The organism is Pseudomonas alloputida (assembly GCF_021283545.2).
In the GTDB taxonomy this organism is placed as follows: domain Bacteria; phylum Pseudomonadota; class Gammaproteobacteria; order Pseudomonadales; family Pseudomonadaceae; genus Aquipseudomonas; species Aquipseudomonas alloputida.
In genome coordinates this window covers 2,382,702-3,305,447 of record NZ_CP128540.1, presented here as the reverse complement: position 1 = coordinate 3,305,447, position 922,746 = coordinate 2,382,702, and the positions used below count along the sequence as shown (strand labels likewise).

At 61.4% G+C, this 922,746-nt stretch carries 813 protein-coding genes, 1 tRNA gene, 33 pseudogenes and 3 riboswitches (1 of these 850 cut by a window edge); of the genes and pseudogenes, 444 read left to right on the top strand and 403 right to left on the bottom strand.

What is annotated here, in order from left to right; all coding sequences use genetic code 11:
* The 4 genes and pseudogenes from LU682_RS15090 to LU682_RS15075 all read right to left on the bottom strand — a co-directional run.
* Positions 1-278, bottom strand: a pseudogene (locus LU682_RS15090) (reverse transcriptase domain-containing protein); its annotated part reaches 73 nt to the left of the window's first position; the annotation flags it as partial.
* Positions 279-308: 30 nt separating this feature from the next.
* Positions 309-625 (bottom strand): annotated as a pseudogene (locus tag LU682_RS30020) (hypothetical protein).
* A gap of 89 nt (positions 626-714) precedes the next feature.
* Positions 715-1,011 (bottom strand): immunity protein Tsi6 family protein, encoded by a 297-nt coding sequence (locus LU682_RS15080; protein ID WP_010953996.1) that lies wholly within the window; start codon positions 1,009-1,011, stop codon positions 715-717.
* Positions 1,008-2,183 carry a polymorphic toxin type 46 domain-containing protein gene (locus tag LU682_RS15075; protein WP_010953997.1) on the bottom strand — a complete coding sequence of 392 codons (1,176 nt, stop codon included), beginning with the start codon at positions 2,181-2,183 and terminating at the stop codon, positions 1,008-1,010. The genes LU682_RS15080 and LU682_RS15075 overlap by 4 nt, the downstream gene beginning before the upstream one ends.
* Before the next feature lie 222 nt (positions 2,184-2,405).
* Between LU682_RS15075 and LU682_RS15070 the strand changes: the two genes are divergently transcribed.
* The 9 genes and pseudogenes from LU682_RS15070 to LU682_RS15030 form a co-directional block, all read left to right on the top strand.
* Positions 2,406-2,699, top strand: coding sequence for a hypothetical protein (locus LU682_RS15070; protein WP_154070659.1), 294 nt, complete (start codon positions 2,406-2,408; stop codon positions 2,697-2,699).
* 375 nt (positions 2,700-3,074) lie between these two features.
* On the top strand, positions 3,075-4,091 hold the full coding sequence (locus tag LU682_RS15065; RefSeq protein WP_003248396.1) for a hypothetical protein: 1,017 nt from the start codon (positions 3,075-3,077) through the stop codon (positions 4,089-4,091).
* Positions 4,092-4,787 (top strand): MFS transporter, encoded by a 696-nt coding sequence (locus LU682_RS15060; RefSeq protein ID WP_010953998.1) that lies wholly within the window; start codon positions 4,092-4,094, stop codon positions 4,785-4,787.
* Between the two features lie 25 nt (positions 4,788-4,812).
* Positions 4,813-6,669 carry a type VI secretion system tip protein TssI/VgrG gene (locus LU682_RS15055; protein WP_010953999.1) on the top strand — a complete coding sequence of 619 codons (1,857 nt, stop codon included), beginning with the start codon at positions 4,813-4,815 and terminating at the stop codon, positions 6,667-6,669.
* Between the two features lie 10 nt (positions 6,670-6,679).
* On the top strand, positions 6,680-7,264 hold the full coding sequence (locus LU682_RS15050; RefSeq protein ID WP_049586067.1) for a hypothetical protein: 585 nt from the start codon (positions 6,680-6,682) through the stop codon (positions 7,262-7,264).
* Between the two features lie 34 nt (positions 7,265-7,298).
* Entirely contained in the window at positions 7,299-7,766 is a 468-nt protein-coding gene (locus LU682_RS15045) for a DcrB-related protein (RefSeq protein ID WP_003248404.1), read from the top strand.
* A gap of 6 nt (positions 7,767-7,772) precedes the next feature.
* The gene (locus LU682_RS15040; protein ID WP_010954001.1) at positions 7,773-11,930 is read left to right on the top strand and encodes an RHS repeat-associated core domain-containing protein; all 4,158 of its coding nucleotides are present in this window, start codon (positions 7,773-7,775) and stop codon (positions 11,928-11,930) included.
* Entirely contained in the window at positions 11,924-12,400 is a 477-nt protein-coding gene (locus tag LU682_RS15035) for a hypothetical protein (protein ID WP_049586064.1), read from the top strand. The genes LU682_RS15040 and LU682_RS15035 overlap by 7 nt, the downstream gene beginning before the upstream one ends.
* Positions 12,401-12,605: 205 nt before the next feature.
* Positions 12,606-13,050 (top strand): annotated as a pseudogene (locus LU682_RS15030) (hypothetical protein); the annotation flags it as partial.
* A gap of 45 nt (positions 13,051-13,095) precedes the next feature.
* Here the strand turns inward: LU682_RS15030 and LU682_RS15025 are convergent.
* Entirely contained in the window at positions 13,096-14,628 is a 1,533-nt protein-coding gene (locus LU682_RS15025; protein ID WP_010951895.1) for an IS66-like element ISPpu15 family transposase, read from the bottom strand.
* 18 nt (positions 14,629-14,646) lie between these two features.
* On the bottom strand, positions 14,647-15,006 hold the full coding sequence (gene tnpB, locus LU682_RS15020; RefSeq protein ID WP_009687920.1) for an IS66 family insertion sequence element accessory protein TnpB: 360 nt from the start codon (positions 15,004-15,006) through the stop codon (positions 14,647-14,649).
* Between the two features lie 84 nt (positions 15,007-15,090).
* On the opposite strand from tnpB (LU682_RS15020), the pseudogene LU682_RS15015 reads away from it, so the two are divergent.
* The 13 genes and pseudogenes from LU682_RS15015 to LU682_RS14970 all read left to right on the top strand — a co-directional run.
* Positions 15,091-15,449 (top strand): annotated as a pseudogene (locus LU682_RS15015) (hypothetical protein); the annotation flags it as partial.
* A gap of 12 nt (positions 15,450-15,461) precedes the next feature.
* On the top strand, positions 15,462-15,587 hold the full coding sequence (locus tag LU682_RS29840) for an RHS domain-containing protein (protein WP_347878377.1): 126 nt from the start codon (positions 15,462-15,464) through the stop codon (positions 15,585-15,587).
* Positions 15,584-16,114 carry a DUF4303 domain-containing protein gene (locus LU682_RS15010; protein WP_049586062.1) on the top strand — a complete coding sequence of 177 codons (531 nt, stop codon included), beginning with the start codon at positions 15,584-15,586 and terminating at the stop codon, positions 16,112-16,114. Before LU682_RS29840 ends, LU682_RS15010 begins: the two co-directional genes overlap by 4 nt.
* A 273-nt stretch (positions 16,115-16,387) precedes the next feature.
* Positions 16,388-16,884: pseudogene (locus LU682_RS15005) on the top strand (RHS repeat-associated core domain-containing protein); the annotation flags it as partial.
* Positions 16,863-17,342: a hypothetical protein gene (locus tag LU682_RS15000; RefSeq protein ID WP_060488965.1), complete on the top strand. Its 480-nt coding sequence runs from the start codon at positions 16,863-16,865 to the stop codon at positions 17,340-17,342. The pseudogene LU682_RS15005 and the gene LU682_RS15000, both read left to right, overlap by 22 nt.
* Before the next feature lie 142 nt (positions 17,343-17,484).
* Entirely contained in the window at positions 17,485-17,562 is a 78-nt protein-coding gene (locus LU682_RS30015; RefSeq protein WP_371321095.1) for a hypothetical protein, read from the top strand.
* A complete protein-coding gene (locus LU682_RS30010; protein WP_371321084.1) occupies positions 17,549-17,650 on the top strand; it encodes a hypothetical protein in 102 nt (33 codons plus the stop codon). The genes LU682_RS30015 and LU682_RS30010 overlap by 14 nt, the downstream gene beginning before the upstream one ends.
* Complete coding sequence (locus LU682_RS14995; RefSeq protein WP_061405652.1) at positions 17,643-17,870, top strand: protein of unknown function; 228 nt, start codon at positions 17,643-17,645, stop codon at positions 17,868-17,870. The genes LU682_RS30010 and LU682_RS14995 overlap by 8 nt, the downstream gene beginning before the upstream one ends.
* A 220-nt stretch (positions 17,871-18,090) precedes the next feature.
* A complete protein-coding gene (locus LU682_RS14990) occupies positions 18,091-18,438 on the top strand; it encodes a hypothetical protein (RefSeq protein ID WP_232857476.1) in 348 nt (115 codons plus the stop codon).
* A 311-nt stretch (positions 18,439-18,749) separates the two neighbouring features.
* A complete protein-coding gene (locus LU682_RS14985; RefSeq protein WP_049586299.1) occupies positions 18,750-19,217 on the top strand; it encodes an Imm26 family immunity protein in 468 nt (155 codons plus the stop codon).
* Between the two features lie 513 nt (positions 19,218-19,730).
* Positions 19,731-20,336: a hypothetical protein gene (locus LU682_RS14980; protein ID WP_049586059.1), complete on the top strand. Its 606-nt coding sequence runs from the start codon at positions 19,731-19,733 to the stop codon at positions 20,334-20,336.
* Between the two features lie 46 nt (positions 20,337-20,382).
* Positions 20,383-20,579: pseudogene (locus LU682_RS30005) on the top strand (hypothetical protein); the annotation flags it as partial.
* A 65-nt stretch (positions 20,580-20,644) separates the two neighbouring features.
* Positions 20,645-20,752, top strand: a pseudogene (locus tag LU682_RS14970) (IclR family transcriptional regulator); the annotation flags it as partial.
* Between the two features lie 156 nt (positions 20,753-20,908).
* On the opposite strand, the gene LU682_RS14965 reads toward LU682_RS14970, so the two are convergent.
* The gene (locus LU682_RS14965; RefSeq protein WP_060494844.1) at positions 20,909-21,565 is read right to left on the bottom strand and encodes an HAD family hydrolase; all 657 of its coding nucleotides are present in this window, start codon (positions 21,563-21,565) and stop codon (positions 20,909-20,911) included.
* Between the two features lie 91 nt (positions 21,566-21,656).
* Here LU682_RS14965 and lexA point away from each other — a divergent pair, with 91 nt between their 5' ends.
* Genes lexA through LU682_RS14945 form a run of 4 tightly spaced genes read left to right on the top strand, consistent with a single transcriptional unit; the run spans position 21,657 to position 27,396 of the window.
* Positions 21,657-22,274: a transcriptional repressor LexA gene (gene lexA / locus LU682_RS14960; protein ID WP_049587819.1), complete on the top strand. Its 618-nt coding sequence runs from the start codon at positions 21,657-21,659 to the stop codon at positions 22,272-22,274.
* A complete protein-coding gene (gene imuA, locus LU682_RS14955; protein ID WP_004374214.1) occupies positions 22,274-22,894 on the top strand; it encodes a translesion DNA synthesis-associated protein ImuA in 621 nt (206 codons plus the stop codon). Before lexA ends, imuA begins: the two co-directional genes overlap by 1 nt.
* A gap of 6 nt (positions 22,895-22,900) precedes the next feature.
* Entirely contained in the window at positions 22,901-24,319 is a 1,419-nt protein-coding gene (locus LU682_RS14950) for a Y-family DNA polymerase (RefSeq protein WP_010954010.1), read from the top strand.
* Positions 24,316-27,396 (top strand): error-prone DNA polymerase, encoded by a 3,081-nt coding sequence (locus LU682_RS14945; RefSeq protein WP_010954011.1) that lies wholly within the window; start codon positions 24,316-24,318, stop codon positions 27,394-27,396. Before LU682_RS14950 ends, LU682_RS14945 begins: the two co-directional genes overlap by 4 nt.
* 182 nt (positions 27,397-27,578) lie before the next feature.
* Here LU682_RS14945 and LU682_RS14940 read toward each other — a convergent pair whose 3' ends face one another.
* Positions 27,579-28,400 carry an aldo/keto reductase gene (locus tag LU682_RS14940; RefSeq protein WP_049587817.1) on the bottom strand — a complete coding sequence of 274 codons (822 nt, stop codon included), beginning with the start codon at positions 28,398-28,400 and terminating at the stop codon, positions 27,579-27,581.
* A complete protein-coding gene (locus LU682_RS14935; protein WP_010954013.1) occupies positions 28,388-29,293 on the bottom strand; it encodes a LysR family transcriptional regulator in 906 nt (301 codons plus the stop codon). Before LU682_RS14935 ends, LU682_RS14940 begins: the two co-directional genes overlap by 13 nt.
* A 140-nt stretch (positions 29,294-29,433) precedes the next feature.
* On the opposite strand from LU682_RS14935, the gene LU682_RS14930 reads away from it, so the two are divergent.
* The 9 genes from LU682_RS14930 to LU682_RS14890 all read left to right on the top strand — a co-directional run bounded on the left by LU682_RS14930 (position 29,434) and on the right by LU682_RS14890 (position 37,805).
* A complete protein-coding gene (locus tag LU682_RS14930) occupies positions 29,434-30,132 on the top strand; it encodes a CoA transferase subunit A (RefSeq protein WP_004374230.1) in 699 nt (232 codons plus the stop codon).
* Positions 30,133-30,167: 35 nt separating this feature from the next.
* Complete coding sequence (locus tag LU682_RS14925; protein ID WP_010954014.1) at positions 30,168-30,824, top strand: CoA transferase subunit B; 657 nt, start codon at positions 30,168-30,170, stop codon at positions 30,822-30,824.
* A 154-nt stretch (positions 30,825-30,978) separates the two neighbouring features.
* Complete coding sequence (locus tag LU682_RS14920) at positions 30,979-32,397, top strand: short-chain fatty acid transporter (RefSeq protein WP_004576289.1); 1,419 nt, start codon at positions 30,979-30,981, stop codon at positions 32,395-32,397.
* Between the two features lie 76 nt (positions 32,398-32,473).
* Entirely contained in the window at positions 32,474-33,016 is a 543-nt protein-coding gene (locus LU682_RS14915) for a helix-turn-helix domain-containing protein (RefSeq protein WP_010954015.1), read from the top strand.
* Positions 33,017-33,266: 250 nt separating this feature from the next.
* Entirely contained in the window at positions 33,267-33,443 is a 177-nt protein-coding gene (gene eppA / locus LU682_RS14910; protein WP_004374238.1) for an EPS-associated small membrane protein EppA, read from the top strand.
* A 264-nt stretch (positions 33,444-33,707) separates the two neighbouring features.
* Complete coding sequence (locus LU682_RS14905; RefSeq protein WP_010954016.1) at positions 33,708-34,265, top strand: polysaccharide biosynthesis/export family protein; 558 nt, start codon at positions 33,708-33,710, stop codon at positions 34,263-34,265.
* A gap of 24 nt (positions 34,266-34,289) precedes the next feature.
* Positions 34,290-35,405 carry a hypothetical protein gene (locus LU682_RS14900; RefSeq protein ID WP_049587815.1) on the top strand — a complete coding sequence of 372 codons (1,116 nt, stop codon included), beginning with the start codon at positions 34,290-34,292 and terminating at the stop codon, positions 35,403-35,405.
* A gap of 19 nt (positions 35,406-35,424) precedes the next feature.
* Positions 35,425-36,987, top strand: a complete 1,563-nt coding sequence (locus LU682_RS14895; protein WP_060489564.1) for a GumC family protein — start codon at positions 35,425-35,427, stop codon at positions 36,985-36,987.
* Between the two features lie 11 nt (positions 36,988-36,998).
* Positions 36,999-37,805, top strand: a complete 807-nt coding sequence (locus LU682_RS14890) for a CpsD/CapB family tyrosine-protein kinase (RefSeq protein ID WP_004576287.1) — start codon at positions 36,999-37,001, stop codon at positions 37,803-37,805.
* A gap of 62 nt (positions 37,806-37,867) precedes the next feature.
* On the opposite strand, the gene galE is transcribed toward LU682_RS14890, so the two are convergent.
* From galE to LU682_RS14875, 3 genes are all read right to left on the bottom strand, one after another.
* A complete protein-coding gene (galE, locus tag LU682_RS14885; RefSeq protein ID WP_010954018.1) occupies positions 37,868-38,833 on the bottom strand; it encodes a UDP-glucose 4-epimerase GalE in 966 nt (321 codons plus the stop codon).
* Between the two features lie 105 nt (positions 38,834-38,938).
* On the bottom strand, positions 38,939-41,539 hold the full coding sequence (locus LU682_RS14880) for a glycoside hydrolase 5 family protein (protein WP_049587822.1): 2,601 nt from the start codon (positions 41,537-41,539) through the stop codon (positions 38,939-38,941).
* A gap of 5 nt (positions 41,540-41,544) precedes the next feature.
* Positions 41,545-43,071 (bottom strand): O-antigen ligase family protein, encoded by a 1,527-nt coding sequence (locus tag LU682_RS14875; RefSeq protein WP_010954020.1) that lies wholly within the window; start codon positions 43,069-43,071, stop codon positions 41,545-41,547.
* Between the two features lie 95 nt (positions 43,072-43,166).
* Here LU682_RS14875 and LU682_RS14870 point away from each other — a divergent pair, with 95 nt between their 5' ends.
* From LU682_RS14870 to LU682_RS14820, 11 genes are all read left to right on the top strand, one after another.
* Positions 43,167-44,543, top strand: a complete 1,377-nt coding sequence (locus LU682_RS14870; protein ID WP_010954021.1) for an oligosaccharide flippase family protein — start codon at positions 43,167-43,169, stop codon at positions 44,541-44,543.
* Between the two features lie 236 nt (positions 44,544-44,779).
* Positions 44,780-46,246 carry a GMC oxidoreductase gene (locus LU682_RS14865; RefSeq protein WP_010954022.1) on the top strand — a complete coding sequence of 489 codons (1,467 nt, stop codon included), beginning with the start codon at positions 44,780-44,782 and terminating at the stop codon, positions 46,244-46,246.
* 103 nt (positions 46,247-46,349) lie between these two features.
* Positions 46,350-46,958 carry an acyltransferase gene (locus LU682_RS14860; RefSeq protein ID WP_029615442.1) on the top strand — a complete coding sequence of 203 codons (609 nt, stop codon included), beginning with the start codon at positions 46,350-46,352 and terminating at the stop codon, positions 46,956-46,958.
* A gap of 1 nt (position 46,959) precedes the next feature.
* On the top strand, positions 46,960-47,916 hold the full coding sequence (locus tag LU682_RS14855) for a glycosyltransferase family 2 protein (RefSeq protein ID WP_010954024.1): 957 nt from the start codon (positions 46,960-46,962) through the stop codon (positions 47,914-47,916).
* 8 nt (positions 47,917-47,924) lie between these two features.
* The gene (locus tag LU682_RS14850) at positions 47,925-48,449 is read left to right on the top strand and encodes a serine O-acetyltransferase (RefSeq protein WP_010954025.1); all 525 of its coding nucleotides are present in this window, start codon (positions 47,925-47,927) and stop codon (positions 48,447-48,449) included.
* Positions 48,450-48,454: 5 nt separating this feature from the next.
* Complete coding sequence (locus LU682_RS14845) at positions 48,455-49,432, top strand: glycosyltransferase family 2 protein (RefSeq protein WP_010954026.1); 978 nt, start codon at positions 48,455-48,457, stop codon at positions 49,430-49,432.
* A 9-nt stretch (positions 49,433-49,441) separates the two neighbouring features.
* Positions 49,442-50,446, top strand: a complete 1,005-nt coding sequence (locus LU682_RS14840) for a VirK/YbjX family protein (RefSeq protein WP_049587811.1) — start codon at positions 49,442-49,444, stop codon at positions 50,444-50,446.
* A 49-nt stretch (positions 50,447-50,495) separates the two neighbouring features.
* Entirely contained in the window at positions 50,496-51,698 is a 1,203-nt protein-coding gene (locus tag LU682_RS14835) for a glycosyltransferase (RefSeq protein WP_010954028.1), read from the top strand.
* The gene (locus LU682_RS14830) at positions 51,695-52,882 is read left to right on the top strand and encodes a glycosyltransferase family 2 protein (RefSeq protein ID WP_010954029.1); all 1,188 of its coding nucleotides are present in this window, start codon (positions 51,695-51,697) and stop codon (positions 52,880-52,882) included. The genes LU682_RS14835 and LU682_RS14830 overlap by 4 nt, the downstream gene beginning before the upstream one ends.
* Positions 52,882-53,634, top strand: a complete 753-nt coding sequence (locus LU682_RS14825; protein ID WP_010954030.1) for a WecB/TagA/CpsF family glycosyltransferase — start codon at positions 52,882-52,884, stop codon at positions 53,632-53,634. Before LU682_RS14830 ends, LU682_RS14825 begins: the two co-directional genes overlap by 1 nt.
* 178 nt (positions 53,635-53,812) lie before the next feature.
* The gene (locus tag LU682_RS14820; RefSeq protein ID WP_010954031.1) at positions 53,813-55,234 is read left to right on the top strand and encodes an undecaprenyl-phosphate glucose phosphotransferase; all 1,422 of its coding nucleotides are present in this window, start codon (positions 53,813-53,815) and stop codon (positions 55,232-55,234) included.
* A 34-nt stretch (positions 55,235-55,268) separates the two neighbouring features.
* Here LU682_RS14820 and LU682_RS14815 read toward each other — a convergent pair whose 3' ends face one another.
* A complete protein-coding gene (locus tag LU682_RS14815; protein WP_010954032.1) occupies positions 55,269-56,210 on the bottom strand; it encodes a LysR substrate-binding domain-containing protein in 942 nt (313 codons plus the stop codon).
* A gap of 146 nt (positions 56,211-56,356) precedes the next feature.
* On the opposite strand from LU682_RS14815, the gene LU682_RS14810 reads away from it, so the two are divergent.
* Entirely contained in the window at positions 56,357-57,733 is a 1,377-nt protein-coding gene (locus tag LU682_RS14810) for an L-serine ammonia-lyase (RefSeq protein ID WP_010954033.1), read from the top strand.
* An 87-nt stretch (positions 57,734-57,820) separates the two neighbouring features.
* On the opposite strand, the gene LU682_RS14805 is transcribed toward LU682_RS14810, so the two are convergent.
* From LU682_RS14805 to LU682_RS14790, 4 genes are all read right to left on the bottom strand, one after another.
* Positions 57,821-58,498, bottom strand: a complete 678-nt coding sequence (locus LU682_RS14805; RefSeq protein WP_049587809.1) for a DUF3313 domain-containing protein — start codon at positions 58,496-58,498, stop codon at positions 57,821-57,823.
* A gap of 140 nt (positions 58,499-58,638) precedes the next feature.
* On the bottom strand, positions 58,639-59,934 hold the full coding sequence (locus LU682_RS14800; protein ID WP_010954035.1) for an NAD(P)/FAD-dependent oxidoreductase: 1,296 nt from the start codon (positions 59,932-59,934) through the stop codon (positions 58,639-58,641).
* Between the two features lie 13 nt (positions 59,935-59,947).
* Positions 59,948-61,036 (bottom strand): polyamine ABC transporter substrate-binding protein, encoded by a 1,089-nt coding sequence (locus tag LU682_RS14795; RefSeq protein ID WP_010954036.1) that lies wholly within the window; start codon positions 61,034-61,036, stop codon positions 59,948-59,950.
* Between the two features lie 80 nt (positions 61,037-61,116).
* Positions 61,117-62,475, bottom strand: a complete 1,359-nt coding sequence (locus tag LU682_RS14790; RefSeq protein WP_010954037.1) for a glutamine synthetase family protein — start codon at positions 62,473-62,475, stop codon at positions 61,117-61,119.
* Positions 62,476-62,658: 183 nt separating this feature from the next.
* Between LU682_RS14790 and LU682_RS14785 the strand changes: the two genes are divergently transcribed.
* Entirely contained in the window at positions 62,659-63,558 is a 900-nt protein-coding gene (locus tag LU682_RS14785; RefSeq protein ID WP_049587807.1) for a helix-turn-helix domain-containing protein, read from the top strand.
* An 83-nt stretch (positions 63,559-63,641) separates the two neighbouring features.
* Positions 63,642-65,552: a DEAD/DEAH box helicase gene (locus tag LU682_RS14780; RefSeq protein ID WP_049587821.1), complete on the top strand. Its 1,911-nt coding sequence runs from the start codon at positions 63,642-63,644 to the stop codon at positions 65,550-65,552.
* A 37-nt stretch (positions 65,553-65,589) separates the two neighbouring features.
* Here the strand turns inward: LU682_RS14780 and LU682_RS14775 are convergent, their stop codons facing one another.
* On the bottom strand, positions 65,590-66,975 hold the full coding sequence (locus tag LU682_RS14775) for an aldehyde dehydrogenase family protein (protein WP_232857474.1): 1,386 nt from the start codon (positions 66,973-66,975) through the stop codon (positions 65,590-65,592).
* Between the two features lie 107 nt (positions 66,976-67,082).
* On the opposite strand from LU682_RS14775, the gene ptrR reads away from it, so the two are divergent.
* From ptrR to LU682_RS14760, 3 genes are all read left to right on the top strand, one after another.
* Positions 67,083-67,949 (top strand): putrescine utilization regulator PtrR, encoded by an 867-nt coding sequence (gene ptrR / locus LU682_RS14770; protein WP_060489576.1) that lies wholly within the window; start codon positions 67,083-67,085, stop codon positions 67,947-67,949.
* Between the two features lie 126 nt (positions 67,950-68,075).
* Positions 68,076-68,519 (top strand): hypothetical protein, encoded by a 444-nt coding sequence (locus LU682_RS14765; protein ID WP_010954041.1) that lies wholly within the window; start codon positions 68,076-68,078, stop codon positions 68,517-68,519.
* 253 nt (positions 68,520-68,772) lie between these two features.
* Entirely contained in the window at positions 68,773-69,294 is a 522-nt protein-coding gene (locus LU682_RS14760) for an acyloxyacyl hydrolase (protein ID WP_020193020.1), read from the top strand.
* A gap of 31 nt (positions 69,295-69,325) precedes the next feature.
* Here LU682_RS14760 and LU682_RS14755 read toward each other — a convergent pair whose 3' ends face one another.
* Both LU682_RS14755 and LU682_RS14750 read right to left on the bottom strand, forming a co-directional pair.
* Positions 69,326-71,455 carry a TonB-dependent siderophore receptor gene (locus LU682_RS14755; RefSeq protein WP_232857473.1) on the bottom strand — a complete coding sequence of 710 codons (2,130 nt, stop codon included), beginning with the start codon at positions 71,453-71,455 and terminating at the stop codon, positions 69,326-69,328.
* A gap of 254 nt (positions 71,456-71,709) precedes the next feature.
* Positions 71,710-72,600, bottom strand: a complete 891-nt coding sequence (locus tag LU682_RS14750; protein ID WP_010954044.1) for a universal stress protein — start codon at positions 72,598-72,600, stop codon at positions 71,710-71,712.
* A gap of 125 nt (positions 72,601-72,725) precedes the next feature.
* Between LU682_RS14750 and hisN the strand changes: the two genes are divergently transcribed.
* The 16 genes from hisN to LU682_RS14670 all read left to right on the top strand — a co-directional run bounded on the left by hisN (position 72,726) and on the right by LU682_RS14670 (position 90,056).
* The gene (hisN, locus tag LU682_RS14745; protein ID WP_010954045.1) at positions 72,726-73,517 is read left to right on the top strand and encodes a histidinol-phosphatase; all 792 of its coding nucleotides are present in this window, start codon (positions 72,726-72,728) and stop codon (positions 73,515-73,517) included.
* A 185-nt stretch (positions 73,518-73,702) separates the two neighbouring features.
* Positions 73,703-74,434 (top strand): hypothetical protein, encoded by a 732-nt coding sequence (locus tag LU682_RS14740; protein WP_019751653.1) that lies wholly within the window; start codon positions 73,703-73,705, stop codon positions 74,432-74,434.
* Between the two features lie 176 nt (positions 74,435-74,610).
* Positions 74,611-75,342: an RHS repeat-associated core domain-containing protein gene (locus tag LU682_RS14735; RefSeq protein WP_232857471.1), complete on the top strand. Its 732-nt coding sequence runs from the start codon at positions 74,611-74,613 to the stop codon at positions 75,340-75,342.
* Positions 75,343-75,976: 634 nt separating this feature from the next.
* Complete coding sequence (gene benR / locus LU682_RS14730) at positions 75,977-76,933, top strand: benABC operon transcriptional activator BenR (RefSeq protein ID WP_010954047.1); 957 nt, start codon at positions 75,977-75,979, stop codon at positions 76,931-76,933.
* A 94-nt stretch (positions 76,934-77,027) separates the two neighbouring features.
* Positions 77,028-77,957 (top strand): RHS repeat-associated core domain-containing protein, encoded by a 930-nt coding sequence (locus tag LU682_RS14725; protein WP_110771845.1) that lies wholly within the window; start codon positions 77,028-77,030, stop codon positions 77,955-77,957.
* An 83-nt stretch (positions 77,958-78,040) separates the two neighbouring features.
* A complete protein-coding gene (gene benA, locus LU682_RS14720; RefSeq protein ID WP_004374325.1) occupies positions 78,041-79,399 on the top strand; it encodes a benzoate 1,2-dioxygenase large subunit in 1,359 nt (452 codons plus the stop codon).
* Positions 79,396-79,881: a benzoate 1,2-dioxygenase small subunit gene (benB, locus tag LU682_RS14715; RefSeq protein WP_232914922.1), complete on the top strand. Its 486-nt coding sequence runs from the start codon at positions 79,396-79,398 to the stop codon at positions 79,879-79,881. Before benA ends, benB begins: the two co-directional genes overlap by 4 nt.
* Before the next feature lie 72 nt (positions 79,882-79,953).
* The gene (gene benC / locus LU682_RS14710; RefSeq protein WP_010954050.1) at positions 79,954-80,964 is read left to right on the top strand and encodes a benzoate 1,2-dioxygenase electron transfer component BenC; all 1,011 of its coding nucleotides are present in this window, start codon (positions 79,954-79,956) and stop codon (positions 80,962-80,964) included.
* A gap of 134 nt (positions 80,965-81,098) precedes the next feature.
* Entirely contained in the window at positions 81,099-81,860 is a 762-nt protein-coding gene (locus LU682_RS14705; protein ID WP_010954051.1) for a 1,6-dihydroxycyclohexa-2,4-diene-1-carboxylate dehydrogenase, read from the top strand.
* Positions 81,861-81,917: 57 nt separating this feature from the next.
* Entirely contained in the window at positions 81,918-83,246 is a 1,329-nt protein-coding gene (locus LU682_RS14700; RefSeq protein ID WP_010954052.1) for an MFS transporter, read from the top strand.
* 29 nt (positions 83,247-83,275) lie between these two features.
* Positions 83,276-84,190: a catechol 1,2-dioxygenase gene (catA, locus tag LU682_RS14695; protein WP_010954053.1), complete on the top strand. Its 915-nt coding sequence runs from the start codon at positions 83,276-83,278 to the stop codon at positions 84,188-84,190.
* 146 nt (positions 84,191-84,336) lie between these two features.
* Complete coding sequence (locus LU682_RS14690; RefSeq protein WP_049587802.1) at positions 84,337-85,536, top strand: benzoate/H(+) symporter BenE family transporter; 1,200 nt, start codon at positions 84,337-84,339, stop codon at positions 85,534-85,536.
* Positions 85,537-85,590: 54 nt separating this feature from the next.
* Positions 85,591-86,841 carry an OprD family porin gene (locus LU682_RS14685; protein WP_010954055.1) on the top strand — a complete coding sequence of 417 codons (1,251 nt, stop codon included), beginning with the start codon at positions 85,591-85,593 and terminating at the stop codon, positions 86,839-86,841.
* A gap of 74 nt (positions 86,842-86,915) precedes the next feature.
* Complete coding sequence (locus LU682_RS14680) at positions 86,916-87,995, top strand: metal-dependent hydrolase (protein WP_010954056.1); 1,080 nt, start codon at positions 86,916-86,918, stop codon at positions 87,993-87,995.
* Positions 87,996-88,063: 68 nt separating this feature from the next.
* Positions 88,064-88,975, top strand: a complete 912-nt coding sequence (locus LU682_RS14675) for a LysR family transcriptional regulator (protein WP_010954057.1) — start codon at positions 88,064-88,066, stop codon at positions 88,973-88,975.
* Positions 88,976-89,075: 100 nt separating this feature from the next.
* Positions 89,076-90,056, top strand: a complete 981-nt coding sequence (locus tag LU682_RS14670) for an LLM class flavin-dependent oxidoreductase (RefSeq protein ID WP_060489574.1) — start codon at positions 89,076-89,078, stop codon at positions 90,054-90,056.
* Positions 90,057-90,131: 75 nt separating this feature from the next.
* Here LU682_RS14670 and ltrA (LU682_RS14665) read toward each other — a convergent pair whose 3' ends face one another.
* The 5 genes from ltrA (LU682_RS14665) to LU682_RS14645 all read right to left on the bottom strand — a co-directional run bounded on the left by ltrA (LU682_RS14665) (position 90,132) and on the right by LU682_RS14645 (position 97,303).
* Positions 90,132-91,553 (bottom strand): group II intron reverse transcriptase/maturase, encoded by a 1,422-nt coding sequence (gene ltrA / locus LU682_RS14665; RefSeq protein WP_010952877.1) that lies wholly within the window; start codon positions 91,551-91,553, stop codon positions 90,132-90,134.
* A gap of 465 nt (positions 91,554-92,018) precedes the next feature.
* Complete coding sequence (locus tag LU682_RS14660) at positions 92,019-93,116, bottom strand: alkene reductase (protein ID WP_010954059.1); 1,098 nt, start codon at positions 93,114-93,116, stop codon at positions 92,019-92,021.
* 95 nt (positions 93,117-93,211) lie between these two features.
* Positions 93,212-94,222 carry an aldo/keto reductase gene (locus LU682_RS14655; protein ID WP_010954060.1) on the bottom strand — a complete coding sequence of 337 codons (1,011 nt, stop codon included), beginning with the start codon at positions 94,220-94,222 and terminating at the stop codon, positions 93,212-93,214.
* A gap of 72 nt (positions 94,223-94,294) precedes the next feature.
* The gene (locus LU682_RS14650) at positions 94,295-95,815 is read right to left on the bottom strand and encodes an FAD-dependent oxidoreductase (RefSeq protein ID WP_010954061.1); all 1,521 of its coding nucleotides are present in this window, start codon (positions 95,813-95,815) and stop codon (positions 94,295-94,297) included.
* 165 nt (positions 95,816-95,980) lie between these two features.
* Positions 95,981-97,303, bottom strand: coding sequence for an MFS transporter (locus LU682_RS14645; RefSeq protein WP_010954062.1), 1,323 nt, complete (start codon positions 97,301-97,303; stop codon positions 95,981-95,983).
* A gap of 163 nt (positions 97,304-97,466) precedes the next feature.
* Between LU682_RS14645 and LU682_RS14640 the strand changes: the two genes are divergently transcribed.
* Positions 97,467-98,564: a sugar diacid recognition domain-containing protein gene (locus tag LU682_RS14640; RefSeq protein ID WP_049587925.1), complete on the top strand. Its 1,098-nt coding sequence runs from the start codon at positions 97,467-97,469 to the stop codon at positions 98,562-98,564.
* Positions 98,565-98,705: 141 nt separating this feature from the next.
* Positions 98,706-99,845 (top strand): glycerate kinase, encoded by a 1,140-nt coding sequence (locus LU682_RS14635; protein WP_010954064.1) that lies wholly within the window; start codon positions 98,706-98,708, stop codon positions 99,843-99,845.
* A 19-nt stretch (positions 99,846-99,864) separates the two neighbouring features.
* On the opposite strand, the gene LU682_RS14630 is transcribed toward LU682_RS14635, so the two are convergent.
* A complete protein-coding gene (locus LU682_RS14630) occupies positions 99,865-100,764 on the bottom strand; it encodes a LysR substrate-binding domain-containing protein (protein WP_010954065.1) in 900 nt (299 codons plus the stop codon).
* A 127-nt stretch (positions 100,765-100,891) separates the two neighbouring features.
* On the opposite strand from LU682_RS14630, the gene LU682_RS14625 reads away from it, so the two are divergent.
* A complete protein-coding gene (locus LU682_RS14625; RefSeq protein ID WP_010954066.1) occupies positions 100,892-101,932 on the top strand; it encodes an SMP-30/gluconolactonase/LRE family protein in 1,041 nt (346 codons plus the stop codon).
* Here LU682_RS14625 and LU682_RS14620 read toward each other — a convergent pair.
* The 4 genes from LU682_RS14620 to LU682_RS14605 all read right to left on the bottom strand — a co-directional run bounded on the left by LU682_RS14620 (position 101,922) and on the right by LU682_RS14605 (position 109,794).
* Complete coding sequence (locus tag LU682_RS14620; protein ID WP_079732525.1) at positions 101,922-102,902, bottom strand: site-specific integrase; 981 nt, start codon at positions 102,900-102,902, stop codon at positions 101,922-101,924. The genes LU682_RS14625 and LU682_RS14620 overlap by 11 nt on opposite strands.
* Positions 102,903-102,962: 60 nt before the next feature.
* Entirely contained in the window at positions 102,963-105,278 is a 2,316-nt protein-coding gene (locus LU682_RS14615; protein ID WP_049587922.1) for a putative bifunctional diguanylate cyclase/phosphodiesterase, read from the bottom strand.
* 81 nt (positions 105,279-105,359) lie between these two features.
* Positions 105,360-106,343, bottom strand: a complete 984-nt coding sequence (locus LU682_RS14610; protein ID WP_010954068.1) for an SCO family protein — start codon at positions 106,341-106,343, stop codon at positions 105,360-105,362.
* 55 nt (positions 106,344-106,398) lie between these two features.
* A complete protein-coding gene (locus tag LU682_RS14605) occupies positions 106,399-109,794 on the bottom strand; it encodes an Ig-like domain-containing protein (protein WP_010954069.1) in 3,396 nt (1,131 codons plus the stop codon).
* Positions 109,795-110,045: 251 nt separating this feature from the next.
* Positions 110,046-110,160, top strand: a riboswitch (TPP riboswitch).
* 78 nt (positions 110,161-110,238) lie between these two features.
* Between LU682_RS14605 and LU682_RS14600 the strand changes: the two genes are divergently transcribed.
* The 5 genes from LU682_RS14600 to codA all read left to right on the top strand — a co-directional run bounded on the left by LU682_RS14600 (position 110,239) and on the right by codA (position 115,502).
* Positions 110,239-110,886 carry a TenA family protein gene (locus LU682_RS14600; protein ID WP_010954070.1) on the top strand — a complete coding sequence of 216 codons (648 nt, stop codon included), beginning with the start codon at positions 110,239-110,241 and terminating at the stop codon, positions 110,884-110,886.
* Positions 110,883-111,548 carry a thiaminase II gene (gene tenA / locus LU682_RS14595; RefSeq protein ID WP_049587920.1) on the top strand — a complete coding sequence of 222 codons (666 nt, stop codon included), beginning with the start codon at positions 110,883-110,885 and terminating at the stop codon, positions 111,546-111,548. The genes LU682_RS14600 and tenA overlap by 4 nt, the downstream gene beginning before the upstream one ends.
* A 228-nt stretch (positions 111,549-111,776) precedes the next feature.
* Positions 111,777-113,042, top strand: a complete 1,266-nt coding sequence (gene codB / locus LU682_RS14590; protein ID WP_010954072.1) for a cytosine permease — start codon at positions 111,777-111,779, stop codon at positions 113,040-113,042.
* Entirely contained in the window at positions 113,039-114,256 is a 1,218-nt protein-coding gene (locus tag LU682_RS14585; RefSeq protein ID WP_049587918.1) for a PucR family transcriptional regulator, read from the top strand. Before codB ends, LU682_RS14585 begins: the two co-directional genes overlap by 4 nt.
* A gap of 4 nt (positions 114,257-114,260) precedes the next feature.
* Complete coding sequence (gene codA, locus LU682_RS14580; protein WP_010954074.1) at positions 114,261-115,502, top strand: cytosine deaminase; 1,242 nt, start codon at positions 114,261-114,263, stop codon at positions 115,500-115,502.
* A gap of 13 nt (positions 115,503-115,515) precedes the next feature.
* Here codA and LU682_RS14575 read toward each other — a convergent pair whose 3' ends face one another.
* The 7 genes from LU682_RS14575 to LU682_RS14545 all read right to left on the bottom strand — a co-directional run bounded on the left by LU682_RS14575 (position 115,516) and on the right by LU682_RS14545 (position 122,613).
* Positions 115,516-116,463, bottom strand: coding sequence for an ornithine cyclodeaminase family protein (locus tag LU682_RS14575; protein ID WP_010954075.1), 948 nt, complete (start codon positions 116,461-116,463; stop codon positions 115,516-115,518).
* Positions 116,460-117,449, bottom strand: a complete 990-nt coding sequence (locus LU682_RS14570; protein WP_049587916.1) for a threonine/serine dehydratase — start codon at positions 117,447-117,449, stop codon at positions 116,460-116,462. The genes LU682_RS14575 and LU682_RS14570 overlap by 4 nt, the downstream gene beginning before the upstream one ends.
* Before the next feature lie 93 nt (positions 117,450-117,542).
* Positions 117,543-118,148 carry a helix-turn-helix transcriptional regulator gene (locus tag LU682_RS14565; protein ID WP_010954077.1) on the bottom strand — a complete coding sequence of 202 codons (606 nt, stop codon included), beginning with the start codon at positions 118,146-118,148 and terminating at the stop codon, positions 117,543-117,545.
* A gap of 225 nt (positions 118,149-118,373) precedes the next feature.
* A complete protein-coding gene (locus tag LU682_RS14560; RefSeq protein ID WP_049587911.1) occupies positions 118,374-118,817 on the bottom strand; it encodes a GlcG/HbpS family heme-binding protein in 444 nt (147 codons plus the stop codon).
* Positions 118,818-118,819: 2 nt separating this feature from the next.
* Complete coding sequence (locus tag LU682_RS14555) at positions 118,820-120,163, bottom strand: metal-dependent hydrolase family protein (protein ID WP_010954079.1); 1,344 nt, start codon at positions 120,161-120,163, stop codon at positions 118,820-118,822.
* A gap of 172 nt (positions 120,164-120,335) precedes the next feature.
* Complete coding sequence (locus tag LU682_RS14550; protein WP_020191688.1) at positions 120,336-121,493, bottom strand: alpha/beta hydrolase family protein; 1,158 nt, start codon at positions 121,491-121,493, stop codon at positions 120,336-120,338.
* A gap of 181 nt (positions 121,494-121,674) precedes the next feature.
* Positions 121,675-122,613 carry a LysR family transcriptional regulator gene (locus tag LU682_RS14545; protein ID WP_010954081.1) on the bottom strand — a complete coding sequence of 313 codons (939 nt, stop codon included), beginning with the start codon at positions 122,611-122,613 and terminating at the stop codon, positions 121,675-121,677.
* 276 nt (positions 122,614-122,889) lie between these two features.
* Here LU682_RS14545 and LU682_RS14540 point away from each other — a divergent pair, with 276 nt between their 5' ends.
* The 13 genes and pseudogenes from LU682_RS14540 (at position 122,890) to LU682_RS14480 (ending at position 136,864) form a co-directional block, all read left to right on the top strand.
* Positions 122,890-123,831, top strand: coding sequence for a VOC family protein (locus LU682_RS14540; protein WP_010954082.1), 942 nt, complete (start codon positions 122,890-122,892; stop codon positions 123,829-123,831).
* A gap of 3 nt (positions 123,832-123,834) precedes the next feature.
* The gene (locus tag LU682_RS14535) at positions 123,835-124,182 is read left to right on the top strand and encodes a Rieske (2Fe-2S) protein (RefSeq protein WP_049587910.1); all 348 of its coding nucleotides are present in this window, start codon (positions 123,835-123,837) and stop codon (positions 124,180-124,182) included.
* A gap of 139 nt (positions 124,183-124,321) precedes the next feature.
* Positions 124,322-125,446, top strand: coding sequence for an FAD-dependent oxidoreductase (locus LU682_RS14530; RefSeq protein ID WP_232856774.1), 1,125 nt, complete (start codon positions 124,322-124,324; stop codon positions 125,444-125,446).
* A gap of 86 nt (positions 125,447-125,532) precedes the next feature.
* Positions 125,533-127,203: pseudogene (locus LU682_RS14525) on the top strand (DUF1302 domain-containing protein).
* Between the two features lie 14 nt (positions 127,204-127,217).
* Positions 127,218-128,585, top strand: coding sequence for a DUF1329 domain-containing protein (locus LU682_RS14520; RefSeq protein ID WP_051122564.1), 1,368 nt, complete (start codon positions 127,218-127,220; stop codon positions 128,583-128,585).
* 54 nt (positions 128,586-128,639) lie between these two features.
* Positions 128,640-129,701 (top strand): WD40/YVTN/BNR-like repeat-containing protein, encoded by a 1,062-nt coding sequence (locus LU682_RS14515; RefSeq protein WP_010954086.1) that lies wholly within the window; start codon positions 128,640-128,642, stop codon positions 129,699-129,701.
* A 3-nt stretch (positions 129,702-129,704) separates the two neighbouring features.
* Complete coding sequence (locus LU682_RS14510) at positions 129,705-132,194, top strand: efflux RND transporter permease subunit (protein ID WP_049587906.1); 2,490 nt, start codon at positions 129,705-129,707, stop codon at positions 132,192-132,194.
* On the top strand, positions 132,184-133,374 hold the full coding sequence (locus LU682_RS14505) for an MFS transporter (RefSeq protein WP_010954088.1): 1,191 nt from the start codon (positions 132,184-132,186) through the stop codon (positions 133,372-133,374). The genes LU682_RS14510 and LU682_RS14505 overlap by 11 nt, the downstream gene beginning before the upstream one ends.
* Positions 133,371-133,535 carry a hypothetical protein gene (locus tag LU682_RS14500; RefSeq protein WP_164721825.1) on the top strand — a complete coding sequence of 55 codons (165 nt, stop codon included), beginning with the start codon at positions 133,371-133,373 and terminating at the stop codon, positions 133,533-133,535. The genes LU682_RS14505 and LU682_RS14500 overlap by 4 nt, the downstream gene beginning before the upstream one ends.
* Positions 133,536-133,546: 11 nt before the next feature.
* The gene (locus LU682_RS14495; protein ID WP_049587903.1) at positions 133,547-134,119 is read left to right on the top strand and encodes a cupin domain-containing protein; all 573 of its coding nucleotides are present in this window, start codon (positions 133,547-133,549) and stop codon (positions 134,117-134,119) included.
* A complete protein-coding gene (locus LU682_RS14490; protein ID WP_010954090.1) occupies positions 134,116-135,108 on the top strand; it encodes a fumarylacetoacetate hydrolase family protein in 993 nt (330 codons plus the stop codon). The genes LU682_RS14495 and LU682_RS14490 overlap by 4 nt, the downstream gene beginning before the upstream one ends.
* Positions 135,099-136,085, top strand: coding sequence for an NAD-dependent epimerase/dehydratase family protein (locus LU682_RS14485; protein WP_010954091.1), 987 nt, complete (start codon positions 135,099-135,101; stop codon positions 136,083-136,085). Before LU682_RS14490 ends, LU682_RS14485 begins: the two co-directional genes overlap by 10 nt.
* Positions 136,082-136,864 (top strand): cyclase family protein, encoded by a 783-nt coding sequence (locus LU682_RS14480; protein WP_010954092.1) that lies wholly within the window; start codon positions 136,082-136,084, stop codon positions 136,862-136,864. Before LU682_RS14485 ends, LU682_RS14480 begins: the two co-directional genes overlap by 4 nt.
* 79 nt (positions 136,865-136,943) lie before the next feature.
* Here the strand turns inward: LU682_RS14480 and LU682_RS14475 are convergent, their stop codons facing one another.
* The 6 genes from LU682_RS14475 to LU682_RS14450 all read right to left on the bottom strand — a co-directional run bounded on the left by LU682_RS14475 (position 136,944) and on the right by LU682_RS14450 (position 143,174).
* On the bottom strand, positions 136,944-137,888 hold the full coding sequence (locus LU682_RS14475; RefSeq protein WP_232885683.1) for a PDR/VanB family oxidoreductase: 945 nt from the start codon (positions 137,886-137,888) through the stop codon (positions 136,944-136,946).
* Positions 137,885-139,315, bottom strand: a complete 1,431-nt coding sequence (locus LU682_RS14470) for an amidohydrolase family protein (RefSeq protein ID WP_010954094.1) — start codon at positions 139,313-139,315, stop codon at positions 137,885-137,887. The genes LU682_RS14475 and LU682_RS14470 overlap by 4 nt, the downstream gene beginning before the upstream one ends.
* Before the next feature lie 38 nt (positions 139,316-139,353).
* On the bottom strand, positions 139,354-140,082 hold the full coding sequence (locus tag LU682_RS14465) for an ABC transporter permease (protein WP_014862030.1): 729 nt from the start codon (positions 140,080-140,082) through the stop codon (positions 139,354-139,356).
* An 85-nt stretch (positions 140,083-140,167) separates the two neighbouring features.
* Complete coding sequence (locus tag LU682_RS14460; RefSeq protein ID WP_232856772.1) at positions 140,168-141,016, bottom strand: ABC transporter ATP-binding protein; 849 nt, start codon at positions 141,014-141,016, stop codon at positions 140,168-140,170.
* A 65-nt stretch (positions 141,017-141,081) separates the two neighbouring features.
* Positions 141,082-142,107 carry an aromatic ring-hydroxylating dioxygenase subunit alpha gene (locus LU682_RS14455; RefSeq protein ID WP_010954097.1) on the bottom strand — a complete coding sequence of 342 codons (1,026 nt, stop codon included), beginning with the start codon at positions 142,105-142,107 and terminating at the stop codon, positions 141,082-141,084.
* Positions 142,108-142,145: 38 nt separating this feature from the next.
* Positions 142,146-143,174 carry an ABC transporter substrate-binding protein gene (locus tag LU682_RS14450; RefSeq protein ID WP_010954098.1) on the bottom strand — a complete coding sequence of 343 codons (1,029 nt, stop codon included), beginning with the start codon at positions 143,172-143,174 and terminating at the stop codon, positions 142,146-142,148.
* A 653-nt stretch (positions 143,175-143,827) separates the two neighbouring features.
* Here LU682_RS14450 and LU682_RS14445 point away from each other — a divergent pair.
* Positions 143,828-144,634, top strand: coding sequence for an outer membrane protein OmpK (locus LU682_RS14445; protein WP_010954099.1), 807 nt, complete (start codon positions 143,828-143,830; stop codon positions 144,632-144,634).
* A 192-nt stretch (positions 144,635-144,826) separates the two neighbouring features.
* Here LU682_RS14445 and LU682_RS14440 read toward each other — a convergent pair whose 3' ends face one another.
* Together LU682_RS14440 and LU682_RS14435 are read right to left on the bottom strand one after the other, a co-directional pair.
* The gene (locus LU682_RS14440) at positions 144,827-146,410 is read right to left on the bottom strand and encodes a rhodanese-related sulfurtransferase (protein ID WP_232914895.1); all 1,584 of its coding nucleotides are present in this window, start codon (positions 146,408-146,410) and stop codon (positions 144,827-144,829) included.
* The gene (locus LU682_RS14435) at positions 146,407-147,015 is read right to left on the bottom strand and encodes a cysteine dioxygenase family protein (protein WP_010954100.1); all 609 of its coding nucleotides are present in this window, start codon (positions 147,013-147,015) and stop codon (positions 146,407-146,409) included. Before LU682_RS14435 ends, LU682_RS14440 begins: the two co-directional genes overlap by 4 nt.
* 296 nt (positions 147,016-147,311) lie before the next feature.
* Here LU682_RS14435 and LU682_RS14430 point away from each other — a divergent pair, with 296 nt between their 5' ends.
* Both LU682_RS14430 and LU682_RS14425 read left to right on the top strand, forming a co-directional pair.
* Positions 147,312-148,250, top strand: coding sequence for an ABC transporter substrate-binding protein (locus LU682_RS14430; protein WP_010954101.1), 939 nt, complete (start codon positions 147,312-147,314; stop codon positions 148,248-148,250).
* 57 nt (positions 148,251-148,307) lie between these two features.
* Complete coding sequence (locus LU682_RS14425; RefSeq protein ID WP_010954102.1) at positions 148,308-149,627, top strand: LLM class flavin-dependent oxidoreductase; 1,320 nt, start codon at positions 148,308-148,310, stop codon at positions 149,625-149,627.
* A 97-nt stretch (positions 149,628-149,724) separates the two neighbouring features.
* On the opposite strand, the gene LU682_RS14420 is transcribed toward LU682_RS14425, so the two are convergent.
* The 9 genes from LU682_RS14420 to LU682_RS14380 all read right to left on the bottom strand — a co-directional run bounded on the left by LU682_RS14420 (position 149,725) and on the right by LU682_RS14380 (position 160,102).
* On the bottom strand, positions 149,725-150,825 hold the full coding sequence (locus LU682_RS14420; RefSeq protein WP_010954103.1) for an LLM class flavin-dependent oxidoreductase: 1,101 nt from the start codon (positions 150,823-150,825) through the stop codon (positions 149,725-149,727).
* Positions 150,826-150,965: 140 nt separating this feature from the next.
* Positions 150,966-152,585, bottom strand: coding sequence for a dipeptide ABC transporter ATP-binding protein (locus LU682_RS14415; RefSeq protein WP_010954104.1), 1,620 nt, complete (start codon positions 152,583-152,585; stop codon positions 150,966-150,968).
* The gene (locus LU682_RS14410) at positions 152,582-153,490 is read right to left on the bottom strand and encodes an ABC transporter permease (protein ID WP_010954105.1); all 909 of its coding nucleotides are present in this window, start codon (positions 153,488-153,490) and stop codon (positions 152,582-152,584) included. The genes LU682_RS14415 and LU682_RS14410 overlap by 4 nt, the downstream gene beginning before the upstream one ends.
* A gap of 1 nt (position 153,491) precedes the next feature.
* The gene (locus LU682_RS14405) at positions 153,492-154,442 is read right to left on the bottom strand and encodes an ABC transporter permease (protein WP_010954106.1); all 951 of its coding nucleotides are present in this window, start codon (positions 154,440-154,442) and stop codon (positions 153,492-153,494) included.
* On the bottom strand, positions 154,439-156,058 hold the full coding sequence (locus LU682_RS14400; RefSeq protein ID WP_010954107.1) for an ABC transporter substrate-binding protein: 1,620 nt from the start codon (positions 156,056-156,058) through the stop codon (positions 154,439-154,441). Before LU682_RS14400 ends, LU682_RS14405 begins: the two co-directional genes overlap by 4 nt.
* Positions 156,059-156,132: 74 nt before the next feature.
* Complete coding sequence (locus tag LU682_RS14395; protein WP_010954108.1) at positions 156,133-156,927, bottom strand: class II aldolase/adducin family protein; 795 nt, start codon at positions 156,925-156,927, stop codon at positions 156,133-156,135.
* 15 nt (positions 156,928-156,942) lie between these two features.
* The gene (locus LU682_RS14390) at positions 156,943-157,887 is read right to left on the bottom strand and encodes a D-isomer specific 2-hydroxyacid dehydrogenase family protein (RefSeq protein ID WP_010954109.1); all 945 of its coding nucleotides are present in this window, start codon (positions 157,885-157,887) and stop codon (positions 156,943-156,945) included.
* Complete coding sequence (locus tag LU682_RS14385) at positions 157,884-159,017, bottom strand: acyl-CoA dehydrogenase family protein (protein WP_049587900.1); 1,134 nt, start codon at positions 159,015-159,017, stop codon at positions 157,884-157,886. Before LU682_RS14385 ends, LU682_RS14390 begins: the two co-directional genes overlap by 4 nt.
* Positions 159,018-159,211: 194 nt before the next feature.
* The gene (locus tag LU682_RS14380; RefSeq protein WP_010954111.1) at positions 159,212-160,102 is read right to left on the bottom strand and encodes a LysR family transcriptional regulator; all 891 of its coding nucleotides are present in this window, start codon (positions 160,100-160,102) and stop codon (positions 159,212-159,214) included.
* 201 nt (positions 160,103-160,303) lie between these two features.
* Between LU682_RS14380 and LU682_RS14375 the strand changes: the two genes are divergently transcribed.
* The 3 genes from LU682_RS14375 (at position 160,304) to LU682_RS14365 (ending at position 163,250) form a co-directional block, all read left to right on the top strand.
* Positions 160,304-161,269 carry an ABC transporter substrate-binding protein gene (locus tag LU682_RS14375; RefSeq protein WP_010954112.1) on the top strand — a complete coding sequence of 322 codons (966 nt, stop codon included), beginning with the start codon at positions 160,304-160,306 and terminating at the stop codon, positions 161,267-161,269.
* A 16-nt stretch (positions 161,270-161,285) separates the two neighbouring features.
* A complete protein-coding gene (locus LU682_RS14370; RefSeq protein WP_010954113.1) occupies positions 161,286-162,242 on the top strand; it encodes an aliphatic sulfonate ABC transporter substrate-binding protein in 957 nt (318 codons plus the stop codon).
* Positions 162,243-162,557: 315 nt separating this feature from the next.
* Complete coding sequence (locus LU682_RS14365) at positions 162,558-163,250, top strand: phosphoribosyltransferase (RefSeq protein ID WP_010954114.1); 693 nt, start codon at positions 162,558-162,560, stop codon at positions 163,248-163,250.
* Between the two features lie 261 nt (positions 163,251-163,511).
* Here the strand turns inward: LU682_RS14365 and LU682_RS14360 are convergent, their stop codons facing one another.
* Positions 163,512-164,879 carry an erythromycin esterase family protein gene (locus LU682_RS14360; protein WP_010954115.1) on the bottom strand — a complete coding sequence of 456 codons (1,368 nt, stop codon included), beginning with the start codon at positions 164,877-164,879 and terminating at the stop codon, positions 163,512-163,514.
* A gap of 59 nt (positions 164,880-164,938) precedes the next feature.
* Positions 164,939-165,508, bottom strand: a complete 570-nt coding sequence (locus LU682_RS14355) for a GNAT family N-acetyltransferase (protein WP_010954116.1) — start codon at positions 165,506-165,508, stop codon at positions 164,939-164,941.
* Between the two features lie 391 nt (positions 165,509-165,899).
* Here LU682_RS14355 and fnrB point away from each other — a divergent pair, with 391 nt between their 5' ends.
* Positions 165,900-166,631: a Crp/Fnr family transcriptional regulator FnrB gene (fnrB, locus tag LU682_RS14350; RefSeq protein ID WP_010954117.1), complete on the top strand. Its 732-nt coding sequence runs from the start codon at positions 165,900-165,902 to the stop codon at positions 166,629-166,631.
* Here fnrB and LU682_RS14345 read toward each other — a convergent pair.
* Complete coding sequence (locus LU682_RS14345) at positions 166,600-167,325, bottom strand: hypothetical protein (RefSeq protein WP_060494848.1); 726 nt, start codon at positions 167,323-167,325, stop codon at positions 166,600-166,602. The genes fnrB and LU682_RS14345 overlap by 32 nt on opposite strands.
* A gap of 198 nt (positions 167,326-167,523) precedes the next feature.
* On the opposite strand from LU682_RS14345, the gene LU682_RS14340 reads away from it, so the two are divergent.
* Positions 167,524-168,084: an Hsp20/alpha crystallin family protein gene (locus LU682_RS14340; protein ID WP_049587895.1), complete on the top strand. Its 561-nt coding sequence runs from the start codon at positions 167,524-167,526 to the stop codon at positions 168,082-168,084.
* Between the two features lie 55 nt (positions 168,085-168,139).
* Positions 168,140-168,262 (top strand): annotated as a pseudogene (locus LU682_RS30000) (CBS domain-containing protein); the annotation flags it as partial.
* 189 nt (positions 168,263-168,451) lie between these two features.
* Here LU682_RS30000 and LU682_RS29995 read toward each other — a convergent pair.
* Positions 168,452-168,550 (bottom strand): annotated as a pseudogene (locus tag LU682_RS29995) (phosphoketolase family protein); the annotation flags it as partial.
* On the opposite strand from LU682_RS29995, the gene LU682_RS29825 reads away from it, so the two are divergent.
* The 3 genes from LU682_RS29825 to LU682_RS14325 all read left to right on the top strand — a co-directional run bounded on the left by LU682_RS29825 (position 168,542) and on the right by LU682_RS14325 (position 170,036).
* The gene (locus LU682_RS29825) at positions 168,542-168,664 is read left to right on the top strand and encodes a phosphoketolase family protein (protein WP_079732527.1); all 123 of its coding nucleotides are present in this window, start codon (positions 168,542-168,544) and stop codon (positions 168,662-168,664) included. The pseudogene LU682_RS29995 and the gene LU682_RS29825 sit on opposite strands and share 9 nt — an antisense overlap.
* 69 nt (positions 168,665-168,733) lie before the next feature.
* Entirely contained in the window at positions 168,734-168,985 is a 252-nt protein-coding gene (locus LU682_RS14330) for a hypothetical protein (protein ID WP_010954120.1), read from the top strand.
* Between the two features lie 160 nt (positions 168,986-169,145).
* Entirely contained in the window at positions 169,146-170,036 is an 891-nt protein-coding gene (locus tag LU682_RS14325) for a universal stress protein (protein WP_010954121.1), read from the top strand.
* 139 nt (positions 170,037-170,175) lie between these two features.
* Here LU682_RS14325 and LU682_RS14320 read toward each other — a convergent pair whose 3' ends face one another.
* On the bottom strand, positions 170,176-170,748 hold the full coding sequence (locus LU682_RS14320; RefSeq protein ID WP_010954122.1) for a bifunctional pyr operon transcriptional regulator/uracil phosphoribosyltransferase PyrR: 573 nt from the start codon (positions 170,746-170,748) through the stop codon (positions 170,176-170,178).
* Between the two features lie 231 nt (positions 170,749-170,979).
* Here LU682_RS14320 and LU682_RS14315 point away from each other — a divergent pair, with 231 nt between their 5' ends.
* Positions 170,980-171,966: a DNA-binding protein gene (locus LU682_RS14315; RefSeq protein ID WP_010954123.1), complete on the top strand. Its 987-nt coding sequence runs from the start codon at positions 170,980-170,982 to the stop codon at positions 171,964-171,966.
* Between the two features lie 55 nt (positions 171,967-172,021).
* Positions 172,022-172,186 (top strand): DUF6021 family protein, encoded by a 165-nt coding sequence (locus LU682_RS14310; RefSeq protein WP_010954124.1) that lies wholly within the window; start codon positions 172,022-172,024, stop codon positions 172,184-172,186.
* 91 nt (positions 172,187-172,277) lie between these two features.
* Here LU682_RS14310 and LU682_RS14305 read toward each other — a convergent pair whose 3' ends face one another.
* Both LU682_RS14305 and LU682_RS14300 read right to left on the bottom strand, forming a co-directional pair.
* A complete protein-coding gene (locus LU682_RS14305; RefSeq protein WP_049587893.1) occupies positions 172,278-172,529 on the bottom strand; it encodes a hypothetical protein in 252 nt (83 codons plus the stop codon).
* 8 nt (positions 172,530-172,537) lie between these two features.
* Positions 172,538-173,038: a DUF4142 domain-containing protein gene (locus tag LU682_RS14300; RefSeq protein ID WP_010954125.1), complete on the bottom strand. Its 501-nt coding sequence runs from the start codon at positions 173,036-173,038 to the stop codon at positions 172,538-172,540.
* Between the two features lie 152 nt (positions 173,039-173,190).
* Between LU682_RS14300 and LU682_RS14295 the strand changes: the two genes are divergently transcribed.
* A complete protein-coding gene (locus LU682_RS14295) occupies positions 173,191-174,759 on the top strand; it encodes a sensor domain-containing diguanylate cyclase (RefSeq protein ID WP_010954126.1) in 1,569 nt (522 codons plus the stop codon).
* Positions 174,760-174,801: 42 nt separating this feature from the next.
* Here the strand turns inward: LU682_RS14295 and LU682_RS14290 are convergent, their stop codons facing one another.
* A complete protein-coding gene (locus tag LU682_RS14290; protein WP_010954127.1) occupies positions 174,802-175,311 on the bottom strand; it encodes a GNAT family N-acetyltransferase in 510 nt (169 codons plus the stop codon).
* A 17-nt stretch (positions 175,312-175,328) separates the two neighbouring features.
* Positions 175,329-176,042, bottom strand: coding sequence for an MgtC/SapB family protein (locus tag LU682_RS14285; protein WP_004374444.1), 714 nt, complete (start codon positions 176,040-176,042; stop codon positions 175,329-175,331).
* 397 nt (positions 176,043-176,439) lie between these two features.
* On the opposite strand from LU682_RS14285, the gene LU682_RS14280 reads away from it, so the two are divergent.
* Positions 176,440-176,907, top strand: a complete 468-nt coding sequence (locus LU682_RS14280; protein WP_004374446.1) for a sterol desaturase family protein — start codon at positions 176,440-176,442, stop codon at positions 176,905-176,907.
* Positions 176,908-176,950: 43 nt separating this feature from the next.
* On the opposite strand, the gene LU682_RS14275 is transcribed toward LU682_RS14280, so the two are convergent.
* Positions 176,951-177,844, bottom strand: coding sequence for a bile acid:sodium symporter family protein (locus LU682_RS14275; protein WP_010954129.1), 894 nt, complete (start codon positions 177,842-177,844; stop codon positions 176,951-176,953).
* A 184-nt stretch (positions 177,845-178,028) separates the two neighbouring features.
* On the opposite strand from LU682_RS14275, the gene LU682_RS14270 reads away from it, so the two are divergent.
* From LU682_RS14270 to ku, 10 genes and pseudogenes are all read left to right on the top strand, one after another.
* A complete protein-coding gene (locus LU682_RS14270; protein WP_010954130.1) occupies positions 178,029-178,892 on the top strand; it encodes a Dyp-type peroxidase in 864 nt (287 codons plus the stop codon).
* Positions 178,893-178,981: 89 nt separating this feature from the next.
* Positions 178,982-179,893, top strand: a complete 912-nt coding sequence (locus LU682_RS14265) for an aldo/keto reductase (protein WP_049587890.1) — start codon at positions 178,982-178,984, stop codon at positions 179,891-179,893.
* 4 nt (positions 179,894-179,897) lie between these two features.
* Positions 179,898-181,181 carry an NTP/NDP exchange transporter gene (locus LU682_RS14260; RefSeq protein ID WP_010954132.1) on the top strand — a complete coding sequence of 428 codons (1,284 nt, stop codon included), beginning with the start codon at positions 179,898-179,900 and terminating at the stop codon, positions 181,179-181,181.
* Between the two features lie 204 nt (positions 181,182-181,385).
* Positions 181,386-181,511, top strand: a pseudogene (locus tag LU682_RS14255) (con-10 family general stress protein); the annotation flags it as partial.
* 58 nt (positions 181,512-181,569) lie between these two features.
* The gene (locus LU682_RS14250) at positions 181,570-181,767 is read left to right on the top strand and encodes a hypothetical protein (protein ID WP_049587889.1); all 198 of its coding nucleotides are present in this window, start codon (positions 181,570-181,572) and stop codon (positions 181,765-181,767) included.
* 18 nt (positions 181,768-181,785) lie between these two features.
* Positions 181,786-183,117 (top strand): iron-containing redox enzyme family protein, encoded by a 1,332-nt coding sequence (locus LU682_RS14245; RefSeq protein ID WP_060489225.1) that lies wholly within the window; start codon positions 181,786-181,788, stop codon positions 183,115-183,117.
* On the top strand, positions 183,117-184,070 hold the full coding sequence (locus LU682_RS14240; RefSeq protein ID WP_049587888.1) for a methyltransferase: 954 nt from the start codon (positions 183,117-183,119) through the stop codon (positions 184,068-184,070). The genes LU682_RS14245 and LU682_RS14240 overlap by 1 nt, the downstream gene beginning before the upstream one ends.
* Positions 184,071-184,076: 6 nt before the next feature.
* Entirely contained in the window at positions 184,077-185,183 is a 1,107-nt protein-coding gene (locus LU682_RS14235; protein WP_010954135.1) for a carboxylate-amine ligase, read from the top strand.
* Positions 185,184-185,239: 56 nt separating this feature from the next.
* On the top strand, positions 185,240-185,827 hold the full coding sequence (locus LU682_RS14230) for a phosphorylase family protein (protein ID WP_012052320.1): 588 nt from the start codon (positions 185,240-185,242) through the stop codon (positions 185,825-185,827).
* An 85-nt stretch (positions 185,828-185,912) separates the two neighbouring features.
* Positions 185,913-186,734 (top strand): non-homologous end joining protein Ku, encoded by an 822-nt coding sequence (gene ku / locus LU682_RS14225; protein WP_060489227.1) that lies wholly within the window; start codon positions 185,913-185,915, stop codon positions 186,732-186,734.
* A gap of 21 nt (positions 186,735-186,755) precedes the next feature.
* On the opposite strand, the gene LU682_RS14220 is transcribed toward ku, so the two are convergent.
* The 5 genes from LU682_RS14220 to ligD are packed head-to-tail and all read right to left on the bottom strand — an operon-like array spanning position 186,756 to position 192,360.
* Positions 186,756-187,415, bottom strand: coding sequence for a glycosyltransferase family 2 protein (locus LU682_RS14220; protein WP_010954138.1), 660 nt, complete (start codon positions 187,413-187,415; stop codon positions 186,756-186,758).
* Positions 187,412-188,011, bottom strand: a complete 600-nt coding sequence (locus tag LU682_RS14215; RefSeq protein ID WP_010954139.1) for a class I SAM-dependent methyltransferase — start codon at positions 188,009-188,011, stop codon at positions 187,412-187,414. Before LU682_RS14215 ends, LU682_RS14220 begins: the two co-directional genes overlap by 4 nt.
* Positions 188,012-188,022: 11 nt before the next feature.
* Positions 188,023-188,778: a PIG-L deacetylase family protein gene (locus LU682_RS14210; RefSeq protein WP_010954140.1), complete on the bottom strand. Its 756-nt coding sequence runs from the start codon at positions 188,776-188,778 to the stop codon at positions 188,023-188,025.
* Entirely contained in the window at positions 188,775-189,818 is a 1,044-nt protein-coding gene (locus tag LU682_RS14205) for an acyl-CoA dehydrogenase family protein (RefSeq protein WP_010954141.1), read from the bottom strand. Before LU682_RS14205 ends, LU682_RS14210 begins: the two co-directional genes overlap by 4 nt.
* Before the next feature lie 40 nt (positions 189,819-189,858).
* Positions 189,859-192,360: a DNA ligase D gene (gene ligD / locus LU682_RS14200; RefSeq protein ID WP_010954142.1), complete on the bottom strand. Its 2,502-nt coding sequence runs from the start codon at positions 192,358-192,360 to the stop codon at positions 189,859-189,861.
* A 127-nt stretch (positions 192,361-192,487) separates the two neighbouring features.
* Here ligD and LU682_RS14195 point away from each other — a divergent pair, with 127 nt between their 5' ends.
* Together LU682_RS14195 and LU682_RS14190 are read left to right on the top strand one after the other, a co-directional pair.
* A complete protein-coding gene (locus tag LU682_RS14195) occupies positions 192,488-192,952 on the top strand; it encodes a hypothetical protein (protein WP_049587885.1) in 465 nt (154 codons plus the stop codon).
* Positions 192,949-193,173, top strand: coding sequence for a metallothionein (locus tag LU682_RS14190; protein ID WP_004576227.1), 225 nt, complete (start codon positions 192,949-192,951; stop codon positions 193,171-193,173). The genes LU682_RS14195 and LU682_RS14190 overlap by 4 nt, the downstream gene beginning before the upstream one ends.
* A gap of 91 nt (positions 193,174-193,264) precedes the next feature.
* Here the strand turns inward: LU682_RS14190 and LU682_RS14185 are convergent, their stop codons facing one another.
* The 5 genes from LU682_RS14185 to LU682_RS14165 are packed head-to-tail and all read right to left on the bottom strand — an operon-like array spanning position 193,265 to position 197,549.
* On the bottom strand, positions 193,265-193,681 hold the full coding sequence (locus tag LU682_RS14185) for a hypothetical protein (RefSeq protein ID WP_049587883.1): 417 nt from the start codon (positions 193,679-193,681) through the stop codon (positions 193,265-193,267).
* A 28-nt stretch (positions 193,682-193,709) separates the two neighbouring features.
* The gene (locus LU682_RS14180) at positions 193,710-194,663 is read right to left on the bottom strand and encodes a lysylphosphatidylglycerol synthase domain-containing protein (protein ID WP_010954144.1); all 954 of its coding nucleotides are present in this window, start codon (positions 194,661-194,663) and stop codon (positions 193,710-193,712) included.
* Complete coding sequence (gene clsB, locus LU682_RS14175) at positions 194,663-195,865, bottom strand: cardiolipin synthase ClsB (protein WP_010954145.1); 1,203 nt, start codon at positions 195,863-195,865, stop codon at positions 194,663-194,665. Before clsB ends, LU682_RS14180 begins: the two co-directional genes overlap by 1 nt.
* Entirely contained in the window at positions 195,862-196,635 is a 774-nt protein-coding gene (locus tag LU682_RS14170; RefSeq protein ID WP_010954146.1) for an endonuclease/exonuclease/phosphatase family protein, read from the bottom strand. The genes clsB and LU682_RS14170 overlap by 4 nt, the downstream gene beginning before the upstream one ends.
* Complete coding sequence (locus tag LU682_RS14165; RefSeq protein ID WP_049587881.1) at positions 196,632-197,549, bottom strand: DUF72 domain-containing protein; 918 nt, start codon at positions 197,547-197,549, stop codon at positions 196,632-196,634. The genes LU682_RS14170 and LU682_RS14165 overlap by 4 nt, the downstream gene beginning before the upstream one ends.
* 259 nt (positions 197,550-197,808) lie before the next feature.
* On the opposite strand from LU682_RS14165, the gene LU682_RS14160 reads away from it, so the two are divergent.
* Positions 197,809-198,360, top strand: a complete 552-nt coding sequence (locus LU682_RS14160; RefSeq protein ID WP_049587879.1) for an ATP-dependent Clp protease proteolytic subunit — start codon at positions 197,809-197,811, stop codon at positions 198,358-198,360.
* Between the two features lies 1 nt (position 198,361).
* Here the strand turns inward: LU682_RS14160 and LU682_RS14155 are convergent, their stop codons facing one another.
* Positions 198,362-198,760 (bottom strand): NUDIX hydrolase, encoded by a 399-nt coding sequence (locus tag LU682_RS14155; RefSeq protein WP_010954149.1) that lies wholly within the window; start codon positions 198,758-198,760, stop codon positions 198,362-198,364.
* Between the two features lie 235 nt (positions 198,761-198,995).
* Between LU682_RS14155 and LU682_RS14150 the strand changes: the two genes are divergently transcribed.
* Together LU682_RS14150 and LU682_RS14145 are read left to right on the top strand one after the other, a co-directional pair.
* On the top strand, positions 198,996-199,205 hold the full coding sequence (locus tag LU682_RS14150; protein ID WP_049587877.1) for a con-10 family general stress protein: 210 nt from the start codon (positions 198,996-198,998) through the stop codon (positions 199,203-199,205).
* A gap of 164 nt (positions 199,206-199,369) precedes the next feature.
* On the top strand, positions 199,370-199,639 hold the full coding sequence (locus LU682_RS14145) for a DUF6555 family protein (protein ID WP_004374494.1): 270 nt from the start codon (positions 199,370-199,372) through the stop codon (positions 199,637-199,639).
* 78 nt (positions 199,640-199,717) lie between these two features.
* Here LU682_RS14145 and LU682_RS14140 read toward each other — a convergent pair whose 3' ends face one another.
* The 16 genes and pseudogenes from LU682_RS14140 to paaF form a co-directional block, all read right to left on the bottom strand.
* The gene (locus LU682_RS14140; RefSeq protein ID WP_061405658.1) at positions 199,718-199,888 is read right to left on the bottom strand and encodes a hypothetical protein; all 171 of its coding nucleotides are present in this window, start codon (positions 199,886-199,888) and stop codon (positions 199,718-199,720) included.
* Positions 199,889-200,139: 251 nt separating this feature from the next.
* Positions 200,140-202,194, bottom strand: a complete 2,055-nt coding sequence (gene paaZ, locus LU682_RS14135) for a phenylacetic acid degradation bifunctional protein PaaZ (protein WP_010954151.1) — start codon at positions 202,192-202,194, stop codon at positions 200,140-200,142.
* A gap of 37 nt (positions 202,195-202,231) precedes the next feature.
* Positions 202,232-203,464 (bottom strand): OprD family porin, encoded by a 1,233-nt coding sequence (locus tag LU682_RS14130; RefSeq protein ID WP_049587875.1) that lies wholly within the window; start codon positions 203,462-203,464, stop codon positions 202,232-202,234.
* A gap of 39 nt (positions 203,465-203,503) precedes the next feature.
* Positions 203,504-205,072, bottom strand: a pseudogene (locus LU682_RS14125) (cation acetate symporter); the annotation flags it as partial.
* On the bottom strand, positions 205,063-205,371 hold the full coding sequence (locus LU682_RS14120) for a DUF485 domain-containing protein (RefSeq protein ID WP_004374508.1): 309 nt from the start codon (positions 205,369-205,371) through the stop codon (positions 205,063-205,065). The pseudogene LU682_RS14125 and the gene LU682_RS14120, both read right to left, overlap by 10 nt.
* A 141-nt stretch (positions 205,372-205,512) precedes the next feature.
* The gene (gene paaE, locus LU682_RS14115; RefSeq protein WP_010954154.1) at positions 205,513-206,589 is read right to left on the bottom strand and encodes a 1,2-phenylacetyl-CoA epoxidase subunit PaaE; all 1,077 of its coding nucleotides are present in this window, start codon (positions 206,587-206,589) and stop codon (positions 205,513-205,515) included.
* Positions 206,590-206,604: 15 nt separating this feature from the next.
* The gene (paaD, locus tag LU682_RS14110; protein ID WP_010954155.1) at positions 206,605-207,138 is read right to left on the bottom strand and encodes a 1,2-phenylacetyl-CoA epoxidase subunit PaaD; all 534 of its coding nucleotides are present in this window, start codon (positions 207,136-207,138) and stop codon (positions 206,605-206,607) included.
* A complete protein-coding gene (paaC, locus tag LU682_RS14105) occupies positions 207,125-207,883 on the bottom strand; it encodes a 1,2-phenylacetyl-CoA epoxidase subunit PaaC (protein ID WP_010954156.1) in 759 nt (252 codons plus the stop codon). The genes paaD and paaC overlap by 14 nt, the downstream gene beginning before the upstream one ends.
* An 8-nt stretch (positions 207,884-207,891) precedes the next feature.
* Positions 207,892-208,173, bottom strand: a complete 282-nt coding sequence (gene paaB, locus LU682_RS14100; protein ID WP_004374528.1) for a 1,2-phenylacetyl-CoA epoxidase subunit PaaB — start codon at positions 208,171-208,173, stop codon at positions 207,892-207,894.
* Between the two features lie 25 nt (positions 208,174-208,198).
* Positions 208,199-209,188, bottom strand: coding sequence for a 1,2-phenylacetyl-CoA epoxidase subunit PaaA (gene paaA / locus LU682_RS14095; RefSeq protein ID WP_010954157.1), 990 nt, complete (start codon positions 209,186-209,188; stop codon positions 208,199-208,201).
* A 198-nt stretch (positions 209,189-209,386) separates the two neighbouring features.
* Complete coding sequence (gene paaK, locus LU682_RS14090; protein ID WP_060489248.1) at positions 209,387-210,706, bottom strand: phenylacetate--CoA ligase PaaK; 1,320 nt, start codon at positions 210,704-210,706, stop codon at positions 209,387-209,389.
* Between the two features lie 121 nt (positions 210,707-210,827).
* Positions 210,828-212,048, bottom strand: a complete 1,221-nt coding sequence (gene pcaF / locus LU682_RS14085) for a 3-oxoadipyl-CoA thiolase (protein WP_010954159.1) — start codon at positions 212,046-212,048, stop codon at positions 210,828-210,830.
* Positions 212,041-212,481 (bottom strand): hydroxyphenylacetyl-CoA thioesterase PaaI, encoded by a 441-nt coding sequence (gene paaI, locus LU682_RS14080; protein WP_010954160.1) that lies wholly within the window; start codon positions 212,479-212,481, stop codon positions 212,041-212,043. The genes pcaF and paaI overlap by 8 nt, the downstream gene beginning before the upstream one ends.
* Positions 212,474-213,991, bottom strand: coding sequence for a 3-hydroxyacyl-CoA dehydrogenase PaaH (gene paaH / locus LU682_RS14075; RefSeq protein WP_010954161.1), 1,518 nt, complete (start codon positions 213,989-213,991; stop codon positions 212,474-212,476). Before paaH ends, paaI begins: the two co-directional genes overlap by 8 nt.
* A 2-nt stretch (positions 213,992-213,993) precedes the next feature.
* Positions 213,994-214,785 carry a 2-(1,2-epoxy-1,2-dihydrophenyl)acetyl-CoA isomerase PaaG gene (gene paaG / locus LU682_RS14070; protein ID WP_010954162.1) on the bottom strand — a complete coding sequence of 264 codons (792 nt, stop codon included), beginning with the start codon at positions 214,783-214,785 and terminating at the stop codon, positions 213,994-213,996.
* A 34-nt stretch (positions 214,786-214,819) separates the two neighbouring features.
* Positions 214,820-215,591, bottom strand: a pseudogene (paaF, locus tag LU682_RS14065) (2,3-dehydroadipyl-CoA hydratase PaaF).
* Between the two features lie 346 nt (positions 215,592-215,937).
* Between paaF and paaY the strand changes: the two are divergent.
* Both paaY and paaX read left to right on the top strand, forming a co-directional pair.
* Positions 215,938-216,537 carry a phenylacetic acid degradation protein PaaY gene (gene paaY, locus LU682_RS14060; protein WP_010954164.1) on the top strand — a complete coding sequence of 200 codons (600 nt, stop codon included), beginning with the start codon at positions 215,938-215,940 and terminating at the stop codon, positions 216,535-216,537.
* 77 nt (positions 216,538-216,614) lie between these two features.
* The gene (paaX, locus tag LU682_RS14055) at positions 216,615-217,538 is read left to right on the top strand and encodes a phenylacetic acid degradation operon negative regulatory protein PaaX (RefSeq protein WP_010954165.1); all 924 of its coding nucleotides are present in this window, start codon (positions 216,615-216,617) and stop codon (positions 217,536-217,538) included.
* 58 nt (positions 217,539-217,596) lie between these two features.
* On the opposite strand, the gene fnrC is transcribed toward paaX, so the two are convergent.
* The gene (gene fnrC / locus LU682_RS14050; RefSeq protein ID WP_010954166.1) at positions 217,597-218,394 is read right to left on the bottom strand and encodes a Crp/Fnr family transcriptional regulator FnrC; all 798 of its coding nucleotides are present in this window, start codon (positions 218,392-218,394) and stop codon (positions 217,597-217,599) included.
* A gap of 540 nt (positions 218,395-218,934) precedes the next feature.
* Here fnrC and LU682_RS14045 point away from each other — a divergent pair.
* Entirely contained in the window at positions 218,935-219,861 is a 927-nt protein-coding gene (locus LU682_RS14045) for a universal stress protein (RefSeq protein WP_010954167.1), read from the top strand.
* A gap of 29 nt (positions 219,862-219,890) precedes the next feature.
* Here LU682_RS14045 and LU682_RS14040 read toward each other — a convergent pair whose 3' ends face one another.
* Positions 219,891-220,439 carry a GNAT family N-acetyltransferase gene (locus LU682_RS14040; RefSeq protein WP_010954168.1) on the bottom strand — a complete coding sequence of 183 codons (549 nt, stop codon included), beginning with the start codon at positions 220,437-220,439 and terminating at the stop codon, positions 219,891-219,893.
* Positions 220,440-220,621: 182 nt separating this feature from the next.
* Between LU682_RS14040 and LU682_RS14035 the strand changes: the two genes are divergently transcribed.
* From LU682_RS14035 to LU682_RS14025, 3 genes are all read left to right on the top strand, one after another.
* A complete protein-coding gene (locus LU682_RS14035) occupies positions 220,622-221,548 on the top strand; it encodes a universal stress protein (protein ID WP_010954169.1) in 927 nt (308 codons plus the stop codon).
* Positions 221,539-222,906 (top strand): MBL fold metallo-hydrolase RNA specificity domain-containing protein, encoded by a 1,368-nt coding sequence (locus LU682_RS14030; protein ID WP_010954170.1) that lies wholly within the window; start codon positions 221,539-221,541, stop codon positions 222,904-222,906. The genes LU682_RS14035 and LU682_RS14030 overlap by 10 nt, the downstream gene beginning before the upstream one ends.
* A gap of 72 nt (positions 222,907-222,978) precedes the next feature.
* Complete coding sequence (locus LU682_RS14025) at positions 222,979-223,623, top strand: hypothetical protein (protein ID WP_010954171.1); 645 nt, start codon at positions 222,979-222,981, stop codon at positions 223,621-223,623.
* Between the two features lie 59 nt (positions 223,624-223,682).
* On the opposite strand, the gene LU682_RS14020 is transcribed toward LU682_RS14025, so the two are convergent.
* Entirely contained in the window at positions 223,683-224,108 is a 426-nt protein-coding gene (locus LU682_RS14020; RefSeq protein WP_010954172.1) for a potassium channel family protein, read from the bottom strand.
* A gap of 212 nt (positions 224,109-224,320) precedes the next feature.
* On the opposite strand from LU682_RS14020, the gene LU682_RS14015 reads away from it, so the two are divergent.
* From LU682_RS14015 to LU682_RS13985, 7 genes and pseudogenes are all read left to right on the top strand, one after another.
* Positions 224,321-225,211: a universal stress protein gene (locus tag LU682_RS14015; RefSeq protein WP_010954173.1), complete on the top strand. Its 891-nt coding sequence runs from the start codon at positions 224,321-224,323 to the stop codon at positions 225,209-225,211.
* A 52-nt stretch (positions 225,212-225,263) separates the two neighbouring features.
* Positions 225,264-225,701, top strand: a pseudogene (locus LU682_RS14010) (YeeE/YedE family protein).
* Position 225,702: 1 nt separating this feature from the next.
* Positions 225,703-226,137: a DUF6691 family protein gene (locus LU682_RS14005; RefSeq protein WP_049587864.1), complete on the top strand. Its 435-nt coding sequence runs from the start codon at positions 225,703-225,705 to the stop codon at positions 226,135-226,137.
* Positions 226,138-226,365: 228 nt separating this feature from the next.
* Positions 226,366-226,983, top strand: a complete 618-nt coding sequence (locus tag LU682_RS14000; RefSeq protein ID WP_232856747.1) for a hypothetical protein — start codon at positions 226,366-226,368, stop codon at positions 226,981-226,983.
* 496 nt (positions 226,984-227,479) lie between these two features.
* Positions 227,480-229,297 (top strand): TnsB C-terminal domain-containing protein, encoded by a 1,818-nt coding sequence (locus tag LU682_RS13995; RefSeq protein WP_181097958.1) that lies wholly within the window; start codon positions 227,480-227,482, stop codon positions 229,295-229,297.
* 4 nt (positions 229,298-229,301) lie between these two features.
* Positions 229,302-230,180, top strand: coding sequence for a TniB family NTP-binding protein (locus LU682_RS13990; protein WP_181097959.1), 879 nt, complete (start codon positions 229,302-229,304; stop codon positions 230,178-230,180).
* 311 nt (positions 230,181-230,491) lie between these two features.
* Positions 230,492-230,917, top strand: a complete 426-nt coding sequence (locus LU682_RS13985) for a hypothetical protein (protein WP_181126940.1) — start codon at positions 230,492-230,494, stop codon at positions 230,915-230,917.
* Positions 230,918-231,977: 1,060 nt separating this feature from the next.
* On the opposite strand, the gene LU682_RS13980 is transcribed toward LU682_RS13985, so the two are convergent.
* Complete coding sequence (locus LU682_RS13980) at positions 231,978-232,469, bottom strand: helix-turn-helix domain-containing protein (RefSeq protein WP_181097961.1); 492 nt, start codon at positions 232,467-232,469, stop codon at positions 231,978-231,980.
* 230 nt (positions 232,470-232,699) lie between these two features.
* Here LU682_RS13980 and LU682_RS13975 point away from each other — a divergent pair, with 230 nt between their 5' ends.
* From LU682_RS13975 to LU682_RS13960, 4 genes are all read left to right on the top strand, one after another.
* Positions 232,700-233,104, top strand: a complete 405-nt coding sequence (locus LU682_RS13975) for a hypothetical protein (protein WP_232106902.1) — start codon at positions 232,700-232,702, stop codon at positions 233,102-233,104.
* Positions 233,105-233,106: 2 nt separating this feature from the next.
* Positions 233,107-233,511: a DUF6957 family protein gene (locus tag LU682_RS13970; protein ID WP_181097962.1), complete on the top strand. Its 405-nt coding sequence runs from the start codon at positions 233,107-233,109 to the stop codon at positions 233,509-233,511.
* Positions 233,512-233,597: 86 nt separating this feature from the next.
* The gene (locus tag LU682_RS13965; protein ID WP_181097963.1) at positions 233,598-234,329 is read left to right on the top strand and encodes a metallophosphoesterase; all 732 of its coding nucleotides are present in this window, start codon (positions 233,598-233,600) and stop codon (positions 234,327-234,329) included.
* Between the two features lie 56 nt (positions 234,330-234,385).
* A complete protein-coding gene (locus tag LU682_RS13960) occupies positions 234,386-234,757 on the top strand; it encodes a hypothetical protein (protein ID WP_181097964.1) in 372 nt (123 codons plus the stop codon).
* Between the two features lie 38 nt (positions 234,758-234,795).
* Here the strand turns inward: LU682_RS13960 and LU682_RS13955 are convergent, their stop codons facing one another.
* The gene (locus LU682_RS13955; RefSeq protein WP_181097965.1) at positions 234,796-235,098 is read right to left on the bottom strand and encodes a hypothetical protein; all 303 of its coding nucleotides are present in this window, start codon (positions 235,096-235,098) and stop codon (positions 234,796-234,798) included.
* Positions 235,099-235,229: 131 nt separating this feature from the next.
* Between LU682_RS13955 and LU682_RS13950 the strand changes: the two genes are divergently transcribed.
* The 4 genes from LU682_RS13950 (at position 235,230) to LU682_RS13935 (ending at position 239,063) form a co-directional block, all read left to right on the top strand.
* Entirely contained in the window at positions 235,230-235,571 is a 342-nt protein-coding gene (locus LU682_RS13950; protein ID WP_232106901.1) for a hypothetical protein, read from the top strand.
* Between the two features lie 515 nt (positions 235,572-236,086).
* Positions 236,087-237,574 (top strand): SulP family inorganic anion transporter, encoded by a 1,488-nt coding sequence (locus LU682_RS13945; protein ID WP_009684101.1) that lies wholly within the window; start codon positions 236,087-236,089, stop codon positions 237,572-237,574.
* Between the two features lie 11 nt (positions 237,575-237,585).
* On the top strand, positions 237,586-238,437 hold the full coding sequence (locus LU682_RS13940) for a universal stress protein (RefSeq protein ID WP_012316922.1): 852 nt from the start codon (positions 237,586-237,588) through the stop codon (positions 238,435-238,437).
* 92 nt (positions 238,438-238,529) lie between these two features.
* Positions 238,530-239,063 carry an NUDIX hydrolase gene (locus LU682_RS13935; protein WP_009684099.1) on the top strand — a complete coding sequence of 178 codons (534 nt, stop codon included), beginning with the start codon at positions 238,530-238,532 and terminating at the stop codon, positions 239,061-239,063.
* Between the two features lie 33 nt (positions 239,064-239,096).
* Here LU682_RS13935 and tnpC (LU682_RS13930) read toward each other — a convergent pair whose 3' ends face one another.
* The 3 genes from tnpC (LU682_RS13930) to tnpA (LU682_RS13920) all read right to left on the bottom strand — a co-directional run bounded on the left by tnpC (LU682_RS13930) (position 239,097) and on the right by tnpA (LU682_RS13920) (position 241,358).
* Positions 239,097-240,632: an IS66 family transposase gene (gene tnpC, locus LU682_RS13930; protein ID WP_009684098.1), complete on the bottom strand. Its 1,536-nt coding sequence runs from the start codon at positions 240,630-240,632 to the stop codon at positions 239,097-239,099.
* A 61-nt stretch (positions 240,633-240,693) separates the two neighbouring features.
* Positions 240,694-241,029, bottom strand: coding sequence for an IS66 family insertion sequence element accessory protein TnpB (tnpB, locus tag LU682_RS13925; protein ID WP_009684097.1), 336 nt, complete (start codon positions 241,027-241,029; stop codon positions 240,694-240,696).
* Positions 241,026-241,358: an IS66-like element accessory protein TnpA gene (gene tnpA / locus LU682_RS13920; RefSeq protein ID WP_009684096.1), complete on the bottom strand. Its 333-nt coding sequence runs from the start codon at positions 241,356-241,358 to the stop codon at positions 241,026-241,028. Before tnpA (LU682_RS13920) ends, tnpB (LU682_RS13925) begins: the two co-directional genes overlap by 4 nt.
* A 46-nt stretch (positions 241,359-241,404) precedes the next feature.
* On the opposite strand from tnpA (LU682_RS13920), the gene LU682_RS13915 reads away from it, so the two are divergent.
* The 3 genes and pseudogenes from LU682_RS13915 (at position 241,405) to pgi (ending at position 245,882) form a co-directional block, all read left to right on the top strand.
* Complete coding sequence (locus LU682_RS13915) at positions 241,405-242,556, top strand: MFS transporter (protein ID WP_181097966.1); 1,152 nt, start codon at positions 241,405-241,407, stop codon at positions 242,554-242,556.
* A gap of 112 nt (positions 242,557-242,668) precedes the next feature.
* Positions 242,669-244,138: pseudogene (gene zwf, locus LU682_RS13910) on the top strand (glucose-6-phosphate dehydrogenase).
* 76 nt (positions 244,139-244,214) lie between these two features.
* A complete protein-coding gene (gene pgi / locus LU682_RS13905) occupies positions 244,215-245,882 on the top strand; it encodes a glucose-6-phosphate isomerase (RefSeq protein ID WP_181097968.1) in 1,668 nt (555 codons plus the stop codon).
* 78 nt (positions 245,883-245,960) lie between these two features.
* Here the strand turns inward: pgi and LU682_RS13900 are convergent, their stop codons facing one another.
* The 4 genes from LU682_RS13900 to LU682_RS13885 all read right to left on the bottom strand — a co-directional run bounded on the left by LU682_RS13900 (position 245,961) and on the right by LU682_RS13885 (position 249,650).
* Positions 245,961-246,326, bottom strand: a complete 366-nt coding sequence (locus tag LU682_RS13900; RefSeq protein ID WP_181097969.1) for a nuclear transport factor 2 family protein — start codon at positions 246,324-246,326, stop codon at positions 245,961-245,963.
* 64 nt (positions 246,327-246,390) lie between these two features.
* Positions 246,391-247,836 carry a purine-cytosine permease family protein gene (locus tag LU682_RS13895; protein ID WP_232914894.1) on the bottom strand — a complete coding sequence of 482 codons (1,446 nt, stop codon included), beginning with the start codon at positions 247,834-247,836 and terminating at the stop codon, positions 246,391-246,393.
* The gene (locus LU682_RS13890) at positions 247,833-247,985 is read right to left on the bottom strand and encodes a hypothetical protein (protein WP_181097971.1); all 153 of its coding nucleotides are present in this window, start codon (positions 247,983-247,985) and stop codon (positions 247,833-247,835) included. Before LU682_RS13890 ends, LU682_RS13895 begins: the two co-directional genes overlap by 4 nt.
* A 63-nt stretch (positions 247,986-248,048) precedes the next feature.
* Positions 248,049-249,650, bottom strand: coding sequence for an amidohydrolase (locus LU682_RS13885; RefSeq protein ID WP_223272742.1), 1,602 nt, complete (start codon positions 249,648-249,650; stop codon positions 248,049-248,051).
* Between the two features lie 295 nt (positions 249,651-249,945).
* On the opposite strand from LU682_RS13885, the gene LU682_RS13880 reads away from it, so the two are divergent.
* From LU682_RS13880 to LU682_RS13870, 3 genes are all read left to right on the top strand, one after another.
* Positions 249,946-250,899 carry a CobW family GTP-binding protein gene (locus tag LU682_RS13880; protein ID WP_181097972.1) on the top strand — a complete coding sequence of 318 codons (954 nt, stop codon included), beginning with the start codon at positions 249,946-249,948 and terminating at the stop codon, positions 250,897-250,899.
* Positions 250,900-250,937: 38 nt separating this feature from the next.
* Complete coding sequence (gene ribBA, locus LU682_RS13875) at positions 250,938-252,053, top strand: bifunctional 3,4-dihydroxy-2-butanone-4-phosphate synthase/GTP cyclohydrolase II (protein ID WP_181097973.1); 1,116 nt, start codon at positions 250,938-250,940, stop codon at positions 252,051-252,053.
* Positions 252,054-252,116: 63 nt separating this feature from the next.
* Positions 252,117-253,127, top strand: coding sequence for an Lrp/AsnC family transcriptional regulator (locus tag LU682_RS13870; protein WP_181097974.1), 1,011 nt, complete (start codon positions 252,117-252,119; stop codon positions 253,125-253,127).
* Positions 253,128-253,219: 92 nt separating this feature from the next.
* On the opposite strand, the gene LU682_RS13865 is transcribed toward LU682_RS13870, so the two are convergent.
* The 5 genes from LU682_RS13865 to LU682_RS13845 form a co-directional block, all read right to left on the bottom strand.
* Complete coding sequence (locus tag LU682_RS13865) at positions 253,220-254,722, bottom strand: aldehyde dehydrogenase family protein (RefSeq protein WP_181097975.1); 1,503 nt, start codon at positions 254,720-254,722, stop codon at positions 253,220-253,222.
* Positions 254,723-254,743: 21 nt separating this feature from the next.
* Positions 254,744-255,046: an EthD family reductase gene (locus tag LU682_RS13860; protein ID WP_130211536.1), complete on the bottom strand. Its 303-nt coding sequence runs from the start codon at positions 255,044-255,046 to the stop codon at positions 254,744-254,746.
* Positions 255,043-255,573, bottom strand: coding sequence for a flavin reductase family protein (locus LU682_RS13855; protein ID WP_181097976.1), 531 nt, complete (start codon positions 255,571-255,573; stop codon positions 255,043-255,045). The genes LU682_RS13860 and LU682_RS13855 overlap by 4 nt, the downstream gene beginning before the upstream one ends.
* Positions 255,570-256,637 (bottom strand): LLM class flavin-dependent oxidoreductase, encoded by a 1,068-nt coding sequence (locus LU682_RS13850; protein ID WP_130211538.1) that lies wholly within the window; start codon positions 256,635-256,637, stop codon positions 255,570-255,572. The genes LU682_RS13855 and LU682_RS13850 overlap by 4 nt, the downstream gene beginning before the upstream one ends.
* Positions 256,638-257,064: 427 nt before the next feature.
* Entirely contained in the window at positions 257,065-257,982 is a 918-nt protein-coding gene (locus LU682_RS13845) for a LysR substrate-binding domain-containing protein (RefSeq protein ID WP_181097977.1), read from the bottom strand.
* A gap of 200 nt (positions 257,983-258,182) precedes the next feature.
* On the opposite strand from LU682_RS13845, the gene LU682_RS13840 reads away from it, so the two are divergent.
* Positions 258,183-259,481 carry a dicarboxylate/amino acid:cation symporter gene (locus LU682_RS13840; RefSeq protein WP_232885685.1) on the top strand — a complete coding sequence of 433 codons (1,299 nt, stop codon included), beginning with the start codon at positions 258,183-258,185 and terminating at the stop codon, positions 259,479-259,481.
* A 10-nt stretch (positions 259,482-259,491) separates the two neighbouring features.
* Entirely contained in the window at positions 259,492-260,988 is a 1,497-nt protein-coding gene (cuyB, locus tag LU682_RS13835; protein ID WP_232914897.1) for a cysteate racemase, read from the top strand.
* Between the two features lie 116 nt (positions 260,989-261,104).
* On the opposite strand, the gene LU682_RS13830 is transcribed toward cuyB, so the two are convergent.
* The 6 genes from LU682_RS13830 to LU682_RS13805 all read right to left on the bottom strand — a co-directional run bounded on the left by LU682_RS13830 (position 261,105) and on the right by LU682_RS13805 (position 267,735).
* Positions 261,105-262,292: a M20 aminoacylase family protein gene (locus LU682_RS13830; RefSeq protein ID WP_232106900.1), complete on the bottom strand. Its 1,188-nt coding sequence runs from the start codon at positions 262,290-262,292 to the stop codon at positions 261,105-261,107.
* A 97-nt stretch (positions 262,293-262,389) separates the two neighbouring features.
* Entirely contained in the window at positions 262,390-263,883 is a 1,494-nt protein-coding gene (locus LU682_RS13825) for an aldehyde dehydrogenase (RefSeq protein WP_181097980.1), read from the bottom strand.
* An 80-nt stretch (positions 263,884-263,963) separates the two neighbouring features.
* Positions 263,964-265,235 carry an MFS transporter gene (locus LU682_RS13820; RefSeq protein WP_181097981.1) on the bottom strand — a complete coding sequence of 424 codons (1,272 nt, stop codon included), beginning with the start codon at positions 265,233-265,235 and terminating at the stop codon, positions 263,964-263,966.
* A 92-nt stretch (positions 265,236-265,327) separates the two neighbouring features.
* A complete protein-coding gene (locus LU682_RS13815) occupies positions 265,328-266,293 on the bottom strand; it encodes a carbohydrate kinase family protein (protein WP_181126925.1) in 966 nt (321 codons plus the stop codon).
* On the bottom strand, positions 266,286-266,954 hold the full coding sequence (locus LU682_RS13810) for an L-fuculose-phosphate aldolase (RefSeq protein ID WP_181097983.1): 669 nt from the start codon (positions 266,952-266,954) through the stop codon (positions 266,286-266,288). The genes LU682_RS13815 and LU682_RS13810 overlap by 8 nt, the downstream gene beginning before the upstream one ends.
* Positions 266,955-266,973: 19 nt before the next feature.
* Positions 266,974-267,735 (bottom strand): SDR family NAD(P)-dependent oxidoreductase, encoded by a 762-nt coding sequence (locus tag LU682_RS13805; RefSeq protein WP_181097984.1) that lies wholly within the window; start codon positions 267,733-267,735, stop codon positions 266,974-266,976.
* Between the two features lie 527 nt (positions 267,736-268,262).
* On the opposite strand from LU682_RS13805, the gene LU682_RS13800 reads away from it, so the two are divergent.
* Both LU682_RS13800 and LU682_RS13795 read left to right on the top strand, forming a co-directional pair.
* Positions 268,263-269,048, top strand: coding sequence for a GntR family transcriptional regulator (locus tag LU682_RS13800; RefSeq protein ID WP_181097985.1), 786 nt, complete (start codon positions 268,263-268,265; stop codon positions 269,046-269,048).
* Positions 269,049-269,340: 292 nt separating this feature from the next.
* Positions 269,341-271,917, top strand: a complete 2,577-nt coding sequence (locus tag LU682_RS13795; protein ID WP_232914893.1) for an AAA family ATPase — start codon at positions 269,341-269,343, stop codon at positions 271,915-271,917.
* 61 nt (positions 271,918-271,978) lie between these two features.
* Here the strand turns inward: LU682_RS13795 and LU682_RS13790 are convergent, their stop codons facing one another.
* On the bottom strand, positions 271,979-272,395 hold the full coding sequence (locus LU682_RS13790; protein ID WP_181097987.1) for a helix-turn-helix domain-containing protein: 417 nt from the start codon (positions 272,393-272,395) through the stop codon (positions 271,979-271,981).
* A gap of 248 nt (positions 272,396-272,643) precedes the next feature.
* Between LU682_RS13790 and LU682_RS13785 the strand changes: the two genes are divergently transcribed.
* Positions 272,644-272,871, top strand: a complete 228-nt coding sequence (locus LU682_RS13785) for a hypothetical protein (RefSeq protein ID WP_181097988.1) — start codon at positions 272,644-272,646, stop codon at positions 272,869-272,871.
* On the opposite strand, the gene LU682_RS13780 is transcribed toward LU682_RS13785, so the two are convergent.
* Complete coding sequence (locus LU682_RS13780) at positions 272,868-273,815, bottom strand: site-specific integrase (protein ID WP_181097989.1); 948 nt, start codon at positions 273,813-273,815, stop codon at positions 272,868-272,870. The genes LU682_RS13785 and LU682_RS13780 overlap by 4 nt on opposite strands.
* 179 nt (positions 273,816-273,994) lie before the next feature.
* On the opposite strand from LU682_RS13780, the gene LU682_RS13775 reads away from it, so the two are divergent.
* Positions 273,995-274,990: a DNA-binding protein gene (locus LU682_RS13775; RefSeq protein WP_181097990.1), complete on the top strand. Its 996-nt coding sequence runs from the start codon at positions 273,995-273,997 to the stop codon at positions 274,988-274,990.
* 192 nt (positions 274,991-275,182) lie between these two features.
* On the opposite strand, the gene LU682_RS13770 is transcribed toward LU682_RS13775, so the two are convergent.
* Positions 275,183-276,076: a LysR family transcriptional regulator gene (locus tag LU682_RS13770; RefSeq protein ID WP_181126924.1), complete on the bottom strand. Its 894-nt coding sequence runs from the start codon at positions 276,074-276,076 to the stop codon at positions 275,183-275,185.
* 105 nt (positions 276,077-276,181) lie between these two features.
* Here LU682_RS13770 and LU682_RS13765 point away from each other — a divergent pair, with 105 nt between their 5' ends.
* Positions 276,182-276,613 carry a GFA family protein gene (locus tag LU682_RS13765; RefSeq protein ID WP_181097992.1) on the top strand — a complete coding sequence of 144 codons (432 nt, stop codon included), beginning with the start codon at positions 276,182-276,184 and terminating at the stop codon, positions 276,611-276,613.
* A 397-nt stretch (positions 276,614-277,010) separates the two neighbouring features.
* Here the strand turns inward: LU682_RS13765 and LU682_RS13760 are convergent, their stop codons facing one another.
* The 12 genes from LU682_RS13760 to LU682_RS13705 all read right to left on the bottom strand — a co-directional run bounded on the left by LU682_RS13760 (position 277,011) and on the right by LU682_RS13705 (position 290,515).
* A complete protein-coding gene (locus tag LU682_RS13760) occupies positions 277,011-277,805 on the bottom strand; it encodes a cyclase family protein (protein WP_181126922.1) in 795 nt (264 codons plus the stop codon).
* Positions 277,792-278,790 (bottom strand): NAD-dependent epimerase/dehydratase family protein, encoded by a 999-nt coding sequence (locus LU682_RS13755; RefSeq protein ID WP_181097994.1) that lies wholly within the window; start codon positions 278,788-278,790, stop codon positions 277,792-277,794. The genes LU682_RS13760 and LU682_RS13755 overlap by 14 nt, the downstream gene beginning before the upstream one ends.
* Complete coding sequence (locus LU682_RS13750; RefSeq protein WP_181097995.1) at positions 278,781-279,773, bottom strand: fumarylacetoacetate hydrolase family protein; 993 nt, start codon at positions 279,771-279,773, stop codon at positions 278,781-278,783. Before LU682_RS13750 ends, LU682_RS13755 begins: the two co-directional genes overlap by 10 nt.
* A complete protein-coding gene (locus LU682_RS13745) occupies positions 279,770-280,342 on the bottom strand; it encodes a cupin domain-containing protein (RefSeq protein WP_181097996.1) in 573 nt (190 codons plus the stop codon). Before LU682_RS13745 ends, LU682_RS13750 begins: the two co-directional genes overlap by 4 nt.
* 10 nt (positions 280,343-280,352) lie before the next feature.
* The gene (locus LU682_RS13740; RefSeq protein ID WP_181097997.1) at positions 280,353-281,126 is read right to left on the bottom strand and encodes an SDR family NAD(P)-dependent oxidoreductase; all 774 of its coding nucleotides are present in this window, start codon (positions 281,124-281,126) and stop codon (positions 280,353-280,355) included.
* A 100-nt stretch (positions 281,127-281,226) separates the two neighbouring features.
* Positions 281,227-283,686, bottom strand: a complete 2,460-nt coding sequence (locus tag LU682_RS13735; protein ID WP_181097998.1) for an efflux RND transporter permease subunit — start codon at positions 283,684-283,686, stop codon at positions 281,227-281,229.
* Between the two features lie 3 nt (positions 283,687-283,689).
* Positions 283,690-284,748: a WD40/YVTN/BNR-like repeat-containing protein gene (locus tag LU682_RS13730; protein WP_181097999.1), complete on the bottom strand. Its 1,059-nt coding sequence runs from the start codon at positions 284,746-284,748 to the stop codon at positions 283,690-283,692.
* Positions 284,749-284,805: 57 nt separating this feature from the next.
* Positions 284,806-286,173 carry a DUF1329 domain-containing protein gene (locus tag LU682_RS13725; protein WP_182369130.1) on the bottom strand — a complete coding sequence of 456 codons (1,368 nt, stop codon included), beginning with the start codon at positions 286,171-286,173 and terminating at the stop codon, positions 284,806-284,808.
* A 14-nt stretch (positions 286,174-286,187) separates the two neighbouring features.
* Entirely contained in the window at positions 286,188-287,870 is a 1,683-nt protein-coding gene (locus LU682_RS13720; protein WP_181098000.1) for a DUF1302 domain-containing protein, read from the bottom strand.
* 84 nt (positions 287,871-287,954) lie between these two features.
* The gene (locus LU682_RS13715; RefSeq protein WP_181098001.1) at positions 287,955-289,076 is read right to left on the bottom strand and encodes an FAD-dependent oxidoreductase; all 1,122 of its coding nucleotides are present in this window, start codon (positions 289,074-289,076) and stop codon (positions 287,955-287,957) included.
* Positions 289,077-289,183: 107 nt separating this feature from the next.
* Positions 289,184-289,570 carry a Rieske (2Fe-2S) protein gene (locus LU682_RS13710; RefSeq protein ID WP_181098002.1) on the bottom strand — a complete coding sequence of 129 codons (387 nt, stop codon included), beginning with the start codon at positions 289,568-289,570 and terminating at the stop codon, positions 289,184-289,186.
* A 3-nt stretch (positions 289,571-289,573) separates the two neighbouring features.
* Positions 289,574-290,515 carry a VOC family protein gene (locus LU682_RS13705; protein ID WP_181098031.1) on the bottom strand — a complete coding sequence of 314 codons (942 nt, stop codon included), beginning with the start codon at positions 290,513-290,515 and terminating at the stop codon, positions 289,574-289,576.
* 270 nt (positions 290,516-290,785) lie between these two features.
* Between LU682_RS13705 and LU682_RS13700 the strand changes: the two genes are divergently transcribed.
* Both LU682_RS13700 and LU682_RS13695 read left to right on the top strand, forming a co-directional pair.
* The gene (locus tag LU682_RS13700; RefSeq protein ID WP_181098003.1) at positions 290,786-291,739 is read left to right on the top strand and encodes a LysR family transcriptional regulator; all 954 of its coding nucleotides are present in this window, start codon (positions 290,786-290,788) and stop codon (positions 291,737-291,739) included.
* A gap of 173 nt (positions 291,740-291,912) precedes the next feature.
* Positions 291,913-293,070, top strand: a complete 1,158-nt coding sequence (locus tag LU682_RS13695) for an alpha/beta hydrolase family protein (RefSeq protein WP_181098004.1) — start codon at positions 291,913-291,915, stop codon at positions 293,068-293,070.
* Positions 293,071-293,499: 429 nt separating this feature from the next.
* Here the strand turns inward: LU682_RS13695 and LU682_RS13690 are convergent, their stop codons facing one another.
* A complete protein-coding gene (locus LU682_RS13690) occupies positions 293,500-293,700 on the bottom strand; it encodes a hypothetical protein (RefSeq protein WP_016711371.1) in 201 nt (66 codons plus the stop codon).
* Positions 293,700-294,065, bottom strand: coding sequence for a hypothetical protein (locus LU682_RS13685; RefSeq protein WP_013970866.1), 366 nt, complete (start codon positions 294,063-294,065; stop codon positions 293,700-293,702). Before LU682_RS13685 ends, LU682_RS13690 begins: the two co-directional genes overlap by 1 nt.
* Before the next feature lie 80 nt (positions 294,066-294,145).
* Between LU682_RS13685 and chrA the strand changes: the two genes are divergently transcribed.
* Positions 294,146-295,351, top strand: coding sequence for a chromate efflux transporter (gene chrA / locus LU682_RS13680; RefSeq protein ID WP_029380191.1), 1,206 nt, complete (start codon positions 294,146-294,148; stop codon positions 295,349-295,351).
* Positions 295,352-295,361: 10 nt separating this feature from the next.
* Entirely contained in the window at positions 295,362-295,667 is a 306-nt protein-coding gene (locus tag LU682_RS13675; RefSeq protein WP_009405714.1) for a PadR family transcriptional regulator, read from the top strand.
* A gap of 333 nt (positions 295,668-296,000) precedes the next feature.
* On the opposite strand, the gene tnpC (LU682_RS13670) is transcribed toward LU682_RS13675, so the two are convergent.
* From tnpC (LU682_RS13670) to tnpA (LU682_RS13660), 3 genes are read right to left on the bottom strand one after another with little or no spacing between them, the layout of a single operon-like run.
* Positions 296,001-297,563 carry an IS66 family transposase gene (gene tnpC, locus LU682_RS13670; protein ID WP_009405712.1) on the bottom strand — a complete coding sequence of 521 codons (1,563 nt, stop codon included), beginning with the start codon at positions 297,561-297,563 and terminating at the stop codon, positions 296,001-296,003.
* A gap of 49 nt (positions 297,564-297,612) precedes the next feature.
* Positions 297,613-297,948, bottom strand: a complete 336-nt coding sequence (gene tnpB / locus LU682_RS13665; protein ID WP_009405710.1) for an IS66 family insertion sequence element accessory protein TnpB — start codon at positions 297,946-297,948, stop codon at positions 297,613-297,615.
* Positions 297,945-298,262 (bottom strand): IS66-like element accessory protein TnpA, encoded by a 318-nt coding sequence (gene tnpA, locus LU682_RS13660; protein ID WP_009405708.1) that lies wholly within the window; start codon positions 298,260-298,262, stop codon positions 297,945-297,947. The genes tnpB (LU682_RS13665) and tnpA (LU682_RS13660) overlap by 4 nt, the downstream gene beginning before the upstream one ends.
* Positions 298,263-299,115: 853 nt before the next feature.
* Between tnpA (LU682_RS13660) and LU682_RS13655 the strand changes: the two are divergent.
* From LU682_RS13655 to LU682_RS13635, 5 genes and pseudogenes are all read left to right on the top strand, one after another.
* Positions 299,116-299,607: pseudogene (locus LU682_RS13655) on the top strand (MvdC/MvdD family ATP grasp protein); the annotation flags it as partial.
* The gene (locus LU682_RS13650; protein ID WP_181098006.1) at positions 299,594-300,268 is read left to right on the top strand and encodes a hypothetical protein; all 675 of its coding nucleotides are present in this window, start codon (positions 299,594-299,596) and stop codon (positions 300,266-300,268) included. The pseudogene LU682_RS13655 and the gene LU682_RS13650, both read left to right, overlap by 14 nt.
* A 102-nt stretch (positions 300,269-300,370) precedes the next feature.
* Positions 300,371-302,272: an ATP-dependent nuclease gene (locus LU682_RS13645; RefSeq protein ID WP_181098033.1), complete on the top strand. Its 1,902-nt coding sequence runs from the start codon at positions 300,371-300,373 to the stop codon at positions 302,270-302,272.
* A complete protein-coding gene (locus LU682_RS13640) occupies positions 302,272-304,065 on the top strand; it encodes a UvrD-helicase domain-containing protein (RefSeq protein WP_232856734.1) in 1,794 nt (597 codons plus the stop codon). Before LU682_RS13645 ends, LU682_RS13640 begins: the two co-directional genes overlap by 1 nt.
* A 126-nt stretch (positions 304,066-304,191) precedes the next feature.
* Positions 304,192-304,377: a tetratricopeptide repeat protein gene (locus tag LU682_RS13635; RefSeq protein WP_181098007.1), complete on the top strand. Its 186-nt coding sequence runs from the start codon at positions 304,192-304,194 to the stop codon at positions 304,375-304,377.
* Between the two features lie 149 nt (positions 304,378-304,526).
* Here the strand turns inward: LU682_RS13635 and LU682_RS13630 are convergent, their stop codons facing one another.
* The 8 genes from LU682_RS13630 to LU682_RS13595 all read right to left on the bottom strand — a co-directional run bounded on the left by LU682_RS13630 (position 304,527) and on the right by LU682_RS13595 (position 313,053).
* Complete coding sequence (locus LU682_RS13630; RefSeq protein WP_181098008.1) at positions 304,527-305,306, bottom strand: IclR family transcriptional regulator; 780 nt, start codon at positions 305,304-305,306, stop codon at positions 304,527-304,529.
* A gap of 110 nt (positions 305,307-305,416) precedes the next feature.
* Entirely contained in the window at positions 305,417-305,998 is a 582-nt protein-coding gene (locus tag LU682_RS13625; RefSeq protein ID WP_181098009.1) for a sarcosine oxidase subunit gamma, read from the bottom strand.
* Between the two features lies 1 nt (position 305,999).
* The gene (locus LU682_RS13620) at positions 306,000-308,897 is read right to left on the bottom strand and encodes a 2Fe-2S iron-sulfur cluster-binding protein (RefSeq protein ID WP_232856732.1); all 2,898 of its coding nucleotides are present in this window, start codon (positions 308,895-308,897) and stop codon (positions 306,000-306,002) included.
* Entirely contained in the window at positions 308,894-309,193 is a 300-nt protein-coding gene (locus LU682_RS13615) for a sarcosine oxidase subunit delta (RefSeq protein ID WP_181098011.1), read from the bottom strand. The genes LU682_RS13620 and LU682_RS13615 overlap by 4 nt, the downstream gene beginning before the upstream one ends.
* A 10-nt stretch (positions 309,194-309,203) precedes the next feature.
* Positions 309,204-310,445 (bottom strand): FAD-dependent oxidoreductase, encoded by a 1,242-nt coding sequence (locus LU682_RS13610; protein WP_181126947.1) that lies wholly within the window; start codon positions 310,443-310,445, stop codon positions 309,204-309,206.
* A complete protein-coding gene (gene folD, locus LU682_RS13605) occupies positions 310,427-311,332 on the bottom strand; it encodes a bifunctional methylenetetrahydrofolate dehydrogenase/methenyltetrahydrofolate cyclohydrolase FolD (RefSeq protein ID WP_181098013.1) in 906 nt (301 codons plus the stop codon). Before folD ends, LU682_RS13610 begins: the two co-directional genes overlap by 19 nt.
* Positions 311,329-312,195 (bottom strand): formyltetrahydrofolate deformylase, encoded by an 867-nt coding sequence (gene purU, locus LU682_RS13600; RefSeq protein WP_181098014.1) that lies wholly within the window; start codon positions 312,193-312,195, stop codon positions 311,329-311,331. Before purU ends, folD begins: the two co-directional genes overlap by 4 nt.
* Before the next feature lie 255 nt (positions 312,196-312,450).
* Positions 312,451-313,053 (bottom strand): helix-turn-helix domain-containing protein, encoded by a 603-nt coding sequence (locus LU682_RS13595; RefSeq protein ID WP_232885686.1) that lies wholly within the window; start codon positions 313,051-313,053, stop codon positions 312,451-312,453.
* A 279-nt stretch (positions 313,054-313,332) separates the two neighbouring features.
* On the opposite strand from LU682_RS13595, the gene glnT reads away from it, so the two are divergent.
* The 5 genes from glnT (at position 313,333) to LU682_RS13570 (ending at position 319,212) form a co-directional block, all read left to right on the top strand.
* The gene (gene glnT / locus LU682_RS13590) at positions 313,333-314,667 is read left to right on the top strand and encodes a type III glutamate--ammonia ligase (RefSeq protein WP_181098035.1); all 1,335 of its coding nucleotides are present in this window, start codon (positions 313,333-313,335) and stop codon (positions 314,665-314,667) included.
* Between the two features lie 73 nt (positions 314,668-314,740).
* Positions 314,741-315,646 (top strand): class II glutamine amidotransferase, encoded by a 906-nt coding sequence (locus LU682_RS13585; protein WP_181098016.1) that lies wholly within the window; start codon positions 314,741-314,743, stop codon positions 315,644-315,646.
* A gap of 11 nt (positions 315,647-315,657) precedes the next feature.
* Positions 315,658-316,341, top strand: a complete 684-nt coding sequence (locus tag LU682_RS13580; RefSeq protein WP_016487085.1) for a GltB/FmdC/FwdC-like GXGXG domain-containing protein — start codon at positions 315,658-315,660, stop codon at positions 316,339-316,341.
* Positions 316,342-316,356: 15 nt separating this feature from the next.
* The gene (locus LU682_RS13575; protein ID WP_181098017.1) at positions 316,357-317,679 is read left to right on the top strand and encodes an FMN-binding glutamate synthase family protein; all 1,323 of its coding nucleotides are present in this window, start codon (positions 316,357-316,359) and stop codon (positions 317,677-317,679) included.
* Positions 317,680-317,886: 207 nt separating this feature from the next.
* Entirely contained in the window at positions 317,887-319,212 is a 1,326-nt protein-coding gene (locus LU682_RS13570; protein WP_181098018.1) for an ammonium transporter, read from the top strand.
* Between the two features lie 403 nt (positions 319,213-319,615).
* On the opposite strand, the gene LU682_RS13565 is transcribed toward LU682_RS13570, so the two are convergent.
* Positions 319,616-320,596 carry an IS5-like element ISPa16 family transposase gene (locus LU682_RS13565; protein ID WP_011270155.1) on the bottom strand — a complete coding sequence of 327 codons (981 nt, stop codon included), beginning with the start codon at positions 320,594-320,596 and terminating at the stop codon, positions 319,616-319,618.
* 161 nt (positions 320,597-320,757) lie between these two features.
* Complete coding sequence (locus LU682_RS13560) at positions 320,758-321,462, bottom strand: HAD family hydrolase (RefSeq protein WP_181126946.1); 705 nt, start codon at positions 321,460-321,462, stop codon at positions 320,758-320,760.
* 104 nt (positions 321,463-321,566) lie between these two features.
* On the opposite strand from LU682_RS13560, the gene LU682_RS13555 reads away from it, so the two are divergent.
* Positions 321,567-321,755, top strand: a complete 189-nt coding sequence (locus LU682_RS13555) for a hypothetical protein (RefSeq protein ID WP_181098036.1) — start codon at positions 321,567-321,569, stop codon at positions 321,753-321,755.
* A gap of 111 nt (positions 321,756-321,866) precedes the next feature.
* Here the strand turns inward: LU682_RS13555 and LU682_RS13550 are convergent, their stop codons facing one another.
* Entirely contained in the window at positions 321,867-322,277 is a 411-nt protein-coding gene (locus LU682_RS13550) for a helix-turn-helix domain-containing protein (protein ID WP_181098020.1), read from the bottom strand.
* Between the two features lie 319 nt (positions 322,278-322,596).
* On the opposite strand from LU682_RS13550, the gene LU682_RS13545 reads away from it, so the two are divergent.
* Positions 322,597-322,842, top strand: coding sequence for a hypothetical protein (locus LU682_RS13545; protein ID WP_181098021.1), 246 nt, complete (start codon positions 322,597-322,599; stop codon positions 322,840-322,842).
* A gap of 24 nt (positions 322,843-322,866) precedes the next feature.
* Positions 322,867-323,550, top strand: a complete 684-nt coding sequence (locus LU682_RS13540) for a metallophosphoesterase family protein (RefSeq protein ID WP_232856730.1) — start codon at positions 322,867-322,869, stop codon at positions 323,548-323,550.
* Positions 323,551-323,684: 134 nt separating this feature from the next.
* Here LU682_RS13540 and LU682_RS13535 read toward each other — a convergent pair whose 3' ends face one another.
* Positions 323,685-324,017: a DUF7693 family protein gene (locus LU682_RS13535; protein ID WP_181098023.1), complete on the bottom strand. Its 333-nt coding sequence runs from the start codon at positions 324,015-324,017 to the stop codon at positions 323,685-323,687.
* A 601-nt stretch (positions 324,018-324,618) separates the two neighbouring features.
* On the opposite strand from LU682_RS13535, the gene LU682_RS13530 reads away from it, so the two are divergent.
* A complete protein-coding gene (locus LU682_RS13530) occupies positions 324,619-324,939 on the top strand; it encodes a hypothetical protein (protein ID WP_181098024.1) in 321 nt (106 codons plus the stop codon).
* 118 nt (positions 324,940-325,057) lie between these two features.
* On the opposite strand, the gene LU682_RS13525 is transcribed toward LU682_RS13530, so the two are convergent.
* Together LU682_RS13525 and LU682_RS13520 are read right to left on the bottom strand one after the other, a co-directional pair.
* A complete protein-coding gene (locus tag LU682_RS13525) occupies positions 325,058-326,308 on the bottom strand; it encodes a site-specific integrase (RefSeq protein WP_181098025.1) in 1,251 nt (416 codons plus the stop codon).
* A complete protein-coding gene (locus tag LU682_RS13520) occupies positions 326,301-327,548 on the bottom strand; it encodes a tyrosine-type recombinase/integrase (RefSeq protein WP_181098026.1) in 1,248 nt (415 codons plus the stop codon). Before LU682_RS13520 ends, LU682_RS13525 begins: the two co-directional genes overlap by 8 nt.
* 1,375 nt (positions 327,549-328,923) lie before the next feature.
* Here LU682_RS13520 and LU682_RS13515 point away from each other — a divergent pair.
* Positions 328,924-329,427 (top strand): CinA family protein, encoded by a 504-nt coding sequence (locus LU682_RS13515; RefSeq protein WP_010954177.1) that lies wholly within the window; start codon positions 328,924-328,926, stop codon positions 329,425-329,427.
* Between the two features lie 170 nt (positions 329,428-329,597).
* On the opposite strand, the gene LU682_RS13510 is transcribed toward LU682_RS13515, so the two are convergent.
* On the bottom strand, positions 329,598-331,049 hold the full coding sequence (locus tag LU682_RS13510; protein ID WP_049587863.1) for an efflux transporter outer membrane subunit: 1,452 nt from the start codon (positions 331,047-331,049) through the stop codon (positions 329,598-329,600).
* 83 nt (positions 331,050-331,132) lie between these two features.
* Here LU682_RS13510 and LU682_RS13505 point away from each other — a divergent pair, with 83 nt between their 5' ends.
* From LU682_RS13505 to LU682_RS13485, 5 genes are all read left to right on the top strand, one after another.
* Positions 331,133-331,747, top strand: coding sequence for a TetR/AcrR family transcriptional regulator (locus LU682_RS13505; protein ID WP_010954179.1), 615 nt, complete (start codon positions 331,133-331,135; stop codon positions 331,745-331,747).
* A gap of 77 nt (positions 331,748-331,824) precedes the next feature.
* Complete coding sequence (locus LU682_RS13500) at positions 331,825-332,928, top strand: efflux RND transporter periplasmic adaptor subunit (protein ID WP_010954180.1); 1,104 nt, start codon at positions 331,825-331,827, stop codon at positions 332,926-332,928.
* The gene (locus LU682_RS13495; RefSeq protein WP_010954181.1) at positions 332,925-336,017 is read left to right on the top strand and encodes an efflux RND transporter permease subunit; all 3,093 of its coding nucleotides are present in this window, start codon (positions 332,925-332,927) and stop codon (positions 336,015-336,017) included. The genes LU682_RS13500 and LU682_RS13495 overlap by 4 nt, the downstream gene beginning before the upstream one ends.
* 72 nt (positions 336,018-336,089) lie before the next feature.
* On the top strand, positions 336,090-337,382 hold the full coding sequence (gene fabF, locus LU682_RS13490) for a beta-ketoacyl-ACP synthase II (RefSeq protein ID WP_010954182.1): 1,293 nt from the start codon (positions 336,090-336,092) through the stop codon (positions 337,380-337,382).
* On the top strand, positions 337,379-338,617 hold the full coding sequence (locus LU682_RS13485) for a multidrug effflux MFS transporter (RefSeq protein WP_010954183.1): 1,239 nt from the start codon (positions 337,379-337,381) through the stop codon (positions 338,615-338,617). Before fabF ends, LU682_RS13485 begins: the two co-directional genes overlap by 4 nt.
* 152 nt (positions 338,618-338,769) lie before the next feature.
* Here LU682_RS13485 and LU682_RS13480 read toward each other — a convergent pair whose 3' ends face one another.
* The gene (locus tag LU682_RS13480) at positions 338,770-339,753 is read right to left on the bottom strand and encodes a TerC family protein (RefSeq protein WP_010954184.1); all 984 of its coding nucleotides are present in this window, start codon (positions 339,751-339,753) and stop codon (positions 338,770-338,772) included.
* Positions 339,754-340,521: 768 nt separating this feature from the next.
* On the opposite strand from LU682_RS13480, the gene LU682_RS13475 reads away from it, so the two are divergent.
* From LU682_RS13475 to LU682_RS13460, 4 genes are all read left to right on the top strand, one after another.
* Positions 340,522-340,902 (top strand): hypothetical protein, encoded by a 381-nt coding sequence (locus LU682_RS13475; RefSeq protein WP_010954186.1) that lies wholly within the window; start codon positions 340,522-340,524, stop codon positions 340,900-340,902.
* 111 nt (positions 340,903-341,013) lie between these two features.
* Positions 341,014-341,541, top strand: a complete 528-nt coding sequence (locus LU682_RS13470) for a (2Fe-2S)-binding protein (protein WP_010954187.1) — start codon at positions 341,014-341,016, stop codon at positions 341,539-341,541.
* Positions 341,538-342,539 carry an FAD binding domain-containing protein gene (locus tag LU682_RS13465; protein WP_232856728.1) on the top strand — a complete coding sequence of 334 codons (1,002 nt, stop codon included), beginning with the start codon at positions 341,538-341,540 and terminating at the stop codon, positions 342,537-342,539. Before LU682_RS13470 ends, LU682_RS13465 begins: the two co-directional genes overlap by 4 nt.
* Positions 342,536-344,752 carry a xanthine dehydrogenase family protein molybdopterin-binding subunit gene (locus tag LU682_RS13460; protein WP_010954189.1) on the top strand — a complete coding sequence of 739 codons (2,217 nt, stop codon included), beginning with the start codon at positions 342,536-342,538 and terminating at the stop codon, positions 344,750-344,752. Before LU682_RS13465 ends, LU682_RS13460 begins: the two co-directional genes overlap by 4 nt.
* 49 nt (positions 344,753-344,801) lie before the next feature.
* Here the strand turns inward: LU682_RS13460 and LU682_RS13455 are convergent, their stop codons facing one another.
* The 6 genes from LU682_RS13455 to clpK form a co-directional block, all read right to left on the bottom strand.
* Entirely contained in the window at positions 344,802-346,583 is a 1,782-nt protein-coding gene (locus LU682_RS13455) for a monovalent cation:proton antiporter-2 (CPA2) family protein (protein WP_082412175.1), read from the bottom strand.
* Positions 346,584-346,777: 194 nt separating this feature from the next.
* Positions 346,778-347,281, bottom strand: coding sequence for an Hsp20/alpha crystallin family protein (locus LU682_RS13450; RefSeq protein ID WP_049587859.1), 504 nt, complete (start codon positions 347,279-347,281; stop codon positions 346,778-346,780).
* Positions 347,282-347,307: 26 nt separating this feature from the next.
* Positions 347,308-347,679, bottom strand: coding sequence for an Hsp20/alpha crystallin family protein (locus tag LU682_RS13445; protein ID WP_010954192.1), 372 nt, complete (start codon positions 347,677-347,679; stop codon positions 347,308-347,310).
* Positions 347,680-347,706: 27 nt separating this feature from the next.
* Complete coding sequence (locus LU682_RS13440) at positions 347,707-348,162, bottom strand: Hsp20/alpha crystallin family protein (RefSeq protein ID WP_010954193.1); 456 nt, start codon at positions 348,160-348,162, stop codon at positions 347,707-347,709.
* A gap of 189 nt (positions 348,163-348,351) precedes the next feature.
* Positions 348,352-348,822, bottom strand: a complete 471-nt coding sequence (locus LU682_RS13435; RefSeq protein ID WP_010954194.1) for a phosphate-starvation-inducible PsiE family protein — start codon at positions 348,820-348,822, stop codon at positions 348,352-348,354.
* 60 nt (positions 348,823-348,882) lie between these two features.
* The gene (gene clpK, locus LU682_RS13430) at positions 348,883-351,654 is read right to left on the bottom strand and encodes a heat shock survival AAA family ATPase ClpK (protein WP_049587857.1); all 2,772 of its coding nucleotides are present in this window, start codon (positions 351,652-351,654) and stop codon (positions 348,883-348,885) included.
* A 728-nt stretch (positions 351,655-352,382) separates the two neighbouring features.
* Between clpK and LU682_RS13425 the strand changes: the two genes are divergently transcribed.
* Complete coding sequence (locus tag LU682_RS13425) at positions 352,383-354,584, top strand: putative bifunctional diguanylate cyclase/phosphodiesterase (protein WP_010954198.1); 2,202 nt, start codon at positions 352,383-352,385, stop codon at positions 354,582-354,584.
* A 185-nt stretch (positions 354,585-354,769) separates the two neighbouring features.
* On the opposite strand, the gene LU682_RS13420 is transcribed toward LU682_RS13425, so the two are convergent.
* Complete coding sequence (locus LU682_RS13420; protein ID WP_051122565.1) at positions 354,770-354,982, bottom strand: phosphoribosyl-AMP cyclohydrolase; 213 nt, start codon at positions 354,980-354,982, stop codon at positions 354,770-354,772.
* Positions 354,983-355,079: 97 nt separating this feature from the next.
* Between LU682_RS13420 and LU682_RS13415 the strand changes: the two genes are divergently transcribed.
* The 6 genes and pseudogenes from LU682_RS13415 (at position 355,080) to LU682_RS13390 (ending at position 361,303) form a co-directional block, all read left to right on the top strand.
* A complete protein-coding gene (locus LU682_RS13415) occupies positions 355,080-355,514 on the top strand; it encodes a DUF4440 domain-containing protein (RefSeq protein WP_049587855.1) in 435 nt (144 codons plus the stop codon).
* 5 nt (positions 355,515-355,519) lie between these two features.
* Positions 355,520-356,512: a porphobilinogen synthase gene (hemB, locus tag LU682_RS13410; RefSeq protein WP_232014143.1), complete on the top strand. Its 993-nt coding sequence runs from the start codon at positions 355,520-355,522 to the stop codon at positions 356,510-356,512.
* A gap of 46 nt (positions 356,513-356,558) precedes the next feature.
* Positions 356,559-357,107 (top strand): annotated as a pseudogene (locus LU682_RS13405) (GTP-binding protein); the annotation flags it as partial.
* Between the two features lie 113 nt (positions 357,108-357,220).
* Complete coding sequence (gene folE2, locus LU682_RS13400) at positions 357,221-358,165, top strand: GTP cyclohydrolase FolE2 (RefSeq protein ID WP_049587854.1); 945 nt, start codon at positions 357,221-357,223, stop codon at positions 358,163-358,165.
* A gap of 310 nt (positions 358,166-358,475) precedes the next feature.
* Positions 358,476-360,566 carry a TonB-dependent siderophore receptor gene (locus LU682_RS13395; protein WP_010954204.1) on the top strand — a complete coding sequence of 697 codons (2,091 nt, stop codon included), beginning with the start codon at positions 358,476-358,478 and terminating at the stop codon, positions 360,564-360,566.
* Between the two features lie 14 nt (positions 360,567-360,580).
* Complete coding sequence (locus LU682_RS13390; RefSeq protein WP_010954205.1) at positions 360,581-361,303, top strand: DUF4198 domain-containing protein; 723 nt, start codon at positions 360,581-360,583, stop codon at positions 361,301-361,303.
* Positions 361,304-361,504: 201 nt separating this feature from the next.
* On the opposite strand, the pseudogene LU682_RS13385 reads toward LU682_RS13390, so the two are convergent.
* A pseudogene (locus tag LU682_RS13385) lies at positions 361,505-362,819 on the bottom strand (cation:dicarboxylate symporter family transporter).
* A gap of 158 nt (positions 362,820-362,977) precedes the next feature.
* On the bottom strand, positions 362,978-363,391 hold the full coding sequence (locus LU682_RS13380; protein ID WP_010954206.1) for a VOC family protein: 414 nt from the start codon (positions 363,389-363,391) through the stop codon (positions 362,978-362,980).
* A 101-nt stretch (positions 363,392-363,492) separates the two neighbouring features.
* On the opposite strand from LU682_RS13380, the gene LU682_RS13375 reads away from it, so the two are divergent.
* From LU682_RS13375 to LU682_RS13340, 8 genes and pseudogenes are all read left to right on the top strand, one after another.
* Entirely contained in the window at positions 363,493-364,365 is an 873-nt protein-coding gene (locus LU682_RS13375) for a LysR family transcriptional regulator (protein ID WP_049587849.1), read from the top strand.
* 31 nt (positions 364,366-364,396) lie between these two features.
* A complete protein-coding gene (locus tag LU682_RS13370) occupies positions 364,397-365,680 on the top strand; it encodes a DUF2254 domain-containing protein (RefSeq protein ID WP_049587847.1) in 1,284 nt (427 codons plus the stop codon).
* A 128-nt stretch (positions 365,681-365,808) separates the two neighbouring features.
* Positions 365,809-366,198 (top strand): DUF2946 family protein, encoded by a 390-nt coding sequence (locus LU682_RS13365; protein WP_060489237.1) that lies wholly within the window; start codon positions 365,809-365,811, stop codon positions 366,196-366,198.
* A 71-nt stretch (positions 366,199-366,269) separates the two neighbouring features.
* Positions 366,270-368,423 carry a TonB-dependent receptor gene (locus tag LU682_RS13360; protein WP_049587844.1) on the top strand — a complete coding sequence of 718 codons (2,154 nt, stop codon included), beginning with the start codon at positions 366,270-366,272 and terminating at the stop codon, positions 368,421-368,423.
* A gap of 5 nt (positions 368,424-368,428) precedes the next feature.
* Positions 368,429-369,904 (top strand): PepSY domain-containing protein, encoded by a 1,476-nt coding sequence (locus tag LU682_RS13355; protein ID WP_232914896.1) that lies wholly within the window; start codon positions 368,429-368,431, stop codon positions 369,902-369,904.
* Between the two features lie 306 nt (positions 369,905-370,210).
* Positions 370,211-370,501, top strand: coding sequence for a c-type cytochrome (locus LU682_RS13350; protein ID WP_010954210.1), 291 nt, complete (start codon positions 370,211-370,213; stop codon positions 370,499-370,501).
* A gap of 127 nt (positions 370,502-370,628) precedes the next feature.
* Complete coding sequence (locus tag LU682_RS13345; RefSeq protein WP_049587928.1) at positions 370,629-371,009, top strand: DUF2946 family protein; 381 nt, start codon at positions 370,629-370,631, stop codon at positions 371,007-371,009.
* A gap of 111 nt (positions 371,010-371,120) precedes the next feature.
* Positions 371,121-371,519: pseudogene (locus LU682_RS13340) on the top strand (TonB-dependent receptor); the annotation flags it as partial.
* A 354-nt stretch (positions 371,520-371,873) separates the two neighbouring features.
* Here LU682_RS13340 and LU682_RS13335 read toward each other — a convergent pair.
* The 4 genes and pseudogenes from LU682_RS13335 to LU682_RS13320 all read right to left on the bottom strand — a co-directional run.
* Positions 371,874-372,119, bottom strand: a pseudogene (locus LU682_RS13335) (LysR family transcriptional regulator); the annotation flags it as partial.
* A 74-nt stretch (positions 372,120-372,193) separates the two neighbouring features.
* On the bottom strand, positions 372,194-372,769 hold the full coding sequence (locus LU682_RS13330; protein WP_049587840.1) for a putative natural product biosynthesis protein: 576 nt from the start codon (positions 372,767-372,769) through the stop codon (positions 372,194-372,196).
* 77 nt (positions 372,770-372,846) lie between these two features.
* Positions 372,847-373,236: a DUF2946 family protein gene (locus tag LU682_RS13325; RefSeq protein ID WP_049587839.1), complete on the bottom strand. Its 390-nt coding sequence runs from the start codon at positions 373,234-373,236 to the stop codon at positions 372,847-372,849.
* Positions 373,237-373,402: 166 nt separating this feature from the next.
* Positions 373,403-373,780 (bottom strand): DUF2946 family protein, encoded by a 378-nt coding sequence (locus LU682_RS13320; RefSeq protein WP_020193613.1) that lies wholly within the window; start codon positions 373,778-373,780, stop codon positions 373,403-373,405.
* Positions 373,781-373,832: 52 nt separating this feature from the next.
* On the opposite strand from LU682_RS13320, the pseudogene LU682_RS13315 reads away from it, so the two are divergent.
* From LU682_RS13315 to LU682_RS13305, 3 genes and pseudogenes are all read left to right on the top strand, one after another.
* Positions 373,833-374,141, top strand: a pseudogene (locus LU682_RS13315) (cytochrome d ubiquinol oxidase subunit II); the annotation flags it as partial.
* Positions 374,142-374,283: 142 nt separating this feature from the next.
* A complete protein-coding gene (locus LU682_RS13310) occupies positions 374,284-374,691 on the top strand; it encodes a DUF2946 family protein (RefSeq protein WP_010954215.1) in 408 nt (135 codons plus the stop codon).
* Between the two features lie 78 nt (positions 374,692-374,769).
* Positions 374,770-376,821 carry a TonB-dependent receptor gene (locus tag LU682_RS13305; protein ID WP_010954216.1) on the top strand — a complete coding sequence of 684 codons (2,052 nt, stop codon included), beginning with the start codon at positions 374,770-374,772 and terminating at the stop codon, positions 376,819-376,821.
* Between the two features lie 47 nt (positions 376,822-376,868).
* Here LU682_RS13305 and nikR read toward each other — a convergent pair whose 3' ends face one another.
* Positions 376,869-377,285, bottom strand: a complete 417-nt coding sequence (nikR, locus tag LU682_RS13300; protein WP_010954217.1) for a nickel-responsive transcriptional regulator NikR — start codon at positions 377,283-377,285, stop codon at positions 376,869-376,871.
* Between the two features lie 87 nt (positions 377,286-377,372).
* Here nikR and nikA point away from each other — a divergent pair, with 87 nt between their 5' ends.
* From nikA to LU682_RS13270, 6 genes are all read left to right on the top strand, one after another.
* Positions 377,373-378,947, top strand: a complete 1,575-nt coding sequence (gene nikA / locus LU682_RS13295; RefSeq protein WP_010954218.1) for a nickel ABC transporter substrate-binding protein — start codon at positions 377,373-377,375, stop codon at positions 378,945-378,947.
* 1 nt (position 378,948) lies between these two features.
* On the top strand, positions 378,949-379,890 hold the full coding sequence (gene nikB, locus LU682_RS13290; RefSeq protein ID WP_010954219.1) for a nickel ABC transporter permease subunit NikB: 942 nt from the start codon (positions 378,949-378,951) through the stop codon (positions 379,888-379,890).
* Positions 379,887-380,732 (top strand): nickel ABC transporter permease subunit NikC, encoded by an 846-nt coding sequence (nikC, locus tag LU682_RS13285; protein ID WP_010954220.1) that lies wholly within the window; start codon positions 379,887-379,889, stop codon positions 380,730-380,732. Before nikB ends, nikC begins: the two co-directional genes overlap by 4 nt.
* Entirely contained in the window at positions 380,733-381,503 is a 771-nt protein-coding gene (gene nikD, locus LU682_RS13280) for a nickel import ATP-binding protein NikD (protein ID WP_010954221.1), read from the top strand.
* Entirely contained in the window at positions 381,500-382,321 is an 822-nt protein-coding gene (gene nikE, locus LU682_RS13275) for a nickel import ATP-binding protein NikE (RefSeq protein WP_010954222.1), read from the top strand. The genes nikD and nikE overlap by 4 nt, the downstream gene beginning before the upstream one ends.
* Before the next feature lie 394 nt (positions 382,322-382,715).
* Positions 382,716-383,774 (top strand): GGDEF domain-containing protein, encoded by a 1,059-nt coding sequence (locus tag LU682_RS13270; RefSeq protein ID WP_049587927.1) that lies wholly within the window; start codon positions 382,716-382,718, stop codon positions 383,772-383,774.
* A gap of 15 nt (positions 383,775-383,789) precedes the next feature.
* Here LU682_RS13270 and mhpT read toward each other — a convergent pair whose 3' ends face one another.
* A complete protein-coding gene (gene mhpT / locus LU682_RS13265) occupies positions 383,790-385,031 on the bottom strand; it encodes a 3-(3-hydroxy-phenyl)propionate transporter MhpT (protein ID WP_232914892.1) in 1,242 nt (413 codons plus the stop codon).
* A 34-nt stretch (positions 385,032-385,065) separates the two neighbouring features.
* Entirely contained in the window at positions 385,066-386,457 is a 1,392-nt protein-coding gene (locus LU682_RS13260; protein WP_060495005.1) for an alginate export family protein, read from the bottom strand.
* Between the two features lie 261 nt (positions 386,458-386,718).
* On the opposite strand from LU682_RS13260, the gene LU682_RS13255 reads away from it, so the two are divergent.
* Entirely contained in the window at positions 386,719-388,383 is a 1,665-nt protein-coding gene (locus tag LU682_RS13255) for an arylsulfatase (RefSeq protein ID WP_010954228.1), read from the top strand.
* Entirely contained in the window at positions 388,380-389,405 is a 1,026-nt protein-coding gene (locus tag LU682_RS13250) for a formylglycine-generating enzyme family protein (RefSeq protein WP_049587834.1), read from the top strand. The genes LU682_RS13255 and LU682_RS13250 overlap by 4 nt, the downstream gene beginning before the upstream one ends.
* On the opposite strand, the gene LU682_RS13245 is transcribed toward LU682_RS13250, so the two are convergent.
* The 5 genes from LU682_RS13245 to LU682_RS13225 form a co-directional block, all read right to left on the bottom strand.
* Positions 389,386-391,140: an acyl-CoA dehydrogenase family protein gene (locus LU682_RS13245; RefSeq protein ID WP_010954230.1), complete on the bottom strand. Its 1,755-nt coding sequence runs from the start codon at positions 391,138-391,140 to the stop codon at positions 389,386-389,388. The two genes, LU682_RS13250 and LU682_RS13245, sit on opposite strands and share 20 nt — an antisense overlap.
* Positions 391,141-391,154: 14 nt before the next feature.
* Positions 391,155-392,396 carry a thiolase family protein gene (locus LU682_RS13240; RefSeq protein ID WP_049587832.1) on the bottom strand — a complete coding sequence of 414 codons (1,242 nt, stop codon included), beginning with the start codon at positions 392,394-392,396 and terminating at the stop codon, positions 391,155-391,157.
* A complete protein-coding gene (locus tag LU682_RS13235; RefSeq protein WP_049587830.1) occupies positions 392,393-394,276 on the bottom strand; it encodes a feruloyl-CoA synthase in 1,884 nt (627 codons plus the stop codon). Before LU682_RS13235 ends, LU682_RS13240 begins: the two co-directional genes overlap by 4 nt.
* Positions 394,277-394,367: 91 nt before the next feature.
* A complete protein-coding gene (locus LU682_RS13230) occupies positions 394,368-395,816 on the bottom strand; it encodes an aldehyde dehydrogenase (protein WP_010954233.1) in 1,449 nt (482 codons plus the stop codon).
* Positions 395,817-395,891: 75 nt separating this feature from the next.
* Positions 395,892-396,722, bottom strand: coding sequence for a p-hydroxycinnamoyl CoA hydratase/lyase (locus tag LU682_RS13225; protein ID WP_010954234.1), 831 nt, complete (start codon positions 396,720-396,722; stop codon positions 395,892-395,894).
* Positions 396,723-396,919: 197 nt separating this feature from the next.
* Here LU682_RS13225 and LU682_RS13220 point away from each other — a divergent pair, with 197 nt between their 5' ends.
* A complete protein-coding gene (locus LU682_RS13220; RefSeq protein ID WP_010954235.1) occupies positions 396,920-397,390 on the top strand; it encodes a MarR family winged helix-turn-helix transcriptional regulator in 471 nt (156 codons plus the stop codon).
* Between the two features lie 98 nt (positions 397,391-397,488).
* Positions 397,489-398,613 carry a mechanosensitive ion channel family protein gene (locus tag LU682_RS13215; RefSeq protein WP_010954236.1) on the top strand — a complete coding sequence of 375 codons (1,125 nt, stop codon included), beginning with the start codon at positions 397,489-397,491 and terminating at the stop codon, positions 398,611-398,613.
* Positions 398,614-398,691: 78 nt separating this feature from the next.
* Here the strand turns inward: LU682_RS13215 and LU682_RS13210 are convergent, their stop codons facing one another.
* The gene (locus tag LU682_RS13210; protein WP_010954237.1) at positions 398,692-401,739 is read right to left on the bottom strand and encodes an aminotransferase class III-fold pyridoxal phosphate-dependent enzyme; all 3,048 of its coding nucleotides are present in this window, start codon (positions 401,737-401,739) and stop codon (positions 398,692-398,694) included.
* Positions 401,740-401,882: 143 nt separating this feature from the next.
* On the opposite strand from LU682_RS13210, the gene LU682_RS13205 reads away from it, so the two are divergent.
* Entirely contained in the window at positions 401,883-402,323 is a 441-nt protein-coding gene (locus tag LU682_RS13205) for an Lrp/AsnC family transcriptional regulator (RefSeq protein ID WP_004374903.1), read from the top strand.
* A gap of 40 nt (positions 402,324-402,363) precedes the next feature.
* Here LU682_RS13205 and LU682_RS13200 read toward each other — a convergent pair whose 3' ends face one another.
* Complete coding sequence (locus LU682_RS13200) at positions 402,364-402,981, bottom strand: dTMP kinase (RefSeq protein WP_010954238.1); 618 nt, start codon at positions 402,979-402,981, stop codon at positions 402,364-402,366.
* A 226-nt stretch (positions 402,982-403,207) separates the two neighbouring features.
* On the opposite strand from LU682_RS13200, the gene LU682_RS13195 reads away from it, so the two are divergent.
* The gene (locus LU682_RS13195) at positions 403,208-405,751 is read left to right on the top strand and encodes an HWE histidine kinase domain-containing protein (RefSeq protein ID WP_010954239.1); all 2,544 of its coding nucleotides are present in this window, start codon (positions 403,208-403,210) and stop codon (positions 405,749-405,751) included.
* Positions 405,752-405,877: 126 nt separating this feature from the next.
* On the opposite strand, the gene LU682_RS13190 is transcribed toward LU682_RS13195, so the two are convergent.
* Positions 405,878-407,521 (bottom strand): acetolactate synthase large subunit, encoded by a 1,644-nt coding sequence (locus LU682_RS13190; RefSeq protein ID WP_004576806.1) that lies wholly within the window; start codon positions 407,519-407,521, stop codon positions 405,878-405,880.
* A 185-nt stretch (positions 407,522-407,706) separates the two neighbouring features.
* Between LU682_RS13190 and LU682_RS13185 the strand changes: the two genes are divergently transcribed.
* Positions 407,707-408,588 (top strand): LysR family transcriptional regulator, encoded by an 882-nt coding sequence (locus tag LU682_RS13185; RefSeq protein ID WP_004374921.1) that lies wholly within the window; start codon positions 407,707-407,709, stop codon positions 408,586-408,588.
* Here the strand turns inward: LU682_RS13185 and LU682_RS13180 are convergent.
* Positions 408,573-409,232, bottom strand: a complete 660-nt coding sequence (locus LU682_RS13180; RefSeq protein ID WP_010954240.1) for an alpha/beta hydrolase — start codon at positions 409,230-409,232, stop codon at positions 408,573-408,575. The genes LU682_RS13185 and LU682_RS13180 overlap by 16 nt on opposite strands.
* 267 nt (positions 409,233-409,499) lie before the next feature.
* Between LU682_RS13180 and LU682_RS13175 the strand changes: the two genes are divergently transcribed.
* From LU682_RS13175 to LU682_RS13165, 3 genes are all read left to right on the top strand, one after another.
* On the top strand, positions 409,500-410,684 hold the full coding sequence (locus tag LU682_RS13175; protein WP_010954241.1) for an MFS transporter: 1,185 nt from the start codon (positions 409,500-409,502) through the stop codon (positions 410,682-410,684).
* Between the two features lie 62 nt (positions 410,685-410,746).
* The gene (locus LU682_RS13170; protein WP_060489927.1) at positions 410,747-411,598 is read left to right on the top strand and encodes a LysR family transcriptional regulator; all 852 of its coding nucleotides are present in this window, start codon (positions 410,747-410,749) and stop codon (positions 411,596-411,598) included.
* 96 nt (positions 411,599-411,694) lie between these two features.
* Entirely contained in the window at positions 411,695-412,690 is a 996-nt protein-coding gene (locus LU682_RS13165; RefSeq protein ID WP_010954243.1) for an aldo/keto reductase, read from the top strand.
* Here the strand turns inward: LU682_RS13165 and LU682_RS13160 are convergent.
* A complete protein-coding gene (locus LU682_RS13160; RefSeq protein ID WP_049588293.1) occupies positions 412,683-413,945 on the bottom strand; it encodes a HAMP domain-containing sensor histidine kinase in 1,263 nt (420 codons plus the stop codon). The genes LU682_RS13165 and LU682_RS13160 overlap by 8 nt on opposite strands.
* Entirely contained in the window at positions 413,942-414,643 is a 702-nt protein-coding gene (locus LU682_RS13155; protein WP_010954245.1) for a response regulator transcription factor, read from the bottom strand. Before LU682_RS13155 ends, LU682_RS13160 begins: the two co-directional genes overlap by 4 nt.
* Positions 414,644-414,840: 197 nt before the next feature.
* On the opposite strand from LU682_RS13155, the gene bamA reads away from it, so the two are divergent.
* The 3 genes from bamA (at position 414,841) to LU682_RS13140 (ending at position 418,698) form a co-directional block, all read left to right on the top strand.
* Positions 414,841-417,204, top strand: coding sequence for an outer membrane protein assembly factor BamA (bamA, locus tag LU682_RS13150; protein ID WP_010954246.1), 2,364 nt, complete (start codon positions 414,841-414,843; stop codon positions 417,202-417,204).
* A 130-nt stretch (positions 417,205-417,334) separates the two neighbouring features.
* The gene (locus LU682_RS13145) at positions 417,335-417,718 is read left to right on the top strand and encodes a hypothetical protein (RefSeq protein ID WP_010954247.1); all 384 of its coding nucleotides are present in this window, start codon (positions 417,335-417,337) and stop codon (positions 417,716-417,718) included.
* A gap of 14 nt (positions 417,719-417,732) precedes the next feature.
* Complete coding sequence (locus tag LU682_RS13140) at positions 417,733-418,698, top strand: endonuclease (RefSeq protein WP_010954248.1); 966 nt, start codon at positions 417,733-417,735, stop codon at positions 418,696-418,698.
* A gap of 42 nt (positions 418,699-418,740) precedes the next feature.
* Here the strand turns inward: LU682_RS13140 and LU682_RS13135 are convergent, their stop codons facing one another.
* From LU682_RS13135 to LU682_RS13095, 9 genes and pseudogenes are all read right to left on the bottom strand, one after another.
* The gene (locus LU682_RS13135) at positions 418,741-419,703 is read right to left on the bottom strand and encodes a 2-hydroxyacid dehydrogenase (protein ID WP_010954249.1); all 963 of its coding nucleotides are present in this window, start codon (positions 419,701-419,703) and stop codon (positions 418,741-418,743) included.
* Between the two features lie 10 nt (positions 419,704-419,713).
* Complete coding sequence (locus LU682_RS13130) at positions 419,714-421,006, bottom strand: MFS transporter (RefSeq protein WP_010954250.1); 1,293 nt, start codon at positions 421,004-421,006, stop codon at positions 419,714-419,716.
* A 55-nt stretch (positions 421,007-421,061) separates the two neighbouring features.
* Positions 421,062-422,012: a sugar kinase gene (locus LU682_RS13125; protein ID WP_010954251.1), complete on the bottom strand. Its 951-nt coding sequence runs from the start codon at positions 422,010-422,012 to the stop codon at positions 421,062-421,064.
* Positions 422,005-422,784 (bottom strand): xylose isomerase, encoded by a 780-nt coding sequence (locus tag LU682_RS13120; RefSeq protein WP_010954252.1) that lies wholly within the window; start codon positions 422,782-422,784, stop codon positions 422,005-422,007. Before LU682_RS13120 ends, LU682_RS13125 begins: the two co-directional genes overlap by 8 nt.
* A gap of 64 nt (positions 422,785-422,848) precedes the next feature.
* Positions 422,849-423,868, bottom strand: a complete 1,020-nt coding sequence (ptxS, locus tag LU682_RS13115) for a transcriptional regulator PtxS (RefSeq protein WP_010954253.1) — start codon at positions 423,866-423,868, stop codon at positions 422,849-422,851.
* 602 nt (positions 423,869-424,470) lie between these two features.
* Positions 424,471-425,799, bottom strand: coding sequence for an IS110-like element ISPpu9 family transposase (locus tag LU682_RS13110; protein WP_010953496.1), 1,329 nt, complete (start codon positions 425,797-425,799; stop codon positions 424,471-424,473).
* Between the two features lie 358 nt (positions 425,800-426,157).
* Positions 426,158-427,412, bottom strand: a pseudogene (locus tag LU682_RS13105) (c-type cytochrome).
* A 12-nt stretch (positions 427,413-427,424) separates the two neighbouring features.
* Complete coding sequence (locus tag LU682_RS13100) at positions 427,425-429,209, bottom strand: GMC family oxidoreductase (protein ID WP_010954255.1); 1,785 nt, start codon at positions 429,207-429,209, stop codon at positions 427,425-427,427.
* A 3-nt stretch (positions 429,210-429,212) separates the two neighbouring features.
* A pseudogene (locus tag LU682_RS13095) lies at positions 429,213-429,943 on the bottom strand (gluconate 2-dehydrogenase subunit 3 family protein).
* A gap of 350 nt (positions 429,944-430,293) precedes the next feature.
* On the opposite strand from LU682_RS13095, the gene icmH reads away from it, so the two are divergent.
* From icmH to LU682_RS13070, 5 genes are read left to right on the top strand one after another with little or no spacing between them, the layout of a single operon-like run.
* The gene (gene icmH / locus LU682_RS13090; protein ID WP_010954257.1) at positions 430,294-431,142 is read left to right on the top strand and encodes a type IVB secretion system protein IcmH/DotU; all 849 of its coding nucleotides are present in this window, start codon (positions 430,294-430,296) and stop codon (positions 431,140-431,142) included.
* A gap of 13 nt (positions 431,143-431,155) precedes the next feature.
* Complete coding sequence (locus LU682_RS13085; protein WP_010954258.1) at positions 431,156-433,333, top strand: type VI secretion system Vgr family protein; 2,178 nt, start codon at positions 431,156-431,158, stop codon at positions 433,331-433,333.
* Positions 433,333-434,211 (top strand): DUF4123 domain-containing protein, encoded by an 879-nt coding sequence (locus LU682_RS13080; protein ID WP_049587673.1) that lies wholly within the window; start codon positions 433,333-433,335, stop codon positions 434,209-434,211. Before LU682_RS13085 ends, LU682_RS13080 begins: the two co-directional genes overlap by 1 nt.
* Positions 434,212-434,225: 14 nt before the next feature.
* The gene (locus LU682_RS13075) at positions 434,226-436,898 is read left to right on the top strand and encodes a T6SS effector BTH_I2691 family protein (RefSeq protein ID WP_010954260.1); all 2,673 of its coding nucleotides are present in this window, start codon (positions 434,226-434,228) and stop codon (positions 436,896-436,898) included.
* Positions 436,898-438,055, top strand: a complete 1,158-nt coding sequence (locus LU682_RS13070; RefSeq protein ID WP_010954261.1) for a DUF6708 domain-containing protein — start codon at positions 436,898-436,900, stop codon at positions 438,053-438,055. The genes LU682_RS13075 and LU682_RS13070 overlap by 1 nt, the downstream gene beginning before the upstream one ends.
* Before the next feature lie 2 nt (positions 438,056-438,057).
* On the opposite strand, the gene LU682_RS13065 is transcribed toward LU682_RS13070, so the two are convergent.
* The 6 genes from LU682_RS13065 to LU682_RS13040 form a co-directional block, all read right to left on the bottom strand.
* Entirely contained in the window at positions 438,058-439,338 is a 1,281-nt protein-coding gene (locus LU682_RS13065; RefSeq protein ID WP_060489443.1) for an OprD family porin, read from the bottom strand.
* A 49-nt stretch (positions 439,339-439,387) separates the two neighbouring features.
* Positions 439,388-440,704, bottom strand: a complete 1,317-nt coding sequence (locus LU682_RS13060; RefSeq protein WP_010954263.1) for an MFS transporter — start codon at positions 440,702-440,704, stop codon at positions 439,388-439,390.
* A gap of 67 nt (positions 440,705-440,771) precedes the next feature.
* Positions 440,772-441,296: a gamma carbonic anhydrase family protein gene (locus tag LU682_RS13055; protein ID WP_010954264.1), complete on the bottom strand. Its 525-nt coding sequence runs from the start codon at positions 441,294-441,296 to the stop codon at positions 440,772-440,774.
* 12 nt (positions 441,297-441,308) lie between these two features.
* Complete coding sequence (locus LU682_RS13050; RefSeq protein WP_010954265.1) at positions 441,309-442,499, bottom strand: CaiB/BaiF CoA transferase family protein; 1,191 nt, start codon at positions 442,497-442,499, stop codon at positions 441,309-441,311.
* 24 nt (positions 442,500-442,523) lie between these two features.
* Entirely contained in the window at positions 442,524-443,453 is a 930-nt protein-coding gene (locus LU682_RS13045) for a hydroxymethylglutaryl-CoA lyase (RefSeq protein WP_010954266.1), read from the bottom strand.
* 98 nt (positions 443,454-443,551) lie between these two features.
* Positions 443,552-444,463 carry a LysR family transcriptional regulator gene (locus LU682_RS13040; protein WP_049587677.1) on the bottom strand — a complete coding sequence of 304 codons (912 nt, stop codon included), beginning with the start codon at positions 444,461-444,463 and terminating at the stop codon, positions 443,552-443,554.
* A gap of 268 nt (positions 444,464-444,731) precedes the next feature.
* Here LU682_RS13040 and LU682_RS13035 point away from each other — a divergent pair, with 268 nt between their 5' ends.
* From LU682_RS13035 to LU682_RS13010, 6 genes are all read left to right on the top strand, one after another.
* Positions 444,732-446,060, top strand: coding sequence for a hypothetical protein (locus LU682_RS13035; RefSeq protein ID WP_010954268.1), 1,329 nt, complete (start codon positions 444,732-444,734; stop codon positions 446,058-446,060).
* 32 nt (positions 446,061-446,092) lie between these two features.
* Positions 446,093-448,324 (top strand): Ig-like domain-containing protein, encoded by a 2,232-nt coding sequence (locus LU682_RS13030; RefSeq protein WP_049587679.1) that lies wholly within the window; start codon positions 446,093-446,095, stop codon positions 448,322-448,324.
* Positions 448,325-448,339: 15 nt separating this feature from the next.
* A complete protein-coding gene (locus tag LU682_RS13025; protein WP_010954270.1) occupies positions 448,340-448,813 on the top strand; it encodes a curlin in 474 nt (157 codons plus the stop codon).
* A 16-nt stretch (positions 448,814-448,829) separates the two neighbouring features.
* Positions 448,830-450,275, top strand: coding sequence for a curlin (locus LU682_RS13020; protein WP_049587681.1), 1,446 nt, complete (start codon positions 448,830-448,832; stop codon positions 450,273-450,275).
* Between the two features lie 158 nt (positions 450,276-450,433).
* Entirely contained in the window at positions 450,434-451,081 is a 648-nt protein-coding gene (gene alkB, locus LU682_RS13015; protein WP_010954271.1) for a DNA oxidative demethylase AlkB, read from the top strand.
* A gap of 169 nt (positions 451,082-451,250) precedes the next feature.
* Complete coding sequence (locus tag LU682_RS13010) at positions 451,251-451,538, top strand: hypothetical protein (protein WP_003253801.1); 288 nt, start codon at positions 451,251-451,253, stop codon at positions 451,536-451,538.
* A gap of 81 nt (positions 451,539-451,619) precedes the next feature.
* Here the strand turns inward: LU682_RS13010 and LU682_RS13005 are convergent, their stop codons facing one another.
* The 4 genes from LU682_RS13005 to LU682_RS12990 form a co-directional block, all read right to left on the bottom strand.
* A complete protein-coding gene (locus LU682_RS13005) occupies positions 451,620-451,880 on the bottom strand; it encodes a DUF1652 domain-containing protein (RefSeq protein ID WP_049587683.1) in 261 nt (86 codons plus the stop codon).
* A 255-nt stretch (positions 451,881-452,135) separates the two neighbouring features.
* On the bottom strand, positions 452,136-453,023 hold the full coding sequence (locus LU682_RS13000) for a pirin family protein (protein ID WP_010954273.1): 888 nt from the start codon (positions 453,021-453,023) through the stop codon (positions 452,136-452,138).
* A 96-nt stretch (positions 453,024-453,119) separates the two neighbouring features.
* Positions 453,120-453,992: an alpha/beta fold hydrolase gene (locus LU682_RS12995; protein ID WP_010954274.1), complete on the bottom strand. Its 873-nt coding sequence runs from the start codon at positions 453,990-453,992 to the stop codon at positions 453,120-453,122.
* Positions 453,993-454,013: 21 nt separating this feature from the next.
* Positions 454,014-454,643 carry a LysE family translocator gene (locus LU682_RS12990; RefSeq protein ID WP_010954275.1) on the bottom strand — a complete coding sequence of 210 codons (630 nt, stop codon included), beginning with the start codon at positions 454,641-454,643 and terminating at the stop codon, positions 454,014-454,016.
* A 124-nt stretch (positions 454,644-454,767) separates the two neighbouring features.
* On the opposite strand from LU682_RS12990, the gene LU682_RS12985 reads away from it, so the two are divergent.
* From LU682_RS12985 to LU682_RS12950, 8 genes are all read left to right on the top strand, one after another.
* Positions 454,768-455,247: a GNAT family N-acetyltransferase gene (locus tag LU682_RS12985; RefSeq protein WP_010954276.1), complete on the top strand. Its 480-nt coding sequence runs from the start codon at positions 454,768-454,770 to the stop codon at positions 455,245-455,247.
* A 119-nt stretch (positions 455,248-455,366) separates the two neighbouring features.
* Positions 455,367-455,589: riboswitch (cobalamin riboswitch) on the top strand.
* A 93-nt stretch (positions 455,590-455,682) separates the two neighbouring features.
* Positions 455,683-455,871: a CbtB domain-containing protein gene (locus LU682_RS12980; protein WP_014590842.1), complete on the top strand. Its 189-nt coding sequence runs from the start codon at positions 455,683-455,685 to the stop codon at positions 455,869-455,871.
* A gap of 9 nt (positions 455,872-455,880) precedes the next feature.
* On the top strand, positions 455,881-456,567 hold the full coding sequence (locus tag LU682_RS12975) for a CbtA family protein (protein ID WP_049587686.1): 687 nt from the start codon (positions 455,881-455,883) through the stop codon (positions 456,565-456,567).
* Complete coding sequence (locus tag LU682_RS12970; RefSeq protein ID WP_020190465.1) at positions 456,567-456,953, top strand: cobalamin biosynthesis protein; 387 nt, start codon at positions 456,567-456,569, stop codon at positions 456,951-456,953. Before LU682_RS12975 ends, LU682_RS12970 begins: the two co-directional genes overlap by 1 nt.
* Positions 456,954-456,987: 34 nt before the next feature.
* On the top strand, positions 456,988-457,740 hold the full coding sequence (gene cobM, locus LU682_RS12965) for a precorrin-4 C(11)-methyltransferase (RefSeq protein ID WP_010954279.1): 753 nt from the start codon (positions 456,988-456,990) through the stop codon (positions 457,738-457,740).
* A 66-nt stretch (positions 457,741-457,806) separates the two neighbouring features.
* Positions 457,807-458,049, top strand: coding sequence for a DUF1272 domain-containing protein (locus LU682_RS12960; protein WP_003253822.1), 243 nt, complete (start codon positions 457,807-457,809; stop codon positions 458,047-458,049).
* Between the two features lie 221 nt (positions 458,050-458,270).
* Complete coding sequence (locus LU682_RS12955) at positions 458,271-458,885, top strand: response regulator transcription factor (RefSeq protein WP_003253824.1); 615 nt, start codon at positions 458,271-458,273, stop codon at positions 458,883-458,885.
* Between the two features lie 13 nt (positions 458,886-458,898).
* Positions 458,899-462,180, top strand: a complete 3,282-nt coding sequence (locus LU682_RS12950) for a transporter substrate-binding domain-containing protein (RefSeq protein WP_010954281.1) — start codon at positions 458,899-458,901, stop codon at positions 462,178-462,180.
* Here the strand turns inward: LU682_RS12950 and LU682_RS29990 are convergent.
* The 3 genes and pseudogenes from LU682_RS29990 to gnuR form a co-directional block, all read right to left on the bottom strand.
* Positions 462,146-462,577: pseudogene (locus LU682_RS29990) on the bottom strand (methyl-accepting chemotaxis protein); the annotation flags it as partial. The gene LU682_RS12950 and the pseudogene LU682_RS29990 overlap by 35 nt on opposite strands.
* 153 nt (positions 462,578-462,730) lie before the next feature.
* A pseudogene (locus LU682_RS29985) lies at positions 462,731-463,360 on the bottom strand (PAS domain-containing protein); the annotation flags it as partial.
* A 318-nt stretch (positions 463,361-463,678) separates the two neighbouring features.
* On the bottom strand, positions 463,679-464,698 hold the full coding sequence (gene gnuR / locus LU682_RS12940; protein ID WP_010954283.1) for a transcriptional regulator GnuR: 1,020 nt from the start codon (positions 464,696-464,698) through the stop codon (positions 463,679-463,681).
* Between the two features lie 206 nt (positions 464,699-464,904).
* On the opposite strand from gnuR, the gene LU682_RS12935 reads away from it, so the two are divergent.
* From LU682_RS12935 to LU682_RS12925, 3 genes are all read left to right on the top strand, one after another.
* Positions 464,905-465,444 carry a gluconokinase gene (locus tag LU682_RS12935; protein WP_010954284.1) on the top strand — a complete coding sequence of 180 codons (540 nt, stop codon included), beginning with the start codon at positions 464,905-464,907 and terminating at the stop codon, positions 465,442-465,444.
* A gap of 111 nt (positions 465,445-465,555) precedes the next feature.
* Complete coding sequence (locus tag LU682_RS12930; protein ID WP_060489439.1) at positions 465,556-466,908, top strand: GntP family permease; 1,353 nt, start codon at positions 465,556-465,558, stop codon at positions 466,906-466,908.
* Between the two features lie 86 nt (positions 466,909-466,994).
* Positions 466,995-467,297: a hypothetical protein gene (locus LU682_RS12925; RefSeq protein ID WP_049587688.1), complete on the top strand. Its 303-nt coding sequence runs from the start codon at positions 466,995-466,997 to the stop codon at positions 467,295-467,297.
* Between the two features lie 14 nt (positions 467,298-467,311).
* On the opposite strand, the gene LU682_RS12920 is transcribed toward LU682_RS12925, so the two are convergent.
* The 4 genes from LU682_RS12920 to LU682_RS12905 form a co-directional block, all read right to left on the bottom strand.
* A complete protein-coding gene (locus LU682_RS12920; RefSeq protein WP_010954287.1) occupies positions 467,312-468,739 on the bottom strand; it encodes a sigma-54-dependent transcriptional regulator in 1,428 nt (475 codons plus the stop codon).
* Complete coding sequence (locus tag LU682_RS12915) at positions 468,708-470,201, bottom strand: sensor histidine kinase (protein WP_010954288.1); 1,494 nt, start codon at positions 470,199-470,201, stop codon at positions 468,708-468,710. The genes LU682_RS12920 and LU682_RS12915 overlap by 32 nt, the downstream gene beginning before the upstream one ends.
* A 307-nt stretch (positions 470,202-470,508) precedes the next feature.
* Positions 470,509-471,960 (bottom strand): sensor histidine kinase, encoded by a 1,452-nt coding sequence (locus tag LU682_RS12910; protein WP_010954289.1) that lies wholly within the window; start codon positions 471,958-471,960, stop codon positions 470,509-470,511.
* Positions 471,961-472,134: 174 nt separating this feature from the next.
* The gene (locus LU682_RS12905; RefSeq protein WP_010954290.1) at positions 472,135-472,728 is read right to left on the bottom strand and encodes a lytic transglycosylase domain-containing protein; all 594 of its coding nucleotides are present in this window, start codon (positions 472,726-472,728) and stop codon (positions 472,135-472,137) included.
* Positions 472,729-472,913: 185 nt separating this feature from the next.
* Between LU682_RS12905 and gspG the strand changes: the two genes are divergently transcribed.
* The 7 genes from gspG to LU682_RS12870 all read left to right on the top strand — a co-directional run bounded on the left by gspG (position 472,914) and on the right by LU682_RS12870 (position 483,553).
* The gene (gspG, locus tag LU682_RS12900; RefSeq protein ID WP_012052184.1) at positions 472,914-473,339 is read left to right on the top strand and encodes a type II secretion system major pseudopilin GspG; all 426 of its coding nucleotides are present in this window, start codon (positions 472,914-472,916) and stop codon (positions 473,337-473,339) included.
* An 11-nt stretch (positions 473,340-473,350) separates the two neighbouring features.
* The gene (locus tag LU682_RS12895) at positions 473,351-474,541 is read left to right on the top strand and encodes a type II secretion system F family protein (protein WP_049587690.1); all 1,191 of its coding nucleotides are present in this window, start codon (positions 473,351-473,353) and stop codon (positions 474,539-474,541) included.
* Between the two features lie 191 nt (positions 474,542-474,732).
* The gene (mexE, locus tag LU682_RS12890; RefSeq protein ID WP_003253847.1) at positions 474,733-475,974 is read left to right on the top strand and encodes a multidrug efflux RND transporter periplasmic adaptor subunit MexE; all 1,242 of its coding nucleotides are present in this window, start codon (positions 474,733-474,735) and stop codon (positions 475,972-475,974) included.
* Positions 475,975-475,986: 12 nt separating this feature from the next.
* Positions 475,987-479,166, top strand: a complete 3,180-nt coding sequence (locus tag LU682_RS12885; protein WP_060489437.1) for an efflux RND transporter permease subunit — start codon at positions 475,987-475,989, stop codon at positions 479,164-479,166.
* Complete coding sequence (locus tag LU682_RS12880; RefSeq protein WP_010954293.1) at positions 479,163-480,578, top strand: efflux transporter outer membrane subunit; 1,416 nt, start codon at positions 479,163-479,165, stop codon at positions 480,576-480,578. The genes LU682_RS12885 and LU682_RS12880 overlap by 4 nt, the downstream gene beginning before the upstream one ends.
* 224 nt (positions 480,579-480,802) lie before the next feature.
* Positions 480,803-481,858 (top strand): HEAT repeat domain-containing protein, encoded by a 1,056-nt coding sequence (locus tag LU682_RS12875; RefSeq protein ID WP_049587692.1) that lies wholly within the window; start codon positions 480,803-480,805, stop codon positions 481,856-481,858.
* A gap of 78 nt (positions 481,859-481,936) precedes the next feature.
* The gene (locus tag LU682_RS12870) at positions 481,937-483,553 is read left to right on the top strand and encodes a response regulator (RefSeq protein ID WP_010954295.1); all 1,617 of its coding nucleotides are present in this window, start codon (positions 481,937-481,939) and stop codon (positions 483,551-483,553) included.
* 6 nt (positions 483,554-483,559) lie between these two features.
* Here the strand turns inward: LU682_RS12870 and LU682_RS12865 are convergent, their stop codons facing one another.
* Positions 483,560-485,623 carry a hybrid sensor histidine kinase/response regulator gene (locus LU682_RS12865; RefSeq protein ID WP_082423977.1) on the bottom strand — a complete coding sequence of 688 codons (2,064 nt, stop codon included), beginning with the start codon at positions 485,621-485,623 and terminating at the stop codon, positions 483,560-483,562.
* A gap of 193 nt (positions 485,624-485,816) precedes the next feature.
* Here LU682_RS12865 and LU682_RS12860 point away from each other — a divergent pair, with 193 nt between their 5' ends.
* Positions 485,817-486,503: a type 1 glutamine amidotransferase domain-containing protein gene (locus LU682_RS12860; protein ID WP_010954297.1), complete on the top strand. Its 687-nt coding sequence runs from the start codon at positions 485,817-485,819 to the stop codon at positions 486,501-486,503.
* 129 nt (positions 486,504-486,632) lie between these two features.
* Complete coding sequence (locus LU682_RS12855; RefSeq protein ID WP_010954298.1) at positions 486,633-487,439, top strand: CSS-motif domain-containing protein; 807 nt, start codon at positions 486,633-486,635, stop codon at positions 487,437-487,439.
* Positions 487,440-487,462: 23 nt separating this feature from the next.
* On the opposite strand, the gene hppD is transcribed toward LU682_RS12855, so the two are convergent.
* The gene (gene hppD / locus LU682_RS12850) at positions 487,463-488,539 is read right to left on the bottom strand and encodes a 4-hydroxyphenylpyruvate dioxygenase (RefSeq protein WP_010954299.1); all 1,077 of its coding nucleotides are present in this window, start codon (positions 488,537-488,539) and stop codon (positions 487,463-487,465) included.
* Between the two features lie 298 nt (positions 488,540-488,837).
* Between hppD and LU682_RS12845 the strand changes: the two genes are divergently transcribed.
* Entirely contained in the window at positions 488,838-490,424 is a 1,587-nt protein-coding gene (locus tag LU682_RS12845) for an EAL domain-containing protein (RefSeq protein ID WP_010954301.1), read from the top strand.
* 60 nt (positions 490,425-490,484) lie between these two features.
* Entirely contained in the window at positions 490,485-491,345 is an 861-nt protein-coding gene (gene rarD, locus LU682_RS12840) for an EamA family transporter RarD (RefSeq protein WP_232857253.1), read from the top strand.
* Here the strand turns inward: rarD and LU682_RS12835 are convergent.
* Positions 491,308-492,879 carry a TerC family protein gene (locus LU682_RS12835; RefSeq protein ID WP_010954303.1) on the bottom strand — a complete coding sequence of 524 codons (1,572 nt, stop codon included), beginning with the start codon at positions 492,877-492,879 and terminating at the stop codon, positions 491,308-491,310. The two genes, rarD and LU682_RS12835, sit on opposite strands and share 38 nt — an antisense overlap.
* Positions 492,880-493,170: 291 nt before the next feature.
* On the opposite strand from LU682_RS12835, the gene LU682_RS12830 reads away from it, so the two are divergent.
* Positions 493,171-493,752 carry a LysE family translocator gene (locus LU682_RS12830; protein ID WP_010954304.1) on the top strand — a complete coding sequence of 194 codons (582 nt, stop codon included), beginning with the start codon at positions 493,171-493,173 and terminating at the stop codon, positions 493,750-493,752.
* Here the strand turns inward: LU682_RS12830 and LU682_RS12825 are convergent.
* The 4 genes from LU682_RS12825 to LU682_RS12810 all read right to left on the bottom strand — a co-directional run bounded on the left by LU682_RS12825 (position 493,717) and on the right by LU682_RS12810 (position 497,415).
* Positions 493,717-494,565 (bottom strand): helix-turn-helix transcriptional regulator, encoded by an 849-nt coding sequence (locus tag LU682_RS12825; RefSeq protein WP_010954305.1) that lies wholly within the window; start codon positions 494,563-494,565, stop codon positions 493,717-493,719. The two genes, LU682_RS12830 and LU682_RS12825, sit on opposite strands and share 36 nt — an antisense overlap.
* 47 nt (positions 494,566-494,612) lie before the next feature.
* Entirely contained in the window at positions 494,613-495,731 is a 1,119-nt protein-coding gene (locus tag LU682_RS12820) for a glycosyltransferase 61 family protein (protein WP_010954306.1), read from the bottom strand.
* A gap of 73 nt (positions 495,732-495,804) precedes the next feature.
* Positions 495,805-496,959 (bottom strand): GNAT family N-acetyltransferase, encoded by a 1,155-nt coding sequence (locus LU682_RS12815; protein ID WP_010954307.1) that lies wholly within the window; start codon positions 496,957-496,959, stop codon positions 495,805-495,807.
* A gap of 288 nt (positions 496,960-497,247) precedes the next feature.
* Positions 497,248-497,415: a hypothetical protein gene (locus LU682_RS12810; RefSeq protein WP_010954308.1), complete on the bottom strand. Its 168-nt coding sequence runs from the start codon at positions 497,413-497,415 to the stop codon at positions 497,248-497,250.
* Between LU682_RS12810 and LU682_RS12805 the strand changes: the two genes are divergently transcribed.
* From LU682_RS12805 to LU682_RS12795, 3 genes are all read left to right on the top strand, one after another.
* A complete protein-coding gene (locus LU682_RS12805) occupies positions 497,414-499,033 on the top strand; it encodes an NADP-dependent glyceraldehyde-3-phosphate dehydrogenase (RefSeq protein WP_010954309.1) in 1,620 nt (539 codons plus the stop codon). The two genes, LU682_RS12810 and LU682_RS12805, sit on opposite strands and share 2 nt — an antisense overlap.
* Positions 499,034-499,143: 110 nt before the next feature.
* The gene (locus LU682_RS12800) at positions 499,144-499,623 is read left to right on the top strand and encodes a VOC family protein (protein ID WP_010954310.1); all 480 of its coding nucleotides are present in this window, start codon (positions 499,144-499,146) and stop codon (positions 499,621-499,623) included.
* A 51-nt stretch (positions 499,624-499,674) separates the two neighbouring features.
* The gene (locus LU682_RS12795) at positions 499,675-500,856 is read left to right on the top strand and encodes a DUF8534 domain-containing protein (RefSeq protein ID WP_049587694.1); all 1,182 of its coding nucleotides are present in this window, start codon (positions 499,675-499,677) and stop codon (positions 500,854-500,856) included.
* A gap of 114 nt (positions 500,857-500,970) precedes the next feature.
* Here LU682_RS12795 and ilvA read toward each other — a convergent pair whose 3' ends face one another.
* Together ilvA and LU682_RS12785 are read right to left on the bottom strand one after the other, a co-directional pair.
* Positions 500,971-502,530 (bottom strand): threonine ammonia-lyase, biosynthetic, encoded by a 1,560-nt coding sequence (gene ilvA / locus LU682_RS12790; protein ID WP_079732532.1) that lies wholly within the window; start codon positions 502,528-502,530, stop codon positions 500,971-500,973.
* Between the two features lie 182 nt (positions 502,531-502,712).
* A complete protein-coding gene (locus LU682_RS12785) occupies positions 502,713-503,144 on the bottom strand; it encodes a PACE efflux transporter (protein ID WP_010954313.1) in 432 nt (143 codons plus the stop codon).
* 192 nt (positions 503,145-503,336) lie between these two features.
* Between LU682_RS12785 and nfrB the strand changes: the two genes are divergently transcribed.
* The 4 genes from nfrB to LU682_RS12765 all read left to right on the top strand — a co-directional run bounded on the left by nfrB (position 503,337) and on the right by LU682_RS12765 (position 510,568).
* Entirely contained in the window at positions 503,337-505,511 is a 2,175-nt protein-coding gene (gene nfrB, locus LU682_RS12780) for a cyclic di-3',5'-guanylate-activated glycosyltransferase NfrB (RefSeq protein ID WP_010954314.1), read from the top strand.
* Entirely contained in the window at positions 505,508-508,513 is a 3,006-nt protein-coding gene (locus LU682_RS12775) for a phage receptor (RefSeq protein ID WP_060489433.1), read from the top strand. Before nfrB ends, LU682_RS12775 begins: the two co-directional genes overlap by 4 nt.
* Entirely contained in the window at positions 508,513-509,352 is an 840-nt protein-coding gene (locus LU682_RS12770; protein ID WP_010954317.1) for a DUF4434 family protein, read from the top strand. The genes LU682_RS12775 and LU682_RS12770 overlap by 1 nt, the downstream gene beginning before the upstream one ends.
* 124 nt (positions 509,353-509,476) lie before the next feature.
* The gene (locus LU682_RS12765) at positions 509,477-510,568 is read left to right on the top strand and encodes a GGDEF domain-containing protein (RefSeq protein WP_010954318.1); all 1,092 of its coding nucleotides are present in this window, start codon (positions 509,477-509,479) and stop codon (positions 510,566-510,568) included.
* A gap of 30 nt (positions 510,569-510,598) precedes the next feature.
* Here LU682_RS12765 and LU682_RS12760 read toward each other — a convergent pair whose 3' ends face one another.
* Both LU682_RS12760 and LU682_RS12755 read right to left on the bottom strand, forming a co-directional pair.
* Positions 510,599-511,900 carry an ATP-binding protein gene (locus LU682_RS12760; protein WP_232857240.1) on the bottom strand — a complete coding sequence of 434 codons (1,302 nt, stop codon included), beginning with the start codon at positions 511,898-511,900 and terminating at the stop codon, positions 510,599-510,601.
* 6 nt (positions 511,901-511,906) lie between these two features.
* On the bottom strand, positions 511,907-512,608 hold the full coding sequence (locus LU682_RS12755) for a response regulator (RefSeq protein WP_019437505.1): 702 nt from the start codon (positions 512,606-512,608) through the stop codon (positions 511,907-511,909).
* Positions 512,609-512,853: 245 nt separating this feature from the next.
* On the opposite strand from LU682_RS12755, the gene LU682_RS12750 reads away from it, so the two are divergent.
* The 3 genes from LU682_RS12750 (at position 512,854) to mobA (ending at position 517,806) form a co-directional block, all read left to right on the top strand.
* Positions 512,854-514,029, top strand: a complete 1,176-nt coding sequence (locus LU682_RS12750; protein ID WP_010954321.1) for an efflux RND transporter periplasmic adaptor subunit — start codon at positions 512,854-512,856, stop codon at positions 514,027-514,029.
* 11 nt (positions 514,030-514,040) lie between these two features.
* Entirely contained in the window at positions 514,041-517,169 is a 3,129-nt protein-coding gene (locus LU682_RS12745; RefSeq protein WP_060489429.1) for a multidrug efflux RND transporter permease subunit, read from the top strand.
* Between the two features lie 61 nt (positions 517,170-517,230).
* Complete coding sequence (gene mobA / locus LU682_RS12740) at positions 517,231-517,806, top strand: molybdenum cofactor guanylyltransferase MobA (RefSeq protein ID WP_010954323.1); 576 nt, start codon at positions 517,231-517,233, stop codon at positions 517,804-517,806.
* 92 nt (positions 517,807-517,898) lie between these two features.
* On the opposite strand, the gene LU682_RS12735 is transcribed toward mobA, so the two are convergent.
* From LU682_RS12735 to peaA, 5 genes are all read right to left on the bottom strand, one after another.
* Positions 517,899-519,587 carry a fatty acid CoA ligase family protein gene (locus LU682_RS12735; RefSeq protein WP_010954324.1) on the bottom strand — a complete coding sequence of 563 codons (1,689 nt, stop codon included), beginning with the start codon at positions 519,585-519,587 and terminating at the stop codon, positions 517,899-517,901.
* A gap of 139 nt (positions 519,588-519,726) precedes the next feature.
* The gene (peaD, locus tag LU682_RS12730) at positions 519,727-520,848 is read right to left on the bottom strand and encodes a quinohemoprotein amine dehydrogenase subunit beta (RefSeq protein WP_060489426.1); all 1,122 of its coding nucleotides are present in this window, start codon (positions 520,846-520,848) and stop codon (positions 519,727-519,729) included.
* Positions 520,849-520,879: 31 nt separating this feature from the next.
* Positions 520,880-521,203 (bottom strand): quinohemoprotein amine dehydrogenase subunit gamma, encoded by a 324-nt coding sequence (gene qhpC, locus LU682_RS12725; RefSeq protein ID WP_004375838.1) that lies wholly within the window; start codon positions 521,201-521,203, stop codon positions 520,880-520,882.
* A 1-nt stretch (position 521,204) separates the two neighbouring features.
* The gene (gene peaB, locus LU682_RS12720) at positions 521,205-522,635 is read right to left on the bottom strand and encodes a quinohemoprotein amine dehydrogenase maturation protein (protein ID WP_010954326.1); all 1,431 of its coding nucleotides are present in this window, start codon (positions 522,633-522,635) and stop codon (positions 521,205-521,207) included.
* Positions 522,636-522,683: 48 nt separating this feature from the next.
* Positions 522,684-524,249 carry a quinohemoprotein amine dehydrogenase subunit alpha gene (peaA, locus tag LU682_RS12715; RefSeq protein WP_060489447.1) on the bottom strand — a complete coding sequence of 522 codons (1,566 nt, stop codon included), beginning with the start codon at positions 524,247-524,249 and terminating at the stop codon, positions 522,684-522,686.
* A 403-nt stretch (positions 524,250-524,652) separates the two neighbouring features.
* Between peaA and LU682_RS12710 the strand changes: the two genes are divergently transcribed.
* Positions 524,653-526,146, top strand: coding sequence for an aldehyde dehydrogenase family protein (locus LU682_RS12710; protein WP_010954328.1), 1,494 nt, complete (start codon positions 524,653-524,655; stop codon positions 526,144-526,146).
* A 139-nt stretch (positions 526,147-526,285) separates the two neighbouring features.
* On the top strand, positions 526,286-527,599 hold the full coding sequence (locus LU682_RS12705) for an alginate export family protein (RefSeq protein ID WP_010954329.1): 1,314 nt from the start codon (positions 526,286-526,288) through the stop codon (positions 527,597-527,599).
* Positions 527,600-527,636: 37 nt separating this feature from the next.
* Here LU682_RS12705 and qhpG read toward each other — a convergent pair whose 3' ends face one another.
* The 5 genes from qhpG to LU682_RS12680 form a co-directional block, all read right to left on the bottom strand.
* Positions 527,637-528,929 carry a flavin-dependent monooxygenase QhpG gene (qhpG, locus tag LU682_RS12700; RefSeq protein WP_049587700.1) on the bottom strand — a complete coding sequence of 431 codons (1,293 nt, stop codon included), beginning with the start codon at positions 528,927-528,929 and terminating at the stop codon, positions 527,637-527,639.
* Positions 528,922-529,599, bottom strand: coding sequence for a subtilisin-like serine protease QhpE (gene qhpE, locus LU682_RS12695; protein WP_049587702.1), 678 nt, complete (start codon positions 529,597-529,599; stop codon positions 528,922-528,924). The genes qhpG and qhpE overlap by 8 nt, the downstream gene beginning before the upstream one ends.
* Positions 529,589-531,322, bottom strand: a complete 1,734-nt coding sequence (locus tag LU682_RS12690; protein WP_049587704.1) for an ABC transporter ATP-binding protein — start codon at positions 531,320-531,322, stop codon at positions 529,589-529,591. The genes qhpE and LU682_RS12690 overlap by 11 nt, the downstream gene beginning before the upstream one ends.
* 1 nt (position 531,323) lies before the next feature.
* On the bottom strand, positions 531,324-533,234 hold the full coding sequence (locus tag LU682_RS12685) for a sigma-54-dependent Fis family transcriptional regulator (RefSeq protein ID WP_010954332.1): 1,911 nt from the start codon (positions 533,232-533,234) through the stop codon (positions 531,324-531,326).
* A gap of 277 nt (positions 533,235-533,511) precedes the next feature.
* A complete protein-coding gene (locus LU682_RS12680; RefSeq protein WP_049587726.1) occupies positions 533,512-533,742 on the bottom strand; it encodes a hypothetical protein in 231 nt (76 codons plus the stop codon).
* A 294-nt stretch (positions 533,743-534,036) separates the two neighbouring features.
* Between LU682_RS12680 and LU682_RS29820 the strand changes: the two are divergent.
* From LU682_RS29820 to LU682_RS29980, 4 genes and pseudogenes are all read left to right on the top strand, one after another.
* A pseudogene (locus tag LU682_RS29820) lies at positions 534,037-534,429 on the top strand (RHS repeat-associated core domain-containing protein); the annotation flags it as partial.
* Between the two features lie 135 nt (positions 534,430-534,564).
* Positions 534,565-535,005, top strand: coding sequence for a hypothetical protein (locus tag LU682_RS12670; RefSeq protein WP_232014169.1), 441 nt, complete (start codon positions 534,565-534,567; stop codon positions 535,003-535,005).
* A gap of 135 nt (positions 535,006-535,140) precedes the next feature.
* A pseudogene (locus tag LU682_RS12665) lies at positions 535,141-535,518 on the top strand (IS5/IS1182 family transposase); the annotation flags it as partial.
* 302 nt (positions 535,519-535,820) lie between these two features.
* On the top strand, positions 535,821-536,618 hold the full coding sequence (locus tag LU682_RS29980) for an RHS repeat-associated core domain-containing protein (RefSeq protein ID WP_010954335.1): 798 nt from the start codon (positions 535,821-535,823) through the stop codon (positions 536,616-536,618).
* A 181-nt stretch (positions 536,619-536,799) separates the two neighbouring features.
* Here LU682_RS29980 and LU682_RS12655 read toward each other — a convergent pair whose 3' ends face one another.
* The 19 genes from LU682_RS12655 to mnxG form a co-directional block, all read right to left on the bottom strand.
* Positions 536,800-537,648 (bottom strand): CsgG/HfaB family protein, encoded by an 849-nt coding sequence (locus tag LU682_RS12655; RefSeq protein WP_010954336.1) that lies wholly within the window; start codon positions 537,646-537,648, stop codon positions 536,800-536,802.
* A gap of 34 nt (positions 537,649-537,682) precedes the next feature.
* Positions 537,683-538,096: a curli assembly protein CsgF gene (locus LU682_RS12650; protein WP_003247970.1), complete on the bottom strand. Its 414-nt coding sequence runs from the start codon at positions 538,094-538,096 to the stop codon at positions 537,683-537,685.
* The gene (gene csgE, locus LU682_RS12645) at positions 538,093-538,494 is read right to left on the bottom strand and encodes a curli production assembly/transport protein CsgE (protein ID WP_060489804.1); all 402 of its coding nucleotides are present in this window, start codon (positions 538,492-538,494) and stop codon (positions 538,093-538,095) included. The genes LU682_RS12650 and csgE overlap by 4 nt, the downstream gene beginning before the upstream one ends.
* Positions 538,491-539,018 carry a type II secretion system protein gene (locus LU682_RS12640; RefSeq protein WP_020191115.1) on the bottom strand — a complete coding sequence of 176 codons (528 nt, stop codon included), beginning with the start codon at positions 539,016-539,018 and terminating at the stop codon, positions 538,491-538,493. The genes csgE and LU682_RS12640 overlap by 4 nt, the downstream gene beginning before the upstream one ends.
* The gene (locus LU682_RS12635) at positions 538,993-539,367 is read right to left on the bottom strand and encodes a type II secretion system protein (protein ID WP_003247965.1); all 375 of its coding nucleotides are present in this window, start codon (positions 539,365-539,367) and stop codon (positions 538,993-538,995) included. Before LU682_RS12635 ends, LU682_RS12640 begins: the two co-directional genes overlap by 26 nt.
* Positions 539,368-539,372: 5 nt before the next feature.
* Positions 539,373-539,852: a type II secretion system protein gene (locus LU682_RS12630; RefSeq protein ID WP_010954340.1), complete on the bottom strand. Its 480-nt coding sequence runs from the start codon at positions 539,850-539,852 to the stop codon at positions 539,373-539,375.
* Positions 539,849-541,714 (bottom strand): secretin GspD/PilQ domain-containing protein, encoded by a 1,866-nt coding sequence (locus tag LU682_RS12625; RefSeq protein WP_010954341.1) that lies wholly within the window; start codon positions 541,712-541,714, stop codon positions 539,849-539,851. The genes LU682_RS12630 and LU682_RS12625 overlap by 4 nt, the downstream gene beginning before the upstream one ends.
* Positions 541,711-542,217: a hypothetical protein gene (locus LU682_RS12620; RefSeq protein ID WP_049587706.1), complete on the bottom strand. Its 507-nt coding sequence runs from the start codon at positions 542,215-542,217 to the stop codon at positions 541,711-541,713. Before LU682_RS12620 ends, LU682_RS12625 begins: the two co-directional genes overlap by 4 nt.
* Positions 542,217-542,780, bottom strand: coding sequence for a GspMb/PilO family protein (locus LU682_RS12615; RefSeq protein WP_010954343.1), 564 nt, complete (start codon positions 542,778-542,780; stop codon positions 542,217-542,219). The genes LU682_RS12620 and LU682_RS12615 overlap by 1 nt, the downstream gene beginning before the upstream one ends.
* The gene (locus LU682_RS12610) at positions 542,767-543,309 is read right to left on the bottom strand and encodes a pilus protein (RefSeq protein WP_010954344.1); all 543 of its coding nucleotides are present in this window, start codon (positions 543,307-543,309) and stop codon (positions 542,767-542,769) included. Before LU682_RS12610 ends, LU682_RS12615 begins: the two co-directional genes overlap by 14 nt.
* A gap of 1 nt (position 543,310) precedes the next feature.
* Complete coding sequence (locus tag LU682_RS12605) at positions 543,311-544,090, bottom strand: hypothetical protein (RefSeq protein WP_049587708.1); 780 nt, start codon at positions 544,088-544,090, stop codon at positions 543,311-543,313.
* Complete coding sequence (locus LU682_RS12600) at positions 544,074-545,747, bottom strand: GspE/PulE family protein (protein WP_049587710.1); 1,674 nt, start codon at positions 545,745-545,747, stop codon at positions 544,074-544,076. Before LU682_RS12600 ends, LU682_RS12605 begins: the two co-directional genes overlap by 17 nt.
* 183 nt (positions 545,748-545,930) lie before the next feature.
* The gene (locus LU682_RS12595) at positions 545,931-546,464 is read right to left on the bottom strand and encodes a response regulator (RefSeq protein ID WP_019437656.1); all 534 of its coding nucleotides are present in this window, start codon (positions 546,462-546,464) and stop codon (positions 545,931-545,933) included.
* Positions 546,465-546,713: 249 nt separating this feature from the next.
* Positions 546,714-547,355 carry a SurA N-terminal domain-containing protein gene (locus LU682_RS12590; RefSeq protein ID WP_010954348.1) on the bottom strand — a complete coding sequence of 214 codons (642 nt, stop codon included), beginning with the start codon at positions 547,353-547,355 and terminating at the stop codon, positions 546,714-546,716.
* A 12-nt stretch (positions 547,356-547,367) separates the two neighbouring features.
* Positions 547,368-548,858 (bottom strand): cytochrome c/ABC transporter substrate-binding protein, encoded by a 1,491-nt coding sequence (locus tag LU682_RS12585; RefSeq protein WP_061405662.1) that lies wholly within the window; start codon positions 548,856-548,858, stop codon positions 547,368-547,370.
* Positions 548,859-549,052: 194 nt separating this feature from the next.
* Complete coding sequence (locus LU682_RS12580) at positions 549,053-549,718, bottom strand: SCO family protein (protein ID WP_010954350.1); 666 nt, start codon at positions 549,716-549,718, stop codon at positions 549,053-549,055.
* Positions 549,715-550,371: an SCO family protein gene (locus tag LU682_RS12575; RefSeq protein WP_010954351.1), complete on the bottom strand. Its 657-nt coding sequence runs from the start codon at positions 550,369-550,371 to the stop codon at positions 549,715-549,717. The genes LU682_RS12580 and LU682_RS12575 overlap by 4 nt, the downstream gene beginning before the upstream one ends.
* Positions 550,368-552,344: a cytochrome D1 domain-containing protein gene (locus tag LU682_RS12570; RefSeq protein WP_049587715.1), complete on the bottom strand. Its 1,977-nt coding sequence runs from the start codon at positions 552,342-552,344 to the stop codon at positions 550,368-550,370. The genes LU682_RS12575 and LU682_RS12570 overlap by 4 nt, the downstream gene beginning before the upstream one ends.
* An 18-nt stretch (positions 552,345-552,362) precedes the next feature.
* Positions 552,363-558,206, bottom strand: a complete 5,844-nt coding sequence (gene mnxG / locus LU682_RS12565; RefSeq protein ID WP_049587717.1) for a manganese-oxidizing multicopper oxidase MnxG — start codon at positions 558,204-558,206, stop codon at positions 552,363-552,365.
* 328 nt (positions 558,207-558,534) lie between these two features.
* Between mnxG and LU682_RS12560 the strand changes: the two genes are divergently transcribed.
* Together LU682_RS12560 and LU682_RS12555 are read left to right on the top strand one after the other, a co-directional pair.
* On the top strand, positions 558,535-559,608 hold the full coding sequence (locus LU682_RS12560; RefSeq protein WP_010954354.1) for an enoyl-CoA hydratase/isomerase family protein: 1,074 nt from the start codon (positions 558,535-558,537) through the stop codon (positions 559,606-559,608).
* A 16-nt stretch (positions 559,609-559,624) separates the two neighbouring features.
* Complete coding sequence (locus LU682_RS12555) at positions 559,625-560,776, top strand: acyl-CoA dehydrogenase family protein (protein WP_010954355.1); 1,152 nt, start codon at positions 559,625-559,627, stop codon at positions 560,774-560,776.
* 116 nt (positions 560,777-560,892) lie between these two features.
* On the opposite strand, the gene LU682_RS12550 is transcribed toward LU682_RS12555, so the two are convergent.
* On the bottom strand, positions 560,893-561,825 hold the full coding sequence (locus LU682_RS12550; RefSeq protein ID WP_010954356.1) for a LysR family transcriptional regulator: 933 nt from the start codon (positions 561,823-561,825) through the stop codon (positions 560,893-560,895).
* 119 nt (positions 561,826-561,944) lie between these two features.
* Between LU682_RS12550 and LU682_RS12545 the strand changes: the two genes are divergently transcribed.
* A complete protein-coding gene (locus LU682_RS12545; RefSeq protein WP_010954357.1) occupies positions 561,945-562,205 on the top strand; it encodes a DUF2790 domain-containing protein in 261 nt (86 codons plus the stop codon).
* A 1-nt stretch (position 562,206) separates the two neighbouring features.
* Here the strand turns inward: LU682_RS12545 and LU682_RS12540 are convergent, their stop codons facing one another.
* A complete protein-coding gene (locus LU682_RS12540) occupies positions 562,207-562,899 on the bottom strand; it encodes a tRNA (adenine(22)-N(1))-methyltransferase (RefSeq protein WP_010954358.1) in 693 nt (230 codons plus the stop codon).
* 136 nt (positions 562,900-563,035) lie between these two features.
* Between LU682_RS12540 and LU682_RS12535 the strand changes: the two genes are divergently transcribed.
* The 7 genes from LU682_RS12535 (at position 563,036) to LU682_RS12505 (ending at position 570,784) form a co-directional block, all read left to right on the top strand.
* The gene (locus LU682_RS12535; RefSeq protein WP_004577524.1) at positions 563,036-563,416 is read left to right on the top strand and encodes a RidA family protein; all 381 of its coding nucleotides are present in this window, start codon (positions 563,036-563,038) and stop codon (positions 563,414-563,416) included.
* 213 nt (positions 563,417-563,629) lie between these two features.
* The gene (locus LU682_RS12530) at positions 563,630-565,630 is read left to right on the top strand and encodes a peptidase U32 family protein (RefSeq protein ID WP_004577525.1); all 2,001 of its coding nucleotides are present in this window, start codon (positions 563,630-563,632) and stop codon (positions 565,628-565,630) included.
* A 184-nt stretch (positions 565,631-565,814) separates the two neighbouring features.
* Positions 565,815-566,873 (top strand): IS110-like element ISPpu11 family transposase, encoded by a 1,059-nt coding sequence (locus tag LU682_RS12525; protein WP_010951689.1) that lies wholly within the window; start codon positions 565,815-565,817, stop codon positions 566,871-566,873.
* Positions 566,874-567,187: 314 nt separating this feature from the next.
* A complete protein-coding gene (tnpA, locus tag LU682_RS12520; RefSeq protein ID WP_010954361.1) occupies positions 567,188-567,508 on the top strand; it encodes an IS66-like element accessory protein TnpA in 321 nt (106 codons plus the stop codon).
* On the top strand, positions 567,505-567,840 hold the full coding sequence (tnpB, locus tag LU682_RS12515; RefSeq protein WP_004575513.1) for an IS66 family insertion sequence element accessory protein TnpB: 336 nt from the start codon (positions 567,505-567,507) through the stop codon (positions 567,838-567,840). Before tnpA (LU682_RS12520) ends, tnpB (LU682_RS12515) begins: the two co-directional genes overlap by 4 nt.
* Before the next feature lie 63 nt (positions 567,841-567,903).
* Positions 567,904-569,439, top strand: coding sequence for an IS66 family transposase (gene tnpC, locus LU682_RS12510; RefSeq protein WP_232885777.1), 1,536 nt, complete (start codon positions 567,904-567,906; stop codon positions 569,437-569,439).
* Positions 569,440-569,818: 379 nt separating this feature from the next.
* On the top strand, positions 569,819-570,784 hold the full coding sequence (locus LU682_RS12505) for an IS110-like element ISPpu10 family transposase (RefSeq protein WP_010951808.1): 966 nt from the start codon (positions 569,819-569,821) through the stop codon (positions 570,782-570,784).
* 184 nt (positions 570,785-570,968) lie between these two features.
* Here LU682_RS12505 and LU682_RS12500 read toward each other — a convergent pair whose 3' ends face one another.
* Entirely contained in the window at positions 570,969-572,294 is a 1,326-nt protein-coding gene (locus tag LU682_RS12500; protein WP_010954363.1) for a sigma-54 dependent transcriptional regulator, read from the bottom strand.
* 340 nt (positions 572,295-572,634) lie between these two features.
* On the opposite strand from LU682_RS12500, the gene LU682_RS12495 reads away from it, so the two are divergent.
* On the top strand, positions 572,635-572,901 hold the full coding sequence (locus tag LU682_RS12495) for a hypothetical protein (protein WP_003247923.1): 267 nt from the start codon (positions 572,635-572,637) through the stop codon (positions 572,899-572,901).
* Positions 572,902-573,007: 106 nt separating this feature from the next.
* On the opposite strand, the gene LU682_RS12490 is transcribed toward LU682_RS12495, so the two are convergent.
* From LU682_RS12490 to cobW, 4 genes are all read right to left on the bottom strand, one after another.
* Positions 573,008-573,598 carry a vWA domain-containing protein gene (locus LU682_RS12490; RefSeq protein ID WP_010954364.1) on the bottom strand — a complete coding sequence of 197 codons (591 nt, stop codon included), beginning with the start codon at positions 573,596-573,598 and terminating at the stop codon, positions 573,008-573,010.
* Between the two features lie 77 nt (positions 573,599-573,675).
* Positions 573,676-574,689 carry a magnesium chelatase ATPase subunit I gene (locus LU682_RS12485; RefSeq protein WP_010954365.1) on the bottom strand — a complete coding sequence of 338 codons (1,014 nt, stop codon included), beginning with the start codon at positions 574,687-574,689 and terminating at the stop codon, positions 573,676-573,678.
* A 1-nt stretch (position 574,690) separates the two neighbouring features.
* On the bottom strand, positions 574,691-578,452 hold the full coding sequence (gene cobN, locus LU682_RS12480; protein ID WP_060489766.1) for a cobaltochelatase subunit CobN: 3,762 nt from the start codon (positions 578,450-578,452) through the stop codon (positions 574,691-574,693).
* A 3-nt stretch (positions 578,453-578,455) separates the two neighbouring features.
* The gene (gene cobW / locus LU682_RS12475; RefSeq protein ID WP_003247913.1) at positions 578,456-579,523 is read right to left on the bottom strand and encodes a cobalamin biosynthesis protein CobW; all 1,068 of its coding nucleotides are present in this window, start codon (positions 579,521-579,523) and stop codon (positions 578,456-578,458) included.
* 100 nt (positions 579,524-579,623) lie between these two features.
* Positions 579,624-579,829: riboswitch (cobalamin riboswitch) on the bottom strand.
* Positions 579,830-579,929: 100 nt separating this feature from the next.
* Between cobW and LU682_RS12470 the strand changes: the two genes are divergently transcribed.
* From LU682_RS12470 to LU682_RS12460, 3 genes are all read left to right on the top strand, one after another.
* Entirely contained in the window at positions 579,930-580,307 is a 378-nt protein-coding gene (locus tag LU682_RS12470) for a glyoxalase superfamily protein (protein WP_010954367.1), read from the top strand.
* Positions 580,304-580,663 (top strand): hypothetical protein, encoded by a 360-nt coding sequence (locus LU682_RS12465; protein WP_010954368.1) that lies wholly within the window; start codon positions 580,304-580,306, stop codon positions 580,661-580,663. Before LU682_RS12470 ends, LU682_RS12465 begins: the two co-directional genes overlap by 4 nt.
* 145 nt (positions 580,664-580,808) lie before the next feature.
* Positions 580,809-581,828: a branched-chain amino acid aminotransferase gene (locus LU682_RS12460; protein ID WP_010954369.1), complete on the top strand. Its 1,020-nt coding sequence runs from the start codon at positions 580,809-580,811 to the stop codon at positions 581,826-581,828.
* 189 nt (positions 581,829-582,017) lie between these two features.
* On the opposite strand, the gene LU682_RS12455 is transcribed toward LU682_RS12460, so the two are convergent.
* On the bottom strand, positions 582,018-582,446 hold the full coding sequence (locus LU682_RS12455) for a multidrug/biocide efflux PACE transporter (RefSeq protein WP_049587108.1): 429 nt from the start codon (positions 582,444-582,446) through the stop codon (positions 582,018-582,020).
* Between the two features lie 92 nt (positions 582,447-582,538).
* On the opposite strand from LU682_RS12455, the gene LU682_RS12450 reads away from it, so the two are divergent.
* The 4 genes from LU682_RS12450 to LU682_RS12435 all read left to right on the top strand — a co-directional run bounded on the left by LU682_RS12450 (position 582,539) and on the right by LU682_RS12435 (position 588,494).
* On the top strand, positions 582,539-583,393 hold the full coding sequence (locus tag LU682_RS12450; protein WP_010954371.1) for a LysR family transcriptional regulator: 855 nt from the start codon (positions 582,539-582,541) through the stop codon (positions 583,391-583,393).
* A gap of 218 nt (positions 583,394-583,611) precedes the next feature.
* On the top strand, positions 583,612-585,291 hold the full coding sequence (capB, locus tag LU682_RS12445) for a caprolactamase subunit beta (protein WP_232014152.1): 1,680 nt from the start codon (positions 583,612-583,614) through the stop codon (positions 585,289-585,291).
* 13 nt (positions 585,292-585,304) lie between these two features.
* Positions 585,305-587,389 (top strand): caprolactamase subunit alpha, encoded by a 2,085-nt coding sequence (gene capA / locus LU682_RS12440; protein ID WP_010954373.1) that lies wholly within the window; start codon positions 585,305-585,307, stop codon positions 587,387-587,389.
* Between the two features lie 148 nt (positions 587,390-587,537).
* On the top strand, positions 587,538-588,494 hold the full coding sequence (locus LU682_RS12435; protein ID WP_010954374.1) for an AraC-like ligand-binding domain-containing protein: 957 nt from the start codon (positions 587,538-587,540) through the stop codon (positions 588,492-588,494).
* Between the two features lie 60 nt (positions 588,495-588,554).
* Here the strand turns inward: LU682_RS12435 and LU682_RS12430 are convergent, their stop codons facing one another.
* Both LU682_RS12430 and LU682_RS12425 read right to left on the bottom strand, forming a co-directional pair.
* Positions 588,555-589,448 carry a DUF2950 domain-containing protein gene (locus LU682_RS12430; RefSeq protein ID WP_010954375.1) on the bottom strand — a complete coding sequence of 298 codons (894 nt, stop codon included), beginning with the start codon at positions 589,446-589,448 and terminating at the stop codon, positions 588,555-588,557.
* The gene (locus LU682_RS12425; RefSeq protein ID WP_010954376.1) at positions 589,445-590,890 is read right to left on the bottom strand and encodes a DUF3300 domain-containing protein; all 1,446 of its coding nucleotides are present in this window, start codon (positions 590,888-590,890) and stop codon (positions 589,445-589,447) included. The genes LU682_RS12430 and LU682_RS12425 overlap by 4 nt, the downstream gene beginning before the upstream one ends.
* Positions 590,891-591,135: 245 nt before the next feature.
* Here LU682_RS12425 and LU682_RS12420 point away from each other — a divergent pair, with 245 nt between their 5' ends.
* Both LU682_RS12420 and LU682_RS12415 read left to right on the top strand, forming a co-directional pair.
* Positions 591,136-591,387: a lipoprotein gene (locus LU682_RS12420; RefSeq protein ID WP_010954377.1), complete on the top strand. Its 252-nt coding sequence runs from the start codon at positions 591,136-591,138 to the stop codon at positions 591,385-591,387.
* 81 nt (positions 591,388-591,468) lie between these two features.
* Entirely contained in the window at positions 591,469-592,188 is a 720-nt protein-coding gene (locus LU682_RS12415) for a TorF family putative porin (RefSeq protein ID WP_010954378.1), read from the top strand.
* On the opposite strand, the gene LU682_RS12410 is transcribed toward LU682_RS12415, so the two are convergent.
* Together LU682_RS12410 and LU682_RS12405 are read right to left on the bottom strand one after the other, a co-directional pair.
* Positions 592,185-593,057 (bottom strand): DMT family transporter, encoded by an 873-nt coding sequence (locus tag LU682_RS12410; RefSeq protein WP_010954379.1) that lies wholly within the window; start codon positions 593,055-593,057, stop codon positions 592,185-592,187. The genes LU682_RS12415 and LU682_RS12410 overlap by 4 nt on opposite strands.
* A 149-nt stretch (positions 593,058-593,206) precedes the next feature.
* On the bottom strand, positions 593,207-593,629 hold the full coding sequence (locus tag LU682_RS12405; protein WP_010954380.1) for a RidA family protein: 423 nt from the start codon (positions 593,627-593,629) through the stop codon (positions 593,207-593,209).
* A gap of 188 nt (positions 593,630-593,817) precedes the next feature.
* Between LU682_RS12405 and LU682_RS12400 the strand changes: the two genes are divergently transcribed.
* Positions 593,818-594,144 (top strand): hypothetical protein, encoded by a 327-nt coding sequence (locus LU682_RS12400; RefSeq protein WP_019751834.1) that lies wholly within the window; start codon positions 593,818-593,820, stop codon positions 594,142-594,144.
* A gap of 44 nt (positions 594,145-594,188) precedes the next feature.
* Here LU682_RS12400 and LU682_RS12395 read toward each other — a convergent pair whose 3' ends face one another.
* Both LU682_RS12395 and LU682_RS12390 read right to left on the bottom strand, forming a co-directional pair.
* Positions 594,189-594,401 (bottom strand): PLDc N-terminal domain-containing protein, encoded by a 213-nt coding sequence (locus tag LU682_RS12395; RefSeq protein WP_003247877.1) that lies wholly within the window; start codon positions 594,399-594,401, stop codon positions 594,189-594,191.
* A gap of 103 nt (positions 594,402-594,504) precedes the next feature.
* Positions 594,505-594,975, bottom strand: coding sequence for a hypothetical protein (locus LU682_RS12390; protein WP_019751835.1), 471 nt, complete (start codon positions 594,973-594,975; stop codon positions 594,505-594,507).
* Between the two features lie 161 nt (positions 594,976-595,136).
* On the opposite strand from LU682_RS12390, the gene LU682_RS12385 reads away from it, so the two are divergent.
* Positions 595,137-596,144 (top strand): GlxA family transcriptional regulator, encoded by a 1,008-nt coding sequence (locus LU682_RS12385; protein ID WP_010954384.1) that lies wholly within the window; start codon positions 595,137-595,139, stop codon positions 596,142-596,144.
* A 38-nt stretch (positions 596,145-596,182) separates the two neighbouring features.
* Here the strand turns inward: LU682_RS12385 and LU682_RS12380 are convergent, their stop codons facing one another.
* Positions 596,183-596,866 carry a TetR/AcrR family transcriptional regulator gene (locus tag LU682_RS12380; protein ID WP_010954385.1) on the bottom strand — a complete coding sequence of 228 codons (684 nt, stop codon included), beginning with the start codon at positions 596,864-596,866 and terminating at the stop codon, positions 596,183-596,185.
* A gap of 277 nt (positions 596,867-597,143) precedes the next feature.
* On the opposite strand from LU682_RS12380, the gene LU682_RS12375 reads away from it, so the two are divergent.
* From LU682_RS12375 to LU682_RS12360, 4 genes are all read left to right on the top strand, one after another.
* Complete coding sequence (locus LU682_RS12375; protein ID WP_020191881.1) at positions 597,144-598,124, top strand: aliphatic sulfonate ABC transporter substrate-binding protein; 981 nt, start codon at positions 597,144-597,146, stop codon at positions 598,122-598,124.
* Between the two features lie 16 nt (positions 598,125-598,140).
* The gene (locus LU682_RS12370; RefSeq protein WP_010954387.1) at positions 598,141-599,505 is read left to right on the top strand and encodes an LLM class flavin-dependent oxidoreductase; all 1,365 of its coding nucleotides are present in this window, start codon (positions 598,141-598,143) and stop codon (positions 599,503-599,505) included.
* A 133-nt stretch (positions 599,506-599,638) separates the two neighbouring features.
* A complete protein-coding gene (locus LU682_RS12365) occupies positions 599,639-600,475 on the top strand; it encodes a bifunctional allantoicase/(S)-ureidoglycine aminohydrolase (protein WP_003247865.1) in 837 nt (278 codons plus the stop codon).
* A gap of 89 nt (positions 600,476-600,564) precedes the next feature.
* Positions 600,565-601,164, top strand: a complete 600-nt coding sequence (locus LU682_RS12360) for an START domain-containing protein (RefSeq protein WP_010954388.1) — start codon at positions 600,565-600,567, stop codon at positions 601,162-601,164.
* Between the two features lie 82 nt (positions 601,165-601,246).
* On the opposite strand, the gene LU682_RS12355 is transcribed toward LU682_RS12360, so the two are convergent.
* Positions 601,247-601,669: an Lrp/AsnC family transcriptional regulator gene (locus LU682_RS12355; RefSeq protein ID WP_010954389.1), complete on the bottom strand. Its 423-nt coding sequence runs from the start codon at positions 601,667-601,669 to the stop codon at positions 601,247-601,249.
* A 187-nt stretch (positions 601,670-601,856) separates the two neighbouring features.
* Here LU682_RS12355 and ocd point away from each other — a divergent pair, with 187 nt between their 5' ends.
* Entirely contained in the window at positions 601,857-602,909 is a 1,053-nt protein-coding gene (gene ocd / locus LU682_RS12350; protein WP_010954390.1) for an ornithine cyclodeaminase, read from the top strand.
* A 71-nt stretch (positions 602,910-602,980) separates the two neighbouring features.
* On the opposite strand, the gene LU682_RS12345 is transcribed toward ocd, so the two are convergent.
* The 4 genes from LU682_RS12345 to pobA form a co-directional block, all read right to left on the bottom strand.
* Positions 602,981-603,862: a LysR substrate-binding domain-containing protein gene (locus tag LU682_RS12345; RefSeq protein ID WP_010954391.1), complete on the bottom strand. Its 882-nt coding sequence runs from the start codon at positions 603,860-603,862 to the stop codon at positions 602,981-602,983.
* Between the two features lie 44 nt (positions 603,863-603,906).
* Positions 603,907-605,697 (bottom strand): gamma-glutamyltransferase, encoded by a 1,791-nt coding sequence (gene ggt / locus LU682_RS12340; RefSeq protein ID WP_010954392.1) that lies wholly within the window; start codon positions 605,695-605,697, stop codon positions 603,907-603,909.
* A gap of 206 nt (positions 605,698-605,903) precedes the next feature.
* Positions 605,904-606,944, bottom strand: coding sequence for a hypothetical protein (locus LU682_RS12335; protein WP_126404352.1), 1,041 nt, complete (start codon positions 606,942-606,944; stop codon positions 605,904-605,906).
* A gap of 309 nt (positions 606,945-607,253) precedes the next feature.
* The gene (gene pobA / locus LU682_RS12330) at positions 607,254-608,441 is read right to left on the bottom strand and encodes a 4-hydroxybenzoate 3-monooxygenase (protein ID WP_010954394.1); all 1,188 of its coding nucleotides are present in this window, start codon (positions 608,439-608,441) and stop codon (positions 607,254-607,256) included.
* Between the two features lie 173 nt (positions 608,442-608,614).
* On the opposite strand from pobA, the gene LU682_RS12325 reads away from it, so the two are divergent.
* From LU682_RS12325 to LU682_RS12315, 3 genes are all read left to right on the top strand, one after another.
* Entirely contained in the window at positions 608,615-609,493 is an 879-nt protein-coding gene (locus LU682_RS12325) for a helix-turn-helix domain-containing protein (RefSeq protein ID WP_010954395.1), read from the top strand.
* A gap of 75 nt (positions 609,494-609,568) precedes the next feature.
* Positions 609,569-609,967, top strand: coding sequence for a MerR family transcriptional regulator (locus LU682_RS12320; RefSeq protein ID WP_003247847.1), 399 nt, complete (start codon positions 609,569-609,571; stop codon positions 609,965-609,967).
* Positions 609,968-609,986: 19 nt separating this feature from the next.
* Positions 609,987-610,886: a hydroxymethylglutaryl-CoA lyase gene (locus LU682_RS12315; protein ID WP_010954396.1), complete on the top strand. Its 900-nt coding sequence runs from the start codon at positions 609,987-609,989 to the stop codon at positions 610,884-610,886.
* Positions 610,887-611,418: 532 nt separating this feature from the next.
* On the opposite strand, the gene LU682_RS12310 is transcribed toward LU682_RS12315, so the two are convergent.
* Positions 611,419-611,937 carry an MgtC/SapB family protein gene (locus LU682_RS12310; protein ID WP_010954397.1) on the bottom strand — a complete coding sequence of 173 codons (519 nt, stop codon included), beginning with the start codon at positions 611,935-611,937 and terminating at the stop codon, positions 611,419-611,421.
* A gap of 168 nt (positions 611,938-612,105) precedes the next feature.
* On the opposite strand from LU682_RS12310, the gene LU682_RS12305 reads away from it, so the two are divergent.
* The 5 genes from LU682_RS12305 (at position 612,106) to LU682_RS12285 (ending at position 619,178) form a co-directional block, all read left to right on the top strand.
* Positions 612,106-612,345 (top strand): DUF3203 family protein, encoded by a 240-nt coding sequence (locus tag LU682_RS12305; RefSeq protein ID WP_060489763.1) that lies wholly within the window; start codon positions 612,106-612,108, stop codon positions 612,343-612,345.
* A 121-nt stretch (positions 612,346-612,466) separates the two neighbouring features.
* Positions 612,467-613,870: a cytochrome c oxidase accessory protein CcoG gene (gene ccoG, locus LU682_RS12300; RefSeq protein ID WP_010954399.1), complete on the top strand. Its 1,404-nt coding sequence runs from the start codon at positions 612,467-612,469 to the stop codon at positions 613,868-613,870.
* 50 nt (positions 613,871-613,920) lie between these two features.
* Positions 613,921-615,330, top strand: a complete 1,410-nt coding sequence (gene mapR / locus LU682_RS12295; protein ID WP_010954400.1) for a GntR family transcriptional regulator MpaR — start codon at positions 613,921-613,923, stop codon at positions 615,328-615,330.
* A 57-nt stretch (positions 615,331-615,387) separates the two neighbouring features.
* Positions 615,388-617,049, top strand: a complete 1,662-nt coding sequence (locus tag LU682_RS12290) for a PAS domain-containing sensor histidine kinase (RefSeq protein WP_060489761.1) — start codon at positions 615,388-615,390, stop codon at positions 617,047-617,049.
* Positions 617,050-617,111: 62 nt separating this feature from the next.
* Positions 617,112-619,178 (top strand): PAS domain-containing protein, encoded by a 2,067-nt coding sequence (locus LU682_RS12285; RefSeq protein ID WP_010954402.1) that lies wholly within the window; start codon positions 617,112-617,114, stop codon positions 619,176-619,178.
* A 7-nt stretch (positions 619,179-619,185) separates the two neighbouring features.
* Here the strand turns inward: LU682_RS12285 and LU682_RS12280 are convergent, their stop codons facing one another.
* Together LU682_RS12280 and LU682_RS12275 are read right to left on the bottom strand one after the other, a co-directional pair.
* Entirely contained in the window at positions 619,186-619,932 is a 747-nt protein-coding gene (locus LU682_RS12280) for an SDR family oxidoreductase (protein ID WP_010954403.1), read from the bottom strand.
* A gap of 387 nt (positions 619,933-620,319) precedes the next feature.
* Positions 620,320-621,621 (bottom strand): IS4-like element ISPpu8 family transposase, encoded by a 1,302-nt coding sequence (locus LU682_RS12275; RefSeq protein WP_010952894.1) that lies wholly within the window; start codon positions 621,619-621,621, stop codon positions 620,320-620,322.
* A gap of 400 nt (positions 621,622-622,021) precedes the next feature.
* Between LU682_RS12275 and LU682_RS12270 the strand changes: the two genes are divergently transcribed.
* Positions 622,022-623,323, top strand: a complete 1,302-nt coding sequence (locus tag LU682_RS12270) for an IS4-like element ISPpu8 family transposase (RefSeq protein WP_010952894.1) — start codon at positions 622,022-622,024, stop codon at positions 623,321-623,323.
* Between the two features lie 349 nt (positions 623,324-623,672).
* Here LU682_RS12270 and LU682_RS12265 read toward each other — a convergent pair whose 3' ends face one another.
* From LU682_RS12265 to LU682_RS12245, 5 genes are all read right to left on the bottom strand, one after another.
* Positions 623,673-625,208, bottom strand: a complete 1,536-nt coding sequence (locus LU682_RS12265; RefSeq protein ID WP_232885755.1) for a DHA2 family efflux MFS transporter permease subunit — start codon at positions 625,206-625,208, stop codon at positions 623,673-623,675.
* Positions 625,205-626,398, bottom strand: coding sequence for an HlyD family secretion protein (locus LU682_RS12260; RefSeq protein ID WP_010954404.1), 1,194 nt, complete (start codon positions 626,396-626,398; stop codon positions 625,205-625,207). Before LU682_RS12260 ends, LU682_RS12265 begins: the two co-directional genes overlap by 4 nt.
* Positions 626,399-626,428: 30 nt before the next feature.
* Positions 626,429-626,902, bottom strand: a complete 474-nt coding sequence (locus LU682_RS12255; protein WP_010954405.1) for a MarR family winged helix-turn-helix transcriptional regulator — start codon at positions 626,900-626,902, stop codon at positions 626,429-626,431.
* 178 nt (positions 626,903-627,080) lie between these two features.
* Complete coding sequence (locus LU682_RS12250) at positions 627,081-627,713, bottom strand: response regulator transcription factor (RefSeq protein ID WP_010954406.1); 633 nt, start codon at positions 627,711-627,713, stop codon at positions 627,081-627,083.
* Between the two features lie 9 nt (positions 627,714-627,722).
* On the bottom strand, positions 627,723-629,129 hold the full coding sequence (locus tag LU682_RS12245; protein ID WP_010954407.1) for a sensor histidine kinase: 1,407 nt from the start codon (positions 629,127-629,129) through the stop codon (positions 627,723-627,725).
* A 193-nt stretch (positions 629,130-629,322) separates the two neighbouring features.
* Here LU682_RS12245 and LU682_RS12240 point away from each other — a divergent pair, with 193 nt between their 5' ends.
* The 3 genes from LU682_RS12240 (at position 629,323) to LU682_RS12230 (ending at position 634,070) form a co-directional block, all read left to right on the top strand.
* Positions 629,323-630,945: an acyl-CoA synthetase gene (locus LU682_RS12240; RefSeq protein ID WP_010954408.1), complete on the top strand. Its 1,623-nt coding sequence runs from the start codon at positions 629,323-629,325 to the stop codon at positions 630,943-630,945.
* 92 nt (positions 630,946-631,037) lie between these two features.
* Complete coding sequence (locus LU682_RS12235; protein WP_010954409.1) at positions 631,038-632,807, top strand: acyl-CoA dehydrogenase C-terminal domain-containing protein; 1,770 nt, start codon at positions 631,038-631,040, stop codon at positions 632,805-632,807.
* Positions 632,808-633,062: 255 nt separating this feature from the next.
* Positions 633,063-634,070: a FecR family protein gene (locus tag LU682_RS12230; protein WP_010954410.1), complete on the top strand. Its 1,008-nt coding sequence runs from the start codon at positions 633,063-633,065 to the stop codon at positions 634,068-634,070.
* A gap of 13 nt (positions 634,071-634,083) precedes the next feature.
* On the opposite strand, the gene LU682_RS12225 is transcribed toward LU682_RS12230, so the two are convergent.
* Positions 634,084-635,403, bottom strand: a complete 1,320-nt coding sequence (locus tag LU682_RS12225) for a Na+/H+ antiporter family protein (RefSeq protein ID WP_010954411.1) — start codon at positions 635,401-635,403, stop codon at positions 634,084-634,086.
* A 246-nt stretch (positions 635,404-635,649) separates the two neighbouring features.
* Here LU682_RS12225 and LU682_RS29975 point away from each other — a divergent pair.
* From LU682_RS29975 to LU682_RS12190, 8 genes and pseudogenes are all read left to right on the top strand, one after another.
* Positions 635,650-636,888, top strand: a pseudogene (locus LU682_RS29975) (methyl-accepting chemotaxis protein); the annotation flags it as partial.
* Positions 636,889-637,038: 150 nt separating this feature from the next.
* On the top strand, positions 637,039-637,794 hold the full coding sequence (locus tag LU682_RS29970; RefSeq protein ID WP_241792063.1) for a methyl-accepting chemotaxis protein: 756 nt from the start codon (positions 637,039-637,041) through the stop codon (positions 637,792-637,794).
* A 94-nt stretch (positions 637,795-637,888) separates the two neighbouring features.
* Positions 637,889-638,905, top strand: coding sequence for an ABC transporter substrate-binding protein (locus LU682_RS12215; protein WP_010954413.1), 1,017 nt, complete (start codon positions 637,889-637,891; stop codon positions 638,903-638,905).
* Entirely contained in the window at positions 638,902-639,750 is an 849-nt protein-coding gene (locus LU682_RS12210) for an ABC transporter permease (RefSeq protein WP_049587118.1), read from the top strand. The genes LU682_RS12215 and LU682_RS12210 overlap by 4 nt, the downstream gene beginning before the upstream one ends.
* Before the next feature lie 93 nt (positions 639,751-639,843).
* Positions 639,844-640,707 (top strand): LysR family transcriptional regulator, encoded by an 864-nt coding sequence (locus tag LU682_RS12205; protein WP_003247790.1) that lies wholly within the window; start codon positions 639,844-639,846, stop codon positions 640,705-640,707.
* 135 nt (positions 640,708-640,842) lie between these two features.
* Positions 640,843-641,760: an AEC family transporter gene (locus LU682_RS12200; RefSeq protein ID WP_049587120.1), complete on the top strand. Its 918-nt coding sequence runs from the start codon at positions 640,843-640,845 to the stop codon at positions 641,758-641,760.
* A gap of 34 nt (positions 641,761-641,794) precedes the next feature.
* Positions 641,795-642,406: a cell wall hydrolase gene (locus LU682_RS12195; RefSeq protein WP_049587121.1), complete on the top strand. Its 612-nt coding sequence runs from the start codon at positions 641,795-641,797 to the stop codon at positions 642,404-642,406.
* A 206-nt stretch (positions 642,407-642,612) separates the two neighbouring features.
* Positions 642,613-643,464 (top strand): CAP domain-containing protein, encoded by an 852-nt coding sequence (locus LU682_RS12190; protein WP_010954417.1) that lies wholly within the window; start codon positions 642,613-642,615, stop codon positions 643,462-643,464.
* Position 643,465: 1 nt separating this feature from the next.
* Here the strand turns inward: LU682_RS12190 and LU682_RS12185 are convergent, their stop codons facing one another.
* Complete coding sequence (locus LU682_RS12185; RefSeq protein ID WP_010954418.1) at positions 643,466-644,443, bottom strand: GlxA family transcriptional regulator; 978 nt, start codon at positions 644,441-644,443, stop codon at positions 643,466-643,468.
* A 104-nt stretch (positions 644,444-644,547) separates the two neighbouring features.
* Between LU682_RS12185 and LU682_RS12180 the strand changes: the two genes are divergently transcribed.
* A complete protein-coding gene (locus tag LU682_RS12180; protein WP_010954419.1) occupies positions 644,548-645,159 on the top strand; it encodes a LysE family translocator in 612 nt (203 codons plus the stop codon).
* Between the two features lie 48 nt (positions 645,160-645,207).
* On the opposite strand, the gene LU682_RS12175 is transcribed toward LU682_RS12180, so the two are convergent.
* Both LU682_RS12175 and LU682_RS12170 read right to left on the bottom strand, forming a co-directional pair.
* Positions 645,208-646,407, bottom strand: coding sequence for an MFS transporter (locus tag LU682_RS12175; protein ID WP_010954420.1), 1,200 nt, complete (start codon positions 646,405-646,407; stop codon positions 645,208-645,210).
* Between the two features lie 106 nt (positions 646,408-646,513).
* Positions 646,514-647,419: a LysR family transcriptional regulator gene (locus tag LU682_RS12170; RefSeq protein ID WP_010954421.1), complete on the bottom strand. Its 906-nt coding sequence runs from the start codon at positions 647,417-647,419 to the stop codon at positions 646,514-646,516.
* A gap of 117 nt (positions 647,420-647,536) precedes the next feature.
* On the opposite strand from LU682_RS12170, the gene LU682_RS12165 reads away from it, so the two are divergent.
* From LU682_RS12165 to LU682_RS12155, 3 genes are all read left to right on the top strand, one after another.
* Positions 647,537-647,887: a cupin domain-containing protein gene (locus LU682_RS12165; protein ID WP_003247774.1), complete on the top strand. Its 351-nt coding sequence runs from the start codon at positions 647,537-647,539 to the stop codon at positions 647,885-647,887.
* A gap of 262 nt (positions 647,888-648,149) precedes the next feature.
* Positions 648,150-650,567: a glucose/quinate/shikimate family membrane-bound PQQ-dependent dehydrogenase gene (locus tag LU682_RS12160; RefSeq protein ID WP_010954422.1), complete on the top strand. Its 2,418-nt coding sequence runs from the start codon at positions 648,150-648,152 to the stop codon at positions 650,565-650,567.
* 100 nt (positions 650,568-650,667) lie between these two features.
* Entirely contained in the window at positions 650,668-651,936 is a 1,269-nt protein-coding gene (locus LU682_RS12155) for a carbohydrate porin (protein ID WP_049587124.1), read from the top strand.
* A 42-nt stretch (positions 651,937-651,978) separates the two neighbouring features.
* Here the strand turns inward: LU682_RS12155 and argE are convergent, their stop codons facing one another.
* Positions 651,979-653,139, bottom strand: a complete 1,161-nt coding sequence (gene argE / locus LU682_RS12150; RefSeq protein WP_049587126.1) for an acetylornithine deacetylase — start codon at positions 653,137-653,139, stop codon at positions 651,979-651,981.
* A complete protein-coding gene (locus LU682_RS12145; RefSeq protein ID WP_010954425.1) occupies positions 653,132-653,809 on the bottom strand; it encodes a DUF1028 domain-containing protein in 678 nt (225 codons plus the stop codon). Before LU682_RS12145 ends, argE begins: the two co-directional genes overlap by 8 nt.
* Before the next feature lie 317 nt (positions 653,810-654,126).
* On the opposite strand from LU682_RS12145, the gene LU682_RS12140 reads away from it, so the two are divergent.
* Both LU682_RS12140 and LU682_RS12135 read left to right on the top strand, forming a co-directional pair.
* Positions 654,127-655,446 (top strand): flavin-containing monooxygenase, encoded by a 1,320-nt coding sequence (locus tag LU682_RS12140; protein ID WP_010954426.1) that lies wholly within the window; start codon positions 654,127-654,129, stop codon positions 655,444-655,446.
* Positions 655,446-655,862: a RidA family protein gene (locus LU682_RS12135; RefSeq protein WP_014590706.1), complete on the top strand. Its 417-nt coding sequence runs from the start codon at positions 655,446-655,448 to the stop codon at positions 655,860-655,862. Before LU682_RS12140 ends, LU682_RS12135 begins: the two co-directional genes overlap by 1 nt.
* A 93-nt stretch (positions 655,863-655,955) precedes the next feature.
* Here LU682_RS12135 and LU682_RS12130 read toward each other — a convergent pair whose 3' ends face one another.
* The 4 genes from LU682_RS12130 to pgm form a co-directional block, all read right to left on the bottom strand.
* Positions 655,956-658,361 (bottom strand): TonB-dependent receptor, encoded by a 2,406-nt coding sequence (locus tag LU682_RS12130; protein ID WP_010954428.1) that lies wholly within the window; start codon positions 658,359-658,361, stop codon positions 655,956-655,958.
* A gap of 67 nt (positions 658,362-658,428) precedes the next feature.
* Positions 658,429-659,373 carry a FecR domain-containing protein gene (locus LU682_RS12125; RefSeq protein WP_010954429.1) on the bottom strand — a complete coding sequence of 315 codons (945 nt, stop codon included), beginning with the start codon at positions 659,371-659,373 and terminating at the stop codon, positions 658,429-658,431.
* Complete coding sequence (locus LU682_RS12120; RefSeq protein ID WP_232885756.1) at positions 659,370-659,882, bottom strand: sigma-70 family RNA polymerase sigma factor; 513 nt, start codon at positions 659,880-659,882, stop codon at positions 659,370-659,372. The genes LU682_RS12125 and LU682_RS12120 overlap by 4 nt, the downstream gene beginning before the upstream one ends.
* A gap of 78 nt (positions 659,883-659,960) precedes the next feature.
* Positions 659,961-661,598, bottom strand: coding sequence for a phosphoglucomutase (alpha-D-glucose-1,6-bisphosphate-dependent) (gene pgm / locus LU682_RS12115; RefSeq protein ID WP_010954431.1), 1,638 nt, complete (start codon positions 661,596-661,598; stop codon positions 659,961-659,963).
* A 173-nt stretch (positions 661,599-661,771) separates the two neighbouring features.
* Between pgm and LU682_RS12110 the strand changes: the two genes are divergently transcribed.
* Positions 661,772-662,419, top strand: coding sequence for a DUF1345 domain-containing protein (locus LU682_RS12110; RefSeq protein WP_003247748.1), 648 nt, complete (start codon positions 661,772-661,774; stop codon positions 662,417-662,419).
* A gap of 274 nt (positions 662,420-662,693) precedes the next feature.
* Entirely contained in the window at positions 662,694-662,954 is a 261-nt protein-coding gene (locus tag LU682_RS12105; RefSeq protein WP_003247746.1) for a DUF1652 domain-containing protein, read from the top strand.
* Here the strand turns inward: LU682_RS12105 and LU682_RS12100 are convergent.
* The 8 genes and pseudogenes from LU682_RS12100 to tpx all read right to left on the bottom strand — a co-directional run bounded on the left by LU682_RS12100 (position 662,951) and on the right by tpx (position 678,220).
* A complete protein-coding gene (locus tag LU682_RS12100) occupies positions 662,951-665,038 on the bottom strand; it encodes a putative bifunctional diguanylate cyclase/phosphodiesterase (protein ID WP_010954433.1) in 2,088 nt (695 codons plus the stop codon). The two genes, LU682_RS12105 and LU682_RS12100, sit on opposite strands and share 4 nt — an antisense overlap.
* 130 nt (positions 665,039-665,168) lie before the next feature.
* Entirely contained in the window at positions 665,169-666,659 is a 1,491-nt protein-coding gene (locus LU682_RS12095) for an efflux transporter outer membrane subunit (RefSeq protein ID WP_010954434.1), read from the bottom strand.
* Complete coding sequence (locus tag LU682_RS12090; RefSeq protein WP_010954435.1) at positions 666,656-669,763, bottom strand: efflux RND transporter permease subunit; 3,108 nt, start codon at positions 669,761-669,763, stop codon at positions 666,656-666,658. Before LU682_RS12090 ends, LU682_RS12095 begins: the two co-directional genes overlap by 4 nt.
* Positions 669,760-672,858 carry an MdtB/MuxB family multidrug efflux RND transporter permease subunit gene (locus LU682_RS12085; protein ID WP_060489757.1) on the bottom strand — a complete coding sequence of 1,033 codons (3,099 nt, stop codon included), beginning with the start codon at positions 672,856-672,858 and terminating at the stop codon, positions 669,760-669,762. The genes LU682_RS12090 and LU682_RS12085 overlap by 4 nt, the downstream gene beginning before the upstream one ends.
* Positions 672,855-674,162 (bottom strand): MdtA/MuxA family multidrug efflux RND transporter periplasmic adaptor subunit, encoded by a 1,308-nt coding sequence (locus tag LU682_RS12080; RefSeq protein ID WP_010954436.1) that lies wholly within the window; start codon positions 674,160-674,162, stop codon positions 672,855-672,857. The genes LU682_RS12085 and LU682_RS12080 overlap by 4 nt, the downstream gene beginning before the upstream one ends.
* 736 nt (positions 674,163-674,898) lie before the next feature.
* Positions 674,899-675,102: pseudogene (locus tag LU682_RS12075) on the bottom strand (IS110 family transposase); the annotation flags it as partial.
* Between the two features lie 848 nt (positions 675,103-675,950).
* Positions 675,951-677,279 (bottom strand): IS110-like element ISPpu9 family transposase, encoded by a 1,329-nt coding sequence (locus LU682_RS12070; RefSeq protein ID WP_010952293.1) that lies wholly within the window; start codon positions 677,277-677,279, stop codon positions 675,951-675,953.
* A gap of 440 nt (positions 677,280-677,719) precedes the next feature.
* Complete coding sequence (gene tpx, locus LU682_RS12065; RefSeq protein ID WP_010954437.1) at positions 677,720-678,220, bottom strand: thiol peroxidase; 501 nt, start codon at positions 678,218-678,220, stop codon at positions 677,720-677,722.
* Between the two features lie 300 nt (positions 678,221-678,520).
* Here tpx and LU682_RS12060 point away from each other — a divergent pair, with 300 nt between their 5' ends.
* On the top strand, positions 678,521-679,708 hold the full coding sequence (locus tag LU682_RS12060; protein ID WP_010954438.1) for a Bcr/CflA family efflux MFS transporter: 1,188 nt from the start codon (positions 678,521-678,523) through the stop codon (positions 679,706-679,708).
* 72 nt (positions 679,709-679,780) lie between these two features.
* Here the strand turns inward: LU682_RS12060 and LU682_RS12055 are convergent, their stop codons facing one another.
* The 3 genes from LU682_RS12055 to LU682_RS12045 all read right to left on the bottom strand — a co-directional run bounded on the left by LU682_RS12055 (position 679,781) and on the right by LU682_RS12045 (position 683,829).
* Positions 679,781-681,061, bottom strand: a complete 1,281-nt coding sequence (locus LU682_RS12055; RefSeq protein WP_003247731.1) for a serine/threonine transporter — start codon at positions 681,059-681,061, stop codon at positions 679,781-679,783.
* 383 nt (positions 681,062-681,444) lie between these two features.
* Entirely contained in the window at positions 681,445-682,641 is a 1,197-nt protein-coding gene (locus LU682_RS12050) for an amino acid aminotransferase (protein ID WP_003247729.1), read from the bottom strand.
* Positions 682,642-682,803: 162 nt separating this feature from the next.
* Positions 682,804-683,829, bottom strand: coding sequence for an Ldh family oxidoreductase (locus LU682_RS12045; RefSeq protein WP_049588100.1), 1,026 nt, complete (start codon positions 683,827-683,829; stop codon positions 682,804-682,806).
* A 142-nt stretch (positions 683,830-683,971) separates the two neighbouring features.
* On the opposite strand from LU682_RS12045, the gene LU682_RS12040 reads away from it, so the two are divergent.
* The 11 genes from LU682_RS12040 to LU682_RS11990 all read left to right on the top strand — a co-directional run bounded on the left by LU682_RS12040 (position 683,972) and on the right by LU682_RS11990 (position 696,449).
* Positions 683,972-684,844 carry a MurR/RpiR family transcriptional regulator gene (locus LU682_RS12040; RefSeq protein ID WP_012052078.1) on the top strand — a complete coding sequence of 291 codons (873 nt, stop codon included), beginning with the start codon at positions 683,972-683,974 and terminating at the stop codon, positions 684,842-684,844.
* Positions 684,845-684,866: 22 nt separating this feature from the next.
* Positions 684,867-685,619 (top strand): transporter substrate-binding domain-containing protein, encoded by a 753-nt coding sequence (locus LU682_RS12035; protein WP_010954441.1) that lies wholly within the window; start codon positions 684,867-684,869, stop codon positions 685,617-685,619.
* A 104-nt stretch (positions 685,620-685,723) separates the two neighbouring features.
* Positions 685,724-686,443 (top strand): ABC transporter permease, encoded by a 720-nt coding sequence (locus LU682_RS12030; protein ID WP_003247720.1) that lies wholly within the window; start codon positions 685,724-685,726, stop codon positions 686,441-686,443.
* The gene (locus LU682_RS12025) at positions 686,440-687,150 is read left to right on the top strand and encodes an ABC transporter permease (RefSeq protein WP_003247716.1); all 711 of its coding nucleotides are present in this window, start codon (positions 686,440-686,442) and stop codon (positions 687,148-687,150) included. Before LU682_RS12030 ends, LU682_RS12025 begins: the two co-directional genes overlap by 4 nt.
* A 16-nt stretch (positions 687,151-687,166) precedes the next feature.
* The gene (locus tag LU682_RS12020) at positions 687,167-688,411 is read left to right on the top strand and encodes an NAD(P)/FAD-dependent oxidoreductase (protein ID WP_010954442.1); all 1,245 of its coding nucleotides are present in this window, start codon (positions 687,167-687,169) and stop codon (positions 688,409-688,411) included.
* A 22-nt stretch (positions 688,412-688,433) separates the two neighbouring features.
* On the top strand, positions 688,434-689,216 hold the full coding sequence (locus tag LU682_RS12015) for an amino acid ABC transporter ATP-binding protein (RefSeq protein ID WP_010954443.1): 783 nt from the start codon (positions 688,434-688,436) through the stop codon (positions 689,214-689,216).
* A gap of 425 nt (positions 689,217-689,641) precedes the next feature.
* On the top strand, positions 689,642-690,451 hold the full coding sequence (locus LU682_RS12010) for a gamma-glutamyl-gamma-aminobutyrate hydrolase family protein (RefSeq protein WP_010954444.1): 810 nt from the start codon (positions 689,642-689,644) through the stop codon (positions 690,449-690,451).
* A 347-nt stretch (positions 690,452-690,798) separates the two neighbouring features.
* Positions 690,799-691,710, top strand: a complete 912-nt coding sequence (gene kdgD, locus LU682_RS12005; protein ID WP_010954445.1) for a 5-dehydro-4-deoxyglucarate dehydratase — start codon at positions 690,799-690,801, stop codon at positions 691,708-691,710.
* A gap of 104 nt (positions 691,711-691,814) precedes the next feature.
* Positions 691,815-693,179, top strand: a complete 1,365-nt coding sequence (locus tag LU682_RS12000; protein ID WP_003247701.1) for an MFS transporter — start codon at positions 691,815-691,817, stop codon at positions 693,177-693,179.
* A gap of 77 nt (positions 693,180-693,256) precedes the next feature.
* On the top strand, positions 693,257-694,810 hold the full coding sequence (garD, locus tag LU682_RS11995) for a galactarate dehydratase (RefSeq protein ID WP_010954446.1): 1,554 nt from the start codon (positions 693,257-693,259) through the stop codon (positions 694,808-694,810).
* A 58-nt stretch (positions 694,811-694,868) separates the two neighbouring features.
* A complete protein-coding gene (locus LU682_RS11990) occupies positions 694,869-696,449 on the top strand; it encodes an aldehyde dehydrogenase (NADP(+)) (RefSeq protein ID WP_010954447.1) in 1,581 nt (526 codons plus the stop codon).
* Positions 696,450-696,583: 134 nt separating this feature from the next.
* Here the strand turns inward: LU682_RS11990 and LU682_RS11985 are convergent, their stop codons facing one another.
* A complete protein-coding gene (locus LU682_RS11985; protein ID WP_003247694.1) occupies positions 696,584-697,333 on the bottom strand; it encodes a FadR/GntR family transcriptional regulator in 750 nt (249 codons plus the stop codon).
* Positions 697,334-697,533: 200 nt separating this feature from the next.
* Between LU682_RS11985 and LU682_RS11980 the strand changes: the two genes are divergently transcribed.
* On the top strand, positions 697,534-698,184 hold the full coding sequence (locus tag LU682_RS11980; protein WP_049588099.1) for a DUF998 domain-containing protein: 651 nt from the start codon (positions 697,534-697,536) through the stop codon (positions 698,182-698,184).
* A 74-nt stretch (positions 698,185-698,258) separates the two neighbouring features.
* A complete protein-coding gene (locus LU682_RS11975; RefSeq protein ID WP_049588097.1) occupies positions 698,259-698,588 on the top strand; it encodes a hypothetical protein in 330 nt (109 codons plus the stop codon).
* A gap of 31 nt (positions 698,589-698,619) precedes the next feature.
* Here the strand turns inward: LU682_RS11975 and LU682_RS11970 are convergent, their stop codons facing one another.
* The 3 genes from LU682_RS11970 to LU682_RS11960 form a co-directional block, all read right to left on the bottom strand.
* Positions 698,620-699,540 (bottom strand): LysR family transcriptional regulator, encoded by a 921-nt coding sequence (locus LU682_RS11970; protein WP_010954450.1) that lies wholly within the window; start codon positions 699,538-699,540, stop codon positions 698,620-698,622.
* A 39-nt stretch (positions 699,541-699,579) separates the two neighbouring features.
* Positions 699,580-700,554 carry a quinone oxidoreductase family protein gene (locus LU682_RS11965; protein WP_232857599.1) on the bottom strand — a complete coding sequence of 325 codons (975 nt, stop codon included), beginning with the start codon at positions 700,552-700,554 and terminating at the stop codon, positions 699,580-699,582.
* Positions 700,555-700,667: 113 nt separating this feature from the next.
* Complete coding sequence (locus LU682_RS11960; RefSeq protein ID WP_010954452.1) at positions 700,668-701,882, bottom strand: YeeE/YedE family protein; 1,215 nt, start codon at positions 701,880-701,882, stop codon at positions 700,668-700,670.
* A 130-nt stretch (positions 701,883-702,012) separates the two neighbouring features.
* On the opposite strand from LU682_RS11960, the gene LU682_RS11955 reads away from it, so the two are divergent.
* Entirely contained in the window at positions 702,013-702,921 is a 909-nt protein-coding gene (locus LU682_RS11955; protein ID WP_049588102.1) for a LysR family transcriptional regulator, read from the top strand.
* Here LU682_RS11955 and LU682_RS11950 read toward each other — a convergent pair whose 3' ends face one another.
* Positions 702,922-703,440, bottom strand: a complete 519-nt coding sequence (locus LU682_RS11950) for a DMT family transporter (protein ID WP_020192124.1) — start codon at positions 703,438-703,440, stop codon at positions 702,922-702,924.
* A gap of 176 nt (positions 703,441-703,616) precedes the next feature.
* Between LU682_RS11950 and LU682_RS11945 the strand changes: the two genes are divergently transcribed.
* A complete protein-coding gene (locus tag LU682_RS11945; protein WP_010954455.1) occupies positions 703,617-704,381 on the top strand; it encodes a hypothetical protein in 765 nt (254 codons plus the stop codon).
* Between the two features lie 147 nt (positions 704,382-704,528).
* Here the strand turns inward: LU682_RS11945 and LU682_RS11940 are convergent, their stop codons facing one another.
* Positions 704,529-705,110 carry a hypothetical protein gene (locus LU682_RS11940; RefSeq protein ID WP_010954456.1) on the bottom strand — a complete coding sequence of 194 codons (582 nt, stop codon included), beginning with the start codon at positions 705,108-705,110 and terminating at the stop codon, positions 704,529-704,531.
* 216 nt (positions 705,111-705,326) lie between these two features.
* Here LU682_RS11940 and LU682_RS11935 point away from each other — a divergent pair.
* Positions 705,327-707,459: pseudogene (locus tag LU682_RS11935) on the top strand (TonB-dependent receptor).
* Positions 707,460-707,543: 84 nt separating this feature from the next.
* Here LU682_RS11935 and LU682_RS11930 read toward each other — a convergent pair.
* Both LU682_RS11930 and LU682_RS11925 read right to left on the bottom strand, forming a co-directional pair.
* Positions 707,544-708,836, bottom strand: coding sequence for a PQQ-dependent sugar dehydrogenase (locus tag LU682_RS11930; RefSeq protein WP_010954458.1), 1,293 nt, complete (start codon positions 708,834-708,836; stop codon positions 707,544-707,546).
* Positions 708,833-709,261, bottom strand: a complete 429-nt coding sequence (locus tag LU682_RS11925; protein ID WP_003247665.1) for a DUF2231 domain-containing protein — start codon at positions 709,259-709,261, stop codon at positions 708,833-708,835. The genes LU682_RS11930 and LU682_RS11925 overlap by 4 nt, the downstream gene beginning before the upstream one ends.
* Positions 709,262-709,426: 165 nt before the next feature.
* On the opposite strand from LU682_RS11925, the gene LU682_RS11920 reads away from it, so the two are divergent.
* From LU682_RS11920 to LU682_RS11900, 5 genes and pseudogenes are all read left to right on the top strand, one after another.
* Positions 709,427-709,711 carry a hypothetical protein gene (locus LU682_RS11920; RefSeq protein WP_049588094.1) on the top strand — a complete coding sequence of 95 codons (285 nt, stop codon included), beginning with the start codon at positions 709,427-709,429 and terminating at the stop codon, positions 709,709-709,711.
* 332 nt (positions 709,712-710,043) lie between these two features.
* Positions 710,044-713,034, top strand: coding sequence for a T6SS effector BTH_I2691 family protein (locus tag LU682_RS11915; RefSeq protein ID WP_145122547.1), 2,991 nt, complete (start codon positions 710,044-710,046; stop codon positions 713,032-713,034).
* Positions 713,035-713,036: 2 nt separating this feature from the next.
* A pseudogene (locus LU682_RS11910) lies at positions 713,037-713,932 on the top strand (DUF6708 domain-containing protein).
* 149 nt (positions 713,933-714,081) lie between these two features.
* Positions 714,082-714,975, top strand: a complete 894-nt coding sequence (locus LU682_RS11905; RefSeq protein WP_010954462.1) for a DUF6708 domain-containing protein — start codon at positions 714,082-714,084, stop codon at positions 714,973-714,975.
* Positions 714,976-715,238: 263 nt separating this feature from the next.
* Complete coding sequence (locus tag LU682_RS11900) at positions 715,239-716,117, top strand: DUF6708 domain-containing protein (protein WP_079732587.1); 879 nt, start codon at positions 715,239-715,241, stop codon at positions 716,115-716,117.
* A gap of 145 nt (positions 716,118-716,262) precedes the next feature.
* Here LU682_RS11900 and LU682_RS11895 read toward each other — a convergent pair whose 3' ends face one another.
* Positions 716,263-718,449, bottom strand: coding sequence for an OsmC domain/YcaO domain-containing protein (locus LU682_RS11895; protein ID WP_003256021.1), 2,187 nt, complete (start codon positions 718,447-718,449; stop codon positions 716,263-716,265).
* Positions 718,450-718,719: 270 nt separating this feature from the next.
* On the opposite strand from LU682_RS11895, the gene LU682_RS11890 reads away from it, so the two are divergent.
* The 3 genes from LU682_RS11890 to LU682_RS11880 are packed head-to-tail and all read left to right on the top strand — an operon-like array spanning position 718,720 to position 722,792.
* Positions 718,720-719,175, top strand: a complete 456-nt coding sequence (locus LU682_RS11890) for a (2Fe-2S)-binding protein (RefSeq protein ID WP_003256023.1) — start codon at positions 718,720-718,722, stop codon at positions 719,173-719,175.
* Complete coding sequence (locus tag LU682_RS11885) at positions 719,175-721,430, top strand: xanthine dehydrogenase family protein molybdopterin-binding subunit (RefSeq protein ID WP_010954464.1); 2,256 nt, start codon at positions 719,175-719,177, stop codon at positions 721,428-721,430. Before LU682_RS11890 ends, LU682_RS11885 begins: the two co-directional genes overlap by 1 nt.
* 18 nt (positions 721,431-721,448) lie before the next feature.
* The gene (locus tag LU682_RS11880; protein ID WP_010954465.1) at positions 721,449-722,792 is read left to right on the top strand and encodes a c-type cytochrome; all 1,344 of its coding nucleotides are present in this window, start codon (positions 721,449-721,451) and stop codon (positions 722,790-722,792) included.
* A 69-nt stretch (positions 722,793-722,861) separates the two neighbouring features.
* Here the strand turns inward: LU682_RS11880 and LU682_RS11875 are convergent, their stop codons facing one another.
* From LU682_RS11875 to LU682_RS11860, 4 genes are all read right to left on the bottom strand, one after another.
* The gene (locus tag LU682_RS11875; protein ID WP_010954466.1) at positions 722,862-723,650 is read right to left on the bottom strand and encodes a substrate-binding periplasmic protein; all 789 of its coding nucleotides are present in this window, start codon (positions 723,648-723,650) and stop codon (positions 722,862-722,864) included.
* Between the two features lie 207 nt (positions 723,651-723,857).
* Positions 723,858-724,499: a LysE family translocator gene (locus tag LU682_RS11870; protein WP_010954467.1), complete on the bottom strand. Its 642-nt coding sequence runs from the start codon at positions 724,497-724,499 to the stop codon at positions 723,858-723,860.
* 50 nt (positions 724,500-724,549) lie between these two features.
* Positions 724,550-724,750 carry a DUF1289 domain-containing protein gene (locus LU682_RS11865; protein WP_060489359.1) on the bottom strand — a complete coding sequence of 67 codons (201 nt, stop codon included), beginning with the start codon at positions 724,748-724,750 and terminating at the stop codon, positions 724,550-724,552.
* Between the two features lie 8 nt (positions 724,751-724,758).
* Positions 724,759-725,076: a hypothetical protein gene (locus LU682_RS11860; RefSeq protein ID WP_010954469.1), complete on the bottom strand. Its 318-nt coding sequence runs from the start codon at positions 725,074-725,076 to the stop codon at positions 724,759-724,761.
* Between the two features lie 313 nt (positions 725,077-725,389).
* Here LU682_RS11860 and LU682_RS11855 point away from each other — a divergent pair, with 313 nt between their 5' ends.
* Positions 725,390-727,135, top strand: coding sequence for a BCCT family transporter (locus LU682_RS11855; protein ID WP_060489357.1), 1,746 nt, complete (start codon positions 725,390-725,392; stop codon positions 727,133-727,135).
* Positions 727,136-727,215: 80 nt separating this feature from the next.
* Here LU682_RS11855 and LU682_RS11850 read toward each other — a convergent pair whose 3' ends face one another.
* Together LU682_RS11850 and LU682_RS11845 are read right to left on the bottom strand one after the other, a co-directional pair.
* Positions 727,216-727,695: a VOC family protein gene (locus LU682_RS11850; protein ID WP_010954471.1), complete on the bottom strand. Its 480-nt coding sequence runs from the start codon at positions 727,693-727,695 to the stop codon at positions 727,216-727,218.
* 185 nt (positions 727,696-727,880) lie between these two features.
* Entirely contained in the window at positions 727,881-729,224 is a 1,344-nt protein-coding gene (locus LU682_RS11845; protein ID WP_010954472.1) for an OprD family porin, read from the bottom strand.
* Positions 729,225-729,495: 271 nt separating this feature from the next.
* On the opposite strand from LU682_RS11845, the gene LU682_RS11840 reads away from it, so the two are divergent.
* The gene (locus LU682_RS11840) at positions 729,496-730,146 is read left to right on the top strand and encodes a TIGR04211 family SH3 domain-containing protein (protein ID WP_010954473.1); all 651 of its coding nucleotides are present in this window, start codon (positions 729,496-729,498) and stop codon (positions 730,144-730,146) included.
* A 66-nt stretch (positions 730,147-730,212) separates the two neighbouring features.
* Here LU682_RS11840 and LU682_RS11835 read toward each other — a convergent pair whose 3' ends face one another.
* Positions 730,213-731,091, bottom strand: coding sequence for a LysR family transcriptional regulator (locus LU682_RS11835; RefSeq protein WP_010954474.1), 879 nt, complete (start codon positions 731,089-731,091; stop codon positions 730,213-730,215).
* Between the two features lie 156 nt (positions 731,092-731,247).
* On the opposite strand from LU682_RS11835, the gene argC reads away from it, so the two are divergent.
* Together argC and LU682_RS11825 are read left to right on the top strand one after the other, a co-directional pair.
* Positions 731,248-732,189 (top strand): N-acetyl-gamma-glutamyl-phosphate reductase, encoded by a 942-nt coding sequence (gene argC, locus LU682_RS11830; RefSeq protein WP_010954475.1) that lies wholly within the window; start codon positions 731,248-731,250, stop codon positions 732,187-732,189.
* Between the two features lie 76 nt (positions 732,190-732,265).
* Positions 732,266-732,952 carry a GNAT family N-acetyltransferase gene (locus tag LU682_RS11825; protein WP_020190494.1) on the top strand — a complete coding sequence of 229 codons (687 nt, stop codon included), beginning with the start codon at positions 732,266-732,268 and terminating at the stop codon, positions 732,950-732,952.
* Between the two features lie 111 nt (positions 732,953-733,063).
* Here LU682_RS11825 and LU682_RS11820 read toward each other — a convergent pair whose 3' ends face one another.
* From LU682_RS11820 to LU682_RS11800, 5 genes are all read right to left on the bottom strand, one after another.
* Positions 733,064-733,819, bottom strand: a complete 756-nt coding sequence (locus LU682_RS11820) for an ABC transporter permease (RefSeq protein ID WP_010954477.1) — start codon at positions 733,817-733,819, stop codon at positions 733,064-733,066.
* On the bottom strand, positions 733,819-735,024 hold the full coding sequence (locus LU682_RS11815) for an ABC transporter substrate-binding protein (protein ID WP_010954478.1): 1,206 nt from the start codon (positions 735,022-735,024) through the stop codon (positions 733,819-733,821). Before LU682_RS11815 ends, LU682_RS11820 begins: the two co-directional genes overlap by 1 nt.
* A complete protein-coding gene (locus LU682_RS11810; protein ID WP_010954479.1) occupies positions 735,011-735,832 on the bottom strand; it encodes an ABC transporter ATP-binding protein in 822 nt (273 codons plus the stop codon). Before LU682_RS11810 ends, LU682_RS11815 begins: the two co-directional genes overlap by 14 nt.
* Positions 735,829-736,893: an acyl-CoA dehydrogenase family protein gene (locus tag LU682_RS11805; protein WP_010954480.1), complete on the bottom strand. Its 1,065-nt coding sequence runs from the start codon at positions 736,891-736,893 to the stop codon at positions 735,829-735,831. Before LU682_RS11805 ends, LU682_RS11810 begins: the two co-directional genes overlap by 4 nt.
* A 99-nt stretch (positions 736,894-736,992) precedes the next feature.
* Positions 736,993-737,553, bottom strand: a complete 561-nt coding sequence (locus LU682_RS11800; RefSeq protein ID WP_029615376.1) for a carboxymuconolactone decarboxylase family protein — start codon at positions 737,551-737,553, stop codon at positions 736,993-736,995.
* A gap of 102 nt (positions 737,554-737,655) precedes the next feature.
* On the opposite strand from LU682_RS11800, the gene LU682_RS11795 reads away from it, so the two are divergent.
* Complete coding sequence (locus LU682_RS11795) at positions 737,656-738,576, top strand: AraC family transcriptional regulator (RefSeq protein WP_010954482.1); 921 nt, start codon at positions 737,656-737,658, stop codon at positions 738,574-738,576.
* Positions 738,577-738,645: 69 nt separating this feature from the next.
* Here the strand turns inward: LU682_RS11795 and LU682_RS11790 are convergent, their stop codons facing one another.
* Positions 738,646-740,049, bottom strand: coding sequence for a purine-cytosine permease family protein (locus LU682_RS11790; RefSeq protein ID WP_010954483.1), 1,404 nt, complete (start codon positions 740,047-740,049; stop codon positions 738,646-738,648).
* Positions 740,050-740,365: 316 nt separating this feature from the next.
* Between LU682_RS11790 and LU682_RS11785 the strand changes: the two genes are divergently transcribed.
* The 10 genes from LU682_RS11785 (at position 740,366) to LU682_RS11740 (ending at position 749,965) form a co-directional block, all read left to right on the top strand.
* A complete protein-coding gene (locus LU682_RS11785) occupies positions 740,366-740,851 on the top strand; it encodes a flavin reductase family protein (protein WP_010954485.1) in 486 nt (161 codons plus the stop codon).
* A gap of 80 nt (positions 740,852-740,931) precedes the next feature.
* A complete protein-coding gene (locus LU682_RS11780) occupies positions 740,932-741,972 on the top strand; it encodes an LLM class flavin-dependent oxidoreductase (RefSeq protein WP_010954486.1) in 1,041 nt (346 codons plus the stop codon).
* A gap of 264 nt (positions 741,973-742,236) precedes the next feature.
* On the top strand, positions 742,237-742,833 hold the full coding sequence (locus tag LU682_RS11775; RefSeq protein ID WP_003256068.1) for an amino acid synthesis family protein: 597 nt from the start codon (positions 742,237-742,239) through the stop codon (positions 742,831-742,833).
* A gap of 68 nt (positions 742,834-742,901) precedes the next feature.
* A complete protein-coding gene (locus tag LU682_RS11770) occupies positions 742,902-743,735 on the top strand; it encodes an alpha/beta fold hydrolase (protein WP_020193431.1) in 834 nt (277 codons plus the stop codon).
* A complete protein-coding gene (locus LU682_RS11765) occupies positions 743,732-745,213 on the top strand; it encodes an aldehyde dehydrogenase (protein ID WP_010954488.1) in 1,482 nt (493 codons plus the stop codon). Before LU682_RS11770 ends, LU682_RS11765 begins: the two co-directional genes overlap by 4 nt.
* 12 nt (positions 745,214-745,225) lie before the next feature.
* A complete protein-coding gene (locus LU682_RS11760; protein WP_010954489.1) occupies positions 745,226-745,711 on the top strand; it encodes a flavin reductase family protein in 486 nt (161 codons plus the stop codon).
* A gap of 122 nt (positions 745,712-745,833) precedes the next feature.
* Positions 745,834-746,223 carry a carboxymuconolactone decarboxylase family protein gene (locus LU682_RS11755; RefSeq protein ID WP_003256073.1) on the top strand — a complete coding sequence of 130 codons (390 nt, stop codon included), beginning with the start codon at positions 745,834-745,836 and terminating at the stop codon, positions 746,221-746,223.
* Between the two features lie 88 nt (positions 746,224-746,311).
* Positions 746,312-747,064 carry a GntR family transcriptional regulator gene (locus LU682_RS11750; RefSeq protein ID WP_010954490.1) on the top strand — a complete coding sequence of 251 codons (753 nt, stop codon included), beginning with the start codon at positions 746,312-746,314 and terminating at the stop codon, positions 747,062-747,064.
* Positions 747,065-747,066: 2 nt separating this feature from the next.
* Positions 747,067-747,630, top strand: coding sequence for an NUDIX hydrolase (locus LU682_RS11745; RefSeq protein WP_010954491.1), 564 nt, complete (start codon positions 747,067-747,069; stop codon positions 747,628-747,630).
* Positions 747,631-747,781: 151 nt separating this feature from the next.
* Positions 747,782-749,965 (top strand): GAF domain-containing hybrid sensor histidine kinase/response regulator, encoded by a 2,184-nt coding sequence (locus tag LU682_RS11740; protein ID WP_010954492.1) that lies wholly within the window; start codon positions 747,782-747,784, stop codon positions 749,963-749,965.
* Positions 749,966-749,987: 22 nt separating this feature from the next.
* Here the strand turns inward: LU682_RS11740 and LU682_RS11735 are convergent, their stop codons facing one another.
* Both LU682_RS11735 and LU682_RS11730 read right to left on the bottom strand, forming a co-directional pair.
* Positions 749,988-750,620 carry a LysE family translocator gene (locus LU682_RS11735; RefSeq protein WP_010954493.1) on the bottom strand — a complete coding sequence of 211 codons (633 nt, stop codon included), beginning with the start codon at positions 750,618-750,620 and terminating at the stop codon, positions 749,988-749,990.
* Between the two features lie 66 nt (positions 750,621-750,686).
* Positions 750,687-751,301, bottom strand: a complete 615-nt coding sequence (locus LU682_RS11730; RefSeq protein WP_010954494.1) for a LysE family translocator — start codon at positions 751,299-751,301, stop codon at positions 750,687-750,689.
* 111 nt (positions 751,302-751,412) lie between these two features.
* Here LU682_RS11730 and LU682_RS11725 point away from each other — a divergent pair, with 111 nt between their 5' ends.
* Together LU682_RS11725 and LU682_RS11720 are read left to right on the top strand one after the other, a co-directional pair.
* A complete protein-coding gene (locus tag LU682_RS11725; RefSeq protein ID WP_003256079.1) occupies positions 751,413-751,865 on the top strand; it encodes an Lrp/AsnC family transcriptional regulator in 453 nt (150 codons plus the stop codon).
* 396 nt (positions 751,866-752,261) lie between these two features.
* Positions 752,262-753,674, top strand: a complete 1,413-nt coding sequence (locus LU682_RS11720) for a purine-cytosine permease family protein (RefSeq protein ID WP_010954495.1) — start codon at positions 752,262-752,264, stop codon at positions 753,672-753,674.
* 150 nt (positions 753,675-753,824) lie between these two features.
* On the opposite strand, the gene LU682_RS11715 is transcribed toward LU682_RS11720, so the two are convergent.
* From LU682_RS11715 to LU682_RS11695, 5 genes are all read right to left on the bottom strand, one after another.
* Positions 753,825-755,144, bottom strand: coding sequence for an OprD family porin (locus LU682_RS11715; protein WP_049586493.1), 1,320 nt, complete (start codon positions 755,142-755,144; stop codon positions 753,825-753,827).
* 103 nt (positions 755,145-755,247) lie between these two features.
* Positions 755,248-755,976 carry a nitroreductase gene (locus tag LU682_RS11710; RefSeq protein WP_019436941.1) on the bottom strand — a complete coding sequence of 243 codons (729 nt, stop codon included), beginning with the start codon at positions 755,974-755,976 and terminating at the stop codon, positions 755,248-755,250.
* 28 nt (positions 755,977-756,004) lie between these two features.
* Complete coding sequence (locus LU682_RS11705; RefSeq protein WP_010954498.1) at positions 756,005-757,357, bottom strand: MFS transporter; 1,353 nt, start codon at positions 757,355-757,357, stop codon at positions 756,005-756,007.
* 271 nt (positions 757,358-757,628) lie between these two features.
* Positions 757,629-758,654 (bottom strand): AraC family transcriptional regulator, encoded by a 1,026-nt coding sequence (locus LU682_RS11700; RefSeq protein WP_049586580.1) that lies wholly within the window; start codon positions 758,652-758,654, stop codon positions 757,629-757,631.
* A 200-nt stretch (positions 758,655-758,854) separates the two neighbouring features.
* Positions 758,855-759,742 carry a LysR family transcriptional regulator gene (locus tag LU682_RS11695; protein WP_010954500.1) on the bottom strand — a complete coding sequence of 296 codons (888 nt, stop codon included), beginning with the start codon at positions 759,740-759,742 and terminating at the stop codon, positions 758,855-758,857.
* A 112-nt stretch (positions 759,743-759,854) separates the two neighbouring features.
* On the opposite strand from LU682_RS11695, the gene LU682_RS11690 reads away from it, so the two are divergent.
* Both LU682_RS11690 and ppnN read left to right on the top strand, forming a co-directional pair.
* Positions 759,855-760,916: a YeiH family protein gene (locus tag LU682_RS11690; protein WP_010954501.1), complete on the top strand. Its 1,062-nt coding sequence runs from the start codon at positions 759,855-759,857 to the stop codon at positions 760,914-760,916.
* Positions 760,917-761,124: 208 nt separating this feature from the next.
* The gene (gene ppnN, locus LU682_RS11685) at positions 761,125-762,498 is read left to right on the top strand and encodes a nucleotide 5'-monophosphate nucleosidase PpnN (RefSeq protein ID WP_003256095.1); all 1,374 of its coding nucleotides are present in this window, start codon (positions 761,125-761,127) and stop codon (positions 762,496-762,498) included.
* Between the two features lie 120 nt (positions 762,499-762,618).
* Here ppnN and LU682_RS11680 read toward each other — a convergent pair whose 3' ends face one another.
* Together LU682_RS11680 and pssA are read right to left on the bottom strand one after the other, a co-directional pair.
* A complete protein-coding gene (locus LU682_RS11680) occupies positions 762,619-763,764 on the bottom strand; it encodes a GGDEF domain-containing protein (protein ID WP_049586495.1) in 1,146 nt (381 codons plus the stop codon).
* A gap of 232 nt (positions 763,765-763,996) precedes the next feature.
* Positions 763,997-765,325, bottom strand: coding sequence for a CDP-diacylglycerol--serine O-phosphatidyltransferase (gene pssA, locus LU682_RS11675; protein WP_082412172.1), 1,329 nt, complete (start codon positions 765,323-765,325; stop codon positions 763,997-763,999).
* A 181-nt stretch (positions 765,326-765,506) separates the two neighbouring features.
* Here pssA and cahR point away from each other — a divergent pair, with 181 nt between their 5' ends.
* Positions 765,507-766,514, top strand: a complete 1,008-nt coding sequence (gene cahR, locus LU682_RS11670) for a transcriptional regulator CahA (protein ID WP_019751089.1) — start codon at positions 765,507-765,509, stop codon at positions 766,512-766,514.
* Between the two features lie 116 nt (positions 766,515-766,630).
* Here cahR and LU682_RS11665 read toward each other — a convergent pair whose 3' ends face one another.
* The 3 genes from LU682_RS11665 to katG all read right to left on the bottom strand — a co-directional run bounded on the left by LU682_RS11665 (position 766,631) and on the right by katG (position 771,756).
* Positions 766,631-767,965: an MFS transporter gene (locus LU682_RS11665; protein ID WP_010954505.1), complete on the bottom strand. Its 1,335-nt coding sequence runs from the start codon at positions 767,963-767,965 to the stop codon at positions 766,631-766,633.
* A gap of 162 nt (positions 767,966-768,127) precedes the next feature.
* Positions 768,128-769,339, bottom strand: a complete 1,212-nt coding sequence (gene creA / locus LU682_RS11660) for a creatinase (protein ID WP_010954506.1) — start codon at positions 769,337-769,339, stop codon at positions 768,128-768,130.
* A 161-nt stretch (positions 769,340-769,500) separates the two neighbouring features.
* Positions 769,501-771,756 (bottom strand): catalase/peroxidase HPI, encoded by a 2,256-nt coding sequence (gene katG, locus LU682_RS11655; RefSeq protein WP_060494996.1) that lies wholly within the window; start codon positions 771,754-771,756, stop codon positions 769,501-769,503.
* A gap of 386 nt (positions 771,757-772,142) precedes the next feature.
* On the opposite strand from katG, the gene LU682_RS11650 reads away from it, so the two are divergent.
* Positions 772,143-773,048 carry a LysR family transcriptional regulator gene (locus LU682_RS11650; protein WP_010954508.1) on the top strand — a complete coding sequence of 302 codons (906 nt, stop codon included), beginning with the start codon at positions 772,143-772,145 and terminating at the stop codon, positions 773,046-773,048.
* A 59-nt stretch (positions 773,049-773,107) separates the two neighbouring features.
* Here LU682_RS11650 and LU682_RS11645 read toward each other — a convergent pair whose 3' ends face one another.
* Entirely contained in the window at positions 773,108-773,986 is an 879-nt protein-coding gene (locus tag LU682_RS11645) for a DMT family transporter (RefSeq protein WP_010954509.1), read from the bottom strand.
* Positions 773,987-774,230: 244 nt separating this feature from the next.
* On the opposite strand from LU682_RS11645, the gene LU682_RS11640 reads away from it, so the two are divergent.
* Complete coding sequence (locus tag LU682_RS11640) at positions 774,231-775,055, top strand: aldo/keto reductase (protein ID WP_010954510.1); 825 nt, start codon at positions 774,231-774,233, stop codon at positions 775,053-775,055.
* A 14-nt stretch (positions 775,056-775,069) separates the two neighbouring features.
* Here the strand turns inward: LU682_RS11640 and LU682_RS11635 are convergent, their stop codons facing one another.
* The 5 genes from LU682_RS11635 to LU682_RS11615 form a co-directional block, all read right to left on the bottom strand.
* Positions 775,070-777,169 (bottom strand): putative bifunctional diguanylate cyclase/phosphodiesterase, encoded by a 2,100-nt coding sequence (locus LU682_RS11635; RefSeq protein WP_060489351.1) that lies wholly within the window; start codon positions 777,167-777,169, stop codon positions 775,070-775,072.
* 161 nt (positions 777,170-777,330) lie between these two features.
* Entirely contained in the window at positions 777,331-777,825 is a 495-nt protein-coding gene (locus LU682_RS11630; RefSeq protein ID WP_010954548.1) for a GNAT family N-acetyltransferase, read from the bottom strand.
* A gap of 116 nt (positions 777,826-777,941) precedes the next feature.
* Complete coding sequence (gene catA / locus LU682_RS11625; protein WP_010954549.1) at positions 777,942-778,877, bottom strand: catechol 1,2-dioxygenase; 936 nt, start codon at positions 778,875-778,877, stop codon at positions 777,942-777,944.
* Positions 778,878-778,920: 43 nt separating this feature from the next.
* The gene (catC, locus tag LU682_RS11620; protein ID WP_010954550.1) at positions 778,921-779,211 is read right to left on the bottom strand and encodes a muconolactone Delta-isomerase; all 291 of its coding nucleotides are present in this window, start codon (positions 779,209-779,211) and stop codon (positions 778,921-778,923) included.
* 21 nt (positions 779,212-779,232) lie between these two features.
* The gene (locus tag LU682_RS11615; protein ID WP_010954551.1) at positions 779,233-780,354 is read right to left on the bottom strand and encodes a muconate cycloisomerase family protein; all 1,122 of its coding nucleotides are present in this window, start codon (positions 780,352-780,354) and stop codon (positions 779,233-779,235) included.
* A 135-nt stretch (positions 780,355-780,489) separates the two neighbouring features.
* Here LU682_RS11615 and catR point away from each other — a divergent pair, with 135 nt between their 5' ends.
* A complete protein-coding gene (catR, locus tag LU682_RS11610) occupies positions 780,490-781,362 on the top strand; it encodes an HTH-type transcriptional regulator CatR (RefSeq protein ID WP_010954552.1) in 873 nt (290 codons plus the stop codon).
* 132 nt (positions 781,363-781,494) lie between these two features.
* On the opposite strand, the gene LU682_RS11605 is transcribed toward catR, so the two are convergent.
* From LU682_RS11605 to LU682_RS11535, 15 genes are all read right to left on the bottom strand, one after another.
* Positions 781,495-782,337, bottom strand: coding sequence for a helix-turn-helix domain-containing protein (locus tag LU682_RS11605; protein ID WP_049586547.1), 843 nt, complete (start codon positions 782,335-782,337; stop codon positions 781,495-781,497).
* A gap of 53 nt (positions 782,338-782,390) precedes the next feature.
* Positions 782,391-783,803 (bottom strand): aminotransferase, encoded by a 1,413-nt coding sequence (locus LU682_RS11600; RefSeq protein WP_010954554.1) that lies wholly within the window; start codon positions 783,801-783,803, stop codon positions 782,391-782,393.
* 34 nt (positions 783,804-783,837) lie between these two features.
* Complete coding sequence (locus tag LU682_RS11595; protein WP_010954555.1) at positions 783,838-784,941, bottom strand: polyamine ABC transporter substrate-binding protein; 1,104 nt, start codon at positions 784,939-784,941, stop codon at positions 783,838-783,840.
* 193 nt (positions 784,942-785,134) lie between these two features.
* A complete protein-coding gene (locus tag LU682_RS11590; RefSeq protein ID WP_014590556.1) occupies positions 785,135-785,836 on the bottom strand; it encodes an NAD(P)H-dependent oxidoreductase in 702 nt (233 codons plus the stop codon).
* 98 nt (positions 785,837-785,934) lie between these two features.
* The gene (locus LU682_RS11585; RefSeq protein WP_010954557.1) at positions 785,935-787,125 is read right to left on the bottom strand and encodes a pyridoxal phosphate-dependent aminotransferase; all 1,191 of its coding nucleotides are present in this window, start codon (positions 787,123-787,125) and stop codon (positions 785,935-785,937) included.
* Positions 787,126-787,149: 24 nt separating this feature from the next.
* Entirely contained in the window at positions 787,150-788,379 is a 1,230-nt protein-coding gene (alr, locus tag LU682_RS11580; RefSeq protein ID WP_010954558.1) for an alanine racemase, read from the bottom strand.
* A gap of 34 nt (positions 788,380-788,413) precedes the next feature.
* Entirely contained in the window at positions 788,414-790,021 is a 1,608-nt protein-coding gene (locus tag LU682_RS11575; protein WP_232857350.1) for a 5-guanidino-2-oxopentanoate decarboxylase, read from the bottom strand.
* A complete protein-coding gene (locus LU682_RS11570) occupies positions 790,014-792,131 on the bottom strand; it encodes an acetate--CoA ligase family protein (protein ID WP_010954559.1) in 2,118 nt (705 codons plus the stop codon). The genes LU682_RS11575 and LU682_RS11570 overlap by 8 nt, the downstream gene beginning before the upstream one ends.
* 17 nt (positions 792,132-792,148) lie before the next feature.
* Entirely contained in the window at positions 792,149-793,309 is a 1,161-nt protein-coding gene (locus tag LU682_RS11565; RefSeq protein WP_010954560.1) for an acyl-CoA dehydrogenase family protein, read from the bottom strand.
* Positions 793,310-793,342: 33 nt separating this feature from the next.
* Entirely contained in the window at positions 793,343-794,137 is a 795-nt protein-coding gene (locus LU682_RS11560; protein ID WP_010954561.1) for an enoyl-CoA hydratase/isomerase family protein, read from the bottom strand.
* A 239-nt stretch (positions 794,138-794,376) separates the two neighbouring features.
* On the bottom strand, positions 794,377-795,783 hold the full coding sequence (locus LU682_RS11555; protein WP_010954562.1) for an amino acid permease: 1,407 nt from the start codon (positions 795,781-795,783) through the stop codon (positions 794,377-794,379).
* Between the two features lie 196 nt (positions 795,784-795,979).
* Positions 795,980-798,232 (bottom strand): hybrid sensor histidine kinase/response regulator, encoded by a 2,253-nt coding sequence (locus tag LU682_RS11550; RefSeq protein WP_010954563.1) that lies wholly within the window; start codon positions 798,230-798,232, stop codon positions 795,980-795,982.
* Positions 798,229-799,011 (bottom strand): substrate-binding periplasmic protein, encoded by a 783-nt coding sequence (locus LU682_RS11545; protein WP_010954564.1) that lies wholly within the window; start codon positions 799,009-799,011, stop codon positions 798,229-798,231. The genes LU682_RS11550 and LU682_RS11545 overlap by 4 nt, the downstream gene beginning before the upstream one ends.
* The gene (locus tag LU682_RS11540; RefSeq protein ID WP_010954565.1) at positions 799,008-799,724 is read right to left on the bottom strand and encodes a response regulator; all 717 of its coding nucleotides are present in this window, start codon (positions 799,722-799,724) and stop codon (positions 799,008-799,010) included. The genes LU682_RS11545 and LU682_RS11540 overlap by 4 nt, the downstream gene beginning before the upstream one ends.
* A gap of 73 nt (positions 799,725-799,797) precedes the next feature.
* Positions 799,798-800,442: a TetR family transcriptional regulator C-terminal domain-containing protein gene (locus LU682_RS11535; protein ID WP_010954566.1), complete on the bottom strand. Its 645-nt coding sequence runs from the start codon at positions 800,440-800,442 to the stop codon at positions 799,798-799,800.
* A gap of 116 nt (positions 800,443-800,558) precedes the next feature.
* Here LU682_RS11535 and LU682_RS11530 point away from each other — a divergent pair, with 116 nt between their 5' ends.
* Complete coding sequence (locus LU682_RS11530; protein ID WP_010954567.1) at positions 800,559-801,305, top strand: enoyl-CoA hydratase-related protein; 747 nt, start codon at positions 800,559-800,561, stop codon at positions 801,303-801,305.
* Positions 801,306-801,358: 53 nt separating this feature from the next.
* On the opposite strand, the gene LU682_RS11525 is transcribed toward LU682_RS11530, so the two are convergent.
* The 3 genes from LU682_RS11525 to LU682_RS11515 are packed head-to-tail and all read right to left on the bottom strand — an operon-like array spanning position 801,359 to position 805,531.
* On the bottom strand, positions 801,359-802,417 hold the full coding sequence (locus LU682_RS11525; RefSeq protein WP_010954568.1) for a lipocalin-like domain-containing protein: 1,059 nt from the start codon (positions 802,415-802,417) through the stop codon (positions 801,359-801,361).
* The gene (locus LU682_RS11520) at positions 802,407-804,866 is read right to left on the bottom strand and encodes an ABC transporter permease (protein ID WP_010954569.1); all 2,460 of its coding nucleotides are present in this window, start codon (positions 804,864-804,866) and stop codon (positions 802,407-802,409) included. The genes LU682_RS11525 and LU682_RS11520 overlap by 11 nt, the downstream gene beginning before the upstream one ends.
* Positions 804,866-805,531: an ABC transporter ATP-binding protein gene (locus LU682_RS11515; RefSeq protein ID WP_010954570.1), complete on the bottom strand. Its 666-nt coding sequence runs from the start codon at positions 805,529-805,531 to the stop codon at positions 804,866-804,868. The genes LU682_RS11520 and LU682_RS11515 overlap by 1 nt, the downstream gene beginning before the upstream one ends.
* A gap of 281 nt (positions 805,532-805,812) precedes the next feature.
* Here LU682_RS11515 and LU682_RS11510 point away from each other — a divergent pair, with 281 nt between their 5' ends.
* Both LU682_RS11510 and LU682_RS11505 read left to right on the top strand, forming a co-directional pair.
* Positions 805,813-806,880, top strand: a complete 1,068-nt coding sequence (locus LU682_RS11510; protein WP_010954571.1) for a Rieske 2Fe-2S domain-containing protein — start codon at positions 805,813-805,815, stop codon at positions 806,878-806,880.
* A gap of 12 nt (positions 806,881-806,892) precedes the next feature.
* The gene (locus tag LU682_RS11505; RefSeq protein ID WP_010954572.1) at positions 806,893-807,843 is read left to right on the top strand and encodes a PDR/VanB family oxidoreductase; all 951 of its coding nucleotides are present in this window, start codon (positions 806,893-806,895) and stop codon (positions 807,841-807,843) included.
* A gap of 6 nt (positions 807,844-807,849) precedes the next feature.
* Here LU682_RS11505 and LU682_RS11500 read toward each other — a convergent pair whose 3' ends face one another.
* The 3 genes from LU682_RS11500 to LU682_RS11490 all read right to left on the bottom strand — a co-directional run bounded on the left by LU682_RS11500 (position 807,850) and on the right by LU682_RS11490 (position 811,405).
* On the bottom strand, positions 807,850-808,563 hold the full coding sequence (locus LU682_RS11500) for a GntR family transcriptional regulator (RefSeq protein WP_003256147.1): 714 nt from the start codon (positions 808,561-808,563) through the stop codon (positions 807,850-807,852).
* A gap of 145 nt (positions 808,564-808,708) precedes the next feature.
* A complete protein-coding gene (locus LU682_RS11495; RefSeq protein ID WP_049586551.1) occupies positions 808,709-809,962 on the bottom strand; it encodes an OprD family porin in 1,254 nt (417 codons plus the stop codon).
* A gap of 102 nt (positions 809,963-810,064) precedes the next feature.
* Positions 810,065-811,405, bottom strand: a complete 1,341-nt coding sequence (locus tag LU682_RS11490) for an MFS transporter (protein WP_060489344.1) — start codon at positions 811,403-811,405, stop codon at positions 810,065-810,067.
* A 560-nt stretch (positions 811,406-811,965) separates the two neighbouring features.
* Here LU682_RS11490 and mrdA point away from each other — a divergent pair.
* Positions 811,966-813,861 (top strand): penicillin-binding protein 2, encoded by a 1,896-nt coding sequence (gene mrdA / locus LU682_RS11485; protein WP_010954574.1) that lies wholly within the window; start codon positions 811,966-811,968, stop codon positions 813,859-813,861.
* A gap of 42 nt (positions 813,862-813,903) precedes the next feature.
* On the opposite strand, the gene LU682_RS11480 is transcribed toward mrdA, so the two are convergent.
* The gene (locus LU682_RS11480; protein WP_232857360.1) at positions 813,904-814,530 is read right to left on the bottom strand and encodes a glutathione S-transferase family protein; all 627 of its coding nucleotides are present in this window, start codon (positions 814,528-814,530) and stop codon (positions 813,904-813,906) included.
* Between the two features lie 281 nt (positions 814,531-814,811).
* Here LU682_RS11480 and LU682_RS11475 point away from each other — a divergent pair, with 281 nt between their 5' ends.
* Entirely contained in the window at positions 814,812-815,129 is a 318-nt protein-coding gene (locus LU682_RS11475; protein WP_010954576.1) for a DUF2388 domain-containing protein, read from the top strand.
* A gap of 60 nt (positions 815,130-815,189) precedes the next feature.
* On the opposite strand, the gene glcC is transcribed toward LU682_RS11475, so the two are convergent.
* Complete coding sequence (gene glcC / locus LU682_RS11470) at positions 815,190-815,954, bottom strand: transcriptional regulator GlcC (protein WP_049586553.1); 765 nt, start codon at positions 815,952-815,954, stop codon at positions 815,190-815,192.
* Between the two features lie 194 nt (positions 815,955-816,148).
* On the opposite strand from glcC, the gene glcD reads away from it, so the two are divergent.
* The 6 genes from glcD (at position 816,149) to pdxR (ending at position 822,339) form a co-directional block, all read left to right on the top strand.
* The gene (gene glcD, locus LU682_RS11465; protein WP_010954578.1) at positions 816,149-817,648 is read left to right on the top strand and encodes a glycolate oxidase subunit GlcD; all 1,500 of its coding nucleotides are present in this window, start codon (positions 816,149-816,151) and stop codon (positions 817,646-817,648) included.
* A complete protein-coding gene (gene glcE / locus LU682_RS11460) occupies positions 817,648-818,700 on the top strand; it encodes a glycolate oxidase subunit GlcE (protein ID WP_010954579.1) in 1,053 nt (350 codons plus the stop codon). Before glcD ends, glcE begins: the two co-directional genes overlap by 1 nt.
* Positions 818,701-818,709: 9 nt before the next feature.
* On the top strand, positions 818,710-819,945 hold the full coding sequence (gene glcF / locus LU682_RS11455; protein WP_010954580.1) for a glycolate oxidase subunit GlcF: 1,236 nt from the start codon (positions 818,710-818,712) through the stop codon (positions 819,943-819,945).
* Complete coding sequence (locus LU682_RS11450) at positions 819,938-820,336, top strand: heme-binding protein (protein ID WP_010954581.1); 399 nt, start codon at positions 819,938-819,940, stop codon at positions 820,334-820,336. Before glcF ends, LU682_RS11450 begins: the two co-directional genes overlap by 8 nt.
* A gap of 139 nt (positions 820,337-820,475) precedes the next feature.
* On the top strand, positions 820,476-820,814 hold the full coding sequence (locus LU682_RS11445; protein WP_012051955.1) for a hypothetical protein: 339 nt from the start codon (positions 820,476-820,478) through the stop codon (positions 820,812-820,814).
* Between the two features lie 91 nt (positions 820,815-820,905).
* The gene (pdxR, locus tag LU682_RS11440; RefSeq protein ID WP_010954583.1) at positions 820,906-822,339 is read left to right on the top strand and encodes a MocR-like pyridoxine biosynthesis transcription factor PdxR; all 1,434 of its coding nucleotides are present in this window, start codon (positions 820,906-820,908) and stop codon (positions 822,337-822,339) included.
* Here the strand turns inward: pdxR and LU682_RS11435 are convergent.
* Positions 822,332-823,528, bottom strand: coding sequence for a CynX/NimT family MFS transporter (locus tag LU682_RS11435; RefSeq protein ID WP_010954584.1), 1,197 nt, complete (start codon positions 823,526-823,528; stop codon positions 822,332-822,334). The two genes, pdxR and LU682_RS11435, sit on opposite strands and share 8 nt — an antisense overlap.
* 200 nt (positions 823,529-823,728) lie before the next feature.
* Here LU682_RS11435 and LU682_RS11430 point away from each other — a divergent pair, with 200 nt between their 5' ends.
* The gene (locus LU682_RS11430) at positions 823,729-824,166 is read left to right on the top strand and encodes a carboxymuconolactone decarboxylase family protein (protein ID WP_020192884.1); all 438 of its coding nucleotides are present in this window, start codon (positions 823,729-823,731) and stop codon (positions 824,164-824,166) included.
* Positions 824,167-824,597: 431 nt separating this feature from the next.
* Here LU682_RS11430 and LU682_RS11425 read toward each other — a convergent pair whose 3' ends face one another.
* On the bottom strand, positions 824,598-825,926 hold the full coding sequence (locus LU682_RS11425) for an IS110-like element ISPpu9 family transposase (RefSeq protein ID WP_010952293.1): 1,329 nt from the start codon (positions 825,924-825,926) through the stop codon (positions 824,598-824,600).
* Between the two features lie 364 nt (positions 825,927-826,290).
* On the bottom strand, positions 826,291-827,379 hold the full coding sequence (locus LU682_RS11420) for an AraC family transcriptional regulator (RefSeq protein ID WP_010954585.1): 1,089 nt from the start codon (positions 827,377-827,379) through the stop codon (positions 826,291-826,293).
* A gap of 168 nt (positions 827,380-827,547) precedes the next feature.
* Here LU682_RS11420 and LU682_RS11415 point away from each other — a divergent pair, with 168 nt between their 5' ends.
* From LU682_RS11415 to LU682_RS11405, 3 genes are read left to right on the top strand one after another with little or no spacing between them, the layout of a single operon-like run.
* Entirely contained in the window at positions 827,548-828,732 is a 1,185-nt protein-coding gene (locus LU682_RS11415) for an acetyl-CoA C-acyltransferase family protein (protein ID WP_010954586.1), read from the top strand.
* A gap of 13 nt (positions 828,733-828,745) precedes the next feature.
* Positions 828,746-829,594, top strand: a complete 849-nt coding sequence (locus LU682_RS11410; protein WP_010954587.1) for a 3-hydroxybutyryl-CoA dehydrogenase — start codon at positions 828,746-828,748, stop codon at positions 829,592-829,594.
* Positions 829,595-829,606: 12 nt separating this feature from the next.
* Entirely contained in the window at positions 829,607-830,188 is a 582-nt protein-coding gene (locus LU682_RS11405) for a TetR/AcrR family transcriptional regulator (RefSeq protein ID WP_010954588.1), read from the top strand.
* Between the two features lie 48 nt (positions 830,189-830,236).
* Here the strand turns inward: LU682_RS11405 and LU682_RS11400 are convergent, their stop codons facing one another.
* From LU682_RS11400 to LU682_RS11380, 5 genes are read right to left on the bottom strand one after another with little or no spacing between them, the layout of a single operon-like run.
* Positions 830,237-830,614 (bottom strand): response regulator, encoded by a 378-nt coding sequence (locus tag LU682_RS11400; protein ID WP_003256176.1) that lies wholly within the window; start codon positions 830,612-830,614, stop codon positions 830,237-830,239.
* A 44-nt stretch (positions 830,615-830,658) separates the two neighbouring features.
* Entirely contained in the window at positions 830,659-831,885 is a 1,227-nt protein-coding gene (locus tag LU682_RS11395) for a hybrid sensor histidine kinase/response regulator (RefSeq protein ID WP_010954589.1), read from the bottom strand.
* Positions 831,879-832,454 carry a chemotaxis protein CheB gene (locus LU682_RS11390; protein ID WP_010954590.1) on the bottom strand — a complete coding sequence of 192 codons (576 nt, stop codon included), beginning with the start codon at positions 832,452-832,454 and terminating at the stop codon, positions 831,879-831,881. The genes LU682_RS11395 and LU682_RS11390 overlap by 7 nt, the downstream gene beginning before the upstream one ends.
* Positions 832,451-833,272 carry a CheR family methyltransferase gene (locus tag LU682_RS11385; RefSeq protein ID WP_010954591.1) on the bottom strand — a complete coding sequence of 274 codons (822 nt, stop codon included), beginning with the start codon at positions 833,270-833,272 and terminating at the stop codon, positions 832,451-832,453. The genes LU682_RS11390 and LU682_RS11385 overlap by 4 nt, the downstream gene beginning before the upstream one ends.
* Positions 833,269-836,736 (bottom strand): response regulator, encoded by a 3,468-nt coding sequence (locus tag LU682_RS11380; RefSeq protein WP_010954592.1) that lies wholly within the window; start codon positions 836,734-836,736, stop codon positions 833,269-833,271. The genes LU682_RS11385 and LU682_RS11380 overlap by 4 nt, the downstream gene beginning before the upstream one ends.
* Before the next feature lie 247 nt (positions 836,737-836,983).
* Here LU682_RS11380 and LU682_RS11375 point away from each other — a divergent pair, with 247 nt between their 5' ends.
* Positions 836,984-837,334, top strand: coding sequence for a response regulator (locus tag LU682_RS11375; protein WP_010954593.1), 351 nt, complete (start codon positions 836,984-836,986; stop codon positions 837,332-837,334).
* A 69-nt stretch (positions 837,335-837,403) separates the two neighbouring features.
* On the opposite strand, the gene cobF is transcribed toward LU682_RS11375, so the two are convergent.
* Both cobF and LU682_RS11365 read right to left on the bottom strand, forming a co-directional pair.
* Positions 837,404-838,153, bottom strand: coding sequence for a precorrin-6A synthase (deacetylating) (gene cobF, locus LU682_RS11370; protein ID WP_010954594.1), 750 nt, complete (start codon positions 838,151-838,153; stop codon positions 837,404-837,406).
* A gap of 67 nt (positions 838,154-838,220) precedes the next feature.
* Complete coding sequence (locus LU682_RS11365) at positions 838,221-839,510, bottom strand: OprD family porin (RefSeq protein WP_049586560.1); 1,290 nt, start codon at positions 839,508-839,510, stop codon at positions 838,221-838,223.
* Positions 839,511-839,871: 361 nt separating this feature from the next.
* Here LU682_RS11365 and LU682_RS11360 point away from each other — a divergent pair, with 361 nt between their 5' ends.
* The 3 genes from LU682_RS11360 (at position 839,872) to LU682_RS11350 (ending at position 841,323) form a co-directional block, all read left to right on the top strand.
* Entirely contained in the window at positions 839,872-840,231 is a 360-nt protein-coding gene (locus LU682_RS11360; RefSeq protein WP_010954596.1) for a histone-like nucleoid-structuring protein, MvaT/MvaU family, read from the top strand.
* A gap of 224 nt (positions 840,232-840,455) precedes the next feature.
* A complete protein-coding gene (gene gloA / locus LU682_RS11355; RefSeq protein ID WP_010954597.1) occupies positions 840,456-840,983 on the top strand; it encodes a lactoylglutathione lyase in 528 nt (175 codons plus the stop codon).
* Between the two features lie 97 nt (positions 840,984-841,080).
* A complete protein-coding gene (locus tag LU682_RS11350; RefSeq protein WP_003256190.1) occupies positions 841,081-841,323 on the top strand; it encodes a hypothetical protein in 243 nt (80 codons plus the stop codon).
* A gap of 58 nt (positions 841,324-841,381) precedes the next feature.
* Here LU682_RS11350 and LU682_RS11345 read toward each other — a convergent pair whose 3' ends face one another.
* The gene (locus LU682_RS11345; protein WP_010954598.1) at positions 841,382-842,203 is read right to left on the bottom strand and encodes a shikimate 5-dehydrogenase; all 822 of its coding nucleotides are present in this window, start codon (positions 842,201-842,203) and stop codon (positions 841,382-841,384) included.
* 161 nt (positions 842,204-842,364) lie between these two features.
* Here LU682_RS11345 and LU682_RS11340 point away from each other — a divergent pair, with 161 nt between their 5' ends.
* Positions 842,365-842,718, top strand: coding sequence for a hypothetical protein (locus tag LU682_RS11340; RefSeq protein ID WP_010954599.1), 354 nt, complete (start codon positions 842,365-842,367; stop codon positions 842,716-842,718).
* 94 nt (positions 842,719-842,812) lie between these two features.
* Positions 842,813-842,995, top strand: coding sequence for a hypothetical protein (locus LU682_RS11335; RefSeq protein ID WP_010954600.1), 183 nt, complete (start codon positions 842,813-842,815; stop codon positions 842,993-842,995).
* A gap of 90 nt (positions 842,996-843,085) precedes the next feature.
* On the opposite strand, the gene LU682_RS11330 is transcribed toward LU682_RS11335, so the two are convergent.
* Positions 843,086-843,400: a hypothetical protein gene (locus tag LU682_RS11330; RefSeq protein ID WP_049586562.1), complete on the bottom strand. Its 315-nt coding sequence runs from the start codon at positions 843,398-843,400 to the stop codon at positions 843,086-843,088.
* Between the two features lie 164 nt (positions 843,401-843,564).
* Here LU682_RS11330 and LU682_RS11325 point away from each other — a divergent pair, with 164 nt between their 5' ends.
* On the top strand, positions 843,565-844,389 hold the full coding sequence (locus tag LU682_RS11325) for a S24 family peptidase (protein WP_049586564.1): 825 nt from the start codon (positions 843,565-843,567) through the stop codon (positions 844,387-844,389).
* A 38-nt stretch (positions 844,390-844,427) separates the two neighbouring features.
* Here the strand turns inward: LU682_RS11325 and LU682_RS11320 are convergent, their stop codons facing one another.
* Positions 844,428-844,751, bottom strand: coding sequence for a DUF1654 domain-containing protein (locus tag LU682_RS11320; protein WP_049586565.1), 324 nt, complete (start codon positions 844,749-844,751; stop codon positions 844,428-844,430).
* A 234-nt stretch (positions 844,752-844,985) separates the two neighbouring features.
* Here LU682_RS11320 and LU682_RS11315 point away from each other — a divergent pair, with 234 nt between their 5' ends.
* Complete coding sequence (locus LU682_RS11315) at positions 844,986-845,660, top strand: polysaccharide lyase family 7 protein (RefSeq protein ID WP_010954604.1); 675 nt, start codon at positions 844,986-844,988, stop codon at positions 845,658-845,660.
* A 1,236-nt stretch (positions 845,661-846,896) separates the two neighbouring features.
* Here LU682_RS11315 and LU682_RS11310 read toward each other — a convergent pair.
* The 6 genes and pseudogenes from LU682_RS11310 to LU682_RS11285 form a co-directional block, all read right to left on the bottom strand.
* Positions 846,897-847,189 (bottom strand): annotated as a pseudogene (locus LU682_RS11310) (GNAT family N-acetyltransferase); the annotation flags it as partial.
* Between the two features lie 114 nt (positions 847,190-847,303).
* Complete coding sequence (gene solA / locus LU682_RS11305; RefSeq protein WP_010954605.1) at positions 847,304-848,452, bottom strand: N-methyl-L-tryptophan oxidase; 1,149 nt, start codon at positions 848,450-848,452, stop codon at positions 847,304-847,306.
* Positions 848,445-849,359 (bottom strand): EamA family transporter, encoded by a 915-nt coding sequence (locus LU682_RS11300; protein WP_010954606.1) that lies wholly within the window; start codon positions 849,357-849,359, stop codon positions 848,445-848,447. The genes solA and LU682_RS11300 overlap by 8 nt, the downstream gene beginning before the upstream one ends.
* 5 nt (positions 849,360-849,364) lie before the next feature.
* Positions 849,365-850,204, bottom strand: a complete 840-nt coding sequence (locus LU682_RS11295) for a methyltransferase domain-containing protein (protein WP_010954607.1) — start codon at positions 850,202-850,204, stop codon at positions 849,365-849,367.
* Between the two features lie 17 nt (positions 850,205-850,221).
* Complete coding sequence (locus LU682_RS11290) at positions 850,222-851,016, bottom strand: pyrroline-5-carboxylate reductase family protein (protein WP_010954608.1); 795 nt, start codon at positions 851,014-851,016, stop codon at positions 850,222-850,224.
* A 201-nt stretch (positions 851,017-851,217) separates the two neighbouring features.
* A complete protein-coding gene (locus LU682_RS11285) occupies positions 851,218-852,150 on the bottom strand; it encodes a LysR family transcriptional regulator (protein WP_010954609.1) in 933 nt (310 codons plus the stop codon).
* A 594-nt stretch (positions 852,151-852,744) separates the two neighbouring features.
* Between LU682_RS11285 and LU682_RS11280 the strand changes: the two genes are divergently transcribed.
* The 11 genes from LU682_RS11280 (at position 852,745) to dapF (ending at position 863,986) form a co-directional block, all read left to right on the top strand.
* Complete coding sequence (locus tag LU682_RS11280) at positions 852,745-854,160, top strand: coproporphyrinogen-III oxidase family protein (RefSeq protein ID WP_010954611.1); 1,416 nt, start codon at positions 852,745-852,747, stop codon at positions 854,158-854,160.
* A 26-nt stretch (positions 854,161-854,186) separates the two neighbouring features.
* A complete protein-coding gene (locus tag LU682_RS11275) occupies positions 854,187-854,426 on the top strand; it encodes an acyl carrier protein (protein ID WP_010954612.1) in 240 nt (79 codons plus the stop codon).
* A 12-nt stretch (positions 854,427-854,438) separates the two neighbouring features.
* On the top strand, positions 854,439-855,374 hold the full coding sequence (locus tag LU682_RS11270; RefSeq protein WP_010954613.1) for a chlorinating enzyme: 936 nt from the start codon (positions 854,439-854,441) through the stop codon (positions 855,372-855,374).
* A 56-nt stretch (positions 855,375-855,430) separates the two neighbouring features.
* Positions 855,431-856,582: a chorismate transformation FkbO/Hyg5 family protein gene (locus tag LU682_RS11265; RefSeq protein ID WP_010954614.1), complete on the top strand. Its 1,152-nt coding sequence runs from the start codon at positions 855,431-855,433 to the stop codon at positions 856,580-856,582.
* 5 nt (positions 856,583-856,587) lie between these two features.
* A complete protein-coding gene (locus LU682_RS11260; protein ID WP_010954615.1) occupies positions 856,588-857,928 on the top strand; it encodes a hypothetical protein in 1,341 nt (446 codons plus the stop codon).
* A 20-nt stretch (positions 857,929-857,948) separates the two neighbouring features.
* Entirely contained in the window at positions 857,949-859,157 is a 1,209-nt protein-coding gene (locus LU682_RS11255; RefSeq protein WP_010954616.1) for an aminotransferase class I/II-fold pyridoxal phosphate-dependent enzyme, read from the top strand.
* Complete coding sequence (locus LU682_RS11250) at positions 859,154-860,071, top strand: beta-ketoacyl-[acyl-carrier-protein] synthase family protein (RefSeq protein WP_010954617.1); 918 nt, start codon at positions 859,154-859,156, stop codon at positions 860,069-860,071. The genes LU682_RS11255 and LU682_RS11250 overlap by 4 nt, the downstream gene beginning before the upstream one ends.
* Complete coding sequence (locus LU682_RS11245; protein ID WP_010954618.1) at positions 860,068-861,621, top strand: amino acid adenylation domain-containing protein; 1,554 nt, start codon at positions 860,068-860,070, stop codon at positions 861,619-861,621. The genes LU682_RS11250 and LU682_RS11245 overlap by 4 nt, the downstream gene beginning before the upstream one ends.
* Positions 861,618-861,890, top strand: coding sequence for an acyl carrier protein (locus tag LU682_RS11240; protein ID WP_049586574.1), 273 nt, complete (start codon positions 861,618-861,620; stop codon positions 861,888-861,890). The genes LU682_RS11245 and LU682_RS11240 overlap by 4 nt, the downstream gene beginning before the upstream one ends.
* 8 nt (positions 861,891-861,898) lie before the next feature.
* Positions 861,899-863,110: an MFS transporter gene (locus LU682_RS11235; protein WP_158286185.1), complete on the top strand. Its 1,212-nt coding sequence runs from the start codon at positions 861,899-861,901 to the stop codon at positions 863,108-863,110.
* Between the two features lie 69 nt (positions 863,111-863,179).
* Positions 863,180-863,986, top strand: a complete 807-nt coding sequence (gene dapF, locus LU682_RS11230; RefSeq protein WP_010954620.1) for a diaminopimelate epimerase — start codon at positions 863,180-863,182, stop codon at positions 863,984-863,986.
* A gap of 301 nt (positions 863,987-864,287) precedes the next feature.
* On the opposite strand, the gene LU682_RS11225 is transcribed toward dapF, so the two are convergent.
* Positions 864,288-864,914: a tyrosine-type recombinase/integrase gene (locus LU682_RS11225; RefSeq protein ID WP_010954621.1), complete on the bottom strand. Its 627-nt coding sequence runs from the start codon at positions 864,912-864,914 to the stop codon at positions 864,288-864,290.
* Between the two features lie 417 nt (positions 864,915-865,331).
* Here LU682_RS11225 and LU682_RS11220 point away from each other — a divergent pair, with 417 nt between their 5' ends.
* Complete coding sequence (locus LU682_RS11220; protein WP_061405672.1) at positions 865,332-865,901, top strand: DJ-1/PfpI family protein; 570 nt, start codon at positions 865,332-865,334, stop codon at positions 865,899-865,901.
* Positions 865,902-866,008: 107 nt separating this feature from the next.
* On the opposite strand, the pseudogene LU682_RS29810 reads toward LU682_RS11220, so the two are convergent.
* A pseudogene (locus LU682_RS29810) lies at positions 866,009-866,164 on the bottom strand (DNA polymerase V subunit UmuC); the annotation flags it as partial.
* Between LU682_RS29810 and LU682_RS11215 the strand changes: the two are divergent.
* From LU682_RS11215 to pbpG, 3 genes are all read left to right on the top strand, one after another.
* Entirely contained in the window at positions 866,164-866,493 is a 330-nt protein-coding gene (locus tag LU682_RS11215; RefSeq protein ID WP_232014127.1) for a tyrosine-type recombinase/integrase, read from the top strand. The pseudogene LU682_RS29810 and the gene LU682_RS11215 sit on opposite strands and share 1 nt — an antisense overlap.
* Before the next feature lie 20 nt (positions 866,494-866,513).
* The gene (locus tag LU682_RS11210) at positions 866,514-867,494 is read left to right on the top strand and encodes an IS5 family transposase (protein ID WP_010954623.1); all 981 of its coding nucleotides are present in this window, start codon (positions 866,514-866,516) and stop codon (positions 867,492-867,494) included.
* Positions 867,495-867,858: 364 nt separating this feature from the next.
* Positions 867,859-868,785, top strand: coding sequence for a D-alanyl-D-alanine endopeptidase (gene pbpG, locus LU682_RS11200; RefSeq protein WP_010954624.1), 927 nt, complete (start codon positions 867,859-867,861; stop codon positions 868,783-868,785).
* A gap of 266 nt (positions 868,786-869,051) precedes the next feature.
* Here the strand turns inward: pbpG and LU682_RS11195 are convergent, their stop codons facing one another.
* Entirely contained in the window at positions 869,052-869,498 is a 447-nt protein-coding gene (locus LU682_RS11195) for a hypothetical protein (RefSeq protein WP_010954625.1), read from the bottom strand.
* Positions 869,499-869,672: 174 nt separating this feature from the next.
* Between LU682_RS11195 and LU682_RS11190 the strand changes: the two genes are divergently transcribed.
* From LU682_RS11190 to LU682_RS11150, 9 genes are all read left to right on the top strand, one after another.
* Positions 869,673-871,007, top strand: coding sequence for a lysine N(6)-hydroxylase/L-ornithine N(5)-oxygenase family protein (locus LU682_RS11190; RefSeq protein ID WP_010954626.1), 1,335 nt, complete (start codon positions 869,673-869,675; stop codon positions 871,005-871,007).
* Positions 871,008-871,182: 175 nt separating this feature from the next.
* Positions 871,183-872,376 (top strand): PepSY-associated TM helix domain-containing protein, encoded by a 1,194-nt coding sequence (locus tag LU682_RS11185; protein ID WP_010954627.1) that lies wholly within the window; start codon positions 871,183-871,185, stop codon positions 872,374-872,376.
* Positions 872,373-872,906: a PA2404 family protein gene (locus LU682_RS11180; protein ID WP_010954628.1), complete on the top strand. Its 534-nt coding sequence runs from the start codon at positions 872,373-872,375 to the stop codon at positions 872,904-872,906. The genes LU682_RS11185 and LU682_RS11180 overlap by 4 nt, the downstream gene beginning before the upstream one ends.
* On the top strand, positions 872,903-873,223 hold the full coding sequence (locus tag LU682_RS11175) for a hypothetical protein (protein ID WP_010954629.1): 321 nt from the start codon (positions 872,903-872,905) through the stop codon (positions 873,221-873,223). Before LU682_RS11180 ends, LU682_RS11175 begins: the two co-directional genes overlap by 4 nt.
* Positions 873,220-873,789 carry a DUF6162 family protein gene (locus LU682_RS11170; protein WP_010954630.1) on the top strand — a complete coding sequence of 190 codons (570 nt, stop codon included), beginning with the start codon at positions 873,220-873,222 and terminating at the stop codon, positions 873,787-873,789. The genes LU682_RS11175 and LU682_RS11170 overlap by 4 nt, the downstream gene beginning before the upstream one ends.
* 16 nt (positions 873,790-873,805) lie before the next feature.
* Complete coding sequence (locus LU682_RS11165) at positions 873,806-874,708, top strand: metal ABC transporter substrate-binding protein (RefSeq protein WP_010954631.1); 903 nt, start codon at positions 873,806-873,808, stop codon at positions 874,706-874,708.
* Positions 874,705-875,451 carry a metal ABC transporter ATP-binding protein gene (locus LU682_RS11160; RefSeq protein WP_010954632.1) on the top strand — a complete coding sequence of 249 codons (747 nt, stop codon included), beginning with the start codon at positions 874,705-874,707 and terminating at the stop codon, positions 875,449-875,451. Before LU682_RS11165 ends, LU682_RS11160 begins: the two co-directional genes overlap by 4 nt.
* Positions 875,451-876,350: a metal ABC transporter permease gene (locus LU682_RS11155; RefSeq protein ID WP_010954633.1), complete on the top strand. Its 900-nt coding sequence runs from the start codon at positions 875,451-875,453 to the stop codon at positions 876,348-876,350. Before LU682_RS11160 ends, LU682_RS11155 begins: the two co-directional genes overlap by 1 nt.
* Positions 876,347-877,210, top strand: coding sequence for a metal ABC transporter substrate-binding protein (locus LU682_RS11150; protein WP_010954634.1), 864 nt, complete (start codon positions 876,347-876,349; stop codon positions 877,208-877,210). The genes LU682_RS11155 and LU682_RS11150 overlap by 4 nt, the downstream gene beginning before the upstream one ends.
* A gap of 83 nt (positions 877,211-877,293) precedes the next feature.
* Here the strand turns inward: LU682_RS11150 and LU682_RS11145 are convergent, their stop codons facing one another.
* The 6 genes from LU682_RS11145 to LU682_RS11120 all read right to left on the bottom strand — a co-directional run bounded on the left by LU682_RS11145 (position 877,294) and on the right by LU682_RS11120 (position 881,364).
* The gene (locus tag LU682_RS11145) at positions 877,294-878,346 is read right to left on the bottom strand and encodes a DUF1615 domain-containing protein (RefSeq protein ID WP_010954635.1); all 1,053 of its coding nucleotides are present in this window, start codon (positions 878,344-878,346) and stop codon (positions 877,294-877,296) included.
* A gap of 26 nt (positions 878,347-878,372) precedes the next feature.
* A complete protein-coding gene (locus LU682_RS11140; protein ID WP_010954636.1) occupies positions 878,373-878,924 on the bottom strand; it encodes a hydrolase in 552 nt (183 codons plus the stop codon).
* A 56-nt stretch (positions 878,925-878,980) separates the two neighbouring features.
* Positions 878,981-879,700 carry a thioesterase II family protein gene (locus LU682_RS11135; protein ID WP_010954637.1) on the bottom strand — a complete coding sequence of 240 codons (720 nt, stop codon included), beginning with the start codon at positions 879,698-879,700 and terminating at the stop codon, positions 878,981-878,983.
* Positions 879,697-879,918, bottom strand: a complete 222-nt coding sequence (locus LU682_RS11130; RefSeq protein ID WP_003256222.1) for an MbtH family protein — start codon at positions 879,916-879,918, stop codon at positions 879,697-879,699. The genes LU682_RS11135 and LU682_RS11130 overlap by 4 nt, the downstream gene beginning before the upstream one ends.
* Positions 879,919-880,051: 133 nt before the next feature.
* Complete coding sequence (locus tag LU682_RS11125; protein WP_010954639.1) at positions 880,052-880,453, bottom strand: hypothetical protein; 402 nt, start codon at positions 880,451-880,453, stop codon at positions 880,052-880,054.
* A gap of 26 nt (positions 880,454-880,479) precedes the next feature.
* Positions 880,480-881,364: a LysR family transcriptional regulator gene (locus tag LU682_RS11120; RefSeq protein WP_010954640.1), complete on the bottom strand. Its 885-nt coding sequence runs from the start codon at positions 881,362-881,364 to the stop codon at positions 880,480-880,482.
* 146 nt (positions 881,365-881,510) lie between these two features.
* Between LU682_RS11120 and LU682_RS11115 the strand changes: the two genes are divergently transcribed.
* Positions 881,511-882,530 carry an alpha/beta hydrolase gene (locus LU682_RS11115; RefSeq protein WP_010954641.1) on the top strand — a complete coding sequence of 340 codons (1,020 nt, stop codon included), beginning with the start codon at positions 881,511-881,513 and terminating at the stop codon, positions 882,528-882,530.
* A 141-nt stretch (positions 882,531-882,671) separates the two neighbouring features.
* Here LU682_RS11115 and LU682_RS11110 read toward each other — a convergent pair whose 3' ends face one another.
* The gene (locus tag LU682_RS11110; protein ID WP_003256229.1) at positions 882,672-882,965 is read right to left on the bottom strand and encodes a DUF1330 domain-containing protein; all 294 of its coding nucleotides are present in this window, start codon (positions 882,963-882,965) and stop codon (positions 882,672-882,674) included.
* 78 nt (positions 882,966-883,043) lie between these two features.
* Between LU682_RS11110 and ribBA (LU682_RS11105) the strand changes: the two genes are divergently transcribed.
* The 6 genes from ribBA (LU682_RS11105) to LU682_RS11080 all read left to right on the top strand — a co-directional run bounded on the left by ribBA (LU682_RS11105) (position 883,044) and on the right by LU682_RS11080 (position 889,882).
* Positions 883,044-884,165: a bifunctional 3,4-dihydroxy-2-butanone-4-phosphate synthase/GTP cyclohydrolase II gene (gene ribBA / locus LU682_RS11105; RefSeq protein WP_010954642.1), complete on the top strand. Its 1,122-nt coding sequence runs from the start codon at positions 883,044-883,046 to the stop codon at positions 884,163-884,165.
* 330 nt (positions 884,166-884,495) lie between these two features.
* Complete coding sequence (locus tag LU682_RS11100; protein ID WP_010954643.1) at positions 884,496-885,521, top strand: polyamine ABC transporter substrate-binding protein; 1,026 nt, start codon at positions 884,496-884,498, stop codon at positions 885,519-885,521.
* Entirely contained in the window at positions 885,518-886,435 is a 918-nt protein-coding gene (locus tag LU682_RS11095) for an ABC transporter permease (protein WP_010954644.1), read from the top strand. Before LU682_RS11100 ends, LU682_RS11095 begins: the two co-directional genes overlap by 4 nt.
* A 6-nt stretch (positions 886,436-886,441) precedes the next feature.
* Complete coding sequence (locus LU682_RS11090) at positions 886,442-887,251, top strand: ABC transporter permease (protein ID WP_010954645.1); 810 nt, start codon at positions 886,442-886,444, stop codon at positions 887,249-887,251.
* A 19-nt stretch (positions 887,252-887,270) separates the two neighbouring features.
* Positions 887,271-888,419 (top strand): ABC transporter ATP-binding protein, encoded by a 1,149-nt coding sequence (locus tag LU682_RS11085; protein ID WP_010954646.1) that lies wholly within the window; start codon positions 887,271-887,273, stop codon positions 888,417-888,419.
* Between the two features lie 155 nt (positions 888,420-888,574).
* The gene (locus tag LU682_RS11080; RefSeq protein ID WP_010954647.1) at positions 888,575-889,882 is read left to right on the top strand and encodes a substrate-binding domain-containing protein; all 1,308 of its coding nucleotides are present in this window, start codon (positions 888,575-888,577) and stop codon (positions 889,880-889,882) included.
* A 3-nt stretch (positions 889,883-889,885) separates the two neighbouring features.
* On the opposite strand, the gene gorA is transcribed toward LU682_RS11080, so the two are convergent.
* From gorA to LU682_RS11050, 6 genes are all read right to left on the bottom strand, one after another.
* The gene (gene gorA / locus LU682_RS11075; protein WP_010954648.1) at positions 889,886-891,241 is read right to left on the bottom strand and encodes a glutathione-disulfide reductase; all 1,356 of its coding nucleotides are present in this window, start codon (positions 891,239-891,241) and stop codon (positions 889,886-889,888) included.
* A 122-nt stretch (positions 891,242-891,363) separates the two neighbouring features.
* Complete coding sequence (gene ltrA / locus LU682_RS11070) at positions 891,364-892,785, bottom strand: group II intron reverse transcriptase/maturase (RefSeq protein WP_010952877.1); 1,422 nt, start codon at positions 892,783-892,785, stop codon at positions 891,364-891,366.
* Between the two features lie 473 nt (positions 892,786-893,258).
* The gene (gene galU, locus LU682_RS11065; protein ID WP_010954649.1) at positions 893,259-894,098 is read right to left on the bottom strand and encodes a UTP--glucose-1-phosphate uridylyltransferase GalU; all 840 of its coding nucleotides are present in this window, start codon (positions 894,096-894,098) and stop codon (positions 893,259-893,261) included.
* A gap of 236 nt (positions 894,099-894,334) precedes the next feature.
* Positions 894,335-895,249, bottom strand: a complete 915-nt coding sequence (locus LU682_RS11060) for a c-type cytochrome (RefSeq protein WP_010954650.1) — start codon at positions 895,247-895,249, stop codon at positions 894,335-894,337.
* Positions 895,246-895,896, bottom strand: coding sequence for a c-type cytochrome (locus LU682_RS11055; RefSeq protein WP_049587967.1), 651 nt, complete (start codon positions 895,894-895,896; stop codon positions 895,246-895,248). Before LU682_RS11055 ends, LU682_RS11060 begins: the two co-directional genes overlap by 4 nt.
* Positions 895,897-895,973: 77 nt before the next feature.
* On the bottom strand, positions 895,974-896,333 hold the full coding sequence (locus LU682_RS11050) for a hypothetical protein (protein WP_003250915.1): 360 nt from the start codon (positions 896,331-896,333) through the stop codon (positions 895,974-895,976).
* A 159-nt stretch (positions 896,334-896,492) separates the two neighbouring features.
* On the opposite strand from LU682_RS11050, the gene LU682_RS11045 reads away from it, so the two are divergent.
* The 8 genes from LU682_RS11045 (at position 896,493) to csrA (ending at position 902,255) form a co-directional block, all read left to right on the top strand.
* Positions 896,493-896,795, top strand: a complete 303-nt coding sequence (locus tag LU682_RS11045) for a DUF1883 domain-containing protein (protein WP_003250918.1) — start codon at positions 896,493-896,495, stop codon at positions 896,793-896,795.
* 7 nt (positions 896,796-896,802) lie between these two features.
* Entirely contained in the window at positions 896,803-896,973 is a 171-nt protein-coding gene (locus LU682_RS11040; protein ID WP_012051910.1) for a hypothetical protein, read from the top strand.
* Between the two features lie 51 nt (positions 896,974-897,024).
* Positions 897,025-898,110, top strand: coding sequence for an NAD(P)H-dependent flavin oxidoreductase (locus LU682_RS11035; RefSeq protein ID WP_010954654.1), 1,086 nt, complete (start codon positions 897,025-897,027; stop codon positions 898,108-898,110).
* Positions 898,111-898,192: 82 nt separating this feature from the next.
* Positions 898,193-898,951 carry a molybdate ABC transporter substrate-binding protein gene (gene modA / locus LU682_RS11030; RefSeq protein WP_010954655.1) on the top strand — a complete coding sequence of 253 codons (759 nt, stop codon included), beginning with the start codon at positions 898,193-898,195 and terminating at the stop codon, positions 898,949-898,951.
* Positions 898,951-899,631, top strand: a complete 681-nt coding sequence (modB, locus tag LU682_RS11025) for a molybdate ABC transporter permease subunit (RefSeq protein ID WP_010954656.1) — start codon at positions 898,951-898,953, stop codon at positions 899,629-899,631. The genes modA and modB overlap by 1 nt, the downstream gene beginning before the upstream one ends.
* A gap of 1 nt (position 899,632) precedes the next feature.
* Positions 899,633-900,724 carry a molybdenum ABC transporter ATP-binding protein gene (gene modC / locus LU682_RS11020; protein ID WP_010954657.1) on the top strand — a complete coding sequence of 364 codons (1,092 nt, stop codon included), beginning with the start codon at positions 899,633-899,635 and terminating at the stop codon, positions 900,722-900,724.
* A 57-nt stretch (positions 900,725-900,781) separates the two neighbouring features.
* Complete coding sequence (locus tag LU682_RS11015) at positions 900,782-901,804, top strand: DNA topoisomerase IB (RefSeq protein WP_010954658.1); 1,023 nt, start codon at positions 900,782-900,784, stop codon at positions 901,802-901,804.
* 253 nt (positions 901,805-902,057) lie between these two features.
* Positions 902,058-902,255, top strand: coding sequence for a carbon storage regulator CsrA (csrA, locus tag LU682_RS11010; RefSeq protein WP_010954659.1), 198 nt, complete (start codon positions 902,058-902,060; stop codon positions 902,253-902,255).
* Between the two features lie 39 nt (positions 902,256-902,294).
* Here csrA and LU682_RS11005 read toward each other — a convergent pair whose 3' ends face one another.
* The 4 genes from LU682_RS11005 to LU682_RS10990 all read right to left on the bottom strand — a co-directional run bounded on the left by LU682_RS11005 (position 902,295) and on the right by LU682_RS10990 (position 905,631).
* Positions 902,295-902,648 carry a response regulator gene (locus tag LU682_RS11005; protein WP_010954660.1) on the bottom strand — a complete coding sequence of 118 codons (354 nt, stop codon included), beginning with the start codon at positions 902,646-902,648 and terminating at the stop codon, positions 902,295-902,297.
* An 11-nt stretch (positions 902,649-902,659) separates the two neighbouring features.
* Complete coding sequence (locus LU682_RS11000) at positions 902,660-904,105, bottom strand: ATPase domain-containing protein (RefSeq protein WP_010954661.1); 1,446 nt, start codon at positions 904,103-904,105, stop codon at positions 902,660-902,662.
* A 5-nt stretch (positions 904,106-904,110) separates the two neighbouring features.
* Positions 904,111-905,271: a two-component system sensor histidine kinase NtrB gene (locus tag LU682_RS10995; protein WP_010954662.1), complete on the bottom strand. Its 1,161-nt coding sequence runs from the start codon at positions 905,269-905,271 to the stop codon at positions 904,111-904,113.
* A gap of 84 nt (positions 905,272-905,355) precedes the next feature.
* Positions 905,356-905,631 carry a hypothetical protein gene (locus LU682_RS10990; protein WP_020191344.1) on the bottom strand — a complete coding sequence of 92 codons (276 nt, stop codon included), beginning with the start codon at positions 905,629-905,631 and terminating at the stop codon, positions 905,356-905,358.
* A 199-nt stretch (positions 905,632-905,830) separates the two neighbouring features.
* Here LU682_RS10990 and LU682_RS10985 point away from each other — a divergent pair.
* Both LU682_RS10985 and LU682_RS10980 read left to right on the top strand, forming a co-directional pair.
* Positions 905,831-905,915: transfer RNA gene (locus LU682_RS10985), tRNA-Leu, on the top strand.
* Positions 905,916-906,019: 104 nt separating this feature from the next.
* Positions 906,020-906,433, top strand: coding sequence for a DoxX family protein (locus LU682_RS10980; RefSeq protein WP_010954664.1), 414 nt, complete (start codon positions 906,020-906,022; stop codon positions 906,431-906,433).
* A 1-nt stretch (position 906,434) separates the two neighbouring features.
* On the opposite strand, the gene LU682_RS10975 is transcribed toward LU682_RS10980, so the two are convergent.
* Positions 906,435-906,629: a hypothetical protein gene (locus LU682_RS10975; protein ID WP_020191346.1), complete on the bottom strand. Its 195-nt coding sequence runs from the start codon at positions 906,627-906,629 to the stop codon at positions 906,435-906,437.
* A gap of 435 nt (positions 906,630-907,064) precedes the next feature.
* Between LU682_RS10975 and adhP the strand changes: the two genes are divergently transcribed.
* The 3 genes from adhP to LU682_RS10960 all read left to right on the top strand — a co-directional run bounded on the left by adhP (position 907,065) and on the right by LU682_RS10960 (position 908,886).
* A complete protein-coding gene (gene adhP, locus LU682_RS10970) occupies positions 907,065-908,075 on the top strand; it encodes an alcohol dehydrogenase AdhP (protein WP_010954666.1) in 1,011 nt (336 codons plus the stop codon).
* Between the two features lie 91 nt (positions 908,076-908,166).
* Positions 908,167-908,373, top strand: a complete 207-nt coding sequence (locus tag LU682_RS10965) for a DUF6434 domain-containing protein (protein ID WP_003250934.1) — start codon at positions 908,167-908,169, stop codon at positions 908,371-908,373.
* A 276-nt stretch (positions 908,374-908,649) separates the two neighbouring features.
* On the top strand, positions 908,650-908,886 hold the full coding sequence (locus LU682_RS10960; protein ID WP_049587963.1) for a hypothetical protein: 237 nt from the start codon (positions 908,650-908,652) through the stop codon (positions 908,884-908,886).
* Positions 908,887-908,917: 31 nt separating this feature from the next.
* On the opposite strand, the gene LU682_RS10955 is transcribed toward LU682_RS10960, so the two are convergent.
* Positions 908,918-909,289 (bottom strand): MerR family transcriptional regulator, encoded by a 372-nt coding sequence (locus LU682_RS10955; protein ID WP_010954668.1) that lies wholly within the window; start codon positions 909,287-909,289, stop codon positions 908,918-908,920.
* Between the two features lie 72 nt (positions 909,290-909,361).
* On the opposite strand from LU682_RS10955, the gene LU682_RS10950 reads away from it, so the two are divergent.
* The gene (locus LU682_RS10950; RefSeq protein WP_010954669.1) at positions 909,362-910,459 is read left to right on the top strand and encodes an SDR family oxidoreductase; all 1,098 of its coding nucleotides are present in this window, start codon (positions 909,362-909,364) and stop codon (positions 910,457-910,459) included.
* 125 nt (positions 910,460-910,584) lie between these two features.
* Here the strand turns inward: LU682_RS10950 and LU682_RS10945 are convergent, their stop codons facing one another.
* The 4 genes from LU682_RS10945 to LU682_RS10930 all read right to left on the bottom strand — a co-directional run bounded on the left by LU682_RS10945 (position 910,585) and on the right by LU682_RS10930 (position 914,336).
* Positions 910,585-910,884: a hypothetical protein gene (locus LU682_RS10945; RefSeq protein ID WP_010954670.1), complete on the bottom strand. Its 300-nt coding sequence runs from the start codon at positions 910,882-910,884 to the stop codon at positions 910,585-910,587.
* Positions 910,885-911,063: 179 nt separating this feature from the next.
* Positions 911,064-912,185 carry a DmpA family aminopeptidase gene (locus tag LU682_RS10940; RefSeq protein WP_049587969.1) on the bottom strand — a complete coding sequence of 374 codons (1,122 nt, stop codon included), beginning with the start codon at positions 912,183-912,185 and terminating at the stop codon, positions 911,064-911,066.
* An 85-nt stretch (positions 912,186-912,270) separates the two neighbouring features.
* Positions 912,271-913,380, bottom strand: coding sequence for a polyamine ABC transporter substrate-binding protein (locus LU682_RS10935; protein ID WP_010954672.1), 1,110 nt, complete (start codon positions 913,378-913,380; stop codon positions 912,271-912,273).
* Between the two features lie 140 nt (positions 913,381-913,520).
* Positions 913,521-914,336 (bottom strand): carbon-nitrogen hydrolase family protein, encoded by an 816-nt coding sequence (locus LU682_RS10930; RefSeq protein WP_010954673.1) that lies wholly within the window; start codon positions 914,334-914,336, stop codon positions 913,521-913,523.
* 120 nt (positions 914,337-914,456) lie between these two features.
* On the opposite strand from LU682_RS10930, the gene LU682_RS10925 reads away from it, so the two are divergent.
* On the top strand, positions 914,457-915,254 hold the full coding sequence (locus tag LU682_RS10925) for a helix-turn-helix transcriptional regulator (RefSeq protein WP_010954674.1): 798 nt from the start codon (positions 914,457-914,459) through the stop codon (positions 915,252-915,254).
* Positions 915,255-916,113: 859 nt separating this feature from the next.
* Here the strand turns inward: LU682_RS10925 and LU682_RS10920 are convergent.
* Entirely contained in the window at positions 916,114-916,338 is a 225-nt protein-coding gene (locus LU682_RS10920; RefSeq protein WP_082423996.1) for a hypothetical protein, read from the bottom strand.
* Positions 916,339-916,659: 321 nt separating this feature from the next.
* Here LU682_RS10920 and LU682_RS10915 point away from each other — a divergent pair, with 321 nt between their 5' ends.
* A complete protein-coding gene (locus LU682_RS10915) occupies positions 916,660-917,526 on the top strand; it encodes a hypothetical protein (RefSeq protein WP_232857616.1) in 867 nt (288 codons plus the stop codon).
* 655 nt (positions 917,527-918,181) lie between these two features.
* Here LU682_RS10915 and LU682_RS10910 read toward each other — a convergent pair.
* Positions 918,182-919,714 (bottom strand): IS66-like element ISPpu15 family transposase, encoded by a 1,533-nt coding sequence (locus tag LU682_RS10910; RefSeq protein WP_010951895.1) that lies wholly within the window; start codon positions 919,712-919,714, stop codon positions 918,182-918,184.
* Between the two features lie 18 nt (positions 919,715-919,732).
* Positions 919,733-920,092 carry an IS66 family insertion sequence element accessory protein TnpB gene (gene tnpB, locus LU682_RS10905; protein WP_009687920.1) on the bottom strand — a complete coding sequence of 120 codons (360 nt, stop codon included), beginning with the start codon at positions 920,090-920,092 and terminating at the stop codon, positions 919,733-919,735.
* A gap of 165 nt (positions 920,093-920,257) precedes the next feature.
* Here tnpB (LU682_RS10905) and LU682_RS10900 point away from each other — a divergent pair, with 165 nt between their 5' ends.
* Together LU682_RS10900 and drt4 are read left to right on the top strand one after the other, a co-directional pair.
* Complete coding sequence (locus LU682_RS10900; protein WP_060489731.1) at positions 920,258-920,464, top strand: hypothetical protein; 207 nt, start codon at positions 920,258-920,260, stop codon at positions 920,462-920,464.
* Positions 920,465-920,817: 353 nt separating this feature from the next.
* A complete protein-coding gene (gene drt4, locus LU682_RS10895) occupies positions 920,818-922,500 on the top strand; it encodes an antiviral reverse transcriptase Drt4 (RefSeq protein WP_060489729.1) in 1,683 nt (560 codons plus the stop codon).
* Positions 922,501-922,746: the final 246 nt, after the last annotated feature.

Below are 922,746 nucleotides of genomic sequence, written 5' to 3'. Positions count from 1 at the left end.
TGCTGGCCGATTGCCTTCCTGGGTCTAAAAGTGAAACCAAGGAAGGTAAAGCTCACATGCGGATACCCTGCGCGTCGATTGCTGTCCTTGCAGTACACGATTTTCGATTTCTCGGGATGCATCGTGAGGCCACAAACCGCTAGACGTGAAGCGATTGAACGCATCACGTGTTCTGCTTGCCTCTGGCTACGACAATGCACTACCGCATCATCGGCATACCGGGCAAAAGGACAGTTTGGGCTATTTCGTTGCATCCATGCGTCAAAGGCGTAATGAACTCATGAAAAGATGGCAAGGCTGCCCGCCCATCATCCCTGGGAGGGTTTCTCCCCCATGCGCGCCTTGAGCTTGTGCAGGGTAGGGGCTCGCCCCCGGACAGCTCGATACGAAACTCGGCGAAGGCGTGCTCGAGATCGGCATACTGCTGCAGCCCTTCTTCGGTGAACAGCTAGCTTCCGGGGATGTCACGCCATTCCATCGGGGTGCGGATCCGCTGCTGCTTTGCCGCGTTCAAAAAGAGCGTCAGCTCTACACTCAACTTCATGGCGGCCGGGTCGTGTGACTTCAGCCGGTCAATGATGACACGCAGCGCTATCGATTTTTGCCGGAGTGCGTAAATGTCCATCGTGGCTCAGTCTGCTGGGTGTAGGGTTTATAGCTTTCGTCAGTGACTGCGCCTGATGTTCAGTGGCTGGCCTGATCGAACGTCGGCAATCAATCGGGCAGTTGAACTTTGAGGCCACGAGCCGACTGGATGGCTACGTAATAGGCGTCTTTCAGTGCTCTGGCCAACTCGGGGTCATTTTCTTCGAAATCTTTCGAGGCAATGGCACCGATACTGAGTTGGTGGAGTTTCGATTTATCTTGCTCACGCCCTTCGAACACGGCTTTCACATAGTCAAGTTGGTTTAGTAGCATCCCATAAATGGGGTAAGCGGGACAGGCCTTGTTCCGCTGCGCGGTAATGTCGATAGCCTTCTGTACATAGCCGAGGGGGGTTGTGGGTTTCATAATGCACCTGGTGTTATCAGTTTGAAGAGCTCGCGTTGGGCAGAGGTCATCTGCCGAGCACCGCCAATGGCGTTATAGGGTTGGGAAGGAACGGACCAGGTATCCAGTACCGGTGCCGAGGTACTCCTCAGCAGCGTGACCTTCTCAGTGCTCTGATAGACGTTCACGATCTTGGGCACGATGGTTTCCGTTTTGAAGATCTGGCCAAGCGGGTTGATCCCCAGTTGCCCTGGCACCACGTCAGGGGTAGGAGAGTACCACATGCCTTGCCGGCCGCCGGGCACCTGGAATTGCCAAAGTGTCTTGCCCCGGTTGATTGTTTCCGTGAAGACTGGTTGAGTGAAGTCCAAGCCGTTCATGTAGCCTTCGTAGTCGGCAGGCTTATAGCCCTGTGACTTGAAGAAGTTTACAGCAGTTTCCTGGTTGCCTCGTATGTTGATGTCCTGTGCCAAGTTACCCGTTCGAGCGAACTTCTTGTTCAGGTGCTCCCTACGGGAAACTTCCGTTAAGCCTGGCTTATCCGGTGCCTGAGCAATGGGTGGTCGATCGGGTAGTGGTCGCAATGGCTCCGGTTGCGCTTGTGCACGAGAGATCGGTGTGGCCTCTTTGGGCTGCAACTCCGGCTGCGCCAACAGTTTCTGCTCATTCTTCGCCAACCAGGCCGCCAGCTGCTTGTTGGAGATCTCGGCCTGCAGCCGAGCGCTCCGGGCGGCAATGCTTTCCATGCTGCTCATGACGCCGGCCTTCATCTGCCCCCGAGTAAGGTAGGTGACGATGGCTGTCAGTAACAGCAGCACCAACTGCTCCTGCCCGCGAGCAAGCTGGCGTGCAGCGCGCTCGACACGCTCCTGGGCCTGCGCCGCGGAACCGCCGCTCGGGTCCAGGCCAGCGGGCTTGAGGCCATCCTCGGCGAACCAGGCCGTGGCCATGCCTTGCTGAAGGGTCGACAGGCAGGCCGGCAGGCCCTGATAAAAATACTCGGCGATGGCGGACAGCCCCAGGCCCATGAGGATCAGGTTGCCGACCTGCAGGCCAATGCCGGCGCCGGCCACCGCGCCTGGCCACCACACTATTCGCCCTGTCGAACCTGAGGATGGCTCGAAAACAGCTGATGGGTATGGGTGAACTGCGCGCTTAAAAGGGAAATCTGGGCGAAAAGCCTCTGAAAACATGACGCATTGAGCGCTTTTTCGATAGATAGCTCTGCGTGATGGGGAAATATCAACTCACCGTCTCCGCGCGGCAAGTTGACGGAGCATCCCAAGGTGACACGAGATGGAAGAGCTGACTTACGACAGCTATTGATGGCCTGATTCGAGGAATGTTTCAAGGCTCGCGGGTTTATTAACTCAGTTGTTTTCTGTGTAGCTGTCAGGGGTGAGGCTGAAGCCCGGATGGCTTACGCAAATCAGCGGGGTGGGGGCGGCGAGCAGCCTGAATTCGATGGGGGTTGGAGTGAAATGGCTCATTTGAGCCATTTAAATTGTTTGATGATTTCTGTATTTGTCATGACTACCTTACAAGTAGCGACGTGGGTGTGGATATTAGAATTACTGGCGCCCGTCAACCTGGATGCAGGCATTTTTATCACTCATGTGCTTGCAAGGCCAGCCGTCACGGGTATAGGAATCAGACTTGAAACAATACCGCTCATCATTGATCCAGCACACCTGCCAGGCAGATCCTGAAGTCAACAGCTTCTGGCAGGGTGTGTACCCCTTCGCCCACAAGCCCAGCGTCACAAGTATCCCAAGCGTAGGCGCTATGTAGAACATTGACCACAGTGTCCTGTGAACGTTCTTGGTAATTCTGGTGTATGGGCAAAAGATGGCGCAATGCCATCTCATTCATGACGGCTAATGCTAAGATGAGCGATATTCATAGTTGACAGAGTTGCGCATTCCAGTGTTTCCTGCGCCCTCTACACTCGGCCGGCAAATCCATTTGTGATCTGGTTGGCATATTCAGGTGTTGTTGGGAACTTTGCTTGCCTGCATAGGTCGCAGCGCCTGAGACGTGGGCCGACACTGCGCAGGTCGCGCAAGCAGGATTTTTGACAAGGCGTGAACAGAATCGTGAACAGAATCTATCCCTGTACCGCAGCCGACCCCATGGGCCTCGGCGGGCAAGACGGCCTTCTCGGGCAGGGTGACCTGCCGTGGCCAAGTGTTGTAGCAGCCAGAACCTACGCCAAGATGGATGTAGGTGGCCTTTATTCGGCTGATGACATGAGTGCCGCCGAGTTTCTCGTTGCTGAACTACAGTCGTCCGAAACGCAGTTGAGTGCTGACGAAGCCGAAGAATACGCGCAGTTACTTTATAGCCTGATTGCAAAAATGGAAAAATCGGGGCGTTTTGCCGCGGATGAACTGCTGGCCATCAAGGAGAAGGCCGAGAAGATTCCAGTCGTAGGGGCACTATTATTTTCAACTGCAAATTTACCCGGCACGCTTGCCAACGTTGCTGCGCTAGGCCATGCCGCATCCAAAGCCACCAAAGTTGAAAACCTGCTGAACATGACGGATGCCACGCGCGGCAAGCTGAAGAAGTGGGCAGCGTCACGTGGCAAACCCGGCAGTGTATCTGCCGCCAGGGCCATGAAAGGGCGCCTGAAACTGGTGCGCATGGGCGGAAACCTCTACTTCGAAATACCCGCCAATAGCCAGGCAAGTTTGTACAGGCTGCCCGGTCGGGGCAGTAACCTGCATGTGGCTGCTTTTAATACCGCCAAGGCGATGCGTGCAACTGCCCATATTGACTCGGCCGGGTACAGCAGCCGTGGCGTAGGCAAAGTACTGACGGGGGCCAAATTAGGCGGCGCATTGGCGTTCGGCCCCCAGGCTTACCTAGATGCGACGGAGGCAAAAAGCGTCTCGGAGTTCTTCCAGAAGTCAGCTTACACCCAGCCGACCAATGCATTGGCCTTTGGTGTCGGTGTATTGGTCGGCGGGCTGACAGGGCCGGCTATAGTCGTGATTGCCTTGTCTTTGGGTGCGGGCTTGGCAGTTCAGTTTGTCATGAGTGACGATTTTTCGGGGCTGGGCACTACCCTGGGTAATTTCTTGACGGGGAAGGATTAAATGTTTACCACAGAACGTTTTTTTAAAAAAATCTGGTCGGTGTGGCTGCTGGTCGTGATATTGGCCCTGATGATGACCGGAGTGGCGCCGCCATTCATGGCGGTGCCGGCGATCCTGATCATTATCGTTATGACGCTGTGGTGCATCAATTGTGCTTACCGCAGTGAGCACTTTGTAAGTTTCGCGAATTTGCGCATGTTCTTCAATATGTCGGTTGCACCAATGTTCGCATCGCTGCTGACACTGGGTGTTACCTACAAAAAAATGAAGTTGGGAGCGGCGACTTCTTTGATGTTAGGGCTCGCGCCCGTCGTGCTGGTGTTGTTGACCTATGCAATGGCTTATTACTGGCGCAGTAAAAGTGATATTCTCCATTTTAAAGGGCAGCGCGTGGAATCCATCGAGCCGCCACAGAAAGTTCAGTGGTGGCAGGCGGGTTTGGCGGCGGGCTTGAGCAGCGTGATCTATCCGCTGATGAAAAGCCATGACGTGCCGGCCACCGGGTTGATCTACTTCTTTGCGCTAATGTCCGTGTTCATGGTGTTTTACAATCGTGACAAGATCAGTGCACTCAGAGACCTGAAAGTGCGCGAAGCGAAGGAAAACCGTCAATACACATTCATGGATATTGAAACTATTCAGAGCATGCGTGCTGCCTCGTGGTTGGGCAGGCTTTTCGCCGTACGGGCGCGCTGATGTTCACCGCTACAGGGAGTAAATTATGCTAACTGACGTTCTTTCCATGCTCGCGCCGCAAAACAGGCGATTGTTCAAGCTGAATATCCTGACACAAACAGCCAACGATGAGTTTTTGCTGGAGCACTTTTCCGGCACTGAAGAGCTTTCCAAACTCTATGAATTCGATCTGGCCTTGCTCAGCCAACAGAGCGATGTAAAGCTCAAGTCACTGATTGGCAGCCAGGCCACGGTAGAAATAGAGTTATCCAACGGCTCTTTCCGCCACATTAACGGCTATGTTCAGCGGTTTAGCACCCAAGGCAGCGACGGCGGCTATGTGCGTTATGCAGCCGTGCTAGGGCCGTGGCTGTGGATGCTGACTTGCCGTTTCGATACACGCATTTTTCAAGAAAAATCGGTCCAGGCTGTTGTCAGTGAAGTGTTCGCCGGATTTGGCACGCTGGCCAAGTACGAATTTCGTGTAAGCAAGCCGCTCAAATCGCACAGCTACATTACCCAGTACCGCGAGAGCGATTTCAACTTTGTGCAGCGCTTGCTTGAGAGCGAAGGGCTTTTCTACTACTTCGAGCACACGGCCGACTCCCACCTGATGGTCATCACCGATGACTCCAGCACCTTGTTGCCGCTGCCCGAACAGCCGCAGATTCGCTACCACTCCGCGTCGGTTACCGAAACCGCTGATTCCATTACTCAGTGGCAGTCAACGCGGCAGCTGCAATCCGGTCAAATTGCCGTTCGCACGTTCGACTATCGCCAACCGCGCAACTTCCTACCTGTGACCATGCAAAGCTTGAATCAACAGGGCGATGTGGACAGGTTCGAGATTTATGATTTCCCGGGCCAGTACACCCATGGCAGCTACGAAGATGGCGAAGCCATCGTACGCAACCGTATCGAAGCGCTCGAGTTGATGGGCAAGACCTTCTACGGCGAGAGCAATTGCCGGGCCATGAAGCCGGGTTACACTTTTGAGTTGACCCAGCATTATCTGCACGACACCGGTGCCGCCGAGAACCGTAAGTTTTTGTTGCTGAGCGTGGAGCATCGCGGCAGCAACAACTACATGACGGGCGACCAGGCCGGTTACGTCAACCGATTCGTGTGCGTGCGTAAAAAAATCGCATACCGCCCGCAGTTGAACACCCGCAAGCCTTTGATCAACGGCCCGCAGACCGCCATCGTTGTCGGCCCCCCAGGCGAGGAAATCTTCACCGACGAACTGGGCCGGGTAAAGCTTCAGTTTCACTGGGATCGCCAGGGGCAGTTCAACGATCAAAGCTCCTGCTGGGTACGTGTCGCCCAGTCCGGTGCCAGCGGTGGCTTCGGCAGCATCCAGATTCCGCGCGTAGGCGACGAAGTGGTGGTGGTGTTCCTGGACGGCAACCCGGACCGGCCGCTGATCATGGGCAGCCTGTACAACAGCACCAACACCCCGCCATGGTCGCTGCCGGCGAACAAGACCCAGAGTGGGTTCCTGACGCGGTCGATGAAGGGCGACGGCGGTACCGCCAACTTCTTCCGCTTCGAGGACAAGGCCGGCGCCGAGCAGATCATCATGCATGCCGAGCGCAACATGGATACCGAGATCGAGCTGGATGAGACCCACGATGTGGGGAATAACCGCTCGATTACTGTTGGTGGTACGCATACCGAAACGGTCAAGAAAGACACCGTGGTGCAGGTGACCGAGGGTTCCTACACCCTGCAGGTCGACAACCAGTTCATCCAGGTGGCCGCCAAGCAGCACATCATCCTGCAGGTGGGCGACAGCAGCATCACGCTGACCCCGGAAGGCATCGAGATCAAAGGCAAGGTCATCGTGACCACCAGTACCGACACCACCCAGATCACTGGCGCCGCAGTGCGGATCAACGACTGAGGCAAGGTTCATGTACAAGCCCTCGATCTACGACCGCATCTCTGCCAGGCGCGAAGCGCAAGAGGAGTCTGCGCGGCTGGCCAGTCTGGCGGAAGCTGCTCATGTGCCCGTGGCTGTGCCCGAGCCGGAACCGCTGCCAGCCGTGTTGCAGGATGTCGCCAGCGCTTTCACCTTCGCAGGGTTCTCCTTGCAGTTTCCGCTCGGCTTTCGTTTTCGCGACATCCAGACCACCCTCGAGCATGAAGGCGAGCCGGTCAGCCTCAGCATCCGCCGCCGTGATGTACGCGCCAGGCAGCCGCTGGAGCAACTGTTCCAGAGCGCAGTCGAGGCTTTGCGCGAATTGAACCCGCAACTGCGCGTGATTCGCCAACGTGACTGCCTCCTGGCTGGGAACCCGGCCAAGGTCGTGGACTTTCACTTCAATGCCGGCCACGAGCCTCGGCACGGTCGCCTGGTCGGCGCACTGGTGCCCATCGCCGGCAGCGATTCGCTGCAATGGCTGGATATCTCCAGCGTGATCGACCCCAGCAAGCCCGGCCTGAGCCAGTGGCTGGCCGAGTTCGACCGCATGCTCGATGGCTTCGCGCAGGGCTGACCCCGATTTTTTCGCTATCAGGAATTTTCATCGCATGGATTACGAATTACAGGAAGGCGGCATTGCGCTGCCGGCAGGTTTCGAGGACCGCACGGTCAACATGTTCGTCTTGGGTGCCAGTGTCCCCGCACCCTTGAGCATCACCATCTCGCGTGACACCTTGCTGCCGGACGAAGCGCTGCAGGCCTATGTCGATCGCCAGGTCAAGCTGCTCACCTCCAAGCTGCGCGGCTACACCCGCATGGGCAACAAGGCCGTCACGCTCTCGGTTACCGCACCCATTGCCGGCATCCAGATCGACGCCTATTACATGAACCAGGGCCGCCCGCTGTACCAGCGCCAGGCCGCCTTCATCATCAGCCCCGGGCGTGCCCTGATCTTCTCCACCACTGCACAGGCCGACTTCAGTGCCCAGCAGAACCAGGACTGGGACAACCTGTTGGCCAGCTTCACCCCGCGTGCCCCGTCCGAAACCAGCGCCGAGTCCGGCGAACAGGAGTAACCCCTCATGTTCGAAGCGGCCAGGTTCGGCGACGAGATATCGCACACCAGCGCGCTGGGGGGCTTCCTGATCGGGGCCGCCCTGGGGATTGCGCTGGTGGCCACGGTGGCCATTGCCACGTTCACCTGCGGGTTCGGCGTGGCCTTGCTGGCCGGCCTCGCAGCCGGCATCGGGGGCAGCTTGCTGACCGCCGCCGGAGAGGCGATAGGCAGTATGTTCTCGTCCCCCTCAGGGACGATAACCACTGCCTCACCCAACGTGTTCATCAACAGCCGCAAGGCCGCCCGCGTCGAAAAAAGCATCGGTGCCTGCGACAAGCACCCAGGGCCGGTGCAGATTGCCGAAGGCTCGACCAACGTCTTCATCAACAGCGTCGCCGCCGCGCGCAAGGGCGACAAGCTGACCTGCGGCGCCACCATTTCCGGTGGTTCGGACAACGTCATCATCGGCGGCGGCACCTACCGTTACCTGCCCGTGGACGATGAAGTCCCGGAGTGGCTGCGCACCACCGTGGATGTGCTGATGGCCATCGCCGGTGCCGCAGGCGGTATCGCCCAGCTGATCAAGGCGGGTACCCAGGCCGGCATGAAAGCCGTCATGCCTTGCGCCCTGAAGTTCACGGCCGGCTTCGTCGCCGGTGAGGTGGCCAGCCGTTATGTGGTCGAACCCGTGGCCCGCAAGGCTATCGGCGGCCTGGTCGGCAACCCCGTCGACCTCACGACGGGCCGCAAGCTGATCCCCGATGAAATCGACTTCAGCCTGCCGGGCCTGATGCCGATCGAGTGGTCGCGCTTCTACGCCAGCGACCTGACGGTCGACAGCGTACTCGGCCGCGGCTGGGTGCTGCCCTGGGAGCAGAGCCTGCGCCGCCAGGGGGCATTCATCTACCTCACCGACAACCAGGGCCGCGAAGTCCCGTTCGTGACCCTGCAACCGGGGCAGCGCATCTACAACCCGCACGAGCAGGTGTACCTGGTGTGCACCGAGGGCGGTCACTACATCCTGCAGACCCTCGACAACCTGTTCTTCTACTTTGGCGAAGTGCCAGACACCAACACCGAAGTGCCGCTGCAGCGTATCGAGAACGTCCTCGGCCACTTCCTGCACTTCACCCGCACGCCCGACGGCACACTGACCGACATCAGCGCCACCGGCGGCACCCGCGTGCACCTGCACTACGACAACCCGCTGGGTCGCCTGACCGACATCAAGCGCGTGGTGAACAACGAAGCGGTGGAAACGCTTACCCAGTACCGCTACGACGAACACGGCCAGCTGAGCGCGGTGATCAACCGCAACGGCGACACCGTGCGCAGCTTCAGCTACGCCGACGGCCTGATGGTGACCCACAGCAACGCGCTGGGGCTGGGCTGCCACTACCGTTGGCAAACCCTGGGCGACAAGCCACGCGTGGTCGAACACTGGACCAGCGACGGCGAGCACTACCACTTCCGCTACGACCTCGATAGCCGCACCAGCTGGGCCACCGACGTGCTCGGCCGCGAGCTGGAAGTGCAGTACAACGCCGACCACCGCGTGGTCGCCAGCCGCGATTATGGCGGGGAGCGTTACGCCATCGAGCTGGACGAACACGGCAATATGGTTGGCCTGACCTTGCCGGACGGTAACCGCCTGCAATTCAAGTACGACGAATTCTCCCGCCTGCTCGAAGAGACCGACCCGCTGGGCCGCAAGACCCAGTACGAATATCACCACCTGACCACACTGGTGACCCAGGTCAGCTACCCGGATGGCAGCACTTGGCGAGCGCGTTTCGACGACAAGGGCAACCTGCTCGCCGAATTCGATGCCCTCGGCCAGATGACCGAGTACCTGAACAGCGATGACGGCCTGCCGCACACCATCATCGATGCGACCTACAAGTCCAAGTACCTGTGGTGGAACACCCTGGCCCAGGTCGAGCGCTACCAGGACTGCTCGGGCAAGAGTACGTACTACCGCTATGACGAACGCCAGCACCTGGTCGCAGTAACCGACGCGCTGAACCAGACCACCACGCTGGCGCGCAAGCCCGACGGCGAAGTGCTGCGCATCAGCCACCCGGACGGCACCACGGAAAGCTTCACCTACAACGTCTACGGTCAGGTGCTCAGCCACACCGACGGCAAGGGCCAGACCACCCGCCTGATGCGCACGGCCCGCGGCCTGCCGAGCAGCCGCCAGGATGCCAAGGGCCAGCGGGTTCGCTACGAGTACGACAAGGCCATGCGCCTGACCGCGCTGGTCAACGAAAACAACGCCACGTACAGCTTTGCCTACGACGCTTCGGACCGACTGAGCGAAGAAGTGCGGGTGGATAACCTGACCCGGCGTTTCAGCTACGACGTCGGTGGCCATCTCACACGACTGGATGAGATTGGCTATGGCGAAAATGCCGAGCGGCCCGAGCGCCATACGCTGTTCGAGCGTGATGCCATTGGTCGCCTGATCGCCAAACTGAATAGCGACGCACAACAGCGATTCACCTATGACGACGGTGACCGGTTGCTGAGCATCGAGCGCCAACCGACCGGGATCGGCAAGCAGCTTGGGATCACGGAAGAAAAGCTTGAGTACGCCTACGATCTGCTCGGTCGGCTGACCAAAGAAATCAGCCCTGACGGCACGCTCGGCTACGAGTACGACCCGCTCAGCAACCTGACCACGCTGACCCTGCCGGATGGCCGCAAGGTCAATCACCTGTACTACGGCAGCGGCCACCTGCACCAGCTGAACCTGGATGGTCAGGTGATCAGCGACATGGAGCGCGATGACCTGCACCGCGAGGTGTACCGGACCCAGGGCAAGCTCACCAGTTGCTTCGGTTATGACGCCATGGGGCGCAAGGCCTGGCAGTTTGCCTCGACCTTGCCGGCCGACAAGCTTTCGCAGGTGCACAACACCGGCATCAATACCTCGTTGCTGGTCGAGCACGCCTACAACCCGATCCACCGCCGTTACCAGTACGACCCGGCCGGTGAACTGGTGCGTACCCTCGACAAGCTACGCGGCGAGATCAAGTACGAGTACGAAGCCAACGGCCAGTTGCGCAGTCGCGATACCGGCTCGTTGATCGGCAGTGAGGAGTTCCGCTACGACCCGGCAGCCAACCGCCTGGACTTCAATGCGCGGCAATTCGACAAGGTCAAGGACAACCGGATCAAGCAGTGGCGGGACCAGGAGTACCGCTACGATCCGTGGGGCAACCTGATCGAGAAGCGCTCTGGGCACAGCAAGCTGCAGCACTTCAGCTACGACTGCGAGAACCGGCTGGTGCGGGCGGAGACGTTGGTCAATGGCAAGCTGGAAAGCCAAGGCGAGTATCGTTACGACAGCTTGGGGAGGCGAATAGCCAAGCAGGCTGAAATCAATGGCGAGGTCGAGCAGAAGCGCTTCCTCTGGCAAGGGCTAAGGATGCTGCGGGAGGAAACGCCAGGGCAGAGCATCTTGTACCTGTACGAGCCGGGTAGCTATGCGCCATTGGCGCGGGTTGATCAGGTTGAAGGAGAAGGGCAGAAGGTCTATTACTTCCATACCGATCAGATTGGGACGCCGCTTGAGCTGACGGATAGCGAGGGTGAGATTGTTTGGCAGGCGACGTATCGCTCTTGGGGCACGATAGAAACTTTGTCGATCAAAGAGGTCGATCAGAATCTGCGCTTCCAAGGTCAGTACTTTGATGCTGAAACAGGGCTGCACTATAATACCTTCCGATATTATTATTCTGAAGTGGGACGTTATGTCACTCAGGACCCTATTGGTTTAGATGGCGGGCTAAATCTTTATCGCTATGGTCAGAATCCGGCAGGGTGGATCGACCCGTGGGGATGGGAGTGTTGGAGTACTGCTCGAAAAAACTATTGGAAAGCTGAGGCCAAAGCACCTACTCGTGCCTACTCACCCACAAACCTTGTGCGTATGGCTGAGGGGAAAGCGCCCAAAATGACAGTTGAGGTGATTTCGCGCAAGACCGATAAAATATCAATTAGAGAGTATGCATTAGAACTTCATCATAATGATATTCCTCAGCGAGTGGGTGGGGCGGGTGTACATGATTCGTCAAATTTGCTCGCGCTTACTCCGTGGGAGCATGAGGCTGTCGACCAGTTTAGGCATGTAGGGTCTGACTTGATTAGAGTAATTAAAGGAGTTGATGTATGGTAATCAATGGCGGTTCATTGGCGGAGAATCTAGTTGGGTCGTCTGCTTATAGGGAGTTACTTGCGGAGCTAGTCGACGCTACAGGTATTGAGGTTGAGTCGGAATATGCAGAAGTATTCGCTCGTCTCGACTCTGCTAAGATTGTAAAGGCAAAGGTTGATATTGATGACTTGATGTCCATATTGACAAACAAAATGGATCTTATAAAGCAGTATTCTATTTGTAAGTTCCAAGCGCTTTCAGATGAGGAGGATGAGGAAGAGTATCCCGTTGGCGCAGAGCCTTCTGGCGATGAAAGAAGTAAAACTCTTTCGGTTGGGAAATATTCACAAGGTTTTTTGTTGACCAATCTTATTGAGTTTGCATTGGCGATGTCTGGTCGTGAATGCCTGCTGGAATATATTAAATTGTGTAGAATCCCAAATGCAAAAAAATATACTGATCAAATAATCAAGTTGACAGGTCTTGGGTAGCGCTGGCTGTCGCTATGGTTGGTTTTGTTTGAATTTGCTAATATTGTATTTTGCAGGTGTCCGTAGTTCTTTAATAACATGTTAGGTAGTATTTCGGGGCGAAAGCCCCGATGTCCCTATAAATCGTCAATTCAGAAATTGCGTCTTTCATAGGAAGGGCGCCACCTCTTTGGCAGCAATACCACAGGTCTGCACCGAAGGTGGCCACTACCGCTGGGAAACCCTCAGCGGCAAACCGCGCGTGGTCGAGCACTGGACCAGCGACGGCGAGCACTACCACTTCCGCTGATAGCCGCACCAGCTGGGCCACCGACGTACTTGGCCGCGAGCTGGAAGTGCAGTACAACGCCGACCACCGCGTGGTCGCCAGCCGCGATTATGGCGGCGAGCGTTACGCCATCGAGCTGGACGAACACGGCAATATGGTTGGCCTGACCTTGCCGGACGGTAACCGCCTGCAATTCAAGTACGACGAATTCTCCCGCTTGCTCGAAGAGACCGATCCGCTGGGCCGCAAGACCACCTACGAATATCATCACCTGACCACGCTGGTGAACCAGGTCAGCTACCCGGATGGCAGCACCTGGCGAGCGCGCTACGACGACAAGGGCAACCTGCTCGCCGAATTCGATGCCCTCGGCCAGATGACCGTAACCGATCCATGAACCCCACCTACCACAAGGTGGAAGCCAAAGTTACCGTGGCATCTCTGGCGAACAGTTCCATGGCAGCAGCGCTTCGTAGTCTGCTACCGATGAGGCGTGCGGCAGTCGCTCCAGGACGTGGCGCAGCCACGTATAGGGCTCTTGGCCGTTGACCTTGGCGGTTTCGACCAAGCTGTAGATCTGCGCGCTAGCCGTGGCTCCCTTGGGCGTGTCACTGAACAGCCAAGCTTTGCGCCCGATCACAAACGGCTTTATGGCCCGCTCTGCCAGGTTGTTGTCGATCGGCAGGTGGCCCGCCTCGACATACCGCTCCAGGCGGTTCCAGTTGTTTGCCAGGTAAAGCACCGCCTTGCCCAGTACGCTTTGCGGTGTCACCTGTGAGTGCGTCTTGTCGAGCCAACTTTTCAACTGCTCAAGGATCGGCAGGCTTCGTTCCTGACGACCGATGAATCGCTGTTCATCGCTGGCATCCTTGAGGTCGCGTTCGATGCCATACAGTTTGTTGATCATCGTCAGCGCAACATCGGCGCGACCGCTCTTGCCCTTAGGCTGCACCTTCTGCGCTTCGACGAATTTACGCCGGACATGCGCCATGCACGCCAGTCGTTCAACGCCCGGCTGTAGCGCCAACGCGTTGTAACCGGCGTAATCATCGGTCATCACGTAACCGCGATAGCCCTCCAGCAGGCGCAGCGGCACCTCCTGCGCGCGGCTGGTGGTGTAATCGAACAGCACGACTTGTCGATCAGGCGGGCCACTGGCCTGCACCCACATCCAGGATTGACTGGTCGGATCACGATCCGGCTCTTTGAGCACCTGCACGCGAGTTTCATCGCAATGGATCACCGGGCTTTCCAGCAGGCGGTCACGCATCAGGTTCAGCAGTGGCTGAAAGTGTTCGCTGCACTGGATGACCCAGCGGGCCAGGGTTTGCCGGGGGATCTCGATACCATGTCGGTTCAGCACCGTTTCGAAGCGGTGCAGCGGCAGGCCATCGACGTACTTGGTGGTTAGCAACATCGCCAGCACGCTGGGACTGGCCATGCTCTTTTCAATCAATTGGGCCGGCTTGTCAGCGGTGACCGGCGCGGTTTCGCAGCCACGGCAGCCATAGATTTTGCGTACGTGTTTAAGCACACGGATCTGCATCGGCACGATGTCGAGTTGTTCGCTGGTTTGCTCGCCAACCACGTGTTTGCGGCAACCACAGGCGCAAGTCAGTTCGTGCTCGGGCAAGTCATGAATGACTTCAATGCGTGGCAGGTCAGCCGACAGTGGCTTGCGTTTGCCGCGCTGCTTGCTTGGCGCAACAACTTCTTCGTCGGCATCATCAGCGGTAGGTACCCACTGACTTTCGGGTTCATTGAACAACGCCAGTTGGGGCGTGTTGGACTCGACGGTTTGCTCGGACTTGCGATTGAATAATCGGTCACGCAGCAGCTTGACCTGTTCTTTAAGGTCGACGATCTGACCTTTGTCGACCGTGCGCTCGGCCAACAACTGCGCAAGCAGTAGTTTGAGCGCGGCAGGGTCGTCAGGAAGGTTATCGGGCACTGAAATCATGGCCCGGATTATACCCGGTCAGGCGACGAAACGAGGAGTCAAAACCTGATGCGGACGGTTGCGCCAGAGATCGAAACCGTCGAGTAGCCAATTCAGTTCCTGGACGGTCAGTACGATAGCTTCGTCGGTCGCGTCGGGTGAAGTTTTGAAACGCTCGGCTTCGAGGCGCTTGAGCCAAAGGCAGAAGCCGTTGCGCTCCCAATACAACACCTTGATGCGGTTACGGGCTTTATTGAGGAAGACGAAAAGTACCGGGTCGAACACGGCGACCTTGATGTCCAGTTCGACCAGGGCAGTGAGGCCGTCGATGGACTTTCGAAAGTCCACGGGCTTGGGGTAGAGGTAGACTTTTTCGACTTTGCTGTCGGGGCGCATCATGGCGGGCTGGCTCCAGAAAGAAATCGGGAGCACAGCATCGGGAATCAGGTGGACGGTTGGAATGTGGGGATGATGGATCCCTTACAGATGACCGAGTACCTGAACAGCGATGACGGCCTGCCGCACACCATCATCGATGCGACCTACAAGTCCAAGTACCTGTGGTGGAACACCCTGGCCCAGGTCGAACGCTATCAGGACTGCTCGGGCAAGAGCACGTACTACCGCTATGACGAGCGCCAGCACCTGGTCGCGGTAACAGACGCGCTGAACCAGACCACCACGCTGGAGCGCAAGCCCGACGGCGAAGTGCTGCGCATCAGCCACCCGGACGGCACTACGGAAACCTTTACCTGCAGCGTCTACAGAGTCGCTACGAGTACGACAGGGCCATTCGCCTGACCGCGTTGGTCAACGAGAACAACGTCACGTACAGCTGCGCAGATACGGATCAGATTGCTACGGCGCTTGAGCTGACTGATCGCGAGGGTGAGATTGTTTGGCAGGCGACGTATCGGTCTTGGGGTTCGATAGAGCAATTGGTTGTCGATGATGTCGAACTGAACAGGAGAGTGCAATGAATTGGCAGGCATTAGAGAGCACGGCTTTAACCTTGGTGACAAAAGCTCTGCAAGATTTGAGTGTGGAACATCCGGATGAGCAGTTCTACGCTTGCGCGCTTTATACGGATAGTAGCGCTATGACCATGGCGGTTGCGGTTAATTCCGTTGAGGCACTTGAGGAGAAACTTAAGGGGGAAGGTGAAGAAGAGCGTGAAGAGTTGATGCCCTACTATAAGTGGGCTTCTTCAGAATGGAAATACGAGGGGTGGAAGGGGGAGTATTTCAAAGATATTTGTAAGGACCTGAGAGAGGCAAGTGACCGAAGCGATATCTTACGTTTTAAAGAAAGGCTGCTCTCGCTCATGGTTAATGTTTTAAGCTCTCTGCGTAGGGAAGGTTTCTTTTCATCCTTTAAGATTCAGGAGCCGATGCTATTTGTCACTGTTACGGATGATGATGGTGCAGAAGAGCTTGAAAATAAAACAGCTGAACTGCTCAACTCTTCGGAAGGATATAACTATTTTATCAGAAGATTTGATGGGTGAGCGCTGTTGCTGGGGCGCTTAATGGCGGGCGGGCTACACAAAATCGCGAGCATAGTATCGGGCATCAACATTCGGCTTTGTATTTGGTGAGAGCGCTCACGGCCGGCTGAGCGCGGTGATCAACCGCAACGGCGACCCCGTGCGCAGCTTCAGCAACGCCGAGGGCCTGATGGCGACCCACAACGCCCTGGACCTGGGCTGACATTATCGCTGGGAAACCCAAGGCGGAAATGCCGAGCGGCCGGAGCTCCACACGCTGTGCGAGCGTGGAACCTGCCGGATGGGCGCAAGGTCAATCAGCCGTACTATGGCAGCGGTCACTTGCACCAGCTGAACCTGGATGGGCAGGTGACAGTGACATGGAGCGCGACGACCTGCACCGGGAGGTGTACCTGTCCGAGCCGGGTAGCTATGCGCCGTTGGCGCGGGTTGATCAGGTTGAAGGGGGAAGGGCAGAAGGTCTATTACTTCCATACGGACCAGGTTGGTACGCCGCTGGAACTGACGGACAGAGACGGCACAATCGTTAAGGGCAGTATTTTGATAGTGAAATCAATCTTAACTATAATACTCTTCTTTATTATGGTCCTGAAACTGAGATGTTCATTACTTAGGAACCAATTGGGCTTGAAGGCGGTAGTAATTTTTATAAATATGGGCCGGAACCCACTGGGTGTGTTGATCCGCTAGGGCTGGTAAGCTGCAGGAAAGCCTTGCTGCCGCGCGCCAACAGATTTGAGGGTTTAAAATGCTGGATTTTCAAAACCTGATTGATGAAATTGGGCGTGCGAACTTTTTTTCTAAGATGGGGGAGGTGGCTGATAAATTTGAAAATGTTATATATATAGAGAGCGTGTTTAAGGTCTTTGTTGAACCGGTAGAGGCTGAATTTCTTGGTGCTTATGAAGACCTTGAGTGGTTACCGACCACTCCCACTCAAGATTGTCCGTTCAAGTTTTTTCCGAAGCCGCCTAAGGATTTGCTTGATCTTAGGCTTGGAGTAAGTAAAGCTGTACTGAAGTCGGTAAGGAATGTCCCCAAAGATAAGTTCTTGTCGGGTGCGCATGACTTTAGTGTGGCTGCTAGAAACGCGGCTTGTTTTGCGTTTCGCCAGTATGTCTCTGAGTGCTACTATGGGGAAGACAGTGTCTGGTTGAGGGTGGTTGAGTTATATTGTTCTGGCAGATGGCCCGTTGGATATTCAAAGGATAAATTGATTGTTATCTAGATTGGTTTTTGGAGCGGGCGTTTGTAATGGGGGCTTTAGGTTGCTGGTGTTGGGGTGGGGAACGTTTTCAATAGATACATCCAAGTGTCTATGTTGACCCGCTGGGCTTTGATTTGGATCCGGCAAGGGAACACATAATGCGATTGCAACTTTGTACGACAGCAGCGGCAATGTGAAAGGCCACTGGTGTTTGGCAACGTGGAAATATGACGCCAGATGAGGCAGCAGTAGGGGTTTCAAAGAACACCCTCGCTACTCATGCAGTATCTGGTTCTGGGGCGGTTAGGGATGTAGGGTTCTATGAATAATTTCGTCGCGTCAAGCATCGAGTGCTATGAAGAAAACGATGTTTTAGTGGTTGCTATTGGCGAGGGCGGTGTTGATCCTGTAAATTATCTGATAATGACTCGCTTAGATGATGAAGATAATTTGAGTGTTGATGATGGTATTGGGTTGCAAGTTTCGGGCGTAACCTATGAAATGGCGGGCGCTATAAAAAAAATTAGTCTTGGAGGAAAGCGGTCTTAGGGTTGAGGTCAAGCCGCCGTTCATTGATAGCTTGGGTGGTTCAAGCATCCTTGTGAAATTTGATGAAGGAGTTTTAGAGCTGGCAGGGCGGATCTCTTCCTTGCGAGAAGCTTTGCAGGAACTTTTTAATGGTAGCACAGTTGAGTTGGTTGTTTAGAATGGTTTGTCTTATGTGTTGAGCAACTAAATAGCGGTACAATTTTGCTGTTAGGAGGTGGTCGTGATTCCTGATAAATTTAAGGGTTTGCTTGGGATTTTAAAATCTAAGCTTGATATGGGGCTTTCTGAAAGTACAGGCATGCAGCGCATAACAAGCGAAGAAGTAAAATGGTCTAAGGGGCCAAGCCTTTCTATATTGCCTTATGGGTTGGAACTGGCGGGGGTGACTCCGTCTCCCATGCTAAGCGCTGAGCCAAAGAATAAAAAAAATTGCTTTAAGTTCTATTGTTCTGAGCAGCATGGCTTTTATAAGTCTGATATATATGGTGTGAACTCTACAGCAATAGAGACTGAGATATATCAGGTGGAGGGGCAGTCGACCTATTCAGTCCGCTTTGACGATGAATGAAAGGCTATTAGGGCGTCTGGGGTCATATTTGAGAATCGAGTCCCAGATATATCATGCCGCCTGGAGGACGATGGTGAATATTGGTGCTATGAATATAGGTGTGAAGCAGCACGGATAGTATCAATGCTTGCTTATGCAAGCAATAGTGCTCCTGGTACAGAAATATTCATTGAGCGAGATGGCGAAAGCGTGGTTGGCTTGTATTTTTACGACAAAAATTCAAAAGTGCACCTTTACAAAGTCTAGCTGTCGAATTTGTGCGTGATTGTTTGTTGTGTCTCAGGTGTAGAAGTGCCATGAAGAGGTTGCGGATGACGTCGCTTAAGGTTTATGAGTGGGAAGAAATAATAAAAACAAGTTATAAAAAAATAAAAAGCGGGGATATATTTTGCTTCGCATTAGGCTCCAAAAAATATGGGGTTGGTCGCATTATGACCCCAAATAGCCTTGGCCATGTAGTGGAGATTTTTGACAAGGTTCTTACTGTTCCTGTGGTTGATTTCGTTTCTTTCGAGCGCTTGGGTGACCCTGTCATATTAGATTCTTATTCGCTTTTTGATCGTAAGGCTGAGGGTGACTGGAGAATTGTTGCTTACGAATCGGATTATAGGCCGTCAAATCAAGAGTCGGTGAGGTATGTGTACGGCGTGGCTGATAATGTGAGGCTTGTTGATATTTTTGATAATGAGACCTCTTTGACGGGAAGTAAGCGTGACTACCCGTCCTATTCCCCGATGGGCGACAAAGACGTGAAAGAAATGTTTCGGTATTTTGGCTGAAGATTTAAGTTGATCTTTAATGGTGTGTGTTCTTCTGGCTCTGCTGCCTTTAAGTGGGCCCAGCAAAAGAGTTTAATTAAGTCTGTTGAGGGCGCCGTTGTAGGCTTTGTACGAAAAGAGATTCTCCAGAATTTCCCTAATGGTATTTTCGAATGAATAATACTAAGCAACAAGTACCATCCCGGTTGTTCGCTTGAATTGAACAGCGGTAAACTCTCCAACTGCCTCGGCGTTAACGTCGCTGCTGGTAGTCTATGCTTACGATTCGATCCATCGTCGTCACCAGTACGACCCGACGGATAATCGCAACCTCAACTACTTGTAATACGGCTGCGGGCATCTGCACCAGTTGAACCTGGGTGAACATCGTCCTACCCAATCATGCAAGCATTCACACCAATGCTTATAAGTAGATCGTCTGGACGATATAGATAAGAGTGGTGACTTCTTGAGCGTGTTGGATATGATCGATTCTGAAATTGCCCATGGAATATATTCTGGATTGGATAAAGCATGAATAACTTGAAAGATCTTGAAGGGAAATATTTAGATATTGAATCTCGAGCAGAGGAGGTCCTGTCTTCTTGTTTGTCTGAGGCTTTATCCAGAGCGAGAAAATTAGTAATAAGCAAGGGGGCGTTATATAACGTCAGCCCATATGAGATCGAGCGGGCCGGCTTTAAGAAAGGGAAAGTTTTAAAAAAAATTCCAGTTCATATTAAAAATACTCATCTGTATCATTTGGATGAGTATGACAAGGTGATCTTTGTTGAGATTTATGGGCGGTCTGAAAATATCATCAATAAGGAGTTCTATCGCTATAGTGGCGAATGTATTGAACGGATCTGTTTTGCCAGTAGCGGAAAGCTCAGGAATGTTTCGACTTCATTGCTTGAAGAGGGCGCGGTGGTGAAAAGCATGAATTGGGGCCAGTACGGATGTAGTGAGTCAAATTATGTCTACGTTGATTCTCGCCTAGAAAAAATACATGTTCGGCAAAAAGAGCATGTTGAATCTGTATTTAGTGACTTCGACGTGAATTTCAAATATGAGTCCGGCGAGTTGGTGAGTATAATAAATGTCTTTCCTAATGGTTATGAAGAACAGCGATTTCCTTGATATAAATGCAAGGCCCAGACCTCACAGTTGCAGTGTACTTCGCGTGAGCAGCCGCCAGAACGCCAAGGGCCAGCGGCTTCGCTACGAGTACGACAAGGCCTTGCGCCTGGCCGCACTGGTCAACGAGAACAACGCCACGTACAGCCTTGCCTACGACGCTTCGACCAGCTGAGCGAAGAAGTGCCGGTGGATAACCTGACCCGGCGTTTCAGTTTCAACGTCGGTGGCCATCTCGCGCGGCTGTGCGCGCGACGCCTGTTCGGTGACCGCCAGTTGCGTTTCAAGCGACGCCTGGTGGAAAGCGCAGCGCCTTGCAACGGCCGCTGGATCAGGCGCCGGTGGAGCGGGTGTCGAGCTTGCACCTGAGCAGCTTGGCGACCACTGTGAGTGAAGTGCAGCGGGCCTTGGCACCATGAGTGCTTCTGCACGGACCTTTTAACAGCACGAGGCTGCTCCAGACATGGCCACTCTTGGCGCTCGGCAGGGGGGCGAGAGGTACGACCTGGAGTTCGTGTTTGTGTCGAGACCGGGCGCCGCCCCTGCGGCACTCAGTCTCAAACACATCCCACATCTCAAGCCATACGCTCGATCAACGCCCACAACGCTGCATCATTGAAATCGTCGACAACCAGCCTGGCGCCCGCCGCCAGCAACCGCTCCGGGGTCTGCGTCGTGGCCACGCCCACGGTAAAGATCCCCGCGCCACTGGCCGCGGCCGTCCCCGGCAATGAGTCCTCGAAGGCCAGCGCTTGCCCGGCCTCGACACCCAGCCGCTGCAGGCCGGTGAGGTAGGGCAGCGGGTCCGGTTTGGGCCGTGCCAGCTCTTCGGCCACCAGCACATGTTCAAAGTGCTGGCCCAGGCCCATGGCGTTCAGCATGTGCTCGGCGTTCAGCCGCGGTGCGTTGGTCACCACGCACATGCCGATGCCATGGGCCTGGGCATGCTCCAGCAGGCGCAACAGGCCTGGCATTGGCTCAAGCGACGGCGACATCGCACGAAACAGCGCTTCCTTGCGGTCGGCCAACGCCTGGCACTGTTCGACACTGGCGCCGCTGAACAGCTCGGCGAACAGCTCGCCGTTGGCGCGGCCGCTGACCTGGGCGTCGAACTGCGCCTGGCTCAGCTCGCGGCCGTCGTGTTCGCGCAGCAGTTGGCGAAAGGCCTGCAGGTGCAGGGTGTCAGTGTCGGTGAGGGTACCGTCAAGGTCGAACAGCAGGGCGGTCAGCATGGGATATCCAGATGAAAAAACACAAGCCAGGGGATCATAACCAAAGCTGACGACGAAGGGGGCTGTTCAGCGTGCTCCGAAAAGAGTACAAATGTGCTCCATGGACACTCTTACCCCCAAACGCCGCGCCATTTTCGAATTCATCCGTGAGCGCATTGCCGAGCATGGTCAGCCGCCGAGCCTGGCCGATATCGCCACGCGCTTCGGTTTTGCCTCGCGCAGCGTTGCGCGCAAGCACATCACCGCCCTGTGCCAGGCCGGTTACATCGATGTCACGCCAAACCAGGCGCGGGGCATACGCCTGGCCGAGCCGCTGCGCCGGCCGGAAATCCTCGAAATACCCGTGCTGGGCCAGGTGGCGGCGGGTGCCCCCATCGGCCCGGACCTGGGCATCCACGAGCAGTTGCTGCTCGACCCCAGCCTGTTCCGCCGTACCCCCGACTACCTGCTGAAGGTGCGGGGCGACTCGATGATCGACGACGGCATCTTTGACGGTGACCTGGTCGGCATCCTGCAACAGGCCGACGCCCGCGACGGGCAAATCGTGGTTGCGCGCCTGGACGGCGAAGTGACCATCAAACGCCTGCAACGCCAAGGCGGCACTTACCGGCTGTTGCCACGCAACCCGGCCTATGCGCCGATCGATGTGCAGCCCGAACAGGACTTTTTCATCGAAGGCGTGTTCTGCGGCTTGCTGAGGCGCGACTGATGGGCGCCGTGGTCGACCTCGACAGGCTGCTGGAACAGCGCCGGGTATGGCGCGGCCGGCAGGCCCAGGCGCGGCCACTCGGGCTGCAGCCCACCGGCCATGCGGCCCTCGACGAACGTTTGCCGGAAGGTGGCTGGCCGGCGGCAGCACTGAGCGAGCTGTTGCTGGCCAACCCCGGTTGTGGCGAACTGCAGTTGCTGTGGCCAACCCTGGCTCGGCTGAGTGCAGAAGCCAGCAGAGTGGTGCTGGTGGCTCCACCCTTCATCCCTTTTGCACCGGCCTGGCAGGCAGCGGGGGTGGACCTGCGCTGGCTGGTACAGGTGGATGCCGAGCCTGCCGATGCCCTGTGGGCTGCCGAACAGTGCCTGCGCTCGGGCAGTTGCGCGGCGGTGCTGTGCTGGCCGGAACGTGCCGATGACCGCGCCCTGCGGCGCTTGCAGGTAGCGGCCGAAACCGGGCAGGCACTGGCGTTCGCCTGCAGGCCGCAGCAGGCGTCGCACAACCCTTCACCCGCAGCGCTGCGCATTGCAGTCGACACACGCCCGGCGCAATGGCGCGTGCTGAAAAGCCGGGGTGGCATGCCACCAGCGCTGCCAATACCCTGCCCGGGGCGGGGCTGATGCACCATGCTCTGGGCCTGCATCCTGCTCCCGCAGCTTGCGCTGGACACCGTCCTGCGTGAGCGTGACGACCCTGACACGCCTTTGGTGCTGATTGGCGGGCCGACCCAGCGTCGCGTGTTGCAGGCAGTCAACCCGGCGGCCGCTGCACTGGGCCTGCGGGCCGGGCAAACCCTGACCGCAGCGCGTGCCCTAGCCGATGGCTTCACCTGTGTCGAAGCCGACCCCAAACGCATCGATCAGGTGCAACAGCTGCTGGCGGCCTGGGCCTACCGCTTCAGTGCCCAGGTTAGCCTGCATTACCCTCGGGCGTTGCTGCTGGAAGTGGGCTCCAGCCTGCAACTGTTCGGGCCCTGGCCCTTGTTCGAGGCACGTCTGCGTCAGGAACTGGCAGAACTGGGCCTGCGTCAACGCATTGTCCTGGCCAGCAACCCGGTGGCTGCTCGCATGCTCGCCAATGGCCACGATGGCCTGGCCGTGGGCGATGTCGACGCCACCCGAGCGGCGCTGCTTGGCATGCCCATCACGCGCGTCGGCCTGCCGGCAGAGGCGGCCGAAGCGTTTGCCCGCATGGGCTTGCACCAGCTGGGCCAGGTATTGGCCTTGCCGCGCGATACCTTGGCCAGGCGCTTTGCGGCCCAGGTGCAGCTGCACCTCGACCAGTTGCTCGGCCTGCGCAACCTGGGGCTGGATTTCTACCAGCCACCGGACCGTTTCGAAACCCGGCTGGAACTCAATTTCGACGTCGAGTCGCACCAGGCGCTGTTGTTCCCGCTGCGGCGCATGCTCAACGACCTGGCTGCATTTCTGGCCGGGCGAGACTGTGGTGTGCAGCGCTTCTGCCTGCATCTGGAGCACGCCGAGGGGCCGGATACCCTGCTCAAGGTGGGTTTGCTGGCGGCCGAACGCGATGCTGCGATGCTGTTCGAGCTGGCCCGTGGGCGCCTTGAGCCGCTGCGCATACCCGCACCGGTGCGCAACCTGCGGCTGGTTGCCGAAGACTTGCCACCCTTTGTGCCACAGCATCAGGCGTTGTTCGACCCGCGGGCGCAACAGGCGCAACCCTGGGCGCAATTGCGCGAGCGGTTGCGCGCCCGCCTGGGGGATGAGGCCGTCAAGGGGCTTGGCGCAGCCGCCGATCACCGCCCCGAATGCGCCTGGCATTTGGCGGAGCAGGGTGCCCAAGGCAACATGCCGGTTGCACCGGGCAGCCGCCCGGGGTGGCTGTTGTCGGCACCGATCGCGCTGGATGACGCCGCCTACCAGGTGCAGGGCTATGCCGAACGCATCGAATCAGGTTGGTGGGATGGCGGCGATGTGCGTCGCGACTACTACCGCATCGAAACCCGTGACGGCCTGCGCGGCTGGGCCTACCGCGACCTGAGCCAGGCCGGTCCGCTTTGGCTGCAGGGTTGGTTCGCATGAACACCCCGGGTTATGCCGAGCTGCATTGCCTTTCCAACTTCAGCTTCCAGCGCGGTGCGTCGAGCGCCGACGAGCTGTTCCGGCGTGCGCGCGAGCAGGGCTACCAGGCCTTGGCAATCACTGACGAATGCACGCTGGCCGGTATCGTGCGCGCCTGGCAGGCAGCCAAGGTGCATCAGTTGCGGCTGATCGTTGGCAGCGAGGTGCAATTGTGCGACGGGCCCAAGCTGGTGCTGCTGGTCGAAAACCTGACGGGTTACCAGAACCTGTGCGCGCTGATCACCCGTGCCCGGCGGCGGGCAGAGAAGGGGGCGTACCAGCTGTTTCGTGATGACTTGCTGCTGCACCACCAAGGCCTGCTGGCCTTGTGGGTGGCCGCTGACAGTGGCGATACTGCTACCGGCGCGTGGCTGCGCAGTGTGTTCGCTGAGCGCCTGTGGCTGGCCGTGCACCTGCATCGGGGCAGTGACGATGCCGTGCGCCTGCAACGGTTGCGGGCACTGGCGGCTGATGTGGGTATCCGCGCTGTGGCCTGTGGCGACGTGCACATGCACGTGCGTGGTCGCCGTGCCTTGCAGGACTGCATGACTGCCATCCGCCAGCATTGCCAGGTGAGCGAGGCCGGGCGCTTTCTGTTTGCCAATGGCGAACGGCACCTGCGCAGCCAGGCGCAACTGGCCGAGCTGTATCCGCTCGACCTGCTGGCCGAGACCCTGGTCATTGCCCGGCGCTGCCAGTTTGACCTGAGCGAACTGAACTACCAGTACCCACGCGAACTGGTGCCCGAGGGGCATACCCCGGCAAGCTGGCTGCGCGAATTGTGCGAGCAAGGCATGCCGCTGCGCTGGCCAGACGGGCCCAGTGGCAAGGTGCGTGATGTGCTTGCCAAGGAACTGGGGCTGATCGAAGAGCTGGGCTACGAAAGCTACTTCCTGACAGTGCACGACATTGTCGCCTTCGCCCGCAGCCAGCGCATTCTATGCCAGGGCCGGGGGTCGGCAGCCAACTCGGTGGTGTGCTTCGTGCTAGGCATCACCGAGCTTGACCCCATGAAACACCACCTGCTGTTCGAGCGCTTCCTGTCGCGCGAGCGCAACGAGCCGCCGGACATCGACGTGGACTTCGAGCACGACCGGCGCGAGGAGGTGATCCAGTATGTGTTCCGTCGCTATGGCCGGCACCGGGCGGCGCTCACTGCGGTAGTCAACACCTACCATGCCGCCGGTGCGGTGCGGGATGTGGCGCGGGCGCTGGGGCTACCTGCCGATCAGGTGGATGCCCTGGCCAAATGTTGTGGTCGCTGGAGCGATCGCATACCCGATGACCAGCGCCTGGCCGAGGCCGGTTTCGAAGCGGGCAGCCCTTCGCTGCGGCGGGTGCTGGTGCTGGCCGGCGAACTGATCGGCTTCCCCCGGCACCTGTCACAGCACCCGGGCGGTTTTGTCATCTCCCAGCAACCGCTGGACCAGCTGGTGCCGGTGGAGAATGCCGCGATGCCGGAGCGCACGGTGATCCAGTGGGACAAGGATGACCTGGACATGGTTGGCCTGCTCAAGGTCGACGTACTGGCGTTGGGCATGCTCAGCGCCTTGCGTCGCTGCTTCGACCAGCTGCAGCACCACCGTGGCCGGCACCTGACCCTGGCGACCATCCCCAGCGAAGACCCGGCCACCTACGCCATGATCAGCCGTGCCGAGACCATGGGCGTGTTCCAGATCGAGTCACGCGCGCAAATGGCCATGTTGCCGCGGCTGCGGCCCCAGAAGTTCTACGACCTGGTCATCGAGGTCGCCATCGTCCGCCCCGGGCCGATCCAGGGCGACATGGTGCACCCGTACCTGCGCCGGCGCCTGAAGCAGGAACCGGTGACGTATCCGTCGCCGCAACTGAAGGAAGTGTTCGAACGTACCTTGGGCGTGCCGCTGTTCCAGGAGCAGGTGATGGAGCTGGCGATGGTCGCGGCCGACTATACCCCGGGCGAGGCCGACCAGTTGCGTCGCAGCATGGCAGCCTGGAAGCGCCACGGCGGCCTGGAACCGCACCGCGAACGGCTGGTGCAGGGCATGTTGCGCAATGGTTACACGCTGGCGTTTGCCGAGCGCATCTTCGAGCAGATCAAGGGGTTTGGCAGCTATGGCTTCCCTGAGTCGCATGCGGCCAGCTTTGCCTTGCTGTGCTATGCCAGCAGTTGGCTGAAGTGCCATGAGCCGGCGATTTTCACCTGTGCGTTGGTCAACAGTTGGCCGATGGGCTTCTACAGCCCTGATCAGCTGCTGCAAGAGGCTCGCCGCCAAGGTATCGAGGTACGGCCGGTGGATGTCTGCCACAGCGACTGGGACTGCACCCTGGAGCCTGATGCTGAGGGCACCCTTGCCATTCGCATGGGCCTGCGACTGGTGCGTGGCCTGGCCGAAGCCGATGCCAAGCGCGTGCAGCAGGCGAGGTCGCAGCGGCCGTGGCGCAACGTCGAAGACCTGTGCCTGCGCGCCGGCCTGGACGCACGGGCCCGTGCCCGCCTGGCTGATGGCGGTGCGCTGCGCGCCTTGGCCAGTGATCGGCATCAGGCGCGCTGGCAGGTGGCGGCGGTGCAGCCGCAGCTGCCGTTGTTCGCCGATGTGCAGGCCTTGCCTGAAGAACCGGTGCAATTGCCCGTGCCAACCGTGGGCGAGGACCTGATGGCCGATTATCAAACCCTCGGCACTACGCTTGGCCCACATCCGCTGGCGCTGTTGCGCGCTCGCCTGAGGGCGCTGGGGTGTCGCAGCTCCAGTGAATTGCAGGGTGTGGAGCATGGCGACAACATTGCCGTGGCCGGGCTGGTGGTGGGCCGGCAACGGCCTCAAACCGCCAGCGGTGTGACCTTCGTTACTCTGGAAGACGAACATGGCATGGTCAACGTGGTGGTGTGGCGTGCGCTGGCCGAACGGCAGCGACGGGCGCTGGTGGGTTCGCAGCTGCTCAAGGTCAGTGGGCGGTTGGAGCAGGAGAATGGGGTGCGGCACCTGATTGCGCGGCGGTTGGAGGATGTGAGTCCGCTGCTGCAAGGGCTGGATGTGCGCAGCCGGGATTTTCACTGAAACCCCAACGCTCGGTACTTGCACGGTTTCCCGTGCGGGCGAGCCCGCGAAGCAGCCACCGCGTTGCAAGGCACCGGCCTTGCCGGTGTTCGCGGGCATGCCCGCTCCCACAGGGATCGCGCCAGCTTTTAGAAATTGAGCAAGACAGCTGCTCCCAAAGGTCGCGTCCAGATTGCGCTCGCCTACACCATCGCCAACCGCTGCTTGCGCGTCGGTGCAGGGAACGCCCGGTCGATCGCCCGCAGGTCTTCACCGGTCAAGGTCAGCGCTCCCGCCGCCGCATTGAGCCGCACGTGCTCGGGCGCCACCGCCTTGGGGATGGCGATCACGCCGTCATCGCGGGTCACCCAGGCCAGGCAGACCTGGGCCGGTGTGGCGCCATGGCGCTCGGCGATTTCCGCCAGTACCGGGTGCTGCAACAAGCGCCCGGCCTGCGCCAGCGGGCAGTAGGCCATGGTTGGCAAGCCACGTTTTCCGCACCACGGTAGCAAGTCGAATTCGATGCCGCGTTGGGCCGGGTTGTACAACACCTGGTTGGTGGCACAATCAGGGTTGTGCAGTTCGCGCAGGTCGTCGACGTCGAAGTTGGACACGCCCCAACGCTTGATCTTGCCTTGCTCGCGCAAGCGCTCGAAGCCTTCGACGGTTTCCTCCAGCGGGTGCTGACCACGCCAGTGCAGCAGGTACAAGTCGATGCAATCGGTGCCCAGCCGAGTGAGGCTGCGCTCGCAGGCTGCCGCCATGCCGCGCAGGCTGGCATTGTGCGGGTAGACCTTGCTGACCAGAAATACCCGGTCGCGGCGCCCGGCAATGGCTTGGCCAACGACCTCTTCTGCCCCCCCTTCGGCATACATCTCGGCGGTGTCGATCAGGTTCAGGCCCAGCTCGATGCCCTGTTGCAGCGCCGCGACTTCGGCAGCCTTGCGACCTGGGTCTTCGCCCATGTACCAGGTGCCTTGGCCGATGGCTGCAACGCTCGTGCCTGCCAGATTTACGTAACGCATGTCACCTCCGGGATCCGGGTATTGGAAAGAAGCACTTCAAGCAGTGCTTGTGCTGCGGTGGAAAGCTTGTGCTCGCTGAGGGCAATCACGCCGATGCGCCGCTCGACTGTGGGCTCGACCAAGGTGACGCAGCGGGCACCCAGCTCCTGCATCTGGTTGATGCACAGGGCCGGCACGGCACTGACCCCCAGGCCGCTGGCCACCATGCGGCCGATGGTCGTCAGCTGGTGGCTTTCGAACGCGACTGCCAGCTTGCCGTGGCGGGCCGCCACATTCTGCTCCATCAGCAGGCGCACCGCCGAAGGGCGCTGCAGGGCCACGAAATCTTCGGCCATCAGCTGTGCCCAGCTGACCTGGGGCAGCAGTGCCAAGGGCGAGTCGGCGGCCACTACGGCAACGAAGCGGTCCATGTACAACGGGTGGAAGTCCAGCCCATCGATGTTATCCGGCTCGAAGCCGATGCCCAGTTCGACGCGGCGATGGCGTACCAGTTCCTGTACCTGTTCGTTGATCACGTCGTGCACCGTGACGTTGACCTTGGGGTAGCGCTGGCGAAACACCTTGAGCGAGTGGGGCAACAGGTTGCCGGCAAAAGCCGGCATGGCTGCCACCGACACACGGCCCAATTGCAGGGTGAAGCGCTGGCGCAGCATCTCTTCGGTGTCGTCCCAGTCGGCCAGCAGGCGGCGTGCCAGTGGCAGCAGCACTTCGCCTTCGGCAGTCAGGCTGACGCTGCGCGTGGTGCGGCTGAGCAGGGCGCCGCCGAGGTTTTCTTCCAGCGCCTTGATGGTCAGGCTCAGTGCCGGTTGCGAAACGTGCAGGTGTTCACCGGCCTGGGCGAAGCTCTGGTACTTGGCCACGGCGACAAAGGCGCGCAGTTGTTTGACGTTCATGTCGGGCCTATCGTTTGTTTTGTAAAAATTATCAATCGATGACGAAAACAAAATTAACAAATCAGTCGCTTGCGGTGAAGATGTCTGCACACGCTCACCGACAGCCTCGTCGGTTAAACAACTACAAAAGGCGGATCAGCATGGCCGGACTGGACAAGCGCGTTGCAACCTATGAGCAGGCCCTCGAAGGCCTGACCGACAACATGACGGTACTGGCCGGTGGTTTCGGCCTGTGCGGCATCCCGGAAAACCTTATCAGCGAAATCAAGCGGCGCGGCGTCAAGGGCCTGACCGTGGTTTCCAACAACTGCGGCGTGGACGGTTTTGGTCTGGGCGTGCTGCTGGAAGACCGGCAGATTCGCAAGATGATCGCCTCCTACGTGGGCGAAAACGCCGAGTTCGAACGCCAGTTGCTCAGTGGCGAGCTGGAAGTGGAACTGACCCCACAGGGCACCCTCGCCGAAAAAATGCGCGCAGGTGGTGCCGGCATTCCGGCGTTCTACACCGCCACCGGCTATGGCACCCCGGTTGCCGATGGCAAGGAAGTCCGCGAGTTCAAGGGCCGCAAGTACATCCTGGAAGAATCCATCACCGGTGACTTCGCCATCGTCAAGGGCTGGAAGGCCGACCACTACGGCAACGTGGTGTATCGCAACACTGCGCAAAACTTCAACCCGCTGGCGGCCACCGCCGGCAAGATCACCGTGGTCGAAGTGGAAGAAATCGTCGAGCCCGGCGTGCTGCTGCCAAGCGAAATCCACACCCCGGGCATCTATGTGGACCGTGTCATCGTCGGCACCTTCGAAAAGCGTATCGAAAAGCGCACCGTCAAGGCCTGAGCGCCATCCACCCGAACAATAAAGAGATCCTGACCATGGCACTGACCCGCGAACAGATGGCGCAACGCGTTGCCCGTGAACTGAAGGACGGCTACTACGTCAATCTGGGCATCGGCATCCCCACCTTGGTGGCCAACTATGTACCCGCCGACATGGATGTGATGCTGCAATCGGAAAACGGCTTGCTCGGCATGGGCGAATTCCCCACCGAAAGCACCCTCGATGCCGACATGATCAACGCCGGCAAGCAAACTGTCACCGCCCGCCGCGGCGCCTCGATTTTCGATTCGGCACAATCGTTCGCCATGATCCGTGGCGGCCACGTCGACCTGACCGTACTGGGTGCTTTCGAGGTGGACGTGCAGGGCAACATCGCCTCGTGGATGATTCCGGGCAAGCTGGTCAAGGGCATGGGCGGGGCCATGGACCTGGTGGCCGGTGCCGACAACATCATCGTCACCATGACCCACGCCTCCAAGGACGGCGAGTCCAAGTTGCTGCCAAAGTGCAGCCTGCCGCTGACCGGTGCGGGCTGCATCCGCAAGGTGCTGACCGACCTGGCCTACCTGGAAATCGAAGACGGCGCCTTCATTCTGCGCGAGACCGCGCCTGGGGTCAGCGTCGAGGAAATCATCGAGAAAACCGCCGGCAAACTGATCGTGCCGGATGATGTGAAGGAAATGACCTTCTAAGGCATGACGTGATCTCACCCTGTAGGCGCGGGTTTACCCGCGAATGCGTCGGTACATTGACCGCCGCATTCGCGGGTAAGCCTGTTCCTACAGGTTTTTTGCGTTGCCTGGCAATACCGCTTCATCCCATAAAACCAATAAAAGGAATTCAACCGTGGCCGCTGAAATTCAAGACAGCCGCTCCGCGCGCTTTGCCTTGCGCTGCTCCAACTGGGCTGAACGCTGGTTCCCCGACTCCTGGGTGTTCGCCGCGCTGGCGGTGCTGCTGGTGTGTATCGGCGCACTGGCCATGGGCGCCAAACCGACCGACACCGCCAAGGCGTTTGGCGACGGCTTCTGGAGCCTGATACCGTTCACCATGCAGATGGCATTCGTGGTCATCGGCGGTTATGTGGTGGCCAGCTCGCCGCCCGCCGCGAGGCTGATCGATCGTTTGGCGCGCATCCCCGGCAATGGGCGCTCGGCAGTGTGCTGGGTAGCACTGATCTCGATGCTGGCCTCCTTGCTCAACTGGGGGCTGTCGCTGGTGTTTGGAGGTTTGCTGGTGCGCGCCCTGGCAAGGCGCACCGACCTGAAGATGGATTACCGCGCAGCGGGTGCGGCCGCTTACCTGGGCCTGGGTGCGGTGTGGGCGTTGGGCCTGTCATCCTCGGCGGCGCAGCTGCAGGCCAACCCGGCCAGCCTGCCACCTTCAATCCTGTCGATAACCGGGGTGATCCCCTTTACCGAAACCATCTTTCTCTGGCAGTCCGGCGTGATGCTGGCGGCGCTGGTGGTGGTCTCGCTGGTGATCGCCTACGCCACCGCTCCGGGCCCGAACAGCGCCCGTAGCGCAGAAGACTGCGGTGTCGACCCCAGCTTCACAGCGCCACCCGCGCCGCAACGCACGCGCCCGGGAGAGTGGCTGGAACACAGCCCGATCCTTATCCTGCTGTTGGTGGCCTTGGCTGCTGGCTGGCTGTATCAGGAGTTTGCGACGAAACCTGCGATTACCGCCATCTCGGGGCTCAACACCTACAACCTGTTGTTCATCATGCTCGGTGCTTTGCTGCACTGGCGCCCACGCAGCTTCCTTGACGCGGTGGCGCGTGCGGTACCGACCACCACCGGTGTGCTGATCCAGTTCCCGCTGTATGGTTCGATCGCCGCCATCCTCACCCAGGTGAAGGGCGTCGATGAACAGACCCTGGCCCACCATATTTCACTGTTCTTCACCCAGATTGCCACCCATGACACGTATGCCGTGCTGATGGGCGTGTATTCGGCTGTGCTGGGCTTCTTCATCCCTTCGGGCGGCGGCAAGTGGATCATCGAGGCCCCTTACGTGATGCTGGTGGCCAACGACCTGCAGTACCACCTGGGGTGGGCCGTGCAGATCTACAACGCGGCCGAAGCCTTGCCGAACCTGATCAACCCGTTCTACATGCTGCCGTTGCTGGGCGTGCTGGGGCTCAAGGCGCGCGACCTGATCGGTTTCTCGTTCGTGCAATTGCTGGTGCATGTGCCGTTGGTGCTGGTGTTGCTGTGGGCGCTGGGTACAACGCTGCAGTACGTGCCGCCAGTGATGCCTTGATTCAAGGCCCCTGGAGGCTTGGCGTCAGCTTTCAGACGCGTATCATGGCTGCCTCAGCCTGGGAAACTCGCGTCACATGTCTATCCGATTGAAACTGCTGCGTAAGAAACTGGGGATGACCCTGGAAATGCTGGCCGAAAAGACTGGCATGACCAAAAGCTACCTGTCCAAGGTCGAGCGCGGCCTCAACACGCCCTCGATCGCTGCGGCGCTGAAACTGGCGAGGGCGCTGAACGTCAATGTCGAAGAGCTCTTCGCCGAAGAGCAGGCCGGGCAGAGCCGCTACAGCCTGGTGCGCCGTACCGAGCGCCAGGCCCTGGTTGGCGATGGGCAAGGGCCGGGGTACGCGGCCCTCACCAGTCAGATTGGCCAGCGCAGCCTGCTGCCGTTTCTGATTCAGCCGCCGTCCGAGTTCAGCGACCCTACGTTCAAGGAACACCAGGGCGAAGAGTTCCTGTTTGTTCACACAGGCCAGGTGGAAGTGGATTTCATGAGTGAGCGGGTGTTGCTGGAGCAGGGCGACGCCCTGCATTTCAACGCCCAGACACCGCACCGGCTGCGCTCGGTAGGTGTGACGCCGGCGCAGTTACTGGTTGTTGTTCACCACGCAGACGAATGAAAGCGCAAGGGGGCAACTATGCCCCCCACACGTTCTCAGGCGTGAAACGCCAGGTTCATCGCAACCGCCCTCCCTTGCATAATCTGCATGTCGTTTTTTTGACGAATGCGCCCATTGCCCATTGAATTTTATTATGGTGTCGGATCATTGACGTAGTGTCATTGTGCCCATAAGCTCAAATCAAATACGAAACAACCCCCGCAGCACCGCATTAATAACTCATTGATTTTCCTGTTTTTAGGAGGGGAGTATGCGCACGACTCTGATAATCAAATCGATGTTCTTGCTGGTGATGCTAAGTGGTGCTGCCCGCGCGGCAGATTCGTATATAAATCAGAACAGTATCATTCCTGTTTCAACTGCTGGCTGGTTCTTTGCCTTTGCTGTGGTCGGTTTTGTTGCCGTTGCCAACCGCAGAAAGATCTGAACCGGCTGCCTTGTACCTGAAGTGACTGCTCCTTGCCGCGAAGCCACAGGCGTGGCTTGTGAATTCTCCAACCGTTGCTATATTCCCAGTAGCCCGTAGGACCAACATTTACAAGGCGTTGCAGCCACGTCTGTAGCGTCAAGGCAAGGGCCTCCAGGAAGGTCGAGGCCATCGCGGCAGCAGTGCGCCGTGAAGCGGAGCGAGAGTTGGTGTGTTGTTCTCATTCAGTGCTCTTTGTCGGGCCATTTGGCCGGAGGGACCCTCATGGTGCGTTCAATGTTTGCCGCTTTCTGCATGCTGACGGTGTGGTCTGGTGCCGGTAACGCCGACCAGAGCAGTGCTGCCTACCTGCTCAGCCCCGGCGATGTGGTGATGGTTTCGGTATGGCAGGAAGAAAGCCTGCGTCAAGAAGCCACCGTACTTCCCGATGGCAGTATCACCTTCCCCCTGGCCGGGCGCATCGATGTCGCCGGGCTGGACGTAACGGCAGTCGAGAAGCAGGTCGCTGCCAAACTCGAAAAATACCTCCCCGACCCTAACGTAAGCGTTGTCGTCAAAAGCATTGCCGGCAACATGGTCTATGTCCAAGGCAAAGTGATCAAACCCGGGCCTGTGCAAATGGCAGGCCCCACGGCGGTGCTGCAGGCGCTGAGCATGTCGGGTGGCCTGGACAAGTTTGCAGATGAAAGCGAAATCAAGGTGGTCCGCGGCACCGGTGCTTCCCAAAAGATCCTGCCCGTGCGATATAAGGACCTGGTGTCTGGGCGGGACATGTCCACCAACATCCAACTTCAGGCTGGCGATACGCTGGTCGTTCCTTGATCTTGCCTTTAATAAGAACATTTAATGCCTCTTCTTAGAACAACTCGCATTGCAACGGCAATCTTGGTCTTGCCGTTCACGGACGCGGTACTGGCGGCAAATTGGCAGTCTACGGTGGTGGTACCGACATCCGTCGAATTCGACAGCAACCCATTGCTGTTGACCTCGGGGGAAAAGGGTATAACGCGCACTATTATCGCGCCGGATTACACCCTGATCGGCACTTTTGACCGTGACGAATTGAGGTTGGGGCTTGGCATGCATCTGCTGCGCTCGTCCGATACGGATATCGTCGATGACCGTGAAGACCCTGATATCAGCCTGGGTTGGCAGCGCACCACCGAGCGGGGGCGGTTTGGCCTGGTGGGGCGCTACAACGAAAGCTCGACGCTGTCGGGCACCGTACTGGATACCGGGGTGATTACCACCGACGGTACGCAGAAGCTTTACACCTTGACTGGCAACTGGAGCCAGGCGGTGACCGAGCGCAGTACCTTGAGCAACGAAACCACCTACAGCCGTGCCCGTTACGACATCAGCACGCTGACAGGCTACGACGAACTGGCGAACGTCTTTACCTGGACTTACGCCTGGAGTGAGCGGGCTGACCTGTATACCCGTTTTGGTGCCCGGCGCTATGAGCCCGAAGAGGACCTTACCGCGACCGCTTCCAACAGCTACAGCCCGGCAGTCGGCATCAAATACCAGCTTGCCGAAGGCTTGAGCGCCGATGCCCATGTTGGCGTCAACCAAGTGTCAGGCGACGACGGCGGCCGGCGCGGGGAGGGTGGGGTTGCGTTGCTGTACACCGGCACGCGTGCCGATGCCAGCCTCACCGCCGAGCGCAGCACGGTGGCGAGCGCCGAAGGCGGCTTCGCCGAACTGGACCAGGTGCGTGGTGTGTGGAGCTATGCGCTGACCGAGTTGTCCCGTGTGGGCGCTGACGCCGCGTGGCAGGACAGCAAAGGGCAGTCGCCCAACACGCTGCAGACTTACAGCGTATGGGCCAGCCGCCAGTTTTCGCCTTACTGGGACCTGCGCCTGTCGCTGATGTACAAGGAACGGCAGCAGGACCATGTACCGGATGCGACCGCTACGATCGTTGGTTTGACGTTGACGTACAGGTACCCCGACATCTGAACTTCAGGCAGGTGGCCCTATGAAGTCTGACTACGAGCTCTCCCTCAGAGATTACATCGCCATTATCAAGGACAGGGCCCTGGTGTTAGGGGTGAGTGCCGCAGTCATTCTCGCCGCGACCGTGGCCGTCGCGTTGATGGTGCCGCCGATCTACCAGTCGACCGGCACCATTCTGGTGGAGTCGCAGCAGATTTCGCCTGAGCTGGTGTCGACCAACAACACCAGCTTTGCCGATGAGCGCATCGAGGTGATCCGTCAACGGGTGATGACCCGCGACAACCTGCTGCGCATCATCGGCAAGTACGACCTCTTCGCCGACAAGCGCTTCAGCGAAAGCGACAAGATCGACCAGATGCGCAACGCGATCGTGGTCGAAACCCTGACCACCTACGTGCGCGGCCGTGGTGAAGCGACCGTGGCGTTCAATGTCTCGTTCGAGCACAAACAGCCACAAGTAGCCAAGGAAGTCGCCGATGAACTGGTGACGCTGTTCCTCAACGAAAACCTCAAGCAGCGCACCGAGCGAGCCAACGAAACCACCGAATTCCTCACCCAGGAAGCCAACAAGCTGGGTGCCGAGCTGGCCAGCCTGGAAAACCAGCTGGCCGATTTCAAGCAGGCCCACGCCAATGCCTTGCCCGAGCACCAGACCCTGCGCATGAACATGCTGTCGCGGGCGGAGCTGGAATTCCGTGAGGTCGACCGTGACTACAAGGCTGCCCAGGAAGAGCTGCGCTACCTGGAACTGGAGCTGTCTGCGGCCAATGCCGGCCTTGCCACCAAGGTTGCCGAGGGCACCCGGCCAACCCGTGCCGACCTGCCCGAAGACCTGCCAAGCCTGAAAGCCGAATACGCGCAACTGCTGACCCGCTACAAGGACGCCCACCCGGATGTCGTGGCGGTCAAGCGCAAGATCCAGGCGCTCGAAGCCAGTGGGGGGCGCACTGCGGCAGTGTCCACGGTCAGCCTCGACGCGGCCCGTGTCCGCGCCAAGATGAGCGCCGCCCAGGTGCGTATTGCCTCGCTGGCAGAGCAAAAGCGTGAGCTGACCCGGAAAATGGAAGGCTACGAAGCCGAGATCCTCGAGGCGCCGCAGGTCGAGCGTGGCCTGGTGACCTTGATGCGAGACCACGACAACGCGCGCAAGAAATACGAAGAGATTCGTGCCAAGGAAATGGGCGCAAAGATTACCGAAAGCCTGGAGCAGGAGAACAAGGCTGAACGCTTTGTGCTGCTGGAGCCTCCCCTGTTGCCTGAGAAGCCGATCAAGCCTAACCGCAAGAAAATCGCTGCGCTGGGCCTGGTGCTGGCACCGGCCGGTGGCGGTGCGCTGGTGATGCTGCTGGAAATGCTCAATCAGCGCGTGCGTGGCGTTGGCGCCCTGGAAAGCCTGCTGGGCAAACGGGTGCTGGTGGCACTGCCCTATATCGATACCCGGGCCGACGTGGCCCGACGCAAGCGCTGGCGCAATCGACTGATCCTGGCGGCACTGGCGTTGGCAGCTATCATGATAGGGCTGGTGCACGTGTTCTACATGCCACTGGATGTGCTGTTGTACAAAGTCATGTCTCGGTTTGTATAGGGAAAGCAGTGATGGACAGGATCAAGCCGGCTGTTGGCAACAATATTCATCAGGTTACCCCAGGTACTCCCCAGGCACTGTCTCCCGCCCCCGGTACGGCGCTGGCCGAAGTGCCGGGTCAGTTCGATTACGTGAACACCAAGGTGGTACCGCTGCGTGCAGACCACCTGGAGCGTAACCGCATCGTGGCGTACAACAAGAACTCCAACATGAACGGGCCGATCGACCTGCTGCGTACGCAGGTGCTCAGGGCCATGGACGAGAACGGCTGGCGTACCTTGGCCATCACCTCGCCAACGCCGGAAGCGGGCAAGACCATGCTGGCGATCAACCTGGCCATGAGTATTGCCCACCACACCACCAAGACTGCGTTACTGGTGGACTTCGACCTGCGCCGGCCCAAGGTCGGCAGTTACCTGGGCCTGCCCATGGAGCAGGCACTGAACGAGTTTCTGACGGACAAGGCCGAGTTGCAGGACTGCCTGGTCAACCCCACCTTGCCGCGCTTCGTGGTGCTGCCAACGCGGGTACCCGTGCCCCTGTCGACCGAGATGCTGTCCTCGCCCAAGGTGAACAACCTGATTGGCGATTTGCGCAACCGCTACGAATCGCGCATCTGCATTTTCGATTTGCCACCGCTGCTCAGCTCGGATGATGCGATCACCGTGTTACCCAAGTTCGACTGCGTGTTGCTGGTGGTGGCCAACGGAATGAACAACAAGAAGGAAATCGAGGATTGCCTGCATCACCTGGGTACGGTGAACCTGATCGGGACAGTGTTGAACAAGGCCGACGAACAGCCACGCACCTATTACTGAGCCTTCTGGCAATACGCTTTCAGGCGCAGCCTTGTGCTGCGCCTGAAAGCTATGAGGCCAACTCAGCGCCTCCAGGGATACTGCAACTCCCACTGCCACGCATGCCGCACAATCTGCTCCAGTGAGGCGAATGCAGGGCGCCAGCCCAGCACCTGCATGGCCTTGCTCGCATCCGCCACCAGCCGTGGCGGGTCGCCGGCGCGGCGCTGTGCGTCAAGGGCAGTGATCTGTCGCCCGGTCACGGCCCGGGCCGTATCGATCACCTGCTGCACCGAAAAGCCCAGGCCATTGCCCAGGTTGAACGCGGCACGCTCGCCACCGTCCAGTAGATAATCCACTGCCAGTGCATGGGCAGCCGCCAGGTCTGCCACATGCACGTAGTCGCGTATGCAGGTGCCATCCGGCGTGTCGTAGTCGCGACCAAACACTGTCACCGCCTCGCGCCGGCCAGATGCAGCCTGCAGGATCAACGGGATCAGATGGGTTTCCGGCTCGTGACGCTCGCCTAGCTGGCCTTCCGGGTCAGCGCCCGCTGCATTGAAATAGCGCAGGCTTACCGACTTCAAACCATAGGCCCGGTCGAAGTCCTCAAGAATCTGCTCGACCATCCATTTGCTCAACCCATACGGGTTGATCGGCCCCTTGGTGTGTGCTTCATCGATCGGCACGTACTGCGGGTTGCCGTATACGGCGGCACTCGAAGAAAACACCAGGTGCCTGATGCCGGCATTGACCATGGCCTGCAGCAGGGAAAGGGTGGCTGCGACGTTGTTCTGGTAGTACTTGCCGGGGGCACTGACCGACTCGCCCACTTGAATGAACGAGGCGAAGTGGAACACCGCATCGAAGCGACACACGCCAAACAGCACATCCAGTGCGGCTTCGTCGGCGATGTCGAGCTTGGCCCACTGGATACCGGGGCCAGGTGAGACCAGGTCCGCCACCAGCACTTCATGGCCGGCGGCGAGCAGGTGCTTGACCATGTGCGAGCCAATGTAGCCCGCACCACCCACAACCAGATATTTCATCCCCACCTCCTGGAATCTGCTGTTTACAGACGCAGTGAACACTCCCTGACACGTGCAGGTGGGATGATCAGCTACAGGTGACCTGAGCGTAGATGGCCATATGCTCTATTTCAAGAATAGCCAATTGGACATGTAGGTACCGTCGAAGGTAATGGTGTATTGCCCATCCTTGTAGGCCACCGGCAGCGGCTTCAGCTGCTCCCGTGCATCGCGGGCGAACAGTTTCAGGCCGGCGGGTGCCTTGATGTCCAGGCTGCCTTCAAGGGGCTCGACATTGAACGGCGTCTTGTCATCGGCCTTGGGCATGGCACGGGTGCCCAGTGACAGCAGAAGCTCGCGCGACTGGCCCAGTGGCTTGCCGTCCAGGCTCTGGACCACGACGCTGGCGTAAGGCGTTTTCATTTGTATCTGAATGGCACCCAGGTTGATCGGGCGGCCGCCCAGCCAGCCGCTGGCGGCCTGGGTCAGTGGCGTGTCGATGGTGTAGATGCCTTGTTGCCAGTTGCGCCTGAGTTCGCCTGTGTCGGTCACCGACTCGGTGGCATCGGCGGCCAGCAGCGCTTGCCCCGGGTCGTGCAGCACCTGCGCGTCTGCCGGGATGGGCGCGGGTTTGAGCCAAGGCAATTCCGGCGTGTGTGGCAGGGCGATCTGCAACTGGCCCTTTTCCATGGCTGTGCGCAGCAGCGGTGAGTTACGCGGGGTGATTTCCTGGTTGTACAGGGTGGCAGGTGTCGGTGCGAACACGTAGCGAGTGGTGGCGGGTTTCACGTCCGCACGGCGATAGAGCAGGGCAGCGGCGGGCAGGGTGGCGATCATCGCGGGGTCGTTGTACGCGTGCCAGTTGTCCGCCGTGCGCCAACCCGGGTTGAACGCCTGTTGGCTGTAGGCGTATTGCAGCATGGCGTCCCAGCCTTGGTGGCTGGCGGTGCCGGCGATGTAAATCGGCAGCGAGTGACGGTCAGGCAGCGGGAAGGGCTCGGCGTTCCACTCGGTGACGGTCAGCGGTTTGCCGACGACCTGGGCGGCAGCAATCCAGTCGATCATGCCGTCGCTGGTCAGCGGGTTCTTCTCCAGTTGGCCTGTGTCGCCGTAGCTGTGGGCGTCGATGACATCGCCAACGCTCAATGCCGGCAGTGCGCTAAGCCCATTACCGCCCCAGGTGCTGGTGGTAGCAATGGGGACTTTCACGCCCACGCTGCGCAAGTGGGCGATCATGTCGGCATTGAAGCGTTGTTCCAGCTCGTTGAGCAACAGCTTCGACGGCCCATGCTCCCAGGCACGCCAGGTCAGGTCGGCGGGTAGGTCAAACTGTTTGGCAAAGGCCTTGGCCGCCGTCATGTAGCGCGCACTGTGGCGGGGTACATCCTTGTTCGGCATCAGGGCGTTGCCGTAATGCTGGGTCAGGTCATTCTCGTTGGTGATCAGCACGGCGGCGATGGCGGGGTCGTCCTTGTAGGCCAGGCCCGTGTACTCGTTGACATGGGTCAGGTACTGCTCGGCGAAGCGTTTCATCGCCTGCCGGATACTGTCGTTCACGTAGGCGTAACCCTTCAGGTCGACGCGACCGTCCTGCTCGGGCAGCTCCTTGAAGTCTTCGATGTGGTCGTTGGCGGTAAACGCACGCTGCACATGCATGTCCAGCCAGATGTAGATGCCTTCGTCCTTGAGTGACTTGATCCACAGGTCGAGCTTGCGCAGCGATTCGGTGCTGAGCTGCTGGGTATCGCGCACCACGGTGCCGTCGCCAAAGACGTTGGGGCTGACCCAGGGCGAGTCGTGGTGATGCAGGCGCACCAGGTTGAAACCCAGTGCCGAAAGGCGTTTGGCTTGTTGGCGGATTTCGTCGTCGGGGCTTTTGAACAGCGAGTAGGCCGACAGGTTGGTGCCCCAGAAGCGTACCGGGGTGTTGTCGGCGAACATCAACTGGTCGCCGACAGCCTTGACGAAGCCACGCTTGCCGGCGGGTTTTTCCGCTGCGTTGAGGAACGACAGGTCCACCGGCGAGGTGCGCCAGTCCAGCTGGTCATCAGGCCAGGTGGCGGGGTCTGCCAGGCCGAAGCGCTCGCTGGGTGTCGGGCCGAGTTCGATGTCGCCGGTCACGTTGAGCACGGCCTTGAGCTGCTGGCGGCCGGCGCTGATCGGGTCCTTGTAGAGGAATGCACGCAGCTCGGACGGGTTGCCGCGCTCGAAATAGACCTTGGCCAGTGGCGGGTCGAAACGCATTTCGATGCGTCGCCCCTGGTCAGCCTTGCCCCACGTCCAGCCGCGGTTGTCGGGCAACAATTGCGGGGCGCCCATGCCGCCGGCGATTTGCGCCGGGTCGAACTGGAACACCAGGCCGCCACCCATGACACCGCTCTGGCGGCTGTGGGCGTCGAGATCGAAGGCCCAGCTCAGGGTTTGCGCCTCTTCCTTACGGATGTCAGCCTGCAGGTCGAAGTCCAGTTCCTTGTTCTTGCCCCGCAGCGTGTAGTGGTAAGGGCCATTGACCTTGAAGTCGGTATAGAAACCGGTCCAGCTCCAGTTGGCAGCCCAGAAATCGAATTTGGCCTTCATGACCGGGCCACCGCCGTGTGTCACGTTAGGCAAGCCATTTTGCTCATCGACACTGACCTGCCAGTCTGAAGCCCAGCTGGCCAGCGGCAGCAGGGCCAGGCCGGCAATGGCCGAAAGGCGCACGTAATGACGCAGGGACAGCCTATTCATGAACATTACCTGGGTTGTAGGTCGGGTTCTGCCAGTTCCACGGCCGGGCTGTTGTGCAGCCGGCGAACCATCTGGATGTAGGCCACGCCCAGGCCTGCGATAGACCAGTACACCACCGGGATGAAGGTGATGCTGCTGACCGTGAAGATGATGACCAGAATGCCGATCAGCGTTGCCAGCAACACCCGGCCGAGCTGTCGTCGCTCGTCGTCCTTGTCGGCAAAGCTGAGCATGGCCTTGCGGATACCCCGCAGCACGACGGCAAAGAACGCCACGAACAGACCTAGCCCGACCAGGCCGACCCGCAACGCCAGGTTGATGTAGGTGTTGACGATGTCGATGATGCCGTCGCCCTGGATCATCGCCTGCATTTCGGGTGTGTTGCGGAAGTCGAAGGAGCCGAACAACGGATTGCGCTGGATGACGATCCACGAGTTGTCCATCAGCCGCTCGCGGTAGGTGATGTTCTCTTTCTCGAGGTTACCGATGAACGGCAGCAGGTCCAGCACCTTTTCGCCCCCAGGCACGACGGTCAGCAAGGGCAACGCCAGCATGCCTGCCGCACCTAGCAGCGCCAGGCGCTTGACGGCGCCTTTGCCCAGGGCGATGAACACCACCACGATGACCACGGCGCCGATCCACGGGCCACGCGACAATGGCGCGAACAGCCCGGCGGCCAGCAGCAGGGCGCCCATGGCCTTGTGCAGCGGGCGTTGCACATAGCCCTGCACGAACAGGAACAGGCCGATGGCCACGCTCATCACGTAACCCAGTGCAATCGCCTGGCCGGTGGTGACGCTTGCCCGCAGTGCACCGCCCCGGCTCAGGTAGCCGGACATGCTCCATGGCACGCCCATGGCGTCGACCAGGGCGCTGTACAACAGCCAGTGGCGCACATACTCGGCCACAGCGATCAGCGCCATGACGAAAGAGGCCAGCACGAAGGCCAGCAGGGTGTCCTTGAAGTCGCTGATCTGGCGCAGGCCACGGCTGGCCACGTAATACGGCAGGAGAACGTCGACATACAGGTACAGCGCCTGGCGCAGCGTGTCGGTAAGGGTGGTTTCGCGCAAATAGAGCACGCTCATCAGCAGCAGGCCTGCCGCCAGCAGTTTATCAGCCCAGATGCGGCCAAAGCGCAAGGTGTCACCTTGGCGGCGCAGGTACAGCGCGGCCGGCAGCAGCACGCACAGGGTCAGCAGGCGAATATGGTTCAGGTCGACCAGGTAATTGACCACGCCAAACCCGGGCACCTGCACCGATGCTGGCGGGATCAGGAACAGCAGCATGTAGAACAGCGCCATGGGGTTGTGCTCGCGGCGCCCGGCCAGCAACAGGACGACCGCGCCCACCCCCAGGTACAGCCAGAAGCTGTGGGAGAAAAAAGCCAGCAGGGTCAGCAGGAACCACAGATTGCGCCGGCGCTTGTAGTCGCTGAGCGGAATCAGGTCGGTGGCAGGCCGCCGGGCCATCAGGAAGACCACGCTCGCCAGAAACAGGATGACGATCAACGCACGAAAATGTTCAGGCATCGGCTATGTACACCTTTCCCTTGGTGGGCAACGGCTAGCATCGTGGCTAATTGAAACTATAGTGACTTTTAGCCAATCAGTCAGAGATTGAAGTCATGCCGTCGATTGATGTGTCAGCCGCCGCGAGCCTGCGCAAGCGGGCCTTGAGGGCCGGGTCTTGGAACCTGGTCTCGCAGGTGGCTTCACAGGTGATGCGCCTGGGCGGCAATCTGATCATGGCCCGCTTGCTGCTGCCGGAAATGTTCGGGGTGATGGTCATCGCCACCACTGTTTCGATACTGCTGCATTTGCTTTCCGATGTCGGCCTGCGCCAGAACATCATCCAGAGCCACCGCGGAGACGATCCGGACTTTCTCAACACCGCCTGGACCGTGCAGATCATCCGCGGTTTCCTGCTGTTTGCCCTTACCCTGCTGCTGGCCCTGGGAGCTTGGTTGGCCCAACTGGCTGAGCTGTGGCCGGCCGACTCGACCTATGCCGCGCCGGTACTGCCGATGGTACTGGCGGTCACCGGCCTGTCGGCGGCCATCTGGGGTTTCCAGTCCACCAAGATAGATGTGGCGGTACGCACTTTCCAACAAAAGCGCGTGGTATTGGTCGACCTTGCCTCGCAGGTGGCGGGCCTGGTGGTGATGCTGGTGCTGGGCTTGCTGACCCATTCGATCTGGGCGCTGGTGTTATCAGGCCTGGTTTCGGCGGTCGTCTGGACCGTGCTGGGGCATACCGCCCTGGAGGGGCCCAACAACCACCTGCGCTGGGACCGTTCGGCGCTGACCGAGCTGATCGTGTTTGGCCGCTGGATTCTGTTGTCGTCGATGGTCGGCGTGCTGGCGATGTACGGCGACCGCATATGGTTTGGCGCCAGCATGTCGGCGGCGCAACTGGGTGTGTATTCGATCGCCGTGCTGATCCTGGGTGCGGTGCAGACCGCGCTCATGAAAATTGTCGGCGCGGTGGCGCTGCCTGCTTTCAGCGAAGCGGCCCGGGCCGACGACAAGCCGCGCCTGAAAGCGCTGTATTTCCGCTTTCGGCTGCTGGTCGACCTGCTGGTGCTGTTCATTTGTGGCGGTTTCCTGACCGCCAGCCCGCTGCTGATCGGCTGGATGTATGACGATCGCTACCGCGAAGCCGGGCCGATGCTGGCGATTCTCTCGCTATCGTTCATCGTATTGCGCTATACCTTGGCTCATCAGGTGTGGATTGCCTTGGGCCTGACCAAGTACCAGGCCATGGACAACATCATCCGCCTGGTCTCGTTATGGGGGCTGTTGCCGCTGTTACTGGCGATTGGCGGGGTGGAGTGGGCTATCTGGGGGGTTGCCCTGCATGCTGCGCCAACGCTGGTGCTGGTTGTGTATGTGAACTGCAAACTGGATATCTTCAGCCTCAAACGTGAGCTGGTGGTACTGCCGATGTTGCTGGTCGGGGCGCTGTGCGGGGCACTGTTGACGGCCTTTTTCAACTGGCTGTAGCGCAGTTTGCCGGGTGTAACTTTCATGGCTACAGGTCACGGGAACATGGGGAAGCTCACTTTTTGTACTGCGCAGTTGGGTCGTAGAGGCTTTCTCCAGAGCTGTGTCTTGCTCGGCGCGGGGGGCGCGGTGTTCGGCGCCTCGGCGGCCGTTGCGGGCAAGACGGTCGAAAAGCCCGGGTTCGTGGTAATCAACGGTTGGGTATTGCCGTCCCGTTACTTTCGGAACGCGTCAGCATGATCAAGGACTTTGAGCAGCAGAAGGCGCTGCGCGATCACTATGATTTCTGCATCATCGGGGCCGGCCCGGCGGGTATAACCCTGGGCTTGCGCCTGGCAGCCGCCGGCTGGAGCGTAATGATCGCCGAAGGCGGGGGGCGCGAATATGCGCCGCACTCGCAAGACTTGTACGCGTGCTCATCCACCGGCCTGGAACTGTATGCCGAGGAAACCCGCCTGCGCTACCTGGGTGGCACCTCCAATCACTGGGCTGGCCGGTGCCGACCATTCACCCCTTCGGATTTTGCCGTCGCCCCGCCAGGCGTCTTGCCGGGCTGGCCAATTCCCTACTCGGAGATCGAAGGCTTTCTGCCGGCAGCCATGGAGATCGTCGATCTGGCGCCTGGCTCGGATTTTCGCGCGATGAATGCCGGTCTCAATGGCGGTGACTTCGAGGCGGACCGTTTTCTGCTCAGCACGCCGACACGTTTTGCGCAGAAGTACGCTACAGCACTGGAGCAGACCCCAGGCCTGGATGTGTTCATCAACTGTAATTGCGTTGACCTGGAGTTCGACAAGGCTTCCGGCCACCTGGCTGCGGTGGTTTTGTCTGACTATGAGTGCAATCGTCAACGCCTGGTGGCTGGAAATTTCATTCTGGCCACAGGGGCCATCGAGAATGCCCGGCAGTTGCTGAACAGCGAGACCCTGGTGGCCGCAGGCGTGGTGAGCAAGGAAGGGCTGGTCGGCGGGTGTTTCATGGAACACCTGAATATCGAAATGGGCACTTTCATCCTCAAGTCCGGGCAGGACCCAGAGCCGCGCCAGTACTACACCACCGATGCTTTCGTCGACGAGTACAAGGCCGGTAAAGGCAATGTCACCGCCTCCTTGCTGGCCGATGTGCAAACTTATGGCCGCACTGCCGAGGTGAAGTATTTTCTCGAGAGCCTGGCCTGCGACATGGGGTTTGCCAGCAAGGTCGCCTTCGTCGCCAAGTTCAGCTGCCCTGGTGACGGCGTGATCAGCACCATGATCGAGCAGTTCCCCAACCTGCACAGCCGCATTTCGCTGCTGGACAAGAAGGATGCGCTGGGCGTGGCCAAGGTCAATGTCAATTGGGTGCTTAGCGCCGAAGACCGGCACACCATCAAGTGCATTGGCAGCGAACTGGCCAAGCAGTTCGCCGACATGGACCTGGGGTTCGTCAAGCTCAACGATTTCGTTTACGACACCTCGATACCGCTGAGAATGGCACCCCATGCCCATCACATGGGCACCACGCGCATGGCCGCCTCGCCGCAGTTCGGTGTGGTCGATGCCAATTGCAAGGTGTTCGGTACCGAAAACCTGTATGTCGCCGGCAGCAGCATTTTTGCCAAGGGCGGCGCCTCCAACCCGACCATGCCGCTGTTGCAATTTGCCTTGCGGCTGGCCGACCACCTCGATAACAAGATGAAAGCGGCCAGCGGCGCCGCGGCGTGATGAAGGTTGTACACGGGTGAGTGCGATGCGGTCAGCACCTAGAAGAACGAGACCGGAACGCCTCAGGAGACTCCAGATTGTTCAGATCGCGAGGCCAGGCAGTATGAAAGGATGGATACGCAAGGCAGTGGCGCGCTACGCCCATGCAACCGGGCGAGGTGGCAAATTCTACAGGAGGTTCTGCAACCCCTCTGGTCTTGAATGGGGGGCCTATCTGGCCCGATGGGGCAACTTTCATTCGGTCGGCAGCAATTTCTACGTCAATACAGGCTGCAAGTTTCTCGACCCGTCGCTGGTACGTATCGGTAACAGCGTGGGCTTGTCCGACTGCACGTTGATCGGTCATGACGGGGTGGTATTGCTGATCGAGCATCGCTTTGGCAAGCACCTGGATTCGGTCGGTTTCATCGACATCAAGGACAATTGCTTCATCGGCCATGGTGCGATCGTGATGCCTCGCGTGACCATCGGGCCCGAATCCATCGTGGCGGCAGGGGCGGTGGTGACCAAGGACGTGCCGCCAGGCACCGTCTATGGTGGCAACCCTGCCGAGTTCATTTGTACCACCGAACAGTTGATCAAGCGGGTCGAGGCACGTTGCGAAGCCTACCCATGGATCGATCTGGTGAAGCAGCGCAACGGTGCCTACGACCCGGAAGTGGAACCGTTACTGATGGCGCAAAGACGTCAGTATTTCTTCGGGGACAGCTGAAATGGCTAGCAAACCTGTGGATGTCATGGTGGTCAACTTCAATACCGCTGGACTGTTGCAGCCGATGTTCGATGCGCTGCGCCGGGCCGACAGCGAGCGGCTGGCCAGTTACCTGGTGGTCGACAATGCCTCGCGCGATGACTCGGTGCAGCGCATGGCCCAGGTGTGCCCCGAGGCACTGCTGCTGAGCAACAAGCAGAACGTGGGTTTCGGCCGGGCCAACAACCAGTTGTTGGCGCACCTCAAGGGCAAGTATGCCTTGCTGCTCAATACCGATGCCTTCGTTGCCGCCGACTCGCTGCAAAAAACGCTCGACTACATGGACGCCCACCCGGAGTGCGGCGTACTGGGGGTGCGCCTGGAGGGTCGCGATGGCGACCTGCAGCCCAGTTGTCGCTACTTCCCCACACCGCTCAATGTGTTCGTCGGGCGTACCGGGTTGGGGCGGTTCTTCCCAGGGGTGAAGATGGTCGACGACATGAACTGGGACCACGCCTCGGTGCGCGAGTGTGACTGGTTGCCCGGCTGCTTCTACCTGGTGCGCCGCGAAGTACTCGACAAGGTGGGTTTGTTCGACCCGCGCTACTTCCTTTATTACGAAGAGGTGGACCACTGCAAGCGGGTGAAGGAAGCGGGCTGGAAAGTGGTGTTCTACCCGCATACCACGGTGGTGCACATCGGTGGCGAAAGCTCCAAGTCGGTGGCGGAGCTGGAGGCCGCCAGCCGGCAGATCTCGTCCTATCAGATCGAAAGCGAGTTGCTGTACTTCCGCAAGCATCATGGGGTGGCGGGGCTTGCCCTGCACATGCTGCTGGTCACGCTGGGCGACCTGGTGCTGGCACTCAAGGCGCTGTTGAAACGACGCGGCTGGGGCGCCATTCAGGCCTGCTGGCGTCATTGCCGGGCAACCTGGTCTTTGCTGTTCAAGACCCGGTACGCCAGCCAACCGACAAGGTAGGTGGAGCCATGTTCGATAATATTCGCGCCGACCTGCGGGCCCATGGCGGGGACTGGGGCGCCCAGGGTTTCTGGGTCTTGCTGGTGTACCGCTTTGGCCGCTGGCGTTATACGCTGCGCCCGGCACTGCTGCGCAAACTGTGCTCGCTCATCTACAAGGTGCTGTTCAAATTCGTCCAGATCATCACCGGTATCGAACTGCCGTGCGAGGTGGTGATCGGGCGCAACTTCGTCATCGATCATTTTGGCGGCATCGTTGTCAGCGGCTATGCCCGCTTCGGCGATGACTGCCGTATCCGCAACGGCGTGGTGGTGGGCCTGAAGAATGTCGACGAGCCGATTGCCCCGGTGTTCGGCAACAACGTCGACATTGGCACCGGGGCCAAGGTGCTGGGCAGTATTCGCATCGGCAACAACGTGATCATCGGCGCCAATGCCGTCGTGCTGGTAGATGTGCCTGACAATTCACTGGCAGTGGGGGTGCCGGCCATCATCAAGGCCCGGCATCCGGCCGCCGTGGCATCGGTCGAGTGAGGCCTATGGCAACGGTGATCGGGGTGGTGGTAATCGGCCGCAATGAAGGCCAGCGCCTCGAGCGCTGCCTTGTTTCGCTGGCGCACGGGGCCGACAAAGTCATGTACGTCGACTCGGGTTCCACCGATGGTTCGCTGCAGTTGGCCGCCAACCTTGGCGTGGCAGTACTGGCGCTGGACATGAGTATCCCGTTCACCGCCGCACGCGCCCGCAATGAAGGTTTTGCCGCCTTGCAGCGCCTGTTGCCATCGATGCAGCTGGTACAGTTCGTCGATGGCGACTGCGAGGTGAATGCCAGCTGGCTGGCCACGGCGCAGGCTTTTCTTGAGCAGCACCCCGCCGTGGCAGTGGTGTGTGGTCGCCGGCGTGAGCGCTTCCCGCAGCGTTCGGTGTACAACTTGCTGTGCGACCTGGAGTGGGATACCCCGGTCGGTGAGGCCAAGGCCTGTGGCGGCGATGCGCTGATGCGGGCAGACGCCTTTGCTGCCGTGGGTGGCTTCCGTCCTGACCTGATCGCCGGAGAAGAGCCGGAACTGTGCGTGCGTTTGCGGGCCCGCGGCTGGAAAGTCTGGCGACTGGCTGCCGAGATGACCCTGCACGATGCCGGCATGACGCGTTTCAGCCAATGGTGGCGGCGTAGCCTGCGCGCTGGGCATGCCTATGCCGAGGGCGCCTACCTGCATGGCCAGCCACCCGAGCGGCATTGGCTGCGTGAGTCACGTCGGGCCTGGTTGTGGGGCCTGGGCATACCTTTGGTGATCGCGCTGGCCTGCCTGCTGCTGGGCGGCTGGGGCCTGCTGTTGCTGTTGATCTACCCACTGCAGGCGGTGCGCCTGGCGCGCCGCGGCGGCAAGTGGACGCGCGAGAACTGGCTGCAGGCCGTGTTCCTGGTGTTGGGCAAGTTCCCGGAAATGCTCGGCCAACTGAAGTTCCTGCGCCACCGCCTTGCGGCTGGCAAATCGGCTTTGATCGAGTACAAGTGAGAGAAACCCATGATGCTCGGCACCCTCGTGAAAAGCGTGTTTACCTTGCAACCGGGTTACTCGTTGCGGGCGATGCACAACAAGTACAAGTTGGCACGGCAGATCGCCAGGCAGTGGCCTGAGCTGAACGGATTCATGCAGCGCATGACGGCGGCGCTGGGGCCGCATGGTCTGCAGCGGCTGGGTGTGGATTGTATCGGTGTCGTGCAATGGCCTTACATCAGCCGATGCTGGGAGGCGCCACAGCGTCTGGAGGTGGTGGCTACGCACTTTGAACGGGTGGCTGGGCAGTTCCCGGCGTTGCTGTTGCTGGGGCGCGACGAAAACCTGAGGCTGTGTGACCTGTCCAGCCACTCGCCGGGCTGTTGCCTGGTGCTGGACCGGCCAATCTGGTTCAAGCGCGAAGGCGAGCTGGTGCTGAACCTGTTCCAGGCCGACCTGCGTGTGGCATCCCTTGCCTTCACCCTGGGCCGCAGCCAGGGTGAAACCTGCCTGTTCATTGGTGCGGTGCAGGGCATCCACAAAGGTATCGACAGCGAAACCTCGCTGGCCATCTACCGTGACCTGACCAAGGACTTCGAAGGGCTGCGGCCACGCAGCCTGTTGCTCGAAGCGTTGAAATGCCTGGGCAGAACCTTGGGTGTGACACAGCTGTATGCCGTCAGCGACGCCTGCCGGCACCATCGCCATCCCTATTTTGGCAGCGACAAGGGCCAGGACCTGGCGGCCAACTACGACGTGATCTGGCAAGAACACGGTGCCACAGCGTCTGACCGTGAGGATTTTTTCAGCCTGCCATTAGCGCCGGCGCAACGGGCGGAAACTGACATCCCGGCCAAGAAACGGGCGATGTACCGCCGCCGCCAGGCATTGCTCGACGATGTTTTCACCCGTTTGCAGGCAGCATTGCCAAGCAGCAATCACAACCTTGGACTACAAGGAAAACAGGGGGATGCATTTGCTGTGAGTGCATCGGCAGTAGACGGACCGCCCGTAGTCGACAGCCTGAAGTGAAGGTTGCCAGGGAAGGTTGGTCATCAAGCGGGTTTGGATCTGGATTCGTATGCGCATTGCTTACTTCATCAATCAGTACCCGAAAGTCAGCCACAGTTTCATCCGTCGCGAAATACTGGCGCTGGAGCGCCAAGGGGTTGAGGTGCAACGTATAGCCCTGCGTGGGTGGGACGCCGAAGTGCAGGATGCCGAGGACGCAAGCGAACGGGGCAAGACCCGCTACGTATTGCAAGGTGGGCTCAAGGGGTTGTTGGCACCGACGTGGCAGGTACTGCGTACGCAGCCGCGGCGGTTTTTCCAGGCGCTGTGGCTGGCCATGCGCCTCGGCTTGCGGGCCGACCGTGCCTGGCCCTACCACCTGGTCTACCTGGCCGAGGCCTGCCAGGTGCTGCAGTGGTTGCAGGCAGGGGAGGCGACACATGTGCACGCGCATTTCGGCACCAACTCTACTGAAGTGGTCATGCTGGCCAACGCCCTGGGCGGGCCGGCATACAGCTTTACCGTGCACGGCCCTGAAGAATTCGACAAACCACAGTTCCTGCACTTGGGTGAGAAAGTACGGCGCGCCGCCTTTGTCGCGGCGGTGAGCTCGTACGGGCGCAGCCAGTTGTACCGTTGGGTGGCGCCCGAGCAGTGGGGCAAGGTGAAGGTGGTGCATTGCGGCCTGGAGCGTGGGTTTCATGAGGTGGCGCCGGTCAATGTGCCGCCGGCACCAAGGCTGGTGTGTGTCGGGCGACTGTGCGAACAGAAGGGCCAGCTGCTGTTGCTGGAAGCGGCGCGCTGTCTCGCTGCCCAGTCGATCGCCTTCGAGCTGGTGCTGGCGGGTGACGGTGAAATGCGCGAGCAGATCGAGGCCTTGATTGCCCGGCACGGCTTGCAGCAGCAAGTGCGTATCACTGGCTGGATCAGCAGTGCGCAGGTACGCGAGGAAATCCTGGCCGCCCGTGCGCTGGTGCTACCCAGCTTCGCCGAGGGCTTGCCCGTGGTCATCATGGAGGCCATGGCCTTGCGCCGGCCCGTGCTGACCACCTATGTAGCGGGTATCCCCGAGCTGGTGCGGCCTGGCGAAAACGGCTGGCTGTTCCCAGCCGGTGCCGTGGACGAGTTGGCAACAGCCATGGCCGACTGCCTGGCGCAACCGGCCGAGGTACTGCAGCGCATGGGCGAGGTGGCCTACCAGCGTGCCGTGCAACGGCATGACATCGATACCGAGGCGGCCAGGCTGGCCGACTATTTCAAGGCATACGCATGATAAGTGTATTGGGTTGGTTACTGGGCCTGTTGGCGATCATCGTCCTGGTACCGGTGTCGGTGCTGTTGCTGCAAGTGTTGCTGGCTTGCCTGCCGGCGCGGTCCAGGCCCAAGGGCATTGGCGAGCGCCCGCGAGTGGCGGTGTTGGTGCCCGCCCACGATGAGGCGCTGGTCATTCGTGCGATGCTGGCCAGCGTTACGCCGCAACTGCTGGACGGCGACCGCTTGCTGGTCGTGGCAGACAACTGTTCGGATGACACGGCCCGGTTGGCACGCGCGTCCGGTGCCGAAGTGGTAGAGCGCCACGATACGCGCTTGCGCGGCAAAGGTTACGCATTGGATTTCGGCGTGCGCCACCTGGCTCAGCGGCCGCCCGAGGTGGTCATCGTGGTGGATGCCGACTGCCAGGTGGGCGAGGGGGCGATCGACTGCCTGGCGCGCCGCTGCCACGCACTTGCCCGCCCGGTACAGTCGCTGTATCTGATGCGTGCACCGGCAGGTGCTGGGTTGAGGGTGCAGGTTGCCGAGTTTGCCTGGCGGGTCAAGAACCTGGTGCGGCCACGTGGCTGGGCGCGCCTGGGCCTGCCATGCCAACTGATGGGCGCGGGCATGGCGTTCGGCTGGCACGATCTGAGTCTGATCAACCTGGCCAATGGTCATCTGGTCGAGGATGTGAAGCTGGGCCTGGACCTTTGCCAGCAGGGCAAACCGCCTGCTTTCTGCCCCGAGGCACTGGTCACTAGCCAGTTCCCACTTAGCCAGCAGGGCCTCAACAGCCAACGTACCCGCTGGGAGCACGGCCATCTGGGCTTGATGCTTGCCGACGCACCCAAGCGGGCGATGGCTGCCATCACCCAGCGTAACGCTAGCCTGGCGGCCTTGACCCTGGACTTGCTGGTGCCGCCCCTGGCGTTGCTGGTACTGACCTTGCTCGGGCTTAACCTGGTGACCTGGCTGGCGTACCTGCTGTTCGGCCTGGCGGCGCCCGCGTGGCTCGCCTTTGCCGGTTTGGCCTTGCTGGCCTTTGCCGTGGTGTTGGCCTGGGCGCGCTTCTGCCGTGAAGTGATACCGTTCTCGGTGCTGCTGTACGCGCCGTTTTACGCGGCCAGGAAAATTCCCTTGTACCTGAGTTTCCTGATCAAGCGCCAGGTTGAATGGGTGCGTTCAAAACGGGATGACGACTGATGGCTCAGTGGCAGAATCGCTGGAAGCGTGTGATCGACCAGCTGGCAGTGATCGCTGATGACGCCGCCGTGCAGCACCTGCTCGATCGCCTGGCCACACCGGATACGGCCACCGTGCTGGGCTTCGTCAACGCCCATGCGATGAACCTGGTGGTGCGCGATGGTGGCTACAGCCAGGCGCTGTCGGCCGCAGATGTACTGCTGCGCGATGGTGCCGGCATGGCGATCCTGTATCGCTGCCTGGGCCTGGAACCCGGGCTCAACATGAACGGCACAGACTTCATTCCCAGGCTCATGGCTGCTTACCGAGGGCGCAAGGTCGCCTTCTGGGGCACCCGGCAACCCTACCTGGACCAGGCTGTGCAGCGCTGTAAAGCCGAATTCGGCATTGTGCCAGTGTCGGTTCACGATGGCTTCGCCAGCCTGCAAACCTATCTGCAGTTGGCCCGCGTCCAGCAACCCGAGCTGATCGTGCTGGGCATGGGCATGCCCAAGCAGGAAGCGGTGGCAGCGGCGTTGGCAGCCACTGGCGGGCCATGCCTGATCGTGTGCGGTGGGGCGATCCTGGACTTTCTCGGCGGCAAGGTCAGCCGTGCCCCCGAATGGCTGCGGCGTTTGGGGGGCGAGTGGCTGTACCGCCTGCTGCGCGAGCCCAAGCGCCTGTTCATGCGTTATGTGGTGGGCAATCCGCTATTCCTGTTGCGTACCCTGTTGTACCGGCGGGCGGCGGTTTCGGCCAGGCGGGCCCTATGAATCGGCCAAAAATCGCAAAAGCGGTGATCCCGGGTACGCCAGCGCCGGGTGGCTGCTACAGTGATATCAATCGCTTGAGGGCGCCACGAGCCTGCTGCACGGTTTTTGCTTAAGTCGGTTTTCAAGACTTGCTGTTTGATGGAAGGCACTTGCTACGCTCATCTTGATGAGGTCTGAAATGGTTTTCGAACCCAGAAGCAGTCGTTCCTTACTCCAGAGAAGAAGCAGTGTCAGTAACGCCATCCAGGCCGGCCTCGATGGTATTGCCGTCACCGGTATTGCCTGGTACCTGATCTACGACCAGTTCGGCTATATCACATCCGATTACGTGATCATGCTGCTGCTGCTGATTGGCGCACTGGCAGTCATTTATGATCATTACGCGATCTACCGCACCAACGTCGGGCTTTCGATCAAGGCGTTCCGCCTGTTCAAGGCCTGGTCGGCAACCTTTTGTTTCCTGGTGGTCATGGCTTTCCTGACCAAGCAGAGCGAGACCTATTCGCGGTTGCTGATGGGGCAGTTGTTCGTCATTGGTTATTTCGCGCAATTGTTCTTGCACTTTGCCGTGCGTGAACTGCAAAAACGCTTTACCGCCCACGCGCGTCTGGATAATGCCCTTATCATCGGCAACGGTGACCTGGCCAACTTCCTCTATCAGAAAATCAGCAACAACCCGTGGTTTGGCGAGCGGGTGCTGGGGTGCGTGGTGCTTGACAAGGGCGATGAGCAAGGGCCGGAAAGTGCCGAAGGCAAGCAGCGCCTGCCGGTGCTGGGGCATATTGGCGACCTCGACGAGCTGGTGGCCCGGCATGGCATTCGTACGGTGTACCTGGTGACGCCGCTGGGGGGCTCCGAAGTCATCAACGATGTGTACTTCAAATTGCTCGACAAGTGCATTGCGGTCAATTGGGTGCCCGACATCTTCTCGTTACGCCTGATCAACCATAGCGTGCGTGAAATTGCCGGCATTCCGGTGCTGACCTTGTCGGAAACACCCTTGACGGGCATGAGCCTGTTCTTGAAAAACCTTGAAGACCGGGTGCTGGCCGCGTTGATTTTGCTGTTTGCATCACCCGTATTGCTGGCTGTTGCGCTGGCCATCAAGATCGATAGCCGCGGCCCGGTGTTCTTCCGCCAGGAACGTACCGGCTGGACAGGAGAATCGTTCCGCATCTGGAAGTTTCGCAGCATGCATGTTCACCAACCGGAAGCAGGTGTGGTCAAGCAGGCGCAGAAGAACGACCCAAGGTTGACCCGGGTCGGCGCCTTTATCCGGCGGACAAGCCTTGATGAACTGCCACAACTGTTCAATGTGCTGACCGGGGAAATGTCCCTGGTAGGGCCGCGGCCACATGCCTTGCAACATGACACTTTGTATTCGCAGGATATCGTTGACTACTTTGCCCGCCACAATATCAAGCCCGGCATGACAGGTTTGGCGCAGGTGCGCGGGTTCAGGGGGGAGACCAAGGATATCGAGCAAATGATCCAGCGAGTCGACTCGGACATCGAGTACATCAACAACTGGTCGTTGTGGCTGGACTTCGTGATCCTGGTGCGCACGCTTAATGCCTTCACCGGTAAGCAGGCTTATTGAGCGAAGCGCTCCTGCTTCAAGCGCGCCCAGCTGGTTATTCCTTGTTCAACGGATGCAACACCCTGAACCCCCGCGCTTCTTCCACCAGCCAGTCATGCACCGCCCGCGCACCTGGCTGGTTCAAGCCGCCTGGCGGGTAATGCACCACATAACGCTTGTGGTTGGCGATCGGTACACCAAACGGCACGATCAGTGCCCCGCGTTCCAGTTCATCATTGAGCAGCGTGCGGCGGGCAATCGCCACGCCGATACCGGCAATAGCCGCCTCGATGGTCAGGTGGTTGCGGTTGAAGGTGTGACCGCGCCGCACATCCAGGCCGGCGGCGCCGATGCCTTCCAGGTAGAACTCCCACTCGGCATATTCCGAACTGCCACGCCAGGCGGTGATGTCATGCAGCAGCGGGTAGTGCGCCAGGTCAGCGGGGCCATGCAGCGGCGGGCGCCCGCGCAGCAGGGCAGGTGAGCACACCGGGAAGATCTGCTCGTCCAGCAGCGGCGTCGAGAGCATGCCTGGGTAACTGCCATCGTTCAGGTCGATGGCAAGGTCGAAGTCGCCCGGCGTCAGCGCCTGGGCACTGTCCTCAGCCACCAGGCGCAACTCGATGTCCGGGTAACGTTGTTGAAAACGCGGCAAGCGCGGCGTGAGCCATTTGGCCAGGAACGACGGGATCGAACGCACACGCAATGTGCCGCGGATTTCCCCCGCGTCCAGCCGCAGCAGCTCGGCTTCGATACTGCCGTAGGCCTCGGCCACCGTCTGGGCCAGGCGTTGCCCCTCGGCGCTCAGCTCCACGCCGCGCGCCCGGCGCAGGAACAGCCGGTAGCCCAGGCGCTCTTCCAGTTGGCGCATCTGCTGGCTGACCGCGCCCGGGGTGATGTGCAGCTCTTCGGCACAGCGGGTGAAGGACAGGTGCCGGGCTGCGCAGGCAAATACATGCAGCCAGACGAACATCTGACCATTGAGTTGTCGTCGCATCGTTTAGTACCACTAAAGGCTTGCTTAGGAAGTTTCGTTGGTCATCCGTGAGCCAGCGCGGCAGTATCGCGCAAAATCGCAATAACACTCAATTTCTTCAGACAACCCTACCCTGGATGCATGTCAGGGCAGGGTCAGGCATTAGCATGGCTATCAGTGTTTTCGACCTTTTCAAAATTGGCATCGGGCCGTCCAGTTCCCATACCGTCGGCCCGATGCGCGCGGCGGCCACCTTTGCCCAGGCTTTGCGTGAGCAGGGGCTGCTGGCCCAGGTAACGCGCGTGCAAGTGCGGCTGTATGGCTCGCTGTCGGCCACTGGGGTTGGCCATGCCACCGACCGCGCGTGCCTGCTAGGCTTGATGGGCCAGTGGCCGGACTGTATCGACCCGTCCACGATCGAATCGCGCATCGGCCAGGTCCTGCAAGAGCACTGCCTGATGCTCGACGGCAGCCATCCGCTGGCCTTCGACTACGGCCGTGACATGCTGCTGCTCGACGAGAGCCTGCCTTATCACCCCAATGCCATGAGCCTGGAAGCCATGGACGGGCAGCGCAGCCTGTTGAGCCAGACCTATTTTTCGGTGGGCGGCGGCTTCATCGTCGAGCAAGCCGAGATCGATGCGCCGGCAAGCGAAATGAATGCCGTGATGCTGCCTTATGAGTTCGACAGTGGTGCGCAACTGCTGGTGTTGTGCAAGGCCCACAACCTGAGCGTGGCGCAACTGATGATGGCCAACGAATGCGCCTGGCGCCCGGAGGCCGAGGTGCGCGAAGGCTTGTTGCGCATCTGGGCGGCCATGCGTGAGTGCGTGGCGAACGGCCTGCGCAACGAGGGCATCCTGCCGGGCGGCTTGCACGTCAAGCGCCGCGCCGCGCGGTTGCATCGCAGCCTGCAGGAGCTGGGCAAGCCCAACGTGATCGGCTCGACCCTTGGTGCCATGGAGTGGGTCAACCTGTTCGCCTTGGCGGTCAATGAAGAAAATGCTGCCGGTGGGCGTATGGTTACCGCGCCCACCAACGGGGCAGCCGGCATTATCCCGGCGGTGTTGCACTACTACATGAAGTTCAACCCCAATGCCTGCGATGCTGATGTGGTGGACTTCCTGCTTGGCGCAGCGGCGGTTGGCATCCTGTGCAAAAAGAACGCCTCGATTTCCGGTGCCGAGGTGGGTTGTCAGGGGGAGGTGGGCTCGGCCTGTTCGATGGCTGCTGCCGGCCTGGCGCAGGTACTGGGCGCTACGCCGCCCCAGCTTGAAAACGCCGCCGAAATTGCCCTGGAGCACAACCTTGGGCTGACCTGCGACCCGGTGGGCGGCCTGGTGCAGGTGCCGTGCATCGAGCGCAATGCGATTGCTGCGGTCAAGGCGATCAACGCTGTGCAGATGGCGCTGCGGGGGGATGGCGAGCACTTCATCTCGCTCGATCGGGTGATCCGCACCATGCGTGATACTGGCGCGGACATGCATGCCAATTACAAGGAAACCTCGCGCGGCGGTTTGGCGGTCGCTTTTGTCGAGTGCTGATGTTTAACGCGGTCAATTGGAGCGGCCTTGTGTCTCGATGGGCCGCTCCTTCACCAGGTTGCGTTGACCTGCTGGGTCAGCGCTGACTCAGCGGCCTTTCTGCTTCGCTGCCAGGAAGCTCGCACGCATGTCCTTGGCCCAGCCATCGAGCACCGGCTTGACGTCATTCAAGGTCAGCTTCTGGGTATCGTTCTCCAGCTCCTGGCCCGCGCCCTTGCGGACCACCTGGGCCAGTACCTTCTGGCTGGAGCCGTCCAGGAACGCTGCCTCCACACCGACATCCACGTCCTGGTCACGGCCACCCATGGCGGTATTCACACCTGCCGCGATAAGCGCGATAGGGATCACCTCGTAAGGCCTGAGGCCCTCGTTACTGGTGGACACTGCCGTGATCGCCGGGCGCACCACGATCACGCCCGGGCCAGGCCCCTTGGCCAACGGCATCACGCTGGCCATTTCGCGGCGCAGGGCCTCGTTGAAGTAGCGGGTGATTTCCTGCAGCGTCTGCTGCGAGATAACCGCTGTTGGCTGCGGCTTGGGGTAGAACTGGCTTGGCTCGACGAACACCTTGCTGTACTGGTTGATATTGACCTTGGGGTCGATCCAGCGCATCACCGGGTCACCCGACGGGCTCTTGGCTTCTTGCAGCCGGCTGTAGTCTTTGAGGAAGCCGGAGTAATCCTTGGGGTCCACGCGGTTGCTGGAGCAGGCGGCCACGGCAAGCAGCGCGGCGCACAACAGGGTAATGCGAGGCAATGATTTCATGATGAAAAGGCATCCGTGAGAGGTCGGCCTCAACAACGCTAGCAGGTGCGAGGCAGTTGGCCAGTGGACGGGGTAATCCTCTTTGAAAAGAACACAGTGCGTGGCTCGCCCTGAGGGGCGCTGCAAACGTTGCTGCCCACTCAACCCAGGGCCTCACGCAAGCGGTACCACAACATGCCCAGTGCCAGCAGGGGTGAGCGCAGGGCCTTGCCGCCAGGGAAGGTCAGGTGCGGCACGGCGCTGAACACATCCAGGCCGTGGCTGTGGCCGAGGGCGATGCTTTCGGCCAGCAGTTTCGCCGTCCAGTGCGTCACGTTCAGCCCGTGCCCGGAATAGCCCTGGGCGTAATACACGTTAGGGTGCTGGTTCAGGCGCCCGACCTGAGGGAAACGGTTGGCGGTGATGCCGATCATGCCACCCCACTGGTAGTCGATGCGCACGTTGGCCAGTTGCGGGAATACTTTCAGCACCTTGGGCCGCATATAGGCAGCGATGTCCTTGGGGTGTCGTCCAGAATAGTGGCAGGCGCCGCCGAACAGCAGGCGGCGGTCTGCGGTGAGGCGGTAGTAGTCCAGGCCGACCTTCTGGTCGCACAGCGCCATGTTCTGCGGGATCAGGCTGCTGGCCAGCGCTTCGGGCAAGGGTTCGGTGGCCACCACATAGCTGCCGGCCGGCAGTACCTTGCCGCTCAGGCGCGGTTCCAGTTCATCCAGGTGAGCGTTGCAGCCCAGCACCAGGCTGCTTGCGCGCACCTTGCCGCGCGCCGTGTGCAGCGTCAACCTGGGCCCGTGCTCAATGCGCAGCACCGGGCTTTGTTCGAAAATGCGCACGCCCAGGCTGTGGGCCGCGCGGGCTTCGCCCTGCACCAGATCCAGCGGGTGCAGGTGGCCCGAGCCCATGTCGACCAGGCCGCCAGCGTACTGGTCGCTGGCGACGATTTCGTTCAACTGCCCGGCGCTGACCAGGCGTGTTTCATGGCGATAGCCCAGGGCGGCCAGGTCGTCCTGTTCCTCCTTGAAGGCGGCGAACTGCGCCGCGGTGTTGGCCAGTTCGCAGAAGCCCCAGCGCAGATCGCAGGCAATGCCGTAGCGGGCGATGCGCTCGGCCACCAGTTCCACTGAGTCGATGCCGGCCTGCTTCAGGTAGCGCACACCGTCCTGGCCGACATGCCGGGCAAAGCCGCTGACATCATGGCCAATACCGCGAATCAGCTGGCCGCCGTTGCGCCCACTGGCGCCCCAGCCGATGCGTCGGGCTTCCAGCAGCACCACCGAGAGGCCGCGCTCGGCCAGCTCCAGGGCTGTATTGACCCCAGTCAGTCCGCCGCCGATCACGCATACGTCGGCCGTCAGTTCGCTGTCCAGGCTGGGGTAGGGTGCCGCGTCGCGCGCTGTGGCGGCGTAGTACGAGGCGGTGTGTTGGGTATTGAAAGACATGAGCGTTCTCGACTCAGCGGTTGGACTTGATCTTGCTCCAGGAGCGGGTCATGACGCGCATGATTTTCGGGCTCGGGGTGCTGGAGATGTACAGCTTGTCCAGCACCTCCTGGGGTGGGTAGATCTCGGGGTTGTTCACCAGCGATGCATCCATGTAGGCCTTGGCGTCCGGGTTGGCGTTGGCATAGCCGACCGTGGCGCTGACCTTGGCAATCACTTTGGGGTCGAGCAGGTAGTTGATGAACGCCAGGGCCTGCTCGGGGTTGTTGGCGTCCTTGGGGATGGCCAGCAGGTCGAACCACAGGTTGCTGCCTTCCTTGGGAATGCTGTAGGCGACCTTCACGCCGTTTTTCGCCTCTACGGCGCGGTTGGCAGCCTGGAACACGTCGCCGGAGTAGCCGAACGCGATGCAGACATCACCGTTCGCCAGGTCAGAGACGTACTTGGAGGAGTGGAAGTAGGTGATGTAGGGGCGCAGTTCGAGCAGGCGGGCCTCGGCCTTGGCGTAGTCGCCCGGTTTTTCGCTGCGCGGGTCCATGCCCAGGTAGTTGAGCACGGCCGGGAACAGCTCGTCGGGCGAGTCCATGAATGCCACGCCGCACTGCTTGAGCTTTTTCAGGTTTTCGGGCTCGAACAGCACCGCCCACGAGTCGATATGGTCCACACCCAGTGCCGCCTTGACCTTGTCGACGTTGTAGCCGATGCCATTGGTGCCCCACAGGTAAGGCACGGCGTACTGGTTGCCGGGGTCGTTCTGTTCAAGTTGCTTGAGCAGTTTGGGGTCCAGGTGCTGCCAGTTCGGAAGCTTGCTGCGGTCCAATGGCAGGAAGGCGCCGGCCTGGGCCTGGCGGGCGAGGAAGTGGTTGGACGGTACCACCACGTCATAACCCGTACGCCCGGCCAACAGCTTGCCTTCAAGGGTTTCGTTGGAGTCGAACACGTCATAGACCACCTTGATTCCGCTGCTGGCCTGGAAGTCGGCCAGGGTGGTGTCACCGATGTAGTCGGTCCAGTTGTACACACTGACCGTGGGCGCGGCCTGGGTGGTGGTGGCGAACAGCAGGGTGAATGCAGCGGGGATCAGGGCTTGCAGATGACGCATGGGAACACCTCGTTGGTCTTGTTCTTCGAGTTCGGAGCAGGCTTGCCTGTGCATGGGGTGCAAAGCACCCCCGCGGTGGATCAGACACTCAGCATCAGGAATTCACGCTCCCATGAGCTGATGACGCGCTTGTAGTTCTCGTGCTCGGCGCGCTTGACCGCCACGTAGCCCTGGACGAACTGCTTGCCCAGGTACTGCTGCACGGTTTCGCAGTCCTCCATGTGCTGCAGCGCATCCTCGATGGTGATCGGCAGGCGCAGGTTGCGGCGTTCATAGGCGCGGCCCTGCACCGGTGCGCTAGGGTCGATCTGCTCGACCATGCCCAGGTAGCCGCACAGCAGGCTGGCAGCGATGGCCAGGTACGGGTTGGCATCGGCGCCCGGCAGGCGGTTTTCCACCCGCATCGCCTCAGGGCTGGAGGTGGGCACGCGCAGGCCGGCCGTGCGGTTTTCTTCGCCCCACTCGACGTTGACCGGTGCCGAGGTATCCGGCAGGAAGCGGCGGAACGAGTTGACGTTGGGCGCGAACATCGGCAGCAGCTTGGGGATGTACTTCTGCAAGCCGCCGATGTGATGCAAAAACAGCTGGCTCATGCTGCCGTCTTCGTTGGCAAAGATCGGTTTGCCAGTGGCGATGTCGACCACGCTCTGGTGCAGGTGCATGGCACTGCCGGGTTCATCGGTGATCGGCTTGGCCATGAACGTGGCGGCCACGTTGTGCTTGAGCGCGGCCTCGCGCATGGTGCGCTTGAACACGGTGATCTGGTCGGCCAGGTCCAGCGCGTCGCCGTGGCGGAAGTTGATCTCCATCTGCGCCGGGCCGTCTTCGTGGATCAGCGTATCCAGGTCCAAGCCCTGGATCTCGCACCAGTCGTAGACGTCTTCGAACAGTGGGTCGAATTCGTTGGCGGCGTCGATCGAGAACGACTGGCGGCCACTTTCAGCACGGCCGGAACGCCCCAGTGGTACCTGCAGTGGCAAATCCGGGTCTTCGCAGCGCTTGGTCAGGTAGAACTCCATCTCGGGCGCGACGATCGGCTGCCAGCCCTTGTCGGCGTACAGCTTGAGCACCTTTTTCAGGACGTTGCGTGGCGAAAGCTCGATAGGGTTGCCTTGCTTGTCGAAGGTGTCGTGGATCACGATCGCGGTTGGCTCGATCGCCCACGGGATCTGGTAAACGGCGGTGGGATCGGGGCGGCAGACCATGTCGATGTCGGCGGCGTCGAGCAGGTTGTAATAGATGTCATCGTCGACGTAGTCGCCGGTGACTGTCTGCAGCAGCACGCTTTCTGGCAGACGCATGCCTCGCTCATGGAGGAACTTGGCGGTAGGCGCAATCTTGCCGCGGGCGATGCCGGTCAAGTCGCTGATCACGCATTCGACTTCGGTGATCCGGTGTTCTTTCAGCCAGGTGGACAGCTGATCGAAGGGGGCGTTCATACAGACCTCTTGGTTGGGTTTTAGTGGGGGAGCGTGGGCGCTTGCGAAAACCGTTGGACAGTTGCGAAGGCGTTACGCTTCCCAGGTGACGCGCTGCAGACTATCTTGGTCGCAGCCCCCCGGGGCGATCTATCCACTTTCTTCAGTATCGAATGCACCAAAAGAGTGCATACAGGACGATGTGTGACAACCGCCAATGCGTTGAAGGTCCAGGCTTTCCACACCACTGACGTCACCGAGCAAGTGCGCGCCACCCCTGGCTGGCAGCAGCAGTACCGGCAGATGTCGCCCGGGTACTTCAGCGGTGAGCTGCGGTGTCTGGGGTTGGATGGTGTGGAGGTGTACGAAGAGCGCCTGAACACCCGGGTGGAGCAATTCTTTCGCGCGCCAAGCGGCTCGCTGGCGTTTTGCTTCGACCGCAGCGAGAACAGCCTGTACCTGCTGAACGAACAAAGCCGCAATATCTGGATCACGCCGGAGAACTACCAGGAGGTGGCGGTCGTGTTCGACCAGGCCTTTCTGGCCCGCCATGGCCTGGACCCGCAGCGCCTGGAAGGGTTGTTCATGGTGCCACTGGGCAGCGGCCAGAATGCGCTGTTCGGCAGCTGGCTCAGCGCCACCTTGACCCGGTTGGGCGAGGAGGGTTGCCCGTTGCAAGGGCAGGCCCTGGCTGAGCAGCTGCTGGAGGACTGCCTGTTCATTCTCGACAACGCCAGCCAGCGTTTGCAGGGCGTGGCCCTGGGGCGGCGGGACGAGGAAAGGGCGATCATGCACCGGGTCAGCGAATGGGCGGCCGACTGCCCGGAAGAGACGCTGAACCTGCTTGAGCTGGCAGACGTGGCTGGGGTTTCCCTGCGCCAGTTGCAGCAGGCGTTCAAGGCGTTTACCGGCATGCCGCCGGCGCACTGGCTGCGCCTGCGCCGGCTCAACGGTGCGCGGCGTGATCTGTTGCGCGGTGGCGGCGTGACCGTGGCTGAGGTGGCGATGCGCTGGTCGTTCTGGCATTTAGGAAGGTTTTCAGAGAGTTACCGGCAGTTGTTCAAGGAGTTTCCCAGTGAAACATTGAAGCGCTGCAGGGTTTGAGGCGGCCAGCCCAGGCAACACTGAACCCAGCATTCCACGCCAAAAGTTGCTATCGTGCCGCCCTGATTTCACCCGAGGTGCCGATGTTCTACCTGCCTTTGCCCAGCGACCAGGCCGACCGCCTCGCCAGCGCGGCCGTTACCGAGTTCTTCACCACCGCCAGTGTTGTCGATGCCGCTACCGTTCTGTTCGTGCAAAACCTGCCACGCCAGCCTGCCACCGCCTCGGCCGACGCGCAGGAGCGTCGTTTCGCCGAAATCGTGCGCATCGCCAACGAAGTCGAAGGTGTCGCCCCCGGGCGCTTCCAGGCCCAGGTAGCACAGCAATTCGATCGCGAAGCGTTCGCCATGGGCCTGGGCATGCTGGGCGAAAACGGCATTGCACTGCTGTCGGCCGAAGTGCAGTACCAGGCGGACGAATGGCTGGATGACGAAGGCCAGTGGAACTTCCAGTTCGCCGACCGCTACCGCCAACGGGCCACGCCGCTGCACCCGGTGTACCTGCCGTCGCTGGCCAGTGACTTGATGCTCAGCGACCAGCAGAACCGCCTGCTGCGCGAATTCCTCAGTGGCATCGACGAGTCTGTGGCTGTGCAAGGTTTCGCCGGCACCGGCAAGACCTTCCTGATTCACCAGTTCGCCCGGCTGCTGGAGCCACAGCGCACCTTGCTGCTGGCCTTGACTGAAGGCCAGTTGCGCGCGCTGCAGGCGCGGGTCAAGGACGCTGCCGCCTATACCGCGCTGACCTTCGGCCAACTGGCTGACGAGCTGCTCAACCGTGACCTCACCAGCAACGGCTGGCGATTGCGCGATCCGTACCGCACCAAGCTGTCCTGGCGCCCCCAGGAAGCGCAAGTGGTGCGCTGGCTGTCCATCCCAGATATCGGCCCGCTCGCAGCGCGTGATGTGGTTGCCTTGTGTATCCGCGCCGTGCGCACGTTCTGCCACAGTGCCGATACCCAGCTTCAGCTGCACCACTTGCCCTGGGCCGGGCCTGGCACCTCGCCGCTGGATCAGGAGGTGCTGCTGGAAAAGGCACGCCTGTACTGGCAAGAGCTGATTCGCCCGTCGGCGCGGGACATTCAGCTGCCGGTGCGTGACTACCACCGGGTCAAGCTGCTGTCGCTGACCGAGCATGTGATCGACAGCCGTTACACTCATGTCATCGTCGACGAAGCCCACGAGCTGTCGGCACCGATGCTGGCGGTACTCGATCGCAGTCCGCAGTCGATCATTACCCTGGGTGACGAACTGCAAAACCTCAACGGCCTCAGCCCGCACCATGGCAGCTTCATCCGGCAACGCTGCATCGACCATTCACTGCGCGCCGGGCCGGCAATGGACAATGTGCTCAACCCGTTGATCCAGGCGCACCCGGCCACGATCCAGGCGGCCTTCAGTGGCAGCGCCGAGCACTACACCCGGGTCAGCTTCTTCGATACGGTGATGGTGCCGGAACAGCCCACGGCGCTTATCGTCGATGATGAATGGGGCCTGTTTGGCTGGTTCCAGCGCCTCACGCATCAGGGGGTGCCGTTCTTGTTGCTGAAAAGCGCTCGCAAGGACTTTGAACTGTTCGTCGAGGACTGCATCGAGCTGTACCGCTACGGCACCCGGCCGCGCCACCCGATGCTGTTCCGCTATGCCAGCTGGCAGGCGCTGGAACAGGACAAGGGCGATGACAAAGCGTTCGTCGCCGTGGCCAACATGCTGCGCAAAGGCTACACGCCGGAGCACTTTGCCAAAGCCAAGAGCCGTTACCGCTGGGACAAGGCGCCGAAGCTGTTCCTGGGGCGAGTACGGGATGTGAAGAACATGGAGTTTGCCCGGGTGATGGTGTCGCCGGAGCTGATGGTGGCGCCACAGGTGGCGGGTAACCGCAATGAACGGGCGCGTATGCTGGCGGGGTTGTATACCGCCTGTTCGCGGGCGCGGCATGAATTGATCGTGCCGGGGGGGATGCTGGACTGGGTCAAGGACCAGGTTCGGGATTGAAGCAGCTGGGGCCGCAAAGCAGCCCCAGGGTCATGAATCAGTTACGGTCCAGCCACACGGTCTGGGCATTGGTGAACTCGCGCACACCAAAGTGCGACAGCTCACGGCCGAAACCACTCTTCTTCACGCCACCAAACGCCACGCGGGGGTCCGAAGCGCAGTAGCCGTTGATGAACACGCCACCGGTATCCAGTGCGGCGGTCATGCGTTCGGCCAGCGCATAGTCGGCTGTGTAGATGGTCGAGGCCAGGCCAAACTCGCTGTCGTTGGCCAGTTCCACGGCATGGTCGGCATCGCGTGCAGTGATGATCGCCGCTACCGGGCCGAACAGCTCCTGCTTGAACGCGGTCATGTCCGGGGTGACATTGGCGAACACGGTCGGCGCGTAGAAGTTGGCCACGCCTTCGACCTTGTTGCCGCCCAGCAGCAACGTGGCGCCTTCGGCCAGCGTCGCCTGAACCTGGCCATCCAACTCGTCGCGCAGGTCATAGCGGGCCATCGGGCCGATATAGGTGTCGTCCTCCAGCGGGTTGCCGACTTTCAACTGGCGAGTGGCTTCAACGAACTTGTGGGTGAACGCGTCGACGATGCTGGCTTCCACGATCAGGCGCTTGGCGGCGGCGCACACCTGGCCGGTGTTCTGGTAGCGGCCTATCACCGCGGCCTGGACGGCGGCATCCAGGTCGGCATCGGCCAGCACGATGAAGGGATCGGAGCCTCCCAGCTCCAACACGCACTTCTTCAGCGCGGCGCCGGCCTGTGCACCAATCGCCATGCCGGCACGCACGCTGCCGGTCAGGGTCACGGCGGCGATGCGCGGATCGTTGATGGCGCGGGTGACGCCATCCGGGGTCACGTTCAGCACTTCGAACACGCCTTCCGGCAGGCCGGCATCCTTGAACAGCTCAGCCATCAGGTAGGCGCTGCCCATTACGTTCGGTGCGTGCTTGAGCACGTAGGTGTTACCCGCCAGAATCGTCGGCACGGCGCCGCGCAGCACCTGCCAGACCGGGAAGTTCCACGGCATCACGGCCAGGATCGGGCCCAGCGGGCGGTATTCGATACGGGCTTTTTCGACCTGGGTCGGCTCGGCGGCGAGCATGGCCGGGCCGTGCTCGGCGTACCAGCGGCAAAGGCCTACACACTTGCTGACTTCACCGCGAGCCTGGGCGATCGGCTTGCCAATTTCGCGGCTGATCATGTGCGCGAAAGCTTCATCCTTGGCTTCGAGGGTGTCGGCCAGGGCCAGCAGGTACTCGCTGCGCTGACCCAGCGACACCTGGCGCCACTGGCGGTAGCCAACCTTGGCGCGTTGCAGCGCCGCTTCCAGTGCGGCGTCGGTGTCGAACGGGTAGGTGCCGATCTGCTCGCCGCTGTACGGGTCGAGGGAGATGGCGTGGGTCAGGCTGCTGATCGCGCTCATGGCGGGACACTCTCGATGTTGTTAATCAGTGAGGCCAGACTAGTGGGCTATGGCTTTAATGAAAACTGAATAATAATGAGCGAAACATTCACGTTTGGAGAATGGCTGTGGACCTGGTGCAACTGGAGATCTTCAAGGCTGTGGCAGAGCAGGGCAGCATCAGCGCCGCCGCGCAGCACATCCATCGGGTGCCGTCGAACCTGACCACGCGCATCAAGCAACTGGAGGAGGACCTGGGTGTAGAGCTGTTCATTCGCGAGAAGAGCCGCCTGCGCCTGTCGCCTGCGGGTTGGAACTTCCTCGAATACACCCGGCGCATCCTCGACCTGGTCCATGAGGCGCGGCTGACCGTGGCGGGTGAAGACCCGCAGGGCACCTTTGCCCTCGGATCGCTGGAAAGCACGGCGGCGGTGCGCATCCCGGCGCTGCTGGCCGCCTACAACCAGCGCTACCCCAAGGTTGACCTTGACCTGTCCACCGGGCCCTCCGGGACCATGCTCGAAGGCGTGTTGTCTGGCCGCCTGGTGGCCGCGTTCGTCGACGGCCCGGTGCTGCACCCGACGCTGGAGGGCATACCGGTGTTCGAGGAAGAGATGATGGTCATTGCGCCGCTCAACCATACACCGGTGACCCGCGCGCAGGACGTGAACGGTGAAAGCATCTACGCCTTCCGCGCCAACTGTTCATACCGCCATCACTTCGAAAACTGGTTCGTGCAGGACCAGGCGGTACCGGGCAAGATTTACGAAATGGAGTCGTACCACGGCATGTTGGCCTGCGTCAGTGCGGGTGCCGGCCTGGCCATGCTGCCGCGCAGCATGCTCGACAATATGCCCGGGTGCAGCACCGTCAGCGCCTGGCCAATGTCGGAGGACTTCCGCTATCTGAAAACCTGGCTGGTATGGCGACGAGGTACGGTCTCGCGCAGTTTGAGCATGTTCGTGAAGTTGCTTGAAGAAGGCCGCGCAAGCTGATGTTTTCACTCGATAACCTGATTATCTGAAGTGAATTTCACCGCCATGACCAGGCATCAGCACGAACACCCTTTCGCTGGGAGGATCAGATAATAGGTAAGCCATCCTCGAAAGGAGGGTCGTACCATGCGTAACCATCACTATGCGCTCGGCGCTGCCTTGCTGATCACCCTGGCCCTGCCATGGACCCTGGCCGCCGCTGCCGACCTCAATGCCCCCATCGACATGCAGGCCGTGCAGTTGCAACCGCAGGAGCAGAATGGCGTGCGCTACCTGCAGGGCGGTATCGGCCAGGACGAGGCCAATGCCCTGCGCAAGACCACGGGTTATGACCTGCACGTAGAGCTTTCGACCGGCCCGGAAGGCAAGTTCCAGAGCGGGGCTACCGTCGATATCCAGAATGCCCAGGGCCAGCCCGTACTCAGTGTCAGCGATGCCGGGCCGCTGCTGTATGTGCAATTGCCTCCCGGCAAATACAAGGTCATTGGCAATGCCCAAGGCCAGGCAGTGCAGCAGTGGGCGACCGTCACGGGCAAGGCGCCCACGACCGTTAACCTTAACTGGCGTTGATGAAAAGTCGGGCAGGAGTACGCCTGTGCTCCTGCCTGGGGTCAGGTCACGCCTCGCGAATTCCTGTGCCCGGCAGGCACATCTTTACCAAGTGATTTAGCCAATAGTGGCAATACACTTCCAACTTTCTGATTATCTGGACAATAATCAGAAAAGTATTACTTCGTATGACCGGTCTGGATGCACCGGTCAGCGCAAAACATCGAGGGGCCCAAGCCCCCGCTTGCCGTGTAGACCATCAGGAGAGTCGTTGATGAAAACCCGTCTAGCAGCTTCGCTGGCCGTAGCAGTGCTGGCCTTTGCCGGGGCCGATCTGGTCCAGGCTGCGCAGATATCAGGTGCCGTGGGTGCCACCGGCCAAGGTGACATGACTTACCGTATCGGCATGTCGTTCGACTGGGACAAGAAATGGCTGGAAAGCAGCACCGGCCATGTGAGCGGTTACTGGGATGCGGCCTACACCTATTGGGAAGGTGGCGATGCCAGTGGTGCGCATTCGCTGTCGTTCAGCCCGGTGTTCACGTATGAGTTCAGCGGCTTTACCTACACGCCTTACATCGAGGCAGGTATTGGCCTGGCAGCGTTTTCAAAGACCGACGTGGGCGACCAGCGACTGGGGTCGGCGGTCAACTTTGAAGACCGTATCGGCTTTGGCCTGAAGTTGCCGGGAGAACAGAAGGTAGGCATCCGTGCCATGCACTACTCCAACGCCGGGATAAAGCAGCCAAACGACGGCATAGAGTCGTACTCGCTGTTCTACAGCACAGCGTTCTGACATTACGGGGCCACTGCGCGGCCCCGGCAATTCAGAAGGTATAGGAAACGCCGGCCTGCACCGTGCGCGGTGCGCCGGGGTATACATAGCTGTTGAACGCGCCCTCGTCATACCCCTTGTTGAACACGTTTTTCACGTCCAGATTCAACCGCACGTGTTCGTTGACCTTGTAGAAGCTCAACAGGTCGACCACGCTGTAGCGCTCCATCGTGTAGGTGGCCGTCGATGTCTGCCCGGCACGGTCGTCTACATACTTAACGCCTACGCCCAGGCCAAGGCCTTTGGCCAGGCCATCCTGGAACTCGTAGGTGTTCAGCAGGCTGAAGGTGTTGCGCGGGATATTGGCCAGGTGCGTTCCCTTGGGCAGGGTGGTGTCCTTGGTGACTTCGGCGTCGACGTAGGCATAGCCACCGATCATGCGCCATTCGGGGGTGAGGTTGCCGGCGACGTTGATGTCCAGGCCACGGCTGCGCACTTCGCCGGCGGCAATGCTGTAGGTATTGGTCGAGTCGTTCGGGTCGCGAGTCAGGACGTTTTCCTTGGTGATCTGATAGATCGCTGCGTCGACGCTCAGCTGCCGGTCCAACGCTTCCCATTTCACACCCAGCTCGTACGACTTGCCCTTTTCCGGGTCGAAGCCACCGCCGCTGGCAGGCGTGCCTGTGTTGGGCTTGAACGAGCGCGCAGTATTGGCATAGACCGCCACGGTGTCAGTCAGGTCGTAGATCAGGCCAAAGCGTGGCGTGACGCCGTTTTCGCCCTTGCTGAAGTCCCGATTGGCAGGTCGCTTATCGTCGTAATCGTGCTCGAAGCGCTCGAAGCGTACACCAGCCAACGCCTTCAGACGCTCGGTCAGCGCCACCTGATCCTGGATGAAGAAGGCCCAGGTCTGCAGGTTCTCACTGTCCCAGGTCGTTGGGACCGCAGCCAGCGCCGGTCTCGGTTGGCCGAGTACCGGGTCGTAGATGTCGATCGGGTAGGACGCGCTGGAACGTCGGATGATGGAGCTGTAGTGATAGTTCTCGTACTCGATGCCTGTCAGCAGGGTGTGGCTGAGCGTACCGGTATCGAAATGCCCGGTCAGGTTCAATTGCCAGTCACGGTCGGTCCATTCCAGCTTGCGGTAGTTGAAGTTCCGCTGCAGGGTGCGGCCGTCTGCCAGTAAATTGCTCCCCTCGACCGCATTACCCTTGAGCGAGCCATCGAGGTACTGGAATCCACCGCCCAGCGTCCAGTTGTCGTTGAGCAGGTGCTCGAAGCGCACCTGGACCATGTTGTTGTCGTTGTGCAGCAGGTTGTCGCTGCCTTTCTCCCAGATGTAGGTATCGCGCGAGGCGCTGCCAGTCTGGGTGGGGTAGCGGGTCAGGCCGCGATCGAGGGGGTGGTTGTTGCGCATGAAGTCGCCTTCGAAGGTGATCTTCGTGGCGTCGTTGACCTGCCAGCTGATAACAGGGGCGACATCGTAGCGTTCGCTTTCGACATCGTCGCGGAAGCTGTCGCCGCCTTCACCCAGTACGTTCAGGCGGTAGGCCAGCGAGCCGTCCTGGCTCAGCGGCCCGGTGGCATCGAGGGTGGCACGGTGCATGCCCTGGTCGTCGAACTGGCTGCCAAGGGTGACCTTGGACTCCGGCAACGGCTGCTTGCTGACCACGTTGAACGTACCGCCGGGGTCGCCACGGCCGTACAGGCTGCTGGCCGGGCCACGGATGACCTCCAGTCGTTCGACGGTGTTGGCATCCGGGGCGTTGGGGTAGCCGCGGTTGATCGGAAAGCCGTTGCGATAGAACTCGCCGGTCGTGAAGCCACGCACAGTGAAGGTTGTCAGGCCCTGGCCACCGAAGTTGTTGGCGCGGCCGACACCACCGGCGTAGTCCAGGCCTTCCTGCAGGCGCGTGGCGCCCGTGTCTACCAGCACATCGTTGGGCACCACGCTGACCGATTGCGGGGTTTCGTGCAGCGCCGTGTCGGTGCGGGTGGCACTGGCCGAGCGGGTGGCCTTGTAGCCTTCGACCGGGCCGTCGGCGCGTTCGCTGTCGGCAGTACTGGTGATGCTCAGGGCCTGGAGTTCGATCTGGTTAGGGTCGCTGAGCGTTTCAGGCTCGGCAAAGGCCAGCGGGGAGACAGCATGAAGCACACAAAGCGAAACGAACGTGCGGCGCATCGACGGTACGGTCCTTGAATAGGGCGCTAAGGGCTGGGTCGGGAAATGCCGCGAACATACTACGAATCATTATCAAATGCATTAATTTTGAGTGGCACTGGTGCACCAGAAACCAAGAAAGATGAAGCGTCAGTGACAACAGTGCCTGCAGGCACTGCGAAGGGGCCGACAGGTTAGAAACTGCTCTGTGGCTGGAAGTGCCTCTTCGCAGTACAAGGTTATTCCTGCCTGGCCCCTGGGCAGCCTGCTGAAGCTCAGCGAACAGCCTTGATCGCCAACACATTGCACAGCGGGTGTTCCAGCACATGCGCCGTTGTCCCGCCGAGGAATGTCTGCATGGCGTCATGCCGGTGGCTGCCCATGACGATCACGTCCACCCGGTTGTGGCCGACGAACTGGGCAATGGCCCTGATCGCGGCCCCTTCGAGGAAGTGCCGGCGCTCCAGCGGGATCTGGTGATGGTCGCCCAGGCGGTTGAACGCAGCCCGCTGCGCGGTTCGCACACTGCTGTCGAAGCCGGGCATGGTGACCGTACCGGCGCCGAAGTCGGCGATGTGGGTCTTGGCCGCGTCGCACACATGCAGCAGGTGCAGTTCGGCGTTGCACTGCAGGGCCAGGTCATGGGCGCAGTGGATGACCTGCTCGTCCAGGTGCTCGCCAGCGCCATGGCTGTTCAGGTCCACCGTGGCGGCGATCTGCCGTGGCAGGGGCAGGCGAATGTCGCTGACCAGATGCACGGCGACCGGGCTGTCCTTGAGCAACTGCCAGTCCAGCGGCGTGACCAGCAGGCGTTTGAGTACGGGCTCGTGCTGTACGTCCTTGACCAACAGATCGCAGCCCAGCCGTTCGACCCGTTCCAGTACGCTGCCCAGCGGGTCGCGGGTCAACAACAGCTCGGTGGATACGTCCACACCGGCATCGCTCAGCTGTTCGGCCTCATCCGCCAGCCATTGGCGGTTGTCGCTGAGCAGCCGTTCACGCTCACGACCATCGCTCATCAAGCCAAAGGTGTCGACGTCGTCGACGAACACATTGATATCCAGCAGGGCACCGCTGGACTCTGCCAACGCCGCCGCGCGTTGCAGCGCAGGCGTATGACGCATTTGCGGGCCGAGCATGACGAACAGACGTTTGAACTGGCTCATCGCACACCTCCACGTGTGGCAGCCCCCCGGTGACCTGATCATGTTCAGTCTAGACTGCCGCAGCGTACAGCGGGGCGATGTGTCGGGTATGATGCGTGCCCCATCATTGTCACGAGGCCCGTCCCATGTCCCTGAGTGCTGAACAGATCGTTGAGTATCGCGCCTTTGCCGAGCAATTGGCCGATGCTGCCGCTGCAGCGATCGCGCCATACTTCCGCGCCAGCCTGGATGTCGAGGACAAGGGCGGGCGTCTGTACGACCCGGTGACCGTGGCCGACAAGGCCGCTGAAGACGCCATGCGTGAGTTGATCCAGGCGCGTTACCCCGAGCACGGCATTCTTGGCGAAGAAGCCGGCATTGCAGTGGGCAGCAGCCCGTTGACCTGGGTGCTGGACCCGATCGATGGCACCCGCGCCTTCATTACCGGCTTGCCATTGTGGGGCACCTTGATTGCCCTGAATGACGGTGCCCGCCCCGTGCTGGGGGTGATGAACCAGCCGTTCACCGGCGAACGTTTCGTGGGTACCCCGGCAGGCGCCTGGCGCAGTGGCACGCCCCTGAAGACGCGTGCCTGCGCCGACCTGTCTGCCGCCACACTGATGTGCACCACGCCGGACATGTTCGACACCGCCGAGCGCAAGGCGGCATTCGAAGCGGTCGCCGGCAAGGCGCGGTTGATGCGTTATGGCGGTGATTGCTATGCCTACTGCATGCTGGCCTCGGGCTTTGTCGACGTGATCGTCGAAGCGAGCCTTCAGCCGTATGACGTACAGGCGCTGATGCCGATCATCGAAGGGGCGGGTGGCGTGATCACGGCGTGGGATGGCAGTTCGGCGCAGGATGGCGGGTGTGTGGTGGCCTGTGGTGACCCTGTGCTGCATGCGCAGGTGCTGGAGATGTTGCGCCACGCCATGTGATCCGGGTTCTTCGCTCCTGGCCTCTTCGCGGGCGAGTCCCTTCTTGTGGGAGCGGGTTACCCGCGAAGAGGCCGCCACAGGTTTGCATTCTCTCCAGCCACCGCACTTTTTCCCATTTTCGGGCTCTATGCTTGGCCAGGCCGCGCTGACTCCCGGCGCAGCCGCCCAATATCGACCCGGTGCCGATGGTTGCAAGCTACGCGAATTTCCTCCCCCGCCTGCTACTGACAGGTGCCCTGGCATGCCTGTGCGCCTGTACGCAGCAGCAGGGCCGTGACATGGTCAACCAGCTCGGCAACGGCAAACCCAGCGAGCTGTTCCAGACCAGCGTCGACCGCCTGGCCACGCTGTCGATGCGCGACAACCTGCAAAGCCTGTACCTGCTGATGAACAAGCTGTACCTGCGCAACCCCAGCCAGTGGAAGATGTCTGGCTACCTTGACGCCGCCACTGCCGAGCGACAGATCCGCATCGCCATCGAACAGCGCCGGCCGCTGCCGCAACTGGGCAACCGCCGTGACCTGGCGGCATTGAGCTACGCCCTTAGCCCGGAGTTTCGCGGGGATCGGGTCGGCGCCTTCATCTACGCCATCGGCAGCATGCTGATCACCGCGCATGGCGGGCGTACCGAGTTCTACATGACCGATACCATCGACCCCCTGTTCGTCAACAACGCCGCGCGCAATATCGAGAAGGCAACATGGATGCTCAGCCAGCGGCAAGATGCCAATGGGGTGTTGCTGCTGTTCTCGAACGAAATCTCGGAGGAGGGCAGCAACCTGAGTTTTGCCGTTGAGTTCGGCAAGATCGTCGCGCGGCTGGACTTGTTGGCCGAGTTGCTGGATGAACGTTATCGGCGCATAGGCTTGAATTACGCGCAGAGCCTGTTGCTGATGAACTTCCTGCCGGTGCAGTAAGAGGCCTCTGCCGCACGCCCTTTGCGAAATGCCCATACATGAATGAGGATTGAGTTGATGAGTGTTCATGAGCGAATCAACGTTTCGTCGGGCTGCAACTGGCATTTTTGCCAGTTGCAGCGAGTGTATGACAGCCTAGAATTCAAGGGAAATGGTGTTCTCTAAGGTCATTAATCGTGAAACGTTCGCAAGCGTACACGCCCTACGGCGCTATTTGGGGTGATGGCCATTGCTCCGTGTTGAAGTACAATGGTGATCATTTAGACGATCTCGTTAACGGGTATCATTTAGGGGTAGGTAAACGATTGTATCTGCCAGCTTTGATGCGCTTCGCATCGCCCGATGCCTTGAGCCCGTTTTTGAAAGGTGGTATCAACAGCTATTCTTACTGCGCCGGAGATCCTGTAAATTACTCAGACCCTACAGGGCAGGCCCCAGAGTCGCCGAAGCTAGTAAGAAAATCATCACAGACAGCCCCGTCGAAACCCTCATCTGGCTCATCCAGTAATGTTCCCGTCAAGAAACCAGAGCAGCAAAAGATCACGTTCAAACTGGAGGATCGTGCATTAAACAACAAATATTTAATAATGAGGGATAAAAAGATACCGCCGCAGGATATAATTCAGTCCAGCCCTGAGTTAAGGCCTTTTGTAGAACGTAATTCGAAGTTGACTGTGCTTGCTCGCTTGAGGGGGTCGCCTTCATCTAGCAGAAATATATTACCGGAGGATCTGGAAGTGCTTGATTTTATCAAGCGTGTTGTCGCCCCTCCTGTCGACGGGGGTGGTGTAGATGATTATTTGTTTGCTGCTTATGCTAGTAATATTGCCTCTGGCAGCGCTAGAATTCCTGAGTTGATGAAAGTTACTGCTTGGATTAGGGCTGAACGTGAAATGTTTGGTGGATAGTAATTTTCGGAAATTTGCGGCGACAGGTTTCGCATCAATCTCGAGCAACCTTATTTTCGCCGCTTGGGAGCTAAGCATTTGAAGTGTCCAACTTTCTACGTAAAGGGGCGTATTAGCTGTTAGGCCATAATTAGTGGACCGCTTCCTATATACTGCACGACCGAGACAAGAGCATCCCTGTCAATGAGGGGCGTATGTTGTGCGGATGGTCGGCACTATCACCCGCCATGAGAAGTGCAAGCGAGTTTGTCCAATGGTCTGCACCTGGTGTTAGAGCTGATATGCGCCAAATTTACCCGATCGGCATTGACGAGATTATTGAACACGCCAGCCCGTACCGCCGGCACCTGGAGCGCTTGGTCCGCCCCTATGTGCAGGCCCCGCAAGTACCGGAAGATACTGTTCGATAAACGAACACACATGACTCCGCAGCTGTCCGCTATCCGCCCAGCCAATCCCATCGTTGCATTGCCCAACCCCCGCCTTTTTGCTGTAGTGTCCCCTATCCGCCGGCTGTCGCCTGCCCCTGCGACGCGCTGCCAGCCCGATAGAATGACCGTGATGACCGCAACCACAGCCCACAAGGCGGTAGGGCGCGGCGACCAGAACAATAACGATACCGAGTGCCTTGCCTATGGAAAGCCGCCTGCTGAGCGAGCGCAGTAGCGTGTTTCACCACGCCGACCCTTACGCTGTGTCCGATTATGTGAACCAGCATGTAGGCCAGCATTGCATCGGTCTGTCCCGCACCACCCACCCCCAGGCCAGCCTCAGCCATCGCAAGTTCGCCGAGCTCGACCTGTGCCGTATCAGCTATGGCGGCAGTGTTCGCGTGACGTCGCCCGCGCTGGAAACCATCTACCACCTGCAAGTCTTGCTCAATGGCAACTGCCTGTGGCGCGGACATAAGCGCGAGCAGCACCTGGTGCCGGGCGAATTGCTGCTGATCAACCCGGACGACCCGGTTGACCTGACTTACTCGGAAGACTGCGAGAAGTTCATCCTCAAGGTGCCGACCCGGCTGCTGGACTCGATCTGCGATGAACAGCGCTGGCAGCGGCCTGATGGGGGCGTGCGGTTCTTGCGCAATCATTACCGGCTGGATGAGCTGGATGGCTTCGTGAACCTGCTGGCCATGGTTTGTCATGAGGCGGAAGTGAGCGATTCGCTGCCCAGGGTGCAGGGCCATTACAGCCAGATTGTCGCCAGCAAGCTGCTGACTCTGATGAGCACCAATATCCGCCGCGAGAGCCTGAGTGCCCCGCAGGCTGGGCTAGAGCGCATTCTTGATTACATCGAACGCAACCTGAAATTGGAATTGTCGGCTGAAGTGCTGGCAGAGCAGGCTTGCATGAGTTTGCGTTCGCTGTATGCGTTGTTCGACCAGCACTTGGGCATCACGCCCAAGCATTACGTGCGCCAGCGGAAACTGGAACGGGTGCATGCCTGCCTGAGCGACCCTACTTGTGGCGTGCGCAGTGTGACGGAATTGGCCCTGGATTACGGTTTCCTTCATCTGGGGCGGTTTTCCGAGATTTATCGGCAGCAGTTTGGCGAGTTGCCTTCACAGACATTCAAGCGGCGCGCGTGACGGCGTTTGGCTTGTAGACCTGGCATTTATGCCAGTTGCGAGCGCTTTGCTGTTAAACCACCATTAGTTCTATGCCGGACGAATGGTCACAGCCATGCAGCAGTCGCAGAAACAAATTTATTTCTACGCTCCCGAAGGACTTTCGCTGGTCAAATATGTTGGCGCAGAAGCTTCGGCTTTGGTGCGCGCAGCAGGCCGGACGCTGGCGCAGCGTGATGATGTCCAGGCAGCGCTTTACGCAGCGGATCTACAAGGCTCGGTTCAGGGATGCATTGGGCGAAATGCAACGAACCTGATGCACTACACGGCGTATGGCTGGGACAGCCAAAATACTGATGCATCAGCGTTGTTGCGATTCACCGGCCAGCGGAAAGACACTCTCACGGGGCACTATTTGCTGGGCGATGGATATCGCGCATTCAGCCCGGTGCTGATGCGGTTCAATGCGCCAGACAGCTTGAGCCCGTTCGGTGATGGGGGGGCCAATGCGTATTGTTATTGCAAGGGTGATCCAGTGAACAAAGTGGATCCGAGTGGTCACGTTCCAACTGGTCACGTTGACTATCCGCCCAGCAGCTTCATTGCGGGCGGTTTATTTACCAAGCGATGGGGACTCCGCTCGGCGGCATCATATCAGTGGGGTCAAAAAGCTCCGGCCTTGAAAACCCTCGGTGTGCAGAAGGCAGTGGATGAATTCGACAGTACCCTCCCAGCCAGGATAAAACACGCCAAAAGAAACCAATCGTGGCACCCAAATGACGTACAGCGACTAAAGCGAGCTGCTGGCTGGTTCCAAAGCAGAGCGAATCGTTTTAACCTGGCTGTAAAGCACTTTGAGAAGGAACGTCTCCCGGTGGATGCCCAAGCAGCCCGGGAGACATTGCAGGAGGTGTTAAGTATCAAACAATGGGTTGATCGACACCTGGTAGCTGCAAAAGGATTTTTAGAAAAGCGTGAGTTGTTCGAAGCATTGCCATTTTCTGAAGTTACCGAAAAAGTACCGAACATCCGTAAATCTGGATAACGTTCTGCACAATCCGGATAGCCCCCCGCCAGCCGTCTCCCTAACCTGACCAGGTCTAAACAATAACAAGGGAGACCCTGGCCATGTCCCTGGGATTCGACTACCTCAATGCCATGCTCGAGGACGACCGTGAAAAGGGCATCTACCGCTGCAAGCGGGAGATGTTCACCGACCCACGGCTGTTCGACCTGGAGATGAAACACATCTTCGAGGGCAACTGGATCTACCTGGCCCACGAAAGCCAGATCCCCGAGAAGAATGACTTCCTCACCCTGACCATGGGGCGCCAGCCGATTTTCATCGCGCGCAACAAGGACGGTGAGCTCAATGCCTTCCTCAACGCCTGCAGCCACCGCGGTGCCATGCTGTGCCGGCACAAGCGCGGCAACCGTTCCAGCTATACCTGCCCGTTCCACGGCTGGACGTTCAACAACAGCGGCAAACTGCTGAAAGTGAAAGACCCCAGCAACGCCGGCTACCCCGACAGCTTCAACTGCGACGGCTCCCACGACCTGACCAAGGTGGCACGCTTCGAGTCGTACCGGGGCTTCTTGTTCGGCAGCCTGAACGCCGATGTGAAGCCGCTGGTCGAGCACCTGGGCGAGTCGGCGAAGATCATCGACATGATCGTCGATCAGTCGCCTGAAGGCCTGGAAGTGCTGCGCGGTGCCAGCTCGTACATCTACGAAGGCAACTGGAAGCTCACCGCCGAAAACGGCGCTGACGGCTACCACGTAAGCTCCGTGCACTGGAACTACGCCGCCACCCAGAACCAGCGCAAGCAGCGCGAGGCGGGTGACGAGATCAAGACCATGAGTGCTGGCGCCTGGGCCAAGCAGGGCGGCGGTTTCTATTCCTTCGACCACGGCCACCTGCTGCTGTGGACCCGTTGGGCCAACCCGGAAGACCGCCCGGCCTATGAGCGCCGCGACCAACTGGCCGCCGATTTCGGCCAGGCACGTGCCGACTGGATGATCGAAAACTCGCGCAACCTGTGCCTGTACCCCAACGTGTACCTGATGGACCAGTTCAGCTCGCAGATCCGCGTTGCCCGGCCGATTTCGGTGAACAAGACCGAAATCACCATCTACTGCATCGCGCCGAAAGGCGAGAGCGCCGATGCTCGTGCCAAGCGTATTCGCCAGTACGAAGACTTCTTCAACGTCAGCGGCATGGCCACCCCGGACGACCTGGAAGAATTCCGCTCGTGCCAGACCGGCTATGGCGGCGGCACTGGCTGGAACGACATGTCCCGTGGCGCGAAACACTGGGTCGAAGGCGCCGATGAGGCGGCCAAGGAGATTGAACTCGAACCCCTGCTGTCGGGCGTGCGCACCGAGGACGAAGGCCTGTTCGTGCTGCAGCACAAGTACTGGCAGGACACCATGATCCAGGCCCTCAAGGACGAACAGCAGCTGATCCCCGTGGAGGCCGTGCAATGAGCCTGTATGACACCGTGCGCGACTTCCTGTACCGCGAAGCGCGCTACCTGGACGATGCCCAGTGGGACCAGTGGCTGGAACTGTACGCCAACGATGCCAGCTTCTGGATGCCGAGCTGGGACGATGACGACACCCTCACCGAAGACCCACAAAGCGAAATCTCGCTGATCTGGTACGGCAACCGTGGCGGCCTGGAAGACCGTGTGTTCCGCATCAAGACCGAGCGCTCCAGTGCGACCGTGCCCGACACCCGCACCTCGCACAACATCAGCAACATCGAGATCGTCGAGCAGGGCGAGGACAACTGCCAGGTGCGCTTCAACTGGCACACCCTGAGCTTCCGCTACAAGACCACCGACAGTTACTTCGGCACCAGCTTCTACACCCTCGACCTGCGCGGCGAGCAGCCGCTGATCAAGGCCAAGAAGGTGGTGCTGAAGAACGACTACGTCCGCCAGGTCATCGACATCTACCACATCTGATACAGGGTTTTTCGAGCATTGCCCGGTGCGTCTTGTGACGCGCCGTGGCCTGGCTCGCCCGCGAGGTGCAACATGAGCTACCAGATCGCACTGAATTTCGAAGACGGGGTTACCCGTTTCATTGAGGCCACCGGTCAGGAAACCGTGGCCGACGCCGCTTACCGCCAAGGCATGAACATTCCGCTGGACTGCCGCGACGGCGCTTGCGGGACCTGCAAGTGCAAGGCTGAGTCCGGTCGTTATGACCTTGGCGACAACTTCATCGAAGACGCCTTGAGCGAAGACGAAATCGCCGAAGGTTACGTGCTGACGTGCCAGATGCGCGCCGAAAGCGACTGCGTCATCCGCATCCCGGCTTCGTCGCAGCTGTGCAAGACCGAGCAGGCCACTTTCGAGGCCGCCATCAGCGATGTGCGCCAACTGTCGGTCAGCACCATTGCCCTGTCGATCAAGGGTGAGGCCCTGAGCCGTCTGGCCTTCCTCCCGGGGCAGTACGTCAACCTGAAGGTTCCGGGTAGCGAGCAGAGCCGGGCCTACTCGTTCAGCTCGCTGCAGAAGGACGGCGAAGTCAGCTTCCTGATCCGCAACGTACCGGGTGGGCTGATGAGCAGCTTCCTGACCAACCTTGCCAAAGCTGGCGACAGCCTGAGCCTGGCCGGGCCGTTGGGCAGCTTCTACCTGCGGCCGATCCAGCGCCCGCTGTTGCTGCTGGCCGGTGGTACCGGGCTGGCACCGTTCACCGCGATGCTGGAGAAGATCGCCGAGCAGGGCAGCGAGCACCCGCTGCACCTGATCTACGGCGTGACCAACGACTTTGATCTGGTCGAACTCGACCGCCTGCAAGCGCTGGCGGCACGTATCCCCAACTTCACCTACAGCGCCTGCGTCGCCAACCCGGACAGCCAGTACCCGCAGAAGGGCTATGTCACCCAGCACATCGAGCCACGCCACCTCAATGACGGCGATGTGGATGTGTACCTGTGCGGCCCGCCACCCATGGTGGAAGCGGTCAGCCAGTACGTGCGTGAGCAGGGCATTACCCCGGCCAACTTCTACTACGAGAAGTTTGCGGCTGCGGCCTGACGCTCCCTGATTCAAAGCAATACGCCGACCCTGTGGGAGCGGGCGAGCCCGCTCCCACAGTGATCGCGCAGCCTTTCAGGCTTTGAGCAAGAGAGTTGCTGCCACAGGGTCTCTCGCGAACTGGAGATTTACATATGAACAACAGATTCCAAGGCAAGGTTGCCCTGGTCACCGGTGCCGCCCAAGGCATCGGCCGGGGCGTGTGCTGGCGGCTGAAGGCTGAAGGCGCGCAAGTGGTGGCGGTAGACCGTTCCGAGCTGGTCCACGAACTGGCTGGCGAGGGCATGCTCACCCTCACCGCCGACCTGGAACAACACGCCGATTGCGCCCGGGTCATGGCCAGCGCGGTGGAAACCCATGGCCGCCTGGACATCCTGGTCAACAACGTGGGCGGCACCATCTGGGCCAAGCCCTTCGAGCACTACGAAGTCGAGCAGATCGAGGCCGAGGTGCGCCGCTCGCTGTTCCCCACCCTGTGGTGCTGCCACGCCGCGCTGCCGTACATGCTCGAGCGTGGCAGTGGCGCCATCGTCAATGTCTCGTCCATCGCTACCCGCGGCGTCAACCGTGTGCCTTACGGCGCAGCCAAGGGTGGCGTCAACGCGCTCACTGCCTGCCTGGCCTTCGAAACCGCCGGCCGGGGCATCCGCGTCAACGCCACTGCGCCCGGCGGCACCGAAGCACCGCCCCGGCGCGTACCGCGCAACAGTGCAGAGCAAACCGAGCAGGAAAAGCGCTGGTACCAGCAGATCGTCGACCAGACCCTCGACAGCAGCCTGATGCACCGCTACGGCAGCATCGACGAGCAGGTGGGGGCCATTCTGTTCCTCGCGTCCGACGAAGCCTCGTACATCACCGGCGTGACCCTGCCGGTAGGGGGCGGCGACCTGGGCTGAACCGCAACCTCAAGGCAAAAGCTTTCTTCCACAAAAAAAACAAGAGCGACAGATGCCATGCGAACCCTTGATGTACACCCGATCATCGACAATGCGCGCTTTACCCCGTTTCACTGGATGGTCATGGCCTGGTGCGGCCTGCTGCTGATTTTCGACGGCTATGACCTGTTCATCTACGGTGTGGTACTGCCGGTCATCATGAAAGAGTGGGGCCTGACCCCGTTGCAGGCTGGTGCACTGGGCAGCTATGCGCTGTTCGGCATGATGTTCGGCGCCCTGGCCTTCGGCAGCCTGGCCGACCGCATCGGGCGCAAGAAGGGCATTGCCATCTGTTTCGCCTTGTTCTCGGGGGCGACCATCCTCAATGGCTTTGCCAGCAACCCGAGCGAGTTTGGCATCTACCGCTTCATCGCCGGCCTGGGCTGTGGCGGCCTGATGCCCAACGCCGTGGCACTGATGAACGAATACGCACCCAAGCGCCTGCGCAGCACGCTGGTGGCGATCATGTTCAGTGGTTATTCGCTGGGCGGCATGCTGTCGGCAGGTGTCGGCATCTTCATGCTGCCGCGTTTTGGCTGGGAGTCGATGTTCTTCGCCGCAGCGGTGCCACTGCTGCTGTTACCGGTGATTCTCTACTACCTGCCTGAATCCATCGGCTTCCTGGTACGCCAAGGCCGTATCGAGGAAGCACGCACATTGCTCAAACGGCTGGACCCGGACTGCGATGTCCAGGCCGATGATGTGCTTCAGGCGGCCGACCGCAAAGGCAGCGGCGCTTCGGTGCTGGAACTGTTCCGCAATGGCCTGGCGATTCGCACCCTGGCGCTGTGGGTTGCGTTCTTCTGCTGCCTGCTGATGGTCTACGCCCTGAGCTCCTGGCTGCCAAAGCTGATGGCCAACGCCGGCTACAGCCTGGGCTCAAGCCTGTCATTCCTGCTGGCACTGAACTTTGGCGGCATGGCCGGGGCGATCCTCGGCGGCTGGCTGGGTGACCGCTACAACCTGGTCAAGGTGAAGGTGGCGTTCTTCATTGCCGCCGCACTGTCGATCAGCCTGCTGGGGGTAAACAGCCCGATGCCGGTGCTGTACCTGCTGATCTTCATTGCCGGCGCCACCACCATTGGTACACAGATTCTGCTGTACGCCGGCGCTGCACAGATGTACGGCCTGTCGGTGCGCTCTACCGGCCTGGGCTGGGCCTCGGGCATCGGCCGTAATGGCGCCATCGTCGGCCCGCTGCTGGGCGGTGCGCTGATGGGCATCAACCTGCCACTGCAACTCAATTTCATCGCCTTTGCCATCCCTGGCGCCATCGCTGCGCTGGCCATGGCCGTGCACCTGGCCAGTGGTCGGCGCCACGCCCAGACCCTGGCGGCGCAGGCCTGAACCGAACAGAACAAGACGAGGTAACCCCCATGACCGTGAACATTTCCCATACTGCCGAGGTACAGCAGTTCTTCGAGCAGGCCGCAGGCTTTTGTAATGCGGCCGGCAACCCACGCCTCAAACGCATCGTGCAGCGCCTGCTGCAGGATACCGCGCGGCTGATCGAAGACCTGGACATCAGCGAAGACGAGTTCTGGCACGCCGTCGATTACCTCAACCGCCTGGGCGGTCGCGGCGAAGCCGGGTTGCTGGTGGCGGGGCTGGGCATCGAACACTTCCTCGACCTGCTGCAGGATGCCAAGGACCAGGAGGCAGGGCGCGTTGGCGGCACCCCACGCACCATCGAAGGCCCGTTGTACGTGGCTGGCGCACCGATTGCCCAAGGTGAAGTGCGCATGGACGACGGCAGCGAGGAGGGCGTGGCCACGGTGATGTTCCTGGAAGGCCAGGTGCTGGACCCGCACGGACGCCCGCTGCCGGGTGCCACGGTCGACCTGTGGCATGCCAATACCCGTGGTACCTACTCGTTCTTCGACCAAAGCCAGTCGGCGTACAACCTGCGTCGGCGCATCGTTACCGATGCCCAGGGGCGCTACCGCGCGCGCTCCATCGTGCCATCGGGCTATGGCTGCGACCCGCAGGGGCCAACCCAGGAATGCCTGGACCTGCTGGGCCGTCATGGCCAGCGCCCGGCGCACGTGCACTTCTTTATCTCGGCCCCAGGGTACCGGCACCTGACCACGCAGATAAACCTGTCGGGGGACAAGTACCTGTGGGATGACTTTGCCTATGCCACACGGGATGGGCTGGTCGGGGAGGTGGTGTTCGTCGAAGGGCCGGATGGTCGGCATGCCGAGCTGAAGTTCGACTTCCAGTTGCAGCAGGCCCAGGGCGGTGCCGATGAGCAGCGCAGCGGGCGGCCGCGAGCTTTGCAGGAGGCCTGATCCACCGAGTGGGCTGTTTCGCGGGCATGCCCGCTCCCACAGGTGAAGCCTGTGCAGTCGTTGTTGGAGCGGGCATGCCCGCGAAGCAGCCAACACCCAAACAAGAGCCCGCCACAAAGGCCGGCCGCTGCCTTGCGAGAAGCTTCATGAAAACGCTGATCAAGGACTGCTCTGTGTCGGCCATCGTCGCCGGCAGCATTGCCACGACGATCTCCTACGCCGGCCCGTTGGTGATCATTTTCCACGCCGCCGAAGCGGCCGGCCTGTCGCACCAGCAGTTGTCATCCTGGGTCTGGGCCGTGTCCATGGGCAGTGCGTTGCTCGGTGCGCTGCTCAGCCTGCGCTACCGCGTGCCGGTAGTAATCGCCTGGTCCATCCCAGGGTCGGCCCTGTTGGTCACCGCCTTGCCGCAACTGGGCCTGGAGCAGGCCGTGGGCGCCTACCTGGTGGCCAACCTGGTCCTGCTGCTGATCGGCATCAGCGGGGCCTTCGACCGCATCATCGCGCGACTGCCGGGGTCTATCGCTGCCGGTATGCAGGCCGGGATCCTGTTCAGCTTTGGCATCGAGGTGTTCCGCGCCTTGCCGGTGCAACCGCTGCTGGTACTGGCGATGTTCGTCACCTACGTGCTGATGCGTCGGGTGCAGCCGCGCTATGCAGTGGCTGCGGTACTGGGCGTGGGCATGCTGGTGACCGTGGCCAGCGGTACGTTGCGCAGCGAGGCACTGGTGCTGGAACTGGCCTCACCCCAGTGGATCACCCCCCAGTTCAGCCTGTCGGCGGTATTCAGCCTGGCGCTGCCGATGGTGCTGGTGGCGCTGACCGGGCAATTCATGCCGGGTATGGCGGTACTGCGCAACGCTGGCTACCCCACGCCGGCCAGCCCGCTGATCAGCGCCAGTGCCCTGATCGGAGTGCTACTGGCGCCGTTCGGTTGCCACGGGCTGAACCTGGCGGCGGTTACCGCCAGCCTGTGCACCGGCCATGAAGCCCATGAAAACCCGCAACGGCGCTATGTAGCGGCGGTGGCTGGCAGTGTGTTGTACCTGCTACTGGGCATTGCCGGGGCCACCTTGATGTCGCTGTTCGCCGCCTTTCCCGCCGTACTGATCGCTGCCCTGGCCGGCTTGGCCCTGTATGGCGCCATCAGCGAAGCCCTGGTCCGCAGCCTGGCAGAACCGGCCGAGCGCGACGCCGGGCTGTTCACCTTCCTGGTCACCGCTTCGGGGGTGGCTTTCCTGGGCCTGTCGGCAGCGTTCTGGGGGTTGCTGTTCGGCCTGCTGGCGCACGCGCTGCTGAGGCTGCGCCAGCCACGTGCCCGGGAGGTGCTGCGCCGTACCCCATGAACTGCCGTGTTCCCAACGCTTTACCCATAAAAACAAGATCAAGAGAGCTTCGGAATGAACCACACCCCTTGCGTTGCCCTGGGCCTGACACTGCTCAGCCAGCCACTGCTGGCTGCCGAAGGCGGCTTCTTCGAGGACTCGAAGGCCACCCTGAGTGCCCGTAACTACTACTTCAGCCGCGATTTTTCCGACATTGTCGGGGCCAACAAACAGTCCAAGGCCGAGGAGTGGGCCCAGGGTTTCATCCTCGACTTCAAAAGTGGCTACACCCCGGGCCCGGTCGGTTTTGGCGTGGACGCTCTGGGCTTGCTGGGCATCAAGCTGGACAGCAGTCCAGACCGCACCAACACCGGCCTGTTGCCGGTGCATGGCGACGGCCGCGCTGCCGACGAGTACAGCCGCCTGGCGCCGACCTTCAAGGCGCGGTTATCAAAAACCGAACTGCGTGCAGGTGAACTGCAACCGAACCTGCCGGTGCTGACCTTCAGTGATATTCGCCTGTTGCCACCCACCTATCAGGGCGTGAGTTTGAGCTCGTCGGAAATCGACGGGCTGACTATGCAGGCCGGGCACTTGAAAAGCACCCACCTGCGTAACGAAGGTGGCGATGGCAAGATGAACGCGATGCTCGGCCATGTGCCGATGCGACAGGCCGAAAGCGACGCGTTCAACTATGTGGGTGGGGACTATGCGTTCAATGCCAACCAAAGCAGCGTCAGCCTTTGGTACGGTCAGCTGGAGGACATCTACCAACAAGGCTTTGTTGGCCTGAAGCACAGCAAACCCGTCGGCGACTGGGTACTCAGTGCCAACCTGGGTTATTTCACCGCGCGTGAGCAAGGCGATGCGCTGCTGGGCAACATCGACAACCAGGCGTTCTTCTCGCTGTTCACTGCCCGGCATGGCGGGCACAGCTTCCATGCCGGCTACCAGGGCATTTATGGCGATAGCCCGTTCCCACGGGTATTTGCCAACATCTCGCCGTTGGGCAACGAGGTGCCGACCTATGAGTTTGCCTACACCGACGAACGCTCGTACCAGGTACGTTACGACTACAACTTCGCCGCCATGGGCGTGCCGGGCCTGACAGCGACCGTGCGCTACATAACCGGTAACAATGTCGATACCGGGCTGGGTTACGAGGGGCGTGATCGAGAGCGTGATCTGGATATCGGCTATGCGGTGCAGAGCGGGGCACTGAAAGGGTTGGGGATACGGGTGAGGAACGCCATGGCGCGCTCCAACTACCGCAGTGATATCGACGAGAACCGCCTGACGCTGGTGTACACCTGGCAGCTGTTCTGAGCCATCCAGGAGAATTGCGCATCGGGGGTGTATGGGGGTAGCGTGCGGAAACGACTCTTTCAGGAATCCCCACCTTGGACTCCATCACCCAAGCCGTACTTGGCGCGGCGCTGCAAGGGACCGTGCTCGGGCGCATCCAGGGCCGACGCTCGCTGCTGTATGGTGCAGCACTGGGCACGCTGCCGGACCTGGATGTGATCATTCGCTATGCCGACCCGGTGTCGCAGATGACTTATCATCGCGGCTTCTCCCACTCGTTGTTCGTGCTCACCGGCCTGGCCTTGCTGTTGGCCTGGCTGGTCAACAGGCGCTGGCCCGGCAAAGGGTATACCTTGCCCAGGCTTTTTTTGGCGTTCTGGCTGGTATTGGTAACCCATCCGGTGCTCGACGCCTTCACGGTTTACGGCACGCAGTTGTTCTGGCCTTTGCACACCACCCCGGAAAGCTGGGCGGCGGTGTTCATTATCGACCCGGTCTACACCGTGCCGCTGCTGGCTGCGGTGGTCTTCACCCTCATGAAGGGCGTGACCCGCAGGGCTACCCGCCTGCTGACCATGGCCCTGGTGTTCAGTACCTGCTACCTGGGTTTCGGCCTGGCGGGGCGCATGGCTGCCGAACAGCGCTTCCAGTCGGCACTGGACCAGCAAGGTGTCGTCGTGAGCGAGGTACGTGCCGTGCCGATGGCATTCAACAGCCTGGTCTGGCGGGTGCTGGCCAAGACCCCGAATGGCGATTACTACGAAGGCATCAGCAGCGTGCTCGACCAGCAACCACCCGAAATGCAACGCTTGTCGCGCAACCTGGAACTGGCGCAAGCACTGAACGATGACCCGTTGCACCAGCGCTTGCGCTGGTTCACCGATGACTGGCTGCGTTATGACCAGATTGGCGACGCACTGGTGGTCACCGACCTGCGCATGGGGATCCCGGGGAATTACACCTTTCGCTTCAACATGGCTCAGCGCGATCATCAAGGGCAGTGGATGGTCGGTGTGCCTTCGGCGTGGCGAGGCAGCGGGCCTGGCTCGCTGTTCAACGCTCAAGAGCTGATGCTTATCTGGCGACGCATTGTCGACCAGCAGCCGCCATTGCCGCTGGCGAACTGGACAGATCGCTACCTTGGGCAAACGGAAGCTGCAAGGCAGCCCCAATAGATCAGGAACCTTGCATTGCCTGAAATTGCACCCATCTATGGCGGTTCGATCAGCGTCAGGAAAACACCATGGAACCCAACCGCTTCGGCGACATCGCCGCCTTCGTCAGCGCCGCGAAGGCCGGCAGCTTCACCGCTGCTGCTGCCAGCCTGGGCCTGACGCGTTCGGCGGTGGGCAAGAGCATCGCCCGCCTGGAAGCCCGCATGGCGGTGCGTCTGCTCAACCGCACTACGCGCAAGCTGAGCCTGACGGATGAAGGCCTGGTGGCGTTCGAGCGCTGGCGGCAGATTCTGGATGACCTGGACGAGGTCGAAAGCACCATGGCCCTGCGCCGGGGCAAGCCCACTGGCACCCTGCGCCTGACCGCGCCGTTGTCGCTCGGGCAGCGCCATGTCCTGCCGGTCCTCGACCAGTACCTCAAGCAATGGCCCGAACTGCGGGCGGATATCCGCTTCACCGACCGTTTCGTTGATCTGGTCGAAGAGGGCGTGGACGTCGCCGTGCGCATCGGTGCCCCCAAGGAAGATTCGCAATTGCTGACGCGCACCGTCGCCTGGCAGCAGTTCGTGACCTGTGCATCGCCTGCGTACCTGGAAAAGCGTGGTGTACCGCAGATTCCCGGCGACCTCTATGGCCACGACAAGATCACCTTCCTGGCGGGCGAGAAGGCCATGCCCTGGCGCTTTCACACAGAAGCGGGGCTGCACCTGTGCGAAGATCCCGGGCGGCTGAACATCGACAGTTCCGAGGCCATGCTTGACGGCGCCCGGGCCGGTTTCGGCCTGATTCACCTGCCTACCTATATCACCGGTGACGACCTGCGCGCTGGCAATCTGGTGGAAGTACTGCACGCCTACCGCCCCCCGGCAGATCCCATTCGCATCGTCTACCCAAGCAAGCGCCACCTGTCCCCTCGGGTACGCGGCTTCATCGACTTGTTGGTGGCCACCTGGGAGCCAGGCGTGCCTTGGGAATACTGATTGGGGAATGCCAGGCCCCTATGCCGGGCCTGAAATTGGGTTTATCGCTGGCGGCGCAGCATGGAAACTGGCAGCCACTGATAATCCCTCTGGAGACCCCATGACTGCACTGTCCGTACTGGATCTGGTCATGATCGGCGAAGGCAAGACCTTCGCCGACGCGATCGAAGAATCCCGCCAGCTGGCGCGGCATGTCGAGCAACAGCACTACAGCCGCTACTGGATCGCCGAGCACCATGACATGCCGGGCATTGGCTCGGCTGCCACGTCGCTGGTGATCAACGAAATCGCCAACGCCACCCGACACATTCGTGTGGGTGCTGGCGGTATCATGCTGCCCAACCATGCGCCGTTGGTGGTGGCCGAACAGTTTGGCACCCTCGATACATTGCACCCAGGTCGTATCGACCTGGGCCTGGGCCGTGCGCCAGGCACGTCCGGGCCGACCGTTCGGGCATTGCGCGGCGCCGCGCCAGAGCGGGATTTCGGCCAGGACATCGCCGAGCTGCGTGATTACCTGGCCGACAACGGCAAACGCCGGGTGCGCGGCGTACCGGGTGCGCACGATGTGCCGGTGTGGATCCTCGGTTCCAGCCTGTTCGGTGCTGACCTGGCGGCGAAGCTGGGCCTGCCTTATGCCTTCGCCTCGCACTTTGCCCCGCGTTACCTGCTGCAGGCCATTGCCCATTACCGCGCCAACTTCCAGCCTTCCGCGCAACTGGCCAAACCCTATGTGATGGTTGGCATGAACCTGTTCGCCGCTGCCAGCGATGCTGAGGCGGACTACCTGGCCAGCTCCCACCGCAAGTGGATGCTGGACCTGCATGTCGGGCGCTTTGGCTTGCTGCCCAAGCCGCAAGAGGGTTACCTCGAACGCTTGCCGGACCACGAGCGCGCCGTGCTCGATCAGGTGATGGCCTGCTCCGTAGCCGGAGGGCCCGAACGGGTGAGGGAAGGGCTGCGCTCGCTGATCGAGCAGACCGGGGCGGACGAGCTGATGATCGACTGCCGCATCCATGACCCGCTGGCGCGGCAGCGGTCACATGCCTATGCCGCGCAGGCGCTGGCTGAACTGGGCTGACACGATCGAGTAGGAGGCGGATTCACACCCGCCGTCCTCTCACACCACCGTGCGTACGGTTCCGTACACGGCGGTTCAGGTTACGCGGCTAAGCCGGTTAATCGTATCCAGTATCGAGACCAGCCCGAGCCGGTCCCACAGTTTCTTTGGCAGCGCGTAGTTCATATGTTGCGCTCCCGAATTCCACCATGGACCTCGGCCATTGAAGGCTGACTTGTTGGCACGCTCCTCGCTCAACCCCAGGCGCATCAAGTTTCTCAGCCTCGTGGGAGGCTGCTTCCATTGACGCCAGATGACGCAGCGGAGTTTGTGCCTGACCCAACCATCCAGTTCCTCAAGCGGCCGCTTGCTCTGGCTGAGCTTGAAGTAGCTAGCCCAGCCTCTCAGGACGGGGTTGATCCGCTCGATGACAGTCGCCATTTTGCGAGCCCGTACGCTGCGCAGCAGCATTCTGAGCCGGTCGCGTAAGCGGTCTAGGCTCATCCTTGCCACGCGCAGCCTTGGCTGCTGGTGCCAGCTCATCCCATAGCCTAGGTAGTCGCACTTCCACGCCCTTGCCACTTGGCTTTTCTTCCTGTTCACCGTCAGCTTCAGACGTTCTCTCAGGAAGCGCTCGACGCTGACCAACACCCGTTCGCCGGCCCGGGGACTGCGTACATAGATGTTCGCATCATCGGCATAACGTACGAAGCGATGGCCCCGCCGCTCCAGCTCGCGGTCGAGTTCGTCGAGCAGGATATTCGACAGCAACGGCGAAAGCGGGCCGCCTTGCGGCGTCCCCTCCTGCCGTGGGCTGACGACACCGCCCGACATGATCCCGGCTTCAAGGTAGCGGCGAATAAGCCTGAGTACGCACTTGTCTTTGATCCGACGTTCGATGCAGGCCATGAGGATGTCGTGATTGACCCGATCGAAAAACTTCTCCAGATCGAGTTCCACGCACCAGCGGTGTCCCGCTGTCACATGAGCACGGGCCATCTCGATGGCTTGATGCGTACTTCTGCCCGGACGAAAACCATAGCTGTAGTCCGAGAACAGTGGGTCGAAGATAGGTGTGAGCTGCTGCTGCAGTGCTTGCTGGATCAGGCGATCCACGACGCTGGGGATACCCAGTTGCCGTGTGCCGCCCTGCGGCTTGGGAATTTCAACCGCTCGCACTGCTTGGGGATGGTATTCACCGGCCAGCAACCTGGCCTTGAGGGTTGGCCAATACTGTTTCACGTAGCCCGCCAAGTCAGCGACCGTCATGCCATCGGCACCCGGAGCCCCCTTGTTGCTAACCACGCGTTGATACGCACGCCTGAGGTTGGCCGGTGCAAGCACCCGCTCCATCAGCGTGTCCGGCTCCGCGTTCGTCCACGTCGCTGACGCCGCCGGCACCTTTGCACTGTCAGGCATCACCCTCGGCTTCTGGCCGGGATTCGGGATGACAGTTTCCGCTGTGGGAAATTTCTGCATTACGGTTACCAACGAGACGGCGACGCCTACTGGCGGCATAACCTGTTCGGCCCTTGGTGGCGCGGTTAACCGCCACTTACTACGGCTTCGGCTGACTTCTGCACGCTCATCCCGTCGCCTTTCGACGCGCGGTAGCACAATGGCAAACGTACAGATCTCCCAGGGTAATTCGCGCGACCTTCCTGCTTATGCCTGTCGGATCTACGTCACAGCGTTCCGTGCAAGTATTGGGCTTTGGCGATTTGTGCCACCTCACCCCGCTGTGCCGCCTCTATCCGCTTCCTGTTCGTCAGGCCAGCATTTTGCCTCGGGCTTCCTTCAGATTCGCGGTCACCCGCGACACCCTTGCCTCCGGCTAACACTTCCCCTTGCCGGGTGTGTAGAGGACTTTCACCTCCAAGTCACCCACTTGGCCACCACAACCAAGCGGGTTGCGCTTACGCGCAACGCGCCATGCCTGGCGCACACAAAAAACGGGCGCCTGCAAGAGCGCCCGTTTTTGCATCAAGCCTGCTTCAGGAACGGATAATCCGTATACCCTTCAGGCCCATTGGCGTAATCGAACTTCGCCCGGTGCTCATTCAGCGGCGCTTGCAGCCGCAGACGCTCCACCAGGTCAGGGTTGGCAATGTAGGCGCGCCCGAACGCCACGGCATCGATCAAACCCCGCCCGATGAGGTCTTCGCCTTTCTCGGCGGTATAGGCACCGGCCGCGATGATCACCCCGGGGTAGGCGGCGCGAATGGCCTGGCGGAACTCGTCACGCAGTGGCTTGCCACCGGCCCAGTCCGGCTCGGACAGGTGCAGGTAGGCGAGGTTGCGCTTGGCCAGTTCGCGGATCAGGTACAGGCCGGCGGCCTCCTGGTCTTCGCCATTGTCCACACCATTGAAACCACCCAACGGGAACACGCGAATACCGACCCGGTCGGCGCTCCAGTTGGCAATGGCCGCATCCACCGCCTCCAGCACAATGCGCGCACGGTTTTCAACGCTGCCGCCGTAGCGGTCTTCGCGCTGGTTGGCACTGGGGGTGAGGAACTGGTGCAGCAGGTAACCGTGGGCGGCGTGCAACTCGATGAAGTCGAAGCCGGCTTCACAGGCATTGATCGCGGCCTGGCCAAAGTCGGCGACGATGCCAGCGATCTCCGCTTCGCTGAGCGCCCGGGGGGCGGAGGTTTCCACGCGTGTCAGGTTGCCTTGCGCGTCACGCAGGGTGGTGCGTGCATCTGCCGGCAGTGCCGAAGGGGCCACGGGTGCCTTGCCGCCAGGTTGCAGGGAGGTATGCGACACACGCCCGGTGTGCCACACCTGCACGGCGCTGTGGCCGCCCTCGGCATGGATGCCTTCGTTGATGTGCTTCCAGGCAGCGATCTGTTCGGCGCTGTGAATGCCGGGCGAGCCCGAATAGCCCTTGGCCTGGAAGGAGATTTGTGTGGCTTCAGTGATGATCAGGCCAGCACTGGCACGCTGACGGTAGTACTCGGCCATCAGCGCGGTGGGTACATCACCCGGCTCCAGGCTGCGCAGGCGGGTGAGGGGGGCCATGAATACGCGGTTGGGCAGGGTGAGTGGGCCGATTTGCAGCGGTTGCAAGAGTTTCATTGCAGCTCCAGAGGTGGAAAACCAATGGTGCGCACGATACCGGGGTGATTGGGGAAAGGGGGGACCGGGAGCCCGGCTCAGGGCTCCCCAATGCGTCAGCTGCGTGCCAGCCGCCCACTCACATAATGCGCGACGTCATTGAAGCCCGACGTGGACGCATGCCCTGGCGTTACCAACGAATCGATGAATGCCTCATCCTCCGCGGTAATCTTCGCCGCCAATGCGCCGCCATAGGTATCCCACTGCTCCTCGGTCCGCGGCCCGACAATCGCGGAACTGACCCATTGGTTATTCAACACCCAGGCAATGGCGAATTCGACAATGCCCACCCCCTTGGCCTCTGCATACGTCTGAATCTGCCGGGCAATGGTCAGCGACTCCTGGCGCCACTCCACTTCCATGATGCGTTTGTCCTGCCGCCCTGCTCGGCTACCGGCTTCCGGCACCGCGCCCGGCGCATACTTGCCACTGAGCACGCCCCGGGCCAGCGGGCTGAAGGGTACGACGCCCAGACCATGGGCGGCGGCGGCCGTGAGCTGTTCGGGCTCGGCCTGGCGGTTGACGATGTTGTACAGCGGCTGGCTGACTATCGGCCTGGGCACACCGAGGCGCTCGGCAACATGGCAGACCTCGGCAATGCGCCAACCACGGAAATTGGACACCCCCCAGTAGCGGATCTTGCCCTGGCGCAACAAGTCGCCAATGGCCTGCACGGTCTCTTCCAGCGGTACCTTGTGGTCTTCGCGGTGCAGGTAGTAGATGTCCAGGTAGTCCATGCCCATGCGGGTCAGCGTGGCATCCACGGCATTGAAGATGTGCTTGCGCGACAACCCGCTGCGGTTAGGCAGGCCGTCGGCCGGGCCGAAGCCGACCTTGCTGGCGACGATCCAGTCATGGCGATGGCGCGCCACGGCTTCACCGACGATTTCTTCCGAGCGCCCGGCGTTGTACACGTCGGCGGTGTCGATGAAGTTGATGCCTTGGTCCCAGGCCTTGTCGATGATGCGCAGGGCATCCTCAGTACTGGTCTGCTCGCCGAACATCATGCTGCCCAGGGTAAGGGCGGAAACCTGCAGGCCACTGTGGCCGAGGGGGCGGTAGATCATGCGCGTGGGTCCTTATGCAGTCGGCTGACCTACCTGTTTTACACACAACCGGGAAGCATTGAAAGGCACCCCTCAGCCAATGAGCGCCCAAGCCTCCTGCAGGCTCAAGGGGCGCTTCAGGCGTTGCGACAGCGTCGCCATGGCATCGGAGTAACCCTTGGCGATAACGGCCTCGACGCGTTCATCCACACACTGCAGGGCAACGAAATCGCCTTTTTCCGGCTCACCGACGAATTCGATGCGGTTCCAGTCCCTGGCATGGCCTAGCACTTCATAGGTACGGCCATGCTGGTAGGTCCAGAAAAACGGTACATCGGCATAACGGCGTTGTTCGCCAAGCATGTTGGCGGCGGCGATCACCCCGTGTTGCTGGGCCAGGCGCCAGTGCTCGATGCGCACCGGGCGCCCCGTGAGCGGGAACGTGGCGATATCGCCGGCGGCCCACAAACCGTCAGCTGCGCGCATTTCTGCGTCGACCCTCACCGATTTGTCTTCGCCAAGCGGCACGCCTTGAAGGAACGCGGTGGCGGGCCTTACCCCGGTGCCGAGCAGGACCAAGGGGGTCTGCAGCCGTTCACCATTGGTCAGTTGCACCGCTTCGACCTTGTCCAGGCCTTCGATCCGCTCGACCTCGGTGGGGCCGTGGAAGGTGATGCCTTTTCGTTCATGCAGCGCGCGAATGCAGCGCCCGATCCGCTCGCCCAACTGTCGGGCCAGAGGGACTTCATGGCGCGAGACCACATGCACCTGCACGCCATACTTGCGCAATGCCGAGGCTGCCTCCAGGCCGATGAAACCGTCGCCGACGATGACCACTGGTTGGCCAGGCTCGGCTGCGTCGAGCAACCGTGCAGCATCTTCCAGTGAGCGGAGGGTGAACACCCCGGGCAGGTCGGCACCGGGAATGTCAGGGCGCAGTGCTTTACCACCGGTTGCCAGCAGGCAGGCGTCGTAATCGATCTGCTGACCGTCGGCGAGGGTGACCTGGCGCTTCTGGCTGTTCAGGGTGCGTACCTTGCCGTACTTGCGCTCCAGCTGGCCCTTGCGCAGGGCGTCGGCTTCGAGCAGCGCGGGGACCTCATCGGGCGGCATCTGCCCGGCAATCACGAATTTGCTCAGAGCTGTGCGATCGTAGGCCGGCTGGCGCTCCTGATCGATCCATACCAGCCGCCCAGCGAAGCCATGAGCCAGCAGGGTGGCGACGGCGGCGCTGCCGGCGGCACCGGCGCCGACCACTACGAAGCAGCGGGCATCGCTGTGCCTGGGCGGTTCGGTTGCCGGCAGGGGCTGGTCATCGACCCAGACTTCATCGCCCTTGATCCACGCCTTGTAGCGGCGCAGGTCGGCGAGTGCAGGCGGCTCACAAACCACACCGTCGTCAACGGCGAACGTAGCTTTGTGCCAAGGGCAAACCAGCAAACCGCCGCAGACTACACCTTCGTCGAGTGGGGCCCCGGCATGGGGGCAGTTGCCTTGATAAGCGTGTACCTGCTCCCCTTGGCGGACGAGGATGAGTTCTTCGCTACCGGCCTGCACGCGCAGGGGGCGGTGTTCGTCGAGCTGGGCCAAGCGGGCCACGGCGTACTGGGTCATGGGGCTTCTCCAAAGGGGCCTTTGGAACCATTTGACGCCTGGGGCGGGAAGGGGATGCGTTGAGCTGACGATCGGTGGAGGGTGTGGATTGGGTGGGCTTCATTGCAGGCTTGCCCGCGCCCATAGGCTTGAAAACCTGTGGGAGTGGGCAATCCGGCGAATGCCTCAACTCGCCCGGGCAGTACTCAGCGAACCCGCTCGTGTTACACGCAAGGCCACCAGGCTACCCAATACGATCAACGCCGCGAGCGAATACAGTGCGGCATCGGTTGAGCCGGTCTGGTCCTTGATGAACCCGACCAGGTACGGGCTGAGAAAACCCGCCATCTGGCCTACCGAGTTGATGATCGCCAGACCTGCCACGGCGGCTCCGGCACTGAGCAGCGCAGTCGGCATTGGCCAGAACATCGGCAAACCGGTAAGCGCGCCCATGGTGGCGATCGACAAGCCAAGAATGGCAATGGTCGGGTTGCCGGCGAAGTTCACCGCAATCAGCAGGCCGACGGCGCCCATCAGCATTGGCACCACCAGGTGCCAGCGGCGCTCGTTGCGCAGGTCGGCCGAGCGCCCGCAAAGGATCATGAATACACCCGCCAGCAGGTACGGGATGGCGCTGAGCCAGCCGATCAGCAGCGGGTTGTCGAAGCCCTTGATGATCGAGGGTAGCCAGAAGTTGATCGCGTACACGCCGCTCTGGATGCAGAAGTAGACGAAGCCGAAGGTCCAGATCAGCGGGTTGGTCAACACCGCCAGCACGCTGTCGCTGGTGGTGCTCGGTTTGCTTGCAGCATCGGCCTGCAGGTCGGCAGCGATCAGCTGACGTTCAGCCGGGCTCAGCCAGGCGGCTTTCTGGTAGCCGTCACTGAGCAGGAACACCGCCAGTACGCCCAAGGCCACGGTCGGCAGGCCCTGGATCAGGAACATCCACTGCCAGCCGGCCAGGCCGTGCTGGCCGGCGGCGAAATGTTCGAGGATCCAGCCGGAGAACGGCCCGCCAAGCAGGCCCGATACCGGGATCGCCGACATGAAAAGGGCCATGATGCGGCCGCGCCGGGCCGCCGGGAACCAGCGCGAGAGGTACAGCACCACACCCGGGAAGAAGCCGGCTTCGGCAGCGCCGGTGAGCAGGCGCAGGGTGTAGAACTCGGTAGGGGTGGTGACGAACAGCAGGCAGGTGGACAGGCTGCCCCAGGCGATCATCATCAGCGCGATCCAGCGCCGTGGGCCGAAGCGATTGAGGGCCAGGTTGCTTGGCAGGCCACACAGTACATAGCCGATGAAGAAGATGCCGGCGCCAAGGCCGTACACCGTTTCGCTGAATTTAAGGGCGTCGAGCATCTGCAGCTTGGCAAAGCCGACGTTGACGCGGTCCAGGTAGTTGAACAGGTAGCAGATGAAAATGAACGGAATCAGCCGCAAGGTGATGCGCCGGTACAGCGCGTTGCGGGTGGTGTCCGTGCCTTGGTCAGGGGCGGGGCTGTGTGCCATGATCGGGTTCTCTGTTGTTATGGTTTTCGCCGCGTCGCCTGTTCCGGCGCTCGCCCTGACGAGTCTCGGGGACTGCGGCTAGCCTGTCTTTGTGCTTTTGCACAGCGCTTGGCCCAGGCTGCTGTGCCCGAGCCCAAAAGCCAAACACCTAAAGGACCCCGCAATGTTCGAACTCGACCATGACCTGGCGCAGGATATCGTTGACCGGGCAATGGCCATCTTGCCTTGCAACGTCAATGTCATGGACAGCCAGGGGTTGATCCTGGGCAGCGGTGAGCCGGAGCGTATCAACACCCGTCACGAGGGCGCGCAGCTGGTCTTGGCCAATGGCCGGATCGTCGAACTGGATACCGACGCGGCCAAGTGCCTGAAGGGCGTGCAGCCCGGCGTGAACCTGCCATTGATGCTCGATGGGCGGCTGATGGGCGTGTTGGGCCTGACTGGCGACCCGCAGCAGGTGCGCACCTATGGCGAGCTGGTGCGCATGACCGCCGAAATGCTGCTGGCCCAACGCAATTTACAGGCTGACCAGCAATGGCGAAGGCAGCGCTGTGACGACCTGCTGGCGCTACTGCTCGGCGGCAGCGGTAACTCGCCGCGCTTGCTGGACGAAGCCCGTCAGTTGGGCCTGAAACCTCAGCTACCGCGGATACCGTGCCTGTTCGAGATTACTTCCGGGCCACCTGCCGAGGCGCTGGCCGCATGGTTGATGAGCCGTTATCCGGATAGCTGGTGCGTCAGCCCGGCTCGCCAGTCGTTGCTGTGGTGCCGCCCGGCAGGCGTGGCACTGGATGAACTGCGCCTGCTGGAACGCCTGCAACGCCACGGCTGGGACATTGAGCGACTGGCCCTTGGTAGTGCAGCGCAGAGCCTGGAGCAGTTACGCCGTGGTTACCGCCGGGTGCGTGACTTGCTGGCCTACGGCCGTGAGGTATTGCCCAGCGAACGATTGCTCAGCCTGCAGCGATACCGGCTGCCGGCGCTGCTGTGGCGCCACCGTAACGACGACGCGCTGGACGAGCTGCTGGAGCCGTTGCAGCGCATCCGCGCCAAGGACAGCAGTGGCCAGTTACTCGCTACCCTGCGCGCCTGGTGTGCCCATGACGGCCAGAGCCAGTCCTGTGCCGATGCCCTGGGCATCCACCGCAACAGCCTGCGCTATCGACTGGAGCGCATAGCCGAGCTGGGTGAGGTCGACCCGCTGCGCCTGGAAGGGATGCTCAGCTTGTATCTGGGGTTGCAGCTGTTGCCAACTGACTGAAGTGTTCACTTGCCGGCGATTGGGCCAGAACAGGCAAAAAGGCATCTGCCCAAACAACCCGGCCGGCGTTTTGTGCATTTGACCGAGGTCACCTTGGCTGCCACCTGTCAGCATGCCGCTCATCAGGACAGGAGAAACCCCATGAAGATCGTCATTGCCCCCGACTCGTTCAAGGACAGCCTCGACGCTGCCGGTGTCGCCCGCGCCATCGCTGCGGGCCTGAGCGAAGCGTGGCCGGAGGCTGAACTGGTCGAGTGCCCAATGGCCGACGGTGGCGAAGGCACCATGGAGGTGATCCTGGCCGCCAGCCGCGGTGAATTGCGCCGCCAGACCGTGCGCGGGCCACTGGGGCAGTACGTCGAGGCTGGCTGGGGCTGGTTGCCGCAAAGTCGCACCGCAATCATCGAAATGGCCCAGGCCAGTGGCCTGCAACAGGTGCCAACAGGCCAACGCGATGCTTGCCGCAGCAGCACCTGGGGTACCGGTGAACTGATTGCCGCAGCTCTCGACGCCGGCGCCCGGCGTGTGGTGCTGGCCATCGGCGGCAGCGCCACCAACGATGCCGGCAGTGGCATGTTGCGAGCACTTGGCCTGCGCCTGCTGGATGCTGACGGGCAAGCGCTGGAAGAGGGCGGCCTGGCCTTGGCCAAGCTGGCCCATATCGACGCCAGCGGCCTCGACCCGCGCCTGGCCGGGGTGCAGTTTGAAGTCGCGGCGGATGTCGACAACCCATTGTGTGGCGCCAACGGCGCATCGGCGATCTTCGGCCCGCAGAAAGGTGCCAACCCGCAGCAAGTGGAGGCGCTGGACCACGCGCTGAATCATTTTGCCGACCATTGTGCGCTGCTGTTGGGCGCGGATGTGCGCGATTACCCTGGTTGTGGTGCGGCCGGTGGCATGGGCTTCGCTGCCCGGGCATTCATGGACGCGCAGTTTCGCCCTGGGGTGGAAGTCGTGGCTGAGCTGGCTGGCCTTGACGCCCTGGCACAAGGGGCAGATCTGGTGGTGACGGGCGAGGGGCGTTTCGATGCCCAGACACTGCGCGGCAAGACGCCGATGGGGGTGGCGCGGGTTGCCAAGCGCCATGGCGTGCCGGTGGTGGTACTGGCCGGGACCTTGGGGGAGGGGTATCAGCAGTTGTATGCCCATGGGGTCGACGCTGTATTTGCATTGGCCAATGGACCGATGAGCCTTGAGCAGGCGTGTGCAAATGCTGCCGAGCTGTTGCAGGCCAGGGCTTGTGATATCGGTCGGCTGTGGCGCTGCGCGAAGCGAGGCTGAACACCCTGTAGAAATGGCCTTATTGCTGTGTCTCGAACATGGCAATGAAGTTGGCCAGCGCTGGCGAAGCATTCTGGGCGTTCCATTTCATGTACAGCCCAAGCCCTGGGGGTGGCTGGTCATCGATAGGGCGGATGGGGCAAAACTGCACGCGTTCGCGCGGGGTTGAGCGGACGAAGGACGCCGGCACCAGGGCCACGCCAAAGCCGCAGGCCACCAGACCCAGCAGGGTGTGGATCTGCGCCGCCTCCTGCACGACCTTGGGGTAGAACCCGGCCGACTCGCACAGCGCAACCAACTGTGCGTGGTAGCCCCCGCCCAGCGCTTGCGGGGTGAACACGAAGTCCTCATCGGCAAACTCGCGCAAGTCGACGGCCTCGAAACGCGCCATGGGATGGCTGGCGGGCAGCGCCATGACGATCTGCTCGTCAAGCAGCAAGCGAGCCTCCAGGGTGCCGACCGGCAGCGGTAGCCTGCGCATGAAGCCGATGTCCGCCTCGCCGGCCAGCAAGGCCTTGGCCTGAGAGGCAGATGGCATCTCGCGGATGGTCAGCTGTACGTTTGGATAAGTCTCCCGAAAGCGGCGCAAGCGGTTGAGCAGCGAATCGTAATAAGCGATGGAAATGGCCGTGATGGTCAGTTTGCCGCTGACCCCCGCAGACACGTTGCGCGCGTACTCGATCCCTTGTTCCAGTTCAGCAAGCGTGCGGTAGGCGGTGTCGAGAAACGCTGCACCCGCTGCGGTCAGGCGCACCCCGCGCTTGTTGCGCAGAAGAAGGCCGAAACCGAGCTTTTCCTCGAGCCGGTTGATCGCCTGGCTCAGCGGCGGTTGCGCCATGTGCAGGCGCTGTGCGGCCTTGTGAAAGTGCAGCTCTTCGGCCACGGCGATGAACTGCCTGAGCAAGCGTGTTTCGATCATCCAGCATTCCTGCAGCGTGGCGACTCGGCGGTGATATCCATGGGATATCAAAGTTGCATGCTTTTAATATTAAGTCATTGATTTTTTTGTTGATATCGTAAGAAAGGAGAATTGAAGGTAGCCAGAAATGCCCGTTACTCACCTGGCCGGTGCGCTGTGCCATCCCACTGATTGCACCTTGCGCGCCAGCAATAGCCAGCACATCGCCACCCGCTTCAACGAACACAGCAGTGTCAGCCACACTCGGGACCTTGACCGTGTGCAGGTGGCCGAGCGCTGGAGCCGCATCAAGGAATGCAATTACGTGCCGGTCAAAGTGGCCAACACGCGCGCGGACCTTGGTGAAAGCCTGGTCTGGGATGAACGCAGTGGCGTGCTGTACTTTGTCGATATCTCTGGCGGGCGCATCAACGGCCTGACACCCGATGGCGAAGTCGATTGCCTTTACGAGTCTGCCGCGCGCATTGGCGCCCTGGCGCTGACCGACCGGGGCAACCTGATTTTCACCGAGGATGCCAGCGTGGCCATCTTCGATGTGCCAACACGCAAGGTGAGCCAGCATTCGGCATCGGTCCATCCGCGCTCGACTTACCGCTTCAACGATGGCGCCTGCGACCCACAGGGACGCTTCGTCACCGGCCTGATGGACGAGGCCCTCAGTGACAATACCGGGGCGCTTTTTCGCTTTGACTGGCAGTTGAGCGACCAGGTGATTCACGATGACATGGGCTTGCCCACCGGCCTTGCCTGGTCGCACGACGGCCATACGGTGTACTTCGTCGATTCGGCGGCGCGTGCGATCTACCGCGCCGAGTACCTCATCGAAGGCCGGCTGGGCGCTGTCACGCTGTTTGCCGAAACCCCCGCCGAACTGGGGCGGCCGGATGGTCTGGCGCTGGACCGCGAAGGCGGGCTGTGGGTGTGCCAGTACCATGGCAGCTGCCTGCTGCGCTACGACCGCCACGGGTACCTGACCGACCAGGTGTTGATGCCAGTACCGTGCCCCACCAGCTGCTGCTTTGGCGGGCCCGGGATGAACACCTTGTACATCAGCACCGCGCGTTACGACATGACGCCAGAAGACCTGCACCATTATCCGGACGCTGGCGACCTGTATGCCATCCGCCCGGAAACGGGCGGCGTCGCCAGGCACAGCTTCAAGGAATAAGCGGTTGCACCTGACTGGCCGGTAGCACGGCCAGATCGCCAAAACGCTGCGCCGAGTCGATGTAGCGCAGCGCCGACTTGGCGTCTTTCCAGCCCACATAGCTCATCAGCGACTTCAGTTCCCAACCATTGGCCGTGGCCCAGGTGGCGAAGCCACGCCGTAGCGAGTGGCCGGTATACAGCGCCGCCGGCACCCCGGCGCGTTCCAGCATGCGCCGCAGCAGGCCCACCAGGCTGTTGCTGTTGAGCGCGTTGTCGCCAAGGTTGCCCCAGCGGTCGAGTTTGCGGAACACCGGCCCATGGGCAATACCGGCGACTTCAAGCCATTGCAGGTAGGCAGTGACAGGGCACAAGGCCTTGAGGGCAGGGGTGCGGTGCTGGACGCCCAAGGCTTCGCGGTCGCCCTTGCTGCGCGGCAGGAAAAGCGTAATGCCGACACCGGCTTGCGCCTGGATGTGTTCGATGCGCAGGCGTGCCAGCTCATCGCCGCGAAATCCACGCCAGAAACCCAGCAACAGCAAGGCGCTGTCACGGCGAGCCCGGCGCAGGGCTGCCAAATCATGGTGCTCGCGGGCCTGTCGGGCTTCTTCTTCGAAACACGTCACAGCGGTTTGCAGGTGTTGCAGCAACAGCGGGGCGGCCTGTTTGGGTGGCGTCGGGTGCAGGGTGCGGATGCCGCGTAGCACCTGACGCACCAATGGCGCCTTGGTCGGATCGGGGAAGCCTTGGGCGACGTGCCACTGGCTGAGCGCGGCCAGGCGTTGGCGCAGGGTACTGACTGCATGCTGGTCGGCGTGATCGGCCAGGTAGCGGGCGATACTCTCGGCGGTGGCCGGGAGAAAGCCGCCCCAATGGCTCTCGAAGTGCTCGATGGCGGCCTGGTAGCTGCGCCGGGTGTTGTCACGGGTGGCGGCGCGAAGGTAGCGCTCGATATCGGTCATGGTGCGGGTGTCGGTGTGTGATCGGTACACGATAAACCGAAATGCCTTGCCTGTCCTTGCCCAACGCCCTCGGCAAGCCTGCCGTTGCGCTCAGTACACGCATGCCTTGTCCTCGATACCGTTGAAGGGCGGGTAAACCCACAGCTGCGCCAGCGACAGTGGCCGGCTGAAGTGGTAGCCCTGGGCAATATCGCAGCCGGCAAGCTTCAGGTACACCACCTGTTCACGGGTTTCCACCCCCTCGGCCACCACTTCCAGGCCCAGGCGCTTGGCCAGGATGATGGTGGAGGACACGATTGGGCTGTCGTCATGGCTGTTGGACAGCGCCGCGATCAGCGAACGATCGATCTTCAGCTTGCTCAGGGGCAGTGAATGCAGGTGGGCAAAGCCGGCGTAGCCACGGCCAAAATCGTCCAGACTGATACCCAGACCTGCGCCGCGCAACGTATGCAGGTGCGCCACCGCCGTGCCTTCGGGGTCGAGGATGGTGGTTTCGGTAATTTCCAGCTCCAGCTGCTGAGGCGCGATGCCATGATGCTGCAACTTGCTCAGCAGCCGGTCAGCGAAGTCGGCTTGACGCAGTTGCAGGGCGGAGACATTGACGGCCAGCCGTGTCTTGCGGCCTTGGGCATCCCAGCTCGACAAGGCTTCACAGGCCAGCTGCAGTACTTCCCAACCCAGCTCGACTATAAAGCCACTGCGCTCGGCCAGGTCGATGAAGCGGTCCGGGTACAGCAGGCCGAACTCGGGGTGGTCCCAGCGCACCAGCGCCTCGTAACCCTGCACCTGGTGGGTGTCGAGGCGCATCTGCGGCTGGTAGTGCAGCACGAACTGGCGTTCGGCCAAGGCACTGCCGAAGGCCTGTTCAAGGGTGAACGCCTGGATATCGGCCAGGTTCAGCGAGGGGTCGAAAAAGCGAAACTGCGCACGCCCTGCCTGCTTGGCCGAGTACATGGCCGCATCGGCACTGCGTATCAGGCTGTCGATGTCCTGGCCATCACGCGGACAGATGCTCACCCCTACACTGGGGCTGGTGTTGACCTCTTGGCCATCCAGGGCGTAGGTGGCCGACAGCTTCTGCACCAGTTCGTGGACCCAGGCGTTGATCTGCTCCTCGCTGCGCTCACCGGCCAGCAACACCACGAATTCGTCGCCGCCAAACCGCGAAGCCTCGTCGCCGGGCTCCAGCAGGCGCTGGATACGCCCGGCCACAGCCTGTAGCAGCAGGTCACCAATCTTGTGGCCGAGCGAGTCGTTGATCGACTTGAAACGGTCCATGTCGATGAACAGGATCGCCATCAGTCGGCGCTTGCCACGTTGCCGAGTCAGCACCTGGCTGGCCACTTCGACGAACTGGCGGCGGTTGTGCAGGCCACTGAGGTGGTCGGTGGCGGCGGCGTGGCTGCTGCGCCGATGTTCGTCCTCCAGGCGCACGATCAGCTGCTGATTGACCTGCTGGGCATGTTCCAGCGCGTCGAACGCCTCCTGGCGCTTGCGCAGCAGGCGCAAGGTCCATAGCAGGCTGGCCAGGATCATCAGGGTCATGCTCAGGTTCAACCAGAACTGCCGGGAATAGGCCAGCGTCGAGGGTGCGAGGATTTCTGCCTGGCGCTGGCTGACCACCACGCTGAAGCCTTGCTCGGGTACACGGCGGTACACGCTTTGGTAGGCATCACCCGCTACGTACTGGGTCAGCATGCCCGCTTCGGTGTTTAGCGCCGGCAGCGGGGGCTGCAATAGGTCGCCGGCAGTCACCACGCCGCTGTTGTCGATGCGCAGCCGCTCCAGGCCGTCATCCTGCAGCAGACGCACCAGGCCACTGTTGCCCAGGTCGATAGACTGGAACAGCACCGCCAGGTAGCCGACGTCCAGATGCACCAGCAAAATGTTGTCGATTTCCCGGCCGGTCGAATTGGTCAACGGCAGCAGGAAGGGCAGGCGCCAAGTGGGCAGGGCAGCGGTTTGGCTGACAGGTTTAATGCTTGGCAGGAAAGGTTTGAAACCGTAGCGATCAATGTGCCGCTGCAGTTGGCGCAACCAGTCTGCCGGCAACTCGGCGGCCTCATCGGTATGGCTGGCCGCTAGCAGCCGGCCTTGTCGGTCGTACAGGCTCAAGCGCTTGAACACAGGGTCTGCTGCCAGGCTGAGGTTGCCTTGGCGCCGCGCTTTCATGTCGTCCTGGGTCACACGACCCACCGCCTGGGCGCGGTCGACAAGCTGTCGGAGGTTTTCGCCCACGATGCTGGCCAGGTTCAGGTGCTCGATGGCCTTGGCCGACAGTGCATTCTGTCGGGCGGCGGCTTTCTGGGTGACGTGCAGCCCCCAGAGAAAGGCCAGGGTCGCTGCACAGAGCATCAGGATAAGCAGTCGCAGAAGGCTGGTGGAGGAAAGCGAACGGCGAATCACTGCTGATAGTTCCCGACCCTGGGTGATGCTCGGAAAATACGACAATAAGATGACAGCCTGATGACTGGTGGCCAATAGCCTTTAGGGGATTCCCCTATTTGTCACGGGCGTCTGCAGGCGAGCCGTTTCCTCCTCGAGGTAGCTTATCAATGCGCTGACTTCGGCATCGCCCAAGCGCATGTTGGGCATGGCCAGGCGGTTGTATTGTTCGAACAGCAGCATGGCCAAGGGGTCTTTTTCGGCCAGCATCTGGTCGGGCACCTTCAGCCAGCGGACCAGCCAGTTGGCGTCACGCTGACGGGTCACGCCCAGCAGGTCGGGGCCGATGCCTGGCTGGCCTGGCTCGGTGTTGCCCACGGTATGGCAGGACGAGCAACGGGTACGGAATATCTGCTCGCCGCTGCTGGGTGAGCGGATTTGCGGAGCCTGAGCGTAGTCATTGCTCATGGCGCTGGCCTGCTTCCAGTTGTGCAGGCTGTTGCCCAGGCGGTCGGCGAGGATGTACGGGCTTTCGAAAGGCGAGGCTTTCATCCAGCGGCCGGTGGCCTGGTTGCCGATGATGAGGCTCAGGTTGTGGTCTTTGGAGCGGCCGTTTTCCAGGCCATCGATCCACAGCCCCAGGCTGCGGCGTAGTTGCTCGATGTCGTCGGGTTCGCCGGTCAGCAAGGTCCAGCCTGGGCCGATGCCGAACTTTTCGGCATAGCGTTTGAGGGTGGCGGGGGTGTCGTTATAGGGATCGATGCTGATGGAGTAGAGGAAGATGTCTTTGCCGACCCGGTCACCGAGGATTTTCTGTACCTGGCGTAGGCGCGCAGTTTCCACTGGGCAGGAATCGGAGCAGCCGGTAAAGATGAAGTTGATGGCGACCACCTTGTCCTTGATCAGGTCGTCGAAGAAATGCACTTTTTCGCCATCCTGGGTGAGCAGGGGGATGTTGGGGAAATAGCTGGCCCCCCAGGGAGAGGCCGCTGCTTCGGCCACCGTTCGTTGGGGTTGCAACGGCCAGAACGGAATGCTGGCGGCGAACAACGCCAGTACCAGCAGGAATCGCCATGAGCCGGGCATGATGCGGTCCTCGTGGGTTGGCTGATGGGGGCCGCATGGCGGCCCCGCTTTGCACTCACTTGTATGTGACTGGCGCTGTCACCGTCTGGCCCAGCGTCGATTTCACCGTGACCGTCGCTGGCGTGGCCGGGCCAAAGCCGGTGGTGGTCACCGCTACCCGCCAACGGGCCCCCGTAGTCGTGGCAGTCAGCGTCGCGTTCCCCAGGCTTACCGGACCACCGGTGGTTGCTGCAGTCACGCTGATGCTGTTGCCCGTGGCCACCGTGGTTGTCCCCTGCACATCCCAGGTGAACCGGTTCCCGCTACGCAGTTGCACTGTGGCACTGGTGACCTTGAGCTCGTCGGCCGCCACTGCTGGGGTGACGGCGATGCTGACCGTGGCCGGGGTCACCGAGTCGGCCCCCTTGGTATCACGCGCCGTGTAATTGAAGCTGGCCGTGAACGGCGTGGCGACCGTAGCGGGTGGGGTGTACGTCACTGTGCTGCCGTCCGTGCTCACGGTACCCTGGCCGGAGTCCGGCTGGCTGAGGCCGGTGACCGTGAGCGGTACGTTGCCGTCCGGGTCGCTGTCGTTGGCCAGCACGTTCAGGGTGATCGGCTTGCCTGCAGTCGTTGCGGCACTGTCGTTGGCCACGACAGGTGGTTTGTTGGCCGGGTCGTCATCGTCGTCATCGGTTTTGGTGCGGAACGTTGGCAGGCCTACCGAGGCCATGTAACGCACGCCATCCCATCCTGGCAGCGGGGTGGGCATTACCTGGAACTGCCCCGGGTGTTCAAGGTCCCAGCGCAGCAGCATCGAAGAGTCCTCGTGCTGGGTGTTGTGGCAGTGCTCCATGTAGGTGCCTGCGAACTCGCGGAAGCGGATGGCCATTTCCACCTCTTCGGACGAATCAGGTTCCGACCCGATACGGTACACATCCTTGCGCGCCCATTTTTCCCATTCTGGCGGGGCCTTGCCGTCGCGGCTAAGAATCACGCCTTCCTCGAAGTGCACGTGTACCGGGTGGCTCCAGCCATTGCCGCCGTTGACGATTTTCCACACTTCCAGGGTGCCGTCGCCGCTGAAACCACCGTCGGTGGACTGGTTGGCCAGTTGCGGTGCGGCACTGATACGGCGTGGGTCCATGCTGTAGCCAAAGCCGCCGTCGGTCTTGATGGTCCACGGGGTGGTGTCCGTGCCGTCAGAGCGGCCAAAGATGAACTCGCGGTGGCGAGCATCCTTGAGTTTGGCCTGGTCGGCTGCGGCGTCGCGGTCAATGGGCAGGGGCAGCATTTTCAGGCCAGCAGCCTTGCCTGGCTTGGCCGGCTCATAGGCTACCGGGTCCATGCTCAGGTCCTGGCCGGTGTACGGCTGCACCCACAGTTGCAGAAACTTGCCGACAGCCGGGTCGCCGTTGTCCCACTGCGGGCCTTTGCTGGTCTGCTTGATTACCGCCTTGTATTTTTCCGACAGCACGTCGGCCAACGGGATAGCTTGCTTCGGACCTTTGCCGGAGTCGTGCTCCATCAGGTTGACGAAGTACAGCTTGTCGCCTGCCTTGATGCCGTTCTTGGCGAAGTTGATGATGATGTCGTAGCGCTCGGCAATGGCCTGCACCGGCAAGACGCCGTTGTTGTCCTGCAGGTTGCCGTCACCATTGAGGTCCATCGTGCCGTCGAATGGCACCGCGTGTTCCATGATATTGCCGTCGTTGGCGATCATGTGGAACGGCACCCGCGCATACGACAGGTTGGAGCCGGACGGGCCTTTGAACTCACCGCTGTTACCGGCAATCTCCCGCACCACGGCGAACTTGAAGTAGCGCGACACCGAGCCGTTGAGGAGACGGAAACGGTAACTGCGCGCACGCACCTTGAGCCTGGGCTTGTACTGCCAGTTGACCAGAATCTGGTCAGCGAGGAAGCCGTCCGTGTTGAACGGGTTGAACCACAGCTGGCCATTGGCATCCCAGGCTTTGTCGGCAATCACCAGGTTGACGTCATAGTCACGGTTACCCCAAGGCATGGCTGAACCGCTTGGGAAGCGCAGGTTGACGCCGTCCTGCAGGGCCTCGTTGCCGCGGTCCAGGGCGCTGTAGTAGTTCATCATCACGGCGTTGCCTTTGTAGACGTTCTGCGCCGTGAAATCCATCATGTGGTCGTGGAACCAGTGGGTACTCATGGTTTCGCGCCAGTCGCCACGAATCTTGATGCTGCCGTTCTCGCAGGTTTTCAGGCCCGGTGAACCATCGTTGACGAACAAGGTTTCACCCGGCGAGCAGGGGAAAGCGGCACGCGGGTCCTGGGCACGGGTGTTGATGGTGTCGTAGCCGGCCAGCTGCACCGGCCAGCGGTAGTCGTAGTACTGGCCGGGGAAGAAGTACGCGTTGGCAAAGCCGTCGCTTTCGGCCGGGGAGTGGCCGTTGTGCTCGTGGGTCGAAATGGTATGCAGGCCAAAGCCACCGTTGGCCGAGGGGTCAATTGGCAGGGCGTTGTAATGGCGCATCAGGATCGGCTGGCCGTAGCGCACCATCAGCAGCTTGGGCGGGAAAGTGCCGTCGAAGGTCCACAGCGATTTGTGGTTTTGCAGCGGCATGTTCGGATGGAAGCGTGTGTCGATGCCCTTGGTGGTGCCCAGCGTGGTCGGAATGTCGGAGGTCTGGTAGTACAGGCCTCCCGGGGCGAATTCACCGACGGCATAGTTGTGCAGTTGCTTGCGGTCGCGCAGGCCGAGGTTGATGCGCGCACCGGCCTGGGCGGTCTTGAACGCTGCCTGCGGGTAGAACTCGTTCCAGCGCTGGTGCGACCAGCCTTTTCCTGGTGGCCGGCCTTCAGCGGGCGAGCCGACCGGCTGGCGGTTGAGGAACATCTCGATCTGCGCCTTCCATGGGTTGCGGTCCAGCACGTTGGCGTACTGGGTCGGGAACGGGTACAGGCCGGGTTGCTTGAGGAACGCTTCCAAAGCGCTGCCACTGGGTCCGCTGCGTGCCACCACGTTGGGGTCTTGCGCGGGGGCCGCGCCGAGGGTCGGTACCGGGAAGGTCAGATCGGGCACCGGCGTGGTCGGGTCGAGCTTCTCTGACCCGAATTCTTCGAACAGTAACAGTTGCTGGGTGAATGGTTGCGCACCGAACAACGGGCTGGGTTTGCCGTTGGTAGGATACTTGTCCGACGTTTGCAGGGCAGGTGGCAGCACGTTGTCGGTGCGGACTGTGTTGCGGTCGCCATACACGCCATCGGTCAACTCCAGCGAGCCTTCGTTGGCCTCTGGCATGGTGTTCAGCTCAAGCAAGGCAGACGTCGGGTCGTCCGGCTGGTCGGTGTAGGCCGACGGGTCGGTTGGCGGGGGCATGCTGTTGTCGTCGAGGGGAGAGGCCATGGCCGTGATCAACCCGAGGCTGATCATCAGTGCAGTGACAGAGGTCAGTTGGAACGCGCGTCTGGACGCGTGGCTCACAGCAGGTGTTTTCATTGGCTTAAGCCTCTTTTTGCGGCCTGAGGGCCTTAGGCCATCAATGGCGTTTTGCCCGTTAAATGGCCATCAGCAACAGCTATGCCAACAGATATTTCAGTAATCCTTTGACATACAAAACCTTGCGGCGTCTGGCGTGCACTCAAAGATGGCGCGTCAAGAATGGGGACAGATACCCATTAGCGGGTCACCATTGCCCACAGTTTGGGGAGTTGGACTAGTGACAGGCGCGGCGCCCTCGGGTATACCTGAGCGCCACCAAGGGGAGCCCGGCAATGGGCTGAGAAACCGCTGAACGCTACAGCGCGGTGACCCTTCGAACCTGATCCGGATCATGCCGGCGAAGGGATGGGGCTTGTAACCTGCCTTTTTGCCGGCCTCACTGCGAGGCCAGTCCATGTCAATTGCCAAGGTCTCGCTGTCACCCTCATCAAGGACAGCAACATGACCGAACGTTTCAGCCAGTCCCTGCGCCGCCAGAGCGAGCCGACCTGGTCGGCGGCCGTTGGCCACCGTTTCGTGACCCGATTGTGCGACGGCAGCCTGCCTGACCCGATCATGGTCGACTACCTGGTCCAGGACCACCGTTTCCTCGACAGCTTCCTGACCCTGCTGGGCGCGGCCATCGCCACCGCTGACACGTTTGAAGCCCGCCTGCGCTTCGGCCGTTTTGCCGGGATGATCTCCAGTGACGAGAACACTTACTTCCTGCGTGCCTTCGAGGCCTTGGGTGTCCGCCCGGCGCAACGCAGTGAACCGGCCGATACCGCGCCTACCGCAGGTTTCAAGGCGATCATGCGCGAAGCGGCAGCCACCCGTTCCTATGCAGCGGCACTGGCGGTGCTGAACGTTGCCGAAGGCCTGTACCTGGACTGGGCGCTCAAGGCGCCGAAACCGATGCCGGACAACTTCGTCCATGCCGAGTGGATTACCCTGCATGACAACCCGGCATTCCAGGCATTCGTCGCTTTCCTGCAGGCCGAACTGGACCGCGTCGGCCCGCAGGAGGCCGCTTTGGCAAGTGACTTCTACCAGCGCACCGTGGCGCTGGAGCTGGCTTTCTTCGATGCTGTGTACCCGGAGGGCAAATGAGCATGGATATCTTCGAGCGCCTCAAGGCCGCTGCCACGCCACAATGGAACCGCTACGTAGACCATGACTTCGTGCGGCAGATGGGCGCAGGCACGCTGAGCGAGGAAGCGTTCCGTACCTACCTTGTGCAGGATTACCTGTTCCTGATCCAGTTCGCCCGCGCCTGGGCGTTGGCCGCCTACAAAAGCCGCCGCCCGGCCGACATTCGTGCGGCGCAGGCCGGGCTGTCGGCGATCCTGGATGAAACCGAGCTGCACTTGCGACTGTGCGCGCGCTGGGGCTTGACCCAGGCAGACATCGAGGCCGCGCCAGAGCATCAGGCCACGGTGGCATACACCCGTTATGTGCTGGACTGCGGCGCAGCGGGCGATCTGCTGGAGCTGCATGTGGCACTGGCACCTTGCGTGATCGGCTATGCCGAAATCGGCCGGACCCTGGCCGAGCGCATTGGCGACTTGAGCAATCACCCCTACCGCGAGTGGATTGGCGAGTATGCCGGGGAGGGCTACCAAGGGGTGGCCGCAGCAGCGCGCAAGCACCTGGATGAACTGGCCGCGCGCAGCATGACCGAGCAGCGGTTCGCCGAACTGGCAGGGATTTTTGGCCAGGCCTCCAGCCTGGAGGCGGATTTCTGGCAAATGGGGTTGGACGGGACCGTGTAAACCGCCGTGGGCTGGGTGATTACTACCCAGCCCAGGACCGCTTTGGTGCATGGGCGCCTCAAAATAAGTCGTCCCGCACACTCCAGATCGTCAGATCGCAGCTTTAATGTGCACAGTGCATATGGATTTCTGGGCGAACAGCCCGATTTCTTCCGGGTGGCGGCGCAGGAAAAAGCGGCCCGCATATTGCTCTTTCTGCTCCCAACTACAAACCCGGAGCCCCGTGCAATGAGCTCACCCAGCGAATTTCCCCTCAGCGAAGCCCCCCAGTCCGCCCGCAAGGGCCTGCTGCCGATCGCGATGGTCTTGTTCAGCTTCACCTTCTTTACCGGCACGATGTTCGCCGGCGGCAAGCTGGGCATGGCATTCAGTTTTGTCGACATGCTGTGGGTGGCTACCCTCGGCAACAGCCTGCTGGCCTTGTATGCCGCAGCGTTGGCCTTCATTGCCTCGCGCAGCGGGCTGAATACCGTGTTGATGGGGCGCTTCTGTTTCGGTGAAGCGGGGAGCCGGCTCTCGGACTTTCTGCTGGGTTTTGCCGAACTGGGCTGGTATGCCTGGGGTACGGCCACGGTGGCGATCGTGCTGGTCAAGCTGCTGGGGCTGGCGGATGGCTTCGGTATGCCGTTGATGGTGCTTTTCGGGCTGGGTTTCAGCATTACGGCCATTATCGGTTTCAAGGGGCTGGACCTGCTGTCGCGGGTGTCGGTGCCATTGATGTTCGTGCTGCTGTTGGTGTCCATGTACATCGCCACCCGCGATGCCGGTGGCTTTGCCGGCCTGGCTGCAGTCGTCCCGCATGAAACCATGACCTTTTCGGCGGCAGTGACCATGGTCTTCGGCACCTTCGCCAGTGGCGCCACCCAGGCCACCAACTGGACACGGCTGGCACGCAGTGGCCGGGTAGCGGTGATCGCCAGCGGGGTGGCATTCCTCCTTGGCAACGGCCTGATGGTGGTGGCCGGGGCGTGGTGCGCGATGGTTTACCAGCAGGCCGATATCGTCGACGTGATGATGCTGCAGGGCCTGTCGTTCGCGGCCGTGGTTATGCTGTGCCTAAACCTGTGGACCATTCAGGGGCCGACCATCTACAACGTGTCGGCCGCCGCCTGCCACTTGTTGCGCAGCGAGCGCCGGCGCACGGCAACGCTGGTGGCGGCCGGGGTTGGCATTGTGCTGGCGATGGGTGGCATGTACGAAATGCTGATCCCGTTCCTGGTGCTGCTGGGGTCGATCATTCCGCCGGTGGGTGGGGTGATCATGGCTGACTTCTGGTATCGCCACCGCGGCAAATACCCGCCACTGTGTACGGCAAACCTGCCTCGCTACAACCTCACCGGGCTGTTTGCCTATGCCGTGGGCGCTGTACTGGCCTATGCCTCACCGTGGGTCGCGCCGCTGGTGGGCATCGCCGCCTCGGCAGTGTGCTACATCGTCATTCTGGAGCTGGGCGCACGCCGCCGCGCGCCGGGCCAGGCGGGCGTCGAGCCGTGAGCCTGGCGCTGGACGAGATACTGCATTTGCCCGGTCTGCACGAAATGCAGGTGCGGGCCGGAGCGCGCAACCTGCAGCGGCGGGTACGCTGGCCTTACGTGGCGGAGAACGAGGGTATCGCCGAATGGGTGATGGGCGGTGAACTGGTATTCGTCACCGGCATCAACCACCCGCGCGGCGAAGCCAACCTGCTGAGCCTGGTGGAGGATGGCGACGCCGTGGGCATTGCCGGCATGGTGATTCTCACCGGCGGCAGTTTCATCCAGAGCATCCCGGCGCCCGTTGTCGCGCGCGCCGAGCAACTGGGCTTGCCACTGATCGAACAGCCCTACGCGCTGAAGATGGTGGTGGTCACCCACCTGATCGGCACTGCACTGGTGCAAATGAGCCAGGTACGCCGCTCGCGCAACGACATCCTTGGCCAACTGCTCACAGGCGACTACCCGAGCCTGGCAATTGCCCGGCAACGGGCAGCACACCTGCAACTGGCGCTGGATAAACCGCGGCGCCTGCTGGCGTTGCGCCTGACGGGCGTGAACGCCTTGTTCGAGCGCCAAGGGCTGGCGCACGGCGAGCGTACCTGGCAAGCCACCCGCCAGGCCCTGGAAGACCAGCTCGAAGCCTGGTGCCGCCAGCGCCCCGGCAGTGTGACGGCGCAGTTGCCGGGCGACCTGTTCGTGGTGCTGCTGGCCGATACACAGGACTTACCCGAGACGTTGGGCGCGCTGTACCGGCAGCTGCAAGCCGCGACAGGTGAACTGGGCCTCTACATGGGCCTGTCGAGCCTCGCTGACGATTGCGCGCACTATCGCCAGGCCCTCAACGAGGCACGCCAGGCGCTGGATGTGGCGCAGCATCTGCGCCCGGCCAACGGCTATTGCAACTTCAGCGAGCTCGGCGTATTGCGCCTGCTGCAAGGTATTGTCGACCGTTCGCTGGTCGATGATTTCGTCAGCCGCACCCTCGGCCCGCTGATCGCCCCTGGACGCAAACACGCCCATGCTTTGGTGCATACCCTCGACGCCTTGCTCATGGAAAATGGCAACGGGCTCAAGGCCGCACAGCGTCTGGGGCTGCACCGCAACACGATCAATCAGCGCATCCAGCGCATCGAACAACTGAGCGGGCAGTCGCTGGACGACCCGCTTTTTCGCATGAATGCTTCGGTCGCCATGCTGGTATGGCGCATGAGCGAAGCCCACGGCAAGGAGTAACTGCATGAACATCATCAACGCACGCCTGCGCGGCAAGCCTGGCCTGTTCCGCGTCGAACTGAACGGCGAGCGCATTGCCGCCATCGTGCCCCAGACCGACGTCGTGGCTTCCGCTACGGCCAATGACCTGGACGCCGGGCAAAACCTGGTGGTCGCGCCCTTTGTCGAGCCGCACATTCATCTTGATGCCACGCTGACCGCGGGTGAGCCGAAGTGGAATATGAGCGGCACGTTGTTCGAAGGCATTGAACGCTGGTCGGAGCGCAAGGAAATCACCACTCAGGACGACATCAAGACCCGTGCGAAAAAAACCATCGGCATGCTGGTGGACCACGGTATCCAGCATGTGCGCACCCATGTCGATGTGACCGACCCGAAACTCACCGCGCTCAAGGTCATGGTCGAGGTGCGTGACGAGGTGCGTGAGCTGATCGACCTGCAGATTGTCGCCTTCCCGCAGGAGGGCATCGAGTCGTACGCCAACGGCCGGGCGCTGATGACTGAAGCCGTGGCGATTGGCGCCGATGTCGTCGGCGGCATTCCGCATTTCGAAAATACCCGCGACCAGGGGGTATCGTCGGTGAAGTTTCTGATGGACCTGGCCGAGCGCACCGGCTGCCTGGTGGATGTGCACTGCGACGAGACCGACGACCCGCAATCACGTTTCCTCGAAGTGTTGGCCGAAGAAGCCCGGGTACGCGGCATGGGGGCCCGGGTCACGGCCAGCCACACCGTGGCCATGGGCTCGTATGACAATGCGTATTGCTACAAGCTGTTCCGCCTGCTCAAGCTGTCGGGCATCAACTTCGTGTCGTGCCCGACCGAGAGCATTCACCTGCAAGGGCGCTTCGACAACTACCCGAAACGTCGTGGTGTGACCCGCGTGGCCGAGATCGACCGCGCCGGCATGAACGTGTGCTTCGGCCAGGACTCCATCGTCGACCCGTGGTACCCACTGGGCAATGGCAATATCCTGCGCATTCTCGAAGCCGGCCTGCACATCTGTCACATGCTTGGGTATGAAGACCTGCAGCGCTGCCTGGACCTGATTACCGACAACAGCGCCCGCACCCTGAACCTGGGCGAGCGCTATGGCATAGAGGTAGGGCGGCCGGCGAACCTGTTGCTGCTGTCGGCGCCGGATGATTACGAGATGGTGCGCAGCCAGGGGCACGCGTTGGTGTCGGTACGCAATGGCAAGGTGCTGATGCAGCGCACGCCAGCGCAGGTGCAACGTTTGCGCTGACGCTGTTGTTGCCTCAGGTGCACAGGGCGGCCAAGGCGTGGCTTGCGACTTGTGCATCCTGCACTGCAACACCGGTCAGGTCCGCCAAGGTAATCTGGCTGTCGTGCTCACGCCCCTTGGCACGGCCAGCCAGCAGCGTACCCAGCTCGATCAGCTGGTTAGCGTCGATGCGGCCACAGCCGAGGGCATGGGCCACTTCGCCGTACTGGCTGCACTGGGCGATGGCGTCGACGATGATGCGGTCCGCCCTTGCCACCAGTGCCGGGTCCAGTTCCTGCTTGCCGGGTGCATCGGCACCGACGGCGGTGATATGCGTACCCGGCTGGACCCAATCGCTGTGCAACAGCGCCTGGCGAGAAGGCGTGGTGCAGACGATCAGGTTTGCCGCGCCCGCAACCTCGGCCGCATCCTGCGTGCTGTGCACTGCGAAGCCCAGTTCGCGGGCAAATGCGGTATAGGCCGCAAGCCCGCGTTCATGCCGGCCCCAGACAATCACCTGGCGACAATCGGTCACCGCGCGAAGCTGCTCAAGCTGCATCTGCGCCTGCATGCCGGTGCCGAGGATGCCAATGGCCTTGACCTGGGATGGCGCCAGCAGCCGGGCGGCGATACGCCCGGCCAACGCGGTGCGCATGGCAGTCAGCCAGCCTTGGTCCTGCAGCAGTGCCAGCGGCTGACCGGTGTGTGCAGACAACACAAGCATCAAGCCATCATTGCTCGGCAGGCCCTTGGACGGGTTGTCGTAGAAGCCTGTCGAAAGCTTGACGGTGAAGGTCGGGCTGCCTTCGATGTAGGCCGACTTCACGCAACAGTCACCGTTCGCGCCCTTGAATGCGAAGCCCTGCACGGGCGGCACCTGCACCTTGCCTTCGGAATAGGCGATGAAGCCTTCCTCCAGTTGGCTGACCGCCAACTCCGGGTTGAAATGGGCGACGATCTGCGCCTTGCTGAAGACCCTCATTGAACGGCCTCGAGGAACTTTTCCAGCAGGATGTTACGGCCACACAGGATCACGGCGACACGCTTGCCCTGATAGCGTTCGGCGAGCCTCTGCATGCCGGCGACCGCAACCGCAGCAGCGCCTTCGATGATCCAGCGCTCACTGCTGGCGATGTCGCGCATGGCGCAGCGGATTTCATCCTCGCTGACCAACACGGTATCGGTGAGCAGCGCCTGGCAAAGCGGGAAGGTGATGGAGCCTGGCTCGACGCCGCCGGCCGTGCCATCCGACAGCGTTTCGCAGGCATCCAATTCGATGATTTCACCGGCCTTGAGTGATTGCTGCAGGGTTGGGTCATTCGCCGGCCAGCAGCCGATGATCTCAGTGCCCGGCTTGAGTACGCGCAGGGCGGCGCCGATGCCGGAAATCATCCCGCCACCGCCCACGGCGACGAACACCGCGTCCAGGTCTGGCGCCTGCTCGAGCAACTCCATGCCTATGGTGCCCTGGCCGGCAATGACTTGCAGGTCGTTGTAAGGTGACACGAAAGGTACGCCCTGGGCCTTGGCTTGCCTGGCTGCTTCCAGCTCTGCACTCAGCGGGTCGGTGGGCAGGCAGACCACTTCGGCGCCCAGCGCGCGCATTGCCTCTGTTTTGTATGCCGATGCGCCCGTGGTGGTGTAGACCTTCACTGGCACGCCAGCCATCTTGCCGGCCAGGGCCAGGGCCTGCCCATGGTTACCGGATGAGGCGGCTATCACCCCCTGCTTGCGTGCCTCGGCCGGCAACAGGCGCATCTTGTTGCTGGCACCGCGAAACTTGAACGAACCGGTGTGCTGCAGGTGTTCGCATTTGAGCAGCACTTCACAGCCGGTCAGTGCCGACAAACGAGGGCTGTGCAAGAGCGGGGTAATGCTGACGGCCGGGCGGAGCGCCGCGTGGGCGTCCTGAATGTTTTGGTGCAATGTATCAAGGAACTGGGCATCAACGGACGGGGTGGCTGGCATGACGGGTCCTTGCAGGCGCGTGGATAATTTGTCCACCATAGAATAATATTCCACCAACAGCAAGAGCGTGTGCCTTCAGGCAGGCAATACCGCCTAGGCCCTGACTTCCTTCAGGTATTTGTACACGGTGGCCCGCCCCATGCTGAGGACGTTGGCAACGTAATCGGCGCCGCTGCGCCCCTCGAATGCACCCTCGGCATGCAAGGCCAGGACAAGGTTGCGTTTGTCTTTCATCTTCAGGGTCTGCAGCGACAGGTTATGCGCCTGCAGCCACGCTTGCAGGAAGGTGTTGATGCGCTCCTGCCAATCGTTGCGGAACAACGCATCCGGTTGCGGCTCCAGCCGACTCATCTGGAAGAACGCATCCAATGCCACACGCGCCTGTTCCAGCACCGACACGTTCAGATTGATGCACATCAGATACTCGGCTTCGCCTTGCGGATTGTGCAGCACAGCACTGATCGAGCGGACCTTCTGCCCGTTCCAGTTGAGCTTCTCGTAGGGACCAAGGTTGGTACCCTTCAAAAGGTCCCCCAGTTCTGGACCGAGTGCCGAATCATCGCCGAGCTTGCGATGTGAGAAATTATTGGCGATATGAACGATTGTCTGACTGCGTATCTCATGAATGACGACTTCCGCGTGGGGGTACAGCAGCAGGGCAATGCTTTCAGCGATTGCCTGGTAATTTTCCAGTGTCATGCATTAGCCAATGGTCTGTTGAAGAATGCCTATGGTGGCCCTGGAGAATACTGGGCACAAGACGGATCTTTGCCGGGTCGGGATCAAGGCCTGGCTGCGAGCCGCTCGCCTCGGCCATTACTGCGTCAGCAGCATCCCAGGTCCTCCAGAGGCATCCGCAGCATGGGGCGACCTCGCCTTGGCCTGGCTCCGCCAATTGTTGGTGGAACAGGCCAAGGCGTTGGCTCAGGGCTGAAGATCGCCGCTGTCGCCGATCAGCCCGAGCGCTTCGATGGCCAGCAGCGCGCACCGCTCATCGTTGTCCGAGGTATCGCCACTGACGCCGATGGCGCCCAGCAGGCGACCTTCTGCATCGCGCAGAAGAACGCCGCCGGCGACCGGAATCACCTCGCCACCGGTGAGGCTGTTGATGGCATCGAAGAACGCCGGCATGGTCTGGGCGCGGCGCGCCAGTTCGCGGCCGCCGAAGCCCAGGCCCAGGCAGCCGCGGGCCTTGCCGGTGGCGATCTGCGGGCGCAGGAAGCTGGCCTGCTCATCGCGCAGCACCGCCAACGGGTGGCCGGCGCTGTCGAGCACCGCTGCGGCCATAGGCTTGAGGTTCAAAGCGCGTGCCTGGTGCAGGGTCGCGACCGCCAGTTGCACTGCCAGTTCGAAGTTGAGCGTTGTCATGCTCACAGCCTCCATTTGCCGAGTTCGGACACGCGGTCGCGGGTGTAGAGGTCGGTCCATTTCAGCGAATTGAAGTCCGACACCTGCTTGGGGTTGTAGGCGGTGCGTTGCAGCCGTACCGGCTCGCCGGCCTTGTACACCGCCTGCAGCCGAGCGCGGTCTTGAAGGATGCGGATGTCGTCCAGGGGCGAACCGTCGAGCACCAGCAGGTCGGCCTGTTTGCCCGGTTCCAGGGTGCCGAGCGTCTCGCCGCGCGGCATCAAGCGTGCGCCGACATGGGTTGCGGCGAATAACGCTTCGGCCGGGGTGAAGTCCAGATGCCGTACCAGCAGCTCCAGTTCGCGAGCGTGCCATTCGCCATAGGGTGTGACAGCAAAGCCGCTGTCGCTGCCGCAGGCGAAGGGTACGCCGGCGGCCTTGGCACGCTTGAGTACCGGCGCGCCGAGCTCGAGGGTCCGGGCGCAGTAGGCGGCGTAGCCGGTGCTGATAGCGGGGTCATGGGGCTGGCAGAAGTCGACGGTGTTCTGCGGGAAGGTCATGGTCGGAGCGAGCACGCTGCCAGCCTCAAGCAGCGCTTCGATGCAGGCGTCATCCATGTAGAAGGCGTGGAACACCAGGTCGACGCCAGCCTTGGCCGCGCACATCACCGCTTCCCGGCCATAGGCGTGGGTAGCCACCCGGCAGCCGAGGCGATGAGCTTCGTAGACCATCTCACGGGTCTCGTCGGCGGTGAAAGCGGCGATGATTTCACCGTTGGGGCGACGGTGGGTGCCGTCCATGGCGATCTTGATCAGGTCCACGCCGTCCTTGGCCTGCTTGCGGATCTGGGCAATGGCATCGTCACGGCTGGTGACCAGCGCGGCGGTGAAGTACTCAGGGGCGCCGACGCGGGTGGGGAACCAGTCGTTCAGGCTCTGTCGATTGGTGATGACTCGGCTGCTTGCAGCGATACGGGGGCCTTCGAACAGTCCGGCGTTGACCGTATTGCGCACGGCAATGCTGAGTTGGCCACTGTCGCCGGGGCAGACCATGGACGTCACGCCGGCAGCCAGAACGTGCTGAGCGAAGAACAGCCCCCGCAGGGCGCGAAACTCGTCGCTGGTCCAGATGTCGATGTCTTCCTCGCTCTGGGCATTGCCAAACGCCAGGTGGGTGTGCACGTCCACCAGCCCGGGCATGACGAACTGGCCGTGGGCTTCACGGTCGCCGGGTTGTGGACGGGGTGCCTCGGCGGTTGGCCCGACATGGCGGATCACGCCGTCTTCGATGATCAATGTCTGTCGTTGGCGGGTGTGCAGGCCAGTGCCGTCGAACAGGGTGGAGCAGTGCAGGTGCAGGGCACTCATTGGTGAGCTCTCTCATCTTGGGGGTGGTGCAAGGCTAGGCTGTGGCGACTGCCCGGCACCAGCAGATGCTATTGATGGCCAGGTATCGATGGCATCGATACCTGGCGCTCTCTGGCGCAGAAACGAGAACGGCGCCAATCGGCGCCGCCCAAGCCAGGGCCGGCAGCGCCGATCAGGCCGTGTGGCCGCCAAGGGTTTCGGCGATCCAGTCGGCGATGTAGTGCCCGGCATTGATGCTGTTATCGAAGCTCGAATGCTGCACGCCACCTTCACGGTCAGTGAAAATCTTCAGTTCGCGTTTCGGGCTGTTGACCAGTTGCTCGTAGGTGCGGTGTGCCCATTTGAGCGGGATCTGCGAGTCTTTCTCGCCGTGGGTGACCAGGAACGGTACGTGGATACGGTCGAGGACACCGTCGAGGTGTACGTTTTCGGCGATGCGCATGAAGTCGTCCAGGTCCTTCGCCCCCCAGACCCATTGCACGTGCGCCCAGTAGTGCGGCACCGGGAAGTTGCCTTCCTTCTCCAGGCGACGCTTCTGCACGTCGCGCCAGTCGTGGTTGGCGCCCCACACCACGCCGCAAGCAAAGCGCGGTTCGAACGCCACTGCGCGCGGACAGTAGTAGCCGCCCAGGGAAACGCCTTCCAGGCCGATGCGCCTGGCATCGACATCAGCACGGGTTTCCAGCCAGTCCACTATGCGGCTGGCCCAGTGTTCGCTGTCATGGCGTGCCGTCATGCCGTGGAGGCGAAGCGCTTCGCCGGTGCCGGGCTGGTCGACAATCAGCGACGACACGCCTCGCCTGGCCAGCCAGGCAGGCAGGCCGACGCGGTATTTCATTTCCTTGGTTGAATCCAGCCCGTTGACTTGCACCAGCAGCGGTGCCGGGCCACTCACGCCTTCTGCGCGCACCAGCAGTCCCGAGAGGTGCTTGCCTTCATACGGGATCTCTACGCGCTCACAGTTCTCCTTGGCCAGATCGATGCCACGGGCGAAGGTGTCGAGGAAGCGCTGATACAAGGCTGCACGACCCGGCGCGCCGTGGGCCTGCAAGCGTTCGCAGGTGAGGTAATAGGTGGCCGCGCGGTTGTATTTTTCGCCGGCGGACAAGCGTCGGCCGGCGGTTTCGTCCTCTTCGGCCAAGCCGCACAGCTTGTCGGCCATGGTCGACCATATTTCCCGGAAGGCCTGGGTGCCGGCGGCGTCGGGCTGTTTGGCGGCTTCCTGCAGCGGTGCGCACATTTCCTCGATTTCACCCATGCGGGCACCCATTTCGATGGCCAGATCCACCGAGAGGTTCCAGACGTAATTGGTGGGGAAGTAACGGAACATTCTTGTTGTCCTTCTGCGGTCGTGGAGTCCGGCGCCCACTTGAGCGACAGGCAGGCAGGGCGCGGTTTGAAGGCAAGGTACGCAGGCAGGGCAGGGTGGGGCCAATCGTGATCAGGGATGCGAGGTATCGCGAAACGCGATGCCCCAGCACCGTTGCGGTGTCTGGGGCGATGGCCGCCGCTCAGGCGGTGGCGCGCAGAGCATCTGGCTGCGTGCTGGCGCACTGAATGACATCGCTGATGCGCTCGCGAAGCCATCTGTGCATGGGGTCGCCGTCCATGCTGCGGTGCCACAGCATGAATTCACGCATAACCGGGATCTTCACTGGCGGTGGCAACAGGCGCAGCGGCAGGTAGCCGGCATAGAGTTCGGCCAGTCGGCGGTGCATGGTGGCGACCCGTACGGTGCCCACCAACAACTGGGGCAGGGTGTTGAAGTCGTTGGTGATGACTTCCAGCCGCCGATTGAAGCCGTACTGGTTCATGAACCAGTCCTCGATGCTCAAGTGACGGTTGCGGCCAAAGCCTACCGAGATGTGGCCCATCTGCATGTACTGCTCAAGTGTCAGATGCTCGCCCACCTCGGGGTTGTCGCGCCACACCACGCAGACATGATCTTCCTCGAACAGCAGCTGCGCCGGATGGCCCTCGATGAGATAGCGCTCGGGCACGATCATCATGTCGACCTCGCCGCGCATCAGCAATTCGGCGCTACTGTCGCCTGGGCCGATCATCTCGAAGGTAATCTGCGGCGCCTCCTGATGGATTTTCTGGATGACCTGAGCGAATACCACACTGATCAGGTAGTCCGAGGCCACCAGGCGGAAGTGTCGCTTGCTGGCGGCCGGATCGAACACCGGCTTGGCCGTTATCGAGGCGCGAATGGTCAGCAGCACCTCGCGTACCGGCTTGGCCAGTTCCAGAGCATAGGGAGTGGGCTGCATCTTGCGGCCGACCTGCACCAGCAACTCATCCTCGAAAAACGTTCGCAAACGCCCCAGCACCCCACTGGTAGCCGATTGAGTCATGTGCAGGCGCTCGGCGGCGCGTGTGATGTTTTGCTCCTCGAGCAGGATGTCCAGGGCAACCAGCAGGTTCAAGTCCAGGTGGTGAAAGCGCATGGTGATAGCTCTCGGTTCTTGTAGTTATTTTCGCGATACCTTCCCGCTGCATTGCCGATACGTCAAGACCTTCAAGCCACGATACCGAGCCAACGCCACAGCTCATGGGCTTTGGCCCAGGTATCGCGATTGCCGATGCCTCGCATTCTGACTCGCGATTGGTCACGCCACCCCGCCACCGAGCAACCTGCACGCCAGTCGTACGGCCGATGTGCCGCCGCGACCCACTACCGGTGACCTGCCTCGCCGAATAACAATTTCAATGGAGTGGTAGCCATGAATATTCTTGGTCTCGACGCGCTGGTGTTTGGCGTCGACGATATCCAGGCCTGTGCCGATTGCCTGCGTGACTATGGCCTTGATGCCGTTCAACTGGACGGCGACGGTGGCCGTTTCGAGGCGCTGGACGGCACCTCGATCATTATCCGCCGCGGCGACGACCCTGGCCTGCCGCCAGCGCTGGGGCCGACCCCATCGCTGCGCGAGACCGTTTACGGCGTCGCTTCGAGCACCGATCTGGCGGCCATCGCCGACGAGCTGGGCCGTGATCGCGAAGTGCGGCGCGACGCCAGCGGCGCGTTGCACACCTTCGACGACCTGGGCTTTGCCATTGCCTTCCAGGTGACCTGCCGTCGCCCCTTCGACGCGCCGGCCGACCTTACCAACGCCCCCGGTAGCGCACCGCAGCGCCCGATCAACCAGCTGGGCATTGCCCCGGACATGCCGGCCTTGCCGCGCACCTTGTCCCACGTGGTGTACTTCGTACCCGATGCGGCCAAGGGCGAAGCGTTCTACCGCGATCGCCTGGGCTTCGTCACCACCGACAGCTTCATAGGCGTCGGCCCGTTCATGCGCACCGCCGCCATGGACGATCACCACTGCCTGTTCATGATCCAGACCCCACCGCACATGCAGGGTTGCGAGCACTTCACCTTCCATATGGGCAGCGGCACCGAGGTCCTGCTGGCCGGTACGCGTTTCCAGCAGCAGGGCTGGACCAGCTTCTGGGGCCCGGGCCGACACCTGCTGGGTTCCAACTGGTTCTGGTACTTCAACAGCCCGCTGGGCTGCCACATCGAGTACGACGCCGACATGGACAAGCACGATGACGCATGGGCGGCGCGTCAGGCGCCGATGTCGGCCGACAACTCGCAGCTGTTCCTGTTCGCCTCGCGGGAGAAATGGGCACCCAGCGGCCCACCTGCGAAGCAGGGTTGAAAAATGGCGTGGGTGGAGCTGTGCCGGCTCGATGAGCTGGGCGAGGGTCAAGCGCGCGGTTTCGACCCACAGGGCAGGGGCGCGGACAGCCTGTTCGCCCTTCGGTACCTGGGCCAGGTACGCGTCTACCGCAACCTGTGCCCGCATTTGATGGTGCCCCTGGAGTACCGCAAGAACCGCTTTTTGAGCGCCGATGGCCAGTGGATCGTCTGCTACGCCCACGGCGCGCGCTTCACGCCCGAAGACGGCACTTGCGTTCACGGCCCCTGCCGAGGCGAAGCCTTGGAGGCACTCGATCACAAGGAAGCGGGCGGCTGGCTGCTATTGCCGCTTGAGCAGCTCGATCGCTGACCTATCGCGCCGCGCGATAGGTCGCATCCCGCGACGCGATTGGTCATGGACCGGCGCAGGCGGGAAGCTGTGCATAGGCACAGGAAACGGCCGCCCCGCATGACGGGGCGCACAACAAGAACAAAACGTGAGACATGCCATGAATACTGTGAACAACGTGTTGATCGTGGGCGGCGGAATTGGCGGGCTGTGTGCCGCCATCGCCTTGCGCCGCAAGGGCATCGCCGTCGATCTGGTCGAGCTGAAAACCGAGTGGACCGTCTACGGTGTCGGCATCATTCAACAGAGCAATGTGGTGCGCGAGATGCACCGGCTGGGCCTGCTCGAAGCCTACCTTGATGCCGCCTACGCCTTCGAGGACGTGGCCATCTATACCACCGAAGGGCAGCAACTGGCGCGCATCCCAGGCCAGCGCCTGGCCGGTCCGCAGTATCCGGCCAATGTGGGTATCTCGCGCCGCGCCCTGCACAAGGTGTTGAGCGAAACTGCCATCGAACTGGGCACCCAGGTGCGCCTGGGCACCTCGGTGGAAAGCTTCGAGCAAGACGACAGCGCAGTGGACGTGCTGTTCACCGATGGCAGCCAGGGGCGCTACGGTCTGATGGTCGGCGCCGACGGGTTGTTCTCGAAAGTGCGCAGCGTGCTGTTCGGTGATCGTTATCAGCCGCGTTTCACCGGGCAGTCGGTGTGGCGCTACAACTTCCCGCGTGCTGCAGGTATCGACCACCTTGCCAACTACCAAGGTCCCTCTGGCAACGCGGGGCTGGTTCCGCTGGCCGATGACCTGATGTACCTCTTCACCACCTCCCACGAGCCGGGCAACCTCTGGATGGAACCGGCCGCTTTGGCTGATGGCCTCCGCCAGCGGCTTGCCGGCTTCGGCGGGCTGATCGGCGAATTGCGCGAGCAGATCGTCGACAACGCCGGGGTCGTTTACAAGCCGCTTGAAGCGGTGTTTGTCGACGAACCCTGGTACTGCGGTCGAGTGCTGCTGATCGGGGATGCCGCCCATGCCACCACGCCACACCTGGGGCAGGGGGCAGGCATGGCCATTGAGGACGCCGTGGTGCTCGCCGAGGAGCTCACCGCGGGTGGCAGCCTCGACGCGCAATTGCAGCGTTTCATGGGCCGGCGTTTCGAGCGCTGCAAGTTCATCAGCGAAATGTCCCTGCTGGCAGGTGTGAAGGAAATCCAGCGCGATCCTTCCTTCGACCGCATCGGCCTGGTCAAGCGCATGCTGGAGGTCACCGCGCAGCCGATCTGACCCCCCGTACCCGGCACGCCCTGCCTTGTCGGCGCGCCGGCCCTATGCCAACACCGACGCACAATAAAAACAAAGAGGAAACCCCGATGTTGACTCGCAAAGGTGCATTCGCACGGCCGTTACCGGCGCTCAAGCCCCTCAGCCTGGCGCTTGTCGCGCTGGCCGCAAGCCAGGCGCAGGCCTTCGAATTCGATACCGGCAACCCCGACCTGCGGGTGCGCTGGGACAATACGCTGAAATACAGCGCCGCCTGGCGTACACAGGACGCGAGCAGCAAGCTCACCGAAGGGCAGACCGCGCTGAACCTGGACGACGGTGACCGCAACTTCGACAAAGGCCTGATCTCCAACCGCCTCGACCTGCTGTCGGAACTGGACATTACTTACAACAACGTCGGCGCACGGGTCAGCGGCGCGGCCTGGTACGACGATGTCTACAACCAAGGGACTGACAACAACGACCCTGGCCGTGCCAACAGTTATTCGGTCGACTACGACGCGTTCACCGACGACACGCGCAAGCTGCATGGACGCAAGGGCGAGCTGCTCGACGCCTTTATCTTCGGCAAGACCGAGATCGGCGACATGCCGCTGTCCGGCCGTTTGGGTCAATACGCCATGCAGTGGGGCGAGAGCCTGTTCTTTGGCATGAACGGCATTGCTGGCGGCATGGCTCCGGTGGACGTGGTCAAGGGGCTGTCGGTACCCAACACGCAGTTCAAGGAACTGATCCGTCCGGTACAGCAGATTTCCGGACAACTCCAACTGACGCCGGATGTGTCGGTGGGGGCCTACTACCAGTTCGAGTGGGAGGCCAACCGCCTGCCTGCAGCGGGTAGCTATTTCTCCACAGACGACTTCTTTGGCGATGGCGCCGAGCGCATGTTCGTCGGCGCGCCGGTGTTCCCCAGTGGCCAACCTCTGGCGTTCTTCCACGGCAACGACAAGCAAGCCAAGGACTCAGGGCAGGGCGGCATGCAGGTGCGCTGGCGCACCGAGACGGTCGACTGGGGCCTGTACGCCATCCGTTTCCACGACAAGTCGCCGCAACTCAATGTACGCCCGAACTTCGCCAACCTCGACCCGGTCAGCGGCAAGGCCGGCGAGTTCTACTGGGTGTATCCCGAGGGTATCGAGGCGTTCGGTGCGAGCTTCTCCACCACCGTTGGCAACTTCAACCTCGCCGGTGAGTTGTCAACCCGCTGGAACCAGCCGTTGGCCTCGACCAACCAGCATGCGTTGGCCGTGGGCGAGGCGATCGACAATGACGATAACCCGGTTTATGCCACCGGCCGCACGCTGCACGCCAACGTCTCCTGACTTGCCAGCCTGGAGCCGAACTTCATCGCTGCCGAGTCGAGCTTCCTCGGCGAAATCGCCTGGAACCGGGTGATGAGCGTGAGCAAGAACGCCGATGCCGTTGACCCTAACGCCGACCGTGACGCCACCAGCCTGCGCCTGGTGTTCGAGCCGATGTACCGGCAGATCTTACCGGGTCTGGACCTGTCGGTGCCGATCGGCGCGAGCTACACCAACGGCGCGTCGATGGCGCTGGGCACCGGTTTTGGCACCGATCATGGCGGTGACCTGAACATCGGCCTGAAAGGCAACTACCTCAACACCTGGAGTTTGGGCCTGACCTACACGCACTACTACGGCCCGGAGAACACCTTCCTCGACGCCGATAACCACTACACCTTCGAACAGTCGCTCAAAGACCGCGACTTCATCGCCTTCACTGTCAGCCGCACCTTCTGACCGAGGACCACCCGATGAAACACAATAATAAAGTCGTTTCCCTGCTCACTGCCCTGAGTGCCTCGCTGCTATTGGCCCACGGCGCCGTTGCCGCAGTGCCCGCCGAGCAGGCGGCCATGCTCAAGACCAGCCTGACCCCGCTCGGTGGCGAGCGGGCCGGCAATGCGGATGGCAGCATTCCTGCCTGGACCGGTGGCTACATCCAGGCCGACCCGGCCTACAAGGAAGGCGGCAAGCGTGGCGATCCGTTCGCCAGTGACAAGCGGCTGTTGAGCATCACCGCGCAGAACATGGCGCAGTATGCCGACAAGCTGACGCCGGGCATCCAGGCCATGTTGAAGAAGTACCCGGACAGCTATCGTCTCGACGTCTTCCCGACGCACCGCAGCGCTGCCGCTCCGCAGTCGGTGTACGACGCCACCCTCGCCAACGCCACCAGCGGCAAGCTGGTGGACGGCCCCGCCGGCCCCATGCCCGAAGGCGCATCCGGCGGCATCCCGTTCCCGATCCCGGCCAATGGCGTGGAAGCCATGTGGAATCACCTGCTGCGTTGGCGGGGTGCGTCCTGGCACGCCAGCTTCAATCAGTACCTGACCACCGCCGACGGCAAGCACGTGCTCACCAATGACTCGCGGGCCGATTTGCAGATGCCCTGGTACCTGCCGGGTGGCAGTGGCGACAAGGGTGTGTTCTGGTCCATCCGCATGACCAACGACGGCCCGCCCCTGCGTGCCGGGGAGGCCATTACCGGCCTTGAGAACCTCAACGCCGACAAAGCTGCTGTCTGGACCTACCTGCCTGGTCAGCGCCGTGTGCGTCGCCTGCCCAACGCCTGCTGCGACACACCGACCCCGGCCACCGCCGGCGTCATGAGCTTCGATGAGCTGTACGTGTTCAACGGTCGCCTCGACCGCTTCGAGTGGAAGCTGGTGGGCAAGAAGGAGATGTACATCCCCTACAACGCCAACAAGGTGTTCACCGCCAGCAACGCCGAGGCGCTGCTGGCCCCCCATCACCTGAACCCCGACGCCATCCGCTGGGAGCTGCACCGTGTGTGGGTGGTGGAGGCGACGCTGAAGAATGGCCAGCGCCATGTGATGCCGCGTAGCACCTACTACCTCGACGAAGACACCTGGGCTGCCGTGCTGGGCGAGCGCTATGACGCCCGCAACCAGTTGGCCAAGGTGGTCTGGACCTCGCCGGTGGTGCTGCCTGACCTGCCGGGCGTGGTGACCTTGACCAACGGCTTCTACGACCTGCTCTCCGGTGCCTGGTTCGCCGGTGACCTGTTCGCAGGCAAGAACGAACAGTACCGCATCGTGCCGCCCTACAAGGACTCGGTGTTCACCGCCGACGCCATGGCCGGCGAGGGCGTGCGCTGAGCAGGCGCGCTGCGCAGGTGCTGTACCGACTCTAAGAACAAAAGGTTGCGTGCGATGAACAAGATGCTCTACGGCTGGCTGCTGGCAGCCTGTTGCGGGCTGCCGCCGGCGTTCGCCGGTGACAGCGTGGATGTGCTCGCGCAGCCCGCGCTGCACGGCCCCCAGGCTCTGCGTGCGGTGTTGCAGGATGTGGCCCGGGCCGATGCACGCCTGGTCGCGGTGGGTGAACGTGGCGTGGTACTGCTGTCCGATGACAATGGTGCCACCTGGCGCCAGGCCACTGCCGTGCCGGTGGGTGTCAGCCTGACCGCCGTGCAGTTCATCGACGCCCGCAACGGCTGGGCGGTCGGCCATGCCGGCGTGGTCTTGCACAGCCAGGACGGTGGTGAGCACTGGAGCGTGCAGCTCGACGGCAAGCGCGCCGCCGCCCTGGAGGTGCAGGCAGCCGAGGCTGCCGCAGACGAGCGTCGCCTGGCGGCGGCGCAACGGCTGCTGGCCGACGGCGCGGACAAGCCGTTGTTGGCCCTGAATTTCACCGATGCCCGCAACGGCCTGGTCGTCGGTGCCTACGGGGTGGCCATGCGCACCGACGACGGCGGGCGCAGCTGGCAGTCGGAGATCGGCCGACTGCCGAACGGGCGTGGACTGCACCTGTATGCCCTGGCGCGCCAAGGCAACCAGGTGTACATCGCCGGCGAGCAGGGCCTGCTGCTTCGCTCGCGTGATGGCGGTGAGCATTACGAGGCGCTGCACGGGCCCTACGATGGCAGCTACTTCGCCGCCACCGTGTTGCCCGATGGCCGTCTGCTGCTCGGCGGCCTGCGCGGTTCGCTGTTCGCCTCTGACGACGGTGGCGACAGTTTCCAGGCGCTAGCCAACCCGACTCCGGCATCGATCAACGGCCTGCGTGTCGCCGGTGGCCAGTTGTTGCTCGCCAACCAGGCAGGGATGCTCCTGCGCAGCGGCCTCGGCGCCTTTGCCGCCCAGCCCGTGGCGGTCTCCGATGGCCTGCCACTGACCGCCGCTACCACCGCCGCCGATGGCTCCATCGTCGCCGTCGGCATGGCCGGTGCGCGCCGCCTGGAACCTTCCTCTCTTTCCACCACGACGGACTGAACCATGCACGTCATGAATTCATCTGCGCCTTCCACCGGCCCGCTCGACGACTTCGACAGCGCGTCCGGCTCGCTGCTGGAACGTGCGCTCTTCAACCACCGTGTGCTGGTGTTGCTGCTGTGCCTGGCGGCGACCTTGCTGCTCGGCTGGCAGGCCTCGCGCCTGACCCTCAATGCCAGCTTCGAGAAGATGATCCCGCGCGATCATCCGTTCATCCACAACTACCTGGAGCACCGCCAGGAACTCGCCGGCCTGGGCAACGCGGTGCGCATCGCCGTGGCCAATCCGCGCGGTAGCATCTACGACAAGGACTACCTGCACAGCCTGCAGCAGCTCAACGACGCGGTATACCTGCTGCCTGGCGTCGACCGTGCGGCGATGAAGTCGCTGTGGACGCCGTCCACCCGCTGGACCGGAGTCACCGAGGAGGGCCTGGAAGGTGGCCCGGTGGTGCCCGACGGCTACGATGGCGCTGCCGCTAGCCTGGAAGCGCTCAAGCGCAACGTGGAACGCTCCAACGAGATTGGTCAACTGGTGGCCTTCGACCAGCGTTCGAGCATTGTCTACGTGCCGCTGCTGGAGAAGACCCCGGACGGCCAGGCCCTGGACTACACGGCCTTCGCCCATGAGCTGGAAACCCTGCGCGAGCGCTTCCAGGCGCAGGGGGTGGAGATCCACATCACCGGTTTCGCCAAGGTCGTCGGCGACCTCATGGACGGCCTGCGGCAGATCCTGCTGTTCTTTGCCGCCGCCATTGCCATCACCGCCGCCGTGCTGTACTGGTACACCCGCTGTGTGCGCAGCACCGCGCTGGTGGTGGTGTGTTCGCTGGTGGCAGTGATCTGGCAGCTCGGCCTGCTGCCGCTGCTGGGTTACGCGCTCGACCCGTATTCGGTGCTGGTACCGTTCCTGGTGTTCGCCATTGGCATGAGCCATGGCGCCCAGAAGATGAACGGCATCATGCAGGACATCGGCCGCGGTATGCATCGCCTTGTGGCAGCGCGGTTCACCTTCCGCCGGTTATTTCTGGCCGGGCTCACCGCGCTGCTCTGTGATGCGGTCGGTTTTGCCGTGCTCATGATCATTCAGATACAGGTGATCCAGGACCTGGCCGTTATCGCCAGCCTGGGCGTGGCGGTGCTGATCTTCACCAACCTGATTCTGCTGCCGGTGCTGCTCTCCTACGTGGGCGTCAGTGCCCGTGCGGCGCGGCGCAGCCTGCGCGCCGAAGAGGCCGAGGCCAGCGGGGCGGGCAAGCATGCGGTGTGGCGCTTCCTCGACCTGTTCACCCGCCGACGCTGGGCGGCGGCGTGCATCGCCGTCGCTGCGCTGATGGCTGCCGGGGGCTACGCCGTGAGCCTGCACCTGAAGGTCGGCGACCTCGACGCCGGCGCTCCCGAGCTGCGCGCCGATTCGCGCTACAACCGCGACAATGCCTTCGTCACCCGGCACTACGGCGCCAGCAGCGATGTGTTCGCGGTGATGGTGCGCACCGCCCCCGGTGGCTGTTCGGCCTACGGCACCTTGAAACACGTGGATGACCTGGACTGGCAACTGCGTGGCCTGCAGGGCGTGGACTCGACAAACTCGTTGGCGCTGCTCAACCGCCGGGTGCTGGTCGGCCTCTCCGAAGGCAGCCCGAAGTGGTATGACCTGGTCAACAACCAGGCGACCCTGAACATGGTCACCGCCGGTGCCCCGCGCGGGCTGTACAACGACGACTGCAGCCTGCTGACGCTCTATGCCTACCTGACCGATCACAAGGCCGACACCCTGGCGCGGGTGGTCGACAGCGTCCAGGCATTTGCCCAGGCCAACGACAGCGAGCAGGCCAGCTTCCTCATGGCTGCCGGCAGTGCAGGCATCGAGGCTGCCACCAACCAGGTGGTCAAGCAGGCCAACCGCGACATGCTCTGGTGGGTCTACGGCGCGGTGATCGTGCTCTGCCTGGTGACCTTCCGCTCCTGGCGCGCGGTGCTCTGCGCGGTGCTGCCGCTGGTACTCACCTCGATCCTCTGCGAAGCGCTGATGGTGGCGCTGGGTATTGGCGTGAAGGTGGCGACCCTGCCGGTGATCGCCCTTGGGGTCGGCATCGGCGTGGACTACGCGCTGTATGTGATGAGCATCGTGCTGGCCCAGCTGCGCCAAGGCGCGAGCCTGTCCCAGGCGTATTACCGCGCGCTGCTGTTCACCGGCAAGGTGGTCATGCTCACCGGTATCACCCTGGCCATCGGCGTTGGTACCTGGATCTTCTCGCCGATCAAGTTCCAGGCCGACATGGGCGTGCTGCTGGCATTCATGTTCGTCTGGAACATGGTCGGCGCATTGATCCTGCTGCCGGCGTTGGCCTACTTCCTGTTACCGCACCGCAAGGCCTGCACCGAGCAGCTGGCATTGCCGGCGCATGAACACACAAGGCGCGAGCGCAGCAGCGGGATGCTGGAGCAGGGCGCCAGTTTTCGCCCGCTGGAGGAGGTGAGCCATGGTCGCTGAACGCACCGCCGGAAGCGCCCAGGCTGCCTTGCTGCTGTTCGGCAGTTGCCTGCCCGTCCTGGGGGCGGTGCTCATCGCACCGGTGCTACCCCGCATGCACGCGTATTTTGCCGAGACGCCGGGCGTGGCCGTGCTGGTGCCGGTGGCCCTGACGTTGCCGGCACTGGTCATCGCCTTGTTGGCGCCGCTGGCCGGGGTGTTGGCAGACCGAGTGGGGCGGCGAGCACTGCTGCTGGCGAGCATGTTGCTCTACAGCCTGTGCGGTTTGTTGCCGTTGTGGCTGGACTCGCTGGTGCTGATTGTCGCCAGCCGCGCCGGCATCGGCTTGGCCGAAGCCGGCATCATGACCTGTTGCACCACGCTGATGGGTGACTACTTCGACGGCCAGCGCCGGGCGCGGTTGTTCGCTTTGCAGATGGTGGTCACCTCATTGGCGGCGGCGTTGTTCATGGGCGTGGGCGGTGCGCTGGGGGAAAGCGACTGGCGGACACCGTTCACCCTCTATGCGGTGGGTGCGCTGTGCCTGCCCTTGATGGCCCTGCTGTTGTGGGAGCCGCGTGCCTGCCAGGCCGCCAGCGAAGCCTCCGTCGATTCGCGTTTTCCATGGGCGGCCCTGACGCCGTTATACCTGCTCACCGTGCTGGCTGGCGTCAGCCTGTTCATCGTCCCGGTACAGGCCGGTTACGTGCTGCAGTTACTGCACATAGATGCGCCCCGTCAGGTCGGCCTGGCCATGGGCGCCAACCAGCTCGGCGTGTTGGCCGGTGCACTGGCTTTTCGCTTACTGGCGCGCTTGCCGGCTGGGCGGTTGCTGGCCATGGGCTTTGCCACGGCGGGGCTCGGTGGCGGCCTGATGGCGCTGGCGAGCAGCCACGCGCCAGTGGTGCTGGCGGTGCTGATCAACGGCCTGGGTGTTGGCCTGTTGCTGCCGACGCTGATCACCCTGGTGATGCAGCAGGTTGGCTTCGATCAGCGCGGCCGTGCCACGGGTGGGTTCACTTCGGCGATTTTCGCGGGTGAGTTCGTCAGTCCATTGATCGTCCTGGCATTGACCGCTGGTGTGGCTACGCACCTGCCGCATGCACTGCTGCTGGTCGCCATCGGACAACTGCTGCTGGCGCCTGTGTGCCTGTCCTTGATGCGCCACCGGCGTGCGGTGACGGTGGCAGGTGCACGATGAACGAAATTTTCCTTGGCGGGCGAGCCAATGCCAGTAGCTCTCTGCGCAGCGCCATGTGGCTGACCAGCACGCGCCTACCGGCCATGGCTGAAGGCGCAGCGTTCGTCAGCGGACAGAATCTTATTGTCGACGGTGGCTCGACCATCGGCGACGGCAATTGAAAGGAGACAGCATGCAATCGCTTCCTGCATTCAAACGTGTAGTCACCGGCCACGATGCCGAGGGCCAGGCGGTCGTCGCCAGTTGCGGCCCGACACCGAACAACTTCCCACTCAAGGCGGTGCCTGGCACCCTGTTCTACGAAGTCTGGAACAGTGCCGGCAGCCCGGCGACCCTGGACAACGGCGATGATCCGACAGCGCAGCCGCTGCAATTGAGCCCTGGCCCGCTGGGCAGCGTGATTCGCGTGGTGGACATACCGCCCGACAGCGTGCAGAACCAGGTCAGTGCCGAAGATGCAGCCGCTGTCTTCGCCGAGATCGGCGAGGCGAGTGCCGGCACGGGCAAAGCCGATTCGAAGCACAAGCTGATGCACCGCACCGAAACCCTGGACTACGGCATCGTTACCGAGGGCGAGGTCTGGCTGGTGCTGGACGATGGCGAAGTCCACCTCAAACGAGGCGACATCGTGGTCCAGCGCGGTACCAACCATGCCTGGAGCAACCGCAGCGAACAGATGGCCCGGATGGTCTTCATCCTGCTGGATGGGCGTTATGCCGAGACACTCAAGGAGCTGCTGCCATGAAGCTCGCCACGTTCGACGACGGCAGCCGCGATGGTCGCCTGCTGGTGGTGGCCCGTGACCTCGGGCATGCGGTCGATGCCAGCGACATCGCCACCAGCTTGCAGGTCGCGCTGGAAAACTGGCCCCAGGTCGAAGCCCGCTTGCAGGCGCTGTATCAGCAGCTCAACGACGATGCGGTTGCGGGTGCCTTCGCGCTCGACCTCGCTCGACTGGCTGCGCCCCTGCCGCGTGCCAGCCAATGGCTGGATGGCTCGTGCTTCCTCAGCCATGGCGCGTTGATGCAGAAGGCCTTCAACCTGGACCCGATCGAAGGCGTCGAGCACACCCCACTGATTTACCAAGGTGCCAGCGATGACTTTCTCGGGCCACTCGCGGACATACCCTTGCCCAGCGAGGCCCACGGCATCGACTTCGAGGGCGAGTTCGCGGTGTTGCTCGACGACGTACCCATGGGATGCCCGGCGGAGCAGGCCTTGCAGCATGTTCGCCTGATCCTGCAACTCAACGATGTCAGCCTGCGGGCCCTGGCACCGCGGGAAATGAAGACCGGCTTCGGCTTTCTCCAGGCCAAGCCCGCCAGCAGTTTCGCGCCCGTTGCGGTCACCCCGGACGAACTCGGCGAGGCCTGGCGCGACGGCCGGGTGCACTTGCCGCTGCACGTGCACTGGAACGGCGAGTGGTTCGGCCATCCCCATGGCGGCGCCATGCACTTCGGTTTCCACCAGTTGATTGCCCATGCGGCGCTGACGCGACGCTTGAGTGCGGGCACGCTACTGGGCTCCGGCACCGTGTCCAACGCCGAGCGCAGCGTGGGCTCGGCGTGCATCGCCGAGCGCCGCGCCATCGAAACCATCGCCTGCGGTGCGCCACGCACGGCCTTCATGCGCTTTGGCGACCGGGTGCGCATGGAGGCTCGCGGGCCCGAGGGCGAGGTGCTGTTTGGGGCCATTGACCAGCGCGTCGTGCGGGGAGGCTGGCCATGCGAGTGATGGTCACCGGGGCAAATGGCTTCGTCGGGCGCCAGTTGGTGCAGCGCCTGCTGGACCTGGGCGAGCTGCGCGGGCGGCGAATCGAGGCATTGCTGGTGCTGGATCAGGCACTGGATGGCCTGCCCGAAGACGCGCGCCTGCGTCGTCATCACGGTAGCGTCACCGACGCGGCCTTGCTGCGTCGAGTGCTAGCTGACGGTGTCGATGTGGTCTTCCATCTCGTCAGCGTGCCTGGCGGCGCTGCCGAGACGCAGTACGAACGGGGTTACCAGGTAAACCTGCAAGCAAGCCTGGAGCTGCTCGACCAACTGCGTAATCCCCTCTGTCCACCGGTGCTGGTGTACGCCAGCAGCGTCGCGGTGTACGGCGGCAAGTTGCCGACGCGCATGGACGAAGGCCAGCCAGCGTCGCCGCAGCTGTCCTATGCGGCGCACAAACGCATGGTGGAGATCGCGTTGCAGGATCTTGCCCGCCGTGGCGAGGTTGACGGCCGCGCCTTGCGTTTGCCCGGTATCGTTGCTCGCCCGCGCGAGCCGAATGGTCTGCGCTCGGCGTTCATGAGCGACCTGTTGCACGCCTATGTGGCCGGGGAGGCCTACACCTGCCCGGTGTCACCCGAAGCGAGCGCCTGGTGGATGTCGGCCCGTTGTTGCGTGGACAACCTGCTGCACGCCGCCGAGCTGGAAGCGCCGGGCAGCCAGCGGGTTTGGCAACTGCCTGTGTTGCATTTGACCATCGCCCAGGTGCTGACCGGGCTGGCGGCTGTTGCTGGCGAGGCCAACCGTGAGCGCATCGCCTTCGCCCCCGATCCCCAGCTCGAAAGCCTGTTTGGCCGCTACCCACCGTTGCGTACCTCGTTCGCCCGCGAACTGGGCTTCTGCCACGACGGTTCAGTGGCCGGCCTGCTGCGTAATGCCCTCGACTTGCCGCCGCGCCACACCCGTCGCGCGGCCATCCGCAAAGGAATCCTCGTATGAGCTTGAACACACGTCGCTTGCTGGACCTGTCTGTGACCCTGGACAACAACCCTTACACTGATCCGCCACCTTTGCTGCCGAAGATCGATTATATGGATCATCAGCAGGGTTGGCCGGAAATGGCCGCGATGTTTCCCGGGCTGCGCAAGGAGGACCTGCCGGGCGACGAGTCCTGGGCGGCGGAGCGCCTGCAGATCACCACTCACAGCGGTACTCACATGGACGCGCCCTGGCACTACGCATCCACCACCGACGGTGGCAAGCCGGCCTTCGGCATCGACGAGCTGCCGCTGGAGTGGTGCCTGCAGCCGGGGGTGAAGTTGGATTTTCGTCATTTGCCGGATGGCCACGTGGTCACTGCGGCGCAGGTCGAGGCCGAGCTTGCGCGTATTGGGCATGAGTTGCAGCCGCTGGACATCGTGCTTGTGAACACCCGCGCGGGCAGCTTGTTCGGCCAGCCTGGCTATCTCGAAGCCGGAGTGGGGATGGGCCGCGAGGCGACCTTGTACCTGCTGGAGCGAGGGGTGAGGGTGGTCGGTACCGATGCCTGGAGTTGGGATGCGCCATTCAAGTTCACCCGCGAACGCTTCAGTGAAACGGGCGACGCCTCGATCATTTGGGAGGGCCATAAGGCCGGGCGTGATATCGGCTATGGGCAGATGGAGAAGCTGGCCAATCTGGAGCAGCTACCGGCGGATGGGTTTCTGGTAAGTTGCTTCCCTTACAAGATCCGGCATGCCTCAGCCGGCTTCGTCCGGGCGGTAGCGATCTTCGATTAGGGACAAAGCCATGGGCCGAAAGGTGCGGGCGTGCGCAGCTGCCGTCAGCCGTTGGCCGTCGGGCAGCTGCGGGCGATGGTCAAACGTCCAGCACCAACCGGGCGCTGTGGCAGCCCGATACGCAGGGCGTTATCCATTCTCCGCTGTTGCGCTGGGCATCGCTGAGGTACTCATCGCGGTGATCAGGCGCCCCCTCGATGACCCGGCTGACACAGGCGCCGCAGATACCCATTCCACATGACACGGGTAGCTCCACGCCCGCCCGCGATGCCGCCTGTACCAAACTTTCGCCCGGTTGCACCTCGACCTGAAGACGACTGCGCTGTAGCACCAGCGTGCAGTGACGCTCGACGTGCAAGGTGGGCTCTGAGGCCTTGAAATGTTCGCGGTGAAGCGCCGTGGTTGGCCAGCCGCTTGCAAGCGCGACGCGTTCGACACACGCCATGAAACCGGCAGGGCCACAGCAATAGAGGCTTGCGCTGCCGTCCCAGGCCGGCAAGTGTTCCTCCAGGTACCCGGTGATCATCGGGGCGCGCAAGCCTGCATGAACCTCGGTATTCGCATCGAGGTACTGGATAAAAGGCACCTGTTCGGCATCGCGGGTGAAAAACAGCAAGCGCACCGACCGACCTTGCGCTTGGCATTGCCGGTACATGGCGAGCAGTGGCGTGATTCCTATGCCTGCGGCCACCAAGACGACCTGTCCTGTGCCAGGTTGCAGACTAAAGAGGTTGCGCGGCAGGCCCACCTCCACCCGGGCACCCAGCCGCAGGTGCTCGTGCAGCCATTGCGAGCCGCCGCGGGAGGCTTTTTCGCGCTTGATGCCCAGGTATACATGACCGTCCTCGGGCAGGCTGACCACTGAGTATTGGCGTACCGCGCCATTGCCCAGGCGCAGGTCCACATGAGCACCGGGTGCCCAGTCGAAGGGCAGGGGAGCAGGCCCCGGCGGGGCCAGTTCCACACCCAGCACGTCGTCGGCTTCAAGGCGCAGGGCCCGCACCTGCAGAGGCGTCCAGCTCATGCGCGTACCCCCGCGGCCTGTTGCAGGCGAAGTACAGCCTGGCGTGCCTGGCTGCCCAGTTCGGCGAGGTCCAAGCCAGGAATCGCATCGTTTTCCACGCTCAGGCGGCCGCCTACCAGCAATGCCCGCAGCGTCGGACGGCCACCGCCAACCACTGGGGCGATGCCCAGATCATGCAGACCGAAGTAGCGGGGTTGATCAAGGCGATAGATCGCCAGGTCCGCCGCCATGCCGACCTGCAGCGTGCCGATGGCGTCCAGGCCCAGCACCTGGGCGCCACCTGCTGTGCCCCAGCGCACAACGTCCTCCACGCTGGCGACATGGGCACCGCCCTCCAGATCGCCGCCAGCATGGCGGGCCATGGCGCGTTCGCCAGCCTTGGCCCTTTGCATTAGCCAGGCGGCGTGGGTTTCGCTGATCATGTCGCAGGCTTCGTTGGAGGCAGCGCCATCCACGCCGATCGAGACCGACATGCCTGCGGCCTCCATGGCAACGATATCTGCGATACCACTGCCAAGCCGGCCATTGCTTTGTGGGCAGTGGGCGATGCCGGTGCCGGTGGCGCCCAGCAGCTGGATTTCTTCGGCGCTCAGCTTGACCAGGTGCGCGAACCACACGTCCGGCCCGAGCCATTCCTGCTCCGCGCAGAACACCACGGGCGAGAGGCCGTGGCGATCATGGACTTCGTTCTGGTACTCCACGGTTTCGCTCAAATGGCTGTGCAGGCGGATGCCCAGCCGGCGCGCGGCGCGGGCGGTCTCGCGCAGGTGCTCGGGCGGCATGGAGTAGGGCGGACTGGTCGGCGCCATTACCACACGGCGCCAGGCATCGTCGGCGGGATCATGGTAGACCTGTACCAAGCGCTGAACATCGTCCAGGTACTGCGTGAGGGTCTCAGGTCCGGCTGTCGCGGGGCCTTCCGCCTGACGTACCTGGGTTGCGCCGCCCCGGCAAAGGATGAAGCGCAGCCCCAGGCGCTCGGCTTCTTCGAAGAGGATCTGTGCGCTGTCGAAGGCCATGCCTGGCAAGTACAGGTAATGATGGTCGGCCACCGTGCTGCAGCCGGAGCGGGCCAGCTCCACCAGCCCGACCCGGGCGGCCAAGCGGAAACTGTGCTCATCGAACAGCCCGCGATAGCGATAGGGCACGGCCCCCAACCAGGCACCGAGGCTCTGGTCGATGCCAGCGGGAATGCCCTTGAGCAAGGACTGGAACAGATGGTGATGGGTGTTCACCCAGCCTGGATACACCACGCAATCGGTGGCATCGAGCACTTGCTCACCTGGTAACGGTTGCAGCGAGCCCAGGGCGGCGATACGCCCCTGGGTGATACGGATGTCCGGCCCGACATGGCGCGCGGCGCCGCCGCGCAGGCCAGTGAGGATGGCGCTGGCGTTACGGATCAGCCAGCTGTTGGTGTGATTCATGTTCGTCTCCATAGCCAGTACGGCGTTTCGCATGGAAGTCAGCCCAGTTCGCTTTCGTGCCAGTGGCGCAGGCTCAACCGAGCCAGCAAAGCCATCAGGCTGAACAGCGCCACGCCAGTCAGGGCGATCAACACCAGGGCGGCGAATAGGCGGGGGATGTTGAGCTGGAATCCCGCTTGCAGGATCTGATACGCCAGGCCCGCACCCGTGCCGCCCGTACCGGCGACGAACTCGGCCACCACCGCGCCGATCAAGGCCAAGCCGCTGGCGATGCGCAGGCCAGCGAAAAAGCACGGTAAGGCGCTGGGAATGCGCAGGCGCAACAGCACTTGCCAGCGGCTGGCGCGGTTCAGATGGAACAGGTTGAGCAGGCCAGGGTTGACGCTGCGCAGGCCCAGGACGGTGTTGGCGATGATCGGGAAGATCGCCACCAGCGTGGCGCAGATCACCAACGCCAAGGTCGTGTCGCTGCACCAGATGATGATCAGCGGCGCGATGGCCACCACCGGCGTTACCTGCAGCAGGATCGCATAGGGAAACAGACTGGCCTCCACGACGCGGCTCTGCACGAACACGAACGCCGCCAGCGTGCCGATGACCACGGCGAGGGCGAATGACAGGAAGGTGATCTTCAGGGTCATCCACAGTGCCCCCAGCAGCATCGGGCCATCGGCGACCAGGGTGCGGCCGATATCGGCTGGTGACGGTACCAGGTACACCGGGACTTTCCAGGCGATGCATGCCAGTTGCCAGACGCCGAGCAGCAAGGCGCCAACCAGTAGTGGTGAAACGATGCGTAGTACAGAAGGATGGCGTAGCCAGGGAGTAGAGGGTCGGCTCATGATGATGCTCTCAGGAAGGGTCGCCATTGGCCTGGGCCAGGAGTCGGGACAGGTGCGCGCATTGCTCGATGAACGCCGGTGAAGTGCGGTACGCCTCGTCGCGTTCCAGTGGGCCGTCGATGATTACATCGGCGATCACTCGACCGGGACGCGCGCCCATCACGATCACCCGCGAAGACAGGTAAACCGCCTCGAAGATGCTGTGGGTCACGAATACCACCGTCAGGTCGCGCTTGAGCCAGAGCTGGCGCAGGTCGCTATCGAGCTTGTTGCGGGTGAACTCGTCCAGGGCGCCGAAGGGTTCGTCCATCAGCAGCAGATTGGGTTCGGTGGCTAATGCCCGGGCAATGGAGGCGCGCATCTGCATACCGCCGGAGAGCTCCCGCGGGTAAACGTCGCCGAACTTGCCCAGCCCCACCAGTTCCAGGGCGGCTTGCACCTTGAGCTGGCTCTGGGCCTTGGGGGCGCCGGCCAAGTCCAGGGGCAAGCGCACGTTGTCGTGCACTTTGGCCCATGGCATCAGGGTGGCTTCCTGGAACACCATGGCCAGGCTGCGCCCCGGTGTGCCTGCGTGGTGGTCCGTACCCGGGGCATCCTTGCCCCACCAGCGCACATGGCCGGCGGAGGGCTGTTCGAGCCCGGCGAACATTTTCAGCAGGGTGCTTTTGCCACACCCCGACGGGCCCAAGAGCGAGACGAACTCGCCGCGTTCGATCGCCAGTTTCACGCGGCTCAAGGCATGGGTGCCATTGCTGTAGGTTTTTTCCACCTGATTGGCGAACAAAGGGGTGTCCACACCGATGGTGTTCGGCAGGGCCTGCGGCTGGACGTCGGCCTTGAATAGGGTCTGCATCAACATAGCGCTCTCCCCGTGGGTCATGAGCGGTGGTGTATGCCCCGGCGCACCGGGGCGTTGGGCAAGTGTCAGTGGCTGAGGAACACTTCGCTCTCGCCATGGGCTTCAAGCAGACCCAGTAGTTGCCGACGGATAACCAACCCGGGCTTGTCCGATGGCATGTGCAGTTCCACCCTGCGGCGGGTGTCGACACAGGCGTCAGGATCGGTAGCCTCCAGGATGTCGCGGTCTTCGGCTGTGATCGCTGCGTCCCAGTCGATCAGTTCCTGGGTCGAGCATTGCTCTTCGCTGTCGTTGCGATACAACCACTGCACGAGCATCAGTCGGTTGTCGTCGATGGGCGTGGCGCAGTTGTAGATGATGTGATGGATGCCGCTGTCCGGATACATGCAGCCAAAGCGCCGGGAGAAGGGCAGGTAGTAGCGGTTGAGCAGGTGCCGCTGGGTAATCGGCTCGGTCGTACCGGTGATACGGAAGCTTGCCTCGGGGTTGCGGATCGGCACGCGGGTCTCGGCTTCGAAGCCATAATCGGTTTCGCGAAACTCGTAACTGGCCGGTTGCGGCTGGTCGAACAAGCCGAAATTGGCCTTGTGCACGAAGGAAAAGTGCGAGTTGTCGAAGGAGTTCTCCATGACCCGCAGCGGGCTGGTCTTCCACTCTTCGTAAAACTGGAAGATGCGTCGGTAACCGGGGGCGCCGTCTTCCGGGAACTCAGGGATCGGTTGTAGCGGGTCGTCCAGGCTGACCCAGGCATAGCCGTACTTTTCCTGGCAGTGATAAGCCTTCACCGCGGCCCCCGGAGGAATAGCGCCGGTGGGACTCTGCGGGATCTTCACGCACGTGCCGGTGCAGTCGTATTCCCAGCCGTGATACCCGCAGGCGATATTGCCCTCAGCACTGACGAAGCCTTTGGACAGTTTGGCGGTGCGGTGGCAGCAGCGGTCCCGCATTGCCACCGGGGTACCATCGGGACGCTTCCACAACACCAGCGCTTCACCCAGCAGGGTGAATGGCTTGGGGCCGTCTTCGAGGGCTGTCATAGGGAGCAGGGCATACCAGAAACGGCGCAATACAGGTTGTTTGGTAACCAACATAATCAGGATTCCTCACAGCGTTGAGCTTGTTATGGTGTTCAGCGGCTGCCGACCTGCTCGGCCTCAGGGAGTACCTTCAGGTCTTGCACAAAGCGCGTGGTGTAGGCGTTGCGCCAAGGTGCGTCGGGACCGAGCAGACCCGCCTCGACCATGAAGTCGCGGGTTGCTTGCCAGCGGCTGTCAGTCATGGTGCCGATCCCCTGGGTTGCAGCCTCTCCACCGGTGACCAGGCGGTACTGCTTGAGGGTCGAGACGCCCCAGGCCAGCAGTTCATCGGTCATGTTGGGGTTGTCGCGCTTGATCAGTGCATTGCCGGCGCTGGGGTCATCCAGATAGCGCTTCCAACCCTCCATGGATGCGCGCACGAAACCTGCTACCCGCTCTGGGTGCTCAGCGATGATGTCTTGACGGGTGACCACGGTGGATCCGTAGGGTGGATAACCGGCATCTGCGAAGAGGAAAAAGTTAGGGGTCACGCCTGCCTTTATCGCCTGGAACAGTTCCGAGCTGGCATACGCCTGTTGTGTGGTTTGCGGGTCGGCTAGAAAGGGTTGCAGGTTGAAGGTGTAAGGCCGCGCCTGGTTGTCAGCCAATTGATATTTACCCTTCAGCCAGGGCCACCAGGTTTGCTGGCCCGAAGTGGACACCAGCACAGGCTTGCCGCCGAGAGCATCAAGTCCGCTGACGTCCGCGTGGGTCATCAACCCTTGCGGGTCTCCCTGGAAGGGCGCAGCCACTGCGACCACTGGCAGGCCTTGCTCGACACTTTTTAGAATCTGCAGGTCATAGTTGACGATGAAATCAGCTTGCTTGCTGACCAGCAGTTGCATGCCATTGACCTGTGGTCCCCCCATGCGGATGGACACATCCAGGCCTTCCTTTTCGTACAACCCATCGGCCAGTGCCTGGTAGAAGCCGCCCTGTTCGGCCTGAGCATACCAGGAGGTCAGCAACACGACTTTGTCGCCAGCGATCGCCAGCGGAGCGATCGTCAGCGTGGTGGGGAGCAACGCTGCTGCCAACAGCGAGCGTAACGGGCGAGCCAAGGCAAAACGCGTTTTCTTCATGTGTTCTTCACCCCGATTCAAAAAACCACCGTGCGCCGGATAGCGCGACAGCGAAGGAGCCGGGCGGAGAGAACGTGGGAAGAGAATGGCGTCGCGAAGCAAAAGGGCGTGAACTGGAAACTGACATTGCTCTCTTGCCCGGGGCTGCCATAGCCTCGTTCAAACATCCGCTCGGATGTACGCCCCGAAGGACGCAAGAGCAATGCCCCATGCCATGCCTGGCACTGACCGCTTCTACTCGCTGATACAAGAAGCCAGAAGCATGCCAATTTCATGAAGCCGCTGACTTTGCGGTGTAGCGACCCGCACCCGAGGGGGACGGCACTGACGCGTGAGTTGAGAAGGTGCAGAACGTACCGATTGAGCACTAATAGAGTGCGCAATGTTCTGAGTGGATGGTGTTCATTGATGATTAGGATTGCTCACAATAAGCAATTTACGTGTATCCGATTAGTTGGCACGCGCCCTGCTTTGCGCTAACTCGAGTAGAAGCGGTCAGTGCCCAAAGATGGCATGGGACATTGCTCTGGCGGCCTTGCGCCGCTCCCCCGGCAAGGGTGGCGCCTCGGCATGAGCCGGGGCCAGAGGAGAGGTCGTCCGCTGCTGCATACCCTTGCTGGCGAAAACCAACAATCACGACCCAAGGGATGCAAATGAAACCGAACGCTCTTTCCTGGCTGCTTCACAGCGTCGTCCCACTCTGCGCGTTGGCCACCGGCAGTGCCCAGGCGAATCCGCTGATGTGGAGCAACAACAGCCTCAGCTACCTCTACGGGCATGGTTATAAAGTCGATGGCACCGGCAACGATATCCAGCAAACCATCACCTTCGAGCACGCCAGTGGCTGGACGTGGGGCGACATGTTCCTGTTCGTCGATAACAAGTGGTCCAACGGCTTGTCCGGCAACGATGGCTACACCTATTACGGCGAGTTTTCACCGCGACTGTCGCTCGGCAAGATCAGTGGCCACCGTCTCAGCTATGGCATCGTCAAGGATGTGTTGATCGCTGCCACCTATGAGCGTGGAGAAGGGCGCAATCGAAAGTACCTGCTTGGGCCCGCTGTTGACCTGAACCTGCCTGGATTTGATCGTTTTTCACTGAACACTTACTACCGCAAGCCCGATGGGATCACCGGTAAAGCGTCTGGACAGTGGCAGATCAACCCGACCTGGGCCATGACGATACCGCTCGGGCGCTCCGACATTTTGCTCGACGGTTATCTGGAGTGGTACGTCAATGATGTGGGGACGAAGGGTACCTCGAACTATGTAGCCAAGAGTTTCCACTTCAACCCCCAGATCAAGTACGACGTCGGTAAGGCGATGGGGCAAGCGCCGGCGCGTTTCTATGCCGGGATCGAGTGGGACTATTGGTCCGACAAATATGGCATCGAAGACAGCCACGGCTTTCCGACCGATCAGAACGCGTTGAGTGCATTGATCAAGGTGCATTTCTAATGTGATGTTTCAGACGTACCACTGAGTATCTGGTACAGGCTCCGTTGATCATCACTCATCAAGCGTTGTGTATCGACGAGAGCCGACCCGCAACGGTTATTACCCTTGTAACGCGTCTGGTTCGAAAGCTTTCGGCCGTCCAGGCCCGCTTTCGATCCAGCGCGTCGTTTCAAATACCACCGTGGATACGGTTCAAAGCACCCTGAAACCATGAGTGCCATCGCGCTCAAGCTGCGCAATCAGGCCAAATTCCCAGTCCAGGTAGCCCTGCATCGCCTCGTGTGGGTTGTCTGTGCCTTCATAGGGACGCCGGTAGCGATCGCTGCGTGGTACGGCAAGGCGGGCCTCACCGCCTTCCAATGGAAGACCGGCGGCGATCCAGCGTGCGGTGCCTCCTGCGAGCACGTAAACCGGCGTGCGGGTCAGCGTCTGCAGGTCGCGCGCGGCGAAACGCGCCAGCAGGCTGCTGCCACAGGTCAACACATAACGGCGGGCCTCGGGCGGCCGTTCCAGGGCGTCGGCCAGCTGGGTACGGATCGCCCAGTACGCGCCCGGGATATGGCGCTTGACGTAATTGGCACTGGCGGTGAAGTCCAGCACTACTGTGCCGTCTTCCTGCAGCCAGCTGGCCAGTTGCTCGACGGTTATTTCGCTGGCATCCGGCAATTCGGGCAGCGGCGGTTGCCATTCGCCCCGGTCGCTGAAGTCCGCTGCAGTCAGCCCGTCGACCACAGCGACCTGCCAGCCCATCTGTGCCAGCCACGAGGCGCTCATGTTGGCGCGCACGCCATCGTCGTCCACCAGCGCGATGCGCGCCCCGCGCACACTGGCGACGTGGTCGGTCTCTTGAACCAGTTGCCCGCCGGGCACCGGGCGGCTGCCCGGCAGATGACCGGCGCTGTATTCCTCGGTCGTACGCACATCGAACAGGTAGAGGGTGCGCTGCGTGTCGGCCTGCCACTGGCCCAGCCCGGCGCGGTCCAGGCGCAGCACGCCGGCGCGGTCTGCTACCGCCCGGGCCTGGCCGGCGGCGTTGGCGCGGGTAACCGCGGTGACCTCGGCAAAGCGGCGGTCCTGACCATGAGCCAGTTGCTGCCCCGCCAGGGTCCAGCCGATGGTGCCATTGCGCAGGGCCGCCACCGGATTGGGAATGCCGGCATTGATCAGCGACTGGGTGCCGATGATGCTACGGGTGCGCCCGGCACAGTTGACGATCACCTGGGTCGCCGGGTCAGGCGCCAGTTCGGCCACGCGCAGCACCAGTTCGGCGCCGGGCACGCTGATGCCGCCGGGGATGCTCATGGTCTGGTATTCGTCGAAACGGCGGGCATCGAGGACCACCACATTGGCCTGTCCATCAAGCAGCGCCTTGACCTGTTCGGCAGCCAGCGAAGGCGTGTGGCGCACGCTCTCCACCAGTTCGCCGAAAGCTTTGCTTGGCACGTTGACATCACGAAACAACTCGCCGCCCGCAGCGCGCCAGCCGGCAAGGCCGCCATCAAGCAAGGCAACATTGACGTAGCCCAAGGCCAGTAAACGCTGCGCGGTGACTGCGGCGAGCCCCTCACCGTCATCGTAGACGGTGAGTGCGGTGTCCCGCCGGGGAACGCGGGCGAAGATTTCCAGCTCCAGTTTCGACAGGGGTATGTTGGCCGCGAACAGCGGATGGGCCTGGGCGAAAGGGTCTTCTTCGCGTACGTCGATCAGGGCCAGCTCCTCCTTGGCCAGTAAAGCACGGCGGATGTCGTGGTAACGGCGGGTGGTGACGGTGCTCATGGGGCAGGGTTCTCTTTGGACAGGTCCCAGATGTTTGGCAGGCGGGTATTGGAATAGCCGGAGACAAACGGTTTTTCGCTGCCATCCAAGGCGTACACCGCGCGCTTGACACCGCCGATGTTGCCGCCATAGACGTGAATGCTGATCGATACCTGGTCGGCGAACGCATTGCTCACCTGATGAATGTCGCCGATGCGCGGCGACACCGCTTCCACCTGGCCGGGCACCAGACGGATGGGGGCCCCCTCTTGCAACAAAGCGCCTCTGGCGTCACGCACGAATCCCTGAGCGTGCTCGGCACCGCGCAGCATGCCGATCAGCCCCCAGACCCGGTGGTCGTGGATCGGTGTTTGCTGCCCCGGGCCCCAGACGAAGCTCACCACCGAGAAACGTTGGCGCGAGTCGCAGTGCAGCAGGTATTGCTGATAGCGCTGCGGGTCGGGCTGGGCGAGGTCGTTCGGCAGCCAGTCGTCATGGGCGACCAGATCGGCCAGCAGGCCTTGGCCTGCGTCGAGAAGGGTGGCTTCGTCAGGCTGTTGGTCAAGCAGCGTGGCGAGGTGGTCGATGAAGTGGCGCAAGCGCTGCGGGTGCAGGGGTTCGGTCATGGTTCAGGCTCTGCTCTCAGGTTTCAGTTAACCCTAGCAAACCTTTTTTCTATTCTCAAAATGCAAAATAAACATAAGCTAATATGCAAAATATGCATTTACAGGATGGACCGTTTGTTTTGAAATTGCCGCAGTGAAAAGCATGAGGATATACCCAACGTGCATTTCACAGGATGAGTAACACTGATTAGATTATAAAGAATACTCCGTTAATACCTCGGAGCTATAAACAATAACAGACGAGACCGCACGCGCGGATCGCCTCGCATGCCCCAAGCGGGTATCTGGAGACGAACGTGCGTTACTTCAAACAGCTGGCCGCCACCGTGTTGGCCACCACTTTCAGCCTTGCCGCCGCCGCCCAGACCCTGGTGGTCGGTGACCAGAGTTACAACGCTCGTGCCGTGATGGAAGCCGCCGGCGTGCTAGAACAACTGCCTTACACCCTGGAGTGGAAGCAGTTCACCGCAGGCTCCCCGGTGGCCGAAGCGCTCAACGTCGGCAGTCTCGATATTGGCCTGCTGGGCGACGCGCCGCCCCTGTTCCTCGGTGCCTTGGGGGCGCCGATCAAGGTGATTGCGGTCAGCCGGCAGAACCTCGAAGGCGTGGCCATCCTGGCGCGCAAGGATTCTCCGATCCACAGCCTGCAGGACCTGCGCGGCAAACGCGCGGCCATCTGGAAAGGCTCGTGGAGCCAGCAATTGCTGTTCAGTGCCCTGGACAAGGCCGGGGTGCCGCGTGATGCCGTGGAGCTGCGTTACCTCAGTGCGCTGGATGCATCCCACGCCTTGGACGGTGGTTCGGTGGATGTGATCGCCACCTGGGAGCCTTACGTCACTCAGCAGGAGCGGCAAGGCGCCCGGGTGCTGGCCACCGCCGATGGGGTGATCCCGGCGCAGAGCTTCGTGGTCGCCAACAGCAAGGCGGTGGAACTCAAGCGAGCGCAGATCGCCGATTTCCTCCAGCGCCTGAAAAAGGCCCGTGACTGGACCTTGAGCGCCCCCGCCAATACCGAGGCCTACGCCGACGCGTGGGCCAAGCTCACCCGTGCTGATCGCGACATCGCCCGTGCCTGGTTCGCCCGTGCACGCACCGACCTCGCGCCGCTGGACCCGCAGGTGATCGCCGATGCGCAGAAAACCGTGGATTTCTTCTCCGGGCTCGGGCTGATCAAGGCATACCCGGCGCAAAGCCTGTTCGATACCTCGTTCAACGCAGCATTCGGCAATAACTAGGCCGCTGCGCAAGGACCGCGGCGGCATTCAGATATGGACCATCCAACAGGAACTCCCATGAGCAAACGACAGATCAAACTTGGCGCCCTGACCATGGGCAGTGGCGGCCCGGGCCGGCACAACCTGTGGCTCGACCCCGAACTGCCCGCCGACGCCAGCGTGAACATCGACTGGTACATCGCCATCGCCCGGCAGGCGGAAGCCGCGTTGTTCGACCTGATGTTCATCGTCGACAGCCAGTTCATCACCCCCGGCTCGCCTTCGCACTATCTCAATCGGCTGGAACCGTTGACCCTGCTCTCGGCTCTGGCGGTCAGCACCCGCCATATCGGCCTGGTGGGTACCCTTACCACTTCTTACAACGCGCCCTTCAACGTCGCCCGCCGCCTGGCTTCGCTGGACCTGATCAGCAAGGGCCGTGCAGGGTGGAACGTGGTCACCAGCGGCGATGCCGGCACTGCCGGTAACTACGGGCTCGACGAGCATTACGACTACGACACCCGTTACGCCCGTGCCGAGGAGCATGTGCAAGTCGTGCAGGGGCTGTGGCAGTCGTACGAAGACGATGCTTTCCCCCGTGATCGGGCCAGTGGCCGGTTCCTCGACCCGACCAAGCTGCATGCGCTCAACCACAAGGGTAAGCATTTCTCGGTCGTCGGCCCGCTCAACATCCAGCGCTCGCCCCAGGGGCAGCCGGTGATCTTCCAGGCGGGCGATTCCGAACAAGGCCGAGCGCTCGGGGCCGCCACGGCTGATGTGGTGTTCACCCACGCCGCCAGCATCGAGCAGGGCCAGGCCTTCTACCGCGACATCAAGCGCCGCGCCGCGCGCCTGGGTCGCGACCCGGAGCAGTTGCTGGTATTGCCCGGCGCGGAGATCTACGTGGGTGACAACGACGCCCACGCCCGTGAGATCGAGCGCCATTACCATCAGGCCGACCACAGTTTCGAACTGGCGTTGAAGGAATTCGGGCGCAACTTCGGCTGGCATGATTTCAGCCAGTACGACCTGGATGCCCCGTTCCCGCAAGAGAGCCTGGAGTTTGCACGGAGCAGCTTTTTCACGAATGCCAAGCGTATTGCCGACCAGGCGCGGGACAAGGCCTTCAGTCTGCGTCAGGCTGTTGAGTTTGGCCGTCAGTTACGGCCAGGGGCCTTCGTTGGTTCGGCCGAAACCGTGGCGGCGAAGATGGCCGAGTGGTTCGAAGCGCGGGCGCTGGATGGGTTCAATATCTACATTGGTCATCCTGGCCAGTTCCGGCGGTTTACCGAAGAAGTGGTACCGTTGCTGCAGGCACGTGGGGTGTATCGCACGGCGTATGAGGGCACGACCCTTCGGGAAAGCTTGGGGTTGGCGATACCGCGGTCTGGCCGCTAGATCGCCTGGGCCGGCCTCTTCGCGGCTAACAACCGTTCCTACAGGAATCTTCAATCACCTGTAGGAACGTCCTTCGTCGCGAAGAGGCCGGTGCAGATCAGGCGCTGCGGGTGCTGCGACCGGCTTCCTGGTCTGCTACCAGCGCCCGAATCCGCGGAATCAGCGCCTGCCCATACTCCACGGCATCACGCAACTGATCGAAGCCACGGAACAGGAACGTGCTCACGCCCAGGTCGTAGTACGCCAGCGTCGCTTCGGCGACCTGTTCGGCGGTACCGACCAGCGAGGTGGAATTACCGGCCCCGCCACCCAGTGCGGCAATCTCTGTCCACAGCCGAGTGTCGTGGACCTTGCGCTGACTGGCCAGTTGCACCAGGCGTTCGGACCCCACGTTGCTCTTGCCGAAATTCTTCTCGCGGCGGTTGCCCTGGCGGATGCCAATACGCTGCTGTGCATCGGCCAGGATGCGTTCAGCGCGGGCCCAGGCTTCCTCCTCGGTGGCCCCCAGGATCGGCCGCAGCGACAGGCTGAAGCGAATGTGCTGCTCACGCCCATGGCGAGCGGCGGCCTTGCGCACCTGGGCGATGCGTTCGCGCACCTGCTCCAGCGGCTCGCCCCACATCATGTAGACGTCGGCATGCTTGGCCGCGACTTCTACCGCCGCGTCCGAGGCGCCGGAGAAGTACACCGGCAGCTTGCCCACGGGTTTGACCAAGGTCAGGTTGTCCTCTACCCGGTAGTGGTCGCCGTGGTGGTCGAAGGGCGACGTCTGGGTCCAGGTGTTACGCAGCACATCGAGGTATTCGTCGGTACGTGCGTAGCGGGCATCTTTGTCGAGAAAGTCGCCGTCGCGCTGCAGGTCGCCGCTGTCGCCACCGGTTATCACGTTGATCGAAGCACGGCCGCGGCTGAGCTGGTCGAGGGTGGCGAATTGGCGGGCAGCGAAGGTCGGTGCCTGGAAGCCGGGGCGGTGTGCCACCAGCAGGCCGATGCGCTCGGTGAGCGCGGCCACGTAGCTGGCGAGAATCATCGAGTCTGGCGCGCTGGTATTCACCGCCAGCAGGGCCTTGTCGAAGCCGGCGTACTCCTGGGCCTGGGCGAAGGCCTTGATGAAGCCCAGGTCAACCTGCGGTCCGCGCGGCGCCTGTGATTCGCTGCTTTCATGGGGGCCGATCAGGCCAATGAATTCGAGGCTCATGCAATGGAACTCCTTTTGTGGCCGACGCCGTGGTTCATGGCGCCGAGATGGAACTGCCGTTTACTCATGGTCAATACCTCTTTTCAGATGTGCACCAAGGGTCGATCCGTGCGACACGTCAGTGCCGCACGGCACAACCGTTAAATCGCCACGGGCAACATGCTGCGTGAATGCCCTGGTATCGCGTCGATCAGCGCCCGTGTGTAGGCGCTGGCCGACTTGCTGAGCACCTGCAGCGCCGGCCCTTGCTCGACCACCTGCCCGCGCCGTAGCACCAGCACCTGGTCTGCCATGCTCGCCACCACCGCCAGGTCATGGGAGACCAGCACATAGGCCATGCCGAGCTCGCGCTGCAATTCGTCCAGCAGGGCGAGGATCTGCGCCTGCACAGACACGTCCAGTGCACTGACTGGCTCATCGAGCAGCAGCACCTCTGGCTCCAGTGCCAACGCCCGTGCAATCGCCACGCGTTGGCGCTGGCCACCTGACAATTCCCTGGGCAGGCGATCGAGGAACTGCACTGGCAATTGCACCCGTGTGATCAGCTCGCGGGCCTTGCGCTCTAGTGCCTCGCCCCGGAGCAGGCCGAAAGAGACCAGCGGCTCGACGACGCTGTCGAACACGGTGAAGCGCGGGTCGAGCGCGGCGAACGGGTTTTGCTGCACCAGCTGGATACGCCGGCGCAAGGGGCGGAACTGGCTCCAGGTGTAACCGGTGACGTCCTCGCCGGCGAACACCACCTGCCCTTGACTGGGCTTCTCCAGGCCCAGGGCGATGCGCAGGGCGGTGCTCTTGCCCGAGCCGGATTCGCCGACAATCGCCAGGGTCTGCCCGGCATGCAGTTCAAGGCTCAGGTCGTGCAGGGCAGTGTAATGCTCGTTTTTGCCGGGCAGCTCGAACCGTTTGCCGACATGGCTCAGGCGCAGCAGTGGCGTCTGGCCCCGCGGTGCGGCTGGCCTGCGCCGTGGCACGAAGGCCGGCGCGGCATCGAGCAGGGCGCGGGTGTAGGGTTGCCGGGCGCCCCAGAGGATCTGCCGGGGCGAGCCGTGTTCGACCTGCTCACCCTGCTTCATCACCAGCAGGCGGTCGGCGCGGTCACAGGCCATGCCCAGATCATGGGTGATGATCAGCAGCGAGATGCCGCGCTCGGCGACCAGCAGTTGCAGGTGATCGAGAATACGCCGCTGCACAGTCACGTCCAGCGCACTGGTGGGCTCGTCGGCGATGATCAACCGTGGCTCGCCGGCCAGGGCGATGGCAATCAGCACCCGCTGGCGCATGCCGCCGGACAGCTCATGGGGGTACTGCCGCGCACGCAGCGCCGGCTCGTCGAGGCCGACCTGGTCCAGCAGCGCCAGCACCTTGGCCTCTTGGCCTGGATAGCGTCGTCCACGCGCCAGCTGCAGCGCCTCGGCGATTTGCTGGCCGATCCGTTGGGTGGGGTTGAGGCTGACCATTGGGTCTTGCGGCACCAGGCCGATGGTGCGCCCGCGCAACTGGCGCCTGGCGCGTTCGCTGGCTTGCGCCATATCGACACCATCGACCCATAACTGGCCTTGGTCGATGCGTGCATTGCCCGGCAACAGACCAAGCAGGGCGTTGGCCAGGGTCGATTTGCCCGAGCCTGACTCGCCCACCACCGCCAGGGTCTCGCCCTGGACCAGGCTGAACGACAGCTGGCGCAGGGCCTGGCTGCGTTGCCCGGCGAAGCTGTAGCTGACGCTTAGGTCGCGGACCTCGATCAGGGGTGACTGGCTCATCGGGCATGCTCCTCGGCGCTGCGCGCCAGGTGGTTGAGGCTGAACACCACGGCCACCACGAACAGCCCCGGTAGCAGGGATAGCCAAGGGGCGGTGATGAGGAAGTGACGGCCGTTGGCGATCAGCGTGCCCCATTCCGCGGCGGGTGGCGCCGCGCCAAAGCCGAGGAAACTTAGCCCGGCCGTGGCCAGGATGGCAGCGCCGAAGTCCAGGGTGGCGAGCACCGCTACCGGGCTCCAGGCATTGGGCAGTACATGGCGCAGCAGGGTGCGTGCCCAGCTGGCACCGCACAGGCGTGCGGCTTCCACAAAGGGCAGGGTCTTGATGCGCAGCACTTCGGCTCGGGTGGTGCGGGCAAAACCGGGCAGGATGCCGACGCCCACGGCGACGGCCACCGGCACGGTGCCGAAGCCAATGGCGGTGACGATGGCCAGGGCCAACAGCAGGCCGGGCAGGGCCAGCAATACGTCGATCAGGCGCATCAGCGCGGCGTCGACGTGCCCGCCGGCAAAACCGGCCAGCACGCCCAGGCCCAAGCCGCCCAGCAAGGCGATGGCCACCGCCAGCAGGGCGGCGAGCACCGACAGGCGCGCGCCATACACCACCCGGGTGTAGAGGTCGCGGCCCAGTTCGTCGGTGCCGAACCAGTGCGCCAGGCTGGGTGGACTGAGCTTGTCGGCGGGTGCGGTGGCGTAGGGATCGAAGCTGCTGAGCCAGTGCGGGGCCAGCGCGCAAAGCAGGGCGAACAGTACGATCAGCAGCGCCAGGCTGAAACCGGGTCGGCGCAGCAGCGGGGCCAACATCTGGTATGCGCGCTGCCAACGTGTGCGACGCCTCCAGGTGGCGGCAGGGCGGGGCTCGGAGGGCGCGGTGTCGAGGGGTGACAGGGGTATGTCGAGGGTCATCTCAGTTCACCTTCGCGGTGTGGGTGATGCGCGGGTCGAGGTAGGGATAGAACAGATCGACGAGCAGGTTCACCACCACGAAGGCCGCAGCCGACGCCCCGACGATCGCCAGCACCACGGGTATGTCCTGGCGCAGCACGGCCTCCTGGGCCAGACGGCCGACGCCGTTGCGCGAGAAGATGGTTTCCACCAATACAGCCCCGGACACGGTATTGCCGACTTGCAGGCCGACCAGCGTCAATAGCGGCAGCGCCGCGTTGCGCAGGCCATGGCGTGCCTGAACCTGGGCCCGGCTAAGGCCCTTGGCGAAGGCGGTGGTGATGTACGGCTCCTGCCACACGCCCTGAAAGCCGCGCTGCAGCACCTGGGCGTACACCGCAGCGCTGGGGATCGCCAGGGTGATGGCCGGCAGCACCAGGCTGGCCAGGCCTTGGCTGCCCGTGGCCGGAAACCAGCCCAACGCGAAGGCGAACACCTGGATCAGCAGCAGGCCCATCCAGAACACCGGCACCGAGAAGCCCAGCGAGGGCAGGCGCGCCAGTGCAGTCTTCAGTGGACGCCATTGCAGGTAGGCGGTCAGACAGGCAAGGCCGACACCCGCCAACAGCGACAGGGCAATGGCGGCACCGGCCAGGGCCAGGGTCTGCGGCAGGCGCTCGGCCAACAGTGCCGTGACCGGTCGGCCCAGCGACAGCGATTGGCCAAGGTCGCCGTGCAGGGCCCGCCACAGCAGGTCGAAATACTGTTCGAACAAGCCTTTGTCCAGCCCATAGTAAGTGCGTGCTTTGGCCAGGTCCTCGGGCGACAGGCCGTCGGCTTCCATGCCGGAGGCGCTCAGCATGATCGCCAAGGTGTCGCCGGGCAGCAGGTAGAGGATGAAGTAGGTGATGGTATAAGCCCCCCACAACACCAGCAGGGCCTGGCCGACGCGGCCGATCAGGTAGCGTCTCATGGCTGGCCGACCTGGATGTCACTGAGCAGGGCGAAGCCTTCGGCGGTCCAGTGGAAGTGCTTGACCCGCGGCGCGGTGGCGGCCTGCCAGACGCGCTCGTACAGCGGGAACGCCGACGCTTCGTCGACCAGCAGGTCCTGCAGTTGGCCGTAGGCCTGGGCCCGTTGCGTGTCGGCAGTGGCGGTGATACCGCTGTCGAACAGCGCCTGAGCTTTGGCCAGGGTGTCGGGCTCGTAGGTGTTGGTGGCGAGCGTGGCGCTGTTGGCGGCGCGCGGGTCGAGGATGGTCTGCAGGATGATCGGGTCGGCGCGGGTCATGTAGGTGGAGGTGAGGTCGTAGGCGCCTGTCGAATTGCCGGTCACCCATTCGGCGCGGGTCAGTACGTTCAGTTTGAGGTCGATGCCCACTTTGCGCAGTTGGTCCTGTACCAGCACGTCACCGGCGCTTTCGGCGGGTGTGAGGTTGTAGCGCAGCGTCAGGCGCTGGCCGTTCTTGTGCCGGTAGCCGTCGTCGCCTTTGTGCCAGCCAGCGGCGTCGAGCAGTTGCTCGGCACCTTTGGGGTCGTAGGCGAGCTTGTCGGTTTGGGCTTTGAAGAACGGTGTGGTGACGTCGTATACGCCACTCACCACCGGGAACGCAGTGTTGTAGACGGTGTGCGCGTAGCTGGTGCGGTCGATGGCCTTCTGCAGCGCCAGGCGCACTTGGCGGTCACCGAGCAGGCGGTCGTTGCGGGTATTGGGGTAGAGGTTCATCGCCGGGCCTGGCAGCGAACGGCTCTGGATGGTCGCGCCCTTGGACTGAAACAGCTGCAGGTCAACTTCCGAGAACGGGTTGCGTGGCCACAGGATGTCGACCTTGCCTTGCAGGAACAGGCCGTTGCGCACACTCTCTTCGGGGATGTAGCTGATGTCCACGGCATCCAGGTACGCCGCGCCCTGGTTGCGCACATTGGCCGAGGGCCAGGCGTAATCGGCACGCTTGAGCAGGCGTGCGCCGACCTCCGGGGTGTAGTGATCGAGGGTGAATGGCCCGGTACCGATGATCTTGCCCAGCGAGCGTTGCTGCGCGCTCAACCGATACGAGGCCGGGGCGAGAATGGCCAGGTTGGTGGTGGACGTGGCCTGAAGGAAACCCGCGTTGGGTTTTGCCAGGACCAGGCGCACGGTGAAGTCGTCGATCACCTCGGCGTGGTCGTAGCCGGCCAGGTAGGTGGCACCGAAGGTGGCCGGCAACTGGCTGGCGAACGCTTTGTTGCTGTCGAAGGCAGTTTTCACGGCGTGAGCATCGAAGCGTTCGCCGTTGCTGAAGGTGACGTCCTCGCGCAGGTGGAAGGTATAGCTCAGGGCATCGGCACCGACCTCCCAGGTTTTCGCCAGCCACGGGATGATGCGACCGGTCTGCGGGTCTTGGTCAGTGAGCGACTCGACGACGTTGCGCAGCAGCACGCGGTGTTCGAGCCAGTAGACCTGAAAGGGGTCGACGCTGACCAGCGTGGTGTTGTCACCCCAGAAGGCGATGTTGAGGGTCTTGCTGGTTGAGGTGTTGTCGGCCGGCGAGCAAGCGGTGAGGCCCAGGGCCAGGGTGCCGATCGCGAGCAGTTGGTGCAGTGGGGGCATGGGATTGATCCTTCAATGAATGGGGCTCTCCTGTTCCGGCCAGTTCGCCGGAACAGGCAAAAGGTGCCTTGGAGTCAGTCCTGGTAATCGAGGCCCTCGCGATCCAACTGCCGAATCAGCGCATCCCAATGCCGTTGGATACCTTCCCCCTGGCCATCGGAAAACCGCTTGGACTGCTCATGCACCTTGACAATCGCCGCCTTTGAGGCATGTAACAGTTGGTCGTTGCCCCCGGCCTGGGCGGCGATCTGGATGTTGCAGGCCCGCTCCAGCCCGTGCAGCTCACGGAACGCGTGTTCCACGCTGACACCTCCGGTCAGCAGCCCGTGGTTGCGCAAAATAAGAATGTTGCTGTCGCCCAGATTGGCCACCAGCCGTGCTTGCTCGTCCAGGTCCAGGGCGACGCCTTCGTAGTCGTGGTAAACCACGCGGCTGTAGTAGGCCAAGGCGTGCTGGGAGATCGGCAGCAACCCGTCGCGCTGGGCGGACACAGCCGCGCCGTCGCGAGTATGGGTGTGCAGCACAGCCTTGAGATCAGGCCGTGCGCGGTGGATGGCGCTGTGAATGACGTACCCGGCCTGATTGATGCCCAGCCCCAGCGGGTCGTCGATGATCGCGCCGTCGACGTCGACCTTGACCAGGTTGGAGGCGGTAATTTCGTCGAACAGCAGGCCGAAGGCGTTTATCAGAAAATGCTCATGCGGCCCCGGCACGCGGACCGAGAAGTGCGTGTAGATGTGGTCGGTCCAGCGCAGCAGCGCAGCCAGACGGTAAGCGGCGGCCAGCTTGACCCGCACCTCCCACTCTTCGGCGCTGACCCGGTCGCGTACGTTGCAGGTGCTGGTGGTGAAGGCAGACAGTGAACTCATGGGACTCTCCGGTAATCAATAGCCGCGCGCCGTGTCGACCAGGTTGGCCAGGGGCGCCTGCTCGCGGTAGCGGTGGAAGTTGGCGATGAAGGCATCGAGAAAGGCCGGGTAACCGTCCTCGGAAATGGCCGAGGTGTGCGGTGACAGGAACACCCGTGGGTGGTGGTACAACGGGTGGCCTGCCGGCAGTGGCTCGGGTTCGGTGACATCCAGGCTGGCCCGGCCGATCAAGCCGCTGTCCAGGGCGTCGAGCAGGGCCTGTTGGTCGAGCAAGCCGCCGCGGGCAATGTTGATCAGGTGCAGGCCGGGGCGGGCATAGGCCAGGACCTGGCGGTCGATCAGGCCACGGGTGGCCGCAGTGAGCGGGGCGGCCAGCACCAGATGGTCGCTGCCGGCGAACAGCTGTCGCAGGTCGGCCACAGGTTCTACGCCAGGGATGTCTGCGATGCCCTGGCCGGGGCGGCTCAGGGCCAGAACCCGAAGCCCCAGGGCCACGGCCTTGCGCGCCAGGCTCTGGCCGATACTGCCGAAGCCGAGGATGCCCAGGGTGCGACCACGCAACGGGGCCAGCGGGGTCAGGCGCCAGTCGGCGTCCTTGACCCATAGACCGGGCAGTTGCTTGGCGGCGGCGAACACCAAAGCCAGGGCAAACTCGGCCACTTGTTCGGCGTTGGCGCCTTTGCCGCTGGTTACCGTCGCCCCCTGGAACACCCAGTCGGGGTAGAAGTCGATGCCCGAAGACACCAGTTGCACCCACTTCAGGCCCCAGGGCCACCCGGGTGGCGGGGTGCCTACGCGTCGCCCACGCACATTGATCGGGCGCAGGATTAACACATCGGCGGGGGCTTCGACAGCCAGCTGGTCGGGTGCGATATCAATGACTTCATGGCCTGGCAAGTGTTCGCGCAGGTGCTGGTTGGCCTGGTCGTCGAGCTGGCTGGCGATGATCGAGTGGTTCATGCCTGTACCTCCGTCAGCGCGGCACGGCCGACCTGGCCGAACACCACATCGTCCTGTGGGGTGTGGATCCGGCTGCAAAGTACATCGCGGTAGTGGCGCTCCAGCGGGTTGCGCCGCGAGAGCCCGGGATTGCCGGCGGCCTCGATGGCCAGTTCCACGGCCTGGATGGCGTTGGCGCTGACCAGATGCTTGAGCTGCCCGGCATGCTGGGGTGAGATGTGCCCGGCGGCGGCACCGTCGAGCAGGCTCTGGTTGGCGAACAGCAGGGTGTCGATGCGGCCCAGTACATGCTGGAAGCGTGGCAGGCTGGCCAGCGGCGCTCCCAGGTTGGAAGGTGTGCGCTGCTTGAGAAAGCCCGCCAGCCAGTCGCGCGCGGCGCGGGCCACGCCGTCGTATACGGCCGGCAGTAACACCGCCATCCACAGTAGGCTCTCGCCGTCTAGTTCGGCCTGCGGGGCACTGGCGGGGCTGACGCTGACGGCGTGGTCGAGGGGAATCAGCACATCGTCGAAGCGCACTTCGTGGCTGCAAGTGGCGCGCATGCCCAAGTGGTCCCAGTCATCGATGATCGTGATGCCAGGCGTGTCGCAGTGCACAAGGAAGCCGCCGACCAACGGGTCGTTGTCGTCGCTGCGGCCCCACACCAGGTACCAGGTCAGGCCGTGGCTGCCGGTGGAGTAGATCTTTCGCCCGCTCAAGCGCCAGCCTTCGGCCGTGCGTCGCGCCACGGTGGCGGGCAGGCCACCACGGGCCGGAGTACCCAGTTCAGGTTCGACGCGCAGTGCGTTGATCAGCGCGCCGTGCCGCACGGCATCGTAAGCCACGCGCTGGCGCAGGGGCTCGGGCCAGCGCGCTTCGTCCTGCAGGCGAAAATGCTGCAGGTATTGCATCACCAGGATCAGCGCGGTGGCCGGGTCACCTTTGCCGACCGCGCCGATCACCCGGCGGGCGCTGGCAAGGTCCGCGCCGCCTCCGCCGAAGGCACGGGGTACAGTGAGGGCGAGCAGCCCGTGGCGGTGCAGCAAGTGGAAGTTGTCCTGGGGGAACTGGGCGCTGCGGTCGTAGCGCTCGGCGTTTGCCGCGAGGGCCAGCGTCAGCTCGGCGAGAGCGCTGTCGGACGGTTGACTCATGAGGCTCATCCCTGAATGACGGTGCGTTGCCTAAGACCGTATTCGCATGGATGAAGGCTGTAAAAGGCTTTTTAGCTATATGCTAATTATGAGTTTTAATGATTTAGAGTTTTGCTTGTTATGCGTAATTTGCATTTATAGCTTGGGCTGCGTTGCAGCCCTTTCGCCACGCAAGGCGCCACAGGCCAGTGAGCTCAACCCAACAACCGATGTCCCGCGACCTCACCAAAAAGCTCCACCGGCTCCTGTAAATTACCCAGGTAGCGCGGATGGAACAGCCACAGATCCACCTGCGGCTTGAAATCGCTGATATTCAGTACATCCAGCGCACTGCGGTGGCGGCTGGTCTGTAACAGCGGCTCGGGAACCAGTCCCAGGCCCTGGCCGTTGGCGACCAGCCCCAGTTGCAACTCGGTGCCGAAGGTTTCGAGGTTGATCGACAGGCTCAGCCCTTGCTCACTCAGTGCCCGTTGCAGCCCAGCGCGGAAGCCACAGCCATCCGGGTTCAGCACCCAGCCGCGGGTGTAGCAGTCCTTGAGCTTGTAGCTGCGCTTGCCGGCGCTGCCCTTGGCCGTGACCACCCTCAGCGGCATGCGCGCGATCGACTGGCTGGCGATCCCTTCGGGGAAAATCTTGCCAGGCGGGAACAGGGCCGCGGCAGCGTCCAGCTCACCGTTTTCCATGCGCGCGATCAGGCTGCTGCCCCAGCCGCTGGTGACCTGGGTGCGCAGTTGGGGGTAGGCCTCACGGATCTGTGCCAGGGCGTCGAGCAGCACAACGTCGCCCAATGTCTGCGGCACACCCAGGCGCAAGGTGCCCGACGGCGCGCCGTCGTTGGCTACCAGTTCACGCAGCGAGTCTATCTCGCGCAGGATCGCCTTGCACTGCTCATAGACCCGCAAGCCCATGGGGGTGGGCTTGAGCGGCTTGGTGTTGCGGTCGAGGAGGGTGGCGCCGAGGTCTTCCTCGAAATTCTGCACCCGGCGGGTAATGGCCGGCTGCGTCAGTTGCAGGGCCTCGGCGGCAAGGTTGGTGGACTGGCAACGAATGACGGCGACGAAGGCGTCCATATCATCGATTTTCATAATCGGCGCTCTCTGGGTCGAACGGGAAAAAATCAGGCATCAGCATCATCGCACTGGAGGGTAGTGCCATCGGGACGATTCTAGAAGATAAAAACGCATATTAGGTTATTCCTAAAATCAATTTAATTTATTTAAAAGATCTCGCTAGAGTCGCTTGAGCCGGGCCGCACGATGCTGCCCGCCAAGACACCGAGGAACATCATGTCCATCCGAACGAAGCTGCTGACCGTTGCCGTTGCCCTGCTGCTGGCCGGTCATGCCAGCGCCAGCGAGCGCCTGACCCTGCGCATCGGCGACCAGAAGGGTAACATGCGCGCCCAGCTGGAGGCCGCCGACGCCCTGCGCGACCTGCCCTACGACATCCGCTGGGCCGAGTTCCCTGCCGCCGCGCCGCTGGCCGAGGCGCTCAACGCTGGGGCGATCGATGCCGGCATCATCGGCGATGCGCCACTGCTGTTCGTGCTGGCCTCCGGAGCACCGGTCAAGGCCATCGCAGTGGACAAGTCCGACCCTTATGGCACGGCGTTGCTGGTGCGGCCGGAGGCGCCGCTGCGCAGTGCGGCCGAACTCAAGGGCAAGCGCATCGCGACCGGGCGAGGGTCGATCGGGCACCACCTGGCGCTCAAGGCGCTGGCCCAGGCAGGGCTGACCGAGAAGGATGTGGAGTTCCGTTTCCTTGGGCCGGTGGACGCCAAGATCGCCCTGGCCAACGGCTCGGTGGATGCCTGGTCGACCTGGGAGCCTTACACAGCGCTGGCCGAGTTGAGTGGGCAAGGCCGTGTGTTGGTCAACGGTCGTGGCCTGTCCACCGGCAACAGTTTCCTTGCCGCCACCGACAAGGCGTTGGAGGAGCCTGGGCGTCGTGCAGCGCTGCAGGACTATCTCAACCGCCTGGCCGCAGCGCAGGTGTGGGCCAACCAACACCTGGATACCTACTCGAAAACCTTGGCCGCGATCATTGGCTTCCCGGTAGAGGCGGCCCGCCTGCAATTCGAGCGTCGGCAGCTGCGCTGGCAGGTGATCGACACGCAAACCGTGACCGAGCAGCAGGACACCGCCGACTTCTACCACACCCACGGCCTGATGACCGAGCGCCTTGATGTGGCCCCGACCTTTGCCACCGGCTTCACCCTTCCCGCCGCCGCCAAGCTTGCAGCGCAACCCTGACCTCGGAGACGTATTCATGACCTTTAAACCCCTGCGCCAGCTGGGCCTGGCGCTGCTCGCCAGCGCCTTGCTGCCAAGCCTTGCCAGCGCCGAGCAGACCCTGCGCATCGGCTACCAGAAATCCTCGACCCTGCTGACCCTGCTGAAGGCCAGGGGCACTCTCGAACAGCGCCTGCAGGCCGAGGGCATTCGCGTGACCTGGCACGAGTTCCCCAGCGGCCTGCCGCTGCTGGAGGCCCTGAACCTTGGCAATGTCGACCTCTCGGCGGACGTTGCCGACACCGTGCCGGTGTTCACTCAGGCGGCAGGCGCCAAGTTGACCTATTTCGCCCGGGAAGCACCTTCGCCGACCGCCCAGGCGATCCTGGTGCCGGCGGACTCACCGCTCAAGACCCTGGCCGACCTCAAAGGCAAGCGTGTGGCGGTGACCAAAGCCGCTGGCAGCCACTATCTGTTGATCCAGGCCCTGGCCAAGGCTGGGCTGACCTTCAAGGACATCACGCCGGCTTACCTGATCCCCGCCGACGGCCGCGCTGCCTTCGAGAACCACAAGGTCGATGCCTGGGTGACCTGGGACCCTTACGTGGCCAGCGCCCAGCGTCAGCAGAACGCACGGATCCTGGTCGACGGCAGCGAACTGGCCAGTTACCAGCGCTATTACCTCGCCGGCAGCGATTATGCCAAGGCGCATCCTGAGGTATTGCAGCAGGTGTACCTGGCATTGCGTGAAGCCGGTGCCTGGACCAAGGCCAACCCCGAGGCCGCTGCCCGCATCCTTGGCCCGCTGTGGGGTAATCTGGACAGCGCCACGGTGCAGCAGGCCAACGCCCGGCGCAGTTACGATGTGCAGCCGGTGAAGCTGGACAACCTGGCCGAGCAGCAACGGATTGCCGACGCGTTCTATCGCGAGGGGTTGCTACCCAAGGCGGTGGATACCAGCGCGGTGGACGTGTATCAGCCGCCTAGCAACTAATATCTGGGTGCTCACATGCGATAAGCGGTTTTCTGATCTGCATCAAATGCCGATGCGGGTGTGCGCGGATTATCGACTGCATCGCACCCCAGCGGCCTTTCTGAAGCGCAATGGGGTGTTCCGCCTGGCCTGTTCGAAACGCCCATGCAGGAAGTGAGCGGCCCGAGGGCGCTGCCCCCCTTGCAGATGAGCAGCGTTGCCTCGCGCAGTTCGACCTGTTGCCCGAGGAGGGGCATGCAGTCACGGCTTGAAGCAACCAACGGCCCCCATCGGAAACCGCAGTGACAGGCGCCCGTAGCGGCGCGGGAGATGTTCATGTCCCATGACCTTGCGTTGCCAACCTTGTTTGCCGACCGTACCCAGGCAGGACGATGCCTGATCGAGCCACTGGCCCGCTACGCTGGCAGGCCCGACGTGATCGTGCTCGCACTGCCGCGTGGTGGCGTTCCGGTGGCCTACGAAGTCGCGACCGCCCTCAACGTCCGCCTGGACCTGCTGGTGGTGCGTAAGCTCGGCATGCCGTTTCACCCCGAGTTCGCCATGGGGGCGATAGCCAGCGGCGGAGTCACTTTCCTCAATGACGACACGCTACGGGCCTATCCGGTAGAACCCGCGTTGTTCGACGCCGTGGTTGCCAGGGAAACCGAGGAGCTGGCCCGGCGCGAACGGGGCTACCGGGGAGGGCGGCCACCCCTGCAACTCAAGGATCAGGTGGTGATTCTCATCGATGACGGCCTGGCGACCGGCGCCACGATGCGGGCGGCTATCCAGGCCGTGCGAGCCCAATCACCGGCGCGGATCGTGGTCGCCGTCCCGGTCGCACCGCCAGAAACGCTCGAAGCGCTGTACGGTGAAGTGGATGAGCTGGTGTGCCCGCTGGTGCCTGAGCGGATGGTTTCGGTTGGCTATTGGTATCAGGACTTCCCGCAGACATCAGACGAGGAAGTGATGACGCTCATGGGGCAGGCCGATCAGCAAGCGCTTTGCCGGAGGGCGCCCCATGACTGAGCACAGGGTTGAAGTTCGCACACAGACGATGAAGCTGGCAGGCGTCGAACTCGTGGCGGGCGTCTGAGCGCCCGCAATCAATACGTAGCAGACGCTCTCGCGGCACGTGGCCTAAGGTCACTACTCTTCGACCTGCTGAGCTCAATCGTCAGGTGGACCGCTCGAAGAGCCTGGCACCTTGGCGAAGGCCGCGGCGCTCGCCGGTGACTGGTTCGTGAAGTACCTGCAGCGCATATCCGTCTGATGGGGCTTGGCCGAGGCTCATACACCAAATGGATAGGTTTCGTCCTCTGGCTCAAGATGCTGTTGTTTCGGCAAGGGCAGGGCAGTCACCGGCCGGGTCTGCTCGAACCAGAGCAGCGCATCGAACTGCTCGGCCAGCACCGCCTCGAAGTAATGGCTCAGCCGTTCACTCTCTGGGCGATAGATGACGCCGATGGCGCGTTCGAGTAGCACCGTGGACAACACATGGCGCAGCTCCTTGCGCTGTGGGTCGCGCCAGTCGCTCAGGCAGGCTGGCACGCCTGCGAGGCGGAACTGATGCTCCCAGCTGTCGCTGCGCGAAGGTCGGATTTCCTTGATCTGCATGTCGCCGTCCCAGTCATCGGCGGCGGCCACCTGGCCGCGGTCGGTGGCCATGCCGATCAACACCGCGTCGTGCCCGAAAGCGCTGCGGCAAAGCTGGCCGATGTTGAACTGGCCTTTCCAGCCCATTTCCGTGGCTGCGGCATTGCCGATATGGGAGTTGTGAGCCCAGACCACCGCCTTGGCGTGGGGGCCACGGTGTTCCAGCAGCGCGCGCAAGGTATCGAACATGTGCCGGTCGCGCAGGTTCCAGGACGCCGTCGAACCTCGGTAAATGGCGCGGTAGTACTGCTCTGCGGCGATGATTACACGGGCATTCTGCGTGGCGTTGAAAAAAGCTTCATCATTGCGGACAAGCCCTGACAATTGCTCGGCGAGCATGGCATTCAGTTGCTGGATCACCGGTTGCTCGCATGGCATGACGCCACTGTGCTCGACAAAGTGCCCGTACAGCGCGGGGTCGTCCTGCCAAGGCGTCAGGCAACCGTAGCGGCGACGGGCTTCATGGGCCAGATGCGGGTCGACCCGGTCCAGATACGCCAGGACTTCATGGATGGAATTGCGCAGGCTGTACACATCCAGGCCGCGGAATTCCACGCGGTGGTCGGTGGGCAGCAGGCGGTTGTGCCCGTGCAGCCATTGGGCGAAGGCTTTGACTTCGCTATTGCGCCACATCCAGGTTGGAAAACGGCTGAAAATATGGCGTTTCCACGCCGAGTGCGCCAAGCCTCGGACGTACTGATCGACATGCCCGGCATCCGGCCAGTCGGCCTCGACGGCGACGATGTTGAAGCCATGCTGTTCGATCAGGCGCCGGGTGATCGCCACTCGGGCGCGATAGAACTCGCTGCTGCCGTGGCTTGCCTCGCCCAGCAGGATGACGCGCGCGTCAGCGTAGCGGTCGAACAGCGCTGCGAATGCCGGCGTATCCAGGTTCGGCAAAGGTTCGGCGTACTGGTAAAGCACCGGGGCTATATCAGCAGTGTCGACCTGATACTGCTTGCCGTAGAGTTTTTCCATCAATTTCTTCGAAGGGCCGTTCATGGGGAGCCTCCCGTAATCGGGCCGCCGCGCATTGACCCGTCAGTGCGACGGCCCAGGGTTCAGATCAGGGAGAGCCGGTGGATGACCTGGCTGGGATCATCCGGGTCAGCGGCGGTGGTGAATCCTGCCGCCTTGGCCAGCTCGCGCATCGCTTGGTTGGCCGCTGCGTCGACCGAATACATCTGCCGCAAGCCCTTGGCGCGGGCATGGTCGATCAGGTGCTTGAGCAGCAGGCGACCCAAGCCATGATGCTGCCAGCTATCCATGACGGTAACGGCACATTCGCACTCGTCCTTGCCGCTGGCGGTGGCGTAGCGGGAAATGCCCACTTCCTGCAATTCGCCATCCACGTGGGCGAGGGCGACGTAGGCCGCCTGGCGATCCTGGTCGACCTTCATCAGTTGGTCGAGCATGGCCTCACCGGGCTCCCTGAGCTGGCACAGGAAGCGGAAATGCCGCGATTCGGGCGACAGCCGTTCGATGAAGGCTTTTTCGCGTTCTCGGTCCTGGGCTTGCAAGGGCCTGATCAACACGTGAACGCCGTTTTCGAGGGCTTCGATCCAGTGTTCACCGGAAGGCTTGGGAAACGAAGGCGTTGTATGTACTCGGGAAGTTTCGGCGGGTGCCATGGCAATGTCCTCTGTGTCGAATGAACAAGGAAGTTCAGTTTCGGCAGCGGACCTTGCCCTGACTTGACAGTTGTCAAATGCTTCCCACATGACCTGTCGAGCCGATAGAAAAATGCGGGTATAGCCGGATCGTATCGATCTTCTTCGGACACAATTACAAGCAAGCTACTGATTTTCATGATCTATCACTTTTTGGCGGATAGCGCCCAGGCAAACGATCAGGCTTTAACGAAGCGTTCGACGCTTGAGCACGCGCGCGCGGGCAAGGGGCGGTTTGATCTTCATCAGGTCGCCTCGCGTGGCATCCAACCCTTGGTCGGACAGCCCGCGAACGTTTTGTGGGGCCGCTAACTTGAATAGATGCCTGCCTGAAAAAAGCGGAGGCATCGTCATGTCAGGCTCTGCAGAAATGGGGGCAAGGCCCCATGTGAAGTGCCTTGCGTGCTCGTTGAGCCGGCTATGCCTGCCCGCCAGCCTCAGCGCCGACGAAGTGGACAAACTGGAGCGAATTGTCCGCCGTAACCGGCCATTGAAGCGGGGTGAGTACCTGTTCAAGGCCAATGAACCCATGGAGCACGTGTTTGCCTTGCGCTCTGGGGCGATCAAGAATTTTCTGCTCGATGCCGAGGGCACCGAGCGGGTGACCGGCTTCCTCCTGCCGGGTGAAATGCTCGGGCTGGACGCTATTGGTGCCAGTCATTACCGAAGCTTTGCCGTTGCCCTGGAACTCTCGCTGGTCTGCTCCATCAGGCTGGATCAGCTGGTGGACCTGTCCGGCCAGATTCCGGGGTTGCGTTATCAGTTGCTGCACATGCTCAGCCTGGGGATCCAGGGCAAGGACGAGCACCTGCGCTGCTGCCATGGGCGTGCCGAGCAGCGGCTGGCGATCTTCCTGCTGGGCATGTCGGCGCGTTACCAGGCGCGGGGGTTGCGGGCGGATGTGTTCAACCTGCCCATGTCCCGTGGTGATATCGCCAACTACCTGGACCTTACGCTGGAAACGGTCAGCCGACTGTTCAGCCGCTTCGTCCATGCAGGTCTCGTGCTGTGCGCCGGGCGTGAGGTCAGGCTCATCGACATGCAAGGCCTGGTCAACCTGACCCGCCTGGAGGAGCCCACTTGAGCGCGGCAAGCACCCGGTCATAGCGTTGCACAGGCCAGCTTTCGGCGGAGTGCCCCCCCCAGATCGGACGTGCCACATGATCCGTGCGTATCCAGATGCGCTGGGGTGCTACGCCTGTTTGCCAGCACAGCTGGGCTACCTGGCGCGCCACCTGTGACGGTGCGCAGCAGTACACCGTGTCCGGGTGAAAGGTGATCAGCAAGCGCCTGGTTTGCCACCAGCCACTGCTGCTGTCACGCGGCAGTAGCGACAGCCAGGTTCGACAATCGTCTGGCAGCAGTTCAGCTGCAATGCCGTCATGTGACAGCTGCAATTGTATCCAGGGCAGCCAACAGCGAATCTCATCCAGCGCACCCAGCAAGGGCAGCAGGCCATCGGCGCGACTGATGGCCAGCAACCTTGTACTTTGCATGGGCAACGGCCAAGCGCTGCCAAGCGGCCCGGAATAGTCGAACAGTTCCCCCGCCCGTCCCAAGGGCTGCGCACTCTGGGTGCTGACGATAAATTGCCCGGCCACGCCAGGCAGGGTCACGTAACTGCATGGCCAGCACTCGGTTCGACCGCTGAGCACACAGTACTGGCCAGCCATTGCCTCGCTGCATGACGGGCTGCAAAGGGCCAGGCGCACGAATTGCTGGATGCCCAGGCCGGGCAATGTCTGGAGCAAGCGGACGCTGGCACCCTCCCGGTCCATGACTGCCTCGCACGGTAATGATGACTTGCTGTAATCAGCCTAGACCGTGGCCAACCCGGCACTTTGACCAGGATCAAACCAGCGGGCGGCAGGGACTTCACCTTGTTGATAAAGATCAAATGGGGTGCTGCCCCTCGGCGCATGATCGAGGCGTCTCCCTGGGAGGCATTACTCATTCACTCATTCGAGGAGGGCGCCATGTCAGACGTTGCCAAGAAAGTGCCTGTTACCCCCGTCGCCAGCCAGCCAACCGAAGGTTCGCCACCCAGCGTCGAACCTTCAGAGCTGTGGCGGCCCTTCCAGCAATTGCGCCGCCAGATCGACAGCCTGTTCGAGGATTTTGGACGGCGGCCGATGCGCATGCCGTTCAGCCACACACCGTTCGATGTCGAACCGTTCTGGCGGCGTGACCTGTTCACCCACGGCATGCCGGCCATGGACATCAGCGAGCTGGCCGAGGAATACCGCATCAGCGCCGAGTTGCCTGGCGTGGATGCCAAGGATATCGAGATCAAGCTCGTCAATGGCAACCTGTTGATCCGGGGCGAGAAAAAGGAGGAAGTGGACGAAAAACGCAAGGAATATCACCTGTCCGAGCGCCATTACGGCAGCTTCGAACGGGTTTTCCAGCTGCCCCGTGGGGTCGACGCCGAGAAAATCGACGCCCAGTTCGACAAGGGCGTGCTGCTGGTGCACCTGCCCAAGCGTGCCGAAGCCATCCATCCGGAAAAGGTGATTCCGATCAAGAGCGGTAAATGATCACCCACCCTCACTGCATCGAGGAGCAAGGAGGCTCCGCCCGTGGAGGTAGAACATGATGTCCATTGGCAAATACTGCAACCGGGACGTGGTCACCGCACCACCCGGTATCTCCATCTATGCCGCGGCGCGCATGATGAATCAGTACCATGTCGGCGATCTTGTGCTGGCCGAACATGTCGACGGCGAGCGTTGTCGGCCCATCGGCCTGATCACCGATCGCGACCTGGCGTTGCGGATCATTGCGCGCAACCCACCGGATCAGGAGGACCTGCAGGCGGTCGATGTACTGCCCCGGCCTCTGATCACCGCGAACCAGAACGAGGACCTGTTCGATGTCTTCCTCAATATGCGGCGCGCCAATATCCGTCGGCACATCGCTCGCACAGGCAAGCACCACCTCGGGCATCTCGTCATCATGGCAGGCCCAGCCCCAGCGCCCGATACCTGATTGGCAATGCAGGCTCCAGACGTGCGTGTGAGGGTGGTGAATGTCGTTGACCTCATGGTACTGCAACAGTCGCAACAGCATCCCCGATTGATAAAGGTCAACCCCGGTGAAAAGGCCGCTCGCGGTTGACAAATGTCAGGCTGCAGCGCACGCCGCCAGCGATACTCAGCGTGTCCTGGCATGCAAGAGGGTACGGACATGCGACGTTATGTGCTTTGCGGGTGGGCAAGCCTGTTGCTGGTTACCGCGTCAGGCTGCACGGCGTGGCGCGCCGAGGAATACGATGCGCGCCTGGAGTCGGCGGAGAACAACGCCGCCACCGCAAGGTTGCGCGCCGATCAAGTGTGTTACCGCATCGATCTGGTCGAGCAGACCGCCAACGAGGCCCTAAGGCGGGCAACCCAGGCTCAGGACGAGGTGCGGCAACTGCGCCAACAGGCCAGACATTGAGCCACGCTGCAGGCGTTCGCACGCTTGATAAAAACCAAGCGCCAAGGGCGGCATGAACTGGATGCTGGCAGCAGCAGTCAATCACTGCCCGCCGAAAGCCCCCTCTCGATGCAACCCGAGCGACCTGAGTGATCAGGCCGGCCCACCGTTGGAGGTAATCATGAGCCACTATCAACGCCTGTTGCTGATCATGCGCCCAATGCTGCACCAGGCGGTCGCCCTGGAGCAGGCCGGTGCACTGGCCCGATCAGCATCGGCCAGCTTGCACATTGTCGCCTTGCTCGAAGCACTGGACAAACTCTGGCTACTGGAGTCCGGTAAGCACCAAACGGAGCGGGAGGCTTACCGGCACACTCAGCAGCAACAGCTGGAAACCCAGGCGAACGCGCTGCGTGCCTCCGGCGTGCAGGTGACGACCGAGGTGGCGTGGAGCAATGACCTGCAGGATGACATCCTGGAACACGTCATGGAGATGCGACCGGACCTACTGCTCAAGCAGGTCGAGCATGAGCCCGCGCTCAAGCGCGCCTTCTTCACCCCGCTTGACTGGAAACTGTTGCGCCACTGCCCGGTCCCGGTCTACCTGCTCGGGGCCAACCGGCCGACGTTGCCGCGCCAGGTCGTGGCGGCGGTGGACGTGGCCGACACCTCGGAAGAGGGGCAAGCCCGAAATGACAGCATCGTCCAGCAGGCCAGTGCCTTGGCCTTGCAGACAGGGGCGCAACTGGACCTGCTGCACGCCTGCGATCTGTCGATGGCCTACATGGGCGACATGGGCTATGCCGCCTGGGCCATCGGTGACATTGCCGAGCCCATGCGCCAAGCGCTGGAGGATGATTTCAGGAAACTGGCCGAACGCTTCGGCGCACCGCCGGAACGCTGCCACTTCGTGCTCGGCCGCCCGGTCCCGGTGCTCAGCGAATACGTTGAATCACAGCCGGTGGACGCACTGGTCATGGGGCGACCAATTGCACGGGGGCTGGACCGTCTGTTCGGCAGTACCACCGAGCATGTGTTGTACCAGGTGCCTTGCAATATTCTGGTGGTGTAGGGCTGTGCGGCTGACGACTGCAAGAACGACGAACGGGTGGCGACGGGTAGTCAGTGGCTCAGCACCACCCGGTGCAAGGTAGCGCCTGGAGGCCTTGATTCTCAATCCTGACGAGAAGGCCCCGCACCCGGCCGTTGAATCAGGCGGTATCGCCTGTTCGGCCGTGGCGCACCACCTCCACGCAGAATTGCCCTTCGTAGGGGGGCACATGGCATTCGACGATATCCTGCGCCGCGACCTGCAGATGAATGCCGACGATATCGGCATGCACCGGTTGGCGGCAGACGTGGCGGTCGACGAGCACCGCGCTGATGAGGTGGCGCGCACCCAGTTCGGCGAGGTAGGCGCAGGTGCGTAGCAGAGAGTGCCCTTCGTAGAGCACGTCATCGACCACCAGCAAGGTGGTTCCGGCAAGGTCGAGCTTGGCGAGTTCCGGGTTTTCGGTGAGTTGAGTATGCGCATGCAAGAGGCTCAGGTCGTCTGCATAGCGCTTGACCTTGATCGGGTAGAGCGGCAATGGCGCAGCACCGTTCAGTGCTTGCAGGTGCAGTTGCAGGCGCTGCGCCAGCGGCTCACCACGCCGCTGAATGCCTACCAGCGCGACTTCAGACGTAGGCAAGCAGGCCATGGCCTGGCGGGCCATCGAGCGCAGCACACTGTCCAGATCGTCTTCGTCATACAGGCGAACCCTCGATGGAGCGGGGCGATTCATGGTGTTTTTCCTTTATTGGATATCACTCTGTTCGGGAGCCTACCCGGGCACCTTGAGGTGGGCTTGATAAAAGCCAAGTGATCGAATCGAAAACAAGCCCGTTTTGTGCATTACATGCGATAAGCCGTGATTATTCCACCTGAGGAAATGTTTGCAGTAGGGGTTTGCTATCGTCATAATTGGTACGTAATTACATGTTACATAACACAGTACAAAATCGTAGGAGCAAGCATGGCCCGTGGCGGTATCAACAAGGTGGTAGTGCAGCAGGCGCGTCAGGCACTGATCGCCCGGGGTGAGAACCCCAGCATCGATGCCATACGTATCGAGTTGGGCAACACCGGCTCCAAAACCACGATTCACCGCTACCTGAAGGAACTGAACGGCCAGCAGCCGGTGGCGTCCGAAGGCGGGGTCGCGCTGAGCGATGTGCTGAGCCGCCTGGTCGGGCAACTGGCAACGCAGCTGCAGGACGAGGCCGACCTGAAGATCGAGCAGGCCGAGAGCACGTTCACTCAACAGCGCGAGCAGCTTGAGGCGCAGCTGGAAATTGCCCGGCAGGCACTGGCCGCAGCGCATCAGCAACACAAGATCGATGCAGCGGCATTGGCCGCAGAGACCGAAAAACTGCTGTCCACGCAAAGCACGCTGCAGGCCGAACAGCTGCGCAGTGCCAGCCTCAACCAGTCGCTGGGTGAGTTGCAGGTGCGCCTGGCTGACAAGGACGAGCAGGTCAAATCGTTGGAAGACAAGCACCGCCATGCCCGCGACGCCTTGGAGCACTACCGCAATGCCAGCCGTGAACAGCGCGAGCAGGAACAGCGCCGCCACGAAGCGCAGTTGCAGCAGATGCAGGTGGAATTACGTCAGTTGCAGCAGGGCATGATCGTCAAGCAGGACGAACTTACCCGTTTGCACCGTGACAATGAGCGTCTGCTGGGAGAGCATCGTCAGGCGGCCAGCGAATGCCGGGCGCAGGATGAGTTGCTGGAACAACGCGATGCGCAGATCCAGGGCCTGCGCACCATCCTGGCCCAGGCACAAGGCGCCAGCGAAGAGATGCGTCGGCAGCTGGATGTGCAAGCCCAGAGCCTTGAAGCCAGGCGCGACGTGTGCGCCGAGCAGGCGCGGCAGTTGCAGTGGCTTGAGGAGCAGTTGAAGGCGCGTGACGAGGCGCTGGCGCAGTGTCGGGCGCAATTGGCCTCGGTTGCAGATTAATCAAACTTTTCCTGGCGAGTGGTTTCTTCCTTAGACACTCATCGGAGACAACGCCATGCCTGGATCTCAACCACCACACAAAGAGGGGCCTCACTCGGCCGAGCAGGCCGATAAAAAGGCCGACCTTGGTTTCGACCCCGACTCCCCGGATGCCGAAGACCCTCAAGTCGACCCACAGGGGCCGGCCAAGCCGCCTAGAGACATTGAGAAAAAGGAGTAAACCACGGCCTTGATTACCGGTCTCGTCGCCGGCAAGCCATGTGCGATCCCTTGGGAACCAGCTTGCCGGCGACGGTCACCACAGACGACTGTCAGCCTTCAGCGCGCCTGGCGGCCTCTACGCCCGCCGCCGACAGCTTGATCGGGTAGTGCACGCTGATCTGGTGATCATTGCTTACCGCCACGCTACCGTCATGAATCAAACCGGCTTCCTGCAACGTCTTGAGCATGCCGGCCACCGCCTTTTCACCGCGGTAGTTGTCCAGCACTTCCTTGCCTAGGCCTTCGGGGTGGGCATGCAGCAGGCGGGTAAGTACTTCGGTCTTCAATGCATCGTTACTCATGTGCGGCCTCACTTGCCGTGCTTGGACTGAAGGGCTTTGGCCTGTTCCAGGTGCTGTTCGAGTTTGGGCAGCGTTTCGCTGGCAAAGGCCTTCAGCTCGGCCTTGTCGGACGATGCAGCCTCTTTCTTGAACAGCTCCACCGCTTTTTCGTGAGCGTCGACCTGGTTGTTGAGGTACGACTTGTCGAAGGACTCATCGCGCCACTCCAGGATCACTTTCTTGATCTTGTCGGTCATCGCGGCCTCATCCGGAACCGAAATGTCCAGTTTGCGGGCAATGTCGCCGAGTTTCTGGTTGGCCTGGGTGTGGTCGGTGACCATTTGCTGGGCGAATGACTTGATCTCGGCGTTCTGGCTTTTCTCCTGAGCCAGCTTGCCGGTCACCACTTCGGCAATGCCGGCCTCGGTGGCTGCATCGACGAAATCATCGGAAGTCGCGGCCATTGCGTGCACCGATGCCAGGCCCAACACCATGGAAAAACCAACGCGTCTGATGAAGAGACTATTCATGCTTCACTCCTTTAAACCGTGGCGCGACCTCAATGTCGCGTACGGTTGAGGGTGAAGGCGGGGAAAAGGTTTAATCTTTTTTGCCGCCGGTTCCGGCCGTGCGACGCTGAACTATAGTGAAGACGGCGAACGCCGTAGGGCCAGGGATTCCAATGTGCGCAGCCAGGAAACAGGACGACGATGGGCTTTTCGCCATCAGTGGCGAGGGCCGCGCCGTGGCGCTGTTCCGCCTGGTACTGGCATTCATGCTGGTGGTGATGCTGGCATTTGTACTGGTGGAAGGTTGGCGCATCTGGCGCGACTACCGCTTTGCCTATAACAATGCCGAGAACATGGTCAGCAACCTGGCCCGGGCCACGGCGCAGCACGCCGAGGACGCTATCCGCCAGGTCGACGCCATTACCGGTGCCTTGGCCGAGCGCCTGGAAGGCGATGGTTTCGATCACATCGACCGGCCCCGCCTGCATGCCTTGCTGGCCCAGCAAAAACGCATCATGCCGCAGTTGCACGGGCTTTTCGTTTACGGCCCGGACGGCAGCTGGATCGTCACTGATCAGGCGGCCATCCCGCCCAAGGCCAATAACGCCGACCGGGACTACTTCGCCTATCACCGCAGCCATAACGACCCTGGTGTACATATCGGTTCGGTGGTTCGCAGCCGTTCCACCGGCGACCTGATCATTCCTATTTCCAGGCGCCTGGAGCATGCCGACGGCAGCTTCGCCGGCGTATTGCTTGGCACGATCAAAGTGGCGTGGTTCGTGCGTTACTACGGCGACTTCAAGATCGACGAGCGCGGCGCGCTGGTGCTCGCCAAGCGCGACGGCACCCTCCTGGTACGGCGCCCGTTCGTGGAACAGGTGATAGGCCGAAGTCTTGCCAACAGTGAGATCTTCCGCAACCACTTGCCGTATGCCACAGAAGGGGTAGCCGAGGCGGTAGCGGTCGTCGACGGTACCCCTCGGCTGTATGGCTATCGCGCGTTGTCCAGCTACCCGTTGGTCGTGGAAGCGGGGCTGTCGCGTGAATCCATTGTCGCGCCCTGGCGGTACGATGCGATCAAGTCGGTGGCGGTCTTGCTGCTGTTGTTGGTGGGGCTGGCAGCGTTTGGCGGTGTGGTGCTGCGCCAACTGCGCGAGCGGATCGTGATCGAGCGGGCGCTGCTCCAGGCTCACCAGACGCTGAAAGCGTTGGCCTTGACCGACAGCCTTACAGGGCTGGGTAACCGTCGGCGGCTGGATGGCGTGTTCGAACCTGAACTGCGCCGTGCACGGCGCCAAGGCTATCCCCTGGCACTGGTGATGCTGGACCTGGACTACTTCAAGGCCTACAACGACCACTACGGTCACCCGGCTGGCGACCAGTGCTTGCGACGCTTTGCCGAGGTGCTGCAACAGGCCTTGAAACGGCCGGCCGATCTGGCGGTGCGCTATGGTGGGGAGGAATTCACGCTGTTGCTGCCAGATACCGATGGCCGTGGCGCGGAACTGCTGGTGCAGGAGTTACAGCAGCTGTTGCGCCGTCAGGCGCTGGAACATGCCGCCAGCCCATTGGGAAGGGTGTCTTTCAGTGCCGGGATCGCGGTGGTCGACCTGGCGCGGGAGGGGGGCACTATCGAGGCGCTGGTCGCGGCGGCTGATGGGGCGTTGTACCAGGCCAAACAGCAGGGGCGAGATGGGTATTGCGTGGCCGGAAGTTTGGCGGCAGGGCAGAATTGCTGACCTGGCTGGAGATCGCGGGGGCGCCATGCGGCGCGATGAAAACTAGAGCCCCACGTTCAGACGCATTGCACAACGCCCGAGAAGACCGTGAGCATGCTCGCTGGCCAGGATGCCACGGAGTCGTTCGCAAAGCCGGCTTTCCTGAAGCATCTCAAACCCGAAACGGGCATAAAACGGCGCATTCCAAGGCACATCCACAAAGGTGGTCAGCGTCAGCTCGCGTACACCGGCGCAGCGCCCTGCATCGACCACTTGCTGCAGCAACCGGCGCCCGACACCTTGCCCTTGGGCCTCCTGGCGCACCGATATTTCATGAAGGTGCAATGCCTGATCCGCCAGCCGGGCGCAGGCAAAACCCACAATGCGCCCAGTCGCGTCCTGCGCCACCCAACTACCCCCTGCCTCGACGAAAGCCCTGTGCGCCGCGCAATCCATGACGTCGCCTTGCGCCAGCCAGGCCAGTGCCGGCCAACTGACAAAAGCCTGGGCTGCCGAGCGCTCGACGTCCGGCAGCCACGTGATGTCTGGTTCAAGGGTAGGGCGGATAAGCATGAATCACTCCTGTCGTTCTAATCCGTCGCCAGCACCTGCGGCTGTAATTGCCAGCGCACCGAGCTTACACCTTTCTCCAGGCTGACCCTGCTGACCAGGCGCTCCAGTTGCGCCGGCGCCTGCGCGGTGCCCAATAGCTCAGCGCGCACTTCCAGGCGCGCAGGGTTGTCCAGGTCCTGGCTCTGCAACGACTGCAGGCGCAGCTGTGGATCGCCCAGGCTGTGCAGCATCAGGCTACGCACCTGGATCTCGTCCTCGCCGCGGCAGACGATACGGACTTCGAAGTGCTGTTCCACCTCGCTGGCCGGCACCACGTCCTGACGGTCCAGGCGCTGGGCGATATCACGCAACAGGATGTTGGCGCAGAGCACCACCAGGCTACCCAGTGCCGCCTCCATCATCAGCCCAAGGCTGCACAGCACGCCGACCGCAGCCGTGCACCACAAGGTGGCCGCGGTGTTCAGGCCACGTACATTGAAACCATCGCGCATGATGACGCCACCGCCGAGAAAGCCGATGCCCGACACCACATAGGCTGCGACCCGCGACGCATCGGCAGGCGCCATGCCTGGCACCGCCTGGGTCATCAATACGAACAGGCAGGCACCGGTACTGACCAGCGCATTGGTGCGCAGCCCGGTCAGGCGTTGGCGCAATTGCCGTTCGGCACCGATCAGCGCCCCCAGCACCAGGGCAATGCTGACGCGCAGCAGAAATACTTTCCAATCCATAGCAAACCTCTTCCGCAGGCACACGCCCGCATGAACGCCATCAGTTGGCGCGGTTGAAATAACCAGAAATTGCGCAGGACCACGTGGAGGGAAGGAGAAGCGGGGGTTACAGGAAACCACCGTCTTGCCAGAGCGGCCAGACAGGGCAGAACACTGCCGGGCTAGCGCGCCACGCGGGCCTGTCGCAAGCGACTGGGGCTACTGTCCAAGGCAGGTCTCCTGTTGAGGAAGGCAAAATTGCGTCGCGGACCATACGCCGCAGGGCAGAGCAGGTCAAGGGCAAAAACATGACAATGGCTTCATCCGGGAACGGCCTGCTGCCGGTCACGCCCACATGGAAAAAACCCTGGGCAGCCGGTAACCTTGCGCCTTCCTTTGCCATCACCCGGACCGTTCCATGCTGTTCAATCTCGCCATATTGTTCGGCACCCTGGTGGCCATGGAGGGCGTTGGTACGCTGGCTCACAAGTACATCATGCATGGCTGGGGCTGGTGGCTGCACCGATCGCACCATGAGCCACACCTGGGCATGCTCGAAACCAACGACCTGTACCTGGTGGCCCTGGGGCTGATCGCCACGGCGCTGGTGGCGCTGGGCAAAAGTGGTTATGCGCCTTTGCAGTGGGTGGGCGGTGGTGTGGCAGGCTATGGAGCACTGTATGTACTGGCCCACGACGGTTTCTTTCACCGGCACTGGCCGCGCAAGCCGCGGCCGGTCAACCGCTACCTGAAACGCTTGCACCGCGCGCACCGCTTGCACCATGCGGTGAAGGGGCGCACGGGGAGCGTGTCGTTCGGGTTCTTCTATGCGCCGCCGCTGAAGGTGTTGAAGCAGCAATTGCGCAGCAGGCGCAGCCAATCGTGACGCATCCCTGGCACGCCCGGCACCTGCCGGGCATCGGGTGAAATCAGTTCACGGTTTCACCCTTGGGCTCAGCCGCCACATGCCCGCGGCTCACCCACCAGCCAAACCCGGCCGCGGTAAAGAACATGATCAAGCTGTACAACGCAGCCGGCACCGCCATGGTCGCGTTGTTCAGCAGCGAAGGGCTCAACGCCAGGGCAATCGCCAAGGTCCCGTTATGGATGCCAATTTCCATACCAATGGCAATCGCCTGGCGCTTGGAAATGTTCAACAGCCGCGGCACCCAATAGCCCACCGTCAGGCTCAGCAGGTTGAACAGCAGCGCCGCCAGGCCCACCACCGGTGCGTACTCGACCACTGTCTGCCAGTCCTTGGCCAATGCCAGGACGATGGTGAAGGCCAGGAACAGCGCAGCCACCAGCTTCATCGGTTTTTCCATGCGCGCAGCGAACGCCGGGGCGAAATGGCGAATCAGCATGCCCAGCGCCACCGGCAGCAAGACGATGGCGAACACCTGCATGACCTTGGCGAACTGCAGTGGAATAGCCTGGTCCGAGGCCATGAACCAGCTCAGCGACAGGTTCACCAGCAACGGCATGGTCAGGATCGCGATCAGTGAGTTGACCGCCGTCAGGGTGATGTTCAACGCCACGTCACCGTGGGCCAGATGGCTGAACAGGTTGGCCGTGGTACCGCCCGGCGAAGCAGCCAGCAGCATCAACCCCACTGCCAGGGCAGATTCCAGGCCAAAGCCGTTGGCGATCAGGAAGCACACCAGCGGCAACAGCAGGATCTGGCACACCAGGCCCACCACCACGGGCTTTGGATACTTCACCACGCGCGCGAAGTCAGCCAGGGTCAACGACAACCCAAGGCCAAGCATGATGATGCCCAGGGCAAGCGGCAGAAACGCAGTGAGCAGGGGCGAGGCGGTCATGAGGGGTATCTCGGGCGAAGGATCTGAAGCAGTGTAGGTCGGCCTTGATTGATAGCTAATTGCAAAGGGCCAGCTCTTGGTAACCGTTTGTTACCACGTGCAGCGGCTGGCGAGGCTGCATGCCGCATTGCAGCAGGCATGCTGGCGAAGTAGCATTCCGTTTTTACCTTAGGATTAGCCTGATATGCCGTTCCAGCAAGGTCTGCTTGCCACCCCGGTGCCGGCCCACGCCCGTCACCTGTTCTTCACCCTGCAGTCGCCCGAGGCGTTGCCTGCCGCGCTGGATGCCTTGCTGCCGCAGGTCGATGGCAAACAGTTGCTGCTGGGCGTAGGCGCCCCCTTGGCCAAGGCCCTGGGCCGGGAAATACCAGGCCTGCGCCCGTTCCCGCTACTGGATGCCGCGGTTGAGAACCCCAGCACCCAACACGCCCTGTGGCTGTGGCTGCGTGGCGACGAACGTGGCGACCTGCTGCTGCGCACCCAGGCCCTGGAGCAGGCGCTGGCACCCGCCCTGAGCCTGGCCGACAGCGTTGATGGCTTCCTGCACCGGGGCGGCCATGACCTTACCGGTTATGAAGACGGCACCGAAAACCCGACAGACGAAGAGGCGGTGCAAGCGGCCATTGCCGCAGATGGCTCCAGCTTTGCCGCGTTCCAGCTGTGGAAGCACGACCTGCAATACTTCAAGTCGCTGCCCCAGGCAGACCAGGACAACATCATCGGCCGTCGCTTGAGCGATAACGAAGAACTCGACGACGCCCCCGCGTCCGCGCACGTCAAGCGCACCGCCCAGGAAAGCTTTGAACCCGAGGCGTTCATGGTCCGTCGCTCGGTATCCTGGGCCGACCAACGCGGCGCCGGCCTGGCTTTCGTCGCCCTGGGCAAGAGTTTCGAGGCATTCGAGGTGCAGCTGCGGCGCATGAGTGGCCTGGAAGACGGCATCATCGACGGGCTGTACCGCTTCAGCCGCCCGCTGACGGGGGGCTACTACTGGTGCCCGCCAATGAGCGAGACGGGTGTCGATCTAAGCCCCTTGCTGCGGGCCTGATCTCTAAACATCCAGATACAGAAACACCCGCAGGCGAGGGACAGAGCGGCTAGGCTTGAAAATTTCCGATTCATGACGGGAGATTTTCCATGTACGCACGTCGTGAAGTCCTACGCGCAGGTGCAACATTGGGATTGCTGGCCGCCGCCAGCCCTTGGCTGCACGCTGCCGCGCCGGCGGGTTTGCTTGCGCGCAAAGTCCCGTCCACCGGTGAAGCGTTGCCGGTGATCGGTGCCGGTACTTCGGGCAGTTTCGAGGTAGAAAACGGTTCGCCCCAGTACCTTCAGCTCAAAACGGTGCTCAAGGCATTTTTCGAAGGCGGCGGCCGGGTGATCGACACCTCGCCCAACTACGGGGGCGCCGACAGCATTCTCGGCCAGTTGCTGGAAGAGGGCGGCTGGCACCGCCAGTGCTTCCTGGCCACCAAGATCGCCGCCAATAGCCGGGCTGAAGCCCAAGCGCAGTGGGCCGGCAGCCTCAAGAGCCTGCGCACCGACAAGGTCGACTTGCTGCAGATTCACAACCTGCGTGACTGGCAGACGCAGCTGCCTTATGCCCGCGAGCTGAAGCAGCAGGGCGGGACACGTTATGTCGGCATCACCCATTACCTGAACAGTGGCCACGACGAAGTCGCCCGTATCGTGCGCAGCGAGCCGCTGGACTTCATCCAGATCAACTACTCGGTCAATGCGCCGGACGCTGCCCGGGAACTGCTGCCGCTGTGCCAGGACAAGGGCGTTGCGGTGTTGATCAATCGGGCCTTCGACGATGGCCGGCTGTTCGCCCGGGTCAAAGGCCAGGCCTTGCCGGGCTGGGCCGCCGAAGCAGGCATCGGCAGCTGGGCACAGCTGTTTCTCAAGTTCGCCATCAGCCACCCGGCAGTGACCACGGTCATACCCGCTACCAGTCGGCCTGACCGCCAGCTCGATCAGCTCAAGGCCGGGCATGAGCCAATGCTCACCCAAGCGCAGCAACAGGCGCTGATCACACAGTTTGCCTGACATCATGCAAGCCTGGCGGCGGCGCCTGGACCAAGGGCTGAACATTCAGCCTGGTGAGGGGCCGGCGGTCATCGCCGGCTTGTTGCTGTTCTACCTGCTGTTCACTGGTTACTTCATGCTGCGCCCGGTACGCGAAACCATGGGCGTTGCCGGTGGCGTGGAAAACCTGCAGTGGCTGTTCACCGGCACCTTCATTGCCACGTTGGCGTGCCTGCCGCTGTTTGGCTGGCTGGCCTCCAGGGTGCAGCGCAGGCATATCCTGCCTTGGACTTATGGTTTTTTCGCCAGCAACCTGTTGCTGTTCGCGGCACTGTTGGCCGGTAACCCTGACGACCTCTGGACCGCCCGGGCGTTCTATATCTGGCTGTCGGTGTTCAATTTGCTGACGATCTCGCTGGCCTGGAGCGTGCTCGCCGATCTGTTTTCCACCGCCCAGGGCAAGCGGCTGTTCGGTCTGCTGGCAGCCGGGGCCAGCCTGGGCGGGCTCAGTGGCCCCGTGCTTGGCACGTTGCTGGTGGCGCCGCTCGGCCATGCCGGGTTGTTGGTGCTAGCGGCGGTGCTTCTGCTGGGCAGTATCGGCGCGACACTGTTCCTGCAACGCTGGCGAGCACGCCAACCCATTGCGATGCAAACCGAACACCAGGGCTCGCGGCCACTGGGTGGCAACCCGTTTACCGGCGCCAGCGCCGTACTGCGCTCGCCCTATCTGCTAGGCATCGCTTTGTTCGTGGTATTGCTGGCCAGCGTCAGCACGTTCCTGTACTTCGAGCAGGCGCGTATTGTCAGCGAAACCTTCACTGACCGCACCCGGCAGACACAGGTGTTCGGCCTGATCGACACGGTTGTGCAGGCCCTGGCCATCCTCACCCAGGTCTTTCTTACCGGGCGTCTGGCCCGTCGGCTGGGTGTCGGTGTGTTGCTGGTTGCAGTGCCGCTGATAATGGCTGCCGGCTTCTTGTGGCTGGCACTGGCCCCGGTGTTCGCCCTGTTTGTGGTGGTGATGGTGGTGCGGCGGGCAGGTGAATACGCATTGGTGCGGCCAGGGCGGGAGATGCTGTTCACTGTGCTGTCCGCCGAGGACAAGTACAAAGCCAAGAACTTCATCGACACCGTGGTCTACCGTGGCGGCGATGCGCTGAGCGGCTGGGTCAAGCGTGCGCTGGACGTGATGGGCGAACACCCGCAATTGGCGATGCTCATCGGCGCGTTGCTTGCCGTGGGCTGGGGCGCGACAGGCGCTTGGCTGGGCCGCCGGCAGGCGCGCATGGATAGCCCGCCGCACCACTGACACGCGCACCAAATATGGCGATGCCGCTTATTTAACGCCACCGGTCCGAACCTCTCGTAATAAAGCGAATCTGCCGATATCGCCGAACTCCGAATCTGTGTACGGCATCTTGCCGTGCATTCCGAAGTCATATGAGGTTTGAACACCATGGCCACTAAAGACAACAGCCGCACCGGCAATCAACAAGGCAGCCAAGGCGGTAACAAGAACCCGGGCAATTTCGCCAATGACCGTGAAAAAGCCTCCGAAGCCGGTCGCAAAGGCGGCCAGTCCTCGGGCGGCAACATGCCCCACGACCGCGAGTCGGGCCACAAGGGCGGCCGTTCGTAACTGACCGAGGCGCAGTGCCGGGGCGACCTGGCACTGCAATTATCCAAGGGGGTACTCCATGCGCCTGACTCCACTGATCATCCTGATGGGTTCGCTGAGCTTGGTCGGCGGCTGTTTCGACCGCGACAATGACCACCCTGGTAAAGATTCCGACCCCAGTAAACCTTCGCTGCAGATGCAGCAACCTGATGCCAAGCCTGCACCGCAGCCTGCGCCCGACCCCGAGCCGATGCCGGGGCAGAAGCCGAGCCAGTAAGAAGACAAGGAGCACGGTATGACGGTGATGAACCGCAATACTGCAAGCGCTGCGCAAGTGGTCACCGAATCGACCAGCCTGCGACAACGCTACCAAGCGCTGCTCGCAGGCCAGGATGCTGGCAGCGGCTCATGGCTGGAGGAACAACTGGCGGGTGCCGCGAGCATGCCGGACGACTTGCCCGACACACCGGCCGAGTTGCCGGCCTGGAGCAAGAAGCATACCGCCGAGGTCGCCAAGGCCTACACCGTTTACCGGGCACAACGCCGTCAAGGTATGCCCCGGCGTTACTTTTCCAACCGCGCCCACGCATTGTGGTTCCTGCAACAGGTTGCGCCTACCAAGGCCGTGGATGGCGCCTGGCTACAGGGCACCCTGCATCACTGGCGCGATCCGCGTTACCACGGGCTGATTCGCACCTATCTGGAAGAGCTCGGCAACGGTGATCCACGCTGCAACCATGTGCTGATCTATCAGCGCCTGCTTGCTCGCCTGGGTTGCGTAGAGGCCATGCCCCTGGATGACACGCGGTATCTGCAAGGGGCCCTGCAACTTGCCCTGGGGCAGCACTGCGACACTCACCTGCCAGAGGTGGTTGGCTACAACCTCGGTTATGAGCAGCCACCGCTGCATCTGCTGATCACCACGTACGAGCTGGCCGAACTGGGCATCGACGGGCAGTATTTTCAGCTGCATGGGACCATCGACAATGCCGCCAGCGGCCACGCCCGCCTGGCAATTCAGGCGCTGAACCAGCTAAGCCCCGCGCATGATCCGCAGGCGTTCTACGCCAGGGCGCGCTTAGGCTACCGCCTGAATGACCGGGGTATCGCCACGCCAGACCTCATCCGCCAGTTCGACCTGCAAGGCGAACTGTTTGCAGCCCTTGAACGCAAGCGGGTCTATGGCCAATTGATGCATGCCGACCATTGCCGCCTGCAGCAGCGCACGATCAATCAATGGCTGGCCGAACCCGGCGCCATGCCCGCATTCGTTGCCGCATTACAGTCTCATGGCTGGATCCGCAGAGGGCAGCCGCCAGCGAACAGCCGCTGGTGGACGCTGATCGACGGGCCGACGGCGGCGATGTTCGGAGTTTTCAACGCCTATGAAAAACAGCTATGGCATGACTGGATCGCCGACGATTGGCAGCCGTCCATCCGCCGCGTATCACCTGGCAGTTGGGGGCTGCCTGAGGAGCCTGAAGATATACCCTATGACGCCTTGAATATGGACCCCAAGGCCTTGATCCAGAGGATGGCCGGCAACCGCCACGCCACCCCAGACGGATTGTGTGCCACGCGCGCCTACATGCGCGTAACCGGGCTGCGCCAGGAGGAACCGCGTTGATGATGCTCACTCACCGGCAAATCGAGGCAGACCAGGCGTTGCTACAACTGGGACAGCGCCTGCGCGCCGATGGATACCGCTTTACCTGCGTGACACCCGCCACCCACGCGCGTGTCAATGCCCGCGAGGGCTGCGGGCAGGCCAGCACCCTGCGCGATATATTCGGCTGGAGCCGACCTTTCGAGCCAGGTTTGCTGTCGGCAGATCAGTTACTGTTGCTCGAACGTGCGCAGGCGTTGGGTGCCCAGGGTGAACGGCTGATCAGCACGGTACGCTGGTCCAGCCTGGATGAATTTCTGTTGCTGCATTCGGCGTTTCCAACCGACGCCCGCGATGCCGTGTTCTTCGGCCCGGACAGTTACCGCTTTGCCCAGGTCATTCACGAGCACCTTCAGCACTGCCCCGCGCGGGTCGAGCATGCAGTGGATATCGGCTGTGGCAGCGGGGTGGGCGCCTTGCTGATTGCTCGCGCCGCCCAGCACGCTCAGGTCAGCGCCGTTGACATCAACCCCCTGGCGTTGCGCTATACGGCAATCAATGCAGCCTTGGCGGGTGTGAGTAACCTGTCGGTCGAGCCCAGCGACTTGCTGGACGGTATCAGCGGTACGTTCGACCTGATCGTTGCCAACCCGCCCTACATGCTTGACCCCAACGCCCGCATCTACCGTCACGGTGGCGGCGCGCTAGGCGTCGACCTGTCGCTACGTATCGTGGAGCAGGCTCGCGATCGGCTGAGCCGCCACGGTACGTTGCTGCTATACACAGGGGTGGCCATTGTCGAAGGCCGCGATGCCTTGCTCGAAGCCATCCGCCTGCGTCTGGCCGGTCCGGATTGGGCTTGGGTGTATCGGGAAATCGACCCCGACGTATTTGGCGAGCAACTGGCTGAACCAGGCTACGAACAGGTCGAGCGCATCGCCGCCGTGGCGCTCACCGTTACCCGCAGCCGCTGAGGCAGCATGATCCGGCCCTGTACGTTCGGCATCGAGGAAGAGTACCTACTGGTGAACCTGGGCTCGGGTCAGGTTCCGGCCACACCGTCACCCGCGGTGATGGGGCGCTGCCGTGAAGCACTGGGCCGCTATTTCGCCCAGGAAATGTTCCGCAGCCAGATCGAGCTGGCGTCGCCGGTGTTCACCAACCTGTATGAAGCACGTGAGTTTCTCCAGCGCAACCGTCAGCGGCTGCGCGTGGCATTGGCCGAAGAGGGGATGGGGCCATACGCTGCGGCAAGCCACCCCTGCGCCGCGTGGCTGCTGCAGAAGCCCGCGGCACAAGGGCACTATAAGCAGCTGTTCGACGACTACCGCCATGTGGCAAGGCGTAGCCTGCTCAATGGCCTGCATGTGCACGTTGGCGTGCCGCCAGCTTGTGACCGCATGCAACTGATCAACCGCCTTCTGCCCTGGTTACCGTTGTTACTGGCGTTGAGCACTTCGTCGCCCCTGTGGGCTGGCCAGCCTACCGGGTACTTGAGCTATCGCCGAGTGATCTGCGGTGAGTGGCCACACATGGGCTTGCCCGAAGCATTGCCCGACTGGGCCGCCTATGAGCGCTACCGTGCCCTGTTGCAGCGAACCGGTGCACTGGCTGCCGATGGCGACCTTTGGTGGGCACTCCGGCCTTCGCGGCGCTATCCGACAGTGGAGTTGCGCATCTGCGATGGCTGCCCGAATCTGGAAGACGTTCTGTGCATTGCAGCACTGTTTCGCCACCTGGTTGAACACAGCATTGCCTACCGCCATGACCCGCTACCCTGCAGCCGCGAATTGCGCTGGATCGCCCAGGAGAACTACTGGCGTGCCATGCGCCATGGGCGCCACGCACAATTCATAGGTTGTCACGAGCAGCAGCCGGTCACGGCGCAAGGCTGGCTCGCCCAACTGCAGGCCCAGATACCCATAGACAGCGCGGACGCCGAGCGCGCCTGCCAGCACGCCCTGCACGTGCTGCGCCATGGTACCCATGCCGATCAGCAATTGCGCTGCCTGGCACAGGCCAGGGCAGACGGGCTTGGCAAAGGGCAGGCGCTACGCGCCGTGGTGGCTGCCGGGACTTGCATTTAGCCCGGGTTGACCGACAATGGCCGCGCCCTTTGCAGCCACTCGGAAACACCTGCTCCATGATGCTTATCAAGCAATTCCCCGACATTTCCCTGAATGACACGCTGTTCGTCTTTGCGCTTGAGGCCGAGGCTGGCGATGTCTTTACCGAGGTGAACACCGTGTTCACCGGCATTGGCAAGGTCAATGCCGCAATCGCCCTGACCAAGGCGATCGCCACGCGCAGGCCCAAGCTTATCGTCAACCTGGGCTCGGCTGGCAGCCAGCGTCATGGCAAGGGCGAAGTCGTGTGCTGTAACCGCTTCGTACAACGCGACATGGATGTGACCGCGCTGGGCTTTGCCCGTTATGAAACACCCTTGTCCGACACCCCGGTGGTACTCGAACACGGGGCGGCAATACCCGGCCTGGCTGTGGAAACCTGTGGCAGCGGTGACAGCTTCGAGATCAACCATGGCGACGCGCCTTACGACGTGGTCGACATGGAAGCCTACGTGCTGGCATTGATCGCGCGGGGTGAAGGTATCCCGTTCGTGTGCCTTAAATACATTTCCGATGATGCCGGCAGCGAAGCCGCGGGGGATTGGGCGGTACAAGTGCACCTGGCGGCCGAAGCGTTCAAGCGGGTGCTGTTCAGCCAGGCGTGACGGTTGCCGCAGGGCAGGGCAGCTAAACCTTTGTCGCCCGACGCAGTCACTTCTGGTATCAGCAGGCAACCCTGGGAGCACCCTCATGGCTCGGGCAATCTGGAAAGGCGCCATCAGTTTTGGCCTTGTGCACATCCCCGTGGCACTCAATACCGCCGTGCGCACCGAGCGCGTGGACTTCGACTGGCTGGACAAGCGCAGCATGGAGCCGGTCGGCTACAAGCGGGTGAACAAGGTGACCGGCAAGGAAATCGACAAGGACAATATCGTCAAGGGCGTAGAGTTCGAGAAGGGCCGCTATGTGGTGATCAGTGAGGAGGAAATCCGCAAGGCCCGGCCCGAAACGACCCAGACGATCGACATCTTTTCCTTTGTGGAAGCGGGCGATATTCCGCTGCAGCATTTCGATACGCCGTACTACCTGACCCCGGACCGCCGTGGCGGCAAGGTGTATGCCTTGCTGCGCGAGACGCTGGAAAAGACCGGCAAGGTGGCACTGGCCACCGTGGTATTGCATACCCGGCAGCACTTGGCGCTGCTGCGGCCTCTGGACCATGCGCTGGTGATGATCACCTTGCGCTGGCCTGAAGAGGTGCGCGGGCTGGAAACGCTGGAGCTGGATGCCAGCGTGACCGACAGCAAGGTGGAGAAGCGTGAGCTGGAGATGGCCAAGCGCCTGGTAGAGGACATGAGCGGGCCCTGGAAGCCTGAGGATTATCATGACACCTTCCGCCAGACGATCATGGACCTGGTGGAAGAGAAGGCCAGCAAGGGCAAGATCGAGGCGGTGGAGAAGGGCGACACAGGGGCGGCCGAGAAAGGTGCGGACATCCTCGACCTGACCGAACTGCTCAAGCGCAGCCTGGGTGGCAAGAAACCGGTGAAGAAGACGCGAAAGGCTTCATGAACACGGCCAATGCCATTGAGTTCAAGACTGCGCCTGCAACCCAGCCAGGTAATCACCAAACCCCTCGCGGGCGCGGCTGTCACGTCGACTGCTGGTGGCCACACTATGCCTGGCGGTCCAGACGATCTGGGCGCCGCTGGCCTGTAGGTCGCTGACCAGCTGCACATCTTCATGCGCCGCGAGGGGCTGAAAGCCACCCACACGCTCATAGGCATCGGCACAAACCCCCAGGTTTGCGCCGTGCACATGCCGATGCCCTTCACACGCCTGGTAGCGGCTCTGGTACAGCTTGCGCAGCGCGGCTGTCTGCCAGGGTTGCCAGTACTCGACATGCACGGTGCCGCAAACCACCTCGGCGCTACAGGCCAGCTGCGACAGCAGCCAGTGCGCCGGGACCCGGCTGTCCGCATCGGTGCACGCCAGCCATGTGGCGCCACGCTCGACCATGTGCGCGGCCCCCACACGACGTGCCATGCCGACATTACCGGCATCCACCTCCAGCGTGTGTACACCGAAACGCCGCGCCACGGCGGCGCTGCCGTCGCTGCAGCGGTCCAGTACCACCAGCACTTCCACGTGCAGTCCCGCTTGCTGCGCCTGCCGGGCAGCCACCAGCACCGCCCGCAGGCATCGCCCAAGGCGGCGGGCTTCGTTATGTGCAGGGATGACAACGGCAATCATGGGCACGTCTCGTCGAGATCGACGACGCTTGGCTGGCATGACCAGTATTCCAGCAAAAAGTCCGCCTCCTCATGCCGAAACTGCTGATGCAACGGCAAATGTCGGGTCAATAGGCGGTGCACTTCGCGACCGTCCTGCGGGCAACCCGCGATAGGGTGCTTCCAGTGGCAGGCCAGCAGCGCACCGTCGTAGCTGAGGCTGGCCACCGATTGTTCGATCACCTGCAGCCAGTCGGTGGGATCAAGGTAGTAACCCACCTCGCTGAGCACGATCAGGTCAAAGCGGCCGCCGGGCCAGTCCCCCGGTAACCGGGCCCGTTCGACCGAGGCATTGTGCACGTGAGCCAGGCGTTCACGGGCCAGGCCTACGGCCGTCGGGTCCAGGTCCTGGCACAGCAGTTCGGCACAACGCTCGGCCAGCAGCGCGCTGAGCTCCCCATTTGCGCAAGCAGGCTCGAACACGCGCTGATAGCACTGGCGTGGCAGGCTGGCCATCACCAGCTCGCGTTTGCGCCTCTCGTACCAGCGGGTGCGAAAGGCCCAAGGGTCTTCATTGGTGGCGTATAGCTCGGCAAAATACTGTGGATCGAGGCTCATGACAGCTCCATTCAAAGGAACACCAGTTCGAAAGGTTGCAGAAGGCAATCCAGCAGGTGCGGCGGTAGCACCGGCGGCTGCTCGCCGTCCGGCTGCAGCTGGCTGGCGTGGGCGGCCAAGGCCTTGCGCTTGCGTGCCAGACGGCTTTCATCAAGCTGCACGCGGTGCGCACGGGGCCATGGCAGGCGCGGGTCGTCAGGCTCAGCCCAGTGCCAGGCCCAGACCGGTACCTCAGCCAAGTGCACCCCACGGGTTGCCGCCGCCTGCGCAGCGGCGCGGCCGACGGCCTCGTGATCGCAATGACCGTCACTGCGCCAGGTGGCCATCAGCAGGTCATCGGCGCGCAGTAACTGGGTGAGGTGACGGGTCAGAAACGCTTCTTCGCGCGGCAACTGGCCGTCCTTCAGGTGGAGCCTGCGCCAGTCCAGGCGTTCAAGGTCCAGGTCGAGCTGTTGCAGGGCCAGTCGGCTTTCCTGGGGGCGCTGGCGGCGCAATCGATGTTCGGTCCAGTGACTGGAGCCGGGGTGGCTGCCTTCGCCGTCGGTGGCGGAGATCAGCACCAGCTCATCCTCACGCCCCTTGAAGCCTGCCAGCAGGCCGCCAGCCATGAGAATTTCGTCATCCGGATGCGGCGCGATCAATACCAGCCGGCGCCCCGGCGGGCACAGTTGGCGTGAGTCGAGCCAGGTCGCACGCGCCAGGTGCGCGCTTTGCTGCCAGGCTGCCCAAGGCGTGCCGCCCGCGGACTGGATCAGGTTCTGGCTCATAGTTGCCACACCCCGGCTGGCAACTGGGCCAGCTGCTGGCCCAGCATCGCCAGATCACGCTCGGCGTGGCTCTGACGCAGGAACACCGGCAGGTCGGCGCTCAGCCGGGCAAAATGACTGCTGCGACAGAACGGCGTGGCCCCCAAGGCACGTCCGACGTGGCTTATGACCTGCTCTACGGCCTGTTCTACCTGGGCGCGGGTGCGGCGAACTTCGAAACTGGCATCCACACCGGGCTGTTGATCGATCCAGGCAGCACATTCACGCAGTGACGCACGGGCGCCATGCAACGCAGCGTCCACAGCGCCCAAATGCGCATCGGCATGCGGGTCTGGGCGAGGTTTGCGGCAATGTTCACGCAGGTAATCCGCCAGCGCCTCGGCTGCGCCGTACCAGCAGGCGGCGATACCCGCACCGCCTTGCCAGAAGCCAGGGCGCGAGAGGTATTGGCCTGGCGTGCCGATGAGCGTGCCTGGGGTATCGTTGAACGCCACCTCGACACTGGCGGTAGTGGCCATGCCAACGGCCTGCCAGTGCTCAATGTTCAGGCCCTGGCTTGGCTGTGACAGCTCGATTGCCACCAATTGCGGCTGCTCGGCCTCATCCCAGGCAGTAATCAGCGCGCGATCGATCTGCAAGGCACCGGAACACCAGGCCTTGGTGCCGTTGAGACGCACCTGGTCGCCGTCGCGCGCTGTGATGTGGACCCGCGCATCGGGTGGCTCTGCCGCCCACACGCCCCAGATGCCGTCGTTGGCGTGGTGCGCTGCGCCGCATTCCGCCAGGATCGCCAAGGCATCGGTATGGCCCTCATAGAGCTTGGCCAGTGCCAGGTCACAGCCGGCCACCCGTGCCAAGGTCTGCCAGCGACGCAAGGTGTTGCCTTGCCCCGGCAACGGTAGCAGGTCGAGGTGATCAGCTTGCAGCGCCTGGATCAGTTGCGGCAATTGGGTATCGAGGTTGAGCGGTAGCTGGCGTTCGCCAAAGGTGCGTAAAAGGCGGTCAAGGGTGGTCAGGTTGAAGTCCTGAACGATGCTCATGGGCGTGGCTCCCGGGTCGTGTCCAATCGCAGGGGCATCATCATTCGAGCCCTAGCTGCTTGCGCATGCGCGCGGTGATCGACTGGCGTACCTTGCCCATGTCGGCCCAAGGGTCGTCGACCTCCGCCAGATGCTCGTGCAGGTTGGTGATGTTCCATTGGTTGGCGGCCTTGATTTGCGCCAGTTCCTCACGCCAGATAGGTACCGATACTGGCAGCCCGTCACGGGCTCGCAGTGAATAGGCGCACGCCGTGGTAGCGCCCTTGCCGTTGCGCAGGTAGTCGATGAAAATGCGTCCCACGCGATTTTTCGGCCCCGACACCGCGCTCAGGCGCTCCGGAAACAGCTTGGCCAGGTAATTGACGATGGCGTGGCTGAAGTCCTTGACCTCGTCCCACCCGGCTCGCCGGGTCAAGGGCACAACCACGTGAATACCCTTGCCACCACTGGTTTTCAGGAACACCTTCAGGCCCAGTTCGTCCAGCAGGGTGAGGGTCAGTTGGGTCGCCTCCACCATGGCCTTCCAGGGCAGCGCAGGGTCAGGGTCCAGGTCGAGGACAAAACGGTCCGGTTTATCGAAATCCTTGTCTGTGGCGTTCCAGGTGTGCAGCTCCAGCATGTTCATCTGCACCGCACCCAGCAGCGTATCGGCGCGATTGATGACCATCGCTGCCTGGCCGGCCTCGGCCTTTTCGTAGCTGAGTACGTTGGGTATGTACAGTTGGCCCGCGTTTTTCTGGAAGAACAGCTCGCCGCCCAGGCCGTCCGGGGCGCGCACCAATGCCACCGGGCGGTGCTTGAGCTGTGGCAGGATCCACTGGCTGATGCCAGCGTAATACTCGGCGACTTCGCGCTTGGTCACACCCGTGGTGGGGTCGATGACCCGGTCGGGGTGGGTCAGCCGCAGTTCACCCAGGTTCTCAGACGCCTTGGCCTGCTTGTTGCGGTTGGATACAGTTTTTGCGGGCATGGCGCGCTCCAGGTCAATGGCGGTTGCCGCCTTGTCATCGCGCAGGCCGTGGAACACCGAATGGCGCACGATGCCGTCACGGGTCATCTGGGCAAAGGCGACTTCCGCCAACAACTGCGGTCGCAGCCAGTGCACACCACGCGCTTCGGCTCCGGCAGGCGGCGAGGGCAGGGCTGGCCTGGCGATTTCCAGGGGCTTGAGCCGCGCGTGGATGCTGGCCAGTGTCGTGGCATTGAAGCCGGTACCGACCTTACCGGCATAGCGCAGCTGGCCACTGTCGTTGTCGTGCAGGGCCAGCAGCAGGGCACCGAAGCCGCTGCGGCTGCCTTTGGGGTCGGTGTAGCCGACGATCACGAACTCCTGGCGTTGCTTGCACTTGAGCTTGATCCAGTCCGGGCTACGGCGGCCGCTGTAGACACTGTCAACTCGCTTGCCGATCAGGCCTTCCAGCTTCAGCCGGCAGGCACTGTCGAGCAGTGACTGGACAGGTTCGTCGAAGTCGGCGGAATACTTGATGACGTCGCAATGGTTGTGCTCAAGCAGTTGGCGCAATGTATTGCGGCGGTTCTGCAGCGGTAGCTGTCGCAGGTCCTGGCCGCCCAGAAATGGCAGGTCGAACAGGTAATAGGTGATGCGTTCGTCGTGCTCGGTATCGAAGGCGTTCTGCAACGCCTGGAAGTCAGCCATGCCATTCTCATCAGCCACCACCATTTCGCCATCGAGCCAGGCCGAGTCGATGCCCAGCGCGCGCAGGGCGGCAACCTGCCGGGGCATCTTGCTGCTCCAGTCATGGCCGTTGCGGGTGAACAGGCGGATGTCCTGGCCCTCGATGCGGGCCAGAATACGGTAGCCATCGAACTTGACTTCGTAGCGCCAGTCGCCGCTGGGGGGAGAGTCCACCAACGTTGCCAGCTGTGGCTGTAACTGTGCTGGCAAGGGTGCAGCCTGAACTTTGTCGGCGCGTTTACGGCTGCTGCGCGGGGCAGTGGCTTTTTTTGCAGCGGATTTGCATGGCACCAGCGTGCGCTCGCTGAGCACGCTGTCGGGCAGGGCCTCGACAATGCTGTACTCGGTTTCGCTGCACGCCTGGGCGTCGTGCGACTTGACCAGCATCCATTGTTCTTTCTTGCCGGCCAGGTGGGTGCGAAACAGGTTCCACACGCCGCCTAGCTTCTCACCCAGCAGGCGGAATCGCAGCTTGCCTTTGGCGTAGGCTTCATGCGCGTCGCCTTCAGGCTCCCAGATACCGCGGTCCCAGACGATCACGTCCCCTGCACCATAGTGGCCTTCCGGGATATGGCCCTCGAAATCGGCGTAGTCCAGCGGGTGATCCTCCACATGCACCGCCAGGCGGCGCACCTTGGGGTCCAACGACGGGCCTTTGGGGATCGCCCAGCTTTTCAGGGTGCCATCGAGCTCCAGGCGGAAGTCGTAGTGCAAATGACTGGCGTCGTGTTTCTGGATGCAGAACTGCAGCGCATGGGCCCGTTTGCCACGTTTGCGTTTGCCGCTGGGCTCGGGTGTGGCGTTGAAGTCGCGCTTGCGCGCGTATTCCTGCAGGGGCTTGGCCATGGCGGGCTCCGGGCAGATCAAGGTCTCTAAGGTGGGAGGCGCCGGCCGAGGCGGTAGTTCAAAAAACTCTGAATCTTCCGTGAGCTGGCGTAGTCGACCGAATGAAGCCACCTGATGGAGAACGCACATGACCCGACCCGATGCACCTAAGCCATACACTCCCACCGAAATCGATGACATCGAAGACCGCATGGGCAGCGTGCATGAGCTGGATTTCGATGAACGCCTGGAAGAGCGCGAAGGGCGTGTGGGCGACGAGCGACCGGCCGCCGAGGTCGACCGTGAGTTTCCCCCCCGGCGCGTGGCGCAAAGTGGCATGACCGGCGGCGAGGCGCTGAGTGACAGCCTGCATGAGGACAATGTCACCTACGACGATTTGAGCCCGGACACCCTGCTGGACGAAACCGGTGCCCGCGACCCCCACGAACCGGGCGGCAGTGGCGGCCCGGCAGACCAGCGTCTGCGCGAGGTGGATGCCGATGAGATCGGTGGCGGCATTGGCCTGGACGAGGCCGAACTGGCCCGATCCGCGCCGCTGGACGGGGTGCCCTGGACCGATGAAGTGATTGACGACGAGGAGAGCAAGCCATGAACGATCAACGCTGCGCGTGTACGCACTGTTCCTGCACTGTGGATGCCAATGCCTTGCAGCGCGACGGCAAGGCCTATTGCTGCGAGGCCTGCGCCAGCGGCCACCGCAAGGGTGAGCCCTGCCGGATGCAGGACTGCCATTGTGGTGAGAAGCCGGGCGAGAGCGCGGTGGACAATGCGTTGGATGAAACCTTCCCAGCGAGTGATCCGATCTCGCCCTGAAGCAGAATAGGCGGGCTGCCCTTGCAGGCGATCGCCCCGCCCTTTGATCTAATTCTGGGAGCGGGCTTGCGCTGGCTCCCAGCCTTTTGCCCTAGTGGGTCTGCCAGACCCCGTTATTTCGCTCACAGTCACTACGGGCCTGGCCGAGGCTCGGGGTATCGTAATAGTAAGTGATCACCCGCGCATCCTTGGGCAACGCCGGCTTCTCGCCACCTATTGCCTTGGGATTGGCCAATGCCTCGGGGGTCAGTGGAGCGATGCAGCTGCCGACACTCCCATCGGCGCACCGCGCTATTTTGCTCTTTTCGCTATTGAGCATGTCCTTGCTTTCGTTGCTGCATGACCAGTTGATCGCTTCGGCGGGTATGTTGCTGTAGCTGTAACAGGTGTGCCGCTCCACCGGCGTCACGGCGTCGCTGGAGGAGCGAGTCAGCACATTGCAAGCTTCGGCCCAGACCTGGCCGCTGGCCAGGCTGGCAACCATCATCATCAAGGCAGGAACACGCATTTTCCACCTCCAGGGCACAAGGCCCTCGTCAGGTCTGAGCAGGCTTGTCGCGCCGGCGCATGGCTTTGGCGCGTTTTTCCAGGATCAGGTAGGTCACCACTGCCAACAGCAGCGGAATCAGGTAGTACAACGTGCGGTAGCCGAGCAGGGCAGCCACCAGCGTGCCCTGGGCCATCTGACCATGCAGCAGGGCCAGAAACACCGCTTCCAGCACGCCCAGCCCCGCAGGGATATGCGCCACCACACCGGCCACACAACTGATCAGCAGGATGCCGAGAATCGACGGGTAGAACGCTTCGCCCGGCAGCAGCCAGAAGATCAGCAGCGCCATCAGTGCCCAGTTGCTGGCACCCAGCGCCACCTGGCACAGCGCCAGACGCAGCGAGGGCAGCGTCACTTCGTGGTCGCGCCAGCACCAGGTGCGCTTCTTGGCAAAACCACAGGCCAGCAGGTAGCCGCCCGCAATCGCCAGCAACAGCAGGCCGATCAGGCGCAGGCCTGTAGTGCCCACCGCCCAGTTGCCGGGCATCTCGACCAGGCCCAGGGCAAATACGGTGCCGGCCAGCAGCATATAGCCCATCCAGTTGGTCAACAGCCCCAAGGTGAGGATTCGTGTAATGGTCGCGGTATCCAGGCCCAGCCGCCCATAAAGGCGGTAGCGCAAGGCAACCCCGCCTACCCAGGTAGTGAAATTGAGGTTAAAGGCGTAGCACACGAACGCGACGGGCAATACCTGGCGGGCAGGTAGCGTATGGCCGGTGTAAGCCCGGGCCAACAGGTCGTAACTGGCAAACGTGAAGTAGCTGCACAACGCGATCGCCAAGCCGATGGCAAGGGTGCCAGGCTTGTAGGCGAGCAAAGACTGACGTACTTCGTTCCAGTCCAGATTGCGCGCCAGCAGGTACAGCAGCACAGGGATCAGGATCAGAAACGCGAGTGTGAACAGGCGTTTGCCCCACGTTTGCCAGCTTTTGCGCGCCATCAGGAGTTGCCCTCGTGCAAGTTGCCCTGGGGTTCGGCTTCCGGCTGCACCGAGCGCAAACGCTGCCGGTGCGCAGGGAACCAGCCCGCAATGCGCGGGAAGTGGCGGATCACGTGGAAGCACACGAAGATCAACGGTGCTCGCCACCAGTAGCCGCGAATCATGCGCTCCAGGGTGACCGGTTTGCATTGCTCGCTGGCCAGTGTCTGCAGATGCTGGTGCAGTTGCTGGTTGAAGGCCCGGTCACGAATGAACAGGTTGGCCTCCAGGTTGAACGACAGGCTCAGGGGGTCGAGGTTGCTGGAGCCGACGGTGGCCCATTGGTCGTCCACCAGTGCCACCTTGCCGTGCAACGGCCGCTGGCAGTACTCATGAATCTTCACGCCGTCGCGCAGCAGGTAGTTGTACAGCAGGCGCGACAGTGCGCGTACCCAGCGCATGTCGGGCTGGCCCTGCAAAATCAACCGAACCTCCACGCCACGCCGGGCCGCGTTGCGCAGCTCACGCATCAGCCGGTAGCCTGGAAAGAAATACGCATTGGCGACCACAATGCGTTGCCGGGCTTTACGAAACGCCTGAAGGTAGTGTGCCTCGATATCGGTGCTGCGCATGCCGTTGTCACGCTCGATCAACACAGCACTGCTGCTACCGGCGGGCTCGGTAACGGGGCGTACCGCACTGGGTGGCTGCAGCACGGGAGACATCAGGCGCTTACTGGCTGAATGTACCTGCGCCACTACCGGCCCAGTGACCTCCACGGCATAGTCCTGCTTGGCCATCGCACCAAAGTCGCCTAAATGGTCGGCGCTGTAGTTGATACCGCCGATGAAGGCCTGCTCACCATCGACCACCACGATCTTGCGGTGCAAACGGCGAAACAGGTTGGTGCGCATGCCCAACAAGCGGGGTTGTGGATCGAAGGCATGAAAGCTGACACCCGCGTCGGTCATCGCTGAAATGAATTCAGCCGGCAGCTCGGCTGTGCCGTAGCCATCCGCGACCACTTCCACGCGTACTCCGCGCCGGGCAGCCTCGATCAACACCTGCTGCAATTGCTTGCCCACTTTGTCGTCGAAGATGATGAAGGTTTCCAGCAATATTTCTTCCCGCGCCTGGGCCATGGCCTCGAACACGCGGGGGTAATACTGCTCGCCATTGATCAGCAACTGCACGCTGTTGCCGTCTACCCAAGGTCGGTTCACAGGTTGATCTCCGCAGCCAGTGGTACGTGGTCGGACAGATGCGACCACGGGTATTTGGACAGCACCTGGGCTGCGCCCGGCACCGCGTTTCGCAGGTAGATGCGGTCCAGGCGCAACAACGGCAGGCGCGCGGGGAAACTGCGCGCCGGGGTGCCGAAGGCCTCTGTCAGGTGTTCGCTCAGCACCGCGTCCGCCTTCAGCCGCCAGTCGTTGAAATCGCCGGCGATGATGACCGGCGCGTTGGGCGGCAGGCTGGCCAGCAGGTCGAGCATCAGCTTCACCTGGCGCTGCCGGTGGGCTTCCCGCAGGCCCAGGTGCACGCATACCGCATGCACCTCGTCATGGCCCGGCACCTCCAGCTGGCAATGCAGCAGGCCACGCTGTTCATTGCCCTGCACCGAAACATCCAGGTTGTTGAAGCGCCTGATGGGGAATTTCGACAACAGCGCGTTGCCGTGATCGCCATGTGGATACACAGCATTGCGGCCATAGGCAAACTGCGGCCACATGCTGTCGGCCAGAAACTCGTACTGCGGCGTTTCGGGCCAGGCAGGGTGGCGCAAGGCGTGCTGCTGGTGACTGCCGTGCACCTCTTGCAAGAACACCAGGTCGGCGCCGGTGGCCCGTACAGCCTCACGCAACTCGGGCAAGATGAAGCGCCGGTTGAAGAAGGTGAAGCCCTTGTGCACATTCAGCGTCAGCACATTGAGCCGGCGTACAGCGGTCACCTTGTCGATGATGCAGCGTGGGGCGGGCAGGGTCCGGTTCACAAGGCCACCTCCGGCACCACGCCTGGCTCGGTCATCAGCTCATGGTCCAACGACAGCTTTTGCAGCAAGCGCCTGGCGTCGTAGGGTGCGTGAACCTTCTGGTCGTTGTCGAAGTAGCAGTACACATCGCGTGTCGCACGCCGAGGCGGCGGCCCAGGCACGATCAGGCGAGCATCGTCGGCCTGGCGGCCTTCACTCCATTGCTGGATACGCTCCTTCCAGCGGCGCAGCGCGCGTGCGGTATAGCCGCTGCTGTACAGCTCTACATCGCCGTGCAGACGCATGTAGACGAAGTCGGCAGTAACGTCTTCGACATAGGGCCATTTGCCGGCGCTGTCGGCAACCACCAAGGCCACGCGGTGCTTGCGTAACAGCTTGACAAACGCTTCGCAAAGGAAGCTCTCGTGGCGGATTTCCACGGCGTGACGCAAGCGAGCATTGCCCTTGATGGCAAGGCTGCCATTACCCTTCAGGCGCTCGGCGCAGCCTTGGGCGCGTTCACGGGCCGCTTTGCGTGTGTGTGGCAGCAGCTCCAGGAACCGGGCAAAACGGTCTTCATCGAACTTCATGCTAGGGGGGAACTGCCACAGGAACGGCCCGAGTTTTTCGCCCAACAGCAGCGGGCCGGAAGCGAAAAAATTGGCCACGGGCTCTTCGATTTCCTTCAACCGCCGGACATGGGTGATATAGCGCGGCCCCTTGACTGCGAACACGAAGCCTTCCGGCGTTGCTTCACGCCAGCCCAGATAGCGCTCGGGCGTCTGCAGGCTGTAGAACGAGCCATTGATCTCGATGCTGTTCACCGCCCGTGAAGCGAATGCCAGTTCATCGTCCTGTTTCAGGCCTTTGGGGTAGAAGTCCTTGCGCCAGGGGCCATAGCGCCACCCGGAGATACCGATGCGAATATCGCTCACGCTGCCGTCCTCACTGCCGGTTCCTTGTTCGGTCGCTCTGAAAGTGCGACCGGCAAAGGCCGGCGAGGGTTCACAACGCTTGACCAACGGAAATGCTGACGCCGAGTTGAACTTTGCGGCAGTTGGCGTCTCCACCGCATACCCGTTTCATGGAAGGGTGCCAGGATGACATTCGAGCGTTTCGCCCACCGCCAGAGGGCCGGGTTGGGCGACGATGGGCAAAAGATCAAGCAATGACCTGCCACCCGTGGAGGCAAGCATGGCCAGACATATCATCCACTTCACCGGACCGATCAATTCGTCAACCTGCGGCAACCTGATCACGACCTGCTCGCGGGCATTGCAACAGGGTGCCGAGCTTCTGCAACTGAACATCGCCACCATGGGCGGCGAATGCAGCTATGGGTTTACCCTGTACAACTTTCTGCGGGCATTACCCGTGGAGGTGCATACCCACAACCTGGGCACGGTGGAATCCATGGGCAATATCCTCTTCCTTGCCGGAGAGCGACGCACGGCTTGCAGTTTCAGCAAGTTTCTTTTCCACCCGTTTCATTGGACCTTGCATGGTTCGGTGGACCATTCGCGGATGTCCGAGTATGCGATGAGCCTGGATTACGACCTGCGCCTGTATGCGCAGATCGTGGCGGAGCGCACGAAAGGCGCGGCCGAGGTTTTGGATGTACCGCGTTATCTAATGGCCTATCCAAGGATACTGGCGCCGCGGGAGGCGCTGGAAAACGGGATGATCCATGAAATCGACGAGATGCCGATCGCGTCAGACGCAACGCAGTGGAGTGTGCACGCCTAGCTTACCGAACGGACGCCGCAGTGCTCGCGTCACAAGCCAGCAAGGAGCGGATCAGGGCCTTGATCTCGCCCTTCACCACAGCCACCTGGTCCAGGTGGGCAAAGCGGCAGTCGGAGATCTCATGCCGGGCCTTGGGCTGCGGTGCGTCGGCAAACTCCGCTGCGAACACGTAATGCATCCGCTCTGGCGTTTCGTGGCGCATCAACAAAATCAGCGATTCAGCCTTTAGCCCAGTCTCTTCAAGCAACTCCCGCTCGGCGGCCTGCATAGGTGTCTCGCCGGGCTCGATCTTGCCGCCTGGAAGGGTCCAGGGCGCGTTGGGCTTTCTTACCCACAACCATTTGTGGCGCTGCTTGCCATGCCGGCAAATGATTGTGGCGCGATGCTTGACTGGCTTCATTCAGGCTCCTGGGCAATTCCTTCATTGCATGAAGTTTCGGCCCTGGCTGGCAATAAACGTTGCGTTGAAGCTGACGAACGGTCACTTCCAGCACGCAAAGAGCCTGCCTGCCTGTTTTTAGTGCCACCGGTCAGCTGATTGTAAAACCATTGAGCACAGCGACCGATCGGGGGCTCGGAAGCTAGGCATGGCATCGATTCATGCGATCAGCCAATCCATCGCAAGGAGAAACGACATGGCGCAGGACCAAGAGCGAACCCGCCAGCGCGGCGGCACCAAGGAAACCAACTCAGGTAACTTTGCCAATGACCGCGAGAGGGCATCGCGCGCTGGCCACAAGGGTGGCCAGGCATCTGGCGGCAACTTTGCCAACGACCGCCAACGGGCATCGGAAGCCGGTCGCAAGGGAGGGCGCAATAGCCACGGCGCAGGCCGCAACCAGTGAGGGGGCTTTCGCTGAACGACAGCTCCCCATAGGTGCCCAGCAGCGATTTCGGGGTAGCCGCCCCGGAATCGCGCCATGACATTTTGTTAGACAAAATTTTGAATCTTCTGGCCACCGCCCGATCAATCAAAATGTCATCCATGGAGAAGAGGAGGCCCCCTGCGATGCCTAGCCCACAGCTGTACATAATCGATTACAAACTGCATGACCAACCGCGCAGTTTCATCATCCGCCTGGAACGCCTGGACAATGCCGAGGCCTGGCATTGGGCAAGTTGTGATGCGGGCATTGGCATCATTCCCAAGTTCGGTCGCGAGAAAATCAGGAAGGTCAGTCGGCCGATGGCCGAGCGTTACGGCATTACCGCCGTGAGCTGGCGGATTTCGGGGAGCAAGCCCAACCAGTCGGTGGGCGATCCGGCGGCGATGGTTTAACAGCTCGCCTGCAACCGGTAAAAGAAACTGCAGGAACGGACGTGCCCGCTCCTGCAGTGTACGCTGACACTCCTAGTGTCAGGCGCCAGACTCAGGGTCGCTGGCCGGGACGCCGGGACGATTTTCCTCATCATCAGTCACATTAGGGTCGGTATCCGGGTCGTCTGCCCGATCATTGCGTCGATCCGGCTCCAGCTCCGGCCAGTCATCTTCAACATTGCCGCCACCCATTCGCAGTAGGGAATTCATGGTGCAGTCCTCGTTCATGATCCTTATGAATTAAGAGCGACAGGTGCACGCCAGAGGTCCACTGAGCATTGGCAGTCGCTGACCAACGGTTTCAGATGCCTGAATTCTTCACTGCAGCCAGGTACGTGCATCGATCCCAAGTGCCTTGAGCACCTACCGGCCTCTTCGCGGGTGAACCCGCTCCTACGAGGGAGCTGTGCAGTGCCGGTCAGAGACGGCTTGCCCGAGAAGAGGCCAGTGGCTTCTACACATCATGCTGGTTTTTTCAGCACCAAGGTCAGGATGTCATAGCTGGCCACCAATTCACCCAGCTGATTGGTTACTTCCACATCCCACGCCACCACCCCCTGCGGCTGCCCCAGCGGGCTGGTCTTGCCCTGGTCGATCTTGCGCTTGCAGGTCAGGCGCGCCTGGATGGTATCGCCAATGCCCACCGGGTTGATGAAGCGCAGGGTGTCCAGCCCATAGTTGGCCAATACCGGTCCGGCGCCGGGCGACACGAACAGCCCGGCCGCTGCCGACAGTACGAAGTAACCGTGGGCAATGCGTTTACCGAACTGCGAGGCCTTGGCGGCGATTTCGTCGAAGTGCATGTAGAAATGGTCGCCTGACAGGCAGCCGAAATTGACCAAGTCAGCTTCTGTCACGGTGCGGCGATGGGTGAGCAGCGACTCGCCGACACGCAGCTGCTCGAAGTAGCGACGGAACGGGTGTACTTCGGTTTCGATCACTTCGCCGCCGCGCACGTACTCGCCGGTGACCGCCGTGAGCATGCTCGGCGAGCCTTGTACTGCAGCGCGCTGCAGGTAGTGCTTCACCGCACGCAGGCCTCCCAGCTCTTCACCACCGCCGGCGCGGCCCGGGCCACCGTGCTTGAGCTGCGGCAGCGGCGAGCCGTGACCGGTGGACTCCTTGGCAGCCTGGCTATCGAGCACCAGCAGCCGGCCATGCCAGGCAGCAGCCACCGGGATAGCCTTGGCGGCCACGCTGCGGTCGGCGGTGACCAGGGTCGCCACCAGGCTGCCTTTGCCACGGGCAGCCAGTGCCAAGGCTTCGTCGAGGTCGTCATAGGCCATCAGCGTACTGACCGGGCCGAACGCTTCGATATCGTGGGCGCCGCCCTCGGCATGCGGATCGCGGGCCTGCAACAAGGTTGGCGCAAAGAACGCGCCTTCAGCCACGCCTTCGCCCCGCGGGGCAAAGCCATCGCTGGCGCCGAACAGCTGGTCACAACTCTGCAGCAGGCTGCGCACCCGCTCGCCGACATCGCGCTGCTGGTCATGGGAGGCCAGGGCGCCCATGCGCACACCTTCAAGCGACGGGTCGCCAACCACGACCTTGCTCAGGCGCTCGCGCAGGCGGGTGGCAACGGCATCCAGGTGCCTGGCCGGGACGATCGCACGGCGTATGGCGGTGCACTTCTGTCCGGCTTTAGTGGTCATTTCACGCACCACTTCCTTGATGTACAGGTCAAACTCTTCGCTGTCCGGACTCACGTCCGGGCCGAGGATGGCGCAGTTGAGCGAGTCGGCCTCGGCGGTGAACGGCACCGAGTTGCGAATCAGGTTGGGCGTCACGCGCAGTTTCGCGGCAGTGTCGGCGGAGCCGGTGAAGGTCACCACGTCCTGCCCCTGCAGGCGGTCGAGCAGGTCGCCGGTGCTGCCGATAACCAGCTGCAGGCTGCCTTCGGGTAGCAGGCCAGAGGCATTCATCAGGCGTACCACGGCCTCGGTCAAATAGCTGGTCGAGGTCGCCGGCTTGACGATGCAGGGCATACCGGCGAGGAACGTCGGGGCAAACTTTTCCAGCATGCCCCAGATGGGGAAGTTGAACGCGTTGATGTGCACCGCAACGCCTGCCCGTGGCACCAGGATATGACTACCGGCGAAATGGCCTTGCTTGCCCAACGGTATGGCTGGGCCCTCGTGCACCAGGTTACCCGACGGCAGCTCGCGGCTGCCGATACCGGCATAGGAGAACAGCGTGGCGTTGCCGCCTTCGATGTCGATCCAGCTGTCAGCCCGGGTGGCGCCGCTGTGGTGCGACAGGGCGTAGAGCTGCTCCTTGCATTCGGCCAGGTACAGGGCCAGGGCTTTGAGGCGTTGGGCACGTTGTTGGAAATCCATGCCCATCAGCGAAGCAAGGCCGCGTGCACGCGCGTAGTCCACAGCTTCGGCGAAGTCCGGGCGCTCTTCATGGCTGTAGGCCAGTACGTGGCCGTCGAGGGCGCTGCGCAAGGCCTGGGCGCCGTGCTGGCCTAGCCAACGGCCGGCGATGAAACTTTGCAGAGTAGGGGCGGCAGACATGCTGTTCTCCATGCTGTTCAAAAAGTGGGGGGCGCTGTTACCACAGCGCCAGGGTGTAGCCGATGATCAGGCGGTTTTCGTCCACGGCGTTGGTCAGGCCGTTGCCGGAGCGGAAGGTGACATTGCGCCAGCGCAGGCTGACGTCCTTGAACGGGCCACTCTGGATGACATACGTGATGTCGGTGTCGCGCTCGCGCTCACGGCCATTGGTCACGGTGGCAGTTTCCGCGTGGCGACCGTCGGTATAGCGGGTCATGAAACTCAGGCCGGGGATGCCCATGGCAACGAAGTCGTAGTCGTAGCGCACTTGCCAAGAGTCCAGCCCGGCGCGGGTGAAGGTGTTGTAGGTGACCAGGTTGACGGTGAACGGGTCGCCGCCGTTGACGAACGGGAAGGCGCTGTCACCGGACATCTGCTGCCAGGTGGCGGTGAACTTGTGCGCCCGCACGCCCAGGGTGAACATGGCGTTGAAGTTACGGTTGTCGATGTTGCCGGCACGCTCGGCACCGTCGTTGCGGCTGTCGAAGTAGCGCAGGTCACTGCGCAGGCTCACACCTTCTGCCAGCGGGCGGGTGTCGATCAGACCGACGAACTGCTGACGGTAGATGTCCTGGAGCTTGGCGTAGTAATAGCTGACCGTGGTTTGCGGGGTGATGGCGTAGCTGCCACCACCAAAGTCCAGGTGGTCACTGCTGGCAGCGCCATAGCCGATGTCGTCGCGGCCAGAGGAGTCACGCAGGTTGGCCTTGGTCAGGCGTCCGGCATTGAAGGTGAGGCCATCGAGGTCCTGACTGGTGAGCAGGCCACCCTGGAAGCTGGACGCCAGCAGGCGGGTGTCGTTGTACACCACCACCGGCAGGATCGGCTGCAAGGTGCCCAGCCGCAAGGTGCTCTTGGACACACGTACCTTGCCGGTCAGGCCCAGCTCGCTGTAGTCGTCGACCGGTTCGTGACTGTTCGGGCCAAAAGGCAGCAGGCCGGTGTTGCGACGGTCGCGGCTGGAGTCGAGCTTGATGCCCAACTGGCCCAGGGCATCCACGCCAAAGCCGACCGGGCCCTCGGTAAAGCCCGATTCGAGCTTGGCGGTAAAGCCTTGGCCCCATTCCTCGGCCTTGGCCTGCGGGGCGTTGCTCTGGCGGAAATCACGGTTGATGTAGTGGTTGCGCAGCTCCAGGCGTGCATGGCTGTCGCCGATGAAGTCGGCCAGCGCGGGCATCGGCAGGGCAACGGTGGCCAGCCAGGCGGCTGACAGGAAGTGTGTGCGGTTCATTGTTGTTGTTTTACCCGACATGTCTGTTCGTCCTTGAAGTCAGTGTTTGCTGGCGCCAGCCGCGCCGATACCGGTCATGGAGCGGATGAACTGGCCCAGGTAGCGACCACGTTCTTCAACGGCACGTTCGGAGGTATCGGTAACCGAGAACACCCAGGCACTGAGGAAGGCCAGGCTCATGGAGAACAGCGCAGGGTTGCTGTAGGGGAACAGCGCCGTTTCGTTGTGCAGCACGTTGACCCACACCGCCGGGCCCAACACTACCAACAGCACCGCCGAGACCAGCCCGGCCATGCTGCCGCACACCGCGCCACGGGTGGTCAGGCCTTTCCAGAACATGGAAAGGAGCAGCACCGGGAAGTTGACCGAAGCGGCCACCGCCAGCACCAGGCCGGAAAGGAAGGCAATGTTCTGCGACTCGAACATCAGGCCCAGGATCACCGCCAGCAGGCCGATGAGCAACGTGGCAATGCGTGACACGCGCATTTCCTCTTGCTCGGTCGCCTTGCCTTTGCGCATCACGCAGGCATACAGGTCGTGGGACACCGCCGATGCGCCGGACAGCGCCAGGCCAGCGACCACAGCCAGAATGGTGGCGAAGGCCACGGCTGAGATGAAGCCGAGGAACAGGTTGCCACCCACGGCCTGGGCCAGGTGCACGGCGACCATGTTGCCGCCACCGATGATGGCGCCAGTGGCGTCGCGGTAGGACGGCTCAGTGCCGACCATGACGATGGCGCCAAAACCGACAACGATCAGCAGCAGGTAGAAGTAACCAATGAAACCGGTGGCGTAGAACACGCTCTTGCGTGCTTCCTTGGCATCACTGACAGTGAAAAAGCGCATCAGGATATGCGGCAGGCCAGCGGTGCCGAACATCATGCCCAAACCGAGGGAAATGGCGTCCACCGGGTTGGACAACAAGCCGCCTGGGGCCATGATCGCCTGGCCCTTGGCATGCACGGCCACCGCACTGGCAAACATGGCCTCGGTGCTGAAGCCGAAGTGCTTGAGCACCATGAAGGCCATGAAACTGGTGCCTGATAGCAGCATTACCGCCTTGATGATCTGCACCCAGGTGGTGGCGAGCATGCCACCGAAGGTGACATAGGAAACCATCAGCACCCCGACCAGCATCACGGCGTACAGGTAGCTGATGCCGAACAGCAGCTCGATCAGCTTGCCAGCGCCGACCATTTGCGCCACCAGGTACATCAGCGCCACCACCAGGGTGCCGAAAGCCGAGGTCAAGCGCACTGGGGTTTGCGCCAACCGGTAGCTGACCACGTCGGCAAAGGTGTACTTACCCAGGTTACGCAGGCGCTCGGCAATCAGGAACAGGATGATCGGCCAGCCCGCCAGGACACCGAGGGCATACAACAGGCCGTCGTAGCCGTTCATGAACATCATCGCGGAAATGCCCAGGAACGAAGCGGCACTGATCATGTCGCCAGCGATTGCCAGGCCGTTCTGCATACCGGTCAAGCCGCCGCCGGCGGTGTAGAAGTCACTGGCCGAGCGGGTGCGCAGGGCAGCCCAGCGGGTGACCAGCAGGGTGAAGCAGACAAACACCATGAACATCGAAATGGCGGTCCAGTTCATTGTGCGCACTCCTGCTTGACCTTGTCGTTGAGCGGGTCGAGCACGTTGTTGGCGCGGTGCACATAGATGCCGGTCAGGGCAAAGGACAGCAGCACCATCAACACGCCCACCAGCATGCCGACCGTGGTTACGCCGCCGCTGAGGGACTGGCCGAGGGTGCTGGGCGAAAACGCAACCAGCAGGACGAAGCCGTAGTAGACCACCAGCATGGCCAGGGTCAGGCTGCCGTTGAGGCGGCGCTTGCGCCGCACCAGGTGCTGGAAATCGGGGTGGTTGGCGATGCTTTCTATGCGTTCGGGTGTCATGGCAAGCGATCTCTTGGTTTTGTAATTGTTGTGTTGAGGTCACGCGGGGTATTGCGTTGTTGCTTAGGCCCTCTTCGCAGGTAAGGATGCTGCCCCAAGGCCCTGTAGGAGCGGGTTTACCCGCGAAGCAGCCGACTCGGTCTACAGCTGGTCAAAGTCCAGCACCACCTTGTCACTCACCGGGTAGGTCTGGCACGACAGCACATACCCGGCCGCCACTTCGTAGTCTTCGAGGGCATGGTTGCTGTCCATCTCCACTTCGCCCTCGATCACTCGGCACTTGCAGGTGGAGCACACGCCGGCCTTGCACGAGTAGGGCAGCTCGGCGCCGATGGCATTGCCGGCGTCCAGCACGTTCTGGGTGTTGCGCGGCAGGTCGAAGCTCAGCGCCCGGCCGTCGCTGATCACGGTGATATGGCTAAGCGCCGAATCCACCTGGCGTGCCGCCTCACGGGCTTCGCGGCGGGCCTCGCTGCCGGCGGCGGCGAACAGCTCGAAGTGAATGCGTTCCTTGGCCATGCCGTTGGCCTGCAGGCTGTCACGCACGGTCTCGGTCATCGCCTGCGGGCCGCAGATGAACGCCGCGTCCAGGCCGGCAACGTCCAGCCAGCGCGAAAACAGCTGGCCGCATTTGTCGGCGTCGATGCGGCCGTTGTACAGGTCGACATCCTGCTGTTCGCGGCTGAACACGAAAATCAGGTTCAAGCGGTCGAGGTAACGGTTTTTCAGGTCTTCGAGCTTGTCGCGGAACAGCGCCCCCGAACTGGAGCGGTTGCCGTACAGCAAGGTGAAACGGCTGTGCGGCTCGCTGGCCAGCGTAGTGGCGATGATCGACAGTATCGGGGTGATGCCGCTGCCGGCAGCTACCCCCAGATAGTTGCCCTGGCGAGCCGGGTCCAAAGGCACGAAGAAGCTACCCGATGGCGGCATCACTTCCAGCTGCTGACCGGCCTTGAGCACTTCATTGGCAAACGCTGAGAAGCGCCCGCCCGGCACGCGCTTGACGGCCACGCGCAGCTCGCCGTCCTGCACGGCGCTGCAGATGGAGTAGGAGCGGCGGACTTCTTCGTTGTCCAGCTGGGTACGCATGACCAGGTACTGGCCCTGAGTGAAGCGGAACTGGCCCTGCAGGTGCTCGGGCACATCGAAGGCAATCGATACCGCATCACGGGTCTCATTGCGCACTTGCTTGATGGTCAGGCTGTGAAACTGGCTCATGGTGGTCTCCACGGCTCAAATGCATTTGAAATAGTCGAATGGCTCCAGGCACTCGCGGCAGCGGTACAGCGCCTTGCAGGCCGTGGAGCCGAACTGGCTGAGCAATTCGGTATGGGCGCTGCCGCATTGCGGGCAGCACACCTGGGGGGCTTCGCCGAGCAGGCTGCGCTTGCTGGCGCTGCCTTGCGGCGGCGCAATGCCATAAGCGCGCAGGCGCTCGCGGCCCAGTTCGGTGATCCAGTCGGTGCTCCAGGCCGGGGTCAGCCGGCGCTCCAGCTCTGGCGCGCTGAAGCCGGCCTGTTCCAGCGCCTGGCGGATATCCCCTTCGATGACTTCGGTGGCCGGGCAGCCAGAGTAGGTCGGGGTGACCACCAGGTGCAGGTGGCCGGCGCGCCAATCGACATCGCGCACGATCCCCAGGTCGACCACGCTGACCACCGGCACTTCAGGGTCCATGACCTGGCCCAATACCGCCCAGGCACGGGCCACGTCGTCGCCTTGCTGTGCCCGTGCGCCGCGGTCGCCGGCAATCAGTTCACCAGGTTGCATCGGGGTAGGCCCTTGGCAGGAACTGCATTTCGGCCAGCAGCAGGCCCAGATGCTCGGTGTGCAGGCCTTTGCGGCCATCCAGGTAGAAGTGGCTGGCGGCCTTGGGCAGCGGCAGTTCGACCGAAGCAAACGTCGCGGCGACCTGCTTCAGCCAGGTGGCGCCGACGGTCGCTGGGTCGGCGGCGATACCGCATTCCGCCAGACGGACTTCGTTGTCGCTGCCAGCAGCGAGTTCGACGGTGAAGCGCCACAGTGCCGGGACGGCGGCGAGCATGCGCTGGCGGCTGGCATCGGTACCACCGCCCAGACGTTGTACCCATTCGCTGGACCGGCGCAGGTGGTAGGTGACTTCCTTCAGGGCCTTGGCGGCAATCCCCGCGATTCGCGCATCGCTGGACTCGACCAACCCCTGCAGCACGGCGAAGTGCCACGCGTCGTAGAGGAACTGCTTGGTCATGGTCACGGCAAAATCACCGTTGGGTTGCTCGACCAGCAGCAGGTTGCGGTAGGCGCGCTCGTCACGGCGGAACGCCAGGGCATCGGCATCTCGGCCATCGTCGAGCAGCTCGGCGGCATACTCCAGCCAGTTGCGGGCCTGGCCGACCAGATCGAGGCCGACGTTCATCAGGGCCAGCTCTTCCTCGATGGCCGGGGCACGGCCACACCATTCGCAGAGGCGCTGGCCCTGGACCAGGGCGCTGTCGCCGAGCAACAGCAGGTAGGGGATAAGGGCTTCTTTATGCATGGCCCACCTCACATGTGTCCGACTTCGTCGGGCAGCTCGTAGAAGCTGGCATGGCGATAGACCTTGTCGTCCGAGGGGGCGAACAGCGGGTCTTTCTCGTCGGGAGAGGAGGCGGTGATCAGCGCCGAAGGCACCACCCACAGACTCACACCTTCGCTACGGCGGGTGTAGAGCTCGCGGGCGTTCTCGATGGCCATGGCGGCATCGGCGGCGTGCACGCTGCCGACATGTTTGTGGTTAAGGCCGTGCTTGCTGCGCACGAACACTTCGTAGAGGGTCCAGACAGACATTTTCGATCTCCGCATCTATCGCCGCTCAGGCGGCGTTCTTGTTCTGTTGCTTGCGCGCATAGGCCACTGCGGCCTCGCGTACCCAGGCGCCGTCCTCGATGGCCTTGCGCCGGGTGGCGACACGCTCCAGGTTGCATGGGCCATTGCCCTTGATCACTTCGTAGAACTCGTCCCACTGGATTTCGCCAAAGTCGTAGTGGCCGCGCTCGGCGTTCCACTTCAGCTCAGGGTCAGGCGCAGTGCAGCCAAGCAGTTCCAGCTGCGGCACGGTCTGGTCGATGAAGCGCTGGCGCAGTTCGTCGTTGGTCTGGCGTTTGATCTTCCAGGCCATCGACTGGGCGCTGTTGGGCGAGTGTTCATCGCTCGGGCCGAACATCATCAGCGCCGGCCACCACAGGCGGTTGATGGCGTCCTGAACCATGTCGCGCTGGGCTTGGGTGCCCTGGCGCATCATGGTCAGGAGCATTTCGTAGCCCTGGCGCTGGTGGAAGCTCTCTTCCTTGCAGATACGGATCATCGCGCGGGAGTAGGGGCCGTAAGAGGTGCGCTGCAGTACCACCTGGTTGACGATGGCGGCGCCGTCCACCAGCCAGCCCACAGCGCCCATGTCGGCCCAGCTGAGGGTGGGGTAGTTGAAGATGCTCGAGTACTTGGCCTTGCCGCTGTGCAGTTTGGCGATTTCTTCGTCGCGGTCAGCCCCCAGGGTTTCCATGGCGCTGTACAGGTAAAGGCCGTGGCCGGCTTCGTCCTGAATCTTGGCCATCAGCTGCAGTTTGCGCTTGAGGCTGGGGGCACGGGTGACCCAGTTGCCTTCGGGCAGCATGCCGACGATTTCAGAGTGGGCGTGCTGGGAGATCTGCCGGATGAGGGTCTGGCGGTAGGCCTCGGGCATCCAGTTCTTGGCTTCGATCTTGATTTCGGCGTCGATCTTTTCCTGGAAGTTGCGTTCCTCGGGGGACATCTCTTCCAGCGACTTGATGCGCTTGACTCCGGTTTCCACTAGCTGTGCGTACATGTGCTGCGACTCCTGCTAAGGCATGAGTCATTTGTAAGCGATACAAAACATAACGTCAAACACATTTATGTGTATCAAGTAAGATTTGTGTATCACGTTTACAGCCAAGAGGGCTGTCGGGCTGCAGCGTATGCCCGGCAGAACGCAGGCAAAAAAAAGCCCCGGACAATGCCGGGGCCGAAATGGCAGCCGAATGGGTCAGCTGGCCAACCGTCTGTCGAACACGTGGCACGCCTTGCCCTCGGAGCGCTTGAGCGTGCCGCAGGGCTGCAGGTGCACCTGGGTGCTGATACCGATGTAAGTCTTGATCTGCTTGCTCAACTCCCCGACAACCAGCTTGCGCTGGCCCTCGTCAAGGTGCTGGCACTCTGCACGCAGCTCCACGTGCACCTGGACACTGTCCAGATTTCCATTGCGATACAGATGAATCTCATAAAGCTCAGAAAGCTGTTTTATTTTTAGCACCTGTTCCTCGATCTGAGTCGGGAACACATTGACCCCGCGAATGATCAGCATGTCGTCACTGCGGCCGGTGATCTTGCCGATCCGCCGCATCGGCCGAGCGGTGCCCGGCAGCAGCCGGGTGAGGTCGCGGGTGCGGTAGCGCACCATCGGCAATGCCTCCTTGCTCAGCGAGGTGAATACCAGCTCGCCCAGTTGGCCATCCGGCAGCACTTCGCCGGTGGCAGGGTCGATGATTTCGGGATAGAAGTGGTCTTCCCAGATGGTCGGGCCGTCCTTGGTCTCTATGCACTCCATTGCCACCCCGGGCCCCATGATTTCCGAAAGGCCGTAGATATCGAGGGCATTGATGCCCATACGCTGCTCAATCGAGCGGCGCAGCTCATCGGTCCACGGCTCGGCACCAAAAATGCCCAGGCGCAGCTTGAGGTCGTGCGGGTCGATGCCCTGGCGCTCGATTTCATCAGCCAGGTTGAGCATGTAGGACGGGGTGACCATGATGATGTCGGGGTGGAAGTCGCGAATCAGCTGCACCTGCTTTTCGGTCTGGCCACCGGACATGGGGATCACGGTGCAGCCCAGGCGTTCGGCACCGTAGTGCGCGCCGAGCCCGCCGGTGAACAGCCCGTAGCCGTAGGACACATGCACCTTGTCACCTTTGCGCCCGCCGGCCGCACGAATCGAACGGGCAACCACATTGGCCCAGGTGTCGATATCGTTCTGGGTGTAGCCGACCACCGTCGGCTTTCCGGTGGTGCCACTGGAGGCATGCAGGCGCACCACTTCTTCCTGGGGCACGGCAAACATGCCGTAGGGGTAGTTGTCGCGCAGGTCGTTCTTGCCGGTGAAGGGGAACTTCGCCAGGTCTTCCAGGCACTTGAGGTCATCAGGGTGGATGCCGTACTCGGCAAAGCGCTGGCGGCACAACGGCACATTGTCGTAGGCGTGCTTCAGGCTCCAGCGCAGACGCTCCAGCTGGTGCTGGCGCAGGGCATCGACGCTGGCGGTTTCCATCGGGTCCAGCAGGGCACGATCGGCATCATGGTACATGTTCATGGCTTCACTCGAATTGTTCTTGTACGCCGCGCGCCAGCGGTTGCAGGCCACGCGGTGAGTGTCATGGAGGCAGCATATACGGCTGCGTTCAGTTCGGTAACAAGCGCAGGGTCTGAACCGCTCAGAGGCGCTCGATGATCATGGCAATGCCTTGGCCTACGCCGATGCACATGGTGCACAGGGCGTAGCGGCCGGCCGTTTCTTCAAGCTCGTGCAAGGCAGTGGTCACCAACCGGGCACCGCTCATGCCCAGGGGATGGCCCAGGGCGATGGCGCCGCCGTTGCGGTTGACTCGCGGGTCGTCGTCGGCCAGGCCCAGCTCGCGCAACACGGCCAGCCCTTGGGCGGCAAAGGCCTCATTGAGTTCGATGACATCCAGGTCAGCCAGTGCCAGGCCGGTGAGCGCCAGCACCTTGCGGGTCGCAGGCACCGGACCAATGCCCATCAGCCTGGGCTCAACCCCGGCCACCGCCATGCCGACGATGCGGCCGCGGGCCTTCAACCCATGGCGGCGGGCCGCGGCGCTGCTGGCCAGCAGCAGGGCGCAAGCGCCGTCATTCACGCCGGAGGCATTACCCGCCGTTACGCTGCCGCCTTCACGAAACGGCGTCCCGAGCCGAGCCAGCTGCTCCAGGGTCGTGTCGCCGCGCGGGTGCTCGTCATGCTCGACCACTTTGGCTGGGCCTTTGCGTTGCGGGATTTCGACCGGCACGATTTCCCGCGCCAGGCGGCCGCGGGCCTGAGCTGCTGCGGCTTTGTGCTGGCTGCGCAGGGCAAAGGCATCCTGGTCGGCGCGCGAGATGCCGAACTGTTCGGCCACGTTTTCAGCCGTTTCCGGCATCGAATCGATGCCGTAGGCGGCCTTCATCAGCGGGTTGACGAAACGCCAGCCGATGGTGGTGTCGAACAGCTCGGCCGCACGCCCGAATGCCTGCTCCGACTTACCCATCACAAACGGTGCACGCGACATGGACTCCACACCACCGGCCAGCATGAGCCCCGCTTCACCGCAGCGCAGGGCACGTGCCGCATTACCGATGGCATCCAGACCGGAACCGCACAGGCGGTTGATCGTGGTCCCTGGTACTTCGAGTGGCAGCCCGGCCAGCAGGCTCGCCATGTGGGCCACGTTGCGGTTGTCTTCGCCAGCCTGGTTGGCACAGCCGAAGATAACGTCATCAATGGCTTTCCAGTCCAGTTCGGGGTGACGCTGGATCAAGGCTTTGAGCGGGATGGCCGCCAGGTCGTCGGCGCGCACGCTGCTCAGGGCCCCGGCATAGCGGCCAATGGGCGTGCGCACGGCGTCGATGATCAAGGCATCGGCGTGGGTCGGTTCATTCATCTTGCGTCTCCTGCGCCAGCACGGTGCCGCGCACTTTGTAGGATTTGCCATGGAACATCGCCACCAGCTCACCGCGCTGGTTGTCGATGCGCACGTCGTACAGGCCGGTGCGGCCTTTGCGGCTGACTTCGCTGGCGTGGGCGGTGAGCACGTCATCGCGCAGCGCCGGGGCCAGGTAGTCGATGGTGCAGCCCAGCGCCACCGTGGCCTGGTCGTAGCTATTGCAGGCGAAGGCGAACGCCGAATCGGCCAACGCGAACAGGAAACCGCCATGGCAGGTGCCATGCCCCTGGATCATGTCGGCACGTACCGCCATGCGCAGGCTGGCCCGGCCCGGGCCGGCATCCAGCAGGCTGATACCCAGGCCCTGGGTGGCCGGGTCGCGGGCGTACATGGCGTCGGCACAGGCTTGTGCCAGTTGCTCTTCAGTCATGTAGGGTGCCTCCTTTGGCTTCACAGCGGCGTAACAACAGGGAAGGGCGGTAGCGGCTCTCGCCATAGCTGCACTGCAGGTTGTCGAGCACGCGCAGGGTATGGGCAATACCGATGTTCGCCGCCCAGGCCAGCGGGCCGCAGGGGTAATTGACGCCGGCGCGCATGGCCAGGTCGATGTCGGCGGCGCTGCCGACGCCCTGAAGCACCGCATCGGCGGCCTCGTTGGCAAGCATTGCCACGGTGCGCAGTACCACCAGGCCGGGCAGGTCGGCGACACCGGTCACTTTCAGGCCGGCACGCTGCAGCAGGGCTACGGCCTGGTCACGGGCGCTGTCGCTGGTATCCGCTGACCAGCTGATGGCAATGCGCGTGGCGCTGCTGTAGTCCAGCGCAAGGTCGAGCAGCACCAGGTTGCGCAGCCCGTCCTCACGGGCACGTTGGCTGGCCAGGCGGCCGTCGGACAGGGCCAGGGTGGCGTCGCCCACCTGGATCAGGCCACTACCGGCGCGCTGGGTCACGGCAATGCCGCTTTGGCGAAGGCGCTCGACCAGCGGCTGCATCACCCCCAGGTTGCCCTCGACAACGCAGGCCTCTGCGCAGGCGGAGCTGTGCAGTTCGGCCGGCTGCGGGCGCTCGACGCCTTCGGCATAGCGATAGAAGCCTTGGCCGGTCTTGCGCCCCAGGTGACCGGCGTCTACCAGTTCCTTCTGCACCAGCGAAGGCTGGAAGCGGAAATCGCCATAGAAAGCATCGAATACGGAACAGGTGACAGCGTAATTGACGTCATGGCCAATCAGGTCGGTCAGCTCGAACGCCCCCATGCGGAAGCCACCCGAGTCACGCATCAGCGCATCCAGGCTGGCGCAATCGGCGGCACCTTCCTGCAGCAGGCGCAGGCTTTCGGCATAGAACGGCCGCGCTACCCGGTTGACGATGAAGCCCGGTGTAGAGCGCGCATGGACCGGCTGCTTGCCCCAGGCCTGGGCAGTGGCGTAGATGCATGCGGCGACTGCAGGGTCGGTTGCCAGGCCCGACACCACCTCGACAAGCGCCATCAGCGGTGCCGGGTTGAAGAAGTGCATACCGACCACGTGCTGCGGGCGTTCAAGGCCAGCGGCGAGGCTGGTGATGGACAGTGACGAAGTATTGCTGGCAAGGATACAGTCGGCCGCGCACAGGGTTTCGAGCTGACTGAACAGCGCCTGCTTCACCTGCAGGTTTTCGACGATGGCTTCAATCACCAGGCCGGCATCTGCCAAGGCTTCGAGTGTATCGACCGGGCACAGGCGGGCATTGATCGTTTCGCGTTCAGCGGCCAGTAACTTTCCTTTGTCCACCAGCCGGGCCAGTTGGCGATCGATACCCGTCACCGCCTGGGCGGCAGCACCCGGGCGGTTATCGTAGAGCTTGACGGGGTGGCCGGCCTGGGCCGCGACCTGGGCGATACCGGCGCCCATGGCGCCGGCACCGATCACCGCCACCTGCACATTGCTTGCGAGTGCGGCCATTTTCAGCGCCCCTTGAAGGCTGGCGTGCGTTTGTTCATGAAGGCGTTCACGCCTTCGCGGTAGTCCTCGCTGCGCCCTGCCAGGCGCTGCAGGTCGCGCTCCAGCTCCAGCTGCGCCTCAAAACCATTGTCGAAACTGGCATTGAGGCTGCGCTTGATCAGTGTCAGGCCGTAGGTGGGCTGGGCGGCGAGGTGGCGGGCGAGGGTGAGGGCTTCATCACGCAGCGCTGCATCATCCACCACGCGGTAGATCAGCCCCCATTGCTCGGCCTGTTCGGCGCCAAGGCGCTCGCCCAGCATGGCCAGCGCCTTGGCCCGGGCCATGCCGACCAAGCGCGGCAGCAGCCAAGTACCGCCGGAGTCCGGCACCAGGCCGATCTTGCAGAAGGCCTGGATGAAACTGGCCGAGCGGGCGGCCAGCACCAGGTCGCAGGCCAAGGGAATGTTGGCACCGGCACCGGCCGCCACGCCGTTGACCGCACATATCACCGGCAAAGGCAGGTCGCGCAGGGTGCGCACCAGCGGGTTGTAGAACTTGTCGATCGACTGGCCCAGGTCTGGCATCTCGGCGCCTGGGGCAACGTTGCGGTCGGACAGGTCCTGGCCGGCGCAGAAGCCGCGGCCTTCAGCCGTCAGCAGCAGCACCCGCGCGTCACTGCTCTGGCGCACTTGTCTGAGCGCTTCGCGCACCTCCAGGTGCATGGCCGTATTGAAGCTGTTCAGCTGCTCGGGGCGGTTCAATGAAAGGAAGGCAACGCCGTCCTCGATGGAAAACAGGATGTGCTGGAAAGTCATGACAGACTCGCTCCGTCAGTCGAGAGAATGAAGTTCAGCGCCCTTGGAAGCGGGCCTGGCGCTTTTCCTGGAAGGCGCGGATGCCTTCATCGCGGTCGGCGGTGCCCGCCAGCAGGGTGAAGGCATGGCGCTCGAAGCGCAGGCCGCTGGCCAGGTCGGTATCACCGGCCTTCAGTAACGCCTCCTTGGCCAGGCGCACAGCCAGCGGCGCTTTGGCGGCGATGCTGCGGGCAACCTGCATGGCGCGTTCTACGGTGAGTTCGGGCTGGGTGATTTCGCTGACCAGGCCGGCCTGCTGGGCGCGGAGGGCAGTGATGGCTTCCCCCGTCAGCACCATCTGCATGGCCAACGGCTTACCGACGGCACGTAACAGGCGCTGGGTGCCGCCAGCACCGGGGATGATGCCAAGGTTGATTTCCGGCTGGCCGAAACGGGCGTCGGTACTGGCGATGACGATGTCGGCGCACATTGCCAGTTCGCAACCGCCACCCAGGGCATAGCCGTTGACTGCAGCAATCAGCGGTTTGGCGAATGCGGCGATGCTTTGCCAATGCGCTACGCGCGGGTCATTGAGGATGCCGACCAGGTCGCGATCGGCCATCTCGCGGATGTCGGCGCCTGCGGCGAATGCCTTGGCGCTGCCGGTAATCACTGTGGCACGGACATGCTCGTCGTTCCCGGCAGCCTGCAGCGCAGCGGCCAGTTCTGCCAGTAGCTCGGTGCACAGGGCATTCAAGGCCTCGGGCCGTTGCAGGGTAATGAGCTGAACGCCATGTTCGGGCGCCTGCACATATATATCGCGGCATCTCGGGTTCCTCTGGCTGCACGCACGGCACATCGCTTGGCCGGCATTTTTTGGAATTGTTTGCAGGGACGTAATGCGGGATCACGACCAGGTGTGGTCAGTATATGCTCTATGCGATACAATAATGCAAGGCGCAAAATGTTTTCGCGTATCTCTTTTTTACTTTTCTATGATCACAGCTCCAGTGCAATGCTTGCTGAAGAATCGTTTAACCTTTGCATTTTCTAGTACTTACAGCGGGTTTTTGCCTTGCAGCATTAATTCAACACAAGTGATACACGATTGACGACCAAACAGCATCTGATACAAGATCGACTGACATTCCAAATCATTTCGAGAGTGTTGCCATGCCTTGCTATCGACTGGACGGCCTGACGCCTGTGGTTCACCCGACAGCCTACGTGCACCCCAGCGCAGTCCTGATCGGTGACGTCATCGTCGGCCCCCGCTGCTACATTGGCCCGCTGGCATCGCTCAGGGGCGATTTCGGCCGCATCGTGCTGGAGGAGGGCGCCAACTTGCAGGACACCTGCGTGATGCATGGTTTCCCGGGGGGCGACACCGTAGTGGAACGTAACGGGCATGTCGGCCACGGCGCCGTGCTGCACGGCTGTCGCGTCGGCGAAGATTCATTGATCGGCATGAACGCCGTGGTGATGGATGGCGCCCATGTAGCACCTCGCTGCATCGTCGCGGCCACCGCCTTCGTCAAAGCTGGCTTCGAATGTGCGGCGCAGAGCCTGGTGATGGGGTCGCCAGCCCAGGTCAAACGCCCACTGAGCGAGCAGGAGCTGGCCTGGAAACAGCGCGGGACGGCGGAGTACCAGCACCTGGCGCAGCGCTGCATGAACAGCATGGTCGAATGCCCACCGCTGGCCGAGGCAGAGCCGGGGCGCCCGCGCATGGAAGACACCGGGGTCAGGCCCAAGGGCCAGGCAAGCGCATGAGCCTGGCAGCGACACGCAATGGCCAGGCGGCCCGCCGCACAGGTATAGTCGGTGCTTTATCCGCGCACAGTTCGCCCATGAGCAATCTCGCACCACTGAACCACTTGATCACCCGCTTTCAGGAGCAGACGCCAATCCGCGCCAGTTCCCTGATCATCACGTTGTACGGCGATGCCATCGAGCCGCACGGCGGTACAGTCTGGCTCGGTAGCCTGATCAACCTGCTGGAGCCGATCGGCATCAATGAACGGCTGATACGCACGTCGATCTTTCGCCTGACCAAAGAAGGTTGGCTCACTGCAGAAAAGGTGGGCCGACGCAGTTATTACAGCCTGACAGGCACTGGCCGTCGGCGTTTCGAAAAAGCCTTCAAGCGCGTCTATAGCCCGAGCCAGCCAGCCTGGGACGGGGCCTGGACACTGGTGTTGCTGTCGCAACTCGAGGCGGGTAAACGCAAGGCCGTGCGTGAGGAGCTAGAGTGGCAGGGGTTTGGTGTCATGGCGCCGAACCTGCTGGGTTGCCCACGGGCAGACCGTGCCGACCTGGTGGCCACGTTGCATGATCTTGAGGCGGGCGACGACAGTATCGTCTTCGAAACCCACACCCAAGAGGTACTCGCGTCCAAGGCGATGCGCGCCCAGGTGCGGGAAAGCTGGCGTATCGACGAACTGGGGCAGCAATACAGCGAGTTTATCCAACTGTTCAGGCCGCTGTGGCAAGGTTTGAAAGAGCAGCCGTTGCTGGATGCCCAAGATTGCTTCCTTGCGCGCACGCTGCTGATTCACGAGTACCGCCGCCTGCTGCTGCGCGACCCGCAACTACCCGACGAGCTGCTGCCAGGGGACTGGGAGGGAAGGGCTGCGCGACAGTTGTGCCGTAACCTCTACCGACTGGTGTTTGCCAAAGCCGAAGAATGGTTGAATGCAGCGCTGGAAACAGCAGATGGCCCATTGCCGGACGTGAGCGAGAGTTTTTACAAGCGTTTTGGCGGGTTGGCTTGAGGGGAGTGCTCGCCTCACAGCGCCGCGGCCAACATTCACGGCGTCGAGCAGGGTGCCTTCAGGGGCCCTTGGCCTCACATTCACCGCCACCTTGTTCGAGCGCCATGAGTGCAGGCATATCAAGAATTTCTACCAACCTGCCATGCAGGTCGACGATACCCAGCGCGCGCAGACGGGCGACGGATCGGCACACGGTTTCCAGGCGTAAACCCAGGTACGAAGCCATGTCTTCACGAGACATCCGCAACATGAAGCCATGGGCAGAGTAACCGCGGCTGACGAAGCGCCTGGAGAGCCCCACCAGGAAGCTGGCCAGCCGCTGTTCTGCAGTCAGGTTGCACAGCATCAGCACACGCCCGTGCTCACGCACGATCTCCCGGCTCATCAGGCGATTCAGGCTTTGCTGCAGGTCCGGAAACTCACGCGCCAGGGTTTGCAAGCGGCGATAGGGAACAGGGCAGACTTCGCTGTCTTCCAGGGCAATGGCGTCACAGACATGGTGCTCTGTGGCGATGGCATCGAGGCCGATTACATCGCCCGGCATCCAGAAGTTGATCACCACGCCTTGCCCCTCGGCGGTGTTCAGGCTGGTCTTGAAACTGCCGCAGCGTAAGGCATAGAGCATGGTCAGCGGATCGTTGGCATTGAACAGCGCGGCGCCCTTGCGAATGCGCATGCGTGGGCCTATCAACGCGCCCAGGCAGCTGTTTTCGTCAACTGGCAGGCCAGTGGGGAGGCACAGGCCGCTTACCCGGCAATCCATGCAGTGGTTCACCAGCGGTTTCAGGTGAATAGGGTTTGCCTTGGACAAAGGGTTGGGGGAGTCGAGCAGGGTGACCTTCAGCTGGCCAGGCATTTTCAGGCCTCCTTCGCATTACGGAGGCCCCTTTGGGCCCCCGTGCCATTACGCGCACCGAGCCCGACGGTAACCCCGGTATGGGGCGACCAATCAGCAAGCATGTCCCGCGAGTGGGGGGCATTGAGGCGGCTTGTAAGCCGTTCGACAAACCGCTCGGCTTCGGCAGCCGTACTGAAACCCACCCGCCAGTCATCCATGCGCACCCAACAGCGTCCCTGCTCAGTATTCTTCTCGACGTAAACGTTCATCAGGGCCTCCAAAGCATGTATCGGTAGACAATGCAGAATGAAGGCGTCCCTGCCGGCAGCGCAGGTGAAGCTCAGGGCGTTAACGCCATGGCACGCCTGCGGCGCCTGAGGTGAATGTTGATATGGCTACAGGGTGCGCCAGCGCAGTGTCGAGACATTGATCGGCGTCAAGTTCTTGCGCCATGGGCAATGCCATTGGTCGGTAGGTGCCTTGAGTTGATAAACATCAAGTTCGCAACGTGTAGCTGGCAGATGCTCTACCTACGTATCGCAACCTCAGAGGTGTGCCATGGAAACTCCGCAAAGACTGCTGCTGATCGCCTCCCCCCTGATGCGCCGAACCCCGGTCTATGACCGGGCTGCTGCGCTGGCCAAGGCCAAGGGAATGGCGCTGCACATCGTCGCTTTCGACTACGTGGAAGGGCTTGCCACGGCGGGCCTGGTGAATGACCAGGCGCTGGCAGTCATGCGCGAGGGTTACGTGCAGCAGCACCGTGAATGGCTGGAAACCCAGGCGTTGCCGATGCGGCGCAATGGTGTCACCGTCACAACCGAGGTGGTGTGGGTGCAGCAGCCCTTGAATGAGATCCTGATACACTTGCGTGAGCAACCGTTTGCCATGCTGATCAAAGAGCTCGAGCATGAGCCTTGGTGGATGCGCGCAATGTTCACTTCGCTGGATATCCAGTTGCTGCGCGAAACGCGAATACCCTTGCACCTGGTACACAAGGCCAGCCATGCGTTGCCACGCAGGGTTCTGGCGGCGGTGGACCTGTCCAGGCCGGAGGATCAGTTTGAAGGCTTCAACGACCAGATCATCAGCGAAGCGCTGAAGCTGACATTGCAGTGCAATGCCCAGATCGAGTTGCTGTACGCCTACGATTTGGGTTCCATGTACCTGGACGCCGGCGGCAGCCGGGAACATTCGTTCCTGTTCGATTCAAACGATGCCCAGACCTTGCATGACGCTCAAAGCGCTGCCTTCCAGGAGCTTGCCGAACGCAACGGCATCGCCGTCGAACACCGCCATATGCGCATAGGCGACCCGGCAAAGGCCCTGGCGATGTTCATGGATAACAATGATATCGACGTACTGGTCATGGGCAGTTATCACCACCGTGGCATCGGCTGGTTCATCGGCAGTACTGCCGAGCGCGTTATGCATCGGTTGTCCAGCAGTGTGCTGGTGATTTCTCCAGAGCGCTCCCAAGGCTGAAGCACAAGGCCCGCAAGGGCCTTGTCTTTTCAAGGCCGCAGGTCAAGTTCGTGCAGAATCTCGCTCACATCGCCGCCGGGGTAGCGGGAGGTGAAGCCCAGTGCCTTGACCAGCCGGTGCATCGCGTAGTTGCTGGCCAGGTCCCTGGAGACCATGCACTGAAAGCCATTGCGTCGTGCGGCTGCAATCAGGTGTTGCATCAGGCGCTTGCCCAACCCCTTGCGCTGCCAGTCTTCGCTGACCGCCACTGCACATTCGCAACGTTGACTGCCTGGTATGCCCGCATAGCGGCTGACGCCGATCTGTTGCAATTGACCGTCTACATGAACCAAGGCGACATAGGCCATGCGTTGGTGGTAGTCCACGGGCATGTCTTGCGTGTCCAAGCTAGGCAAGCCGCCGCTGAGTCCGGCAATGAAGCGAAAGCGCCGTGATTCATATGCGATTGTGCTCAGAAAACGCTTGTCCCGTTCGCGGTCCTCCTCGCGCAGTGGGCGGATCAGCACCGCCGAACCGTCCTTTAGGTTTTCGACCCAGTGTTCGCAGGTCTGTGGCTGTGCTGTCTGCTGCCCGTTCATGACGCCTCCCGTTGCCTGATCAGTGTCTGGTGCAGCTGTTTTAACGTGGCGGGCCGGTTCGGTTCTGACAATCATCAAGTTCAGGCTGGGTAGCGGTTTTCTGATCTGCATCAAGCAGCAGCGATCCTGCGCGCGGAATATCGTCAGCATCACACCCACTGACGAAAGCGCGGAGGTTCACCATGGGGCAATATCGACAATTGCTGGTGCTGCTGACCGAGGTCGATCCGCATTCCGCCGCTTTGCGCCGAGCCCTTGCCTTGGCGCAAGTCAGCGGCGCCAGCGTGCATGTGCTGGGCTTGTTCGAGCCAAGCGAGGAGCACCTTCTGCGCGAAGAGCGGCTGAACGAGGCCGATATCAAGCGCCAGTACCAGCATTATCGCGCTCAGTTGACGGGACTGGTCGAGCGGCATCGCGGCAGCGGTACAACGCTGACAGTCGACAGCCTGAATGCGGAGGATATCCGCAGCCAGGCGATCGATTACATCAGCGAACAGCAGCCCGATATGGTCATCAAGGACAGCGAAGCTGCGTCGGCCCTGGTGCGCATGTTCGGCACCCCACTGGATTGTGCGCTGATGCGAGGTTTCAAAGGCGTCAGCCATTTCGTGCCGGCGGCGGCCGTTTCATTGCCGCGGCGTGTGCTGGTCGCCGTGGATACTGCGTTCAGCGAGACGCCTGCCGTCCAGGCGTGCTTCAATCGTGGACTGATTCGTGCTGGCCAGGCGCTGGCGTTACAGTGTGACGCGCACCTGCATCTGCTATCGGCCTACAACCTGGCAGGGGTATTTGCCTCGGACATGAATGTCTCCCAGGCCTGGATCGACGAGATGCGCGAGGCACTGCAGGAGCCATTCGAAGCGCTGGCCGATGCCGAAGGCGTCGCGCCGGACCGCCGACATTTCATGGAAGGAGGCCCGGTACAGGTGATCCGGGAACAGGTCGCGTCCCTGGACATCGACGCGGTGGTGATGGGCGTGGTGCAGCCCAAAGGCCTGGACAAACTATTGGGAGACACCACCGAGCGTATCGTCAGCCGCCCACCGTGCAGCGTGCTCGCCGTTCATCCCCAAATAGCCGAAAGTTGGGAGCCTTGGCCATGCAACTGACATTTCTTGGCGGCACCGGCACCGTGACCGGCAGCAAATTCCTGTTGACCCGTGACAGCACGCGGGTATTGGTCGACTGCGGGCTCTTCCAGGGTTTCAAGCAACTGCGCCTGCGCAACTGGCAGCCGCTGCCCCCGGCGTTGCGGGCGCTTGATGCGGTGGTGCTGACCCACGCCCACCTTGACCACAGTGGTTATTTACCTGTGCTGGTTCGGGAAGGCTACCGCGGGCCGATCTACGCCACGCCGGCGACTTGCGCCTTGGCGGAAATCCTCTTGCTCGACAGTGCGCGGCTGCAGGAAGAGCAGGCCGAACATGCCAATCGCCACGGTTACTCCAAGCATGCGCCGGCGCAACCGCTCTATACCGAGCAGGATGCCAAACGTGCCCTGGCACTGTTTCGGCCCGTAGCGTTACACCAGGTGACCATGATCGCCGAGGGCATGGAGTTGCTGTTGCGTACCGCCGGACATATTCTGGGGGCGGCCACGGTCCAGATCAGCGCCGAAGGGCAGACCGTGCTGTTTTCGGGTGACCTCGGCCGCCCTCAGGATCCGATCATGCGTGCGCCTGAGCTGGTCAGGACGGCGGACGTGCTGTTGATCGAATCTACCTATGGCGATCGCCAGCATCCCGCCGAATCGACCGAGCAGTACCTTGCCAAGGTCATCAACGAAACGCTCCTGCGTCATGGCATTACCCTCGTACCCTCGTTCGCCGTTGGCCGCGCCCAACTGCTCATGTATTACCTGTACACGCTCAAGCGCGACCGGCTGATCCCTGATATCCCGATCTACCTGAACAGTCCGATGGCCACCGACGCCACCGCCCTGTACCAGCAGTACCGCAGTGAGCATCGGCTGACCGCAGCCGAGTGCGCCGCCATGTGCAGAGGCACGCACATCGTCCGGACGGTCGATGAGTCCAGGCACCTGGACCAGCTGCGCGAGCCCGCAGTGATCATCGCCGCCAGCGGCATGGCGACCGGCGGACGGGTGCTTCACCACCTGAAGGCACTGGCCCCAAACCCGCGCAACAGCATTCTGTTCTCCGGCTTTCAAGCCGGGGGGACGCGGGGTGCCGATATCGTCGCGGGCGCCCACAGTGTGCGGTTGCACGGCGAGGATGTGCCTATCCGTGCACAGGTGCATGCGATGGAGAATCTTTCTGCGCACGCCGATGCTGATGAAATCATGGAATGGTTGCGCGGGTTCACCCGGCCACCCCGTCAGACCTATGTGATTCATGGCGAGCCACACGCTGCCGACACCTTGCGGCGGCGGATCAGCCTCGAACTCGGCTGGCAAGTGTGCGTGCCTGAATATCAGGAAACGGTTGCCATTGACCCTGTTCGCTAGAGGCTGTTTTCCACGCAACATCACCGAGTATCAAGGCTTTTCATACAGCCCAGGCTGGCACGGGAGGTATTCATGAACACACAAGCTAGGGCGAAACTCAGAGCGTGGTTGCATCGCCCCAAGGGCAGCCTGGGTTGGATCGTAGCGATCCTTGTGTTACTGCTCGCCGCATCGGCCTACCGCGGGCTGAGCCCGACCTGGCGCCTGCCCCTGCACAATCCGGTCGTGATGCTGGCCTTGCTGACCTTGAGCGTGGCGCTAGGCTGGGCGGTGCAGCGGGGCGTGAAGCGCACCGTTGGCAAAGCCATTTTCAACGGCCAGGAGACAGGCTGGCAGGCCAGACTGGCGTTCCTTCGCTCAGTGGCTCGGGAATCGAACATCCTGCTGGTGGTGCTGTTGTGCCTGGCCCTGCTGGGCACAGGCACCTTTTGGCTGGCAGGGCGCTCAGTGACGCAGATCGTGGCGAACTGCGAGGCCAACCTGCAGGCTCAAGTGGATATACCCGAAGATGAAAAACTCACCGCGCTTCTCGGCAAACCGGTGTGCACGTGCCTGGCGCAGACCTTCATGGAGCGCAACGGGGTGCTGCGCATGGCCTTGTTCGAAACCCCCATGCAGGAAGTGAGCGGCTTGAAGGTGCTCACCGCGGATGATGAGCAGCGCTGTCTTGAACAGTTCGACCTGCTGCCCGAGGAGCCCCAGGCAACCGCGCCTTGAGCCGGCCCGCCTGTGGGTGCCCTGGTGCTGGACGCCGCAGCCGGACGACTGAACCGCCGCTATTTGGCTTTCCAGTACTTCTGCATTTCCAGGAAGAGAAACGAAGCGGTCCAGGTGATCAGCACCAGGCCGGTCAATGCCTGCAGGCCGGTCAGGTATTTCAGGTGCCCGCTCGGGGTGATGTCGCCGAAACCGATGGTGGTATAGGTGGTGAAGGAAAAGTACACGCAGTCCAGGAAACTCCCGTCGAAATTGCCGCTGAGTGTGCCCCAGCCGTCGGCATGGGCCATCAGGTAATACACCAGGGCAAAGCACCAGACCTCAATGGCATGGGCCAGCAGTGCGCCGAACACACCCGCCACGATGCGAAACCGGCTCCAGAGCTTCAGGCGGGGTAGCCAGTCATTCAGGCGCAACAAGCATTCGTAGTGAATGATCACCACCAGGATCACGACCAGCATGTTGATCAGCGTGACAGTGAGCATCGCCTGCACTCTTGCCCTGATGGGCGGTTCATTTCAAGTTGTCGACCAACGCATGGATGGTAGCTCATTGGCCTGCGGCAGCAACGGTAGGATTTCTTCACTAGCAGGTGCAAAGTGGCACCTGGGGGGCATTGATATTTATCAAGAACGAACCAGCACCTGCTTCGATAATGACATCGCATGCAACCCAGGCAACGCGCCGGGAGGTACCCATGACGCCGTATCGCCGGATTCTGCTTATCATGACCGAGGCCCAAGCCAATGCCGCGCTGTCCCGGGCCATGGCCTTGTCTGCGGCGTCCGGTGCGAGTTTGCATGTACTGGGCATCCATGAATCTGGTGTACTGCGCCTGCCTCACGAATTGCAGGAAGCCCCACTTCATTCGGCCTCGTTCATGCATTTCAGTACCGAACTCAAAGCACTGCTGGATGAGCAGTCATTCGTTGGGGCTCGGCCAGGTTTCGAGGCAGTTGAAACCTCCAATCCGCGTGATCAGCTGCCAGCGTGCATTGCCCGCTACGCACCTGATTTGGTGATCAAGGGCTGCCCGGGTCACTCCCTGCTCGAGCAGATCGCTCGGACCTCGCTCGACCAGGCGCTGCTGCATGGGAGTGAGACGCCATTGTTGTTCGTACCGGCGGATGCCCCAGCCATCCCCCAGAACATTCTGGTCGCAGTGGATGTCGCCAACCCGTCGCCACACAACGACGCCCTCAACCATGCCCTGGTCGCGGCAGGTCAGCAACTGGCGACTCAATGCAAGGGGCAGTTGCACCTGCTCTCGGCTTACGACCTGCCCATCGCCATGCTGGCCAACCCTGACCTTGCCGGCCCTTGGGTAAACCAATTACGCGAGTCACTGCAGCTGCCTTTCGATGCGTTGGCCGATGCACATGGCATCGCCCACACGCACCGGCATTTCAGCGAAGGTGCGCCCCTGCGCGTGATCAAGTCCTACATCGCCACGCTGAAAATTGATGCAGTGGTGGTCGGCACCGTGCAGCCCAGGCATTGGGCCAAGGTGATCGGCGATACCACCGAGCGGCTTGTCAGCCATGCACCGTGCAGCATCCTGACGATCAGGTCTGCGCCCGCCAGCTGACTTCATTAAGATGGCATCTTTTTTGTCTCTGATTCGACAATGGAGCGCTGAGATGTTTGTTGATATGGCTGCCTTCACGCCGTGGTCGGTATTGGCAGGCGGGGCATTGATCGGTTTGGCCGCTGGGCTGTTCGCCGTTGCGAACGGGCGCATCGCGGGCATCAGCGGTTTGCTCGGTTCGATGCTGCAAAGTGGCGGGGAAGGGCGAGGCGAAAAAGTGTGCTTTTTGCTGGGACTCCTTGCCGCGCCACTTTCCTGGCAACTGTTCTCAGAAATGCCTCCCGTTCATTTCAGTGTGGCGCCTTGGCTGCTTATGGTCTCGGGAATTCTGGTAGGCCTCGGTACCCGCTAGGGCAGTGGCTGCACCAGTGGCCATGGCGTTTGTGGCTTGTCACGCCTGTCGCCTCGCTCTGCAGTGGCGACGCTGTGCTTCATGGCAGCAGGTTTTGCCACGGTCTTCGTGGTCAGGCATATACTTTCAGGAGCATGAAATGAAGCGGATCAGTGGCTTTATCGCAGGGTTGCTGTTCGGCATGGGAATATTGCTATCCGGCATGGCAAACCCCGCCAAGGTGCTGGGGTTTCTCGACATTGCCGGGCAGTGGGACCCGTCGCTGGGACTGGTCATGGTGGGTGCGATAGGTGCCGCACTGTTGCCGATGACTTGGGCGCGACGTCATACCACGGCCTTGCTGGGAAGTAAGATACAGCTGCCTGCCAGGCGCGACATCGACCGTCGACTCGTCGGGGGGAGCCTGGTTTTCGGCATAGGCTGGGGGCTTGCCGGCGTATGTCCGGGGCCGGTGCTGGTGTTACTCGCCGGGGGGTACTGGCAAGCCTGGCTATTCGTGCTCGCGATGCTTGCCGGTATGGGAGTGTTTAATGTTGCGGAAGCGTTTCGCAGCCGTCATCAGGGCAGGGTTTGACGGTAAACAATTGAGTTCTGATCGATATCAGAATAAGGCACTTACTGAGTGTAACTCTACTAAATGAATATTTAGCGTAGTTATTCCTTGTGCTCATATTATAAGGGCAGGGTAGTTCATCTGTTGAGCTAGGGGTAGCTGATGCGTTATCGCTAACGCCACGTTTGCACGCTAGCGTTCAAGAATGAGCTACCTCCGGCGGCAGTCACCACCAACGATCACCATTTAATGACTCACTTTCCAGGCTGGATGCTTGAAAGCGCCCGTTACTACCTTAAGGTCGCTGAGCTTCTAGACGCCCAAAAACTCCCGCATGTCGCCATGATCAATGCAGCGATCGGTATGGAAATCCTGCTGAAAAGCTTTATTTCCGTGCCAGATCAGCACGAAGGTACGTCCGGCGAAACCTATAAGCTTGATGTCGAAGCACTCAAAACGGCTCACCAATACCTGCAGTCAATCGGCAGGATTCCACCCAAACAAAAGCGTGACGCTCACGATCTGCTGACACTGTTTCACGCGATGCCTGCAGCTATTCGCGAGAGCCTGGCCCTGAACAGCCAGGAACACTCATTCGAGCGGTATCGCGATGTGTTCACCAACAGCCGGTATCAGTACGAGTCGGCCAGCTGGAAATTTGCCGATCCAGTGCTGATGGGGTTGCTGCGGTGGACGTTGGCCAACGTGGTTGGTTACTACAAGTGTGACGCTCAGTTAAAAATGAAACTTCCCTCGGCACCCTCTAGCTTAGGGCTTTCAGCGAGGTCATCAACTAAAAATGATTGTTTCTCTGCGTCAAATGCCGCATTTGATCATTTCTCAAACTTAAGCGCTCCAGCCCAGTAATCATAAGGCATCCACTGATGCTAGCCGATCACTTATAAATGATCATTTTATAACCTATTGATAGAGCTAAAATTTTTATCTGAATTTTTAGATGCTCCATTCGCGAATGATCATTTTTAGTTGGTCTCCAATCCCCAGCCAGGATCTACTCTATGGCAAAATCCCACATTCGTTACAGCTTCAGGTAGCTGAAAGCTCTGTTTTCGCATAGTTTGCTTGATTTTTTTTCATGCATGCCACTGCTTTGCATTAGCGACGCTCTCGTTAATGAATCAAATGCCCTATTTTCATATAATAGATATAAATTGACAAGTTTGAAATTTTCTTTTGAAAACCACTACTTATCTGGTGGCCTAAAACTTGCTTAAGGCTAAGTGGCTTTTTTAGGCGTCAATACTCATTATTTGTTTAGAGCTGCATTGGAGTGATGCTCTTTTTTGACGTGTGCTCGCAAATCGGTTTAACTTCGACAAAATTTCAAGTGCTGAGAATTTGAATGAAAAGATTTGTGAACAAGGGAAGTCTCGTCAAACATTCAGAGAACGCATACCGTGTCATAGAAGTATCCAAGGATGGCTCTGTCACTCTGGAGAATCTGGATGCGGGGAATACTTTCAGTGTTCCATTTACAGAAGTTTCCCTGCTTGAGACAGAAGGTGCACGTGAGGAATACATCACCGACCGCCGACTTGCTTGGCTTGAACAATCAAAAAGCAATCCAGTGGAAATGCAAGTAGCAATAACTCGTGCAGAGTGCATCGATCGATTGCTCTCAGGTAAAATCTCCCGTGCGAATTTGTTATTAGAGCTTGAAATATCCGTACCTACTTTGACACGCCTTCTTAGACGATATGATCCTGAGTTGGGTGCAGTCTCTTTGATGCGAAACGTTCGCGGTAGAAAAGCTGCAACTCGCATGCTGAGTCCTCTTCATGAACAAATCATTGAGGATGGGATAAAGCGATATCTCAATAAGACCAAAAAACTTTGCACTTTTACTGAGATGTATGAATATGTAGAATCAAAATGCGTTGTGAATGGCCTAAAGCCTCCAAGTCCGAATACAATAAAAAATCGGTTGGAGTCTTTTGGTGATCGCGCAATTTATTCTATAAGGCGTGGCCGTGAGGCGATGCTGCAGAAGTTTGAAATGAAACCAGGGTCTATAGATGTCGAAACTATTCTATCTATGGTGCAAGTCGATCATACAAAAGTCGACGTAATCATCAGGGACTCGAACGGCTTGCCGCTAATGCGGCCTTGGCTGACTGTAGTCATAGATCTTAAAAGCCGGATTGTTTTGGGCTATTACTTAGCGCTGCATCCTCCAAGCGCATTGAGTGTCGCCATGGCGTTGTTGTCTGCCTGTTACCCAAAAAGCGAGCAGCCGATGATGATGGGGGGAGGGATAGGAACATTGCATCGTTTTTGGGGTACTCCAGTCGCAGTGGGTACTGATAACGCTGCAGAGTTTACTTCGGACGAGTTTGCAGCCGCTTTAGGACTCTACGATATAGAGTTGCTACTGAGGCCGATTGGTAAAAAGCATTACGGTGGACATGTCGAACGGCTCATTGGTACATTGATGGGTAAAGTGCATATGCTGCCAGGGACTACCTATTCAAATGTCTTAACTAAAGCAGATTATGACTCTGCTAAAGAGTCGGCGCTGACATATCAGCAACTTTGCAAGTGGTTTGCGGATCAGGTAGCTATATATCATGGGCGTGCTCACGAAGGTTTGGGGCGTCGATCTCCTAGTGAAGTGTGGGATGAAGAGATGGCGAAACTAGGGCCACAGTATATTCAGCCTATACCAGGTGATTTTCGAACTTTTGCTTTAGATTTTTTTCCGTCTTTTACGAGGACTGTGCAGACGAAAGGGGTTGAGTTTAAAGGGGACTTCTACGTTTCATCTGTAATCCGAAGGTTAGTAGGGCAGCGCCTAACCTTCAAATACAACCCTCTAAATCTCGGGAAGATCTGGCTTCGCTTAGAGGGCAGGTATTATGAGATACCGTATTCAGATATAACCAAGCAGCCTATATCTTTGAGCGAGTATTATGCTAGTAACAGATCAGGCAAACGTCGCCGTGGAGAGCTTATCGACCCAACGCTTCACGAACTTAGGCTTCAGGCTCACGATGATATTGATAATGCTGTGGCAGAAGCTAAGCGCGTCAGACAGCACATTGCAAAAAAAGCTCACGGCGTGGGAATAACGGCTCTACTAGAAAATAAGTCGTTTGATGATTCCGGGCTCAAACCACTTGCTGCTGATCAGGCCCGTAAAAAACTTGACTGGAAGGGGTAAATTTATGCCGTTCGAACATATACATGAAAGCCGCCGTTTCGCAATGGAATTGTCTGATCAGGAACGTATGGACTTCATACGGAAAGACGTACTAATTTCCACGGAGCACCTGAGGAACGTCAAGCTGATTGCCTACAACATGATTCATATCCCAAGAGGATGCATGGAGGCACCTTGCCTTGTAGTAACGGCTGGCAGCAATTACGGAAAGTCTACCATTTGTAACGAAATCAGAGGTTTGAACGAGGATTGGTGTCGTAAGATTCGTTATGTGAATTTTGTACGGGACACAAGAAATGTTCGAGTCCGACCGCGGCCCGGCGAGAAGCTGATGATTGCATTGGGTTTGGATCCTGGTAAGACGGGATTAGACATTGGAATGGTAATGGAATACTGCCTCGCAAATGATGTCAGGGCAATTTTTATGGATGAGTTCCAAGACTCTATTCTGCAACTTTCCAATCAGGAGCAGTTGGCCTTCTTGTCAATGCTGCGAGGTATGTGTGGCCCGCCCACATATATGAGCTTTTTTGTATTTGGTGTGGGTGAGGCTCTAAATGCCTTGCAGTTCGACCCACAGTACGTCCGTCGGTTTGAGAAGTATGAAGTGACACCATGGCAGCAGGTAGATTCAGAATACCTCAATTTCCTCGATACTTGGGAGAGCATTATGCCCTTAGCAATGCCCTCTCGATTGTCCTCTGCGGAACTCAGCAGCGCGATTTACAAAAAAACGGAAGGAGTCGTCGGTCGCATTTGCGACCTACTCAAAGCAGCAGGAGCTTATGCTATTTCGTCTGGAATTGAGAAGATTACAATTGAGGTTTTGGAAAGGGCGGGCAAATCGAAATGGCTCCAAGAAATTCCAGCTAACCAAAAATGAGAGTTTTCCGGTGCCCGTTACAGAGACAAGCTAGACTTTCGGTAACAAGAGCTCTCCTAGATAAGGATCTGATTTTATTGCGAGGGGCGCCACTGTCTGGGAAGAGCATAGTCTTGTCTGTGTTGTTTTCGTCGATGAACGATCCGAAGTGCCTATGGCCGATAGTGATTCGGTCACCGCATGTGCATGTAGGTAAATCGTTAAGGCTTGCATTTGCTCATGCATTAGGCTTGCCAAGCTCTGTTGTGTGCTCTTCACCTAGAGCGCTAAATAGTGTACTACACGAACTCAACAGTAAAGACGCTGCGGTAGTGCTCGCTATTGACGATATTGATATATTTTTTTTAGGGGCCGCAAAAGTATACCAAGATGCTTGTGATTTTATATTTTATCTCTCCAAAAGACTCTCCCGCTTAAAAATTGTGGGGACTTTTTCTCGGTTCGAAAAAATCAGAAGCATCGCTAAAGACCTGAGGATGGAGAATCATTGCGTGCTTGAGTTGCAGTGCTGGCCGGCTACCACTGAATTTTGTGATTTTGTAAAATATGTGGGAAAAAATTTTGGACTCAGTGAGCATCAGGTTTCCGACAAGGCTTTTTTGCAAGCCCTGTTTGAGTCAACGCGCGGAGCGACTGGTGCCATTTTGACAACCATCAAGATATTAGTCATGAGTGGAGTGTTTGAAGGCGGGGAAGTTGCAAGCCCCGTTCACCTTGGGCAGCTTTGGAGGTTCTGATTCTTGGATATTGTTGATAACCATAAAATAGTTATAGGCGAGACCATTCTCTCTTGGGTGTATAGAGGCCTATCGTTGGGCTGCCTCAGAAATCCACACTTATTCCGTGCTGCCATTCAAAAGGCAGTCAAATCTGAGTATTGCGAATCAGGCGAGGTTTCAAAGTGGCCAATGCATTTAGATTCAGACATAGAATTTGATGCATCAAGCGAGTTGGCGTGCCTTTATTCTGAAATCTACAATGTATCCATCGATGTCATTCGAATCTATTTTGGGGGTGACAAACTACCCTTGACAAACTTACTCTATAGGAGTAATTCATGTGAAGACTGTCTATCTCACAGCTTTATGGCAGTTAGGTTTCCAGTGTGGAAGATAAATTGGTGTTACCTCACTTCTGCATATTGTCCAATTCACCTTAAAGCCCTCCGGTCACCATTCACTCAACCACCTGTCGAAAGTCGTATGTGGAATTGCTATCTACATACTTTGCAATTGGGACTTAACCCGGTAAATTATGAAGAAAAACGATTGGCCCTCTTGGTGGTGAAGGCTCAGTCATGGGTGCAAAGACGTATTGTAAACCACCCCGGAGAATCTGACGTGTTACATACTCTTTATGGGCTATTTTTGAGTAGACGTACGTTATACGCAGTTGAGGGGGTCGCCGCATCAGGTTTTGCTCATCCCCCCAGATCACCCTGCCGCACGCATCTAGATGTCCTCGACCGGATAGATTATGGGATGCACTCTGCCAATGGCACTCAGCGGGGTGGAGCGCTTCTTATGATGGGGTGGCTTTTAGAGCTGTTCCCAACGACTGACATTAACGGTGCAATTCGAAGTAATCGCATGGTAAGGCGTGCATTACCTAGAAGCCCTCGCATGCTCGGCTTTTTAGCTGCGCGCATATTTATTTCACGAGAAGAGGGTGAGTTAGTCGCAAAAAAACTGCAACCGCTAAAAAACTATAATATTAGGAGCATCTGTGATTTTTTAGATTCACTTAACGCCGGCGTGAAGTCTCTGAGATGACCGCTTATGGACGGCGGTGGTTAGGTCACTCAATCTTACTGTTTCGCCAAATTCGACCAACAGTTGTCTGGTGGATGCCTAGTTTTCTCGCAACCTCACTCTGACTTAAACCCTGATCACGATAGATCAATGCTTCTTGGGTGATTTTATCAGGAAGGCTCCTTCCTGCCTTTTCTCCGACAAGCTCACCCTCCGAGAAATGTTTTGGCATGCCGGCAACGATGCCCAGCGCATCAAGCTGCTGAATCTCCTTTTTCAGTGCCGCACGACGCTCCCCAATGGACAACTGTTCGTCGTAGCTTGATGCCACCATCAACAAAGCTATCGGATCGAAGGATAGGGCTTCAGCAATGCTGCCTAGCATCTCCAATGTAACGCCGGTTTTGGCGTTTTCCAGTCGCTGAAGGTGGCGAGGCTCAATCTTGGTCTTGATCTTTGCATACAGCTGATCACGAGACATCCCGCGGCTGGCGCGCGCGAGACGCAGCACTGCTGCGAGGGCTTCCCTCGATACCATGTCAAATCCCCAAAAGTGAGGATAAGGCCATATTGATCCTATGCACGCCATGACATATAGTTCATGGCGCGCATAGGATGGCCACCTTGGGTCTCGCAACCCGCGTGGAGTCTAAGGCTAGCGCTAGCGGCCTCCAGCCAACGAATGGCAAAAAATGACGATCATGGTCGGAAGTATGGCCTTCAGTGACCGTTGCGTGTGGACTATCCCGTCGTAGGGAGTTCCCCCTCATGCGACCAGCAATGCTAGGAAGAAATGTGTTTTTGACGAAGAGCGATGAGCTCCAAGGGAGATTCAGGATTGAGGACTCAGAAGTCCTGTTCTGGAAATCCATCAACCTGAGCCGCTGCACGTATGTGTTTCTGGTCGAAGGGGTAGGCTTCGATGCAGGTGCCCTTGGCCCTACATCACAGCTTGTGTGTGACGTATCAACGATCAAGTCACTCTGGGAAAACGGATCAGCGGAGCTCCTGAACGTGCACAGGGTGTACGTGATTCCTCCACTGGCCCTACGCAAGACCGGTTGCTACATGGAGCCGCTTTCTGAGATCCGAATCAGCGGTGGTAGCGAGAGGTCTCCTGTCTATGAGTTCGTCACAGACACAGGTCATGTTTTCAGCAGCGACGAGGTCTGACGATGGCTGTAACGCTGGAAGAGGTTAGTGAGTTTTTCTACGGGCAAGGGAAGGTTGTCTCGGGATGGGAGGGTGACGATGGCGAGCTGATAGAGCTCGCTCAGGCGTATCACCCGGGTAAGCCGTATTGCTTGGTGCGTAAGTGGATCGTTGCCGACCTGCAACTGTCACAGGCAGAGCTGGAACGATTGAAATCTGAGGCGGTACAGCCTTTGGTGCTTTTTGCTCATGAAGTTGTCCGAGACAGTCGCAATCGATTTGCCCCTGGGCACTGGGTGCGCAGCAACTTTGGAATCTCGCACCGCCAGCCATGCATGTTCGAAACCAGGAGCACGGTTTACCTTCTGCTAGGTGATGGTTGCAGGAAGCGCGCTACCCTCGACACGGTTTTTTCACTGCGTCCCTAGCTCAATCCGAGAGCTAGCCCGACTTCCCTTCGGAGAAGCCTTGGAGAAGCGATCCATACAATGCCGCTCGGAGCGTGAGAGAGCTGATGAAGGTTTTGGTGTATTCAGATTTGCATTTGGAATTTCGGGGCTTCGAGTCACCCCAAGTCGACGCCGATCTGGTGGTGCTCGCTGGAGACATTTCAGTGCGCGGTCAGGGCGTGACCTGGGCGAACCAGACTTTCGCTTGCCCGGTCATCTACGTCCCCGGGAACCACGAATACTACAAAGGCGGACACCTGGATCGTACGCTCGCCAAGATGAAGGTGGCTGCGGAGGAGCATGTGCATGTCCTCGAAAACGAATGCCTGGTCATTGGTGACACCCGATTTTTGGTGACTACCGCTTGGACAGACTTCACCTCAACCGGCGATTACAAAACTGCAATTTACGAGTGTTGGGAGTGGATGAATGACTTCAGGGTTATCCGGAGCGGGGAGGGTTTCAGGAAGCTTCGCCCCGTCGATCTCATCGCCCGGAACATTACCGCTCGCGAGTTTCTTGCCACAGAGCTCGCTAAGGACTTCGAGGGAAAGACGGTTGTGGTTACTCACCACTGCCCGATTCAAGAGATAGCAGGTGATGGACACGTGGGCCATCTCGGTGCTGCGTATTTCAACCAGTGGAATGGCTTAGTTTCGCAGGCTGATGCCTGGATCTTCGGTCATACCCATCACGCGGTCGACACGGTCATTTCCGGCTGCCGACTCGTATCGAACCCTCGAGGCTATCCGGGCGAGCGCACCGGTTTCTCGCCGGATTTCACCATCGAGATTTGAATTGCCGTAGGGCGTTGCTCAAGCGACGAGCACCAGCGGCAAAGTAGGAACAACGAATGTCAGACGAAGTCGTCATCGAATACCACGTCAAAGAGCTCTCGGATTTTCAACTCAACAGGATCGCTCGTGCCATGGCTCAGCAGTACCCCGTGCCGATCACTGCCTACCTGAGCGATGTGTTCATCTCGTCAGAGTGCGCCGCAGGAATCGTCTTTGGCCACAACGATCCAGGGCCCCACGAGCAGCATGCGGACGGGCACATTTTGCAGACCGCGCCGATCTACCAATTGCGAAGGTTTGGCAGGTTCTGGGTGGCGTCTACGAACAGCGGCAACTACGTGCTGGCGACGTTCAATAGAGGGTCGGGAAGAGCGAGCTTGAGGGCGCTTATTGAGGTTGCTGACAAGCCAGGGCAGCCAGCTGTTTAACGGAAATGCCAGGCGCCTCCGTGCGCTGGAGTACGTCTTTACGTTGGAGATGACCGTGTCGAGAGGTAGGTGCGCAAGGCGACTCGCCGCCGGTGAAAGCTGCTCAGGATTTTGAAGTCCCGAAGGCGGTCGTTGCTGAGATACCCGGCATCTACTAGGCCCTGGATGTAACCCTCGGCTTTGCCGCGAGCTTCACGCAGGTCTCCTTCCGTGCTACTTAGGTGGATGTCATCAACAATCAGCTGCCAGCGCCGACTCTGGCGATCACCAATCGGGTCGTCGGAGAAGGTTGGGGCGGTGAGAAGAGTTTCGTAGTAGCCAGAAGCAGGTGGATTGCTCAAGTACAGCGCTCCTTAGGTTGAACCTACCTAAAGGCTAACACGCGCAGATTCAATCGCCTGTTACTGGTTGGCCCATAGGTTGGTGTCTCTTGAGAAATGTACCGAGAGCGCCATCGCAGAGGAGGTAGAACATGGTTAAACGGCGAGCGCCGCTTTCCACTTCCAAGATCGTCAATGTCTCGCCATCAGCCATGCCCAGCACGGTAGCCAAGGCGATGCAGATTGATTTCGATTCGGAGGTCACGGCGTACCTATCCTCGGTGGAGTATGGGCCGCATGAGCTCTTCCTGAGAGGAGTAGTCTTCGGTGACCGAGAGCGGCGTTTTGATGACGGTGATCCCATTCGCACCTCCAACATCGTGACTTACGAAGAGCTCAAGGGATACGTAGTCGCGCGCACCCTCAACAGCACATACGTTGTCTGCGACTGGGCGGCAGATGGTGCGAGAGGGGGCTCGAAGGCTCAGCACTAGTAATACCAGCTGAGCTTTCAACCAGGTGATTCACCAACTGGCGGCGGCGAGGGGGAAATAGCAGATGAAGGTCGTTAGCGAGACCGATCCAAGGTAACCGTCTGGCCAACTCACCCCTCAGCACACAGACCAGCTCGGACAAGAACGGGTGGAAAACAAAGCCTTGCCCGCAGGTATACCCATTGAATAAGCCTGTATCTGACGTAGGTCATGCAGAGCCTGCCAGCGGGTCGCAATCGACGATGGCTTCATTGTATACTTCGGCTCCGCATACCCCTTGAGCTACAGGAACATCAGCATGACTGTACTCCAAACGATCTACTGGCAGCCTACGCCGCCTTAGCGCTACGCCCCCTCGCAACAACCTGCTTCCGCTAGCCTCGCTCGCGGGTGCTCACTGCTGTACGCCTGGTTTTACACCTTAAGCACACAGCAAAAAATCCTCAAAATTTGAATTTGTATCGATTCGCTCGCCACTCCCTTGGCGTGCGCGATGCTTTGCCTTGGATATTTATATGCTGCAAAAACTTAGACAAACGTGGTTTTCCAACGTCCGTGCCGACGTGCTCGCGGGGCTGGTGGTCGCACTCGCGCTGATCCCGGAAGCCATCGCCTTTTCCATCATCGCCGGGGTAGATCCCAAAGTCGGTCTCTACGCCTCCTTCTGTATCTGTGCTGTCATCGCCTTTGTCGGCGGGCGCCCCGGAATGATCTCGGCGGCGACAGGCGCCATGGCACTGCTGATGGTTACGCTGGTAAAAGAGCATGGACTCCAGTACCTGCTGGCCGCGACGCTACTATGTGGCGTACTTCAAATCCTTGCCGGCTACCTGAAGCTCGGCTCGTTGATGCGCTTTGTTTCACGCTCGGTAGTCACCGGCTTCGTAAACGCATTAGCGATTCTGATTTTTATGGCGCAATTGCCTGAGCTGACCAATGTCACCTGGCATGTCTATGCCATGACCGCTGCGGGCCTGGGAATCATCTACCTGTTCCCGTATGTACCGAAAATCGGCAAGGTGATTCCCTCTCCATTGGTGTGCATTCTGACGCTGACTGCCATCGCCATTTACCTCGGTTTGGATATCCGCACCGTCGGTGACATGGGCCAACTGCCTGATACGCTCCCGATCTTCCTCTGGCCTGAAGTTCCGCTGAATTTTGAAACCCTGCGCATCATTTTCCCGTACTCGGCTGCGTTGGCAGTAGTGGGTCTACTCGAATCAATGATGACCGCGACCATCGTCGACGACCTTACCGACACCACCAGCAACAAAAACCGCGAGTGCAAAGGCCAGGGTGTGGCCAACATCGCTGCCGGCATGCTTGGCGGCATGGCAGGTTGCGCCATGATCGGCCAGTCGATCATCAACGTGAAATCTGGTGGCCGCACCCGTCTCTCGACATTGTGTGCCGGCGTTTTCCTGCTGCTGATGGTGGTATTTCTTGGCGAATGGCTCTCCAAAATCCCTATGGCGGCACTCGTGGCTGTGATGATCATGGTGTCCATCGGCACCTTTAGCTGGGATTCCTTGCGTAATCTGAAAGAGCATCCGCTGTCGACCAACCTCGTCATGGTGGCGACCGTCGTGGTCGTCGTGGCCACTCACAATCTGGCTTACGGCGTACTGGTAGGTGTGCTGCTGGCCTCCCTGTTCTTCGCAAACAAGGTCGGGCACTACCTGGATATCAAGAGCACTCTTGAAGAGACGAAATCGCATCGGACTTACCGCGTCGTGGGCCAGGTGTTCTTTAGCTCTGCGGACAAGTTCACTGAGGTTTTTGACTTCAAGGAGGCGCTCAACAAGGTCACCATCGATCTCACACAGGCGCATTTCTGGGATATCACCGCCGTCGCAGCGCTGGATAAGGTCGTGATCAAGTTCCGACGCGAAGGCGCTGAGGTTGAAGTGCTCGGTCTCAATGAAGCCAGCGCGACAATCGTTGACCGCTTCGGCGTGCATGACAAACCCGGTGCCATCGACAAGCTCATGAGCCACTAAAGAGAACGACAATGACCCGCGTAATGGCATGCATTGATAACTCACAATCCTCATTGGCGGTCTGCGATTACGCAGCATGGGCCTCGCAACGACTCAGCGCTCCCCTGACCTTGCTTCATGTGCTGGATAAGGAGAAATATCCTGCATCCGCTGACCTCAGCGGCAATATCGGTCTCGGTAGCAGAGAACATCTGCTGGAAGAGTTGGCCATGCTGGATGCGCAGCGGGCAAAACTGGCGTTGGAGCATGGGCAGCACATGCTTGAAAAAGCTCGCGAGCGAACAGTTCACTCTGGCGCCATGTCACCTGATATGAAGCAGCGCCATGGCCATCTCGTCGAGAGCCTGAGCGATCTCCAAGACGATATTCGGTTACTGGTGATTGGAAGAGTCGGTGAGGACAGCACGCGCAGTGCCCAAAGTCTTGGCAGCCAGATTGAAGCGATAGTCCGAACTATCCACCGCCCCACCCTGATTACAACCAGCCATTTCAGGAAACCTGAAACGGTCATGGTGGCATTTGACGGCAGCGCAACAGGCCACAAGACCTTACAGATGCTTGCTTCAAGCCCGCTGTGCGAAGGCCTGCCAATTCATATCGTCATGGTTGGAACGGATTCTGAAGACAACCAGAACGCGCTGGAGAAGGCACGAACCACGCTTGCGTCTTCCGGCTCGCTGGTGCATTCCGAGATCCGCCCAGGCGAAGTAGAGTCCACACTGCATGCGTATCAGGCAGAGCACGGCATTGACCTCTTGGTCATGGGGGCGTACGGGCACTCACGCATCAGGCAGTTTCTGATAGGCAGCACGACCACGACGATGCTGCGTACATCCACTGTACCCTTATTGCTGCTTCGCTGAGCCAGTTCCACTGGCCACAGTATTTCCAGAACTGAGGAAATACCGTGGCCACCCTGGACGATGACTAACTGATCTTGCCGCTACGAGACCACATGCAACTCATAACTGAAATTGTTCACCCCGAGCTGAAATCCAAGCAGGGCAGAGTATTCCGTCGACATGCAGCTCGCGGCATCGTGATGCGGGGTGAACAGATCCTGTTGCTGTTCACCGAGCGCTATAACGATTTCAGCTTTCCTGGAGGCGGCCTTGATGGTGACGAGGACATTGTCGCAGGCCTGAAGCGTGAGCTTGAGGAAGAGACTGGTGCTCGTGAAATACAGGTGCTCCAGCACTACGGTTACATCGAGGAGTACCGGCCCTACCAAAAGCCACAGTACGATCTGATGCACATGACCTCGCATTTTTATCAATGCGAAGTAGCGCCCCAGCTAGAGCCGGTGAGAATGGAAAGCCACGAAATCGCTAATGGTATGCGGCCTGTCTGGATCAACCTGCATGAAGCCATCGCACACAATGAAGCCGTCATGCAGCGTCACGAGTCTTCGATGGGGCAGTCAATTCTGCGCGAAACCTACATGCTGAGAAAAGTCGCTTCCGAATTGTTGATGCCAATCAGCCTTTGAGCTGACTATTTGGCGAAGTCCACTTAGCCTGCCTCAGGCAAGCATCCAATGCTGCGGGAGTAATTGCGTGATTTCGCTCGCCCGCTGTGTCGGAAGCCGCATCAGTACATCCTTGAGATAGGCATACGGATCGTGCCCATTCATACGCGCCGACTGGATCAGGCTCATGATTGCCGCCGCCCTTTTTCCACTGCGCAGCGACCCGGCAAATAACCAGTTCGAGCGCCCAAGCGCCCACGGCCGGATCAAATTCTCGATCTGGTTATTGTCGATGGGCACAGCACCATCTTCCAGGTAGCGCGTCAGCGCTACCCAGCGTTTAAGGCTGTAATCCAGGGCCTTGGCCGTGGCCGAACCCTCGGGCACAAGTTCGCGTTGGGCCAACATCCACTCATGCAGTTTTTCAGCGATGGGCACCGCTGTTTCCTGACGTAATCGCCAGCGGGCTTCGTCGCTCATTTCCTTGGCGTGTCGCTCGACTTCATACAACCCGCCAATCGAGTGAAGCGCCTGCTCCGCCAACTGGCTTTTATTGGCTGCATGCAGGTCGAAGAATTTGCGGCGTGCATGGGCCATGCAGCCGATTTCGGTGATGCCCAGCTCGAAGCTGGCCTTGTAGCCGGCGAAGTCATCGCAGACCAGCTTACCGTTCCACGTGCCCAGGAAGTTACGCGCATGTTCGCCGGCACGGCTGGGGCTGAAGTCGTAGACCACGGCCTTTAGGGCCGAGAAAGGCGTGGTGCTATAGGCCCACACGTAAGCGCGGTGGGTTTTCTTTTCGCCTGGTGCGAGCATCTGAACCGGGGTCTCATCGGCGTGGATCACGCCCTGGGCCAACACATGCTCACGCAGCGCATCGACCAGAGGCTGGAGCTGCACACCGGTCTGTCCGATCCATTGCGCCAGTGTCGAACGGGCGATGGGCAGTCCGGCCCGACCAAAAATCTTCTCCTGCCGGTACAGCGGTAAATGGTCGGCGAACTTCGCCACCATCACGTGGGCCAAAAGGCCTGCGGTCGGGATGCCCTTGTCGATCACTTGGGCCGGTACAGGCGCCTGGATCAGTGTTTCACACTGACGGCACGTCCATTTTCCACGCACATGCCGCTCAACTGTGAACACGCCCGGAGTGTAATCGAGCTTCTCGCTGACGTCTTCGCCGATTCGCTGAAGCTGGCAGCCGCACACGCACTGAGTATTCTCTGGTTCGTGACGGATCACGGTTCGCGGAAACTGCGGCGGCAGTGGTGCACGCTTGGGCTTATGACGTGGCTCGGCCGGTGCGGCCGGCGGATTGGCTGCCTTCAGCTCGGCTTCGATAGCTGCGATATCGGTATCGAGCAGATCATCAAGCAGACTGCCTTGGTCGGGGCTCAGTTGCTCGCTGCGCTTGGCGAACTTGTGTCGCTTGAGGATGGCGATTTCATGAGCCAGTTGCTCGTTGACCGTTTCGAGGCGTTGGATTTTCTGGCTCATGGAGTCGACCTGGGACAGCAACTGCATAGCCTGTTCGGCCAAGCCGCGCAGCTGTTCCGGTGTCATCTGGTCGAGATTGGGCGAGGAAGTCATGCCGCTGATTGTGTCAGAGCAGGTCGTCAACAGCGATAAACCGATGGGCTAATGGCAGGGGCTAAAGCACTGTGATCGCGCTGCCTGCGCCGACCCGCTGCCACGGCAAACCCAGTACCAAGGCTTGAAGTTGCTCGTTATCGAGTTCGACTTCCGATCCGTGACGGATGCCGGGCCAATGAAACTTGCCTTGGTTCAATCGTCGCGCTGCCAGCCAAATGCCCACACCGTCATGCACCAAGACTTTCATTCGGTTGGCACGGCGATTAGCGAAGAGGTATGCGCAGTGCGGCTTCGCCACACCGAACACCGCGATCACCCTGGCCAGCGCGGTCTCGGTACCGGCGCGCATGTCCATAGGCTCGGTGGCAAGCCAGATGGCATCGATCCGAATCATTCCAACAGGTCTCGCAGAAAGGTGGCACAGGCGACAGCGCTTTCGGTCGGCCAGTTCACTTTGACGGTGCCACGCGGGTGCTGGATTTCAATGCAGATACTTGATGAAGCTGCCTGCGAATGTCCTCCGGCTAGCGGCAAGGGCACTGGAATGAAAGCAGGTTGCAGCGCCATAGTTTTGTTCGTGAGTACCCTAATCCATTTATGTACGAGGTTCGCGTTAAGGCTGTGCTTCTGCGCGACGCTGGCAATCGATGCGCCGGGCTGGGCGCACTCTTGGACAACTTGGGCCTTGAAGGATTTTGAATAGGAACGGCGTTGTGACTGCATGGAAAGACCCGCTTAAAAGGCTAGAAATGGTGTCCACTTAAATTAGGTGGACACCATCGCCTTTGGCGTCGGGGTCAGGAAGGTGAGTTGGCCGGACGGTTACGTTGCGATCGCATCCTGGCTATCCGGCGTCTTGGCGGAAGTCTGGCATCCCAAGCGCCTCATGTTCGCAGGGGTCTTTCTGTGGCTCCTGTTCCATGTGATGTTCCTAGCATTTGGCCTCGCGGAGAAGAACTTCGCAGTTATGCTCGCAGCCTACGGCATTCGGGGTATCAGCTATCCCATGTTCATCTATGGCTTTGTCGTCTGGATCACCATGGTGGTTTCTCCGGAGCGGATGGCCTCAGCCATGGGCTGGTTTTGGACAATGTTTGCTTTAGGGCTGGGTGTCTTCGGTTCATTCATCCCTAGCATCACTATCCCAATCCTTGGCTACATGGGTACGCTGTGGATGGCGCTCGCCTGGGTAGCATTGTCTGGTGTGGTGTTAGTGTTTTTGAAAATGGGCGTACGGAGCGCTTCGGCGCCCCGAGTGCCGCGCAAAAAGCTCAGCGAGCTCTCCAAAGCCATCACCATCCTTTACTCCAATCGCAACGTCACATTGGCGGTGATTGTCAGGATCATCAATCAGCTATCGCTGTTCGGTTTTGTGGTTTTCATGCCGTTGGTGTTCACGGACGAGTTTGGCTACACCATCGAGCAGTGGCTGCGAATTTGGGCAATGCTCAGCGTCACTGCGGTTTTCACGAACGTCCTGTGGGGCAATGTAGGTGACCGGATCGGCTGGCTGAAAGTTGTCCGCGTTGTCGGCTGTCTGGGATGCGCTGTATCGGCCTTGGCCTTTTTCTACCTGCCAGAAATGTTCAAAGGCAACGTATGGGTAGGAATGGGCGTGTCCGCACTCTTGGGTGTAACCATCTCCGGCTTTGTTCCCATGTCTGCCTTGTTCCCAGCTCTGGAGCCAGAACACAAGGGTGCAGCGGTTTCTGCACACAATCTATCGGCGGGGCTGAGTCACTTCATGGCGCCAGGTCTGGTGGGGGTGATCATGGCACTTTGGGGAGCTGCCGCTGTTGTTTGGACGTTCGCCGGCTTGTATCTCCTGGCTTTCGTCCTGGCTTGCTTCATCAAAGTCGAGCAACCTGGTCTTACCCGACCCGATCAAAAAGCTTCGCTTCGCACGCAGGCAGCCCATTGATCCTGAGATTGAGGTCGGCCCCTTTTCGTGTCTGACCTCGATCCCTTGAGGCGCTGCTATCTCGCCTAGGCAGACTCCTGCTTCGGCATGACTGCTTCCATGATGATTCATTATGAAGACTATGACAGTTGAACCCTGCACCTTGATGATCTTTGGTGCACTGGGCGACCTCGCCCTGCGAAAGCTATTCCCTGCGCTCTACCAGCTGGATCGTGCCGCCTTGCTTTGTGCTGGAATCCGCGTGCTCGCCTTGGATTCCAGTGCAGGAGAGGGGCTAGTTCAGGTCAACCGGATCGTTGAGCAACTACGTAAACACGTGCCTTTGCACGAGCAAGACGAAGAAGTCATTGGGCGCTTGGTGGATCGCATTGCGTATCAGTGCCTGGATTTCACTCAGCAGCACGACTATGGACAGTTGGCAGAACGACTAGGTGAGGGTGGTCAGTTGATCGCCTACTTCGCCACGCCGGCATTCTTGTACGGTGGAATCTGTGCAGGGTTGGCAAGCGCCGGGCTCGCCGAGCGTACCAGGGTAGTCTTGGAGAAACCGATCGGTCACGACCTCGCATCCTCTCGCGTTGTCAACGAGGCGGTCGCGAAATTTTTCCCCGAGGATCGTACCTATCGGATAGACCATTACCTGGGCAAAGAAACTGTGCAGAACCTCGTGGCTTTGCGGTTTGCCAATAGCTTGTTTGAGACCCAGTGGAATCAACACCACATTTCGCATGTCGAGATCACCGTGGCCGAGGAGGTCGGTATTGAGGGGCGTTGGGGCTATTTCGACAAAGCCGGGCAGTTGCGGGACATGCTCCAGAATCATCTTCTCCAGCTACTGTGCCTGATCGCCATGGATCCCCCGAGCGACCTATCCGCAGACAGCATTCGGGACGGAAAAGTGAAAGTACTCAAAGCGCTGGTTCCAATTGGGCTTGCGCAGTTGAGCGACAGCGTCGTTTGTGGGCAGTACGTTGCAGGTAATTCGTTGGGGTGAGTTTTGCCGGGCTACCTGGAAGAAGAGAATGCGAATGCTCAGAGCGATACTGAGACATTCGTTGCGATGCGAGTTGAGGTGCGAAATTGGCGATGGGCAGGTATGCCGTTTTACCTGCGGACGGGTAAGCGGATGTCAGAGAAGCAGTCACAGATTGTCCTCCATTTCAAAGCACCACCTCACTACATCTTCGCTCCCGCTCAGCGCCCTCTGGTGGGTAACAAGCTCATCATCCGCCTGCAGCCGAACGAAAGCATCGAGCTTCAGGTAATGACCAAGGAGCAAGGTCTGGACAGAGGGATGCAACTGCGAGGAGGGCCGCTTCAGTTGAATCTAGCCAGCGCTCCGGGTCGCAATCGAATCCCTGACGCCTACGAGCGGCTGCTTCTGGAGGTCATGCAGGGCAACCAAAATCTGTTTGTACGCAAGGATGAGATTGAACATGCCTGGACATGGTGCGACCAGCTGATTTCTGGATGGCAGCAACAGGGCGATCGCCCTAGGCCATACCAGGCCGGTAGCTGGGGGCCATCCGCAAGCATAGCCATGATGGCAAGAGATGGGCGCAGCTGGTACGGCGACTTCTAGATCAAGGCAAGGAATCGATTTCGAATGGCCCATGCTCAGCATGGCGCTATCTGTCTCCGCGAAGGAAGCTATAACCATGTTCCAACAGCATCATGTTCCAGACGTTACTTCTCTGTCCGCCTGGCAAGCGCTCACCCACCATCGTGCGGCAATGGATGGCTTCAGGATGCGCGAAGCCTTCAGTGCCGACCCGGGGCGATTCTCAGAGTTTTCACTTTCCAGCTGCGGCCTGTTCTTGGACTACTCGAAAAACTTGATCTCCGCCGAGACAAGGAAGCTGTTAGTCAAGCTTGCGCGAGAGACAGGCGTGAGCGAAGCGATCCAGCAGGTAGTCCGGGGGGAGCAGTTCAACCAGTCGGAGAAACGCCCAGTTCTTCACACCGCATTACGTCGGCCGGTTGGAGAGGTTTTGGAAGTCGGCGGGCATAACGTCATGCATGACGTCCATGGTGCACTCGCGCAGATGACCGACATCGTCGGTCGCATTCATCATCAGCTCTGGCGCGGGTACAGTGATAAAGCTATCACCGATGTGGTGAACATCGGCATTGGCGGATCCTACTTAGGGCCGCAACTGGTCTCTGAGGCGCTCCTACCGTACACACATCAGTCAGGCGTGCGGTGCCACTACCTGGCGAACATCGATGGCAGTGAGTTCTGTGAGCTCACCGCGCGGCTCAATCCTGAAACCACGCTCTTCATCATCTCCAGCAAGACTTTTGGCACCCTGGAAACCCTGAAAAATGCCCAAGCCGCGCGCGAATGGTATCTGGCGAAAGGAGGGAGTAGTGAGCGGCTGTATCGGCATTTCATTGCCGTCACCAGTAACCGCCAGGCGGCGGTCGATTTTGGCATCCGCGAGAAAAACGTCTTTCCGATGTGGGATTGGGTAGGGGGCCGTTACTCGCTGTGGTCGTCAATAGGGCTACCCATTGCGCTCGCAATTGGGATGTCGAATTTCAAGGATATGCTGGGGGGGGCCTACGCAATGGATCGGCATTTCCAGGAGGCGCCATTCGAGGAGAACATGCCGGTCATCCTCGCGATGCTGGGCATCTGGTATCACAATTTTTGGGGCGCCCAGACCTACGCCTTCCTGCCTTATGACCACTACCTGCGAAATTTTGTGAAGCACCTCCAGCAACTGGATATGGAGTCGAATGGAAAGAGCGTCCAGCGTGACGGTCGGCCCGTTACCTGCACAACTGGCCCTGTGATCTGGGGAGGTGTTGGATGTAACGGGCAGCATGCTTACCATCAGCTCTTGCACCAAGGCACGCCTCTTATTCCTGCGGACTTCATCGTTCCAGTGGTGAGTCACAATCCCGTTGCAGATCACCAGCAATGGCTATACGCCAATTGTTTGTCCCAGAGCCAGGCACTGATGGTTGGCAAGACTCACGCCGAGGCCGAAGCTGAATTGCGAGCGAAGGGGATGACAGAGGGTGAGGTGCAACGGCTTGCCCCTCACAAAGTAATTCCTGGCAACCGCCCGAGTAACACGCTGGTCATGGACATGATCAGCCCGAATCGGCTCGGTGCCCTAGTGGCGCTCTATGAGCACAAGGTATTCGTCCAGGGTGTGGTATGGGGGATCAACTCCTTTGACCAATGGGGAGTGGAATTGGGCAAAGAGCTTGGCAAGAACGTCTATGAACAATTACTAGGTCAAGGCGCAGAGCCCGGTGATGACGCATCCACAGCAGGCCTTGTAGCTTATTTCCGCAATCGTCATCGCGGCTGACACAGCGTGGGCGTGCATTCTTTGTCATGAACCACGAACTGGCCCCCTTGCGGGCCAGTTTGCGCCTGCGCACATGAACTACTGCTTGTAGTACGTGTCCTTTTTTACGATTTTCCCATTTGCAAATTCCCACAGATCGCAACCAAGCGTGTTGAGCTTGCTCCCATCTGGAAGATTGGCGACGACCCGGAACTCTGATACGGCTTTGCTGCCGTTAACCCAGGTTTCCCCATCCACCCACTGGATATCTGGGCAGGCCGTGAACCGCGATCGCAGTGCGGCCTCAATGCTTTCTTTACCTTTGAAACTTGATCCACGACCTTGGTTGCCACTTGCGCTGACCATCTCACCATCATCACTGAAATAAGTGAGAATTTTTTCGATGTCGTGCCGATTAAATGCTTCAACGATCTCATCAATCAAAGCAACGGTAATACCAGTCATGCAACCTCCGAATGTATTGAAATGCAGTGTGCCCGCCACTTGGAGTGGCGGGCTTGGCGCTTAATTAGATCTGAGGGGTAGTGTGCTCTTCAGGCTGGAAGGTTTTCTCTGAGTGGTCATAGCCGCCTTTGCCAGAAGGGATAACAATGATCCGAGTAACAATCAGGAAAACAAGGCTTGCTACGCCAGCGGCCAGAACAGAGGCTGGAACCAGCGGGTAAGGGTAGTTGGACGTGTAGGTAAGCGGGTTCAGGACGTAAATGTAGGTGGCAATACCAGCAATCATGCCAAACACAGCGGCTGGATTGAAGCCTTTCCAGTATCGGTAGCTGGGCTCGCTTTCGTCAAACAGGCCTCGAACATTGATCTTGCCCCGACGCAGCAAGTAGTAGTCAATGATTTGAATGCCACACAGCGGCGCGAACCCTACGCCAATGAATGCTAAGAAGGTGGAGAAGTTGCTGAAGAACAAATTAGGAATGGCTAGGCCAATAACGGCTATAGGTGTAATCACCACCAGCAGCAAGACCTTCCATGAGATTTGCTCCAATTTTTTGTAGTGCCGCAGCCCCAGGGCCGAGCAGTAGATACCCGCTACGGCGGTGCCCAGGTTCGCAGCGGTCACAAACGCAAGGGAAATGATCGCATAGGTTGGCCCGCCCACCGTGCGTAACCATTCCGAAGGATCCGATACCTTGAGCACGAGAACGCCCGCAACACCAATCAAGCTCAGCGCGGCAACCGATCCGCCCAGGCCAATCAACGCTGGTACGGCAGCTTTTCTTCCATTAGGAACCATCCGTGACATGGCGCCAACGTAGGGCCACCAAGACAGAGACGACGCGATGCCGAGCTCCAGGCCTGTCACAAAGTTCCACAGCGGATCGGGGGAGGCGTACACAGGCTTGGCCAGGGACAGGTCTTCCCAACGCTCGTTGACAATGATGTAAAGCATCCATATGCCGACGAACACGTGAGCGACGAGAATCTTGGCGACTCTGTCGACCCCACCAGAGCCTTTTATCAGTAAGAGCATGACCAGCACACAGGCGAACAAGGTTGCGCAAGGTTCAATGATTCCACTCTGATCCGGCGTAGCAAGACCGACCGCGACAAAGAACTGAGCCGCCGACTTCCCAAAGAAAATGAGCAGCAAGCAGTTCCAGCCAAGGATCGAAAGGAATTGCAAAGTTGCAGGGATTATCCAACCCCTAGAGCCAAACGCCGGCTTGCTGGATGCGATCGAGTCAACACCAAATCGACAACAGATGGGTAAGGCTGCGAGCACAGTGATCAACATCCCAAACATACAGCCAGCAGTGAGTGCTGCGAAGCCCTGCTTGAAATTCAGATAATAGCCAACGTATTCGCCAATGATGTAGCACCAGGTTGCTGCGCCCGCCGTCGTGAGAGCAATCAACAGCTGCCAACTGCCCCAGACTCGCTCAGCGGGTAGTAAAGGCCATGCGGATGTGTCCGCAGCAACGTCTAACGTATGTTGCTTGCTCATGCCCACCCCCACGCTGCAACGGCTGCGGGGAATACTACGCCCAACGCAACGAGCCAAAACCATGCAACGGAATCAAAATCCGATCCTTGATTTTGCTCTTGCTCCAGCAAACTAATTCTTCTTTCGAGTTCGATCGGTAATGCACGCATTTCTAAATCTCCTGCAACCTTTTCTTGTGAGAGCCGACCATTACTGGTCGGCCGAATTGGCAGTTAACAGGTAAGGTTAAGAGCCGTACGTCCTTGTGTGAGTACGTATTCCACTTTTATTTTTCTAAGATCATCTACGGGAACTTCAAACGGATCTTGGTCAAGCGCGATAATGTCGGCAAGTTTGCCTGGAGTGATACTTCCTCTGATATCGTCTTCGCCCATGGTCGCAGCGGCATCAAGGGTATGCATGCGAAGGGCCTGTTCCAGCGTGACTGCTTGCTCTGGATCGATGTAGTTACCGGAGTAGGTCTCCCGCTTTACGCAGCACCAGACACTGAAGAGGGGGTTTGTAGCCTCTCGCTCCGAGCCGATCCACACATCAGAGCTACCCGACAGTCGCCATCCTTGAGCAATCAGGTCTTTGAACGGGAAACGTCCAATGCGACCGGTATCACCGAGGTAATCAGGGAAGTACTCCCCGAAGGTGTAGATGAACACCGGCTGGGGTACCGGGATGATGCCGGCTGTTGCCCAGGCCTCCATAGTTTTCTGCCTAGGCATGAAGTTGCCTGCGTGCTCAATCCGCATGCGTGTGCGACCGCTGCTGGCGCCACCCATGGACTGGACTAATTCACACAGCCACTCCTGAGCTCGATCACCGTTCGCGTGGACTGCCAGCTGTAGCCCACTCTTTTGGGACTGCTCGTAGGCACGACGGAAAAAGTACTTAGGAAATGCGATCTCGCCACATTGGCCATTCAGCCCAAGGTATGGGCAGCTGACAGCAGCGCTTTTGGCCGAAAATCCGCCGTCTGCGAAGAGCTTAATGCCTTGCATGCGGATCATGTGCTCGGATGCTTTTAGCTCGAATTTGCTCCGCCAGTTACAGGCATCATCGAGCTCCATGGTGCCCGGAGCCCAGATATAGACGCGCATCGCCACGGGCAGTGTTCCCTCACAGGCCATCTCATCCATGCACTGGATGCCCTCGACGGTCTCAGAGATCTCTCCAATTGTTGTTACGCCGAACCGGGTGAAGTAATCGAACAGACCTTCCTTGAGTGCGCTCTTGAGGGTTGCACGATCGCAGCCAGGGAAGGGGAGTAACGTATCCATTTCCTTGACTACCCCTGTAGGGTCGCCATTGTCGTCGCGCTCGACGATAGGAAGGCCGGTGACGCTGAACTCGGGCGCCACATAATCTCTGTCGATGCCAGCGACTTCCAAAGCCTTGCTGTTGAGTACGGTAATATGCCCCCCGGCGCGTATAGCGATGGGGTGCTCAGTACTGACGGCATCTAATTCGGCTTTGCTCGGTAAACGGCCTTCTTTGAGTTTGCGATCAAAGAACAGGTTGCCTTGGCCAACGATCCATTCGCCTGGAGCACGCTCGTCTCGTGCTTTCGCAAACAAGCTGCAGACGTCAGCGATTGAGGAGCACTCCGGCGCACGGCAATCGATGGTGTTGAAAGTCGTCCTGCACACGACTTCCGCATGAGCATGGACATCTACGAACCCGGGCATGAGGGTGCGATTCCCAAGGTCTGTGACGACAGTGTTCTCAGTGCGGAACTGATCGACCTCATCACGGCGAATCAGCCTCACGATCCTGTCACCTCTGATGATTACCCCTTCAGCCTGCGAGTCAGCATCTGGGCTCATGGTAATCACCTTACCGCCAAGAAGGATCCTCTCGGACGGTGCCTCTCTCTCGATCATCGTTACGTCTCCACTGCGGAGGTTCAAAAAGGCTAACGCGAAGGCGGATACCACAGCACTATCCGCCGGTCAGCTACGGAAAAAACTTTTTCCAATCTTTTAAATTCCGCTTTTGTTTTTTTTCTTAACGAGATGCTACATAATCAGCAACGAAAGGGGATGTCAATGTCTTTTTCCCCTGTCGGTCGGCGTGCTGCCGAGCGACAGCACTGCACGACCAGCTGATGGAGCCGACACGATGAAAATTCCGGTCACGGTACTGACGGGCTATCTGGGAGCGGGCAAGACCACCTTGTTGAGGAAGATGCTTGCGGATCCCAGGGGGAGGCGTTACGCCGTTATCGTCAACGAGTTCGCTGAGCTTGGGATCGACTCCGAATTAATCGAGAGCAGGGACGAGCAGGTCATCCAATTGAGCAATGGTTGTTTGTGTTGCTCAGTGAGGGGGGATCTCTTGTCGAGCCTGGAAGCCCTGCTCGAAAAGGGTGGCTTCGATGCGTTGATCATCGAGACAACGGGCCTCGCGAATCCTGCGCCGATTGCACAAACCTTCATGCTTGACGATGACCTGAACGATGAGCTGGTGCTTGACGCGGTGGTCTGTGTAGTCGATGGCGCCCACATCCAAGGCTACTGGAAACGCCATCCGGAAATCGTCCAGCAGCTTGCCTTCGCTGACGTCGTGCTACTGAACAAGATTGAGCAGCTTTGTGATGACGACGCTGAATCCGTTGATGCCCTGCTTCGCAAACTCAGTCCTTCAGCCAAGCAGTTTAGAACGAGCCATTGCGCGGTCGACGTGGGATCACTGTCTGGCTTCAGCGCATACAGCTTGAAGGATCTGGAAATCACAGGTGCTGACCACCGGTTTCCTGTGCTGCTGCATCGTCACGATCAGCATGTCGTGAGCGTGTCTCTGACCACTGACAAGGAGGTGGTGCCAGACCGATTCATGGGGTTCATACAGGCCTTGCAGCGCGAGTACGGAGAGGATCTGTTGCGATACAAGGGGGTTCTAGCGCTGACCCACGAGCCTCGCAGGTTTGTGTTCCAAGGCGTGCAGGCGATGGCTGACGGCGACGTTCAGCGGCGCTGGCATGACGATGAGCCACGCACCAGCAAACTCGTCTTCATTGGTCGAAACCTTGATTCCGACGCCTTGCGCAGCTCTTTCGAAGCCTGCCTGCAGTAGCACAACCCCGATCAATCTCCTAAAACAAGAGCGATAACATGCCATTCAACACAATCGAAGAAATCATTGAGGATGTTCGCCAGGGCAAGCCCGTGCTTTTGGTGGACGACGAAGACCGTGAAAATGAAGGTGATCTGCTGCTCGCGGCGGAGCTGTGCACGCCGGAGATGATCAATTTCATGGCCAGGGAGGCGCGCGGATTGATCTGCCTTACCCTGACTGAAGAGCATTGCACTCGGCTGGAGCTCAAGCAAATGGTGCCGAACAACGGGACGGTGTTCTCCACCGCTTTCACCATGTCGATCGAAGCCGCACAGGGCGTGACGACAGGGATTTCAGCGGCAGACCGTGCTCATACGGTACTAACGGCAGTGCGGCCCGGAGCGAAGGCCAGCGACTTGGTACAGCCTGGCCACATCTTTCCCGTCCAGGCTCGGGATGGTGGTGTACTGACCCGGGCGGGTCACACCGAAGCTGGGTGCGACCTTGCGCGCCTCGCAGGGCTGACTCCCGCATCGGTTATCGTGGAGGTAATGAATGATGACGGGAGCATGGCCCGACGCGCAGACCTGGAGCAGTTTGCTCAGAAGCACGGCATCAAAATTGGGACGATTGCTGATCTCATCCACTATCGATTGGCGACCGAACGTACCGTGGTTCGTATCGGTGAGCGTGAGCTGCCCACGGTTCACGGTAACTTCCGCCTAGTCACCTACGAAGATGTTGTCGAGGGTGGTGTTCACATGGCATTGGTCATGGGTAAGCCGTCTGGCGATGAGCCCGTGCTGGTCAGGGTGCATGTCATTGATCCTCTCTGCGACCTTGTGGGCGCAGATTGCTCTACACCGAGCAGTTGGACGCTCTGGAGTGCGCTAGAGAAAGTAGCCGCTGAAGGAGAGGGTGTAGTGGTGGTCTTGGCCACCCATGAGTCGTCTCAGGAACTACTGGAGCGTGTTCCTCAGCTTTCAAAGCCCAACCGCAAATCTCAGCGCGCCCATTCCCGCACCTATGCCGAGTTGGGCACAGGCGCTCAAATCCTCCAGGATCTGGGCGTACGAAAGCTCAGGAACATGGGGTCTCCAGCCAAGTTCCTCGGGCTGGCTGGGTTTGACTTGGAAGTCGTCGAGGTACTGGCGGGTGAGGTGGAAGCCTAGTACTTGCCCATTCAACGAGGGGGTGGATAATACCCGCACCTGCCCCCTAGACCTGCTGAGTATATGAATACTGCCGATCTGAACGAAGCGCCCGTCATCACACGACTTCAGCCTAAAGGACAAGGCCCGCTTTCAGAGCAGCTGTTGTCCGCCACTGATCGAGAAATCATTGCCCATCTACAGGAGGATGGTCGACGCCCATTTGTCGCCATCGCCCGCGAGTTGGACATCTCAGAGCGCACTGTCCGCAACCGTGTGCATCAGTTGCTGGAGCAGAACGTAATCCAAATCGTTGCGCTGACGGATCCGGCGTCTCTAGGGTATCAAGCAGGTGCATTGGTTGGCATCACTCTGGATCTCTCCTGCTCGGCACCAGAGGTGTCTGAGGCATTGATTGAGATCGCAGATGTCGATTACGTCGTCACGACAACGGGGCGTTTCTCCATCGTTGTTGAGATTATCTGCACCGACATGGCACGCATGCAGCATGTCCTCTTCAAGGAAGTGGCAGTACTGCACGGCGTTAAGGGCATTGAGGTTTTCCCTTACTACAGCGTCTTCTACCAGCGCGCACAATTCTTCGGGCGTCCGCCGGCAGCTCAGCCTCATGGGGTAGTGAGCAAGGAAATGGACGATGTCGACAAGAAGATTGTGCGCGAACTTAGCCACGATGGCCGAGCGCCTTTGAAGAATATCGCTGTAGCCCTGGGCATTTCGGAGTCTCAGGTCAGGGGCCGGCTAAATGTTCTGGTTGAGTCTGGGCTGCTCAATATCATGGCGATCACCAGCCCAATGAACCTTGAAGATCGAGCCCTCGCATGGACGGCTATCACCGTGCGACCTGGCGTTCGGGTCAAGGATGTTGCTGAGCGCTTGCGTGCGATCGAAAAAGTCTCCTACATCACCATCTGTGCGGGCCGATTCGATTTGTTCGTTGAAGTGGTCTGTCCCTCCAGGCATGCCCTGTTCGAGCTCATCGACGATCAATTGCGAATGGTGGAGGGCATCGAGCGGATCGAAAGCTTCCCCTACATCGACCTCCTGTATAAGCGACTAGGCTCCGACAAAATCTGAATCCGAAAAAAAGCCGACCTTCTGGTCGGCTAAAGAGGGTGACGGATTGCCTGAAGAACCCTAAGGCTCTTCAGAGGAGCAACGCACGCTGATCAGTTGCAGTTCGTCCAAACGGTCTTGGTCTGAAGGAATTTCTCGATGCCTTCAGCTCCGTTATCGCGACCATAGCCAGACTGTTTGTATCCACCCCAAGGTGCGGCACAGTCGAAGTTGCCGTAGGTGTTGATCCAGACGGTACCAGCCTGCAGTGCTCCAGCGACCTGGTGGGCCTTGCCCACGTCTCTTGTCCAGACCCCAGCAGAGAGACCAAAGCCGGTATTGTTGGCCCGGGTGGTGAGTTCATCAATGGTCTCGAACGTCTGGATGACCAGCACCGGCCCAAAGATTTCGTCAACTACTACCTCACGGCTATCCGAAGCATTCACCAGAATCGTCGGCTCCAGGAAGTGGCCGTCAGAAAGCGCGCCTCCTGCCTTGTTACCACCCATCACGCATTCGACGCCTTCGGCCTTAGCGCGCTCAACGAATCCGCTAACCCGTGCAAATTGATCGGCGGAAATCAGCGGCCCCAAGGCAGTGTCGGGAGCCAAACCATGCCCAAGCTTGAGCTTGGCGGTTTCTGCCATCACCGTTTCGAGTACGCGCTCGTAAACTTTGCGCTCCACCATCAAGCGAGAGCCCGCTGCGCAGACTTGACCGGAGTAGAAGAAGATTGCCATTGCTGCCGTAGCCGCCGCCTTGTCGAGGTCAGCATCGGCGAAGATCACGTTCGGGTTCTTCCCACCCAGTTCCATCGAGACATGCTTGAGGTCACTGGCGGCAGTTCTGACGATATGCTTACCCACCGCTTCAGAGCCGGTGAACGCGATCTTCGCAACGCCAGGGTGTTCGACAAGAGCCTGGCCTGCGATTTTGCCGAAGCCAGGAAGCACGTTGAGCACACCCGGAGGGAGGCCGGCTTCGATGGCAAGCTTCGCGAGGAATAGTGCCGACAACGGGGTTTGCTCGGCAGGCTTCAGTACGACAGTGCAACCTGCAGCGAGCGCCGGAGCCAGCTTGAAGCAGGCTTGGCACAGGGGGAAGTTCCACGGCACGATGGCAGCAATTACACCCAGCGGTTCGCGTCGGGTATAGACATGCATATCGGGTGCACTGACGGGAATAGTCTGGCCGTGGAGCTTGGTTGGCCAGCCCGCATTGTATCGAAGCGCGCCGATAGCTAGCTCGACGTCCACGGCTCGAATCTGGGCGGCAGGCTTGCCGCTGTCCAGGCTCTCGATCTGGGCCAGATCGTCGCCATGTTTCTCGATGAGGGCTGCAAGCCTATGGATGACCGCTTCGCGGTCTTTAGGCAGCATCTTTGCCCACGGGCCTACAAGTGCACGATTAGCGGAAGCAACAGCAACTTCGACGTCTGCGATACCCGCTTCAGAAACATTTGCTATGAGCTGACTGGTCGCAGGGTCGAAGGTCTGGAAAACCTTCCCTTCACAAGCATCCACGAACTGGTTGTCGATCATCAGCTTCATGGGTTGCTTGAGAAACGCCTGAACGGTAGGGCTCAGGTGCTTCAAAGGATCCAGTGGTAAATTCATGGCAAGGCCTCACTCTAATTGTTAGAAGCTTTCGAATTCGCAGGTGAAGATCCTGCAGCCGCCCGTGGCGAAGCGAGAGACATCCTCAACCGCCGCAATTCCCTCAGGAGATGCCAAGGACTCATCGAGTTCAGCCTGGTTGCGGAAGGTCATAATCGCGACGGTGTGCCACTCCTGTGGCGCGCTGGTCGAGCCACTGATACTGGCTTCGAGGGCGACGAGGTTTGGCATTTTCTTCACGAGTGGAATGTGAACGTCTCGGTAGTGGCGCTCAAACTCAGCTGGGTTTGACGGCAATTCGTAGACCACGACGACCCGCTTCATGGCTGTGCGGCCGCTTGTGGAACGGCGAACATCTTGCGGCGGTGATACAGAAGCGGCATCTGCTGCGTGTTATGCGAAATGTGCCGGATGCAGCCGGTAACGATGAGGTGATCCCCACCGGGGAGAACATCGGCGACTTCACACGCCAGTGTGCACGCCGCGCCCGGGAGTGTTGGCAGACCCAGTTCGCCCGACTTCCACGCGATGCCATCAAACTTGTCGGTGCTCTTGCCGGCGAACAGCATCGCCAGGTGCTCTTGTCCTGCACCCAGCACATGGATCAAAAACGGCTTACCCCGGGTGAGGCATTCCAGTGTCTTCGATTTGCGGTCAAAGCACGCCAACATCATGGGTGGAGTCGCCGAGAGCGAGGAGACAGCAGAGAGGGTGGCACCCACGGGATGGCCTTCGTCATCCCAGGTCGTGATAACTGTGACTGCTGCTGGAAAATCTGCCATCGCCTCCTTGAAAACCTGCAGGTCGATATCTGGCATCTCAAGGGGCTGCTGCAACTGAGCCTGGCTCATTTCGCACCTCCATTGATGGCTGGCATCACCTCGCGACCGATCAGTTCGATCGAGCGCATGATGTCCTCGTGGGGGATGCCATCGATGCGCAACAGTATTTCGTCGATCCCCATCTGCTGAAGCTGACGGATGCGTTTGATGAAGTCATCCGGATCACCAACCATTACCGATGGGGTCTCGGAGATCAGGAAGTCCATGTCGCCTTCATGCTCCAGCAAGCGCAGCATGCGTCCGTCCAGGTACTCGTAAGAGCCCTTCTTACCGAGAGGGGCGTACAGGTCGATGATGAATTTGAAGTAGCTCGTCGTTACGTCACGAGCGATATCCACGGCACGCGCGCGAGTGGTATCACAGAACGCCGTTGCTACGTACAGGCCGGCTTGCTCGGTTCGGCGCGGGACGCTGCTCTTGTGAGTCGCAAGGCCGGAACGGTAGGCGTCGATGCACTCTTGCAGGTAATCGAACCCGAAGTAGTTTTCGAAGCTCAACACGCCAATGCCACGCTCACCTGCGTTGCTGTGCGTCTGGACGCTCGATGCCGAAACGTAAATCGGAGGGTGCGGGGTCTGCAGTGGGCGAGGAACAACGGTGCGCGGCGGAATGTTCCAGATCGGCCCATTGTGCTGGAGCGTCTCATCAGCAAAGGCCTTGATGAGGACTTCCATACCGTCTTCCCACTGCGCACGCGTGGTGCTCGGATCAACGCCGAAAGCTTCCAGCGTGACCAGGTTGTTGGAACGCGCGGTGGCGATCTCGGCCCTGCCGTTCGAGACAATATCCAGCGTAGAAGTGCGCTCAGCCACCAGAATTGGATGGTTCCACTGGAGCATTACTGCGCACATGGTGCGCAGCTTGATGTCTTTGGTCTGGGCTGCAATGGCGGCGTACAGCACTTCAGGCGCCGACACCGTGAATTTTGGTGGGTTGAAGTGCTGCTCTGAGGTGCCCCAGGCATAGAAACCAAGCTTATCGGCCAGGCATGCCTCAGCGATCATTTCCTGATAACGCTGAGCAACGCTCACGCCTTGCATGGTTTCGCCTTCTTGCAACAGGCTGATCTTCATTTTTCGTCTCCCATTGGGCTTTTGTTTTCCGGTTTCAGCAGGCTATACCCAGACGAGAGGCGTATTCAAGCATTATTTTTCACTTTATTGCCGTCTTCCGTTATTTTTACGGCTTGCGATTACCGGAAAAAGCGTCCGAAAGGCTCTGCGTTTCCGGTTTGCCCAGGCGGCAATCGATGAGGCGCGAATTCGAGTGATAGAGGGGGCCGTTAGCCGAAGTGTTGGATCCGGTTGCCTCAGGTGATCCAGTTACCACTGAGAGTCGCCAGCACCCTCAGGGGCAGGACATGTAGGGCAGGCAGGTCGTCCGGGCGAACGAGAGAGAAAACAGGGGGAAGGAGAGGGCATAAGCTGCCCAGGCAAGTCTCACCCGCGAAGAAGTGTCTTTGCACCTAGGCCAACTTGATGAGCTCAGCAGATCAACAGGTCACTTGTGAACTGCGTTCTGGAAGCTTTCCAGAGCCTCCCACAGTCCGCGCATGGTTGGATTGTCATTCTGCACAGCTGAGTAGGAGCGGATCTCCAGCTCCGTGCTCCAAGTGCTGCCACCGACTTGAATCAAACGCCCTCGCGAAAGCTCTTCCTGTACGGCGCTTTGCGGTAGCCAGGCGATGCCATAGCCCTCGACAGCCATGCGCATAAGCAACATGGCCATATCCGCTTCGTAGCAGCGCTCTAATGCGACAGGCACACCTGTACCCGCTATCAGGGTGTCTACGACCTTCCCAAGAAAGGTCGAAGCGGTGTAGGCGAGGTAGGGCACCGGTGCTGAACTGCGGCCTGGAAGCTGGTATTTGGGTCTGCCGTCCGCCGCTGGCGCTGACACCGGCATGAAGGATTCGTGACCCAGGGTTAGGCTTCTGAAGTGCGCAGGATCCAGGAGGATGGGGGCTTGTGGATGGTGATAGGTGATCATCAGGTCACAACTGCCTTCTTCGAGGGCGACCACCGCATCATGGATGTTGGCCGCAACGACGCGCGCGTTGAACTGATCACTGTGAGCTTGGAATTTGGAGAGCCATTTTGGAAGGAACGTCATTGAGAGGCTGTGGCCAGCGGTGATCTGAATCGATCTCCCTGGCATCCGTTCTGCGTCCCTCAGAGCAGACCTCAGTTTCATCAATCCCGCCATCGCTTCTCGACCTTCCTTGCAGAAGGCAACCCCGGCTGTGGTTAGTTGAACTGGATACGTGCTTCGGTCAACCAACTCGACCCCCACCCAGTCCTCCAGTGACCTTATCCGGCGTGACAGCGCGGACTGAGTCACGCTGCGAACCTCAGCAGCCCTGGAGAAATTTTTCCATTCGTCTAACGCCAATAGGTCATATAACCATTTGATTTGCATGGTGAGTTTCTGCTGGGAGAACGTCTCCTTACTCTAGCTGAGCAGACCACTCCGATGTATTCCGAAAGCGCATAGTTTGATCCTGAATCCTCATCAACTCACACCCGGTGCTGCCATAAGATCGAATCCTGGCTGCAGCCATTTGCTGCCGCGTTTCTGCCAAGTCACAACACCAACAACATTGCTTGAGGATTACTTCCGTGAAGAACAACAAGCTTCCGCGCCGTATCGCGGCCGGCATTATTTTAGGCGTTCTGGTCGGTTGGGCCTGTCATGACCTGTCTGCTGATGCAGAGCATGCCAAGCAGCTGGCAGGTTACTTCTCCCTGGTGACCGATATCTTCCTTCGCATGATCAAGATGATCATCGCGCCCCTAGTTTTCGCCACATTGGTTGGCGGCATCGCCAGCATGAGTAGCTCCCGGTCGATTGGCAGGATCGGTCTGCGCGCAATGGCGTGGTTTGTCACTGCTTCGGTGGTTTCTCTGTTCATCGGGATGGCACTCGTCAATATCTTTGAGCCGGGCGTAGGGCTGAACCTCGATGCTTCCCACCCGGCTGCGGTAACTGCGGTAGGCACGGGTGACTTCAGCCTGAAGGCCTTCATCGGCCATGTCTTCCCAAGAAGTATTGCTGAAGCAATGACCAACAACGAGATTCTCCAGATTGTGGTGTTCTCGCTCTTCTTTGGCTTTGGCCTGGCTGCAGTGAAGCGGGCGGGGCACACCAACATCGTCGACAGCATCGACGAGCTGGCTAAGGTGATGTTCAAGATCACCGACTACGTAATGGCTTTTGCACCGATCGGCGTGTTTGCAGCCATCGCTTCTGCCATTACTACCCAGGGTCTGGGTTTGCTCTGGGACTACGGCCGTCTCATCGCTGAGTTCTATATCGGGATTGCTGTGCTGTGGGTGGTTCTGTTTGCAGCGGGTTTCGTGTTCCTCGGCCGCTCGGTCTTTACGCTTGGGAAATTGATCCGCGAGCCAGTGCTGCTTGCCTTTTCCACTGCAAGCAGCGAGTCGGCCTACCCTAAAACCATGGAGGCGCTGGAGAAATTTGGTGCACCCAAGCGGGTCTCTAGCTTCGTCCTGCCGCTGGGCTACTCGTTCAACCTTGATGGCTCGATGATGTATCAGGCGTTCGCCATCATGTTCATTGCCCAGGCCTACAACATTGACCTGAGCTTCACCCAACAGCTGTTGATCCTGCTCACGCTGATGGTCACCAGCAAAGGCATGGCGGGCGTTGCGCGTGCGTCTATCGTCGTCGTGGCCGCCACACTCCCCATGTTCAACCTACCCGAAGCCGGCCTGCTGCTCATCATCGGTATTGACCAGTTCCTGGACATGGCTCGCACCGGTACGAACGTAATCGGGAACAGCATCGCGACTGCAGTGGTGGCGAAATCCGAGCCTGTTGAGGATGAGGAAGACGACGCAACTGTTGCGCGCAGCGATCAACCGCTTCCCGCTGGCCAACCGGCTTCCATCGCCTGAGGATCAAGAAGTGACGAGTCTGAATAAGTCAGCCCCTACACCAGCTTCACCGCGTAAGCTCGGTATCGTTGGAGGGCTTGGTTCGCTCGCGGGTGGCGACCTTTTCTACAAACTGGTTAAGTCCCGAGCTGTCATGGAGAACCAGGCACGCTTCCACTTCCTGTTCGAACAACAGCCCTTCAAGGATGTGCTGTTGCCGCTCGATGCGAAGGCCAGCATGACGTCCCGGAAGTTCTACGTGTTTCAGGTGTGCAAATCATTTGAAGAGAGTAGGGTGGATGCGATCGTGCTGCCATGTTTCGCGAGCCATACCTTCCTGGCAGAGGTACAGGAAGAACTGAGCTTGCCGATCATCGACATGATGGACGCATTGGTGCAATCCATCGAGCACGTACTCAAGCCTGGCGGCAAAGTAGGGGTGATTGCTTCAGACTTCGTTCGCAATTCCGGCCTGTTTGAGTCACGCCTTGGCGGGCAGTACGAGGTCGTTTACCCCTCCGATGAAGCCCAGGTGGAGCTGATGACGTCCATGTATGGAACTGCCGGCATCAAGGATGGACACCTGGACGGGGTAGCTCTGGAGGGTGTCTACCGGGCATGTTTGTCACTTCAAGAGCAGGGGGTGAGCCTGATTGCTCCGGGCATGACGGAGCTGTCACTGGTCGCCCAGGATCTGCAGCGTCGTGGCCTGCCGGTACTGGATATCAACGAGATCTACGCGAGCTTCGCTACCGCAGAACCAGGTTCATCGCCTACGCCGGCGTTCAAGTTAGGAATAGTTGGCGGCGTGGGCCCAGCGGCCACGGTGGATTTCATGGGGAAGGTTGTGGCAGCAACGCCCGCTGGCCGCGATCAGGATCACATCAAGATGGTGGTCGAACAGAATCCGCAAATCCCAGACCGCACGGCCAATCTTCTGCGAGAGGAAACGGATCCGACGATGGCCATGTATTCCACCTGCAAGCGTCTTGAGAGTGCAGGTGCCCATGCGATCGCCATACCCTGCAACACCGCGCATGCTTTCGTTGATCGCATCCAGCCGCACCTGAGGATCCCGATCGTGAACATGCTGATGGAGACCGCCAGATGGATTTCTCTGCGCTACGGTAGGAATAAGGTGCTCGGTTTGCTGGCAACCTCCGGCACCGTACAAAGCCGTGTGTACCACGATGCGGCGCATCAGGCAGGGCTAACGATCATTACTCCTGGAGTGGAGTACCAGAGCATGGTCATGGAGTCGATTTATGGTGAGCGAGGGGTCAAGGCGGGACACACCCAAGGGATTTGCAGGACGCAGTTGCTGGTGGCGGCAGAACATCTGGTAGAGCTGGGTGCAGAAGTCTTGATCCTCGGGTGTACTGAATTGCCGCTGATTGAGGCTCATAACGAAGCGTTCGAGGTGGGTGGAAGAACTGTCGCATTGATAGACCCCACCACCATCCTGGCTCAGCGCTGTGTAGCACTCTCATCGGAGCGACCAGCAGACCTGGTCGAGTCGGAGCTGTAGCGCTGGGAAGGGAGCGTTTTACGTCGACTGTGCTGTTGGTACCGGCACAGTCGACGGCATTGATTCAAACGGATGCTCAGGTTGTCGCTCTCTGGCTTCACAAATGGGTTCAGCGCTTAGGATTGGTAGCTCTTTGCGAGGCGTTCAAACACCTGAATGCCCGAAGCAATCACCTGATCGTTGAAGTCGTAATGCGGGTGGTGCAACGGCATGGCATTACCGTCACGATTTGCCCCAAGCCAAAAATAGGCGCCTGGGCACGCCTGCAACATGAAGGCAAAATCCTCTGAGGCCATAGAGGCAGGCCCATTCCATTCGACACGCTCAGCGCCATTCAGCGCGATACCGATGTCCCGTACTCGTGCGGCGCAGTCAGGATCGTTCTTCGTCACAGGGTAGCCTTCGCGGTAGATCACGCTGCCGGTGCCCCCAAAGGACACAGGAAAGGACGTGGCCATGGAGCGGATCATGTTTTCCACTTGCTCACGAACCGACTGATCGAGGCAGCGTACGGTACCTTTTATCGTAGCGGTCTGAGGGATGACGTTGTAAGCACTCCCAGCCTCAACCATCGTGACACTCAACACCACTGAGTCCAGCGGTGAGATGCGCCGGGAGGTTATGGTCTGCAGAGCAGAGATAAGCTGTGCCGCAATCATGACCGGATCGATGCCTTTTTCCGGCATGGCGGCATGAGCTCCAGATCCGCTAATGCAAATTTCAAACGTGTCTTGGGAAGCCATCATCGCGCCGGGATTTACCGCGATTAGCCCTTCCTTCAGGCTGGGCCAGTTATGGAGGCCGTAGACGGCAACCATCGGGAATTTCTCGAAAAGACCATCCTCGATCATTTTTCTCGCTCCGGCGCCCGTTTCTTCCGCCGGCTGGAAAATGAAGTGGACATTGCCTTTGAAGCTCGAGTCACTGCAGAGGTATTTCGCAGTGGCGAGCAGGATCGCAGTATGACCGTCGTGACCGCACGCATGCATACAACCAACATTCTTTGATTTGTAGTCAGGGCTACCTAGCTCCTGTAGGGGCAACGCATCCATATCAGCTCGTAGCCCAATGAACGGGCCGCTACCGCGCGCCAGGGTAGCAACTACACCTGTCCCACCTAAGCCAGTGACAACCGCCAACCCGAAGCTCTCCAACAGCTCAGCGACTACCGTGCTGGTTCGATGTTCCTGGTAACCAAGCTCCGGATGCGCATGGAAATCGTGCCGCCAAGCTCGCGCCTGATCCACGATGTCGCTGAAATTGAAATTATCTGGCATGGGCATATTTCGATCCTTTTGACTCATGTTCATCCGGCGGTGTCACTGGTTGTCAGAGGCGCAGCCTTCTAGCCAGCCACGGCCTTAGCGTTACCTGTTGAAGTTGATGGCCAGAGTGTGTTGGTTACAGAGCGATCCAGGTCGTTTTGAGTGAGGTGTACTTATCCAGGGCATGAAGCGAGAGATCCCTGCCATTACCCGTTTGCTTCACGCCGCCAAACGGAGTTTGAATGCTGACGGCATCTACGGTGTTGACCGATACGGAGCCCACTCTCAGCTGACGTGCGACACGATGGGCGCGGCTGAGGTTTTCGGTGAAAACGGCGGCTCCAAGGCCATACACGGAGTTGTTGGCGATCTGGATCGCCTCGTCCTCGTCGTCGAACTCGATCACAGCCAGTACCGGCCCAAAGACCTCTTCCTGGGCAAGTGTGCTGTCCGGTTGGACTTGGTCGAAGATCGCGGGAGCGATGTAGGTGGTGCCGAGGCCACGATCAGAATCCGAAGTCAGGAGCCGCGCTTCTGATTTCCCGATGGCTATGTAGTCCCGAACCCGATCGGCGTGTTTCGGTTCAACCAGGCAGCCCATGGTCGAAGCAGGGTCAAGCGGGTCACCCGGGACATAGGCTTGCGCTGCAACCAACAATTTCTGAATGAAGGCATCTTTGATGCTGCGGTGTACAAGCAGTCGCGACGTGGCAGAGCACACTTCACCCTGGTTGAACAAAACGCCTTGGGCTGCGAGCTTCGCGGCTTTCTCCAGATCCCCGCAATCCTCAAAGACGATGTTCGCGCTCTTACCGCCGCACTCAAGCCACACAGGTTTCATGTTGGATTCGGACGCATAACGCTGGAAGAACTTTCCGACTTCGGTTGAGCCAGTGAAGGCCACGCAGTCGATGTCAGGATGCCGGCCTATGGCCTGACCTGCGGTCTCTCCAAGCCCTGGTAACACTTGGAACACACCGTCAGGGATGCCCGCACGCTGGGCCAGCTCTGCCAGTTTCAGCGCGGTCAAAGGCGATTGCTCAGCGGGCTTCAGGATGACGCTGTTGCCCGCTGCCAGGGCAGGTGCACATTTCCAGGCGGTCATTTTCAACGGGAAGTTCCACGGCACCACTGCGCCGATGACGCCGAGCGGCTCGCGTGTCACCGTGGCCACTACGTCCTTACCGATTGATGCGACTTCGTCGTAAACCTTGTCGATCGCTTCCGCGTACCACTGGAAAACCTCGGCAGAGGAAGGGACATCCAGATCGTAGGCATCAGTTACCAGCTTGCCCATGTCCATCGATTCCAGCACAGCGAGTTCTGCACGGTGCTCCATGATGAGCTGAGACAGTTTGAGCAGGACACGCTTTCGCTCGGAGGGTGGGCATTCTGACCAGCTACCACGCTCGTAGGCCTCACGAGCGTAAATGACAGCCGCATCAACATCCTCGGTATTGCACGATGCGATATCGGTAATCTTCAAACCTGTCGATGGGTTTATGCACTCGAACGTATAGCCAGAGAGTGATTGAACGAACTTTCCATTCAGGAAGGCTCGATTCTGAATTTTCAAGTTTTTGCTAAGTTCCAACCATTGGGCGTGGGTAAACCGTTCAGGTACAGTCATGTGCCATCCTCTTGAATTTTTTAGGCAGCTTTGTGAAAAGTAAAAAATACTTCTTATTTATTATTGAGGGCTTTCGGTGCTTACGTGCATCGCTCGCCTGGTTTTTCAACTTTCAAAAGCGATGCAAGCCACATGCTGCCCAGATAGAAAGCAGACAGTATCCAGCAAACTCCGCTGAGCCCCAGAGAATCTTGGAAGAGGGTGAACATGAGCGGGCCAAACCACATGCTGACCCCTGCACCGAGGCTTAGGCTCGCGAGCATCGCGCCCTTGTTTTGGGGGGAGATCAGGGGCATCAAGGCGGAGAGTGGAACGAAACCGGATAGCCCGATACCCCAGAATATGCCGTTGATGGCGACAGGCCAGAGGTTGCCCGGGAACCAGAGAGGTAGGTAATAGAAAAGAGGGGTGGTTATCGCACACACCAGCCCACCCATGTACATGATGGTTCTACGGTGGCCGAAGATGTCCCCGAAGAAGCCGGCCACGAGGTTGGCGATAATGTTGCTCATGAAGATGATGCTGAGCAGGTACAGCCATTCTGAAAGGACGAAACCGCCCTGGGCCGTGTAGAAAAACGGCATCACGGGCATGAACCCGTATAGCGACGCAGTGTTGATCATCCGAGTGAGTGAGCCAGCCGCCGCCTTAGGTTGGCGCCAGAGGATGGTCAAGCTGCCTATCAAAATTTTGATTTTGCTCTCGTTACCAGGCTTCAGCGGGCTTCGGCCGGTAGGCTCAGACATGCCCAACAGCGCCAGGAGTCCGCCGGCAGTGACAAGGATGAGGGAAAGCCAAAAGGTATTGATCTCACCGATGCGCGGAATGCTGAAGCTCGCCACCAGAGGTGCGATGGTCATCAGTCCAAGCGTATTGAAGAACCAAAACCAGCCCATGGAAGAGCCCAACATTTTGGTAGGAGCGGCGGCGGCGATCCAGCAGAGAAAACCGTAAGCAAACAGCGGGTAACCAAAGCCCCGTATGCCGTACAGGATCATCATCGCATGGTAATTTAGCGTTGCCAGGCCCAAAGCGATGAATGCTATCTCGAATATGATCCAGATGATGAGGCCTGCCCACATTACCTTGGCTGGCCCATAGCTGTCTGAAAGGGCGCCAGAAAGCCACGCGGAGATGGAAGCGCTTACTCCGTACACGGTGAAGAGAAGAGCAACCTGATTCGGAGTGAAACCGTTTTCTTTCAAAAATGAAGCTAAGAATCCAAGCTCAATGCCATCGCCAACCATGAAGAAAGTGAATCCGATAAAACCCATGAGTAGGGGAGCCGGAATTCCTATGCGATAGACTATCTTGCTGAGTGACGTGTTTGTATTAGTTTTCACGTATTCCACGATGGATCTCCTACCGGCGTCAGGCACCTCAATCGAAGATAGATTGAGGCGCTTCTGAAATATTTATAATTCTGTCGCGGTTCGATCTACGATTACGATTTTCGTAGCGGCAAGGTATCCATCGCTAGAAGTGTGTCCTCGTAGGATCGTATGCCGGCATCCGAGCCGAGTCCCGTCGCAACCAGGGCGCCGCACGTTGTCGCGAACCTGGCACATCCTTCAAGATCCATCCCTTTCGTCAGGCCGGTGATGAAGCCTGCGCTGTAAGCGTCCCCGCACCCGGTCGTATCACGAACCTGAATTACGTGAGCAGGAACATGGAATCGAATGCCATCTTGAGTGGCAACCAAAGACCCGTCCGCTCCGAGGGAAATGGCTACGACTTTGGCCCCCTTATCCAGGAAGTAGTCGGCGCAGTAGTTCACATCGCTGTTACCGCACAAGACGGCGGCCTCGTCGATGCTGGGCATGAAGTAGTCCACCCAAGGGAGCACGGGCGTTACGAACTGGAGGGTTTCAGCACCAGCCGAAATCAGATCGTAGGTAGTGATCCGACCCAGCTTCTTCGCCGCTTTCATGAACTCAACTGTTGGCGCGCCATCCACCTTGGGCAGGAGACCGGTGCCACCAAAGTGGACGATTCTGGCATCCAATGCCTTGGCTTGTACTTCAGGCGTGAGCTCGAACTCTGTTGAAACGCCACGCACATGGAACACTGGCCGTGACCCATCAGGTCGGATGGTCAAGATGGTCGATGAGGTAGAAATACCCTTGAATCGAGTCATCCCCGAGGTATCGATGTGGTACTTGGCCAAGGTATCCATGATGAAGTCGGCTTTCTCATCATCACCCACAGCCCCCACAGCAATGCAATCGAGCCCCAGCTTGGCTGCATCCACCACGCTGCCACCTGCGGTACCCGCCACGGTAAGGCGAATCTCGTCAATGAAGCAGCAACCGCCACCTGGTGGGATGGATTCAATCGGAACCCCAAGAATGTCGAGGGCGTAGAAACCAGTGAAGCTAGCGTCGTAGTACGCAGGGGTTTGATTATCCATGGTGCTTCTTCTCTTTAAGACCATAGGTGCCCCATTTCTTGAGCACCGCATCGATCTGATCTTTGGTGAGCAAAACTGGCTCTCCGACTTGAAGGCACGCGTGGTACTGACGAGCCAGCACCTCCACTTCGAGCGCAAGCCACAATGCTTTCTTCAGGGTGCTGCCAGTGGCAATCATGCCGTGATTGGCCATCAGGCACGCCTTGCGGTCTTGCAAGGCCGCCAAGGTGTAGTGCGAAAGCTCTTCCGTCCCGTAGGTTGCGTAGGGGACACAGGGAATGGAATCGCCCCCGGCAGCAGCGATCATGTAATGAACGGGTGGGATGGGCTTGTTCAGAATCGCCAGCGTCGTGCAGTAGATGGGGTGCGCGTGCACCACTGCGTTCACGTCCTTCAGCTCCCGAAGAATGTCCAGGTGGAACCGCCACTCGCTGGAGGGTTCCATGCCACGACTGGCAGTCCATTCGCCGTTCATTTTCATTTCAACGATGTCACCTGGCTGCATCACATCGTAGGGAATGCCGGAAGGAGAGATCAGCATTACGTCGCCGTAGCGGACGCTGACATTGCCTGAAGTGCCCTGATTGATGCCCAGGGCCGTCATCTCTCGGCACGCTTCCACGACTGCCTCTCGGGCCTGCCAGATATTTTCAAATTCCATATCTTGCTCCAGGAAGCTGTTACCAGGCGGTGTAGCCACCGTCGACCGAGAGGATTGCCCCAGTGATGTAGCTGGCAGCATCCGATGCCAAGAACAGCGCAGCGCTCGCCACTTCAGCTGGATCGCCACAGCGGTTCATCGGGGTGCAGTCCAGCCACTTTTCAAAAAGCTCAGGATTGCTGCGTGCCTGGAGGGTCATATCGGTGGCGATGTAGCCTGGCGCTAGCGCATTGACCCGAATGCCATCGTTTACCCACTCACAGGCCAGTGACTTGGTCATCATGTGCACCGCAGCCTTGCTGGCGATGTAGGCGGTACCGGATTGCGGGCGATTGACGATCTCACCGGACATGGAGCCGAGGTTGACGATACTTCCGGATTTTTGCTTGGCCATGATTCGGGCAAATTCCCGGCAGCACCAGAAATTGCCGTTGACGTTGACCTCCATCATCCGTCGCCAATCGTCATCGCTGACCTCGAATGGTGGAGTGATCTTCGAGATGCCGGCGCAGTTCACCAGCACATCCACGCGCCCTGAGCGGGCAGCGATGTCTTCAGCGCAGGTTTTCACGGCGGCTGAGTCCGTGATGTCCAGGCGGTAAAAATGAGCCTTGCTGCCCAGCTGGGACGCCGCAGCATCGCCAACCTGCGGGTCAAGATCCAGTAGCCAAACTGTGGCACCGAATTCGGTCAGCGCTTCCGCGACTGCGAACCCGATGCCTCGGGCCCCACCAGTGATAACAGCTACTTTCCCGGTAAAATCAAACTTAGATTTGTACATCTAATCCACCTTTATTTTTTTGATTGTCTGTTGATTTTGGCGAGCAAGGGCAGGGCGCATCATGGCGATGCACCTCTGCTGAACTCAAGGCAGCGTGATACAGCTCCTCCGCTGCTCAAGGAGAGCTTTGCTGACAAAACGGTTTAGGCTGAGCCTGGGTTGCTGGTCGCGCGGCAGTGCATACGAGGAGCGGTGAAAAACGAAACGATGGTCAAGCCAGGCTACGAGGGCTCCAGGGTTTGAGAGCTGGGCTGAAGCGTGGTCGAGCAGTGAGAGCCTGTACTTTCGCATCGGTGTTCTCCTGGACAAGCCCCAGCGGATGGGGCTACGAGCACCGTGTCACCGGTGCCTTTGGGCTCTGGTTATGACCAGACACGCTCTGGTTATAACCAGGATTTTTGCCGTTGGAAAGCGTTTTTGAAAAAAAATTGTGCTAGGCGGCTATCGGAAGGGCCTAGGCCGATTTCTGCTGGACAAAATCGATTTTTTGAAATATACGCTGCGGTTCTCGGGTGGAAGTGATTGATATGAGAGCATCGGAACAAGACAAGGACGCTGGAGCTATTCACGCTCTGCTGGAGCAGGCGTCTCCAGTAGACAGAACCAGTTCATTGCCGCTTTGGGTTCAGATTAAAGAGCGCCTGCTTGGCGTGATAATGGACGTATCAGTGCAGGCGAACGCTCGACTGCCATCCGAGAACACCTTGTGTGATTTATTGGGAGTATCTCGCCCAATCATTCGAATGGCGTTAGATGCCTTGGTCACACAAGGCTTGATAAGCAAAGTGCCTAGGCAAGGGATTTTTGTTTCTCAAAAACGGCAGGAAGTGGACTACGTTTCCCACAACAAAGGACTTTTTGGCGAAATCGCTAAAGGCTATAGCGTTACCACAAAAGTTCTCCTGGTAGAGCGAGCTAACCCCACGGAAGATGAGGTGAAAAAGCTTCAGCTACCACCTCCAGCCGACGTGTTACGTGTAAGGCGAATCTACTACGTAGATGGTGTAGCAACAGCCGTCTCAACTCTGCGCCTGGCAGGTCATAGAGTGCCTGGCATAGAGGCATGGATAAAGGACAGTGTGTCCGTCTATGGCATTATGCAGGAACGCTTCAGTTTGACCGTCACCGACTCTGAGCGGTGGTTTGAAGCAGTCATGCCAACCAGGGAGGAGGCTGAGCTTTTGGGAATAACCACAGGCCAGCCTTTGATAGGCATTGAGTCGATAGGCCGGACTAAGGACGGGCTACCCATTGAGTACTACAACACCGTCTATTCAACGACTAAGAGCCGGCTGCGAGTGACAGCGGGATAGAGCGGATACTTAGGTTAAGCAGACACGGGCTAGTTGCATTTGTTCAGAGGCGTTGCCGCTGCTGCCACCTTCAATGGACTGCAACGGCGTCTCAGATATCCTTCCGATAAGGAATTGATCATATCCACCGTGCTTCAGGTGTTTTTTTCCCTCCCCCTTGTTCTTGCGCATCGCCCCGTCGACGCAAATTTTTTGTTACGTTTGCAGCCTGCGCCCTTCGTAGTAACTGCCTGGCAAGGCGTATGACCCTCTGCTAGCTTTTTGCCACGACCAACGTCCAGGAGTGGGCTAGATGCAGGCGCAGGTGGATATCCGTTCATGGCTTCTTAAGCAAAATGACTGGCTTCAGGAGGCAGCAGACCGGCTGCTGAAGAAGGGCGAAATTGATGCACTCGATGTCGCGGATCTCACCGCGCTGATCAAAACACCAGCCGGTAGTAAGCCGTCATCACATCGCACGTTTGCCGAGTTAAGTCACCGCCATACCGTCCAGGATGAGCTGAGGCTCATCCAGATTGGCGAGGTTGCAGGCATCGAGAACCTGGAGCCTCGCAGGCCTCTGGAGTTCGGCTCGCACAACCTCTCTGTTATCTATGGGCACAACGGATCAGGCAAATCCAGCTACACCCGCATCCTGAAAAAGCTTTCAGGAAAACCCAGAGCTGCTGAGCTCAAAGCCAATGTCTTTAAAGCGGCCCCTCCAGCGAGTAGGTGCCAGGTCACCTCTGAGCTGAACGGCCAACAAAGCGCGCACGAATGGCACGTTGGCCAGCCCCTAATCGAAGCGCTGCGCAATATCGACATTTTCGACAGCGACGAGGCGAGCCACTACCTGACAGCTGAAAGCGCTGCCACCTACATCCCGTCTATCGTCGGCTTGTTCGAAAAGCTCGCCGTCGTCGTAGAGCAGGTGAGGGATGCCCTAGCAGCCGAGCAATCCAAGCTGGTTACAACCTTGCCCCAGATGCCTGCCATTTATGACGGCACGCCAGGTAAGCGTTTTTACGAGAGCTTGGGGGCAGTGACGCCAACCGTGTTGAATGAGGCATTGACCTGGAAGCCAGAAGAGGAGAGCCAGCTTACTGCCTTGATTGAGCGCTTGAAGGCAGAAGATCCAGGTGCTTTGGCTGTTCAGCGGCGACGCACCAAGGCGGAATTGCAGAAAGTTATCAGCGCGCTGAGTGGTGGCGCCGAAGCCTATTCTGACCAAAGCCTTAATGCGATCAGGGGGCTCAGGCAATCAGCCCAAGAAAAACGGCAGACCGCACTCGAAGGGGCCAAGATCAAGACAGCAGAGCTCGAAGGTGTGGGGTTACCTACGTGGAAGGCCATGTGGGAGGCTGCACGCGCGTTCTCAGCCTCGCCGTATCCGCACGATCAGTTTCCGGTCACCCATGACCAGGCGCGCTGTCCTTTATGTCATCAAACGCTGGATGAGCAGGCACAGCATCGACTTCAAGAGTTTGAGGCCTTCGTCCAGGGCAAGCTGGAAACAGATGCCAAAAACGCAGAATCGCTGTACGACAAGGCCTTAGAGCAGCTGTCGAAGATTCCGGCAGAGCAAGAGATCACCACTCAATGCGAAGCAGCTGGACTGGGCTCTAAGGAGTGGTCTGAGTACCTCAAGGCGTTTTGGCTAACAGCATCACAAGCCCGGGCCGCACTGCATGCCCATGAAGCTGTGCATCCAGCACAACCAGTTGCCCCTCAGGCCGAAACAATCGCGTCGCTTACGGATTACGCAGGGCGCCTTGACGACGAGGCTGCTCAGTACGAAGCGGATGCTGTGCAGTTCGATAGGGCACAGGCGAGTAAGGAAAAACTGGGTCTGGAGGCGCGCAAGTGGATTACCGAGCAGGCAGTTGCTGTGCGTGCAGAGGTCGACCGGCTGAAAAAATCGAAGGCCTATGATGCTTGGAAGGCACTCACCAGCTCGCGGGCGATTTCCACCAAGGCAGCTGAGGTGACCCAGGCGGTAGTGACTGAAGCGTATGTCGGGCGCTTCAATCAGGAGCTGCGTGCGCTTGGTGCACACCGTATCCAGGTCGAGTTAATCAAAACCAGAGCGCGAAATGGTGTGGTGTTGCACCAGGTTCGACTCAAAGGTGCTCAAGACGCGCGCACCCAGCCTCAGGGAGTATTGAGCGAGGGAGAGCGCCGCATTATCTCACTCGCGGCGTTTTTGGCGGACGTGTGCGAGAAGCCAGGGGCAGCTCCCTTTGTTTTTGACGATCCTATTTCTTCTCTTGATCACGAGTTCGAATGGGCTGTCGCTTGTCGTCTGGTGGCGCTGGCGCAAACAAGACAGGTCATAGTCCTCACGCACCGACTGTCGTTGTACGGGATCTTGGAAGACCTGGCTCGCAAGGTCAGCGATGACTGGAAGTCCAAGCATTACCGCGCTATGCGAATCGAATCTTACGGCGGAGTTGCCGGCCACCCGTCTGACCAGGATGTATGGAATGCGTCGACCAAGAAGGCGAACAACATCTTGCTGACCCGGCTTACGGAAGCAAGAAAGGCCGGTGATGTCGGTGGCGCCGACGCGTACCGGGCCTTGGCGCAGGGAATTTGCAGCGAGTTTCGTAAACTCGTTGAGCGATCGGTTGAGGAAGACTTGCTCAACAAGGTCGTGCTCAGGCACCGGCGGGGAATCCAGACCGATGGCCGACTCCGAGCTATCCAGGGTATCCAGCTGGAGGACTGCAGGCTGATCGATGAGTTGATGACGAAGTACAGTTGTTATGAGCACAGCCAGTCAACTGAAATCCCGATGTTCATTCCTGAGGAGGCTGAGCTGAGGGTTGATCTCGAAGCGTTAAGCGTCTGGCGGGAACAGTTAAGCAAGCGGCGCGACGCTGCGGCATAACAATACCCCCCATGGGGCGCCTTAGGTTTTAGGCGCTCCTTTCCCATAGCCTGCAATATTCTTAGAAGGGCAGCTCAGCCTGCCCTGATCCAATCGCGTTCACAGGATGGCCAGGCCGTCCAGGCCTCCGGCGCGCGACGACTGTATGACCTATGGATTCTGGAGGAGGGCTCAATGCACTGAGCTCTGGCAATCCACCATCACTCGTCAGTGCGCGGATTTCATCGCTCAGCTTTGATATCAGCGTGGTTGTCGGTACGCCAGTGTCTTCGCTCACTGTGAGGGTAAGCAGAGCCAAAGGCGAGAGCTCAAGTCTGTCGCTCAATTGCTCCAACTTGTCCAAGGTGATACTGGACTTACCGCTTTCTAGCTTTGACAGGTATGTCCTGCTCGTCGTGTCGGCGAATCCACGTTGCGTGATGTTTCGCTTGCTGCGTAATGCCCGCAGTACGGTGGCAAATGACGATTTCAGGGGCATGGGATTTTCCTCGCATCCAAACGATCATTGCACATGATTTTTCACCTTCTTCCTCGCCGAGATGACGCCCCACCCCTTAACGGAGATTGATTGCCACTGGTGCGCCCGGGAGCGGATCCGTACCGATGCGGGGCCACATGCGTCGACCTCGACCAGTGGCTAGCGTAGCACTGTTGAAATATACAGTATTCGAATTTATCCTTCGCGGAGAACATTTGTACTCTTGTCACGATGAAGGCCTATGGCGCATGCGCAAACCAAGTGATGACGATCTGCTCGAACCTTTTTTCACTCGTGAGGAGCTGCTTGAGCAGCGTTGTGACCTGCTTGAGTCCGAGCTCGCGGAGCTGGGGGATGAGCTGCAGGCGAGTCGCGAAAAAATATCGACCCTGGTGCTGATGTGGTCAGGTGTTACGTCTGAGTTGAGGGCGGCAGAGGCAGAAATCAGCAAAATGAAGCTCCAGCCTCTCGCTTAGCGATCATGATCGATCTCTCCTGCGTTGTAAGCGGCCAGGCCGCCAAAGGAGCTGCTCGCGTCGACGTACCTCAGCGCAGATTTCATATCCTTCCAGCCGACATAGCTCATAAGGCCTTTAATGTCCCAGCCATTTGCCGATGCCCAGGTTGCAAAGCCACGGCGCATCGAGTGGCTGCTGTATGCCTGCGCAGGTATGTCGGCTTCTTCCAGGATGCGCCTGAGCAGCGGAATCAGGCTGCTCGACTTGAGCCCTTTTTCTGACAGGTTCCCCCATCGATCAAGCTTACGAAAGATCGGGCCCTTGGAAATGCCGGCCACCGTGATCCAATTGATGTATGCATCAACCGGACAAAGCTTTTTAAGGGCAGGGGTGTGGAACGTCGTGCCTTGATGGGCGCGATCCGCTTTGGTGTAGGGGAGGTAAAAAGTGATGCCAATGCCGGCCTCGGCCTGGGTATCCTCGATCTGAAGACGGGCCAGTTCATCACTCCGAAAGCCACGCCAAAAACCGATGAGTAGTAGGGCGGCATCGCGGCGGTACCTCATCAGCGCCCGATAGTCTCCCGACTCGATCGCTTCTCCTGCTTTGCTATTCAGCCAATAGACGGCCTTCTCAAGGTGACGCAACTGAAGCGGCGCAGCCTGCTTCTGTTTGGCCGGGTGCACGACGCGGATGCCCTTGAGCATCTGCCGTACCTGGGGGGCCTTGGTTGGATCGGGGAAGCCCTGGGTGACATGCCATTGGGCAAGCGCTGCCAGGCGCTGACGCAGCGTGCTCAGCGCCAGCGATTCCGCATATTCCGCGAGATAGCGAACGATTCCCTCAGCTGTAGCAGGCAGGAATCCTCCCCATGCCACTTCAAAGTGCTCAATCGCAGCCCGATAGCTTTTGCGCGTGTTTTCGCGCTTGCCTGCCGTCAGGTATCGCTGCGCCTTGTCCATCTGCCATTTCCTGCCATTTGTACCGGGTCTGGAGACGATTCTCGCCGATTCCGGGCTATAAGAACAAATAATCCCCTATTATTTATTCTTGTAAATCCTACATTTTTCAAGATGTAAATTGAGTAAGATGTCACGTAGATACATGACATGTAACCCAGTACGAAATCGTAGGAGAGACCATGGCGCGCGGCGGCATCAACAAGGCATTGGTACAGAAAGCGCGTGCGGCGCTGCTCGCCCGTGGCGTTAATCCGAGCATCGATGCTGTGCGTGTTGAGCTGGGTAATACCGGCTCTAAAACAACGATTTCCCGGTATCTCCAAGAGCTGGAGGCTACCGATACCCGCCCTCAATCTGACCCGAACCGCTTGAGTGATGAGCTCATTGGGATCGTAGATCAGCTATTGAAGCGGTTATTGGAGGAGGGGAATGCTGCCCTGGCGCAGGAGCGCAGTTCGCACGAACAGAGCCAGGCGGCGCTGTACAGGCAGATCGAGGGGCTTGAGGAAGAGCTGAAGCAGGCTCAGCGAGAGGTGGCGAGCCGAGACATCGCGTTGGCGAGCCAGGCTGAGGAACTGAGCACCACGCAATCGTCACTGCAATCAGAACTCACCCGGAACGCGCGCATCAGCCAAAGCTGCACTGATCTTGAATTGCGGGTACAGGAGAAAGACGAGCAGGTTCGCTCCCTGGAAGAAAAGCACGCTCATGCTCGTGATGCTTTGGAGCACTACCGCAACGCGATCAAGGAGCAACGTGAGCAAGACCAGCATCGCCACGAGACTCAGCTCCAGCAACTGCAGCATGAACTGTTGCAGCTTCAGCAGACCCTCATGGTGCGACAGGACGAACTGACCAGACTAAACCGTGACAACGAACGCCTGCTGGGTGAAGCGCGCCAGCAGAGCAAGCTCGCGCATCAGAACCAGGACACACTGAAGCGCTTGGAAGGGGATCTGGGCTTGGCAAACATGGCTGCAGCGCGGGCAGAGGGAGCGAAAGATATGCTCCAGGAGCAGTTGGTGATCGCCAGGAATGCGACAGAGATTGCGAGCGCCGAAGTCGCACAGCTCAGAGCGACTTCGGCTGAGCTCAGCCAGCAACTGACAGACGCCAGGAAAGCTCTGACGGTTGTTCAAGGCACTGAACCTGATGACGGCGATAAGCAAGGGTGAAAAACGAAGGACTTGCTCCGCGCCAAATCGGCCAAACAGGCATCGCAGAAGGCCTGTAAACCTAATTTTTCACTTGTTAACCACCGAGGTTTACAAGTGAAAAAATACGTTTACAAGCCGATATTGTCAGGTCACTGACTGCTCGAAGGGCGACTGCTGCGTGCGCCTCTGATGATCGGAAGCAAACGTCTCTTACCGATCGGCCAAGCGAAGATACCGACGCAACTGCTCCCCTAGTGCCTCGAACACCTGAACGATCCTGTTAACTTTGCGCAGGTCGTTGTGCATTGCGACCCACACGTCTACCTCAAAGCCAAAATCGTGCGGCAGCACATGTATGAGGTCGTGCGATTTTGCTATTTGCGTCGGGCAGAGTCCGAAGCCTAAGCCCGCTTTCAGAGCGGCCAGCTGAGCGAGGTGATGATCAGAGGCGATGGCGAAATGCTGGTCGGCATCGCACAGACCGGCGTCGACAAGCCGACGCAAATCCGCTGAGCGTCTGTCCGGCCCGATCAGGGGCCGCTGGCGCAGCGACATTAGAGAGGCTGGATTACCATAGCGCTCCAGGCACCCGGCACTGGCATGGATGCCAACCCGCAAGCTGCCGACACGCCGCACCGTGATATCAGCTTCATTGGGCCGCATCAGCCGCACCGCAATATCCGATTGCAGCCTGGCGATGTCTTCAAGCGCGTCGCTTATGCTCAACTCAAGTTTGAGCCCGGCGCGTTCGTAATGGAAAGGGCGCAGCAGGTCAGGCAGTACCTCAACGCCAAGCAACTCGCCGCAGGTCAGCCGGACTGTACCGTGATCCATCGACGCTTCAGAGCTGGCCATGCGGTTGAAGGTTTGCGCGGCCAGATCCATGGCCTCCACATGTTCGATCAGGCGCTGCGCTCCGGCAGTGGGTGTCAGCCCTTGAGGTGTGCGGGCGAACAGACTCACACCGAGAGCGTGCTCAAGATGGTCAAGGCGCCGGCGCGCGGTGGCCTGGGCGATACCCAGCAACTTCGCCGCGCCGCTTAGGCTGCCAGAGCGCAACACGGCAAGAAACACACGCTGGCTTTCCCATTCAATGCCGCTCATACATTCTTTGCCAACAGTTGCTCCTAATTTGCTCTTCTGCCCGAGCCCGTGAAAAAGCGATCATTCACCCACATTTTTCCGGGCGTCATTGTAAGGAACTAACGCATGAGAATCACCGGTCAGTGCCGATGTGGGCAAGTCACCATTGAGATCGCGGCGCAGCAATTGCCGCCGCTGTATGCCTGCCACTGCTTGAACTGCCAACGCTGGAGCGGCAGTGCTTTTGGCCTGCACATGCTGAGCGCAGCTTCAATTGTTCAGGTGTTTGGTGAAACGGCGATCTTTAAGCATGAACACCAAGGTCAGACGTCCACCCAACATGCCTGCGGTAAATGCCATACCCGGCTATTCAACGAGACTACGGCAGCGCCCGGCATGCGTGTGGTACGGGCCGGCATCCTGGAAGGCTCTGAACGTTTCGAGCCGATTGCGCATATCTGGACACGGCGCAAGCAGCCATGGCTGGCGCTGCCGAAGACTACCGCGCAATGGGAGGAGAGCCCGACGCCCGAAGCATTTGCTGCCGCGCTAGGGTAAAAGTGCTTGCCCCTGATCGTTGCGGTTGGAAATCCTCGCGGTACAGGTGATCGCGCCCGCTAAAAAGTAGGCGGGCACCATCGCCCTTAACCCTGGATTTTAAATGGTGTGTTCACCCATCGCTGCCTCCGAATCCAGCTTGCTTACCCATCCGATTGAATTTGGACACGGTGCGTGACGCAGATGCAGTTCAAGTCGCTGTTTTCTGCGGGGCGCATAGAGCTCAGGCTGCGGGGGGCTTGCTAGAACTACCCGATGAGGACATTCGGCGACCGGCGCATTTGAACGCCCTTGCCATCCAGAGGCTGTAGTGCAATGCGTCCTAAAGGGAGCGGTCTTCGTTTCGTGATAAGTGGCCCAATGCCTAGACGAGCATCAGACCACACCGGTGGTGGCGTCAGGAGCGATCGTCATCCAGCAACGCTACAGCTCGGACGAAGCCTGCGGACGCATGCCTGATTTTGTAGGGGAAGCATGAGATCCAGAACCCAGATGAAGGGAGTTGCTCCAGGTTCGCCAGCTTTTCCATTTGACCGTAGCCTATGTCACGACCGGCTTTGTGGCCCTCCCAGACAATTGATGCATCCCCAGTCTGTGCGAAGCGCTCGCGGGTAAACTTGAAGGGCGCATCCCAACTCCATGCGTCCGTACCAACGACCCGAACCCCTTTTTCAAGGAGGTATAGAGTGGCATTGCGCCCCATCCCAACACCCGCATCGAGATAGCCAGGCTGCCCAAAAAGGCTTCCGGCGCGGGTATTGATCACTACGATTTCCAGTGGCTGAATCTCGTGATCGATGCGCCTCAATTCAGCCTCTACATCGGCAACGCTCACGACATACCCGTCTGGCAAGTGGCGAAAGTCCAATTTGACGCCTGGCTTCAAGCACCACTCCAGAAGCAGCTCATCGATCCCGTAGGCGGGCTTTCCACCATCCGTTGTCGAGGCATAGTGCCAAGGCGCATCCATGTGCGTACCGCTGTGCGTGGTGATACTTAGCCGTTCTGCTGCCCACGACTCGTTTCCAGGCAAATCTTCCTTGCGAAGCCCTGGGAACATCGCGGCCACCTCTGGCCACCCCTGCTGATGATCCATGTAGTCAATCTTGGGCAGTAGGGGTGGAGGATCCGTATAGGGGTTGTTGTCCAGGCTGACCGAGAGGTCGAGCATGCGAAATTTAGCCAAGTTCATGAGTAGTAATCCCTACTTCCGTGCTCTTGGGGCGAGTGAAGGGTGGGTACTTGCCGAGTGCGTTCCGAATCAGCTGGGCAGCCGAGCGATCATTCCGAAAGCCGAATTCGCGGGCGCGTGTGGCGCGCAGAGGAGGCAGGCTCCCGAACAGCGCCTCAAGCTGGGGGTCTGGATTGAACCGGATGTTTTTACTGTTCTCAGCGCCGAATCGCGATGCAAGAGCCTCAAGGATTTCACTTATGGAGAGCTGCAGAACTGGCAGTTGCCAGATTCGATTCCCCTGAGACTCGCTCAATTCTGCAGCACGGATAAGGTTGTCCACACAGCAGCTTGCCGACATCCACCAGCAGGTTGCTTTAGGTGAAACCGGGCACTCATAGGCTTCGCCAGCCGCATAGGCATGCAGCAAGTCGCTCATGAAGGCGGACTTCAACCCGTTCGGCTCCTGCGGGCGGGCCACGATCCCAGGCAGGCGGACAACGCGTCCGTCCAGCTCACCCCGGCGCACCAGATCTTCGATGCCGATTTCGACCATCCGCTTGTGTGCCGCATAGGACAGTTGCGGATGCGCAGGTTGAGACTCATCCATACGAGCCGGTAAATCCCCTCCATAGACCGCAACGCTGCTCGCATAGACCAGGACAGGAGGGCGCTGGCGGTTTCGGAGTTGCTGGAGCAATTCCAGGCTGGCTTGCAGATTGACCTGGTAGCCGAGATCGTAGTTGGCCTCTGCTGCACCGCCTGGAATGCTGACCAGGTGGAAAACAACATCGATGCCATCCGCTAGTACTCGCCGCAGAAGCGCAGGATTGGTGATGCTCCCTTCATGCCGGCGAAGACGGCTATCGTCAGGAAGGCCATCGGTAGTCTGGTCTACGGCAAGAATGGCTTCGATCTTTTGTCCGCGCAGTTGGCCTTGCTGCAGCAAGCGCTCGACGAGCTCGCGACCGACGAAGCCATTAGCTCCGCTGATCATTACACGCATGGCGCACCTCCTTGCACAATTCGCTGGTCGATCGGCCCGAAGAGTGCGCTACCGTCGGCGCCCTTCGCCTCCATTCGGACACGATCTCCGAAGCGCATAAACGGAGTGATGGGTGCACCGTTAGCAATGGTTTCAATCGCTCGACGCTCAGCGATACACGCTGACCCTACGGAGCGATCGTTGTTGGAGACAGTACCTGACCCTACAAGGGTGCCAGCGCTCAGACGGCGGGTGCGCGCAGCATGAGCAATCAGCTGGTGGAAGCCGAAGTGCATTTCACCCCCGTGCGGGTGTCCGAACCATTCACCATTCCACTCCACGTTCAGAGGCAGATGCACCCGACCATCTCCCCAAGCATCACCCAGTTCGTCTGGAGTCACGGCTACAGGCGCGAAGCTGCTGGAGGGTTTGGCCTGGAGAAAACCAAAACCTGTTTTCATTTCGCGTGGGCCGAGGGCACGCAAGCTGACGTCGTTCAACTGAAGCACTAAGCGGACATGGCGCAACGCCTCGTCTGCAGGGCATCCCATGGGAACATCGTCCAGCAGCACCGCAAACTCACCCTCGAAATCGATGCCGTCCGCTTCAGAGGGAAGCGCAACGTCTTCATTCGGGCCCAGGAAGTCGTCACCCGCACCCTGGTAGATCAACGGAATGGTGTCGGCGTTCTCGATCGGCTCCAGGTTAAATGCTTTCTGCATCAACTTGCCGTGGGTCAGGAAGCACGAACCATCTAACCACTGCCATGCCCTGGGCAGGGGAGCCATCAGTTGATCAAACGTGAGCACGAACGCGTCGGCAGCGTCACCAGAATTCAGCTGGTGGTACAGGGACGCCAGGTGCGCTTCAACATTCGCCCAATTCTCCAGTGCCGCCTGCATTGTGGGCGCTGCCTGCCCTGCGATAACTGCATGCTGCAGATCTCGGGAAACTACAATCAGCGTCCCGTCCCGGGTATCGTCGTTGAGCGTAGCGAGCTTCATCCCAGCAGCTCCTGCAGTTCAGGTGCGTAACGTCCGTCAAGCAGGATGAAGACCATCCGCGACATCTGTTCAGTACGGTTGCTCCAGGCGTGATTGGTGCCGCGCTGGACAACGATGTCACCTCGCTTGAGGTGCACTTCCTCTTCATCCAGCACCAGCCATACCTCGCCCTCAGTGACGATGCCGTAATCGAGCGTCTCGGTGCGGTGCATCAGCTTGTGCTTCGAGTCCGCTTTCCCGGTGCCGGCGTGAGACTCACCAATTTCTGCAAATGCAGCGGCAGCATCTTCGGCACTGACCTGGTTCTGTACGCTATCTGGCGGAATGTCCACGACGCGGATAACGCTGCCCAGCGGGCCAGGGCTCAGTTGAAGTGGCTGAGAGGTCGGGTCATCTGCGTTGTCCAGCGGCGCAGGGGTCGTCGCGCTGTTCCAGACTTCGTAGAAGACGGTGCCTGGCACTGCTTTAAGCGGGAAGTTGTTCGGCGTTGGCGCGCTGCTGGCGACCACCGCAAGGCCTTCACCATTGTGACCGGTTACCACACGCTTGAAAGTAGGAAGGGTTTGCATAGGATCTCCTTTAGTTTCCGTCACCGATGGTTGTGCCACCATCGACAATAATGTTCTGACCACTGATGAATGCGCCGCCCGGCGAGGCCAGCAGCAAGGCAACAGCAGCTACTTCCTCCGGGCGTCCAACACGGCGAAGCGGCGTCAGTGCGAGACGGCGCTGCATAACTTCGGCGTTATCGGTCAGGGGGCGAGCGAATTCGGTTTGAATCACACCGGGGCTGATCGAATTCACCCGAATGTTTTGCGGCCCCCATTCGACCGCCAGGTTGCGGGCGAGCTGCGAGAGGGCCGCTTTGGAAAGGCCATACAGACCGAGCGCTTTGTTCCCGCGCACGCCGGCAATGCTTGACATGAGAATGACGCTGCCACCGCCATGCTCAGCCATGGCGGGCAGTAATCCATTGGTGAGCCAGATAGCACTTCGCAGGTTCACGTTGAGGGTCAATTCCCAGTCTGCATCGCTCGCCGAGCTCATCGCCCCTAAGTGCGGCGCTACGCCGGCATTGCACACCAGGACGTCGATGCGCCCGTAATGCTTGATGGCCTGAGCAGCCAATGCATGCACCTCGTCTTGCTTGCTCAAATCAGCAGCAATCCCAATGGCATCAATCCCCGCATCATTCAATGTCTGGGCGACGCTAGACGTTTCGCTGTGACTTTCACTGCTCACAATTAACTTGGCGCCCGCTCGCCCAAGGGCATAGGCGATCGCAAGGCCTATTCCTCGTGTAGCACCGGTGATAAGCGCCGTTTTGGCACTAAGAGAAAAGAGTTCGTTCATACAGCACCTGTGCCTGAATAATCTGAGCGATGGGCGTCAGTCCTAGGCCGCACACATAGCGTCGCCTGCAACTGACAGCCCACCGAGCCTTTCAAAGTCGCTACGCCCACGGCACTGCCTTGTGCACTTCACTGCAAGGTGGGGTTTGAGTGTGCTTCTGCTCAGGAACAGCAACCGCTGATTTTTCAGGCGAACGCTGAGGCAGTAGGAAATAGGCCAGGGCAGGGAGGAGGATGAGGGCGCCGACCATGTTCCAGATGAACATGAAGGCAAGCAGCACACCCATGTCGGCCTGGAACTTGATCGGAGAGAAGATCCAGGTACCCACACCGATTGCCAGGGTCACCCCCGTCAGCATCACGACCTTCCCTGTGAAGAGCAGTGCTTGGTAGTAGGCTCGGGACAAGCTGGCGCCTTGACGCAGTTGCGCCAGGACGATGCTCATCACATACAGTGCGTAATCGACACCGATGCCGACGCCCAGGGCGATGACGGGGAGGGTGGAGACCTTGACCCCGATCCCCAGTGCCACCATCAAGGCCTCACAAAGAATGGAGGTGAGTACAAGCGGAAGAACTGCGCAAACCACGGCCCTCCAGGAGCGGAATGTCACCAGGCACAGCAAAGTGACCGCGCCGTACACCCACCAGAGCATGTCATGGTTGGCCTTCTTCACAACGATGTTGGTCGCCGCTTCGATCCCTGCACTCCCAGCAGCCATCAGGAATGTCGCGTCCTCCGAGGAGTTGGCCAGGGAGAAGCGCTCCACATTCGAAACCACGTCGGTGAGGGTGTCAGCCTTGTGGTCTTTGAGGTAGGCAAAGACTGTCAGGAGGCTGCAATCATCGTTGTACAAGCCGCGAGGAGCGCCCGCAGTGACCATGTTCAAGGTCGCTTGGTTGTTCACCAGCTCGTACCATTTCGGGTTGCCTTCCGAGAGGCCAACCAGCACACGCCGATTGAGCAGCGCCAACGAGTTTGTCGAATCTACGCCTTCAAGCCCGCGCAATTGCCAATCCAAATCGTCGACTTTCTTGAGGGTGCTGAATGCCGAACATTGCCCCGGTGGAGTCTTGATCATGACCGCAAAGAGGTCACTGCTCGCACCGTAGTGTTGGGTGATGAAGAGGTTGTCCTGGTTGTATCGAGAGTCAGGTCGCAGCTCAGGTGCCCCAGCATCAAGATCGCCGACCTTCAACTGCAGGCTGATCGCGTAGCCTGCGACGGCCATTGCAGCAGCAACGATGACGCAGGCTGTTGCCCAACGTTTGCGGGTGAACAGATCAAGGAAGCGCCATACCGCATGCTTGTCCGCGCCAGACGCCTCAGCCTCTTCTGCACGCAAGCTACGCCGAGCAGCTTTAGGGCTTACGCCGATGTAAGAAAGAACAATGGGCAACAAGATCAGGTTGGTGAAGATGAGTACCGCGACACCAAGGCTCGCAATCACTGCCAAGTCTTGGATCACTTGAATCTTGATGATCATCAGAACCGCGAAACCTACGGCGTCGCACAGCAGGGCGGTCAGGCCAGCCAGGAACAGCCGACGGAACGTGAAGCGTGCAGCCACCAGGCGGTGCATCCCGCGCCCGATGTCTTGCATGATGCCGTTCATTTTCTGCGCGCCATGGCTCATACCGATGGCGAATACAAGAAACGGTACCAACACCGAGTAGGGGTCGAGCTCGTACCCCAGCATCGGAAGCAGACCCAACTGCCATACCACGGCAACCAGCGAACACATGACCACCAGAAAGGTGCTGCGCACGCAGCGGGTGTACCAATAGAGCACTGCAGCGGTGATCAGGATGGCCACGCCGAAGAACACCAGGATCTGCTTCAAACCATCGATCAAATCACCCACGACCTTTGCAAAGCCCGTGATGTGAATCTCAACACCCTGAGACTGGTATTTGGCACGCAGCTGCTCAAGCTCATGAGCAAAGCTGGTGTAGTCCAGTGGCTGACCATCCGGCGTCTGCGCCAGCAGCGGAACATAGACAATGCTGGATCGCTGATCGAAGGCAACCAACTGGCCAATTTCGTTCGAGCGTTCAACGTTTCGTTTCAGCGCCTCCAAGCTCTTGGGCTCACCATCGTAGCCATCAGGGATAACTGGCCCACCTTCGAGACCTTCCTCTGTTACCCCCGTCCAGCGCGTAGACGGTGTCCACAAGGACTTCATGGCAGCGCGGTCGACACCCGGGAGCAGGTAGACCTCATCACTGATCTGCTCAAGGACTTTGAGGTATGTCTTGTCGTAGATGCTGCCCTGGGGATTGGCAACTGCGATGCGCACGGCATTACCCAGGCCCTTGAGTTCGTCGCGGTGCTCCAGGTAATTGACGATGAACGGATGCTCGCGCGGGATCATCTTCTCGAAGCTGGCGTTCAGCGTCAGGCGCGTGGCCTGCCAGCCCAGGAGCAGAGTAGCGGCAATGCAGAGCAACAGTACCAAAGCACGATTGTTGAACAGCGCGCGCTCCAGCAGGGAACCTGAGGCACTATTGAAGTCTTCGAGATTGCCCGAAGGGGGAGCGGAGGAGGTTGGTACATGCATGGCTTAATCCGCGATTTTGGAGAGGGAAGAAGGCGCAACACGTTGTGCTCCGGCTACACCCACAGCAACCAGGTTGCCGTCGGGCGTGGCTGTCACAGCACTGAGCGGAAGTCCTTCAGATACAGCGATGGGTTCAAGCTTCAAATCCTTGAGGCCGCCTTTCAGAACCATGCCGGTCTGATTGGTCAGGAGCAGCTGCTCACCCTCAACGCGAATGGCGTTAAGAGATGCCGGAGCAGGGGTATCGATCGCGTTGAAAGTGGCCCCGTCATCGTCAGAAGAGAAAAGCTTGCCTCGCAGGCCTCCGACGAGAAGTCGTCCGCTGGGCAGAATCGCGGCTGCGAAGTAGCTCCCATCGTAGGAGCCTTGGAGTGCACTGAAGCTGGCGCCGCCATCCGTAGAGCGGAGCAGAAGGCCCTGCTCTCCAGCGATCAGAATCTCGTCGTGGTGGCGAGCCATCGCGTAGTAATGCAATCCACGAGGATTCGGGAGATCCCCCATCTTGGACTGCCAGGTTTTCCCTCCGTCACGGGTAAGCAACGCAAGCCCGTAAGCGCCGACAACGATCCCGTTGTGGGCATCGCTGAAGTTGATCGCCAGAAGGGGCTTGTCAGCGCCATCCGCCGACAAACGCTGAGCGGAGGCAAGGCGCTTGGCGTCTCCAGAATGCTCAGCGGCCTGGAGCTCGATCGCTGCAGCCTGCGTGCCGTCCAGCTGTACTTGCCAGCTCGCCCCAGCGTCCGCGCTATGCAGCACAACGCCGGAGTGACCAACGGCCCAACCATTGGAAGAGTCCACGAACTGCACGCTGGTCAGCGTAGTGCTCACAGGACTTGGAGCTTGCCGCCAGCTCAGGCCGTTATCATCAGACAGCAGTACAACGCCGCGCTCGCCCACGGCAACCAAACGAGCGCCGGCGTGATCGATGTCCAGTAGCACTGCATGCAATGCTTGAGGCCCGAGCACTGAGGCTTGGGAGAGTCCATCATTGGCCCCGGCTGGCGCGACCATCGTGAGTGAGCAGCTTGCAAGCAAGAGCATTCCTGAGACTATCTTTTTCATCTCGTAAAACCTTTCTTGTTCTTATAAGAAGCAGGCGGGGCAAGCGCCCCGCCAGCATCAACGAACTCCTTCGCCCGCCATTGCGTCAGCGGTGAAAACCGAGTCCTTGTATGGCGGCACGATGCGGTACTGCTCGTTCTTGCCTGCGTAAACGTCGCCCACGAACCAGGATCCGGAGAGCAGGTCGTAGAAGCCGTTGGTCAACGAGGTGACGCCTGGGAGGTCAGGCAGGACAACCGGGGAAGTCCACACCACCTTTGCGAGTTGACCACGAGCGTCGTATCGATCACCCAGGACAGCAGTCCAGGTATCTTCATCGAGGTAGTAGGTGCTCTTCGGCATGACGTGGCGCGCGCCGCTTTTCAAGGTCGCTTCAACTACCCAGACGCGGTGGAGCTCCCAACGCACGGCATCAGCTTTCATGTGGTGCGCATCGAGCAGGGCCTCTGGGGACGATGCGGTGAACACCCGGTTCGAGTTGTACGGGATGTACATCTCTTTCTTGCCGACGAGCTTCCAGTCGAAACGGTCAATTCGGCCGTTGAAGACGTACACCTCGTCAAAGCTCATGACGCCAGCAGTGGCTGGGGTAGGGGTGTCGCAGCAGGCATTAGGCAGGCGGCGAACGCGTCGTTGGCCAGGCAGGTAAGTCCAGGCGGCGGAGTTATCGGCATTCAGGTTTTCAAGGCCAGTGATGGCTTCACCGGCGCGCAGTGGAGGGCCATCGTTGGTCATGCGAATCGACCAGAAAACACCTTTCTCCGGACTGAAACCTGGCAGGTACCAAGGCATCTGCAGATCAGCTCGCGAATCGTTGGTCAGCACGTGCTTCCCATCGGCAGTGGTCAGATACTGCGTGAAGCTGGAGTGCCAGGAGGCTCCGCGCCAACGCAGCAGATGGTTCCAGATAGCCTCTGCACCGTTCTGAGGAATTGGGAATGGAATGCCGCCTGCCGCACCCTGAGGCATTGGCCCGGAAGCACCATCCACCAGCTTGCCACTAGTCGCGTTAGCGAAGGTCGCGTCGTAGACCGATTGCGGTGCTGCAGCACTGCGGTGCGTTGGGTAGACGACAACCTTGTAGGAGTCTGGGTACTTTTTCAGCATCGCCTGGATGCCTGGGGTCAACTTGTCTGCGTACTGAGCCATATTCTGGGCAGTAATGGTCAACACAGGCTGATCGCCGGCATACGGATCGCCTCGCTTACCGCCGTCCTTGTAGGCAGCATCGACTTTGGTGAGACCGCCAGTCCAAGCAGGGATGCTGCCATCCGCATTGCCCGCGCGTTCTCCCCCAAGGGGCGTCAGTGTCGATTTCAGTGTGGCCGCTTGGTCAGCCGAAACCGCAGCCATCGACGCATGGGAGAAGAGCAGCGCAGCACTCAAGGCAGTAAGAGCAGCAAGAAACTTTTTATTGTGGTTCATCGAGACATCCTCGGTCAGAAGGTGCGACTGACAGTAAAGGCGATGAAATCGCGGTCTTTTAGCGGCTGTTCAAAGGTGTAGTGGTTGTTTTCGTCCAGGAAAGTGTTTTCTGGGCCGTAGTAATGGGTGTACGTCAAACCCAGGTTCCAGGTGTTCAGGTAGTTGCCCTTGATGCCGATGTTGATATCGCCACCATGGTCAGCGCCAAAGCCGGTACCCAAGGCCCCGGAGGCGCCATTGGTGTAGCTGAAGCCAACAGGCACAGAGACATCCAGGCCTGACAGGAATTGGCGATACATGGGCTCGTACACCACGCGCAGGCTTGTCGCATCGCGATCGGCATTCGGGTCAAATGCGTCCTTGTTTTTGGTGACGCTCATGACCCTGTTCCAGGCGATTTCACCGAGGAACGTCGCCTCTTGAGAAATGAAGTTAGGCTCCATGCTCGACAGCCACGAGATGTTGGCGTGCAGCGTCCGCCCAGTTGCATACAGCGGGTCGGAGTCGTTGTTGATCGCTTCGCCAACTGCCAGCGTGCGCTGACTGGTGGAGGCCAACGGCTGATTCCAGCGAGTGGAAAGCTCACCAGCAATGTTGTAGTTGCCAAGGGTCGTGGAGAAGCTCGCACCGAAGGCTTCAATACCCTCTGGATAAACCCAGTAGTACTCACCCGCTTTGCCTGACTGCGGGTTGAGGTTGGCGAAGTCTGGGCGAACGTTCAGTTGCGGACTCTTGTCGTGGAATCGAATGGCATAAAGGCCCCAGTCCACCGACTCGGTTCTCCAGCGAAGCTGAATACCGCCTTGCCCGGAGTCCTTAGCCTCCTTGTCGTTCCCATGGTAGAAGGCCAGTGGCTGAGCACCAGGGAACAGGGGCGCGCCAATGAACATGCGCTCATTGCCGTCGCCAAAGTTGTCGGAGCTGGAGAAATAGCTTCCTGCGCCAGGCAGGCGGTTCGCTTCCCACTCGAATTGGTAGTAAGCGCCAATGGACACATCTGGCGTCAGCTGGAGCTGCCCGGATATCTGCTGAACAGGACGGATCAGCTCTTTGAATTGGGTGTTCGGTACCGAAAGACCCTTCACAACGTCAATTGGCGCCATGCCGCCGGCGATACCGTTCATGCCGTAGAAGAGGCTCTCGCCCCATTGCATGGCGTACTGACCGACACGCCCAGTTACTGGCATGTCGCCTATTTCAGTTTTGCCGAAGATGAATGCATCGAGCAGCTCACCTTTACGCCCGTGCAGAGTACGGGTGTCGTCGGTGAAAGCGTCATACCTTACTGAATAGCTGTTCGAGCGCGTGGGGTCGTTATTGTCATTGCCCTGGTTGTAGACATCGTCATACCAAGCAGCGCCACTCACACGTGCGCCGAAATTTTGGTAGGTGATATCCATCTCAGACAGGAGATCAAGGCGATTGGAGATCAGGCCTTTGTTGAAGTTGCGATCACCGTCATCCTGGTTCAACGCGGTTTGACCTTCAGTCAGCTTGTCGCTCTGACTCTTGGTACGCCAGGCTGCACTGTATTTCAGGGTATTGTCCCAACGCACCCGAAGATCGGGGTTGCCAGTTTCAATTTCAAACGCATGTACATCAGGAAGACCAGCCGTAATTGCGAGGAAAGATGTGGCCAGTGCGAGCGGCTTGAGGGGCGGTAATTTTTTCTGGGGCGAGCGATTGCAAGACAGCATTTAAGTCACCTCATTATTGTTCTTGTTTGTCAGTGTTGGCTTTGAGTCAGGTGCATCAGGTTGCGACCTGATGCACCCCAGAATTCATACCGGTTGCGCTGTGACCTCAAGCATCTGCTTCACCAAAGCAATGCGGTCGAAGTCGCGGTCTTTTTGAATCTCTTTTTCGCCGGCAAACAACGATCGCTCGCTGATGTATTTGCAGCGCTCAAAACGGCGAGCCATGAATCGATCCAACTGTTCCGCCAGCGTGCCACCGGAGGTCAGCTCCTCGCTGAGGACGATGGCGTCTTCGATCGCCATGCCGGCACCTTGGCCGAGGTGAGGAGTGGTGGCATGCGCGGCATCACCAATCAGCAGGATGCGGCCGGCGAACCACTGCTCATCAACGAAGACGGCTTCGAGCGGCTTGTAGACGACCTGGGTGTTGTCGGTGATCTGTTCACGCAGTTGTTCGATCAGCCCACCAAAGCCTTCCAGGCGCTTACGCAGCTCTTGGGCAAGATGGTTCTCGTCCATCCAAGGATTGCCTGGCTCATGGGAGGTGGTGAACAGGTACATCAGGTCATCTGCCAGTGGGACAAGACCCGCGTTGCCGAAGGGGCCCTGGTAGTTGGCCAGGTGATCGATCTCTGGAGACCGAGGGAAGTTGTAACGCCAAACAGCTTGGCCCGTGAACTTCGGACGGTATTTGTCACCGAAAACCAGAGTTCGTACTTTGGAGTAGAGGCCATCAGCACCCACAACCAGCGAGTAGCTACCCTTGGTGCCGTCGGTCATGACCACGTCGATGCTGTTTGCGTTCTGTTCGTAACTTTCAATCGACAGGCCCAGGCGTACTTGGGTACCAAGCTCGATGGCGGTTTCGCTCAGCACCTTGTGTAGCGCGCGACGCGAGATTCCAACGTTGGCTGGGTATTGAGGCCCGGCGAGGCGCTGGCCTGGAATGCGAACCAGGGGCACGCCGTCGGTGTTGTAGATTCCGACATCTTCGAATGCATACGCGGCGTCAAGGTAGGCATCAAGCAATCCCAGCTTGGCCATCTCGCGTACCACGTTGCTTTGCTGAATGATGCCGACACCGTAGACAGTCCATTCGGTTTTGATCTCGACCAGGTCGACCGCGATCCCTTTACGGCGCAGCGCAATAGCTGCGCACAGGCCACCGATACCACCACCAACGATCAGGACTTTTTCGATATTCATGAAAGTACTCACGTGTTGTTCTTGTTTGGCTCAGCCTTTACAGAGGCGGCCTTTTTCGTGGTTAGGCTGAGTTTCCCCAGAGACGACCGATTTGACTAATCGAGTCCTCAGATGCGACCTATCGCGCTGCGCGATACCTCGATAGGCTGACCAAGGCTGTCGATCGAAAGGCGAACCAGCTCGTCCTCACACTTGAACTCAAGCGCTGTTAAAAACTTCCCCAGGCATGGGCCGTAAACGCAAAGCCCTGTGTCCGGCATGAACTGCGCTCCATGCGCGTAACAGATGACCCGCTCCCCATTGGCTGAAAGAAACCGATCCTTTCGGTACTCCAAAGGCACATCCAGGTGAGGGCAGCTGTTGCGATAGATGCGCACCTCTCCCTGATGCTTCAGAGCAAACACAGTCGCGCGCCCAGACTCGAACGGATCGAAACCCAGGGCGGTGCCTTCTTGCAGTTGCTGGAGCGGGCAAAGCACCACGCTACGATCCATGGCTCACTCCTGCTTCGGAGGTGGCCCACCTGGTGCCCATTTGTCGCGGGAGCTAAAGAGGAAGAGCTGAGAGTTATCAGCGGACATCGGAGCATGGCGGGCAGCCCAGGCGTCATCGTGCTTGTCCATATCGGCGTCGTATTCGATATGGCAGCCCAGAGGGCTGTTGAAGTACCAGAACCAGTTGGAGCCGAAGAGGTGGCGGCCCGGGCCCCAGAAGCTTGTCCAGCCTTTCTGCTGCAGGCGATAACCAGCCAGGAGCACTTCTGTGCCGCTGCCCATGTGGAAGGTGAAGTGTTCACAGCCTTGCATGTGAGGCGGCGTCTGGATCATGAACAGGCAGTGGTGGTCATCCATGCCGTTCGTGCGCATGAAGGGGCCAACGCCGATGAAGCTGTCAGTGGTCACGAAGCCCAGGCGATCTCGGTAGAACGCTTCACCTTTAGCCACATCGGGAACGAAGTACACCACGTGGGAAAGTGACCGGGGCAGGGCGACCATGTCGGGAGTGATGCCCAGCTGGTTCATCGGGCGTTGCGGTTCACTGCCAGGCGCATTGGTGAGGTCGGCAGGCGCGCTGAACGGACGGCGGCAGGTAACCTGGAAAGCGATGGCAAAGCCAAGGTCATCGACAGTGTGAAGGGCGCCAGCAGCATCCCGATGCACCTCGCGATCTCGGCTCAGCTCATCTTCGATCGCGGCCAGATCGGCAGTGCTTTCTACGCCATAGACCGTCTCCCTGAGGGAAGGAGCCGGGCCCATCGCAGGAGGGAGGGATGAGTCATCGGGCTGACGGATGATGATGGCGGTTCCGTCCAGGGCCTCGAAACGGCCACCTTCGGCGTCCAGGTGAACTGGCTTCAGTCCGTAATCACGTAGGCAATCAGCGCAAGCTTGTAAATCGTCGACGCCAAAAACCAAGGCATCAAGTCCAAGGATCTTCATGGAAACCACTCCGTTGAAATTATGATCCGGCAGCTGGGCCGGTGGTGGTCTCTGCGGTAGGCATGCCGCATGACGCGATTGAGAGTGCGGTCAGGTTTTTGAACTGACTAATCGCAACTTGGGATGCCTACCATCTGCGAACTCGATACATGGTCGCAAAGCAAGGAAATCCGGGAGTGGGGCGGTGGTGTAACAAACGGCCTCTTGACGTATCGATTATGGCGGACGAAGGTATTTCAAAAATAACTACAATCACAAGGATGCATCGCAATGCGATTCCACCACTTGGATTTGAATCTGCTCGTGGCCCTGGACGTGCTCCTGGACGAGCAAAACATTACCCGTGCTGCCGAACGCCTTCACATGACCCAGTCCGCCACAAGCGGCGTACTGGGTAGGCTTAGAAAATACTTCGGGGATGACTTGCTTGTGCAGGTAGGCCGCACCATGCAGCCGACCGCCTATGCGCTTGAGCTGGCAATCCCCGTCCGTGAAGTACTGCTGACCATCAGCTCCTCTATCACTGCGAAACCTGTTTTTGATCCCTCTACCAGCAAGCGACACTTCCGTTTGGTCATGTCGGATTACCTGATTAGTGTTCTCTTCTCGCGGGTGATTCAACGCATTCATCAGGAAGCCCCAGGGATCACCTTCGAGATGTACGCGCCAGGGGAGCAGTCGGTGGAGATGGCCAGTCGCGGCGAGATCGACCTCATGTTTGTTCCAGAGCGGTACTGCATCGACGGGCATCCCTCGCAGCTGCTGTTTGAAGAGGAGCACGTGTGCGTCGTCTGGAACCAAAACCCGCTGGTAGGCGAGACCCTGACCTTGGAAAAATACATGGAAATGGGCCACGTATCTGTCGGTTTCGGCCGCACTCGCCAGTTGAGCATCGAAGAGTGGTTCGTGAACCAGTACGGTTTCAAACGCCGGCTTGAGGTGATCACGAACGACTTCAACACGCTACCTCAGTTGCTGGTCGGCACTCATCGCATTGCCACGATGCATCGCAGGTTGGCGGAGCTTTATTCGCAATATCTGCCGTTGCGTATTCTCCCGCCACCGGTGGAGCTCCCGGTGATGAAGGAGATCATGCAGTGGCATCGCAGCATGGACAGTGATCCCATGCATCGTTGGCTGAGAGAGGCAGTCCGAGCGTCAATCCTGGCACTGGATCAAGCTTCAGCGCCCGAGCCGGCCGCAGTTCCTGAAGCTGCGCACTGACTAACAAACCGGAAACGGCGTGGTTTTCAATGCAGGCATCGCGTTTCGCGATACCTTGCATCCCCACTCGCGATTGGCCAAAACGGAGCCTGCTCAATAACGTCCTTCTCTGATCGTGCCTGGTGTACTTCCCAGCCCCGGGTTCACCTTCCGACTGAAAAGGAAAATAAGAAATGTTCCGCTACTTCCCCACCAATTACGTTTGGAACCTGTCTGTCGACCTCGCCATCGAGATGGGCGCTCGCATGGGTGAGATCGAGGAAATGTGTGCGCCGTTGCAAGAGGCTGCGAAGCAGCCAGACGCAGCCGGCACCGCAGCATTTCGTGAAACCTGGTCAAAAATGGCAGACAAGCTCTGCGGCCTGGCTGAAGAAGATGAGGCTGCAGGCCGCTTGCTGTCGGCGGGCGAGAAGTACAACCGGGCTGCCACCTACTACCTGACCTGCGAGCGCCTGCAAGCACACGGAGCTCCAGGGCGCGAGGCTCTCTACAAGCAGTTCGTGAGCACCTTCGCACGTGGTATTTCCCTATCCAAAGAAAACTGCGAGCGTGTAGAGATTCCATACGAGGGGAAAGTCCTCTCCGGGCTCTTCGTGCGCGCTGAAGGCGTGAACGGCCCGGCCCCGGTTCTGCTGCAGGTCAACGGCTTGGACTCGACCAAGGAAATGAAGTACCGCGTGGGCTTGCCGGCCTGGCTCGCCAAGCGGGGCGTGTCTTCGCTGCTCATTGACCAACCTGGCACTGGTGAGGCCCTCCGCCTGCATGACCTCACCGCCCGCTTCGACAGTGAGCACTGGGCGAGCCGGGTGGTCGATTGGCTGGAAACCCATCCTGAAGTCGACTCCAAGCGCATCGGCATGGAAGGTGTCTCGCTGGGAGGCTACTACTGCCCAAGAGCGGTGGCATTTGAACCTCGATTCGCGTGCGGCGTAGTCTGGGGTGCAAACCACGATTGGCGTGATGTTCAGAAGCGTCGCCTAGAGAAAGAAGGCAGCCTGCCCGTTCCTCATTACTGGGCACATGTTTGCTGGGTATGGGGCGCCAAGGATATCGAGGACTTCATGCCAATCTCCGAGAAGGTTCACCTCGACGGGATCCTGGATCGCATCAAAGTGCCGTTCCTGGTCACCCATGGCGAGAAGGACTCTCAGATTCCGCTGAAGTGGGCTCATCGCACCTACGAACAACTGATCAACAGCCCTAAGCGCGAGCTGAAGATCTTCACCGATCGTGAGGGTGGGGTGCAGCACTCCAGCTTCGACAACAGCATCAACGCGGGCCAGTACATTGCGGATTGGGTCGCCGAGACGCTCGGTGGCCGCACCTCCTGAGGCATTTGCTGGCTTGAAGGGTGGGGTGGCTACGGCCACCCTTCTTTGGCTTTCTAATAAACCGTTTGAAGCCCTGAGTAGGTGTAGGAAACTCATAGACGAGCTGGCGCGGAAGGACTCCGAAGAAGTACTGACTGCCGGCGCCACCGCCCAAATACAGAGCTGCTCACGGCGCCTTGTCCTAACTCACCAACAACCATGACCGCAGGGCAAGAACAGTTGCGCAGGCTCCCCCTTGAGCAGCGCGCTGACCTGGCGCAAGAGGGTAAGCGTACGGGGAATACGCCTTGCGTAGATCAGCCAGGCATCCTGGGAAATTGCACCTCTCTTGACCAAGCGTTTGCATTGCACTTGACCACCTGTTGGCATCGGATTTGACCAGCCAATTGCATTGGATCTGACCACTCAAAGCACGGCGTAACTGAATAGCTACAAAAACGATGTGGGCGGCATCATCTGCGGCGTGCCATCAATGATGCACATCCAGCCCCAGGTTTTGAGTGCTGGCGTCTTGTTGAACTCTTTCACCAAATCGGCGGCGATCTGCCCTATGTCGATCTGCAGTGCGAACTGCGGCCGCATCGCGTGCATAACATCTACCCCCACATCGCCGGCCAGAAGTTCGCACATCAGTCTGGTGCGTAGCTTCCAAGGAGTTCTTTCCGCGTCGTTCCGGATGCTGAAAGACCATGGTGTCCAGATGGGCCGACGCGCGGCAGTTGGTCGAAGAACGCCAGTGAGCCTGCGCCCAGGGTTGCCGTGAAGGCAGCCGGCAAGCTGAACTTCACCACAACCGACCAATCAGTCTGCTGGGCCATCAGCCCGAGCTTAAAAAGATTGTTGGCGAAGTGCACCACGGCGGTGGCCGCAATAGCGAGCTGCAAGGGGAAGAAAAGGGCAAATACTGGCATCAGCGCTGTCCCTTGACCGAAGCCAGAGAGCAACGTCAGCCCTGAAGCCAGCAGTGCCGCAAAGCCGATCAGAATGAGTTCCATGATGGTCGACCTCAATTATCGATTTACGCTATCGTACATCGATAATTTCATCCAACCCTGTCACAGATCAAGTAATGACCATGACTGAGATCACCAAGACTGACCGTAGCCCTTGGGCTGTTTTTTTGATCTTCCTCTGCTTGGGGCTCACCTCCTTCGGCGGCCCAATCGCACACCTGGGCTATTTCCGCGATGAGTTCGTGGTGCGTCGACAATGGTTGAGCGAGCGCAGCTATGCGGATCTTGTCGCCCTTTGCCAGTTTCTGCCAGGGCCGGCCAGCAGCCAGGTCGGTATCGCGCTCGGTCTGTCGCGCTCTGGCTATCGCGGCGCGCTGGCCGCGTGGCTGGGCTTCACCTTGCCCTCCGCAATTGCCCTGATCCTCTTCGCACTCGGCATCGCCAGTTATGGTGATGCCATGCCTGCTGGCGTGCTGCACGGTTTGAAGGTGGTGGCCGTGGCAGTGGTCGCCCAGGCGGTCTGGGGCATGGCGCGCAATCTGTGTCCCGATGCACCGCGTATTTCCATCATGGCGGCGGCGACCTGCTTCGTGCTGCTCATACCCTCTGCCTGGGGGCAAGTGAGTGTCATCATCCTTGCAGCCATCGTCGGCCTGCTGCTGTTCAAACCGCAACAGGGAGAGGCCCATGATCCACTGCCGATCAGCGTGCGGCGTCGCGTTGGCCTGTTCTGGCTGGCGCTGTTCTTTGCTCTTCTGCTGGGGCTGCCGTTGCTAGCAGCTGTGTTCCCGAATCAGACATTGGCGATGGTGGATGCCTTCTACCGCGCCGGCTCGCTGGTATTCGGTGGCGGGCATGTCGTGCTGCCGCTGTTGCAAGCTGAGGTCGTACCAACAGGCTGGGTCGACAATGATGCATTCCTCGCGGGCTATGGTGCGGCGCAGGCCGTGCCGGGGCCTCTGTTCACCTTTGCAGCCTTTCTCGGCGCCTCGATGAACCAAGCACCAACTGGCTGGCTTGGCGGCCTGATCTGCCTTCTGGCGATCTTTGCGCCGTCTTTCCTGCTGGTGGTGGGTGCCCTGCCGTTCTGGGAACACCTGCGCCGTAACCTGCGCACGCAGGCTGCACTGCTCGGCATCAATGCGGCCGTGGTCGGCCTGCTGCTGGCTGCTCTCTACCAGCCCGTGTGGACGAGTGCGATTCATGGCCCGCAAGACTTCGGCCTGGCCCTTGTGGCACTGGTGGCGTTGATGTTCTGGAAGCTGCCGCCGTGGCTGGTCGTGCTGGGCAGCGGTATCCTAGGCGGGCTGTTGAGCATTGCCCTGTGAGAGGCGGCGAATGACCGACAAAGACCTCTACGGCGGGTTGATCCGCCTGCACATCCTGCACCACGCCGCCGAGGCTCCCATCTTCGGGCTGGCCATCATCGAAGAGTTGCGACACCACGGCTACGAGCTTAGCGCGGGCACGCTGTATCCGATGCTGCACGGTCTGGAAAAGAAAGGTTATCTGCGCTCGCACCATGAGCGTACCGGGCGCCGTGAGCGACGCATGTACGAGATTACCGATGAAGGCCGAGTCGCGTTGGCGGATGCCAAAGTCAAGGTCAGGGAGTTGTTCGGAGAGTTAATCGAAGGGCGCTGATGGCCTTATCCGGAGTGCCTGCGGCCAGCTACTTGCTTTCATGACCGCGCACTGACCGAAAGCAGTGGTCTATTAGCTACGTCCGCTTTTGGCCGATTCTGTTGAAAAAGTCGACCATGGTTTCCGCAGCAGAAAAGTATGCGTCCGAGATTGAAATCTTTACTTTCGGCAGAGGCTTCCGGACTCAGATTTCACGTAGCAGTGTGCAAAAAAGGCGTTTTAACCAGTCAATGACCGGGCTGTTTGGGCGAACCGACTTTTTCAACAGAGTCGGTCGATTTCTGCCGGTCAGGGCGTACCCGTGCGCGGTTCAAATTCGATGCAAACAACTGGTCAAGTCGAGTGCAAACGGGTGGTCAAGTCCATGCAATTACGCAGCATCCACTGATGCGGCAGTAGATGTTCGATCTCACTAGCTTTCTGCGTCGGCAATCGCGTCAGTACATCCTTGAGATATGCGTACGGATCATGCCCGTTCATGCGTGCCGACTGGATCAAACTCATGATCGCTGCCGCTCGTTTGCCACTGCGCAGAGACCCGGCGAACAACCAATTGGAGCGCCCAAGCGCCCATGGTCTGATCGTGTTCTCCACCGGGTTGTTGTCGATGGGTACGGCACCATCATCCAGGTAGCGCATCAGCGCTACCCAGCGTTTCAAGCTGTAATCCAGAGCCTTGGCCGTGGCCGACCCCTCGGGCACGAGGTCGCGCTGAGCCAGCATCCATTCATGTAACTTCTGTGCAATGGGCGCCGCTATTTCTTGGCGTAATCGCCATCGTTCTTCATCGCACATGTCTTTGGCCTGCCGTTCGACTTCGTACAGCCCGCCGATTGAGTGCAGCGCTTGTTCGGCCAACTGGCTTTTGTTCGCTGCATGCAGGTCGAAGAACTTACGGCGGGCATGCGCCATGCAGCCGATTTCGGTGATATCCAGGTCGAAGCTGGCCTTGTAACCCGCGAAGTCATCACAGACCAGCTTGCCGTTCCAGGTGCCCAGGAAGTTGCGCGCATGTTCGCCGGCGCGGCTGGGGCTGAAGTCGTAGACCACCGCCTTGAGGGCCGAGTAAGGCGTCGTGCAATAAGCCCAGACATAAGCTCGATGCGTTTTCTTCTCTCCGGGAGCCAGCATCTGCACCGGAGTTTCATCGGCATGCACGACTCGCTGAGCCAGCACCGCTTCGCGCAGTGCATCCACCAGCGGTTGTAGCTGTACGCCAGTTTGGCCCACCCATTGAGCCAGCGTTGAACGCGGGATCGCCAGGCCTGCACGGCCAAAGATCTTTTCTTGCCGGTACAGCGGCAGATGGTCAGCGAATTTGGCTACCATCACATGCGCCAGTAGGCCTGCGGTCGGGATGCCCTTGTCGATCACCTGGGCCGGCACCGGTGCTTGGATCAGTGTTTCGCACTGGCGGCAGGCCCACTTTCCACGTACATGCTGCTCAACGGTAAACACGCCAGGTGTGTAATCCAGCTTCTCGCTAACGTCTTCGCCGATGCGCTGAAGCTGGCACCCGCAGACACACTGGGTGTTCTCTGGCTCGTGACGAATGACGGTACGTGGGAACTGCGGCGGTAGCGGCGCGCGCTTGGGCTTTTGGCGGGGTTCGTCCGACGTTGGGGCGGGACGAAGCGCGTTCAGTTCTGCCTCGATAGCCTCAAGGTCGGTGTTGAGCAAGTCATCCAGCAAGCTGCCTTGCGCTGGGCTGATCTGCTCGCTGCGCTTGGCGAACTTGTGGCGCTTGAGGATGGCAATCTCGTGAGAGAGCTGCTCGATGATCGTCTCGTCACGATGGATTTTTCGCGCCATGGTGTCGACCTTCGACAGCAACTGCGCAGCGAGTGCGCGCAGTTGTTCGGGTGTCATTTGGGCGAGATTGGGCGAGGAAGTCATGCCGTGGATTTTACCAAAGCGATCCACCTGCCACAGCTGAAAAGCAAGGCTAAATCACTGTGATTGCGCCGTTAGCGCCAACTCGCTGCCATGGCAAACCGAGCACCAGCGCTTGAAGTTGTTCAGCGTCGAGCCCAACTTCCAAGCCGCGATGAGTGCCAGGCCAGTGAAACTTGCCTTGGTTCAAACGCCTCGCGGCAAGCCAGATGCCCACGCCATCGTGCACCAGCACCTTCATCCGGTTGGCCCGGCGGTTGGCGAACAGATAAGCGCAGTGCGGCTTCGCCGCACCGAACACAGCGACCACGCGGGCCAACGCAGTTTCGGTGCCGGCGCGCATGTCCATGGGCTCGGTGGCTAGCCAGATGGCGTCGATGCGCATCATTGCGAGAGGCTGCGGATAAAACGTGCGCAGCCGTCCGGGTCGGAGATGGGCCATTTTACCGTGATGGATTTGTCGCCCAGCGACAGTGCGATGACCACGGCTTCATCAGCTTGCCGTTTAGGAATCGGTTGCAGCGGTACAAACGCGGGAAGTGGCGCGACGGGTTTATCACGGTAAATCGGCAGCCACTTGCGAATCACGTTGGCATTGATGCCGTGGCTGATGGCGACGCTGGAAACTGAGGCACCGGGTTTCAGGCATTCCTGCACGACCTGGGCCTTAAAGGGTTTGGGATAGGAGCTTCGTTGGCGCATGGAAATCCTAGCGATAAGGGTGATCGCGTCCGCTTAAAATAGGCGGACACCATCGCCCTTAATTCCGGATTTCTGAAGGTGTGTTCTCTGGCCGCTTACGCAAGAGGTTGTGCCGCGCGATATGCTCATGGGCCTCGAGCTGCACGGCTGTAACGATCAGGCTGAGTAAGAGTAGGGCATCGCTATCCAATGAGCTTATAGGCCCCCGTTAAATTGGGAGCGTACCTCTCGGCGATGCGCGGAATACATTTAAACATCTGGCCGGATGCGAGTGGAGGTGCCTGCAGCACAACTGCCGTGGAAATACCTGCGCACGATCTTCAGCGCCGCGATGAGATGAAGCACGGGGCGTGGAGAGTTTTGTGGAGCATTTGGGCTGCGAAGGAACGCAACACACTGGCCTAGAGGTGGTTAGCAAGGTACGAGCATGACGAATCGCTCAGTTCTCCGTAATATGTTGGCACATCGCCATACAGGAGTTTCAGCGTAATGCCTACAGCCTCCATCTCCGCATACAAGGCAGTTTCACCCCTGCTCGCAAGAAACGCTGTGCCGAGAACAGGTACCGACAATCTGCCAGGCTATTACTCGACTCAGCACGATATGTGGGTTGTTGAGACACCTAATGGTACTCAGCCAGTTATTGCTCGTGGGGCGCTGGACGAGCTTCTCACCAAGACGAAGGTCAATAGTGAAGAGGATGACGACTCATTCGTGACGCTCGAAACGCTCACAAAAACATACTCCAAGCCCGAAAGTGACGACGATCTGGCCTCCAAGGGGCAGGCCCCTCATCTGCTCCAGCTGATGACCAAGACAGATACGGTGATCGAGGAGGATGACACGGGTGACAGCTATTGGGAAGCCTCTGCGGCAAGCGGTACTGCCGGGCGCGCTGGAGAAGGTGATGTTCACCTCACGGCTGCAGCCATTGACCGAAGCAGATGCGCCTGCGCTTGGCCTTGCCCCGTTGATCATTCAGGCTGAAGTGCCAAAAAAATATGATGTTCGCGTCACTGTCGTTGGCGCTCAGGTGTTCGCCACCGCCATCTGGTCTCAGGATAACGAAGAAACCGAAGTTGACTGGCGACGGGGTAGCCGGCCTGACTTACGACACGAGGCCATTAGCTTGCCCGTTCAAGTGGCTGGTCAATGTCGAGAGTTGGTGCACCGTCTGAACCTGCGGTATGGCGCTATTGATCTGGTGTGCGCCCCAGATGAAAAGCTGTGGTTTTTGGAGATCAATCCAAACGGTCAGTGGGCCTGGATCGAAAATCAAACCGGGTACCCAATTGCTGCGGCAATCGTTGATGAGTTGGAGATGATCCGAAATGGCCCGCTTTGATAGGCAGTTGTTTTGGCCGACCCTAGTTCCACCTACGCCTGAACAGGTTGCAGCAAATGACCAAATGCGCGCCGGGTGGAAAGCATCCATCAACGACGGCAATTGGGATCTGCAGAGCGAAATAGCGCTGGAAGAGGCGCGCCGGATGTACGACGCCGAACAGGAGCGTCGTAAAGGTGCTGACACGAAAGCAGGGGTCTATCTTGCGGCAGTAACCGCACTCATCCCGGTGTTGGTGTCGTTATTGCCGACTCTTTGGAGCGACAAGACCAGTAAAGCCCTTGGCGCCCTGTCGCTGGCGGTGTTTGCGCTTGCAGTGGCGTATGTCCTTCGAGCGGGGTACAGCGCGTTCTGCGTACTGCGCGTGAGCAATGCCCACACGGTGGGAGCCGGCGACATTTCGCGTTGCTGGAGCACGCAACAACCCGCCGCGAGCTTGGCTAAGTCTATCGCTATCAAAGTCATCGAAAACTACCCGGGCAACAACGCCAAGGTGAGCCATATCAAGCTGGCGCATGACTACCTCCTGCGAGCGTTTTTCGTTTTCACCGTGCTGCTGGCTGTACAGGCTCTGTGGCCTTGCGCGGCATGGGTGGTAGAAGAGATTGCCAAGCTCATGGCTCCCGAGGCGAGACGACCGTTGATGATGTGCTTTTCCTGACTAAGCACTGCAAACGAGCAGACCTAGCTCTATGTCACTGTGATAGTACAGGTGGCGCGGCTCGAATCCGGCTATTTAGCAATTTATGAAGAAGGGATGCTCATGTATTTACGTACGCTGGATGTTCAGGGCTTCAAATGCTTTGGGGAGACGTTCTCGATCGAACTCCATGACGGCCTGAACGTTCTGGTCGGCGAAAACGGGGCCGGCAAGACTGGCGTAGTTAGCGCGATACGACAGCTCTTCAATGACTCCGAGTCGGGCAAACGGGTTATCAGTGAGCGTGATTTCTACAGGGGGTTTGGCAAAGATGATGTCACGGCTGAGGAGATCAAAATTCAGGCGACCTTCTCCGGTCTCGACAAGAACGATGTCATCGCGTTTGACACCTGGTGCGGCAACCAGCCCGAGGCAAAACTCACGTTCACGGCACTAAACCAGGAGTCTCGTGGCAGGTTCAAACACCATACTTACGGTGGCCACGAGTACACCAAAGCGTTTGAAACCGAGAAATTGGACTATGTCCACTGCGTTTACCTACCGCCGTTACGCGACGCTGAAACCAAGCTTAGAGAAGGACGCCAGTCTCGCCTCGCGCGCCTGTTAAAAGCGCTCTGCCGCAAGGACATAGAAGCCGCCAGAAAGGCTCGTGTGCTGCATCCGCTGGAGCAGCATGTTGGGGACTTCAATCGTCAGCTATCAGAGAGCGATCAGTTTGCTATCAAAGCCGCCAACCAGCGAATTGGCGAGAGCCTAAAAGCTGCCCTGGGCGCTCATCTCTCTCAGGGCACAATGATCCAGTTTTCGGAAGTGAGCTTCTCTCGAATCGTGGAAGGGCTGAGGCTCCTGTACTTTCCAGACTTGAGCAAGGCTGACGCAGCACAATTTCGTGCGTTGGAAGAAAACAGCCTGGGCTACAATAACTTGCTGTACATCGCTTCTATTCTGGCAGAGCTGACCTACGAAGCCGATGCAGGGCAGGGCGAGAAAACGTACCTGCGCCTGCTGTTAATCGAGGAGCCGGAGGCGCACCTTCATCCCCAGCTTCAGCTCCGGCTCCTTCGGCATCTCAAGAAGGCTGCTGAGGCTCGCGGAATGCAGGTGATCATAACCACCCACTCGACTGTGATCACCGCTGCCGTATCCGTAGATCACGTTATCCATCTATCCAACCTCAATCGCCCCAAGGCTGTCCCCCTCAAGAACTGCGGTCTGCCCACGCAGAGCCGACAATTTGTGGACAGGTGGCTTGATGCGACGAAGTCGAACCTGCTGTTCGCCAAAGGCACAATCCTAGTCGAGGGCATAGCGGAGGCGATGGTCTTGCCGGCGCTCGCCAAAATTGTGCTGCAGCCCTTCGGCGAGGGACGAAACTCCCTGGACGACTACGGTGTGTCGGTTATCAATCTGGGCGGAATCTATTTCAACCATTTCATGCAGCTGTTCTGCAACGTCAAAGCCGAGCATCAAGGTGAAAACATCCCTGTCAGGTGCTCAGGACTGACCGACAACGATCCTCCAAAGTCAGTGATTGAGGACGATGGTGAGGGCGGTCAAAAGAGCGCTCCATTTCTGCCCCATGCAGACAACTGTATTGTCGGCGACAACCCGGCGCTGGGGTTACAAAAGCACATCGGCCTGTCAGAGTTCGCCCGGCTGTTTGCGGGGAAGTACAAAACTTTCGAGTACGATATCGCAATGGAAGGCAACAACCTCAAGACAATGCTGATCGTCGCTGCTGGGCTCTGGGAGGCCCAGAATGGAACCGTGGTGAAAGGCCTAAAAGCAGACGCGAAACTCGATTTTGCTGCCATGAGCTCCGCCCAGCGGGCGCCCTACGCCGGCGCACTACTAGATCGTATTGACTCCGATGACATTGGCAAGGGTATTTACGCCCAAGCCTTCGCAGATGTACTTGAGGCAAATGGGGCCGGCTTTGTTGTGCCGGTGTACATCCGCCAGGCCATCCTCTGGGCGTGCGGTCTGGAAGAGGCTGCGGCCTGATGGCGGCGCAGGATAAGGCAGCTCAAGCGGCTGCAGCCGACATCGAGTTCACCGACCAGCAGCAGAGATACATTGATGCACCGCTGGATAGGCACGTGTACCTGAGAGCCTGTCCAGGCAGCGGAAAAACTGAGGTAGTGGCCGCCAAGGTATGCAAGATCATCCAGGAATGGAACCATCACCCTTCTGGGATCGCTTTGCTCACCTTCCTCAATAGTGCTGCCGACGAGCTCCAGAGCAGGGTATATAAATACCTGCGCGAGCCAATGGGCTTGCCGCACTACATCTCCACCTTCGATAGTTTCGTGCTCACACACCTGCTATCGAGTATCGCCAGCGAGATCACAGGCTTTCAAGGCCGGGACGGCGACTTCCGCATTCGGATCATCGATAAATCAGCTGATATCTACCGCACGCGGAACAAGATCTGCGGGCGTACCGTTTCAGCCTGTCGCTACAACTACGATAAAGGATCCAAACGCTTCGTCTTTTCGACCAACGATCGGAAGTGGGATAACGAAGCCAACCTCGCCCAACAGGACGAGGCCGACCAAAAGACACTGTTGACGAACAAAAAGCGGCTTTGGGCCGCTGGCTTTGCGACCTACGGTGACATCGATATTCTCGCTTTGGTCGGCATGCAAGAAGAAAAATTCAAAGATTACTTCTCGCGTATTGCACGCCGATTCCCGTTGGTGATCGTCGATGAGTGCCAAGATTTGTCGGCTGAGCAGCTTTTGATCGTCAAAAGGCTGAGCCTACTAGGCGTAAAATTCCATTTTGTAGGTGACCTTAACCAGTCAATTTATGGTTTCAGGAAGTCGAATCCAGCAAGCGTGCGTCGGCGCATGGAGGAGCTTGGCTTCGAGGAGTACGTCCTCAACGAGAATTGGCGAAGCAGCCAAGCCATCGTAGATGTCTGTTCCAACATTCTTCAATCCGACCGTGTGGTGGGAAATCCCCGTATCGCTTCAGTAAAACCGAGGGTCGTCGAGTATCAGAACTGCCCGTCGGAGGTGCTTCCAGCCATTCGAGAAATGAGCCTGATACATGACAAGGTGGTGATCGTTGCGCGAGGATATACAACACTGCAGCGTTTACGTAATGGTAGAGCTTTCGAGGGCATCGAGCTGCTGGCGCTGGCCTGCCTAAACCTCAAAGCAGGCAGGTTGACGGACATACCGCAATGCCTGGAAACATTCGGTAAGTGGCTGGCGGCCCGACTAGAACTGCAGGTGACGAAAGCAGGCCCTTACTGCCCTATGGATATTGAGTCAAAACTGGCGTGGCGTGTATTCCTTCACGACGGCCTCCAGTTCTTGGTGGAACACGGCGTAGGAGATGGTAATCAAACTTGGTCGGACTGGGCCAGGGCAGCAAAAATTGCGCTTGGAAAGCTGCCAGATCAATCATTCGTACCTGTAGAGGTGCGTAAGCATTTAGAAGGGCTGAGAGGCCTTAATTTGCGAGCCCGTTCTGGGCAGGGGAAGATGCTGATCTCAGAAAGGTTGGCCGAGGTACCTGATGTAGTCGCCCAAGGTGACTGCCTGCGTTTCGAGACGATTCACGGCGTCAAGGGTGAAACACACGACGTGACTGTGGTTGTATCGTCACAGAAACCAGGCGTGCATCTGTCGCACTGGAAGGACTGGCTGCGTGACCGGACTTTCGAAGCTGCGAGATTTGCCTACGTGGCGAGCTCGCGGCCGAAGCATGTGCTGATTTGGGCAGTGAAAAAATTGAAGGCTGAAGATCGGCTAGTGCTTGAAGGCCTGGGATTCGAGCTCCCGTAGATGATTAAGTTAGGGGCGGCCAAGCGTTAATCGCGATGGGGAGGCGTTCCACAGGGTCAAGACACCGCAAGGCGGCTTGATTCAGGACAGCCGTGGGGCTAGGCGCTTAGCATCGCGTGAAGTGCGGTGACCATCCTGAATGAAAACCCTGCCCGGAGGCCCATAGCGCTCAAAGTCCAGGAGCTTGCACACGAGCAGCTGGGCCAGTACCCCGAAGCAGTCCAGGTCTATGAGGAAGCGCTGGCTTTGAATCCAAAAATTGGCGTTAAGCGCAGGCTGGCTTCAGTGGGTAAGCGGATCAAGACTTCGTAGCGGGGGCCGCGACTCATTGTTGCACCCATTTACACCCATTCGCACACCCCGATGACGATCACTTGCAAACCGCGATTGGCGCGATTCAGAAGTGTCGTCTGAAAGGGGGCGGCCTGGAGCTAGCGAGGAAATTGCGTCTTACCATCCAATCATCGGTCTTCAACGTATCCAAGATCGGCGCTAATCTTGGTGGAGCACTCACGCAGCAATGCCTCAAACTTCTCCGTTGCGCCGTCAGGATCCATCACGGCATCTGGGCCTGACAGGTTGATTGCAGCCGTCACTGTCCCTCGGTGATCTTTGATAGCCATGGCAATCGCGGTGGAGTAATCCGAACGATGCAGCACCCATCCTCGCGCCCTGTCAGCCTCTACCATCTCTTCAAGCTCAAGCTGAGTTCGTGGAGCGGGGGGAGGGTAATCGTCCAGACGGATGTGTTGGTAAAGCGCGGCAAGCTCGGCCTGGTCAAGGCCGGTGAGGAGCATCCGACCAATCGCAGTGCAATGGCATGCGATGCGGGTGCCAACTGGAATGTTCACGGATAATCGCTGAGCCGCAAACGCTCGATAGACATAAAGGCTTTCCGTGTTCTCCCGCACACTCAAATGGCAAGACAGTGAAGTGCGATCACGCAATTCATTGAGATGAGGCATCGCCACATCGACAATGTCGCGGCTGGCGAGGTAACTGAAACCATCGCTAATGACGCGGGCACCGAGCTCATACTGGGTGTTGCGTTTGTTCAAGTAGCCGGTGTCGGTCAACGTGAACAATATTCGGTACAGCGCGGAGGTGCTGACATTCAATCGTTCGGCAACCTCCTGCATGCTCAGGCTGCGCGTTTGGGCGTTGAACAGGCCGAGCACAGCAAGCCCTCGGGCGAGGGCAGGTACGCTGTAGTCGGCGTCCTTAACAGGTGCGTCATTCATCGTTTGTTGCTCTGGCCGGGAACGGGTGAACCATTTCGTGAGTGCTGCCTACGACCATCCGGGACGTGGTCTGTTTCAGCTCGTAGTCAGCACCGCACTACCTGAATCGATTAAAAAAGCACGTCGATTTCTAGAGTTCTACCATCGAACTCGGCCATCGCATCCATCACAGCGCCTTTGAAATATTCGAGCGAAGCACGATCACAGAGGATGTGAAAAATCGTGTCCGATGCAGAGCTGACATTGACAACAATCACATTGATTCTTGCCGCCGATGTCTGTGCAACAGCGCCTTGTGTAAACGCTGAACTGCGCAGATCAACCCCACACAGTTTTGCCATGACCTCAGCCGTGTGAACGCCGCTCAACTGCAGCCACGCATGGCTGTCCTCGCGAGGCAGAAGGTAGTTGGCTTGGTGATCCATCTCCCAGCGAGCTTCTTCATCGGCAATGCGCTGGCCTTTGTCTCGCAGGCTGCCCAGGATCAAATACTCCGTCTGCGACAGACGTGCCACTTGGCTACCGTCCGATTGAGTAACGGAGTGGTTGGGCTTACCAGGAAGGCTGAAGCCTCGTGCCTGCAGATATTCGCCACTCTGAGCACCACGAAACCCTACCCTTGGAAGCTCCGTGAGATCCACTAGCGCACATTGCTGGAGTAGGCTACGCCCGATTTCATTGAGATTGGACATATCAGAGCTCCTGGCGCTGGTTGTCTGGATCGAAGAAGGGGAGCTTCACGACGGTTGCCTGGACGACCACACCATCTTCTACTCGAATCGGGATCTGCTGTCCCGGTGTGCTTTGATCGAAGGCGGCATAGGCCAGGCCGATGATCTGATCAAGGCTTTGGGAGTATTCACAAGACGTCACATTGCCACTGATGTCCGCCCCCTTGAGCACGAGATGGCCCTCAAGTGGTTGCGGGCTTTTCTTGGGCAGCGTGAACCCCACCAGCTTGCGTTTTTGTGGCTGCGCTTCGAGGATATCGACGGAGCGACGCCCGACAAAAAACGACTTGGTACGGCTGACCGCCCACCCCATATCGATTTCGCTGGGGTGGGTCATGCCGTCGGTATCCTGACTGATGATTACATGGCCTTTTTCAAGGCGCAGGAGACGCTGGGTCTCGACACCAAACGGACGAATGTCGAAATCCTTGCCGGCCTCTATCAGTGCATCCCAGAGCTTCAGTGCATGGCGCGCTGGTACATGGATTTCGTAACCCAGTTCGCCCACAAAGCCCACACGCAGGAGCCGCGCCTTAATCCCGGCTACTGTGCCTAGACGAACCCCTAGGTATGGAAACCCTTCGGCGGACAGATCAAGATCCGAACAAACTTTTTCCAGCACCTTGCGCGAGTCAGGCCCCGCTACGTTGACTGCTGAGATTGCAGCCGTGACGTTGGCGATGTCGACGTTGAGACGCCATTGCGCGTTCCACTTGAGTATCTGTTGATAGATGCGATCTACGCCGCTGGTGGTGGCGGTGACGTAGAAGTGATTCTCGGCAAAGCGCGCGCAGACGCCATCGTCGATCACTACCCCGTGCTCGTTGGTCATCAGTGCGTAGCGTGAGCGACCTACAGGCTGCTTGAGAAACGCAAAGGTGTACATACGATTGAGGAACTCGGCAGCATCTGGGCCGCGCACGTCCAGACCGCCCAACGTCGAAACGTCGATGATGCCGACCTTCCTGCGCACATGCAGCGCCTCGGCCTGCATGCATTTGTCGCGCTCATTCGGTTTGCCATAGTAGGCAGGACGCTGCCATATGCCGGCAGGCATCATTTTTGCCCCTGCTTCCAGGTGACGGCGGTGCATCGGTGTCTGGCGGTACGGGTCAAACGCTCGCCCTGCAACATGGGCCAGTTTCTCAGCCTCAAATGGAGGACGCGCTGTTGTTACGCCGGTCTCACTGACGCTGCGTTGGGTCGAAGCCGCCACCAGCCGAGCGGTTGGCAGGGCCGAGTGGCGCCCTTGAGAGGGCCCCATGCCCACCGTGGAAAAACGCTTGACCAGTTGCACGTCCCGATAACCGATCTTCGTGGCGTTGATGATATCGCGCACCTGCAAATCTTCGTCGAAGTCGACAAAGTCCTTGCCTTTGGGGTGCGGGAAAATCGGCCATGGGAAATTGACTTGCGCTTCTGGGCGCAGCGGCAGTGGCTTGACGTCGATGACCAGACCTAGCGACGAAATGATTTCGTGGGCTGTGCGAGTGGCATCAGCGAGCACGTTGTCCAGTGCGTGGAAGCCATGGGCGGAACCTGCAACGCTGAGATTCTTCGGCAGGCCGCTGAGGGTGAACTCAGCCAGTTGATCGTCATAAGACAGCTTGCCGCCGGCTTGGCACAGCAACTGGTAGACCGGCATGTAGCCGCCGGACATGCAGAGCAAATCGCAATCCAGGTGAAAGCTGCTATTGGCGACCTGGCCGTGGCCGGTGATTTTTCGGATATCGACGCCACTGACATGGCGCATGCCTTTTTCATGCAGCGCCTCAAATACAGTGCTGCTGAGGTGGCAAGTGATTCCGCGCTGTTCCAGTGCAATCAGCAACGCGCGATCAGCGGGATTGGTACGCATGTCCACCAGCGCTGCAACCTGAACACCTTGCTCGTGCAGATCGAGTGCTGCGTAGTAACCGTCGTCGTTCCCCGTGAGTACCACTGCGCGTTTGCCAGGCTTTACTGCGTAGAGTTTCATCAGGCGCTGGGCTGCGCTGCTGAGCATTACCCCGGGCAAATCGTTGTTGCGGAAAATCACTGGCTGGTCGAACGAACCGCTGGCGATCAGGCACTGGGTGGCGCGCACTTTGTACATGCGTTTGCCCTGAATCACCGGCAGATAGTTATCGGTGAACCATGCGTTGCACGTAGCTTTCTTCAGCACTTGAATGTTGGCATGGCCTTCAACAGCGTTGATCAGCTCGCGGCGTAGGGTATCAGCACGATTGTTTTCGACATCGAAACGGGCATAGGTCAGTGAGCCGCCCAGAATTGGTTGTTGCTCAATCAACAACACCTTCGCGCCTGCATTGGCCGCAGTCAGTGCCGCCTGCAGTCCAGCAGGGCCAGCGCCGACGACGGCCAGGTCAGCGAACAGGTAGGCCTTGTCGAAATACTCGGGTTGGAATTTGAGATCCAGCACGCCGAGCCCGGCCTTCTTTCGAATAATTGGCTCCCAGAGTTTCCAAGCACCCTTGGGCTTGTAAAACGAGCGGTAGTAGAAGCCCACCGGCATGAACTTGGAGAACTTGCCAAGATACGCGTCTTTGTCGTTGTCTAGAGTACCGTTGAAATTTTGCCCGGTTACCTGCACACCATTTTCCAGCAGGTGAGTGTCGGCCAGTACGTTGGGCTCGTTCGGCAGTTGTACCAGGGTGTTGGCATCTTGGCCGGCCATGGTCAGCGGGCCGCGCGGGCGGTGGTATTTGAACGAGCGCGAGAGCAGGAAACGACCATTGGCGAGCAGGGCACTTGCGATGCTATCACCAGCAAACCCCTGATACGCCTTGCCATCGAAGCTGAAATGAAGAGGCTGATTGCGGTCGATCAACAAGCCCATGGGAGCGGGTAGGCGGCTCATTGCGCGGTCTCCTTGGCGGGGGTGAATTCAACGCGGGTGGTGAACAGCTCTTTGGGGTCGAAGGTGCGCAGGATCTCGTCGCTACCAGTGTGGCGTTCCGCCAAGAACCAGTAGCTGGAGGGGTTGTGCATCCACCACTCGCAAACCACGCCCAGCGTGTCATCGCTGTTGAACACGTAGTCGGCCCATTCGGCATCGGTACAAGTCTGCGGATCGGGCATCTGCTTGAACTCACCTCCATAGGTGAACTCGCTGATGTTGCGCGGCCCGTTGAGTGGGCAATTCATCACTTTCATGTCTTGCTCCTCAGTGGCTGGCCGCTGTCGCGCCCATCTCGTTGACTTGTTGGAAGGTTGAGAAACGCTCGAGGCCGAACGGCTGGATCAATTCAGGTACCTTGCCCCCACTGGCGACGAGTTCAGCCATGGTCTTGCCGCAAATGGGCGTAGCCTTGAAGCCCCAAGTGCCCCAACCGGCATCCAGGTAATAGTTCTTCACCGGGGACAACCCCATGATCGGGCTGTAATCCGGAGTCATGTCGGTGATCCCGGCCCACTGACGCATCAGCTTGGCATTGGCCAAGAACGGGAACATCTCGATCGCGTGTGCCAGCAGGCTTTCTTTCAGATCCAAAGTTGAGCGTGTGTTGAACAGCGGGTACGGATCCGAGCCACCCCCAAACACCACTTCGCCACGGCTGGTCTGTTGCACGTAGCAGTGCAGGGCAGAGGAGCTCACCAACGGGTCAAGGAATGGCTTGAACGGCTGGGTCACCATGGCTTGCAGAGGGAATGTCTGGATCGGCGAGCGGATACCCGCTTTCTTCATCAACTGCGAACTCATGCCCGCCACTGCCTGCACTGCGCAGCCGCACTTGATGGTGCCGCGATTGGTTTTAACCGCTTTGATGGTGCCGTTCTCGATCACCAGCTCCTGGACTTCGGTGAGCTGATGGATTTCCACGCCGCGCTTAGCAGCCTGTTTGGCGTAACCCCATGCCACGGCGTCATGACGGGCAGTCGCGCCGTCTATGTGCCAGAGACCTGCGATAACCGGAAGATGCCCAGGATCGAGGTTGAGTGTCGGCACGAGCTCGCGAATCTGCTGACGGTCGAGCATTTCGGTGCGACCGCCGAAGTGCTTGTTGACCTCGGCACGCTGACGGAACGAGCGCACGGTGGCGTCAGTGTGGGCGAGCGTCAGTTGGCCGCGATGGGAGTACATGATGTTGAAGTCGAATTCGTTGGACAGACCTTCAAACATCCGCACTGACTCGGCATAAAAGCGCACACCCTCGCTAGTGAGGTAATTGGAGCGGATTACCGCTGTGTTGCGCGCCGTGTTGCCGCCGCCCAGATACCCCTTCTCTAGCACCGCAATATTGGTGATGCCGTGGTACTTGGACAGGTAGTAGGCGGTTGCCAGGCCGTGGCCACCGCCGCCGATGATTACCACATCGTAGGAAGGTTTGAGCTCCTTGGGAGCAGGCAAATCTACTTCGACCGGGTATTCAGAGCTGAGCCCGTATTTCAGGAGATTGAAAGGCATGCGGCCTCCGAGGAAACGCGTTGTGCATGAGCCTGCTGAACCGCAGCGGTAACGGTGTTCTTCATTAGAAACGCAATGGTCATCGGCCCAACGCCGCCGGGCACGGGAGTGATGGCCGAAACCTGGGGCAGTGCGCTGTCGAAGTCGACGTCACCAACGAGCTTGCTGCGACCGTCTTCGTCGATGCGATTAATGCCAACGTCGATGACCAGTGCTCCCGGCTTGAGCCAGCTCGCATCAATCATCCGAGGTCGACCGACGGCGGCAACGACAATATCTGCCTGCCGGCACAGGGCCTTGGCATCGATGCTGCGGGAATGCACCACAGTGACCGAGCAATGCGCTTGGAGCAAAAGAGCGGCCATAGGCTTGCCGACGATATTGGATCGCCCGATGACCACTGCATGTTTTCCGCTTAGGTCGCCGCAAGCCTCTTCAAGCAGATGCATGCAGCCGCTGGGGGTGCATGGCGTCAGTACGTCGCGCCCCTGGCTCAACCCACCGACGTTTTCACTGTGAAAACCATCTACGTCCTTGCCGGGGGCAATAGCCTGTAAGGCGCGCGTTTCTTCAATGTGCTTGGGGAGGGGGAGTTGCAGCAGAATTCCATTCACCGCCTTGTCTGCATTTAGGTCTGCAATCAGCTTGAGCAATTCTTCCTGCGAGGTTTCCTCACTCAGGCGATATTCGAGGGATTTGATCCCCGCTTCTTCTGCACGGAGGATCTTGTTGCGCACGTAGACCTGGCTGGCAGGATCTTGCCCGACGAGTATCACAGCGAGCGCGGGGAAGATGCTGTCGGCTCTCAGTCGGTCGACGTCTTCTCGAACCTGCTTCATCACACGGGCTGATGCCGCTTTGCCGTCAATCAGTTTGGAGGTGCTCATCGGAAGATCACCGTCCTGTCGTCGTTCAGGAAAACCCGGTGCTCAAGGTGATATTTGACTGCTTTGGACAGGGCAACGGTTTCAGTGTCGCGGCCGATGGCGACCAGATCGTCTGGCAGATACGCATGGTCAACGCGCTGCACTTCCTGCTCGATGATCGGGCCCTCGTCCAAATCGCTGGTGACGTAGTGAGCTGTCGCGCCAATCAGTTTCACACCGCGCTCATACGCTTGGTGATAGGGCTTAGCACCCTTGAAACCAGGCAAGAACGAGTGGTGGATGTTGATCGCGCGTCCCGAGATCTGCTGGCAGAGATCGTCAGAAAGAATCTGCATGTAGCGGGCAAGGACTACGAGGTCAGTCCCGGTCTCGTCCACGACTTTCATCAGCGCGGCCTCCTGCTGAGCCTTGGTCTCCTTGGTCACAGGCAGGTAGATGAATCGAATACCTTCGCGCTCGGCCATAGGGCGCAGATCAAGATGGTTGGACACGATGGCGGTGATCGTCATGTCCATCTCGCCCTTGTGATAGCGGTACAGCAGGTCGGTGAGGCAGTGATCGAATTTGCTGACCATGAGCAATACGCGCATCGGCTGGCGCGTGTCGTAGAGCTCCCACTGCATGCCGAACGCTTGTGCGACGTCTTCAAAGCCGGCTTTGAGCTGGGCGATGTCGCCTTCGTGGCCATCGTTGAAGCGAAATACGGCCCGCATGAAAAATTTTCCGCTCAACTCATCGTCGAACTGCGCCATCTCACCGATATAACAGGCGTTGCCCGCTAGGTACGAGGTCACTGCCGCAACGATGCCGGAGGTCGCAGGACAGCTGATTTTGAGAATGAAATGGTTTTTTTCATGTTGCATGATCAGTCCTCAGATGTGCGCGGTGTGGATTCCGGCAATGGATTCATCGGTAAAACTTGGATTTGTCCGCGAACAAATATTCACAAAGGGAATTAAATATTCTGGATGGGGGATTTATAGGCGAATTGACCCGTCACGTCTACACGACTGGGAAATAATTTTTACTGGCAGGAATTTCAGGGGGAGGGTTGTAGCTGGGGGGAGTCAGGCGAAACCGAGTCCAGGTGCCGCCTGGACTCGTGGTAAAGCGGGTGATCAGGCCTCTGCGGATGCGTAGTTCATGATCGACAGGAGGCGAATCGGGACGCTTACCAGCTTCTCCGGGCCATGAGGGATTTCAGCATCGAATGTCAGGCTGTCACCTACTTCCATGTGATAGAGCTGGTTGCCGTGGCGGTAAACCAGCTCACCTTCCAGCAGGTGCAGAAATTCAGTGCCTGGGTGAGAGAAGGTCGGAAATTCTTCGCTAGCGTCATCCATGGTCACCATATAGGCCTCGAAGCTTTTCTTGGGCCCACGGGTGTGGTTCAGCAGGTGGTAGGTATGGCCTTTCTCGGTACCACGACGAACTACCTCCAGCCCTTCATCATGCTTGACCAAAATCGCGCTGCTGTCCTGCTGGTCATACTGGCTGAACAGTTTCGACATTGGCATGCCGAGCACGTCGCAAAGGCGGCTCAGGTTTTCAAGGCTGGTCGACACCTGAGCGTTTTCGATCTTGCTCAGCATGCCCTGGCTGATTCCGGCTATGCGCGCGACGTCTGCAAGCTTCAATTCTTGCGCCTGACGCTGTCGTTTGATCTGGATGCCCAGGTACTGCTCAAGCTTGAGCTTGGGTTGGCTTTCGTGTGTGTTCATGGCTCGCACCAATTCCGTACAGTAAAATTATTTTCGCACAGAGAATGTGCAATTTTTTTGGCGTCTGTTAGGATCGCTCATGTTTATTCGTCACGGGAAAGATATTTTCCCATAAATAAGGCAGGAAGGCCCCTCCTGGCATCGACTTTTTCGGTAGCAGGTGAGAGTTGGCAAGCTCGTTGCATTCCTAATGGGAAACTAAATTTCCTGATCGTAATAATCAGATCGGGCAACCAATCAACCTCCCACCATGAATTGCTACAGCCAGGAGTCATGTCCATGTTGCCACAAGAAATACAGCGCCTGATCGAGACACACGGAATCAAGTATGTCCTGGCTCAGTTCGTAGATATCCATGGTGCAGCCAAAACCAAATCAGTACCTATATCGGGACTTGAAATGGTTTCCGAATCTGGGGCTGGGTTTGCAGGGTTCGCGATCTGCGGGATGGGTATGGAGCCGCACGGCCCTGATTTTATGGCTAAAGGTGATCTGGCATCGCTCACACCAGTTCCATGGCAGCCAGGCTACGGTCGTGTGGTATGCATCGGGCATGTAGAAGATAAGCCTTGGCCGTACGACAGCCGCTACGTTCTGCAGAAACAGGTCGAGCGCTTGAGTGATCGTGGCTGGTCGCTGAATACAGGGCTGGAGCCTGAATTCAGCCTTTTCAAGCGCGACGAGCAGGGCAAGCTGCAGATGGTCGATGCCAGCGATGATCTGGACAAGCCGTGTTACGACTACAAAGGGCTGTCCCGCTCGCGTGAGTTTCTTGAGCGTTTGACCGAAGCACTGCAGCCGGTGGGTTTCGACATCTATCAGATTGACCACGAAGACGCCAACGGCCAGTTTGAGATCAATTACACCTACAGCAACGCCATGGAGTCGGCGGATCGGTTCACCTTCTTCCGCATGGCTGCCGGTGAGATTGCTAACGACATGGGCATCATCTGCTCATTCATGCCAAAACCTGATCCCAAGCGTGCGGGCAATGGCATGCACTTCCACCTGTCGATCAGCAGCGCGACCAACAAAAACCTATTCCACGACGCGAGCGACCCGAGCGGCATGGGCCTGTCGAAAATGGCCTACCACTTCGCTGCAGGTCTCCTGGCGCATGGCCCGGCCTTGTGCGCCTTCGCCGCCCCAACGGTCAACTCCTACAAGCGTCTGGTGGTGGGCAACTCTTTGTCCGGAGCGACTTGGGCTCCAGCCTTCATCGCTTTCGGCGCCAATAACCGTTCGGCCATGGTTCGTGTCCCGTATGGCCGCCTGGAGTTCCGGCTGCCGGATGCTGGCTGCAACCCATACCTGGTGAGCGCGGCGATCATCGCTGCAGGGCTTGACGGCATCGACCGCAAGCTGGAAATCGACCAGGTCTGCAACGAGAACCTCTACAAATTGAGTCTTGAGGAAATTGCTGCTCGCGGCATCAAGACCTTGCCTCAGTCGCTGAAAGAAGCCTGTGATGCGCTTGAGGCTGACCCACTGTTCGCCGAGGTGCTTGGCAATGAAATCGTGGGAGAGTTCATCAAGCTCAAGCGCATGGAGTGGGTGGAGTACAGCCGTCACGTCTCGGACTGGGAAGTGAAGCGCTACACCGAATTCTTCTGATTTAGCCAGTTTAACCAACCATTTCTGACTCCCTGCCAATGGGTAGGGGGTCTCATGCCTGGGAGTTAACGATATGTGTGGAATTGTGGGGCTATACCTGAAAAATCCGGCGCTGGAGCCCCAGCTCGGCAAACTCTTCGAACCCATGCTGGAGGCCATGACTGATCGAGGCCCCGACAGTGCTGGCTTCGCCATTTACGGCGACGAAGTCGCTGATGGCTGGATCAAGTTGACCTTGCAAGCAGCGAACGATGACTACGACTTCAGAGCGCTGGTAGGCGCACTGGAGGGCAAGCTCGCAGCGTCTTTGGACTGGTTCCAAAACGCGAGTGCCATCGTTTTGAAGATCAAGGCTGAGGAAGCAGCCGTACGTTCCGCTTTGGCCGAGCTGGCCCCGGGCGTGCGCATCATGAGCGCCGGCAAAAGCATTGAGATTCTCAAGGGTATGGGCTTGCCAAAAGAGATCTCTGAGCGCTTCGGCTTGGGTTCGATGAAAGGTAGCCACATCATCGGGCACACCCGCATGGCGACTGAAAGCGCTGTCACTATGGAAGGCAGCCACCCATTCTCCACCGGGGCCGATCTGTGCCTGGTGCACAACGGCTCACTGTCCAATCACTTCCGTCTGCGTCAGGAACTGCGCCGTGAAGGGATCAAGTTCGACACCGAGAATGACACCGAAGTCGCAGCCGGTTACCTGGCGTGGCGTCTGCAGCAAGGCGACAGTCTGAAGACCGCCTTGGACAGTTCGCTCGAAGCACTGGACGGCTTTTTCACCTTCGCAATTGGCACCCGCAATGGATTCGCCGTGATCCGAGATCCGATTGCTTGTAAGCCGGCAATTCTTGCCGAAACCGACGACTACGTCGCAATGGCTTCGGAGTACCAGGCGCTGTCGAGCCTGCCAGGCATCGAGAAAGCCAAGGTCTGGGAACCTGTTCCGGCCACCATGTACATCTGGGAACGCGAGTCGGCTTAAGGAGCACGCACATGAAAACTTTCGATCTTAGCAACACCACAGTGCGTGACCTTAACCAGGCTCTGCACGATCAAGCGAAGACCCTTGAGGAAAGAGAGTGGGTCGTCACTCATCCTGGCGGCGCGCACAACATCGCCGTCGGCGTAAACGAAGCAGTGTCCGTGGATATCCAGGGGCATGCCGGCTACTACTGCGCCGGTATGAACCAGAAGGCTTCCATCACTGTGCACGGGAACGTCGGCGTTGGTTGCGCTGAGAACATGATGTCTGGCTATGTCCGAGTAAAAGGTAGCGCTTCGCAAGCAGCGGGCGCTACGGCTCATGGCGGTCTGCTGGTGATCGAAGGCGACGCCGGCGCCCGTTGCGGGATCTCGATGAAAGGGATCGACATCGTGGTCGGCGGCAGCATCGGCCACATGAGCTGCTTCATGGGGCAGGCGGGACGCCTTGTGGTGTGCGGGGACGCTGGTGATGCGCTGGGTGACTCTCTGTACGAGACGAAGATCTTCGTCAAAGGCAAGGTCGAGTCGCTGGGTTCTGACTGCATCGAAAAAGAGATGCGCCCGGAGCACATTGAAGAGTTGCAAGCGCTTCTGAACAAAGCCGGCTTCAACGAGAAAGCCAGTGACTTCAAGCGTTACGGCTCGGCTCGCCAGCTGTACAACTTCAAAGTCGACAACGCCTCCGCGTACTGATTCAGGAGCAAGAAAATGAGCGAGAAAACCACTCCAGTCCTGCGCGAGTCGGCCACCTTTGATCGTCTGACTATCCAGGAAATCCAGCGTGCCGCCGAGACCGGCATCTATGACATTCGCGGCGGTGGTACCAAGCGCAAGTTGCCGCACTTCGACGACCTGCTGCTGCTCGGTGCGAGCGTCTCGCGTTACCCGCTGGAAGGCTACCGCGAGAAATGCGGAACGGATGTAATCCTCGGTAACCGGTTCGCCAAGAAGCCGATTCACCTGAAAATTCCGGTGACCATCGCTGGCATGAGCTTTGGTGCGTTGTCGGCCAATGCGAAAGAAGCACTGGGGCGCGGCGCAACCATTGCTGGCACCAGTACCACCACTGGCGACGGTGGCATGACTCCGGAAGAGCGTGGTCAATCCCAACATCTGGTTTATCAGTATCTGCCTTCGCGTTATGGCATGAACCCAGATGATCTGCGCAAGGCCGACGCCATCGAAATCGTCTTGGGGCAGGGCGCCAAGCCGGGCGGCGGCGGTATGCTGTTGGGCATGAAGGTGACCGAACGTGTGGCCGGTATGCGTACCTTACCAATCGGTGTTGACCAGCGTTCGGCATGCCGTCATCCGGACTGGACTGGGCCTGACGACCTGGCGATCAAGATTGCCGAGATCCGTGAGATCACTGACTGGGAAAAACCGATTTACGTGAAAATCGGGGCCAGCCGTCCTTACTACGACGTCAAGCTGGCAGTGAAGGCCGGCGCCGATGTGATCGTGCTTGATGGTATGCAAGGCGGTACCGCTGCGACTCAGGAAGTCTTCATCGAGCACGTCGGTATCCCAATCCTCCCGGCTATTCCGCAGGCGGTTCAGGCGCTGCAGGAGATGGGCATGCACCGCAAGGTGCAGCTGATTGTCTCCGGCGGCATCCGTAACGGTGCAGACGTTGCCAAGGCAATGGCACTGGGTGCCGATGCCGTGGCCATCGGTACAGCCGCATTGATTGCTCTGGGTGACAACCACCCACGCCTCGACGATGAACTCAAGAAGATTGGCTCAGCGGCTGGCTTCTACGATGACTGGCAGAACGGTCGTGACCCGGCAGGTATCACCACGCAGGATCCGGAGCTTTCAAAACGTCTGGATCCGATCGAAGGCGGTCGCAGGTTGGCCAACTATTTGCGTGTCCTGGTGTTGGAGGCGCAAACCATGGCCCGAGCCTGCGGCAAATCTCACCTGCATAACCTCGATCCTGAGGATCTGGTGGCCTTGACCGTCGAATCCGCCGCTATGGCTCGCGTGCCGTTGGCAGGGACTTCGTGGATTCCAGGTAAACAATACTAAGCGTCCAACCAGCGTAGTAACCCGCGCAGCCCGTGACGGCAATCTGTCTGCAACAGAAGTGTTGAGGACACAGCGCCATCACGGGCTCAAGCGCTCCTACATTCAGACCATTCTTGATTTGAACCTTCAAAGAGGCCTAAACGGCCCAGCGCTTGATCACCTCGCTTTCTGCCAGACACTTTTCCATTCATCGCAGGAGCTTCCACAATGGTTAAACGTCTACCCGGCAAATCTCTTCTTGCGTTGCTCGTGCTCAGTGCATCTATACCTCTGGCACAGGCGGCAGATGCACCTTCATTGAACACCGGCAGCACCGCTTGGATGGTTATGGCGGCCGTCCTGGTACTGTTTATGTGCCTGCCAGGGCTCGCGCTGTTTTACGGCGGGCTCGTGAGGGCAAAGAACATGCTTTCGCTGTTCACTCAATGCTTCGGTATTGCGGGTTTGGTGGGGGTACTGTGGGTGATCTATGGCTACAGCATGGTGGTAGATACCACCAACATGGTTGAGGGCGAGGTCAGCTTCAATAGTTTTGTGGGCGGACTTAACCGCGCGTTTTTGGCAGGGATGACGCCAGAAAGTCTGGTTGGCGAAATTCCTGAAGGGGTGTTCGTCACCTTCCAGATGACCTTCGCCATCATCACTCCGGCGCTCATTGCTGGCGCTTTCGCCGAACGCATGAAATTCTCGGCCGCGCTGCTGTTCATGGCGATTTGGTTCACCCTTGTGTACGCGCCAGTGGCGCACATGGTATGGGGTGGGGCAGGGGCTCTGATGCACAACTGGGGCGTGCTGGACTTCGCTGGCGGCACTGCGGTGCACATCAATGCTGGGGTCGCTGCGCTGGCAGCCTGTTTGCTACTTGGCAAACGCAAGGGATATGAAAACTCACCCATGCCTGCGCACAACCTCAGTCTTACCATGGTCGGCGCTGCCATGCTCTGGGTTGGTTGGTTTGGATTCAACATTGGCTCTGGAGGCGGCCTCAATGGTCTTTCAGGGATCGTAATGCTGAACACCCAGCTGGGCGCGTGTGCCGGTATTCTGGGCTGGATGTTCACCGAGTGGTTTCGAGTGGGTAAGCCGAGTGCTCTGGGCTTAGCCAGTGGTGCCCTAGCTGGCCTGGTCGGTATCACTCCGGCCTGTGCGTATGTGGGGGGCGGCGGCGCACTGGCGATCGGCCTGCTTTGCGGCGTGTTCTGCTATCTCAGCGTGACCGTGCTCAAGACGCGCCTTGGCTACGACGACAGTCTGGACGTATTTGGCTTACACGGTATCGGCGGGATGATCGGTGCCGTGTTAACAGGTGTTTTCTGTGTACCGTCGTTGGGCGGATTGGTTGAGAACGTCACCATGGCTGACCAGGTAATCGCGCAGGTCAAAGGGGTGGCATTCACAACGGCCTACTGCTTCATTGCAAGCTGGATCATTCTCAGAGTGTTGAAGGCCGTCGTTGGGTTGCGGGCACATGACTCCGTTGAGGAAATGGGTCTCGACCTCGGTGAGCACAATGAGCGGGCTTACAATCACTAAGTAACGAGTCTGCGATCAAGCTGATCCCAAAACTTGACCGCTAGTGGAGGTTTTTTCAGGTCGCTGTACAGACAAAGCCTCAGTGCATCTCGCGCATCGGGGCTTTGTTGTTTCTAGGACTGCGAGGCCTGCAGATGGCAAAAGTTCTTCTGCCCTCAAGGGTATCAATCGTACGGCCACTCGTATCAATGGCCAGAATCCCGAAATTGCGTACACGAATGCCTTAGAGCTGGCTGTAAGACAGTCGGGTTTGCTAGGGAAGGTCTGAAGTAGCCCTGTATTTCCGGTCGACTTCAGCCCTCGCTGCTTTTGAAAGCGGGCCGTCGATCAAAATCGACCAGATAACCCGCTCAGTTCTCCGTTTTTGGCCGCCGCGAGCACCTCGCAGCAGCCATTTTCCGCATTACAGGTGCACCTTTCCTGCGGTAGTCAGCAAATGTCGGCGCGCCATCCATAGGTTCGACAGCGCGAACAGCGTCACCAGCTGAGCGGTGTTCTTGGCCAGGCCACGGAAGCGCACCTTCACGTAACCGAACTGGCGCTTGATCACTCGAAACGGGTGCTCGACCTTCGCTCGCACTTGTGCCTTGGCCTTCTCGATCTTGCGCTTGGCTTTGTACAGGGCGCTGCGTTTATCGAGCTTCTTGTAGGTGCTGCGGCGTGCTGCGACCTGCCAGATCACTTCGCGGCCAGCATGTTCGGGGCGCTTTTCGACGCCGGTGTAGCCGGCATCGGCGCAGACGACGTTCTCGTCACCGTGCAGCAGTTTGTCGACCTGGGTGATATCCGCCACGTTGGCTGCCGTGCCTACCACGCTGTGTACCAGCCCCGACTCATCATCCACGCCGATGTGCGCCTTCATGCCAAAGTAATACTGGTTCCCTTTCTTGCTCTGGTGCATTTCCGGGTCGCGCTTGCCGTCCTGGTTCTTGGTCGAGCTGGGCGCGTGGATCAGTGTGGCATCGACGATAGTGCCCTGGCGCAGCGACAGGCCGCGATCCCCCAGGTAGCCATTGATTACGCCGAGGATGCCGGCTGCCAGCTCATGTTTCTCCAGCAAACGACGGAAGTTGAGGATGGTGGTTTCGTCGGGAATGCGCTCCAGGCTCAGCCCGGCGAACTGACGCAGGATGGTCGTCTCGTAGAGCGCTTCTTCCATGGCCGGGTCGCTGTAGCCGAACCAGTTCTGCATCAGATGGATACGTAACATGGCCATCAGCGGATAGGCTGGACGACCACCTTCACCCTTTGGGTAGTGTGGCTCGATCAGGGCAATCAATCCCTTCCACGGCACCACCTGATCCATCTCGATCAGGAACAATTCCTTACGGGTCTGCTTGCGCTTGCCGGCGTACTCGGCGTCGGCGAAGGTCATCTGCTTCATGGAAAAACTCGGCTGGCGGGATCGGCGTATTTCACCAGATGCGGGAAGTCTTTTTCAGACCTTCCCTAGGCGCCCATGACTGTAGGCATTGTGTTCATGCCGACATTAAGTTTGATCTCCCCAGCCGCGTCTGTTCGAATCCGGTACTGAAGGTTTGTTCATCAATCCAAAGCTTTAGGGTGGCGGATTTCGAATCTGATGTCGTTCGAACCTACCAACCGCGTTGGCTGTTGCTCGGATTGCTCGACAACCAGTTTCGCGAATTGCATCAGGTCTCGGATTGCTTCAGTTCCGGATCTATTTAGATAGAAGCCTTTGATGCCAATAGCTCGAGGCCCATCTCGATCACAGCGCGGCGAATCGCCGATCATTGCTACTTGAGCCGCACCGCCGAACAGGTGGCCAGGCACAATCCCAAGATCATGGCACACGGCGCGGTAGATCGCTGGGTTGGGCTTGGTGACCCCGAGCTCGTAGCTGAACGAATAGGCGTTGATATCTGGCAGTAGCTTCTTCACTGCCGGCCCGTAGGGTGCAGCGAGGTTGCTGCAGATGGCGGTAGCTACGCCGTGCTCATGAAGGAGGGCGATCGCATCGCATGCATCCGGGAACACCTCGATCGACTCAATCTCGCGTTGAAGGTCAAATTCGATCTCAGCCATGCGTGACGGTGTAACCTGGATGCCGAGGATGTCAGCAGCTTCTCGAAGCCCTGCATCAATAGTCATCAGTTCATGGAGGTCGCCTGGGCTAGGGCGCCGGCCATTCTTCGCGCCTTCTCGCAGCAGCCGGCGATACGGGTGCATGGGTGTCCCGATCCGCAGGGTTGTGCCGAAGGCGTCAAAGATCACTGCTGTGATTGCCATCCGTATCTCCGTGGTCGACCTGGCGGGAGCGAGAGTACACTAAGCCCTCAGATGAAGGATGCCAAATCATCGAGGCTCAAGAAGTGAAGAGAACAGTGTTGGGTATGGCCGAAGCGGGCGAGCCGCTGCTCAGGCAGGCTCTTGAGGCAATTCGAGCTCATAACGACGCCCTGGCTAATGGACTACCAGCAGTGGAAATCGAATGCCTTCGACTGGAGGCTGATCATCTCTACCAGACAGTGATCGACTACCAGTTGCACAGCGCCGTCACCCTGGGTGAGTCAGTTCATTGATGGAGGCGAAACTGTGAAGATTCGCCAAATCCGTAACGAAATCCGGTTGGTTCCCCGCTTTCTCATCGAGCAACCGTGACGGTATGCAAGGAGTTGAGCAGGGCCGATCTTTTAGTCCGCGAATGCTAGCTCCGCCTGCCTAGACTCCCTCATGCCTGCGTGAGTCGTCTTAGGGGCGTTCATGCGAGGGCGGCGAGCAGCGTCGAGTCCTTCCACTTTGATACGAAGGCCTGGAAGCCCACCATCGCGCTGCAGCTCTGCAAGCTCTTCCGTTAACTCTGACATCAGGTCTACAGGCGTTCGACCTGTGTCTTCACTGAGTGTCAAGGTAAGGAGCGTCAACGGACTGAGTTCGAGCCGGCGACTGATCTGTCCGAGCTTATCCAGGGTGATGCTGGATTTGCATAGCTCGAGTTTCGAAAGGTACGTACGGCTTGTTGTGTCGGCGAAGTCACGCTGACTGATGTTGCGCTTGCTGCGGAGCGCGCGGAGTACGCTGGCGAAAGAGGTCTTTAGAGTCATAACGCAGATTTCCATCTGCCATCGCTGAAGATATTTAGCTTAGCCGAGCGGCACAGATGGTAAGGGCAAGCTGTCTAGGCGGCCTCGAGCCGTCTCGTAGATATCACCAAATGAGAGACAACAAGCGGAGCGCGCCGGCGTGACGGATGGACGCCCGAAGCGACGAGACGTCGCGTACGACGATGGCTCGGTTCACGACAGCCGGCTCCGAAAGGACACGCCCACGCCCTCGCGGTTACCTGTCGTAGTAGAATCCTCTGAACTGACGTTCTGATCGTCTTTGTCGCCGGCACATGACGCACTTTAAGGAGCAACACCTGTGTTCAGGACGTTCATGGATTTAATCTTTGTGGTGAGCGTTGCCTTCACTGTGCTCGCGTTCGTTTTGATACCCTGCATGATCCTGAGTCTCGGAGTGTTGCTCATGCTCGGCATCGACGACAGGTTTGTGAGCCCTGTTGTGGCTTACATTGCATTTCCAGAGGCCGTCATCATCAGCGGGTATCTGCTGCTTCACTACTGGAGGCAAATCACCGAAATCATCAAGTCGATTACACCATGGTGATATAGGAATGCGTGGGGAAAACGAGTGATTTGGTTTCTGGGTGACGTACATGGGCGCTTTGATCATGTCATCAGGTTGGTGAAGCGTGATCGTCCTGAGGCAGTGGTATTCCTGGGTGACCTCGAATGCAGTTTGCCCTTGGACATGATCCTGCGCCCGATCTTAGAGCTGACAGAGATCTGGTTCATTCACGGTAACCATGACACGGATCGTCCAGCCTATTGGCATAACCTCTATGGCTGCGGCCTCTCTGATCGCAGCCTGCATGGCCGTGTTGTGGAGATTGCTGGCCATCGCCTAGCAGGGCTGGGGGGCACCTTCGAGTCGCAAGTCTGGCTACCAGGTAGCCCTGATACCGGCATCCAGAATTACGGAGACTTCCTTGAGCATCTAGCGCTCAGGCCACAGCAGGCAGATATACTCGCGACGAAAAGGCAGCACGCGCTGTCAGCAATTTACCCCGATGATTACTTCTCGCTCGCAATGGAAAAGGCGGATATTTTGGTCTGTCATGAGGCCCCTAGCTGCCATCCCTACGGCTACTCAGAGATCGATGAGCTCGCCCAGACAATGGGTACAAAAATGGTTGTGCATGGGCATCATCATGACTCTCTAGACTATAGGTCTGAATGGTCAAAGCTGGGGTTTGAGGCTAACGGCGTTGCGTTCAGGTCGGTCATGGCTGTAAACGGCCAAGTCATCCTCTAACTGCTATACGGTAGCTAATGTCGCAAACGGAGCGCGCCGGCGTGACGGATGGACGCCCGAAGGGTCGAGACGTCGGCGTACGACGATGGCTCGATTCACGACAGCCGGGCCTGGCAGGGCACGCCCTCATCGCTCTACAGAGCTTTCAACGTTCGCTCCAGGGTTTGATGCTCCCATGTCGATAGCAGAGCAACCGGATCTGTCCGATTACCTGGATCGAATTCCCAGAGCTGACCATCAGGGCTCACACATCGCTCGCAGTAGTCCAGCTCATCACAGTCGTTGTAAATCGTGATCCGCCATCCCTCTACATCGACCTCGAAATGACAGGTGTACAGCTGCTCCCAGGACTGGTTGCCAACCTTGGTCATAGTCCGGCGTCCGAGCACCACCTCTCGCAGCACCTGGCAGACTTCGCGGGCCGTCAGCGCGCCTAATGGCGTGTCGTTGTGGTTTTCTGTATTCATGCGCAGTTCAGTCCCTCCCTTATCCAGTCGGGCGCACCACAGTGAAGGCGCATTCTCTCGAGATCAACCTCGGATAGCCACCTACACAAATAGGCGATTGAGTGTGCGGGTTAGATCAAGCCCTGCATTAACAGAGCGTTCCAAGGCTTACTTCCTCAAAAAATTTTCAGCTCGCATGCTTGGTAGCCAATAGCGCTTACCGTCCTTAGCCATCGATCAAGGATCAAAAAATTCACGGAGGTGAGGTAACTCTTTTTCTGGGTCTTCGGCGAGCCGCTGGCGTACAGCGTGTCGATAGCTCCTATGCCAGACCTGCTTGTCAAATCGCTCACTAGTGGCGGTGGTGATGCCGCATATGGTGTTTTTGCGTCGGCTTCTGCTCATATGGTGTCAGCGTCGATGAAGCACGCAGGTTCGCGTGCTTGCTCTGAACTGCAGAACAGATCAGGTTAACACGAGAAGCCTCAGATCCCCCCATCAAGCGGCTGCCCGGGCGGATCTGACTGCTTGGTCGTAAGGAGTACAAATGTACTCGGCATCCAGCTGCAGTCTTCGAAGCGTTTTGAATGTCCGTCATGTAACCACACACGAGATCTGCCCTATGCATCCAACAACGCCAGACGGTCGCTACTTCGTCGTCAAAGGTCAGCTCTGGCGCTGCAGCAACCCCGCGCTGCCTGTTGAAAAGCGTCAGCACCTGGTACACGACTTGATGGAAGCCCGGCGAGCCGTGAAGGAAGCCAAAGCACTGGATGATGAAGACAAGCTGCATGCCGCTCGAGCAGCGGTGGACTTGGCGAAAGTGGCACTAGGGGAGAGGGGCCCGGTGTGGTGGGATGACGGTAGCCCGGACTACAACCGCCAAAAGGCGATCAACACGCCTTACGCTGACTGGTACTACTTAATCGATGAGCAGCAGTGAACATCCTTGCGGGTCTGGCAGGCCTGTAAATACAAGCCTGCGCAGCCAACTACCGATCGTAGGTGCTGATCCTGTAGATGGTTCCCTAGCAAGGTAGACGCACTTAGCTTCTCGATCCTTAATCAGAATCAGACTGAAATTGCCAAGCGTAAAAACGCGCGTGCGCAGTGTCATAAGTAGTATCACGAATTGAGGGATACAGCTCAACCAACGACATTGATTGTGCAGCTTGCACCAAACCTGTTTCCCTAATCCATGAAAGAGTTGCACGACAAAAGGATGAGTCATCAGACACTACTTCGCCACCCAGCTTAATTTTCACCATGACCTCGGAGCACACCTGCTTAAAAAGCAAGTTGGCATGGCGACTACTTACCCCAGGCCTACCGCTCTGGGTGGAAATTAGAGGGGTAGGGTCGCGATCCAGAGGTATCAAATCAGTTCCAACATGGGCCCTGTATCGGGCAACCCATCGGGTAACATAGTCCCTTGAAATGCAGACCCGCTCCAATTCGGGGTATCCTTCAACCCTTAAGCCATAAGTTCCGTCTTTACGTTCAAACAATGAATTTATAGCCAAATTCGCACCAAATCGGTCAATGTCAGCGGGGCGCAAGAAAAGATGATAAATACTCATCAACAAAAATAGCTTGCGCTCAAATTCATCATCGTTAATCGCCAGACTTTCAGCTGCCTCGACAAATAGATTCCAATCGCTGATAGAAAAGCTCTTGGCACCATTATGAATGGCCTCACGACCGGAGTAGTGCTTCGAACGATGCAATGAGCCAGCGGGATTTATATCAATTAAATCCTCCGCATAAAGAAATAGGTAAAATGAATTGATAACAGCCAGCTCAACGGCTAAAGAAGCATAGCCTGATATCCTTGCCCCACTAACTTCCTCGCGAACCGGGCCTGTTCTGAATGGCCTCCAGAATGCATTAACCACAAATACTTTTGAAGTACGTTTGTTTGAGGCACGCCTCAAACGCTTTTCCGGCTGCTTGGCTACCCAGTCATCAGGTGGGCACAAGCAAAAATCCATAAACGCTCTAATATCTTGCTCGTCGAGCTGTATGATTGGCTTTTCTACGACTAACAAACACCACAGCAAAAGCTTTTCAATTGCAGAGCGGTAGATGCCGAATCGACTACCCAGTGCATGCTCAAGCAAAAACGCTTTGACTAGCGAGTAACTAGACAAGGCGGCGCAACGGATATCAATCCCATCTAATTTCTGCCTGACCTCAGAGTTTTCCTTATCTAGGTCGTGAGTGTTCAAGCCTTGAAAATCTTTCAAGCCAAAAAAGCAAGGAAACGGCGGCACATCCATTTTCCAATCTCCAAGCAACATGAGTTCAGCCACGATCCTTCATTGAGAGTTTCTGAATCGAATAGGCTCTCTGATTATCATGACTGCTATAATAAATGTTCTGAGTAGTGGCAAGACTGCTATGACGAAGATCTGCTTGCAAATCTTTCGGATCTCGGAATGGTGCATCGAAGGTCGCTGCTGTATGCCGCAACCAGTGGGTGGTGGCAACGCCTAAATTTTGGATTTCTTCCTCATGGCGGCCTTCACTAACCATCCGGTCGATTGCAAAATCGAAAACCTCTCGCATGATAAATCGCACCATACGTGTTGAAAGCCCAGCTTTGCCATTAAATGTCATCAGAAGTGGCGTAGATTCGTTATGCAAGGGCAGGGGGCTTAACCCTAAGTGCAGGCGATATCGTTTGAGGTAAAGCTCCACGTAGTCTGCTCTGACAGCGATTTTCCCCGCTTTGTTTCCCTTGCCAATCACATGGAACCACCAGTTACCCTCATGATCCGGACGAAAATCCCCCATTGAAGGCTGCCAATTGTCGCGACCGCAAAGATCTGAAACCCTGAGATACATCGAGAACATTGTCGCAGCTATATATAGTGAGCGTTCATGCCGTTCCGGCTCAGAATTCGCCATCGACTCTGCTGCTTCGAGCACGTACTCCCATTGAAGAGGTGTAAGAGACCTGGTCGTTAACTCTTGTACTGAGCGATTTTTAAATTTCGATTTTTGTTTTATGGCCCGAAATGGATTCACTACTGTGCAAACCCCTTCGTCAATGGCGTATTCATAAAGGCTACTGCACACCGAAAAAATCTGCGCGATGCTTCCGGCAGTCAGTTTGTAGCAGTTGGCCTCGCGTGATGTTGCAAAGGGCCTCCAATCGGGATTGGGAGCTATGCTGTAATTTTTGCTCAGATAGCGATTTCTTACAATTTTCCCGATCCAACCCGGAGGCGGACTCATACAAAAATTAAGAAACTCTTCTGCATCAGAACGACGCAGATCAAGCAAAGGTCGCTCACGAATCAGCAGCGACCAGAGTAGTAATCGTTCGGCATGGGTGCGGTAAGAATTGAACGTTGCCTCATTACTAGCATAGGACTCCAGGAAGCCGCGTACTGCCTCATACCCATCGAGGGCGCTCAGCCGGGAGTCGAAGCCAGCCAGGTATTTCTGAACCGCAACTACAGTTGAATCATCCACATCATCTGATACTGAAACAAACCAGCGATAGGTACCAAACAAAGGGACAGGCGTACATGCGTTATTTTTCATAAGTCCCAATCACTTCCGGTTCTGACACTTATCGGAAATAGGGGAGGCATCGCCCCCAAAGCATAGGGCACACACACTGAGATGCTTCATCAAAATCACCTTGAATCGAATGCACGATATGAAGCTTCTACGAAGCTTCACTCCAGGAACACTGTATTGTCAAGCCTCTACATAGCCTGCCCCGCACGGCTAATCACTAACCTAAAGACCGAGTTGATCACTTTTAAAGTAAAAATGATCACTCCTCTCTTGCCCATTAACGATATAGCTAGGCTCAGCATCTGTCGGCAATGTCACTTGAAAATGATCAGCACGTCAGAAGGGCTAGCCTTCCATCTCTAGAGCAAACCACCCCTATAACTCGACTAAATGACTATTTAGTCGAGTTAAGTAAAGACTGCACCCAGCAACCACAGGGTGGGGCATGGATGCGCCATTAAATCGTCAAGCGCTAAGCGCGCTGTGATCAATACGCAAAGACGATCGCATTCAACAAAATACGACCGCAACGCTAGGCCAACCTGATGATCATTTTTGACTGACATTGCGGTGTACCGCTTTCCCGCCTTCAATCTTGTGATCCTCTAATTTCGTTAATTGATCACTAAAAACTGAGGTTCGCGCTGCATGCCTACTATGGTAATCATTTTTAAGATTTGATCATTTTTCCCGACACTGAGCCTATTAATGATCATTTCTGACTGTGCACGAATTCACCAATCGAATTTGGTGATCCACCTGCAAATCTATCCAATTTTCAGCTTCCCATGAGCACAATGATCAAAATTGCTCCTGCAATGATGATCAGTGCTGTCATGCACGCCAGTGGCTAACTCCTTGAACATTAAGAGAAATCCGCAGGCTTGAGCCGAATCGGATGGTTTTTGTGCATGGTCAGGATTTCGTGAGCGTCACAACAAGGAACGAGGCTCGCAGGATCCGTTCGTGCTGTGTTACATCGCTGAGGTCCAAGCTTGATCTGCGGCCCAGTAATCGAGGCCCGTGGCCTGGCTTTAAATCTGCCCACCCACGGCCCCGGTAGCTCCATACCAAGGTGCTCATAATGCATATTATGTTAAATATCGTGCTATGTCATAGATGTTCGTGCGCTACCTAGGCTGCAGATTCGACAGCCCCGTTTTGGCATCCACTCTTTCAACGGTCCATGTCCTGGGTGTTCACAGCGACCCCAAACATTGAGGTGGCTGCCAATGATCCGGCCTGAAGATTCCCGCCGATGTCACTGTGCTCGGCAGTGATGTTCTACGAGGGAAATAAAGTTCAGTTGAAAACAGAAGGCGAAGCTGCGCTAAACCGGTGAACCATTTACATAGCCGACACGTCCACCGCAAAAGAACAACGAGTCGACAGATAAATGGCAAGGGATCCCGTATTGGCCGTGCTCGGCTATCTCAAAGACCACCATCTGGTCCTTACCACCGCCGAGTCCTGCACAGCAGGCTGCATGGTCGCTCTGCTAGCGGCATTCCCAGGCACAGGCGAGGTACTGGAAAGCGGCTACGTCGTGTATTCGCCCTCCGCCAAGAAGCGTCTGCTAGGTGTAAGCGCGGAAACCATCGAACGGTACGGGCTGACCAGCGAACCAGTCGCATGGGAGATGGCCCTAGGGGCGTTGAAGGACAGCGATGCCAATGTCGTTATCGCAACTACAGGTTTAGCCGGGCCTGACCCAGCATCTGGGGTTCTACCCGGCACGCTTTGCTTTGCTTGGGCTTTTGCCGGCGAACCGACAGCCCTGTTTACCCGTACCCAGCGTTTTTTTGGTGAGCGAGCGCAAGTCATGCATGACGGCGCCGTCTATGGACTGACGCGCCTGATCCATTATCACGAGCGCTGGCTTCGTGGGGAGCGCGCTTGAAGGGGCAGGTAATGACAGGCAAGAAGGCGACTTTCGACATCGAATACTGCAGGCGAACCCCTCGACTACCCTCCTCCACCTTTTGCGTGAGCACTTGGATTACGCGGTATGAGCCCAATCCTCAACGAAGGTGAGTACGTCTTCTGCACCAAGGCATTTACGCAGTCCCATCATCGCTGTGCCACATCTGAGTCAGTTGACCACCCGCCACCCAGGGCGAGGTAGGCAGCAATAGCAGCACGCGCTGCTTCAGTTTGCGCAACTGCTCGGAAATCCGATGTCCTGAGAAGCTGCTGATCTGCGTTCAGAACGTCTATCAAACTGGCTACACCGTTCTGGAATGCTACGAAGGACGAACGTCGTGCTCGCTCCAGGGATACCTCACCGCGTTTGAGCGACTGTGCCTGCGCTTGCCGATTGATCAATGCAGACAAAGCTGTTTCAACATCTTCCGAAGCCTCCAGCACAGACTGCCGATAGATGGCCAGGGCTTCGGCTTCACGTCCTTTGGCCTGGTCTATCTGCGCGTTGATGCGGCTAAAATCAAAGAGTCTCCACCTCAAACCGAGCAATACGGCTGATTGGTTGGCATCGCCCGTGAAAAATGTTCCGCCAGAGGTAGACGCACTGCCGATCAGCCCGCCTATCGAGAATTTTGGGTAATACTCACTGATCGCACTGCCGATCATGGCATTGGCAGCCATGAGCCTGCGCTCAGCGGCGATCAGGTCGGGCCGACGGCGGAGCAGATCGGAAGGTTTGCCGATTTGCGCAAACGCAGGCACCTGAGGGATTGACGAGGCAATTGCCATCTGGGCGCGGTGGGTACCTGGCGTACTGCCAAGCATGACATCCAAGGCGTTGAGAGCCGCATCCAGGCCCGCACGCAAAACTGGCACGGTTGCCTCGACTTGAGACAGTTCGCCTTCGGTTTGACGAACCTCGTAGTCAGGCGCCAGACCTTTGCGGTTGAGCAGGTTGACTTTGGCCAGAAGGTCTTGCTGTGTCTTCACCTGGTTCTGAGCAATGGCCAGGCGCGCCTGCAGCCCCCTCACGGTGGTGTAGATATCGGCTGTTTGCGCGGCAACGGCAAGACGCGTCGCGATTGCCCCCGCCTCGGAAGCCTGGTACTCACCGACGGCTGCTTGCCGATCACGCCGCAGCCCACCAAACAAGTCGATTTCCCAGCTTGCTTGCAGATTGAGTTCATAGCTGTTGCCGTAGCGGTCATAGTCAGGCGTTGAGTTCAGCAGCTGGCCCAATGGCGTTTCAACGGATTGCCGTGAGCGTGCAGCTTGACCATTGATACCCGCGGACGGCACAAGCGCCGCGGTCGCTGAGCCCAGTGCTGCGCGAGCCTGAGCTACGCGGGCCTGTGCCTGCGCCAACTGCAGGTTTTGCCCCAGCGCCTCGGTCACAAGCCTGCTCAACAAAGGATCTCCAAATCCTTCCCACCAGACATCGAGGCTGCCGACCGATGTGTCGCTTGCAGTCAACGGCTGTGCATCCGCGACGTAATGATCGGCCAGCGCAACCTCTGGCTGTTTATAATCCGGGCCAACCATGCACCCTGCAGTGAGACTGGCGCTCAACAGCAGAGCAATCGTTCGGTAGGGAAGCATGATGATTCTCATAGACCAAGAGGAGGTGTGACCATATTATATTTTGGTCACACTCTGTCAATCAGTTCCAGGATGCTTCAAAAATGAGTAAATCTTCTCCACCCTCGCCGGCGCGCGGGCCAGCCGACCACGACGTGAGGGATCAGATCATCCAGGCTGCCATGGAGCACTTCGCCCATTATGGGTACGACAAGACCACTGTTTCTGACTTAGCCAAATCGATTGGCTTTTCAAAGGCCTACATCTACAAATTCTTCGAATCCAAACAAGCGATCGGAGAGGTGATTTGCTCCAGTCGGCTTGCGCTGATCATGCAGCGCATTGCGACGGCCACCAGCGACGCCCCGACTGCATCGGAAAAGCTGAGACGTCTATTCCGAGCGATCGCTGAGGGCGGAGCTGACCTTTTCTTCCACGACCGGAAGCTCTATGACATAGCGGCAGTGGCATCTCGCGACCAATGGTCGTCGGTCAAGTCTCATGAGGCCAATATCAGTAAGGTCATTCTGGAGATCCTGACACAAGGCCGCGACGCAGGAGAATTTGAACGCAAGACACCCCTGGACGAACTGACACTGGCGATTTTTCTGATCATGAGGCCATACGTAAATGCCGCGCTTCTTCAGCACAACCTGGACACGCTTCAGGATGCGGTCGTCCAACTGCCGGCTTTGATACTCAGAAGTCTCGCCCCTTAGCAGGGTGTGACCATTGACAATATTGGTCACTGGTAGAAAAATGGGATTCCTATATCGCCTTTTGAGAAAGGGATCCCATGCGCCTGCGTCCTGCCGCCATAGTCGGTTGCTTACTCCCACTCGCCCTTGTCGCTTGCGGGGACTCTTCACCTGGAAAAGACCCGAGAGACACACCGCCGGTCGTGAAAGCGGTCTCGGTACAGGACGCGTCAGCCCTTGCACGTTCGTTTTCCGGAGTAGTGGTCGCTCGCACACAGAGTGACCTAGGCTTCCGAGTATCCGGAAAAATCCTGCAGCGCCTGGTCGATACCGGGCAAACAGTCAAACGCGGTCAGCCCTTGATGCGCATGGATCCGGTGGATCTGAATCTACAGGCACGCGCACAGCAAGAGGCCGTAACTGCCGCTCGGGCACGGGCCAAGCAGACCGGTGACGACGAAGCTCGATATCGAGGGCTGGTTGCCGATGGCGCGGTCTCGGCCTCGTCCTACGACCAGATCAAAGCTGCGGCTGATGCTGCGAAGGCGCAACTCAGTGCCGCGCAAGCTCAGGCTGACGTTGCCAGGAACGCCACCGAATATGCGGTATTGCTAGCCGACGCCGATGGTGTGGTGATGGACACGCTGGCCGAACCGGGCCAGGTCGTCAGTGCTGGTCAAGCGGTTGTAAGGCTGGCCAGGGCCGGGCAACGAGAAGCTGTCGTCTACTTGCCAGAAACACTTCGACCTGCGCCTGGCTCGACTGCGCTGGCCACGCTATTTGGCAAGCCTGCGCAGGCCGTACCCGCCAAACTGCGCTTGCTTTCAGATGCAGCAGACCCCATCACGCGCACATTCGAGGCCAGGTACGTGCTCACTGGGCCTCTGGCGAGCGCGCCATTGGGTGCAACCATTACGCTTGAGATTCCGGATACCGATACGGATTTCGAAGCGAAGCAGATACCCATCGGCGCACTCTTTGACCCGGGTAACGGAGCTGGGGTTTGGGTGATAGCAGGCCAGCCGGCCAAGGTGTCATGGCGCGCTGTGGAAGTGCTAAGTGTCAGTGACGAAAAAGCGGTCGTGAAGAGTGACCTGCACGCTGGCGATCGGATCGTGGCACTGGGTGCGCATCTGCTGCGCGATGGCGTCGAGGTCATGGAACAGGCTCAAACAGCTCAGGTCATGGGGCACCAACCATGAGCCAGCTGCGTTTCAACTTATCCGCGCTCGCAGTACGCGAGCGATCAATCACCCTCTTCCTGATTGTGCTGATCGCCTTCGCCGGCACGCTGGCCTTTTTCAAGCTGGGCCGTGCAGAAGATCCGCCCTTCACCGTCAAGCAGATGACGATTATCACTGCCTGGCCCGGCGCCACTGCGCAGGAAATGCAGGATCTGGTGGCCGAACCGTTGGAAAAACGCATGCAAGAGCTGCGTTGGTATGACCGTACCGAAACCTACACCCGACCTGGGTTGGCGTTCACGATGGTGTCACTGCAAGACAAGACACCACCTTCGGCGGTTCAGGAGGAGTTCTACCAGGCACGCAAGAAAGCGGGTGATCAGGCCAAGCTGATGCCAGCAGGCGTCATTGGCCCAATGCTCAATGATGAGTTCTCGGACGTGACATTCGCGGTCTACGCGCTCAAAGCCAAAGGCGAACCGCAGCGCCAGTTGGTACGCGACGCCGAAACACTGCGCCAGCAGTTGCTGCACGTACCGGGCGTCAAGAAGGTCAACATCATCGGGGAACAGGCTGAACGGATATTCGTGTCCTTTTCCCATGACCGCCTGGCCACGCTCGGAATCACGCCACAGGACATTTTCTCGGCCCTTGACAACCAGAACGCCCTGTCACCGTCGGGCTCGGTCGAAACGCAGGGGCCACAAGTGGTGGTCAGGGTTGACGGCGCCTTCGATCAACTGGCAAAGATTCGCGAAACCCCTGTGGTCGCCCAGGGCCGCCCCCTGAAACTGTCGGATGTGGCCGACGTTGAACGCGGCTATGAAGACCCCGCGACGTTCCTGGTGCGTAACGATGGCGAGCCAGCCTTGCTGCTTGGCATTGTCATGCGTGAAGGCTGGAACGGCCTCGACCTTGGCAAAGCCCTGGAGGCCGAAACAGCCAAAATCAACGAAGGCATGCCCTTGGGCATGACGCTCAGCAAGGTCACCGATCAGGCGGTGAACATCACGTCCTCCGTCGACGAGTTCATGATCAAGTTTTTCGTTGCCCTGCTGGTCGTGATGCTTGTCTGCTTCCTCAGCATGGGCTGGCGTGTCGGCGTTGTCGTCGCAGCCGCGGTGCCATTGACACTGGCGATCGTATTCGTGGTGATGGCCGCAACAGGCAAGAATTTCGACCGGATTACGCTGGGTTCGCTCATCCTGGCCTTAGGGTTGCTGGTCGACGACGCAATCATCGCCATCGAAATGATGGTCGTGAAGATGGAAGAAGGTTACGACCGCATCAAGGCTTCGGCATATGCCTGGAGCCACACGGCAGCCCCCATGCTGTCCGGCACACTGGTTACCGCCATCGGATTCATGCCTAACGGTTTCGCCCAGTCCACTGCCGGCGAATACACCAGCAACATGTTCTGGATTGTCGGCATCGCCCTGATCGCATCCTGGGTGGTGGCGGTCGCGTTCACCCCCTACCTGGGCGTGAAGTTGTTGCCTCGAATCAAGACGATTGAAGGTGGTCATGCCGCTATTTACAACACCCGTCATTACAACCGATTCCGCGCTTTGTTGGGCTGGGTGATCGCACATAAATGGCTCGTGGCAGGCACCGTGGTTTCGACATTTGTGGCCGCCGTGCTTGGCATGGGATTGGTAAAGAAGCAGTTCTTCCCGACCTCAGACCGGCCCGAAGTGCTTGTGGAGCTGCAGATGCCTTATGGCACCTCCATCGAACAGACAAATGCCACTGCGATCAAGGTAGAGTCCTGGCTACGTCAGCAAGAGGAGGCAAAGATTGTCACCACTTACATCGGCCAAGGCCCGCCCCGCTTCTTCCTGGCAATGGCCCCTGAGTTGCCCGACCCGTCCTTTGCCAAGATTGTCGTCCTGACCGAAAACCAGGGCGCTCGTGAGGCCCTCAAGCATCGTCTTCGGGAGGCAGCCTCCGAAGGTCTGGCGCCCGGCGCTCAAGTGCGGGTAACACAACTGGTATTCGGGCCCTACTCCCCCTACCCGGTCGCCTATCGGGTGATGGGCCCGGATGCCTCGCAACTGCGTCAGATTGCAGCACGCGTCCAAAGCGTGCTGCAGGCGAGCCCCATGATGAAGACCGTCAATACCGACTGGGGCCCGCTTGTTCCCACCCTTCACTTCTCCCTGAATCAAGATCGCCTGCAGTCGGTTGGCCTGACGTCCGCCTCGGTGTCGCAGCAGCTTCAGTTCCTGCTCACCGGTGTGCCGATCACGTCGGTCAGGGAAGATATCCGCTCTGTGCAGGTTGTAGGGCGTGCCGCTGGCCAGATCAGACTCGATCCTGCCCAGATCGAGAATTTCACCCTGGTAGGCTCGAACGGTCAGCGCGTTCCGGTTTCGCAGATCGGTGATGTGAGCATTCGCATGGAGGACCCCATCCTCCGTCGCCGCGACCGAACGCCCACCATGACAGTGCGGGGTGACATCGCGGAAGGGCTGCAGCCGCCTGATGTATCCACGGCGATCTGGAAAGACCTCCAGCCCATCGTCACGCAGCTGCCTGCGGGCTACAAAATCGAAATGGCAGGCTCTATCGAGGAGTCGGCCAAGGCCAGCCAGGCTATCGTCCCTCTCCTGCCTATCATGATCGCCCTGACTTTGTTGATCATCATCCTGCAGGTGCGCTCTATCTCGGCGATGGTCATGGTGTTTCTGACTTCACCGCTGGGGTTGATCGGCGTAGTACCCGTATTACTGCTGTTCGGCCAACCGTTCGGCATCAACGCGTTAGTCGGCTTGATCGCGCTCTCCGGGATTCTGATGCGCAACACCCTCATCCTGATCGGGCAGATTGACCACAACCAGCTTGAAGGACTTGCGCCCTTCGATGCCGTGGTCGAGGCCACAGTGCAACGCGCACGCCCAGTCTTGCTCACGGCATTGGCAGCCATCCTGGCCTTCATCCCCCTCACCCACTCGGTGTTCTGGGGCACCTTGGCCTACACCCTGATCGGAGGCACGTTCGTGGGCACGATCATGACCTTGGTGTTCCTGCCGGCGATGTATTCCATCTGGTTCAAGATCCGCCCCAATAGCCGCATTGCCAAGCCAGAAGCTGCAGACCGCGCCTGAGTAGACATTGCCTTCAACCCGTGCGCGCCCGATGCAATTCGAGGCGCGCTCATGATCCAACGAGAGGTCGAAATGACTCACAACGTTAATCAAAAGCGCATCGTGGTGACCGGCACCGGCGTTGTCAGCCCGCTGGGCTGCGGCGTAAAGGAAGTCTGGCGGCGATTGCTGGCTGGGCAGTCCGGGATTCGCGCGCTTGCTGGCGATGTCGTCGAAGGCACTGGCGTGTCAGTGGGCGGCAGCGTGCCCACATTGGCCGAGGATGCAGTGGCAGGCTATCAACCCGAGCGGGTCATCCACGCCAAGGAACGCAAGAAGATGGATCGGTTCATCGAGTTTGCGCTGGTAGCAGCGGATGAAGCATTGCAGCAAGCCGGCTGGAATCCCGAGCGTCAGGCTGAACGCGCGCGCACCGCCACCATCATCGCATCAGGCGTCGGTGGCTTCGGCGCCATCGCAGAGGCGGTGCGCACCACTGACGCACGTGGCCCTCGCAAGTTGTCGCCCTTCACGGCGCCATCGTTCCTGGCCAATATGGCAGCGGGTCATGTCTCCATACGCTATGGCTTCGAAGGCCCACTTGGGGCACCCGTCACAGCCTGCGCTGCGGGGGTGCAGGCCATTGGCGACGCCGCTCGGCTCATCAGAAGCGGCGAAGCGGATATCGCGATCTGCGGTGGCGCCGAGGCGGCAATTGATCGTGTGACGCTAGGCTGCTTTGCGGCTGCACGAGCGCTCAGCACGGGCTTTTCGGATAGCCCTGAGCAAGCCTCCCGTCCTTTCGATAGCCAACGGGACGGGTTTGTCATGGCTGAAGGGGCTGGCTTGCTGGTGATCGAGTCGCTGGAACATGCGCTGGCCCGTGGCGCCAAGCCGCTGGCCGAGCTGGTCGGCTACGGAACGAGCGCTGATGCCTATCATCTGACCGCTGGCCCCGAAGACGGAAGCGGTGCCAGGCGCGCCATGCAACTCGCGCTGCAACAGGCGTCGATAGCGCCTGGGGACGTGGACCATATCAATGCGCATGCGACTTCGACCCAGGTTGGCGACAAGGGTGAACTTGCAGCAATTCGCGCCGTATTCGGTAGCGGCAGCGGCGTGGCGATTACATCGACCAAATCGGCCACCGGCCACCTCCTGGGGGCGGCAGGCGGTGTCGAAGCCATTTTCACGGTGTTGGCGCTGCAAGATCAGATCGTTCCACCCACGCTCAACCTGACTCAGGTCGATGATGCTGCGCTTGGCCTTGACCTGGTTGCACGAATAGCCCGTGAAATGCCCATCGAATATGCCTTGTCCAACGGTTTCGGATTCGGTGGTGTGAACGCCAGCGTACTGTTCCGCCGCTGGGAGGCCAACGTATGAACAGCCGACTCGAAACACACGCCAACGAAGCTGAAGGTGATGCTCAGAGGGCCAACGTCCTGACGGCCAAGGTCATCCTGTTACTGGCAGCACTCGCTGCCATCAGCAACTTGTCCACCAATATCATCCTGCCCGCTTTTCCTGAAATGGCTCGACAGCTCAACGTCTCATCCCAGGAACTCGGGCTGACGCTCTCCAGCTTTTTCATTACGTTCGCCTTCGCCCAATTACTGGTAGGGCCGCTTGCCGATCGCTATGGCCGCAAGCGGCTGGTAGTAGGTGGGTTGATGATTTTCGTGGTGGGTACGTTTTGGGCGGCTAACGCCGCCACACTCGACATGCTGATCCTCGGACGGGTAATCCAGGCCATTGGCGTGTGTGCCGCCGCGGTGCTGGCCAGAGCCATCGCTCGCGATCTTTATGAGGGTGAGAACCTGGCACGCGCGTTATCGCTGACGATGATCGCTGCCGCCACAGCGCCAGGCTTCTCACCTTTGATCGGCAGTATGCTGAACACCACTTTGGGGTGGCGCGCACTTTTCATAGCCGTCGGCATGTCGGCAATCCTTATCGCGCTGTTCTACCTCAGAGGGATAGGTGAAACCCTTCCTGCCCATCGTCGGGTGACTCAATCAGTACCTGCGATCCTGATCGCATACGGCAAATTGGCGTCCAACCGCCTCTTCATCTTGCCCGCACTCGCGACCAGCCTGCTGATGAGCGGCTTATTCGCCTCGTTCGCCGCTGCGCCGTCAATCTTGATGGAAGGCATGGGGCTCAGCTCGCTCCAGGTGGGCCTGTATTTCGCGGCAACTGTCTTCGTGGTCTTTGCCGCTGGCTTGGCTGCTCCTCGCCTGGCTCACCGTTGGGGTAGCCGCGCCATCACCTTGTCAGGCCTCGCGACTGCGTGTACGGCAGGTGCATTGCTGCTGGTCGGCCCAAGCAATCCAAGCTTGGGCTGGTACTCATTGTCGATGGTGCTTTTCCTATGGGGTATGGGTATTGCCAATCCGCTGGGAACGGCCTTGACCATGACACCGTTCGGGAAAGAAGCAGGACTGGCGTCAGCCCTTTTGGGCTTCCTGACCATGGCGATCGGAGCAGTGTCGACCTGGATGGTTTCCACGCCGAAGTTCCCCACGATTGCCGTACTGGGTGCCACTCAAACCTCGGTGTGCTTTCTGGCAATGGTGCTTTTCGCTTGGTATGTCAAACGTAAGGCAATTGTCAGGTAGGAGTATCTCTGCATGAGGTTTGCTCCTGCTTCGCCTGGGATGTGCAAAATCAACTGCATGGCCCGGGCAGCAGCGGAGGCGACCGCTTTCACGCCTTGAATCCTAGGCGATCCGGTCATCGCGCTCACGCAGCAGCCAGCGGCCGTAATTATTCAAGAAGCATTAGCGGACGCTCGGGTTTTCCAAAGCGAAAGCAACACGCCGCCAATCAGCAGGCCGATTGTAATGCTCAACGATATTTCGGCTGGCACTTTACCCACAATGTCATGAAGGAAAATTTTCGAGCCGATAAAGACAAGCACCAGAGCCAGCGCATATTTAAGGTAAACAAAGCGACTGATCATGGCAGCCAATGCAAAATAGAGCGCTCGCAAACCGAGAATGGCAAAGATGTTCGACGTATAAACGATGAACGGATCCTGTGTGATAGCAAAAATCGCAGGCACGCTGTCAACAGCAAATACCAAGTCTGCACACTCAATCAAAATAAGTGCAAGGAAGAGCGGTGTCACCCATAGAATTCTTTTTCCTGACGCATCGGGCAAGCGAATCACAAAGCGTTGAGCGTGCAATTCTTTGGTGATGCGTAGGTGTGTGCGCAGGTAGTTGACGAAACGGTTGTTTTCCAAGTCAGGCGCATGATCGACGCGAGCGAATAGCATCTTGACCCCGGTGAAGACCAGGAACGCGCCGAAGCAGTAAAGTATCCAACTGAACTGGGCGATGAGCGCAGCCCCAAGGCCGATCATGATAGCCCTCAGGACGATAACCCCCATGATCCCCCAAAACAATACTCGGTGCTGGAACTCCCGAGGAATGGCCAGGAAACTGAATATCAGGGCAATAACGAAAACGTTATCCATTGACAGGGATTTTTCAATCAAGAAACCCGTCACATAGTCCATGCTGGCATCGCTGCCTTTCTGGAAATACACCCAGACCGCGAACAGAAGGCCCATACTGATGTAGCCCGCGGACAGCAACAAGCTCTCTTTTACTCCAATCTCCCGATTCCCGCGGTGGAGCACACCTAAGTCAAGCGCCAACAGTGTTAGCACAACAGCGAAAAAGGAAAGCCAAAGCCAGAGGTCAGTACCAAGAACGTCTTGGTAGAGATACGTACTAAGGGCAGACATGAGCCCCTCCTGTATAGTCGTAGTTGAACAACTATGACTCCGACATGGCGGTATAACCGTCAGAGGGGCCCGGCGTCACGAATAAAGAATTTATCGAGCGCGAGTAGGCTGCAAGTAGAAAACATTTACAAATCTTGTCCATGACAAGCTAAAACGCTTGCAGTGAAAAACTAACTTCGCACACCTGATTGCACCAGCCTCATGGGTGCCCCGCACGTTATCAACGCATTCATTGGAGCAAAGCGCCGCTCGCTCGCGTCGATCTGATACAGCGCCTTCCGTCGGTCAGAAGGCACCCTCCCCCGCACGCCATGCCGAACATAGGGTGAACAATCCAAAAAGGCGTTTCACCATGACACCAGCAAAACCTTTTACGTTACTGCTTGCACTTTGCCTGGGCTGCGCTTCAGCACTAGCTTCGGCCGCCACAGACCTGAACCATCAGCGCGCCCCAGGCATGCAATCGAACGACAATGGACAAATGAACGGCCAAGGCGCAGCGACTGGCTCGGGAACACCCGGCGATGGCATGGGTACGGGTGATGGCGGCACTGACGACAATGGGACGGACAATACCGGCGGTGACGGTACCGACAGCGGCTCGGGAACCGGCAGTCATGGCTCTGGTAGTAGCGGCACAGGCGCGGGCGGTGGTGGCAGTGGCTCAGCCGGAAGTGGATCTGGCGCAGGTTCCGGCAGTTAGCTGAAAGGGCCTCAGTTCTGCCCTGGTTTTCAACCGTTCATGCAACCCATGCAGGAGGAAATACCATGCCACGCGGGGACAAAGACAAGTACACGGACAAGCAGAAACGTAAGGCCGAGCACATCGAGCAATCTTACGAGGACAAAGGCGTGGGCAAGGATGAAGCCGAAGCTCGCGCCTGGGCCACCGTCAACAAACAATCCGGTGGCGGTGAAAAACACGCAGGCTCGGGAAGCCGGACACCGTCGCACGTGAAGAAGACCGCACGCTCGGATTCGGCCAAGCGCGCCGCTGAATCTCGCCAGGGGCATTCGCGGACGTCGCACGCGTCGCTGGAATCGCAAAGCAAGGAAAGCCTTATGAAAGAGGCACGCAGCAAAGACATCAAGGGGCGCTCGACCATGACCAAGGCCCAGTTGATTGAAGCCCTGCAAAAACACGGGTGACGGCCAGATGTGATCGGCAACTTGGCAAGCCGGCTGAACGTTTGCTCAACCGGCCCGGTCGCACAACAGAGACGCAGCCGGCTGCGCGAACCCTGACCGTGAGGACCTACCATGAGCGCGATCTCTCCCAATGGGGCTGAAGAACACCCCATCGGCCTGACCCTGAATGGTCAGCGCCTGACACTGCAGGTGAATCCCTGGACCACCCTCCTCGACCTTTTGCGCGAGCAGTTGGACCTGGTCGGCACCAAGAAGGGTTGCGACCATGGCCAGTGCGGGGCCTGCACAGTGCTGCGCGATGGCAAGCGCGTCAATGCCTGCCTGACTTTGGCCATCATGTGCGACGGGGCCGAACTGGTGACCATCGAAGGGCTGGCCAGCGGCGACGTTCTGCACCCCATGCAGCGTGCATTCATCACCCACGATGCTTTCCAGTGCGGTTACTGCACCCCGGGGCAGATCTGCTCCGCAGTCGGGCTTGCCCGCGAAGGGCGCGCCTACACCCGCGAGGCCATTCGCGAACAGATGAGCGGCAACCTTTGCAGGTGTGGTGCATATAGCAACATCGTCGCTGCGGTGGAAGAAGCCCTACCGTTGATGACGGACCTGGCCCCGCCACAACGAGGGCCGAATCCATGACGCCTTTCAGCTACCACAAGCTCGCATCAATCAGCGAAGCCGTGAGCCTGGCTGACGCCAGCTCACACTTCATTGCCGGCGGCACCAACCTCGTCGACCTGATGAAAGAAAACGTGGTTCGCCCCAAGCGCCTGATCGACATTTCCGGCCTTGGGCTGAACGGCATCCACCCCACGTTGAACGGTGGCTTGTTGATCGGCGCATTGGTGAGCAATGCCGACCTGGCCTGGCACCCGATGATCGAGCAGCACTATCCATTGCTGTCGGACGCCATCCTGGCTGGGGCATCACCGCAGTTGAGGAACATGGCCAGCACCGGTGGCAACTTGCTGCAACGTACCCGTTGCTACTACTTCTACGACACCGGCACCCCCTGCAACAAACGTGAACCCGGCAGCGGATGCCCGGCGCGTACAGGCTCGAACCGTATCCACGCGATTCTCGGCGCCAGTGATGCCTGTGTCGCGACCCATCCCTCGGATATGTGCGTGGCATTGGCTGCGCTCGAAGCCGTGGTGCATGTGCAGGGGCCGCGCGGAGAGCGCCAAATACCTTTTGCGGCATTCCATCGCCTCCCCGAGGACACCCCGGAGCGAGACAATCAGCTGGCAATCGATGAACTGGTGGTCGCCATCGAGCTGCCGCCCCCGGTGTTCGAAAAACATTACCGTTATCTGAAAATTCGCGACCGCGCCTCCTACGCGTTTGCGCTGGTATCGGTCGCCGCAGCCTTGAGCTTCGATGGCCAGGTGATCCGGCAAGCTCGCCTGGCGCTGGGCGGCGTTGCTCACAAGCCGTGGCGAGACCCGGTTGTGGAGCGCATGCTGGCCGGCCAGGCGCCTTGCGAAGCGCTGTTCACCCGGGCTGCAAAAACGTTGCTGCAAGGTGCAAAACCTCTGAGCCACAACGGCTTCAAGGTCACGCTCGCCCAACGTGCAATTGTGCGGGCATTGGATGACGCGGCGCGCGGCGCCGCTGACGGGGGGCCACGACCATGATCAAACCCACACCGGTAGCCGGTACGTCCCTGGACCGCGTAGACGGCGTGGCGAAGGTCACCGGGCAGGCGCGTTACGCGGGCGAATACCCCGAAGTGGGCCTGCTCCATGGCAGCGTCGTGTCCAGTACCATCGCCCGAGGTCGGGTACTCAACATCGACAGTACGCAAGCGATGCGCGTGCCCGGGGTGATCGCCGTGCTTGATCATGGCCATCGTCCACATATTTCCAGTTATGACGACGACTACAGCGACGCCGACGCCGCGCAGGGGGCGCCGTTTAGGCCCTTGTTCGATGATCGAGTGCTCTACAACGGTCAACCGTTGGCGCTGGTGGTTGCCCAAACCCTCGAACTGGCCCGGTATGCAGGTTCGCTGATCAGGATCGAGTATGCCGAGGAGGCCCACCAGACCGACCTTGGCGCATGCCAACAGTCGCATGCAGCACCCGCAGAGACACCGCCGCCGCGTGGTGACTTTGCTGCGCAGTTTGCCCGGGCCCCAGTGCAGGTGGATGCCACCTACCTGACAGCCAACGAGTACCACAACCCGATGGAGCCCCATGCGTCAACCGTACTCTACAAAGGCGACGGCACGCTGGAAATCCACGACAAGACCCAAGGCACACAGAACTGCCAGGACTACCTGCACAAGGTGTTTGGCCTGCCCAAGGCAAATATCCGCGTGCGCGCGGCATTCGTCGGCGGTGCCTTCGGCTCGGGCTTGCGCCCGCAGTACCAGTTGCCACTGGCCGTGATGGCGGCGTTGCACCTGCAGCGCTCGGTGCGCGTCACGCTGACTCGCCAGCAGATGTTCACCTTTGGCTACCGGCCCCGCACCGAGCAGCGCCTGCGCCTGGGTGCTGACGCAAACGGGCAGTTGCTGGCGATCGCCCACGATGCGCTCGGCCAGACCTCCCGCTTCGAGGATTTCACCGAGCACGTGGTGGAATGGAGTGGCATGCTCTACCAGTGCGACAACGTTGCCCTCAGCTATCGCCTGGCCTCGCTCGATGTGTACACCCCGCTGGACATGCGTGCGCCTGGCGCCGCGTCGGGGATGATTGCCCTGGAATGCGCCATGGATGAGCTTGCCTGTGCAGCGCAGATTGACCCGCTTGACCTGCGCCGGCGCAATTTTGCCGCCAGCAATGCCAACGAGGGCAAGCCCTACTCCAGCAAGGAACTGCTGACGTGCTACCGGCAAGGTGCCGAACGTTTTGGCTGGCAAAACCGTAATCCGCAACCGCGCAGCATGCGCCATGGCAACCAGCTGGTCGGCTGGGGGATGGCCGGCGGCGTCTGGGAAGCCATGCAGATGAAGGCCAGCGCCAAAGCGCGCTTCGATGCCCAAGGCCACCTCACCGTCAGCAGTGCCACCACCGATATCGGGACCGGCACCTATACCGTCATGACGCAGATCGCAGCCGACGCGGCTGGCGCCAGGGTGCAGGATGTCACCTTCGTCCTGGGAGACTCTTCACTGCCCACCGCACCGCTTCAGGGCGGATCGTTTACGGTGTCGTCGGTCGGTTCGGCCGTGCGCCAGGCCTGCCAGGTACTGCGTACCAAAGTGCTGGAACATGCGCGCAGGATGTACCCCCAAGTGGCCAGCACGGCCCGGGAGCAGATCATTTTCGCCGATGGCTACCTGCACGCGGGCAGCCATCGCCTGGCCTTGGCGGACATCATCGCCAGCGCCCCCGAAGGTGAGTTCGAAGTGCAAATCGACGCCGAGCCCGGCGCCAGACGCCAACCGTTCTCCACCGCTACCCATTCGGCAGTATTCGCGGAAGTCCACGTCGACGAGGACCTTGGCACAATCAAGGTAGTACGGGTAGTCAGCGCTGTTGCGGCGGGACGAGTAATCAACCCGAAAACCGCGCGCAGCCAGATTTTGGGAGGCGTGGTGTGGGGGGTGGGTATGGCCCTCCACGAAGCCGCGCTGACCGACCATCGGTTGGGCCGCATCGTCAACCACAACCTCGCGGAATACCACATCCCGGTGAACGCAGACAGCGGGGATATCGAAGTCATCTTCGTTGAAGAGCACGACGACATCGTCAACGAGCTGGGGTCCAAGGGCGTGGGCGAAATCGGCGTCGTCGGGGTGGCAGCCGCGGTGGCCAACGCGGTCTACCATGCCACGGGCAAGCGTGTGAGGGAGTTTCCGATCACGCTCGACAAACTGCTGAAAGACAACAGTCAGGTATGAGTAATATCTGTGCATGAGGTTTGCGCCTGCATCGCCGTCGGATTCCCGCTCACTGGGCGTCGGTGGCTTCAGGCGCAGGCGGATCAATGCGCTCGATATTTCCCAGAACCAACGCTCGCCCGGCAAATAGACCGCCGGATGTTTCCAGGGCAAAACGTGCGGCATCGCGTGTGCGCACCTCGTCGGTCACCGCGTCAGCTTCAACGCTCGAGGCTCCCAAGGTCAGCACGGCCTGGCGGCCAAGCAGCAAGGAGGATTCAAAGGTTTCCCGCACGATGTAGTCGGCATCGTGCTTGACCAGTTCCAGCGCGTGCTCGCGGTCAAAGGCGCGTACCAGCACCTTCACCTGCGGGCAATACTGCCGCGTGCTTTCGACGATGCGTGTCGCGGCCTTCTTGTCATTCACGCACACAATGATGGTGCGGGCGTGACGGGCCCCGGCAGCATGCAACAGGTCATGCCGGGCACCATCACCGTAATAGACCTTGAAACCATAAGGCTCCACGGCGCGGATCACCTCGGGGTCCATGTCGATGATTGAAAGCTTGGCGCCATGAGCGAGCGGTGCCTGACAAGCGATCTGGCCGACACGGCCAAACCCTATGATGAGTACATGGCCTTGGAGATTCTGTGCCGGCTCCACACCGTCCATGGAAACCGCCCGGGGCCGCGCGAAACGCTTGAGCAACAGAAGGTTCACCGGCGTGAGGGCCATGGACAGCACCACGATAGCCGTCATGTTGGCGTTGATTTCGGCACTGACGACCTTGAGTTTCAGCGCTTCGGTAAACAGCACAAACGCAAATTCGCCCCCCTGCGCCATCAGCACGGCGCGGTCCAGCGCATCGCCATGCTGGCTTTTCGCTAGGCGCGCGACCCCATAGATGCACAGCGCCTTGACCACCATCAGCGCCAGCACGCCAGAGCTGATGAGCAGCCAGTTCCTGGCCACCACCTGCAGGTCCAGCGCCATGCCGACGCCGAGAAAGAACAGCCCCAGTAACAGTCCGCGAAACGGTTCTATGTCAACCTCCAGCTGGTGGCGGAAGGTGGACTCCGACAGCAGCACACCGGCAACAAAAGCTCCCATCGCCATCGACAGGCCGCCGATTTCCATCAGCAGCGCTGCTCCTAGCACCACCAGCAGCGCCGCCGCAGTCATCACCTCGCGCGCCCTGGCTTGGGCCAGTACCCGAAACAGGGGGTTGAGCAACCACAACCCGATGATTACCAGTGCGCTGAGGGACACGGCTGCGATAGCCATGCGCTGCCACAGGGGTGAGGTGGGTTCGGGCACCGCTGCAGTCGGCGCCAGAAATGCCACCACCGCCAGCAAGGGCACTATCAGCAGATCTTCAAACAGCAGAATGGACACGATGCGTTGGCCCCTCGGCTCGGTCAAGTCACCCCGCTCCGAGAGAACTTGCATGACGATGGCAGTGGATGTGAGTACAAAACCGGCCGCGCAGACGAATGACACCTGCCAAGGGAAACCAAAGGCCTTGCCGACGACGGTGAGCAGAACGGCACAGATCAACACCTGCAGGCTGCCCAGCCCAAAGATCTGCGCCCGCAGCGCCCACAGATGCGAGGGATTGAGCTCCAGGCCAATCACGAAGAGAAACATAACCACGCCCAATTCGCCCACATCGATGATGGTGTGAGGGTCATTGACCAGTTGCAGCCCGAAGGGCCCGATCATCATCCCCGCCAGCAGGTAACCCAGCACCGAGCCGAAACCGATGCGCTTGAGCAGTGGCACGGCCACCACGGCAGCGCTGAGCAACGTGATGACACCCAACAACAGTCCTGCGTTGCCTTCAGCGGCCATGGCTTCGACCCTCAGCCCCTGTCAGGACCGGTTATGGAGAAAGTACCGGACGAATTATCGCTGGGCGTCTCAGTTCGCCTGGGATGTGCAATATCCACTGCATGGGAAGCGGCAGCTTCCGGTGGAGCAACTGAAGAAACACCCGCCCGCAGGTAGGTCGCGGGCGGGTAATACTGGTGACGAGGGGCTGTCCCCTAGCCTTCGCGAACCTCGATGCGCCTGCCACTCGCACGCGCTTGCTTGGGCAATTCGATACGCAGCACACCGTTGTTGCATCTGGCGCTGGCCTGCTCGGCAATGACCTCGGCAGGAAGCCGGAAGGTGCGCCGGAAACTGCCAAAGGTGCATTGCCGGACGCGATAATGCCCATTGCCCTGCTCCTGCTCGACGCGCTTTTCACCGCGAATGATCAGCGTATCGCCCCGCACCTCCAGGTTCAGGTCCTCCTTGACCATTCCAGGTATCTCAAGGCGAACGACGATCCGCTCACCATCCTCGTAAAGATCGCCGGCCAGCAGCCCCCAGTTCGAGGCAAGCGCCGGTGATGAGGCCGCATCCTGCGACTCGCCCCTGCTCCGCCTCACTGGCGTGAAGCGCGTCAAGGCCTCGCTGGTGCGATCGCGAAGCTGACGCCAGCCCTCGCCCAGCGAATGCCAGGTTTCCTCCAGGCCATGTCTGAGTTCAGCTAGTTTGTCCATGGGTCGTCCTCCACACGCTCAAGGCCCTACGCGCTTTTCACGACGATCTTGCGCGGCTGGGCATGTGCATGTTTGGGAACACGCACGTTCAGCACGCCGTCCCGTAGCTCAGCGTCGATTCGGGTCGTATCCAGCTCGGAGCTCAAGGTGAAGGCTCGTCTGAATCGCGACAGCTGGACTTCAGCGTAGACGGCCTCCAGCTGTTCGGACAACTGCGGCATGATCTCCCCTTCCAGCACCAGCGTGTCACCCTCCACATTGACCACGAGATGATCCTTGGGCCCCCCGGGAAAGTCGGCAAACAGCTGGATTCCGTTTTCGTCTTCGAAGACATCGACGCGCGGCAGCAGTGTTTGGGTTTCAGTTTCGCCGCGCACGACTGCTTGCTTGTCGTTCATGGTGATTCCTCCTTCAAACCTTTGCTGTTACTGGATGACTATACGCTTGGGCTGCAGCGCTTCCCGCCGCGGCAGGGAAATGCGCAGGACGCCGTCGCGGTAGTGGGCCTCGACCTTGTCGGTATCGACCTGATCATTGAGGCTCACGGTACGCTTGAAGGGACCTGCATAGCGCTCGTTGGCGTACACGGAGCAATTGCCCTCCTGCGTGCTGCGCGCGGGCCGGCGCTCGCCGGAAATCGATAGCAGGCCTCGGTGAATCTGCAGATCGATGTCGCTCGGGTCAACGCCGGGAACGAAGGCGTAGACCTCCATGCTCGATGGCGTGCTCGCGACATTGATGGCAGGAAAAGCACCACTGGCCAAGGCACGAATGCTGCCTGGGCGCCCGAGCCCCGTTCCCAGCACATGTTGCAGTTCGCGCTGGAGCTTCTCGAACTCGGCAATCGGATCGCTCGACAGATTAAGAAGGGACTCGTACATGACAATCCTCCTTCCAGCTGACTGAAATGATCTCGAACAGGAGGCGCGAAGCGCCGGGTTTCGGCCCCTGATGACGGAATTATGTGAGCAATCTGGAGGTTTTCAAGCCCCGGTTTGAACGGATATGGAATTACACATCCGCGCTCTTTTTCCCGTTCAATCTTTGCCTTGGCGCCATTCACACAGGGCCTAGGCAACTCGATCATCTCGCTCACGCAACAGCCAGTAGGTCAGCCCCAGGGCCAGGGTGGCGCCAGCGAGCGCCGCGACTTTGGCCGGGCTGACATCGGGATCAAGGATCACGATCTTGCGCGACAGCGCGATCAACCCGATCAAGAGGACCGTCTTGACCTGAATGATGCTGCCATGGCGCAAGACAACGCGCACGATGGAATGCTTGAATTCCATCGCGATCAGCAGCGTCATGACCATACCGAACACATTCTGGAAGATCCGGTGGTCCAGCGGATTGAACGCATCGATGATCAGCAGGCTGAAGACTATCTGGATCAGCTGTACCAGCGACACCACGATAACCACCGCGATCACCAGCGAAAGAATGTGAGCGACGATCTGCTCGAAACGCTCGTAAAACGTCAACACCGCCCACTCGCGACGCAGTCGCATGCGCGTGGTCTCGGGCTCATCGCTGTCCTTCATGCCTCACCTCTTCAGCAGCAAGATCATTGCAACGAGAAACCGCAGCCTTCGGCCTGCGCTTCACGCATTTTCACTGTCGAGCTCTTTGGCCGGCGCGGCTTGCCGGCGGTCGAACCCGACCCGCTCCGCCTTGTCGTCCCAGCGCACATGGGCGTGATCACCCTTGCCAATGCCGCCGCCGAGCATTTCACGTGCCAGTGCCGTCTCCAGCTCGCTGCGGATCAGTCGCTTGAGCTCGCGGGCACCGAATTCGGGCTTGTAGCCGACTTGCGCCAAGTGATCGACCAGTGTCTCGTCGAACGTCAGCGTCACGCCCTGGCTCGCGGCATTGCGGGCTACGCGCTCAAGTTGCAGGCCAACAATGTGGCGGATCTCCTGCTTGCCCAGCGCATGGAAGACGATGATCTCATCGATTCGGTTGAGGAACTCGGGGCGAAAGTGCCCGCGCAGCACTTCCATCACCTCGACCTTGGTCTTCTCGTACTCCTCACCAGCCGCTCCAGGCGCCTTCAGCCGCCGCTGAATAATGTCGGAGCCCAGGTTGGACGTGGCGATGATAATGGTGTTGGTGAAGTCCACCACGCGCCCCTTGCCATCGGTCAGTCGCCCGTCGTCGAACACCTGCAGCAGGATGTTGTAGACGTCGGCGTGGGCCTTCTCGATTTCGTCGAGCAGCAGCACGCTATAGGGCTTGCGCCGGACCTTTTCGGTAAGCTGGCCGCCTTCGTCATAACCAACGTAACCCGGAGGCGCGCCCACCAGCCGAGCCACGGAATGGCGCTCGCCATACTCTGACATGTCGATACGCAACAGGGCGCTCTCGTCGCCGTAGATGGTTTCGGCCAGCGCCTTGGCCAGCTCGGTCTTGCCGACACCGGTGGAGCCCAGGAACAGGAACGTGGCAACGGGCTTGCTGCCTTCGCGCAGCCCAGCGCGCGACAGCCGAACCGCGTCCGCCACCGCACGCACCGCCTCGTCCTGCCCCACCAGGCGCTCATGCAGCCGCTGCTCCAGGTGCAACAGCTTCTCGCGCTCCTCCACCGTCAGTTCATTGACCGGAATGCCGGTTAGCCGCGAGACGATTTGCGCCACATGTTCCGCCTTGACCTCGGTGCTGCCCGAGCCGCGCTCGCGCTCCCACTCCTCGACCCGCTGCTTGAGTTCGGCCTCCGTGGCTTCGACGCGCTTGCTGATCTGCGCCGCATTGTCATATTGCTTGCGCGAAGCCGCGTAGTCCTGCTCGCGGCGCAACTGGTGCAACTCCGACTCCATTTCCTGCACCGCAACCGGACGCGCCGTCGCCGATAACTTGACGCGGGCGGCAGCCTGATCGAGCAGATCGATGGCCTTGTCCGGCAGAAAGCGCGCGCTGACGTAGCGGTCGGACAGTTCGGCGGCAGCGATGATCGCCTCCTCGGTGATGCTGACCTTGTGGTGCGCTTCGAAGGTGTCGCGCAGGCCGCGCAGGATCATGATGGTCTGCGCCACCGTTGGCTCGGGCACCACGACCGGTTGGAAACGCCGCTCCAGCGCAGCGTCCTGCTCGATGTACTTCTGGTACTCGTTGAGCGTCGTCGCGCCAATCAGGTTCAGCTCACCACGCGCCATCATCGGCTTGAAGACGTTGGCCACGTCCAAGCCGCCTTCTCCACCGCCCTGGCCTGCCCCGACGATGGTGTGCACTTCGTCGATGAAGAGAATCAGCTCGCCCTGATGCTCGGCGATTTCCTTCAGCACCTTCTGCACGCGCTCCTCGAACTCGCCTCGGTACTTCGCGCCAGCCACCAACGAATTGATGTTCAGTTCGACCAGGCGCTTGTCGCGCAGCGTCTCGGGCACCTCGCCGGCCACCATGCGCTGCGCCAGCCCCTCGACGATGGCCGTCTTGCCCACGCCAGGCTCGCCGATCAACACCGGGTTGTTCTTCTTGCGCCGCGCCAGTACCTCAATGGTGGTTTCGATTTCCTGTGCCCGCCCGATGACCGGGTCCAGCTTGCCATCGCGCGCCATCCTGGTGAGATCGCGCGAGTACTTGTCGAGCTCCGGCGTTTCGGTCGGTGCCTCGGCGCGACCATCCTCTGCACCCTTGCCAACCACCTTGCTGACGCACTGGCGCAGGGCCTGCGGCATAAGGCCATAGCGGCGCAGCAAGTTGGCGGCCAGCCCTTCGCCCTCTTCGGCCAGCCCGATCAAGAAGTGCTCGGGGCCTACGTATGCGTGCCCCAACTCATTGGAGGCGACGAAGGCGCGACTGAGCGCATCCTTGACCCGAGGCGACACGCCGACTTCGCCTTCAAATGGCTTGTCGCCGCGCTTGGCTTCGGCTTCGATCTGGCGCTTGAGCTCATCAACCTTGATCTTGAACTGGCTCAGGATGGTCTTCACCACGTCGCTGTCGGCCAGCGCCAATAGCAGGTGTTCGGTGTCGACTTCGGACCGACCGAACTCCGTGGCACGCTTGGCGGCTTCCTGCAACAGGGCCTCGGAGTGTTCGCTGATGCGGCTGGCCAGCCCGCTGCTGCGGCGGCGTGGCGTGCCGGACGCTGCGCGGCCAGGTTCCCCAGACGACGCTTCAGCCACTTCATCGGCATCCGTGGCAACGGATGCCGAGTCTTCTCCGATGCGCAGCAAATCGCTGCCCATGAACTCTTCGAACAAACCGCTGCGCGAGCCGAAAAGGGCTTCCAGTGGGGAAAGGGTGCGTTTTTGCTGGCGCACCAATTGGCGGTAGTGATCATCACACAACAGCATGATGCTGTGGCGGCCATTGACCTTGGCCTCCACCCGTGTCGTGGCGGGTTGGCCACAGACCTGGCATTGTTTGCTGGCCATGCGGGCGCTCCTTGAGTCATTGAGATGACGAGATGGAGCCTGCCGCAGCACCTCGTCTGCTGATGGGCCTTCGTGACGACTTCAACGAAATCTCCGAGTCAGCTTCAATTCGGAGTCGAACGGCTGTGCTTCGATGCACCCGCTTCGCGCTCCTCGAGGATGATCGTCAACAGCCCATTGTCGAATGGGCGCTTGATCAAAACCTGATCGGCATCGTCAGGCAGGTTCAAGGGTGGCGGGCAACAGCCGTAGAGCGTTCGGCACGAGGGAAGGCGCACTTCTGCTGCTCTCGCAGCAGTCGGGCGTGATCGGGATGTCCTTTCCTTGAGATGGGGCCATTCGAAGGAAAGCCAGTACTGCATCCGTGATGTCCAGCGCCAGCTTCAGCACGCCTGGTAGGCAAGCGCGGGTTGGCGAGCGACGAAAACAGATGCGCCCAGGCCCAAGGAACTTTCGCAATGCTGGCTAAAGTCTGCGCCTGGTAGTCCGAAAGTCAAGCAGTATCTGCGATCGGTTCAGAAACAGTCAGCGGGCAGGCCGAGGCGAGCCGAGTTTAGGCGCACGCGCTCCATCTGATACGTTCTTTTATCATCCACCTGAGTCTTTTTCGTGGAAGGCCCACTGCTTTATAAGTTTTCGCGATCGGGGTGCGATCGGACTGTACCCGGGCACTCAATTCTCCAGCCGTTCAGGGAACCGGAAGGCCTCGCAAGTACTCAGGAACTCCCATGAACACCTCCTGCACGAGCTATCACAGCATGGCGCTTTCCGAGTCTCAGCGCGACATACTCGGTATGATTGCGACCAATCATCAACTGCACGACATCCTCACCGCCATCTGCTTGATGATCGACGCCCAGGATCCCGGCACACTGTGTTCGATACTGCTCACCGATGCGCAAGGCAAGCATTTGCTGAAGGGCGCCGCGCCTGGCCTGCCGCCTGCCTACAGCGATGCAATCCATGGCTTGCCCATCGGGCCTCAGGAAGGTACGTGTGGCACAGCTGCATTCCGCCGCGAGCTGGTGGTGACAGCGGATATAGCCCGGGATCCGAGCTGGGAGCGTTTTCGCAGTCTGGCGCTAGGGTACAATCTACGCTCCTGCTGGTCGTTGCCATTACTCTCGCATGAGGGCTCCGTTCTTGGGACATTTGCGCTATACCAGGATCAAGCGATTGCGCCAAGCGAGGTGCAGATCCATCGGCTGACCTGCGCGGCGCAACTGGCTGCCATTGCGATCCGGCATGAGCGTGACGGCCAACGTCTGGAGGAAAGCGAACAACGGTTTCGCTCATTGTTTACCTACAACCCCAACCCGGTTTTCGCCCTTGACAGGGCGGGCAACATCCAGAGTGTGAACCCAGCTGGCCTGAAGCTTAAAGCTGGCGCGGCAACTGATCTTGTCGGCCATCATTTCTCCCACCTCGTGTTCGAAGAAGACCTGCCGAAAGTGAATCAGCATTTTTTCGCGGCCCGCGCCGGTGAGCCGCAGCGATTCGAGGCAAGGGTGCGCGACGAGAGCGACGACAAGCAGTTGATCATGGATATCGCTAACCTGCCAATCATGGTCAATGGCGAGATCGTCGGGGTATTCGGCATCGCGCGGGATATCAGCAAACAGAAGCATTACGAGCGCCAGTTGAGTATCAATGCCAGCCATGACGGGCTGACGGGTTTGCTTAACCGCCTGTCTCTGGAAGACCGGCTTGTCCAGGCGTGTCGCAGCAGCCGTCAACGTAAAGTTCAACTGGCGGTCATGTACATCGACCTGGATGGATTCAAATCCATCAACGACTCCATCGGGCACTACTTCGGCGATCAAGTGCTGATCGAGGTGGCACAGCGCTTGACCCAGCAGGTCCGTCCGGCTGATACCGTCGTGCGTATGGGCGGCGATGAGTTTGTCGTTCTGCTGACGGACCTGCTTCGTGACGAAGACGCTGTCCCGGTGGCCGAGCGACTGCTGGCCAGCATTGGCAAACCCTACTGTATCCAGGGTATTGACCTGCACGTGAGTACCAGTATCGGTATTACGGTAAGCGATGGTCACATCGAGCAGCCGATGAAGTTGATCCAGCAGGCTGACATGGCCATGTACAAAGCCAAGCAACAAGGTCGGAACAACTTTCAATGGTACACCAGCGATCTTAACCATCGCGTTTGCGAGCACAGAAGCCTACGTAATGACCTGCAAAAGGCTATCAAAACTCAATCGTTCAGCCTGCATTATCAACCGCAAATAGAAGCGCGCACGCGTCGGGTGGTCGGGATCGAAGCGTTGTTGCGCTGGGAGCATCCGGTTAGAGGGTTCATCTCTCCAGCGGTTTTCATACCGGTGGCAGAGGACAGTGGTCAAATTATCCCTCTGAGCCTTTGGGTACTCGATACGGCGTGCGCGCAGTTGCGCGACCTATGTGATCAGGGCTTCAACGGTATCTCGATGGCCGTAAATATTTCGCCGATGCATTTCCAGTGCGGTCAGTTCGTTGAATGTATCCAGGCAGTGTTGAGCAAGCATGGGCTCAGCGCTGGACAATTGGAACTGGAGATAACCGAGTCACTCTTGCTGCATAACGTTGAACAAGCAATCGCAACCTTGCACCGCCTCAAAGACTTGGGTGTACGCATTGCGCTGGATGATTTCGGTACGGGGTTCTCCAGCCTGAGTTATCTCAAGTGCTTGCCAATAGACAAAATCAAGATTGACCGCTCCTTTATCCAGGACATCTCGACGAACCCACACGATGCAGCAATCACTCAAGGCATCATTTCGATGGCCCATCATCTCAGCCTGTCAGTGGTCGCTGAAGGTGTGGAAACTGCGCCTCAGGTGAACTTCCTGGAAAGGGGGCGCTGCGATATTCTCCAAGGCTATTACTTTGCGAGACCCATGTCGCATGAGGCGCTCAGGACTTTCTTGGCCGACTAGTCCACCGCCATGGTGATGTCCTCGGCTCGCCGGGTTGATATTTTCGTGCTGCTTTGTAAGCGATGCCTTCGTTGCCGGCGCTGTGACAGGCGGGGGAGCCCCCACCTGCATGCCTGCGTTATAGGCGTCAGCGTTGGATGCCAGCACGATATGCTGACATTTCCCTCTTCTCCACATCCCGTTTGTCATAACGTAACAAGCGCCCAGAGTTGCTGAGCACCAGCAATGTACTGAAGCAGCGCCTTTTCGTTCATCCAGGCCAGCATCAGGACTTCGCCGATGTCATGCTGCTGGGTGATGGCGGGGATCAGCCCCAGGGGGTTCCAGGGTATGTGGCGAAGCACATCGGTCAAGGCGAAGCGGCTTCCCGCCTGTGCCTGCTCAAGGGTAAGGAACATGATTTGCAACCTGCGATAGATGTTATGTTATAACACTTACAACTTAGCAGATTACGCCGCTACTGTTCATCTTTTCCACTTGCGCAGGAGAGACGCCATGACCGAAACATGCCAGAACCCGACCATCGAAACCTACGCCGACACCGAACTGGCCTGCCTGGCAGGTGCCAAAGCGGCGCTCTACCGTTGGGCCGCGACCGTGGCCACACGTGATGTGGATCAGGTGCTGGCGTTGTACGCACCTGATGCGATCCTGGTTCCGACCCTGTCCAACCAAGTGCGTGACTGCGACGACAGCCGTCGCAACTATTTCGAGAATTTCCTCGCTAACGACGGGCTGGTCTGTGACATCCAGTTGTTCAAGAAGCGCGTCAGCCGCAAGCTGGGGACCGTGGTCGTTGGAGGCCAGTACACCTTCGTCTTTCGTGACGACGGCGAGCAGCGGGTAGTGCCAGCGCGCTTCCTGTTCACCTTCGAGCGGATCGACCAGCAGTGGTTGATCACTGGCCACCATTCCTCCATCGAGGCATGAGAGGCATGACCTACTTCGCGAGCTCAACGGGCGCGTTCCCGGCCACGCGTTTGCGCCGTAATCGCGCTGACGAATGGACGCGTCGTCTGGTCGCTGAAAACAGCCTGTCTCGCGATGACCTGATCTGGCCGGTTTTTCTCAAGGAAGGCTCAGGTACACGCGAGGCGATCACCGCCATGCCGGGCCAGGTACGCGTCAGCCTGGCCGAACTGCCGGATCACGTAGGCCGGGCGGTCGAACTGGGCATTCCGGCCATTGCCCTGTTTCCCGCCACTCCAGTGCAGCGCAAAGACAGTGAGGGCACCCACGCCCTCGACGCGGACAACCTGATCTGCCGCGCCGCCAGGTTGCTCAAGGCCACGTTCCCCAACCTTGGCTTGATCGGCGACGTCGCACTGGACCCCTACACCGACCATGGCCACGACGGCGTGCTGCGCCAAGGCCGCGTGGCCAATGACGAGACCTTGCAGGTACTGGCGGCCCAGGCTGTGGTCCAGGCCCAGGCCGGCATCGACACCTTGGCACCTTCGGACATGATGGACGGGCGCATCGGCGCGCTCAGGTCCGCGCTGGACCTGGCCGGGTTCAGCGATGTGCGTCTGATGTCCTACGCCGCCAAGTACGCGTCCGGCTTCTACGGCCCGTTCCGCGACGCGCTGGGTTCGGCGGCCGCGCTCAAATGCGACAAGCGCACGTACCAGATGGACCCGGCCAACAGCGACGAAGCCCTGCGCGAAGTAGCGCTGGACCTGCAAGAAGGCGCCGACATGGTGATGGTCAAGCCCGGCATGCCCTATCTGGACATCATTCAAAGGGTCAAGGCAACCTTTGCCGTGCCGACATTCGCCTACCAGGTCAGCGGTGAATACTCGATGCTCAAGGCAGCGATCAATCATGGCTGGCTGGATCCCCGCACGTTTGAACGCCATCAATGCCTCCAGGATGAGCTGCACGGTAAATGCGCCGCCTGTACTCGCCGTGATGCAGGCGAGGACTGAGCAGAGCCGCACGCATGCGCACCACCCTTTATCATGAAGCTTCCCGATGAGCACCCCTGCCCCCCATACCAACGAAGCCGCGCGGCTGCCCGTCACTGTACTTTCCGGCTTCCTCGGAGCCGGCAAGACTACCTTGCTCAACCATATTCTGAACAACCGCGAAGGCCGGCGAGTCGCGGTGATCGTCAACGACATGAGCGATGTGAACATCGATGCCGCACTGATACGCAAGGGTGGCGCCGAGCTGTCACGCACCGACGAAAAGCTGGTGGAGATGAGCAATGGCTGCATTTGCTGCACCTTGCGCGAAGACCTTCTGCTCGAAGTGGACCGTCTAGCCAAAGAGGGTCGTTTCGACCAATTGGTCATCGAATCGACGGGCATCTCCGAGCCACTGCCGGTGGCGGAAACCTTCACCTTCGAAGGCGAGGATGGCCGTAGCCTCAGCGAAGTGGCACGCCTCGACACCATGGTCACCGTGGTCGATGCCTTCAATTTCCTGCGCGACTACAGCTCGCGCGACAGCCTGCAGGCACGCGGTGAATCGCTGGGCGAGGAAGACGTGCGCACCGTGGTCGACCTGCTGACCGATGAGGAAATGGCCCAGGGACCGGAAGGCTGGATAAAGCTGACCAACCCCTTCCCCGGCTGGAACTGATTCATACGCCTTGCTGCCACGTGCAAGGCTCCCACCACTGGATATACATGATGAGCTCAGCATTACCCGACGTTTCCGTCACCGACCTGGCCCCCAGCCTCAGCCCGCTGCAATGGGTCGGCATGCAGGGTATCGACCTGCCGGTAAGGATCCAAGAACCGACCTACCAGCGTGAGCTGCACGCCCGGGCGGATGTCCAGGTCGACCTGCCGGCACCGCATGTCAAAGGCATTCACATGTCCAGGCTGTATCGCCTGCTGGACGCCTGGGGGCAGGCTGCGGCGGTGTCGCCGGCAAGCCTCTTTGCGCTGTTGCAGGAGATGATCGACAGCCATCAGGATTGCGAAAGCCGCAGTGCCAGGGTGCGCCTGGATTTCGACTTGCTGGTTCGCCGCCCTGCACTGGTGACCGAGGGCCTCTCTGGCTGGAAGTCGTACCCGGTTCACGTGCTCGCCACGAAGGTCGGCGGGGCGCTGAACCTGAGTATCGAGGTCAGGATCGGCTACTCCTCGACCTGCCCGTGCTCGGCCGCTCTCTCCCGGCAGTTGATTGAGGACGGCTTCCTGCGAACCTTCAAGGACCAGCCACTGCTCGAAGTCAGCGCCGTCGCGCAGTGGCTGCGCAGCAACGCGTCGCTGGCGACGCCACATAGCCAACGCAGCGAAGCTCGAGTGCGCGTCACGGTACCTGCCGATGCCCCGGATCTCGGGTTGCTGGCCCTGATCGACCACGTCGAAGGCGCCTTGCGCACGCCGGTTCAGACCGCCGTAAAACGGGCTGACGAACAGGCTTTCGCAGCACTCAATGGGCAGAACCTGATGTTCGTCGAAGACGCTGCGCGGCGTATTCAGGCAAGCCTGCACGGTTACCGCGATAGCCAAGTGCACGTTCGCCACCTGGAAAGCCTGCACCCGCACGATGCTTCGGCCTGGTCCGCCCCGCAGGCCGCTGCGCCTGACCAACAAGAATCATTTGCAACCGGTAATGAACGCTAACCACTAGCGTTACGTTATTACATCTAATAACATGCGCATCCCAACACATGAACATTTCCTCATCAGGATTCATTTGTCAGGTCTGACGCAAGGCGGGCCGCTCTACTCGCAAGGGTTTCTTGTCATCTGTGATGCAGCACGGCCCGAAGCAGGGCGCGGCATCGATGTTGGCATCGAGTGCAGCCTGCACAGCCTACACCGTGGAGCCTGATGGTGTACCCGTTGTGATCCCCTTCGAGCTCGTGGACAGTGCCCAAGTCAGGACGTATCCAACAATGCAACGTTATAGCGTGAAAAACGGAGACTTTACGTGAACCCTCGTGCCCCCCTTCTGGCCGGCCTGACGCTGGGCTTGTTCGGCCAGCCGATTTCAGCGGCACAACCCTTGCTGCTGAACGAAACCTCCATCACCGACGCCTACCTCGAAGAGCGCGCCGACGGGCCGGTGCAAGGCTATCGTGCCAATCGCTCTGCCACGGCCACCCGCACCGATACCGACATCCGCGACACGCCGCAGAGTATCGACGTCGTGCCCGCGCAGGTGATCAAGGACCTCAACACCACCCGCATCGACCGCGCCCTGGACTTTGCTGGCGGCGTCTCGCGGCAGAACAACTTCGGCGGCCTGACTTTCCTCAACTACAGTGTGCGCGGCTTCACCACGGGCGAGCTGTACAAGAACGGTTTCGCCATCAACCGCGGCAGCTACAGCTCGCCGGACACCTCCAACATCGAGCGCATCGAAGTGCTCAAAGGCCCGGCTGCCAGCCTGTATGGCCGTGGCGACCCTGGCGGACTGGTCAACATCGTCACCAAGCGCCCCCAGGCCGAAGCCTTCAGTACCCTCACCCTCAGCGCAGGCAGCTGGGATCGCTACCGCACCGCCCTGGACGCCAACTCGCCGCTGGACAGCGAAGGGAATCTGCTGGGCCGGATCAACCTCGCTGTCGAAGACAACGACAGCTTCCGCGATCATGTCGGCAGCGAGCGCCGTATCGTCAGCCCCTCCCTGAGCTGGCAACTGTCACCCGACACCCGACTGATGATCGACACCGAGTTCTCCCGCACCGAGTCGGTGTTCGATCGCGGTATTCCGGCAGTCAACGGCGAAATGGGTTCGGTCAAGCGCTCGACCTTCCTTGGCGAGCCGAATGACGGCGAGATCCGCAACGACAACCAGACCCTCGACGTGGCGCTGGAACACGTGCTCAACGACAACTGGAAGCTGCGCCTGGCCAACCACTACACCCAGGGCACGCTCAAGGGCAACAGCTCCGAGCCCCAGGCCCTGGTGAGCACCACCATCACGCGCTTCTATCGCGAACGCGACTTCGAATGGAACGACAACATCACCCAGGCCGAGCTGCACGGGCAGTTCGAGCTGGGTGGCTGGCAGCATCAGACCCTGGTGGGGCTGGAGTACGAAAACTACCGCAACAGCCAGAAGTACCCGCAAAGCGCCACGTCCGCAGCGTATGGGCTGGATATCTACAACCCGGTATACGGCAAGCCGAAGCCAGCCATCACCCGTGCCAACGACTTCTTCGAGCACACTGAAAGCTACGCGATCAACCTGCAAGACCAGATCGCTTTCACCGAGCGCCTGCGCGGGTTGCTGGGCGTACGCCTGGAGCGCTTCGAGCAGACCTCGCAGAACCGCACCACGGGTCTCAGCAACAGCCAGGAAAAGGACGTTGCCACACCGCGCATCGGGGTGTTGTACCAACTGACCCCGCAAGTCGGCGTGTTCGCCAACGCATCCACTTCGTTCAAACCCAACACCATCGGCACCCAGGGCCAGGTGTACAAGCCTGAAAAGGGCTTGGGTTACGAGACCGGAGTCAAGCTCGACCTTCTCGACAGCCGCCTGGGCGCGACCATCGCCCTGTTCCATATCGACAAGGAGAACGTCATCACCACCGACGCCCTTGGCGAGAGCGTGGCGGCGGGCGAAGCGCGCAGCCAAGGCCTGGACCTGCAGTTCAGCGGCCAACTGACCGACGCGTTGCGAGTGATCGGCGCCTACGCCTACATCGACGCCGAGGTCACCAAAGGCGACGCAGCCCTGCCCAAAGGCAGCGACTTGCTCGGCATCGCCCGTAACAGCGGCAGCCTGATGGGCGTGTACGAATTCCAGGACGGGGCCCTGCGCGGCTCGGATGTGGGCGCAGCGGTGAACTACGTCGGCGAACGCTCCGGCCAGGCCGGCAGCGACTTCACCCTGGACGCCTACAGCACGGTCGACCTGCTGGCGCACTACAAGGCCAGCGAACAGGTCACCGTCGGCCTTAACCTCAACAACCTGTTCGACCGCAAGTACTACGAACGCTCGTACAACAGCGCTTGGGTGCTGCCCGGGGAGCCACGCAACTTCAGTGTAAGCCTGACCCTGAGCCTTTGAACCGAGGAACCATCATGCATCCATCGCTGAAAGTCGCTTCCCTGTTGGCCCTGATGGTCAGCGTCAACGCAGGCGCCCACGGCCTGTGGACCGAGGAGCGACGTGGCAATATCGAGGCCGTGTACGGCCACGGCGCCGAGGATAACGCCTACAAGGCGGAAAAGATCAAGCGCGCCTGGGCGTTCGACGTGACCGGGAACATGATCCCGGTCACGGTCGAGCGCCTGGCGGATCATGCCGTGCTGCAACCACTTACCCCGCCTGCGGCACTTGCCGTGCTGCTGGACAACGGGCCTTGGTCACAGCGCCCGGACAAGCAATGGGTCAATCAGGATCGCACCCATGTCAAGGATGCGATCGCCTCCACCCACAGCTTGAAATACAGCCTGGCGATCTACCAGAGCGGTGCACGCCTGCCGAAACTGGACATGCTGCGTTTGGCGATCGTTCCCCTGAGCGACCCTCTGCAAGTCGGGCCAGGCAAGACGCTGGAAGTGCAGGTACTGCTCGATGGCAAACCGGCTGCTGATATCCCGCTGCAGGGCGATTACCGGGGAGCCCCTCACCAGGTCAGCGCCACCACCGACAAGCAAGGCCGGGCACGTATTACCGTACGCAATGAAGGACTCAACATCATCGCGGCCCAGGCTACCCTGCCAATGGCAGACGGCAGCCCCGTGGCCCAGCAGAGCCTGTTCAGTTCACTGTCGTTCCTGGGTAAGCCGCACCACGAGTAAACTAAGCGACATACCTCGGCCATGACGGCCGAGGTATGGCAGTTGGAGGCGTTCGGAATGAGTGCCTGCAACCAGCATCCGCACCATGACCATTGGCACAAGCCCGGCTGCGGCCACACGGCAATCGAACACGATGGGCATGTCGATTACCTGCATGATGGGCACTTGCATCACATGCAGGCGATCATGTCGATGAACACACTAGGTCGTTTTTGCCGAGCCCCCAGCGCTAATCGAACAGGTCAACACTTGCGGGCGCTCCGCGGGCGCTACCACCGGGGCAGCAGGCATCCGGTATTGGTTCTCCCACTTCGCCACCACCAGAGGCGCCAGTGCGTTGCCCAAGACATTCAGCGCCGTGATCGGCATGTCCATCAAGCGATAGACTCCGGCGATGAATGCAATACCTTCCACAGGCAGGCCGGCACTGGTCAGCGTAGCGGTCAAGATCACGAACATGGCCCCCGGGACGCCGGCTGCGCCCTTGGAGGTCAGCACCATGATGATGATCAGCATCGCCTGGTCAGCCAAGCTCAGGGGAATTTCATACAGCTGCGCGATGAACAGCGTACCGATGCCCACGAACAGCGATGCGCCATCCAGATTGAAGGAATAACCCGTAGGAATCACCAACGTAGCAATCGAACGCGGCGCACCGTAGGCCTCGACCTTTTCAATCAGCTGGGGCATGACAGTCGCCGAGGCGGCAGTACTGAACGCCAGGATCAACTCATCCTTGATCGCATTGATCAGGTCGAAGATGTTGATCCCGGCAACCTTCGCGATGCCGCCCAGCACGACTACGCCGAACAGAATGACCGCGACGTAGGTGACGGCAATCAGTTTTGCCAGAGGCAGCAACGCGGAAAGCCCGAAGTTGGCGACCGTCACGCCGATCAGGCCAAAGATCCCGATGGGTGAGTAGTGCATCACGATATGCGTCACCTTGAACATCGTCGCGGAAATGGCATTGACTACCGCGATCAACGGCATTTTCTTCTCTTTGTCCAGAGCACTTAGCCCAAAGCCGAACATGACCGAGAAGAACAGGACAGGCAGCAGCTTTCCTTGCGCCATTGCACCGACGATATTGTCCGGGATGATGTTGAGGATGACTTGACCAAACCCAGTGTTCTCCGAGGTAGACGGAAGCGAGAGCGTTTGGGTGTTTGCCAGGGTCGTCAAGTTGGCACCTACGCCTGGCTGCGCAAGATTGCCAACCAGCAGGCCACACAATTGCGATGCTGGTCACGACGAAGAAGTAGAACAGGGCTTTCACCCCGACCCGCCCTATCGCCTTGCTATCACCATTGCCTGCGATCGCGCCGACCATGCACGCGAATACGAGGGGTACGACAATCATCTTCATCATCTTGATGAAGATGTCGCCGACGGGTTGTAAAAGGCTGCTGATTATCCAGGCTTTATACTCGGGAAAGAAATTGAGAAGTGCCCCCACTACAACCCCGAGCACAAGACCTGCAATAATTCTAGTCACCAGACTAGTCTTTGCCATACGTCCTCCAGTTATTATAATTTGGACTGTACATTGGCCGGCAAAAATGCCAAACACATCGTTGGAGCCTGTTATTTTTATTGAGTGGCCACTCACCGATACACGCCTCTTATCTCACGCAGACAAAGCGGGAGGCGCGTCCCGAAGGTTTATGCCAATCAGGTGGCAAATACACCTTCAAAGTCCTTGAACCCTTTGATCTCGATCGGGTTGCCACTGGGGTCCAGGAAAAACATCGTTCGCTGCTCCCCAGGTTGGCCCGGGAATCGTACAACCGGCGGTATGTCGAACTGCACGCCATGAAGCGCCAGGCGGTCTGCCATCGCGAACCAGTCATCCAGATGCAGCACCAAGCCGATATGCGGCATCAACACTTCATGGTCGCCGACTTTACCAGTACGGGTAGTTGGAAAAGGAACACCTTTGTGAAGCGAAATCTGGTGACCGAAGAAATCGTAATCCACATAAGTTTCACTCGTGCGGCCTTCTTTGCAGCCGAGAATGTTACCGTAGAAGTTACGAGATGCTTCGAGATCTGTAACATGGTATGAAACATGAAATAACGATTTCATAACTGACCTCTTTGGTTTCTGATAGAACTTTCGGGGAGGTTAGCGTAGCCTCGCGCAAGTGCTAAAGCGCATTTTTCCATCTCTCAGCGAAAGGAAATGTTTTGGACACTCGATTTCTCGAAAGCCTGATGGCAGTGATAGAGACTGGCTCGATTGCAGCGGCGGCTCGACGGGAAAACCTGACAGCACCTGCAGTCAGCCAGCGTATACAAGCCCTCGAGAAATCGCTGGCGTGCGAACTCCTGAACCGAAGCGCACATGCTGTCGAACCTACCGAGAAATGTCTGTCGTTGCTGCCGAAGATTCGAGATCTGATCCAGGGGGCAGCAGAGCTGAAAGAGGATCTGGACACCAGTAGCCTGTCGGGGTATCTCAAGATCGGTGCGATCTCTACAGCGTTGACAGGCATATTGCCAGAGGCCATGAATCAGCTATCAAGCATTGCCCCGCAACTGAGGCTACGCATCACGCCAGGGGACTCGCGCAGTCTTTACGAACAAGTAGCCTGCGGAGAGCTCGATGCGGGAGTCATGGTATGTCCGCCCTTCAGCGTCCCCAAAAGCATTCGTATACAGGTTCTTCGAGAAGAACCCCTGATGCTTTTGACCAAAGACCCCGTTGACAAGCGCGACATCCGCTCGACGATTCTTGGTCGAAACCTGATTCGATATGACTCACATGCCTGGGGTGGGCAGATTGCCCAGCAGTACTTGAATGACAATGACCTGCAGCCCGATGTCCTCTGTAATCTGGATGCGCTGGATGCTATCTACATCATGGTCGCCAAAGGCATGGGGGTGTCTGTTGTCCCACTCTGGGCGGGATTGAAGACTGACGACCTACAGGCAACGCCAGTGTCGGACGCTGACAGCTACATGCGCCAGGTAGTCCTGCTTCACAAGGCCAACCCCAGAAGGCCCAAGGCGGTGGAGGTTTTGAAGGTACAGCTTATGAATAACTGCAGCTCCCCATAAGGGCCTACACTCTCGGCAACAGGAGGTGTTCATGATAGCTCGCTGGCGTTGGTTGGCTACGCGAATTGCCAAGCGTCTCTGGTTCAGAGCAACGCTTTTCTCCCTGTTGGGGGTGGTTACCGCGCTACTGGCCATGGTGTTCAAGGATGCAGTGCCGGTCAGCTTGCCTGCACGTATCGGTGCAGATGCCGTTGACAAGATATTGGGCATCATCGCCTCCAGCATGCTTGCCGTCACGACGTTTTCGCTCAGTACAATGGTCTCGGCCTACAGTGCCGCCAGCAGTGGCGTAACCCCGCGCGCCACTTCGTTGGTCATGGAGGACGCCACGACCCAGAACGCTCTGGCGACCTTCATCGGGTCCTTTCTCTTCAGCCTCGTCGGCATCATTGCACTGAGCACCGGAGCCTACGGTACACAAGGTCGTGTAGTGCTTTTCACCGTGACGATTGCAGTGGTGGTCCTGATCATCTACACCTTGCTGCGCTGGATTGATCACCTCTCCAAACTAGGGCGCGTAGGCGAGACGATCGACCGTGTCGAAAAAGCAGTGATCAAAGCCATCGAGCAGCGTGTTGAACACCCGTTTCTGGGCGCTGCAGCCTACCCGCCTGACCTCAAGCTTCCTGGGGTAACCCATGAAGTGAAAAGCCGCCAGACCGGCTATGTACAGCACATCGATGTCCTCACGCTGAGCAAGATTGCAACGCGCACCGAGATTCGAATTTTCCTCGAAGTTCTGCCTGGCACCTTTGTACATGAGGGTATGGTGGTGGCACGGGCCTTGGCCGTGAATGGCGAGCCGCTCGATGACACTGGCGCGCTGGACATCGAGATGCTCGCTGCCGTGACCGTCGGCCTCAGGAGAACGTTCGAGCATGACCCGCGCTTCGGGCTTTCGGTGTTGTCAGAGATCGCCTCGCGAGCGCTTTCTCCAGCGGTAAATGATCCCGGTACAGCCATCGACATCATTGGCCGCGGCATTCGCTGCCTGACGTGTTGGGGGAAACTGCATCCCGTGGCGCAAAGCACGGATAACAAATGCCCGCAGGTCTATGTTCGTGCACTGCTGGCGGATGACCTGTTTGACGATTTTTTTGCGCCGATCAGCCGGGACGGCGCGGCTTTGCACGAGGTCAATCTGCGCTTGATCAAAGCCCTGGTCAGCCTGGCGCGCATCAATCCCCGCGCATTTCAACCCGCCTGCAGCCGGCATGCCGCGCGCTTGCTTGCACACGCGGGCAGTGGGCTTGTACTTCAACAGGACAAGGACGAACTCCGCGCGCTCGCTGCCGAACTCATCGGTGTTCAATAAGTCTCGTGCGCCTGTACCCGATTGAATATTCGTGCTTGAAAAATCACCCTGTTCAGATGCATCAGAAGATGTAGAATCCCTCGCCAACCTCCCAACCTGATCATTCAGTTTTCACGCCGAGTCCCGCCATGAAGCTGGCCCACCACACACGATCACATGTCGCCTGGGTGCTGTATTTCAGCATCCTGTTCGTCTCGTTGCTGTGCGCCATGGGCCATGGGCAAATGGCCGGGTTGCGCCTGGCTGGTATGGATGATGCCGCCTGGTGCACGGCCGACAGCAGCGGCATGGTCCAAGGTGAGCAAGACTTCAGCGATCCGACCCTGTCTGCCGGCGGTGACTGCGTGATCGCCAGCCTGTTCAGCGCCACACTGCTGGCCGTCTTTTTCGGCCTGCTGACCCTGCTCGCCGGCGAGCCGGGCAGCCCCTTACCCAACCAACCTCCGCCACGCCTGCCCAAGCAGCGCTGGCCACTGGTCAATCCCCGCGCCTCTCCCGCTTCGCTTCTCGCGTTCTGACATCGCCACGTCCCCGTGCCGCCTGATCGGCAGCGGGCGTGTGCTCACCGATTTCAGCCAGGAAGCCTTGCATGTTCCGCATGACCACTTTGGCGCTGCTCGTTGGCAGCGCAACCTGTGCCTGGGCGCAGGATGACACCCTGACCCTGCCGGCCAGCAATGTCACGGCCACAGCCAATCAACCCAAGGAGGCAACCAGCCTTGACCTTGATCGCCCCATCGAAAGCGGCTCGCGGCTGAACCTCAGCGCCAGGGAGAACCCCGCTTCCATCAGCGTTGCCGACCGCAAGACCATGGAGCGCATCGGCGCACGTAACTTCCAGGACGCCGCCAATGCACTGCCCGGGGTTAACGCCTCGGCTCCGCCCGGCTGGGGGGGATATGTGGCGTACCGAGGGTTCAACGGTGCCCAGATCAGCCAGTTGTTCAATGGCATCAATTTGCAGTATGGCGGCGCGGCGCGCCCGGTGGGCGCCTGGATCTATGACCGCGTCGAATTGCTCGGCGGGCCGTCCTCCTTCCTCAACGGCAGCGGCGCTGTCGGTGGCAGCCTCAATTTCATCACCCGGCTGGCAAGCCGTGACGAAGACACCTTCGAAGGGCGCGTCAGTTATGCACGCTACGACACCATGGAAACGTCGGTTGCCTTCAACAAGGCGCTGAACACGGGCGACGGCCCACGCCACCATGCGCGCCTCGACTACAGCCGCACCAGCACCAACGGCTATATCGATCGCCAGGAGAATGGGGCCGGCAACCTGGCCTTCTCGCTGCTTAGCGACATCAACGAGAAGCTCTCGCACACGCTGGCCATCGAATACCTGGAAGAGCAAGAGGACAGCCCTTACTGGGGCACACCGGTATTGCAGCCACTGGTCGGTACCTTGCACATCGACAAGCACAACCGTTTCAACAACTACAACGTCGAAGACGGTCGCTACGAGCAGCGCACCCGGTGGCTGCGCTCGATCACCGACTACCGCTTCGACGACAACACCCAACTGCGTAACACCTTCTACCACTACAACGGCCAGCGCGATTACCGCAATCTCGAGGTGTATCGCTACAACGCCGACAACAGCGCCATCGCTCGCTCAGGCGGCTATCGCCAGCGGCACGACCAGGAGGTCAACGGCGACAAGCTGGAGCTGACCCACCAGGGCCAGTTGTTCGGCCTTGCCAGCGACTGGGCGTTCGGCATGGACTACAGCACCAACCAGCAAACCAACTACCCGCTGTCCAAGGGGGCGTTCGACACGGTTGACCCGAACGGCTTCGAACCCGGGCACTTCCTCGATATCCCCGGTATGGACGCGCCCATGACCAAGGGCAGAACCACCACCACCGACACCACCTCGGCCTTCGTCGAGAACCGTACCCGCCTGACCGATCAACTATCATTGATCACCGCGCTGCGCTACGACCATATCGACTTCGACGTGGTCGACCATGTGGCGCGAGCCAGGCTCGACCGACGCTGGGACGCCATCACCGGTCGCCTGGGCCTGGTCTATGACCTGACCTCCAACGTCACCCTGTACACCCAATACAGCAACTCGGCCGAACCACCAGGCGGTACCCTGACCAGCGCCTCGATCAGCCAGGTCGGCGACTTCGACCTGAGCACCGGCCGTCAGGTCGAGGTAGGCAGCAAGTTCGACTTCCTCGACGGCCGCGGCTCGGCGACGGCAGCGGCGTATCGCATCGTGCGCAAGGATATCTCCGTGCCCTCCTCGACCGTGCCCAACACCACCGAGCAGGCGGGCCAGCAGACCTCCACCGGCATCGAGCTGGCAGCCTCCTTCAAGGTCACGCCCAAGCTGCTGGCGGCGGGCAACTTCAGTTGGGTAAATGCCGAATACGATGAATTCAACGAGACCATCGGCGGCGTGGTGTACTCGCGCAAGGGCAAGAACCCGGTCAACATCCCCGACCGCGTGGCCAACCTCTGGTTGACCTACGACCTGGCGCCCGGCTGGCAGGTCGGGGCCGATGCCCGCTATGTCTCATCGGTGTACGCCAACACCGCCAATACCGCATGGGTACCGTCGTACACCGTCTACGGGCTGTCCATGACCCACGACCTGGACAAGCACGTGCAAGTCAGCGCGCGGCTGCGCAACCTCACCGACGAGGTGTATGCCCGCTTCATCCACCAGACCAACACCCAGTACTACCTGGGTGAACCGCGCAGCCTGGAAGTCGCTGTGCAGTGGCGCTACTGATGAGCGTGAAGCGCCAGCTGTACCTGCGGCACCGCTGGCTGGGCATCGTCGCCTGCCTGTTCATGGCGCTATGGTTCGTCTCCGGGGTTGTCATGCTGTACGTCGGCTACCCCAAGCTGACACCGGCCGAGCGCCTGGCCCACCTGCCGGCTTTGCCGGCGGGGTGCTGCGCCGAGTTGCCCGAGCATTGGGCGCAACAGCCGCTGAAGGCGCTGCGCCTGACCAGCCTGGGCGGGCGCGCGCACCACCTGCTGGAACTGGCCGACGGTCGCCGCGTCATCCTCGATGCCGCCAGCGGCGAGCCTCTGGCTCGGGCCGACGCAGCCTGGGCCCTGGCCAATGCCCGGCAGTATGCCGGTGAGGCCGGGCTGGCTTACCTGGGCACCGTGGACGAGGACATGTGGACCCACTCCAGGGCATTGGATGGCGACCGCCCCTTGCATCACGTGCAGGTAGACGATACAGCCGGCACCTGGCTGTACCTGTCCAGCCGCACCGGCGAAGTGGTGCGTGACGCCACCGCCCAGGAGCGTGCCTGGAACTGGGTCGGTGCATGGCTGCATTGGCTCTATCCGCTACGGGGCGGGTTCGGCTTCGACAACGGCTGGCGTACCCTGGTGATCGGCCTGTCCCTGGGCGCAACGGTCATGGCGCTCCTGGGCATGACCGTTGGCATACTGCGCCTGCGGCTGCGCAAGCGCTATCGCAGCGGCTCGTGCAGCCCCTACCCTGGCGGCTGGCTGCGCTGGCACCACATCGGCGGGCTACTGTTCGGCACGGTGCTGGTGCTGTGGGTATTCAGCGGACTCATGTCGATGCGCCCCTGGGGTGTGACCGACAGTCGTTCGCAGCTGGCCCCACAGGCGCTACGTCAGGGGCCGCTACGCGCGATGGATATCGGCCAGACGGTTGCCCAGGCCATGGCCAGCCTGGGCCGGGAGCCTGGGTTCAACCCTGTCGAAATCCAGTGGCAACGCCTGGGCGGCGACACCTTCCTGGTTGCCCGCAATGCCGCCGGCGATAGCCGGATTCTGGAAGCCGGCGCGCCGCCGGCGCGGGCATTGTCCGAACAACGCTTGCTGACAGCAGCCCGTGCGATGGCGGCAGGCGTCGTGGTACAGGCCAACTGGCAAGGGCACTATGACGCCTACTATTTCACCCGTGACGCCCAGAGCATGTACGGCTTCCAGAGCCGCCCACTGCCGGTACTGCGCCTGCGCTTCGACGACCCCGCCAGCACGTGGGTCTACCTCGACCCGGCCAGCGCAGAAGTGGTCGCCAGCCACGATGCCAGACAACGCGCCGGTCGCTGGCTATTCAACCTGTTGCACAGCTGGGATCTGCAGCCACTGCTGCAAAGGCCGGTGTTACGCGAAGGCCTGATCATCGCCTTGAGCATCGGCGGCCTGGTGGTTTCACTCAGCGGCGTCGTACTAGGCTGGCGAAGGCTACGCAGAATGACCGCTCGAGTTCGCGGTTGAGCCTCCTTTCGTGTTTCGCAGCGGCCTGAGCGAGTGCCGCTGATCACTGAAAAAACAAAAGCCGGGACGGTAATGCGCCCCGGCTTTTGTTTGAGCCGATGAAAACCCTGCCAAGAGTAAAACACCGGATCAGCTTCAACGTAGCACGGCACCTGCAAGCCGCCACCCTGCGACGGTTCGCCGCACCCTGCCAGCCAGACCGGTAGATGAAGCCCTGACACCGCACATGCGTCAGAACGTCGCACCTGACAGGGATAACCAGGCTCTTAGACTCTGCCTTCCAATAAAAAACCTGAGAGGTCGGTCATGAAGAAAACACTGGCAATGCTTGCTTGCCTGGCAACCGCCAGCCTGGCTCAAGCAGCCCAGGACCCGGAGGCGGTCTTCAACCGCGCTTGCCAGATGTGCCACAACGGGCAATTGCCAATGGCGCCGAAGAAAGGTGACCACGAGGCCTGGAAGCCACGGCTGGCCCAAGGCAACGATGTTCTGGTGAAGCACGTCACCGAAGGCTTCAACGCCATGCCGCCGCGCGGCCTGTGCATGGACTGCACCGCCGACGATTACAAGGCCGTAATCGACTACATGTCCAAGTGATTCGTGCGCCAGGGACGCGCCAGGTACTGTGCGCCCCTGGCAACCTAGTCGCACCTAACCATGATGGGCGGCGTTGCTAGACCCGCGCCTCGCCATTTTCAATCACAGCGAACACCGGGCAAAGGACATGCATCGAGCAGCAGGACGTCGCCGCACACTCAGCTGGGGCCTCTACGCCTGCGTGCTGTTCGCAGTGCTGCATTGCGGCCTGGGGCATGGTCAGGCCGGCGGCTTGATGCTCAACGGTGCAGGTGGCACTTTTTGTGGCCACTTAGCGACTGCGGCCAGCGCGGTCAGTTTCGGCAAAGGGCTCGGCGCCACCTTCGCTGGCGTATCCACCATCGATTGCCCGCTGTGCAGCCATGCGGGCCTGGCCATCACCCTGCAGTTGCTGGGCGTGGTATTTGCCCCACGAGCCTGCAAGCCCTCACTTCCCATCGTCCCCGCCACCTGGCCTCGCCTACGCTGGCCTGCAGCCAATCCCCGTGCCTCCCCCGCCCTGCCCTGAATCAGCCCGATAGCCGCACCACGCCCTTGGCGCTTATTCACATGGGGGTGTCGCCGGGTGCGCGGACCACGGCTCGCCTTGCAACTTTTGCATTCAGGAATACCCAGAGCAATGAAGAACAAGACAATCTGCTGCGCAGCCGCACTCGCCCTTTCCAGTGGTACCGCACTGGCCCAGACCGACAGCGTGGAGCTGCCCGAAACCACGGTGGTCGACACTTCGGTCATCGACCAGAACACGGTCGACAGCTTCGGCAGCCTCACCACCGTGGTCGGCCAGGAGCAGATCCGCGACCTCAACGCGCTCGACCTGTCCTCCGCGCTGCGTCGTACACCCGGCGTGGTGGTGTCGCGCTTCAACCCGGTCGGCTCGTTCGGCGGTGCCGAAGGCGGCGCGGTATACATCCGCGGCATGGGTGCCAGCCGCCCGGGCAGCGAGATCAAGACCTACATCGATGGCGTTCCCTTCTATATGGGCGTCTGGGGCCACCCGCTGCTCGACCTGCTGCCGATCAACGCGATGCAGAGCATCAGCGTGTACAAAGGCCCGCAGCCGCAGAAGTTCGGCAACACCTTCGCGGCCATCGACCTGACGCCCAAGGTTGCCGAGCAGGGCGACAACCACCATGGGGAGCTGCAACTCACCGGCGGCAGCTTCCGCACGGCCACCGAACAAGCCAGCCTGATTGGCCGCGAAGGCGATTTCGACTACCACACACCCAGGCACGTGCCCATGACATGGGCGTCTGCATACTGCCACGGTTTCTGGTGTAACGGTCTGTCGCAGCCTGCGCGGCGTAATGGCTTAGCAGTGCAGATCGTGGACTTACCCGGTCGCGGGCAGGTCCAGCAACTGTTGCTGCACTTCGCTCTCGGCCTTTTCTACCAGCTCAAGAATGAGCCGGCAGCGCACCAGATAACGCTTGCCGGCTTCGGTCAGCGCGATGCGTCGGGTGGTGCGGTTGAGCAGGCGAATGTGCAGGTGAGCCTCCAGGTTCGACAGCATCCGGGAAACGCTGGCCGTGGTGGTGTCCAGGTATTCGGCCGCACCCGTCAGGCTGCCAGCCTGAACCACGCAGTTGAACGCGCGCATGGCTTGAAGTACATCCATCGTCGGTAACCTCATGTTGGAGCTTGGGCAAAGGGTGCAAGGACGGCGGCCGGCCACCGTCAACTGATCATGGTTTAGCCGGGCACCGGCAGCCAGCGCCTGAAGCTACCCGCGCCTTTGCCATCGAGCGGGCTCCAGGAGAACTCCCAGGACGGTGGTGGCAAGCCCTCCCCCTCCTGGGGCGTGAACGGGGTCGAACGGAACCCCGGCTTCCACTCCACGATCCATTCAGTCATGGGCTGCCACGCGAGGATCAGGCCACGGGCCTGGGAAACATCGGTCGTTACCCAGAGCGCAGCTGCCGCCACCATGAACGCTTCAATATGCTCTTCGGTCACCCGGGCCTGGTACGGCGAGCTCAGCAACCAGCGGCAAACGCTGATGTAGTACGTCCAATCCAGCGCCGGATGGTGTCGGTAGGCCCAAGTCATGAAGCGTCGGAACAACTCAAGCCCCTCTGGCGGGTCGAGCTTCAGCAAGCCTGGGCAAACATCGAATAGCGTGTGCCAGTAAGGCAGCAGGCGCGCATCGAGGTTGACGAAGCTGCGGGCATTGCAGGGGTAATCGGGAAACGGCAACAGGAAGTCGCCAGTGCGCGACGGGCGAACGGAGGGCTCCAGCAACGCTGAAGCGTTCAGGGTACGAGACATCGTGTGCTCCGGGGTACGGCTAGCCATCGGCAGGCCGACGCCCCGCTTTTAGCGGGTGCGGCCTGGGTCCTTGCAGGTCAGGCGATCACTTTCGGGGAGGCACGGGGGTTGATCGACGGCCAGCAGTGCCGGGGCGAATGCACCAGAACAGCGGGTTGCTGGTCGACAGGCAGCACAGGCAGGGCAAAGGCGGCCAGAATCAAAGAGGCAGGCAGTGGTGCAGGGCCGCCTTGGGCGCAGCAGCAATGCCCGGGGGCGGACGTCTTCGGGCTAAGTTTGCCGTCCTTGTCCAGCATGGCCGGCTGTACGCCGCCCGACGAGCAATAACTGCCCGCCAGCAACTGCGCCAGGCTCAGGTCGCCCAGGGTACTGGCCATGGGCAATGCCAGTACCTTGAGCAGCATGGCAAGCAGCGCCGCGACCCAGAGGTTATCCCAGGTGCGTGCGCGCAGGCCGCAATGGCGCATGTTCACGCCTCGCCAGGTAGCGCGGGCGTGGAGATTCGACAGGTCATGAGGGCTTCTCTCCAACGACGGTCAAACCAACCGGCAGGCGCATACCTGAGCATGCACCGTGAATCCGGCGTGTTAATGGCAGGCACAGGCCCGCCACGGCGCCTAGGCGCAGGTAGCGTCAGAGAGGTGAAGCGCGAGGGTTGGACGACGGCCAGCAATAGCGCGGAGGCGCTTGGCTGCGGACCTCGCGCATGATCGGGCGGCGGTTGGCACTGGCCAGCAGCCAGGCGACACCGATCAGGAATACCAGGGTAAGAAAAGCCGCCGAGCCCATCGGGCAACTGAACGGAATGCTCAGGTCGCCCGCCAGGGCGCCGTCCTGCTTGGCCTTCAGTGAGCCGGTATCGCCACCGAGGCTGCAGAACGCACCGCCGAAGCCATTCAGCGCCAGCCCCAATGCCTGCCCGTGGGCAAGGCCACAGCCAAGTACATTGAACAGGACACAGAAGTACAGTGCCCAGGCAATGAGGGGACGGTTTGAAGGCAGACGGTTCATGGGCGGCGACTTTAGCATCGAAACCGGCCCCGTTGAAGCATCACCTCCGCCCCCGCTGGCCTACCCGCAAATCGCCGCCCGCTGGTTCAGCATGCACAACCTGCTCTGGTTCATGCCGGTGCCGATCCTGGTGCTGGTGACGTGCTACGGGCTGCTACGTGCCGTGGCACGCAACGCGCACTACACGCCGTTCTTGCTGACCCTGGCCCAGATTTTCCTGGGCTACAGCGGCCTTGGCATCAGCCTGTGGCCAAACATCATCCCGCCGTCGATCAGCATCTGGGAAGCCGCAGCGCCGCCCCAGAGCCAAGGCTTCATGCTGGTAGGCACACTGTTCATCCTGCCCAGTTCGCTTGGCTGATCCGACTGTTCATGATGGCCGCCGGCATGCGCAGCCATTGAGCCCTCGCCGTGGTGCGCCTGCGACAAAAAGGCGCACCACGGAACTTGTACAGCCCGCAACGGATGCGGCTTAATGCGCGCCATATTCGCTCGGGTGACTCATGCTTTCACGTGCACGTGCACATCTTTGTCTGTTCGCCTGCCTCGCCGTGCTGTTCAACCTGCTGGCGATGCCGCTTGACCGTGCCTTGCAATCACCCCGCATCGACAGCCAATCGCTGATTCTCGGCAGCTTTTGCAGCCTGCACGGTGCACAGAGCCTGCCCAAGTCACTGCTGGCCCAGCTCAAGGCCGAGCTGCCGCAACTCGATGATCAGCAGGACATGAAACACCAGGCTGGCGACTGCTGCTGTGGTCACGCCGGGCATGCCTTGCTGGCCAGCGACTATTATCGCCACCTGTTCCCCCGCTTCTGGCCCGACGCACTGTTGCTCAGTAACAGCCACAGGCTGTCGCTGCCGCGCGAACAGTGGCCAAAGCTCAACCCCCGCGCCTCTCCCCTGGCCTGACCCGTCGTTTCTTGCCCACAGCTGCCCCGTGACCTGCGGTGCGCAGCCTTGCCCGACTGTCTGACCAGGAAACCTTCCATGCCTGCGTTCCGTTGCACCGCACGCGCTGTCCTGTCCGTGCTCGCTGTGTTCAGCCTCAGCCCGCTGTCACTGGCCGTTGCCGAAACTTTGCCCATTGAAAACTCCACCCTCACCCTTGGCGCGGTCAACGTGACCAGTACCGAAAGCGGCCCGCTGGCCACCAGCAGCGTGCTCAGTTCGGTGGACATCCTGGGGGGCGATATCCTCGAAAAGATGCCCGTGACCTACAGCTGGGAACTGTTCAGTCGCGCGCCAGGGGTGATGCTGACCGAGTTCAACCAGGGCACCACCTCGGGCAAACTGTCGTTTCGCGGCTTCAATGGCGAAGGCGAAGTGAACGCGGTCAAGTTGCTGATCGATGGCATCCCCAGCAACACCAATGACGGCAACATGCCCTTCATCGACTCGGTGTTCCCCATGGACATCGACAGCATCGAAGTGGTGCGCGGCACCAGCGATCCACGCTACGGCCTGAACAACATCGCCGGTAACGTCAATATCAACACCCGCACCGGCGGCAACTACAACAAGGCGCGCCTGCGCTACGGCAGCTTCAACACCCGCGAGGTGCAACTGGCCAAGGGCATCGAGACCAGCAACTGGACACAGAACTACTTCTTCGCCCGCCAGCAGGTCGACGGCTACCGCGACCATGCCGACACCGAACGCTACAGCTTCGGCGGCAAATGGTTCTATACCCCTGACGATGGCAGCTATCGCCTTGGTCTGATCGCCCGCCACTACGAGTCCGAAGCCCAGGAGGCCGGCTACCTGACCGAGGATGACGCCCGCCATCATCCGCGCATGAGCAATGACTACAACGCCACGGACAAAGGCACGCGGCGAATGAACCAGGTCAGCGTGCACTTCGACACCGACCTGGCCGAGACCCTGTCCTGGTCGGCCAAGACCTACCTCAACACCTATGACGACCGACGCTGGACGCAGTACTGGCGCACCAGTTCACAGCAGGAACGCGACACCTACGAGGATCAGTACGGTGCCATCACCTCGCTGACCTGGCGACCACAGGTGGACTGGCTGCACGCCTTTGCGCTGGAAGGTGGCAGCGATATGCAGAAGCAACAGAACCGCAGCGAACGCTACCGCACCGTGGAGCGTGTACGCCAGGCGCAGACACGCGACCAGGACTTCGACTTCAACACGGTCGGTGCCTATGTACAGGCGGAGATCGAGCCGTTCGAATCGCTGAAGATCGTGCCGGCCTACCGGGTGGACAAGATCAGTGGCGACTTCACCAACAAGATGACCGGGCAGGACTACGACATCAACGACTACGGGCTGATCAAGCAGCCCAAGCTCAGCATTGTCTATTCGCCGTGGAAGTTCGCCAGCGTTTACGCCAACTGGGGCCGCACCTTCCAGGTCGGGACGGGCGCCGCAGCCTACAAGGTGCCGCCGCGCAACGAGGACCTGGACCCGTCGATCAACGAAGGCTGGGAAACCGGCGTCAAGTTCACCCCGGCCAGCTGGGTCGATGGCCGCGTGGCCTATTGGCGTCAGGACGCCTCTGGCGAAGTGAGCCGTCGCCTGAACGACCCCAGCGGCGAGTCGGACAACGTCGGCGAAACACGCCGCTGGGGCTATGACCTGCAGGTCAACCTGCACCCGGACGAACGAACCGAGGTGTGGATGTCCTACTCCTGGCAGTACTCCAAGATCCTTGAGCCCAGCAGCGCGTTGCCAGGCAGCAAAGGCCAGGAAATCGATCACGTGCCACACCATCTGTGGAACACCGGCATCAGCTACCAGGCCACTCCCGCGCTGCAACTGACTGCCTGGGCGAACGGGCAGACCAACTACTACCTGGAGCGGGAGAACACCCAAGGTACGTATGGCGGCTACGTACTGATGAACCTCGGCGCGACGTACAAGCTCAGCGAAACCATGAGCGTGGACCTGCAGTTGAAGAACCTCACCAACCGCTACTACGAGTACGTGTGGTACGACCCGGACGGTGCGGATGCTTCCCTGCACTCCCCGGGTGACGGTCGTGCCCTGTATGCCGGGCTGACGTTGGACTTCTGAGTAACGGCCCTTGGGCCGATCGCGTCACGAACAAGTGAGGCAACGCCTCAGCGCACCTTCGGCTGCCCCGGAGCCGGGATCACCTGCACCTGGCCATGTTCCACGCCGCGCTCAACCATCAATTGGCGAGACAACTCGCCAATTCGGCCGCTTTCGCCCTGCAGCACCGAGACCTCCAGGCAGTGGCCGGCATCCAGGTGCACATGCAGGGTGGATCGGGTCAGATCGTGGTGGGCGTGCAGGGTCTGGTTGAGCCGTCTGGGCAGTTCGCGGGTGCTGTGGTCGTACAGGTAACTGACCACCGCCACGCAGGCGGCATCGTCCGGCAAGGCTTCAGACTCGCGCATCCCCGCACGCAACAGGTCGCGGATGGCCTCCGAGCGGCCCTGGTAGCCTTGGGTCGCCACCCGCCGATCGATGACGTCGAGCAGCTCTTCATCCAGCGTGATGGTGATTCGTTGCATTCTGTAACTTCCGGTAAGATGATTTCACGTAGACATCATACCCACCACACTTTAGCCTACGGCCTCCGTGAAAGTGGGGGACGCAGTGTGAAGCAGCAGCCTGGTAAACGAAAGCCCGCCCTGTGGGGCCTCCTTCTTCTTGCTGCGTGCGCTGCTGCGCCGGCCAGCCGCGCCGCCGAGCAAGGGCCGCAGCTGGTGTACTCCTGGCCTGTGAATGCCGGGCCGCTCGACCCGCGTGGCTATTCCCCCAACCAGATGTACGCCCAGGCCATGGTCTATGAACCCCTGGTGCGCTATACCGCCGCGGGTACGCTGGAGCCATGGCTGGCTGAGGCCTGGCAGGTTTCGGACGACGGCAAGACCTACACGTTCACCCTTCGCGACGGCGTGCGCTTCAGCGATGGCACACCCTTCGATGCGCCTGCGGCCAAAGCCAACCTCGATGCCGTCCTGGCCAACACTCAGCGTCACCGCTGGATGGAACTGGTGACCACACTGGACCACGTTGAAGCGCCTGAGCGCCTGACCCTGCGCCTGGTCCTCAAGCACCCTTACTACCCGACGCTGATGGAGCTGGCCCAGGTTCGCCCATTGCGCTTTGCCTCGCCTCAGGCCAAACCCGGCCAACCGGCCGGTACCGGCCCCTGGATGCGCGCCGAATCACGCCTGGGCGAATACGACCGCTTCGTGCGCAACCCCCAGTACTGGGGGCCCAAGCCGGCCTACGGCGAGGTCATGGTCAAGGTCATTCCAGACCCCAACAGCCGCGCGCTGGCCCTGCAGGCCGGCGAGGTCGAACTGATCCAGGGCGCCGCCGGCGAGATCACGGCCGGCACGTTCGTGCGCCTGCGTGACCAGGGCTATGCCACCGCACTGTCGGCACCGCTGGCCACCCGCACCCTGGCGATGAACACCGGCCGTGGTGCTACCCGTGATCTGGCGGTACGCCAGGCGATCAACGAGGCGGTGGACAAGCAAGCCATCATCGACAAGATTCTCTACGGCCTTGAACCCCGGGCAGATACCCTGTTCGCCAGCAACATGCCCTACGCCGATATCGGCCTCAAGCCCTACCCTTACGACCCGGCGCGCGCCGCCCATGCCCTTGATGCTGCCGGGTGGACGCTGGCCCCAGGCGCGTCTGTGCGCAGTAAAGGCGGCGAACCCTTGGCCATCGAGCTGGTATTCCTCGGCACAAGTGCCTTGCAGAAGAGCCTGGCCGAAGTGCTGCAGGGCGAGCTGGCGAAAATCGGCATCCACATCGACCTGCGTGCGGTTGAAGAAGGGGCTTTGGTGCGGCGCCAACGCGACGGCGACTTCGGCATGATCTTCGCCGACACCTGGGGCGCGCCCTACGACCCGCATTCGTTCGTCAGCTCCATGCGCTACGCCGGCCATGCCGACTACATGGCCCAACGTGGGCTGGCAATCAAGGACGAACTGGACAAGCGCATTGGCCAAGTGCTGGCCAGCACCGACGAACAGCAGCGTGCCGAACAGTACCGCTTCATCCTCACCACCTTGCACGAACAAGCCGTCTACCTGCCCATCTCGCATCTCACGGCCATCAGCGTGCGCCGAGACTCGGTGGCCAAGGTCCAGTTCGGCAGCACCTTGTTCGATGTGCCGTTCGAAACCATGACGCCAAAACAGGGAGACTGACATGTTGCGCTACATCCTGTTGCGCCTGGCGCTGCTTGTGCCGGTCATGCTTGGCGCTTCGTTGCTGGTGTTCGTGCTGCTACACCTGGGCAGCACAGACCCGGCGCTGGACTACCTTCGGCTTTCGCACATTCCACCGACCGACGCCGCCATTGCCGAAGTGCGCCATACCCTGGGGCTGGATCGTCCGCTGTATGCGCAATACCTGAGCTGGCTGTGGAACGCCGTGCATCTGGACTTCGGCATCTCCTACATCACCGGCCGTCCCGTGCTCGATGACCTGCTCTACTACCTGCCCGCCACCCTGCAGCTCGGCGGCCTGGCGTTAGCCTGCACGCTGCTGCTGTCGATCCCCTTGGGGCTGTTGGCGGCCCGCTGGCAAGGGCGCTGGCCCGACCACGCCGTGCGGGCAGTGACCTTCCTGGGGGTGTCCATGCCCAATTTCTGGCTGGCGTTTCTGCTGATCGCGCTTTTTTCCCTGTGGCTGGGCTGGCTGCCGCCGCTGGGGCGTGGAGGGGCCGGGCACCTGGTGATGCCGGTGCTGGCGATCGCCCTGATGTCGATGTCGATCAACGCCCGCCTGCTGCGTGCCAGCCTGCTGGATGCCGGCGGGCAGCGGCACGTCACCTATGCCCGTGCCCGCGGCCTGCCCGAACGGCATGTCTGGCGTGACCATATCCTGCGCAATGCCTGGCTGCCGCTGGTGACGGCCACCGGCATGCACATCGGCGAACTGCTCGGCGGCGCACTGGTGATCGAGACGATCTTCGCCTGGCCCGGCGTTGGTCGTTTTGCGGTGTCGGCAGTGCTTAACCGCGACTTCCCGGTGATGCAGTGCTTCACCCTGCTACTGACCGGCCTGCTGATGATCTGTAACCTGATAGTCGATGTGTGCTACGCCTGGCTTGATCCTCGCAGCCGGCTGGAAGGGGTGAACGCATGAGTGTGCACGCTGCCCTGCGTCAGCCATTGCTGCTGCGCCGCCCCAGCCTGATGATCGGCCTGGCCCTGGTCGGCCTGCTGGCGGTGCTGGCGCTGTTCGGCCACTGGATCGCCCCGCATGACCCCGACCTGGTCGACCTCGGCCAGCGCCTGCAGGCGCCAGACGCCCGTCACTGGCTGGGCACAGACCACCTCGGGCGCGACCTGCTTTCGCGGTTGATCGTCGGCACGCGCCTGTCCTTGGGCAGCGTGATGCTGACCCTGGCGCTGGTACTGGCCCTGGGGCTCGCGGTCGGCGGTGTGGCCGGGTTCGTAGGCGGGCGCACCGACCTGCTGCTGATGCGCCTGTGCGACATGTTCATGACCTTCCCCACGCTGGTACTGGCATTTTTCTTCGTCACCTTGCTGGGCACTGGCCTGAGCAACGTGATCATCGCCATCGCCCTGTCCCACTGGGCCTGGTATGCGCGCATGGTGCGCGGCCTGGTGATTGCCCAGCGCGGCCGCGAATACGTATTGGCTTCACGCCTGGCCGGCGCTTCACGCTGGGCGCGGCTGCGCCAGCATGTGCTGCCCAATATCGCCGGCCCGTTGCTGGTGCTGGCAACCATGGACATCGGCCACATGATGCTGCACGTCTCCGGCCTGTCGTTCCTTGGCCTCGGGGTGGCGCCCCCCACCGCCGAATGGGGCGTGATGATCAACGACGCCAAGGAATTCATCTGGACGCAGCCACAACTGCTGCTGTTGCCAGGGCTGATGATCTTCTTCTCGGTGATGGCCTTCAACCTGCTGGGCGATGCGCTGCGCGACCGCCTGGACCCTGCACAGGAGCGCCATTGAATGAGTCCGTCGGTGCTTGAAATCCGTGGCCTTCGCATAGAAACCCAGGCCGGCGTGCTGGTGCATGACGTTGACTTGCAGCTGCGCCGCGGCGAAGTCTGCACGTTGGTCGGTGCCAGCGGCTCTGGCAAATCCCTCAGCTGCCTTGGCTTGCTCGACCTGCTACCACCTGGCCTCGCCCGCACCCAAGGACAACTGCTGCTCGACGGCCAGCCGCTGGCTGCAAGCAGTGTCAGAGGTCGCCTGACCAGCCTGGTGCTGCAAAACCCGCGCAGCGCCTTCAACCCGGTGCGCAACATGGCCAGCCATGCCATCGAAACGCTCAGGCAACGAGGCATCACCAGCGCGGTAGCACGGGCGCGCATGGCCCACTGCCTGGATGCTGTCGGCTTGGCAGACACTGAGCGAGTGCTGCAATCGTTCGCTTTTCAGCTCAGCGGCGGCATGCTGCAAAGGATGATGATCGCCCTGGCGCTGATGGCCGAAACCCCATTCCTGCTGGCAGACGAACCCACCAGCGACCTCGATGCCCTGAGCCAGGCGCGTTTTCTCGACCTGCTGATGGAGCTGGTGCAGGTGCATGGGCTGGGGGTATTGCTGGTGACCCACGATATGGGGGTGGTAGCGCGCTGCGCAGACCAGGTCGCGGTGATGGAGGCCGGCCGCATTGTCGAATGCCAACCGGCCCATGAGCTGTTCCAGCGCCCCGCCAGTGCCACTGCCCGCACCCTCCTCCACGCACACCAAGTCCTTTGCCGGAGCCAACCATGAGCTTGCTGCACGTCCACCACGTTGGCCACCGTTATCGTACAGGGGGGCTGCTGCGCAAACGCGGTTGGCTGCAGGTACTCGACGGTATCGACCTGCAACTGCACGCTGGCGAATCCATCGGACTGCTCGGCAGCAGCGGCAGCGGCAAAAGCACGCTCGCACGGCTGCTGCTCGGGCTGGAAAAACCGGCCCAGGGCCAGGTGAGCTTTGCCGGGCAGGATGTCAGCCAGCTCAAAGGTGAGCAGGCGCGCGCCTTTCAGCGCACGGTGCAACTGGTGTTCCAGGACGCCCCTGGCGCCTTCAACCCGCAGCGCAGCATCGGCTGGAGCATCGCCGAGCCGCTGCGCCATCTGACCGACATGGATGAAGCCGCCCGGCAGGCGCGCACCCTTGCACTGCTGGAGGAAATGGGCCTGCGCGCCGAGCATGCCCAACGCCTGCCGCAGCAGTTGAGTGGCGGCCAGTTGCAGCGTGCCAACATTGCCCGGGCGCTGGCCGCCTCGCCACAGCTGGTAGTGCTCGACGAAGCGTTGTCGAACCTGGACCGGCTGTTGCAGCTGCAGATCCTGCAGCAGCTGGAAGCCCTACGCCAGCGCAGCGGCACCGCTTTCGTGCTGATCAGCCATGACCTGAGCCTGGTGCAGTACTTCTGCCAGCGGGTTGTGCTGCTGCACGGCGGGCGCATCGTGGAGGAACGCCCCGTCACGCACGACCTGTGCTTTGCGCACCCCGTGGGCCGGCAGCTGCAGGCGGCGGTGTTGCCTGTGCGCCCGCAGAGGAGGCCATCACCGCAAGGCCTGCCAACAGCTGCACACTGACACCACAGACTGGCTTTCGGATCGTCGGAAAACAGGCTATGTTCACCAGACTGATCTGCGCGCATAACCCTGTTCAGCCAAGACCGACTCCGATCAAGGAAACGATCCATGCAGTGACGTGAAATGCTGGAAACCGTCGCGGGTGCCGTAGCCTTGGCGATGGGCACATTGTCGTTACACGCCCACAACGCCTGCTGACGCCGGCACTCGAACGTGGCGAACGGCATCACACGTGAACGCCATGGCCTTTTCCAAGGTGCCATCAAAGTGCCAGAATCTGCTACCGTTCACCAGTGCAGCGCCCGCCATGACAGACCTTGATCCTCATGATGAAATAGCGCATTACGTACGGACGGATCGGCTCGAACAGCTGTTCGTCCAGTCAGCGCCTGCGGTGCTTGGCAGCTTCCTGGCCGCCGTCATGCTGTGCTGGTTGGGCTGGGAGCGTTTCGACCCGCAAAGGGTCATGGTCTGGATGACGTTATTGGGCGTGTCGACCGGCGTGCGTACCGCCATGTTCTTCGCCTATCTGCGAGCACCCGCCAACCAGCGCACGGCCGAACGCTGGGAGTGGCGTTACTGGGTCACGCTGATGCTGTCGGCGGCTATCTGGGGCTGGGGCGCCTTTGCCGTAATGCCCGCAGACGACGCGCTGGGGCAGACGCTGATCATGCTGTTTGCCGTCGGCATGTCTGTCAGCGCGGTGTCATGCTACTCCTCCTACCGCAACATGACCCTGGTGTCGATGGGCCTGGTCTTGCTGCCTTCTACGGGCTGGCTACTGTTGCAACCTTCCACGCTGCAACAAGGGATAGCCTTGGCGGTGCTGGTGTTCGCCTGGTTTGTGGTCAGCGCGACGCAAAGCCTGTCCTCGGCATTGACGACGGCCTGGCGCCTGAAACACGAAATGCAACGCGCGCATCGGCTGGCCATGGTGGCCTCGTGCACGGACGAACTGACCGGCCTGAACAACCGACGTGCTTTTTTCGACAATGCTTCGGCGCAGCACGTCCGGTGCAGGGATGCGGGTACATTCATGGCCGTGTTGATGCTGGACGTCGACCATTTCAAACAGATCAACGACACGTTCGGGCATGCCGCAGGCGACCAGGTGCTGCAGCGCATCGGTGCAGCGATCAGTGCCAGCCTGCGTGACAACGACATTGCCGGCAGGCTGGGCGGCGAGGAGTTCGCCATCCTGCTGCCCAATACGCCGCCAGACACGGCGATTGAGGTTGCCGAGCGCCTGCGGGCCCTGATAGCCAAACTGCGTGTGAATGATGAACACCCGGTCACCGCAAGCATAGGTTTAGCGTTCGCGAAGGCCCCTGCCACTGAGCTCGGCGCCTTGCTCAGCAGTGCAGACAGCGCCATGTACCTTTCCAAGGTATCGGGCCGTAACCGGGTCACGGTCGCCGAACCGGAGCAGGAGGCATTGCGCAAGCAGCACTAGCCCCCCAAGGAAGTGCTATGCAGGGTCCTGGGCTGCAGCCTCACCCGGCTCCGGGCGTTGCGTGCGGGTTCGGTGTTTCAGTAGCGCACGTGCCGCCAACGCCGCGAGCACCAGGCCTGGAGCCGCGGCCATCAGCAGCCCCCCCGCACCTGCACCTGCTGCAAGGATCTGCCCGGCCGCCAGAGGACCGGCCATGGAACCCAGGCGCCCCACCGCCACCGAAGCGCCCAAGCCCGTTGCGCGCACCTGGGTCGAATACAGCGTCGGCGCCAGCGCGTACAGCACCAACTGGCCACCAATGGCGCAATACCCTGCAGTGAACCCGGCCAGCAACATCAGCCCGAAACTGCTCGACAGCCCCAGCCCCGCCAACGACGCCAGCATGCCGGCGTAGGCGATCAATACCGCCCGCCCGGCAAACCCGCGGTCCATCATCCGACCGGTCAGGAACGATCCAGCCGCCCCACCCAGGTTGAACAGAATCTGCACGGCGCCCGCCTGCGGCCGGCTGAAGCCTTGGCCGATCAACAGCGACGGCAGCCAGTTGAGCAACATGTACAACACTGTCAGGGTGAAGAAACATGCCACCCACAGCAACAGCGTGCGGCTTGCCTGCTGCGGCCCGAACAGTTGGGCAAGCACACCTTCGCTGCCAGCCTTGGCAACGCCTTGGGCACGGAATGCCTGGGACTCTTTCAGCCAGATCATCAGCACGAAGGCGATCACGATCGGTGCGATGCCGCCGACGTAGAACACCGTACGCCAACCGTCGCCCACTCCGGCCATGCCGATCAGCGACGCAACCGCCCCGCCCAGCGGCACACCACAGTAAGTCAGGCTGACCGCCGTACTCCGCAGACGCTCAGGCGCCGCCTCGCTGGCCAGGGCGATCAGGATCGGCAACGCCGCCCCCAGCCCGAGCCCTGTCATCAGCCGCGCGATCAACAGCGAATCGTAGGTCTGGGCATGGGCGGTCCCTAGCGAGAAGCCGCCAAACAGCAGCACCGCCACGATCAGGATCGCTTTGCGGCCAAAGCGGTCTGCCAGCCAACCGCCGATCAGTGCGCCGGGCAGCAACCCCAGCAACCCGGCACTGAATACCCAACCGAGCATGGCAGGGGTTAGGTTGAATGCCTTGGCCATGTGCGGCGCGGCGATGCCGGTGGCCTGCAGGTCCAGCTCTTCCAGCAAGGCAACGAGAAAACACAAGCCGATGGTGAGCACGGCCTTGCCCGATGACGCGCATGAATGATGCATGTGTGGCCCTCTGTTGTTGTTATCGGTCGGGTGGTCAAAGGCGGAACGTGGCGCGTACTGAGACAAACGACGAATCTTCGCCGCCAGCCTCCTTGATGGCCGTGCCCACGTCGTAGTACTTCAGGTCAAGGTCCAGGGTCAGGTTGGGAGTGGCAAGCCAGCGCGTGCTGGCGCGGTAGATGATACCGACATGGCGACCCGTGCCGCGGGTGTTGGCCAGCATGCTCATGCCGGGCATGTACACGCCGTCTTCCTCACGCTGTTTCCACACTTCGAAGATGCCGGGCTCGATGCGCAGCGTGCGCCAGGGCGAGAAGCCGAAGGTCGGCCCCACCACGATGATGTTGCTCAGGGTGGTGAGGCTGGCTTCGCCATAGACACCATTGCGTGGGTAAAGCGGGTCGAAGGTGCCGACTTTTCCGTCGCCCAGGTCACTGTCGCCGCTTGCGGCATCGATGCGCATGGCCAGGCGCGGTTGCCAGGGGTGGGTGAAGGTGAAGCCGCTGTCGCTCGACAGCGCCCAGGCGCGGATCGACGCGTTGCCCAGGTGGCCGGTCTGCCCGACGAGGTTCCAGCTCCAGTCCAGTGCCTGATGGCGGCCGAACAGCCGCGTGCCGAAAGTGTAGCGCTGCTCGTCACCCGACTCGCCGGCCAGGGTGCGGTCGTCGGTTTCCAGGCCAAAGGCTAGCAGGTCCATGTTCCACGACGCCGACAGCGGCAAGGTGCCGTAGAGGCCGTAGAATTTGATGTTGTTGTTGCTGCCATCGTCCCAACTGTCTTCACCGGTTTTCAGCGGGCGCACAGCGAATGCATCCAGCTTGCGTCCGTCCTTGAGGTTGAGGCTGGCGCGCACGCCGTCGAAGCTCAGGCGGATGTTCGGCGCGTCGCGGTAGGTGACCAACACCTGGTCGCCGAAGCCCATCTCCTGGCGACCTACGCGTGTGGTATAGCGCCCGGCGGCGAAATCGTGGTTGAAATCGACGAAGGCCTGTCGCACTTCATTGCGGCTTTCATCATTGGGCGAGTACAAGTCCTTGCCAAAGGCACGGGTATTCTCGACCTGGACGAAGGTACGCACGGCATCGTCGAACAGGTGCAGGTCGGCATGGGCCTGCAGCCGTTGCTGCAGATAGGAATCGTCGTTCAGCCCGCGCAGGCCAAAGAAGGGTTTGTCCGAAGCATCGGCCCGGTAGCGGGCCTCAGCCCCGAGTTGCAGCCAGGCCGACTCTGACAGCCGATGGTAGCGCAGGCCATCGAAAGGGGCAGTGGCCTTGGCGGGGTCGTCGAGAAAGCGGTAGTCCTCGATCCAGCGAGGGGCCCCTGGCCTCCCCGGCCGGCTCTCTTCAAGCGGGCTGGCCGCGTAGGCGGAATGGCACAGCGAAAGCACCATGAGGGGCAGGCATACCCCGTTCAACGGCTTGATCATCAGAATTTCCCTTAACTTGTTTTTATAATTGTTCTTACAAACTGGATAACTCTGTTAACGATTATTTTTGTTAACCATATGCGCCGTCAATAGCGTTTTGCCGTGTACAAGGAATGATCAGCATCAAGCGTTCGCTAATCGCACACTTCTGCAGCGAGCGGCTGCGGCATTCATTCATCCGTCGCTAGAATCCAGTGGCGTGCTGTCTATTCAGAGGCCATGCGCAAAATTCGAGTCCATTACAAAAACAAGAGCCCCCCCATGAATTGCCTCCACCCCCTTGCCGCCCTCGGCGTGCTCATGCTCGGTGCCAGCCACGCCATGGCCGCACCAACCGTTAAACAACCAAACATTCTGCTGGTGGTCGCTGATGACCTCGGTTTCTCTGACCTGTCGGCCTTGGGCAGCGAAATCCAGACGCCCAACCTGGACAAACTGTTGGCCGACGGCCGCCTGATGCTCGATTTCCACGCCGCGCCCAGTTGCTCACCGACGCGGGCGATGCTGATGTCCGGCAACGACCCACACCTGGTCGGGCTGGGCATGATGTCGGAGACGCGCAAGCGCCTGCCGGCCGGCGCAGAGGTACGCGCCGGTTACGAAGGCGTGCTCGGTGCCAATGTCGCGACCCTCGCCGAACTGCTGCATGACGCCGGCTACCGCACCTACATCGCCGGCAAATGGCACCTGGGCATGCAACCGGCCCAACAGCCACACAACCGCGGCTTCGACCAGGCCTACGTGCTGCTCGAAGGCGGCGCGGCACACTTCAAGCAGGCCAACATGGACCTGCAGTCGAACTACAGCGCCACCTATCGCCACAACGGCGAGCCGATCGCGCTGCCCGACGACTTCTATTCCACCACCTGGTACACCGACCGCCTGATCGACGCGATCGACCAAGGCAAGGCCAGCAACAAACCGTTCTTCGCCTTTGCCGCCTACACCGCGCCGCACTGGCCGCTGCAGGCGCCGGATGCGTACCTGGCGCAGTACCGAGGCCGCTACGACCAAGGCTACGAAGTCATCGCCCACGAACGCCTGAAGCGCCAACGCGAAGCCGGCCTGGTGCCCGCCGACTTCTCTCTGCAAGCACAACTGGAAGGTGTGCCGAGCTGGGCATCGCTGAGCGATGAACAAAAACGCCAGTCCGCACGCACCATGGAGGTGTATGCGGCCATGGTCACGGCGCTGGACGCCGAGGTGGGGCGCCTGGTGGAACACCTACGCAAGACCGGCGAGCTGGAAAACACGATGATCCTGTTCATGTCCGACAACGGTCCGGAGAACGCCACCCGTGTCGACCCCGAGTGGATCAAGGCAAACTTCGATAACCGCCTGGACAACTACGGCCGCCGCGATTCGTTCCTGATGATCGGCTCGGCCTGGGCCCAGGTCAGCGCCCTGCCCAGCCGTCGCTACAAGATGACCACCTACCAGGGCGGCATCCGCGTACCGGCCTTCGTCTACTACCCGGCCACCATCAAGGCCGGCCGCAGCGAAGAGCTGGCCAGCGTCCGCGACATCATGCCGACCCTGCTGCAACTGGCCGGTGCGCCGATGCCCGGCGTCAAGTACCGCGACCGCGATATCGTGCCGCCGCAAGGCACATCGGCGCTGAACTACCTGCAAGGCAAGGACAGCCAGATCCACGCCCATGACGAAGCCTTGGGGTGGGAAATCAACGGCAGCGCCTCGTTGCGCAAGGGCCCGCTGAAGCTGGTGTGGGATGCCACCGACAGCAAGCCGAGCTGGCACTTGTATGACCTGCGCAAGGACCCTGGCGAGCACCACGACATCGGCGCAGGGCACCCCGAGCAGGTGGCGCTGATGCTGCGCGACTGGAAGGCTTATGCCCAACGCGGCAACATCGCGATCGATGCCGACGGCCGTCCGGCCAGCCCGATCCTGGTCAAGCCGCAATGATCGCCCGGGCAGCCGGCTGCGCAGCACTCGCCACCGGCCTGCTCGCCGCCGCCTATGCCGTGTGGCCGCAAGCCCCGGCGCCGGCGCTGCTGTGTACGGGCTACAGCGGCCTGCCCGCGCAGCGCCAAGGCCCTTGGCGAGACGGCATGGTGCACGTGCCGGGCGGCGAGTTCAGCTTTGGTTCAAGCCGCTTTTACGACGAAGAAGGCCCGCCTCACCCCGCCAAGGTGTCCGGCTTCTGGATTGACGTGCATCCGGTCACCAACGCCCAGTTCGCGCGCTTCGTCAAGGCCACGGGGTATGTCACCCATGCCGAGCGCGGTACCCGTGTCGAGGACGACCCTGCCCTGCCCGACGCGCTGCGGATACCGGGTGCGATGGTGTTTCATCAGGGTGCGGACGTGCTCGGCCCCGGCTGGCAGTTCGTGCCCGGCGCCAACTGGCGACACCCGCAAGGGCCGGGCAGCAGCCTGGCCGGGCTGGACAACCATCCGGTGGTGCAGATCGCCCTGGAAGATGCCCAGGCCTATGCCCGCTGGGCAGGCCGCGAACTGCCCAGCGAGGCGCAGCTGGAATACGCCATGCGCGGCGGCCTGACCGATGCCGACTTCAGCTGGGGTACCACCGAGCAGCCCAAGGGCAAGCTCATGGCCAATACCTGGCAGGGTCAGTTCCCTTATCGCAATGCGGCGAAGGATGGTTTTACCGGTACATCGCCCGTGGGTTGCTTCCCGGCCAACGGCTTTGGCCTGTTCGATGCCGGCGGCAATGTCTGGGAGCTGACTCGCACGGGCTATCGGCCAGGCCATGACGCACAGCGCGACGCCAAGCTCGACCCCTCAGGCCCGGCCCTGAGTGACAGCTTCGACCCGGCAGACCCCGGCGTGCCGGTGGCGGTAATCAAAGGCGGCTCGCACCTGTGTTCGGCGGACCGCTGCATGCGCTACCGCCCCTCGGCACGCCAGCCGCAGCCGGTGTTCATGACGACCTCGCACGTGGGTTTCAGAACGATTCGGCAATGAATGGCAACGGCGTGGCGGCCGCGTCGATGGCCGCCACCTGCCGGTCGAGGTCGGGCAGCAGGTAGCCGAGGAAGAACCCAACGCTTTCCTGCTTTTCCCGGCGCTGCGCCGCCCCCACTGGCAACGCCTGGATGCAGCGCGCGCTGCGGGCCCAGGCGAAGGCCTGCAGCACCGTTGCGCACAACTGCAGGAAGTCGCCTGCGGCGCGGTACGGAAATTCGGGATCGCCCGCGGTCATCGACAGCACCTTGGCCAGCGCTGCCTCCAGCGTGTCGCACGCACTGCCCAACGCGGCGGCGGCGGCGCCAGCGTCCGCAGCGGCCTCGGTACGCAACTCACTCAACAGCAGGGCGAAACCTTCCCCCCCATCGCCCAATACCTTGCGCAGCATCAGGTCGTTGGCCTGTATTTCGTTGGTGCCTTCGTAGATCATCGCGATGCGGCTGTCGCGCAAGGTCTGCTCGATGGCAAACTCCTGGGTGTAGCCATAGCCACCCAACACCTGCAAGGCCTTGCTTGCCAGGCTGAACCCCTGCTCGGTGAAGGCCGCCTTGACGATGGGGGTCAACAGCGCCGCCAATGTCGCAGCCTTCGCCCGTTGTGCAGGCTCGACGGCGGCGTCGGCGATATCCAGCCACTGGGCCGTCCAGTAGGCCAGCGCGCGCATCCCCTCGGTACGCACCCGCAACTCCAGCAAGACCCGACGCATGGCCGGGTGCAGGTGGATCGGGTCGGCGCCCTGGGCGCCCCCCTTGGCCCGCCCCGGGGCACTCATCTGGCGCCGCTCCAGGGCATAGTCGCGGGCCTGTTGCCAGGCGGCCTCAGCATGCCCCAGCCCTTGCAGGCCAACATGCAGACGCGCGGAATTCATCATCACGAACATCGCCGCCAGGCCGCCATGGGGCTGGCCTATCAACCAGCCCCGGGCCCCCTCCAGGCGTAGTGCACAGGTGGCGCTGCCCCGGATGCCCAGCTTATGTTCCAGGCCGTCGCAGTACAGTGTATTGCGCTGGCCATCCTCCAGCCATTTCGGCACCAGCAACAGCGAGAGCCCGCGGTTGCCGGGCGGCGCATCCGGCAACCGGGCCAACACCAGGTGGAGTATGTCGCGGGTCAGGTCGTGTTCGCCGCCAGAGATGAACAGCTTGTTGCCACTGACCGCGTAGCCACCGTCGCCACCGTCGCCCAGGGGCACGGCGCGGCAGCGCAACAGGCTGAGATCGCTGCCGGCCTGGGGTTCGGTCAGGCACATGGTAGGCAGGGTGGCACCACTGACGATGCCCGGCAGATAGCGCGCCTGCAGCTCGGCGGATGCATGGGCTTTCAGGCACAGGTAGGCACCGTGGGCGATGCCGGTGTACATGGCCCAGCCGTGGTTGCTGCCGAACAGCATCTCTTGCAAGGCCGCCTCCAGCACTAACGGCAGCCCTTGGCCGCCAAGCGCCGGGGCGCATGCCAGCGACGGCCAGCCACCGTCGACATAGGCGCGATAAGCCGCCGGGAATCCGTCCGGGGTGCGTACCTCCCCGCCCTCCATCTGGCAGCCCTGGCGATCGCCCGAACTGTTCAAAGGGGCCAGCACCTGCTCGCAGAAACGGGCCGCCTCTTCCAGTACCTGGGCCGCCAGGTCGAGGTCGACGTCGGCATATGCCGGTAATTGCGCCCAGGCCTGATCGGCCCGCAGCCAGTGTTGCAGGACGAACTGCATGTCGCGCAGGGGCGCCTTCCAGGTCATCGGATACCTCCGGGTCAGGCAACGAAATGAGGGTTTTCGATCAGCAGCGCCATGCCTTGGCCACCGCCGATGCATGCCGCTGCGATGCCATAGCGCAAGTTGCCGTCGCGCAATTGACGGGCCAAGGTGTGGACCAGGCGCAGACCTGTAGCGGCCAATGGGTGACCAAGGGCGATAGCGCCGCCATGGACATTGAGCTTGTCCACATCGAGTTCGAGCGCCTGGGCCACCGCCAGCACTTGGGCGGCCTGGGCCTCGTTGATTTCCAGGCGGTCGATCTGCTCCAGGCGCAGGCCGCTGCGCTCGAGCAGCAAGGTAATGGCCGGCGCCGGCCCGATGCCCATGAGGCCGGGCGGCACGCCAACAGCCGTGGCCATCAGCAAGCGCGCCAAAGGCGGATGAGTGCAATCGGAGTAGCGCGTGACCAAGGCTGCCGCCGCGCCATCGACCACCGCGCAACTGTTGCCAGCCGTCTGCACGCCACCGGCGTGCACCGGGCGCAGTCGGGCCAGTGCGGCCGCGTCGGTAGGCCGTGGGTGGCTGTCCTGGCTGACCTCACTCACGCCACGCGGCAATGCAATGCCGCGTGGCTGGCAGCCTTCTACCTCCAGTGCCTGCGCGGTGACGCTGACGATTTCCTCGTCGAACCAGCCCTGCACCTGGGCTTGCAGGGCCCGCTGATGGCTGCGCAGGGCCCACGCGTCCACCGTTTCACGCGCCAGGCCATAGGCACGGGCCAGGTTTTCCGCAGTACCGATCATGTCCACGCCGGCAGCCGGGTCGTACAGGGCTTCCCAGAGAAAGTCCTTGAACCCGACCGGCGCCCCCAGGCGAAAACCGCCCCGGTGTTCATAGGCCGCGATCGGATTGCGCGACATCGACTCCGCGCCCACGCACAGCACCTGGCGGGCGCCACTGCGCAGCTGTTCACCGGCCTGACGCAACAGTTCAAGGCCCGTGCCACAGATGCGCTGCACCGCCAGTGCCGGTACCGCCTGCGGCACGCCACAGTAGAGGCCGACATGGCGTGGCAGCATGTAGGCGTCGAAGCTGGCCTGAGCCATGCTGCCGGCGAGCACACTGTCTACCGCCTGAGGGGCGGCAGCTGCACGTGCCAGCACCGCGCGGCCGGCCTGAATGCCCAGGTCGATGGGCGAGATCGCGGCCAATGCGCCACCCAGGTCGACCCAGGGCGTGCGCACCATCTGGACGATGGCCGTGTCCTCGAAGACGGTGCACAGCCCGGCCGCACTCAAGGCCGCACCTTGGCGTGCAATGCGTCGGGGTCTTCGCCACGGTACAGCGCCTCGACCTGAGCGGCGCGCCGCTGCAGCACGGCGCGCTGATTGATCGAGCCCTTGTCGGTGATTTCACCGGCGTCGATCGACGGCGGCTCGGCCAGCAGCGACAGCCATTCGATACGGCTGGCGTTGCCTTGGGCATCGCGGTTCAAGCGCTCCAGCCAGTCAGCGAACCAACTGCGCACGGTGTCGTTGGCCAGCACCCGCGCATCGCTGGCATCCTCTGCCAGCCCGGCCAGGCGCCGACACTCGGGCAGACGCGGGAACACCAGCAGGCCCAGGCATTCACGGTCCGGCGCGGTGACCACGATGTCCTGTACGTAAGGCGAGCCCTCCAGCACTGCGCGGTTGCGCAGCGGCCCGACACTGACGAATACCCCGGACGAAAGTTTGAAGTCCTCAGCGATACGGCCATCGAACATCAGGCCAAGCTCGGGCTGCCTGGCATCGGCCAGCTTCAACGCGTCGCCCGAACAGTAGAAGCCCTCCTCGTCGAACGCCTCGGCGGTCTGCTGCGGCGAGCGCCAGTAGCCCGGCATGATATGCGGGCCACGGAAGCGCGCCTCGAGCTTGTCGCCCACCGGCACCAGCTTCACTTCGCAGCCAGGTGCCGGCAGCCCGACATAGCCGGCCATCGACAAAGGCCCGGTGGTGAAGGTGCACGATGGCGAGGCTTCGGTCATGCCAAGGCCGGCCATCATGCGGATGCGTTCGCCACAGTGTTGCTCGGCAATGCGGTCCAGCCGGTCCCAGACGCTTTGCGACAGGCCTGCGGCGGCAAAGAAGAACAGCTTGATGCGGGCAAAGAACACCTCGCGTAGCGCGGGGTCCTGCTCCAGTGCCTTGACCAGTTCCTCCCAGCCCTTGGGTACGGTGAGGTAGGCCGTGGGGGAAATCTCGCGCAGATTGCGCAAGGTCTCGGCGAAGCCTTGCGGGGTCGGCTTGCCGGCGTCCAGGTAGAAACTGCCCCCGTTGTAAAGCACGATGCCGAGGTTGTGGCTACCGCCGAACGTGTGGTTCCACGGCAGCCAGTCCACCAGCACCGGCGGCTCCTCGGCGAACGTCGGAAAAGTCTGCAGAAGCATCTGCTGATTGGCGCACAGCATGCGCTGGGTGGTGATCACCGCCTTGGGCAGCTTGGTCGAGCCCGAGGTGAAGAGGAATTTGGCGATGGTGTCCGGCCCGGTGGCGGCGAAAGCCGCATCGGCCGCCGCCAGGTCACCCGGTTGCAACAGGCTGTCGAAGCTTATATGGGGGCGACCTGCGACCTGGCCACGCACGCTGATCACGCCGACCGAATCGTCCAGCACCGCCTCGAAGGCGCGCTGGAACGGCTGGCTGTCGCTGACGAAGACCACTCCGGGGGTGAGCACCTCGCAGACATGGCGCAACTTGGCGAAGTCTTGCGACAACAGCGCGTAGGCCGGCGACACCGGGCAATAGGCAATACCGGCATACATGGCGCCGAGGGCGATTTGCAGGTGTTCGATGTCGTTGCCGGAAAGCAGCGCCAGCGGGCGCTCGGCACTGAGGCCCAGTCCTAGCAAGTTGGCGGCGATGGTGCGCACATCGGCGAGCATCTGCACGTAGCTGATCGAACGCCAGGCACCGTCTGCCTGGCGTGCCGCGATGAAAGTGGTGTCCGGGCGCACCTGGGCCCAATGCACCAGGCGCTCGAGCAGGCGCGCCGGCAGCGGCGCCAGTGGCTCGACAGGTTGCATGCGCAGCACGTCGTCGACGTGACTGACCTGCACCTGGGGATGCCCGATGGCCACCTGGCGGTAGCGCGGACGTTGGCCAGGGTCGGTCGACCCTGAGCGGGCTTCGTTATTCACGCAGGTTGCTCCTTGTTCTTGTTGTACATCCTGCCGCCGCCCGATATGACGGGGCGGCGGTCATCTTGCCGGAGGTCTGGGCCTGCCGCGGCTAGATGGGATAGTGACGCGGGCCGTGCTGGAGGGTGACCCAGCGCAACTGGGTGAACTGATCGATGGCCGTGCGGCTGCCGAAGCTGCCATAGCCGCTGGACTTGACCCCGCCAAACGGCATCTGCGCTTCATCGTGAACGGTCGGGCCGTTGATATGGCAGATACCCGACTCCACCCGTTGGGCCAAGGCCAGGGCGCGGCTGGTGTCGCGGCTGAAAATGGCCGATGACAGACCGAACTCCGAGTCGTTGGCCAGCTGCAGCAAGGCTTCGTCGCCTTCGGCGCGCAGTACCACCGCCACCGGGCCGAAGGACTCCTCGCGGTACAGGCGCATGCTGGCATCGACGTTGTCGAGCAAGGTCGGTTGCAGGATGCTGCCTTCCAGCTGGCCGCCGCTGACCAGGCGCGCGCCCTTGGCCACGGCATCGTCGATCAGTGCCTTGATGCGCTCGCCGGCCGCTGCGCTGACCAGCGAGCCGAGCACCGAGGTGCTGGCTTGCGGATCACCTGCACGCAGCCCGGCGATCTTCACCGCCAGCTTGTCGACGAAAGCGTCGGCAATACAGCTGTCCACCACAAGGCGCTCGGTGGACATGCAGATCTGCCCCTGGTTGAAGTAGGCACCGAAGGCCGCCGCTTCGACCGTGGCGTCCAGGTCGGCATCGTCGAGCACCAGCAAAGGTGCCTTGCCGCCCAGTTCGAGCAGGGCCGGCTTGAGATGGCGGGCCGCCAGTTCGCCGACGATGCGCCCGACGTGCGTCGAACCGGTGAAGTTGACCCGGCGTACCGCAGGGTTGGCGATCAGCCGCTCGACGATGGCGGGGGCATCCTGCGGCGCATTGCTGATGACATTGACCACGCCGTCGCCGATGCCTGCATCGTGCAGCACCTGGCCGATCAGCCGATGGACCGCCGGGCTCAGCTCCGAGGCCTTGAGCACCACGGTGTTGCCGCAGGCCAGCGGCATGGCAATGGCACGCGTGGCCAGTATCACCGGGGCGTTCCACGGTGCGATGCCCAACACCACGCCGCAGGGCGCGCGCAGGGCCATTGCGAAGCTGCCGGGAACGTCCGAGGGGATCACTTCACCGGTGATCTGCGTGGTCATGGCTGCAGCCTCGCGCAGCATGTTGGCGGCCAACTTCACGTTGAAGCCATACCAGTTGGCCATGGCCCCGGTTTCACCGGCGGCGGCGATGAACTCGGCGGCCCTCGCCTGCAACAGATCAGCGCCTGCCAGCAAGCGGCTGCGCCGCTCGCCCGGTGCCAGGGCGGCCCAGGCCGGAAACGCCGCGCTGGCAGCAGCCACCGCGGCATCGGCATCGGCCAGTGTGGCGGCGGCAGCCTGCGACACCACCTCGCCAGTCACCGGGTTACAGCGCTCGAAGGTTCGTCCATCGCTGGCGGGGCGCGACTGCCCGCCAATCAGCAAAGGCACCTGCAACATGCTCATTCCTCTTGTTGTCGTTATAGAGAAATACCCGCGGGCTTTGGCGCGGCACACCGCCGCCCGCGGTGCGACTCAGCGCTTGTAGGCCTGCAGGCCTGGCTTGATGCTCTTGTCGTCGAGGAACTGCTTCATGCCCTGCTCGCGGCCGCCGGTAGTGTCCAGCAGGCGCGACTGGTCGAGCTTGGCGTAGAGGTAGTCCTCGTTCTGTTCCCAGGTCAGCTCGCGGCAACGCTTGAAGCCATTCTTCGCGGCACGCAGCACCACCGGGTTCTTTTCCAGCAGGTTCAGCGCCAACTCGCGGGTGGTTTCACGCAGCTCGGCCAGCGGCACACTGTCGTTCACCAGGCCCATCTCGGCAGCCTTGCGACCATCGAAGGTCTTGCCGGTCATGATGTAGTACAGCGACTGACGATGGCCAACGGTATCGGCCATGGCCTTGCTGACCAGGTTACCAGGCGGGATGCCCCAGTTGATTTCCGACAGGCCGAAGGTCGCTTCGTTGGCGCAGATCGCCAGGTCGCATGCCACCAGTGGGCTGAAGCCGCCGCCGAAGCACCAGCCGTTGACCATGGCGATGGTCGGTTTGGCATACAGACGCAGCAACTTCCATTGCCATTGCGAGGCTTCGCGACGAATCTTTTCCTGGAGGATTTCCGGGCCGGCGTCCACCTCGCGGAAGTACTCCTTCAGGTCCATGCCGGCGGTCCAGGACTCGCCGGCACCGGTCAATACCAGCACGCCAGCGTCAGCGTCCTGCTCAAGGGTTTCCAGCACGTCGACCATTTCCCGGTTCAGGGTGGGGCTCATGGCATTGCGTTTTTCCGGGCGATTGAGGGTCACCCAGGCGATGCCCGCTTCCAGTTCGACCTTCACGGTGGTCCAGCGGCCTTCGTATTTGCTCATGGTTCTGCACTCTTGTTGTTCGAGGTGATGGGGCCACGCTAACGGGTCAAATTAGTTATGTCAATTAACCATTAACAATTTTATCTTTGTCCTGGGGTTAGGCGCGCTGCCTTTTTCCAGAACCTCTCTAGCCGAATCGCATAAGGACAGGCAAAATAGGTAACTTTATTACCCATGATCGAGGAGCATGAAACCTGATGGCTAGGTCTGCCCGTAGTACCGACGACGCTTGCGTGGCTGCTCCTGTGGGAGAAGGGGTGCTTGAAGACTTGATCGGCTACGCCTTGCGACGCGCGCAATTGAAGCTGTTTCAGAACCTTATTGCCCGGCTCTCGGCCCATGACCTGCGCCCGGCCCAATTTTCCGCCCTGGCGATCATCGACCAGAACCCCGGGCTGATGCAGGCCGACCTGGCGCGTGCGTTGGCAATCGACCCCCCGCAAGTCGTGCCAATGCTGAACAAACTGGAAGAGCGCGCGCTGGCCGTGCGCGTGCGGTGCAAACCGGACAAGCGCTCGTATGGGATTTTCCTGAGCAAATCGGGCGAGGCCCTGTTGAAGGAGTTGAAGCACATCGCCGCCGACAGCGATCACCAGGCGACATCCAACCTCTCGGATGACGAAAGGACTGAACTGTTGAGGTTATTGAAGAAAATCTACCGGGACTGACTCAGTCAACCCAGCGTGGTGAAATCCGATCGACCTGTTGCGCCTCTTTGACGTCCCAAGAAAGCACCTTGGCAAATCAACCCAGAGGCGAGGTACTCATGAACGACCGCATCATCGCGTTTTTCACCGAAACCACCGTATTCGGCATCTCCATTCTCAATCTGCTGGTGGCGCTGACAGTCGCCACCTTGGTCTTCCTGGTCGCCCGTGCCGCCATCAGTTTCCTGATGCGCCGGGTACGGCGCTGGTCCGAACACGAAGGCCCACTGAGCCAGATAATGGCCAAGGTGCTTTCCGGCACCAGCAACTTTCTGTTGTTGCTGGCCTCCTTGCTGGTGGGCCTGAGCATGCTCGACCTGCCCGAGCGCTGGCTGACCAGGGTCAGCAGCCTGTGGTTCGTGGTCGCGGCCTTGCAGATTGGCCTGTGGGCCAACCGCGCCATCGGCCTGGGCCTGAGCCGTTACTTCGCCCGCCACCGTACCGACGGCCTGAACCAGGGCAGCGCACTGGCAACCCTTTCAGCCTGGGGCGCGCGGGTCCTGTTGTGGTCAGTCGTAGTGCTGGCGATGCTGTCGAACCTGGGGGTGAACATCACCGCCTTCGTCGCCAGCCTGGGCGTGGGCGGCATCGCAGTGGCGCTGGCTGTGCAGAATATCCTTGGCGACCTGTTCGCTTCGTTGTCGATCGCCGTGGACAAGCCGTTCGAGATCGGTGACTTCATCGTCATCGGGCCCCTGGCGGGCACCGTTGAGCACGTCGGCCTCAAAACCACACGCATCCGCAGCCTCGGCGGCGAACAGATCGTCATGGCCAACGCCAGCATGATCAGCAGCACCATCCAGAATTACAAGCGCCTGCAAGAGCGTCGCATCGTGTTCGAGTTCGGGCTTTCCTACGACACGCCCACCGAGGCCGTGAAGAAAGCGCCAGCCATCGTAGAAGACGCCATCAAGGCCCAGGAGCAGGCGCGTTTCGATCGCGCTCACCTGCGCGGCTTCGGCAAAGAGGCGCTGGAGTTCGAGTGTGTCTACATCGTCCAGGACCCAGGCTACAACCTTTACATGGACATTCAGCAGGCGATCAACTTCAGGCTGCTGGAGCGGTTCTCGCAAATCGGCGCCAAGTTCGCCGTGCCGGTGCGCGCGATCAAGGTCACGGCATTGCCAGAGGCGTCCGGCCTGCATGGCCAGGCTCGCGAAGGCCTGAGCATCAGGGGCGCTTGATGCTGGCAACCTGCCCGGCTCGCCAGATAGGTGCACCGCAGGGCGTGCACATGCGCACGCCCTGCCCGCGCTGAAACGCTATTTCAGCGCCGCGGTGAAGCTGTCTTTCAGCACCTCAAGAAGGAAGTCCGCATTGGCCCGGCTGAAAATCATCGAAGGCCGCATTTTCAGCACGTTGTCATGCGGGCCTTCGGTGCCGATCAACACGCCGCGCTCCCGGGCACCATCAGCCACTTTTCTGGCCAGGGCCGTGGCTGGCGCCTTCGACTTGCGGTCAGTGACCAGCACGATGCCGAGGAACAGGCCCAACCCGCGCACATCGCCAATCACGTCGAATTGCTGCTGAAGCTTGCGCAAACCCTCGAGCAGGTAATGGCCGACACTCAAGGCGTTTTCTTTCAACTGGTCGCGCTCGATTGCATCGAGTACCGCCAGGCCTACCGCGCATGACACCGGGTTACCGGCGAAGGTATTGAAATACTCCATGCCGTTGTTGAAAGCATCGGCAACCTCGCGCGTGGTCACTACCGCCGACATCGGGTGGCCGTTACCAATGGGTTTGCCCATGCTGACGGCATCCGGGACCACGCCCTGGGTCTCGAATGCCCACCAGTGGCTGCCGACCCGGCCGAACCCGACCTGAACCTCATCGGCCAGGCACAGCCCACCTTCGGCTCGCACCATGGCGTACACCTCCTTGAGGTAATGTTCGGGCAAAAACACCTGCCCCGCCACGCTGGGGATCGACTCGGCAATGAAAAACCCAGGGCGTTTGCCTGCCTTGCGCATGGCGTCCAGCTGCTCTGCCACCGACTCGGCAAAGCGCTTGCCGTGCGCTTCCACGGGCCAGTGCTCGGGGGCGTAGTAGCTGTCCGGGACCACGGCCTCGTAAACATGCGCCGCCCTGCCCTTGCCCGCCTTGCGCTTGTACTTGTAAGGGCTCAGATCGATCAGTTCCTGAGTGGTGCCGTGGTAGGCCCAGTCCAGCACGATCGCCTGATCACTGCCTGTGTAATTGCGCGCCATACGCAGCATCAGGCTGTTGGCCTCACTCCCCGAGCAGCCAAAGGACGCTACGCAAAGGCCCTTTGGCAAAGTGCCGGTCAGGCGTTCGGCGTATTCGACGATGTTGTCGTGCAGGTAGCGGGTATTGGTGTTGAGCAGCGCAGCCTGGCGGGTCAAGGCTTCGACCACGTCGGGATGACTGTGGCCCAGGTGGCAGACGTTGTTGAAGCAGTCCAGGTAGGCCCGCCCGAAGTTGTCGATCAGCCATACGCCATCACCGCGCACGAACTTGATCGGATCGGTGTACGAAATGGACAGGTTAGGGAGCAGCAGTTCCTTGCGCCTGGTAATGATCTGGGCCTTGGTCATCCCCTGCTGGCTGTAGGTCTCTGGCGGGATACCGGCCAGGGCCGAGGCATCGGGGAACAGGTCGGCCCACGCTTCGCGGTACGCTGGCTCACCCACGCCAATGACCTCGCACGCGCGCAACTGGGTATCGGTGACCAACTGCAGATGCAGGTGGGGGATCCAGCCGCCGTTCTCGTGATCGCTGCCCATGTAACCGACCAGGTCGCCGGCTTCGAGCTTGTCACCGGCCTTCAAACGGCTGAGCGCCTCGTGGGCCATGTGCCCCCACAGTGTCAGAAATGGCGGGCAACCGGGCGGGGTGTGCTCGAGCATCACCAGGCCGCCATAACCCAGCGGGTCTGGCTCGACCTCGACGCTTCTGACGGTGCCGGCAATCGGTGCGTACAGCGGCGTACCTGCTGGCATCAGCAAATCTACTCCCACATGCAGGGTCCGGTGCTGCCCCTTGATGAAGCGAGACTCAAAGGCGCTGTCGGTATAGACGGCACGTACCTCGCCCCATGGCCCGATGCCCAGCGGGGCCTTGTGCGCGGCAGAGAATTCATTCCACCACCGCGTCGCATCTGCAGGGCGCTGCTGGGCCGAGGCAATGGTCATCTCATGGCTGGCATCGCCAAACGGCGCGATGACCTTGTCGAGAATGGCGGCTGACGGGCGCACCAGGTCGGCAAACGACTTGTGGTTGTCGGCAATCCAGCGGCGGACTTCCCCCGCACCTTCGATGGCATCGAAACCACAGGCCTTGCGCAAAATGCCGGTGGCCAACCGTGGGTTCATCGAATCGAGCTGTTCCAGTAGACGCCAGGCAGGCGCTTCACTGATCGCCAGGTAGGGGTTGTCGTCTGTCTGATCCTGCCGGGAAGCGGAGAACGTCACGCTGATGACCAAGCGCATGGCAATCAGGTTGAACAACACATCAAGTTCTTGCGCTTGCAACGGGTACTTTTCGTGGAAGCCGGCCACCAGCGCAGCAGCAGCGCCGATCGGGTCGTCCATGTCGAGAATGGCGTACGCGCTGGCGATCGCGACCTCGGCAATCAGAACGGTGTGCACCGCATCGCCAAAATCGATGAAGCCAGTCACGCTACGGGGCGTTTCGGCATCGACCAGGATGTTCCAGTCGTTGGCATCGTTGTGGATCACCTGGGCGCGAAGGGAAGCCAGTTTAGGCTGTACAGTCTGTTCGAACCGGGCGATGAAGCGCTCGGCAACGGCCCGCCGATCAGGGTCCTTGATGCAGTGCAGCCGCGAACGGGAGCGCGCAGCATGGCGTAAGTCCCAGTCCAGGTTACGGACTGCGCCCGGGTGCATGAAGCCCTGCAGGGCACGGTCAAGTTCACCGAGTGCCTGGCCGAAGTTTCTCATCAACGCCAAAGAGCGTCTGGCCTTGGCAAGTGGCGTGCCGGCCAGCCAGCTGACCAGGCGCACAGCGTGCTGTTCACCGGTGCTGCTGGCCACAGACGGCAGGTAGTCGCCCGTCACGCTGGCCCGCAGGTGTGGCACGCCCAAATGCGCGCCATGCACGGCCAGGTGATCGAGTAGCGCGGTTTGAAACTCGCTTTCTACCCTGGGCTCGCTGGCATTGACGATTTTCAGTATCCAGCCTGCATCTACGCCAGTCTCCAGCCGGTAATTGCGATCACGCTCCCCATCCAGGGGCGTTGCAGTGCCGGTGACATTGAAGAAATCTTTTGCAAGGCCCTCTGCATCGCTTGCCGAAAACCGAGGTGCCGGGTGGGAAAGGTCTGTCATATCATCAGGTTCCGAGCGCGCTGATTGTTTTTCAATAGCTTGTCATGCGCCGCCGAAACGGACACCCTGCATACGGTCGGGCGCAACAGGCATTATGCCGGTTCCGACCGGCATAATGACGGCAAGCTTATCAAGGGGCTGCAATGCGTGACCTGGACGCTAAAGATCGCGAGATTCTTGAGGTACTTTCGAAGGACGCGCGTATTGCGCTCAAGGCGTTAGCCGGCCGCATAGGCCTTTCCCGAAGTGCCACCACCGAGCGTGTCGCCAACCTTGAACGCAGCGGGGTCATTCGCGGTTATCGCGCTGACATCGGCGAAATAGACGCCAACGTGATACGCGCGATCTTGCTGGTGACGTTGCAGCGCACGCCTGCCATGGGGCTGCTCGACCAGTTGGCAACGGACGCGCGCGTACGGCGGGTTTCGTCGGTGAGCGGTCAGCTCGACCTGGTGGTTGAAGTGGAGACCCGAACGATCGACGACCTCAACCAGGTACGTGACAACGTGGCACGTCACGAATCAGTGGATGACATTACCACGTCGGTAGTCCTGCGCCGTGATATCGACCGCCAGGGCGCCTGATACCTGCAGAGGCAGTAGACAGGCCGTACTCACCCAGGCCTCACAGGTGTCGAAGCACGCCCTGAATCTCGCCTACGACCTGTCGCGTTGCCTCGTCGACGGTCCCTTCATTACGGCACAGCACCCAGCCTTGTTCTGCAACCGCACGCTCGAACGCCTCGGTACAGGCAACCTGTTCATCCAGGTTATGGATCACCGTACTGCCCAACCCACGCGTGCGCGCCGCGGCCCTCGCCCATGAGGTTTCAGGCGTTGTGACAACCCCGACATGCAAATCGGGCACTTGCACGTTTCGTTCGAGGTTCAGGCGCAGGATCTTGTCAAACGGCACTGTGCGGCGAAACGCAGCGTCAGAGGGGTACCAGCGGTCAATCAGGATGATGCTGTCAGCGGGCTGCCTGGGCAGTACATGTCGGGAAATCCAGGCTCGGCTTTCAGCGAAGCGTTCGCAAACCTTGAACTCAAGGTCCTGGCAAGGGCTTCTGGAAAGCTGGTTGACCAGGGCCATGGTCTCGCCCCGGTGAGGATCATTCTTTCTTTCGCAAAGGCGGATCACCTTGTTCCCGTCCAGCCGTAACGCTTGAGTGACGGCCTCCAGCAGCGTGGTCTTGCCGGTACCCTTGGGCCCATCGAAGGAAATAAACAGCGGGCGGTTCATCGTGCAATACCAGTTGGCTCAAGCGCGGGATAAGACCATTGATCGTAGCTGCCTTCAAGCGATTCTCGACGGGAGTACATCCGTACTCCACGCTGTGATCAAAGCATTGCCTTGGGAATGGACCGGCATTGCCCGACCCGCCATCCCCAAGGCGTGCAATGCCTGCTAGGCTGACGGACGATGGCGGACCTGCAGCCCGCCTCCCCTTACCCACAGGCACGGGCCAATGACCTACAACCCCCAAGTAAACCTGACCAACTGCGACCGCGAGCCCATCCAGATTCCCGGGAGCATCCAGCCCCATGGCTGCCTGCTGGCCTGTGATGCCTCGGCGACCGTAGTGCTGCGCCATTCGGTCAACGCCCCACAGATGCTGGGTGTAGCAAACGATATCAATGGTCAGAAACTGCACGCGGTGCTGGGTGACGAGGTCACGCATACGCTTCGCAACGCACTTGCCCGTACCCGGGATGCCTCGCGTCCCGCGCTCAGTTTCGGCGTGACGCTGCCCAACGGCGCGGCCGTCGACATCGCTGCCCACTTGTACAAAGGCACGGCAATCCTCGAATTCGAGCCCGCCGGGGCGAGCATCGCCGAACCGATCGAGCTGGCCCGCACACTGATTGCCCAACTGCGCGAAATCGACCAGACCCACAAGCTGTTCCGCGACGCCGCCCGCTTTGTCAGGGCGGTGCTCGGTTACGACCGGGTGATGATCTACCAGCTAGGAGCCGACGGTGCCGGCAAGGTGGTTGCCGAGTCCAAGCGTAGCGACCTCGAAAGCTTCATGGGCCAGTACTTCCCTGCCTCCGATATCCCCCAGCAGGCCCGCGCGCTCTACCTGCGCAACCCGATCCGGGTAATCTCCGACGCCCAGTTCAATACGGTCGCCATCAACCCGGTGCTCGACCCCTCGGGCGAACCGCTCGACCTGTCCTACGCGCACCTGCGCAGCGTCTCGCCGATCCATTGCGAATACCTGTGCAACATGGGCGTGGGCGCCTCGATGTCGATTTCCGTCATCGTCAACGGCGAGCTGTGGGGAATGATTGCCTGTCATCACTACGCACCGCGCACGCTGGCCATGGGGCAACGTGTGGCCGCCGAGATGTTCGGTGAGTTCTTCTCCCTGCATATCGAGACCCTGCGTAGCCGGCAAAAACTCGAAGCCGCCGTGCGCATCCACAAAGCGCTGGACAGCCTGCTGCGCGACGCCAACCAGGCGGCGGACATTGATGGGTTCTTCCACGCACGCCTGCCCCGGTTGATGTCGCTGATTCCCTGCGACGGCATCGGCATGTCGCTGCTAGGCCGCTGGTCGTGCGCAGGGCTGGCGCCGCCCCAAACGGCCGTGCCTGATCTGCTGCGCCTGGCAGACATGGTCAGCGAAGGCCGAATCTGGGCGTCCAATCGCCTGTCGACGGTGCTTCCGTCGGCCCAGGCGTATTTTAATGATGTGTCTGGTGTGCTGATTATTCCGATGTCGCAACACCCAAGGGATTACTTGATCTTCTTCCGCAAGGAGGTGGTCGAGACACTCGATTGGGCCGGGGACCCGAACAAGACCTATGACAGCGGCGCGTTGGGCGACCGCCTGACGCCCCGCAAGAGCTTCGCCATCTGGAAAGAAACCGTTCACCAGCAGTCGCTACCCTGGACCGAGCAGGACCGCCAGTTTGGCGATGCCATCCGCACCGCTATCGTCGAGGTGGTGCTGCACAATAGCGAACTGCTCGCCAGTGAACGCGCCAAAGCCGACGTGCGCCAGCGCATGCTCAACGAAGAGCTCAACCACAGGGTCAAGAACATCCTGTCGCTGATTGGTGCACTGGTTGCCCATCCGACCCCGGAGAGCCAGACGCTGCAGGACTATGTGGCAACGCTCAAAGGGCGTATCCAGGCCTTGTCGTTGGCCCATGACCAGGTGGTGCGCGGTGACGGTGGCGGGCGCCTGGCGAAGCTGCTGGAGGCCGAGCTTTCTCCCTATCGCACGGCTGCCGACGTGATCGAGTTGCAGGGCCCGAACGTCATCCTCGATGCGCGCGCGTACTCGGTCATGGCCCTGGTGCTGCATGAACTGGCCACCAACGCGGCCAAGTATGGTGCGCTATCGCGGGCTGGCGGCAAGCTTTCGGTGAGCTGGGCAATCGACGCCAGCAACGCCTGTGCCATCAGTTGGCGGGAAATGGGTGGGCCAACGGTACGCCCGCCCAGCCGCAGCGGCTTCGGCACGGTGCTGATCGACCGCAGCATCCCGTTCGACCTGGGTGGCACCAGCGCGGTGGAATATCACCCCGAAGGCCTGCAAGGCTTTTTCAGAATCCCGGCCAAGCACCTTTCCGTAGCCGAAGCGGCAGAAACCGCTCTCCCGGCCACGCCTCTGGCCCGTGCGAACGGTGCGTTTGCAGCGCGCTCGGGCTTGTGTGTGCTGATACTCGAGGATCAACTGGTGATTGCGGTAGGCCTGGAGCAAATTCTCAACGATGCGCAAATCAAGGACGTGATCACCGCCAGCTCCGAGGACCAAGCCATGCAACTGCTTGGCAGCCACAAGCCGGACGCGGCAATACTGGATGTCAACCTGGGCACCGGAACCTCCATTTCCGTAGCGGATGAGCTGGTTCGCCGGCAGGTTCCGTTCCTCTTTGCCACCGGCTATGGCGACGGCATCAGCATTCCCGAGCACTTGCAGCATGTGCCCGTCGCGCGCAAGCCTTATGACGCCAATGCCATTCTGGCCAGCCTGCAAAGCCTGCTTGAGCTGGGGTGAATGGGATACTGAAGCAGCCTTGTATTGCGAAAAGGCCCGTAAAGCCGACACATTACCGTCAGCTATACGGGCCTCTTTGCAGCACCAGGCCGCGCCGGCAAAAAGACGGCGCCGGCCTGTCAGGGCTTACACCGCCAGGGCGCGCTCACGCAGCTCGCTGTTGAGGATGCGGTCGTTCTCGCTGTAATCGACCGGGCAGTCGATCACGTGCACACCTGGGGTCTTGATGCAGTGCTCCAGCAGCGGCAGCAGGCCTTCGGCGCTTTCCACGCGGTGGCCGTTGGCGCCGTAGGCTTCGGCATACTTGACGAAGTCCGGGTTGCCGTAGTCCAGGCCGAAATCGGTGAAGCCCATGTTGGCCTGCTTCCAGCGGATCATGCCGTAGCCGTCGTCACGCAGGATCACCACGGTGATGTGCATGCCCAGACGTACTGCAGTTTCCAGTTCCTGGCTGTTCATCATGAAGCCGCCGTCGCCACACACCGAGATTACCGGGCGGTCCGGGTGCACCAGGTGCGCGGCCATTGCCGATGGCAGGCCGGCGCCCATGGTCGCCAGGGCGTTGTCCAGCAGCACGGTGTTTGGCTTGTGCGCTTTGTAGTTGCGGGCGAACCAGATCTTGTAGATGCCGTTGTCCAGGGCGACGATGCCTTCGGACGGCAGTACACGACGGATGTCAGCCACCATGCGCTGTGGGTAGACCGGGAAGCGGTCGTCGTCGGCGCCTTCGGCGATCTGTGCTTCGTTGGCTTCACGGATGGCCATCAGGCGGGTGAAGTCCCAGTGCGACGTGTCGTTCAGTGCTTCACTGATCTGCCACACGGCGTTGGCGATGTCGCCGATCACTTCTACTTGCGGGAAGTACACGGCATCGACTTCGGCAGAGCGGAAGTTGATGTGGATGACTTCGGTGCCGCCACGGACCATGAAGAACGGCGGCTTCTCGATCACATCGTGGCCGATGTTGATGATCAGGTCGGCGGCTTCGACGGCGCGGTGAACGAAGTCGCCCGACGACAGCGCAGCGTTGCCGAGGAAGCGCGGGTGGCGCTCGTCGACCACGCCTTTACCCATCTGGGTGGTGATGAACGGGATGCCGGTCTTGTCGATCAGCTGCTTGAGGACCTTGGCGGTCATCTTGCGGTTGGCACCGGCACCGATCACCAGGATCGGATTACGCGCGTTCTGCAGTTTCTCGACGGCAGCTTCAATGGCCACGTGCTCGGCCAGCGGGCGGCGGTGCAGGCTGCGCGGGATCGGCAGCGCGTCGGTCTGCTCGGCGGCGATGTCTTCCGGTAGCTCCAGGTGCACCGCACCCGGCTTTTCTTCTTCGGCCAGGCGGAAGGCTTCGCGCATGCGGGCCGGGATGTTGTCGGCCGAGGCGAACTGGTGGGTGTACTTGGTGATGGGGTCCATCATGCCGCACACGTCAATGATCTGGAAGCGACCCTGCTTGGACTTCTTGATCGGCTTCTGCCCGGTGATCATCATCATCGGCATGCCGCCCAGGTAGGCGTAGGCGCTGGCGGTCACCAGGTTGGTGGCACCAGGGCCGAGGGTCGACAGGCTGACGCCGGTCTTGCCGGTCAGACGACCGTAGGTGGCAGCCATGAAACCTGCAGACTGCTCGTGACGGGTCAGTACCAGCTTGATCTTCGACTTGCGCAGGGATTCGAGCAGGTCGAGGTTTTCCTCACCGGGAATGCCGAATACATACTCGACACCTTCGTTTTCCAGGCATTGCACAACGACATCGGCGGCCTTGGCCATTTGGGGTACTACCTCAAAATCTTTGTGGGATTGCAGATTTATTAAGCTGCGTGACTGAGATGTTGCAGGATGTCTCAGTGGCGCGCATCGTAGGCCCTCTGGTTAATAATAATAAATATATTGTTATGATGCTTAGCATCACAGTTCGTTATGAATGCATCCCGCATGAAAGGTAGCACCCCTCAATGAACCTCAAGGCATTGCGCTGCTGTGTCGAAATCGTCCGGCAAGGCAGCTTCACCAAGGCCGCGCAGCACCTGCACATCGCCCAGCCCGCGCTGAGCATGGCCGTTACCCGGCTGGAAGAAGAACTGGGGGTAACCCTGTTCAACCGCACCACGCGCAAAGTGATCCTCACGGCAGAAGGCGAGCAGTTCTTGCCGCGCATTGCCTCTGCCCTGCGCGAAATGGACGTTGCCCGGCAAGAGCTGCGCGACATGGCTGACCTCAAGCGCGGTGAAGTACGCCTAGGTATCCCGCCGATGTTCGGCCTGCACTACGTCCCCGGGTTGATGAACGCCTTCCGCAAGTCGTACCCGGGCATTGCCATGACCGTGTTCGAAGGCAGTGCCGAAGACATTGGCCATCGCCTGGAGCAACGGGAAATCGACCTGGCGCTGCTGGAGTCCCGGCGTGTACCGCCCGACAAGGAGTCGATCCTGCTGGGCAGCGACGAGATGCTGGCGTGCATGCACCCGGATCACCCCTATGCCGGCAAGGCCTACCTCACCGCCGAAGACCTGCGCAATACCGACATGGTGGTGTTCGATCGCACCTTCGTTCAACGCCATCTTCTGGATGCGTTCTTCGCCGAACATGGCATCACTTACCAGGTGGCGCTACAGAGCAACTTCGTCTCGCTGGTGGTGCAGGCCGCGCTGGACAACATGGGGGTGGCGACCCTGCTGCGCTCGGTGCAGCAACGCACGCCAGGCATCGTCGGCGTGCCGTTCCGGCCAGCACAGCAGATGAGTTTCCGCTTGTGCTGGCGCTCGGGGGAATACCTGTCGCTGGCCAGCAAGCGGTTCATCGACTTTGCTGCACAGACGCATTACCTGGAGCGGTGAGGGCCAGTCTTCTGGGCGAGATGAGCAATCACCTGCTCCGCGGCACGCCCCAGGCAGCCTTTGAAAAAGTGATTGGCACCGGCGTATACCGACACTGCCCGTTGTTCAGGGCCAGCCCATTGCAGCAGGTTGGCCAGCGGTGCCATTTCATCCTGTTCACCCTGCAGTAACAGGCAATCCCCAGGCAGCGGCAATGGCTCGTAATAGCGCCCTCCCGGTACATCCCCCACCGGCAGCCCCATCAATGCGACTGCCTGCAACTGCCCTTCCAGCGCACAGGCAACCCGGGCGAACACGTAGGCCCCAAAGGAAAACCCGACCAGGGCTACCGGCAGCTCGGGCTGTTGCTGGTTGAAGTGACGGATGACCGCGATGCAATCCTCGGCTTCACCGATGCCCTGGTCGTGCGTGCCTTGCGTCTGCCCCACCCCACGAAAGCTCGGCCGTACCACTTGCCAGCCGGCTGCACGCAGCTGCCGTGCAAGGGTCAGTGGCACGATATGCCGTGGGCTACCGCCCAGCAGCGGTTGCGGATGGCTGACCAGCACCAGCCCTTTGGGTGGTCCGTCGGGGTAGTCGATCAACAGCTCGATCTGGCCGACGGCCCCATCGATAAGCAGCGGGTTGCGCGGGGTATCTGACATTGCAGTTGTCCTTGTGAACCGAATGTGTGGCGCGTGTACTCACCGTTTGCCGAGCGTTGGCGCGTCACCGCCCGCAGTCTAAAAGAGCAGGCGTACCCGCTGCCACAGGATCCCGTCACTTCAGCCAGGGGCGTAGCAAGCGCGCCCGTACTGAGCAGGACACGGGCTGCAACGTCGCGGAAGCCGGGGCAGCATCCTCGACGTTGCAGCCATCGATTGACTATTATCCCGCCTTGAACGTTTCAGCATGTTTCAATAGGGATACAGATGTCAGTCCAGGAACACCCCCCGCTCCCCAGTAAAAACACCGTCGCCAAGATGGAAGCCGCCATGGCACTGGGCAGCTTTGCCATCGGCACCGGCGAATTCGCCATCATGGGCCTGATGCCCGACATTGCCAGCAATTTGCAGTTGAGCGAACCGCAGGTGGGCCATGCCATCAGCGCGTATGCGCTGGGGGTAATGGTTGGCGCCCCGACACTGGCCATTCTCGGTGCCAAACTGCTGCGCAAGCACATGCTGCTGCTGTTGATGCTGCTGTATGCCGTGGGCAACCTGGCCACTGCCTTTGCCCCCTCGTTCGGTGGCCTGGTCGCATTTCGTTTCATCAGCGGCCTGCCCCACGGCGCCTACTTCGGCATTGCCGCAGTGGTGGCCTCGAGCATGGTCGCCAAGGATCAGCGCGCGGGGGCCGTTGCCCGGGTGATGATGGGCCTGACCTTGGCCATGTTGCTCGGCAACCCGGTTGCCACCTTCCTGGGCCAGTACTTCGGCTGGCGTTCGGCATTCGTGCTGGTCGGCGCGATCGCCCTGTGCACCATCGCCCTGGTCTGGCGTTTCGTGCCCCAGCGCCACGACGAAACACGCAGCGACCCGCGCAAGGAGCTCCAGGCCTTTGCCCTACCACAGGTATGGATGGCGCTGGCCATCGCTTCGATCGGTTTTGCCGGCATGTTCTGCGTGTTCAGCTACCTGGCACCGACCATGCTGCAAGTGACCCAGGTGTCGCCACAGTGGATTCCGTTCGGTCTGGCGGCGTTCGGCGTGGGCGGTATCGTCGGCAACATCGCTGGCGGCAAGCTGTTCGACCGCCTGCAGTTCCGCGCCGTGGGCTTGGTACTGATGTGGTCGGTCGCCGTGCTGCTGTTCTTTACCTTCGCCGCCCAGGCGCTGTGGAGCCTGCTGCTGGGCATCGGCCTGGTGGGCACCATGATCGCCTTGGCGGCACCGCTACAGATCCGCCTCATGGACATTGCCCATGAGGCGCCTAGCCTGGCAGCGGCGTCCAACCATGCGGCGTTCAACCTGGCCAATGCCCTGGGGCCGTGGCTGGGAGGCATGGCGATCACTGCCGGCATGGGCTGGACCAGCACCGGATACATCGGCGCCGCGACTGCGCTGGTTGGCCTGGGCATTTACCTGGTGGCGCGGCGGATGAAAGGCGGGCATTGAAGCCGGCATGGTCATAAAGGGTTACCCTACCCCTTTATGCACCCGCCACTGCCGAGTCATTCATGTTCGATTGGGAAGACCTGCGCCATTTCTCCGCCTTCAGCTCGGCCGGCTCGCTGTCGGCTGCTGCCAAGACCCTGGGTGTCGACCACGCCACCGTGGCCCGGCGCATCGCTTCGCTCGAGGCTTCGCTCCAGCTCAAGCTGGTCGACCGACGTCCCCGCGCTTATGCCCTCACCCACGAAGGCCAACGTGTTGCGGAACTCGCCGAGCAGATGGCCATGTCCTCTTTTGCCCTGGAGCATTTCGCCAGCGCCGGCCAACAGACAGTGGAAGGCGAAGTGGTGCTCTCGGCACCACCGGCGCTGCTGGGCAGCATCGTCGCCCGGCGCCTGGGCGAGCTGTACCAGCGCTACCCACAGCTGCGCCTGAAGCTGGTAGGCAGCAAATCCAAGGCATCCTTGGTCCGCCGCGAAGCTGACATCAGCATCGCCCTGGCCAGGCCGACAGAGCCAACTCTGGTGGTCAGCCTGCTGGGGCACCTGGATTACCGGCTGTATGCCTCGCCCGGTTACCTGGCCAGCGCAACGGTCAGGCGCTACATCGGCTACGACGAGTCTCAGGCCCGTTCCCCACAACAGCAATGGCTCAACCTCCAGGCCGGCCAGCAGCCGTTCGCATTGCACAGCAATGACCTGCGCATCCAGGCCCAAGCCTGTGCCGGCGGCATCGGCATCGCCTGCCTGCCCGCGTTCATGGCACAGGAACACGGTCTGAAAGAAGCAGGCAGCGCCCAACAGACAATGAGCATCGAAATCTGGCTGGCCGTGCATGAAGACGTGCGCGCCACACCGCGGATCAAGGCGGTTACCGACTTCCTTCAGCAACAGGTGCGGCCGCTGCTACGCTTGTGAATTCTTGCAGATGGCGCATGCATCAATACGGAATTTTCGCCCAACCCTGCCAGCGTTAGGCTAACTCCATCACTCACGCCCTTGAAGGAGACGACGATGCAGTACGTAAAGCTGGGTAGCACTGGGCTGGACATTTCAAGGCTGTGCCTGGGCTGCATGACCTTCGGTGAACCCGACGCCGGCACTCATCCCTGGACCTTGGGCGAAGACGCCAGCCGGCCGATCATTCGCCATGCCGTCGAGCAAGGCATCAACTTCTTCGACACTGCCAACAGCTATTCCGCCGGCACCTCGGAAATCATCCTCGGCAAACTCCTGAGGGAGTTTACCCGCCGTGAAGAAACCGTGATCGCCACCAAGGTGTTCTTCCCTGCCAACATGTGGGAAGGCGCCAGCCGGCCCAATGAGCAAGGCTTGTCACGCAAGGCGATCATGGCCAACATCGACGCCAGCCTCAGCCGCCTGGGCACAGACTACGTCGACCTTTACCAGATCCACCGCTGGGACTACCACACCCCCATCGAGGAAACCATGGAAGCTCTGCATGATGTGGTCAAGGCCGGCAAGGCGCGCTACATCGGTGCATCGTCGATGTATGCCTGGCAGTTCGCCAAGGCGCAGCAGGTAGCCGCCAACCATGGCTGGAGCCGCTTTGTGTCGATGCAGAACTACCTCAACCTGATCTACCGCGAAGAAGAGCGAGAGATGATCCCGCTGTGCCTGGATCAAGGCGTCGGCCTGATGCCCTGGAGCCCGATGGCGCGCGGCCGCCTGACACGACCGCATGGGCAGCAAACCCAACGCACGCGCACCGATGTATCCGGGCAGTCGTTCTATGAAAAGACCGAGGTGGAGGACGGCCGGGTAATCGATGTGGTCGAGCAGATCGCCAGCGAACGGGGGGTGCCGATGGCCCAGGTTGCGCTGGCCTGGGTGCTGGGTAGGGCCGGCGTCAGCGCCCCTATCGTCGGCGCTTCGAAGCCCGCCCACCTGGACGATGCCCTGGGCGCACTGTCACTGCAGCTGAGCGAGGACGAAGTGGCGCGCTTGCAGGCCCCTTACGTTCCCCACGCGGTCACCGGCTTCAAGTAGCAATGGCTTGCGGCAGTTCGATGCGCACCCGCAAGCCCCCTGTGGCGGCGGCCAGCGCGGTGATGCTGCCACCGTGCAAGGCGATGGCACGCTGGGCGATCGCCAGCCCCAGGCCGAAGCCATCGCTGCTGTCGGTGCCACGGTCGAACGGTTCGAAGATGCGCTGCAGGCGCGCCGGGTCGACGCCCGGGCCATGGTCGCTGACGCACACCTGCAACCATTGCCCACCTGGTGCCGGTGCGGCCTCCACCAATACCGCCGTGCCGGGCTTCGTGTAGCGCACGGCATTGCGGATGACGTTCTCGAAGGCCCGGTACAGGAGTTCTTCATGGCCATGCATGAGAAACGCGCCCTGAGCCAGCAAGGACACCTGGCACTGCTTCATGCCTGCCTCGAAACGGGCATCCTCGACGATCTGCGCCAGCAGTTCGACCACATCCACGCTGGCGAAGTCACTGTTGCCTTGACGGGACTGGGCACGGGCCAGGGTCAGCAGTTGCTCGATCAGGTCGTCCATGCGCCGCGACTCGCGCTCGACCCGCTCCAGCATGTCGGGCCGGTCGGGTTGCTGGCGCATCAGGCCTATGGCGGCATGCATGCGGGTAAGTGGTGAGCGCAGCTCATGGGAAATATCATGCAGCAGGTTCTGCTGGGCCTGCACCAGGGCCTTGAGCTGGCCGGCCATGCGGTCACAGTCCTCGGCCAGGTCGACGATTTCGTCACGGCGCTTGCCCAGCCGCGGCCTGACCCGCACATCGAAACGGCCTTGGGCAACCTGGCCCATGGCCTCGCGCAGCCAGGTCAGCGGCCGGGTCAGGTAAAAGCTGCACAACAGCGCGAACAGCGCGCTCATCACCGCCCCAGTCACGAACGGGCCAAGGTTGCGTGGGCGCGGTGCCATACCGACACGGGTGGCCACCGAAGCGCGCAGCACCAGTGGGCGGCCGTCACGGTCGAGCAGTGCCTGCTCGAAGCGCGCCACGTGCACCGTTTGGCCAGCCAGCAAGCGGTCTTGATCGTCGTAAAGGCCTACTTGCACATCCTGCGGCTGTGGCGACACGTCAAGCAACTGGCGGCCGGCCCGCTCGCCATGCCGTTCGAGCATTTGCAGCTCGGTGGCCAGCAGCGAACGCAGCCCGGGGGTATCGCCGCGCAGCTCATTGAGCATGAAGGCCCCCGCCCCCACCAGGAAGGTCAGGGTATTGGCAAGCCAGAAGGCCAGGAACAGCTTCCAGAACAGACGCCGGCGCATCATTCGACGATCAGCATGTAGCCCATGCCGCGCACGCTCTGGATCCAGCTGCTGCCATCGGCACGCGGGCCAAGTTTTTGCCGGATGCTGCTGACGTGCACGTCGATGCGTCGGTCATAACGGGTCAGCGGCCGGCCCAGGGCATTGAGCGACAGGTCCTGCTTGCTGACCAGCTGACCGGCCTGGCGCGCCAGGGCTTCGAGCAGGCTGAACTCGGAGCCGGTCAATTCCAGCGTGGCTGCGCCCCAGCGCGCCTCGCGCCGCCCCGGCCACATTTTCAATGCGCCACTGCGTACCTGTTCAGGTACCTCGGGCGCGCTGGTTTCACCCATCAGGTATGGCTGCACGCGACGCAGTATTGCCCGCAGGCGTGCCACCAGCTCACCGGGAGAGCTGGGCTTGGGCACATAGTCATCGGCCCCCAGCTCCAGGCCGGCAATGCGGTCGATGTTGTCACCGCGTGCTGTCAGCAGCAGCACCGGCACCTGACTACGTGCACGCACGCGGCGCAGCACCTCGATACCGGAGATGCCTGGCAACATCACGTCCAGCACCACCACCTGGAAATGGCCGGACAACGCCAGGGTCTCGCCTTCCTCACCCGTGTCCGCGGCCGTTGCCTGGAAGCCTTCGCGCGCCAGGTACAAAGAGAGCATTTCAGTCAGTTCGCGGTCGTCGTCGACCAGCAGCACAGGGATCATCAGGGCCAGATATCGCAGTTGCAGGGGGTGCAATGATCGCCCTGCAAGCCGGCACTGTCACTGCCGCCCGGTCGGACTTTACACATCTTTACCCTCGGCTAACCGCGCCGTACACAGCCCGCCCGTATCCTCATCGCCCGCTGCTTGCGGGTCGCCCGCGCTTGCTGCCCTCCGAATCCGCTTGTCTGGAAACCCCGATGAACTACCCGCGCCTGTTGCTCTCCATCCTGCTGCTGAAAGCCACGTTGGCCCAGGCCTCACCGTTCAGGATCGCCGACATTCGCGTCAACGGCCTGCAGCGGGTTTCCGCTGGCAGTGTGTTCGGTGCCTTGCCGCTGAACGTCGGCGACCAGGCTGACGACCGCCGCCTGGTGGACTCGACGCGTTCCCTGTTCAAGACCGGGTTCTTCCAGGACATCCAGTTGAGCCGCGATGGCAATGTGCTGATCATCAACGTGGTCGAGCGCCCGTCGGTGTCGAGCATCGAGATTGAAGGCAACAAGGCGATCAGCACCGAAGACCTGATGAAGGGCCTGAAGCAATCGGGCCTGGCCGAAGGCGAGATCTTCCAGCGTGCCACCCTCGAAGGTGTGCGTAACGAGCTGCAGCGCCAGTACGTGGCCCAAGGCCGCTACTCGGCCGAGGTCGACGCCGAGGTGGTGCCGCAGCCGCGCAACCGTGTGGCGCTGAAGATCAAGATCAACGAAGGCACCGTCGCCGCCATCCAGCACATCAACATCGTTGGCAACAACGTATTCGATGATGAGACCCTGGGGCAGCTGTTCGAGCTGAAGACCACCAACTGGCTGTCGTTCTTCAAGAACGACGACAAGTACGCCCGTGAAAAACTCTCCGGTGACCTGGAGCGCCTGCGTTCCTACTACCTGGACCGCGGCTACATCAACATGGACATCGCCTCCACCCAGGTGTCCATCACGCCGGACAAGAAGCACGTCTACATCACCGTCAACATCAACGAAGGCGAGAAATACACCGTTCGCGACGTGAAGCTGTCCGGTGACCTCAAGGTGCCGGAAGACCAGGTCAAGTCGCTGCTGCTGGTGCAGCCGGGGCAGGTATTCTCGCGCAAGGTGATGACCACCACGTCCGAGCTGATCACCCGCCGGCTGGGTAACGAAGGCTACACCTTCGCTAACGTCAACGGCGTGCCGCAACCCAACGACCAGGACCACACGGTCGACATCATGTTCGTGGTCGACCCGGGCAAGCGTGCCTACGTCAACCGCATCAACTACCGCGGCAACACCAAGACCGAAGACGAAGTGCTGCGTCGCGAAATGCGCCAGATGGAAGGCGGCTGGGCGTCGACCTACCTGATCGACCAGTCCAAGACCCGTCTTGAGCGCCTGGGCTTCTTCAAGGAAGTCAACGTCGAGACCCCGCAGGTGCCTGGCACCGACGACCAGGTCGACGTCAACTACAGCGTCGAAGAGCAGGCCTCCGGCTCGATCACCGCCAGCGTCGGTTTCGCCCAGAGCGCCGGCCTGATCCTGGGTGGTTCGATCAGCCAGAGCAACTTCCTCGGTACCGGTAACAAGGTATCCATCGGCCTGACCCGTTCGGAATACCAGACCAAGTACAACTTCGGCTTCGTCGATCCCTACTTCACCGCCGACGGTGTCAGCCTGGGCTACAACCTGTTCTACAACAGCACCGACTACAGCGATTACTACGACGATGGTGTTTCGTACTATGCAATCAACAGCTACGGCGCCGGGGTCAGCTTTGGCTACCCGATCAACGAAACCTCGCGCCTGACCTACGGCCTGACCCTGCAGCACGACGACATTTCGCCCGGCACCTACAGCGCTGACGAGATCTACGATTTCATCTCCCGCGAAGGCAAGAGCTTCAACAACCTCAAGGCGTCGATCGGTTGGTCGGAATCTACCCTCAACAAAGGCGTACTGGCCACCCGGGGCCACTCGCAGAGCCTGACGCTGATGGCTACCACCCCTGGCAGCGACCTGTCGTTCTACAAACTCGACTACAACGGCCAGGCTTTCCTGCCGGTGACCAGCAACACCACGCTGCGCCTGCACACCAACCTGGGCTACGGCAACGGCTATGGCTCCACCGACGGCTTGCCGTTCTATGAAAGCTACAACGCCGGTGGGCAGGGGTCGGTACGCGGGTTCAAGGACGGCACCCTCGGCCCGCGCAGCACACCGGCTACCGGGGCCTATTCCAACGCTGGACAGGCTTACTATTCCGACCGCGACACCGATGTGCTGGGGGGCAATATCCTGATTACCGGCGGTGCCGAGTACCTGTTCCCGCTGCCCTTCGTGAAGGACCAGAGCCAACTGCGCAGCTCGGTGTTCGTCGATGCCGGCAACGTGTATGCCGACACCTGCTACCTGTCCACCACCCAAGGCTGCGGCAGCGTCGACCTGGCGCAGATGGCTGTGTCGCTGGGGGTTGGCGTGACCTGGTACAGCCCGATGGGGCCGCTGAGTTTCAGCCTGGCGGCGCCATTGAAAAAGCCGGATAACGCCGAAACCCAGGTGTTCCAGTTCTCGTTAGGGCAGACCTTCTGATGCTGCTCTTGAAATGAACCGCGCAGCACGGGGGTTGAGCATTACCCGCTTTTACCCCCGCTTTACCCAAGTTGACAGTCACCTTGCCTAAGCTGGCCAGCACTCGAACCCCGCCCAGCAGGACACCCTCATGCCTCCGTTCACACCCTGTTTCCCTACATCACTGCGCGAAAATGAAATACCCGTCGCCCTGCTCGATCTGGTGCAGGAACGCCTGGCCACCCTGCTTGGCCCACGCTTCACGGTGGTACTGGGCGGTAGCGGCAACGGCGATGGTGTCAGTCATTACCACCTGGCAATCCAGCACAACCAGAGCGGGGTTTCCCTGGAGGACTACGGTGACGTCGGTGCCGGTTTCGTCGAGCACCTGCTGCGCATGGGCACCGAGGTGCGGGACATGCTCGACTCAGCCACATTCAGCCGTATGGGCAGCGACGACCCTGGCCGACCATTGGTATGGCTCCGCGAGCTGGTCAGCCCCGGGGAAACCATTACAATGCCCGGCCCAACCTGAAATATGTTTTCCCCATGAAATCACTGCTTTACGCCGTAACCTTATTATTTTCCTTTACCCTCCCCGCTCTGGCCAACCCGCCGGCCACCTTCACCGAAGCCAAGGTGGTGGCCAAGCAGAAGGTCTACCTGGACCAGGCCAGCAGTGCCATGGGCGACCTGTACTGCGGTTGCAAATGGACCTGGGTGGGCAAGTCTGGCGGGCGCATCGACGCTGCCTCGTGTGGTTACCAGACACGCAAGCAGCAGAACCGTGCCGAACGCACCGAGTGGGAACACATCGTGCCCGCCCACACCTTCGGCAACCAGCGCCAGTGCTGGAAGAACGGCGGCCGTGAGCACTGCGTGGACAACGACCCGGTGTTCCGCGCCATGGAGGCCGACCTGTTCAACCTTTACCCGGCCGTGGGTGAGGTCAACGGTGACCGCAGCAACTTCAACTACGGCATGGTCACTGGCAATGCCGGCGAATACGGCCAATGCACCACCAAGGTCGATTTCGTCCAGCGCACCGCCGAACCGCGTGACGAAGTCAAAGGCCTGGTGGCCCGCACCACGTTCTACATGTTCGACCGCTACAAGCTGAACATGTCGCGCCAACAGCAACAGCTGCTGATGGCCTGGGACAAGCAACACCCCGTGTCGGCCTGGGAGAAAGAACGCGACCGGCGCATTGCCGCGATCATGGGCCATGCCAACCCGTTCGTAAGCGGCGAACGCAAGTGGACTGCCGGCTACAAGCCGGTTGGCAGCGGCGTGGTAGAGGCGGTGCCGGTAAACGCAGCCAAGCCAGAGGCCAAACCAAGCCTGGCCAGCGCCGGTTCGGTCGGCGCCGTGCTTGGCAACCGCAACAGCCACGTCTATCACCTGTCAGTCGGCTGCCCGGGCTACAACCAGGTTACAGCGAAGAACCAGGTTACCTTCGCAAACGAAGGTGAAGCGCAGGCAGCGGGGTATCGCAAGGCAGGCAACTGCCGCTGACCGTTTCAAAGGCTGCGCGGCCCCTGTGGGAGCGGGGGCGCGTCAGCCGTTGACCAGGTTTACCGGCCGCTCACCGGCCAGCGCGCTGAGCAGGTTGTCCACCGCGCAACGCGCCATGGCCTGGCGGGTTTCCTCGGTCGCCGAGCCGATATGCGGGGTCGCTACCACGTTATCCAGCTGCAACAGCGGCGAGTCGATCGGCAGTGGCTCGTGCACGAACACGTCCAGCCCCGCACCGCGGATGCGCCTGGCCCGCAGCGCTTCGATCAGCGCCTGCTCATCCACCACACGCCCGCGTGAGATGTTCACCAGTATTGCGTCAGGCTTCATCAACGCAAGTTCCCGTGCGCCTATCAGGCCTTCGGTGCTGGCGCTCAATGGCACCGTCAGGCAAACGAAATCTGCCTGCTGCAACAGCTCATCCAGGCTGCACTGGCATGCGGCATAGCGTGCTTCCACCTCGGGCTTGGCACGCTGGCTGTGATACAGCACGCGCATGCCAAAACCAGCGGCCGCGCGCCGGGCCAGGGCCTCGCCAATGCGGCCCATGCCGACGATGCCTAGCGTCTTGCCATGCACATCACTGCCAAAATGCGCCGGCCCCAGGTTGGCCTGCCAACGGCCGTCACGCACCCAGTTCGCCAGCTCCACCACCCGCCTGGCGGTAGCCAGGATCAAGGCAAAGCCTGTGTCGGCCGTGGTTTCGGTCAACACGTCGGGCGTGTTGGTGAGCATCACACCACGCCTGCTGAGTTCAGCAATGTCGTAGTTGTCCACGCCTACCGAAACGCTCGACACCACTTCCAGTTGCGGGGCAAGGTCGAGCAGGCTGGCATCCAGGCGCAGGCTGGCCCCCAACAACCCGTGCGCCCCCGGTAACGCATCGCGCAGGCGGGCCAGGGCATCGGGCTGGGTGGTGTCCACCCAGGTCACCTCGACGCGATCTTGCAGGCGTGCCATCAAGTCGTCGGACAGGCGTTTATACAGGACGATTCGCTTCTTCATTGCAGGTTTCCTAATGGTTCATGGCCAGACGCGAGCTATCGCGCTTTGCCCGGCCAGAGGTCTGGGAAGTATTGAGCGCAGCGGTAAGCGCCACTGCAGTCAGCAGCGCACCACACATGAACAGGTAAGAGGCGCCGGGCCCGCCCGTAGCCCCATTGAGGTAGCCCACCAGCCACGAGCCGCCAAACGAGCCCAGCGCCCCCATGCTGTTGATCAGCGCCATGGCGCCGCCTGCGACGTTGGCCGGCAGGATCTCGGGCACGATCGCGAAGAACGGGCCATAAGGGGCGTACATGCAGGCACCAGCGACCACCAGCAATGCATACGACAGCCAGAAATGCTCGCTGCCCAAGGCGTAGGAACCATAGAACGCCAACGCGGCAATCAGCAGCGGCGGCCAGACGAAGCGCTTGCGCTTTTGCAGGCGGTCGGACGCCCAGGACACGCCCACCATTGCCAGCACCGCCGCCAGGTAAGGCACCGAGGCCAGCCAGCCGGCCTGCACGATATCGACGTTCGCCGCCTGCTTGAGGATCGACGGCAGCCACAGCACGAAGCCATACACGCCGATGCTCCAGCAGAAGTACTGCAGCGCCAGGATGATCACTTGCGGCGAGCGGAACGCTTCGCGGTAGTTCTTTACAGGCTTGATACCCTGCTGCTCGGCAGCCAGCGCCTGCGCCAGGGCGGCCTTTTCCTGCTCGCTCAGCCAAGCCACCTGGGCCGGGCGGTCATCCACCAGGCGCCACCAGAAGAACGCCCAGATCACGGCAGGCAGGCCTTCGATGATGAACATCCAGCGCCAGTCGTAATGCTTGATCAGGTAACCGGACACCACCGACATCCACAGAATGGTCACCGGGTTGCCCAGCATCAGGAAGGTGTTGGCGCGTGAACGCTCGGCCCGGGTGAACCAATGGCACAGGTACACCAGCATGGCCGGCATGACCGCAGCCTCCACCACCCCGAGCAGGAAGCGGATGCCGATCAGCATGTAGACGTTGCTGACCATGCCGGTAAGCGTGGCAAGGCCGCCCCACAGGATCAGGCAGACGAAGATGAGCTTCTTCACGCTGCGCTTTTCAGCGTAGATGGCGCCGGGCACCTGGAAGAAGAAGTAACCGAGAAAGAACAGCGCACCCAACAACGAAGACAGCACCGGGGTGATGTGCAGGTCTTCGGCCATGCCGGAGGCGGCGGCGAAGCCGTAGTTGGCGCGGTCCAGGTACGCCAGGCTGTAGGTGACGAACACAATCGGGATGATGTACCACCAGCGGCGAGGTGCCAGGCTTTGGCTTTGCATGGTTTGTTTCTCCTGAGCTTGTTGTTTTTGTTGCAACAGGTGATTCGGGATCGGCTCATGCGCTTCTGCGCAGGTCGTAGGCCTCCAGCTCATGGCGCAGCGGCAGCCCTTCCATGTCGCCACGCGACTGCACGGCACGGCTGCCGCACCAGTTGCCGCGCGCTACCGCCTCGGCTACCGGACGGCCCTCCAGTAGCGCGCTGAGCACACCGACGGCAAAGGCATCACCTGCACCGACGGTGTCCACCACGCGGCTGACTGGCACGGGGGCTACCTGCCCTTCGCCCTTGGCGCTGCGGAAGTAGGCGCCAGCGTCGCCCAGCTTGATCACCACCAGTTCCACCCCTTGGTCCAGGTAGAACGCGGCGATATCGGCCGGGGTGTGCTGACCGGTCAGCAACCGCCCCTCTTCCAGCCCCGGTAAAACCCAGTCGGCCTTGGCCGCCAGGGCATTGATTTCACGCACCATGCTGCTTTGATCGGGCCACAGCGAGGGGCGCAGGTTGGGGTCGAACGATATGCTGCGACCGGCTGCGCGCATCCCGTCCAACAGCGCGTGGGACAGCGCCCGACAGCTGTCCGACAGCGCCAGCGGAATACCGGTAGCGTGCACGTGGCGAGCCTGCAGCCAAACGGGGCTCACCATCGCAGCTGACAGCCTGCTGGCCGCCGAACCGCGGCGAAAGTACTCCACTGCCGGGTCGCTGCCATCCTCGCTGCGGGCCTTGAGCTGAAAGCCCGTCGGGTAGTTGGCATCCACCTCGACACCGGAACAGTCCAGGCCTTCGCAGCGCAAGCTGTCGAGCACGAAACGGCCCAGCGAATCGTCACCAACCCGGCTCAGCCAGCGCACCTTGAAGCCCAGCCGCGCCAGGCCGATCGCCACGTTGCTGTCGGCGCCGGCGATGCGTTTGCCAAACTGCCCGACACCGGCCAGGTCACCGGCTTGCTCGGCGACGAACATGGCCATGGTTTCGCCGAAACACAGCACGTCATGTTCATGCATGGTCCAGCTCCTGCGCAGCGCCCAGTGCAGAAAGGTGACGCACCTGGGCCCGGGTCAGCGCCAGCAGGTCTTCGCCCACCAGGGGGTACTCGACGGCGCGCACCACGCCCGGCGCGAACTCGGCCATCAGCGCTGCCCACGCTTGCAGGTCCGCTGCTTGCGGCGGTATGGCAACCAGACGGCCATCGGCCCGGCGCTGCACAGCCTTGCAATGCACATAGCGCACCCAACGGCCTAGCTGCCTTGCAGCTTGCGGCGCAGGCTCGCCCTGCCACTGCCAGTTACCGATATCGAACGTCATGCCCAGGCGCAGCCCAAGCGGGTCGACACGCTGGAAAAACTGCAGCATCGGTTCGATCCTGCCACCTTGTGCGGTCTGATCGTTTTCCACCAGCAACAGAGGCCCCTGCGCAGGCAGCAGCGACGCCAGGGCCGTCACATCGCAGTGCTCATCGAAGTGCCCCAAGGAAACCTTCAGCGCCACTGCGCCAAGCGCCCGGGCTATTTCCAGCTTCTGCACCAGCAGCGGGTCGGGCACGCCTTGCGCGGTCCACAGTTCAAGGGGGGTGGAGTACAGGCATTCCAGGCGCAGCGCGGCAATGACCCTGCCCAGCGCAGCTGCGTCCGGTGCGCTGGCGAACAATTCTTCGCGCAATTCGACGCGGCTGACGCCAGCGGCTGCCAGCAGGTCCAGAAACTGCTCCTGGCCACGTTGGCGCACAAAGTCGGCGCCGTAGCTGGAGAGACTGATGGAAACGGGGTTCGCTTGCATTGTTCTTGTCCTTATGAAACCGGTTTCATTTTTGATCAACAGCAGGCGCAAGCCTGCCGTTTTCTTACTGGGGTTGGGTTGAACCGCGGATGATCAGGTTGGCCTTGAAGTCGATGCGCCGGGCTGCGCCGCTGTCGCCGCGCAAGCGACCGAGCAGGCTTTCGAAGGCCGCCACGCCGATACGCTCGGTGGGCTGGGCCAGTGCGGTGATGCCTTTGCCGACCAAGGGGTACCAGTCGAGGTCGTCGAGGGCGATCAGCCCGACATCGGCAACCAGGTTGCGCCCGGCCTCGAGCAGCGCCCGGGTGACCGCCAAGGTGGCAACGCCGTTGAAGGTGAAGATGGCTTGCGGACCATGACCACTGTGGGCAAGAAACGAAGCCAGTTGGCCCTGCAGCCCGGCGCCGATTTCCAGTACCTGCTGACGCATGCCTGGCCGTCGGCTGATCGACGCGCCGAATGCCTGCACCCGCTCCAGGCGTGAACTGGTGCCATCGAGGGGTTCGCTGACCGCCAGGATGTCGCGGTAGCCCTGGGCTTGCAGGTGGTCCAGGGCCTGCTCGACTGCGTCAGCATTGTCCAGGCCGACAAGGTCCACATTCAGCTCGGGCAATTGGCGGTCGACCAGCACCATGGGGATGTCACGCTGCAGGTTGAGCAGCTCGCCGGGGTGGTGGCCGAGCGTGTTCACGATCAGCCCTTCGACGTTGTAGCTCTGCAGGGCCACCAGGTGGTGACGCTCCTGCTCGTCGTCGCGGTTGGTGTTGCACACCACCAGGCTGTAACCATGCTGACGGCAGGCGGTTTCCACGCCGTGCATCACGGCCACTGAATAGGGGTTGAGGATATCGGCCACCAGCATGCCGATCAGTCGCGTCTGGCCGCGCTTTAGGCCGCGAGCCATCTGGTTGGGGCGATAGCCGAGGCGTTCGATGACCTCTTCCAGCCGCTTGGCCGTGGCTTCGGCCAGCAATTGGCGGTCGCCACCGATGTAACGGGAGACGGTGGCTTTGGAAACGCCAGCAACACGCGCCACTTCACTGATGGTGACCCGTTCGCGGGTATGGGCAGGCGCGTCGGTCATGGGTTTTCCTTATGATTGTTTTAATAGTGATGAAACCGGTTTCAATACAGCAAAAATGCGCGGGTTCGTCAACAGGCCGTTGGTCGGGCACGAAGACAGGAAATGTTAAATCGCATTAAGAATATTGCATAGGCCATTGATATTAATAGATTTAGATCTACGGGATCGGGATTAGGGATGGCACAGGCTTCGCCCGTGTTCGCGGGTAAACCCGCTTCTATCAAACAAAAGATAACCCACTGTTCTTTCTAGCGAAAAAAACAGGCGCGCGGGGTCAATGGCGGCGAAGTGTTCACTCTTCTATACGTGGTCACAGCAAGCTGTGCCGACAGGGATTAACGCCGATGCCATTTGGGCCACTCTCTCATTCGGGAGCAAAGCAGCACACCAGTGCGGTCTACGGCCTCTTTCCCGCGCATTGGGAACCATAGCAAAGTATTCGGCGGCTGACCTACCCGGATCAGTCGGCGAATGCTTTTCTAGATCTCGATGTCAGTGCAGATCTGACGTCATGCGCATCCTGTTTGCTGTGCGACAGCGCAGCCCGGAAGGGCTGGGTGATCTCTCATCAAACAAAATGCAACCCATTGTTTTCTAAGCACTCAAGCGGCCACCAGTTGATACCCCAGTTTCCGGGCTTTGCGAAGCAAAGCCCGGACCTGCCGGTCTTGGCTTCTGGCTTCGAACTCCTCAAGACCTTGTTCAACATAAGCCTGCTTCTTGGTTAACAGGTTGTACACCAGACGTGCCAACTGATGCGCAGTGGCTTTGATGGCGCAGCTGGTATCCATTCGAGTCAGTCTGGCTCGGTGCGATGCGCCAATGAAACCCTTGTCGTTACGGGCATTGGATGCAGCCTGCTTGAGTGCTTGCGCTGCTCGATTGACTATTTTGGGCCCACCACCTGCCAGTCGATGACCGCCGGAAATTCGGGTAGGGGGAGCCAGTCCCAACCAAGAGCAGAAGTGCTGTGAGGACGGGAAGCGTGATAGATCTGTACCGATCTCCCCTGCCAGCACTAATGCAGTGTCCACCCCAATGGTTGGAATTGCGGTTAGGTCCACGCCAAGAACTTTCCACAAAGTCTGATGCAATACAGTCTGTTGGGCGCCGTTTCGGTGTGGGCTCCGTAAAGGCTTCTTGGATGGCTCTGGCTTGTTTTGCAGCACCGGCAACTGCTCTAACGCGGCTTTTATGGCGTCGTCACAATCTGCAATTTGCTGCTCCAGGAAGTCATAGGCAGCCAATTCCTGAGTTAGCGCATGCAAATGCTCGCGCCGCCAATTGCCATGAAGACTCCGAGCGACAGCCTCCTTGCCTGCCTTGATGCGGCGGTCGGTTAGTTCAGCCAGTTGCACTGGGTCCCGTTCACCTGCGCAGATGGCCCGCAAAATCTTCATGCCAGTTACACCGGAAATATCACTGATGACATTGGCCAGCTGGATGTTCATTTGGCTCATGGCCTTTTGCATCCGGTTCAGCGTCTGCGCCTGGTCTTTCACTTTGGAAGCACGCTGCCTGACCAATGACCGGACGCAGCAGGTCAGATCATCGGGGCGGAATGCGCCTCTGAGCAGTCCATGAGTCATCAGCTGCCAGATCCACTGGCAATCCAGCACATCTGATTTACGGCCCGTGATTTGCCGAGTTGCTCTGGCATTGACGAGATAAACGTCAAAACCGCGCTCGCTGAGAATCTCGTAAATTGGAATCCAATAAACCCCCGTGGATTCCATGGCAACGACCTTGATCCCCAGGCTTTCAAGCCAGTTAGCCATCTTGAGCAGGTCGTCAGTAAAGGACGTGAACGACTGGACGGGATTTTCGTGCCGGGGATCGACCGCCACGAAATGCTCTCGACCACCGACATCGATCGCCGCGCAATCGGGATGGACGACGGTAAAGCGTTGCTTGGAAGGCTTGCGCGCCATGATGAATCCTCGCAGGATAAAGGGCGCGCGGGGCACACGGTGGCGAAAGGGTTCACTCTCTCATACGTGGTCACAGCTGAATCAGCTGATGCCTACAGGGACTTCACGCCGATACCGTGCGGATCACTCTCCTACGCGGGTGTGCAGACACACACCAGTGCTGGCTACGATCTCTGTCCCGCGCACACGAACCCTAACAAAGCAAAAGGCGGCTGGCCCTACCGGGCCAACCGCCTTTTCTTTTTCAAAATGTCAGCGTCGCTGCGGAACTGAAGCCGTACACCTCATGTTTGCTGCGCGACAGCGCAGCCCGGAAGGGCTGGGTGATCTCCTACGGGCGAGGGCGCTGAAAAACACGTCAGCGAAGCGACTTTACATCACCGGCGGTGACGGCACTGCCTTGGTTACCCCAACTGCTGCGAATGAAATTCACCACCTCGGCAACCTCCTGGTCACTCAGGCGCCAGCCGAAAGCCGGCATGGTGAAGTTCGACGGTGCACTGTGCGTTGCCGGTACCGTGCCACCGGCGAGCACCACATGGATCAGCGACGTGGCATCCGCAGTCTGCACCACCGGGTTGCCGGCCAAAGCCGGGAACACGCGGGTGTAGCCCTGCCCGTCGGTGCGGTGGCAGGCCGCGCAGTTGTCGATGTACACCGCCGCCCCAGGCTTGCTGTCGTCACCCTTCCATAGCGCATCGGCTACCTGCTTGTCGTACACATGTAGCTGGTCATCCGGATTACTCGGCGGCAGGGTTTTCAGGTAGCGGGCGATAGCGGTCAGGTCGGCATCACTCATGTGCTGCATGCTGTGCTCGACCACATCGCTCATGCCGCCGAACACGGCGCTGCGATCACTGCGCCCAGTCTTGAGAAACTGCACCAACTGCGCTTCGCTCCAGCTGCCCAGGCCGTCTTTGTGATCGCCGATCGCCACGCAGGTTCTTGGCAATCCAGCCTTCCAGCGGCGCGCTGCCGGCCAGAAACTGCTCGCCATCGGCCGCACTCAGAGCCTTCTCCTGCATGGTCAGCGCCCGCGGCGTATGACAAGCGCCACAATGCCCAAGGCCCTCGACCAGGTACGCACCGCGGTTCACCACAGGGTCAGCTGTCGCCGATGCCTGCCAGGGCTTGGCCTCTGGTGCGAACACGCCGCGCCAGATTGCCAGTGGCCAGCGCATGCTCAGCGGCCAGGGAATGTCAGAGGCCTTGTTCGCCTGCTCGACAGGCGCCACGCCCTTCATGAAATAGGCGTAGAGCGCCTGCATGTCCTGCTCGCTGACCCGCGCATACGACGGGTATGGCATGGCCGGATAGAGCGTACTGCCGTCCTTGCCGATCCCCCTGCGTACGGCCTGGTCGAAGTCTTCGAAGCTGTACTGGCCAATGCCACTGGCCGCCGGGGTGATGTTGGTGGAGTACACCGTGCCAATCGGCGTTTCCATCGGCAACCCGCCGGCAAAGGGTTTGCCGCCTTTGGCGGTATGGCAGGCCACGCAGTCACCGGCGCGGGCCAGGTACTCGCCCAGGCGTACCTGCGCATCGTCATTCGCTACGGCCTGTGCAGCCGCACCGGCGCCCAGCACCAGGGTGGCGATCAACAGTGTCTTCATGCTCATCGCTCCTCAAGCCTGGACCAACGGACCGGGGTTTTTCAGGTACTGCTCACGGATGGCGCGGGCCGACCAGTACGTGAGCGCAGCCACCAGCCCGGTCGGGTTGTAACCCAGCCCCTGCGGGAACGCCGAAGCCCCCGGAACGAACACGTTGTGTACGTCCCAGCTTTGCAGGTAGCGGTTCAGTGCACTGGTCTTGGGGTCAGTGCCCATGATCGCCCCACCGTTCAGGTGGGTGGTCTGGTAACTGGTGGTGTTGAAGTGGTCCTTGACCTGCTTGCCCAGCACGGCAATGGCCTTGGGGTTCATCGCCTGGGCGATCTTGCTCAGCTTGTCGACCATGAACTGGTTCATCTTGATGTCGTTTTCCTGCCAGTCGAACGTCATGCGCAGCAGCGGCTGACCGTAGGCATCGCGGTAGGTGGGGTCCAGGTCCAGGTAATTGCCACGGTAGGACTGGTGTGCGCCGTGGGCGTCCATCGACACCTGGTGGGTGTAGTAGTCGGCCGTGGCTTTCTTCCAGGCACTGCCCCAGGCCGGAGTGCCCGGCGGGTTGGAGGTACCGGCAATCGGCCGGCTGCCGGCCTGGTTCACCCACATTGGCGAACCGCCGACGAAGCCGTGCGGGCCATGGTCGAAGTTGTCGGCGTTGAAATCGTCGATGGCAATGCCATTGCCACCCGCGCCGATGAAGTTGTTGGTGTAGGTGTCCTTGTCGAAGAACGCCTTCACTGTACCCATGTTCTGATAGGCGAAGTTACGCCCGACCACACCCTCGTTCTTTACCGGGTCGTAAGGTTTGCCAATGCCGGAAAGCAGCATCAGACGCACGTTGTTGAACTGGAACGCCGCCAGAATCACCAGCTCTGCCGGCTGCTCCACCTCGCGCCCCTGGGCATCGATGTAGGTCACGCCGGTGGCCCTGCGCTTGCTGTCGTCCAGGTTCACCCGCAGCACATGGGCATTGGGCCGCAACTCGAAGTTGGGCACCTGGCGCAGCGCCGGCAGGATATTCACGTTGGGCGAGGCCTTGGAGTACATGTAACACACGTAGCCGCTGCAGAAACCGCAGAAGTTGCAAGGCCCCATCTGCGCCCCGTAGGGGTTGGTGTATGGCCCCGACGTGTTGGCCGACGGCAGGTTGTAGGGTTTGTAGCCCAGGCTGGTGGCAGCCTTTTCGAACAGCCTTGCCGATACAACGTTCTTCTGCGCGGGCAGCGGGAACGGGTTGGAACGGTCCGGCGCATAGGGGTTGCCGCCCTTCCCTTCACCGACCACCTGGCCTTTGACGGTCCAGGCCTGGCCTGAAGTGCCAAAGACCTTTTCGGCAAAGTCGAAATAGGGCTCCAGCTCTTCGTAACTGACGCCGAAGTCCTGGATAGTCATGCCTTCGGGAATGAACGTGCGCCCGTAGCGCTCTTCATAGTGGCTGCGCAGGCGCAACTCGACGGGGTCGACCCGGAAGTGCACACCCGACCAGTGCAGGCCCGCGCCCCCCACGCCCTTGCCCGGCAGGAATGCGCCCAGCTGGCGATTGGGCAATGCCACGTCATTCACGCTATGGCGGACAGTGACGGTTTCTTTCGATACATCGACGAACAGCTTCTTGCGCACGCTGTAGGTCAGCTCATCGATCACCTGCGGGTAGCTGCCTTCGGGGTAGGTATCCTGCATCGGCCCCCGCTCCAGGGCTACCACGTGCAGCCCGGCCTCGGTCAGCTCTTTGGCCATGATCGCACCGGCCCAGCCGAAGCCGACGATCACCGCATCCACTTTGTTCAACACCGTCGCCATGCCTCAGGCCCTCTCACCACGGATCGATACAGCCGGGAACGGGTAAGGCTCATTGCGCTCGACCCAGTCCATGAAATCGGCGCGGGCGCCGGGGAAGCCGATCTGAGTCCAGCCGACCATTCCTTTGTTGCCGCCATGAATCGGGTCGCAGAAGAACCCTTCACGCGTGTTTTGCACCAGCAGGCTGAAGAACACCTTGGCCGGAACGGATTCGAAAACCAGCTCTCCTGCCTCCAATTTGCTGAGAATGCGGTCCCGGGTAGCGCTATCTTGCGCAGCAAAAACCTGTCCACCATTGGCCTTGCACCAGCCATCCACGGCAGGCGGTAGATTTGTTGCGGGCTGAGCTGCAGCTGGTAGCCCAGTTCGGGCGGGGCGTCGGCGTTGAACGGCCCTTGCATGTACCACTGTGCGCCAGTCGCGTAGGGGGTATTCATCTGGCGGTCGATGAACTCGGCGGCACCCGCTTCGAGTGCCCCTGGGCCAAGCTCATCGGCCGGGATGATGCGCGACACGGCAGCCTGGACAAAAGCCCACTCCTCGGCGCTGAAGAATGTCGGTCGATAGTCGCCCGCAGGTGGCGTGGCGGGCACGTTCGGTTGCTGTTGCGGGGCCGCAAGCAGCTGGCTGGCGCCTGCGCCAAGGCCCGTGCTGGCCACGGTAACGACAGGGATCAGGGTCAAGGTCTTGCGCAGAAAATCCCTGCGCGGGTTGTCTGGGGCATGCTCAGGCATTGCGAATCCTCATCGGCTGTGGGGCGGCCTTGATAAGCGCCATCTGATTTTCAATTGAGAGGTGATCTTGATAGGCCATCAAGAGACAGCCGAATAATCTAGCGCGTTCAGAAAGGTTTTGAAACCGGTTTCATGCTTTGCCTTCCCTACCTGTACAAAACATCATTTTTTTGACAAGAAACACTTAAAAACAACTTTTAGCGAAACTTCTTACAACGCATTAGGAAGTTTCAATCTGTCTCAAAAATTGATTCCTCGTTAGGCTTCAAACTTTCGCAAATGCTTGCGCCCGGCCGCATGGAAGTAGGTGCACTGCGAGTGTTTGACCTGCCAAGAGACGAGGATCAAGGATGCCCAAAGAGTCCGACCGCACTGGCAAACCAGTGCCCGCCCACCAAAAGCCAATCCTGCTTGAAGACACAAATGAAACCCCACGGCCTCCTGGTGGCGCGGGTCCTGAATACGCAACAGATCTGACCAGCTACCCGGCCGACCCGGACTTTCAGCTACGCGGCGGCTACGACAACCTCATGCTCGACGCGGCAAGCCAGCTGTTCGGCCTGGTCATTCGCCTGCGCACACTGGATGACCTGCCCAACATCCAGTTCGTGCACAAGACCGTGCAAACGCAGATCGGTACTATCCGCGAGGAAATGCGACAGCACGGCTATTGCGCGGTCCATCAGGAAGTCTATTCCTACGCCTTGTGCCTGCACCTGGACGAGGCCGTGATGACCCGCCCCTGGGGCCAGAACTCGTGCTGGAGCCACGAACCGCTGCTGAGCATCTTCCACGACGAAACCCAGGGCGGCGAAAAGATCTTCGTGCTGCTCGAGCGCATCATGCAATCGCCAAAGGAATTCCAGGATGTGCTGGAGTTCCTGTACTTCTGCTTTTGCCTGGGCCTGCAAGGCAAATACGCCCTTGACCCCAAGGGCGATGAAATCCTTCGCGCGTTGATCAGCCGGATGCACAAGGTCATTCGCCAACTGCGTGGCCCCACGCCGGAAACAGTGAGCGACCCCTATAGCAACGTCGTCCATTGCCCCCACCGTATGCGCCGCTGGCAGTGGCCCTGGTGGACCCCGCTGGTCATCTCGGTCATCGCCATGGTCTGCGCCTACAGCTACTACAGCTACCGCCTCGACCTGCTAACCGCCGAAGTCGTCGAATCGCTCAACGCCATTCTGCAGCAGTAACGGGGGACGCCACATGCCCAGCCAATCCGATCTGCGCTTCACTTTCCAGCCGCTGGTTGGCCGTAGCGAGTTTGAGGTGGTGTCGTTCGAACTGGACGAAGCCATCAGCTCCCCGTTCCGACTACAACTGGAGCTGGTCAGTTTCGAAGACGATGTCGACTTCGCCCAGCTCCTCGACAAACCGGTGCTCTTCACCCTCTGGCAGGGTGAGCGCCCGTTGCGCTACGTGCACGGCCTGGTCAGCACCTTCAGCCAGGGAGAAACAGGCTTCGATCGCACCCGTTACCGGGCACTGGTCGAGCCCGTGCTGGCCCGCGCCGGGCTGCGCTCGAACTGGCGCATCTTCCAGCAGAAAACCGTGCCGCAGATTCTCGAGATCATGCTCAAGCGCCAGGGCGTGAATGCCTACGAGCTCAAGTGTCTCGACCCGCATCAGGTGCGCGAATTTTGCGTGCAGGCCGGTGAAACAGACCTCGACTTCATGGCCCGCCTGGCCGCCGAGGAAGGCATTGTCTACCGCTTCGACCACACGCCGAAACAGCACTTGCTAATCATCACTGACCGGCTGCTGGCGCTGGGCCAGATCAGCCGGGGGGCCATCAAGACCGATGATGAGGATGAAGGGTTTCACAATGACGACGTGGGCCCCGATCAGGTGCTGTACCGATCCGTTGGAGGCGGCGATCAGGCCAGGCCTTGCCTGCGGCGCTTGCGTTACAGCGAACAGGTTCGAACAGCGCGGCAGGTGCAACGGGACTACACCTTCACTCATCCACAATACCGTCAGGAACACCAGGCTTACGACAATAGCAACACCCATCAATCGCTGAACTATGAGCGCTTCGACTACCCCGGCCGATACAAGCGTGATGCGGTCGGGGTTCCGTTCACTGCCACCCGCCTCACGGCCCTGCGCCATGATGCACGCATTGCCGAAGTGGAAGGCGACGATGTGCGCCTGCAACCGGGGCTGAGCTTCACCCTCATCGAGCACCCGCGTGAAGACCTCAACGTGCACTGGCGCACGGTCAGCGTGCATCACGAAGGCACCCAGTTCACCAGCCTGCAGGAAGAGGCCGCCGACTCGCAGCAAGGCACCCGCTACAAACAGGAAGCATTGCTGGTTCCCGGCAGGACCGAATGGCGCCCGGCCCCCCTGCCCAAGCCACGCATCGACGGCCCGCACATGGCGACGGTGGTCGGGCCCAAGGGCGAGGAAATCTATTGCGACCAATGGGGCCGGGTGAAAGTGAGCTTTCCTTGGGACCGGGAAAGCGAAAACAACGAGTTCAGCTCCTGCTGGGTGCGCGTGTCGCAAGGTTGGGCGGGGGGCAGCTGGGGTTCGATGGCCATCCCGCGCATCGGCCAGGATGTGATCATCCAGTACGTCAACGCCGACCCGGACCAGCCGATGATCACCGGGCGCACCTATTGCGGTAACCAGTTGCCGCCCTATGACCTGCCCGAGCACAAGACGCGCATGACCATCAAGAGCCAGACCCATAAAGGCGAAGGCTTCAACGAGCTGCGCTTCGAGGATGAACTGGGTCGGCAGGAGGTGTTCATTCATGCCGAGCGGGACCAGAACAACATCGTCAAGCACGACGAAACCACACGCGTGGGTAACGATCGTACCGAACGCGTCGAACGAGACGAGACGATTTCGATCGGTCAGGACCGTCGCGAAGACATTGCCCGTGACGAGTCTGTTGGCATCGGCCAGAACCGGGTACACGAAATCGGCAACGACGACAGCCTGAGCATCGGCCGCAACCACAGGATCACCACAGGCAAGGACCGAATCGAACAGGTAGGGAACCACCGGCAGGACATCACCAAGGCAAACCACACGGTAGAAATCGGCGGCCACCGCGAACAGGTCGTTGCCGGTCACAGCACGTTGCAAACGGGCGAAGCCATCCGGCACACCACCAAGGTTTATGACATCCAGGTCAGCGAAAGCCTGACGATCCGCAGCCCCGCAGGGCTTTTGAGAGTAGACGGCGCCGGTATAACGCTGGACGGCCTGGCGCTGGCCTTCAAAGGGCCTGTCAGCCAGCAGGCTACGGGTAGCAATCGCGTCACTTCAACGTCTGGCGTACCAGCGCCTGGCGAACCCATTTGCCTCAGCTGCCTGCTCAAGGCGATCGCCGACGGCCACACCATCATTCGCATGGAAGGAGCAAGCTGATGCCCAGCCCATTTGTCAGAGCAATGGTCGATGTGCTGCGGGCATCCGATCACTATCGCCTCAGCGCCATCGTGGAAATGGCCAATTTGACACCCAAGGTGCAAGAACAACTGACCGGGCACTACACGGGCCGCTGCTGGCCACTGCTGCAGCAAGCCCAGTTCAGCAACCTGCGGACAGCAGGCCCTTGGTTGTTCGGTTCGCGCCTCGGTTCCGATGTCTCGGCCCAGTACGACTTCCAGTGGCAACTTGAACAAGGTGCTGCTGGCGCCGTGTGCGGCTGGATAGTCAGCGCGCTTCCCGCTGCCCGGCTCGCCGGACACTTGAGCCACGCCAACATCGTCACGGGCACGGACGGCCACTCGTACCTGTTGCGCTTCCACACCGCCGCGGCTCTGCTAGTGCTGGACAGGCACCGTGAGCTGCCTGGGGTTAGCGAATGGCTGGCCCCCATCCATCACTGGTGGGCCCCCGTGGCGCACCCGAGCAAGCGGTTGTGGATGCAGATATCCGGCGGTGATCAGCCTCAATCCACGCACTGTCCGCCAATCACGTTGAACGAAGCGTGTTGGGCCGAACTGGCGGGTGACCCGCTGAGCTTTCAACTTGCCGAGTTGCTCAAGAACGAGCAGTCCTGCCCGTCCTTGCACGCTGCCTGCCACGGCACACGGGTTGGCTTGATTCAGCACTATCTGGATCAGGCGCGCGCACAAGGCCTGGGGCGAGAAGAAGACCTTATCAGCTATGTGCTGATGCTGGCTCGTGGTGGCGAACAGCTCAGTAGCTCGCCAGCCTGGCAGGAGGCGATTGCCGCCACGCGCGAGCAGCAGACATCCCTGATGGACAACGTGCAGCGCTGCCTGCGCACCAAGGACTGAGGCACAACACAACCATGGACTCACTCAGCGAAACCCTCGAACTATGCAGGCGCATCACCTCCGGCTACCGCCCGGCCCTGCGCAACAGCCCCGTCGCCGACTGCACCCGCCGCTTCGAACTGCTGCCCCTGCGCTACGCCGCCGTCGGCGGCAACCCGGCACAACGTGCCCGCCTGCCCAAATTGCCGAGCTATCTCAGCCCGTTCCAGGAGGTCGGCGAGCTGACCCATTCCAGCTACGCCATCCGCCCTTTGCGCGAGGGCTTTCTCTACCTGCTGATCAAGCGCCATAGCGCGCCGGCCTACGAATGGCACAGCCAGTACCGCGTGGCACCCAATGGTTCGCTGCTGTACATCAGCGCCGACGCACCGTGGGAGCCCGCCCCCCTCACTGGCAATCTGGATGACATCATCCGCAGCTTCGGCTGGACCATCACCCTCTACGACCTCGACGACATCCAGGAACTGCGTCCGCTTTTTAGCCCTTCCCCACTCACTCCGCGCCTGCTCGACAACTACCGCCTCCTCGAAGACGAATACCGCAACAGCCTGCCCGCCATCGATATCGCCCGCTTCATCCAGCCCTCCGACGCCCCGCCGCAGCCCCATGTGCTCAAGCACGACCAACTGAACTGGGTAGCCGACTTCAAGGCCCAGGACGATGCCGACCTGCAGGCGCTACTGGACCTGCAGCCGTTCAACAACGACCAGATCGTCTCGCCCCACGCCTCACGCCTGGCCCTGGCGCCGCCGGTGAACCAGACCAAACCCCGTGGCGCCGCCATCGTCATCGAAGATGCCATCGGCATTACCCAGGAGCTCAACGCCTGGCGCAATGCCGCCGTCGATGATGTGAAAACGAAATGGCTGGAACGCACCGTTGAACCCGGCGTGGACAACGAGCGCAAGCTTCTGGTCGCGCAGTCGTTCCTGGAAATCGAAAAACTCTACCCACAGATGGTGGCCGAGGAGATCGTCAAGCGCGAAGTCATGGCCGAAAAAGTCCGCAACCAGCTCCACCTGCATCCCGAGATCTACTTGTTCTCCGAACGGGCCAGGCAACAGGCCGATGCCCATGATGAACGCCTGAAGCCGCACATGGCGCAGTTCGAGCGCGGCGTCCGCAGCAAAGTCCAGGCCCGTCAGGATGCCGGCGAGTTCCGCAAGCGGTTCGATCAGAAATACGGCCACCTGGTCGACCGCCAGGCCATGCACGATCAGCTCGACGGTTTCGAGCAGGCCATGCAACACGCCCAGCAAGCCGCCGAAGACCGCGCCAACGACCATACCCGCTGGGTGGTCAGCGAACGCTTATTGCAAGCGCTGGACCGCTACGACAACGCCGACCTCATCAACGGCCTGGCCTTTGCCGAACAGACCGGCCAGTGCGTGATCGGCATGGAGTTGAGTGAAGGGGGCACGAAGGTACTGGACCACTGGTGGCGCAGTGACGTGGCAGACCGGGGCAACCTGGCAATACGCGGCATCACCTACAACCAGGAGGACCTGCGGGAAGAACTGGCGGCGCTGCTGGAAGCCGCCAAGGCCGAACCGCCGTCAGCGTCATCCTTCGCCCTGCCGGAAGCGCTTGCCAGGCAAGCCCATGCCGCTGCCAATGCCTTTGGGCGCATCAACACCCTGTACGAACAGATGCAGGCACAGAGCAGCACGGCCAGCATCGGCCTGTATGCCTGGTACGTCGCGCTGGGGCGGCAAGTGCTGCGCACCGCCACCCCCAACAGCATGGACCGCGCGCTGCACCAGGGTTTGCGGCTGACTTTGTTCGCTTCGGTGCATGAAACGGCTGTCGATATTCGCCTGAGTGAAGCTGCACGTAGCGGGCAGCCCATCAACCCACAACGCAGCGCAGGCCAGGTATCAAGGTACCTCGACCAGGCTTGGGCTGAAGGGTTGATGCAGGCCCGGAACAGTGACTTCTACAAAGTGCGTGTTTCTGGGCTGGTGTGCCTGCTGGAGGGGATGCTGATGGCCTTCAAAGCGCGCGAATTGCCTGACAGTGATGCGCGGGTGAAGACCGAACTTCTGGCGGCCGCGATGACTACGGCTGCGGCGGGCTTCGAAGTTGGAGCCAGTTACGTGGATCAGGTGGTCGCGCGGTACGGCGCGAACAGTGTGACCGGACGAGGAGCAGCGGCCGCTTTAGGGCGTTTGAAACTATGGGGCGCCAGTTTAGCTGTGACAGGTGGTTTCGTACTCGCCTGGTGGGACTTCGCCGATGCGGCTCAGCAGTTAATATACCGCCAGCAAAACCTTACCAAACATAGTACCAAAAAACCTGGAACGCTGGCACTTGCATACGCATCGCGGGCACTGGCAACTATTACAATCTCGCTGGCGGAAGCAGGAACAGCCATTGCAATCGCAAAACCTCTTTTTGACCATCTATCTCAGAATGCCAAAACAAAACTTGTGAGAATGATGACAACATCCATGGGCGCGCTCGCCAACAAACTGGGAACACAAGCTGCTCGCCTACTGCTTGCACGTTTAGTATTAGGTGCATTTTGGATCGGAGTCATCCTGACACTCATAATCTACATTCTGGAAGATGACGCTTTAGAGAAGTGGTGCAAACGTAGCTGCTTCCGAACTCATAAAAATATCAAACCCTATGAAGAGCAGGAAGAACTGAGTGCCCTACACACTGCTATCGGCGAGGTTTTATAATGTATCTTATCGAATGGGGATTCTGGCAGATGGCAACTCAGTCAGAAGCTGCACGTAGAACGTACGAAGCAGGGATGACACCAGCAGAAAAGCGCGCAAATAGAGATTTTTATGAAGGCGACCTGAATGAAGAGATTCACTTTTCCCGGGTAAGTGAAACACCCCTCATACGCGGCCCTGTTTATGCATTCAATGAAACCCACATGGAAATGCGCTGTGGCGGCTCAGAAGAGAAGCGCGGCCTCATTACGCTAGTCACGATCGGCGGGGTGCTGCCTGGGATAATTTTCGGAACCGGCATAGCTGTCGGTTCCATCTGGCTTGATATCACTCAACCTTATTCAATCTCCTTTATAGCAGTCATACTTACAGCTCTATTGGCTTCAGCTTCAGGCGCAGCATTGTATTTTTACCTGAAGTACGGCGTAAAAATCTCGCGACTGGAAATGCTGACCAGTCGGCATCTACTCATTCGCTTCAATCGTATAACTCAACAGGTCCACCTCCACCGCCCCAGCTACTGTGGTGGCATCGTCACCTTCCCCTGGAAAACAACCGGCAGCACGGGCATTCGCCCAGAAGATGATTCGCTAAGCGTTGGAGTAAGACTCGGTCTAATCTGGCACCCCAGCCGCACCGGCCTGCCCCACATGGAAATGGCCCTGCTCGGCAAACAAGGCCAAGGCGGCAGCGAACTGCGTGATGAGTGGGAATTCATCCGCCGTTACATGGAAGAAGGCCCGCACGCCGTCCCCCGCCCCCGCCTGAGCACCCAGCTACCCTCACCCATCCAGGCATTCAGCGCCCAGTTCGAAGGCCTTGGGCGTTTCTTCCGCAAGAGCAGCTGGCTGTTCAAAATTGCGCTGCTGTTTGTCTGGCCCGCTTTCGTCATCATCGGCACCGGCCACTGGCTCAGCCTGCTGCTGTGCTGGCGACCGCGCTGGCCGAAGGTCATCCGCGAGGCCGGCCTGCCCGGCAAGCCAGTCCCACCCGTGACAACCCTGAGCGACTACCCTCCCGCAATCCAGGCACGCCTGCTCGCCAACGCCGACCGCTGGCAGCTCAAGCCCGGCAAGCGGCCGGCGAAAAAGCCACGCAAAACGCGCAGATCCAAAGCGCAAGCGAAACCGGCTGCGCCCAACGAAGATTGTGTCTGAATTCAGAATTCGAACGTGTACCCCACGATCACCCGGTTCTCATCCGCTGCATCGGCAAAATTCGAGCGCATGCTCGCATTGCGCCAACGCAGCGACACATTCCTGAGCGCCCCCGACTGCACCACATAGGAGATATCCGTAGTCCGCTCCCATTCCCGCCCCTCTCCGTCGCCAGCGGCCAATGCCCTGCCCTTGACGCTGGCAATGCGTTGCGGGTCCACCTGATCGCCCTTTACATAACGCACGTTGAACGTCAGCCCGGGGATGCCCACCGCAGCAAAGTTGTAGTCGTAGCGCAGCATCCACGCCCGTTCGTTGGCCAAGGCAAATGTGCTGACCTGCTGTTCGCTGAACAGGTAGGTATCGGTGCCCCCCACGTAGGCATATGCCGTATCCCCACGCACTTTCTGATAGCCGCCACTGAACGTGTGGCCCTGAACGCTGTACCCGAAGTTGGTACTGAGGGTCTGATTGTCGACTCCGCCCAGCAACGCCCGGCCCTGCTCCCTTGCATTGAACCAGCGCCACTCGGTGAACACATCCCCCGGCCCAAGTCGGGTCTTGAACTTAAAACCGGCAAAATCACGCCGGAACAGGTCTTCGAGCACACTGGTGTGAAGGCTGAGGGTCAGGTTGTTCAACGGCTGGTAATCGACGCCGGCGTAGCGCAGACGATCACTGGTGACCGTCGCCGAATAGGCCCCTTGCTGCGCCATGGCGGTCAGGTCCTCATAGTCGGTGGAGTCACGCAATTTGGTGGCATCCACCTGCAGAAGGGTGAACGTAAACCGGTCCAAGTCTTTGCTCACCAGTTGCACACCGTTGAACCACTGGGGGAACAAGCGGCTGCTGTTGGACGCCAGCAATGGCAGTTGCGGGCTCAGGCCCCCCGCCTTCAATTCGCTCTGCGCCAGCCTGGCCTTGAAGGTAGCTACGGCCTTGGCGTAGTCATCCGCGGCGCGTTTGTCGCTGCCTCGCGGCAACAGGCCGGAACCGCTACGGTCAGGCGAGGAGTCCAGCTTGAGCCCCAGCATGCCGGCTGCGTCCAGGCCAAAGCCAACCACGCCGTCGGTATAGCCAGACTGCAAGCGCAGCATGAAGCCCTGGGCCCATTCACCGCGCCGCGATTGCGTGGCGCTGTCACCGTGAAAGTCGCGGTCGAAATAGAAATTGCGCAGTTCCAGGCTGCCACTGCCGTCATGGATAAAGGCAGCCTGGGCGGTTTGACAGGCGCAGTAAAGCGCCGAGAGCACCAGCGATGCTCGCCGAAAGATCACGATCATTGGTATGCCTTGTGCTTATTCTTGTTGTTGTTCGAAGACTCAGCGCCAATCAGCTTTTGGGGTTGCGCACGTAACGCATCACCACCAGGCATGCGACCAGGATCAGCGGCGCGATTGACAGCATGCCCATGTAGGTACTGTCGGTAAGGTCATTGATCTTGCCCACCATCACTGGTGCAACGATGCCGCTCAGCTGTCCCACCGAGTTGATCGCGGCGGTGCCGGTGGCAATTGCCAGCCCCGAGAACGTCGACTGTGGAATGGTCCAGAAGATCGGGATAGCGATAAAGGTGCCCGCAGTGGCCAGCACCAGCGCGGTCATCATCGCGAAGGGAGAGTCGGAGAACAGGCACGCCAGCAGGTAACCGACGGCGGCCGCCAGCAGGCAGTACACCAGATAGCGCTTGCGCTCGCCGGTGCGGTCGGAGTGACGAGTCAGCAACACCATGCCGATGCACGCTACCGCATAGGGCAATGCCGACAGCACGCCAACCCAGAGCATGTCTTGCACCCCCGAGGACTTGATCAGGTGCGGCATCCAGAAATTAAGCCCGTAGGACGCGGTTTTGACCACGTAGTAGATAAACGCCATGATCGCCACTTCACGGGTCAGCAACACCCGCCAGATCGAGCCGAGTATCGGTTTTGCGGTGCGTTTGTCCTGGGCAAGGTTCTCCGCCAGCAGGTCCTTCTCCTCGCGGCTCAACCATTTCGCCGCCTCGATATCGCGGTCCAGCTTCCACAGCACCAGCAGGCCCAGCAGCACACACGGCAGCCCGGACATCAGGAACAACCAGTGCCAGCCAGCGAGGCCTAACACGCCGTCCATTGTCCCCAGCAAAAAGCCCGCAGCCGGGCCACCCACCGCTCCGGCCAGCGGCACCGCCAGGAACCACAGGCCATTCATCTTCGCCAGGTGCTTGCGCGGGAACCAGCATGCCAGGTAGAACAGGATCGCCGGGCCGAAACCGGCCTCCATGACGCCGATCAGAAAGCGTAGGAAGTACAGCGTGTACTGGGTATAGGCAAATACCAGCGCAGCCGTCGCCAGGCCCCAGGACACCATGATCCGGCAGATCCAGGCCGGAGCCCCGTAGCGTTTCAGGCCAAGACTGCTGGGCACTTCGAACAGCACGTAGCCGACGAAGAACATGCTCGCGGCCAGGCCGTAGGCGGCATCGCTGAGGCCCAGTTCCTGCTGCATTTGTGTCTTCGCAAAACTGATGTTGATGCGGTCGAAGTAGGAGAACAGGAAGCAGATGATAGCCAGCGGCATGATGCGCCAGGCCACACGGCGGTATAGCAGCAGCTCATTGATGTGACTGTCGTTGCGCTCACGCGCCAGTTCGCCGGTCAAAGCAACCATGGTGAATCTCCATTCTTGTAATTATTGGAGAGCAGCGACGCCTCGAAGGGCGCCACCAGCAGGTTTTTTAGCGAATACGGATCAGCTTTTCCTTGAAGCTCTGGCCTTTTGCGACGTACTCGGTCGCATTGCGCTGCATACCGGCGATAGCTTCGGCAGTGAGCTCGCGCACTACCTTGGCAGGTGCGCCCAGGATCAACGAGTTGTCGGGAAACACCTTGCCTTCGGTGACGATGGCGCCTGCACCCACCAGGCAGTTGTTGCCGATGACCGCGCCATTGAGCACCACCGCCTGAATGCCGATCAGCGCGCCATCGCCGATGGTGCAGCCGTGCAGCATGGCCTGGTGGCCGATGGTGACACCTTGCCCCACTGTCAACGCAAAGCCGGGGTCGGCATGCAAGACAGCACCCTCCTGCACGTTGCTGTGCTGGCCGATACGGATCGCTTCGTTGTCGCCCCGTAGCACGGCCTGCGGCCATACGCTGACGCCTTGTTCCAGGGTAACGTCGCCGATGACGCTGGCATCCTCGGCGATGAACGTTTCCGGGTGCAGGTTGGGTGCAAGGTTGTCATATTGGTAGATCGCCATCTCAAGGCCTCCTCAAGCCGCGTCGTCTGTTTTCAGCACGCCCGCCGCACACAGCTGGGCAATGTGCGCGTCGCTGTAACCCAGTTCACGCATCACTTGGCGGGTGTGCTCACCAATCCTCGCGATCGCCCGCCGTGGCTGCAGGCGCTGGCCGTCCAGTGATAGCGGCAATAACGGCATCGGTGTGTGGCTGCCGTCTTCCAGTTGCAGCTCGGCCATGCCACCGCTCTGTAGCAGGTGGGGGTCCTCGAAAAGCTCTTCAGGGCGGCGGATCGGCGCGAAAGGAATGCCGTTGGCTTCCAGCTGCAACGCCAACTGCCCGGCGTCCAGCGGCGCAAACACCTCGGCCAGGTGCGCCAGCAGCCGTGGCCGCTGCAACACGCGGTCGTTATTGCTACCAAGGGTCGGGTCATCAAGCAAAGCGGTCTGCCCCAGTACCCGGCATAACGCGTGCCACTGGCCTTCCCCTGTGGCGGCGACAAACATCTGCTCGCCACCGGCAAAAGTGAACACGTCATAGATGGCCCAGGCACTGATGCGGTTCGGCATCGGCGCTGCGGCTTCACCGGTGACCACGTACTGCTGCATATGCTGGGCAGCCAGCAGCACGCAATTCTCGTACAGGGCACTTTGCACCTCACGGCCCCTGCCGGTGCTGTGGCGCTCGTTGAGTGCGGCCAGCACGCCAATGGCGCCGAACATGCCACCCATGATGTCGTTCACCGAGCTGCCTGCGCGCAGCGGGCGCCCCACCGGCCCTGTCATGTAGGCCAGACCGGCCATCATCTGTACCACTTCATCCAGCGCCAGGCGGTTATCATATGGCCCGCTGAGAAACCCCTTGTGCGAAGCGTAGATCAGCCCTGGATTGCGCTGGCACAGTGCGTCGTAGCCCAGACCCAGCTTCTGCATACGCCCGGGCTTGAAGTTCTCGATGAAGACATCGGCGGTGTCGATCAATTGCAGCACGGCCTCACGGCCCTCGGGCGTTTCAACATCGACAGCAATGCATTGTTTGTTGCGGTTGAAGGTGCGGAAAAAGCCCGCCCCTGCGCCCAGCAAACGGCGTGTGCCGTCGCCGCGTACCGGCTCGATCTTGATGACTTCGGCGCCAAGGTCGCCAAGGATCATGCCGCACGTCGGGCCCATGACCATATGCGAAATCTCAACGACACGGATGCCGTCCAAGGGAAGTCTGGACATTGTGATGCTCCTCTTGCGGGCAATTCAGGCGTGGCGGTGTGTGTTGGCGAAGTTGAGCGGCAATCCGGCCCGGGCGATGAAGCCGTAAAGTGGCTCGCCCGGTAGCGCTTCGCTTAGTACCTGCCGGGTTTCGATTAGCGCAGGCAAGTCGATGCCGGTGTCGTAGCCCATGCTTTGCAGCATGAACACCAGGTCCTCGGTCACGGTATTACCAGACGCGCCAGGGGCGAACGGGCAGCCTCCCAGGCCCGCCAGGGAGGCATCCAGTTCCCCAATGCCCTGCTGCACCGCCACCAGGCTGTTGGCCAAGGCCAGGCCCCGGGTGTCATGGAAGTGCGCGGCCTTGAGACGGTCGCCTGCAATCTCCCGTACGGCCTGAAGCACCATTGCCACCTGGCCCGGATTGGCATAGCCAGTGGTGTCCCCCAGGGAGACCAGGTCGCAACCGGCTTCGATCACCTGGCGGGTCAACGCACACAGGTCAGCCAGCGGCACCTCGCCCTGGCGGGTGCAGCCAAAGGCCACTGACATGCCGGCCACGACTTGCACCCCATGCAGGCCCATTTCAGTACGCAGCTGGCACATGCGCCCCAGTTCCTCGACCATCTCCACTGGCGTGCGGCGCACGTTGGCCAGGCTGTGCGCCGTGCTCACCGATACCGGGGCGACGATGCGGTGTGCCCCCGATTCAAGTGCGTCCCTTGCGCCACGAAGGTTTGGAGCCAGCACGGTTACTTGCAGGTCCGGGTACGTGAGGGCGTGAGCCACCACTTCGCGGGCATCGGCCATCTGCGGCAGCAAGCGTGCCGGCACGAACGACGCGACTTCCATATGGCGCACGCCGGCGCCGTAAGCGGCGTCGATCCAGCGGCGTTTGGCTGCTGTCGGCATGATCACTTGCAGGCTCTGCAAGCCATCGCGCAGGCCGACTTCATTGATTGTTATTGTTGTCATCGCGGTCTCTCTGTCTGAAGCGTTGCGCCAGACTAAGAGCTGGATGACGGGCAGAAAAGACGTGTTTCGCGGGCTGATCCATCGTCAGCCACGATGGATCAGCCCGCGCCCTGCCAGGCCGGTGCACGCAGCAACAGGTGGTCAAGCAGGCGCCGAGCCGACAGCGAGAGCGTGTGCCGGTCGCGCATGCAGATGACGAATTCACCAAGCGCCCAGTCGTCAGTCAGCGCAATGACCCGCAGGTCGAACAACGCCGCATAGCGGGACACGGCCTCTTGCGGGAACACCGCCAGGCCAAGGCCAAACTGCACCAGACGGTATGCCGCGTCGAACGACGACACGTACGAACGAAAACGCAGCGCCTTGCCTGACTGTTCGGCGCTTTTACGCATGAAAGCGTTCAATGTGGCAAAGGCCGATAGCCCCAGGTGGTCGTAACCCAGGGTTTCCTCGAAGGCAATCTGGCTGCGGCCGGCCAACGGGTGGTCAGCAGCAACGACCACGGCCAGGTGATCCTGCCGATACGGTACGAAATCCAGGTCACCCACCGCCATGGATTTGCGGCAGATACCAAGGTCTGCAGTGCCCTCGGCCACACCACGAACGACATCGGCGCTGAAGCGCTCTTCGATATCGGCCTGGATGAGTGGGTATTCCAGCATGAACGCTGACAGTTCTTCGGGCAGAAACTCCATGATCGACGATACATTGGCCAGCACCCGCACATGACCACGCGCGCCGTGGGCGTATTCGCTCAGCTCGCTGTCCAGGCGTTCCATGGCGCGGGTCATTTCCCTGGCATGGCGCAGCAGTGCAAGCCCCGCCGGGGTGGGCTCCACGCCGCGCTTGCTACGTTTGAGCAAGGCGGTGCCAAAGCGCGCCTCAATGTCTGAAATACGTTTACTGACGGCGGACGGCGCCATGAACGCGCGCTCGCCTGCGCGGGCGATGGTGCCTTCTTCGCAGACGACGATGAACAGGTTCAGGGAAAGGTGGTCGAGGGGTTGCATCGCTTGGCTCGGCTTGGGGAAGGGACCGCCGTAGCACTGTAGCAAAAACCGCATTGGCTTCTAAAACCGGGTTTGAATTACCGGCCCCCAATCCCCAACCTTGGGGGAACGCTGCCCACCGCCAGCGGCTGGCATAAAGCCCTACTGAGAATCTGTAGCCCCTGCACCATAAGGCCTGCAAAGCATTTTTCAGGTGTTGGCACAGCTCTTGCCGATCTCCTCCCAGACGCCCCAAGTCCATGGGCCCGTTTGCAGGAGGAATTGACTCATGCACCGACCGATACCCCACCCGCTGGCAGTGGCGATTTTCGCCGGCATGCTCCAGCTTCCCGCGCAAGCCGCCTTGAACGCTGTCGATCCAGGCGCTTACGTCCCAGCCAATGGCGGCTTCCCCGCCTGGTACCAGGACAGCCACGGTCGTACCCTCGACCTGTGCCTGACCAAGGCCGTCAGCTCCCGGGTCGCAGGCGCACCTGGCGCACCCTCATACATGTGCACGCTACTGCCCACACCTGGTGTGTTCGACGATACCCAACCCATCGTCTTCCCCACCAACTTCCCTGACGAAGCGTTCTGGTTCACTGCCGACGCTGCAATCGTCGACGCTGCGCGTGGCATCGACCTCAGCTATGGCACGGCGATCGAAGCGGCATTCGCTGCCGAAGAACCTGTCGAGGGTGACCAGGTCAGCTTCGCCCGGGTCCGTATCCGGGTCGACGTTCCCACCGCGGGCACCTACGTGGTCACCCACCCCTATGGTGTTGAAGTGTTCGATGTGCCCGTTGCAGGGCGCCGGGCGATCAACATGACCCGCGACATCGGCATCGCCGGCGCAGGCGACTTCACCGGCGCACTCAAGGGCGATGTCGGGCCGTTCCTGCGCAGTGTCAACGGCCCCTACACCGAAGGCAACGAGCGCTTCATTGGTGACCCGAACCTGGAAGAACGGGTAACGGGCAGCCCATTCAACACCAACTACGTCCGCATCGAAGGCCCTGGTGGCATCGACCTGCGCACCGAGCTGTTCGCTGTCTCGGGCAAGCTTTCCGAAGTGGCCCTGCCAACCCCGCTGATGCCACAACGCAGCACTTACTCACGCCATACCGAGAACGGCGACCTGATCGCCCAGCAAGACATCTTCGTGTTGGCCCCGCCGCCACCGGCAAGCGTCACCCTGACCAGCCAGACCCCCAACCTGAGCCTCACTGAGGCCAACGGCACCGGCGCCTGGTACGCCCAGTCAGCCCTCAACCCGGCGGCCGGAACCATCGTGACACTGTCCGCTGACAACAGCGTGGCAATCCCGACCAGCAGCCTGACCACCAGCAACGTTCCCCTGACCGACCTGGTCACCATCACGCAGGCCCAGTACCGCCTGTCCACCGGCGAGCTGACCCTGGTGGCCAGCACCAGTGACGAAACAACACCTCCAGTACTTACCGCACATACCGGCAACGGCACGCTGATCGGCAACCTGGGCGGTACCGGCGCCGTGAAGACGTTGAGCATGACCCTCTCGCCCATTCCGCCGGCCAAGGTGCAGGTCACCAGCGCCAACGGTGGTAGCGACTCCGAAGACGTGGTGCTGGTGCCATGAACAGACAAAGGCTCAGCCTTCAAGGAGGCAGCATGAACACTTGGTCGCGCCGTGCGCTGTTGGCCGCCGGTTTCTCTCTTACCGTTACCAGCGCCGCGTTCGCCGCGCTGTCTGATGTCGATCCGGGGCCCTACACCTTCGCCACAGGTGGCTATCCGATGTGGTACAAGGACAGCCTCGACCAATCCCTGGAGCTGTGCCAGTCGCGTGCCACCAGCACCCGTGCGCCAGGCGCACCCGGGGCGCCCGCCTACATGTGCACCTTGTTGCCCGAGCCCGGGGTCTATGACGATGCCCTGCCGCTGGTATTTCCAGATAACTGGCCACCCGAGATGTTCTGGTTCCTGGCCGAAACCTCGATACCACAAGTCGGTAACAGCGGATATGAGCTGGAGGTCTACGTTGCCGGTATAGAGGCAGCCTTTGCTGCTGAAAACCCGGTAGACGGTGATCAGCAAAGTTTCGCCCGCATCCGTATCCGCGCATCGGTCCCACGCACCGGTACCTACACCATCACGCACCCTTACGGGGTGGAGACGGTCAACGTCACCACGGCAGGTCGTCGCGCGATCAACATCACCCGGGACATCGGTATCGGCGCTCCGGGCAACTTCCAGGGGGCGCTGGCGGGGGCGATCGGCCCTTGGCTGAAGGGGGTTGGCGGGCCATATACAGAGGTCAACCCCGACACGGGCACCACCGAAACCTTCATCGGCGACCCCAATATCACCGAAGCGGTCACGGGTAGCCCCTTCAATACCAACTTCGTGCGCATCGAAGGGCCCGCGGGCGCCATTCAGACCAACACGTTCACCGTGTCTGGCAAGGTGCTGGACCAGCGAGCACAAACCCCGGTCACCCTGGAGCGCGCCACCTATTCGCGCAACGGCAGCGGCACCCGCGTGGAAGTGTTCGCCAAAGCCCCGAGTGAGGCCAGCCTGTGCATGCGCAATGGCCTGGCACTGATCGGCACGCCGCCTTCGCCTTGTCAGTTCACCCTGACTTCGGACAACAACGGGTTGTTCTTCAGCCAGCAGTTCAACCAGTCGGTGCCGCCAGCGGTGGTGGTTGTCACCGCCAGCAACGCAGTCGGCGGCACCCAGCCGACTGCGCTCTCGAGCAAACTCAGCGACGTGGTCAAAGTCAGCACCGCACGCTATGACTGGGCCAACAAACGTCTGTTGATCGAGGCCAGCTCCAGCGACGAAGTAGCGGTCCCCGACCTGCTCGCCCAAGGCTACGGCCGCATGTCGAAATCGGGCACGCTGCAAAGCATCACGGTCAACGATTTGGCTCAACCGCCCGCTACCGTTACGGTCAAGTCTGCCCATGGCGGTAGTGATGTGGAGCCGGTGATCGTGGTCGGCAGCGCCCCGGTCGAGGCCGCCAACCAGCCACCGCTGGCCCAGGCCGATGTTGGCAGCACTAGTGTCGGTGTACCGATCACACTCAACCTGCTGCTGAACGACAGCGACCCGGATGGCGACGTGCCGCTGACCATCAGCGACCTGACCCAACCCGGGACCGGCCTTGGCGGCGTCGTGCTGAACGGCACCACCTCGGTTACCTACACACCGCCGACCGGGGCCACACAACCGCTGGTAGCCAACTTCAGCTACCGGGCGGTGGATGCCAAGGGCCTGAAGTCGGAACCGGCCACGGTCACCATCAACGTCGCACCTAACCAGGCACCGACTGCCAACCCGGAAACCGTCGCCACCTTGGGCGTGCCATTGACCATCAACGTGCTGGCCAACGACACCGATCCAGAAGGCAACGTACCGCTGAGCGTGGCCAACATCACCCAGCCGGCCGCCGGCCGTGGCACGGTCAGCACCGACGGCACAACCGTGACCTATACCCCACCGGCCACTGTAACCACAGCCTTCACCACCACCTTCACCTACCAGGCACGTGACTCACTGGGGGGTCTGTCCACCCCAAGTACGGTCACCGTCAACGTGTCGCCTCGGCCTGCCGCTGAAACCTTCGCCGTCACGACAGCCACGGTCACGGCGCGCTCCAACAACCGTTACAACTGGGACATCAGTGGCACCTCGTCGGTGACCACCGGCAATACCGTAACCGTGCGGGTAACCACTACCACGGGCGTCCAGACCTTGGGGACGGCCACGGTAGCGCTGACCGGCCGCTGGCGCCTGGTGGTAAGCAATAGCACCACGATCATCCCGACTGCGGCACCGACGGCGACGATCACCACCAGCCAAGGCACCACGCGCACCGTCAACGTAGTCGTGCAGTAAAAGCCGGAGGCTTCGATGAAACGGCTGTACTCCCTGTTGCTCTGCCTGGCCCTGGCGGGCCAGGCCTGCTGGGCAGAGGACCTGATGGACAATGCCGACCTTGCACCCGGCAACGACCTCGGTGAACCAGTGATCATCCGCCTGCTGCCGGCCGGTGCCGGCCAGGCTGCGGTGATCGAGCAACAAGGGTTAGGCAACCGCGCCGCCCTCGACCAGAACGGTCAGGCCCTTCTGGGCCGTATCGTCCAGTCCGGCGGTGCCCAGGAAGCGTACATCTTGCAGGAAGGCAGTGACCTGATGGCCATCATCAGCCAACAGGGAAATGGCAACAGTGCGTCGATTCGCCAGAGCGGCAGCAGCAACAACGCCGCCATCGAGCAGATCGGCAACGACAACAGCGCCAGCATCGTGCAGTCCGGCTCAGGGCTCAACAGCTCCGTGACCCAGGCTGGCAATGGCCAGCATGTTCAGATCACCCAATACCGATAGACCTGGAGGCACCACCATGTACAAGCTCGCTCCGTTAAGTGCCGCTATCGTCCTGGCCCTCGCAGGTCAGGCCATGGCTGCTGACAGCACCTCGTCCCAGACCCAGGACGGCAAGGAAAACATCGCCGAAGTCTCTCAGACCCAGGCATCCTTCGCCTCGGCCACCCAGAACCAGACTGGCATGGGCCACAACCACCTCGCCGTGCAGGCCGAAAGCACCAGCGATATCCAGCAGAGCGCCACCGGCCAGTACAACGCCGGCTACGCCGAGCAACTGTTCGAGAACGGCAGCCAGATCACCCAGCACGCCGGAGGCAGTTACAACGATGCCTTCGCCAGCCAGTCGCTTGGGTCGAACAACGAATCGCTGCAAACCCAACAAGGCGTCGGCAATAAATCCACCGTGTGGCAGGACAGTCAGGAAGGCAGCAAAGCCACCAGCGGGCAATCCGGCCAGCGCAACGAGGCTTTCATCGAACAGACCTTCGGTGGCAGCAACAATCGCAGCACCGTCAACCAGACCGGCCAGGACAACTACGCCACCGCCGAGCACCTGAACCATGTCGATGGCGATATCCAGGTCTATCAGGAAGGCCACGACAACTGGGCCTATGGCGACCAGCGCGAAGGCACTGGCGGCACCATTGCCATTGGCCAGTACGGGGGCGGCAACTCCGTGGAAGTGTGGCAGGACACACAGATCGGTAGCCAGGCCTCCGTGGTCCAGACCGGCCAGTCGAACGAAGGCTATATCGACCAGAGCTTCGGCGTCAGCAACAAGGTCAGCCTGTCGCAGCAAGGCAATGCCAACGCCAGTTGGTCGGACCAGTTCGAGACCAACAACTCGACCACCACCATTACCCAGACCGGCAACAACAACCTGCATTTCACCTATCAGAACGGTGAAAACCTCAACCTGACCATCAACACCCAAGGCAATGGTAACAGCATCACCGCCAGTAACTGGAAAGGCGCCAAGATGGGTGGCCAGTTCGGCACCAACCAGAACGCCACCATCAACCAGGCTGGCAATGGCAACGGCGTCAATCTGACCCAGAAGGGCGCTGACCAACTGGCCACGCTGACCCAGACGGGTAAAGGCAACCAGATGTCGACCAAGCAGGATGATGTCAGCAACGAGCTGTACTTCGAACAGAACGGCACTGACAACATTCTGATCGCCGACCAGCGTGGGACCGACAACTATGCCTACGGCAGCAGCCAGGGCACCGGCAACACCATCACGCTCGACCAGTCCGGCTATAGCAACCAGAGCTACACCAACCAACTCTACGGAAGCGGAAACGAAGCCACCATCAAACAGACTGACAGCATCAACGTCGCCTACGTGACCCAGGGAGGCCAAAGCAACAAGGCGTTCGTCGACCAGAGTGGTGTCGCCCAATCCGCCACCATCACCCAGCTGGGCAGCGCGAACCTGGCCACTGTGACCCAGCAGTAAACCGCTCCCCCTTGAACCGCGGTGCTCCTCTCCCTGGTGCCGCGGTTCCTTTTTCTGTCATCCCGCCCTCTGCCATCGTTCGATCCGGCCGGCGCGTGTAATCCCCTGACGTGTAGCTGTCGGGTACAATGGCAAACCGCTCGAAGATGTGCAGCCACATGATCCAGTCCGACCTCGACCTGTTCGGCCCCCAGCCGCAACGCCTGGCCAGCCACACCGTGCTGCTGCCCGGCTTCGCCCTGGCCGAAACCGAGGCGCTGCTCGATGCCCTGCGTCCGGTGCTGCGTGCTGCGCCGTTCCGGCACATGTACACCCCAGGAGGCCTGCGCATGGCAGTGGCCCTGACCAACTGCGGTACGCTGGGGTGGGTGAGTGATCAACATGGCTACCGATACAGCCCCAGCGACCCAGTCAGTGGCCAGCCCTGGCCCGCCCTGCCCCCGGTTCTGCTCGCCTTGGCCTCCCGCGCCGCAGCCATGGCCGGGTTTGACGGTTTCGTGCCGGATGCCTGCCTGGTCAACCATTACCTGCCGGGCACGCGCCTGAGCCTGCACCAGGACCGCGACGAGCAGGATTTCGGTCAGCCGATCGTGTCGGTGTCGCTGGGCTTACCGGCGGTGTTCCTGTTCGGCGGCCTGCAGCGTGCCGACAAGGCTCAGCGCATTGCGCTGAGCCACGGCGATGTGCTGGTCTGGGGTGGCGTAGACCGCTTGCGCTTCCACGGCGTGCTACCGATCAAACCCGGCGTGCATCCGCGCCTGGGCGAACGGCGTATCAACCTGACCTTGCGCAAGGCGGGTGCCTGAACAGGGGCCGTCATCTGCCACCCAGCGCAAAACAAGATGAACGCACATGAAACACATTGAACATCTTGGCCAGGCAAGCTTCGAATGATAAGCCGCCTTTCTTTTGTATGGAGCCTGCCATGCCCAACCCGTGTGGTTCTTCGAGCCGTTGTAACGGAGCCATGTACCGATGAAGATGCCTGGCCGCGCACCCAATGCTTCGCTGCAACTCGATTACGTACGCGACACCCTGTTCGGCCCGGTGGCGCAACGAGTGGAATGCCAATGCCAGCTCGCCGCCCTCAACCTGCAAGGTCGCCCAGGGCTGCGCCTTCACGTTTGCCCCCCACTGCCTGACAAGATCGACCGAGCTCACAGTGTGGCCTTCGTCTGGGATGGGCGGAGTTATCACGGCGTGGTTCGCGAGAAGGGAAAGTGCGGCGACGGTGGCCTGAACCTGCTGCTGGAACTGCAATAAGCCGATCAGCGGCGGCCGTGGCCACGCTCGTGGCTGCTTATACCCGGCCAGCCTGGGCTGACCGGGGCACGACAGGCGCGCTCAGGCAATCGCCTTGAGTGGCGCCGGGTGGCTATCACGCAACGCATGCAGCTGCTCCACCAGGTTGACCAGGTCACGACAACTGTTGAGGTCTTGCAGCGCGACCCCGTTGAGGGTCACGCCTTGGTCGAGATCCTGGCCCTGGCCCAGGCGGATGGTCAAGTGCGCGCCATCCGGGCAACTCACTTCACAGCGGTCTGGCAAGCAGGCCTGCTCGATCAGTTGCCGCATCTCTAGCATAGAAACGCCTATCAACGACATGGTACGACCCTCTCTGTGGGATGGCCTGTTGTATGGAAGTACGCCTTTGTCGGGCGGGGCGCCAATTGATATTGCGCATGCTCGGCCAGCTGACCATGCTCCCCGGCAATGAGCATGCGGGGAATCCTCTAGCACCTTAGTGGAAGATTCCCCGCGGCGGCCGAGTGTTCGAATGCATTAGCAGACTTAACGACGAGTGGTCTCGGTCAACTAGGCGTTGGCCAGGCCCCAGCCGGGAAAGGCCAACCAATTGCATCAGTGTGCGGCGCCTCCCCTCTCGTCCTGCATCTGCCCAAACCGCCCGGCATGGAAATCATCGAACGACTCGGCAATCTCCGCCTGGCTGTTCATCACGAACGGGCCGTAGCCAACGATCGGCTCGTCGATCGGCTCACCGCTGAGCAGCAGCACACTTGCGCCGTCCAGCGCCTCGACGCCTACATCTACACCCTCCCGGTCGAGCAGTACCAGGCTGGACGGGCCTGCTTCGCGCTCGCCGTTGATTCGAACGTTACCACGCAACACCACCAGCGCCGCATTGCGACCGGCAGCAACCGGCAACTGCAAGGCCGCGCCGGCGTTGAGCCGCAAATCCCACACGTCCATCGCGGTGAAGGTTCGAGCCGGACCCTGGTGGCCGTGGTAGTCACCGGCAATCACCCGCAAGCTCCCGGCATCACCGTCGAGCGCTACCACCGGAATGTCGCCGGCCAGCAGCGTCTGGTAGCCGGCCGCTGCACGCTTGTCCCGCGCCGGCAGGTTCACCCACAGCTGGACCATTTCCAGCGTGCCGCCACTGCGTGCAAAGTCGGGGGAATGAAACTCCTCATGAATGATGCCGTTGGCCGCCGTCATCCACTGCACGTCACCTGGACCGATCAACCCGCCAGCACCGGTGGAATCACGGTGCTCCAGTTCACCTTGGTAGACGATGGTCACGGTCTCGAAGCCGCGATGCGGATGCTGGCCTACGCCGCGTCGTGCTCGGGTCGGGGTGAAATCATGCGGACCGGCGTAGTCCAGCAGCAGGAACGGGCTGATCTGGCTGGCCAGGTTGTCGTAGGTGAACAGGCTGCGCACCGGGAAACCATCACCCACCCAATGGGCGTGGGGGCTGCGGTGAATACCCAGAATCGTTTTCATGAGAAGGCTCCTCACTTGGTTGAGGTAACCTTATCAATGATGCCAATCAAGCGGTAGACGGCTGAAATGGCATGCATCGTCCCACCTGCAGAACAGTCAACCCTGCAAGAAATCGAGCACCTGCTCGGCCGCCATGGCCGGGTCTTCCTGCATGAAACAGTGCCCACCAGGAACTTGCCGTGCGGTCACATTGCGGTTCAGCAGCGCCAGGCGATTTACCGAATGTGGCACAAAGGGATAGGTGTCTTCGCCATACAACACCCGTGTCGGCGTCCTGATTGCGGCCAGACTGGCCCACATGCGTTTAGGGAATGAGCTGAAGATCTCCACTTCACGGCTGGGCCGGCACTTGAGCACCACGGCCTCGCCACAATCACCGATGGCATGCTCGACATAGGCCTGCAGTGCCGCATGGGTCCAGCCTTTGAAGATGCCGCGCCCTTCCAGCGAGGCCAACGCCGACTCGCGATCGGGCCAGTGGCTACGGCGGCTGGCGGCCTTGCGGGCCAGGGCGTGACGCTGATGCAGGCCGACCAGGGCTGCCGCCCCCATCACACCGATCATGCGTCGGCTGAACAGTACCGGGTCGAGCAGCACGGCACGTGCGAACAGTTGCGGCTCACTGCCCAGGATCAGCCCCGTAAGCACGCCACCAAAGCTGTGCCCTGCGGCAAACCGCTGTACGTCGCCATACTCGCCACGTCCGCCCTGAAAGGCCTCAACCGCCAGGGCAGCGGTGCGGTTCCAGCCGCGAAACACCCCACCATGATCACTGTCCCCATGGCCCTGAACGTCGCAGAGCCACAGGTCGAAATGCTCGCCCAGGCGCATCAGCAACGGTTGGTAGGCCAGGCAACAGAAGCCATTGCCATGCAGAAAGTGCAGTAGCGGTTTGCCACTGGCCGGAGTTCGCCAGCCACGCAGGGTGAAACCTTCGGCGCATTCGTGGGACCAGGGAATCAACTGCATCGGCTTACTGTACTCTCGGGGTCAGGAAAACGCTGATTCTACAAACAGCAGCGGGTACAGGGAAATCACCAGCAACAGGGCCATCACGACATTGAACAGCATCAGCCAGCGCGAATTCTGCAACAGGTTGCGCAGGGCGCGGCCGAACATCACCCATACCCCCACGCTGGGCAAGTTGACCAAAGCGAACAAGGCCGCAATGACGATCACGTTGGTTACATAGCCTTGCGCTGGCGTGTAGGTGGTAATCGCCCCTACCGCCATCACCCAAGCCTTGGGGTTGACCCACTGGAACGCCGCCGCACCCCAGAAGCCCAGCGGTTTGCGGGCACTGGACGCGGCCGTGCCGACCGGCCCGGAAGTGGCGATCTTCCAGGCCAGGTAAAGCAGATAGGCGGCGCCAGCGTAGCGCAGCACCGTGTACAGGGGTGGCCAGGCCTTGAATACCTCACCCAGCCCCAGGCCGACGGCCAGCACCATCATCATGAAACCAAAACTGATACCCAAGGCATGAGGGACCGAGCGGCGCACGCCGAAGTTCACCCCCGAGGCCAGCAACATGGTGTTGTTGGGGCCAGGCGTGATGGACGATACGAAGGCAAACAGCACAAAGGCAGTCAGCAGGTCGGCAGAGGCAAGCATGGCGGGCATTCCACTTTCTTTATAGGTGCTGTCACACTACCGGAGCCGCCACTCCCAGCGACCGTTACAGTTTGATTAAATTACACAGATACAAATCACTGTATCGCCAATCCGGACCAAGGAAGCCGTCACCATGAGCCTCACCTTTCGCCCTGCCGTGCGTACCGATGCCGAGCAGATCCTCACCTTCATCACCGAACTCGCCGAGTACGAACGCGCCCGCCACGAGGTGGTCGCCACCCTTGCCGACATCGAGCACAGCCTGTTCGACGAAGGCAGCACTGTGCACGCCCTGATGTGCGAGCGTGATGGCCGTGCAATCGGCTTTGCCGTGTACTTCTACAGCTACTCGACCTGGCTCGGGCGCAATGGCATCTATCTGGAAGACCTGTACGTAACCCCCGAACATCGCGGCGATGGTGCCGGCCGGCAGTTGTTGCAGCACATTGCCCGCGAAGCGGTGGCGAACAACTGTGGGCGCCTGGAATGGAGTGTGCTGGACTGGAACGAGCCAGCGATCGGCTTCTACCAGAAACTGGGGGCCGAGGCGCAGGATGAGTGGGTGCGCTACCGGCTGGATGGCGACAAGCTGGCGGCATTCGCCCGCGGGTGATCGCCCGGTTTCTGCACTTCTGCCTGCTGGAAGAAGACTTCAGGCCTGAGCCTGTCGTACCTGCTGTTCGACAGCCTCGCACGCTGTATGACATTGACGCCAAGCCCGCCCCATGCTCTCCTTATGCCTCGCGTTCAGGTGCCCCTCAGGGGGTGAAACGGGAAACCGGTGCGTCCCAGGCCCTTCAGCAGGGCCGGACAATGCCGGTGCTGCCCCCGCAACGGTAAGCGAGTGAAGCGTCTGTACCACTGTGCCTCGTAGTACGGCATGGGAAGGTGACGCGTTCCAGGAGCCCAGCTCTTCCTCGCAAGCCCGGAGACCGGCCTGGCGTTCATGAACACCCCGCGGTGGGCGGGCGCTGTTGCATTCCCTTGGGCGACCACGTCCGGGGCTGCCGCGCTCGCCTATTGCCCACAAAAAGCAGAGGATCGCGTCATGCCCGTCACCAGCGCCAAACAACACAGCCTTGCTACCCCCGTTACGCTCAGCCAGCGTGTAACCATCGCCGTCGGTGCCAGCTTGCTGGGTCTGTGCCTGGTCTACTTTGCCGGGTTCTCGCACATCGAGGCCGTGCACAACGCCGCCCACGACACCCGCCACAGCGCCGCCTTCCCCTGCCACTGAGTACGCCTGATGATCACGCGCATTGCCCGTACTGCGGGCTTCAGCGGGCTCCTTGCAGCCCTGTTGCTGACCTTGCTGCAAAGCTTCTGGGTGGCTCCGCTGATTCTGGAGGCGGAAACCTACGAGTCCTCGGCCCCGGCCGTGCACCACGAACACGGCAGCGAAGTTGCCGCTCATGAACACAGCGCCGAAGCCTGGTCGCCGGAAGACGGCTGGCAGCGCGTGCTGTCCACCACAGGCGGTAACCTGGTGGTTGCGGTCGGCTTCGCCCTGATCCTCGCCGCCCTGTACAGCCTTCGCGAGCCCAAACGCGCCGCCACCGGCGCATTGTGGGGGTTGGCTGGCTTCGCCGTGTTCTGCCTGGCCCCAACCCTGGGCTTGCCACCAGAACTGCCGGGTACGGCGGCCGCCGACCTGGGGCAACGCCAAACCTGGTGGGTCGGTACAGCCAGTGCCACAGCGCTGGGCCTGGCCTTGCTGGTGTTCGCCCGCCACTGGCTGCTGAAGGCGCTGGGCGCCGTGCTGCTGGTCATTCCCCATGTAATCGGTGCACCGCAACCCGAGGTGCACGAAAGCCTGGCCCCTGAAGCATTGGAAACCCAGTTCAAAGTCGCCTCCTGGCTGACCAACGCCGCCTTCTGGCTGGCCTTGGGCCTGCTCAGCGCCTGGCTGTTCCGCCGTTCCAGCCAGGCTTGATGCCTGCCTTCTATGCCGGTTTTGGCTGCCGCCGGGGTTGCCCGGCGGATACCTTGCAACGCTTGCTGTGCCAGGCCCTGGACAAACAGGGCCTGGCATTGGCTGACCTGCGCGGTATCGCAAGCATCAGCCTGAAGGCCGACGAGCCCGGCTTGTTGCAACTGGCAGAACACCTCGGTTTGCCGTTGGTGCTGTACCATGGCGCGCAACTGCAACCCTATGAACCACTGCTCAGCCACCGTTCCGCCGTTGCTCACCGGCACAGTGGCTGCTGGGGCGTAGCCGAAAGCGCGGCTCTGGCCCTGGCCAGCCAGCGGCAGGGTACGGCCAGGCTGCTGCTGACGCGCCAGGTACTGGGCCCGGCGACGCTCGCCCTGGCCTGCTGAGCGTTTCGCCCCCTCTTTCTTGCCAGGACTTTGCATGACCATCTACTTTATCGGTGCCGGCCCCGGCGACCCGGAGCTGATCACGGTCAAGGGCCAACGGCTGATTCGCCAGTGCCCGGTGATCATTTATGCCGGTTCACTGGTACCCGCCGCCGTGCTCGAAGGCCACCAGGCCGAAACCGTGATCAACAGCGCCGAACTGCACCTGGAACAGATCATCGCCGCCATGCGCAGCGCACATGAAAAAGGTCAGGATGTGGCCCGGGTGCACAGCGGCGACCCCAGCCTGTACGGCGCCATCGGTGAGCAGATTCGCCACCTGCAAGCGCTGGGCATCGATTACCAGATCATCCCCGGCGTTACCGCCACGGCAGCGAGCGCCGCCCTGCTCGGCTGCGAGCTGACGTTGCCTCAAGTGGCGCAGACCGTGATCCTCACCCGCTATGGCGACAGCTCGCCCATGCCGCCGGGTGAGCAGTTGGGTGACCTGGCGCGCCATGGCAGCACCCTGGCAATTCATCTGGGGGTCAAGCACCTGTCGCGCATTGTCGCTGAGTTGATGCCGCACTACGGCGCGCACTGCCCGGTTGCGGTGGTGCATCGGGCCACCTGGCCAGACCAGGATTGGGTGTGCGGCAACCTCGGCGATATCGTCGAACGCGTAGCGGCCAAGGATTTCCGGCGCACGGCGCTGATTCTGGTAGGCCACGTCCTGGGGGATACACCGTTCGCCGAATCGGCGTTGTACCGTGCCGGGCATGCCCACCTGTACCGACCTGGCGACTGAACATTGCCAGCCTTGCCTCGGGCGTAGCAGACTCCGGGTTCCCGCCTGCGAACAGGAGTCATGCCCATGCTGGAACTACGCCCCAACTGCGAGTGCTGTGATGCCGACCTGCCGGGTGACAGCCCCGACGTCATGATCTGCTCCTTCGAATGCACGTTCTGCCGTGCCTGTGCCGAAACCCGCTTCCAAGGCCGCTGCCCGAATTGTACCGGGCAGTTGGTAGCCCGTCCGACGCGGGTCGGTCAGGCATTGGCCAACAACCCTGCCTCCACGCTGCGGATACACAAACCGCACGCTGCCTGCGCCTGAACAACTGCAAAGCACCGGCATCACCGCTGTTTCAGGGTGATGTCTTTCCTGTTTCTTGTAGGACTTTTCAACAATAAGCACTGGGGATTTCAACACTTCTATACTCGGCATTACCAAACCTCGGGAATGGTCGTATCGTGCAGCGCTTCCGATAACCCCACTTGCAGACGTATTCCTGAGTGTTCCAGGAAGCGGACCACATCCCTACAGGAGTTTTCCTCATGACAACCGTGCTGATCGTCGACGACCACCCTATTGTCCGGCTGTCGTTGCGCCTACTGCTCGAGCGCGAGCGCTTCCATGTCATCGGCGAGGTCGGCAATGGCAGTGAAGTGGCTCAGGTAGCCCGCGAACTGCGCCCGGACGTAGTCATTCTCGACATCGGCCTGCCCGGCCTGGACGGCATGGAAGTCATCAAGCGATTGCAGAGCCTGGAGCCGGTACCGAAGATCATGGTGCTGACCGGCCAGGCCACCGATCTGTATGTGCGTCGCTGCCTGGATGCCGGGATAGGTGCCTTCGTCACCAAGGAAGAGGACCACGAGGCCCTGCTGTTCGCCCTCAAGGCCCTGACCAAAGGTTATTCGACCTTTCCGCAAATGTCGGTCAACAGCAACTCGCTGGAGAGCGAGCCAGTGCGCCTGGCCAGTCTCTCCAACCGAGAAATGGAAGTGCTGCGGCGCCTCGCGCGCGGCGAGAACAACAAGAACATCGGCACTTGCATGAACCTCAGCGCCAAGACCATCAGCACCTACCGGGGCCGTATCATGGAAAAGCTCAAGACCGAGTCACTGGTGGAAATGGTCGACCTGGCCAAGCGCAACAGCGTCTATTGAGCGCTCGGCTGCCATGAAACAGTTGCTGGCGAGCGTCCTTCTGGCTATCGGTCTGGCCAACTCCACGGAACTGCAGGCCAGCAGTGAACCACGCCATCTGCTGGCGCGCTCGATCAGTGCCGCTGCCCCACTGACGTTATCCGGCGATGATCGCCACTGGCTGAAACAACGCGAACGCCTGGTAATGGGCAGTGCGCGCCCCGATTACCCCCCGTTCGAAATCAACGTCAGCCAGCATGACTATGAGGGACTGAGCGCAGACTACGCCGGCATCATCGGCGAACAGCTGGACATCCCCATTGAAGTACGTCGTTTTGACAGCCGTCACGAGGCCATCACTGCCCTGCGTGATGGCCGTATCGACTTGTTGGGTAGCTCCAACGCCTTCGAGGCGGCGGACGCCCAGCTAAGCCTCAGCACCCCCTATGCCGACGACCTGCCAGTGATCGTCACCCGTGAAGGGCGCAGCTTGAAAAGTACGCCCGAGCTCGCCGGCCTGCGCCTGGCGATGGTCGATCACTACCTGCCGGCCGTCAGCGTTCGCACACTGTACCCCAAGGCGCAACTGAGCCTGTACCGCTCGACCCTGGCCGGGCTCGCTGCCGTGGCGCTGGGCGAGGCAGACGCCTATCTGGGCGATGCCATCAGCACTGACTACATGATCGGCAAAAGCTTTCAGGGCACGTTGAAAATCGACCATTTCTCCCAACTGGCCCCAGAGGCTTTTGCCTTCGCCATCGCCAGCGACAACCCGCGCCTGCATCGGCTGGTGGACAAGGCGCTGTCACGCATAAGCGAAAGTGAACGCCTGAACATTCTGCGCCGCTGGAGCAGTGGTAACACCAGCCTGCTGCTGCAGCGCCACCTCACCGCCTTGAGCGAAGAAGAAGAATCCTGGATCACCGCCCACCCCACTATCAGCGTACTGGTCAATACCTCGCTGGCACCGTTGACGTTCAACGATGCTCAGCACCGCCCTAGCGGGATCACCCTGGACCTGCTCAAGCAGATCTCGCTGCGCACGGGGCTGCAGTTCACACCCGTCGAGAGTGCTTCATCGCAGGCCATGATCGACCGCCTGGTGCGGGGCGAGGCACAGATGATCGGGGCGCTGGGCTATGGTGCCGACCGCTTGAAGCAACTGCGCTACACCCGCCCCTACCTGGTCAGCCCGCGCGTGCTTGTTACCCGCAACGACGGTGAATCACCTGCACAGGCCAAGGCCCTGGATGGCAAGCGCATCGCCTTGGTGCGCGGCTCACCGCAGCAGGCCGTTTTGCAACAGCGATACCCGCAGGCCGAGATAGTCGAAGTTGACAACCCACTGGGCCAGATGGAGGCCGTGGCCAACGGTGTTGCCGACGCGGCCCTGAGCAGCCATATCAATGCTGCCTATTACATCAGCCATGTGTTCAAGGACCGTTTGCGCATCGCCAACATGCTCGACGACGCTCCGGCCATTGCCGCCTTTGCCGTAGCCGCCGACCAGCCCCAATTGCAGGCCATTCTCGACAAGGCGCTGCTAAGCATTCCACCTGAAGAACTGGACCAGTTGATCAACCGCTGGCGCACCAGCACACTGGTGAGCGACAGCCCCTGGCGCGACTACCGCACCCTGGCTTTGCAGGTGCTGGTGCTGTCGGCCCTGCTGCTGGCCGGGGTGGTGTTCTGGAACAGTTACCTGCGCAAGCTGATCAACCAGCGCACCGAGGCACAGCACGCGCTTCAGGCACAGCTCGCGCTGAGCCGCGGGCTGCTGGAACAGTTACGCCAGGCCAAGGACGATGCCGAACAGGCCAGCCAGACCAAAAGCACCTTCCTGGCCACCATGAGCCATGAGATCCGCACCCCGATGAATGCCGTGATCGGTCTGCTGGAACTGGCCCTGGAAGATAGCCGCAGCGGCCGCAGCGACGCCCAGACCTTGCAGACCGCCCATGATTCGGCCATTGGCCTGCTTGAGCTGATAGGCGATATTCTCGACATTTCCCGCATCGAATCCGGGCACATCAGCCTGCAGCCAGTACCCACCAATCTGGTCGAACTGGTGCGCGCCACGCTGCGGGTGTTCGAAGGCAATGCCCGGGCCAAAGGGTTGCATCTACACGGCGAGCTGCCTGCAGAGCCGGTATGGGTGCTGGCTGATCCACTGCGACTCAAGCAAATTCTGTCCAACCTGATCAGCAACGCAATCAAGTTCACCGACCGTGGTGAAGTGCAGGCATGCCTGCTGCTGCCCAAAGTTGCCGGCCACGGCATTCTGGCTATCGAGCTGAATGTGCGCGACACCGGCATCGGCATCAGCCCCGCCGACCAGGCCAGGCTGTTCAGTGCCTTCGTTCAGGTCGATGGCCCGAGGGCACGTCAAGGGGCAGGCCTGGGGTTGGTCATCAGCCGTACCCTGGCCGAACTGATGGGCGGCGCCCTGAGCCTTCAGAGCGTCGAGGGTGTTGGCACCCGGGTACAAGTCAGCCTTCGGTTACCTGTCTGCGAAGCACCGGCACAAGCGGACCCGCAACTCACCACACATGAAAGTAACAGCGGCCCGCTCAATATCTTGGTGGTCGACGACTACCCGGCCAACCTGCTTTTGCTGGAACGGCAACTGCAAACCCTGGGGCACCATGTGACACTGGCGGAGAATGGCGAGATCGCCCTTGCACGCTGGCAGGAAGCGCGCTTCGACCTGGTGATCACCGATTGCAGCATGCCGGTCATGGACGGGCATGAACTCACCCGGCGCATTCGCAGCCTGGAGGGCGAGCGCGGCCTGCCAGCAGGCCGTATTCTTGGCGTGACCGCCAATGCCCAGGCCGAGGAGCGTACTCGCTGCCTGGCCAGCGGCATGGACGAATGCCTGTTCAAGCCGATTGGTCTGCGCACGCTCAAGACCCACCTGCCCCAGGTGCGCCCTCAGCAGCCGTCGCCGGAGCCTTTCCATAGTGGGTTCGACCTGGCCGAACTGCGTCACCTGACCCAGGACGACGAACAGTTGACGCGGCATTTGCTGGAGCAATTGTCGATAAGCGTCGGTGAAGATCTGGCCGCCCTGCGTGCCTTGTCAACAGACGCCCCTGATGAAACCGTGCGCGCCCTTGCCCACCGCATCAAGGGTGGCGCCAAAATGATCAGGGTGCGCACTGTGGTCAAAGACTGTGAAGCTATCGAGCACGCCCACGCAAAAGGGCTGCCGACCGTCGAACAGCGCGCGCAACTGCAAGTCAGCCTGCAGGCACTGCTTGACGAGATGCGCGAGGCGCTCAATGCAATTGCAGCGTCGAGGTTATCTGGCTGATGGCATCCACGACGTGCCGTGAGCCTTGCTGGATTTCCATGATCACCGTCCCCGCCTCATTGGCCAGCGCCACGCCGTGACCGGTGCGGTTGAGGCTCGATTGCATGCTGGCCACTGCCAATAGCGACAGGTCGTGGTTCTGCCGCACCACATCGACGATTTCCAGGGTGGCCTTGCTGGTTCGCGCGGCCAGGTTGCGCACCTCATCGGCCACCACGGCAAAGCCGCGCCCGTGCTCGCCGGCACGCGCTGCCTCGATGGCTGCATTAAGGGCCAACAGGTTGGTCTGGTCGGCGATGCCCCGAATGGTCAGCACAATCTGCCCGATCACATCCGACTGCCTGTTTACCGCGTCGATACTGCGCGCAGCGTCGTTAAGCTCCTGGGAAATCTGCTCGATTACCTGCACCGCCTGCTGCACCACTTCGGTCCCCTTGCGCGCGCAGGCATCGGTCTGCACCGAGCTGGCATGGGCGGCATGGGCGGCGCTTTGCTGGGTGCAGACCTGATGGGTGATGTCGCTGGCAAACTTGACCACTTTGCACAGGCGGCCCTTGCTGTCGAAGATCGGGTTGTAGGAGGCCTCCAGAAAAACGGTCTGGCCCTGCTTGTTGACGCGTTCGAAGCGGTGCGAGTGGTATTCGCCACGATTCAGCGAAGCCCAGAACTCTCGGTACTGGGCCGATTCGCGTTCATGCGCCAGGCAAAACAGCCCGTGGTGGCGGCCAACCACTTCATCGAGGCGGTAGCCCATGGTGTCGAGAAAATTCTGGTTGGCCTTGATCACCCGGCCTTGGGGGGTGAACTCGATCACCGCCATGGAGCGGCTGATGGCCTTGAGCAGGCTTTCGCTCTCGTGCTCCTGCACCACCCGCTGGGTGATGTCCGACGCCACCTTGATTACGCTGGTGACTTGCCGGTGCTCGTCCAGCACGGGCATGTAGCTGGCTTCCAGCCAGACCTCGCGCCCCGCCTTGTCGATACGCTCGAACGTACCGCTGATAGCCTTGCCCTGCCCCAACTCGCGCCACAGTTGCTGGTACTCGGCGCTTTTTGCATAGTCCGGCTCACAGAACAGCCGGTGGTGCTTGCCACGCAGCTCGTCGGCGCTGTAGCCCATGGCCTGGCAGAAGCGCTCGTTGGCGTCGAGAATAGTACCGTCAGGGGCGAACTCGATCATCGCCATGGAACGGCCGATAGCGGCCAGTTTGGCTTGCGCATCGGCCAACGCCTGGCGGGTGCGCTGGATTTCTGCCAAATCAGACTTGCGATGGAAATCGAACATGTCGCGGGGCTCCCTATGCGCGGTTTTCTGAGCATAGATCGCCGTTGGCAAGTCGTGGCATCTACAGCGCCTGTAGGAGCGGGTTCACCCGCGAACACCGGCGCAGCCAGTGCCATGCCCCGCGTCGCCTGCTTCGCAGGAAAACCCGCTGCACCTTCGTTTCGGGCCAATCATTCCTGTGGGAGTCGCGCGAGAAGGCCTTGGCGGGCACTCTCAGGTGCTCTCGCGCACCATCAGCTCAAAGCCCAGATCCTGCTGCGCATTCGTCACCCGCTTCCCATCCAGCAACGCCAGCAGCGCCTGTGCCGCGCCCCGCCCCACCGCAGCCCGCGGTGTGCGAATGGAGGTCAGCCGTGGCACCATATGCGCCGAGGCCGGGAGATCGTTGAAACCGACCATCGCCACCTGGCGTGGCACCTCCACCCCTTGACGCAAGGCCTGCAGCACCGCGCCCTGAGCCAGGTCGTCGTTACAGAAGAAGATACCGTCGACATCCGGCGCCTGCTGCATCAGCTGGCTGAACAGCACACTGCCCAGGGCAATCGACGATGGCTCCGGGGCCAATACCTCCAGCTCCGCAGCCTGCAAACCAGCCTCTGCCAAAGCCTGACGGAAACCCTCGGCACGCTGCATCACCCTCGGGTCCAGCTGCGCGGCAATGAATGCAAGGCGCTTGCGCCCGCGCTCGATCAGGTGCCGTGCAGCAGCACGCCCGGCCTGATGCTGCGAGAAGCCGACCGACAAAGCCCCTGGCTCGCCATTGAGCTCCATCATGTGCACACACGGCACGCCGCTGGCAACCAGCATCTGCCGGGCAGCATCGCTGCGCTCGAAGCCGGTCAGCAAAATGCCGCAGGGCTGATAGGCCAGGTAATTGCGGATCAGGTTCTCTTCTTCGGCAAGGTCGTAATGATAGTTGCCGATCAGCACCTCTAGCCCACGAGGGCGCATGACCTCGTGAATGGCCTCCAGGGTGTCGATGAACAGTTGGTTGGACAACGACGGGATCAACACCACCACCGACTGGCTGCGTGCCGAGGCCAGCGCCCGGGCGGCCGGGTTGGCCACATAGCCAAGGTTCGCCGCTGCGGCGATGACCTTTTCCACCAGGTCAGGCGCAACGGTGCTGACCCCACGCAAGGCGCGCGAAGCGGTAATCGGGGAAACCCCGGAAAGCCTGGCAACTTCGGCCAGGGTGGGACGACCTGTAGTTCGGGAGCCGGTGCGGGACATGAATGTTGTAATTTTACTACTTGCAAGGAGAGGGAACGGCCACTAAGGTAGCGCTGTCTCAGGATGCAGGCAATGTAATCTTTGGTAGCAGCCACCACGCGCTCGCCACCAGGCGTCCATACTGCGTAAGGACAAGACCAATAACACCGGGGAGGTGGCTGTTCGTCATCGGCGAGACAGCGCTATCTCACCCGCAGGAGGTACTGATGAATTCTCCCCTGTCCGCCATTGTGGTGATGGGCGTAGCCGGTTGTGGCAAAAGCTGCATCGGCGCCGCCATCGCTGCCAGAAGCGGCGGCCGCCTGATCGAAGGCGACGCTTTCCACCCTGCCGAAAACATCCGCAAGATGAGCGCTGGCATCCCGCTGGACGACAGCGACCGTGCCGGCTGGCTGGTCCGCCTTGGTGAAGAGTTGCAAGCCACCACCCAGGCCGGTGAACGCCCGATCCTGACCTGCTCGGCACTCAAGCGCCGCTACCGCGACACCCTGCGCGATGCCATGCCCGGGCTGGTGTTCGTGTTCCTCGAACTGTCGCCTGCCGAGGCCGAAAAACGCGTGCTGGCTCGCCCAGGGCACTTCATGCCGGCCAGCCTCATCGACAGCCAGTTCGCGGCCCTGGAATCGCCACGCGGCGAGCCACTGACACTTGCACTGGACGCCACCCAACCGATCGAAGCACTGGCCGAAGCGGTGGACCACTGGCTAAAGCACTGCGGTGAGCCGGGCCTGGCGCAAACCGCCTGACCTCGGCGGCATTTCCGTCTCACCAAAGACAGCGCTACCCCAACCCGTAAACGCGGCAAAGACTCCAAAAAGCTACGCCCAAAACAACGATAAGACCGAGGCCTTCAAACCATGTTCGGACTGGCTACTGATACCTTCCTGCTGCTCGACGCGCTGGTTACCATCGTCGGGCTGATCCTGCTGATCACCCACTTCAAGGTTCACCCCTTCGTCGCCCTCACCCTCGCGGCCGGCTTCCTGGGCCTGACTTCCGGCATGCCGGTGGCCAAGGTCATGAAATCGTTCCAGGACGGTTTTGGCGGCGTACTCGGCTTCGTCGGTATCGTGCTCGCCCTGGGCACCATGCTCGGCAAGCTGATGGCCGACTCCGGTGGTGCCGACCAGATCGCGCAAACCCTCATCCGCGCCTTCGGCAAGAAGAACGTGCATTGGGCGATGATGTTCGCCGCCTTCCTGGTGGGCATCCCGCTGTTCTTCGAAATCGGCTTTGTGCTGCTGATTCCACTGGTGTTCATCGTCGCCCGGCGCTCGGGCGTCTCGTTGGTGAAAATCGGCATTCCGCTGCTGGCCGGCCTGTCGGTGGTGCACGGTCTGGTGCCACCACACCCGGGCCCCTTGCTGGCGATCGGCATTTTCCACGCTGACATTGGCAAGACCATCTTCTACGGCCTGATCGTCGCACTGCCCACCGCGATCATCGCCGGCCCTCTGTTCGGTAACTTCATTTCCCGCTACATCCCGGGCAACCCGTCCCAGGAGCTGATGGACCAGATCGCCAAGGACTCCGATCAGGGCAACCTGCCAAGCTTCAGCATTACCCTGATCACTGTACTGCTGCCGGTCGCGTTGATGCTGCTGAAAACGTTCGCCGACGTGGTGCTGCCTGCCGAGCACATCGTGCGCCAGTGGATGGACCTGATCGGTCACCCGATCACCGCCCTGCTCGCCGCCCTGTTACTGGCCTTCTACACCTTCGGCTCGGCCCGCGGCTTCAACCGCCAGCAGATCATGAAGATGCTCGACCAGAGCCTGGCACCGACTGCCGCCATCGTGCTGATCGTCGGCGCTGGCGGTGGCTTCAAGCAAATGCTGGTGGATACCGGCGTAGGCAACGTGATCGGGCAGATGGCTGTCCAGGCAGAAATTTCGCCGATCATGCTGGCATGGCTGGTGGCGGCGGTGATCCGCATCGCGACCGGCTCCGCCACGGTCGCCACCATCACCGGCGCGGGTATCGTGGCACCGGTGATCGACCTCGTGCCGGGGGTGAACCGTGAGCTGTTGGTACTGGCCACCGGTGCCGGCTCGCTGATCCTGTCGCATGTGAACGATGCCGGTTTCTGGCTGGTGAAGCAGTACTTCAACATGACCGTGGCAGAAACCTTCAAGACCTGGAGCATGATGGAGACGATCCTGTCCATCGTCGGCATCATTTTCATCATGTTGCTGTCGCTGGTGGTGTGACCGTTGATCGGGGTAATGGCACGTTGACGTTCCGGGTAAGGCCAAAGGGAAGTATGAGCCTTACCCGTACAGCAAAGGAGCCTGCCATGCCCCGCTCAACCCTCCTGTCGATTGCCCTGCTCGCCTCGCCGCTGGCCTTTGCTGTCGGCACAGGTCCGACCTACCCCGACGACCCGCACAATACGGCGCCACAACCCGGCGTGGACAGCACCCTCAACCCGATCGAGAAGCCCTTGCCGCGGGCCACCGACCCGCGCATACAGGGCAACGAACCGCAAAGCCCGCCAGCCAAGCAGAATGACAACCGCGATCTGCCGGGTATGGAGGGCAGTGGGTCGGAAGGTACCGGCCGGCAAGGAGAAGGCAGCTCAGGCACAGGTAACCCCTGACGACACGGCCTGTACTACCACTGACGCTTGTCAGGCCGGGTCAGCCCCAGCTTTTCGATCCGGTAACGCAGCATATCCCGCGACAACCCAAGCATCCGCGCCGACTTGGTCACGTTCCAGTCGGTGCGGTCCAGGGTCTTGCAGACAAGGTCACGCTCCATGTCAGGCAGGCTTGTCCCCGGTTCTGGCTCGTGCCGCGGCATTTCGAACATGGCCGCCATCGGCTGTTGCGCCAACGGCTCGTCAACCAAGGTCATGCACAGGTTCAACTGATGCGCTTGCACCACCTCGTTCGGCGCCAGCAACACCGTCTGCTCCAGCATGTTGCGCAATTCACGCACATTGCCAGGCCAGCTATAACCGAGCAGCAGGCTTTCGGCCTCGGCCGAAAAGCGCAGGTTCGGCTTGCCATAGCGCCGGCTATGGTGGGCAAGGAAATGCCGCGCCAGTAGCAGGATGTCCTGCCCACGCGAATACAGGCGCGGCACCTTCAGGGCGATAATGCGAAGGCGGAAGAACAGGTCACGCCTGAATTTGCCCTGCTGCACCATTTGCTCCAGGTTACAGTTGGTGGCGCTGATCACCCGCAGATCGACCTTGCGTTCCTTCACGGCACCAATCCGGCGGATGCTGCGGTCTTCCAGCAACTTGAGCAGCTTGGCCTGCAGCACCAGGTCCATTTCGCCGATCTCGTCAAGGAACAAGGTACCGCCATCGGCAGCCTCCACCAGGCCTACCCGGCGTTCCTTGGCATCGGTGAACGCGCCCTTCTCGTGGCCAAACAGTTCGGCCTCAAGCAGGTTGGCAGGGATCGAAGCGCAATTGAACTCGATGAAAGGCCCTTTACTGCGCGAACCATCGAAATGCAGGGCACGGGCCACCAGTTCCTTGCCAGTACCGGTCTCGCCTTCGATCAGCACCGGTGGCAGGTCGTCACTGGCCATGCGCCGCTCGGCATCGAGCACCTGGCGCAGGGTGTGCTTGAGGGTGAGCATCACCGGCGACTCGCCGATCAAAGCCTGCAACCCGGACTTCTGCGCCTCGCGCTCCTGGTAGAACGACAGCGTGCGCTCCATGCGCTCGGTAGCCAGGGCCTTGTCCAGGGTCAGTTTGAGCTCGGCCAGTACCACCGGCTTGGTCAGGTAATGAAAGGCGCCCTCCTTCATCGCCTGCACGGCATCTTCGACATTGCCGTAGCCGGTCATCATGATCACTTTCAGGTCCGGCGCCTGGGCCACCAGCGTGCGCAGCAGGTCGTGCCCGCTCATGCCTGGCAACGAGTTGTCGGTCAGCACCGCGTCAGGTTGCGCCCGCTTGATCTGCTCCAACGCCAGCTCCGCGCTGTGGCACACGATGACTTCGTAGCCCTTGAGGCTGAGGTAAGTGCGAATGTTGTCGGCAAGGATTTCATCATCCTCGACGACCAGGATGCTGTGCTCCATGTTCCCCTCCCGCTGCAATATTGAATGTAAGGCTGACGCGGGTTCCTTCCTCTTCGCGGCTGCTCAGGCTGACCGAGCCGCCAAAACGTTCCATGATGCGTTTGACCAGGGCCAGGCCCACACCGAGACCACCCTGCTTGGTCGTGAAGAACGGTTTGAACACCATCCGTTCCTGCTGCTGGCTCATGCCTTTGCCGGTGTCGGTCAGCACGAACTCGGCACGCACGCCTTCTTGCACATTGACCTGGGCATTGAGCATCCCGCCAGCGGGCATGGCCTCCAGGGCGTTGGAAAACAGGCTGTTGAGAATCTGCGTAAGCTGCAGCGGCTGGCTGACCACCCACTGCACGTCAGGCCCTTCGAAATGGAAACGCACGCCGTTGCGTTCGATCTGCTGGGCGAAGGCCAGGTGGGTGTCCTCGATGGCCGCCACCAGGTCCACGGCCTCGGGTTCGTCACTGGCCGGGCGCAACGACACCAGCAGATCGCGCACCCAGCGCGACATGCGGTCGACCTGGCTGATGATGTCAGTGATGTTCTTCTGCGCAGCAGCGTTGGCGGTTTCCTGGGCAAGTTCGGCGCTGGAGCGTATGTTGGCCAGCGGGTTACGCATGCTGTGAGCCACTGCCGACGACATTTCACCCAGCGCAACGTAGGTTTCGCTTGCCACCAGCCTGTCCTGCTGCAGGTGCAGCATATGTGCCGCCCGGCGCACGATCCAGAACAGGCCGAAGTAGATCAACGCCCCACCCACCAGTGTCGAGGCCCAGATCAGCACATAGCCGCGCTGGATGCGCCGGATGAGGTCTTGCGGCTCCTTGTAGATTTCCACCATGGCCAGTACCTGCTCACCCTGGCTGTCGAACAGCGGGATGTAGTTCTCGATGAACAGGTAGCGTGGTGCGCGCTGAAACTTCTGCTCCTCACGATCATCCGCAACCTTGTGATAGCTGGCCGACACCGCCTTGCGCGAGCGGAAGGCGCGCTCAAGATCGCCATCAGCCTCTATCCGCTTGCCAATCAGCTCCACGTTGGTGGACCAGACAATGGTGCGGTCGCGGGCATAGACATTGGCCAGCAAGGTGTCCGGCAGGTGCTCGACATGATCGAGGAACTCGATCCGGGTCGATTCGGCCAGGGCCGGGGTGACCTGCAAGTGCTGCAGGTCCAGCCGCGGGTCCAGCAACTCGCCCATGGTGGTGCCAGGCGGCAATTGCGAATGCCGCACTTCGGCCTGGGCCATTGCCTGAATGAACTGCGCGGTAAGCATGGCATCGCGCTCCACGCTGTCGCGCACCACGAAGCGCGTCGAAACGTAACCCAGCCCACCTGCCACCGAGGTAATGATCAACAGGCTGATCACCGAAAACCAGCGCAGCAGGTTGAATTCACGCAAGGGTACGGGCCGTCCGCTGGCGGGCGCATTGGCCTTGTCGGGCACTTCGTCTTCCAGCATCTGCATCGCGTGGTTCCCGCGCAGGGCGTACGTTCAGAACTGCATCAAGGCCAATGGCAGCAGCCACTGGGTAGCAATCCACCTGGGCAGTCGCAGCTGCCATTTGTCGCGTGTCGCGCTTCACAAACTTCGCTGCAAAAACTTGGCCAGCAGAAACATTCCAAATTAAAAATGTTATTTTTCAGTAGGTTGCCATAACTTATTAAGATTAATTAGAGGATTAACCCCCACATTTGGGGGATTATCACCCAAAAAACACAAATCCTTTTCATATCAACATCTTACTGAACAATCCTGATGTCATTTAACGAATTCACGCCAGTCGGAAACTTAACGAAACCCTTGTGCCATGGCCTTCACTGCTGCTGAGCCGGACCGTACCGCCGAAACGTTCCATGATGCGTTTCACCAGCACCAGCCCCACCCCCAGCCCACCCTGTTTGGTGGTAAAGAACGGTCGAAAAGCCATACGCTGCTGCTCTTCGTTCATGCCCTTGCCATTGTCGGACAGGCGCAAAGTCAGGCTGCGCCGGTTGTGACGTACCACCTCGATACGCAACCGCCCGCCCTGCTCCATCGACTCCAAGGCATTGGCAATCAGGCTACTGAATACCTGGCGCAGCAATACCGGGTGCCCCAACACCTGCACGGCCGGTAAGGGTTGCAGGTCCAGGCTTACCCCGCTGCGCGCCAGCGGCACAGCGTAGGTCTGCAGGCTTTCCTGCAACGCCTGCGGCAAGTCCACTGCCAATACCTCGTCGTTCAGCGGGCGCAGTGACTGCAGCATCTGGCGGATCCATTGCGACATGCGATCGACCTGGCTGATGATATCGTTGACCTGGCGTTGCGCCGGGCCTTCGTCGAACGCCTGGGCCAGTTCGGCACTTGAGCGGATGCTGGCCAGCGGGTTGCGCAGGCTATGGGCCACCGCCGAAGACACCTCACCCAGTGCCACGTAGGTTTCGCTGCTGATCAGTCGTTTCTGCTGCACCGCCAGCAGCCGTGCGGCGCGGTGCATGATGCCGTAAAGGCCGACATAGACCAGTGCAGCGCCGACCGTGATAGCCAACCAGATCAGGATCAGGCCACGTTCGATGCGTACGATCAGGTCGTGGGGCTCCTTGTAAATCTCGACCATCGCTGTGACCCGATCGCCATCGGCATCGAACAGCGGAATGTAGTTCTCGATGAACAACTGCTTGGGCGGGGTGATGAACTTCTGCTCGGCGCGCGCCTGTTCGAAATTGTGGTAGCTGGCCGAGACCCGCATCTTGTACTCGAAAGCCTGATCCAGGTCTTCGTCGCCTTCGATCAGCTTGCCGATCAGCGCCGGGTTGCTGGACCAGATCACTGTGCGGTCCAAGGCGTAAATATTGGCCAGCAGCATATCGGGCAGGTGAGCGATATGGTCAAGGAACTCGCCACGGGCCTTGCGCCGGGCTTGCGGGTCGACGTCGGGCAAGTTATTGCGGTCGGTGCGCGGGTCGAGCAGTTCGCCCATGGTCCGCACATTGGGGATCGACACATGGCGCACTTCGGCATCGGCAATGGAGGTAATGAACTGTGCAGTGAGTAACGCATCACGCTCGACGCTCTCGTCGATGATGAAGCGGCTGGAAATCAGCCCCAGCCCGGCAGCCACCGAGAGAATGATGGCCAGACTGACCCAGGCATACCAGCGCAGCAGGTTGAATGGCTTGCGCGGGGCGGCCAGCTCGCTACCGGCAGGCACTTCAAGAGTGACGGAACGAGGGGCGACGTCCATAACGGACTCCTCAGCTGGGCACCTTCAGAAGGTTATAGCCCAGACTTGGGGAAACCATAGTATTAAATTGATGGCATCCGCCGAAGGGTATTTGACCCCTCCTCACTTCACCTACCCGAAATAGCCTGAGGGTGGCGCGGCCCCTGCGGAAATGCGTGAGCTGCACGCCCGTTGTTACAAAGACGAATCATCAGTCAACCCTTGCAACTTTCGATACTCCCGCAGCACCGTCGGCACATAGCGCCGTGTCTCGGCAAACGGCGGCACGGCACCACGCCGCAGCACAGCATCCGGGCCGGCGTTGTAGGCCGCCACGGCCAAGGTGATGTCGTTGTCGAACAGGGTGAGCATCTGCTTGAGGTAGCGCGCCCCGCCCTGCACATTGTCTTCCGGGTCCAGGCGGTCTTGCACCCCCATCTCGCGGGCTGTGTCTGGCATCAGTTGCATCAACCCCACTGCACCCGCCCGCGAACGGGCTTTGGGGTTGTAGCCGGACTCGGCCTTGATCACCGCGTGCAGCAGCGCCGGCGGCAGGTTGTGGAGGCGCGCAGCCGTGGCGACTACCTCGGCGTAAGGGCGGCCGGTGATCATCTGCGCTTTGACCGGGCCACCCTGGGCCAGCGGCTCGCTGATCACCTTCTCATAGTGTCGCCCTGGTCGATGGACATTGGTCAGTACGTAGCCACCCTTGGCATCGATTGAGATGTACACATCGGCCTGGGCAGCACCTGCCGCCAGCCAGATCAAACCGATAATGAGTCCACGCATGCCGGTCGCCTCTTCGTCGTGGCCCCCGATGTGGGGGAAATGCCCCGGAAAACCCGAGGACAGTCACCACGACGCAAGCACTGTGCCGCTTCCTGTGCCGCATGGCGCAAGGCCCCGAGGCAGACGTGCACGGCTGTTGCATGGTGCATGTCAACGCTTGTCCCCATGCAGTGGAGGGTTTCACCATGCAGCGCAGAACCAACCCGCAACGTGGCTTCACTCTGCTTGAACTCCTGGTGGTCCTGGTGGTACTCGGCCTGCTGGCCGGCATCGTCGCGCCCAAGTACTTCAGTCAGCTCGGCCGCTCCGAGGCCAAGGTAGCGCGGGCGCAGATCGAGGGGCTGAGCAAGGCCCTGGACTTGTATCGCCTGGAGGTCGGCCACTACCCCAACAGCGAACAAGGCTTGCAGGCGCTGGTGGTCGCCCCCAGTGGCGAAGCTCGCTGGACCGGCCCGTACCTGCAGAAGGCCGTGCCGCAAGACCCGTGGGGCCGCCCTTACATCTACCGGCAACCCGGCGAGAACGGCGGTGAGTACGACCTGCTGTCGATGGGCAAGGACGGCCAGCCGGGTGGCGATGGCGAAAATGCCGAAGTTACTAGTTGGCAGTAAGGAGAGCGGCCATGCGCTACAGCCTCAAGGCCCTGGGTAGGCAGGGTGTGGTGCAGTTGCAGATCGACGCCGAGGACGCCGACCAGGCCCGCCGCCAGGCCGAAGACCAGGGCCTGCGTGTGCTCAGCCTGCGCAGCAGCGGCGGCGCGCTGCGCGGCATGGCCTGGCGCCGTGAAGCGGCATTCGACCTGGTGCTGTTCAGCCAGGAACTGTCAACCTTGCTCAATGCCGGCCTGCCGCTGATCGACGCACTGGAAAGCCTGGCGGAGAAAAGCCCGGCAGCGACAGCGCGCAAGGTGCTCGCCGAGCTGGTGCGTCAGCTGTACGAGGGCCGCTCGCTGTCCCAGGCGCTGGGCCAGCAACCGCGGGTATTCCCGCCGTTGTATGTGGCGCTGGTGCAGTCCAGCGAACGCACCGGTGCCCTGGGCGACGCCCTCACCCGCTACATCAGCTATCGCCAGCGCCTGGACCTGGTCCGGCAGAAGCTGGTGGGTGCCTCGGTCTACCCGTTACTGCTGTTGCTGGTGGGAGGCGGTGTGGTGCTGTTCCTGCTCGGCTATGTGGTGCCGCGTTTCAGCCAGGTGTTCGAAGGCATGGGCACCGAGCTACCCTGGCTGTCACGGGTGCTGATGCAGGTCGGCCTGTTTCTGCATGCCCAGCAAGCGCCACTGGCGCTGGGCACCGTCGGTGGGGTCGCGGCGCTTTGGCTGCTGCGCCGGCACCCGCGTGTACGGTACTGGGCCTCCTGCCAGCTGCGGCGCCTGCCCGCACTGCACCAGCGCCTGATGATGTACGAGCTGGCGCGTTTCTATCGCTCGCTGGGCATTCTGCTGCAAGGCGGCATCCCCATCCTCACCGCCATGGGCATGGCCCGCGGCCTGCTCGGCAACGCAGCAGCGCAGGGCCTGGAGCAGGCCAGCCAGCGGGTGGGCGAAGGGCTGCCGCTTTCCGATGCTCTGGCGGCCGGGCACCTGGTGACGCCGGTATCCCTGCGCCTGCTGCGCGCAGGCGAGCAGTCTGGCAACCTGGGCGAGATGCTGGAGCGCTGCGCCGACTTCCATGACCAGGAAATCGGCCGTTGGGTGGAATGGTTCGTCAAACTGTTCGAACCGCTGCTGATGACCTTCATCGGCCTGCTGATCGGCCTGATCGTAATCCTCATGTACATGCCGATCTTCGAGCTGGCCTCAAGTATTCACTGAATGGCCAGGCCCAGGCTTTCGCGTAACCTGAAGCCCACACAGGCGGTGTTCTGCGCCCAACCCGGGCCGCCATCGATAGTTGATCCCCACTTATCATTCAGCGTGATATTAACCTTCGTCCCGTTCGATTCGTGCCTCGCGCGCAACACACTCACACTCCGCCCACTACTAATACATTGGCGGAGTTCTCCATGGAACAATCACTCAAACCTTTGCGCTTCCCCCTCGCTGCCCTGGCAGTGGTGGTGATCAGCGCTTGCGGTCGAACCCCCGACGCCGTGCAGGCTCCCGCTGCGCCGAAGGTAAGTGTGGCCAAGGTGATCGAACAACCGATCACCGAATGGGACGAGTTCACCGGCCGCCTCGAAGCCCCGGAAACCGTCGAAGTGCGCCCGCGGGTCTCCGGCCAGATCGACCAGGTCGCCTTCACCGAAGGCGCCCAGGTCAAGAAAGGCGACCTGCTGTTCCAGATCGACCCGCGCCCGTTCCAGGCTGAAGTCCGCCGCCTCGAAGCCCAACTGCAACAGGCCAAGGCCACCGCCATCCGCAGCGCCAACGAAGCCCGCCGTGGCGAGCGCCTGCGTGACAGCAACGCCATCTCCGCCGAACTGGCCGAATCGCGCAGCAGTGCCGCCGCCGAAGCCCGTGCCGGGGTCGATGCCATCCAGGCCCAGCTCGACCTGGCGCGCCTGAACCTCAGCTTCACCCGCGTCACCGCGCCCATCAGCGGCCGAGTCAGCCGCGCCGAGTTCACCGCCGGCAACATCGTCACCGCCGATGTCACCCCGCTGACCAGCGTGGTGTCCACCGACAAGGTCTACGCCTATTTCGACGCCGACGAGCGCGTGTACCTCAAGTACACCCAGCTGGCCCGTGAAGGCCAGCGTAGCCAGAGCACTCCGGTATACCTGGGCCTGACCAACGAAAGCGGCAACCCGCACCTGGGCCAGATGAACTTCGTCGACAACCAGGTCAACCCGCGCACCGGCACCATCCGCGGCCGCGCGGTATTCGACAACAGCAACGGCCAGTTCACCCCGGGCCTGTATGCGCGCCTGAAGCTGGTCGGCAGCGCCCAGTACGACGCCATGCTCATCAACGACGAAGCCGTGGGCACCGACCTTGGCAAGAAGTTTGTGCTGGTCATGGACAAGGACAACAAGGCCACCTACCGCGCCGTGGAACTGGGACCGAAGCTGGAAGGCTTGCGCATCGTGCGCAGCGGCCTGGGCAAGGACGACCGCATCGTGGTCAAGGGCCTGCAGCGCGTACGCCCTGGTTCGCCGGTAACCCCGGAAGAAACACAGATGGCCAGCGAGCAAACCCTCGCCGCCCTCGCCCAGCAGCGCCAGGCCCTGGAGGCCAGCAACCCGGCGCCGAAGGTGGCGGGCAACAACGTGAAAGTCGCCAGCGCCCAGGCGCCACGCGGTTAAGGGACCCTACCGATGAACTTCTCGAAATTCTTCATTACCCGGCCGATCTTCGCCGCGGTGCTGTCGCTGGTGCTGCTGATCGCGGGTTCCATCTCGCTGTTCCAGCTGCCGATCAGCGAATACCCCGAAGTGGTGCCGCCCACCGTGGTGGTGCGCGCCAACTTCCCCGGCGCCAACCCCAAGGTCATCGGCGAAACCGTTGCCGCGCCGCTGGAGCAGGCCATTACCGGTGTGGAGAACATGCTGTACATGTCCTCCCAGTCCACTGCGGACGGCAAGCTGACGCTGACCATCACCTTCGCCCTGGGTACCGACCTGGACAACGCCCAGGTGCAGGTGCAGAACCGCGTCACCCGTACCCAGCCCAAGCTGCCCGAGGAAGTGACCCGTATCGGTATCACCGTCGACAAGGCCTCGCCTGACCTGACCATGGTCGTGCACCTGACCTCGCCGGACAACCGCTACGACATGCTCTATCTGTCCAACTACGCCATCCTCAACATCAAGGACGAGCTGGCGCGCCTGGGCGGCGTAGGCGACGTGCAGCTGTTTGGCATGGGCGACTACTCGCTGCGCGTCTGGCTGGACCCGAACAAGACCGCTTCGCGCAACCTGACGGCCAGTGATGTGGTCGCGGCAATCCGCGAGCAGAACCGCCAGGTGGCCGCCGGCCAGCTGGGCGCGCCGCCTGCCCCAGGCTCGACCAGCTTCCAGCTGTCGATCAATACCCAAGGCCGCCTGGTCAACGAGGAAGAGTTCGAAAACATCATCATCCGCGCCGGTGCCAATGGCGAGATCACCCGCCTGAAAGACATCGCCCGGGTCGAACTCGGCTCCAGCCAGTACGCCCTGCGCTCGCTGCTGAACAACCAGCCGGCGGTGGCCATCCCGATTTTCCAGCGCCCAGGCTCCAACGCCATCGAGATCTCCGACGAAGTGCGGGCGAAAATGGCCGAGCTGAAAAAGGACTTCCCGGAAGGGATGGACTACAGCATCGTCTATGACCCGACCATCTTCGTGCGCGGCTCCATCGAAGCGGTGGTGCACACCCTGTTCGAAGCCCTGGTGCTGGTGGTGCTGGTGGTGATCCTGTTCCTGCAGACCTGGCGCGCCTCGATCATCCCGCTGCTGGCGGTGCCGGTCTCGCTGATCGGTACCTTCGCGGTCATGCACCTGTTCGGTTTTTCACTTAACGCGCTGTCGTTATTCGGGCTGGTGCTCGCCATCGGTATCGTGGTGGACGATGCCATCGTCGTGGTGGAGAACGTCGAACGTAACATCGGGCTGGGCCTGAAACCGCTGGAAGCCACGCAAAAGGCCATGAGCGAAGTGACCGGCCCGATCATCGCCACCGCCCTGGTGCTGTGCGCGGTGTTCGTACCTGCAGCGTTCATTTCCGGCCTTACCGGGCAGTTCTACAAGCAGTTCGCCCTGACCATCGCCATCTCGACCGTCATTTCGGCGTTCAACTCGCTGACCCTGTCGCCAGCCTTGGCCGCGGTGCTGCTCAAGGATCATCACGCACCCAAGGACCGTTTCTCGCGGTTCCTCGACAAGCTGCTGGGCAGCTGGCTGTTCTCCCCTTTCAACCGGTTCTTCGACCGGGCCAGCCACAGCTACGTCGGTGGCGTGCGCCGGGTCATCCGCTCCAGCGGCATCGCCCTGTTCGTGTATGCCGGCCTGATGGGTCTGACCTACCTCGGCTTCTCGTCCACGCCGACCGGTTTCGTGCCGGCCCAGGACAAGCAGTACCTGGTGGCCTTCGCCCAACTGCCGGACGCGGCCAGCCTCGACCGTACCGAAGCGGTGATCAAGCGCATGAGCGAAATCGCCCTGAAGCAGCCTGGCGTGGCCGACTCGGTAGCCTTCCCGGGCCTGTCGATCAACGGTTTCACCAACAGCCCCAACAGCGGCATCGTGTTCACCCCGCTCAAACCATTCGATGAGCGCAAGGACCCGAGCCAGTCGGCGGCAGCCATCGCAGCCGCGCTGAATGCCCAGTTCGCCGACATCCAGGACGCCTACATCGCCATCTTCCCACCGCCGCCGGTACAGGGCCTGGGCACGATTGGCGGGTTCCGTCTGCAAATCGAAGACCGTGGCAACCTGGGTTACGAAGCGCTGTACAAGGAAACCCAGAACATCATCGCCAAGAGCCACAACGTCCCAGAGCTGGCAGGCCTGTTCACCAGCTACCAGGTCAACGTGCCACAAGTCGATGCCGCCATCGACCGGGAAAAGGCCAAGACCCACGGTGTGGCGATCACCGACATCTTCGACACCCTGCAGGTTTACCTGGGCTCGCTGTACACCAACGACTTCAACCGCTTTGGCCGCACTTACCAGGTCAACGTCCAGGCCGAGCAGCAGTTCCGCCTTGATGCCGAGCAGATCGGCCAACTGAAAGTGCGCAACAACCTTGGCGAGATGATCCCGCTGGCGACCTTCCTCAAGGTCAGCGACACCTCCGGGCCGGACCGGGTCATGCACTACAACGGCTTCATCACTGCCGAGATCAACGGCGCTGCCGCCCCGGGCTACAGCTCTGGTCAGGCGGAAGCTGCGATCGAGAAGCTGCTGAAGGAAGAACTGCCCAACGGCATGACCTTCGAGTGGACCGACCTGACCTACCAGCAGATCCTCTCGGGCAATACCGCATTGCTGGTGTTCCCGCTGTGCGTACTGCTGGCGTTCCTGGTGCTGGCCGCCCAGTACGAAAGCTGGAGCCTGCCGCTGGCGGTGATCCTGATCGTGCCGATGACCCTGCTGTCGGCCATCACCGGTGTGATCGTATCGGGTGGCGACAACAACATCTTCACCCAGATCGGCCTGATCGTACTGGTGGGCCTGGCGTGCAAGAACGCGATCCTGATCGTCGAGTTCGCCAAGGACGAACAGGCCAAGGGCCTCGACCCGCTGGCTGCGGTACTGGAAGCCTGCCGCCTGCGCCTGCGGCCGATCCTGATGACCTCGATCGCCTTCATCATGGGTGTGGTGCCCCTGGTGTTCAGCTCCGGCGCAGGTTCGGAAATGCGCCATGCCATGGGGGTGGCGGTGTTCTCGGGGATGATCGGCGTGACCGTGTTCGGCCTGTTCCTCACCCCGGTGTTCTTCTTCCTGATCCGCCGTTTCGTCGAGCGTCGCCAGGCCCGCAAGGCTGAACACGCTCAAGTGCTGGAGAACCACGCATGAACCTGCTCAAACCCTTGACCCCAAGCCTGCTGGCACTGGCCCTGGCGGCCTGTGCGGTAGGCCCGGACTACCAGGCGCCAGCCACCGAACCTGCGCAATTGAGCAGCGATGTGCAGGCCAAGGCCTACGACCGTAGCCGCTTCGAGAGCCTGTGGTGGAAGCAGTTCGACGACCCGGTGCTGAACCAGCTGGTGCAGGCTTCGCTGGACGGCAACCGTGACTTGCGCGTGGCCTTCGCCCGCCTGAAATCGGCCCGTTCGATCCGCGAAGACGCCGAAAACGACCCGTTCCCGGTGGTCACCAGCCGTGCCAGCAGCGATCTCGGCAAAGGCCAGATCCCCGGCCAGACCACCGAGCGGGTCAATAGCGAGCGCTACGACCTGGGCCTGGACATGGCCTGGGAGCTTGACCTGTTCGGGCGCATCCAGCGCCAGATCGAAGCCAGCGAAGCCCAGGAAGCGGTTGCCGCCGCCGACCTGCAACAGTTGCAGGTCAGCCTGATCGCCGAACTGGTCGATGCCTACGGGCAACTGCGCGGTGCCCAGTTGCGCGAAAAGATCGCCCTGGCCAACCTGAAGACCCAGCAGGAATCACGCACCATTACCGAAACCCTGCGCGATGCGGGCGTGGGCAATGACCTCGACGTGGTGCGTGCCGATGCGCGCCTGGCCGGGGTCGAAGCCACCGTGCCACAACTGCAAGCCGAACAGGCACGGGCGCGGCATCGCATCGCCACCCTGCTCGGCCAGCGCCCTGACGCGCTCAGCGTAGACCTGTCGCCCAAGGCCCTGCCGGCCATCGCCAAGGCGCTGCCGGTCGGTGACCCGGGTGAGCTGCTGCGCCGCCGCCCGGACATCCGCAGCGCCGAGCGCCAGCTGGCGGCGGCCACCGCCAACGTTGGCGTGGCCACCGCCGACCTGTTCCCGCGCGTCAGCCTCAGTGGCTTCCTCGGCTTTACCGCCGCCCGCGGCTCGCAGATCGGCTCTTCGGCGGCCAACGCCTGGGCACTGGGCCCGAGCATTACCTGGGCGGCCTTCGACCTGGGCAGCGTGCGGGCCCGCCTGCGCGGCGCCAAGGCCGATGCCGAAGGGGCACTGGCCAACTACGAACAGCAGGTGCTGCTGGCACTGGAAGAGTCGGCCAACGCCTTCAGCGATTACGACAAGACCCAACAGCGTCTGCTGTCGCTGATGCGCCAGAGCGACGCCAGCCGCAAGGCTGCAGAACTGGCCTCGATTCGCTATCGCGAAGGTACCGTGGACTACCTGGTACTGCTCGATGCCGAACGTGAGCGGCTAAGTGCTGAAGATGCACAAGCTCAGGGTGAAGTCGACCTTTATCGCGGCATCGTCTCGATCTACAAGGCCCTGGGTGGCGGCTGGCAACCGGAGACGGTGGCCAGCGCGCACTGATTCCACTGCCTCAACGACTCCTTTGGTTGGCTCCTCCCCCAACCGTTTGCCCCGCAGGCCATGGCCCGCGGGGCTTTTTTATGTTTGCCATCGTATTCACCCCAATACGCAGTGCATGGAATGCCACCGCAGGCCTGGCGCCTGGCCAACGGCGTGCCCGGTTCGGTTGCATTTACCCCCCGGCTGGCCCAAGCTCTGCCCTTCCCGCCGCCACGGATCGTCCGATGCCCAGACGCAACCGCTACCTGATCGCCCTGCTGTTGTCGATTCTGGTATCGGCCCTGTTCGGCTACCTGTGGCGCGACGCCCCGCCAACCCCGCCGACCTTGCCAGCACACAGCTACGCCAAGGCGCTGCGCCAGGCTCACGACGGCCAGCCCGGTGCCGCACGGGTGTTGTACCAGCAATTGCAACGTAACGACCTGCCTGCGATCCGCCGTGCGGCGCTGTACGCCGAGTTGCCCAACTACCCCTCGCCGCAGGCATTGAAACTGGCCCGCCAGGACCTGGAACATGCCGAGCCGCTGGTGCGTCGAGCGGCCATTGCCAGTATCCGCCGCCTGTTACCGCCAGCACAGCGCAGCCTGGTACTCGGCCCGCTGCTGGACGACAGTGAGCAAAGCGTGCGTTTTGCCGCCGTGGATGCCCTGCTGGGCCTCGATCCCGACGCCATCGGCCTCTATTTCGGCCCCCTGCAGTCAGCCCTGGAGCAATACCAGCAAGCCCTGGAGCAACAGCCTGAAGATGCCGACGCCCAAGTGCACCTGGCGCGCCTGTACCTGCACGAAAACGACTACACGCACGCCGCTGCAGCCCTGCAGCGAGCGCTCGCGGTTGCCCCCGGCAACCTCGATGCCCTGGCGACTCAGGTACGCCTGCTCGAGCGCCAGGGCCACCACGACGCCTCCCGCCAGGTGCTGGGCAAAGCCCTGGCGCTGAGCCCCGACTCGGCCTTTCTGCAGTATGAGCTAGGGCTTTGGCTGAAGCGCCACGAACAGCGCGAGTATGCCTTGCTGGCCCTGTCCCGCGCCGTCGAACTGGACCCGGACAACGCCGATTACCGCTATACCCTGGCGGTCACCCTGCATGAGCTGGACCAGCTCGACGCCGCCCAGAAGCAACTGGAAACCGTGCTCAATCGGCAGCCAGCCAATCGCCGGGCACGGGTGCTGCTGATTCAGTACTGGAAAGAGTCCGGCCAGTTGCAGAACGTGCAAGTATCGCTCGCCGAGCTGGAGCGCCAGAACCCGGACGACCCTGCGCTGCAACAGGGCCTGTAGGCAGTGCCTGGATTCAGTTGAACCCTGAGCCTGCGCCAGGGTCCAGTGGGTATCAGGCCACCCTGAAGGAGAGTCGTTTTGGCCAGTTCGTTGGCGCTGGATGAACGTGCCTTGATCCTCGCACCGCCACAACTGGCGGCGGATACCTCACGTCTGTTGTCTTCCGCCGGCATCAACAGCCTCTGCGCGGTCGACCTTGCCAACCTGCAGGCGCGTCTGACCGAGGGCGCAGGGTTGGCGATCATTGCCGAGCAGGTGTTCAGCCAAGGCCCAAGCACTTTGCTGCAGGCATTCATCGACCAGCAACCGAGCTGGTCGGATTTGCCCATCGTGCTGCTGACCCAGGGCGCCTGGTCGGCCGCTGGGGTGAATCATCATCCAGTGGGCAATCTTCTCTGGCTGGTCACGCCCTACGAAAATGCCCAGTTGCTGCACATGACCCAGTCCGCGCTGCGCAACCGGCGGCGACAGTACGTGACACGTGATCAACTCCATGGCATGCAGCAGCGCCTGGACAGCCGGCCTTCAACGCCGGAAGAAGTGCAGGACCGCGGTGAGTTCGCCCGCTGCCAGGCACGCAAGATGGAGGCCATCGGCCAACTGGCCGGCGGCGTCGCCCATGACTTCAACAACCTGCTCACCAGCATCAGCGGCAGCTTCGAACTCATCCAGCGGCGCCTGCGCCAAGGCCGCAGCGACGGCCTGGATGGCGTTCTGTGCATGGGCCGCGAGGCCGTTTCACGCGCCGCCCGCCTGACCCACCGCTTGCTTGCCTTCTCTTCCCGTCAATCGCTGCACAGCCAACGTATAGACCTGCATACCTTGCTCAAGGCAGAACGCCTGGGCGCTCGCCTGAGCCCGTCGATAACCCTGCAAGTGCACGCGGCCAAAGACCTGTGGCCCGTGGAGGCGGATGACCAGCAGTTGCAGGAGGCCCTCGACAACCTGCTGCTCAATGCGCGCGAGGCCATGCCCAACGGTGGCCTGCTACGCATCGAGGCGAACAATCATCACATCGCCACCGAGCAAGCTGCTGACGGCGCTTTGCGCACTGGCGACTATGTGCGCCTGCGAATCACCGACAGCGGCCAAGGCATGGCGCAAAGCACGCTGGAGCACGCCTTCGAACCCTTCTTCAGCACCAAGGCGACCGGCCAAGGCATTGGCCTGGGGTTGTCGATGGTGTACGGTTTCAGCAAGCAGTCCCATGGGCATATCACCCTCAGCAGCGAGATTGGCCAGGGAACCCAGGTGGAGCTGTATTTGCCACGCCATGTCGATCAGGCCCTGTCATACAGCGAACCGGTGCCAGCCAGGCAAGACGGCTGCAGCCGACACGTGCTGGTTGTCGAGGACGATCCCCATGTGCGCCAACTGCTTTGCCAGGCGCTGGGCGAAAACGGCTTCCCCTGCCAAAGCGCAGCCGACGCCAATGAGGGACTGAAGGTGCTACGCTCGGCACAACCGGTGGATTTGCTCATCACCGATGTGGGCTTGCCCGGCATGAACGGCCGACAACTGGCAGAAATTGCCCGCAGCCTGCGCCCACGATTACCGGTGCTGTTCATCACCGGTTACGCGGAAACGGCCATGGCCCGCGAAGGCTTCCTGGGCGCTGACATGCACCTGATCTGCAAGCCGTTCGAGTTGCAGCAGTTGCAGGCTCGAGTGACACACATTCTAGGTAAGCCTTGAAGCGCCTTACACGTCAAGCAGGCGTAGCGCCTCATCGGCAAGATGCGCCAGCGAAAACGGCTTGTTCAACAATGCCGTGCCCGGCTGATCGAGCAATTGCGCTTCAATCGACTGATCCGCATAACCGGTGATAAACAGAATTTTCTGCTGTGCAAGCTGCATGCGCATGGCCTTGGCCACTTGCCGGCCACTGAACCCACCCGGCAAACCGATATCGGTGATGACCAGATCGAAAGGGCCGCCATGGCGAAAGCGCTCCAGTGCGCTATTGGCATCGCCCACATCCGTGACGTCAAACCCACGCTCAGTCAGGTATTCGCGCATGACCGCGCGCAGATCAAGCTCGTCATCCACCAGCAGCAGGCGCTCACCCCGTGCCATGCGCTGCGAAAGCGGTACCGGCGCGGGCTCATCCGGAACCGGCTCATGGCTCCTCGGGAAAAGCATGGAAACCCTGGTGCCCTGCTCCGGCGTCGACTCGATCCAGGCATACCCCCCCGACTGTCGGACGAAGCCATACACCATCGACAGGCCAAGCCCGGCCCCACGCCCGAGAGGTTTGGTTGTGTAAAACGGTTCGAAAGCCCTGGCGATATCCGCCGCGGCCATGCCATGGCCATCATCCTCGACATGCAAGGCCACATAGTCGCCCGGCGGCAAGCCACCTTCATCCGGGAAAAACGCGGTCAGCCGTTCGTTGACGCTGCTGATGGTGACATTGCCCTGTTCCAGGCACGCTTCACGCGCATTGGCACACAAGTGGATCAAGGCATTCTCTAGCTGGGGTACGTCCAGGCTCACTGCCCAAGGTGCAACGTCCAGTTGCCAGTGCAAACGCATCTCTGCCCCCAGCGCCCGCAGCAACAGGGGTTCGCTCAGACGTAACTGCCGATTGAAGTCCAGTGGCCGAGGGGCCAATGGCTGATGGCGGGAAAATGCGATCAACCGATGGGTCAGGTCCATGGCACGCTGCACCGAGTCGCGCGCAACGTCCACGTAGGCCTCCACACGCTCCAGCCGCCCCTCCTGCAGGCGCCGCTGCAGCAGTTCGAGGCTGCCGCCGATACCGGACAGCAAGTTGTTCATTTCATGGCCCATGCCGCCCGCCAACTGGCCCACCACCTCCATACGCTCACTGTTGTGCATCAGCGCCTCTGCCTGACGCGCAGCCTCTTCACGGTCTGCGGTGATGTCCCGGCCAACCGCCGTCAGGAGGCTGCCGTCAAACCTCGCACTCCAACGAAACCAGTGGTAGTGACCATGGCGGTGTCGCAGGCGGATCTCCAGCTGCTCCGCGTGGCTGCATTGGAACAGCCCGGACACTGCCAATCGTACTTCGGTACGCTCTGTCGGGTGCACCAGCTCCATCACCGACATCGCCTGCACCTGCTCTTGTGTCCAGCCCAGAATGCGGTACCAGGCCGGGTTGGCGCCATGCAGTTTCAATTCTGGGGTGAGCATCATCATCGCTTCGCGCGACAGCAACCAGAACTGCTCTCGCTCGGCCACATGCTGCGCAACCTGGCGTTCAAAGCTCTGCACCTGCTCACGCCAATGGCGGTGGGCCTCGACGCTGGCCGTGGTCTCGATCACCGTATGCAGAAACCCCGCCACGTTACCGAGTTCATCGTGCAGGGGGGCATAACCGAATGCGCACCATAGTGGTTCAGCGCCTTCACTGCGGACGATACGCAGGGGTGGGTCCTCGACAAAATTCGAGTGGCCTTCCAGTGCCTTGAACACCCAGGGGCCCACTGCAGGCCAGATATCACTCCACAGGGTATCGAACGCCATGCCCAGCGCATCCGGTAATGCCCGCAACGCCCGGTAGCCATTGTTATGCACCACACACAGGTCCGCCCCCCAGACCACTGCACATGGGAAAGGTGACAAATGCATCATGTCCACGGCAATGCGCAACGAAGCAGGCCAGCGCGACAATGGCCCAAGCGAGGTACGCCACCAGTCGAACTGCGCTATCCGCTCCCCCATCGGCTCGATCGATGGCAAAACAGGCGACTGCAGGATGACCTGCGGCGCGGGCTCGCATGGCTTACCGTTAGCGACCAATATCGTGACTCCAGCAATGCTCAGGGTTGACCACAGCGCCGCCAAGCCTGGCACGCTCGCCCGTGGATGGATTCAAGTTAGCACAGCACGTCCGGCACACCATGGCGGACTTGCTGGTGGCAGCTATGCTATTTAGGTTTTCCCTCGGGCCAGGGAGCACCGGCCCATTCAGGTTGCCGACGGGAGCAGGGTCATGAGCAAGAAAATTCTGGTGGTGTTGACCAATACAGCGAAGTATCCAACCCTCAAACGGGCGACCGGGTTGTGGCTGGGTGAAGCCGTTCACTTTGTCGAGAAAGTCGAAAAGGCCGGCTACACGGTCGACTATGTCAGCCCACAGGGCGGTTACGTTCCCGTCGACCCGCACAGCCTGCAGATGGCCCCGGACCTGGACTGGCAGTGGTACGACGACAAGCGCTTCATGACGCGTCTTGGCAGTACCTTGGCCCCAGGGCAGGTGAAGGCTGACGAATACAGCGTCATCTATTACACCGGTGGGCATGGGGTGATGTATGACTTCGCAGACAACCATGCTCTGCAGGACCTGGCACGCAAAATCTACGAAAAAGGTGGCATTGTCGCAGCAGTCTGTCACGGCGTAGTCGGCCTGCTGAACATCAAGCTGAGTAACAACTGCCTGCTGCTCAAAAACCGCAAGGTGACCGGCTTTTCCAACATAGAGGAAAAACTGGCCGAACTGGACGACGTAGTGCCGTTCCTGACGGAGAACGAACTTGGGGCGCGCGGCGGTGAGTACAGCAAACATGATGAGCCGTGGAAGCCGTACGTGGTCGACGATGACAGGCTGATCACCGGGCAGAACCCCGCTTCCACCGCCTTGCTGGCCGAGGCAGTGCTGAAAAAGCTCAAGGGCAGTTAGCTACATCAAGGCGCTCGCTTTCCTACCGCTTCAACTGCAGCCGGACTACAGCAGCCCGGTCAGCAAATACATAGGCTCAGGGCTCAGCTGTTCACCTCGGACAGTTTCAGAGCGGAGAACTATTAGCCTATGTCGAAAATCATGCACGCGGGGCGCAGCATGGTGGAGCTGCTGCTGCTCATTGCAGTGGCGCTGGTGCCTGTGGTTTCCGGTTTGCTGGTGATGGCTTTCCAGCTGGAAGCGAAACTTGCGGAAAACGCCAGCATTTCAGTTCAGGAGGCGGTTTTCAGCGTCGACAGTGCACTGGACAGAATGCACGAGACGGCCCTGCGCACCCTGCCATTTGCAGGGGAATCTTGCGATAACGTCAAAAGCGCCTTGCAGGACCAGGTTGCCATCCGCTCCATGGTCAGGTCGCTGACCTTGCTCAAAGACAATCAACCCTACTGCAGCACGGCTTCAGGTTCGCTGGAGCATTATTCATCATTCGCGTCGTCCGGCCAGCGGGTCGCACTGTCCTACGGCCCTCCTGACACGCGCCAGAAGCTGCTGGTCGACTTTCACCAGAAGGGCAAAAGCCATAGCATCATCGTGACAGCCTATGCCATGCAGATTCGCAATGAACTGGATGGATTTCTGGATGGGCTGACACTGCTGGTCGAATTTGGCGACCGCTACATATGGAGCAATGGTGACAGCCGTGACCTTGAGCGCCCCTCACAGTCCGAATTCTTTACAAGCGCCATGTCGGCCAAGTATGGATACACGGTCAAAGGTGGCTACCCAGAGGGTTTCACCGCTCAGGAAATACGCCAGTCGGTGCTGCAGATCGTCCCCTCGCTGATGCTGGTGGGGATCGTGACCGGCTCGATCGTCTACCTGGCCCTGTTCAGGGCACGTGCCAACAGGCGGGGTACCGCCGCCGAACGAACATGACGACGACGGTACTCCAGGGGCGATCAGTCTGTGCTCAGCACGCCGCGGCGTACCTGGTCACGCTCGATGGATTCGAACAGCGCCTTGAAGTTGCCTTCACCGAAGCCATCGTCACCTTTGCGCTGGATGAACTCGAAGAAGACCGGGCCAAGCAGGGTTTCCGAGAAAATCTGCAGCAGCAGGCGCTTGTCTCCGGGCTGCGAGGCGCCATCGAGCAGGATGCCACGCGCTTGCAGTTGGTCGACCGGCTCACCATGGCCCGGCAGGCGCTCTTCGAGCATTTCGTAGTAGGTTTGCGGTGGCGCGGTCATGAAGCGCATGCCCAGCCCCTTCAGCGCATCCCAGGTCTTGAGCAGGTCATCGGTCAGGAAGGCCACGTGCTGGATACCTTCACCGTTGAACTGCATCAGGAACTCTTCGATCTGCCCTGCACCCTTGGATGACTCTTCGTTGAGCGGGATGCGGATCATGCCATCAGGCGCAGTCATGGCCTTGGAGGTCAGGCCGGTGTATTCGCCCTTGATATCGAAGTAGCGGATTTCGCGGAAGTTGAACAGCTTCTCGTAGAACCCGGCCCAGTAGGCCATACGCCCACGGTAGACGTTATGGGTGAGGTGGTCGATGATTTTCAGGCCGGCCCCTACCGGGTTGCGATCCACGCCTTCGATGAAGTTGAAGTCGATGTCGTAGATAGAGCTGCCTTCCTCGAAGCGGTCGATCAGATAGAGCGGTGCCCCCCCGATACCCTTGATCGCCGGCAGGCGCAATTCCATCGGGCCGGTTTCGATTTCTACCGGCTGAGCGCCCAGTTCCAGGGCGCGGGCATAAGCCTCATGGGCATTGCGCACGCGAAAAGCCATGCCACATACCGACGGGCCGTGTTCAGCGGCGAAATACGAAGCGATGCTCTTGGGTTCATTGTTCAGGATCAGGTTGATGCCACCCTGGCGATACAGGTGCACATCCTTGGAACGGTGGGTGGCCACTTTGGTGAAGCCCAGTATCTGGAATACAGGCTCTAGTACGCCTGGGGTCGGCGAAGCCAGTTCGATGAATTCGAAGCCCATCAGGCCCATTGGATTTTCAAAGATATCAGCCATGTTCGTGTTCTCATCTGCAGCGAAAATTATTGATTGCGTGGGATGTGGAACAGGAACGGCGGTGAGCACGGAATGCCCCGCACGCTACGGGCGAGGTAGTCACCTATGATCAGCTTGAACCCATGGTATGTCATATGGACCCATCTCGGCGGGCTTGATCCTTCGGACGTGAAGGACCTTATTGTTGTATTCGTAAATCGATTCTACATTGCGTAAAATGGTTTGTCGCGTTTTAGTTGCTCGTACGCGGCGACAAACGGCTATCCTCTCGTTTTTACTCCATGATAGTCAGATCAGCATGCCCCTTACCGTCAAACGCCGCGCCGCACTCAGCTGGCGCACGCTCTTGCCCTGGGTCGTCGGCGTGCTGCCGGTCATGTGCGGCCTGGCCGTGATGAACTGGCAGGTCGAACGTGAAATGCAGGCCAGCAGCCACGCCACCACCCGCCAGGCGTTGGAGCACGTCGAACACATCCTCGACAACCTGTCCCGTGCCGCCAATTCGCTACTTCCACTGACTGACAGCCCATGCGAGCAGGCCCAGCTCATGCTGCGGGCCCAGGTTACCCGCAATGCCTTCGTGCGCTCGACCAACCTGTTCAGGCACAACAACCTTTATTGCTCCTCGCTGTTCGGCGAGTTCGAAGAACCGGTCAATCCTGGCGATTACGTCGACGGCAAGTTATGGCTGATGGACGGCAACTCGGTTACCCCGGGCCACCCGCTGCTGGTCTACCGTGCCAGCGACGGCGACCACGGTGCAATCACCACGGTGGATGGCGACCACCTGCTGACAGCACTGCGCCTGATCGGCCCCGATGAAGAATTGCAAATCCGCGTGGGCGACGCCTGGATGGGCAAGGACGGCGTGGTCCACAAAGGCGCCTCCCCTGCCGCCGCCAGTGCCAACGTGCTGATAGGCTCGACGCGTTACCCTTTCAGCGTGCAGGGCGGCTACAGTGCCGACAAGCAAGGCCAACTGTTACGCAGCCACTACCCTGGCCTGCTCAGCCTGCTGCTGATACTGGGTGCCCTGGCGGCGCTGGCATGCCGCTGGCAGATTCGCCGCGCCACCTCACCGCGTGCCGAACTGGACCGTGCCCTGCAGGCCGATGAATTCCTGCCGTATTTTCAGCCAGTGGTGCGCAAGGGCGATTACCGCTGGGCCGGTGCGGAAGTGCTGATGCGCTGGCACCACCCACGCGAAGGCCTGGTTCGTCCCGACCTGTTCATCCCCTATGCCGAACATAGCGGGCAGATTGTCGCCATGACCCGTGCGCTGCTGACACATACCGCGCAAAGCCTGGCGCCCTATGCCGGCCTGTTGGAAGACGGCTTCCATATTGGTGTCAACATCACCGCTGACCACTGCCGCGACCTCAGCCTGCTGGATGACTGCCGCACGTTCCTGCAGCACTTTCCGCCCGGCCGGGTGGTGCTGACCCTGGAACTGACAGAGCGCAAGCTGATCGAGCCTACGCCGGTCACCCTTGAGTTGTTCGAAAAGCTGCATGCCATGGGCGTGATGATTGCCCTCGACGATTTCGGCACCGGCCAGTCGAGCCTCAACTACCTGCGGCAATTCAAGGTCGACTACCTGAAGATCGACCAGAGCTTCGTTGCCATGATCGGCGCCGATGCGCTGTCAGTGCACATACTCGAGACCATCATCGAGCTGTCGGGCAAGCTGGACCTGGGCATCGTTGCCGAGGGTGTGGAAACCGACCTGCAGCGCGACTACCTGGCCGCGCACGGGGTGGACTTCCAGCAGGGTTACCTGTTCGCCAGACCCATGCCGGCCGCCCAGTTCCTCGAAGCCCTGGCCACTCGCCCGGGCGCAACGCAGTTGCCGCAAGATGCGCCCCCTGAGATCATGCGCGGCTGATCAACCCGCTCAATTCCCGTATTCGAGGCATTCGTTTCAAAAGGCATTGTTTCATCGGTCATGGCGTCCTGCCTGTTCGCTGTGATGTACTTCTATACCTCCCTGCTCAAGCCACTCGATGGCGAAGAAATCTTTGGCTGGCGCACCCTGCTGACACTGCCCTGCCTCACCTTGTTCATGCTTGTCTCGAAAGACTGGAAGCGGGTGGGCGAACTGATGGGCCGGGTAAAACGCACGCCGGTGCTGTTGCTCGGCATGGTCGGCACGTCCTGGCTGATGGGGGTGCAACTGTGGCTGTTTCTCTGGGCGCCCCTGCATGGGCGCAGCCTGGAAGTGTCGATGGGTTACTTCCTGCTGCCACTGGCCATGGTCCTGACCGGGCGGCTGGTATATGGCGAGCGGCTGTCACGCCTGCAGACGGTAGCCGTGGCCTGCGCCGCACTGGGCGTGGGCCACGAGCTGTACCAAAATGGCAGTTTTGCCTGGGAAACCCTGCTGGTAACGATCGGCTACCCGGTCTACTTCGTGCTGCGCCGACGCTGCCGCACCGACAACCTGGGCGGCCTGTGGTGTGACATGTGCCTGCTGCTGCCGTGGGCGCTGTACTTCGTGATCCAGAGCCCACTGTCCAGTGCTGACCTGCAAGCACACCCCGGGCTGTACGTGTTGGTACCGATCCTTGGCGCGATCAGCGCTTCGGCGCTTATCGCCTACGTGCTGGCCAGCCGCATGCTGCCATTCAGCCTGTTCGGCCTGCTCAGCTACGTCGAACCCGTGCTGCTGGTAGGCGTGGCGTTGCTGCTGGGCGAAACCATCGGCCCGGATCAGTGGCTGACCTACCTGCCAATCTGGGCCGCAGTACTGGTGCTGGTGCTTGAGGGCTTCAAGCACCTGCTACGTCAGCGTCGCCGTTCGGTGTAAGCCGAACCTGGCGTACCCGTCGCTCTTCAACCGCCTCCACGGTCAGCATCCAGCCATTCCAGGCTAGCCGGTCACCGACCATCGGCAGGCGGTCCAGCAAGCTCATCACCAGGCCCGCAAGGGTCTGGTAATCTTCGGTAGCACGGGCGCTGAAGCCAGTACGCGCCTGCACCTGGCTGAGGTTCAGCGCACCGCTGACCACAAAGCCTTCCCCCTCCTGAACGATGCCCGGGCCTTCAACCTCACTGGCATCCGGCAGCTCACCGGCAATCGACTCAAGGATGTCGGTCATGGTCAACAGCCCGGTGAAGTCACCGAACTCGTTGACCACGAAGGCAATATGGGTCGACTGACCGCGCATTTGCTCCAGGGCATTGAGGATGCTGAAGCTCTCCAGCAGGTTCAACGGCGCCCGGGCCATGCTTTCCAGGTCGGGCTGGCTGCCCGAGAGCAGTTCCTTCAGCAGTTCCTTCTTGTGCACAAAGCCCAAGGGCTCGTCCACGCGACCATCGCGGATCAGCGGCAGGCGCGAGTACGGCGAATTGGCCAGGGCCTGGGCAATGGCGTCGGCCGGTTGCGCCAGGTCGATCACATCAACCTCGGCACGGGCAGTCATCACCGTACGAATAGGCCGCTCGGCCAGGTTCAGCACGCCGCTGATCATGACCCGCTCACGGCGGTCGAACAGCACCTGTTCCCCGCCGCCCTCGACCAGGTCGGCAATCTCCTCGCCGACCTCGTCAGCCTCGACCCGGCGGCCGCCCAGCAGGCGCAGCACGGCATGGGCAGTACGTTCGCGCAACGGCCTGTGCTGTTGCAGGCTGCGCTTGCGGCGGGCACGGGCCAGCTGGTTGAACAGCTCGATCAGGATCGAGAAGCCGATGGCCGCGTACAGGTAGCCTTTGGGGATATGGAAGCCCAGGCCTTCGGCGGTGAGGCTGAAACCGATCATCATCAGGAAGCCCAGGCACAGCATGATCACCGTGGGGTGGGCGTTGACGAAGCGGGTCAGCGGCTTGCTGGCAACGATCATGATACCGATCGAGAAGATCACCGCGATCATCATCACGGACAACTCATCGACCATGCCGACCGCCGTGATCACGGCATCCAGCGAGAATACCGCGTCCAGTACCACGATCTGGGCAACGATCGGCCAGAACGCGGCATGGCGCAGCGTGCCACTGGCCTGGGTTACGTGACCTTCCAGGCGTTCGTGCAGCTCCATGGTGGCCTTGAACAACAGGAACACACCACCGAACAGCATGATCAGGTCACGGCCAGAGAAGCTCTTGCCGAACACTTCGAACAGCGGTGCGGTCAGGGTGACCATCCACGAAATGCTGGCCAACAGGCCCAGGCGCATGATGAGCGCCAGGCTCAGGCCAATGACCCGCGCGCGGTCGCGCTGATGGGGCGGCAACTTGTCGGCAAGGATGGCGATGAACACCAGGTTGTCGATACCCAGCACCAGCTCGAGGACGATAAGCGTCAACAGGCCTAGCCAGGCCGTGGGGTCGGCTAGCCATTCCATTAGTGGGTACTCACGTGGGACACGTCACAAGGACGGGGGAAGGATGGCCAGAAAGGCCGAAGACTGGGGGGCTCCGCGAAGGTGCTCATATAGACCTTGATAACAAATTGGGAGAACGATACTACAAGCACAGCAGGTTTCTGTAGTAGCGCAAAACTATTACAAAACCTGTAACAACCCTGCATCGCCATTAGCCCTGCAGGCGCGGGTTGTGCGCAGGTACTTTTGTTCAATACATCAGAACGCCAGCCACGCGAGGATAAGGCCTCCCCAACCACGCGGATCTTCCTCATGAGCCTATACCTGTCCATGGCCGCCTTCGCCCTTGCGGCCTCGATCTCCCCCGGCCCGGTAAACATCGTCGCCCTTGGCAGCGGTGCCCGCCATGGCCTGCGCGCCAGCGTTGCCCATGTGGCCGGCGCCACGCTGGGGTTCTGCCTGTTGCTGGTGCTGGTCGGGCTGGGCCTGCATCAACTACTGTTACGCTGGCCCTTGCTGGGCCTGATGTTGCACTGGGGCGGTGTAGCGTTTCTGCTGTACATGGCGTGGAAGCTGGCCAGTGACGACGGTAACCTGAACAACGCACAGCCTAGCCAAGCCCCTTCAGCCTGGCACGGCGCAGCGATGCAGTGGCTGAACCCCAAAGCCTGGTTGGCAGCCGTTGCCGGGGTGGGTGCCTACACCGGCGGTGAACAGCACTTGCTGTGGCTGTTTACCTGGATCTACGGGCCGATCTGTTTCATCTCGGTAGCCTGCTGGGCCTGGGCCGGCAGCGTGATTCGCCAGTACCTGGACAACCCACGCCACCTGCGCATGCTCAATCGGAGCCTGGCCGTGTTACTGGTCGCCAGCGCGGTTTACCTGATCCTTTAAGGCTTGCACGGCTCCTGCAGGAGCGCCCAGGCTAGCGACGGCATTTCTGTAATGCCCCGGTGTCGCCGCCAGGTGCTGTTTGAATGCCCGCTGCAGGTGTGCCTGATCAGCGAACCCGGCCTCCTGTGCAACTTCAGCAATTGAGCGGCCCTGGCGCAACTGCGCCCGGGCCAGTTGCACGCGCTGGTCTAGCAGGTAGCCATGCGGCGTCAGGCCGAAGCGTTGGCGAAAGGCACGAATCAGGTAGGACCGAGACAGGCCGCAAGCCCCGCAGATGTCCTCGAGGCTGAGCGGGTCACTGCGATGGGCGCGTATGAACGCTGCCGCTGCATCCAGCCGTGGGTTGCCCTCGCCACCCTCGCTGGCATTACCGCCAAGCATGCCCGGCAACTCGTGAAACAGGGCCGCCAGGCGGGCTTCGCGATCAGGCAGCCTGGCATCGAACAGGTCGGCAAAGGCCTGCAACAGCCGCCGATACAACACAGGCGAGCGGCTCCAGGTCTGCGTGGGCAGGGTAAAACCCACTGCTTGCAACCAAGGCTGATCGACGAACAGCATCAGGTAAGACCAGGGTTCCCCGGCAACAGGGTTGCAGGTGTGCACCACGCCTGGGTTCATCAACACCGTGGTACCCGCCCCAACCTCAACGCACTGGTCACTGTTGATGTAAGTGCTACGTCCCCCCGTGATCACCCCGATGGAGAAACTCTCGTGAGAGTGCGCGGCGTAGCACACCTTGCGCCCGTCCCCTACCTGTCGGGCTTCGACGAACGGCAAGGCAGGGTCGCGCCAAAACCGTGATACCTCGATCATCCTCTACTGCCCTGCCCGCCGCTGATCCATGCACGGATACTACACATTTATCGAGGGAACAGATCCAACGTGCGCTCCACCTCGTCAATATCGATCCGGAAACCATCGCCTTCCGGTAGGCCTACCACAAAGCCGAAATGCTGGTGATCACGATCCGTCAGGTATTTGTAGTAACTGACGAAACGGTTCGGCGGCTGCAAAGTCAGCAGACAGCCTCCCGCCTGCAGCACATTCACGCCATGCACCAACTGGCTACCCTCCACCCCGATGACCACTTTAGCCCCGGCGCAGGCCGCGACAATACTCGGCACATCGGACTTCAGCGGGTTGACGATGCGAAAACCGCGGGTCGTGCGCAGGTGTTCGGCAAGCTCCAGCTCGTTGCGCAACAGGCGCAGATCACCATCACCGCCCCGCAACAGGAAAACCCCCGGGTGCTGCGTGTGCGTCACATGCGACAGCAGCTTGTCACCCATGGCTCGGTAGCGAGCATGCCGGCTGCGGTTGTTGCTCTGGTCATCGAACAGCACCAGCTCACGGAAGAACGCACTGCGCAGGCGCAAAGGCTTCATGTCCAGCCAGTCTTCATAGGCCGGTGCCTGGGTGAACAGCGGATACCTGGCAGAGGGGGCGGTGGTCACCGGGATGCCCTCGTTGCAGGCCAGCGCATAGGTCGGGCAATCTTCCATCAGCCAGGTGCCGAACCAGGCGTTACCGTTTAGCGTGCAGTAGATCGCAGCGCGGTCGATTTCATGGTCGATGAGGATGGTCGGGAAGGTACTCGGCTTCTGTGACAGCCAGTGGCTGGCCTTGCCCTTGTACAATGCCCCATCGACCAGCCATACATCCTTGATCAGGTAGCCACGGGTTGGCCCTTGCAACGTGTGGATACCTCCCGCCATGGTCTGCGCCGGGTGCACGTAGGGGTAAAACCGCTTGCCTTCCCAGCCCGTCACCCGATCCAGCTGGCCAGGCAGGAAAATGGCCGGCGGTGAAACCGTGGCTTCGCCCGGGGCAATGTCCCAACTCTTGGTGGCGACGCTCTTGAGATCGATCGCCGTTTTTCCACCCAGCCGTTTGCGCGCCATGTATCGGTAGGCGGCCAAGGTCCAGGTGTGTTGCCTGGCTGCGGGCGATGCACTGAACTGCGAGATGTCGCTTCCCATGAAGCGTCCCCCCCTGATGACGAAGACTGGAGCCCGGCGCCCGGCGCCAGATCAAAGCATCCCTGGCAGTTACTCAACTACTCGTGACTCTTTCCATGGTGGGCGGTGACTGCAAGCTGGCGTAACGGCTGCGCAATGTTTCCACAAACGGTTCGCCTGCCCCGCTGCCTCCGTAGAGATAAATCTTGTGCAGGCCACCAAACACCATTTCGTGATAGCGGCTGGCAACTTCCTCATCGCTTGGGCCATCGGGGAGCCCCAGATGCAACGTCAGCTTGTCGCCTTCGACCGCGAACATCGGCGTGTCCCACAGGAACTTTGCCGTACCGGTCTTGGGCAGGCGGACAAACAGGTACGCATGGTTACCCAGCGAGTCGATATCACCACCGCGGCGGCGTTTCCACTTCAGCAGGCCGTCGTCCGGGCGCGCCAGACACAGGCCGATGTCGTAATAATCGAAGCCCTGTTCCAGTGCCCATTCAAGCGCCATGAAAGTGGTGATCGAATTCACCTCGCGCAGTTTCTTCGCATCGGAAAACACCGCCTCGCAATAGCCAAAGCGCAACGTGCTCCAGTAACGCTTGCCGCTGCGTACCACTTCACACCCCAGGTGGCAGCCAATCACCTCATCGCCCAGCATGATCAAGTCAAGCCGGCCGACACTCTTGGCAATACGGAACACCTCTTCGGTAGGAAACTGCGCGGCATGAATGCCCTGACGGGCCGAAGCATAAGGGCGCAGCAGATCCCGGTCGGCCATGGCGATTTCTTCGTCCGAAAGGGCTTGGCGCATGTGATAAAGCGGCCGGTTCTTGCGAATGCTGCGCCGCAGTTCGCTGTCGTAGCGGGCAGTGATGTCTTCCAGTGGGCGCCCCAGCGGCACCACGGCGCTCAGGTAGTGCGGCACTGACAGCGACCCCGACGTGGGCATTTCGCTGATGACCACGACGTGGCTGGCAGCCGCCGTGGCACTTGCACTGTCCACGATCGAGGCGCTGCCCTGGCCCTTGCCACCGATCAGCAGCTTGGCCATTTCCCGTTGCTGCTTGCGGCCGATGTAGAGGATTTCGTACGGGCTCTCCTGTTGCGGGCGGAACCTGGCGACTTCCCAACGCCAGAGACAGGCACGCGCCAACATTTCTCGCACTTTGCTGGCCAGCAGCCTGATTTCGTAGCGCAGGGAGGGCGACAGGAGCTTGCGCGCCACAGTCGTCAAGGTCTTTTTCATTTCTTCTTCGACGTCCTTTGAAGTGCACTGTTGGCCAATCGGAACAAGAGAAAAAACCCGGCAAAAACACTTAACACTTTGATTTTTATTGTTTTACTTGAAACTTTACTATCACATTCAGTAACAATTTAAGATGCCTGCAAACGCTTTGGCAAGCGGCTTCTGGCTGACTTTTGATCAAGTTTCATGGCGTCAAATTCCCCGCATCAGACCAATGCTCAACACAACTTTTGCTATAACCATGCCCATCAAGCGTCCGCTGGCTACTTCGCTATCAATGAGAAACCTTTAAAGCCTACTTGCATCAACGCCTTTCAGTTCGCTGACTGCTTGCCGGTAGGCATTGGCGGCCATGTTGAACCAGACTGGTGTTTTTCCTGCAGCCAGTGCATGCTCGTAGCTGAAACGATTCAACTGACTTGAAAACCGCCCTTTGATGTGAGGTGCAGTACCCATGGACCGTTTGCTCGATTCACTCTTCCCCAGCGCCGAGAACATCCCGGAAACCTGGCGCCTGGGAGCCCCACTGGAACAACGCGACTACCTGGTCAACGGTGAGCTCAGGCGCTGGGACGGCCCATTGGCCACGGTGCGCAGCCCGGTGTGGCTCAAGCAAGGCGACGAAGAGCATCAGGTCATACTGGGCAGCGCCCCGCTGCTGGATGCCGAGACCGCGCTTACCGCCCTCGATGCCGCCGTACAGGCCTATGACAAAGGCCGTGGCGCCTGGCCGAACATGCGCGTGGCCGAGCGTATCCAGCATGTGGAATCCTTCCTCGCGCGCATGCGTGAACAGCGCCAGGCCGTGGTCAAGCTGCTGATGTGGGAGATCGGCAAGAACCTGAAGGATTCGGAAAAGGAATTCGACCGCACCTGCGACTACATCGTCGACACCATCAACGCCCTCAAGGACCTGGACCGCCGCTCCAGCCGCTTCGAGCTGGAGCAAGGCACCCTCGGCCAGATCCGCCGCGCCCCGCTGGGCGTGGCCCTGTGCATGGGGCCCTACAACTACCCGCTGAACGAGACCTTCACCACGCTCATCCCGGCGCTGATCATGGGCAACACGGTGGTGTTCAAGCCGGCCAAGTTCGGCGTACTGCTGATCCGACCCTTGCTCGAAGCGTTCCGCGACAGCTTCCCGGCAGGCGTGATCAATGTCATCTATGGACGCGGCCGGGAAACGGTGAGCGCGCTGATGGCCAGCGGCAAGGTCGATGTATTCGCCTTCATCGGCACCCACAAGGCCGCCAGCGACCTGAAGAAACTGCACCCACGCCCGCATCGTCTGCGCGCCGCACTGGGCCTGGACGCCAAGAACCCGGGCATCGTGCTGCCCCAGGTCGACCTCGACAACGCTGTCGAAGAGGCCGTCACCGGGGCGTTGTCGTTCAACGGCCAACGCTGCACGGCACTGAAGATCCTGTTCGTGCACGAGGATGTGGTCGAGGCCTTCCTCGACAAGTTTCAGCACAAATTGGCGGCGCTCAAGCCCGGCATGCCGTGGGAACCTGGCGTGGCGCTGACACCGTTGCCCGAGCCTGGCAAGGTCGACTACCTCGATGGCCTGGTTGCCGATGCGACGGAAAAGGGCGCGCGCGTACTCAACGAAAATGGCGGGAATAGCCGCGGCTCATTCTTCTACCCGGCCTTGCTGTACCCGGTCAGCCGGGAAATGCGCGTGTACCACGAAGAGCAGTTCGGCCCGCTGGTACCGGTGGTGCCCTACCGCGACCTGCAGACAGTAATCGACTATGTGCTGGACTCCGACTACGGCCAGCAACTGAGCCTGTTCGGCAACGACCCGGCCACCATCGGCAGCCTCGTCGACATCTTCGCCAACCAGGTCGGGCGCATCAACATCAATGCTCAGTGCCAACGCGGCCCTGACACCTACCCGTTCAACGGCCGCAAGAACAGCGCCGAGGGCACGCTATCGGTGGATGACGCTTTGCGTGTGTTCTCCATCCGGACGCTGGTCGCCACCCGCTTCCAGGAGGCCAACAAAGCGCTGATCAGCGAGATCATTCGCAACCGCCAGTCGAGCTTCCTGACCACCGACTACATCTTCTGACCGCCGCGCTTATAGACAATCGATCTAGCGTCACTGTCGATTTTCCATCTGGGCGAACGACTCTAAGCAACAGGGCGCCTTTCGGCGCCCATTGCACAGGAGAGTCGAACATGGCAGTCAAACCCATCCCCGAAGGCCAGCACAGCATCACGCCCTACCTGGCCATCAACGACGCCGCCAAGGCCATCGAGTTCTACAAGCAAGCCTTTGGTGCGGTGGAAATGTTCCGCCTCGATGCCCCAGGCGGTCGCGTTGGCCATGCCGAACTGAGAATCGGCGATTCGTCGCTGATGCTGGGCGACCCTTGCGACATGGAAGGCGGCCTCACCGCCAGCCAGAAGCTCAACGGTGCGGGTGTTGGCCTGCACTTGTATGTTGAGGACTGCGACAAGGTCTACGCCCAGGCCCTGGCCGCCGGGGGCATCCAGTTACATCCCTTGACCGACCAGTTTTACGGTGACCGCAGCGGCACCCTGAAAGATCCGTTTGGCAACATCTGGTTCGTGTCCACCCACAAAGAGGACCTGACCCCCGACGAGATTCGCGCCCGTGCCGCGAAGATGTTCGGCGGTAGCCAAGCGACGAGTTGAAAGCCGCGCGACTTTGCTTGAAGCTTGAGGCTCGTAGCTTGGAGCTGCTTCATGCGAATCATCGACAAAACCGCCACCCAGGTGCGCAGCCTGACCCCCGCTGAAGAGGAACTGCTGGTCGGCTTTGCCACCGGCAGCCTCGCCGGCCCGCGCCTGCTACAGGCCAACCAGCTACTGATGAAAGTACGCAACGCCAACCAATGGCTGGCTTGCGACTGCCGCAACGATGCCTTGCCGGTGCTCAATGTCACCCTCAACGGCAGCACCGGCACACTTTTCCTCAAGAACAACCCGGGCACCGCCGAGCACGCGCCTGGCTGCCCGTTCACCAAGGACGAGCGGGAAGCCGCCGAACGTGAAAACGACCCCGCCCCACCCGCCGCCTGGCTGCCACCCGATACACCCTTGCGCCTGATCAGCGACTTCCGTGCTGGCACGGCCGGTGGCGCCGGCGATGGCAACGACAGACGCGAACAGCAGCGCCTGCTGTCACTGCTGCTGACCTGGATTGAAACCAGCGGACTCAACCTTTACGCCACCCACCTGAAGAAAGACCTGACCACACAGTTTGCCGAGTTGCGCAGCGTGGCCAGCCGCTATCCGCTGCTGGAGCGGGTGCCCGCCAGCAACTACCTGGAAACCCGCCTGGACATGAAGCACATGATGATGCTCAAGTCCCGCCTGCGCGAAGCCTCTGTGTTCGGCAACCACCGCCGCCACGGTCTGCTGCTGGACTGCATCGACCAGCTAAAAGGGCGCAAGTTGTTCAACAACCGCAGCGAGGACGGCTTCGACTTCCAGGGGCATCACCTGTACTGGGGCGGGAGCCGCACCACCGGGCCGTTGCTGGCGCTGATGATCTACTCGCCTACCAGCGCCGGAAGCCATTTCTATGAGCTGATCCATGTGGCCAGTGTGCCCGTGCTGTCGCGCGCGCACCTGTTCCCGGTGTACCGCGATGAAGAGCGCGAGCCGCTCAAGGCATTGGTGTCGCTGATCGACTGGATGGCCAGTAAAGGGGTGAAAGTGCAGATGCGTCGCCCCGTGATCGGTGGGCAGGTGATGGATGAGCTGGTGCTGACCTCGGACCAGGACCGGGTGTTGTCAGTGTCGCTGCTGGAACAGCCCATCGGCCCCGAGCCGGATACCGAGAACTTCAAGCGCTACGCCGACTTCAAAAGCCTGGAAACGTTCCGCAAGTTCGTTGCCGGCTTTTTCATGCGCGAGCGTTGAAATTGGCTCGCGCAGTTCCCTGCAGGAGATCGCCCTGCCCTTCGGGCGGGGCGGTCACGCAGCGAACACAGGCGGCAGGCGGCTAGACAGGCGTGCATTGGCCGCACAGGCGCGTCAGCCCAGGAACAGCTTGTACGCCGGGTTGTCAGTCTCGTCCCAGTACCGGTACCCCATCTCGTCCAGCGTCGACGGCAAGCCCGCCAACTCGTCCGCTGGCACTTCCAAGGCAGCGAACACCCGCGCCTCCGCCGCACCATGGTTGCGGTAATGGAACAGGCTGATGTTCCAACGCTTGCCCAACCGCTCCAGAAACCCCAGCAACGCCCCTGGCCGTTCGGGGAACTCGAAGCGCAGTACCCGCTCATCAGCCCCTGACGCGGCATGTCCGCCGACGGTATGGCGCACATGCAGCTTGGCCAGCTCGTTGTCGGTCAGGTCCAGCACGCTGTACCCCTGCTCCCGCAAGCTGGCCAGCAACTGCTCACGTGGGTCGTGCACCGGGTGGGTCTGCACGCCCACGAACAGGCGCGCCTCCTTCCCGGGGTAGAAGCGGTAGTTGAATTCGGTGATCTGCCGCTTGCCCAGTGCGTGGCAAAAGGCCCGGAAGCTGCCCGGCTGCTCCGGAATCGTCACGGCGATGATCGCCTCGCGCTGCTCACCCAGCTCGGCCCGCTCGGCCACATGGCGCAAGCGGTCGAAATTGACGTTGGCCCCGGAGTCGATGGCCACCAGGGTCTGCCCCTGCACACCTTCACGCGCCACGTACTTCTTGATACCGGCCACGGCCAAGGCCCCGGACGGCTCGGTGATCGAACGGGTGTCGTCGTAGATATCCTTGATCGCCGCGCACAGCTCGTCACTGCTCACCGTCACCACCTCGTCGACGAAGTGGCGGCACAGCTCGAAGCAATGGGCGCCGATCTGCGCCACCGCCACGCCGTCGGCAAAGGTGCCCACCTGCGGCAGGATCACGCGCTCGCCGACGGCCATGGCAGCCTGCAGGCAGTTGGAATCTGCCGGCTCGACACCGATCACCTTCACGTCAGGGCGCAGGTACTTCACATAGGCGGCGATCCCGGCGATCAAGCCGCCACCGCCCACGGGCACAAAGATCGCGTCCAACGCCCCAGGGCGCTGACGGAGGATTTCCATGGCCACGGTACCCTGCCCGGCGATCACATCCGGGTCATCGAACGGTGGCACGAAGGTCGCGCCTTCGCTGTCGGCCAGCTTCAGTGCGTGGGTCAGCGCATGCGGGAAGCTCTCGCCATGCAGCACCACATGCCCGCCGCGCGAACGCACGCCTTCCACTTTCAACGATGGCGTGGTGGTGGGCATGACGATGGTTGCCTTCATACCCAGATGCGATGCGGCCAAGGCCACGCCCTGGGCATGGTTGCCCGCCGAAGCGGTGATCACCCCGCGCTCACGCTGCACATCGGTCAGTCGCGACAGGCGGGTGTAGGCACCCCGGATCTTGAACGAAAACGTAGGCTGCAGGTCTTCGCGCTTGAGCAACACCTGGTTGCCCAGGGCGGCAGACAAGGCCGGGGCCGCTTGCAGGGGCGTTTCAATGGCCAGGTCGTACACCGGCGCCGCAAGAATGCGACGCACCTGCTCCGACAGCAGTTGCTGGGGGGTGACGGTAGTACGAGGGACACTGAAGCTGGTCATCGATGACTCCTTGGCTATTTTTACGTTGCCCAAGAGTCAGAGAGAAAAAACCCGCCTCCAGGGCGGGTTCGGTGCACGTACGCGCTAGCCCGCCAAGCTGATAATGGCGGTAATAATAATGGCGTTCACGTGCGGGAATGTATTCATTGGGGTAGGAACTTAGCCTGCCTCGCAGCCGAAAGTCAACACTTGGCCTGCTGCGCCGAAAGCGGCACATCGAACACCTTGTCGAAGCCCCACTGGAAGACAAAGGCGTAAACGAAGAAGAACACGAACAACGCCAGATTGGTCAGCAGTGCGGCCCACAGGCTCACGTCCAGCCAGTACGCCACCAGCGGCAACAGGATCACCACCAGCCCACCCTCGAAGCCCAGCGCATGCAGCAGGCGCCGCAGGAAGGTGCGCTCACGTTTGGGCTGGCGCGCTTCCCAACGTTCGAATACCCAGTTGTAACCCATGTTCCAGCTCATCGCGATGCCTGACATCAGCACCGACAGCACGGTCGACTGCGCCATGCCGGCGCCGAACGCCAGCTCCAGTGCGGGCGCCACACAGGCGACGGCGATGGCCTCATAGAGAATGGCCTGGACGATCTTGCGGGCCTTACCTTGCATGTTCAGCTCCCTGAATGAACGACCTGTAAAGCTACAAGATGCAGCCCGCAAGAAACAGCCCGAAATTTGGACAATCCCGCGTTCGGCTGCTTGTATCTATTCCGTACATGACAGTGACATCTCCTGCACCTTCGTCGAGGGAACGAGCGAGGATAAGACGATGGCCCACTCTGCCCTGCCGGTGGCTGACACATGAGCCTGGTATTCATCGATTTTCTCACTTACCTGCTGTTCGGCCTGAAGCTCCTGGCGATCACCCTTGCCTCGTTGATGTTCCTGCTGGGCCTGGACGACCTGTTCATCGATCTGTGCTATTGGGGGCGCACGCTGATCCGGCGTTTTCGCATCTACGGCAAGTTCGAAAAGGCCGATGAGAAGCGCTTGTACGAAGTCCCGGAAAAACCTTTGGCCATCATGGTCCCTGCCTGGAACGAAGTTGGCGTGGTCGGTGAAATGGCGCGCCTGGCCGCTTCGACCATCGACTACGAGAACTATCAGATCTTTGTCGGCACCTACCCCAACGACCCGCAAACCCAGGCTGACGTGGACGCGGTGTGCCTGCACTTCCCCAACGTGCACAAAGTGGTCTGCGCCCGCCCCGGCCCCACCAGCAAGGCCGACTGCCTGAACAACATCATCGACGCGCTGCTGCGCTTCCAGCAGGACGCCGGCATCGAGTTCGCCGGTTTCATCCTGCATGACGCCGAAGACGTGATCTCGCCGATGGAGCTGCGCCTGTTCAACTACCTGCTGCCGAGCAAGGACATGATCCAGATCCCGGTGTATCCCTACGCACCGGAGTGGAAGGGCTTCACTGCCGGCCACTATGTCGACGAGTTTGCCGAAAACCACGGCAAGGACGTGATCGTGCGCGAAGCGCTGACCGGCCAGGTGCCCAGTGCTGGCGTCGGCACCTGCTTCAGCCGCCGCGCCATCAGCGCACTGCTCGAGGACGGTGACGGCATCGCCTTTGACGTACAGAGCCTGACCGAGGACTACGACATCGGCTTTCGCCTGAAGCAAAAAGGCATGAAGTGCATTTTCGCCCGCTACTCCATCACCGACCCGGCACTGACCCTGAAGCAGGATTGGCGCCCAGGCATGAGCCGCGAATTCTCCCAGGTGATCTGTGTGCGCGAGCACTTCCCGCGTGACTGGCAGCATGCCATCCGGCAGAAGTCGCGCTGGATCGTCGGCATCGTGTTCCAGGGCACCAGCAACCTCGGCTGGAGCCGCAAGGGCGCGCTCAACTATTTCCTATGGCGTGACCGCCGCGGGCTGTTCGCCTACCTGCTGAGCTTCCTGGTCAACCTGTTACTGCTGGTGTTGCTGGCCATGTGGCTAGTCACGGTCATTGCGCCGGAGTCGTGGCGCTTCATGTCGATCCTCAGCGACAGCTGGTTGCTGTCGACCCTGCTGTGGCTGAACGGCCTGATGCTGCTCAACCGGCTGTTCCAGCGCGCCTGGTTCGTCACCCGCTTCTATGGCATCGGCGAGGGCCTGCTGTCGGCACCGCGAATGATGTGGAGCAACTTCGTCAACTTTTTCGCCAACCTGCGTGCACTGCGCCAGGTAATGGAAATGGGCGATTCGCGGCGCGTGGCCTGGGACAAGACCACCCACGAGTTCCCCGCCATCGCCACCCCGGCTCGCACACCACTGGGCCAGCGCCTGGTGGCCAAGGGCCTGATCACCGACGAACAGTTGCAGCAGGCCATCACCAGCCCGGTTCGCAGGCGCCTGGGCCGCGAGTTGCTGCTGCGTGGCTGGCTGAACAGTGAGCAGTTGGTGGCCACCCTGGCCGAACAACTGGACCTGCCCTGGGCACCGCTGAACCCGTTCAAGCTCAGCCCGCAACTGATCGCCAAACTGCCGCGCAAGCTGGCCACCCATTACGGCGTATTGCCCGTGGACGAAGACGGCGGCACCCTGATCCTGGCCAGTGAAAGCCCGGTCAGCCAGGTGTCGCTGGGTGTGATCAGCCGCCAGCTGAAACGCCCGGTCAAGGCACGCCTGGCCCCCCAGGGCCGGGTCACGCTGGGCCTTCGCTACCACTACCCGAGCCCCTGGCAGCATCAAGAAACCCGAGACATGCTGGCTGTGCTTGAACGCCACCAGGACGATGAAGCGCTGCTGGAGCGGGTCAGCCATCACCAAGTCATGCTAGGCGCGCTGCTGCAGGTGCGCGGCATGGTCCCTGTCACCCTGTTCAACCAGGCGTTGATCGACTTCGACCCCGAACACCAAAGCCTCGGCGAGCACCTGATTGCCCGCGGCATCATCACCAGGCAGGTGCTGGAGCAGGCCCTGATCGAACAGGCCAGTGAACAACAAGTGGCGATTGATCTGACCCGGGAGGTGGCATGAAGCCGCGTTTTTCCCTTGCTTTCACTGGCCTGCTGCTGTGCTCCGCCGTCCTGCCCGTTGCCGCTTCGGCGCCGATGACCGACTTCCAGCGGTTCACCAGCTTTCCGTTCATGGACCGCAGCTATCGCGAGGCCAGGAAAGACAACTGGGCTGAAGTCGAGCGCCTGACCCGCCATGTGCTGGGCCGGGTACCGAACAACGACGAAGCCCGCGCCCTGCTGGTCGAAGCCCTGGCCCACCAGCGCCGTTACAAGGAGGCCCAAGCGCTGGCTGAACAGCTAGGCGACAGCCCCGAATATGCCGACGCGCTGCTGGAGCTGCGCCTGACCTGGATCGAGCAGGACCCGCCACCGGCCAGCCAGGTGGAACAATGGCTGGCCGCCAGCGACGGCAACCACCGGGTACAGCTGTGGCAGGCCTACAGCCTGAGCCTGGCCAAGTTTGGTGGCGCCGCCAAAGCGCTGGACTGGCTCAACCAACTGCCGCCCGGTGGGGACGGCCAGGTCCTGCGCCTGGCCCGGGCCACCTTCGCCGAACAGCTGCGCAACTGGAAAGAAACCATCGAGCAACTGCAGCCGCTGGCCGACACAGGCCAGTTGCCTGCCCAGGACTGGCAACGCCTGGCCAATGCCTATATCCAGCAAGTCGACGAAAAGGGCCTGACTGCGCTGCTGGCCCACGCCCCCTCCCCCGCAGCGGCCAACCAGACGCGGCTGGCCATGGCCAACCGCGCCATTGCCGTCGGCCACCACCAGCAGGCCCAACGCTGGCTGCAGTCGCTACCGCCTGATCAACTGCAGCAACCCGAGCAGCGCCAGCAACTTTGGCAACTGGCCCGCGAAGGCGACGATGCAGCGCTGGTGCGGCGCCTGAGCAACGACCTGCAGCGCCCCTGCCTTGAAACGGTCGACTGGCTGTCACATCAAGACCCGGACCTGGCCCGGGAACAGTTCAAGGCCTGCCCCGCCAACGCCGACCCTCAGGCCTATGCCGTGCTCAAGCAGCGCCTGTATGGCGCCCCGCCGCAGCCCCCGCAGCCGCGCACCGCCGCAGAATGGGAACAACGCTATCGGCAGACCGGCGACCTCGCCGCCCTGGAACAAACCACCTTCCTGTTGACCGAACAGGGCCACGGCGATCACGCACGGCACTTACTGGAGCAAGCCTACGACCGCCACCAGGGCCGCCTCGGCCCATCGCTGCTACAGCGTCTGGCCAACCTGTATGCCCGTGACGACGGGCCCCTGGACAGCCGCCGCATGCTCGGCCTGATACCCCGGGTCAACGCCGACACCCGCGCCCAGTTGCTCGGGCGGCTGGCCGAGGCCGGCCAGTGCGATGCCGTGCGCCAGGCAGTGCCGGCCACCCCGAGCGAATCTGGCCAGTACCGCGCCCTCGGCCGTTGCGCCATGCCCGACCAACCGGGTGAGGCGGTGGTCTACTACCAGGCTGCCGAGCGTTTGGGCGACCCTGGCAACCGTCTACCGCTGGCCTACGCACTCGAAGCGGCCGGCGACTCCGAAACCGCCCAGCCGATCTGGCGCAGCCTGCCAGACAGCGCCTTTACCGATAATGCCCGCCTCACCGCTGCCCGCGGCGCGCTGAATGCAGGCGACGCCGATGCAGCACGCCGCTACTGGGACGCTGCCGCGCACCAGAGCGCTGATGACTGGGCGCTGGGCGCCGCCATCGCCGAGCGCCAAGGTGACCCGCAGGCCGCGCTGGGCTTCCAGCGCCAGGCTCTGGCGCACAGCCCGCGCCCCGACCACTACTACGCCGCATCCAGCACCGCACAACTGGCCGGCGACAGTGCGCAGAGCACCGCCTGGCTGGCCGAAGCCGTGCGCCTGGCCCCCGACCAGCCGCGCTATCGCGCCGACTACGGCATGCGCCTGGCTGGCTCGACAGACAAGGCTCAGCGCATGCAATCGATCCCCTACCTTGAACACGCCACTCACGACTTCCCCGAGGACTACCGCCTTGGCGAAACACTCGCCTTGCGCTACGACGAACATGCCGACAGCGCTGCGGCACGCCGCGAACTGCGCCGCATCCTCGACGTAGAGCAGAACCTGGTCGACGGTGATGACGAATACGGCAGCCTGGAGGCACGCAAGTACCGCCAGCGCCGCGCCCACGAGAGCCTGTCACGTCGCGACACCATTACCCTGGCCAGCACCTGGTCGCCGGCCGGCACCTCGACCAACGACAAGTTTCTCGACAACGGCCAGCGCAGCGGCAGCTCGCGCCGGGCGCAATCGCAGAACGTGCAACTGGCCATGTGGGACCATGCCCTGGGCGAGGAGCCCAGCCGCAATGGCAGCACCCTGTCAGTGTATGGCCGGGTACTGTTCGGCGGCCAAAGCCGCACCGACTATGCCCAGAGCATGGGAACCGGTGTCGGCTTGCGCTACAAGCCGCTCGGCCAGGCCAACCTCAACCTGTATGCCGAGCTTTACCACCAGCGGCAGATCGACGAAGCACACTATCGCGGCCTCAGCCTTGGCCAGTTACTGAGCCCGGCCAAGGTCGGCGGCAACTGGGGCGATTTGCGCCACCACGCCGAATCGAGCAATGACCTGCTGCTGCGCGCCACCGCCTCGTTCCTCGACCAGGGAGGCTGGCGCAATGATTGGCGCATCGATGAGGACGACTGGAACGAACGGTTCCTCTACCTCGATGCTGCCTGGTGGACCCGCGCCGGCGACCATGCCTGGCTGTCGCGCTACCAGCAGGGCCACGCCTGGAAGCTGCCGGGCAGCTCGCCGCAAACCCTCATGCCCTACGGCTTTGTCGAGTTCTCCAGCCAGGACCCCAGCAACGACTGGCGCCAGGACGCCCGCGCCGGGGTTGGCGTGCGCTGGCAATGGTGGTTCGACGACGACCGCTACAACGCCTACCGCGGCTCGCTGAAAGTGCGTGCCGAGTACCAGCAATCGCTGGGCGGTAACCTCTACGAGCGCGCCAACGGTGTGCTGGTCGGTGCGGAGATGACCTTCTGATGCGTACGCTCATCGCCTTCTGCCTGCTGGCCCTGTGCCTACCGGCCACCGCTGACCAGCGCCTGTTCTACCAACCCCTCAACCGCGATGCCAGCGTCACACCCGCCCAGTGGCAGCAACTGTGGCAAGCCACCGCGGCCCAAGGTGGCAAAACCCTGATCGTGCAATGGAGTGCCTATGGCGACAGCGATTTCGGCGGTGCCCAGGGCTGGCTGGCCAACAGCCTGCGCACCGCGCGTGCCGAGGGCTTGCAGCTGGTGCTGGGGCTGTACATGGACCCGGCCTACTACCAGCGCCTCGACGAGCTGGATGGCGAGGGCCTGAACAGCTACTGGAAAGCGCAGCTGGGGCGCTCGCTCAGCCAGTACCAGCAACTGCGCCAGGCCTGGCAGTTGCCAGTGGACGGCTGGTACCTGCCCATGGAGCTGGACGACCAGCATCTGCGCGAGACCGAACGGCGCGATGCGCTGTACAGCCAGTTGCAGGCCTTCAACCGCCAGTTGGACAAGCCGTTGCATATCAGCGCCTTCAGCACAGGCAAGCTGACGCCGCGGGTCAATGCCGTCTGGCTGGATCAACTGGCCGGCTTGGGCTTGACTGTGTGGTGGCAGGATGGCGCCGGCACCGGGCGTTTGCCGGCGTTGGTGCGTCAGGGTTACGAGCAGGCGTTGCCGTGCCGGGTGGGTGTGGTGCGCGAGGCGTTCCGCCAGGTGAGCGCGCCGGAGCAGGCGTTTCGGGCGGAGCCCGCCGAGCCCAGGGTGGGTAGCGGGTGCCATGCCGAGGCAGTGTTTGCCTTGCGCTACCGGCCCTGGGCCCGGGGTATCTTGCCACAGCAATGAATTACCAGGGCCGGCCTCTTCGCGGATAAACCCACAGGTCCCCCACACCGTACGGTCCCTGTAGGAGCGGGTTTACCCGCGAAAGGTCCAAGCCTGAAAAAGTAGTAGCCTCAGGAGCCCACCGATGTTCAAGACCATCGAAGCCCACATACGCCAGCAGGTCGCGCCCGCCGCCCTGCGCGCCGAGTTCCGCCAGCACGAATTCGAGTCCATGCGCTCGTTCTGCCTGCTGGTATTCTCGATCAGCGTCCTGATCTGGCTGGTCTTCGACCTGATCGTCAGCTTCCTCGGCGACCAAGGCTTCACCTGGCTGTCCTTCCTGTTCATCGCCCTGCTCGGCAGCCTGATCGTAGTGCTGCATTTCACCCGCCGCAGCCATCACTTCGACGTGCTCAACCTGCTGTTCATTACCGTCATCACCCTGGGCATGCGCCTGGTGATCGAAGGCATCCCGATAGCCCTGCGCCCGGTGTGGTTGGTGCTCGGGGTGTCCACCGTGCTGTATGCCATGTCGGTGCTACCGGTGCGGCGCTGGTCATTCTTCTGCGCCATGGTCATCACCTGGGTGATGCTTAATCCGTTCTACCACACCCGCATCGAGCCCGATGCGCTCGAAGGCGCCATGCTGATCAGCTATGCCGTGTTTCTAAGCGGCCTGGTCAGCTACAGCTACCTGCAGATCCGCAAGGCCAAGCTGCACAATTTCTACCTGTCCAAGGTGTTGCTGGAGCAAGCCTACGTCGATGCCCTGACCGACATTCCCAACCGCCGCTCGTTCATGGCCCAGGCCGACCGCCAGCTGCGGATGGCGACGTCCGGGCAGTACCTGGCCATGATCGATATCGACAATTTCAAGCGGGTCAATGACCGTTTCGGCCATGACGTGGGCGACGAAGTGCTCAAGCGCGTGGCCCTGCATATCAAGACAAGCATGGCCGATCAGGCGTTTGCCCGGCTGGGAGGTGAAGAGTTCGCGATCTTCTTCGAAGGGCTGGATCAGCAAGGGGCCGAGCAGCGAGTGGCCGCGCTGTGCCAGCGCGTGCGCGAGGACGCTGGCGAGCACCCGGTCACCATCAGCATTGGCCTGGCCAAGGTCGACCGGGGAGAGAGCCTTACCACCGCGCTGGTCCGCGCCGATCAGGCATTATATGAAGCCAAGCACACTGGCAAGGACCGCTTTGTGTCGTGGTCCAGCGAGCTGGCAGAGCAGGATTAGCAGGCCCGTCTCTTCGCGGTTGCTGCGCCCCTATCCGCCGGCGGGCAAACGAATCCTGAACTGCGCCCCACCCAGCGCCGACTGCGCCAGGGTCAAGGTGCCACCCTGCCCCTCGATCGCCCGCCGGCTGATGGCCAACCCCAGGCCAAAACCACCGGTGTTGCGATCGCGACTGCGGTCCAGACGGTAGAACGGCTGGAAAACCCGCTCGCGCTCCTCCACAGGGACGCCAATCCCGTCATCCTCCACCGTCAGCAGGCAGGCGCCATCGGCTTCCAGGCGCAAGCGCAGCAGCAGGCTTTCATCGCAATAGCGCATGGCATTGCGCACCAGGTTCTGCACCGCGCGCGCCGTCAGTCGCGGGTCCAGTACAAAGCGCGGCAACTCACCCTCGGCCCGCACCTCCCACTGGATACCCCGGCCATCGAGTTCCTCGGCAAAGCCCCCAAGCACACTGTCGACCAGCTCCAGCAGCGATACCTCCACCCGCTCCCGCGCCTGGTCGGCGTTGTACAACCGGCTATAGGACAGCAGCTCCAGCACCAGTTCATCCAGCTCGCGCACATGCCCGACCAGTTCCAGCAGGCGCTTGCGGCTGGCTGGCGGCACTTCGTCGAACAGCAGCACCAGGCCGAAGTCCAGCCGGGTCAGTGGCGTGCGTAACTCGTGCGATACCGCATTGAGCAGTTCACGCTGCTGGTTGACATGGCGTTCCAGGTCACTGGCCATGGTGTCGAATACCCCGGCCAGTTCACCAATGTTGGAGTGAGGCGAAATGTGCGTACGCTCGGCCATCTGCCCCTGGCCCAGGCGCCGAGCGGTCTCCTTGAGGCGCTCCAGATCACGCCAGTGCGGCCAAACCCACAGCAGCAGGCAACCCAGCATGGCTGCACCAATCAACACGGTCACGCCCCACGACAGCACGTTGATGTCCAGCGGGTCTGGCGGGGAATGCAGGCGTATCAGCCACTCCTTGTCCAGCGGCGCCAACACCGTCTCGTAATAGCCCCACTCGGCAATGCGCACTGCGTACAGACCCTGCTCCAGGCGCGCCTGCTCCTCATCGCTCAAACCGGCCTGATCCCTGCGCAGCAGCTGCAGTTCCAGCGGTGCGAAATCACTGGCCAGTTCCTGCTCCACCGCTGGCCACTGCTCGCGCGGAGCCTGGCGGAACTGGCGCACGATCAACGCTTGTACACCCTTGGCCTGGTCCAGGTTGTAGGCCATGAACCGGTCGCGGAACAGGCCGACGATGGTGTCAGGGATGAACAGCAACGCGCCGGTGTAGGCGACGATGATCACCAGGTACAACCGCACCAGGATCTTGAGCATGGCCGATCAGCACTCCCACTCGACACGGCTGAACAGGTAGCCCTTGCCCCACACGGTCTTGATCTTGCGCGCTTCGCCGGCGTTGTCGTCGAACTTGCGCCGCAGTTTGGAAATGGCCACGTCAACGGAGCGATCGGTGCCATTGAACTCGATGCCACGCAGCTGTTGCAGGATACGGTCGCGGTTCATCACCTCACCAGCATTGCGCGCCAGCACCACCAGCAGGTTGTACTCACCGCTGGACAGCTCCACCTCCTCGCCGCGCCAACTCACCGTGCGCTCGGCCAGGTCGATACGCAGGCCACCAATCAGGATCAGGTCGTTGTCCAGGCGCGGTTCGTTGACACTGCTGCGGCGCAGCAGCGTGCGCACCCGGGCCAGCAGCACGCGTGGCTCACAGGGTTTGGTCACGTAGTCGTCGGCCCCCATTTCCAGGCCTAGCACCTGGTCATGGCTATCGTCGCGGGCCGTCAGCATGAGGATTGGCAGGGTCTGCGACTCCTGGCGCAGCAGCCGGCACAGCTGCAGGCCATCGATGCCCGGCAGCATCAGGTCAAGGATGACCAGGTCAGGCCTTTGCCGACGGTACTCGTCCAGCACATGATCGCCCCGGGCGATCACCTGGACATGGAAGTCGTTGCGTTGCAGGTAGCTCGCGATCAGCTCGGACAGGGCGCTGTCGTCTTCGACCAGGAAAATGTTCGGCATAGGTGCTTGGGCGTCTGGGTTGAAGTAAGCCTGTGGCGAGCGCTTCGCGGGTAAACCCGCTGCTGCAGGTCCCCGTAGGAGCGGGTTCACCCGCGAAGAGGCCAGCACAGGCCCATGCAGAATATAGAACCCAACCACTCGACAGGATCATTCTTCACACTTTTTCACACTCGCCCTACAGGTATTAACAGCCGCCCAGGCAGCGTCTGCCTTAGCATATACACGGTCATCATCGGAAGATCCGCATGCCTACTACCCTCTCCCCGTGCCTGCGCCCGTTGGCGCTCATGGCCTTGCTGAGCCTGTCCCTGGCCGGCTGCAGCGACAGCGCCGAGCCAGACGAACAGGCCCCCACCGCGCAAGTGCGCGTAGAAACCCTGCAACTGCAGCCACTGGCCATCAGCAGTGAACTCAGCGGCCGTATCCTCGCGCCACGCACCGCCGAAGTGCGTGCGCGGGTCGCAGGCGTGGTGCTCAAGCGGGTGTACCGCGAAGGCAGCGACGTCAAGCAGGGTGATGTACTGTTCCTGATCGACCCGGCGCCGTTCAAGGCCGACCATGACAGCGCCCGCGCCACACTGGCCAAGGCCGAAGCCACCCGGTACCAGGCGCGCCTGCAAGAGCAGCGCTACCGCGAGCTGGTCGACGACAAAGCCGTCAGCCGCCAGGAATACGACAACGCCAAGGCCAGTTTCCTGCAGGCCGATGCCGAAGTGGCCGAAGCCAGGGCGGCGCTGGAGCGCGCCCGGCTGAACCTCGGCTATGCCACCGTGACCGCGCCGATCTCCGGCCGTATCGGCCGCGCCCAGGTCACCGAAGGCGCGCTGGTCGGGCAAAACGAAACCACCCCGCTGGCGACCATCCAGCAGTTGGACCCGATCCATGCCGATGTCACCCAGTCTACCCGCGAGCTCAACGCCCTGCGCCGCGCCCTGCGCGCCGGCGAATTGCAGCAGGTGGGCGACGGCCAGGCACGCGCCACGCTGATCCAGGATGACGGCAGCGCCTACCCGCTGCCGGGCAAGCTGCTGTTCTCCGACATCAGCGTCGACCCCAGCACCAACCAGATCACCCTGCGCAGCGAGTTCCCCAACCCGGACCTCGACCTGCTGCCAGGCAGCTACGTGCGGGTACGCCTGGAGCAAGCGGTGCAACCCAAGGGCCTGAGCGTGCCGCAACGCGCCATCCTGCGCGACAGCGCCGGTGTGCCCAAGGTGCTGGTGGTAGACCAGCACGCCCGGGTCAGCGACCGCCAGGTTGTACTGGGCAGCGCCCAGGGTGACCGCTGGATCGTCAGCGAGGGCCTGGCGGCCGGTGAGCGGGTGGTGGTCGAGGGCCTGCAGCACGTCAAGGCCGGTGACCAGGTGCAGGTCGACAACACGCCCGCTGCCCCACCCATCGCACAGCATACCGGCCAGTGAGGGCCTGATTCATGCCGCAATTCTTCATCGATCGCCCGGTATTCGCCTGGGTGGTCGCACTGTTCATCCTGCTGGCTGGCGCGCTGGCCATCCCGCAACTGCCGGTGGCCCAGTACCCCAACGTGGCACCGCCGCAGGTGGAAATCTACGCCGTGTACCCGGGTGCCTCGGCGGCGACCATGGACGAAAGCGTGGTCAGCCTGATCGAACAGGAGCTCAACGGCGCCGACAACCTGCTGTACTTCGAGTCGCAGAGCAGCCTGGGCAGCGCCACCATCACCGCCACCTTCGCCCCGGGTACCCACCCGGACCTGGCCCAGGTCGACGTGCAGAACCGCCTGAAAGTGGTCGAGTCGCGCCTGCCGCGCCCGGTCACCCAGCAGGGCCTGCAGGTGGAGAAAGTGTCCACCGGCTTCCTGCTGTTGGCGACCCTCACCTCCGAAGACGGCAAGCTCGATGAAACCGCGCTGTCGGACATCCTTGCACGTAACGTGATGGACGAGATCCGCCGCCTCAAGGGCGTCGGCAAGGCCCAGTTGTATGGCTCCGAACGGGCCATGCGCATCTGGATCGACCCGCGCAAGCTGATCGGTTTCAACCTCACGCCCAACGATGTAGCCGAAGCCATCGCCGCGCAGAACGCCCAGGTCGCCCCTGGCAGCATCGGCGATCTGCCCAGCCGCAGCACCCAGGAAATCACCGCCAACGTGGTGGTCAAAGGCCAGTTGAGCAGCCCCGACGAGTTTGCTGCCATTGTCCTGCGTGCCAACCCGGACGGCTCCACGGTCACCATCGGGGATGTCGCCCGGGTTGAAATCGGTGCCCAGGAATACCAGTACGGCACGCGCCTGAACGGCAAACCGGCCACGGCCTTCAGCCTGCAGTTGTCACCCGGCGCCAACGCCATGGAAACCGCTACCCTGGTACGGGCGAAGATGCAGGACCTGGCGCGCTACTTCCCGGAAGGCGTCAAGTACGACATCCCCTACGACACCTCGCCGTTCGTCAAGGTGTCGATCGAGCAGGTCATCAACACCCTGTTCGAGGCCATGCTGCTGGTGTTCGCAGTCATGTTCCTGTTCCTGCAGAACCTGCGCTACACGCTGATCCCGACCCTGGTCGTGCCAGTGGCATTGATGGGCACCTTCGCCGTGATGCTGGCCATGGGCTTCTCGGTCAATGTGCTGACACTGTTCGGCATGGTGCTGGCCATCGGCATTCTGGTCGACGATGCCATCGTGGTGGTGGAGAACGTCGAGCGCATCATGGCCGAAGAAGGCTTGCCGCCCAAGCAAGCCACGCGCAAGGCCATGGGCCAGATCAGCGGTGCAATCGTCGGCATCACGCTGGTGCTGGTGGCGGTATTCCTGCCCATGGCCTTCATGCAAGGCTCGGTGGGGGTGATCTACCAGCAGTTCTCGCTGTCGATGGCGGTGTCGATCCTGTTCTCGGCGTTTCTCGCCCTCAGCCTGACCCCGGCATTGTGCGCCACCCTGCTCAAGCCCGTGGCCAAGGGCGAGCACCATGAACGCAAAGGCTTCTTCGGCTGGTTCAATCGCCGCTTCGAAAGCATGAGCAACGGCTACCAGCGCTGGGTAGTGCAGGCGCTCAAGCGCAGCGGCCGCTACCTGCTGGTGTACGCGGTGCTGCTGGCGGTGCTGGGCTACGGTTTCAGCCAGCTGCCTACGGCGTTCCTGCCTACCGAAGACCAAGGCTACACCATCACCGACATTCAGCTGCCGCCGGGCGCCAGCCGCATGCGCACCGAACAGGTAGCCGCGCAGATCGAGGCGCACAACGCCGAAGAACCGGGCGTGGGCAACACCACCTTGATCCTCGGCTTCAGCTTCTCCGGTAGCGGGCAGAACGCGGCGCTGGCCTTCACCACCCTCAAGGACTGGTCCGAGCGCGGCGCCGACGACAGCGCCCAGTCGATCGCCGACCGCGCGACCATGGCCTTCACCCAGCTCAAGGACGCGATTGCCTATTCGGTACTGCCGCCCCCCATTGACGGCCTCGGTGAGTCGACCGGTTTCGAATTTCGCCTTCAGGACCGTGGCGGCATGGGCCACGCCGAGCTGATGGCAGCCCGTGACCAGCTGCTCGAAAGCGCCAGCAAAAGCAAGGTGCTGACCAACGTGCGCGAAGCCTCGCTGGCGGAAAGCCCGCAGGTGCAACTGGAAATCGACCGCCGCCAGGCTAATGCACTGGGTGTGTCGTTTGCCGATATCGGCACGGTGCTGGACGTGGCCGTGGGCTCCAGCTACGTCAACGATTTCCCCAACCAGGGCCGCATGCAGCGGGTGGTGGTGCAGGCCGAAGGTGACCAGCGCAGCCAGGTCGAAGACTTGCTGAACATTCACGTGCGCAACGACAGCGGCAAGATGGTGCCACTGGGCGCGTTCGTGCAGGCCAGGTGGGTCAGCGGCCCGGTGCAACTGACCCGCTACAACGGTTACCCGGCGGTGTCGATCTCAGGCGAGCCTGCCGCCGGCTACAGCTCGGGCGAGGCCATGGCCGAAGTCGAGCGGCTGGTGGCGCAGCTACCGGCCGGTACCGGTCTGGAATGGACCGGCCTGTCACTGCAGGAGCGGCTGTCCGGTAGCCAGGCCCCCCTGCTGATGGCGCTGTCGCTGCTGGTGGTGTTCCTGTGCCTGGCAGCGCTGTACGAAAGCTGGTCGATCCCGACTGCGGTGCTGCTGGTCGTTCCGCTCGGTGTGCTCGGTGCGGTGCTGGCGGTGACCTTGCGCGGCATGCCCAACGACGTGTTCTTCAAGGTTGGCCTGATTACCCTGATCGGCCTGTCGGCGAAGAACGCCATCCTGATCATCGAGTTCGCCAAGCATCTGGTTGACCAGGGCGTGGACGCCGCCGACGCCGCCGTGCAAGCGGCCCGCCTGCGCCTGCGGCCGATCGTGATGACGTCGCTGGCGTTCATCCTCGGCGTGGTGCCCCTGGCCATCGCCAGCGGCGCAAGCTCTGCCAGCCAGCAGGCGATTGGCACCGGGGTGATCGGCGGCATGCTCAGCGCCACCCTGACGGTGGTGTTCGTGCCGGTGTTCTTCGTGGTGGTGATGCGCCTGTCCGGGCGACGCCAGGCGCATGACAGCGACGGGCAACCCGTGCCCCGCGAAAGCTGACTGGACAAGCCCCGCCTGAAATGGGAGGGTTCTCGGCAATGACTGCCCGGAACCCTTTTTCATGCCTGACGCACTCCCCCCCTGCTCCATCCTCATTCTCGCCGGTGGCCGCGGCCAGCGCATGGGCGGCCGTGACAAGGGCCTGGTGGACTGGCAAGGCGAGCCGTTGATTGCACATGTTCATCGAGCGGTGCGGCCACTGAGCGACGACCTGGTGATTTCCTGCAATCGCAACCAGGCGGCATACCAGGCATACGCCGACCGGTTGGTGGGCGATGCAGAAGCCGACTTCCCCGGGCCGCTGGCGGGGGTGATTGCCGGGCTCAGGGTGGCACGTCATGCGTGGGTGGTGGTGCTGGCTTGCGATGCGCCGCTGGTTGATCGCGAATTGATCGAGGGCCTGCTGCGGTTGGCAGTGGCCGGTAACAGCGCGGCAATGGTGCGTCAGGGTGGTTTCTGGCAGCCGATGTTCAGCGTACTGCCCAAGCGGGTGTTGCCGGTGCTGGAGCAGGCCTGGGCAGCGGGTGAGCGGAGTTTGCAGAAGGCCCTGCTGCGCGAGGCGGTGCAAGGGCTGGAGTGCGCCGAGAGTGATCGCCGGCTAAGCAACTTCAACAGCCCGGAGCGGCTGCAGGACTGAGGGCATGACACCGTTAACACAGGTAGTTCACTGGCCAGCAGGGCCGCCCTTTCGCGGGTGAACCCGCTCCTACGGGCGAGCGCGCAGGCGGTTCAAATCTTGGGCAAGGCCGTTGCTTTCAGCTCTTCGACACTGATCTCGCGCATCCGGAATTTCTGCACCTTGCCCGTCACCGTCATCGGGAACTCGTCGACAAAACGGAAATACCGGGGCACCTTGAAGTGCGCAATCCTTGCCCTCGCCCACTCACGCAACTCTACCTCACTGACAGCATGCCCCGGGTGCAGCCGCACCCAGGCCACGATCTCTTCACCGTACTTGCTGCAGGGCACGCCAATCACCTGCACATCGGCCACCGCCGGGTGGGTGAAGAAGAACTCCTCCAGCTCGCGCGGGTAAATGTTCTCGCCGCCGCGAATGATCATGTCCTTGCTGCGCCCGACAATACGCACATAGCCCTGCTCGTCCATCACCGCCAGGTCGCCGGTGTGCATCCAGCCCTCTGCGTCGATGCTCTCGGCGGTGGCTTTGGGGTTGTTCCAGTAACCCAGCATCACGCTGTAGCCGCGGGTGCACAGTTCACCGATCTCGCCACGCGGGACAGTGTTGCCTTCAGCGTCCACCACCTTGCTCTCCAGCCGGGGCTGGGTGCGACCGACGCTGGTCACGCGACGCTCCAGGTCGTCAGCGGCACCGGTCTGCAAGGACACCGGGCTGGTCTCGGTCATGCCATAGGCAATCTGCACTTCGGCCATGTGCATCTCGCCAATCACCCGGCGCATCACCTCGATCGGGCAGGTCGCACCGGCCATGATCCCGGTGCGCAGGCTCGACAGGTCGAATTCACCACGCTGTGGATGGTCCAGTTCGGCAATGAACATGGTCGGCACGCCATACAGCGCAGTGGCTTTTTCCTGCGCCACTGCGCGCAGCGTGGCCAGCGGGTCGAAGGCATCGCTGGGGTAAATCAGTGCGCTGCCGTGTGTCATGCAGCCAAGGTTGGCCATGACCATGCCGAAGCAGTGGTACAGCGGCACCGGCACCACCAGCCGATCGTGCTCGGTAAGGCCCAGGCTTTCACCGACCATGTACCCGTTGTTGAGGATATTGCTGTGGCTAAGGGTGGCCCCCTTGGGGAAACCGGTGGTGCCTGAGGTGTACTGGATGTTGATCGGGTCGTCGCAACGCAGTTGTGCCTGGCGCGCGGCCAGGGCCTCGCCGCTGACAACCTCGGCACGGGCCTGCAATGCGTGCCAGGCCAGAAACCCCGGCGGTGGCGACAGCGCCAGGCTGACCACGCCACGCAGTTCGGGGAACCGCTCGCAGATCAGCGCACCCGGTTGGCTGCTGGCCAGGCCCGGGAGCAGGCCCTGCAGCATGGCGTGGTAATCGGACGTCTTGAATGCGTCGGCACAGATCACCCAGCGGCAGCCGGACTGGCCAAGGGCATAGTCCAGTTCGCTGGAACGGTAGGCCGGGTTGATGTTGACCAGGATCGCGCCAACCTTGGCGCTGGCGAACTGGGTAATGCACCACTCGGCGCAGTTGGGTGCCCAGATGCCAAGACGGTCACCGGGCTGCACGCCCAGGGCCATCAGCGCGCGGGCGTGCTGGTCGACGGCATCGGCCAGTTGCCGCCACGTGTAGCGCAGGGCCTGATGGTGAACCACCAGCGCCTCACGGTCGGGGAAGCGGGCTACGGTGGCGTCGAAGGCGTCGCCGATGCATTGGGTCAGCAGGGGCTTGTCCTGGGTGCCCTGGGTGTAGCTTGGCTGGGGCATGGGCGTTCTCTTGCTGTTCTTGTGTTTTCTGTGCTGGCCTCTTCGCGGGTGAACCCGCTCCTACACAGGAGGCGCCACATTTGGGGCCTGTGGAGGTTTTCGTCGGCGCGGGTTTACCCGCGAAGAAGCACACACCGGTTTAGCGAACGAACACCTGCGGCGTCGTGGTAGACATGTCACCACCCGGCAACTTGATGTTCTTCACCTTTTCCAGCGTATCCGGGTTGAACACCGCCAGGTCGTTGAAGGTGCCGCCCAGGTAAAGCTTGTCGCCCTTCTTGTCGAACGTCACGCAGTAGTAGGTGTGCTCCAGATTAGCCGCCTTGATCAGCTTGCGCTGTTTGATGTCGTACTTGGCCAGGCGGTTGAGCACGCCGTAGATCTGGTTCGGGTCTTTGGGCGAGCGCAGGCCGGTGAAGTACAGCTCGGTCAGGTCGGCGAACTCCTGGGTGTGGGTCTTGCCGGTCTTCAGGTCGATGCTCAGGTAGCCATACAGCGGTTCGGCGGTGGCCGGGTCCTGCTTGTCATCCTTGAACCTGGCAATGGTGTACAGCATGGTGAACTCATGGCGCGGGCTCTGGTGCGGCCAGAAGTACAGCACGTCCGGGGCGCTGTAGCCTTTGCGGTTCCAGTTGCGCAGCGGCAGGGCTACCGAGTATTTGCCGGTCTTCACGTCCATCTTGTAAATGTCCGGCCCGGCAACGTACAGGCTGCCATCGTCGGAGGCGCGCATCAGGTACACCTGGCGCGGCATCGGGAAGGTGCGTACGGGTTTGGCCTGAAGGCCATCAGCGGTGCTGAACACCTCCAGCCGCGGTGGTTTGACCACGTAATGGTCGTTCAGCCTCTGGGTCGGGTTGACCGTGGCATACACCTCTTTGCCGTCTGGGCTGATGGCGAACGAATAGATCGACCGGCCGACTTCACCGGCTACGCTGGACAGGTTGGCGTGGAAGGTGTTCTTGCAGGTGTCCAGGTCGATGCCGTAAATGTCGCCGTAATGGTTGTTGAGCACGTAGGCGGTGCGGTTGTCCGGCGCCATCATTGCGGTGCCAGGGCCGAACTTGTCGGGCATCCGGCAGCTCTTGTAGACCGTGTCAATGGCCACATCGACCACATGCAGGTTGTTCGGGTAGTTGGTCACGATCATGTATTCGTGGCCAGCCTTGAGTGCCGGGCCAGTGTCGTCGGCCTGTGCCTGCCCGGCGCAAGCCATGGCGGCGATGGTGAGCGCCAATGGCGCGCAGCGTCCAGCTTTCATGCGGTTTCCCCTTGTCATTCTTGTTGGGCCGTCACTTGTCTTTCGGGAACACGGTGCCGAGGTTGCGCCAGTCCTCTGCCGAGTTGGACGCCTGGGCGTTCCAGTCCTGGTAGGTGCTCATCATGTCCGGCACCTGGGCCGGCCACCAGCAAGGGTCGGAACAACCATAAAGGTCAGCCTCCATCGGCTGGCACAGCGAGCTCACGCCGCCAAAGGCGTCCACCTCCCAGCCTGGGTCGGTAGTGGCCGTGCAGCCTGCCACCGCGCTCATTGCCATCACTTCTTCGACACGGTCTTCGGCGGCGGCCTGCTCCAGGATGCGCGCCTTGTTGTTCAGGGGCTTCAAGTGCTTCATGTCAATGCGCCTTCCGCGGGGTGATGTAGCGATCGATGAAGGCCGGGTTGACGGCCATGATGCGGCTGTAGACTTCAATGCCGAAGTCCACCCAGTCGCGCATCAGTTCGCAGTAGTGGTAAGTCGGGTGCTGCGGGTCGCCGTAGCGCGCATAGCTTTCGTGGTAGCAGCCGCCGGAGCACAGGTTGCGAATACGGCAGCTTTCACAGCCGGTGTTGCTGCGGTCCAGGCGCTGCGACAGGAAGTCGTTGAGCTGCGCCTGCTTCACGCCCTGGTGCACGTTACCGAAGGTGGGCAGGCTGGAGCCGGTGAAGCGGTGGCACAGGTTCAGCTCACCTTCGTGGTCCACCGCCAGCATCTTCAACCCGGCGCCACACGGCAGGGCCTTCTTGTGGCCTTCGTGGATGTCGGTGATCAACTGGTGCAGGTTGGAGAAGCCGATGTTGCGGTGCTCCAGTGCCGCTTCCAGGTAGCGCCGGCCGAGTGCCTTCATGTTGGCGAAGACCTGCACCAGCTCTTCGCCAGTGAGGTTGAAGTCGGCCATGTCGCCAGAGGTAACCGGGGCAAAGCCGACCTCGGCGAAACCCATTTCGTTGAACAGGTGGTTCCAGATGGTTTCAACGTCGGTAATGCCACGGGTCAGCGTGACCCGCGCCCCCACCGGCCGGCTGGTGTAGCGCGACAGCAGCAGGTCGGCCTTGCGCCGCACCACGTCATAGGTGCCCTGCCCGCCCACGGTGATACGGTTGCGGTCGTGCACGGTCTTGGGGCCATCGATGCTGATCGACAGGCCAAAGCGGTGGGCGTTGAGCCAATCGATGATTTCTTCGGTCAGCAAGGTAGCGTTGGTGGTCATGATGAACTCCACCTGCTTGCCCGCCTCGGCGAACCGCCGCTCGCAGTAAGCCACCATGTGCTCGATCAACGGCCGGTTGGACAGCGGTTCGCCACCGAAGAACACCACGCTGTAGCGCTGCTCGTTGGGTGATTCCTTGAGCAGCATCTCCACCGAGGCTTCGGCGGTGGTGGTACTCATCTTCTTGCCGGCGGAAGGCTTGTCCAGGTCTTCCTTGTAGCAATAGGTGCAGCTGAGGTTGCAACCGGTGTTGACGTTGAGCACCACGGTGTTGAGCGCGGTGCGCTCGACTTGCCTGAGGGCGATTTCCGGGGTCAGCGGCGAGCCGTCGCTGACCAGCTCCAGCGCGATCAGTTCGCGCAGGGTGTCCTGGATATCCTCGCCGGCAAACTGCTGGCCAAGGCGCTGCATCAGCTCCTCGGCCGAGCAGCCTTGCTGGCGCAAGGTGTCGATGATGCCGCCGGTCACCGCGTCAGCGGTGAACAGCGAACTGCTGGGGATATGGAACAGCATGCGGTCGGCATCAACCTGTACTTCGTGCAGGTTGCGTTCGACCAGGTTCAGTAGTACGCCCATGGCGACCTCCCGATAATCGATCCGTTGGAAAACCGTTGCAGCCTGCCGTTACGGCAGCGGCGGGTTGTTCCAGCGCTGTACGGTGACGATCATGTGCCCTTCGCCGGTCTGGCCACCGTCGGCCAGCGTGGCGATGACCTTCAGGTTACCGGCGTTGTTGGTCATCATCTTGCGCTCAGGGTTGGGCCCGGCACCGCCTGGCACGAACACACCGTCGGCCTGCATCTGCCCGGCGAACTTGACGTCTTCATCCTCGACAGCACGCTCGTTGAACGGCTCGACCTTCCAGCTGGCCGGCAGGTAGCCGATACGCAGCGGCTGGCCATTGGCATCCTTGCCCCAGGCTTCGGCCTCGAAACGCCCCTGCACTTTCGGCACGGAGGCACCGTTCTCGCCAATGCGCGCGATGGAGAACGCCGGCACGACCTTCACTTCGTCGACCTTGTCGTAAACCGCCAGGTTCACGCCCTTGAGCGCACCTACCGCCACCTCGCGCAGCCCTGGCCTGGCATCGGACGCGGCGCGGGCCTTGACCCTTACCAGGGTCGGGGTCTGCTCCAGCACTTCGGTCACTTCCACCCCGGCACCCAGTTCCGGCTTGCCAGTCAGGCCGCTGCCAACCAGGGTGATTTCGCTTTCGCCTCCAGCCTTGATGAACGCCGGTTGTACCGCCAGCAACTGCGCCTTGCCTTCTTTTACGGCGCTGAAATGCAGGCCGCGCTCATCGTGATCGGCTTCGAACATACGGCCTTTCATCTCGCCATCCAGCGCGGCGAACACCTGGCGCAGGTTGGCATCGCCAACCTTCACATTGCCCCGCCATTCATAACCGTTGTACAGGATGGCCGAGCCGCTGCCGTTGAACGGTGTACCGTCGGCGTAAGCGCCCTTGACCTCGACCTTGAAGGTATCGCCCTCTCCGGCCGTGACGCTCATCACCCCACGTACATCGCCCTTGGCCAGCATATGGCCGCTGAATGCCCACTTCCCCGGCAGTACGTCCGCCTTGGGTTTGGCCTTCTGCCATTCGTCCCAGGCCGCGCTATCCATCGGGAAGCGCTTGGCAAGGTCCGGCACCACTTGCTGCAGGGCGATCGGCAGCCAGTCGCGGTCACGCGCCTGGGCCTGGTATTCAAGGGACGGCCATTGGCCAAGGTGGAAGTGGACCAGGTGTTCCCACTCCTTGGCCGGGCGCCGTTGCAAGGCGACACGGGCACCCGAGTGGCAACGGCCACAGGTCTCGCTGAGCTGGGTGTCGAAGTGCTCGACAGTATTGAGCCGACGCTCCATGGCGTAGCGCACGCCATCGGTTTCGCTGGGCGCCAGGCCCTGTTTGTCGGCCAGGTATTTGACCAGCGTGCGACGATCGTCGTCGCTGATCTGAAGGCCATGCATCACCTGCATGCGGGCGATGCTCATCAGCCAGCCTTCCGGTGTCTTGCGCTGGTGGCTGATGCGGCTATAGGTGTCGTTGCCTTCGGGGATATGGCACCCCATGCACTTGTTCTGCAACAGGCTCGGGCCCTGCTCGGCCGCCATGGCCTGGGTGCTCAGCAGCGCGGCGGCGACCAGCGCCAGTTTGCCCGCATGCCGCCGGAGTCGAGTCGTCTTCAAGGTCAGACCTCCACGGTTGTTGTTCTTATCGTTTTCGCACGCTTTGGTACAGCAGGTGTGCATGTGACGGTTGTGATACAGGAACTGTGCCAGTTAGGGTAAAAGCGTTTTCTTTCAACCCTTTAAGCGGTTTTCGGGGCTTGGCCAGGAGCCGGGATGGCCATTTGCAGCGTGCCATTTCGCGACAGGGTGTTTCATGTTGAGACAGGGCCCGCGAAGAGGCCGAACAGGCACTGTTTCACCACCGTCTCACAGCGTCTCAATGTGCAACAGCGCAACCCGGCAATCGCACCTTTGCGCTCAGGCAAAACCCAACGCCCACAACGCTTTGCGGCCATCTGCCCAGGTTGGCACGGGCATTGCGCCAGTGCCCGTCACATCCAATGACAAGAGGCACAGCCCCATGCTTTCCGAACTGCCCATCCTGCCCGCCACCCGCGCCTTTCTCGAACGCAAGCTGAAGATGCGCATCGGTGCCGACTGGCAGGACGCCGCCAGCGGTCGCACCCTGTCGTTCCGCAACCCGGCCACCGGCGAAGTGCTGGGTGAAGTGCCTGCCGCCGAGGCCGAAGATGTCGACCGCGCCGTGCGCGCTGCACGCCAGGCCTTCGACGACTCGCCCTGGAGCCGCATGCGCCCACGCGAGCGGCAGAACCTGCTGTGGCGCCTGGCCGACCTGATGGAGCGCGATGCGCGCCAGCTGGCCGAACTGGAATGCCTGAACAATGGCAAGAGCGCCGCCGTGGCCCAGATGATGGACGTGCAACTGGCCATCGACTTCCTGCGCTATATGGCAGGCTGGGCCACCAAGATCGAGGGTAGCACCGTCGAAGCGTCCATGCCGCTGATGCCCAACGACCAGTTCCACGGCTTCGTGCGCCGTGAGGCAGTGGGCGTGGTTGGCGCCATCGTCGCCTGGAACTTCCCACTGCTGCTGGCCTGCTGGAAGCTCGGCCCGGCACTGGCCACCGGCTGCACGGTGGTGCTCAAGCCTGCCGATGAAACCCCACTGAGCGTGCTCAAGCTGGCCGAGCTGGTCGACGAGGCCGGCTACCCAGCCGGCGTGTTCAACGTGGTTACCGGTACCGGCCTGAACGCCGGCGCCGCGCTCAGCCGCCACCCCGGCGTAGACAAACTGACCTTCACCGGCTCCACCGAGGTCGGCAAGCTGATCGGCAAGGCGGCCATGGACAACATGACCCGCGTCACCCTGGAACTGGGCGGCAAATCGCCGACCATCGTCATGCCCGACGCCAACCTGCAGGAAGCCGCAGCCGGTGCGGCCACGGCGATCTTCTTCAACCAGGGCCAGGTGTGCTGCGCAGGCTCGCGGCTGTATGTGCACCGCAAGCACTTCGACAATGTGGTGGCCGACATCGCCGGGATTGCCAATGCCATGAAGCTGGGCAACGGGCTGGACCCGGCGGTGCAGATGGGCCCGCTGATTTCAGCCAAGCAGCAGGACCGCGTCACCGGCTACATCGAGCTCGGCCGCGAACTGGGCGCCACCATCGCCTGCGGGGGTGAAGGTTTCGGGCCTGGTTACTTCGTCAAGCCGACGGTGATTGTCGATGTGGACCAGCGTCACCGCCTGGTACAGGAAGAAATATTCGGGCCGGTGCTGGTGGCGATGCCATTCGATGACATCGACGAAGTGATCGGCATGGCCAACGACAATCCCTACGGCCTGGGTGCAAGTATCTGGTCCAACGACCTGGCCGCTGTGCACCGCATGATCCCGCGCATCAAGTCCGGCTCGGTGTGGGTCAACTGCCACAGCGCGCTGGACCCGGCGCTGCCGTTTGGTGGCTACAAGATGTCTGGCGTTGGTCGTGAGATGGGTTCAGCGGCCATCGAGCATTACACGGAGCTGAAATCGGTGTTGATCAAGCTCTGATCCTTTTTCCTGTACCGGCCTCTTCGCGGGTAAACCCGCTCCTACACCAGGTATCACATGCCCTGTAGGAGCGGGTTCACCCGCGAAGAGGCCGGCACAGGCAACAAAAAAACAACAATAAAAACCATGGAGCAACCCCATGAGGCACACACTCGCCTGCACATTGGCCCTGCTGTTAACCGCCCCCGCCAGCCAAGCCTACGAGCTGTACAACCACGATGGCACCACCCTCAACGCCGACCTCGAAGCCCTGTTCGGCGTCTTCCACAGCGACGAAAGCTTCAACCAGGCTGGCAACCGCCAACCCGGCAGCACCGCCTGGCAGGAAGGCTACGTAAAATACGGCCTCAGCGGCAGCCAGACCCTGGCCGATAGCGGCACCCTCTACGGCGCCTTCAGCCTGCTCAGTTCCGCCACCTGGGGCGATGGCGACGCCGCCGGCCTGACCCTGGGTGACGAACGCCGCACCGCCATCGAAGACCTGTACCTGGGCTGGCGCTCGGCCAACCTGTTCCCGGCGCTGGGTGAAGATGGCGTGGACATTTCCGGTGGCCGCCAGGTCGTCACCCTGGGTGATGGTTTCCTGATTCAGGGTGACCCGGTCAACCTGGGCAAGGTCGACCTGGGGGCCAACTTCGACCGCGGCGGTGCCTACTACCTGGCCGCGCGCAAGGCCTTCGACCGCACCGCCGTGCTGCGCCTGGGCGGCAACCAGGGCTGGCGCGGTGACCTGATGTGGTTGAAGTCCGACAACCATTACCAGGCCGACACTTCCCTGGCGGTAGCCAACCTGGAGCACGTCGCCGATACCGGCACCGTCGGCCTGAGCTGGATCCGCGGCCTCGACGTGGACCAGCGCTACGCGCAGATCATGGGCCTGGAACACCGCGACGGCATGGACACCGCCAGCTTGCGCGGGCGCGGCAACCTGGGCGTCAAAGACCTGGAGCTGGCCGCCGAGTACGTGACTCAGGACAAGACCGACGGGCGCGAGAATGCCTGGTACCTGGAGGGCAACTGGACCTTCTCCCAACTGCCCTGGTCACCCACCGCCACCTACCGCTACAGCCGCTTCTCCGAAGGCTTCGACCCGCTGTTCTATGGCCTGAGCCGGGGCTACGGAACCTGGTTCCAGGGTGAAGTGGCAGCCAACTATGCCGGGCCCTTCAACAAGAACAGCCAGGTGCACCATGTAGCGCTGAAGGGCAAGCCACGGGACAACCTGACCGTCGGCGCGCTGTACTTCGACTTCGACACGCTGGACACCGACCAGGGCAACCTTGGCGGGCGCGAACTGGACCTGTATGTGGAATGGATGGTCAACGACCACCTGCTGATCAGCCCGGTGGTTGGTTTCTACAAGCCGGAGCGCAGTGCGGCCAATAGTGGTACGCAGCTGGGTGGGCGGGATACCGGGACTTACCTGCAATTGATTGTCGGGACCTTTTTCTGATCCGACATCCTGGGGCTGCGAAGCAGCCCCGGCAATCTCAAACCAACCCCTGCTCCCCCAGCCACCGCCGCACGCTCCTCTGCTGTTCACCCGCAAGCCCCGACAATACCGCCTCAACAGGCCGCCCACTGCGTATTTGTCGCACCACCGGCGCCAGTTCCACCCCCTGCAAATGCCAAACCCCCAGCGGCTGGTCCGCCGTCACCACGACCTCGGCTTCATCCACCAGCCCGTCACGCAGCACCGGCCGCCGCTCAACCCGCACCGCTTGCCAATCAGGCGCCTCATGCAGGGGTTGCGCATCCGGCCAACCCTGGCGCCGGGCCCAGAACGGTTGCCCCACCCGGCTTTGTTCCTGGGCATAGAAATCCCGGCCAATGCGGGCAAAACGCAAGAACAGCTGCTCGACCCGCTGCTGGTGAAACTGCCGCGCCAGCTCAGCCCGCTCAGGCCTGCGCAGCAACGTATTGATCACCACTGGCGCCTGCAATGCCGAAGAGAGCGACTGAAAAATCCCGTTGCCCGACAGCGGGTCAACGGCCATGGCGGCATCCCCCACCCGGATCCAGTCCTGCCCGACACATTCACCCGCCAGAATGGCGGTACTGCTGCGTGCGTGCACCTGTGCCGGTATCAATGCCTGATCGTCGAACAGTTCGGCGACCAACGCGCTGCGGCCCCGCAACGTCACGCAGTAAGCTGCCAACCCAGCTTTCCCCGGCAGCCCGGCAGCCTCCTGGGTGACTTGCCAGTAACAGCGGCCATCTTCCAGCCGTGCCATCCACGCCCAGCCATCCTCCAGGCTCTCCACCGCCGACGCAGGCGCACCGGGGCTACCCTGCCAGACATTGAGCAGGCTGACCGTTTCCGGCCCACGCAGGCGGTCTGCGGCCAGGGGTGCCTGACGGCCTCGGGCCTCGACCAGGAAATCAGCGGTCAGCACCTGCCCATCGTCCAGGCGCACATGATGACCGCCCCCCTGCACGACCTCACGCACCCGCCCCTCGACCACACTCACGCCTGCGCGCTGAAGGTCTTCGCGCAGCGCTTGGTCAAAACGTTGCCGGTCGAGCAAAAACTCCTGGTTCATCTGCAGATGCTGGCCGTTCCAGCGTACCTGGCGGGTGGCCGGCATGGCCGCCTGGCTCAAGGCCCCGCCAAGGCCTGCATGACGCAAGCCCTCCAGCACCCGCTGCGAAACGCCTTCAACTGCCGCGAAACGGCGCCACTCCGACACCACTGTCACGGAGTAACCCAGCCGCCGCAAGCCAATGGCCGTGGCGGCACCCGCAGGGCCGGCGCCCAGCACCACGATGCGCAGCTCAGCCATGGCGGGCTCCTCGTCGCTCGGGCCCTTTGAAGGCCGCATGCTCACGCAACCAGTCATGCACCTGCTGGCGGTCCATCCCCTGGGCATCACGCAGCAAGGCGGCAATCTTCCCGCTCAACGCCGCACAACCCAGGCTCGCACCCGCCCGCTCACCCGCGCCCACGTAAGCGCCAAAATCCGCCTGTCGCGTACCCAGCCACGACCACTGGCCCGGTGCACAGCGGGCATCGCCGGTGACCCGAATGACGCCTGGGTAGCTGGCCGGGAACACCGGCCCACCCTGCGCCGGGCTGGATGCACACAACAGCACACCTGCGGCCAAAGCCTCGGCACAGGCCTGGTGCAGCACGGGCCGGTCCTGCTGCAAGCCCAGGCTGAGGTTGACCAGCGTGGCTCCCGACTCCACCAGCCACAGCAATGCGGCAGCCACCTGCAACGCACTGGTGCTGGCCTGGGCACTGAACACCTGGGCCACCAGCACCGACACAGGACCGGCCTGGTGTTGCAAGCTGGCGAGCACCGCACTGCCGTGCCCAAGTTGGTCGGGGAGCATTTCACCTTCGCGCAACTGGCCGTCTTCCAGCCAGAAACGGCGGGCGTCCAGCAAGCCGTTGGCCTGCTCCGGCGAGCAGCCGCTGTCGATGATGCCAACGCGCACGTCAGTGCCCATGTTTGATCACCTCCTGCGCCAGTACCTGCAACTGGCCGTCATGCAGTTGCAGCTGCAGGTCGGCATCGGCCAGGGTCGAAGCCCGGTGGCTGATCAGGATGCGCGTGCGGCCGGCGAACAGCTGGTCGATGGCCGCGATCACTTCACGCTCGGTGGCCTCATCCACTGCCGAAGTGGCCTCGTCCAGCACCAGGATCGCCGGGGCCTGCAACACTGCACGAGCAATGGCGATGCGTTGTTTCTGGCCCCCGGACAACTGCTGGCCGCGCTCGCCCAGCAAGCCATCCAGGCCCAGCGGCAGGCTGTCGACCAGGCTGTCCAGCCGCGCCAGGCGCACCACCCGTTCCAGTTCATCACGGCTGGCCTCGGGCACGCCATAAGCCAGGTTCTGCGCCAGGGTGCCACGGAACAACACGATGTCCTGGCTGACCACGGCGATTCGCCTGCGCAGCGCAGCCAGGTCAAGGTCGCGCAGGTCGACGCCGTCCAGCAGGATGCGCCCGGCGTCCGGGTCGTAGAAGCGCTGAAGCAGGTCGATCAGGGTTGACTTGCCCACCCCGGAGGCACCGCTGATGGCGACTTTCAGGCCACCCGGGATGCTCACCTGCACGTTGTTCAGTACCGCACCCTGACGCCCCTCATGGGCAAAGCTCAGCGCCTCCAGGCGCAACTCGCCGGGGCCATCGGGGATGGGCTGCGGGTTGGCGGTCTGATGTACTGCTACCGCTTCCTGCTTCAATTCCATCACCCTTCCCAGGCTGACAGCCATGCGCTGCACCGCCACGTACAAGCCCAACAGGCTCTGCACCGGCCCAACCGCCATGCCCATGTAAGTAGAAAAAGCGATCAACGCGCCCAGTTGCCAGGTGCCCTGGATCACCCACCAGCCACCGACCAGGAACGCACAGGCGCGGCACCACGAGGTGAGCGTGCCGGGGATGGCCTGGGTGAAGAATTCGGTCACCTGCACCTTCAGCAGCTGACGCATGTAACCTTGCCCAAGCTGGTCCAGGCGCCCTGCTTCCCGGCCTTGCTGGCCGGCCGCCTGAATGAACTTCATCGCCGGCAGGGTCTCGACCAGGAAAGACGACACATCCGCCGAGCGCTCACGCAAGTTGCGCACTTCGCGCTCCACCTTGCGCCGCATCCAGCGCAGCCACAGCACTTCGATCGGCACCAGCAGCGCCAGCAACAGCGACAACTGCCACGACAGCATCAGCATCAACGTCACCGCGCCCACCAGGCCGATCACCGCCGACACCGCCGAGAACAGCGAGTCCACGGCAAAGCGCTGGATCTCTGCCACATCGCCATCCAGCCGCGAAAGAATGTCGCCGATACGCCGCCGCCCGTAAAAGGTCGGTGACAATTGCTGCAGATGGCGGTAAAGGTCGTCACGCAGGGCAAACAGGATGCGCCCCGACAAGCGCGTATGCAGGTAGCGGTTGACCCCAGCCAGCACAGTGCCCAGCAGGCCCGCGCCGATCATGATTGCCGCCATGTGCCAAAGCGTTTGGTAATCCTTGGCCAGCAGCCCCTCATCGATCAGGGTCTTGACCAGCCAGGGTTGCGCCAGCGCCAGCAGCGATGCACCCAGCGACAAGCTGAGCAACAGGCCGATGGCACGCCGATGGGGGCGCACGAAACCATACAGCCAGGCCAACGCCTGGCGCATGAGTACAGGGTCGCTGGAATCCACCAGCCTTGCGAACAGGCCGCCCACGTCAGCCGCGCAACTGCTTGAGCTTGCGGTACAGCGTCGCCCGGCTGATACCCAGTGCCGCGGCGGCGGCCGAGACGTTGCCCTGATGGCGCGCCAGAGCACCGCGGATCTGTTCCAGTTCACTGTCCTTGAGGCTGCCGGAGGGCGCTGCGCTGCTGGCCAGTTCGTCCAGCAGGCAGTCAGTAAGGTGATCAAGGGTCAGCACCTGCTCGCCATCCTCGCGCATGGCCAGCGCGGTGCGTACCACCATTTCCAGCTGACGGATGTTGCCGGGCCAGTCGAAGCCTTCGAGCAACGCGGTCAACGCCGGGTCGAGGGTTACGCCACGCGCATCGGCCTTGTCCAGCAGGCCCTGGATGATCGCCGCCAGGTCGTCGCGTTCACGCAGGGCCGGCAGGCGCAGCGACACACCGTTGACCCGGTAGAACAGGTCTTCACGGAAGTGCTGCTCCTGCACCAGGCGCTTGAGGTCGCGGTGGGTGGCGCAGATCAGCGCCACGTCGATGTCCTGCTCGTCACCCGCCCCCAAGGGTGCTACGCGGCGCTCCTGCAGTACCCGCAACAGGCGTGCTTGCAGGGCGAGCGGCATGTCGCCGATTTCGTCGAGGAACAGCGTGCCACCATGGGCCTGCATCAGCCGCCCGACCATGCCGCCCCGGCGCGAACCGGTGAAGGCGCCCTCACGGTAGCCGAACAGCTCGGACTCGATCAGCCCTTCGGGAATGGCCGCGCAGTTGACCGCCACAAACGGTTTGTCGGCACGCGGGCTGGCCTGGTGCAAGGCCCGAGCGACCACTTCCTTGCCGGTACCGGTTTCGCCCAGCAGCAGCACTGGCAAACCATTGCCCAGCCCCTGGCGAGCCATGCGCAGGTTGCGCGCCAGGCGTTGATCACCTCCGGCCAGAGCATCGAGTGCAGGCGACTGTTTGCTCAAGGCCGGCTTGCTGGATGGTGTGCTGGGGGTTACCCGGCCATGGCGCGGCAGCTGTAGGGCACGGAAATAGAACTCGCCCTTGGCGGTCTGCACGCTGCTGACCCCGCCCTGCCACAGGCGAGCGATAAAGGCCGGGGAACGTTCGCCCAGCAGGTCGGTGCTACGCCGCCCAATCAGTTCGTGACGCGGCACCTGCAACAGCTGGCAGGCACCGTCGTTGGCAGCCAGCACTTCGCCGTCCAGGCTCAGGGCCAACAGGCCGTGCCAGGCACTGTTGAGGTACTGCGGGCGGCTGTGGAAGGCCAGCACCAACTGGTCCGGGTGGCACAGGCCAAACAGGCGGCTTTCAATGTTGCCCGCCGCCAGCATCAGGGTCGACAGGCTGTCCTGCGGTTGCGCCATCACCCCTTCGCGGGTGATGTCGAGCACGCCGATCACCTCGCCGCGCGGGTCGCGCAGCGGGACGGATGTGCAGGAGAACGGGCTGAGGCGGTCGAGGTAATGTTCGCCGCAGTTGATCAGCGTCGGCCGGCCTTCGACCACGGCCGTGCCGATGGCATTGGTGCCGCGCAGCGATTCGCTCCAGCAACTGCCCGGGTGCAGATCGCGCAGGCCTTCGCGTTGCAGCACGTGCTTCTGGCCTTCGATGGCCAGCACGTTGGCCTGGGCATCGCCGAGGATGACGATGCCAGCCTTGCCCTGGCGCGCGACCAGGTAGTCGAGTTCGGGGGTAACGGCATCGATCAGCAGGCGGTTGCGCTCCAGCAGCAGGCGCAGGTCATGGCCCTGTTCCAGGCCCAGGCCGACCTGTTCGCCCTGCAGGCAGTCCAGGCCGTGGCCCAGGCTGCGGCGCCAGGAGGCGTCGATCTCGTCGCGCAGCATCCCTAGCGGTAGTTCGCCTTCGCTGGCCAGCTTCAGGCGGGCCTCGCGGGATTCGTGCAGCGGGTCGTGGGCGTTTGTTATAAGTTGTCGCGCCATTTTCTACTCCGGCTGTGCCCCGCAATGTGACGGGGTACGGGCTTGGGAATTTTCCGCAGTGTGCGGGAGAAATGGCTGGGCGTCATCTGGTAGTGGATGGATTGGGGCGTAGCTGGCCAGGTTAATTGAAGCTGGCGCAATCCCTGTGGAAGCTGGCTTGCCAGGGTTCGCACCAACCCTGAGGACTGCGCTGTACCTGTGGGAGCGGGCGAGCCCGCGAAGAGGCCCTCGAGGTCAATCAGGGATATCGATCGATATCACCAATAGCCAAGCCCCGTCAGGCACTCGACGCCGCCTTCCGCCCAGCCAGTTGCTGCCTCTCATCCAGCAACGCCTCCACCACCGCCTTGGCCGAATCCAACCCATGGTCATTGCTCAACAACAGATCACGGCAGGTGCCCTTGGCCAGTTCCAGCGCCTTGAGGTTGGTCGCAAACGCCCCTTTCAGCAGCGTGGACAGGTGCACCAGCGCATCTTCGTAATCCACGCCGGAACGAACGGCGAACAACGGTGGATGGCTGCATTCGCAGGTGGAGAAACTGGAGGCCGCCGTGGTGGCGCGTACAGGAGGATCAGGTAAGCCTTTTGTCATTGTGTCGCTCCTTGATTCACTGGAGTGGGCAATTCGTGCATCGGATAGCGGGCACGCATTGCGCTTCACGAGTTCAATGGGTTATGGCCGAAACTTAGGACTTTTGCTCAATCCACCGTTGCCAAATCACCCAGAGTCAACTGTCAAATCTATCAGTCGCCCAAGAGATATTTCTCGACCATACTCCAGCCAAAACCTCGGTAGATCTCAATGACCAGCCCGCAGCATCTACGACACTTCTACATGCATACGCACTTACACTCGGTGCTGACAAGCGCTGCCAGCGCTACGTTCTTCCGTGACAGCTCCGTAGTACTGGCCGAATTATTGTGTGAAGCCAATCAGACAGCGACCACGCTTGTAGGCTCTGACATGGCCAGATCACCCATAACCCGCAGTACGGAAAACACCTCCTTACCGCAGGCTTACACCTCATACGGCTACGAGCAACCGCCAGAGCCCACGCTCAAATTAACGGGTTTTACCGGCCAACCCCGATCAGTATCTGCACATTTATACCTGATGGGCAGTGGGCGCCGTGCCTATAATACTGCCCTCATGCGCTTCTGTTCTCCTGACTATCTAAGTCCATTTTCGAAAGGTGGGATCAACGCTTACGTTTACTGCAACAATGACCCCACAAATTACTCAGATCAATCGGGTCGCGTCAGGACACCTCACCTAGGTACCGCCCACGCCTCTGCCCCTCTGAAACAGATAGCCCCGAGAAGCAAGGCCATGCATAAAACACGCCCTACCACGAACCATGTGGAATTTGAACTTGTCGAAGAACTTATAAGCAAACAACATGACTCCGATGCTACGATACTAGAAAAAGCAGGCAGCGGGGCCGTGACAGACATGCAGTTAACTAATGATCAAATAAACTCCGCATTCCAGCCATACACGCCAAAAACCGGGCCTCAACTATTTATAAACAAAAAACACCACCCAAACATTACAACCACTGAAATTGACGCCCTCAGACACCATAACCAAAACACCTCAGAAGCGATCTCAAATAACATCTTAAACCACTGGCTAACTGCTCGGACACTCAGTCTACGCACCGTAACCTTTCTAACAGACGAGGGCATACCCCTAAAGGAAGCGGTAAAAATTGATGGCCGTCTTAAGAACAGATTGCAAGCTATCCGAAAAAATCTAAGGCCTCGCTGACAAAACTTTAAAATAGCCTACTGCAAATATCTTATATCACACTACTCTTCTAGAAATTTTCCGATCAAGTCAACACAGACCGCTCGACCTGTGCTGAAATCGCCCTCCGTTCAGCCACCCCAACAAGCCTTGCCCATGGGTCAGATGGGCTTTTCCGATTTCGAATGCGCCGGTAAGCGCAAGCAAACCCGCCGTGAGCGTTTCCTGGCCGAGATGGATCAGGTCGTACCGGGGAGCGGTTTGCTCGCATTGATCGAACCGCATTACCCAGAGGCCGGCGGTGGCCGCAAGCCGTACTCACTGGAAACCATGCTGCGTATCCGCCTACTGCAAAACTGGTTTTCGCTGAGCGATCCGGCCATGGAGGAATCACTGTACGAAATCACTTTGACACGCCAGTTTGCTCGATTGACGCTCAGCGCGCCGATTCCCGAAGACACGACGATCATGAATTTCCGGCGCCTGCTGGAGAAGCATCAGCTCGCGGCAGGGATTCTGGAAACCATCAGCAACTAACTGCAATACACAGGCCTGTCGTTGCGTCAGGGCACGAACGTCGACGAAAACGCCGGAGCGATTCCCTATCAATCCGCACCATCTCATTCGGGGACCGTCCCCCTCGCGGGCCATATACCAGATCCTCTTTGAGCGCCGGAGGTGATATTAGGTAAAACTGTGAGAGCCACTGGCATGGATTAACCCGGGGGCCCACACACCCCAACAGTAAATGTCAACTGTTAAAAATAACGATTGCGGCACGTTATTCACTAATCTATATATACCTACAATATTAAATAAACCAGGGGCAATGATCGATGCTACGCTATACCCCCTATGGTTGGCACATGGCGGCTAACCACTCAACCCTCGCATTCAACGATCAGCCGTTCGATAAAACATCCGATGGATATTTACTCGGGAATGGTCGGCGCGGATACAAGCCGCGCTTGATGCGCTTTTGTTCGCCGGACAATTTAAGTCCATTTCAATCAGGCGGCATCAACAGCTACGCCTACTGCCAAGGAGATCCGATCAACTTTGTTGATCCAAGTGGCCATTCCGGCGTTCTGCCACTACAAATTCTGGCCGCGCAAAAATTACCGCCTTCGTCAAGGCCAGGAAATTTAAGAGCATCCAACCTGCGGTCATCCCAATTAATGTTTGATGATTACATAAAACTATTAAACAACAAAAAGCCAAACCTGTATACCATGGAGACTCTCGAGATATTCAAGGGACCACACACAGATATCATGATCCGAGAGTCGGCACGTGATGCTTTCATTTCGGCTAGAAGCAAAGATTTCAGCCATCTAGTAATAAAGGAGCACCGAGACCGCTTAATATTAGCAGGCATCGACAAAGTGACTTCAAAGCAACGAGACCAAGCTAGAAATGCGATATCTCTTGGCACCCCACCGACAGACCCTGAAATCATACCACTATACCGTGGATTGCTTGAGATCCGTAACCTATATGGCCCCCCTACAGTGGGTTCCACTACTCTAATCAGCAGGCCAAGTGCGCTTCACGGGCGCAACTATCAGGAGCAGGTAAAAATACTAAGAAACAGCATGCACTCATCCCATTTCAACACCTCACCAACTCAATGAAAGCCGATCGCCTAGCCGGTAGCTTATACTATTGCCTGCATCGAATAAGCTAAAGTCTCGAAATGCTTTAGGAAAACTCCAATCAAGTTGCCCGAAACCTGAAATTAGCAATGTTTTCAAGAAAATTCAGCACAGGTCAGGCGGCCTGTGCTGAATTGATCAGAGCTTCCCTAACAGTCAATCACGGCTGCTGATTCTGGCTCAAGAACTTGTCCACCGTGGCTTTGCCATCAGCTGGATCCCCCGCCACCTGCCACAACCGCCGCTCGATCCCCTGCGCCAGCAAGTGCCCCACCGCCGCTTCGATCGCCGACAGCACGCACAACTGCGCCGGTTCATTGGTGGTATACCCCACCTCGGCTTCCAGCAGTTTCTTGAACTCGATGAACTTGAACACCCCGGCACTGCGCCCCACCGAGTAGATGGTCTTGCTGGTCATCACGTTGGCCAGCACCTGCCCGGTGCGCACGTCCACGGCGCGCAGGTTGACGGTGACCTGGTCCACCCGGTACTCGCGAGAGATGTCGATCCCCAGGTAGCGGGCGCCCTCGCCGCCGCTGCGCACGTTGGTGTCGTAGGCGATGATGCCGCCTTCGAGCATCAGGTTGGCGGCCTGCAACGGGGGCAGTTCGCCCATGATGTTTTCCGCTACATCCGGCTTTTTCTGCGATGCACGGATGATCTTGCGCTCGGTCAGCAGGTTCTGCAGCCCTTCACGCTCCAGCACCACGAACCAGCCGCTGGCACTCAGGGCGTCCATCAACATGCTGGCCGCGCCTTGGGTGACGCTGGTGGAGAACGAGCTGGCCGGGGTGGGCTTGTACTGCCCGGTCTGGTCGCGGAAGCCGTACACCACGGCCATCAGCCGGCCTTTGGGGCGTGGCATGTTGATCAGGTCGTAGTAGGTCGAGGCCCTTGGGGTCAGGGTCGGGGTTTCCGAGTCCTGTTCAGCGGGCATCGGTTCGCGCAGGCCACAACCTTGCAGGCCCAGGGCGGTGAGGATCAGCAGCGTGCTCAGCAGACGTTTCATGGTGTTCTCTCCCCAACATAAAAGCCCTTCCCTCTCAGGGGTTCAGGCCGCTGACCTCAATGATCGAAATTTCTCCTGTGGCACGATCGGTGACCTTGATGCTCAAGGCCCCGGAATCGTCGATGACGTCGATGAGAAACGCATCGGTCGCCATGCTGCCGGTGTTGCCGTTGCTGATGTTGTCCAGCAACTGCGACAACATCCGCGACTCCAGCTGGTTGCTGAAGCGCTCAAGGGCCGTGGTGCCAGTAAAGGCCGAGGCACGGTCCTTGAGGTCCGGGTCGTCGTAGTCGTTCTGCGCCTGGGCGTTGTTCAGCAGCCAGGTGCCGTTCAACGGGTTGCCGCCAAAGGCCGGGTTGACCGGGGTGTACACCAGCTCGGTGGCCTGGGCAGCACAGGCGCTGGCCAGCAGGCAGGCGGCAATGCAACGTGGAATGCGGTGGTTCATAGCTCGTCCCTCTCCAAGTCGGTGGTGTCCTGTAGCAGGCGTTGCAGCTTGCGTTGAATGATCTGCTGCTTGACCAGGTCGGCGGCGGCGACGGCCTCGTCTTTGAGCTCGGTGGTATTGGGTGGCAGGAAGCGGCGGTACACCACTTCACGCTCGAACTCCACCATCACCAGGCTGCCCCAGCGGGCATCGGGGCGTTCGCGTACCACCAGGTTGAAGTCCAGACGGCTGGTGGCACGCAGGCGGTCGGCGAAGTAGTAGTAAAAGTCGTGGCCGATGTGCGAGATGGTGTTATCGACGATAAAGCCCTGCATCTCGTCTTCAGCACCCGCCCTGGCGCAGGTGGTCACCCCTGCCATCAGCAGCAGGCCCAGGCACAGCGCAGCCAGGCGCTTCATGGTGTGTCTCCCGGGCCTGCATTCGTCTGCACACCGCGTGCACTTTCGGTAAAGGCCTGCTCGGCGACGAACTGCCAGTCGCTGTAGTGCTCCATCCCCTCGAACCCGCTCCATTCGGCGCTGAAGCCACTGCGCTTGAAAGGGGTGGCGTCCGAACGGCTGTACACTCCGGTGATACGGCCATCGATCGAGCGCAGCAGGCCCCATTCGTGGCTGTTGCTGATCGGGTCAGGGTAAAGCCTGCGAATGTGCCGTTTGGCCTGCGGGTAGCGGTTGTCCTGTAGCAGGTCGGCCAGATCCTGGGGGTACTGGGCCAGCCCTGGCGAGGCGCGGTAGTAGCTGCGCAAGGCTTGGGCATACTGGCTGCCGACCCACAGCAACTGGCGTTCGCGGTCGCGCTGGGCGGCGCTCGCCCAGATCGTGCCGGTGGCCGCCAGGGCCACGCTGCTGACCGCAATCAGCAGCAGCACCCCCAGGTATGTAAAGCCGCCGTTGGCCTTACCATTCAGCGAAGAGGCTGCCATCACGCGCCCTCCCTGTGGCACCGCTCTTGATGTCGGCCACGCCGCCCGCCACACCCTCGGGCGGCGGCACCAGCTGCCAGGCATCGCTGCGCTCGGTGATCGGGTCGACCGGTGTGTTGCGCAGGTAACGTTGTTCCACCAGTTGTTCCAGCGAGTCGGGGTAGTGGCCGGTATCACCGTAGTAGTGGTCCAGCGCCTCGCGCAGCACTGCCAGGCTCTGACGCAGGGTGGCCTCGCGCGAGCTTTCCAGGCTGTTGAAGTAGCGCGGCATGGCGATGGTCATCAGCGTGGCGATGATCGCCATCACCACCAGCAGTTCGATCAGGGTGAAGCCTTTGCTGCGTTTCATGGCTGTCACCATTGCCCGTAAGGGATATTGTTCAGGCCTTTGCCGCGGGCCCTGGAATACACGTCGAACACGTCTTCGCCCTCGCGCGGGTTGTCGGGGCTGCTGTCGTAGGCGCGCAGGCCCCAGCCGCCTTCGTCTTCATCCTTTGCCGCCACCAGCGGGTCGTGCGGGATACGCCGCAGGAAGTAGAACTTGGCGCCCTTGGCACTGCGCACATCGCGCACGCCCTCTACCAGCACCTGCAGGTTCGGCGGGTAGCCACTGCTATCGACGCGCTTCTCGATGTAGCCGGCGTCGAAGGCCCGCTTGTAGGCATCGATGGCGTCGCGAATCTGGTACAGCGCCTCGCGCAGTTGCTGCTCCTTGCCGCGGCGTACCACCGTTTCGGTCAGCGGCGCGGCCATGCTGGCGAGCAAGCCGAGCAGTGCCAGGGTCAGCACCACCTCGATCAGGCTGAAGCCTTGCATGCGACGCCGGGCGCTCATGGCCGGGGGCTCCCGTTGACCGGGGCGACCGCCATCTGGCTGTCCACGACCGGTTCTTCAGTGGTCGGCGCATTACCAGGCACGTCCATCGGCGGCAGTGGCGCCATTTGGCGCACCTGCATGGCCGACTCGGTGCCCGTGGAAAACTCCATGTCCGACGGGCTCTGGTACGGCAGGTTACGCACGATGCGCGGGGTGATCGCCAGCACCAGCTCACTCTTGCTCATGTCGTCCTTGTTGCTGCCGAACAGCCGGCCAAGGCCCGGGATGTCGCCAAGGCCGGGAATCTTGTTGCCACTGGCGTTGTGGTCGTTGCGCACCAGGCCGGCCAGCACCTGGGTTTCGCCGTCGTGCAGGCGCAGGCTGGTCTGCGCGTTGCGGGTGTCGACCTGGACCGGGATGGTGCCCTGGCGGGTGGCCTCCAGCGGGGTGGCGTTGCTGACCTCCAGCGCCACCTTGATCGCCACTTCGTTGTTCAGGTGCACGGTGGGCTGCACTTCTAGCTTCAGGCCGACGTCCAGGTAGGTGACGCTCTCGGTAATGACCGGCCCTTGGGTCGACGGCACCGAGGTGGCGCTGATGATCGGTACCCGCTGGCCGATGTGGATGCGCGCTTGCTCGCGGTTGCTGACGCGGATCACCGGGCTGGCCAGGGTGTTGATGTCCTTGTCCTGGGCGTTGATCTTGGCCTGCGGCGCCGGCGCAATGCTGATGCGGCTGGAATTGATGCCCTTGAGCTGGTCGAGCACGCTGACCGGGTTGCCATCGTCGCTCAGCACGCCGAAGGTGTTGGGCCATTGCAGGCCAAGGTCGAGGATGCGCGAGGTGGCCACCTCCATCACCTCCACTTCCAGCACCACCTCGGGGTTGGACTGGTCCTGCGACTGCAGCAGCTTCTCGGCCATGCGCACCGCGTCCGACGTGTCGCGCATGGTCAGGGTGTTGAGGCGCTCGTCAACGAACACGTCGCGGGTCTTGAGCATGGTCTTGACCATGTTCAACGCGGTGTTGGCGTCGATGCTGGTCAGGTAGAACGTGCGCATGACCAGTTCCTGGTAGTCCTTGGTCTTCTGCGGCGAATCGGGGTAGACCATGACGGTGTTGTCGTTGACGATCTTCTGGCGCAGCTGGTTTTGCTCCAGCAGCAGCGCTATCGCGTCCTCGATGCGCACCTCGCGCACGAAGATGGTGGCTTTCATGTCCGGGCGCAGGTCCTTGTCGAAGATGAAATTGATGCCGGCCACCTGCGACAGCACTTCGAAGATGGTCTTCAGGTTGGCATCGCGAAACTCCAGGGTGACCGGCCGCTCCAGCTTGCTGCGCAATTGCGGGTACGGCTGCGCGGTGCGTGCCTGCACGTTTTCGATGTCGCTGCGCAGGGTCATGCCCTTCTGGTTCTGCGGGTCCAGACGCAAGACTTCGCGCATGTAGCGTTCGGCACCGAACAGGTCGCCCTGGCGCAGCGCCGCCTGGCCAAGCGCTATGCGTTCGTCCAGGGTGCGGATCAGCTCCAGCTGGCGAATGCCTTCCTGGGCGCGGCGGTTGTTCGGCTCCAGGGTGAGCACCCGGCCGTAGCCCATCCGGGCATTGGCGAAGTCATGGCGGACGCGGTCGCTGTCGGCCTGGCCAATCAGGGCCTCGACCGCCGCCTGGCGGCTGTGGGCCAGGGCGATATTCAGCTCTGTATCACGCGGATCGTCGCGCAGGGCCTCTTCCAGGCGAGCGATGCCGGCCTCGTACTGGCCCTCTTTCATCAGCTGGTCGCTGTCCTGGCGAACCGCACTGGAGCCGCAACCGGCAATGGCCACGCACAGCGCCACGAGCAGAAACGGAGCAGGCTTGCACAGCTTTGACGACTTCATGGTGCGCTCCCGACAGACAAGGTCTGCGACTGGTGCAAAGGCAGGTAGACCAGGTTCAGCTCGTTGGCCGATACCCGATCGAGGCGATAGGTGTCTTCGATCACGTCGCCTTGGCGCACGACGTAGAGTTTTTCGCCGCTCTGCAGGAAGACCTGCAGGTCGTCGCGGTCACCCATGCGGCCGATGAACTGGAAAGGCAGTTCCGGGGCCGTCGGGGCCGCGGCGACGACAGGTGCGGTCATCACGGGTTGTTCGGTGACCGTGGCCAGGGTTTTGGGTTGGGTCCATTGCTGGGTTGGGAACAGGTCGCGGGAGGCCTGTTCCGGCCCTTTCGCGGGCAAGCTCGCGCCTACAATGGACGCAGCGCTTTCTGTTGTAGGAGCGGGTTTACCCGCGAAGGCCGCGACGCCATCGTCCTGGCCAAACCAATGGTCCGGTGCCCAGGCCAGCGCCGCGCTCACGCCGAGGAAGCCGGCCCAGATGACTGCACGTTGTGTGTTCATCACGACCTCGACAGATAAAGGGTCATGCGCAGGCGGGCATTGAGCTCGCTGTCGCCGATGCGCTTGCGTTGCAGCTCAAGGTCTTCCAGCACCAGCGTCGGCAGTTGCTTGAGCAGGCCCTTGATAAAGCCGCGAATCTGCGGGTAGCTGCCGCGCACTGGCAGCACGATCTGGTAGCGGGCCAGCTGGGTCTTGGGGTCGATACCCAACGCGTATTCACCGCGGGCCAGGCTGATGCGCTCGGCGCTGGCCAGACGGTACAGACGCTCGATCAACTCGCTGGCCTGGGGCTGACCGGGCAGTTGCTGGCGCAGGCTGTCGAGGGCCTGCTGCTCGGGCTGGACCGCAATCTTCAGCTCACCCCGCTTGACACGCCCTACCTGTTCGCTGGCCTGCGCTTCGGTGACACGCAGTTCGCGTACGCTTTGCCATTGCGGCAGCACGCCGGCACACCCAACGCCAATGGCGAGCAGGCCTACGGCTACGGCAGCCAGGCCTACCGGGCCGACAACGCGCAGGCGCTCCTGGAGGATCAGGCTGCTGAACGATTCAAGGGCGCGCATGGCCGGTCTCCCAGGTGGCGGTGAGGGTGAAGCGCACCGGGTGCTCGGGCCGCGCAGCGAGTACCTCGTGGTTGAGCAGCGATACGTCGCTGAGCTCATCGCTGGCTTCCAGCCGCTGGTGGTACTGCAGCATCGCTTCGAGGTTGCGTGCCTCGGCGGCAATGCGCACCTGGCCCTTGCGCGCATCCGGCGTCAGGCCGAGCAGCGCGACGTCGTCCTGCGGCATGGCTTCAAGCATGGCGAACAGTTGCTGCCAAGGACGTTGCAGTTGCTGCGACACACTGCGCATTTGTGCCAGGCGCTCAGCCTGCTCCCGGCTGGCAGCGCTGTTCTTGGGTTGTGCGATGGCCGGGCGGCGGCCCAGTTGCAGTTCCAGGCTATGGACGTTGGCTTCCAGCGCCACTTGCTCGGTCTGCAAGCGTTGCTGCAGCAGCACCAGGCCGGCGACCATGGCGCAGGCAAGGGCGAGCAGCGACCAAACCAACGGTCCGCTGCGCCGTGGCTGGAATTCCAGGTCGAGGCGGCGCATGTCAGGCCACCGCCCGCCACATGGCGCACAGCGGGTCGGCTTCGCTGGCCGGCTGGCACAATTGCACGGCCGCCAGTTGCGGCACGTCGCAGCGGCCCGGGGCATGCAGGTACACCCGCGGCAGGTGCTCGCCGTACAGCTCACAGGTACGCTCGATCAGTGCTTGCAGGGCCTGGTCGCTGTCAGCGCAGCCTTGCGCCAGCACTTGCTGCCAGGCACCGCCGGCGGCCAGCAGCAATACACTGCGGCGCGGCTCGGCCAGCACGAACAGAAAGTCACCCTGCTCCAGCTGTGACCAGCAACGGTTGTATGCAGCCATCAGGTATGGCTGCACCGAGCGCAGGCTCAGGCGGCTCTCCCGGCCCAGTGCCTGCAGCCGCTGCAGCAAGGCTTCGGGCAGCGCCGTGGCGATGCGGGCGGCACCGGCAGGCTCCGGTGACAGCACGATGCGCCAGTCGTCTAACGGCTGCCCGTAGAGGTTTTCGAAGCAAGCGCGGGCATAGGCGTCCAGCTCGCGAGGGTGGCCGATGGCGTCACTCCAGGGCACCAGGCAGAAGCGGCTGTAACGGGCCGACAGCAGCACCCGCAACTGGGCGCCACGTACCGCATGCTCGGCCAGCAGTGCAGCAAGTGCATCGACGGCAGTTTCCCAGGCCGGTTGGGGGACGTCGCTGCCGAACGCGCGGCTGCCCAGCCATTGGTGGTGGTTCTTGTGCCAGCGACCCAGGCCGACACCCTCGGCGCCCAACACGGCGCAGTAACGGTCAGATGAATGTGACACGGTTGATCTCCTCAAGGGTGGTACGGCCATCGCGGACCAGGTCCAGGGCCGAGGCTCGCAGCAGGCGCAGGCCGCGCTGGCAGGCAAGCGTCTTGATCTGCGCCAGCGGGCGGCGCTCCACGATCATTTGCCGCAGGTCATCGTCCAGGTGCAGCAGTTCGGCAATGGCACTGCGGCCTCGGTAACCACTGCCACGGCAGTGGCCGCAGCCCTTGACGCGGACGAACGTCCAGCCGGCCACCCCCTCGCGGGTTAGGCCTGAGCCATACAGGGTGTCGTCATCGTGTTCGCAGGGCGTGGCGCAGTGCGGGCAGGCCAGGCGAATCAGGCGCTGGGCCAGTACCGCATTGAGCGCGGAAACGAAGCTGTAGGGGTCGACCTGCATCTGGCTGAAGCGGCCAATCACGTCGAACACGTTGTTGGCGTGGATGGTGGTGAACACCAGGTGGCCGGTGAGCGCCGATTGCACGGCAATCTGGGCCGTGTCGGGGTCACGGATTTCGCCGACCAGGATCTTGTCCGGGTCGTGACGCAGAATCGAGCGCAGGCCGCGGGCGAAGGTCAGGCCCTTCTTCTCGTTGACCGGGATCTGCAACACGCCGGGCAATTGATACTCGACCGGGTCCTCGATGGTGATGATCTTGTCCACACCATGGTTGATCTCGCTGATCATGGCGTACAGGGTGGTGGTCTTGCCGCTGCCTGTAGGGCCGGTGACCAGGATCATGCCGTAGGGTTCTGCCGCCAACCGGCGCAGGGCGCGCAAGGTTTCGTCGGCAAAGCCCAAGGCTTGCAGCTGCACGCCGCTGACCCGGTCGGACAAGTCCTGCTTGTCGAGCACCCGCAGCACGGCATCTTCACCGAAGATGCTAGGCATGATCGACACCCGAAAGTCGATTTGCCGGTCGCCCACGGCCACCTTGAAGCGGCCGTCCTGGGGCACGCGTTTTTCGCCGATGTCCAGCTCGGCCATGACCTTGATGCGCGAGATCACCTGGTCGGCGAAGGCGCTGCCACTGGCCTTGCCGGCACCGTTGAGCACGCCGTCGATGCGGTACTTGATGGTCAGGCCCTGGCCAGTCATGCCCAGGTGGATGTCGCTGGCGTGCAGCTTGAGGGCGTCGTACAGGGTGGAGTTGACCAGTTTGACCACGCGGCTCTGGTCTTCGCTGATACTGGCCAGCGACAGGCGTTGCAGCGGGTCGCCCTCGCTGCTGGCTTCGGCGTCGTGGTCAAGGGCATCGACTGCGTGGAAGCTTTCTTCATGACGGGCCAGGAAGGTGGCCAGGTCGGCGGCGTGGGCCAGGTAAAGCGGCGCGCCTTGCAGTACGTCGTCGATCCAGGCCAGGCGAGCGGGGTCGAAGGGGTCGGCGAACACGCCCAGCAACTGGCCGCCTTGCTCGATCAGCACACATTCGCGCTTGAGGCACTGGGCCAAGGCCAGCTTGTCGAAGCGTGGGGTGCTGGCCAGCAGGCTGTGGCTGTCGAGTACGGGGTAATGCAGGGTCAGGCCCAGGCGCCGGGTGAAGGTGTCGGGGGTGTCGCAGGCCAGGCGTTCCAGGCAGTCGAGCAGGCGCTCGTCAGTGGCTTGCAGACGGGCCTGGGCCAGGAGGTCGCGGGGGTAGGCGGAAATTTTTGCTGGGTTCTTCGCGGGCATGCCCGCTCCCACAGGTACATCACAGGTCTGTGGGCTGCATACATCCTGTGGGAGCGGGCATGCCCGCGAAGACGTCGGTGCAGGCTTTGCAGATTCCGGGGTTGCATCGAATGCTTCTGGCATGGCCTGCGACTCCGCTCAGGGGCGCGTCGCAGGCTGGCTCGGCCAGGGGTGCGGGCGCCGCTATTCCCCTGTGAGCAGTTGATCGTCGTCGGGCCCTGGTGGCTTGGCGCCGTTACGGCGGCGGTCGGCCAACACCCAGCTTCCATCGTACAACTGCAGGGGGAACGATTCGTTCCTGTTCTGGCGTCGTTCGACGAACCCTTCGGCCGGGTTGTCCGTGGCCCTGCGCCGGCGCTCGATGCCCAGCAGGTCGAAGATCGCACGCGCCAGCTCCATCAGTGGGAACGGCTTGAACAGGACGTGACTCACTCCGAGTTCGGCGGCCCGCTCACGCACCTCGACGGTGGGGTGGGCGGTGATCAGCACGAAGTGGCATTGCCTGTTCTTGCGTACAGCCTCCAGAACCTGAAAACCTTCCATGTCGGGCAGGCGGTAATCCAGCACAACTACTTGCGGTGCCAGGCTTTCAGCCTGTTCGATACCACTGGCACCGTCGTGGGCAACATGAACTTCCAGGCCTTGCGCCTGCAGATACGCTTGCAGGTTTTGCGCAAGAGTCTGTTCGTCATCGACTACCAATACTCTGTTCACCAAGGTCGACTCCCAAATACTGCCCGGTTCCCCGGTCTGCGAAGTACGCCCTTGTAGAGACTTGAGCAGGCTTCGTGCCAGGCGTGAATAGTCATGTTGCACCACTGTAAATCACTGATTTTACTAAGGTACCGGCCAGCAACTGACAGACGCTGAACAGGCACACCCAACCCGTTCCCCACAAGCGGGGAAAATGATGGCATATTGCCAAACCTTAATTCCCCAGCATTGGGGGAAGCGCCCTCAACGGCCTCAGTCGGCGATTTCCACTTTAGCGGACTCGCGCAAACGTTGGCGCACGGATTGGCGCGCCTGCGCCTCCCGCTGCCCGATGAGCGTTGCCCGAGCCAAGGCCAGGCCGTGTTCGCGTATGACCAATGGATTATCACTTTGGTTCTGCGCTCCTTGCAGTCTGTCCTGGTTGGCATCAAAAAATGCCTCCACTTCGCCCTCGCTCGGCGCGTCGACTGCGCTGAGCAGGGCGTACACTTGCTGGGCCGCCATCTCATGCCGGGTGTATTCAGTGTACTGCGCCCTGTCGAAGCCCGCCTCTGCCAGTCGCCTTTCGAATAACGCCGGGCTGCCAAATGCCGCTTCGATCTCGCCAACCTGCGCCGACACTTGCTCATCGCTGACAGCAATACCTTGGCGTTGCGCTTCCTGCCACAACAGCTCCTTGTCGATCAGCTCGTCCAACGCTTGGTCGCGCAGGCGTTTATACAGGCCTGGGTTGCGGATGCTGGTCACCGCCCTACCCTGGGCGTCCAGATACTCGCTGAAGTAGCGCTCCAGGCGCATCAACCCGATCTCGACACCATTGACCCGCGCCGCCGGCACATCGGCCCAGCTCACGCTGGTCAGCACCAGCAACAGGCACAACCACACGATCCGCATGACAACCTCCGCTCAAGGGCTGGCCGGCACTGGCCGGTAGGGGCTGACCGAAGTAAAGCGTGGCCCGGGCAGGGCCACCGCCACCACATGGGCACCTGCCATGCCCTGGCGGCGACCAGGGCCAAAGCCCAGTGCCGGGGTCAGGCCGGTGGGCACATCGTGCAGGCCTTCGAGCGCAGCAATCAGTTGCTCGCGGCTGGCATCCCGTCCAATCTGCTTCAGCGCTTCGCTCAGCAGGCGCAACGCGCATAGCGTATTGACCTGCAATGACGCCTGGCGCGGATCCAGGCCCTGGCGCTGCTGCAGCCCGGCGAGCGCAGCCAGGCCTTGCTCGGTCCAGTCCTCAGGCACGTAGGGGTAGGCCAGAAACAGCCGCTGCGACCACTGCGCCGGCAAGCGCGCCACAGCGCCGGCTACCTGACTGGAAGCAGCGAACAGGTAGGGCTCGCGGCCGGCCACCTGCAACGCCGCCGCCAACTCGGCAAAGGCCTGGGCGCGGCCAAGGAAGACGATGCCCTGCCCGTCCACCGCCTGGCCGTCGAACGCCTGGATAGCGGGTGGCGCCCAGCCCTGCTGTCGTAAACGCTCGCGCACCTGCTCGGCCAACGCGGCGTGTTCGTTACCGGCATACACCACACGTAACTCATCCGGGGCTAGGCCCAGCGCCACACGGGCGTGCTCTGCCAGGCTCAGCAATTGCTCGGGCAAGCCGGGTAGCGGGTCGAAGACCTGTGCGCTGCCGCCGCTACGCGGGGTGCTGCCGACCATCGGCACGTTCTGTGGCGCCAGCAAGGTCGTCAGGCGCTGGTCGAGCATGGGCGCCAATGGCGCGATCAGGGCGAACACCCGCTTTTGCTCGAGCAACTGTTGCAAGGCGCGTTCGGCACTGACCGGGTCGGAACCTGGGTCTAGTACGACCAGTTCCAGGCGCCGCCCGTGAATGCCGCCTTGCTGGTTGAGTTGACCCACGCCGTCTTCCAGCACGGCACGCACCACCTGCCCGGCTTCGGCCAGCGGACCGCTCGCGGGCAGCAGCGTGCCAAGGCGCAGCACGCCCTCCTCCACACCAGGGTCGCGTTCATCGGCCAAGCGTTTGAGATAGGCGGTGAGGTTGCGCTGGTCGGCCAAGGTCAGTTCGAAGCGTGGCATGGCCGGGTCGAGGCGATTGCCAGCCGGGTCGATGCCCTGCTGGATGGCCCGCGCCAGGCTGCTGTCGGTGTAGGCCGGATAGCGGCGGCCGTTGGCCTCGCGCGGGCCCTGACCGAGTGCCAGGCGTTGCCAGTCGAGGCCGGGGGGGCGCACACCGCCTTCGGCACGGCCACGGCCGTCGTTGCCATGGCAACTGGCGCAGGGCAGCACGCTGGCGGGGACTGTGATATCGCTGGCGCCGACCCGGGCTTGCAATTGAGCGTCGCTACTGGAGACGCCCTCGCGGTAAAGGCGTTTGCCTGCTTGTTCGTGGTCGGTCAGGTCCAGGGCCAGGGCTGAGGTCGAAGTTGCCATGCCAAGCACGCAGGTAAGCCATATCGCAAGCCCTGTGGGAGCGGCCTTGCGTCGCGAAAGGGCTGCGCAGCAGCCCCGGCAGTGGCAGCTCAAGCGCAGAAAGAGGGGAGCGCTGCGCGCTCCTTTCGCGACGCAAGGCCGCTCCCACAAAAGCGGATGCCACAGAGGCCAATTCCCCAGGCGGCCCATGATACTCACCGACCGGCCAGCGGCTGGGTCAACAGCTGCATGCGCTGGGCAATCGCCGCTGGCGGTGCATCCGGGCGAATCTTGCTCCAGCGTTTACCTGCAACATCACCGGCAATCAGCTGCGTCGAATGCTGCTCGGGACTCGGCAGGAACTGCCCTATACGGCCAAGCACCAGGTCGACATTGGCCTTGTCGCCGGTCAGGAACAGCCAGTTCGGCCCATCCACCCCCTGCTTGGCGGCGAACGCCTTCAGCGCCTCGGGGGTGTCGTTCAGCGGGTCACTGCTGATCGACACGAAGGTCACCTGGGCGGCCAGCGCTGGCCCCATGGCCTCGCGCACCTCGCGCAGCTTGCGGGTGATCAACGGGCAGGCATCGGTGCAATGGGTGAAGATCACGTTGAGCATCACCACCTTGTCCTTGAGCACGTCACTGTAAAAGCGCAGCTCGCGGCCATTCTGGTCCTTCAGCACGGTGTCGGTGAACCAGGTCTTGGCGTCGCGGGTACCGCCACCACTGGCCATCGCCTGCGGTGCTGGCTGCGGCTCGGGGGCTTGCGGCGCATGGCCTTCGTGGGCGAACGCCACCGACGTGAGGATCCACAGGCAGCCACCCAGTACCAGCCAGTCGAATGCCCGCATGCCAGCGCGGTGGGAGGTTGCAGTGCTCATGGTTGCACCTCGTGATGGTCGGCAATGGCGGTGCTCTTGGCATGTACCCGGCGCGCACTGAGGCGGTTGATTTCATCGATCAATACGCCCGGGTCGGTGAAGCCGTAGTAACGCGTCCAGTGCCCGCTACGCCCGTCACCCACCAGTATCAGCGGCGGGTGCTGGCTGAGGTCGGCGTTGAAGCTGCCCAGCCCCTTCAGGGTTTCGGTGATGGCGTACGGGGTACCGGTCAGCCAGCTCCAGCCCGGCCCTTTCTGGAATGCCTTGGCATAGTTTTGCAGGCGCTTGGCGTCGTCACGCTGAGGGTCGACACTGATCGACACCAGGCGAACCTCCTCGCCTACCCGGCCGCCCAGCTGCTGCTGGACCTTGCCCATGATCGACGACACCACCGGGCATACCGTGGTGCAGCTGGTGTAAATGAAGCCCATGACCACCAGATGGTCACCCACCAGGTCTTTCTCCAGGCGTACCGGCATGCCGTCCTGGTTCAGCAGCGACACATCGGCAAAACGCACACTGGTCTTTTCCTGGTGCGCCGCCGGGGGCTGCCCGGCATGGCCGTCATGCGCGTGACCGGCGTGGGCCATGGCCAGGTGGCTGGCGAATGCCAGGCTCAGGGCCAACAGTGTGCAAGCAGGCTTGGCGTTCATCGCACATTCCTCACGTCAGTCTGGGAAGCGTTGGTTGCAGCAGCCGGCAGAACGCGCAGGCTGGTGTAGTTTTCTTCGGCAAACTTGCGCCCCAACGAGGGCGACTGCACATGCAGGTACCAGGCGCCGGCCTCAGGCAAGTTCAGCGCCGCCTGGTAGACCCCCTCGCCCACCTCTTGCAACCGAAGGTTGCGCGGCATCGACGATGGCGCCAGGAAGTAGCGCAGGCTCAGGTCGTTCAGGCCCAGGCGCGGCTGCCCGTCGTCACCGACAATACGCACCCGCGCGGTGAAGTCGCTGTGCTGCGGCAGCGGCTGGTCGAGGCCGATGAACTCGGCACGCGCACCTTTGCGTTCGCCGGCACTGGCACCTGCGGCCACCTCGGTGCTGAAGCAGTGAATGATTTGCGGCTGGTTGAGCAGGAATGCAACGTCGAACTTGCCGGCGGCGGGCAGCTTCACTGTCGAGCCATACACCCCGGGGGCCACTTCGCGCAGGCTGCGATCAACGACGATGGCGGCGCGGGCCTGGTGACCGCGGTTGTTGTAGCCGGACATCGGTGCATTCATGCCTTCGGCATAGAAGTAGGTGGTGTTGTCCACCGGGTTGACCACGAACACCGAATTGTCATCACGCGATACCGACAGCCCCTGGGCCAGTGGCAGGTCACCGGCCTGGCGCGGCGCTGCCGGGCCAGCCTCGAAGCCTTGCACGATGGGCGAACGCCCCTCGCCCAGGCTGGCCAGATTGATCATGCTCACTTTCGGCGAGGCCAGGCCACGCACATAGGCATAGCCTTTGGTGAACGTCAGCTGGTACGGTTCGGCCGCCACCGGGATGTGGTGGATCAGCTTGTCGGTACTGGCGTCGATGACCAGTGCCTGGTTCTCAAGGGTATTGAGCACGATGCCGTAGCGGCCATCATGGCTGAAGCGCATCGGCCCCAGGCCCTGTTCAGCCTGGACCGTGTGGCGCAACTGATGGCTGCGGGCATCGAACACCCGTACGCTGCCCTCCTCGCCATCGACCACGTACACGGCCTGGGACAGCGCCGAATAGCTGACCGACAGCGGGTGCGGGCCCACCTTGATGGTCTTGGCCAGGCGCATTTCCGGGATGTCGATGACGCTCAGGGTGCCGCTGTCGCGATTGCTGACGTAGGCATAGCGCGAGTCGGCGCTGAAGGCGATTTCGTGGTGCCCGGTACCGGTGTTGAAGTGCTTCATGGCGCTGCGCCCCGGCACGTCGATCACTGTTACCCCACCTTTGGCCGGGTCGCTGCTGTTGTTGCCAACCCACAGCCGATGCTGGTCCGGCTGCAGGGCCACGCGCAGCGGCTGGTCGCCGGCGTCCAGGTCGGCCACGCGGGTGAAGGTTTCGGTATCGATCACCGAGACCTTGCCCCGCTCGGGTATCGACACGAAAACCTGCTTGTCGTCGCTGGTGGCCGCCCAGTCCATGGGCCGCCCTGGCAGCTCGATGCGCGCCATGGTGCTGGTCACGCCCCCCACCGACACCGTCGGGTCGATCACTGTCAGGCTGGCGTCATTGTTCAGCATCAGCAAGAAGTAGCTGTTCAGGTCGAGCAGCGGCCGGGCCCCGATGCTGCTCTTGAGAAACAGCGCGACCCGCGCCTTGCAGCTCTGCTCGCGGTCCCCGGCCGGTGCCGACTGCGCCGGGTCGATCCACGCCCCCGGGGCCATACCCGACAGCGGTTGGCCACTGGTCTGGTCGCTGAGCTTGAAGCGGATGTTGGCGAAGCCGCCCTCCTTCAGTTCGCCGCCGGCCAATGGCCGGGCCTCGAACTCCACGTTCACGCCGTCCCGGCTGAGCCGGTGCAAGGCCTGCGAGCCACCCCGTTCCTGCAACAGCTCGCGCGGGTCGCACCATAGCTTTTCGTACGCCACGCCCAGGCCGATCAGCGCTACCCCCAGCACTACCCCCAAGTAAGCAGGGCGAGTCTTTTTGTTCATGCTCGCGTTCCCCTTCCGTCACTGCGCCGGGGCCGTTGCCGGCGGCGCTTCGTTGGTCACCCGCAAGATCCCCCACAGCCCCGAGAGGTTGCCGTAGGCGGCGTAGTCGCGGAACAGGTAGTCACCCGCCACCGCGTTGGCACCGCCGGCACTCGGCAGCATGAAGCTGAAGTGAGCCGCTGGCAGTACGCTTTCCTGCGCACCGATGTACATGGCCATCGGGTTGTAGCCAAAGCGCACCGAACCGATACCAGGCAGGCTAATCGGGTAACCGTCCGCATCGCTCTTCTCGGCCTGGTAGTTGTGCAGTGGCCATACGTGCCCGTCCAGCTGGTAGACCATGCCGCGGCTGCCACCACTGGGCATCACGATATGGTTGCGCACCGGTTGGCCAGGCTTGGCGTACAGCACCGGGGTTTGCGGGTCACCACCAACCAGGGCGTTGGCGTAGGCCATGTGGGCGTTGGGTACATCACCAAAGCCCAGGCCATTGGCGCGGCCGAATGGCGAGTCGGGCGCCATGCCGAAGCGCAGCCACAACGGTTCGGTCTTGTAGTTGACCGCCATGTTGCCGTTGTCTTGCGGATCACCGGCAGCGCCGTTGCCTTCGGTATTGATGCCTTCTACCGGACGACCATCGGCCCAGCGCATGTTCAGTGCGCGCTGCCACACCGTGACGAAGTCGCGGTAGTCCGGCTGGCCGCTGACCTTCACCGTGGCCTGGGTACGGGTAGCAGTATCCTCGGTCCAGGTGGCGCTTTGCGGCAGGATGCTCATGGCGCCCACCAGGCCTTTTTGCGGCTGCTTGATGAAGTCTGACGGGGTCAGGTTGAGGCCGCCGAACTCGATAGGCGTGGTGTTTATGTTGTCCACTGTGCGGCCCAGCTGCGACACCGGTTTGCCTTCACGCTCCAGGTGGCCGGCGTAGTACTGGTACTCCTTGGTCGGGTAAGCGCCGCTGGTGCCGGCACGTGGTGGCACGGTCTGCACCGGGTTCAGGCCAACGTTGGCACCGTCTGACTTGGTGATGTCGTAGGCCAGCAGTTGCGCATGCAGGCCCACGTGGCTGGACGGCCGCATCAGGTTGTTGGCAAAGGCGGTGGAGCCTTCGCTGTCGAAGCGGTCACGCTTGACCACGTTGTGCATCACTGCAGTGCTCGGCAGGTCGGGCATCACCAGTGGCAAGCGGTTCTCCAGGGTGATGCTGATGCAGTCGCCGGCATTGGCGCGCAGTACCAGCGGCTCTACCGGGACACCCGCCTTGAGCTTGCCGGTGGTGGCATCAAGGTCAGCCTTGCGCACGTACAGGATCGCGGTCGGGTCATGCAGCGGCGCACTGTGGCCACCGATGGTGAAAGGCTCCCCATCTTCGGGGTCTACCCCACTCACCAGCGGGATGGCGGTTCTACGGCTGTTGAACACCAGGGTGCCGCCGTTGGCCTTGAGCGCGCCACCCACATGCTGGCCGATGCCCGCCGGGTCATTGATGCTGACGCCATTACGGTTTTCGAGGATGTCGTTGGCCAGCGCCGCGACGATCTCGTAGTTGCGCTTGACCGTGGTGCGGGTGCCGATGCCGTTAGGGTTGGCCGTGGTTTTCGGGCAGATGCCGTTGAAGTTCACGGTGTTGCGCATGGCCACCGGCTGCGGGTTGTTGGGCAGCGGGAACAGGTCTGCACGCTGCGCGGTGTAGTTGCGCATGATGCCCCAGATACCGTTCCAGTAGCCTTCAAGGGCGGCGTCCAGCGAGTACAGGTAGTCGCCGTTGGTGGCTGCCGAACTGGAGATCATCGACACCGGCGCCATGAAGCCCAACTGCTCGGAGATGCCGATCATTTGCGACGACTTCCAGCCCGAGTTTGAGCTGCTACCGAAGCCAGAACCGTTCTGCAGCCATTTCACGCCGTGCAGGGTGACGTTATGCTCCTCTTCATGGCCACCGGCGTGCATGCGCAGGCGTACGTTGTCGCCGGAATAGGTACGCAGCAACGGGGTGAACGGGTCGCCCGGCTCGGCGCCAGCCGTGTTGATATGCGGCGGGAACAGCGTAGTGCCGCCGGTAGGGCCGACTGCCGAGGTGATCGCCGATGGCGACAGGTTCATCGCCGGGATGGCGCGGTCGGTACGGGTTTGCAGGGCATAGCTGAGGTCGCCGGCCAGGCCGTCGGCCTGCATGCCACGCTTGCCGTCCGGGCCGACCTTGTTCGGGTCATACACGCGCAGGGCCAGCGGCTCGTTGCGGTAGTTGACGACGAACATCCCCGGGTCATCCACCGAGATCGCCTGCGGGCATGGCCGGCTTGGGCAGCCCGGGTTGAGACCGCCGCGTTTCTCGACGATGGCTTCGAGCAGGTTCGACGCCTTGCCGCGCACGGGCGGGTTGATGGCGTAACGGAAGCTGTCGGCAGTGGCCGGGTACGACTGGGCATTGGGAATGCCGTCCGGCCCTGCGCCTACGTACACCCCAGCTTCATAGGCATGCTGGAAGTCACTGTACTCCAGGAAGAACTCGCGGTAGCTGTCGTTCTTGCCGTCGCCATCGTGGTCGCCGGTCTTGATCACCGCCTGCCACGAGGTCGGGCCGCCGTCCTGGCGCGTGGCCGGGTTGTACAGCTGCTCGCCGGTTTCGGCGTGGTACCAGGTGGAACCGGCCGGTTCGGCCAGCACGGTGGCATACAGGCCCAGTTGCTGGTGGGTCGATGGGCCAAGGTGGTCATGGGTGAAGATGGTACCCAGGCCACGGTCGACGTTATGCACGTTCACCAGCGGGTCAGCGAACCAGCGCTGCATGGCTGTACGCGCGCCCAGCCAGTCGGCGCGACCAAAGCGCCCGAAGTACGGGTGCTGTCTGGCTTTCGGGCAGGCAGCGGTGCCATCGCGGCTATCCCCATCAGTGCAACCGTTGTAAGTCCGAATGGCCTGTACGCGCTCGACCACGCTACCGGGCGAGAGAATGCCATCTTCATAGTTCCAGCCGTTGGCCGAACCGTCGGCAGCGGTCAGGTCCCACTTGGGCAGGTGGATGTGCTGGCCGATCACGTCGGTTGGGGTGCGCACCTGGTAATCGTCCATCTCATAGACGTTCGGGATCAGGTTGGTGTGCTGGTACATCGCGCAGTCGAAGGTGTTCATACGCATCACCAGCGGCTCTGGCGGGCGCTGCTTGGTAATGACCGGCCAGGCGTCTTCCCACAGGGCAATGATGCGTGCCTGAGGGAAGTGGTAGCCCACTTTGTTGTACACCGCGTCGAACTGGATGTTGGCCCCTTTGTAGATGCGTGGGCGGTCGGCAGTGAAGGCCGAGGCGCCACGGAAGTTCACGCCCGTCAGGCTCTCTCCACTGTTGAACTCCCCAACCCCGGAAGACTGGGTCAGGCGTTTTCCACGGTCATCCATGCAGGGCTCGTAGAACGGCGCACCCGCAGTCGGCAAGGCGCCGTTGGTGCGGAACGCGCTGGCCACTGGCTGGCTGCCGGGGATCAATGCATAGCTGGGGTGTTCACCCATGGCGTGGAACTGCATGGCTGCCTGCTCGACATCGGTGCCCTCTTCCGGCAGGTAGATGGGCTTGGCCTTGTGCACGACCTTGGTGAAGTCCAGTTTGGTGGTGGTGGTATCCGCTACGCCACCGGCGGAGACGCCGTCCAGTGCATGGCGGCCAAGGCCGCCGTCCCAGCCATCGACCTGGTTCGCATCCAGGTTGGCCCACAGGGCTTTACCACTGTCTTTCAGTTGCCGGGCCAGGGCCGGGTCGAGCATGTCCAGGGGCGGGGTTGGCGGGCGGTTGCCCACGCTGCTTTCCATGCCACCGATCCAGAACGGGTAGCCTGGGTTTTTCAGCGTACCGTCGGCATTGCGGTTGGCCTCGGTGCGGTCAACCAGCGCCAGCGAGCCCACGGCCTTGCGCACGGGCGCCTCACTGGCGTGGTCGTCATCATCCTCGTCTTCGTGGTCATCATCGTTGGCGGCAACCAATGCTTCGGAAAGCTTGGGCACGACCACGACTTTGCCGGGCATGGGCGCCATGGCCTTGCCGGGCAACGGCACGATGGCCGGAATCGGCGTACCGGCAACGATCTCGCCATCGGGCAGGGCCCGGGCGCCAACGGCCGGCTTACCGCTACGCAGGGCAAACGGGATACTGTGGAAGCCATTCTCGCCCTGCCCGCTTACCTCCAGGCGCGTGCCTTCTTCGAACACGTCATGTACCCGCCACATGGCCCACATGCCCTGGGCGAAGTGCGGGTAGAAGTGACAGTGGTAAATGGCATCGCCGGCAACGCGGTTGCGGTTGCCCGAACCACCGTTGGCGATTTCGTAGGTGTAGCCGACGCCGGCGCCGATGCCTTGGGCATCGATGTAGTCGGAGTTGTCGTCATTGGGGTTGAACAGCCACTGGTGGCCGTGCAAGTGGAAGATGTGCTGCTCGTGCCCGTTGTGGGTGTTGCGGAACTTGGTGAAGTCACCGATATAGCTGTGGTGCACATTGGCAGGCTCTGAAGGGTAAAGAGCCATGCTGGCCTTGACCCCGACGGCGCTGGCCGGTGGCACCTCGCCCGGGCGGATGTGTTCCAGGCCGACGTTGGCCGGTACATCCACCAGGGTGCCTATGTCGCCGACTGTGTGGGCGCTGAGGAAGAACTCTTCATAAGCACACGACAGGCAGTCGTGCATCGGGCCCACCCCCAAGCGGTTGGCCACCACTTCGGCACCCATGCCACCAGAGCCGTAATTGATCATGAACGAATCGCGCGCCGGCTCCAGCACGTGGCCCATCACAGGGTCGGCCCAGTAGCCAGGGAAGGCCTGGGTACCGGCAACCTCGTCGGCGAACTGCGAGGCGAAATCACGGAACGCTTCCAGTCGGTTGGGCAGCGCCGGGTTGCGTTTGCCCGCGCTTTCCAGCGGGTAAGTGGATTTTGGGAAGCTGCCGTCGGGGTTGGGGCCCATGACGATGGCATCGGTTTCGCTGCTGATGATCTCGTTGCCGTTGACCATGGCAATGATCGGTTTGCCGGCCTTGCCTTCGGCGATCCACGGTTCGACCTGCGGATAACGGGCTTCGTAGTCGATCACGGGCTGGCCGGTGGCGGTTCGCCCCGTGGTGGCCAGGCGCATTTCTTCTTCAGTGAGGGTGTTGCGGTAGGTACGGCCCAGTTTGGGCACGACCACCACCTGGCCGAACAGGCCGTTGGAGACGTTGCCCGCCGTGCCCTCGCCGCCGAACGTAGCGGCTTTGCTGGTGGCGGCGAAGGCCCCTTCGCGCTCGGCATACAGGGTGTAGCTGCGGGTGCTGCCGGGGCTGACGAAGAAGTTGCCGTTACGCCCGGTATAGGCGGAAATATCGGCAATGCTGTTCACCGCCTGCATCCCGTTGACCTGGAAGCCGACCATGCGCTCGGCCACCTGCTCGTCGGCGACAAAGCCCTCGCCGCCTTCGTTTTCAACCTCCGGCCCCTCTTCCTCACCCTCAGGCTGTTCAGCCTCGATACCGTGCTTGTTGGGGTTCGCCTTGTAATCCAGCAGGTTGGTCAGGTTGACCGTGAGGCAGTCACCGGCCGCCACGCGCAGCACGATAGGCCGCGGGCGCTTGTCCGGGCGCAGGGTGACCTTGCCCGGTACCGCGGCCCCGCCCATGCTCAGCGGGACGAGCTTGTCGTCCACCACATCCTCGCGCAGGGCAAACATCATGCCGTTGGCGTTTTGCGCGCCAAGGCGGTTGAACATCAGTGGCTGGTCCAGTGCCACCACGTTGGCGACCAGGGTGCGCTGGCACTGCACAGCCGCCTCGCTGGTTGCTTCCCAGCCAAGCAAGGCCAGTACAAGTGATGACAGGATGGGGCCTTTGAGCGGCGTCGACATGCTGCACCTCCGGGACACAGGATCTCTGCGGGGAGCTGGAGCAAGGTGTGTGCCAGAAGAAAAGTTCAATATTAATCAATAACTTGTACGATCAACCGCAACGGATTGGGGAGGATCCCCCAGCAGGTTCCCCCGAATCGGGGGACGGAATCCCGTGGGGGCAAAGGCTGCTCCACAAGCGCGCGCTGGCCTCACACAAGGTAAAAACGCACGGTACCCTTGCACAATTGTCGATTGTGCAAGGCAAATTCGCATGCCAGGATCCTGCGATCCTCCAGCGAACTCCAGACTTCACTTGGAAAATCAATAACAAAGCAGGGAGAACGCAATGACTGCACACGCTCATACCCCGGCAGCAACAGACCATGTACTGGCCGAGGTCCGCAACCAGATCGGCCACCTGACCCTGAACCGCCCAGCCGGTCTCAATGCCCTGACCCTGGACATGGTGCGCAGCCTGCGTCAGCACCTGGACCAGTGGGCCGACAATCCGCAGGTACGCGCCGTGGTCCTGCGCGGCGAAGGCCCCAAGGGGTTCTGTGCCGGTGGCGATATCCGCTCGCTGTACGACAGCTTCAAGGCCGGCGACACGCTGCATGAAACCTTTTTCGTCGAAGAGTACGCCCTCGACCTGGTCATCCACCGCTACCGCAAGCCGATACTGGTGGTGATGGACGGCTTCACCCTCGGTGGCGGCATGGGCCTTGCCCAGGGCTGCGACCTGCGCGTGGTCACCGAGCGCAGCCGGCTGGGCATGCCCGAGGTCGGCATCGGCTACTTCCCGGACGTGGGCGGCAGCTACTTCCTCTCGCGCCTCCCAGGCGAGCTGGGCATCTACCTGGGTGTCAGCGGTGCCCAGATCCAGGCGGCCGACGCCTTGTATTGCGGCCTGGCCGACTGGTACCTGGCCAGCGACCAGCTCGCCGCCCTCGACCAGGGCCTCGACCAGCTCGACTTCAGCGACCACCCGCTCAAGGACCTGCAAAACCTGCTGGCCAGGCTCGGTACCCAGGTACTGGATGATGCGCCACTGGAAAAGCTGCGCCCGGCCATCGACCACTTCTTCGCCCTGCCCGACCTGCCAGCCATCGTCGAGCAACTGCGTGCGGTGAGCATTGGCGACAGCCACGCCTGGGCGGTGGCCACCGCCGATCAGCTGGAAACCCGCTCGCCTCTGGCCATGGCGGTTACGCTGGAGATGCTGCGCCGAGGGCGCGAGCTGGGCATTGACGACTGCTTTGCCATGGAACTGCACCTGGACCGCCAGTGGTTCCAGCACGGCGACATCATCGAAGGCGTGCGTGCCCTGATCATCGACAAGGACAAGCAGCCCCGCTGGAACCCGCCGACCCTGGCCGCGCTGCAAAGCCAGCGGGTCGAACAATTCTTCGAAGGCCTGTGAGCCCGGGAGTACACAGATGCAAGACCTCGAACTGAGCGAAGAACAGATCATGATCCGCGACATGGCCCGGGACTTTGCCCGCGGCGAAATCGCACCCCATGCCCAGGCCTGGGAAAAGGCCGGCTGGATCGATGATGGCGTGGTGCGCAAGATGGGCGAACTGGGCCTGTTGGGCATGGTGGTGCCCGAGGACTTCGGCGGCAGCTACACCGACTATGTCGCCTATGCCCTGGCCGTGGAAGAGATCTCCGCCGGCTGCGGCGCCACCGGGGCGATGATGAGCATCCACAACTCGGTAGGTTGCGGCCCGCTGCTGGCCTACGGTACCGCCGAACAGCAACAGCAGTGGCTGCCTCGCCTGGCCAGCGGCGAGGTGATTGGCTGCTTCTGCCTGACCGAGCCCCAGGCCGGCTCCGAGGCGCACAACCTGCGCACCCGCGCCGAGCTGGTGGATGGCCAGTGGGTCATCAACGGTGCCAAGCAGTTCGTCAGCAACGCCCGCCGTGCCGGCCTGGCGATCGTCTTCGCAGTGACCGACCCGGAGCTGGGCAAGAAAGGCCTGTCGGCGTTCCTGGTGCCCACCGACAACCCTGGGTTCAAGGTTGACCGCAGCGAACACAAGATGGGCATTCGCGCCTCCGATACCTGCGCGGTCACCTTCGACAACTGCCGCATTCCTGCCGCCAATATCCTCGGTGAGCGTGGCAAGGGCCTGGCCATTGCCCTGTCCAACCTCGAAGGCGGCCGTATCGGCATTGCCGCCCAGGCCTTGGGCATCGCCCGCGCCGCATTCGAAGCGGCGCTGGTCTACTCGCGTGACCGCATACAGTTTGGCAAGCCGATCAACGAACACCAGAGCATTGCCAACCTGCTGGCCGACATGCAGGTGCAGGTGAACGCCGCACGTTTGCTGATCCTGCATGCCGCCCGCCTGCGCAGTGCCGGCAAGCCGTGCCTGTCGGAAGCGTCACAGGCCAAGCTGTTCGCTTCGGAAATGGCCGAGCGGGTGTGCTCGATGGCAATCCAGGTGCATGGTGGGTACGGTTATCTGGAAGATTACCCGGTGGAGCGCTATTACCGGGATGCGCGGATTACCCAGATCTATGAAGGGTCGAGCGAGATCCAGCGGATGCTGATTGCGCGGGAATTGAAAAACTATCCGCTGTAACGCAAAGGCAACGCGGTTTTTGGGGGAGCGGGCGACGCGGTGGAGGGCACCGGCTTTGCCGGTGTTCGCGGGCGCGCCCGCTCCCACAGGAATGTCACCGCGGCAAACTTCTCGCCTCAGCGCCAATACCGCGCATCATCCACCACCCTGGCATGCCCCTCGAACAGCGCCGGCAGTTGCTCCTTGAGGTAGTCGATCCAGGTGCGCACCTTGGCGTCCAGGTAATGGCGTGACGGATACATCGCATACAGCGCACTCTCCCGCAGCCGATACGGTGCCAATAACCGGCACAAGCGTCCCTGCCCGATCGCCTCGCTGGCGGTGTAGAACGGCAGCAGGCCAATGCCCATGCCCAGCTCGCTGGCCACCAGCATGGCGTCGGCGACGTTGGTAGAGAAACTGTCGTTTGGCGCGATCACGCACTGGTCAACCCCTTGCGGGAACACCCAGTCGCCTTCGTACATCGGGTAAGCCATGCGCAGGCAGCGATGGCCGTGCAAGTCTTCGGGGCGCTCCGGTACACCGTGGGTGTCCAGGTAGCCGGGGGCCGCGCAGGGGATGCTGAAAATATTGCCCAGCGGCACAGCGATCAGTTGCGAATCCGGCAGCGCACCGTCCACGGTGATCACCACGTCATGCCCTTCGGCCAGCGGGTCGGGGTTGCGCTGCGACAGCGTCAGCTCGATCACCACTTCCGGGTAAAGCATGTTGTAGCCGGCCACCAGCGGCATCAGCAACAGCCCCATGCCGTGCGGGCAGTGCAAACGCAGATGGCCGCGAGGCGTAAGGTGCGCCCCTCGCGCCTCGCCCACGGCTTCTTCGGTCAGCAGCATGATCTGCCGCGCACGCTCCAGAAACCGCTCACCCGCCTCGCTCATGCGCAGGCGCCGGGTGGTGCGGTGCAGCAGGCGGGTCTGCAGCTGGTTCTCCAGCTCGGCGACGATGCGCGAAACCTGCGCTGCAGAAATATCCAGAGCATTGGCAGCTGCAGCGAAGCTGCCACATTCCACCACCCGGGTGAAGGTACGCATGGCATGCAGCATGTCCATGAAGGGGTGCTCCTTGTTTTATTCCTGCATTAAAGGAAGGAATCTATCACGGTTTAGCCCATTTATTGTGGATGACCAATGAATAGATCATTAGCCATCCATTAAAAAAGGAGCCTGTCATGAAACGCTCGATCGCCGTCCTTGCCATTACCGCTGCCTTCGCCTCGTTCGGTGCTTTTGCCGATGCAGGCAATAACCAGCCAGTCAGCAGCCAATATGAATACGGCATGCCGCTGGACGTGGCCAAGGTCATCTCCATCACGCCAGCCAGCAACGCCGCTGACTGCCAAGTGGGCACCGCGCACATGGTGTACGTCGACCATCAGGGCCAGAAGCGCGAAATCGACTACCGGGAAATGGGCAACTGCTCGCAGCAGTGAGTCAGGCCAGCACCTGGGTGATCCAGCCCACTTGCTGATTGAAATCGTCGATCTTCGCCTGAGGCACCGCATCGCGGGCCCGCTGGAAATTGGCCAGGGTCTGCTGCTTCTGCCGCAGCATGCGCCGCCACTTGACTACAAACGCCTCGCTTTTTTCCTGCATCAACACGGGGCCGAAGTACAGCTGTTCAGCGCTATACACCCCCCTGCCCGGCTCGGCGACGATGATTTCGTAGTCGAAGCGGTTCTCCCGCAGCAGCTCTTCGCTGACGATCTGGTAGCCATTGCCCGCCAGCCACTGGCGCAGTTCGCGCTCACCGCCATTGGGTTGCAGGACCAGGCGCGTGACGCCGCCAAGGCGCTGCTTGCCGGCCTCGAGGATTTCGCACATGGTGTCCCCGCCCATCCCGCAGATGCTCACCACCGAGATACGGTCTTGCGGCTCGACCGCTGTCAGCCCATCGGCCAAGCGCACGGTTACCTGCTCTTGCAGGCCGTTTCTGCGCACATTGCGCTGGGCCGAGGCGAACGGCGTCTGTGCCACTTCACCCGCTACAGCGGCCTCGAGTACGCCACGCAGCATCAAGGCCACCGGCAGGTAGCCGTGGTCCGAGCCAATGTCGGCCAGGCGCGCCCCCTGCGGTACATGGGCGGCCACGCGCTCCAGGCGCCTGGACAAAGTCTGTTCGTTCAACGTAAACCTCTGGTTTTGCAATCGCCCGCGATTCTGACGGCGAACGCCGCGCATTTCAAACGCCGAGGCACCCTCGACCGGGCTGGTGTGCTCGCGTAGGCTTGCCGTTTTCCTTCCGTTGCAAGGCAGACACACCATGGCACATGCAGACATCATCTACACCCCGGACCCGGACGCCGAGTCGATTTCCTCGGACGTTGCCGAGTACAACGGCGTGCTGGTCACCACGCAAATCCCGACCCACGCCGATGGCAGCCTGGAACTGGGCGGCATCGTCGAGCAGAGCGAATGCACCCTGCAGGCGCTGAAAGTGGCCCTGGAAAAGGCCGGTAGCGGTATGGACCGCGTGCTGCACCTGACCATCTACCTGACCGACATGGCCGACCGCGCAGCGTTCAACGAGGTGTACCAGCGCTTCTTCAGCAAGCCCTGGCCGGTGCGTGCGGCGGTGGGTGTGGCTTCACTGGCCTTTGAAGGCATGCGTGTGGAAGTGACGGCGATGGCTGCCAAGCGCTGAGCTGCGCTTGTGGGGGTGCGCAGCGCCCCGACATCGCTGATTGGTCGCAAAATCGCCGGGGCCGCTCTGCGGCCCTTTCGCGACGCTAGGCCGCTCCCACAGTTGCGCGTACCCGCAGCCAATCCCGCACCTCTCGGCACCCCAATGATGCCGCCAGCCCGTTTCACCGCTACAATGCCCGCCTAAACCGTGACAGCCCGAAAATATAACGACATGTCCCTTCCAAAGAATCACCTGGAACTGCTCAGCCCTGCCCGTGACGTGGCCATCGCCCGTGAAGCGATCCTGCACGGCGCTGACGCCATCTATATCGGCGGCCCGAGCTTCGGCGCGCGCCATAACGCCTGCAACGAAGTCAGCGATATCGCCGAGCTGGTCGAGTTCGCCCATCGCTACCATGCACGCGTGTTCACCACCATCAACACCATCCTGCACGACAACGAGCTGGAACCGGCGCGCAAGCTGATTCACCAGCTGTACGATGCCGGCGTTGACGCGCTGATCGTGCAGGACCTTGGGGTGATGGAGCTGGACATCCCGCCAATCGAGCTGCATGCCAGCACCCAGACCGACATCCGCACCCTGGAACGGGCCAAGTTCCTCGACCAGGCCGGGTTCTCGCAACTGGTACTGGCGCGGGAGCTGAACCTGCAGCAAATCCGCGCCATCGCCGCCGAAACCGATGCCGCCATCGAGTTCTTCATCCACGGCGCGCTGTGCGTGGCGTTCTCTGGCCAATGCAACATTTCCCATGCGCAGACCGGCCGCAGCGCCAACCGTGGTGATTGCTCGCAAGCCTGCCGCCTGCCCTACACGCTGAAAGATGACCAGGGCCGCGTGGTTGCGTTCGAGAAACACCTGCTGTCGATGAAGGACAACAACCAGACCGCCAACCTGGCTGACCTGGTCGATGCCGGCGTGCGCTCGTTCAAGATCGAGGGCCGCTACAAGGACATGGGCTATGTGAAGAACATCACCGCCCATTACCGCAAAGAGCTCGATGCCATCCTTGAAGACCGCCCTCAGTACGCCCGCGCGTCCAGTGGCCGTACCCAACACTTCTTCCTGCCCGACCCGGATAAAACCTTCCACCGCGGCAGCACCGACTACTTCGTGACCGACCGCAAGGTCGATATCGGCGCCTTCGACTCGCCAACCTTCACCGGCCTGCCGGTGGGCGTAGTGGAAAAGGTCGGCAAGCGTGACATGCAAGTGGTCACCGACGTACCGCTGACCAACGGCGACGGCCTCAATGTGCTGGTCAAGCGCGAAGTGGTGGGCTTCCGCGCCAACATCGCCGAACCGCGTGGCGAATTCGAAGAAGACGGCCAGAAGCGCTACCGCTATCGCGTCGAGCCCAACGAAATGCCCGAAGGCCTGCACAAGCTGCGGCCCAACCACCCGCTGTCGCGCAACCTCGACCACAACTGGCAACAGGCCCTGCAACGCACCTCCTCCGAACGCCGGGTCGGCGTGGAGTGGCACGCGGTCCTGCGCGAGCAGCGCTTGATGCTTACCCTCAGCAGTGAAGAAGGCGTGAGCGTGCAGGTGGCCCTGGACGGCCCATTCGGCGTAGCCAACAAGCCGCAGCAGGCACTGGAGCAGTTGCACGACCTGCTCGGCCAGCTGGGCACCACCCTGTACCACGCCGACCGTATCGAACTGGATGCCCCACAGGCGTACTTCATTCCCAACTCGCAGCTCAAGGCCCTGCGCCGCGAAGCCATCGAGGCACTGACTGCAGCACGCGTGCAGGCGCATCCGCGTGGCGGGCGCAAGGCCGAGACCACGCCACCGCCGGTGTACCCCGAGTCGCACCTGTCGTTCCTGGCCAACGTATACAACCAGAAGGCCCGCGACTTCTACCACCGCCACGGTGTGCAACTGATCGATGCGGCCTATGAAGCGCATGAAGAACACGGCGAAGTGCCGGTGATGATCACCAAGCACTGCCTGCGCTTCTCCTTCAACCTGTGCCCCAAGCAGGCCAAGGGCGTGACCGGCGTGCGTACCAAGGTGGCACCGATGCAGCTGATTCAGGGTGACGAAGTACTGACCCTGAAGTTTGACTGCAAGCCGTGCGAGATGCATGTGATCGGCAAGATGAAGAGCCACATCATCGACCTGCCGACCCCGGGCAGCGCGGTGGCCCAGGTGGTGGGGCATATCAGCCCCGAAGACTTGCTCAAGACCATCCCACGCGGACCGCACTGAGTTCGCCGGGCAGGGCCTCTTGGCCGCTAAACCGATGTGTGTCCACCCCGATCAGGTGTAATCGATGGACTCGCCCCCGCCGAGGCATCACAGTGCCACGGTGGTGTTCGAAGAAGCCAACGGCAGCGAGGGCGAGACCATGAAAAAGCATAGTTCGAAACACGATTCCCTGTCTTCCACTGATGTGGAGCTTTGCACAACCATCTGCGTAGACCTGGCCAAACAGGTCTTCCAATTAGCAGGCGAGGACGCTACTGGTCGGGTGATCTACGAAGATCGCATCAAATCCCGCCAAGCGTTCCACGATTTCCTGCTCAGGCTGCCAACGACCGTGGCCGTCTTGATGGAGTGCGGTCCAGGTGCGCAAGCCTGGGCCAGGCTGCTGCAGGCCAAAGGTAATCCGGTTCGCATCCTGCCGGCGCAACGTGTCGCCGAACATCGCAGCGGTGCAAAGAACGATCGTAACGACTGCTATGCCATTTTGCGTGCCGGTCGCGATACGAGCATCGCTTCGATACCGATCAAGAGCACCACAGCACTGGCTATTCAAGCGCTGCACCGTATCCGGCGCGGTAACATCAAGCGACATACCGCGCTGGGTAATCAGATCCGTGGTTTGCTACTTGAGCATGGCGTATCCATGCCCCAGGGCGATGCCGCGATCAATAAGCATGTGCCTCAGGCGCTTGAGGATGCTTCCTTGCCTCTACCCGACCTGTTGCGCGAGTTGCTCGATGAGTTGCTGATGGACTGGTTGTCTCTAGGTGAACGCATAACGGCGCTGAGCCGCCGGCTCGAAGCGACCGCCCAAGAGGATAAAGTCGCTCAGCGGCTGATCACCATTCGCGGCGTCGGCCCTATCATTGCCACGGCGATCGTGGCGAAACAGACCGACCCCAGCCGCTTCGCCAGTGGCCGAATGTATTCCGCCTTCTTCGGTATCGTGCCCGATCAGCACAGCAGCGGAAACAAAATCAGATTGGGCAAGATGAGCAAGCGCGGTGACGGCTACATACGCAGCCTGATGATCCAGGGCGCGCATTCCGTCTTGAGCCAGCTAAGGCCTGATTCCGATCAGCCAGATGATCGCCGCCTCTTGCGCTGGCTATCCCGCCTTGGGCGCAAGGAGGCGGCGATCAGGCTGGCTAATCGAAATCTGCGGATTATCTGGGCCCTGTTACAGAGCGATCAGGTTTACCAACGCAAACCGAACGAAAAACCGGAGGCGGCTATGAGCCTCTGACCAACCGGGTAATGCCACCGGGGCGCTAGGCGCTCCAACCCCTGCTAGTGAACATTGACCCTAGGTAAGACCGTCGCAGACCGATGCCTCCGCTCCTACAGGCCTGATAGTGGCCTCAATGTAAACGGCACACTGCGAGCTCACCACGATGTTGGCCAGAAGCAAAAAGCTTCCTCGAATAGGCCTGATACATAGATGCAACCGGGTTCCTATGGTAAGCGTCCGGCGAACTCACCTTCCGAACTCCAGCATTAAGGGCGATGGTGTCCGCGTATTTTTAAGCGGACGCGATCACCCTTATCGCCAGGATTTCTATGCGCCAACGAAGCTCTTATCCGAAACCGTTCAAAGCCCAGGTCGTTCAGGAATGCCTGCAACCTGGCGCAACCGTGTCCAGTGTCGCCATCAACCACGGCATCAATGCCAACGTCATCCGCAAATGGCTGCCGCTCTATCGAGATCAGCCCGCAGCGGCTTCACTACCAGCTTTCGTCCCGCTAAAAGCCGCACCTAAACGGCCAGTCGAAGCGTCAGTGATCATCGAGTTGCCCGTGGCCGGGCAAGTGATCACGGTGAAATGGCCAGCCTCGGATCCCGAGGGTTGTGCGCAATTTATTCGGGCTTTCGCTCAATGATCCGCATCGATGCCATCTGGCTGGCCACCGAGCCGATGGACATGCGCGCTGGCACCGAGACAGCATTGGCCCGGGTGATTGCGGTGTTTGGTGCGGCGAAGCCGCACTGCGCTTATCTGTTTGCCAATCGCCGGGCTAACCGAATGAAAGTACTGGTGCACGACGGCGTGGGCGTCTGGCTTGCCGCGCGGCGCCTGAATCAAGGCAAGTTTCACTGGCCCGGCATTCGTCATGGCTGTGAGGTCGAACTCGACAGCGAGCAACTCCAGGCGTTGGTACTGGGTTTGCCGTGGCAGCGAGTCGGCGCGGGTGGCGTGATCAGCATGCTGTAATCGCCGGCCATTTGACCGGTCTGCTTGTCGTCGCATCGCGCCTGGTCTGGCACAATCGGCGGCATGACTTTCTCGCCCAATCTCGACCAGATGACCCCGGAACAGCTTCGTGCCTTGGCGGCACAGGCGTTGCAGTTGCAGTCTCAGGTCGAGGCGATGAGCAAAAAGATCCAGAACGATGAAATCCTCATCGAGCAGTTCAAGTTCGAAATCGCCCTGCTCAAACGCCACAAGTTTGCCAAGCGCAGCGAGCAAATCAGCCCGGCGCAAGGCAGCTTGCTGGACGACCTGCTCGATACAGACCTTGAAGCTATCGAGGCCGAGCTGAAACAGCTTCTTCCCGCTTCGTCACAGGCCGAGCCACGGCAATCGCCCAAACGTGCACCATTGCCGCCGCAGTTTCCGCGTACCGTGATTCGTCACGAACCCGAAAACACCCAATGCGCCTGTGGCTGCCAACTTCAACGCATCGGCGAAGACGTCAGCGAGAAGCTGGATTACACGCCAGGGGTATTCACGGTCGAGCATCATGTGCGTGGCAAATGGGCCTGCCGTCAGTGCGAAACACTGATCCAGGCGCCGGTACCGGCGCAGGTTATCGACAAAGGTGTCCCGACCGCAGGCTTGCTGGCCCATGTGATGGTGGCCAAGTTTGCCGATCACTTGCCGCTGTACCGGCAGGAGAAAATCTTTGGCCGCGCCGGGCTGGCGATTGCTCGCTCGACCTTGGCCCAGTGGGTCGGACAAACCGGTGTGCGACTCCAGCCACTGGTCGATGCACTACGTGAAGCGGTGCTGAACCAGGGCGTGATTCACGCTGATGAAACCCCGGTGCAAATGCTTGCGCCGGGCGAGAAGAAAACCCACCGGGCCTATGTCTGGGCCTACAGCACGACGCCGTTTTCGGCGCTCAGCGCGGTGGTTTATGACTTCAGCCCAAGCCGTGCTGGCGAACATGCGCGCAACTTCCTGGGCGACTGGAACGGTAAGTTGGTCTGCGATGACTTCGCTGGCTACAAAGCCGGTTTTGAGCAAGGCATCACTGAAATCGGCTGCATGGCCCACGCCCGTCGCAAGTTCTTTGATCTGCACGTAGCGAATAAAAGCCAGCTGGCTGAACAGGCCCTGCACTCGATCAGCGGTTTGTACGAGGTCGAACGCCAAGCGCGGGACATGAGTGATGAAGATCGTTGGCGAATACGTCAGGAAATGGCGGTGCCAATCCTCAAAACACTGCATGACTGGATGTTGGCCCAGCGCGACTTGGTGCCCAACGGATCAGCCACGGCTAAAGCCCTCGATTACAGCCTGAAACGCTGGGTAGCGCTGACGCGCTACCTGGACGATGGGGCTGTGCCCATCGACAACAACCAGGTCGAGAACCAGATACGGCCCTGGGCACTCGGGCGCTCGAACTGGCTGTTTGCCGGGTCGCTACGCAGTGGTAAACGGGCCGCTGCAATCATGAGCCTGATCCAGTCGGCGCGTATGAATGGGCATGATCCGTATGCCTATCTCAAAGATGTGCTAACTCGGTTGCCAACACAGCGGGCCAGTGAGATCGGGCAGCTGCTGCCACATCAGTGGGTGCCTGCCTAACTTACGCAAGGTGAGTTGGGCGGACGCTTACTTCCTATGTTCAAAAAAGCAGCTAGACAGTGTGGGCGAGTCCATACATAGGAGCGGGTTTACCCGCGAATACGGTAGCCGCGACAATGGTGAACGGCAGGTGGACATTGGCTAGTAGGCCCGGCTCTTTCGCGGGTAAACCCGCTTGTATGGTAGGACTTGAAGGGAGGAGGAGGGCCATAACTCGCTTCTGACTGTTCGCGCAGTACAGACCGTAGGAGAAATCACCCCTCCTCCTTTCAACACCCAAGCGCCGATAAGGAATGCCTCGCGAGCAAGCGACAATAGAAGCAAGCCTGCGCCAGGGTGTGCCCTTCAAGTCACACTACGCTACAAGGAGCAGCTATTCATGGCAATGTCCGCAATCCCAATCGAAGCTGGCGTGGACACCTCCAAAGATGAACTGGTGATTCAAGCCGCTCCGAATACCAAATCCTTCGCCATCCCTAACACTCCGAAAGCAATCAAAGCCTGGCTCAAGACGCTGCCCAAAGGCTCAGCGCTGGCCATCGAAGCGACCAGTACCTATCACATGGAAATGGCGGAGCAAGCCCATGCTGCGGGCTTCGCGGTATACGTTATCGATGGGCTGAGGCTGAGTAAGTACCGGGAAAGTGTTGCTATACGGGCAAAAACAGATGCCCATGATGCCGCTTTGCTCGCCCGCTTCCTGAGCAACGAGCGGGGCTCTTTGAAGGCTTGGACTCCGCCACCAGCCGGGCATCGTGAGATCCAGGTGCTGCTGCGCCGCCGCGCCAAACTTGTAGCAGTGCGCGGCATGCTGCGGATGAGCTTGTCGGGCGACAAATTGTTTGCCTCAGAACTCAAACGTGTTGAGGAAGTGCTCGAACGCATAGAGCTTTCGCTGGAAAAACAGCTGCGTGCGGTGATCAAGAAGGCGGGGCTTTCCGATCAGATGCGCCGTGTTCAGAGGCTTCCGGGTGTTGGTTTCTTAACGGCTGCCGGCCTGGTGATGTCCTTCATGCGCGGCGAGTTCAAGAACAGCGACGCCTTTGTCGCTTATCTAGGCATGGATGTAACGGTTTCCCAATCCGGTAAATGGGCAGGCAGAGGGAAGTTGAGCAAGCGCGGAGACTCGGAGGTCCGTAGACTCCTGTACAACGCCTCGATGAGCGGCAGTCGAACCGCGACCTGGAAGCAGTATTACGCCCATCACCAAGCCCGGGGGAAGAAAACCACTCAAGCCTTGGTGATCCTTGCACGTCGCTTGGCTCGGCTGGCCTTCGGCCTGATGAGGCATCAGGCCGACTGGAAGCCCGAGATATATACCGGAGGTGCCAAGCCGGCCAGCTGAGGCTGGGGCTGCAACGCAGCCCGCCCAAACTGACGGGCAGTATCCAATGCTGGGGAGAAATTCTCTGGCACGCTGACTCGTACCTCGAGGTTGCTGAGAGAGGCCGATGGCGTTTTTACTGAAAATTTGCCTCCGGCCATAGAATCTCCTACAGGGGCTTGTGGTTTCCCTTTGAGAGCGCCGCTCAGCGTATCTGGTGCTTGTGCAACAACCGATAGAACGTCGGCCGTGAAATGCCCAGCACCTTGGCTGCCACGCTCAGGTTGTCGCTGTGCCGGTTGAGCACATCGCACAGTGCCTGGCGCTCGGCGCGCTGCTTGTATTCTTCCAGCGTGCCCAGCGGTTGTTGTTCCGGGTCGAGCAGCTGCAACCCCAGGTCTTGCGCCTCGATCTGCCGCCCTTCAGCCAACACCAACCCCCGGCGCACGCGGTTGGCCAGTTCGCGCACATTGCCCGGCCAGTCATGCCGCCCCATCGCCGCCAGGGCATGGTCGCTGAACGACCGTGGCCGACGCCCGGTCTCCACGCTGTAGAAATGGGCAAAATGGTTGGCCAGCATCGACAGGTCACCATGCCGGTCGCGCAACGGCGCGGTCACCACCTGCAAGACGTTCAGGCGGTAATACAGGTCTTCGCGGAAACGCCCTTGCTCGATGGCCCGCTCAAGGTCCACATGGGTGGCCGCCAGCACCCGTACATCCACCGGTATGGGCTGGCTGCCACCCACCCGCTCGATGTGCTTCTCCTGCAAGAAACGCAGCAAGTTGGCCTGCAATTCCAACGGCAGGTCGCCGATTTCATCAAGAAACAATGTGCCGCCATCGGCCGCTTCGATACGCCCGGTCTTGCGCTGGTGAGCACCGGTAAAGGCGCCCTTCTCATGGCCGAACAGTTCGGACTGGATCAAGTGCTCGGGGATCGCCCCGCAGTTGATCGCGATGAACGGCTGCTCGCTGCGTTGCGACTGGCGGTGCAAGGTGCGCGCCACCAGCTCTTTGCCGGTGCCGCTCTCCCCGCGGATCAGCACAGGCGATTCGGTGGGTGCCAGTTTACCCAGCAACTTGCGCAACTCGCGGATAGGCCGGCTTTCGCCGAGCAACTCATGGGTTGCCTCATCGACCTTGACGGCCCCCTTGCCGCGCAAGCGCGCCATGCCGAAGGCCCGGCCCAGGGTTACCTGCACGCGGGAGACGTCGAACGGCAGGGTATGGAAGTCGAAAAACCACTCACACACAAAATCACCGAACGCCGGCATGCGCAACTGATCGGCGCTGAGCACGGCAATCCATTCGGTGTTGCTGCGCTTGATCATGTCCTTGACCGCGTCCGGGTGCCTCAGGTGCGAAGCCTGCAAGCGCAATAGCCCGACATCGCACGTGTGGTCCAGCGCAGCCCCGAGCATACAGCTGTCCACATCCCAGCCTGCGTTGCGCAGGCCAGGTAACAAGCGGTGGCAATCGTCGCAGGGGTCGACGATAAGCAAACGGCGTTGAGCGGCAGGCTGCTGCATGACCGATCCTTGGCGCCAGTTTTTGGTTTTTTGAAGTAAAACAGCAAGTTGTGGCGCCCGTTTAACAGTAGCAACGAAGTTGACGGTTCCCAGTACCGTCTGTCTGCCGAATCATTTTTTTACAAACCGCCACGGGAATTTTCGCACTTTATCGACATCACATGGCGGCGCAGGCAAGAACAGCGTCGACCCTGAAAAAAATTTACAGCCAATGTGTGACTTACCCACGAACAACGAGCATCAGTAGACATAACCCCGCGCTGCACTTCGCGATCAATGAGGCGACTTTGAAGCAACGCGGACTTCACTTCGATGTTTGGGACCATAGAGAGACCGAACCATGAATGCCCCGCTCCGTGTCAACGAAGCACTGCTGATTGCCGACCACGCCTTCGAACCTTTCCAGTGCGTAGCCTGGGATGCACCCAACGGTACTGGTGAACTGAGCCTGGCAGTGATCGACCGGACCAGCACCCGCATCGGCGCCAAGCAAGTGTCGTCGCGCATCTACTCCGACCCGGCCCAGTGGGCCAGCCTGATCGAAGAAGTGCGCGCCGAATTGTGTGAAAAGGGCTACGACCTGCAACCGTGGTCGATGCCGAAGTAATATCGGCCAGCACAACAAGTGCGTGCATGGTCACGCACTTGTACAACTTCTCTGTTGCTGTTGTGGCAACTTTCCCAATTGCGACAAAGTGTCGCAACCTGCCAGTTCAATCCATCACCCTGAATTGTTGCAAGTGCTGGTAATCAGCCTGCAATTGTTCTGCCAGACGCTGCGCGCGTCCCAGGCGCACGGGCGCCAGTTCCATATCGACCAACAACGTGGCGCACGGCATCGGCTGCACGGTATTGCTGTGCTGCAGGCGACCGTCGGTGAACACCAGGCAACGCAAGGCCTCTTGCGGATGGGCTCGCTGCCGCGCCTGTAGCCAGTGCCGCGCCTGTTCCAGTGCGGCGATCAGCGGCGTGCCCCCACCTGCTCCCAAGGCCTGCAGCCAGGGTTGCAAGGCAGCGGATGCCTTCAGCCCGTGGCGCTGCCACTGTGGTGTGCGCCCGCTGGCAGTCAGCAGGGCCAGGCGGGCGCGTTGTCGATAGGCTTGGTCGAACAACGCCGCCAGCAGCCCTTTGGTCTGCGCCAGCGCCTGATGGCGCCGGGTTGAAGCCGAGGCATCGACGATCACCAGCCACAACTCAGCAGGCCTGCCTTGGCGCTGCTGCCAGCACAGGTCCTGTCGCTGGCGTGGCCGTCCTTTGAGCAAGGTCGGCAGCCAGGCTACCCGGCCGGCCGCCGCATTTCGCACGAGGCCACGGCGGGTACCGTTCTGCTTGCCTATGCCCGCTCTGGCATCCGCCCCTTTGGCTGGTGGCTGGGGGATGCTCAGGGCTTTTTTGCCCAGTTCGGCACCTCGCGGCGGGCGCCGCTGGCTACCGGCTGTGCCGGTAATGCCCCCCAGTCGCCCTGCCCGCCCCGCTCACCCGGGTTGCCGGCGCCAGGCTGCTGGTCAGGCGGCTGTGGCGCCGACGGCGGGCTGGCCTGGGGCGTCATACGGCGGCGATGGCGCAGGGCGAATTCGGCCACCGCCTCGACATCCACTTCTTCGATAGCTGCAGCCCCACGCCAGGCACAGTGGGCGCGCGCAGCGCGCAGCCACACCAGGTCGGCGCGCAGGCCGTCCACGCCGGCGGCGTAGCAGCGCTCGGTAATCCAGGCAAGCGCCTGGTCATCCAGGGCAATGTCGGCCAAGGCCTGGCGCGCCGCGTGGCAGCGCTCGCGCAGTTGCGCCTGGGCCTGGGCCCAGTGTGCGCAGAACGCCTGAGGGTCATTGTCGAAGGCCAGACGGCGGCGAATGATCTGCTGCCGGGCCTCGGGCTCCGGCAAGCCCTCCAGCGCCACGTTCAAGCCGAAACGGTCGAGCAACTGCGGGCGCAGTTCGCCCTCTTCCGGGTTCATGGTGCCGATCAGTACGAAGCGGGCGCTGTGCCGGTGCGAGATACCGTCACGCTCGATGCGGTTTGTGCCGCTGGCAGCCACGTCAAGCAACAGATCGACCAAGGTGTCGGGCAGCAGGTTGACCTCATCGACATACAGCACACCGCCGTCGGCCTGGGCCAGCACGCCCGGGGAAAACTGCGCCTTGCCCTGCCCCAGCGCGGCATCCAGGTCGAGGGTGCCGACCAGCCGCTCTTCACTGGCGCCCAATGGCAAGGTGACGAACGGGCCTTCGCCAAGCAGGTCGGCCAGGCCACGGGCCAGGGTGCTCTTGGCCATGCCACGCGGCCCTTCGATCAACACACCACCGATCCTGGGGTCGATAGCGGTCAGGCACAGCGCCAGCTTGAGGTCGTCTGCACCGACCACGGCCGCCAGCGGAAATTGTACGGGTTCACTCATTTCAAGCCTGTTCCTCGCCATCGAGCAGTTGGTCCTCAAGGGCTTCGCGGTAGTCGCCCGGCGCCTGCCACAAGCCGCGCTGCTGGGCCTCCAGCAGGCGCTCGGTGAGGTCGCGCAGGGCCTCGGGGTTGTGCTCGCGCATGAAATCGCGGGTCGCCGGGTCGAGCACATAGGCATCGGCCAGCCCCTGGTAATGATGGTCGTCGATCAGGTGCGTGGTGGCGTCGAAGGCGAACAGGTTGTCGACTGTCGCAGCCATCTCGAAGGCACCCTTGTAGCCGTGACGCTTGACCCCGTCGATCCACTTGGGGTTGAGCGCACGGGCACGGATCACCCGGTTCAGCTCTTCCTTGAGGGTACGGATGCGCGGTCGGTCGGCCTGGCTGTGGTCGCCATGGTAGCTGGCCACCACCGCCCCGGACAGGGTTTCCGAGGCCGCCAGCATGCCGCCCTGGAACTGGTAGTAATCGTTGGAATCGAGCAGGTCGTGCTCGTGGTTGTCCTGGTTCTGCAGCACCGCCTGCACCTTGGCCAGGCGCTGGGCGAACTGGGTGCGGGCCGGGGTGCCGTCGTCGCTGCCGCCGTAGGCATAGCCGCCGTGGTTGAGGTAGACCTCTGCCAGGTCGTCGCGGCTGTGCCACAAACGCCCGTCGATGGCGTTCTGCACCCCGGCACCGTAAGCGCCCGGTTTGGCACCGAACACCCGCCAGCCAGCCTGGCGTGCGGCCTGCTCGGCATCCACGCCTTGAGCCTGCAGCGCGGCCCGCTCGCTGCGCACACGGGCGGCCAGGGGGTTGAGGTCGTCCGGCTCGTCCAGCGCGGCCACGGCCTGCACGGCGGCGTCGAACAGGCGGATCAGGTTACCGAAGGCATCGCGGAAGAAGCCGGAAACGCGCAAGGTCACGTCCACCCTGGGGCGGTCGAGCAGGCTCAACGGCAAGATTTCGAAGTCGTCGACGCGCTGGCTGCCGGTGGCCCAGACAGGCCGCACGCCCATCAGCGCCATGGCCTGCGCGATGTCGTCGCCGCCGGTGCGCATGGTCGCCGTGCCCCACACCGACAGGCCGAGCTGACGCAAATGATCGCCGTGGTCCTGCAGATGGCGCTCGAGGATCAGGCTGGCCGAGGCGAAGCCCAGGCGCCAGGCTGTGGTGGTGGGCAGGTTGCGCACATCCACGGTATAGAAGTTGCGGCCAGTGGGCAGCACATCGAGGCGCCCTCGGCTAGGCGCACCACTGGGGCCGGCGGGCACGAAGCGCCCGGCCAGTGCCGCCAGCAGGCCATGCATTTCCGCCGTGCCGCAGGCGTCCAGGCTGGGTGCGACCGCTTCACGCAGGGCCTGCACTACAGCGTGCACCGGTTGCCACTCACTCAGGTCGGGTAACTGTGCCGTGCCCTCCAATGCCTGCCCGATCACCTGCAGTGCCAGCAGCTCAAGGCGCTCGCGGGTGTCGCCACAGGTGCGCCAAGGTTCATTGCTCATGGCCTGCAGCTGTTCAGGGCGTATGCCCTGCCACGGCTGCCCAAGGTCGCAGTCGAGCGGGTCCCAGCCCGGCACCAGTGCTTTGGCCAAAGCCCGCAGCAGGCTGGCATTACCCCCACGACCGTCGCCACGCTCGACCCGCAACAACGCCAGCAGCGTATCCAGGCGTAGCCGCCCTTCAGGTGACTGACCAAACACGTGCAGGCCATCGCGAATTTGCGACTCCTTCAGGTCGCACAGGTAGGTATCCAGACGTGGCAGCCATAGTGCCGCATCGTCCAGTTGCCCTTCCAGTTGCAATTCACGGTCGATGTGGTTGGCCTTGACCAGCTCGAGGATGTCACGCTGCAACTCGCGGGCACGTCGAGGGTCGAGCAACTGCGCTTCATAGAACTCGTCGGCCAGTTGTTCCAGGTGGCGCAGCGGGCCATAGGTTTCGGCACGGGTCAGCGGCGGCATCAGGTGGTCAATGATCACCGCCTGGGTGCGGCGCTTGGCCTGGGCACCCTCGCCCGGGTCGTTGACGATGAACGGGTAGATGTTCGGCAGCGGACCCAGCAGCGCGTCCGGCCAGCACTGCGCCGACAGCCCGACGCCTTTGCCGGGCAGCCATTCGAGGTTGCCATGCTTGCCGACGTGGATCACCGCATCGGCGGCAAATGCGTGACGCAACCAGAAGTGAAATGCCAGGTAGCCGTGCGGCGGCACCAGGTCAGGGTCGTGATACACCGCGCTGGGGTCCACCTGGTAGCCCCGCGCCGGCTGGATACCGACGAAGGTCAAGCCAAAGCGCAGGCCGGCAACCATCAGCCGGCCGCTGCGGAACATCGGATCCTGTTCGGGCGGCCCCCAGCGTTCCAGCACTGCCTGGCGGTTGGCCTGCGGCAGGCGCTCGAAGGCCACCTGGTAATCGGACAGGCTCAGGCTCTGGGCACAGGGGCGCTGGTCGAGGTGGTCGAGGTCGTTGGTCACCCCACCGAGCAGCTGATGGATCAGTTGCGTACCGCTGCCCGGCAATTCGGCCAGCGGGTAGCCTTCGGCCTGCAGCGCCTTGAGGATGTTGAGTGCGGCGGCGGGCGTGTCCAGGCCGACGCCATTGCCAATGCGGCCGTCGCGAGTCGGGTAGTTGGCCAGCACCAGGGCCACACGCTTCTGGGCATTGGGCAGGCGGGCCAGCTCGACCCAGCGGCGGGCCAGCTCGGCGACAAAGTCCATGCGCTCGGGGTGGGCGCGGTAGCAGACAACGTCGGACTGGCTGCGCTCGCTGCGCCAGGCCATGTCCTTGAAGCTGACCGGGCGCGTGATAATGCGCCCGTCCAGCTCCGGCAATGCAATGTGCATGGCCAGGTCGCGCGCGCCCAGGCCCTGCTCGCTGGCTTCCCAGCCAGGCTGGTTGTCCTGCGCACAGATGGCCTGCAGCACCGGGATGTCGCGGCGAAACGGGCGCAGGTTGGGGCGCTCGGGGCTGGACAAGGCGAAACCGGTGGTATTGACCAGCACTTCGGCGCCGACCTCGTCCAGCCAGGCTTCGACCTGTTCCAGGCAGGCGCTTTCCTTGAGGCTGGCCACGGCGATCGGCAACGGGTTCAGGCCGGCAGCCTGCAGGCGCTGGCAGAACACGTCGATGAAGGCGGTATTGGCCGCTTGCAGGTGCGAACGGTAGAACAGCAGCGGTGCCACTGGCTGCTCGGGGTGCCAGTGTGGGTACCAGTCCTCGAGTGTCGCGCTGCCCTTGGCGGGGTGATAGACCGCCGTGCGCGGCAAAGGCTGCGGCTCGTCCCAGGCATAGTCGCGGCCCAGCCATTGGCTGGCCAGGCAGTTGAACAGGTTGATGGCGTTGGCCTTGCCGCCCTGGCGCAGGTAATGCCAAAGCCGCTCGGCCTGCTCACCGCGGACGTTGCCCAGGCTGGTCAGCTCCGGGTCCGGGCGGTCATCGCCCGGCACCAGAATCAGCTGCACGCCACGGGCGGCCAGCTCGACCAGTTGTTCGACGCCGTAGCGCCAGTAGCCAACGCCACCGTGCAGCGACACCAGGATGACCTTGGCGTGGCGCAGCACCTGGTCGACATACAGGTCGACCGAGGCATGGTTCTGCACCTGCATCGGGTTGGCCAGGCGCAAGCTGGGAAAGTCTTCGGGCAATTGCTCTGCGGTGTCGGCGAGCAAGGCCAGGTGTGAATCGCCGCTGCAGAGAATCACCAGCTCGGCGGGTGTCTGGCCGAGGTCGGCAATGCTGTCATCCGGTACGAAACCACCGGGCTGAGTCCGCAGCAGGTGCATGGGTCAGGCGCCCAGCGCCTGGCGCAGGCGCGCCTCCAGCTGGGCAGCATCGAGGTCCTGGCCGATCAGCACCAGGCGGGTGATGCGCGGCTCGTCGGCGCGCCAGGCGCGGTCGAAGTGCTTGTCGAAACGGGTGCCCACGCCTTGTACCAGCAGCCGCATCGGCTTGCCCGGGATGGCGGCGAAGCCTTTGGCGCGCAGGATACCGAACTCCACCACCAACTGGGTCAATGCATCGAGCAGCAGGCTTTCGTCGGCTTCAGGCAGGTCGATGGAGATGGAGTCGAAAGCGTCGTGGTCATGATCGTCATGATCGTCGCCATCGTGGTGCGAATCGTGGTGGGTTCGGCGGCCATCGATATGCGCCTCGGACTCGGCACCCACGCCCAGCAGCACCTCCAGTGGCAGCTTGCCGCTGCTGGCCTCGATCACTTTCACCGCCGGCGGCAGTTCTTCGGCCACCTCGGCACGCACCTTGGCCAGGCCTTCGGCGTCGATCAGGTCGGCCTTGTTCAACACCACCAGGTCGGCGCTGGCCAGCTGGTCAGCGAACAGCTCGTGCAGGGGCGATTCATGGTCCAGGTTAGGGTCGAGCTTGCGCTGGGCATCGACCTGGTCCGGGTAGGCGGCAAAGGTGCCAGCGGCCACGGCCGGGCTGTCGACCACGGTAATGACCGCATCGACGGTGCAGGCGTTGCGGATTTCCGGCCACTGGAACGCTTGTACCAATGGCTTGGGCAGGGCCAGGCCGCTGGTTTCGATGAGGATGTGGTCGAGGTCGCCACGGCGGGCTACCAGCTCGCGCATCACCGGGAAGAATTCTTCCTGCACGGTGCAGCACAGGCAGCCGTTGGCCAGCTCGTACACACGGCCGCTGGCTTCTTCCTCGGTGCAACCGATGCTGCACTGCTTGAGGATTTCGCCATCGATGCCCAGTTCGCCGAATTCGTTGACGATGACCGCAATGCGGCGCCCCTGAGCGTTGTCGAGCATGTGGCGCAGCAAGGTGGTCTTGCCCGAGCCGAGGAAGCCGGTGACGATGGTGACGGGGAGCTTGGCCAGTGTTTTCATGTCGCATTGCCCTTGGCAGTGTGGCGCGGGCATGCAGGACGACAGCCGCGGGCCAGGCCGGCCGGGCTTGTTCGCCACCGGATCACCCCGCCCGGTTGAAAGTCGAAAACGTGACGAGGCAGGTCTCCTGGCTTGCACCGTTCCATGTCCCCGTTCGGGCTGGCGGGATGACGCCTTCCCGCGCGTTGGCGCAGTGGCTGTGTCGATCCGTTGTCGGTGCTTACAGTTGCGGGGGCAGCCGCGGCTTGTACCGCGTTCCCGTCTTAGCTTCGGCCAGGCCGAAGAACCTCGAAGTGGCAAGGCTACGCAGTGGCTGGCGGGTGGTCAACCATTGCTGCGGGGCCGGTCGACAACGCTGGGCGCAAGTGCGTTACAGTGGCGCCTTATCCACGGTCAAGGACGCACCATGCCCCTCGCCCCCGCCATACCTGTCCTGCGCATATTCTCGATCGACAAGGCCAAGGAGTTCTACCTCGATTTCCTGGGTTTCAGCCTGGACTGGGAGCACCGCTTCAGCCCGGACTTGCCGTTGTACATGCAGATCCACCGTGATGGCCTGATCCTGCACCTTTCAGAGCACCATGGCGATGCCTGCCCTGGCTCGACCGTGTTCGCCCGCCTCGACGACCTGCACGCGCTGGAGCGTGAATTGCAGGGTAAACAGTACGGTTTTGCCCGGCCCGAGGCCGAGCGCCTGGATTGGGGCCTGCAGATGCAGGTGTGGGACCCGTTCGGCAACCGCCTGCGCTTTTGCCAGCAGATCGATGACGAGGCCAACCCGTGAAGGCATTGGGCAAACGCGAAATGGGCCGCCTGGAGCGGGAGTTGGTCGCGTGCCTGACCGACGCCTGCGAAACCGCCAAGGCGGAGATTGTCGGCTTCAGTTGGCTTACCCATCGCCTCGACCCCGAGGACTTTCCGGGCAGCCTGCGTATTACCTGGGTATTCGAGCAAGAGGCCGATAAAGCCGCTGCAGTGGCGGGCGACGCAAAGGCACGTATGCTGGCACTGACCTGCCAGGCATTGGACCACGCCGGAATACAGCTGGACCATCCCGCTTGGCATGTACGCTATGACAGCGAAGAGGCCTGTGCACGGGTGCATGGCGGGGACTGGGGAAAACGCCTGCAGGGGCATTGACCCTGCGGTTTGACGATAGTATCGCTTCGCACCCTATCAATTCGTGACTGGCCGTTCCCGATCCGCCAAGGATGTATTAAGGTGGCATGGTGCGCATATAACAGCAGCCCGAGCGATCGGGCACTTGCAAGACAATGAGGGTGTCATGAGCAACGAAAGCATTAATTGGGACAAGCTGGGTTTCGACTACATCAAGACCGACAAACGCTACCTGTCCGTATGGCGCAATGGCGAGTGGGACAAGGGCACCCTGACCGAAGACAACGTACTGCACATCAGTGAAGGCTCCACGGCCCTGCACTACGGCCAGCAGTGCTTCGAAGGCCTGAAGGCCTACCGTTGCAAGGACGGCTCGATCAACCTGTTCCGCCCGGACCAGAACGCGGCCCGCATGCAGCGCAGCTGCGCACGCCTGCTGATGCCGCACGTGCCGACCGATGTGTTCATCGAAGCGTGCAAGCAAGTGGTCAAGGCCAACGAAAAGTTCGTGCCACCGCACGGCAAAGGCGCCCTGTACCTGCGCCCGTTCGTGATCGGCACCGGCGACAACATTGGCGTGCGCACCGCCCCCGAGTTCATCTTCTCGGTGTTCGCCATCCCGGTTGGTTCGTATTTCAAGGGCGGCATGAAGCCGCACAATTTCCAGATTTCCAGCTTCGACCGTGCTGCCCCGCAGGGCACCGGAGCGGCCAAGGTCGGTGGCAACTACGCTGCCAGCCTGCAGCCGGGCGCTGAAGCGAAGAAGGCCAACTTCGCCGACGCCATCTACCTCGACCCGCTGACCCACACCAAGATCGAGGAAGTCGGTTCGGCCAACTTCTTCGGCATCACCGCCAACAACGAGTTCGTCACCCCGAAATCGGCCTCGGTACTGCCAGGCATCACCCGCCTCTCGCTGATGGAACTGGCGCAATCGCGCCTGGGCATGACCGTGATCGAAGGCGATGTCGAGATCAGCAAGCTGGACCGCTTCGTCGAAGCCGGTGCCTGCGGCACCGCGGCCGTTATCACCCCGATCGGCGGCATCGAGTACAACGGCAAGCTGCACGTGTTCCACGACCTGGAAAAGGTCGGCCCGGTTACCCAGAAGCTCTACAACGAGCTGACCGGTATCCAGAGCGGCGATGTAGAGGCACCGGCAGGCTGGATCGTCAAGGTCGCCTGAAACGCATCAGCTGTATGAAAACGGGGCATGCCAGCAATGGCATGCCCCGTTTTTTCATGTGTTTACACGGCCCCCTCGTAGGAGCGGGTTTACCCGCGAATAGGCCACACCCGCCAGCCAATAATGCCTGGGAGATCACCGTTGTCAGTGCAGCCGCATTAGCGGGCAAGCCCGCGCCGGGTGACAGAATCATGCCACACGCCGCTGCACCAGCAGGTGCCGGGCTTTGTCGAACGCCCAGTTGTAGACCACGGTGTAGGGCAGGATGATCACGAAGAAGCCCAGCTCCACCATGAATGCCTGCAGCAGCGAAATCTCCAGCATCCAAGCCGCCACCGGCAGGCACCACACCACCAGGCCGGCTTCGAAGCCAAGACCGTGCACGAAACGCGTACTGGCCTTCCAGTTGATGCGTTCGGTTTGCACCCAGCGATCGACCAGTACGTTGTAGACCATGTTCCACAGCATGGCGATCACCGACAGGGTCACCGCCAGCGTGCCCGCCGTTGCCAGCGACTTGCCCATGATCCAGGACAGCAGCGGCGCACACAGCAGTACCGCAAAAACTTCATAGCCAACGGCGTGGACCAGGCGTTCGGTGAAAGACACGTTTTTCATTGCACATTCCATCCATTGCGGGAGTCGTGCTTCCCATTTTCTTTGATAGAACTGATACTCGCGACATAGCTACCATCGGTTTTATCAATACCATGCGTTACTCTCCCGAAGCTCTGGTCGCCTTTACCGAAGCCGCCTCACTCGGTTCTTTTTCTGCGGCGGCGCGCAAGCTGCGCAAAAGCCAGTCCACTGTCAGCATCGCCATCGCCAATTTCGAGGCCGATATCGGCTGCCCGCTGTTTGACCGCAATGGCCGCCACCCCACGCTCAATGAGGCGGGCAGGCAGGTGCTGAGCCATGTCGAAGCAATTCTCGAGGCCAGCGCCCAGCTCGATGCGCTGGCAGTGCGACTGGCGCAAAATGTCGAGGCGCTGGTATCTGTGGTGATGTCGGACAGCTACAGCGTAACGTTCCAGGGGGCGGTGATGACTCGTTTCGCCCAGCACTACCCCCATACCGAGCTACGCTGCGGCCCGGCGGAGGACGCTGATGTAATCGAGATGATCCAGCAGGGCCTGGCCCATGTCGGCATCCTTGCCACACAGCCCGGCTACCCCGCCGACGTGGCCGTGGCGCGCTTGCCGGAGCAGGCAGAGTTCGGCGTGTATGTCGCCAGCGAGCATCCGCTGGCAAGCCTGCCGCAAGTACAGGCACAGCATCTGGAGAACGCCCGACAGCTGTATATCAAGACCTATGCCCCCAGCCTGCACCACGGCCGTGGCCAAGCGTGGTCGGCACCGGATTACCTTACCCTGCTGGAGTTCGCCGTACGCGGGTTTGGCTGGGCCGAGCTGCCCAGGGCGCTGGTAAAACGGTTTGGCAACGAGCTGGTGGAGTTGCAGATAGCGGGCTACCCCCGGCGGGTGGATATGGATGTGGCCTGGTCGAGCCGGCGTGCCTTGGGGCCGGCCGGGCAATGGCTGGTGCGACAGATGTTGGGGCAATAGTTGTGTCGCCTGCCCGAACTTGAAGTGCGCCCAGACACAACAACCGGTACACCCAGCGACAAGCCTTCCCCCCACCCCGCCCCTTAGCCTGTCACCACGCGCCGCCCCGCCGCGGCACGCACCTAAAGCACAAGAACAAACGTTGGTGACCTATGCAGACAGTAGATCCGATCACCCTTGCGGTTGTCCGGGGTGCGCTGGAGACAGCGCAACGCGAAATGACCCTGACCCTGGAAAAGACCGGGCGCTCCAGTGTGTTCAACCTCGCCCACGACTATTCCAACTCGCTGTTCGACCACTTGCCGGAAATGATCCTGCAGGGCCAGGACATTCCCATCCACCTGGGCTCGCTGATCCCGGCCATGAAGTGCGTGGCCGAGTTCTTCGGCGACGACATCGCCGAAGGCGACGTGATCTACCACAACGACCCCGCCTACAAGGGCAGCCATATTCTCGACTGCTGCATGTACAAACCGGTGTATTACCAGGACGAGCTGGTGTTCTGGACCGTTTGCAAGGGCCACCTGACCGACATCGGCGGCCCGGTGCCGGCGGGTTACAACCCCGATGCCAAGGAGATCTACGCCGAGGGCCTGCGCATTCCACCGGTCAAGCTGTGGGAAAAGGGCAAGCGTCGTGAGGACGTGATCAACTTCATGCTCACCAACATGCGCGCCCGCCCTTATCAGGAAGGTGACCTCAATGCCCAGTATGGCGCCTGCAAGGTCGGCGAGCGGCACTTGCTGGAGCTGCTGGACAAATACGGCGTGGCACAGGTGCGTGCCTGCATCGCCGAACTGAAGAACATGGCCGACCGACACATGCGGGCGCTGTTGCGCGATGTGCCGGATGGTGACTACAGCGGCACCGCCGTGCTCGAAGATGCCGGCCACGGCCTGGGTGAACTGGCCATCACCGCCCATGTGCAGATCCGTGGCGACCAGGCCCATGTGCGCATCGAAAGCCCGCCGCAGGTGCCGTACTTCATCAATTCCTATGAGGGCAACTCGGTATCCGGGGTGTACCTGGGGCTGATGATGTTCGCCCAGGTGGCGCCGCCTTACAACGAAGGCCTGTATCGCTGCGTAACGGTCGATGTCGGCCCCAGGGGTACGCTGTGCAATGCCGAGGAACCCGCGCCCCACGTCAATTGCACCACCACGCCGATGGAAACCCTCGCCGATGCCGTGCGCACTGCGCTGGAACAGGCCTCGCCACAGCGGGTAACGGCCTCCTGGGGGCATAGCAGCGGCATCAACATTGCCGGCCGCGACCCGCGCAACGGCAATAGCGAGTACGTGACGATGGTGCTGGCCTCGATCATTTCCGGAGCCGGTGCCAACAAGGTGATGGATGGCTGGCACGCCTGCGGCCCGCTGTGCTGCTTCGGGGCGCTGATGAGCGGTGATATCGAGCTGCTCGAACACGCGTATCCGGTGCTGATCCACCGCTACAGCCTGATGGCTGACAGTGGTGGCGCCGGTGAATTGCGCGGTGGTTCGGGCACCCGCCTGGAGATCGAACCGCTGGACCACGCCATGACCGTGGTCGGCTTCGGCGAGGGCCGCCAGTTGCCCACCGCCGGTGCCGCCGGGGCTCGCAATGCCCTGCTCGAGCCCAAACTGGGCCGGCTGATCCATCGCCATGCCGATGGCCGCGAAGACCACTACACGCAGAACCCCATGCTCACCCTGCAGCCCGGCGAACGCATCATCAACATCAACCCAGGGGGTGGTGGCTACGGCGACCCACTTCGCCGTCGGGTCGCAGCAGTACTGGAGGACGTGCGCAACGGCCTGGTCTCGCCACAAGGCGCAGCCCTGGAATATGGCGTGGTCCTCGATGCCGATGGCCAACTGAACGAAACAGCCACCCGCCTCGCCCGCGCCCCACGCTAACCGGAGAACACGCATGCGTAACCAATATCGCCTGGGCGTAGACGCCGGCGGCACTTTCACCGATTTCATCCTGGCCGATCGCGACGGCGGCGTGCAGCTGTTCAAGGCCCCGTCCACGCCCCAGGACGGCACCCTGGCCATTCGCGCCGGCCTGGCACAGATCGCCGACGCCACCGGGCGTAGCCCGGCCGAACTGATCGCCAACTGTGACCTGTGCATCAACGGCACCACCGTGGCCCTCAACGCGCTGATCGAGCGCACCGGGGTCAAGGTGGGCCTGCTGTGCACCGAGGGGCACGAGGACAGCCTGGAAATCCGCCTGGGGCACAAGGAAGAAGGACACCGCTACGACGCCCATTACCCGCCGGCACACATGCTTGCCCCACGCCACCTGCGCCGCCCGATCGGTGGCCGAATCCTTGGCGATGGCCGTGAGCACAGCCCGCTGGACGAAGCCGCCATCCATGCCGCCATCGACTACTTCCGTGCCGAAGGCGTGCAGGCCGTGGCCATTTCCTTCCTGTGGTCGGTGCGCAACCCCAGCCACGAACAGCGGGCCGCCGAACTGGTACGGGCTGCCCTGCCGGAAGTGTTCGTCTGCACCGGCTGCGAGGTGTTCCCGCAGATTCGCGAATACACCCGCACCTCCACCACCGTGGTCAACGCCTACCTCAGCCCGGTAATGGCACGTTACGTGGCGCGCATCGACAACCTGTTCCAGGAGCTTGGCGCACAGCAGCCAGTACGCTACTTCCAGTCCAACGGCGGGTTGGCGCCCGGGCACCTGATGCGTGAGCGCGCCGTCAACGCGATCAACTCCGGTCCGGCCTCGGCACCACAAGCCGGGTTGGCGGTAGCGAGGCCGTTCGGTATCGACAACGTCATTACCGTGGACATGGGCGGCACCTCGTTCGACATCACCCTGACCAACGCCGGACGCACCAACTTCAGCAAGGACGTGGACTTCCTGCGCCAGCGCATCGGCGTGCCGATGATCCAGGTGGAGACCCTGGGTGCCGGCGGTGGCTCCATCGCCCACCTGGACGAGTTTGGCATGCTCCAGGTCGGACCGCGCAGCGCCGGCGCCATGCCTGGGCCGGTGTGCTACGGCAAGGGTGGCCGCGAACCCACGGTCACCGACGCCAACCTGGCTCTTGGCTACCTGCCCGACGGCGCACTGCTGGGCGGCAGTATCCGCCTGAACCGCCAGGCCGCGCTGGACGCCATCCGGAGCAAGATCGCCGAACCGCTGGGCATCAGTGTGGAACGCGCGGCATTCGGCATCACTACCCTGGTCAACCTGAACATGGTCAACGGCATCCGGCGCGTATCGATCGAGCGCGGTCACGACCCGCGTGACTTCGCCCTGATCGGCGCGGGCGGTGCGGCGGGCATGCACGTGGTGCGCCTGGCCGAAGAAATTGGCATGCACACCGTGCTGATCCCCAAGGTGGCCTCGGGCTTGTGTGCGTTCGGCCAGATCCTGTCCGACGTGCGCTACGACCAGCTCACCAGCCTGTCGATGCGCCTGGACGCCGGGCACGTCGACCTGGCGCAACTCAACCAGGCCCTCGCCGAACTACGTCAGCAAGGCCTTGCCAACCTGCGCGAAGACGGCTTTGGCGACCAGGCCAGCAGTTGCCACTACACCCTGGAGATGCGCTACCTGGGGCAGATTCATGAGTGCAGTGTGGACCTGCAGCAGCACAGCCTGGACGAGGCAGGGCTGGCCGCGCTGATCAGCCGCTTCCACAGCCGGCACCAGACCCTGTACTCGTACAGCGAACCCGCCAGCCCGGTGGAGCTGGTGAACCTGGAGTGCTCGGTGATCGGCCACCTGCCACGCCCGCCGCAACCCGAGCTGCAGGGGCCGGCCGAGCCCCCCGCCCCCACCGCGCAATCCGTCCGCCCGATGCTGTTCAGTGCCGACGGTGAATGGCAGCCCACACCGGTGTTCAACGGCAACCACCTGTTGCCTGGGCAGACCGTGCATGGCCCCTGTGTGATCGAGGAAGACACCACCAATATTGTCCTGCCACCCGGCTGGCAGGCTCGCCTGGAGCCTTCGGCCACCTACCGGGTGACACGCGGGGGTTGATCTTGCGGTCGGCGCGCGCCGATCATGGGCCTGATAACCGCCCGGCAGTTTTGCGCTGCCGGGCGGTTCGTACAATAACAAGAGCTGCTTGAGTAGCTTGCCTGCAGTTCCTTTTTTCAATGCTGCCCTCTTTGAAAAAGGACCCACCATGCCCACAGAACTCTCGACCCACGGCTGGCCACAGCCAGAGCGCCAGGTACGCTGGGCCGAAGCCATCAGTGACACCTATTTCCCATTGAGCCTTGAATTTGCTGCCGGACAGCCGTTCGATGGCCACCTGCAGCGCTGGAGTACGCCGAGCACGCCGCTCAGCCTGTCGCGCCTGCGGTCCAGCCAGCTGGGTTACTCACGCAGCAAAGCGCACATCGGCCAGGACCATGAAGCGTTCTACCTGGTGACCGTGCCGCATGGCAGCGAGGTGCACTTTGAACAGGACGGCCACCAGATCAGTTGCAGCCCGGGCGGTTTCATCGTCGAGCGCGGCGATGCACCCTACCGCTTCCACTACGGCACGCAGAACGACTTGTGGGTGCTCAAGCTGCCCGAGCGTGCGCTCAAAGCCAACCTGCTGGGGCACAAGCGCTATACCCGGCATTGCTTCGACGCCCGTCAGGGCCTGGGGCGCATCTTCGTCGAGCAACTCGACCTGTGTGCCCGCCATTTCGACACCAGCCCCCCGGCAGCCCGGCATTTACTGCTGGAACAGGCCTCCGCCACCCTGCTGCTGGCCTTGCAGCAGGATGAGCGCGTGCTGGGCAGCGAAGGCAGCAACCTCAGCACCCTGCACCTGACGCGGGTCGAGCAGTACGTGCAGCAAAACCTGGGTGACCCCGAGCTGTCGCCACAAACCATCGCCGGCGCCTGTGGGCTGTCGCTGCGTTATCTGCACAAGCTGTTCGCGATCACGCCCTACACCCTTAATGAGTGGGTACGCCTTCAACGCCTGGAGGCCGTGCACCGGCAACTGCGCGACCCGCATTGCCACCTGGCCATCGGCGAACTGGCATTTCGCTGGGGTTTTGCCGACCAGGCGCAATTCACCCGCGCGTTTCGCCAGCAGTATGGGTGCACGGCGAGCGAAGTGCGGGCTACGCGTACGCACTGATAAAAGCTACGGAAACGTGCCCGCTTGCACAGGGGCCGCAGCTGCGTTGGCTGTGCGGGCTCAATCCCCCGCCGCCACATCCACCACTTTCCAGCTGTCATCCGGGTCGAAGCGTTTCATCTCCTTCGCCAGCCTGTCGCCATGCGGCCCGAGGTCTTTCTCGAACACTTGGCCGTCATGGCTGATCATGAAGCTCATCACCCCGGTGTCGTCGTACTTGGCCGGCCAGGCGACCATGGCGAAGCCACGGCTCATCTGGTTGCCGATCAGGTAGCTGTAGGCACCGCCCGGGGCGGATGGGCCCTGTGCATCCAGGATGCGGAAGTGGTAGCCATACCAGGCGTCACCGACCACATCCTGGCCGAACAGCGGGCCCAACGGGCTGACGTCACCGTCGCCATCGTCATCCCAATACAGCCCGTCATGCTTGCCCGGCTCGCTGAAAATCTTCTGTGCGTACTCCAGCGCACCATTGCCGTTATGGTCCTGGGTCGCGTAGTCCATTTGCGCATCGTGATAGGCCAACAGCGACTGCAGAACACCCAGCTCGTTGCGCCCGATACGACGGGCGCGGATTTCGGCACTGCCCGCCTTGAGGTCGAAGCGCCAGCCCTGGCTGGTTCTGGTCAGCGGTATGGGCAAGGTCCAGTGACCGGCGCCCACCGCCAGGATGGCCTTGCCCTCGCCTGACATGTCGATGCTGTGCTGTGCGCGATACTGCTCGAGAAAGGTATCCACATCGCTGCGTTGCACACCACCGCGCGGTATGTAGGTGCGCCAGTCATCGCCCAGCAACTGGGCCAGGCGGGCTTCATCAGGTTTTTCCTGGCCCAGCGCCGCGACAAAGGCTTCCACGGCCTTCTCCGGCGTTGGGAAGGCTTGCTGGGCAGCGGCCACGAACGACCAGGCCAGACCTGCCGTCAGCAGCAATGCAGCGAGTGTTGGGCGCTTCATCGACGGCCTCCTGCGCCGCGACGCGCGGGCGCACTGGGCCGGGAGATCGGGTGCCCGGCGGCACGCGACGCACCGGGCCGCTGAGCGAACGACTGGCTGGTACGGCCGCGGTTGGCCTGCACGCTGGTGCGCGACGGCGAGCGCACACCGTCGAAGGCATTGTTGCGGGCACGGCCTGCCGTATTGGCAGGACGGCTCTGCGCCGGCTGCCGCACCTGGCCGTCGCCCTGCCGGCGTTGATTGGCCAGGTTGCCGTTCTGCTGGCGGCCTTGGTCATTGCGGGTATCCTGCCGACGGTCAGTAGCCCGCGCGCCATCATCCCGGGACAGCATGCGGTTGCCGTCGGGACTGCCTGCCTTGGCCTCGCGCATTTGCTCGCGGGCCTGACGGTTACTGGTAGCCGGCCGTTCGATACCTGCGCGGTCCATCGATGCCCTGGCTTTGTCTCGGGCCTGGGCCCGTTGGGCGTCGTCGCCGCGGAACGCGGTGCGCTGAGTGGCACCGTCCAGTTGGCGGCCATACTGCTGACGGCTGCGAGAGTCGCGGTATGGCACACCGTCTCGGTTGGCGGAATTGTGCTGCCATTTGTTCTGGTTGTTGGTGATGCGGTTGTTGACGTTGAGGTTGTTGTAGCGGTTGACGTCAATGTCGATGTCATTGTTGTCCCAGTCGCAATCGCCCCACAACGAGGCGACAATCGCCACGCCGGTACCGAAGGCCAGGCCGGCCACCAGCGCGGAACCGGGGTAGTACATGGGCGGCGAGGCCGGGTAGGCCCAGGTGCCATAGGTGGTGGTCGGGTTATAGCTGGGCACATACACCACTTGCGGGTCGGCCGGCTCGATGACGATGGTGGTGGGCGGGCTGCTGGCCGCTGCCCCTTGGGTGCTGCTGCCGCTGGCGGCTGGCGCAGGTGCAGGTGCGGTCTGCACGGTTACATTCTGGTACTGGCTGCTCTGCAGATTGCCGGCGGCCTGCGCCTGGTGGCGCAAACGCTGCACGCTGCCCATGACATCATCGGGCTGGGCGAGGAAAGCATCGCCCAGGCGCTGCACCCAGACCGGGTCCTGGCCAAGCGTTGCCAGCACCTGCGGGAAGGCCACCAGTGCCTGTACGCTAGGGTCCCAGGGCTGCTTGGCCACTTGCCTGACTGCATCGTCGCCGGTGGCCTTGGGGTTGGCCTTGGACCAGGTCACGGCTTCATTGACCTGCCCCGGGTAGGTTGACGCCATCAGCACCTGAGCCAGCAACTGATCAGGGTACAAGGCAATGGGGGCCAGCATCTGGTCCAGTTGCTCCTGGGAGAACACCGGGTCCTTGGCTACGAGCGTGGCAGCGGAAGGCGCCGGATCCGGCGCGGGCACGTCTGCGGCCTGCACCAGGCCAGGGGCAGCGCTCAGGCAAAGCAGTGCCGACAGGAAAGCAAACAATGGCATGCGCATCGCTTATCCCCATGAGGTCAGACCGCGTGGGTTAAGGGTAGCAATGGCAGTGCTTTTGACCAGACGAGGGGACGCAAACTTTTCGCGCTTCAAAGGTGGGATGGTTGATGCGTTCGAGTCTATAGGTGGACTTCGCTGGAACCGTCGATAGTCACTATCGAGCAGGGCAATTTCTACCGAACGCTGTGGCCGCATAACCTAGCGCCATCCCCACGCTGCTTCCTAGACTGCCCTGGAGCTAACCGATGAACACCTTGGCCCGCCAGCTGTCCGCCACCCTTGTCGCTTCTGCCATCGCCGTGATCAGCGGCTGTGCCAGCCACCCTGAACTGCGCCCGTACACCGCCGAGGAAACTCGCCAGTTGCAACTGGAAGCCTTGCAGCGCCGCGGCCTGTCACTGGACAATTACGAGCAGCAACGGCGGGTGATCCTGCGTGCCGGTAACCTGCCTGTCGTGACCGAAGCTGCCGACGCTGAACCTTCGACCAAAGGCTGAACGGGCTAACCGGCGGTTCCCTCCCTCCACCTGCGCAGGTATCCTCTACCGCTCAACCGCAAGCCTTCCAGGACGGAGACCATGATCAGGCCCCTTCTGTTGCTGAGTGCTGCGCTGCTTTTAAGCCCCGCGTCGCAAGCCCAGCAGATGAAACGCCAACTGGGCGATTTCGACTTCACACTCGGCACCACCCCCTCACGCAGCATGGCGCAAGGGCTTATCTCACCCAGTGCCGTTGGCGCATTCCATGGCGGGCTCGACCTCAGCCACCCCAATGGCTGGTACCTGGGCCAGTACGCCCCAAGCATGGGCGTCACCCCCAACTCGACCCTGCGCCTGGACAGCTACCTGGGCTACAAGCACCATTTCGACAGCAGCCTGGGCTACGAGGTAGGGTTGATCCATTACAGTCAGCCCAATATCGCAGGCCCCGACAGCTACGCCCTGTATGGGGGGATCTCGGTGCTGGGCAGCCGCTTCGGCGGGGCGCTGCGCGACAACCCCGACAACCGCACGGGCACGCTGTTCGCCGACTTCGGCCATCTGCCGATGTTCGACGTCGACTTCACCGTCAAGCTCGCCCACCACCGCCTGGGCACGCCGTTCACCATTGGCGATGGCAGCCAGGTGAATACCTTTTCCGATTGGTCGCTGGAGCTGTCGCGGCCCTGGCTGGGCATCGACCTGAACCTAATCTACAGCAACTCCAGCCTCAGTGGCGCGAGCTGCGATGCCTATTCGGGCATCAATACCTATTGCGACAGCGTGGTCACATTCAAGGCCCAGCGCAGCTTTTTTTAACGGCGCGGCGCCAGCGCCAGGGCAATGCCGCCCAACACCACCACACAGGCGATCAACAAGCGCAATGACACCGGTTCGCCAATCAGGGCAACCCCGCCCAGGGCGGCAATCAGCGGCACACTCAGTTGCAGGGTCGCCGCCTGTTGCGCACTGATCTGCCTGACCACGCCATACCAAACGGCATAGCCTGCGCCAGAAGCCAGCACACCGGAACCCAAGGCATACAACAAGCCAAGCGGTGTGAGGTGCGGGCCGGCACCCAGCAACAGCATTGGTAGCAGCAGCACCAGGCACGGCAAGCTGCGGGCAAAATTGCCGACAGTGTCGGCCAGCGGCCTGGGCGAGCCTTTGCCCAGTAGCGTATACACCCCCCAGGCCACACCGGACAGGGCCATCAGCAAGGCACTGGCCAACGGCGGCGCCGAGACGCCAGGCAACAGCAGCACCAGTAGGCCGGTAAAGGCAATCAGCATGCCCAGCAGCATGCGTACCGTGATGTGTTCGCCCCTGTACCACGCGAAGCCGAACATAGTGATCTGCACGGCACCGAACAGCAACAACGCCCCCACCCCTGCCCCCAGTTGCAGGTAAGCCGCAGAAAACAGGAACGCGTACAGGAACAGGGCCAAGCCGCCCCACCAACTGCCGCCCATGGTGTGCACCGGGCTGCGCAGGCGAATCAGCAACAGCAGAAACAGCGCTCCACTGGCCAGGCGTACCGCGGTGAAGGATACCGGGTCGATGGCCCCGTCTTTCAGCGCCAGCCGGCAGAACACCGAGTTGGCGGCAAACGCCACCAGACTGAAAAGGGCAGGCCAAAGCCAGGCGCTGGTCTTGCGGTCAGTAAGCGTGGTCGTGCCTGTACTCATGGTGTGGTCACCTCTGAGTGGGATTGTTGTTATAGCGGCATTTAGTCAGGACCGGCACCGATATACAAGGAAGAACCACCGTGAGGATGGCACCGGCTACGCCGGTGTTCGCGGGTAAACCCGCGCCCACGGGCGACCGAGCCGGCTTTTCAGGTTTTGAGCAAGACGGCGGCTACTGCTTCGATCTCCACCAGCATGCCGTCCAGTGCCAGCCGGGGCACCGGTATCAGCGTGCAGGTCGGTTTCATGTGCGCTCCCCAGGCCCTGTCGGCCTCAGCCACCCATTGGTGCAGGCGCGCTTCGGAGTGCTCGACAATCAGCAGGGTCAGCTTGAACACCTGGGCCAGGCTGGCACCTTTCGACGCCAGGGCCCGCTCCAGGTTGGCCAGCGCCTGCCGGGCCTGTTCGGCGAACACAGGTGACAACTGGCCCTGGCTATCCTCCCCACCCTGACCGGCGATGAACAGCAGACGGCTGTCAGCGCGCACTTCGGCGACATGGGAGTAGGCGTTGCCACTGGGGTCGTAGAGGCCTTCGGGGTTGCTTAGCTGGAATGCGCTTGATGGGGTCACGACAAGCCCTCGCTCGGTTGGAAGAGCGTCGGAGTATCGGACCTTAAGTTAACTCGAGGTCAAGCCTGAAGTAGGACATTTCGTACAAGGCATCGTCATGTTGGAACCAAGCGTGTGTTTGCGCAGCGGCTGTCAGGCCTTAGATTGCAAAGCCCGGCATGGAGGCCTTTAACCAAGAAGGAAAACCAATGAGCAAATTTGATTTTCAGCTGGCCTACACCATCAAACCGCACAACCCTGCGTACGATGAAACCGATGCGGCACAGGCACGTCTGCATCTGCGGGAAAAGCTCGGCCTGGACACCGTCGAGCACATTGAAACCACGCTGCTTGGCATGATCACACTCAATGGCACCACCCTCGCTGACCGCAAGCGGGAGGCTGAAAAGCTGGTCCGCGATTACATCCATGACGCGCTCAAGGAACTGCGCGTACTGTCCACCGTGAAGTTCTACGGCTGCCTGATGGTGGACGGGCTGGGTCCTGCCATGCGTTTCGACATCCTGCCCAAATGACCCTCGACGGCCTCAGGCGCCCCCGCGCCCGAGGCCGCAAACCGTCATTTTTCCTGCAACACCGCCCTGCCCTTCACCGCCCTCGGACCGCGCCAGGCCCAGAACAGCAAACCGGGGAAGGGTGCGTAGACCACGAAGACGATCCACAGCATCTTGCGCTCGGCGCGCCGTTCACTGCCGATGATGTGCCAGATGGCCCAGATCTCCAGCAGAATGACCAAGGCCGCGATGATGATCCAGATCGTACCGATTTCCATGAGCGCTCTCCCAATGGCATGTATTGGGTTGGGTTGCTGCAAGCGCTGAGGGTTCAGATTGATTTGACTCACCGCGCCTCTTTGCAGGCGCGGCGATAGGGCCTCATTGCCGTGGTGCATTCTCCAGTGCAGCCTTCAACGCCGCTGCATCGGTGAACGCCCGCTGGCTGACCAGCACGCCCTGCTGCAGTTGCAACCACTGCACCTGGCCCTCCTGCCCGGGGTACCGGCTGGCCACTCGCCCATCACGGTCGAGCAGCACCCGGTAGCTGTAATCGCGCATGGCCGGGACCGCGAACAGTTTGCTGATCAGCGCAGGCATGCGCTGAATGTCGGCCACGAATACAGCGGCGCGTGCTTCCAGGTAGCCCTTGGGCTGCTCGGCCAGTGCCGCCTTGACCAGCTTGGCACCGTCCATATCGCGCGCCACCAGTAAAATCTGCGTGTCGGCACCAAGGCTGTAGGCCTGGTCGTACTGGTCGAGCAGTGTAAACGGGGCGAGCTTGTCGCCCTGCTCCAAGGCGTTGGCCAGCAACGGCAACAGGCTGAGCAACACTACAGCGGCATATCTCATCAGGCGCATCCTCAATGACGGGAGGTCAGCATAGCGGTAAAGCACCAGGACAGGCTGGTTTGCCTGAACACGACCTGTAATACGACACAGCCACCGGGGAGATTGTCTTTCCTCCGGGCACCGTCCACACTCTGCGGGCCAGCCAGGAAGCGGAGTTCAGAGTGCCCACGCCACGCCAGTTCAGCCAAAAGACCAGCACCAGCAACATGCTACGGCTCAAAACAAGCGGCGCCAATGCCCAGGCGCCCTATCGGGTCGACTTCATCCTGCTCGAACACTTCTCGATGGCCAGTTTCACGGTGGCCATGGACGTACTGGTCACGGCCAACCTGCTACGTGCCGACAGCTTCCAGTTCACCCCGCTGTCGCTGGACGGCGACCGGGTGCTCAGCGACCTGGGGCTGGAACTGGTGGCCACCGAGCTGTCCGCTGCGGCGCTGAAGGAGCTGGACCTGCTGGTGGTCTGCGGCGGCTTGCGCACACCACTCAAGTACCCGGAACTCGATCGCCTGCTAAACGATTGCGCCGCCCACGGCATGGCCTTGGGCGGCTTGTGGAACGGCGCCTGGTTCCTTGGCCGTGCCGGGGTGCTGGACGACTACGGTTGCAGCATCCACCCCGAGCAACGTGCCAGCCTGTCGGAGCGCAGCCCGCAAACCCGCATCACCCCGGCCAGCTTTACCCTCGACCGTGACCGCCTCAGCGCCGCCAGCCCCAATGGCGCCATGGAGCTGATGCTGGGCCTGGTACGCCGGCTGTATGGTGATGGCCTGGCCGAAGGCGTCGAGGAAATCCTTTCATTCTCCGGTGCGCGCTACCGCCAGGTGGGTCCTGGGGCGAAGAAGTCCATGAGCCTGCACCTGCGCACCATTGTCGAGCTGATGGAGAACAACCTCGAGGAAACCCTCAGCCTCGACCAGTTGGCCGCCTACAGCGGGCGCTCGCGGCGGCAGATCGACCGCCTGTTCCAGGCCCAGCTGGGCACGTCGCCCCGGCGCTATTACATGGAGCTGCGCATCACCAAGAGCCGCCGGCTGCTGCAGTATTCCGACCTGTCGGTGATGGAAGTGGCGGTGGCCTGCGGGTTTGTCTCGGTGTCGCACTTCAGCAAGTGCTATGCGGCGTATTTCGGCTACCCGCCGTCGCGCGAGCAACGGCTGGGCGAGTGACCGAGGCCCTTTGAGCCAGCCCAGGCGCTCGAGCAATCTCAGGTACGAGGCTCGAGCTGGATGTACCGCAACACCGCATCACAGATCATGGCTTTGTGGCGCAGCTTTATTTGCTCATCAGACAGGTCGATCTGGAAGATCTCGCCAAAGGTATGGCGGTTCGACACTCGGTAGAAGCAGAACGAGCTCATCAGCATGTGCAGGTCGATGACCTCGATGCCGGCGCGGAACACGCCTTCCTGAACGCCACGGCGCAGGGTGTTGCCCAAGGCCTCCAGCACCAGGCTGCTCATTTCGCGAATGGCCGGCGACTGCTTGACGTACTCGCCATAGTGGATGTTTTCGGTGCAGATGATGCGCACGAAATCGACGTTGCGGTCATGGTGATCGAAGGTGAACTCCACCAGGCGGCGGATCGCCTGCTCAGCCGGTAACGACTCCAGGTCCAGGCTCTGTTCGGTCTTGCGGATATCCCCGTACAACTTCACCAGGCACTCGCAATACAGCTGCTCCTTGCTGCCGAAGTAGTAGTAGATCATGCGCTTGGAAGTGGCGGTGCGTTCGGCGATGGCGTCGACGCGGGCGCCGGCCAGCCCTTGCTGAACGAACTCGTTGATGGCGGCCTGGAGGATGTCCTCGCGTGTTTTCTCAGGGTTGTTCTTGCGCGTTTTGCGCCCCCCTTCGGTTTCAGGCTGGCCGAGGCCGACTACGGAATCACTCATACCCACTCACAGGCTGTTTATTGGAATGCCGGGATTATCCGTTAGCGCGGCCATGCAGGGAAGCACGCTGTTGGTCGGGTAGCCATCATGCCTTGGCCATCGGCAAGCCTTTCGCGGCCCATGGCCGCTCCTGCAACGATAGACGCCAAGCCATACAAACAAAAGGATATAAAAATAACAAAACAATCTAACAAACTGGAATATATAAATTGAAAGCCAAACGCCACCTCCTTAGTCTGGGCAGATCGACTCTCACCCGATTCAAGGAGCAATGCCCATGCCCAAACATGCCTTCTCCCCATTACGCCGTCTGCTGATCGGCGGTTTACTGGCCAGCGTCGCCAGCGCCCTGCTGCCCTGGTCCGAAGCCATTGCCGACGACGCCAGGACACTGCGCATCGGCTACCAGAAATTCAACAGCATCAACATCCTCAAAGGCAGCGGCGCCCTGGAGAAGGCCCTGGCACCGCAAGGTGTGAAGGTCAGCTGGCATGAGTTCGCCGCCGGCCCCCAGCTACTGGAGGCATTGAGCACCGGCGCCATCGACCTCGGCCACGCAGCCGATGCCCCCTCGGTGTTCGCCCAGGCCGCAGGCAAGCCTGTGGTCTACCTGGCTGCCGAACAACCCTACCCACGCGGCATCGGCCTGGTCGTGCGCGAGCAGGACCACCTGGCCAGTGTGCAGGACCTGAAAGGCAAGCGTGTGGCCACGGGCCGCGGCTGGAATGCCCAGTACCTGCTGGCCGTAGCCCTGCAGCAGGCTGGGCTCAGTTACAAGGACATTACCCCCGCATACGTCAACAATGCCGCCGATGCCGTGGCCGCCCTGCAATCGGGCAGCGTGCAGGCCGTGACCCTTTGGGACCCGTTCCTCGCCGCCGCAGAAAGCCAGCCAGGGCTGAAGAACCTGCGCGACGGCAGCGGCCTGTCCAACAACCGCACCTTCTACCTGTCCACAGCCAGCTTTGCCGACCAGCACCGTGCTCTGCTGAAAACCTTCTTTGCCGAGCTGGGCAAGGTCAGCCAGTGGGCCAACGCCAAGCCTGCCGAAGTGGCCGCGCTGCTGGCACCGCAGCTGGGGATCAGCACCCAGGTGCTGGAAGTGGCCAGCGAACGGCGCAACTACAACGCCGTCGCTATCACCCCGCAGATCGTTGCCGAACAACAGAAGCTGGCTGACACCTTCCAGGGCCTGGGCCTGATTCCACGCAAGCTACAGGTGGCCGAAGCGGTCTACCCGGCCTCTGTGTTGCCTTGAACGGAGCGCGCTGACCATGCCTCGCCCGATCCGCTTCAACGCCTTCAGCATGAACGCTGCCAGCCACCAGTCCCCTGGGCTGTGGCGCCATCCGCGCAACACCAGTGTGGCGTTCAACCGCCTGAGCTACTGGACCGACCTGGCCCGCCTGCTCGAACGCGGCCTGTTCGACGCCCTGTTCATCGCCGATGTGCTGGGTATCTACGACGTCTATCAAGGCAGCCCGCAAGCCGCCCTGCGCGGTGGCGTGCAGGTGCCGGTCAATGATCCGCTGCTGCTGGTGCCGGCAATGGCCGGGGTGACCGAACACCTGGGTTTTGGTGTCACCTTTTCGCTGACCTACGAACACCCCTACCCCTTCGCCCGGCGCATGTCCACGCTCGACCACCTGAGCAATGGCCGGGTCGGCTGGAACATCGTCACCGGGTATCTGGACAGCGCTGCGCGCAACCTCGGCCTGGCGCGTCAACGGGGCCACGACCAACGCTACGACCTGGCCGAGGAATACCTGCAGGTGCTGTACAAGCTGTGGGAGAAAAGCTGGGACGACGACGCCGTGCTGCTGGAGCGTGAAAGCGGGCGCTATATCGAACCCTCGCGGGTACACCCGATCAACCATGTGGGCGAGCACTTCCAGGTGCCCGGCATGCACCTGTGCCAGCCATCGCCGCAACGCACCCCGGTGTTGTTCCAGGCCGGTGCGTCGGCACGCGGCCAGCAGTTTGCCGCACGGCATGCCGAATGCGTGTTCATCAGCGGGCCAACGCCGACGGTGCTGCGCCGCTACGCCGACGGCATCCGCCAGGCCTGCGAAGCGGCCGGGCGTGGCCGTGACGAAGTGCTGATCTACGCCCAGGCGCTGTTGATCGTCGCCCCCACGCGGGAAGAGGCCGAGGCCCGCTTTAACGACTATCGCCGCTATGTCGACCCGGACGCTGCCCTGGCGCTGCTGTCTGGCTGGACCGGTATCGACTTCGCCGGCCTCGACCCCGATGCACCGATCGAGTACGTCGAGAACGATGCTGGCCGTGCCGCCCTCGCAGCCTTTACCGCCGCCGACCCCACTCGCCGCTGGACCGTACGCGAAGCCGCCGAGTTCGTTGGCCTGGGCGGTCGCGGCCCCGTGCTGATCGGCGCTGCCAGCGAGGTGGCCGACCAGCTGGAAACCTGGCTGGACCATACCGGCATCGACGGTTTCAACCTGACCTACGCCGTGCAACCGGACGACCTGGCCAATGTAGTCGACCTGCTGGTGCCCGAGCTGCAACGGCGCGGCCGCTACCCGCTGAGCTACACCGAGGGCCCCCTGCGCCACAAGCTGTTCGGCCGCGGCGGCCAGCTGCCCGAACGGCACGTTGGACGTCAGGTCAGCATTCAGTGATCAAATACCGGGTATTCCAACATTTAATTTGTGGATGCCACGCACTCGACCCTATTCTGTGGCCACATCCCCTGCGCCGCACCGGCCGGTGCGGTTCAAGGCATGGGGAGAGAACAACAAGTCGAGATCGTCCATGTCGAACCATTCATACTTCGCCCCCCACGGTGGGCACCCGGCTCAAACCGAGCTGCTGACTGACCGTGCCATGTTCACCGAAGCCTATGCCGTCATCCCCAAAGGCGTGATGCGTGACATCGTCACCAGCCACCTGCCCTTCTGGGACAAGATGCGCATGTGGGTTATCGCCCGCCCGCTGACCGGTTTTGCCGAAACGTTCTCCCAGTACATCGTCGAACTGGCCCCGGAAGGCGGCAGCGAGCGCCCAGAGCTGGACGCCGATGCGGAAGCCGTGGTGTTCATCGTCGAAGGCGAACTGGACATCACCGTCGAAGGCAAACACCACACCCTGGTACCTGGTGGCTACGCCTTCCTGGCCCCGGGCGCCGAGTGGAGCCTGCGCAACAACAGCAAGTCCAACGTCACCTTCCACTGGCTGCGCAAGCACTACCAGAAGGTTGAAGGCCTGGACGTACCGGAATCCTTCGTCACCCACCGCGACAACGCCACCGTCATCGAGATGCCGGGCACCGAAGGCCGCTGGAAAACCACCCGTTTTGTCGACATGGCCGACATGCGCCACGACATGCACGTGAACATCGTCACCTTCCAGCCGGGCGGTGTGATTCCGTTCGCAGAAACCCACGTGATGGAACACGGCCTGTACGTGCTGGAAGGCAAGGCGGTGTACCGCCTGAACCAGGACTGGGTCGAAGTGGAAGCCGGCGACTTCATGTGGCTGCGCGCCTTCTGCCCGCAAGCCTGCTACGCCGGCGGCCCAGGCAACTTTAGCTACCTGCTGTACAAGGACGTGAACCGTCACGTACACCTGACGCTGAACCCCAAGCGCTAAGCCCAGGCTGATGCCCGCAAGCCCGCCAACCTGGCGGGCTTTCTGTTTGCCGCGCATACTGAAATACCCACCCTTGCAGGGTACCGGCCATGAACCGCTGCCTGCTGCTCGCTGCCTTGCTGCTGTGCACCTCTGCCCTGGCCGCCGATGACTGGCGCCTGGCCTACGACCGCGAAGGCATTCGCGTTTACGTGAGCAGCGCAGGCGCCTCGTCCTACCAGCAGTTTCGTGGTGTCAGCACCATGAAAGCCAGCGTGCGCACGCTCACTGACCTGCAGGATAACCTGCGGGTGGCCTGCAAGTGGCTGTACGCCTGTGACCAGATGCGGCTGCTGGATGTGGAGGGTGACAACACCTGGGTGTACCTGACCACCCAGCTGCCATGGCCGGCGAGGCCGCGGGACATCGTGCTGAAAGTGACCAGCGAACGCCTGATCGACGGTACCCTGGTACGCCACCTGAGCGCCGATCCCGACAGGATCCCCAAGGTTGACGGCCTGATCCGGGTAGAGCACCTGAGTGGTGTGTGGCAGATGAAACCACTGGGTGACCGGGTGACCGAGGTGACCTACCAGTTGCAGGCCGCCCCTGCCGGGGATGTGCCAGGGTGGCTGGCCAACCGGTTTGTGGTGGATACGCCGGTGGTGACGTTGCGTACGTTGCGAGCGGTGGCTGAGCGCCAACCTTGAAGTGCCGGCAGGCTGCAGACCGACTGCAGCAGGGCCGGCAGCTTTTTGTGCAATACACCTGGCAAAAGGCCTGGCTCCGCGGTCACATCTTGTAGGTCGAAAGCAGGATGCTGGTCTCGGTGTTCTCGATATGCGGGATCGAGCGGATGGCGTTCAGCGCCCGGTCGAACGCTTCGAGGGTGTCGGCGCGCAACTCTGCCATCAGGTCCCAGCGGCCATTGGTGGTGTGGATGGCCACCACATTGGGATGCCCGCGCAACGCGTGCTTGACCTCTGCGGCATGGTGGCCGCTGATGCCGATGCTGGTGATTGCCCGCACTCCCTGGTCCAGCGCATCGGAGCGCAAACGTACCGTGTAACCGATGATCACACCCTGCTCTTCAAGCCGGGTGATGCGGTTGTGCACCGTTGCCCTGGCCACCTTCAGCTTCTTCGCCAGGGTCAGCACAGGGGTACGTGCGTTGTCCCGCAACAGTGCAATCAGTTCCCGATCGATCGTGTCCATAAGCCCGCCAAATAATCAGATTGCTACGCTAGGTTGGCAGATTGTCCAGAAGCCTGACGAAACTGACAACCTGCCTGCTTCCGATTGACGCAACCTGTCATCAAAATGTTCATGCGGCTTCACTTCGATAATCTCAAGCGCTGACCCCGCACTGCTGGGCAAGCGCACAATAACAAGGTGCAAGAGCATGACGTATTTCATTGATGTTCCAACCATGTCGGACTTGGTGCATGACATTGGCGTAGCGCCGTTTATTGGCGAGCTTGCCGCTGCCCTGCGGGACGATTTCAAACGCTGGCAGGCGTTTGACAAGTCCGCGCGCGTTGCCAGCCACTCGGAAGTGGGCGTGATCGAACTGATGCCGGTCGCCGACAAAAGCCGCTATGCCTTCAAATACGTCAACGGCCACCCGGCCAATACTGCACGCAACCTGCATACGGTGATGGCCTTCGGTGTACTGGCCGATGTCGACTCCGGTTACCCGGTGCTGCTGTCCGAACTGACCATCGCCACCGCCCTGCGCACCGCAGCGACTTCGCTGATGGCAGCCCAGGCACTGGCCCGCCCGAACGCGCGCAAGATGGCGCTGATCGGCAACGGCGCGCAAAGCGAATTCCAGGCCCTGGCCTTCCACAAGCACCTGGGCATCGAAGAAATCGTCGCCTACGACACCGACCCGCTGGCCACCGCCAAGCTTATCGCCAACCTCAAGGAATACAGCGGCTTGACCATCCGCCGGGCCAGCTCGGTAGCCGAGGCAGTGAAAGGCGTGGACATCATCACCACGGTAACGGCCGACAAGGCCTACGCCACCATCATTACCCCCGACATGCTGGAGCCCGGTATGCACCTGAACGCCGTGGGTGGTGACTGCCCTGGCAAAACCGAGCTGCACGCCGATGTGCTGCGCAACGCGCGGGTGTTCGTCGAGTACGAGCCACAAACCCGTATCGAAGGTGAGATCCAGCAGCTGCCGGCGGACTTTCCGGTGGTCGACCTGTGGCGCGTGCTGCGCGGAGAAACCGAGGGCCGCCAAAGCGACAGCCAGGTCACTGTATTCGATTCGGTGGGCTTCGCCCTCGAAGATTACACCGTACTACGGTACGTACTACAGCAAGCCGAAAAGCGCGGGATGGGCACCAAGATCGACCTGGTGCCGTGGGTGGAGGACGACCCGAAAGACCTGTTCAGCCACACCCGAGGCCGCGCTGGCAAAAGGCGTATCCGACGGGTTGCCTGATATTGAATCGGGTTGGTCGAAAGTGTGTGTGTGGGCTTTGGGTCATGTACAAGCGCATCGACCACAGATCGTCAGATCCCACCGCCCGCCAGCAACTGCGTCATCACCTCAGCCAGCGCCTTGACCATCACATCCGCCGTCGGCCGGTGCACGATGACGATCTCATAGCTGTCGACCTCCGGCAGCCCTTGCCCGGCCCCCAACACCCTGTGCTCGCCGGTGGCCGCCCTGGGCGGCAGCAAGCTGATACCCATGCCATCGGCGACCGCAGCCTGGATGCCACTGAGGCTAGAGCTGGTAAAGCTGATGCGCCAGCGCCGGCCCATGCCTTCGATGGCGTTGATCATGTCCTCGCGGTACAGGCCGCGTGGCGGAAAGGTGACCAACGGGATCGGGTCCAGCTCGAAGGCGGGCGTGCGCGCGCTGTCGATCCACTGCAGACGCTCTGGCCAACAGGCCACGCCCTCACGGCTGTTGCGCCGCTGCTTGAGCAGCACCAGGTCAAGTTCGCCATTGTCATAGGCCTGGCTCAGGTCACGGCACAAACCACTGGTCACTTCGAGCTTCACCTGTGGGTGCAGCCGGCTGAATGCCGACAGTGCATTGGTGGTACGCCCGCCCACGAAGTCCTCGGGCACGCCAAGCCGTACCGTGGTGCCCACCATCGCCCCGGCCAGGGCTTCAAGCATCTGATCGTTCAGGGCCAGCATGTGCCGGGCATAGCCGAGCAAGGTCTGCCCGGCGTCGGTCGGCAGTACGTCACGGTTGCCCCGCACCAACAAGCGGTGGCCGACCATGTCTTCCAGGCGGCGCACCTTCTGGCTGATCGTCGACTGGGTCGAATGCAGCCGCGCGGCAGCGGTGGTGAAGCTGCCGCAGTCTGCCACCACGACAATGGCGCGCAGCAGGTCGAGGTCGAACAGAGCCCTATTCGATTTCACGCTGATAGACATCTAGATATTCAACTACTGAATGGCAAGTCTGCGTTCTATCACGGCTAGTCACCGAGGGCCACTCCTTCCCGCCGGGGATCGGCACCGCCTGACCAACCCTCGCCGCTGCGCTGGATGATCTGCATGCCGCTGGTCATGGTCATCGGTGTCACCTCATGGCCCCAGGCTGCCAACTGGCGGATCAGCGCCGGGCTGCTCAGCCCTGCTTCCACTTCGGTGCCGGCATTGCGGCTGCCGAAGTTGGGCAGGTCGGCGGCCTGCTGCGGGTCGAGCCGCCAATCCAGCAGGCCGACCAGTGCCTTGTTCACGTAACCGATGATCTGCGAACCACCCGGCGAACCGAGGCTCGCGACAAACTCGCCCGTGGCACGCGAGAACACCAACGTCGGCGCCATGGCCGACAGCGGCCGTTTGCCCGGCTGCACCCGATTGGCCACAGGCTTGCCGTGCTCGTGGGGGATGAACGAGAAGTCGGTCAGCTGATTGTTGAGCAGGAAGCCCTTGACCATCAGGTGCGAGCCAAATGCGGCCTCCACCGAGGTGGTCATGGCCAGGGCCTGGCCGTTGTCATCCACCGCACTGAGGTGAGAGGTGGAGATGCGCAGTGGCGAGCGGTCGGGCGCAAGCGCCAGGTCCGCTCCTTGCGGCTGGCCCGGACGGGCGCGCTTCATGCTGTGCTCGCCGATCAGCGCCGCGCGGCTGGCCAGGTAAGCAGAATCGGTCAGGGCCTTGACCGGGACGGGCACGTAGTCGTTGTCGGCCAGGTACTGAGCGCGATCGGCGTAGGCCAGGCGCTCGGCCTCGGCGATCAGGTGCACGGCCAACGGCGGGGCTTCCAGGCGGGCCGGGGACGAGGTGGCCAGCGGTCGCAGCGCTGCCAGGTCGCGTTGCGGCGCGGTGCGCTGCACGGCGTCGAGCAGGCCCAAGGTCTGTAGCACGGTCACCCCACCCGATGAAGGTGGCGGCATGCCGCAGATCTGCCAGGCCTTGTAGGGGCCGCACAACGGCTCGCGCTCCTTGGCCTGGTACTGCTGCAAGTCCTGCAACGACAGATACCCGGCATTGGCATGGCCACGCACCTTGGCGACAATGGCTTCGGCAATTTCACCGCTGTAGAACACCTCGGGCCCCTGTGCGGCGATCTGCTCCAAGGTCTGTGCCAACTCAGGGTTGCGCAGGATTGTACCCACGGCCAGCGGCCTGCCCTGTTCATCCAGGAAGTAACGGGCCATTGCGGGTGAGCGGGCAATGTAGGGGTCCCCGGCCAGTAGTGTGTGCAGGCGCTCGGAAACCGCGAAGCCGTTGCGTGCCAAGGCGATGGCCGGGGCGAACAGGGCGTGCCAGGGCAACTTGCCGTGCTGCTCGTGGGCCTGCTTCAGGGCACGCAGCACCCCGGGCACGCCCACCGACCGCCCACCGATCTGCGCCACCCGGAACGGCATGGGTGTGCCATCGGCTTGCAGGAACAGCTTTTCCGTCACCGCCGCAGGTGCTGCCTCACGCCCGTCGAATGCCTGCACGCGCTTGCCATCCCAGTACAGGATGAACGCCCCGCCGCCGATCCCACTGGACTGTGGCTCGACCAGTGTCAGCACCATCTGCATGGCGATGGCGGCGTCAATCGCACTGCCGCCGGCACGCAACATCGCCCGCCCCGCTTCACTGGCCAGCGGGTTGGCTGCGGCGACCATGTGCCGGCTGGCGTGCACCGGCTGCAAACCGCTGCGGTAGCCGGAGGCCAGTTCCGGTGGCGTGGGCAATACCTGGTCGGCACCGACCGAGCCGCTGATGGCCATTAGGCACAGCGTTCTGATCAGTGGGATAGAGAACTTCATCGCTTGCTTCCTGCCTCTCTTTATTCAGCAGGGCACTGTGGGCCAGGAGTGGACCTGACTTCAAGCCTTTGCGCAAAACGTCCAAGGGGCTGCAGTGCACATCAACAGGTGTTCTGCGTGCTTGAGATCGAGCAACGTCCACACGGCACTCAATCCTAAAAGCGCCACAACCCGCACCCCATGCCCCCGCGTTCGATAGGCGACGATTAGTCTACGTCTGTAGACACAATGTTCCACTTAGCTGAGGATCCCTCCATTACAAATTTCAGCCGGCCGTCAACCACGGTCAACCACCGGGTCGTGGGCCCGAAGATTTCGGACTTGAGGCTCTGCCAGATTTCGTAATGGTTTCCCACTTTGCAAAACGTGATTTTGGCCCCTTCAGAGCTAGTCAGTTCTACCCACCCACTGTCATCGTTATCTAGACTGTCATTCTTAAAAAACGCGCCCTCATCCAATGTGTCTCTCGTGTAGAGGTACTTGCCCTTTTCAGTTGAGCTTGAGACGCGAAGATACCCCCCCCACCTTTCATCTGCGGACCAACCGTCGACCACTTCGAACTTTAGTAAAGGCTGGGCTTTCAGTTCATCGGCCATATTGATACCCAAAGTACCGTCGCGCCTGATTAACACGAAGCGGTCGGGACTTAAGGAGGGAGAATACCGAAAATCCGGCAGTTCAAATTTAGCACTTACAATTTTGTGCACCAACAAAGCGTAGTTTCGCCAGTACGCTTCATCATCGCGGGGGAAAGTATATCTAATGTATTTCTGAGCATCATCTTCATCGGCGCTGAGGGCCTGGACGGCTTGAACGACCTCGTCCAAACGAGATTCTATCGCTGGATCTAACGCGTATTGACGGGCCTGTCGCTCAAGAGCGTCGATCTTGATTTGAAGCGCCTCCACCTCAGCTGGAGACTCTGGTGTCTCAGGCTCCAAGTCATGAGGCACACTTGAAATAGATACATTCCTCAACTCGCCCCACGGGCCCCACTCACTCACAGGGTCTGTAAGATCTGCTTTGGCGTGTCTGGCGTTGTAAAGCGCCTCCTGATCCTCCTTGGGGAGCATTTTTTCCCGTTCCATCTGTAAAAATTGCGCTTTCAGTTGTTCAATGTCGTCTATTTTGGATTTCTCATGGTCGGCTTCAAGCTGCGCCACTTCCTTCGGATCAAGTGTCTCGACCAGGTAAGGCGCGTGTGGATCATGGAAGATCAAAAAACTTGTGGTGGGGAGTTCGCTCATCGTGGTGCCCTCTCTACGTTCCATGTTAAAAGACAATCGACACTCCACCTTCTACCGCAAGCACTTATCCGGGGTGGCCTCTGCACCATATCGAAATAGCGGCGTCGTCACCACTGACATATATGCCAGTTGCCAACGCTTAAAATCAGTCATCCATTTTCAGCGCGAAGCTTACTCTGAGCACAGCAGCCTTGTACTGCGAAGCGTCCGGACAAACTGGAGAGTATTTCGCCAGTGATGGCCTCTTCGCAACACAAGGCTGTCCTACCCAGGCTTGGTGAAAAACGCCTGACCCGTAGCTCGCAGCCCTCAGGCAACTTCCTCGAACGGCAGCCCCACATAGTTCTCGGCAATGTTCACCAGGCCCGCCGGCGAGGTCAGGAAGTACTCGCGGTCAGCTTCCTGCATCTTCTGGTCCCAGGCGTCCTTGTGGCTACCGAAGTCATGCAGCAGTTGGGTCATGAACCAGCTGAAGCGCTCGCCCTTCCACACGCGGCGCAGTGCCAGCGGCGAGTATTGCGCAAGCAGGTCGACGCGCCCTTCGTGGTACACCTTGACCAGAATGCGGTACAGGTAGTTGACGTCGGAGGCCGCCAGGTTAAGGCCTTTGGCACCCGTAGGGGGGACGATGTGCGCCGCGTCCCCCACCAGGAACAGGTGACCATACTGCATGGGTTCGACCACCAGGCTACGCAGCGGCGCAATACTTTTTTCCAACGCGGGGCCTGTGACCAGGTCCGCCGCCACCTCGGCGGGCAGACGGGCTTTCAGTTCGTCCCAGAAACGCTCGTCAGACCACTCCTCGACCCGATCCTGCAAAGGTACCTGCAGGTAGTAGCGGCTGCGTGTTTGCGAGCGTTGGCTACACAACGCGAAACCGCGCTCATGGTGGGCGTAGATCAACTCGTGATTGACTGGCGGTGTGTCCGACAGCAGGCCCAGCCAGCCAAACGGGTAAACCCGCTCATACTGTTTCAGCACGCCCTCCGGGATGCTCTGCCGCGAGATACCGTGGAAGCCGTCGCAGCCGGCGATATAGTCGCAGTCAATCCGCTGCACCCGGCCATCCTTTTCGAACGTCAGGTAGGGCTTCTCGCCTTTCAATTCATGCGGCTGAACGTTGGCGGCTGAATAAATGATCGGCGCACCACTGGCTTCGCGGGCCTGCATCAGGTCACGGGTGACTTCGGTCTGGCCGTAGACCATCACCGTCTTGCCGCCGGTCAGGGCTTTGAGATCCAGACGCTGGCGGCGCCCGCCAACCAGCAGTTCAACCCCCTCGTGCACCAGGCCTTCACGGTCCATGCGCTCGGCCACGCCAGCCTCGCGCAGCAGGTCGACCGTGCCTTGCTCTAGCACCCCGGCGCGGATGCGGCCTAGTACGTACTCGGCAGTCTGGCGTTCGACGATGATGTTATCGATACCGGCCTTGTGCAGCAGCTGGCCCAGCAGCAGGCCAGACGGACCTGCACCAATAATTGCAACCTGAGTTTTCATTGTTGTTGTCTCTGTTCGGACGATACCGGCCCGGGACTGGCAGCGGGGCGGCATCTGCTGTTAGGGTTTGCCATTGCATTTTTACTGGCAGAAAACGCCGTTTAAGTGTGCTATTCCATAAAAAACCTGCACTTTTACGAAAAGCGTTCGATTAACGGACAGGCCAACCCCAGATGAAATCCACCCTCCCCGGCGTCCCGTTGTTCAAGCTGTATGGCGAGAATCAGGCCTGGCCCGGCACCGACCTGCTGCACTGCGAGTCGATCCCGGCACGCAGCCGCCTGCATCACTGGGAGATCAAGCCGCACCAGCATGCCGAGCTGTTCCAGCTGCTGTATGTACAGCGTGGCCAGGCCCAGGTGGAGATCGAGGGGGTGCGCAGTGCCATCGGCGAAGCGGCGATCCAGGTCGTGCCACCGATGACCGTGCATGGCTTTCGCTTCAGCGCCGATATCCAGGGCTATGTCCTGACCTTTGGTACTGCCCTTGTAGCGAACCTGGAACAGCGCCTGGGCGCGCCACTGACGGTGCTGGCACAACCTGCGTGCTATCCGTTGGGCCGTGACCGCGTGCACCTGCGCAGCCTGGTCGACACCTTGCAGCGGGAGTACCAGGGCAGTGCCCCGGCTCGTGCAGCGATGCTCGAAGCATTGGTGACCGCGCTGATGGTGTGGATCAGCCGCCGTCAGCAGCAAGGGCAGGCACCGCGTAACCGTGATGAACGTGACCGGCTGTTGCTGGGGCAATACTTGCGCCTGGTCGAAGCGCATTACCGCGAGCATCTGTCGGTTGAAGCGTTTGCCGCGCGGCTAAATGTTCCGAGCTTGCAACTGAACCAGCTGTGCCGGGCGCTGAGTGGCCAGACAGCGTTGCAGGTGGTGCACCAGCGGTTGTTGCTGGAGGCGCGACGCAACCTTATTTACACGCGGATGAGCATCGGGCAGTTGTCGGACAGCCTGGGGTTTACCGACCCGACCTACTTCGCCCGGTGGTTCAAGCGCTTGAGTGGGCAAACGCCCAATGCGTATCGCAGATCAGGGTTGTCGGAATAATCCTTGCCGGCCTCTTCTTGACGTATACGTCAACCTACCCTCAGGATATCCGCATACCCCACGCCGAGCCCGAGCATGAGCACTCAGACCTACAGCATCTCCGACCTGTCCCGCGAGCTGGACATCACCACCCGCGCTATCCGCTTCTACGAAGAACAGGGCCTGCTCAGCCCTGAGCGACGTGGCCTGGAACGCATCTACTCACCGCGCGACAAGGTCAGCCTGAAGCTCATCCTGCGTGGCAAACGCATCGGCTTTTCCCTGGCCGAGTGCCGCGAACTGATCGAACTGTACGACCCCACCAGCGGCAACCTCAAACAGCTCAACAGCATGCTGGCGAAGATCGCCGAGCGCCGCGCCCAGCTGGAGCAGCAGATGCTGGACATTCACCAGATGCAACTGGAACTGGACACCGCCCAGGAACGCTGCGAACAAGCCCTGGCCGCCACCCTGAACAACAAAGACAACCGCTGAACGCCACAGGAAACCCGCCATGTCCTTGCCCAAACACGTCCGCCTGGTCGAAGTCGGCCCCCGCGACGGCCTGCAGAACGAAGCCCAGCCCATCAGCGTTGCCGACAAGGTACGCCTGGTCAACGACCTTACCGAAGCGGGCCTGGCCTATATAGAAGTGGGCAGTTTCGTGTCCCCCAAGTGGGTGCCACAGATGGCCGGCTCTGCCGAGGTATTCGCCGGCATCCAACAGCGCCCCGGTGTGACGTATGCCGCACTGGCGCCAAACCTGCGCGGTTTCGAGGACGCCCTGGCTGCCGGGGTCAAGGAAGTAGCGGTGTTCGCTGCCGCCTCCGAAGCGTTCTCGCAACGCAACATCAATTGCTCGATCAGCGAAAGCCTCAAGCGCTTCGAACCCATCATGGACGCTGCGCGCAGCCACGGCATGCGCGTGCGCGGGTATGTGTCGTGTGTGCTTGGCTGCCCTTACGAGGGCAAGGTCAGCGCCGAGCAGGTGGCCCCGGTGGCCCGCGCCCTGCACGACATGGGCTGCTACGAGGTCTCGCTGGGTGACACCATCGGCACCGGTACCGCAGGCGACACCCGACGCCTGTTCGAGGTGGTGTCGGCCCAGGTACCGCGCGAGCAGTTGGCCGGACACTTCCATGACACTTACGGCCAGGCCTTGGCTAACGTCTATGCCAGCCTGCTCGAGGGCATCAGCGTATTCGACAGCTCGGTAGCCGGGCTGGGCGGCTGCCCTTACGCCAAGGGTGCTACCGGCAATATCGCCAGTGAAGACGTTGTGTACCTGCTGCAGGGGCTTGGCATTGAAACCGGCATCGACCTGGGCCTGCTGATAGCCGCCGGCCAGCGCATCAGCGGCGTGCTGGGCCGCGACAACGGGTCGCGGGTAGCACGGGCGTGCAGCGCACAATAGGTCACACGGGTGTCACATTGGTGTGGGTGAAGTGTTACCTCCCGCACATTTCACAGCAAAAAATCGGGTAACAGGGAAACAAATCGGCAGAATTTCAGGCTGGGTGGTGTCGACCAAAAATCTTAACTCATTAATTTTAAAGGGTTTTCAAAAGTTGGCACGCACCCTGCTATATCTCTGGTACAACAACAAAAAAAACGCGATACCCAATAAAAACAACAGGTAACGGCTCTGACATAACAAGAACAACACGGCAGAGGCGTAGCAAGCAGATTTTTTTGGAGTCGACACGCTTTTCAGGGGTTCGCCCCGCGGTCTGGCACAGAACAATAAAACTACCTCAAGGTAGGGGCAGCCAGGTTCGGATCAGCAATGATGAAAGCAGGTCAGCGCTCAAAAAAATACGTTTGCTCTTGACCCCGCATGGGGGTCGCCCGCAACACCAGGACAAGCCGACAAAAACAACAATAGGCCGGTCCCAATAATAAAAAAAGAGCAGGCAACAACGCTTTGAGGGGAGCTTCGGCTCCCCTCAGTGCTTCCTGCCCTCTTCCTCCTTCTGCTTCTCCTCATCCTGCCCTTCGACCTTCTCCACCAGCAACGGCATCGTGCCCAGTACCAGCAGGGCCAGTACCGTGCTGATCAGCGCCGTGGCTTCGCGCCCCATGCCAGCCGCCGTGCCGATGGCAGCCGTCATCCATAGCCCGGCAGCGGTCGTCAGGCCCTTCACATGACTGGTGTTCTGGCCGTTACCCTTCAGAATGGTACCCGCACCGAGAAAACCGATACCGGCAACGATGCCCTGGATCACCCGACTGAGTGCCTGTTCATCGGCCCCCGCCATGCTCGGTGCCAGCATGAACAGGGCAGCGCCCAGCGACACCAGCATGTGGGTACGCACCCCGGCAGACTTGCCCTTGTGTTCGCGCTCGAAGCCCAGTACTGCGCCAAGCACAGCAGCCATCAGCAAGCGCACAAGGATTTGCGTCACCTCGCGCTCATCGGTGACATCGGCGAATTCCGCCTGGATTGCTTGCCAGATGACGTCCATCGCAGTTGTTTCCCCTGCTTGAGCTTTATGAATCCGCCTGCCACGTCAGAGGCCTGCCCTATGCAAGGTTGACCGTCACACGTACTGCAAAGTGCCGCTCAGCTTGCTGATGCAGCAACTGGCCCCTGACCGTGGTCCACCCTGTAATCACCCCGGGAGGACCCCACCATGCCCATTGAAGTCGACGAAACCACCCGCCGCTGCACGCTGATCGGCGAAAACCTGCGCATCGAGGGCGAAGGCCCAGACATCGAGATCATCACCGACGAGCAGTTGCGCATGTCGGTGGCCGTACTGGCCGGCCAACGCGTGCCCATTACCGAAACCGAGGCCGATGCACTGACAGTGGCGGGTGCGGTGGATAGCCGCAGGCATCTGAAGGCCAGCGCGCCAGGCTCGGTGATATGAGGCCTGCCGGGGCTATGCGGCAAATCTGATATGGTTTTTATCGTAAAATCTGAACCTGTGCTGATAACAGCTTCAGCGCCATAGTGCTCATGCCTGATCGAGGCCTGATGAGCACCGAACCATGAACGATAGAATCCCTTTTACAGAGATCGCCACCGCCCCAGCCAGCATCCAAGCACGACGCACCGACAGCGGCATCCATACCCGCAGCTTTACCGGGCTTTACCGTAACCTGCGCATCGGCTTTGCCGGCGCCCTGTTCGTGCTGTTCTTCGGCACGGCCTGGCTGAACTGGAACGGCCGCCAGGCCGTACTGTGGGACCTGGGAAACAGCAAGTTCCACATCTTCGGCGCCACCTTCTGGCCCCAGGACTTCATCCTGCTGTCGGCGCTGCTGATCATCTGTGCCTTTGGCCTGTTCGCCATCACCGTCTACGCCGGTCGCGTCTGGTGCGGTTACAGTTGCCCGCAAAGCACCTGGACCTGGCTATTCATGTGGTGCGAAAAGGTTACCGAGGGGGACCGCAACCAGCGCATCAAGCTGGCCGCGGCGCCCTGGAGCCTGAACAAACTGGCCCGTCGCACGCTCAAACACAGCCTGTGGTTGGCCATTGGCGTGCTCACGGGGCTGACCTTCGTCGGCTACTTCACCCCGATCCGGCCACTGGCCGCAGAATTGCTCACCTTGCAACTGGGTGGTGTGGCACTGTTCTGGGTGCTGTTCTTCACGGCCGCGACCTATATCAATGCCGGCCTGCTGCGTGAGGCGGTGTGCCTGCACATGTGCCCGTATGCGCGCTTCCAGAGCGTGATGTTCGACAAGGACACCCTGGCGGTCGCTTACGACCCGCGTCGTGGCGAGGCCCGTGGTCCGCGCAAGAAAGGCAGTGACGTCGGTGCCCAGGGACTGGGCGACTGCATCGATTGCACCCTGTGCGTGCAGGTGTGCCCCACCGGCATCGACATCCGTGATGGCTTGCAGATGGCTTGCATCGGCTGTGCCGCGTGCATCGACGCCTGTGACGGGGTAATGGACAAGATGGGTTACGCCCGCGGCCTGATTGGCTACAAGTCCGAGCACAGCCTGCAAGGCGGTACCACCCACTGGCTGCGCCCGCGCCTGTTGGGCTACGCTGCCGCATTGCTGGTCATGATCGGGGCACTGGTGGTGGCACTGCAGATGCGCCCGATGGTATCGCTGGATGTGATCAAGGACCGCGGCCTGTTCCGCGAAAACGCCCAAGGCCAGATCGAGAACATTTATCTGCTCAAGGTCATCAACAAGACCGAACGTACCCAGCACTATCAATTGCGCCTGCTGGACGCTGACGGTTTCACCCTGCAGGGCAGTAGCGCACTGGTCATCCCAGCTGGCGAAATGAGCGAACTGCCGGTGTCGGTGGCAATGCTCGCCGAGCGCCCGAGCAGCAGCTCGCAGACGCTGAGCTTTGAAATCAGCGAGCGTGACGACCCCGCTATCCGCAGCGTGGCGCACAGTCGCTTCGTCGCCCCCATGAACCGCTGATCCCTTACACTCACGCCACCTTGCCTGCCAGGCTTGGACAGAAGGCCAGAATGAAACGCTACGAACGCTTCGCCGATGACATTGCCGAACTGATCCGCTCCGGGGTGCTGGGCCCCGGCCAGCGCGTGCCGTCCGTGCGCTACGCCAGCCAGACCCACGGGGTCAGCCCGTCTACCGTGTTCCAGGCCTATTACCTGCTGGAACGGCGCGGGCTGATCCGCGCCCGGCCGCGCTCCGGGTATTTCGTCAACGCCCACGTTCCGCGTCAGTTCAGCGAGCCGCAGGCGCTGCAGCCGGTGAGCGAGTCTACCGATGTCGACGTCAGCGCCTTGGTATTTTCGATCCTCGACTCGATCAAGGACCCCAACACCATTGCCTTCGGCTCAGCCTTTCCCAGCCCTGAACTGTTCCCGCTGCAACGCCTGTCCCGCTCACTGGCCAGTGCCAGCCGCAGCATGGACCCGCGCATGGTGGTGACCGATCTGTCCCCCGGTAACCCGCAGTTGCGCCGGCAGATAGCCCTGCGCTACATGGTCGGTGGGCTGATGCTGCCGATGGAAGAGCTGCTGATCACCAACGGCGCACTGGAGGCCCTGAACCTGTGCCTGCAGGCAGTGACCCAGCCGGGCGATCTGGTCGCCATCGAGGCCCCGGCCTTCTATGCCTGCCTGCAGGTGCTGGAGCGGCTCAAGCTCAAGGCTGTGGAAATCCCCGTGCACCCGCGCGAGGGCATGGACCTGGGGGTGCTGGCGCAGACCCTGGAAATGCACCCGGTAAAGGCCGTGTGGTGCATGACCAATTTCCAGAACCCGGTGGGTGCAAGCATGCCGGAGGCCAAGAAACAGGCCATGGTGGAGTTGCTGGCGCGCCATCAGGTGCCGTTGATCGAAGACGACGTGTACGCCGAGCTGTACTACTCGCAACAGGCGCCCAAACCCGCCAAGGCCTTCGACACTCAGGGCCTGGTCATGCACTGCGGCTCGTTCGCCAAAAGCCTGGCACCGGGCTATCGCATTGGCTGGGTGGCCGCCGGGCGCTTTGCGCAAAAGATCGAGCGGTTGAAACTGATGACCTCCCTTTGTGCTTCCATGCCGGCCCAGGCGGCCATCGCCGACTACCTGCAACACGGCGGCTACGACCGCCACCTGCGCAAGCTGCGCTACGCGCTGGAGGGCCAGCAGGCCAACATGCTGGCAGCCATCGCCCGCCACTTCCCGGCGCAGACACGGGTCAGCCAGCCTTCCGGCGGCTACTTCCTGTGGCTGGAACTGCCCGAGCAGATGGACGCCCTCAAGCTGTTCCACATGGCCCTGGCCCAAGGCATCAGCATCGCGCCCGGGCCGATCTTTTCGCCCACCCGACGCTTCGGCAATTGCATCCGCCTGAACTACGGCAGCCCCTGGCATGACGGCGCCGAACAGGCCATGGAAACCCTCGGGCGGATCATTCGCTCGTTCTGATAGCGAGGGGCCCGAGCGGCGACTATAGTTGCTGGTTTCGATCATCAGGCCCTCGTCATGCAGCCAGATACGCTTGCGTCCTTTGCCCGATTGCAGGCGCGCGTCGCAGAACTGGAAGCACGCCTGGCAGCGCGCGAAGACAACGTTCAGGCGCATGACAGGCTGCTTGGAGAACTGCTCGACAACAGCGTGGCCAACGTGTTTGCGGCCGACCGCAGCATGCGCCTCTTGGCCATCAACCGCACGGCGCGCGAAACCTTCGAACGTTACCGAGGCTTCGTGCCGCAGGTTGGCGACTACGTACCCCAGTTCCTGACCGATCAACCCGACATCATGGGCCGCCTGGCCCCGATATGGCCGCGCATACTGGCAGGGGAAGCGTTCATCGACACCGTCACCTTCGGGCTGGACGACGCACCACGCCACTACGAAATTCGCTACCACCCGTGGCTCGATGCTCAGCAGCGAATTCAGGGCGGCTACCTGTTCGCCTATGACATCACGCAGCGCGTGACCGAACAGGAACGCCTGCAGCAGGCCGAAGAAGCACTGCGCCAGGCGCAGAAGATGGAGGCGGTCGGCCAGTTGACCGGCGGGATTGCCCATGATGTCAACAACCTGCTGGCCAGCATCCTTGGCGCGCTGGAACTGGCCGGGCAACGTCTGGTGCAGCAACGCCTGGCGGACACCACACAGCTGCTTGAACTCAGCCGGCACAATGCCCAACGCGCCGCAGCCTTGGTGCAGCGCTTGCTGGCATTCTCACGGCAGCAGACGCTGGTCCCGCAACGGGTCGATGTGCAGCAACTGGTGGCCGGCATGCACGACCTGATCAGCAGCTCCACCGGCCCCTATGTCGACTACCACGACCAGACGCATGCCGGACTCTGGCCTATCCGAATAGACGCACAGCAACTGGAAAACGCGCTGCTCAACCTGTGCATCAACGCCCGTGACGCCATGCCGCTTGGCGGCACCTTGAGCATCGGTTGCGCCAATGTCGAAGTGCAAGGCGCCGAAGCCAGGCAACTGGGCCTGGCCGCTGGCCGGTTTCTGCGTATCCGCGTTGAAGACACCGGCATGGGCATGTCCAAAGCAGTGATGCAGCGCGCCCTTGAGCCCTTCTTCACCACCAAGCCGCTCGGCCAGGGCACTGGCCTTGGGCTGTCCATGGTCTACGGCTTTGTGCGGCAATCCGGTGGCCAGCTGGTCATCGATAGCACGCTTGGCCAGGGTACGGCCATCAACCTGTATCTCCCCTGCGATGAAAGCATCGCCGCCGCTTCACCCAGCCCCCACGTCGAGGGGCCTGCGCCTGCGGCCTCGCTTCAGCAGCGCGTGTGCAAGGTGATGCTGGTGGAAGACGAGCCGGCCCTGCGCCTGGTCATGCTGGAGGTATTGCTAGACCAGGGCCATGAGGTTCAGGCATTCGAAGATGGCCGCCAGGCATACAAGGCCTTGCAGGAAGCCCCTGCGCCGGACTTGCTGATCACCGATGTCGGCCTGCCAGGGGGTATCGATGGCTACCAACTCGCGGACGCCTGTCGAGGTATTGCACCCCATGCAGCGGTGCTGCTGATCACAGGCTATGACCTTGCGCACAGTACGGCAAAAGCGCGGCCCCACCGGCGCACCGAATTGCTGGCCAAGCCCTTCGATCTGCAAGCACTTGCCCAGGCGCTTGAACGGCTGCTGGGGAGCACCGCCCAGTCGCCCTGAGTGGCTATTCGCCTGCAGGTGAACACGTTAAAGTCAGGACTTTTCATTGGCCGGACGCAGGCATGCCTTCTCGTGATCTGAACTCACTGCGCCAACAAGTCGAAGACCTCCAGCGACAGAACACACTGCTGGAGCAACGGCTTGCAAGCCTCCAGGCGCACGACCAGGACTTCTATCGCTCACTGTTCGACACCATGGACGAAGGCTTCTGCATCATCGAGTTCTTCGATGGCCCCCATGGCCCCCTGAGTGACTACGTGCACGTGCTGGCCAACGCAGCCTATGCCAAACACGCCGGCATCCCCAACGTGGTGGGGCAAAAACTGCGCGAGATGGTGCCCGATGAGGCGGATGACTGGGTGGCCCGCTATGGCGCGGTGCTTCGCACCGGCGAACCGCTGCACTTCGAGCAGGAACTGATTGCCACGGGCCACGTGCTGTCGGTGACCACTTTTCGCATAGAACCTGCCGAGAAACGCCAGGTAGCGGTGCTGTTCAAGGATGTCACCGAACGCCGGCGTGCAGAGCAGGCCCTGCAGCGCCTGAACGAAGAGCTCGAGCAACGGGTGAATGCCGCACTGGCGGAGCGCCGCTTGTTTGCCGAGCTGGTCGATCATAGTGTGGTCAATGTGCATGTGGTCGACAAGGACCTGCGCTGGCTGGCGGTCAATCGCCAGGCCAGGCATGACTTCCACCTGCTATACGGGAGGACACCCGAAATCGGCGACTACCTGCCCGGGTTGTTCGAGGATGGCACCGCCGGCCAGACGCCTATTCTGCCGATGTGGCAGCGCGCCCTGGCAGGCGAGCAGTTCATCGAGATCGGCACCTTCGGCAAGCCCCCCGCGGTGCGTCATTATGAGTTGCGCTTCAATGCCTTGCGCGACCCCAAAGGCGAGGTACAGGGCGCGTTTCTGTTCGCCTATGACATCAGTGAGCGAGTGCAGGAGCAGGAACGCTTGGCCAAGGCCGAAGCGGCGCTGCGCCAGGCACAGAAGATGGAGGCCGTAGGCCAGCTCAGTGGCGGCATTGCCCACGACTTCAACAATTTGCTGGGCGGCATCCTGGGCGCCCAGGAGTTGATGCGGCAACGCCTGGACCAGTCACGCTTCGACGCCCTGGCGCCCTTGCTGGAGCTGTCCAGCAGCGCGGCGCAGCGGGCCTCTTCGCTGGTGCACCGGCTGCTGGCGTTCTCCCGCCAGCAGACCCTGCAACCCTGCTCCACGCAAGTGGCCACCTTGGTGGCCGGCATGGAAGACCTGCTGCGCCGCACCATCGGCCCGGCGATTACCCTGAGCAGCCGCTTTGCCAGCCAGCTGTGGCCGACCTTCATCGACCCTCCCCAACTGGAAAGCGCCTTGCTCAACTTATGCATCAACGCGCGCGATGCCATGCCTGCCGGTGGTGTGATCGAGATCATCGGCGACAACCTGCTGCTTGACGACGAGCAGGCCGTGGCACTGGAACTGCCGGCCAGCGAGTTCGTGCGGCTGAGCATCGTCGACAACGGTAGCGGCATGTCGGCTGAAGTTGTCGAGCGCGCAGTCGAGCCGTTCTTCACCACCAAGCCGATGGGCCAGGGTACCGGCCTGGGTCTGTCCATGACCTATGGCTTCGTGCGGCAGTCGGGTGGGCAATTACGGGTGCTGTCGGTGCCTGGCGAGGGTACCCGCATCGAGCTGCTGTTACCCCGCCACCACGAGCAAGCCCAGGCGCCAATCAGCAAACCTCCGCGCACGCTCTTGCAAAGAAGCAGCGAGGCTGCAAAACGCATTCTGTTGGTTGAAGACCAGACGGCCTTGCGCCTGGTGATTGGCGAAGTGTTGGAAGAGCTGGGCTATCGGGTGGACGCCTTCGAGAACGGTCCGTCTGCCCTCACCCACCTGCAAAGCGGCGAACGGCCAGACTTGCTGCTGAGCGATGTCGGCCTGCCTGGCGGCCTGAATGGCCGCCAGGTAGCTGAACGTTTCCGTGAGCGCTACCCGGACCTCAAGGTGCTGTTGATCACCGGCTACGATGAGAGTGCGGCGTTCAGCGACGGCCAACCGCTGCAAGGTACGTTGGTGTTGACCAAGCCGTTCGAACTGGAAGCACTGGCAGAGCGGGTTCGCGAGCTGCTGGAACCTTGACGGGCGCTCAGCGCCCGCCGCCCAGGTCGATGAGGCTGCCGGTGGCATAGGAGGCTTTGTCCGAAAGCAACCAGAGGATGGCCTCGGCCACTTCCTCGGGACGCCCCCCTCGGCCCATGGGCAAGCCAGGTTCGAGCTTGCTGACGCGGTCCGGGTCACCCGAAAGCGCATGGAAACCGGTATGGATATAGCCTGGTCGTACGCCATTGACGCGCACGCCCTCGCCTGCCACTTCTTTGGCCAGGCCGATGGTGAAGGTGTCGAGCGCGCCCTTGGAGGCGGCATAGTCGACATATTCGTTGGGCGAACCCAGGCGTGCGGCTACCGATGATACGTTGACGATGGCCCCGCCTTGCCCGCCATGCCGGCGCGCCATGCGCAGCAGGGCGTGCTTGGCGCAGAGCATGGGGCCGACGACGTTGGTCTTCATGACGTTCAGTAGCCGGAACTCGGACATGTCCTCGACCCTGCTCTGCTGGCCGATGGTGCCGGCGTTGTTGACCAGTGCGGTGACGGGGCCGAGCTCGTCGTCGACGCGTAGGAACAGCTGGATGATTTCATCTTCGACGCTGACGTCGGCGCGCACCGCGATGGCTTCGGCGCCCAGGGCGCGGACCTGGCTGAGGATGGCTTCGGCGGCCTGGTCATCGGCGTGATAATTGATGCAGATGCGGTAGCCCTGGCGGGCGGCCAGCAGCGCAGTGGCGGCGCCGATACCGCGGCTGCCGCCGGTGATGACAATGACGTTCTCCATGGGTTTGCCAATGGTTTGGGGAAGGGAACATCGACAATAGGCGAAATCGCGCTGCGTTGGAATGACGAACATCAGCACAGCCAACCCTCTGCTTTTGATCTGGCTTTTGATCTGGCTTTTGATCTGGCTTTTGATCTTGATCTTGATCTTGATCTTCGCGACTTCAGGAGGCCGAACGCAGGCCTTGCGGAGGCAGGTGACGGGCATGGATGCCCGTCAAGCGCTGAGGCCCCAGGATGGGGCCTTCGGCGCGGTCCTGCCGGGAGCAAGGCCGGAGTGAGGGAACCCCGGAGCGCAGCGCAGGGGCCGGATGATGGGAGCGCAGCGTTTTTTGGTTACTTTTTGTCGCGTTTGACAAAAAGTGACTCGCCGTAAGGGCCATCCCTTTCAAGGTCTTTTGGTTTTGGCGGCTTTGATGACCCGATCCGTCGAAACATGAGCATGTACAGCCGTCCCTTGCACCCAGGCCTTCGCTTTGAGCACCTTGGGGCCTCGTGGGCTTTTCGCAACCTGTCTGGGCTGGATGTTTCTGGCCAGCTCCAGCAGGCGCTGAGCCAGGTTTTCCATCGGAACAACGGGCATGTACTCGGATGGCAGGGCAATCTGCATGCCTTCGTAACCCCCTCTGATCTGCACCGCCAAGTGATAGATCGAGGCTTCCCAATTCTCGGGCAAGGCATCGCGGTGAGCCTGTTCAACACTTCGCTTGAGCAAGGCCAGAACGTTGTATGCCAGCACGGCAGTGGTGAATCCAAGCAAGGCGGCTCGCGGACTGCCGAGGGTTTCAATTTCACTTTCCAGAATTGCTTCCAACCGCTGGAACATCCCTTCAATGCTCCAGCGGCGCCGATAGAAGTCTGCGATCTGTTGCGCACTGATGCTCTCGGGCAGGTTGCTCCAGAACATCAAGCTGTTATCACCTGAGTCGTTTGGTGAATGAAGCGTTAACTCGACACGTCGCCAGCGGTGCCCGCCTTTTACTTCGATGGATTGCTCGCGCACAGTGCCTGTGGCGACGGGCATCGGTGCTTGCCACTCACCTTCCTGGATCAAGCGTGGATGCTTGGCCTGCTGGCGAATGACAAATGATGTCTTCACCTGTTCGCACGCCTCCATTACAGGCAGCGTGCAGTAGAGACGGTCAGCGATCCAAACCTGATTGGTCTTTGCTTCAGCCAGCAACGGCAAAACACAAACTCGTTCGCTTGCGTAGGCGTCCTCGCACGGCTGGAGGTCAATTACCTGATCCAGGTCGGGGTCGTAAACCACCACCGAAAACCCGGGGCGAGCCGCTCCGCGCTCTTGGCGCAACGCGCCAAGACGCTTTTCGGTAGAGGCCAAGTGGCTGCCATCGACCACCCGAACTTGCCAATCAGGAAGCATGGCTGAGCAGCCCAACTCATGGATTGTCGGCGCCAAGCGCTGCGCGCAGCCTGTCACCAGAGCACGCAACAGGGCAGGTTCGGTTCGACTGATCTTGTCGTACAGAGCTGCCAGGCTGACGGGAAGGTCGTCCAGTTGTCTTGCCGCAGCATGCAGCGATGGCTTCAAGCCCAATGAAACAAGCGACATCAACTTGATAATGGTCGAGAACAGCAGCTCGCGAGAATACTGCCGTTGGCGGTGCTCCTCGAAAACCTGATCGACCCACTCCGGCGCAATGGCCTGCTCCAAGGCAAGTTTGGCCATTACGCTGGCGGGTGCTTTTTTCTCGAATCGCGCTAGTACATCAGCCCACATCGCTCGGGTCTTCCTGACTGGATTTCAGCGAATTCTACCGAAGACCTTGAAAGGGATGGCCGTAAGGGCGAAAAGGTGAGTCAGCGTCGCCATCGCAAACGGACGGTTCGCTGAGTCAAAACAGACGAGTTCGCATCTTGCTTCTTGCTTCTTGCTTCTTGCTTCTTGGATGTGGGCATTCACATCGAGTAGGTATTCATTCACGCAGGTGGCGCATAGTCACCCTTCCGCCCTTACGGCCATCCCTTTCAAGGTCTTCGGTAGAATTCGCTGAAATCCAGTCAGGAAGACCCGAGCGATGTGGGCTGATGTACTAGCGCGATTCGAGAAAAAAGCACCCGCCAGCGTAATGGCCAAACTTGCCTTGGAGCAGGCCATTGCGCCGGAGTGGGTCGATCAGGTTTTCGAGGAGCACCGCCAACGGCAGTATTCTCGCGAGCTGCTGTTCTCGACCATTATCAAGTTGATGTCGCTTGTTTCATTGGGCTTGAAGCCATCGCTGCATGCTGCGGCAAGACAACTGGACGACCTTCCCGTCAGCCTGGCAGCTCTGTACGACAAGATCAGTCGAACCGAACCTGCCCTGTTGCGTGCTCTGGTGACAGGCTGCGCGCAGCGCTTGGCGCCGACAATCCATGAGTTGGGCTGCTCAGCCATGCTTCCTGATTGGCAAGTTCGGGTGGTCGATGGCAGCCACTTGGCCTCTACCGAAAAGCGTCTTGGCGCGTTGCGCCAAGAGCGCGGAGCGGCTCGCCCCGGGTTTTCGGTGGTGGTTTACGACCCCGACCTGGATCAGGTAATTGACCTCCAGCCGTGCGAGGACGCCTACGCAAGCGAACGAGTTTGTGTTTTGCCGTTGCTGGCTGAAGCAAAGACCAATCAGGTTTGGATCGCTGACCGTCTCTACTGCACGCTGCCTGTAATGGAGGCGTGCGAACAGGTGAAGACATCATTTGTCATTCGCCAGCAGGCCAAGCATCCACGCTTGATCCAGGAAGGTGAGTGGCAAGCACCGATGCCCGTCGCCACAGGCACTGTGCGCGAGCAATCCATCGAAGTAAAAGGCGGGCACCGCTGGCGACGTGTCGAGTTAACGCTTCATTCACCAAACGACTCAGGTGATAACAGCTTGATGTTCTGGAGCAACCTGCCCGAGAGCATCAGTGCGCAACAGATCGCAGACTTCTATCGGCGCCGCTGGAGCATTGAAGGGATGTTCCAGCGGTTGGAAGCAATTCTGGAAAGTGAAATTGAAACCCTCGGCAGTCCGCGAGCCGCCTTGCTTGGATTCACCACTGCCGTGCTGGCATACAACGTTCTGGCCTTGCTCAAGCGAAGTGTTGAACAGGCTCACCGCGATGCCTTGCCCGAGAATTGGGAAGCCTCGATCTATCACTTGGCGGTGCAGATCAGAGGGGGTTACGAAGGCATGCAGATTGCCCTGCCATCCGAGTACATGCCCGTTGTTCCGATGGAAAACCTGGCTCAGCGCCTGCTGGAGCTGGCCAGAAACATCCAGCCCAGACAGGTTGCGAAAAGCCCACGAGGCCCCAAGGTGCTCAAAGCGAAGGCCTGGGTGCAAGGGACGGCTGTACATGCTCATGTTTCGACGGATCGGGTCATCAAAGCCGCCAAAACCAAAAGACCTTGAAAGGGATGGCCCTTACGGCGGGTCACTTTTTGTCAAACGCGACAAAAAGTAACCAAAAAACGCTGGCTCCTATCATCCGGCCCCTGCGCTACGCTCCGGGGTTCCCTCGCTCCGGGCTTGCTCCCGGGAGGACCGCGCTGCAGGCCCCATCCTGGGGCCCAGCGCTTGACGGGCATCCATGCCCGTCACCTCCCTTCGCAAGCCCTGCGCTCGGCCTCCTGAAGTCGCAATCCGCGGCGCCTGGGCTATCGCGCGCTTAGAAGCAAAATCAAAAGCCGAAGCGAGAGCGAGAGCGAGAGCGAGAGCGAGAGCGAGAGCGAGAGCATCGGGATCTTGCCTTGATTTTAGCTCAATGCCCCGCCGATGCCGGGCCCGCCTTAGCGGTAAAGGGCGGCTTGGCGAACCACACCAGCAGAATCAACCCGGCAAACACCCAGCTCATCAAGGTGAAGTAATCCACCGTCGACATCATGTAAGCCTGCCCGTTGAGTATCTGCTCCAGCTGCGCATAACTCTGCGGGCTGGCCCCGCCCAACTGCTCAAGGGTATGCCGCGTCGTCGGGTCGAACTGGCTGATGTGCTCGCTCAGGTAGGCATGGTGCTTATCCGCCCGACGAATCCAGATCCAAGTGGTCAACGAAGCCGCAAAACTCCCGCCCAAGGTTCGCAGAAAAGTCGCCAGCCCCGAACCGTCGGCAATCTGGTGCGGCGGCAGATCGGACAGCAGAATGCTCAAGGTCGGCATGAAGAACAACGCCACGCCAATCCCCATGAACAACTGCACCAAGGCCACGTGCTGGAAGTCCACCTCGCTGGTGAAACCGGCACGCATGTAGCAACTGGTGCCGATCGCCAGGAACGCCAACCCAGCCAGCACCCGCAAGTCGAACCGGTGCGCATATTTGCCCACGAACGGCGACATGATCACCGGCAGCAAACCGATCGGCGCCACCGCCAGGCCTGCCCAGGTCGCGGTATAGCCCATCTGCGTCTGCAACCACTGCGGCAGGATCAGGTTGATACCGAAGAACCCGGCATAGCCCCCGACCAGCACAATGGTGCCAATGCGGAAGTTGCGGTGCACAAACAGGCGCAAGTTGACCACCGGGTGCCGGTCGGTCAGCTCCCAGATCACGAACACCGCCAGGAACACCACCGAAATCAGGCTGCCGACAATGATGAACGACGATTCGAACCAGTCCAGATCGTTGCCCTTGTCCAGCACTACCTGCAAGGCACCGACGCCGATAATCAGGGTCAGCAGGCCAATGTAATCCATCGGCTGGCGGCTGGTGACCACCGGGCGCGTGCGCATCTGCTGGCGCACCACGGCAGCAGCGAACAGCCCGATGGGCACATTGATGAAGAAGATCCATGGCCAGCTGTAGCTATCGGTAATCCAGCCCCCAAGAATCGGCCCGGCAATCGGCGCCACCACCGTGACCATCGCCAGCAGCGCCAGTGCCATCCCCCGTTTTGCCGGGGGGTAGACAGCAATCAGCAGGGTCTGGGTCATCGGATAAAGCGGTCCGGCGACCACGCCCTGCAAGACACGAAAGCCCACCAGCTCGGGCATCGACTGGGCAATACCGCACAGGAACGACGCCAGCACGAACAGCAGCGTGGCCCAGATGAACAGCTTCACTTCACCAAAGCGCCGGCTCAGCCAGCCGGTCAGCGGCAAGGCGATAGCGTTGCTGACCGCGAACGAGGTGATGACCCAAGTGCCTTGCTCGTAGCTCACCCCCAGGTTGCCGGAAATGGTCGGCAGGGCTACGTTGGCGATGGTGGTGTCCAGCACCTGCATGAACGTCGCGAGCGACAGGCCGATGGTGGTCAGCAGCAGACTCGGCGGCGTGAACTGGGCAGCGGCGTTGTTGCTCATCGTTGCGCCGTCTTGCCGGTTGCGCTGTTCTCGTGAATCAGCCGGGCGATCAGGTTGTCGGCTTCCATCAGCTGGTGGTCATACACCTGGGTGGTGTAGCTGGCCTTCTGCGGTGGCTGCTGGGCCAGGGTCGGGCCGCTCTGGTCATGCAGGTCGACTTCAACCACGGTGGACAGGCCGATACGTAGCGGGTGGTCCTTGAGCTGGTCGGGGCTGAGGTGGATGCGCACGGGTACTCGCTGGACAATCTTGATCCAGTTGCCGGTGGCGTTCTGCGCCGGCAGCAAGGCAAAGGCGCTGCCGGTGCCCGCACCAAGGCTGTCGACCGTGCCGCTGTACTTGACCTCACTGCCGTACACATCAGCGGTGATTTCCACCGGCTGGCCGATGCGCATCTCTCGCAGCTGGGTTTCCTTGAAGTTGGCATCGATCCACACCTGATCCAGCGGGATGACCGCCATGGTCGCGGTGCCCGGCTGCAGGCGCTGGCCCAACTGGACGGTACGCTTGGCGACGTAGCCGGTGACCGGCGCGACCAACGTGGTGCGGGCGTGGTCGAGGTAGGCCTGGCGCAGGTCGGCAGCTGCAGCCATGACATCGGGGTGCGAGGACACCACGGTGTCGTCGACCAGCGCGCTGCTGGTGCTGAGCTGTTGCCGCGCGCTGTTGACGGCAGCCTGGGCAACGCTCAGGTCGTCACGGGCGTGGGACAGTTCTTCTGCGGCAATCGCACCGCTGTCAGCCAGCACCTTGCGCCGGTTGAAGTCCTGTTGCGCCTTGCGCAGTTCGGCTTGGCGCGTTTCCAGTTGAGCCTTCAGCGAGTCGACGTTGCTGTAAAGCCCGCGCACCTGCCGCACGCTGCGTGCCAGCTTGGCTTCGGCGGACTGCAAGGCCACTTCGCTGTCGGCCGGGTCGAATTGCAGCAATACCTGGCCGGCATGGACCAGGTCGCCGTCATCGGCCCCGATGCTGGTAACGGTGCCAGCGACCAGCGGGGTGATTTCCACCACGTTGCCGTTGACGTAGGCATCGTCGGTGCTTTCGTGCCAACGCCCGACAATGCTGTACCAGGCCCAGGTGCCGACCCCGGCAAGGATCAGCAGCAACAGCAGGCCAAGCAGCCAAGCCTTGCGCTTGCGCGACGGCTCAGGCGCGACGGAGGGAGTCGGGGTGTCTGTGGGAGTGGCCATGACAATACCTTGGATAATTCGTTACAGGGTTCAACGGTCGCCGAAGCGGCGGATCGTCAACGGGTCGCCAGCACTGAGCAGCACCTTGGCCAGCAGGCCTTCCAGGGTCTTGAGCTCTTCAGGTGCCAGCACGCCGCACAACTCGTTCATGGCGGCGGCGCCGATTTCCGGCAGGCGGTTGGCCAGGCGCTGGCCGTCGGCGGTGAGTGCCAGGCGCACCTGCCTACGGTCGTCGGCGCAGCGGTTGCGCACGATCAGCTCCTTCTGCTCGAGGCGGTCGAGCATGCGGGTCATCGAACCGCTGTCCAGGCCCAGGTAACGGCACAGTTCGGCCGGGGTATCCACCTGGTACTGGGTGACGATGATCAGCACTTTGAACTGCGCGGCGGTGACGCCCTCTGACTCCAGGTGCCAGTCAAGAATGCGGTCTTTGAGGATCGCTGCGCGGCCAAGCAACATGCCGATGGCGCAGGTCTGAAAGTTTTCGGGGGAGAAATGGGCCATCGTTGACTGCTCAGTTAAGTGTGTAGAAATATTACTGCTTAGGCAGTTAATGTCAAAGCCTTCATTAGGCAGCTATGAAATATTCGTGTTTTCTGCCGGTCCCACCGCCCCCGCAGGCGCGCCCTGCGGCCCATCGCGACACACAAGGCCGCCCCTGCCAGGGCCTGCGTAAGGGCGGTTAACGTGCTCGCAGGCCCAGCGCCTCCACCGCCCCGCAAGCAATGGCCATTCCCACCAGCTCTGCGAGGCTGCCCGCCTGCAACCGCTTCATCACCCGGCCTCGGTAAAGGTCCACGGTCTTGACGCTGATGCCCAACTGCTCGGCAATCTCGCGGTTGTTCAACCCTTGGGCCAGCGGTACGAAGACGTCTCGCTCACGCGGCGTCAGGCCGTCGATGCGCGCCTGCACCAAGGCCAGCGCCTGATCGCCCTGTCGCGCCAGCCCGGCGTGCTCCAGCGCAGCCTGAACGCTGTCGAGCAGCAACTGGTCGTTGTAGGGTTTTTCGATGAAGTCGCAGGCGCCGGCCTTGAACGCCCGCACCACGATCGGCACATCGGCATGACCGCTGACGAAGATCACCGGCACCATCAGGCCACGCTCGCGCATCGCCTGCTGCACAGCCAGCCCGCCCAGCCCCGGCATGCGCACATCCAACAGCACACACGCGGGCCCATCATCGACGCAGGCGTCGAGAAACGCCTGCCCGCTGGCGAACGGCAAGGCTTGCAGGCCCACCGACTGCAGCAGCCAGACCGTAGAGTCGCGCATACCCTGGTCGTCATCGACCACATACACTTTTGCTTGCAACACTGCCTCCCCTTATTCCCTGCTGACTGCCAGCCGGCAGCACAGTACCAGACCGCCGTTGTCACCCGCCCGCGCCCACAGGCTGCCACCGAAGCCTTCGATCAGGCTGCGGCTCATGCTCAAGCCCAAGCCCAGGCCGTCGGCCTTGCTGGTGGTAAACGGCGTGAAGATTTCATCCAGCCGCTCGGGTGCCACGCCCGGGCCCTGGTCAGCTACCTCGACCAGGACCCCATCGCCATCGCGCGCCGCGCAGAGCAGGATACGTGACGGCCGCTCCCCCTGCTGCTCGCGATTGGCATCGATGGCATTGCGCAGCAGGTTGAGCAGCACCTGCTCCAGCAGCACCCGGTCGGCATACACCAAGGGCAGTTGAGCGCTCATGCGAAGCTCCACCTGCACCTGGTCCCGCGCGGCTTCCCAGGCGCACAGGCGCATGGCTTCGCCGGCCAGCTCGGCCACGTCCAGTGCCTGCAGGCGGCGCGGCCCCTTGCGCAGGAAGGCACGCAGACGGCGGATCACTTCGGCGGCATGGGTGGCCTGCTCGCTGATACGCTGCAGGCCCTGGCCTACCCGCTCGCGCGCCTGGGGATCACGTTCCAGGCCCTGCAGGTAACGCTGACTGGCGTTGGCATAGTTGACCACCGCGGCCAGTGGCTGATTGATCTCGTGGGCGATGCCCGAGGCCAGCTCGCCCAGGGTAGCGAGGCGGGCACTGTGCGCCAGGCTTTCCTGCGCTTCGATGCGCAAGGTGATGTCGCGGGACACGCTGACCACCTCCACCACCGCACCGGTGTAGGTCTCACGGATCGCCCGGCTGGCGATTTCGAACCAACGGTAGCCTCCTGTCGCCTGGCGTACCCGGCAGGTCATCGTGTGGTAGCCGTCCTGGTCCAGCGCGGCAGCGGCCTGGCGCAGTACCTGACGCCGCTCGCGCGGATGCAGCAGGGTATGTACAGGCATGCCACGCAGCTGCTCGGGCCACAGGCCGAGCAGGCGGTAGGCTGCCGGTGAGGCATCGAGAAAGCGGCCATCGGGGCTGTGCCGGGAAATCAGGTCGGTGGTGTTTTCGATGATCAGCCGATACAGGCGTCGGGCGCGGTTGGCTTCGCGTGCGCCATGGCGCTCTTCACTGGCATCGCGGCAGCGCCCCAGCACCTGTTGGCCCTGGTTGTCCGGCATGAACGTCCACAACACGATGCGTTCGCCGACCTGCACTTCGACATCGCTGATCGCCCGATGCTGACGCAGACAGGCACGCACCAGGGCGGCGCAATTGGCCGGCAGCCAGCGAGCCAGCTCGGGCCCTTCGGCGACCCAGGCCTGCAATGCCGGGTTGAGTGCCAGCGGGTTTGCATCACTGGTCAGCAACAGGCTGGGTTGTGGGTCTTTGGCAAGCAAGGGGTAAGCAGTGTCATCCACAGTAGGCGGCCTGTTTTTATAGTAGTTTTACTATATTGCTATAGTCGATATTCCTAATACCATAGCGACTCGCGTAAAACTGCGACAGAGGGGGCGGCCCACCGTCCGCCCCCTGCACCCTGAACAGAGCTAACAATCAGCCATCGGGGGCCAGGTGCACAGGCTGCGTCTGCCTCCCTTACAGGATTACCGCATGTCGATCTATGCCCAGGGCCTGATGCCCGCTGCCGTCAACCATGTCGCCCTCACCCCGCTGAGCTTCATCGAACGCACCGCTGCCGTTTACGGCAACTACCCGGCCGTCATCCACGGCGCCATCCGCCGCAACTGGCAAGAAACCTACCAACGCTGTCGGCGCCTGGCCAGCGCCCTGGCCGGCCGTGGCATCGGCCGTGGCGACACCGTGGCAGTGATGCTGCCCAACACCCCGACCATGCTCGAGGCGCACTTCGGCGTACCCATGACCGGTGCCGTGCTCAATACCCTGAACGTGCGCCTGGATGCCGAGGCCATCGCCTTCATGCTGCAGCATGGCGAGGCCAAGGTGCTGATCACCGACCGCGAGTTCCATGCGGTCATCGAAGGCGCTCTGGCACTGCTTGAACACCCGCCGCTGGTGGTTGATGTGGATGACCCGGAGTACGGCGAAGGCCGCGCGGTCAGCCAGCTGGACTATGAGGCCCTGCTCAACGAGGGCGACCCGGAATTTGCCTGGGAATGGCCCGATGACGAGTGGCAAGCCATTTCGCTGAACTACACCTCCGGCACCACCGGCAACCCCAAGGGCGTTGTCTACCACCACCGCGGTGCCTACCTGAACGCACTGGGCAACCAGATGACCTGGGCCATGGGCCACCGCCCGGTGTACCTGTGGACGTTGCCAATGTTCCACTGCAACGGCTGGTGCTACCCCTGGACCATCACCGCCCTGGCCGGCACCCATGTGTTCCTGCGCCGGGTCGACCCGCAGAAGATCCTGACCCTGATCCGCGAGCACAAAGTCAGCCACCTGTGCGGTGCGCCGATCGTGCTCAACGCGCTGGTCAACATGCCCGAGGCGGCCAAGGCAGCCATCGAGCACCCGGTGCAGGCCATGGTCGCCGGCGCCGCACCACCGGCCAAGGTTATCGGCGCCGTGGAGCAAATGGGCATCAAGGTCACCCACACCTATGGCCTGACCGAGGTCTACGGCCCGGTGACCGTGTGTGCCTGGCATGACGAATGGGATGCGCTTTCGCTGGAAGAGCGTGCGCGGATCAAGTCTCGCCAAGGCGTGCGCTACCCGACCCTCGACGGCCTGATGGTCGCCGACCCGCAAACCCTTCAGCCAGTACCCCGCGACGGCGATACCCTGGGCGAAATCTTCATGCGCGGCAACACGGTGATGAAGGGCTACCTGAAGAACCCTGAAGCCACCGCCGAAGCCTTCCGTGGCGGCTGGTTCCACACCGGCGACCTGGCCGTGTGGCATGCCGACGGCTATATCGAGATCAAGGACCGGCTCAAGGACATCATCATTTCCGGTGGCGAGAACATCTCCACCATCGAGGTCGAAGACGCCCTGTACAAGCACTCGGCAGTACTGGAAGCCGCCGTGGTGGCACGCCCGGATGAAAAATGGGGCGAAACCCCGTGCGCCTTCGTTGCCTTAAAGCCAGGCCGGGAGGACACCCGTGAAGCCGACATCACCAGTTGGTGCCGCGAGCACCTGGCCGGGTTCAAGGTGCCGAAGACCGTGGTGTTCGGCGAGCTGCCCAAGACCTCGACCGGCAAGATCCAGAAGTACGTGCTGCGCGACCGGGCCAAAGCCCTCTGATGCCATAGCCGCTCCCCTTCAGGCGCAGCACACGGCTGCGCCTGAAGATTCAGCGCACGCCCAACCCTCCCTTACTATTGCAAGAGCTGCCGATGACCACTTATTCCGCCCCCCTGCGCGACATGCGCTTCGTCCTGCATGACGTGTTCAACGCTTCGGGCCTGTGGGCCCGACTGCCCGCCCTGGCCGAACGCATCGATGCCGATACTGCCGACGCCATTCTCGAGGAAGCATCCAAAGTCACCGGCCAGCTGATCGCCCCGCTCAGCCGCAACGGTGACGAGCAAGGTGTGTGCTTCGACGCAGGCCAAGTCACCACCCCCGAGGGCTTTCGCGAGGCCTGGAACACCTACCGCGAAGGCGGCTGGGTCGGCTTGGGCGGCAACCCGGAGTACGGCGGCATGGGCATGCCAAAGATGCTCGGCGTGCTGTTCGAAGAGATGCTCTACGCGGCTGACTGCAGCTTCAGCCTGTATTCGGCATTGAGCGCAGGCAGCTGCCTGGCGATCGATGCCCACGCCAGCGAAGCGCTCAAGGCCACTTACCTGCCACCGCTGTACGAAGGCCGCTGGGCCGGCACCATGTGCCTGACCGAACCCCATGCCGGCACTGACCTGGGGCTGATCCGCACCCGCGCCGAGCCTCAGGCCGATGGCAGCGTGCGCATCAGTGGCAGCAAGATCTTCATTACCGGCGGCGAGCAGGACCTGACCGAGAACATCGTCCACCTGGTGCTGGCCAAAATGCCGGATGCGCCCGCCGGTGCCAAAGGCATATCGCTGTTCCTGGTGCCCAAATTCCTGGTCGAGGCCGACGGCCGTCTGGGCGCGCGTAACGCTGTCCATTGTGGCTCGATCGAACACAAGATGGGCATCAAGGCCTCGGCGACCTGTGTCATGAACTTTGACGGTGCCATCGGTTACCTGGTGGGCGAGCCGAACAAGGGCCTAACAGCGATGTTCACCATGATGAACTACGAGCGCCTTTCCATCGGCATACAGGGCATCGGTTGTGCCGAAGCCTCCTACCAGAGCGCCGCCCGATATGCCAACGAGCGCCTGCAGAGCCGCGCAGCGACTGGCCCGCAGGCACACGACAAGGCGGCCGACCCGATCATCCACCATGGTGATGTTCGGCGCATGCTGCTGACCATGCGCACCCTCACCGAAGCAGGTCGGGCGTTCGCCGTCTACGTTGGCCAGCAACTGGACGTGGCACGCTATGCCGAAGACGCTGGCGAGCGCGAGCATGCCCAGCGCCTGGTGGCACTGCTGACACCGGTGGCCAAGGCATTCTTCACTGATAACGGCCTGGAAAGCTGCGTGCTTGGCCAGCAGGTGTATGGCGGTCATGGCTACATCCGCGAATGGGGCCAGGAGCAACGGGTGCGGGACGTGCGCATTGCACAGATCTATGAGGGCACCAACGGCATCCAGGCCCTTGATCTGCTGGGGCGCAAGGTGTTGGCTGACGGTGGCCAGGCGTTGGCCAGCTTTGCCAGCGAAGTGCGCGCCTTCAGTGTAGATGCGCCCTTGCACCGCGAGGCCCTGCAGGCGAGCCTGGCGCGGCTGGAGGCCACCAGCAGCTGGTTGCGGGCGCAGGCTGGCGAGGATGCCAACCTGGTGAGCGCGGTAGCGGTTGAGTACCTGCAGCTGTTCGGGCTGACGGCCTATGCGTACATGTGGGCGCGGATGGCGGCGGTGGCGCTAGCCAAACGTGATGAGGACGACGCGTTTCATGGCGCGAAGCTTGCCTGTGCGGCGTTCTATTTCCAGCGGGTCTTGCCGCGGGGGTTGGGGCTGGAGGCGAGCATTCGGGCCGGTAGTGGCAGCCTTTATGGGCTAGAGGCCACACAGTTCTGACCGGTGGGTTGCCGACGCGCTTGTTGCAAGGGCAGCCGTGTGCTGCGAAGAGGCCTGCAAACACTGACCTCTTCGCAGCACCAGACTGCCCCGGAAGCGATTGCAGGCATCGTTTTTTGCCCGCGAAGGGTTCTCAAACACTGAAAAACCGTGGCTAATCCGACGAAAAACCGGCACAACTGATAGTCATTCGCCATTACATTGGTTCTCGGGAGCCCTCCCGCAAGGGTAGAATGCGCAAAACCCGGAGCCGCAATGAACCACGACCGCCTCAATCCCAACCCAGACGATGCCATCACCGACGCCGCAGCGCATTGGTGCATGCGCCTTCACGCCGAAGATTGCACGCAGGCCGAGCGTGAAGCATTCGCTGACTGGTTGGCGGCCGACCCGCGGCATGCCGAAGAATATCAGGCGATGCTGGAAATCTGGCAAACCGCCGACCTGCTCCCGCGCAGCGCCACCGTCATCGACTTCAACCCACCCGCCAGACACGCCGCCCGCCCTCGCAACTGGCGGCCGCTGGCGTCTGCTGCGGCCATCGCCCTGGCGGTGCTGCCGCTGGCCGGCTGGATGGGGTGGGAACAGGGCTGGTTGCCCAACCACTATCAGCACTTCGAAGCCGGTGACCGCATGCAGACCGTGGAGCTCAGCGACGGCAGCACGGTACAGCTCAACCTCCACACCGAACTCACCTTCCTCAACTACAAGGACCAACGCCAGGTCACGCTCAAGCGCGGCGAGGCGTTCTTCAAGGTGCGACACGACAGCAGCCACCCGTTCATCGTGCGTGCCGGCAGTGGCCAGACCCGGGTCACCGGCACCCAGTTCAACGTGTGGAAGTACCAGGACCAGGTGAAGGTCACCCTGGTGGAAGGTTCAGTGCTGGTGTCCAGTGAGGGCAGTGCCGGTGGCTACCGCCTTGGCCCTGGCATGCAGGCCAGCTACCACAAGGGCGACTTCGAGCCGCAGCTGGAGCAAAGCGACGACTATGGCAACAGCCTGGCATGGCGCAGCGGCAAGCTGGTGCTCGACAACCTGAGCCTGGAACAGGCGCTGCCGGTGATCAACCGCTACCTCGACGCCCCGCTGCTACTGGCCGATGCCAGCACCGGCCGCATTCGCATCAGCGGCATCTACAACACCCGGGAAGTGGGGCGCCTGGTCAACAACCTGCCCAAAGTCCTGCCGGTCTACCTGACCCGCAGCAAGGACGGCAGCACCGTGCTCAATCGCATCTCGCCGCCGCCCGGCAAGGGCTGACGCCCTCCCCGCCTTACAAGGTCATCGCTGCCAACCAGCCGAACGCCATCAACGGCAGGTTGTAATGGATGAAGGTGGGCACCACGGTGTCCCAGATGTGGTGGTGCTGGCCATCCACGTTCAGGCCCGAGGTCGGGCCCAGGGTCGAGTCCGAGGCCGGCGAACCTGCATCGCCCAACGCACCGGCAGTACCGATGATGCACACCGTAGCCAACGGGTCGAAGCCCAGTTGCACGCACAGTGGCACGAAGATCGCGGCCAGGATCGGCACGGTGGAGAACGACGAGCCGATCCCCATGGTCACCAAAAGGCCTACCAGCAGCATCAGCAAGGCACCGACGCCCTTGCTGTGGTCGATCCACTGCGCCGAGGTTTCCACCAGGCTCTTCACCTCACCGGTGGCCTTCATCACCTCGGCAAAGCCGGACGCGGTAATCATGATGAAGCCGATCATGGCCATCATCTTCATGCCTTCGGTGAACAGATCGTCGGTCTCTTTCCACTTGACGATGCCCGACAGCGAGAAGATCAGGAAACCGACCATGGCACCGATGATCATCGAGTCCAGCAACAGCTGGACGATGAAGGCTGCAGCGATGGCCAGCCCAGCCACCAGCAAGGTCAACGGGTTGTACTGCACGCTCACCTGCTCCACCTGCTGGATGCGCGCCAGGTCATAGTCACGTTTCTTGCGGTAGCTGATGAACACCGCCACCAGCAGGCCGACGAGCATGCCGGCAGCCGGGATGGCCATGGCATGGGTGACGTTGACGCCGCTCACATCGACACCCGCGCGGGCAACATTGGCCAGCAGGATCTCGTTGAGGAAGATGTTGCCGAAGCCCACCGGCAGGAACATGTACGGGGTGATCAGGCCAAAGGTGATCACACAGGCGATCAGCCGGCGGTCGATACGCAGGCGCGTCAGCACGTACAAAAGAGGGGGTACCAGCAGCGGGATGAACGCAATGTGGATGGGCAGGATGTTCTGGGACGACACGGCCACCGCCAGCATCAGGCCGATCATCAGCCATTTGACCTTGCCGCCCTTGGCGTCGCCCCGCCGGTCGATCATGCCCAGGGCGCGGTCGGCCAGTGCATGGGCCAGGCCAGACTTGGCGATTGCCACGGCAAAGGCACCCAGCAGTGCATAGGACAAAGCCACCGTGGCACCACCACCGAGGCCACCGTTGAAGGCCTTGAGCGTGCCTTCGATGCCCAGGCCGCCCACCAGCCCACCGGCCAGGGCGCCGATGATCAGGGCGATGACCACGTGCACGCGGGACAGGCTGAGTATCAGCATGATGCCGACCGCGGCGATCACTGCATTCATGGTTGGCTTACCTCATTACGACAGAAAAAAGCGCGAACTCTGAAGCAGTGGGCGGCAGATGTCAAAAGCGCCTTGATGCGGCGCGTTAACGGCGGACAAATTTAAATTGAATGTTTGAATAAAGAAAAAACGGCAGGGGCCGATATTGTGGGAGGCAGCGAGGTGCCTGGCCGGAGCGCTTTGGCACCTCTCGGCCCCACCGCAGATACAGCCATAACCCTTATTGCCAAAAAGGGATCCGCCCCCATGCCTTTGCGACAACTTTCCATCCAGTGGAAGATCACCCTGCTCGCCGGTCTCTGTCTGGCCGCTATCGTCACCTTGCTCGTCGGCCTGTCGCTGTACCGCATGGATCACAGTTCGGACCTGGTCAAGGCCAGCAGCATGCAGATGCTGACCGAGGCGGCGCAGTCGCGTATCGAGTCACAAGGTGAAGTGCAAGCGTTGAACATTCGCCGCCAGTTCATGGATGCCTACCAGTACGGCGCCGGCTTCGCCCGCCAAGTGCTGTTCCTGCGCGAGCAGGCCGAAAAGCGCTTTCTCGATGCCTTCGACCTGCGCGAGGACATGACCCGCCAGGTACGCGCCGCACTGCAAGCCAACCCCGACCTGCTCGGCCTGTCACTGGTGTTCGAGCCCAATGCCCTGGACAACAAGGACAGCCTGTTTGCCGGCAAGGCAGAATTGGGCAGCAACGAAACCGGGCGCTTTGCCCTGTACTGGTCGCAGCCACGCGCCGGCCAGTTGACCTCGATGGCCCTGCCCGAACATGACATGGCCAACACCGAGATCGGCCCCAGCGGCCAGCCGGCCAACACCTGGTGGGTATGCCCACGCACCTCCGGCAAGGTGTGCGTGGTAGAGCCGTACTTCTACGACATCGATGGCCAGCAGGTGCTGATGACCAGCATCGTGTTCCCGCTGGCGGTCAACGGCAAGATCATTGCCACCCTGTCCATCGACATCAACCTCAATAGCCTGCAGGCACTGAGCCAGGAGGCCAGCCGCAGCCTCTACGAAGGCCGCACCACGGTCGGCATTCTCACCCCGGTCGGTCTGTTGGCTGGCTACAGCGCCGATGCCAGCAAGCTGGCCCAGCGCTTCGACCAGGTAGACCCGACCAAAGGCGCCGAGCTGGTGCGCAAGCTGGCCGATGGCAAGCTGACCACCCTCCACGACCGGCAGCGCTTGAAGGTGCTGGCGGCATTCCGGCCAATCCCGGACGCCCAGCCCTGGGGCGTGCTGCTGGATGTGCCGGAAAACGCCCTGACCGGGCCGGCCGAAACCCTGAAGCAGGAACTTGACGCGCTCAATACCAGCGGCACCTTGCTGGAACTGAGCCTGGGCCTGGCCGCCGCCATTGTCGGCCTGCTGCTGGTATGGCTGATGGCCCGCGGCATTACCCGGCCGATCCTCGGCGTGGCCGCCATGCTCAAGGACATTGCCAGCGGCGAAGGCGACCTGACCCGTCGCCTGACCTACCAGAAACAGGACGAACTGGGCGAACTGGCCGGCTGGTTCAACCGCTTCCTCGACAAGTTGCAGCCAACCATCGCCGAGGTCAAACGCTCGGTGCAGGCCGCCCGAGGCACGGCCGACCAGTCCTCGGCGATTGCCACCGAAACCAGCGCCGGCATGGAGCAGCAGTACCGCCAGGTCGACCAGGTAGCCACCGCCTCCCATGAAATGAGCGCCACCGCCCAGGACGTTGCCCGCAGCGCCGCCCAGGCTGCGCAGGCGGCGCGCGATGCCGACCAGGCCACCCGCGAGGGCTTGGCGGTAATCGACCGCACCACCAGCAGCATCGGAGCCCTGGCCGCCAACATGAGCGACACCATGGCCGAAATAGAAGGCCTGGCGCAGAACAGCGAGAAGATCGGCTCGGTACTGGAAGTGATCCGCTCGATCGCCGAACAGACCAACCTGCTGGCGCTCAACGCTGCCATCGAAGCTGCCCGCGCCGGAGAGGCCGGCCGTGGCTTTGCCGTGGTCGCCGATGAGGTGCGCAACCTGGCCCAGCGCACTCAGGAGTCGGTGGAAGAAACCCGTCAGGTCATCGAAGCCCTGCAGAACGGCACCCGCGAAGTGGTCGGCGCCATGGACCACAGCCACCGCCAGGCCCAAGGTGGCGTGGAGCAGGTCGGCCAAGCCGTCACGGCATTGCAGCGCATTGGCCAGGCGGTGACGGTGATCACCGACATGAACCTGCAGATCGCCTCTGCCGCCGAGGAGCAAAGCGCGGTAGCCGAGGAAATCAACAGCAACGTGGCGACCATTCGTGATGTCACTGAATCCCTGTCTGGCCAGGCCAACGAGTCGGCGCGGGTCAGCCAGTCGCTGAACAGCCTGGCCAACCAGCAGCAAGCGCTGATGGACCAGTTCCGCGTCTGAAGCGAACGGGGCCACGCCAGTGGCCCTGAAACTGACAAAACCTCGTCGTCTACACTTGCCCCACTGCCAAGGTGTGGCGAACGACGAGGTTTACATGAAGAGCATTTCAACGCTGCTGGCCGGGCTGCTGTTGACGGTGGGTTTGGCCAGCACCGACAGCGCCGCATCGGCAGAGCAACCTGCGCCTATCCATTTTGGTGCCATCGGCTGGGAAAGCGGCGCCCTCACCACCGAGATCCTGCGCCTGATCGTGGAGCGCGGCTACGGCTACCGCACCGACACCCTGCCTGGCAGCACGGTCAGCATGGAGGTGGCCCTGGCGCGCAATGACCTGCAAGTGATCGCCGAGGAATGGGCCGGGCGCAGCCCTGCCTGGGTCAAGGCCGAACAGGCCGGCCAGGTATTCGCACTGGGCGATACGGTCAAAAATGCAGAGGAAGGTTGGTGGGTACCGGCCTATGTGATCGAGGGCGATGCCGCACGCAACCTGAAGCCCGTGGCGCCTGAGCTGCACAGTGTCGAGGACCTCAAGCGTTACCCGCAGGTATTTTCTGACCCCGAATCGCCCGGTAAAGGGCGTTTTCTCAACAGCCCAAGCGGCTGGACGTCTGAAACCGTCAACAGCCAAAAGCTCAAGGCCTATGGCCTGGATGGCCTTTACAACAACTTCCGCAGTGGCTCCGGCGCCGCGATGGACGCCGAGATCGGTTCGGCAATCCGGCGCGGCAAACCTGTGCTGTTCTACTACTGGAACCCGACCCCGCTGATGGGGCGCTACAAGCTCATCCGGCTGGAAGAACCCCCGTTCGATGCCCAGGCCTGGGCCACCCTCACCGACCCCGCCAACCCCAACCCGAAAGGCAGCCGCTCGCTGCCGGCAAAGTTGTCGATTGGCGTGTCCAAAGCCTTTCGCGAAAACTACCCAGACCTGGTCAGCGTGTTCGAACAGGTAGACCTGCCCATCGATCGCCTGAACAAGGCCCTGGCCGTCATGAGCGAAAAACGCACGCCCCCGCGCGAAGCCGCCCTGACCTTCCTGCGCGATAATCGCGAGGTGTGGAAAGCCTGGCTGCCGGCGGACATCGCCGCCAAGGTCGAGGCCAGCCTGTGAGCAGCGGTTTCCCGCAGACCCTGCAGTTTTCCTTTGCCGACAGCATCAACCGCCTGGTCGACTGGTTGGTATTGAACTACGGCGACCACCTGCGCAGTTTGTCTGACCAGTTGCTGCAACTGCTGGTCGGCCTGGAGAACCTGTTGCGCCTGTTGCCTTGGTGGCTGTTGTTGTTGCTGGTGGGTCTGCTGGCCTGGCACGCCAGCCGCAGCCTGCTGCGCAGTGCCGTGCTGGTCGCGCTGCTGGCCCTGATCGGTATGCTCGGGCTCTGGGACAAGTTGCTGCAGACCCTGGCCCTGGTGCTGGTCAGTACCGGTTTGTGCGTACTGGTGGGTGTACCACTGGGCATCCTGCTGGCCGCCCGGCCACTGGCCAGACGGCTGCTGTTGCCGGTCCTCGATGTGATGCAGACGCTGCCTGCGTTCGTTTACCTGATCCCGGTGCTGATGCTGTTTGGCCTGGGCAAGGTGCCTGCCGTGTTCGCCACGCTGATCTACGCCCTGCCGCCGCTGGTGCGGTTGACCGAACTGGGCCTGAGCCAGATCGACCCCTCGTTGCTGCAGGCCGCACACGGCCTTGGCGCAAGCCGCTGGCAGCGGTTGCGGCGCATCGCCCTGCCCCTGGCGCTACCAAGCATCATGGCCGGGCTCAACCAGTCGGTCATGATGGCCTTGTCGATGGTGGTCGTGGCGTCGATGATCGGCGCCCGTGGATTGGGTGAAGATGTGCTGGCGGGAATCCAGACCTTGAATGTTGGCCAAGGGATGGAGGCCGGGCTGGCAATTGTCGCCCTGGCCATGGTGATCGACCGGATCAGCCAGGCCTATGGGCGTAGCAGTCGCTGAGCCGTATCGGCAAGGCCTGGAAGCAGCCTTGTGCTGCGAGAGGGCCGGGCCTGACAATACGCCTCTGTCAGCTGAGAACCGGACCTCAACCGCATGTCCCTGAAAGCCCTGCGCACCTTGGTGACCATCGCCCGCCACGGCACCTTTGCCCGCGCCGCCGACCTGCTCAGCCTCACCCCCTCGGCGGTCAGCCTGCACATCAAAACCCTCGAAGACGAACTGAAGGTGACCTTGTTCGACCGTAGCCGCAGGCAGGTGGTACTGACCGAAGCTGGCCAGTTGGCGGTGGCCCGCGCCGAAAGCCTTCTGGCTGCCTATGACGAACTGGCCGATGCCCTGGCCAGCGGCCCAAGCCTGCGCGGCCGCTTGCGCCTGGGGGCGATCCACACGGTGCTGGCGCGGCGTTTGCCCAAGGCGCTGGTGTGGATCAAGGCCCATCACCCGCAGCTACACATCAGCGTGGCCTCGGGCATGTCGGCGGAGCTGGCGCGGCGCGTGGAAGACGGTGAGCTCGATGCAGCGATCACCACCGAACCGGTCAGCCCTTACCCGCAGAACCTGGACTTCACACCGCTGTTCGAGGACCGTTTCTGGGCCATTGCCAGCCCTGAGCTGGCCGGGTATAGCGTGCCGCAGTTGCTGGCCAGCCAGCCATTCCTGCGCTTCGACAAGCGTGCCTGGGCCGGCCGGCAGATCGAGCAGGAACTACGCCGCCAGCAGGTGCAGGTGAGCGAACTGATGGAACTGGACAGCCAGGAAGCCCTGGCGCGCATGGCGGTGATGGGCCTGGGCGTGGCAGTCATCCCCATGGCGGATGACGACCTGCAACGCTTGCCACCCGCCACCTGCCTGCCGTTTGGCGAGCCGCAGCTGACCCGGCGGGTGGTGTTGCTGGAGCATGAAAAAAGCCAGCGGCGGCATTTGAGTGCGGTGTTGAAGACCGCCCTGGAAGCCTGACACCAGGCTACTCCAAAGCGCGATCTGCACCCACCAACATGCATTTTTCCTCAACGGTCACTCAAGAAAACAACGTTTTTACAGATTGATCCGCCCCCGTAGTCTGTGCACGTACCCGACCACGGAATGCTGACCATGCTGCACTTGCTGCTGACCACCCTGCTCCCCATCATCCTGCTGATAGCGCTGGGTACCTTCCTGCGCCTTCGCGGTTTTCTTGCCGAGAGCTTCTGGCCTGGCGCCGAGCGCCTGAGCTACTACGTCCTGCTGCCGTCGCTGTTCCTCCATGGCCTGGCCACTGCCAACCTCGATGGCATACCGGTGCTGGGCATGGCCGGCGCACTGATGCTCTCGACCCTGGCCGGTGCCGTATTGCTGATGCTGTATCAGGGCGCGGCGAACCATGAGGGTGCCGACTTCACTTCGGTGTTTCAGGGCGGTATCCGCTTCAACAACTACATCGGTGCCACCCTGGCTGCGGGCATCTACGGCAGCGCCGGGATTGCCCTGGCGGCGGTGGCCAACGCTGCCATCGTGCCCTTGGTCAACCTGCTCTGCGTACTGGTGTTTGCCCGCTTCAGCGCCCGTCACAGTTCGCCCGCCACGGTGCTTCGGGCGATCTTCGCCAACCCGTTGATCGTCGGCTGCGCAGGGGGGCTGGTGCTACGGGCCACGGGGCTGGGCTTGCCGGCCGGTATCGACGCCACGGTCAAGGCCTTGGGCCAGGCCGCGCTGCCGCTGGGCCTGCTGTGTGTCGGCGCTGCCCTGGGGGGCGCCAGCCTCGGCCAGCAGGTACGGCCGCTGATGGCAGCATCGGCGTTCAAGTTCCTGGTCATGCCACTGACCACCTGGGGCGTTTGCCGGCTGTTCGGCCTGAGTGGCCAGGCAGCGGTGGTGGCGGTGTTGTTCCAGGCGCTGCCAACCGCTTCGTCGTCTTATGTCATGGCCCGGCAAATGGGCGGCAATGCGCCACTGATGGCTACCCTCATCGCCCTGCAGACCGTGGCTGCGGCCGCCACCCTGCCTTTGGTATTAATGCTTACGCTTGGCTAGACTGAAATTCTGCCCACTGCCTGGTAATGTGCCCATGCGCCTTCACTTGATGCTGATCGGCTTGACCTCGGCCCTGCTCGCAGGCCCCCTGTACGCCGCTGACCCGGCCAAGGCCGCCGTTGCCGAGGACAAGGCCGCAGTGCTTGAAGAAAAGGTCGTCGAAGATGCGCCGCCCCCCAGGAAGGCAGAGAAACTGACCCCAGGCGAAACGCAGGCAGTGGACCCGGCTGGCCAGGCGCCGCTGGATGACAGCATCACCTGTCTGGCACGTACCATCTACTGGGAAGCCAAGGGCGCCGACGCCAAAGACATGACCGCGGTGGCCAGTGTGGTGCTCAACCGCCTGGGCCACGATGGCTTTCCCGATACCATCTGCGCGGTAGTCAAACAGGGGGTGGAGACCAAGGCCTGTCAGTTCTCATGGTGGTGTGACGGGCGCCCGGACCAGGTGGAGGAACCGCAACGCTACGACGTTGCCAAAGAGATCGCACGCAAGGCACTCAACCAGCAGTTGAAAGACCCCACCGGCGGTGCGTTGTACTTTCACGACCGCACGGTGCGCCCCGACTGGGCGAAGGCTTATCGCAAGACCGCGCAGACCACCCACTTCCTCTTCTACAAGCCGAACCAGACGTTGGCCCATTGACACGCAAACAGCTGACAACGCTGGCCCGATGCGAATGACTGGCACCTGACCGCACTTTTCCACTGGCCTGGGGTCTACTCCCTCTTTTGCCGCCAGTAACGATTGCCGGTGTTTTCATTGCCTTGCACGACCTCGGGCCAAAAGCCCCGGGCTTGTGTAGGATGAGCAGCGCACACCACGACGCTGCCAGTCATAGGGAGATCCACATGCGCGTCCTGACATCCGTTGTCGCCTTGTCACTGGGCCTGGTCGTTTCGACCGGGGCGCTGGCAGCCACCGGCGAAGAGGCGCAGTTGATCGATTCGATCAATGTCTACCGCAGCAAGGCCCAGCCCTGCGGTGGCGAGGCGTCGTTGGAACTGCCGCCGCTCAACAGCGACACACGCCTTGCGCTGTCGCCAGAGGGCACCCGCGACCTGCAACAGGCCATGACCCGCGCCGCCTACCCCATGGTCAGCGTCCAGGCCATCAGCCTGTCGGGGCCACGCGACGCACGCGCCGCCATGCATGCCATCGAGGAAAGCTTCTGCCAGGTGGTGCTCGACCCGCAATTCGTCGATATCGGCGTCAGCCAGGAGGGCCGCGACTGGCGCATCGTGCTGGCACGGCCGCTGCTCAGCGGCCGCCTGGGCGACTGGCAGGCCGAGGGACAGAAGGTGCTGCAGGAGGTCAACGCCGCGCGCAAGGTGCCACGGCAATGCGGCGGCCAGCCGTTTGCCGCCGCCCCGCCACTAAGCTGGAGCACAGTGCTGGCCGGGGTCGCCGCCAACCACACTCGGGCCATGGCCAACCAGAACTTCTTCGACCACATCGACAAAGATGGCCGCACACCCGGTGACCGGGCGGAACTGGCCGGGTACCTGTACCAGCAGATCGGCGAAAATATCACCGCCGGGCGTGACACCGCGCAAAAGGTCGTCAACGGCTGGCTGGACAGCCCAGGGCACTGCGCCACGCTGATGAATCCGGACTTCCGTGAACTGGGCGCTGCCTATGCGATAGACCCCAAGAGCGATGCAGGGATCTACTGGACAGGGTTGTTCGGGACGCCGCAGTAGATCACGTGAGCGGGTAATGACCTGCACGCAACTGCAGGGCCGTACACCCAAACCGACGCCGCACGCACTTGCCAAGGTAGCTGGCATCACCCAGGCCCACCTCATCGGCAATCTGCGCCAGGCTGTGGCTGGAGTTGAGCAAACGCCAGCGCGCCTGCTGCAAGCGCATCTCCAGCCACCAGGCCTTGGTGCTCATACCGTGGCTGGCCTGGAACTGCCGGTCCAGTTGACGCCGGCTGATGCCCAGTTCTGCGGCCAGCTGCTCCACGGCCAACGGCGTGCCCAGGTGATGGCGCATCAGTGCTTGCGCCCGCTGCACCTGGCGCCCCTGACAAGCACCCAGCTCCAGCGAGCGCAAGGCGTGACGGCTGTCGCGGGTCTCGTCCACCAGCATGTCAGCCAGCCCTTTGAGCGCACGGGTTCGCCCGCAAGCGCGTGACAGTAGTGCAACGGCCAGATCTATGGCGGCGGTGCCACCGGCGCACGTGATGCGGTTGCCATCGATGCAGTACAACTGCTCGCGCAACAGCTGCAACTGCGGAAACGCAGCACGAAACTCGGCTTCGTGACGCCAGTGCACCACCACTTTGTGCCCCTGCAGCAGGCCGCAGGCAGCCAGCAGGAAGGCGCCATTGTCGACCCCCACCAGCTTGACACCCGCCTTGGCGGCCTGCCTGAGTAACGCCTGGTAACGTGGCGCCAGCGCCGCGGTGGCCATGGCACTGCGACCGCCGAACACCACCAGGTAGTCGAATAGGTCAAGGTCGAGCTGATCGGCAATGGCCTCGACCTGCAGCACCGCGCCACTGCTCGACGGTACCGGCTCGAGGCTGAGCCCCGCCACCATCCAGCTGCAATAGCGTTGTTGGCTGTAGTCCTCGTCGTCGGCGCTGAAGCGCAATTTGTCGAGAAAGGCGCCAAACGGCAGCAAGGCAAAATCCGGTAACGGCATGATCAGCAAGCGGATGTCGAGCGGCATGAAACCACGTCCAGAAAAGACCCTTTTATGACCAGATAATACTCTTTCAGCGTGAGCGTTGCGCCATAGACTGTCGCCCTCTCTCGACCAAGGCAGTTTTCAACATGGCACTGGACACCTGGCTCATCTACCTGCTGGCCAGCATCGGCCTGTCGCTGACCCCGGGGCCCAACAGCCTGTTGGCGTTGACCCATGGCGCGCTCTATGGCGCACGGCGAACGCTGTTCACCATCGTGGGCGGGGTCTTGGGTTTCAGCGCCCTCATCGCCTTGACCATGTTCGGCCTCAGCGCACTGCTCCAAACCTCGGCGGCAGTGCTGAGCGTCCTGAAGTGGGTGGGTGGGGCTTATTTGATCTGGCTGGGCATTCAACTATGGCGCAGTCCAGGCCTGCAGCTGGAACTGACCGCGCACAGCGCGCGGCTGGGCAATGCCGGGCTGTTTCGCCAGGGCCTGCTTTCGGCCATGGCGAACCCCAAGGTGCTGCTGTTCTATGGTGCCTTCCTGCCGCAGTTCATCGACCCACAGCGAGGGCTGGTGCTGCAATTTGCGGTGATGGCCGCGACCTTTGCCAGCGTCGAGTTTCTGGTCGAATACCTGCTGGCGCGCCTGGCGTTTCGCATTCGGCCATGGCTGGCCAAGGGTGGCAAAGGTTTCAATCGCTGCTGCGGGAGCCTGTTTGCCTTGATTGGTTTGGCGCTGCCGCTTGGCCGATAGCGGGCCCGCGAACACGGGCGAAGCCCGTGCCCTGCACCGCGTAACGGTTCAACCCCGGCGTGCTTTGAGTAGAAACACAACCAGCGCCACACCCGGCAACCCCGCCCCCACCAGTGCCACGCCTTGCCAGCCAAACTGGCTGAACAGCGCACTGGCCACCGCCGACCCCAGCGCCCCGCCGAGGAAGATGCTGGTCATGTACACCGCATTCAGCCGCCCGCGGCTGGCCGGGTCCAGTGCGTACACTTCACGCTGGCCGATGACCATGTTCATCTGCACCGCAAAGTCCAGCAACACGCCGGTAAGGCCCAGGCCAATCACGCTGTAACCCGGCACTGTCAGCCCCAGCAACAAGGCCGCCGGCGCCAGCAAAAGCGCCAGCAGCGAAGCGGCGCGGGCATGCCCGGCATCGGCCAGGCGGCCGGCCAAGGGCGCAGCTACGGCGCCCACCGCGCCGACAAGGGCGAACACGGCGATCTGGCTTTGTGACAGGCCATGCTCCCCGGCAAGCGCCATCGGCACTGCCGTCCAGTAAAGGCTGAACGCTGCAAACATCAATGCCTGGTACAACGAACGCTGACGCAACAGTGGATAACGACGCAGCAGTGTGAGCAGCGACAGCATTAGCCCGGTATAGCTGGCTTTGTGCTCGGGCCGCCGCTGCGGCAAGGTCAATGACAGCAACAGGATGATCGCCAGCATTACCCCGGCGGCGCCAATGAACACCGCACGCCAGCCGAAGTGGTCGGCCACCACGCTCGACAGCGGTCGCGCCAGCAGGATGCCCAGCAACAAGCCGCCCATGATGTTACCGACCACACGACCACGCTGCTGTTCCGGCGCCAGATGCGCCGCCAGCGGGATGAGCATCTGCACCGACACCGAACTGAAGCCGATCAGCAGTGCGTAACCCAGGAACAGCTGCCCCTGGCCACTGCTGCTGGTGCCTGCCAGCAGTAGACTGACGCAGGCCAGGACCGCGGTGGCCACCATCAGGCGGCGGTTCTCCAGCAGGTCGGCCAGCGGTACCAGCAATAACAGGCCCAGGGCATAGCCCAGCTGAGTGAGGGAAACGATCAGGCTGGCATGCTCGGTGGACAGCCCCAGGTCCGGGGCGATCAGCCCGACGATGGGCTGGGCGTAGTAGATGTTGGCGACGATCGCGCCGCAGCAGAACGCCAGCAGCACTACCAGAGCCCGGCTCAGGCTGGCGGCTGCCGGTTGCGCTGTCGCAAGGTAGGGGTTCATGCGAAGTTCCTCGACAAGGGTGGGGTATATGCCGGCCACCTTACCCATGGACGTCAGCACCGAGAATCCGGCGGTGGCGCAATGCGGCTTTGCGCACTGCGCAACACTAGTGACCGTGTATGAGCAAATTTTCGCAAAAGTCGATGAATGCGTTTACCCGCCGTGAGCCCCGGTGGTTGGGCATATACAGGGCGTTGATGCTGCTATTGGCTGCGCCAGGACTGGCCTGCCAGTCGGGGAATATTCGCTGCAGGCGCCCTGCCAACACATCCTCGCGTACCAGCCAGTCGGCCAGCAGTGCGATACCACTGCCTGCCAGTGCCGTTTCACGCAACATGTCGGCATTGGCGCTGCGCAGTGGCCCACTTACGTCCAGTTCCAGGCTGTCCTGGCCACAGGTCAGGCGCCAGGGGCGCGCTTTCTGACCATAGCGAAAACGCAGGCAGGCATGGTCAAGCAACTCCTGGGGATGCTGCAGTGGCTCACGCCCGGCCAGGTAGGCCGGGCTGGCCACCAGCCAACGCTGAAAACCGCCGAGCCGGCGGCACACCAGCTCGTCATTGGGCGAGGGGTCACCCAGGCGAATCGACAGGTCATAGCGCCCGTCAAGCAAGTCGTCCAGGCGGTCGCTGAGGTCGATGTCCAGTTCCAGTGCCGGGTGCTGCGCCAGGAATGGCCCCAGGTGCGGGGCGATGACCCGCCGGCCGAACTCCACTGGCAGGCTCAGGCGCAGTACACCCACAGGCTCCTCGCCGCGATCGGCGATGCTGGCATCCGCCTCGTCCAGTGCTTCAAAAATGCCCCGTGCCCGCTGGTAGTAACGGGCGCCAGCCTCGGTCAGGCTGACCTGGCGCGTCGAGCGGTTGAGCAAGGTGGCGCCCAGCGACGCTTCCAGGGCATCGACCAGACGTGTCACCGACGATGTCGCCAGCCCTAGCCTGCGCGCGGCAGCAGAAAAGCCTTGGGCATCGACAGTGGCCACGAACATTTTCATCGCCAGAAGCTTGTCCATGTTCAGCCCGTCTTCCAAAACTCGGAAAGTTCTTACAAACAGCCGGGCGGGTCAAGCCGCGCGCGCCAAGGCGATTGCGTCCATAGTGGAATCCACCCATTTCCAAGGAGGCTTACCATGACCCTGAACAACCTGCTGACCGCCCTGCCGCCCTGCGACCCCGCCAGCGCCGAACGTGTCGACGAACTGCTCAGCCGCCCTGGCATCCGCGTGGAGCGTATCGTCTCCAGCGGGCAGGCCAGCCCACCCGGCTTCTGGTACGACCAGGCCGAAGGCGAGTGGATCATGTTGCTCAGTGGTGCTGCCGCCCTGCGTTTCGAGCACGAGCACCACACCCGCCTGCTGGCGCCGGGCGATTGTCTGGACATCCCCCCGCACGACCGCCACCGCGTGGAATGGACCGCGCCCGGCACGGCCACCATCTGGCTCGCGGTGTTCTATAGCAGCAGCACCCCATGGCCTGCCTGAAGGGGCCATGCCTGCCCGTGCACAAGGCGCAGTTGTCCCGTCGCCGTGCAAGGTTGGGCTTACGACCAAAGCATGAATACAAATCGAAGACGCGTCATAAACGCCTCGTTCAATGCGTTTTTCAGCACCTTATCTATACTTTTGGCCACATCTTCGTAAGTTCAGCCCTGCGACAATCAGCCTCGCTCAATTATGTACCAACTTGTTAATTAGCAAGCTAAGGGCTTAAACTGCGCGCATTCCACCTGCTGAGATCCCTGGCATGAAAGAAACACCGCGCGCCTCTGGCGCCACAAACTTCATCCTGGTCGGCCTGGGCGTGATCATCGCCCTGCTCGGCCTCCTCCTCGCTGCCGGCGGCGTCAAGCTCGCCGGTCTGGGCGGTTCCTGGTACTTCCTGATCGGCGGCTTGGCCATGGCCATCGCCGGTGTCCTCATTGCTCGCCGCAAGAAGGCGGGCGCCTGGCTGTATGCCGTGTTCCTGGTCGGTACTGCCATCTGGGCACTGATCGATGCGGGCCTGGTGTTCTGGCCGCTGTTCTCGCGCCTGTTCATGTTCGGCGCAATCGGCATGGTCGTGGCGCTGGTCTACCCGCTGCTGGCGCGTGCCAACGGCGCCAGCGCCGGCCGCGGTGCCTACGGCGTCGCCGGGGTAATGGCCGTGGTACTGGTGGTCGCGGTCGGCAACATGTTCGTTGCTCACCCAAGCGTCGCGCCCACCGGCAAAGGCCCGGGCATGACCCCGGTCGAAACCGGCAAGGAACAGAAAGACTGGGCCCACTACGGCAACACCGAAGGTGGCAGCCGCTTCGCCGCGCTTGACCAGATCAACCGGGACAACGTCAACAAGCTGAAAGTGGCCTGGACCTACCAAACCGGCGACGTTGCAATCAGTGACGGCAACGGTGCCGAAGACCAGCTCACCCCGCTGCAGATCGGCAGCAAGGTGTTCATCTGCACCCCGCACAACAACCTGATCGCACTCGATGCCGACACCGGCAAAGAGTTGTGGAAGAACGAAATCAACGCCCAGTCCAAGGTCTGGCAGCGTTGCCGTGGCATGGCCTACTTCGACGCCACTGCCGCCATCGCCCAGCCAACCCAGCCGAACAGCTCGCCGATCACCGGCGTTAGCGTAGCGGCCGGTGCCAACTGCCAGCGTCGCCTGCTGACCAACACCATCGACGGCCGCCTGATTGCCGTCGACGCCGACACCGGCGAGTTCTGCCAGGGCTTCGGCAACAACGGCCAGGTCGACCTCAAGGCAGGCCTGGGTGATGTCCCGGACTCCTACTACCAGCTGTCCTCGGCACCGCTGATGGCCGGCACTACCGTAGTGGTCGGCGGCCGTGTTGCCGACAACGTCCAGACCGACATGCCAGGCGGCGTGATCCGTGGTTTTGACGTGATCACCGGTGAAATGCGCTGGGCCTTCGACCCGGGCAACCCGGAAGACCGCCAGGCTCCGCAGGGCGACAAGACCTACGTGCGCAGCACCCCGAACAGCTGGGCACCGATGTCCTACGACCCGGCAATGAACACCGTGTTCCTGCCGATGGGCTCGTCCTCCACCGACATCTACGGCGTTGAGCGCAGCAAACTGGACCACACTTACGGCGCTTCGGTGCTGGCTTTGGACGCCACCACCGGCAACCAGAAATGGGTGTTCCAGACCGTGCACAACGACCTCTGGGACTTCGACCTGCCCATGCAGCCAAGCCTGATCGACTTCACCAAGGACGACGGCCAGTCGGTGCCTGCGGTGGTGATCGGCACCAAGGCCGGGCAGATCTACGTGCTCGACCGCGCCACTGGCAAGCCGCTGACCCAGGTCGACGAAGTACCGGTCAAGCCAAGCAACATCCCGAACGAGCCGTACTCCCCAACCCAGCCCAAGTCGGTGGGCATGCCACAGATCGGCGCGCAGACCCTGACCGAATCGGACATGTGGGGCGCCACCCCGTATGACCAGCTGCTATGCCGCATCGACTTCAAGAAGATGCGCTACGACGGCCTGTACACCGCGCCGGGTACCGACCTGTCGCTGAGCTTCCCGGGTTCGCTGGGTGGCATGAACTGGGGCAGCATTTCTACCGACCCGGTACATGGCTTCATCTTCGTCAACGACATGCGTCTGGGCCTGTGGATCCAGATGATCCCGTCGCAGAACAAAGGTGGCGCGGCTTCCGGTGGCGAAGCACTGAACACTGGCATGGGCGCGGTACCGCTCAAGGGCACCCCGTATGCCGTGAACAAGAACCGCTTCCTGTCGGTCGCCGGCATTCCATGCCAGGCACCGCCGTTTGGCACCCTGACCGCCATCGACATGAAGACCCGCCAGGTGGCCTGGCAGGTGCCGGTAGGCACCGTTGAAGACACCGGCCCGCTCGGCATCCGCATGCACCTGCCGATCAAGATCGGCCTGCCAACCCTTGGCGGCACCCTGTCGACCCAAGGCGGCCTGGTGTTCATCGCAGGTACCCAGGACTTCTACCTGCGCGCCTACGACAGCAGCAACGGTAACGAAATCTGGAAGGCTCGCCTGCCCGTGGGCAGCCAGGGCGGCCCGATGACCTACGTCTCGCCGAAGACCGGCAAGCAGTACGTGGTGATCACTGCTGGCGGCGCCCGCCAGTCGACTGACCGTGGCGACTATGTGATTTCTTACGCTCTGCCGTAAAACCGCGTCGCCTGCTTCGCGGGCAAGCCCGCTCCTACAAGGCCCCTGTAGGAGCGGGCTTGCCCGCGAATGCCCCTCAAAGACAACCCGAGATTCTGTAATGCCATCCGCAATTCGCATCACCCCCACCCTGCTGCTGGCCCTGGCCAGCACCACTGCCCTTGCCAGCGACGATCTCATGACCCGCAGCACCCTGACCGGTGACTGGGGCGGCCTGCGCCATCAACTCGAAGAAGACGGCGTCAAGATCACCGGCGACTACAGCGGTGAAACCGCCTACAACGCCCACGGTGGCCTGCACCGTTCGGCGCGCTATTCGCAGAACGTCAAGCTGGGCGTGCAGTTCGACCTGTCGAAACTGTACGGCCTGGACAACGGCGGCAAGGTCCAGCTGACCATCAACGACCGTCGCGGTAACAGCGCCTCGGAAGACCTGGTCGGCAACCGCCTGCCAATCCAGGAAAACTACGGTGGCCTGTACACCCGCCTGACCGAGCTGAGCTACGAGCGCACACTGTTCACCCCGGCGCTCAACGTCAAGCTGGGCTACATGGCCATGGGCAACGACCTCGGCGGCCTGGACAGCGGCATCCTGTGCAATTTCATGAACGCCGGCTTCTGCGGCCACCCGCTGAACATGTCGGGCGGCAGTGGCTGGACCAATTACCCCAACGCCCACCTCGGCGTGCGCGTGAAGTACGACCTGTCACCTGCCTGGCAGTTGCGCGTGGCGGCGTTCAACGTCGACCCCGAAAGCAACGGCAACTCCAGCCGCGCCTGGCACCTGGGGCCCAAGCACACCACCGGCACCGTGGTACCGGTAGAACTGGTATACAAGCTGCAGGGTGAACTGCCAGGCGAGTACAAGCTTGGTTACTACTACGACAGCTCTGATGTGAAACGCATCGGCAGCGATGATGAAGTGTCCGGCCGAGGTGGCCATTACCTGCTGGTCGACCAGGCGGTGTGGAACGACCAGGCCTCCCCAGGCCGAAGCCTGCACGCCTTCGGCCAGTACTCGGCGTCGAGCAAGGCCGCTTCGCCGTTCACCAAGTGGTATGGCGCCGGCGTGGTGCTGTACAAGCCGTTCGAAGGCCGCCCGAAGGATACCGTGGCACTGGGTTACGGCCGCGCCGTACCCAACCCGCGTAGCCGCGATGTGCTGGAAGATGCCGCGTTCAACGCGGGCCAGCAGTTCCCGGACATCGACAGCGCCGAACAGTTGATCGAACTGAGCTACGGCTACCAGGCCACGCCATGGCTGAACCTGCGCCCGGACGTGCAATACATCATCGAGCCAGGGGCGTTCTCGGGCAAAGACATCGACAACGCACTCGTGGTCGGCCTGCAGGTCAAGGCGACCTTCTGAACCGCCGGGGCCGCACTGCGGCCCCATCCGCCGGCGCAACCCTCAAGCCTGTTTGAGGTAGTCCACCAGCCTCAGCAGCATGGCATCACAGCCGCGCAACTGCTCGACACTGACAAACTCATCCGGCTTGTGGCCCTGGTCCATGCTGCCAGGGCCGCACACCACGGTGGGGATGCCCGCCTGGTCGAACAAGCCACCTTCGGTACCAAACGCTACCGTGCCGAACGTATCCGAACCGCTGAGTAGCGCCACCAACCGCGCAGCCTCGCTGTCTTCCGGTGTCGCCAGCCCCGGATAGGCACTCAGCGGCGCCAGGCGAATGGCGCTGGCGGTATTGACCTTGCGCATACGCGGCAGCAACTCGGCTTCAGCATAGGTTTGCAACTGGTCGGCGACCGCCTGCGCCTCGAACCCGGGGAGCGCACGCACTTCGAAATCGAACTCGCACTCGTCCGGCACGATGTTCAGCGCCCTGCCCCCTTTGATCACGCCGGCCTGCACCGTGGAGAACGGTGGATCGAAGCGCTCGTCGTGATGAACCGGCAGTGCCAGGGCCTCGCCGATTTCACCCAACTTGCCAATCAGTTTCGCCGCATACTCGATGGCGTTCACCCCATACGGCGCGTACGCCGAATGGCACGCTGCGCCCTGCACCTGGCAACGCATTGCCAGCTTGCCCTTGTGCCCCAGTACCGGTTTGAGTTCGGTGGGTTCACCGATCAGGCACAGCCGTGGTTTACACGGGCGCTGTTGGAGGGCAGCCAGCATCGAGCGCACGCCCAAACAACCGACTTCTTCGTCATAGGAAAACGCCAGGTGTACCGGCATGCGCAACGGCTGCGCGAGAAACGCGGGCACAGCAGCCAACACCGAGGCGATAAAGCCTTTCATGTCGGCCGTGCCGCGGCCATACAGGCGGCCGTCACGCTCACTCAGGGCAAACGGCTCGACTGTCCAGGCCTGGCCATCCACCGGCACCACATCGGTATGCCCAGACAGCACCACACCACCAACATCCCTGGGGCCGACAGTGGCGAACAGGTTGGCCTTGGTGCCCTCCGGGTTATGGAACAGCTCGCACTCCACCCCCAGCTCGGCCAGGTAATCACGGATAAAACCGATCAGCGCCAGGTTGGAGTCGCGGCTCACCGTGGCAAAGCCGATCAGCCGGGCCAGCAGCGCGCGACTGGCAAATTCACTCATCGCCCGGCACCCCATAGCTTGGCGCGGCGGTCGGGTTGAGGGCGCGGGTGACGTAATCCTGCATCTGCGGGCGATAGGCTTGCCACAGGCCATCGAGCACGCCGATCGGGTCGCTGTCGGCCCAATCGACGCGCAGGTCCACCAGCGGCCAGGTCAGCTCGCCAGCAATCTTCAGCGCCGCCGAGTGCACGGGCCCGGCTTCGCCACCCGCTGCCATCGCCGCGTGCATGGCTGCCAGCAGGCGGTCGGCCAGGTGGCCGCCGGCCTGTTCAAAAGCCAGCACCATGGCTTCGATCACCTGGGTCGAGGACAGCAGGTTGCCAGCCGCCGCGCATTGTTCGCCGGCCATTGCATGGTGTGTGCCCAGTGCTTCCCGCCCGGTGAACAGGGCCACCTGGCCGTGGCTGTCGATCACCGTGACCTGGCGGTACTCGCTCCAGCCATTGGCACTGAGCACCCTGTCCAGCGCAGCGGCGGGCGGCAACTGGCCATGCTCCAGGGCATCGAGAATCTGCGGGCCCAGCGCCGGCAGGGTGATGTTCTGGGTCGAGACTGCGCCCACACCGGCACGCACCCAGGGGCAACGAGCACCCACGGCGATGCTCGACGAGCTGATGGCGATACCGACCTGGCCGGTTTCCTGGCAACGACCAATGATGGAGAACGTCATGTCATGGTTCCTGTTGTGCTGTGCGATACACGGCATTCTGAGTGGAACCTTCGGGCGGGCGAAACGACCTTTTTCCGAGGGGGTAGGCAGGAAAAAACTATGCTCTAGGGCCCGCTCTCTGCACCCGCTCGAAAAACCACGCCACCCACCCGGCCAACCTGCCCCACAGGCCAGAAAACTCAAGGCCTTCGCCGTTTTATCGGCAAGTACCAGCTAAATACTATTTTCGCCATTTCCACGGCATCCCTAGTCTGGCTCCAGGCAACGGCGGTCCTCCAAACCGACCTGACAAAAACCGCCTGAACAAGGGCTCGGACATGACACTGAACAACCTCGAAATCGACACCCTCGTCGTCGGCGCCGGCCAGGCCGGCGTGGCCATGAGCGAACACCTGAGCAAGCTTGGCGTGCCGCACCTGGTACTGGAGCGCAACCGCATCGCGCAGGCCTGGCGTACCGGCCGCTGGGACTCGCTGGTCGCCAACGGCCCGGCCTGGCACGACCGCTTCCCGGGGCTGGAATTCAACCTCGACGCCGATGCATTCGCCGGCAAGGACCAGGTGGCCGACTACTTCGAGCAGTACGTACGCAAGTACAACCTGCCCGTGCGCACCGGCATTGAAGTGAAGCGCGTGGTGCGTAACAGCGACCGCCCTGGCTTCACCATCGACACCAGTGAAGGCGTGATTCGCGCCAATCGCGTAGTCGCCGCCACCGGCCCGTTCCAGAAACCGGTGATCCCGGCCATCGCGCCGAAAGACAGCAACCTGCACCAGATTCATTCCGCCGCTTACTTCAACCCAGAGCAGTTGCCTGAAGGCGCGGTACTGGTGGTCGGTGCCGGCTCTTCCGGCGTGCAGATTGCCGAAGAGCTGATGCGCGCCGGACGCCAGGTGTACCTGTCGGTCGGCGCCCACGACCGCCCGCCGCGTGCCTACCGCAACCGCGACTTCTGCTGGTGGCTGGGCGTGCTGGGCGAGTGGGACGCGGAAATTGCCAAGCCCGGTCGCGAGCATGTGACCATCGCGGTCAGTGGCGCCCGTGGTGGCCACACCGTGGACTTCCGTGCCCTCGCCCACCAGGGCATGACCCTGGTCGGCCTGACCCAGTCGTTCGAAAACGGCGTCGCGCGCTTCCAGGACAACCTGGTCGAGAACATCAATCGCGGCGACGACAACTACCTGGCCCTGCTGGATGCGGCCGATGCCTACATCGAACGCAACGGCCTGGACCTGCCGGAAGAGCCCGAAGCGCGCCAGCGACTGGCCGACCCGGAGTGCATGCGCAACCCGCTGCAGCAGCTGGACCTGGCCAAGGCCGGCGTCAGCAGCATCATATGGGCCACCGGTTACGGCGTGGACTTCAGCTGGCTGCAGGTAGACACCTTCGATGCCAACGGCAAGCCCCAGCACCAGCGTGGTGTGGCCCGTGAACCTGGCGTGTACTTCCTCGGCCTGCCGTGGTTGTCGCGCCGTGGTTCATCGTTCATCTGGGGGGTGTGGCACGACGCCAAGCACGTCGCCGGCCACATCGCCACACAACGCACCTACACCGCCTACCGCGACCGCGAGCAACGCGCAGCGGATGAGCAGCAAACCGCCAAGATCAGCAATGTCAGCACCCTCGGAGCCCACTGATGCCTACCCATACTCGCATCCGCATGTTCAACACAAAGGAAACCTACCCCAACCAGACCCTGGACAACGACTTGTGTCAGGCCGTGCGGGCGGGCAATACCATCTACGTGCGCGGCCAGGTCGGTACCGACTTCGAAGGCAAGCTGGTGGGCCTGGGTGACCCGCGCGCACAAACCGAACAGGCGATGAAGAACGTCAAGCAACTGCTTGAAGAAGCCGGCTCGGACCTGTCGCACATCGTCAAGACCACCACCTACATCACCGACCCGCGCTTCCGCGAGCCGGTGTACAAGGAGGTGGGCAAGTGGCTCAAGGGCGTGTTCCCGATTTCCACCGGGTTGGTGGTGGCCGGGTTGGCCCAGGCCGAGTGGCTGATGGAGATCGACGTGATCGCCGTGGTTCCCGATCAGCAATGACCGCAGGCCTGAATGGCGGGTGGTGACTGCCACCTGCCGTCCAGCCACGCCTGGGTGCCCCCGGGCCGCGAAAAGCGGCCCCGGCGCTTTGAGCTAGAAGCCCAAGGTTGCCGATAACAGGTAAGTACGCGGCGTGGAAAGGGTCAACCCCGGCTCACTGTCATCCGACGCCCCCGCCGAGCTCCAGTAGCGATCATCGAGCACATTCTCGACACTGGCCCGCAAGGTAACCTCGGTGGCGTCCACCTTGAAGGCGTAACGTGCGCCCAGGTCATAACGCTCCCAGCCATCGATGCGCTTGCTGTTGTTCTGGTCCAGGTACTGGGAACTTGAGTGAATGCCGCGCGCTGTGAAGGTCAGGCCGTTCACCCCTGGCACGTCCCACTCAGCCCCCAGATTGACGTTGTATTCGGGCGTGGCCGGCGCGCGGTTGCCATCGTAGGCACCGCCGACGGTGTCGGTCAGCTCGCTGTCGATATACATCACCCCACCCAGCACCCGCACGCCCTGCACCGGCTCACCGAACACACTCAGCTCGATGCCGCGGTTGTCACGCTTGCCATTGGGGCCGAACACCCGCGAGGTGGGGTTGGTCTCGTAGGCCGGCTGGCGAATGCGGAAGGCGCTGGCGGTAAAGGCCACCTGGCCGAGGTCGTACTTGGCCCCCACCTCGATCTGGCGGCTGGTGAACGGCGGGAAGATCTGGTCTTCGTTGATCGAGGTCGATGGGGCGATCTTGCCTTGGCTCAGGCCCTCCATGTAATTGGCATACAACGAGAGCTGGTCGGTGACCTTGAGCAGTACGCCCCCAGAAGGCGAGACCTTTTCTTCGTCATAGCCGGTATCGCCTTTGATGCCGTCGCTCCAGTCATCCACCTGCACCCGTTGCCAGCGCGCACCCAGAGTCAACAGCAGGCGGTCGTCAAAAAAGCCAAGGGTATCGGCCAGGGCCACGCCGGAGAAGCGGTTTTCCGTGTAGACCTCGGGGTCGAGGCGGGTTGGCGTACCGGGTGTCGGTGCGGCCACCGGGTCGTAGAGGTTGCTCGGCGCCGAGGCATAGCGCGCCCCGCCGTTGGTGAAGTCCATGTAGTAATAGGTGGCGGCCAGGTTCAGCTCGTGGCTCACCGGCCCGGTATGGAACCAGTGACGTAAACCAGCCATGGCGGTGCGCACCGACTCGTCCCGGGTAAAGTCACGCGGCTGCACGGTAAAGTCGCCGGCATCGTTGGTGATCGACACGTTATGGCGCAGGAAGTCATGGTTGCTCTTGCGCGCGCCAACCGCACCATAGGCCAGCAGCGATTCGCTGATATCGTACTCGGCGTTCAGCGCACCGAAGGTGTCGTTGGTACGCGCCTTGCTCCAGGCCTGGGCGTAGTTGTGGCGTACGTCATTGGCATTGGGCACCTTGGCATTGGCACCGACCAGCACACGCTCCTGCGGGGCGTCAGTGTCGCGTTCGGTGTGGCCAAGGTCTGCCGAGAGACGCAGGCGCTCGCCTCGAAAATCCAGGCCCAGCACCGCCATTTCGCGGTCGACGCGCTGGTGGTCCCATTCGGTATCACCGGCCTGCTTCACGCCATTGAAGCGCACGCCGAACTGCTGGCCTTCACCAAAGCGACGGCCGATGTCCACTGCGCCGCCAGCCTGGCCGGCCGAGGCGTAGCTGCCGGTGAATTCGGTGATCGGCTTGTCAGCGGCTCGCTTGGGCTGCACGTTGATACCGCCGCCCACGCTGCCACGCGGTGAAATGCCGTTGATCAACTGGCTGGGGCCTTTGATGATGTCGACCCGGTCGGCCATTTCCATGTCGATCGAATAGGTCGGCAAGATGCCATAGAGACCGTTGTAGGCCACATCACTGTTGAACAGGCTGAAGCCGCGAATGGTGAACTGCTCGAAACGCCCGCCCGCCGGGTTGGTAGCACGCACTGAAGGGTCACTGGCAATCAGCTCGCCCAAGGTGCGCGCCTGTTGGTTCTTGACCAGGTCGCTGGTGTAGCTGGTGATGCTGAACGGGGTTTCCATGAAGTCGCGCGAACCGAGCAAACCTTGTGCCCCTTGGCGTGCCACTTGGCCACCGGCATACGGCTGCGCTTCGTTGCCTGCGGCCAGGCCGCCGACGATGCGGGTGGGGGCGATTTCAAGCGCGCCACTGGCCTGAGGGGCTGGCATCAGGGTGAAGGCCCCCTCACCCACTGGTAGCGCCTGCAGGCCGCTACTGCGCAGCAACTGGTTGAAGCCTTCATCGACACTGTAACGACCGGACAAGCCGTTACTTTGCCGGCCCTCTACCAATGCCGGGTCCAGCGAAAGGCTGACACCGGCCTGGTCGGCGAAATGGGTCAAAGCGGCACCCAGGCTGGCTGGCGCCACCTGGAACGTACGCCGGGCCGGCTCATCGGCCCAGGCGGGTGCACACAACAGCAGGCTCATCGCGAACAATGGATGTGCTGCGCGCGCCAGTGGGCGCAGGCGGCAAGATTTTACTGCAGGCATTGAACAAGGCTCCCCTTTTATTTTCTCCTACCGGTAATGACCGGCGAGTGAAAAAAAGGGGACAGTCTCATGATCGATTTTCTCGTGCGGTCAGGCTCACCCAATAACGCGTGCGGGTCTGCACCTGCAACGGCAGGCTGGCGGCGAGCAGGGCCAACACCCGGTCGGTGTCGTCAAGGCGGAACGTGCCGGTAACACGCAAGCGCTCCAGTTCTGGTGCCCAGCGCAGTACGCCGGGGCGATACCTGCGCAGTTCGTGCAGCAACTCGCCCAGCGGTCGGTCGTCCAGCCGTAGCGCACCTTCGCGCCAGCCCAGTTGCCATGCGTCGAACGCTTTGACAGGGCCAACGCCGGCCGCCTGCAAACTGGCCTGTTGGCCGTCCTGTAGCATCACGGCTGGACCCCGCAACGGCTGCAGGCTGACCGCCCCCTTGATCGCCGACACCCGGCAGGCCTCATCAAGCAGGCGCAGGCACGCCTCGCCCTCACTGAGCACCACCCGGCCGTAAGGCACCTGCAAGGTGAGGCTCAGGTTAGCGGGCACGCTCACGGCCACTTCACCGCGCAGCAGTGCCACGCGGCCTGCACCCAGCTCGATATCGACCGCACTGTCGGTGTTCAACTGCAACAAGGTGCCGTCGCTCAGCAGTGCCTGCCTGCGCTCCCCGACTGCGGTGCGCATGTCGGCGGTCCAGGCATCCAGCGGCAGCTCACGGCTCACCAGCCAGGCCACCGGCAACAACGCCGTCACACCCAGGGCTTGTTTGAGCAATGCCCGACGACCGGCATCCGGACGATCCAGGGCGGCCATCGCCAATGCGCCGGGCAACCCGGCAAATCGCGCTCGCAGCAGTGATGCCTTTTGCCAGGCGTCTTCGTGCAGGTGACTGCTGGCGCGCCATTGCGCCAGACGCTGCAGGTCAGATTCGCTTGCGTCGCCAGAATCCAGTAATGCCAGCCAACGGGCTGCAGCACGCAGCGCCTCGCGGGTTTCTGGGGTGTGGGGGCTCATTGCAACTCGGCCAACAGGCAATGTTCGTAAGCCTGCGCCATGTAGCGTTTCACTGAGCGCTGGCAGACGCCCAGGCGCTGGCCAATTTCGGCGTAGCCCAAGCCTTCCAGCTGGCTCCAGAGAAAGGCCTTGCGTATCGCCGGCTTGAGGTCGTCGAGCAATTCATCCAGTGCTTGCAGGGTTTCGAGCAGTACCCAGCGCTGTTCTGGCGACGGCACGTGTTGCTCGGGCAACTGCGCCAACGCATCAAGGTAGGCCTGCTCCAGGCTACGTCGCTGGTGGAAGTTGCTGAGCAAACGCTTGCCCACAGTCAGCAGGTAGGCACGCGGTTCGCGTATGTCTGCCAGCGGCTGGGCGCTGGCCAGAATGCGCAGAAAAGTATCCTGGCTGAGGTCGGCGGCATCCCAGGCATTGCCCATACGCCGGCGCAGCCAGGCTTCAAGCCAGCCGCGATGCTCCCGGTACAGGGCAGGCAGGCCAGGCTCCGGTGGCGGCGCGGCGTCGATCATGAGGAGGGTCCTGCGGCGGAGTAAATAAGATTAATTCTAATTTACATCACACCACAGAACCAAGCGGTTTGTTACCGGTCAGGCAATGGCTTCATCGACCAGCACTTGTGCTTCCTCCACCAGACGCTGCAAATGCGCCTCGTCGATGAAGCTTTCGGCGTAGATCTTGTAGATGTCTTCAGTACCCGACGGGCGCGCGGCGAACCAGCCATTGGCCGTCATCACCTTAAGCCCGCCAATCGCCTGGCCATTGCCTGGGGCGTGGCTGAGGATCTGCACGATCGGCTCACCGGCCAGCTCTGTCGACTTCACCTGCTCCGGCGCCAGCTTGCTCAGCAACGCCTTCTGCCGCGCATCGGCCTTGGCCTCGACACGGGTGGCGAACGGCTTGCCCAGCGCCTCGGTCAGGTCGGCATAAGCCTGGCTCGGGTTACGCCCGGTACGGGCGGTCATTTCGGCGGCCAGCAAGGCCGGGATCAACCCGTCCTTGTCGGTGGCCCACACCGAGCCATCGCGACGCAGGAACGAAGCCCCTGCACTTTCTTCGCCACCAAAACCGAGCGAACCGTCGAACAGGCCCTGGGCGAAGAACTTGAAGCCCACCGGCACCTCATACAGATCGCGGCCCAGCCGTTGGGTAACGCGGTCGATCAGGCCGCTGGAGACCACGGTCTTGCCCACGGCGGCGTCACTGCGCCACTGCGGGCGGTGGCGGAACAGGTAGTCGATGGCCACGGCGAGGTAGTTGTTGGGTTGCAGCAGGCCGTCAGGGGTGACGATGCCGTGGCGGTCGTGGTCCGGGTCGCAGGCGAAGGCCACGTCAAAGCGCTCGCGCAGACCTATCAGGCCCTGCATGGCATACGGCGAGGAAGGGTCCATGCGGATCTGACCATCCCAGTCGACGGTCATGAAGCGGAAGGTCGGGTCGACCTCGGTGTTCACCACTTCCAGGTCCAGCTGGTAGTGCTTGGCAATTGCCGACCAGTAGCGTACCCCTGCCCCGCCCAGCGGGTCGACGCCCAGGCGCAGCCCAGCGCCACGGATGACATCGAAATCGATGACGTTTTCCAGGTCGGCCACATAGTTGCTGACGTAGTCGTGGCGGTGGGTGGTCGGCGCCTGCAGCGCCTGGGCATGGTCCATGCGCTTGACGCCCGCCAGATTAGCCGCCAGCAGCTCGTTGGCCTTGCCCTCGATCCACTTGGTCACGTCGCTGTCGGCCGGGCCGCCGTTGGGTGGGTTGTACTTGAAGCCACCGCTTTGCGGCGGGTTGTGCGACGGGGTGATGACGATACCGTCAGCCAGGCCCTGCGTGCGGCCGCGGTTGTGGCAGAGGATGGCGTGAGAAACCGCCGGCGTAGGCGTGTATTCGTCATCCTTGGACAGCATCACCTGCACGCCGTTGGCGGCCAGCACTTCCAGGGCGCTGGCGGTCGCCGGCGCTGACAGGGCGTGGGTATCGGCGCCAATGAACAGCGGGCCATCGATGCCTTTTTCCTGGCGGTACAGGCAGATCGCCTGGCTAATGGCCAGGACGTGATACTCGTTGAAACTCAATTCAAGCGAACTGCCCCGGTGCCCCGAGGTGCCGAAGGCCACGCGCTGGGCCGCCACGGTAGCGTCTGGGCGGCCCGTGTAATAGGCGGTAAGCAGCCGGGGAATATCGACCAGCACGCTGGCCGGAGCCGGCTTGCCTGCCAAAGGACTGAGCGTCATGCAAAAACCTCGAGTTCAACGGATGTTGGTGTTGGAACGTGCAGTGTACTGAGAGTTGCAATGCCGTGCGATGGGGGCATCAAAGAAACCCCAGGCCCTGCAGGGTATTGCGCATCCCGCCCAACCCTATGACGGTCTAGAGTACAAGCCATACCCCTTGTGAACGAGGCTCCATGGCTTTCCATCGTCTGACCCGCACCCACCCTCGCCTGAGCCTCGCCGCTGCAGTCGGCCTCGCTGGCGCCTGGCTGATCCCCGCCGGTGATACCGTGCAGCACATCCTCGCTGGCTGGAACCTGGGGGTGTGGCTGTACCTGCTGCTGGTGCTCTACCTGAGCTGGACAGCCAGCCCGGAAAAGGTCCGCAAGGTCGCCGGCGTCGAAGACGAGAACGCCGGCCTGGTCCTGCTGACCGTGTGCATCGCCGCCATCGCCAGCCTTGCCGCGGTCACCCTGCAACTGGTCTCCAGCCGCGGCCTGCAAGGCACGGCCCTGGCCGTGCACTATCTCTACACTGGCCTGACCGTCGCCGGTTCCTGGCTGCTGATCGGCTGCATATTCACCCTGCACTACGCCCGCCTGTTCTACACCGGGCAAAACCACGAACCCCCACTGCGCTTCGCTGATGGCGAGCGCAACCCGGATTACTGGGACTTCCACTACTTCTCGTTCACCATCAGCGTGGCGGTGCAAACCTCAGACGTGGGCGTCGCCGGGCGTGGGTTGCGGCGGGTGGTGCTGGCGCATTCGCTGGTGGGCTTCGTGTTCAATACGGCGATTCTGGGGTTCACTATCAACATCGCCGCCGGGTTGCTGGGTTAAGCAAGCCGCTCGTCTGAAAAACCTGCGCGTCGAACGTCCGCGAAAGTCACCAAATTCGAAGGTTACCTGGCACCTTGCGGCCGGGAAAACGTTTGCCATGCAGCCAGCCGTCACACTGCGCCCATGACAAGGGTGTGACCAGCGTCATGCATTCGCACATTTGTCGTACTTGCAAGCGAAAATTGCGCCTAGCAGGTGCTATCTTTAGTTTCCCGGCGGCCGCATCGATGTGGCCACCCGCTCATCACGTCCAGGTACGGACAAGGAGGCTGGCATGAACAAGATGACGTTCCCCAACGCCTGCCAGGTGATGCGCTGGCATTTCCATCCGTTGGGCTTCGAGGCCAGCATGGATGCGCCACGCAGCATGGTCGCGCGGCTGTTCGACCGCGCCAGCGGTGAAACCCTGCTGGCGATTGCGGGTATCCCCTGTGCAGCGATCATGGCCGCCGCCGATGTAGAGCGCATCATCGAGGCCGTCGAGGCGGAAATGGATGCCTTCATACCCGCCTTTACCTTGCGCGATGCAGTCTAGCCCGCAGCAGTGAGTTCCGGGCCCATGGCCTGCAACTTGCTCATGAACTGCTCGGCCGGCACGGGCTGGCCCAGCAGGTAGCCCTGCAACGAGTCACATCCCAGACGGGTCAGGAAGTCCTGCTGCTTGTCGGTTTCAACCCCCTCGGCAACGATACGCAGGCCCAACGCCTGGCCCAGTGCGACGATTGCCGAAACAATCGCTGCATCGTCACTGTCCTGCTCCAGATCACGTACGAAGCCGCGGTCGATTTTCAGCTCGTTGGCTGGCAGGCGTTTGAGGTACATCAGGCTGGAATAGCCCGTACCAAAGTCATCAATGGACAAGTCCACGCCCATGTCGGACAGGCGCTGCAGCACGGTCAGGCTGGCATCGGCATCGTGCATGGCGGTGGTTTCGGTAATTTCCAGTGTCAGGCAGTTGGCTGGCAAGCCGTTCTGCTGCAGGGCGCGGGCCACGCTGTCGACCAGACCGGCATGGCAGAACTGGATGGCCGACAGGTTCACCGCCATGCGCCAGCCATGGTGCCCCTGGTCCAGCCACTGACGCATCTGACGGCAGGCCTCAGTGAGTACCCACTCACCAATGGGGATGATCAGCCCGGTCTTTTCCGCCAGGCCGATGAAGCGGTCAGGCAGCAGCAGGCCCTGCTGCGGGTGCTCCCAGCGCAGCAACGCTTCGGCACCGATCGGTTGGCAGGCCTGGGCGTCGAACTTGGGCTGGTAATGCAAGCGGAACTGGCGCTGCTCCAGCGCCAGGCGCAAGTCCTGCAGCAGCTGCAACTGCTGGCGCGCATTGCTGTTCATCGACACATCGAAGAAGCTGTAACCGTTCTTGCCGGCGCTTTTGGCATGGTACATGGCAGCGTCGGCGTTACGCAGCAGCTCGTGCTGGTCCTGGCCGTTGCCCGGATACAGGACGATGCCCAGGCTCGCCGACAGTTGCAGGTCGTGCTCGGCCACGCGGAAAGGCCGGGACACCAGGTTGACCTGCTTGACCGCCACGTCCATGGCATCGTTCGGCTCCTGCAGCTCCACCAGCAGCACGAATTCGTCGCCGCCAATCCGAGCCAGCGTGTCCTGGCTGTGCAGGTGGCCGCGCAGGCGGGCCGCCACTGCCTTGAGCAGAAGGTCTCCAATATGATGGCCAAAGGCATCGTTGACGGGTTTGAAACCGTCCAGATCAATGAACATCAGGGCAAAACAGCCGCCCTGCTCCGCCACTTTGGCGATGGCCTGTTCGATGCGATCGGCCAGCAGGGTACGGTTGGGCAGATCGGTGAGGGTGTCGTGCAAGGCCAGTTGGGTCAGTTCCTGGTTGGCCAAGGTCAGCGAACGGGCCAACTCGGCTGTACGTGCCTCGAGACGCGCGTCCAGCACCGAAGTCAGCAAAGCCACTGCCAGTACTGCCAGCGTGGTGATCAGCACTAGGTAAACCAGGCTGTCCCCCTGCAACCCGCCGCCCAGCGCGCCGCAAAAGCTGCCCTCGGGGAAATTCGCCGCTGCCATGCCGGTGTAATGCATGCCCACGATGGCAACGCCCATGACCACCGCCGCCAGGCCGCGGATCTGCCGTACATAGGGGGTGTGTCTGCGCAGGCGGAACGCGATCCACAATGCCGCCGCCGAGGCGCCTACGGCAATCAGCAGCGAAGCACCGAACAACGTCGGGTCGTAATCGATGCCCGGCAGCATGCGCAGGGCAGCCATGCCGGTGTAGTGCATGCAAGCGATACCGGCGCCCATGATCAGCGCGCCAAACCCCAACTGCAGCGCTGGCAGGCTCGGCTGGCTGACCAGCCACAAGGCAAAGCCCGAGGACAGCACAGCGATCAGCAGCGAGAACGCGGTCAGGGCCAGGTCGTACCCCAAGTCGATGGGCAAGCTGAAGGCAAGCATGCCAATGAAGTGCATCGACCACACGCCGATGCCCATGGCCAACGCACCGCCGCCCATCCACAGGCAGGCAGCGCGGCCCTTGGCCGTGGCGATGCGGCCGGTCAGGTCAAGGGCGGTATAGGATGCCAGGATCGCCACGCACAGCGAAATCAACACCAGCGAAGAGGAGTAGCTACCGGTCAGCATTGAGAGTTCCAGCGCCGGGAAAGGGGGCCCGGCAAAAGCTGACGATTGTACTCAAGCTTAAGCGAAACGCACGGGGTTTTTGCGAATGGGAATGGATCCAATAACCCCAGCGCCCCGCCCTTGCGCGTGGTCAATTCTGCTCGGCAAACGCCTGCTCTGCATCCCAGCCGCCGCCCAACGCAGCCACCAGTTGCACACTGGCCACCAGGCGCCCTTGCAGCAGGTTCAGCACGCTGCGCTCGTTGCTCAGCGCCGTGGTTTGCACGTTGACCACATCCAGATAGCCGATCAGCCCGGCGCGGTACTGGTTCTCGGTCAGGCGCAACGACTCGCGGGCAGCATCAAGCGCCTCTTGGCGCACCACGGCTTCATCGCCATACACCTTCAGCTGAACCAGCAGGTTTTCCACTTCCCTGAAACCGTCCAGCACGGTCTGGCGGTACTGCGCCACCGTCTGGTCATACACGGCCACCGTGCGGTCGACCTCGGCGCTGCGTTTGCCGGCGTCGAACAGGGTCAGCGCCAGCTGCGGGCCTACCGACCAGTAGCGGTTGGGCAGCTCGATCCAGTTGCTGAAGCTGCTGCTGGAATAACCGCCACTCATGCTCAGGCTGAGGTCCGGGAAATAGGCTGCCCGCGACACCCCGATGTTGGCGTTGGCCGCCATCACGTTGCGTTCGGCTGCAGCGATGTCCGGGCGCCGCTCCAGCAGCTGCGAAGGCAGCGAAACCGGTATTTGCGGCAACGCGGGAATCGCCTTGCTGTCGGCCAGGGCGAAGTCGGCCGGAGCCTTGCCCAGCAGCACGGCGATGGCGTTTTCGAACTGCGCACGCTGCCAGATCAGGTCAATCAGGTCAGCCTGGGTACTTTTGAGCTGCGTACGGGCCTGGGCCACGGCATCCGGGCCGGCGACACCGGCGCGGTACTGGTTTTCGTTCATTCGCAGCGAGCGCTCATAAGCCGCCACGGTGGCTTCCAGCAAGCGCTTCTGCTCATCGATCACCCGCAATTGCAGGTAGTTCTGCACCAGTTCCGACTGTTGGCTCAAGCGGATCGACGCAAGGTCGGCGAAACTGGCTTCGGCACTGGCCTCGTTGGCATTCAGGGTTTCGCGCAGCTTGCCCCACAGGTCGATCTCCCAGCTCACGCCCAACTGCGCGTTGTAGGTGTTGCGAATGCCGCTGCTGTTATTGGACAGGCTGGAACTGGAGCTGCCGGTGCCCTGCGCCGAGCGGTTCTTGCTGGTGCTCAGGTCCAGGCTGGGGAACAGCGCCGCACGGCTGCTGCGCACCAGCGCCTGGGCCTGGCGATACTGGGCTTCTGATTGCGCCACGGTCTGGTTGCTGCGGTTGAGCTCTTCGACCAGCGCATTGAGCCCAGCATCGCCGTAGATTTCCCACCAGGCGCCGCGGGCGATGGCGTCGGACGGCGAGGCCTGGGTCCAGCCTTCGGCGTGCTTGAACTGCGCCGCCGTGCTGTTCAGCTCAGGGCGGTGGTAGTCGGGGCTCAGGGTACAGGCACTGAGCAAGGCCACGCACAACCCGGCACCGAGCAGGCGCGAGCCACGGCCACGGGTCAGTGCTTGCAGGGCACGGTGAAGTGGGGTCTGGGCAAAAGTCATAGCGGGGTTTCCAGAGCGGCGTCGGTACGCACGCCGCGCCAACGGTTGAAACGGTGGCGCAGGCGGTCCAGGTACAGGTAAACCACCGGCGTCGTATAAAGGGTGAGGATCTGGCTGAACACCAGGCCACCGATGATGGTCAGGCCCAGCGGCTGACGCATTTCTGCGCCTTCAGCCTGGCTCAGCAGCAACGGCAATGCGCCAAGGATTGCCGCCAGGGTGGTCATCAGGATCGGCCGCAGGCGCAGCAGGCAGGCCCGGCGGATCGACTCTTCCGGCGAAAAGCCCTGATGGCGCTCCAGCTGCAAGGCCAGGTCGATCATCAGGATGGCATTCTTTTTCACCACCCCGATCAACAGGAACAGCCCCAGCAACGAGATCAGGCTGAACTCGCCACCGGTGACGTACAGCGCCAGCAAGGCACCGACGCCCGCCGAAGGCAGTGTCGATAGAATGGTCAGCGGGTGAATGTAGCTTTCATACAGAATGCCCAGCACCAGGTACACCAGCAGCAGTGCGCCAAGAATCATGAAGGGCTGGCCCTGCTGGGTCTGGGCAAAGGCATCGGCAGTGCCGCCGAGCTTGGCAATCACCTCCTCGGGCAGGCCCAGTTTGGCCACCGCGCGCTCCAGTGCCGCCATGGCCTGGTCGGGGCTGTAGCCCTCGGCGACGTCGAAGGCGATGTCTTCCGAGGCGAACTGGCCTTCGTGGCTGACCCGGTCGTTGGCCAGGCTGTTCTCGTAGTGGGCGATGGTCGACAGCGGCACCCGGGCGCCGTCGGCGGTGATCACCTGCACTTGCTCCAGCGTGCTCGGGTCCCAGGCGTATTTCGGGTTGATCTCGAGCACCACCTGGTACTGGTTGAGGCTGTCATAGATGGTGGAGATCTGCCGCTGGCTGTAGGCGTTGTTCAGTACTGCGGTGACCATGTCCATGTCGATGCCCAGGCGCTTGGCCTGGTCACGGTCGACCACCAGCGTCACCTGTTGGGTACCGGCACCATCGCGGGCGTCGATGGCGGTCAGCTCAGGCAGTGCACGCAGCGCCGCGACCACCTTGGGAAACCATTCGCGCAACGCCGCCAGGTCGCCGCTTTGCAGGGTATACAGGTACTGAGAAGAGGTCTGGTCACGCCCACCGCCCCCCAGTTGCAGGTCCTGGTCGGCCATCAGGAACAGGCGCCCGCCGGGCACTTTGGGCAGTTCCTTGCGCAGGCGCTCGATCACCTTCTGCGCGTCGATCTTGCGCTCGCTGATCGGTTTCAGGCGCACCAGCACAAAGGCGTTGTTGGTACCGCTGTTGCCACCGATGAAACCGGCGACGCTCTGTACTGCCGGGTCGGCCAGCAAGGCGCGGCGGTAGATTTCCATCTTCGGCTGCATCACCGTGAACGACAGGCCGTCGTCACCCCGGATGAAGCCCATCAACTGGCCGGTATCCTGCTGGGGCATCAGCGTCTTGGGCACCACCACGTACAGGGCGATGTTGATGCCGATGGTGGCCAGCAGGCTGAGCAGGGTCAGCCGCTTGTGGCGCAGGGCCCAGCCCAGGCTGTGGTCATAGGCAGCAACCATGCGCTGATGCAGCGTGTCGCTCCAGCGCTGCAGGCGTGTCTGCTCGGCCTGTTGCGGCTTGAGCCAGCGGGCGCAGAGCATCGGTGTAAGGGTGAGCGACACCACCAGCGAGACGATGATCGCCGCCGCCAGGGTGATGGAAAACTCCTGGAACAGGTTGCGCACGATGCCGCCCATGAACAGGATGGAGACGAACACCGCCACCAGCGACACGTTCATCGACAGCAAGGTGAAACCCACCTCCTTGGCGCCCAGGAAGGCCGCCTTCATCGGTGGCTGGCCGTTCTCGATATGCCTGGAGATGTTTTCCAGCACCACGATGGCATCGTCCACCACCAGCCCGGTGGCAAGGATCAGCGCCATCAGCGACAGGTTGTTGAGCGAGAAACCGCACACGTACATGACTGCGAACGTGCCCACCAGCGATACCGGCACCGCCAGGCTGGGGATCAGCGAGGCGCGCAGGCTGCCGAGGAACAGGTAGACCACCAGGATCACCAGCACCACGGCGATCAGCAGGGTGTGCTCGGCCTCTTTGAGGGTGGCCTTGATCACGGGCGAGCGGTCCATGGCCACGTTCAGTTGCACGCTGGCAGGCAGCAACGACTGCAGTGCCGGTAGCTGCGCCTTGATCTGGTCGACCGTTTCGATGATGTTGGCGCCGGTCTGGCGGTTGACCACCAGCAGCACCGCTGCCTGGTCGTTGAAGAAGCCGCTGTTGTAACGGTTTTCAACGCCGTCGGTGACGGTCGCCACGTCAGACAGGCGCAGAATGGTGCCGTTCTGTTGGCGAATCACCACCGGCTCGTAATCCTTGGCGCTTTCCAACTGGTCGTTGGCCCGCACCTGCCAGTTGCGCTCGGCGTCTTCGACAAAGCCCATGGGCCGGCGCTGGTTGGCGTTGGATACTGCGGTGCGCACTTCGTCCAGCGACAGGTTGTACTGGTTGAGCAGTTGCGGCTCGACGGCAATGCGCACGGCCGGCAGCGAACTGCCACCGATCTGCACCTCCCCTACCCCCGACACCTGAGCCAGGCTCTGTGAAAGGATGGTGTCGGCCAGGTCATACAGCTGGCCTTTCTGCAACACATCCGAAGTCAGCGACAGCACCATGATCGGCGCCTGCGACGGGTTGATCTTCTTGTAGGTGGGCATGCTGCGCATGCCACTGGGCAGCAGGTTGCGGGTAGCGTTGATCGCCGCTTGAACCTCACGGGCTGCGCCATCGATGTCACGGCCCAACTCGAAGCCGATGACTACCCGTGTCGAACCCTGGTTGGAGCTGCTGGTGAGCGTGGTGACGCCGGCGATGCTGCCCAGCTTGCGCTCCAGCGGTGTGGCCACGGTGGACGCCATGACCTCGGGGCTGGCACCAGACAGGTTCGCCGACACCACGATCACCGGGAAGTCCATTTGCGGCAGAGGCGCCACCGGCAGCAAGCCAAAGCTGACCCCGCCCAGCAGCATGATCGCCAGGCTCAACAGCATGGTCGCCACCGGGCGACGAATGAAAGGCCCGGACAGGTTCATGCCTGGGCCTGCTTCACGTCAGTGGCCGGGCGCAGGCGGCGGGCCAGGCGATCGAAGTACAGGTAGATGACCGGAGTGGTGAACAGCGTCAGCACCTGGCTGACCAGCAACCCGCCGACCATCACCAGGCCCAGTGGCTGGCGCAGCTCGGCGCCCGAACCGGTGGCAAGCATCAGCGGCACCGCACCAAACAGCGCGGCCAGGGTGGTCATCAGGATCGGCCGGAAGCGCAGCAACGCCGCCTGGTAGATGGCATCGCGCGGGCTCATGCCCTGATTGCGCTCGGCCTCCAGGGCGAAGTCGATCATCATGATCGCGTTCTTCTTGACGATACCGATCAGCAGGATGATGCCGATGATGGCGATCATGCCCAGGTCGTTACCGCTGATGAGCAAGGCCAGCAAGGCACCGACCGCCGCCGACGGCAGGGTCGAGAGGATGGTGATCGGGTGGATGTAGCTTTCGTACAGCACCCCCAGCACGATGTACATGGTCACCACCGCCGCCAGAATCAGCAGCAGGGTACTCGACAGCGACGCCTGGAAGGCCTCCGCCGCACCCTGGAAGCGGGTCTGCACACCCAGCGGCATGCCGATGTCCTTCTGCACCTGCTCGATCACCTGCACGGCTTCGCCCAGCGACGCGCCGTGGGCCAGGTTGAACGACAAGGTCACCGCCGGGAACTGGCCGATGTGGGAAATAGCCAGCTGCGCTTGACGCTGCTCGATCCGCGCCAGCGCCGAAAGGCGCACCTGGCCGCCATCGGTGGCCTTGACGTGGATCGACTCCAGCGCCTGCGGGCCGATCGTGGCGGCGTCACTGGACTGCAACACCACGCGGTACTGGCTGGCCTGGGTGTAGATGGTCGAGATCTGCCGCTGGCCGAAGGCGTCGTACAGGGCATTGGTGATCTGCGAGACGCTGATCCCCAGGCGGCTGGCCATGTCACGGTCGATTACCAGGTACACCTGCAAGCCCTTGTCCTGCAGGTCGCTGGCCACATCGGCCAGTTCCGGGCGCTGCTGCAGCGCCTGCACCAGCTTGCCGCTCCACTGCGCCAGCAGGTCGGCGTCCGGCGACGACAGGCTGAACTGGTACTGGGTCCGGCTGACCCGGTCCTCGATGCTGAGGTCTTGCACCGGCTGCATGAACAGGCGGATGCCCACCAGCCGGTCGACCTGCGGCTGCAGGCGGCTGATCACTTCGCTGGCGCTGACATCGCGCTCGCCGTGGGGCTTGAGGTTGATCAGCAGGCGACCACTGTTGAGCGTGGCGTTGTCGCCGTCTACGCCAATGTAGGACGACAGGCTCTGCACGGCCGGGTCTTGCAGGATGACCTTGCTCAGGGCCTGCTGACGTTCGCTCATGGCAGCGAACGAGGTGGACTGCGGCGCTTCGGAAATACCCTGGATCACCCCGGTATCCTGCACCGGGAAGAAGCCCTTGGGCACGACCATGTACAGGAACACCGTGAGCACCAGGCTGGCCACCGCCACCAGCAAGGTCAGCGGCTGATGCTTGAGCACCCACTGCAGGGCACTGCCGTAGTGCTGGATCAGCCAGTCGATCCAGGCGCCACTGGCGCGGTAGAAGCGGCCTTGTTCTTCTTCCTCGGGCTCGCGCTTGAGCAGACGCGCGCACATCATCGGCGTCAGGGTCAGGGACACCACCAGGGAAATCAGAATGGCCACTGCCAGCGTGATGGCGAACTCGCGGAACAGGCGACCGACCACGTCCGCCATGAACAGCAACGGGATCAGTACCGCAATCAGCGAGAAGGTCAGCGAAATCAGGGTGAAGCCAATCTGTCGGGCGCCCTTGAGTGCCGCCTGCATGGGCGTCTCGCCCTCTTCGATATGCCGGGAGATGTTCTCCAGCATGACTATGGCATCATCGACCACAAAGCCGGTGGCGATGGTCAGGGCCATGAGTGTCAGATTGTTGACCGAGAACCCGGCCAGGTACATGACCCCGAACGTCCCGATCAGCGACAGTGGCACGGCAATCGACGGAATGAGGGTGGCGCTGAAACGGCGCAGGAAAACGAAGGTGACCATCACCACCAGAACGATGGCGATCAGCAGTTCGTGCTGCACGTCCTTGACCGCAGCGCGGATGGTCTGGGTGCGGTCGGTCAGCACCGATACATCGAGGCCCGCCGGCAGGTTGTCGGTGATCGACGGCAGCAGGCCCTTGATGCGGTCGACCACTTCGATCACGTTGGCGCCCGGCTGACGCTGGATGTTCAGCAGCACTGCATGGTTCTCGTTCGCCCAGGCGGCCAGCCGCTCGTTCTCGGCGCCGTCGACGATTTCGGCCACATCCTTCAGGCGCAGCGGCGCACCGTTGTTGTAGGCCAGGATCAGGTTGGCGTACTCCTCGGGAGAGCGCAGCTGGTCGTTGGCATCGAGCATCGACACCCGGGTCGGGCCGTCGAAGTTGCCTTTGGGCTGGTTGACGTTGGAGGCACCGATCAGCGTGCGCACGTCATCCAGATTCAAGCCATTGGCCGCCAGGGCGTCGACGTTGACCTTGATGCGTACCGCCTGGCGCTGGCCACCGGCAATGCTGACCATGCCCACACCGCTGATTTGCGCAAGCTTTTGCGCCACGCGGGTATCGACCAGGTCGTTGAGCTTGGGCAGCGGCATGGTCTTGCTGGAGATGGCCAGGGTCAGCACCGGGGTGTCGGCCGGGTTGACCTTGTTGTACACCGGCGGTGCCGGCAGGTCACTGGGCAGCAGGTTGCTGGCGGCGTTGATCGCGGCCTGCACCTGTTGCTCGGCAACGTCCATGTTCATGTCGAGGTTGAAACGCAAGGTCAGCACCGACGCACCGCCAGAACTGGTCGAGGCCATCTGTTCCAGGCCCGGCATCTGGCCGAACTGGCGTTCCAGCGGTGCGGTGACGGCGCTGGTCATCACCTGCGGGCTGGCGCCGGGGTACAGGGTCATGACGCGAATGGTCGGGTAATCCACCTGCGGCAAGGCGGAAACCGGCAGCAACTTGTAGGCGATCAGGCCGGCCAGCACGATGGCCAGCATGCTCAGCGTGGTGGCGACCGGGCGCAGGATGAACAGGCGCGAGAGGTTCATGCGCCCGCCTTGCCTGCTGCGTTGCCGGGTTGTGCTTCACCTGTTTGCGCCGCGCCCTTGGCTTCCTGCCCTTGCAGGTGCTGGCCCGGGCTAGTCGGCACTTGCGAGCTGTCTTCGACCACTTCCACCTTGGTGCCTTCGCGCAGGCGGTCGGTGCCTTCCAGCACCAGACGGTCGCCGGCCTTCAAGCCGTCGAGAATGACGCTGTTCTCGCCATCGCTGGCACCCACCTTCAGCTTGCGGACATTGACGGTGCTCTGCTCATTGACCACATAGGCGAAGGTGCCATCGTTGCCAAACTGGATGGCCGCGGCCGGGGCCATGACCACCTGTTTGAGGGTGTCGGCCAGCAAGCGCACGTTGACGAACTGGTTGGGGAACAGGGCCAGGTCCTTGTTCTCGAAACGGCCTTTGAACTTCAGCGTGCCGGTGGTGGTGTCGATCTGGTTGTCGATGCTGCCCAGCACACCGGTGGATTGCAGCTTGCTGTCACCGCGGTCCCAGGCCTCGACCGGCAGGCTGGCGCCACTGCGGTAGCGCTCCAGCACAGTGCTCAGTTCGGTTTCCGGCAGGGTGAAGGCGACGTTGATCGGCTCGGTCTGGGTGATCACCACCAGCGCGGTGGTGTCGTTGGCGGCCACCAGGTTGCCCAGATCGAGCTGGCGCAGGCCCACACGGCCACTGATGGGCGCACGGATCTGGGTGAAATCGAGGTTCAGGCGGGCGTCGTTGACCTGTGCCTGATTGGTCTTGACCAGCCCCTGGAACTGCGCAACCTGGGCTTCGGCGGTGTCCAGTGTTTGCTTGGCGATGCTGTCTTCAGCGTACAGGCCTTTATAGCGGGCCAGGTCGACCTGAGCGTTCTTCAACTGTGCCTGGTTCTGCGCCAAGGTGCCTTCGGCCTGCTGCAGGGCGATGCGATAAGGGCGCGGGTCGATTTCGGCCAGCAGGTCGCCAGCCTTGACGCGCTGGCCTTCCTTGAAGTGGATTTTCACCAGTTCGCCAGCCACGCGGCTGCGCACATTGACCGTATTGGTCGCGGTAACCGTGCCCAAGGCTTTGTAGTAGAGGGGGAAGTCGCCTATCCGCACCGGCACGACGCGTACGGGTACCGGGTCGCTGGAGCCGCCAAAACCTGGGCGGCCACCGATCATGCCCATGCCCTTGCCACCGCGCACGCCACCGGCTTCTTTATGCGCAGGCGTCGCTGCGGGCCACAGCCACCAGGCTAGTGCAGCCACCAGCAGCAGGATCAGCAGGCCGACGAGCCAGCGACGAAGGGAACGGGAATTGGACGCTTGCATGGGTTGAACGAACCTTGTTCGGAATGACGACTTGAGGAGGATGAACGATAAGCACTGCCATCGTTTTAGCAAAGGGCCTTTACCAGAGGTTTACCTTTGCCTGACGTTGCCAAGAGGCGGAATTTTAAATGAAAACGGCCCGGAACGTGTTCCGGGCCGTTACAGGGTGTTGCTTGGAGCGGTGGCGGGCCTGAAGGTTCGGTTGCCTGGTCTGGCCCTTTCGCGGGTGAACCCGCTTCTATCAAACAAAAGATAACCCACTGTTCTTTCTAGCGAAAAAAACAGGCGCGCGGGGTCAATGGCGGCGAAGTGTTCACTCTTCTATACGTGGTCACAGCAAGCTGTGCCGACAGGGATTAACGCCGATGCCATTTGGGCCACTCTCTCATTCGGGAGCAAAGCAGCACACCAGTGCGGTCTACGGCCTCTTTCCCGCGCATTGGGAACCATAGCAAAGTATTCGGCGGCTGACCTACCCGGATCAGTCGGCGAATGCTTTTCTAGATCTCGATGTCAGTGCAGATCTGACGTCATGCGCATCCTGTTTGCTGTGCGACAGCGCAGCCCGGAAGGGCTGGGTGATCTCTCATCAAACAAAATGCAACCCATTGTTTTCTAAGCACTCAAGCGGCCACCAGTTGATACCCCAGTTTCCGGGCTTTGCGAAGCAAAGCCCGGACCTGCCGGTCTTGGCTTCTCTCATCAAACAAAATGCAACCCATTGTTTTCTAAGCACTCAAGCGGCCACCAGTTGATACCCCAGTTTCCGGGCTTTGCGAAGCAAAGCCCGGACCTGCCGGTCTTGGCTTCTGGCTTCGAACTCCTCAAGACCTTGTTCAACATAAGCCTGCTTCTTGGTTAACAGGTTGTACACCAGACGTGCCAACTGATGCGCAGTGGCTTTGATGGCGCAGCTGGTATCCATTCGAGTCAGTCTGGCTTCTATCAAACAAAAGATAACCCACTGTTCTTTCTAGCGAAAAAAACAGGCGCGCGGGGTCAATGGCGGCGAAGTGTTCACTCTTCTATACGTGGTCACAGCAAGCTGTGCCGACAGGGATTAACGCCGATGCCATTTGGGCCACTCTCTCATTCGGGAGCAAAGCAGCACACCAGTGCGGTCTACGGCCTCTTTCCCGCGCATTGGGAACCATAGCAAAGTATTCGGCGGCTGACCTACCCGGATCAGTCGGCGAATGCTTTTCTAGATCTCGATGTCAGTGCAGATCTGACGTCATGCGCATCCTGTTTGCTGTGCGACAGCGCAGCCCGGAAGGGCTGGGTGATCTCTCATCAAACAAAATGCAACCCATTGTTTTCTAAGCACTCAAGCGGCCACCAGTTGATACCCCAGTTTCCGGGCTTTGCGAAGCAAAGCCCGGACCTGCCGGTCTTGGCTTCTTCTATCAAACAAAAGATAACCCACTGTTCTTTCTAGCGAAAAAAACAGGCGCGCGGGGTCAATGGCGGCGAAGTGTTCACTCTTCTATACGTGGTCACAGCAAGCTGTGCCGACAGGGATTAACGCCGATGCCATTTGGGCCACTCTCTCATTCGGGAGCAAAGCAGCACACCAGTGCGGTCTACGGCCTCTTTCCCGCGCATTGGGAACCATAGCAAAGTATTCGGCGGCTGACCTACCCGGATCAGTCGGCGAATGCTTTTCTAGATCTCGATGTCAGTGCAGATCTGACGTCATGCGCATCCTGTTTGCTGTGCGACAGCGCAGCCCGGAAGGGCTGGGTGATCTCTCATCAAACAAAATGCAACCCATTGTTTTCTAAGCACTCAAGCGGCCACCAGTTGATACCCCAGTTTCCGGGCTTTGCGAAGCAAAGCCCGGACCTGCCGGTCTTGGCTTCTGGTTTCGAACTCCTCAAGACCTTGTTCAACATAAGCCTGCTTCTTGGTTAACAGGTTGTACACCAGACGTGCCAACTGATGCGCAGTGGCCTTGATGGCGCAGCTGGTATCCATTCGAGTCAGTCTGGCTCGGTGCGATGCGCCAATGAAACCCTTGTCGTTACGGGCATTGGATGCAGCCTGCTTGAGTGCTTGCGCTGCTCGATTGACTATTTTGGGCCCACCACCTGCCAGTCGATGACCGCCGGAAATTCGGGTAGGGGGAGCCAGTCCCAACCAAGAGCAGAAGTGCTGTGAGGACGGGAAGCGTGATAGATCTGTACCGATCTCCCCTGCCAGCACTAATGCAGTGTCCACCCCAATGGTTGGAATTGCGGTTAGGTCCACGCCAAGAACTTTCCACAAAGTCTGATGCAATACAGTCTGTTGGGCGCCGTTTCGGTGTGGGCTCCGTAAAGGCTTCTTGGATGGCTCTGGCTTGTTTTGCAGCACCGGCAACTGCTCTAACGCGGCTTTTATGGCGTCGTCACAATCTGCAATTTGCTGCTCCAGGAAGTCATAGGCAGCCAATTCCTGAGTTAGCGCATGCAAATGCTCGCGCCGCCAATTGCCATGAAGACTCCGAGCGACAGCCTCCTTGCCTGCCTTGATGCGGCGGTCGGTTAGTTCAGCCAGTTGCACTGGGTCCCGTTCACCTGCGCAGATGGCCCGCAAAATCTTCATGCCAGTTACACCGGAAATATCACTGATGACATTGGCCAGCTGGATGTTCATTTGGCTCATGGCCTTTTGCATCCGGTTCAGCGTCTGCGCCTGGTCTTTCACTTTGGAAGCACGCTGCCTGACCAATGACCGGACGCAGCAGGTCAGATCATCGGGGCGGAATGCGCCTCTGAGCAGTCCATGAGTCATCAGCTGCCAGATCCACTGGCAATCCAGCACATCTGATTTACGGCCCGTGATTTGCCGAGTTGCTCTGGCATTGACGAGATAAACGTCAAAACCGCGCTCGCTGAGAATCTCGTAAATTGGAATCCAATAAACCCCCGTGGATTCCATGGCAACGACCTTGATCCCCAGGCTTTCAAGCCAGTTAGCCATCTTGAGCAGGTCGTCAGTAAAGGACGTGAACGACTGGACGGGATTTTCGTGCCGGGGATCGACCGCCACGAAATGCTCTCGACCACCGACATCGATCGCCGCGCAATCGGGATGGACGACGGTAAAGCGTTGCTTGGAAGGCTTGCGCGCCATGATGAATCCTCGCAGGATAAAGGGCGCGCGGGGCACACGGTGGCGAAAGGGTTCACTCTCTCATACGTGGTCACAGCTGAATCAGCTGATGCCTACAGGGACTTCACGCCGATACCGTGCGGATCACTCTCCTACGCGGGTGTGCAGACACACACCAGTGCTGGCTACGATCTCTGTCCCGCGCACACGAACCCTAACAAAGCAAAAGGCGGCTGGCCCTACCGGGCCAACCGCCTTTTCTTTTTCAAAATGTCAGCGTCGCTGCGGAACTGAAGCCGTACACCTCATGTTTGCTGCGCGACAGCGCAGCCCGGAAGGGCTGGGTGATCTCCTACGGGGATGTCACAGCCTTTGAAAACTGTGCCGCACGTTGTAGGAGCGGGTTTACCCGCGAAGAGGCCAGCACAGGCTACAGACGCCCGCCCTGCCCCACGCAATCCTTACTTCAGTACAGCCAGCGCCGCCTCGTAGTTCGGCTCGTCAGCAATTTCGCCAACCAGTTCGCTGTGCAGCACCTTGTCGTTCTCGTCCAGCACCACCACGGCGCGGGCGGCCAGGCCGGCCAGCGGGCCGTCGGCGATGGCTACGCCGTAGTTCTCGAGGAACTCGCGGCCACGCAGGGTCGACAGGTTCTTCACATTGTCCAGCCCTTCGGCGCCGCAGAAACGTGCCTGGGCGAACGGCAGGTCAGCCGAGATGCACAGCACCACGGTGTTGGCAACGTCGTTGGCCTGGGCGTTGAACTTGCGCACCGAGGTGGCGCAGGTCGGGGTATCGACGCTTGGGAAGATATTCAGCACCTTGCGCTTGCCGGCGTAGTCTTTCAGCGACTTGTCAGCCAGGCCTTCACCTACCAGGGAGAAAGCCGGAGCCTGGGCGCCGGCCTGTGGCAGGTTGCCGTTGACCTGGACCGGGTTGCCTTTGAGAGTCACTTGAGCCATGACGAAATCCTTATGCGGGGTTTGAAAAGGACACTGAGTTAAGCATGAAGGCAGCCGGGTGCCTATGGGGGCAGGTGAAATTGTTCCATTGCCGGACGATTTTTGTGGACAAAAAATACCGATAGCCGCGGTTATGGCCAGTTGCCTCACCGCTGCCGAACGCCCATCCCGACCTCTCCATACAATTCCTACACCTCTATCGGAAGTTTCGCTACCAAGCTCACCTTGTACATCTTTAGCGTACTGATTTACTGGATGACGAAAGCTATTTCTTGCAGTTCCAATCGAGGAGTTAATGGCATGAACCGCCCCGCTGGTTCGCTCCGGCGCCACCTGTGCTCGACGTTGCTGATTTTGTTATGTCTGCTGGGTGTGTTTCCTCTGGACGTAATCCTCCCATCATTCCCTGCGCTCTCAGATGAGTTTCGGGTCGACACAAAACAGATTGCGTACTCAGTGAGCTTTTTTGCTGTCGGTGTGGCCATGGCGCAAATCGTGATCGGCCCACTGTCGGATGGCATCGGGCGCAAGCGTTTGTTGCTCGCTGGGTTGAGCGTATCCATTGTGGGGGCGCTCGGTTGCGTATTTTCAACTCATTATGAAACGTTCATGGCCTTTCGCTTGGTGCAGGCCCTGGGTTGCGGCAGCCTCGTGCTAGGCCAGGCGCTTGTGCAGGACCTCTACAGCGGTACACAACGCAATGCCATGCGCATCCTGTTAACAAGCGCGAGCGGGTTGTTCATCTCCCTGTCACCGCTGGCAGGTGCCTTTCTTCAACAGTCCTTTGGCTGGGAGGCCAGCTTTACGGTATTCGTGATCATCGCTGCAATCGTTTCACTTTTATCGTGTGTGCTGCTCCATGACACACCTGCGTCGCATGACCGGGCGCCAAGCATGTCCAGTTATCGGGTGATGCTGCGAGACACGGACTATCTCGCGCATTCCATGCTCTCCAGCCTCGCCTTTGCCTGCCATTTTTCCTTTATCGTCATAGCACCCTTGCTGCTGATGGGCAGGCTGGAGCTGACGGCCTATCAATTCTCTCTGGTCTTTATCGGCTATGGGTTGGCATACATCGTCGGCGGCATGGCTGCGGCCTACCTGAACAGTCGCGTAAGCCCGCAAACTCAAATAAAAGCAGGCTTGCTGCTTATAAGTACTGCGGGCATCACCCTTTTGATGTGGGAATGGGTGGCAGGTTTATCTGTGCTGGGGGCTCTACTGCCGATGATTGTCTGTACCACCGGGACAACCCTGGTACGCCCCGCCGCAACGACCCAGGCTTTGGCGCGCTATCCGCGTCAGGCAGGTGCGGCAGCGTCGCTCAATACGACATTGCTGTTCGCCGGTGCCGGTTTGACGAGCAGTGTGGTCGCAGGTTTGGAAAGCGAGCTACCGGCCGGCTTGGGCGTGCTGTTCATGGTGGCCAGCCTGTGCGGAGGGTGGCTGCTTGCATGCACCAAGGATGATGGAATGCAACGCTGCTGAAACCTTGATCAGGCAAAAAAAATACCCGGGTGGCGACAAGCGACCCGGGCATTCTTGAATGAAACGGGTGAATCAGCTTACAAGGCCGTACACCACGGAAGTCAGCGCAACCAGGCCGACCACAACGACGAACACGTTGGAGGCCGCACCGCTGTACTTGCGCATCGATGGCACACGGCGAATGGCGTACATCGGCATCAGGAACAACAGCACCGCGAGAATCGGGCCGCCGAGCGACTCGATCATGCCGAGAATGCTCGGGTTGAGCGTGGCGACGATCCAGCACACCACCAGCATCAGTGCGGCAACCACGCGGTCCAGGGCCTTGGCGCCTGGGCGCGCACCGGTCTTGGCGATGATGCCCTTCAGGCCTTCGCTGGCGCCGATGTAGTGGCCGAGGAACGACTTGGCGATGGCCACGAAGGCGATCAACGGCGCAGCGAACGCGATGGTCGGGTTGCTGAAGTGGTTGGCCAGGTACGACAGGATCGACAGGTTCTGCGCCTTGGCTTCGGCCAGCTGGGCGCTGCTCAGGGTGAGCACGCAGCTGAACACGAAGAACAGCACCATCACCACCATCAACAGGTGGGCACGACGCAGGATCTGGCCGCTGCGCTCGTCGGCGTGCGCGCCGTAACGGCGCTTCTGGTCGACGGCAAAGGCCGAGATGATCGGCGAATGGTTGAACGAGAACACCATCACCGGAATGGCCAGCCACAGGGTGTGCAGGAAGGCCGAGGCCGGCGGCACCTCTGTGGCGCTGTCGAGAATGCCACCGGTCCAGTGCGGCACCAGGTACAGGCCCAGCAACGCCAGAGCGACGATGAACGGGTAGACCAGCAGGCTCATGACCTTGACCGTGGCCTGCTCCCCGCAGCGCACGATGGCCAGCAGACCGAGGATCAGCACGAATGACAGGATTGCCCGTGGCGGCGGCTGCATGTGCAGCTGGTGCTCCATGAAGCTGGACACGGTGTTGGTCAGCGCCACGCTGTAGATAAGCAGGATCGGGAAGATGGCGAAGAAGTACAGCACGGTGATCGAGGCACCGGCGGTGATGCCGAAATGCTCCTTGACCACTTCGGTGATGTCGCTGCCATCGCGCCCGGAAAGGACGAAACGGGTCAGCCCGCGATGGGCGAAATAGGTCATCGGAAAGGCCAGCACGGCCAGGATCAGCAGCGGCCAGAAGCCGCCAAGGCCGGCGTTGATCGGCAGGAACAGTGTCCCGGCGCCGATGGCTGTGCCGAACAGGCCCAGCATCCAGGTGGTGTCGTGACGCGCCCAGGTGCCGAGGGCGGCGGGGGTCGATTCTGCAAAGCGTTGTTCAACGCTTGGGGCCTGCTCATTCATTCCGGGTGAAGCTCCACTCGCAAGACTGCAACAGGCTGAGAATGGCGAAATAGACGTTTCGCCCAACTCAACCGGAAAAGAGGGGCGCGATTGTGCACGGAAAGGTTGCACTTGCGAAGCCCTTTTCCGAGGAGCGGTTGCACTTGTCTTTACAAGCGGAAGGCATTGCTGGTGTCGATCGGTGGAATGTAGCGGCCTGGGCGCCTGTGGGGCGGCCTGTGGGAGCGGCCTTGCGTCGCGATAGGGCCGCAAAGCGGCCCCAGCAATTTCAGCGGCAAAGCTGCAATCGTAGGGGCGCTCCGCACCCTTTTCGCGACGCAAGGCCGCTCCCACAAAGTCCAACCGCGCCCCACAGGAGGGGCCGCAGTTGGCCCGTTGGCGAGTTACTTCTGAACGGCAGCGAACGCTTCGGCAACCCGTTGCAGGTTGGCCGGGCGCAGGCCGGACATGCACACACGGCCGCTGTCGATCAGGTACACGCCGAACTCGTCACGCAGGCGACGTACCTGCTCGACGCTAAAGCCGGTGTAGCTGAACATGCCGCGCTGGCGCAGGAAGAACTGGAAGTCCTGGCCCGGCAGCAGCACGGCCAGGGCATCGACCAGCGCCTGGCGCATGTCGAGAATACGCTTGCGCATCACTTCGACTTCTTCGGCCCACTGGGCATTCAGGCCAGCATCGCTCAGTACGCCGGCAACCAGCTGGGCGCCGAAGTTGGGCGGGCTGGAGTAGTTGCGGCGCACGGTGGCCTTCAGCTGGCCAAGCACGCTCTGGGCAGTGGCCTCGTCATCGCACACCACCGACAGGCCGCCCACCCGCTCGCCATACAGCGAGAAGATTTTCGAGAAGGAGTTGCTGACCAGGCACGGCACGCCGGCACGGGCCATTTCGCGGATGGCGTAGGCATCTTCCACCAGGCCTTCGGCGAAGCCTTGATAAGCGATGTCGAGGAACGGGATCAGCTGGCGTGCCTTGACCACTTCGACCACTTGTTGCCACTGGTGCTGCTGCAGATCGGCACCGGTAGGGTTGTGGCAGCACGGGTGCAGCAGTACCACGCTGTTGGCCGGCAGGCTCTGCAAGGTGGCCAGCATGCCGTCGAAGTCCACGCCACGGGTGGCCTGGTCAAAGTACGGATAGGTGTGCACCTTGAAGCCTGCACCTTCGAAGATGGCGCGGTGGTTGTCCCAGGTCGGGTTGCTGACCCAGACTTCGGACTGCGGGAAGTAGCGCTTGAGGAAATCGGCACCGACTTTCAGGGCGCCGGAGCCACCCACGGTCTGTACGGTGGCCACACGACCGCCGGTCACGGCCGGGTGATCAGCACCGAACAGCAGCGCCTGGATGGCTTGGCGGTAGCTGGCCAGGCCTTCCATTGGCAGGTACAGGGAGGCTTCGTGGTCCTGACCGGCAATGCGTTTTTCCACCGCATCCACCGCCGCCAGTTGCGGCACCACGCCGGCCTCATCGTAGTACAGGCCAATACTCAGGTTGACCTTGTCGGCGCGCGGGTCGGCCTTGAAGGTTTCCATCAACGAGAGGATCGGGTCGCCGGCATAGGCATCGACATGTTTGAACACAGCGTGCAGCTCCTTGGATCAGGACGGTACGGAAAGTCAGTGTTGAGCATACCCGGAGTGCGGGTTCAGGAACATCCACTATTGTGCAAGGTTGTCTATGCAACATTGCATGACCGGGATGAGGGCTGGCTTTTTCGCGGGTAAACCCGCGAAGGGGCCAAATCAGCCAAGCAGCTCTTTCAGGCCTTTCAACTCCTGCTCGGTCACCGCCACCCCCTCCTCCTCGGCCACCTCGCGCTCACGGTAGCGCCGCTCGCCCGGCATGCGCGTCAGCCCCACCGCCTGCATGTGCTCCACCAGCTCGCGGCTGCGCTGGGCAAACCGCTGGCCTTCGGCCTTGCCCGGGTCGATGACGATGATCAACTGCCCGGTCCATGGCGTTTTCGCCCCCGGATGCCCGGACCAATCGAACTCCCAGGAGAAATGACCGCCGGTCAGCGCCGCCGCCAGCAGCTCGACCATCATCGACAACGCCGAGCCCTTGTGCCCGCCAAATGGCAGCAAGGCCCCGCCTTCCAGGATCGCCTTCGGGTCGGTAGTCGGCTGGCCATCGGCATCTACCCCCATGCCCTCCGGCAATTGCTGGCCAGCACGTGCGGCAATCTGCACATCGCCATGGGCCATGGCACTGGTGGCCATGTCGAAAACGATCGGGTCATGCTCGGCGCAAGGCGCAGCGAAAGCGATGGGGTTGGTACCGAACAGCGGCTTGCGTGCACCATGCGGCACCACGCAGGTCATGCTGTTGACCACGCTGAGGGCTACCAGGCCCTCTTCGGCGAACGGCTCGACATCCGGCCACAACGCAGCGAAATGGTGCGAGTTGTGGATCGCCAGCACGGCAATGCCTGCGCTGCGCGCCTTCGCCACCAACAGCTCACGGGCCGCCGCCAGTGCCGGCTGGGCAAAACCGCCCGCAGCATCGACGCGCACATAGCCGGCGGCCACGTCGCTGACCTGTGGCGTGGCCTGGCCATCGACCCAGCCGCTGGCCAAGGTCGAGACATAACCGGGCATGCGGAACACCCCATGGCTATGGGCGCCATCGCGCTGGGCGCTGGCGCAGTTGTGGGCCAGCACCCGGGCCACGGCCTCGCTGCACCCATGGCGCTGGAAAATGGCCTGCAACAGGCTTTGCAGCTCGGTAAAAGGCACGCGCACAACGGTGCTGGTGGAAGGTGCGGACATCTGAAGCTCCTTGTTGATTTTGGAATGGCTACAGCGTTGCAACGACAAAAACTTTCCTTCATGTGACAGCAATCTGTCAAATGTTGACTTGATGACAGAAAACATTCATTTTCTTCCCAAGCCTCACCCCTGGAGCCGCAGCATGAGCCAACTGATCAAGCAACGCCTGGAAAACAGCCTCGAAGGGGCCGCTGCCTCGGGTCGCAAGATCGCCACCTACATGCTTGCCAACCTGCACGAACTGCCGTTCCAGACCTCGGCCAGCATTGCCGCCAAGCTGGGCGTCAGCGAATCCAGCGTCGGGCGCTACTGTCGCTCACTGGGTTATGCCCACCTCAAGGCGCTTAAGCAAGACCTGCAGAACGATCTGGGCGATGGCCCGTGGCTGGTGGGTGATCGCTTGCAAGATTACCGCCAGAACCAGGACGCCAGCGACAACGCCGGCAGCCTGGAGCTGGAAATCGCCGCCCTGGTGCGCGTACACGAATACCGCCAGAGCCCCGCCTGGCACAACGTGGCGCAACGCCTGGCGAGCAAGCCGCGGGTGTTCATCGCCGGCTTCCAGACCGAGCGCGGCATCGCCATGTGCATGAGCCACCTGCTGCAATACCTGCGCGATGGCGTGCAACTGGTCGACATCAGCGCCGGGCACTTCGGCGAAGTGCTGCTGGGCCGTGCCGAAGACAGCGCCCTGGTGGTGTTCGAGGCGCGCCGTTATTCCCGCCATGCCCTGATGCTGTGCCAGAAGGCGCGCGAGGCTGGCATTGCGGTCACCCTGGTGACCGACACCTTCTGTGACTGGGCGGATGCCAATGCCGACGAGGTGTTCCGCATCCCCACCGAGTTCAACCTGTTCTGGGAATCCACCTCGACGATGCTGTCGTGGGTGCATCTGATGGTCAACGAGGTCTGCAAGAAGCTCGGACCGGATGTTGAAAAACGCTTGGAAGCAACTGCCGCTCTACATAACGAATTCGTCGGCTACACCTCGTGGTCGACGGGCAAACAACAATAGCAAGAGTGCAATGAGGTGCGAGATGAACAAGTCCATGGCCTTGCTGGGTGCGTGCGCCCTGCTGCTGGCGGGTGCCGCCAGCGCTGAAACCCTGCGGTTCGCCACCGAGGGTGCCTACCCGCCCTTCAACTATGTAGACGCCGATAACAAGCTGCACGGCTTTGATGTCGACATCACCCATGCCCTGTGCGAACAGATGAAAGTCGAATGCACGCTGGTGGCGCAGGACTGGGAAGGCATCATCCCCGCCCTGATGGCGCGCAAGTATGACGCGATAGTGGCATCGATGATCGACACCGAAGAGCGACGCAAGAAGATCGCCTTCACCGACCACTACTACCGCACGCCCCTGACCGTGGCGGTTGCCAAGGACAGCAAGATCGACAGCGCCCAGACCGACTTTGTCGGCTACACCGTCGGTGCGCAGTCTTCCTCTACCCAGGCCATCTACGCCGAAGACGTGTACGGCAAGGCCGGTGCCGACGTGAAACTGTACCCGACCATGGACGAAGCCAACGCAGACCTGGCGGCCGGCCGCCTGGACGGCGTGATTGCCGACAAATTCCCGCTGCACGAGTGGATGAACAAGAACGGCGGGGATTGCTGCAAGATCCTTGGCGACGTGGCGGACACCAAGGCCGATGCCGCCATCGCTGTGCGCAAGGACGACGAAGCCCTGCGCCAGCGCCTGAATACCGCGCTGCAACAGATTGTGGCCAACGGCACCTACCAGAAGATCGCCAGCAAATATTTCGCTTTCGATATCTACAACTGATCTTCAGGAAGTTGTGCGAACGCCCAGTGGGGGCGGCCTTGCGTCGCGACAGGGCCGCAAGGCCGCTCCCCCCAAGGCCGCATAACCTGCCCAAGAGGTTCGTCATGCTCGATCAATTGTCCTTGCTGTCATTCGCCAGCGGAGGCTGGGGCCAGGCGTTGCTGGCCGGCGCGCTGGTTACTGTTTCCCTGGCCCTGGCCTGCCTGCCCATCGGCCTGCCACTGGGCCTGGTGGTCGCGCTGGCGGCGCGCTCGCGCAAACGCCTGCCACGGGCCTGGGCCACCACTTTTTCCACCGTCTTCCGCGGCCTGCCCGAGCTGCTGACGTTGCTGATCATCTATTACGGCTGCCAGATCGCCGCGCAGAAGATCCTCGCCGCCATGGGCTACCAAGGTGAGTTCCTCATCAACACCTTCCTCGCCGCGATGATCGCCTTCAGCCTGGTGTTCGCCGCGTTTTCCAGCGAGATCTGGCTGGCAGCCTTCAAGACCCTGCCCAAGGGCCAGCTGGAAGCCTGCTCGGCGCTTGGGCTTAGCAAGCGCACCGGTTTCTTCAAGGTGCTGCTGCCACAACTGACCCGCATCGCCCTGCCCGGCTTGTCCAACAACTGGCTGTCGCTGCTCAAGGACACCTCGCTGGTGTCGACCATCTCGCTGGTCGACCTGATGCGCCAGACCAACCTGGCGGTCAGCGTAACCAAGGAACCGATGTTCTTCTACGGCGTCGCCTGCCTGGGCTACCTGCTGTTCGCGGCACTGTCCGGGCGCGTGTTCGCCTACATCGAACGGCGCAGCAACCGCCACCTGCAAGGAGCACGCGCATGAGCTTCGATCAACTGCTGGCAATGGTGCTCGACCCCGACCTGCTGGAGCGCTATGGCCCGCGCTTCATCGACGGCCTGCTGGTAACTGCCAAGCTGGTGGCGATTTCCTTCAGCCTGGGTGCTGTGCTCGGTCTTCTGCTGGCCCTTGCACGCCTGTCTCGCAGCCTGGTGCTGCAGCGCATGGCTGCCGGCTACGTGTACTTCTTCCGCGGTTCGCCGCTGCTGGCGCAATTGTTCCTGCTGTATTACGGCCTGGGCTCGCTCAAAGGTTTCTGGCAGGACGTCGGCCTGTGGTGGTTCTTCCGGGATGCGTGGTTTTGCACCTTGCTGGCGTTCACCCTGAACACTGCCGCCTATCAGGCCGAGATCTTCCGCGGCAGCCTGATGGCGGTTGCGCCTGGCCAGCATGAAGCGGCGCGGGCGCTGAACCTGAAGCGCTCGACCACCTTCTTCAAGGTGATATTGCCGCAGTCGCTGCTGGTGGCCATTGGCCCGTTGGGCAACGAACTGATCCTGATGATCAAGGCCAGCGCGATCGCCTCGCTGGTGACGATCTACGACCTGATGGGCGTGACCAAACTGGCCTTCTCGCGCAGTTTCGACTTCCAGATCTACCTGTGGGCCGCTGTGCTCTACCTGGTGATCGTCGAACTGGTGCGGCGCCTGCTGAAACACCTGGAGGCCCGCCTGGGCCGCCACCTGAACTGACCGAAGGATACGTTTCATGCATTGCCAGACCCTTGTCCTCGGCGCCGGCATCGTCGGCGTCAGCACCGCGCTGCACCTGCAGGCACGCGGGCGCCAGGTAATTCTGATCGACCGCGACGAACCGGGCAGTGGCACCAGCCACGGTAACGCCGGGCTGATCGAGCGCTCCAGTGTCATCCCCTATGCCTTCCCGCGGCAACTGAGCGCACTGCTGCGCTACGGCCTGAACCGCCAGCCCGATGTGCGCTACAGCCTGGCGCACCTGCCCAAGGCCGCACCGTGGCTGTGGCGTTACTGGCGCCAGTCGGCACCCGGGCGCCTGGCCGGCGCCGCCGCCGATATGTTGCCGCTGGTGCAGCGCTGTGTCGACGAGCATGACGCGCTGATCGCTGCCGCCGGCCTGGAAGGCCTGGTGCAAGCCAAAGGCTGGATCGAAGTGTTCCGCGACCCCGCGCTGTTCGAGCAGGCAAAAACCGATGCCAAGGGCCTGAGCCGCTACGGCTTGCGCTTCGAAATCCTTGAATGCGGGCAGTTGCAGGCACGTGAACATCAGCTGGACGCCACCGTGGTCGGTGGCATCCACTGGCTCGACCCGAAAACCGTGAACAACCCCGGCGCGCTCACCCGTGGCTATGCGGCGTTGTTCCTGCAACGCGGCGGGCAGTTCGTGCATGGCGATGCGCGCAGCCTGCGCCAGGCCAATGGCCAATGGCGGGTAGAGAGCCGTCGCGGCCCGATCACTGCCGACGAGGTGGTGGCCTGCCTTGGGCCACAGTCAGCCGACCTGTTCAGCGGCCTGGGCTACCAGATCCCGCTGGCAATCAAGCGGGGCTACCACATGCACTACAGCACCCGTGACGGCGCTCAGCTGGAGCACTCGATCTGCGACACCCAAGGCGGCTATGTACTGGCGCCGATGGCGCGCGGTGTGCGCCTGACCACCGGCATCGAATTCGACGCAGCCAGTGCGCCTGGCAACCAGATCCAGTTGGGCCGCTGCGAGGCCTTGGCGCGCAAGCTGTTCCCGGCCCTCGGCGATCGTCTGGACGACACGCCATGGCTGGGCCGCCGCCCCTGCCTGCCGGACATGCGCCCGGTGATCGGGCCGGCGCCGCGCCACCCAGGGCTGTGGTTCAACTTCGGCCATGCCCATCACGGCCTCACGCTGGGCCCGGTCTGCGGCCGGCTGCTGGCCGAGCTGCTCACTGGCGAGCCCCCCTTCACCGACCCCGCGCCTTACAGCGCGACCCGTTTCGACTGAACCCACGCGGGAGAACAACAAGATGACCGCACCACTGAGCCTTGCCACCCTTGCCCCCGAACCCGACCCGCGTCCGGTGCTGATTCGCATCGAAGGCCTGAACAAGCACTATGGCGCGTTCCACGTGCTGCGCGACATCGACCTGCAGGTGCGCGAAGGCGAACGCATCGTGCTGTGCGGGCCGTCCGGCTCGGGCAAGTCGACCCTGATCCGCTGCATCAACCGCCTGGAAGTCGCCCAGCAGGGCAGCATCCAGGTAGACGGCATCGACCTGGCGGCCACCACACGCGAGGCAGCACAGGTACGCAGCGACATCGGCATGGTGTTCCAGCACTTCAACCTGTTCCCGCACATGAGCGTGCTCGACAACTGCCTGCTGGCCCCCACCAGCGTGCGCGGGCTGTCACGCAAGGACGCCGAGGAGCGGGCACGCATGTACCTGAGCAAAGTCGGCATCGAAAGCCAGGCGCACAAGTACCCCAGCCAGCTGTCCGGTGGCCAGCAGCAGCGCGTGGCAATCGCTCGGGCGCTGTGCATGAAGCCGCGGATCATGCTGTTCGACGAGCCCACTTCGGCGCTGGACCCGGAAATGGTCGCCGAGGTGCTGGACGTGCTGGTGCAGTTGGCGGGCACGGGCATGACCATGCTGTGCGTCACCCATGAAATGGGCTTTGCCCGGCAGGTCGCCGAGCGGGTGCTGTTCCTTGAGGGTGGGCAGATCATCGAGGACAGCCCGCCGCAGGTGTTCTTCAACCAGCCGCGCACCGAGCGGGCCAAGGCGTTTTTGGCGCAGATCCTGCACTGATTGAAAGCCTGTCACTGTGGGGGGTTTACCCGCGAAGAAGACACCGCCGTGGATGGCACGGGCTTCGCCCGTGTTCGCGGGCAAGCCCACTCCCACAGTGACCGAGGTTACTTCAAGTTACCTAATCATTGCGCCGCTGCAATGACCCAACTGCATCGTTAAATATTATTGACCGCAGACCCTGCCAAACCCACGCCGCCACAGGCCCGCATCGGTTTCAGCCCCCAGAAAACGGCGTATCCCCCGCGTTAAAGCCCGCTTCCGTCGTTTGACATATCGAACGGCTCTGGCAAGCTATCTACAAGCCCCGACCGGAATCGTCGCCTCTGACGAGCCGGCAGTGCTCGGGGCTACAGGCAGCACCCAAGGCCCCGAGCCGTGCGCCTGCACAACAACGACAGGTCGAACCTGTCCCAAGGTGACATATGTCCAACAGCAACATTGGCAACAAGCAACCTTCCCTGCGCAAACCCGTCGTCCTGATGACCATGGGCAGCCAAGAGCGCAAAGGCCATGACTACCAGGTCATGACCCACAAATACATTACCCCGCTGGTCGAGTTCTCCGATTGCGTCCCGGTGTTGGTGCCTACCTGCTGCGGCACTGAAGACCTCGAGACCTACCTGGACATGGCCGACGGCGTGTACCTGACTGGCGCTGGCAGCAACATCGACCCGGCCCTGTATGGCCAGGAAAACCAGACCCCAGGCAAAGGCCAGGACCAGAACCGCGACCTGTTCGACATTCCGCTGGTCAAGGCGGCGATCAAGCGTGGCCTGCCCATCTTTGGCATCTGCCGTGGCATGCAGGAAATCAACGTGGCCCTGGGTGGCGACATTTACCAGAAGGTGTATGCCGAACCTGGGTTCAATGACCACCGGGAAAACCCGGAAGACCCGGTCGAAGTGCAGTACGCCCAGGTCCATGGGGTGAAGATCCAGCCGGGCAGCTGGCTGCACGACACCCTGGGTACCGATGAGATTCGCGTCAACTCGCTGCATGGCCAAGGCCTGCACAAGCTTGGCGCCGGTATTGAAGCGATCGCCCGTGCCGAAGATGGCCTGGTCGAAGCGATTCACGCGCCAAGCATTTCGCCGTTCTTGTTCGCGGTGCAGTGGCACCCTGAATGGCAAGCGGCGAAGAACCCTGATTCGATAAAGATCTTCCAGGCTTTCGGCGATGCTTGCCGGGCCCAGGTACGCAAGGCGCAAATCAAGCGCCAGCACGCGGCCTGACCTTCAGTTTCCTCTGCTTTGATCGCGGGGCGGCGCAAGGCCGCCCCCGCTTCCCCGGTCACCCTCTGCTGGTCCCAGAACTCTTCCCGTGGAATCGGGCGGCGGGCTTGTGCCTGTCTCCGCGATCGTTTTTTCCTTTCCCTTAAGAGATACGATGACTGCTATGTGTTTGTCGTCGTACCTGCTGCGCCTGTGAAATCGAGCGCCACAACACATATATCCAGACGGCCACCCTGGCGAGAACACAAAATTCTGAAAAAGGACTGGTCATCGCACAGGTTGTACGATAACTTACCTCCAACGCAAAACAACACCCCTCACCCAAGCGCCACAGGATGCCAACAACAATGAATCCACAAGAACTCAAATCCATCCTCTCCCACGGCCTGCTGTCTTTCCCGGTCACCGACTTCAATGCCCAGGGCGACTTCAACCCGGCTGGCTACATCAAGCGCCTTGAGTGGCTGGCCCCCTACGGCGCCAGCGCGCTGTTCGCCGCTGGCGGTACAGGTGAATTCTTCTCCCTGGCCGCCAGCGAATACAGCCAGGTGATCAAGACCGCGGTCGACACCTGCGCCACTTCGGTGCCGATCCTCGCCGGTGTCGGTGGCTCCACCCGTCAGGCCATCGAATACGCGCAGGAAGCCGAGCGCCTGGGTGCCAAGGGCCTGCTGCTGCTGCCGCACTACCTGACCGAAGCCAGCCAGGACGGCGTCGCCGCCCACGTCGAAGCGGTGTGCAAATCGGTAAACATCGGTGTGGTGGTGTACAACCGCAACGTCTGCCGCCTGAACGCCGACCTGCTGGAAAAACTGGCCGAGCGCTGCCCGAACCTGATCGGCTACAAGGACGGCCTGGGTGATATCGAGCTGATGGTGTCGATCCGTCGTCGCCTGGGCGAGCGCTTCAGCTACCTGGGTGGCCTGCCGACCGCCGAAGTGTATGCCGCCGCCTACAAGGCCCTGGGCGTACCGGTGTACTCCTCCGCTGTGTTCAACTTCGTGCCGAAAACCGCCATGGACTTCTACAACGCCATCGCCCGTGACGACCACGCCACCGTGGCCAAGCTGATCGACGATTTCTTCCTGCCCTACCTGGACATCCGCAACCGCAAGGCCGGCTACGCCGTGAGCATCGTCAAGGCCGGCGCCAGAATTGCCGGTTACGACGCCGGCCCGGTGCGTACCCCGCTGACCGACCTCACCGCCGAAGAGTACGAAATGCTCGCCGCGCTGATGGACAAGATGGGCCCGCAGTAAACGCTGCCCGCGGCCTGCCAGACGCCGCGCCCGGAGTGGGCCTACCCCACTCCGGCTACAATTCGTGAGCCCGCACAAAAATAACTAGTGGGAGTATTGCCAGCATGCAAGCGACTAAGAAAACGCATGTGCGCTACCTGATCCTGTTCATGCTGTTTCTGGTGACCACGATCAACTATGCCGACCGCGCGACCATTGCTATCGCAGGCTCCAGCCTGCAGAAAGACCTCGGCATTGACGCCGTAACCCTCGGTTATATCTTTTCCGCCTTCGGATGGGCTTACGTGGCTGGCCAGATTCCTGGTGGCTGGCTACTCGATCGCTTCGGTTCCAAGAACGTCTACGCCTTCAGCATCTTCACCTGGTCGCTGTTCACCCTGCTGCAGGGTTTTGTCGGTGGCCTGCCGGTTGCCTGGGCCGTGGTCACCCTCTTCACCCTGCGCTTCCTGGTCGGTTTCGCCGAAGCCCCGTCATTCCCGGGTAACGCGCGCATCGTCGCCGCATGGTTCCCGACCCAGGAACGCGGCACGGCGTCGGCCATCTTCAACTCGGCGCAGTATTTCGCCACTGCACTGTTCGCCCCGATCATGGGCTGGATCGTGTTCAGCTTCGGCTGGGAGCACGTCTTCGTGGTCATGGGTGTGCTGGGCATCATCTTCTCGATGGTGTGGCTGAAGACCATCTACAACCCGCGCCAACACCCGCGCATCAGCCAAAGCGAGCTCGAGCACATCGAGCAGAACGGCGGCCTGGTCGACATGGACCAGAAGCGCGGCAGCGACGGCCCGAAATGGGGTTACATCAAGCAGTTGCTGACCAGCCGCATGCTGCTGGGCGTATACCTGGGCCAGTACTGCATCAACGCCATCACCTACTTCTTCCTCACCTGGTTCCCGGTGTACCTGGTGCAGGAACGTGGCATGACCATTCTCAAGGCCGGCTTCATCGCCTCGCTGCCGGCGGTGTGTGGTTTTATCGGCGGCGTCCTGGGTGGTGTGATCTCCGACTGGCTGCTGCGCCGCGGCAACTCGCTGACCTTCTCGCGCAAACTGCCGATTGTCTGTGGCCTGCTGCTGTCCACCACCATGGTGTTCTGCAACTACGTCGATGCCGAGTGGATGGTGGTTGGCTTCATGACGCTGGCGTTCTTCGGCAAGGGCATTGGCGCACTGGGCTGGGCGGTGGTCGCGGACACTTCACCCAAGCAGATTGCCGGGCTGTCCGGTGGACTGTTCAACACCTTCGGCAACATCGCGTCGATCACCACCCCTATCGTGATCGGCTACATCATCAGCGCCACCGGCTCGTTCAAGTGGGCGCTTGTGTACGTGGGTGCCAACGCGCTGGTCGCGGTATTCAGCTATCTGGTTATCGTCGGCCCCATCAAGCGTATCGAATTGCGTGATGCTGCCCCGAAGCCACACGCTGAGCCTGCCACCGACGGCGAACTGGCCAGCTCCCGTCACTGAAAAAACACGCCCGCGCCGGGTCGCCCGGCATGGGCGGATGTACAAAAGCCTGAGAACCTGACAAGTAGGGCCCAAACATGCAGTTGATCGAACATTCCGACTCGCCCCGCTACGTCCGCCTGCACGACGACGACAACGTCGTGGTCGTCGTCAACGACGGCGGCTTGGGCGAAGGCGCCCGCTTCGCCGACGGCCTGACCCTGATCGAAGGCGTGCCGCAAAGCCATAAGGTGGCCACCGTGTCCATCGCCAAGGGCGAGCCCGTGCGCCGCTACGGGCAAATCATCGGCTACGCGCTGGAAGACCTGCGCCAAGGCAGCTGGGTGCAGGAAAGCCAGCTGGCCATGCCGGCCGCCCCGGAACTGGACAGCCTGCCGCGCTGCGATGCAGTGCCACAACCGCTGCCGCCGCTGGAGGGCTTCACCTTCGAGGGCTATCGCAACGCCGACGGCACTGTCGGCACCCGCAATATCCTCGGCATCACCACCACCGTGCAGTGCGTGACCGGCGTGCTGGAACATGCAGTCAAGCGCATTCGCAACGAACTGCTGCCCAAATACCCCAACGTCGATGACGTGGTGGCCATTACCCACAGCTACGGCTGCGGTGTGGCAATCAACGCCCGCGACGCTTACATCCCGATCCGCACCGTGCGCAACCTGGCGCGCAACCCTAACCTTGGCGGCGAGGCACTGGTGATCAGCCTGGGCTGTGAAAAACTGCAAGCCAGCCAGGTGATGCACGACAACGACCCTTCGGTGGACCTCAGCGACCCATGGCTGTACCGCCTTCAAGATGCCAGCCTTGGCTTTGTTGAAATGATCGAGCAGATCATGGACCTGGCCGAAACCCGCCTGAAGAAGCTCGACCAGCGCCGCCGCGAAACGGTCCCGGCCAGCGAACTGATCCTCGGTATGCAATGCGGTGGCAGCGACGCCTTCTCGGGCATCACCGCCAACCCGGCACTGGGCTATGCCGCCGACCTGCTGGTCCGCGCTGGCGCCACCGTGCTGTTCTCTGAAGTGACCGAGGTGCGCGACGCGATCTACATGCTGACCTCGCGCGCGGAAAACCAGGACGTTGCCGACGCGCTGGTGCGCGAAATGGACTGGTACGACCGCTACCTGCAGCAAGGCGCCGCCGACCGCAGCGCCAACACCACACCGGGCAACAAGAAAGGCGGGCTGTCGAACATCGTCGAGAAATCGCTGGGTTCGATCGTCAAGTCGGGCAGCGGCGCTATCCAGGGTGTGCTCGGCCCAGGCGAGCGGGCCAACCGCAAAGGCCTGATTTTCTGCGCCACCCCGGCCAGCGACTTTGTCTGTGGCACCTTGCAACTGGCGGCCGGCATGAACCTGCACGTCTTCACTACCGGCCGCGGCACCCCGTATGGCCTGGCCATGGCGCCGGTGGTCAAGGTGTGTACCCGCAGCGAACTGGCCCAGCGCTGGCCCGACCTGATCGACATCGACGCCGGTCGCATCGCCAGTGGTCGCTCGACCATCGAGGAGCTGGGTTGGGAGCTGTTCCATTACTACCTGGACGTAGCCAGCGGTCGCAAGCAGACCTGGGCCGAACAACACCGGCTGCACAACGACATCACCCTGTTCAACCCGGCGCCCATTACCTGATGCCGCAGCCCTGACCACGCATTCACACACGCCATTCTCAATCCCACAGGAGCACCCCATGCCTGAGATCCTCGGCCATAACTTCATCGCCGGTCAGCGCAGTGCCGCTGGCCCTCAGCGCCTGCAGAGCCTGGACGCCAGCACTGGCGAAGCCCTGCCCTACAGCTTTGCCCAGGCCACCGAAGCCGAAGTGGACAAAGCCGCCAAGGCCGCTGCCGCAGCCTTCGCCGATTTCCGCCAACTGGCCCCGGCGCGTCGGGCCGAGTTCCTCGACGCCATCGCCGCTGAACTCGACGAACTGGATGACGCCTTCGTCGCCATCGTCTGCCGCGAAACCGCCCTGCCCGCCGCCCGCATCCAGGGCGAGCGCGGCCGCACCAGCGGGCAGATGCGCCTGTTCGCCCAAGTGCTGCGCCGCGGCGACTTTCTCGGCGCACGCATCGACCTGGCACTGCCCGAGCGCCAGCCGCTGCCACGCGTAGACCTGCGCCAGATGCGCATCGGTGTAGGCCCGGTCGCCGTGTTCGGGGCCAGCAACTTCCCGCTTGCCTTCTCCACCGCCGGGGGTGATACCGCCGCCGCCCTGGCCGCAGGCTGCCCGGTGGTATTCAAGGCGCACAGCGGCCACATGGCCACGGCCGACCTGGTCGCCTGCGCCATCGTGCGCGCCGCTGAGCGGACCGGCATGCCCAAGGGCGTGTTCAACATGGTATTTGGTGGCGGCGTGGGCGAGTGGCTGGTCAAGCACCCGGCCATCCAGGCGGTTGGCTTCACCGGCTCGCTGAAAGGCGGTGATGCCCTTTGCCGCATGGCCGCTGAGCGCCCGCAGCCAATCCCGGTGTTCGCCGAGATGTCCAGCATCAACCCGGTCATCATCCTGCCAGGCGCCCTGGCCAAACGTGGCGAGGCCATTGCCCGCGAGTTGGCGGGGTCCGTGTGCATGGGTGCCGGGCAGTTCTGCACCAACCCTGGGCTGGTGATTGGCTTGCAGTCGCCACAGTACAGCCAACTGCTCGCCGACCTTGGCCAGTACCTGGACCAGCAAGCCGGGCAAACCATGCTCAATGCTGGCGGCTTGCACAGCTACGTCGGCGGCCTTGAACACTTGCATGCCCATGCCGGTATCGAGCATGTGGCCGGCCAGGTGCAGGAAGGCAACCAGGCGCGCGCTCAGCTGTTCAAGGCCGATGCACGCCTGCTGGTCGAGTCCGACCCGCTGTTGCAGGAAGAAGTGTTTGGGCCCACCACCGTGGCCGTAGAGGTGCAGGACAACGACCAACTGCGCGACGCGCTGCTCGGCCTGCGCGGCCAGCTGACCGCGACGCTGATCGGCGAAGCGGAGGACTTCGATGCCTTCGCCTGGCTGGTGCCGCTGCTGGAGGAGAAAGTCGGGCGAATCCTGGTCAATGGCTACCCGACCGGTGTCGAAGTCTGTGATGCCATGGTGCACGGCGGCCCGTACCCGGCGACCTCCGATGCGCGTGGCACCTCGGTCGGCACTTTGGCCATCGACCGCTTCCTGCGCCCGGTGTGCTACCAGAACTACCCGCAGACGCTGCTGCCTGAGGCACTGCGCGACGGCAACCCGCTGGGGCTGCGGCGGTTGGTGAACGGTCAGTGGAGTGACGGGGCGATCTGACTGGTTGCCAGAAACAGGAAAGCCCTGCGCACGGCGGGGCTTTTCTTTTTTGACTGTACTGGCCTTTTCGCGGGCAAGCCCGCTTCGACAGGGCTATCTTGCCCGCGAAGAGGCCAGTACAGGCAGCAAAGGCTTCAGGTTCCTTGCGCTTCAGCCGCCTCATGCGCCTGGCGCAAGCGCTCGCGGCTGTTGCTCAGGTGCATGCGCATGGCCATCTTCGCCCCTTCGCTGTCACGCCGGGCAATCGCCTCATAGATCGCCTCGTGCTCATGCATCAGACGGCTCATGTAATGCGCCTGGTCATCATGGGCCAGGCGCGCCGAATTCAGCCGGGTGCGCGGGATGATGCTGGTACCCAGGTGGTTGATGATGTCGGCGAAGTAGTGGTTGCCGCTGGCCTGGGCAATGCGCAGGTGGAACTGGAAGTCCGCCGACACCGCATCAGTGGCGTGGGCCGCCCCCTCGTTGAGTTCGTCCAGCGCCGCCCGCATACCGGCCAGGGCTTCGTCGCTTCGCCGCTGGGCTGCCAGCCCGGCCGACTCGATCTCCAGGGCAATGCGCAACTCCAGCACCGCCAGCACTTCGCGCAGGGTGACCACGGTGGCCGGGTCGATACGGAAACCGCCCGTAGCCGGTGCATCCAGCACGAATGTACCGATGCCGTGGCGAGTCTCTACCTGCCCGGCGGCCTGCAACCGCGAGATCGCCTCACGCACCACCGTGCGACTGACGCCCTCTTCGGCCATGATCTGCGATTCGGTCGGCAGCTTGTCGCCGCGCTTGAGCTGGCCGCTGCGAATGCGTTCGGTCAGCACCGTGACCAGTTCCTGGGCCAGACTGCGCGGCTTGCGCCGGGTCCTTGCCTGTACCTGCTGCTCTGTCATTGCCCTGTATTTCACCTTGGAAGACAGCGCTCATCATAGCGCAAGCGGTTGTACGATCACATACACCCCGTGCGGTATTTATTGCCCATCTTTGCAGTCCCTGGCCCCATGAAAAAACGCGCAGAATCACTGGCCCATGGCCTGCGCGAGCCTGTACTGTACGCCTCCACGCTCACTGTTCCATGGAAGGAATCTGCAGTATGAAAACCCTCGACCGCCTTTTGCTCGGCAGTGGCCTGCTGATCCCCCTCTGGCTGCTGGCGGGGGTATGGCTCACCGCCCAGGCCTACCCTGGCTATGATCACCTGCAACAGGCCATGAGCCAGCTTGGCGCGGCAGGCTCGCCAACCCACAGCTGGTCACCACGGGTCAACAACTCCCCTCTAGCCCTGCTGTTTGCCCTGTTTGCCTGGGGCCTGATGCGGCGCTGGCACAGCTCGAAGCTGGCGCTGCTGAGTGCGGGCCTGGTGTTGCTGCATGGCATGGGCAGTTTGGGCACCGGCTGGTTCCCCTGCGACCAGGGGTGTGCACCGGTACAGCCATCTACCTCGCAGCAACTGCATAACCTGTTTGGTCTGCTGATGTTCCTCTCGCTGACCTTGGCCAGCGCCCTATGGGCGTGGCTAGGCAACCGCATTGCCGGCTCCCCCGCCCTGGCGCTGTTTTCCCTGGCTTGCGTGGTGTTGGCGATCATCACCGTCGCGTTGATGGGCCAAGCGGCGCAGAGTGGCCAGCTGTTCGGCCTGTATCAACGCCTTAACTATGGTGTTTCGGTGCTCTGGGTTGCCAGCCTGGCCTGGACAAGTCTGCGGAAGCCGAAGGCCAGTCCCCTGCGCATGGCTGTGCCCTGACGGCAAATTGCTGGCCCACGGCTGCGGAAAGCGAAGGCAAACTCCGTTTTCTTTCAGATGCTTAGGACAGCAACATGCGAGTACTTCTAGCAACGATGGCCGGCTGCCTGCTGGCCACCCTCGCTTTCGGCGCCCAGGCCAGGGCACTGAGCCAGAACGATCGCCACACCTGCGGCTGGGGCGCGCAGATAGCCGCCGAGGCCCAACAGGCCAAGCTTTCCGGGGTAACCCTGTACGCCACGCGCAAGAAGCTGCAGGTACGCAAATTCCCCAAACCCTGGATGCGCATGACTGCCTTCGGCATTACCGAGCAAACCTACAACAGCCGCTCGCGGCTCAAGCCAGCAGCGATCAAGCAGACGTACTTCGAGCAGTGCGTTCAGCATGCCGTTGCAAGACGATAACTCTTTACTTATCACGCCTGCAAAGGCCGCATCAGCGTCTCCATGGAGGGCCTGCCTTGAAGCGATCTTCCAGCCAGGCCTTGAAGACGCCCATCGCTGCCGTGTTCAGGCGTGCGGTCGGCCGTACCAGGTAAATGCCCGCCGCCTTGTCCAGCTGCCATTGCGCAAGCACCCTTACCAGGCATCCGCTGGCCAGGTCCTCGCCCATGAGCCAGTCACCTCCGGCCACAATCCCCACGCCGCGCCGCGCCGCCTCCAGCAGCGCTTCGTTGTCATTACTGCGAAGGCTGCCAGCAACTTTGACACTTGTCTGTCGCGTATCGCTCATAAGGCGCCATTCAGGAAACGATCGCAAACCATTGAAACCTAAACAGTTATGCGCCGCCAAATCTTCCGGCTGCGCGGGTTCCCCATGCCGAGCAAGGTATTGAGGAGAAGCGCACAGGATCCGCACGTGATCGCACAGTTTACTTGCCACCAGACGATTGTCCGCCAGCTCACCAATCCGGATCGCGGCGTCGAAACCCTCGCCGATCAGGTCGACGAAACGATCGGCATACTCGGTCTCCACGATTACCTGCGGGTAGGCCAGTACAAAGTCGGCCAGCATGCCGCTCAACCAGCGTCGGCCCATGGCCGCCGGCAACGCCAGACGCAGACGCCCACGAACCGTTGCCGCACCTTCGGCTGCCTCTTCCTCCGCTTCGGCAATCAGCCGGCTAGCCTCGAGAACCTTGGCTACCAGCCGCTCGCCCTCATCGGTAAAGCGCAGCTGCCGCGTACTGCGCTCCACCAGGCGAATGCCCAGCCGCGTCTCTAAAGCACTCAGGCGTTTCGACAGCACCGTAGGGTGGCGCTCCAGTTGCCGCCCGGCGGCAGCAAACGAGCCCTGCTCATACAAGGCCAGCAGGGTGGCAAGTTCATCAGCGCGACGACTGTCGAAGGTATCCATGGCAAGGCTCGGCTCAGGGCAGTGAAATCAGGGGGCGGATCAGGCAGTCAGCACCAGCGCGCCCTCCGACCGCCCTTGCTCCAGGCATTCATGGGCCTTGGCTGCTTCAGCCAGCGGGAAGCATCGCCAGACCCGAGGCTGGACGATACCTTCGGCAACCGCTGCCAGCACATCGGCCGCGCGCTGCTGGTACTCCTCGACAGTGCGGGTGTGTGCTGCGAGCGATGGCCGGGTCAGGTACAGCGAGCCATTGGCATTGAGCGTGGCAACCTCAATGGCAGGCGGTGCACCGGAGGTGCCGCCGAACGATACCAACAAGCCGCGCACACTCAGGCTGCCCAACGAGGCCTCAAGCGACACCTTGCCCACGCAATCGTACACTACGGCCACACCTTGGCCTTGGGTCAGCTCACGCACCTGGCTGGCCAAGGTTTTTGCGTCGAACACCAGCACATGCTGGCAACCCGCCGCCCGTGCCCGCTCCACACTTTGCAGGCGCGATACCACCCCTATCACCGTCGCCCCCAGGTGTCGCGCCCAAGGCACCATCAGCTGGCCCAAAGCACCGGCCGCACCGTACAACAACACCTGGGTGCCCGGCCCTACGGCATAGGTGGTTTTCAACAGATATTGCGCCGTGATTCCCTTGAACAGCACCGCTGCGGCGGCCTCGTCCTCCAACTGCGGCGGCAGCGGAACCAGCCGCTCGGCCGGGAACAGCCGGCCACTGGCATAGGCACCGACCGGCCCCATCGCGTAAGCGACCCGGTCGCCCACCTGCACGTTGTGCACCCCATCGCCAATGGCCGAGACCCTGCCAGCGCCTTCCAGTCCCAGGCCTGAAGGCAATGCCAGCGCTGCTCCCCCCTTGCGCTGCAACACATCCAGCGGGTTCACGCCCATGGCCGTCTGCTCCAGCCAGACCTGGCCAGGCCCTGGAGATTGTGCTGCTACGTGTTCAAGCTGCATCACATCGGCAGCGCCGGTGCTATTGAGAATGATGCGGGTAGCCATGATCGAATCCTGCTGAATGAGTGCTCGAGTCAGGCTAAACAAGAAGCAAAAGTTGAACAATCAGGCGGGATGCAGATGATTTCTGCACCCCTTGCAGCAATTCAGTCAGTGCATCAGCAGCCAGTCAGCATCGTAGGGCGCCGTTCACCGACGAAGAACAAGGGGCGCAGGCGCACGCCTATCAGGTTACCGGTATAGGCCGCCACCAGCCACAACCAGCCATGTAAGCTACCCGAGGCGATACCACTGAAGTAAGCACCAATGTTGCAGCCGTAAGCCAGGCGCGAACCATAGCCCAGCAGAAGGCCGCCAATCACTGCGGCCACCAGCGACGGCAGCGGAATCTTCAGGTTTGGCGCAAAGCGCCCGGCCAGGCCCGCCGCCAGCAAGGCACCCAGTACGATGCCCAGGTCCATTACCGTGGTGATGTCCTGCCACAGCGGCGCAGCCAAAGCCTTGGCATTGGCCGGTGCCTGCCAGAACACCCAGCTACCGACATCCACACCCAGCCCGCTGAGGACCTTGGCCCCCCACAAGGCGAAAGCCGAGGTAATGCCCCAAGGCCGCCCCGCCAGCGCCAAGGTCGCGTAGTTCAGCAAGGCCAGGGCGATGGCGCCCCACAGCAAGGGCCAGGGGCCACGCAGGAAGCGTCGAAGGCCTTGGTGCTCGCTGGCAGGCAGTGCTTCAAGCGCGCCATGCCGGCGCTTCTCAAGCACCACGGTGGCCCAGGCGATCAGCCCGAACACTGCCAGGCTTGCCAGCACCGCAGGCCCTATCCCCCACACCTGCACGATCGAGGTGGCCGGAAGCGACGGCAAGGCAAACCACCAATCGGCATGGTGGGTGGCGCTGACCGAGCCGATGACGAAGAACAGCAGAGTCACCAGCATGCGCGCATTACCTCCCCCCACGGTAAACAGCGTGCCCGATGCGCAGCCGCCACCCAACTGCATGCCGATGCCGAAAATGAACGCACCGAACACCACTGAAACACCCGCAGGGGCAACCAGACCAGTGACCGGGTTACCGAACAGGCTGCCAGCTGACAACGCCGGGAAGAACAGCAGCACCGCCAGGGTCAGCATGACCATCTGCGCACGCAGGCCCGCGCCACGGCGCTCGTTGATAAACACCCGCCAGGCTGAGGTGAAACCGAAGGCGGCGTGGTACAGCGTCAGGCCAAGGGCGGTGCCGACCAGCAGCAACACTACCTGCTTGAAGCCGGCATTGAGGTTGAGGAACCAGGCACTGGCCAGCATCAAGGTCAAGGCGATCAATGGCGCGCCGAGGCGACGTGGTTCAGGCGTGGCAGTTGCGGAAAGGCCCATCAAAATACTCGGACAATAGTTAAACGGACGGGGAGTATACGCCCAGCAGCCGACACAATCGTTGTAGGAGTACACAAAGCATTTGTTAAGCTGATTCAAGTCGCCAGAAATGACCAAGGCCATTCACCCGATGGATGAACTGCGCAAGATCGACCTCAACCTGCTGCTCGCCCTGCACGCCTTGCTCAGCGAAAGGCACGTGACCCGTGCAGCCTTGCGCCTGCACCGCAGTCAACCGGCGGTCAGCCACGCCTTGGCGCAGTTGCGCAAACACTTCGACGACCCTTTGCTGGTACGCCAAGGTGGCGGCATGGCCCTTACCGCCCGCGCCCAATCGCTGGCACAACCGCTACAGGATGCACTGAGCAATCTTGAAAGCCTGCTGGCCACCCCGCTGTTCGAACCAGCCAAGGCCCAGCGCCGGTTCCGGCTGTCGCTGTCCGACTACGCTTCGCGCATCATCCTGCCGCACCTGTTGCGCCACCTGCGCCAAGTCGCGCCCGGGGTGGACCTGGCCATCAGCCAGGCCAGCCGTGAAACCATGTTGGCGCAATTGCTCGATGGCGAACTGGATCTGGCCCTGGGCCTGTTCCCCGAACTGCCTCAGGACATCACCGCCCAGCCCCTGTTTGCCGATCGCTTCATCAGCGTTGCCGATCGCCAGGTCCTGCCTGCCAGTGGCGATATGGCCCTGGAAGACTGGCTGGCACGCCCACATGTATTGATGGCCATGCGCCCGGATGCTTTCGATGAAATCGAGCGTGCACTGGCCGCCCGGGGCTTGCAGCGCCGTATTGCCCTGGCCTTGCCACACTGGAGTGCGGCAGTCGAAGTGCTGGCCGGCACCGACCTGATCCTGACAGTGGCCAGCCGCGCTGTGGGGTCGTTGCGCCAACACAAGACACTGCGCCAGTTCACACCGCCACTGGCCATCCCCTCGTTCGACTATCAGCAAGCCTGGCACAACCGCAAGGACAGTGACCCCGGGCACCGCTGGTTGCGCGAAACCGTATGGGCCTGCAGTCAACCAGGGCGCTGATCAGTTTTCTTGCGCCTTCACAGCTGCCGTGGGGTGGGCCGGTGACGCCGTTGCCCAAGTGCCCTGTACCAGCAGCACTCCGCACAGGATCAGCACCACGCCGGCCACCCTGGCCAGGCTGAGCGGCTTGCCACCCAGCCCCATCACCCCGTAGTGGTCGGCAAGCACTGCCGTGATGATCTGCCCCGCCACCACCAGTACCAGGAACCCTGCTGCGCCAAGTTTAGGGGTGAGTGCGGCGGCGCCGGCTACATACATTGCCCCGAGCACGCCACCAATCCACAACCACCAAGGCCCCTGCAGGGCCTTGCCCATGTCTGGCGCCGGTACCCGGATAATCAGCAGGGCAGCGATCACCACCAGCATGCTCACCGTCAACGATGTGAAAGCCCCCCACAGCCAGTGCCCAAGTGCCCGACCTGCCGCAGCATTACCTGCGGCCTGAAACGGCAACACCGCACCGGCAAGCAACGCCATGGCCACAGGAAGCGCCAGCAGAAGCATTGATTTACTGAACATGGCAGTCCTCATCCAAGGTATCGATGGCAACCATGATGCTGCATGCCCCAGTACTGATAGAAATCAAAATCCTGCACTTGAACTATTCGTACCCTGCATACTGAAACATTCCTTCCGGCCGGCGTGCGCATGGCCGACAATCGACTGCACCGTGCCACTGCCATAGAGCCTTAGCCATGAGCGACGAACGAAAGTCCCTGATCGACCGTGGCCACCTGCCAACCCGCAACCTGGCCGAATGCCTGGCGGTGGACCAAGCCGCCTTGGTCAACGCCTTGACAGGGCAACTGCCAGCAGCATTGGTAGAGCACCTCGCTGCCAGTGCGGAGCAGGCCCAGGCACTGGGCCTGTCAAAAAAAGTGGCGGCCATTGGCCTGGCACTGGGCAAGTGGCTGGAGCAAGCCGCCGAGTCGTTGCGCCAGCAAGTGTTCGAGCAATGCTGCACGCACCCATCCGATACCGTGCGCAGCTGGGCGGCATTCGCCCAGGCGTTCCTGTCACGCTCGCAGCCAGCGGAAGATGCCCTGCTGGCGCAGTTTCGCTTCGCCCGCGATGAGCACTTCGGCGTACGTGAATGGGCCTGGATCGCCCTGCGCCCGCGCCTGGCCCAGCACCTTGAAACCGCCCTGGCGCTACTCGGCCGCCATACCGGTGATGCCGACCCGCTGGTACGTCGGTTCTGCATCGAGATCCTGCGCCCGCGTGGCGTTTGGTGCGAGCACATTGCCACGCTCAAGCAACAACCAGAAGTGGCCGAGCCGTTGCTGGTACCGCTGCTGGCCGAAGCTGAGAAATACGCCCAGGACTCAGTCGCCAATTGGCTCAACGATGCCAGCAAGACCCGCCCCGACTGGGTACTTCAGCTGTTTCAGCGCCATCCCCCGGCCTGCAAGGCCTCACAGCGCATCCAGACCCGGGCTACCCGAAGCCTGCGGCAGTGACACACCACAAGTCGACTACCCCTAACGTGCAGAGCCCCAGCCCTTGATCGAAGCCGCCGGCTACTGAGGCCCGCTCCCCGGCACCAGCCTGCCCGGACCGCAAACGGCCGATCGTAGGCGAGTAACCGAGGTCGGCAACGGCCAAGGTCAGCGCGAGGTTTCGACGCGCAGCACTTCGGTGTAGATCGCGTCAACCGTCTGGCCAACCTTGAGGTTCTTCATGCGTTTCTGCAGGTCTGGGTTCTCGACCTTGACCACCTGCAGCTTGCCCTCCGGTGGCAACAAGCTCACCTCATGCGTCTTGAGGTCGATCTTCTTGATCTGAGAGGTAACCTTGACCTGGCGGAACGCCTCGCCGCCCGGGTTGGGATTTTGCTCGGTTGCACGGATGGTACCGGACTCTTCAGTCGCTTTCGGCGCCCCCCCCACTTCCGGATTGAGCACATAGGCCACGGCGCGTGTCACGTAGATGTCGACTTGGTCACCGACTTTAAGGTTGGGCAGCGCTTTGGCCTTTTCGGTCAGTTGGAACGTCACATCCTTCTTCTCGTCAGGGCCTTTCACCGTGACTTGTCGGGTGGCCAGGTCGATAGCCGTTACCTGTGTGGTGACATGGCTTTCCAGCGCCTCGCTCCCGATGGGGATACCGGCAGCCTGTACCGTGAAGCTGGCAGCAGAGGCCAGCGTGGCAAGGGTTACAGCACGAGCGAGAGTACGAATGGGGTTCATAGGCGTGCTTCCCTGTGATCAAGTCCGAATAGGCGCGTGAAAGGCTCACGCGCTGACAAGCATAGCCATTACCGGCCGCCTTGCCGGCCCTCTCGGCTGGCGACGCATTTCGTCGCCGAAATCACTGTTATAGCTAATACGAATTCTTTACACTTGCTTTACATTTGCAAATCATTACTATTCGTGACTCCCGATAACAACAAAGAGTCGCCTGTAATGGCAAAAAGGTCTGTTGCCCCAGCATCCATTTCCATGCTGGGCCTGCTCGTTGTGCCTGCTGTCCACGCTGCCGCCCAAACCGATACGCAAAGTAGCCTCGCCCTGCCCGCCACCGCCGTCACCAGCGTCTATGAGCAGCAAAGCTACAAGGCCAGTGAAAGCCGCAGCGCCATGAAGATCGACGCGCCGCTGCGCGATATCCCGCAAACCGTCAACGTCGTTCCCGAAAGCGTGATCAAGGACCAAGGCGCACAGTCCATGGAAGACGTGCTGAAGAACGTGCCCGGCATCGGCCTGTCCAACGGCGACGGCCAACGCGATCAGGTGACCATCCGTGGCTTCAGCGCCATTGGCGACATGTACATAGACGGCGTGCGTGACGACGCCCTGTACTTTCGCGATCTGTCCAACATCGAGCGTGTCGAGGTGATCAAGGGCCCGGCCGCGGTGCTGTATGGCCGTGGCTCCTCGGGCGGGCTGATCAACAGCATCAGCAAAAAACCAAGCTTCACGCCCAAGCGCGAAGTCGGCATGAACGTCGACAGCGAAGGCAAACGCCGAACCCAGTTCGACACCGGCTGGGCCGACCCGCAAAGCAACCAGGCCTACCGCGTGACCGGTGCCTTCGAAGACAGCGACACCTTCCGCGATGATGGCTACATCGACCGCAAGGCCATCGCACCGTCGGCCTACTTCCGTCTCTCGGACGATCTGGAACTGAACCTGGGCGCCACCTACCTGTAAGACAAGCGCCTGATCGACTTCGGCATCCCGGCCCTGGGCAACCGCCCGGTGGACGTGGACCGCGACAAGCGCTTTGGCTCTGGCGATGCTGACCAGGATTACGCCCGCAGCGAGGTGTTCTCGCTTACAGCCAGCCTGGACTACCGCATCAACGACAACTTCACCCTGACCAACACCAGCCGTTACTACCGCTACGACTTGGACCGCAACAACACCTTGGCCGACAGCAGCCCGACGCGCTTCGTCACCGCGCCCGACGGTGAACTGCTGATCAAGCTCAACCGCGGCAATGTCGCCCGCGATGAGTACGGTGTGTTCAACCAGACGGAGCTCAAGCAACAAGCGCAACTGGCCGGCATGCAGCACAACCTGTTGTACGGCGTGGAAGCAGGCTTTCAGGACAAGTACCAGCGCGTGCTGAGCCAGACCAACGTGGCCCAGGTACCGGTGTACCGTGACGCCTTGGTGCCGGTACCGGAACATGCCGCCAACCTGTCGTCCAAGGGCACCAACTTCCAGCAGACCACCGGTCTGTACGTGCAGGACATGATCGAGCTGAACGCGCACTGGAAGGCACTGGTCGGTGTGCGTTATGACATCTTTGGCCAGGAGTACGACGACGACCGCGTGCAAAACATCGACCTGGATCGTACCGACAAGACCTGGAGCCCGCGTGCGGGTCTGGTCTACCAGCCAGACGCCATCCAGTCCTACTACGTGTCGGTCAGCCGCAGCTATCAGCCTTCGGGCGAAGTGTTCGCGGTGAGCCCGAGCAACCAGCACCTGGAGCCGGAAGAAACCACCAACTATGAAATCGGCGCCAAATGGGACCTGCTCGACAGCCGCCTGTCACTGACCGCCGCAGTGTTCCGCCTTGAGCGCACCAACATGAAGACTGCCGACCCGGCCAACCCCAACCTGACCGTATTGGCTGGCGAACAGCGTACCGATGGCTTTGAAGCCACCGTCAGCGGGCATCTCACCGACAAGTGGCAGATCTATGCCGGTTACGCTTACCTGGACGCCGAAATCACCAAGTCCAACAGCAAGACCAATGGCGTGGCGAACGAAGGCCAGACCCCTACCCTGACGCCGCGCAACAGCGCCAATGTCTGGTTGGTACGTACCCTGACACCAGAGTGGCGTGTGGCCGCCGGAGCCAACTACGTCGACGAACGCTACACAGCGCTCGACAATGTGGTGGTGATGCCAGGCTATACCACCTTCGACGCCGCGCTGCTGTACAGCGTGCCGCAGTGGGATGCCGCGCTGCGCCTGAAGAACGTGTTCGACCGTGACTACTATGCCTCGGCACATGGCTCGGTCGACCTGATCACCCCAGGGGCACCGCGCACGCTGGAAGCCAGCTTCAACTACCGCTTCTGACCCACGCGCAATGCCTGTCAGTCAGCAATTGGGCCGCTCTGCGGCCCATCGCCAGCAAGCTTTGACGATTTGATCAGATAGCATTCAGCGATTACGCGTCACTCGCCACACCGTATTCGCCAGGTCATCGGCAATGATCAACGCCCCACGCGGGTCCACCGTCACGCCAACCGGTCGCCCCCGGGTCTTGCCATCCTCACCGCGAAAGCCCGTGGCGAAGTCGATGGGTTCCCCGGCAGGCTTGCCATTGCTGAACGGCACGAAAATCACCTTGTACCCCACCGGGTTGGGCCGGTTCCAACTGCCGTGCTCGCCCACGAACACACCGTCTGCAAAGCGCTCGCCCATTGCCGAGGTCGAGAAGTCCACACCCAGTGCAGCCACATGCGAACCCAGGCTGTAATCCGGTTTGATCGCCGCCGCCACCTTGTCCGGGTTCTGCGGCCGCACCCGCTCATCCACATGCTGCCCCCAGTAGCTGTAAGGCCAACCATAGAAGCCGCCTTCACGTACCGAAGTGAGGTAGTCTGGCACCAGGTCGGGGCCCAGCTCATCCCGCTCGTTGACCACCGTCCACAACTGCCCGGTCTGCGGCTGGATGGTCAATGCCGTCGGGTTACGCAAGCCGGTGGCATAGGGCCGGTGTGCGCCGGTCTCGGCATCAACCTGCCAGACCATGGCCCGATCGATCTCCACCTCCAGGCCGCGCTCGGTGATGTTGCTGTTCGAGCCGATACCCACATACAAGAAGCGACCATCCGGGCTGATGGTCAGGGCCTTGGTCCAATGGTGGTTGATTTCAGCCGGCAGGTCGGTGACCTTGGTTGGCGGGCCGTCGGCCTGGGTCTGGCCTTCCTTGTAGTCAAAGCGCACCAGCGCATCCTGGTTGGCTACATACAGCTTGCCGTTGGCATAGGCCAGGCCGTACGGTGCGTTGAGGTTATCCGCAAACACGGCCTGTACCTCGTAGTTGCCATCGCCGTCAGCATCGCGCAGCAAGGTCAGGCGGTTGCCACCCTTGACCTGGGTATTGCCCTTGGCCTTGATCTGGCTAGCGATCACATCCTTGGGCTTGAGCTTGGCCGCGCTGCCTCCCCGGCCCTCAGCCACCAGAATGTCGCCATTGGGCAGCACCAGGCTCTGGCGCGGGATTTTCAGGCCGGTGGCAATGGCGGTGACACTGAAGCCCTCCGGCACGGTCGGTTTCAGTTCGCCCCAGGCAGCCGGTTGCGCAATCTTCATGCTCGGCAGCAAGCCGCGCTGAGGCTCCGGCAGTTTCGGGTCCGGGCCATGGGCCTGGGTCGGCTCGCCGTCGCCACCACAGGCACTCAGCAATAGCGCCACACCCAACAGGCTAAATGCATGCAAAGGCTTCATGCCACACCTCCTGAACGCAGGTTGCTCAAACCGGTCCAGGCGGCCACCACTGCGAGCACTGTCACGATTACCGACAACACCAACCCAGAAGGCATCACCGCCCAGGCGTCCTTGGCATGCTCAAAGGCATTGATCAGCCCAAGCCCCCAAGTCACCAGCAGCAGCACGAAGTACAGCGTAGCGCGTCCGCCCTTGCGCTCGGCGCGGATCAGGTTGGCCAGCGCGAACAACAGTGCCAGCCCACAGAAGACCAGGGCCCCGGCGATGAGCCAGGCGGCGAAGTTGCTCCACTGAATCTGATAGCTGTTGTAGTAGGCGATATCGCTCAGCAGCGCGCCAAGGAACAACGGCACACTGCCCGCCAGCAGCAGGGCATGCAGCGGGCTGGGCGTACAGCGGTAGAGGGTTTGATCAGGTGCGGTCACGGTGCCTCCTTTTCATTCAGTGACCCAGGGGCTGATGGTCTTGCGCCATCAGGTAAGCGCAGGGTGCGCTTAGCAAAGGAGCCCCTTGACGCCCCGATAGTTCACCGTTTCGCTGTAATGAAATATCCTGCAAGGCATTTGCTGCCAAGCGCAGAAGGGGAATACATGAGCAGACCAAACGCGTACTGGGCCCTGGCCACCCTGCTCAGCCTCAGCCTGGCTCTCGCCGGCTGCTCCAGCAACGCCAGCAAGGCACGCTACGCCACGCCTGCAGTGGGCTCCAACTGCTTTGCCAAGGCCGTCCCCACTACCGGGGAAGGCGGCCTGGCCTGGGGCAATACATTGAGCATTGCGCGACAGAAATCCCTGAATAACTGCGTGCGTTATGCCAGCCGCTCGGGAGGCACGCCCAGGACTTGCCAGGTAGTGATGGCCAAGTGCAAAAACTGAACATATAACAATCTCAAAGTACGAAACTTCCTACAAAAATACTGCAACTTTTCACACGATATTGCGCAAACACAATACATATACATTCAAATAATATCTTACACTTTCAGCCTCGACCCAAAAGCAGCGATCGAGGCATTGTCTTTCACTTGAATTCCAGACACTTGATCGCCCGCGCATCTTAGCAAGTAAGTAGGAAACTTCTTACAGCATAGAGTCGGGCCTGAAATCCAGCACAGTATGAATACCGGCATTTCAGTCTTGTCAGTACTGAAAGTTGCCGCAGTGCGTCTCTGGTTGGAAAAGACTGTCTCTCTGAGCAAGGAGCTCGCATGACCAATGCCTCCGTCAGTAGCGCCACCTCCGGCCCTGCCTGCAGCGCTCGCGTGCCCATCCTGCCAGTGCGCTACGCCATCGTGCCCCGCACTGCCGACGCCCCCGCCTGCCGCTATGCCGATGCAGGCTTCAACCTGGAACAAGGCTTCCCCACGCTGCAGCACTCGGCCTACACCCTCCGCGCTTTGCGCCCGGGCTATGTCTACGTGTTCATGAAAGGCCCTCAGGGCGAAAAGCTGGTCATTCACGAGTACGTCGGCGCGGGCCTCTACAAGGAGCTGCGCTATCAAGGGCTGGAGGACTACCACCGCCGTGAGCGCTACCTGTCCGGCCAGAGCACCGGCTGGGTGTGGGCCGACACCTGCCAGGACACCGCCGAGGAAGTGTGGATCGGCTACAGCCCGCACCTGTGGACCAACGCCATCACCGCCCGTATCACTGGTTCGGCAGCCCTGCGCAAACGGCACATGCGCCAGCTGGACATGGCCGAGCTGGTGAGCGGCAACCAGGCGCCGTCCACCCAGCCCCATGTGTTGCCAGTGAGTGCCCTGCAAACCTGGGTCGAAGACTTCAAGCCAACCGAGCGGCGCATGCCGCTGACCTGGAGCAGCGACCCGGTCACCGAAACCTTGCCCATCGGCAACCTCCATGCCATCGCCCGGCACTACCCCTGGACCCAGCCGAAAGTGCCAGTGGTGGTGGCGCTCGCCGACGCCGAAGGCATGGCCCTGGACCTGAGCCTGTCTGTCTCGGCCTACCAGCATCAACTGCGTGACCTGATGCCGGCCGAGCAACTGGAGCACACAAAACCTGCCCAACCTCCCGAGCAGGAGCGCGTGCCGGCATGCTACCGGCTGGATGCCGAACAGCTCAGCCCGCAGAGCCGCGACTTTCACCATCGCAACCTGGTCGCCATGTTGCTGAACAAGACGCTGGAAAGCCTGTACCCGGCGGATGCCCCTTCGCCGGAACTGGCCGCGTTCAGGCTGGGCACGTCACGCCGGGGGCCCGCCCTGTCGCCGGCCGAGTCACATTTCCAGGCCCTCACCCATGAAGACTATTCCCCCAATGGTGCGCGCCTGGCGCAGCGCCTCGATGTCGACAAATACCGGCGCTTCCTCGCCGAACGCGACGCGCTGGAACGACGGATTGCCGCCCTGCGCAACCTGGCCTTGCAAGCCAGCAACGATCATGACGCCTGGCTGGCGACGGCCGAACCCCAACACATTGATAACCCCTACAGCCTGGCTGCGGCACTGGCCTGTTACGACCGCGACGAACGCACCTCCGCCCGCGGTCTGGAAATCTCACTGGCGTTGCTGATTCACCCAATGGGCCAGCCGACACCCGGCACAGAAGATCATGACCGGCGTTTCAAACGCCTGGAGCAATGGCTGGACCAGCACGACAGCCCGCTTTACACCGCCTTGGCGCCGTTCAACCCGTTCAAGGACAAAGCCGATTCGATCGGCACCTTGTTCGGCGCCAGCGACAACGTGATCGAAGGGCTGGCCGGTCGCTTCCCGGCCATGGCGGACATCACCGACCTCACCGCCCAGTCGGTCAATGCCGTGGTGCTCAAGCGCCTGCGCGGGCAGACCCGATGGGATGCCAGTCATGGCCTGCGGCGACAGGTGCAGTTGGCAGCGCGTGAGGCTAATGCCGAGAAAGCCCTGGGATTGCTGGCGGCGCGCTATCGAATCACCGAGCAGGCCATTACGGAAAACCCCTTTAGCCAGGAGGTGCAGCGGTATTTGAAGAGCGGCATGGCGCAGGTTGAAGAGATGAAAGCGTTGCGCATCTCGGGTAGCCGCACAGTGTCCATCGAGCTGACCACCACTGCGCGTGCGAAACCCAACTTCCTTGGGTTACTCACCTCCGGCGGTGGTGGTGGTTTAAACGCGGGGATGCTGTGGTTCAACATCTTATCGCTCAAGACGGCCTACAACAGCCTGCAGAAGAGCGATGCACCGGAATACACCCTGGGGTTCGCTTCATCTGTGTTCGGGGTGATCGGTGCAGCGGCGGCAACGTTGGTCAGCGTACGGGCAACGCAAAAGGCCGTCATGCTGAGATTAAGTGCCACAGCGCCGGGCATGGCCTTTGGCAATGGGGTTATCAAGTTTTTGAGTAGCAATCTGTTTGCGCGTTTAGCCGGATACCCGGCGATTGCGCTGGGTTTTTTCGCGGACGGTACTAAGGCGCTACGACAGTACGAAAATGGTGATCTAACTGCAGCCGGTTACACTGTGGCGGGTGGATTCACCATGGCTATTGGTTCCGCTGTCGTCCTTGAAGCAGGACTTGCAATTGCAGGCGTGACATCGGTTGTGCCCTTTGCCGGATGGGCCGCCGCTGCCCTTGTCCTCGTAGGTGTAGCCATCATCGCAGGAGGCCTCTACCTACACGCCAAGGCACATGAACGCCTTCACAGCCCAATAGAACTGTGGGCAGCACGTAGCATATTCGGCAATCGCATCAATGATGGAGAGGCGCACGCCGACATCAACTTGGACTTTGACAAAAAACTGCCTGCTTTCACCTCACTGCAAACGGAAATTAAGGCTTGGCACAATGAACATTACGGGCCCAAGCTACTATCCGCCGAGCAGGCCCTATCCCTCGGCATAACTAAAGCCGACACCCGATGGCATCAGAATAACCACTGGTCGCCGCCAAATTGGACAGCTATCACACATAACGAAGTAGCCACCCCCCAACCAACCGTAGAGTTCACAGTGCTGCTGCCTGCATTCAGGCTAGGCGTAAGTGAATGGTCAGGAAGTTTGAGCTCCGTCCGTGACAACCACGGAATTGACGTTTTTCCAATCAGCCCGACCGGCCACCTCGTAGATGCTGGCTTAGTTCTACATTTCGAAAACACACTCGCCAACCAAAATCATTTCTCACTTCATCTAACCTACAACGCCAATCAAGGCCTGGACGAAGACAATGAGACCCTGTCAATTTTTCGTCTGGAGCGCTGATCATGGCAACCATCTGGATATTCAACTCAATGTCAGACTCTGGACACAAGCCCTCTATCACAGGGCAACTATTAAGCTTATCTGACACCATTTTATGCTTAAGGAATCCATGGGTCACAGACTCTGTCTTCATGGGAAAGCTGTATTGCGCGATAACTGTTCTGTCAATTGCCGGCTTTTACCCATATTTACTATCCAGGGATATATGGCGCATGTACGAAACCGCTCCATTATTAGCGACTGGATTCTTGCTTATGCCTTTCACTTTCCTACCTTTCCTCATTTATCGAATATATTTCATAAAACGCTTATCAAGCTTCTGCTTCAATCGGGCGACCCAAAAAATCTACTATCAACGTTTAAGCAAGGTACTGGTCTTTGAGTGGAGCAATACCGGCGGTGGTATTTTTAAGCGTACGGAATACGGCGGCTCATCATTCAGCACCAGCTATGCCCTCGCCTTCGCCCCCCGCCGGGAAGACGGCAGCCTGCATCAAAAAGACTGCCTCTGGGTCGACAGTAACGAACCCACCGAACCCGGCGTCAAGCATGTCGCCGAGGTATGGGAATACTCCGCCACTTCATGGACCACGGCCCGGACAAACTCCCCCCGCCCGGTGAACCCAACTGGTGGCACAAGCCACTGCACGCCATCTGCCTGACCCCGGCAGAAGCCTGGCGCCACTACGCCCCCTGGCGAACCGGCGAGCCCGGTGAAATGCAGGGTAAAAAGAACTGGCAATTGCCGTTCTGGGCCGTGCTGTTCCCCTACAACTTCTCCGTCGCCCTCTGCTGGTATGGCATCTGCCGCCTGTTCAACGTCCGAGCAGCGCCACCGCCACCCGAAGCATTTGAGGAGGCCCCAGCGCATTCAACCCAAAAAGGGAAGCGTACATGAGCGACACCTCCGTCAGCAGCGCTACCTCCAGGCCCTGTCTGCAGTTCACGCGTACCCATCCTGACGGTGCACTACACCAACGCGCCATGCACCCGCGACTTCCCGGCCATGGCTGAGACCCTGTCAATTTTTCGTCTGGAGCGCTGATCATGGCAACCATCTGGATATTCAACTCAAGCTCAAGTTCAGGGCATAAACCCGCTATTGGCGGGCAACTATCAAACTTGTCAAAAACCACCTTATGCCTGAGAAACCCCTGGGTAACAGACTCAGTTTTTATGGGAAAGCTGTACTGTGCAATGACCATTGCGCTCGTCATCTTCACCTACCCTTACTTACTCACCAGTGAAGCCTGGAACCCATACACCTTTAGTTATACCTTTATCCTCCTTACACTAATTGCACCTTTAATCTTCCTCCCATTCTTAGCCTATCGAATATATTTCATAAAACGCTTATCAATTTTCTGCTTCAATCGATCAACCCAAAAAATCTACTACCAACGTTTGAGCAAGGTACTCGTATTCGAATGGGCCAACACCGGAGGTGGCATTTTCAAGCGCACCGAATACGGCGGCTCATCGTTCAGCACCAGCTATGCCCTCGCCTTCGCCCCCCGCCGGGAAGACGGCAGCCTGCATCAAAAAGACTGCCTCTGGGTCGACAGCAACGAACCCACCGAACCCGGCGTCAAGCATGTGGCCGAAGTGTGGGAATACCTGCGCCACTTCATGGACCACGGCCCGGACAAACTCCCCCCGCCCGGTGAACCCAACTGGTGGCACAAGCCACTTCACGCCATCTGCCTGACCCCGGCAGAAGCCTGGCGCCACTATGCCCCTTGGCGAACCGGCGAGCCCGGTGAAATGCAGGGCAAAAAGAACTGGCAATTGCCGTTCTGGGCCGTGCTGTTTCCCTACAACCTCTCCGTCGCCCTCTGCTGGTATGGCATCTGCCGCCTGTTCAACGTCCGAGCAGCGCCACCGCCTCCCGAAGCATTTGAGGAGGCCCCAGCGCATTCAACCCAAAGGAAACGCACATGAGCGACACCTCTGTCAGCAGCGCTACCTCCGGGCCCTGTCTGCAGTCACGCGTCCCCATCCTGACGGTGCACTACATGGCACCTTAAGCACCTTGGACTTCGACAGTAAGGCAATTCCCTCAGATACTGAGCCGACCTGCTACTTAACTAGAATCGATACAGCCAGAGCAAAAAGCGGCACTCTATTAATAAATTTCCTACCAAACCAAGGCTTATCCGCCAACACTCATTCAATCTCAACCCTTCATGTCGAGAGGTAGCGCCGTGGCCACAACATGGTTATTTAGCCCACATGAAAACACTTATATTAAACCAAAAATCCACGGACAAATCAGCAAAATAACCACAACATTAGCGCAGCTTAGAAATCCATGGGTTTCCGACTCAGCCTTCATGGCCAAGATGTATACCGCCACGATTTTAGCCATCGCGATTGTATCCTACACAGGCTTTTTCACCCACTCAATCAATTACCAACAGGAAGGGGCATATGTATTTATTGCAATACAGCTCCTCGGACCATTTATTTTTACTCCATTCTTAGCCTACCGTGTTTTCTTAATAAAAAAACTCTCTGACATATACCTCAATAGAGCCACCAAAAAAATATATTACAAACGCATAAATACACTCATAGTTATTGATTGGAATAACACTGGAGGCGGTATTTTCAAACGCACAGAATTCGGCGGCTCCTACTTCACCACCAGCTATGCCCTCGCCTTCGCCCCCCGCCGGGAAGACGGCAGCCTGCACCAAAAAGACTGCCTGTGGGTGGACAGCAACGAACCCACCGAACCCGGCGTCAAGCATGTCGCCGAAGTGTGGGAATACCTGCGCCACTTCATGGACCACGGCCCGGACAAACTCCCCCCGCCCGGTGAACCCAACTGGTGGCACAAGCCACTTCACGCCATCTGCCTGACCCCGGCAGAAGCCTGGCGCCACTATGCCCCCTGGCGAACCGGCGAGCCCGGTGAAATGCAGGGCAAAAAGAACTGGCAATTGCCGTTCTGGGCAGTGCTGTTCCCCTACAACCTGACCGTCGCTCTCTGTTGGTACTGTGTCTGCAAGCTTTTCAATGTCCGTGCAGCGCCACCACCGGCGGAGGCTTTCGAAAGTGGGCCTGCTAAGCCCGAATAGTCACCACCTGAAGTGGATAGGAAGAGAACGCTATGCGCCTGGATGGCAACGCGGCAAGCCAGCGTCCACAGGTTCGGCACAGATCTCAAGAGCGGTGCAATACCTGTGGCGCTGGCTTGCCGGCGATGATTGGGCGCAGCGCCTGTCAGGCGAACTTGGCCCGGGCCGCGTGCAGCTTCTTGTAGCTGTCGATCAGGCGCAGGTGGCGATCAAGGCCTTCGAGCTTCATGCTGGTCGGGGTCAGGCCATGGAAGCGGACACTGCCGTCCACCGAGCCCAATACCGCATCCATGCGCGCATTGCCGAACATACGGCGGAAGTTGGCTTCGTAGTCATCCATCTCCAGTTCGTCATCCAACTGCACTTCCAGCACCACGTTCAGCGCCTGGTAGAACAGGCCGCGGTCTACGGTGTTGTCGTTGAACTGCAAGAATGCCTCGACCAGTTCCTTGGCATCCTCGAAACGCTGCACCGCGAGGCAGATCAGCAGCTTCAGTTCGAGAATGGTCAGTTGGCCCCACACTGTGTTTTCGTCGAACTCCACACCGATCAGCGTGGTGATGGTGGTGTAGTCATCCACATCGCAGTTGTCCAGGCGCTTGAGCAGCAGCTTCAGCGAGCGGCTGTCGAGGCTGTGCAGGTTGAGGATGTCGGCACGGAACGACAAGGCGCGGTTGGTGTTGTCCCAGATCAGGTCCTCGACCGGGTAGATTTCCGAATAGCCCGGCACCAGGATGCGGCACGCGGTGGCGCCAAGGTTGTCGTACACCGCCATGTACACTTCCTTGCCCAGGTCTTCGAGGATGCCGAACAGGGTCGCGGCCTCCTGCTGGTTGGAGTCCTCGCCGTGCCCGGAGAAGTCCCACTCGACGAATTCGAAGTCGGCCTTGGCGCTGAAGAAGCGCCACGACACCACGCCGCTAGAGTCGATGAAATGCTCGACGAAGTTGTTCGGCTCGGTCAGCGCATGGCTTTCGAAGGTGGGTTGCGGCAGGTCGTTCAGGCCCTCGAAGCTGCGGCCCTGCAGCAGTTCGGTGAGGCTGCGCTCCAGCGCCACTTCCAGGCTCGGGTGGGCACCGAACGAGGCAAACACGCCACCCGTGCGCGGGTTCATCAAGGTCACGCACATGACCGGGAACTCGCCCCCCAGCGACGCATCCTTGACCAGCACCGGGAAGCCTTGCTCTTCCAGGCCCTGGATGCCAGCGAGGATCGCCGGGTATTTGGCCAGCACCTCTTGCGGCACGTCCGGCAGGCACAACTCGCCCTCGAGGATTTCGCGCTTCACCGCGCGCTCGAAGATTTCCGACAGGCACTGCACCTGCGCCTCGGCCAAGGTGTTGCCCGCGCTCATGCCATTGCTGAGGAACAGGTTTTCGATCAGGTTGGACGGGAAGTACACCACCTGCTGGTCGGACTGGCGCACGAACGGCAGCGAACAGATACCCCGCGCCGTGTTACCCGAGTTGGTGTCATACAGGTGCGAACCACGCAGCTCCCCGTCAGGGTTGTAGATCGCCAGGCAGTGCTCATCGAGGATCTCGGCCGGCAGCGCGTCGCGCGGGCCCGGCTTGAACCACTGTTCGTTCGGGTAGTGCACGAACGGGGCGTTGGCCAGGTCTTCGCCCCAGAACTGGTCGTTGTAGAAGAAGTTGCAGTTGAGGCGCTCGATGAACTCGCCCAGCGCCGAGGCCAGCGCAGCCTCCTTGGTGGCGCCTTTACCGTTGGTAAAGCACATCGGCGACTGCGCATCGCGTACGTGCAGCGACCAGACGTTAGGGACAATGTTGCGCCACGAGGCGATCTCGATCTTCATCCCCAACCCGGCGAGGATGCCCGACATGTTGGCAATGGTCTGCTCCAGCGGCAGGTCCTTGCCGGGGATATAGGTGCTGGTGTCCGACACCGGCATCAGCAACCCTTGGGCATCGGCATCGAGGTTGTCGACCACTTCGATCACGAACTCAGGGCCGGTCTGCACCACCTTTTTTACCGTGCAGCGGTCGATGGAGCGCAGGATGCCTTGACGGTCCTTGTCGGAGATGTCTTCGGGCAGTTCGACCTGGATCTTGAAGATCTGGTTGTAGCGGTTTTCCGGGTCGACGATGTTGTTCTGCGACAGGCGGATATTTTCGGTGGGAATATCGCGGGTCTGGCAGTACAGCTTGACGAAGTAAGCCGCGCACAAGGCCGAAGACGCCAGGAAATAGTCGAACGGGCCTGGGGCCGAACCATCGCCTTTGTAGCGGATAGGTTGGTCGGCGATCACCGTGAAGTCATCGAATTTGGCTTCGAGACGGAGATTGTCGAGAAAATTGACCTTGATTTCCATGCGGGATTACCGTGATTTAAGCGTGCAAAACGAAATTGGCCGGCATTATCCGGGTTTTCGTTGCGCAAGTCCTGTTCAACGCCGACTGCAGGCTTGATTTTTCGAAGCTGGCTTGCGTATTCCGCCGGATTACTTGCCTGATCCTCTGAAGTCACCCCCGCCACCAGACCAGCGGTCATCCTCCTGTGCTAGCGTTTCTGCACCGGGGGACAACGTATTCCCCATGCAGATAAAACACAGCGACAACAACCGTGACGGGCAGGTGAAACCATGGAACTACGCATCAACCAGAAGACCTATCAGGTCGAGGCGGACGCCGACACGCCCCTGCTGTGGGTAATCCGCGATGACCTGGGGCTGACCGGCACCAAGTATGGCTGCGGCTTGGCCCAGTGCGGCGCCTGTTCGGTGCTGGTGGACGGCAATGTGGTGCGCGCCTGCGTTACCCCGGTGGCCGGTGTGGTGGGGCGTGAGGTCACCACCATCGAGGCGATCGAAGCCGACCCCGTCGGCAAACGGGTGGTCGCCGCCTGGGTCGAGCACCAGGTGGCTCAATGCGGCTATTGCCAGTCTGGCCAGGTCATGGCAGCCACGGCGCTGCTCAAGCACACGCCCAAACCCAGCGATGCGCAGATCGATGCAGCCATGGTCAACCTGTGCCGCTGCGGCACCTACAACGCCATCCATGCCGCTGTGCATGACCTGGCCCAGGGGGAGCAGGCCTGATGAACACGCCAGTCGATACACCCGCCGAACTGCTCAGGCTGCAGCGGGGCGAAACGGTCAACCTGTCACGTCGGCGCTTTCTTGCCGGCACCGCAGTCGGTGCCCTGGTGCTAGGTTTCGGCCTGCCCATGGGCTCGGCCCGCGTGCAGGCAGCAGCCGCCGCTGCGGCAACTGCGGAACGCGGCACCCAGGTGCCTGCATTTCTGGAGATTCGCCCGGACGGCACGGTGCGCCTGCTGAGCCCCTTTATGGAAGGCGGGCAAGGCCCTTTCACCGCCATGGCGCAGATTGTGGGTGAAGAGCTGGATGTCGACCCGGCCCATTTCGTGGTCGATAGCGCACCACCGGGCGAAGCCTACGTGGTGATGGAGAACGGCATGCGCATCACCGGTGGCAGCATGTCGGTGCGCATGAGCTACCCCACCATGCGCCGTCTGGGCGCGCTCGCCCGGGGCATGCTGCTGCAGGCGGGCGCCGAACACCTGGGTGTACCGGTCGATGAGCTTTCTACCACACCGGGTAACGTAGTACATACCACGACCGGACGTTCCGTACCCTACGGTGAGCTGGCCGGTCGCGCCATGGACCTGCCGGTGCCCGACCCGGCCAGCGTCAAGCTGCGCGACCCCAGCCAGTTTCGCTGGATTGGAAAGCCCGTACGCCGCCTGGATGCCTACGACAAGTCCACCGGCAAGGCCCAGTACTGCATCGACATCAAGGTCGACGGCATGCTCCACGCTGCCGTGCAGCATGCACCGCGCCTGGGCATGACGGTTGGCAGCCTGCGCAACGAAGACCAGATCAAGGCCATGAAAGGCGTACATTCTGTGCATCAGCTGCCAGGCGCCGTGGCTGTGGTCGCCGAGCGCTGGTGGCACGCCAAGCGTGCAGTGGAGGCGATTCAGGTGGACTGGAAAGAACCGGCTGCCGACAGCAAAGTGCGACCGATGCCGGCCGATTTTTCCAGCGACGCCTGGCGCGAACACCTCGCGACGGTGCAAGGGCCGTCCCGTGATGAAGAGAACGAAGGGGATATTGCCGGCGCCTTGGCCAACGCCAAGACCAAGGTCGAGGCCAGCTACCACAACCAGTACCTGAACCATGCCCAGCTGGAGCCACCGTCCGCCCTCGCCCGCTTCAACCCGGACGGCAGCCTCGACGTCTGGCTGCCCAACCAGGCCCCGGACATGTTCCGTGACGACATTGCCAGACGCACTGGCCTGGAGCCTGCACAAATCAACCTGCACTCGCCGCTGCTGGGCGGCTTCTTTGGCCGCCACTTCCTGTACGACTCTGCCAACCCCTACCCGCAGGCCATTGCCCTGGCCAAAGCGGTTGGCCGGCCGGTGAAGCTTATCTGGAGTCGCGAAGAGGAGTTCTTGCGCGATGTACTGCGCCCCGTCGCAGTGGTGAAGTTCCGCGCCGGGCTGGACGCAGACGGTATGCCAGTGGCGCTCGAGGCGGTCAGCGCCACCGAGGGCCCAACCGAGGCCCTTGCTGGAAAACAAGGGGAGAAGATCGACCCGACCGCGCTTGAGGGGCTGTCAGGCAAGTCCTACGCCATCGCCAACAAGCGCATTGCCCAGATCTACGTCAAAGGCCCGGCCATGCTTGGTTACTGGCGCTCGGTAGGTAACTCGCTGAACGACTTCTTCTACGAATCATTCCTGGACGAACTGGCGGACAAAGGTGGCAAGGACCCGTTTGAACTGCGCCTGCACCTGCTGCGCGACAACCCGAGACTGACCAACCTGCTGAACGCAGTGGCCGACTTGTCCGGCGGCTGGAAGCGCGGACCGTTCACCGCCGAGGACGGCAGCAAGCGCGCACGCGGCGTGGCCATGGCCTCACCGTTCGGCTCGGAGGCTGCGGTCATTGCCGAGGTTTCGATCGACAACGGCCAGGTCAGGGTGCACGACATCTGGCAAGCCATCGACCCGGGCAGCATCGTCAACCCGGCGATCATCGAGCATCAGGTCAACGGCGCCGTCGCCCTGGGCCTGTCGCAGACGCTGGTGGAAGAAGCGGTGTACGTGGATGGCAAGCCGCGCGCACGCAATTACGACCTGTACCCGATCCTGCCGCCTTCGCGGATGGCGCGGGTGCATGTGCGCATCATCGAAAGCGGGGCGAAGATGGGCGGCATCGGCGAACCACCGCTGCCCGCCGTGGCCCCGGCGGTGGCCAACGCGGTCGCGCAGCTCACTGGCCAGCGCGTGCGCAGTTTGCCATTGAGCCGCCACACCTTCAGCTGATCGCACAAGGGACGCCTCATGACCCATCGTTTCGCAAGAACCGCTGGCTGGCTGGCGCTGCCGTGCCTGGTCGCGGCGGGCCTGCTGGCCTGGTATGTCACCCGTGAACCCGCATCGCCGTTTGCCGACGCACAGGCCACTGCTGCCGACCCGGCGCTGGTCAGCCGCGGCGAATACGTCGCCCGGCTCAGTGACTGCGTGGCCTGCCATAGCCTGCCGGGTGGCAAACCGTTCGCCGGCGGACTGGAAATGGCCACCCCGCTGGGGGCAATCCACGCCACCAACATCACCCCCGACCGCGACAGCGGCATCGGTAACTACACCCTGGCCGACTTCGACCGCGCCGTGCGCCAGGGTGTCGCGCCGGGTGGCCGACGGCTGTACCCGGCGATGCCTTACCCGTCCTACGCCAAGCTCAGCGATGATGATGTCAAGGCGCTGTATGCGTTCTTCATGCACGGCGTGCAACCGGCGCGGCAGGCCAACCTGGGCAGCGACATCCCCTGGCCGCTGAACCTGCGCTGGCCCATCGCCTTGTGGAACGGCCTGTTCGCCGCCACTACGCCTTACACCGACAAGGCCGGGCAGGATGCACAGTGGAACCGTGGCGCCTATATCGTCCAGGGCCCCGGACACTGCGGCAGTTGCCATACGCCACGTGGCCTGGCCTTCAATGAAAAGGCGCTGGATGACAGCGGCAAGCCGTTCCTGTCCGGCGCACTGCTCGACGGCTGGTATGCACCCAGCCTACGCGCCGATCACAACACCGGGCTGGGGCGCTGGAGCGAGGCAGAGATCGCGCAGTTCCTGAAGACCGGGCGCAACCGGCATGCAGTGGTATATGGTTCGATGACCGAGGCGTTCAACAACTCCACGCAATTCATGCATGATGACGACCTGGCTGCCATCGCTCACTACCTGAAGTCGCTGCCCGGCGACCCCCAACGGGACGGCGCGCCATGGCATTACCAGGCCGAATCGCTAGCGACACGGCTGGACAGCCCGGGAGCGCGCACCTACGTGACACGCTGTGCGTCGTGCCATGGCCTGGACGGCAAGGGCCAGGCCGAATGGATGCCGCCCTTGGCCGGGGCGACCTCGGCACTGGCCAAGGAGAGCGCCTCGGCAATCAATATCACGCTCAATGGTTCGCAGCGGGTGGTGGCTGCAGGGGTGCCGGACGCCTATCGCATGCCGGCTTTGCGCGAGCAGTTGAGTGATCAGGAGATTGCCGACGTGCTCAGCTTTGTGCGTACGGCCTGGGGCAACCAGGGGGGTGCGGTGGATGCGCAGGCGGTAGGCAAGCTGCGTGGGCATACCGACCCGGCCAGCAGCAGCCCTATCATCTTGCATATGCGTTGAATTGGAGTGGCACATGTACCGACGCGAGGCTGCCCCCAACAAAGACCGCGCAGCACATGAGCCACTCTGTCACTGCCACCGCTCCAGATTCTGTTTCAACCACTGCTCGGGCAAGGCCCCGCCAACGATCTTCGCCATCTCCCGCGCCAGCGCCTCACGCAGCAGTGGCCGGTTGCAAGGCGACTCATGTGAGATTGCCAGGTACAACCCTTCGCTGGACACCGGTGGCTGCAAAACCTGCACAGTGGCTGCGATGCCCAATGTGCGCGCCAGCGCCATGCCAGGATACTGCTCGTACACCACGTAATCGCTGCGCTTGTGCATCAGCTTCTCGAACGCCTGCCTGGCAGTGGGCACCGCTTCGAGGGTGAGACTGGCCTGGGCGTATTCATCGAACTGTTGGCCGTGGCTATTGTTGACCAGAGTGCCACCCTTGCGGCCTTTGAGGTCGGCCCATTGCTGGTAGGCAAAGGCATTGTCCTGGCGCACCCAGATGACGCTGGGTGTGCGCAAAAACGGCGGGGCAATGAAGTCCACATGCTGCCGGCGCGCTTCGGTCAGGAAATACCCGGCCATCAAGTCGATCCGCCCGGTGCGCACTTCTTCCTGGGCTCGTGACCACGGCCCGGCGTAAACCACCTCTATCTCCAGCCCCAACTGCTTGCCCAGGTATTTGAGCAGGTCGGCATTGGCACCGATCAGTCGCTGAGGGTTCAGCGGGTCGCGCCACAGGTACGGGGGGTATTCCGGGTTGCCTGTGGCGGTCAGCCGTAGGCATGCATCATCCGCTGTTGCAGCCAGGGGCAGCAGTGACAGGCACATCAGGAGCAAGACGTGGCGAAAGCAACGCTCGATCATCTACGACCCTCGGCACATGAAACACCCGGCGATCCGGCGTAGTGGCCAAAGGCTGCCACCTGCCGTGGTCGCCTGCAGCTATCATCTGCGCGCTGTAGACAGTCTGGACCATCAGCAACCCGCAGACGAACCTTTCATCGTCCCGTTGATAAATCTGCCGAAGGACAGACAGTGAGCGCCTGCACGGCCGGCGAAAAACTGGGCGTTTCAGGCACCCTGCCGTCGCATCGCCAGGATCGCCGCGCCAAAACCGATAAAGGTGGTGCCCACCACCCTGTTCACCCAGCGCGACAGCGACGGCCGGGTCAGCACCCCCTTGGCCCGCGCAGCCAGGGCGGCATACGCGCTTAGCGAAGTGAGCGACAAGGCCACGAAAATCCCGGTCAAGGTCAGGAACTGCGGCAACAGCGCAGCCCCCTGGTCGATGAACTGCGGGAACAGTGCAGTAAAGAACATGGTCGCCTTCGGGTTGGTCACTGCAGTGAGAAAGGCCGATTTGAACAGTTTCAGCGGCGTGGGCCGCACCTTGGCTGAACGCTCTGCGGCCCCCTGCTCCAGCATCGGGCTCTTCTTCAGCAGTTGTCGCGCGCCCAGGTAGAACAGGTAGCCCGCCCCCAGGATCTTCACGGCATTGAACAGTACTTCAGAACTGGCCAGCAGTGCGCCTAGCCCCAGCATGGCCGCTGCCGACAGACAGAACAGACCCGTGCCATTGCCCAGCGACGACCAGATCGCGCTGCGTTGGCCATGGGCAAGGCTGTTGTTGATAGCCATCAAGGTGGCAGGGCCTGGGCTGGCGATCGCGATGGCGGCGACCAGGGTAAACGCGAACAGCGAGTGAGAATCCATTTTCAGGCTCGTCAGACAAACAGGAAAGGCTGCGTCAATTGCACGCAGGTTCAGCCGGCATTCTGCCGCTTGGCCGCCTTTTTGGCGATAGCCTTCATTCGCGTCGCCGCACGCTGCACAGTGGCCATTTTCTCGGGCCGCTTCATGCCCCGCCACTTGCGGATTTCGTCACGGGTACGGCCGCAGCTCACGCACAGTTCGCTGTTGAGCTCGCATAACGAGACGCAGGGGTTGTCGATGTCTTTGGCCATGCCACTACTCAGCCAGGCAGTTCTGCCCGCGCACGTTCGCCAGCACTGTGGAACACCTGGCGCACTTCCTCGGCCTTGACCTTGGTGACCGACCTGGCCACCCGCAACTCTTCGACCACGCGCAGGCCCTGCTCCAGGGCTGTTGCCAGTTGCTCGGCGTCGGAGGCGTCAGCGATATCACCCAGATAAGGAGCGATGAGATACACGTAACGGTCCTGCAGCTTGAGCGCTTCCAGCGCGTCGAGGGCTTTCTGGAACCGGTCGGCAGCGGCAGGGCTCATGCTCAATTTATCGAAATGAATCAGGCTCACACGGTCAGTGGCCATTATGACGAATCTCCGTTTCCTGTGCGGCCAGGCCCACAAGCAGCAGCGCTTCTACGATGCTCGTATGTGCGGTCCCGGGTTATGCCCATCAGGGTACCAGAAGCCGAGGCAGAAAGGGCCATTGCCCCCAGAACTAAAAGTATTTGCCAAGTCGCGCAATGGACGCCCCATGGCGTTATGGGGACATGAGCCGCTATCTGCTGCGCAGGATAATCCCGCCAGCAATCCACCCCGCCGAGGCCGTCATCGTGCTCGGCAGCCCACACAACAAGCCTGCGCGTCCAGGCAATACACAAATGGGGCCTCATCATACATGGCAAAGGAACACATCCCCGAAACACTCGATCTTGGCGTCACAGACCCCTCGAAAACCGCAGAAGCCCGCCAGGATCGACATTTCGAGGGCAAGCTTGACTGGATCGTCTTTGGTTTCACCAGCCTCCTGGCCATCGCCTTCGTGCTCTGGGGCTTCCTCAACCAGGCCAGCCTGGCCAGCAGCGCTTCCAGCGCGCAATCCTGGGTCATTCTCAATTTCGGCTGGTTCTTCGTGCTCACCTCCTCCCTCTTCGTGGTGTTCGTGCTGTGGCTGGCCGCCAGCCGTTACGGGCGGGTGCCGCTGGGCCGCGATGGCGAACAGCCAGAGTTCCGCACGGTGTCCTGGGTAGCGATGATGTTCAGCGCCGGCATGGGCATCGGCCTGATGTTCTTCGGCGTGGCCGAGCCGCTGTCGCACTACATATCGCCGCCGCCCGGCTCGGCCAGCGGGCAGACCAGCGAAGCGATGCAGGTGGCAATGGCCACTACCTTGTTCCATTGGACCCTGCACCCTTGGGCCATGTACGCCATCGTCGGCCTGGTAATCGCCTACGGCACCTTCCGCCGTGGCCGCTCGCAGCTGATTTCCGCCGCCTTCCGGCCGCTGATCGGCAAGCACGCAAACGGCCCTCTCGGCCGCCTGATCGACATGATGGCAATCTTCGCCACGCTGTTCGGCTCGGCCGCCTCGCTGGGCCTTGGGGCGCTGCAGATTGCCGGCGGCCTGGAATACAACGGCTGGATCGAAAGCCCCGGTAAACTGTTCTACATCTCGATCATCACTCTGCTGACCATTGCCTTCGTGACCTCGGCGGTGTCGGGCATCGGCAAGGGTATCCAGTGGCTGTCCAACACCAACATGGTGCTGGCACTGGTGCTGGCGGTGTTCGTGTTCATGGTCGGGCCGACGCTGCTGATGCTCAATCTGTTGCCGACCTCGCTCGGCATCTACATCAAGATGCTGCCGGAAATGATGGCCCGCACCAACGCCAGCGGCGGCGAACAGATGAACAGCTGGCTGGCCGGCTGGACCGTGTTCTACTGGGCCTGGTGGATCTCCTGGACGCCTTTCGTGGGCATGTTCATCGCCCGCATCAGCCGCGGTCGCACCATTCGCCAGTTCGTTACCGGGGTGCTGTTGGTGCCAAGCCTGGTCAGCCTGGTGTGGTTCACCATCTTCGGTGGCGCCGCCATCGAGGCCGTGCGCGAGGGCGCCTTCCAGCTGGCCAACGGTGCGGTCAACAGTAATCACGCGCTGTACCAGTTGCTGGACAGCTACCCGCTGGCCTCGGCAACCTCGGTGCTGGTGATGATCCTGGTGGGCATCTTTTTTGTTTCGGGTGCCGACGCCGCCTCGCTGGTGATGGGCACGCTGTCGGAACACGGCACCACCGCGCCATCGCGACGCACAGTGATTTTCTGGGGGACGCTGACCGGTACGGTGGCGGCCATCATGCTGGCGATCGGCGACCCAGGTAACCCTGGCGAGGCACTGACCGGGCTGCAGAACCTGACCATCGTCGTGGCCTTGCCATTCGTGGTGGTGATGGTGCTGCTATGCCTGGCGCTGTACCGCGACCTGCGCAAGGACCCGATGATGCTGCGCCACCTGCGCGGCAACGAGCTGATCGAGAAGGCCGTACTGTATGGCGCGATGAAGCATGGGGAGGAGTTCTACATTGTGGTGCAGGAGAAGAAGGCATCGGCCAAGACAGCGGCAGAGGCCGAAGTAACCCGCAACTGACGGCGTCAACCCGAAAACCACGGGCTGCTAAGCAGCCCGTTCGCGATGCGAGACCGCGCCTGCTGAAACATGGATCTGCTTCAACCTTCCAACGCCGCCGCTATCTTGGCCACATCGATCTTGCCCATCTGCATCATGGCCTCGAACGCACGCTTGGCCGCCGCACGGTCGGGGTGGCCGATGGCTTCGATGAGGATGCGTGGAGTGATCTGCCACGAAATCCCCCATTTGTCCCTGCACCAGCCGCAAACGCTGGCCTCGCCGTCGTTACCGACAATGGCATCCCACAAGCGGTCGGTCTCTGCCTGGTCCGCGGTACTGACCTGGAACGAAAATGCCTCACAGTGCTTGAAGGCCGGGCCACCATTGAGGCCCACGCAAGGGATACCCATTACCGTGAATTCCACGGTGATCACATCGCCCTGCTTGCCTGAAGGGTAATCGGCGGGAGCCTGGTGCACAGCGACAACCCGGCTATCGGGGAAAGTTCGGGCGTAGAAGTTCGCCGCCTCTTCGGCATCGTGGTCGTACCACAGGCAGATGGTGTTCTTGGCAGTCATGGTCTTGCTCCAAGATCGAAGGTGAGCCTTGAGTCTAGCCCCATAGCCCCGGCGTACCGGTAGCACCTGACCACCTGATGCAAATGCAGGATTGATAGGCGATCAAGCCGATAAAAAAAGCGCCCCAAGCGGAGCGCCAGAAAATCCACCTAAACCAAAGGAGCAACAAGGTTGCCAAGGTGGAATCACAGAATCGACAACGGGTACTCCACGATCATCCGCACTTCGTCCAGATCCGACTCGAACGCCGTGGCCCGGGTGGTGGCCTGGCGAACCCGCAACGACAGGTCCTTGGCCGCGCCCGTCTGCACCACATACTTCACCTCGATGTCACGCTCCCAGCGTTTCTGGTCGGTCAGCGGGTTGCCCGCAACGTCACGGCGCATGTAGGTGGCGTTGGCATTGGAGTAGTCAGCATCGTTACCCTTGCCGTAGCGCGTCATGAACGACAACCCGGGTACGCCGTAGGCAGCCATGTTCAGGTCATAACGCAGCATCCACGAACGCTCCTTGGGCGCGTTGAAGTCGCTGTACTGGATGGAGTTGTCGAGGAAGATCGAGTCGGACTGACGCAGGTAGTCGAAGTCGTCGTCGCCGTTGTTGCGCTGGTGCGTCAGGGCCAGGGTGTGAGCACCAAAGCGCACACCCAGCTTGGCGCTCCAGATGTCGTTGTCAAAGGCGCCCAGGCGCTGCTGCCCTTCATCCACAGCCTTGTAATAGTTGAAACCGCCAATCAGCGCCAGCGCCTCGCTCAGTGGCCAGCTCAGGCTGGTGCCGGCGTAGTACTGGTTCCACGCGTCCTTGAGCCGGCTACTGAACAGGCTGACGCTGACATGCTCATTGAGCCTGTAATCCCCCCCACCATAGGCGATCCAGGGCGAATCGACCGGGCCGCCATAGAAGGTCACGAAGTTCTCCCGCAGGTCGCTGGACATCGGCTGGCTCATAGCATGCAGACGCCCGGCTTGCAGGGTAAGGTCTTTGATGCTGGAGTTCTCCAGGGTCACCCCACGGAAGCTTTCCGGCAGCAGCCGCGAGTCGCCAGCCGCCACCACCGGGTTGGCCGGGAACACATCCCCCACCTTCAGTACCGTGTCGAACAGTCGTAGCTTGGCCGCGCCCCCCACCTTGGTGTATTCGTCACGTGCCTGGCCGTCGCGGTCAACCGGCAATACGTCGAAAGAACTGCGCCCGCCGTTGCGGCCGCCGCCCGTGTCGAGCTTGAGGCCAAGCATGGCAAACGCATCCAGGCCAACACCTACGGTGCCCTGGGTGAAGCCCGACTCGAATCGGGTAATCACGGCGTGCCCCCAGGCCTCGGAGTAGCCGTTGTCAGCTTGTTTGCTCGGGTTGTGTGTGGGGGCCACAGAATCGCGATTATCGCGATTGAAGTAGAAGTTGCGGTTAAGCACGCTGAGGGTGCTGCCCTCCATGAAGCCGTCCGCACTTTTTTCTGCAGCAACAACCTGGCTGCCAACGCCGGCCAGCGCCAGGCAAGCAGCCAGTGTCAGGGGTGATCTGCACGTCATCCGATGCTCCTTGAACGTCGCATTTGTTGTTATGTCGGCGGGCCAAGATTGACGGCCGGCAGATAACGCCAAGGTGATCGGCGCATTACAATTGCGTCATCGGCAACGCAGCGCTCTGGGGCGGGCGCTGCAACATTCTGCAGACATTTCCGACACTAGGCAGTGAACCTGCTGACAAAAAAACGGTCTTTCGCTGACGGTCAACTCACCGACCGGTTCATCGGCCCAGTCACCTGGCCTACTTTTTGTCCTGTTTCAGCGAAGACCCAACATGCCCGATTCCCGCCCAAATGCTTCCGCCCTCCCTGCCCTGCGCATCGGCCTGATTGCCGCCCTGGTGGGCCTTGCCGCCCCCGTGCACGCCGAAGAGCCTGCCAGCGACGCACGCTGGGTCAGTGACAGCCTGAGCACTTACGTGCGCAGCGGCCCGACCGACGGGCACCGCATTGTCGGCACGCTCAAGTCCGGGCAGAAGCTGACCCTGCTCGGCAGCCAGGGCAATTACAGCCAGGTGCGCGGGCAGAACGGCGATGTGGTGTGGATCCTAAGCAACGACCTGCAGGCAGTGCCCGGGCAGAACGAGCGCCTGCCGTTGCTCGATGCCCAGGTCACCGAACTGACCGGGCAGTTGAAGACCATCGACGACAGCTGGAAGAACCGCGTACAGGGCATGCAGGAAACGCTTGATTCGCGCAAGCAGCTGATTGATGAGTTGGAGGCACGCAACAAGGCACTGAACGAGCAGCTCGATCAGAGCCAGTCGGACCTGCGCGATACCCAGGCCCGCCTGGGGGATGAGAACAAGCAGGTGATGATGCGCTACATGGTGTATGGCGGCAGCATTGCCGGTGCAGGCTTGCTGGCGGGGCTGATCCTGCCGGCACTGACCCGTGGGCGCAAGAAGAACGATCGCTGGTTCTGAGCTCGGCAAGGCGTCGGGGCTGGAACGTGCAGGCCTGCCACAGGTCTTGCAGCAGCGGAACCGCCCCTACCGCAACCGTTCCAGCGCCTCCAGCACATACCCCGTGGCCCGCTCCACCTGCCCTTCCCGACACGCAATACCCAACTGCCGCCACAACCCCGGCCGCAGCGGTCGGCGGGCAATGCGCCGGTCCAGCTCGGTCGCCTCCCCCTCCTGCGGCAACAATGTCGCCCCGTACCCGGCGCCGACCAGGCTCTTGATCGCATCGTTGTAGTTCAGCTCGATCCGCGGTTCGGGGTACAACCCCGCCGCTGCAAACCACTCGCCGGTAACCCGCGACAGCTGGGTGGTGCTGTCGTTGAGAATCAACGCCCGTTGCGCCAGCCAGGCCGGGGTGATCCTGGCCGGTGGCTGCCAGTCGGCCGGCACATACGCCAGGATCGGGTCGCGCCGCCAGGGGGTGACCGTCAGCCCTTTGCCGACCACCTGTGGCAAGGCCACAAGGCCGATATCCAGTGTGCCCTCACGCAAGCGCACGAGCGACGCCTGAGAGGTCAGCACCTGGACCTGCACATCGATCCCCGGGTGCTCCACACGCAGGCGCGCCAGCGCCTGCGGCAGCAAATGGGCGATGGCACCGGTGGAGGCGCCCAGGCGCACACGTCCGGTCAACCCTGCGACCTGCCGGCGCACTTCGTCCAGCGCCAAGTCAGCGTCCGCCAGCAGGCGTCGGGCACGCCCCAGCAGTGTTTCACCGATGACGGTAGGCCGCACCTGGCCACGGGTGCGGGTGAGCAACGGGGCGCCAATACGCGCCTCCAGCTCGGCCACGTGCAAGCTGATGGTGGGCGGCGCCAGGTTAAGCTGGCGGGCGGCCTCGGCAAAGGAGCCCAGGTCGGTGATGACCACCAATGTGCGGAGGCGGTCGAGGCTGATTTCGCGCAATTGTCAGTGCAGGCCCTTTTTCGGGTAAACCCACAGGTTCACCACGTGTTTCAAAACTCATTCAGAAATCCTGAATGTATTGATCATCATATTCAAATTTTCATTACCAATGCTACGGGCGAGCATAGGCTATCTTTCCCCAACCGGACCCCGAGCATGCACACCCCTGTTGTTTTCATCGACGGCGACCAAGGCACCACAGGCCTGCAGATCCATGCCCGCCTGCAGGGCCGGAGCGATCTTCGCCTGCTGACCCTCCCCGAGGCCGAGCGCAAGGACCCGCAACGCCGCTGCGAAGCGATCAACAGTGCCGACATCGCCCTGCTGTGCCTGCCCGACGACGCCGCCCGCGAGGCCGTGGCCGCAATCCACAACCCCCAGGTGCGGGTGATCGACGCCAGCTCGGCGCACCGCACCACACCAGGCTGGGTGTATGGCCTGCCGGAGCTTGACGAACAGCAAGCCGAGCGCATCGCGCAAAGCACGCGTGTCAGCAATCCCGGTTGCTATCCCACCGGCGCCATCGCGCTGCTGCACCCACTGGTCAAGGCCGGCTTGCTGCCTGCGGACTACCCCCTGAACATCCACGCCGTGTCTGGCTATTCCGGCGGTGGTCGCGCGGCGGTCGAGCGGCATGAACAGCCCGGCGCCGCCAAAGCCCCGGCGCTACAGCTGTATGGCCTGGAGCTGGCGCACAAGCACGTACCGGAGATCCAGCAGCACGCGGGGTTGTCGGCGCGGCCGATGTTCATGCCCGGCTATGGCGCCTACCGCCAAGGCATCGCGCTGAGCATTCCGCTGCAGCTTCGCCTGCTGCCTGGACAGGTCAGCGCCGAGCATTTGCAAGCCTGCCTGGAACAGCATTACCAGGGTGCCCGCCATGTTCAGGTGATGCCTCTGCATCAGTGCGGTGCTGCGGCAAACCTCGACCCCGAGGCATTGAACGGCAGCAATGACCTGCGCCTGGCGTTGTACGCCAACCCCGAGCATGGCCAGGTACTGCTCACCGCAGTGTTCGACAACCTGGGCAAAGGTGCCTCTGGTGCTGCCGTGCAAAACCTCGACCTGATGCTCGGTGCCTTACAGGCACACGGCTGATACGGCAAAAACGGTTAGACTGTACAACCCGCGCCAACACAGCGCGGGTCGTATTCTCATCCGCCGGAGCCCCCAGATGTTCATCCTGAGCCGCCTCGACAGCGTGCCGCCCGAATCTTTCCAGAACCAGATCCGCGAGCTGGTCATTCACAATGTCGGCGATTTGAGCAGTGTCGCCATCGCCGTCGACAACCCGCTGTACCCGCTGTACCAGTACGGCGTCGGCATGGAAGTCCACCAGTACCTGCAAGCGCTGGACGGCACCCGCGGTCTGGCTGTGGCGCTTACCCTGGCGCTGGATGCCGAAGCACCGGACCAGTTGCTGGGCTTTGCGCTGTCGCTGCCAGCCCAGGACGATGGGCAGGCCTGTGCATTGGCCTTTCTGGCCGTGTGCGCCAGCCATCGCCGCCAGGGCATCGCCCGTGCCCTGCTGGGCGACCTGCGCTCACGCCATGCCTGCGTGGAGCTGAACGCCTTTGCCAACCAGGTGCCGTGGTTCGAGGCGATGGGCATGCAAGTGGTGGCCGCCAATGGACCGCAGGTGCTGATGAGCAGTACCGGCCACCCCAGTGGTGCGCTGATCGGGCGCCTGGACATTGCGCCGATTTATCAGACGGCTGAAGTGCTGCAGATTCACACCTATCTGCTTAACCAGCAGGGTGAGGATGCAATGATCGAAGCGGAGCAGATGCGCGATGAGCGGCTGGATGAGCTGACCGCTCAAGCCCAGGAATGTGTGCGCCAGCGCAAGAACGTGCATTGATCCGATGGCCTGTTCGCGGGCTTGCCCGCGCCCACAGGAATACCGTAAGGCCCAAGGCCGGTGATGTACCTGTGGGAGCGGGCGAGCCCGCGAAGAAGCCCCATTGGCCTTTCAGCCATGCACCCAGCGCCGATGCAGCCCACGCGCCAGAGCATCCAGCACAAACCCCAGCACGCCAATCAGCAGCACCATCGCCATCAGTTCGGAATACGCCAGCCGGTCACGGGTATCAAGAATGAAATACCCAAGCCCCGCACTCACCCCAAGCATTTCGCACGGCACCAGCACAATCCACAGAATACCGATGGCCAGGCGCACGCCCGTCAGCACGTGACCGATTACCCCCGGCACGATCACCTTGCACAAGGTTTCCCAGCGCGTTGCACTCAAGCTGCGGCTAAGTTGCAGCCAGCGCGGGTCCAGTTGACGCACCCCTGCCGCCGTATTCAGCAAGATCGGCCACAACGCGGCAAACGCCAGCAGGAAGTAGATCGGCTGGTCACCCACGCCCATCAGCATCACCACCACAGGCATCCACGACAATGGCGATATCATGCGCAGAAACTGAAATGCCGGCGTGGTCACCGCCTCCAGGTGCCGGTAGCTGCCTACCAGCAAGCCCAACGGCACGCCCATCAGCAGCGCCAGCAGCAGCCCAATCAGGATGCGCTTGAGGCTGACCCAGATATGCCCATAGACCTCGCCCTGCCCCAGCAGCTCGACCAGGCTGGCCAGGGTTGCCGCCGGCGAAAAGCGCGCCGACAGGCCGTCGGCCTGGCCGAACAGTGCTACACCGGCCCACCATAACAGCAACAAGGCCAGCAACCCGACCAGCCCAAGGCCGGCATGTACGACATGGGTGCGCATCAGACCGCAAACTCCTCGCTACGCTCGAAGTTGTCGGCAATGCCGAACACCGACGGACCACCTACTGTCGCGATGGCATTACGCACGAAGCGATCGTCGACCAGGTCGCGGGCGGCATACGCCGGATCCAGCCCGGAAAGAAACGTATTGTCGCCTTCGATCAGGGTGGTTTTCAGGCGCTTGACCAGCTCTTCGGTGTAACTCGGGAACGGGTATGGCTGGAAGTCGATGCGTTTTTCGTCCCACTGCTGATGGCGAATGGCGCCACTGGCAATGTAGCCAGCACGGTCTTCGGCGGCGGGCGCCAGGACCTTGGTCAGCACCGCAGGCTCGTGCGGGGTGTACTTGTTGGGGCCCGCCCTGGACAGCAGTGCGGCGGCTTCGGTGCGATGGTCACGGGTCCATTGCTGGGCCTTGACGATGGCGTTGACCACTTTCTGCGACCACTCCGGGCGGTTATTCAGGTCATGCTCGTGCATGAACACCACGCAGCACGCATGGTTGCGCCATACATCGCCGGTAAAGCGCTGCACGCGGCCTACCTTGAGGTTCTCGGCCAGTGCGTTGAACGGCTCGGCAACGATGTAGCCGGCAATGCGCTTGCTGGCCAGAGCGGGTGGCATGTCGGACGGTGGCAGCACCAGCAGGTTGACTTCGTTGGCGGCCAGTTGCGCATTGGCCGGCTTCGACACGGGCGTCAGGCCGTTGTCGTTGAGCAACTGTTGCAGTACCACATTGTGGATCGAGTACCAGAACGGAATGGCCACTGTCTTGCCACCGAGCTGTTTCACGGCGGATATATCCGGCGCAACAGTCAGGCCCGAACCGCCCACGTGGTTCCAGGCCACCACCTTGGCTGGCACCTTGCTGCCATAGCGCGCCCATACCGTCATCGGCGAAAGCAGGTGGATGACATTGACCTGGCCGGAGATGAATGCCTCGATCACCTGCGCCCAGCTGCGCAGCAGCACCGGGCGCTCGGCCTTGATGCCTTCGGCCTCGAACAGGCCGTTGTTATGTGCCACCAGCAGCGGCGTGGCATCGGTGATCGGCAGGTAGCCGATGCGCACCGGCGCGTCCGGCTCGGCAGCGGCACGCGCCTGCAAGCTCGACAGCAACGGCAATGCACCGGCAGCAGTGAGCATGGCGCCGAGCTTGAGAAAGTCACGACGCGAAGAAGAGGAACAGCAGTCATCCATGCACATGGACAGCCTCCGAGGGCAACGAGGTTGGGGTAGGTTCGACTGTGCGGCTTGCCCGCCGAAGGGTTTTGAGGATTTCAATACGCAAGGCGCCCAGTTCTTCGACCCGCTGCGTCCGTGGTTGCGGCAGGTCGATATGCCACTGCCCGAGGATGTGCGCTGGGAGGTTGCCCAGTAGCAGAACCCGGTCTGACAGCAGCAGGGCTTCGTCGATATCGTGAGTGATCAACACGGCCGCGGTCTTGTGCGTGGCGATCAGTTGCAGCAGCAACTGCTGCATGTCGGCGCGGGTCACCTCATCCAACGCACCGAAGGGTTCATCCAGCAACAAGACTTCGGGCTGGCGTGCCAGGCAGCGGGCCAGCGCGGTGCGCTGGGCCATGCCGCCAGACAACTGCGCCGGGTACTGGCCACGGGCGTGGGCCAGGCCCACAGCCTCAATCGCATGGTCGATGCGTGCACGGCGTTCGGCATCCGCCAGCCTGGGCTGACGGGCGAAGTCCAGGCCGAAGGCGACGTTTTTCTCCAGGCTCAGCCATGGCAGCAGGCTGGGATCCTGAAAAGCCACCGCCAGACGCGGGTGCGGCCCCTGCAGCGGCTGGCCGTGCAAGCTCACGCTGCCGCCGCCAGGCTGCTGCAGCCCTGCCAGCACCCGCAGCAGGCTGGACTTGCCCACACCACTGGGGCCAAGGATGCTCACGACCTCACCTGGTGCCAGCTGCAGGTCGAACTGCGCCAGCACCTGCTGCCAACCACCCTCACGCGGGTAGCCCAAGCGGATGTCACGGGCCTCCAGCAACACCGCGCTCATGCAACGCCTGCCTGGCGTTGCAGTTCGGCGCGCAATTGCACCAGGCTGGGCGTGACGATCGGCACGAAGGCCGACTCCCGCCATCGGCGGGCAAACCCTTCGCCGTATTCGCAGAGGTAAGCCTTGCCGCCACTGGCCTGCAACTCCAGTTGTACCGCGTCGGCAGCACTTTCAGCCAGGATGATGCGCAGCTTGAACAAGGCCGCCGGCTGCTGCTGGAAGCGACCGTCGAGCAAGCCATGCTTGAGTTCGCTGACGGTGTTTTCCAGGCGTTCGCTAAGCACCTGACGGGCTTCGTCGAGGAACGAGGCTCGGCCTTGCAGATGCGCCTGAACCTCTTCCAGCGCTCGTCGCGCCAGGCCAATGGCCATGCCACATTGCAGCGCCAGGAATGCCGGGCGTACCCGTGGCAGGAATTCGCGTGCATTTTCATGCAGCAACCAGTCGCGGGCCAGCGGCACCTGGTGAAAAGCCAGTGCTGCCGTGTTGCTCGACTGCAGGCCCATCAGTTGTAGATCATCAGAGCGCTCCAGGCCTTGAGCGTCGGAAGGAATGGCCAGCACAAAAGGCGCGCCGCCGGCTTCATCCTCGATGGCCGCCGCCACCACGAAGCCGCTTTTACGCAAGTTGGTCACCCAGTGCAGTCGCCCTTCCAGGTGCCAGCCATCGGCTGCCGGGCGGCCACGCACCTGCAGCGCTTCGATACCGGACAGGAACTTCATGGCGTTGGACAGCCCGGTGGCACCGGCCAATTCACCGGTCAACAGCCGCGGCAGCAGGCGCTCACGCAGGGGCTGGTTGGGGCTGTGCAGCAGGTATTCGATGAAGGCACGCTGGCCCCAGCAGACGAAAGCCGCGGCCAATGAGCGGCTGGCAATGGCGGCGATGGCCTCGACCGCGTCGGTCACCTGCCCGCCCGTACCGCCCAGCGCTGGGTCGACCCCCGTGCGCAGCAGCTGCGATTCTGCGATCTGCGCCAGTACCTGCTGCGGCTCGCACAGGCCCCGGTCGATGGCCTCGGCATTGGCATCCAGCCAGTGTCGAAATGCACAATCTTGCATGGTCTTGCTCCTTTGATAACGCCGGGGCCGCTCTGCGGCCCGTTCACGGCACAAGGCCGCTCCTACAACGGCCTGGTAATGGCCATTATCACAGGTGGGCTACGCAGAAGGCTGCCAGCGGTATTTGCCAAGCTCTTCGTTGAGTGGCGTCTGGGCGAAAACATTAGCAAAGTTGCACAGGGTTGCGAGGCTTACGCCCAGAATCACCTCCAAGGCGTTGCCTTCACTGAAGCCGGCCTCACGGAAGGCCTGGTAGGTGGCTTCGCTGACATTGCCACGGGTGGCGATCACTTCGCGGGCAAAGGCGGCCAGGGTTTCGTAGCGGGCGTTCGGGAGTTCGCCACGGGCACGCAGAGCATCGACCACCTCCTGCGGCAGCTTGGCCTTGTTCAGCGCGACGGCCGTATGGCCGGCCACGCAAAAGTCGCAGCCATGCTGGGTGGCCGCGATCAGTTGCACCACTTCACGCTCGGCCAGGCCAAGCTCAGACTTGCCATTGAGTGCCGAAACGGTCACGTAGGTTTCCAGCGCCGCCGGGGCGTTGGCCAGCACGCCGAGCAGGTTGGGGATGAAGCCGGAATTCTTCTGCGCGTTCTCAAGGAACGGCCGTGCCGCTTCCGGGGCGCTCTGCAGCGTGTGTAAAGTAATGCGCGCGGACATGCAGTGATCTCCTTTGATGAGTGTCACTACAGTCTGTTGGTTATAAGAACTACCCTCCATATTCGTCAGTCGCCTTTCCTTGCTCCTGAGTCTTTGCATTAGATGATTTCGTCCAGCCCGCTTGTCGATTGGTTATTAGAAAGCCTGGAGCTCGATGCCAGCCTGTTTCATGTAGGCCGCTATTGCGGCGGCTGGCATGCCAGTACCCAAGGCATGGGCCGGGCCAGCTTTCATCTGGTGGTGCAAGGCCATTGCTGGCTGCACATTGACGGCCAGCCGCAGGCCATTTGCCTGGAGAAAGGTGATGCCGTGTTCCTGCTGCGTGACCTGGCCTATCGCTTGTCCAGCGATCAGGACCCGGTCGACGCCTGTGCCCAGCCGCGCCAGGCCATGCAGGCGCTGGATAGCCAGGCCGCCGACGGCGTTGGCTTGGTCTGCGGCTTCTTCCATTTTCAGTCGGGCCTCTGCTCGCTGATTGTCGAGGGTCTCGCTGACTGGATCTTGTTACGCGCTGAAGATCCCAGCGGCAGCGCAGCGCGGGCGCTGTTCGGGCTGATCCTGGAAGAATGCCGGCGAGATGCTGGGCCATCACAGATGCTACTGGAACGGCTGACGCACTTGTTGTTCCTGTACGTGCTGCGCCAGCAGGTGCACGCAGGGCAATCGCTGGGCGGGCTGGTCGCCCTCGCCCGCCAGCCGGCATTTGCCGGATTGCTTGAGCAATTGATCGAGCATCCGGGGCAAACCTGGACCATGGAGAACATGGCCGCTTGCACCGGGTTGTCACGGTCGGCTTTTTTCAAGCGTTTCAGCGAGCTGGCCGGGCAGTCACCGGGACAAGTGCTGCTGGCGCTGCGCATGCGCCATGCCAGCCAGTTGCTGCAGGCGGGGCATACCGTTGAGCAGGTAGGCGCGCAGGTGGGGTATCAGTCGGTGGCCGCATTCACCAGGGCGTTCGCCAAGGCAGTGGGGGTGCAGCCGGGGGCGTATCGCAGGCAGCATGACGGGCGCGGGCATGCCTGACCCAGCAAAGCGCGGAAATCGACCAAGCGGCCATAGTCGGGGCTGCTTTGCAGCCCCATGTTGCAGTTGTCAGTCGTTGACGCTGATAACCCGCGCACTGTTAACCGCCTTCCCGCGTGTGGCCAGGCAGTAATACAGCGGCACCGTCACCAGCAAGCCGAATAGCCACGACAGGTCGGCCCCTTCGACAATGTTCGAGTACGGCCCCACATACAGCGAAGTATTGGCAAACGGCAGCTGCACCAGGATGCCGCAGGCATAGGCAATGATCGCGTGGTGGTTGAAGCGGCCATAGATGCCGCCGTCTGCACTGAAGATCGAGGCGATGTCGTACTGGCCCTTCTTGATCAGGTAGAAATCGATCAGGTTGATCGAAGCCCAAGGCACCAGCACCAGCAGCAGCGCCAGGATCAGGCCGATGAACTGGCCGATGAAGTCCGCCGAGGCATTCAGTGCCACCATCCCGCAGCCCACCAGAATGACCGAGGCCAGAATCACCCGTACCTTGACGCTCGGCGTCCACTCGGCCACGAAGGTCTGGATTGCGGTCACGATCGACAGCACCGCGCCATACAGGTTGAGGGCGTTGTGGCTGATGATGTTGAGCAGGAACAGCACCATCAGGATCGGGCCCAGCCAGCCGGTAGCCTGCTTCACCGCGTCCATTGCGTCGGTGCCTTGCGGGACGCACAACACGGCCACTGCACCAAAGCTGAAGCACAGGATGGTGCCCAGGGTGGCGCCCAGGTAGGTAGCCCAGAACGGTTTGGCAATGCCCACTTCACGCGGCAGATAGCGCGAATAGTCTGACGTGTACGGCGAGAAGCTGATCTGCCAGATGGTGCCCAGCGACACGGTGGCGATAAAGCCCGACAGGTTGAATGCGCCGCGGCTGAAGAAGTCTGCCGGCAGGTCCTGGATGAACATCATGATGAAACCGGCCAGCAAAGCCGAACCCATCACCCAGGTACCGATGCGATTGAGAATGTGGATGAAACGATAGCCGATCACGCCGATGGCAGTAGCGCTCAGGGCGCCTATCACGATCGCGCCGGGCATCGGCACGCTCGGGGCGATGCCGTGGATGGTCTTGCCTGCCAGGACAATGTTGGAAATAAAGAAGCCGACATAGATCAGCGCGGTGAAGAACACGATCAGCAAGGCACCGTAGCGGCCAAACTGGCCACGGCTTTGCACCATTTGCGGAATGCCCAGCTGCGGCCCCTGTGCAGAGGCCAGGGCGATGACCACGCCCCCGACCAGATGGCCCAGCACGATGGCGATCAGGCCCCACAACAGGTTCAGGTGGAACACCTGGACCACCATGGCGCCGGTCACGATAGGCAGTGGCGCGATGTTGGTACTGAACCAGAGGGTGAACAGGTCGCGCGCCTTCCCATGGCGCTCGGCAGGTGGAACGTAATCGACCGTGTGATTCTCGACAAACTGGTGTTGCGACGACGGTTGGGACATGGTTTTCAGCTCGAAAGGTCGTTTTTATCTTTGTAAGGAAACCGCATCAAGGCGGCCTCTCAGCTGCGGACCATATTATGGTATTCCAAACTTTTGACAACACTGATCCGCATGAAAAAACGGCCACTGATCCGCTTGCAAAACCCCTGCGACAAACCGCCTCACCGCTCAAGGCCACGTTTTTCGCGGCTTTGGGCCGTTCATCGCGAAAACGCAGGGTTGAAAATTCCGCTTGCAAAATAGGTATTACGGTATACCATCAGACACATCAACGATAAAAACCGCGGACCACCGCAGCCCTTCAGAGGTACTCCCGATGATCGACGCAACTGTCTACAAGAACGTTCTGGGCTCCTTCCCGTCCGGCGTTACCGTCATCACCACCCAGGACGACGACGGCTCGGTCGTCGGCCTGACCGCCAGCGCCTTCTCCTCCCTGTCGATGGACCCGCCGCTGGTGCTGTTCTGCCCCAACTACACCTCCGACTCCTACCCGGTACTGATCAAGCAGAAGCGCTTTGCCATTCACCTGCTGTCCGGTGAACAGCAGGCCGAAGCCTACGCGTTCGCCAAGAAGGGCAAGGACAAGGCCAGCGGCATCGAGTGGAGCCTGAGTGAACTGGGCAATCCGATCCTGGCCGGTGCCACCGCCGTCATCGAATGCGAACTGTGGCGTGAATATGAAGGTGGCGACCACGCCATCATGGTCGGCAAGGTGCACAACCTGATCGTCCCGGCAGAAGCACCACGGCCCATGGTGTACTGCCGCGGCAAGATGGCCAGCCTGCCGGCCTTTGCCTGAAGCCTGCAGTTGGACGCAGCCCGCTCCCAAATTGAAGCCCGATTGACTGACGGGCAATAACAAGCGTTGAGGAAAAACCCATGAAATTTTCGTTGTTCGTGCACATGGAACGTTGGGATGAACAGGTCAGCCACCGCCAGCTGTTCGAAGACCTGACCGAACTGACCCTGATGGCCGAAGACGGCGGTTTCAGCACCGTGTGGATCGGTGAACACCACGCCATGGAATACACCATTTCGCCAAGCCCGATGCCGCTGCTGGCCTACCTGGCCGCGCGCACCGAGAAGATCCGCCTGGGCGCCGGCACCATCATTGCGCCGTTCTGGAACCCTATCCGCGTCGCTGGCGAATGCGCCCTGCTCGACGTGATCAGCAACGGCCGCATGGAAGTGGGCCTGGCCCGCGGTGCCTACCAGTTCGAGTTCGACCGCATGGCAGGTGGCATGCCGGCCACCGACGGCGGCAAGGCGCTGCGCGAGATGGTGCCGGTGGTGCGCAAGCTGTGGGAAGGCGACTACGCCCACGACGGTGAAGTCTACAAGTTCCCGACCTCCACCAGCGTACCGAAGCCGTTCAACGCCACGCCGCCCATGTGGATCGCCGCCCGCGACCCGGACTCGCACAACTTCGCCGTTGCCAATGGTTGCAATGTCATGGTCACCCCGCTGATGAAGGGTGACGAAGAAGTGCTGGACCTGAAGAACAAGTTCCAGGCCGCCCTGGACAACAACCCGGACGTGCCGCGCCCGCAACTGATGGTGCTGCGCCACACCCACGTGCACAGCCCGTCCGACCCGGAAGGCTGGAAGGTCGGTGCCCAGGCGATCTCGCGCTTCTACCGCACCTTCGATGCCTGGTTCGGCAACAAGACGACCCCGGTGAATGGCTTCCTGGAGCCGAGCCCGGAGTCGAAGTTCGCCGAAGTGCCGGCGTTCCAGCTGGAGAACATCCGCAAGAACACCATGATCGGCACCCCGGAAGAAATCATCGCGCGCATCAAGTACTACCAGGAACTGGGCGTCGACGAGTTCAGCTTCTGGTGCGACAACAGCTTGCCCCACGCCGAGAAGAAGAAGTCGCTCGAGCTGTTCATCAAGGAAGTGGTGCCGGCGTTCGCCTGAATTCCCATTGCCTGAATCATTGCGGGACGCGCCCGCTCCCGTGGGCCCCTTCGGCCTGCGTGAGCGGGCTTTTTTTTGAAACCTGTGCAGTCCCTGTGGGAGCGGGCAAGCCCGCGAAGAGGCCAGTACAGACAACAGAGAAATCAAGGCATCAGGCCACCTTTCGTCCCCCGGCAAGAGAAATTTCCTGACACCTCTTGCACAACAAATATTATGGTATACCATCAGACAACAAGAGCTGATAACCCTCACCAGGAGCCATCCATGAGTTTCGAAATCCGCAAGATCGTCACCTACTCCGAAGAGACCCGCATCGAAGGCGGCAAAGCCACCGACAAGCCGGTGACCATGGTCGGCCTGGCCGTCGTGATCAAGAACCCATGGGCCGGTCGCGGTTTCGTTGAAGATCTGAAGCCGGAAATTCGCGCCAACTGCTCGGAGCTGGGTGCCCTGATGGTCGAGCGCCTGACTGCTGCCATTGGCGGCGCCGACAAGATCGAGGCCTACGGTAAGGCCGCCGTCGTCGGCGCCGATGGCGAAATCGAGCACGCCTCGGCCGTGATCCATACCCTGCGCTTCGGCAACCACTACCGCGAGGCGGTACAGGCCAAGAGCTACCTGAGCTTCACCAACAAGCGCGGCGGCCCAGGCACTTCGATCCAGATCCCGATGATGCAGAAGGACGACGAAGGCCTGCGTTCGCACTACATCACCCTGGAAATGCAGATCGAAGACGCCCCGCGTGCCGATGAAATCGTCGTGGTCCTGGGCGCAGCCGATGGCGGCCGCCTGCACCCGCGCATCGGCAACCGTTACATCGACCTGGAAGAACTGGCTGCCGAAAAAGCCAACGCTCAATAACAACAACCAAGACGGGCCGGGGCGTGGCGTGCTTACCCGCCGCGCCCGACCTTCAAGGAGCGCCCTCCATGATTCAGCCTGTCGCTGAACGCACACCTGCCGGCACCAGCTATCTGGATGTCGGCCAGGGCCAACCCGTGGTGCTGATCCACGGCGTGGGCCTGAACAAGGAAATGTGGGGCGGTCAGTTCGTTGGCCTGGCCAACGACTACCGCGTCATCGCCTACGACATGCTCGGCCACGGTCAAAGCCGCGTACCGGCCGCCGACACACCGCTGGAAGGCTATGCCGACCAGCTCGCCGAACTGCTTGACCACCTGCAAATTGCACAAGCCACCGTGATCGGCTTCTCCATGGGCGGCCTGGTTGCCCGTGCATTCGCCCTCAATTACCCGCAGCGCCTGGCTGCACTGGTCGTGCTCAACAGCGTGTTCAACCGCACCCCCGAGCAAAGTGCCGGGGTGATCGCCCGCGCTGCCCAAGCGGCGGAGCTGGGCCCAGACGCCAACGTCGATGCTGCCCTGGACCGCTGGTTCAGCCGTGAATACAAGGCTGCCAACCCCGCGCAGGTCGCCGCCATTCGCCAGGTACTGGCGAGCAACGACCCGCAGGGCTACCACACCACTTATTCGCTGTTCGCCACTCAGGACATGTACCGCGCCGACGACCTGGGCAGTATCCAGGTGCCGACGCTGATCGCCACCGGCGAACTCGACTCGGGCTCCACCCCGGCCATGACCCGCCAGCTCGCCGCCTGCATTCCTGGCGCACGCAGTGTGGTCCTCGCCGAGCAACGGCATATGATGCCGGTGGAAGCACCGCGTGAAGTCAACAAGATGCTGCTGGACTTCCTCACCCAAGCCCGCACCCTCACCGAATCCGCCAAGGGGATTGTTGCATGACCCTCGTTCGTTTCCAGATGTGCATCGACGGCCAATGGCGCGATGCCCAGAGCGGCAAGACCTTCGACAGCCTCAACCCGGCCACCGCCCAGGCCTGGGCGCAACTGCCCGACGCCGATGAAGCCGATGTGGAGCTGGCCGTTCAGGCCGCCCAGCGTGCCTTCGACAGCAAGGCGTGGCGCAGCATCACCGCTACCGCCCGCGGCAAGCTGCTGCGTCGTCTGGGTGACCTGATTGCCGAGAACAAGGAGCACCTGGCCCAACTGGAGAGCCGTGACAACGGCAAGCTGATCCGCGAAACCCGCGGTCAGGTCGGCTATCTGCCGGAGTTCTTCCACTACACTGCGGGCCTGGCCGACAAGCTCGAAGGCGGCACCCTGCCGTTGGACAAACCCGACCTGTTCGCCTACACCGTGCACGAGCCAATCGGCGTGGTTGCCGGGATCATCCCGTGGAACAGCCCGCTGTACCTCACCGCGATCAAGCTGGCGCCGGCCTTGGCTGCCGGCAACACCATCGTGCTCAAACCGTCCGAGCACGCCTCGGCAACCATCCTCGAGCTGGCCCGACTGGCCCTTGAGGCCGGCTTCCCGGCCGGTGTGGTCAACGTGGTCACCGGCTACGGCCCCAGCACCGGCGCGGCGCTGACCCGCCACCCGCTGGTGCGCAAGATCGCCTTCACCGGCGGTGCCGCCACCGCCCGCCACGTGGTACGCAGCAGCGCCGAAAACTTCGCCAAGCTGTCGCTGGAACTGGGCGGCAAGTCGCCGAACATCATCTTCGCCGACGCCGACCTGGACAGCGCCATCAATGGCGCCGTGGCCGGCATCTATGCCGCGTCCGGGCAAAGCTGCGTGGCCGGCTCGCGCCTGCTGGTGCAGGATGAAATCTTCGACGAGTTCGTCGAGCGCCTGATTGCCCGCGCCAAGCGCATCCGCATCGGCAACCCGCAGGACGACGCCAGCGAAATGGGCCCGATGGCCACCGCGCAACAGCTGGCAGTCGTCGAAGGCCTGGTGGCGGCGGCCAAGGCCGAAGGCGCCAAACTGCACATGGGCGGAAAGCGTGCCGACGTTGAAGGTGACGGCTGGTTCTACGAGCCGACCCTGTTCGAGTGCGACAGCAACGCGATGACCATCATGCAGGAAGAAGTGTTCGGCCCGGTCGCCGCAGTAATTCGCTTCAAGACCGAAGAAGAAGCCCTGGCCATGGCCAACGACTCGCAATTCGGCCTGGCTGCCGGCATCTGGACGCGCGATCTGGGCCGTGCCCACCGCCTGGCCCGCGACGTGCGTTCGGGGATCATCTGGGTCAACACCTACCGTGCCGTGTCGGCCATGGCACCGATAGGTGGTTTCAAGAACAGCGGCTACGGCCGTGAGAGCGGCATCGATTCGGTGCTGGCCTATACCGAGCTGAAGACCGTGTGGATCAACTTGTCCACCGCGCCGATGCCCGACCCGTTCGTGATGCGCTAGGAGGAACACGAGATGATCGAACCCGGCATCTACAAAGACGTGATGGGCTCCTTCCCATCCGGCGTCACGATAGTGACCACCCTGGACGCCGACGGCGGCATCGTCGGCATCACCGCCAGTGCATTCAGCGCGCTGTCGATCGACCCGGCGCTGGTGCTGTTCTGCCCCAACTACGCCTCCGACACCTACCCGATCCTGCGCGACAGCAAGCAGTTCGCCATCCACCTGCTGTCCGCCGACCAGACCGCCGAGGCGTATGCCTTCGCAGGCAAGGGCAAGGACAAGGCCAAGGGCGTCGAGTGGCACCTGAGCGAGCTGGGCAACCCCCTGCTGGCCAAGGCCACGGCGATCATCGAGTGCGAATTGTGGCGCGAGTACGACGGCGGTGACCACGCGATCATTGTCGGCGCGGTGAAGAACCTGGTGTTGCCTGAGCAGCCGATGACCCCGATGGTGTACCACAAGGGCAAGCTCGGCGCCCTGCCGCCACTTGGCTGATACATCTTGAGTCGATGTTGGCATCTTCGCGGGCTTGCCCGCGAAGATGCCCCTGTTTTCAGGGGTCGCGCTAATCGTCTCACCCTCGGTTGCGGCCCCTTTTTTATGCCGGAGTACTGCACATGAGCAATGAAAAGTACGAAAAGGGCCTGAAAATCCGCACCCAGGTACTGGGCGAGGACTACGTCAACCGCTCGATCCAGAACGCAGATGAATTCACCAAACCGTTGCAGGAGCTGGTCACCGAGTATTGCTGGGGTCACGTCTGGGGCCGCGAAGGCTTGTCGCTGAAAGAGCGCAGCATGATAAACTTGGCCATGATTTCCGCGCTCAACAGGCCCCACGAGCTCAAGTTGCACATTCGCGGTGCCCTGCGCAATGGGCTGAGCCGTGAACAGATTCGCGAAATCCTGCTCCAGGTCGGCATTTATTGCGGCGTACCCGCGGCGGTGGACAGTTTCCGCCTGGCCCGTGAAGCGTTTGCCGAAGCCGATGCGGAGCCAACCCGTTAACAACGGGCTGTTCGAACCACTGCATGGAAAGCCTCGGTTCGGGGCATTCCGCGATGTTGGCGCAACAGCCTCATAAAGAGCGCACCTGATGAAACGCCAGCCACTCGACGACAGCTTCAAGGTCAACCGCAACCCCGTTACTCTGCGCGAAATCGTGCTCGACAAGCTGCGCACCGCAATCATGAACTTTCACCTGTTGCCCGGCGACCGCCTGGTCGAGCGCGACCTGTGCGACCGCCTCGGCGTCAGCCGCACTTCGGTACGTGAAGCGCTGCGTCACCTGGAGTCCGAAGGCCTGGTCGAGTTCGCCGACGCCAAAGGCCCGCGCGTGGCCATCATCACCCTGGAAGACGCACGTGACATCTATGAGCTGCGCTGTGTGCTCGAAGGCCTGATCGTGCAACTGTTCACCCTCAACGCCAAGGCCAAGGACATCCGTGCGCTGGAACGCGCGCTGGAAGTGAACCGCGAAGCACTGGAAGAAGGCGAGTTGCAACAGGTGCTGGACTCGGTACAAGGTTTCTACGATGTGCTGCTGGAAGGCTCTGGCAACCAGGTGGCGGCCCAGCAGCTGCGCCAGTTGCAAGCACGCATCAGCTACCTGCGCGCCACCTCGGTATCGCAGGAAAACCGCCGCGGCGCCAGCAACCGCGAAATGGAAAAGATCGTCGAGGCCATCAAGGGCGGCGACCCGCTGGTGGCCCACCAGGCCTCGGTCGACCACGTCCGCGCCGCCGCCAAGGTGGCCCTGGACTACCTGCGCCAGAAGCAGGATGACAACGCCAAGGTGCGCGACATTGTCGAACCCTTGGCCCTGAAGGAACCCCGCATAGGTCGCTGATCATGCCCAATGCCCCGCGCTACTGCCCGCACTGCACCAAGGAACTGGCCCGGGGCGTTCCCACAGGCGATACCCACGAACGCCTGCATTGTACCGGCTGCGGCTACATCCATTACATCAACCCCAAGATCATCGCCGGCTGCATCATCGAGCGCGATGGAAAGTACCTGCTGTGCCAGCGCGCCATCCCCCCTCGCCCCGGCACCTGGACCTTGCCTGCCGGGTTCATGGAGGCTGGCGAAACCACCGAACAGGCGGCGCTGCGCGAGGTATGGGAAGAAAGCGGCGTACGTGCAGACATCGTCTCGCCGTATTCGATCTTCAGCGTGCCAAAGATCAGCGAGGTGTACATCATCTTCCGTGCCATCGTTACCGAAGAGACCGGGCAGTATGGGCCGGAGACGCTGGCGTACAAGTTCTTCGAACCGGATGAAATCCCTTGGGATGAAATCTACTACCCGGCCATCCGGCAAATTCTCGAACGCTACATCCTCGAGCGGCAGGCCGGGGTGTATGGCATTTACATGGGCAATGATGACACCGGCAAGGTGCACTTCATGCGCTAGCCGGTACGGCCTCTTCGCGGGTGAACCTGCACTCACCCGGATTGCGCAGTTACCGAGGCTCGTGCAGTGGCACAGCCCCTCACAAAACCCTCGCCAACGGTCTATTCTCGGTGCACCCTAAGGGCCTTGAGAAAGAGGACCGGCAAAGCACATGGCTAGATGGCTAGACGGCGGCGGGCAAATGGCCGAACGCATCCGCAACCACGACTGGGCCAGCACTCCCCTGGGCCCGCTGGAACATTGGCCCGACGCCCTGAAAACCACGATGTCTCTGTGCCTGGCCTCGCGCTTTCCGCAGGCCGTGCTGTGGGGCCCGGACTTGATCACCCTGTACAACGATGCGTTCACGCCGATTCTCGGTCGCAAGCCCCTGGCCTTGGGCATCCCCTTCCGCGACGTGTGGCACGAAGCCTGGGATGAAATCAGCAGCATGGCGGACCGTGCGTTGGCCGGTGAAGCGGTGTACATCGAAGACTTCCCGCTGATGATCGACCGCAACGGAGGTTTGGAGCGGGCCTATTTCACCTTCTGCTACAGCCCGATTCGCGGCCATGATGGCGAGATTCTGGGCATGCTCGACACGGTCACCGAAACCACCGCCAGCGTGGTCACCAACCAGCGCCTGAACTTTCTCGATACCCTCGGGCGAGCCGTGACCGAGGCGACCGACCCGGACCAGATCATGGCCATCACCACCCGCATGCTGGTCGAGCACCTTGGCCTGTCCAGCTGCGCCTATGCGGTGATGGACCCCGACGAGGACGGTTTCACCATTTGCGGCGATGCAGTGACCCCCGGTTCACCACGCCTGGTGGGCCACTATCACCTGCATGACTTCGGCCGCCTGGCTGTCAGCCGCCTGCGCAGCGGCCTGGCCCTGGTGATCAATGACAACCTGCGCGAACTGGCCGCTGACGAGGCGGCGACTTATCAGGCCATCGGCATTACGGCCACCATCTGCATGCCACTGATCAAGGGTGGCAGGCTGACCGCGCTGATGGCGATTCACGACCGCGTACCCCGGGCATGGACCGACTACGAGCAAACACTGATCAGCGAAGTGACCGAGCGATGCTGGGCACACATACAACGGGCCCAGGCCCATGCCGAAGTGCGCGAAGCGATGGCGGCCCTGGAAGCGCTCAACACCACCTTGGAACATCGCGTCGAAGAACGCACCACTCAGTTGCTGCACACCGAGGCCGTGCTGCGCCAAGCCCAGAAGCTGGAAGCCATTGGCCAGCTGACCGGCGGGGTAGCCCACGACTTCAATAACCTGCTGACCATCATCCGCTCGTCGCTGCACTTCCTGCAGCGCCCCAACCTGGCCGAGGAGCGCCGCGAGCGCTACCTCAAGACCATGTCCGACACGGTCGACCGTGGTGCCAAACTGACCGGTCAGCTACTGGCCTTCGCCCGACGCCAGGCCCTCAGCCCACAGGTGTTCGAGGCCGGGCCTCGGCTGGAGGCCATGGCCGACATGCTCGACACCGTCACTGGCGCGCGCATCCGGGTCGAGCTGCAGTTACCGCAAGCGCCCTGCCACATCCGCGCCGACCTCAGCCAGTTGGAAACCGCGATAATCAACCTGATGCTCAACGGCCGCGATGCCATGGCTGGCGAAGGTGCCTTGCAGCTGCGCCTGCAGGCCGACCAGTGCCTGCCGGCCTTGCGCGGTCAGCCTTCACAGCCAGGCCCGTTCGCGGCGATATCGGTGAGCGACAACGGAGTCGGTATTGCCACCGAGTTGCTGGAGCGCATCTTCGACCCGTTCTTCACCACCAAGGCCCCAGGTGAAGGTACCGGGCTCGGGTTGTCGCAGGTGTTTGGTTTCGCCAAGCAATCCGGGGGCGATGTACAGGTGAACAGCATCCCCGGCCAGGGCACCACCTTTACCCTGTATCTGCCGCAAGAGGCCCCAGCTGCAGCCGCGCCCGAAGACGCCTCGGCCGGCAGCCAGCCACAGGTAGAGGGCGAGCGGCGACGAATACTGGTGGTAGAAGACAATCCCGACCTGGGCAGTTTCACAGCTCAGCTCCTCGAGGACCACGGCTACCAAATCAGCTATGCACGGTCGGCAGAAGAAGCGCTGGCGCAGTTGACTGGCCCGGCAGGTGATTTTGATGCAGTGTTTTCCGATGTGGTCATGCCCGGCATGGGTGGCTTGGCACTGGCCCGCGAACTTCGCCGCCAGCGCCCGCAGTTGCCGGTGATCCTGACTTCGGGCTATAGCGAGGCGATTGCCGAAGGCGGGCACCAAGGGTTCACCTTCCTGGCCAAACCCTACTCGGCAGAACAGGTGTGCCAGATACTCGGCAAAGTATTCGGCCACTGATACCTTGCATCGCAATAGGCGATCAACGGCGCCCTTCTGCCAGCATGCGCACCGCCAGCCCCGCCAGCACCGTTCCCATCAACCAACGCTGAACCTGTTGCCACAGCGGCCTGCCAGCCAGGAACACGGCGATGGAACCGGCCATGATCGTAATCAGCGCGTTGACCGTAACGCTGATGGCGATCTGCGTCGAACCCAGCACCAGCGACTGCAACAGCACGCTGCCGTGGCCCGGTTCGATGAATTGCGGCATGAGCGACAGGTACATGACGGCAATCTTGGGGTTGAGCAGGCTGGTGGCAAACCCCATGGTGAATAGCCGCCGCGGGCTGTCGGCGGGCAGTTCACGGAGCTGGAACGGCGATTGGCCACCCGGCCGCAGCGCCTGCCAGGCCAGGTACAACAGGTACAGCGCGCCACCGATGCGCAGCGCGTCGTAGGCAAAGGGTACTGCCATCACCAGCGCCGTGATGCCCATTGCCGCGCAGAACATGTAGATGACGAAGCCCAGAGCCACACCGCCAAGCGAAATCAACCCGGCTTGGCGGCCCTGACAGATCGAGCGGGAAATCAGGTAGATCATGTTCGGCCCTGGGGTCAGGACCATGCCGAGGCAAATCAGGGCGAACGTGAGCAGTTGCGTGGCTTCGGGCATGGGGCACTTCCTGGTTGTGCATGAGGGTGCAGCGAGTGTATCTGAAGTCATTCTGAACCGGTAAATTCAGGTCATTTGCCCGGCTATCAAGCCCAGGGCCACGGTAATCATCGCCATCCCCGACACCCGCCCGACCAGCTTTGCCGCCCCCGGCCGGGTGCTCAGCACCGCTTTGGCGCCATAGCCGACCAGCGTGTAGATCACCAGCGAACTGCACAGGTGGACCAGCCCCAGCAACAAGATCTGCAAGGGCACAGGCCAGCTCGACTGCGGGTCGGTGAACTGCGGCAGCAGGGCCAGGAACAGCAGGAATACCTTGGGGTTCAGGCCGCTGACGCAAAACCCCTTCAACGCCCAGCGTGAGCCCGACTCCCCCGCGCCGCCCTGCCCGGCCGCCGGCAATGCCGGGCTGAGCAACAGATTACCGCCCAGCCACAGCAAATAAGTGCACCCCGCCAGGGTCAGCAAAGTCAGCGCCAACGGGTGACCTGCCAGCAAACTGCCGACCCCGGCCGCCACCACCAGCGTGGCCAGGAAATGCCCTGACAACATCCCCGCCACCGCTGGCATCACCCAGCGCCCACGCATGCCGGCCGAGATGGCATAGGCCCAGTCTGCACCGGGGGTAATCACGAACAGCATCGACACAGCCCAGAACGCCGTCAGCACACTGATAGCCACTTGAATCTTCCTTATCTACTGCATTGGGATGTCGAAAGATTACGGATTTCGCTCGGGGATATTCTTTCGTATATTTCCCCATGGCATTCCTGAATTGGAAGATTCTTCCCAATGGATAGAACTGATCGAAAAATCCTTGCCGAGCTGCAAAAAGACGGGCGCCTGTCGGTAACCGAACTGGCCGACCGCGTAGGGCTCAGCCTGTCACCCTGCCATCGGCGCTTGAAGGCACTGGAAGAGTCCGGAGCCATTCTGGGCTATCACGCACGGCTGGCACCGAGCGCCCTTGGGCTGAACTTTGCCGCGCTGGTATTCGTGACGCTACGCGAGGTAACCCGCCAGCCGGTGGCGGACTTTGAAACGGCACTGGCGCAGATCCCGCAGATTGTCGAAGCGCAGCGGCTGTTCGGCGACCCGGATTACCTGCTGCATGTGGTAGCCAAGGACCTGCCGGCGTTTCAGAAGCTGTATGACGAGCACCTGACCAGTATTCCCAATGTGAAACGCTTGAGCTCGACCTTGGTGATGAAGGAAGTGATCCAGGATCGGTTGCTCCCCATGTAGCTGTTTCCTCTTGTGCCGGCCCCTTCGCGGGTAAACCCGCGCCTGCAAAGGTGACGTAGCCCGTCGCAGGAGCGGGTTTACCCGCGAAGAGGCCGGCCCAGGCAACCTTTCATCTGCCCTGAAAACGCGCACATCGCACCAACCCAGCCCACCGTGATCCGGTTGCCTCCCCCGCCGCCCCTCTACCCCAAGGCCTTCAGCCAGCTGGCACTCTCCTTGCTACCGTCACCCGCTTAAGCTTTTGTCAGCCTTAGTTTTTTTAACGCTTATGGGTACATATTTACTAATTTCTCGTTATCCCCGCGCCCCTCATCATCGCTCCAACAAGAACGCGTCGCCCACCGCCGGCACGCCCCCGGGCAGTTCCCAATGCCCTACCTTGCCTTGGAGTCAGTCATGACCAGTGCAGCCAATTCGGCACCCCTGATAGAAAAACACACGATCGGCTACGTGCCCCCGCAAGACCGCCATGGAAAGGTAAGGGATCTGTTCACACTCTGGTTCGGCGGCAACATCGCGCCGTTGCCCATCGTCACCGGCGCGCTGGGTGTGCAGCTGTTCCACCTGAACCTGGTATGGGGCATCGTCGCCATCCTTGTCGGCCACCTGGTCGGCGGGGTGCTGATGGCCCTGCACTCGGCCCAGGGCCCGCAAATGGGCATTCCGCAGATGATCCAGAGCCGCGCCCAGTTCGGCACCCTCGGCGCGCTGCTGGTGGTGGTGATCGCCGGCGTCATGTACATCGGTTTCTTCGCTTCCAACATCGTCCTTGCCGGCAAGTCACTGCATGGCGTGGTCGACGCCGTTCCGGTACCGGTGGGCATCGTCATCGGTGCGCTGGGTTCAGGCATCATCGGCATCATCGGCTACCGCTTCATCCACGTGCTCAATCGCATTGGCACCTGGGTACTGGGTATCGGTATCGTGGTTGGCTTCGGCTACATCTTCACCCATGTGCAGAGCGACGACTTCCTCACCCGCGGCGGCTTCAACCTGGCCGGCTGGCTGGCCACCGTGTCGCTGGCAGCGCTGTGGCAAATCGCCTTTGCGCCCTATGTGTCGGACTACTCGCGCTACCTGCCGGCAGATGTCAAAGTCAGCTCGACCTTCTGGACCACCTACCTGGGTTCGGCCCTGGGCTCAAGCCTGTCGTTCATCTTCGGCGCCGTGGCCGTGCTGGCGATCCCGGCCGGCATGGACACCATGGACGCGGTCAAGCTGGCCACCGGCACGCTCGGCCCGATCATGCTGGTGCTGTTCCTGCTCAGCGTGATCAGCCATAACGCCCTCAACCTGTATGGCGCGGTGCTGTCGATCATCACCCTGGTGCAAACGTTCGCCTACCGCTGGATCCCCACCGCCAAAAGCCGGGCAGTGCTGTCGCTGATCGTGCTGTCGGCCTGCTGCGTGGTAGCGGTGTTCGCTTCGGCAGACTTCATCGGCCACTTCGTTGACATGGTGCTGGTACTGCTGGTGGTGCTGGTGCCGTGGACGGCGATCAACCTGATCGACTTCTACGCCATTCACAAAGGTGACTACGACATCCAGTCGATCTTCCAGGTCGATGGTGGGATCTATGGGCGCTACAACCCGCAGGCCCTGATCGCCTACGCTGTGGGTATCGTGGTGCAGATACCGTTCATGAACACCCCGCTGTACGTCGGGCCGATTTCCGAGCACATCAACGGGGCTGACCTGTCGTGGCTGGTAGGGTTGGCGATCACCTCGCCGCTGTACTGGTGGCTGGCGAGCCGAGACAGTGCCTACCGTCGTCGGCAGACCAGCGCCAAGCTGGCAGCGATGGCTTAATCGGTACTGGCCTTTCGTTGCAAAAGATGAAACGGCTGGGTGCAGGCGTCCGAACGCCTGGTGCAATTCAGGCGGAAAACAGCGAACCCTTCGATTGGGAATAAATGGCGAAAAATGGGCCGGCTTCAGAAGGCCGGCCCGTTTCGCTATTTAGAAGTTGAAGGTGTAGCGCATGATCAGGCGATTTTCATTAGCGCTGTCAGCGTAGGTCGAGCGGTTCGTGGAGTTACGCCACTGAAACGAAACACCCTTCGCCGGACCACTCTGAATAACATAAGAGATATCAGTGACCCGCTCCCATTCTTTGCCATCCTCCCCGTTGAGGCGGAGTGAAGCAGCTTGGCGGCTGGTCAGCAGATCAGGATTAACATCATCACCTTTCATGTACCGAGTGGTGAACAGCAAGCCCGGTACACCCAACGCGGCGAAATCAAAGTCGTACCTTGCGAACCACACTCGCTCCTCTGGGGCAGTGAATGTACTGACCAACGACTCGCCGAACAGATAGGTATCCGTGCCGTTCACGAACGCAAACGAGGTGTCGCCCCAGGCCTTCTGGTAACCGCCACCGATGGTGTGTCCCTTGATGCTGTAGGCGAAGTAGCTACTTAGCGTTCTGTTGTCCACCTCACCCAGTTTTTTAGAGCCCGTCTCGCTGGCATCGAACACGCGAACATCCGCGATCACATTGCCTTCCCACAACGGCTTGATGACTTTAATGCCGGCGAAGTAGGATTTATAGAGATCTTCAAGTTCGGCGGCGTGCAAACTGAAGGTCATGTCCTTCGCAGGCTTGAAGTCAAATGCCAGGTAGTTGTAGTGATCCGCCTCAACCGGGGCATAGCCAGTGGCTGTGAGTGATTCGAAATCGGTGGAATTACGCTGCTTCACTGCGTTGATTCTTGTCGCCGTTACCGTCAATTTATCGATATCGTTGACGGTCAGCGAACCACCGCGAAAGACCTGAGGCAGCAAGCGGCTGTTATTACTCCAGAGTAGAGGCATCAGAGGGTTTACCCCTCCTATCCTCAACTCTGTCTTACCCATCCTCGCTTTGGCGGTGGCCACGAACTTACCGTATTCATCCTCAACCTGCCTGTCGGAATCGTAGGCCAGCAGCCCTGATCCCGTTCTGTCCGGGCTGGAATCAAGCTTCACCCCCAGCAAGCCCATCGCATCAATACCGAAGCCCACTGGCCCTTCTGTAAAACCGGATTGCAGGTTCAAGATAAAACCTTGCGCCCACTCATCGCGCTTGGACTGAGTGGCGCCATCATTGCGAAAATCCCGATTATAGTAAAAGTTCCGGAGCTCAAGGCTGCCTTTGAAGTCTTCCACGAACGCGGCAGAAGCATAAGGCGCGACTAGCAGTGTTGCTGAACAAGCCAACGTTTTTTTAAAAGCAATAGACATCACAGGCACCTTGTTCTTGTTGTGTGCTTGAGCATGGTCCGCCGCTAAGCGCGCCATGCAATGCCAGTTCTACAAATAGGTTAAGTCCCGCTTTAGCGGAATGATCGAAACAGTATCACCCTGCCCGACGCCAAACTTGGACAGGGCGCACGCCAGTTTTTTATTCTGAGTGAAAGGTAGTGAATGCACGCACGGGCTCACGGCCAGTAACCAACGTGTTCTCAATGCTGCCATCATCGGCATAACCCAAGCTCATCCCACAGACGAGCATTTGGCTCTTCGGTATTTCCAGCATTTCAGTGATGATGCTGTGATATTTAAGGAATGCTGCCTGTGGGCAGGTGTGCAAGCCTCTTCCCCGTGCGGCAATCATGAGGCTTTGCAGGAACATGCCATAGTCCAGCAGGCTCCCTTCCTGAAGCACGCGGTCAATCGTGAAGAACAGGCCTACAGGCGCCCCGAAGAAGCGATAATTCCGGCCGTGTTGCTCGTGCATCCTTTGTTTATCGCTTCGACTGATGCCCAACAAGCTATAGAGCCCCCACCCTACCTCCCTGCGCCGCTCGATGTAGGGAGACGTCCACTCCCTGGGGTAATACGCGTAGGGATCAGAAAAGCGTTGGTCATCAGCCGGATGGTCATCAACCTCAGCAAGTGCTGCGGACAACCGTGCCTTCATATCACCGGTAACAACATGCACATTCCAGGGCTGCAGGTTGACGCCTGTTGCGCTAAAGCGAGCAACGTTCAGCATCGCTTCGATTTCCTCTAGCGGAACTGGGGTTGGGAGGAACGACCTGATGCTCCGACGTGAGACAATTGCCCAGTCGATCAAACGGGCTGTTTCGTCCGAACCTACCGGTGATTCGCGCAAGCGATCAATAAGCATACTTGGCACCTGTCTCTCAGAATTACGGTCAGGTCAGCTCGTGGGCAACCGTGGCCTTCTTCCTCACTACAGCCGAGTCCGAGCGGGATTGGTTGATCATGGTCACTGCAACAGCCCCTACCAGGCCGGCGAGCGCGATTGCCATGAAGTTCTGCTCCAGCGGCAACGCCATCGACACCAAGGCACCAATCAAAACAGGTGCGACAATCGCCCCGACGCGACCGACCCCCGATGCAAAACCGACGCCAGTCGAGCGGATGGTGGAGGGATAGAAATCGCCGGCGTATGCATAGGCCAGAAGCTGGGTGCCAAGGGTCGAGGCCCCCACGATGAACACGACGACAAAGAGCAGTTCGGTGGAGCGGGTATATCCCAGCAACGTGAGTGCGACCGCGCCCACTACATAGAACACCACCAAGACGTGCTTGATGCTGAATTTATCGCTAAGCCATCCACCCAGAATTGCACCGAAGATCGAACCGAGGTTGAACACGATGACGAAATTCAGGGCTGAACCGAGGCTGAAGCCCGCCATGGCCATCAACTTGGTGAGCCACGAATTGAGCGCATACACCATGAACAGCCCGGTCATGAATGCCATCCAGATCATGACCGTGCTGTATCCACGGCCTTCCAGGAAAAGGCTTCGTACCGGCTTGTCTTGAGCAGAGATAATCTGCGGATTGCCAACGAATTGCGTGTCATCCTTGATCACAAGGTCGGGACGAAGGCGACGTGCGATGACTTTCAACTCGTCTTGTCGACCCTGCTTCAACATAAAGCCGATAGAGTCGGGCATTGACTTGAGAATGAAAGGAATCAAAACCACTGGCAGGACGGCCACGTAAAACACATATTGCCAACCGTAGCTTTCGATCAGTTGTTTACCCGTCAGCGCTACCAGAATTCCGCCCACCGAATAGCCTGCGAAAACGATGGTCACCAGCCGGGTGCGAACTTTCAAGGGCGAGAACTCACCCATCTGCGCCGTACAGATGGGCAACACACCGCCAATTCCCAAGCCGGCGATAAAGCGCATGATACTGAAGGTCAGCGGGCTGTCAGTGAACCCTGCCGCAGCGGTGAAAACGCTGAACAGCGCTACACAGATCGCGATCATTTTCGGCCGGCCAATTCGATCTGCCAATGTGCCTAAAAAAATAGCGCCCAGCATTGTCCCGAACAATGCTGAGCCAGCCATTACCCCGGCGCTGGTTGCGTCAATTTGCATATCGGCCATGATGGCTGGCAGGGCAGCCCCCACCACTGCCAAGTCGTAGCCATCGATAATCAGAATCAACACGCACCAGAATAGAATAAGTCCATGAAAGCGGTTGAACTTCGACTCTTCGGTCAACGTGTACATATTCAAAGAACTCATACCGTGTCTCCTTCAATCTTATTGTTGTGTTTTTGAAGTCCACATACGTATAGCGATCTGGCACAACTCGACCACACGCACAGGTACGCATGGTTCCGCGTGTGAGTCGGGAGAGTTGAGAGGCACCAACTAGACGGCGCCCGAGAAAAATCGTAGGCCTTATGGCAAGCGCCAACCATGCCCAATGGCATCATTCTGCTTGACCGGAACGGGCAGTTTTTGGAAAACCAGATGGCTTCGAAGAGAGGGTGATCAGCCCAAGCGCAGCGGACTAGTCCCCTCGAGGGCTAAGCAACGAGCGTCTGTAAGCACCAGGGGTGATACCCGTCCATTTCTTGAATGCCCTGTGGAACGCACTGGTCTCAATGAAGCCAACCTCTGACGCAACGCCATCCACTGTCATACCTGCCCGGCACAGCAGACTGATGGAAATATCCCGCCTTAGATTATCTTTGAGCCGTTGGTAGGTGAAACCCTCAGCATAGAGCCTTCGCTGTAGGGTGGAACTGGACATGCTCAAGTCGCGGGCGAGCTCATCGAGTTCAGGCCACGTGTGTGGAGAGAGCAGTTTTAATCGCCGCCGGATCATAATGCTCGTACTGTCGTCGTTACGGTATTTCACAAGGAAGTTACTTGGCGTGCCTTTTAAAAAGGCAGGAAGAGAAACGGGCGTTTGGCAAACCTTGTACGCCAGAAAGCTCTTCTCGAACACAGCGGAGGTTCTATCGGCCCTCCACTCGATTTCCTCACAAAAGCGCATTCGATAGTCGCTGTCGTCCACCGGCTGAGGAGGACGCATCGATAACTTCACAATAGGAATGCGCCTGTCGCACAGCCAGCAGAGCAGGCCGTGCACGAGCACCAGCCAGGCACCGTAACAAAACACCCTTCGCAACTCACCATGATCATGAATGATAATTGCAGCATGCTCTCCCTCGCATTCCACCGACCCGTAGATGTCATCAAGGGCAGTCCTGAGAAACGCCAGAATCCGCTTGAGCGCCTGCCCAATGGTGTCGCAGCCGAGGGCCAATTGCGCCATCAGCTTGAAGCTACCTCTGCGAAGGGGATGACTGTCTGCCGCAAAAAACTCATCGTCGAGCAAATCCGCTAATGCAATCCACAATCTGGAGAACGTACCAGCAGGTACCCTGGCATAGCGCTGGTCCAGCAGGCGTGGATCAATATGCGCGTGGCTGAGCACAGTCGCGACATCCAGGCCACGTAGTTCTGCTCCTTGAAGTGCGTCCCGCACGAGGCTGATCGACGTGGTGCCTTTGTGGGCAGAAAACTCCATCTGGGGCTCCGTTGCTAACTCGATACCGAAGGCTGCCTTGCAAAGCATACACGCCGATCCATATAGCCAATACCCTATGTTCAGAAGCCACCAAGGGCTGGATTGGTCTCCAACTTCCTGGGGGCAGTCCAGATACAGCACCGTCTTCAAATATCTGTGCTGTACCTGTGGCGGGCACGCCCGCGAAGAGACCAGTACAGTCAACCCACCTTTTGCATGGCCACACACAATTCAAGAAACCGCGAGGCAGCCCGCGAAGGCGTAGCCGCATGCGGCAACAGAATGGAAAAACGCCGCACCAGCGCCTGCGGCGCTACCTGCAGCCGGTGCAGCGCCCCATCCTCATGACGAATGGACATCGCCGACACAAAGCCAACCCCCATCCCGGCCCGGACCGCCTCTTTTACCCCTTCAACGCCCGCGATCTCCAGCGCCACACGCATCGCCACGCCATCACGGGCAAACGCCCGCTCGACGATCTGCCGCACACCCGAGCCGCTTTCACGCAGTACCAACGGGTAGGCGCCGAGCGCCGCCAGCGTCTGCTGGTCACTGCCTGCCAGCGGATGCCCACGGGGCACTATCGCCACGATCTCGTCCTCACGCCATGGCGTCACTTGCGTACCCAACGGCAACTCCTGCCCGGGCGGCCCCTCGATCAGGGCGATATCAACACTGTCCAGGGCGGCGACGATCTCCGCCGTGTTGCCATGCGAAGTGCTTACCAGCACATCCGGATAACGCCCGTGAAAATCGGCGATCAGGTAAGGCAGCAGGTAACTGGCAGGCGTGGTACTGGCGCCGATGCGCACGGTGCCGCGCTCCAGCCCGCGCATGGCCTCGCGCAGCGCTTGCGCCTGACGGAAGGTTTCGCGCAGGCGCTCGGCATGCGCCAGCAACTGCTCACCGGCCGCTGTCAGCCGCACGCCGCGGCCGGCACGTTGGTAAAGGGGCTCGCCAAACGCCTCTTGCAAGAGCTTGAGCTGGCCGGACACCGCCGGCTGAGACAGGTGCAGGGCTTGGGCCGCATGGCTGATGTTGCCGTGTTCGGCAACCGTGGCGAACGTTATCAGCTGTTCTGGGGTCATGATTCAAAAATATCAGCTATACGGATATTTGCCATTCTAAATTACGATTTTTTATAAGCTTATAACCAGATTAACGTAGGCCGTGTCGAAACACCTTTTCCGGAGGACTCACATGGCCACGGTTCCGTCCAACCCCGCCTTTGCCCCTACCCTCTCCACCCGAGGGCGGCTCAATGGGATTCTCTTCGTCGCGCTGTTCGCGGTCGCAGTCACGCAACTGGCGGCCATGCCCGCTATCGCCAACCTGGGCATCAGCCCGCTGATCGTGGGTATCGTCGCAGGTGCCTTGTATGGCAACGCGCTGCGTGACGGCGTACCGGCAAGCTGGGCGGCAGGCATCAATTTTTCCGCTCGCGGCCTGTTACGCATTGCTGTGGCATTTTTTGGCCTGCGGGTAAGCCTGCAGGAAATTGCCGAAGTCGGCTGGTCGGGGCTTATCGTGTCGGTGCTGGTAGTCACCAGTACCCTGCTGATCGGCCTGTGGTGTGGCATGAAAGTGTTCAAGCTCGACCGCGATACCGCCTTGCTGACCGCCGCCGGCAGCGCCATCTGCGGCGCCGCCGCCGTGCTGGCATTCGAATCGGCGCTGCGCAGCGCCCCCCATAAAAGCGCCATGGCAGTCGGAAGCGTAGTGCTGTTCGGTACCTTGTCGATGTTCCTTTACCCACTGGCGATCAATGCCGGCTGGCTGCATCTGGATACCATGGGCGCCGGGCTGCTGCTGGGCGGCACTGTCCACGAAGTGGCGCAGGTGGTAGGCGCGGCCAGCAATGTCAGCCCCGAAGCCACGCATGTCGCCACCATCGTCAAGATGACCCGGGTCATGCTGCTGGTGCCGGTACTGCTGGTGGTGGGCCTGTGGATCAGCCGTTCGCGCAAGGCAGGCCAGGCGCAGGGCAACGGGCGCATTGCCATGCCCTGGTTCGCTTTCGGCTTCCTGGCCCTGGTCCTGGTGAATTCGATGCAAGTGCTGCCTGGCAGCGTGACCCAGGCCGTGAACAGCCTGGACACCTTTGCCTTGACCATGGCCATGACGGCGTTGGGCATGGAGACCCGCTTCAGCCAGATTCGCCAGGCTGGGCCACGGGCGCTGGCCACCGGTGCGATCCTCAACCTGTGGCTGGTTGGCGGGGGGCTGGCGATTACCCTGGGGGTGCAGAAGCTGTTGGGCTGACTGGAGACCGAGTCGGCTGCTTCGCGGGTAAACCCGCTCCTACAGGTGGGTGCTGCCCTGAAGACGGCAAGGCCCCTGTAGGAGCGGGTTCACCCGCGAAGCAGGCAGCTCGGTCTCAAGGTTTTTCACAGCCCCCCTCGTTGCCGTCCACATTTCTCGGTATGGTGGTGTCAAAGAAGGATGTTTTACCCGCACAGGAAAGACTTAGATGCCTCAACGCCATGTCATCAATGCATCCGTCAGCCCCAAAGGCAGCCTGGAGACGCTGTCACAACGTGAAGTGCAGCAACTGAGTGAAGTCGGTACCGGTAGCCTCTACACACTGTTCCGCCAGTGCGCCCTGGCAATCCTCAACACCGGCGCCCATGTCGACAATGCCAAGACTATCCTTGAGGCCTACAAAGACTTCGAGGTGCGTATCCACCAACAGGACCGCGGCGTGCGCCTGGAGCTGCTGAACGCCCCGGCCGACGCCTTCGTCGATGGCGAAATGATCGCCAGCACCCGTGAAATGCTGTTCAGCGCCTTGCGCGACATCGTCTACACCGAAAGCGAGCTGGCCAGCCAGCGCATCGACCTGGAAAGCTCCCAGGGCATCACCGACTACGTTTTCCACCTGCTGCGCAACGCGCGCACCCTGCGCCCAGGCGTGGAGCCGAAGATGGTGGTGTGTTGGGGCGGCCACTCGATCAGCACCGAGGAATACCAGTACACCAAGAAGGTCGGCCATGAACTGGGCCTGCGCAAGCTGGATGTCTGCACCGGCTGCGGCCCGGGCGTGATGAAAGGCCCGATGAAGGGCGCCACCATCGCCCACGCCAAGCAACGCATGCATGGCAGCCGCTACCTGGGCCTGACCGAGCCCGGCATCATCGCCGCCGAGGCGCCCAACCCGATCGTCAACGAACTGGTGATCCTGCCAGACATCGAGAAGCGCCTGGAGGCCTTCGTGCGTGTCGGCCACGGCATCATCATCTTCCCGGGCGGTGCCGGCACGGCGGAGGAGTTCCTGTACCTGCTGGGCATCCTCATGCACCCGGACAACCACGACCTGCCGTTCCCGGTGGTGCTCACCGGCCCGCGCAGCGCCGAGCCTTATCTGCAACAGTTGCACGCTTTCGTCGGCGCCACGCTGGGTGAAGCGGCCCATCGCCTGTACGAAATCATCATTGATGACCCGGCGGAAGTCGCCCGGCACATGGTCGAAGGCCTCAAAGCGGTCAAGCAGTTCCGCCGCGAGCGCAACGATGCCTTCCACTTCAACTGGCTGCTGAAGATCGAGGAGAGCTTCCAGCGACCGTTCGACCCGACCCACCAGGCCATGGCCGACCTGGACTTGCGCCGCGAGCTGCCGCCCCATGAACTGGCGGCCAACCTGCGCCGGGCGTTTTCCGGGATTGTCGCAGGCAACGTCAAGGACAAAGGCATCCGCCTGATCGAGGAACACGGGCCGTATCAGATCCACGGTGACAGCGCCGTACTGGACCCGCTGGGCCGGCTGCTGCAGGCATTCGTCGACCAGCACCGGATGAAGCTGCCCGGCGGCGCGGCGTATGTACCGTGCTATCAGGTGGCAACCTGACCCGCTGCTTTACTGAGGACGGGCATGGATGCCCGTCGAACGCGGGGGCCGGGTGACGGGAGCGTCTGTACGGATCACCCACATGGGTTACATGAAAGCTCCCCCACCTAGGTGACTCGCTCACTGCCGGAGTTCAACCACCGCCCGCTCGAAAAACCGAATGCTGTCGCGCCCCCCACGTTTGGACTGGTACAACGCCACATCCCCCTGCTCGATCAACGCCGCCAGGCTCGCCGGCGGCTGATCGAACACGTTGGCACCAATGCTCAAGGTAACCGCCTGGGGCGTAGGCACAGTCTTGTCGGCGTACTGCTGGAACTGCTCACGCAGCCCACTCCCCAGTTCCATGACCCGTTCACTGCTCGCGCCACTGAGCAAGATGACGAACTCATCCCCGCCCAACCGCGCCGCCAGCGAGCGCTCGGGCAGCGCCGTACGAATCATCTCGCTCAAGGCAATCAGCAAACGGTCGCCGGCGATATGCCCGTGCAGGTCGTTGACCAGTTTGAAGTTGTCGATGTCGATCAACAGCAATGCCCCGGGTTGCGCCGGGCTCACGTCCTTGAAGAAATGCCCCGCCCGCACCTCCAGTGCACGCCGGTTGTACAGCGCAGTCAGCGGGTCACGAGCTGCCAGCCGGGCAATCCGCTCTTCCCGCCGGTAACGTACGGTGCCGGTCATCGACAAGGCAATCAGCATGATCGCCATCGCGCCTTCCACCAGCGAAACCTGAATGATCAGCCCGCCAAAGGTCGCCAGGTCAATCAGCGTGCCTGGCGTGATCGCGATGGCCGCCTTGGCCACATAGAACAGCCCATGGATCAGCAACACATAGCGCAGTTGCACGGCCCCGACACTCAGCGATTTGCCATGTGGCCGCAGCAGGAAACTGGCCTTGAGCGTCAGCGAGGCCACCAACAACGAGTTGACCATCAGCATCACCTTCGACCACTGCGGGCCCACGGGCAGCAGCAGCAAGGCGAACCAGACCAGCACGATCATCAACCAGGCACGTGACAAGCGCTCCTGAGTGAAGCGCAGCACGCCGATCAGGAAAAAAACGTGGGCCACCACCAGCAAGCCATTGGCGAACCAGATACCGATGAACAGCAAGCCGATCCCGCGCAACAATGCCAGGGTGCTACCAACCGTAATCGTGGCGAAACCCGCACTCCAGTACAGCAATGAGGTTTCGCGCACACTGCGCCATTCAATCGCCAGGTACAAGGCGGCCGCAGCGGCCAAAGCGACTGAAATAGTCAGCATCGTGGGTGGATCTAACGCCATATACGCATTGGCCTGTCTGGTTAACGGGAAAAGGCCCGACTGTATGCGATCGTGATCACGTTCAGAGGGGCCTTGCACTGTTGCCTGCACATTGTAATCCAGCCCCTGACAAAGGGCCGTGGGCAGCAATATCATAATGACATCAATGCGCGGTGCGCACCACTCTGGCCCTGTCGCTGGCTTGCCGGCGACAGGGTCAGTACAGGCGATGTCAGAGCACCCGCTTGATCAACGGCTCCAACCGGCTATAGCGCAACCGACGCAGAAACTTGCGCACTTGCTTGGGATGTTCGGCCTTCTCCCCCAGCGCCTCTGCCGAACCGATTCTCGGCGCAAAGCGCCGTAGTTCGCTCAACTCCGCTTCCCGTGGCGCCAGCCATTGCCCCTGCGGGTCGTCGATCAGCAGGCCGTTCTCCAGGTCCAGGTTGAACCCGCGCGGGTTGAGGTTGTTGCCGGTCAGCAGCGAATAACGCTGGTCGATCCAAACGCCCTTGGCATGGAAGGTATGCCCGGGATCGTTCCAGATGCGTACTTGCAACTGGCCGCTGGCAATCGCGGCGTGGCGGCGGTGGGCGAAGGCGCGCAGGTTGTCCTCGTACAGATAGGGCAATGCACCACTGGCACTGAACGGTTCGCCAGGGGCAATGTAGAAGTCGTTGGCGGTGCGGTCACCGACAATCAGCTCCACCCCAACCCCCCGCGCCAGGGCATGGTCAAGTTCGCGCATCACGACCTGCGGCGGGTTGAAATACGGCGTACTGATGATGATCTGCGTGCGCGCCACTGCCAGCAAGGCGCACAGCGCCCGGTTCAGTGGATTGCCACGGCCCACACCCAGCAGCGGGATCACCTGCAGGCCCTGCCCCGTCACGCTGGCCGGTACCTCGTAGGCCATGCGCCGCAGCCGTGCGCGCAAACGCCGAATGTCACCGCGCAAACTGCGGGTAGAAGGTGGCGCCGGCAGGTCGAGGCGCGGTGTGGCGGTATGGTGCAGCAAACGCTGAACCAGGCCGACCATGGCATCAGCCAGTGCCGGTGACTGGAACAGGTGGTAGCGATCCAGGCGATAGCGGTCGAAACGATGCAGGTAGACGTTGTTCAGACTGGCGCCGGTGTAGATCACGCAATCGTCGATGATGCTGCCTTTGAGGTGCAGCACCCCGAACAGTTCGCGGGTCTGCACTGGCACGCCATGAATCGCGATGTCCAGCCCGCGCAACTGGCGCTGGGCCTGATACCAGGCGGCATTGCCCGGCTGACGCCCGGCCCCCAGCAGCCCGCGCCTGGCGCGGAACCAGTCGACCACGATGGTGATCTCCAGGCCTGGCCGCTCGGCCTTGGCCTGGTACAAGGCATCCAGGACTTCCTGGCCAGCCTCATCCTCCTGCAGGTACAACGCGACGATAACGATGCGCCGAGTCGCCGCACGGATGCGCTCGAACAGGCAGGCGCGGTAAGCCCTGGCATCGGGCAGCACCTGGATCGCTTCGGGGGCCATGGCGTAGCCTGGCAAGCCCGCCAGCATGGTTTCGGGGTTCACTGACGCTCACCTTCTCTGTGCAATCACTGTCGGCCCTGCCTGCCGGCGGGGCCATTCCTGGCCGCTGCATCCGGGGTGTATGATCGACCCGGCAACGACCCATAACAACAAGAACCACGCGAGGCTCTGCTTTCTCACTGCCCCTGACCAACCAGGCCTCAGCTTGCACAGGAACAGCGCAATGGTCCACCCCGCTTCTGCAAACCTATCGCCGTCTAGTGTAAAGAATTGTTCGGCAAAGACCTTTGGCTTCCTGATTTTGCCCAATTTCACCACCATCGGCCTTGCGTCGGCGGTGGAGACCCTGCGCATGGCCAACCTGGCCGCGCGCAAGCCACTGTATCGCAGTGTGCTGATCGCCGCAGACGACGCGCCGGTGGTGGCCAGCAACGGCATGCGCGTACTGCCCGACTACAACATCACCAACGCCCCCGCGCTGGATGCCTTGCTGGTGGTCGGCGCCAACCCGATCGACCGAAGCCGTAGCAACCGCCCATTGATCGACTGGTTGCGCCAACTGGCCCGCCAGCGCTTGCCACTGGGCGGTATCTGCACCGGTAGCTACCTGCTGGCCAAGGCCGAATTGCTCAAAGGCTACCGCTGCACCATCCACTGGGAAGACCTGCCGACGTTGCAGGCGCACTTCCCCGGTATCGTGATCTCCAGCCAGCTGTTCGAACTGGACCGCGACCGTTACACCTGCTCAGGCGGCGTGGCGGCCATGGACATGATGTTGCAACTGGTGGCCCGCGACACGGGCGGCCAGGACATCGCGGCCAAGGCCGCCGAGCTGTTGCTGTGCGACCGCGTACGCGGTGAGCGTGAGCGCCAGCGTGTGCCGCTGCGCACCCTGCTCGGCAGCGCTCAGCCCAAACTGAGCCAGGTGGTGGCGATCATGGAGGCCAATCTGGAGGAGCCGCTGGGGCTGGAGGAACTGGCCAGCCTCAACGACGTGACCGTGCGCCAATTGGAGCGGCTGTTCCACAAGTACCTGCAGCGCACGCCCAGCCAGTATTACCTGGAGCTGCGGCTGTCGCGGGCGCGGGAGTTACTGCTGCGCAGCGACGTGCAAGTGCGTGAGGTAGCGCTGGCCTGTGGCTTCAGTTCGCCTGCGCATTTTTCCAAGAGTTATAGCCGGTTCTTCGGGCTGTCGCCTTTAGGGGAGCGGCGGCAGGCCTCTCTCCACTGAGTTGGGTCAGGTATTGGCATTGCTGGCCTCTTCGCGGGCAAGCCCGCGCCTACACGCACATCGGTGGTCCGCCACAGGCCGTTGTAGGCGCGTGAGAAGAAGCCAGTGCAGGTCAACTAATCTTCAAGGGCCGCGTGCGCCGTCTCCCGACACATCAGCATGGCCACCAGCGCCACCAGTGCTGCCGCCAGCAAGTATCCTGCCGGGGCCAGCTTGCTGCCCGTCACCTGAATCAGCCAGGTGGCAATGAACGGCGCAGTCCCGCCAAACAGCGCATTGGCCACATTGAAGCTCAGGGCAAACCCGCTGAAGCGCACCCGGGTCGGAAAGATTTCGGCCAGCAGGCACGGCAAGGTCCCGTCGTTCATCGCCAGCATCGCACCGAAAAGGATCTGGATGGCCAGAATCACCAGCAGCGGCTGGCCGTCCAGCAGGCGAAACAACGGCACGGTCAACCCCAGGAACAACAGCGAGGCCACCACCAGCATGGTCTTGCGACCAAACTGGTCGGACAGCCGCCCCATCAGGAAGATCAAGCCGATATAGGTGGCCAGCGACACCGTCGAGGCGATGAACGAATCCCGCTCGCTCATGCCCATTTCACTGGACAGGTAGGTCGGCATGTAACTGAGCAACAGGTAGAACGCAACCGCATTCAGGCAGGTGACACCCATGCCGATTGCCAGACTGCGCCGGTGCTGGCCCAGCAGTTCGCGCAGCGGCGTCGTGGCCATGCCGGCCTTGGTTTCCAGGCGCTGCTCCATCTCCAGGAACTTGGGCGTGTCCTGCAAGCTCATGCGGATATAGCGCCCTACCAGGCCGAACGGCGCCGCCAGCAGGAACGGCAGGCGCCAGCCCCACTCATGCAGGGCTTCACTGCTGAGCAGCTCATGCAGCACCGCGACGAACGCCGCACCGAACAACAACCCCGCCGCCGTGCTGGCCGGCACGATGCTGGTGTACAAGCCACGCCGCCCAGGCGGCGCGTACTCGGCCAGGAACGCAGCGGCCCCGGCGTACTCACCCGAGGCGGAAAACCCCTGTACCAGGCGGATCAGCAACAGCAAGGCCGGTGCCCACAGCCCGATCTGCGCATAGCCCGGCAACAAGCCGATGCAGAAGGTGGATACCGACATGATCAGGATCGACCACGAGAGCGCGTTGCGCCGACCGTGTCGATCGCCGAAATGGCCCCAGACGATGCCACCCAGCGGGCGCACCAGGAACGACAGGGCGAATACCGCAAAGGTGGCCAGCAAACCGGTGGTCTTGTCAGTTTGCGGGAAGAAGGTGGCGGCGATGATGGTGGCCAGATAGCCGTAGGCGGCGTAGTCGAACCACTCGACGAAGTTGCCCATGAAGCTGGCCCGGGCGGCCTTGCGCAGCGCCTGGCGTTCGGCGTTGTGTGCGGGGCCGGCGATGGCGGATGGGTCTAGGGTGGTGCTGGACATGACGGGTACCCTCTGGTTCTTTTAATTGGAGGCAGGGTCTGGTGGTCATACGGGGATCTTGTTGTTGTCTGGGCCGGCCTATTCGCGGGTGAACCCGCGCCTGCGAAAACGGTGAAATCCCCGCAGGAGCGGGCTTGCCCGCGAAGCAGCCGACGCCGATGCTTATTTGCGAATGATGTTGTGCTCCGGCCCATACGGGAACTTGGTGATGTTCTCGGCGCCGCTGTCGTTGACGATCAGGATGTCGTGCTCGCGATAACCGCCCGCCCCCGGTCGCCCTTCAGGCAGCATGATCATCGGCTCGATCGACACCACCATGCCCGGTTCCAGCACAGTATCGATGTCCTCGCGCAGCTCCAGCCCCGCCTCGCGGCCGTAGTAATGGCTGAGCGTGCCGAACGAATGGCCATACCCGAAGGTGCGGTACTGCAGCAGGTCGTGGCGCAGGAAGATCTCGTTCAGTTCGCGGGCGATATCGCTGCAGCGCATGCCTGGGCGCACCAGTTGCAGCCCGGCTTCGTGCACTTCGACGTTGGCCTGCCACAGGCGCAGGTACTCGTCCGGGCAGTGGTCAAGGAACAGGGTGCGCTCCAGCGCGGTGTAATAACCGGCGATCATGGGGAAACAGTTGAGGCTGAGGATCTCGCCCTTGCCCACACGGCGGCTGGTGACCGGGTTGTGTGCGCCATCGGTGTTGAGCCCGGACTGGAACCAGGTCCAGGTGTCCATCAGCTCGGCGTCGGGGAAGCGTTTGGCAATTTCGCGCACCATCGCCTGGGTGGCATGCAGTGCCACCTCGTACTCGGGCACCTGCTCACGCAGGGCTTCGACCACTGCCGCCCCGCCGATGTCGGCCACCTGTGCACCGTGACGGATAAGTGCCTGCTCCTCGGCCGACTTGATCATGCGCATACGCATGCACGGCGCAGCGATGTCCACCAGCTCGGCCTTGGGGTAGCAGGCGGCGAGTTTGCCGTGGTTCTGCAGGTTCAGGTGGTCGTACTCCACGCCGATGCGCGAGGCCAGCGGCAACGCCTGCTGGATGGCGACGAAATAGTTGTCGCGCTGCCAGTCGGTGTAGACGATGTTGTCAGTGCCCACCGTGCGCCGCCAGGGTTGCCCGCCGTCGATATTGGCGCTGATCGAGACCACCTTGTCCTGGGTGATCACCAGCGCATAAGGGCGGCCGAACGAGCAGTAAAGGAAATCGCTGTAATAGTTGACGTTGTGATACGAGGTGAAGATTGCCGCCTCGATGTCCTGCTCGGCCATATAGGCCCGCAGCCGGGCGTGGCGAGCAGCGTATTCCTGAGCGGAAAAGGTTGGCTGCACCTTGTCGCCATTGCGGATTTTCAGGGTCTTGGGCATTTGCATGGTCGGGGTTCCTTGTCGTTGTGAGCACGCTGTTCAGGCCGGCCGCCTGAGAAGCATTGCAACAGAACCGACGAGGACACTTTTGTATCTATCCGACCTGGAATTGGCGGGATAACCACTGGCCAAGGGGGCGCTGAGCGCGCCCCCCCCGCCAGGCAACGCTATTTCAGATCAAAGCGGTCCAGCTCCATGACCTTCTGCCAGGCGGCCACAAAGTCTCGGACAAACTTGTCACCGCCATCACTGCTGGCATACACCTCGCTCAACGCCCGCAACTGGGCATGCGAACCGAACACCAGATCTACCCGGCTACCGCTCCACTTCACCTGCCCGGTCTTGCGGTCGCGGCCTTCAAAGGTTTCGTTGTCCGCCGAGGTCGGTTTCCACTCCACGCTCATATCCAGCAAGTTGCGGAAGAAGTCGTTGCTCAGCGTCCCCGGCTTGTCGGTGAACACGCCGAGTTTGCTGCCACCATGGTTGGCACCGAGCACCCGCAGGCCACCGATCAGCACGGTCAGCTCCGGCGCGGTCAGGGTCAGCAACTGCGCCTTGTCCAGCAACAGTTTCTCGGCCTTGACGCTGTAGCGTGCCTTGGTGAAGTTGCGGAAGCCATCGGCCAGCGGTTCCAGCACGGCGAACGACTCGACGTCGGTCTGCTCCTGCGACGCATCGACTCGGCCCGGGCGGAACCCTACGCTGCCGCTGTAGCCCGCATCCTTGGCAGCTTTTTCGACTGCCGCGGTACCGGCCAGCACGATCAGGTCAGCCAGGGAAACCTTCTTGCCGCTGCTGTTGAACTCGCCCTGGATCTTCTCCAATGCCGCCAGCACCTTGTCCACGCCCTGGTTTGCAGCCCAGTCCTTCTGTGGCGCCAAGCGCAAACGTGCGCCGTTGGCACCACCGCGCTTGTCGGAGCCGCGGAAGGTCGACGCGGATGCCCAGGCGGTGGAGACCAGTTCGCCCACGCTCAAACCCGAGGCCAGGATCCTGGACTTGAGGGTCGCGATGTCTTGCTCGCTGATCGTGGATGGGTCAGCTTTGGGCAACGGGTCTTGCCACAGCAACTCTTCATTGGGCATTTCCGGGCCCAGATAGCGCGCCAGCGGGCCCATGTCGCGGTGGATCAGCTTGTACCATGCACGGGCAAAAGCATCCGCCAGCTGGTCAGGGTTTTCTTTGAAGTGGCGAGCGATTGGCTCGTAAATGGGGTCGAAACGCAATGCCAGGTCGGAGGTCAACATCGACGGTGCATGCCTTTTACCGGGATCATGTGCATCGGGCACCGTGCCTGCGCCTTTGCCGTCTTTCGGCCGCCACTGGTGCGCGCCGGCCGGGCTTTTGGTCAACTCCCACTCAAAGTCGAACAGGTTATTCAGGTACTCGTTGCTCCACCGGGTCGGGGTGGAGGTCCAGGTCACTTCCAGGCCACTGGTGATGGTATCCCCGCCTTTGCCGGAGCCAAACGTGTTGTGCCAGCCCAGGCCCTGCATCTCCAGGCCTGCCGCTTCCGGCTCGGGGCCGACGTTGTCGGCGGGGCCGGCACCATGGGTCTTGCCGAACGCGTGGCCACCGGCGATCAAGGCCACGGTTTCTTCATCGTTCATGGCCATGCGGCCAAAGGTTTCACGGATGTCCTTGCCCGAGGCCACGGGGTCGGGGTTACCTTCCGGGCCTTCCGGGTTCACATAGATCAGGCCCATCTGCACGGCGGCCAGCGGGTTTTCCAGGTTACGCTCGGCCGACAGGTCGCGATTCTGCTCTTCACCATGCTTGGCAGGCTCGGCCACCAGGTCACCCTGCCCCGGCGGCTGCGCCTTGACCTGATCCTTGCCGTAACGGGTATCACCCCCTAGCCAGACCTTTTCCGACCCCCAGTACACGTCTTCGTCCGGCTCCCACACATCGGCACGCCCGCCGGAGAAGCCGAAGGTCTTGAAGCCCATGGATTCGAGGGCAACATTACCCGTGAGTACGATCAGGTCGGCCCAGGAAATCTTGTTGCCGTACTTCTGCTTGATCGGCCACAGCAGGCGCCGGGCCTTGTCCAGGCTGACGTTGTCCGGCCAGCTGTTGAGCGGGGCGAAGCGTTGCTGGCCAGAGCCCGCACCACCGCGGCCATCACCAATGCGGTAGGTGCCGGCGCTATGCCAGGCCATGCGGATGAACAGCGGGCCGTAGTGGCCGAAGTCGGCCGGCCACCAATCCCGCGAGTCGGTCATCAGGGCGGTCAGGTCTTTCTTCAGGGCCTGAAAGTCGAGGCTCTTGAACGCCTTGGCATAGTCGAAGTCCGGGTCGGGGCTGGACTTGGAGGAATGCTGGTGAAGAATTCTCAGGTTGAGCTGGTCAGGCCACCAGTCACGGTTGGTGGTGCCGCCACCTGCGGTTTGATGGAACGGGCATTTCGATTCGTTCGACATCTGCGGGTACCTTTGGGTCGGTTATCCAGATTTCCGGTCTATGCCAGTGTTCTTTCAGCCGAGCGGGTGGGCTCGTACTACCCCTCATCAGGTGTACACTGGGCTTGCGAAGCTGTCACGGCGAGGGGGCACGGTCTTGCACGCAGGTGCTGACGCGCTGCCCTGTCGCGGAATTCGCGGGGCCACGAGAAAGACTAGCCGAGCTTGGGCAGAGGTCTAATAGAGTGGCTGTTGGAGCCTGATAGGCTGGCTCTGTCAGGCGCAGGCCTGTATCGGCCTCATCGCGGTCAAGCCCGCGATGAGGCCGGCACATCCATACAAGGCACAAGGCCCCGCGCCATGCTTCAATACACAGCCATACCCTTTGCCCAGGACGCCGAGCCCTCATGAACCGCAACGACCTGCGCCGCGTCGACATGAACCTGCTGGTGCTGTTCGAAGCCCTGATGATCGAACGCAACCTGACCCGCGTGGGTGAAAAGCTGTTTATCACCCAATCCACCGTCAGCGCCGCCCTCGCCCGCCTGCGCGAGCTGTTCGACGACCCGCTGCTGATCCGCAGCGGCCGGGCCATGGAACCCACCCCACGGGCCATGCAGATCTTTGCTGAACTGGGCCCGGCCATGGACGTGATTTCCGCTGCCATCAGCCGCGCCCGCGAGTTCGACCCGGCCAACAGCTGCAACGTGTTCCGCCTGGGCCTTTCTGACGATGCCGAGTTCGGCCTGTTTCCGGCCCTGCTGCAGGCCCTGCGTGAAGAAGCCCCCGCCATCAGCGTGGTAGTGCGGCGGGCCAATTTCCTGCTGATGCCGGGCCTTCTGGCCAGCGGCGAGATCTCGGTAGGTGTGAGCTATACCACCGACCTGCCGGCCACCGCCAAACGCCGCAAGCTGCGCGACATAGGTGTACGGGTGCTGCGCGCCGACGACCGCCCGGGGCCTCTGACCCTCGACGAATACTGCGCCCGCCCGCATGTGATGGTGTCGTTTTCCGGTGACATGAGCGGCAACATCGACCTCGACCTGGCACGCATCGGGCGTTGCCGCAAGGTGGTGCTGGCGGTGCCGCAGTTCGGTAGCCTGCGCGCCCTGCTGCGCAACACCGAGCTGATCGCCACGGTGCCGGACTATGCCGCTTGTGCCCTCGCCGACGACGGCAGCTTGCGCGCCGACCCGGCGCCGTTCGACATCACCGAGGCCGAGCTGTCGATGGTCTGGAGCGGCGCCCAGGACAACGACCCCGCCGAGCGCTGGCTGCGCGACCGCATCCTGCAGTTCATGGCCAGGCAGTGATGCCCTCTTCGCAGCACAACGCTGCGCCTATCGGTCGTACAGCCTGAAGCACGCGGCTGCTATTTGCCGCGCTGCATCCAGGCTGCGCCAAGCCCACTGAGGCAGATCACCAAAATCCCCACCAGGCTCAGGGTATCCGGCACCTGGCTGTACACCACGAAGCCAAGCAACCCGGCAAACACGATCTGGCAATAGCTGAACGGCGCCAGCAACGCCGGCGCTGCATGGCGGAAGGCCTGGGTCAACAGCAGGTGCGCAGTCATGCCAAAGCCGCCCAGTGCCAGCATCAACAGGGCATGATCCCAGCGCGGCACCTCCCAGAAGAACGGCACCAGCGCACTCATTGCCAAGGTGTTGCACAACCCCGCATAGAAGTTGCTGGTGGTCGGGCTGTCGTGCGCCGCCAGAATGCGCGTCAGCAACTGATAGAAGCAGAAGCCCAATGCCGAACCGAACGGATACAGAATGGCCGGGGTAAACATCGCCCCGCCAGGGTGCACCACCACCAGCACGCCGATAAAGCCCATCACCACCGCCACCCACTGCCCCACTGTCACTCGCTCTTTGAGCAGCGGCGCCGACAGCGCGGTGACCAGCACCGGGGCAAGGAAGTTGACGGCCGTGGCCTCGGCCAGTGGCAGGTATTGCAAGCCGGTCGTGAACAGCAGGCTGGTGCTCAGCAGGCTCAGGGCCCGCAAGGTCTGCAATACCGGCCGGCGGGTGCGCAACACGTTGAGCCCAGACTTGGGCAGGAAGATGCCGGCCATCAGCAACGTGTGCACCACATAACGCGCCCACACCACCATGACTATCGGGTACAGGCCACCCAGGAATTTGGACAAGGCATCGTGGCTGGCGAACAGGAACGTCGCCACCACCACCAACGCGATGCCGCGCAGGGGTTGGTTGACGCCGGACAGCGGTGTGCTGGAACTCATGGCTCTCTCGATGACGGCGCGGCAGCATGCCCCGCCCAAGGAAGGCCGCGCAGGCATTGCCTGGCGGATGTGACAGCTGGGATTCTAGAAGAGATGCCGCAGCATAAGGAAGTTCATTTGCCGCTTGACCCGGTCAAGTGCAATTTGTGTTCGCTGATCGACCACTTTCCACCTTGTCTGCATGGCCCGTACACGGTTGATCGCCGACCATCGACCGACCCTGCACACCCTACAAGGAATTTACATGCAAAGGCTCAGCACCCGCACCGGCCTGGACCTGCCCGCCATCGGCCTGGGCACCTGGCCAATGACCGGCAGTGAATGCACCCAGGCCGTGCGCCAGGCACTGGACGTGGGTTACCGGCACATCGACACCGCCACCGCCTACGAAAACGAAGCAGCCGTTGGCCAGGCGCTGCGCGACAGCGACGTGCCACGCGAGCAGATCCACCTGACCACCAAGGTCTGGTGGGACCGCCTGGAGCCTAAAGCCATGCGTCAGTCGCTGGAAGACAGCCTGCGCGCGCTGGGTACCGAACAGGTCGACCTGTTCCACATCCACTGGCCAGGCACCGACTGGGACCTGGCCCGCAGCATCGACACCCTGGTAGCCCTGCGTGACGAAGGCAAGGCGCGCCACATTGGCGTGGCCAACTTCCCATTGGGGTTACTGCGCCAGGTGGTGGAAACCCTGGGCGCGCCGTTGTCGGCAATTCAGGTGGAATACCATGTTCTGCTCAGCCAGCAACCGCTACTCGACTTCGCCCGCGGCCATGACCTGTTGCTCACCGCCTACACCCCGCTGGCACGCGGCCAGGCAGCGGCGCAGCCGGTGATCCAGGCGATCGCCCGCAAGCATGGCGTGCTGCCCAGCCAGGTGGCGCTGAAATGGCTGCTGGACCAGGACGGCGTGGCGGCGATCCCCAAAGCCAGCAGCCGCGAAAACCAGCTGGCCAACCTGGCCGCGTTGACCGTGCCGCTGGATGACGAAGACCGCACAGCCATTGCCGGGCTGCCGAAAGACCAGCGCGTGGTCAGCCCGCCGTTTGCCCCGGACTGGAACAGCTGAGGCCGCCGCGCAAGTCATTGTTCTTGGGTGATGACCTGCTTCAACCGCTCGCTCGCCGGTGCCGGCCGCCCGTAAAAGTAGCCCTGGAAGTGCGAACAGCCTTCCGCCGCGAGCCGGCGCATCTGCTCCTCCGACTCCACGCCTTCAGCCGTGATCTTGATCATCAGGCTGTTGGACAGCTCGGTAATGGCGCGAATGATCGACATGGCCTCGCGGCTGTCGCACATGTCATGCACGAACGACTTGTCGATCTTGATCCGGTCGAACGGGAACGAACGCAGGTAGCCCAACGATGAGTAGCCGGTACCAAAGTCATCCAGTGAAATGGACACGCCCAGGTCTTTCAGCGCGCGCAAGGTGCGCACGTTCTCCTCGCTGTTGCCCAGCAGTACCGACTCGGTAATTTCCAGCTCCAGCCGCTGCGGCGGCAGGCCCGAGTCGGCCAGCGCGAGGGCGACGGTATGCACCAGATCGCCGTTCTTGAACTGCACCGCCGACAGGTTGACCGACACCGTCTGCTCACTGTCCCAACTGGCCGCCTCCTGGCAGGCCAGGTTCAGCGCACGGTTGCCCAGCTCGTGGATCAACCCGGTTTCTTCAGCAATGGGGATGAAGTCCATCGGCATGACCATGCCACGGGTCGGGTGTTCCCAGCGCAGCAGCGCCTCATAACCGGTAACGCTGCTGGTCTGATGATCGACTACCGGCTGGTAGTGCAACTGCAACTGCCCCAGGTGCAGCGCTGTGCGCAGGTCGGTTTCCACCAGGCGGCGCTGGCGGGCGGCAACGTCCAGTTCGACATCGAAGCATTCATAACGATTACGGCCGTTACGCTTGGCCTGGTACAGCGCCATGTCAGCGTAGCCCAGCAGTTGCTCTGCCTGGTCATGGTCATCAGGCGCGATGGCGATGCCGATGCTCACCCCCACCGCGAACTGATGCCCTTCGATCCGGAACGGCGGGCTGATGGCCTTGATCAGGCGCTGCGCGGTATTGCACGCGGCATCCCGCCCCTCCAGGCCCGTCAGCACCACGGCAAACTCGTCGCCACCCAGGCGGGCCAAGGTGTCGTGCTCACGCAGTTCGCGGCGCAGACGCTTGCCCAACTCGCGTAGCAACTTGTCACCAAACGCATGGCCAAGGGAGTCGTTGATGTTCTTGAAGTTGTCCAGGTCCAGGCACAGGGCAGCCGTCAGCTTGGCGTTTTCGCTGCCGCGCAACAGGGCCTGGCGTAGCCGTTCGTGGAACAGCGTACGGTTGGGCAACCCGGTGAGCGCGTCATGGTGCGCCATGTGGTGGATCTGCGCATGGGCGGCCAGCTCTTCGGTGGCGTCTTCAGCCACGAACAACACGTAATCGGCCTGCCCTTCGCGGTTTTGACTGAGCAGGGTACGGCTACGCAGTGTGCGTGGGCCGCGGGCGGTGTCGACGCGGGTTTCGGCGGCGTGCCCCTTGGTGCTGCGGGCACCCCGCACGAATTGCTGCTCCAGATAGTCACCGGCAGCCGGTGCCAGGCATTCCCTGGGCAACTGGCCGATCATGCTGTGCTGAGGCCCGCCGAACAGACGTTCGGCCTGCTGATTGGCCAACAGGATGCGCTGGCTTTCCAGGTCCTGGACGATGACGCTCGCGGGAATGTTGGCAATGACCGAATCGAGAAACTGCGAAAGCTTGGCCATTTCCTGGCTGTACTGCTCGGCCAGCTCTTTGGCCTGCAGCAGTTCGAGCTCCTGGCGGTGGCGTTCGGAAATGTCGCGGGTGACCTTGGCGAAACCCACCAGTTGCCCGGCATCGTCGTACACCGCTTCGATGACCACATGGGCGTGGAAGGCCGTGCCGTCCTTGCGCAGGCGTGCGCCCGTTTCTTCAAAGCGTCCGGTGCTGCGCGCCTGCTCCAGGTTGAATGCCGGCAACCCGGCTGCGCGCTCGGCATCGGTGTAGAACAACGAGTAGTGCTGGCCGACGATTTCCTCGGCACGGTACCCCTTGGCGCGCTGGGCGCCAGGGTTCCAGTTGGCGACGATACCTTCAGGGGTGAGCAGGTAGATGGCATAATCCACCACGCTCTGGATCAACAGCCGGTACATGATGTCGGGGTTTGCTGCGAGCGACATGAACTTTACCTGAACCTTCGAAGCGCATGAAAAGGGACCCCGGCAAGCGGCGGCCGGGTCTTGGAAAGCGATGGTGGCATTATGCCGCTCGCGAGCATTTTGTGAAGCACATCACAAAAATGGCGCTATCCCTTATCTGGACGAACGAAAGCACCCCGCTCTCAATGGCGGGTGCCGGTCACCAGGAAGTTGAGCAAGTCCGGCTCATCCCCCAGGGCGATAGCCTGCGCCGGCCGCGGCAGGCTCGCCAGCACGGCATTGCAGAAAGCCACGGCGGGCAGATCCTGTGCGTAGCAACGCAGCAGCCAGTCACCCTCGCCCCCCAGCAACTGCAACGCCACCGCTCGGCCGATGCCCTGGCGACGGTACTTCTTCAAGATGAACAGGTCGGCAAGCTCCTGCGCAACGATGCCAGGCAGCTCGCTGCGCTCGACCAGCACGAAGCCGGCGATGAAGCCGTCCACCAGCACCAGATACGCGCCCCAGCCGTCGTCCTGCCAGTAGCGTTGCAGGTGCTCCTCGTGGATGTAGAAACGGCCGTCCGCCTCGACGTCTTCCTGCTCCCAGTCGGAGGACTCGTAGCAATAGAACTGGTAGAGATTGCGGATCAGCGACGCCTGGTCGATGGTGGTTGGCAGCAGCGCGATGGGGAGCATGGTGTGGGGGCCTGAACAAAAAGACGATTCTAGATCACCCGCCCCTGGCGACAAAAAGCCCGAGGCCTCCCCGCACGGAAAGCCCCAGGCAAAATCACAGTGACATAACCTCGAACTCAGCCCTCCTGCAACGCCCGCGGCCGATGGCTTCGCGCCTCGGCGTCAGGCGACTTGGCACCCTGCAAGCGGAAGTCGAATGACAGCTCGGCAAAGCGCTCGCCTTGCACACCGCGGTCGCGCGCCGCCGCCGCATCCTCGACAAAACGCAGTTCGCCGATCAGCCCGTCGCGGGTGGCATAGGCAAAGTCGTCCCACAGGTACTTGTCGCCAGCAAAGTTGATCTGCGTGGTCAGGTGGCGGTGCCCCGGTGCCGAGATGAAGAAGTGCACGTGCGCCGGGCGCTGGCCGTGGCGGCCGAGCAGGTCCAGGCATTCCTGGGTTGGGCCCTGCGGGTCGCAGCCATACCCGGACGGCACGATCGAGCGCGCGCGGTAGCGGCCCTCGGCATCGGTGATGATACGCCGACGCAGGTTGAACTCGGACTGGGTCGAATCGAAGTACGAATAGGTGCCCTGGGTATTGGCGTGCCACAGGTCGACGGTGGCACCGGCCAACGGCTTGCCGTCGGCATCGAACACCTGGCCCTGAAGGAACATCACCACGCCTGGGTCAGTGCCGTCGTCCATGCGCGCTTCGCCCTGGGCCAGCGGCGCCCCGGCAACGTACAACGGGCCTTCGATGGTGCGCGGGGTGCCGCCGCCAAGGCCGGCTTCGGCATCCTTGGCATCCTGCAGCAGGTCGAGGAAGTGCTCGATACCCAGGCCAGCAGCCAGCAGGCCTGCCTCGTTACGGCCGCCCAGGCGGTTGAGGTAGTCGACGGCGTGCCAGAACTCGTCCTCGGTAATCTCCAGGTCTTCGATCAGGCGGGCGGTGTCTTGCAGCACGCGCAGAATGATCTGCTTGAAGCGCGGGTTTCCTTCGGCATGGTCCAGGCCAGCTACCCGGTTGAAGAAGGCTTGAATGTCGGCAGTGTGGGAAATTTTCACGGTCATCGTGCTTACCTCGTATTGTTCTTGTCAGGCATACAGGTGCGAATCAGCGATCGTCGCTGTGAATAGACGAGGGATGCCGACACAGGCCGTCGACCTCGATATCCATGTACGGGAACAGCGGCAGCTGCATCAGCGTGTCATGCAATGCCTCGACGCTGGGCACATCGAACACGCTGTAGTTGGCGTAATGCCCGGCAATGCGCCACAGGTGACGCCAGATGCCTTCGCGCTGCAGGCGCTGGGCCAGTTCCTTTTCGTCGGCCTTGAGCTGGGCGGCCTTGGCCGGGTCCATGTCGACCGGCAGCTTCACGGTCATCTTCACGTGGAACAACATGGTTATCTCCTTGATTGCTGATCAGCGACGGGCGAAGCGCGCCAGGCGCTGTTCGTCCAACGTCAGGCCCAGGCCTGGGGTGTGGGGGATGTGCAGCTGGAAGTCGCGGTATTGCGGCGGCTCGTTGACGATCTCCTCGGTCAGCAGCAGCGGCCCGAACAGCTCTGTACCCCAGGTGAGCTGGCGCAGGGTGAGGAATGCATGAGCCGAAGCCAGGGTGCCGATCGAACCTTCGAGCATGGTGCCGCCGTACAAGGCGATGCCAGCGGCCTCGGCGATCTGTGCAGTGCGCAGAACCGCGCGCGGGCCACCATTCTTGGCGATTTTCAGGGCGAAGATGCTGGCGGCGCCGTCGGCGGCCAGGCTGAAGGCGTCCTCGACGCTTTCGATCGACTCATCGGCCATGATCGGAGCCGGACTGCGCTGGTTCAGGCGCACCTGGCCAGCGCGGTTGATGCGCGAAATCGGCTGCTCGATCAGGTCGATGCCGTTGTCGCCCAATACCTGGCAGGCGCGGATGGCCTGGGACTCGTCCCAGTACTGGTTGACGTCGACCCGCACGCTGGCGCTGTCACCCAGCTCGCGCTTGATCGCGACCACGTGCTTGAGGTCCTGCGCCACCGGGTTGGCGCCGATTTTCAGCTTGAACACGCGGTGCCGGCGAATGTCCAGCATGTGCTGTGCTTCGGCGATGTCGCGGGCGGTGTCGCCGCTGGCCAGGGTCCAGGCCACTTCCAGGCTGTCACGCACGCGGCCACCCAGCAGTTCGCTGACCGGCAGGCCCAGGCGTTTGCCCTGGGCGTCGAGCAAGGCGCTTTCGATGCCGGACTTGGCGAAGGTGTTGCCCTTGGCCAGCTTGTCCAGCTTGAGCATGGCGGCATTGATGTTGTCTGCCGGCAGGCCAATCAACGCTGGGGCGAGGTACGCGTCGATGTTGGCCTTGATCCCTTCGGGGCTTTCGTAGCCATACGCCAGGCCACCGATGGTGGTGGCTTCACCGATGCCTTCCACGCCATCGCTGCAGCGCAGTCGCAATACCACCAGGGTCTGCTGCTGCATGGTGTGCATCGCCAGCTTGTGCGGGCGAATGGTCGGGAGATCGACGATAATTGCATCTATGTGTTCAATCAGCACGCTTGTCATTGTTGCCAGGTCCCGTCAGGTCGGGCTTTCAGTTGCAGGCCCGAGTGATGCGTTTACTTGATTGCTGAAGGATTGCGCGAGACCCTGACGACCGTCCAATATCAAATGAATCTCCCACCATACCCTGGAGGTCTGATGGAGCTGCGCCACCTGCGTTACTTCAAAGTCTTGGCCGAGACCCTGAACTTCACCCGCGCCGCCGAGCTGCTGCACATCGCCCAGCCACCCCTGAGCCGGCAGATCAGCCAGCTGGAGGACCAGCTCGGGACCCTGCTGGTGGTGCGCGAACGTCCGCTGCGGCTGACCGAGGCCGGCCGCTTCTTCTACGAACAGACCTGCACCGTGCTGCAGCAGTTGCAGAACATCAGCGACAACACCCGCCGCATCGGCCAGGGCCAGCGCCAGTGGCTGGGCATCGGCTTTGCGCCCTCTACCCTGTACACCGTGCTGCCGGAGCTGATCCGCGAGCTGCGCCAGGACAGCGAGCTGGAACTGGGCCTGAACGAAATGACCACCTTGCAACAGGTGGAGGCGCTGAAAAGCGGGCGTATCGACATTGGCTTCGGGCGCATTCGCATCGACGACCCGGTGATTCACCAGCAGGTGCTGTGCGAGGACCCGCTGGTGGCCGTGCTGCCCAAGGGCCACCCCCTGGCGGGCAGCCCGCTCAGTCTGGCCCAGTTGGCTGGCGAAGCGTTCATCCTCTACCCGGCCAATCCCCGGCCCAGCTATGCCGACCACGTGCTGGCGCTGTTCGCCCACCACGGCATGAGCATTCGTGTCAGCCAGTGGGCCAACGAACTGCAGACCGCCATCGGCCTGGTAGCGGTTGGCGTCGGTGTGACCCTGGTACCGGCATCGGTACAGCAGCAGCACCGTCCCGACATCGAGTATGTCGGCCTGCTTGATAGCGGCGCCGTCAGCCCGATCATCCTCAGCCGGCGCAAGGGTGATGTGAGCCCGATCGTGCAGCGGTGCCTGGCGTTGATCGAGCAACAGGCCATATGAACACACCATGCCCACAGGGGCTGTATAGCCCTGCCCTATTGGCTATGCCGGCCCCGTATACCCATCGGTATAGGGATGTTCCCATTGAGCTGTTTCATGCTGCGACACGCGAATCGCCAGGGCTCAAGACAGTCAATCTAAAATCATCGGCAAATGATCACCGCGTAACCAGTCGATAAACCGTGCAAACAACTCCGATTGCGAGTTGATCTCAAGCTTCATGTACAGGTTCTTGCGGTGCATGCGCACGGTCTCCGGCGAAATACCCAACTCCAGCGCGGTAGATTTCACCGAGTGCCCGCGCAGGATCATGTGCGCCACTTCCCGTTCGCGGTCGGTCAGCACCTGGCAGCCGAAGCTGTCGAACGCTGCCTGCAGGCTGCCGCGCTCGGTTGATGCAGCGCCCGGTTCCAGGTTGTGTCGGGCATAACGCCCCAGCAGTTCGCGCACCATCGGCTCCAGCGCACGCAACAGGTCGACCTGCCCGGCGTTCAGGCGCGTGCCGCTGCAGCCCTGGAACAGGCTCAGCGACAGCTTGCGGCCTGCGCTGATGTCGACGATGTAGTAGCTGTCTTCACTGCAACCTGTACCCAGGTAATAGGCCTTGTAGTAGTCGCTGTCGAAGAAGTTGTCGGGGGCGATTTCCTGCAGGTGGTAGAAGCCTTCGGCCAGGCCGCTTTGCACGGCAAGGCAGAAAGGGTCCAGCAGGTAGCCGGCGCTGAAATAGCGCTCCAGCACCGCGGCCCGATGCCGTTCGGGGATGCCTTGCTGGTACAGCAACTGCGGCGCCCGCCCCTGGCACTCAAGGCTGATCATCATCGACTCCACCTGCACCAACTGGCCGATGGCAGCGGCCACATACTCCAGCGCCTCGGGGGTTTCACCATGGGCCAGGGCGCGCTGCAACGCCACGTGCCACTGCTGCAGCGCGCCCATTGTGAGGGTAAGCGGGGTATCGGGAGAGGCCTGGGTCATGCCCGGCAGTCTAGCCTGCCAGGCACGCCCGCGCACAGCCCTTTGCGCCAGGTTCATCGGCCTTGGTACAGGCCAAGCGCCGTGAGTTCACGCGCGGTCTCAATGATGCACTGGCGCAGGGTCTCGACGATCTCGTCCACCTGCGCATGGGTGATGATCAACGGTGGCGACATCACGTTCAGGTGCATGATCGGGCGCACCAGCAACCCTTTTTCCTGCGCCTTGCTGTGGATGCGCTCGCCAATGTTCACCTCATCGGCGAACAGTGCCTTGCTGGCCTTGTTGGCGACGAACTCGACACAGGCCATCAGCTTCATGCAGCGCACATCCCCCACCAGCGGCAGATCGCGCAGGCTCTGCAAGCGTTGCTCAAGGTAACTCCCCACGTCGTTGACATGATCGAGCAGTTGCTCACGCTCGATGATCTCGATGTTCTTCAGCGCCGCCGTGCAGCACACCGGGTGGCCGCTGTAGGTAAACCCGTGGGTAAAGCAACGACCCTTGCCTGGCTCGGCAATCACTTGCCAGATGCGCTCGGAAAAAATACACGCGCCCAGCGGCAGGTACGCCGAGGTCAGGCCTTTGGCGGTGGTGATGATGTCTGGGGTGACGCCAAACAGTTCCTCGCTGGCGAAGAAGGTGCCCAGGCGCCCGAACGAGGTCACCACTTCGTCGGCGACGAACAGGATGTCGTAGGTCTGGCACAGCTGCCACATGCGCTGGAAGTAGCCCTCGGGCGGAATGATCACCCCGCCCGAGCCCATGATCGGCTCGGCGAAGAATGCCGCCACGTTGTCGGCACCCAGCGAGAGGATCTTGTCCTCGAACTCGGCCACCAGGAAGTCGAGGAACTCCGCCTCGTCCATGTCGTCTGGCGCGCGGTACGGGTTGGGGTTGGAGACGTGGTGGATCAGGTCGTGGTGGTAATCGAACTCCGGCACCCGGTCGGCGGCTTTGTTGCCAATCGACATGGTCAGGGTGGTGGAGCCGTGGTAGGCGTTGTAGCGGGCGATGATGTGCTTCTTGTGCGGCTTGCCGCGGCAGTTCTGGTAGTACTGGATCAGCCGGTAGGCGGTGTCGACAGCGGTCGAGCCGCCGGTGGTGAGGAACACATGGTTCAAGTCGCCCGGCGCCAGCTGCGCAAGCTTCTGGCACAGTTCGATGGCCACGTCGTTGGCCATGTCGGAGAACGGGTTGGAATACGCCAGCTGGCGCACCTGGTCTACGATGGCCAGGGCCATTTCCTCGCGGCCCAGGCCGATGTTGGTGCACCACATGCCGCCGACGGCATCGAGGAAGCGGTTGCCGTGGGTGTCACGAATGTAGGCGCCCTCACCGGCGACGATGTTCAACGCACCTTGCTCGCGGTGCTCGTCGAACACATGGTAGCCGTGCATGTAGTGGGCCTTGTCGGCCTCCACCAGCGGGTCGTGGGCAATGGCGAATGCTTTGCTTGGGGTGGCCATGGGCAGCTCCTTGGCGAGAATTTTTGGGCAGTGTTCAGAAACCGGTCTTGACCGTGCTCCAGACCCGGGTGATGGCGCGCATGTCCCTGGGGCTCTGGGTTTTCTGCGCGAACAGGCGTTCACGGGTGGGTGCGTCAGGGTAGATGGCCGGGTCCTGACGAATGTCATCACGCACCAGCGCGGTAGCGGCAGCGTTGCTGTTGGCGTAATGGATGTAGTCGGTGACCTTGGCCATGGTCTGCGGCTGCAGCAGAAACTCGATGAAACGGTGGGCGTTGGCCGCGTGCGGCGCATCCTTGGGGATGTACAGGTTGTCGAACCAGATCAGCGAACCTTCCCTGGGGATGAAGAACGACAGTTTGATGTCCTTCTTCGCTTCCACTGCGCGGGCCTGGGCGGTGGCATAGTCACCGGACCAGGTCAGCGCCAGGCAGACATCGCCGTTGGGCAGGCTGGTGAGGTAATTCACCGAATCGAACTTGCGTATGTAAGGGCGGATGCCCAGCAACAATTGTTCGGCCGCCTTGAGGTCGGCCGGCGACGCGCTGCGCGGGTCCTTGCCCAGGTACTGCAAGGCCAGTGGGATGACCTCAGTGGGCGCGTCCATCAGGGTGACACCGCAGTCGGCGAAGCGCGAGACGATCTTGGGGTCGAACAGCATGGCCAGCGAACCGATCGGCGCGTCGGGCATGCGTGCGGTGATCTTGTCGACGTTGTAGGTGACCCCAGAGCTGCCCCAGGTGTAGGGCGCCGAATACTTCAGGCCAGGGTCGTAGCCCTGCAGGTCGTTCACCACCTGCTGGTCGAGGTTGTGCCAACTGGGCAGTTGCTGCTTGTCCAGTGCCTGGAACACACCGGCGCTGATCAGCGGGGGGACCAGCGAGGCGTTGAGCATGACCAGGTCGTAGCCAGAACGGCCGGTGAGCAGCTTGGTCTGCACGGTTTCGTAGCCATCGAAGGTGTCGTAGATGACCTTGATGCCGGTGGCCTTCTCGAAGTCGGCCAGGGTGGTTTCACCGATGTAGTCGGTCCAGTTGTACAACCGTAACGTGTTACCGCTGCCCACCTCTGCCGCCTGGGCAAGGCTGGCGCCAGACGCCAGCAGCAGACCGCCAATCACCTTCAGTACCTTGCGCATGGCAACTCCATCGTGTGAGTGCTCCGGATCGAGCCGATGGGTTCACTATCGGTGGATTCGCCCAGGGGTGACATACCCCGAATGTGTGGGTGGTCGTTTTTTGGCAGGTGGCGCTGGAAGGTTTGCAGAACATCGTATGCCGACAAAATGTTGGGGCCGCGTTGCGGCCCCAGTGGTCAATACAGGAGAAAGGTCACGTCAGCGGGTACAACGCTTCATCGAACTGCGCCAGGCGCGGGAACACCAGTGGCTGGTCGTCCGAGAGCTGCTCCAGACGCTGCCGGTATTGCTGCAGAAAGTCCTGCCGCGCATCAGCACTGATGTACGGCACATGCCACGCCACGAACGGCGGCAGCACCTCGAACCCGACATAGGCCAGCGTGCCCCGCAGAATCGGCCGCAGCATGTCTTCCAGCGGCCCGTGAATCGCGCCGTCGCCAAACATGTGCTCGCGCCCGCCCAGGGTCACGGTCACCAGCGCCCTCTTGCCGGCCAACCCGCCCTGGTCGTAGAAGCGCTTGCCGCCATAGCACACCCCCGACACCAGCACCCGGTCGATCCAGCCCTTGAGCATGGCCGGGGCCGAGAACCAGAAGATCGGGAAGTTCAGCACCAGCAGATCGGCCCACAACAGCTTGTCCAGCTCCTGCTGGATATCTGCGGCAATGGCACCGCGCTTGACGCCCTGACGCTGCTCCAGCGCATACACGAGGTACTCGGGGTTCTCGCGCTGGGTAAAGTCATCGGCACTGGCCACCGGGTTCCAGCCCATGGCGTACAAGTCACTGACCTGCACCTGATGACCTTGGGCACGGAAGGTTTCCACAGCCTGGTCACGCAGGGCTGCCGTGAACGATTGCGGTTCGGGGTGAGCGTGGACGATCAGTACATTCACAAGCATTCTCCTCACACAAAACAGGTTATCTTGCCGCAGTGGTTCAGCAGCGCGCGCCTTCCTCCTGGCCCGGGCGGCGCATACGCTGGACGGTGTGCTCACGCATCCGTCTGCCCGCGCATCAGTTCGCCGGCGCAGCGGGCAATGCGCTGGCAGGCATCGACCAGCGCCTCGTTACCCAGCACCAGGCCCAGGCGGATATGCCCGGCAGCGCTAGGGCCGAATGCCTCGCCGGCAAGCACCGACACGCCCTGGCTGTCCAACAGGTAGTCGGCGAAGGCCTGGGCGCTAACGCCGGTTTCACGGATGTCGAGCATCACGAACATGCCACCATCGGGCTTCAACGCCTTCAGGCCCGGGCAGCCGGCCAGCTGTTCGCACACCAGATCGCGCCGCTGGCGGTAGGCTTCGCGCATGGCGTCCAGTTCGGGCAACGGGTGCTCCAGCGCCACCACGGCGGCATCCTGGACGAAGTCCGGCAAGCCGTAGAGCATGCACAGGGCGAGGTTTTCCAGATGCGTGGCCAGTGCTGTCGAGCCGACCACCCACCCCATGCGCCAGCCGGTCATGGCATGCGATTTGGACAGGCTGTTCAACGTTGCAGTGCGCTCGGCCATGCCCGGCAGGCTGCCGGGGCTGACATGCTCGCCTTCATACAGCAGCTCGCTGTAGACCTCGTCAGAGATCAGCCACAGATCATGGGCAACGCACAGTTCGGCCAGCGCCTCCCAGGTGGCGCGCGGCAGGCTCGCCCCTGAAGGGTTGTGCGGGCTGTTCAGGGCCAGCGCGCGGGTGCGCGGGGTAATGCGCTCGGCGACGTCACGCGGGCACACGCGAAAGCCATTCTCGGGCTTGACCGGTACCGGCACCACCTTGGCGCCACAGGCGCCGAACACGGCCTCGTAGGTGACATACATCGGTTCGGCAACGATCACCTCATCGCCTGGGTCGAGTATGCACTGGGCCACGCAGTACAATGCGCACTGGGCCCCCGCCAGCACCGTCACCTGGTCGGCGCTCACCGCCTGGCCGCTGCGCTGCCGGTGACGGTTGGCGATGGCCTGGCGCAGCGCCAGCTTGCCGCGTACATCGGCGTAATGGGTATGGCCAGCGCGCAGGCTGTCGATGGCCGCCTCGACGATAGGCGCGGGAGTGTCGAAGTCCGGGTCACCCACCGACAGCAGCAGGATGTCCTTGTCCTCAGCCTGCAGCGCCAGGGCGCGGTAGTGGATGTCCCAGGCCGCAGCGCCGTCGCCGGCGATGCGTTGGGTGAGCTTGGCGTAGCGCATGGCAATCTCCTTTCAATGGCAATTTCAGTCGACGAGTATCTTCGGGTTGGAATTGCCCCATACGGTGTACAAATCGGCGAGCAACGCGCCGTTGATTTCTTCCATCTCGGCCTGGGTGATTTCGCCCCCGGCCTGCTTGCCGAACAGCACCACTTCGTTACCCCCCTTCACATCAGGGAAGTCGGTGACATCGACCATCAGCGTGTTCATCGACACCTTGCCCACGACCGGCACACGGTGGCCGTTGATCAGCACATGGCCCTTGTTGGTGAATACCCGGCGGTAGCCATCGGAGTACCCGACCGTAATGTTGGCCAGCCGCGAATCACGGGCCAGGGTGAAGGTGCGGTCATAGCCCACGGTGTTGCCGGCCGGATAGCTGTGCACCGCCGCCACGTGCGATTTGAACTGCATCGCACGTTTGTACTCGGTGCGCGCCGGCACGGTGTCGCCGAACAGCGCGCCACCCGTTCGTACCATGTCCAGGCGCGCTTCCGGCACTTCCAGCGTAGCGAACGAGTTGGCGGCGTGCAGGGTGAGCTTGCTGCGGTCCAGCCTGGCGTGCTTGATCAACCAGTCGGTCTGCTCGTTGAATGCCGCCAGGCCCTTGCGTACATCGTCCTTGTCTTCCACGGCGAAGTGGGTCATCAGCGCGACCAGCTTGAGGTGCTTCTGGTCGGTGATCTGCAGCGCTTCGCCACGGCCGGACCAGGTGGCCATCTCCACCCCGTTGCGGCTCATGCCGCTGGAGTTGAGCGCCATGTGAATGCGCAAGGTCTTGCCATGGCGCGCGGCGATGGCATCGGCCTGGCGGGCAAATTCCGCGCTGCCCACCAGCTCTTCCATGTCGTACTGCAAGCCATCTTCCAGCTCGCTGAGGCTGGCCAGGCGTACCCGCACCAGTTGCCCGGTGAAGCCACTGGCGCGGACCACGCGGGCCTCCTCGTTGCTGGCCACCGCCACGCAGGGCACGCCTTGGGCGATGATCGATGGCATTACCAGGCCGATACCGTGGCCATAGGCATCGGCCTTGAGCACGGCGCACAGCTTGGACTTGCCGGCCAGCTCGGCCTGCAGCGTGCGGATGTTGTGCTGCAGGGCGCTGGCGCTGACTTCGACCCAGGCATTGCTGTTTTGCACGGTCAGGGTGTTGGTGCCGTTGTCCATCGACAACGGTGGTGCCGCATACAGGGGGGCCTGTCCGGTGATCAGAAGTGCCAGGGATGCAGCCAGAAGGGTACGGCGAAAGGGCATGGTGATTACTCGTGTTCTTGTCGTAGTGCGCGCCTTAACAGACGCAGGTGTGTTTGAGTTCGATGAACGTCACGCCGGGTGTGGCGAAACCGCTGGCCAGGTCGGCCTGCAGCGCGTCCAGGTCGCGTGGCTGGTGCACGGTGCAACCCAAGGCGCGGGCCAGGCCGATGAAATCCGGGTTGCGCGGCAGCACGCCGACCGGCTCGATATCCAGGCCGAGCATATCGTCGCGGATCTGGCCGAGGGCGTCATTGTTCCAAAGCAACACCACCAGCGGCCGGCGCAGTTCCTCGACGGCAGTGGCCAGTTCCTGCGCGGTGTACAGGAAGCCGCCATCACCCACCAGTACCAGGCCGGGGCGATGGTCGCTGGCGAACATGCCACCAATGCCGGCCGGCAGGCCGTAGCCGAGGGTGCCGTAACCGGTGGGGTGCAGCCAGCTACGTGGCGCCCGGCTGGCGAAGGCGTAGTTGCCGGTATAGGCCAGCTGGGTCATGTCGCTGCTGATGAAGGCATCGTCAGGCAGTACGGCGGCGATACGGTCCAGAATGGCCTGGTGCGTGGCCTGCAACGGGGCATGCCCATTGCGGATGGCCTGGCGCAGGGTGGCCACCGCCGCGCTGGCCTGGGCCGGGTCACGCTGAAGTGCGGGCAGGTGTTCGAGCAAACCGTCCAAGGTTTGCCGGGCATCACCCTGCAGGGCAATGGCACAGGGGTAGAAATCGTTGAACTTGCGCGGGTCGATGTCGACGCGCAGCAGCTCGCCGCGGATCGGCAGGCGCTCGCGCCAGAAGTCGGTGTCGGCCATTTCGGTGCCTACGGCAAGCACCACATCAGCCTGGCTGATCAACTGCCAGCCGGGTTCGACGCACAGGCTGGCGCCGGCATTGAGTGGCGCGTCTGGTGGCAGCAAGCCCTTGCCGGCCACGCTGGTGAACAGAGGCGCTGCCAGCCGTGTACTGAGTTGCTGCAACTGCTCAGCCGCGTGCAACGCGCCACCCCCGGCAATGATCATAGGCCGCTGGGCGGCGGCAAGCTTCAGGGCAGCCTGCTCGAGGGTTTCGCGGCACGGCTGGCCACGCCCGGGACGGCGTACCACCTCACCGCTCCAGTCCCGGCTGACCGATGCCGCCAGCACGTCCAGGGGCACCGAAATGTGCACCGGGCGCGGTCGTTCGCTGTCGAACACTGCCCAGGCGCGCGCGATCAGCTCGGGCAAGTCGTCGCCCTGCAGGGCCACCGCAGAAAACGCCGTGATGGGCGCAGTCATGGCGCGCTGGTCCTGGGTTTCATGCAGGCAGCCCCAGCCCTTGCCCAGGCTGGCGGTGTGGTTGACGCTGGAAATCACCAGCATCGGCACCGAGTCGGCATAGGCTTGGCCGATGGGGGTGGCGACGTTGGTCACGCCTGGGCCGGTGATGACGAAGCACACCCCCGGCTTGCCACTGACCCGCGCGTAGCCGTCGGCCATGAAGCCGGCGCCCTGCTCGTGGCGGGTCAATACATGGCGAATGCCGCTGCCCGGCAGGCCACGGTACAGCTCCAGGGTGTGCACGCCGGGGATGCCGAACACGGTCTCCACGCCGTAGTTGGCCAACAACCGCACCAGCGCCTGGCCGGCTGTCAGGGTAAGGTCATTCATGTCGTTCTCCTTGCGCCTGGCCAAGGCGGATCAGCGCGTCGACTGCGGTGGTACCGTTGGCACCGACCATCAATGGGTTCACATCCAGCTCCATCAACTGCCCGGCGTTTTCGCAGGCGTAATCGGCGACTGCGCGGATGGCCGAGACCAAGGCATCGAGGTTGGCGGCCGGACGGCCACGGAAGCCTTGCAGCAGGCTGGCACTGCGCAGGTTCAGCAGTGCGGCGCGGATGGCGCTGTCGGTAGTGGGCAGCAACAGGCTGACACTGTCCTTGAGCAGTTCGACCAGCACGCCGCCGGCACCGATCACCAAGGCCAGGGCAAAGTTGTTTTCACGCTTGATGCCCACTATGAGCTCGGCCAAGGGCGGCTCGGCCATGGGCTCGAGCAGCACCTGATCAAACGCAACCTGCGGGGCGTAGTCAGCGATGCACTGGCGCATCTGCACCAGTGCAGCTTCCAGGGCGCGGGCATCGCGCAGGTTCAACGCCACAGCACCAGCTTCGGTCTTGTGCGGCAGCTGCGCGCTGACCGCCTTCAGTACCAAGGGGTAACCGACGCGGGCGGCGTCTGCCACGGCGCGTTCGGGCGTACTCAGCACGCCCGCAGGCACCGGCAGACCGAAGGCGCGCAGGGCCTGCTTGGATTGCCATTCGTCCAACAGTCGGCTTTCGCCCGTGAGGGCCTGCGGGCACAGCGGTACCCGCACAGCCTCGCCCTGGTCCATCAACCGCTGGCGGTTCTTTTGGTAAGCGACGATGCGCCCCCAGGCCGCCAGGCCGTCTTCCACACCCTGCAGGGCAGCGATGCCCCGCGCATGCAGGCGCTCACGCGCACTGGCAGGCAACAGTTCCGGGAAAGCCGAGGTGACGAAGCCGATCTTGCCGTGGCGTTCAACGGCATCGCAGTACAGCCCCAGCAGCAGGTCGCATTCCTTGCGTTCGCCGGTAAACGCCGCCGGGTAGTCCAGCACCAGCATCGCCGCGCCCGCGGCGCCGCTCAGGGTGTTGTCGAGCATGCGTTGCAGGGCGGCTTCATCGCCCCAGATGGCAGTGGTGAAGTCCAGTGGGTTGACCAGGTTGGCATAGCCCGGCAACACCTCGGCCAGTGCCGCCACCTGCCCTTGCTCGAGCTTCGGCAGTTGCAACTGGTTGCGTTCGGCGTAGTCGGCAATCAGGCCGGCATCGCCGCCTGAGCAGGCCAGCGCAATCAGCTCGCCATCTGCCGGCAAGCGTCCGCAGGCTGCGGCCTTGAGCGTTTCGACAAAGCTCACCGGGCCGCTGACGCGGATCACGCCCAGGCGCTGGAACAGGCTGTCGTACAACGCATCGGAGCCGGACAACGAGCTGGTGTGGCTGAGCGCCAGTTCAGCGCCGATCTGCGAAACGCCCGTCTTCAATGCAATGATCGGCGTGCCCTGCTGCAGCGCCTTGCAAGCGGCGCGGGCAAAGCCCGGCACGTTCTTCAAGCCTTCCAGGTGCAGGCCGATGGCGGTTACCCGTGGGTCGTCGAGCAGCACATCCATCAGCTCGGCCACACCCAGTTGCGCCTGGTTGCCGACCGAGGCCATGTAGGCCACTGGCAGGGAGCGGTCGCTCATGGACAGGTTGTAGGCGAAGTTGCCACTTTGCGTGAGGATCGCCACCCCCTTCTCCACTTGCTGGCCACCATGCGCCACCGGCCACAGGGCGGCACCGTGCAGGTAGTCGAGCAAGCCATAGCAGTTGGGGCCGAGCAAGGCCATGTTGCCGGCGACGTCGAGCAGGCGTTGCTGCAACTGGCAGCCCTCCTCACCGCTTTCGGCAAAGCCCGAGGCATAGCAGATGGCGCCACCGGCACCACGTGCAGCCAGCTCGGCAACGCACTGCAGGGTCAGCTCACGGTTGGTGGCGATGAACACCGCGTCCGGGGCGTAGGGCAAGTCGGCCACCCGGGCCACGCAGGGGATGCCTTCGAGGCTTTCATGCTGCGGGTTGACCAGCCACAGCTCACCGGCAAAGCCGCCTTCGGCGCAGCGCTTGAGCGCCCGCGCCATGCTGCGCCCGCCAACGAAGGCCAGGTGCCGGGGCGCCAGCAGGCGCTTGAGGTTGTCACGAATCGATTGCGACATGAGTGTTCTCCTGGCGCTCAGCGCAGCAGCGGGCGCAGCAGTTCGCGGGCGATGATATGCCGCTGGATTTCCGAAGTGCCCTCCCAGATGCGCTCGATACGCGCGTTGCGCCAGATGCGCTCAACCGGCCCTTCATCCATCAGGCCCATGCCACCGAAGATCTGCACCGCTTCGTCGGCGACCTTGCCCAGCACCTCGCTGGCAAACAGCTTGGCCATGCCGGCCTCACCGTCGGTCATGTTGCCCTGGTCCATCTTCCAGGCGGTGTGCAGGGTGAGCATCTCGGCCGCGCGGATCTGCGTGGCCATATCGGCCAGCTTGAACGACACCCCCTGATAGCTGCCGATGGCCTGGCCGAACTGCTTGCGGTCGGCGGCCCATTGCAGCGACAGGTCGAGGGCGCGCTGGGCCTGGCCCACGCAGTTGGCGGCGACCATCACCCGGCCGGCGGTAAGCCAGGCGTTGGCCACTTCCCAGCCCTTGCCCACTTCGCCCAGCACCTTGCTGGCCGGCACCCGGCAGTCGTCGAAGAACAGCTCGTAGGTGTGATAACCACGGTTGCTCACGCACTTGGGACCACGGCGGATGGTCATGCCCGGCGTACCCCGGTCGACCAGCAAGGCGGTGACCGCATTGCGCTTGCGCCCGTTGTGCTCGTAGGTGTCGGTGACAGCGAAGACAATGGCGAAATCGGCGTGGCCGGCGTGGCTGATGAAGTGCTTGCTGCCGTTGATGACAAAGTCATCGCCCTGGCGCACGGCGCGGGTCTTGATGGCGTTGGCATCAGAGCCGGCGCCCGGTTCGGTGAGGGCGAAGCAGTCGACCTTCTCGCCCTGCACGCACGGCAGCAGGTAGTCGTTGATCTGTTCGTCCTTGCAGGCCATGAGGATTTTCGACGGCCGTGCAACGAAGACATGCAGCGCCCAGGACACCTTGGACAGCTCACGTTCGATCAGCGCCTGGGACAGGTAGTCCAGGCCGCCCCCTCCCACTTCCTCGGGCATGTTGAAGGCATAGAACCCGGCAGCGATGGCCTTGCCACGGATCTGCGCGGCCAGTTCGGGTGACACGGCGTCGGCGCGGTCCACCGCTTCCTCATGGGGCAGCAGCTCCTTGGCAACAAAGCTGCGTACCGCTTCCACCAACATTTCTTGTTCTTGGGTCAGTTGGAAATTCATCTGCGAAGGTCCTGATGAGGGTCGGGTATCGGATTACTGGCCGGTAAAACGGGGGGTGCGACGTTCCACCGAGGCTTGCAGGGCCTCGGCGCCATCCTGGCTGCGGCCACACAACAGGCCGGCGTGGCGCTCGGCCTCCAGCTGCTCGGCCAGGGTGCGCCGGGCGCCGTCGCGTATCAGCCGCTTGGTCTGCGCATAGGCGAAGGTCGGGCCATTGGCCAGGCGCCCGGCCAGTTCGGCGGCAACGGCAGGCAACTGCTCGTCGGCGCAGACTTCGCTGACCAACCCGGCGGCCAGGGCGCGATCGGCGCCCCACAACTCGTCGAGGAACAGCAGGCGCTTGGCCTGCTCGCTGCCGATCAGCCGTGGCAGGTGCCAGCTGGCGCCGGCATCGGGGCTGTAGCCCATGCTGGTGTAGCCGGCCTTGAAGCGCGCCGAGGCGGCGGCGATGCGCAGGTCGCAGCACAGGCTGAGGTCCATGCCACCGCCCACGGCGGTGCCGTTGATGGCGGCGATGGTGGGTTTGTCGAGGCTGTGCAGGCGCAGCATCAGGGCATGGGCAGTTTCGGTCCAGCCATAGCTTTCCAGGGTGCCGGCAGCTTCGGCGGCAGCCCATTCGGCCAGGTCGGCGCCAGCGCAGAAGCTGCGGCCGCTACCGGTCAGCACCACCACGCGTACGGCGGGGTCGTCGGCATGGCTGTCGAGCAAGGCGTGCAGTTGCTTGAGGGTGGGAATGTCCAGCGCGTTGCGCTGCTCGGGGCGGTTGAGGGTGATCCAGGCAACGCCGGCTTCGACCTTGCTCAACAGTGACGACGACGGGGTGGTCATGGGGGGCCTCGGTGTTGTTGTGATGGTGTTGGAGGACTTGATGAGGGAGATACTAAACGAGTGTTCAGCAAGGCGGGATGGGCTGTTACAACTTCGCACAACTCGGTGTCTGGCGTTACACAAGGGCGTTCGTCATGACGGCTTTATGGCCTGTGAGATCGCGCACCGCGTAGGCGGCGCTCGACCTCACAGGCGCTGAAAATGCAGCGACCAACACCTGCCGACGACGAGCTGCGGCGTCAAACCCCTGGTGTGCTGGGTGCGAAGGCCCCCTGCCGACGGCGGTTGACGAAGAAGTACGCCGCATAGCACAGGGCAATGAAGCCAAAGCCCCAGTACAGCGACGGCCGTTGGGTTTCATCCAGCGCCAGGAACACGAACAGCGAACTGCACAGGGTGATGCACAGCAGCGGCACCAGTGGGTACAGCGGCGCCTTGTACTTCAGGTCCTGCAGTTGCCCGCCGTCACGCAGCCAGGCCTTGCGGAAACGGTACTGCGCCAGGGCGATGACGATCCAGGTCACGGTGCCGGACATGCCGCTCACCGCCATCAGCACCATGAACAGCGTGTCAGCCGCGACGAAGCTGGTCATCAGCGAGATCAGCGCAAAGCACAGGGTGATGCTCAGCGCCCGCAGCGGCACGCCACGCTTGCTCAGCGGCGACAGGCTTTTCGGTGCCATGCCAGTCTTGGACATGGCCCAGAGGATACGCGTGGAGGCATACAACCCGGAGTTGCCCACCGAGAGGATGGCCGTGAGGATGACGAAGTTCATCAAGTCGGCGGCGTAAGGGATGCCGACCATGTCGAACACCTGCACGAACGGGCTTTCCATCAGCCCGGCCTGCTCGTGCGGCACAATGGCCGACAGCACGGCAATCGCCAGCACATAGAAGATCAGCACGCGGAACACCACATTGCGCACCGCCCGCGGGATGCTCTTTTCCGGGTGCTCGGTCTCACCGGCAGCCACCCCCATGATTTCGCAGCCCTGGAAGGCATACACCACGGTCATCATCACCGCGAACACTGCCGACAGGCCATGGGGGAACAGCGACTCGCCCACCAGGTTGTTCAGCATCGGTGCGGGTGCCCCGCTGCTCAGGGGGATGGCACCGAAGATCACCAGCAGGCCAATGACGATGAAGCCGAGGATGGTTGCCACCTTGATGCCCGAGAACCAGTACTCGGCCTCGCCAAAGGCACGCGTGGCCAGGGCGTTGAGCCCGAACAGCACCACCACGAACAGCGCCGACCAGTACCAGATCGGCACCTCCGGGAACCAGCGGGTCATCAACATGCCGGCAGCGGTGAACTCCAGGCCTACGGTGGTGGCCCAGCTCATCCAGTACACCCAGCCGATCATGAACCCGGTGGCCGGGCCAATGTATTTGGTGGCGTGGGCCTGAAACGAACCGGACACCGGCATCTGCACCGACAGCTCGCCCAGGCAGACCATCACCAGGTACATCAGCAAGCCTGCGACCAGGTAAGCCAGGATCGCGCCCACCGGCCCGCCCTGATTGATGGTTACGCCCGAGCCCATGAACAGGCCGGTTCCAATAACCCCACCCAGCGACAGCATGAAGATGTGCCGGCTTTTCAGGGCGCGGGTGAGCTGGATTTTTTCAACGCTGTCAGTCATGGCACACCTCGCCATTGCGGCCGGTGCGTGGGAGGGTTCGAATGAGGGGCTGAGCGCTACGGCATGTCATTATTCTTGTCTCCAATAAGCCTCATGGACCGTGTGCAACACGGTTGCCATGGATTATTGGAAACGGATGTAAGGCGCCGTTATACGAACGGATCGAAGATGTAAAAAGTCGTAAGCTTTTTGTACGTCAGCTCTGAATCAGCTGTTCCAGCGTGGCACTGGCCTGACCTAGCTGGGTGGCCAACGGCTCGCCGAGGGCTTGCATGGCCTGTACGTCATGCTGCCGGGCCGCCTCCTCCAGACCACGCAACACCGTCGCCAGCCCGGTAAACCCCAGGGAATCGCAACTGCCAGCCAGGCGGTGGGCCAGGTGCAGCACTTCGGTGAAGTCCTGGGCTGGCAGCGCCTCGGCCAGCGCCGTGGCGTGCTGCTGCAGTGACTGGCGCAGGACCTTCAGCAGGCCTTGCAACTTCTGCTCCCCCAGCAGTGAACGGTGGGTGTCGAGCAATGACCAGTCCATGTCTGCGCCAGCGCTGGCCACTTCACCGGGCGCTACGTCAGCCAACGCCTTGCGCAGGCTGTCCAGCCGCAACGGCTTGGCCAGTACGCCCTGCATACCAGCGTCCAGATAACCCGCGACCTGGCCCGGTTGCACGCCGGCCGTCAGCGCCAGGATCCGACTGTGGCGGTTCGGCCCCGGCGAGCTACGCAGCTGTCGGCACAACGCCACCCCGCTCATGCCCGGCAAGTGCACGTCCAGCAGAACCAGGTCGAAGCGCCGCTGCGCGCATGCCTGCAGGGCTTGGCTGGCGTCTTCGGCAAAGCTTACCCGGTGACCGTCGCGCATCAGCAGGCCACCAGCAACCTCACGGTTCAGGGCAACGTCTTCGACCACCAGGATATCCAGGCTGGGCAAGGGCGAAGGAGCTGGTGACCCCGCTGAGACAGGCTGCCCGCGAGCCATGTCGAGCTCGAACCAAAAGCAGCTGCCCTGCCCTTGAACGCTCTCAAGGCCGATGCTACCGCCCAGTTTTTCCACCAGGTGCTTGCAGATCGCCAGGCCCAGGCCAGTGCCGCCATAGCGCTGGGTCACAGCTTCGCTGGCCTGGACGAAACGGTCGAAGATCTTCGCCTGAACGGCGGGCTCGATACCGATACCATTGTCACGGACCGACAGCCGCAAGCGCTGCGAGCACTCGTTATTGGCAAGCACCTGTACCGTCAGCTGTACCTGGCCGTGCTCAGTGAACTTGATGGCGTTGGCCAGCAGATTGCTCAGCACCTGTCGCAGGTACTGCTCTGCGCCGTACTGGTACGCGGCCAGTTGCTCATCGACCTGCAGTTGCAGGGTGTCGGCATTCTCCATGGCCATGGGTTCGAGCAACGCCAGCACTTCCTGGCACAACTGACGCAAGGAAAACACCACCCGTTCGGCGCGGCTCTCGCCTTCTTCGAGCCGGGCGAAATACAGCACTTCGTTGAGAATCGCCAACAGCCCCTCGCCGGCCTTGTACAAGGCCTCGACACGTTGGCGGTCGGCGACCTCCAGGCGCCCGCCGCGCAGCAGTTCGGCCATGCCCAGAATACCGTTGAGCGGCGTACGCAATTCATGGCTCATGGTCGCCAAAAAGCGCGACTTGGCCAGGTTGGCAGCCTCGGCCTCGTCCTTGGCCCGAGCCAGGCTGGCCGTACGCCGCTCGACCATGGCCTGCAATTCGTCGCGTTTGTCCTGTAGTTCCAGGCGGTCACGCTCACGGCGCTCGATATCGCTGAGGATGGCGCGACGCATATCGTCCAGGGCATTGGCCACCGTGTCGATTTCGTCGGGGCGCGATGATCGGCGGCGGCCAAGGCGCAACGGCTCCTGCCACTGGCCGGCGCCAATGCGGCGGGCGAACTCGGCCATCACTTGCAGATGGCGGGTGACCAGGCGATAGAACAGCCCCGACAGCGCCACTGCCAGCCCACACAGGAACACGCCCATCCAAAGCAGGCTGGCAAGGCCGGTGGCATACAACCGATGGTGCACCGCACCCAAGTCGATACTCACTTCAAGCTCACCCAGGTGCCTGGCGGGGCCCGAGGGGGGCTGATAATCCAGGGGGAAGCGCTCGATGCGCAGCGGCCCCTTGGGTTCGGCCTCTCCTCGCAGCAGTTGAAAATCATCGCTAACCAAGCGCACCCGGGCCACGTCGGAAAAATCCACCAGGCCGCGCAATTGCGTATCCAGCTGCGCCTCGTCCAAGTCCCACAGGCTGCGCTCCAGGCTGGCGAGGTAGCCTGCACGGATCAACGCCATGCGCGCCTCGATGTCGCGCATCTCGCGGCGGTATTCGAAATACAGCTGCACGCTACTGGCCAGTACGGTAAAGCACAGGCTGAACAACAGGATGAACCGCAGCAGGCGGCGCAGCAGGCCATCGGTGTGCAGGCGAATCATCGGGCATCTGCCGGCAGGTTGATCATGTCGCGGTAAGTGACCTCACTTTGCTCAAGCCAACGCGCGATCTCGCCCGCCTGGTTCATCCGCTGCAACTGCGCGTCGATTTCAGCCATGTGCTGGCTCAAGGGTGACTGTCGCGATACCGCCACCCGCAGGTAGTCCACGCTCAGTGCCGTGGGCAATGCGCGAATATCCTGCGCCCCGGGCAGGTGTTCGATGAACAGCAGCCCGGTGCGCCGCTCCTGAATCACATAGTCGATGCGCCCGCGGATCAGCTTGCCGAAATTCTGCTGGCTGGACGATACCCGCTCGATGTTCTGGTGGCGGGCGACGAAGCGGTCGAACTCGGCGCCATAGCTTTCACCGTACAGCAGGCCGCCGCGATAACCCGCCAGGTCCTCCAGCTGCTGGAACTGCACCGGTCGCTTGCGGTTGTAGAACACGGCCACTTCCTCGCGCATCACCGGCTCCGTGGAAAAACGCATACGCTGGTCACGTTGGTCGCTGTTGTAGGCCAGGACCACGTCCACCCGCCCGGCGGCGGCATCCATCAGGCAGCGCTTCCAGTTGCCCAGCACCACGGTTTGCACCTCGTAGCCCATGCGCGCGAACAGTTCGCGCACCACGGTGGGGGCCAGGCCGCGCACCTGATGGCCGTCGCTCCAGGAAATGGGCGGGTACACCGGGTAGTCGCAGTAGCGCACCGGCTCACTGGCACTGGCGTGCAGGGTGGGCAACGTCAAGGCCAGCGCCAACTGCCAGGCGCGAGGAATCATGCTGCCACGCTGGCGGTGAACAGGTAGCCGGTGCCGTGAATGGTGATGATCAACTGCGGTTCGGCCGGGTCGTCATGCAGCTTGCGCCGCAGGCGGCCGACCAGCACGTCGATGGAGCGGTCGTTGGGCACCCACTCGCGGTTGCGAATCTGGTCCATCAACTGGTCGCGGCTGAGGGTGTGGCCGCTGTTGCGCAGGAACACACTGAGCAACTGGAACTCGCCATGAGTCAGCAGGGTTTGCCCGCCACAGGCGTCGATCAGGCGCCGGCGGTCGGTATCCAGTGCCCAGTCGGCGAACTGCTTCAGCGATTGCGCGCAGGCTGGGGCGGGGTGCGCCTCGCGGGCATGGCGCACGCGGCGGATCAGGTTTTTCGCCCGGGACACCAGCTCGCGGGGGTTGAGCGGTTTGATCACGTAGTCATCTGCGCCGCATTCCAGGCCAACGATGCGGTCGATATCGTCATTGCGCCCGGTGATGAGGATGATGCCAACCTCCGAGCGCACCCGCAGTTCGCGGGTCAGGGTGAGGCCGTCCTTGCCGGGCAGGCGGATGTCCAGCAGCACGAGGTCGACGTCCTGGCTGCCAAGCAGGGCTTCGGCCCTTTCGGCGGTGTCGGCGCAGTGTACGTCGTAGCCTTCCCGGGACAGGTAGGCCTGCAGCAAGTCACGAACAAGCGGATCGTCATCGACGATCAATACCCGAGGCGTCATTGCGTGTTGTCTCTTTTTATTGGTGTTGTTCTACACACTCGCGACAGCAGCGTACTCGTTACTGAACAGGCGATCAACAGCCCTCGGACAGGCTGAAGCGCCTGCGGCCACCGGCCTGCAGGCCGTCGACCCAGGCCTCGCAGATGATCACGCCCTGCTCGGGGGTGAAGGTGCCGGGGTTCAGGCCCGACTCCAGCCACAGGCCATCAAGCAAGGCGCTCAGGCTGATGGCCGCCAGGTCGGCATCGAAGCCCTGCCAGCCCTCCTCCTCGGCCAGCCTGGCCAGTAGCTGGCCAAGTTCGTTGCGGTACTCGCCGTAGGAGTGGTCGTGCACCTGGTTGATCGCGTCGGCGGTCTTCACCGCCCCCCAGAAAGCCAGCCAGGCATCGAGCAATTGCGGGTCGAGCAGCTCGGCGCAGAACGAGGCACGAAAGAACGCGGACAGCCGCTCGCGGGCATTGGGCGCGGCCTGGGCCATGGCCTCACGCAACAGGCCCATCACCCGACCGGTGACGGCCATGTAAGCCTCTGCCACCAGTTCGTCCTTGCCCGCGTAATGGTGGCTGATCAGCCCGACCGAGACCCCGGCCTCGGCCGAAATCTTGCGGATCGACGCCCCCTGGAAACCATGGCGTTTGAGGCACACCAGGGTCGCCTCGACCAGGTTGGCTTTGCGCAATTCCGGCAGCATGCGGTGGTAGCGGGCTTCCTGAGTCATCGGTGGGTCTCTGGTTAGGGGCTGGACTGAACGACTGTACAACAAGCCGGACTGCGTGATAAACCCTAAGCACCACTGCCCGGCAGGGCCCTCTCACAACAACAAAAGCGGCTGCCATGAACGACCTGATCACACGCGAGCTGGACCAAGGCCTGCTGACCCTGGCCTTCAACCGCCCCGACAAGCTCAATGCCCTGAACACTGCCATGTACCAGCTGCTGGGTGACCTGTTGCTGGCGGCAGGTGAAGACCCCGCTGTCGATGCCATCATCATCACCGGTGGGCCGCACTGCTTCAGCGCTGGCAACGACCTTCGCGACTTCCTCGACAACCCGCCCAGCGACCTGGACAGCCCAGTGTTCCGCCTGATGCGGGTGGTCATGGGCCTGGACAAGCCGCTGATCGCAGCGGTCAGTGGTGCGGCGATCGGCATCGGGGCCACCCTGTTGCTGCACTGCGACCAGGTGCTGGTCAGCCGCTCGACCAAGCTGCGCATGCCTTTCGCGCCGCTGGGTGTGTGCCCGGAGTTTGGTTCCAGCCTGCTGCTGCCGCGTGTGCTTGGCCAGGCCCGGGCGGCACGCTTGCTGCTGACCAATGCATTGCTGGATGGCGAACAGATGCTGGCCTGGGGGCTGGCCAATGAGCTGCATGAAAACGGCGAACAGTGCCTGGAAGCTGCCCGCACGCTGGCGCGGCAGCTGCAAGGCTACCCGCAGGCGGCACTGCGTATCAGCAAGCGGCTGCTCAAGGACAGCCAGCGGGCAGAGCTGGAGGCCACGGTGGCGCGGGAAAGCCAGTTGTTCATCGAATGCTTGCGTACTGAAGAAGCGCGGGCAGTGCTGCGAGGGCTGATCAAGGATTGAAGGGTCTGGCGCGACCTTTATGGGAACAACTGTCTTGCTCAAACGTTGTTGCACTAGTAGCCGGTCATCTCCAGATACCCGCGCCCGCCCGCACTCCCCTTCAAGCGTACCGGCCCTTCCCAGTACGGGAACCGTGTCTGCATCCACGCCTGCGGCTCAACGGCATCGACCTGCACATCCACCCCATGCTCCGGCACTTGCACCCGCCAGCGCGTCGGTACCTGCTTGCCGTTTTTCTGCGCGGACCAGGCCAGCGCCTGCAGCTTGATCTGTGCGGCGTCCAGTGCCACCACGTCCCCTTGTGGCCCTACCCAGGTTCCGGCGCGATACGGTTCCCCGTGGGCCTCCCGTACCTGGAACAGCATCAGCTTGGCGCCACTGTCCAGGTGCAGGGAGAACCAGTCCCAGCCGGTCTGCCCGGGGGCCAGCGGCTGGCTGCTCCATTCCCGGTCCAGCCAGGCCTGCCCGGTAACCGCGATGCACAAGCTGCCACGCTGGACCTGCCCCTGGACCTGGTAGAACGGCTGGCTGTAATAGTACGAAGCCTGGCCCTTGCCAGATTTTTCGCTGTAGCCCTGCTCACCATGCAGCACCAAGGGAAGATCGCTGTGCAACTGCAGGTCATAGCGAAAACCATCGCCACTTGCGACCATCTGTAGCTGTTCGATACCGCCCTGGCCCTGCAACACCCAGTCATTGATCCATGCGCGAAACGGCTGGGCCTGCACGCCGGCCTGGCCGATCCCCCCCCGCGCCAGGGTTTCAGCAGCCTGATGGCCACCCGGCGCGGTCAGTGCTGCATGCCCCATCCACAGGTTCGGGCTGTTCCAGCCGCTGGTCTCCGGACCGGGGCGCAAGGCCGAGCGGAACAGTGTCCACTGGGCGCCCCAGTCACGGCCCTGGGCGTCCTTGAGGTTGGCGGTGACATACCACCACTCGATACGAAAGCCATCGTGGGGACCGTGGTCATGCGGGAAGACCAGACGATGATCGCGGGTCACCTGGCTGAACTCGCCAGCCTGCTGCCCGAGCCCGGCATAGCTTTGCGGTGCAGGCTGATCACAGCCGCACAACAACAACCCGCTCAGCAACAGCCACGCACTAAGCTTCATCGGACAACGGTCTCAACAGTTCGCGCGGCGGGCGGCGCGCCAGCTGCCACAGCGGCCAGGCGCAGGCCAGCAGGCTGGTGAGCATGCCCAGCACGGTCAACTGCAGCAGTTGCACGGGGAACACATACAGCGGTAAACGCCAGCCGAAGGCCTGCACGTTCACCACTGCGACCAGGCACCAGGCCAGCAACAGCCCAAGCGGAATCGCCAGCAGTACGGTGAAGCCGCTGAGCATGAGTGTCTGCCCCAGGCTCAACCAGACCAGTTGCATGCGCCGCACCCCCAGTGCCCACAGCGGTGCCAACTGGCCCAGCCGCGCCTGGCCCAGGGTCAGCAGGTTGATGAACAACGCCACACCGGCCACGCCAAGGGTAAGGCTGTTGAGAGCTGCGGTGGCGGCAAAGGTGCGGTTGAAGACGTCGGTCGACCAGCGTTTCAGGCGCGCCTGCTCGACCACCCGGCTGTCATCCAGGGCAAAGTGCTGTTGCAGCGCGGCCTTGAGCGATGCCACCCCTTCAGCGTTCAGGTCGACACTCAAGCCGGCCAGGGTTGCCTGTGGCCAGTGGGCGCGCAACCAGCCGGCATTGACCAGTACATGCCCCTTGGGGTTGCCGTAATCGGCATAGATCCCCACCACGGGCATGGCTGGCGTGCCTGCGGGCAGCTTCAGGCTGTCACCCAGTTGCAGGTTCAATCGCCTGGCCAACTGCTCACTGAGCATCACGGCTTGTCCGCTGGCCAGTTGCTGCCAGGCGCGCGAATGCTGTTCCAGCAATGGCCAGCGCGTACGATAGGCAGGGTGATCGACAATGCCCTGCACTTGCACCGGCCAACCTTGCAGCTGCATGTCTGCGCGCCAGCCGGGCATGACCACGCTGGCCCCGGGCTGCTGCTTGAGCCACTCGACTATCTGCAAGCCTTGGGCCGTGTCCCGCGGGGTGACATACAGGTCGGCGGAGAGGCGCAGGTCAAGCCAACCGACAAACGTCTTGCGAAAACCCTCGGTCATGCTGCCCACGCCAACACTGGCAGCCAGGGCCAGCAAAAGGGCGACCAACGCCAGGCTCAGGGCTGGCAGCTGCTGGCGGCTGTCAGCCACGAACCATTGCGCCAATGGCCGGTGGCAACGACGCGCCAGCCAGGCCAGTACCTGATCGAGCAAGGCCGGCAACAGCAGCGCCGCCGCCAGCAGCAACCCTGCCAGCATGGCGAACGCGCTAAGCAAGCCAGCCCCGAAGACACCACAGCCCAAGGCCAGCAACAGCAGCAGGCCCGCTAGCAAAGCCTGCCGTTGCAACCATGGCCCCTGCGCCAGTCGCCAGGCCTGGGGTTGCGCCAGCGCCAGCAAAGGCAACCGGGCAGCGCGCATTACACTCTCCAAGCCGGCCAGCAATGCACCGAGGACACTCACCAGCACACCCAGCAGCCACCAGCCCGCCGGCAGGCTCAACGTGCCGGCGACCTGGGCGCCATACAGGCCACGCAGGCTGGCGGCCACGTCGGGCAGCAGCCACGCGGCCAATGCGTAACCACTGGCCACCCCGGCCAGCCCACCCAGTGCCGCGAACAAGCCCAGCTCCAGCACCAGGGCGCACAGCAGGGTCTTCAGGCTGACGCCGCACGCGCGCAGGTTACGGATCAGCCCACGGCGCTGCTCCAGCGCCAGACCGATTGCGGCGTGGGCAATGAACAAGCCGACGACGAACGCCAGCAGGCCGAGCGCGGTCAGGTCGAGGTGGAAACTGTCGGTCAGGCGCTGCAAGCCACCATCGTCCTGCCGCGGCTGCAGTTCAAGATAGCGGGCGATATCCGCAGGCAACGGCCCGGGGGTATCGGCCAGCAGCAGACGAGACAACTGCCCCGGTGCGTTCAGCAACGTCTGCGCGTGGCCGATGTCCACCACGATGACCCCGGGTGCCAACGCAGGCTGCAAAACCATAGGCGGCAGCAACTGCCCTTCACTGTCGCGGGTCGGCGATCCGGGGCTTGTGTTCAGTTGACGCAAGGTGTCTGGTCCAACCCAGGCTTGCCCGGGCGAGCCGACGAACGCTTGCAGATCGAATGCCTGCACCTGCACCCCGGCAATGCTACTGGCAGGTGGCAGGCTCAACGGCTCGATGCCGATCAGTCGCACACTGCGTGCGGGCTCGCCCGGCAAGCGCAAGCGCCCTTCCAGCACCGGCGAAACAGCCCAGCCCAGCCTGCGCAGTTGCACGTACAACGCCTGATCGAAGCGCTCGCCATTGCGCGCGATCAGTTGCGCCTGCAACGGCCCGGTCAATACCGCGCTGGCCCGGGCATAGTCGCTGCGTGCCTGGCTGTTCAACGCCTGCACGCCGGTCCACAACGCCGTGGCCAGCCACAGGCCAGTGAAGATGCTGAAGCACTGCACACGATGGCGCCGCCAGTGGCTGAGCAGCGCCAACAGGGCCAGCGACAAAAGCTTCATCAGCCCTGCTCGGGCCGCACACGGCCGGCCTGCAGGTAGCAACGGTGCTGCAAACGCGCCGCCAGCCGCGGGCTGTGGGTCACCATCAGTACCCCGCTGCCGGCTTCGGCGACCAACTGCAGCAACAAACTCAGCACCTCGTCACTGCTGGCTTCATCGAGGCTGCCGGTCGGTTCGTCAGCCAATAGCCAGGCCGGGCGCCCGGCAAGCGCACGGCCGATCGCGACGCGCTGCTGCTGGCCGCCAGACAGTTGTTCCGGGTAACGCCCGAGCAGGTCCGCCAGGCCCAGGCGCTGCGCCAGGTAAGCCGCCCAATGCGGGTCATGCCGCCCGGCGAGACGGGCCTGGAAGGTAAGGTTCAGGCCCACGTCCAGGCTGCTGATCAGGTTGTACTGCTGAAACACCAGGCCGATCCCCTCCCGTCGCCACTGCGCCAGCGACGCTTCCGAACGTCCATCGAGCGGAACGTCGTCGATCAGAATACGGCCACTGTCCGCTCGGTCCAGGCCAGCCACCAGGTGCAGCAAAGTACTCTTGCCGCTGCCCGACTCGCCCATCAGCGCCAGGCTGCTGCCCCGCGCCAGGCGCATGTCCACCCCCTGCAAAATGGGGAGCGGGCCTTGGGGGGTGGGGAATGATTTGTAGAGTTGTTCGATGGCTAGCATCGAGTGGCCTTGATGGGTTGGGTGTCCCTTTAGGCATAGCAGGTTCGGCCAGGCCTGCTCCCGCACCGGCCGCATTGATCGATCTCGCCGGTGCCTTCCTGTTCAGACGACGTGCCGCTGCAGCCGCCCCCTCGAATCGCAGAGGGCGCCCCATCAATGGATCCACTAAAAACCGATAATCGCACAGAATCCGCACCTACCGAACAAAATGCATTGACCTACCACGCCGACCGCAGCCTTAATGGATCCATTAAATAAAAACAAAACCCGGAGAGCCTCCCATGTACCCCAAAAACACCTGGTACGTCGCCTGCACCCCCGATGAGATCGCCACCAAACCCCTGGGCCGGCAGATCTGCGGGGAAAAAATCGTGTTCTACCGCGCCCGCGAGAACCAAGTAGCCGCCGTCGAGGACTTCTGCCCGCACCGCGGCGCACCGTTGTCGTTGGGCTATGTCGAGGACGGCAACCTGGTGTGCGGCTACCACGGCCTGGTGATGGGTTGCGACGGCAAGACCGTGTCGATGCCGGGCCAACGGGTGCGTGGCTTCCCCTGCAACAAGACCTTTGCGGCCGTCGAGCGCTATGGCTTCATCTGGGTCTGGCCCGGTGACCAGGCGCAGGCCGACCCGGCGCTGATTCCGCATCTGGAATGGGCGGTGAGTGATGAGTGGGCCTACGGCGGCGGGCTGTTCCACATCGGTTGCGACTACCGCCTGATGATCGACAACCTCATGGACCTCACCCATGAAACCTATGTGCACGCCTCCAGCATCGGCCAGAAGGAGATCGACGAGGCACCGCCGGTCACCACCGTCACCGGCGACGAAGTGGTCACCGCCCGGCACATGGAAAACATCATGGCGCCACCGTTCTGGCGCATGGCCTTGCGTGGCAATGGCCTGGCCGACGATGTACCAGTGGACCGCTGGCAGATCTGCCGTTTCACCCCACCTAGCCATGTGCTGATCGAAGTGGGTGTAGCGCATGCCGGCAAGGGCGGCTACCACGCCGAGGCACAGCATAAGGCGTCGAGCATCGTGGTCGACTTCATCACCCCTGAGAGCGATACCTCTATCTGGTACTTCTGGGGCATGGCGCGCAACTTCGCTGCGCACGACCAGACCCTGACCGACAACATTCGTGAGGGCCAGGGCAAGATTTTCAGCGAAGACCTGGAAATGCTCGAACGCCAGCAGCAGAACCTGCTGGCCCACCCCGAGCGCAACTTGCTGAAGCTGAATATCGACGCCGGCGGCGTGCAGTCACGCAAAGTGCTGGAGCGGATCATCGCCCAAGAGCGTGCGCCGCAGCCGCAACTGATCGCCACCAGCGCCAACCCTGCCTGAGGAACAGCCGACATGATCGATGCCGTAGTGGTATCCCGTAACGATGAAGCGCAGGGTATCTGCAGCTTCGAGCTGGCCGCGGCAGATGGCAGCCTGCTGCCGGCGTTCAGCGCCGGCGCCCATATCGACGTGCACCTGCCCGACGGGCTGGTGCGCCAGTATTCGCTGTGCAACCACCCCGAAGAACGCCATCGCTATCTGATTGGCGTACTCAACGACCCGGCTTCGCGGGGCGGTTCTCGTAGCCTGCACGAACAGGTGCAAGCCGGTGCCCGGCTGCGTATCAGTGCGCCGCGCAACCTGTTCCCGCTGGCCGAGGGTGCGCAGCGCAGTTTGCTGTTTGCTGGCGGTATCGGCATTACCCCAATCCTGTGCATGGCCGAGCAGCTGTCCGACAGCGGCCAGGCCTTCGAGCTGCACTACTGTGCCCGCTCCAGCGAGCGTGCGGCGTTTGTCGAGCGGATCCGCAGCGCGCCGTTCGCTGATCGGCTGTTCGTGCATTTTGACGAGCAGCCGGAAACGGCGCTGGACATCGCCCAGGTGCTGGGCAACCCGCAAGATGATGTGCACCTGTATGTATGCGGGCCCGGCGGGTTCATGCAGCATGTGCTGGACAGCGCGAAGGGGCTGGGCTGGCAGGAGGCCAACCTGCACCGCGAGTACTTCGCCGCAGCACCGGTGGATGCCAGCAACGATGGCAGTTTCGCGGTGCAGGTGGGCAGCACGGGACAGGTGTTCGAGGTGCCAGCCGACCGGACCGTGGTGCAGGTGCTGGAAGAGAATGGTATCGAGATCGCCATGTCGTGCGAGCAGGGTATTTGCGGCACCTGCCTGACACGCGTGCTGCAGGGCACACCGGACCATCGCGATCTGTTTCTCACCGAAGAGGAACAGGCCCTGAACGATCAGTTCACGCCCTGCTGCTCGCGCTCGAAGACGCCGCTGCTGGTGCTGGACATCTGACCCGTCTTACGACGAGGGCAGGATGACTTTCATGCCCGCGTCTGCCGCAGCCCCGCCAAAGGTTTCGGCATAGCGCAAGGTGGCATTGGCGTGCTCGCGCATGATCGCTTCGGCGCGGGCACCCTGGCGGTTGACCAGGGCGTCGAACACGGCGTGGTGCTGCATATGGGCGAAGTTGAAGCGCCGGTATTCGCGAGCCAGATCATGGCGGTCCACCGCCAGTGCGGTGACCGAGGCGAATGGCAGGTGATCGTTGCGCGCCAGGGCAACGGCAATGGCCGGGTTGTGGCTGGCGTCGATGATCACCTGATGAAAGCGCATGTTCAGGTCGTGATAGACCTGCAAGTCGTCTTCGCTCACAAAGCCCTTGTCGAACAGCTGATCGCCGTCGACCAGGCATTGTTGCAACGCAGCGCGTGCTTGCACCGACAAGCCACGTTCTGCAGCCTGACGCGCCGCCAACCCCTCCAGCACACCGCGCACCTCGACCGCACCCGCGATGTCATCGGCGCTGACCGAGCGCACCTGAAACCCCCGGCCACCAAAGCGCACCAGCAGGCCTTCCTGTTCGAGGGTGCGAAATGCCATGCGCACCGGCATGCGTGAAACGCCGAACAGTTCAGCGGTTGGGACTTCCATCAAGCGCTCGCCGGCCGCCAACTCGCCTGAAGCGATCATCTTGCGCAACGCAACCAGCACCATCTGACCGGGTTTGCTCATCCAGGCGACTTCCAAAGACATGAGCGGGCATCTTAGCGCAAGCCGAGGGGTTGCTGCAGGCCTGTTGTAGGAGCGGGTTCACCCGCGAAGCAGGCAACGCGGAACATGGCACCGGCTGCGCCGGTGTTCGCGGGTGAACCCGCCCCTACAAGGTCAGCGGATAGCTGACGATCAGGCGCGTCTGGTCGAGATCACTGTTGAAGCTGCGCCGGTTGGTCGCGTTGTTCAGCCGGATGTTGAGGTTCTTCAAAGCCCCGCTCTGGAAGGTGTAGTTCACCTCGGCATCGCGCTCCCACTCCTTGCCATTGCTGCCCGCAGCCGTGGTGGCGTTCTCGCCATGCCCGTACCGCACCATGGCCAGCAGCCCTGGCACACCGAGCGCGGCAAAGTTGTAGTCGTAACGCACTTGCCACGAACGCTCGTCAGCATTACTGAAGTTACCGTTGAACATGTCGTTGCCCAGGGTTCGCCCACTGCTGCCGTAAACCGACATCCACTGACTGTCGCCACTGACCTTCTGCAACCCCAGGTACAGCGTGTGGCCACTGTGCGAAGCTGACAGCAAAGCGTAACCGGTGCGGCTCTGGATGTCGCCGATGCGCGCCTGTCCGTCATCCCGGTCGATGAAGTAGCCAAGGTTGGCCCCCAACGTCCACTCCCCTACCCGCTGACTGTGCAGCAGGTTGAAGTAGCTTTGCTGGTAGATGTCCTCCAATTGCGAGTGCCAGGCGCCGATCAGTGTTCGCTGCTGGTTGAAGCGGTACTCGGCGCCGGCGTAGTTGAAGCCGTCCGAGGTGACCCCGGGCGCGGCCCAGGCAGATAGGTCCTGCATGTCCGAAGAGTGGCGCAGGCTCACCTCGCGGTACTGGCCGGCCTGCAGGCTCAGGCCTTCGATTTCCCGCGAGTCGAGCATGGCACCACGGAAGGTCTGCGGCAGCAGGCGGCCATCGTCGTAACGCAACAGCGGAATATCCGGCAACAACTCCCCCACCTTCAGCTCGGTCGCGGACATACGCAGCTTCGCCGCCAGCCCGGCCCGACCGTAGTCGTCGGCCGCTCGCCCGTCATCGTGCACCGGCAACAGTTCTGAGCCGCTGGTACCGCCGCCGCTGTCCAGCTTCACGCCGAACAGGGCGATACCATCCAGGCCAAAACCGATCAGCCCCGGGGTGTAGCCAGAGCTGAACTTGAAGATGAAACCCTGGGCCCACTCTTCAACCTTGCCCTTGGCGGCCCCCGGGTCGCGGAAATCGCGGTTGAAGTAGTAGTTGCGCAATGTCAGCCCACCCTTGGCATCTTCCAAGAAGCCCCCCTCTTGCGCCCAGGCCGGCAAACCAAGGCCAAACGCCAGCGAAACAGCCAGGACCGAACGGGCCAGCGTGCAAGTTGTGTCCATCATTATTATTGTTCTCCACGTTCAATAGGCGCAGCAGACCGCCCCAGGCCAGCATGACCCGGAGCAGTAAGTTGCATTCAGATACCCGGCCAGGCCGGGTTACACTCAGTGGCTCAGTGCATCAGCAGGCAAGGCAGACGCAGGCTTGGCCGTTGGGCGCAACAGCAGCAGGCAACCTGCGGCAAGCACGAACACGCTGGCGAACACGCCATACAGATGCAGGGGTTGCCAGCCACCATCGAGCAGCACGCCAGCCACGGTCGGCGACAGAATCGCGCCCATGCGGCCGATGCCGATCCCCCAACCCACACCGGTGGCGCGTACCGATGCGTCATAGACCACCGGCGACAAGGCATACAGCCCAGCCACGCAGCCGTTGGAAAACAGCCCGATCAGCAGGCCCAACGCCAGCGCCGCAGTGACCGAGGCACCATTGGCCACGAACAGCACCAGCAGCGCGGCGGTGATGAGCATGAACAACGCCAGCACGCGAGTCAGTGGCCAGCGCGAAGCCAGGCCGCCGATCAGCGCCGCGCCAACGATGCCGCCCACGCTCAACAGCACGCCGCCGGTGATGCCTTGCTGGGCCGACAAGCCGGCGGCCACCAACAGTTTCGGCGTCCAGCTCATCACGAAGTAGAAGCCGAACATGACCAGGAAGAACAGCAACCAGATCACCAGCGTGGTGCGGCGCATGGCCGGCGCCAGCAGCTGCCTGAACCCGGTTTTGGCACCCTCTGCCCTTGCGGCAACAGCCGGTAGTTGCGCCAATGCCGGCTGGCCAAGGCGCACGGCCAGGCGGTTGACCCGGGCCAGAGCATTGGCCGGCCGGCGTGCCAGCAGAAAGTCCAGCGACTCTGGCAACCACAGCAGTACCAGCGGGATCACCAGTACGGTGACGACGCCGCCAAACAGAAATACCGATCGCCAGCCCCAATGCCCCAGCAGCCATACCGCCAGCAAACCGCCAAGGGTCGCACCCAGCGCATAGCCAGTGGACTGCAGGCTCACCGCCAAGCCGCGCCAGCGTTTGCTGGCATATTCACTGGCAATCACATTGCTGCTGGCCAGGATGCCACCGATGCCCAGCCCGGTCAGGCCGCGCAGCAGCGCCAGTTGCAGCGGGCTCTGGCTCAGTGCAGAGAGCAGCATGCCGATACCGGACAGCGCCAGACACAGCAGGATCAGCGGACGTCGGCCAAAGCGGTCAGCCCACGGCGCGATGAACAATGACCCGGCCGCCATACCGAACAAGCCGGCACTGAGCAGAAGCCCAACCTGCGCCCCATTCAGGCCCCACTCGGCAGACACCGAGGCGGCGGTGAAGGCCATGACCAGCACGTCGAAGCCATCGATCATGTTGAGGATGATGCAAATACCAATGGCCAGGCACTGAAAGCGACCCATCGGGTCGTTGTCCAGACGTTGCTTGAGATCGGTATTCATGGGGTCACCTGCCGGCCAGGCTTGGCCAAAGGCGAGAGGAACGATGCGCACGCGCAGGCGCAACGGGAGGAACCCTGACGGTTCAGTGCCGCTGGATAGCCATTCATGACTGGACCCTTTTTGTAATTGTTATCGCATACGGCAGGAGGGCTCCGGCCGTTGTCAGGCGCTAATCAACCAGATAATGGATCCACAGACAACGTGACGAAACCACTGCCTAACTATCAGGCGCGACCAATTTCAGTTCATTGCCAGTAAAAATCATATTTTTTATAAATAAATTCAATAGTTTATAAATTCACAACCAACGAAAACTGATGTTCGGTTACCGAACAGAATCGATTTGTGGATCCACAAATTATAAAAAACCACCCCTGACTCGTCATCATGACTCCGCAATGAACAAATCTTCATATTCCCCCTCAGCGCCCTGATCATGGGGCACACAGCCGATGCCAGCCAGCGGGCAGCCGGGGCTCGTCTTGAGGGTGCGGTACGGGTTGCGTAGCATCCGCGGCCCGATCGCGCGCGTATTGCCACCCCTCAGGATCGATTCACAGATGCCGCAACCCATCCCGCTAAAGGACCACGAAAAGGAAAAGCACCTGGTCAACCGTCGGCTTCTGGCCTGCGCTGCCATGGTGTTCAGCCTGTGTGCCGTCTTGGTGGGCCGGCTCTATGTACTGCAAGTGCTGCAGCACGACCAGCAAACGGCCGTGTCGGAAAACAACCGCGTGCACGTGCTGCCCATCGCCCCCGAACGCGGGCTGATCTACGACCGCAACGGCGTGGTACTGGCCGACAACAAGCCCAGCTTCGACCTGACCATGACCCGGGAGCGGGCCGGCGGCGACTCGGCCAAGGTGCTCGACACCCTGACGCAGGTGCTGGGCCTGACCGAAGACGACCGTAAGCAGTTCGACAAGGACCTGCGCCGTGGCCGCAAACCGTTCGAGCCCGTAACCCTTATGGTGGGCCTGAGCGAGGAGCAGATCGCCCTGGTAGCGGTGAACCAGTTCCGCCTGCCGGGCCTGGAGGTGGAGCCGCAGTTCATCCGCGAGTACCCACTGGCCGGGCATTTCGCGCATTCAGTGGGCTATGTGGGGCGCATCAACGAGAAAGAAGCCAAAACGCTCGACAGCACTGAGTACCGCGGCACCCAATCGATTGGCAAGACCGGCATCGAGCGCTTCTACGAAAGCCAACTGCATGGCCACGTGGGCTACGAAGAGGTCGAGACCAACGCTCAGGGGCGGGTGATGCGCGTGCTCAACCACAAGGACCCGACCCCCGGGCAGGATATAGTCCTCACCCTCGACGCCCATTTGCAGATAGCCGCAGAAAAAGCGCTGGGTGACCGCCGTGGCTCGGTGGTGGTATTGGACCCGGCCAATGGTGACGTACTGGCGATGGTCAGCAACCCCAGCTTCGACCCCAACTTGTTCGTCAAGGGCATCAGCTTCAAGCAGTATGCCGCGCTGCGCGACTCCATCGACCGCCCACTGTTCAACCGTGTCCTGCGCGGCCTGTATGCGCCCGGCTCGACCGTGAAGCCTGAAGTGGCCATCGCTGGCCTCGACAGCGGGGTGATCACCCCTGGCAGCCGGGTGTTCGACCCGGGCTACTACGAACTGCCCAACTATGACCACAAGTACCGCAACTGGAACCGCAGCGGCGACGGCTGGGTGGACATGTACACCGCCATCATGCGTTCCAACGACACCTACTTCTACGACCTGGCGCACAAGTTGGGCATCGACCGGCTGCACGACTACATGGCCGAGTTCGGCCTGGGCCAGAAGGTGTCGCTGGACATGTTCGAGGAAGCCTCCGGGCTGATGCCCTCGGCCGAGTGGAAGCGCGCCACACGACGCCAGGCCTGGTTCCCCGGCGAGACGCTGATCCTTGGCATTGGCCAGGGTTACATGCAGGTCACCCCCCTGCAGTTGGCCCAGGCCACCAGCCTGCTGGCAAGCAAGGGCGTGTGGCACCGCCCGCACCTGGCCATGACCGTGGGCGGCGATACGCCGATCGACCCAAACCCCATGCCCGACATCGTGCTGCACGACAAGCATGCCTGGGACCAGGTCAGCCAGGGCATGCAGATGGTCATGCACGACCCGCGCGGCATTGCTCGCGCCGCGGCCGCCGGTGCCCAGTACCGAATTGCCGGCAAAAGCGGTACCGCGCAGGTGGTGGCGATCAAGCAGGGTGAGCGTTACAACCGCAACAAGACCCTTGAGCGCCACCGCGACAACGCCCTGTTTGTCGGCTTTGCTCCGGCTGAGCACCCCAGTGTGGTGGTGGCGGTAATGATCGAGAACGGTGAGGCTGGAGGCCGGGTCGCAGGGCCGGTGGTGCGGGAGGTGATGGATGCTTATCTGCTGGACGAGCAAGGGCACCTGAAGCCGGAGTATGCGGGCGGCGCACCCACTCGGGGTGTGCCACACACGTGATTTCGCCGGGCCGCCGTGGTGCCGGTTTTTGCCGCGAATGGGTCAGGATGCCGTGCGCGGCATCAGCTCATACGGGTGTTTCCACCCCGGCAGTGCCTGGATGCGGGCTTTCCACGCCTCGATGTGCGTGAACACTGCCAACGGGATACCGGTGTCTTCCGGCATGAACACATACCCGGCCAACGACAGGTCGGCGATGGTCAACCGGCCACCGACCATGAATGGCGTCTTCGCCAGGTGCGCGTCGACAATACGGTAAGCCGCCGTGGCACGCTCGCGCAGGAACCGCGTCACATCGGTTTCGCCGGTGTTCTTCAGGCAAAACAAAAAGCGCAGCGCAGCGTAATAGCTGGTGAACTTATGGTTGTCGAACAGCATCCAGCGCCAGATCTCGCGCTTTTCATCTTCATCGCGAGGCCCGAACTGGCCGGTCTGTTCGGCAAGGTATTCGAGGATCAGCGCAGACTGGGTGATGCGCTTGCCAGCGTGTTCCATCACCGGCACCTCGCCCTGCTCGTTCACCTCATCGCGCCAGGTTTGCTCACGCGTCTGGCCATGGAAGAAGTCGACGAACACCGGCTGCCAGTTCTGGCCGGTGAGTTCAAGCATGAGCGCAGCCTTGTGGGCGTTACCGGATTCGGCGAAGCAGTGCAGCTTGTAGTCGGACATGGGCGAACCTTCAGTTTCCTTTGAATGATCGGCAGGGCCCTCTGCGGATTTGCCCGCGAAGCACCATCCACCCAAGCAAATCACGCGCGTCCCGACGCGGTCAATCCAAGACGCGATCCGTCGCCAGCTTGCAACCCGCGAGTTCAGCCACCTCGTCAGCGACAGGTGCACCTTGTCCCCGACACCCTCCAGCCAGGATAAGGGAACTACCCCAACGCCCCCGCCGTCTTAGATACTGAGTGGTTTATTTCCCTGTGCTTCACGCTACTGGAGAACACGACATGCGCCACCTACTGCTCGCCCCTGCGCTGCTGCTCCTGATGCCTGCCGGTGCTGCCCTGGCCCGCGTCGATGCGGGCGACGTCGCCACCTCGGCCGGTATTTCCGCTTCGCTGTATTCGACCTTCAAGGACGACAAACGGATCATCCCTGCCCGTGACGAACTTTCAGCGTTCGTCGCCAGCGGCGGTACCATCCGCGGCGCCTATGTGGAGTCGGCGCTTGAACAGGCCCGCAAGGACCATCCTGGGCTGCAGGCCAACGACGAAGAGCTGGCCCGGGCCATCCTGTCGCAAGATGACCCTGTGGCTGACCATTGAGTAAACCTGTACCGGCCCTTTCGCGGCGGTTCGACGCGAGAGGGCCGATACAAGGCCGCTTCACCCCCAGCCATCCATACGCATGGTCGCCCTGACCAGGCGCTGCTCTTCCTGCTCGATCTCCCGCAAACTGTCGCGTATGCCGTTGATATGCTCACGCGCCGCCCGCTGCGCCTGCTCGGGCAGTTGTTCCATGACTGCGCGGTACAACCGCGCATGCTGCCGATCAATCTGGCGTTTCTGCGCTGGCCGGCAGTACAAGTTGTTGACCGACGCAAACACCGTGCTCAACGTCAGGTCACTGAGCGATTGCAGGGTATGCACCAGCACTGGGTTATGCGACGCCTCACTGATGGCCCGGTGAAAGGCATGGTCACGGCGGGCATGCTCACGGGCATCGAGCGCCTGCGCAGCCTCGTGCGCAGCCAGCATTTCTTCGTAGCGCCGGCGGATCAGCAGGCGGTCGACGTCGGTAGCCCGCAACGCCGCCAGCCGCGCCGACTCAGCCTCCAGCAACGCCCGGACCTCCAGCAGGTCGAACAGAGTGCGCGGTTGCGAACTGAACAGGTGCATCAAAGGCGTAGCACCCGCCTGCCCGGTGAGATCGGCGACGAACGAACCCCGCCCCTGTTCGGTGTCGATGATGCCGCGCCCACGCAGAACGCGCAGGCCCTCGCGCAAGGCCGAACGTGAACAGCCAAGCTTTTCCACCAGCCGCCGCTCCGACGGCAGTGCCTGGCCCACCTTGAGCACGCCTTCGACGATAAGCCGCTCAACCCGTTCGGCCACCTGGTCGGCGACCTTGGCCTTGCCTTCAGTACCCACTGCGCACACTCCTGCTGGTAGGACCACTTTGACTTATATCGCCAATCTAGCCAGACAGAACCGTGAATAGACAGTACTGCCCGAAGAAACTGGTAGGACCAGTCAACATCTCACTCGACCCCAAACACTAGCACGCGCACGCTGCATCGGTGACCGCTTCGCCAACAACAACAAAAACCGTTGCGAGTGAGCCGATGAATATCCTGTACGACGAACGCGTCGATGGCGCGCTGCCCAACGTGGACCTGGCCGCCCTGTTGCAGGCGCTGCGCGATGCCCTGCCGGATCTTGAAATCCTGCACCGCGATGAAGACCTCAAACCGTACGAATGCGACGGCCTGTCGGCCTACCGCACCGTGCCACTGCTGGTGGCGCTGCCCGAGCGCCTGGAGCAGGTGCAGACGCTGTTGAAGCTTTGCCACCAGCGCGGCGTACCGGTGGTTGCGCGTGGCGCCGGTACCGGCCTGTCTGGTGGTGCCCTGCCGCTGGCCAAGGGCATCCTGCTGGTGATGGCGCGCTTCAACCGTATCCTCGAGGTCAACCCGCAGGGGCGTTACGCCCGCGTGCAACCGGGCGTACGCAACCTGGCCATCTCCCAGGCCGCCGCACCCCATGGTATGTACTACGCACCCGACCCTTCCTCGCAAATTGCCTGCTCGATCGGTGGCAACGTCGCCGAAAACGCCGGTGGCGTGCACTGCCTCAAGTACGGCCTGACCGTACACAATGTGCTCAAGGTGGACATCCTTACGGTCGAGGGCGAACGCCTGAGCCTGGGCAGCGATGCCCTGGACAGCCCCGGCTTCGACCTGCTGGCATTGTTCATCGGCTCCGAAGGCATGCTCGGTATCGTCACCGAAGTCACCGTCAAGCTGCTGCCCAAGCCCCAGGTGGCGCGGGTGATACTGGCCAGTTTCGACAGCGTCGAGGACGCCGGCCGGGCAGTCGCCGACATCATCGCTGCCGGCATCATTCCCGGCGGCCTGGAGATGATGGACAACCTGGCGATCCGCGCCGCTGAAGACTTCATCCATGCCGGCTACCCGGTGGACGCGGCGGCGATCCTGCTGTGCGAACTGGATGGCGTGGAAGCCGATGTTTACGACGACTGCGAGCGCGTCGCCGCCGTGCTGACGCAAGCCGGGGCCCGCGAGGTGCACCTGGCCTGCGACGAAGCCGAGCGCGCTCGTTTCTGGGCCGGGCGCAAGAACGCCTTCCCGGCCGTGGGACGCATCTCCCCGGACTACTACTGCATGGACGGCACCATCCCGCGCCGCGAGTTACCACGGGTGCTCAAGGGCATCAGCGACCTGTCCGCGGAGTACGGCCTGCGGGTGGCCAACGTGTTCCATGCCGGCGACGGCAACATGCATCCTTTGATCCTGTTCGATGCCAACCTGCCCGGCGAGCTGGAGCGTGCCGAAGCGATCGGCGGCAAGATTCTGGAGCTGTGTGTGAAAGTGGGCGGCAGCATCACCGGTGAACACGGCGTGGGGCGCGAGAAGATCAACCAGATGTGCGCGCAGTTCAACAGCGACGAAATTACCCTGTTCCACGCGGTGAAGGCCGCCTTCGACCCCCAGGGCCTGCTCAACCCCGGCAAGAACATTCCCACCCTGCACCGCTGCGCCGAATTCGGCGCCCTGCACGTGCACCAGGGGCAACTGCCCTTCCCCGAGCTGGAGCGCTTCTGATGAGCATGGACCGCGACATGAGCCAAACGCTGTTGGAGCAGGTCAACCAGGCGCTGAACGAAGGTACGCCGCTGCGTATCCAGGGCAGCAACAGCAAAGCGATGCTCGGCAACCCGGTGGCTGGCGAAGTACTCGACACCCGCAAGCACCGCGGCATCGTCAGCTACGACCCCACCGAGCTGGTACTCACGGCCCGCGCCGGTACCCCCCTGCGCGAGATCGAGGCAGCCCTGCACGAGGCCGGCCAGATGCTGCCCTGCGAACCACCTCACCTGGGCCCCGAGGCCACCTTGGGCGGCATGGTTGCGGCCGGGTTGTCTGGCCCGCGACGGCCGTGGGCCGGGTCGGTGCGCGACTTTGTACTGGGTACACGGGTGATCACCGGCCACGGCAAGCTGCTGCGCTTTGGTGGCGAGGTGATGAAGAACGTCGCCGGCTACGATGTGTCACGCCTGATGGCGGGCAGCTTCGGATGCCTGGGGCTGCTGACCGAGGTTTCGCTGAAAGTGCTGCCACGGCCTCGCCTATGCCTGAGCCTGCGCCTGGCGATGGGCCGCAATGAAGCGCTGGCCGAGCTGGCCGAATGGGGTCAGCAATCGCTGCCAATCAGCGCCGCCTGCCATGAAGGCGAAACGCTGTACCTGCGCCTGGAAGGCGGCGAAGGGTCGGTGCAGTCGGCACGCCAGCGGCTGGGGGGCGACACGCTCGATAACCGCTTCTGGAGCGACCTGCGCGAACAGCGCCTGGCGTTCTTTGCCGACGCCGCCCCCCTGTGGCGCCTTTCCGTACCCACCGTTACCGGCGAGCTGGACCTGCCCGGCCAGCAACTGCTCGACTGGGGGGGGGCCCAGCGCTGGCTCAAGACCTGCGCGTCGGCGCAGGCCATTCGCGACCAGGTCGCCAGGGTGGGCGGCCACGCCACCTGCTACGCCCCCGGTGCAGCCAGCAGCCCGCCGCTGCCGGTTGCACTGATGCGCTACCACCGCGCCCTCAAGCAGCAGCTCGATCCCCAGGGGGTGTTCAACCCTGGTCGCCTGTACCCGGACCTGTGAGGCCAGCCCATGCAAACCAACCTTAGCGAAACATCGCGCCGCCTGGCCCGCGCCGACGAAGCCGAGCGCATCCTGCGCACCTGTGTACATTGCGGTTTCTGCACCGCCACCTGCCCCACTTACCAGTTGCTGGGCGACGAACTGGACGGCCCGCGCGGGCGCATCTACCTGATCAAGCAGATGCTCGAAGGCGAGCCGGTCACCGCCAGCACCCAATTGCACCTGGACCGCTGCCTGACCTGCCGCAACTGCGAAACCACCTGCCCATCGGGGGTGAAGTACCACGATCTGCTGGACATCGGCCGCGCAGTGGTCGAGCAGCAGGTGCCACGCCCGCTCGGCCAGCGCCTGTTGCGCCTGGGCCTGCGTGCGGTGGTGCCGCGCCCGGCACTGTTCAAGGCCCTGACCCGCAGCGGCCAGGTGCTGCGCCCGCTGCTACCGGCCTCAGTCAAACGCAAGTTGCCGGCGCAAGTCACCACACCGGGCCAGCGTCCGGCAGTGCGCCATGCACGCCGGATACTGATGCTGGAAGGCTGCGTGCAGCCGGCCCTGTCACCCAATACCAATGCCGCTGCTGCGCGGCTGCTCGACCGCCTGGGTATCAGTGTGCAACCGGTCCGGCAGGCCGGATGCTGTGGCGCGGTGGACTATCACCTGAATGCCCAGGAGCAAGGCCTGCAGCGGGCACGGCGCAATATCGACGCCTGGTGGCCCGCCATCGAAGCGGGTGTCGAGGCTATCGTGCAGACCGCCAGCGGCTGCGGTGCGTTTGTCCGCGACTATGGCCACCTGCTGGAAAAAGACCCCCATTACGCTGCCAAGGCCGCCCGGGTCAGCGCCCTTTCCCGCGATCTGGTGGAAATCCTGCGCGATGAGCCGATCGAACAATTGGCCCTGTGCGCCGAACAGCGCCTGGCCTTCCACTGTCCATGCACCCTGCAGCACGCACTGAAGCTGGGCGGCGCGGTAGAGGCGTTGCTGACACGGCTTGGCTTTACCCTGACCTCGGTGCCCGATGGCCACCTGTGCTGCGGCTCGGCAGGCACCTATTCGCTGACCCAGCCAGAACTGTCACTGCAACTACGCGACAATCGTCTGAATGCGCTGGAAAGCGGTAAACCGCACCTCATTGCCACAGCCAACATAGGCTGCCAGGCCCACCTCGACGGAGCTGGACGCACGCCCGTGCGCCACTGGGTCGAAATCGTCGAAGCAGCCTTGAACCCGGAGCCCGCCCATGCTTAGCAAGTTCGTTATCGGCCAGACCGAAATCGCCCGCGTACTGACCGCCGCCCGCCAGGAAGCCCAGGCCCGACAATGGAGCGTGACCATCGCCGTGGTCGACGACGGCGGCCACCCACTGGCCCTGGAACGCCTGGACGGCTGCGCGCCGGCCAGTGCCTACATCGCGCTGGAAAAGGCCCGCACCGCCGCACTGGGGCGCAAAGAGACGCGGGATTATGAAGAGATGGTCAATGGTGGCCGTACGGCATTCGTGACCGCCCCCCTGCTGACCAGCCTTGAAGGTGGCGTGCCGCTGCGGGTGGAAGGCCAGGTGGTGGGCGCCATTGGTGTATCCGGCGTCAAATCCGAACAGGATGCCCAGGTGGCCAAGGCGGGGGCTGCTGCCTTGTAGACCCTGGGGTTCGACCACCGCCCAGCATCTTAAGACGTTTCCTACGCCGCCCTCAGAAGCGCCCTACTTGCTGCCTCTGCCCACAGAAAACATGATCGGCACTGGAGGACGCAAGGTCGCGATCCAGAGGAGGCTCCGCATGCACCCGTACGCCCGCCCCATCGCCGAACTGCGCAGCAGCCTGCGCGAAATGCTGGCCCATGACATGACCAACCCCGACAACGACCCGCACTTGTCGGGGGTCATGTTCTTCTGCGCCACCGATGAACATTCCCGGCAATTGATCGAACGCATCGAGTTGCTGGCCAGCGAGGTGTTCTTCGACGCGAACGGGCGGGCCATTTCAGAGCATATGAAAGCTTCGACGGTTGAAGGCGTGCGCATCAAGCGCAACCGCAACGCGCCGGAAGACGAAACCGTGATACGCATTGCCCTGGCAGAAAAAGGCTATATCACCGTCAGCACCGCTCGGCTCTGAGCGGTTGGCTCGGCCTCTTGGTAGCCTGTGACAAGCACCTGAGTCGCAGCCAATCCGCTATCCTGAGCAATCCTCCGCTCCGGACCCGCCCATGGAACTGCACATTCGCCTGGAGGGCCGCAAAGGCCTGGCCGATCAGCTTTACCAGCAATTGCGCGATGGTATCGACAGCGGCCACCTGGCCGCCGGCTCCCAACTGCCGCCTACCCGTCTGCTGGCTGAACAACTGGGCGTATCGCGCAAGACCGTGGCCGAGGCCTATTCGCGGCTGACCTACGATAACCTGCTCAGCGGCGTGGTCGGCCGTGGCACATTCGTCACCCCACGCCATCCGCTGCGCAGCAACGAATCAGCCACCCTCCCCCTGGCCGGCGCCGCCTCCCTCGAGCGCTGGCAGCAACGCGCCACCGTGCTCAGCCAACGCCAGTTGCAGGCGCCATCGCGCTATGACTTCGTCGGGGGTGCTTCGAGCAAGGCACAGTTCCCCTTCGACCAGTGGCGCAGTTGCCTGAACTACGCACTGCGCCGCAGCCAGCGCCACCCCGAGCGCCAATTCCCGGCCCAGGGCTTGCCGGAACTGCGCGAAGCCATTGCCCACCACATCGCCTACTCGCGCGGGGTGCACTGCAGCGCAGCCGACCTGCTGGTGTGCAACGGCGCCCAGCAGGCGCTGGACCTGATCGCCCGGGTGCTGGTCGAACCGGGCTGCCAGGTGGCCATGGAAGATCCTGGCTACCCGCCGGCACGGCAATTGTTCCTGGCCCTGGGTGCACGCCTGCAATCGGTGCCGGTGGATGATGAGGGCCTGTGCGTGGAACAGATCGCCGACGGCACCCGGCTGATCTACGTCACACCCTCGCACCAGTTCCCGCTGGGCATGCCGATGAGCGAGCCACGCCGGCATGCCCTGCTTGCGCGGGCCGCCGAGCTGGGTGCACTGATCATCGAAGACGACTACGACTGTGAGTTCCGCTACCACGGGCCAGCCTCGGACGCGCTGCAGCGTCTGGACCGGCATGGGCTGGTCGCCTACGTCGGGACCTTCTCCAAGACCTTGCTGCCCGAGCTGCGCCTGGGCTATGCCGTATTACCGCCTGCCGTACTGCAGGCCGCTTGCGTGGCCAAGCACCTTAGCGACTGGCACAGCCCTACCCTGCTGCAGTGGGCGCTGGCGCGCTTCCTTGGCGAAGGCCACCTGAACAAGCACATCCGCCGCTGCCACGAGGTCTACAGCGCACGCCGCGAGCGCATCCTGGCGCGCCTGGGCGGCGATCTGGCACCGTGGTTCAGCGCCATCCCCGCCAGCGCAGGCTTCCACCTCAGTGCCTTGGCCACCCCCGGGGTGGATGTGGAGCTGTTGGCCAACCTCGCGCGTAAGGTAGAGGTAGGCCTGTATTCACTGGCACCCTTCTTCAGCGAGGCACCGGTACGGCCGGGGCTATTGATGGGCTTCGGCGCCATCGAACTGCTGGATATCGACCCGGCGCTGGACCGGGTACGCGATACCCTGCAACGCCTCAGTTGATCGGTGCGGCCTTGCCGGTGGCGGCCGGCCGGGCGATAGCCGCCGCATAGCCGCGCGGGTTGAAGCACGCGGTCACCAGCAGCATTGCCATCACGGTCACGGTCAACAGCGTCCACGAAGCCTGGAAGTCGCCACTGACATCCCGCAGCCAACCCGTGATATACGGCACGATGCCGGTGATGATGAAGCCGATACCCTGTACGAACGCCGCCAGGCTGCCGGCTTCGGCAGGCGTTTTCAGGTGTTCCAGGGTCAACGTCAGGCACTGGCTGAAGCAGGCACCCAAGCCAAAGCCGATCATGGCGACCCAAAGCCCGGAAGCCGCCGCAGGTGCCAGCAAAAGCCCCAGGAAGCCCGCCAGCTGGATCGCCAGCGCCAGCCACAAACCCGGGCGCCTGTCTGCCCAACGTCGCAGCAGCAGCGGCAGGCCGAGCGCACCGAGCACCTGGAAGACGGTCATCAGGCCCACCAGGTCGGCACCGCCCTGAGCGCTGCCGCCATGCTCGATGTGGTAAGCCGGCAACCAGGCCACCATGCTGGTGTAGCCGCCGTTGATCAGGCCGAAGTACAGGGCCAGCAACCATGCCCGGCGGGTGCCGAACCAGTGCCCGCCTGCGGCCCCAGACAGCTTCGGCGCCTCCTGCCTTGGCCGCAGCACGGCCCAGGCCAGCACCGCCAGCACGGCCGGGACCGCCCATACGCCCAGGCCCGCCTGCCAGTAGCCGAAATGGCCGCTGATGTGTGGCCCGAGTACTGCAGCCAGGCCGCCGCCGCTCATCAGCGCCGCCGAGTACAGCCCCATCGCCCCGGCCAGACGCCCAGGGAACCAGCGGTTGACCAGCCCCGGCATCATGCCCTGAACCACCGCCACGCCCAGGCCAGCCACCAGCGCACTGGCGATCAGCGCCCAGGCACTGTCCAGCTGCAGGCGCCACAGGCAGGCCAGGGCAATCGCGGCCAGGCCCCCCAGCATGCCGCCATGCTCGCTGACCCAGCGTCGCAGCCACGGTTGCAACAGGGGCACCAGGCCCATGCACAGCACCGGTAGCGCCGTCAGCAAGGCCGCCTGCTGGTAACCCAGGCCGGTGCTGGCGCGCATGGGTTCGAGTAACGGGCCGATACTGGTCAGGATCGGCCGCAGGTTCAACGCCAGCAGGATCACCAGCAACAGGTTCAGTACAGCGCTCATTGTGAGTCGGTTCTCTTGTAACAGGAACTGGCCATTATCCCGGCTCGGCTGGCCTGGCAGAAATGAAGAGATTGGATGCAGGTCAGTGGCCACCTGAATGGACGATTGGCCTCCCGCTTATGCGCAAAATTGGCTATCGGGGTGGCCAATAAGCGGCGCTACAGTAGCGCCATATCCACCCCACACGCTTGGAGACTGACATGCACAACCGTATCGAATGGGCCAAACACGCGCCGCAAGCCTATCAAGCCATGGTCGGCCTGGAGCAGGCGCTGGCCAACAGCGGCCTTGAACACTCGCTGCTGGAGCTGATACGCCTGCGCGCTTCGCAGATCAACGGCTGCGCCTACTGCGTCAACCTGCATGCCAACGATGCGCGCAAGGCCGGTGAGACCGAAGCACGCCTGCAGACCTTGTGCGTGTGGCAGGACACCAGCTACTTCACGCCGCGTGAACGTGCTGCCCTGGCCTGGGTCGAGAGCCTGACCCGCTTGCCTGAACGGGGTGCGCCGCAAGAGCAATATGAAGCCCTGCAGGAACACTTCGAGCCGGGCGAGGTGGCCAACCTGACCTTGGCAATTGCCACCATCAATGCCTGGAACCGGTTCGGCGTCGGCTTTGCCATGGTGCCGGCCTGATCCTTTCGGGTGGCCTGTGCTGGCCTATTCGCGGGCAAGCCCGCTTCTATCAAACAAAAGATAACCCACTGTTCTTTCTAGCGAAAAAAACAGGCGCGCGGGGTCAATGGCGGCGAAGTGTTCACTCTTCTATACGTGGTCACAGCAAGCTGTGCCGACAGGGATTAACGCCGATGCCATTTGGGCCACTCTCTCATTCGGGAGCAAAGCAGCACACCAGTGCGGTCTACGGCCTCTTTCCCGCGCATTGGGAACCATAGCAAAGTATTCGGCGGCTGACCTACCCGGATCAGTCGGCGAATGCTTTTCTAGATCTCGATGTCAGTGCAGATCTGACGTCATGCGCATCCTGTTTGCTGTGCGACAGCGCAGCCCGGAAGGGCTGGGTGATCTCTCATCAAACAAAATGCAACCCATTGTTTTCTAAGCACTCAAGCGGCCACCAGTTGATACCCCAGTTTCCGGGCTTTGCGAAGCAAAGCCCGGACCTGCCGGTCTTGGCTTCTGGTTTCGAACTCCTCAAGACCTTGTTCAACATAAGCCTGCTTCTTGGTTAACAGGTTGTACACCAGACGTGCCAACTGATGCGCAGTGGCCTTGATGGCGCAGCTGGTATCCATTCGAGTCAGTCTGGCTCGGTGCGATGCGCCAATGAAACCCTTGTCGTTACGGGCATTGGATGCAGCCTGCTTGAGTGCTTGCGCTGCTCGATTGACTATTTTGGGCCCACCACCTGCCAGTCGATGACCGCCGGAAATTCGGGTAGGGGGAGCCAGTCCCAACCAAGAGCAGAAGTGCTGTGAGGACGGGAAGCGTGATAGATCTGTACCGATCTCCCCTGCCAGCACTAATGCAGTGTCCACCCCAATGGTTGGAATTGCGGTTAGGTCCACGCCAAGAACTTTCCACAAAGTCTGATGCAATACAGTCTGTTGGGCGCCGTTTCGGTGTGGGCTCCGTAAAGGCTTCTTGGATGGCTCTGGCTTGTTTTGCAGCACCGGCAACTGCTCTAACGCGGCTTTTATGGCGTCGTCACAATCTGCAATTTGCTGCTCCAGGAAGTCATAGGCAGCCAATTCCTGAGTTAGCGCATGCAAATGCTCGCGCCGCCAATTGCCATGAAGACTCCGAGCGACAGCCTCCTTGCCTGCCTTGATGCGGCGGTCGGTTAGTTCAGCCAGTTGCACTGGGTCCCGTTCACCTGCGCAGATGGCCCGCAAAATCTTCATGCCAGTTACACCGGAAATATCACTGATGACATTGGCCAGCTGGATGTTCATTTGGCTCATGGCCTTTTGCATCCGGTTCAGCGTCTGCGCCTGGTCTTTCACTTTGGAAGCACGCTGCCTGACCAATGACCGGACGCAGCAGGTCAGATCATCGGGGCGGAATGCGCCTCTGAGCAGTCCATGAGTCATCAGCTGCCAGATCCACTGGCAATCCAGCACATCTGATTTACGGCCCGTGATTTGCCGAGTTGCTCTGGCATTGACGAGATAAACGTCAAAACCGCGCTCGCTGAGAATCTCGTAAATTGGAATCCAATAAACCCCCGTGGATTCCATGGCAACGACCTTGATCCCCAGGCTTTCAAGCCAGTTAGCCATCTTGAGCAGGTCGTCAGTAAAGGACGTGAACGACTGGACGGGATTTTCGTGCCGGGGATCGACCGCCACGAAATGCTCTCGACCACCGACATCGATCGCCGCGCAATCGGGATGGACGACGGTAAAGCGTTGCTTGGAAGGCTTGCGCGCCATGATGAATCCTCGCAGGATAAAGGGCGCGCGGGGCACACGGTGGCGAAAGGGTTCACTCTCTCATACGTGGTCACAGCTGAATCAGCTGATGCCTACAGGGACTTCACGCCGATACCGTGCGGATCACTCTCCTACGCGGGTGTGCAGACACACACCAGTGCTGGCTACGATCTCTGTCCCGCGCACACGAACCCTAACAAAGCAAAAGGCGGCTGGCCCTACCGGGCCAACCGCCTTTTCTTTTTCAAAATGTCAGCGTCGCTGCGGAACTGAAGCCGTACACCTCATGTTTGCTGCGCGACAGCGCAGCCCGGAAGGGCTGGGTGATCTCCTACAATTCTGGGCGTGCCCTGTAGGAGCGGGTTTACCCGCGAACACCGGCAGAGCCGGTGCCATCCACCGCGGTGGTTTCTTCGCGGGCATGCCCGCTCCTACAGGTAGAACGCAGGCCGACCAGCCGCGCCCGGTAGCTCCCTGGGCTCTGCCCGGTCCACTTCTTGAACGCCCGGTGGAAGGCACTCGGTTCCTGAAACCCCGCCTGCTCGGCAATTTCGGCAATGCTCAACGCGCCTTCGCGCAGCCGCTCGAAGGCCATGGCCCGGCGCACTTCATCCTTGATCTGCTGGTACGAACGCCCCTCCCGCTCCAACTGCCGGCGAAAGGTACTGGCACTGATCCCCTGTTGCTGCGCCAGTGCGGCCAATGTCGGCCACTGTCCATAGCGCAATGCCCGCAGGTGCCGATACACCTCAGCCACCAGCCCGTTCTGATTGCGAAAGCGGATCACCAGCCCTTGAGGTGCACTGCGCAGAAAGGTCTTCAGGGCTGCCCGATCCTGCACCACCGGCAGGCGCAGGTAGGCGCTGTCGAACTCCACCTCGGTGCGTCCGCTGCCCAGCCGCAGGTCCGGCCCCCACAGCAGCAAGTCGTCCTCCTGGGCCGGGCGCGACACCGCGAGCTCCGTGCGGTCGATGGCAATCCGCCGCCCGGCCAGCCAGCACAGCATGCCGATCATCAGCACCAGGTAGGTTTCCTCGGCATAGACCCGGGTCAAGGGGTCGGCAATGTTCGACTGCACGCTGATCACCGCCCGCCCGCCACGTACCGTCAGGCTGCCACGCAGGTCACGCAGGAACAGGCCGAAGCCCCCCATGCACTGGCGCAAGGCCTTTTCCAGGTTCGGCTCGAGGATCAACCCCCGGCAGATCAGGGCAAAACTGCCCAGCGGCATGCCATGGCTGTCGAGGCCAAAGAACTCATCGTCCAGGCGCTGGATCAACGCCAGCCACAGCTGGGCGAACGCCTTGGCCGGCACCCGCGCCAGAGGCTGATCGAGCAGCTGCGGGGCGATGCCCACCGCAAGCAGCTGGGCATCACGCTCGGCGGGCGTGTCGCGCAGGGCGTGGAGCATGGCGTTGAGGAAGTACACGGCGACTGAATCGCTTTCGCGCATGGCGGTTTTCGCTGTCTATGCTGAGTGGCAAAAAGTGCCAGGTTGTTTGAACAGATTCGGCATAGGCTGCAACAGAGCCTTTGCCTAGACTCGATCCCACTTCGGGGCCGCCAACCATTCTCGCAGAGCCTGGCCCGGTCCCGCCACGCCTTCGCAATCGGAGCCCTTATGAGCAGCGCAGAAATCTACGTCGTCAGTGCCGTCCGTTCAGCCATTGGTGGCTTTGGCGGTTCCCTCAAGGACCTGCCGCTGGCCGACCTGGCCAGCGCCGTGACCCGCGCCGCCATCGAGCGTTCGGGCCTGGCCGCCGAGCAAGTCGGCCACATGGTGATGGGCACGGTAATCCCCACCGAACCGCGTGACGCCTACCTGGCACGGGTAGCGGCAATGAACGCTGGCATCCCCAAGGAAACGCCGGCATTCAACGTCAACCGCCTGTGCGGGTCTGGCCTGCAGGCTATTGTCTCTGCGGCCCAGGGCCTGTTGCTGGGCGACACCGATGTGGCCGTCGCGGCCGGCGCCGAGTCCATGAGCCGTGGCCCTTACCTGCTGCCACAGGCGCGCTGGGGTGCACGCATGGGTGACCTGCAAGGCATCGACTATACCGTCGGCGTGCTGCAGGACCCGTTCCAGCACTTCCACATGGGCATCACTGCCGAGAACGTTTCGGCCAAGTACGGCATTACCCGCGAAATGCAGGACGAACTGGCACTGACCAGCCAGCGCCGCGCCGCTCGTGCGATTGCCGAGGGCCGCTTCGCCAGCCAGATCGTTGCGCTGGAGCTGAAAACCCGCAAGGGCAGCGTGCAGTTCAGTGTCGACGAGCATGTGCGCGCTGATGTGACCGCCGAACAACTGGCCGGCATGAAGCCGGTGTTCAAGAAAGACGGCACCGTCACTGCCGGCAACGCCAGCGGTATCAACGATGGCGCCGCCGGCCTGGTGTTGGCCACCGGTGACGCGGTGCGCCGCCTGGGCCTGAAGCCACTGGCACGCCTGGTGGGCTATGCCCATGCCGGGGTGGAACCTGAGCTGATGGGCCTTGGGCCGATCCCGGCCACCCGCAAAGTGCTGGAAAAAACCGGCCTGAACCTGCAAGACCTGGATGTGATCGAGTCCAACGAAGCCTTCGCTGCCCAGGCCTGCGCCGTTGCCCGCGAGCTGGGCTTCGACCCGGAAAAGGTCAACCCCAACGGTTCGGGCATTTCCCTGGGCCACCCGGTGGGTGCCACCGGTGCGATCATCGCCACCAAGGCCATCCATGAGCTGCAGCGCATCCAGGGCCGCTACGCCCTGGCCACGATGTGTATCGGCGGTGGCCAAGGCATCGCCGTCGTGTTCGAGCGCGTCTGAGGGAGGCTGACACATGAGCATTGAAAAGATCGCCGTGATCGGCGCGGGCACCATGGGCAACGGCATTGCCCAGGTGTGCGCCATTGCCGGCTACCAGGTGCTGCTGGTGGATGTTTCCGACGCAGCGCTCGAGCGCGGTGTGGCCACCTTGAGCAAGAACCTCGAGCGCCAGGTCAGCAAGGGCACTCTCGACGCCGACAAGGCCGCAGCCGCCAAAGCCCGCATCCGTACCAGCACCGACTACACCCAGCTCAGCGCTGCACAGCTGGTGATCGAGGCGGCTACCGAGAACCTGCAGCTCAAGCAGCGCATCCTGCAGCAGGTGGCAGCCAACGTCGCCGCCGACTGCCTGATTGCCACCAATACTTCGTCGCTGTCGGTGACCCAACTGGCCGCCAGCATCGAGCACCCCGAGCGCTTCATTGGTGTGCACTTCTTCAACCCGGTACCGATGATGGCGCTGGTAGAAATCATTCGTGGCCTGCAGACCAGCGACACCACCTACGCCCAGGCGCTGATGGTGACCGAAAAAGTCGGCAAGACCCCGATCACCGCCGGCAACCGCCCGGGCTTCGTGGTCAACCGCATCCTGGTGCCAATGATCAACGAGGCGATCTTCGTGCGCCAGGAAGGCCTGGCCAGTGCCGAGGACATCGACACCGGCATGCGCCTGGGCTGCAACCAGCCGATCGGCCCGCTGGCCTTGGCCGACCTGATCGGCCTGGACACCCTGCTGGCAATCATGGAGGCCTTCCACGAAGGCTTCAACGACAGCAAATACCGCCCTGCTCCACTGCTCAAGGAAATGGTCGCGGCCGGCTGGCTGGGGCGCAAGAGCGGTCGCGGTTTCTTCACCTACTGAGGAGCAAGCGCCATGCCCCCGGTCAATGCCGCAATGCGCTGTGCCAACTTTGAGGAGCGACGTGACCGGGCCATGGCATTGTTTGCCGAAAAGGGCTTTGGCCAGGTCAGCATGCGCGAGCTGGCGGCCCATGTGGGGCTTACCGCCGGCTCGCTGTACCATCACTTTCCCAGCAAGCAGGACCTGCTGTACGACTTGATCGAAGAGTTGTACGAAGAGCTGCAGGCCACCCTGGACCAGGCCCGCCGGGCCATGGCCCGTGGGGCATCGGCGTTGAGCTGCCTGATTGCTGCGCACTGGCAGCTGCATGCCGAGCGGCCGCTGCAGTTCCGGCTGGCCGAACGGGATTTGTGTTGTTTGAGTGAGGCGCAACAGGCGCACCTGGCATCGTTGCGCAAGCGCTATGAGGCGGGTTTGCTGCGCCTGATCGCACCGCAAGCGAAACTGCCGGGGCAAGCGTTGGACGCCACAGCGCATGTACTGGCGACGCTTCTCAACCAGCTGCCGGGGCTGCTCAAAGCAATGCCTGAAGAGCAGGGCTTGGAGCTGATGGAAAACTTGCTGGTCGGGGGCATTGAGCGGACGCTGCGGTAGCCTGCCAGGGCCTCTGCGCGGGCTTGCCCCGCGAAGAGGCCGGATGCCTCAGCGCAACAGCGACTGGATCTGCTCGTGCAAGGTATCCAGGTCAAACGGCTTGGCCAGGATAGGGGCCTTGCGGGTGATCGGGCTGCCAGATTCGAGAATCTCCGCCGGGTAGCCGCTGATGAAAATCACCTTCAGGTCGGGCCGCAACTTCACCGCGGGCTCGGCAATATCCACTCCCGAGATCCCCCCCGGCAAACGGAAGTCCGTCACCATCAGGTCCAGGTGCGGTTTGCTGGCCAGGATGGCAAACGCCTGCTCGCCATCCTCAGCCACCAGGACGTGGTACCCCTCACCCGCCAGGTAATCGCGCAAAATCATGCGAATCGCCGGTTCATCCTCGACGACCAGAACCACATCTTGTGCATCTTCACTCATGTTAACGCCTTGAAATACTTACAGTTGGCCATCAGACCCCAGGCTTACACAGAGGTTGCCCGCGCCTGGTCGTTTTGTTCTTTGAATGTTGCCAGCGGCAATTGCAGGGTGAATGTGGCACCCTTGCCCTCCTCGCTTTCAACCTGTATCCGGCCACCGTGCGCCTGGACGATCTGCTCGGAGATGTACAGCCCCAAGCCCAGACCTCCGCTGGCCTGCTGGGCAGCGACCCGCTCGAACTGCTGGAAGATCCGCTGCTGGTTGGCGGCGCTGATACCGATACCGTGATCCTGCACCTGCACCCAGGCCATGCCGCCCTGCTCGAACACCCGCACCTGCACCGGATTGCGCTCGCCGTAACGCATTGCATTGGACAACAGGTTGGCCACTACTTGTTCAATCCGGAATTCGTCCCACTCCCCCTTCAGTGCTTCGCAACGCTGCAATTCGATGTGTGTTTCCAGGGCCATGGCCTGCGCCGTGAAGTTTTCCACCAGCCCACGCACCAGCTGGCCCAGGTCAAACAGTTTGGGCCGCAGCGAAAGTTTACCGGTCCGGATGCGCGAAACATCGAGCATGTCCTCGACCAACCGGATCAGGCTGTTGATCTGCCGTTCGTCGCGCTCGACCATGGCCTGCAGCTTGTCGACACTGAACGCGTCCAGGTTGCCCCGTGCCAGGTGCATCTTGCGCAACTGGGTTTCCAGAATCAGGCCATTGAGCGGCGTACGCACCTCGTGGGAGACGATCGACATGAAGTCGTCACGCATGCGCACGGCGTGCTCCAGCTCACACCGTGCCACCTGCAGCTGGCTGAGCAGCAGCTCCTGTTCCTGGCGGCTCTGCTCCAGGGCTTCCAGCTGCCGGCCAAGCACCTTGCGCTGGCGGAACAGGTCGACGAACACCGAGACCTTGCTTTTTACCGCCAGGGTGTCGAGCGGCTTGTGCAGAAAGTCCACGGCCCCGCTCTCGTAGCCCTTGAAGGCATAATTCATCTCGCGGCCCGCCGCGCTGACGAAGACGATCGGGATGTGCTTGGTCTTGTCGGTACCGCGCATCAGCTCGGCCAGTTCGAAACCGTTCATGCCCGGCATCTGCACATCGAGAATGGCCAGTGCGAACTCGTGCTCCAGCAGCAACGACAAGGCAGCCTCGGCAGACTGTGCCTGGTGCACCTCGCGGTCCTCGCCCTGGATCAGGGCATCGAGCGCCAGCAGGTTTTCCGGCAAGTCGTCGACAATCAGCAGTTTGGCGGTGGTGTGGCTTAGCATGCGCTGTATTCCAGGGTCGCGAGCAACTGCCCGATACCGCTCAGAGTAAGGATATGGTCGGGCTGGTGCAGGGCCAGGGCGGCCTCCGGCATCAGGGCAACCTGTGCGTCACGAGGGTCCTGGACGATCGTGCGCCCCCCATTGTTCTTGATGTAGGCAAGGCCCCTGGCGCCGTCTTCGTTGGCCCCGGTGAGCAGCACACCCAGCAGGCCATCGCCATAGGCATCGGCCGCCGAGATGAACAGGAAATCGATCGCCGGGCGCGAGAAGTGCACGGGTTCTTCCTGGCTCAGCGACAGCGTCAGGTCGCGCTCCACCGACAAGTGGTAACCCGGCCCCGCCACATAGATCTGCCCGCTGCTGATGCTCTCCTTGTCGCGTGCCTCGCATACCGGCCGATGCAGCCGCCGCTGCAGCACGCCAGCCAGTTGGCTGTGGCGGTCGTCCGGCAGGTGCAGCACGCAGAGCACCGGTATGGCGAACGCCGATGGCAGCGTGCCGAGCACCTGGAACAATGCCGCCACGCCACCGGCCGAGGCGCCGATCACCACTGCGCGTACGCCGCTCATGATTTACGGAAGATCCGTTGGGGCTTGACCAGCGGCTCGAAACGATCGCTGTAGGCCGAAAAGTCCACCGACTCCTTGCTACCCAACACCAGAAAACCGCGGTGGCAGAGCGACTCATGGAACAGGCCCAGCGCCCGATCCTGCAGGTCCTTGTTGAAGTAGATCAGCACATTGCGGCAGGACACCAGTTGGGTCTCGGAGAACACGCTGTCGGTGGCCAGGCTGTGGTCGGCGAAGGTCACGTTGTCGCGCAGGCTGCTGTCCATGATGGCGTTGCCATAGGCGGCGGTGTAGTACTCGGCGAAGTCACGGCGGCCACCGGCCAGGCGGTAGTTTTCCTCGTACTCGCGCATGCTCTGCATCGAGTAGATGCCCTGCTTGGCCCTGTCCAGCGAATGCGGGTTGATGTCGGTGGCGTAGATGATGGTGCGTTCAAGCAGCCCTTCCTCACGCAACAGGATGGCCATGGAATACACCTCCTCCCCCGTGCTGCAGCCCGCGATCCAGACTTTGATCGACGGCCAGGTGCGCAGCAGCGGCACCACTTCGTTGCGCACGGCAAGGAAGTGGTCAGGGTCACGGAACATCTCGCTGACCGGGATCGTCAGGTACTGCAGCAACTGCATGAACATGCCCGGGTCGTGCAGGACGCGCTCCTGCAACGCAGACACCGTCAGACAATCGAACTGACGCAGCGCGTGGAGAATCCGGCGCTTGATCGAAGCGCCGGAATAATTGCGGAAATCGTAGCTGTACTTGAGGTAGATCGCCTCGATCAGCAGTCGGATCTCGATGTCGGTGTTGCGTTCGCTAGTCAAATTCGCTCCAGTTGCGGCAGCCAGACACGGATCAACGAGAACAGGCGGTCCAGGTCGATCGGCTTGGCCAGGTAATCATTGGCACCGGCTTGCAGGCAACGCTGCTGGTCATCCTTCATGGCCTTGGCGGTCACGGCGATGATCGGCAGTTTGCGCCAGCGCGGTTGCTGGCGGATCAGGCGGGTGGCCTCGAAGCCGTCCATCTCCGGCATCATCACGTCCATCAGCACCAGGTCGATATCGTCGTGCTGCTCCAGGCGCTCGATGGCTTCGCGCCCGTTGCGGCCGATTTCGACAATGGCGCCCTTGTGCTCCAGGGCGCTGGTCAGGGCAAAGATATTACGCACATCGTCGTCCACCAGCAGCACCTTGCGGCCCTCGAACACCTTGTCGCGGCTGCGCGCGGTCTTGAGCATGCGTTGACGTTCGTTGGACAGCTGCGATTCGACCTTGTGCAGGAACAGCGTCACTTCGTCCAGCAGGCGCTCCGGCGAACGTGCGCCCTTGATGATGATCGAGCGTGAATACTTGAGCAGGTCGGCTTCTTCCTCGCGGGTGAGGTTGCGGCCGGTATACACGATCACCGGCGGGAAGGCGCGGATATCCTCGGCGGTCATGCGCTTGAGCAGCTCGTTGCCGAGCATGTCTGGCAGCTTGAGGTCGATGATCATGCAGTCGTAGATGTTCTGGCGCAACAGCGCCAGTGCATCCTGGGCCATGGCGACGGCCGTGATCTCGACATCGTCGTCACCGATCAGCCGGGCGATGCTCTCGCGCTGCAGGTCGTCGTCTTCCACCAGCAGGATGTGCTTGAGCTTTTGCGTGAGCTTGGCTTCCAGGCGAGCGAACACCTCCTTGAGCTCCTCGCGGCTGGTGGGTTTGACCGCATACCCCACCGCCCCCATGTGCATGGCCGCCTCGACGCGGTCTTCCACCGAAATGATGTGCACCGGGATATGGCGGGTGCTGGCCTGCTCCTTGAGGCGCTGCAGGACAGTCAGGCCCGAGTGGTCGGGCAGGCGCATGTCCAGCAGGATCGCATCCGGAATGTACTGGGCTGCCAGCTCGAAGCCTTCGTCGGCGCCATGGGCCACCAGGCAGCTATAGCCCAGCTCATGGGCCAGGTCGAAGAGGATGCGGGCAAAGTTGGGCTCGTCTTCGATTACCAGAATGCAGCGGGTATCGAAAGGGGCCCGCTCGCGGTCGTCGGCAAAGGCCGGCGCCGGGCGCGTGACAGCGGCGGCCAGCGGCGCTTGCGGTGCAGGCGGCAACGCATCGACGGCCGGGCGCAGGCTTTGCGGTTCGACGTCTTCGGCCTCGGCAGCATAGCGCTCCGGCAGAATCAGGCTGAACACGCTGCCTTGCCCGGGGCTGCTGTCGACATTGATCTGGCCTCCGAGCAAATGCGCCAGGTCACGGGAGATCGACAGACCCAGGCCAGTGCCACCATAACGGCGATTGCTGGTGCCATCGACCTGGTGGAAGGCGCCGAAGATCGCCTGCTGCTGATCGGCCGCAATGCCGATGCCGGTGTCACGGACTGCGAACACGATACCGCTGTCAGCCTGGAAGCTGACGTTCATGCTGACCTGGCCACGCTCGGTGAACTTGATGGCGTTGGACAACAGGTTCTTGAGGATCTGCTCCAGGCGCTGACGGTCGGTGAACAGCGTGACCGGTACCTGCGGCTCGACCTTGACCTCGAAGGCCAGCCCCTTGTGACCGGCAAGCGGCTGGAACATGCCGCGCAAGCCTTCGACCAGGCGCTCGACCTGGGTGGTTTCGGGCCGTACTTCAAGCTTGCCGGCCTCGACCTTGGCGATATCGAGAATGTCGTTGATCAGGTTGAGCAGATCGTTGCCGGCCGAGTAGATGGATTCGGCGAACTTGACCTGCTCCTCGCTGAGGTTGCCTTCAGCGTTTTCTGCCAACAGCTTGGCCAGGATCAGCGAGCTGTTGAGCGGCGTGCGCAGCTCATGGGACATGTTGGCGAGGAATTCGGACTTATACTTGCTCGATCGCTGCAGGTCGTCGGCACGGGCCTGCAGCTCCAGCTGCGCCTGGCTCAGCTCATCGTTCTTGCGGTCCAGCGCTTCGGTGCGTTCCGACAACTGCTCGTTGGTCTGCTCGAGTTCGGCCTGCTGGGTTTCCAGATGGGCCTGCGACTCCTTGAGCACCCGTGACTGCTCTTCGAGCTCTTCGTTGGCAGTCTTGAGCTCTTCCTGCTGCACCTGCAGCTCTTCATTGAGTTGCTGAGTTTCGGCCAGCACTTCCTGCAGGCGCTGGCGATAACGGGCACTCTCGATGGACATGCCCAGATTGCCGCCGACCCGCTCCAGCAGCTCTTCATCCCGTTCTTGCAAGGGGCGCAGGAAACCCAGCTCGATCACCCCGTTGATCTGCCCGTCTTCGGTCGCCGGCATCAGCAGTGCGCTGCGCGGCAAGCCGCTGCCCAGGCCGGAACTGAGGCGATAGAAATCCTCGGGCAGTTCCTCCAGGCGCAGCAAGCGGCCTTCGCGGACCGCCTGGGCCAACAGGCCATGGTGGTCCGACTCGATCTGCTCGCGGGCCTGCTCTTCGGTACTCAGGCCATAACAGGCCACACGCACCAGCCGGCCATGCTCGTCGCGCACGTACACGGCGCCCACCACGCTGCCCAGATAAGAGGCAAAGAAGCGCAGGATGTTCTCGCCAAGCATGGGCAAGGTCAGTTGCCCGAGTACCTGCTGCGCCAGTTGGGTCTGGCCGGTGCGCAACCAGGCCTGGTGCTCCAGGCGCTGCGCCGAGCGTTGCTGGGCTTGCAGGTTTTCAGCGTAGTTGGCCGAAAGTGCCAGCAGGTCACGACGGCCCAGGTAGGCCAGCAATGCACTGAGGCCGACAATGAACAGCACGAACGCCGAAATCGCCGTCACGGTGACGGTACTGACTTTTTCGTTACGGGCCATGCGCAATTGTTGTTCGGTAATGATCAGGTCATCGAACTCCTTGCGGATTTCATCGGTGATGCGCTTGCCCCGGCCATTGCCGATCGAGGCCTGGTAATCGCCCTGGCTGCGGCGCAGGCTGATCATCTCGTTACCGAAGTCGTTCCAGGCCTGCTGCAAGGCCATCAGCCGGTCAATACGGTCAACCTGCTGCGGGTTGTCCTCGACCATGCTGCGCAGGCTTTTCAGGCTGCCGAGAATGCGTGGCTTGGCCACCTCGTAAGGGTCAAGGAAGCGCTCGTCGCCCGTGATCAGGAAACCGCGCATGCCCGTTTCCATGTCGATCGACAGCTTGACCGTTTCGTTGGCATTGCCGATCACCCGGTCGGTGTGCTCGACCCACTGCATGGCCGAAAGCAGGTAGTTGATCACCGCGACGAAGGCCACGGCCCCGAGCAGGCCAACCCCCAGGGGGAGGCCGATGTTACGGCTCAACAGCTTGCGAAAGCTTCGCTGGTCCATCGAGGCTGCTTGAATCATGAGAAAACGCCCGAGCTAGAAAAGTCCATTGAAAAGAGTGGCCGATCCGTCGTTGTTGTTATCTGCCACTGCCTGTCCTGATATGCGAGTCTAACCAGCTTTGACGGGTCTGGCAGGGCATTGAGCCAGTATTTGAAGGTAGCGTTCGGCAATCGTTCCATCTATTTGCATGGAGCGGTATCCTCGGGAACTTCTGATGCCGCGCGGTACACAGATTAAAGACACTCATTTGTACAGGATTTGAACCATGCACCTTCTGGTAGTCGAAGACGACGACATCGTACGCATGCTGATGGTCGAAGTGCTCGACGACTTGGGCTACAAGGTCATCGAGGCAGAAGACGCCACAGCCGCCCTGCGCGTACTTGAAGACCCCAGCCAGGCACTGGCACTGATGATGACCGACGTGGGTCTACCGGACATGCGAGGTGAGGAGCTGGCGGGAAAAGCGCGCGAACTGCGGCCACTGTTACCGGTGCTGTTTGCCAGCGGCTACGCCGACAGTTTCAATGTGCCGGAGGGCATGCACTTGATCGGCAAGCCGTTCAGCATCGACCAGTTGCGGGACACGGTGGTGGGTATTCTGGGTACCCCTTGAGCACGGCCGCGCCTGTTTCGCTCGTAGGCGCGGGCGTGCCCGCGAAGAGGCCGACACAGGCAACCCACCTCACAGCTCTCTGCGCAGCAGATAGGTATCCATGATCCACCCCTTACGCGCCCGCTCCCGCTCGCGCACTTCCAGTATCTGCGCCTTCACCGCCTGCAACGGCCCGGCAATCAGCACTTCATCCTCGGTCCCCAGGTACGCGCCCCAGTAGATGGTCAACGCCGGGTCATCGAGCCCGGCAAAGGCGCACTGCCCGTCGAGCATCACCACCACATTATCGACAGCCCCCTGCTCGGCCAGGCGTCGCCCCGGCAACACGGTCAGGGGCTCGCCGATGCGGTTGAGCGGCACCTGGTGCCGCGCCGCCAGCGCCTGCACACTGCTGATGCCAGGGATGACCTGCAAGCGCAGCGTCACGCCCTGTTCGCGAACCAGGTCGAGTATGCGCAGGGTGCTGTCGTACAGGGTGGGCTCGCCCCACAGCAGGAAGGCCCCCGTTTCACCGTCGCCAATTTCCTCCTCGATCAGGCGCGCATACAGCGCAGCACGCTGCCGGTGCCAGTTCTGCACCGCGCCCAGGTAGTCTTGCGCCTGCGCATCGCGCAACGGGTCGACCACCGGCACCAGGCGATAACCACCCTCGGGGCGGTAGCGCTGCAGAATGGCCTTGCGCAGGCGCACCAGTTCATCTTTGTCGTCGCCCTTGTCGAGCACGAAGAACACGCTGGCACTGCGCAGCGCATCGACCGCTTCATAGGTGACCTGGCGCGGGTCACCCGCGCCGATACCGATCAACAACAGGTCTTTCATTGCCCTGCCCTTTGCGGGAACCCGCGACCATTGTCGGGCGGTTACCGGTATTTGGCAAAGCAGCTGCTTAGAAGATCGAGAAGTTGTAGCTGACAATGACCCGCGTCTCATCCATGTCACGCGCCCACCGTTCATAGTTGCTGCGGTAAGTGGAATTACGCAGGCGTACGCTGACATCCTTGAAGGTGCCACTTTGCACCTGGTATTTGAACTCGGTGTCGCGTTCCCACTCCTTGCCTTCGACACTGCTACCCGGCACCTTGATATTGTCGCCGTTGATATAACGGGTGAAGAAGGTCAGGCCGGGTACACCCAGCGCCTTGAAGTCGTAGTCATAGCGCACTTGCCAGGAGCGCTCCTGTGCAGCGGCAAAATCATTGACCTGGGCGTAGTTGACCAAGTACGGGTTGCTGCCATCCAGGTACGGCATGGCACTGTTGCCATACATGCGCTGCCAGCCGGCGCTGAGCTTGTGGCCACCGAGGCTGTAGCCAAGCATGCCGCTGAAGGCGCGATGGTCGATTTCGCCCGCACGGGCATTGCCGATGTCATCACTCTTGATCAGGCGCATGTCAGCCGACAGGCTGCCCACCGGCAGCGGCTGACTGGCCACCAGGCCGAGGAAGTGCTGGCGGTAGATATTCTCCAGCTTGGCCACTTGGTACTGGGCGCTGAAACGCTCGTTGAAACGGTAGTCGACACCGGCCAGGTCGAAGTGGTCGGCTTCGGTATCGCAGGCATAACGCTTGTTCTTGCAGTGCACGCGGATGTCCTGGCGGTCGGTGGAATCCCGAGCGGTGTATTTGTCCAGGCGAGCCAGGGTGAACTTCAGGTCGTGCAGTTCTTCAGAGGTGAGCATGGCCCCATGGAACAGGGTCGGCAGCAGACGGCCATCGTTGTACTTGAGCAACGGCACATCCGGCATCATCGAACCGTACTTGAGCACGGTATTGGACACCTTGACCTTGGCCGCCAGGCCCATCTTCGCATACTGGTCGGCCGAGCGCCGGGGGTCGTGGCCAGACGAGGGCAGCAATCCACTGTTGCTGTCGGCCGGGCTGGAATCCAGTTTGAAGCCGAACATGCCCAGCGCATCCACACCAACACCTACCGGGCCTTGCGTATAACCCGATTGCACATTGAGGATGAAGCCTTGTGCCCACTCTTCGCGCTTGGATGCGCCCTGGCTGGAACTGCTGTAACCGTCCCGGAAGTCGCGGTTGAAATAGACATTGCGTGCTTCGATCTTGGCACTGGCGTCTTCAAGAAACCCGGCAGCCTGGGCGTTGACACCGGCACACAATAGAAACAGGCCGGTAACACGGCGCCCGGGGGCGAGGGGGAAAGGGGAAAACATGCGAGGAAACATCCAGAATGAAGACGAGTTAACAACCTGTGGCACGTGTTGGCCACGGTACTGCGGCAGGTCCGAACATGAGTCGGCCATCATCTGAAATGATCGCGCAAAGGCTCTGGCGCGGGCCATTGGACCATGGTCTAGGCCCCCTGTCGTGCAACCGCAGAAAAAACGCAAAATACCGTGCGCAAAACTAGGAAAGTTCCCGCCTTACTTGCAAAAAGTTAGCAGTTTACCCAGTAGCCATGAATGACTACACTCGATATCAGCGAACAGTGAAACCCAACTGCGTGGCCGGCGTTTTTACGCGTCTTCAATGTTCGTCACGCCCTGCCACGACCGACGTACAGGAGTGATTACAGTGTCCAGACTTGCAGAGTTTCGTGCTGCCGAAAAAGCGCTCCAGGAACAGATGGCGCAACTGGAAGCGTTGAAAAAGGATGCCGGCCTCAAACGCGAAATCGAATTCGAGCAGAAACTAGTCGGCCTGATGAAAAGCTATGACAAGAGCCTGCGCGATATCATCGCCATCCTCGACCCGAAGGCTGTGGCCCGCGCGTCCAGCACACCCCCCAAGCAACAACGCCGCCCGCGGGTGGTCAAGGTCTATCAGAACCCGCACACCGGCGAACGCATCGAGACCAAAGGTGGCAACCACCGTGGCCTCAAGGCCTGGAAAGAACAGTATGGGGCCGCCACGGTAGAAAGCTGGGTACGCTGATGAAATGCCCACATAGGCTTCACACTTTTTTCACAAGGACTGGCTCAGTATCGAAACAGCTAAAGGACTAGCGACCCCATCACGCGCCCGCACATGCGGGCCTCTAATTTCAGCGCCCTGCCTTTGCAGGGCGCTTTCATTTGCGCAATCGGCGCACTGCCGTATCATGGCCAGCCTGTCTGTTTTGCCGGCGCCCTGCGCCCGGCCCCGTCTCAGGAGTTCCCATGAGCCTGCACGATCTGCAAACCCTGCCTGGCGTCACCGCGCAACCTGACGCCGCCACCGCCCAGTTCGTCTTCAACCACACCATGCTGCGGGTCAAGGACATCGAGAAGTCGCTGGACTTCTACACCCGCGTGCTGGGCTTCCGCCTGGTGGACAAGCGTGACTTCCCTGAAGCCGCTTTCAGCCTGTACTTCCTGGCCCTGGTCGACCCTGCCCAGATCCCCGCTGATGACACCGCCCGCCACCAGTGGATGAAGTCGATCCCTGGCGTGCTGGAGCTGACCCACAACCATGGCACCGAAAACGATGCCGATTTTGCCTACCACAATGGCAACACCGACCCACGCGGCTTTGGCCACATCTGCATTTCGGTACCCGACGTCCGCGCCGCTTGCGCGCGCTTCGAGGAACTGGAAGTGCCGTTCCAGAAACGCCTGCAGGACGGCCGCATGAACCACCTGGCCTTCGTCAAGGACCCGGACGGTTATTGGGTCGAAGTGATCCAGCCAACCGAGCTCGAAGGCTAAGCGTTCGTCGCGGCGCGCTCGTCAGGCCGGGAACTCCCGGCCTCTTGCTGTGGTATATGAAGGTAACTGCTTCACATACCACAGCGAGGTAAGGACGATGCAATCTCTTCACTGTGAATACCGCGAGCACACCATCACTGCCAGCGTGATGCCCCATCCCGACTCACCCCTGCCCTATGCCGCCGGCTGCCTGATCACGGCACCTGACGGGCACACCAGCAAGCGTATGTCGATGCCCATGCAATTCTTCTCCGACCTTGAAAATGCGCAGCGTGTGTCGCTGGCCCATGGCCGCGCACTGGTCGACAAACAGCTGGATAACGGGCACGAGGTGTTCTGATCCGGTTTCGCCTGTACCCCCCTTCGCCACCGGAGCTGCGAAGGGGGGGTAGTATTAACTAGGTAGCCCGCGCGTATGCCACCGCCGCATCCACCTGCTCCCGCGTCGGCCTTACCCCGGTGTACAACACGAACTGTTCCAGCGCCTGCAGCGCAATGACCTCCAGCCCAGTGATCACCGGCTTGCCCAACGCCTGAGCCCGGCGAATCAACGGCGTCTGCGCCGGCATCGCCACCACATCGAACACCCGTTCCGCCGCCGCGATGGCGTGCTCGGGAAACGCCAGCTCTTCTGCCTCCAGCCCGCCTGCCATACCGATCGGCGTCACGTTCACCAGCATGGGCGGGCAAATGTCGCCTGGCTCAGGCACCCAGCGATAACCACAGACATCCGCCAACTGACGCCCGGCCTGCTCGTTGCGTGCAACGATGATGCCTTCGGCAAACCCGGCATCGCGCAAGGCGCTGGCCACGGCCTTGGCCATGCCACCGCTGCCTCGCAGGGCAAAGGCCGTGCCCGGATCGACCTGATGCTGAGCCAGCAATTGGCGCACGGCCAGGTAATCGGTGTTGTACGCCTTGAGGTGGCCATTGCAATTGACAAGGGTATTGACCGACTCGATGGCCGCCGCCGAGGGATCGATTTCGTCGACCAAGGCCATGCAGGCTTCCTTGTACGGCATCGACACCCCGCAGCCGCGAATACCCAGGGCGCGGATCCCTGCCACCGCCGCCGGCAGGTCATCGGTGCGCATGGCCTTGTAGTAGAAGTCCAGGCCCAACTGCTGGTACAGGTGGTTGTGAAAGCGCACGCCGAAGGTGCCGGGGCGACCGGCCAGAGAGATGCAAAGCACGGTGTCCCGGCTGGGAGTTGTCGGCATAACAGGCTCCTTGGTCATGACTGAAACGTTTATTCAGCGTAACAGAGTCAGCCACTGGTCGTCCCTTACACAACCTTTACCGTTCCCCTGTGCTCAGCTGACAGAGGCCGGAGTCATAGTAACAGGGCCCCGGACGTGGGGTTTTCCTGCGAGGTTGTTTTATGAACCGTCTCATTCCCGGAATCGTCCTGCTGGTCGGTGCCCTGGCCATCAGCGGGCCTGCAGCAGCGCACGGCGGCTATGGCGGCCATGGGCATGGTGGTTGGTATGGGCCGGGACCACTTCTAGGTGCGGCAGTGGTCGGCGCCGTGGTGGGGGCGACGGTTTATGGCGGCCATGACCGTACGGTGTATGTCGAGCGCCAGCCGGTCTATTACGCGCCGCCGCCGGTGTACGTACAACCGCCTCCACAGCCGCTGTACTACCAGCCCTACTACGCGCCTCCCCCGCCGCCACCGGGCTACCGCACCTATTATGGGCCGCCGCCGGTGTATTACGGGCCACCGCGCTGGTAAAGGTTGACAGGACCAATGATCACTATCGAGGAAGTTGATTTCAAACAGATCCGGCTGCTGCGTATGGTAGAGCCATGTTTTAAAGGAGGTCCCCATGGCCACTATCCAGATCATGTCCGTTGTCGGTAGCGCCGTTCCCGCCTCACTGCGTGAGCAAGGCCTGCTGGCGTGCTGGTACCTGGTTCGCAACGGCGAAGCCGTGAGCGGCCCGATGCCGACCCGCGCCTCAGCCCAGGCACTGGCCGAACAGTTGCAACCAGGCACTTTGGTTGCCTGAACCGAATTTGTTGTGCGTTGCTCCCTACGCCCTTGTCGCCCGCCAATTTGGCGGGCTTTTTTTTCTTCGCGGATTGCCCGGGCTGCCCCCCTACGTTTGGCCGCTACTGCCCAGCTTACTGGTCAGCACCATGACCTTGCCTTGCAGCCGGCCTACGGTCATCACCAGTTCGTTTCGTTCCTTGGCGAGCAGATCAGCTTTTGCCTGCGCCTCCCTTCGGGCATCCCGTTCAATGTCCAGCAGCTCTGTCAGGTGGCGGATGACGGCAATTTCAGCGTTGTCCATCGCGCGGTCGACTGCATCCCTCGACAACCATTTACGCAGCCACAGAAACGCACCCAGCAGTACAGTCCCCGTACCGCCCAGCCAAGTGACGGTGCCCGGGCCGAGGTCGGTCGGATCCATGTGAACCTCATTACAGATGATGATGTGATCAGCCCTGGAGAAAAATGTCTCGCTAGCTTTCTTTGTTCGCACGCTTAATTTAGCCTACAGCTAAACACACCACAAGAGTAGATTTAGCTATGCGCACATTTAGCAGCAAGCTAAACACTGGCATGCTTCACCCCATGGACATCTACCAAATTCGCAAGCACAACCTGGTGAAGCTGATCGGCAGCCAGAGAAAGGGCACCTGCGCAGAGCGCTGGGGGATGGCGCCTGCACACCTTAGCCAGATCCTTTCCGACAAGACCGTGAAAAACCTGGGCGATGACGTGGCCCGCCGCATCGAGGGCATCGAAGGCTTGCCACGGGGCTGGTTCGACGCGCTGTCGCCAGGCGAACACGCACAAGCGGCTGTCGAGCCAGGTGACAACAAGCTCTCTGCAGCCGACCTGGTCAAACAGATGCTGGCCCGAAGCGGCAAAGGTATCTCCGAAGAAACCCGGCAAAGGCTGCTGGCAGCGGCGCAAGAGCCTGCAGATGCCACGCTGCTGGAGGCCGAGCCGCTTCGCCCCGGCCTGGTCGGTGACGAAGTGTGGATCGCCCACTATGACGTGCGGGCAGCCATGGGTGGCGGCCAGATCCCCCACGACTACCCCGAGATGTTCAAGGACGTTCGCGTCAGCCCCAGCCACCTGCGCGAACTGGGCGTGACGTTCAGCGAGCACCATCACCTGAAGATGGTGACTGGCTGGGGCCAGTCGATGGAGCCGACCATCAGGCACCGCGACCCGCTGATCGTCGACGTCAGCATCCGCGAATTCGTCGGTGATGGTATCTACTTCTTTTCCTGGGGCGACCACATCTACATCAAGCGGCTACAGATCGCGGACGAGGACCACTTCGAGATGATCTCCGACAACTCGCGGCACAAAGACCGCATGATTCGTCGGGAAGAGACCTACATACAGGCCAGGGTCCTGCTGGTGTGGAATGCCCACCTTGTATAAACCGAAGCCCGCCCTGACCAGCGGGCTTTTGCTAAAGCTCAGAACGGTGCAGCCTCCTCGACCTGAGCCTCGCAGTCGCGCTCGACGATAAAATCATCACGCTCTTCCACGCTACTGCGCGCCCATCGCACTGTCACGCTAGCGTCATCATTGAACGTCAGCTGCAACTCGGGCATTTCCAGCAGCTGGCCCATCACCTCCTCCCATTCCGCTTCACCGTCGCTATCCAGACGGTGCACCACTACCCAGCGCTGCGTCTGTGCGAGCGGGTGGTTGATCATTGACGATACCCGCAGGCTAAGCCGCTCTATTCCGGTCATTTCCTGGCGCTGATGGGGTTCCGACTTCATGTGGCTTGCCATATTCTCATCCTGATAGCTGTATATTCGTACAGTACTCAACAAAAGCTTATCTCATCGCCAAATCCTGCGTAAAGCCCCCCGCTGGGGAAAATTTCGCCTGTAGGTAATTTCCCGTGAAGCGAAATTATTTTAGCCATAAGCTATTGACCTAGATTTAGCTTGAGGCTAAGTTTGCGTTCAGCCGTCGCTTGTACGGCGGCTATGCCACTCAAACCTTTTCGCCAGGAGTTCCCCATGGCCGTAGATATCAGCCACCTCACCATCGCCACGCCGGTAGCCGTCTCCTCAACCAACCCTGTTGCTCTGGAGCTGAACGGTGCTGAAGCGATTGCCCGCTTTCCCAGCATCGTGACGGTGCTCAGCGATGGCTCGATCCAGTTCTCAGCCCCAACCAAAGGGGCTTCGAGCAAAAGCACCCACAGGACACGCTGCGAATGGACGGAAACGCAAGACTGGACGCTGGCCAGCGCCCAGGATCACTGGAATCGCCAGACAATGACGCTGACCAAGGTCAACTCGGCGCAGAAGGTGGTCATCGCCCAGATGCACGTACGCGGGGACGACGGCCCGCCGGTAAAGGTGTTCTGGAACAAGGGCAACATCACCCTGGGGTTTCGGCGCACCTTCAACCAGACCGACCCGGTGAATTCCACAGTCCTGAAGGGGGTGCCACTGGGTGCGACGTTCAACATCAGCATTCACACCACGTCTGAAGGCGTGGTAACCGTGACGGCCGAATGCAACGGGGTATCCGCTTCGTCGGGCGATTTGCAGCTCGACAGTACCTGGGCTTCACGCCTGTTCGAGTTCCACGGCGGGGTCTACAACCAGGTCGACTACACCGACGCAACCCCCGCCGAGGACGGCTCGATCTGCATCATCAGCGAGCTCTCGCTCATCCATCGCTGAACGTCGATGCCCAGCCCTGCTATCAAAACCCCTCAGGGCGTCGCATGAATGCAAAAAGCCCAGCGCGGGGCTGGGCTTCTATCAGCTGGGCTGAACAGTACTTCCGCCAGCCTTTACACACTGTACTGGAAGTTACTCCAGTGGGCGCTTGTGATAACTATAACGCTCGGCATTGGATGCCCGCGATGGGTCCGGCGGGCCTGATCTCTGCCTGCCTCGAAAGGGCCGATTATGTGCGGAATCGTCGTGATCCTCGGGCTGCTCCCGTTTACCTTCCGAGTATTGACCGCCTGGCGGACCATTGTTTTCAGCCGGCCTGCTAACCTGCTGATCACAATCCATTCCATCCCTATCTATGGTCATACGCACCTCTCAATCCTCAGAAGCTCTGAGCTACATCAAGTGTGCGCTTACCCTGTCCAGAAAGGTTTTATATCAGATCACCGGACACGGGCGAGAACCTCAATACCGGGACCTTTCGCTGAACTGCATCCCACTATTGGTACTAAAATTGGTACGCGCCGGCTGTACGTCCATCCAGCACATCCCGGCAATGCAGCAGTAGCGTGGGAATCTAGCCTCAGATCGCACCGCAAGCGGCCTGAGCATCTGGCCTGTCTAATAGGGTTCAGCCAGTTTCAGCGACTTCAGCTCTTAGCTGGGCGCATTCAATCATGCTGGGGTAACCATTTGACTTCTGGCTGCCTACCCGCGAAAGAGCGTCTTCGGTGAACGCGCATGGCGACTATGACCGTTCTTAGGCCTCGGCAAATGGCCGCTCTGGGTCGATAGCAGCCCGTCGCGGCAGACCGCTTCTATCAAACAAAAGATAACCCACTGTTCTTTCTAGCGAAAAAACAGGCGCGCGGGGTCAATGGCGGCGAAGTGTTCACTCTTCTATACGTGGTCACAGCAAGCTGTGCCGACAGGGATTAACTCCGATGCCATTTGGACCACTCTCTCATTCGGGAGCAAAGCAGCACACCAGTGCGGTCTACGGCCTCTTTCCCGCGCATTGGGAACCATAGCAAAGTATTCGGCGGCTGACCTACCCGGATCAGTCGGCGAATGCTTTTCTAGATCTCGATGTCAGTGCAGATCTGACGTCATGCGCATCCTGTTTGCTGTGCGACAGCGCAGCCTGGAAGGGCTGGGTAATCTCTCATGTGGCATTGGGATTTGGGATAGGAAGCTTATTGGAGCCTCGGGGCGATAGCCTTCGTCTCCGAAATCAAACCGCCAATACCCCACATCATGCCAAGCATCGAGCTTGAATCCGACCTGCGGAAACGTACTGATGTGCTAGAAACCGAGTCGCTCGTGCAGCCCGATACTGCCTTCATTCGGCAAGGCAATGCCGGCATACGCCGAGCGATATCCAAGACGCTTCAGAACCGGCAGCAGCACATCATAGAGCTGCCGAGCAATCCCGTTGCGGCGCTGTCCCTTCCGACATACACCGTCACATCTACCGCCCACCGGTACGCCGCGCGCGCCCGGTGCTGACTGGCGTAGGTATAGCCGACTAGGTGTTTCACAAATAACGACCATAACTCGTGGCGCTTTTTGGTTGTATTTCCAAAACACCATACTAGCCAGCACCGATTCCTGTTTCAGGATAGGTAGACTGTGACCCGCGCACGCTAGTGGGAAAACCGCTCCCGGCTGAAGGCAGGAACCTGTAAGGCCAACGACTGGCCCGCTAAAGCGCGGGCCAGGCAACTACCCAATGCCGGCGCAAACTTGAAACCATGGCCGGAACAGGCCGAGACATAGAATACACTTGGGAGCTCCTTGCTTTCCCCTATGATGAACGCTTCGTCCGGGGTCATGGTGTATACGCACTTGCGTGAAGCATAGGGACGAGCGATCAAATCAGGAAACACGCGACTTACACAGGCTGATATTTCCTCGATCTGCGCGTCGCTGGCCGGCTCCAGTTGCGTGCGCGGATCCAGCGCCGATTGCTGGTGATTGTGGAAGCCAATCTTGATGCCAGGCTCGGCATTATCGATTTGCGGTGTGCCATACAACAGGCGGCCATCCTCGAGTTCGTAGAGAAACGCCGGAAAGTTCGCGAACAATTGCTCGGCACCCGATTTGAAGGCGCACCAGTAAATCGGCACGCTGCGAGGCCTCAGCAACCCGGACAGGTCGGGTATGAGAGAGCCAGCAAGTCCAGCGCCCGTCGCCAACACCACCTTTTGCGCGAGCACCGATTGACCATCGCTCAGGCGTAGCAGGAATTCGCTTTCGACACGGGTGATGTCCTGCACGTGGCTTCCAAAACGCATCTGCGCACCATGCGCCACCGCCTGGTTCAGCATCTGCAGCCGAGCATCGTCCGCAGCGATGGTAAACGCTCCTTGTTCAAATACCGCCTCCATGTTTTCATCTGCACGGAAGACCGAGAACCTGGCCTCGACCTCAGCAGCGGTCAGTCGTTGATGAGCAATACCGCCAGCCTTCGCGGATGCCGCACTGCCTGAAACAACTCCAGAGCGAATGGGCCCGATGAAAAGCCCCCCGCTGTAATGCAGCAATGGCCGGTGGCTAGTCGCTTGCAGCTCTCGCCAGCCCAGATCCGCTTCCGCCAGAAGTGATAAGTAATCCGAACCTTCCCAGTACGCCTGGCGAAATATCCGCGAGCCACCATAGGAACTTCCCTGCAGATTGATCGGCGCGCCGGCCTCGAGCCCCAGAACATCCTGCTGCTGCTGAGCCAAGCGCCACAGCGTGGCACTGCCCACCACCCCCAGGCCGACAACCACTGCCGTGTAGGACTTATGCATCTTCGACAACTCCTTTTGCCTTGAAGAAAATAGTAGTGAGCAACGGCTCGAGTATGACCAGCAGCATAGCCAGGGCGATCAGCGCAAATGCCAACATTGCGCCATGGGAAGGTATCTGGCCATAGAACATCAAAGCGACGAAAAATTGTGTCAGCGGCAGCACGAACTGCATCAGCCCCATGACACTCAGAGGCAGCCGCCGTGCAGCGAACGAAAAGAGCGCCAGCGGCAATAGGGAAACTGCGCCGCAAAGCAGCAGCAGCGCCGTGTCAGCGGAGCCCAGGGCGGCGATACCCGCCACAGGCGTGCTCACCCACAGGATCAGCGGCATCAGCAGCACGCCCAGCACGAGCGACTCCAGAAACAGGCCCGACCACGGAGGCAGTCGAGCCAGCTTCTTGAGCCAGGTGTAAGTGCCCCAGGTCACGCCAATGACCAGGAACACTCGGCTGTCCAGCCCGCCTTTTTCGAACAGCAGGTAGACGACGCTGCCGATTACCATTGTCAATGACAACCCGCGAGGCACGGACAAGCGCTCTTGATACAGCAGCAAGCCCAACGAGATCCCCAATACCGGCGCGATCAGATACCCCAACCCGCTTTCAAGAACGTGTCCATGAATCGAAGCCCATATGAACGTTCCCCAATTGCCGGCGACCAGCACCGCCGCCGCACCGTGAAGGGCAATGTCGCGTCGCTTCAGCACACACAACAAAGGGACTAACTCCTTGCGTGCAGCAAGCAGCAAGGTGACACAGAGCAATGACATCAACACCCTGCAGCCGAGCAACGCCAGCGCTGGCAATGCCGCCAGGGCCTTCCAGTACAGTGAAGACAGCCCCAGCAGGCAGTTCGATGCCAGCGCGGCAGATAATCCCGCTGCCGCGTCGAAGGTTTTTCCGGCCATGGTGGTCACTCGGCTAACGGCGTGAATGAGAACTCGATGATCTCGTAGGACCAGTGCAGCACGCCGGCGTCGTCAAAACGGCAGTGCGCGCGGCCCTGGCGGGTCCAACGTTCAATCTCCTCATGCAACAACCCCTGCAGAGCACGCCATTGCTCGGTATATAGCACCAAGGGAATCTCATGGCGCTCGAGCAATGACCAATCGATCTTGAAACGCGCCTCATGCATGTCATAGAGGTCACGCATGACACCGGCAATGCCGACCAACGAATTCAGCCCGATGATCAGCTTGCCTCCGGGCTTCAGGTAGCTCGGCACCCGTTCGAAAAACCTGCGCAAGGTCCGCTCGCCATAGAACATCGCTTCCAGCGACAGCCCTTGGGCAGCCTCGATGCGCTGTAGTGCATCGAGGAAGCCATCCGAGGGCGTCTGCCACCCTGGCGGATTGAATAGGATCACATCGTATCCGTCCTCTGCCGCAGGCATTGCGTCGAACAGATCTCCCTGTACGAATTCGATACAGGATTCGCCCAGGTTGACCAGCTCATTGGCACGGGCCGCTTGAACCGCGTCAACAGAAATGTCGCAGGCGGTGATATGCCGCATGCCTAACTGTCGCAGCAGTAAGGCGTGCACACCACTCCCCGTCCCCACGTCAAGAAAACGGGCATCTCTGTCACGCCCCCCGAAACGCCTAGCAATCAATGACCCGAACGCTTCTCCGGCAGGGCTCACCCTGAACACCTTCGGGTTGTCGATCAACGTAATCCGCTGCCCCATGCCGAAGTACAGGTTATAGGCCGCCAGGTCAGTGTGAACACTTCCGGGCGCGGTCATAGTTGTCATGCCTCATCCTCCTGGAATCACTGACCCAACTCTGCAGAACGCCTGGCTGCCGCATCCAGTGCCGCATTTACCAGCCCTTTGAAGCCAGCTGCGTCCAAGGCACGGATAGCGCGTTCGGTAGTGCCTCCGGCCGTTTGCACCTCCTGGCAGATCTGGCTTGCCGGCTTACCGCTCGCCTGGATCAACGCTGCTGTGCCACTGAGTAGCTGCAGGGCGACGACCGCGGCCTGCTCGCTGTCCAGCCCCATGTGAAGCCCGTAGTCCTGAAGCGCATCGGCAAAGTGCGCGACCAATGCAGGCCCACCGCCGGCCAAAGCCGTTCCAGTGTCGATTTGCCTTTCGTCATTGACCCTCAGCGAGAGCCCGATCACGTCGAAAATCTGCCGAGCACTGTCGATCAGCGCCGCATCGGCATCCGAGGGTGCGTAATACATCGTGACGCCTTGGGCGACTTCCGAGGGCGTATTGGGTATGGCTCGCACGACGGCGTCATGCCCTAGCAGGCGAACCAGCGTGGCATGTGTGATGCCCGCCATCACCGAAACGACCGGCCCACGGTGGCGACAAAGCACCGGATTTGCCGCGAGCATGTTTTCGAACTGCTGCGGTGGCACGGCGAGCACCACACAATCCTGAGGTTGCAGTGTTTGAATCCGTGAAGACGTCTCAAATCCCTTCGCACGCCAATCGTTCGACCGCTGCGTATCAATTTCAATCACACGCAAGTCGGTGGCACTTTTGAAATACGCTTTCAACCCCAGCAGGATTGCCCCGCCCATGTGGCCCGCACCGACCATGTAGATGGTTTTCATATAATTCCCTTTTATGAATTGAAGCAGCAGCGATAAGACGCTGCTGCGGATGCCCGCAGACTGGATCAAGGCAGGACAGTTACAGAACATAATCCCTAGCAAAAAAAACTGTCAATGCATATCCGATTCGAATGAAACACGCATCATTTGATATCACCCCCGTGCACATCACACAGCGTCGCAAAAAACGGTCGCCTTCACCTATACGGATTCAGCCAGACGTATATCCGAGCGGTATTGCATACATAGCGCGTGCGAGGTACTGCGTATGCATTCCACAAGATGGTCGACAACTAACGAGGCCCCACGCTGAAGCGGGCGAACCAGGCTGATACTGAAAGGCACCGAGACCGTGAGGCGCCGGATGGTGAGGCCCTGACTGGCATAGGTATTGGCCACGAGCGGATTAATGATCGATACGCCGATACCGCTCAGCACCATCTGACAGATAGTGGCAGCATTATCCACTTCAATGATACTGCTGCGCGAAACGCCTAACTGCGCGAATACACTGTCCAGCTGGTGTCGATAAGGGTCATTCGGTGCCAAGTGAATGAAGGGGTATTGGCTTAACTGCCGAGGGTCGATGTGGGTAAACGCTGACAGTGGATGGCCCGGTGGAAGAACACAGACTTCATCCACATCCGTCAAGTGTTCAGTGGTGGTCCCCATCGGGGCACTCACGCCCTCGATCAAACCGATGTCGTACGCTTGGCTGGATATCAGCGGTTCGATATCGGGCGAGTCGTGAGTCGAGAGGCTGAGGTTGATATCAGGGTAGATCTCCATGAACCGCGCCAGGCTGGCCGGCAAGATCGTTTGTGACAGGACAGGCAGGCTGAGGACGCTGACCTTCTCGCGCAGTCCAAGTTTTATGATTTTCGCGGCGGCACTCACTCGTGCCAGACCGTCATAGGCCTTGAGAATCTCGGAATGCAAAGCCATCCCTTGAGCCGTGGGCTTGAGGCGTCCCTTGTGGCGTTCGAACAGCATCATTCCGATACTGCTTTCAAAGTTGGAGAGCTCTCGGCTTATCGTTGGCTGGGACGTCTCAAGTAACTGCGCAGCGCCGGTGACCGTTCCAGTGATCATGATCGCCTTGAATATCTCTATGTGCCGAAATTTTAGTTGCATCTTCACTCCCTGAATAACGCAAATCACTATGACCCAATAACCCTGCCCCTTCCCACTGCGGGTCCATCGCCGCCTACCCACGACAGCTGACTCACAACTGCCCCATCGTACCCGGCTGATCGCACGTTGCGCCATGCCCGTGCAAGTGGTGAAGCAGCGGCCCACCCAGATGGGACCCTACGCTGCCAGCAATCCTGGCCCACGCCACGAACAACAGGCCGAGGAACACCTGCTCGTATATCAGCACTGAGCGTCAGGCTGCAGGATAATCATTCTATTGAGGTTTTCTTGCAAGTATCGCCCTGGCTCGCACCTTCAGCGTAGCCCGCGACACTTATGCCCTTCAAATCACTTACTGCAAGGAACATCAACCACGCCGCATATAAAACCGAACCAATCCACCTTTTAAAAATACGTAAAACCATTACCGCGCACCACTTATTAATATCAACTTTTTCACAGGCAATACATTTTTGATATAGATTGACAGCTGACTAAAAGATCATTGAGTATCCCCGCCGCCGGCACTCTTTGCCGAACAATGCCCAGGGACTTTGGGTTGAAATAATTCACAATGGAGGTCGCGTGCGCGCTATGGCTGACAACTCGAATTTCAATGATGTTCTGAATGCGGCCATGACGCGAATGAACCATCGTTATCAAGACGTACCCGCCCACTTCTGGGTTGATCGCACGGCCTTCACACATCGCTTCGATAACTTGCGTCACATGGCAAGCCGCAGCATCAGCGCGCCGTTGTCACCCCTACAGGCGCAGCAGGCCATCGTCCAGGAACTGGCCGTTGCCAAAAATACGGCGCTTTATCTTGGCGTGCCGTGGTGCATTCAAACCTGCTCATTCTGCGACCTTGCCTACTCGCGTAGCCCACGCGTGGAAGAGAAACGCGAATACATCGAGGTCATCCTCAAGGAACTGGATATCTACAACAATGCCGGGCTAGCTTCGGTACCCGCGGGAAGTCTCTACTTCGGAGGTGGAACGCCCTCCATTCTCGACAACGACCTGCTCGCGGCTTTCGTCGATGGCGCCTTGCAACGCAGTCGACTTGCCGACAATCCGGTGATCACGCTGGAGGCGAGCCCGGCAACGCTGACCACATCGAAACTGAAACTGCTCCGCGCTCGCGTCAATCGCATCAGCCTGGGCGTGCAATCCACCGATACGGCATTGCGGCAACGGGAAGGGCGGATCCTGCCGCGAGAAAAACTTCTGGAGCGGGTGGCCACCACACTGGAGCATTTCGATCTGGTTAATACCGACGTCTTATATGGGATGCCCGGGCAATCACTTGAGTCGGTGTTTCTGACTCTGAAAGACCTGGTGAATCTGGATGTGCCCTCCATCACCTTCTATCGCAACGAACTATTTGCCGGCACCAAGAGTTATCAACTGGCCCGCCAGCAACCTTGGGCAACGGTCTCCGAATACAAGGCCAGGGAAATGTACTTCCTTGGCAAAACCTACCTCGAAGCATGCGGCTACCAGGAAAGCCCCTTGGGGTGGTTCGTTAAAGCCAGGAAGACAGAAGCCATCACTTCATGGGAAACGATGATCGAACGCTGGAGTACAGTCGTTCCCTATTTCGGCCTGGGCATGGGGGCCTTTTCCACAGCCGCCAGCCATTGGGTGCAAAACCATGAATCACTCAATGGCTGGATGGAGCGTGTGCGAAGCGGCCGATTACCGTTGGCCAGTGGTTCGCTGTTCGATGACAAAGAACGATTCATGGTCAAGTTCATGCGCTACATCCGGGTATTCAGCCGTGTGAAGAGAGCCCACCTGCTGGCTGAGAGTGGAGTAACGCGTCCCGCCGTAGAACAACTGCTCGATACCTGGGTCGCCATGGGCCTGGCTATCGATGATGCAGAGTGGCTGGTGTTCACCGAGGCGGGTTGTTCACTCATCCATTGGCTGATCGATGATTTGGCCCGCGCGTTCGTCGAAGGCGCATTCAATACGGACATTAAAATTGCTGCGGTAAACATCTGACAGCCTGACTGGGAGTCCTTTATCCAATGACGATCATCCATGCGATCGAGAAGATACTAGCTGATCTGGTCGACACCTCGGTATTCGACCCACATGCCGACTTGTTCGAGCAGGGCATCAACTCTTTGCAGATAGCGATTCTTATTGATGAACTCAATAAGCGCTTCAATCTCTCCGCCAGCCTCGACGTCCTCACCGAAGGGGCTTCGATAACGGCCTTGGCTGCAACATTGAGCCGGAAAATCACGCTTGAGAACATCGGTTAAGGAGCAACCGTAATGACGAATGATCTTCATCAGCCACTCACTGACGAACAAGTGGCGTTCTTTCAAAAAGAGGGCTATCTAGGGCCGTTTCCAGCCTACTCCCAGAGCGAGATCGAAGACATCTGGCGACGCGCGCGGCTGAAGACGTTCGATCACTCCCAGTCGGTGTTCGGTAAAGCCGAATCCACCAAGGATCCGATCTCCAGCTACGACCGCCACCTGGACATCGATGAGCTCGCAGATCATGTTTGCCATCCCGCCATCATCTCGAAGCTGCAACAACTGCTCGGGCGTGATGTGGCCTGTTGGCGCTCCGAGTTCTTCCCCAAGTACCCAGGCGATGAAGGGACTGACTGGCACCAGGGCGACACGTTCGCCGGCCTCAACGGGGGCAAGGACGCATTGCGCTGGCCCGAAGGGTCGTTGCAAGGGGGAACGGTCACGGTCTGGACGGCGCTCTCGGACGTAACGCTGGACATGGGGCCGATGGGCATCATCCCCGGCACTCAGCACGCGCGGTTCTACGACGAATCAAAGGCGGCCGCCTACTCCCAGGACAAGCACGGGCTGGTCAAGAATGGCGTGGCGCGCGGCTTCTATGGCTATGACTATCGCGATTTGCAGGTAGACCCGGACTGGGCGCCAGATGAATCGAAGGCCATCTACTTCACCATGAAGAAGGGTGAATTCATCATTTTCTGGTCCACCCTCCTCCATGGTTCGCTTCCTCATCTGGGAGAGACGACCACGCCGCGCCTGGGCTACGTTTCGCGCTACGTGCCCACCTCCGTGAGGGTCTACCCGGATGCAGACACCCTGACCGAGTTCGGCCGAACGGTGAGCCTTGAACAATACGGCACCGTCATCGTTGGCGGGGAAGACGCATTCGGACACAACCGCGTGCGCTCGCAAACCACTCGTGGCAAGGCGTTTAACCGAATTCCGTAACGCTCTGGCCCCCGAATCGATTGCGCGCCCTCCCGTCAGTGAAAGGAAGATCATCAATGGCTAACAGCATTCCCTCCGGGGGCAACGCATTTGCGTTGCCCTTCGCCGGCTCTCGTCATCAATTCATCAGTGCCACGTGTACGCCTGACACATTCAGCGACTGCCTGTCGCAATCATTGCCGCCATCCAGCAACGAACAGGCACCACTTGGCGTGCTGCGTCTTGTCGTGGCAGTGAGCAACCAGAAACAGATCGGCACCGTTCTGGAGCAACTGACGAAGGATTTCCAGGCACTGCTTTCACGGGCTGAGGTAGTCGTTCAGCCGCCTTTCTCGGGGCAAGTTCAAATCAGTGCCTGGCTGGTAGACACAGCTGCCATTGCCGATGCACCAGCCGTGATCGGCTCGCCCGCGGCGTTACAATGGCTGTTCTCGGCCAGCAACGCGCATGCGCTCGACGATACGCAAGTTTCCCCGGCATTCAGCCGACAATTCTACGACGGCCTGGAATCCGCTCATGCCCAGGGGCACATGCCGGATGACCTGCTCCGCACCTGGATCTACATTGGCGGCATCACTCAAGGTCCTCACGATGAAACCCGCTATCAACGGGTCAATGCGGCCCGACAGGATGCTTTCCGAGAAGTCTCGATCGGTATGGGGGCACTGTGCTCGCCATTTCCGGCAAGTACCGGGATAGGTACGCACGGCTCTTCACTCACGCTCGGGATGCTCTCGTGCAAGATTCGCTCGGGCATGCGAGTGGTCGCACTGGAGAACCGACGCCAGACGAGCGCGTTCCAGTACCCTAAAGAGGAGAGCCTGATCGCGCCCTTGTTCTCCCGGGCGGTAGCAATCCTCGGCGACGCACAGGCGATGGTGTTCGTGTCTGGAACGGCCAGTATCATCGGTGCAAAGAGCGTCCATGTCGGGAATATCGAGCAGCAAACCAGACAGACACTTGAAAACATAAACAACTTGCTCAGCGCCAGGCTGCTCTCGGATTACGACTGCTATCCCGCGACATCAGGGCTTGAAAGCATTGTCAGCTACACGGTGTACATCAAACGCCGTGAAGACATCACGGTGGTGCGCGCGGTATGCGCAGCGCTTCTCCCGGAACGAGCGGTGGCGACGTTCGTCCAAGCCGATGTCTGCCGAACCGAGTTGCTGGTTGAAATCGAAGCTGTTGCCGTTATGCCGGAGTAAGCATCATGCCGATCACTGACAGCGCTCAATTCGACGAAAAACCCTTTCCCTCCCACTGGCATCTGCCGGAGGACTTGACCGGCCGCATCTTCATCGGTGGCCTCTGGGAAAATCGAGAGTGCTACTACCTCATCGACTTTGCCCAAAAGTTGATCAAGAGCTGCGCCGTACAGGTCGATAGCTATGTTTCGGCATTGTCCGGATACATAGAAAAGCACCTCGCCCCGGACCAGTACCCTTACGCCTGTGGCTCCAGCAAGGCTGTCGCCTATTGTTTCGTACAACCGCATGAAGCACTCGAACTGAGTGACGGCCGCGTTGTAGTTGGCATGCACAACTGTAGCTATGCGCGAGAAATCGATTTTTCCCAGCACCACGTCGGCCATGTATCGGAACACAATGATTTCATACCGCGCATGATGTCCGCACAAAACTCACTTGATCGCGACACAGGCGAATACCTGTACACGATGACGGATATGCAGCAGCGCTTGCGGGCCTATGGCAAGGGGCCGCAGGAGTTGGATAGCGAGCTGTACGCGCTGGATACAGGCTGGAAAAGCCCACGCAAGCTGGCTTCGCTGCGTACCCTTGAAGCACTGCACGAAGTCAAGCAGAGCCCGGACCCACGTTATCTGGTACTGACTGAATTCTGCCTGGCCGCCAATGTCCGTCCGCCTTCTCCAGAAGGGGACCCTTTTGCCAACCCAGCGCAGTGGCAGGCCTATCAGGCGGGAGGCCTGCAGGCTAACCGAATCTACCTAGTGGACAAGTCGACCGGGCAGTCCTGCGCACAGATCGTTCCTGCGGGCACTCCCGGGCATATCGAGTTCTCACGCAGCGACCCTGCGCGGTTCTACCTGTCCTGTCACAACCTATCCAAAGCCCACGGCAAATTGATATTGCACGGTGAGGCGACGTTGCAAGCAGGCACTGTTCGGGAGGGCGTGCTCAGCCTGGGAGACCACTATCAACCTGAGGCGTTGTATCGCCTGACATCCCATAAGTTGTTCAGTTATCAGGGCGAACACTACATCGTGCTCAGCGCCTACCCCAACCGGTTCCACATCGTCAGGGAGTCTTCGCTGCAGTGCATCAGGGACGAGCAACTCTTCGCACATGAGTCCATCGCGACTCAGGGGCTGCACTTCTGCACCCTGTTGGGTCACATGCCTCTCTGGATAGAGACTTCCGATAACGGCCGCTACGTGTTGCTGGTATCCAATGAACTCATCTACGTCTACGACATGCAGCATCGCAGCCTGCGCCATGTGCGCGGTTACAGCCATCACGGGGGGTTCTCAGGCACTGCACACCTGACCAACTTCAACGATGAGCACTATTGACCCTTCGAGCGAGCGCGACCATGCAAGCGACTGTCTTCAACACTTTCTTTCGCGAGACCAGTCTGGCCCCGGACAGCGATGACTTTTTCAAGTGGGTCCGCACGCTGAAGTCCTCCACAGCGGGACAACCACTGCTGGACTTCGGCGTGGCAGATGCCTTCATCCCCCCGGCCGACGAACTGTCCCAGGCGCTGAGCTCACTGGCCACGCGGCGTGAGCTGCATGGCTATGTCTATCATCATTCGGCGTACGAGGCCGCCTGCCTGCGCCATGCCACCCAAGGCATGGACGCGCCGCCTGCACTGGCTGTTCTACCCACCAGCGGCGCCAAGTCGGCGCTCAACCTGTTATGCCTGGCCCTGATAGATACAGGGGATGTCATTCTCGCCACGACGCCGGCCTACCCGATCTTTTCTACCATTGCCCGGCGCATGGGTGCGACCGTGGTACATCTGCCATTGCTGGAGGAAAACGATTTCCTTCCGGATCTGCATCAGTTATCACCCGAGGTCCTCGCCCGTGCCAAGTTGCTGATCGTCAACTACCCCAACAACCCGACGGGCAAAGTGGCTTCTCAACAGGAATGCGATCGGCTGCTGGCAATCTGCAGGGACCACGACATTCTGCTGATCAACGATGCCGCCTATTCTGATCTGCTACCGGCCGAGCGCCCCCGTGGACGGTTCCTCTACTCCGAGGGCGCCTCGAGCCATTGCATTGAAGTGCACTCGTTTTCCAAGTCATTGCAGATTCCCGGCTGGCGCCTTGGCTTTATCCTTGCCGCACCCGCAATCATCGAAGCGCTTGGCAAGCTCAGCCTGCTGCATGAAAGTGGGCAGCCGCGTATTTTACTCGATGCCGTGACCTGCATTCTCGACGACCGGGGCTTCGCCGAACGCCTTTGCCAGTGCATAGCTCAGCGACGTGCGGTAATGGTCGATATTCTCCAGGCACATGGCCTGGAGGTGTTAAACGCTGACGGCACATTCTTTGTTTACGTGCGATGTCCTGCGGCTGTGAGCAACGGCAGGACATTCGCCACTGCCAGGGACTTTTCGCAATACCTGGCCACTGAGCTGGGTATCCTGACGATTCCCTATCAGGTGGCCGGGCGTCATCAGGTACGCTTTTCCGTGGCGTTCTGCGGCGAAGCCGAAACCGTGTTCAACCGTTTGCGTCAGCAACTGTCCAATGTACAGTTCAGCCTTGCCGAGAGGGTATCGGCATGACTGTCTCTCTTCGCAATGTCGACAGTGTCCTCGGCGAGCAGCAGTTTCCCTATTTCGAGGTGGAGGACTTCGAGCGCAAGCGACGCGAATATGGCCTTCCTGATGCACCGCAGCTGATGGGTTGGCACCGACTCGGCCGGACGCAGGGTGATGCCTTCCAGCTGGCCGAGCACTTGATCAGGCGGATATTGGCCAACTCGGGGTCAGCACAATGTATTGATCACCTGATGGTTTGCAGCAGTCGATTCTCCATGGGTTTCCTGCAAGGCAACGACCGCCTCGACACCCTGATGCATAACTGCGGCCTCGGGTCCGTGCCGGTCACGGGGCTGACGCTCAGTGGCTGCAACAGCCTGTTCAACGGACTGCACCTGGCCGATGCCTTGATAGGCTCAGGCAAGTGCAAAAACGTACTGCTGGTCACCGCCGACACGTCCGTCAGTGAGGCGCATCGTTTCGATCGCAACTGCATGTTCAGCGATGCGGCAGGCGGGATGATCCTGAGCAGCGGCGAAAGCTCATCGCTAACCCTGGTCGATACCGCCTGCAGCTTCGGCAGAGCATCCGACCCAGGCGCATTCTTCCGCGGCGATCTCGCGTCCCTGGACACTCAGGTCACGCGCTTGCTCGGCCGCTACGGGCTGCAGCGATCAGACATCGCCAAAGTCGTACTGCCCAACTTCTACCTGCCGGTTGTCAACATGCTGATGAACCGCCTCGGCCTTTCAGCCCCGCAACGGTTCGCGGGCGCTGCGACGCAAATGGCTCACTGCTTCGCCAGCGATTACCTGATGGCGCTCGCCGAGCTTTCGCAGCGGCAAATAGCGGCCGACGAGCACTACCTTCTGATCGGCTATGCGGATCTTCATCAGGGAATCAGTCTCGTACGCCACACAGCAAGGAGCGCAGCATGAACCAGGCATTACTGACGATCACGGGAGGGCCTGCCTACCCCGTGCACTTCTCGCTGGTCGAATACATCGAGCGTATCATCCACCGCTACCCATCGAATGCAGCGGCATTCGACGAGGACCAGCGCTTGACCTACAGCGAACTAAGGATCGAACTGCTCACACTGCACGCTCGGCTGCATGAACTCGGCGTGCGCAGCGGGGATGTGGTTGCGGTGAATGCGACAGTGCAACTGCGCTATCCCGTCGTTGTCCTGGGGTTACTGCTCGCTGGCCTGGTCTACTTGCCAATCGCCGCAGCTCTGCCGCCTGAGCGCAAGCGGGCGATCTGCGAACAGGCCCGGCCGGCCCTCATGATCACGGACGAGCAAAAGCCTGATGACGCAATACCAACCTGTACGCTCTCGTCTCTGTTTTCGGGCAAGCCCGTCGGTGCTGCCTTCGACCTGTTCCCGGAGCCTTCACCCGAAGCGACTGCCTACCTGATCTTCACCTCAGGCTCGACCGGCGTGCCCAAGGGCGTGAGCATTACCCGCAAAGGCTTTTTCAACCGATTGCAGTGGGCGCAAGACTATTACGCGCTCGGCAGCGAAGATGTCACGGCCCTGAAAACCCAGGCCTCGTTCGACCCCTCGATCCAGGAGGCCGTGCTGCCTTTTTTTTCCGCCGGCGCCGTGTTCGTGCCTGACCACAACCGAGTCAACTTTCCCAATTACCTGTCGGCCTGCATCGCTGAGCACGGTGTCACCATGCTCATCATGGTACCCAGCCACCTGCAGCATCTTCTCGCCAGCCCGGCAATCAATGCCTGCCAGCACCTCAGGCATATCGTTTGCTGCGGAGAACCTTGGGGAGTTGAGTTGATCAGTGCGCTTCATCAGCGCTTGCCGAACTGCCGTATCTACAACGGTTATGGACCGACCGAGGCCACCATTGGCACCTTGGTCTTCAATCCGCCACGCGGTTACGCCAGCGATGTCATCCCCATAGGCAAACCCATTGCAGGAACACATGTGTGCATCGTCGACGAAGACCTGCAACCCGTCCCGACGGGGGAAGCAGGCGAGCTGATCATCGGCGGTATATGTGTGGGCGATGGTTATCTGAACAATGCGCCGCTGACCGAGCAGCGCTTTCGCAGGTTGCAGGTCGAGGGTGCCGGCGAGGTGAGATTCTATCTCAGCGGTGACGTGGCGCGTGCCCTGCCGACCGGCGATATCGTGTTCCTCGGACGCAGAGATAACCAGGTGAAGATCAATGGCGTTCGCATCGAGCTCGAAGAAATCGAACTCGCCTTGCGCAACTGCCCAGGGGTGCGCGATGCCATCGTGGTCAAGCGCAAGGGTAAGGTGAGTGATGAGCTGCACGCGTTCCTGATCGCTCATATGCCCTTGGACATCCAGGCAATTACAACGTCATGTGCCAGACGGATCGGTCAGGCGACAACTCCCTCGCGTTTCTCTCAGGTCGAAGCGTTTCCGTTGAATCAGAGCGGTAAGGTTGACCGCCGGGCCTTGGCGGCAACATTGATGAATCAGAGGAGCCTGCCGTGAGCACCAGCCTGATTAGCCGTGCCGAACTTACCGAGCTGTTGAGCAGGTTGTTTCCTGATCTGCCCGCCCCTTTGGACCCAGAAGCCACGCTTCACGCGCAGGGAATCAACTCGATGGGGATAATTGTATTGATTACACATCTTCAGAATGAGTTCGGCATCGTCTTCGACCCGGCCAACTTTGCCAATCTTCACGCACTCACACTGGCCTCGCTCCAGCCACTGTGCGCCGATCGCCGGCAGGCGAGGCCAACGTCCACAGGAGCTTGATGCAGCCCATGTCCATTCTTTCGTGGTCACGGCCACACTCGCCCTTGCACTCGCTCCTGCTGGGTTCCCTGCTGCACGATGCAAGCAAGGGAATAGCCAGCCCGCTGATGGTTCTTCTGCTGACCACCCGCTTTGGCCTGAACAGCTGGCAGACAGGGGCGCTGCTGGGCATTTCAATGCTGCTGGCAACGCTGATGTCATTGCCGGCAGGGCTGCTATTCGACCGTTTCGCGCGATTGCACCTTGCCACTATCACATTGTTGCTCATGACGCTGGCTGTAGGCCTGCTGCCCTTTGCCCAGATCATTCTGCTCGTCAGCCTGCTACTGGTGTTCATGGAGTTCGCCGCCGCACTCTTCGGCATTGGTCTTAAAGCGCTGCTGGCCGATTTCGTGAGCGTGAAGCAACGCGTCTCGGCGTTCTCCTACCGCTACATCCTGACCAACGTGGCATTCGCGATCGGCCCTGTGCTCGGGGTCCGGTTGGCGGAAGTCTCACTTACCCTGGCGCTTTTGGTGGCAGCGGGTGCCTGCGGGGCAGCGATGGTGGTGATGATGTGCCTGGGCGCAAGTCAGGGCCAACCTCGCACCTCGCTGAAGACAGGGGCGCCCTCATTGGCGGACGCCCTGAAAGTCTTGGGCAACGATCGAAATCTGGTTCTCTATACCTTGGGGTCATTCTTTAACACCGTCGTTCACGGTCGCTTCACGTTCTTCCTGTCCCTGTGGTTGCTGTATCAGTACCCTGCCAACCAAGGTATGGAGATGCTGTCCTGGTTGTTGCTGACCAACGCCATCACGGTCATTGCATTGCAACGCCTCGTCAGCCGTTACATCACGCTCGAAACTTTGAACAGTCGGGTCATGATGGGCGCCCTGTTGTTTTCTATCGGATTGCTCGGTTTTTCGGTTTCCGAGCAACTTACTGCCTGGTGTCTGTCCATGCTAGTTTTCACCCTTGGCGAGCTGCTGATTCAGCCAGCGGAGTATCTCTACATTGACTCGATCAGCCCGCCGCCCCTCAAAGGCAGTTATTTCGCCGCACACAATCTGGCGAGCTTGGGGGCGGCAGTCAGCCCGGCGTGGTGTGGATTCATACTATCGCTCGCGGGCCCCCAGGGTTTGTGCTTCTCACTGATCGCCTGCGTGCTGGCGGGTAGCAGCCTTTGTGCCATGCGCCCTCGACTGACCCCGGGCAACTTTGCGCGGGGAGATCTTTAATGCTTCAGTACGCGCATTGGTCGTCAATGTCTCACCCTCACTTCTCTGATCATTCTGGTGCCTTAGCTAATGCAGTTTTATAAATACCATGCGGCTGGAAATGACTACCTTGTATACCGGGACTGCGTACCGTTTGATTGCTCCAAACCGATGATTTCACGTATTTGCGACCGACACCGCGGGTTGGGCAGCGACGGCATACTGGTGCCGGTGATCAAAGAAGGTGAACGGTTGTCGGTACGGATCTACAACACAGACGGTTCCCAGGCAGAGAAAAGTGGTAATGGCCTGCGTATTCTCTGCCGCTACTTGTGGGATCAGAATATCGTGGCCGGTTCACCCTTTGAAATATCGACCAAAGGGGGGATCGTCACCTGCCAGGTACTCGACAACGGGCAGCGGATTTCGATCGCCATGGGCCAGGCTGCTTTTGCCAATACTGCGGCGTTCACCGTTGACGTGGACGGCACACCTTTGCAGTTGCATCCGGTTTCGATGGGCAACCCCCATTGCGTGGTGTTCGTGGATCAACCGACTGAAACGCTGGCACGACAGTTGGGACCGCTCATCGAGCGATTGTCGATCTTCCCCGACCGCACAAATGTTCAGTTCGTGCGGGTAATCGATCGTCAGACGCTCGAGGTGCAGATCTGGGAACGGGGGGTCGGCTACACCCTTTCCTCCGGCACCAGCAGTTGCGCTGCTGCGGCAGTCTCGCGTCGACTTGGACTGGTAGGTCCTCGGGTAGCGGTCAACATGGCCGGCGGCGTCATCATGATCGAACTGGACGACGACTATCACGTGTTGATGCAAGGGCCGGTATGCAGGGTCGGCCTCTACTCGCTGGACAGTGAATGCTTGGCTCAGGCGGACTGAGTACCGGTCATGAAGGCGGGGAGCGAACTGTACTGACTGACGTCTGGATCTGAGGCGACATCGTAAATAGTGGCTAGCCTCATCAGAGCGTGAAGCGGACAGCTATCCGAGAAGGTGGCCGTTTCACGCCTCATGATCTGCAAGCGCAGCCCCCACCGGGCTGGCATAGTCCAGGAAGCAGGCGTAACTCTGTTCGTAGCCGGCTATCGGACGATGAGGCCGGAACAGGCTAAAGTGCCTTGATCAATGCCCGTTTTAGGTCGAATCGCGACGGTCATACCTCGACCGTCGCTGGACGCTGTCAGACCTCCGTCTGCTCTGCCATCTCCAATGCGTCATCGACTTCAATGCCCAGGTATCGCACCGTGCTTTCAAGCTTTGTATGGCCGAGCAGGAGCTGAACTGCTCTCAAGTTCTTTGTCCTGCGATAGATCAGCGATGCCTTTGTACGTCTCATCGTGTGGGTGCCGTACATAGCAGGATCTAGCCCAATAGACTTTATCCACGCTTTGACCATTCGGGCGTACTGCCGGGTGGAGAGATGCACTGAGGCGTGTAGCCGGCTTGGGAAAAGACAATCCTCGCTGTGGAGTTGGGCTTGATGTATCCAGGCCTGTAGGGCCAGTCGCGTTTGCTCTGTAATTTCAAACTGTACGGGACGTTGGGTTTTCTGCTGCATCACTATCGCCCGCGATGACACGTGCTCCCCATGAGCAACGTCGCGTACGCGAAGCTTGGTCAGATCGCAGGCTCGTAGCTTGAGCTTGCTATCGATGGCCAGATCGAAAAGGGCTAAATCACGAGTTTCCTCCGCGATTTGGAGCCTTACCCGAATGGCCCAGATATCTTTCAGTCGGAGCGGAGCTTTCTGCCCGACCAATTTTCCTTTGTTCAAAGGCTGATGGCTGCTGGTCGTAATGGCGTTCATGGCTTGTCCTCCATGTGAGGTAGGACAAGGATGATCAACCCAATCCAGAGGCGCTAACCGACCCATTGTTGTCCTTCGTGGAGAACAGTTATCGGCCAAACGCGGTCACTTACTGAAGACAAAGTCTGAGGAGCTCACTAAATGCCCCCGGCGGTCTGGAGTCAATTGCGTGTTATCTAAGATGCGTCAGCTTCGCTTTCGCCCTCATAATCGTAGTCAATCAAGCTTGCCGACACTTGACAAATTTCAAATTACCCTAAGGCCCTGGTGCCAGCAGCACAGTATTCTTAATTTCGATATTGAATCCAATATCGCGACCGGGAACATCATCCTCCCTTCTATGAGCACCGCTAGCTGAACCTTGATGTCTGTTTGAAGCCGCCGTACGCTATCGGCATTCATGGAGGAATCTGGCTGATGGCACGCGTGGGTTTGATACTGACACCGGGTTTTGCTGACTGGGAATACGCATTCATTGCTGGAACTGCGTCTCCATTTTACGGGATCGACGTCAGGTTTTTCGCACCTACTACAGGGCCGCTCCACTCGCAGGGCGGATTGGCTGTAACTGTCGATAGTGGCTTGCAACAATGCCTGGACTGGAAACCGGACGTTGTTGTCGTGATTGGAGGAATGGTCTGGGAGCGTACAGAAGCTCCGGATATTCGAGACTTTCTTCATGCTAGTCGTTCAAGTGGAGCGACAATTGCTGGCATCTGTGGTGGAACGCTGGCACTTGCGAGAGCCGGGCTACTCGACACGGTTCCTCATACCTCGAACAGCGCTGACTTTCTGCAAAAAAATGCCGTAGGTTATGACGGGCGCACGCGCTATCGAAGCAGTGCAGTAGCTGTGGTTGCAGACCGCATCATAACTGCTCCAGGCCCTGCACCCGTTAGCTTCACCTGCGCAGTGTTCGAAGGTGCCGGATTATATTCAGCGCTCATTTCTCAGTTCAGATCAATGCTAGCAGCGGAACATGGATGACCGCCTCGTTCCACAAATCAGCCCATCAGGTAATGTCTTCGACGGTCCTCTTCTGGCCGTTAGCTGTCCTTTTTTAAAGGCAGATGTAGATCGAATGCAGCCACTCATTGCTTGAGCGCAAACAAGTCCTCTGCCAACTCACCGGGTTGCCGCAAGTCCATCAGCAGCACCTCTGCCTTGCTGTACCGAAAACCGGGCCTGAAGATACGGTCGACCGCCTTTGAGGCAAATCGGGTCATCCGCAGCGTGTCGCAGGTTGGGTATGCGCACGGGCGAGATTATGTCGCTGCGCCGGGATGAGGTCGACGTCGAGAAAAAGACGGCTCACATCTGCCGGATCGTGGTTGAAAAGCAGGCAGTCGAGCGGACCAAGACGAAATACACCCGCACCGTAATGTTGAACAGCCGGGCTCTTGGCGCACTGGCAAGGGCCAGAGAGATCGCGCAATACCGCTCGAAGCAGAAGCGCCGCGTCTCGACGGAGTCGCCATTCATCTTCCAGCCTTCTGGCTCGTCACCACGAATCCAGCGTTCATTGCTGGGCAGCTTAGGGAATCTCCGAACAAGTCCCGGGTATGCGAAAATCGCCTGACCACCTGATCCGAGCCTCCCATGAGCCAGATGAGCTTTTCCGACTTCGAGTACGCCGGCAAGCGCAAGCAAACCCGCCGCGAACGCTTCCTTGCCGAGATGGATCAGGTCGTACCCTGGGCAGGTCTGCTCGGCCTGATCGAGCCGTTCTACCCCAAGGCCGGTGGCGGTCGAAAACCTTACCCCCTGGAAACCATGCTGCGCATTCACCTGCTGCAGAACTGGTTCTCCCTCAGCGATCCGGCCATGGAAGAAGCGCTCTACGAAATCACGCCCATGCGTCAGTTCGCGCATCTGACACTGAGCGCGCCGATCCCTGAAGACACCACGATCATGAACTTCCGGCACTTGCTGGAGAAGCATCAATTGGCACCTGCCATCCTCGCGGTCATCAACGGTTATTTGCAGGAAAAAGGCCTGTCGTTGCGTCAGGGCACGATCGTCGACGCAACCATTATTCATGTCCCAAGCTCGACCAAGAACAAAGATGGCGAGCGCGATCCCGAGATGCATCAGACCAAGAAGGGTAACCAGTATTTCTTCGGTATGAAGGCCCACATCAGCGCTGACGTTGAGTCGGGACTGGTTCATCACGTCCATGGCACCGCTGCCAATGTGGCCGATGTCACCCAAGTCGCTGAACTGCTCCACGGGGAAGAAAACGCAGTCTATGCGGACGCAGGTTACACCGGTGTCGAGAAGCGTGAAGAGCACGAAAATCGTGACGTGATCTGGCAAATCGCGGCTCGGCGCAGCACGTATTCCAAGCTGAACAAACGCAGCCTGCTGTACAAAGCCAAGCGCAAGATCGAGTACTGCAAAGCGCAGACACGTGCCAAGGTTGAGCACCCGTTTCGGGTCATCAAGCGCCAGTTTGGTTATGTGAAAGTACGCTTTCGTGGGCTGATGAAAAACACGGCCCAACTGACCACGCTGTTCGCCCTGTCGAACCTGTGGATGGCTCGAAAACGACTGATGGGTTTGGGTGAGTTGCGCATTTAACACGAAGAACCGGGCAGAAAACGCTCTGCCGCACACTGCGTCATGCCGTTTTCAGGGAATAGCGCTGATTGCTTGGTGAATTACGGCCTGCCATCGCTGCGCGGCAAGTTGATCGGAGCATCCTTAGGCGCTCGGTGCAGGTACTTCTCTCGACCTACGCCAAGTGGTTGAATTCTGCCAACGATTGGACGGAACTGGCGAAGCTGGAAAAGAACGTAATGGGTACAGGATTAAATATCGTTCACTTTGCGCCCTTTAGGCATAAGGCATTCGACAGCAATTCAGCCATACTCCAAAATGCATCGGTTTTAGGGGGAAAACCCTTGCACAGCCAACGACATACCAACTTTTAGTGAGCCTCAACGTGAAAACATCCCTGTCCATCCTCAGCCTGCTGCTGTTGCTCACAGGTACCGCGACCCTTCCGTCGACTGCTGCTGCACAACCCCCGGCCCAGGTTCAACGTGACCCCTCCAAACTGCATCTGGCTTCAGGCAGCGCTCTGCTGATCGACCTGAACAGCAACCAAGAGCTGTATTCAAGCCATGCCGACCGCGTGGTGCCGATCGCTTCGGTGACCAAACTGATGACGGCGATGGTGGTGCTGGATGCCAAGTTGCCCATGGATGAAATGCTCACCATGACCATTGCCAACAACCCGGAGATGAAAGGTGTGTACTCGCGCGTGCGCCTGGGCAGCCAGCTGGACCGCCGCGAAACCCTGCTGATTACCCTGATGTCGTCGGAAAACCGTGCGGCCAATAGCCTGGCCAACGCCTACCCCGGCGGCTATCCGGCGTTCATCAAGGCAATGAATGCCAAAGCCCGCAGCCTGGGAATGGCCCACACCCGCTATGTTGAGCCGACCGGCCTGTCGACGCAGAACGTATCCACTGCCCGCGACCTGGCCAAGCTGCTGATGGCCTCGCGCAAGTACCCCATGCTGAGCGAACTGTCGACCACGCGCGAAAAGACCGTCGCCTTCCGCAAGCCCAACTACACCTTAGGCTTCCGTAACACCGACCACCTGGTGAACAAAAGCAACTGGGATATCAAGCTGACCAAGACCGGCTTCACCAACGAGGCCGGGCACTGCCTGGTACTGCTGACCCGCATGGACAACCGCCCGGTGGCCATGGTCATTCTCGATGCCTTTGGCAAATACACCCACTTCGCCGATGCCAGCCGCATGCGTCAATGGCTGGAAACCGGTAGCGCCAAGCCGGCACCGGCGGTGGCCATGCAATACAAGGCCGACCGGCAGAACAAAGGACGGTTGGCGGCCGAATGACCGCCATATCCTGGAACGTGCGGGCTTGTCCGCGAAGCAGACAACGCGGCGGATAGCACGGGCTTCGTCCGTGTTCGCGAGGAAACCCGCGCCTACGACGGCCTGCGCCCAATCACCAATGTGTATCCACCCCCAATCAGGTGTAGGAGCGGGTTTACCCGCGAATACGGTCGCGGCGGCAACGGTGAACGGCGGGTGGAAATTGGCCAGCAGGGCCGGCCCATTCGCGGGTAAACCCGCGCCTACAGCGGCCTGTGCATGTCCAGTCAGGCCGTAGCGCTGACCATACCTCCCGCACTGCTGCCGCCCTCTTGCTGCAACAGCTCCAGCAACTGCGCCGTGGCCGCCATGATCTGCCCGTTGAGGGTGGCAATGCTCGCCTGCTTGGCACCTATCGCTGCCGCCTTGGCAGCCTCGTCCATCTTGCTGCTCTGCAATGCCGCCAACTGTTTCTGCTCTTCTGCCAGTTGCTTCTGCAGATCCTTGATCAACTGACGCAGCTCGCTCACAGCCCCCGATTCGCCACTGCCTTCAGCGTCGGTGGATTGCGCCTGGCTACCCCCCGACACCTTCATTCTGTCACTGCTGACGCTCAACGGCCCCACCGCCTCACCGGCCTGTTTCGCCTGTTCACGCTCGTTTGCTGCATTCGCGCTCAGCGTCTGTGCTGAAACACCATTGATCATCAGGTTGCTTGCCGTGATGCCGCTCATGTCGATTCCCTGCCTGAAAGATGGGTCCTTGCCGTAACCAACACATCGGCCGCCTCACGCTGTTCTTTAGCCCGCTTAAATTCCCCCTCGGCTGGCTCGTTCCAACTCATGTACTTGCGCAGGAGCCGGAGCCCCGGCGGGCGTCCATATTCGACCATTCAGGGAATCGCAGCCATGAGCCAGTCCTCACAGCAGGAAACCATCAAAGACATGATCGGCGTGGGCTTCGGCCCCTCCAACCTGGCCTTGGCCATCGCCCTGGAAGAGCTCGCCGAATCCCGGGGCCATGCGCTCGACGCACTGTTCATCGACAAGCAGCAAGACTACCACTGGCACGGTGAGACCTTGGCTACCCAGAGCGAGTTGCAGATCTCGTTCCTCAAGGACCTGGTGTCGCTGCGCACCCCGACCAGCCCGTACAGCTTCGTCAACTACCTGCACCAGAAGCAGCGCCTGGCCGACTTCATCAACCTCGGCACCTTCTACCCCTGCCGCCTGGAGTACAACGACTACCTGCGCTGGGCCGCCGAGCATTTCACCTCCCAGGCGGTGTATGGGCAGGAAGTGTTGCGCATCGAACCGCACGTGCATGCAGGCCGGGTCCAACACCTGTGCGTGATCACGCGTGACAGACAAGGCCGCGAATACAGCCGCCCCACCCGCTCGGTGGTGGTGGGCAGCGGTGGCACACCGAAAATTCCGGAAAACTTCGGCGCCTTCAAGGACGACCCGCGAGTGTTCCACCACTCTCAGTACCTGAGCAGCCTGACCAAACTGCCGTGCACGGCTGGCAAGCCCATGCGCATTGCCGTGATCGGCTCAGGCCAGAGCGCCGCCGAGGCGTTCATCGACCTCAACGACAGCTATCCGTCAGTCAAGGTCGACATGATTCTGCGCGGCTCGGCCCTCAAGCCCGCCGACGACAGCCCCTTCGTCAATGAGATCTTCTCGCCCGACTATACCGACCTGGTCTACAACGAACCGGCCGACCAGCGCAGCAAACTGCTGGGCGAATACCACAACACCAACTACTCGGTGGTCGACCTCAACCTGATCGAGCGCATCTACGGCATCCTCTACCGGCAGAAGGTTGCCCATCAGCACCGCCACAATGTGCTGTGCCGGCGCCAGGTGGAAGCGGTGGTGGCCACCCGCGAAGGCCTGGAACTGACCCTGCGCGACCTCGCCACCGGCCAGCAGCAAACCCACCGCTACGATGCCGTTATCCTCGCCACCGGTTACGAGCGCCGTTCGCACCGTGAATTGCTGGCGCCGCTGGCCGATTACCTGGAGGACTTCAGCGTCGACCGCAACTACCGCGTACTGGCCAGCCCGGACCTGCAAGCCTCGGTGTACCTGCAGGGCTTCTGCGAAAGCAGCCACGGCCTGAGTGACACCCTGCTTTCGGTCCTGCCAACCCGCGCTGCGGAAATTGGCCGAGCGCTGTACCAGGATCTGGAGCAGCTGCACGAAAAACCCCAAGCAGCAGTGGCGCTGACCCGCGCCTGACCCCTCTGCAACCCGCCATCAAGACCGGACTGATGCCTCGTGCGCAGTCCGGTTTTTGTGCTTTGAAACATTTAGTTTCATTTTAACCTGCAGGTTTTCAATTCTCATTCGTCCTTATCAGTACAGCACTCTTTGGTTGGCACACGCTCGACCACCAATAGCAGAAGACCGTCTGATGGCCAAATCACCGAAAAAATCCAAATCCAGGCTGTGGTTCCTGGTTCACAGCTGGCTCGCCTTGCCGATCTGGTTCTTTGTCCTGATCGTCTGTTTCACCGGCATGCTCGCCGTGGTCAGTCAGGAAATCGTCTGGCTCGCCGATCCGGCCGCACGCGCCAACAAGCCAGACGCGGACACCGAGCGCATGAGCTTTCAGCAGGTACTGGAGGCCTTGAACAAGGCCGAGCCGGACATGGTGGTGGAGCGCCTGAGCCAGCCGGATGGTTCGCACTTCGCGGTAAAAGCCAATGTCACCCTGCCTGACGGCACCAGCCCGACGCTGTATGTAAACCCCTACACCGGAACCATTCAGGGCAGGACCCCAGACTTCAACTTCGAAGCCTTCACCCGCGCCCTGCACGGCTGGTGGCTGGTGCCGTTCACCAACGGTTTCAGCTGGGGCTGGTACCTGGTATCGCTGCTCGGCCTGCCGATGCTGGCCTCGCTCGTCACCGGCCTGGTGGTTTACAAGAAGTTCTGGAAAGGCTTTTTCAAACCCGTGCGTACCGGCCATGGTTCGCGAATTTTCTGGGGTGACCTGCACCGTCTGTCCGGGGTGTGGTCAATCTGGTTCATTGCGGTCATTTCCATCACCGGCACCTGGTTCCTGATCCAGGCGATCCTGTCTGACAACCACATCACCATTTCCAGCCGACCCATCGTGCCGGTGATCGCCCGTGAGGAGGTGCCGCAAACGCCAGATGGCAGCCCCGCCTCGCGCATCGACCTGGACGAAGCGGCGCGCCTTGCCGGTCTGGCGATCCCGGGGTTGGAAGTGACCTCCATCACGCTCCCCGCCACTGCCTACAGCCACGTCACGCTGTCTGGCCCGGGCTGGTACCCGTTGATGTTCCAGAGTGCTTCGGTGAATCCGTACACACGCAATGTCGACAGCCAGTTCCTGATCAGCGACCGTTCGGCGCTGGAGTTCGTCACCGAGTCCATGCGCCCGCTGCACACTGGCGACTTTGGCGGTTTGCCGATCAAGCTGGTGTGGTTCTTCTTCGGCCTGATCCTGACCCTGATGGTGCTCAGCGGCCTGCTGATCTGGACCAAACGCACCGCCCAGGCCACCGCCGCGGCCCTCAAGCGCAGCGAGCGCGCTCCACGTGCGGCACACAGTGAAACCACCGTGGAGATCCACTCATGAGCCAGGCCCTGCCCGCCAGCCCGCTGAAGCAGCTTTGGCTGAAGTGGCGTTTTCACCTGAACATCCTGCTGATCCTGATCCCGCTGGGCTTCATGCCCAAGTACTTCGCCGACGCCAGGCTGTTCCGCGGCGAAGCGGGCCTTGGCGCCAACGTGATCAGGGACATCCAGGTCGGCCCCTACAGCCTCGACCTTGCCGAACTGCGTGACGAGGCGCCACGCGCCGACGGCCCGGCCGGCTACTTCAAATCGTTCAATGCAGCGTTGTGCAAGGCCTGCATAAAGGACGTCAAGGCCGCCTACCTGCGCATCGGCAAGCCACGCAGCCTGCGCGCCGCCGGCACCATTTTCTTCGGTGCACCGTACAACATGGGCACCTCGTTGCCGATCCCGCCGCGCACCAAACCCGATGCGCACATCTGGATCACCCTGGAAGGCTGGGACGGCAGCATGTACCAGGCGTCGATCCCCCTGGCCAAGGCATCGCCAGCCACCGTTGCATGGCTCGAGAAACAAGGAGGCAACAAATGAAACACCTGATACGCACCCTGACGCTGCCCTTCCTGATACTGGCTGCCAGCCCGGCGCTGGCGCACAACCCGATGTGCGAATGCGAGGAACTGGCCAACGGCCAGGTCAAGTGCACCGGCGGTTTCTCGGACGGCAGCGGTGCCCCCGGGGTGACCCTGGACGTGATCGGTTATGACGAACAGGTGCTGGTCGGCGGCAAGCTTGGCGACGACTCGACGCTGACGTTCAAGCGCCCGGACGGCGAATTCTATGTGCTGTTCGATGCCGGCCCCGGGCACGTGGTTGAAGTGGACTACGCCGATATCGCCCAACCATGAGCCGCGCCCAAGTCATTCGCCCGGCCGGTGCCGGGCACGAAACCCTGTACGTGCTGCTGGCAAGCCTGCTGATCGTGGTACTCGCCGCCAGCGTGGTGCTGCTGCGCGGTGAGCGCGAGGACGAACAGGCCATCGCCAGCTACCAGATCGACGCCCGCCGCGACCTCACCGCCGCCGAACAAGGCCTGTACACCGACCTGCGGGTAGCCTTCGACGAGATCCAGCTACTGCGCGAAGAAAACGCCGTCACGCCCAGCGTAAAGGCCCTGGCCGAAGAAGGCCTGCCGCCGTTCGTGGTCGATGCCGGCAGCCAGAGCCGTGGCGGCCACCAATGGTCATGGCTGGAATCTGGCGCCTACCTGGGCCGCAGCCAGGCCCCGGAAGTTGCCGGCAGCCTGCTGCTGATCCTGCCACCCGACAGCACAGGCCAAGCCGATGTCTGGCTGCGCCGCGACAGCGCCGCCGTGATCCCGGACGACCTCGGCCAGGCCGCCCTGATCGCCGCTGGCTGGCAGCAGGTGGTCAGCCACTACGACGCCGGTGTTACCCGCGAACACCGTCACTGAACCCAAGGACCCGCCCATGTTTCGCTCCGCCCTCGCCCTGCTCCTGACCTTTGCCCTGCCGGCACTGGCCCTGGCCGATAACAGCAAGCCGCTGCGAATCGGCATCACCCTGCACCCCTATTACAGCTACGTGAGCAATATTGTCGGCGACAAGGCCGAGGTGGTTCCCCTGATTCCGGCGGGCTTCAACCCGCACGCCTACGAGCCGCGGGCCGAGGACATCAAGCGCATCGGCACACTGGACGTGGTGGTGCTCAACGGTGTTGGCCATGACGATTTCGCAGACCGCATGATCGCCACCAGCGAAAAACCCGACATCGCCACTATCGAAGCCAATCAGAACGTGCCGCTGCTGGCGGCCACCGGCATTGCCGCGCGCGGTGCCGGCAAGGTGGTCAACCCGCACACCTTTCTGTCGATCAGCACCACCATCGCCCAGGTGAACAACATCGCCCGTGAACTGGGCAAACTCGACCCGGACAACGCCAAGCTGTACACGCAGAACGCCCGTGCCTACGCCAAGCGCCTGCGCGCCCTGCGTGCCGAGGCCCTGGCCAAGGTCACCGAAGCCCCTGGCGCAACGTTCCGGGTCGCTACCATCCATGCCGCCTATGACTACCTGGTGCGCGATTTCGGCCTGGAGGTGACCGCTGTCGTCGAGCCGGCCCATGGCATCGAGCCCAGCCCGGCGCAGCTGAAAAAGACCATCGACCAGCTCAAGGCGCTGGATGTGCGGGTGATCTTCTCGGAAATGGACTTCCCGTCGGCCTATGTCGAAACCATTCAGCGTGAGTCCGGTGTGCGCCTGTATCCGTTGACGCATATCTCCTACGGCGATTACACCAAGGACAAGTACGAGGTGGAAATGAAGCGCAACCTCGACACGGTGGTCCGCGCCATTCAGGAGAACCGCGCATGACCGCTGCCGCCAAGCTGGCGACAGCCTGCGGGCCGCGCATCGATTTCACTGGCATCGACCTGACCTTGGGGCGTACGCGCATCCTCGAACAGGTCAGTTTCAGCGTGGCAGCAGGCAGCGTGCACGCCATCGTCGGCCCCAACGGCGGCGGCAAGAGCTCGTTGATCAAGACCCTGCTCGGGCAGATGCCACACCAGGGCCAGCTGACCTTGCATTGGCCTGGTGAGCGCGAAGTGATTGGCTACGTGCCGCAGGCACTGGAGTTCGACCGCGGCCTGCCCATGACCGTGGACGATTTCATGGCCGCCATGTGCCAGCGCCGCCCGGCCTTCCTCGGCCTGTCGCGGCGCGTGAAGCCGGCCATTGATGCAGCCTTGGTTCAGGTTGGCATGCTCGACAAGCGCACGCGGCGCATGGGGGCACTGTCCGGCGGTGAGCGCCAGCGCGTGCTGCTGGCCCAGGGCCTGATCCCCGAGCCGCAGTTGCTGGTGCTGGACGAACCGATGTCGGCCCTCGATGAAGCCGGAATCCAGGTGTTCGAACAGTTATTGCAGGTCTGGCGCCAGGCCGGCACTACCGTTCTGTGGATCGAACATGACCTGGAAGCCGTGTTGCGCCTGGCGGACCGGGTAACAGGCCTGAACCGACAGGTGCTGTTCGATGCGCCGCCTGCCCAGGCCCTAACCCCGGAGCGTCTGCTCGGCCTGTTCTCCGTTCACCCGCGTAGCGAGAGCCTTGCCTGATGAGTTTTGAAATCTTTCGCCAAACGGTCCAGGACTGGGCCACTGCCGGTTATCTGCCCGAGGCGCTGGCCTACGGTTTCGTGGTCAATGCCTTGCTGGCCGGCCTGATGATCGGCCCGGTGCTGGGTGGCCTGGGCACCTTGGTGGTGGTCAAGCGCTTTGCGTTCTTCTCTGAAGCGGTCGGCCATGCGGCGCTGACCGGCGTGGCCATCGGTATCCTGCTGGGTGAGCCCTATACCGGCCCTTACGGCAGCCTGTTCGGCTACTGCCTGCTGTTCGGCATCCTGCTCAACTTCCTGCGCAACCGTACCGGGCTGTCGCCGGATACACTGATTGGCGTGTTCCTGTCGGTGTCGCTGGCGCTTGGCGCCAGCCTGCTGCTGATGCTGGCAGGCAAGATCAACGTGCACATCCTCGAGAACGTGCTGTTCGGTTCGGTGCTGACCGTTAGTGCCCAGGACTTGCTGGTACTGGGCATCGTCGCGGTGCTGGTGCTTGCCTTGGCGCTGCCGCTGTACAACCGCATCATGCTGGCCAGTTTCAACCCGCAGCTGGCGGCTGTACGCGGAGTGGCGGTGAAGACCCTGGACTATCTGTTCGTGGTGCTGGTGACGTTGGTGACCGTGGCTGCGGTGAAGGTGATCGGGGCCATCCTGGTCGGTGCACTGCTGGTCATCCCGGCCGCCGCCGCTCGCCTGGTCAGCCAGTCGCTCAAGGGCTTTTTCTTCCTGTCGGTGCTGATTGCCACCATCAGTACCCTGTTCGGCATCCTGCTACCGATCGTTTTCGACCTGCCGGTGCCGTCAGGGGCCGCGATCATCCTGGTCGCCGGCATCTGCTTTGCTCTGGCCGCTCTGGCCCGCGCGCTCGTTCCCCGCCTGCAAGGAAACCCGGCATGAACTTCAAACACCTGACCCTGGCGCTGGCACTGGCCGGCCTGCCGTCCCTGTCTTTCGCCACGCAAGTGCTGACGACCCTGCCGGTCACTCATAGCCTGGCCAGCGCCTTGCTCGAAGGCACTGCGGTGCAGCTCCAGCGGGCGGCACCAGCCAACCTGCCTGCCAGCCGCCAACCGTCGTATTTCAGCGGGCGTGGCGGCGCAGGCCTGCACAAGGCCGCCCAGCAGGCAGATGCGGTGATCGGGGTGCGTTCGATCTGGCGTGATGACCCGCTGTACCCGATGGCCCGACGCAGCAATATCCGCATTGTCGAGATCGATGCCGCGCGACCGGTGGATGGCGCACTGCCGGGCATTGCGGTGAACGGTGACGATGCCTATGGTGCTTACCCTTGGCTCAACCCGACCAACCTCGGACGCATGGCCGACGTGGTGGCCAATGACCTGGAGCGCCTGGCGCCGGACGACAAGGCAAAGATCCAGGGCAACCTGGCAGGGCTCAAACGCCAATTGCTGGAGCTTTCGGCCAACAGCCAGACGCGGCTGGCCAAAGTCGACAACCTGACGGTGGTGAGCCTGTCGGAGAGGCTGGGATATCTGGTCAACGGGTTGAACCTGGATGCGGTCGAGCAGCCACTGCCGGCCGAGTGGGATGCGGCAGCCCTCAAGGCGCTGGGGGAGAACCTGAAGGCGCAGGACGTGGCGCTGGTGCTGGACCATCGTCAGCCTGAATCGGCAGTGGCCGAGGTGATCAAGGCGGCCGGGGCCAAGCTGGTGGTGGTGGAGAGTGACCCTGAAGATGCGATTGCGGGGCTCATAGCCAGCGTTGACCAAGTGGTTGGGGCATTGGGCGGGCGCTGATCGGACAGGCCCGCGCGGTGGATGGCACGGGCTTCGCCCGTGTTCGCGGGTAAACCCGCTCAAGGATCGCGGTTGCTGCCAGGCTAACGCTTCATGCACCGCTGATAGCGCTCATCCACCCGCCCGGCAAACCAGGCCGTGGTCAGCTTGCGGGTAATCTTCGGGCTCTTCAGCTCGATGCCCGGTAACACTGCGCGGGGTACCGGCTTGCCGGCTTTGGCATCCGCCAGGGCGAACACCCCGCTGTACAGCTTGCTGTCCTCGAACGCCAGGCTGTCGGCCTCCTCCAGCTGGCTTCGGATCTGCGGGTTACGCAGCCCCAGCTTCACCCCCAGCTTGCGCGCGGCCAGTTCAGTCGTCCCCGGCATGATCGCCCCTGGCGCCACCAGGTCGCCGTCCAGTGCCAGCTTCACCCCCGTGACCTTGCTCAATGCCGCCTGGAATGCCGCATTGCGGCTGGCGTACCAGCCCGCATTGAAATCGGCGAAACGGTAAAGCTGGCGCTCGTAGTTGGCCGGGTAGCCCAACAGGTGGGCAATACCGAAGTACATGCCGCCGCGCCGGCTGAACACTTCCTGGCGAATCGTGCCTTCATGGCTGTAGGGGTAATCCCTCGCATGCTTTTCGGCAAAATCGATGCTGACTTGCATCGGCCCGCCGGTGTGCACCGGATTCAGCCCGCCCAGCAAGGTCTTGCCCAGCGGCAGGCGTGCAACGACTTCGTCGTACAGTTCACTCAACTGCTTTTCGCTGCGCACCGTCTGCAACCGCTGCTGGTAGCTCTTGCCGTTGCCTGACGGCGTCTTCAGCGCACCGTCGACCAGCAGTTTGGGAATATGCAGGCGCGCAGCGCGGCGGTCGATCTCCTGGCGGGCGATACGCCCAAGGTTGGGCACCTGTGGGTCCGCAGTGAAGGTCGACTCCTGTTCGGTCACCGCCAGCACTGCGCACAGGTTGCTTTTACTGGGCGCTATGCGCTGGGCTTCGAAGGCTGCCTGGATATCCTTGGCCCAACCCTCGCGGTCCTTGACCTGGGCGGGTAACAGCCGCAACAGCTGCGCACGGACTTTCGCCGGGTCCGCTTCGGGCGCTTCTTCGCGGCGCCCGGCACAGCCTTGCAACAGCACCAGGGCCATCACCGAAATGGCCAGTAACCGGCCGTTCAGGGCTGTTCACCGATCAGGTAGGTTTTGCTGATGTGGCGGAACTGCGGGTGCCCGGCACTGCCCATCAATTCGAACAACACCATCTCGCGGGTCACTACCTGCGCGCCGGCGGCACGCATGCGCGCCAGGCCTGCGGCCTTGCTGGCCGGGGTGCGGCTGTCGCAGGCATCCTCGACCACGAACACTTGCTTGCCCAGCGCCAACAGGCCGAGCACGGTCTGCAGCACGCAAACATGGGTTTCCATGCCGCAGACGATCACCTGCTCACGCGCCATCAAACTGGCTGGCAGGCACTCGGCAGCCACGCAGGAAAAGTGACTTTTTTCCACCACTTCGGCTGCCGGCGCTACGGCCAGCAGTTCGGCCAGGGTATGACCCAGGCCTTTGGGGTACTGCTCGGAAATCACCGTCGGCAGCGCCAGCTCGGCAGTCGCCGCCAGCAACCAACGGGCCCGTGCCCGAGTGCCTTCGGGGTCGCTCATGGCACCGATCAGCTTTTCCTGGATGTCGACGACCAGTAGCGTGGCCTTGAGTGGATCGATCAGCATTGTCTGCCTCTTGCCTGGGAAAACCCTAGCCTCCCCCAGGCAAGCGGTGACGTCAATCAGGCGGACAGCCGAAGCGGTTGCAGCGACGCGGTCAGCGCAGCGAGCACACGGTCTTCCTGCTCATGGATGAAGAAATGGCCACCTGGGAACATCTGCAGCGAGAACGCGCCTTGGGTTTCACTGCGCCATGCCCGCAGTTGCTCATCGCTGGCCCGGTCTTCCACTCCACCCAGCACATGCAGTGGGCACTGCAACGCCGGTCGCTGCCGGTAGGTGTAAGTGCCGCACAACAGAAAATCGGCGCGCAAGGTCGGCAAGGTCAGGCTCATCAGCTCAGCGTTGGCCAGCACTTCCTCAGGCGTGCCCTGCAGCGCGCGCAACTCGCTGATCAGCTCGGCGTCGCTCTTGGGCTCGCGCCAGTTGTTGCCGTCGTAGTCCTCACGCCGGGTAGGTGCCGCGGTGCCGCAGGCGAACAAGGCCAGCGGCGCCGGGCAGCCCAATGCCTGCAGCTCATGGGCCAGCTCGAAGGCCAGCAGTGCACCCAGGCTGTGGCCGAGCAGCGCATAAGGAGCGCTTGCCGCCAGTCGCTGCTCGCTGGCCAGTTGCCGAGCCAGCACTTGCATGTCGGTGTGCAGCGACTCAGCCATGCGCGCCCCCCGCCCAGGCAACTCTACCGGGCGTACCTGCAACCATGCCGGCAGCTTGCGCCGCCAGCGGCTGTAGACCATGGCGCTGGCCCCGGAGTACGGCAGGCACAGCAGGTTCAGCACGGTCACTGGGCGGCAGCTTCGGCCATTTTCTGGCGCAGGCTCAGCGGGCGCATGTCGGTCCAGACTTCATCGATGTAGGCCAGGCAGTCCTTCTTCAGGCCGCTTTTGCCCACGGCTCGCCAGCCATTGGGGATGGCTTTGTAGTCGGGCCAGATCGAGTATTGCTCTTCGTGGTTGACCACTACCTGGAACTGGATATCGTCGCGGTCGAAAACGGAAGTCATTGCCTGTCTCCTTAAATGATGATGCCGCTGCGCGCCTGGCGCAGGGTGGGTTTCAAGTAGACGTAGCAAGCGCTGTAAAAATTAACGGAATTGACGCGCCCCATGTGGCCACGGCCGATGCCGGTATTAACCCTCAGGTATCACGCAACAGGTCGTGCGTATCGAGCAACCGGAACGCAACCTGCGGATTACGCTCCAGCCCGCGCCGGATCGCCGCCGGGATAGACTGCCGGGTCTTGCGGCACAGCCCAGGCTGATCGTCCAGTTCGATGACGATGCCGCGCATGGTCCGTACCTCGTTGTAACCGGGGGCGATGTGCACGCGGATGCCGAGGTTTTCGTACAGGCGCTGCTGCAGACGTTGAAGGTCTTCCAGGTCCTTCAGGTTTTCCAGCCGTTCGAGCAGGCGTTTTTCTTCCTGCCGGGTCAGCAAGAGGATGCGCTGGGCGGCCTGCGGATGGTCGGCCAGTTGCTCGCGGCCGCAGACGCAGGCGCCAGGGGGGCAAGGTTGGCGTAAAGGAACGGGCGTACTCATAGGGCAAGCATAGCCTGTACCGAAGGTCAGAGCTGCGCCAGCCGCGCGCGCAGGAAGCTGACAAAACCCTGCACCGGCCGCGCCACCTGCCGGTGCTGCGGATACACCGCCGACAGCTGCAGCGCGGGCGGGCGCCACTCATCCAGAACCGTCACCAGTTGCCCCTCCGCCAACGCCTGCCCAACGATAAAGGTCGGCAGGTAAGTGACCCCCATCCCGGCAATCGCAGCCCCCCGCAGCAACTCGCCATTGTTCGCCCGCATGCGCCCGGTCACCTGAATTGCCTGGGTTTTGCCACCTTTGTGGAATTGCCACTGCACCTGCCGCGAATGCCCATAAGGCAGGCAATCATGCGCGGCGAGCTCATCCGGTTTTCCCGGCACTCCCCGTGCTTGCAAATACGCCGGGCTCGCACAGTAGACCCGCTCGACACTGGCGATACGCCGGGCGATCAGGCTGGAGTCCTCCAGTGCACCAATCCGCAGCGCCAGGTCATAGCCTTCACCAATCAGGTCCACAGCGCGGTCGCTCAGGTCTACCTCCACATCAACCTGGGGGTGCAACTGCAGAAACTCGGTCAGCAGGCAGCCCAGGTGCGCCATGGCAAACGACAGCGGCGCGCTCAGGCGCAAGGTGCCGCGCAGGACCTGGGCCTGGCCGCTGATGTCGTGTTCGACCTGCTGCACTTCACCCAGCAGGCGCAGGGCCGACTGGTAGTAGTGCTGCCCCAGTGGCGTGGCATCGAGGCGCCGGGTGGAGCGGTTGAGCAGGCGCACGCCCAGGCGCTCCTCAAGCTGCATCAGGCGCCGACTGACCGATTGCTTGGACATGCCCAGACGGTCGGCGGCAGCGGTGAAACTACCTGCCTCCATCACCTGGGCAAAGATCCGCATGTCTTCGTAAGGGTTCATTGTCTTGCTCTAGCTGACAGTCAAACACTTTATAGCGGCTTTTTCCCACAAGTGCATCTGCCTAATCTACGCACAAGTCGCAGCGATGGCCCCAAAGGCCAGGCAAGACGCCCACTACCAACACTTGCACAGAAAAGGATTCGCCCATGAACATTGTCCACAAAGCCCTCACCACCTCCCTCTTGGCCCTGTCCGTTTCCAGTGCCTTCGCCGCAGGCAGCCCTGGTGTCGAACAACACACCCAGGCCTTCCTCGAAGCCCTGGAGAAAGGGGGTGGCAAGCCGCTGGAACAGCTCACACCAAACGACGCCCGCGCGGTACTGACCGGTGCCCAGGCTTCGGTAAAGGTCGACCTATCGGGGGTCGAGGTGAAGGAACGCACGATTCAGGCCAATGGCCAGTCGATCAAGCTGCAAGTGGTGCGCCCGACTAATGTCAAAGGTGATCTGCCGGTGTTCATGTTCTTCCACGGCGGCGGTTGGGTGCTGGGCGACTTCCCGACCCACCAGCGACTGATCCGCGACCTGGTGGTCGGCTCGGGTGCGGTGGCGGTCTATGTGGACTACACCCCCTCACCGGAAGCGCACTACCCGACGGCGATCAACCAGGCCTACGCCGCGACGCGCTGGGTGGCCGAGCATGGCAAGGAGATCGGCGTGGATGGCAAGCGCCTGGCGGTAGCCGGCAACAGCGTTGGCGGCAACATGGCGGCGGTGGTTGCACTCAAGGCCAAAGAGGCCGGCACCCCTGCCCTGCGCTTCCAGTTGCTGCTGTGGCCGGTGACCGACGCCAGCTTCGAGACAGCGTCGTACAAGCAGTTTGCCGAAGGACACTTCCTGACCACCGGGATGATGAAGTGGTTCTGGAACAACTACACCGTTGATGCAAAGGCGCGGGCGCAGATCTACGCCTCGCCGCTGCGGGCGTCCGCCGAACAGCTGAAGGGCTTGCCACCGGCCCTGGTGCAAACGGCTGAGTTCGATGTGCTTCGGGATGAAGGTGAGGCGTATGCCCGCAAGTTGAATGCGGCGGGCGTGACAGTAACCTCGGTGCGCTACAACGGAATGATTCATGACTATGGGCTGCTCAACCCGTTGAGCCAAGTGCCGGCAGTAAAGGCGGCGCTGCGGCAGGCGGGCAACGAACTTAAAGTGCATCTGCAGTGAGGCGATGAGCAATAGACCCGCCTGGGCGGGTCTTTTGCTTCTATTTGCGGAAACAGCCCGCAGGCTTCAATGAATCTGCCAGCGGTGCGGCAGGTCCGGCCCTTTCGCGGGTAAACCCGCGAAAGGGCCGGCAAATCCTGCTCAGGGCTCAAACCCTTCCACAATGATCACCTCAGCCTTCGCCACCCCTTGGCGATGGCTGCATGCCTCTTGGTACAGCGCGGAGCGGTAACAGGCGACGGCCTGCGCGTACGAATCGAACTCGATCACCACACTACGCTGAGGCGTAGCCCTCCCTTCCATCGCCTCACTACGCCCGCCACGGGCCAGGAAGCGACCGCCGAATGCCTTGAAGGCAGCTGGGGCGCGCTGGGTGTACTGCTGGTATTGCTCGGGGTCGGTCACGTCCACATGGGCTATCCAGTAGGCCTTCATGTGCAGCTCTCCTGTTACGATGATATTTGTGTATGATGGTATACCATAAAATTCACCCCACCACAGTGAGCGTGCACCATGGCTTTCAACACCATCGAGGAACTTCTCGAGGACTACCGGCAAGGCAAGATGGTCCTGCTGGTGGATGACGAGGACCGGGAAAACGAGGGCGATCTGCTGATCGCCGCCGAGCGCTGCGACGCCCAGGCCATCAACTTCATGGCTCGCGAGGCGCGCGGGCTGATCTGCCTGACCTTGACCGACGATCACTGCCAGCGCCTGGGCCTGGAGCAGATGGTTCCGGCCAACGGTAGCGTGTTCAGCACCGCGTTCACCGTGTCGATCGAGGCGGCCACCGGGGTCACCACCGGCATTTCCGCCGCTGACCGGGCACGCACCGTGGCAGCGGCCATGGCCCCCAACGCCCGCCCCGAAGACCTGGTGCAACCTGGCCACATCTTCCCCCTGCGCGCCCGCGAAGGCGGCGTGCTGACCCGTGCCGGCCACACCGAAGCAGGCTGCGACCTGGCACGCCTGGCCGGCTTCAGCCCGGCCTCGGTCATCGTTGAAGTGCTGAACGACGACGGCACCATGGCTCGCCGCCCCGACCTGGAAGTGTTCGCCGCCCGGCATGGCATCAAGATTGGCACCATCGCCGACCTGATCCACTACCGCCTGAGCACCGAGCAGACCGTCAAGCGCATCGGCGAGCGCGAGCTGCCGACGGTGCATGGCACCTTCCGCCTGGTCACCTATGAAGACCGCATCGAAGGTGGCGTGCACATGGCCATGGTCATGGGCGACATTCGCCGCGAACAGCCGACCCTGGTGCGGGTGCATGTGATTGACCCGCTGCGCGACCTGGTGGGCGCCGAGTACGCCGGCCCCGCCAACTGGACGCTGTGGGCGGCGCTGCAGAAGGTGGCTGAGGAAGGTACTGGCGTGGTGGTGATCCTGGCCAACCACGAATCCTCCCAGGCCTTGCTTGAGCGTGTGCCACAACTGACCCACCCTGTGCGGCCCTATCAACGTGGCCAGTCCAAGGTGTATTCCGAAGTGGGTACCGGGGCGCAGATTCTGCAGGACCTTGGCGTGGGCAAGCTGCGTCACCTGGGGCCGCCGCTGAAATACGCGGGGCTGGCGGGCTATGAGCTGGAGGTGGTGCAGAGCATCCCGTTCGACCCGGGGATGGATGGCTGAGAACACACAAGCAATTGATTTAGCGGGGCCCTGTAGGAGCGGGTTTACCCGCGAATGCGAGGGTGACACCACCGACGCATTCGCGGGTAAACCCGCTCCTACAGGGCCCTTGGTGCTTTTGACAGGGCGGAGTGATGGCCGGTCGCCCCATACCTCTTGCCAAAATCTTGGAATACCATAATATGATATCCCGTAGACCTTGAGTCTGCAGGCCGGCACCTACAATTAAAAACGGCCACCAGAACACTTTGTTTTAGCTGCTCCCCGAACACTGTTGGCGGGCGCACCAAAAGCCCCGCCTCGAATAACAAAAGCAACGAGGGCGTAACCATGCTGTTAAGCAAACGTGTAACCGCAGTGCTGTCTGCCAGCCTGCTGACCCTGGCATGTCAGGCCGCCCTGGCCGCCGACAGCCTCAACTTCGTCAGCTGGGGCGGTACGACCCAGGACGCCCAGAAAGAAGCGTGGGCCGTACCGTTCACCAAAGCCACGAACATCAAGGTCGTGCAGGACGGCCCCACCGACTACGGCAAGCTCAAGGCCATGGTCGAGAGCGGTAACGTGCAGTGGGACGTGGTCGACGTCGAAGCCGACTTTGCCCTGCGTGCCGCCAGCGAAGGCCTGCTCGAACCCCTCGACTTCAACCAGATCAAGCGCGACAAGATCGACCCACGCTTCGTCTCCGACCATGGCGTCGGCTCATTCTTCTTCTCCTTCGTGCTCGGCTACAACGAAGGCAAGCTCGGGGCCAACAAGCCGGTGGACTGGACCGCGCTGTTCGACACCAAGGCCTACCCCGGCAAGCGAGCCCTGTACAAATGGCCCAGCCCCGGCGTGCTGGAACTGGCCCTGCTGGCCGACGGCGTAGCCCCCGACAAGCTGTACCCGCTGGACCTGGACCGCGCCTTCAAGAAGCTCGACACCATCAAGCAAGACATCGTCTGGTGGGGCGGTGGCGCCCAGTCACAGCAGTTGCTGGCATCAGGTGAAGCCTCGCTCGGCCAGTTCTGGAATGGCCGTGTCTACGCCCTGCAGCAAGACGGTGCACCGGTGGGTGTGAGCTGGAAGCAGAACCTGGTCATGGCCGACTTCCTGGTCATCCCCAAAGGCGCCAAGAACAAGGAAGCGGCCATGAAATTCCTGGCCAACGCCAGCAGCGCCGAGGGCCAGGCCGAATTCGCCAACAAAACCGCCTATGCGCCGGTCAACGTCGACAGCGTGGCCAAGCTGGACAAGGACCTCGCGCCAAACCTGCCAACTGCCTACGCCCAGGACCAGGTCACCCTCGACTTCGCCTACTGGGCCAAGAACGGTCAAGCCATCGCGGCCCGCTGGAATGAGTGGTTGGTCAAATGAAAGTCGCCATCAACGCCCTGCACAATGCGCAAGGTACCCCCACGGGTGCCGGCGCCCCGGGCACCACCCCGCGCCGCGCAAGCCTGAGCCAGCGCTGGAAAGGCAGCCGCAACCTGCTGCCCGCCCTGCTGTTCCTTGGCGTGTTCTTCTTCGCCCCGCTGGTCGGCCTGCTGCTGCGCGGGGTGCTGGAACCCACCCCGGGGCTGGGTAACTACGAGCAGCTGTTTGCCAACTCGGCCTACGCACGTGTGCTGTTCAACACCTTTTCCGTGGCCGGCGTGGTGACCCTGATCAGCGTGCTGCTGGGCTTCCCGCTGGCCTGGGCGATCACCCTGGTGCCCAAGGGCTGGGGCCGTTGGCTGCTGAACATCGTGCTGCTGTCGATGTGGACCAGCCTGCTGGCGCGCACCTACTCGTGGCTGGTGCTGCTGCAGAGCTCGGGCGTGATCAACAAGGCGTTGATGGCCATGGGCATCATCGATGCCCCGCTGGAAATGGTGCACAACCTCACCGGCGTGGTAATCGGCATGAGCTACATCATGATCCCGTTCATCGTGCTGCCACTGCAGGCGACCATGCACGCCATCGACCCGATGGTGCTGCAGGCAGGTTCGATCTGTGGCGCCAGCCCGTGGACCAACTTCTGGAAGGTGTTCCTGCCGCTGTGTCGCTCGGGGCTGTTCTCCGGGGCGCTGATGGTGTTCGTGATGTCGCTCGGTTACTACGTCACCCCGGCGCTGCTGGGGGGCGCGCAGAACATGATGCTGCCCGAATTCATCATCCAGCAGGTGCAGTCGTTCCTCAACTGGGGCCTGGCCAGCGCCGCCGCCGCACTCTTGGTAGCGATCACCCTGGTGCTCTTCTACCTGTACCTGAAGCTGCAGCCGGAATCCCCGGTTGGCAACGCGAGGTAAACTGCCATGCTCCTGTCTCCCAATGCCATGGGCCGCCCGCTGCGTACGGGCCTGTACCTGACCACCGGGGTCATCGCGGCCTTCCTGCTGCTGCCGGTGGTGTTCATCGTGTTGCTGTCATTCGGCTCGTCACAGTGGCTGGTGTTCCCGCCACCGGGCTGGACCTTCAAGTGGTACGGCCAGTTTTTCTCCAACCCGGAGTGGATGGACGCCGCACTGGCCAGCCTGAAGGTGGCCGTGCTGACCACCATCGCCGCCGTGTTGCTGGGCCTGCCCAGCGCATTCGCCCTGGTGCGTGGCCGCTTCCCGGGCCGCGAGCTGCTGTACGGGCTGTTTACCATGCCGATGATCGTGCCGCTGGTGATCATTGCCGTGGCGGTATACGCACTGTTCCTCAAGCTAGGTTACACCGGCACGCTGTTCGCCTTCGTGGTCAGCCACGTGATCGTCGCCCTGCCGTTCACGATCATCTCGATCATCAACTCGCTGAAGCTGTTCGACCAGTCGATCGAAGATGCTGCGGTGATCTGCGGCGCCTCGCGCCTGCAGGCGATTTTCAAGGTCACGTTCCCGGCCATCCGCCCCGGCATGATCGCCGGTGGCCTGTTCGCTTTCCTGGTGTCGTGGGATGAAGTGGTGCTGAGCGTGATGATGGCCAGCCCCGACCTGCAGACCCTGCCAGTGAAGATGTGGACCACCCTGCGCCAGGACCTCAGCCCCGTGATCGCCGTGGCCTCGACCCTGCTGATCGGCCTGTCGTTGCTGGTCATGTTCATTGCCGCCGCCTTGCGCCGGCGCACCGAAACCAACGCCTGAGCGCGCGGAGATAACAACAATGAGTGCAGTGATCAAAGACAACGCGCACGGCAAAACCCTGGTCAGCCTGCGCGGCCTGAACAAGCACTACGGCGACTTCACCGCCGTGGACAACCTCGACCTGGAGATCCAGGACGGCGAGTTCCTGACCTTCCTCGGTTCCAGCGGGTCGGGCAAGTCCACCACCCTGTCGATGCTGGCCGGCTTCGAAACACCGAGCAGCGGCGAGATCCTGGTCGACGGCCAGTCGCTGGTCAACGTGCCGCCGCACAAGCGTGACATCGGCATGGTGTTCCAGCGGTATTCGCTGTTCCCGCACCTGAATGTGCGTGACAACATCGCCTTCCCACTGGCCATTCGCAAACTCGGCGCTGCCGAAACCGCCAAGCGCGTCGACGCCATGCTCAAGCTGGTGCAACTGGAACAGTTCGCGCACCGCAAACCCTCGCAAATGTCGGGCGGCCAGCAGCAGCGCGTGGCGATCGCCCGGGCGCTGGTGTACGAGCCGCGTATCCTGCTGATGGACGAGCCGCTCGGCGCGCTGGACAAGAAGCTGCGTGAAGACCTGCAGGACGAACTGCGCCAGTTGCACCGCCGCCTGGGCATCACCATCGTCTACGTCACCCACGACCAGGAAGAAGCCATGCGCCTGTCCCAGCGCATCGCCATTTTCAGCCACGGCAAGATCGTCGGCCTGGGCACCGGTTACGACCTGTACCAGAACCCACCGAATGCCTTTGTCGCATCGTTCCTGGGCAACTCCAACTTCCTGCGGATCAAGGCCAGCAGCAACGGCGCGGGCAGCTTCGAGGGCCAGCCAGTGGCCATTCGCTTGACCCCGGGGCTGGCCGCCTCGCAGGATGCACTGATCATGGTGCGCCCGGAAAAGGCCGTGGCCATGAGCGCCGAACAGGCCATGCGTGAACCGCTGCCGGCGGGTTGGAACGAGGTCACTGCCAAGGTTGGCGAAGTGCTGTTCCTGGGTGAAAGCCAGACCTGCCATGTGGTGACTGCAGGGGGTACCGAGCTGACCGTGAAGGCACTGTCGGCGGCGGGCATGCCGATGCAGCCGGGCGACAGCGTGAAGGTGCGTTGGGCAGTGGCAGACGCTTGCATTTATACCGAATGGGCCGAGAGCGACCTGAGCAAGTCGGCCGGGGCGCATTAACGCTCTTGTACGTTGCAGCGCCTGCCAGATCGAGCACCGCCCGCGCGGCACACGATCTGGCAGGCGCTGCACTATTGGAGGCGTACGCCCCGTCACATTATCATCACGCCACTGTCGTAATCTGCCGGCCAACTCTATGCCACAGGTCACCCGGCATGCTCCGCCTGCTTGTCTTGCTGCTCACCCTGCTACCACTCGCGACCCTGGCTGAGCCCCTGCACCTGCGCGTGCAAGGCTCCAACACCATCGGCGCGGCCTTGCTGCCGGCGCTGGTACAGGGGCAATTGCGCGCACAGCAGGCCACCGCCATCGAACAACAGCAGGGCAAGGTCGCCAACGAATGGGTGATTACCGCCCGCGACGGGCACGGCCAGCCCTTGCGCATCGACATTGCCGCCCACGGCTCGAGCACCGGCTTTGTCGCGCTAGGCCGTGGCGACGCGGACCTGGCCGCCTCCTCGCGGCCGATCAACGACAGTGAAGTGCGCCAGTTGCAGGCGCTGGGCGACCTTCGCGCAGCCGGCGCCGAGCAAGTGATCGGCCTCGACGGCGTCGCGGTCATCGTCCACCCCGACAACCCAATACCCCAACTGAACATCCGGCAACTGGCACACATTTTCTCTGGGCAGATCCAGCGCTGGGAACAACTGGGCATACCTGGTGGGGCCATTCATCTGTATGCCCGTGACGACCGTTCCGGCACTTTCGAGACCTTCAAGGCACTGGTGCTGGAACCTCAGCAGGGCGAGCTTTCGGCCAAGGCGAGGCGTTTCGAGTCCAGTGACGAATTGGCGGCACGCGTGGGTACCGACCGCCAGGCCATCGGTTTCAGCAGCCTGGCCGCCGTACACGGGGCCAAGGTGCTGGCGGTGGCCGAGGGCGACGCACCGGCCATGCTGCCGGAGCGCGCACGGGTGGCCAGCGAGGACTACCCGCTCTCACGGCGCCTGTACTTTTACCTGCCGGCCAACCCCAAGCCCCAGGCCAAGGCCCTGGTCGATTTTGCCCAGAGCCCGGCCGGCCAGGCGATCATCGCCCAGCAGGGTTTCGTTTCGCAGCAGATCAAGGCCCTGTCTGTCGCCCCCCAAAGCGACATGCCACCGCCCTATCGTACCCTGGCCCGGCAGGCGCAGCGGCTGAGTGTGAACTTCCGCTTCCAGGAAGGAAGCGCCAGCCTGGATAACAAGGCCCTGCGCGACGTGCAGCGGGTGACAGAGTACCTGCGCCAGGCCGGGAAGCTGCAGGGCAAGGCAGTGCTGGTGGGGTTCGGCGACCCAAAGGAAACCCCTGGGCGCGCAGCCCTGCTCTCCCGCCTACGTGCGCAAGCGGTGCGCCGCGAACTGGCGCGCGGTGGCGTGGAGGTGTTGCAGGTGACCGGGATGGGCGATGAACTACCAGTGGCCGGGAATGAACTGGAGCAAGGCCGGCTGCGCAACCGGCGGGTCGAGGTGTGGGTGTATTGATCATCAGCGGGTGACGGTGCGCATGGTCACGAACTCTTCGGCCGCCGTCGGGTGCACGCCGATGGTTTCGTCGAACTGCTGCTTGGTGGCACCGGCTTTAAGCGCAATGCCCAGGCCCTGAATGATTTCGCCAGCGTCAGGACCGACCATGTGGCAACCCAGCACCTTGTCGGTCTCGGCATCGACCACCAACTTCATCAAGGTCTTTTCCTGAATGTCGGTCAGGGTCAGCTTCATGGCCCGGAAGCGGCTTTCGAATACCTGCACCTTGTGCCCGGCCTCCAGCGCCTGCTCTTCGGTCAAGCCTACGGTACCGATGGGTGGCTGGCTGAACACCGCGGTGGGGATGTTCTGGTAATCCACCGGGCGGTACTGCTCGGGTTTGAACAGGCGCCGCGCCACGGCCATGCCTTCAGCCAAGGCCACTGGGGTCAACTGCACGCGGCCGATCACATCGCCAATGGCGAGAATCGAGGGCGCGGTGGTCTGGTACTGCTCATCGACCCGGATGTAACCGCGCTCATCCAGCTCGACGCCGGTGTTCTCCAGGCCCAGATTGTCCAGCATCGGGCGCCGGCCGGTGGCATAGAACACACAGTCGGCTACCAGCTCGCGGCCGTCCTTGAGCGTGGCTTTCAGGCGACCATCTTCAAGCTTGTCGATGCGCTGGATGTCGGCGTTGAACTGCAGGTCGAGGCCGCGTTTCTCCAGCTCTTGCTTCAGGTGGGTGCGCACCGAGCCGTCGAAGCCGCGCAGGAACAGGTCGCCACGGTACAGCAGTGTGGTGTCGGCCCCCAGGCCCTGGAAGATGCCGGCGAATTCGACGGCGATATAACCCCCACCCACCACCAGCACGCGGCGCGGCAAATCCTTGAGGTAGAAGGCTTCGTTGGAGGTGATGGCCAGTTCCTTGCCGGGAATGTCCGGTACCTGCGGCCAGCCACCGGTAGCGATGAGGATATGCTCGGCGGTGTAGCGCTGACCGTCCACTTCCACTTCGTTGGCACCCGTCAGCCGCGCGTGGCCCTGCAACAGGGTCACCCCGCTGTTGACCAGCAGGTTACGGTAGATGCCGTTGAGGCGCTCGATTTCCCGATTCTTGTTGGCAATCAGGGTGCCCCAGTCGAAATGCCCCTCTTCCAACGTCCAGCCGAAACCTGCGGCTTGCTCCAGCTCATCGGCAACGTGCGCGCCGTATACCAGCAGTTTTTTCGGCACACAACCGACGTTGACGCAGGTCCCCCCCAGGTAGCGGCTTTCCGCCACTGCCACTTTTGCACCAAAACCGGCAGCAAAACGCGCTGCGCGCACACCACCGGACCCGGCGCCAATCACGAACAGATCAAAATCGAAGGCCATGTATTCACTCTCCCAGGCAGGCGTCCAGCATACCGCCGTTGGCCGCCGCAAATCGAGTAGGAGGCGGATTCACACCCGCCGTCCTCTCACACCACCGTGCGTACGGTTCCGTACACGGCGGTTCAGGTTACGCGGCTAAGCCGGTTAATCGTATCCAGTATCGAGACCAGCCCGAGCCGGTCCCACAGTTTCTTTGGCAGCGCGTAGTTCATATGTTGCGCTCCCGAATTCCACCATGGACCTCGGCCATTGAAGGCTGACTTGTTGGCACGCTCCTCGCTCAACCCCAGGCGCATCAAGTTTCTCAGCCTCGTGGGAGGCTGCTTCCATTGACGCCAGATGACGCAGCGGAGTTTGTGCCTGACCCAACCATCCAGTTCCTCAAGCGGCCGCTTGCTCTGGCTGAGCTTGAAGTAGCTAGCCCAGCCTCTCAGGACGGGGTTGATCCGCTCGATGACAGTCGCCATTTTGCGAGCCCGTACGCTGCGCAGCAGCATTCTGAGCCGGTCGCGTAAGCGGTCTAGGCTCATCCTTGCCACGCGCAGCCTTGGCTGCTGGTGCCAGCTCATCCCATAGCCTAGGTAGTCGCACTTCCACGCCCTTGCCACTTGGCTTTTCTTCCTGTTCACCGTCAGCTTCAGACGTTCTCTCAGGAAGCGCTCGACGCTGACCAACACCCGTTCGCCGGCCCGGGGACTGCGTACATAGATGTTCGCATCATCGGCATAACGTACGAAGCGATGGCCCCGCCGCTCCAGCTCGCGGTCGAGTTCGTCGAGCAGGATATTCGACAGCAACGGCGAAAGCGGGCCGCCTTGCGGCGTCCCCTCCTGCCGTGGGCTGACGACACCGCCCGACATGATCCCGGCTTCAAGGTAGCGGCGAATAAGCCTGAGTACGCACTTGTCTTTGATCCGACGTTCGATGCAGGCCATGAGGATGTCGTGATTGACCCGATCGAAAAACTTCTCCAGATCGAGTTCCACGCACCAGCGGTGTCCCGCTGTCACATGAGCACGGGCCATCTCGATGGCTTGATGCGTACTTCTGCCCGGACGAAAACCATAGCTGTAGTCCGAGAACAGTGGGTCGAAGATAGGTGTGAGCTGCTGCTGCAGTGCTTGCTGGATCAGGCGATCCACGACGCTGGGGATACCCAGTTGCCGTGTGCCGCCCTGCGGCTTGGGAATTTCAACCGCTCGCACTGCTTGGGGATGGTATTCACCGGCCAGCAACCTGGCCTTGAGGGTTGGCCAATACTGTTTCACGTAGCCCGCCAAGTCAGCGACCGTCATGCCATCGGCACCCGGAGCCCCCTTGTTGCTAACCACGCGTTGATACGCACGCCTGAGGTTGGCCGGTGCAAGCACCCGCTCCATCAGCGTGTCCGGCTCCGCGTTCGTCCACGTCGCTGACGCCGCCGGCACCTTTGCACTGTCAGGCATCACCCTCGGCTTCTGGCCGGGATTCGGGATGACAGTTTCCGCTGTGGGAAATTTCTGCATTACGGTTACCAACGAGACGGCGACGCCTACTGGCGGCATAACCTGTTCGGCCCTTGGTGGCGCGGTTAACCGCCACTTACTACGGCTTCGGCTGACTTCTGCACGCTCATCCCGTCGCCTTTCGACGCGCGGTAGCACAGTGGCAAGCGTACAGATCTCCCAGGGTAATTCGCGCGACCTTCCTGCTTATGCCTGTCGGATCTACGTCACAGCGTTCCGTGCAAGTATTGGGCTTTGGCGATTTGTGCCACCTCACCCCGCTGTGCCGCCTCTATCCGCTTCCTGTTCGTCAGGCCAGCATTTTGCCTCGGGCTTCCTTCAGATTCGCGGTCACCCGCGACACCCTTGCCTCCGGCTAGCACTTCCCCTTGCCGGGTGTGTAGAGGACTTTCACCTCCAAGTCACCCACTTGGCCACCACAACCAAGCGGGTTGCGCTTACGCGCAACGCGCCATGCCTGGCGCACACAAAAAAGCCACCCCGAAGGATGGCTTTGAGGCCAGCAGGGCTTATCAGTAAGCCTTGCCAGTCTTGTAGTAGTTCTCGAAGCAGAAGTTGGTCGCGTCGATGTAGCCTTCGGCGCCACCGCAGTCGAAACGCTTGCCCTTGAACTTATAGGCAATCACGCAGCCATCCTTCGCCTGCTGCAGCAGGGCGTCGGTGATCTGTATTTCACCGCCTTTGCCTGGCTTGGTGTTGGCGATGATGTCGAAGATATCCGGGGTCAGGATGTAACGGCCGATGATCGCCAGGTTCGAAGGCGCGTCTTCCGGGGCCGGTTTTTCGACCATGTTGGTCACACGGAAGATGTCGTCGCGGATCATCTCACCGGCGATCACACCATACTTGTTGGTTTCCTGCGGGTCGACTTCCTGGATGGCGACGATCGAGCAGCGGTACTGTTTGTACAGCTTGACCATCTGAGTCAGCACGCCGTCACCTTCCGGGTTGACGCACAGGTCGTCCGCCAGCACCACCGCGAACGGCTCGTCACCGATCAGTGGGCGGCCAGTGAGAATGGCGTGGCCGAGGCCCTTCATTTCGGTCTGGCGCGTGTACGAGAACGAGCACTCGTTGAGCAGACGACGAATACCGACCAGGTATTTTTCCTTGTCGGTGCCCTTGATCTGGTTTTCCAGCTCGTAGCTGATGTCGAAGTGGTCTTCCAGGGCGCGCTTGCCGCGCCCGGTAACGATGGAGATCTCGTTCAGACCCGCATCCAATGCTTCTTCAACGCCATACTGGATCAGTGGCTTGTTGACCACCGGCAGCATTTCCTTGGGCATGGCTTTGGTAGCAGGCAAGAAGCGCGTGCCGTAGCCGGCTGCCGGGAACAAGCATTTTTTGATCATATACGTCCTTACAAAAGGCTAGGCCTGTGGAATTCGGCGCAGTCTAATCAGGCGGCAGTCACCTTACAATGCCCCCGATAACGACCGTTGCCATCATAGAGATATCCCAGTGTAGATAGTTCCGGGGGATCGTAAATATTGCTGTCATACATGACCGTTGGATGACAGGGAAATCAGCGTGCCGGTGGCGGCCTCTTCGACGGGCTCACGCGCCAAGAGGCCGCCACCGGCTTACCTCAGCTACCCGTCCCTTGTCCGATCAGCACCCCATCAACCTGCTTACCATACAGGTTAACCCCATCATTGGCATGAAACTTCACCCGCGTCTTCTCGATGGATCCCTCTACCAACCGCGGGTCCTGTGGCCGCTCGTGGCGGTTGATCCACGCCGCCACGTCCCAGGCCTGCTGATCGCTGAGGCTGCCCGGCTTGCCCAGCGGCATGTTGTACTTGATGAACGACGCCGCGGTATTGATGCGGTGCATGCCAGCCCCCCAGTTGTAGGAATCCTTGCCCCAAAGCGGCGGCATTACATACTCGCCTGCGACCTTTTGCCCTTCACCGTTATCGCCATGGCAAATCGCGCATTGCTCACGGTAAACCTGCTGGCCGCGCTTGAAGTCATAACCGCCCTTGGGTTGTGCCACCTCCGGATAACCACGTCCGGCAATCTCCACGCCGGTCGGCGCCTTGGTCGACAGCCAGTATGAATACACCGCCAACGCCGTCATCTGCGGGCTGTCAGCAGCCGGCGGCTTGCCGTTCATGCTGAACTGAAAACACCCTTGGATACGCTCGGCGAAGGTGTTGACCTTGTCATTCTTCTTGCGATAGGCCGGATACATCGGGTAGGCACCCCACAGCGGCGCCGAATGCGCCAACCGCCCCTGATCGAGGTGGCAGTTACTGCAGTTCATGCCGTTGCCCACCGCCTCGGGCATCAGTCGGCGGGTGTCGACGAACAAGGCGTGGCCTTCACGCACCATTTTGCCAAAGGCATTATCGGGCAACTCACGCTCAGCAGGCGGCACGAACTGCGGTGCTGCCTGCACACCGGGAACCTTCAACTGCGACTGGTCTTCCATGGCGATCGGCGTGGCCTGGGCGCTGCCCACGGCCAGCAGCAACAAGGCGGGAATCAGGGTTTTCATGGCGTGACCTCCTGGCTGGCGGGGCGGGCGAAGAACTCGGCAACGGCCTTGATCTCCTCATCGGTCATGGCCTTGGCCACGCCGACCATCAGCTGGTTGGGGTCATTGCTGCGGCTGCCGTCGCGCCAGGCATTGAGCTGTGCCACCAGGTAACTGGCGGGCTGGCCGGCCAAGGGTGGGAAGTGTTCGCCCACCCCGCCGCCACCCGGCCCGTGGCATTGCACGCAACCAGGAATCTGCCGGCTCCAGTCGCCGTACAGGGCCATGCGGGTAGTCGGGTCATCGGCAATCTGCTGGCGGTGCAGGTCGCCAGCGGGCACTGCCGGCAGGCTGGCCAGGTAGGTACTGACGGCCTTGATTTCGTCGTCGCTCAGGGCCTTGGCCAAAGGTTCCATCACTGGCTGCTTGCGGCTGCCGTTGCGCCAGTCCTGCAACTGCTTGGCAAGATAACCGGCCGGTAGCCCGGCCAAACGTGGAAAGCCGGCAGCCGCAATGCCATTGCCGTCCGGGCCGTGGCAACCCAGGCAGGCCATGGCGGCGGGGTTGGCCCCCCCCTGGGTGAAGACCTTCTGACCGTCGGCGGCATGTGCCGCGGGCCAGGCCAGGATCAGCAAGCTGCCGATCATCACGCGTCTCAACGGTGTCATCACGAATCTCCTTTTCTTTTGTTATATGTTTAGGCTTAAAACATATAAGCAGAGAAAGGAGGACCCGTTGCTTCAGATCAACTTCCGGAGATGCATTGCGTTGCCGCAGTGCGCACATCGCCAAGGCGCAGCGGGAAGTTATTCAGCCGCTCGTGCAGTTTGATGCTGCTGCCGCTGCCGCGCTTGTCGATATCCACCAGCGCCGCTGGGCCGGCACCTGAGGTGATTTTCTGCGGTACGATCAGCCGCAGGCCGTCGCCACGCTGCTCTTCGGTCAGCGGGTCACGCGTATCGGCAAGCTTCTCCTTTACGCAGTCGGCATAGGCGCGTGGGCTCTTGCCAGAGATCACATCCATCGTTTCACGCGATTGCTCCAGCTCCGCGACGCTCACGCAGCCACCGAGCGCAACCGACAACGCCGCCACCATCCACTTCATTTGCTGCACCTCTGCCTTCAAGAATTCGCTTCGACCACATCCAGGCGGTTTTGCTCCCTGCTTTGGCAGAATTATCTACGCCCGGCGATCAACGCGGCAGTGTAACGGCACATCGTGGTATCTTTTGCTTTTGCAGATCCAAACCTTGCGGAGCATCACATGAAATTCGTACACCAGCGCGAGCACCTCAACGAGGACGATATTGTCGTCATCGAGTGCTCCCAGCGCTGCAATATCCGCCTGATGAACGACGCCAACTTCCGCAGCTTCAAGAACGGCGGCCGTCATACCTACCACGGCGGCCATTTCGAGAAGTTTCCGGCGAAGATCACCGTACCCAGCACCGGCTTCTGGAACATCACCATCGATACCGTCACCACTCGCCCGATCTCGGTCACCCGCAAGCCAACGCTGACCCACAAGATCAAGATCATCCGTCGTTCGTCGTCGAAACTCAGATAAGGCCACCATGACCCAGACCATCAAGTACGTCATCAAATACAAGCTCGACGGCCAGCGTCGCTGGGATTTCGCGCTGATGCCCGATGCCTCGCAAGAGCAAGCCCTCGAGGCCCTGCGCAAGATCCACGGCGAAGACGCCGAGAAAATCAGCGACATCCAGGTCAGCAAGGCCCTGTAAGACTCGCCGCAAGCCCCCGCCGCAGCGCTCGCCCCACGCAAGGAGAATCGCATGAGCCATTGGCCCGACCGCCGTATCCTCAACCTGCTGGGCATCGAGCTGCCCATTCTGCAGGCACCCATGGCGGGGGCGACCGGCTCGGCCATGGCCATCGCTGTGGGCCAGGCAGGTGGGCTGGGCGCCCTGCCCTGCGCCATGCTCAGCGGCGAACAGGTGCGCGCCGAGATCGCTGCATTCCGCGCCGGCTGCCCGGGGCGCCCGCTGAACCTGAACTTCTTCTGCCACCAGCCGCCAGCGCCCGATGCCGAGCGCGATGCGCGCTGGAAGCAGGCACTTGAGCCTTATTACAGCGAAGTGGGCGCCGATTTCACGGCGCCCACGCCGGTGTCCAACCGTGCGCCTTTCGACGAGCAGAGCTGCCTGCTGGTCGAAGCGTTGCGCCCGGAGGTGGTGAGCTTCCATTTCGGCCTGCCGCAGGCCGAACTGCTGCAGCGGGTAAAGGCCAGCGGTGCCAAGGTACTGTCCAGCGCCACGACCGTGGAAGAAGCGGCCTGGCTGGAGCGCAATGGCTGCGATGCGATCATCGCCATGGGGTATGAAGCCGGTGGCCATCGCGGCATGTTCCTCAGCGATGACATCACCAGCCAGATAGGCACCTTCGCGCTCGTACCGCAGGTGGCCGATGCCGTCGGCGTGCCGGTGATTGCCGCCGGTGGTATCGGCGACCACCGCGGGCTGTTGGCGGCACTGGCCCTGGGTGCCTCGGCAGTGCAGATCGGCACGGCTTACCTGTTCTGCCCCGAGGCCAAGGTGTCGCCAGCGCATCGCCAGGCGCTGGACAGCGCGCCTGCCAGCGACACCGCCCTGACCAACCTGTTCACCGGCCGCCCGGCGCGCGGCATCAACAATCGCCTCATGCGCGAGCTGGGGCCGATGAGCGAGCTTGCACCGCGCTTCCCGCTGGCGGGCGGGGCATTGATGCCTTTACGGGCGATCACCGATCCGCAGGGTAAGAGTGATTTCAGCAATCTGTGGTCGGGGCAGGCGTTACGGCTAGGCCGGCACATGCCGGCGGGTGAGCTGACCCGGGAGATTGCCGGTAAGGCATTGGCAGTGATCGGTCACCAGGCATTCTGACAGGCAGGCATGGCCTCTTCACGGCCAATGGCTTATCGCTATATAGTTAAGGCTATAACGATAACCTCAAGGAGCTGTCTTCATGCGTATCCGCTCGCCCCAGCTGGTCATCACTGCCCTGGCCAGCCTGCTCGGCTTCAACACTGCCTGGGCCGACGAAGTCCAGGTCGCGGTCGCAGCCAACTTCACAGCCCCTGTCCAGGCCATCGCCAAGGACTTCGAGAAAGACACCGGCCACAAACTGATCGCGGCCTACGGCGCCACCGGGCAGTTCTACGCGCAGATCAAGAACGGTGCACCGTTCGAAGTGTTCCTCGCCGCTGACGACTCCACCCCCAAGAAGCTGGAAGCAGAAAGGGAAACCGTACCTGGCTCACGCTTTACCTACGCCATCGGCACCCTGGCCTTGTGGTCTGCGAAGGAAGGCTACGTAGATGCCAAGGGTGAAGTGCTGAAAAAGAACGAATACAAACACCTGTCCATCGCCAACCCGAAAGCGGCACCTTACGGCCTGGCCGCCACCCAGGTACTGGACGGGCTGAAGCTCACCGAGGCCACCAAAGGCAAGATCGTCGAAGGCCAGAACATCACCCAGGCCTTCCAGTTCGTCTCCACCGGCAACGCCGAGCTGGGCTTCGTCGCCCTTTCGCAGATCTACAAGGACGGCAAGGTAACCCATGGCTCGGCATGGATCGTGCCGTCCAACCTGCACGACCCGATCCGCCAGGACGCCGTCATCCTCAACAAAGGCAAGGACAATGCGGCCGCCAAGGCACTGGTCGAATACCTCAAAGGCCCGAAAGCCGCAGCGGTGATCAAATCCTATGGTTATGAACGCTGATGCCACTCGATGCCAGTGACCTGGGCGCCATCTGGCTGACCGTAAAACTGGCCAGCCTGACCACCCTGATCCTGCTGATCATCGGCACACCCGTCGCCTGGTGGCTCGCGCGCACGCGCTCTTGGCTGCGCGGGCCGGTGGGTGCGGTGGTGGCACTGCCGCTGGTACTGCCACCGACGGTGATCGGTTTTTACCTGTTGATCGCCCTTGGCCCGCACGGCTGGCTTGGTCAGGCCACCCAGGCGCTAGGCCTGGGCAGTGTGGTGTTCAGCTTCACAGGCCTGGTGATTGGCTCGACGGTGTACTCCATGCCGTTCGTGGTGCAACCCCTGCAGAATGCCTTTGGCGCGATCGGCCAGCGCCCCCTGGAAGTCGCCGCTACTCTGCGAGCCAGCCCATGGGATACCTTCGTTCATGTGGTGCTGCCGCTGGCCCGCCCTGGCTTCGTCACTGCCAGCATCCTCGGCTTTGCCCACACGGTGGGCGAGTTTGGCGTCGTACTGATGATCGGCGGCAACATCCCCGACAAGACTCGCGTGGTTTCGGTGCAGATTTTCGATCACGTCGAAGCCATGGAGTATTCGCAGGCCCACTGGCTGGCCGGTGCCATGCTGGTGTTCTCTTTCCTGGTGCTGCTCCTGCTGTACGCTGGACGCCGCGGCAAAGCTGGCTGGAGCTGAAATGACCGCATCGATTGTGGCGCACCTGAAACTGGCACGCGACGACTTTACCCTGGACGTCAACCTGCACCTGCCCGGGCGCGGCATCAGCGCGCTGTTCGGCCACTCTGGCTCCGGCAAGACCAGCTGCCTGCGCTGCCTGGCCGGGCTGGAACGGGCCGCCAGCGCCTATATCGAAGTCAACGGCGAAGTCTGGGAAGACAGCACCCGAGGCTACTTCCAGGCACCGCACCTGCGCCCGGTGGGCTACGTGTTCCAGGAAGCCAGCCTGTTCCCGCACCTGTCGGTGCGCGGCAACCTGACGTTCGGCTGGCGCCGGGTAGCGCCCGCTGAACGCAAGGTCAGCCTCGACCAGGCGTGCCAACTGCTGGGTATCGGCCACTTGCTGGACCGCCGCCCGGCAACCCTGTCGGGTGGCGAGGCGCAGCGGGTGGGTATTGCCCGCGCCCTGCTCAGCAGCCCGCGGCTGTTGTTGATGGACGAGCCGCTGGCAGCCCTCGACAGCCCGCGCAAGCGCGAGATACTGCCCTTCCTGGAGCGCCTGCACGACGAACTGGATATCCCTCTGATATATGTCAGCCACGCCCAGGATGAAGTCGCGCGGCTGGCCGACCACCTGGTGTTGCTGGAACAAGGCCGGGCGATCGCCAGCGGCCCGATCGGCGAAACCCTGGCTCGCCTTGACCTGTCGCTGGCCCAGGGCGACGACGCCGGCGTCGTGTTCGAAGGTAGGGTGGTTGGGCACGACCCGCATTACGGCCTGCTGGACCTGCGCCTGCCCGGCAGCAGCGGGCCGCTGCTGCGCATCACCCACGCGGCGCAGGTGATGGGCAGCACCCTGCGCGTCAAGGTGCAGGCCCGGGATGTCAGCCTGGCACTGGCGGCGGATAGCGCATCGAGCATCCTCAACCGCCTGCCGGTGCGTGTGCGCGAGAGCTGCCCGGCGGCCAACCCGGCGCATGTGCTGGTCAGCCTGGATGCTGGCGGCAATGCCCTGCTTGCACGCATCACCCGCTTCTCGGCAGACCAGCTCGGCTTGCACACAGGGCAGATACTGTTCGCCCAGATCAAGTCGGTGGCCCTTTTGGGTTGAGCATCCTCAGCGCGCGTATTGTCCATTGATCAGTGACCTGATCGAGGCCCGCCGCCCATGCTTGACTGCCCCCTGCCGCGCACCCTGCACTACGTTGACGACAGTCAGCCGGGCCTGACCCGTCGGCGCTGGCGCGACCGTTTCATCTACCTGGATGCCGATGGCCAACGGGTACGCGACAGCGAAACCCTTGCGCGCATCGCCGCATTGGTGATCCCCCCGGCCTACACGGATGTGTGGATCTGCGCCGATCCGCAAGGCCACCTGCAAGCCACCGGCCGCGATGCCCGTGGCCGCAAGCAGTACCGCTACCACGCACAGTGGCGCGAACTGCGCGACCAGCACAAATACGGGCGCATGCTTGCGTTCGCCCAAGCCCTGCCAAAGCTGCGCACACAGCTGGAAGCCCACTTGGCGCGGCCAGGGCTGGACCGGGAAAAAGTCATGGCGCTGGTGGTGAGCCTGCTGGACCACACCCTGATCCGCATCGGCAACCAGCGCTACCTGCGCGATAACCGGTCGTACGGATTGACCACCCTGCGCAATCGCCATGTGCAGGTCAAAGGCAGCACTATCCGCTTCCAGTTCCGCGGCAAGCGCGGCGTCGAACACAACGTCACCCTCAACGACCGGCGCTTGGCCAACCTACTCAAACGCTGCATGGAACTGCCTGGGCAGGCACTGTTTCAGTACCTGGATGAAGATGGCCAGCGCCATAGTGTCGGCTCCAGCGAGGTCAATCAGTTTCTGCAGCAGTTGACCGGTGCCGACTTTACTGCCAAGGACTATCGCACCTGGGCCGGCAGCAGCCTGGCATTGAACCTGCTAAAGCCCTTGGCCTGGGAGCCGGAGAGTGAAGCCAAACGCCAGGTCGCCGCAATAGTCCGCCAGGTAGCCACGCGCCTGGGCAATACGCCGGCAGTGTGCCGGCGCTGCTACATCCACCCGGCAGTTCTGGAGCACTATGCCTTGGGGCGCCTGGCCAATTTGCCGAAAAACCGTGTGCGCAAAGGCCTGGACCCGGAGGAAGTGGCCTTGCTGTTGTTTCTTCAGGCACTTGAGGAACAGGAGGACCATTGAGCTTGTCTATTCAGCCCATGATGCGAAGAAATTTCCCATTAGCCGCCAACCCCCCTATTCTTGCCAGCGAGCACCTTGGCCGACAAACCGTTGACGGTTTGCTTTGGCACCTGCAACTGAAGACACGCAACAGAATTTGTCTGTCGGGGAATTACTATCCGCCGAAAGCGTCTTTAATGAGAAGGAAGAGGGACAAGCTCCCGCCGCCGCGGCAACTAGCCCAGCGGACTTATACATCACCAAGGAGAACTACATGCTGATACTCACCCGTAAGGTTGGCGAAAGCATCGTCATCAACGATGACATCAAAGTCACCATTCTGGGCGTCAAAGGGATGCAGGTGAGGATCGGTATCGATGCACCGAAAGATGTTCAGGTCCATCGAGAAGAGATTTTCAAACGCATCCAGGCCGGCAGCCCGGCTCCGGAGAAACACGAAGACACACACTGAGCGTCACCCGAGGGGCATGGATGCGCTCGACCGCCAGCCTCAGGTGCCTATTAACTGATGCACCGTGGCGATCATCTCATCCATGTCGAACGGTTTGTCGAATATTGCGGCAAACAGAGCCGGGCATCCTTGGCTGGCCTGTGCGCCGCTCATGAGGATGACCGGCAACTCGCTTAACGCCGGGTCTTCGCGGATGGCACGCGCCAACTCCTCACCGTTGAGTAGCGGCATCATGTAGTCGGTAATCACCAGCTGCACGCGTTTTTCCTTCAACGCCTCCAGTGCTTTGCAGCCATTGCTCGCCTTTTCCACCAGGAAACCTTCGTCCTCCAAGGCAAACCCGAGGATATCGGCGATCAGGTATTCGTCATCGACAATCAGGATGGTGTTCATCGGCTCGTCCGTCACCCGCTCTCCTGCGGCGTCGGCGTTCCCGAAAGCACACCGCAGGCACCTTCGAACGCCTTGCGCAAGGTAATGCCTTGCGGCACGATCAGCAGCTCGTGCAAGGCCGGGTCATGGTGACTGTCACGCACCTTGAGGACCGACAGCATGCGCCGTAGTTGCGAGTCCAGTTCGACAAAGCGCATCAGCATAAGGTTGTCGACGATACTCGACAGGTCCGGCGCGGGGGCGCTGATTTCCGCGCCGAAAATGTCGCGCATCTCCCAGGTCAGCATCACGCTGACATCGCGCGCGCGCAACTCACCCGCCAGCGCGCGGAAAAACGCATTTAGCCGCGTCGGGTCAATAGCCAGGCGGCTGAATGCGCCAAGGCTGTCGATCACCACGCGCTTGCTGCCCTGCGCCGCTACACGCTCCAGTAATCGCGCGCCAACCTGGTCCAGCAAGCCCTCGGTGGTCGGCTGCCAGCACAGCTGCAAGCTACCGCCCTTCTCCATCGCGGCAAAATCGTAACCGAGCGAAGCGGCCTTGCTGCGCAGGCGTTCGGGTGTTTCGTAAAAACCGAAATGCAACCCCGGTGCCTGCGGGGTGCTGGCACCCAGAAAGGCCAGGCCCAATGATGTCTTGCCAATCCCCGAAGGCCCCATCAACAGGCTGACTGACCCGGTGGCCAAGCCACCGCCAAGCATTTCATCGAAGGTTGGTACGCCGCTGCTGATACGCGCCAAGGTGCCACTACCCAATTGGCTGGGGTGGCTGAACAACGCTTCCAGGCGAGGATAGACCTGCATGCCGGACTCATCGATAAGGCATTCGTGACGCCCCGACAACGCACCACTGCCGCGGGTCTTGCGCAATTGGACATGGCGCACGGCGCGGCTGCCGACCAGTTGCTCACCCAGTTCGATCACGCCATCGACCATGGTGTGTTCCGGGCTGCCCTCGTCGAGCCGGGCACTGGTCAGCAACAGTACGGTGCAACCGGCGAAGGCAGCATGCCCCTGCAGCTCAGAGACGAACTTCTTGGTGTCCAGCGCGGTTTCCGCACGTACCCGGGCATTGAGCACACCGTCGACGATCAGCAGGCTGGCCTGTTGCCGGGCAATTTCCTGGCGCAGCAACCGCACCACCGCATCCAGCCCGTCCTGCTCTAGGGTATCAAAGGCGCTGACGAACTGGATTTTGTCACCGACCAGCGCCGGGTCGAAGAAGTCCAGCGTGGACAGGTACTGGAACAAGCGTTCGTGCGACTCGCTCAGCAAAGTGGCCACCAGCACGCGACCACCGCCACGCACGTGGCCGCAGGCCAGCTGATTGGCGAGGATGGTCTTACCGGCCCCCGGCGGCCCCTGGATAATGTAGGAGGCGCCAGCTATCAGGCCACCCTTGAGCAACGCGTCGAGCCCGTCGATCCCCGTTACCAGCCGCTTCAGTGCCTGTGCCATGTTGTCTACCTGTCGAGTGGGCTATCCGTCTGGTTCTGATACATTGGCAAGTACAGTCGCATGCAAGTTCCCCGGCCAGGCTCGCTGTCGACACAAATGGCACCGCCACTTTGCCGGGCGAACCCATAGACCTGGCTGAGCCCCAGGCCGGTACCCTTGCCGAAAGGCTTGGTGGTGAAAAACGGCTCGAAGATGCGCGGCAGTATCTCTGTGGGTATGCCTTCGCCGCTGTCTTCCACCTCGAAGCGCACGAAGCTGCCCTTCAGCCCTTCAACTTCGCCGAACAACTCGACCACATCGACAGTCAGGCTGATGCGGCCATGCCCGTCGATGGCATCACGGGCATTGAACAACAGGTTGAGCAACACCATCTGCAGTTGCCCGGCATCCACCTCGATCAACGGCAGGTCCGGTTGCAGCAACACCTTCAAGTCAATCGAGCTTGGCAATGCATGTTCAAGCAGGCCACGCGTAGCGTTAACCAGCTCTGCCGGGGCAACGCTGGCCACATCGAACTTGCGGTGACGGGCAAAACTGAGCAATTGCTGGGTCAGTTCGGTGCCACGCTGGCTGGCATCGAGGATGTGCTGCAACATGCGCTGGGTGCGTGCCGGGTCCTGGGTGGCCAGCGCCAGGCGCGCCGAGCTGATGATAATGGTCAACATGTTGTTGAAGTCGTGCGCCAGACCACCGGTCAACTGGCCGAGGGCTTCAAGCTTCTGCGCCTGGAACAGCTGGGCGCGCACTGCGTCGAGCTGCTGCGCCGTCTCGCGACGGTCAGTGATATCACGTGTCACCTTGGCCAGGCCAATGATCTGGCCACTTTCATCACGGATCACATCCAGTGCCGCCAAGGCCCAGAACTGCGTGCCGTCCTTGCGCACCCGCCAGCCTTCGTCCTGCGCCACACCTTGCTCCAGCGCCTGGCACAGCAGACGCTCAGGGCGGCCATCCGCACAATCCTGCGGCGTGAAAAACAACGAAAAGTGCTTGCCGATCACTTCATCTCTACGGTAACCCTTGATCCGTTGCGCGCCGGCATTCCACGACACCACATGGCCAGAAGGGTCGAGCATGTAGATGGCATAATCCACCACCGACTGAACCAGCTGTTCGTAACGATGGGCGGGCATGACGGAAGCGTCGAGGCAGTCAGCTGAAACCATGCAAACTCCACTGGCACAGCAGGAGGGAGGAAATGAGCGTAGCCCGGAGTGTCTGCCAGTAGACAGCTGAACGACTACAGGCAGTCAGCGTTCCGGCTCGGCCAGTGTCGGGCTGATGCATCGCGGCATGGCCACTTTCAGCAACCACAGGCTGAGCAACATGATCATACCACCGCCGGCCAGGGCCAACATACGCTGCTGCTGTGAGTGCTCCGCATCGAAGCCCAGCAACAACAGATAACCGCCCAGGCTGATCAGGCTGATGTAAAGAAATGCAGCCAGCACGAGCACCTGCGCGAACAACAGCCGCCAGAATAACCGCGGACGCACCACACCTTCGCCAACTCGACCCTGAGTCATTACGCTACACTCTTGGATCCAATGATGGGCAACAGTGGCGTAACGACAGCACGGTGTCAATTGCCGGTTCGATCACCCTTCTACCTGTTGATCATAGGCGCTGCAGTTGACTCAACTATAACAATGGGTTATAAAGCGCGCTTGATTGCGAAGCCCTTCTGCTTAGAAGCGAGCTGGTCGTTGCGACCCCTTCAAGCGTGCGAGTGTGGTGGAATTGGTATACACAGCAGACTTAAAATCTGTCGGCGTGAGCCTTGCGGGTTCGAGTCCCGCCACTCGCACCAAACTTCGTTGAAAAGGCGCCCTCGCGGCGCCTTTTTGCTGCCTGACAGCAATGTCTGGCGCAGCTGCTAAAGTGGAGCTTGTCCCCGTCCACTGGAACGCCGCCATGCGCTACTCCCTGTTCGATGGTCAACGCGACATCATTATCCTGATCGCCCGCGTACTGTTGATGGTCCTCTTCGTCTTGTCTGGCTGGGCCAAGCTGACCGGCTTCGATGGCACGGTAGGCTACATGACCTCGCTCGGCGCCCCTGCCCCGATGCTGGCAGCTGGGATTGCCGTCATCATGGAGTTCCTCGTCGCAATCCTGTTGATCCTCGGTTTCTACACACGGCCGTTGGCCTTTCTGTTCGCGCTGTTCGTGCTGGGCACGGCGCTGCTGGGCCACCCATTCTGGAACATGGTCGACCCTGAGCGCAGCGCCAACATGACTCAGTTTCTGAAAAACCTCAGCATCATGGGCGGCCTGCTGTTGCTCGCGGTAAGCGGGCCCGGGCGGTTCTCGGTGGATGGTCGCTAAGTCAGTCGTCGCAGTCGTCGAACCAGGCTGGGTGATCGCGCTCTTCGTCATCGAGGTCATCCAGCGTTTCCTCGTCTTCCTCCACTTCATCCTCGGCGCCTTGGGCATCTGCCTCGGGCTCCATGTCGTCATAGAGAAATTCGTGGTCAAGCAGGTGATCGTGCTCGGGTTCGTGCAGGTCGTCTTCGTCGCGCATGCTGGCTCCTGGGATAATGGCAGGCCTGTATAGGCTGATCAGGGTGCCGGGTCAATGCGTGGTCGCTTAATCCTGGGTTAACCGGACCGGCGCAACCTGCAGGCTCTCCCTTCAAACGTCTTTTGCCCGCCTTCCATGGCGGGCTTTTTTATGACCCTGCGCACTTCGTTGCAGATGATGACAGCCTCATGACCTGACCTTCACGAAATGTCGACATCCGGATGGGCACACTGGCCCTGCTCCGTATGTTCTTGCAGCCCGCCGCATCCTTGCCGCGGGCTTTTCTTTTTTCCGCAAAGGCCAGCCAGGCATACGCAGGAATTTTGTGGAAGCGCCCACCTTGACCATGACCTGAAGCAGTTTTGCCTGGGCCGGCAAGGTCTATGCTATCCCGACGATCACCCAAGCTCACATCGGATAGACACGGAGGCTCTCATGAAAGCTGCTGTCGTTGCACCAGGCCGTCGCGTGGACGTGATAGAGAAAAGCCTGCGCCCTCTCGAACACGGCGAAGCGCTGCTGAAGATGCAGTGCTGCGGTGTGTGCCACACCGACCTGCACGTCAAAAATGGCGACTTTGGTGACAAGACCGGGGTAGTACTGGGCCACGAAGGTATTGGCGTGGTTCAGGAAGTTGGCCCGGGCGTCACCTCGCTCAAGCCAGGCGACCGAGCCAGCGTTGCCTGGTTCTACCAGGGTTGCGGACATTGCGAATACTGCAACAGCGGCAACGAGACCCTGTGCCGCGACGTGAAGAATTCCGGTTACACCGTGGACGGCGGCATGGCCGAGGCCTGCATCGTCAAGGCCGACTACTCGGTTAAAGTGCCCGACGGCCTCGACTCCGCCGCCGCCAGCAGCATCACCTGCGCCGGCGTCACGACCTACAAGGCAGTGAAAATCTCCAACGTCCGCCCCGGCCAATGGATCGCCATCTACGGGCTCGGCGGCCTGGGCAACCTGGCCCTGCAATATGCCAAGAATGTGTTCAACGCCAAAGTCATCGCCATCGACGTCAACGAAGAGCAACTGCGCTTCGCCAGCGAGATGGGCGCGGATCTGGTCGTCAACCCGCTCAACGAAGATGCCGCGAAGGTCATCCAGGCCAAAACCGGCGGTGCACATGCTGCCGTCGTTACTGCTGTGGCCAAAGGCGCGTTCAACTCGGCTGTCGATGCCTTGCGCGCTGGCGGGCGACTGGTGGCCGTCGGGCTTCCGTCGGAGTCCATGGACCTGAATATTCCCCGCCTGGTGCTTGATGGGATCGAAGTGGTGGGCTCGCTGGTAGGTACACGCCAGGACCTGCAGGAAGCCTTCCAGTTTGCCGCTGAAGGCAAAGTGGTGCCCAAGGTAACGCTGCGACCGATCGAGGATATCAACCAGATCTTTGACGAGATGCTGGAGGGCAAGATCAAAGGCCGGATGGTGATACAGTTCGAAGGCTGACAGGCCGAGCCAGGTCATGTGGAACCACAGCAAAGCCCGTAGATGACCCTCTGCGGGCTTTTAGCCTTCTTAATTGTCAAAGGAACAGACCATGACCGTCGACTGGCACGCCGGGCCGATTAGCCGCACGACTCCACTGGACAAGCATTACCGCAACACGCAGAAGGTTCGTCAGTTTCTGCTCAGCGAGTGCGGCGCGGCATTCAAGTTCGACCGTGGACTCATGCTTTGGATCAAGAGTGGTACCCCGTCAACCATGGGTGACGTCGCGGACGAATGGCTACGGAGGTATGGGTGAAGCTCTGTATCTGACGGCTGGAGGCAGGCCTTACCTGCAGCCGTTGCCTTCAGCATCTTGTCCAACGATTCAACCATGCTGGAATAATCCATTTCCTGACGCCCTCGATGGTGGAATTGGCTTGAGCCCAACCCTAGACTGCGAACATTTCAATATTTGATGAGCAAACCTGGAAATATCACTCATCCTTCATGCTGAAGACCGACGCCCGCGAGGTGTGGTTCAAGAAAAGTGCTCAACCTGCAATGGCGAGCCTGTGCATATGAGGAGATCGGTATGTCCATTCGAAGTTTGGCGAAGAACCTGCCACCAGACCCTTCGCGGGAAGGCTGGGTCATCGGATGGGGGGTCCTGAGAGACCGACACCCGTGGCATTTTGTCGACGTTTATGCCGACCAGAAAACGGCCATGGCAGAGGCGCAGCGCAGAGGAGATAGCTACGTGGTGGAATTTGGCTCACACCGCTTGGGGACGCATGAATTTATCTGCGGTGTCACCTTTCCTGAAGGCTGACGCTCGATCGAAAATAGTCACTGACAGGACTTCAAGGCATTATCTTCCCATTGGCAATAGCACTGGCTTCAAGCTTGGCACGCTCCGCGTCCAGAAAAACATAAGCGGCCTGTAGCGTGGTGATCTTCGTTTGAATCTCGGCCATCTTGGCGGCGACCAAGACGGCGCCTTGCGCGCAATCAATCGTGTTCCCCCGCCTGGCCACTAGAATGTCCCCAATCTCAGCAAGTGAAAAGCCTCCGCCCTGGGCACTCTGTATGAAAGCCAAGTCAGCAACGGTCTGTTCACTGTAACTGCGATAGTTGTTGGCTTGTCGGTGTGGCTCGATAAGCCCGAGCTGTTCGTAATAGCGCAATGTATGGCGGCTGAGCCCACTCCGGCGCTCCAACTCTCCAATATTCACGTTAAAAATCCTTGACTGTAGAGCAGGCTCTACACCTTAGCCTGCGCCCATCATTCAAACAAGGGTTCAAACATGAGTGTGGAGTGCTTTGTCACCGGCGGCAGCGGCTTTGTGGGGCAACATTTGCTGGCCGGTCTTACTGCGCAAGGGCACAAGACCTGGGTGCTGATGCGCAGCCCCGGTAACATCGAACGCCTCAAGGAGCAGGTAGGCCAACTGGGGGGTAACCCTGAGTATATCCATGCCGTTGAAGGCGATATCAGCCAGGAGGGGCTTGGCCTCAGCGAAGCAGACAAAGAACGCGTCACTTCGGCCGCTGTATTTTTCCATCTCGCGGCGCAATTTTCCTGGGGGCTGACACCGGAGCGCGCCCGCACAGTCAATGTCCAAGGTGCTCTGAGCGTGGCCAGGCTTGCGGCCAGCCAGCGCATCCGATTGCTCATGGTAGGCGGCTTCATGCTGCAAAACCTCAACCACCTTGCCAGTATCGGGGTTGATACTCAGTGCCCTGAAAACACAAACTGGCCCGCAGTCTACGCCCGTGTAGGCGGCTACGAAGGCAGCAAACTCGAGTCCCATTTTGCAGTCATCCGCTATATGCAAGACGCGGATGCGGATTACACGATTGTTCACCCTGCTACGGTGTGCGGCCACAGCGAGAACGGGCATATCCTGGACGGACAACCGCTTGCCGAACTCATTCGCAATCTGGCACAAGGCCGGTTCAAAGCCATTCCCGGCTCCGCCAGTCACTGGTTGCCATTGGTCAGCGTCGATTATCTGGTGAAAATGATAACTTGCGTGGCGTTCGACCCCTCCATGGCCAACCGGCAAGTTCTGGCGCTATATGAGCGAACACCGAACTTGCAGGGAATGCTTGGGCAGATCGCAGACACGCTAAAGGTCAAGGCACCCCACCGCCATATACCCATAGGGTTGCTCAGGTCGATATTGACGATTCCGGGACTGGCGACCCGCTTGGCGATCAGCGCCGAGTCATTGAACTTTATTCAGACGCAGCGCTTCGACATGGGAAACAGCAGGCAATTGGAGCGCAAGTACCAGTTTACGCATCCCGACATGACACAAGCCCTGGAAAACACGGTGCGCTATGTCAACGGCTCCTTGATGAAAAAATCCAAAAGTGAGGGCGCTGGCCAGCGAGGATGACGGGCCAGGCTGATGATGCCCACTCTGTCGGATAGCTGGAAGTGTGGCGACGCAGGCATTTCACGCACTGCGTCTTCGCTGATGACAGTAAGTCGCCGCTCGACCTCCGGCGCTGCGCGCCTCCGCTATTTCGAGGCAGCCAGAAAGCCTGCCGCAGGCGCACCTTCAGCGGCGACACGTCGGGCCCGGCCAACGCCCCACGCCAGCGCCCTGGTCATCGACTCGCCAGGGCGAGAATCGAAGGCCTCCTCGAGGATAGCCATGCCACCAGGGGCGTACACCCCGATGAACATCTGCGTTTTGCCTGTCCGCGACAGCCGCGTCTGAACATCAATGTATGTCCCATCGTCGAGTGTCTCGTCGTGAGTTCGGTGATGAAGCGTCGGGTCAGCCCAGGCCCAGAAAACATCACCGCGTATTCTCATGAGACGCTCCTACGACTTTAGTTGTAGTCAGGTGGTTTATTGCCACCATAGCGAACGTGCAGTTTTACGCAAATTCGTCTGACTCATCTGTGAGCTGAATCGGACAATCGGCTATTCAGCAGCCCCGCCAAAGACTCAACGCTTGTCCTGAAGCTCGGGCGGCCAAGCGAAGAGATCAGTTAACCATTCGCCGCTCCCGGCCAGCCGGCCTGATGCAAGGCTTTGAGCAGCGTCTCACAATCCAGTCCCGGTACTGCATGGCCGTTGCCTTCGGCGGTGTCAGCGGCTAGTAAGGCGTTGATGATGGCTTCTTCCACCGCTTCGGTGGCGGCAAGAAACAACTCGCTGATATGGTCGTTGTTGACCATGCTAAGGTTGTCGGTGGTCGGCGCGCGCTTACTTTCGTAAGCTGCCGGCGGCACATGATTACCGGTGGAAAAGGCGATGAAAATGTCACCGCTGTGGTCTTCGTTACCACCACCGGTGCGGGCGAGACCGATGCTGGCGCGTTGTGCCAGGCGCGTACATTGGTGTGGCAGCAACGGCGCATCGGTGGCCAGGCAAACGACTATCGAGCCCATGCCGGGGTGCGGCAGCGAAGCCTTGAGGAACGGGGAGTCAGCCTGTTCCATGTAGCGTCCCACCGGATAGCCGTCGACGCGCAGTTCGTTACGGATGCCGTGGTTCGCCTGGACAATGGCGCCAACAGTCCAGCTGCCCTGAGTGCTACTCAGGCGCCGCGATGCGGTGCCGATACCGCCCTTGAATTCGTGGCAGATCATGCCGCTGCCACCACCGACCGCGCCCTCGATAACGGGCCCAATTACAGCATTACTCAGGGCTTCGGCCACATGCTCGTGCTTCACATGAAAACCGTTGATGTCGTTGAGCAGCCCGTCATAGGTCTCCAGCACCACCGGCATGTTCCAGTAGATACGGCCGTCATCCGGTTGTTGTTCACGGTCCAGCACAATCAGTGCATCACGCACCACACCCAGGCTGTGGGTGTTGGTGAAGGCGATGGGACTGGTCAAAAGACCCGCTTCGCGAATCCACTCCAGACCGGTTGCGTCGCCGTTGCCATTCAACACATGGACGCCGGCAAAGCACGGTTGCTGGCTGGTGGAACCGACACGCGGCTCGATGATTGTTACCCCAGTCAGGATGTCGCGGCCGTTGGCGGTGCGTCCTCGCACATTGCTGTGACCGACCCGAACGCCCGGCACATCGGTGATGGCATTGAGGGGACCGGGTTGCAGTTGGCCGAACTGAATATTCAGGTCGCGGGCACGTGGCTTCATCGTGTCTTTCATGATCTCTCGCTCTTGTTTTGGTTTGTTTCATGACTGGGGTTTGGTCAATCATCAGCAGAACCGGGTCTGCCAATTAATTGCCGGTCTTGACCGTGTTCCACGCACGGGTCCGAATGCGCTCCAGCTTCAGCGGCAGTGGCTCCAGGGGGAAAAGCGTGGACAGCACATCCTTGGACGGATATACCCCAGGATTGTCGCGGATCTTCTTCTCTACAAGCGCAGTGGCATCCTTGTTCGCGTTCGGATAGCTCAGGTAGTTGGATGACTCAGCAATGACTTCGGGGCGCAACATGTAGTTGATGAAGGCCAACCCTTGCTCCGGGTTCGGCGCATCGTTGAGCTGCACCATACTTTCCACCCACACCGGGGCACCTTCGCGTGGAATGCTGTAGACAAGGTTTCGATGGTTGCCAGCCAGCTCGGAGGCTTTCTGCGCGTCGGAGACACCGCCCGCCCAGCCCAGCACGACGCAGACGTTGCCATTGGCGAGATCAGAGATGAACCTGGAAGAATCGAAGTAGGCAATATGGGGGCGTAGCTTCAGCAGCAGTTCCTGAGCTTTTTTGTAATCGTCCGGGTTATGGCTGTTGTATGGCAGTCCAAGGTAGTGCAGTGCGATGGGAATAACCTCGCCAGGCGCGTCCAGCATGGCCACACCGCATTGACGGAGTTTGGCTAGATTTTCTTCCTTGAAAATCAAGTCCCAGGAATTGACTGGCGCATCGGGGCCGAGTAATGACTTAACCTTGTCCGCGTCATAGCCGATGCCAGTGGTCCCCCACAAATAAGGGGCCGCGTAGCTGTTTCCGGGATCATTGCTCTGCAACTTGGCGAGGACGTCGGGATCGAGATGGGACCAGTTGGGTAACTTGGAGCGATCCAGTCGTTTCAGCACACCGGCTTTGATCAGGTTCGGTAGCAGGTCGGCACTGGCAACCACAACGTCATAACCACTGCGGCCAGCCATCAGTTTGCTTTGCATGACCTCACTGTTGTCGAACACGTCGTACACCACGCTGACGCCTGCTTCTTTCTGGAAGTCTTTCACGGTGTTCGGGGCAATGTAGTCATACCAGTTGTAGATATGGACACTTGGCTTTTGAGCGTCACCGGCCTCGGCGCAAACCACGCCAAAACTGAACAGAGAGACCAGCGCGAATTGCATGTAACGAATCCGTTTCATGGGGATGCTCCGGAGCGTTAGCGCTGAGTCCAGAGACACGAGCACTGCTCCTACTAGTTTGTGAATTACTGTTGTGGCAGGGTCGAAACAGCCGTTAAGACGGAACAATCGTTGTGTTGCTGTTGCGCCCCACAACTGATTCAGGGGATCAGGAGCTCACGTCGACCATCATCGTGCTCACTCTGATCGCCGGTCAGGAACAGGCGGCGGTCACCGAGGTAGTCATATTCGTGGCGGGCGGTGCGCAGCAGGTCGAGATCTAATTCCACCACCTGCCGACACTCTGCGCGGCCCGCTTCGAATAGCGTGCGCCCGAAGGGATCGACAGCGGCGCTGCCGCCGGCAAAAACGAGCCCTTCGTCGCCGTCGCCCACCCGATTGACCATCACCGCGAATGCCTGGTTTTCCTGAGCGCGAGCCATTATTGCAGTGCGGTGGACAGGGCCGTAAGGATCCATGTTACCGTTAGTGACCAATATGAGCTCGGCGCCGAGTTGGCCGAGCGCCCGAGCACTTTCCGGAAACTCAATGTCGTAGCAAATCAGGATACCGACACGGATGCCCTTCCACAGTGCGGTGACATAGCGGTCTCCTTGTTGGAACAATCCGCGCTCCGACGGCCAAAGGTGAGTCTTACGATAACTCAATGCGATCCCTTGCGGGGTGACCAGCAAGGAGGTGTTGTAAACGGTGCCGGAGTCGTTCTCAGCCAGACCAATCACCGCTGAGACGTTTCGTTCGTGTACGGCGCGTTGCACGGCCTGCACACTCGGCCCGTTAACGGGCTCGGCGATTTCGGCGAGCTGTTGGGCGCTGGCAAATCCCATCAGCTGGGTCTCTGGGAAAATCAGCAGATCGGTATCCACGGCGCAGGTAGCGATGGCCTGCAATGTACGTTCCAGGTTATAAGCGGTATCGCCATCGCGACCGGAGAGTTGTACAAGTTCAATCTTCATCGGTGATCCTTTCACGTGTATGTTGGCTCAATCGCCAAACTGAACAGCACCCGCCAGGGCTGAAACGAAGTATGGAGAGCCGTAAAACGGAAAGTAATTACTTCGATGGGGTAACCCCGTATGGGTAGAAACGGGAGCATTACACTGCAGGACATGGCTTGGCACCAGGCCATCGGCAGACTAATCGAGGCACTTGACCGCCCTAATTTCTGGCTGGCCTTGGTGCGTCAACTGGATAGATACATTCCGGTGGACAGTTGGGTCGTGCTGATATTCAGCAGTGGTCGCCCGCAGGTGCTCGCTGAATGCCCAGGCAAGGATGGCGGGCCAGATCCGCTCTTTCAGGACTACCTCAAAGGCCTGTATTTGCTCGACCCTTTTTATCTCGCCAACCGGGAAGCACCGCAGAGCGGTTTGTTTTGGCTAGCCGACGTGGCGCCGGAGTGCTTCGAGCAAACCGACTATTACCAACGCTACTTCCGCCTCAATGTCGTTGCCGACGAAGCACATATCAACGTCCAGCTCGACACGGAGCGCACCCTCAGCCTCTCGCTGGGAAGTGAGTGTCTCTTCAATGCAGAGCAGACCGCCCTACTCACTCTCATCCAGTCCTGGGTTGCCGCCCTGATGCGTCAGCGCATGGCATTCGAGCGGGAAGCGCTGGAGCAGAACACGTCGCCGGCACCCAGCTGGCAGAGCTGGCTGGACTCTACTGACCAGCAGTTGGATACGCCGCTTTCCGCCCGTGAACTGGAAGTTGGCCGGCTTATGCTTAGCGGCTGCTCGAACAAGGAGATCGCGCGCAAGCTGGCGATTTCCGCAGAGACTGTGAAGGTCCATCGCAAGCACATGTACAGCAAACTCGGCATTAAATCTCAGTCCGAGCTGTTCTCATTATTTTTGAACGCACAGAACTGAACTCGTTTTCTCATGATGGCTTCAAGTTCTAAGACAATCGGTCTCGTTGCGGGCAGTATTCCACCGAGCCGGCGGCGCAACTCAATGTTGGCCAGGCGCCGGGACTGGTAAGGGCCGCTGACGTAGGAGAACGACAGGGCTTCTGCCGCCTCACCACGCTCAGCAACCACCCAATCACTGATCGAAACCTCGGGGTAAGACCGGCAGCGACTGAGGATCGTCCTGGAAACGAACGGAGTGAGCAACAACCTAAGCCTGCTGCTCGATAAGGTTACGCGACACACCAGCCAGCACCTTTCGCTGTGCTTCATCCAGCTCCGCGATATCCAACCGAAGGCCGCATAAGAGATCTACGACCTTAGCGAGGCAAGCGTACTGCCGGGCCACTCGAAAGAGGGAGATCGCAAAGCCCTCGAAAGGCTGAAGTTTCAGAACTCCACCCCGAAAGTTTCGGAACTCTTGCCTTTTTTCGACCCATAAAGAAAAACCCCGCAGACGTTAATCTGCGGGGCTTTCGAATGGTGGAGGCCGAGGTCGGAATCGAACCGGCGTAGACGGATTTGCAATCCGAAGGATTTTTTATTTATTTTCAATATGTTAGAGCTACTTTGGTTCCGCAACGAATCATTTCTAGTAGGTCTGCAGTCCCTTGAAATCAAGGGACCTCTAGACAGTTGCGGAACTGATTTTTCACCAAGTATTGTAGCTTTCACCGTTATAAACGCCCCCCACTGGCGCCCTGCCGAATAGCCTGCCTACTGCTTGGTTGAGCACTGAGCTGCGCCTCCCCGCGCAGCCCAAAAGCGACAGAATCAGCGTACTCCCCATCCCTCAAGGAGCCCCCATCCTCGTGGGTCACTTAATGCAGCTTCGGCAATTCGGTTCCAAGAGCTTTGGCTATCACCCGAAGCTGGTAGCCGGCCACAGCCTGGAAAAGCGACTCGGCACGCAGCTGCAGACGCTCAACTTCATCGGCCGGTGCGCCTCTATCTTGCGCCTGATGATACTCACGCAAGGCGTCGATAGCTTTCTGAATGAGAGGCTCGCCAGCCTCAACCATCCCAATTAAAGTCCGCTTGTGCACTATCCAGTCCAGAGCAGTAAAACAACAAGTGTAGGGTGCGAACAGCTGGCAGCGGACTGATTGACGATCTCTCAACGACTGCTAACGACCCATAGCGGTCCTTTACCACAAGCAGCTTACGGCCAGTAGCTGCCACTGAGGACCTGCAGAATCAGGGGCGGCCGACTGCTCCCTTGAGAGATAATTTTCAAATTGCAATAATAATCTATATGTGCTAGTTATTTGGGGTGTGTTTTCTAAGCGCGAACGCTTACACAAAAGAATCAGCAAAAGTTTGGATGCAATCATAAATACTAATTTGCGAAGATTAATTTTATCGCCATGAGTAAATTTGAATATATAAAAAATAGATTTAGCAAAAATCAGCGCGCACTGTATGAAAAAATTAAGCTTATGATTGGTGATGAACCATCAGTTGCCCTCATAAGCTTGCAGGGCGAAAGCGAAACATCCCAAGCGGAAATTGCTGTAATTGCACAGATAATAAAGCAATTCTCACCAATCGAGATAATTGAACATCAAGATTCACCTAGAAAAGTAATACTTTCAGGGAAAAGAGGACTTGGACATACGGTCAAGATCAGTCCGCAATTTAAAGTACAGAATGAAAAGCCCAAAACACGTGCTTGGTCAATAGATTTATTGTTAGAGCTATTCCGGTCAGTCGGCGAGGACAAATTGAGAATTGCTGCAGTCGGCATAGAGTACGACGGGTATCCTTCTCACTTCATAGAAAGCGGAGTGAAGCTAGCTTACAAAAGAGATATGAACATAGCATCCAGTGAAGGTATACAAGTAATCCGAATCGCGCCGGATGAGTGGAAAAAAGATCCTGAGTATTTTATAAAGCATATAAAAAAATATCTCGACAGGAGGATTTCTGACGCTGAAAAACTTCAGCGGGCTGTATTGAAGGCCTCCAATCCAAAGCAGTTGCTCAAGGGTGGGGATAATGTAGTCTGCCCGATTTGTAATGGATGCTGTGTTCTAGCTGGGGAGTTCTGTAGCATATGTCATGGCGTTGGGCGAGTAAAAGCGTCTTTAGCTGCGAGCGTGAATATCGAAGACTTCGAAACGATAGACTGCAATTTATGTTCTTCGCAAAACTCCACATGCAAACTTTGCTTGGGCATTGGCTCAGTCCCCTTGTACAGAGCTATCGAATATAGACTCAACGAGGCAGGTTAGATTTAGCTACAACTCAATCCAGAAGGGTGGCCAAAATAACAAAATCCTCCCAACTAACAATGACTTTGGCTAGATTAACCTCGCTAATCAGAATCGAGTTTGCGCCATGCAAGATAACAATTGCAACGCGCCCTGCTTGAATATACTGCATTCCACAGAGAAAGTCTTCAGCACTGCCAACGCTTTTCCTTAATTTTAATCCAACTTAGACTTAACAATCTAAAGCTCGGCTTGACATAAACCAACATCTTAATGGCTAGATGTTCTATCGACCGAGATCAGCCCATAATAGCTGGCTGTGAGCGTCCGCTATAATGGGTCGATAGCTGACGATCGCGACTGCCCTCTACCGATCCAAAAGTCGACAACGCTCCACTTCCTGGGCCGGACTTCCTGCAGCTTGGGCCACGTGGTATCGACTTACCGCCTCCGCAGCCTCAAGTACCAACGGACCACCCGGCATGATCATGGACTCTATGCCTTCTCATCATCTATTGCCTCCGCTACCACTATAGACACGTTGGCAGTCATGGATAGGGATTTGAACCCGCCCGGCTTGCTCGCCAGGCCGCCAGAGGCCAGGAAAACGGGTATCCTCGCCTAATCAAATGTAACCGATCCATGAACCCCACCTACCACAAGGTGGAAGCCAAAGTTACCGTGGCATCTCTGGCGAACAGTTCCATGGCAGCAGCGCTTCGTAGTCTGCTACCGATGAGGCGTGCGGCAGTCGCTCCAGGACGTGGCGCAGCCACGTATAGGGCTCTTGGCCGTTGACCTTGGCGGTTTCGACCAAGCTGTAGATCTGCGCGCTAGCCGTGGCTCCCTTGGGCGTGTCACTGAACAGCCAAGCTTTGCGCCCGATCACAAACGGCTTTATGGCCCGCTCTGCCAGGTTGTTGTCGATCGGCAGGTGGCCCGCCTCGACATACCGCTCCAGGCGGTTCCAGTTGTTTGCCAGGTAAAGCACCGCCTTGCCCAGTACGCTTTGCGGTGTCACCTGTGAGTGCGTCTTGTCGAGCCAACTTTTCAACTGCTCAAGGATCGGCAGGCTTCGTTCCTGACGACCGATGAATCGCTGTTCATCGCTGGCATCCTTGAGGTCGCGTTCGATGCCATACAGTTTGTTGATCATCGTCAGCGCAACATCGGCGCGACCGCTCTTGCCCTTAGGCTGCACCTTCTGCGCTTCGACGAATTTACGCCGGACATGCGCCATGCACGCCAGTCGTTCAACGCCCGGCTGTAGCGCCAACGCGTTGTAACCGGCGTAATCATCGGTCATCACGTAACCGCGATAGCCCTCCAGCAGGCGCAGCGGCACCTCCTGCGCGCGGCTGGTGGTGTAATCGAACAGCACGACTTGTCGATCAGGCGGGCCACTGGCCTGCACCCACATCCAGGATTGACTGGTCGGATCACGATCCGGCTCTTTGAGCACCTGCACGCGAGTTTCATCGCAATGGATCACCGGGCTTTCCAGCAGGCGGTCACGCATCAGGTTCAGCAGTGGCTGAAAGTGTTCGCTGCACTGGATGACCCAGCGGGCCAGGGTTTGCCGGGGGATCTCGATACCATGTCGGTTCAGCACCGTTTCGAAGCGGTGCAGCGGCAGGCCATCGACGTACTTGGTGGTTAGCAACATCGCCAGCACGCTGGGACTGGCCATGCTCTTTTCAATCAATTGGGCCGGCTTGTCAGCGGTGACCGGCGCGGTTTCGCAGCCACGGCAGCCATAGATTTTGCGTACGTGTTTAAGCACACGGATCTGCATCGGCACGATGTCGAGTTGTTCGCTGGTTTGCTCGCCAACCACGTGTTTGCGGCAACCACAGGCGCAAGTCAGTTCGTGCTCGGGCAAGTCATGAATGACTTCAATGCGTGGCAGGTCAGCCGACAGTGGCTTGCGTTTGCCGCGCTGCTTGCTTGGCGCAACAACTTCTTCGTCGGCATCATCAGCGGTAGGTACCCACTGACTTTCGGGTTCATTGAACAACGCCAGTTGGGGCGTGTTGGACTCGACGGTTTGCTCGGACTTGCGATTGAATAATCGGTCACGCAGCAGCTTGACCTGTTCTTTAAGGTCGACGATCTGACCTTTGTCGACCGTGCGCTCGGCCAACAACTGCGCAAGCAGTAGTTTGAGCGCGGCAGGGTCGTCAGGAAGGTTATCGGGCACTGAAATCATGGCCCGGATTATACCCGGTCAGGCGACGAAACGAGGAGTCAAAACCTGATGCGGACGGTTGCGCCAGAGATCGAAACCGTCGAGTAGCCAATTCAGTTCCTGGACGGTCAGTACGATAGCTTCGTCGGTCGCGTCGGGTGAAGTTTTGAAACGCTCGGCTTCGAGGCGCTTGAGCCAAAGGCAGAAGCCGTTGCGCTCCCAATACAACACCTTGATGCGGTTACGGGCTTTATTGAGGAAGACGAAAAGTACCGGGTCGAACACGGCGACCTTGATGTCCAGTTCGACCAGGGCAGTGAGGCCGTCGATGGACTTTCGAAAGTCCACGGGCTTGGGGTAGAGGTAGACTTTTTCGACTTTGCTGTCGGGGCGCATCATGGCGGGCTGGCTCCAGAAAGAAATCGGGAGCACAGCATCGGGAATCAGGTGGACGGTTGGAATGTGGGGATGATGGATCCCTTACAATCAAATGGCCTATTACGCTCTCAACCGCCCCCAGGATTTGTCGATTTTCCCTTAACCTACGATGCCAGGAGCCCGCTTATGGACGAGAAAGCAGCGATCGCAGCAGACACCATGGAATTGCTGCTAATGAATCAAACAGCCATCAGAGCAGCCCTTGAAGAGCTGTCGCTCTGGGTTAGTCAGCGTGGTTCGATTCATATCCATGACAACGTCATGATGGCCCTGACGGCACTGGACTTGCATGCGGAGGCGATCTCGGTTGGGATCGAGCGCCTAAGGTCCTGAATCTGCTACCCTCTCGACCCAGCCAACAGCTGCAGCGCGACGGCTGCCCGATGATGGATTGGGCAGGCTTTTTCACAAAGCCTTAATCTAAAAGGCCTCTAGGCCAAAACCAATCTGCTCGTACCAAATTTGTACCAACCATCGCTTGCGCTGTGCTGCTTGTCATCGCCTTATATTTTTTATGGCCTCACCCGCTCCTAGCAAATCTGAAGAAAATGCGCCCGACAGCTTGGGGGATGATGCTGATTCAGCGTTGTGCGCGACTCGACAACAAGACGATCCTGTAGCAGAGTACCACTCTCTATCTCCGTTGTTATTAACGAATAGCGAAGCGGGTAAATAAGGAAATTTAATTGAAAGAATTCACCAGTCCCTTCTCTAATATCCCATTAGCTCTATCCTCTGAGCGACATTTCTCCGAAGCTTTGACGAGATGGAATTACTTCCCCAATCAAAAAGATTCGGCAAGCGAACTTCCTCCGTGCTTCACAACAAGACGCTTCACGCCGGAAATTGCCGTCGAACTATCAAAAATGGCTGTCCAGGATCCTCGTAAGCAACACTGGTTCGATCTCGTTGAATATCGCGTAACACGATACAACAATGTATCTCGGACACTGAGCCTATTACATCCGCTTGCCTACGCAAGACTGCATGCGAGACTCATGGAAAACCATGAGGAGATATCAAATTTAACCTCCAGCAATCAAAGCGCGATCAAAATAGAAGAGCATATCGACGGACGCATGATCATCATGAACTATGAGAGTCATGAAGCTCGAACCAGCGCCGCACTTGAAGACACTTTTGGAAAACGATTTCGCGCCCACACCGACATATCAAACTGCTTCGGATCAGTCTACACCCACTCTCTAGAATGGGCTATCCAAGGATATGACGAAGCAAAGAAGAACCTTTTTGCGAAACCCAAACACTGGAGTAGTATTCTTGACACCGCTTTCAGAAACACGAAAAGAAACGAAACCTCTGGACTCCCTATAGGACCAGCAGCATCTAATATTGCCGTAGAAATAATACTATGCAAAATCGACAAGATACTTGAAAAACAAAACTTCATCTTCACACGATACATCGATGACTACACCGCATACTGCGAATCCCATGACGAGGCGCAAGACTTCATTCGAATCTTAGGACATGAACTTGCGAGCTACAGGCTATCTCTCAATTTAAACAAAACGACCATAAAAGAACTACCCGAACCCTTGCAAGACCCATGGACATCTATCCTAAACAATGCGTTACCCAAACGCACAAGTAGCGACGGAGCTCTTTCCCTAAGCACAAGCGAGGCCATCAATTTTCTTGACTTTGCAGTCCGACTAAACAAAGAAACACCAGACGGAAGCGTGCTCAGATATGCTATTAGCACTATTGCTCCTCGAGCAATTGATGAAACCGCGGTTGCCGTCTTCAACTACACCTTAAACCTTGCCTGGCATTTCCCTGCTCTACTTCCATTACTCGAGAAAATTGACGCCAGATCAGATCAATACGATGTAGATGCGACACAGGAGAAACTTAACAAAATCATCACGGCAAACGCTCTACATCGCCGATCAGACGGAATGTGCTGGGCACTTTACTATATCAAACAACTGAGCCGCGAGCCTGGCGAGGAGCAAATCAAGCAAGTTCTCAACTCAAAAGATTGCGCAGCCATAACAATGCTATGCAAATTCAACAACTCTATCGGGCAAGCCAAAGAGCATGCGCTAGGAATTATCAGTAACGCAACCCTTTACGAGCTGGACCAAAACTGGCTATTGCTTTATGAATTATTTCTACACAACCACATCGACAACCCTTACCAAACAGAGAACACATTCGATATTTTAAAAAAATATGATGTGGCATTTTTATACCCTGCCGATAAATCAAGCCATGCCGAGCAATACTGCCACGTGATTTCAAATCCTTTCCAGCAACCGCGCCAACCGGTTAGTTTCGACCAGTGGATGCAAAGATGCTTAGCGCCGCGACCACCGCGGAAACCACTTTCTCTTTTTGGATAAGCATTACAAATGCATGGCTGCCCTGACATATTTTAATTAATAGCCCCCTGCAGTGTGAACAAGAAAAAGCGCTCAGCTACAATTCCGGGTACTGGGCGCTTTTTCGACGCAGGCCTCCGCTCGTAGGTTTTGACTGGCGAATTGGTTATTTATTTTGAGTTCCCCCTCGGAGGGAGCGCCACTCCGTGCACTGATCCTTCCTCGCCGAGAAATAGGGATTTGAACCCGCCCGCTCTGCGCAGGAGG

Bases quoted from the DNA above. Each gene is read 5' to 3' on its own strand.
- LU682_RS15080 (WP_010953996.1), bottom strand. From the start codon at position 1,011: ATGAAACCCACAACCCCCCTCGGCTATGTACAGAAGGCTATCGACATT.
- LU682_RS15075 (WP_010953997.1), bottom strand. From the start codon at position 2,183: ATGTTTTCAGAGGCTTTTCGCCCAGATTTCCCTTTTAAGCGCGCAGTT.
- LU682_RS15070 (WP_154070659.1), top strand. From the start codon at position 2,406: ATGGCTTACGCAAATCAGCGGGGTGGGGGCGGCGAGCAGCCTGAATTC.
- LU682_RS15060 (WP_010953998.1), top strand. From the start codon at position 4,092: ATGTTTACCACAGAACGTTTTTTTAAAAAAATCTGGTCGGTGTGGCTG.
- LU682_RS15055 (WP_010953999.1), top strand. From the start codon at position 4,813: ATGCTAACTGACGTTCTTTCCATGCTCGCGCCGCAAAACAGGCGATTG.
- LU682_RS15050 (WP_049586067.1), top strand. From the start codon at position 6,680: ATGTACAAGCCCTCGATCTACGACCGCATCTCTGCCAGGCGCGAAGCG.
- LU682_RS15045 (WP_003248404.1), top strand. From the start codon at position 7,299: ATGGATTACGAATTACAGGAAGGCGGCATTGCGCTGCCGGCAGGTTTC.
- LU682_RS15040 (WP_010954001.1), top strand. From the start codon at position 7,773: ATGTTCGAAGCGGCCAGGTTCGGCGACGAGATATCGCACACCAGCGCG.
- LU682_RS15035 (WP_049586064.1), top strand. From the start codon at position 11,924: ATGGTAATCAATGGCGGTTCATTGGCGGAGAATCTAGTTGGGTCGTCT.
- LU682_RS15025 (WP_010951895.1), bottom strand. From the start codon at position 14,628: ATGATTTCAGTGCCCGATAACCTTCCTGACGACCCTGCCGCGCTCAAA.
- tnpB (WP_009687920.1), bottom strand. From the start codon at position 15,006: ATGATGCGCCCCGACAGCAAAGTCGAAAAAGTCTACCTCTACCCCAAG.
- LU682_RS15010 (WP_049586062.1), top strand. From the start codon at position 15,584: ATGAATTGGCAGGCATTAGAGAGCACGGCTTTAACCTTGGTGACAAAA.
- LU682_RS15000 (WP_060488965.1), top strand. From the start codon at position 16,863: ATGCTGGATTTTCAAAACCTGATTGATGAAATTGGGCGTGCGAACTTT.
- LU682_RS30010 (WP_371321084.1), top strand. From the start codon at position 17,549: ATGACGCCAGATGAGGCAGCAGTAGGGGTTTCAAAGAACACCCTCGCT.
- LU682_RS14995 (WP_061405652.1), top strand. From the start codon at position 17,643: ATGAATAATTTCGTCGCGTCAAGCATCGAGTGCTATGAAGAAAACGAT.
- LU682_RS14985 (WP_049586299.1), top strand. From the start codon at position 18,750: ATGACGTCGCTTAAGGTTTATGAGTGGGAAGAAATAATAAAAACAAGT.
- LU682_RS14980 (WP_049586059.1), top strand. From the start codon at position 19,731: ATGAATAACTTGAAAGATCTTGAAGGGAAATATTTAGATATTGAATCT.
- LU682_RS14965 (WP_060494844.1), bottom strand. From the start codon at position 21,565: ATGCTGACCGCCCTGCTGTTCGACCTTGACGGTACCCTCACCGACACT.
- lexA (WP_049587819.1), top strand. From the start codon at position 21,657: ATGTGCTCCATGGACACTCTTACCCCCAAACGCCGCGCCATTTTCGAA.
- imuA (WP_004374214.1), top strand. From the start codon at position 22,274: ATGGGCGCCGTGGTCGACCTCGACAGGCTGCTGGAACAGCGCCGGGTA.
- LU682_RS14950 (WP_010954010.1), top strand. From the start codon at position 22,901: ATGCTCTGGGCCTGCATCCTGCTCCCGCAGCTTGCGCTGGACACCGTC.
- LU682_RS14945 (WP_010954011.1), top strand. From the start codon at position 24,316: ATGAACACCCCGGGTTATGCCGAGCTGCATTGCCTTTCCAACTTCAGC.
- LU682_RS14940 (WP_049587817.1), bottom strand. From the start codon at position 28,400: ATGCGTTACGTAAATCTGGCAGGCACGAGCGTTGCAGCCATCGGCCAA.
- LU682_RS14935 (WP_010954013.1), bottom strand. From the start codon at position 29,293: ATGAACGTCAAACAACTGCGCGCCTTTGTCGCCGTGGCCAAGTACCAG.
- LU682_RS14930 (WP_004374230.1), top strand. From the start codon at position 29,434: ATGGCCGGACTGGACAAGCGCGTTGCAACCTATGAGCAGGCCCTCGAA.
- LU682_RS14925 (WP_010954014.1), top strand. From the start codon at position 30,168: ATGGCACTGACCCGCGAACAGATGGCGCAACGCGTTGCCCGTGAACTG.
- LU682_RS14915 (WP_010954015.1), top strand. From the start codon at position 32,474: ATGTCTATCCGATTGAAACTGCTGCGTAAGAAACTGGGGATGACCCTG.
- eppA (WP_004374238.1), top strand. From the start codon at position 33,267: ATGCGCACGACTCTGATAATCAAATCGATGTTCTTGCTGGTGATGCTA.
- LU682_RS14905 (WP_010954016.1), top strand. From the start codon at position 33,708: ATGGTGCGTTCAATGTTTGCCGCTTTCTGCATGCTGACGGTGTGGTCT.
- LU682_RS14900 (WP_049587815.1), top strand. From the start codon at position 34,290: ATGCCTCTTCTTAGAACAACTCGCATTGCAACGGCAATCTTGGTCTTG.
- LU682_RS14895 (WP_060489564.1), top strand. From the start codon at position 35,425: ATGAAGTCTGACTACGAGCTCTCCCTCAGAGATTACATCGCCATTATC.
- LU682_RS14890 (WP_004576287.1), top strand. From the start codon at position 36,999: ATGGACAGGATCAAGCCGGCTGTTGGCAACAATATTCATCAGGTTACC.
- galE (WP_010954018.1), bottom strand. From the start codon at position 38,833: ATGAAATATCTGGTTGTGGGTGGTGCGGGCTACATTGGCTCGCACATG.
- LU682_RS14880 (WP_049587822.1), bottom strand. From the start codon at position 41,539: ATGAATAGGCTGTCCCTGCGTCATTACGTGCGCCTTTCGGCCATTGCC.
- LU682_RS14875 (WP_010954020.1), bottom strand. From the start codon at position 43,071: ATGCCTGAACATTTTCGTGCGTTGATCGTCATCCTGTTTCTGGCGAGC.
- LU682_RS14870 (WP_010954021.1), top strand. From the start codon at position 43,167: ATGCCGTCGATTGATGTGTCAGCCGCCGCGAGCCTGCGCAAGCGGGCC.
- LU682_RS14865 (WP_010954022.1), top strand. From the start codon at position 44,780: ATGATCAAGGACTTTGAGCAGCAGAAGGCGCTGCGCGATCACTATGAT.
- LU682_RS14860 (WP_029615442.1), top strand. From the start codon at position 46,350: ATGAAAGGATGGATACGCAAGGCAGTGGCGCGCTACGCCCATGCAACC.
- LU682_RS14855 (WP_010954024.1), top strand. From the start codon at position 46,960: ATGGCTAGCAAACCTGTGGATGTCATGGTGGTCAACTTCAATACCGCT.
- LU682_RS14850 (WP_010954025.1), top strand. From the start codon at position 47,925: ATGTTCGATAATATTCGCGCCGACCTGCGGGCCCATGGCGGGGACTGG.
- LU682_RS14845 (WP_010954026.1), top strand. From the start codon at position 48,455: ATGGCAACGGTGATCGGGGTGGTGGTAATCGGCCGCAATGAAGGCCAG.
- LU682_RS14840 (WP_049587811.1), top strand. From the start codon at position 49,442: ATGATGCTCGGCACCCTCGTGAAAAGCGTGTTTACCTTGCAACCGGGT.
- LU682_RS14835 (WP_010954028.1), top strand. From the start codon at position 50,496: ATGCGCATTGCTTACTTCATCAATCAGTACCCGAAAGTCAGCCACAGT.
- LU682_RS14830 (WP_010954029.1), top strand. From the start codon at position 51,695: ATGATAAGTGTATTGGGTTGGTTACTGGGCCTGTTGGCGATCATCGTC.
- LU682_RS14825 (WP_010954030.1), top strand. From the start codon at position 52,882: ATGGCTCAGTGGCAGAATCGCTGGAAGCGTGTGATCGACCAGCTGGCA.
- LU682_RS14820 (WP_010954031.1), top strand. From the start codon at position 53,813: ATGGTTTTCGAACCCAGAAGCAGTCGTTCCTTACTCCAGAGAAGAAGC.
- LU682_RS14815 (WP_010954032.1), bottom strand. From the start codon at position 56,210: ATGCGACGACAACTCAATGGTCAGATGTTCGTCTGGCTGCATGTATTT.
- LU682_RS14810 (WP_010954033.1), top strand. From the start codon at position 56,357: ATGGCTATCAGTGTTTTCGACCTTTTCAAAATTGGCATCGGGCCGTCC.
- LU682_RS14805 (WP_049587809.1), bottom strand. From the start codon at position 58,498: ATGAAATCATTGCCTCGCATTACCCTGTTGTGCGCCGCGCTGCTTGCC.
- LU682_RS14800 (WP_010954035.1), bottom strand. From the start codon at position 59,934: ATGTCTTTCAATACCCAACACACCGCCTCGTACTACGCCGCCACAGCG.
- LU682_RS14795 (WP_010954036.1), bottom strand. From the start codon at position 61,036: ATGCGTCATCTGCAAGCCCTGATCCCCGCTGCATTCACCCTGCTGTTC.
- LU682_RS14790 (WP_010954037.1), bottom strand. From the start codon at position 62,475: ATGAACGCCCCCTTCGATCAGCTGTCCACCTGGCTGAAAGAACACCGG.
- LU682_RS14780 (WP_049587821.1), top strand. From the start codon at position 63,642: ATGTTCTACCTGCCTTTGCCCAGCGACCAGGCCGACCGCCTCGCCAGC.
- LU682_RS14775 (WP_232857474.1), bottom strand. From the start codon at position 66,975: ATGAGCGCGATCAGCAGCCTGACCCACGCCATCTCCCTCGACCCGTAC.
- LU682_RS14765 (WP_010954041.1), top strand. From the start codon at position 68,076: ATGCGTAACCATCACTATGCGCTCGGCGCTGCCTTGCTGATCACCCTG.
- LU682_RS14760 (WP_020193020.1), top strand. From the start codon at position 68,773: ATGAAAACCCGTCTAGCAGCTTCGCTGGCCGTAGCAGTGCTGGCCTTT.
- LU682_RS14755 (WP_232857473.1), bottom strand. From the start codon at position 71,455: ATGCGCCGCACGTTCGTTTCGCTTTGTGTGCTTCATGCTGTCTCCCCG.
- LU682_RS14750 (WP_010954044.1), bottom strand. From the start codon at position 72,600: ATGAGCCAGTTCAAACGTCTGTTCGTCATGCTCGGCCCGCAAATGCGT.
- hisN (WP_010954045.1), top strand. From the start codon at position 72,726: ATGTCCCTGAGTGCTGAACAGATCGTTGAGTATCGCGCCTTTGCCGAG.
- LU682_RS14740 (WP_019751653.1), top strand. From the start codon at position 73,703: ATGGTTGCAAGCTACGCGAATTTCCTCCCCCGCCTGCTACTGACAGGT.
- benR (WP_010954047.1), top strand. From the start codon at position 75,977: ATGGAAAGCCGCCTGCTGAGCGAGCGCAGTAGCGTGTTTCACCACGCC.
- LU682_RS14725 (WP_110771845.1), top strand. From the start codon at position 77,028: ATGCAGCAGTCGCAGAAACAAATTTATTTCTACGCTCCCGAAGGACTT.
- benA (WP_004374325.1), top strand. From the start codon at position 78,041: ATGTCCCTGGGATTCGACTACCTCAATGCCATGCTCGAGGACGACCGT.
- benB (WP_232914922.1), top strand. From the start codon at position 79,396: ATGAGCCTGTATGACACCGTGCGCGACTTCCTGTACCGCGAAGCGCGC.
- benC (WP_010954050.1), top strand. From the start codon at position 79,954: ATGAGCTACCAGATCGCACTGAATTTCGAAGACGGGGTTACCCGTTTC.
- LU682_RS14705 (WP_010954051.1), top strand. From the start codon at position 81,099: ATGAACAACAGATTCCAAGGCAAGGTTGCCCTGGTCACCGGTGCCGCC.
- LU682_RS14700 (WP_010954052.1), top strand. From the start codon at position 81,918: ATGCGAACCCTTGATGTACACCCGATCATCGACAATGCGCGCTTTACC.
- catA (WP_010954053.1), top strand. From the start codon at position 83,276: ATGACCGTGAACATTTCCCATACTGCCGAGGTACAGCAGTTCTTCGAG.
- LU682_RS14690 (WP_049587802.1), top strand. From the start codon at position 84,337: ATGAAAACGCTGATCAAGGACTGCTCTGTGTCGGCCATCGTCGCCGGC.
- LU682_RS14685 (WP_010954055.1), top strand. From the start codon at position 85,591: ATGAACCACACCCCTTGCGTTGCCCTGGGCCTGACACTGCTCAGCCAG.
- LU682_RS14675 (WP_010954057.1), top strand. From the start codon at position 88,064: ATGGAACCCAACCGCTTCGGCGACATCGCCGCCTTCGTCAGCGCCGCG.
- LU682_RS14670 (WP_060489574.1), top strand. From the start codon at position 89,076: ATGACTGCACTGTCCGTACTGGATCTGGTCATGATCGGCGAAGGCAAG.
- ltrA (WP_010952877.1), bottom strand. From the start codon at position 91,553: ATGCCGCCAGTAGGCGTCGCCGTCTCGTTGGTAACCGTAATGCAGAAA.
- LU682_RS14660 (WP_010954059.1), bottom strand. From the start codon at position 93,116: ATGAAACTCTTGCAACCGCTGCAAATCGGCCCACTCACCCTGCCCAAC.
- LU682_RS14655 (WP_010954060.1), bottom strand. From the start codon at position 94,222: ATGATCTACCGCCCCCTCGGCCACAGTGGCCTGCAGGTTTCCGCCCTT.
- LU682_RS14650 (WP_010954061.1), bottom strand. From the start codon at position 95,815: ATGACCCAGTACGCCGTGGCCCGCTTGGCCCAGCTCGACGAACACCGC.
- LU682_RS14645 (WP_010954062.1), bottom strand. From the start codon at position 97,303: ATGGCACACAGCCCCGCCCCTGACCAAGGCACGGACACCACCCGCAAC.
- LU682_RS14640 (WP_049587925.1), top strand. From the start codon at position 97,467: ATGTTCGAACTCGACCATGACCTGGCGCAGGATATCGTTGACCGGGCA.
- LU682_RS14635 (WP_010954064.1), top strand. From the start codon at position 98,706: ATGAAGATCGTCATTGCCCCCGACTCGTTCAAGGACAGCCTCGACGCT.
- LU682_RS14630 (WP_010954065.1), bottom strand. From the start codon at position 100,764: ATGATCGAAACACGCTTGCTCAGGCAGTTCATCGCCGTGGCCGAAGAG.
- LU682_RS14625 (WP_010954066.1), top strand. From the start codon at position 100,892: ATGCCCGTTACTCACCTGGCCGGTGCGCTGTGCCATCCCACTGATTGC.
- LU682_RS14610 (WP_010954068.1), bottom strand. From the start codon at position 106,343: ATGCCCGGCTCATGGCGATTCCTGCTGGTACTGGCGTTGTTCGCCGCC.
- LU682_RS14605 (WP_010954069.1), bottom strand. From the start codon at position 109,794: ATGAAAACACCTGCTGTGAGCCACGCGTCCAGACGCGCGTTCCAACTG.
- LU682_RS14600 (WP_010954070.1), top strand. From the start codon at position 110,239: ATGACCGAACGTTTCAGCCAGTCCCTGCGCCGCCAGAGCGAGCCGACC.
- tenA (WP_049587920.1), top strand. From the start codon at position 110,883: ATGAGCATGGATATCTTCGAGCGCCTCAAGGCCGCTGCCACGCCACAA.
- codB (WP_010954072.1), top strand. From the start codon at position 111,777: ATGAGCTCACCCAGCGAATTTCCCCTCAGCGAAGCCCCCCAGTCCGCC.
- codA (WP_010954074.1), top strand. From the start codon at position 114,261: ATGAACATCATCAACGCACGCCTGCGCGGCAAGCCTGGCCTGTTCCGC.
- LU682_RS14575 (WP_010954075.1), bottom strand. From the start codon at position 116,463: ATGAGGGTCTTCAGCAAGGCGCAGATCGTCGCCCATTTCAACCCGGAG.
- LU682_RS14570 (WP_049587916.1), bottom strand. From the start codon at position 117,449: ATGCCAGCCACCCCGTCCGTTGATGCCCAGTTCCTTGATACATTGCAC.
- LU682_RS14565 (WP_010954077.1), bottom strand. From the start codon at position 118,148: ATGACACTGGAAAATTACCAGGCAATCGCTGAAAGCATTGCCCTGCTG.
- LU682_RS14560 (WP_049587911.1), bottom strand. From the start codon at position 118,817: ATGACAACGCTCAACTTCGAACTGGCAGTGCAACTGGCGGTCGCGACC.
- LU682_RS14555 (WP_010954079.1), bottom strand. From the start codon at position 120,163: ATGAGTGCCCTGCACCTGCACTGCTCCACCCTGTTCGACGGCACTGGC.
- LU682_RS14550 (WP_020191688.1), bottom strand. From the start codon at position 121,493: ATGTTCCGTTACTTCCCCACCAATTACGTCTGGAACCTCTCGGTGGAT.
- LU682_RS14545 (WP_010954081.1), bottom strand. From the start codon at position 122,613: ATGCGCTTTCACCACCTGGACTTGAACCTGCTGGTTGCCCTGGACATC.
- LU682_RS14540 (WP_010954082.1), top strand. From the start codon at position 122,890: ATGAATATTCTTGGTCTCGACGCGCTGGTGTTTGGCGTCGACGATATC.
- LU682_RS14535 (WP_049587910.1), top strand. From the start codon at position 123,835: ATGGCGTGGGTGGAGCTGTGCCGGCTCGATGAGCTGGGCGAGGGTCAA.
- LU682_RS14530 (WP_232856774.1), top strand. From the start codon at position 124,322: ATGAATACTGTGAACAACGTGTTGATCGTGGGCGGCGGAATTGGCGGG.
- LU682_RS14520 (WP_051122564.1), top strand. From the start codon at position 127,218: ATGAAACACAATAATAAAGTCGTTTCCCTGCTCACTGCCCTGAGTGCC.
- LU682_RS14515 (WP_010954086.1), top strand. From the start codon at position 128,640: ATGAACAAGATGCTCTACGGCTGGCTGCTGGCAGCCTGTTGCGGGCTG.
- LU682_RS14510 (WP_049587906.1), top strand. From the start codon at position 129,705: ATGCACGTCATGAATTCATCTGCGCCTTCCACCGGCCCGCTCGACGAC.
- LU682_RS14505 (WP_010954088.1), top strand. From the start codon at position 132,184: ATGGTCGCTGAACGCACCGCCGGAAGCGCCCAGGCTGCCTTGCTGCTG.
- LU682_RS14500 (WP_164721825.1), top strand. From the start codon at position 133,371: ATGAACGAAATTTTCCTTGGCGGGCGAGCCAATGCCAGTAGCTCTCTG.
- LU682_RS14495 (WP_049587903.1), top strand. From the start codon at position 133,547: ATGCAATCGCTTCCTGCATTCAAACGTGTAGTCACCGGCCACGATGCC.
- LU682_RS14490 (WP_010954090.1), top strand. From the start codon at position 134,116: ATGAAGCTCGCCACGTTCGACGACGGCAGCCGCGATGGTCGCCTGCTG.
- LU682_RS14485 (WP_010954091.1), top strand. From the start codon at position 135,099: ATGCGAGTGATGGTCACCGGGGCAAATGGCTTCGTCGGGCGCCAGTTG.
- LU682_RS14480 (WP_010954092.1), top strand. From the start codon at position 136,082: ATGAGCTTGAACACACGTCGCTTGCTGGACCTGTCTGTGACCCTGGAC.
- LU682_RS14475 (WP_232885683.1), bottom strand. From the start codon at position 137,888: ATGAGCTGGACGCCTCTGCAGGTGCGGGCCCTGCGCCTTGAAGCCGAC.
- LU682_RS14470 (WP_010954094.1), bottom strand. From the start codon at position 139,315: ATGAATCACACCAACAGCTGGCTGATCCGTAACGCCAGCGCCATCCTC.
- LU682_RS14460 (WP_232856772.1), bottom strand. From the start codon at position 141,016: ATGTTGATGCAGACCCTATTCAAGGCCGACGTCCAGCCGCAGGCCCTG.
- LU682_RS14455 (WP_010954097.1), bottom strand. From the start codon at position 142,107: ATGTTGGTTACCAAACAACCTGTATTGCGCCGTTTCTGGTATGCCCTG.
- LU682_RS14450 (WP_010954098.1), bottom strand. From the start codon at position 143,174: ATGAAGAAAACGCGTTTTGCCTTGGCTCGCCCGTTACGCTCGCTGTTG.
- LU682_RS14445 (WP_010954099.1), top strand. From the start codon at position 143,828: ATGAAACCGAACGCTCTTTCCTGGCTGCTTCACAGCGTCGTCCCACTC.
- LU682_RS14440 (WP_232914895.1), bottom strand. From the start codon at position 146,410: ATGAGCACCGTCACCACCCGCCGTTACCACGACATCCGCCGTGCTTTA.
- LU682_RS14435 (WP_010954100.1), bottom strand. From the start codon at position 147,015: ATGACCGAACCCCTGCACCCGCAGCGCTTGCGCCACTTCATCGACCAC.
- LU682_RS14425 (WP_010954102.1), top strand. From the start codon at position 148,308: ATGAGCAAACGACAGATCAAACTTGGCGCCCTGACCATGGGCAGTGGC.
- LU682_RS14420 (WP_010954103.1), bottom strand. From the start codon at position 150,825: ATGAGCCTCGAATTCATTGGCCTGATCGGCCCCCATGAAAGCAGCGAA.
- LU682_RS14415 (WP_010954104.1), bottom strand. From the start codon at position 152,585: ATGAGCCAGTCACCCCTGATCGAGGTCCGCGACCTAAGCGTCAGCTAC.
- LU682_RS14410 (WP_010954105.1), bottom strand. From the start codon at position 153,490: ATGACCCTCGACATACCCCTGTCACCCCTCGACACCGCGCCCTCCGAG.
- LU682_RS14405 (WP_010954106.1), bottom strand. From the start codon at position 154,442: ATGAGACGCTACCTGATCGGCCGCGTCGGCCAGGCCCTGCTGGTGTTG.
- LU682_RS14400 (WP_010954107.1), bottom strand. From the start codon at position 156,058: ATGCCCCCACTGCACCAACTGCTCGCGATCGGCACCCTGGCCCTGGGC.
- LU682_RS14395 (WP_010954108.1), bottom strand. From the start codon at position 156,927: ATGAGTTCACTGTCTGCCTTCACCACCAGCACCTGCAACGTACGCGAC.
- LU682_RS14390 (WP_010954109.1), bottom strand. From the start codon at position 157,887: ATGAACCACTCGATCATCGCCAGCCAGCTCGACGACCAGGCCAACCAG.
- LU682_RS14385 (WP_049587900.1), bottom strand. From the start codon at position 159,017: ATGAGTCAACCGTCCGACAGCGCTCTCGCCGAGCTGACGCTGGCCCTC.
- LU682_RS14380 (WP_010954111.1), bottom strand. From the start codon at position 160,102: ATGAAAATCGATGATATGGACGCCTTCGTCGCCGTCATTCGTTGCCAG.
- LU682_RS14375 (WP_010954112.1), top strand. From the start codon at position 160,304: ATGTCCATCCGAACGAAGCTGCTGACCGTTGCCGTTGCCCTGCTGCTG.
- LU682_RS14370 (WP_010954113.1), top strand. From the start codon at position 161,286: ATGACCTTTAAACCCCTGCGCCAGCTGGGCCTGGCGCTGCTCGCCAGC.
- LU682_RS14365 (WP_010954114.1), top strand. From the start codon at position 162,558: ATGTCCCATGACCTTGCGTTGCCAACCTTGTTTGCCGACCGTACCCAG.
- LU682_RS14360 (WP_010954115.1), bottom strand. From the start codon at position 164,879: ATGAACGGCCCTTCGAAGAAATTGATGGAAAAACTCTACGGCAAGCAG.
- LU682_RS14355 (WP_010954116.1), bottom strand. From the start codon at position 165,508: ATGGCACCCGCCGAAACTTCCCGAGTACATACAACGCCTTCGTTTCCC.
- fnrB (WP_010954117.1), top strand. From the start codon at position 165,900: ATGTCAGGCTCTGCAGAAATGGGGGCAAGGCCCCATGTGAAGTGCCTT.
- LU682_RS14345 (WP_060494848.1), bottom strand. From the start codon at position 167,325: ATGGACCGGGAGGGTGCCAGCGTCCGCTTGCTCCAGACATTGCCCGGC.
- LU682_RS14340 (WP_049587895.1), top strand. From the start codon at position 167,524: ATGTCAGACGTTGCCAAGAAAGTGCCTGTTACCCCCGTCGCCAGCCAG.
- LU682_RS29825 (WP_079732527.1), top strand. From the start codon at position 168,542: ATGCAGGCTCCAGACGTGCGTGTGAGGGTGGTGAATGTCGTTGACCTC.
- LU682_RS14330 (WP_010954120.1), top strand. From the start codon at position 168,734: ATGCGACGTTATGTGCTTTGCGGGTGGGCAAGCCTGTTGCTGGTTACC.
- LU682_RS14325 (WP_010954121.1), top strand. From the start codon at position 169,146: ATGAGCCACTATCAACGCCTGTTGCTGATCATGCGCCCAATGCTGCAC.
- LU682_RS14320 (WP_010954122.1), bottom strand. From the start codon at position 170,748: ATGAATCGCCCCGCTCCATCGAGGGTTCGCCTGTATGACGAAGACGAT.
- LU682_RS14315 (WP_010954123.1), top strand. From the start codon at position 170,980: ATGGCCCGTGGCGGTATCAACAAGGTGGTAGTGCAGCAGGCGCGTCAG.
- LU682_RS14310 (WP_010954124.1), top strand. From the start codon at position 172,022: ATGCCTGGATCTCAACCACCACACAAAGAGGGGCCTCACTCGGCCGAG.
- LU682_RS14305 (WP_049587893.1), bottom strand. From the start codon at position 172,529: ATGAGTAACGATGCATTGAAGACCGAAGTACTTACCCGCCTGCTGCAT.
- LU682_RS14300 (WP_010954125.1), bottom strand. From the start codon at position 173,038: ATGAATAGTCTCTTCATCAGACGCGTTGGTTTTTCCATGGTGTTGGGC.
- LU682_RS14295 (WP_010954126.1), top strand. From the start codon at position 173,191: ATGTGCGCAGCCAGGAAACAGGACGACGATGGGCTTTTCGCCATCAGT.
- LU682_RS14290 (WP_010954127.1), bottom strand. From the start codon at position 175,311: ATGCTTATCCGCCCTACCCTTGAACCAGACATCACGTGGCTGCCGGAC.
- LU682_RS14285 (WP_004374444.1), bottom strand. From the start codon at position 176,042: ATGGATTGGAAAGTATTTCTGCTGCGCGTCAGCATTGCCCTGGTGCTG.
- LU682_RS14280 (WP_004374446.1), top strand. From the start codon at position 176,440: ATGCTGTTCAATCTCGCCATATTGTTCGGCACCCTGGTGGCCATGGAG.
- LU682_RS14275 (WP_010954129.1), bottom strand. From the start codon at position 177,844: ATGACCGCCTCGCCCCTGCTCACTGCGTTTCTGCCGCTTGCCCTGGGC.
- LU682_RS14270 (WP_010954130.1), top strand. From the start codon at position 178,029: ATGCCGTTCCAGCAAGGTCTGCTTGCCACCCCGGTGCCGGCCCACGCC.
- LU682_RS14265 (WP_049587890.1), top strand. From the start codon at position 178,982: ATGTACGCACGTCGTGAAGTCCTACGCGCAGGTGCAACATTGGGATTG.
- LU682_RS14260 (WP_010954132.1), top strand. From the start codon at position 179,898: ATGCAAGCCTGGCGGCGGCGCCTGGACCAAGGGCTGAACATTCAGCCT.
- LU682_RS14250 (WP_049587889.1), top strand. From the start codon at position 181,570: ATGCGCCTGACTCCACTGATCATCCTGATGGGTTCGCTGAGCTTGGTC.
- LU682_RS14245 (WP_060489225.1), top strand. From the start codon at position 181,786: ATGACGGTGATGAACCGCAATACTGCAAGCGCTGCGCAAGTGGTCACC.
- LU682_RS14240 (WP_049587888.1), top strand. From the start codon at position 183,117: ATGATGCTCACTCACCGGCAAATCGAGGCAGACCAGGCGTTGCTACAA.
- LU682_RS14235 (WP_010954135.1), top strand. From the start codon at position 184,077: ATGATCCGGCCCTGTACGTTCGGCATCGAGGAAGAGTACCTACTGGTG.
- LU682_RS14230 (WP_012052320.1), top strand. From the start codon at position 185,240: ATGATGCTTATCAAGCAATTCCCCGACATTTCCCTGAATGACACGCTG.
- ku (WP_060489227.1), top strand. From the start codon at position 185,913: ATGGCTCGGGCAATCTGGAAAGGCGCCATCAGTTTTGGCCTTGTGCAC.
- LU682_RS14220 (WP_010954138.1), bottom strand. From the start codon at position 187,415: ATGATTGCCGTTGTCATCCCTGCACATAACGAAGCCCGCCGCCTTGGG.
- LU682_RS14215 (WP_010954139.1), bottom strand. From the start codon at position 188,011: ATGAGCCTCGATCCACAGTATTTTGCCGAGCTATACGCCACCAATGAA.
- LU682_RS14210 (WP_010954140.1), bottom strand. From the start codon at position 188,778: ATGAGCCAGAACCTGATCCAGTCCGCGGGCGGCACGCCTTGGGCAGCC.
- LU682_RS14205 (WP_010954141.1), bottom strand. From the start codon at position 189,818: ATGAGCATCGTTCAGGACTTCAACCTGACCACCCTTGACCGCCTTTTA.
- ligD (WP_010954142.1), bottom strand. From the start codon at position 192,360: ATGGCCAAGCCCCTGCAGGAATACGCGCGCAAGCGCGACTTCAACGCC.
- LU682_RS14195 (WP_049587885.1), top strand. From the start codon at position 192,488: ATGACCCGACCCGATGCACCTAAGCCATACACTCCCACCGAAATCGAT.
- LU682_RS14190 (WP_004576227.1), top strand. From the start codon at position 192,949: ATGAACGATCAACGCTGCGCGTGTACGCACTGTTCCTGCACTGTGGAT.
- LU682_RS14185 (WP_049587883.1), bottom strand. From the start codon at position 193,681: ATGCGTGTTCCTGCCTTGATGATGATGGTTGCCAGCCTGGCCAGCGGC.
- LU682_RS14180 (WP_010954144.1), bottom strand. From the start codon at position 194,663: ATGGCGCGCAAAAGCTGGCAAACGTGGGGCAAACGCCTGTTCACACTC.
- LU682_RS14160 (WP_049587879.1), top strand. From the start codon at position 197,809: ATGGCCAGACATATCATCCACTTCACCGGACCGATCAATTCGTCAACC.
- LU682_RS14155 (WP_010954149.1), bottom strand. From the start codon at position 198,760: ATGAAGCCAGTCAAGCATCGCGCCACAATCATTTGCCGGCATGGCAAG.
- LU682_RS14150 (WP_049587877.1), top strand. From the start codon at position 198,996: ATGGCGCAGGACCAAGAGCGAACCCGCCAGCGCGGCGGCACCAAGGAA.
- LU682_RS14145 (WP_004374494.1), top strand. From the start codon at position 199,370: ATGCCTAGCCCACAGCTGTACATAATCGATTACAAACTGCATGACCAA.
- LU682_RS14140 (WP_061405658.1), bottom strand. From the start codon at position 199,888: ATGAATTCCCTACTGCGAATGGGTGGCGGCAATGTTGAAGATGACTGG.
- paaZ (WP_010954151.1), bottom strand. From the start codon at position 202,194: ATGTCTGCCGCCCCTACTCTGCAAAGTTTCATCGCCGGCCGTTGGCTA.
- LU682_RS14130 (WP_049587875.1), bottom strand. From the start codon at position 203,464: ATGAACCGCACACACTTCCTGTCAGCCGCCTGGCTGGCCACCGTTGCC.
- LU682_RS14120 (WP_004374508.1), bottom strand. From the start codon at position 205,371: ATGACACCCGAACGCATAGAAAGCATCGCCAACCACCCCGATTTCCAG.
- paaE (WP_010954154.1), bottom strand. From the start codon at position 206,589: ATGAGCCAGTTTCACAGCCTGACCATCAAGCAAGTGCGCAATGAGACC.
- paaD (WP_010954155.1), bottom strand. From the start codon at position 207,138: ATGCAACCTGGTGAACTGATTGCCGGCGACCGCGGCGCACGGGCACAG.
- paaC (WP_010954156.1), bottom strand. From the start codon at position 207,883: ATGCATAAAGAAGCCCTTATCCCCTACCTGCTGTTGCTCGGCGACAGC.
- paaB (WP_004374528.1), bottom strand. From the start codon at position 208,173: ATGTCTGTCTGGACCCTCTACGAAGTGTTCGTGCGCAGCAAGCACGGC.
- paaA (WP_010954157.1), bottom strand. From the start codon at position 209,188: ATGTACGCACAGCTAGTGGAAACCGGAGTCAAGCGCATCAAGTCGCTG.
- paaK (WP_060489248.1), bottom strand. From the start codon at position 210,706: ATGAACATGTACCATGATGCCGATCGTGCCCTGCTGGACCCGATGGAA.
- pcaF (WP_010954159.1), bottom strand. From the start codon at position 212,048: ATGAATGAACCGACCCACGCCGATGCCTTGATCATCGACGCCGTGCGC.
- paaI (WP_010954160.1), bottom strand. From the start codon at position 212,481: ATGACTGAAGAGCAACTGGCACAAGCCTGTGCCGACGCCATGTACGCC.
- paaH (WP_010954161.1), bottom strand. From the start codon at position 213,991: ATGGCCGCACTCGCAAGCAATGTGCAGGTGGCGGTGATCGGTGCCGGC.
- paaG (WP_010954162.1), bottom strand. From the start codon at position 214,785: ATGACTTTCCAGCACATCCTGTTTTCCATCGAGGACGGCGTTGCCTTC.
- paaY (WP_010954164.1), top strand. From the start codon at position 215,938: ATGCCTTGCTATCGACTGGACGGCCTGACGCCTGTGGTTCACCCGACA.
- paaX (WP_010954165.1), top strand. From the start codon at position 216,615: ATGAGCAATCTCGCACCACTGAACCACTTGATCACCCGCTTTCAGGAG.
- fnrC (WP_010954166.1), bottom strand. From the start codon at position 218,394: ATGCCTGGCCAGCTGAAGGTCACCCTGCTCGACTCCCCCAACCCTTTG.
- LU682_RS14045 (WP_010954167.1), top strand. From the start codon at position 218,935: ATGGAAACTCCGCAAAGACTGCTGCTGATCGCCTCCCCCCTGATGCGC.
- LU682_RS14040 (WP_010954168.1), bottom strand. From the start codon at position 220,439: ATGAACGGGCAGCAGACAGCACAGCCACAGACCTGCGAACACTGGGTC.
- LU682_RS14035 (WP_010954169.1), top strand. From the start codon at position 220,622: ATGGGGCAATATCGACAATTGCTGGTGCTGCTGACCGAGGTCGATCCG.
- LU682_RS14030 (WP_010954170.1), top strand. From the start codon at position 221,539: ATGCAACTGACATTTCTTGGCGGCACCGGCACCGTGACCGGCAGCAAA.
- LU682_RS14025 (WP_010954171.1), top strand. From the start codon at position 222,979: ATGAACACACAAGCTAGGGCGAAACTCAGAGCGTGGTTGCATCGCCCC.
- LU682_RS14020 (WP_010954172.1), bottom strand. From the start codon at position 224,108: ATGCTCACTGTCACGCTGATCAACATGCTGGTCGTGATCCTGGTGGTG.
- LU682_RS14015 (WP_010954173.1), top strand. From the start codon at position 224,321: ATGACGCCGTATCGCCGGATTCTGCTTATCATGACCGAGGCCCAAGCC.
- LU682_RS14005 (WP_049587864.1), top strand. From the start codon at position 225,703: ATGAAGCGGATCAGTGGCTTTATCGCAGGGTTGCTGTTCGGCATGGGA.
- LU682_RS14000 (WP_232856747.1), top strand. From the start codon at position 226,366: ATGACTCACTTTCCAGGCTGGATGCTTGAAAGCGCCCGTTACTACCTT.
- LU682_RS13995 (WP_181097958.1), top strand. From the start codon at position 227,480: ATGAAAAGATTTGTGAACAAGGGAAGTCTCGTCAAACATTCAGAGAAC.
- LU682_RS13990 (WP_181097959.1), top strand. From the start codon at position 229,302: ATGCCGTTCGAACATATACATGAAAGCCGCCGTTTCGCAATGGAATTG.
- LU682_RS13980 (WP_181097961.1), bottom strand. From the start codon at position 232,469: ATGGTATCGAGGGAAGCCCTCGCAGCAGTGCTGCGTCTCGCGCGCGCC.
- LU682_RS13975 (WP_232106902.1), top strand. From the start codon at position 232,700: ATGCGACCAGCAATGCTAGGAAGAAATGTGTTTTTGACGAAGAGCGAT.
- LU682_RS13970 (WP_181097962.1), top strand. From the start codon at position 233,107: ATGGCTGTAACGCTGGAAGAGGTTAGTGAGTTTTTCTACGGGCAAGGG.
- LU682_RS13965 (WP_181097963.1), top strand. From the start codon at position 233,598: ATGAAGGTTTTGGTGTATTCAGATTTGCATTTGGAATTTCGGGGCTTC.
- LU682_RS13960 (WP_181097964.1), top strand. From the start codon at position 234,386: ATGTCAGACGAAGTCGTCATCGAATACCACGTCAAAGAGCTCTCGGAT.
- LU682_RS13950 (WP_232106901.1), top strand. From the start codon at position 235,230: ATGGTTAAACGGCGAGCGCCGCTTTCCACTTCCAAGATCGTCAATGTC.
- LU682_RS13945 (WP_009684101.1), top strand. From the start codon at position 236,087: ATGCTGCAAAAACTTAGACAAACGTGGTTTTCCAACGTCCGTGCCGAC.
- LU682_RS13940 (WP_012316922.1), top strand. From the start codon at position 237,586: ATGACCCGCGTAATGGCATGCATTGATAACTCACAATCCTCATTGGCG.
- LU682_RS13935 (WP_009684099.1), top strand. From the start codon at position 238,530: ATGCAACTCATAACTGAAATTGTTCACCCCGAGCTGAAATCCAAGCAG.
- tnpC (WP_009684098.1), bottom strand. From the start codon at position 240,632: ATGACTTCCTCGCCCAATCTCGACCAGATGACACCGGAACAGCTGCGC.
- tnpB (WP_009684097.1), bottom strand. From the start codon at position 241,029: ATGATTCGGATCGATGCCATCTGGCTTGCCACCGAGCCTATGGACATG.
- tnpA (WP_009684096.1), bottom strand. From the start codon at position 241,358: ATGCAGTCACAACGCCGTTCCTATTCAAAATCCTTCAAGGCCCAAGTT.
- pgi (WP_181097968.1), top strand. From the start codon at position 244,215: ATGTTCCAACAGCATCATGTTCCAGACGTTACTTCTCTGTCCGCCTGG.
- LU682_RS13900 (WP_181097969.1), bottom strand. From the start codon at position 246,326: ATGACTGGTATTACCGTTGCTTTGATTGATGAGATCGTTGAAGCATTT.
- LU682_RS13895 (WP_232914894.1), bottom strand. From the start codon at position 247,836: ATGAGCAAGCAACATACGTTAGACGTTGCTGCGGACACATCCGCATGG.
- LU682_RS13890 (WP_181097971.1), bottom strand. From the start codon at position 247,985: ATGCGTGCATTACCGATCGAACTCGAAAGAAGAATTAGTTTGCTGGAG.
- LU682_RS13885 (WP_223272742.1), bottom strand. From the start codon at position 249,650: ATGAGCCCAGATGCTGACTCGCAGGCTGAAGGGGTAATCATCAGAGGT.
- LU682_RS13880 (WP_181097972.1), top strand. From the start codon at position 249,946: ATGAAAATTCCGGTCACGGTACTGACGGGCTATCTGGGAGCGGGCAAG.
- ribBA (WP_181097973.1), top strand. From the start codon at position 250,938: ATGCCATTCAACACAATCGAAGAAATCATTGAGGATGTTCGCCAGGGC.
- LU682_RS13870 (WP_181097974.1), top strand. From the start codon at position 252,117: ATGAATACTGCCGATCTGAACGAAGCGCCCGTCATCACACGACTTCAG.
- LU682_RS13865 (WP_181097975.1), bottom strand. From the start codon at position 254,722: ATGAATTTACCACTGGATCCTTTGAAGCACCTGAGCCCTACCGTTCAG.
- LU682_RS13860 (WP_130211536.1), bottom strand. From the start codon at position 255,046: ATGAAGCGGGTCGTCGTGGTCTACGAATTGCCGTCAAACCCAGCTGAG.
- LU682_RS13855 (WP_181097976.1), bottom strand. From the start codon at position 255,573: ATGAGCCAGGCTCAGTTGCAGCAGCCCCTTGAGATGCCAGATATCGAC.
- LU682_RS13850 (WP_130211538.1), bottom strand. From the start codon at position 256,637: ATGAAGATCAGCCTGTTGCAAGAAGGCGAAACCATGCAAGGCGTGAGC.
- LU682_RS13845 (WP_181097977.1), bottom strand. From the start codon at position 257,982: ATGCAAATCAAATGGTTATATGACCTATTGGCGTTAGACGAATGGAAA.
- LU682_RS13830 (WP_232106900.1), bottom strand. From the start codon at position 262,292: ATGAGTCAAAAGGATCGAAATATGCCCATGCCAGATAATTTCAATTTC.
- LU682_RS13825 (WP_181097980.1), bottom strand. From the start codon at position 263,883: ATGACTGTACCTGAACGGTTTACCCACGCCCAATGGTTGGAACTTAGC.
- LU682_RS13815 (WP_181126925.1), bottom strand. From the start codon at position 266,293: ATGGATAATCAAACCCCTGCGTACTACGACGCTAGCTTCACTGGTTTC.
- LU682_RS13810 (WP_181097983.1), bottom strand. From the start codon at position 266,954: ATGGAATTTGAAAATATCTGGCAGGCCCGAGAGGCAGTCGTGGAAGCG.
- LU682_RS13805 (WP_181097984.1), bottom strand. From the start codon at position 267,735: ATGTACAAATCTAAGTTTGATTTTACCGGGAAAGTAGCTGTTATCACT.
- LU682_RS13800 (WP_181097985.1), top strand. From the start codon at position 268,263: ATGAGAGCATCGGAACAAGACAAGGACGCTGGAGCTATTCACGCTCTG.
- LU682_RS13795 (WP_232914893.1), top strand. From the start codon at position 269,341: ATGCAGGCGCAGGTGGATATCCGTTCATGGCTTCTTAAGCAAAATGAC.
- LU682_RS13790 (WP_181097987.1), bottom strand. From the start codon at position 272,395: ATGCCCCTGAAATCGTCATTTGCCACCGTACTGCGGGCATTACGCAGC.
- LU682_RS13785 (WP_181097988.1), top strand. From the start codon at position 272,644: ATGCGCAAACCAAGTGATGACGATCTGCTCGAACCTTTTTTCACTCGT.
- LU682_RS13780 (WP_181097989.1), bottom strand. From the start codon at position 273,815: ATGGACAAGGCGCAGCGATACCTGACGGCAGGCAAGCGCGAAAACACG.
- LU682_RS13775 (WP_181097990.1), top strand. From the start codon at position 273,995: ATGGCGCGCGGCGGCATCAACAAGGCATTGGTACAGAAAGCGCGTGCG.
- LU682_RS13770 (WP_181126924.1), bottom strand. From the start codon at position 276,076: ATGAGCGGCATTGAATGGGAAAGCCAGCGTGTGTTTCTTGCCGTGTTG.
- LU682_RS13765 (WP_181097992.1), top strand. From the start codon at position 276,182: ATGAGAATCACCGGTCAGTGCCGATGTGGGCAAGTCACCATTGAGATC.
- LU682_RS13760 (WP_181126922.1), bottom strand. From the start codon at position 277,805: ATGAACTTGGCTAAATTTCGCATGCTCGACCTCTCGGTCAGCCTGGAC.
- LU682_RS13755 (WP_181097994.1), bottom strand. From the start codon at position 278,790: ATGCGTGTAATGATCAGCGGAGCTAATGGCTTCGTCGGTCGCGAGCTC.
- LU682_RS13750 (WP_181097995.1), bottom strand. From the start codon at position 279,773: ATGAAGCTCGCTACGCTCAACGACGATACCCGGGACGGGACGCTGATT.
- LU682_RS13745 (WP_181097996.1), bottom strand. From the start codon at position 280,342: ATGCAAACCCTTCCTACTTTCAAGCGTGTGGTAACCGGTCACAATGGT.
- LU682_RS13740 (WP_181097997.1), bottom strand. From the start codon at position 281,126: ATGAACGAACTCTTTTCTCTTAGTGCCAAAACGGCGCTTATCACCGGT.
- LU682_RS13735 (WP_181097998.1), bottom strand. From the start codon at position 283,686: ATGCATGTACCAACCTCCTCCGCTCCCCCTTCGGGCAATCTCGAAGAC.
- LU682_RS13730 (WP_181097999.1), bottom strand. From the start codon at position 284,748: ATGAAAAAGATAGTCTCAGGAATGCTCTTGCTTGCAAGCTGCTCACTC.
- LU682_RS13725 (WP_182369130.1), bottom strand. From the start codon at position 286,173: ATGAACCACAATAAAAAGTTTCTTGCTGCTCTTACTGCCTTGAGTGCT.
- LU682_RS13720 (WP_181098000.1), bottom strand. From the start codon at position 287,870: ATGCTGTCTTGCAATCGCTCGCCCCAGAAAAAATTACCGCCCCTCAAG.
- LU682_RS13715 (WP_181098001.1), bottom strand. From the start codon at position 289,076: ATGAATATCGAAAAAGTCCTGATCGTTGGTGGTGGTATCGGTGGCCTG.
- LU682_RS13710 (WP_181098002.1), bottom strand. From the start codon at position 289,570: ATGGATCGTAGCGTGGTGCTTTGCCCGCTCCAGCAACTGCAAGAAGGC.
- LU682_RS13705 (WP_181098031.1), bottom strand. From the start codon at position 290,515: ATGAAGATCCTTGGACTTGATGCCTTGGTTTTTGGCGTCGACGATTTA.
- LU682_RS13700 (WP_181098003.1), top strand. From the start codon at position 290,786: ATGCGATTCCACCACTTGGATTTGAATCTGCTCGTGGCCCTGGACGTG.
- LU682_RS13695 (WP_181098004.1), top strand. From the start codon at position 291,913: ATGTTCCGCTACTTCCCCACCAATTACGTTTGGAACCTGTCTGTCGAC.
- LU682_RS13690 (WP_016711371.1), bottom strand. From the start codon at position 293,700: ATGTGCGAACTTCTGGCCGGCGATGTGGGGGTAGATGTTATGCACGCG.
- LU682_RS13685 (WP_013970866.1), bottom strand. From the start codon at position 294,065: ATGGAACTCATTCTGATCGGCTTTGCGGCACTGCTGGCTTCAGGGCTG.
- chrA (WP_029380191.1), top strand. From the start codon at position 294,146: ATGACTGAGATCACCAAGACTGACCGTAGCCCTTGGGCTGTTTTTTTG.
- LU682_RS13675 (WP_009405714.1), top strand. From the start codon at position 295,362: ATGACCGACAAAGACCTCTACGGCGGGTTGATCCGCCTGCACATCCTG.
- tnpC (WP_009405712.1), bottom strand. From the start codon at position 297,563: ATGACTTCCTCGCCCAATCTCGCCCAAATGACACCCGAACAACTGCGC.
- tnpB (WP_009405710.1), bottom strand. From the start codon at position 297,948: ATGATGCGCATCGACGCCATCTGGCTAGCCACCGAGCCCATGGACATG.
- tnpA (WP_009405708.1), bottom strand. From the start codon at position 298,262: ATGCGCCAACGAAGCTCCTATCCCAAACCCTTTAAGGCCCAGGTCGTG.
- LU682_RS13650 (WP_181098006.1), top strand. From the start codon at position 299,594: ATGGCCCGCTTTGATAGGCAGTTGTTTTGGCCGACCCTAGTTCCACCT.
- LU682_RS13645 (WP_181098033.1), top strand. From the start codon at position 300,371: ATGTATTTACGTACGCTGGATGTTCAGGGCTTCAAATGCTTTGGGGAG.
- LU682_RS13640 (WP_232856734.1), top strand. From the start codon at position 302,272: ATGGCGGCGCAGGATAAGGCAGCTCAAGCGGCTGCAGCCGACATCGAG.
- LU682_RS13630 (WP_181098008.1), bottom strand. From the start codon at position 305,306: ATGAATGACGCACCTGTTAAGGACGCCGACTACAGCGTACCTGCCCTC.
- LU682_RS13625 (WP_181098009.1), bottom strand. From the start codon at position 305,998: ATGTCCAATCTCAATGAAATCGGGCGTAGCCTACTCCAGCAATGTGCG.
- LU682_RS13620 (WP_232856732.1), bottom strand. From the start codon at position 308,897: ATGAGCCGCCTACCCGCTCCCATGGGCTTGTTGATCGACCGCAATCAG.
- LU682_RS13615 (WP_181098011.1), bottom strand. From the start codon at position 309,193: ATGAAAGTGATGAATTGCCCACTCAACGGGCCGCGCAACATCAGCGAG.
- LU682_RS13610 (WP_181126947.1), bottom strand. From the start codon at position 310,445: ATGCCTTTCAATCTCCTGAAATACGGGCTCAGCTCTGAATACCCGGTC.
- folD (WP_181098013.1), bottom strand. From the start codon at position 311,332: ATGAGCACCTCCAAACTGATTGACGGCAAAGCGGCATCAGCCCGTGTG.
- purU (WP_181098014.1), bottom strand. From the start codon at position 312,195: ATGCAACATGAAAAAAACCATTTCATTCTCAAAATCAGCTGTCCTGCG.
- LU682_RS13595 (WP_232885686.1), bottom strand. From the start codon at position 313,053: ATGAACACACACGAAAGCCAACCCAAGCTCAAGCTTGAGCAGTACCTG.
- glnT (WP_181098035.1), top strand. From the start codon at position 313,333: ATGTTGCCACAAGAAATACAGCGCCTGATCGAGACACACGGAATCAAG.
- LU682_RS13585 (WP_181098016.1), top strand. From the start codon at position 314,741: ATGTGTGGAATTGTGGGGCTATACCTGAAAAATCCGGCGCTGGAGCCC.
- LU682_RS13580 (WP_016487085.1), top strand. From the start codon at position 315,658: ATGAAAACTTTCGATCTTAGCAACACCACAGTGCGTGACCTTAACCAG.
- LU682_RS13575 (WP_181098017.1), top strand. From the start codon at position 316,357: ATGAGCGAGAAAACCACTCCAGTCCTGCGCGAGTCGGCCACCTTTGAT.
- LU682_RS13570 (WP_181098018.1), top strand. From the start codon at position 317,887: ATGGTTAAACGTCTACCCGGCAAATCTCTTCTTGCGTTGCTCGTGCTC.
- LU682_RS13565 (WP_011270155.1), bottom strand. From the start codon at position 320,596: ATGAAGCAGATGACCTTCGCCGACGCCGAGTACGCCGGCAAGCGCAAG.
- LU682_RS13560 (WP_181126946.1), bottom strand. From the start codon at position 321,462: ATGGCAATCACAGCAGTGATCTTTGACGCCTTCGGCACAACCCTGCGG.
- LU682_RS13555 (WP_181098036.1), top strand. From the start codon at position 321,567: ATGGCCGAAGCGGGCGAGCCGCTGCTCAGGCAGGCTCTTGAGGCAATT.
- LU682_RS13550 (WP_181098020.1), bottom strand. From the start codon at position 322,277: ATGACTCTAAAGACCTCTTTCGCCAGCGTACTCCGCGCGCTCCGCAGC.
- LU682_RS13535 (WP_181098023.1), bottom strand. From the start codon at position 324,017: ATGAATACAGAAAACCACAACGACACGCCATTAGGCGCGCTGACGGCC.
- LU682_RS13530 (WP_181098024.1), top strand. From the start codon at position 324,619: ATGCATCCAACAACGCCAGACGGTCGCTACTTCGTCGTCAAAGGTCAG.
- LU682_RS13520 (WP_181098026.1), bottom strand. From the start codon at position 327,548: ATGAAAAATAACGCATGTACGCCTGTCCCTTTGTTTGGTACCTATCGC.
- LU682_RS13515 (WP_010954177.1), top strand. From the start codon at position 328,924: ATGGCAAGGGATCCCGTATTGGCCGTGCTCGGCTATCTCAAAGACCAC.
- LU682_RS13510 (WP_049587863.1), bottom strand. From the start codon at position 331,049: ATGCTTCCCTACCGAACGATTGCTCTGCTGTTGAGCGCCAGTCTCACT.
- LU682_RS13505 (WP_010954179.1), top strand. From the start codon at position 331,133: ATGAGTAAATCTTCTCCACCCTCGCCGGCGCGCGGGCCAGCCGACCAC.
- LU682_RS13500 (WP_010954180.1), top strand. From the start codon at position 331,825: ATGCGCCTGCGTCCTGCCGCCATAGTCGGTTGCTTACTCCCACTCGCC.
- LU682_RS13495 (WP_010954181.1), top strand. From the start codon at position 332,925: ATGAGCCAGCTGCGTTTCAACTTATCCGCGCTCGCAGTACGCGAGCGA.
- fabF (WP_010954182.1), top strand. From the start codon at position 336,090: ATGACTCACAACGTTAATCAAAAGCGCATCGTGGTGACCGGCACCGGC.
- LU682_RS13485 (WP_010954183.1), top strand. From the start codon at position 337,379: ATGAACAGCCGACTCGAAACACACGCCAACGAAGCTGAAGGTGATGCT.
- LU682_RS13480 (WP_010954184.1), bottom strand. From the start codon at position 339,753: ATGTCTGCCCTTAGTACGTATCTCTACCAAGACGTTCTTGGTACTGAC.
- LU682_RS13475 (WP_010954186.1), top strand. From the start codon at position 340,522: ATGCCACGCGGGGACAAAGACAAGTACACGGACAAGCAGAAACGTAAG.
- LU682_RS13470 (WP_010954187.1), top strand. From the start codon at position 341,014: ATGAGCGCGATCTCTCCCAATGGGGCTGAAGAACACCCCATCGGCCTG.
- LU682_RS13465 (WP_232856728.1), top strand. From the start codon at position 341,538: ATGACGCCTTTCAGCTACCACAAGCTCGCATCAATCAGCGAAGCCGTG.
- LU682_RS13460 (WP_010954189.1), top strand. From the start codon at position 342,536: ATGATCAAACCCACACCGGTAGCCGGTACGTCCCTGGACCGCGTAGAC.
- LU682_RS13455 (WP_082412175.1), bottom strand. From the start codon at position 346,583: ATGGCCGCTGAAGGCAACGCAGGACTGTTGTTGGGTGTCATCACGTTG.
- LU682_RS13450 (WP_049587859.1), bottom strand. From the start codon at position 347,281: ATGGACAAACTAGCTGAACTCAGACATGGCCTGGAGGAAACCTGGCAT.
- LU682_RS13445 (WP_010954192.1), bottom strand. From the start codon at position 347,679: ATGAACGACAAGCAAGCAGTCGTGCGCGGCGAAACTGAAACCCAAACA.
- LU682_RS13440 (WP_010954193.1), bottom strand. From the start codon at position 348,162: ATGTACGAGTCCCTTCTTAATCTGTCGAGCGATCCGATTGCCGAGTTC.
- LU682_RS13435 (WP_010954194.1), bottom strand. From the start codon at position 348,822: ATGAAGGACAGCGATGAGCCCGAGACCACGCGCATGCGACTGCGTCGC.
- clpK (WP_049587857.1), bottom strand. From the start codon at position 351,654: ATGGCCAGCAAACAATGCCAGGTCTGTGGCCAACCCGCCACGACACGG.
- LU682_RS13425 (WP_010954198.1), top strand. From the start codon at position 352,383: ATGAACACCTCCTGCACGAGCTATCACAGCATGGCGCTTTCCGAGTCT.
- LU682_RS13420 (WP_051122565.1), bottom strand. From the start codon at position 354,982: ATGTTCCTTACCCTTGAGCAGGCACAGGCGGGAAGCCGCTTCGCCTTG.
- LU682_RS13415 (WP_049587855.1), top strand. From the start codon at position 355,080: ATGACCGAAACATGCCAGAACCCGACCATCGAAACCTACGCCGACACC.
- hemB (WP_232014143.1), top strand. From the start codon at position 355,520: ATGACCTACTTCGCGAGCTCAACGGGCGCGTTCCCGGCCACGCGTTTG.
- folE2 (WP_049587854.1), top strand. From the start codon at position 357,221: ATGAGCTCAGCATTACCCGACGTTTCCGTCACCGACCTGGCCCCCAGC.
- LU682_RS13390 (WP_010954205.1), top strand. From the start codon at position 360,581: ATGCATCCATCGCTGAAAGTCGCTTCCCTGTTGGCCCTGATGGTCAGC.
- LU682_RS13380 (WP_010954206.1), bottom strand. From the start codon at position 363,391: ATGAAATCGTTATTTCATGTTTCATACCATGTTACAGATCTCGAAGCA.
- LU682_RS13370 (WP_049587847.1), top strand. From the start codon at position 364,397: ATGATAGCTCGCTGGCGTTGGTTGGCTACGCGAATTGCCAAGCGTCTC.
- LU682_RS13365 (WP_060489237.1), top strand. From the start codon at position 365,809: ATGAAGCTGGCCCACCACACACGATCACATGTCGCCTGGGTGCTGTAT.
- LU682_RS13360 (WP_049587844.1), top strand. From the start codon at position 366,270: ATGTTCCGCATGACCACTTTGGCGCTGCTCGTTGGCAGCGCAACCTGT.
- LU682_RS13350 (WP_010954210.1), top strand. From the start codon at position 370,211: ATGAAGAAAACACTGGCAATGCTTGCTTGCCTGGCAACCGCCAGCCTG.
- LU682_RS13345 (WP_049587928.1), top strand. From the start codon at position 370,629: ATGCATCGAGCAGCAGGACGTCGCCGCACACTCAGCTGGGGCCTCTAC.
- LU682_RS13330 (WP_049587840.1), bottom strand. From the start codon at position 372,769: ATGTCTCGTACCCTGAACGCTTCAGCGTTGCTGGAGCCCTCCGTTCGC.
- LU682_RS13325 (WP_049587839.1), bottom strand. From the start codon at position 373,236: ATGCGCCATTGCGGCCTGCGCGCACGCACCTGGGATAACCTCTGGGTC.
- LU682_RS13320 (WP_020193613.1), bottom strand. From the start codon at position 373,780: ATGAACCGTCTGCCTTCAAACCGTCCCCTCATTGCCTGGGCACTGTAC.
- LU682_RS13310 (WP_010954215.1), top strand. From the start codon at position 374,284: ATGCTTTCACGTGCACGTGCACATCTTTGTCTGTTCGCCTGCCTCGCC.
- LU682_RS13305 (WP_010954216.1), top strand. From the start codon at position 374,770: ATGCCTGCGTTCCGTTGCACCGCACGCGCTGTCCTGTCCGTGCTCGCT.
- nikR (WP_010954217.1), bottom strand. From the start codon at position 377,285: ATGCAACGAATCACCATCACGCTGGATGAAGAGCTGCTCGACGTCATC.
- nikB (WP_010954219.1), top strand. From the start codon at position 378,949: ATGTTGCGCTACATCCTGTTGCGCCTGGCGCTGCTTGTGCCGGTCATG.
- nikC (WP_010954220.1), top strand. From the start codon at position 379,887: ATGAGTGTGCACGCTGCCCTGCGTCAGCCATTGCTGCTGCGCCGCCCC.
- nikD (WP_010954221.1), top strand. From the start codon at position 380,733: ATGAGTCCGTCGGTGCTTGAAATCCGTGGCCTTCGCATAGAAACCCAG.
- nikE (WP_010954222.1), top strand. From the start codon at position 381,500: ATGAGCTTGCTGCACGTCCACCACGTTGGCCACCGTTATCGTACAGGG.
- mhpT (WP_232914892.1), bottom strand. From the start codon at position 385,031: ATGCATCATTCATGCGCGTCATCGGGCAAGGCCGTGCTCACCATCGGC.
- LU682_RS13260 (WP_060495005.1), bottom strand. From the start codon at position 386,457: ATGATCAAGCCGTTGAACGGGGTATGCCTGCCCCTCATGGTGCTTTCG.
- LU682_RS13255 (WP_010954228.1), top strand. From the start codon at position 386,719: ATGAATTGCCTCCACCCCCTTGCCGCCCTCGGCGTGCTCATGCTCGGT.
- LU682_RS13250 (WP_049587834.1), top strand. From the start codon at position 388,380: ATGATCGCCCGGGCAGCCGGCTGCGCAGCACTCGCCACCGGCCTGCTC.
- LU682_RS13245 (WP_010954230.1), bottom strand. From the start codon at position 391,140: ATGACCTGGAAGGCGCCCCTGCGCGACATGCAGTTCGTCCTGCAACAC.
- LU682_RS13230 (WP_010954233.1), bottom strand. From the start codon at position 395,816: ATGTTGCAGGTGCCTTTGCTGATTGGCGGGCAGTCGCGCCCCGCCAGC.
- LU682_RS13225 (WP_010954234.1), bottom strand. From the start codon at position 396,722: ATGAGCAAATACGAAGGCCGCTGGACCACCGTGAAGGTCGAACTGGAA.
- LU682_RS13220 (WP_010954235.1), top strand. From the start codon at position 396,920: ATGGCTAGGTCTGCCCGTAGTACCGACGACGCTTGCGTGGCTGCTCCT.
- LU682_RS13215 (WP_010954236.1), top strand. From the start codon at position 397,489: ATGAACGACCGCATCATCGCGTTTTTCACCGAAACCACCGTATTCGGC.
- LU682_RS13210 (WP_010954237.1), bottom strand. From the start codon at position 401,739: ATGACAGACCTTTCCCACCCGGCACCTCGGTTTTCGGCAAGCGATGCA.
- LU682_RS13205 (WP_004374903.1), top strand. From the start codon at position 401,883: ATGCGTGACCTGGACGCTAAAGATCGCGAGATTCTTGAGGTACTTTCG.
- LU682_RS13200 (WP_010954238.1), bottom strand. From the start codon at position 402,981: ATGAACCGCCCGCTGTTTATTTCCTTCGATGGGCCCAAGGGTACCGGC.
- LU682_RS13195 (WP_010954239.1), top strand. From the start codon at position 403,208: ATGACCTACAACCCCCAAGTAAACCTGACCAACTGCGACCGCGAGCCC.
- LU682_RS13190 (WP_004576806.1), bottom strand. From the start codon at position 407,521: ATGGCCAAGGCCGCCGATGTCGTTGTGCAATGCCTGGAAAACGAAGGT.
- LU682_RS13185 (WP_004374921.1), top strand. From the start codon at position 407,707: ATGAACCTCAAGGCATTGCGCTGCTGTGTCGAAATCGTCCGGCAAGGC.
- LU682_RS13180 (WP_010954240.1), bottom strand. From the start codon at position 409,232: ATGTCAGATACCCCGCGCAACCCGCTGCTTATCGATGGGGCCGTCGGC.
- LU682_RS13175 (WP_010954241.1), top strand. From the start codon at position 409,500: ATGTCAGTCCAGGAACACCCCCCGCTCCCCAGTAAAAACACCGTCGCC.
- LU682_RS13170 (WP_060489927.1), top strand. From the start codon at position 410,747: ATGTTCGATTGGGAAGACCTGCGCCATTTCTCCGCCTTCAGCTCGGCC.
- LU682_RS13165 (WP_010954243.1), top strand. From the start codon at position 411,695: ATGCAGTACGTAAAGCTGGGTAGCACTGGGCTGGACATTTCAAGGCTG.
- LU682_RS13160 (WP_049588293.1), bottom strand. From the start codon at position 413,945: ATGATGCGCCGGCGTCTGTTCTGGAAGCTGTTCCTGGCCTTCTGGCTT.
- LU682_RS13155 (WP_010954245.1), bottom strand. From the start codon at position 414,643: ATGATCCCTGTGCTGCTGGTCGACGACGACCGCGAACTGACTGAAATG.
- bamA (WP_010954246.1), top strand. From the start codon at position 414,841: ATGAACTACCCGCGCCTGTTGCTCTCCATCCTGCTGCTGAAAGCCACG.
- LU682_RS13145 (WP_010954247.1), top strand. From the start codon at position 417,335: ATGCCTCCGTTCACACCCTGTTTCCCTACATCACTGCGCGAAAATGAA.
- LU682_RS13140 (WP_010954248.1), top strand. From the start codon at position 417,733: ATGAAATCACTGCTTTACGCCGTAACCTTATTATTTTCCTTTACCCTC.
- LU682_RS13135 (WP_010954249.1), bottom strand. From the start codon at position 419,703: ATGAAGAAGCGAATCGTCCTGTATAAACGCCTGTCCGACGACTTGATG.
- LU682_RS13130 (WP_010954250.1), bottom strand. From the start codon at position 421,006: ATGCAAAGCCAAAGCCTGGCACCTCGCCGCTGGTGGTACATCATCCCG.
- LU682_RS13125 (WP_010954251.1), bottom strand. From the start codon at position 422,012: ATGCATGAACATGACGTGCTGTGTTTCGGCGAAACCATGGCCATGTTC.
- LU682_RS13120 (WP_010954252.1), bottom strand. From the start codon at position 422,784: ATGCAAGCGAACCCCGTTTCCATCAGTCTCTCCAGCTACGGCGCCGAC.
- ptxS (WP_010954253.1), bottom strand. From the start codon at position 423,868: ATGACCGACGCGCCTGCCCATACCCGCGAACGGGTCACCATCAGTGAA.
- LU682_RS13110 (WP_010953496.1), bottom strand. From the start codon at position 425,799: ATGGCGCGCAAGCCTTCCAAGCAACGCTTTACCGTCGTCCATCCCGAT.
- LU682_RS13100 (WP_010954255.1), bottom strand. From the start codon at position 429,209: ATGGCGACGGTGTTGAACAAAGTGGATGCGGTGATCGTCGGCTTCGGC.
- icmH (WP_010954257.1), top strand. From the start codon at position 430,294: ATGCCCAAAGAGTCCGACCGCACTGGCAAACCAGTGCCCGCCCACCAA.
- LU682_RS13085 (WP_010954258.1), top strand. From the start codon at position 431,156: ATGCCCAGCCAATCCGATCTGCGCTTCACTTTCCAGCCGCTGGTTGGC.
- LU682_RS13080 (WP_049587673.1), top strand. From the start codon at position 433,333: ATGCCCAGCCCATTTGTCAGAGCAATGGTCGATGTGCTGCGGGCATCC.
- LU682_RS13075 (WP_010954260.1), top strand. From the start codon at position 434,226: ATGGACTCACTCAGCGAAACCCTCGAACTATGCAGGCGCATCACCTCC.
- LU682_RS13070 (WP_010954261.1), top strand. From the start codon at position 436,898: ATGTATCTTATCGAATGGGGATTCTGGCAGATGGCAACTCAGTCAGAA.
- LU682_RS13065 (WP_060489443.1), bottom strand. From the start codon at position 439,338: ATGATCGTGATCTTTCGGCGAGCATCGCTGGTGCTCTCGGCGCTTTAC.
- LU682_RS13060 (WP_010954263.1), bottom strand. From the start codon at position 440,704: ATGGTTGCTTTGACCGGCGAACTGGCGCGTGAGCGCAACGACAGTCAC.
- LU682_RS13055 (WP_010954264.1), bottom strand. From the start codon at position 441,296: ATGGCGATCTACCAATATGACAACCTTGCACCCAACCTGCACCCGGAA.
- LU682_RS13050 (WP_010954265.1), bottom strand. From the start codon at position 442,499: ATGTCCAGACTTCCCTTGGACGGCATCCGTGTCGTTGAGATTTCGCAT.
- LU682_RS13045 (WP_010954266.1), bottom strand. From the start codon at position 443,453: ATGACAACAATAACAATCAATGAAGTCGGCCTGCGCGATGGCTTGCAG.
- LU682_RS13040 (WP_049587677.1), bottom strand. From the start codon at position 444,463: ATGCAACCCCTCGACCACCTTTCCCTGAACCTGTTCATCGTCGTCTGC.
- LU682_RS13035 (WP_010954268.1), top strand. From the start codon at position 444,732: ATGCACCGACCGATACCCCACCCGCTGGCAGTGGCGATTTTCGCCGGC.
- LU682_RS13030 (WP_049587679.1), top strand. From the start codon at position 446,093: ATGAACACTTGGTCGCGCCGTGCGCTGTTGGCCGCCGGTTTCTCTCTT.
- LU682_RS13025 (WP_010954270.1), top strand. From the start codon at position 448,340: ATGAAACGGCTGTACTCCCTGTTGCTCTGCCTGGCCCTGGCGGGCCAG.
- LU682_RS13020 (WP_049587681.1), top strand. From the start codon at position 448,830: ATGTACAAGCTCGCTCCGTTAAGTGCCGCTATCGTCCTGGCCCTCGCA.
- alkB (WP_010954271.1), top strand. From the start codon at position 450,434: ATGATCCAGTCCGACCTCGACCTGTTCGGCCCCCAGCCGCAACGCCTG.
- LU682_RS13010 (WP_003253801.1), top strand. From the start codon at position 451,251: ATGAAGATGCCTGGCCGCGCACCCAATGCTTCGCTGCAACTCGATTAC.
- LU682_RS13005 (WP_049587683.1), bottom strand. From the start codon at position 451,880: ATGTCGTTGATAGGCGTTTCTATGCTAGAGATGCGGCAACTGATCGAG.
- LU682_RS13000 (WP_010954273.1), bottom strand. From the start codon at position 453,023: ATGAAAACGATTCTGGGTATTCACCGCAGCCCCCACGCCCATTGGGTG.
- LU682_RS12995 (WP_010954274.1), bottom strand. From the start codon at position 453,992: ATGCAGTTGATTCCCTGGTCCCACGAATGCGCCGAAGGTTTCACCCTG.
- LU682_RS12990 (WP_010954275.1), bottom strand. From the start codon at position 454,643: ATGCCCGCCATGCTTGCCTCTGCCGACCTGCTGACTGCCTTTGTGCTG.
- LU682_RS12985 (WP_010954276.1), top strand. From the start codon at position 454,768: ATGAGCCTCACCTTTCGCCCTGCCGTGCGTACCGATGCCGAGCAGATC.
- LU682_RS12980 (WP_014590842.1), top strand. From the start codon at position 455,683: ATGCCCGTCACCAGCGCCAAACAACACAGCCTTGCTACCCCCGTTACG.
- LU682_RS12975 (WP_049587686.1), top strand. From the start codon at position 455,881: ATGATCACGCGCATTGCCCGTACTGCGGGCTTCAGCGGGCTCCTTGCA.
- LU682_RS12970 (WP_020190465.1), top strand. From the start codon at position 456,567: ATGCCTGCCTTCTATGCCGGTTTTGGCTGCCGCCGGGGTTGCCCGGCG.
- cobM (WP_010954279.1), top strand. From the start codon at position 456,988: ATGACCATCTACTTTATCGGTGCCGGCCCCGGCGACCCGGAGCTGATC.
- LU682_RS12960 (WP_003253822.1), top strand. From the start codon at position 457,807: ATGCTGGAACTACGCCCCAACTGCGAGTGCTGTGATGCCGACCTGCCG.
- LU682_RS12955 (WP_003253824.1), top strand. From the start codon at position 458,271: ATGACAACCGTGCTGATCGTCGACGACCACCCTATTGTCCGGCTGTCG.
- LU682_RS12950 (WP_010954281.1), top strand. From the start codon at position 458,899: ATGAAACAGTTGCTGGCGAGCGTCCTTCTGGCTATCGGTCTGGCCAAC.
- gnuR (WP_010954283.1), bottom strand. From the start codon at position 464,698: ATGTCCCGCACCGGCTCCCGAACTACAGGTCGTCCCACCCTGGCCGAA.
- LU682_RS12935 (WP_010954284.1), top strand. From the start codon at position 464,905: ATGAATTCTCCCCTGTCCGCCATTGTGGTGATGGGCGTAGCCGGTTGT.
- LU682_RS12930 (WP_060489439.1), top strand. From the start codon at position 465,556: ATGTTCGGACTGGCTACTGATACCTTCCTGCTGCTCGACGCGCTGGTT.
- LU682_RS12925 (WP_049587688.1), top strand. From the start codon at position 466,995: ATGCCCCGCTCAACCCTCCTGTCGATTGCCCTGCTCGCCTCGCCGCTG.
- LU682_RS12920 (WP_010954287.1), bottom strand. From the start codon at position 468,739: ATGGAGCACAGCATCCTGGTCGTCGAGGATGATGAAATCCTTGCCGAC.
- LU682_RS12915 (WP_010954288.1), bottom strand. From the start codon at position 470,201: ATGCAGATGCTGGAAGACGAAGTGCCCGACAAGGCCAATGCGCCCGCC.
- LU682_RS12910 (WP_010954289.1), bottom strand. From the start codon at position 471,960: ATGGACGTCGCCCCTCGTTCCGTCACTCTTGAAGTGCCTGCCGGTAGC.
- LU682_RS12905 (WP_010954290.1), bottom strand. From the start codon at position 472,728: ATGCGTGGACTCATTATCGGTTTGATCTGGCTGGCGGCAGGTGCTGCC.
- gspG (WP_012052184.1), top strand. From the start codon at position 472,914: ATGCAGCGCAGAACCAACCCGCAACGTGGCTTCACTCTGCTTGAACTC.
- LU682_RS12895 (WP_049587690.1), top strand. From the start codon at position 473,351: ATGCGCTACAGCCTCAAGGCCCTGGGTAGGCAGGGTGTGGTGCAGTTG.
- mexE (WP_003253847.1), top strand. From the start codon at position 474,733: ATGGAACAATCACTCAAACCTTTGCGCTTCCCCCTCGCTGCCCTGGCA.
- LU682_RS12885 (WP_060489437.1), top strand. From the start codon at position 475,987: ATGAACTTCTCGAAATTCTTCATTACCCGGCCGATCTTCGCCGCGGTG.
- LU682_RS12880 (WP_010954293.1), top strand. From the start codon at position 479,163: ATGAACCTGCTCAAACCCTTGACCCCAAGCCTGCTGGCACTGGCCCTG.
- LU682_RS12875 (WP_049587692.1), top strand. From the start codon at position 480,803: ATGCCCAGACGCAACCGCTACCTGATCGCCCTGCTGTTGTCGATTCTG.
- LU682_RS12860 (WP_010954297.1), top strand. From the start codon at position 485,817: ATGAGCAAGAAAATTCTGGTGGTGTTGACCAATACAGCGAAGTATCCA.
- LU682_RS12855 (WP_010954298.1), top strand. From the start codon at position 486,633: ATGTCGAAAATCATGCACGCGGGGCGCAGCATGGTGGAGCTGCTGCTG.
- hppD (WP_010954299.1), bottom strand. From the start codon at position 488,539: ATGGCTGATATCTTTGAAAATCCAATGGGCCTGATGGGCTTCGAATTC.
- LU682_RS12845 (WP_010954301.1), top strand. From the start codon at position 488,838: ATGCCCCTTACCGTCAAACGCCGCGCCGCACTCAGCTGGCGCACGCTC.
- rarD (WP_232857253.1), top strand. From the start codon at position 490,485: ATGGCGTCCTGCCTGTTCGCTGTGATGTACTTCTATACCTCCCTGCTC.
- LU682_RS12835 (WP_010954303.1), bottom strand. From the start codon at position 492,879: ATGGAATGGCTAGCCGACCCCACGGCCTGGCTAGGCCTGTTGACGCTT.
- LU682_RS12830 (WP_010954304.1), top strand. From the start codon at position 493,171: ATGAGCCTATACCTGTCCATGGCCGCCTTCGCCCTTGCGGCCTCGATC.
- LU682_RS12825 (WP_010954305.1), bottom strand. From the start codon at position 494,565: ATGATCGAGGTATCACGGTTTTGGCGCGACCCTGCCTTGCCGTTCGTC.
- LU682_RS12820 (WP_010954306.1), bottom strand. From the start codon at position 495,731: ATGGGAAGCGACATCTCGCAGTTCAGTGCATCGCCCGCAGCCAGGCAA.
- LU682_RS12815 (WP_010954307.1), bottom strand. From the start codon at position 496,959: ATGAAAAAGACCTTGACGACTGTGGCGCGCAAGCTCCTGTCGCCCTCC.
- LU682_RS12805 (WP_010954309.1), top strand. From the start codon at position 497,414: ATGGACCGTTTGCTCGATTCACTCTTCCCCAGCGCCGAGAACATCCCG.
- LU682_RS12810 (WP_010954308.1), bottom strand. From the start codon at position 497,415: ATGGGTACTGCACCTCACATCAAAGGGCGGTTTTCAAGTCAGTTGAAT.
- LU682_RS12800 (WP_010954310.1), top strand. From the start codon at position 499,144: ATGGCAGTCAAACCCATCCCCGAAGGCCAGCACAGCATCACGCCCTAC.
- LU682_RS12795 (WP_049587694.1), top strand. From the start codon at position 499,675: ATGCGAATCATCGACAAAACCGCCACCCAGGTGCGCAGCCTGACCCCC.
- ilvA (WP_079732532.1), bottom strand. From the start codon at position 502,530: ATGACCAGCTTCAGTGTCCCTCGTACTACCGTCACCCCCCAGCAACTG.
- LU682_RS12785 (WP_010954313.1), bottom strand. From the start codon at position 503,144: ATGCAAGGTAAGGCCCGCAAGATCGTCCAGGCCATTCTCTATGAGGCC.
- nfrB (WP_010954314.1), top strand. From the start codon at position 503,337: ATGAGCCTGGTATTCATCGATTTTCTCACTTACCTGCTGTTCGGCCTG.
- LU682_RS12775 (WP_060489433.1), top strand. From the start codon at position 505,508: ATGAAGCCGCGTTTTTCCCTTGCTTTCACTGGCCTGCTGCTGTGCTCC.
- LU682_RS12770 (WP_010954317.1), top strand. From the start codon at position 508,513: ATGCGTACGCTCATCGCCTTCTGCCTGCTGGCCCTGTGCCTACCGGCC.
- LU682_RS12765 (WP_010954318.1), top strand. From the start codon at position 509,477: ATGTTCAAGACCATCGAAGCCCACATACGCCAGCAGGTCGCGCCCGCC.
- LU682_RS12760 (WP_232857240.1), bottom strand. From the start codon at position 511,900: ATGCTCAAGATCCTGGTGCGGTTGTACCTGGTGATCATCGTCGCCTAC.
- LU682_RS12755 (WP_019437505.1), bottom strand. From the start codon at position 512,608: ATGCCGAACATTTTCCTGGTCGAAGACGACAGCGCCCTGTCCGAGCTG.
- LU682_RS12750 (WP_010954321.1), top strand. From the start codon at position 512,854: ATGCCTACTACCCTCTCCCCGTGCCTGCGCCCGTTGGCGCTCATGGCC.
- LU682_RS12745 (WP_060489429.1), top strand. From the start codon at position 514,041: ATGCCGCAATTCTTCATCGATCGCCCGGTATTCGCCTGGGTGGTCGCA.
- mobA (WP_010954323.1), top strand. From the start codon at position 517,231: ATGCCTGACGCACTCCCCCCCTGCTCCATCCTCATTCTCGCCGGTGGC.
- LU682_RS12735 (WP_010954324.1), bottom strand. From the start codon at position 519,587: ATGCCCCAGCCAAGCTACACCCAGGGCACCCAGGACAAGCCCCTGCTG.
- peaD (WP_060489426.1), bottom strand. From the start codon at position 520,848: ATGAAAGCTGGACGCTGCGCGCCATTGGCGCTCACCATCGCCGCCATG.
- qhpC (WP_004375838.1), bottom strand. From the start codon at position 521,203: ATGAAGCACTTGAAGCCCCTGAACAACAAGGCGCGCATCCTGGAGCAG.
- peaB (WP_010954326.1), bottom strand. From the start codon at position 522,635: ATGGGCGTACTACTGAACCTGGTCGAACGCAACCTGCACGAAGTACAG.
- LU682_RS12710 (WP_010954328.1), top strand. From the start codon at position 524,653: ATGCTTTCCGAACTGCCCATCCTGCCCGCCACCCGCGCCTTTCTCGAA.
- LU682_RS12705 (WP_010954329.1), top strand. From the start codon at position 526,286: ATGAGGCACACACTCGCCTGCACATTGGCCCTGCTGTTAACCGCCCCC.
- qhpG (WP_049587700.1), bottom strand. From the start codon at position 528,929: ATGGCTGAGCTGCGCATCGTGGTGCTGGGCGCCGGCCCTGCGGGTGCC.
- qhpE (WP_049587702.1), bottom strand. From the start codon at position 529,599: ATGGGCACTGACGTGCGCGTTGGCATCATCGACAGCGGCTGCTCGCCG.
- LU682_RS12685 (WP_010954332.1), bottom strand. From the start codon at position 533,234: ATGGCGCGACAACTTATAACAAACGCCCACGACCCGCTGCACGAATCC.
- LU682_RS12670 (WP_232014169.1), top strand. From the start codon at position 534,565: ATGCATAAAACACGCCCTACCACGAACCATGTGGAATTTGAACTTGTC.
- LU682_RS29980 (WP_010954335.1), top strand. From the start codon at position 535,821: ATGCTACGCTATACCCCCTATGGTTGGCACATGGCGGCTAACCACTCA.
- LU682_RS12655 (WP_010954336.1), bottom strand. From the start codon at position 537,648: ATGAAACGTCTGCTGAGCACGCTGCTGATCCTCACCGCCCTGGGCCTG.
- LU682_RS12650 (WP_003247970.1), bottom strand. From the start codon at position 538,096: ATGAACCACCGCATTCCACGTTGCATTGCCGCCTGCCTGCTGGCCAGC.
- csgE (WP_060489804.1), bottom strand. From the start codon at position 538,494: ATGAAGCGCCTGGCTGCGCTGTGCCTGGGCCTGCTGCTGATGGCAGGG.
- LU682_RS12640 (WP_020191115.1), bottom strand. From the start codon at position 539,018: ATGGCAGCCTCTTCGCTGAATGGTAAGGCCAACGGCGGCTTTACATAC.
- LU682_RS12635 (WP_003247965.1), bottom strand. From the start codon at position 539,367: ATGAAACGCAGCAAAGGCTTCACCCTGATCGAACTGCTGGTGGTGATG.
- LU682_RS12630 (WP_010954340.1), bottom strand. From the start codon at position 539,852: ATGAGCGCCCGGCGTCGCATGCAAGGCTTCAGCCTGATCGAGGTGGTG.
- LU682_RS12625 (WP_010954341.1), bottom strand. From the start codon at position 541,714: ATGAAGTCGTCAAAGCTGTGCAAGCCTGCTCCGTTTCTGCTCGTGGCG.
- LU682_RS12620 (WP_049587706.1), bottom strand. From the start codon at position 542,217: ATGAACACACAACGTGCAGTCATCTGGGCCGGCTTCCTCGGCGTGAGC.
- LU682_RS12615 (WP_010954343.1), bottom strand. From the start codon at position 542,780: ATGCGCGCCCTTGAATCGTTCAGCAGCCTGATCCTCCAGGAGCGCCTG.
- LU682_RS12610 (WP_010954344.1), bottom strand. From the start codon at position 543,309: ATGCGCCGCCTCGACCTGGAATTCCAGCCACGGCGCAGCGGACCGTTG.
- LU682_RS12600 (WP_049587710.1), bottom strand. From the start codon at position 545,747: ATGCCCGCGAAGAACCCAGCAAAAATTTCCGCCTACCCCCGCGACCTC.
- LU682_RS12590 (WP_010954348.1), bottom strand. From the start codon at position 547,355: ATGCGGATCGTGTGGTTGTGCCTGTTGCTGGTGCTGACCAGCGTGAGC.
- LU682_RS12585 (WP_061405662.1), bottom strand. From the start codon at position 548,858: ATGGCAACTTCGACCTCAGCCCTGGCCCTGGACCTGACCGACCACGAA.
- LU682_RS12580 (WP_010954350.1), bottom strand. From the start codon at position 549,718: ATGAGCACTGCAACCTCCCACCGCGCTGGCATGCGGGCATTCGACTGG.
- LU682_RS12575 (WP_010954351.1), bottom strand. From the start codon at position 550,371: ATGAACGCCAAGCCTGCTTGCACACTGTTGGCCCTGAGCCTGGCATTC.
- LU682_RS12570 (WP_049587715.1), bottom strand. From the start codon at position 552,344: ATGAACAAAAAGACTCGCCCTGCTTACTTGGGGGTAGTGCTGGGGGTA.
- mnxG (WP_049587717.1), bottom strand. From the start codon at position 558,206: ATGTCGACGCCGCTCAAAGGCCCCATCCTGTCATCACTTGTACTGGCC.
- LU682_RS12560 (WP_010954354.1), top strand. From the start codon at position 558,535: ATGACTGCACACGCTCATACCCCGGCAGCAACAGACCATGTACTGGCC.
- LU682_RS12555 (WP_010954355.1), top strand. From the start codon at position 559,625: ATGCAAGACCTCGAACTGAGCGAAGAACAGATCATGATCCGCGACATG.
- LU682_RS12550 (WP_010954356.1), bottom strand. From the start codon at position 561,825: ATGGACATGCTGCATGCCATGCGTACCTTCACCCGGGTGGTGGAATGT.
- LU682_RS12545 (WP_010954357.1), top strand. From the start codon at position 561,945: ATGAAACGCTCGATCGCCGTCCTTGCCATTACCGCTGCCTTCGCCTCG.
- LU682_RS12535 (WP_004577524.1), top strand. From the start codon at position 563,036: ATGGCACATGCAGACATCATCTACACCCCGGACCCGGACGCCGAGTCG.
- LU682_RS12530 (WP_004577525.1), top strand. From the start codon at position 563,630: ATGTCCCTTCCAAAGAATCACCTGGAACTGCTCAGCCCTGCCCGTGAC.
- tnpA (WP_010954361.1), top strand. From the start codon at position 567,188: ATGCGCCAACGAAGCTCTTATCCGAAACCGTTCAAAGCCCAGGTCGTT.
- tnpB (WP_004575513.1), top strand. From the start codon at position 567,505: ATGATCCGCATCGATGCCATCTGGCTGGCCACCGAGCCGATGGACATG.
- tnpC (WP_232885777.1), top strand. From the start codon at position 567,904: ATGACTTTCTCGCCCAATCTCGACCAGATGACCCCGGAACAGCTTCGT.
- LU682_RS12505 (WP_010951808.1), top strand. From the start codon at position 569,819: ATGGCAATGTCCGCAATCCCAATCGAAGCTGGCGTGGACACCTCCAAA.
- LU682_RS12500 (WP_010954363.1), bottom strand. From the start codon at position 572,294: ATGCAGCAGCCTGCCGCTCAACGCCGTTTGCTTATCGTCGACCCCTGC.
- LU682_RS12495 (WP_003247923.1), top strand. From the start codon at position 572,635: ATGAATGCCCCGCTCCGTGTCAACGAAGCACTGCTGATTGCCGACCAC.
- LU682_RS12485 (WP_010954365.1), bottom strand. From the start codon at position 574,689: ATGAGTGAACCCGTACAATTTCCGCTGGCGGCCGTGGTCGGTGCAGAC.
- cobN (WP_060489766.1), bottom strand. From the start codon at position 578,452: ATGCACCTGCTGCGGACTCAGCCCGGTGGTTTCGTACCGGATGACAGC.
- cobW (WP_003247913.1), bottom strand. From the start codon at position 579,523: ATGAAAACACTGGCCAAGCTCCCCGTCACCATCGTCACCGGCTTCCTC.
- LU682_RS12470 (WP_010954367.1), top strand. From the start codon at position 579,930: ATGCCCCTCGCCCCCGCCATACCTGTCCTGCGCATATTCTCGATCGAC.
- LU682_RS12460 (WP_010954369.1), top strand. From the start codon at position 580,809: ATGAGCAACGAAAGCATTAATTGGGACAAGCTGGGTTTCGACTACATC.
- LU682_RS12455 (WP_049587108.1), bottom strand. From the start codon at position 582,446: ATGAAAAACGTGTCTTTCACCGAACGCCTGGTCCACGCCGTTGGCTAT.
- LU682_RS12450 (WP_010954371.1), top strand. From the start codon at position 582,539: ATGCGTTACTCTCCCGAAGCTCTGGTCGCCTTTACCGAAGCCGCCTCA.
- capB (WP_232014152.1), top strand. From the start codon at position 583,612: ATGACCCTGACCCTGGAAAAGACCGGGCGCTCCAGTGTGTTCAACCTC.
- capA (WP_010954373.1), top strand. From the start codon at position 585,305: ATGCGTAACCAATATCGCCTGGGCGTAGACGCCGGCGGCACTTTCACC.
- LU682_RS12435 (WP_010954374.1), top strand. From the start codon at position 587,538: ATGCCCACAGAACTCTCGACCCACGGCTGGCCACAGCCAGAGCGCCAG.
- LU682_RS12430 (WP_010954375.1), bottom strand. From the start codon at position 589,448: ATGAAGCGCCCAACACTCGCTGCATTGCTGCTGACGGCAGGTCTGGCC.
- LU682_RS12425 (WP_010954376.1), bottom strand. From the start codon at position 590,890: ATGCGCATGCCATTGTTTGCTTTCCTGTCGGCACTGCTTTGCCTGAGC.
- LU682_RS12420 (WP_010954377.1), top strand. From the start codon at position 591,136: ATGAACACCTTGGCCCGCCAGCTGTCCGCCACCCTTGTCGCTTCTGCC.
- LU682_RS12415 (WP_010954378.1), top strand. From the start codon at position 591,469: ATGATCAGGCCCCTTCTGTTGCTGAGTGCTGCGCTGCTTTTAAGCCCC.
- LU682_RS12410 (WP_010954379.1), bottom strand. From the start codon at position 593,057: ATGAGTACAGGCACGACCACGCTTACTGACCGCAAGACCAGCGCCTGG.
- LU682_RS12400 (WP_019751834.1), top strand. From the start codon at position 593,818: ATGAGCAAATTTGATTTTCAGCTGGCCTACACCATCAAACCGCACAAC.
- LU682_RS12395 (WP_003247877.1), bottom strand. From the start codon at position 594,401: ATGGAAATCGGTACGATCTGGATCATCATCGCGGCCTTGGTCATTCTG.
- LU682_RS12390 (WP_019751835.1), bottom strand. From the start codon at position 594,975: ATGAGATATGCCGCTGTAGTGTTGCTCAGCCTGTTGCCGTTGCTGGCC.
- LU682_RS12380 (WP_010954385.1), bottom strand. From the start codon at position 596,866: ATGAGTGATTCCGTAGTCGGCCTCGGCCAGCCTGAAACCGAAGGGGGG.
- LU682_RS12375 (WP_020191881.1), top strand. From the start codon at position 597,144: ATGCCCAAACATGCCTTCTCCCCATTACGCCGTCTGCTGATCGGCGGT.
- LU682_RS12370 (WP_010954387.1), top strand. From the start codon at position 598,141: ATGCCTCGCCCGATCCGCTTCAACGCCTTCAGCATGAACGCTGCCAGC.
- LU682_RS12365 (WP_003247865.1), top strand. From the start codon at position 599,639: ATGTCGAACCATTCATACTTCGCCCCCCACGGTGGGCACCCGGCTCAA.
- LU682_RS12360 (WP_010954388.1), top strand. From the start codon at position 600,565: ATGAACCGCTGCCTGCTGCTCGCTGCCTTGCTGCTGTGCACCTCTGCC.
- LU682_RS12355 (WP_010954389.1), bottom strand. From the start codon at position 601,669: ATGGACACGATCGATCGGGAACTGATTGCACTGTTGCGGGACAACGCA.
- ocd (WP_010954390.1), top strand. From the start codon at position 601,857: ATGACGTATTTCATTGATGTTCCAACCATGTCGGACTTGGTGCATGAC.
- LU682_RS12345 (WP_010954391.1), bottom strand. From the start codon at position 603,862: ATGTCTATCAGCGTGAAATCGAATAGGGCTCTGTTCGACCTCGACCTG.
- ggt (WP_010954392.1), bottom strand. From the start codon at position 605,697: ATGAAGTTCTCTATCCCACTGATCAGAACGCTGTGCCTAATGGCCATC.
- LU682_RS12335 (WP_126404352.1), bottom strand. From the start codon at position 606,944: ATGAGCGAACTCCCCACCACAAGTTTTTTGATCTTCCATGATCCACAC.
- pobA (WP_010954394.1), bottom strand. From the start codon at position 608,441: ATGAAAACTCAGGTTGCAATTATTGGTGCAGGTCCGTCTGGCCTGCTG.
- LU682_RS12325 (WP_010954395.1), top strand. From the start codon at position 608,615: ATGAAATCCACCCTCCCCGGCGTCCCGTTGTTCAAGCTGTATGGCGAG.
- LU682_RS12320 (WP_003247847.1), top strand. From the start codon at position 609,569: ATGAGCACTCAGACCTACAGCATCTCCGACCTGTCCCGCGAGCTGGAC.
- LU682_RS12315 (WP_010954396.1), top strand. From the start codon at position 609,987: ATGTCCTTGCCCAAACACGTCCGCCTGGTCGAAGTCGGCCCCCGCGAC.
- LU682_RS12310 (WP_010954397.1), bottom strand. From the start codon at position 611,937: ATGGACGTCATCTGGCAAGCAATCCAGGCGGAATTCGCCGATGTCACC.
- LU682_RS12305 (WP_060489763.1), top strand. From the start codon at position 612,106: ATGCCCATTGAAGTCGACGAAACCACCCGCCGCTGCACGCTGATCGGC.
- ccoG (WP_010954399.1), top strand. From the start codon at position 612,467: ATGAACGATAGAATCCCTTTTACAGAGATCGCCACCGCCCCAGCCAGC.
- mapR (WP_010954400.1), top strand. From the start codon at position 613,921: ATGAAACGCTACGAACGCTTCGCCGATGACATTGCCGAACTGATCCGC.
- LU682_RS12290 (WP_060489761.1), top strand. From the start codon at position 615,388: ATGCAGCCAGATACGCTTGCGTCCTTTGCCCGATTGCAGGCGCGCGTC.
- LU682_RS12285 (WP_010954402.1), top strand. From the start codon at position 617,112: ATGCCTTCTCGTGATCTGAACTCACTGCGCCAACAAGTCGAAGACCTC.
- LU682_RS12280 (WP_010954403.1), bottom strand. From the start codon at position 619,932: ATGGAGAACGTCATTGTCATCACCGGCGGCAGCCGCGGTATCGGCGCC.
- LU682_RS12275 (WP_010952894.1), bottom strand. From the start codon at position 621,621: ATGGCCAAACTTGCCTTGGAGCAGGCCATTGCGCCGGAGTGGGTCGAT.
- LU682_RS12270 (WP_010952894.1), top strand. From the start codon at position 622,022: ATGGCCAAACTTGCCTTGGAGCAGGCCATTGCGCCGGAGTGGGTCGAT.
- LU682_RS12265 (WP_232885755.1), bottom strand. From the start codon at position 625,208: ATGAGCAACAACGCCGCTGCCCAGTTCACGCCGCCGAGTCTGCTGCTG.
- LU682_RS12260 (WP_010954404.1), bottom strand. From the start codon at position 626,398: ATGGCCACTCCCACAGACACCCCGACTCCCTCCGTCGCGCCTGAGCCG.
- LU682_RS12255 (WP_010954405.1), bottom strand. From the start codon at position 626,902: ATGGCCCATTTCTCCCCCGAAAACTTTCAGACCTGCGCCATCGGCATG.
- LU682_RS12240 (WP_010954408.1), top strand. From the start codon at position 629,323: ATGTCGATCTATGCCCAGGGCCTGATGCCCGCTGCCGTCAACCATGTC.
- LU682_RS12235 (WP_010954409.1), top strand. From the start codon at position 631,038: ATGACCACTTATTCCGCCCCCCTGCGCGACATGCGCTTCGTCCTGCAT.
- LU682_RS12230 (WP_010954410.1), top strand. From the start codon at position 633,063: ATGAACCACGACCGCCTCAATCCCAACCCAGACGATGCCATCACCGAC.
- LU682_RS12225 (WP_010954411.1), bottom strand. From the start codon at position 635,403: ATGAATGCAGTGATCGCCGCGGTCGGCATCATGCTGATACTCAGCCTG.
- LU682_RS29970 (WP_241792063.1), top strand. From the start codon at position 637,039: ATGGAGCAGCAGTACCGCCAGGTCGACCAGGTAGCCACCGCCTCCCAT.
- LU682_RS12215 (WP_010954413.1), top strand. From the start codon at position 637,889: ATGAAGAGCATTTCAACGCTGCTGGCCGGGCTGCTGTTGACGGTGGGT.
- LU682_RS12205 (WP_003247790.1), top strand. From the start codon at position 639,844: ATGTCCCTGAAAGCCCTGCGCACCTTGGTGACCATCGCCCGCCACGGC.
- LU682_RS12200 (WP_049587120.1), top strand. From the start codon at position 640,843: ATGCTGCACTTGCTGCTGACCACCCTGCTCCCCATCATCCTGCTGATA.
- LU682_RS12195 (WP_049587121.1), top strand. From the start codon at position 641,795: ATGCGCCTTCACTTGATGCTGATCGGCTTGACCTCGGCCCTGCTCGCA.
- LU682_RS12190 (WP_010954417.1), top strand. From the start codon at position 642,613: ATGCGCGTCCTGACATCCGTTGTCGCCTTGTCACTGGGCCTGGTCGTT.
- LU682_RS12185 (WP_010954418.1), bottom strand. From the start codon at position 644,443: ATGCCGCTCGACATCCGCTTGCTGATCATGCCGTTACCGGATTTTGCC.
- LU682_RS12180 (WP_010954419.1), top strand. From the start codon at position 644,548: ATGGCACTGGACACCTGGCTCATCTACCTGCTGGCCAGCATCGGCCTG.
- LU682_RS12175 (WP_010954420.1), bottom strand. From the start codon at position 646,407: ATGAACCCCTACCTTGCGACAGCGCAACCGGCAGCCGCCAGCCTGAGC.
- LU682_RS12170 (WP_010954421.1), bottom strand. From the start codon at position 647,419: ATGGACAAGCTTCTGGCGATGAAAATGTTCGTGGCCACTGTCGATGCC.
- LU682_RS12165 (WP_003247774.1), top strand. From the start codon at position 647,537: ATGACCCTGAACAACCTGCTGACCGCCCTGCCGCCCTGCGACCCCGCC.
- LU682_RS12160 (WP_010954422.1), top strand. From the start codon at position 648,150: ATGAAAGAAACACCGCGCGCCTCTGGCGCCACAAACTTCATCCTGGTC.
- LU682_RS12155 (WP_049587124.1), top strand. From the start codon at position 650,668: ATGCCATCCGCAATTCGCATCACCCCCACCCTGCTGCTGGCCCTGGCC.
- argE (WP_049587126.1), bottom strand. From the start codon at position 653,139: ATGAGTGAATTTGCCAGTCGCGCGCTGCTGGCCCGGCTGATCGGCTTT.
- LU682_RS12145 (WP_010954425.1), bottom strand. From the start codon at position 653,809: ATGACGTTCTCCATCATTGGTCGTTGCCAGGAAACCGGCCAGGTCGGT.
- LU682_RS12140 (WP_010954426.1), top strand. From the start codon at position 654,127: ATGACACTGAACAACCTCGAAATCGACACCCTCGTCGTCGGCGCCGGC.
- LU682_RS12135 (WP_014590706.1), top strand. From the start codon at position 655,446: ATGCCTACCCATACTCGCATCCGCATGTTCAACACAAAGGAAACCTAC.
- LU682_RS12130 (WP_010954428.1), bottom strand. From the start codon at position 658,361: ATGCCTGCAGTAAAATCTTGCCGCCTGCGCCCACTGGCGCGCGCAGCA.
- LU682_RS12125 (WP_010954429.1), bottom strand. From the start codon at position 659,373: ATGAGCCCCCACACCCCAGAAACCCGCGAGGCGCTGCGTGCTGCAGCC.
- LU682_RS12120 (WP_232885756.1), bottom strand. From the start codon at position 659,882: ATGATCGACGCCGCGCCGCCACCGGAGCCTGGCCTGCCTGCCCTGTAC.
- pgm (WP_010954431.1), bottom strand. From the start codon at position 661,598: ATGACGCTCAGTCCTTTGGCAGGCAAGCCGGCTCCGGCCAGCGTGCTG.
- LU682_RS12110 (WP_003247748.1), top strand. From the start codon at position 661,772: ATGGCTTTCCATCGTCTGACCCGCACCCACCCTCGCCTGAGCCTCGCC.
- LU682_RS12105 (WP_003247746.1), top strand. From the start codon at position 662,694: ATGAACAAGATGACGTTCCCCAACGCCTGCCAGGTGATGCGCTGGCAT.
- LU682_RS12100 (WP_010954433.1), bottom strand. From the start codon at position 665,038: ATGCTGACCGGTAGCTACTCCTCTTCGCTGGTGTTGATTTCGCTGTGC.
- LU682_RS12095 (WP_010954434.1), bottom strand. From the start codon at position 666,659: ATGACTTTTGCCCAGACCCCACTTCACCGTGCCCTGCAAGCACTGACC.
- LU682_RS12090 (WP_010954435.1), bottom strand. From the start codon at position 669,763: ATGAACCTGTCCGGGCCTTTCATTCGTCGCCCGGTGGCGACCATGCTG.
- LU682_RS12085 (WP_060489757.1), bottom strand. From the start codon at position 672,858: ATGAACCTCTCGCGCCTGTTCATCCTGCGCCCGGTCGCCACCACGCTG.
- LU682_RS12080 (WP_010954436.1), bottom strand. From the start codon at position 674,162: ATGCAAGCGTCCAATTCCCGTTCCCTTCGTCGCTGGCTCGTCGGCCTG.
- LU682_RS12070 (WP_010952293.1), bottom strand. From the start codon at position 677,279: ATGGCGCGCAAGCCTTCCAAGCAACGCTTTACCGTCGTCCATCCCGAT.
- tpx (WP_010954437.1), bottom strand. From the start codon at position 678,220: ATGGCTCAAGTGACTCTCAAAGGCAACCCGGTCCAGGTCAACGGCAAC.
- LU682_RS12060 (WP_010954438.1), top strand. From the start codon at position 678,521: ATGAACCGCCCCGCTGGTTCGCTCCGGCGCCACCTGTGCTCGACGTTG.
- LU682_RS12055 (WP_003247731.1), bottom strand. From the start codon at position 681,061: ATGAATGAGCAGGCCCCAAGCGTTGAACAACGCTTTGCAGAATCGACC.
- LU682_RS12045 (WP_049588100.1), bottom strand. From the start codon at position 683,829: ATGTCCGCACCTTCCACCAGCACCGTTGTGCGCGTGCCTTTTACCGAG.
- LU682_RS12040 (WP_012052078.1), top strand. From the start codon at position 683,972: ATGAGCCAACTGATCAAGCAACGCCTGGAAAACAGCCTCGAAGGGGCC.
- LU682_RS12035 (WP_010954441.1), top strand. From the start codon at position 684,867: ATGAACAAGTCCATGGCCTTGCTGGGTGCGTGCGCCCTGCTGCTGGCG.
- LU682_RS12030 (WP_003247720.1), top strand. From the start codon at position 685,724: ATGCTCGATCAATTGTCCTTGCTGTCATTCGCCAGCGGAGGCTGGGGC.
- LU682_RS12025 (WP_003247716.1), top strand. From the start codon at position 686,440: ATGAGCTTCGATCAACTGCTGGCAATGGTGCTCGACCCCGACCTGCTG.
- LU682_RS12020 (WP_010954442.1), top strand. From the start codon at position 687,167: ATGCATTGCCAGACCCTTGTCCTCGGCGCCGGCATCGTCGGCGTCAGC.
- LU682_RS12015 (WP_010954443.1), top strand. From the start codon at position 688,434: ATGACCGCACCACTGAGCCTTGCCACCCTTGCCCCCGAACCCGACCCG.
- LU682_RS12010 (WP_010954444.1), top strand. From the start codon at position 689,642: ATGTCCAACAGCAACATTGGCAACAAGCAACCTTCCCTGCGCAAACCC.
- kdgD (WP_010954445.1), top strand. From the start codon at position 690,799: ATGAATCCACAAGAACTCAAATCCATCCTCTCCCACGGCCTGCTGTCT.
- LU682_RS12000 (WP_003247701.1), top strand. From the start codon at position 691,815: ATGCAAGCGACTAAGAAAACGCATGTGCGCTACCTGATCCTGTTCATG.
- garD (WP_010954446.1), top strand. From the start codon at position 693,257: ATGCAGTTGATCGAACATTCCGACTCGCCCCGCTACGTCCGCCTGCAC.
- LU682_RS11990 (WP_010954447.1), top strand. From the start codon at position 694,869: ATGCCTGAGATCCTCGGCCATAACTTCATCGCCGGTCAGCGCAGTGCC.
- LU682_RS11985 (WP_003247694.1), bottom strand. From the start codon at position 697,333: ATGACAGAGCAGCAGGTACAGGCAAGGACCCGGCGCAAGCCGCGCAGT.
- LU682_RS11980 (WP_049588099.1), top strand. From the start codon at position 697,534: ATGAAAACCCTCGACCGCCTTTTGCTCGGCAGTGGCCTGCTGATCCCC.
- LU682_RS11975 (WP_049588097.1), top strand. From the start codon at position 698,259: ATGCGAGTACTTCTAGCAACGATGGCCGGCTGCCTGCTGGCCACCCTC.
- LU682_RS11970 (WP_010954450.1), bottom strand. From the start codon at position 699,540: ATGGATACCTTCGACAGTCGTCGCGCTGATGAACTTGCCACCCTGCTG.
- LU682_RS11965 (WP_232857599.1), bottom strand. From the start codon at position 700,554: ATGGCTACCCGCATCATTCTCAATAGCACCGGCGCTGCCGATGTGATG.
- LU682_RS11960 (WP_010954452.1), bottom strand. From the start codon at position 701,882: ATGGGCCTTTCCGCAACTGCCACGCCTGAACCACGTCGCCTCGGCGCG.
- LU682_RS11955 (WP_049588102.1), top strand. From the start codon at position 702,013: ATGGATGAACTGCGCAAGATCGACCTCAACCTGCTGCTCGCCCTGCAC.
- LU682_RS11950 (WP_020192124.1), bottom strand. From the start codon at position 703,440: ATGTTCAGTAAATCAATGCTTCTGCTGGCGCTTCCTGTGGCCATGGCG.
- LU682_RS11945 (WP_010954455.1), top strand. From the start codon at position 703,617: ATGAGCGACGAACGAAAGTCCCTGATCGACCGTGGCCACCTGCCAACC.
- LU682_RS11940 (WP_010954456.1), bottom strand. From the start codon at position 705,110: ATGAACCCCATTCGTACTCTCGCTCGTGCTGTAACCCTTGCCACGCTG.
- LU682_RS11930 (WP_010954458.1), bottom strand. From the start codon at position 708,836: ATGAAGCCTTTGCATGCATTTAGCCTGTTGGGTGTGGCGCTATTGCTG.
- LU682_RS11920 (WP_049588094.1), top strand. From the start codon at position 709,427: ATGAGCAGACCAAACGCGTACTGGGCCCTGGCCACCCTGCTCAGCCTC.
- LU682_RS11915 (WP_145122547.1), top strand. From the start codon at position 710,044: ATGACCAATGCCTCCGTCAGTAGCGCCACCTCCGGCCCTGCCTGCAGC.
- LU682_RS11905 (WP_010954462.1), top strand. From the start codon at position 714,082: ATGGCAACCATCTGGATATTCAACTCAAGCTCAAGTTCAGGGCATAAA.
- LU682_RS11895 (WP_003256021.1), bottom strand. From the start codon at position 718,449: ATGGAAATCAAGGTCAATTTTCTCGACAATCTCCGTCTCGAAGCCAAA.
- LU682_RS11890 (WP_003256023.1), top strand. From the start codon at position 718,720: ATGGAACTACGCATCAACCAGAAGACCTATCAGGTCGAGGCGGACGCC.
- LU682_RS11885 (WP_010954464.1), top strand. From the start codon at position 719,175: ATGAACACGCCAGTCGATACACCCGCCGAACTGCTCAGGCTGCAGCGG.
- LU682_RS11880 (WP_010954465.1), top strand. From the start codon at position 721,449: ATGACCCATCGTTTCGCAAGAACCGCTGGCTGGCTGGCGCTGCCGTGC.
- LU682_RS11875 (WP_010954466.1), bottom strand. From the start codon at position 723,650: ATGATCGAGCGTTGCTTTCGCCACGTCTTGCTCCTGATGTGCCTGTCA.
- LU682_RS11870 (WP_010954467.1), bottom strand. From the start codon at position 724,499: ATGGATTCTCACTCGCTGTTCGCGTTTACCCTGGTCGCCGCCATCGCG.
- LU682_RS11865 (WP_060489359.1), bottom strand. From the start codon at position 724,750: ATGGCCAAAGACATCGACAACCCCTGCGTCTCGTTATGCGAGCTCAAC.
- LU682_RS11860 (WP_010954469.1), bottom strand. From the start codon at position 725,076: ATGGCCACTGACCGTGTGAGCCTGATTCATTTCGATAAATTGAGCATG.
- LU682_RS11855 (WP_060489357.1), top strand. From the start codon at position 725,390: ATGGCAAAGGAACACATCCCCGAAACACTCGATCTTGGCGTCACAGAC.
- LU682_RS11850 (WP_010954471.1), bottom strand. From the start codon at position 727,695: ATGACTGCCAAGAACACCATCTGCCTGTGGTACGACCACGATGCCGAA.
- LU682_RS11845 (WP_010954472.1), bottom strand. From the start codon at position 729,224: ATGACGTGCAGATCACCCCTGACACTGGCTGCTTGCCTGGCGCTGGCC.
- LU682_RS11840 (WP_010954473.1), top strand. From the start codon at position 729,496: ATGCCCGATTCCCGCCCAAATGCTTCCGCCCTCCCTGCCCTGCGCATC.
- argC (WP_010954475.1), top strand. From the start codon at position 731,248: ATGCACACCCCTGTTGTTTTCATCGACGGCGACCAAGGCACCACAGGC.
- LU682_RS11825 (WP_020190494.1), top strand. From the start codon at position 732,266: ATGTTCATCCTGAGCCGCCTCGACAGCGTGCCGCCCGAATCTTTCCAG.
- LU682_RS11820 (WP_010954477.1), bottom strand. From the start codon at position 733,819: ATGCGCACCCATGTCGTACATGCCGGCCTTGGGCTGGTCGGGTTGCTG.
- LU682_RS11815 (WP_010954478.1), bottom strand. From the start codon at position 735,024: ATGTGCATGGATGACTGCTGTTCCTCTTCTTCGCGTCGTGACTTTCTC.
- LU682_RS11810 (WP_010954479.1), bottom strand. From the start codon at position 735,832: ATGAGCGCGGTGTTGCTGGAGGCCCGTGACATCCGCTTGGGCTACCCG.
- LU682_RS11805 (WP_010954480.1), bottom strand. From the start codon at position 736,893: ATGCAAGATTGTGCATTTCGACACTGGCTGGATGCCAATGCCGAGGCC.
- LU682_RS11800 (WP_029615376.1), bottom strand. From the start codon at position 737,553: ATGTCCGCGCGCATTACTTTACACACGCTGCAGAGCGCCCCGGAAGCG.
- LU682_RS11795 (WP_010954482.1), top strand. From the start codon at position 737,656: ATGATTTCGTCCAGCCCGCTTGTCGATTGGTTATTAGAAAGCCTGGAG.
- LU682_RS11790 (WP_010954483.1), bottom strand. From the start codon at position 740,049: ATGTCCCAACCGTCGTCGCAACACCAGTTTGTCGAGAATCACACGGTC.
- LU682_RS11785 (WP_010954485.1), top strand. From the start codon at position 740,366: ATGATCGACGCAACTGTCTACAAGAACGTTCTGGGCTCCTTCCCGTCC.
- LU682_RS11780 (WP_010954486.1), top strand. From the start codon at position 740,932: ATGAAATTTTCGTTGTTCGTGCACATGGAACGTTGGGATGAACAGGTC.
- LU682_RS11775 (WP_003256068.1), top strand. From the start codon at position 742,237: ATGAGTTTCGAAATCCGCAAGATCGTCACCTACTCCGAAGAGACCCGC.
- LU682_RS11770 (WP_020193431.1), top strand. From the start codon at position 742,902: ATGATTCAGCCTGTCGCTGAACGCACACCTGCCGGCACCAGCTATCTG.
- LU682_RS11765 (WP_010954488.1), top strand. From the start codon at position 743,732: ATGACCCTCGTTCGTTTCCAGATGTGCATCGACGGCCAATGGCGCGAT.
- LU682_RS11760 (WP_010954489.1), top strand. From the start codon at position 745,226: ATGATCGAACCCGGCATCTACAAAGACGTGATGGGCTCCTTCCCATCC.
- LU682_RS11755 (WP_003256073.1), top strand. From the start codon at position 745,834: ATGAGCAATGAAAAGTACGAAAAGGGCCTGAAAATCCGCACCCAGGTA.
- LU682_RS11750 (WP_010954490.1), top strand. From the start codon at position 746,312: ATGAAACGCCAGCCACTCGACGACAGCTTCAAGGTCAACCGCAACCCC.
- LU682_RS11745 (WP_010954491.1), top strand. From the start codon at position 747,067: ATGCCCAATGCCCCGCGCTACTGCCCGCACTGCACCAAGGAACTGGCC.
- LU682_RS11740 (WP_010954492.1), top strand. From the start codon at position 747,782: ATGGCTAGATGGCTAGACGGCGGCGGGCAAATGGCCGAACGCATCCGC.
- LU682_RS11735 (WP_010954493.1), bottom strand. From the start codon at position 750,620: ATGCCCGAAGCCACGCAACTGCTCACGTTCGCCCTGATTTGCCTCGGC.
- LU682_RS11725 (WP_003256079.1), top strand. From the start codon at position 751,413: ATGGATAGAACTGATCGAAAAATCCTTGCCGAGCTGCAAAAAGACGGG.
- LU682_RS11720 (WP_010954495.1), top strand. From the start codon at position 752,262: ATGACCAGTGCAGCCAATTCGGCACCCCTGATAGAAAAACACACGATC.
- LU682_RS11715 (WP_049586493.1), bottom strand. From the start codon at position 755,144: ATGGCGCGCTTAGCGGCGGACCATGCTCAAGCACACAACAAGAACAAG.
- LU682_RS11710 (WP_019436941.1), bottom strand. From the start codon at position 755,976: ATGCTTATTGATCGCTTGCGCGAATCACCGGTAGGTTCGGACGAAACA.
- LU682_RS11705 (WP_010954498.1), bottom strand. From the start codon at position 757,357: ATGAGTTCTTTGAATATGTACACGTTGACCGAAGAGTCGAAGTTCAAC.
- LU682_RS11700 (WP_049586580.1), bottom strand. From the start codon at position 758,654: ATGGAGTTTTCTGCCCACAAAGGCACCACGTCGATCAGCCTCGTGCGG.
- LU682_RS11695 (WP_010954500.1), bottom strand. From the start codon at position 759,742: ATGACCCCAGAACAGCTGATAACGTTCGCCACGGTTGCCGAACACGGC.
- LU682_RS11690 (WP_010954501.1), top strand. From the start codon at position 759,855: ATGGCCACGGTTCCGTCCAACCCCGCCTTTGCCCCTACCCTCTCCACC.
- ppnN (WP_003256095.1), top strand. From the start codon at position 761,125: ATGCCTCAACGCCATGTCATCAATGCATCCGTCAGCCCCAAAGGCAGC.
- LU682_RS11680 (WP_049586495.1), bottom strand. From the start codon at position 763,764: ATGCTGACTATTTCAGTCGCTTTGGCCGCTGCGGCCGCCTTGTACCTG.
- cahR (WP_019751089.1), top strand. From the start codon at position 765,507: ATGGTCCACCCCGCTTCTGCAAACCTATCGCCGTCTAGTGTAAAGAAT.
- LU682_RS11665 (WP_010954505.1), bottom strand. From the start codon at position 767,965: ATGTCCAGCACCACCCTAGACCCATCCGCCATCGCCGGCCCCGCACAC.
- creA (WP_010954506.1), bottom strand. From the start codon at position 769,339: ATGCAAATGCCCAAGACCCTGAAAATCCGCAATGGCGACAAGGTGCAG.
- katG (WP_060494996.1), bottom strand. From the start codon at position 771,756: ATGTCGAACGAATCGAAATGCCCGTTCCATCAAACCGCAGGTGGCGGC.
- LU682_RS11650 (WP_010954508.1), top strand. From the start codon at position 772,143: ATGAACCGCAACGACCTGCGCCGCGTCGACATGAACCTGCTGGTGCTG.
- LU682_RS11645 (WP_010954509.1), bottom strand. From the start codon at position 773,986: ATGAGTTCCAGCACACCGCTGTCCGGCGTCAACCAACCCCTGCGCGGC.
- LU682_RS11640 (WP_010954510.1), top strand. From the start codon at position 774,231: ATGCAAAGGCTCAGCACCCGCACCGGCCTGGACCTGCCCGCCATCGGC.
- LU682_RS11635 (WP_060489351.1), bottom strand. From the start codon at position 777,169: ATGTCGCTCGCAGCAAACCCCGACATCATGTACCGGCTGTTGATCCAG.
- LU682_RS11630 (WP_010954548.1), bottom strand. From the start codon at position 777,825: ATGCTCCCCATCGCGCTGCTGCCAACCACCATCGACCAGGCGTCGCTG.
- catA (WP_010954549.1), bottom strand. From the start codon at position 778,877: ATGACCGTGAAAATTTCCCACACTGCCGACATTCAAGCCTTCTTCAAC.
- catC (WP_010954550.1), bottom strand. From the start codon at position 779,211: ATGTTGTTCCACGTGAAGATGACCGTGAAGCTGCCGGTCGACATGGAC.
- LU682_RS11615 (WP_010954551.1), bottom strand. From the start codon at position 780,354: ATGACAAGCGTGCTGATTGAACACATAGATGCAATTATCGTCGATCTC.
- catR (WP_010954552.1), top strand. From the start codon at position 780,490: ATGGAGCTGCGCCACCTGCGTTACTTCAAAGTCTTGGCCGAGACCCTG.
- LU682_RS11605 (WP_049586547.1), bottom strand. From the start codon at position 782,337: ATGACCCAGGCCTCTCCCGATACCCCGCTTACCCTCACAATGGGCGCG.
- LU682_RS11600 (WP_010954554.1), bottom strand. From the start codon at position 783,803: ATGGCCACCCCAAGCAAAGCATTCGCCATTGCCCACGACCCGCTGGTG.
- LU682_RS11595 (WP_010954555.1), bottom strand. From the start codon at position 784,941: ATGCGCAAGGTACTGAAGGTGATTGGCGGTCTGCTGCTGGCGTCTGGC.
- LU682_RS11585 (WP_010954557.1), bottom strand. From the start codon at position 787,125: ATGCGCTACGCCAAGCTCACCCAACGCATCGCCGGCGACGGCGCTGCG.
- alr (WP_010954558.1), bottom strand. From the start codon at position 788,379: ATGCCCTTTCGCCGTACCCTTCTGGCTGCATCCCTGGCACTTCTGATC.
- LU682_RS11575 (WP_232857350.1), bottom strand. From the start codon at position 790,021: ATGAATGACCTTACCCTGACAGCCGGCCAGGCGCTGGTGCGGTTGTTG.
- LU682_RS11570 (WP_010954559.1), bottom strand. From the start codon at position 792,131: ATGTCGCAATCGATTCGTGACAACCTCAAGCGCCTGCTGGCGCCCCGG.
- LU682_RS11565 (WP_010954560.1), bottom strand. From the start codon at position 793,309: ATGAATTTCCAACTGACCCAAGAACAAGAAATGTTGGTGGAAGCGGTA.
- LU682_RS11560 (WP_010954561.1), bottom strand. From the start codon at position 794,137: ATGACCACCCCGTCGTCGTCACTGTTGAGCAAGGTCGAAGCCGGCGTT.
- LU682_RS11555 (WP_010954562.1), bottom strand. From the start codon at position 795,783: ATGACTGACAGCGTTGAAAAAATCCAGCTCACCCGCGCCCTGAAAAGC.
- LU682_RS11550 (WP_010954563.1), bottom strand. From the start codon at position 798,232: ATGATTCGCCTGCACACCGATGGCCTGCTGCGCCGCCTGCTGCGGTTC.
- LU682_RS11545 (WP_010954564.1), bottom strand. From the start codon at position 799,011: ATGATTCCTCGCGCCTGGCAGTTGGCGCTGGCCTTGACGTTGCCCACC.
- LU682_RS11540 (WP_010954565.1), bottom strand. From the start codon at position 799,724: ATGACGCCTCGGGTATTGATCGTCGATGACGATCCGCTTGTTCGTGAC.
- LU682_RS11535 (WP_010954566.1), bottom strand. From the start codon at position 800,442: ATGACTCAGGAAGCCCGCTACCACCGCATGCTGCCGGAATTGCGCAAA.
- LU682_RS11530 (WP_010954567.1), top strand. From the start codon at position 800,559: ATGAACGACCTGATCACACGCGAGCTGGACCAAGGCCTGCTGACCCTG.
- LU682_RS11525 (WP_010954568.1), bottom strand. From the start codon at position 802,417: ATGAAGCTTAGTGCGTGGCTGTTGCTGAGCGGGTTGTTGTTGTGCGGC.
- LU682_RS11520 (WP_010954569.1), bottom strand. From the start codon at position 804,866: ATGAAGCTTTTGTCGCTGGCCCTGTTGGCGCTGCTCAGCCACTGGCGG.
- LU682_RS11515 (WP_010954570.1), bottom strand. From the start codon at position 805,531: ATGCTAGCCATCGAACAACTCTACAAATCATTCCCCACCCCCCAAGGC.
- LU682_RS11510 (WP_010954571.1), top strand. From the start codon at position 805,813: ATGTACCCCAAAAACACCTGGTACGTCGCCTGCACCCCCGATGAGATC.
- LU682_RS11505 (WP_010954572.1), top strand. From the start codon at position 806,893: ATGATCGATGCCGTAGTGGTATCCCGTAACGATGAAGCGCAGGGTATC.
- LU682_RS11500 (WP_003256147.1), bottom strand. From the start codon at position 808,563: ATGAGCAAACCCGGTCAGATGGTGCTGGTTGCGTTGCGCAAGATGATC.
- LU682_RS11495 (WP_049586551.1), bottom strand. From the start codon at position 809,962: ATGATGGACACAACTTGCACGCTGGCCCGTTCGGTCCTGGCTGTTTCG.
- LU682_RS11490 (WP_060489344.1), bottom strand. From the start codon at position 811,405: ATGAATACCGATCTCAAGCAACGTCTGGACAACGACCCGATGGGTCGC.
- mrdA (WP_010954574.1), top strand. From the start codon at position 811,966: ATGCCGCAACCCATCCCGCTAAAGGACCACGAAAAGGAAAAGCACCTG.
- LU682_RS11480 (WP_232857360.1), bottom strand. From the start codon at position 814,530: ATGTCCGACTACAAGCTGCACTGCTTCGCCGAATCCGGTAACGCCCAC.
- LU682_RS11475 (WP_010954576.1), top strand. From the start codon at position 814,812: ATGCGCCACCTACTGCTCGCCCCTGCGCTGCTGCTCCTGATGCCTGCC.
- glcD (WP_010954578.1), top strand. From the start codon at position 816,149: ATGAATATCCTGTACGACGAACGCGTCGATGGCGCGCTGCCCAACGTG.
- glcE (WP_010954579.1), top strand. From the start codon at position 817,648: ATGAGCATGGACCGCGACATGAGCCAAACGCTGTTGGAGCAGGTCAAC.
- glcF (WP_010954580.1), top strand. From the start codon at position 818,710: ATGCAAACCAACCTTAGCGAAACATCGCGCCGCCTGGCCCGCGCCGAC.
- LU682_RS11450 (WP_010954581.1), top strand. From the start codon at position 819,938: ATGCTTAGCAAGTTCGTTATCGGCCAGACCGAAATCGCCCGCGTACTG.
- LU682_RS11445 (WP_012051955.1), top strand. From the start codon at position 820,476: ATGCACCCGTACGCCCGCCCCATCGCCGAACTGCGCAGCAGCCTGCGC.
- pdxR (WP_010954583.1), top strand. From the start codon at position 820,906: ATGGAACTGCACATTCGCCTGGAGGGCCGCAAAGGCCTGGCCGATCAG.
- LU682_RS11435 (WP_010954584.1), bottom strand. From the start codon at position 823,528: ATGAGCGCTGTACTGAACCTGTTGCTGGTGATCCTGCTGGCGTTGAAC.
- LU682_RS11430 (WP_020192884.1), top strand. From the start codon at position 823,729: ATGCACAACCGTATCGAATGGGCCAAACACGCGCCGCAAGCCTATCAA.
- LU682_RS11425 (WP_010952293.1), bottom strand. From the start codon at position 825,926: ATGGCGCGCAAGCCTTCCAAGCAACGCTTTACCGTCGTCCATCCCGAT.
- LU682_RS11420 (WP_010954585.1), bottom strand. From the start codon at position 827,379: ATGCGCGAAAGCGATTCAGTCGCCGTGTACTTCCTCAACGCCATGCTC.
- LU682_RS11415 (WP_010954586.1), top strand. From the start codon at position 827,548: ATGAGCAGCGCAGAAATCTACGTCGTCAGTGCCGTCCGTTCAGCCATT.
- LU682_RS11410 (WP_010954587.1), top strand. From the start codon at position 828,746: ATGAGCATTGAAAAGATCGCCGTGATCGGCGCGGGCACCATGGGCAAC.
- LU682_RS11405 (WP_010954588.1), top strand. From the start codon at position 829,607: ATGCCCCCGGTCAATGCCGCAATGCGCTGTGCCAACTTTGAGGAGCGA.
- LU682_RS11400 (WP_003256176.1), bottom strand. From the start codon at position 830,614: ATGAGTGAAGATGCACAAGATGTGGTTCTGGTCGTCGAGGATGAACCG.
- LU682_RS11395 (WP_010954589.1), bottom strand. From the start codon at position 831,885: ATGCTAAGCCACACCACCGCCAAACTGCTGATTGTCGACGACTTGCCG.
- LU682_RS11390 (WP_010954590.1), bottom strand. From the start codon at position 832,454: ATGAGCGGCGTACGCGCAGTGGTGATCGGCGCCTCGGCCGGTGGCGTG.
- LU682_RS11380 (WP_010954592.1), bottom strand. From the start codon at position 836,736: ATGATTCAAGCAGCCTCGATGGACCAGCGAAGCTTTCGCAAGCTGTTG.
- LU682_RS11375 (WP_010954593.1), top strand. From the start codon at position 836,984: ATGCACCTTCTGGTAGTCGAAGACGACGACATCGTACGCATGCTGATG.
- cobF (WP_010954594.1), bottom strand. From the start codon at position 838,153: ATGAAAGACCTGTTGTTGATCGGTATCGGCGCGGGTGACCCGCGCCAG.
- LU682_RS11365 (WP_049586560.1), bottom strand. From the start codon at position 839,510: ATGTTTTCCCCTTTCCCCCTCGCCCCCGGGCGCCGTGTTACCGGCCTG.
- gloA (WP_010954597.1), top strand. From the start codon at position 840,456: ATGAGCCTGCACGATCTGCAAACCCTGCCTGGCGTCACCGCGCAACCT.
- LU682_RS11350 (WP_003256190.1), top strand. From the start codon at position 841,081: ATGCAATCTCTTCACTGTGAATACCGCGAGCACACCATCACTGCCAGC.
- LU682_RS11345 (WP_010954598.1), bottom strand. From the start codon at position 842,203: ATGCCGACAACTCCCAGCCGGGACACCGTGCTTTGCATCTCTCTGGCC.
- LU682_RS11340 (WP_010954599.1), top strand. From the start codon at position 842,365: ATGAACCGTCTCATTCCCGGAATCGTCCTGCTGGTCGGTGCCCTGGCC.
- LU682_RS11335 (WP_010954600.1), top strand. From the start codon at position 842,813: ATGGCCACTATCCAGATCATGTCCGTTGTCGGTAGCGCCGTTCCCGCC.
- LU682_RS11330 (WP_049586562.1), bottom strand. From the start codon at position 843,400: ATGGATCCGACCGACCTCGGCCCGGGCACCGTCACTTGGCTGGGCGGT.
- LU682_RS11325 (WP_049586564.1), top strand. From the start codon at position 843,565: ATGGACATCTACCAAATTCGCAAGCACAACCTGGTGAAGCTGATCGGC.
- LU682_RS11320 (WP_049586565.1), bottom strand. From the start codon at position 844,751: ATGGCAAGCCACATGAAGTCGGAACCCCATCAGCGCCAGGAAATGACC.
- LU682_RS11315 (WP_010954604.1), top strand. From the start codon at position 844,986: ATGGCCGTAGATATCAGCCACCTCACCATCGCCACGCCGGTAGCCGTC.
- solA (WP_010954605.1), bottom strand. From the start codon at position 848,452: ATGCATAAGTCCTACACGGCAGTGGTTGTCGGCCTGGGGGTGGTGGGC.
- LU682_RS11300 (WP_010954606.1), bottom strand. From the start codon at position 849,359: ATGGCCGGAAAAACCTTCGACGCGGCAGCGGGATTATCTGCCGCGCTG.
- LU682_RS11295 (WP_010954607.1), bottom strand. From the start codon at position 850,204: ATGACAACTATGACCGCGCCCGGAAGTGTTCACACTGACCTGGCGGCC.
- LU682_RS11290 (WP_010954608.1), bottom strand. From the start codon at position 851,016: ATGAAAACCATCTACATGGTCGGTGCGGGCCACATGGGCGGGGCAATC.
- LU682_RS11285 (WP_010954609.1), bottom strand. From the start codon at position 852,150: ATGCAACTAAAATTTCGGCACATAGAGATATTCAAGGCGATCATGATC.
- LU682_RS11280 (WP_010954611.1), top strand. From the start codon at position 852,745: ATGGCTGACAACTCGAATTTCAATGATGTTCTGAATGCGGCCATGACG.
- LU682_RS11275 (WP_010954612.1), top strand. From the start codon at position 854,187: ATGACGATCATCCATGCGATCGAGAAGATACTAGCTGATCTGGTCGAC.
- LU682_RS11270 (WP_010954613.1), top strand. From the start codon at position 854,439: ATGACGAATGATCTTCATCAGCCACTCACTGACGAACAAGTGGCGTTC.
- LU682_RS11265 (WP_010954614.1), top strand. From the start codon at position 855,431: ATGGCTAACAGCATTCCCTCCGGGGGCAACGCATTTGCGTTGCCCTTC.
- LU682_RS11260 (WP_010954615.1), top strand. From the start codon at position 856,588: ATGCCGATCACTGACAGCGCTCAATTCGACGAAAAACCCTTTCCCTCC.
- LU682_RS11255 (WP_010954616.1), top strand. From the start codon at position 857,949: ATGCAAGCGACTGTCTTCAACACTTTCTTTCGCGAGACCAGTCTGGCC.
- LU682_RS11250 (WP_010954617.1), top strand. From the start codon at position 859,154: ATGACTGTCTCTCTTCGCAATGTCGACAGTGTCCTCGGCGAGCAGCAG.
- LU682_RS11245 (WP_010954618.1), top strand. From the start codon at position 860,068: ATGAACCAGGCATTACTGACGATCACGGGAGGGCCTGCCTACCCCGTG.
- LU682_RS11235 (WP_158286185.1), top strand. From the start codon at position 861,899: ATGTCCATTCTTTCGTGGTCACGGCCACACTCGCCCTTGCACTCGCTC.
- dapF (WP_010954620.1), top strand. From the start codon at position 863,180: ATGCAGTTTTATAAATACCATGCGGCTGGAAATGACTACCTTGTATAC.
- LU682_RS11225 (WP_010954621.1), bottom strand. From the start codon at position 864,914: ATGAACGCCATTACGACCAGCAGCCATCAGCCTTTGAACAAAGGAAAA.
- LU682_RS11220 (WP_061405672.1), top strand. From the start codon at position 865,332: ATGGCACGCGTGGGTTTGATACTGACACCGGGTTTTGCTGACTGGGAA.
- LU682_RS11215 (WP_232014127.1), top strand. From the start codon at position 866,164: ATGCGCACGGGCGAGATTATGTCGCTGCGCCGGGATGAGGTCGACGTC.
- LU682_RS11210 (WP_010954623.1), top strand. From the start codon at position 866,514: ATGAGCCAGATGAGCTTTTCCGACTTCGAGTACGCCGGCAAGCGCAAG.
- LU682_RS11195 (WP_010954625.1), bottom strand. From the start codon at position 869,498: ATGAGCGGCATCACGGCAAGCAACCTGATGATCAATGGTGTTTCAGCA.
- LU682_RS11190 (WP_010954626.1), top strand. From the start codon at position 869,673: ATGAGCCAGTCCTCACAGCAGGAAACCATCAAAGACATGATCGGCGTG.
- LU682_RS11185 (WP_010954627.1), top strand. From the start codon at position 871,183: ATGGCCAAATCACCGAAAAAATCCAAATCCAGGCTGTGGTTCCTGGTT.
- LU682_RS11180 (WP_010954628.1), top strand. From the start codon at position 872,373: ATGAGCCAGGCCCTGCCCGCCAGCCCGCTGAAGCAGCTTTGGCTGAAG.
- LU682_RS11175 (WP_010954629.1), top strand. From the start codon at position 872,903: ATGAAACACCTGATACGCACCCTGACGCTGCCCTTCCTGATACTGGCT.
- LU682_RS11170 (WP_010954630.1), top strand. From the start codon at position 873,220: ATGAGCCGCGCCCAAGTCATTCGCCCGGCCGGTGCCGGGCACGAAACC.
- LU682_RS11165 (WP_010954631.1), top strand. From the start codon at position 873,806: ATGTTTCGCTCCGCCCTCGCCCTGCTCCTGACCTTTGCCCTGCCGGCA.
- LU682_RS11160 (WP_010954632.1), top strand. From the start codon at position 874,705: ATGACCGCTGCCGCCAAGCTGGCGACAGCCTGCGGGCCGCGCATCGAT.
- LU682_RS11155 (WP_010954633.1), top strand. From the start codon at position 875,451: ATGAGTTTTGAAATCTTTCGCCAAACGGTCCAGGACTGGGCCACTGCC.
- LU682_RS11150 (WP_010954634.1), top strand. From the start codon at position 876,347: ATGAACTTCAAACACCTGACCCTGGCGCTGGCACTGGCCGGCCTGCCG.
- LU682_RS11145 (WP_010954635.1), bottom strand. From the start codon at position 878,346: ATGGCCCTGGTGCTGTTGCAAGGCTGTGCCGGGCGCCGCGAAGAAGCG.
- LU682_RS11140 (WP_010954636.1), bottom strand. From the start codon at position 878,924: ATGCTGATCGATCCACTCAAGGCCACGCTACTGGTCGTCGACATCCAG.
- LU682_RS11130 (WP_003256222.1), bottom strand. From the start codon at position 879,918: ATGACTTCCGTTTTCGACCGCGACGATATCCAGTTCCAGGTAGTGGTC.
- LU682_RS11125 (WP_010954639.1), bottom strand. From the start codon at position 880,453: ATGAGTACGCCCGTTCCTTTACGCCAACCTTGCCCCCCTGGCGCCTGC.
- LU682_RS11120 (WP_010954640.1), bottom strand. From the start codon at position 881,364: ATGAACCCTTACGAAGACATGCGGATCTTTGCCCAGGTGATGGAGGCA.
- LU682_RS11115 (WP_010954641.1), top strand. From the start codon at position 881,511: ATGAACATTGTCCACAAAGCCCTCACCACCTCCCTCTTGGCCCTGTCC.
- LU682_RS11110 (WP_003256229.1), bottom strand. From the start codon at position 882,965: ATGAAGGCCTACTGGATAGCCCATGTGGACGTGACCGACCCCGAGCAA.
- ribBA (WP_010954642.1), top strand. From the start codon at position 883,044: ATGGCTTTCAACACCATCGAGGAACTTCTCGAGGACTACCGGCAAGGC.
- LU682_RS11100 (WP_010954643.1), top strand. From the start codon at position 884,496: ATGCTGTTAAGCAAACGTGTAACCGCAGTGCTGTCTGCCAGCCTGCTG.
- LU682_RS11095 (WP_010954644.1), top strand. From the start codon at position 885,518: ATGAAAGTCGCCATCAACGCCCTGCACAATGCGCAAGGTACCCCCACG.
- LU682_RS11090 (WP_010954645.1), top strand. From the start codon at position 886,442: ATGCTCCTGTCTCCCAATGCCATGGGCCGCCCGCTGCGTACGGGCCTG.
- LU682_RS11085 (WP_010954646.1), top strand. From the start codon at position 887,271: ATGAGTGCAGTGATCAAAGACAACGCGCACGGCAAAACCCTGGTCAGC.
- LU682_RS11080 (WP_010954647.1), top strand. From the start codon at position 888,575: ATGCTCCGCCTGCTTGTCTTGCTGCTCACCCTGCTACCACTCGCGACC.
- gorA (WP_010954648.1), bottom strand. From the start codon at position 891,241: ATGGCCTTCGATTTTGATCTGTTCGTGATTGGCGCCGGGTCCGGTGGT.
- ltrA (WP_010952877.1), bottom strand. From the start codon at position 892,785: ATGCCGCCAGTAGGCGTCGCCGTCTCGTTGGTAACCGTAATGCAGAAA.
- galU (WP_010954649.1), bottom strand. From the start codon at position 894,098: ATGATCAAAAAATGCTTGTTCCCGGCAGCCGGCTACGGCACGCGCTTC.
- LU682_RS11060 (WP_010954650.1), bottom strand. From the start codon at position 895,249: ATGAAAACCCTGATTCCCGCCTTGTTGCTGCTGGCCGTGGGCAGCGCC.
- LU682_RS11055 (WP_049587967.1), bottom strand. From the start codon at position 895,896: ATGACACCGTTGAGACGCGTGATGATCGGCAGCTTGCTGATCCTGGCC.
- LU682_RS11050 (WP_003250915.1), bottom strand. From the start codon at position 896,333: ATGAAGTGGATGGTGGCGGCGTTGTCGGTTGCGCTCGGTGGCTGCGTG.
- LU682_RS11045 (WP_003250918.1), top strand. From the start codon at position 896,493: ATGAAATTCGTACACCAGCGCGAGCACCTCAACGAGGACGATATTGTC.
- LU682_RS11040 (WP_012051910.1), top strand. From the start codon at position 896,803: ATGACCCAGACCATCAAGTACGTCATCAAATACAAGCTCGACGGCCAG.
- LU682_RS11035 (WP_010954654.1), top strand. From the start codon at position 897,025: ATGAGCCATTGGCCCGACCGCCGTATCCTCAACCTGCTGGGCATCGAG.
- modA (WP_010954655.1), top strand. From the start codon at position 898,193: ATGCGTATCCGCTCGCCCCAGCTGGTCATCACTGCCCTGGCCAGCCTG.
- modB (WP_010954656.1), top strand. From the start codon at position 898,951: ATGCCACTCGATGCCAGTGACCTGGGCGCCATCTGGCTGACCGTAAAA.
- modC (WP_010954657.1), top strand. From the start codon at position 899,633: ATGACCGCATCGATTGTGGCGCACCTGAAACTGGCACGCGACGACTTT.
- LU682_RS11015 (WP_010954658.1), top strand. From the start codon at position 900,782: ATGCTTGACTGCCCCCTGCCGCGCACCCTGCACTACGTTGACGACAGT.
- csrA (WP_010954659.1), top strand. From the start codon at position 902,058: ATGCTGATACTCACCCGTAAGGTTGGCGAAAGCATCGTCATCAACGAT.
- LU682_RS11005 (WP_010954660.1), bottom strand. From the start codon at position 902,648: ATGAACACCATCCTGATTGTCGATGACGAATACCTGATCGCCGATATC.
- LU682_RS11000 (WP_010954661.1), bottom strand. From the start codon at position 904,105: ATGGCACAGGCACTGAAGCGGCTGGTAACGGGGATCGACGGGCTCGAC.
- LU682_RS10995 (WP_010954662.1), bottom strand. From the start codon at position 905,271: ATGGTTTCAGCTGACTGCCTCGACGCTTCCGTCATGCCCGCCCATCGT.
- LU682_RS10990 (WP_020191344.1), bottom strand. From the start codon at position 905,631: ATGACTCAGGGTCGAGTTGGCGAAGGTGTGGTGCGTCCGCGGTTATTC.
- LU682_RS10980 (WP_010954664.1), top strand. From the start codon at position 906,020: ATGCGCTACTCCCTGTTCGATGGTCAACGCGACATCATTATCCTGATC.
- LU682_RS10975 (WP_020191346.1), bottom strand. From the start codon at position 906,629: ATGCGCGACGAAGACGACCTGCACGAACCCGAGCACGATCACCTGCTT.
- adhP (WP_010954666.1), top strand. From the start codon at position 907,065: ATGAAAGCTGCTGTCGTTGCACCAGGCCGTCGCGTGGACGTGATAGAG.
- LU682_RS10965 (WP_003250934.1), top strand. From the start codon at position 908,167: ATGACCGTCGACTGGCACGCCGGGCCGATTAGCCGCACGACTCCACTG.
- LU682_RS10960 (WP_049587963.1), top strand. From the start codon at position 908,650: ATGTCCATTCGAAGTTTGGCGAAGAACCTGCCACCAGACCCTTCGCGG.
- LU682_RS10950 (WP_010954669.1), top strand. From the start codon at position 909,362: ATGAGTGTGGAGTGCTTTGTCACCGGCGGCAGCGGCTTTGTGGGGCAA.
- LU682_RS10945 (WP_010954670.1), bottom strand. From the start codon at position 910,884: ATGAGAATACGCGGTGATGTTTTCTGGGCCTGGGCTGACCCGACGCTT.
- LU682_RS10940 (WP_049587969.1), bottom strand. From the start codon at position 912,185: ATGAAGCCACGTGCCCGCGACCTGAATATTCAGTTCGGCCAACTGCAA.
- LU682_RS10935 (WP_010954672.1), bottom strand. From the start codon at position 913,380: ATGAAACGGATTCGTTACATGCAATTCGCGCTGGTCTCTCTGTTCAGT.
- LU682_RS10930 (WP_010954673.1), bottom strand. From the start codon at position 914,336: ATGAAGATTGAACTTGTACAACTCTCCGGTCGCGATGGCGATACCGCT.
- LU682_RS10925 (WP_010954674.1), top strand. From the start codon at position 914,457: ATGGGTAGAAACGGGAGCATTACACTGCAGGACATGGCTTGGCACCAG.
- LU682_RS10915 (WP_232857616.1), top strand. From the start codon at position 916,660: ATGAGTAAATTTGAATATATAAAAAATAGATTTAGCAAAAATCAGCGC.
- LU682_RS10910 (WP_010951895.1), bottom strand. From the start codon at position 919,714: ATGATTTCAGTGCCCGATAACCTTCCTGACGACCCTGCCGCGCTCAAA.
- tnpB (WP_009687920.1), bottom strand. From the start codon at position 920,092: ATGATGCGCCCCGACAGCAAAGTCGAAAAAGTCTACCTCTACCCCAAG.
- LU682_RS10900 (WP_060489731.1), top strand. From the start codon at position 920,258: ATGGACGAGAAAGCAGCGATCGCAGCAGACACCATGGAATTGCTGCTA.